Source organism: Microbacterium sp. F1-18, from assembly GCF_052921305.1.
Genome location: NZ_JBREVD010000002.1, coordinates 169,736 through 920,398, shown reverse-complemented (window position 1 = coordinate 920,398; position 750,663 = coordinate 169,736). Strand labels below are relative to the sequence as shown.

The following is a 750,663-nucleotide window of genomic DNA, read 5'->3' as shown; positions in this document are numbered from 1 at the left end:
GGTCCCCATGCGCGGCTGCGAGGGCACGTGGTCGGTCTGTATGACGTTTCCTCGGCGTGCTGATTCCCGTGCCGTCGACAGGCTCAGCCGCCGGGCCGGGGCCTCGACGTCGCCCGAGGCGCCCGCCAGCCTGATGACGGAACGGCGACGCCGCGCGTTGGGTCCCCATGCGCGGCTGCGAGGGCACGTGGTCGGTCTGTATGACGTTTCCTCGGCGTGCTGATTCCCGTGCCGTCGACAGGCTCAGCCGCCGGGCCGGGGCCTCGACGTCCCCCGAGGCGCCCGCCAGCCTGATGACGGAACGGCGAAGGCTGGTGCCGGTCGGGCCGTGTCGGCGGGTGCGCCGCTGATAGCCTGAAGCGCGTGTCTGATGAAGCCCTGACGACCGCCCCCGTGGCGCTCGATCCCGCGTTCGAGAACGTGTGGGACGAGCTGGTGTGGCGCGGTCTCGTGCATGTGTCCACCGACCAGGAAGCGCTGCGAGAGGCGCTCGGCGGAGACCCCATCACGTATTACTGCGGCTTCGACCCGACGGCGGCATCCCTGCACCTCGGTCACCTCGTGCAGCTGCTGACCCTTCGCCGCCTGCAGCTGGCCGGTCACAAGCCCCTCGGTCTCGTCGGCGGCTCGACCGGCCTCATCGGCGACCCCCGTCCGACCGCCGAGCGCACGCTCAACTCGCGTGAGACCGTCGCCGAGTGGGTCGACCGCCTGCGCGGTCAGATCGAGAAGTACCTCAGCTTCGAGGGCGAGAACGCCGCCCGCATGGTGAATAACCTCGACTGGACGGCGCCGATGTCGGCGATCGACTTCCTGCGCGAGATCGGCAAGCACTACCGCGTCGGCACGATGCTGAAGAAGGATGCCGTCGCCGCGCGCCTGAACTCCGATGCCGGCATCAGCTACACCGAGTTCAGCTACCAGATCCTGCAGGGGCTCGACTTCCTCGAGCTCTACCGCCAGTACGGCTGCACGCTGCAGACGGGCGGATCGGACCAGTGGGGCAACCTCACGAGCGGCACCGACCTGATCCATCGCGTCGAGGGCACCTCGGTGCACGCGTTCGGCACGCCGCTGATCACCAACAGTGACGGCACGAAGTTCGGCAAGAGCGAGGGCAACGCGATCTGGATCGACGCGGAGCTCACGAGCCCGTACGCGTTCTACCAGTTCTGGCTCTCGACCGCGGATGCCGACGTCGTCGAGCGCCTGAAGGTGTTCACGTTCCTCAGCAGCGCCGAGATCGCCGAGTACGAGCGTCTCGTCGCCGACGAGCCGTTCCGCCGCGCGGCGCAGAAGCGTCTGGCGTTCGAGGTCACCGCGACGGTGCACGGCGTGGATGCGACGGCGAAGGTCATCGCGGCATCCGACGCCTTGTTCGGCCAGGGCGACCTGACCACTCTCGACGCCGCCACGCTGCGCTCGGCTCTGCAGGAGCTGCCCAACGCCACCGCGTCGGCGGGCGCCTCGGTCGTGCAGCTGCTCGTCGACACCGGGCTCGTCGGCAGCCTGTCGGAAGCCCGCCGGGCGATCGCGCAGGGCGGCGTCTCGATCAACGGTGCGAAGGTCGACGACGAGTCGGCTGTCGTGGTCGGAGACCTGCCGGGTGGCGTGGCCGTGCTGCGGCGAGGCAAGAAGACGCTCGCGGGCGTCTTCATCGACGACTGACCCGAGCGGATGCCGTTCACCCCGAGCCACGCCGTCGTCGCGCTGGCAGTCGTCCGCACACCGCTCGTGCCGGCGGCCGTGGCTGTCGGGGCGATGGCGCCCGATTTGCCGTTGTTCGCCCGCGGGATCGGCATCAGCTACGCGCAGACGCATGCGTATCCGTGGCTGACGGTGGTGATCGCGGGTGTGCTGCTGCTCGCGTGGTGGCTGCTGCTGCGGCCCGCGGTGTGTGAGCTCGCACCCGACTGGCTTGCGGGAAGGCTGCCATCGGCGTGGGACGCCACGGGCGGCGACGCGCTGCGAACCGTGCGGCCCGCATCGGGGCGGACCCGGTCGGTCGCGGTCAACGTTCTGCTGGTCGTGGTGTCGCTGGCGCTGGGCGTGCTGAGTCACATCGCCTGGGATGCCTTCACCCACGAGGGGCGCTGGGGCGTGGAGCTCATCCCCGCGCTGGCCGAGCGCCGGGGACTGTTCCACGGCTACCGGTGGTTGCAGTACGCATCGAGCGCGCTGGGCCTGCTCGGGCTCGCGGCGGCGGGCGCGTTCTGGCTGCGGAAGCGGTCGCTGTCTTCGGTGCGCCGGGTGCTGCCCCGTGCGGTGCGAGTCGTCTGGTGGGCATCGCTGCCGTTCGCGCTCGTCGTGGCGTGGCTGTTCGGCCTGGCTGCTTACGGCCCGCTGACGGCGGAGTGGACTGCGCAGCACCTCGCATACCGCGTGCTGCCGCCCGCGTGTGCGATCTGGGGAGTGGCGACGCTCGTGCTGTGCGTCGTCGTGCAGGTGGCGCGTCGCCGCGCGGCGCGCTGAGTATCGCGGGCCTCTGTCTGCGGCCGACCGCGGTCGCGTGCCCGGGGCGGTGGGTCAGTCGACTCCGCGCAGTCGGTCGATCTCGCGGCGTTCGCGCTTGGTCGGCCGGCCGGCGCCGCGGTCGCGGACGGCGAGCATCGCCATCGGCTCGCGCGGGGGAGTGCGGTCTTCCAGGGCGGTCGCCGCGACCGGCGCACCGACGCGCTTGGTGAGCGTCTGACGGACGACGAGGATGCGGTCGAAGCCCGCGATCCGCACCCGCAGCTCGTCGCCGGGCTTCACCGACTGCGACGCCTTGACCTTTTCGCCGTTGACCCGGACGTGACCGGCGCGGCATGCCGTGGTCGCCGCTGAGCGGGTCTTATAGATGCGGACCGCCCACAGCCACGAGTCCACACGGACGGGGGCATCGGATGCGGTCATGCGTTCCATTCTCGTCGAAGCGTCAGGGGTGCTCGCCGGTGCTGGTCTCGTTCGCGCCGGCCAGGTCGAGCGAGACGACGGCGACGTGCGGCTTGGGACGGGCGACCTCGCGGAAGCCCGCGCTGAGGAACGTGGAGAGCGCACCGTGGTACAGCTCGTTGGAGGTCACCTTGCGTCCCGCATCCGGGTCGACCGGGTACGCCTCGACCACGCGTGCGCCGTGCTCCCGAGCGAAGGTGATCGCGGCATCGAGGAGCGCCGCGTTGAGGCCCGAGCCGCGATGCTCCTTGCGCACGGCGAAGCAGCTCACGGCCCAGACATCCGCGTCGTCCCAGGGCTCTTCGGTCGCGCCGGCGTAGGCGCGGGTCTTGCTCAGTCGGATCTGACGGGTGCGGGGACCGACACGGACCCAGCCGGCGGCATCGCCGTCGACGTAAGCGATGAGGCCGGGGGAGGGTGCAGCATCCACCTCGCTGCGGAAAGCCGCGGCACGCCCGTCGATGTCGGTGCGCTGGAAGTCGGCGTTGGTCATCGTCCACCACTGGCACTGACACTCGTGTCCGTCGCCGCCGCCGCTCATCGCGTGCTGGGCATCGCTGAAGCTGCCGGGCGTCACCGGCACGATCGTCGTCTCGCTCATGGCCAGAACGTACTGCCCGCCTCGGACACCGGGCAACGAGCGGTCGTCGTACAAGCCCCGCAACGCGCCCGGGTGCGCCGGTTCGCGAGCGGGCTCAGGACCGGTTAGGATAGGGGAGTTGTCCGCGTGCGGACAGCGGACCGGGATGTGGCGCAGCTTGGTAGCGCACTTGACTGGGGGTCAAGGGGTCGCAGGTTCAAATCCTGTCATCCCGACGGTCTGAAGCCCTGATGAGAAGTGATTTTCATCAGGGCTTCGTCATGTCTGGCGACGGGTTTTCGTTTGGTCCCCCCTCTGGTCCCCTCGCCAAGGCATCGGCGCCAGCCCGCGGACGGCCGAGGGCGTAGCTGGCTCTCTGGAAGTCGTCGCCTGTGGATAAGGGGACCAGAGCATCTGATCGTGGCTTCTGGCTACCCGTCACAGCGACCTCGACGCCTCGCGCCGGCTCGGTCTGCTTGCCTTGGAGGATCGGGCAAGGAAGGGGTTGGCCTGCTCCGCGGCGGAGGCTAGGTGGCGGTCGTCGGGGTGCAGGTATCCGCGGGTGGTCTCGACGGAGGCGTGGACGAGGATGCCCTGGAGGATGTGGAGCGGGATGCCTGCGTCGGCCATCCACGTCGCGCCGGTGTGCCGGAGGCCGTGTCGGGTGAGGTCGGGCAGGCCGAGATCGCTGACGATCTGGTCCCAGTTCGTCGCCTCCCGCACGGTCGCGGTCGTGAGAGCGCCGCCCTTCGGGCCGACCAGCAGCCGGTCATCGGGCTCCTTTCCCTCCGCGAGCCGCTCAAGAACCGGTCGGAGTGGGTCGAGGATCGGCACGCGGCGTTCGCTCCGGCCTTTGGTCTGTTTCGTGATGAGCCCGCCTTTGCCGGGGTAGGTCTGCCGGGCGATCACCACGATGCTCTTGTCGAACCGGACGTCACCGGCTTGGAGGCCCGAGACCTCGGATGAACGCGCCGCGAGGAGGGCGGCGAGCATGACGAAGTCGGAGTACGACTGGTGAATCTTCCCGCAAGCTTCAGCGAGCTTCGTCAGCGTTCCGATGTCGGGGATCGCATGCGCGCGCGGGGAAGCACCCTCCGCAGGCTGGAGACGGAAGGCATTGCGGTTCAGGCTGCGCTTAGCGCGGTTCTTCGCGGGGTTGATCGGGATGAGCCCGTCGCGTACTGCTTCGTCGAGGACTCGCACGAGTGGGGCGATGGAGTTCTTAATCGTCGAGGCCCCGTGCCGTTTCTCCCAGGCATCGATGGTGCGGTCGATGATCCCGGCGGTGATCTGCGTGACGGGCAAGTGCCCGAGAGCAGGCAGCACGCGGAGCTTGAGCCCGTACCCGTAGGTCTCCCCGGTTGAGGTCGGGTCGAGGCCGCGCGCCCGTCGGTCGCCGATCCTGGTGACGAACTCGGTGAGCGTCATGGACACGTCCATGCCCTAGGCCGATGACCGCCGCAGCGAGTCGAGGAACTCGTGCGCCGCAGCCTCATCGGCGACGATCTCGGAGCGGATGATGCGGCGTTTGCTGATCGGGTCCGTCCAGCGGGCACGGGCGCGGATGCCGTAGGAACGACGCTCCAGATCGGTGGAAATCTTCACGCCGACCGGAGGCACCGGTTTCGGCTGTGCTTGCGGGAGTGGCTCAGCCTTCCGGGGCATCGCCGTGCTCCAGGCCTGCCAGCCAGGCGTCGACCGCCTCGACGCGGTATCGGGCGATCCCGCCCAGCCGCAGGAACGGCGGCCCCTGACCGGCGGAACGCCACCTCGACAAAGTCGACTCGGACACCTTGAGTTAGGCGGCGATCTCGCGACTGTCCATGAGAGGCGAGACCACGATCGTGCCGCCGGTATCACTCACGCGACTTCTCCGGTGTTCGGGTCGAGCCCGGCATAGAACTCGTCCTCGGCCTGGCGGCGCGCGGCGACATCGTCGAGGACGAACTGCACGAAGTCCTGATCGCGGTGAGCGATGATTGTGTCCTCGACTGGGCCTGCCGGGTCCTCCCCGGGCCATGTGATTTGCCGGGTGGGGCGGTCTCGGTCGAGACGGGTTCCGGAAGCTGCGACCCAGTCACGGAGCCGCTGACGGGCGTCGGCGAAGTCGCGATGCCAGCCCAGTGGAGCGGAGCCGTTCTGCTCCGGGTCGTAGGCGGACAGCCAATGCAGGTGCAGCGCGCTCAGCTCCCACAGCAGCTCCGGATGACGGTGCCAGAACGGCGGAACCACCGAAGCAGGCAGCCCGTAGGTGCGGCGCAGCCAATCGTCCCAGCGGTTCAGCTCCAGCCACTCGGCCTCCGCTTCCTCGCTGGTCAGGAGGTTCCAGTGATCGGGTGCGGAGGCTCCGGGATCAGCGGCCCGTCGAACTCCTCGGACTCCTCGTCCAGGTCCGGCTCGTCGGTCTCGGCGGCGGTGTCATTCTCGTTCATCGCTGTCACCGCCGGTCAGAGTCCGAGCGCCGGTGCGGCGCGGCGCGCCCCGGCATCAATCGCCTGGCCCGGGGCCTCCTGCGCGACGGCGGGCTGGCGGCGGGCGCGGTCGACCTCGTAGCGGGTGCGGGCGAGGTCATGGCCGAGCTTCTTCGCCACGAACTCTTCCGCCTTGACCGCCTCGCCTTCCGGCGTGGTGCGGTCGTACTCGCGGGTGTACCCTCCGCGACGAACTTGTCTCCCTTGGCGAGCCGGTCGTGGGCGGAGGAAGCTGCTCGCCGGTCTGCCGATGTCACCGAGCGTCTGAGCCCGGGGGAATGTCGGTGCGGCGGCGTAGAATAGTTACATGGGTGTAGTTCCTGCAAGTTCGACCGATCCCGGAGGCGAGATGCCGGCTGGTCAGGCCTCCATGCCCGGGCCGCAGGGCCATCCATCCACGATGATCGAGCCAAGCACCCCATCCGTAGATCGTTTCCAGATTCTCGCCCTCGATGGCGGGGGAGCCAAGGCACTGTTCACGGCTCACGTCCTAGCGCGGCTGGAACAGGACCTCGACGTCAGCATCCAGGACTCCTTCGACTTGATCGCTGGCTCATCGGCGGGTGGAATTGTCGCACTCGCGCTGGGCGCCCGTCTCACCCCGAGCGAGATCGTGGGGCACTACGAGGAACTGGTCGAGGCGGTCTTCCCGGCCGCGCGTCGGCGACTGTGGCGGCGTCCTCGTCAACTCACTGCACCCATCTACGACAGCGACGCGCTGCACACTGCCCTAACCAAGGTGCTCGGCGAAAGGCTGCTGGGAGACAGCACGAAACGGTTGGTCATCCCGGCGTGGGACGTGCAACGTGGCTCCGTGCACATCTTCAAGACGCCGCACCACAGACGGCTCGCCCGGGACTGGCGCATCCCGATGGTGGACATCGCGATGGCGACCTCGGCGGCACCGCTCTACTTTCCTGCCGCGCGGGTCGATGGACACCGCCTCATCGACGGCGGCGTGTGGGCGAATAACCCCTCTGTCGTCGCGATCGCCGAGGCCGTGAGCATGCTCGACGTACCGCTCGCCTCGATCAGGGTGCTCAACGTGGGCACCATCGACCAGCTCACGAACCACCCTAAGCGCCTCGACCGCGGCGGGCTGCTCAACTGGGCGAAGCCGATCGCGCCACTGATCCTCACCGCCGGCAGCCGTGGCGGACAGGGCATTGCTGAGCATCTGATCGGCAAGGCCGCGTACACCAGGTTCGACGCTCTCGTGCCGGGCGGACTGTACGCACTTGACTCGGCAGACCCGAGCGACGTCGCCGGCCTCGCCGCGTCCGTGAGCCGCGAGCTCAGCCCTATCTACACCGCGCGATTCGCAGATCATCGCGCGGCCGACTACACACCGTTGATCGGAGACCGACACCGCGGCGACCCGACCAGCATGTCGACCACGGAGGTCTCCCGATGAAGCTCACTGACTACTTCAACGTCCTGCTCAAGGACACCGTCAACCTCGGCCAGGTGAAGCTCGACTCGCTCGACACTCGCGTCGAGGCGGTCTATAAGGCGTTGAAGGCCGACGAGCAGATCGGGCACCTCATCCTCGGCAAGACGCCCCAGGGCTCATGGGCGCACAAGACCATCATCAACCCGGTGGGCAGCAACGAGTTCGACGCCGACTTCATGCTCGACATGAGCGAGAACCCGGACTGGGCCGACGACCCCGAGAAGTACATCGAAGAGGTCTACGCGGCACTGCATCGCCACAGCATCTACGGCGACATGCCGCACTCACGCAAGTGCCGCTGCGTCCGAGTCGTCTACGCGAACTCCATGCACCTCGACATCGTGCCGCACCTCAACCTCGCCGATGGTCGCGAAGTCATCGTCAACCGCGACGACAACGCCTGGGAACTGACCGACCCCCAGGGTTTCACAGACTGGATGAAGAGCAAGGACGCGCTCGCTAAGGGCAACCTCCGCAAGGTCATCCGGCTGATGAAGTACCTGCGCGACCACAAGAACTCCTTCACAGGCACACGGTCGATCCTCCTGACGACACTGCTCGGCGAGCAGGTCACCGAGCTGCGCACGCTGCTCGATCCTGGCTACTACAGCGACGTCCCCGCGACTCTCCTGCACCTCGTTAAGGACCTCGACGCCTGGCTCCAGGCACGCCCGACCAAGCCCCCCATTCCAGACCCGTCCGGGTCCGGTGTCACCTTCGACCATCGGTGGGAGCAGTCCACCTACAGCTACTTCCGGGACCGCATTCATGTCCACGCCGCCGAAATCGAAGAGGCGTACGAGGAGGAGAACAAGGAGCGCAGCATCGAGCTGTGGCAGGGCATCTTCGGTGACGGCTTCAAGGCTCCGGCCACCTCGTCCAGCAGCGCGAAGTTCCCGGCAGCAGCTCCCGCGGCCCCTTCCACCGTGGGGCGGTCTGGCCGCGCGGGATGAGCCGCCGCAACCGGGCCACGCTGTCGGCCTGGCAGAAGCATCTCGTTGACGAGCTGAGGTCACTCGACAGGGGGCACCCCCGCGACGTCCGGATAGTCCAGCAGCCTCGGCTCGACTCTGACGGCAACGCCATCCTCCGACTCCGGCTCCACACCGTCGACATCCCTCACCGCCCCGGCGGGCTGGAACTTGGAGACGATGAGGAGCTCATCGTCAAGATTCGCCCCGCTCTGTTCTCGCCGCCGAGCGCCGAGGTTGATCACACACGCTTCCTCGGTTTCCCGCACGTCCTCCAAGGGCAGCGGCTCTGCATCTACCTCGATCCCTCACGAGAGTGGCGCCCATCCGCCGGAATGGCCGGGTTCCTCAGCCGACTGTGGGACTGGCTCACCGATGCCTCCGCCGGAGTGTTCGATCCCTCGACCGCGATGTACCACGCTGTCGGAGGAGTGCTTCACCACGCCGACGCCACGCCCACCATCGTCGTCCGCGAACCCGGCCCGTCGAAGCAGCGTCAGATCGCTCGGCTGATTACACGCTCACCGCACCGCTACGACCTCACCTACTCGACCGACCACGACGGACACCGCACGCCCGTCTTTGCCCTTGCGAGCGACCTCCCGTTCGGTGCGGCATCCACCTTCGCGCTGTTCCTGACGCTCCTGGACGACCCGCACCTTGACCGCGCCGAAGGACGGTCACCACGGGTCTCACCGCAGTCGCCCGCGTTCCTCACATCGCTCCTCGCTAGCGCGCTACGAAACTCTGACGGCACCGAGCAGTACTTCGTGCTCGCCGTGCCGCACCCCGCAGGCGGACCGCACCATCTTCTCGGCGGACGCCTCCCCGCAACTACCGCCGACGCGCTCCGGCGCCTCGCCAAGAAGCACGGCACCGCGGTCAACCTCGACCCCGGAATCATCAACGCCGACATCCCCATCGAATGGTGCAACATGTCCGACGAACGGCAAGAGGTCACGACCCGGCGCGACGACGACCGGCCCGTCAACGGCTTCCGAGGAAAGACCGTTCACATCTGGGGGTGTGGCGGCCTCGGCTCATGGCTCGCCGAGTTCATCGCACGCGCCGGGGCCAGCACCATCGCTGTCTGCGACCCCGGCACCATCACAGGCGGGCTCCTAGTGCGACAGAACTACACCGAAGCCGACATCGGCCAGACGAAAGCCGACGCCCTCGCCACACGCCTCCGCGCGATCCGCGATGACCTGACCGTCACCGTCGCAGAAGGAAGCGTCCCTGACCCAGCCGTCTCCCTCGCCGCGGACCTCATCATCGACGCCACCGTCAGCCACAGCATCACCACCTACCTAGACAGCCTCGCAGGCGAAGACCGCACGGCACTGATCGCCCAGGTCGCCACCGACGCCAGGACGGGAACGCTCGGTATCGCCAACATCTGCGCGCCCCGTGACACCTGTACGCCGTCCGAGCTCGACGACCAAACAGGCCGCTTGGTGCTGGCCGATGGCGCGCTGGAGCTGTACCACGCACTCTGGAAGGAAGCAGCCGAAGGCGACGAACTGATCCCCACCCGAGGATGCTCCGTACCCACGTTCCACGGCTCGGCCGCAGACCTCGCTGCCGTCGCCGCCACACTCGTCAACATGATCGGTCTGCACCTCCAGCAGGTAGAGGCACTAGTCTCAGGAACCCACCTCATCTCCCTGCCACACGCACCAGCCGGCCCACGGCATCACTTCCGTCCCGCGACACAGGACACTCGCGGATGAGACAGCACGCGGCCTCTTACTTGTGTCGCCGGAGAGCCCAACGTCGGAAGGGACGCAGATTCATCCTCGATACGGCGTCCCTCGCCAACAGGCCGTCGGGTCACTCTCTACGCACCGTCTCGTCAGCTGACGATGCCACGAGAGGAAACGCCATGGTCCGTCTGCTCTGGGCGCTGAGTGCCCACGTCCGCTGCTATCTGCGACGCTACATGCCCACCAACAAGGCCCAGTCCGTTGTGGAGCTACGTGCCGCGGTCCGCAAGGCTGGAGTGGAGTCCAATGTTGCCAAGACCATCTCGGATGAGCTTTCGGAATCAGTCGGTTTCGATGTCGCCTCGACGCTCGACAAGGTGACCGATGCTATGGTCGGCACGCGCGAGTCCCTTTTCAAGGACAAGGATGAGGATAAGGACAAGGACAAGGACAAGGACAAGGACAAGGACACCGACACGGGCACGGGCACGGGCACGGGCACGGGCACGAGGCGATGGCAGCTCTGCGTAGTCTTCGACGACTCAGACCGCGTCACGGCGGTGCTTGTATGGGCAATCATGAGACCGCTCAGTTTCTTATTGTCTGACGGGTGGGAGAAGCGCACAGCTCCGGCGTTGCAGCGGAAGCCGCCGCCCCGCTTGGAGGACATGAGTGTCGACAGAGCCGCGATGGTCTCGGCATGCAGGCGCTCTGCGGACCGTGTACGCAGCCAAAGGGCGCTCAATACGAGGGATAGCCTGCGACGTTTCGGACGGAAGGCAGTGTCGTCGGGTGCCTAGTTCACAGATACAACGAATCGCGATACTGCCGTCGGTTCAGAACCGGGTATGGGCTCGTTCTGCAGGCCGTTGCGTACTCTGTGCCGCTTACCTCCTTGACACTAGAAGCTTCTTTCACTCCCGCTCCGTTGCAGAACTCGCCCACAACGTCGGAGCCACTGATGGCGCCAAGTCGCCGAGAGGGAAGTCAGCTTTGTCGTTGCGAGAACGCTCGGCCGAAGAGAACATCCTTTTGCTCTGCCACGAATGCCATCGACGGATCGATGATCCTGAAATGGTCGGCTTCTTCACGGCTGAGTATCTCCGCGATGCCAAGATCACGCACGAGCGCCGTGTCCGCGAAGTTACTGACTTTGCGACCCTTCGACCGGCTGCCGTCCTCAAAGTCACCGGGAAGATACGAGGAACTCTCGCTCCGCCTTCTCCTAGACAGATTGCGGAAGCGCTCCACCCGCTCCATCTGACGGGCTTCGGCGAGGCCACTCGTACGGGTATGTACGAAGTCGTGCTGGACGATCCTGAAGACGCAGACTGGTCGTGGACGAGGGGCATTCAGCGCATCGATCGGGCCGTAGATTCGCTGCTGGCCGCGATCGAGGCCAGCGACGTCGAGGTGGCAGCGGTGTTCGCGCTCGCCCCGATCCCTCTGCTCGTACACCTTGGCTCCCGCCTCGACGACAAGAGCGAAACTGTCCTCTTCCGCCGTGCGAGATTCGACGACGCGCGAGCATGGGCCTGGGCCACTGACGCGGCGAACTCGCCGGCGTATGGCGTGTCCGTAACCAACAACGACTCAGCCACGCAAACGTTCGACGAGATTCTCTTGACCGTGAACGTAACCGCGCACGTCAAGCTCGACGAGATCCCTCCGCAGGTTCGCGGCTTGCCCCGTGTAGTGCTCAGTCTTGCAACTGAAACGCCCGGCCCCAGCGTGATCGACACCAGGGCCGCACTCGACCGGTTTTCGGACGGCTGGCAACGCGCTCTTTCCTTCGTAGAAAAAGAGTTCCCGACAGTCTCTCGCGTTCACGTGGTCGCAGCTGTTCCGGCGCCAGCGGCGATCCAGATGGGGCGACTCCACATGCGCGACGCCCAACCGGAATTAGTCATCTATCAACGAACGAGAGCACAAGGCTACGTAATCGCGCTCACGGTGCACTAAGAAACAACGGAGGTCGCATGGAACTCGAGAACTATTTCACCGCCTTTCTTCAGAACACGGTGAACCTCAAGCAGTGGAAACTGAAGCAGCTCGACGGTCGAGTGATTGCCATCGTGGATGCTCTGAAGAAAGACGCGGTGATTGGTACTCGCTACCAAGACCACATCCCGCAGGGATCATGGGCCCACGAGACAATCATCACGCCCGTCGGAGCGCTAGACGAGTTCGACGCCGACTTTCTTCTACACATCGAGGAAGTTTCTGAGTGGTCACAGAACCCGAAAGAGTACCTGCGAGAGGTGCGAGCCGCCTTCAAGCGGAACGCGACCTATAAGTCGATGCTTCAGAGAAAGAATCGGTGCGTCCGAATCGATTACGCAAATGATTGTCATGTTGATGTGGTGCCCTACATCGTGCGCGATGACGGATCTCAAGTCATCGTCAACTACAAAGAGAACAAGTTTGAGGACACCAACCCCGCGGGGTTCACGTCATGGATGAAGGAAAAGGATGACATCACGAACGGAAACCTCCGTCGAGTCATCCGCCTTCTGAAATACATCCGGGACTACAAGAACACCTTCGACTGCCCCTCGGTGATCCTCACAACACTTCTCGGTGGACGAGTCCAAGCCTTCGACACCGAGGCTCGGTACGCCTCAGTCGGTTCAACGCTGGTCGCCCTTCTCGAAGACCTGGCCTCTTGGCTGCGCTGGCACGAGCAGATGCCTGTCCTCGAAGACCCGAGCTGTCTTGGGACCTACTTCAACCATCGGTGGGCCCAGGAGAAGTACGCAAACTTCCGCGTGCAGGTACAGCGCTACGCCGAGTGGGCGAGAGAAGCGCTTGTCGAGGACGACGAAGCCACGAGCGCAAGCCGTTGGCGCAAACTCTTCGGAGACACTTTTGTTGCTGAAGAGAACGTAAGACTGGCGAAGTCGCTTGGGCACAGCGGGCAGCGGAAGGCTCTCGTTCTTCGAGCTCCAGAAGAGGAGTTCATTCACGAGCACTACGCGTATGCTGGCGGCCATAGCGCGCGGATCGATGCTTTCGTACTTCGGGACTCTGGACGCGTGGCGCGCTCGCTCCGCGTCGACGGTCGAGTCGAGAAGAACCGAGATCTCCTCTTCCGAGTAGTGACTGATGTTCCTGGACAGTTTGATGTCATCTGGAAGGTGCGCAACAAGGGAGAAGAGGCAGAGAGAGTTGGGCAGCTCCGGGGGCAACTCCTCGAAGGTGACGGCACGCAGGGTGTGGAACATCGCGAATCCACCAGCTACGCAGGGAACCACTTCGTTGAGGTGTACATCCTGCAAGGTGGACGTGTTGTCGCCTCGGACCATCATGCAGTCGTCATCCGGTAGAACCTCTGCTTGAATCACATCCAGTCGTTTTTGGTGGGGACGTCACACGGGGTGAGCCCGGTCTGGGGGTGCCGGAACAGCAGGATCGATTTTGTGTCTCGTCCCGCCCCAGGTGGCTGGTCGCTGCTGGCGCCTCCCGGATACACCCCTTTTTACCCGGTTACGCGGCCGTTCAGTCGAGGGGCCGTCGAACGCGTAGCAATCGATGTATGGTGCCTGCCAACGGCTCTCCGCGGGCCGCGCGGGAGGGGGACCAAAAGGGGACCAGGATCATGCAAACCATGCATCTCGCGACGTGCGCTGCATTTGGCGAGCGCCAGAAGCGCGCGGTTTTTGGTTTCGCCAGCGTCGTCTAGGCGCCTGGGGTTCAAGGAGTCGCAGGTTCAAATCCTGTCATCCCGACGGTCGGAAGCCTCGATGAGAAGCCAATTCTCGTCGAGGCTTCGTCGTGTCCGGGGGGTTGGTCGCCCCTGGCCCAGCCGCTCGATCCACTTGCTCCGGTCGCTGCCGAAGTGCGACGCTCCTGTTTACAGCCGTGACACTGACGAGACGCTCGCCGACGAAGGAATCACGACGCAGAAGTGGACAATCCGGCGGCAATGGCGCGGCAGTTGGCTCGAAGCAACGCGAGTTCAGAGCGCGCTCGTGGATTGTGCTGCAGGTTCAGTAATGGCGTGTTCTCTCGGATCAAGGCGACCTCCGCCTCCTGCACTTCGGACTGCGGCAGGACGGCCCAGCTCACCTCGAGGTTCGCGTCGATCCAGTTGACGATGGCGTTCCGGTCGGTGGGGGCGAAGCGGTAGTTCTGCATTCGGGCTCGACCGGCGAGTGAGCCGAACGGGGGCCGGTATCCGAGCACCGCGCCGATGCTACGGAAGAAGGTTCCGTTACCGCGTGCTCGCAGTTCGTTCCCGAGTAGTCGTTTCCGGAGCGTCTGCTTTTCCGCTTGTCCGATATAGATCAGGTCGCGACCATCGCGAACGGAGAAAAACGGCTCGGCGAGAGTCGCGCCGCCGCGAAGCCGGATGGCGTAGACGCCGAACTCGTTCGGTACGAGCGGCCCGACCTCACCAGCTGATCGGAAGGAGCCGTCATCGAGGAGCTTCATGGCCCCTCAGAGTCCGCGAGCTTGTCGCCGTGGCGAGGCCGCAACCTCGACGCGATGGTGCTCGCGATTTTCCCCGCCGTGTCTTTTGCTGTGTGAGCCGCATCGACGCTGAAGGATGCGACCGCTTCGGCTCCTTGAGCGCCCATCCTCCCAACCGCCCGTGCGCGGGCTGTTCCCGTGTCGACAGTGGCATCCCGTGCCTCCCTAGCGGCGACGGCCCAGCGCTTCTTCTCTAGGTTCAGGCGGCTGTCGGAGATGCCGAGTGTCTCGTGAAAGACCAGCACGTCTTCGGCGACCTCGTTACTGGAGCGCACTACTTCGCCGGGCTTGAGCGGGTGGAACAGCACTTTGCTGTTCGCTGTCGCCGCTGCAGCGTCTATGCGTGCGAGGAGGCGTTCGGTGCTCTTCGCGATCAGGTCACGACGCTTGGCGCGGCCGGCCTGGATCGCCTCGCGGTGACGGTCGAGATCGTCCGGGCTGGAGTCGAGGACTCGGTCGAGCTCCAGCACAGCCAGGCCGTCCTGGAGCTGGAAGCAGCGAGCCAGCACGGCCAGCCACTCCTCGATCTCTCCTTCTGCATCCCTCGCGACCTTCGCGATGTCGCCGATGCGCGATTTCTTTTCAATCTTCTCGGCCAGGGCGTCGACGCGGCGAAGCGCGTAAGCCTGCGTCTCTGCGATGGCCTGCGCCGCGCCGTGGAGATTCGACCACGTCACTTCCGACACACGACCGACGTGATGGCGCTTCAGCATGGCATCGTCGATGACGAGCCCGACGCCGATCATGCGGGCGAGTGCGCTGTCTTTCTGCGCCCGCAGGACGTCGTCGACCTTCTCGTCGATCGCGGAAAGGTAGTCCGTGATCTCCTGCATGGTCTGCTGCATGGCGAGCTGTGCCATGATGCCTGCTGCGCCGGCCAGCATCGCCGGGTTCGTGAGCATAGAGCCGACCGTTCCGGGCTTCACGAACTCAAGGATGTTTGTGATCTTGCCCTTGCTCGTGGTCACGATGGCGCGGCTGACGCCGTCCGATGAGCCCCTCATGGCGTTGCCGAGTTTCAGGGCCTTGGCCGAATCCTCGGTGAGCTTCACCCAGCGACCGGCGTTGGCAGTGAGCTCGGCTCCACCCTTCGCGGCGGCCGAACCGATGTTGAGAGCTCCACCGACAGCGTGCGACAGATTCAGTTCGCGGGAGGCAACACCCGCCGTTGAGAGGAAACGCTCGACCGCCAGCGCGTCGCCGATGACCGCCAGACCATCTCCGTCGATGACGAGCTCGATCTCGTCGCGCGAATCGTCCTCGTTCGCCATCCTTGCTCCGTTCGCCACGCCTGGTTGGTGACTCGAGGTTATCGGGGCGAGCGGCGCGTGTTCCCTACTGGCTCCGCTCACCCCCTCTCGCGCTTCGCATCACCAGCTAACGCCCGGGGCGTCCGGGCGAGGTGCGGGCACCTGTTTGGCGGGTGACGATCGCGGGGTCGCTGAGTTCGGCCCGAAGGGCTGCACGAGCCCGTGCCAGGCGCTGCCAGTAGGAGCTCGTCGTGCACCCGAGCACCTCTGCCGCCTCGGCAGCGGGCAGCCCACACCAGTAGGTGAGCTCGAGTGCCAGCGCATAAGCAGGCCTAAGTTTCGCGACCGCGTCCTGCAGCTCGACGGTCGCCAGTTCGCTCATGGGGTTCCGAGCCCTGGTCAGTTCTTCGGCCACCAGTTGTCGTGTCCGCTCCTTGACGCGACTCCGTCGTTGATACTCGTTTCCGATGAGATTCCGTGCAGTTTGAAATAGCCACCCGCTCGTGATGCGAGTCCCGGTGGAGTACTTTTGCCACGCGATAGCGAAGGTCTCGGCAGTCAGGTCCTGTGCTAGATCGACGTCGTTGATGCGTGACAGGATGTAGCGCTCAATTGACCTGGCTCTATCTGCGTACAGAGCAGTGAACAGTTTCGGCACGTGACCTCCCCACAGACGGCGGTTCGTCTCCGGTCAGTAACTACCTGGGCCGTTGCGATGAACAGGTCGCCGACAACTCGCATCATGACATCCGACTCTGCGTCAACTCAAGAGGTGCCGGTGCGGCTCGTCGCGATCGCTGCTGTCAGGAATCTCATGGCAGGCAAACGTTACCGAGACACCGGCCGCGTTCCGTGTCCGGTGCGAACGATTCATCCAAATGAAGGAAGTGGCCATGATCACGGCAACGCACGAGTTCACAGTAACCGAGCCTCCGGAGAGTTCTGACGTCGCGGGTGTCGATCAGAAGAGGGTACGTAGGATGCGCCCGCTCGGCGTGCTCCTGGCCATGCTGATCGGGTTCTTCTCCCTGGGTATGACGGCGCCTGTTGCGAGCGCGAGCGAACGCATCGTTCCGGCCGAATACCTACTCGAACTGGGGGGAGAAGTGCACACGCTCCATGAGGGCGAGAGCGTGACCTTCGCAATGCAGAGAATCCCATCGGCGGCTGTGCCGGGACAGGTGACGCCGAAGGTGGTGTACCCCGGCGACGCAGGCACGCTGACAGTGACCGGTTCGGGCGGGAGCTTCCACTACAGCATCGCGATGTCGGTTCCGGCCACGTCCTTCACCGGTACCTTCAACGTCACGGACGTGAGCCACGGACTCTCGGGTGGGACGACTCTCGTTTCCGGATTCTCCGGCTCGGTGCCGACTAGCCGGCTCCGTGGCCATCGGTATTCTGGTGTACTAACCGGGACGGCCTTCCTCGTAGGCGTCCCAGTTGCTACCGTCGTGCCGAATTACACGCTCTACACGTACACGGGTTAACGATATCTGGGCCGCTGTGATCGGGGCGACTGCCACCGTTCCTGCCACAGCGGCTCGGCCCTTGACAAGCGAAGGAGTCGATCATGACTACCCAGATGTTCAATCCTGCTGAGCAGCTCAAGCGCGCTGTCGATGATGGGCGCCTTTCTGAGGAGAGCCTCGAGGCCATCACCGAGATCCCAACCGCGAAGCTCCGATCCTTCTTCACCGGGGCTGAGGCAGGTGCCGTCGGTGTCACAGTGAAACCCCAGTCGCTCTCCTCGGATGAGGTGACTCGGCTGGCGGTTCTCGCGGCGCAAATTGGTCAGGGTTTAGAGATCGATGATGACGAACGACTGCGGGCGACCCTGGAAGGGCTGACGGCTCAGTTTCATCTCACTCTGGAGAATATTGCGTTACTGATCCATGCCAAGCCGACCGACCTCGCCGTGGCGCTCCGCGAACCAGCATCGCTGCCTGCGGATCGAAAGTACGCGCTCGCATCGAGGCTGTCCTATCTCACGAACGCGATCGAGCGAGCGCGTCCTGGAACTGTCGATCCGGGAAGGTGAAGGACCGCCGTCATTCCCGGTTACGGCAGCGCCTGAATGGGTTCTCCCGTGGTATGAGCTCTCCTAGCGGCGCCATGCAGAGCACTCCAGGGGGTGCCGCTCCAACCGTGCGGCGATCCGGTCGGCACGTCCCGCGTTGTATCCCAGGGTGTGCACAGTGATGACTCGCGCTCCATCGTGCGTGACGCCGACGAATGACCCATGGTCTCGGTTATGGCCGTTATGCCACCACAACGATGAATCGTCCATCCAGCCCAGCGGGTTCTCTCCGGGCGTCTGCCGCGTGATGGAAGTGGCGTACAGCTCGAGCGCATCGAAAGTTCCATGCAAGCCGCCGGCCCCGACGAATGGCCCGGGATCGTGCCACTGCTCGCGAATGCGCCCCGTCCAGGTGCGCAGAACGGGCACACGTTCCGGCTCGGGGGACGTCGACACGGCCGTGATGTCGAGCGGGTCGAAGACGTATTCCTTCGCGAGCGTCCACCAGTCGAGACCTGTCGTGACCTCGAGCACACGCGTCAGCACCGCGTAGCCAAGGTTCGAGTACGCGACGACGCCGACGTGCCCGCTGTGTTGCGTTGAGATATTCGGCAACACCTCGGAATCGAAGTACTCCGTCGTGTACTTCGCATAGGGGTCACGGGCTTCGGCGATCGTCTCGATCATCCGTGAGGGAAGCCTGGCGAGGCCCGAGGTGTGGGTCACCAACGAGCGCACATCGACGTTGCGGGGTAGACCGGTTTCTGGCAGGTACTCGCTTACCGGAGCCGAGAGGTCGACGATCTCTGCGCGGTCCAGCTGCTGCGCGATCTGAGCGGTGGCGGTCTTCGTGACCGAGCCCCACTCGAGCATCGGAGAACCGCGATGCGGCGGCCCGAAATGCTCGACGGTAACGCGCTCCGAGTCGCGAACGCGATAGGCCGAACTCTTGTGACGCACCCTCCAACTCATGCTCCTCAGACTATTCGCGAGCGTCGGTTGACTTCAGCTTGCCAATGTTGGCGGAGTATGGGTGCCATGGGCCTGATCATGGGCCGGCGGGTGTTGATACGTTCGAAAGATGGAGACGACGAATTCTGCGAGTAACGGGCGAGTCGCGGCCAGGGCCGCTCCCTGCATCTGAAATGCGCGCTCAGCTTTATGTCGGTTCGAAGAGAGATCAGGGGAGAATGAAGCGATCGATCCTCGCAGGCTCTGACGGCCGCGGCGACCTCATCGCCCCGATAGTCGCCGTTGTGGTGGTGCTGGCCCCGATCGTCGTCGGCGTGAACGCGGCATCCGGCGGCTCGTTCCGCGACAGGTCGGACGTCTTCGCGATCATGATGCTCGCGCCCGTGAGCCTGATTCTGCCGCTGGTCGTCGCTCTGCTGACCTGCCTGCGGCTATATGCGCGGCTCACGGAGCGATTCGTCGCGAACACCCGCAACCGGATGAGCGCTCGCGAATTCGTTCTCCGCCACATGGTGCGCGCGGCCGGGATATCGGCGCTCATCTTCTTCCTGTACGTCTTCGCCGCATTCGTGGTCGCCTTCTCCGTGTGGCCGATGGTCGGTGACCCGGGTATCGACCCGGAGGGATACAACATGACCGCAGCGCAAGCCGCCGCGGAGAGCCTGGAGCGGTCGAGTTACAGCTTCCTGCTCGAATACGGCGAGCTCGCCTTCGGTTTCGGGTACGCCGCCTGGGTCTCGCTGAGCTCAGCCGCATTCGCCGTTCTGTGCTGCTGCTTCCTGGTCACGCTGCCGAATCGAATCCTCGCCCTCGGCCTCCCGTTCCTCATCTATCTGGGCTCAACGGTCGGCGCAGCGCTCATCGGGTTGCCCCGTTTCGGCCTGTTGTACTCGCTCTTCCCCTTTGGGCTCGAAGCCTCGGCGCCGCTCATCGCTGCGGCCCCCATGCTCGTCCTAGCAGCAGTCACGCTCGTCTTCGCCGCTCTCGTGCTGTATCGCGCGCCGACGAACGGTCAGCTTGCGTGAATCGCTGGCGGATCGCCCTGTGGGCAGCTGTCGCCGCTGCCTCGTTCGGGTACTGCGTCCTCGAGCGGCCAGCGAGCTCGGCAGGGCTTCACGAAGAACTGGCACTCGGGGTCCTGAGCACGCTGACGAGCCCCACGTTCCTCGCCTTCGTCGTGACCCCGCTGTGGTTGGCCTACGGCCCCCTTGACTCACGGCGCACAGCCACGTTCCTTCGCCTCATCCGTGCCGGCAGCTATTCGAGCCACCTGCGGCGCATCTGCTGGCGGGCGCTCCGGGCGATGATGCCGCCCCTCCTGGCCGTCATCACCGGAGCGGCGGCGGCGGTCGCCGTCGACTTGGGCGGACAGCTCGACCGGGATTCGACTCTCATTGCGCGCATCGACGACGTCGGGATGCCGCTCGGGGCGGCGATCGGTGCGCAGGTCGCGCTGCTCGGCCTTTTCCTCGTGTTGACGAGGATGATCGTCGAGATGCTGGCCCTGCTGAGCCTCCACGCCGTGGCTGTCGCACTCAGCATCGCGGCGTGGTTGTGGGCGGCAGCATCCGCGACCGGGTTCCTGCCGCTCGGGGGCCTTGCGGACTTCCGCGCGTATACGCTCGTCCCGGCCCTGGCAGCGCAGCCGACGATGATCGGCGACGTCGTGCTCGCCTACGCGGTCGCCGTCATCGGCCTGATCATCGCGGCGGCTCTGCTCGACCGGGGCGCACGTCAGGCCTCCATCAGCGCTCCCGACTGGGTATTGCCGAGCGCGGCCGGAGCCCTCGTGGCGCTCTTGGCCGCGGGGGCCTTCGGCGCGCGCGACACCGACCTCGTGGGGTTTCTCACCGCGATGTACTTCGGTGCTACCGGAACCATGCTGCAGATGCTCGTCGCGGTGATCCTCGTCGTTGGCTATGCCTTCGCCGCTCAGTTCCGGATGGCGCAGCTCGCGGGGCCCTGGGGGCTGGTGACGGCGTTGCGGTACGGGAGTCGCCGCAGCCAGCTCATCACGATCGTTTCTCGAGAGTTCGGTCAGGCTCTGACGTACTCTGCGGTGGTCCTCACTGCCGCCGTCGCCGCGTACTTCGTCGCCGGCGGGCGGACGATCGTGGGGGAGCCGAGTGTCATGCTGCTGCTCTTCCAGGCCAGCGTCATGCAGGCGATCCAGATCACGTTCTACGTCGCGTGTGTCGCGTGCGCCGTGCTCATCTCGAACAAGCAGGTCAGCGGCCTCGTGGTCGTCGGCGTCGTGACCGCACTCGCAGCCATTCCGATTCCCGCCTCCGCGGTGTGGCTGACGCAACGCGCCAGCAGCGCGGTCCTCTTCGACGGCGGGTGGGTGGCGACCATCGCGAACGCCCTGCTCCTCTCCGCGGTTACGTGCGCCGCGGTGCTCATCGCCACCCGACGCGGACCCAAGACGGCTCCGCTTTCATCTTCGTCGCCCGGGAAGGTTCTCATCAGATGAACAACGTCGTAGAGGTACGCGATGTCAGCGTGACCCTCGGAGGTATCGACCTCTACCGGGGCGCGACCCTCAACTTGCGTCGCGGAGCCACGGTGGCGCTCACCGGGCCCAACGGGTCGGGCAAGTCGGTGCTTCTGAAGGTGATCTGCGGATTCGTCACGCCCGATTCCGGCAGCATCTGGATCGATCCGTCACTGCTGTCTGCGCGCCGCACGTTCCCTGAGCGATTCGGTATCGCGATCGATGGGCCCGCCTACATCCCGGGTCGCACCGGGCTGCAGAATCTTCTCGAACTCGCTCGGATCCGCCGTCAGATCACCGCGGAGGACGTCAGAGCCACGATGATGCGTGTCGGGCTCGATCCCGATGCGAAGCAGAAGGTGCGCAACTACTCGCTCGGGATGAAGCAGAAGCTGTCGCTCGCTCAGGCCCTGATGGAGCAGCCGGAGGTTCTGCTGTTGGATGAGCCTTTCAACGCCCTCGACAAGAGCAGTGTCGAGCGTGTCACCGACATCCTGCACGCGGAGCGGGAGCGCGGCTCGACGATCCTCTTCACCAGCCACAGCGACCGTGACGTTCACACCCTGGCCGACGAGGTCTTCCGTGTGGAGGAGCAGCGCCTGGTCAAACAACAGGTGAGGCCTCACTCATGATCTGTGGCACCTTGGAGCGCGACGAAAGGTGCATCTGATGAAATTCGAGATTCACCCTGCGGCGCCTTCAGCGATCGCGTCGGGGGCCGTTGTTCTTGCGGGCTTAGACGTGTTCAACGGACTCCTCGCGGTGCGGGATGACGAGGCCCACCTAGCCGTAGCCGTTTCGGTAGGGCTGCGCCTCTTCGGCGCTTTGTGCATCCTGGTCGCATTCGTCGCCGCCCTGCTGGCCCGCCGGCGACGCGGACTGCAGGTGGCCGGTGTCTTAGGTGTTGCTCTGGTGGCGATCGCGGTCGTACTCGTTGGATGCACCCTCGCTCGCGAAGCGAGTATGTTCGTTCCCTGATATGCGGCGACGGCAGCGTCGGGCGTGTCACCGGAATCCTGCGCGCGGAGCGGGAGCGCGGCGCGACGGCCTCTTTCACCACCCGCAGTGTCAGCGACGTCCACACCCTGGCCGACGAGGCCTTCCGTTTGGACGAGCCACGCCTGGTCGGGCAAGCGGGGAGCCCCCAGGCGCGAGCGTCGCCAGCAGCGCCCGGGCCGTGCACGACCAGTTTCCACCCCGCGGTCGCGTTCATGGCGAGCTGCTCTCGATTGAGGAGCATCTGACCGTCGACGGGGTGGATGAGCCGCAGGGTCGCCCCACGCTGAGCCCGAACATCATGACGAGACCACACACGGCGGCTGCGACGGGACCTACTGCTCTGTAACCCCGACGTCGGGTGTCGCAGAGTGCTTGCACTCACACTCCACCCCGGAGTCGAAAGGAAACGGCTATGACTGACCGAAATCTAGAATTGCTCGTCGCCACGTACGATGACGAAGGTTCAGCTCACGAGGACTTCTCATTCATCAAGTCGATGGACGACCTCAACGTTGTGGCTGCCATCGTCCTGACACGCGACGCAGACGGCAATGTGCACGTCAAGCAGCACGGCGGACGGATCGTGGCCTACGGGACGGCCGTGGGCGCCGTCGTCGGCCTGGTCGTCGGGCTCTTCGCCCCGCCGGTGCTTCTGCTGACCGGCGTTGCCGGGCTCGGGATCGGTGCAGGCGTCGGCGAGATCATCAAGAGGCACGAAGAGAAGTCGCTGGGTGTCGACGTCGAGGAGTGGCTACCCGCGGGCTCGTCGGCGATCGTCGCCGTCGTCGACGACGTCTTCCTCGACCGTGTCGAGAAGGCCCTCGTGAGGGCTACCAAGCGCGTCAACAAGGCGATCGCGAAGGGCGACTACGACGCCGTTGTGAATGCGGTGAACAAGGGCGACGCGAAGATCGTCGACGCGATCACCGCGTGATCCACCTGGTGTCTCTCACACGCTTCGTCAGGTAGGGAGCCGTCCGGCTGTCCATCACCGGGCGCGGGCCGCAAAACCGCTACGAAGGTCTCTAACGGGGCCGAATTCGTCGGCGCTAGCTTTGCGTCACGTAACAACTCGTTGCGTGTGTTCACACAGGAGGAAAGATGTCACTCATTCTTGACACCGTCGATCTCGACGCCGAGCTCCAGGTGCTGTGCGACCCGGAAAGCAGCCGGTTGGCTGAATTCACGTCCAAGTTCCACGAGTTCCGCAACTCGCTGACGCCGGAGGAGCGCGACTACCTCGACTTCATTCGCCGAGCGGCCGACGTCGCCGTGGCAGAACACGGTCGAGCGCTCATCGAGGACGTCGACGCCTTCGAGGCTCACATCAGCGACATGCTCGGCGACGAGTACATCGCACCCGAGATGGGCGGCATCGTCATCCGCACCACGGTCGTGCTCAAGTGCGCGACGTGGCTGCTCAAGTGCTGACGGATCCCCCCACCGTTTGCGCCGGCACCTTGCGGCGCGCATGTCCCGAGAACGCGCGAGTCTGAGGAGACCCATGACCGACCAGTCCGAATTCGATTGGATGCGCTACCTGGCGTCCCTCGGAATCTCGGACGCCGCGGTCACATCTCTGCAGGACGAGCGGAACGAAGTGGTTCGCGCCCGAACTCGGGACGGGCGCGAACTGCTTCTCAAACGAGGGAAGAGGCGGACGCCGGCCGGCGACGGCGCGCTTCTCACCGAAGGGCTCGTCTATCAGCTGCTGGGTGAATCGGGTATCGCCGACATCGCGCCTCGATGCATCCTCCATGACCGTCGTAGCGACATCCTCGTCACAGAGTTCCTGCCGCACCCGACAGCGCGTGCGGCGTGGGACTCGCTGGGGGAGTCGCCGGGAGCGTGGGCTCCGCTCGGGGCTCAGCTCGCCCGCCTCCACGCCGGCACGCGACGGCTGCCGGAGTGGGCGTCACGGTTGCTCGGCCCGTTCGCCGATCTGGTTCCCGATGATGAGCCTCTTCGTCCCGACGATCTGATCACGTCGACTCCAGGGCAGCTTCAGGTCGTTCGCACGGTTCAGGCCGACTCTGCCGTCACGGCGCGTCTGACCGACCTTACGGATGCGCGACAGACATCGCTCATCCACGGTGACGCACGGCTCGACAACATCCTCGTCGACTCCACGTCCGACGTCCGATTCGTCGATTTCGAACTGTCTCGCGTGGGTGATCCGCTGTTCGACCTGGGTTCTCTGCTGGGGTCGATGATCGAGTACCTGGTCATCGACTCTCCGCCCGAAACCGACGAGAAGATGTCTCACTACATTCCGGATGTCGCCGGCCGACTGCATGACCGCGCCCGGGCGGTTATCGCGGGATATCGGGCGACAGTCCGCGCCCTTCACGGCGAAACTCCCGACCCCGAGGACTTCCTCTCGCGGACGGCAGCCTTCGTCGGCGTGCATCTGCTGCACCGCGCCGGCGCGCTCGCTCACCACCTCCACGGTGAGACGCGTGTCGGGCGATCCTTCTCCGTCATGGGGTGCGCGTTCGTCAAGAATCCCTCCGTGCTCCTGCGGCCCTGGGGGCTCGACGCTTCGTACGCCTGGTTCCGCGCGAGGAGCGGGGTCGCATGATCGACGCGATCGTGTCTGAAGTCGAGCGCACCGCCGACAGCCTCACGATGACCGACGATTCGGCTCTGACCCGTGAGCTCTACGAGGTGCTCCACCTGCGACGGAGCCCGACCTCGGGCGGAGCGCCCTCGTCCCGCTCCGCCTTCTCAGCTGCAGAGATCTTCGGCAGCGTGATGCGACACGAGGAAGGATGGCGGCCCGTCACGCAGGGTGGCGCAGGCGCGTCGGTCTTCGAGAAGGCGGGTCTGCGCGTGCGGGTCGACGCGTGCGACGTCGTCGCGGAGGGGGTCCTTTCTCTGCCTGCCGTCCGTGACCGGTTGTCGCCGGCATTCGCGGGTCTGCTGTCGCCGTCCGAACCGCCGGATCAGGGAGTCCGTGTCTATGCACCCGTCGCCCGGGATGCTGCGCCCGACGCCGGCCGCATGCTCGCCGCGGCAATCGGCGCGATCACCACCCGCTACGTCATCAAAGCGCTCAGCGTGAAAGAGGAGTACCCCCGGCCCGACGCCTTCACCATCTACCTTCCGCGGGGCGACCTCGAGCCCGTGCTCGACGCGCTGGGGGGAGGTGCGATCGCGCGGCACTTCACCACGTCGCCGCAGCACTCTCTGTTCGCCAAGATCGACGACTCCGGCGTCTCGTGGATCGAGGGTCCGGCGCGCGACAGCGCCGGCCAGGTGCGCGCAGCCTGCGTGGCGCGCGCACTCCGCACGCCTCCAGGCTCGGGCCCGTCGTTGGCTGCGGCCATCGAACGCGAGTTCACCGCCGCGGGGATCGACGCGGCCGCGCCTTACCGGCTGCTCCCGGAGGTGTCGGATGCCGCCTAGGCTGCCGCGGCTCCTCATCGGGATGTGCGCCTCTTCTGCCCTCATCTCGCTGCTGCCCGAACTCGCGCGGATGCGCGCAGCCGCTGCCGGCTGCGCCGTCGTGATGACGCCGTCGGCCGCGCGTCTCATGTCGCCCGCTTTGACCGGTTCGGTGATGAACTGCCCGGTCTACGTCGAGGTCGACGAGCCCACGGGCGGGGTCCCACGTCATCGCTCTCTCGCTGCCGACAGCGATATTGCGCTGGTCGCTCCCGCCACGCTGAACACCCTGAGCAGCCTTGCCGTCGCTTCGACGAGCAACCTCCTCACGCTGACCCTGGCGAACTTCGGCGGCCCGGTCGGCCTGCTCCCCGTTCTGAACGACGAGATGCGATCCCGACCCGCCGTGCAACGCGTTCTCGACCAGTTGGCGGCCGACGGGTTCGCGTTCCCTCCCGAAGAGCCCGGGGCGGCGCGAGACCTGAGCGGCCGAGCGCAGGCGGGGGTCAGCCGGCACGGTCTGAACAAGCTCGTCGCGCAGCTCGCGACGCGCGCCGAGGAGGCGAGCCGTGACGACTGAATCTCGAACGAGGGAGGAGCTCGCGCCAGCGCGACTGCTCGGTCCGGATCTGTTGCGCGGCGTCGGCATCATCCTGCTCCTGCTCACCAACGTTCCGCTGATCCTGACTCCGATCCGGTACGAACAGGTCGTGGGCGCGAGCCCGTTCACGGGTGTCCCCGTGGACGACGCCGCGATCATGCTGTTCCTCAGCGTCCCCACCATGACAGGCATGGGGATGTTCGTTCTCGCGATGGGGCATGGTCTCGCCCGGGCGGGGGCCGGGCGGCGAGAGTTCCGATACGCGATCATCCGGCTCGGCGCGATCGGGGTGGTCGGACTGCTCCACGGATTGTTGGTCTGGTGGGGTGACATCCTCCTCTACTACTTCATCGCCGGTGTGATCGCGTTGTACTTCCGGTTCCGCCAACCGATCGCTCAGATAGCGATCGGAGCGAGCATCACGATGTTCCCTCTCGTGCTCGTCGTCTCCGATCTGCTGGCGCGCATCGGAACCCGCGGCGACGGTGCCACCAACGCGATGTCCGCCGTCTCAGACGCCTATCGCGGTCTGCAGGCGGATGCGGCGAGCGCCTACGGTTCGCACGATGCGGGGGCGATTCTGCAGCAGCGGCTGACGGATTGGCTCGTCTACATGCAGGACTTCGCCCCGGTCGGACTGCCGCAGCTCGTCGGGCTTCTGTTGATCGGCATCGGGATCTCGCGCCTCCGGGCTGCGGGATCGACAGTGCTGAAGACTGGGCGGGCGCGCTCCGTCCTCGTGATCGCGGTGGTGGTCGCGGGTGCGGCCTACCTCTATCAGCTCGGGGTTCAGATTCTGCTGCCCCATGACACCGGCGTGCTGAGTGCGCTCTCGACATGGTGCCAGGTCATCGCGCCTCCCGTTCTCGCGGTCGCGATGTACGTGTTGATCCTCATGCGGGAGACGCGTCTGTCTGCGTCCCCGCTGGTTCGAGCCGTGGCCGCGATGGGGCGATACCCGTTGTCGATCTACATCTTCACGAGCATCATCTGCGCCGTCGCGGCGTACGGATTCGGCTACTACGGCCGCGTCTCGGCGAGCGGAGCGGTCGCCATCGGAGTGGTGCTGACGATCGTGTTCGCGCTCCTGTCGATCGCTATGGATCGTGCCGGAAAACAGGGGCCGATGGAGAGCCTCATCCGGCTCGTCGTGAAGCGGCGGCAACCGGATCAGGCACAGGCAACGAGCAGAGGAGAGGGCACGTGGAATCGATAGCGCGTTTCCGTTCGACGATGACCACCGCGGGACGAGTCGCGGCGACGGAGAAATCGCCGGTGAGTGCCGAGCACGTCGCGTTCGCGCTCGCATCGGAGAGCGCTGCCGAGCATCCGGTGGCCGGTCGCGTGCGCGAGTACGGCGACCTGCGGGGGTGGGGGTCGGGGGATGAGCGCCGCGGCCTCGCCGAGCGCATCGGACTGCGTCGCCGCCCCGCCTGCGAACCGACGCTTCAACGTGAGATCGAACGAGCCGCCGCGGGAGGAGACCCGGACGTCCGTGCGGTCCTCCGTTCGATGCACCGGCGGGGGGAGCTGGTCGATCTTTCCGAATTCGTGTCGGCGTCGGGTCTTGATCTCGCCGGCTGGCTGGGGGCCGATGATGACTGATCCGACCCGGTCACGGACCGCCCTCACGCTGCGGGGCGTGACGAAGACGATCGACGCGTCGCGGATCCTCGACGGCGTCACCTTCGATGTCCCCGTCGGGCAGGTCGTCGGACTGATGGGGCCGAACGGTGCCGGCAAGACCACGCTCATGCGCAGTCTCGCCGGGCTGTACGAGCTCAGCTCGGGAAGCGCGCTCGTCGACGGTCACGCCGCGGGCAGTCCCGAGGCGCGACGCGCGCTGAGCCTGATGCCGGAAGACCCCGACCTCTATCCCGGGCTCAGCGTCATCGAACACGTGCGTCTGGTCGAAGGTCTGAACCGTGTCACGACGACCGCGCAAGCACGCGCGGCGCTGCTCGAGAGATACGACCTCGCCGACAAGCGCGACTCACTCCCGCACGAACTGTCGCAGGGCATGCGACGGAAGCTGGCGCTGATCCTCGCGCTCACGAAAGGATCACGAATCCTCCTTCTCGACGAACCGTTCAACGGTCTGGATCCCGTCTCGTCCCGCGAGCTGCGCGACGAAGTTCGCCGATTGTCTGAGCAAGGATGCACGGTTCTCATCTCCATGCACGGGCTCGGCGATCTGGAGAAGATCGCCGATCGGGCGCTGATGCTGTACGCCGGTCGCCTCGTCCACGACATGAGAGTGAGGCCGGCCGAGGGCGAGTCCGGAGAGTCGCTCGAGGACGCCTACCTCCGCGTCGTGGGGACGATGAGCCGTGGCTCCGCCTAGCGCTGCGCGCCGTTCCGCGACGACCGCCGCCGTCGCGCTCGTCACCGCCTATGCACGTATGCGGATCCGTGACCTGCGCGTGCTCCTCCTCAATCCGCTCGCTCTGGTGCTCTCGGCGGTCGGCGTGGTCGGCTACCTGTGGATCCTCGTCAGCCAGGGTGACGACATCTCTGGAGGAGACCAGACTCCCGGGGTGCGCTTGGCGGGTCTCGGCCTGGGCCTGATCTTGCCGCTCGTCGTATTGACGGCGCAGCGCGGCTCACCGCTGCGGCTGCGCCCCGGAGACGTGTCGTGGGTTCTGGCGAGCCGCGACGGTCCGGTCCTCGTGCTGCTGACCCACGCGCTCGGAACAGCGGCTATGGGATTCATCGGGGCATCGGCGGCTAGCGCGATCGCCCTCGTCCTGCGCGGCGAGCCACCTCAGCTGGGCCTGGTCTCGGGTGTGGCGCTCACGAGCATCCTCCTCCTCATCCGTTCGGTGTCGTTGTCGGCGCACGCTCTCGGGCACCGGGTCTCGAAGCATGGTCGAGCCGCGCTCGTCGGTGTTGCGAGTGCGTGGGCGATCCTGTGGGGAGTCCTGAACGCCGCGGCATACGCCGGTCTCGTGCCCGACGACGGCCCGTTCGCATGGGCACTGGCAGCGGTTGCCCAGCCGATCGCCGCGGTCGTGTCTCCGGAATCGGCGGATCTCACGGTGAGCGCGGGGTTCATCGTTCTCGCGGCGATCGCGGTGTCGGTGCTCGCCGCGAAGCCGCGGGTGTTCGTCGAACCGGCGGTCCAAGAGAGCATCCTCGCGAATCAGCTGTCGAAGGCTCTTTCGGGTGGACCATCGTCTGCCCTGCAGAGTAGGGGATATGCGGTCGGGATGAGGTCGTGGGACCGATGGCCGTCCCGCCCGATTCCGGCGGTTCTGGTGAGTCACCTCGCTCAGATTCGTCGCCGCCGGTGGCAGTACCCGGCCACCGCGGTCGTGCTGATCGCGGTGGTGTCACTGTGCATGCTCTCCGGGGGAGTCGTGCCGGTGACCGTCGGGGTGGTCATCGCGGTGCTCCTTCCCTGCGTGTCGGCGGCATCTCAGCTCGCCGCGGCGGATCTGGATCACCAGCATCTGCTTCTGGCCGATGTGTCCGTGGTCAGGACGGGCCTCGCCGGTGTGCTGCTGAACGCGTTCTTCGACCTGGTCGTGGCAGCGCCCGCGGTGATCCTGGGCGTGTCCATCCAATTCGGCCACGTGGGGTGGGGCATCGCCTACATGGTTCCCCTGGCGGCCTTCTTCGTGTGCTCATCGCTCGCCGGCGTGGGAGCGCGAGCGTTCTCGGAAGCGCCGATCGGGCGGGCGATCGCGGGGCTGCTCCTCAGCGCTGCCCCGCTCTTGATCGCGGTGTCGAGTGTTCTCGGCTACGGCGATGATCACGTCGCGTGCCGATCGTGGGTGACGATCGCCGGCACAGTGATCGTGGCCGCGGTCCTGTACCTCGGACTGGCGTTCGCGGTGTTCCGCTCGGCTCTGCCCGGGGCACGGCCGGGCGGGACGCCGGCGTCGACGGTCACCGAGCGGGTAGACGTGCGATGAGCGTCCATCCGTCGTCGGTCGGGCCAGACGTGAAGTCACCCCCGGACACGGCGACGCGCTCGCGCAGACGGTCGAGTCCGTAACCGGACGATGGGATGCCGTTCGTCATCGGCGCGGGACCGGTGGTGTTCGCCATCTCGAGCCGGACATCGTCGCCGAGGATCTCGAGAGTGATCCTCACCGAGGTGTTCTCGGGCGCGTGTTTGGCGATGTTCGTGGTCCCCTCGCGTATCAGGTGAACGAGGGTCTGCTCGATCGTCGACGACACCGAGCCTTCGGTGGATCGCACGCTGATCGTCGCTCCCAGCTGCACGAGCGCATCGCGGGCCTCGTCGAGTGCCGAGTCGATGCTCGCCGGCTGTTCGTCGACAGGCCCGGTGAGAGAGCCGTCATCGTCGCGCACGATCCTCAGCATCCTGCGGATGTCGGCGAGCGCCTGGTCTGCGCCGGCGCGGATCGCGCGAACTGACTGGTCGCGCAGGGCTTCGTCGTCGACGCGCTCGAGGACCCTCGCGTGCATCGAGACGAGCGTGATGTCGTGCGCGATGATGTCGTGCAACTCGTCTGCAATGCGATCTCTCTCAGCTTCGATCGCCGCCGAGCGTGCCTGCGCCAGAGCGGCGACGTCACCCGCCAGGCGCAGCTCGCGCCCGTGCGCCGCACGCAGCGCCCAGCCGATGGAGGCGGAGATCGCGACCACGAGCGCCAGCGCAGGCAGCGCCGTGTTCGCGAAGATCCCGAGGACGGTGCTCGCCAGGATCGTGAGGCTCAGCGTCGCGACGACGTAGATCGACACGAACCACACCGGGCTCGTGTAGACCACGAGGCCGGCAACGCCGGCGAGGTAGAGGACATCGCTGCCGTCCTGGCCCGCGGTGATCTGCACGAGCGCGATGAGCAGGAGGCTGGTCGCTGCTGCCGCGGGCCACCAGATGAACAGTGCCGTGGCGAGCATCGCGGGCAACCCGAACATCAGACCACGCCAGGCGACGCTCGGATCGGTGATGACCAGGACGACGTCGACGACGAGCATCATGGCCAGCACGAGGAGCAGGGCGATGCGTCCCCAGGAAGGCAGGGCGGTGAACCCACGCGTGTCCGCGCCCACGTGGGCCGGCGCGTGCCTGTGCCGCAGTCTCCTCTGGCGCTCCGTCACCCTCCCATCATGCCCGGAAGGGTGCTCGCGTCACTTGCAGATTCCGAGCAGGCGGCACAGCTCCCGCATGATCGGTCCCGCCGGTCGCATCTCCCCGGTGAACATGAAGAGTTCCGTGAACATCGATTCTCCTAACGAGGGTCCTCGGAGGAGGATGTCGGACGTGCATGCCGGTGCACTGCGGCCCGAGGTATCGGAATTCACATACTTAGGTATTAACCCCATTGTCGAGATGCTCCTTAGGATTGCGACGTGGGGGCCATGCGGGTGTTGATTGCCGATGACGAAGCGCTCGTCCGTCATGCTCTCCGCGTTTTCGTTGAAACCAGCGATGACATGAGCGTCGTCGGCGAAGCGGTCGACGGTGAGGGCGCGGTCGCTGCGACGGGGGAACTCCGGCCCGACGTCGTACTGATGGATCTGCAGATGCCCAAACTGTCGGGGATCGAAGCCACGCGTCAGATCACGACGGCGTTCCCGGATGTGCGCGTGCTCGCCGTCACGACGTTCTCGACCGAGCGGCACGTCGTGCCGGCCCTGCGCGCGGGGGCGTCCGGGTATCTCGTGAAAGACACCGACCCGGACGACATCCTGGCCGCGATCCGCGAGGTGCATGCCGGTCGTTCGGTGATGTCACCGCGCGTCACGCGCGACCTCATCCGCTCCGTCCGGGCCGACCCTGTCGCAGTCGGTGGCGCGCCGGTGCCGTCGCCGCTCACGGCGCGTGAGCTGTCGATCGTGAAAGCGCTCGCTCAAGGGCGGTCGAATTCCGAGATCGCACGTCAGCTGCATCTTGCCGAACCCACCGTCAAGGCTCACCTCGGTCGCATCATGACCAAATGGGGAGTGCGCGATCGCGTGCAAGTGCTCATTTACGCGATGACCAAACAGGTCATCGACGTCGACGCGCTCGATCTCCGACCTCCCGATTGATCGTTGGGGAGCCGGCTGAGGGGCGAAGTCGACACTGCTCGCGAGTCCGCGGGTTCGATCGGGAGAGATCGGGGGGATCGTATGGCATCGTCGGTGGCTGTTATCGGCGGGTCGGGATTCATCGGCCGCCACGTGACGGAGGAGCTCGCGCGGTCGGGATTCGAGCCGCTCATCCTCAGCCGAGGCCGAGGCGGGGAGCGTTCCGATCGGATGCGGCGCGTCGATATCACCGACGGCGTGCTGCCGCTGCGCGAGGCGATCTCGGGATCGGTCGCCGTGGTCAATGCAGCGAGTCACGTGGGCGATGACGAACGGGAGCAGCGCCGCGTGAACGTCGACGGCGTGGCGCATATCGTCGAGGCGACGACGTCGCTCGGCATCCCTCTCGTGCACGTCAGCACGGCGGGGATTTACGGGGGACTGGCGGTCTCAGGCGGCACCGAGGGGCAGTATCCGATCCACCCGGAGTCCGAGCTCAGCGTGACGCGAGCGCGCGGCGACGCGATCGCGTCCGCCGGCGGCGCGACGGTGCTGCGTCCCCTGTTCATCACCGGGGCGGGAGACGCGCACTTCCTTCTGCGACTGCTCGCCGCTCACATCGCGCTGGGCGCGTGGATCGAGGACGGCGCCGCGCGCTTGTCCGTGGCGTCTGCCGACCTGGTCGCCCGGGCGGCAGTCGCTGCGATGGGGCATCGCCTGGATGGTGGAACGGGCGGCGTGGTGCATGTCGTGCCCGACCGACCGGTCGCCGTGAGAGATCTCCTCTCGCCGATCCTCGCCGAGTGGGGGAGGCTTCCCTCGCGGTCGCTGAGCGCCGCCGATGCCGCCGCTGTGCTGGAAGCGCGCGGCATCCCGGCACGAAAGATCGCGCAGTTCGCTCACGACTACTTCCTGTCGTCCGAGCGTATCGGCGCTCTCGTGCCCGATGCGGGAAGCCGCAACGGGCACCTGACCGATGCCGCGCTTTCGTGGTACCTCCAGCACGGGCGATCGGCGCGCTGAACGCGTGAGCACCAGCCCCGCACCGGCCAGGGAATAATGGGCTCTCGTGCGCAAGGATGAAGCAAACCGCGAGACCCCGACGGCTGTACGGCGGACGCCGCAGCAGAGCCGCTCGCAGGAAACCCAGCGCGCGGTGGTCGAGGGTGCCGCAAGGGTGTTCGATCGGGAGGGATACGGCAAAGCCAGCCTCTCGATGATCGTCGAGGAATCGGGGATCTCCCAGGGCTCGATGTACTTCCACTTCAAATCGAAGGAGCAGATCGCGCTCGCGGTGATCAACGAGCAGCACGCCCGGTCTTTGCCGCTTCTGACGGATGCCGCTGACTCGTCACCCGGCGTCTTCGAGCGATTGGTTTCGGTGTCGCGCGCCATGGCGGACCAGCTGCGTGACGATGCCGTCGTGCGTGCCGGCATCCGGTTGGCGATGGAAGAAGGCGCCCTCGGTGCGCCGGCCGGCAACTTCTACCTCAACTGGGTGGAGATGACGAGTGCGATGCTGGCGCCTGCGCTGGAACGGGGGGAGCTCACGAGCGGGCTGTCTCCCGAGGCGCTGGCGAAGTCGCTGATCGGCTTCTTCACGGGAGTGCAGCTCATGTCGCAGGCGACGAGTGCTCGTGACGACCTGCTCACCGGTCTCCGCGACATGTGGCTTCTCGCCGTCGACGCGATGGTGCGTGCCGCCGATCGCGATGGTGCCGTTCACATCGTCGAGACGGCTTTCCGCGTCGACTCCGCTCAGCGGGAGTAAGCGAGCGAGGCTGAAGCCTCGAGGCCTCCGGTTCCTCGCGCGACGACGTCGAACACGTTCCATCGCACCGATCCGCGGTCGATCCGTTGCGTCCGGGCGATGCCGACCTCCAGCAGCAACGGTCCGCGCAGCTGTCGTCGCTCTCCGGCATCGAATGATGCGCTTCGCATCCAGATCGAGTTGGCGGACGCCCGGTCCAGTCCGTCGCTGCAGTAGATCAGGGCCTGTGCCTGCTGCGCGGAGAGACGCAGCAGATCGAGCACAGTGACGACCCGTCGGGAGGGGGAGTGGTCTGCAGCGGCGATCTCGTGCTGGAACTCGACCGAGCGCCCCACCTCGATGCGTGTCAGCCGGGAGTTCCACGCGTTCTCCGTCGTGCAGTCGGCGGCGAGCTCGACGGAGAGGGCGCTTCCGTCAGGCGGGGTCGCGTGAGCCAGGGCGGGCGGATGATCCAGCTGAGCGACCGTGCGCATACCGCCCAGGGTGAGACGTGCTTCGAAACCTGCGGTGGATGCCTGTGCATCGAGAGTGCCCGAGACCGGAATGCTCTCGAGCTCGACGTCCGCCGTCGTTCCCGCACGGAGACTGATGTTGCGTAAGCGCGCCGAGACGGGCGACGAGCGATCATCGATGCCTGCGGGGTGGGAGCACAGCGCCGCGGTGAGAACGATCGCATCGATGGAACTGAAATGCGGCGCGGGCGATTTCCCCGTCTTCACGGTCCACGTGCCGGGATACTTCAGGGCGGCGTGGCCTTCGACAGCGATCTGCCGATCGCTGGACCGCGTCGCAGAGCCGACGAATGCCCGGGCCACGCGTCGGAACCGGCTCGCGAGGTAGCGCTCGGAAGCGGGGCCGAGCAGGTCATCCAGACTCGCGCCGATCGCCTCCGAGATGGCGGCTGATCGATTCGAGTAAGCCATGCGGTCAGCTTATTTAAGGCGCCAACCTGGCGCCAGGGTGAGATGGATTTCTGTTCATGCCGTAACTAACATGGGTGAACGCCTTAGTAATCCAGGTGACGACGACCGACGCAGGGAGCGATGCGATGAGAGCACTCCGGAAGACGATCCTGGCCGTTGCCATCGTCGGTGGGCTGATAACGGGCGCGTCCGGATGCGGAGTGATCAACGACACCGTCGAGGGACTCACGGCCACGGGGCCGGCGACGCCTGACCCGCCTGCCGGGGGCAGTGGTTCTGACGGCGCCGGTGCCGACATCATCGTGACCGCCGTGGTGACGAGCGATGCGCCGCAGACCGGCGAGATCTCGGTCACCGTCGACGCGCCGCGTGACAGCCAGAGCTTCGCCGAAGACTCGGTCGAGCTTCCGTTCGAGCACGAGTTCACCGTGCCGACGGATGTCGCATTCCCGTTCCGCGGAAGTCGGATCGAGGTCGACGCAGGGCCGGGTGCCACGTGGATCGAATGTCGCATCCTCGTCGACGGCGAAGAGGTTGCGTCGCACCGTGCCGAGGGAGGCGCGTCGACCGCGGTGTGCGAACGCCGGCTCCAGCTCGGGCCGTCCTGATGGACTTCGGCACCCTCGGAACCCTCGTCGTCCTTGCGCTCGTCGACTCGACGAGCTTCGGCACCCTGCTGATTCCCGTCTGGCTTCTCACGGCTCCGGGGAGGCTGCGCTCCGGCCGCGTCGTCGGCTACCTGGCGACCGTGGCTGCCGCCTACCTCGTGGTGGGCGTTCTCCTCTACCTCGGCCTCTCCGCGATCGTCGCGCGTACCCGGGACCTCTGGGATTCGCCTGGCTTCCTGGTCGCCGTGCTCGTCCTCGGCATCGTGCTGATCGGGGTGAGCTGGCTGATGGACACGAAGAAGGCACGTGCCCGCGCGGCCGAGCGGGCGGCGGCCGGTGGCGGAAGAATCCTGAACTGGCGGAAGCGGATCATGGACGAGGAGCCCTCCCGCGGTGCCACGCTCGGGCTGGTGAGCCTGGCGATCGTGGCTGTAGCGCTCGAACTCGCCACGATGGTTCCCTATCTCGCCGCGATCGGCATCGTCGCCGCCGCAGACGTCGGTCCGGCCCTTTCGATCGCGACGATCGCGGGATACTGCGTCGTCATGATCCTGCCGGCCCTCATCCTCATGGTCGGGCGCCTGGTGGCGCATGACGCACTCGAGGGGCCGCTCACGCGGCTCGACCGGTGGCTGACGCGCAACGCTCAAGCCACCACAGCCTGGATCATCGGCATCGTGGGATTCCTGCTCGCGGTGAACGCCGTGGCGAATCTCGGCTGGGTCGACATCGGCACCGGAGCGTCATGACTCCCAGGGCGGCGCCACCGGATGGACGTCGAAGAACGTCGCCGCGGGTTGCGTGAGGTGCTTCTGTGCGCGGAGTTCCGCGGGCGTGCTCACGTTGACGCCGAGCGACGACAGCACGGCGGGCAGACGTCGGTTCCATGCGAACGTCGTGAGATCGGGGTCGGTTCTCGACAGGGACGGCCAGCCCATCCCGGAATTGCTCGACACGACGAAGGCGACCGACCGGCGGTGCTCCACCGCGTCCGATACAGCGGCCAGATGCATGCGAAGGGTGGCGTCGCCGCAGATCACGAGCGTCTGCTGCGAGCGCTCCGCGCCGAGCGAGCCGCAGAGCGCGGCGCCCATGGCCGCCTGCTCCGCCGCCACGACGAGAGACGTCGACGGGGGGATCGTGAGGAAGCGCGGGTCGTAGCCCCACATGTCGGTGAGGCCGTTCTCGATGCAGACGACGTCGAAACTCCCGTCGACCACGATGGCCTCGATCTGAGCCCACGTCGCGACCATCTCGGATGCGCCCTGCCGTCTGGTCTGAGCGGCGCTCGGGATCCGGGGCGGAACCGGAACGCCCGTGAAGGCGTCGCGGGCGAGAGCCAGGAACGCCGCGGCGTCGGACATGACGTCGAGCCGTCGGCCATCGTGGGCCGGGCACCTGACCTCGGATTCGTCGACCACGATGAGCGTGGCGCCCGGCTTCGGCGCCCACCTCTCGCGCACGGTCTCCTCGAGCGCTGACCCGAGTGACACGACGACATCCGCCGACGCGAGCGCATCGAGGCCTTCCGGCGTCGCGTACAGCCCGGCGAGGCCGACGAAGGGCGCCCCCGACTCGTCGACCGCACCGCGGCCCGAAGCGGTCACCAGCGCTGACGCGTCGAGCCGAGTCACGAAGGCATCGAGATCCCCGGCGCCGGCATGCGCTCGCTTCGCGCCCCCACCGACGATCACCGCGATCCGCGCGCGTCGTGCCGCGGCGTCGCGGAGCTCGTCGATCGCCTGAGCCGCGGTAACCGACTCGCGCGTCTGTCGAATCGGTGGGCCCGGCGTGCGCGACCATCCGCGAGTGGTGCCGTTGCCACGCTCCCATTCCGACCCCGTGCGGGAGCGCACCACCACGACCGTGGGCGACCGGTCGCGGAACGTGCTCCGCGCGGCCGCGCTGATCTCGGCTACGAGGTCGTCGGACTGCTGGATCGTCCGTGTCGGCATCCCCAGGGCGCGGCAGATCTCCTCGACCGGCAGGTCCTGGAACGTGCCCCACCCTCGCCGCTCGGGAGCAGCCGCCTCGACGACGACCAGCATGGGGACGCGACCTGACGCCGCTTCGGACAGACCGAGGAGCGCGTTGACGAAGGAGGGCCCGGTCTCGAGGGCGAGCACCGTCAACGCGCCGGGCTGAAGAGTCGCGCGTCCGAACGCGGCCAACGCGGCGGTCCGCTCGTCGCTGAAGACCGACCGCTCCTCCGAGGCGCAAACATCGAGGAGGCCGGGTTCATCGAGCGGCAGACCGAACACCTGCAGGTCGCTCAGGTCGCGCAGGGCGGCTGCCACCGGGCCCCACGCGAGTCCCGTCGTCACGCCGCGTCTCCCGACAACGCCGAGGAGGTGACGTCCCAGGTGCCCGCGGGGGTCCGCCGAACGCTGATGATGAGCGCATCGCGCTCGCCGTCATGGGCGTTGGCGGCGATGCGCACGAGCGTCGGGTCGGTGGCGCCCACCGCGAAGGCGCTGCCGTCGAATCCCGCTTTCGCGAGCAGCCCGAATGCGCGGCAGGCATCCGCATTCATGAGCTCGGTGGGCACGACCCGGTAACCCGGACTGTATCGACGCTGCGGGTACTCGACGGAGATCCAGTCGAGAAGCGGGCCGCAGTCGAACCAGACATCGAAGTCGTCGTGGAGGTCAGGGCTGTGCTGACGGCACGCGGCGAGGACGATTTCGCCCATCGTCATATGCCATGACGGATAGTCCAGCGCGACGTCGGCCGCGACGGTGTGCTCAGTGGTCATGGCTGTCTCCGATCAGAAAGGAGTCGCTGCTCGCCAGCCTGACGTGCAGGGCGCTGCTCGTGGCATGCGGGTCGGGTCGCCAGGGCAGCTCGGCGGCTCCGCGAGCGACCTCTTCGCCGTCGCGCCGGAGACGCCAGTCGACGACGTAGTCGGGGCACACCGGATTCGTCTCGAGGGTCCGGTGCATCCGCACCTCGAGCACGTCCCCCGGGCGTACGGGTAGCTCGGTGCTGCCGAGGGGGACGACGACGGGCAGCCAGCTCGACCGGGAACTCAGACTGTCGACCGATTGCGTGCCGATCTTCACGTCCACCGACAACAGCAACGAATCCAGTGTCCCCGTCCGTGACACGGCCACCTCGGCCGGAATGGACGCGACGTCCGAGGCGGCGCCGGTGAAACGGGCCGTCTCGACGGCAGCGGGGCGAGACAGCAGGCCGAGCTGGACCTGCCGTCCCACCACGCACAGCCGGATGTCGCCGCTGCCGACGGTCTCCTCGAGTGCGCGGCGGTAACGATCGGCCTCTCGCGTGAACACGGGTTCGGCGCCCCTCAGCATCCGTCGCCAGCTGAAGGCGCTGACGCTCGTGATCCAGCCTTGCGGGAGCACCACCATTCCGGGGTCGCCGATACGTGCGACCTCTCGGCCCACGATCTGCTCGGCACCTTCGGAGCTGCCGATGGCGCCGACGATCTCGCTCACGAGGATCGTGGGTCGGATGCCCGATGCGACATAGTCGTCGTAAGAGAGGACGTCGATCGACGCATATCGGGGGTCGTTCGCCAGTTCGGAGATCACAGCCTCGCGGACGTGGTCCAGCTGCTCGACGGCGACCACGCGGCGCGCCCCGAGCCGTGCCGCGAGGCGCGCCCACGGGGCGTGCACGCCGCAGCCCAGCTCGACGACGACCGAGTCCGCGGTGACGGCGTCTGTCAGAGCCTGCTCGAAAGCGCGCACGCGAGGCTCGTCGTCCATCATGAACTGATAGGCGGCGTCGTCGTAGATGGGGTACTCGCCGATCGACGGCAGGAAGTATGCGCCCGGTCCCGAAGGTGCGCCGGGGAAAGCGGTTCGGGGAGCGTCGAGATCAAGAGTCATGCTGCACCCGGATGACGCGCGGCAGACGTTCGCCGCGTTCTGACCTCAGCGTCGCGTCGACCAGTCGGTCGGTGACCGTGGCGAGATCGACCCACCGGCCTGCCGCGACCAGACGGTCGACGGCTCCCGGATCGCGTCGGCGATAGATGGTGTGCGCGGTCGACGGAACGACGAGGTCCGCCACGACCGCTGTGAATGAACGGCATCCGCTCGATCCGTCGCTGACGTCCGCCAGCAACGACTCTCCCTCTCGTTTGGTTCGCGCTGTGAGGTCGTACATGTCGGGCTCCTCGTCGTCGGATCGATCCGGCAGGTGGTGGTGGGCGTCGGTCGATGTCACGTAGATCACTGCGAACGGGACGCGGTTCCCGTCCGCGATGGTGCGCACCAGATTCGCGGGCGCCGTGGCGTTGACGGTCCGGGCTGCGGTCGCATCGGGCTCGCTTTCGAGCCCCGCCGCAGCGCACAGGAGCACGGTCGAGATCTCGCCGCCCAGGGGCGCCAGGACCTCGGAGGTCTCGTGCCCGCCCAGGAGGTCCAGATGCCGCGCTCGCCAGCTCCGGCATCTCGCGGCCAGGCGCGTGGCGCGAGCTCCGCTCGATCGATAGGTGAACACGCCCCCGACTCCGCGGCGGTCGAGAGCGTTCACGAGGGACGCGCCGATGCCTCGGCCGCCGCCGACGACGAGGACCGTCATGCTGGTTCACTCGCCCCCACGCGGGAGGGGAGACGCGGGGGATACCGATCCCGAATGCGCGACAGGAGGATGTTGGCCGGCTCGAAATCCTCTTTCGTGACCATTCCCCATCGCGCGGTGCGCGACAGCGATCCCTCGCTGAGATACGACGGCGAGACCGCCGTCTGGCGAGCGACGCCCAGGCGGAACAGGCCATCGAGCGGTCTGTTGTCGACAGAAGTGATCACGGCGAGCGCGTACGCCTCACGGAAGTCGAACAGCCATGCACCCAAAGTGATGGCGGCGTCCAGCCCGGCGCCACTGGAAAGGGCCCGGTCTTCCAGCTCGATGCCGATCTGGAAGACGCGGGGGAACGTCTGCCGCGAATCGATGCGCCCGACCTGGTCGCCGTCGGACAGCCGATGGATGTCGAAACGGCTGTAATCCTGCGACGATCGCGTCTCGGCAGACCGCCGCAGGTAGGTCCATTTGCCGTGCAGATGGCTTCGCCAGCTGGTGTCGGGCTCCACGTCGGTCCTCTCCGCTGCGGCTAGGCGCGGACGGTCTCGGCGGAGTCGAGGAACCGGCGCAGGTCTCCCACGGTTTTGATCTCGGCTGCCACTTCGTCGGCCACAGCCACCCCGAACACCTCCTCGACTCGTATGCACAGCTCGAGCATCGCGAGCGAGTCGATGTCGAGGTCGTCGGCGAGGACGGTGTCGTCGGAGAGGACGACATCCGCGTAGCTCTCCTCGTTGATCCGGCCGGCCTCGACGCGGACGAAATCGTACAGTTCCGAGTCAGTCATGGTTCTCTCCTTCTCTTTCGATGATCAAAGCGACGTTGCTGCCTGAGAATCCGAACCCGTTGACCAGTGCCGCCTGGTGCCGGCCGGACAGATCGAGGCGGGCGTCGCCCTCCGCCTCCCGAAGAAGCCGGATGCTGCCGGGGGCTTCGAGCGGCTCTCGAAGTCCGAAGCTGCCGCCGACAGGCACGCCGGACAGAACCCGCACGGCGGTGACGATCGACGCGACTCCCGCGGCGAACACCGCATGTCCCACGGCGCCTTTGTTGGCGAGCACCTCGACCGCGACGTCGTGGGTGTCGGCGTACCGTGCGATCGCCTGCAGCTCGGCCTGGTCGCCTTGCTTCGTGCCCGTCGCGTGCGCGATCACGAGCCTGGGCGCTCTACCCGCCTTGCGGGCGGATTCGCTCATCACGAGGTATTCCTCGTCGGGGTCGGAGACGGTCTTGCCGCCGATGCTCCGCGCGTGCCACCCCGTGATGACCGGGTCATCGCCGATCGGCGCCGGGGCGGCTTGGACGACCAGTGCACCGGCGAAACCGTAGACGCGTGTGCCGGATGCCGCTTGATCGAAGGGGCGCACCTCGGGGGCCCATGCCCGTGCGTCTCGGAATGTGTCCTCCTCGAGGGAGCCGTCGATGGATGAGGAACACACCACGACCGTGTCGGCTGCCCCCGCACGGCAGAGATCCGCGGCCACGCCGGCAGCGACCCCCGTCGACGCGCATGCGTGCGAGAGCACGAGTGACGTGACCTCGGACTCGGGGAGCAGCGTCTGCACGTGCCGCACCGGGCTCTCCGGGTAGTAGCGCCGGGCGGCCGGGTCCGCCCCGATGCATTGCGCGCCGAGGATGACGACGACTCTGCGCCCGATGACGTAGCCCTTCGCCTGCGCAGCCGCGAGAGCTCGGCTGATGCAGGCGTCGCGGAGCTCGTGTGCGGCGGCATCCGGGGCCCACTCGACGTCGTCGCCCAGGTCGGCGAGTCCGACGCTGAATCGCTCGCTGCGGGGTGAGCTGACGCTGGTCGCCGTGATGACAGCCCGTAGCGGTGTGGACATCATGATGCCGCTCTCGTCTGGTCGCGCAACCGGCCGAGGGGGACGACCTCGCCGTCGACGATCCGAGCTCTGTCGCCCGTGCGCAGCCAGCCGTCGTCGTCCGTTCCGGACAGAGCCGCGAGCTGGTGATCCACGACCTCTCCGACGGCGGTGAACGGTGAACGGACCATGAGCTCGCTATCGCGGATGGTGCATTCGACGCCGTCGAGCGGTCGACCGCAGCTGCCCTCCTTCGCCGACGGGCGCAGCCCGATCGCGACATTCGGGCCGGCCTGGGTCAAGCCGTACCCGTTGGCCAGCGGCGTCCCGTTCTGCCGGTAGTGCGCTTCGACCGAGGGAGGAAGCGGATCCCCGCCGACCCCGCGAACGGAGAGGTCGGCGAGGGCGTCGATGATGGCGGGGTTGCGCCGTGCTTTGACCGCGATGGTCTGCCAGAAGCGGACGCCGGCATCCAGGGTGTCGATCTGCCGCTCCAGGATCGCGCGGATCGCAGAATCGATGTCGAGCGGGTCGAAGACGACCAGCGCGTTGTCGTTGAACATCGACATCAGCACGACGCTGGTGTGGTACGCCGTCCCCGCGCGGATCGCCATGGCGACGCGGCGTCCTGACGGCACCTCCATCGCGCGCGCCGTAGCGGCGGCGTGTGCCTCGACGGCCGCACGCTCGAACGCGAACATCCTCGGTGCACCCGTGGTTCCGCTGGTGCGCTGGAGAAGTGCCACATCCGTGGAGCCGAGGTCGAGCCGGACCGCGCCGACCGGCGCTGACGCGGAGTCGACGAGGATCGTCTCGTGGCGGTCCCACCGTTCTCTGACCGATGCGATCAGCTCGGCGGCCGGGAGTGACGGGTCGATCGCGGTCACGCGGTGACCGTCGAGTCGGCGCTCAGCGGACAGTGACAGGGGCATAGCGCTCTCCATGGTGGGTTCGGTTGTCGATCAGACCGGTGAGCGAGAGGTCGCCGCTGTGTGCGGCGACCGCGACGGCAGCCCCGCCCGAGCCCGTCGCCCCGTCGAGCGCGACCCGTCGGCCGAGGCCGCCCGGCGCCAGCGGGCCGTGGGGCGTCGGCACGAGCATCGACTGAAGGTCGGCGAGCAGCCCGGCGGAGTCGATCTGCCCGGGCAGGTGCCCGAGGCGCGCGTTGACGACGCTCGCGGCGAACAACAGCCCAGCGGTTCCGGTCATGAGACCGGGTGCCACTCCCAACGCCGTCTTCAGCCCGGCGGCGATCCGCTGCCAACGCGGATTCGCCAGTTCGTTCGCGGGCAGGATCGTCGACGCGGCGACGAGCAGTCCGGCGTTGCCCCGGTCGAGATACGGGCGGAACTTGTTGTCGCCGTCGACGAAGTAGAGCGCGCGCTTGACGACCTGATAGCGGCGGCGCTCGCTGTCGATGAGGTCGTACGAGGTGGCGGCATCGCCCCCGTGAGTCCTGGCCCAGAGCGCGAGCGCGAGGGCGATCCCCGGGCCTCCGCCCATCAGGCCCCGCTGATCGGCGTCTGGCGAGCGCCCGAGATGGTCGCGGAGCAGATGCCGGGCTCGAACGTCGAGTTCCCGCCCGACACGGTCGGCAACAGCAGCGGCACGTCCCGACGGTCGCCCGTCGGTACCGAGGAGGATGGCCGTCAAGATTCCCGACAGGCCGGTGTCCAACCGCGAGCTGAGCGCGTCGAACTCCGTTGCTTCGAGGCGGTCCAGATAGGCATCCGACCAGAGCGCCGCGCCCTCGTCGTCGCCCTGGCGTCGGAGAGCCGCCGGGAGCAGGCCGACTCCGCCCATGAGACCGAGGTCGGAGACGCGCAACGGCCGAGATGGGCCGTCCGCCACGACATCGAGCAGCCGCTGTTGCGCTGAACGCACCTCGTCGTCCTCGCCGGGTAGGAAGAGCAGGCTGAGCAGGCCGGACCCGAGGCTCGCGACGGAGCGGTTGTCGAGGTTTCCCCGCGGAGAGCGCAGCGGATGCGGCAGACCGACCCCGGTTTCGAGGTAGTGGCGGCACGCTCGGGCGTATGCGCGATAGATGTCGGCCGCCGCAGGCGGCGCGGCCGACGGCTCGTCGAGGCCGCCGTTACGCGTGTGCGACATCGGCGCATGGCCGGAGAAGTAGCGCTGCACGCCCGATGCGAACCTCGATCTCCACGTCGGATCGAGATGCGCCGAGACGACGGGGGGCCAGTAGGCGTAGGCCGTGAGCTGGTCGACCGCGTCGACATCGCTCTGGATGGAGTACTCCCGGCGGGTGCCGTACACCCACGGCACCCCGCGGACACCCGACGGGCCCCCGCGGCTCGCCGCTTCGAAGTCGACGAGTGCGACGCCCTCGTCCGCGACGAGCACGTTCGCCGGCTGAAGGTCGTTGTGGGTGATCCCGGCCCGCGACAGATCGGCCACGAGCTCGCGCACCTGATCACCGATCGTCGCGACGCGTCGGGAGTACGTCGCCGCGAGCGCCTGGTACTCGTCGGTGCCTCGGTCGACGCCCGCGTACACGGGGCTGTTCGACGCCACCCATTCGAACAGCGTCACCCCGCCGATCCAGGTCTCGACGAGGAAACTACTCGTGCCGATCTCGAACGTGTCGACGAGCCGCGGGACGCGCCCATCGAGCCGGGGACTGTCGGCCATCGCCCGGAGCGTCTCCGTCTCCTCGCGGATCCGCTGTGCCGCGTCGAGGCCACGGCCGTCGAGGCCGATGAAACGGATGCCGCGTTTGATGACGACTCGGTCACCCGTGGCCAGGTCGTCAGCGAGGTAGGTTCCGCCTCCCGCGTGCACGGCGACGGCACTGCGCACGCGATACCTGTCCGGGAGCGCGTGCGGCTCGGCGTCGAAGCGGAGACCGGAGAGCTCGAACAGGTGGTCCTTGTCCGCCGCTACGGGCACCACGGTGCGGGCATCCGGGCGCAGGGTGCCGTCGGGGCCCTGGATCAACGCGTTTCCGCGTTCGTCGAACTGCGTCGACTCCGAGAACTCGAACGCGCCGAATCTGCAGTGAATGATCGTGTCGTTCAGGGAGTGGTCGCCGGCGACCGGAGGCCCGGTGCGTGGTCCGAGCTCCCGCCGGAGCGAAGCGAGGCACCTGGCCAGATCATCGGGTCTGGGGTAGAGCACGATCGCTTTGCCGGCGTTCACCCGGGGCGCGTTCTTGGAGTACAGCGCCCAGAGGAACTCGCGCCGCGCGACGTGTTTCACCGTGAGCTCGAACTCCCGTGCGACGCGTTCGGCGATGGCGAGGACCTCGTCGAACTCGTCGAAGCGCGGGGCGAGATGGATCTTGAATCCCTGCGCGGGCAACGGGCGACGCCCGCGAATGACGCGCCAGATGCCCCAATCGGACGCCGGATCCGGCGAGCGCCGTCCCAGAGGACCGAAGAACCGGCGGTCGATCGGGAAGTCCTGCTCCTCGGGCCGCCACAAGGTGATGGGAGCGGTCATCACAGGGTCTGCAAGGTCGTCGAGATATGTCACGGCTGAGCCACCATTCCTTCCAGGTCGGGCCACAACTCCCACAGCGGCGGCGGCACCGATCCTGGTGCCGCGCTCGCGAGGCTCTCCCCGACGACGGGCTCGACCATCCGGTACTGCGGAACGGCTTGGATCCGATCCCGTGCTGCGAGGTACAACGGGTGCTCGACGATCCGCGGCGGCAGCGAAGGACAGAGGACGGTCGTGCATGCGCCCGTGGCGATGGCGGCCACTGACGGGGTGTCGAACGCGAGCAGACTGACGCGCATCAGATAGTTCACCGTCGCGGGGTAGACGAGGATGACGTCGCTCGTCTCGCCCAGCTCGACGTGGTGCAGATCGGCGGTCGAGAACGAGTTCCAGTCGTCCTGTATCACCGGCACTCCGGCGATGCTCCGGAGCGAGAGGGGGCTGACGAACTGGGCCGCCGAGCGTGTCATCACGATGCGTTCGAGACCGTGCGCGTCCCGTCGACGCAGCCAGGAGAGATACATCGGCAGGTGCGCGGCGGAGACGGCGCCGGTGGCGATCATGGTCACGCGCACAGTTCGCTCCTCAGCGTGTGGAACACACTGACGGGTCTGCCCGTCGTGGTCCCGTCGATGGTGAGCCAGGTCGCGTCCGCGCCGTACCCGCCGAAGGGTCGCAGCGCGGCCTCGTGATGGAACGGGGTAGACGACGGGCACAGGCGGTAGGCGCCGGGTACCCGGCCCCCGGCTTCGCCGTAGAGGCTGAGGTACATCTCGCTGCCCCGGTAGGGTCCCGTGCCGAGGGTCTCGAGGAGGCGCCCCCACGACGAGAACGTCACGATGTTGAAGACGGGGGAGAAGAGCTCGATGTGCGGGGCCTCGCCGAGGTCGCTCGTCGTGACGGTCGTCGGAACGAAATCGGGCGCGTCGAAGTCGGGACCTGACCATGTCGTGCGGTCCGCCATCTGTGCGAGGAACTCCCGCCCCTGCGCCGCCGTGCGCACGTCCGGGCTCGCAGAATGCGCGATCGCACCGGCGGATCTGCGATCGGTCACCTCGAGCAGCGTCAGCCGGGCGGTCAGACGCTCATGGAACTCCGCGTAGACGGACTCGTGAACGAAGATCGAATCCGGGGCCAGGCAGTCGGCGCCGGAGTTGTACAGGCGCGCGAAAACGAGGTCGTCGCTCGCTTTCGCGAGATCCGCTCCCGGCATCACGATCGCCGGATTCAGCGAGGACCCGAATCCGATGAAGGCCCGGTGCGCAGTCTGCGCCTCGACGCGACGACCGTTTTCACTCCGACCCGTGAAAATCAGCACGTCCTCGGACGAGGAACGCGAGGTGAAATCCCGCTGCGATTCGTCGCGGAGTCGTGCGCTGTCGAAGCGGTCGAGCCCGGTCAGCTGCCAGAGCTCGGTGACCAGGCCCGAGAGCGCAGCGGGCGTTCGCGCCTGCACCGGGAGCCCGAGGGAGAGGGGGATCAGGCAGTACAGGGCGATCGAGTAGAGAAGATTGTTGCGCGGGAGGAAGGTGTACACCGTTCCGGCAGGGTTCTGACGCCCAGCCGGAGACGCGCAGGCGAGCCGTTCGAGATTTCGTGCGAGGCGAAGCGACTGCGCCAACTCGATCTGGGCGCTGTGGAGCGTGCACTGCTCCGTCAGCCGATGGAGCAGCCGGGGTGCGTTGCGGATCAGCGACTGCTCGAAGGTGCGCTGAATCGAGGGGTCGAGATCGCGACGGATGTCGAGCGCGTCGAGCGTCATCGTCCACCGTCCTGCACGGAGTAGAGAGTCAGATCCCAGCGCTCGCCGTACGCGAAGACCGCCTTCTCGAGGAGGCCCTCACGGGTCATCGATCGTTCGGCGGCGCGCGCGATCGCGTCGTTCCACGCGGGCACCCAGGCCTCGAACCGCTTCGCCCCGCGCGCCCCCGCTGCGGACGCCGCCTCCGTCACGGCGGCCGCCACCCAGTCGGGGGTGCCATGCCCGTCGGGAATCGCGACGAAGCACGTGGCGGTGGGGTGCTCGGGCGCGAGGGAGAAGCCGACATGGCAGGCCCGGTCGCCGGTGACGGTCACCGGTCCGGCGCCCACGAACTCGTCGACGGCCGCGTCGTCGAACCATGCGGGGACACCGATCGACGCCGCGGTGTTCGGGATGCGGAGCATGCGGGTCAATGCGCTCACGGAGACCTCCTCGTAGAAGCGGAGCGGGCGGACGCGGTCGCGTCCGCCCGCTTGTCTGTCAGCAGGACTGGCTGCCGAGGCTGGCGGCCATTTCCGCCGCCTCTGAACTTGCGTCAAGCGCTTCGAGTTGTTCCAAGGACATCAATTCCACCTCCTTCCCGTGGCCGAGATCTCGGCGGCAATGCAGGCGGTCAGACGCGCGCGAGCGTGTTGCGAAGAGCGTCAGAACTCGACGAAACTCCTCGCTTGGTGAAACGGATGACCCCCCACGTGCGGCCTTTTGCCACATCTGGCTACATACGTGGCGATAGTAACACGGGCGTTCGCCTTAATTGCAAGCGTTTTCTTTCGTTTTCCGCGACCCCGCGCTATTCGGTCAGGGTGGGAATGACGCCCGTGAGGGCTCGTGCGAGGTACCGCGCCGTCCGGCTCGCCGGCTCTCGTGCGACGTCGATCGGGGTGCCGGCCACCACGATGCGGCCGCCGGCGTTGCCGCCGGACGGGCCGAGGTCGATCACCCAGTCGGCCGAGGCGACGACATCCATGTCGTGTTCCACGACGACGACGGTGTTCCCCGCGTCCACGAGCGCGTGAAGCTGAGTGAGGAGCAGGCGGACGTCCGCCGGATGCAGCCCGGTGGTGGGCTCGTCGAGTAGATAGAGGGTGTGTCCGCGCCGGGCGCGCTGCAGCTCGGTCGCGAGTTTGATCCGCTGCGCCTCGCCGCCCGAGAGCTCGGTGGCAGGCTGCCCCAGGCGCAGATACCCGAGACCGACCTCGCGCAGCGTATGCAGGCTCCGGGCGGCGGACGGAATCTCCACCAGGAACTCCGCCGCCTCGTCGACGGTCAGCGCGAGGACGTCGGCGATGCTCTTTCCGCGGTAGGTGACCTCGAGCGTCTCGTCGTTGTACCTGGCGCCGTGGCAGGCCGGGCAGCGCCCGTAGCTGCCGGGCAGGAAGAGCAGCTCGACCGAGACGTACCCCTCGCCGAGGCACGTCTCGCATCGCCCGCCGGCGACGTTGAACGAGAAGCGGCCCGCGGTGTAGCCGCGCTCTCGTGCGAGGCCGGTTCCTGCGAACACCGCGCGTACCGCGTCGAACAATCCCGTGTAGGTCGCGAGGTTCGAGCGCGGGGTACGTCCGATCGGCTTCTGGTCCACTCGGACGAGGCGGTCGATGCTCTCGAGGCCGGAGGCAGCCCGCACCGACGCGGCCGCGCGTGACGAATCCGCAAGCGTCGCGTCTACGGCGTCTACGGCGTCTACGGCGTCTACGGCATCTGCCGTTTCGTCGGCCGGCTCGCCGCGAGAACCGTCTCGGTGAAGGTGTGCGTCGACCACGGCGCGGAGCACGCCACCCACGAGCGATGACTTGCCCGAACCCGACACCCCGGTCACCGCGACCAGAGTGCCGAGAGGGAAGGCCGCGTCGACGTCAATGAGGTTGTGCAGCGACGCGCCCTCGATCGTCAGCCATTCCGTCGGGATGCGCGCGCTCCTGGCCATCGTCGTGCTGTCGTCGGCGCCGGGGAACAGGAAGGGCCGCGTCACCGACTCCGCGACCTCGGCGAGGCCGTCGACCGTGCCGCTGTAGAGGACGTGACCTCCGCCTTCGCCCGCAGCGGGCCCGACGTCGACGATCCAGTCGGCGCCGCGGATGACGTCCATGTTGTGTTCGACGACGAACACCGAGTTGCCCGACGCCGCCAGCTGCTCGAGTACCGCGATGAGCGGCTCGGCGTCGGCGGGATGCAGTCCTGCCGACGGTTCGTCGAGGACATAGACCACGCCGAAGAGGCCCGAGCGCAGCTGCGTCGCGAGCCGGAGACGTTGCATCTCGCCGGGAGAGAGGGTCGTGGTGACGCGGCCGAGCCCGAGATAGCCGAGGCCGAGGTCGAGCAGCACCTCGATGCGCGCCACCAGGTCGGTGGTGATCGCGACGGCGACATCCGTTCGCTCACCCGACGACGAGGTGGGAAGCGCGGGCACGGCGTCGGTCAGCGTCGTCGTCGGGCGCAGGATGTCGGCGAGCTCGGTCAGGGGAAGCGCGTTCAGCTCGGCGATGGTGCGGCCGGCGAAGGTGACGGCCAGCGCCTCGCGTCGCAACCCGGAACCGCCGCACAACGGGCAGGTGCCGCTGCGGACGAATTGCAGCACCCGGTCGCGCATCTTCGCGCTGGCGGAATCGGCCAGCGTGTGGAAGACGTACTTCTTCGCGCTCCAGAACATTCCCTTATACGGCTTCGCCACGCGATCGCGCTGCGGGGTGATCTCCACCACCGGCTGCTCGTCGGTGAACAGCAGCCATTCGCGATCTGCGGGGGCGAGCTCGCGCCACGGGCGGTCGACGTCGTAGCCGAGCGCGATCGTGATGTCACGGAGGTTCTTCGCCTGCCAGGCCCCCGGCCACGCAGCGATCGCGCCCTCGCGGATGCTGAGGGACGCGTCGGGCACGAGCGTCTCTTCGGTGACGGTGTGCGCGACGCCGATGCCGTGGCACTCCGGACACGCCCCGGCGGCGGTGTTGGGTGAGAAGGCGTCGGAGTCCAGGCGCGTCGTGGCGTCCTCGGGGAAGGTACCGGCACGCGAGAACAGCATCCGCAGCGAGTTCGACAGCGTCGTCACGGTGCCGACGCTCGAGCGCGAGCTGGGAGCACCGCGGCGCTGCTGCAGAGCGACGGCCGGCGGGAGCCCCGTGATCGACTCGACGTGCGGGTTATGGCCCTGCTGGATCAAGCGCCGAGCGTACGGAGCCACGGACTCGAGGTACCGGCGCTGCGCCTCCGTGAAGATCGTGCCGAACGCGAGCGACGACTTGCCCGAGCCCGACACCCCGGTGAAAGCGACGATCGCATCGCGGGGGATATCGACATCGACGTTCCGGAGGTTGTTCTCGCGCGCACCGCGCACGCGGACGAAGGCATCGGGGCTGACACGAGCGTTTCCGGACATCGGGCAAGCCTACGTGTCGGAGGTCGCCCCTAGGCTCGTGCGGTGGGTATCGCAGAGTGGGTCGCGCCGCGGCGTCTGGGCCGTGATTTCCGGTGGCTGTTCGCATCATCGCTGACGAGCAACATCGGCGACGGCATCGCGCTCGCCGCCGCACCGCTGCTGATCGCATCGATGACCGATTCGCCGATCCTGGTCGCCTCCGGTGCGGTCATGCAGTTCCTCCCGTGGCTGCTGTTCGGGCTTCACGCGGGCGCGATCGCCGACCGGGTCGATCGCCGGGTGCTGATCATGGTGGCCAACGGCATCCGGGCTCTCGTGCTGGTCGGTCTGTGCGTCTTCCTCGTCACCGGCCTCGCCAGTATCTGGATGGTGTTGATCGTCGCTTTCCTGTACGGCACCGCCGAGGTCTTCGTCGACACGACCAGCAGCACCCTCCTGCCGATGATGGTGCGCAGAAGCGACCTCGGCGTCGGGAACGCGCGGCTGCAAGCCGGGTTCCTCGTGGCCAACCAGCTCGGCGGACCGCCCTTGGGTGCCTTCCTGTTCGCCGTCGGATCGTTCTGGCCGTTCGCCGTTCAGGGCGTGTGCGTCGCCCTCGCCGTCGTCCTCATCTCGCGCATCACGGCGACCACGCGCGTCGAGGAGGCGGATGCACCGCGCACGCGGACCCCCGTGCACACCGACATCCTCAGCGGCATCCGCTGGCTGTGGCGCAACCCGCCGGTGCGCACGCTCGTGATCATCATCCTCACCTTCAACGTGACCTGGGCGGCGCCGTGGGGCGTGCTCGTGCTGTACGCGACCGACTACCTGCAGATGGGGCCCGTCGGCTACGGCGCCCTGACGACCGCGTCCGCGATCGGCGGACTGGCGGCGACTCTCCTGTTCGGAAGGCTCGAGCGGCGATTCTCGTTCGCTGCGCTCATGCGGGTGTGCCTCACCGCCGAGGTTCTCATGCACCTCGCGTTCGCCCTGACGACCTCGGGCGCGGTGGCATTCGTCATCATGATCGCGTTCGGCGCCTATGCCTTCGTCTGGGCGACCATCTCGACGACTGTTCGTCAGCGCCTCGTTCCCCACGAGCTGCAGGGCCGCATCGCGTCGGTCAACATGGTGGGGGTCTTCGGCGGTCTCGTGATCGGGCAGGCGCTCGGCGGGGTGATCGCCCAGGTGTGGGGCCCCACGGGCCCCTGGTGGTTCGCTTTCGTCGGCGCCGCGCTCACGCTGATTCTCGTCTGGCGCCCGATCACGCACATCGCCGCGGCGCCTCCGGTCGTCGACGATGACGAGACGGAAGACGTCACGGCCGGATGAGTCGCCGCCACACCGGCGCCGCGGTCACTCCAGCAGCAGGATGTTCGGCAGGTCGGGGTCGAGCTCGCGGCAGAGCGCGTAGAGGGTTCCGGCTGTTCCGACCATGAGCCCTCGCACGGTGGTGATGCCCGACGGCAGTCCGCTGTGCGGGCCGTCTCGATCGATACGCGCGATGACGCGTTCGGCGTAGTCGCCGGCAGCAGGGCCACCACGGCTCTCGATGCCCCGCAGCGCCATGAGGTTCCCCAACGAGCCGTGGCACAGCGAATCGTCCGACGGCAGGTCCGTCGCGGTCTCCAGCGCTCCGAGGTCGGCCAGCGGCAGCAGCGTGTCATCGCCGAGCAGCACGGCAGCGTCGGCGCGCGCGAGCGCGATACCCGCCGTGCCGTGGCACCAGTGCGCGGGAAAGAGGCGTCCCTGCGCGAGTGACTCAGGACGGGCGTCGAGCCACCGCCCGGGCTTCACATCGAAGAGGTTGTCGTCGAAGCCCAGAGCCCGTTGGGCAGCGTCGGCCATGGTGCGATCTGCGAGCCTGACTGACGCGGCGGCGAGCGCCCATCCGATCCCCGTCGCGCCGTGCGACATGCCGCCCAGACGGGCGCGGGTCGCTCCGCTCTCCCAGACGAGCGCGCCGTCGGAGGTCTCGACGGCGCGCTCGAGGAGGTGGTGCGCGAGCGCGCGGACGGCCACGTCCGTCTCGGCGTCGTCAGCCTCGCGGATGGCCGTCAACACGGCGATGGCACCCGCTGACCCCGCCATGACGTCGAGATAGTCGTCCGTCGCGGCGGCGTCTCTGAATCGGCGGACGGCGCTCGCCCGGGTCGCGCCGAATCGGTCGACCCCGACGATGCTCTCGTAGCGGGCCAACGCGTAGAGAAGCCCGGCCGCCCCGCTGAACGCTCCCACCGGGAGCGTCACGCGCCCGGAGCTCCAGTCATCGAGGATTGCGGCGATCGCGTGGGCGCCGCGCGCGGCGAGGTCGTCGAGTCCCCAGCGAGGGAACGCACGGTGTCCCGCAGCGGCGCCGATGACGATGCCTGCCAGGCCGTCGTAGAGCGTGGGGCCGACAGGGCGGTACTCGAGCCCGGTGCTGTCGACGCTGCTGCACACGCTGATCCACGTCGCGTCGTCTCGTCCGAGGATCGCCGACTCGGCGAGCAGCCGGGCCTGTTGCTCGGCGACCGCACGGATGCCGGTGCGGCGGAGGGGAGTGCCGCCGAGTGGACCGGGAGCGCCTTCGTTCTCGGTCTCGGCGGTCGTGGCCGCCAGAATCGACTCCAGGATGAGGGATTCGCCGGCATCGATGTCGGCCGGGCGGAGGTGCTTGAGACGCGCGACGACATCCTCACGCATGGTTCTGGCGAAGTACTCCGGAACCAACGGGCGGCGGTCGTCGTCGAGGGAGAGCGAGTCCATGTCGACCGTGAAGAGCGGCACATCGAGCCGCCGGAGGGCGCGTTCTTCCGCCCCGATGAGAGGCAGGTCACCGGGATGGTCGGCCAGTCGCGTCCACAGGCTGCGCAAGAGATGGTCGCGATCGATTCCGCTGCGCAGGCGCGACGACTGGCGCATCTCGGCGAGCAGCAGCGAGTACGAGCGCGTCGCGCGGACGATGTGCCGCACGGTCAGCTCGGGAACACCCGAGAGGATGCCGACGACGCGGTCGCGACACGAGATGAGCGCCCGTGAGGTGGCCACGAATCCGTCGGCGAGCGCGTCCCGGTGGCGGCGGACCATACGCAGGGTCATGTCCGGCGGTTGATTCTGCGACGACCCGACGCGCAGCTCGACGGCCTCGATCCGCATCGCGTCGGTGAAGGTCCCGGTGAGTTGATGCGCCATGGCTGTCCGGCCTGTCGGCTGCAGCCCGCCCGTGACGACGCTCACGTCGATGCTCGTGCCCTCACCGGCGGTCAGCTGGACGGGCAGGATTCCGGTGCCCAGCACCGATTCGTTCAGGCGGCGTGCTGCCGCCGCAGCCGCGGTGTCGGCGGCGTCGCGGTGGCTGCGATTCTGAACGAGCGTCTCGAGGTCGACGGGAACCGGACCCGCCGCGGATGCGATGACGTTCTCGAGGTGGAGGTCCGACGCGCCGAGCACGTGGGCGATCGCGAGCAGCCCGCCGAGTCTGCGCAGATGATCGCGCAGGTCGACCTCGCCGGGGGCGGCGTGTTCGATGAACTCGACCCACCCGTATCCATCGCGGACCAGCACGTTCGGCGCGCGCAGGCGCACCCCCTCCGGAAGCTCGTCGGCCAGCACCGTCGTGATGTCGCGGTAGAGGGCGAAGACGGCGGACTCGCGCGGCTTGTAGACCACCCGTCGGCCGTCGTCGAACGTCACGATGGCCACCGACTGCCCGCGATCGTGCGTGTCACCCGCGAAACGGATGCCGCTGACGGCAGCGATTCCGGGGCAAGGGAGACCGGCTGTCGAGAGCGCCTCGGCATCGCGATCGAGGCGCTCCAGGATCAGACGCACGCGCTCGCGCCAGTTGCCGATCGCTGCGACGAGGTCACGGGCGAGAAGGGGGTAGCGCGAGAGGAAGGACATCCGCCTCGCCGGGTGCGAGAGCGAGGAATCGAGACGCGCGTACGCACCGGCCGACGCGTCGCCGGCCATCTCGGTGAGCAGCGGACGCAGGGCCAGCGCTGCGACCGTCTCGGCCAGTCCGTCGAGCAGATCGCGGCGCGCACCCTCGGGGACCCCGGGGAGACCAGCGAGGAACGACCGCTGAGTCGAGACCATCGGCACCAGGAACGAGGGAAAGGGGATGCGCGTGAGCAGCGCGTTCTCGATGGCGAGCGGACGGCCCGGCCGCCACGGCTCTCCGGTGGTGTGCGTCAGCCAGCACGCGACGTTCTCGATCCACCCGATGCTGTGCTGCCGCGGTGACCAGGGGGCGCCGGTCAGCAGACCCGAGAGCGCTTCGCGGTCGAGGTCACGGGCAGCGAGGTAGCCGTCGAGGATGCCGTCGGCTTCGAGCGCCCGGTCGGACCACGCCCGTGTCATGTCGTCGGTGATGCTCTGCCGTGCCATGGGCCCGAGCCGGCGCTCGTCGAGCGCCGAAGCCTGAAGCAGCGCGATGGTGTCGCGGGTGGTGAGCACGGCGAGCTCCGATCGTGGGTCGTCCAACGGGTGCGGGCGGCGCGGGGTGCCGCGCCGCCCGCGAGCAGCGGTCAGCGACAGGCGCAGATCAGGGTTCCGCACTCGATCGTGAGTGTGCACAGCCAGCCGCTGCTGGCCATGTACGGGCTCACGACGCGCTCGAACTCGGCGTCGATCTGAGCCTGCACCGACGGGGTGGATCCGTCGGTCGAGCGGGCTGCCATGTCCCAACGCGGGCTGACGATCGTCATCTCCTGGTCATGGGTCGTGATCATGATCCGTTCCTTCCTTCGTTCTTCCGCTATCCCTCCTCGCCGGCGGTTGCCGAGGGAGCCCAACGGGGCGGAACCGGAACGGTGCCGACGGCGGGTGCCGCGGCGCGCCCGCCTCACTGCCAGTTCCGGCATGCTCCTGCCGTGCCCACTCAAGCCCGCGGCAGACCTTCATCGGAACTATGCGATGCGGGGATTTTCGGCCCGATCCTCCACCTGCCGGAGGAGGGGTCTCCGCTGTTCTGAGGAGGGGGGTGAGCCGCCGACCGAAGGGATATGGTGGCGGCATGCACCGGGGGGACGGCACCACACGGGGTCGCGACTCGCTCGTCGCGGGGGTCGCCATCGCCGGCTGCGTCGCGATGGGGCTGCTCGGGCAGCCCGACTGGGCATGGTCGGCGTTGATGGCCGCGACTCTCGTGTGGCGTCGCTCGCACCCGGTCGTCTTCGCCGTGACGGCCACCGCGATCTCGGCGGTGCACCTCGGCGTCGACGCGTCGCTGCTCCTTCCCGGCGACCTGATCCTGCTCGTGGGCGTCTTCTCCGTCGCGGCCCATGCCTCGGAACGCGCCCAGCACCTGGGCCTGATGCTGGGTCTGCTCTACATCTCGGGGCTCGGTGCCGCCGTTCTCCTCGACATCGGTTTCAGCGCGTCGGCCGGCACGGGCCTCGTCATCGGGCTCGTCGGCATCAGCATGCTCACGGCGTGGGCGTTCGGCCTGCTCGATCGTCGCCGGAGCGAGGCTCTGCGGATGGCGCGACAACGCAGCGAGATGTCCGAACGCGATGCCGAGGCGCGGACACGTCTGGCTGCTTACGAGGAACGCGAGCGGATCAGCGACGAGATGCATGACGTTCTCGCGCACACGCTCACGAACGTCATCGTCCAAGCCGAGAGCGGACGGGCAGCCGCATCCGATCCGGACTCCGCATCGGTGTTCGCGACCATCTCCGCGAGCGGCAGATCAGCCTTGCGGGAGGTCCGTGGGTTGCTCTCGCCTGCAGACGACCTGGACCGCCGCCCGACGCCGTCGCTCGACGATCTCGACGACCTGATCTCCGGTTTCGTCCGTGCGGGCACCCGGCTAGAGGTCGTGGTGCTCGGCGACCCGCACCCGCTCAGCCCCGGCATGTCTCTCGCGGCCTACCGAGTGATCCAGGAGTCGCTCACCAACGCCGTTCGGCACGGATGCGACGGTCCGATCGTGTTGACGGTGTCGTGGGGAAGAGGGGAGCTCGCCGTGTCGGTGGCGAACCCCGTCGGCCCGTCTCCGATCCACCGCCCGGTGCGGGAGCACCGCGGTCTCGCCGGCATGCGGCGGCGGTGCGAGCTGTACGGCGGCGAGCTGACCTACGCTCACGACCGCACGTTCACGGTGCGGGCGGTCTGGCCGCTGGACGTCGTCGTCGACGGTGCCGTCGTATGACGACCTCATCGCCGCCGATCACCGTGCTGGTCGCCGATGACCAGGCACTCGTCCGTGACGGTTTCAGCCGCATCGTGGACGCGCAGCCCGACATGCGCGCGGTCGGCACGGCGCCCGACGGCGAGGCCGCCGTCGAGCGTGTTCGCGAACTGCGGCCCGACGTCGTGCTCATGGACATCCGGATGCCGCGACTCGATGGGATCGAGGCCACGCGGACACTGACGGCCGAGGCGGTCAGCCCCGCGACGCGGGTGCTCGGACTCACCACCTACGACACCGACTCCTACGCGGTTCGGATCCTGCAGGCCGGTGCGGTCGGGTTCATCCTGAAAGACAGCACAGCCGATCAGCTCGTCGACGCCATCCGGGCCGTGTACGGCGGCACGTTCGCAGTCTCGGCGCCCACCGGCCGCCGCCTTCTCGAGCGCATCGCGATCGACGATACCGAGCCGGCGGAGGGCGACGACGCCCTTCTCGCGGTGCTGACGGGGCGGGAGCGGGCGGTGTTCGAGCAGATCGTCCAGGGGTGCTCCAATCCCGAGATCGCGAGCAGTCTCCACATCGCGGAGGTGACCGTGAAGACCCACGTCGGCCACATCCTCACCAAGCTGCGGGTGAGAGACCGCGTGCATCTGGTGATCTGGGCGCACGAGCGCGGGTTGGCTTCGGTTCGACGCGCGGGGCGCTCACGCACCGACTAGCCCTCTCGGGGCGGTCGGTCCTCCTCCGATCGGAGGAGGACCGCGTGGGGGATGATGCATCTCGCGACCGATCCGCGTGGCGGGTGCTGCGAACGAGGATGGCGGCATGACGCGCATCCGGTGGTGCCCGCAGTGAGCACCGTCATCGCCACCCACGGCCTCACGAAGAAGTTCCGCGAGCACACCGCGGTCGACGCGGTCGATCTCTCCGTTCCTCAGGGCGTGGTGTACGGGTTCCTCGGCCCGAACGGGTCGGGGAAGTCGACCACGATGAAGATGCTGCTCGGGCTCAGCCAGCCCACAGCCGGCGAGATCGAGATCTTCGGGCAATCGCTCACCCCCCGCACGCGCGGCGACCTGCTGCCCTCGATCGGTTCGATGATCGAGGCGCCACCCGGCTACGGTCATCTGACGGGCTGGGAGAACATGCTGATCGTCCGAGACATGCTCGGGCTCGTCGACGCGCAGATCCGGACCGCTCTCGAGATCGTCCGGCTGAGCGAGCAGAAGGACAAGCTCGTACGCAACTACTCCCTCGGGATGAAGCAGCGCCTGGGCATCGCCATGGCGCTCGCGCGCGACCCGTCGCTCCTGGTTCTCGACGAGCCCACCAACGGCCTCGATCCGGCCGGTATCGAAGAGATCCGCGATCTGCTCATCGAGCTCGCGGGCCAGGGCATCACGGTCATGGTCTCGAGTCACCTGCTCGACGAGATCGACAAGATGGCGTCTGTGCTCGGCATCCTCTCGGCGGGCAGGTTGATCTTCCAGGGCACCCGCGCCGACCTGTTCGCCCACTCGCTGCCCGACCTCGTCATCGAGACACCGTCGATCGATGCGGCGCTGCGCGCCGTGCCGTACGCGACGATCACGGGTGGCGGCATCCGGTTGAGCGGACACGACAACGAAGCGACTGCCGCACTGGTCGCCCTGCTTGTCGCTGCCGACGTCCGGATCCACCAGGTGCGTCGTGTGCAGCAGAGCCTCGAGGACGTCTTCATGGACCTCACCGGCCGGGGAGGTCTGCTGTGAGCGACGTCGTCCTCGAAATTCGCAAGATGCGGCGGCTGCGCACCATTCCGGTCCTCGTCGGCCTCGTGCTGGCGGTCGCAGCGCTGAGCTCGGCGTCGCTCTTTTCGGGCACCGCCCGCGAGACCTTCGACGACCCGGCGGCATCGCCGTGGGCCGCGCTCCTGCTCTCGTACACGATGATGGCGGCGATGACGTCGCCGCTGCTGGCAGCGGTGCTCGCGAGCAGGCAGACCGACATCGAGCACTCCGGCAACGGATGGGTGCTCGCAGCGGGGGCAGGCCGGACTCCGGGTCGGCTCTGCGCAGCGAAACTCCTCACCCTCGCGTTCATGCTCGCCCCCGCGATCGCGCTACAGACCGCGGCGGTCGTCGCGGTCGGTGTGCTCGCGGGCATCCGTGTGCCGATCGATCCGATTCCCTGGATCGCGTACACCGGACTGCTCTTCGTGCTCGATGTCGTCTTCTGCGGTCTTCACATCCTGCTCGCCGCACGAGTGGAGAACCAGCTCGTCAGCGTCGGGGTGGGGGTGCTCGGGTCGTTCCTCGCCGTGTTCTCTCTCCTGCTGCCCGCCGCGGTCAGCCGCGCCATCCCCTGGGGCTACTACGCCGTCATCTCGCAAGCGGGGCAGGAGGGGGACTCGGTGGGGTACGTGCAGGCGCCCTACCCGTGGATCATCGGGTTCGTGGCCCTGGCGGCGCTCGTCATCGCGGTCGGCATCCGACGCCTCGATCCGATCGGAGCCTGACGATGTTCCGAGCCGAGATGCGCAAACTCCGCCGCTCCAGCACGTGGATCATCGCGATCGTCCTGCCGCTCCTCGCCGTCGTCACCGGCACGCTCAACCTGGCGGCCAACGCCGACGCGCTCGACGCGGGCTGGGCATCGTTCACGTCGCAGGTGGTGCTCTTCTACGGGCTGCTCTTCTTCTCGATGGGGATCAGTCTCCTCGCCGCCGCGGTCTGGCGCGCGGAGCACCGCGGGTCGAACTGGAACCTGCTGCTCACCTCCACGGTGCGGCCGGTGGGTCTGGCCACCGCGAAGGTCGCCGCCGTCCTCGTGCCGGTCGCGCTGATGCAGGTCGTGCTGATCGTGGGCACCGCGGCAGCGGGCACGTTCGTCCTCGGCCTCGACGGCGGCTTCCCGTGGCAGTTCGCGGTCGTGGGAGTCGTCGCGATCGTCGCCGCCATCCCGCTCATCGCACTCCAGTCGCTGTTGTCGATGCTGATGCGCTCTTTCGCCGCCCCCGCGGCGATCTGCCTGCTCGGCTGCGTCGCGGGGGTGGCCGCTGTGACGTCGCCGACCCTCCGGCCGCTCGGTCACGTGATTCCCCAGGCGATCAACACCAGGGCGCTGAACCTCGGATCGACGGCCATCGCCGGCTCGGGCGGACTGACGCTCGGCGATACGCTGCCGTTGCTCGCCACGGGGATCGGCGGCGGCGCCGTCGTGCTGCTGGTCACGGCGACCCTGCTGCGCACGGCCAAGCTGCGGTGACGGCGCGCCGCGCCCGGTCTACCGCTCGTCGAGCTCGGCCATCGCGTCGGCGAGGACACGCGCGACGGGCCAGGCGCCGTCGGCCGTGTTACTCATCACCGTCGCGGTGGTCGCTGTCGACGGGTGATGGACCGACCTGAACGACGAGCCGACATCGCATCCCTCGAGGACGACACCGGAGCCGGTCTCGGTCAGCCAGAATCCGAGACCGTACCGCATCTCCTCGTCGTCGACCGAGGAGCGGGGTGCGGTCATGAGAGCCACGGATTCCGGCGAGACGATGCGCCCGTCGAAGAACGCGCGCCAGAACCGGTGCACGTCGGCGATCGTCGTCGACGCGCCGCCGTCGCCGCCGGCGCGGACAGGCAGATGCAGCGTGTTGACGCGCAGTCCGTCGTCGAAGACGTAGCCGCGAGCGTGGTCGCCGCCGAGTTCGTCGGTGCGCGGGAAGTCGGTGTCGGCGAGGCCGGCGGGGGTGAGGACGAGGTCGTGCACGACCTCGTGGAATCCCCGGCCCGTGACCCGTTCGATGATGATCGCGAGCACGACGTAGCCGCTGTTGCAGTACGAGAACGTCTCTCCGGGACGGGCCTTCGGAGGGATGCCGTCGAGCAGGGGCAGGAACGCCTCCGCGGTCGTCAGCGTGTGCACGGGTACTCCGAGGTAGAACTCCGATACGTCGAGATCGTCGTCCTCGTCGATGTAGTCGCCGATTCCCGACGTGTGTCCGAGGAGCTGTTCGACGGTGACCGTGTCGTCGATGAGGGGCAGGTCGTCACCGAGCACCTCTCGGACAGCCGTGTCGAGTGCGAGGCTGCCGTCCTCGACGAGGCGCATCACCGCCAGCGCGGTGAAGGCCTTGCTTCCTGACGCGATCGCGAAGCGGGTGCTCTCCGAGACGGGCGTCCCGCTCGCGCGGTCGGCGAGTCCGTGTGCCCTGCGCCATACCGAGACGTCGCCGGCGTCGACGCCGACGATTCCCGAGAACGGTTGCTCGTCGATCGCGGCCTGAAGCGACCCCCCATCGATGATGATGCTCTCCGTCGCGCTCATGCTCCCCACTGTGCCAGGTGCGCGTCGCCCCGCGCGACCCGCTTCGGACCTGTGGATCACCCCGTCACGACGAGGCGAAGCGGTGCCGGAGTGCGGCGTGACTCAGCGCCGTGAACGTCTCGGGCTCGCTCAAGAGCATGTTGCGCAGCCGCGTCTCGTCGACCCATTGGGCAGCGCGCGACCCGTCGCCCGTCGTCCGCGGGCGCCCGGACGCGATCGCATCGACGACGGCGAGGACCGAGGGGTACGGCCCCTCGACCATCTGAACGAGCTGCACGCCGGCGCTCACCTGAACTCTGTCGCCGAGCAGTTCGTGATCGCTACGGGCACCCAGAACGTCGACGTCGACGAGGCCCGTCTCCTCCTGCAATTCGCGGGCAGCGCACACGGCGATCGTCTCGAAGGCCCGCCACTTTCCGCCGGGGAGCTCCCACCGCCCGCTGTTCGCGGGATCGGAGTGCGGCTTCCAACGCTGCTGCAGCAGAACGTGCTCCGGACGTTCGCGTTCACGCGCGATGACATAGACGTTCGGCAACACCAGCTGTTCCATCGTTCTCGGTCCCTTGCTCTCGCCCCCACTGTCCCAGCACGCGCCGGTTCCTCCCCAGCGGAGAGTCATCGCGTGACGTCGATCCTGCCATTACGGTCATGGACTCGCGTGCATCGCGTCAGTTGACTGGGACCGGTCACAGTCACGGCAACGAAGGAGTTTGCATGACCATCCGATACACAGCAGCCATCGCTCGTACGACGGTGGGAGCAGCCGTCGTCCTGACGCTCGCGGTCAGCGCCGGGTGCTCGAGTGCACCGCGCGACGCCGACACCAGCCTGACGTGGAATGCCGCCGCGCGGGCCTATGAGATCGAGCCGGAGATCGCCAGAGGCGACGTACCGCTGAAGGTCTGGGTCGAGTACCCCGAGTACGGCGAGGCGCTCGTCGAGGCCTTCACCACCCTGCACCCCGACATCCGCATCGACGTGACGACGGTGTCTAAAGTCGATGCCGTCGCGAAGATGGAGCTCGATGGCGAAGCCGGAACCGGTGCGGACGTGTACTTCACGAACTTCACCGACTTGTCCGGCGCGATCGACTCGGGCGTGGCGGCTCCGTTGGGCGAGTACGCCGACGACATCGCCTCGCGAGTCGGCGACTCTTTCGCCGACGTCGTCAGCCGCGACGGCGAGCTCTACGGCGTGCCCGTGTCGACGGAGTCGATCGCCCTGTTCTATAACAAGACCCTCCTGGAACACCTCACCGGTTCGCCCGCGCCCGCGACGACCTGGGAGCAGATTCGCGAGCTCGCCGCCGCCTACAACGACCCCCGCGCGAACCGCTGGACGATCCGCTGGCTGAGCGGCCAGCTCTACTACGCCTACCCGGTGCTCAGCTCGCTCGGCTGGCATCTCGGTGCCGACGCGGGCGCCCCCGGTCTCGACGCGCCCGCGCTCACTGCCGGACTCGAGTACTACGGCGCACTGCGTGATCTCTGGCCGGTCAACTCGGCGGATGCCACGTGGGACTCCATCGAGATGGAGTTCGCGAAGGGACAGACCCCCTACGCGATCACGGGGCCGTGGTCGATCGGCGACTTCACTGCGGGGGCGGCGGAGAACGGCTTCGAGTTCGGCGTGACGACCCTTCCCTCCGTCGAGGGCGGCGGTGACGCCGCGACGCTCGCGGGTCTGGGCGTCGGAGTCGTCTCGGGTTACTCCCAGCATCCCGGTGCAGCGCGGGTATTCGCAGCGTTCCTCGCATCCGACGAGGCAGCCGCCGCGCTGTACCGGACGACGGGTGGCATCCCCGCTCTGACCAGAGTCAATGCGCAGGCCATTCCCGGTCTCGCCGATGACCCCTATGCGAACGGGGTGCTCGCGCAGGCCGAGCGGTCCGACCTGGTGGCCGACGTCGGAGACGCGCTCTGGACGGTCGGCAACAGCCTCGTGGCCAGTGTGTGGGACGGCGTCCTCGACCCGGCAGCCGCGCAGCAGCAGGCCGTGACCGGCTATGCCGACCTGACCGGGCTGGGGGAGTGAGTCCGCGCCGACGCGGGACGAGCCCGGCGGCCCCGTGGTCGCTGGGGCTCGCCTCCGCACTGGTTCCCGGTCTAGGGCAACTGCTCAACCGCGAGTGGGGCAAAGGAGTGGCGGTTCTGGTCGTCAGCGCCGCGGCCGTCGCGACGGAGCTGCTCACCGGGCACTACGCGAACCTGTCGGGGTACACGGCTCGCACACACGGGGGCTTCTTCGTCCGCGGCCTCTGGGGTCTCGTGACCCTCGGCACGCGACCGCGCGCCATGACGGTGGCGGGCCTGTCCGCAGGCGACCATTCGATCGTCCTGATGATCAACGGCATCATCGCAGTGCTCGTCCTCTCGCTGATCGCGGCGATCACCGTCTGGGCTGTCCGCGATGCCGCACGGACTCGGCTGCGGCTCATCACGACCGGAGAACGCCTGACCGCAGGGGAGTGGGCGCGCGCCACTCGGCAGACGGCCTTCCCTTACCTCGTTCTCACCCCCACCCTCATCCTGCTGCTCTTCGTCACCGCGCTGCCGGTCGTCTTCGGCATCCTCATCGCGTTCACCGACTACAGCAGCGACAACCTGCCGCCGATGAAGCTGGTCGAATGGGTCGGGATCGCGAACTTCCGTCAATTGCTCGGTGCCGGGTCGTGGGGTGCGACGTTCTTCGGCGTTCTCGGATGGACGGTGTTGTGGGCGGCGCTGGCGACCGCGACGACCTATGCGCTCGGGTTCCTGCAGGCCGTGCTCGTGTCGAGCCGGCGTGTGCGGCTGCCGCGTCTGTGGCGGAGCATCTTCTTTCTGCCCTGGGCGGTGCCGGCCATGATCTCCGCCCTCGTGTTCCGCTCGATGTTCAACGGTCAGTTCGGGCCGATCAGCCAAACCCTCGTCGACCTCGGCATCACGTCAGACAGAGTGATGTGGCTGACCGACCCCGCGAACCCCTGGCTCGCGCGGATCGTCGCACTCGTGGTGAACCTCTGGCTGGGGTTCCCCTACTTCATGGCCCTCATCAGCGGCGCGCTGACGAACATCTCACCGAGCTACTACGAGGCCGCGCGCATCGACGGCGCATCCGCGGTGCAGCAGGTGCGGTACCTGACGCTTCCCATCGTGCTGCGTGCCACCGGGCCGCTGATCGTCCTGTCGTTCGTGGCGAACTTCAACAACTTCGGAGTCATCTACTTCCTCACCCAGGGCGGACCCGCCAACCCCGACTACCGGTACGCCGGCAGCACCGACATCCTCATCACCTGGCTCTACAAGCTCACGCTCGACAACGGTCTCTACGACATCGCCTCGGTCATGTCGATCCTGATCTTCGTCATCGTGGGGAGCTTCTCCGTCTGGAGCCTGCGTCGTTCGAAGGCGTTCACCGATGCATAGAACCCGTAACCGAATCGCGACCGTCGTGATCCACGTCGAGCTCGTCGTCGTCGCGGTCATCGTGCTCTACCCGCTGGCGTGGATCGTCGGCTCGTCGCTGGGGTCCGGTCGCTCGCTCGCGCAAGCGTCGGCGATCCCCACCGACCCGACGCTCGCCAACTACGTGCGTCTGTTCACCGATACCCCGTTCGCCACCTGGTACGTCAACTCGTTCATCGTGGCGGTGTCGAACATGGTGCTCAGCGTGCTGCTCTCGGCGATCGCCGCGTACGTGTTCGCCCGGCTGCGCTTCGCTGGACGGCGCCTAGGACTTCTGGTGATGCTCGTCATCCAGATCTTCCCGACGTTCATGACGGCCATCGCGATCTACATCCTGTATCTGAACTTCGGGCTGCTCGACAGCCTCGCCGGGCTTGTGATCGCGAGCGTCGCCGCGGCGGTGCCCTACAACATCTGGCTGCTCAAGGGCTACCTCGACGGCATCTCGACCAGCCTCGATGAGGCGGCCGTGCTCGATGGGGCATCGCACCTGCAGATCTTCACGCGCATCCTGCTGCCGCTGATGACGCCGATGCTGACGTTCGTCGCCGTCACCCAGTTCGCGGTGCCGTGGATGGACTTCATCCTGCCGCGTCTGCTGATCAGCAGCCCGCGGAACTACACGGTCGCCATCGGGCTGTTCCAGCTGATCTCCGACCAGACGCGGAACGACTTCACGACATTCGCGGCGGGGGCGATCCTCGTCGCGGTACCCATCACCGTGCTCTACATGGTGCTCCAGCGATACCTGGTCGCTGGGCTCGCTCAAGGAGGAGAGAAGGAATGACGACGACATCACTGCAGATCCGGGGTGCCGACGTGTCGATGACCGCAGAGGTCGAGGCGCTCGGCGGTTGGTTCTCGGATGCCGCGGGCGCGAGGGATCTGTTCCGGATCCTCGCCGACCACGGAGTGAACCTCGCACGCCTGCGTGTGTGGGTGGATCCGACCGATGCGCAGGGACGCCCGTACCAGGGCGGCACGAACGATCTCGCCACGACGTTGCGACTGGCCGAGCGCGCGCGTGACGCGGGGCTCGGCTTGATGATCGATCTCCACTACAGCGACTTCTGGGCCGACCCGAAGAAGCAATCGTTGCCCCGTTCGTGGGAGGGACGTGATCTCGACGGCATCTGCGAGGCGGTCGGCGCGCACACCGCCGACGTCGTCGCCGCCGTGCGCGCGAACGCCGGCAGCCCCGAGTGGGTGCAGGTCGGCAACGAGACGACGAACGGGATGCTGTGGCCGTTCGGCCGGACACCGCGGTACGACCTCGAGCTGCGCGCCTTCGAACCGGTGCCGGCGGACGAGGCTCGTGAGCAGTACAACCGTCTCGCCCGGCTCCTGCAGGCGGGGTCGACCGCCGTGCGGGCTACGGACTCCCGATCGCGCATCGTGCTGCATCTCGACGCCGGGGGCGCGGCCGACCTCTACCGTCGGTGGTTCGACGAGATCACGACGAGGGGCGTCGACTTCGACGCCGTCGGGCTGTCGTACTACCCGCTGTGGCACGGATCGCTGAGCGACCTCAGCGTCAACCTCCACCAGCTCGTCGAACGCTATGCGAAGGATGTCATCGTCGTCGAGACCGCATATGCGCATCGTCCGGACAATCCAGCGGGGACTTCGATGTTTGACGCGCACTCGCCGGCGGCGGTCTATCCGGCCTCGGTCGCGGGTCAGGCGCGGTTCCTCGATGACCTCGCGGGTGTCGTTCGCGCTGTCCCCGGGGGCCGCGGCCTGGGGATCGTGTACTGGGAGCCCGCGTGGCTGCCCGTGCCCGGGACGTCCTGGGCGTCGGCGGAGGGGATGGCCTATGGGAACGACGTGGCCGAGCCGGGCAACGGCTGGGCGAATCAGACGCTTTTCGACGAGCGTGGATGCGCTCTCGACTCGTTGCGCGCGCTCGGGGCGACCGCCGGTCGGCCCGATCCGATGAGGGAGGAAGAGTCATGACGTACCGATCATGGCGGCGGGCGTCCGGGCTCGTCGCGGCGACCGCCGTCGTTCTCGTCGCCGCGACCCTGCCCGCGACGACGGCGACGGCGGCCGCCGATGCCGATGACTTCGTGATGGGCGGCGACCTCGGGATGATCCACGAAGTCGAGGCTCTCGGCGGAAGCTACTCGCGCGGCGGCGTCACGGGCGACCCGATCGAGATCATGGGCGACGCCGGCATGAATCTCGCTCGGCTGCGCCTCTGGGTCGATCCGTACACCGTCGCCGGCGAACCCTACGGTGGCGGCACGAACGACCTGGCCACCGCGATCGCGACCGCGCAACGAGCGAAAGCGGCGGGGATGGACATCCTCCTCGACTTCCACCTCAGCGACTGGTGGGCCGACCCCGGAACGCAGACGGTGCCGAAAGCGTGGCGGGGTCTCACCTACCCGCAACTGGTATCGACCGTTCGCGCATACACCGAGGACGTCATCGACGCGATGCGTGCGGCCGGGGTCCGGCCCGACATGGTGCAGATGGGCAATGAGATCCCGGGCGGCATCCTCTGGGACCACGGGCGCGTGGGCAACGGCGTCTCCGATTTCACCCAGCTCGCCGGGTTGTTGAAAGCGGGGATCGCGGGAGTCGAGGCGGCGCTCCGCGGCGGGGAAGACATCGAGATCGTGCTGCACCTCGACCACGGCGGCGACAACGCCCTCTATCGCTGGTGGTTCGACGCGGTCACGGCGCAGGGTGTGCCGTACGACATCATCGGGCTGTCGTACTACCCGTTCTGGCACGGGACCATGGGCCAGCTCGCGGCCAACCTCAACGACATCAGCGCGCGCTACGGCAAGGACGTTCTCATCGTCGAGACCGCGTACGGATGGACCCTCGGCGACGCCGACGGCCTCGGCAACTCGTTCTACACGGCCGAGGAAGCGGCCGGGGGATATCCGGCGACCGTCGCGGGCCAAACCGCCTTCCTCCGAGACCTGCGAGACATCGTCCGCGCCGTGCCGGGCGGGCGGGGGCGTGGACTGATCTGGTGGGAGCCGGCCTGGCTGCCGGTGCCGGGCGCGAACTGGGGAACGGAGGCGGGCAAGCTCGACAACGATGACCCGGGTGTCCTCTCCAACCCGTGGGACAACCAGACGCTGTTCGACGGGAACGGGCGAGCCCTGTCGACTCTCGGCGTGTTCGGTGAGGTCCCGCCGCCGAATCTCGTGGTCAACGGCGGCTTCGAGCAGGACGGTTACACGAACAGCCCGACCGGATGGGGCGTGTGGTCGCCGGGAGGTGCGCACGCCGACGCGGTGTTCACGCAGGATCCCGCGGTCGTGGGCGCGCTCAAGCTCACGTTCTGGAAAGCGACTGCCTACACCGCATCGGTCTATCAGACGCTCGTAGGGATGCCGTCGGGGCTCTACCGAATCTCGGCATGGAGCCTCAACAGCGGCGGACAGACCTCCGCCTACCTGTATGCGAAGAACTCCGGCGTGCCCGAGCGGCGGTCGGCCATTCCCATCAGTGCGAATGACTGGACGCGGGTGTCCCTCGATGTGCCCGTCACGAACGGAACGCTCGAGATCGGCTTCTACACGGAGGCCGCCGGCGGTTCCTGGCTCAACATCGACGACGTCCGCGTCCAGCGAGTCGGATGACGTTCGCTAGGCTCATCCTCCGTTCGGGAGGGGCAGGCGGTGACGACGAAGCAAGGTGCTCGCGCGGTCGCGTGGCGGGTTCTGCGGCATCCGCTTCTGTGGAGTGCGGTCTGCCTCGTCGTCGCCGTTCCGCTGCTCGGCACCGAACATGACTTCTGGGGGTTCCTCCTCTGCATGCTCGGCGGATGGTCAGCGGCCCACGCACTGATCCGACGCCTCCTCACTCTGCCCGGCACGCTGTCGCTCGCCCTCCATCTGGCTGCATCGGTCGGCGCGGCGCTGCTGCTGTTCGCGCTGACCGCCGATGGCGGATGGCGGCATGTGCTCCCGCCTGCCATAGCCGCAGCGATCGGGTTCGCCGCGGTCCCGGGGGCGGGCTGGATCTGGCTCACGCTCATCGGTCGGACCTCCGCGGCCGTCGCCAGTGCGTCGCGCCGCCGCGCGGCGACGCTCGTCGTGCCCGAATGGGAGCGCGTCGGCGACGCCTGGCACCTGCGTCTCGCCGCGGTTTCCCTGCGCTCGCCGGTGTTCGTCGCGATCACCGCGACGATCGCCGTGCTCGGCGGAGGCCTCATCACGGCGGTCGTGATCGTGTTCGACGACGTCGTCCAGCGGATGGGGCCCCTCCTTCTGCTCCTGGTCCTCGGCTGGGTCGTCGGGGCGCCCGGCTATCTCGTGGTGCGCGCGATCGCCCATCGGCGGACGGCGGATGTCGTGGTCACCCTCGAGGCGGCCCGTGGCTCGGCGACCGTCCGCGTGGTGCGCTCGTCCGACGGCGACGTCCTCGTCGAGGCGCCGGCCAGCGCTATCGGGTCGCTGCAGTTCGCGCCGAGGAGCAGCCCGACCCGTATCGTCATCCGTCCGTCCTACGGGCCAGGCCTCGTCCTGCTGGTCGGCCTGGCACGGCGGCGCCGGGACACGGCCCCGACGTTCCCGCTGCCTCCCGCGGACCTCGTCCACCGGCTCGCGTCGGCCGGTCTCGTTCCGCGTGCTTCTCGCCGCTCGCGAAACGGCGACCTCGCCCTCGAGTTCGCTGGCGGTGGCACCCCGACCTGATGTCCGACGTGCGATAGCGTCGAGGGTCGTCCGCTCCTGACGAAAGGCCCGCCGCCCATGGACGCCGTTTTCGCCGTGGTCGGCATCGCCGTCGCCGTCATCATGCTGTCGATCGCGGTCGCCAGCGCCGTGTTCGCCCGATCGTCCGACGTCGTCGCGGAGTGGCGGAACGAACGCGACTCGGTGCTCTTCGCCGTATCGACGCAGCGCTGGCGGAGGGTCCTGGTGCGCATCTGCGGAGTCGTGGCGCTGCTCGTCGGCGTCATGAATCTCGTGGCACCGATCACGCGTCCGGAGGACTCGCCCGCAAGGCGGATCGTGGGGCTGGGGGCCCTGCTCATCGGTGCGGCGCTGGTGTGGCTCGCGCACGGGATGAGCAGGATGCGGCTCGAGGTCTCGCGGGACGCGATCTTCGTCTCGCGAGGCTTCTTGCCCCCGGTTCGGGTCGCGGTTGCGGACATCACCCGGCTGCGCCCGCACGCGGCTCACCGGTACAGCGGACTTCTCGCGAAGCAGGGCCGGCAGACGGTCTTCACAGCGACCTCGGCCATGACGGGCTACGGGCAGCTCGTGGCCCACGTGAACACCGAGCGCCCCGATCTCTTCGTGTCGGGTGGCTTCCGCTGAGGAGTCGAGCGAGGGCGTGCTTGACCCCGCCGCTACGTCAGGGTGCTGACTGGCTGCATGAGAATCGCTCCGGTGGCCTACCTGGCCTCGTACTTCCTGTCGCTGCTCGGCAACTCCGTGGCCGCCGTCGCACTCCCGCTCATCGTGCTCCAGGCGACGGGCAGTGTCCTGGGCGCCGGCATCCTCGCGGCTTCGACTGCCGTGCCCGCCGTCGCCGCGGGCCTGTTCATGGGGGTCGTGATCGATCGGATCAACCGGCGCACGTCGTCCGTGGTCACAGACCTGGTCTCGGCGGCTTCACTCGCCGCGCTCCCGATCGTCGATCTGGTCACGGGGCTCGACATCGGCTGGTTCATCCTTTTCGGTGTGATCGGTTCGCTCGGTGACGTTCCGGGGCTGACCGCTCGCGAAGCCCTGCTGCCCGCTGTGGTGAGGTACTCGGGGGTCTCTTCGGAGCGGCTCGTCGGAATCCGGGAGGCCCTCGGCGCGCTGGCCCTGATCGTCGGTCCTGCTGCGGCGGGAACACTGATGGCGCTGTTCGCAGGTTCTACCGTGCTCTGGCTCACCGCGGCGGCATCCGGAGCTGCGGCCCTCCTGACGCTGCTCATCCCGGGCCGCATCGGGACCATCAGCCCGCCTGCCGACGAGGCGGTGCAGGCGAGCGGCTGGCGGATGCTGCGAGACGGCTGGCGGATGCTGCTGCGAACACCGTTCCTGCTGGTGACCACGGGTCTCGGCCTCATCTCCGTGCTGGTCCTCGCACCGCTGCAGGGACTCATCCTGCCCGTCTACGTCACCCTCGTCGGGCGCCCCGAGATGCTCGGCTTCGTGCTGAGCGCTCTGGCGATCGGAATGCTGCTCGGCGGATCCGTCTTCGCCGTCCTCGGTCGTCATGGAGACCGTCGCGTCTGGCTCGTCGTCGGTCTCGTCGGCAACGCGATCGGATTCGTCGTGGTCGGGGCGCTCGCATCGATCGAGGCGATCCTGGTGGGGGCCGTCGTCATCGGTCTGTGCGGAGGTGCTTTCGGCAGCCTCATCGGGGTGCTGATGATCGAGCGGATTCCCGACGACATGCGCGGACGGATCATGGGCACCCAGAACGCCCTCACCACCGCGGCACCGGCCGCGGGCTTCGTCGCTGCAGCGCTGTTGACCGAGCATCTCGGCGTCGAGATCGCCGCCCTGATCATCATCTCGCCCTGGCTCGTCGCCCTGGTGTGGGGACTCGCGACGCCGCATCTGCGTAATCTGGAGCGGCGGCCGGACGCCGAGCGAGCGGAGGTGGTCGTCGGTGCAGAGCAGTGAACTCGCCCGGCTCGCGGGTGTGACGGTGCGATCGCTCCGGCACTGGCATCAGATCGGGGTCCTGCCCGAGCCCGCTCGCAGCGCCAACGGATATCGAGATTACGACGCCGTCGACTTCGTGCGGGTGCTGCGGATCCGGCGACTCGCGTCGCTGGGCATGCCGCTCGAACGTATGGGGGCCGTGCTCGACCGCGGTGAGAACTCGACCCGAATCCTCGACGACCTCGACTCCGAGCTCTCGGCGCAGATCGATCGGCTGACTCGCCAACGTGAGCTGATCGCGCGAATGCGTGACGCCGGCGCGAGCCCGGATGTCCCGCCCGAGCTCGCTCCCGTCGTGAGCGCATTCGTTGCAGCAGGCCTCTCGCCCGAGATGGCGCGGTTCGACCGTGACCAGGCCGTGCTCCTCGCGCACCTCGCGGGGGAGGAGGGGCTGCCGCAGCTCGTGCGGTTCTACGAACGCCTCGCGGGCCCGGGGCGCGCGCGAGCGGCCGCCGATCTCATGAACCGCTTCGGTGCGATCGACGACGCGACGGATGCCGCTGTCGTCGACGCGATCGTCGACGAGCTCGTCGACGTCTGTCTCGACCTCTTCGACGAGATCGACGATCCGGGCATCGGAAACCGGCTCTCCGGCGCCGCGCACGTGGTCAGCGAGTACGCGGACGAATCCCTGAACCCGCGGCAGCGCGCGGTGCTCGATCGGGTCGAGAACCGGCTGGGCGGGAGCTGAGGCGCTACCGGGAGGGCGGGGCAGCCACCGACCCGCCGGTACGGATCGGCATCGGCACGCGTTCGAGACGGGGCGCGTCACCGAGAACGGCGAGCATCGCTGCCGCCCGACGTCCGAGTTCGATGTGGGGCAGCGCGATCGAGGTGAGCTCGGGATCGACCGCGCGAGCATAGGGGCTGCCGTCGAACCCGATCACCGACACATCCGTGGGAACCCGCAGTCCCGCGTGATGCAGCGCCTGATAGGCGCCGACGGCGAGTGCGTCGTTCGCGCAGACGAGCGCGGTCGGAGCGCTCCGCGATTCCGCCAGCAGTCTCGCGACGGCCCGTCGCCCGTTCGCGACGTCCCAGTCGTCGTCGATCGTGGCGACCCCGGCGAGGGACGTGCCCGCGGCGGCCAGCACCGAATCGATCCCCGCCCGCCGCTCGGCCAGCGCGATGGGGTCCCATTCCGGCCAGGCGGCTCCGCCTGTGGAACCCGCGGGCAGGGCGCCGACGAACCAGATGCCGTCACGGTGTCCGTGATCGAGCAGCATCCGGGCGGCATCACGGCCCGCTGCGATCTCGTCGGGCACGACCGCGTCGATCGAAGCGTCTGCGGTCACGCAGTTCAGCAATACCGTCGGGACGCCCTCGAGCGACCGCGGCAGAGCGATGGTGCGTGTGAACATCGACGCGTAGATGACACCGTCGATGTCGCGGCCGAGAAGGCTCTGCAGCAACTGCTCCTCGAGATCAGCGTCGCCCTGAGTGTCGACGGTGAACAGGAGGGTGTCGTGCTCGCGGAGCTCCTGCATCGCGCCACGGACCATCGAGTTGGCGAACGAGGTGCTGCTGACGAAGTCCGACACGAGGGCCACGGTGCCCGAACGGCCGGTGCGCAGCGTCTGGGCGGTGATGTTGGGGCGGTAGCCGAGCTCGTCCGCAGCGCGACGGACCCGCTCGAATACGTCGTCGGACAGTCGCTGATCGGTGCGGCCGTTCATCACGAACGAGACGGCCGAGCGCGAGACTCCGGCACGCTCCGCGACCTCCCGCAGTGTCACCCGGGGTGCCCGTCGGGTCGGGGGAGTGTCGGTCATGTCCTCGTTCCGGCTGTCGGTCGCGGTTCTCGAAAGCTAACACGGACGACGCGGCCCGCTCGGGAGCATGTCCCGAGCGGGCCGCGCTGACTCAGCCGAATCGTCGCCGACGGAGCAATGCGACGCCCGCCGACATGAGGGCCGCGGCCACTCCGCCGAGCATCCACAGCGGCAGCGGGTCACCACCCGAGCGCGCGAGGACGCCCCGCGCCGCACCGGCGGGCGTCGTGTCCGCCGCGCCGGATTCGGCGACTTGCTCACCGGGGCCGGCCGTCACCGTCACCGTGATGGTGGCGGTCACCTCGGTTCCCCGTGCGTCCGCCACGCGATAGCTCACCGGAACCGCCGTGCCCTCGAACCCGGCGTCCGCAACGAACGAGACGACGTCCGCATCCAGCTCGTAGCGACCCTGACCGTCGGCGACGACCGACGTGGTCGGCGCGCCGGACGCATCGAGGAGGGTGAGCGAGGACGGGACGAGAGGGACGTCGGCATCGCCGGGGACGTCGTTGGCGAGCGGGCTCACCGCAACAGCGGCATCCGCAGGTCCGGACGCGAGGTCGTCCACCGCGTGCGGAGTGACGGCGACGAAGCCGTCACCCAGGTCGGCGACGAAGGACGAGACCCAGGCGAGGGCCGAGTTCCAGTTCACGGTGATCTCGTTGACCGACCACGCCCCGATGTTGTCGACGTAACAGGCCTGCGGTGCGCACCCCTGCAGCCAGGCTCCCGCGACGGGGTCCTGGATCGACGAGTTGGGCCCGCCCGCGACCGTGCCGACGGGAGGATGGGGCAGGGCGGGGTCGAGGGCGTTCGCGTACCACCGGCTGTGCTGATTGCGCGCGTCGTTCGTGCCGTACCCGGTGATGTACGACTGCCCGAGCACGTTGCGGCCCAGCAGGTAATCGAACCCTTCGACGACGGCATCGGCGTACCGCGGGCGCTGGGTGAGATCGAACGCCGTCCCGAGGACGACCTGGTTGTTCAGCACCGACGAGTTCGATCCCCAGTCGTACAGCCCCTCATCCGGCGCGTACGGCTGACCGAACGGCTGTGCGCGCTGATCGGCGATCAGACGCTCGGCGGCATCGATCACCGACCCGCGGATGCGGTCGATGTCGGGGAGGTCTGTCGCGAACCGGGCGAGCTGCATGCGGCCGAGCGCCGCCACGTCTCCCCAGTAGAAGCCGCCCGGCCCGAACACATCCGACTGATGCAGCGGATTTGCCTCGAGCTCGTCGCGGTAACGGTCGCTGCCGGTCGTGATGTACAGCTCCGCTGCCGCCCAGTAGAACTCGTCGGTCACCACGTCGTCGGCGTACGTTCCTCCACCCGTGCCGTCTTCTTCCGGGGCGAGCAGATCGGGGTGGGCGAGCGCGGCGTCGTAGGCCCGTTCCGCGGCGGCGAGCAGCCGCGCCGCGAACTCTTCGTCGAACGGCGCGAACAGGCGTGCTGCCTGCGCGGCGGTGGCAGCCACGTTCAACGTCGCCGCCGTCGACGGTCGGTGCAGCAGCCTCTCTTGCGAGTCGTCGTGCGGCATGAGGGGCAACCCGGTCCACGCGCGGTCGTGCACCTTGTGCCAGGCCATCCCGGCCAGCGGGTCGCCGGCGGGTACCTGCATCCGCAACAGGAACTCCATCTGCCATCGCGCTTCGTCGAGGATGTCGGGCACGCCGTTGCCGCGCTCGGGCACGGCGAGGGTCGAATCGCCCAGCGCGTCCGCCGTGCCCGCGGCAACGGCTCGCTCGTAGGCGGACATCACCTGGGCCACGGCGATTCCGCCGTTCACGACGTACTTGCCGTGGTCGCCTGCGTCGTACCAGCCGCCGCGGACGTCGTGTCGATCGGTGCAGGTCCATCCGCCGGACCACGTCTGCGGTTCGAGGCACCCCACGTTCCCGTCGCCCTGGTTCGGTGACGTGTCGACATGGCCGGCGGGGCGAGCGTATTCCGCGCCCGCGATGTCGCCGTCGATCTCGATGCCGGATCGGTTCGTGTAGAAGAAGCGCATCGAATCGGTGCGCAGCGATTGGAAGACCTCGGCGGAGATCGTGAACGGATGGCTGGTGTCGGCGCCGACCCGGAGCCTCACGTCCGCCGCCTCCTGGGAGTAGGAGCCGAAGTCGACCGTGTGCACGGCGGTTCCCGCACTTGCGTCGAAGCCTGCCGGCTCGGTCTCGCCCTCGGCGAGGACGGATCCGTCGGGTGCCTCGAGGGCCCACGGCAGCGGTGCCGTGGCACCCGACACGACGGTCGCGCGCTTGGGGCCGTGCAGCAGATACCCGACCTGATTGACCTTGACGGCGGGGCCGGGGTCGGCCGTGTACGAGTAGGCGGTGCCCCGGAGTGAGATCTCGTCGAAGCAGATGTCGGTTCCGGCCGGTACCGCACCGAGGCGGAACTGCACCTGGCCGAGGTGGTACTCCGTAGCCGGTGTCGTCGCGAAAGCGACCTCGTACTGCTGCGGTTCGAGCCCGAGAGCGAAGGACTGCTCAATCCAGTCGGTCGGCGACGCGCCCGTGTACGTGCCGACCTTGGCTGAGATGGTCGCGCCCGTCGAGGCGGATGCGGTGAAGCTCAGGCGAAATCCGGTGTCGCCGGGCAGAAAGATGTCGTTGTGGCCGAGGAGCACGTCCCACAGGTCGGGCGTCTGCTCCGTCACCGTCGCGCACATCCGCTGCGCGGGGTTCGACAGTGACACCGGTCCGCTGGTCCACCACGGGGCCGTGCTCTGGTCGAGCGTGGGGTTGGGGAGCAGCTCGTCGTCGCCGACCGGGATGACCGGGGGAGTCGACCCGTCCTGGGCGACCAGGCTCACGTCGTCGACGCAGAACCGGGTGGCGGTGTTCGCGCCGAGGCGGAACTGCAGTTCCGATACGGTGCCGTTTCCCAGGTCGCGCGCCGTGAACTCCTCGCTGACTTGCTGCCATTCGACGGTCAGGGGTGTGCTCTGTGAGAGATACGTCGTGTAGACGGCATCCGGGACCGTGGGCGCGACCTGCGTGACGACCGTGGCGGGCGCATCGGCGCGGACCCTTGCCGTCAACGTATAGGTGACGCCGTCGGCCAGGGCAAGGTCGCTCTGACCGACGAGTACGTCCCAGGGGTTCTCGCTGTCCGGCACCCCGGCGCAGAAGGCGCCGGTCGCGGTGTCGAAGCTGTCGACACCGGCCGACCACCAGGGTTCATGGCCGGTCGAGAAGTCTCCGTTCCGCACGAGCTCCGCCGGGGCCGCGGTGGCGACCGCCGGAAGGGCGGTCATCGCGGCTCCCACGAGCATCCCCGTCGTGATCACGGCTGTCGCGCGTCTCGTCCGACGCAGCTTCATCGCATCCATTCAAGCTCCTTCGCTCGTCTGAGAGCGCTCCCAGGGAGCGCTCCCACGAACGCTAGCAGAACGCCTCCGGCCGCGATCGGCCTGTTCGGCCGTGCTTCGTGGGCTCGTCGTCGTCGTGGCGGCTAGCCTCGGCATGTGAACAGCGCGCCGTCCGCTCCCGTCGACCTGCGGATCGAGGGCGGGCGGGTGCGCGACATCCCGTCGCTCTACGCCGAGCTGAACCGCGTCTTCATGGCCGACGAGGAGTGGCGTCTCGGCGAGAGTCTCGACGCGCTCGACGACCTCCTCTACGGCGGGTTCGGCGTCCTCGCGCACACGTCGATCGCGCGCGTCGTCTGGGCTGACTCGGCGGTCTCACGAGACGCGCTGGGCATCCCGCTCACGCGCGTCCACCTCGCCGCCAAGCTCGAGCGCCCGGACATCTATGCCGTCGGTCCGGCGCGGGCCGCGCTGGACGACCTCGAGCGGGGTGGCGGGATGACGTACTTCGAGCTGGTCCTGCAGGTTTTCGCCGGTCACCCCGAGCTCGAGCTCGTCCTCGCCTGAGGTTCGTCGCTGGTTTTCTTAACGGGCGCATATCCTCGCGCGGGAGCATGAAGTCATGTCGCTCACGTCGTCCCCGCTGTCCGATCCCGCGATTCGCGTGCTCGTCGTCGATGACGAGCCGAACCTGCGCCACTTGCTCGGGGCGGTGCTCTCGCGGCAGGGCTGGATCGTCGAGGTCGCGGCGACCGGGGCGAGCGCGATCGAGACGGCGCGACGGATGCGGCCGCATCTCATGGTGCTCGACGTCGTGCTGCCCGACATCGACGGCGTCGAGGTTCTGCGAACGCTGCGCAGCGAGCTGAGCGAGACCATGGTCCTCTTCCTGACCGCCAACGGCACCGTCGCCAACCGCATCACGGGCATCGCCGCCGGCGGCGACGACTACGTGGCCAAGCCGTTCAGCGTCGAAGAGGTGGTGGTCCGTCTGCGCGGACTGCTGCGACGCAGCCCCATGCTCTTGCAGGGCGCGCCGACGCCGATGCTCGAGGTCGGCGACCTGCGATTGAACGAGGACAACCACGAGGTCACACGGGCGGGCGAGCCGATCCGGCTGACGGCGACGGAGTTCTCGCTGCTGCGCTTCCTGATGCTCAACGCCGATCGGGTCCTCAGCAAGGAGCAGATCCTCGACCGTGTCTGGGAGTATGACTTCGGACGGGAGTCGAACATCGTGGAGATCTACATTTCGTATCTGCGCAAGAAGATCGATCACGGACGTGAGCCGATGATCCACACGCTGCGCCGCGTCGGCTACATCCTGCGGGCTGCTCCGACCGCTCCGGCCTCGTCGTGACCTCCGCGCGGTCGGGAGGCCTGCGCACCCTGCGCGGCCGTTCGGTCGCGATGATCTCGGGTCTCCTCCTGGCAGCGGTGACCGTGTTCGGCATCGTCTCCGTCGCGATCCTCCGGCAGAACCTCGTCACCCAGGCCGAGTCGACTCTGTACCTGTCCAACGACACCGCCATCAGTCAGACCCTCACGGCGGTGGATGCGACGGGGAGCGTTCCGACCTTCGACGACGTATCGCTCGCGGTCCCGTCCGACGGGTTCTTCTTCGTCGTGCAGGACGACGAGGTCGTCGTCTCGGCGTTCTTCACCCGCGACTACGACTACCGCCCGATGACCGGCGTCGAGCTCTCTCACGCGCGCGCCGCGATGGGAGAGAGCGGCTATACCGCCCAGGCCGATGTCGCCGACGACGGGATGTACCTCGTCACTGCGTCCGACGTGGTCGCCGAGGACGGGGGAGAGCTGACGATCGTCAGTGGCGTCGGTCTGACCGACGCGGACACCGTCGTCCGGACCTATGCGCTCTGGCTCGCGGTCGTCGGGATAGCGATCGCAGCGTTCGCCGCGGTGTTCGGCTGGCGCTGGACCCGACAACAGCTCGACCCGCTCGAGCGGGTCGCCGAGATCGCTGATGAAGTGGCGGCCACGCCGCTCTCATCCGGAGAGATCGCGCCGCAACGCCGTGTTCCCCGCGATGTGCGGCATCTCGGGTCGGAGACCGACCGTGTGGCGGACGCGCTCAACCGCCTGCTCGACCATGTCGAACTCTCGCTCAACGCACGCCACCGCGCGGAGGAATCGATGCGTCGCTTCATCGCCGAGGCGAGCCACGAGCTGCGGAACCCCCTCGCCTCCATCCGCGGTTACGCCGACTTCTACGCCCAGCCCGGCGCCGATGCCGACCCTCGCGAGGCCCAGGGTGCGCTGCAGCGCATCGGCTCGGAAGCGGCCAGGATGAGCGCGCTCGTCGACGACCTGCTGTTGCTGGCGCGGTTGGATGCCGACCCCGTGGTGGCCCATGATGACGTCCAACTGTCGATGATCGTGGTGGAGACCGCGTCCGATGCGAGGTTCGCCTATCCGGGACATGTCTGGCGCATCGCCCTGCCTGACGAGGACGTCACCGTGGTCGGGGATGAAGGCGCGATCCGGCAGATGCTGTTGAACCTCGTCGCCAACGCCGGACACCACACCCCCGACGGCACGAGTGTGACGGTCGCGGTGGGGAAGACCGAGACCGCCGTCGAGCTCAGCGTCAACGATGACGGTCCGGGCATCGACCCCGACGCGTTGCCGACGATCTTCGACCGATTCACCCAAGCCGGCAGCCGGTCGCAGACGCGGGAACGCTCCACGGTGGGCCTCGGGCTCGCGATCGTGCAGGCCCTTGCAATCGCGTCGGGATACGAGGTGTCGGTCGTCAGCTCGAGTGCGGGCACCCGGTTCGTCATCCGCATCCCCATCGTCGTGGGCGACTGACTCCGACGGCCGCGGGTCACTCCGTCTGCTCCGTGTTCCAGCCCAGGTGCATCGCGGTCCAGATCAGTCCGTAGGGAGCGATCGTCCGGGCAGCGACCCAGTTGTGCTCTAGTCCCGGGAGCACGCGCAGTGTCGTCGTCCGCCCCTGTCCGCGAAGCGCGTCGCGGATCGCCGTCGCCTCGGCGGCCGATTCACGATCGCCCTGCCCGAGGAAGAAGACCTGCGAGCGATCGACGGCATCGTTCGCTGTCGCGGCGATGACATCGAGCGGCGAGTTGCGCTTCTTGGCCTGCGGGTCCGCCACGACCGAGGCGGTGTAGGGGGCGGTGTACGGCATGATCGACAGCACCCCGCCGAACGTCTCGGGGCTGTGCAGTCCGTAGAGGAGCGAGCCGAGTCCTCCGGCGGACATGCCCGCAATCACCCGGTGCTTCTTGTCGGCGACCGTGCGGAGCGCGCCGTCGGCCCAGCTCACGACGTCGCGTGTCACGAAAGTCTCGAGCTGCGCGCCCCCGGGGCGATCGAGTGGCTCATCGTCGACACGCGCTGAGCCGGCATTGAGGTCAGGGGAGACCACGATCATCGGCGGCACCGAGCCGCTCGCGATGAGTGTGTCGAGCAGGTAGTCGATGCGCCCGCCGGCGAACCAGTCCGCTGCACTGCCCGGTGCGCCGTGGAGGGCGTACATCACGGGATATCGTCGCGTGTTGCCGGGAGCGTCGTAGCCCGGGGGGAGGTAGACCCAAGCCCCCGTGGCGGGAACCTGGGCCGCGGTCGATGGAACGGCGGTCAGGAAGGAGTACCCGTTCGTGTCGGTGGTGACTCGTTCGCCCTCGGTGAGAGGAACATTCGAGGCGCCCTCTGCCGTAACGGCGGCAGCAGGCAGCTCCGCCACGGGCTCCCTGGTCTTGTCGTCGATCCAACGGCTGAGAGTGGCCACCGACGGGAAATACCCGACCCAGGTGTTCACCCCGAGAGCGAGCGAGAGCACCAGGACGACGGCGGTGCCTGTCACCGCGGCGCCGCCGAAGAGCGTTCGACGCGCGCGGGATCGGGTGCGCCGAGCGCGCAGGATGCGCACGCTCAGGACGACGCCCGCGGCCACCAAGAGGAGACCGACCGCGGCCGGCCAGTAGGTCGACAGGAGGTCGGAACCCGGGTCCTGCTGGAGAGTCGGCGGTACGTCGATGGGAGCGTCGGGGTCCACGTGGCATCCGTTCGTCGTGTTGCTCGCAGCGTGCTGCGGCGGGCTGATCCGAGCGTACGAGCGGGAGTGGGATCGCCCCCGCCCCCGCCGTCCAAGTCATATCGGGGGCTTAACGGACGGCAGGAACATGACCGCACCGACCGGCCGTCCTGCTGCGACGCGGCCCTGATCCGAGGAGACACCCATGAGCACTCTGCTGGAGCGTCCGCGTCGCACCGCCGCCGATGACGACGGGCGCGCGCCGCGAGCACCTCGCATCGCCCCGTCTGCACAGCCTTCCCACGCCCGTCGGCCGAAGACGCACCACCCACTGGCGAGTGTGCCTCTGTGGGTGGGGCGCGTGCTGCAGGCGATCGCGGCGACGATGGTGCTGGTCGCCGTGACCGACGTCGTGCTGCCCGAGGGGATCTACTGGGCGACGTCGTACTTCGCGGTGTTCGGGTTCAGCCCCGAGCCGGTGCTGTTCAACGCCGTGCTGCTGTTCGTCGTCGGTGCTGCTTCCAAGCGACGCCTCCGAGGAGCCCTCGTCTTCCTCGTCCTCTTCGAGCTGCCTACCGTCCTGCTGCCGCTGACCAACTTGCTGGAGGCAGTTCGAGAGGGATCGGTGCTTCCCACCGATATCCAGCGGGTCGACGTCGTGGCAGCGGTGCTGGCCGCGGCCTTCGTCGTGCTGCTCCTCGTCGCTCGAGGCCAGTACTCCGCGGTCCTGCCGCGATCGACCTACGTTCGTGCGGCAGCGGTGTTCCTCGGCGGGGTCGCCGTCGCAGTGCTCACAGGCGGTGTGCTCGCGAGGATGACGGCCGGACCCGGCGAGTCGGCGGCTGACAGCTGGTGGTGGGCGCTCTACTCGGCGACGGGGGTGTTCCCGTCGTCGACCCTTGTCGAGGTCCAGGCCACGGGCCTCCACCAGAGCATCGAAACCGTCGTGTCGTCGATCTCCGCCGTCGCCCTGCTGATCGCGCTCGCAATGCTGCTGCGCAGTGCCCGGGCCCGCCAGCTGCTGACCGAGGGCGAGGAGCTCGAGCTACGCGGCATCCTGGCCTCGAACCGCACCGACGACGCGCTGGCCTACTTCGCGACCCGCCGCGACAAGTCGGCGGTCTTCTCGCCCTCACGGCGCTCTGCCGTCTCGTATCGCGTCGTCGGAGCTGTCGCCCTGGCCAGCGGTGACCCCGTCGGGCCGGAGGAGGAGTGGGACGCCGCGATCGACGAGTGGCTTCGGGTCGTCGACCACTTCGGCTGGCGGCCCGCGGTGCTCGCCGCGTCGGAGCGCGCAGCGCATCATTATCAGCGACGGGGTATGCGAGGCATGGTGCTGGGGGACGAGGCCGTCCTTCGTCTGAACGGACCGCATGCCGAAGCCGTGACGCGGTCGCCCCAAGTCGCGTCCGCGCGGCGGCGGGCGCGCCGTGCGGGCTACACCGCCCAGTTCCGACGGCAGCGCGATATCCCGCACGCGGAGCTCATCGCTCTCGCCGACCTCGCCGAGGACTGGCGTCATGGCGCTGAGGAGCGCGGCTTCTCCATGGCGCTCTCGCGCTTCGCCGACCCCTCGGACGGCGACGCGCTGGTCGCGACGGCACACGACGGCGACGGTGTGGTGAAGGCTCTCCTCGTGTTCGTGCCGTGGAACGGCGATGGCGTTTCTCTCGATGTCATGCGTCGTCATCCCGAGTCGGTCAACGGGGCGACGGAGTTCCTCGTCTCCGAACTCGTCGCGCAGGCGCCTGCCCTGGGGCTGACGCGCGTCTCCTTGAACTTCGCGGTTCTGCGGGATGTCTTCGTCCGTGGGGCGAGGGTCGGTGCCGGACCCCTGCTGCGGGCGAAGCGCCGCATGCTGCTGATGCTCTCCCGGCACTGGCAGCTCGACTCGCTGCGGCGGGCGAACGAGAAGTACGACCCGGACTGGCGTCCTCGACTGCTGATGTGGTCACGCCGCACCACGATCGCATCGGTCGTGCTCGCCGTCGCACGAGCCGAAGGCTTCGCGCGTTCTCCGCACCGGTGGCATGTTCAGTCCGCCCCGCGCTCGGCGGACTTCGCGGCTGCGGTCCGCGCTCTCGGTACGCCGGTGATCGGGCTGCCGCCGGTACACCCGGTGTCGCCCTCGACGGCTCGGCGAATCGGCATCGCCGAGGGCATCCGTGCCTCCGGTGGCGATCCCTTCCCTCCCCGTGTCGCGCGGACGGCGGCGCTCAGCGAGGTGCGTCGTGACATCGAGAGCGCCGGGTCGACGGCGGTGCCCCTCGAGCCCGTGTCGGTGGTCGGCCGGGTGCTCGGCCGTCGCAGGCACGGCGGGATCACCTTCCTCGACATCGTCGAGGACCACGTCGGGCTCCAGGTCATCGCCGCCGCGGGCCGCACGCGCGGCTACGGGGCGCTGCGGGGCATCGATCTCGGCGATCTGATCTCAGTCTCGGGAGCGCCCGTGCGCAGCGTCCGCGGCGAGCCGAGTATCGCCGCCGATTCCTGGGAGGTCGCGGCCAAGTCGCTGCGGCAGCCGCCGAACCGCCGGACCGGCCTGCGCGACCCCGAGGTGCAGGTCCGCCAGCGACAGGTGCACCTCGCGACATCGCCCGACGCGGCCGAGCTGATCCGCGCGCGGGCGCGTGCGACCCGCGCCCTGCGCGACTGCCTGCTGGCAGAGGACTATCTCGAGGTAGAGACCCCGGTCCTGCAGCGCACGCACGGCGGAGCCACGGCTCGGCCCTTCCGTACCCACATCAACGCTTACGACCGCGAGCTCACGCTGCGCATCGCCCCCGAGCTCGCTCTCAAGCGCCTCATCGTCGCCGGCTTCCCGCGGGTGTTCGAGATCGGTCGCAACTTCCGCAACGAAGGCGTCGACGCCACCCACAATCCGGAGTTCACCGCGATGGAGGCATACCGTGCCTTCGCCGATTACGACGACATGCGTCGGCTCGCCGAGCGGCTGATCCGATCGGCGCTCGTCGCCGTCTCGGGGAGCGCGACGATGTTGCTTCCGAGCGGCGAGCGCATCGACGTCTCGGCGCCGTGGCGCGTGGTCGCGGTCTGCGATGCCCTGACGGACTGCATCGGCATCCCCATCCGACCCGATCACGACCCCGAGGCCCTGCGCGACGTGTGCGCCGTCTACGGCGTCTCCGTCGCCGGGGGCGCAGGCGTCGGGACGATGATCGAGTCGCTGTACGAGGAGCTCGTGGAGCCCCGAACCGTCGAGCCGACCTTCTACACGGACTTCCCGGCAGAGACGTCGCCTCTGGCGCGACCGCATCGGCGCATCCCGGGGCTGGCCGAGCGCTGGGATCTCGTCGCCGGCGGAATGGAGCTCGGCACCGCGTACACGGAGCTCAACGACCCGGTCGAGCAGCGGCGACGTCTCACCGAGCAGTCGTTGCGGGCGGCACACGGTGACCCGGAGGCGATGCAGCTCGACGAGGAGTTCCTGGCAGCCCTCGAGTTCGGGATGCCGCCCACCGGCGGCCTCGGACTCGGAGTCGACCGCATCGTCATGGTCGCGACGGGCGCGACCATCCGGCAGACGCTCGCCTTCCCATTCGTACGATGAGAAGCGTCACTCGCCCGAGTGCCCATTCGAGGGGGCCGCGAGGCTCGAATCTCGACCACACGACGGACGCCGCGGTCAATCCCATCGTGAACGCGGCGAGCGTGCCGATGCTCTGGGCGGGACCGAAGGAATGCCCCGTCGTCGCGGTGATGAGCGCCATCGCGACGATGTGAGCCGCGTAGACGGACAGCACCATCGCGCCGGGGGCGGCCAGCGCTGTGGTCGCTATCCCGGCGAGGCGCGGGGCGACGCGGAGTGCGGCGCGGGCGCGCTGGGCGGCGTCGCCGACGGTGAGACACACCGACAGCAGGAGGGCGCTGACGCCGAGGCATCCCGCGACGTCTGCCCAGCTGCCCGAGTGTGGCGCCGGTACGAGCAGCCACAACAGGCTGCTCGTGTCGGTCGCACCCCTTTCGCCGTAGAAGACGCGGGCGACCTCCGCTGCGGCCGCGGGACCGCCCCCGGAGACTCCCCGGGCCGCGGCGAGCGCATCGACACCGCCGAGAGCGAGGAATGCACCCCCGCCGCCGTAGGCGAGAGCGGTGAGCAGCGTGCCGACGACGGCGAGCGCTCGGCGCCCGGTCCGCCGCGTCAGATCGAATCGGCCCACGGCGAACCCGGCGAGGACGAAGGGCACCCAGGTCAGTGCGGGGTAGTCGCCCGCGACCAGCACCGACCACGCGAAGCCGGGTTCGCTGCCGATCATGCGACGGAGCAGCACGGAGAGCGGCGGGCCGATGAGGGCCCACACGGCCGCGGCGAGGACGAGTGTGCGGGGGGTGCAGCGCCGGAACGGGAGCACCAGCAGAAACCACACCGAGAAGAAAGTCAGGATGACGGCGACCGGCGTACCGAGCGCTGCCAGCGCTCCTCCGCAGACGGCCAAGAGGGCGGCCCGGATGACGGTCGGTGCCGTCTCGGGCGTGGCCCGGTCCGGGGCCGTCGGTGATCCGAGGGTGAGGGAGACTCCCGCCGCGAACGCGAACATCGCCGGCATCCTGGAGTGGAACAGCTCCCAGCCGACGTGAACGGTGCCCCACCCCTCGCCCGCAGTCCAGGCGGCGGGGCCGACGTGCGCCACCAGCATCCCGAAAACTGCGATGGTGCGGAAGAGATCGAGCCCGACCACTCGCCGTGAGTGAGCCGCCGCCGCCGGGGGCGTCATACCCGCCTCCGGGCCAGTGTGCTCATCACGGCGGGGAATGCGGCGATGTAGACGCTCAGGAGGACGACCTGGGCTCGCTGGAGATAGCCGCCCCCGTCGGGCAGGGTGCCCGAGCTCGCGCTGAGGACGGCCAGAAGGCTGACCCCGACCGTCGTTCCGACGAAGACGATGACGCCCCCACGGAGACAGAGGCGCAAGACTCGCGAGGCGGGTCGGGCGCGGGGGCTTGCTCCGCGTCGTCTTCCGGTCGCGAGTGCGAGAAGCACCGCCGACGCTGTCGCGGCGGCGAGCGCGCTCGAGCTCGTCACGGCGTGCACCTGGTGGGCGAGCCCGAGCGTTCCCGCCGCATCGGCAGCGGCGCAGGCTGCATCCGCCGAACCGGCGCAGGCCAGAGGCACGAGGGAGTCGGCGACGGTGAGCGCCGCGAAAGCGCCGAGCAACATCGCCGACCAGCGCGCCGTCACGTCCGCCGCTGCCGAGATCCATCGAGAGCGGTGCAGTGACATCGCGATCAGCACCAGCACGCCGGTCAGCGCATCGAGGCTGCGGAAGACCGCGCTCGTCGGCTGATTCTCGGCTGCAAGCTCGGACAGATACGCGCGGGCGGGGTCGAGCGGGTAGCCGGCGAGGGCCTCCCACATCACGCCTGAGTATGCGATGGCCGCCGAGACGAAGAGCACGTGGGCGATGGTGTCGGTCGGGGTCGGCGCGCGCACGCCCCGGAGGTTAGGCGGACGGGATATGGCTCGGGTAAGCATCGAGTCGCGCGCCGAGCGATCCGGGAGACGGCTGACCTATGGTGACGCCATGCGCACCCCGATCGTCTTCCTCCATGGCGGCGGGCTCGCCGCGGTGTCATGGACTCCGCATATGACTCTCCTCGGAGATGAGCGCCACATGCTGGCTCTCGATCTGCCCGCGCACGGCGCCGAGCGCCATCGACGGTGGACGACGATGGACGACGCCGCAGATGCCGTGTCGCGAGCACTGCGCGAGCGAGGTCTGGGTCGCGTGCACGTCGTGGGGTTCTCGCTGGGCGCGGACGTCGCGCTGCGTCTGATCGCGCGGCATCCCGCCCTGGTCGACGCCGCCGTGCTCACCGGGATCAGCACGTCGCCAGTGCCGTGGTGGGGTCGGCTTCTGGATGTGATGAGCTGGCCGGTCATGGCGATGCCGTTCACGCACCGGCTGCTCGCCCGAGAGATGCGGCTGTCCGACGATCTGCGCCGTGCGCATCTGGCGTCGACGCGGCCGGTGCGGATCGGCGACTACTCTCGGCTGAGCCGACAGGTTCTCGCGGGCGTGTCGCTCGCCGGCGTGGAGCTGGCTTCGACCCGAGTCCTCGCGCTGGCGGGACAGCGCGAATCGGCGCACTGCCGGCGCTCCGCCGTCATGCTCACGAGGCGGTTGACGGCCGCCGGGCTCGAGTCCGAAGCGGCCTTCGTGCCTCGCGCGGGACATTCGTGGCCGTTGTCCTCTCCCGCGGCCGTTGCCGACATCGTGCGCGCGTGGATCGATCGGCCTGGCGTGGTAGACCCACGCCTCGTCCGGTACGCGGCACGCGCTTAATCCGCGCACAGGGCACCGCCCTACGGTCGGGGCGGGCCCCCGGTGGACAGACATCGGACGTGCCCGTCCGTCGTCCGGCCCATCGCCGAGGAGAGGCTGTCGTGTCCATGCCGTCCATTCCGACCGATCGACCCGCCGTGAAGCTCAGGCCGCCGCTGCGGGATCGGTGGCGCGACGTCGGCCGCCCGCCTCGGCTCATGGGCGTCGATGTGGCGCGCGGTCTCGCGATCTTCGGCATGATCGGCGCGCACGTCGGGATCGTGTGGATGGTCGCCGGTCCCGAGGGGCCGGACATCGCCGCGCTCGTCCAGGGGCGCTCCGCCATCCTCTTCGCAGTGGTCGCCGGTATCTCGGTCGCGCTCGCGACCGGCCGCGGGCAGCCGCCTCGGGGAGAAGCGTTGCGGTCCGCTCGTCTGCGTATGGCCGGCCGTGCCCTCGTCGTCCTCGCCCTCGGCCTCGCACTGGAGATGCTCGGCAGCACGATCGCCGTCATCCTGCCCATCTACGGCATCGTGTTCCTCATCCTCATACCCTTCCTCGGGCTCCGTCGACGCACCCTCGCGCTCGCCGCGGTCGCCATCGCCGTAGCGGGGCCGTCCCTCCTCGCGCTCCTGCGTGCGGTGACGCTCGCGGGTACCGGCATCCCCCAGGGAATCGGCGGCACCGCGGTCGACTTCCTCATCAGCGGCTCCTACCCGCTGACCGTGTGGCTCTCCCTGGTTCTCGCCGGGATGGCACTCGGGCGGCTGCGGCTCGACCGGGTGCGGAACGCGGCGGTGCTGTTCGGATCGGGTGTCGGGTTCGCCGCCGTAGGCTACGGGCTCGGCGACGCGTTCAACGGGACGGTGCGCGGTTGGCTATCGGGCTGGGACAGCTCCTCGTCGTCGCTATCCGCGCTGTCCTCCGCCGGGACGTCGTCGCTTCTGCCGGAATCGTCCTCGCCGATCGGTCCCGATACACGCGGCTACCTGGAGCGTCTGAGCGAAGTCGATCTCGGAGCCACGCTCTCTCAAGCGTGGGGCGTCGCGCCGCATTCCGGGGGAACGTGGGAGATCGTCGGTTCGGGCGGATTCGCCGTCGCCGTCATCGGCGCGTGCTTGCTCCTCGCTCGTCCGCTGCGCGCGCTGCTCGTGCCGCTTGCCGCCGTGGGGTCGATGCCCCTCACCGCGTACACGGCCCATGTCGTCTCGTTCGCGGTCCTGGTCTCGCCGTTCGCCCTTGCCCCCGGTCTCGCTTCGGGGGATGGCGATCCCGCCGTCAGTGCCTGGTTCTGGATCGCCAGCATGGGGGTGCTTCTCGCGGCGTGCACCATGTGGGCGCTCAGCCGGGGCCGGGGTCCGCTCGAGTCGGTCGTGGCGGGCGTCGCGCGCCGTGTAGATCTGCCCGCGAACGAGCGGGGGCCCGCCGCGAGCCTGGGGAATGAGCAACCCGTCGCTCGTTAGTCTACAATGTAGATATTGAGCGAGAGGGGACGGGATGTCCGCGAGAGAATCCGGCGTGCACATCGACCGCGTCCGAAAGCGATTCGGATCGCGGCCGGTGCTGACGGATGCCGAGATCCACATCGAGCCGGGGCAGGTGACGGCCCTGCTCGGGCCCAACGGCGCGGGCAAGACGACCTTCGTCGCCATTGCGACCGGCCGTTTGCGTCCCGACGCCGGTGGGGTGTCGGTGGCGGGCCTGTCGCCCGATGCGCCCGGCTTCGCGGCGCTCGTCGGATGCGCCCCGCAGGACACGGGGGTCTATCCCACCCTCACCCTGCGGGAGAACCTCGCCGGACTCGGTGCGCTGTACGGTGTGCGCGGCGGCGCATCGCGTGTGCGGGTCGACGAGCTGATCTCGGCCCTCGACCTCGATGCGGTCGCGGATCGCCGCGCAGACCGCCTGAGCGGGGGACAGCGTCGGCGGCTTCACACGGCCATGGCCCTGGTGCACCGACCGGCCGCCCTCTTCCTCGATGAGCCGACCGTCGCCGCCGATGTCAGCTCTCGCGCTCGCATCGTCGACCTCGTGCGGTCGCTCGCTGATGACGGCGCGGCCGTCCTGTACACGACGCATCACCTCGATGAGGTTGAGCGTCTCGGAGCGGACGTCGCGTTCCTCCGAGGCGGACGGATCCGCGACCTCGGGACGGTCGATGCGGTCATCGCCCGCTGGGGCTCAGCCCGGGTCGCGCTCCGCACGGTCGGCGGCGAGGCGTATCAGGTGTCTCCGCCGTGGCGACGGACGGGTGAGTGGCTCGTGGGTGTGGCCGACGGCACTGATCCAGGCCGGCTGCTCGCTCGAGGCATCGACGAGGTGACCGCGAACGGCGGGCGAGTCGTCGAGGTCGACATCCGGCGATCATCGCTCGAGACCGCCTACCTGCGCCTGCTGGACGGCGCCGACACGGCAAGCGAGGGGGCAGATGGTGTTGCGGCGTAGCCTTGCTGTCGCGGCGATCGATGCCCGCATCCTGCGGCGCGATCCCGCCCCGATCCTGGTGATGATCGTGATCCCGCTGCTGTTCGTACCGTTCCTGTTGCCGGGAGCGAGCGCTCAGCTCGCGGCGACCGGCCATGCCGGTGCGTCCGGCGCTCAGTACGCCGTGCCCGGACTCGCGGTGCTGTTCGCCATGCTCTGCGTCCAGCAGATCGTCGTGGCGTTCCACCGCGACATGCAGTCGGGAACGTGGGAACGATTGCGGATCTCGCCGGCGGGCCTCCCCTCGCTCCTGGCGGGGAAGGCGCTCGCCGCCTTCGTCGCCCAGCTGCTCCAACTCGGTGTCGTGCTCGGCGGGGGCGTCGTCCTCTTCGGGTACCGTCCCGCCGGCTCCTGGATGGGGATCGCCGTCGTCGGCTTCGCGTTCTCGCTCGTCATGGTCGCCTTCGGTGTGCTGGTGGTGGGCGCCTTCGCGACTCAGGACCAGGCGCTCGCCGTCTGCAGCATCGTGGCGATGCTCATGGCCGGACTCGGCGGGGCATTCGGACCGGTCGCCGCGCTACCCGAGGCGCTGCGGGCCGTGGCGCCGGTGTCACCCGCCTTCTGGGCGCTCGACGCGCTGAGCGCATTGAGTCTCGACGGGGCCGGACTGCACGACATCCTCGCCTCCGTGGCCGTTCTGTTCGCCTTCGCCGGCGCCTTCGCGGTCGGCGCCGTGGTCGCGTTCTCGCGGCGCGGACGGTGGTCGTGATGTCTCCTCGGCCGGCACGTTTCACGCGCGAGCAGGCCGTCGCGGCGGCGGCGGACATCATCGACCAGGGCGGGGTCGAGGCCTTGACCATGCGACGGCTCAGCTCCGCGCTGGGAGTCGATCCGATGGCGCTCTACCGGCACTTCGCCGACAAGGGTGACGTCGTGGATGCCGTGGCCGACAGGTTCTGGGTGGGCTGCGAGCTGCCCGACCTCGAGGATGCCGGGGACTGGCGGGCATACGCCGCCGATGTCATGCGCGGCATCCGGTTCGGGCTCTCGCGGCATCCCCACCTCATCCCGGTGGTCGCGACCCGGCCCATCTCCTCACCCGGCGCCCTGCGGTGGGCCGACGACGCCCTCGGCCGCATCATCGCTGCCGGCGCCCCCGTCGCCGCGGGCCTCGGCGACCTCGTGAACACGCTCGTCATGCTCACGGTCGCGTCCGCCCTGGGGGAGTACACACCCCCCGCGGGACGCGACACGGCGCCGTCTGCCGGGGCGGGTCGCCGTCTCGCCGAGGAATCCCGTCCGGCCGAGTCCGTGCCGACCCCGCATCTCGAGATGCTCGCGCGGGCCGGATGGAGTCCCGATCCCGCGCGTCAGTTCGACGTCGCCCTCGGAGTCGTCCTCGCCGGTTGGTCATGGGACTGAGGATGCGGCCGCCACGAACCGGCGAGCTGCGTCGCCGTGCTCTCCCGACCCGCATCGCCGCGCTGCGTCGAGCGCCGCTGGCCTCGGCCGCCCTGCTGATCCTCACCGCCCTGACGGCAGCGAGCGCGAGCGCCGGCGCAGTCACCTGGGCAGCGGTCGCGGGAGGCGCCGAACGTCTCTTCGCCGCCTCCGAAGCCCCGGACTGGGTGCAGATGCACGCCGGGCCCGTCGACTCCGCTGAGATCGCGGCGTTCGCCGCATCGCGGCCCGAGGTCCGTGATCATCAGGTCGCCACCGTGCTCCGACTCGAGAACGCGGGGTTGGTGCTCGATGGTCGAAGCGACGCCGCACGCACCGGTGTGATGGAGATCCTCCTCGTGACCCAGAGCGAGCGGTTCGACATCCTCCTCGGCAGCGACGACGTCGCGCCGGTGCTGGGGCGGGGCGAGATCGCGGTGCCTGTCTTCTACATGCGCGAGTACGACCTCGAACCGGGGGACACCGTCAGCGTCGCGGTCGGCGGATCGACCCGTAGCTTCGTGATCGCCGATCGCCTCCGGGACGCCCAGATGAATCCGGGCATCGTCAACTCCAAACGCTTCCTGCTGCACGACGCCGACTGGGCGGAGCTCGCCGCTGTGTTGCCGCAGCAGAGCATCGTCACCTTCCAGACCGACGGCGATGCGGTCGCGCTCGCCGACGCCTACCGCGCGGCGGGCCTGCCGGCGGACGGCCCCGCGGTCGACGGCGCGCTTCTGCGTCTGATCGGCTCGATCACAGACGGCGTCGTCGCGGCGTGCCTTCTGCTCGTCGCCCTGGTCGTCTTCGCGGTGAGTGCCCTGTGCCTCCGGCTGGTCATCCTCACCACCCTCGAGAACGAGCGTTCGCGCATCGTGCTGCTGCGCATGCTCGGGTTCTCGTCCGCCCGTGTCGTCGGCGAGTACCTGGTGCGGTACGCCGTCGTCGCGGCCGTGGGGGTCGGTCTCGGCATGGGAGCGGCCGTTCCACTGACGGCTGTTCTGACGGCGGGTGTGGTGGCCGACACCGGGGGCGCGCCCGGCACGATGGCGGCGGCCGTGGCCGTCGGCGCCGGCGCGACGGTCCTGGTCGCCACGATCTGCTCGGCCGCGCTCGTCCTGCGCCGGGTCAGACGACTGAGCCCGGTGGCTGCGACGCAGCGCTCCGGCGCGCCACCGGCGACCTGGCTGCCCGCTTCGGCCCTCGTACCCGTGCCTCTGTGGCTGGGTATCCGGTCGAGGCTCACGCGCCCCGCGGGCACCGTTCTCCTGCTCGGCATTGTCGTGATCGCGATGGTCATCGCGGTCGTCCCGTTGCGCCTCGCCCAGACGGTCGCGTCGCCCGACTTCGTCGCCACGATGGGCATCGGTCAGAGCGATGTGCGTGTCTTCGTTCCGGCCACCGCTCCCAGCGGCACAGCGGCGGCGGTGCTCGACGACCTGCGAGACGCCCCCCACGTCGTGCGGTCGGCGATGTCGACGAGTCGGCGGGTGGCGGTCGCGGCCGCCGGGTACGAGGCCGACCTCGTGATCGAGACGGTCGACGCATCCGTCCCGTCGCCGATGTACAGCTCCGGGCACGAGCCGGGCCGCGACGACGAGGTCGCACTGTCTCTCCTCGCGGCGCAGACGTGGGGCGTGGGTATCGGCGACACGGTGCGACTCGGCGGCGACGAGGGGCCCCGGAGCGATGTCGAGATCAGGGGCCTCTACCAGGACATCACCAACGGCGGGCGCTCGGCCCGGACACTGCGCGGGGCGGTGCCGGGGCCCGTCGCCTGGCAGACGGTCACCGCAGACGTCGCGCCGGGGAGCGACGTCCAGCGCGTGGTCTCGGATCTCGAGGCGCGCCATCCGACGGCGACGGTCACGAGCGTCGGCCGGTTCGTCGAGCAGACGCTCGGTGGCACGATCGAAACCCTGCGGGCGTCCGCGATCGGAGCAGCCTCTTTCGCCGCGGGCGTGCTGATACTGGTTGTCCTGCTGCTCACCCGGCTCGAGTCGGTGCGAGACCGGCGCGGGCTCCGCGCTCTGCGCACGATCGGCTTCACCGCGGGTTCCGTGCGCGCGACGGTCGCGCTGCGCGCGGTCATCGTCGCCGCCTTCGCTGCACCCCTGGGCGTCGTCGCCGCCGAAGCCCTCGCGCCGGCGGCTCTCGGCGCGATCCTCTCGGCGCTGGGCGGGGGAGCGGTCGCGCTCCCCTCCGATGCTCTGCCTGCTGCGGTGACCGTGGCGATCGCCGTCGTGGCGGTGGCAGCATCCAGCGCCGTGTCCGCGTCGATCCCCTCTCCCGTGACGACCGCGTTCCGACGGAAGGACGCCTCATGACCACTTCCCTGATCACGGCTCGCGGGATCACACGCGCCTACCGGTCGCCCGCGGGCGCGCAGACGGTCGTGCTCGATGATGTCGATCTCGAGATCGAGGCCGGGTCGTTCACCTGTCTCACCGGTCCGAGTGGTTCGGGCAAGTCGACGCTCCTGCACTGCCTGAGCGGACTCGACCGGCCCGACCGTGGTCGGGTTCGCTTCGACGGGGTGGACCTGGGCGAGCTCGATGACCGTCGAGCATCGCGGCTCCGGCGGGAGCGGATGGGCTTCGTCTTCCAGCACGCCGACTTCCTCGACGAGCTGTCGGTGGGGGAGAACGTGCTTCTCCCCGTCCTGGCGCGTCGAGGGGCTGCAGCGCGCGGAACTCGACGGTGGATCGACGCGCTGTTCGAGCGACTGGGAGTGGGCCACGTGCGCGACAGCCGACCTGCGGCGCTATCGGGCGGCGAACGTCAACGTGCAGGCATCTGCCGAGCGTTGGTGAACCGGCCCGACGTGGTCTTCGCGGATGAGCCGACCGGCGCTCTCCACCGCGATGCCGCGGATGCGGTGGTCGAGCTGTTCGCGGAACTGCACAGGGGAGGGACCACGGTCGTCCTGGTCACGCACGACCCCGTCGTCGCCGAGAGGGCCGGGACGCGTCATCACCTTCTCGACGGGCGACTCGACGCGGTTCGATGACGCCCGGGAACGCGGAAGGGGCCGGCCCGATCGGGCCGACCCCTTCACTGCGTCGAACGCTCAGAGAGCGCGGATGTTCGTCGCCTGCAGGCCCTTCTGGCCCTGCTCCACGTCGAACTCGACCTTCTGGTTCTCGAACAGGTTGCGGTGTCCAGTGCCGGAGATGGCGCTGAAGTGCGCGAACACGTCCGCGGTGCCGTCGTCCGGAGCGATGAAGCCGAACCCCTTCTCCGAGTTGAACCATTTGACGGTGCCAGTGGCCATGTCGTCATTTTCCTTCTGTGTTCTGGGACCACCGCTGTGATGATCCGGATACCGCTGCGGCTGAGCCGCTGCGGAGTGTGAGGGGGCGAGCAGACACTCGCCGGTGGTGGTGACCGGACCAGATAGGTGCGGTCACGGGGCCGAGAGCATGGCCCGGGTGCATGAGATCGACGGCGGAATGAAACGAAGTGCACGTCGGAGTGAACCGACGGAGAGGCGCGCCGTGACGCACCGACTCTCGAATGCTACGCGATTTCCGGCGGCTGTGGGGCGATCCGTCGCGCAATGTCGTCGAATGACGCAATCCGACTCACTCCTGGTGCGCTCCGGGACCGCTCGCGAAGCGCGCGTCGAAAGCCGCGAGGATCCGAGCGCACGCGGCGACGTCCTCCGGCGTGCCGGCGAGTTCGAACTCGAACACGACCGGCCGTCCCGATACGCGCCCGAGCTCGCGTGCCGCCGCCTGGTAGTGGTCGCCGAAGTTGCGATTGCCCGAGCCGATGATCCCGACGAGGCGCCGGCGATTCACGGGTGAACGCAGGAACGCGCGAACCGTGGCCGGCAGCGTCGCGTGCGCGTCGTTGCCGGCCTTGTACGAGGGGGTGAGCAGAATCCACGGGCCGGGCGCCTCACTCGATCGCACCGCCCGATCGGACAGATCGCGCAACGGGCGGCCGTCCGTGGCGTGCAGGTGCTGCGCGAAGCGGCGGATCAGGTTCGAGCTCGAAGAGTGGAAGTAGACCGGGAGGTGCGGCACGGGCCCAGTCTGCTCCGCGCCCGGGAACGCCGAGCAGGCGGGAAGCGTGAGAACTCATCGTCTCGATTTGTTCCGGCCGTGGCTCGGGTGTGGTCAGACCACATAGGTCACACTGAGGACACGGGGTCGAGGTCCCTCCATCCCGGATTCGGACACAGACGCGGACACCTTCCGCGCCGGGAAGGCTCACGATGTCCATCGCCGTCGACGCCCTCGTCACCCGGGCACAGCGTGCCCTCGACGAGTACGCGCATTTCACCCAGGAACAGATCGACCACATCGTCCGCAAGGCGTCGGTCGCGGCGCTGCACCACCACGGCGACCTCGCCGTCATGGCGGTCGAGGAGACCGGGCGCGGCCTGTTCGAGGACAAGGCCGTGAAGAACATGTTCGCCTGCGAACACGTCACGCACTCGATCATCGACCAGAAGACCGTCGGCGTCATCGCGCACGACGAGCTCACGGGGATCACCGAGATCGCGGATCCCGTCGGGGTGATCTGCGCGCTGACGCCGGTGACCAACCCGACCTCGACCGCGATCTTCAAGTCGCTCATCGCCCTCAAGACCCGCAATCCGATCGTTTTCGGATTCCATCCGTCCGCTCAGCGCTGCTCGTCCGAAGCCGCCCGCATCGTCCGAGACGCCGCGGTGGCCGCCGGCGCGCCCGCTGACTGCATCCAGTGGATCGACGAGCCCTCGATGGAGGCATCCGGCGAGCTCATGAACCACCCGGGCGTCGCTCTCATCCTCGCCACCGGCGGCAACGCCATGGTGCGTGCCGCTTACTCGTGCGGAAAGCCGGCGCTCGGCGTCGGCGCCGGCAACGTGCCCGCGTTCATCGAGCGCACCGCCGACGTCGGCCGGGCCGTCAACGACATCGTGCTGTCGAAGTCGTTCGACATGGGCATGGTCTGCGCCAGCGAGCAGGCGGTCATCCTCGACGAGCCCGTCGCCGACGAGGCGCTGGCGGAGTTCGCCCGCTTGCACGCGTACCGGGTGAGCGCCGCAGAGAAGGCGATGCTCGAGGAGTTCGTCTTCGGCGTCACCGCCGACAGCGCGAACTGCGGCGAGGCGAAGCTCAACGCGCGCGTGGTGGGCCAGTCGCCGGTCTGGATCGCCGAACAGGCGGGTTTCGCGGTGCCTGCGGACACCTCGATCCTCCTCGCCGATGTCGCGGGAGTCGGTCCGCACGAACCGCTGACCCGTGAGAAGCTCGCCCCGGTCCTGGCGGTGCTGCGCGCCGCGACCCCCGAGGAGGGCATCGAGCTCGCGCGGCAGATGGTGGCCTTCGACGGACTCGGCCACTCCGGCGCCATCCACTCGAACGACGCCGAGGTCGTCGCTCGTTTCGCCGAGGTCGTCAAAGCGGTCCGCATCATCGAGAACTCGCCGTCCGCCCTGGGCGGCATCGGCGACATCTACAACGCCTTCCTGCCCTCGCTGACCCTCGGGTGCGGTTCGTACGGGCACAACTCCGTATCCAACAACGTCTCGGCGGTGAACCTCGTGAACGTCAAGCGCGTCGGTCGGCGCAACAACAACCTGCAATGGTTCAAGATCCCGGCGAAGACGTACTTCGAGCCGCACGCGATCCGGTATCTCGCCGACATGAGAGGCGTCGAGCGCGTCAGCATCATCACCGACGAGACGATGACCTCGCTCGGCTACGTGGACCGCATCACCGATGTCCTGAACCGTCGCGAGAACCGTGTGCAGGTGCAGCTGCTGAACCAGGTGCGTCCCGAGCCGAAGGTGTCGGAGGTCGTCGCGGGCGCCGAACAGCTGCGCCAGTTCCAGCCCGACACGATCATCGCGCTCGGCGGCGGCTCACCTATGGATGCCGCCAAGGTCATGTGGCTGCTGTACGAGAACCCCGAGATCGAGTTCTCCGACATGCGCGAGAAGTTCTTCGATGTCCGCAAGCGCGCCTTCACCTTCCCCGAGATGGGCAAGAAGGCCAAGCTCGTCTGCGTCCCCACCACATCGGGAACCGGCTCGGAGATGACCCCCTTCGCCGTGATCACCGACGACGTCACGGGGATGAAGTACCCGCTGGCCGATTACGCGCTGACGCCGTCCGTCGCCATCATCGATCCCGAGCTGACGCGCGTGCTGCCCGGATTCCTCGTGGCCGACGCCGGCTTCGACGCGCTGACCCACGCAACCGAGGCCTACGTGTCGGTGTACGCGAACGACTACACCGACGGGCTGTGCCTCCACGCGATCAAGCTGATCTTCGAGAACATCGAACGCAGCACGAACGCCCGGCCGGGTTCGACCGACGGCGCCGACCGGAAGGCTCGCGAGAAGATGCACAACGCCGCATCCATCTCGGGAATGGCCTTCGGTAACGCGTTCCTGGGGATCGTGCACGCGATGGCCCATGTGACGGGCGCGACGTACAAGCTGGTGCACGGGCGGACCAACGCCGTCTACCTGCCCCACGTCATCCGCTACAACGGCACGGTCCCGACGAAGCTCACGAGCTGGCCCAAGTACGAGCGCTACATCGCGCCCGAACGGTTCCAGCAGATCGCGCAGCACCTCGGGCTCCCCGCCGCGACGCCGGAAGAAGGGGTCGAGAGCTACGCGCGTGCCGTGGAGGAGCTGCGCGACCGCGTCGGCATCGAGCGGTCGTTCCAGGCGCAGGGGGTCGACGAGGCCCGCTTCCTGGACAACCTGCACAGCCTCGCGATGGCCGCGTACGAGGACCAATGCGCGCCGGCGAACCCCCGGATGCCGATGATCGACGACATGAAGACGCTCATGGAGGCCGCGTACTACGGCACCTCGTTCGCCGAGGTGCGCGCCACCCGCGCCGCGGCCGTCGTCGCCGCCGACACCCTCACGGTGACAACCCCGGACGCTCCCGCTGCACCGGCCAAGAAGAGCACCGGCAAGGCTAAGGCGGCGCACGGCGGCTGACGACGAGCCAGGGAGCGCAGGGCCGGGCCGAGAGGTCCGGCCCTGCGCCTACGCTGTAGCCATGCAGCAGCGCAGCCTCGCTTCGACCTCCCGTTCCGTGTCGGCCATCGGCCTGGGCACCTGGCAGCTCGGCGCGGATTGGGGCGAGGTCGACGACGACCAGGCTCTGGCCGTCCTGGCCGCGTCGGCCGACGCCGGCGTCACGCTCTTCGACACCGCCGACGTCTACGGCGATGGACGCAGCGAGAGCACCATCGGCCGGTTCCTCGCCGCTCGTCCCGGGCATGGGATCACCGTGGCCACCAAGATGGGCCGGCGTGAGGCGCAGCTGCCCGAGAACTACACGCGCGAGAACTTCCGTGCCTGGACCGATCGGTCGCGCCGCAACCTGGGTGTCGACACCCTCGACCTCGTGCAGCTGCACTGCCCGCCCTCAGCCGTCATCGAATCCGACGAGACGTACGACGCGCTCGACGAGCTCGTTGCCGACGGGGCGATCGCGGCCTACGGAGTCTCGGTCGAGACCACCGCGCAGGCGCTCGCGGCGATCGCGCGGCCGAACGTCTCGAACGTCCAGATCATCGTCAATCCCTTCCGGCTGAAGCCGCTCGACGAGGTGCTCCCGGCGGCTGAAGCGGCCGGCGTCGCGATCTTCGCGCGCGTCCCCCTGGCGTCGGGCCTGCTGAGCGGTCGTTACACCGAGAAGACCGAGTTCGCAGCTGACGACCACCGTTCCTACAACCGCAACGGCGAGGCCTTCGACCGCGGCGAGACCTTCTCCGGCGTGGACTTCGAGACCGGCCTGGCGGCCGCGCGCAGGCTCGCGGCCGCTCTTCCCGAGGGCGTCACCCTGCCGGCGGCGACGCTGGCGTGGATCGCCTCGCGGCCGGGCGTCACGAGCGTCATCCCGGGAGCCCGCACGACCGAGCAGGCACGAGCCAACGCTGCTGCGGGGGACCTCCTCGACGACGGCGCCGATCTGACGGCTTTCGCCGACGCGGTCGTCGACGTCTACGACGAGCTGCTGCGGGCCGACATCCACCCCCAGTGGTGACCGGCGTCCCTCTCTTGCGTTGCGGCCGCGCGCGGCCGAGCATGGGCGTATGACCCGACGACCGCATCCCGCAGCCTTCGTGGCCGTGGTCGCGGTCGGGGCCCTCGCGGTATCGGCCTTCTGGGCGCTCGCCCCGCTTCGCGACCTGGCGGCCCTCCGTGGCTCGGACACCCCGGCCGCCGTCGTCTCGGACGCGACGCCGTCGACGCCGTCCGCGGAGCGAGCGGCGGATGCCGCGCCGGCGCCCTATGCCCGCAACGACAACGCGTACGACATCTCGACGCTCCCGTTGATCGACGTGCGTTCGGTGAACTCGGCGGTGCCCGTCGACGATGATCCGATGGGGTCGGTGACCTCGTTGCTCGCGCGACCGCTGGGCGCGGGTGCTCCGGTGTTCGCCGACCCCACGGCCCAGCCCGTCGGTCAGCTCCCGCGCGACCACCACTACGGAGGTACGACGGTGCCCGTCGTGCAAGCGCAGACCGACTGGGTGAAGGTGCTCTTGCCCGGCCGACAGGGCGTGCCTCCCGAGGGGAACGGTGGTCAGACCGTGGGGTGGCTGCGCGCCGCCGACGTCGAGTTGACCACGACCGCCCAGTACGTCGAGGTGCATCTCGCGGCGAACACCATCGACATCGTCAGCGCGACCGGACGTGAACGCGTGTCGGACCAGTTCGCGTGGGGAAAGCCGTCGACGCCGACCCCGACCGGGCGGACCTTCGTCATGTGGACCACGGTGGTCCCGGAGTTCCGGTACACCCAGGGGCATCCGATGGTCTATCTGGGGGTGCAGTCACCCGTGATGGCGGGATTCGACGGGGGAGACGTCGCCGTGACGGCCTTCCACTACTACCGGATGCGCGAGGGCGACACCTCGTTCGGCTGCATATACCTCGACGGGCCTGCGGTCGACCGCCTCGCCCAGCTGCCGCCCGGGACCCCGGTCATGATCCAGCCGTAGCCGTGGCGCGCCTGTGGACACCCGCGACACCGTGCGCGCGAGACGGCCTACGCTGATCGCGTGAAGATGGAGTTCGACGCGGAGGTCTTCCGCTGGGAGGCCCGCACCCAGGCGTGGTACTTCGCGGCCGTGCCCGACGAGCCCAGTGCCGATATCCGCGAGATCCCGCGGATGCCACGGGGGTTCGGATCCGTACGGGTGCGCGCGACGATCGGCGGGTCGACGTGGCAGACGTCGATCTTCCCGGATGCCGCGCGCGGCGGTTACGTCCTGCCGCTGAAGCAGGCGATCCGTCGCGCCGAGTCCATCGGATCCGACGGCATCGTCCGGGTGATGCTCGAGGTCCTCGACGCGTGACCCCGCTGTCGTCGGCGACGATCGTGCTGGTGGCTGTCTGCGCAGCGCTGAGCATCGCGCTCACGGTCATCGATATCGCGACGCATCGGCTGCCGAACCGGCTCGTCATCGCATTGGCCGGCGCGGCTGCGGGCATCGCGGTGCTCTCCGCCATCGAACGGGGTTCGATCCGGCCGATCGTCGAAGCGGTCGTCGCGGGGGCGGTGCTGTTCGTCCTGTACTACCTCCTGCATCTCAGCGGTGGCGGGATGGGCGGGGGAGACGTCAAGCTCGCTGCGGCCATCGGGCTCTTCCTGGGGCCGCTCGGCTGGCAGGCTCCGCTGCTCGCGACCGCGCTCGGGTTCGTGGCGGGCGGCCTCGTCGCCGTCACCATGATCGTCGCCGGGCGCAGCGGTCGGCGCACGCGGATCCCATTCGGGCCCTTCATGCTCCTGGGCGCATGGGCGGTGGCAGGGGGCGTCTGGGCCGGGACATGAGGCCTGTCAAGGGCACGGGGGCCGGGGCGAGCGCCGCGCTATCGTGGCGGCATGGCCGAGTCCACCTTCGTCTCCCGCTCGATCGCGTGGGCGCTGCAGCGCAAACCGGTGCGCGCGTTCCTGCTGTACAGCGAGCACCGCGGACCGGTTCTCGCCGACAGCGTCACGTACCGCACCCTGTTCAGCGTCTTCGCCGGTGTCCTTCTGGGGTTCTCGGTCGCGGCGCTCTGGCTCGCCGGCGATCCCGTCGCTTGGCAGGCCCTCATCGACGCCGTCAACGGCGTGATCCCGGGGCTCGTCGGGGAAGACGGCCTGATCAAGCTCGACAGCATCACGGCTCCCGCAGGACTGTCGATCGCGGGAGCCATCGCAACCGTCGGTCTGCTCGGTGCAGCCATCGGCGCGATCGGATCGCTCCGCACCGCGATGCGTGCGATCGCGGATGAGCTGACCGACGACGTTCTGTTCATCTGGGTGATGTTGCGCAACCTCGCACTCGCGATCGGTATGGGCGGTGCACTCGTCGCGGCAGCCGCTGTGACGATCCTCGGGACGGCTGGAGTCGGACTGCTCGCAGATCTTCTCGGCTTCTCCGACGAGAACCCGCTCGTGCAGTTCGCCGGTTGGGCGGTCTCGTTGGTGGTGGTATTCGCACTCGACGCCGTCGTCGTGGCGGTTCTGTTCCGAGTGCTCTCCGGCGTGAAGGTGCGCAAGCGCGCGCTCTGGAGCGGCGCACTCCTCGGTGCCGCCGGGCTGACGGTGCTGCAGCAGCTGTCGGGACTGTTCGTCGGTGGAGCGACCTCGAACCCGTTGCTGGCGTCATTCGCCTCGCTCATCGCGCTGCTGCTGTGGCTCAACCTGTCGTCGCAGGTCATCCTCATCGCCACGGCGTACATCGTCACGGGTGTGCGCGAAGAGGAGGACCGCGTCCGGTCGCGCTTCGGTGCCACGACGTTCCTGCAGCGTCGCGTGCAGCGTGCCGAGGATGCCGTCTCCGCCGCCGCCCGCGAGCTCGACAAGGCCCGCGAGCTCGAGGCCGAGGAGCGCGCGAAAGCGGGCGCCTGATCTACCGCGCGTAGCGCTCGACGAACGCGCTGAGGATCGAACCCGTGTGCGTGACCGGGCTGCGGCGCACCGCGGAGAGCGTCAGGTCGAGCTCGTCGGGAGCGAAGTATCCGTAGCCGGCGTAGGCGTGGATGCGGGTCGTGATGCCCTCGAGGTCGAGCTCGGGGTGGAACTGCGTCGCGTAGACGTTCTCGCCCACCCGGAACATCTGTACCGGGCATCCGGCCGAGGAAGCGAGCAGCACGGCGCGTGAGGGGAGCGCCGAGATCGCTTCCTTGTGTCCGACGAACGCGGGGAACGTCGGCGGCATCCCGGCCAGGAGCGGATCGCGCCGCCCGGCGTCCGTCAGCTCGACGTCGACGACGCTGATCGGCTCGCCGAACCGGCGGTCGATCGTGGCACCGAGGAACGCACCCACGGTGCCGATGCCGTAGCAGGCGCCGAGGAACGGGCTGTCGTGCGCGATGACCCGTGCCAGCAGGTTCGAGAACTCCGCCTCGACGCGGCGCTGCACGAGGGATTTCTGCTCCCACGGATCGGACGCGTTGAACGGGCCGCCGCTGCCCGAGATGTCGTCGAGGTCGATCTCCGGCATCGGGCCCGCCTCGAGGCGCACGCGGCGGAGCGATGCAGGCTCGAGCCCCGTGTGACGGAGGAAGAGCTCGTACTCTTCATCGGCGGGGACGTCCTCGGCGCGGGTCGCGAGCAGCACGAACGGTTTCACGCCCGGGGGTGCTTTCGTAGTCGCCGAGCACGCATGGCGCAAGCGTATCGGCCGGGTCGGCCCGCGAGGGTATCGTCGGGAGCCAGGAGGTCAGAACATGGCTATTGCACGACTGCACGGTGGTCCCCTCGACGGGCAGACCCTTCCGCTGGACGACGACGCGTCAGACCGGCTCATCCTTCCCTACAGCGAGACCCAGGTGGTCTACGAGCGCGCCGGCCAGCCCGAGAACACCGGTGAGGGTGACGGCCCGACGTCGTCGGAGTTCCACTTCGTCGAAGCCGAGGGCGACATCGACCCCTCGACCGATGAGCGCGACGACCGCGTCACCAGTGACGACTGAGCCGCGCAGCTCGCTCGAGGTCGAGCGCAAGTACGACGTCGGGGACGACACGGCCGTTCCCGACTGGTCGACGCTTCCGGGGGTCGCGACGGTCGGCGAGGCCGAGCCCCGCGCGCTCGACGCGCGCTATCTCGACACCGCCGACGGTCGGCTCGCCGCTGCGTTGACAGCGCTCCGACGGCGCACGGGCGGACCCGACGCCGGCTGGCACGTGAAGCGCTCGACGCCGGAAGGCAAGCTCGAGACGCACTGGCCCCTCGACGACGCCGACGAATCGGCTCCGCTCGAGGTGCCCGAGGCGATCGTCGCCGAGCTGGCCGAAGTGGCGCAGCCGCCGTTCGAGGTCATCGCGCGCATCCGCAACTCGCGCACCGCGTTCGCGTTGCTCGATGCCGAGGGTGACATGGTCGCGGAGTTCGTCGACGACCGGGTGACGGCGACCGATGAGCGATCCGGGCGGGTCAGCTCCTGGCGCGAGTGGGAGCTCGAGCTCGGGCCCGCAGCGCCGCGCAGCGCGGAGGGCGTCGCATCGCTCTTCGCCGCGGCCGATGAGCTGGTCGCCTCGGCCGGGGGAGCGCCCGCGGCATCCGAATCCAAGCTCGGACGCGCTCTCGGGCGCTGAGCGGCCCGGGTTCTCACCGACACGCAAAGACGAACGCACCGCCGGCCGGAGCCGAGCGGTGCGTTCGTCTTTGCGTGACGCGAACGTCAGAGGTTGATCATGTGCCCCGCGAGACCGTGGAAGGCCTCCTGCAGGCCCTCCGAGAGCGTGGGGTGCGTGTGGACGTTGCGCGCTGCCTCGAGCGCGGTGAGGTCCCACTTCTGCGCCAGGGTGAGCTCGGGCAGAAGCTCCGACACGTCGGGGCCGATGAGGTGGCCGCCCAGGAGCTCGAGGTGCTCGGCATCTGCGATGAGCTTGACGAAGCCGACGGGCTCGCCCAGACCGTTGGCCTTGCCGTTGGCCGAGAACGGGAACTTCGCGACCTTGACGTCGTAGCCGGCGTCGCGCGCCTGCTGCTCGGTGAGACCGAACGACGCGACCTGCGGCGAGCAGAACGTCGCGCGCGGCATGTTGCGGTAGTCGCCGAGCGTCTGCGTCTCGGCTCCACCGATGGTCTCGGCCGCCACGACGCCCTGCGCCTCGGCGACATGCGCGAGCTGCAGCTTCGCGGTGACATCACCGATCGCGTAGATGCCCTCGACGTTGGTGCGCATGTAGTCGTCGATGTCGATCGCGCCGCGCTCGGTGAGCTTGACACCGGTGTTCTCGAGACCGAAGCCCTCGACACGGGGAGCGAAGCCGATCGACATGAGCACCTTGTCGGCCTCGATCTGACCCTTCGCGCCGTCGGCGTTGGCCGAGTACGAGACCGTGACCTTGTCGCCCGAGTCGACGATCTGCTCGACCTTGGTCGAGGTGAGGATGTCGATGCCGTACTTCTTGTACTGCTTCTGGATCTCCTTCGAGACCTCGACGTCCTCGTTGGGGAGGGCGCGGTCGAGGAACTCGATGATGGTGACCTTCACGCCGTAGTTCGACATGACGAACGCGAACTCCATGCCGATCGCGCCGGCGCCGACGATGACGATCGAGTTCGGCAGGTCGCGCGTGAGGATCTGCTCCTCGTAGGTCACGACGTTGTCGCTCAGCTGCACGCCAGGGAGCAGGCGCACCGTCGAGCCCGTGGCGATGATGACGTTGTCGAACGTCACCGTCTCCTGCGAGCCGTCGGCCTTGGTCACCTGGATCGACTTCGCGTCGAGGAACGACCCGCGGCCCTCGTACTCGGTGACCTTGTTCTTCTTCATCAAGAAGTGGATGCCCTTGACGTGCGTCTCGGCCACCTTGCGGCTGCGGTCGAACGCGGTGCCGAAGTCGAAGTTCACATCTCCGCTGATGCCGAAGAGATCGGCCTTGTGCTTGAAGGTGTGGGCGAGGTCGGCGTTCTTCAGCAGAGCCTTGGAGGGGATGCAGCCGACGTTGAGGCAGACGCCTCCCCAGTACTTCTCTTCGATGATCGCGACGGACTGTCCGAGCTGCGCAGCGCGGACAGCTGCGACATACCCGCCGGGGCCCGCGCCGAGGATGACGACGTTGTAGTGAGGCATGGTCCCAGCCTAGTCCTCGGTGCGCCGCCGAGACGCCGCGATCAGGGCGACGACGAGGGCGATGACACCGGCGACCGCGACGATCGACACGACGATCCAGAACACCGCCGGCAGGCCTTCGGCGGGTGCGGCCTCGGCGGTTCCATCGGTCGACGCCGTGGGCGCCGCAGCGGGGTCGCCGGCGACGAACGAGAACTCTCCGGAGACCGGATGACCGTCGCTCGAGACGACGCGCCAGCGCACCGTGATGGGCCCCTGACTGTCTCCGCTGAGGGCCTGCGTCGCCGTCGTCCCGTCGAGCGTCGGCGCGCCCTCGGCGAGCTCCGTGCCGGCCGCATCGGTCACCGAGATCGCATTGACGCCGTCCTCGTCGATGAGTACGCCGCTGAAGGTGAGGGTCAGTTCGTCGGGCAGCGCGGCGACGGTCGAATCCGCGGCAGGGTCGGAGGCGAGCAATTCGTCGTGTGCCAGAGCGGGCGAAGCGGGCGAAGCCGCAGCGAGGCCGAGCACGAGGCCGAGACCCACGAGCAGGCGCGTGCGAAGCGAAGGAGTGCGTGCAGACATCGTGCCGAGCCTAATCCTCGGCTATATGAACGGGGTGAGAGGGCCCGGTATTCGCGTTCGCGACTCGTCGCCGATCCGTTAGGCTGGCCCGGAAGAGGAGGACACTGTGGACGAAAAGGATCGAGACGTCGACGACATCCGACGCGGACCCGACCGCGCGCCGCACAGCGGTTCCTCGGACACGACGCAGACGTTCGGGCACGACCTGGACCTGTCGTTCGTGCCGTTCGGGGCTGACCTCACCGCTGTGGAGCGCGACGCGATCCAGGCGTTGCCCGAGCGGGCGGCCCTGCTTCTGGTGCGTTCGGGCCCGACCGCGGGCGCGCGGTATCTGCTCGACACCGACGTGACGACCGTCGGCCGCCACCCCGAGGCCGACATCTTCTTCGATGACGTCACCGTCTCGCGTCGGCACGCCGAGATCACCCGCACGGGGTCGGCTTTCGAGATCGTGGACCAGCGCTCGCTCAACGGCACCTATGTCAACGGCGAGCGTGTGGACCGTGCCGTGCTCTCCGACGGGGCTGAACTGCGCGTCGGCAAGTTCCGCCTGAACTTCTTCGTCTCACCGCTCGATCGCGCTCCGGCGACCGGCGCGTGAGCGCGGCTCCCGCTGCCCGCGGCCGGTCCACGGCGGCGGGTCACCTGAGCATCGGTCAGGTCCTCGCCCGGCTCAGCCCGGAGTTCCCGGCGCTGAGTTCGAGCAAGCTGCGGTACCTCGAAGATCAGGGAATCGTGACCCCCACCCGCACCGGGTCGGGGTATCGGAAGTTCTCACCCGCCGATGTCGAACGTCTGCGCACCGCGTTGACACTCCAGCGCGACCACTACATGCCGCTGGCCCGCATTCGGGAGTACCTCGATGACCCGGGGGCGGAGGGTCCTCCTCCTGCGTTGCCGGCATCCATCGTTCAGCATCGGCGCTACCGGCGCGACGAGCTGATCGACCAGGCCGAGGCCACCCCGGCGTTGCTCGGCGACGCCGTCTCTGCCGGGCTGCTGCCTGCCGCTGACACCTACGACGAGCGCGCGCTGGTTCTGTTGCGCACGCTCGTGGCGCTCGATCGCCACGGGATCGGGCCGCGCCACCTCCGCACTGTCCGACAGGCGGCAGAACGCGACGTGGCGCTCGTCGAGACGGCCCTCGCGCCGCTGCTGCGCCGCACCGATTCATCGGCTCGTGGGCGTGCGCACGAACTCGCCCCCGAGCTGTTGCGTCGGCTCGACGATGTCCGTTCCGCGTTCGTCCAGGGCGCGATCGATCGACTGGGCCGGTGAGCGTCGCGCGACACGCCGCGGGCTCTGACCGGATGTCGTTGCCGCGGCGGCATCCCTCATCTAGCGTGGAAGAAACCCGACCGTCCGGCAGGAGGACCAGATGACCGCGCATGATTCGCTCGGCGAGATGCGGTTCACGACCGACCTCCTCTTCACCGACGGTCTTCCCGAGATGGACGACGAAGCCGGATATCGCGGGGCGCAGGCCGCCCGTGCCGCCGGCATCACCTACCGCCAGCTCGACTACTGGGCCCGGACCGAACTCGTCGTCCCGACCGTGCGCGGGGCCAGTGGCTCGGGATCGCAGCGGCTCTACGGCTTCCGCGACATCCTCGTCCTCAAGCTCGTGAAGCGGCTGCTCGACACCGGCATCTCGCTGCAGCAGATCCGCGTCGCCGTCGACCAGCTTCGCGCCGCGGGCATCCGCGACCTCGCCGGGACGACGCTGATGAGCGACGGCGCCTCGGTGTACCTCTGCACGTCGAACGACGAGGTCATCGACCTCGTCAGCCGTGGGCAGGGCGTGTTCGGCATCGCGGTCGGCAAGGTGCTGCGCGAGGTCGAGTCGACGCTCGTCGAGTTCGACCCGCAGGCTCCGGACCCCGTCGACGAGCTCGCGACGCGTCGCGCTGCGCGCAGCGCCTGAGACCTCCCCGTACACAGAACCCCGGCGCACCTTGGGTGCAGCCGGGGTTTCGTTCGTGTGGGTCCGGGCGGCTCAGCTCGGTGTGACCGTGGGGGCCTCGCCCGCGACGGCGATACGGCCCGTCCGGAGCACGCGGTCGAGCAGCGCGTCGAAATCGGACGCGAGCTCCTGCGCGGAGTCTCCCGGCCAGATGTGCAGCGGCTTCGCCGCGCCTTGAGCCTGCTGCAGCGAGGTGCGCTCGGGCAGCTGGGGTGAGAGCACCAGGGGGCCGAACATGTCGCGCAGTTCTTTGATGCGGAACTGGTGCTCGATCGACTGCGGGCGAACACGGTTCACCACGATCCCGAGAGGCTGCAGGCGCGGGGAGAGACCGCGTCGGATCTCTTCGATCGCGCGCAGCGCTCGGTCGGCCGCGGCGACGGAGAACAGGCCGGGCTCGGTCACGACGATGACGCGGTCGCTCGCAGCCCACGCCGTACGGGTGAGGGCGTTGAGTGAGGGCGCGCAGTCGATGAGGACGAGGTCGTAGTCGGCCTCGATGGTGGCCAGCGCCTCTTCGAGCTTCCAGACATCGCGCACGCTGGGGTGCGGTCCGTCGAAGTTGATGGCCGACGGGCTGCCGATCAGAACGTCGATGGTGCCGGGATGCACCTTCGCCCACCCGCTCGAGGTGATGGCCTGACGGACCACCTTCTCCTTCGGGTTGGCGAGGACATCGGCGACGTTGAGACGGCCGGCGACCTGGATGTCCATCCCCGTCGACACGTCGGACTGCGGATCGAGATCGACGACCAACGTCCGGACACCGCGGGCGAACGCGGCGGATGCGAGCCCCAAGGTGACCGTGGTCTTGCCGACCCCGCCCTTGAGCGAGCTGACGGAAAGTACGTGCACGAGGCTCTACGTTACCGTCCCCTAGGCTGTGAGGGTATTCGAGCCCCCGCGCGGCGCCGTCGCCGTGCGACTCAGCCCAGCGAGGTGAGCATGTTCCGCAAGATCCTTGTCGCGAATCGCGGTGAGATAGCCATCCGCGCCTTCCGCGCCGCTTTCGAGCTGGGGGCGCGTACCGTCGCCGTCTATCCGCACGAGGACCGATACTCGCTTCACCGGCTGAAGGCCGACGAAGCCTACGAGATCGGCGTCAAGGGTCATCCCGTACGGGCCTACCTCGACGTCGACGAGATCATCAGGGTCGCGCGTGAGAGCGGAGCCGACGCGATCTACCCGGGCTACGGGTTCCTGTCCGAGAACCCCGAGCTCGCCGCACGCGCCGCCGACGCGGGCATCGCCTTCATCGGTCCGTCCGCACGCGTGCTCGAGATGGCGGGCAACAAGGTCACCGCCAAGAGCCATGCGGTCGCCGCCGGCGTTCCGGTGCTGCGATCGACGGAGGCCTCCGACGACATCGATGTCCTGGTCTCGCAGGCCGGTGACATCGGCTTCCCGATCTTCGTCAAGGCCGTCGCCGGCGGTGGGGGTCGGGGAATGCGGCGCGTCGCCACTCCCGACGAGCTCGCCCCAGCCCTGTCCGAGGCCATGCGCGAGGCCGGCAGCGCGTTCGGCGACGCCCGGGTGTTCTTGGAGCAGGCCGTCCGCCGTCCGCGTCACGTCGAGGTCCAGGTGCTCGCCGATGCCACGGGGGAGACCGTGCACCTGTTCGAGCGCGACTGCTCGGTGCAGCGTCGTCACCAGAAGGTCATCGAGATCGCGCCGGCCCCCAACCTCGACGACGAGACGCGTTCCGCCCTCCACCGGCACGCGATCGCCTTCGCGACCTCCATCGGCTACGTGAACGCCGGGACCGTCGAGTTCCTGCTCGAGACCGACGGGCCACGCGCGGGGGAGTTTGTGTTCATCGAGATGAACCCTCGTATCCAGGTCGAGCACACGGTCACCGAGGAGGTGACCGACGTCGACCTGGTGCAGTCGCAGATGCGGATCGCGGCGGGGGAGACCCTGGCGCAGCTCGGCCTCACCCAAGACCGCATCCAGCTGCGCGGCGCCGCGCTGCAGTGCCGCATCACCACCGAGGACCCGGCACAGGGGTTCCGCCCCGACACGGGGAAGATCACCACCTACCGGTCTCCGGGCGGAGCCGGCATCCGTCTCGACGGCGGCACGACCGCCGCCGGCTCTCAGGTGAGCCCGCACTTCGACTCGATGCTCGCCAAGCTCACGTGCCGGGGCAGGGACTTCGGCGCCGCGGTCGTGCGCTCGCGCCGTGCCCTCGCCGAGTTCCGCATCCGCGGCGTCTCGACCAACATCCCGTTCCTGCAGCAGGTGCTCGATGACCCCTCCTTCGCCCGCGGCGACCTGAGCACGTCGTTCATCGACGAGCGCCCCGAACTGCTCGAGGGGCGCACGTCGAAGGATCGCGGGTCGAAGATCCTCGGATGGCTCGCAGACACCACGGTCAACCGTCCGCACGGTTCTGCCCCGACGAGCGTCGAGCCGCGAAGCAAGCTCCCCCGACTCGACCTGACGGCGCCGCCGCAGGCCGGCTCGCGCCAGCGGCTGCTCGAACTCGGTCCGACGGGGTTCGCAGAGGCGCTGCGCCGCCAGACGCCGCTCGCCGTCACCGAGACGACCTTCCGAGACGCGCACCAGTCGCTCCTGGCGACCCGGGTGCGCACGAAGGACCTCGTGGCGGTCGCACCCGCCGTCGCCCGTCTCACCCCGCAGCTCCTCTCGGTCGAGGCATGGGGAGGGGCGACCTACGACGTGGCGCTGCGCTTTCTCGGCGAAGACCCGTGGGAGCGGCTCGACAAGCTGCGCGCCGCCTTGCCCAACGTGGCGCTGCAGATGCTGCTGCGCGGTCGCAACACCGTGGGGTACACGCCGTATCCGACCCCAGTCACGCAAGCCTTCGTCCGTGAGGCCGCAGACGCCGGCGTCGACATCTTCCGGATCTTCGACGCGCTGAACGACGTCGCGCAGATGCGTCCGGCGATCGACGCCGTGCTCGCGACCGGGACGACGATCGCGGAGGTGGCGCTCTGCTACACGGGCGATCTGCTCGACCCGGCCGAAGACCTCTACACGCTCGACTACTACCTGCGTCTCGCCGAGGAGATCGTCGACGCCGGTGTGCACATCCTCGCCATCAAAGACATGGCCGGCTTGCTGCGCCCCGCCGCAGCATCGCGCCTGGTCTCCGCGCTGCGCGAACGCTTCGATCTGCCGGTCCACGTGCACACGCACGACACCGCCGGCGGCCAGCTCGCCACGCTGATGGCCGCGAGCGCCGCGGGAGCGGATGCCGTCGACGCAGCGTCCGCGCCGATGGCCGGCACGACCAGCCAACCGTCGCTGTCGGCTCTCGTGGCCGCGCTCGCGCACACCGAACGCGACACGGGGCTCGACCTGGGTGCCGTCTCGGACCTCGAGCCCTACTGGGAGGCGGTACGACACATGTACCGGCCGTTCGAGTCGGGTCTTCCCGGCCCCACCGGGCGCGTCTACCGTCACGAGATCCCGGGCGGCCAGCTGTCGAACCTTCGCCAGCAGGCCATCGCGCTCGGCCTCGCCGACGACTTCGAGCTCATCGAGGACATGTACGCCGCGGCCAACCAGATCCTCGGCCGGGTTCCGAAGGTCACGCCGTCGTCGAAGGTCGTCGGCGATCTGGCCCTGCATCTCGCAGCCGTCAAGGCGGATCCCGCCGCCTTCGCCGCCGACCCCGGGGCATACGACATCCCGGAGTCCGTCGTCGGCTTCATGGCCGGCGAGCTCGGTGACCTGCCGGGCGGATGGCCCGAACCGTTCCGGTCGAAGGTGCTCGCCGGGCGCACCGTGCGGCCCGCCGCCGCCGAGCTCTCACCGTCGCAGGCCGCGGCCCTCGACGCGGACTCGCCGACACGGCGACGCACGTTGAACTCGCTGCTGTTCCCCACGCCCACGCAGGAGTTCGACCGGGTGCGCGACACCTTCGGAGACCTCAGCGTGCTCGACACGGCCGACTATCTCTACGGTCTCGTGCCCGGCGCCGAACACGTCGTCGAGATCGAGAAGGGCGTGCAGCTGTACGTCGGGCTCGAGGCCATCGGCGAGGCCGACGAGAAGGGGATGCGCACGGTCATGGCGACATTGAACGGTCAGCTGCGCCCGGTGTTCGTCCGCGACCGCAGCATCAGCGTCGAGGCCCGTCAGGCCGAGAAGGCCGACACGTCGGTTCCCGGCCAAGTCGCCGCCCCGTTCTCGGGTGTCGTCACGCTCAAGGTGGCTGTCGGCGACGCCGTCGAGGCGGGAGAACCCGTCGCCTCGATCGAGGCGATGAAGATGGAGGCGGCGATCACAGCGCCCGTGGCGGGCGTCGTCGAACGGCTCGTGGTCGATCCGACGGCCGCGGTCGAGGCCGGGGACCTTTTGGTCGTCGTCCGGACCGGCGGGTAGCCTAAGGGGTCGGGCGCGAGCTCGAGACCTTGGAGTGGATGCAGCAGAACATGCCTGAGCGCAATGAGAACCAGCCCGACGAGACCGATCCCGCGGTCCTCGCCGACAGTGAGAGCATCCACACGACGGCCATCGGGATCGTCGGCGGTACCGCGCAGGTCGACGTCGCTCTCCCCGTCGCCGATGACGACCTCGACGACGACGACGTCATCGACGGTGAGATCGGCGACGAGCAGCTGACGACCGGCGACATCCCGCTCGGCGGCGGCCAGGACGAGCAGCATGACGCTGCCGGGGTGTCGTACGACGCCGATGTCCGCGGCTCCGAGGACGGGGGAAGTGTCGACGACGCGTCGGGCGACGAACCCCATGCGGACGACGAGCTCGCAGACGACGAGGTCGAAGACCACGAGTTCGAGGACCACGGGCTCCCGGAGGCGGACGAGACCGCGGGAGACGGGTCATTCGATCACGCCGTCGATGACGTCGACAGCGACACCTCCGTCGACGAGGGGGCCGCAGAGCCCGCCGGCGAGGTCGTGACCGCCACCATCGAGGACGAGGACGACTCCGAGCCCGGACCCGACGACGCGGCGATCGCCGACGTCGTCGCGGATGCGCCGGATGCTGCTGCGGGTGCCTCGGACGTCGCAGTGGAGAACGCCGCCGCCGCGCCTGAGGACGTCGACGCCGTCGACGGCGGGGTGGTCGTCGCGACCGTGGTGCCGACCTCGACGCCGATCACCGGATCCGTGCCCACCACCCGCCGCCAGGCTCACCACGTCGCCGAGCAGGTCCGGCACGCGAGCGAGCGGGTCCAGGTCACGCGTCAGGCAGAGCCCGTGCTGCAGTCGCGGCGTCTGGGCGATCTCGAGCCGGGCCGCGAAACAGCGGATCTGCTCACCGCCGAGCGCCTTCTCGATCCGGCCCAGGTCGTTCGGGCCGAGCCCGAGGGGCGCTGGCAGCGCCTGGTGTACAGCGTCTCGGGCCATCGCATCAACCTCGGCGACAGCAAGCGGGCCCGCTCCCGCAAAGAGCTCGACCGCCGCATCTCGGCCCCGCTCGCGGGTGGGGCGAAGTTCGTCCCCGTGCTCTCGCGTAAGGGCGGCGTCGGGAAGACGACCGTGACCACCCTGCTGGGGATGGCGCTCGCAGACGCCCGCGACGACCGCGTCATCGCGATCGACGCCAACCCCGACCGCGGCACGCTCGCCGATCGCATCGGCCGCACGAGCGGCAAGACCGTGCGCGACCTGGCGCGTGCTCGGGGCGAGGTGGTCGGGTTCAACGATCTCTCCGCGATCGTCGCGCGAGACGAGACCCGCCTCGACGTGCTCGCGTCCGACACCGACCCGCACATCTCCGAAGCTTTCAGCGACCACGACTACGAGGATGTCGCCGCGATCGCCGCGCACTACTACTCGATCGTCCTCACCGACACGGGCACCGGAATCGTCCATTCCGTGATGGGTGCGACGCTCGGGATGTCCGACCAGATCGTCGTTGTCGCCGGGCTCTCCGTCGACGAGGCGCGGCTGGCTTCCGAGACGCTGACGTGGCTCGAGTCCAACGGCTTCGCCGACGCGGTGAAGAACGCCATCGTGGTGCTCAACACGTCTCGTCCGGGCACGCCGATGGTCCGTGCGGAGGAGTTGGAGACCCACTTCGCCACGCGCGTCCGCTCGGTGCTGCGGGTGCCGTACGACCCGCATCTCGCGGCAGGGAGTGCCGTGTCGTTCCGCGACCTCGATCCGGCGACGCGTGAGGCCGCGCGCACGCTCGCAGCGAGCGTGGTCGAGGGGTTGCGTCTCGGGGCGGCGGCCTGACATGGCGGTTCGCGCCATCCGGTTCTTCGGCGACCCCGTCCTCAAATCGACGGCAGCTCCGATCGAGACGATCGACGACGGTGTGCGCTCGCTCGTCCGTGATCTCCTCGACACGGTCGAGCTGCCCGGCCGCGCCGGGGTGGCGGCGCCGCAGATCGGCGTCGGGCTGCGCGCGTTCAGCTACAACGTCGACGGGGTCGTCGGCTACATCCTCAATCCGCGCCTGGTCGAGGTGTCGGGTGAGCCCTCGCTGATCGGCGAAGGCTGCCTGTCGGTGCCGAACCTCTGGCACGACACGCTCCGCCACCCCTACGCGCGTGCGGTGGGCATCGACCTCGACGGTGACGAGATCGTCCTCGAGGGCGAAGGTCTCATGGCCCAGGCGTTGCAGCACGAGTGCGACCATCTCGACGGCATCCTGTACCTCGACCGGCTCTCGCCCGCCGAGCGGCGCATCGCGATGCGCGAGGTGCGCGAGTCTTCCTGGTTCTGACCCGTCACGACGAAGGGGGCCCGGCTGATGATCTACCAGCCGGGCCCCCTTTCGCGTCATCCGATCATCCGAGCGGAACGTTGCTCGTCTTGACCGGCTCGTCGTAGATCTCCGAGATCTCGTCCGAGAAGTCGGTGAGGATGACGTTGCGCTTGATGCTCATCTTCGGCGTCAGATGGCCGCTCGCCTCCGTCCACTCGGTGTCGAGGATCGTGAACTTGCGGATCGATTCGGCTCGCGAGACGTTGCGGTTGGCATCGTCGATCGCTCGCTGGATCTCGGCGCGGACCTGACTGTTTTTCGCAGCCTCTGCGATCGTCATGTCGCCCGAGAGGCCGTTGTTCGTCAGCCACGTCGGCAGCATCTCCGGGTCGAGCGTCACGAGCGCGGAGATGAACGGCTTCTGATCGCCCACGACGACGACCTGGCCCACGATCGGGTTGGCGCGGATGGGATCCTCGAGCACGGCCGGGGCGACGTTCTTGCCGCCGGCGGTGACGATGATCTCCTTCTTGCGTCCCGTGATCGTGAGGAAGCCCTCGTCGTCGAACGACCCGATGTCACCCGTCTTGAACCAACCGTCGTTGAACGCCGCTTCGGTGGCCTCGGGGTTGCGCCAGTACTCGGCGAACACGTTGACGCCCCGTACCTCGACCTCGCCGTCCTCACCGAGGCGCACGCCGACACCGGGGAGGACAGGACCGACGGTGCCGATCTTGGACTTCGTCGCGAGGTTCACCGTGGCGGGTGCCGTCGTCTCGGTCAGCCCGTACCCCTCGAGGATCGTGACACCGAGGCTGTGGAAGAAGTGTCCGAGGCGCGGACCCAGGGGAGCGGATCCCGAGACGGCGTACGTGACGCGGCCGCCCATGGCGGCGCGAAGCTTGCCGTAGACGAGCTTGTCGAACAGCCGGAACTTCAGCTTGGTCACGAGCGGAATGCTCTTGCCTTCCTGCTGCAGCCGCGAGTGCTCGATCGCGACGTGCGCCGCGGCGCGGAAGATCTTGCCCTTGCCGCCCGCCTCGGCCTTCTGCTCCGCGGAGTTGTAGACCTTCTCGAACACTCGCGGCACGGCGAGCAGGAAGGTCGGCTGGAAGCTGCCGAGCGCGGGGAGCAGCTGCTTGGTGTCGGGCTGATGCCCGGTCTTGACCCCCGCGTGGACGTTGAGGATCGAGATGAAGCGGGCGAACACGTGAGCCGTCGTGATGAACAGCAGCGTCGACGCGCCGCCGGGGTGGTTGACGACCTCCTTGAGCGCTTCGCCGGAGTTGCGGGCGAGCTCGACGAAGTTGCTGTGGGTCAGGACGCAGCCCTTCGGGCGTCCGGTCGATCCCGAGGTGTAGATGAGCGTCGCGATGTCCGAGCCGACGGCGAGGTTCCGTCGCCGTTCGATCTCGTCGTCGGACACATCGCTTCCGCCCGAACGCAGCTTGTCGAGGTCTCCCGAAGCCATGACCCACACCTCGCGGACGAGGGGCACCGTCGACCGGATCTCATCGATGCGGGCCGCGTGGTCGGCCGACTCGGCGATCGCGAACGTCGCGCCCGAGTCGCTGAGGATCCAGGCGATCTGCGACGCCGAGCTCGTCTCGTAGACGGGGACCATGACGGCTCCGGCGAAGAAGATCGCGAAGTCGACGAGCGTCCAGTCGTACGTCGTGCGGGCCACGAACGCGACCTTGTCGCCGGGCTCGACACCCGCGGCGACGAGGCCCTTCGCCAGGGCGATGACCTCGCGTTGGAATTCGGCCGCGGCGATGTCGCGCCATGCACCGTCGTGTGGGACGGCGAAAAGTGCTCGCGACGGGGTGGCAGCGACCCGGTCGACGAGGAGATCGGTGATGTTCGCGTCAGGGTCGGCTGGAACGACAGCGGGGACTTCGAACTGGACGGCGCTCATGGGCGGCAACTCCTTCGGTACCGGAAGCGTCTGGCAGGGTACACACACTCTATCTGTCACCCGGTCGCCGAGCCCGCGCCAGGACACGGCGCCCCATTAGACTTTCCGGGTCGCCGCCGGTCGGCCGACGGAAAGGACCACGCGTGCTCAACATCGGCATCGACATCGGCGGAACCAAGATCGCCGGAGGTGTCGTCTCCGCCGACGGGACGATCGTCGACCGCATCCGCGTCGACACCCCCGCCGACACCGACGCGCTGGCCGACGCCGTCGCCGACATGGTGCGGCACTTCCGGGCATCCCACGAGGTGACCGCCGTCGGTGTCGCCGCCGCCGGCTTCCTCGACCGCACGCGGTCGATCATGCGGCACGCGCCCAACATCGACTGGGTCGAGCATCCGCTGCGCGCCGAGCTCGAAGCGCGTGTCGGCGTCGCCGTCGTGCTCGAGAACGACGCGAACGCCGCCGGGTGGGCCGAGTACCGCTTCGGCGCCGGTCGCGGCAGCTCGAACATGGTCATGCTCACCCTCGGCACCGGCGTCGGGGGAGCGGTCATCATCGACGGGCAGCTCCTCATCGGCGGTCGCGGGGCGGCGGGCGAGCTGGGTCACGTGCGCTTCGAGCGCGGCGGACGCCGGTGCGGCTGCGGACTGCAGGGATGCCTCGAGCAGTACGCGTCGGGACGAGCGCTGCAGCGCGAGGCGATCGCCATCGCCGACGATCCCGGGCTCGGCGCCGGGCTTGCTCAGGTGCGCGACGAGCAGGGCTCGATCCCCGGCGACGCGATCTCCCGGCTGATCCTCGCGGACGACCCGGGCGCGCTCGAGGCGCTCCACCGGGTCGCGACGGCTCTGGGAGAGACCACGGGCGGATTCCAGGCCACGCTCGACCCCGAGATCTTCGTCATCGGCGGCGGCGTCGCGCAGCTGGGTGAGACGTTGCTCGCGCCGGTCCGGGCGGCCTATCGCGCAGCCCTTCCGGGCGGCGAGAACGCCGCGCCCGCCGATTTCGCCATCGCCACCCTCGGCAACGATGCCGGCTTGATCGGCGTGGCCGATCTCGCCGGGGGGCGGTGACCGGTGTTCTACTGGCTGATGAAGTACATCTTCATCGGACCCGTGGTGAAGGCGATCTTCCGGCCCTGGATCGTCGGTCGGCGGAACGTGCCCGCGACCGGCGCGGCGATCTTCGCCAGCAACCACCTGTCGGTGAGCGACTCGATCTTCCTGCCGCTCATGATCGACCGGCCCATGTCGTTCCTCGCCAAGAGCGACTACTTCACGGGTACGGGCCTCAAAGGCTGGGCGACCCGGGTGTTCATGAAGGCGACGGGTCAGATCGCGATCGATCGCACCGGGGGCAAGGCATCCGAGGCCTCACTCAACACCGGACTGCAGGTCCTCGGCCGCGGCGACCTGCTGGGGATCTACCCCGAGGGCACGCGCAGCCCCGACGGCAAGCTGTACCGCGGGCGCACGGGGCTGGCGCGCATGGCGCTCGAGGCCCGGGTTCCCGTCATCCCCGTGGTCATGGTCGACACCGATGCCGTCATGCCCATCGGGCGCAGCATCCCCCGCGTTGGGCGCGTGGGAATGGTCATCGGCGAGCCGCTCGATTTCTCGCGCTTCCAGGGGATGGAAGGGGATCGCTACGTGCTGCGCTCGGTGACCGACGAGATCATGGTCGCGCTGCAGCGTCTGGGCGAGCAGGAGTACGAAGACGTCTACGCCTCGTCCGTCAAGGAGCGCGCGGCGCAGCAGCAGGGCTGAGCGTCACACGGCCGGCGCGGTGTCGGCCGAGCATTAGACTTGGCGCGTGCCTACGCTGGATTCACTCGACTCGTGGCGCGATCTTCCCATCAAGCAGCAGCCGGCGTGGAACGACCCCGACGCCGTCGCTGCGGTGTCGGCTGAGATCGCGACGCTTCCGCCCCTCGTCTTCGCCGGAGAGGTGGACATCCTCCGCGAGCGCCTCGCGCGCGCGGCATCCGGAGAAGCCTTCCTGCTGCAGGGCGGTGACTGCGCCGAGACGTTCGCCGGCGCGACCGCGGAGAAGATCCGCAACCGCATCAAGACCGTGCTGCAGATGGCGGTCGTGTTGACCTATGGCGCCTCGATGCCCGTCGTGAAGATGGGGCGCATGGCCGGCCAGTTCGCCAAGCCGCGCTCGAGCGACACCGAGACGCGCGGCGATGTCACGCTGCCCGCCTACCGCGGCGACATCGTCAACGGCTACGACTTCACGGCGGCCTCGCGCCAGCCCGACCCCGCACGGCTGCTCAAGGGCTACCACACGGCTGCGTCGACACTGAATCTCATCCGCGCGTTCACGCAGGGTGGGTTCGCCGACCTGCGCGAGGTGCACTCGTGGAACAAGGGCTTCGCGTCGAACCCGGCCAACGCGCGCTACGAGGGACTCGCGGGCGAGATCGACCGCGCCATCAAGTTCATGGAAGCGGCCGGCGCCAACTTCGACGAGCTGCGCGGCGTGGAGTTCTACACGGGCCACGAGGGCCTGCTGATGGACTACGAGCGTCCGATGACGCGCATCGACTCGCGGACGAACACCCCGTACAACACGTCGTCGCACTTCCTCTGGATCGGCGAGCGCACCCGCGAGCTCGATGGCGCCCACGTCGACTACTTCTCGAAGATCCGCAACCCGATCGGCGTGAAGCTCGGCCCCACGACGTCGACCGACACCGCGCTGGCGCTGATCGACAAGCTCGACCCCGAGCGCGAGCCGGGTCGTCTCACCTTCATCACGCGTATGGGTGCGGGCAAGATCCGCGACGCGCTGCCGCCGCTGCTCGAGGCCGTGAAGGACTCCGGCGCGACGCCGCTGTGGGTCACCGATCCCATGCACGGCAACGGCATCACGACGCCGACCGGCTACAAGACGCGTCGCTTCGACGACGTCGTCGACGAGGTCCGCGGGTTCTTCGAAGCGCACCGCGCGGTCGGCACCTTCCCCGGCGGCATCCACGTCGAGCTCACCGGTGACGACGTCACCGAGTGCCTCGGCGGCTCCGAGATGATCGACGAGGCGACACTGGCCACGCGCTACGAGAGCCTGTGCGACCCGAGACTGAACCACATGCAGAGCCTCGAGCTCGCCTTCCTGGTCGCCGAGGAGCTCGAGAAGCGCTGAGCCTCGGCGCTTCAGCATCGCGCGAGAGCGCACATCCGCACGGTTACGGGGTCTCCCCACCGTGCAGATGTGCGCTCTCGCTGTCTCGAGGTGTGGATAGGCCGGGCCGATGAGGGTTCCGGGGGGAATGTGGGCGGGTGAACCGCCGCGCTCCTCTGCCACGACCCGTCACCGCACAGGCATTCACCACGGACGAGGCGCGCGCGTTCGGCGTGAGCCGCGGCAGGCTGCGGGCCGCCGATCTGCGGCATCCGCACCATGGTGTCTACGCCGCATTCGACGCCATCGGCGCCGACGACATCCTCGGGCGCTGCCGCCTGATCCTGCCCGCGCTGGGGCCGACGCAACTCTTCTCCGGCCGAACGGCCGCGGCGCTATGGGGGATGCCGTTGCCCTGGGTCTCCGGTCCGCCGATGCTCGAGGTGATCACGGCCGGCGGCGGAGCGGCGATGCGGCGCCCCGGTGTTCTGGGATCGCGGACGAGCCTCGTTCTCGAACGCCGGGACGTCGAGGGCCTGCCCGTGATCACACCGACCGAGGCCTGGTGTCGGCTCGCTGCCGGTCCGCAGCCCCTCGGTCACCGGTGGCTCGTCGCGACAGCCGACTACCTCCTCAGCGGACGACGCGGCGAGCGGGGCCGCACGCGTCCTCTCGCGACGCGCGCTGAACTCGAGACGGCTGTGGTCGATCGGGGAAGTGCGCGCGGAGCCCGGTCGTTGCGCACTGCGTTGGAGCGCGCCCGATCGCCCGTGGATTCACCCCAGGAATCGATCCTGCGCGTCGCGCTCATCGACGCGGGAATCCCCGAACCGCGGGTGCAGGTCGCGGTTCGCACGGCTGCGGGCGTGAGGCACGCCGACATGGGATGGCCCGAGCACCGGCTGCTCCTCGAGTACCAGGGCGACGAGCATCGCGCGTCACGACGCCGATGGCTCGACGATCTCACGCGTGTGCAGCTGCTCGAGGATGCCGGGTACCGCGTCATCCTCGTCGGAGCGGCCGACCTCGACGACGACGCGCGGGCGCTGGCCGCCCGCATCCGTCGCGCTCTCGCCTGAACCGCTCGGAGGTCGGCGAGGACGCGTATTCGCAGGGTGCAGGAGGCTGCTGACCGTGCATTCGTGCGCTCTCGCACTCGTCGGGCCCGGAAGACCGGGCAGGCTCAGCCGGTGGCGGTGATCTGCAGGGTGATGGTGGTGCCGCGCACGTGCTTGCTCCCGCCGGTGGGATCCTGCGCGGTGACCTTGGTCAATCCGTCGGGCCAGATGTTCCACAGGGCCGAGAAGCTGACGTCGAAGCCCGCGTCGCGCAGCGTCTGCGCGGCCGCATCGCGGGTCTGCCCGACGACGCTCGGCACCTCGAACAGCGGGGGACCGCTCGAGACGATGAGGGTCACGGTCTCGCCCGGCCGCCAGTTGCCCTCCTCGCCGCGGTCTGCGATGCCGATCACGTCGCCCTTGGCGATGCGCTCGCTCGCCTCGCTGCGGGTGTCACTCGAGACCTCGAGGCCGACGTCGGTGAGCATGGCGGTCGCGCGGTTGACGCTCTGGCCCGAGACATCGGGCACGGCGCCGCGCGAGACCAGCAGGGCCGCCGAGTCGCCCTGGCGGAGCGTGCAGCCGTTCGAGCAGTCGATGGCGTCGCCGCCCCCGGCCGGGGTGCCGGACGCGCGGATGACGGTGCCCTCGGCGACATCCGGATCGAATTCCGCCTCCGGGTCGTCGGACACGGCCACGATGTTCTGCCGCAGGATCTCGCGCGCCGCCTGTTCGGTCTGACCCGAGAGGGCGGGAATCGACACTTCGGCCGGTCCGCGCGAGATGACCACGGTCACGGTCGCCTCGCGATCGAGCCGGGTGCCCGGGGCGGGGTCGGTGCGGATGGTGAGACCCGTAGCGACGTCGAGGCTGTTCTCGCCGGACTCCTCGGCCAGCAGCCCCTGGGCTGCGATCGCGGCCTGAGCCTCGGCGAACGTCTCGCCGCGCACGTCCGGAACGGCGACCAGCGAGCCGGGACCCGATCCGAACCACCACCCCGTCCCGCCGGCGAGAGCCGCCAGCAGGAGGACGATCGTGACGAGCCAGGCGCCCTTCGCGCGATTGCGTCGGGCGAGTCGCCGCAGTCGTGTCGCGTTGTCGACATCGGTGGTCACCGGCGGCGCGGTGAACGTGCCGGGCATCACCTTGGTGAGCTCGCCCGAGCCCTCGCCGTCATCGTCGATGACGACCGCCGGGGCGCCGGACGGTGCTGTGCGCACCACCTGCGGGAAGACACCCAGCTCGCGCTCGATCTCGCGCAGCCGGTCGAGCATGACCCGGGCGTCGAGGGGACGCTCGTCGGGCTCGCGCTCGGTCGCCCACAGCACCAGCTCGTCGAGCTGCTCGGGCACTCCGGGGTTCTTCGCGCTCGGTCGCGGCACCGAGTCGGTCGCATGCTGGTAGGCGATCTGCATCGGCTGCTCGCCCTTGTAGGGCTGTTCGCCCGCGAGCATCTCGTAGAGCATGATGCCGAGGGCGTAGATGTCGCTGCGCGCGTCGGCGGTGCCTCGGGTGACCAGTTCGGGAGCGAGGTAGGCGATGGTGCCGAGGAGCATCTGACCTGTCGCGGTGTTCGCGGTCGTCGCGCGGGCGAGGCCGAAGTCGCCGATCTTGATGCGCCCGTCCTCGGCCAGCAGCACGTTCTCGGGCTTGACGTCGCGATGGACGATCCCCGCCCGGTGCGCGGCGGCGAGACCGGAGAGGATCGCGTCCATGATCGTGATCGTCTGCGGGATGGTCAGGCGCTTCTGCTCGCGCAGCAGCTCGCGCAGCGTGATGCCCGGCAGATACTCCATCACCAGGTAGGCCATCTCGCCGTCCTGGCCCTGGTCGAACACGTTGACGACGTGGGGGTCGGCGAGCCGCGCTGCGGAGCGGGCTTCCTGGATGAAGCGGCTCTGGAACACGGAGTCGTCGGAGAGGTGCCCGTGCATGACCTTGAGAGCGACGCGGCGCTCGAGTCTGAGGTCGGTCGCGACGTACACCGTCGCCATGCCGCCGCGGGCGATGCGAGCGCGGACGCGATACCGCTGGTCGACCAGTCGGCCGATCAGCGGGTCGGTCTGCTGGCTCATGCTCACGGAGCGATTCTACGGAGCGGATGCTGCGAGCCCGGGCAACGGCTCACCCTCGGGCACCGGTGACATGGGCTTCCCAGCGCTTTCGGGGTCAGCCGAGCACTGCGAGCCAGCGGTAAGCCTGCTGCTCCCACTCGCCGTACCGATCGGGGTAAGCGGAGATCTGCACGGCTTGCGCGGCGTCGGTGAACGGGAGGTTCTCCCAGCCCGGGATGTCGAGCAGCCCGCGGGTTGCGGTGCCGTTGGGGTCGGCGGCGCCGCCGTAGAAGGTCGCGATCGACCGCGAGGGGTCGCGGACCTGGTCGGGAGTGCCCCATCCGGTGCTCGGGCGCTGTTGGAAGAGTCCGAGCGAGTCGCGGTCACCCCAGTCGAGGTTGCGGATCCACGACTCGACCATCGCCGTCGCCAGAGCGATGGCGATGCCGCGGTCGGGGACGCCGCGTTCCCGACCGACCTGGATGATGAGTCGGGCGTTCTCGATCTGCTCCGCGTCGAGGCCGAGGTCGACCAGCGCGGACGTCGCGACAGCCGGAGTCGCCGCGGCGCCTGGTATCACGAGCGCTTGTCCCGGGTAGATGATCGACGAGCGGTCGAGCCCGTTCGCGGCGAGCAGGGCGTCCAGGCCCAGGCCGTTCGCGGCGGCGATCGCCGACAGCGTGTCGCCGGCGGCCACGGTGTGAGTCGCGGCGGCGATCGGGGTCGCCTGAGAGACGGCCGCGGGGGCGGGCATCGCCGTCGCGCCGGCGGCCGAGGGGACCGCGAGGGTCTGGCCGGGGAAGATCACCGCTCCGTCCCCGAGCCCGTTCGCGGCGAGCAGGGCGCCGACCCCGATGCCGTGGGCCTGAGCGATCGACCAGGGCGTTTCGCCGGTCGAGACGGTGTGGGTGGTTCCGGCGGGCGCGACCTGCGGGGCGGGAGCGACCGCGGCGGACGCGCCCGCCTCGGCGCTCAGCCGGATCCGGTCTCCGGGACGGATGACGGATGACCAGTCCAGACCGTTCCATGCGAGGAGGTCGACCGTACGGAGCCCATAGGCGGATGCGATCCGGCTGATCGTGTCGCCGAGCACGACCGTGTGCTCGGCCGGTCGAGCCGCGAGCGGACGCGCGGAGGCGGCACCGGGCACAGCCGAACGCAACGTCGCCCCGGGCGCGCCATCCCGATGGGCCGTCTCGACCGTGGGGGTGGCGGCGGCGGGCTGCGCCGTCAGGCTCAGCGCGATCGAGCCCACGACGGCGGGCGCGACCATGCCGCGCAGGCGGGGTCGCGGTGGGTGCGGGGGAGAGATCGAGTCGCGGCGCACGGAGGGTCCCTTCTCGGAGGTCTCGGAAACGCTGACACGCGGCTGTGAGAGGTGTCAACCGATGTGACTGCTGTGACTCGTGTGAAATGAGCCGGACGCGGGAGCCGCGACGCCGAGTGGAAGTGACATAGTGAAGGGGTGAGCACTGCCGATTACCCCGTCGTTCCCCTGTCCTGGCTGACGCTGCCCGATGTGGTCGACCTCACGGGTGAGACGCTCAGCCGCGTCCGCCGGCTGCTGGATGAGAATCACCTCATCGGGTCGCGCCGCGACGGCACGTTCCGCATTCCCGAGGCGTTCTTCCTCGACGGTGCACCGCTCTCGTCGCTGCGCGGCACCATCACCGTGCTGCACGACGTCGGGTTCTCGGATGACGAGGCGATTGACTGGCTGTTCGCGATCGAGGAATCGATCGGAGCGGCTCCGATCGCGGCTCTGCGTGCGGGGCGCAAGGCGGAGGTCCGACGGGTCGCTCAGACTCTCGCCTGACGCAGCGCCCGTCAGCGGAGGCGGAAGCCGTCGACTCAGGCGGAGCGTCGGATGGCGGCGTCGGCGATCTCGCGCAGGAGGGCCACCTCGGCAGCCCCGATCGGGGCGTTCTCGAGTGCCGTGTCCGCGGCCGTAGAGAGGCGATCGATCTCGCCTTCGAGGCGCTCGACGGCGCCGCTTTCTCGGATGACCTTCTGCAGCCGAGCGATGGTCGCCTCATCGAGGGTCCGGTCGCCGAGCGCGGCATCGAGGTCGGACCGGCCGGCGTCGTCCATCGCCTCACGGGCATAAGCGATGAGGACCGTGCGCTTGCCCTCGCGAAGGTCGTCTCCGGACGGCTTGCCCGTCACCGAAGAGTCGCCGAAGACGCCGAGCACGTCGTCTCGCAGCTGGAAGGCGAGCCCGACGGCGTGACCGAAGTCTGCGAGGGTCTCGCGCTGAGCCGCGGTGGCGCCGCCGAGCGCGGCGCCGATCAGCAGCGGCTGCTGCACGCTGTAGCGGGCCGACTTGTACGACGCGACGCGGAGGGCGCGCGCGGCGTGTTCCCCGTCGGGTGCCGTCGCCCACGCGGCTTCCTCCGCGACATCGAGGTACTGCCCGACGGTCACGTCGCGGCGCATCGTCGCGTACTGGCGGCGCACATCGGCCGCGCGCGGGTGCCCGTCGAGGGCGTCTTCGAGGAGGTCATCGCTCCAGGCGATGAGCAGGTCGCCGAGCAGGATCGCCGCGGCGCGTCCGAAGGCGTCGGCATCGCCCAGCCAGCCCGATCGACGGTGCGCTTCTTCGAGAGCCCGATGCGCGGCGGGGCGGCCCCGCCGGGTGTCGGAGTTGTCGACGAGGTCGTCGTGCACCAGTGCAGCGGCGTGGAAGATCTCGAGCGACGCGGCGACGCCGGCGATGTCGGCGTCGCCGGACGGGGCGCCGGCCGCCGCGTGTCCTGCCGACAGGAAGCGGGCGCGCAGCCTTTTGCCGCCGGCGACGGCGGTGAGGGCGCGGTCGACGAAATCGGCCGCTTCAGCCCCGAGATCGGCGACCTCGGCCCGCCGATCCAACGCGAATCTTTCCAGTCGCTGGGAAACGGTCGAGATCGGGTCGGCGGAGCTCGTCACGGGCCTAGCCTAGTTCTCATCAGCGCGCGTAGAATCGGGCGCACCGGTACCCGAACAGAGGGGGATGCATGCCACTGTCAGAACAGGAGCAGCGGCTGCTCGACGAGATGGAACGCCATCTCATGCGCAATGAAGCAGACGTCGTCAGTGCTCCGCGCGAAGGTCAGTCCCTCAGCTACCGCAACATCGTCTACGGTGCGGTCCTCGTCCTCCTCGGTCTCGGCGGTCTGATCGCCGGCGTCTCGAGCAGCATCATCGCGATCGGCGTCGTCGCCTTCCTCGTGATGGTCGGGGGTGTCGTGCTGGCGCTGACCCCCTCTCGGAACGCCGCCGCGAGCCGGCCGGCGGCCACGGCCGGCACCCGCAAGCCGACCGCCCGCTCCTCGAGTTTCATGGACCGGATGAACGACCGATGGGACCGCCGCAACGGCGAACGCTGACGTCAGCCACCTCACTTTCAGAGCACCGACCTCCGGGTCGGTGCTCTTTTTTGTGCCTCGGGGGAGGAACGGGCGCGCCTGCCATAGTGAAGTGGAGGAAAGTGGAGTAAAGTGGTGCGCACCGACGGGCCGGGAGGGGGTGGTGGAGCACCATGCTTCTCGGCACGCACACCCCCAAGCTCGACGAGAAGGGCCGCGTCATCCTCCCCGCCAAATTCCGCGACGACCTCGGCCCTGGTGTCGTCGTCACGCGCGGCCAGGAGCGGTGCCTCTACGTCTTCAGCACGGTCGAGTTCGAGCGCGTCTACGAGCGGATCCGCGAAGCGCCCCTGACGAACAAGCAGGCGCGCGACTTCCAGCGCATGTTCCTCTCGGGCGCGAGCGCGGAGAAGCCCGACAGCCAGAACCGCATCACGGTGCCGCCGCACCTGCGCACCTATGCCGGTCTCGGCCGAGAGCTGGTCATGACCGGCGTCGGCGCACACGCCGAGATCTGGGACGCCGATGCCTGGAACGCCTACGCCGCCGGCAACGAAGACGCGTACTCCGACATGGAGCAGGAGGTGATCCCGGGACTCTTCTGACCCCGTGGCCGTGATCCTCAGCCGCTGGCCCTGACGCACTTCCCCGGTGTCAGGTCGCAGCGGAGGGGGATCACGGCTCCGGGCCCCGTCCCTCCATGACCATGACGAACGACGACATCCACACCCCCGTTCTGCTCGACCGCTGCGTCGAGCTGCTCGCTCCCGCGCTCCAGCGCGAGGGCGCCGTCGTCGTCGACGCGACCGAAGGCATGGGCGGTCACTCGGAGGCTCTGCTCGAGAAGTTCCCCGACGTGCGGCTGGTCGGCCTCGACCGTGACACCGACGCTCTGCGCATCGCGGGAGAGCGGCTGGCACGGTTCGGCGATCGCGTCGACCTCGTGCACACCGTCTACGACGGCATCCGCGAGGCCCTCGACTCGCTCGGCATCCGCCGTGTCGACGGCATCCTCTTCGACCTGGGCGTGTCGTCGCTGCAGCTCGACGAGGCCGACCGCGGATTCGCATACGCGCAGGACGCGCCCCTCGACATGCGGATGGACCAGACGGCGGGTACGACCGCGGCGGAGATCCTCGCGACCTACAGCGAGGGCAACCTGCGCCGCATCTTCGAGCGCTACGGCGAGGAGAAGCTGGCCGGGCGGTATGCGCGGGCGATCATCGAAGCGCGCGGCCGAGCTCCGCTGACCCGTTCCGGCGAGCTCGTCGATGTCCTCATCGCCGCGACCCCGATGGCCGTCCAGCGCGATCGTTCGGGGCATCCCGCGAAGCGCGTCTTCCAGGCGCTGCGCATCGAAGTCAACGCCGAGCTCGCCGTGCTCGAACGCGCTCTGCCCGCCGCGCTCGATGCGCTGGCCGTCGGCGGGCGCATCGTCGTCATGTCGTACCAGTCGCTCGAAGACCGCGCGGTCAAGCGCGTGCTGGCCGAGGCCTCGTCCTCGACCGCGCCGAGCGGCCTGCCCGTCGAGCTCCCCGAACACGCGCCGCGGTTCCGGCTGCTGGTGCGCGGCGCGGAACTGGCGTCCGAGGAAGAACGTGAACGCAATCCCCGCGCGACGCCGGTCCGGCTGCGTGCGGCGGAACGGATGAGGGAGGCCTCGTGACTGCCGACAACACCGCCCGCATCCCATCGCCGCTCGGTGACGACTTCTTCGCGAGCGTTCCCGGCCGCCTGCCGCGCGAGGGGGAGCGGGAACGCCAGCGCGATCTGCGCCTGGTCACGGGCGCCGCCCGTCGCCGCCGCCCGCGCATGCTCTACGGCGTCATCGCCGTGTCCGGGGCGGTGCTCATCGGGGCGGTGCAGATGGGGCTGTCGATCCTCACGACCCAGACCTCGTACGAGATCTCCTCGCTCTCGCAGCAGCAGCGCCAGCTCACCTGGCAGAAGCAGATCATCCAGGACGATCTCGCGGGGCTCGCCTCTCCCCAGTACCTCGCGGCGAACGCCACCGCGCTGGGCATGGTGATCGCGGAGTCGCCGAGCTACCTGCGGCTCAGCGACGGAGCCGTGCTGGGCGCCGCCAGCGCTGCCGGCTCGCACTCGAACGTCGACGCCCTGGGCCGAGCCGCCGTCGCGAACTCCCTCGTCGCCGGCGTGCCGCTGGTCACCGATCCCGACGCGAGTCTCGCGTCCGGCACGAGCACCGACGAGCTGGTCGGTGCCGATCGTGCGACACCCCCGCCCATCGCCGACGGATTGCCCGCCCCGAGCACACACTGAGAACCATGACGACACGAGCCACCCGCAGTCCGCGCCGCCGTACGGTCGTCGCACTCCTCGTCGTCCTCATCGTCCTCGTCGCCTTCATCGTCCGGCTCGTCGACATCCAGGTCGTCAACGCCGACGAGCACCAGACGGACGCCCGAAACCTGGCGATGGAGGCCGGGACGGAACTCTTCGGGACGCGCGGCGACATCACCGACACCAACGGGGCACCGCTCGCGACGACGACCTCCGTCTACGATGCGAAGATCGACCCGAAGCTCGCCGCGAACGGGATCAAGCGCAAGAACGACGACGGTCAGACCGTCACCGTCACGTGGCCCGAGCTGGCGACCGAGATCGCCGCCGTGACCGGGCAGGATGCCGCCGAGGTCGAGGGCATCGTCACGACCGCCGTCGCTGCTGATCCCGAGTCGCGATTCGCCTATCTCGAGCGTGGGATATCGACGGCGCAGTACCGCGCCCTCGCCGATCTCAAGCTCCCGTTCGTGGGCTTCGACCCCCACCCGCATCGGACCTATCCCGACGGGGCCGTCGCGGGCAACGTCATCGGATTCGTCGGTTCGGACGAGACCCCGCTCGAGGGGATGGAGTCGCTGCAGAACTCGTGCCTGCAGAGCAGCGACGGCACGGTCCGGTACATGCGGGGGCTCGATGGCGTCGTGATCCCCGGGACGGAGATCGAAGATCCCGCGCCCGTCAACGGCGGAACGCTGCGCCTGACGATCGATCGCGATCTGCAGTGGTACATGCAGCAGCTGATCGCCGAGCAGACCCAGAACCTCGGGGCCGAGAGCGGCTCGATCCTCGTCGTGGAGGTCGCCACGGGAAAGATCCGGGCAGCGGCTGAGTACCCCAGCGTCGATCTGAACGACATCGCGGCATCCGACCCGGCCGATCGCGGCAGCCGGCTGTTCCGCGACTCGTACGAGCCGGGATCGACCTTCAAGCCCGTCACGGCGGCGACCGCCATCGAGGCGGCGGGACTCACGCCGCTGTCGACCGCGTGGTCGCCGGATCGGATGGAGTTCCCCAACGGCGCCGTCGTCAACGACTCCGAGCACCACGAGGCGCAGAACCTGACCCTCACCGGCGGGCTCGTCACCTCGTCGAACGTCGCGTTGTCGCAGTTCGGCACGCAGGTCGATCCCGAGACCCGGCTCGAGTACCTCAAGAAGTTCGGTGTCGGCGAGGGCACGGCGCTCAACTGGTCGGGGGAGCCCAAGGGCACCTACATCCCGACCGACCAGTGGGACAACCAGACGTACTACACGACCACGTTCGGCCAGGCCTTCACCGTGACCGCCCCGCAGGTGGCATCGGTCTACCAGACCATCGCGAACGGCGGTGTGCGCGAGCCGCTGAGCCTCGTCGAGTCCTGCACCGCGGCCGACGGTACCGTGACCGAGCCCGACCTGCCCGAGCCGGTGCGCGTCATCAAGGAGAGCACCGCCAGCCAGGTCAGCGAGATGCTCGAGAACGTCTTCGCGCAGGGCACGCTCGCCGATGACATCGCGATCCCGGGCTACCGCATGGCGGGTAAGACGGGCACCGCTCAGAAGGTCGATCCGAACACCGGCGCGTACAAGGACAACCTCTATTACACGTCGCTGGTGGGCTACGCGCCGGCCGACGATCCGAAGTATGTTGTCCTGACGGCGTTCGACGAGCCGAAGACCCTGCGTCTGTCTGCAGCCAACCGGCCGGCGTTCCAGAAGGCCATGACCCAGGTGCTCAAGCACTACCGGATCATGCCGTCCGACTCGCAGACGCCGCTGCTCCCCGTGACCCAGTGACGCGCATGTGCGCGTCTGAGGATTGAACATGATCTCCCTTCCGTTGTCCGACATCGCCCGGGTGCTTTCGGGCACCCTCCACCTCGCCGGTGGCGACGGCCCCGATACCCGCGTCGGCGGAACGGTCGACACGGACTCGCGCAACATCGGCTCCGGCGACGTGTTCGTGGCCAAGCCGGGCGACGCGACCGACGGACACCTCTTCGTGCCGGCCGCGGCCGAGGCCGGTGCATCGCTCGCGATCGTCGAGCACCTCGTCGACGCCGAGATCACGCAGATCCTCGTCGCCGACGCGGTCACCGCGCTGGCCGACCTCGCGCGCGAGGTCGTGGGCCGGGTGCGCGCCGCAGGCGACCTCCGCGTGGTGGGCATCACGGGATCGAACGGCAAGACCACGACGAAGAACCTCCTCGCCCGCATCCTCGAGGGGGAGGGCCCGACGGTCGCGCCCCGCGCCTCGTTCAACAACTCGGTAGGCGCGCCGCTGACCATGCTCCGGGTCGCGGATGACACCCGGTACCTCGTCAGCGAGTTCGGAGCCGACGGCTCGGGACAGATCGCGCGTCTCGCGGGTCTGGTGACCCCGGACGTCGGCGTGGTCCTCATGGTCGGGATGGCGCATGCCGGCGGTTTCGGCGGCGTGGAGGCGACCCTCAAGGCCAAGACCGAGCTGGTCGAGGCCGTCCGCCCCGGTGGTGTGGCAGTCCTCAACGCCGACGATGCGCGTGTCGCGACGATGGCGGCCGTCGCCGAGGCCCGAGGCGTCCGTGTCCGCTGGTTCGGACGCGGTCCGGCGGCAGAGGTGCGCGCCGACGACGTCGAGGTCGATGCCTCGGGGACGTCCTGCGTGATCGTGGTCGGCGAGCAGCGGATGCCGCTGCGGCTGCGCGTGCTCGGTGAGCACCACGTCATGAACGCGCTGGCCGCGATCACCGCCGCCCTCGAACTGGGGGTGGCCCTCGAAGACGCCGTCGCGCGGCTCGAGACGGTCGAGCTGGCGGAGCGCTGGCGGATGCAGCCGCTCGGGTCCGAGTCGGTGCGCATCATCAACGACGCCTACAACGCGAGCCCCGACTCGATGGCCGCGGCTCTGCGCACCCTCGCGCAGATCACGCAGCCCGGCGAACGGAAGGTCGCCGTGCTCGGCGCGATGAGCGAGCTCGGCGAGTTCGCCGGTGACGAGCACGATCGCGTCGGCCTCCAGGCGGTTCGCCTGCGGATCGAGCGCATCGTCGTCATCGGCGCCGATGCACGGCGGCTCTACCTCGCCGCCATCGGCGAGGGGTCGTGGGACGGCGAGGCGGTGTTCTTCGCCGATGCCGACGCCGCGTACGACTATCTGATCGAGGAGCTGCGCGCCGGCGACCGCGTGCTCGTGAAGTCGTCCAACTCCGCCGGACTGCGGCACCTCGGCGATCGTCTGGGAGAATTCTTCTCGTGAGATCCCTGCTGACGGCCGCGACGATCTCCCTCGCGTTCACACTCTTCCTGACCCCCCTGTTCATCCGGCTCTTCGAGAAGCTGGGCTGGGGGCAGGTCATCCGCACGCCCGACGACGCGACCAACCCGAGCCATCACGCCAAGCGCGGAACGCCCACGATGGGCGGCATCATCTTCATCATCGGGACGATCGTCGGCTACCTCGTCGGCACGTTGACCGGTGGCGCGCCGCCGTCGATGTCGGGTCTGCTCGTGATCTGGATGATGGTCGGTCTCGGTGTCGTCGGATTCATCGACGACTACATGAAGGTCCGCTCGCAGCGGAGCCTCGGCCTGTCGGGGTGGCGGAAGGTCGCGGGGCAGGTGATCGTCGCCGTCTCGTTCGGCGTGCTGGCCCTCCTCGTTCCCAACCACGGCGGCCAGCCGGTGGGGCGCCCGTTCATCTCCCTGTTCCGCGACATCGACTGGCTGTCGTTCATGGCCCTGGGCGGTGTCGCCGGGTGGCTTCTGTACCTCGCGTGGATCTCGTTCCAGGCGGTCGCATGGTCGAACGCCACGAACCTCACCGACGGTCTCGACGGTCTGGCCACCGGCGCGGGCATCTTCACGGTGTCCGCCTACAGCCTCGTGACGTTCTGGCAGTTCCAGCAGCGCTGCGCGAGCGGCGCGCTCGTTCCGGCCTACGAGTCGGCGTGCTACACGACCAACGACCCGATGGATCTCACGATCATCTCCGCGTCGTTCGTCGGCGCGCTCGTGGGGTTCCTGTGGTGGAACGCTCCGAAGGCGAAGATCTTCATGGGCGACGTCGGATCGATGGCCATCGGCGGCGTCATCGTCGCCATGGCCGTGCTCTCGCGCACCGAGCTGCTGGCGGTCATCATCGCGGGCGTGTTCATCATCGCCCCCGGGTCGGTCATCCTCCAGCGGTACTACTTCAAGGCCACGGGCGGAAAACGGCTGTTCCTCATGAGCCCCTTCCACCACCATCTCGAGATGCGCGGCTGGCCCGAGGTGACGATCGTCGTGCGCATGTGGATCATCGCGGGAATGCTCGCCGTCGGCGGTGTCGGACTGTTCTACGTGGCCTGGTTGGCGGCGGTATGACCGCGCGTCTGGACGAGCTGACGAGCTGGCACGCCGACTGGCGTGGCCTCCGCGTCGTGGTCCTCGGGCTCTCGGTCACCGGCTTCTCGGTAGCCGACACCCTCGCCGAGCTCGGCGCGGATGTCCTGGTGGCGACCGAAGGAGCGGATGCGGAGTACGCGCGGCTTCTGCCGGTCATCGGCGTCTCGCTCCACGACGGCTCGCTGCAGAGCGTTCCCGATGCCGTCGTGGCGCACGCGCCCGACGTCGTGATCGCTTCTCCGGGTTTCCCCCCTCACCACCCTGTGATCCGCTGGGCGCGCGAGAGCGGCATCGCGCTGTGGGGTGACATCGAACTCGCCTGGCGCGTGCGCGACAAAGTCGTCCGCCCCGACGGGAGCCCGGCCGATTGGCTTCTCATCACGGGCACGAACGGCAAGACGACCACGACTCAGCTCACCGCGGCGATGCTGGCCGCCGGTGGTCTGCGAGCGGCGCCGTGCGGCAACATCGGTGTGCCGGTGCTCGACGCCGTCCGTGACCCGAGCGGTTTCGATGTGCTGGTCGTCGAGGTGTCGAGCCATCAGCTCTGGTATCTCGGCCTGGCAGACGGCCCCGATCGGCTCTCGCCGCACGCGAGCGTCTGCCTGAATCTCGCCGACGACCACCTCGAATGGCACGGGTCTTTCCAGGCCTATCGAGACGCGAAGGCCGTGGTGTACGAGAACACGCGTGTCGCCTGCGTCTACAACAAGGCGGATGTCGCCACGCGCGAGATGGTCGAGGAGGCGGAGGTCGTCGAGGGCTGTCGTGCCATCGGGTTCGACCTCGGCGTGCCCGGTCCCAGTGATCTGGGGCTCGTGGACGGCATCCTCGTCGATCGCGCCTTCCATGACGACCGGCGCGCCTCCGCCCTCGAACTGACGACGGTCGCGGAGCTCGCCGCGCGTGACCTGGCGGCTCCTCATATCGTCGCGAACATTCTCGCGGCGGCGGCTCTCGCGCGATCCCTCCACGTCGAGCCCGCCGCCATCCGCGCGGCGGTGCTGGCATTCCGACTCGACCCCCACCGCATCGAAGTGGTGGCACGGGTGGCGGGCGTGACCTGGGTCGATGACTCGAAGGCCACGAACCCGCACGCGGCGGCGTCGTCGCTCGCCGCCTTCCCGGGTGCGATCTGGGTCGTGGGCGGGCTCCTCAAGGGAGTCGACATCTCCGCGCTCGTCGCCGGACGCGGAGCGGCCACGAAGGCCGCCATCGTCATCGGCGAGGATCGCACGGCCGTCCTCGCGGCGTTCGCGCGACACGCCCCCGCGGTTCCGGTGATCGAGGTCGAGGCGACTCAGACTGAGGATGTCATGGCACGGGTCGTCGAACTGGCGGCCGAGGTCGCTGGTGTCGGGGACGTGGTCCTCCTCGCCCCTGCAGCAGCCTCGTTCGATCAGTTCGCCTCCTACGCAGACCGCGGTCGCCGCTTCGCGGAGGCCGTGCGCGAACGGATCGGAAGGGGAGACGGTGACCACGACGCCGAGCCGCCCGACGCCGCCCCCGACGAAACTCGCTGACGACGGCCCGACGCGAAGCGGCTTCGCCGCGCGCGTGTCGCTGGGACGCGCGTTCGCCCCGGTGCCGAGCGAGTTCCTGCTGCTGGCCTCGACCGCCCTCATCCTGACCGGGTTCGGTCTCGTGATGGTGCTCTCGGCGACGATGGCCACGGCGGACGCGAGCCCGTTCGAAACGGTGCTGAAGCAGGCCGTGTTCGCTCTGCTCGGCATCCCGCTGATGTTCATCGCGAGCCGGATGCCGCTGCGCTTCTGGAAGCGCATCGCGTGGCCGGCGCTCATCGTCGGCATTCTGCTGCAGCTGCTGGTCTTCGTGCCCGGACTGGGTGTTCACAACGACGGAAACACCAACTGGATCTCGGTCTTCGGCTTGCAGGCTCAACCGTCGGAGTTCTTGAAGCTCGCCCTCGCGGTATGGCTGGGGTTCGTGCTCTATCGCAAGCAGACTCTCCTGTCGAAGTGGCAGCACGTGTTCATCCCGGTCGTCCCGGTCGGAGCGCTGGTGATCGGCACCGTCATGGGCGGGCACGACCTGGGCACCGCGATGATCCTCATGGCGATCCTGCTCGGGTGCCTGTTCTTCTCCGGCGTCAAACTGCGGCTGTTCGTGATCCCGCTCCTCCTCGTGGTCGGTGCGGCCGCGGTCTTCGCGGTCACGAGCCCCAACCGCATGGCGCGGATCATGAGCTTCCTCAACGTCGATTCGACGGACTGCTACTTCGCCGATGCGGGCTCGTGCTACCAGCCGCTCCACGGCATCTGGGCGCTCGCGAGCGGCGGCGTCTTCGGTCTCGGTCTCGGCAATTCGCGGGAGAAGTACCAGTGGCTCCCCGCCGCCGCGAACGACTACATCTTCGCGATCGTGGGGGAGGAGCTCGGCCTCATCGGCTGCGCCGTCGTCCTCGCGCTGTTCGCGCTCTACGCGGTGGGCGCCTTCCACATCGTCCGCAAGACGCACGACCCGTTCGTGCGGATCGTCGCCGGCGGCATCACCATCTGGGTGGTCGGCCAGGCGCTCGTGAACATCGGCGTCGTCCTTCGCATCTTCCCCGTCCTCGGGGTGCCCCTGCCGTTCATGTCACAGGGCGGCACATCCCTCGTCTCGGGTCTTCTGGCCACCGGGGTGCTGCTCTCGTTCGCGCGGACGCTGCCGGTGCGCACCCCGGCGCTCGACGTGGCCTCGGGTGCTCGCCCCGTCCGGCCCGCGGCCGCTCGGGCCGGGTCCGCCCGCCGGTAGGCTCGATCCGGTGACCACCTACCTTCTGGCGGGCGGCGGCACGGCGGGGCATGTCAATCCGCTGCTCGCCGTGGCCGACGAACTGCGCGACCGACGTTCCGACGACACCGTGCTGGTGCTCGGTACGCGAGAGGGGCTCGAATCCCGTCTGGTGCCGCAGCGCGGATACGAACTGCTGATCGTCGACAAGGTGCCGTTCCCGCGGCGACCCAACGGTGCGGCGGTGCGGTTCCCGGCACGCTGGCTGCGAGCCGTTGCGCAGGTGCGCACCTACATCCGTGAGCGGGGAGTCGACGTCGTCGCGGGATTCGGCGGTTACGCGGCCGCCCCCGCCTACATCGCGGCGCGCCGTGAGAGTGTGCCTTACGTCGTCCATGAGGCCAATGCGCGGCCCGGGCTCGCCAACGTGCTCGGTGCGCGCAAGGCCGCTGCAACCGGCACGGTCTTCGAGGGGACGCCCCTGCGCGGCGCTCAGGTGGTCGGGATGCCGCTCCGCCGTGAGATCGTCGACCTCGACCGGGCAGCGCGTCGTACCGAGGCCGCAGCCGCGTTCGGTCTCGATCCTGCGCGCCCCGTCGTCCTGGTGTTCGGCGGCTCCCTCGGCGCACGCCGGCTCAATGAGGCGCTGGCCGGCTCATGGCGCGACATCGTCGCCGCCGGCTGGCAGGTGCTGCATGCTGCAGGCGAACGCAACGAGGTGCCCGACGGTTCGTCGCCGGACTACCGCGTCGTGCCGTATCTCGATCGCATGGACCTGGCGTTCGCTCTCGCCGATGTCGTGATCTCGCGCTCGGGAGCCGCGACGGTGAGCGAGGTCACCGCGCTCGGCATCCCGGCCATCTACGTGCCCTACGCCGTGGGCAACGGCGAGCAGGCGCTGAATGCGGCGGGTGCGGTCCGAGCCGGCGCTGCGCGCATCATCCCCGACGCCGACTTCACTCCCGAGCGGGTGCGCGCCGAGATCGTCCCGCTGCTCGCGGACGAGGGTGAGCTCGACCGGATGCGGCGCGCCGCCGGCACGGTCGGCACGCGCGAGGGCGCCGCCAACGTCGTCGCTCTGCTCGACGCCGCGCAGCAGCGCTGAGGGCGTGGCGGGCGGCCCTGTCAGCCGGGCGACCTAGACTTGACGGGTCATGATCAGACCCGACTTGAGCCTCCCGATCCCCGCCGACATCACCGCCGCGCACTTCATCGGCATCGGTGGATCGGGCATGTCCGGCCTCGCCGGGATGTTCCTCGACCGCGGCATCCGCGTCTCCGGTTCAGACCGCGCCGACAGCCCCGCGATGCGCGCGCTCGCGGCGCGCGGGGCGGACGTCCACGTCGGACACGCCGCGGCCCACCTCCCCGACGACGCCGACACGGTCGTCCACACGGGCGCGATCTGGCCCGAGAACCCGGAGTTCCTCCTCGCCAAAGAGCGTGGCCTGCACGTCATCCACCGGTCGCAGGCCCTGCACTGGCTCATCGGAGGACGGCGGCTGGTCTCGGTGGCCGGGGCGCACGGCAAGACCACGTCCACGGGCATGATCGTGACCGCGCTGCGTGGCCTCGGAACCCGTCCGACTTTCGTGAACGGCGGCGTGATCGCCGACCTGGGGGTCTCGAGTGCGACGGGAGACGACGACGTCTTCGTCATCGAGGCCGACGAGTCCGACGGCACCTTCCTCCTCTACGACACCTCGATCGCCCTGATCACCAACGTCGACCCCGACCACCTCGACCACTGGGAGACCCGCGAGGCGTTCTACGACGGTTTCGTGCGATTCGGCGACGGCGCGCGAGAGGCCGTCGTCATCTCGGCTGACGACCCGGGCGCGGCGCGTGTCGCCGCCGCTCTGACGCACCGCCGAGTGATCACGTTCGGTGAGGCGGCCGAGGCCGACGTTCGGGTCTCCGACATCGTGACGCACGGGCCGGTGTCGTTCTCGCTCACTGCCGGGGGAGACACGGTCCACGGCCGACTCTCGGTGCCGGGTGCGCACAACGCGATGAACGCCGCTGGCGCCGTCGCCGGGCTGATCGCCCTCGGGTTCGAGCTCGAGCGCGCGCTGCGTGCCGTCGAAGGGTTCGGGGGCACGGCCCGGCGGTTCGAGCTGCACGGCGTGACCCGCGGAGTCAGCGTGTACGACGACTACGCGCACCACCCGACCGAGGTGGCCGCCGCCCTCTCGGCGGCCCGCACCGTTGTCGGCGATGGGCGCATCATCGCGCTCCACCAGCCGCACACGTACTCGCGCACCCAGGAGATGTTCCGCGAGTTCGCGGACGTCCTCGAGACGCACGCCGACCACACCGTCGTCCTCGACGTCTACGGGGCCCGCGAAGATCCGGTTCCCGGCGTCACCGGTGAACTCGTCAGCGGGGCGTTCGCCGACCCCGAGCGCGTCCATTTCGTCGCCGACTGGCAGAAGGCCGCCGACTACACGGCAGGCGTCGCACGCGAGGGCGACTTCATCGTCACGCTGGGTTGCGGCAACGTGAACCTCATCGTCCCGCAGGTGCTCGAAGCGCTCGCTCGGACGGAGGACTAGCCGATGCGCCGCCCGAGCCCGCTGCCGCCCTCGTCACGGCCCGCCGGCGGGCACGACGGCGCAGACGCCCAGGACGCTCGTCGCCCGCTCGCGACGCGGCGCGTCGACCCGCCGCGTCGGGCGCAGGACGGTCCGGATGCGGGTGACGTTGCGGAGGGCTCGTCGCCGGATGCGACCGAGACTCAGCCCGTCGAGGAGATGTGGCATCAACGCGGCCGTGACTACGGGATCGCGCCCATCATCCCGTTCGATCCGCCCGCGCGGGCGGAGCCCGAGACCCCGTCGACACCGGGTGTCGCGGACGACGACGACACAGGTCGCACGCCGCTCACCGCGCGCGACCTGTGGGGAGCGGCGCGGGCGCGTCGGCGCGCGCTCCGGCGCGAGGTCCGACGTTTCACCGCGCGTCAGCGTCGGCGCCGACGCATCTGGCTGGTCTCCGCGGGGTTGTTCGTCGCGCTCGTCCTCGGGTCGATCGGAGCCGCGTACAGCCCGTTGTTCGCCGTTGAGCGCATCACGATCGTCGGCACCGCGCAGCTCGACCCGGGAGCGGTGGAGACCGCCCTCGAAGGGCAGCTGGGCACGCCGATGCCGCTCGTCGACGAGAGCGCCGTGAAGGCGGCGCTCGTCTCCTTCCCGCTGGTGGAGTCGTACAGCCTCGAGGCCAGGCCGCCGCACGAGCTCGTGGTGCGCATCGTCGAGCGGACGCCGGTGGGAGCCGTGCAGGGCGAGGCCGGCTACACCCTCGTCGACGCGGCCGGGGTCGCGCTCTCGACTACGCCCGAGCCGCCGGCCGGTCAGCCGCTCATCGAGGTCGAAGGCGGTCTGTCGTCGAGCACCTTCGCCGCAGCGGGGCAGGTGTTCCGATCGCTTCCGGACTCGCTGCGTTCGCAGGTGACCGTGCTGTCCGCGACGACGCCCAACGACGTCACCTTGACCCTCGGCGACGGCCGCTCGGTGGTCTGGGGTGGGCCCGCCGACTCGGCCAAGAAGGTTCAGGCGCTCGAAGCGCTGATGAACGCGCGGCCGGATGCCTCGGGATACGACGTTTCGTCGCCGCAGGCGGCCGTCGTCCGCTGAGGTCGGCCGGGACCGGGCGACCCTGCTGGAAGCCCATGACACGTGGGATGTCGCGACACGCCGCTCACGTCCGTCGGGTGCGTCCACGAGTGCGTAGCTTCAACCTCAGGAATTGCATACCCGGCAATTCTTTAAACCTCTACGTGAGGTTGAAGGTTTACGAGCAGGGTTCGGGACGAGATGGAGGCCGGCATGAGCCAGAACCAGAACTACCTCGCGGTGATCAAGGTCGTCGGTGTGGGCGGTGGCGGCGTCAATGCCGTCAACCGGATGATCGAGCTGGGGCTGCGGGGTGTCGAGTTCATCGCGGTGAACACCGACGCCCAGGCGCTCCTGATGAGCGATGCGGACGTCAAACTCGACGTCGGCCGTGAGCTGACGCGCGGCCTGGGCGCCGGCGCCGACCCCGAGGTCGGGCGTCGTGCTGCGGAGGACCACGCCGAAGAGATCGAAGAGGCGCTCGCGGGCGCCGACATGGTCTTCGTGACTGCCGGCGAGGGCGGTGGCACCGGCACCGGCGGCGCGCCCGTCGTTGCACGTATCGCCAAGTCGATCGGTGCGCTCACGATCGGTGTCGTCACGAAGCCCTTCTCGTTCGAGGGTCGTCGTCGGCAGAGCCAGGCCGAGGCCGGCGTGTCGAAGCTGAAGGAAGAGGTCGACACCCTCATCGTCGTCCCGAACGACCGCCTGCTCGAGATCAGCGACCGCGGCATCTCGATGGTCGAGGCCTTCGCGACCGCCGACCAGGTGCTGCTCGCCGGTGTCCAGGGCATCACCGACCTGATCACCACCCCCGGTCTCATCAACCTCGACTTCGCCGACGTGAAGTCCGTCATGCAGGGGGCTGGCTCGGCCCTCATGGGCATCGGCTCCGCGCGCGGTGCCGACCGCGCGATCAAGGCCGCCGAGCTCGCCGTCGAGTCGCCGCTTCTCGAAGCGTCCATCGAGGGAGCCCACGGCGTCCTGCTCTCCATCCAGGGCGGGTCGAACCTCGGCATCTTCGAGATCAACGATGCGGCGCAGCTCGTCAAGGAGGCCGCGCACCCCGAGGCGAACATCATCTTCGGTACGGTCATCGACGACACCCTCGGCGACGAGGTCCGCGTGACGGTCATCGCGGCAGGCTTCGACGGTGGCGAGCCGCAGACCCGCATCGAGCCCATCGCCGCTGCTCGTCCTTCCGCGCCGCCGGTCCTGCCCGAGGTTCCGGCCGAGGAGGCTGCGGCATCCGAGCCCTCCGAACGTCGCGAGACCAAGGAGACGGTGCCGGTCTCGGCCAAGAGCGAGTCGTACGACTCGGTCTTCGGCGACGACGACCTCGACATCCCCGACTTCCTGAAGTAGGCCGATCGCCCCATGCCGGATCTGGCCGAACGGCTCGCCGACGTCGACGCCCGCATCGCCGCTGCGATGCGGGCGTCGGGTCGCGCCCCGGGCGAGGTGACGAGGGTCGTGGTGACGAAGTTCCACCCGCCTGAGCTCATCGCGCAGCTCCACGCACTGGGCGTGCGTGATGTGGGGGAGAACCGGCAGCAGGAGCTCACCGCGAAGCGCGCGGAGCTCGCCGGGCTCGAGGGCATGCGCTGGCATTTCATCGGCCAGGCCCAGACGAACAAGGCGCGCGCGGTGCGAGCAGCGGCGGATGTCGTCCACTCCGTCGACCGCGCGCGCATCGCCGACGCGCTCGACGGCGCAGAGCCCGAGGGCGAGCCCCTCGACGTGCTCGTGCAGGTCAACCTGACCGATGACCCGGGTCGTGGCGGCGTCGCGCCGGACGGAGTCGAGGCCCTGGCCACCCACGTGTTGGAGCGGTGCCCGGGTCTGGTGGTCCGAGGCGTCATGGCCGTAGCCCCCCTCGGCGAGGAGCCCGCCGCGGCGTTCGCCCGCCTCGCGCAGACGTCAGACGTCCTGCGTACCGTCGCGCCCGGCGCGACCTGGATCTCCGCCGGGATGACCGGCGATTTCGTCGAAGCGATCTCTGCCGGTGCGACACACCTGCGGATCGGATCGGCAATCACGGGACCGCGCCCGGACCGCGGATAGCCTCGGAACAGACGAGCAAACGGAGGATGCGATGTCGAACCCGCTGAAGAAGACCATGGTTTACCTGGGCCTCGCAGATGAGGAAGAAATGTACGAAGAGCCGCAGGCCGAGCAGCAGCAGGCTCGCCGTGAGAAGCCCGTCGAGAAGCCGGCGGCGCCGGTGACGCCCCTGCACCGCCCCGCGGTCGTGCGTCAGCCCACGACGGGAACCGTGAGCGAGATTCTGACCGTCCACCCCAAGCAGTACCGCGACGCGCAGGTCATCGCCGAGAACTTCCGCGAGGGTGTGCCGGTGATCATCAACCTCTCGCAGATGAGCGACGCCGATGCGCGCCGCCTCATCGACTTCGCGAGCGGCCTGTCCCTCGGTCTCTACGGCCGCATCGAGCGTGTGACGAGCAAGGTGTTCCTGCTCTCGCCCGAGAACATCGCCGTCTCCGGCGACGGCGCCGTGGCTCAGGCTGAGCCTGAGGCGGCGCCGTTCGCGCAGTGACCTGACGTGGATGTCGTACGGCTGATCGCCGCACTCGTCTACTTCGCCCTCCTGCTGTACATCCTCGTTCTGTTCGTCCGACTGATCCTGGAGTACATCCCGCTGTTCAACCGGGAGTGGCGCCCGAGAGGCTTCACCCTCGTTCTCGCCGAGGTCGTCTACACGATCACGGATCCCCCGATCAAGACACTGCGCCGGGTCATTCCTCCGATCAGGCTCGGTGTCATCGCGATCGATCTGGCATTCCCGCTCACCATGCTGGCGTGCTTCATCCTGCTGTCGATCACTCGCGTGATCGCCTTCGTCTGAGGCGGTCGCGGCGGGATCGTCGCGGCCGAGAAAGCGTCGGACTATGCTGGGTGGGTACGGCCCGCTGCGGCGGGTGCCGGCTGACCGGCCCGCGTCGTGAGCCCTGAAAGAGGACAACACCATGGCTTTGACCCCTGAAGACGTCGTCACCAAGCAGTTCCAGCACGTGCGTTTCAAGGAAGGATTCGACCCCGATGAGGTCGACGACTTCCTCGACGAGATCGTCGTGGAATGGCGCAAGACGATCGCTGAGAACGACGAGCTCAAGGCGAAGCTCGCAGCCTACGAGTCGGGCGAGACCCCCGCGCCGGCCGCATCCGACGACGCCGTCGTCGAAGAGGTGCCCGCGCCGGTCGCCGCTGTCGAGCAGCCCGCCGCGGCCGCCGACATGGCTCCTGCCGCCGCATCCGCCGGCATCATCGAGCTGGCCCAGCGCCTGCACGACGAGCACGTCGCCGAGGGCAAGGCCCAGCGCGACAAGCTCATCGCCGATGCGCAGGCCCAGGCCGCGTCGATCATCTCCGAGGCAGAAGCCCGAGGCCGCGACGAGGTCGCGCGTCTCGAAGCCGAGCGCGTGTCGCTCGAGGGTCGCATCTCCGAGCTGCAGCAGTTCGAGAAGGACTACCGCGGTCAGCTCCGCGGCTTCATCGAGAGCAAGCTCCGCGATCTCGACACGACCGGCGTCTCGGCCGGCGCGTAATCCTTGGCGTCGCGCAAGCGTCTGAACGGTCCGGCGGCCGGTGCCCTCGTCGCGATTCTCGCGGCAGTGGTGCTGGCCGCCGACCAGTTCACGAAGTACCTCGCCCTCGAGAACCTGCCGTACCAGCGTGAGGTCCCCGTCCTCGGCGACTTCTTCCAGCTTTACCTGACGAAGAACCCCGGTGCGGCGTTCTCGCTGGGGACCGGCGTCACGTGGCTCTTCACGATCGTGCTCGCTGCTGTCGCGGTGGTCGTGATCGTGCTCACTGTACGCAGCGTGCGCACGCGGTCGTGGGCCATCGTCCTCGGACTCCTTCTGGGGGGCGTGCTCGGCAATCTCACCGACCGCCTGCTGCGCGAACCCGGTTTCCTCGTCGGGCACGTGATCGACTTCATCCACACGCCGTGGATGTGGCTGTGGTTCCCCTCTGCGATCTACAACGTCGCCGACATGTTCATCGTGACGATGATGATCTCCGTCGCCGTGCTCGTGGTGATCGGCATCCGCTTCGATGGTTCACGAGAGCGGCGAACAGCAGACGCGCCCGCCGAATCGACGACCGACGCCCCCGCGGACCGCTGAGATGCCGCAGCGCGCGCTCCCGGTTCCCGACGGACTCGACGGCGTTCGTGTCGACGCCGCGCTGGCCAAGCTGCTCGGATTCTCCCGCACCTTCGCCGCGGAGGTGGCGGCTGCGGGCGGTGTGACCCTCGATGATCGCACGCTCGGCAAGTCCGACAAGCTCGTCGCCGGGTCCTGGCTCGACGTCTTCTGGGAGGAGCGGGCTGAAGCGCAGATCGTCCCGGTCGCGGTGCCCGACCTGGGGATCGTGCACGACGATGACGACATCGTCGTCGTCGACAAGCCGGCCGGCGTCGCCGCGCACCCGTCGCTCGGGTGGGACGGACCGACGGTCCTGGGCGCGCTGGCAGCCGCGGGCTATCGCATCGCCACGACGGGTGCCGCCGAGCGTCAGGGCGTCGTGCACCGGCTCGATGTCGGCACCAGCGGTCTCATGGTCGTCGCCAAGAGCGAGCGCGCCTACGTCGCGCTCAAGCGCGCGTTCAAGGAGCGCGAGGTCGAGAAGATCTACCACGCCGTGGTGCAAGGTCATCCCGATCCGCTCTCGGGAACGATCGATGCCCCGATCGGCCGCCACCCCTCGCACTCCTGGAAGTTCGCCGTCACGCCCACGGGCAAAGACTCCGTCACCCACTACGAGACGCTCGAGGCGTTCCCGGGCGCATCATTGCTCGAGGTGCACCTCGAGACCGGACGGACGCATCAGATCCGTGTGCACATGGCCGCGCATCGGCATCCCTGCGTCGGCGATCCGCTGTACGGCGCCGACCCGACGCTGTCCGCCCGGCTCGGGCTGACCCGTCAGTGGCTGCACGCCCACCGGCTCGCATTCGATCACCCGGTGACGGGGGAGTGGTCGACCTTCGTCTCGCCGTACGCCCCCGACCTCGCGCGCGCCCTCGAGGTACTCCGCGGCGATTGACGTCTGCCCGCAAGCAGAACCGCCGGGCGAGGTCTCGCTATGGCTCGCCGAGCCGGTCGGCGAGAGCCCGCGCTTCGCGCCGTGCCGTGATGAGCCGGCCGAGCAGGTCGCCGTGCATCGCCTCGGCAGGGCGGGCATCGCCGTGGGCATGGATGAGCGCGAGGCCGCCGCGGAGGTTCGTCGCCGCGCCGCCGAGTCCTGCGGCCACGGCATCGGAGGCGACGGCGACGTCGGACATGAGGTGGTGGTTGCCGACGTCGGCGAGGAGGCGCACCTCCGTCCACACCCCGAGCGCGATGTCGCCGAGTGCGGCCGACGTCTCGATCGCACGGGTCGCCGCGTCGACGATGCGCCGATCGCGATCGTCCGGATCCTCATCCTGTGCCGGTCGGAGTGCGGCGCCGAGGGCGCCCGACGCGCGGCCGTCGTCATCCGCTGCCGCCACGGCCGCGTCACGAAGCCGGGCGAGTCGGCGGTCGATGCCGGTCGCGGCGGGCTCTGCGGCGCTGTAGCGACTCACCATCTGAGCCAGTGCCGCGGCGACCGCGGTCACGACTCCGCTGGCGGTCCCGCCTCCCGGGTCGCCCTGATCCTGCGCGAGCGCGTCGAGCAGGTCGCCCAGAGCGACGCGGGAACTCACCGGCCGCCCCGGAATGTGGCCGGGTCGTCCTCCGCGACGGCGAGTGCGATCTTGCGGACGTGCTCCGGCGCGACGTCGGTCATCTGGCCGAGGTCGTAGAACCCCACCTCCGTCAGCTCGCCGTCGGCGGGGTGCGGGTCGCCCGAGACCCACGAGCACCGGAACACCAGATCGAGGTAGTCGACCTGATCGCCGTTGGCATAGATGATCCGGGGGATCTGATGCACGAGCGCGAGGCGCTCGGCGCGGACGACGACTCCCGCTTCTTCGAGGCACTCGCGGACGGCCGCGTCAGCGGGCTCCTCGCCCGGATCGACGATGCCCGACACGGGTTGCCAGCTGCCGTTGTCGGCTCGCTTGCCCAGAAGCACCTTCTCGTCGCGGAACACCACGGCGGTCACCCCCACGAGGGGGAGCGGAGCGGTGCCGATCTTCTCGCGCAGATCGAGGACGAAGTCGGGAGTGGCCATGGGCCCAGCCTAAGACCGGTGTCCGAGCCCGAACGTAGACTCGTCTGGTGGCATCCGACTCCTTCGTTCATCTGCACGTGCACAGCGAGTACTCGATGCTCGACGGTGCAGCCAAGATCGCGGCCATGACCCAAGCGGCGGCCGATTACGGCATGCCGGCGATCGCCGTGACCGACCACGGCAACACCTTCGCCGCGTTCGAGTTCTACCGGGCCGCGAAGGCCGCGGGCGTCAAGCCGATCATCGGCCTCGAGGCCTACGTCACGCCGGGCACCCATCGCAGTGACAAGTCCCGCGTGGCGTGGGGTTCTCCCGAGCAGAAGAGCGACGACGTGTCGGGTTCTGGCGCCTACACCCACATGACGATGTGGAGCCAGAGCACCGAAGGCATGCACAACCTGTTCCGGTTGAGCTCGCGGTCGAGCATGGAGGGCTATTACTTCAAGCCGCGCATGGACCGCGAGCTGCTCCAGACCTACGGCAAGGGGCTCATCGCGACCACGGGCTGCCCCTCGGGCGAGGTGCAGACGCGGCTCCGCCTCGGTCAGTACGACGCTGCTCGCGCTGCGGCCGCCGAGTTCCAAGACATCTTCGGCAAAGAGAACTACTTCGCCGAGATCATGGATCACGGCTTGTCGATCGAGCGCCGGGTCATGACCGACCTGCTGCGTCTCGCGAAAGACCTCGACATCCCGCTCGTCGCGACCAACGACTCGCACTACACGCATCAGCACGAGGCCGACGCGCACGCGGCGCTGCTCTGCGTGCAGTCCGGTTCGACGCTCGATGACCCGAACCGCTTCAAGTTCGACGGCGACGGCTACTACATCAAGACCGCTCAGGAGATGCGGCAGCTCTTCCGCGACCACCCCGAGGCGTGCGACAACACCCTCCTCATCGCCGAGCGCTGCGAGGTCGAGTTCAACACCTCGGCCAACTACATGCCGCGATTCCCCGTTCCCGACGGCGAGACCGAAGACAGCTGGCTGGTCAAGGAGGTCGAGGCGGGCCTGCACTACCGGTACCCCGGCGGCATCCCCGACAAGGTGCGCAAGCAGGCCGAGTACGAGACGGGCATCATCCTCCAGATGGGCTTCCCGGGCTACTTCCTCGTCGTCGCCGACTTCATCAACTGGGCCAAGGACAATGGCATCCGTGTGGGCCCCGGCCGCGGTTCGGGCGCCGGCTCGATGGTGGCCTACGCGATGCGCATCACCGATCTCGACCCGCTCGAGCACGGACTCATCTTCGAGCGATTCCTCAACCCCGACCGCGTCAGCATGCCCGACTTCGACGTCGACTTCGACGACCGTCGCCGCGGCGAGGTCATCGAGTACGTCACTGAGAAGTACGGTTCCGAGCGCGTCGCGCAGATCGTCACCTACGGCACGATCAAGTCGAAGCAGGCGCTGAAGGATGCTGGGCGCGTGCTGGGCTTCCCATTCAGCATGGGTGAGAAGCTCACCAAGGCGATGCCGCCGCCCGTGATGGGAAAGGACATGCCCCTCGACGGCATGTTCAACAAGGACCACCCGCGGTTCAAGGAGGCCAGCGAGTTCCGTGCCCTGATCGACACCGATCCCGAAGCGAAGACGGTCTTCGACCGGGCACTCGGGCTCGAAGGTCTGAAGCGGCAGTGGGGTGTGCACGCGGCCGGTGTCATCATGTCGTCGGAACCCCTCCTCGACATCATCCCGATCATGCGTCGCGAGCAGGACGGCCAGATCGTCACGCAGTTCGACTACCCGTCCTGCGAGACGCTCGGGCTCATCAAGATGGACTTCCTGGGGCTGCGAAACCTCACGATCATCTCGGACGCGCTCGACAACATCCGCATGAACCGGGGCGAGGAACTCGATCTCGAACATCTCGAGCTCGATGACCGCCCGGCCTACGACCTCCTCACCCGCGGCGACACGCTCGGGGTGTTCCAGCTCGACGGCGGGCCGATGCGCTCGCTCCTCCGGCTGATGAAGCCCGACAACTTCGAAGACATCTCCGCCGTCATCGCGCTGTACCGCCCGGGTCCGATGGGCGCCAACTCGCACACGAACTACGCGCTCCGTAAGAACGGCCTGCAGCCGATCACCCCGATCCATCCCGAGCTCGAAGAACCACTGCGCGACATCCTCGACACCACGTACGGCCTGATCATCTATCAGGAGCAGGTCATGGCGATCGCTCAGAAGGTCGCAGGCTTCTCGCTCGGTCAGGCAGACATCCTCCGCCGCGCGATGGGCAAGAAGAAGAAGTCCGAGCTCGACAAGCAGTACGAGGGCTTCTCGGGGGGCATGAAGGAGCGCGGCTTCGGCGAGGCCGCCATCAAGGCGCTCTGGGACATCCTGCTGCCGTTCTCCGACTACGCGTTCAACAAGGCGCACTCCGCCGCGTACGGTCTCGTCTCGTACTGGACCGCCTACCTCAAGGCGCACTATCCCGCCGAGTACATGGCTGCCCTGCTCACGAGCGTCGGCGACTCGAAGGACAAGATGGCGGTGTACCTGAACGAATGCCGCCGCATGGGCATCAAGGTGCTGCCGCCCGATGTGGGCGAGTCCATCAGGTACTTCGCGGCCGTCGGCGAAGACATCCGATTCGGTCTGGGCGCGGTGCGCAACGTCGGTGCGAACGTGGTCGACGGCATCATCGCGTCGCGGGCCGACGACAACTACGTCAGCTTCCACGACTTCCTCACCAAGGTCCCGCTTCACGTCGCGAACAAGCGGACCGTGGAGTCGTTGATCAAGGCGGGCGCCTTCGACTCGCTGGGCTCGACCCGGCGGGCGCTCATGGAGATCCATGAGGATGCCGTCGAAGCCGCGGTCGACGCCAAGAGAAAGGCCGCCACGGGCGCGATCGGTTTCGACTTCGACAGCCTGTACGACGAGACCGAGGAGGTCATGCCGGCGAAGGTCCCCGAGCGGCCGGAGTGGACGAAGAAGGACAAGCTGGCGTTCGAGCGCGAGATGCTCGGCCTCTACGTGTCCGACCACCCCTTGGCCGGGTTGGAGATCCCGCTCGCCAAGCACGCCTCCACCTCGATCCACGATCTGCTGGCGTCGGAAGACGTTCAGGACGGCGACCAGGTCACCGTCGCGGGGCTCGTCACGAGCGTGCAGCACCGCGTGGCCAAGCAGAGCGGCAACCCCTACGGCATGATCACCGTCGAGGACTTCGACGGTGAAGTGACCGTGATGTTCATGGGGAAGACCTACACGGAGTTCCAGAGCATGCTCGTGGCCGACTCGATCCTGGTCGTCCGTGGGCGCGTATCCCGCCGCGATGACGGGCTGAACCTTCACGGTCAGTCGGCGTTCTCGCCCGACCTCGGGTCGTTCGATGCCGCCGGGCCGCTCGTGCTGCTGCTCCCGGAGCAGCGTGCGACGGAGTCGACGATCGGCGAGCTGGCGGCCGTCCTGCGTCGCCACAGCGGCGAGACCGAGGTCTCGCTGAAGCTTCATAGAGCAGGTACGGCGAAGGTGTTCGAGGTGCCGCATCCGGTGCGCGTCACGCCCGATCTCTACGGCGAGCTCAAGGGACTTCTGGGACCTCAGTGTCTGGGTTGAGCCGGGTAGGATTCCACCGCAGCGCAACCGCCGCGACGAAGGGAACATCGTGACCGACGAGAAGAACATCCACTCCGACGACGGCCGTCCCGAGGACGCAGCGCCCGGCGTTGCCGAGCCGGAACACGACGTCGCGACTCGCGACGAGTTCGATGGGACGTCGACGACCGAGGCGGCTGCCGATGCGTTCGCCCCGGCACCGGAAGTGGGGGACGCCATCGAGGCGCACGATGAGGCGCCGGTCGACGAGTCGTCCGCCGAGCCCGTCTCAGACGGTTCCGACACAGGCGACCAGTTCGTCTCGGACCGGAGCGCCGACGAGCCTTCCGCCCAGCCGGCCGCGGTCGCGACGGGGGAGACGCCGCCGCAGTACGGCGTCGGCCCGCTGTCGATCCGCGAGGTCGCTCTCGCGGGTGTCTGGGCGATCGCCTTCATCTGCTCCTTCTTCCCGGTCTACGGCCGGTTCGGGGCCGGTGTGTCGGTGTGGGGAGCCGGTATCGACTGGATCCTGACGATCGGCGTCCCCACGGTGGCGGTGTTCCTGGTGCTGCTTCGCCGGTTCTCTCCGCAGGGCATCCGTCGGGTCGGATCGCTCGGCATCGACCAGTTCGCTTCCGTGGCCTTCTCGGTCTCGGCGACAGTGTGGCTCGGGATCATCTGGAGCTCGTTCGCAGGCCTCGCGCAGTCGGGGGTGTTCCTCGCCAGCTGGGTGGTCTGGGTCGAGGTCATCCTGGCCCTCGCGGGTGTCGTCCTCACCGTCGTCGCGCCGCACCTCCCGGTCTTGGGTGAAGACTTCGCCCACCGTGCCGAGTCGCCCGCCCACCGCGTCGCGCGCGCGACGCGTCCCGTTGTCGCGCGGCCGGCGTCGGCGCGGCCGACCCCGTCGCACAACGTCATGTACACGGCCCCGCACAACGCGGCAGCCGTGAACGCCGAGTACACGGGTTATGCCGCTCCGGCAGGCAGCGCCGCGTACTCGGGTGCGCCGACGTACTCGGCTGCTCCGACGCACTCGGACGCTGGGGGATCGGCGCCTGCCGATGCAGCCGAGCCGTTCGACACGGGAGCCACCACGGTCATCGAGCCCATTGCGGCGCCGCAGGCGTTCTGGGCGCTGGCTCCGGAAGAGCGCGATGTCCTCGACGAGATGGGCGAGCCGCTGTTCCGGGTCGGTCCCACCGCATGGGCGCTCGTCATCGAGGACCGCGGTGAGGTGTTCGTCGTCCGTCACGAGGACGGTCGTGTCGGCTACCTGCACGACACCAGCGATGTCACGCGCGGCTGAGTCCGCGGTGGCCGCGCGCTAGCCTGGAACGATGCGCACCATCGATCTTCGCGGCCGTCGGATGACGCCCGCTGAGTTGCTCGCCGCCGTTCCCCGGGCCGAGGCCGCGCGTGGGCTCGCTCTGGCCACCGCAGCAGAGATCGTCCACGATGTGGCTGCGCGGGGAGAGGTCTCGCTCCGTGAACAGGCGGCACGGTTCGACGGTGTCGAGGGTCACGCCGTGCGTGTTCCCGCCGACCACCTCGAGGAGGCGCTGGGAAATATCTCACCGGCCGTTCGGGCAGCGATCGAGGAGTCGATCCGCCGCGTTCGGCTGGCTTCGGCAGCGCAGGTCCCGCCCGATCGGGTGACGGAGCTCGGCCCCGGTGCGCGCGTCGAGCAGCGCTGGCGGCCCGTGCGTCGCGTCGGCGTCTACGTGCCCGGCGGCAAGGCCGTGTACCCCTCGAGCGTCGTGATGAACGTCGTGCCCGCGCAGGTCGCCGGTGTCGAGACGGTGGCGCTCGCTTCGCCCCCGCAGCGCGACCACGGCGGACGGGTGCACCCGGTTATCCTGGCCGCGGCGCGCCTCCTCGGCATCTCCGAGGTCTACGCGATGGGGGGCGCCGGCGCGATCGGTGCCTTCGCCTACGGCGTCGGCTCGCTCGAGCTCGACCCTGTCGACGTCATCTCCGGGCCGGGCAACAACTTCGTCGCCCTCGCCAAGCGCGTCGTCGCGGGTGTGGTCGGCACCGATTCGGAGGCCGGAGCGACCGAGATCCTGATCGTCGCCGATGCCGCTGCCGACGCCGACCTCGTGGCGGCTGACCTCGTCAGCCAGGCGGAGCACGACGAACAGGCCGCGGCTGTTCTCGTCACCGACTCTGTCGATCTGGCGCAGGCCGTCGCCGAGCGGGTTTCGATCCGCGCGACTGCGACCCGACACGCCGAGCGTGTCGCGGTCGCGCTGGACGGACCACAGTCCGCCATCGTCCTGGTCGACGACATCGCGGCTGCGGCGGCGTTCTCGAACGCCTACGCCCCCGAGCACCTCGAACTGCACCTGCGCGACCCGCGGACCGACGACTTCGTCAACGCGGGGGCGGTGTTCGTCGGCTCGCACACGCCGGTGAGCCTCGGCGACTACCTCGCGGGCAGCAACCACGTGTTGCCGACGGGGGGACAGGCCCGGTACGCCGCCGGTCTCGGGGCGGCGACATTCCTGCGATCGCAGCAGGTCATCACCTACGACCGCGACGCGCTGCGGGCCGTGCACGACGGCATCCTGGCTCTGTCCGACTCCGAGCAGCTGCCCGCGCACGGCGAGGCCGTGTCCGCGCGTTTCAACGCGTAATCTGGGCTGGTCATGCATTGCCCTTTCTGCCGCAATCCCGATTCCCGCGTCATCGACTCCCGCACGAGCGATGACGGCCTGAGCATCCGCCGCCGGCGCCAATGCCCGAAATGCGGCGGCCGCTTCTCGACCATCGAGACGGCGAGCCTCAACGTCATCAAGCGCTCGGGTGTGATTGAGCCGTTCAGCCGCGAGAAGGTGATGTCCGGCGTTCGCAAGGCCTGCCAGGGGAGGCCGGTGACAGAGGCCGACCTCGCCGTGCTGGCGCAGGCGGTCGAAGAGGCCGTGCGTCAGACCGGTTCGTCGCAGATCGACACGAACGAGATCGGGCTCGCGATCCTCGGACCGCTCCGAAACCTCGATGAGATCGCGTACCTCCGCTTCGCGAGCGTCTACCAGGCCTTCGACACGCTCGAAGACTTCGAGGCTGCGATCGAACAGCTGCGGGCAGACCACATCGGCGCACGGACAACAGAGGACGCAGGCTCGCTTTAGGCTGGACGGCGATGTATCCGTTCATCTTCCGCACCGTCTTCTCGCGCATGGAGCCGGAGACCGCGCACCACCTCGTGGTCCCGGTGATCCGGCTGCTGGGCGTTCCGCCGTTCTCGATCATCGCGCGGGCTCTCACGCGCCCGGACCGGTCGCTTCGCACCGAAGCCCTGGGCATCGTCTTCGACTCGCCGTTCGGCGTCGCTGCGGGCTTCGACAAGAACGCCGTCATGATTCGCGGCCTCGGGGCTCTCGGATTCGGCCACGTCGAGGTCGGGACGGTCACGGCCGTCGCGCAGGACGGCAATCCTCGTCCCCGCCTGTTCCGCCTGATCGAAGATCGCGCACTCATCAACCGGATGGGTTTCAACAACCGCGGTGCGGCGGCGGCGGCATCCCGCCTTCGTCGCCTCCGGCGCGGCAGCCATCACGCCGTGGTCGGTGCCAACATCGGCAAGAGCCGCGTCGTCGACGTCGAGCATGCCACGGCCGACTACGTCGAGAGCACCCGTCTGGTCGCGCCCCAGGCCGACTACCTCGTCGTCAACGTCTCATCGCCGAACACCCCCGGGCTGCGGGGGCTCCAGGCGGTCGAGACGCTCCGCCCGCTGCTCGAGGCCGTGCGCGACGCCGCCGGAAAGACTCCGCTGCTGGTGAAGATCGCGCCCGACCTGTCGGACGACGAGGTCACCGCGATCGCGAAGATGGCCGTGGACGCCGGGCTGGCCGGTCTCATCGCCACCAACACGACGATCTCGCGCGACGGACTGCTGACGGACGAGGCGACGATCGAACGGATCGGTGCCGGCGGGCTGTCCGGCGCCCCGCTCCGCCGCCGCGCGCTCGAGGTTCTGCGCCTCGTGCGCTCGGTCGTTCCCGACGATTTCTGCGTCATCGCAGCCGGGGGAGTCGAGACCGCCGCCGACGTCCAGGAGCGCTTGGCGGCGGGCGCAGACCTGGTTCAGGGGTACACCGCGTTCATCTACCGAGGCCCGCTGTGGGCGCGGCAGATCAATCGCGGTCTGGTCGAGCTCAGACGGGGCGCTGGCCGCGCTTGACCTGAGGCTTCGGGAGGCGCATGAAGCGCATCTGGATCGAACGCATCGCGCCGTACCAGCCGAGCCCCTTCTCCATCCGCTCCGCACCGAACTTGGCGCGGGCGGCCTTCTTCACCCGGAAGCTGGTGATGACCATGTCGCCGATCACGAGCAGGATGAACGCCCACAGTGCGATGAAAGCGTAGAACGTCACGGCGTTCGAGCCGAGGAAGGTGACGATGATGACGAGCACCATCGCTCCCATGACGAGCTCACCGAGGTGCCATCCGGCGTCGATGTAGTCGCGGACGAAGCGGCGCTGCGGCCCCTTGTCGCGGACCGGCAGATAACGCTCGTCGCCGTTGGCCATACCGATGCGGGCCTTGTCGCGCCGCTCGGCCAGCTCAGCGCGGGCGCGCGCCTTGGCTTCCTTGGTATCGGGCACCAGCGGTCGCTTCCGGGCCGCCTCCTGGGCGGCGCGGCTGGGAGTGGGACGGTTCTTGCCTGCGCCCGTCGACGCCTGGTCGGCGTCGTCCGGAGCGGGGGCAGCGGGAGTTTTGGCCACGGGGATCCTCGGGTTCTGCGACGAACGTGCCTTCTAAGATTACCCGCATGACCTCCGAATCTCCTCGGTCCGTCGCCGTACGCGACGCCGCCCTCTCCGCCGTTCCTGCCGCTCTCGCCGATCTGGGTGCTCTCGTGCGGATCCCGTCGGTCGCCTTCCCCGGATTCGATCGGGCCGAGGTGGAGCGCAGCGCGGAGGCTGTTGCGGGGCTGGCACGCGGACTCGGCATCTTCGATCGCGTCGAGGTGGCCACCGCCACCGTGCCCGAGACGGGCGAAGAGGGGATGCCGGCAGTCCTGGCGACTCGTGCCGCGCGCAACGGTCGGCCGACGATCCTCCTCTACGCGCACCACGACGTGCAGCCGGTGGGTGACGAAGCGCTCTGGGAGTCCGCGCCCTTCGAGCCGACGGTTCGAGACGGCCGGCTGTACGGTCGCGGCGCAGCCGACGACAAAGCGGGGGTCATGGCGCACATCGGCGCCCTGCGCGCGCTCGTCGACGCCGTCGGCGAGGATTTCGACCTCGGGGTCAACCTCTTCATCGAGGGGGAGGAGGAGGCCGGCTCGGCATCCTTCGCCGCTTTCCTGTCCGAGAACGCCGACGCGCTGCGCGCCGACGTGATCGTCGTGGCTGACTCCGGCAACTGGGATGCCACGACCCCCGCGCTGACCGTGTCACTGCGAGGCAACGCGCGTTTCACCATGACGGTGCGAACGCTCGAGCACGCGTCCCACTCGGGGATGTTCGGGGGAGCGGTCCCCGACGCCATGCTGGCGACGGTGAAGCTGCTCGGCACGCTCTGGGACGACGAGGGCGGCGTCGCGGTCGAGGGCCTGACCGAGCGTGACGCGGAGACGCCGGAGTACTCGGAGGCGACCCTCCGTTCCGAGGCGGGTCTTCCGTCGGGGGTCTCGCCGATCGGCTCGGGCACGATCCTCTCGCGCATCTGGAACAAGCCCTCGATCACCGTGACGGGCATCGACGCGCCGAACGTGCGGAACGCCTCGAACACGCTGAGTCCGGAGGTGTCGGTCGTCATCTCCGCCCGCGTCGCGCCGGGGCAGTCCGCCGACGAGGCGTACCGTGCGATCGAGGAGCACCTGCGCGCCCATGCGCCCTTCGGCGCAGAGGTGAGCTTCCGTGACGTCGAGACCGGGAACCCGTTCCTCGTCGACACAACCGGAGAGGCGGTGTCGCACGCGCGGGCCGCGCTGGCGGAGGGCTACGGCGTCGAGCCTGTCGATATCGGTGTGGGCGGATCGATCCCCTTCATCGCAGACCTCGTGCGCGAGTTCCCGGCCGCGCAGATCCTCGTCACCGGTGTCGAGGACCCGCATGCACGCGCGCACAGCCCGAACGAGTCGCTCCACCTCGACACCTTCCGGCACGCCCTCGTCTCCGAGGCGCTGCTGCTCGAGCGGCTGGACGCCGGCTCGCGCTGACGATCACGAGGTCATCTCGGACCGACCCGCGGCCGGTGCTCACGCGTAGAATCGTGGCACCGGCCGCGTGTCTTGCGGCCCGAGACCTCGGGAGAATCATGACCGACATCGCCACGTCCGACACCGTCCGAGCCCACGGCGTCTCGCTGACCGATGAGGCGGCGCTCAAGGTGAAGAGCCTCCTCTCGCAGGAGAACCGCGACGACCTCCGCCTGCGCGTCGCCGTCCAGCCCGGCGGATGCAGCGGATTGATCTACCAGCTCTACTTCGACGAGCGTTTCCTCGACGGCGACAAGGCCGTCGACTTCGACGGCGTCGAGGTCATCGTCGACGACATGTCGGTGCCCTACCTCGACGGCGCGACCATCGACTTCAAGGACACGATCTCGGAGCAGGGCTTCACGATCGACAACCCCAACGCGGCGGGTTCGTGCGCGTGCGGCGACAGCTTCCACTGACCCCCGCCCGCGACACCCCTCGACTCCGACATCCTGAATGGATGGCCTGAATAGGGTGAAAGCTTGCCCTAGACTGAAGGTCGAACCATTCGTCCCGGAAAGGTGCACTGTGCGCTTCAAACGCCGCCTCCGCTGGGCCGTGATCCCGCTCGGGATCGTCACGGCAGTATCCCTCGCAGCTTGTACACCGACGGAGCTGAACGGCTACCTTCCCGGATTCACCGATGACGGTACCCAGGCGACCAACCGCACCGAGATGGTGTCGGGTCTCTGGGTGAACTCCTGGATCGTCCTCCTCGCCGTCGGCGTGCTGACGTGGGGTCTCATGGCATTCGCCGCGATCGCCTACCGCCGCCGTCGCGGCCAGACGGGTCTGCCGGTCCAGCTGCGCTACAACATGCCGATCGAGATCTTCTACACGATCGTGCCGCTCATCCTCGTCATCGGGTTCTTCGCCTTCACGGCGCGTGACCAGTCGATCCTCGAGACGCAGTACGACGACCCCGATGTCTCGATCACCGCGATCGGCAAGCAGTGGGCGTGGGACTTCCAGTACAACGGCGACGACTCGGACAACTCCGACGCCGTCTGGACCATGGGTGTGCAGGCGCAGCCCGACGCCGAAGGCAACATCGATCAGGACGCGCTGCCCACGCTCGTGCTCCCGGTCGACAAGGAGGTCAAGATCAACCTCCAGTCGCGCGACGTCATCCACTCGTTCTGGGTCATCGACTTCTTGTACAAGAAGGACATGTACCCGCACCGCGACACCAACTCGTGGTCTTTCGTCCCCACTCGTGAGGGAACGTACGCCGGCAAGTGCGCCGAGCTGTGCGGCGAATACCACTCGATGATGTTGTTCAACGTCAAGGTCGTCTCCGAGCAGGAGTACGAGGAGTACCTCGAGTCGCTGCGCGCCAGCGGCCAGACCGGTGACATCAACAAGGCATACGACCGCCTCCAGAACGCTCCGGGAACGGGCGCGGTCACCGACGACTCCGGCGAGGGAAGCCACTGATGGCCACGACACTTCCGCTCCAGGGCGAACAGCCCGCAGGCCGCCCCACGACCCTGCCGCCGCGTCAGGCGGCGCTGCTCAGCGCTTCGCGCGTCGAGCAGAAGGGCAACATCATCGTCAAGTGGATCACGTCCACTGACCACAAGACGATCGGGTACATGTACCTCATCGCCTCCGTGTTGTTCTTCCTCCTCGGTGGCGTGATGGCGCTGATCATCCGTGCTGAGCTCTTCGAGCCCGGCATGCAGATCGTGCCCACCAAGGAGCAGTACAACCAGCTCTTCACGATGCACGGCACGATCATGCTCCTGATGTTCGCGACGCCGCTGTTCGCGGGCTTCGCCAACGCGATCCTGCCGCTGCAGCTCGGTGCTCCCGACGTGGCCTTCCCGCGTCTGAACGCGTTCGCCTTCTGGCTGTTCCTGTTCGGCTCGATCATCGCGATCTCGGGCTTCCTCACGCCGCAGGGCGCCGCCTCGTTCGGGTGGTTCGCATATCAGCCACTGGCCAATGCGACCTTCTCGCCGGGAGCCGGTGGAAACCTCTGGATGCTCGGCCTCGGCATGAGCGGTTTCGGAACCATCCTCGGCGCCGTGAACTTCATCACCACGATCATCACGATGCGCGCTCCGGGCCTCACGATGTGGCGGATGTCGATCTTCTCGTGGAACACGCTCGTCACGAGCATCCTCATCCTCATGGCGTTCCCCGTGCTGGCGGCGGCGATCTTCGCTGCAGCATCCGACCGTGTCCTGGGCTCGCACATCTACGACCCGGCCAACGGCGGTGTCCTGCTCTGGCAGCACCTGTTCTGGTTCTTCGGCCACCCCGAGGTGTACATCATCGCGCTGCCGTTCTTCGGCATCGTCTCCGAGATCCTCCCGGTGTTCAGCCGCAAGCCGATCTTCGGATACAAGACGCTGATCTACGCGACCATCGCGATCGCCGCTCTCTCGGTCGCCGTCTGGGCGCACCACATGTACGTCACCGGCGCCGTGCTGCTGCCGTTCTTCGCGCTGATGACGATGCTCATCGCGGTGCCGACGGGTGTGAAGATCTTCAACTGGATCGGCACGATGTGGCGAGGCTCCGTCACGTTCGAGACGCCCATGGTCTTCACCCTCGGCTTCCTCGTCTCGTTCGTCTTCGGTGGTCTCACCGGCGTCATCCTGGCGTCGCCCCCGCTCGACTTCCACCTCTCCGACTCGTACTTCGTCGTGGCGCACTTCCACTACGTCGTCTTCGGCACGGTCGTGTTCGCGATGTTCGCGGGCTTCTACTTCTGGTGGCCGAAGTGGACCGGGCGCATGCTCAACGAGCGTCTCGGCATGGTGCACTTCTGGATGCTGTTCATCGGTTTCCACATGACCTTCCTCATCCAGCACTGGCTGGGCGTCGACGGCATGGTCCGCCGCTACGCCGACTACTCGGCGGCTGACGGCTGGACGTGGCAGAACCAGGTCTCCACGATCGGTGCCATCATCCTCGGTGCGTCGATGATCCCGTTCTTCCTGAACGTCTGGATCACCTCGCGCACCGCCCCCAAGGTCACGGTCAACGACCCCTGGGGCTACGGAGCCTCGCTCGAGTGGGCGACGAGCTGCCCGCCGCCGCGTCACAACTTCACGTCGATCCCGCGCATCCGCAGCGAGCGACCGGCGTTCGACCTGAACCACCCCGAGGCCGCCATCCCGGTCGGCGTGGGCCCCGCGAAGGACGCCCCCGATGCACCGGTTGTGGATGTCGCCGATGGAGAGGTGAAGTAAGTCGTGAAGACCAACATCAACCTGTGGTGGGTTCTCACGTGGTTCTTCTTCGCGGTGTTCATCACGTACACCGTGTGGAACCTCATCGCTCACACCGACCAGGAACTGTGGTGGCACCGCATCGAGTGGGTGGGGTCGACGGCGCTGCTGTTCACCGGATTCATGGGCGCGATGATCGCGTTCTACGTCTCGCGCGTGCACAAGGCGCAGGGCGGCGTGCTGCCCGAGGACTCGCTCACGGCTGACATCGACGACGGAGACCCCGAAGTCGGCGAGTTCAGCCCGTGGTCCTGGTGGCCGCTCGTTCTGGCCTTCGCGGCTTCGGTGTTCATCATCGGCCTCGCGGTCGGGCAGTTCCTGCTTCCCATCGGTTTCGCGATCTTCATCGTCGCCATCGTCGGATGGGTCTACGAGTACTACCGCGGATACTTCGCGCGCTGACACCAGCGCCTCACGACGGCCATCGCACTCCGGTGCGGTGGCCGTTTCCGTTTACCGGGGTCGTGCCGCGTTGCTGGGGCCGCGCCGCGTTGCTGGGGCCGCGCCGCGTTGCTGGGGCCGCGCCCCGTCGCCGGGTGCCGCGATGCAAGCGATCGTTCGAGACAGGCGGGCTGCTTCGACCCTGGGTCGGCGTGTCGCCCTGGTTCCCTTGCATCCGGGCTCGCACCCACCCACGACGTGGGCGTTGGCTCACTCGACGTCGGCGATGGCTCACTCGACCTCGGCGTTGGCTCAGCCCGAAGGTCGACGCTCCGCGATGCGAGTGTTCTGCGGCGACTCGCGGGCAGAGATGGATGCATGACGGTGTGTCCGTCCCGATCCCTTGCATCCTGGCCCTGGCCCTGGCCCTGGCCCTGGCCCTATGTCTCTGCCTGCGGCTGCGCGCCCGTCCGACCTGGCATCCCACAGGCTCAGTACCGGTTCCGCAACATAGGCGGTCAGACCGATCAAGACGCATTGACCGGCGGCCGGTTGAATCACGACTGACCGCAGCAAGGGCATCCTGCGGTGCGACTCGGCTAGCGGATGCTGCCACGGTGGGCCTGCATGGTGCAGGGGGACCAGCGGCGAACGCCCGAGAAGTCCCACGTGAGGCCCCGGGCAGTGCGAGAAGCGCCTCTAAGAGGCCTGGGTCGCTGTCGTCGCGTTCGCTGTTCCGTCGACCGGGTGCCGCGGCGCGAGTCGCCCCGGCCGCTCGGTGCCTTCGGGCGACGGCACTGGGCCGCCTCACGCGCTAAGCACAGCCAAGGTCCTCCCGAGAGGGCTGCCCGGGCCCACCAGACCCGTCAGGAGCGCACCAACGCCACCAGGGGGTCATATGTGCGGGGGAGGGGGCCGTGTGCGTTCGCCACCGGGTAGCCCTCGCGGGCCCAGTACTCGAATCCGCCGATCATCTCGCGCACGCGGTATCCGAGCTTGGCGAACTCGATGGCGGCCCGGGTGCCACCGTTGCAGCCGGGACTCCAGCAGTAGACGACGACGTCGAGTGAGCGGTTGATCTCCTCTGGCGCGCGTGCCGCGATCTCACGGTGAGGCATATGGACGGCGCCGACGGCATGTCCCTGGGCCCACGCCTCGGCGCTGCGCACGTCGACGAACACGAACGGTTCAGCGGCCCGCTGCGCCTCGTAGACGTCAGCGGCGTCGGTTTCATGGGCGAGCTTGGCGGAGAAGTAGGCGAGCGCATCGGTCATGCCGAACACGCTACGCAGACATGACGACGGCGGGGTGCGACCGATCGGTCACACCCCGCCGTAATCCGGACAGGTCCGGTGTCAGCTCTTCTTCGTCGACTGCCCGCCGTCGGCGTCCTCGTCGGGGACGATGATGTTCGACGGTCGGTTGGCCGTCTCGACACCCTTGCCGTCGTCGATGGGCTGGTGCGGAGCGTCCGGGACACCGGCGCGATCGTGAGCGCCCTGGATCTCAGCGTCCTCTTCCTCGGCGATGTGCTCGAGGTCGTGGTGGGCGTGTGCCCGCGCAGCCTCGATCTCAGCCTGGGTGAGCGGCGCCAGACGGTCTTCGAAGAACCAGCGCGAGAGCCCGGCACGCAGGTTCTCGTGCCACGGGATCTGACCCTTGTCGTTCGGACGGACCACCAGGGGAGCGTTCGTCGTGTAGTCGACCAGCTTGACGAGCTCGTACTCGTCGACGGGCTGGTGCACCTCGATGTACTCGCCACCGGGCAGGCGGACGATGCGACCCGACTCGTAGCCGTGCAGGGCGATCTCGCGGTCCTTCTTCTGGAGCGCGATGCAGATGCGCTTCGTCACGAAGTAGGCGATCACCGGGCCGAGGATCAGGAGCGCCTGCAGCGTGTGGATCACGCCTTCCATCGTCAGGTGGAAGTGCGTCGCGATGATGTCCGACGAGGCGGCGGCCCAGAGGACGGCGTAGAAGGTCACGCCGGCCGCGCCGATCGCGGTGCGGGTCGCCGCGTTGCGCGGGCGCTCAGCGATGTGGTGCTCACGCTTGTCGCCGGTGACCCACGCCTCGATGAAGGGGTAGAGCATGACGATCACGATGAACAGTCCAAGTCCGACGAGCGGGACGAGGATGTTGAACGACCAGGTGCGGTCGAACAGCACGAACTCCCAGTGCGGCGGGACGAGGCGCAGCGCACCGTCGGCGAAGCCGATGTACCAGTCGGGCTGTGTACCTGCCGACACGGGGGAGGGGTCGTACGGTCCGTAGTTCCAGATCGGGTTGATCGTGAACAGCGCGGCGATGAGCACGAGCACGCCGAAGGTGATGAAGAAGAAGCCACCCATCTTCGACATGTACACCGGCATCATCGGGTAGCCCACGACGTTGTTGTTCGTCCGGGCGGGGCCGGCGAACTGCGTGTGCTTGTTCACGATCATGAGCATGAGGTGCAGCGCGAGCAGCGCGACCAGGATCGCCGGCAGCAGCAGGATGTGCAGCGCGTACAGGCGTCCGACGATCTCGGTGCCGGGGAACTCGCCGCCGAACAGCAGGAACGAGGTCCAGGTTCCGATCAGCGGGATGCCCTTGATCATGCCGTCGATGATGCGGAGGCCGTTGCCCGAGAGCACGTCGTCAGGAAGCGAGTACCCGGTGAAGCCCTCGGCCATCGCGAGGATGAACAGGATGAAGCCGATGACCCAGTTGAGCTCACGCGGCTTGCGGAACGCACCGGTGAAGAACACGCGCAGCATGTGCACGCCGATACCGGCGACGAACACGAGCGCAGCCCAGTGGTGCAGCTGGCGAACGAGCAGGCCGCCGCGGATGTCGAACGAGATCTCGAGAGTCGAGGCCATGGCGGCCGACATCTCGAGCCCGCGCATCGGTGCGTAGGCGCCGTAGTAGTGGGTCTCCGCCATCGATGCCTCGAAGAAGAACGTCAGGAACGTTCCCGAGAGCAGGACGACGACGAACGACCACAGCGCGATCTCGCCGAGCATGAACGACCAGTGGTCGGGGAAGATCTTCCGACCCAGCTCCTTGACGAGGCCCGAGATGCTCGTGCGCTCGTCGAGGTAGTTCGCGACGCCGCCGACGAACTTGCCGCCGAGCGGCTTGTCCGAGGGACGTGTGGGGCCGTCAGCGTGGACCGCAGGCGCGGTCGTGACGTTCTCCGTGGGGTGGGTGGAGGTGCTCAATGACGCTCCCAGAAGCTCGGGCCGACGGGTTCGGTGAAGTCGCTGCGTGCGATCAGGTAGCCCTCGTCGTCGACGGTGATCGGGAGCTGGGGCAGCGGACGCGCTGCGGGGCCGAAGATGACGGCTGCCGCGTTGGTGACGTCGAACTGCGACTGGTGGCAGGGGCACAGCAGGTGGTGGGTCTGCTGCTCGTACAGGGCGACGGGGCAGCCGACGTGCGTGCACACCTTGGAGTAGGCGACGATGCCGTCGTACGACCAGTCCTTACGGTCTTCGGCCTCGTTCAGCTGCTCGGGGAGCAGACGCATGAGCAGCACGATCGCCTTGGCCTTCTCTTCGAGGTAGCCGTCGTGGTGCGCCAGCGTCGCGAGCGACTCGGGGATCACGTGCACGGCGGAGCCGAGGGTGAGGTCGGCGGCGCGGATCGGCTTGCCCGTCGGGTCGTGCGCCAGGCGCATGCCCTCTTCCCACATCGTGTGCTTGAGCAGGTGCACGGGGTCGCCGGCGTGCGGGTGCTCGGGGGAGCTGTGCGGCGCGAGGCCGCGGAACAGGGTGATCCCCGGAAGGATGGATGCCGCCAGGGCGACGAAAAGCGAGTTGCGCACCATGGTGCGACGGCCGAAGCCCGACTCGTTGTTCGCGTCGGCGAACACCTGCACCGCCGCGGCGCGGGTCTTCTCGCTGCCTCGCGTGGAGTGGCGGTCCTCGATGAACTCGGTGTCGTTCATCACGGCCTTCGACCAGTGGATCGCGCCGATGCCGATGGCGAGGAGCGCCGTGGCGATGCCGAGACCGATGAACAGGTTGTTCCGTCGGATGTCGCTGATCAGCCCGCTCTCGATCGGGAAGATCAGGTACGCAGCGATCGCCCAGATGCTCGCCGCTGCGGACAGGTAGAACAGGGTGTACACGGTGCGGACCGCGCGCGTCATGGCGGCGGGGTCCTTGTCGGTCATGCGCTTGCGGTGGGGTGCGAGCCCGGGGTTCTGCACCGGGTCGGATACCGCTACGGCAAGCCCCGATGAGGGCACCGGGGAAGCAGGGATCTGCTCGGGCGCCTTCTCGTCAGCCATTTTGCTCCTTGTGCGTTGCTTCGATCGTCACGGTTCTCAGTTCGACTTCGCGGTGATCCACACCGAGATGGCGACGAGCGAGCCGATGCCGAAGATCCAGATGAACAGACCCTCCGAGACGGGGCCGAGCGAGCCGAGCGAGAAGCCGCCGGGCGAGTTCTCGGTCGGGCGCATCATCAGGTAGCTGATGATGTCGCGCTTCTCTTCGGAAGTGAGGGTCATGTCGTTGAAGACGGGCATGTTCTGCGGGCCCGTGACCATGGCTGCGTACATGTGCAGCGGCGACGTGGTCGTCAGCGGCGGAGCGTACTTGCCCTCGGTGAGCGCACCACCCGCGCCGGCGACGTTGTGGCACATCGCGCAGTTGATGCGGAAGAGCTCGGCGCCGTGCGAGACATCGCCTTCACCGTCGAGCACCGCGGACTCGGGGTACGTCGGGCCGGGGGCCTCGGACTGAACCCAGGCCGCCATGGCCTCGATCTGCTCTTGCGTGAACTGCACGGGCTTCTGCGGAGCCTGCGGTCCCTGCATCTGCAGCGGCATGCGGCCGGTGGCGACCTGGAACTCGACCGACAGCTCGCCGACGCCGTACAGCGACGGGCCGTCGTTCGTGCCCTGCAGGTCGAGGCCGTGACAGGTGGCGCAGTTGGCCTGGAACAGCTTCTTGCCGTCCTCGACCGTGAGCGTGGATGCCGTCTGCGTCGTATCGCCCGCGGCCATCGCGGCGGTGGCGCCGGCGTAGCCTCCGCCGGTGACGAGCAGTCCGATGCCGATCAGAGCGGCGGCAGCCCACTTGCTGCGACGTCCGCCGTTGCGGCGCGGGTTCTTGGATGCCATGGGTGAATCAGCTCCGGTTACTTCAGGAAGTAGATGACGGCGAACAGGACGAGCCACACCACGTCGACGAAGTGCCAGTAGTACGACACGACGATGGCGGACGTCATCTCTTTCCGGCCGAAGTTCTTGACGGCGAAGGCGCGCCCGATGACGAGGAGGAACGCCACGAGACCACCGGTGACGTGGAGGGCGTGGAAGCCGGTGGTGATGTAGAAGGCGGACGCATAGGAGTCGGCCTGGATGGGCATGCCCTCGGCGACGAGCGTGGCGTACTCCCACACCTGGCCGGAGACGAAGATCGCGCCCATGATGAAGGTCAGGAAGAACCACTCCACCATGCCCCACTTGCGCAGGTTCCAGAAAGAGCCCGAGCGGTAGGGGCGGAAGTGCTCGGCGTTGTGGACACCGATCTGCGCCGTCACCGACGACAACACGAGAATGAGCGTGTTGACCGCGGCGAACGGGATGTTCAGCAGTTCGGTGCGGTCGGCCCACAACTCGGGAGAGGTGTTGCGCAGGGTGAAGTAGATCGCGAAGAGGCCCGCGAAGAACATCACCTCGCTGCCGAGCCACACGATGGTGCCCACAGCGACCGGGTCCGGCCGCTTGACCGAGCGCAGGGCCTGGGAATACGTCGCTGGAGTGGTCGTCACGGCATCCATTATGGCCGATCTGGAGGGTGGTTTCTGCATCGCTGAAGGTCTGGTCCGATCGCGCCGAGGTTAGGCCCACCTAAGAATCAGCCGAAAGTCGCCCGACAACCGGCCGATAGGATCGTGTGTCATGGCTCAGTACGCATGGCGCGACATCCTGACCGACCTTCTCGAGAAGCGTGATCTCAGCGTGTCGGCGGCGACGTGGGCCATGCGCGAGGTCATGGCCGGCCGCGCGACCGACGCTCAGCTCGGGGGCTTCCTCGTGGCGCTCCGCGCGAAGGGTGAGACGGTCGACGAGATCGTCGGCTTCCGCGACGCGATACTCGAAGCGGCCCTGCCGCTTGCCGTTCCCACCGACGCCCTCGACATCGTCGGCACCGGAGGTGATCGATTCGGCACGGTGAACGTCTCGACCATGGCGTCGATCGTTGCCGCAGCCACCGGTGTGCCCGTCGTCAAGCACGGCAACAAGGCGGCGAGCTCGAAGTCGGGATCGTCCGACGTGCTCGCGGCGCTGGGGATCGACCTGTCGCTCGAGCCCGACCGCGTCGCCCGCGTCCTGGAGGAGGCCGGGATCACCTTCGCCTTCGCGTCGGCGTTCCACCCGGGCTTCCGTCATGCCGGCGCAGCACGGGCCGAGCTCGGCATCCCGACCGTCTTCAACTTCCTCGGGCCGCTGTCGAACCCCGCCCGTGCCGAGGCGAACGCGGTGGGCGTCGCGCATCTCGACCGGGTGCCGCTCATCACGGGCGTCTTCCGCACCCGCGGTGCCACCGCACTGGTCTTCCGCGGGGACGACGGCCTGGACGAGCTGACGACCACCGGACACAGCCGGATCTGGGAGGTGAGCCTCGGCGACATCCACGAGCACGATCTCGACCCGCGTGATCTCGGTATGCCGCTGGCCCGCATCGAGGACCTCCTCGGCGGCGACCCGCAGCACAATGCTGCGGTCGTTCGGCGAGTGCTCGACGGGGAGTCCGGCCCAGTACGTGACATCGTCGTGCTGAACGCGGCCGCGGGCATCGTCGCCTACCGACTGTGGCGGGATGCGAGCCAGGTGCAGCGTCCGATCCTCGAGCGTCTCGCTGAGGCGTCGGAGGTCGCCGTGCGCGCCCTCGACTCGGGAGACGCGTCGCGCACGCTGGAGCGGTGGGTCGAAGCTTCGTCCCGCTGAGGTCAGACCACATCGTTTTTTCACGGCACCGCGTGAGCGGTCCCGTGATCGCGGGTGAATAGCGTGAGGCTCAACGCACCCGAGGAGGAACTGATGTCCCACACCACCCCCACCGCCGATACGGTGGAGGCCCCCGTTCGCCGCACCGGTCTCGTGAAGATCCTGGGCATCCTGGGGATGCTCGGCGGAGTCGTGCTGATCGTCGGCGGAATCGTCGTCTGGTCGATCGTCTCGGGGCAGTTGCGCGCCGAGAACATCACGGTCCCCGACGACGCAGCGGCCTTCCAGGGGCAGACCGTCGCTGGACCGTTCACCGCCTATGTCCAGGCCGACATCATCCAGCACCACGCACTCGACGCCTCGGGCGGCAAGACCTACGCCGAGCTCGATAAGGACGACCCCGTCCGCGCGACCATGATGAACGCCTCGTTCCTTCGCGCCTCGCTGTTCACCTCGGTCGTCTCGTTCGGCGTCGCCGCCTTCGCGATGGGGGTGGGTATCCTGTCGATCATCTTCGGCTTCGCGGTGCACCGCCTGGCCTCGGCCCCGGTGGTCGTCCGCCGAACCGCGGTCACCTCCGGCTGAACGGGGAGGACGTGAGGCCCGTGCTGCGGCACGGGCCTCAGACATGCGTATGGATCCCACCGATGCCCTGACCGAGATCGCCGAGCTGCTCGAGCGCGAGCGTTCGTCGAAGTACAAGTCGAAGGCGTTCCGCGCCGCGGCCGACGCGATCCGCGACCTTTCGGACGACCAGCTCGACGACACCGCCGCCCTGCGCCGGCGACCCGGCATCGGAGACCGGACGCTGTCGGTCATCGTCGAGGCCCGGGCGGGAGGCGTGCCCGCCTATCTCGCGGATCTGCGCGAACGGCGAGGCATCGTCGTGGCCGGCGAGCTGCGCCGCCGGCTGCGCGGTGACCTGCACTGCCACTCGGACTGGTCGGACGGCTCGACCCCCATCGCGGAGATGGTCGCCGCAGCTCGCGCACTCGGACACGAGTACCTCGCTCTCACCGATCACTCTCCTCGTCTGAGGGTGGCTCGCGGACTGTCTCCCGAGCGTCTGCGCGACCAGCTCGACGTCGTCTCCGGGATGAGCGGCGATGGGTTCACGTTGCTCAGCGGCATCGAGGTCGACATCCTCGACGATGGCTCCCTCGACCAGGAGGACGAACTGCTGCGCCGGCTCGACATCGTCGTCGCGTCGGTGCATTCGAAGCTGCGGATGCCTCGCCCGGCGATGACGAGGCGCCTCGTGGCGGCGGCATCCGATCCCCGCGTCGACGTCCTCGGACACGTGACCGGCAGGCTGGTCGAAGGGGAGCGCGGCACCCGGCCGCCGTCCGACTTCGACCCGGACCCCGTGTTCGCGGCCTGCGCCGAGAACGGCGTGGCGGTCGAGATCAACTCCCGGCCGGAGCGGCAGGATCCGCCGGACGATCTCATCGCGCGGGCGATCGACGCCGGCTGCCGGTTCTCGATCGACTCCGACGCTCACGCCCCGGGGCAGCTTTCACTCCTCGATTACGGTGCCGAGCGCGCGGAGCGGATGGGGGTTCCCGTCGACCGCATCGTCACGACGTGGCCGATGGAGCGCCTGCGGGAGTGGACAGGTCGGCCGCGTCCCTGAGGCCGCGACGCCCGGGCTCAGGCGCGGGCGCGGAGAGCGGATGCCGCGCGTGCGAGCGACCCGCCCAGCCCGCGACGATCGGCGAGCTGCTGGACGACTTCGGGATCGGTGGGACGTATGCGGCCGTCGACGACACCGAGGTCGAGGTCGCGCACCACCCGAACGACCTGCGGAGCCACAGCGAGGTAGTCGGCCGCCGCCGCGAGCTTCGCTCGCACACCTGCCGTCATACCCTCGCCCGTCTCCGCCGCCGCGAGGATGCCGTCGAGGTCGCCATGAGTGGAGAGGAGAGTCGCCGCGGTCTTATCGCCCACGCCCGCCACTCCGGGGAGACCGTCGGAAGCATCGCCCCGCATCGTCGCGAAGTCGGCGTACTGGTCGGGGCGCACGACGTACTTCGCGAGCACGGTCTCGCCGGTCAGCACGTCGAGGTTGCTCATCCCTCGCCCGGTGTAGATGACCCGGACGTCGCGTTCGTCGTCGACCAGCTGAATGAGGTCACGATCTCCCGTCACGACGTCGACGGGCATCGTCGCCTGCGTGGCGAGGGTGCCGATGACATCGTCGGCCTCGTGATGGGGTGCGCCGACGATCGGGATGCCGAGGGCCTCGAGGCTCTCGCGGATCGTGGGGATCTGCGCCTCGAGCGGATCGGGTACGACCTCGACGTCCGGGCCCGTCTCGACCGTCTCGGCGACACGGTGCGTCTTGTACGTCGGGATCAGGTCGACCCGCCACTGCGGACGCCAGTCGTCGTCCCAACAGGCGACCAGATGTGTCGGCTCGTAGGTGGCCACGAGCTTGGCGATCATGTCGAGGAACCCGCGGGCCGCGTTGACCGGCCGCCCTTCCGAGTCTTTGACGGTGTCGGGCACGCCGTAGAACGCGCGGAAGTAGAGGGATGCGCTGTCGAGCAGCATGAGGCGGTCGCTCATCGCATCATCCTGGCACGGGTCACCGACCATGTGGCATCACCTCGATTCAGCATCCGGCTGTTAGCATCCGGGTCCTGACGGCGGCTCGGTACACACGCGATCGACGAGTGTCCCGCGGGCCTCCAGCACCTCGATCGCATAGCCGGCGGTGGGAACGTCGAGGGTTCCGGGAACGGGACGCCAGCCACGACCGAAATCGACCTCCGCCCGGTAACGCACGGTGGCCGTCGCGACGTAGCCGCCCCGTGAGCGATACGTGTGACTCGCGGGTGGGCGGGCGGTGCCTTCGACGGTGAGAGTCGCTCCGTCGCCCGGCGCGATCACGATGTCGTCCGGAGTGAACCGCACGGTCACCGGAAGGTCGAACAGTGTTCCCGCGGCACTGTGCTGCGACGCGCCGATCAGGAACGTCACCGGCAGGCCGACGATGCCGTAACCCGCCGGTTCAGCGGCCAGCGTCGAGGGTTGGGGAGCGAACGAGGCCACGTCGGCGATCGTCGCCTGCGGTAGCAGCGAGGCGGTGAAGTCATCGCAGCGGTTGAGCGCCCCGCAATCGCGCGGTGGGGCGGGTTTGGCGTCCGGGGAACCGGAGTCGGAGGTCTGGAAACGCGCGTCCGTCGTTGTACTCCCGCCCACATCTACTGTGCGACCGTCGTTGTTCGATTGCCAGAAAGAAGTGCCTCCGACCGGATCGTGAGCGTCGCCGGCGCTCAGCATGGTCGCGGCCGAAATCAGAAACATGGCGATCAGCATCGGTCGATCTCGTCTGCGCGAATGTGCTCGATTCGAGACCCCTGATCAGCGAAGCTGATCACGAGCGACTGGATCGCCCGGCGCTGAGGGTCAACAAGACTGGTTCCGTCCGCCGCAGTGAGATCGACGGAAGACACGTCCAAACACGCGTGCAACGATCCGTCCATATCGTCATAGTCGACGCTGGTGATAACGGAGGCACCGCTCATAGCAACGTTCTCGGTGTTGTAGCGGGTTAGGTTGCGGCGGTCTGCTTCTTGCACCTCGCCCGTGGTGAGGGCATACACCGGTTCGAAGGTCGTCGGGTCCGAGAGGTCGACGGCATTCAGGGCATCGACGTAGGCGCGGTAGGTCGCTTCGGCCGCAGCGTACGCGGCAGCGGCGCTGTCCGTGGGGGAGGGCGCCGCCGTGGTGGGGGCCAGCGTCGGCGGTGAGGCGGGGGAGCCGCATCCGCTCGTCAGCAGCGCGACGACGACGAGGGCGGCAACAGCGTGGCGGCGGACGAACATGCCCCGACCGTATCCGGCGTCATCCCGCCGGCGCGGGAACTTTCCACAGGGCAGTCTCTCGTAGCCTGGGGGCATGCGGAGACGAGGTGGACATGTCGTTCGGTGAAGCGGCGCTCAGGCGCAAGCCGGCCGCGACCGCACCCTGCCCCTGCGGGGGCGGCTCGTACGGGGCGTGCTGCGGTCCCGTCCTCGATGGTCGGCCCGCGGACACGGCGGAGCAGCTGATGCGCTCGCGCTACACCGCGTTCGCCTTGCGCGACCGCGCGCATCTCGCTCGCACCTGGCACCCGGCGACGCGCCCGGACGACCTCGATTCGGACGCTGCGCAGGAGTGGACGGGGCTCACGGTGGTGCGCGCGGCCGGTGGGGTCGACGACGCCGACGGCACCGTCGAGTTCCGTGCCCGCTGGCGTTCAGGGGCGGATTCCGGAGAGCTTCACGAGGTCAGCCGCTTCACGCGGATACGTGGTCGGTGGCTCTACGTGGGCGGTGTCGTAGACCCGTCGTCCTGACCCTTCGAGGACAGGCGTCAGAACCGTCGCCCTGCGGGTGAGTGCGAAGCCTCGGAGGACTGGAATCGCGCGGGTCTGCTCTGATACTCTGGATCGTCACTCGTGTGGCCTCGTCGCCATGCGTTCACGACGCATCATCCACAACCATCCGCCTCGGTCGAGGTCGTCATCGATAGAAGACGTCTCGGATCCGCGGCCCGACACCCTGACCCAACAAGGACAACCCACTACATGACTAACGCAACGACCGCCCCGGCCACCAAGCAGGTCGCTATCAACGACATCGGATCTGCTGAGGACTTCCTGGCCGCGGTCGAGAAGACTCTGAAGTTCTTCAACGACGGCGACCTCATCGAAGGCACCGTGGTGAAGATCGACCGCGACGAGGTCCTCCTCGACGTCGGCTACAAGACCGAGGGTGTCATCCCCTCCCGCGAGCTTTCCATCAAGCACGACGTCGACCCCAATGAGGTCGTCAAGGTCGGCGACGAGGTCGAAGCCCTCGTTCTCCAGAAGGAGGACAAGGAAGGCCGCCTCATCCTCTCCAAGAAGCGTGCTCAGTACGAGCGTGCCTGGGGCGACGTCGAGAAGATCAAGGAGAACGACGGTGTTGTCACCGGCTCCGTGATCGAGGTCGTCAAGGGCGGTCTGATCGTCGACATCGGCCTCCGCGGCTTCCTGCCCGCGTCGCTCATCGAGCTTCGCCGTGTCCGCGATCTCACGCCGTACCTCGGCCAGGAGATCGAGGCCAAGATCCTCGAGCTCGACAAGAACCGCAACAACGTCGTGCTTTCGCGCCGCGCCCTGCTCGAGCAGACGCAGTCCGAGTCGCGCACCACGTTCCTCAACAACCTCCACAAGGGTCAGGTCCGCAAGGGCGTCGTCTCGTCGATCGTCAACTTCGGTGCGTTCGTCGACCTGGGCGGCGTGGACGGCCTCGTGCACGTCTCCGAGCTTTCGTGGAAGCACATCGAGCACGCTTCGGAGGTCGTCGAGGTCGGCCAGGAGGTCACCGTCGAGATCCTCGAGGTCGACCTCGACCGCGAGCGCGTCTCGCTGTCGCTGAAGGCGACGCAGGAGGACCCGTGGCAGGTCTTCGCCCGCACCCACGCGATCGGTCAGGTCGCGCCGGGCAAGGTCACCAAGCTCGTTCCGTTCGGTGCTTTCGTGCGCGTCGCGGACGGCATCGAGGGCCTCGTGCACATCTCCGAGCTGTCGGGCAAGCACGTCGAGCTCGCCGAGCAGGTCGTGTCGGTCGGCGAAGAGGTCTTCGTCAAGATCATCGACATCGACCTCGAGCGTCGCCGCATCTCGCTCTCGCTCAAGCAGGCGAACGAGTCGGTCGACCCGTACGGCACCGAGTTCGACCCGGCCCTCTACGGCATGGTCACCGAGTACGACGAGAACGGGGAGTACAAGTACCCCGAGGGCTTCGACCCGGAGACCAACCAGTGGAAGGAAGGCTTCGACGAGCAGCGTCTCGCTTGGGAGGCCGAGTACGCCGCCGCTCAGGGGCGCTGGGAGGCTCACAAGGCTGCCGTCGTCAAGGCCCTCGAGGCCGAGGCTGCGGCTCCCGCCGACAACGGCTCGTCGTTCTCGTCGGACGTCCAGTCCGCGAGCGCCGGCGGCGGCACCCTCGCCGACGACGAGGCTCTCGCCGCTCTGCGCGAGAAGCTCTCGGGCCGCTGAGTCCACGCTGATACGCCGGAAGGGTCGGAGCCTCGTGCTTCGGCCCTTCCGCCGTTTCGTGCGCAGGCGGGATGATCAGCCTGCCGCCGTGCCCGGGGGAGTCCGGGACGCGATAGTTTCAAACCATGGAGACGGAGACGCCGCGGCGCACGCGGGCGACATTTGTTCTCCCGGCACCCCCACGGTGGATCGACGCCGTGCTCGGCGACGGCGATCGCACCCGATCGGCGATGCTCAATCAGATCGTCACGACATCCGTGGTCCTCGTCGTCGCGATCGCGGGTCTCGTCGTCGGGTTCCGCGGTGACACGGCGCTGTTCTTCCTCGCGGTCACCGCTGTCTTCGTGCTCACCGGGGCGGCGATCATCGTTCCCTGGGGGAGCCTGGGTCGACTCTGGCTGGCGCTGATCCCTCTCGGCGACATCCTCGCGATAGCTGTCATGCGCGTCGCCGAGCCCACCGCCGGTTTCGGACTGCTGTGGGTGTTCCCGGTCATCTGGCTCGCCGCGGGATTCGGCACCGTCGGGTGGATCGGGGGCGTCCTGCTCGCGCTGGGCGCTTACGGCGTGACGGATGTCGTCATCCGTTCCTCGCCATCCTCATTCGGTTTCCTCCTGCTGCCGCTGCTCCTCATCGCGGTGAGCACCTCGACGTATCTCAGCAGCAGACGGGCCAGCGCGCAGCGGCTTCTCCTCGACCGTCAGGCGACGGTGCTGACACAGTCGCTGGAGCGGGCGCGACGTCATGAGCAGGTGCTCACGGAGGCCCTCGATCGCGTCGACTTCGGTGTGGCTCGCATCGAGACGGATGGGTCGGCGTCGATCATCAACGACGCGCATGCCCGGTTGCAGCGAGGATCTCGCACCAGCGGTCAGCCCGACGTTTACGCTGCGGACGGTGCGACTCCGCTCGATCCGCAGGACCATCCGCTCGCCCGCGTTCGCCGCGGCGAGGCGTTCACGGACGCGCGCATCCAGGTGGGTCATGGTGACGACCGACGCGTGCTGAGCGTCTCGGCGCGGCGCATCATCGAGCCGGACGGCGGCGACTCCGGTGCGGTCGTCGTCACACGAGACATCACCGCCGAGACGGATGCGTTGCGGGAGCGGGATGCGCTGGTCTCGTCCGTCTCGCACGAGCTGAGGACGCCCCTCACCTCGATCCTCGGATATCTCGAGCTCGCGATCGACACTCCGGGCGTCCCCGAGGCGGCGCTGGAGAACCTACGCGTGGCCGACCGGAACGCGGACCAGCTGCTCCGACTCGTCGGCGACGTGCTCGCCGCGTCGAGTCAGCACAAGTCCGCCGCGCAACTCACGGTTTCCCCCACCGACATCGACCTCGTCGAGATCGTCAACGCCGCCGTCGAGTCGATCCTCGTCAGCGCGGGTGAGCGCGGGATCACGATCGACGTGTCGCGCGTGGAGCCCGCACGCGCGTACGCCGACCCGGTCCGCATCCGGCAAGTGCTCGACAACCTGCTCTCCAACGCCGTCAAGTACAACCGTCCGCGTGGGCGAGTGTCCGTCGCCACGTCGGTGGGCGACCAGTGGGCGCTCATCGCGGTGCAGGATTCTGGCGTGGGGCTCAACGAGGAGGATCTCGGCTCTGTGTTCCAGCGCTACTACCGCGGAGCCGCCGTGCGGGACTCCGCCGTCACCGGCAACGGGCTCGGGCTCGCCATCAGTCGCGACATCGTCCGTCGACACGGTGGCGATATCACCGTGAGCAGCGTGCTCGGGGTCGGCTCGACCTTCTCGGTGACGCTCCCGGCCCGACGCCCCGGAACCGCGGCATCATGATCGACCAGTTCTCGGTATCCCTCATCACCGCGCTGGTGGTGCTGGTGTGCGCGGTGCTCTTCATCTTCGACACCCTGCTTCGCCGGCCCGAGCAGAGCGGACGGTTCTGGGCCGTCGGGTTTCTGTGCGCCGTGCTGACGACGCTGTTCTACGTCGTCTGGGCGAGCGCCCCCGAGACCGATTGGGCCGTCGTCTGCGGCAACACCGCCTCGGTGGTCGGCACGGGGCTCATGTGGCTCGGATGTCGCGCCTACAACCGGCGCAGCGTGCGTGGCCCGGGCGCGCTCGTGGCCGTGGCCGGCCTCGCCGCCGCCGCGGCCGCGTCCATCGAACTCGCTGCGGGCGGGAACGACTGGTCCGGCTCGCTCGTGATGTTCGGGGCCCTCGGCGTCGTCGGGGCTGCTGCCTCGGCGGAGTGCTTCCGGGGCGCCCTCGGTGCGTCGCGGACGGCGCTCCCACTGGGTCTCGTGTTCGGGGTCCAGGCTGCGTTCTACCTCGCGCGCATCGTGGTCGTCGCCATGGTGGGCTACGGCGAGGTCTTCCTGCTGTGGGCGGGTTCGATCCCCGCCAGCTTCCTCACCGTCACCCTCTCGATCACCGCCGTGGTGAGTGCGTCCGTGCTCCGCGCGGGCAGAGCGGGCGTGCGCGGCTCCGATTCACCGGAGGGCCGGGATGCCGGACCCAGTGAGATCGTGACGGTGACGGGCTTCCGGCGTGCCGTCGCCGTCAGCGCGCAGCGGGCCCAGGCGCGGCGGGAGCTCATGGCGGTCTGGGTGATCGAACTCGACGGGCTCGAGTACATCGCCACCGCCTTCGGTCTGGACGTCGGCGACGACGTCGTGCGGACGTGGCGCGACACCATGACGGCCAACGCGCCGACGCTCGCGATCCTCGGTGAGGTCGGCTCCGAGCGGATCGGTGTCATCACCGTCGTGGGCTCAGCAGCCGACGCGCGACGGCAGGCGATGGCACTGTACCGATCGCTCTTCGAGGCTCTCGCGTCGGTCGAAGGGGGAGTCCTGCCCGCCATCGGCATCGGCGTCGCTCTGAGCGACGTCGTGGGATACGACGCGGATGCCCTGATCGAGATGGCCGCAGCGACGGCGACACGCGCCTCATCCGGGGTGGCGTCAGCCGTGCTCCTCGCCGAACCCTCGTGATCGGATGACGCGACAGGGTCAGCCCCGGTCGAGCCGGTAACCGATCCCCTGATCCGAGACGATGAGTGTGGTGGCGGCAGCGGTGGCGAGCCTGCCGCGCAGCGACTCGACGGTGCGCTCGACGGCGCGGACCTCATCGGCGTCGGGAGCGTCTCCCCGCGACCGGGAACGCAGCGCAACGGCCAGCTCGTTCTTCGTGCGCGTGCGACCATGCGCGACCACCAGGTCGTGGAGCACTGTCGATTCGGGGGGAGACAGGTCGACGAGAGCGTCCGAGACGCGGAAGGCTCCTGCGACCATCGAAATGTCACCGAAAGAGGAGTCCTGCGAGGCTCCGGCGGCCGCGTCTGCAACGACGTCGTCGATCGGTGCCTCATCGCGCCGCCGCCGCGACGGGATCGCAGCTAGACGCGCTTTGAGGTCTCGCGGCCGGAACGGCTTGCCGAGGTACTCGTCGCCGCCCGCAGCTCTGCCGCGCTCCGCATCACCGGGCTCGACGAAGGCCGAGATGAAGATGATGTAAGTGTCGCTGAACTCGCGGACGCGGCGCGCGACCTCGAACCCGTCGATACCCGGGATGTTGACGTCGAGGGTGGTCACGTCGGGGGAGACCGACCGGACGAGCTCGACCCCGTCGAGACCGTTGTCGGTCGCGTGCACGACGAACCCGCTCGACTCGAGGATCGCCGAGAGCAGGCTGCGGATGTCGCCCTGGTCTTCCACGATGACGGCGGTGCGTTCCACGGTGATCCCACCTTCCGCGGGTTGTCAGAATCCCATCGTATCGATCGGGCGGCCTCGCGCCCGGCCTGGCGCCCATGGCATCCTCGGGTGTATGCCTCTGATCGCATTGACCGGCGGGATCGCCTCGGGCAAATCCACGATCGCACGGCGGCTCGCCGAGCACGGTGCCGTCGTGGTCGACGCGGATGCGATCGTGCGCGACGTCCAGCGCGGGGGGTCGCCCGTGCTCGAAGCCATCCGCGCCACGTTCGGGCCTGCGGTGGTCGCGGCCGACGGCGAGCTCGATCGCGCTGCGCTGGCCTCGGTCGCGTTCGCCGACCCGGAGGCGCTCCGCACGCTGAATGCCATCGTGCACCCGGCGGTTCGAGCAGAATCGCAGCGGCGGTTCGACGAGGCGCTCAGCCGGGGACCCGGCACCGTCGTCGTCTACGACGTGCCTCTGCTCGTCGAGGCTCGCGTCGACGACCCCTGGGACGCGATCGTCGTCGCGCATGCTCCCGCGCCGGTTCGCCGCGAACGCCTGCAGCGCCTGCGCGGGATGACGCCGGAGGAGGCCGATCGCCGGATCGCGGCACAGGTCTCAGACCAACAGCGCCTCGCGATCGCCGACGTCGTCATCGACACCGCGGGCGACATCTCGGCGACCGAGCAGCAGGCGGATGCCCTCTGGGAGCGCCTGACCACCGGCCCCGACGTGTAGCACGCCCGCACGCTCTGAGCGAAGCGCGGGCCCGGTGTCGGTGGCCCCGCCTACGCTGGAATCATGCAGACCACGCGCTCCGTGCGACCCTTCGAGGTCATCAGCGAATACGTCCCGAGCGGTGACCAGCCCCAGGCGATCGCCGATCTCGCGGCCAGGATCAACGCGGGCGAGACCGACGTCGTACTGCTCGGTGCCACCGGTACGGGAAAGTCGGCGACGACGGCGTGGCTCATCGAACAGGTGCAGCGTCCGACGCTCGTCATGGCGCACAACAAGACGCTCGCTGCGCAGCTGGCGAACGAGTTCCGCGATCTCATGCCCAACAACGCGGTCGAGTACTTCGTCAGCTACTACGACTACTACCAGCCTGAGGCATACGTTCCGCAGACCGACACCTTCATCGAGAAGGACTCCTCGATCAACGCCGAGGTCGAGCGGTTGCGCCACTCGACCACCAACTCCCTGTTGAGTCGCCGCGACGTCGTGGTCGTGAGCACCGTCTCGTGCATCTACGGTCTCGGTGCGCCCGAAGAGTACCTGCGCGCCATGGTCGCGTTGCAGGTGGGGGAGCGATACGACCGCGATGCGCTCATCCGCAAGTTCATCGCGATGCAGTACAACCGCAACGACGTCGACTTCTCGCGCGGCAACTTCCGCGTGCGCGGCGACACGATCGAGATCATCCCGGTGTACGAGGAGTACGCCATCCGTATCGAGCTCTTCGGCGACGAGATCGAGGCGCTCTACATGCTGCACCCGCTGACCGGCGACATCGTGCAGAAGATGGACAGCGTTCCGGTGTTTCCGGCCTCTCACTATGTGGCGGGCACCGAGACGGTTCAGCGCGCCATCGGAACGATCGAGCATGAGCTGGCCGAGCGTCTGAAGGAGTTCGAGAGCCAGGGCAAGCTGCTCGAGGCGCAGCGTCTTCGCATGCGCACCACGTTCGACCTCGAGATGCTCCAGCAGCTCGGATTCTGCTCCGGCATCGAGAACTACTCCCGGCACCTCGACGGTCGGTCCCCGGGCGATCCTCCCCACACGCTGCTCGACTTCTTCCCCGACGACTTCCTCCTCGTGATCGACGAGTCGCACGTGACCGTTCCGCAGATCGGCGCGATGTACGAGGGGGATGCCTCGCGTAAGCGCACCCTTGTCGATCACGGGTTCCGGCTGCCGAGCGCGATGGACAATCGCCCCCTTCGTTTCGATGAGTTCAAGGAACGCGTCGGGCAGACCGTCTACTTGTCGGCGACCCCCGGCCGCTACGAGATGGGCATCGCCGACGGCGTCGTCGAGCAGATCATCCGCCCCACCGGTCTGGTCGACCCCGAGATCATCATCAAGCCGTCGAAGGGCCAGATCGACGACCTGCTCGAGGAGATCCGGGTGCGGGTCGAGCGCGACGAGCGGGTGCTCGTCACGACGCTCACGAAGAAGATGGCGGAAGAGCTCACCGACTTCCTCGGCGAGCACGGCGTGCGGGTGCGCTACCTCCACTCCGACGTCGACACACTGCGACGCGTCGAGCTGCTGACCGAGCTGCGCCAGGGCGCCTATGACGTGCTCGTCGGCATCAACCTGCTTCGTGAAGGGCTCGACCTGCCCGAGGTGTCGCTCGTGGCGATCCTCGACGCCGACAAGGAAGGGTTCCTGCGCTCAGGAACTTCGCTCATTCAGACGATCGGGCGTGCGGCGCGAAACGTCTCCGGCCAAGTCCACATGTACGCCGACAAGATCACCGACTCGATGGCCGCGGCGATCGAAGAGACCGAGCGTCGTCGTGAGAAGCAGATCGCCTACAACCTCGAGCACGGCATCGATCCTCAACCGCTGCGCAAGAGGATCGCCGACATCACCGACGCGCTGGCGCGCGAGGCATCCGACACCCGCGATCTGCTCAACGGCAAGGCGACCGCTCGCAACAAGTCGGGCAAGGGCAAGAGCCCGACGCCGCAGCTGCGCCGCGAAGGCATCGCCGCGGAGGGCGCTCAGCAGCTCGAGTCGACGATCGAAGACCTGTCGCAGCAGATGCTCGCCGCGGCGGCGGAACTGAAGTTCGAGCTGGCGGGACGCCTGCGCGACGAGGTGCAAGACCTCAAGAAGGAACTGCGCGCGATGGAGCGGGCCGGACACGCCTGATCGTGCGCCGACCGACGCGCTCGCTCAGCGCGGGCAGTGCAGCAGCGGCTTCGGTCCGGTGCGGTCGACGTCGTGTTCGGTCATGGGGTGGCCGCACAACGGGCACGCACGCCCCGTGCGTTCGGGTTCGGGCTCGGTCTCGTAGGGCCCGACCGACGCGGGGCCGGCTGCGCGGATGAGGCGCGAGTTGAGGTAGGCGTACCAACCGCCCGCCTCGCGGACTCGCGTGCGAAGGGGAGGACGGCGGTCGCGCTCGGTCATGATCATCAGTGTACTAACGATTAGGGCATATAGGATACGAGCGTGGACTCCGCCGACGACATGTTGAAGCTCGACAACCAGCTCTGTTTCGCGCTGGTGACCGCCGCGCGGAACGTCGTGGCCATCTACCGTCCGATCCTCGAGCCGCTCGGCCTGACCCATCCGCAGTACCTGGTCATGCTCGCGCTGTGGGAAGCGTCACCGCAGGCGCTGGGGGAGCTGGCATCGGATCTCGCGATGGAGCCGGCCACGCTGTCTCCGCTCGTCAAGCGCCTCGAGAGCCAAGGGCTGGTGACGCGCACGCGTCGTCAGGGGGACGAGCGCGTTCTCGAGATCGGACTCACGGCCGACGGCCGAGCTCTGCGCTCCGATGCCGTCCGCGTTCCCGAACAGGTCATGGCGGCGGTCGGCATGACCGTCGACGATGTGACCGCGCTGCGCGACGGGCTGCAGCCGTTCGCCGGCCGACGGATGCCGCGGCAGCAGTCGCCTCTACTGCACGAGTGAGCCCAGGGCGAACCTCGGAGCCGGTGTCGGAGGCCCCACCTAGACTTGTGCGGTGCCCATCGTCCCCGTCGCTTCCTCATCGAAACTCAGCGTCCGCGGAGCCCGCGTCCACAATCTCAAGGACGTGGATCTCGACATCCCGCGCGACAGTCTCGTCGTCTTCACTGGCCTGTCCGGCTCGGGTAAGTCGAGTCTCGCCTTCGACACGATCTTCGCCGAGGGTCAGCGCCGCTACGTCGAATCGCTGAGCGCTTACGCCCGGCAGTTCCTCGGGCAGGTCGATCGCCCCGACGTCGACTTCATCGAGGGGCTCAGCCCAGCGGTGTCGATCGACCAGAAGTCGACGAACCGCAACCCGCGTTCGACGGTCGGCACGATCACCGAGATCCACGACTACATGCGCCTGCTGTGGGCACGCATCGGGGTGCCTCACTGTCCCGAGTGCGGTGAGCGCATCCAGCGTCAGACCGTCCAGCAGATCGCCGACCAGCTCATGGAGCTTCCCGAGCGCACCCGCTACCAGGTGGTGGCGCCGGTGGTGACGCAGAAGAAGGGCGAGTTCGTCGACCTCTTCAAAGAGCTGAGCGCAAAGGGCTACGCCCGCGCCGTCGTCGACGGCGACGTGGTCTCGCTTGCCGAGCCGCCGACGCTGAAGAAGAGCTACAAGCACGACATCGCGGTGGTCGTCGACCGCCTCGTGGCCGGTCCGGATCTGCTCGGCCGTGTCACCGACTCCGTCGAGACGGCGCTCGCCCTCGCCGGCGGTGTGATCAAGATCAACTTCGTCGACGAAGAAGGCGATGCCGCGTGGCAGAGCTTCAGCGAGAAGCTCGCCTGCCCCAATGGGCACGCACTGCAGCTCACCGAGATCGAGCCGCGCACCTTCTCGTTCAACGCGCCGTTCGGCGCATGCCCGACGTGCTCGGGCCTCGGTACCCGGATGTCGGTCGACGCCGAGCTCATGCTGGGCGACGAGGAGCTCTCGATCGCCGAGGGCGTCCTGCTGCCGTGGACGACTCAGGGCAAGGGACTCTTCCAGTACTACGAGCGACTCCTCGAGGGGCTCGCGGCCGACCTGAAGTTCTCGTTGAAGACGCCCTGGCGTGACCTCCCCGAGGATGTCCAGGACGCTGTGCTGCGCGGCGAGAACTACAAAGTCACGGTCAAGTGGAAGAACCGCTACGGACGTGAGATGCGCTACGCCTCCGGCTTCGAAGGCGTCATCCCGTACATCGAGCGCCAGTACCTCCAGGCCGAGACCGACACGCAGCGTCAGCGCTGGGCCGAGTACCTGCGCGAGGTCCCGTGCCCGGCGTGCGACGGCGACCGGCTCAAGCCGGAGGTGCTCGCCGTCCTCGTCCACGAGCGCTCCATCGCCGATGTCGCGCGTCTGAGCCTCGCCGAGGCCCAGACGTACTTCAACCACCTCGAGCTCACCGATCGCGAGGCCAAGATCGCCGCGGCGGTGCTGCGAGAGATCCGCGCCCGGCTCGACTTCCTCATCGAGGTCGGGTTGAACTACCTCAGCCTGGGCCGGGCGGCCGGCTCGCTCTCGGGTGGCGAGGCGCAGCGAATCCGCCTGGCGACGCAGATCGGTTCGGGACTCACGGGTGTTCTCTACGTCCTCGACGAGCCCTCGATCGGACTCCACCAGCGCGACAACCGGCGTCTCATCGACACGCTCGTCAAGCTGAAGAGCCTGGGCAACACGCTGATCGTCGTCGAACACGACGAAGAGACGATCGCCGCCGCCGACTGGGTCGTCGACATCGGGCCGCGTGCCGGCGTCGAGGGCGGAAACGTCGTTCACTCCGGCCCCTACGACGCGCTGCTCGCCGACGAGAACTCCATGACCGGCGACTATCTGTCGGGGCGTCGCTCGCTCGAGACGCCCACCAAGCGCCGCAAGATCGACAAGAAGCGGATGCTGACGGTCGTGGGTGCCCGTGCCAACAACCTGAAGAACGTCACGGCGGAGTTCCCCCTCGGCGTGCTCACCTCGGTGACGGGCGTGAGCGGGTCGGGCAAATCGACCCTCGTCAACGGCATCCTCTACGAGGTGCTGGCGACACGCCTGAACGGTGCGCGCCGCGTCGCGGGCAAGCACACCCGTGTGACCGGGCTCGACAACCTCGACAAGGTCGTCCACGTCGACCAGGCGCCGATCGGTCGCACGCCGCGATCGAACCCGGCCACCTACACCGGCGTCTTCGACCGCATCCGGACGCTGTTCAGTGAGACGCCCGAGGCGAAAGTCCGCGGCTACCTGCCCGGCCGCTTCTCGTTCAACGTCAAGGGTGGTCGCTGCGAGGCGTGCTCGGGCGACGGCACGCTCAAGATCGAGATGAACTTCCTGCCCGACGTCTACGTCGACTGCGAGGTGTGTCACGGCAAGCGCTACAACCGCGACACTCTCGCCGTCCACTACAAGGGCAAGAACATCGCCGAGGTCCTCGAGATGCCGATCTCGGAAGCGGCGGAGTTCTTCGAGCCGATCCAAGCGATCCACCGTTACCTGAAGACGCTCGTCGACGTCGGGCTCGGTTACGTCCGGCTCGGCCAGTCCGCCACGACGCTGTCCGGCGGCGAGGCGCAGCGTGTCAAGCTCGCGACGGAACTGCAGCGCCGCTCGAACGGCCGCAGCATCTACGTGCTCGACGAGCCCACGACCGGTCTGCACTTCGAAGACGTCCGCAAGCTCCTCGAGGTCCTCAACGGGCTCGTCGACAAGGGGAACACCGTCATCACGATCGAGCACAACCTCGATGTGATCAAGGCGTCCGACTGGATCATCGACCTCGGCCCCGAGGGCGGAGCCGGCGGCGGGACGATCGTTGCCACCGGCACACCCGAACAGGTCGCGGGGGTCGCCGAGAGCCACACCGGACAGTTCCTCGCCGAGATCCTGGGGGCCCCGGCGGCGCGCAAGGCGGGCTGACGTGGCGAACGTCCTCCCGTACCGACCCAAAGCGGGCGAGATCCCCACCGACCCCGGCGTCTACCGTTTCCGCGATGCGGAAGGGCGGGTGCTGTACGTCGGCAAGGCGAAGAACCTGCGGGCGCGCCTGTCGAACTACTTCGCGCCGCTCCACACCCTGCACGAACGCACCCGCCGCATGGTCACGACGGCGGCATCGGTCGAGTGGACGGTGGTGGCGACCGACGTCGATTCGCTCCAGCTGGAGTACATGTGGATCAAAGAGTTCGATCCGCCGTTCAACGTCCGCTACCGCGACGACAAGTCGTACCCGTTCATGGCGATCACCCTCGCCGACGAAGCGCCGCGGGTCATCGTCACCCGAAACCGGCGGATTCCCGGCGCGAAGTACTTCGGCCCCTATCCCAAGGTCTGGGCGGTGCACGAGACGATCGACCTGATGATCAAGGTCTTCCCGATCCGCACGTGCAGCGATTCGTCCTACAAGAAGGCGATGGCCTCGGGGCGTCCTTGCTTCCCCGGTCAGATCGGCCGCTGCGGCGGTCCGTGCTCGATGAAGGTCACCATCGAGGAGCACCGGGCGATGGTCGACGATTTCGTGGCGTTCATGTCGGGCGGTGACCAGCGTTTCGCTCGAGACCTGACCGCGCGCATGCGCGAGGCCGCCGCGGCGATGGACTACGAGTCTGCCGCCGTGTACCGCGACAAGCTGCAGGCGATCGATGCCGTCCTCAACAAGAGCGCGCTCGTGCTCGACGACGACATGGATGCCGACCTCTTCGGTATCGCCGAGGACGAGCTGGCCGCTGCCGTCCAGCACTTCGTCGTGCGCGGCGGCCGTATCCGCGGTGTCCGCGCGACGACGATCGAGAAGGAGATCGACATCTCGGGCGCCGATCTGGTCGATCAGGTGCTCCAGCGCACATATGGGGATGCTGCCGCCGCCGACATCCCACGCCACGTCTTCGTCCCGACACTGCCCGGCGACGCAGGAGAGCTGCAGCAGTGGCTCCAGACGCGCCGTGGCAAGCGTGTGACGATCCAGGTCGCGCAGCGCGGGCGCAAGGCCGACCTGATGAAGACCGCGAGCATCAACGCCCAGCAGGCCCTGATGCTCCATAAGACGCGCCGCACGAGCGACTACGTCGCGCGCAGTCAAGCGCTGACCGATCTGCAGGAAGCCCTCGGTCTCGACGAGGCTCCGTTGCGGATCGAGTGCTACGACGTCTCCCACCTGTCGGGCACCAACGTGGTCGCCTCGCTGGTCGTCTTCGAGGACGGGCTGCCCCGGAAAGACCAGTACCGCATCTTCGGTGTCAACGAGACGACGGATGACACCGACTCGATGTACCAGGTGCTCACGCGTCGCCTCGCCTACCTCGACCGACCCGATGAGGACGACGAGCCCATGCCCGACGCGACCGCAGACGGCGAGGTCGTCACAGCACGCAAGCGGCCCCGGTTCGCCTACCGCCCGCAGCTGCTGGTCGTCGACGGCGGCAAGCCACAGGTGGAGGCCGCGGCTCGCGCGCTCGCGGACGCCGGCCACACCGAGATCGCGCTCTGCGGCATCGCGAAGCGTCTCGAGGAGATCTGGCTGCCGGGGGAGGAGTACCCCGTGATCCTGCCGCGCACATCCGAGTCGCTCTACCTGCTGCAGCGTCTTCGCGACGAGGCGCATCGCTTCGCGATCGTCCATCAGCGCAAGCGCCGCAAACGCGACATCACATCGGTGCTCTCCGAGGTCCCGGGGCTCGGGGCGGCGCGCATCAAGGCGCTGCTACGCCATTTCGGCTCGGTGTCGAAGCTCAAGCAGGCCACCCCCGAAGAGATCCAGGAGCTACCGGGCATCGGGCCGCGCTTGGCCGATGCGATCCATCGGCACCTCGCGGACGGATAGGCTGGACGTCGGCGAGCGACAGGGGTGGTGACGGTGACCGACGAGGTTCCGGCGGGCGAGATTCTCATCGTCACGGGTATGTCCGGGGCCGGACGAACGACGGCGGCGAACGCCCTCGAAGACCTCGGCTGGTATGTCGTCGACAACCTGCCGCCGCAGATGCTGCGCCCGCTCCTGGAGCTCAGCGAGCTCGCGGGCAATGCGTTGCCGCGTGTCGCCGCGGTCGTCGACGTGCGCGGCGGTGAGCTGTTCGCCGCGCTGCCCGACATCACGCGGGCGTTGCGGCACGGGCGGGCTCTGCGGATCCTTTTTCTGGACGCGGCCGACGAGGTGCTCGTGCGCCGATTCGAGTCGGTGCGCCGACCGCACCCGTTGCAGGGCGACGGCACGCTGGTCGACGGAATCCGCCGCGAACGCGAACGCCTCGCCCCTATCCGCGAGAGCGCCGACGTCATCGTCGACACCTCGCGCGACAACATCCACCAGCTTGCGACCTACATCGCCGACCTGTTCGCCGACGACGGGGCAGCGCGGCACACCGTCACCGTCATGAGCTTCGGATTCAAGTACGGCCTCCCGCCCGATGCCGACCTCGTCGCGGACATGCGCTTCCTCCCGAATCCGTTCTGGAATCCCGACCTCAAGGCCCTCACCGGCGAAGACGAGGCAGTGCGTGACGAAGTGCTCTCGCACGACAACGCGCGCGAGTTCATCGATGCCTACGCCGCTGCCCTCGCCCCGGTCATGCGGGGCTACCAGGAGGAGAACAAGCGGCACTCGGTGGTTGCTGTCGGCTGCACCGGCGGCAAGCACCGCTCCGTCGTGACCGCGCGCGAGCTGGCTCAGCGGCTGTCCGGGCTCCCGGGTGTGGCGGTGCGACTAAAACACCGCGACCTCGGTCGCGAGTAGGCTGTTCCTTCGTCCCCCGAACCCCTGCCGAAGGAGCGCCGTGCCGCTGACCGCTGACGTCAAGACCGAGTTGGCTGCGATGCGCGACCCTCGACCCGCCGCGCGGGTCGCCGAGGTGACCGCGATCCTGCGCTTCGCGGGCGGTCTGCACTCGATCGCGGGCCGGGTTGCCGTCGAGGCCGAGGTCGACTCCGAGATCCTCGCGCGCCGCGTGGCCCGAGAGCTCGTCGAGATCTACGGCGTACGCCCCGAGCTGGCGCGCATCCAAGCCTCCGGCGGACGCGATGGTGCGACGTTCGCGGTCCGCGTCCGTGAGGGCGGTGAGACCCTGGCGCGCCAGACCGGCCTTCTCGACCAGAGGCGCCGACCGGTGCGCGGGCTCCCCAACCGCCTGACCACCGGATCCCGTCCCGACCTGGCCGCGCTGTGGCGCGGTGCCTTCCTCGCCGCCGGATCACTCTCGGACCCCGGCCGTTCGGCCGCCCTCGAGATCTCGTGCCCGTCGCCGGAGGCCGCCATGGCGCTCGTCGGTGCGGCTCACCGCCTGGGTATCGCAGCGAAGGCGCGCGAGGTCCGCGGGATCCCGCGCGTGGTCGTCCGCGACGGCGAAGCCATCCGTCAGACGCTCGCCGAGATGGGCGCCACCCGCACAGCGGACACTTGGGATCAGATGCGCCAGCGTCGCGAGGTGCGCGCCGGCGTGAACCGTCTCGTCAACTTCGACGACGCGAACCTGCGCCGCTCCGCGCAGGCCGCCGTCGCAGCCTGCGCGCGAGTCGAGCGCGCTCTCGAGATTTTGGGCGACGAGGTGCCGGACCACCTCAAGCAGGCGGGTGATCTGCGTCTGGCGCACCGCGACGCGAGCCTGGACGAGCTCGGCCACCACGCCGACCCGCCGCTCACCAAGGACGCGGTCGCGGGGCGCATCCGGCGCCTTCTCGCCATGGCCGACAAGAAGGCCGCCGCCGAAGGGTTGCCCGACACCGAGTCGGCGGTCCCCGCAGGTCTTTCCGACTGACCGGTCGCCGCCGCGTTACACCGCATTCCGAACGGGAAGCAACGGGGTGTGCAAAGCGTTGCCCCTCAATAGGATGAAAACGTCCACGAGGTGCGCGGTCGCGCGCCTTCGACAGCACGAGCCGCGCGCTGCGCGGTGCTGACAGGAGATAGAGAATGCCGAAGTACACCCTTCCCGAGCTCCCATACGATTACGCGGCCCTCGAGCCGCACATCAGCGGCAAGATCATGGAGCTCCACCACTCCAAGCATCACCAGGCTTACGTGACGGGCGCGAACACCGCCCTCGAGCAGCTCGCGGAGGCTCGCGAGACCGGCAACCTCGCCAACGTGAACAAGCTCGAGAAGGACCTCGCGTTCAACCTCGGCGGACACGTCAACCACTCCATCTTCTGGACGAACCTGTCGCCCGAGGGCGGCGGCGAGCCCGAGGGCGAGCTTCGCGCGGCGATCGACGAGTTCTTCGGCGGCTTCGACAAGTTCCAGGCCCACTTCACCGCCGCAGCCACAGGCATCCAGGGCTCCGGCTGGGCCGTGCTCAGCTGGGACCCGATCGGCGCCCAGCTGATCATCCAGCAGCTGTTCGACCAGCAGTCGAACACCGCACAGGGAACCGTCCCCATTTTCCAGCTCGACATGTGGGAGCACGCCTTCTACCTCGACTACCTCAACGTCAAGGCGGACTACGTCAAGGCCGCGTGGAACATCGCCAACTGGCAGAACGTCGCCGAGCGCTTTGTGACGGCTCGGGAGAAGACGGCCGGCCTACTCGCGTAGTAGGGTCATAAACAGGTGAGGATGCCGGGCTCCTCCCGGCAACGGGAGCCGAACCCGGCATCCTCTTCTTTTTCACCAGATCGCGTTTCGGTCAGCCAGCACGGGCTTTTCCGGCGCGACAAGAAACGGGAGACATCGTGTCTGTCAAGATCGGCATCAACGGCTTCGGCCGCATCGGACGCAACTACCTCCGCGCCGCCCTCGCTCAGGGCGCGGACCTCGAGATCGTGGCGGTGAACGACCTCACCGACAACAAGACCCTCGCCCACCTGCTCAAGTACGACTCGATCCTGGGTCGTCTGGACGCCGAGGTCACGTACTCGGAGGACTCGATCACGGTCGGCGGCAAGACCATCAAGGTCTTCGAAGAGCGCGACCCCGCCAACCTCCCCTGGGGCGAGCTGGGCGTCGACATCGTCATCGAGTCGACCGGCCGCTTCACCAACGCCGAGGACGCCAAGAAGCACATCGCGGGCGGCGCCAAGAAGGTTCTCATCTCGGCTCCCGCCAAGGGCGAGGACGGCACGTTCGTCATCGGCGCCAACGAGGATCTGTACGACCCCGAGAACCACAACGTCATCTCGAACGCGTCGTGCACGACCAACTGCCTCGCGCCGCTGGCCAAGGTCCTCAACGACGAGTTCGGCATCGTCAAGGGCCTCATGACCACGGTCCACGCGTACACCGCCGACCAGAACCTGCAGGACGGCCCGCACAGCGACCTGCGTCGCGCCCGCGCCGCCGCCCTCAACATCGTCCCCACCTCGACGGGCGCCGCCAAGGCCATCGGCCTGGTCCTCCCCGAGCTGAAGGGCAAGCTCGACGGCTTCGCTCTCCGCGTGCCCGTCCCCACCGGGTCGGCCACCGACCTCACGGTCGAGCTCGAGCGCGAGGTCACGGTCGAAGAGATCAAGGCCGCATACAAGGCTGCCGCCGAGGGACCGCTCAAGGGCATCCTGAAGTACACCGAGGACGAGATCGTCTCGAGCGACATCGTCACCGACGACCACTCCTGCATCTTCGACGCCGGCCTGACCCGCGTCATCGGCAACCAGGTCAAGGTCGTCGGCTGGTACGACAACGAGTGGGGCTACTCTAACCGCCTCGTCGACCTCACCGAGCTCGTCGCCAGCAAGCTCTGACGACCATGGCTCTGCGAACCCTCGATTCGCTGGGCCCGCTCGCAGGAAAGCGCGTCATCGTCCGTGTTGACTTCAACGTCCCCCTGAAGGACGGAGTCATCACGGACGATGGCCGCGTGCGTGCGGCATTGCCCACCATCGACCACCTCATCGGCCAGGGAGCTCGCGTCATCGCGTGCTCGCACCTGGGCCGCCCCGACGGTTCCCCCGACCCCAAGTACTCGCTCGAACCCGTCGCGCAGCGTCTGTCCGAGCTGCTCGGCAAGCCCGTCGCCTTCGCCGGCGACACGGTGGGCGAGTCGGCGCAGCAGGTCGTCTCGTCGCTCGGCGACGGCGACGTCGCGGTGATCGAGAACCTCCGCTTCAACGCGGGTGAGACGTCGAAGGACGAGACCGAGCGTCGCGCCTTCGCCGAGCAGCTCGCCGCCCTCGGCGACGTGCTCGTCTCCGACGGCTTCGGTGTCGTGCACCGCAAGCAGGCCTCGGTCTACGAGCTCGCGGAGATCCTTCCGTCGGCCGCCGGTTTCCTCATCGAGAAGGAGGTCGACGTCCTCGACCGCCTCACCGAGAACCCGGAGCGTCCGTACGCGGTCGTGCTCGGCGGGTCGAAGGTCAGCGACAAGCTGGGTGTCATCGAGCACCTTCTGCCGCGCGCCGACAAGATCCTCGTCGGCGGGGGCATGCTGTTCACGTTCCTGGCCGCGCTGGGAGACAAGGTCGGAAAGAGCCTCCTCGAGAGCGACCAGCTCGAGACGGTGAAGGGCTACATCGCCACGGCGAAGGAGCGCGGCGTCGAGCTCGTGCTCCCCGTCGACGCAGTGATGGCCTCCGGGTTCGCCGCGGATGCCGACCACGTGGTGGCCGCGGCTGATGCGCTGGAGGACACCGCGTTCGGCGCCGACGGCATGGGCCTCGACATCGGGCCGAAGACGGCGGAGCTGTTCGCCGAAGCCATCCGCAGCTCGCGCACGGTGTTCTGGAACGGTCCGATGGGCGTGTTCGAGATGCCGGCGTTCGCCGCGGGTACGCGCACGGTCGCTCAGGCGCTCACCGAGGTCGACGGCCTGTCCGTCGTCGGCGGCGGAGATTCCGCGGCCGCGGTGCGTCAGCTCGGGTTCTCCGACTCGTCGTTCGGTCACATCTCGACCGGCGGCGGCGCGTCGCTGGAGTTCCTGGAGGGCAAGAAGCTGCCCGGTCTGGAGGTGCTCGGATGGGCATGAATCGTATGCCCCTCATCGCGGGCAACTGGAAGATGAACCTCGACCACCTGCAGGCGGTGGCGTTCGTGCAGAAGCTGCACTGGACGCTGAAGGACGCCAAGCACGAGGACGACTCCGTCGAGGTGGCGGTCTTCCCGCCGTTCACCGACCTGCGCACGGTGCAGACCCTGCTCGACGCCGACAAGATCGCGTTCGCCCTCGGCGCCCAGGACCTCTCGACGAAGGACTCCGGCGCGTACACCGGTGAGATCTCGGGAGCGTTCCTCAAGCAGCTCGACTGCCGCTACGTGATCATCGGTCACTCCGAGCGGCGCGAGTACCACGCGGAGACCGACGAGGTCGTCGCGGCCAAGGTGCAGGCGGCCCTGCGTCACGGACTCGCTCCCGTGATCTGCGTGGGCGAGACCGCGGAAGACCTCGAGAAGCACGGCGCATCGGCTGTTCCGGTGGCGCAGCTCGAGACCGCTCTCGCTGGCGTGGCGGCGGATGCCGACATCGTCGTGGCGTACGAGCCGGTCTGGGCGATCGGCTCGGGCCAGGCCGCGACGCCGCAGCAGGCGCAGGACGTGTGCGCGAAGCTCCGCGAGGTCGTCGGATCGGTGCTCGGCGCGGACGCCGCCGCGCGCACCCGCATCCTCTACGGCGGATCGGTGAAGTCGGGGAACATCGCCGGCTTCATGCGCGAGCCCGATGTCGACGGTGCCCTCGTCGGAGGCGCGAGCCTCGTCGCAGACGAGTTCGCAGCGATCATCCGCTACCAGAAGCACGTCGGCGTGTGACGTCGTACGGCCCGGCGACCAACTACAGGTCGCCGGGCCGTACGCGTATCCGCGCAGGTGCTGGATATACTTGACCCTCGTGCGATCGGAACGATCGCCGGAAAGGTGACGACCACCGTGCAGATCCTCGAGTTCGTGCTGCAGGTGCTTCTGGGCATCACCAGCCTGCTCCTGACGTTGCTGATCCTGCTCCACAAGGGGCGTGGCGGCGGCCTGTCCGACATGTTCGGCGGCGGGATGAGTTCCGCGATGGGCTCATCGGGCCTCGCCGAGCGCAACCTCAACCGGTTCACGATCGTCCTCGCCCTGGCCTGGTTCCTCTCGATCGTCGCCCTCGGGCTCATCACGAAGTTCACGGTGCTCTGATGGCCACCGGAGGCAACGCGATCCGCGGCACCCGTGTCGGCGCCGGCCCCATGGGCGAGCAGGACCACGGTCACCACGCTGACCGCGTGGCGATCTCGTACTGGGACGCCCTCGGCAACGAGACCGTGCGCTACTTCGCCGCCGGCATCGCCGACGACGAGATCCCCGAAACGATCGACTCGCCCCATTCGGGGCTGCCGGCCGGCCGCGACAAGGCGAATCCGCCCGCTGTCGCCAAGACCGAGCCCTACAAGACCCACCTCGCCTACGTGAAGGAGCGGCGCACCGACGAGGAAGCCGAGCAGCTCCTCGACGAGGCGCTGCAGCAGCTTCGCGAGCGTCGCGGACTCAACTGACGCGACACCGTCGCGACGAACGAAGAGAGCGGATGCCACGGCATCCGCTCTCTTCGTTCGTGTCGTCGACGGTGTCAGTACTGGTCGTCGATGAGTTCCGGCGGCACCTGCGACGCCGTCGCCTCGTCGGTGAACAGGATCGTCCGGCGGGTGCCCTTCGCCCCGGCCGCAGGGACACTGTGATAGCTCGCACCGGCGAGGGCGAGGCCCAGTGCCGCCGACTTGTCGGGCCCGGCCAGCACCATCCAGACGCGCTTGGACGCGTTGATCACGGGACGAGTCAGGGTCACGCGGTCAGACGGCGGCTTCGGCGACTCGTGGACGGCTGCGACCGCGCTGTCGGTGATCCGGATCTCGCCGCGGTCGGGGAACAGCGACGCGATGTGACCGTCGGGACCGACGCCGAGGAAGCAGATGTCGAAGACGGGCCAGGCGACGTCGTCCGCTCCCGCAGCGGCGAGTTCCGCCGCGTAGGCGGTCGCGGCAGCTTCGGCATCCGGCACCTCGTCGGACGCGGCAATCGGATGCACGTTCTCCGCGGGGACGGCGATCGTGTCGAGGAATGCCCGGCGAGCGATCGCCTCGTTCCGGTCATCGCTCTCGCGCGGCACGAAACGTTCGTCGACCCACCAGAAGTGGACGCGTGACCAATCGACGCTGTCGCGATCGGTGTGGGCCCCCAGCCGTTCGAGCACATCGCCGATGATCCCGCCGCCGGCGAGTCCGACGTTGACGGTTCTCCCGTCCGCACCCCACTTCGCCACGCGATCGAGAAAGCGCGATGCGATGGAGCCCGTGAGGGTGTCGACGTCGGGGCTGATGACGACGCGTTTCTCGGCGGTGGGCATCTCAGGCGTCTCCTGCCGGTGAGCGGTGCAGCTGCGCCCAGCCGTCGGTGATGACACGGCCGTACAGGACATCGGGTCCGAGACGCCGTAGCTCTTCGGCGAGGCACTCGCGGAGCGTGCGGCGGGGGAGGACGAGGTCGTGCGACGGCTGGCCGGGCTGGGTCAGGGTGGCGTCGACCGTCGACGTCCGCTCGAGCAGGACGTCGCCGCTCGGGCGCTTCAGGCGCACGCTGCGGATGCCGTGCTCCCATTCCTCGCGAGGGGCATATTGCCAGTTCACCGGAACATCGAGCATCAGGCACAGCCACGCGGCGAGCAGGCCCGTCGACGGGGAGCTGCCGCTTCCGATGACCTCGACCTCGGTCACGGCGTCGTAGGGCGGCTGATCCAGCACGGCGGCGAGCTGCTCGCGCCAGTGCGTCAGACGGGTCCAGGCGAGATCGGTGTCGCCGGGCGCGTAGCCTGCACCGAGAGCGGCGAGTCGTCCGCTGTCGTAGGGAAGGGTGGCAGCATCCGTGATGCGGCGCTGCGCGATGCGGCCGATGGGGGACTGCGACGGGTCTGCCGGCGGGTGATCGGGCCACCATGCCACGACGGGGGCATCAGGGAGCAGCAGGCCCGTGATGAGGGCCTCGTCGTTGCTTGCTGCTCCGCCGCTGGCGCGCAGGACGATGACCTCGCTCGCGCCGGCGTCGCCGCCCACCCGGATCTGCGCGTCGAGCTTCGACTCGCCATCTGGGTTGGTGATCAGCACGATCACGCGCATGGGATGCTCGCGGGACGCGTCGTTCGCGGCCTCGATCGCGTCTTCTTCGAGTCCGTGCGAGGTCGCGATGACCAGTGTGAGCACGCGGCCGAGGGCGACCGCGCCGCCCTCCTCTCGCACGTTGACGAGTTCGCGGGCGATCTTCGACACGGTCGTGTCGGGCAGATCGACGATCATGGACGCCTCCAGACGCGGCCGTCGCGGGCCAGCAGCTCATCTGCGGAAGTGGGACCCCAGGAGCCCGGGGCGTACTGTTCGAGCGGGCCGCCCTGCTTCGCCCAGAACTCCTCCACGGGGTCGAGGATCCGCCACGACAGCTCGACCTCTTCGTGGCGCGGGAACAGCGGCGGGTCTCCGAGGAGGACATCCAGGATCAGGCGTTCGTACGCCTCGGGGCTCGACTCGGTGAACGCGTGGCCGTAGCCGAAGTCCATCGTGACGTCGCGAACCTCCGTGGCGGCGCCCGGGACCTTCGACCCGAAACGGATCGTGACGCCCTCATCCGGCTGAACCCGGATGACGAGGGCGTTCTGCCCGAGCTCGGTCGTCTGGTTGCGCAGGAACAGATGCTGCGGCGCACGCTTGAACACGACGGCGATCTCGGTGACGCGCCGGCCGAGACGCTTGCCCGTCCGCAGGTAGAACGGCACGCCCGCCCACCGCCGTGTGGCGATGTCGACCTTGATGGCCGCGTACGTCTCGGTCGTGGACTCCGGGTTCATGCCGTCTTCGGCGAGGAAGCCGGTCACCTCTTCGCCGCCCTGCCAACCGCCGGCGTACTGACCGCGAGCGGTCGCCGTCGACAGATCGTCGGGCAGCTGGACGGCCGCCAGGACCTTCTCCTTCTCGGCACGAAGGTGGTTGGCCTCCATGGAGATGGGCTCCTCCATCGCCGTCAGCGCGAGGAGCTGCAGCAGGTGGTTCTGGATGACGTCGCGCGCTGCACCGATGCCGTCGTAGTAACCGGCACGCCCGCCGACGCCGATGTCCTCGGCCATCGTGATCTGCACGTGGTCGACGTAGTTCGCGTTCCAGATCGGCTCGAACATCTCGTTCGCGAAGCGAAGGGCGAGGATGTTCTGCACCGTCTCTTTGCCGAGGTAGTGGTCGATGCGGAAGATCGAATCAGCCGGGAAGGCCACTTCGAGCGCGGCGTTCAGCTCGCGTGCCGTCTTCAGGTCGCTGCCGAACGGCTTCTCGATGACCACGCGCCGCCAGGTGTCGGCGTCGGCGTGCTCGTCGACCAGGCCCGAGTCCTTCAGCTGCTTCGCGACGATGGGGAAGTCCTTCGGCGGGATCGACAGGTAGAACGCGTGGTTGCCCATCGTCCCGCGATCCACGTCGAGCTTCTCGACGGTCTCGCGCAACCGGCTGAACGCGTCGGCGTCGCCGAACTCGCCCGAGACGAAGCGGATGCCCTGAAGGAGCTGCTTCCACGTCTCCTCCCGGAACGGCGTGCGGGCGTACTGCTTCACCGCGGAGTGCACGACCTCGGCGAAGTCCTGGTCCTCCCAGTCGCGTCGGGCGAACCCGACGAGGGCGAACCCCGGGGGCAGCAATCCGCGGTTGGCGAGGTCGTACACGGCGGGCATGAGCTTCTTGCGCGACAGGTCGCCGGTGACACCGAAGATCACCAGGGCGCTCGGCCCCGCGATGCGGTTCATACGACGGTCGTCGGGATCGCGCAGAGGGTTGTGGGCGCGCGAGATCTCCACGGTCATGGGAGGGGTCTTCCTACTGGGCGGCTTCGAAAAGGGTGAGGACCTCGGTTGCGGGGTCCGTCAGGGTGAGCGTGACGACCGGACGGCCGCGCTCGGCGAGGACTGCGGCGTCGCCGGAGGCCTGCGCTTCGATCAGTCGGCCGAACGTGAACGGCCGACCGGGAATCTCGAGGTCGACATCGGTTCGCTCGGTGATCTGGAGGAAGACGCCGTTCGCGGGGCCGCCCTTGTGATATTGACCAGTGGAGTGCAGGAATCGTGGTCCCCAGCCGAACGTGGTCGGGCGGCCGGAGTCCGCCGCGATCAGCTCGCGCACACCGGCCAGCTGCGGCACCGAGGTGCGATCGACGTACGCCTGCACGGCGACGTACCCGTCGGACGGGACGCTCTGCCACAGGTGCTCGAGGACGCCCGCCAGCGTGCGGTCTGCCGCGAGCGACGGGTCGGAGACCCGGACCTCGACACCGTTCTCGACGAACAGCGGTGCGGTGGGAGCAGGCTGTGCATCGAGCAGACCTCGCGCCGCAGTCTTGGCCGCCTCGACATCGGGCTGGTCGAACGGGTTGATCCCGAGCAGACGCCCGGCGATCGCGGTCGCGTACTCCCACACGAGGAACTGCGCTCCGAGCGACCCGCTGACGAGCACCTCGCCGGGATGCTGCTCGAGGATCTGGAAATGGACGGCGTCGCCGACGAGCCTGACGACCTGCAGGTCGTCGGGCAGCAGATCGAGCTCGGGGGAGAGCGGCGTCGCGACGACGGGCAGGATGCCGGTGCCGGCCTTTCCCGTCGACTCGGCGACCAGCTGCTCGATCCAGTCGGGGAGACCCACGATGTGGGTGCCGTCGCTGATGAGGGCGAGCTTGTCGCGGCGCGGCTCTCCGCCCGCGATCGCCGCAGCGAGCACGAGCGCGGGGTTGCGCGGATCGTCGACGGCCACCTCGAGCAGCGTCGCGTCGGCCTCATCGAGCAGCTGCCCGATGTCGGCTCCCGCGAGACCAGCCGGCACCAGCCCGAACGCGGTCAGGGCGGAGTACCGGCCCCCGACGGTCGGATCGGCGGTGAAGACCCGGTGCCCCGCTTCGCGGGCCTCGGCCTCGAGCGGCGAATCGGGGTCGGTGACGACGACGATGCGGTCGGCCGGGTCGATGCCGAGGTCGCTCCAGGCCGCGGCGAACGCGCGCCGGGCCGAGTCGGTCTCGACGGTCGACCCCGACTTCGACGACACGACGAGGACGGTCTCGGCGAGACCGCCCGTCTCGGCGTCGCCGTCGATAGCCGCCAGGACCTGCCCGGGCGCGGTGGAATCGAGGATCGTCAGCGGCACACCGTGGGTGCGTGCGATGACCTCGGGAGCGAGCGACGAACCGCCCATCCCGGCCAGCACGACCCGGGTGATGCCTCGGTCGACGAGCTCGGCGCGCAGCGCCTCGATCTCCGCGACGAGCGGGCGCGACACGGTGACGGCCTGCACCCAGCCGAGTCGGCGGGACGCCTCGTCCGCGGCATCCGGCCCCCACAGGTCGGCGTCACCCGCGGTGATGCCGCTCGCCACCAGATCGCTCACGAGTCGGGGCAGCGTCTGCTCGACGACCTCGGAGACGTGCCCCGAGACGTGGATCTCGAAGCTCAACGGGCGCTCTCCAGAGCCGCGGTCACCGTGCCCTGCAGGTCGTGCCACGACGCGATGAACTTGTCGACACCCTCATCCTCCAGCAGCTGGGTGACGTCATCGAGGTCGACGCCCACTGCCGCGAGGTCGTCGAAGACCTTGTGTGCGGCCTCGTACGCTCCGGTGACGGTGTCGCCCGAGATCACGCCGTGGTCGAAGGTCGCCTCGAGGGTCTTCTCGGGCATCGTGTTCACGGTGCCGGGAGCGACGAGCTCGGTGACGTAGAGGGTGTCCGGCAGGGCCGGGTCCTTCACGCCGGTGGAGGCCCACAGCGGACGCTGCAGGTTCGCACCGGCCGCGACGAGGTCCTGGGCGCGCTGCTCGGCGAACTTCTTCTCGAACAGCTCGTAGGCGAGGCGCGCGTTGGCGACACCGGCGAGCGACTTCAGCTCGTTCGCGGCATCCGATCCGATCGCCGTCAGGCGCTTATCGACCTCCGTGTCGACGCGCGACACGAAGAACGACGCGACCGAGTGGATGCCGCCCAGGTCGATGCCCGCGGTGCGGGCGCGCTCGAGACCGACGAGGTAGGCGTCGATGACCTCGCTGTAGCGCTCGAGCGAGAAGATCAGCGTGACGTTGACGCTGATCCCTGCTGCGATGACCTCGGTGATCGCGGGGAGCCCGGCCTTGGTCGCGGGGATCTTGATGAGAACGTTGGGCCGGTCGACCGCGGCCGCGAGCTTCTTCGCCTCGGCGATCGTCGCGTCGGTGTCGTGCGCGAGGTCGGGGGAGACCTCGATCGACACCCGGCCGTCGACGCCGCCGGTCTTGTCGAAGATCGGGCGGAAGATGTCGGACGCGTCGCGGACGTCCGTCGTGGTCAGCTCGAAGATCGTGTCATCGGTCGATGCTCCGGCCTTCGCCTGCGCCTCGATGGCCTCCTCGTATCCGACGCCCGCGCTGATGGCGGCCTGGAAGATCGAGGGGTTCGTCGTCACCCCGACGACATTGCGGGTGTCGATGAGCTCCTGCAGGTTGCCGGTCGTGATGCGCTGACGCGACAGGTCGTCGAGCCAGATGCTGACGCCGGCGTCGGAGAGATCCTGGGTGGGCGTGCTCATGCGTTGTTCTCCTCAACAGTTGCGCGGGCGGCCGCGACGACGGCCTCGGTGGTGATGCCGAACTTCTCGAACAGGGTCTGGTAGTCGGCCGACGCGCCGAAGTGGTCGATGCCGACCGAACGGCCGGTGTCGCCGACGATCGAGCGCCACAGCGGGGTGGCGCCGGCCTCGACGGACACGCGGGCCCGAACGGCGGCGGGGAGCACCGACTCGCGGTACGCCTCGTCCTGCTCCGCGAACCACTCCAGCGACGGCGCCGAGACGACGCGCGCCTGGATGCCGTCGGCCGCGAGCGCCTCGCGTGCCTCGACCGCCAGCTGGACCTCGGACCCGGTCGCGACGATGATCACGTCGGGCTGACCGCCCTCGGCGTCGATGAGCACGTAGGCGCCCTTCGCGACGCCGTCGGTGGTCGCGAAGCCGTCTTCACCGCGGGGGAAGACCGGGATGTTCTGACGCGTGAGCGCGATGCCAGCGGGGCCGCCCTGACGACGGAGCAGCTCGTGCCACGCCGCGGCCGTCTCATTCGCGTCGGCCGGACGGACGACGGTGAAGTTCGGGATCAGGCGCAGCGACGAGATCTGCTCGATCGGCTGGTGCGTGGGCCCGTCCTCGCCGAGGGCGATGGAGTCGTGCGTCCACACGTAGATCGAGGGGATGTTCATCAAAGCGGCCAGACGCACCGCGGGGCGCATGTAGTCGCTGAAGATGAGGAAGGTTCCGCCGAAGGCGCGCGTCTTGCCGTGCAGGACGATGCCGTTGACGATCGCACCCATCGCGTGCTCGCGGATGCCGAAGTGCAGGACGCGGCCGTAGGGGTCGCCCGACCACTCGTGCGTCGACCACTCGGTGGGGATGAAGCTCTTGCCCGACTTGATCGTCGTCAGGTTCGACTCGGCGAGGTCGGCCGAGCCGCCCCACAGCTCGGGGAGCTGGTCGGCGAGGGCGTTGATGACCTGTCCGCTCGCGGCGCGGGTCGAGACGGCCTTGCCCGCCTCGAACGCCGGGACCGAGACGTCGGCCGGCAGCTCGCCGGACTCGAGCCGGTCGAGCAGCGCCTTACGCTCGGGGTTGGCGTCGGCCCACGCGTCGAACGACTTCTGCCATTCGGCACGCTCCGCTGCGGCGCGCTCGGCGAGGGCGCGCGTGTGCTCGATGACGTCGTCGGCGACCTCGAAGCTCTTCTCGGGGTCGAAGCCGAGCACCTTCTTGGTAGCGGCGAGCTCGTCGGCGCCGAGCGCCGACCCGTGGATCTTGCCGGTGTTCTGCTTGCCGGGAGCCGGCCATCCGATGATCGTCTTGAGCACGATGAGGGACGGCTTGTCGGTCTCGCCCTTCGCGGCCTCGATCGCGGCGTAGAGCGCGGCGACGTCTTCGACGTACTCGCCCGTGCTCTTCCAGTCGACCGTCTGCACGTGCCAGCCGTACGCCTCGTAGCGTGCGGCGACATCCTCGGTGAAGGCGACGTTCGTGTCATCCTCGATCGAGATCTGGTTCGCGTCGTAGATCGCGATCAGGTTGCCGAGCTGCTGGTGTCCGGCGAGCGATCCGGCTTCAGCCGTGATGCCCTCCTGCATGTCGCCGTCGCTCGCGATCACATAGATGAAGTGATCGAACGGCGAGGTGCCCGCCGGCGCCTCGGGGTCGAACAGTCCGCGCTCGTAACGCGCCGCGTAGGCGAAGCCGACGGACGTCGCCAGGCCCTGACCGAGGGGGCCGGTCGTGATCTCGACGCCCTTGGTGTGGCCGTACTCGGGGTGTCCGGGAGTCAGCGACCCCCACGTGCGCAACGCCTTGAGGTCGTCGAGCTCGAGTCCGAAGCCGCCCAGATAGAGCTGCACGTACTGCGTGAGCGAGGAGTGCCCGGCCGACAGGATGAAGCGGTCACGTCCGAGCCAGTCGGTGTCCGCCGGATCGTGGCGCAGCACGCGCTGATAGAGGAGGTAGGCGGCAGGGGCCAGGCTCATGGCCGTACCCGGGTGGCCGTTGCCCACCTTCTCCACCGCATCCGCGGCCAGGACGCGGGCGGTGTCCACCGCGCGCCGATCGATCTCGTCCCAACGAAGTTCCGACACTCGGTCGCCTTTCTCGAGAGGCAGCGCCTGCGCATGCCGCTCCGCAGTCAGGAAGGGAGGGTTTCGGCGCCGGCGCGCGTATGTGTTCAGCATAGCGATGACGTCAGGCGGCGGGGGCACGGACGTCGTCTTGTGACGGTCGTGCTAGGGGCGGCTCCGCGGAGGCCACCGTCGGCGGATGCCCTAGACTGGACAGGTTCACAGCGGTGAGATGCGGGGAGCGATGGACATCACGACGACTGCGCGTTCGGCCTCTGTCGACACTTCTCGCGGAACGTCCTTCGGTGCCACGGTGCGCGCCTACGTCGCCCTCACCAAGCCGCGCGTGCTCGAGCTCCTCCTGGTGACGACCGTGCCGGTGATGATCCTCGCCGCCGGCGGCCTGCCGAACCTGTGGCTCGTGCTGGCGACGGTGGTCGGGGGAGCGATGAGCGCCGGATCCGCCGCCGCGTTCAACATGTACCTCGACCGCGACATCGACGCGCACATGAAGCGCACCGAGAACCGTCCGATCGTGACCGGCGAGGTCTCGGCCCGCGGGGCACTCGTCTTCGCGTGGACGCTCGCCGTGGCATCCACCGTCTGGCTCGCCGCGACGACCAACTGGGTCGCGGCATCCCTCAGCGTCTTCGCCATCTTCTTCTACGTCGTGATCTACACGATGATCCTCAAGCGTCGTACCGAGCAGAACATCGTCTGGGGCGGCATCGCGGGGTGCTTCCCGGTCGTCATCGGCTGGTCCGCCGTGACCGGCTCGCTCTCGTGGGCGGCGCTCATCCTGTTCGTGCTGGTGTTCCTCTGGACACCGCCGCACTACTGGCCGCTGTCGATGAAGTACAAGAACGACTACGACGAGGTCGACGTGCCCATGCTGGGCGCCACACGCAACGGCTCGCAGGTCGGACTCCAGGTCATCCTCTACGCGTGGGCGACAGTGGTGTGCTCGTTGCTGCTCATCCCGGTCGCGCCCATGGGACTCGTGTACAGCGTGTCGGCGATCGTCTTCGGCGGCTGGTTCCTCTACGAGTCGCACCGCCTGTACAACCGTGCGGTCCGCGGCGAGCAGGCTCGTCCGATGCGCGTCTTCCATGCGTCGATCACGTATTTGACGCTCGTCTTCGTGGCCATCGCGGTCGACCCGCTGCTGCCCTTCTGACGCCGCGCCAGGCTGCGCGCTGGCTTCGCTCTTCACCTGGCAGCTGCTGCCCGCTCCGCGGCCCTGTGGGGGCGTGTGCTGCCGGGTGAGCTCGCGGGGTTGGGCTCGGTTGGCGGTTGGCGCCGCTTCGCGGGGTGGGTGGGGGCGTGTGCTGCCGGGTGAGCTCGCGGGTTTGGGCTCGGTTGGCGGTTGGCGCCGCTTCGCGGGGTGGGTGGGGGCGTGTGCTGCCGGGTGAGCTCGCCGGGTTTGGGCTCGGTTGGCGGTTGGCGCCGCTTCGCGGGGTGGGTTGGGGCGTGTGCTGCCGGGTGAGCTCGCCGGGTTTGGGCTCGGTTGGTAGGTGGCGCCGCTTCGCGGGGTGGGTTGGGGCGTGTGCTGCCGGGTGAGCTCGCCGGGTTTGGGCTCGGTTGGTAGGTGGCGCCGCTTCGCGGGGTGGGTGGGGGCGTGTGCTGCCAGGTGAGCTCGCGGGGTTGGGCTCGGTTGGCAGGTGGGGTCGCTTCGCGGGCCGAGTGGGGGCGCTCGGTGACACATGAACCGCGGGATCGGCCGGCCCACGTGGCGGGTGATGCCGCTTCGGGGTGACGAGGCGCGACGGAGGGCTCGGGCTACGGGCGCACGAGCAGAACGGCCGCCCTCCGCACCCGGGGGCCCGGGCGGCGCGAAGGACGGCCGTTCTGGATGTCAGCGGCGCTGGTCAGCGCTGCTGCGCGTCATCGGACGGCGACTCGAGGGTCGAGGTCGCGGCCGTGTCGTGTGCCGAGATGCCAGCGGCGGGCACCGCGGTCGTCTCGGTCGAGGCGACGGGCTCCGAGGCGACGGGCTCCGAGACGACGGGCTCCGACGCGACGGGAGTCGTGGCGTCCGGGGCGGAAGCGCCGCGGTCGCGCTTGCCGGCGCCGCGCGCGGAGGTCGGGATCGCCGAGCTCACAGCCGCGGCGGCGAGGGCGAGGGCCAGCCCGACGACGCCGGCACCGACGAGGATGCCGCCGAACACGCCCCAGATCTGGCCGACGTACACGTCGACTCCCGTGGCGGTGTTGTCGAGGATGGTCGCCTCCATGTTGCTGAGCTTCTCGACCAGGATGTAGGCGCCACCGCCGATCGCGGCAACCGATCCGGCGACGAGAATCCAGAACGGGATGCTGCGGACGAGGCGGGGGTGAACGGTCATGGTGCTCCTTCGTGTCGCGACCGCTGTCGGCGGCCTCGAACACTCTGCGGGGTCGACCTCTGCGTGCCCCATACGAAGCCTATGAGGCTTCTGTGCGCGCGACCTCTCGTTCGGCGGCGGGCGTGGCGCTCGACAGCGGAGCTTTCAGCGACATCACGACGGCGACCATCGCAGACACGAGCGCGACCGCGAGCACCATGTGGATGTTGACGAGCACGATCGGCAGCCCCGTGCGCGCCTGCCAGAGCCCGACCGCGATCTGCAGCAGCTCGACGCCGAGCAGCAGACCGGTCCAGCGCTGCAGACCGGTCGTGCGGGGGAGGCGGATGGCCCCCGAGACCAGCACGAGCGTCAGCACGAGCGTGACGTAGGCCGGCCAGCTGTGCACGTGCTGCCAGAAGATCGGGTCGAGGCCGTTGCGCGCCGCGGCGTCGTCGCCGGCGTGCGGGCCTGCCCCGGTGAGGAGGATGCCGACGACGACCGTCACCGTGACGGCGAGCGTCGTGGCGTGCGTGGCGATGGCGTACGCGCGGGGAACGATGCGCACCCGCGGTCCGGGGGTGGCGTAGAGGCGCACGAGGAACGCGGTGGCGAGCGCGACCAGGGCGGCCGAGATGAGGTAGTGCAGACCCACGATGCTGGGGTGCAGGTGCAGCCACACCGTGATGCCCCCGACGACGGCCTGCACGATGATCCCGAGTCCGACGAGGAAGCTCAGCACGGGGAGTTCGCGTCGTGTCGCACGCAGTCGGATCACCGAGAGGAACGCCAGCAATGCGACGACGACCAGCACGCCGGTGAGGGTGCGGTTGCCGAATTCGATGACGCCGTGGATGCCCATCTCAGGGGTCGGGGTGAGCGAGCCCTCAGTGCAGTAGGGCCAGGTCTCGCATCCCATGCCCGACCCGGTCAGGCGAACGAGGCCGCCGGTGCCGACGATCCCGATGTTCGTGATGACGAGTAGCCACCCCATGACGCGCGTCCAGCGCGTGATGGCGGTCGGCATGATCGTCGCGACGAGTCCGGGGCGGGTTCGGACCTGTGTCATCGGAGTCCTCCGCGAGGCGCTCGATTCGCGCCTCGTACGTTCCGGGCAGGCCCGCGGGTGGGGGCGTTGCCTGTAGAATCGGGTGTGTTCGGGATGGCGGCGCGTGTGCACGTCGTCCCTCACAGTCTAGGCGCGGCATCCGCGTCCATCAGGCCCGCGAATCGGCATCCCCGTCCACGTGACTCCCGTCGGAGTCGGGAATGCCGGGACGGATGACACCGTTGCGGTGCGAAGAGGAGGAAAGTCATGTCGGATGTGCTGATCGACCGACCGGAACTCGAAGGCCTGGGGGTGTACGAGTTCGGCTGGCACGACACGGATGCCGCAGGCGCTGTCGCGCAACGCGGCATCAACGAGGACGTCGTCCGCGGGATCTCGGCTCTCAAGAACGAGCCGGAGTGGATGCTGAAGACCCGTCTGAAGGGTTATCAGCTGTTCGGCCGCAAGCCGATGCCGACATGGGGCGCCGACCTCAGCGACATCGACTTCGACAACATCAAGTACTTCGTGCGCTCGACGGAGAAGCAGGCGCAGTCATGGGAAGACCTCCCGGCTGAGATCCGCGAGACGTACGAGAAGCTCGGCATCCCCGAGGCCGAGCGGCAGCGCCTCGTCGCCGGTGTCGCGGCGCAGTACGAGTCCGAGGTCGTGTATCACCAGATCCGCGAAGACCTCGAGGCGCAGGGCGTCATCTTCATGGACACCGACACAGCGCTCCGTGAGCACCCGGAGTTCTTCGAGGAGTACTTCGGCACCGTCATCCCGGCCGGCGACAACAAGTTCGCCGCGCTGAACACGGCCGTCTGGTCGGGCGGGTCGTTCGTCTACGTCCCCAAGGGCGTCCACGTCGAGATCCCGCTGCAGGCCTACTTCCGGATCAACACCGAGAACATGGGCCAGTTCGAGCGGACGCTGATCATCGCCGACGAGGACAGCTACGTCCACTACATCGAGGGATGCACCGCGCCGATCTACAAGAGCGACTCGCTCCACTCGGCGGTTGTCGAGATCATCGTCAAGAAGAACGCCCGCGTTCGCTACACGACGATCCAGAACTGGTCGAACAACGTGTACAACCTCGTCACCAAGCGTGCGGTCGCGCACGAGGGCGCGACGATGGAGTGGGTCGACGGCAACATCGGATCGAAGGTGACGATGAAGTACCCGTCGATCTACTTGATGGGCGAGCACGCCAAGGGCGAGACGCTCTCGGTGGCCTTCGCCGGTCCCGGTCAGCACCAGGACGCGGGCGCCAAGATGATCCACATGGCGCCGTACACGCAGTCGTCGATCGTGTCGAAGTCGATCGCACGCGGCGGCGGCCGGGCCGGCTACCGCGGCGAGGTGCGGGTCGATGCGAACGCGCATCACTCGGCGAACACCGTGCGGTGCGATGCCCTGCTCGTCGACACCATCTCGCGATCCGACACCTATCCCGCGATCGACATCCGCGTCGACGACGTCCAGCTCGGCCACGAGGCCACCGTGTCGAAGGTCTCCGAGGAGCAGCTGTTCTACCTCATGAGCCGCGGCATGCCCGAGGACGAGGCGATGGCCATGATCGTGCGCGGGTTCATCGAGCCGATCGCGCGTGAGCTCCCGATGGAGTACGCCCTCGAACTCAACAAGCTCATCGAGATGGGCATGGAAGGCAGCGTCGGCTGATATGACGAGCGTCACCCAGGCCCCCGCCACCGGCGAGAAGGGCCACATCGACCCTGCGGCGGCATTCGTGCCGATCCAGACGCGGTCCGAGCGGCCGGCGTCGTACGACCCGGCCGACTTCGCCACCCCGACGGGCCGCGAGGTCAACTGGAAGCACACACCGATCGATCGACTGGCTCCGCTTCTGGTGGACGAGCCCGGCCCGACGGGGGTCGTGTCCGTCGAGGTCAGCGCCCCGGCGGAGGTCGAGCAGGCTCGGCTCCGTGTCGGCGACGCGCCCCGGGGCGAGGTGTTCCGTCCGGAGGATCTGCCGAGTGCCATCGCGTGGTCGCAGGAGCACGAGGCTCCGCTGCTGCGGATCCCGGCGGGCGTCGAACTGAGCGAGCCGGTGGTCGTCAGCCTTCGGGGCAACGGCGGACTCGCGCACGCCCACGTCGTGATCGAGGCCATGCCGAACGCACGCGGAACGGTCATCCTGCGCCACGAGGGCACCGCCGCACATGCGCAGAACGTCGAGATCATCGCTCGCGACGGCTCGGCCCTGACGGTCGTCTCGCTGCAGCGCTGGGATGACGACGCCGTGCACGCCGCGGCGCACCAGGCGCGCGTCGACCGCGACGCCTCGCTCACCCACGTCGTGGTGAGCCTCGGCGGCGCGGTGGTCCGCGTGAACCCGTCGCTCGAACTCGCGGGCTCCGGCGCCGAGGGACGCATGTACGGACTGTCGTTCGCGGATGCGGGACAGCATCTCGAGAGCCAGGTCTACCTCCATCACAAGGGCCCGCAGACCGTCGGCGACGTGCTCTACAAGGGCGCGCTGCAGGGCGAGAGCGCCCACAGCGTGTGGATCGGCGATGTCCTGATCGGCCCGGATGCCGTGGGCACCGACTCGTACGAGGCGAACCGCAATCTCGTCCTCACCGACGGCGCCCGAGCCGACTCGATCCCGAACCTCGAGATCGAGACCGGTGACATCCGGGGCGCCGGCCACGCCAGCGCGACCGGACGATTCGACGACCAGCAGCTGTTCTACCTGCAGGCGCGCGGCATCCCCGAGGCTGAGGCGCGTCGTCTCGTCGTGCTCGGCTTCCTCGCCGAGATCGTCCAGAAGATGGGCGTCGACGAGCTGGCCGACGAGCTGTTGGAGGCCATCGAGGCCGAGCTCGCCGCCGGAGCCGGCGCGTGACCGCGCAGAAGGTCCTGAAGCTCAGCGAGCTCGAGCAGGACACCGCTGTGCGCGTCGTCATCGACAAAGTCCCCATGGCCGTCGTGCTCGACGGCAACGGCGAGGTGCACGCGATCGGCGACACCTGCACCCACGGCGACATCTCGCTCGCCGAGGGTTTCGTCGAAGGTGACACGCTGGAGTGCTGGGCCCACGGCTCGGCGTTCTCATTGCGCACCGGCGCACCGCTGAATCTCCCGGCCTACGAGCCGGTCCCCGTTTACGAGGTCACGATCGACGGGGACGACATCCTCATCGATCCCGCCGTGACCCGCGATGTGAAGTGAAGTAAGGAACCCGACATGTCTGTTCTCGAGATCCGCGACCTGCACGTGACGGTCGAGACCGAGGCGGGGCCCACCCCGATCCTCAACGGTGTCACCCTCACGGTGCGCACCGGCGAGACCCACGCGATCATGGGGCCCAACGGCTCCGGCAAGTCGACGCTCGCCTACGCGATCGCCGGTCACCCCAAGTACACCGTCACCGGCGGCTCGATCACGCTCGACGGCGAGGACGTCCTCGAGATGTCCGTCGACGAGCGCGCTCGTGCGGGCCTCTTCCTCGCGATGCAGTACCCGGTCGAGGTGCCCGGCATCACGGTCACGAACTTCCTCCGTACCGCCAAGACGGCCGTCGCGGGAGAGGCGCCGGCGATCCGGTCGTGGACGAAGGATGTCAAGCAGGCGATGGCCAACCTGCGCATGGACCCGAAGTTCGCGCAGCGCAACGTCAACGAGGGCTTCTCGGGCGGCGAGAAGAAGCGCCACGAGATCCTCCAGCTCGAGCTGCTCAAGCCGAAGATCGCGGTGCTCGACGAGACCGACTCCGGTCTCGATGTCGACGCGCTCAAGATCGTCTCCGAGGGCGTGAATCGGGCGAAGTCCGAGACCGACCTGGGCGTGCTGTTGATCACGCACTACACCCGCATCCTGCGCTACATCCAGCCGCAGTTCGTCCACGTCATGGTCAAGGGCCGCATCGTCGAGGAAGGCGGCCCCGAGCTCGCCGACCGACTCGAAGAAGAGGGCTACGACCGCTTCCTCGACGCCGACGCCCCCGTCGACGCGTAAGATCGTTACATGACCGCAACACTCGCGCCCGAGAAGTACGACGAGGTCACCGAGGCCCTCAAGGACGTCATGGACCCCGAGCTGGGGATCAACGTCGTCGACCTGGGTCTCATCTACGACCTCGCGTGGGACGACGAGAACGACGCTCTCATCATCCACATGACGCTGACGTCGGCGGGCTGCCCGCTGACCGACGTCCTCGAGGAGCAGACAGCACAGGCCCTCGACGACGTCGTGGATCGCTTTCGCATCAACTGGGTGTGGATGCCGCCGTGGGGCCCCGAGCGGATCACCGACGACGGCCGCGACATGATGCGCGCCCTCGGTTTCGCGATCTGACGGAACTCCGGAGACGAAAGCCCTCGTGACCGCCCCTCGGCGGCGACGGGGGCTTTCGTCATGCGGCGACACCTTCCGGCGGACCGACCGGCGCCGCGATTAGGCTCGCCGAATGAACATCCAGCCCCTCGACGCCCTCCCGCTCGAGACGCTGCGGCGACGGTCGAGCACGAAATGGCGATCGTATCCGCACGACGTCATCCCGATGTTCGTCGCCGAGACCGACTTCGCGCTGGCCGAGCCGATCACGCGTGCGCTTCGCGAAGCGGTCGAGATCGGTGACACCGGCTACACGCCCCCGCAGCCCGGCATCGCGGAGGCGTTCGTCGGATTCGCCCAGCGGCGGTGGGGATGGACGGTCGACCCGAACCGCGTCCGCTGGACCGGAGACGTCATGATGGGCGTCGTCGAGCTCCTGCGTGCCACGGTCGCCCCCGGAGATCGGGTCGTGGTCAATCCTCCGGTCTACCCGCCGTTCTTCGACACGGTCGCCGAGGCGGGGGCCATCGTCGAGGAGGTGCCGCTCGTCGATACGGGGTCGGCCTGGGAGCTCGACATCGACGGTATCGAGCGGGCTCTCGCCGCCGGTGCCCGGGCCGTGCTGCTGTGCAACCCTCACAATCCGACGGGAACGGTCCATTCGCCCGAGTCTCTCCGCGCGCTCGCGGCGATCGCGCGCAGGTATGACGCCGTCGTGATCAGCGACGAGATCCACGGCCCGCTCGCCGCGGCTGACGTCGTGTTCACCCCATTTCTCACGGCATCGTCGGAGGCCGCCGCGGTCGGGTACGCCGTGACGAGCGCGTCCAAGGCCTACAACCTCGCCGGTCTGAAGTGCGCCGTGATGGTGACGGCATCCGAGGCGAACGCCGATGTCGTGCGCGGCCTGCCCTGGGAGGTCGAATGGCGCACCGGTCTGTTCGGCGCGCTGGCGACGATCGCCGCGTTCTCTCCGGAGTCGGATGCTTGGCTCGACGGTCTGCTCGCTCGGCTCGACCTCAATCGGCGGCTGCTGGGTGAGCTGCTGGCCGAGCATCTCCCGCGGGCGCGCTATCGCATCCCAGACGCGGGATTCCTCGCGTGGATAGACGTGTCGGCGTACGGCTGGGGCGACGACCCGGCCGACGCGATCCGTGACGGCTCGCGCGTCGCGCTCCACCATGGGCCGTTCTTCGGAACGGAGGGCGTCGGGCACGTGCGTCTGAACTTCGGCTGCGGGCCCGAGGTCCTGCGAGAGGCCGTCGGCCGCGTCGGCGCGTTCGCCCGTCAGACGGTGCTTGCCCGCGGGTGAGCCGCATCACGCTCGACTCGCCAAGGAACGCGGATGCCGAGCTCCTCGCACCCGCGAATCTTGGCGACTCGTCGTCCGGGCTTCGTCAGTTCTCGGCGCGCCCGAGCCGCCAGTAGCCCATGAAGGCAACGGCTCGGCGGTCGACGCCCACGGTGCTGACCAGGTGGCGTCGCAGAGTCTTGATCGCCGACGCCTCGCCGGCGAGCCAGGCGTAGAGCGGTGCGCGCTTGAGGGCGGCGCCGCCCTTGGCGGTGCGCGGCACTTCCCAGAGGATGTCGGCGTCGATGTCGATCTCTTCGACCTCGGCGCCGATTCCGGCGGGAGCGAGACGCGCGGCGGTGTCTTCGACCGCCGGGATCAGATGCGCGTGACGTTCGCTGTCACCACAGCGCGCGGCGATCCGGCGCTCGAACCCGGGATGGTGCGGCAGGTAGTCGAGGTCGGCCTCGGTGGGGACCTCCAGCACCACGGTGCCGCGCGCCTCCGGAGGCAGCTGCTCGAGGATGACGGCGATCGCCGGCGCGGCGGTCTCATCACCGGCGAGGAGGATGGCGTCGGTGTCGGCGGGCGGGACGAAGTCGATCCCGTAGCTCACGCCGGTGTGCGTGGTCGTCGGGGCGAGGATGAGCACCTCGTCACCGACGCGGGCGCCGGCGATCCACGCCGACGCGGGACCGAGGACATCGTGGGCGACCATGTCGATGTCGACCTCGCGCAGGGCGGGCCGGACGGCGCGTGTCGTGTACGTCCGCATCACGGGGCGCGCCTCGGGGGAGAGGGCGCGCCAGCCGTCGTACCAATCGTCGCCCGTCGGCATGGTGTCGATGGACGCGGTGTCGGTGGGGAACAGGATCTTCACGCGCTGGTCGAATCCGGGGTCGCCGTAGTCGGCGAGGTCGTCGCCGTGGAAGGTGAACCGTCGGAAGCTCGGCGTGAGGTCGGTGATGTCCGCGACGGAGACGCGGAAGAAGTCGAGGGCGGGTCGAGTCATGGTGTTCCAATCAGCCGGCGTGTGAGCCGTCGACGTCAGGGGTGGTCAGCTCTGCGGGCACGTGGTGACGGCCGATGGGCAGCACGAGCGGCCGTCCGGTGAGCGGGTCGGGGATGACGCGACTGTCGAGTCCGAACACCGCGCGGACGGTCTCGGCCGTCAACACGTCGCCCGGGTCGCCGGCGCCGTAGAGGCGGCCCCCGGCCATGGCGACGAGGTGGTCGGCATACCGGGCGGCGAGGTTGAGGTCGTGGAGGACCATCACGATCGTCGTCCCGCGGTCGCGGTTGAGGTCGGTGAGCAGGTCGAGGACGTCGATCTGATGGCTCACATCGAGGAACGTGGTGGGCTCGTCGAGCAGCAGCACGTCGGTCTGCTGGGCCAGGGCCATCGCGATCCACACGCGCTGACGCTGTCCGCCCGACAATTCGTCGACCGATCGATCGGCGATGGCAGCGGTGTCGGTGGCGTCCAGTGCCGACGCGACGGCTTCGTCGTCTGCCCGGGTCCAGCGCGCCAAGGGCCCGTGGTGCGGCGTCCGGCCGCGGCTCACGAGATCGGAGACCGTGATCCCCTCGGGTGCGATCGGCGACTGCGGCAGGAGCCCGAGATCGCGCGCCACCCGCTTCGTGGGCAAGCGATGGATGTCCTTGCCATCGAGCAGCACGCTGCCCGCCCTCGGCGTGAGCAACCGTGCCATCGACTTCAGCAGAGTCGACTTGCCGCAGGCGTTGGCGCCGACGATCGCCGTGATGCGGCCGCCAGGCACGACGAGGTCGAGCTCGTCGACGATGACGCGGTCGCCGTAGCCGAGGCGGACTCCGCGTGCTTCGAGGGAGCGGTCCGCGGTCATAGTGAGCCTCCTGAGCGGCTGCTGCGGATGAGCAGGAAGATGAGGTACGGGGCGCCCAGTACGCCGGTCACCACTCCGACGGGCAGCCGGATGCCGAGGAGGTACTGCGCGGTGAGGTCGGCGACGAGCACGAGGAGCGACCCGAAGAGGCCCGCAGCGAGGACGGGGGACCCGACGGGGCCCAGCATCCGTGCGGCGATCGGGCCGGAGAGGAACGCGACGAAGGAGATCGGTCCCGCGGCCGCCGTGGCGAAGGCCAGGAGTGCGACAGCAGCAACGATCAGCAGGACGCGGCGGCGTTCGACAGCGACCCCGAGAGCGGCGGCCGTGTCGTCGCCGAGTCGCATGAGCTCGAGATCGCGAGTGAGCCACAGCAATGCGGGCACGACGATGACCATCGTGAGCGCCAAGGGGATCGCCTGGTCCCACGAAGCTCCGTTGAGGTTGCCCGTGATCCACCGCATCGCGGCCTGGAGATCCCACTCGGCGGCTCGCGAGAGCACGTACGAGACGACGCTGTTGAAGATCGCGGCCACTCCGATGCCGATGAGGATGAAGCGCGCGCCGGCACCTCCGTCCTTGAAAGCGAGGAGGTAGATCATCAGGGCCGTCACGAGGGCGGCCACCGTGGCCAGCAGCGAGATGCCCGCCTCGCTGAGCGAGAGGAAGACGATGCCGACGACAGCGGCCGCGCTCGCGCCCGCGTTGACGCCGATGATGTCGGGGCTGGCCAGCGGATTGCGCAGCATCGTCTGGAAGACGGCGCCGCCCATGCCGAAGCAAAGACCCGTGAGGAGCGCGACGGTGGCGCGAGGCAGGCGCAGCTCGCCGACGGTGAACGAGGCGCCCGGAACCGTCTGGCCGGTGATGACACCCCACACCTCGGTGGGGGAGTAGAAGGTCTGCCCGACCATGAGCGAGACCGCGTACATGACGATGACGGCGGCCAGCAGGGAGCCGAGCACGACACGTCGGCGCCAGGCGCGACGCCGGCGCCCGGCGACGACCACGTCGATCGTCGAACGGGATGCTGCGGGCGCGGTCATAGGGCCCGCATCTTCTGTCGGCGGACGATCGCAATGAAGAACGGCGCGCCGATGAGCGCGGTCACGATCCCGACCTCGACCTCCTGGGGGCGGGCGATGACACGACCGACGACGTCGGCGACGATCAGCAGGCCCCCGCCCACAAGAGCGGAGACGGGGAGGAGCCAGCGATGGTCGGGGCCGACGAGGAGGCGGCAGATGTGGGGAACGATGAGTCCCACGAATCCGATGGGACCGGCGACGGCCGTCGCGGCACCGCAGAGGATGACGGCGCCGAGCGCGGCGATCAGACGCGCGGTGCGTACGCGCTCGCCGAGGCCCGCTGCGAGCTCATCCCCGAGTGCGAGGGAGTTCAGCGCTGCGCTGGCCGCGAGGCAGACGATCATGCCGACGGCGAGGAAGGGGAGCACGAGCACGATCTTCTCGGCGGTCGCGCCGCCGACTCCGCCGATCTGCCAGAACCGGAAGACGCTCATGACGTCGATGCGCGGGAGGAGGATGGCGCTGATGAGCGAGCTGAACGCGACCGCGGTCGCCGCCCCGGCGAGAGCGAGCTTGAGAGGGCTCGCGCCGCCTCGGCCCAGCGAGCCGATCGTGTAGACGAAGACCGCGGCGATCGCTGCGCCGAGCATGGCGAGCCAGATGTAGCCGAACGCACTGGTGACGCCGAAGAACGCGAGCCCGATGACGACCGCAAGAGACGCGCCGCCGTTGATGCCGAGGATCTGAGGATCTGCGAGGGGGTTGCGCGTCACACCCTGCATCACGGCGCCCGACACCGCCAGGGCGGCCCCGACGATGAGGGCGAGGACGGTGCGCGGAACGCGCTTGGAGACCGCCGCCGCGGAGGTGGTCTCGACGCTTCCGCTGAGTCCGGCGATGATGTCGTCGAATGAGACCGCGCGCGTGCCGAAGGTCACCGAGACGACGCTCGCCGCGAGGACGAGGAGCGCCAGGACGATGAGCCAGACGACGCGCCGCCGCCGGAAGCTGCGCCGCGGGGGCGTGCTCACGGCGGCGGCCGTCGTCATGGTCGGAGCGCTCACGGCATCCGACGCAGTTCGCCTGCGATCACGAGCTCGCCTTCGCGGCGGCCGCACCGATCATGTCGACGTACTCCGACGTCAGGGGGTCGGTGATCGAGAGGGGGCTGGGGTTGGCCGCTGCGGCGAGCGGGTCGTTGGACGCGGGGAGCACCACGACGGCTCCGGATGCGACGGCGGGGATGCGCGAGAGCAGCGGGTCTGCCTGCATCGCGGCGAGCGTGGCGTCGTCGCCGTAGGTCACGAGCACCTGGAGGTCGGAGAAGCGCTCGATCTCCTCCGTGCTGTTGGTGATCCAGAACTGGTCGGTGCCCTTCGACTGCTCCGCGACGGTCGCGGCCGGGGTGAGCCCCAGGTCCTCGAGGAAGAGGGGTCGCGGGTCGGCGGTCGAGTAGAAGCCGATCTGGCTGAGATCCGTCGCGTCGAAGGAGCTGAACAGCGTCGTCTTGCCGGCGATGTCGGGGTATGCGCCCGTCAGCTCGTCCAGGTGGGTCGTGAGGTCGTCGACGAGCGTCTCCGCCTCGTCCTTGAGGCCGAGCGCCGTGCCGTTCATGACGGTGAGCTCCTGCCAGCTGGTGCCCCACGCGATGTCGGGGTACGCGACGACGGGGGCGATCTTGCTCAGAGTCTCGTAGTCGTCCTGAGTCAGGCCCGAGTAGGCGGCGAGGATGACGTCGGGCCGCGTATCGGCGACGGCCTCGAAGTCGATGCCCTCGGCTTCGTCGAACAGCACCGGGGTGTCGCCGCCGAGCTCGTCGAGCTTGTCCTTCACCCACGGGAGGATGCCGTCGCCGTCATCGTCTCCCCAGGTGACGGCGGGCATGCCGACCGGGACGACGCCGAGGGCGAGCGCGGCCTCCTGGTTTCCCCACGAGACGGTCGCGACACGGGTGGGCTTGCTGTCGATCGTGGTCTGGCCGAACGCGTGGTCGATGGTGACGGGGAACGCGTCGGACGACGCGTCTCCGGAAGCGGCGGGAGCCGAATCGGGAGCCGCGGTCGAACCGCAGCCGGCGAGGAGCAGCGTGGCTGCGATGATGGCTGCGGCGGCTGTGCGGATGCGGGGCACAGTGTCCTCCAGAGGAGAGGTGAGTAAGGGCAGGCTTACTTTACGTCGGCGATGTCCATCGTGCCAATCCGCTGCAGCCCGGCTGAAGGTGGTCGGGGGTGCGGTCTGCGGCGGATGCCCGTGGACAGCGAGTAGGATGAGAGGCTGGCCGTTCGGCCGCCCTCCCTGTTCCCGACGATTGGACGATCGCTGTGCTCGCCGTGCACGACCTCGAAATCCGCGTGGGCGCGCGCACGCTGATGGCGGACGTGTCGTTCCGTGTCTCCGATGGCGACAAGATCGGCCTCGTCGGACGTAACGGAGCGGGCAAGACCACGCTCACCAAGGTGCTCGCCGGCGACCTCCTGCCCAGCGACGGCAAGGTCGAACGCTCGGGCGAGCTGGGCTACCTGCCGCAGGATCCCCGATCGGGCGACCCGGAGATGCTCGCGCGCACCCGCATCCTCGATGCCCGCGGGCTCGGGACCATCGCCGTGGACATGCAGACCGCGTCGCTCGAGATGGGCGCGGACGATGAAGCGGCCGCTGCAAAAGCGATGCGCCGCTACGGCAACCTCATGGAGCGTTTCGAGGCCCTCGGCGGATACGCCGCCGAGGCTGAGGCGGCGTCCATCGCGCACAACCTGTCGCTGCCGGACCGCATCCTCGACCAGCCGTTGAAGACGCTGTCCGGCGGTCAGCGGCGACGCATCGAGCTGGCCCGCATCCTCTTCTCGGACGCCCAGACGATGATCCTCGACGAGCCGACGAACCACCTCGACGCCGACAGCGTCGTGTGGCTTCGGGAGTTTCTGAAGGGATACAAGGGCGGGCTGATCGTCATCAGCCACGATGTCGAGCTCGTCGGCGAGACGGTCAACCGGGTCTTCTACCTGGACGCGATGCGCCAGGTCATCGACGTCTACAACATGAACTGGAAGAACTACCTGCGCCAGCGGGTCGCGGACGAGGAGCGGCGCAAGAAAGAGCGCGCCAACGCCGAGAAGAAGGCGACGGCGTTGCAGCAGCAGGCCGCCCGCTTCGGCGCGAAGGCGAGCAAGGCCGCCGCGGCGCACCAGATGGTCGCGCGAGCCGAGAAGCTCCTCTCCGGTCTCGACGAGGTGCGACAGGAAGACCGCGTCGCGAAGCTCCGGTTCCCCAAGCCCGCGCCGTGCGGCAAGACGCCCCTCATGGCGTCCGGGCTGTCGAAGTCGTACGGCTCGCTGGAGATCTTCACCGACGTCGATCTCGCCATCGACCGCGGGTCGAAGGTCGTGGTGCTCGGGCTGAACGGGGCCGGTAAGACGACGCTGCTGCGCATCCTCGCCGGTGTCGACCAGCCCGACACCGGCATGCTCGAGCCGGGTCATGGGCTGCGCATCGGCTACTACGCGCAGGAGCACGAGAACCTCGACGTCTCCCGTTCGGTGCTGCAGAACATGATGTCGGCCGCGCCCGACATCACCGAGACCGAGGCTCGGAAGGTGCTCGGTTCGTTCCTGTTCACCGGTGACGACGTCCTCAAGCCCGCGGGCGTCCTCTCCGGCGGTGAGAAGACCCGATTGTCGCTCGCGACGCTCGTCGTGTCATCGGCGAACATGCTGCTCCTCGACGAGCCGACCAACAACCTCGACCCCGCTTCGCGTGACGAGATCCTCGGTGCGCTCGCGCACTACGAGGGCGCTGTCGTGCTCGTCTCCCACGATGAGGGCGCCGTGGAGGCGCTGAATCCGGAGCGTGTGCTGATCCTGCCCGACGGCGTCGAGGACATCTGGGGACGCGACTACCTCGAGCTCATCACCCTGGCCTGAGCGTTCGGGGCCCCGCAGTCAGTTTCGGCTGGAGTCGAGGATCGCGTCCTCGTCCTCCATGTCGCGATCTCGCTTGGTGTCGCGTCGTCGACGGAGGCTGGCGGGGACGACCGACGTCTCGCGAGGACCGGATGCCGTGACGGCAGCGACCAGCTCGTCGCCCGACGACGGCGCGAGGAGTGCGGCGGCAGCGGCGGCATCCTCCTCGTCCTCACGCCGGTGACGGCGTTCGGTGCGGATCATGTACCAGATGAAGACGAAGCCCATGATCGCGAACAGGATCCACTGGATCGCGTAGGACAGGTGCGGACCCGGGTCCTCCGAGGGGACCGGCATGGCTCCGAGCGTCTCGGCGGGGGCGGGGTCCTCCGAGACGAGCAGCCCGTAGGCCGATGTCACGACGTCGCCGGTGAGGCCGGCTTCGTCGACGACGAGGTCGATGTTGATCGTCGGCACCTGCCCGTCCGGAGCCGAGCGGCCCGAGGTGGGTGCGGCTTCGGCGGGCTTCAGGCGGGCCACGACCGTCACGGTGCCGGACGGCGCAGCGGCGATCGACGCGGGTTCGGGGGCGTCGGACGCCGGGGGCACCCACCCGCGGTCGACGACGAATACGCGCCCGTCGTTCGTCTCGAACGGGACGAGCACCTCGAAAGCCGATGTGCCCCCGTGCGGACGGTTCCGCACGAGCACCTGGTCGTCGGCGAGGTACCGTCCGGTCAGCTCCACCGGGTGCCACTCGTCGGTCGGATCGAGCTCGCTCCCCGGGGGGAGGATGTCGGACAGAGCGGCCGGATCGGCGTCGTAGTTGCGCTCGACGAGCTCGAGCTGCGCACTGCGCTCCTCGTTGCGCGTGAACTGCCAGTTCGACAGATAGGCGCAGGCGATCGCGAAGGCGATGGCGACCGCGACGTAGCCGCTCCAGCGCAGGGCCGTCTTCGCCCTCATGATCCGCCCGCTCCGCTGGTCTCGACGGTGAGAGGCTCGACGCTCACGGGGAAGTCCCTCGCGGCGACGAACTCGCGCAGGTACGCGACGTGGTCGTCGCATGCCACCCAGATCTTCCGCCGATCGGCGGAGTGGATGCGCGGATTGCGCCAGATGACCCGCCACCGTGCCGACGCGCGGCATCCGGCGCGGGAGCACTCGATGTCGTTCACTCCGGCCGCGACTCCCGAATCTCGATCACGGTCGGCGTCACGGGTGCTTCCGGCGAGCTGGGCACCTCGCTCGGGCGCTCGGGAAGGGCTGCCAGAGGTGAGACGGCCGCGGGTTCGCGCACGTCGTCGCCGACGTTCGCGATCACCACCGCGAAGTACGGGAGGAAGATCGCTCCGACCGCCAGGGCCGCCGTGTGCCAGCCGTACGGGGCGATGACGACCATCAGCACGAAGCACACGACCCGCACCGCCATCATGATGAAGTACTTCGTCATGCGGCGGTTGGAGTCGTCGTGCGGAGCTCGCGGGAGCGAGGTCGCCGACGGTGTTGCGGGCTGATGCTTCACGGTGCATCAAGGATACGCCCGGGTGGTCGGGGGAGGCCGGTCTCAGAAGCTCGACGAGTACGAGCTGTAGCTGTCCTGTTCGATGGCCCAGCCGATGAACGAGGCGAAGATGATCACCCCGACGATCGCGAGGGCGAGACCGGCGTAGCCGACGATGAGGCCGGCCAGGGCCATTCCTCGCCCGTTCTCGTTAGTCCGCTTGATCTGCGACAGCGAGATGTGGCCCATGATGACGCCCGCGATCGATCCGATGATCGGGAGGATCCAGATGAACCCGACGATCGAGGCGATCATCGACACGATCGCGAGTGCGTTCGTCTTCTGCGGCTGGTATCCGCCGTAGCCGTACGCCGGCGGCGGGTAACCGGCCGGCTGGTAGGCCTGCTGCTGCGGCGGATTCGCGTAGGGCGGGGCGGGGGGAGGGACGGGAGCGCCGGAGGCGGGTTGCCCGGGCGCGGGGTACGGCTGCTGCGGCTGGGGCTGGTCGCTCACATCTGCTCCTCGTCGACGTCGGGCCGCCAGCTTATCGTTCGCGGGCGTCGCACGCGCTGCGACTAGGCTTGCGGGGTTCGCGCAGCAGACACAGGAGAGCCGTATGTCCACGTCCCGAGTCGTTCTCGTCACCGGAGGAAACCGCGGTATCGGCCGCGCGATCGCTGAGCGCTTCATCGCCGACGGCCACCGTGTCGCGGTGACGGCCCGGTCGGGCGAGGGGCCCGAGGGGGCGCTGACCGTCCGCGCCGATGTGACGGACGCGGCATCCATCGATGCTGCTTTCACGCAGGTCGAGAACGAGCTCGGGCCGGTCGAGGTGGTGGTCGCCAATGCCGGCATCACGAAGGACACCCTCCTGCTCCGCATGACCGAGGACGACTTCGACTCGGTCGTGGCGACCAACCTCGGCGGTGCCTTCCGCGTGGTCAAGCGAGCGTCGAAGGGCATGCTGCGCGCCAAATGGGGACGCGTCATCCTCATCTCGAGCGTGGTCGGGCTGTTCGGATCAGCGGGCCAGATCAACTACTCCTCGTCGAAGGCCGCCCTCGTCGGCTTCGCTCGCTCGCTCACGCGCGAGCTCGGTGCTCGTGGCATCACCGCGAACGTGGTCGCCCCGGGGTTCATCGAGACCGACATGACCGCGGCTCTTCCCGACGAGACACAGGCCGAGTACAAGCGCAGCATCCCGGCTGGTCGATACGGCTCTTCTGCCGAGGTCGCGGGGGCGGTGTCCTGGCTCGCCTCTGACGACGCCGCGTACATCTCGGGCGCCGTCATCCCGGTCGACGGCGGCCTCGGGATGGGGCACTGAAGCGCCGACCGGCGTCACGCCAGCGCGGCGACGATCTCGCGGGCGAGTCGGTGGGGCTGCGAGAACTGCGGCCAGTGGCCTGAGCCCAGTTCGACGACGGAGACATCTTCGAGGGCGTCGAACTCGGCGAGAAATCGCGGCCACCCTGCAAGCATTTCGCGGACTCCTCGCTCGTCGGCCGACCCCGAGAGGATCGTGACGGGGATGCCGTGTCGGTGGTCGTCGGTCAGGTCGACGGCGTCGGTGGGGACAGCGGCCGGAACCGGATGCGTGCGTGGCGTCCAGCGGGCGCGCGTGTCGCGGTCGAGGTCAGCGACATCCGGTTCGTCGAAAAAATCCCACCCGGGAAAAGGCACCGCGCCGTCGACGACCGGGAACTCCGAGATCTCCGCGCCGGGCGACGGCGGGAGCGTGTCGACGAACACGACGCGTGCGATGCGATCGGGGCGTCGGTCGGCGGCTCCCCATGCCACATTCCCGCCGCCACTGTGCCCGACGAGGACGACCTGCCCCGGCAGATCGTCGATGCGGGCGACCACCGCATCGACCCAATCGCGGAGCGTCGTTCGCGATGCTCCGGCCGTGCTGCCGACTCCGGGCAGTGTGAGGGCATGGGGACGATGCCCGGCGTCTCGGAGCGCCGGGACCACGTCGTCCCACGAGGAGGCGTCGAGCCAGAGGCCCGGGATGAGGATCACGTCCATGACCCGACCGTAGCGCTCGGCGCGGACAGCCGACAGCGCACGGTCAGGGAAGGAGCGCGACGAGCTCCCGCAGGTCGACGGGGCCGACGACGAGATCCGCCTGACGGCGCACCGCCGGCTTGGCGTTGAACGCGACGCCGAGGCCCGCGACCGCCATCATCCGCAGATCGTTCGCGCCATCGCCGACAGCGATCGTTCGCGCGAGAGAGACCCCGTGGGCGCCGGCCCACTCGCGCAGCGACGCGGCCTTGGCCTCCGCGTCGACGACGTCGCCGTCGACCGTCCCGTCGAGCGTCGAGCCGTCGGTGCCGAGCCGATTGGCGCGCCACACGTCGACCCCGAGTCCGGGGGCGATGTGATCGAGCACCTCGTGGAAGCCGCCCGACACGACGGCGGCGACGCCCCCGCGCTCGTGGATCGCGGCGATGAGCTCGCGTGCGCCCGGCGTCGGCTCGACACGGGAGCGCACGCGGTCGAACGCCGCGAGCGGCACCCCGGAGAGCTGAGACACGCGTGAGCGCAGGCTCGAGGCGAAGTCGACCTCGCCGCGCATCGCCGCCTCGGTCGCGGCCGCGACCTCCGCCCCGCGTCCCGCTTCGTCGGCGATGAGCTCGATGACCTCGTTCTGCAACAGGGTCGAGTCGGCATCGAAGACGACGAGGAAGCGCGCGTGGGGCATGCCCACCACGCTAGCGGGAACGGGTGTCAGCGTTCGACGCGTGCGTTCTTGCCCACGACGGTGATGCCCGTGTCGGTCACCGTGAAACCACGGGCCAGGTCGCGCTCCCGGTCGACGCCCACGGTGGCACCGTCTTCGAGCACGACGTTCTTGTCGAGGATCGCGCGATGCACGCGCGCCCCCGCTCCGACGCTGACGTAGTCGAACAGCACCGAGTCGGTGATGGTGGCCCCACCGCCGGAGAGCGTCCACGGACCCACGACGCTGCGCTCGAGGTGGGTGCCCGACAGCACGGATCCGAGCGAGACGATCGAGTCGATCGCGTTGCCCATGCGTCCCACACTGTCGCGCACGAACTTCGCCGGCGGCGAGTTCACGGCCTGCGAGTGGATCTGCCAATCGGTGTTGTACAGGTTGAAGATCGGCAGAGTCGAGATGAGATCCATGTGCGCGTCGAAGAACGACTCGATCGTGCCGACGTCACGCCAGTAGTTGCGATCGCGCGGGGTGGAGCCGGGGACGTCGTTGCGCTTGAAGTCGTACACGGCGGCCTCGCCGCGGTCGACGAAGTACGGAATGATGTCGCCGCCCATGTCGTGGTTCGAGGTGGGAAGCTCGCCGTCGGCCTCGACCGCCTCGATCAGAGCGTCCGTGTCGAAGATGTAGTTGCCCATGGATGCGAGCACCTCGTGGGGGGAGTCGGGCAGCCCCGCGGGTTCCTGCGGCTTCTCGAGGAAGGCGCGGATGCGGCTCTCATCGGCGGGATCGACGTCGATCACGCCGAACTGGTTGGCGAGACCGATGGGCTGACGGATGCCGGCGACGGTCGCCCGGGCGCCGGATGCGATGTGCGCATCGAGCATCTGACGGAAGTCCATGCGGTAGACGTGGTCGGCGCCGATCACGACGACGATGTCGGGCTTCTCGTCGTTGATGAGGTTCAGCGACTGGAGGATCGCGTCGGCCGAGCCCGAGAACCAGCGCTTGCCCAGACGCTGCTGCGCGGGCACGGACGCGACGTAGGAGTCGAGCAGCGCGGACATCCGCCAGGTCTGCGAGACGTGCCGATCGAGGCTGTGCGACTTGTACTGGGTCAGGACGACGACCTGACGCAGGCCCGAGTTGATCAGGTTCGAGATCGCGAAGTCGATCAGGCGGTACTGTCCGCCGAACGGCACGGCGGGCTTGGCGCGGTCTGCCGTCAACGGCATGAGGCGCTTTCCCTCGCCGCCGGCGAGAACGATTCCGAAGACCTTGGGCGCTGCTGGCATGGCACCACACTAGGCCCGCCGAACGCTCGTGTACTAGCGTTCGAGCCATGCGTGTAGACATCGTCTCGAAGGAGTATCCTCCCGCGATCTATGGGGGAGCGGGGGTGCACGTCACCGAGCTCGTCCGCGCCCTGCGCGAGACGATCGAGGTGCAGGTGCGGGCCTTCGGAGCCGACCGCGACGAGCCGGACACGACCTCCTACGAGACGCCCGTCGAACTCGCGGACGCCAACGCGGCACTCCAGACGCTCGGCACCGACCTCGAGATCGTCGGAGACGTCGCCGGAGCGGATGTCGTGCACAGCCACACCTGGTACGCGAACTTCGCCGGGCACCTCGCCTCTCTCCTCCACGGCATCCCGCACGTCGTCACCGCCCACTCGCTCGAGCCCTTGCGCCCGTGGAAAGCGGAGCAGCTCGGCGGCGGCTACGCCGTGTCGAGCTACATCGAGAAGACCGCGTACGAGAACGCCGCGGCCATCGTCGCGGTCAGCGACGGGATGCGCCGCGACATCCTGCGCAGCTATCCCGGTCTCGACCCCGAGAAGGTCTCGGTCATCTACAACGGCATCGACGTCGAGTCGTGGCGGCCCGTCGATGATCCCGCCGTCCTCGAGCGCCACGGCATCGACCCCGCGCGCCCCTCGGTGGTCTTCGTCGGACGCATCACGCGACAGAAGGGGCTGCCGTACTTCCTGCGTGCTGCCCGTCTGCTTCCCGCGGACGTCCAGGTCGTCCTGTGCGCCGGCGCGCCGGACACCCCCGAGATCATGGCGGAGGTGCAGGGGCTCGTCCGTGAGCTGCAGGCCGAGCGCTCGGGTGTCGTGTGGATCGAGGAGTTCCTCCAGCGCGACGAGCTGTGCGCGATCCTCACCGCCGCGACGACGTTCGTCTGCCCGTCGGTCTACGAACCGCTCGGCATCGTCAACCTCGAGGCGATGGCGTGCGGCGCCGCAGTCGTCGGGACCGCGACCGGCGGCATCCCGGAGGTCGTGGTCGACGGCGAGACCGGACGCCTCGTGTCGATCGAGCAGTCCGACGACGGCACCGGGACCCCGCTCGATCCCGAGAAGTTCGTCGCCGACCTCGCGGCCACCCTCACCGAGGTCGTCTCGGATCCCGACACGGCGCGACGCTATGGCGCCGCGGGACGCGAGCGTGCGGCACGGTCGTTCAGCTGGGCTGCGATCGCGGACGAGACCGCCGCGTTGTACGCGAGGGTGGCGGGGCTCGGCCGCTAGGCTGAACACATGCCGCAGGTCCTGGAGTTCTCCGACGTCGTCGTCCGCCGAAACGCCCGGAACATCATCGACCGGGTCGACTGGTCGGTGTCCGATGATCAGCGTTGGGTGGTGCTCGGCCCCAACGGCGCGGGCAAGACGACGGTGCTGCAGCTCGCCGCGAGCCTCCTGCACCCCACCTCGGGAACCGTCGAGATCCTGGGGGAGCGGCTCGGTCGAACCGACGTGTTCGAACTGCGCCCGCGTATCGGCTTCGCGTCGTCGGCGATGGCGCGACGCATCCCCGCGGAGGAGACTGTGCTCGACGTGGTCCTCACGGCCGCGTACGCGGTGACCGGGCGCTGGCGCGAAGACTACGAAGACATCGACGAGCGGCGCGCGATGCGCGTGCTCGCGGAGTGGAAGCTCGATGGACTGGCCGAGCGGACGTTCGGCACCCTCTCCGACGGTGAGCAGAAGCGCGTGCAGATCGCTCGCGCCGTCATGACCGACCCCGAGCTCCTGCTGCTCGACGAGCCCACGGCGAGTCTCGACCTCGGCGCCCGCGAAGAGCTGCTGGCGCTCTTGGGCGGGTACGCCCAGGCGCCCACCACGCCCGCGATGATCATGGTGACCCATCACGTCGAGGAGATCCCCGTGGGGTTCACCCACGTGCTTCTGCTCCGCGAGGGCGGAGTCGTCGCCGCCGGCCCGCTGGCCGAGACGCTCACGGCCGAACACCTCTCCGACACCTTCGGGCTGCCCATCACGCTCGCCTCCGAGGACGGACGTTATGCGGCGCGGGCGGCTTCCTGAACCTGATAAGATCGCTCGTTGGTGCGAACGCATCGCAGACTTCCCTCGCCCTGGCAAAATCCAGGGCACCACGTAAGGAATCCCATGAAGACTGACATCCACCCCGAGTACCGCGCCGTCGTTTTCCGCGACCTCGGCTCCGGTGAGACCTTCCTGACCCGTTCGACGGTCTCGAGCGACAAGACGATCGAGCTGGACGGCGAGACCTACCCGGTCATCGACGTCGAGATCTCGTCCGCCTCGCACCCGTTCTACACGGGCAAGCAGCGCATCATGGACTCGGCCGGCCGTGTCGAGAAGTTCAACCAGCGCTTCAAGAACTTCGGCTCCAAGTAAGCCGTTCTTCGATCAAGGCCCCGCTTCGGCGGGGCCTTCGTCGTTGACGCGGGCGCTCCCCGCCCGGCTCAGGGCCTGACGATCGGGATCGACGCCGTCTCGGCGGCGACCTTGCGACGGTGCAGGGCGCGTTGCTCCGGCAGCGAGATGTCGAAGACGACGGCAAGCAGACGGATGACGGTGGTGACGGCGATGCCGATGATGGCAGATGCCACGATGGGGGCTCCCATCGTGGAGGCGCCGGCGAGCACCGCGCATCCCGCGGCTGCGGCGATGGCATAGAGCGAACCGACGTGCATGATGGCGACGGGGAGGCCGAGGATGACGTCGCGAAGCATGCTCCCGCCGACGGCCGCGCACGAGCCGATGAAGATGGCGGGCACGATCGGCAGCCCGAGCACGAGCGCTTTGCTCGTTCCGAACGCGCCGAACAGGCCGATGACGACCGCGTCGAGGCCGATGATGACGGCGTTGAGCCGTCGGAAGACGTTCGAGAGCAGCATCCCGACCAACGCGGCCGACGTCGCGGTGATCAGATACCAGTTGCTCTGCAGCGTGACCGGCTGCACCCCCAGGAGCAGGTCGCGGATGAGGCCGCCGCCCATCCCGATGAGGATGCCGATGATCACGACGCCGAGCGGATCGAGCCGCTGTTTGCCGACGAACCCGGAAGCGAACAGAGCGCCCTGGACCCCGCCGAGGCCGACGGCGGTGAGGTCCGCCCACAGCGGGATCACGAACTGAGACTGGGTCACGGGACCATTGTCGTCGGTCAGCGCGATAATTGGAGGGTGCCCACCTACCGCGACGAGGTCGTGATCCTTCGCACCCACAAGCTGGGTGAGGCGGATCGCATCGTCACGATGCTCAGCCGGCGGCACGGCAAGCTCCGAGGCGTCGCGAAAGGAGTGCGCCGCACGTCGTCGCGCTTCGGTGCACGGCTCGAGCCGTTCATGGTCGCCGACGTCCAGATGTACAAGGGGCGCTCGCTCGACATCGTGCAGCAGGCCGAGTCGCTCGGATCGTACGGCGCCGACATCGCCACCGACTACGACCGCTACACCTCCGCCTCGGCGATGGTCGAGGCCGCCGACCGCCTGAACGAAGCGGAGACGACGCCGCAGCAGTACCTGCTGCTTGTCGGCGGTCTCCGCGCCCTCGCTCGCGGCGACCACGACAGTCGCGCCGTGCTCGACTCGTACCTGCTGAGAGCCATGGCGCTCTCGGGCTGGGCCCCGTCGCTCGACGCCTGCGCCCGCTGCGGCGCTCCGGGGCCGCACGACGGTTTCGTCGCACCACTGGGTGGGGCGGTCTGCCCGTCCTGCGCACCGGCGGGGTCGGCCCGCATCGCCCCCGAGACGGGCGTGCGACTGCGCGCCCTCATCGCCGGCGAGTGGGACACGGTCGACGCCGGCAGTCCCCGCACGGCCAACGCGGCATCGGGCCTCATCGCGGCATACGCGCAGTGGCATCTCGAGCGCGGCATCCGTTCGCTCGGGCACATCGGCGCGGCGCGCTGAACACGGCGGTGCCGGCCGGCTCGAACGCCTAGGCTCGAACCGATGAGTCCCAAGCCGTACACGCACCGCGACGCGGTCCCGTATCGCCCGCTCGACTGGACCGGGGTGTACCCACCGGTGTTCCCGCGAGGCGGAGTGCCGAACCACGTGGCGATCGTCATGGACGGCAATGGCCGGTGGGCGAACCGTCGTGGCCTCACCCGCATCGAGGGACACCGGGCGGGCGAGGAAGTCCTGCTCGACGTCGTGGCCGGAGCCATCCAGGCGGGGGTCAAGCACCTCAGCGTCTATGCGTTCTCGACCGAGAACTGGTCGCGGTCGCCCGAGGAGGTGCGATTCCTCATGGGGTACAACCGCGATGTCCTCCATCGTCGGCGCGACCAGCTCAACGAATGGGGCGTCCGCGTTCGCTGGGCGGGTCGGAAGCCCCGTCTGTGGGGGTCGGTCATCTCCGAGCTCCAGTACGCCGAGCAGCTCACGCAGGGCAACGACATCCTGACGCTCACGATGTGCGTCAACTACGGCGGTCGGCACGAGATCATCGACGCGATGCGGGCCATGGGCGAACAGATCGCTGCGGGCCGGATGAAGCCGTCCGCCATCACGGAGAAGGCCCTGCGCCGGCACCTCTACGTGCCCGACATGCCCGACGTCGACCTCTTCATCCGATCGAGTGGAGAGCAGCGGACCTCGAACTTCCTCCTGTGGGAGGCGGCGTACGCCGAGATGGTGTTCCTCGACACCCTGTGGCCCGACTTCTCGAGGTCCGACCTCTGGGGAGCGATCCAGCTGTACCTCTCGCGCGACCGCCGCTTCGGCGGTGCCGTCGACGCTCCCACCGCGTGACGTCCGACCGGGAATAGCCCGCGCGGACTGCGACGTTGCACCCGATGTGACGGACGCAATCAAGATCGACGTGTGGAGCGACATCGCCTGCCCGTGGTGCTACATCGGCAAGCGCAACCTGGAGTCTGGCCTCGCCGCCACGGCTGACGACGACGACGCCCCGCGCGTCGAGGTGACCTTCCATTCGTTCGAGCTCTCGCCCGACACCCCCGTCGACTTCGAAGGGGACGAACTCGACTTCCTGTCGACCCACAAGGGAATGCCGCGCGAGCAGGTGCAGCAGATGCTCGACAATGTCACCGGCGTCGCGAAGGATGCGGGGCTGGAATACCACTTCGACATCCTCAAGCACACCAACACGGTCAAGGCGCACGAGCTGCTGCACGCCGCGAAGGCGCAGGGTCGTCAGCATGAGATGGCCGAGCGCCTGATGGCGGCGTACTTCACCGAAGGGCGCCACGTGGGACGCATCGACGATCTCGTCGAGCTCGCCGGCGAGGTCGGCCTCGACCGCGACGCCATCCGTGCCGCGCTCGAATCGGGCGAGCACCTGCCGGCCGTCCGCGCAGATCAGGACCAGGCGCGCGCCTACGGCATCAACGGGGTCCCGTTCTTCGTCATCGACGGGCGCTACGGGGTCTCGGGCGCGCAGCCCGCCGAAGCCTTCGCGCAGATCGCCCGTCAGGTGTGGGCTGAGCGCAGCGGCGTCGAAGCCGCGGGCTGAGCGGGCGCGCGGGCAGGATCAGCGCGGGAGGTTCGCCTCGATCACGGCGACGATCTCGGGCGCATCCGGCTTCGTCTGCGGACGGAACCGGTGCACCTCGCCGTCGGGTGTGATCACGAACTTCTCGAAGTTCCACATCACGGGGCCGCGAGCGCCCTCCTCATTGCGGATCTTCTTCAGCGCCTTGTACAGCGGAGCGGCGTGAGAGCCGTTGACCCGGATCTTGTCCATGATGGGGAAGCTCACCCCCCAGGTCATCGCGCAGTAGTCGAGGATCTCCTCCATCGAACCCGGCTCCTGCCCCATGAACTGATTGCAGGGGAACCCGATGACCTGCAGACCGCGCTCGCCATATGTCCGCTGCAGCTGCTCGAGCTGCTCGTACTGGGGCGTCAGTCCGCACTTGGAGGCGACATTGACGACGAGCAGGACACCGTCTCCGAGGTCGTCGAGCGTGGTAGCGGTGCCGTCCGCAGCGGAGAACGGGATCGAACGGATGTCGGTGGTCGCTTCGGTCACGTCCCCAGGCTACGCCCGGCCGCCTTCCGGTGTCCGTCCTTCTGGGAGAATGATCTGGTGAGTACCGTCCTGTCCGCTTCGCCGCGTCTGCGGATCGGCCCGATCGCCTTGGACGCCCCCGTCGTGCTGGCCCCGATGGCCGGGATCACGAACACCGCGTTCCGCCGGCTCTGCCGCGAGTACGGGGCAGGGCTCTACGTCAGCGAGATGATCACGACGCGGGCCCTCGTCGAGCGCAACGCCACAACGATGCGCCTGATCACCCATCACGAGTCCGAGAAGCCGCGCTCCATCCAGCTCTACGGCGTCGACCCCGCGACGACCGAGGCCGCCGTGCGTCTGCTGGTCGAGGAGGATCGTGCCGACCACATCGACCTCAACTTCGGGTGCCCCGTGCCCAAGGTGACGCGCAAGGGCGGCGGAGCGGCTCTGCCGTGGAAGCTCGACCTGTTCCGCGACATCGTGACGCGCGCCGCGCGCGCCGCGGGCGACGTGCCGCTGACGGTGAAGATGCGCAAGGGCATCGACTCGGACCACCTGACCTACCTCGACGCGGGCCGCATCGCCGAGGACGCCGGGGTGTCGGCCGTCGCCCTCCACGCGCGCACCGCCGCGGAGTTCTACTCGGGAAACGCCGACTGGTCTGCGATCGCGGCGCTGAAAGAAGCCGTCACGAGCGTCCCGGTTCTCGGCAACGGTGACATCTGGTCCGCCGAGGACGCGGTCCGCATGATGGCCGAGACCGGCTGCGACGGGGTCGTCGTGGGACGAGGGTGCCTCGGTCGTCCGTGGCTGTTCGGAGACCTCGCGCGGGCGTTGGGCGAGCCCGGCTCGGCCGGTCCCGAGGTCGACGCGACGCTCGGTTTCGTGGCGACGGCTTTCCGCCGCCATGCCGAGCTGCTCGTGGAGTTCTTCGAGGACGAGGGTCGTGGCTGTCGCGACATCCGCAAGCACGTCGCGTGGTACTTCAAGGGCTATCCGGTGGGCGGTGACACGCGCGCGCGTCTGGCTACCGCGTCGAGCCTCGCCGAGATCGACGACATCCTCGCGACGCTGGACTGGTCCGCGCCGTACCCCGGCGCGGCCGCGGAGGGACAGCGCGGACGTGCGGGAACTCCCAAGCGCCCGGCCCTGCCGGATCGCTGGTTGGAATCGCGTGACGTCGACGCGGCCGAGTCGTCGGCCATCGCTGCAGCGGAGATCGAGAACAGTGGGGGCTGAGGTCACGAGCGGTGTGGGCGTCTCGGCGGGACGCCCCTCCGGCTACGACGATCACGACGCCGCCCGCTTCCACCGCGAGGAACACCGCTCGCGCCGCGACAGCTTCGCGCGCGATCGCGCCCGCGTCCTGCACTCGGGCGCCCTCCGCCGTCTCGCCGCCAAGACGCAGGTGCTGAGCCCGGCCAGTCCCGCCGATTTCGCACGCAACCGCCTGACCCATTCCCTCGAGGTCGCCCAGGTGGGGCGCGAGCTCGCCATCGCGCTCGAGCTCTCACCGGATGTCGTCGACACGGCCTGCCTCTGCCACGACCTCGGACACCCGCCCTTCGGTCACAACGGCGAGCGGGCTCTCAACGATTGGGCCGAAGACATCGGCGGGTTCGAGGGCAACGCCCAGTCGCTGCGCATCCTCTCGCGGCTCGAACCGAAGGTCGTCGACGCGTTCGGGCAGAGCGCGGGCCTCAACCTCACGCGAGCGAGCCTCGATGCGACCTGCAAATACCCGTGGACCGTCGAGCACGCGATCCCCGACCCGGGCGGGCGCCAGAAGTTCGGCGTCTACCCCGAAGACGAGGCGGTGTTCCAGTGGATGCGCGAAGGCGCTCCGGGACGCCTGCGCTGCATCGAGGCCGAGGTCATGGACCTCTCCGACGACATCGCCTACTCGGTGCACGACTTCGAAGACGCCGTGCTGAACGGCTACCTCGATCCGGCGCGGCTCGGCGATCCGCGCGAGCGCGAGGCGCTGCTCACCGCGATCCAGAGCTGGGTCGGCTACGGATTCACGAAGGACGAGCTCGGCGATGCGCTGTACCGCCTGACGCTGCTTCCCGAGTGGCTCGAGTCGTACGACGGCTCGCGCGCCGCGATGGCGCGGCTGAAGAACCTCACCTCCGACCTCATCGGACGCTTCGCGCGCGCCGCGACCGCGGCGACCCGTGAGCATTACGACATCCCCGTCCTGACGCGCTTCCGGGGCCGCGTGATCGTGCCCCGTGTGATCGAGGTCGAGATGGCCGTCCTCAAGGGCGTCATCGGAGCCTTCGTCGTCTCGATCGAAGGTCGGAAGGGGCTCTACAAGGAGCAGCGCCGCGTGTTGCGCCGCCTCGCGGACGCCCTGTGGGCGCGTCCCGAGCACCTCGACGCGTTGCACGCCGAAGACTTCGCCGCGGCAGTGACCGACGCCGCCCGCCGCCGTGTCATCGTCGATCAGGTCGCCACCCTCACCGACCGTTTCGCCATCGAATGGCACGGGCGTCTGGTCGGTCCGGTCGATCTCCGCGAGCTGGGTCTGTGGTCCTCCGACCCGCGCGCCACGGCGCCGAGTCACTTCGCCCTCCCCGAGCCCATCGAAGGGCTCTGATGGCACGGATCCGGCAGACCGACATCGAAGAGGTCAAGGCGCGCACGAACATCGGCGACATCGTCGGTGAACGTGTCGCGCTGAAATCCGCCGGCGTCGGCTCGCTGAAGGGGCTGTGTCCCTTCCACGACGAACGCAGCCCGAGTTTCCACGTCCGGCCGCAGGTCGGGTACTACCACTGCTTCGGATGCGGTGAGTCGGGCGATGTCTACTCGTTCCTGCGAGCGATGGACCACCTGTCGTTCACCGAGGCGGTCGAGCGCCTCGCCGCGCGTATCGGCTACTCGCTGCACTACGAAGACGGCGCGGCGGCTCCCGAGACGAGTGGTCGCTCCCGGCTGTACGCCGCGCACACCGCGGCGGCGGAGTTCTACCGTTCGCAGCTGTCGGCCCCCGACGCGCAGGCCGCCCGCCAGTTCCTCGGGGAGCGGGGCTTCGACGCCGGTGCTGCGGCCCACTTCGGTGTCGGGTACGCCCCGCAGGGATGGTCGGCGCTTCGCGACGCGCTTCGCTCGCAAGGCTTCACCGACGAGGAACTGCTGACCGGTGGGCTGGTCTCCAAGGGGCAGCGGGGGGTCTACGACCGGTTCCGCGGACGGGTCGTGTGGCCGATCCGCGACGTCGCGGGGCAGACGATCGGCTTCGGCGCTCGCCGCCTCTACGACGACGACCAGGGACCGAAGTACCTCAATACGCCCGAGACCCCGATCTACAAGAAGGCCCAGGTCCTCTACGGTCTCGACCTGGCGAAGAAGTCGATCTCGCGTGAGCATCGCGTCGTCGTCGTCGAGGGATACACCGATGTCATGGCCTGTCATCTCGCCGGAGTCACCGGGGCCATCGCGTCGTGCGGCACCGCGTTCGGAACCGACCACATCACGGTGCTCCGACGCGTGATGGGGGACAGCGAGGGAAGCGCGGGCGAGGTGGTCTTCACGTTCGACCCGGATGCCGCCGGTCAGAAGGCGGCGCTGCGGGCGTTCGGCGAAGAGAAGCGTTTCGCGGCGCAGACCTATGTCGCGGTCGCGCCCGAAGGGCTGGATCCGTGTGATCTGCGACTCAACCGCGGCGACGCGGCGGTGCGGTCGCTGATCGAGGCCAAGGCGCCGATGTTCGAGTTCGTCATGGATCAGCGTCTATCCACATTCGACCTGTCGACCGTCGAGGGGCGGATCGGCGCGCTGCGCGCGGCTGCGCCGATCGTCGCCGACATCCGAGACACCGCTCTCCGCCCGGGCTACACGCGGGTGCTCGCCGGCAAGCTCGGTCTCGACCTGTCTGAGGTGAAACCCGAGGTCGATCGCGCCGCCCGCCGTGCGGCGGCCTCGACGGGCGGGGGAGAGCGCACCCGGGGAGAGACCACGACGGCGGGTCGTGCCGACTCCGCCGGAGTGTCCGGGGGTGCCGCCGAACCGACGCCCGCTTCGGTGCGTGTCACCCTCGCCTCCCTTCCTCCGGCGCTCGAGCTCGAGAAGCGCGCTCTGATGGGTGTGCTGCAGTACGGGCATCTGCTCGACAAGCAGGCCGTCGACATCGCGCTGGGGCTGCCGATGCCGCATCCGGCGCTCGAGGCCGTGCGGCAGGCGGTGTCGATGCAGCCCGACCTCACGCGTCCCGGGTGGACGTCGGCCGCGGTCGACGCGACGCGGGAGCCGTACCGGACGCTGGCGATCGAACTGCTCACCGCGGATTTTCCCGCGGGTACCGAGCGCATCGCCCAGACGACGGCGATGGAGTCGCTGCGCAAGCTGCGCCAGCGGGCGCTCGAGCGCGAGAAGGCAGAACTCAGAAGCGCGCAGCAGCGTCTCGAGCCGGGGTCGCCGGAGTTCCGCTCCATCGGCGTCGCGATCCGCGATCTCGATCTCCGGCTGCGGCAACTCATGGAATCGGAATAGCCACCAGCGGCGGCGAGTAGCGGTCGAACGATGAAGACGGCAGGATGATGCGCATGTCCCGACGACCCGACGCGGAAATCGCGGTGCTCTGCGACGATCTCTCGATCGCGCGCACAGGCGACTCCGATCGCGTCGTCGAAGGGGTGAGCGTCACCGTCCGCGCCGGCGAGGCCCTCGCGGTGATGGGTGCGACCGGCTCGGGCAAGTCGACCCTGCTCTCCGTTCTCGCCGGAACCGCTCCGGCTGACGTGGGCGTCGTGGGCGGCACGGCGGAGGTGGCCGGGCTCTCGGTCCGCAAGGGTGGCCGATCCCGGCGCATGCTCACCTACTACGCCGGCCACATGCCGCAGGCAGCCGGCGCCGCGCTCCCCGCCCGTCTGACGGTGGCCGAGGTCATCGCCGAGCCGATCACCTCGCGCGACCGCCGGGTGAGTCAGCGCGCGCTCTCGCTGCGGGTCGCATCCCTCCTCGACGAACTGCACCTCCCGCTCGGCGCAGCGTCGCAGTATCCCTACGAGCTCAGCGCCGGTATGCGCCAGCGGGTCGCGTTGGCGCGCGCTCTCGTGCTCGACCCGAAAGTCTTCATCGGTGACGACCCGTACGCCAACCTCGACATCGAGGTCCGCATCGCCGCCCGTGAGGCGCTCCTCTCACGTCGTGACGACACCGGAATGGCGATCGTCATCGCGACGAACGACGTCGAGACCGCCGACGAGCTCGACGCCGCCGCCCTCGTGCTGCACGGTGGCCGCCCCGTGGGGTACGGGCCGACGGCGTCCGACGTGGTGTGGACTCCCGACGGCCGGTCACGGGCGTCCTGAGAGGCGCGACCCGCCCGGGGAGCGGTCGATGTCGTGAGCACCCCCGGAGCTTTGCTAATATAGAGGGGTTGCCCTGCGCGAGCGGGTGACTGATCCTCGGTAGCTCAATTGGCAGAGCAATCGGCTGTTAACCGATAGGTTCTTGGTTCGAGTCCAAGCCGGGGAGCGAGAGACCCGCGTTATCTACCGCGGCTCTCACCGAAGGCCCGGGCTTCCACCCCGGGCCTTTACTCGTGTGCCGGCGCATCGACGGCACGCCGAAGACATGTCGGCAGGCGGCGGTTCAGCCGAAGAGGTGCAGCCCGAGGTCGGCGCTGAGGGCCTCCGCGCCGATACGGCCGCGCACGCTCGTCCCGAGTTCGTCGAGCGGCGGGCTCACGATCGCGGCTCCGAGCGTTCCGGGCGCAGACATGACGATCGCTCCGGAGACGCTCGACTTCGCCGGGACGCCGACGGCTCGCATCCACCGCCCAGATCCGTCATAGACGCCGCACGTGGCCATCACGGCGACGACATCCCGCGCGATCCGTGCGGAGACGACGCGCTCGCCAGTGACGGGGTTCACGCCGCCCATCGCGAGCGTCGCCCCCATGACGGCCAGGATCTCCGCGTCGACGAGCACGGCGCAGGCGCGCGCGTAGACGGCTACGGCGTCGTCCGCGGTGGCCTCGAGGGTGCCTTCGTCGCGCATCAGGTGGGCGAGCGCGTGGTTGCGGTCGCCGAGCAGATGCTCGCTGCGCGAGACGTCGTCGTCGACCTGGAGCGCACGGCCCGCGAATGCCGAGAGTCCCGTCACGATCCTGGCAGCACGTTCCTCGGGACCGTCACCGTCGACGAGAGCGCACGTCAGGATCGCGCCGGCGTTGACCATCGGATTCGGGGGTCGTCCCGTGCCGCTCTCGAGCTTGATCGCATCGAACGCCTCACCCGTCGGCTCGATGCCCAGGCGATCGAGTGCGCCCCCGTCGGTGTCGGTGAGGGCGAGCGCGAAGAGGAACGGTTTGACGGCCGACTGGATGCTGAAACGCTTCGTACCGTCGGCCGACGAACGGACCGAGCCATCGGGCAAGGCGAGAGCGATCGCGCACAGGTGTTGGTCGGCTCCGGCGAGCTCGGGGATGCTCGTGGAGCGTTCGCCGGCCCGTTCGGGAAGGAGCCGCCGACGCAACGCATCGAGGTCGTATTCGCGGGGATCGTCGGCTGCGCTCACGTGGTCAGGCGTCCAGGTCGTCGACGCCCGGCATCCAGGCGACGCCCGGACGACCCCATCCGCGCTTCTTCGCGATCTTCTGCGTCGTCTTCCAATCGGAGTCGTCGAGACGATCGATGTAGAGGATGCCGTCGAGGTGATCGAACTCGTGCTGCATGATGCGGGCGCGCCAGCCGTCGACGCGGATCTCGACGGGGGAGCCGGTGAGGTCGGTGCCCGTGACGAGAACCTCGTCGGAGCGGCGCAGCGGGAACCGTTCGCCGGGGAAGGAGAGACAGCCCTCCGACTCGTCGTCGGGGTCGGGGGAGCCGGGCTCGAGTGGGCGCATCCAGAGCTCGGGGTTGATGATCTCACCGCGCCACGCCTGACCGTCGTCGTCTTGGTACGTGTAGACGTAGATGCGCAGGCCGACGCCCACCTGGGGCGCCGCGAGCCCGACTCCGGGGGCGGCGTCCATCGTGTCGTACATGTCCGTCACGAGCTGACGGATCTCGTCCGTGATCTCGGTGACGGGCTCGGCGGGGGCGTGCAACACGGGGTCGCCCATGATGCGAATCGGAAGAACGGGCACGTTGCGAGCCTAATCGAGCCCGCATCGCCGTTATGGTCGATAGGTGATTCCGTTTGTCGCGTCCCTCGATGACGTCACCGATCAGCTGATCGGAGTCTTCCGCGAGCCCAGAATCCTCATCGGAATCCCGCTCGCGCTGCTCGGCGCCGTGTTCATGTCCTTCGGGGCGCTCTACCAGCACCGGGGTGTGCAGAAGGTCGAGAGGCTCACCAACTCGTCCGGCAGCGCGGGCCTGAACGGTTCGCAGCTGCTGAGCCTCCTCAAGCGTCCGTCGTGGGTGGTCGGCACCGTCATGCTGGGTCTGGCGATCGTGTGCCAGCTCGCCGCCCTCACCTTCGCCCCGCTCATCCTCGTGCAGCCGCTCGGCGCCATCTCGCTCGTCATCACCACTCTGCTCAATGCGCGGATCACGGGCGTCAAGCCCACCCGACGGTCGGTCCTCTCGATCATCCTGTGTGTCGGGGGCATCCTCGCGTTCGTCACGGTTGCGGCGCTCGTCGCAACAGAAGAGCCGATCGACCAGGGACAGCTCATCACGATCCTCGCCCTGCTCGCCGGCGTGCTGCTCATCTCGGCAGTGGTCTGGATGCTCGTACGCAAGGGGGCGAAGCCGCTCTTCTACATCGCAGCCTCGGGCATCATCTACGGCTTCGTCGCGACCCTGGCGAAGGTCGTCATCTCCCGCATCCAGAACGGCGACTTCGAGTGGCTGACGCTGCTGTGCCTCGTCGGTCTGATCACGGCCACGGCGGTCGGGGCCTACTTCGTCCAGACGGCCTACTCCGTCGGTCCGCCCGATCTCGTGATCGCAGGCCTCACCGTCATCGACCCGATCGTCGCCGTCATCATCGGCATCGTCATCCTCCGCGAGGCGGCGACGGCACCCTGGCCGGCGTTCGTCGGATTCGTCGTCGCGGGTGCCATCGCGGTGTACGGAGTCACGTCCCTCGCGCGGAACCACCCCCAGGTCGTGCTCGACAGTCAGCAGCTGCCGATCCCGCGGGGCAGCAAGGGCCGTCTCCGCGACGACGACTGAGCCGCGGCACCGACGCCGTGCGGTCCGCGCGCTAGGCTCGTTACGACAGGGGGCGGTGGCCAAGCTGGTCAAGGCAGCGGGCTCATAACCCGACGATCGTGGGTTCAAGTCCCACCCGCCCTACACACGAATGGCCGCCCGCGGGCGGCCATTCGCATGCGGAGGTGTGCGGCGTCAGGGGTGCGTGATCGCGGGGTCCTGCGGGAAGCCGGTGTTGTCGTCGCCGGCCTCGAGATCGATGTCCCCCCGGTCGGAGCCGGCGCGCGCCGCATCGGCCTTGACCTCGTCGCTGGCGGCATCGGTCGGTGCGGCGTCGTCGGCGTGCGCGTCATCGGCGTCGCGGTGGTGGGGAGTGCTGTCGGACATGCGGCATCCTTTCCTCGGTATGTGACGTCCAGCCTGTCGGCCGCCTCCTCCGCGGGGAAGGCGCTTGACATCGGATGGCGGTCAAAATCGTGACACGGTTGTGATTCTCCAGGTTCGTACGCGATAATCGACGCCATAACCGAACAACGCCGGCATCCGGGCTCAGGTCGTAGGGGAAGACGTACCTGATGAAACGGAGAAGTCATGGCGACACCACAGGCGCGTGGAGTGATCTTCATCCACTCCGCGCCACGCGCGTTGTGCCCGCACCTCGAGTGGGCGGCAGGACGCGCGCTCGGCCGCGCGGTCAGCTTCGACTGGGAAGACCAGCCGGTGCTCGACGGCAGCCGCCGCGCGGAGTTCTATTGGGAAGGCCCCGCCGGAACCGGTGCTGCGCTCGCGACTGCGATACGCGGCTGGGAGCATCTGCGATTCGAGGTGTCGGAAGATCCGACGCCGCGCAGTGACGGGGGGCGGTGGATGCACACGCCGAGCCTCGGCATCCACTACGCCCAGACCGATGCGTCGGGCAATGTCGTGATCGGCGAGGACCGCATCCGCTACGCCGTCGAGATCGCGGCCGGCGACGCCCGTGAGCTCCAGCGCGAGCTCGACGTCGCCCTCGGGGCAGCCTGGGACGAAGAACTCGAGCCGTTCCGTCACGCAGGCGACGACGCTGCCGTCGTGTGGCTCCACAAGGTCGGCTGACACGCGACCACACAGACCCAGTCGGCCCGTGCGTCCGTACCGAGCCCCGGTGGAATGATCCCGGGGGACGGGAGCACGTACGGGACGGCTGACCCGAAAGAAGAACAGGCCCCCGCAGAGCGCGTCCGCGGGGGCCTGTTTCGTCGGTAGCTGCGGTTCAGGCCGATCGGAACGCGACGACCGCGTTGTGGCCGCCGAAACCGAACGAGTTGCTGATCGCCAGGAGGTCACCCTCGCCGAGGCTCTGGGTCTCACCCGACACCCGGAACGGGACGGCCGGGTCCTGCTCGCTGATGTTGATCGTCGGCGGCGCGATGCGCTCGCGCAGGGCCAGGATCGTGAAGATCGCCTCGAGTGCCCCGGTGCCGCCGAGCAGGTGACCGGTCGACGCCTTGGTCGCCGAGACGGGAATCTCGTCGATGCGGTCGCCGAAGACGTTGCGCAGCGCCTGGTACTCGTTGGGGTCGCCGACCGGCGTCGAGGTCGCGTGCGCGTTGATGTGCGCGACGTCGTCGGGCGAGGCGTCCGCCTGCTCGAGAGCCGCGCGGACCGCGCGCGATGCTCCCGCGCCCTCGGGGTCGTTGGCCGTGATGTGGTACGAGTCGGCGGTGACGCCGCCGCCCACCGCGTAGGCGTAGATCTTCGCGCCTCGAGCCTTGGCGTGCTCCTCGGTCTCGAGGATGAGCACTCCGGCGCCTTCGCCCATGACGAAGCCGTCGCGGTCGACGCTCGTCGGACGCGAGGCGGTCGCCGGGTCGTCGTTACGACGCGACAGCGCCTGCATCGACGAGAACGACGCCATCGTGATGGGGTGGATCGCCGACTCGGTGCCACCCGCGATGACGATGTCGGCGAGACCGTCCTGAATATGCTCGATCGCGTTCACGATCGACTCGGTGCTCGACGCGCACGCGCTCGCCACGGTGCGGGCGAACGCACGTGCACGGAAATGCAGCGACAGGTTGCCCGCGGCGGCGTTCGGCATCAGCATCGGGACCGTCATCGGGAGAACCCGGCGCGGCCCCTTCTCGCGAAGCGTGTCCCACGCGTCGAGCAGGGTCCACACCCCGCCGATGCCGGTCGCGAAGTCGACGCCGAGACGCTCGGGATCGACGTCGGGGCTGCCGGCATCCGCCCAGGCCTCCATCGCCGCGACCATCGCGAACTGCGACGCCGGGTCGAGGCGCTTGGACACGGGGCGCTCGAGCACGGTCTCGGGTCGCACGATCGCCTCGGCGGCGAAGTGGACCGGGATCTGGTACTTCTCGACCCACTCGTGCTCGAGTGTGCGCGCGCCGGAACGGCCGGCCAGCAGGCCATCCCAGCTCTCGGGCGCGGTGCCGCCCAGGGGCGACGACGCTCCGATTCCGGTGACGACGATTCGCGGGGTGCTCATGGATCTCCTCGGTGGAACCCCGGCGGGGGCGTGTGCCCCCGCCGGTGGGGGTTACGCCTGGTTGGACGTGATGTAGGTGACGGCGTCGCCGACGGTCTTGAGGTTCTTGACCTCTTCGTCGGGGATGGTGACGCTGAACTTCTCCTCGGCGTTGACGACGATCGTCATCATCGAGATCGAGTCGATGTCGAGGTCGTCCGTGAACGACTTCTCCAGGGCGACCTCGTCGGCCGAGATGCCGGTCTCGTCGGTGATGAGCTCGGCGAGTCCTGCGAGGACCTCGTCGTTGCTGAATGCCATGGGGTTTCTCCTTGTTATCTCTGGACCGACCCGGACGCGGGCCGCTGTTCAGTCTAGGTGCGGGGGCCCGCCCGATCAGGGAAGGACGACTACCTGCGCGCCGAAGACGAGCCCCGCCCCGAAGCCGATCTGGAGGGCCAGACCGCCGCTCAGCTCGGGGTTCTCCTCGAGCAGGCGGTGCGTGGCGAGCGGGATGGACGCCGCCGACGTGTTGCCGGTGGTCTCGATGTCGCGACCGATCGCGACGGTCTCGGGCAAGCCGAGCTGCTTGGCGAACTCGTCGATGATGCGCATGTTCGCCTGGTGCGGGATGAACGCGGCGAGGTCGCCTGCCTGAATGCCCGCTTCTTCGAGCGCGCGGCGGGCGACCTTGACCATCTCCCAGACGGCCCAGCGGAACACCGTCGGTCCCTCCTGGCGCAGCGTCGGCCACGGTGCGGTGCCGTCGCGGAATTCCACGAGCGTGTGGTTCATGCCGACCGCGTCGGCCTTGGACCCGTCCGAGCCCCAGACGGTCGGGCCGATGCCCGGGGTATCGCTGGGACCGATGATCGCGGCGCCTGCGCCGTCGCCGAGCAGGAACGAGATCGTGCGGTCGGTCGGGTCGACGATGTCGCTGAGCTTCTCCGCGCCCACGACGGCGACGTAGCGTGCCGCGCCGGCGCGCACCAGCGCATCGGCCTGCGTGACCCCGTACGAGAAGCCGGCGCACGCCGCGTTGACGTCGTAGGCCGCCGCGGGGTTCGCCCCGACGCGGTCTGCGACGATCGCCGAGACCGACGGCGTCTGCTTGGGGTTCGAGATCGTCGAGACGATCACGGCGTCGACCTGATCGGCGGGCACGCCGCTGCGCCGGATGGCCTCGGCCACGGCGTCGGCGGCGAGGTCGATGACCGTGGTGTCCTTATCGGCGCGGACGCGGGTCACGATGCCGGTTCGCTGGCGGATCCACTCGTCACTCGAGTCGATGGGGCCGACGAGGTCGTCGTTCGGCACCGCGTTCTGGCCGCGCGCGGCGCCGTAGGCGTAGATGCGGGTGTGCGCGGGGCCGGTGGCCTGGCGAATGGCGGCGGTCATGCGGCACCTCCGGAGATGAGAGCGGATGCGGCGGCGAGGTCGTCGGGGGTCTTCACGGCGACCGAGGGCACACCGCGCAGAGCGCGCTTCGCGAGACCCACGAGGGTGCCGGCGGGCGCGAACTCGATGATGCCGGTCACCCCGTGCTCGGCGAACGAGGACATGCAGAGATCCCAGCGCACGGGTGAGGCGACCTGAGTGACCAGCCGGTCGAGCGCCTCGCGGCCGTCGCTGACGACGGCGCCGTCGCGGTTTGACCACAGGGTGAGGGCGGGATCGCTCACGGAGGTCGCGGATGCCGCCTCGGCGAGCGTCTCGACCGCCGGTGCCATGTACCGCGTGTGGAACGCGCCGGCGACCTGCAGGGGGATGACCCGGGTCGACGCGACCGGCTCGGCGGCGAGGTCGGCGAGGGCGTCGAGAGCGCCGGCGGCGACGATCTGGCCGCCGCCGTTGTAGTTGGCCGGAGTGAGGTCGAGTTCGTGGAGGCGAGCGACCACCGCATCCTGATCTCCGCCGAGGACGGCGCTCATACCGGTCTGCTCGCGCGTCGCGGCATCCGCCATGGCGCGGCCACGGAGGCCGACCAGCCGCATCGCGTCGTCGTCGCGGAGCACGCCGGCCGCCGCGAGTGCGGCGATCTCGCCGACGGAGTGGCCGGCTACACCGGCGGGACGCGCAGCTTCACGCACGAGCGCGTCGTATGACAGCAGGCTCGCGGCGACGATGAGCGGCTGCGCCACGGCGGTGTCGCGGATGCGGTCGGCATCCCATTCGGTGCCGGCGGCGACGAGGTCGACTCCGGCGAGGTCGGAGTAGCGCTCGAGGCGCTCGCGCGCGCCCTCCAGCTCGAGCCACGGGGCGAGGAAGCCGGGGGACTGCGACCCCTGCCCGGGGAACACGGCGATGATCACTGTTACATCCTTCCAAGTTCAGCAGCTCGACCGCTGGCGACGATGTCACAACAATGCGGCGAACCTTTGTGTCGACCGTACAGTCGACGATCGTGAGTGCGGCTCCGGCTCTCCGGCTGCGTGTCGTCAGCTCCGGCGCGACTGCGGCGTACGCCGCCTCGTGAGGTCGTTGCCGATGGAGCCCAGGATGAGTGCGGTCTGCAGGATCAGCGCCTCGCGAGGGCCGGTGGCGTCCCATCCGATGACGTCCGAGACGCGCTTCAAGCGGTACCGCACGGTGTTCGGATGGACGAAGAGCTCACGTGCGGTGGCTTCGAGGGAGCGCCCGTTGTCGAGGTAGCTCCACAAGGTCGCGACGAGGTCGGGCGAATGCGCCAGCAGCGGACGGTAGATGCGCTCGACCAGGGTGGCCTTGGCGACGGGGTCGCCGGCCAGCGCGCGCTCGGGCAGCAGATCATCCGCCTCGACCGGGCGCGGGGCGTGACGCCAGGCGCTCGCGACCGCGAAGCCGGCCAGGGCGGCGCGGGCGCTCTGGCTCGCGTCGACCAGCGCGGGCACGGTGGGTCCGAGCACCAGATGGCCGGGTCCGAAGCCCGGCTCGAGTCGGGCCGCGATCTCGAGGAAGGTCAACTCGGGCACCGGTTCGACGCGGCCCGGCAGATCGGCGCGTCCGATCACGAGCACCAAGCGCAATCCTTGAACGCCGACGAGGACGTCGACGCCCATCTTGCGCGCGGCCCGGCGCAGCTGGTCGACGTCGAACTGCGGGGGAGTCGTGCCGACGAGGACCGCGACCGCGCCGTGCCCGTGCCACCCGAGTGCCGCGATGCGGCTCGGCAGCTCCTCGTCGGTCTCACCCGTCAGGATCGAGTCGACCACGAGGGCTTCGAGGCGCGCGTCCCACAGCCCGCGGGCCTCCGCCGCGCGGGCGTAGACGTCGGCGGCGGCGAAGGCGACGTCGCGCGAGTACTTCAGGATCGCTTCGCGAACGTCGTCGCCCCGGTGCGCCACCCGTTCTTCGGTGACCTCCACCGTGACCCGCACGAGCTGCAGGGTCTGCGTCAGGCTGACGCTGCGCAGCAGCTCGCGCGGGGCCGCGGCGAAGATGTCGGCGGCGATGCGCGGTGTGGAGGTCGGGTCCTCGTACCACTGGATGAACGAGGTGATGCCCGCCTGCGCGACCAGTCCCACAGAGGACCGGCGCGCAGGCGGCATCTCGGCGTACCAGGGCAGCGTCTCCTCGAGGCGATTGATCGTGGCCGTGGCCAGATCACCCGAGATCCGGCGGAGCCACGCGAGTGTCTCCGCCTTCGAGCTGTCGTCGGTCACCGAAGGGTCAGCTCTCGCCGCCTGCGTTTCCGCTGGTGCCTGCCGTCACATCGTGCAGGCGGTAGCGTTCGATGGCCTGCGCCGACAGGCCGCGGTCGACCACGCCGTCCTCGGCCAGAGCCTGGAGTGTCCGCACCACGATCGACGGGCCGTCGATCTTGAAGAACCGACGAGCAGCGGGGCGGGTGTCGGAGAAGCCGAAGCCCTCCGCGCCCAGCGTCGCGAAGCGGCGCGGCACCCAGGGCCGGATCTGGTCCTGCACGGCGTGCATGAAGTCGCTCACTGCGACGACGGGGCCCTCCGAGTCGTTCAGCTTCTGCGTGACGAAGGCCGTCCGCGGCTCATCGGTCGGGTGCAGGAAGTTGTGCTCGTCGACGGCGAGACCATCGCGACGCAGCTCGGTCCAGCTCGTGACCGACCAGACGTCCGCGACCACGCCCCAGTCGTCCTTGAGGAGCTTCTGCGCCTCGTAGGCCCACGGAACTCCGACGCCCGAAGCGAGCAGCTGTGCACGGGGCCCGTCGCCCTCGCCGACGCTCACGCGGTGGATGCCGCGGATGATGCCGTCGACATCGACATCCTCGGGCTCCTTGGGCTGCACCAGCGGCTCGTTGTAGAGCGTGATGTAGTACATGACGTTGGGGTCGGGGTGGTTCCCGCCGTACATGCGCTCGAGACCCGAGCGCACGATGTGGGCGATCTCGTACCCGTAGGCCGGGTCGTACGACACGGTGGCGGGGTTGGTCGAGGCGAGCAGGTGCGAGTGACCGTCGGCGTGCTGCAGGCCCTCGCCGGTCAGCGTCGTGCGGCCGGCCGTCGCGCCCATGATGAACCCGCGGGCCATCTGGTCGCCGGCTGCCCACTGAGCGTCTCCGGTGCGCTGGAAACCGAACATCGAGTAGAAGACGTACACCGGGATGAGCGGCTCGCCGTGCGTGGCGTACGACGTCCCGATCGCGGTGAACGCCGCGACGGCTCCGGCCTCGTTGATGCCGACGTGGAGGATCTGGCCCTGCGGGCTCTCCTTGTAAGCCAGCAGCAGCTCGCGGTCGACCGAGGTGTAGTTCTGACCATGCGGGTTGTAGATCTTCGCCGTCGGGAAGTACGCGTCCATGCCGAACGTGCGTGCCTCGTCGGGGATGATCGGCACGATGCGGTGACCGAAGTCCTTCGCGCGCAGCAGATCCTTGAGCAGGCGGACGAACGCCATCGTGGTGGCGATCTCCTGCGTGCCCGAGCCCTTCTTCGGCAGCGCGTACGACTCGTCGCCGGGGAGCGTCAGCGGCGCATGCTTCGTCCGGCGCTGCGGCAGGAACCCACCGAGCTCACGACGACGCTCGAGCATGTAGCGGATCGTCTCGTCCTCGGCGCCCGGGTGGTAGTACGGCGGGAGGTACGGGTTCTCCTCGAGCTGCGCGTCGGTGATCGGGATGCGCATCGAGTCGCGGAAGTGCTTGAGGTTCTCGAGCGTCATCTTCTTCATCTGGTGGGTCGCGTTGCGGCCCTCGAAGTGGTGACCGAGTCCGTAGCCCTTGATCGTCTTCGCGAGGATGACGGTGGGCTGGCCCTTGTGCTCCATCGCCTGCTTGTAGGCGGCGTAGACCTTCTGGTAGTCGAGACCGCCGCGGCGGAGCTTGCCCCAGATGTCGTCGTCCGACCAGTCCTTCACGAGAGCGGCCGTGCGCTCGTCGCGCCCGAAGAAGTGCTCGCGGATGAAGGCGCCGTCCTCGGCGCGGTACGTCTGGAAGTCGCCGTCGGGGGTCGTGTTCATCAGTCGGACGAGGGCGCCCTCGTCATCCTGCGAGAGGAGCTCGTCCCAACCGCGGCCCCAGACGACCTTGATGACGTTCCAGCCCGCACCGCGGAAGTACGCCTCGAGCTCCTGGACGATCTTGCCGTTTCCGCGGACCGGTCCGTCGAGGCGCTGGAGGTTGCAGTTGATCACGAAGGTGAGGTTGTCGAGGCCCTCGTTGGCTGCGACCTGCAGCTGACCGCGGCTCTCGACCTCGTCCATCTCGCCGTCGCCGAGGAAGGCCCATACGTGCGAGTCGGACAGGTCCTTGATGCCCCGGTTGGTGAGGTACTTGTTGTTCATCGCCTGGTAGATGGCGTTGATCGGGCCGAGACCCATCGAGACCGTCGGGAACTGCCAGTAGTCGGGCATCAGGCGCGGGTGCGGGTACGACGGGATGCCGTCGGGCGCCTTCGACGCCTCCTGACGGAAACCGTCCAGCTGGCTCTCGCTCAGACGCCCCTCGAGGTACGAGCGGGCGTAGATGCCGGGCGACGCGTGGCCCTGGATGAAGATCTGGTCGCCGCCGGACGGGTGGTCGGGGCCGCGGAAGAAGTGGTTGAAGCCGACTTCGTAGAGCGAAGCCGACGACGCGTAGGTGGAGATGTGACCGCCCACGCCGATGCCGGGGCGCTGCGCGCGGTGCACGGTGACGGCGGCGTTCCAGCGGATCCAGCGACGGTAGCGGCGCTCGAGCTCTTCGTCGCCGGGGAACTCCGGCTCGTTCTCGGGTGCGATGGTGTTGATGTAGTCGGTCACCGGCACCTGCGGGACGTTCAGCTGCAGCTCGTGCGAGGCCTGCAGCAGGCTCAGCATGATCTCGCGACCGCGACCCGAGCCCTTCGCGTCAACCAGCTGGCGCAGCGACTCCTGCCATTCACCGGTCTCTTCCGGGTCGCTGTCCAGGGCGTCCTGGGAGTAGGGGTCTTGATCGTTGACAGTCACGGGCGACCTTTCTCGTATGGCAGATCGTGCCAGGTAATCACCACGGGCAGGGCGCGGGCGTTGTCGGGCGCGCACAAGCACCGCACGACAGCCTACCCACGCTCGGAGGGGTCGGCGCTCTCGTACACTGAGAGCAGGGGCCTATAGCTCAGTTGGTTAGAGCACCTCGTTTACACCGAGGGAGTCGGGAGTTCGAGTCTCTCTGGGCCCACATGAAAGCCACCCCCGCAGATCAGCTGCTGCTGCTGGACATCGCCCGTCTCGACGCGCAGGCCCGCGGAGCGGAGGCCGCGAAGCGCAATCCGGCTCAGGCCGCGCGAGTGAACGAACTGCTTGCGCGCCGTCATGAGCTCTCCATCGAGCTGACCGGCCTGCTCGGGAAGCGCGACGACATCGAGGCGGAGCTCAAGCGCATCGCCTCGGACGTGACTGTCGTCGATGCCCGCTCGGCTCGCGATGTCGAACGCCTCGCGGCCACGTCGAACCCCAAAGACGCGCAAGGACTCGAGCACGAGATCGCTTCGCTCGCTCGCCGGAAGAGCGAGCTCGAGGATGCTCAGCTCGAAGCCATGGAGCGACTCGAAGCCGCCGAAGCCGCGGTGGCGGCGCAGCAGGCGCTCATCGCGGAGGTCAACGACGAGGGCGGTCGATTGAGCGCCGAGGGCAAGGCCGCCGTCGCAGAGGCGCAGGCACGCCTCGACGCCGCGACGCGTGACCGCGCCGCCATCGCGGCGAGGGTGCCGGGCGATCTGCTGGCACGCTACGAGTCCCTCGCCGAGCGCACACCGGGTGCCGGTCTGCTGCAGCGACGCACCTGCGGCGGATGTCACATGGAACTCTCCGGAACCGACCTGAAGGCCATCGCGCAGGCTGCTGACGACGAGGTCGTCACGTGCCCCGAGTGCGGCTGCATCCTCGTCCGCACCGACGAATCCGGTCTGTGATCCGTCGATGACGACCCCGCGCGTCCGCTGGCGCGCGGTCGGGCGCCGCGGTGACGGCGACCTCGACGTCGCGTCGGTGGATGCCGCGGGCGCGGTGATCGAGCGTCATCGTGTCGCGGCTCGAGAGCTGGCGGGCGAGGTCGCAGCAGATCCCGATGCGCGGTGGATCTGGTCCGACACGACGGCCTGGTATCACGGCATCCTCGCCGCCGGCGTTCGGGTGGCGCGGTGCCACGATCTGCGCCTGTGCCATGCGATCCTGCGCGACAGCTCGCTCGTCGCCGATCCCGCCGAACTCCGTGCCGCCGCCGTCTGGGATGCCTCGCCGGAAGACCCGACATCCGATCGTGACGTCCTGTTCGCACTCGAACCCGCAGCCGACGCGCTCCCGCACGATCTCGACGCGACGCTGGCGGAGTTCTCGCGGCAGACGCGCGCGATGGCGAGCGCGATCGACCCCGGACGCCTGCGTCTGCTGACGGCTGCCGAGTCCGCCGGAGCGCTCGTCGCGGTCGAGCTGCACGTCGCGGGCGTCCCCTGGAGTCGCGAGGTGCACGACGCGATCCTCGCTGATGCGCTCGGGCCACGGCCGCGCCCGGGGGAGCTGCCGAGCCGCGTGCGCGACCTGGCCGACCGGGTGCGTGCGGCTCTCGATGACCCGACGGCGAGTCTCGACTCGCAACCGCGTCTGCTGCGTTCGCTGCACCGGGTCGGCGTGCTCGTGGAGTCGACGAGCAAGTGGGAGCTCCAGCGTCATGAGCATCCCGTGATCGAGCCGCTCCTGGCGTACAAGCGTGCCACGCGCCTGCTCAGCGCCAACGGCTGGGCATGGATGGACGAGTGGATCCCGAACGACCGGTTCCGTCCGGTCTACGTCCCCGGTGGCGTGGTCACGGGCCGATGGGCGTCGTCGGGCGGGGGAGCGCTTCAGCTGCCGCGGATGCTGCGGCCGGCGGTGCGGGCCGACCCGGGATGGCAGCTGGTGATCGCCGACGTCGCTCAGCTCGAGCCCCGCATCCTCGCCGCGATGTCCGCCGACCTGGCGCTCGCGGAAGCCGCTCGCGGGCGCGACCTGTACGAGGGCATCGTGGCCCGCGGTACCGTCCCATCGCGTCAGGAGGCGAAGATGGCGCTCCTCGGCGCGATGTACGGAGCCACCACCGGTGACAGCGGGCGCCTGGTCCCGTCGCTGCGCCGTGCCTACCCCCGCGCGATGGCCCTCGTCGACGACGCGGCGCGGGTGGGCGAGGAGGGCGGCTCGGTGCGCACCCTGCTCGGCCGCACGAGTCCGGCACCCTCGGCGGCATGGCGGGATCTCCACGCGGATGCCGCTGAGCCCGAGGCCTCCGATGCCATCAAGACGCTCGCGCGATCACGGGCGCGCGAGCGCGGCCGCTTCACGCGGAACTTCGTCGTCCAGGGGACGGCGGCCGAGTGGGCGCTCGCCTGGCTGGCCGACCTCCGGCAACGGCTCGCGGTGTTTCCGAGCGTCGGTGGTCACCCCGTGACGGCGCGGGCGCACCTCGCGTTCTTCCTCCATGACGAGATCATCGTGCATGCCCCGGCCGAGCACGCCGAGGCGGCCGCGGCGGCCGTTCGCGAGGCGGCGGATGCGGCCGGCCGGCTGCTGTTCGGCTCATTTCCGCTCGACTTCCTGCTCGACGTGCGTATCGCGGTGTCGGCCGACAAGGACTGAGCCGGGGCTCAGGCGCATGCGGCGCCGGGCTCGAGTTGCGCGACGTCTCGCAACAGGGGTGTATGGATCACGCGAGGGGCGATCTCGGCGTCGTCGGGCGCGATGAAGCGGAACCGCAGGGACTGAGCGTCGCCGGGCGCGAGCGTCGACCGGGCGACGCTCGTCGGCACGCCGGCGTCGACGACCTGACGTGAGGGCACCGCCGCGGTTCCGTCGTCGACTGATCCGAAGAACCAGCCGGGAGGTGCGGCCACCCCGACGTCGGTGACGATGTCGCCGGGGCTGGCGGGGTTGTACATCCCCGTCATCGAACCGGGATACCCCCGCGCCTCGGGCGGCGCGTTGTTGTGCAGGCGTACCTCCACGACCACCTCGGCACGCCCGTCGGGACGGCACCCCGACGACACGACGCCGACGGCCATGTCCAGGTAGGAGTCGAGCTTGGTCGTCGTCGCGTCGTTGAGGAGCACCGAGAACACGTCGCCGGTGCCGGTGAGCTGTCGCGCCCGCATCCCCGACAGCGGCCCCTCGCGGAGATGACGCTGCTCGTCTTCGTGGGCGCTCCACACGCTCACGCGCCCGTCTGCGACGGCGTCGCCGATCGCGCCGAGAATCGATGCCACATCGACGTCACCGGAAAGCAGCCGCGTGACGACGGCGGACACGACCTCCCGCTGCAGGGCGGTCTGCTCGTCCGTGGAGGAGTGCAGGTACGGGTCGACCAGGACTGCCTGGACGAAGCCGGCCGCATCGACGGTCGCGCCACCGGACAGGTGGACGGGACCCGTGGCGGTCAGCAGCGAGCGCAGCACCACGGGATCGACCGCGACGACCGCGTCGGGCTCGCTGCCCGTGCTGCTCTGCCACCAGGTGCGCATGAGCCGAGCCGAGAGCTCGAAGTCGGGTGTCATCGTCGCATTCTGGACGTAGGTTCCCACCACGTCGCCGTACAGCTCTGACACGGAGGCGGGCAGCTCGATCACGGGGACACGACGGGGCGCGAAGTTCGACGAGTCCGTGTGCTCACGCACCTCGAGCCGGCCCTCACGGGCTTCGAGGAGAAGGAACGTGCCGGTCAGTCCGCCGCCCGCGCGGAGCTCCGCGGAGTTCTGCACCGAGACCAGCACTTCGCGGGTGCCGTCGACGCCGAGCATCGACGGCACCCACCGTGATGCTCCGGCGGCCGCGGAGATCGAGTCCGCGGCCGGTCGGAGCACCGTCTGGAGCGTGCTCAGCCCGTCGCGAATCGGTGGCAGGAGAGCCGATTCGTCGATCCCATCGAGATCGGCGGCCGTCGCGCGAAGCGTCGTCGCTGCGCGTCCGAGCGCCGGCGATGCGTCGCGGAGCACTCCCGCGAGTGCGCCGATGTCGCCCCCGGCGATCGTCTCGCCGAGCCCGGGGGTCGCGAGCACATCGTCCAGCGCCGGAACCGCGGTGGCTGCCCCCGCCGCGGCGGCGTGGACAGCCTGGAAGTTCGTCCCCACACCCGGCAGGGACGACGCGAGCCCCCAGACCGGGTCTCCGGTGAGCTGCTCCGCACGTGCCGCGTGCTCGCCGATGTCGGAGAGGGCCACCTGAACGGCATCCACGTCGCGCTGCTGCAGTGCCGCGCGAAGCCCGGTCGCCGCCGCCTGTACCTCGCGGAGCTCGCCCGCGGCGAGCACGCCTCGCACGCCGATCCACCCCGCCGCCGCCAGCCCGATTGCGGCCGCCACGATGACGACACGGGTGCGCCTGCGGCGGCGAAGGCGCCGTTCCAGCGCCGTCGCAGCCATCTCAGGCGCGCCGGTGGCGACGGCGCTGCAGCACGAGCAGCGCCCCGGCGACGAAGGCGCCCACGGCGGCGACCGCGAGCGCGATCGGTCCGCTCGCGCTGCCGCCCGTGGCAGGCAGCGCTGCGACCGCTGCATCGCGCACGCCGTTCGGCGACGTCGCGCAATCGGGCGTGGAAGCCGGATAAGCGACGGGAACGGCGAGATTGGGGTTCACCCGCAGGGTCGCGGCGATGTCGCCACGAGTCCAGGCGAAGCCGGCATCCGTCGCCGTCCACGTACCGTCGCGGAACTCCCAGCCGGGCCAGCCGGTGCCCCGGCCTGCGTCGTCGACGCTCGCCCCCGGCCACAGCACGCGGCCGCTCAGGCGGTAGTCCTGAAGCGAGCCGAGCGGCACGCTGGTGGTGTTCACGCCGTCGTCGAGAATCAACGACACCGGTGCCGTGGCCTCTTCGACCGTCCCTCCCGTGAGGACCACGTCGAATGAGATCCACGGTGCGTCGGATTCGCAGTCGGTCGTGACCATGGACCCCGCGAGCGTCGCCCCGCTCGGATCATCCGGAGCGTACGTCGTGGCATCCGTCGACGACACAGTCGGCAGCAGGCTCAGCGAACCGAGCAGCACGGCAGAAATGACGGAACTATGCATAGCGCCCTCCCCAATGGGCTGCGAGGCCATCTCCCCAGATGGCTTCTGTGAGCACACCGTAGCACCACGGGGCCCGTGCGGCGAGCCGCGGTTCGGGGGAGCCTGCACCCCGCCGGTAGACTCCAGGTGCGAATGGGTCGGCTGGACGGTCGCGTGGCGGGAAACCGCACCGAGGAACGTCCGGGCTCCACAGGACAGGACGGTGGGTAACACCCACCCGGAGTGATCCGCGAGACAGTGCCACAGAAAGCAGACCGCCGGCGTTCGCGTCGGTAAGGGTGAAAGGGTGGTGTAAGAGACCACCGGGGTCGTGGTGACACGACCCGCACGGTAAACCTCGTCCGGAGCAAGGTCAGACAGGGGATGCAGACGCGGTCCGCCGAGTCCCCGGGTAGACCGCTGGAGCGGCACGGCAACGTGTCGCCGAGAGAGATGGCCGTCCACGGGGCTCACGCCCCCGGACAGAACCCGGCGTACAGGCCGGCCCATTCGCCCCCGACCGCCCCTGCGCAGCCGTCGCGGCGCGGGCCTCGCACAGCGCGGGCCTCGCTCGTGGCAGGTGTCGCTCCCGGCGCCGGGACGCATTCCCCAAACGTGAGCCCCGGTGCCGGGAGCGACCTCTCACCGTCGCAGGCAGTCATGTCGCCCCGGAAGGGGCTATCGTGCACGGCACGCACCACGTACCTTCATTGCGTTCAACCGACCGCGGAGGCGCGGGTCGGGCGTCGAGTCTTCAGGCGCTACGAGCCGGTGCTCGCGGTCGTCATCCCCGAGATCCTCTGATCGTCGTCGCCCGGTTCGGCTTGCTGAAGGTCAGCGACCCACGACCGGACCACGAGGATCACGCGGAGGATGAGCAGCGATGCCGCCGCTCCTGTCACACCGTCGATGGCCGTGACCCAAGGCAGAGCACCCCATGCCGCGACGATGCCGGCAACAGTGATCACGGCGACCATGCCGGCGAGCAACCACGCTCTGCGTGCCGGGTCGGCACGTTCACTGGTCGGCGCGGGGCGGCGCGTGCGCGACGGCGGCGGCTGACGGGGGCTCCGCAGGTGCACGACGGATCCCGTCAGCGTGAAGACGGCGATCGTGAGCAGCGCCGCGCCGATGATCTCGCTCGGGCGGTGGTTTCCGATCACGATGATCGCCGAGGTGGCCAGCGCCATCCAGACCCCGAGCACGGGGGCGACCCACCGCTTCCAGGCCCGCGGCACCACGATGAGCAAGGCGGCAGCTACGGCGAGGACGACAACAGCGTGGCCGCTCGGATAGCTGACTGCGTCGTCACGCGAATCGACCAGCAGGGGACGTCCGAAGACCGACTTGAACCCTTCAGATCCCAGCACCGCTCCGGGGGTCGCGACGACAACCCAGAGGGCTGTCCGCCCGTGTCGTCTCGCTGCCGCGATGACGACGGCCAGGAGGGTCCCCACCACGATCGTGGCGCGGTCGTAGGAGAGCGGCGGAAGATCATTCTGGCGGAGCCAGTAGCCGACAGTGTCGAAGACCTCGTACTTCCATGCCCACCCGTTCTCCAACGACTGCCCGGCAGCCGTGAGGTTGAAAAAGAGGTACAGGACGAAGAAGAGGGCCACCGCGATGAGGCCCGTCATGATCATCCGTGCCCGCACCGAGAAGCGAGGGCGAGATTCATGCATCCTGCCAGCCTAGGCGGCACTCGCCGGTTCGCCGTGGAGCACGTCGACCGCCGCTCCGCCCACATGGGGCGCAGTTCCGCGCGTCAGGCGCGGCTTCGAGTGCGCCTGGCACGCGAAACTGCGCCCGAGACCGACGCCGCAGCCCCCCGCGTCAGTGGGCGGTCGTGCCGGCGAGGTCTTCCGTGGTCTCGTCGAGGACGCCGGGCCGTTCGCCCGCGAGAGCGAGGGCCGCCGCGCCGATGATGCCGGCGTTGTTGCGGTGGACGGCGGGGACGATGGGCGTCTTCAGATCGAGCAGCGGCAGGAACTTGTCGGCGTGCTTCGACACGCCGCCCCCGACGACGAACAGGTCGGGGGAGAAGAGGAACTCGATGTGGCTGTAGTACCACTGCAGCCGTTCGGCCCACTCGGGCCAGTCGAGCTCATCGCGTTCCATCGCGGAGTACGCGGCCCACGCCTCGGCGTCCTTGCCGTGCTTGGCGCGGTGCACGTGGCCGAGCTCGGAGTTGGGGATCAGCACGCCGTTGTAGATCATCGCCGACCCGATACCGGTGCCGAGGGTCGTGAGGATGACGAGCCCGTCCTGGCCGCGTGCGGCGCCGTAACGCAGCTCGGCGACCCCGGCGACATCCGCGTCGTTGGCGAAGTGGATCTGACGACCGAGTCCCTGCTCGAAGAAGGTCTCGGCCTCGAAGTCGATCCAGGTGTCGGCGACGTTGGCCGCGGAGAGGGTGCGGCCGTTCTTCACGATCGCGGGGAATGCCACGCCGAGCGGGACGTCGCCTGCAGCGGTGACCTCGAGGCGGTCGAGGACCACCTTCACGGCACCGAGGACGTCTTCGGGCTCGGCGCCTTTAGGGGTCGCGACCTTGATGCGGTCGGTCAGGAGGTCGCCGGTCGACAGATCGACCACCGCTCCCTTGATCCCGGTTCCACCGATGTCCACCCCGACGGCCCGCGTCGCACTCGCACTCATGCGGCTCAGCCTATCGAGCGCGAGCGGGGCCGATTAGGCTCGGATCGAGCGCCACCGTAGGCGCAGTCTGGAGCGACCATGCCCGAGAGCGACGGCGAGTACTGGTACAACCTCACGACACACGAGGTCGAGCGCGGCAAGCAGTCGCCGGGCGCCGATCGCGCGGGTCCCTTCGCCTCTGCCGAGGAGGCCTCCCGCGCGCCGCAGATCATGGCGCAGCGGTCCCAGGCGTGGCGAGAGGACGAGGCGCAGGACGACGACTGGGGCACGCCGCCGTCGGAGGGCGCTCGCCGCCAGTAGTCTGGGATCCGACCCTGTCTCGGAGAGGACGCGATGGACAAGCAGCGGGACTTCGTACTGCGAACGATCGAGGAGCGCGGCGTCAAGTTCGTGCGGCTCTGGTTCACCGACGTGATCGGCACCCTCAAGTCGGTGGCGATCGCCCCGGCCGAGGTCGAGGGGGCCTTCGCCGAGGGGCTCGGCTTCGATGGTTCGGCGATCGAAGGGCTGACGCGCAGCTACGAGTCCGATCTGCTCGCGCACCCCGACCCGACGACCTTCCAGCTGCTGCCCTGGCGGGGTGAGATCGACCCGACGGCTCGGATGTTCTGCGACATCACCACGCCCGACGGCCAGCCCGCCGTCGCCGATCCTCGCAACGTCCTGAAGCGCACCCTCGCGAAGGCGGCCGACTCCGGGTTCACGTTCTACACGCACCCCGAGATCGAGTTCTACCTGCTGAAGTCGTCGTCGTACGGACCCGACGGTCCCGAGCCGGTCGACTCCGCCGGGTACTTCGACAACGTTCCCGGCGGCACGGCCCACGACTTCCGGCGCCGCTCGGTGCGGATGCTGGAAGACCTCGGCATCTCGGTCGAGTACAGCCACCACGAGGGCGGCCCCGGCCAGAACGAGATCGACCTGCGTTACGCGGACGCCCTCGCGACGGCCGACAACATCATGACCTTCCGCACCGTCATCAAGGAGGTGGCGATCGAGCAGGGCGTGTACGCGACCTTCATGCCGAAGCCCCTCAGCGGGCACCCCGGCAGCGGCATGCACACCCACATGTCGCTGTTCGAGGGCGACGTCAACGCGTTCTACGAAGAGGGCGCGCAATACCAGCTCTCGCAGACCGGCCGGCAGTTCATCGCGGGACTTCTGCGCCACGCCAACGAGATCTCGGCGGTCACCAACCAGTTCGTCAACTCGTACAAGCGGCTGTGGGGCGGCGACGAAGCGCCGAGCTTCATCACCTGGGGCCACAACAACCGCTCGGCGCTCGTGCGCGTGCCGATGTACAAGCCCAACAAGAGCCAGTCGTCGCGCGTCGAGTACCGTGCCCTCGACTCGGCTGCCAACCCCTACCTCGCGTACGCGCTGCTGCTCGCCGCGGGTCTCAAGGGCATCGAAGAGGGCTACGAGCTTCCCGCCGAGGCCGAGGACAACGTGTGGTCGCTCACCGACTCCGAGCGGCGCGCCCTCGGTTACGCGCCCTTGCCCGCGAGCCTCGACCACGCTCTCGAGTACATGGAGGAGTCGGAGCTCGTCGCCGAGACGCTCGGCGAGCAGGTGTTCAACTACGTGCTGCTCAACAAGCGTCGCGAATGGCAGAACTACCGTGCCCAGGTGACGCCGTTCGAGCTCAAGAGCAATCTGGAGATGCTCTGAGGCCATGACCCGGTCACCTCGTTCGACCGGACTGACGGGGCTGGCCCGGGCGGGTTTCGACGATCTCGGACGGGCCGACGCCGACCTGGCGGAGCTCGCCGAGCTGACGAGCGTCGATCGCGACGAGCTCGTAGCGTCGGCCGAGGCTGCGGCGGATCCCGACGCAGCGGTCTCCGCACTCCTGCGCATCGCTCGTCGAGACGCATCGGTCGTCACCGACGCGTTGCGACGCCGGCCCGCAGCGGTCTGGTCGGTGCTGGGTGCGTCGCAGGGGTTGGCGGACTTCTACCTGCGACATCCCGAAGAGCTCGCCGACCTTGCGTCCGACGGCGACGGTCTTCCGACGCGCGACGAGCTGACGGCGCAGATGCTCGAGTCCGTCGGCGCTGACGACGGCTTCGCGGCTTCCTCGGGCGACGATGCGTGGGTCGCGCTACGGGTGCGGTATCGGCGGATGCTGGCGCGGATCGCGCGGTTCGATCTTGCGGCATCCGATCCGACGATCATCTTGCACGCGGTGGCCGCGGCCCTGGCGGATGCCGCGGGGGCGGCGCTGGAGGCGTCGCTCGCCGTCGCGCGCAGCAGACTCGTCGCGGGCGTCCCCGGAGCGGGGCGCTTCGAGCGCGACGCGGTCGCCGCGACCCGCCTCGCGATCATCGGGATGGGAAAGTCCGGGGCGCGAGAGCTCAACTATGTCAGCGACGTCGACGTGATCTTCGTCGGCGGCTCCGCCGACGAGGACGTCGTGTCGGAGTCGCAGTCGGTCGAGATCGCAACGAGACTCGCGATCCAGACGATGCGGGGCATCTCGGAGGTCGAGATCGAGCCGCCCCTGTGGGAGGTCGATCCGAACCTGCGCCCGGAGGGGAAGCAGGGCGCGCTCGTGCGCACACTCGAGTCGCACATCGCCTATTACGACCGGTGGGCGAAGAGCTGGGAGTTCCAGGCGCTGCTCAAAGCCCGGCCGCTCGCCGGCGATGCGGAGCTGGGGGAGCAGTACGTCGACGCCGTCCAGCCGATGGTGTGGGCGAGCGCGGCCCGCGAGAACTTCGTCGAGAGCGTGCAGAAGATGCGCGAGCGCGTGACCGACCACATCCCGCCCGGCGAGGTTGCGCGGCAGCTCAAGCTCGGTCCCGGTGGTATCCGCGACGTCGAGTTCACGGTTCAGCTGCTCCAGCTCGTGCACGGCGCATCGGACGAACGAGTCCGGGAGCGCTCCACACTCGATGCCCTCGATGCGCTCGTCTCGGAGGGCTACATCGGACGCGAGGATGCTTCGCGCTTCGCGCTCGATTATCGGCGCCTCCGCGTGATGGAGCACAGGCTGCAGCTCCGCGAGCTGCGCCGGACCCATCTCATGCCTGAAGACGGAGCAGCGCTGCGCACCCTCGCCCGCTCGTCGCGCCTCGGCGACGGCGGCGACCGGGTGGTCTCGGTATGGGACGACATCAAGCGCGAAGTGCGCGAGATCCACGTGCGGCTGTTCTACCGTCCGCTGCTCTCCGCCGTCGCCGCGCTCCCCGCCGACGAGCACACCCTCTCACCCGAGGCGGCTAAGGCCCGCCTGGCGGCGATCGGGTTCCGCGACCCGGCCGGCGCGCTGCGTCACATCGGAGCGCTGACGAGTGGCCTCAGCCGCAAGGCCGTGATCCAACGCCACCTCATGCCCGTCATGATCCGCTGGTTCGCCGACGGTGTGGATCCCGATTACGGCCTCCTCGCTTTCCGGCGCATCAGCGAGCGGCTCGGGAACACGCCGTGGTTCCTCCGGATGCTGCGCGATTCGTCGGGCGCCGCGGAAAGCCTGACCCGGCTGCTGTCGGGGTCACGATATGTCGGCGAGCTCATGGAGTGGATCCCCGAATCGATCGCGTGGCTCGACTCGCCCGATCAGCTCCGGCCGCGCCCGGGATTCGTGCTGCAGGAGGAAGCCCGCGCCATCCAGACCCGGCATGCTTCCATCGACGATGCCATGGCTGCGGTCCGGGCGCTCAGGCGGCGCGAGCTGCTGCGGCTCGCGATGGCCGCTGTCGTCGGCGAGCTCTCCATCGAAGAGCTCGCGGAGGGCCTGACCACCATCACCGAGGTCACGATCCAGGCGACGCTCCGTGCCGTGCGGCGCGAGGTGCTTCCGCCCGAAGACGATCGCCTCGAGTTCTCCGTCATCGCGATGGGACGCTTCGGCGGGGCCGAACTGGGCTTCGGATCGGATGCCGACATCATCTACGTGTTCGACGCGAACGGCGTCCCCGCTCAGCGCGCTCAGGAACTCGCGCTCCAGCTCGTGCAGGGTGTGCGGCGGTACTCCGAGGACCACCGCCTGCCGCTCGAGCTCGACGCGGGCCTGCGTCCGGAAGGCCGCAACGGCCCGCTCGTGCGTTCTCTGGAGTCGTACGCCGAGTACTACCGGCGCTGGTCGCTGTCGTGGGAGGCCCAGGCTCTCCTGCGCGCCCGTGGCGTCGCGGGAAGTGTGACGCTCATCACCCGGTTCCTGGCCCTCGCCGACGACTTGCGCTATCCCGTGGCGCCCGACGCCCAAGGACTCCGCGAGATCCGGCGTATCAAGGCCCGTGTCGAGAGCGAGCGGCTGCCGCAGGGCCAGGACCGTTCTCGGCACCTCAAGCTGGGACCGGGCGGTCTGAGCGACGTCGAGTGGCTCGTGCAGCTCATTCAGCTCGAGCATGCGCACCGCGTGCCGGGCCTGCGCACGACGTCGACCATCGCCGCCCTCGAAGCGGCGGTCGGCGCCGAGCTCATTCCGCGGGACGCCGCCGAGAAGCTGTTCGCGGCGTGGCGGCTCGCCAGTCGGCTGCGGTCGGCGAACACCCTGCTGTCAGGTCAGACCAGCGACGTCCTGCCCACTGATCGTGGCCGGCTCGACGGAATCGGCCGCCTGCTGGGGTATCCGGCACGATCGGCGACCGTCGTGGAGGAGGATTGGATGCGCGCCGCGCGCCAAGCCCGCCGCGTGTTCGAGAAGCTCTTCTACGGCTAAAGGGGAAACATGTCGGTTGGTCTGCTGGCTGTCGTCGACGACATCCTGAGCGCGGCTCTGCGCGCTTCCGCGAAGTCGGCGGGTGTGGTGATCGACGACGCCGCCGTGACGCCGCAGTACGTCCAGGGGATCACACCGGCCCGAGAGCTTCCCGTCGTGGGGAAGATCGCGCTCGGGTCGATCGCGAACAAGTTCCTCATCATCATCCCCGTGGCGCTGCTGCTGACCGCGTTCGCGCCGGCCGTGCTGCCGTACCTGCTGATCCTCGGCGGCATGTTCCTCTGCTACGAGGGCGCCGAGAAGGTGTTGGAGTGGTTCGGGGTTCATCACGGCGTCGAGGATGACGGTCCGCGAGATGAGAAGAAGCTCGTGCTCGGCGCCGTCCGCACCGATCTGATCCTCTCGGCCGAGATCATGCTCATCTCGCTGTCGAACCTCGACGAGGGGATGGGCATCTGGCAGACGCTCGCCGTGCTCGCGATCATCGCACTGCTGATGACCGGCGTCGTCTACGGAGCTGTCGCTCTGCTGGTGAAGATCGACGACATCGGCCTGCGCATGGCGAAGAACCCGTCGTCGCGGGTGCGCCACACGGGGATGCGGATCGTCCGGTCGATGCCCGCCGTCTTCCGCGTCATCAGCGTCGTGGGGACCGTCGCGATGCTGTGGGTGGGTGGGCACCTCGTGCTCGCGAACCTCGGCGAGGTGGGGGTGGCCTTCACACTCGACCTGCTGCACGGGGTGGAGCACCTGCTCGAAGCCGCGGGCGGTGTGGTCGTCTGGATCGGCGAGACGGCCGTGTCGGCGATCGCCGGGCTGCTCGTCGGGCTCGTGATCGTCGGCGTGCTGATGGTGATCCGGCGCCTCCGCCACGGCGGACCGCAGCATGCCGGAGACGCCGCGACCCACTGACCTACCCTCGCTCGCCGCATCCGACGGGCATGGTGATGGGCGCGACGTCAAGCCGCCTGCACTCGGTTCGCGACTCTCATAGCCTGACCAAGTGATGACGACTTCGACGCTGCCGCGCCCCGCGCGCGTCGAGTGGTCGCCCCGGCAGTTCTCGGTCGACGGGCTTGTCTTCCGCGTGTGGAGTTCCGCCGCAGAAGCGTCGTCTCCGACCATCGTGCTCGTCCACGGCGTGGGCATGTCTCACCGCTCATTCCTCCACCTCCACCCGAGGCTCGCGCGTACCGCGTCGGTGCACAGCGTCGATCTGCCGGGCTTCGCGGGCCTGCCGGCGCCCGAGGTCGACGTCTCGGTCGCCGCGATGGCGGATGCCCTCGCGGACGTGCTCCGCCGCGTTGTCGCACGCCCCGCCGTGCTGGTCGGACACTCGATGGGGGCGCAGTGGGTGGTCGAGACGGCCGTGCGGCATCCGGACCTGGTCGGTGGGCTCGTCCTGATCGGCCCGGTCGTCGATGATCAGCGCCGCGGGCTGCCCGCGCAGGCCGTGGCGCTGGCTCGCGACGGGCTGCGGGAGCCGCCGCGGGTGAACCTCCGCGTCACGCTCGACTACCTCCGCACCGGCCCGCGCTGGTTCTTCGCGCAGGTCCGGCACATGCTCGCCTATCCTCTCGAGGAGCGCGTGGCAGAGGCCGTCGTGCCGACCCTCGTGGTGCGCGGCGGCCGCGACCCGATCGCCGGGAACGGGTGGGTCAATCGCCTCGCGGCGCGAACCGCTCGGAGCAGTGTGCTCGTGGTACCGGGCAAGGGGCACCACGTCGAGCGCACCGCAGCGGAGGCCGTCGCACACGGCATCCTCGCTCTGACAGCATCCGGCGGCCACCCCGCGGGCGCATCATGATGCGGCGCGCGCTCCGCGATGCGACGTGGTGGATAGCGGACTACGCCTACGCGGCCGTGTGGCAGGTGCGCGCCTTCTTGTCGCGCACGGATCCCGGCGACTTCCGGTCGGGAGACGGCACACCCATCGTCGTGCTCCCCGGCGTTTACGAGACGTGGCGCTTCCTGCAGCCCCTCATCACCGCGCTCCACGACCGCGGGCACCCCGTTCACGTGATCGCCGCGCTGGGTCGAAACCGATGGCCCGTGCCGCGTGCAGCGCGTCACGTCACGGACTACCTGAAGCAGCACGACCTCGACGATGTCGTGATCGTCGCGCACAGCAAGGGAGGCCTGGTCGGCAAGCAGGTGATGGCGGATGCCGCTGCCGGCGGTCGTATCCGAGGCATGGTCGCCGTCGCGAGCCCGTTCGCCGGCTCGGTCTACGGGCGGCTCATGCTCGTACCGTCGCTGCGGGCGTTCTCGCCGAGCGCGCCGGGGATTCTGGCGTTGGCGCGCGAGGTGAGCCCCAACCCGCGCATCGTGTCGGTGTACGGAGACTTCGACCCGCACATCCCCGGCGGCAGCGAGCTGGACGGTGCGCGCAACGTCCGGCTGGAGACGGGCGGGCACTTCCGCATTCTCGCGCATCCGCGGGTCATCGCGGAGGTCGTCCGGCTGGCGGGATGACGGTGATCAGTTGATGATCTCCGCGCTCTCGCGGGCCATGCGGGCGATGCGCTCCCGCCACGTCTGCAGCGCTTCGGGAGACAGTCGCGTCCAGTCGGTGACTTCGGCAACGATCCGCAGGGGAGCGGCCGAGCGATAGGACTGGGTGGGATTGCCCGGGAACTTCTTGTCGGTGACGTTCGGGTCGTCCTCGAAATCACCGATCGGTTCGACGACGTAGACGCGGGGCTCGCCGGGCACGGGAGCGATCTCGGCAGCGAGACCGGCACCGTCCTTCACCGCCGTGAAGTACACGTGGTTCATCGTGATCTCCGGGCGGTAGTTGGAGGGGTGGCCCGGGGTGAGCAGGTCGCCGACGCGCAGCGACGCCTTCGTGCCGTGGAAGAACGGCCCGGGAAGGTCAGAGAGATTCACCCGATCAGGATGGCGCCGACTGCGCCGACGATGCAAGCGCCCGACAACGACGGAGCCCCGCCGCCCGGCTCGAGAGAGCGGGCGACGGGGCTCCGTCGCAGCCGGTGTGTCAGACGCCGAAGTACAGCTCGTACTCGTACGGGTGAGGACGGGCGTTGATCGGCTGGATCTCGTTCTCGATCTTGTACTCGATCCAGGTCTCGATCAGCTCGGGCGTGAACACGCCGCCGGCCAGCAGGAACTCGTGGTCGTTGCGCAGCGCCTCGAGGGAGTCGAGCAGCGAGTTCGGAACCTGCGGGATGTTCTTGGCCTCCTCGGGCGGCAGCTCGTAGAGGTCCTTGTCGACGGGCTCGTGTGGCTCGATGCGGTTCTTGATGCCGTCGAGGCCGGCCATCATCTGCGCGGCGAACGCGAGGTACGGGTTGCCCGAGGCGTCGGGGGCGCGGAACTCGATGCGCTTGGCCTTCGGGTTGGTGCCCGTGATCGGGATGCGGATGGCAGCCGAGCGGTTTCCGGCCGAGTAGACCAGGTTGACCGGAGCCTCGTAGCCCTTGACCAGACGCTTGTACGAGTTCAGCGTCGGGTTGGTGAATGCGAGCACCGCGGCAGCGTGCTTGAGCAGGCCGCCGATGTACCAGCGCGCGATGTCGGAGAGCCCGCCGTAGCCCTTCTCGTCGTAGAAGAGGGGCTCGCCGTTCAGCCACAGCGACTGGTGCGTGTGCATGCCCGAGCCGTTGTCGCCGAAGAGGGGCTTGGGCATGAAGGTCGCGACCTTGCCCCACATCTCGGCGGTGTTCTTGACGATGTACTTGAACTTCAGGATGTCGTCCGCCGAGTGCACCATGGTGTCGAAGCGGTAGTTGATCTCCTGCTGTCCACCGGTGCCGACCTCGTGGTGGGCACGTTCGAGCACGAGGCCCGACTCGATGAGCTTGAGCGAGATGTCGTCGCGCAGGTCGGCCGTCTTGTCGACGGGCGAGACGGGGAAGTAGCCGCCCTTGAACGGCGTCTTGTTGGCGAGGTTGCCGCCTTCTTCGACCCGGCCGGTGTTCCAGGCGCCTTCCTCGGAGTCGACGGAGTAGAAGCTCGAGTTCTGCTTCACCTCGTAGCGGACGTCGTCGAAGATGTAGAACTCCGCCTCGGGGGCGAAGAACGCGGTGTCGGCGATGCCGGTCGAGGCGAGGTACTTCTCGGCCTTCTTGGCGACCTGGCGCGGGTCCTTCGCGTAGATCTCGCCGTTGCGCGGGTTGTAGATGTCGAAGATCATGATCAGCGTCTTCGCCTCGCGGAACGGGTCGAGGTAAGCCGTCGACACATCCGGAATCAGCTGCATGTCCGACTCGTGGATGTTCGCGAAGCCGCGGATCGACGAGCCGTCGAACAGCTGACCGACCGTGAAGAACTCCTCGTCGACGGTCGAGGCCGGGATGTTGAAGTGCTGCTGCACGCCAGGAAGATCCGTGAAACGGATGTCGAGGAACTTGACGTCCTCGTCCTGGATGAACTTGAGCACCTCGGAAGAATCTTTGAACATGGAGTCTCCAAGATCGGGTGAGGAACAGCCTGGAGTCATCCAGACCTCTTCGAACCTATCGGCATCCAGTTGCCCGGCAGTATCTCGGATGTTTCCGGGATGTTACGCCACCGGCCCCGTTTAGGCTGGACAGGTGCCCGAACCCCTGCGCGAGAACACCTATCCCGGCGAGCGGTTGGGGCGTCCCGAGCACGGCCCCGGCAGCGTCGGCCGTCTCGGACGACGGCTGGCGGCCCTCGTGATCGACTATGCGGCGGCGACGCTGCTCGCGACCGCGTTCCTCGGCTTCGACCAGTTCGCTCTTCCGGGTGAGGCCGGGGTGACCCAGTTCGCGCCGATCACTGTTTTCGCAGCGCTGCAGGTCATCTTCATCCCGCTGATCGGGGGTAGCCCGGGTCATCGCATCGTCGGCCTGCGTCTCGAGCTCCTGCACGGCGGATGGACGGGCCTGTGGCGTCCGATCGTACGGACGCTGCTCCTCGTGCTGGTGATCCCTGCGGTGGTGTTCGATCCCGATCAGCGAGGACTCCACGACAAGGCGGCCGGCACGATCCTCGTCCGCGCCTGACTCAACAGGCCTCCGGGGGCGGGGCGCTCAGCGTGGGCGCTGGGCGCGCGCCTTCATCGGGTCGACGCCCTTCGGGATCGGCAGCGAGGTCACCGACTGCGACACCGACTCGATGCGCTTGATGACGGCGGCCATCGTCGTCCGGTCGATCGCCTTGGGCAGCGCCTTGATGGTGGGGGCGAGTTTGGCGATGGGCACCTCGTCCTCGCCGTGTCCGACATAGAGGACGTGGATCGGCACTCCCGAGGCGACGCGCTTGACCTTGCTGCGCTCGTCGTTGATGAGTCGCGTCAGACGCCCGCGGGCGCCCTCCCCGATGATGACGACGCCGCCGCGGCCGACGGCCCGGTACACAGCCTCCTGCGTCTTGGGGTTGACGCCGACCGGCATCTCCGAGGCCTGCCACTTGCGGCCGAGGTTGGTCGAGATGATGTGTCCCGTCGCACCCGGCATCCCGTCGATGCGCTTGTACATCGCGCGCGTGGCCAGCCGCGTCATGGTGATCATGGCGCCGAGGATGCCGAAGAGCAGTCCCGTGACACCCCAGAGGATGACGCTCCAGATCGCGCCCGGCGGGATGAGGAAGCCCACCAGGACGCCCAGGCCGATGCCGACCACCACGATGCCGATGAGCAACCACGGCAGCCAGCTGTAGTACTCCTTGGTGAAGGTGAACAGGGAGCGGAGCTGGGAGAAGAATCCGGGGCGCTTCTCGGGTGCGGTGCTGCGGGACGACATGCTCACAGCCTACCTTTTCGGTCGCCCCGTTCCGCCTGCACAACCGGCCGGGAACGGCGGTCGTCCACACGTCTGTGTGAACCGGGCCGAGCCGTGGCGCGACCGCGCCACGCTGGCAGGATGAACGCCCTCCCCGTCGTCGACCTGCCCGGCCCACTCAGACACGTGTCTCCGCCCGAGGCGCCCTATCCCGGCGAGATCCTCGCCTCGCGCAGCGGCACCTCGTACCGTGTCGCGGCGTCGTCCGTGCCGCAGGAGCTATGGTCTGCGGTCCCGGGCTGTCACCTTCTCGCGCCCGACGACGTCGACCGGGTCGCGGACGCGACCGTCGTGATCCTGCCGCTCGTCAGCGCGCGCCTCTGCGGCGGCTCGACCTCGTTCGACCTCACTCCCGGTCAAGCGGTGACGCTCGCGGTGAGCGTCCTGCGCGGGGCGGTGGACGCCGCGAGATCGGAATGGCGCGAGGGGGAGTGGTGGTCGACGAGCGATGGGCGCCCCGTCCTCATCCCGACCGGCACGCGGGCGTGGGACGTCTCTTCGCGGATCGTGCTCGACCGCATCCCGGACGCGGCGATCGCGCGCGCGTTGCGCGATCGAGTCGTCGAGGCCCTGGCGGATCGCGTCACGTTGCCGTTCGCGGCGCCCACGCTCGAGGATGATCTGTTCGGGCTGGCCACGCCGGAGCCGTTCGTGCCGGGGGCGCCGGGTGCCGCTCGGCCCCTGCCGTCGCGTCCATCCGAAGACGACTCGCCGTCGGCGTCCATCGTGACGACTGCCGCGTCGGGACTCGTCGACGGCGACGTCATGAAGCGGGTCATGGCAGCGGCAGCGGGGGTGCGCGCGGAGATCCGCCGTGCGGCGGGCGGCCTCGTGCGGCGGTGGGGCCGGCCGGCGACGGGCGCTGCACGCCTCGCCGGCAGGCGACGTGTGATGTGGGTCGCCCTCGGTGCGGTGGCTGCGACTCTCGTCGTGGGGTTCTCGCTGCCCCACGATGCGGACGCCGACGCACGAACCGTCTCGCACGAGCGGCGTACGGAAGAGCCGACGCCGTCGGCGAGGCCGCAGGGCTTTGCCCTCGACGAGGCGACCATCCCCGCCACAGGTGCCGAGACGCGTCCAGCCGAGCCGGCCGCTCGTATCATCGACGAACTCGCGGACTGCTGGCGGGCGGACGAACCGACGTGCCGTGCGTCACTGCTCGAGCGAGCGGATGCCGCGCTCCCCGACGGCATCGCGACAGCCGACGCTCCGCGCGAGGTGCGCGTGCTCGACGACCTGGGTGGGGTCGAGGTCGTGCGTGTCGACGATCCTTCCGGACGGCGTCCCGCTCAGGTGGTCGTGGTCGTCGCTCATGACGAGAAAAGGCTGGTCCGCGACGTGTACGACGTCGCGGACCAGCCGTGAGGTGAGTGGCTCAGCCGATCAGTAGCCGAGGTTCCCCTCGAACTGAGCGCCCTCGAGGCGTGCCTTCATCGCGCTCAGGAAGCGCGCTGCGTCGGCGCCGTCGATGGTGCGGTGGTCGTACGAGAGCGCGAGGTACACGTACGAGCGCACCGAGATCGCGTCCTTGCCGTCGACCGTCACGACGCCGGGGCGCTTGTAGACGATGCCGGTACCGAGGATCGCCGACTGCGGAAGGAACACCACGGGGGTGTCGAACAGCGCGCCACGCGAGCCGGTGTTCGTGATCGTGAACGTGCCGCCTGCGAGCTCGTCGGGCTTCAGCTTGTTGTCACGCGTGCGTGCAGCGAGGTCCGCGATGTCCTGAGCGATCTGGGCCAGGTTCTTCGAGCCCGCGTCGCGCAGCACGGGCGTGAGCAGTCCGCGCTCGGTGTCGACCGCGATCGAGATGTTCTCCGTGGCGGGGTAGACGATCTCTTCACCGTCGACCGTGGAGTTCACGATCGGGAAGGTCTGAAGCGCCTCGGCGGCGGCAAGGGCGAAGAAGGGCAGGAACGACAGCTTCGCCCCGGTCTTCTCGTTGAAGTCGACCTTCACCTTGTCGCGGAACGCCGACAGCTTGGTGACATCCACCTCGACGACGGTCGTCAGCTGAGCGGTCTGCTGCATCGACTCGACCGCGCGCTTGGCGAGGACCTTGCGCAGACGAGACATCGGAGCGCGCGTGCCGCGAAGCTCCGAGACCTCGACCTGGGCAGGCGCGGCGGCGGACTCGGCGGGAGCCGCGGCGGGCTGGGCCGATGCGGCCTCAGCAGCCTTCAGGACGTCTTCCTTGCGGATGCGCCCGCCGACGCCGCTGCCCTTGATCGAGGCCAGGTCGACGCCCTGCTGCTGCGCGAGACGACGCACGAGCGGGGTCACGTAGGTGACGCCCTCGTTGTCGGAAGGAGCTGCTTCCGCGGTCGGAGCTGCGGAGGCGGGAGCCGGCTGGTGTGCGGGTGCCGGCGCCGACTGCGGGGCAGGTGCCTCGGCCGGTGCAGCGGGCTTTTCGGGCTCGGGTGCGGGTGCGGCCTCGGCTGCGGGTGCGGCCGGTGCCTCGGCCGCGGGGGCCGGAGCACCCGAACCGATGCGAGCGAGTGCGGAACCGACCTCGACGGTCTCGTCCTCCTGGACGAGGATCTCGACGAGCGTGCCGGCGAAGGGCGCGGGGATCTCAGTGTCGACCTTGTCGGTCGAGATCTCGAGGAGCGGCTCGTCGACGGCGACGTCGTCGCCGATCTGCTTGAGCCAGCGGGTGACGGTGCCCTCGGTGACGCTCTCGCCGAGCTCGGGGAGCACGACATCCTTCGCGTCGCCGGACGCTGCCGGAGCGGCCTCCGACTGCTGCGGTGCGGACTCCGTCGGCGCCTCGGCGGCCGGGGCCTCCTGCGCGGGGGCGGGTGCCTCTTCGGCCGGAGCCTGCTCGGACGGGGCGTCGCTGGAGGGCGCTCCCGAACCGTCGCCGATCTTCGCCAGGACGGCGCCGACCTCGACGGTCTCGTCCTCCTGCACGAGGATCTCTTCGATGACGCCGCTCACGGGCGACGGAATCTCGGTGTCCACCTTGTCGGTGGAGATCTCGAGAAGACCCTCGTCTTCCTGGATGGTGTCACCGACCTTCTTGAGCCAGCGGGTCACCGTTCCCTCGGTGACGCTCTCTCCGAGCGCGGGGAGGACCACGGAAGTGCTCATGAATCTGTCTCCTTCAAGAAATGCCGATGTCTTTCTAGCTTACTGATCTGCATCGGTCGACCGGTCAGAGCGCATGCAGCGGTTTGCCCGCCAGCGCCAGGAATGCTTCTCCGAGAGCTTCGCTCTGGGTCGGATGGGCGTGGATGAATGGTGCGATGTCCTCGGGGTGGGCTTCCCAGCCCACGGCGAGCTGACCTTCGGTGATGAGTTCGCCGACACGGTCGCCGGCGAGGTGCACCCCGAGAATGGGGCCGTCGAGACGGCGAACGACCTTGACGAGGCCGGCTGTGCCGAGGATCTCGCTCTTTCCGTTTCCCGCGAGGTTGTACTCGCGGACGACGACGGCATCGCCGTGCGCGGCGCGTGCCTGCTCTTCGGTCAGACCGACCGAGGCGACCTCGGGGCTGCTGTAGGTCACACGGGGAACGAGGCTGTCGGGGATGACAGTCGGACGCAGCCCCGCGATCTCCTCGGCGACGAAGATGCCCTGCTGGAAGCTGCGGTGGGCGAGCTGCAGTCCGGGCACGATATCGCCGACGGCCCACACGTGTGCGCGCGTCGTGCGAAGGCGCTCGTCGACGCGGACGAAGCCGCGGTCGAGCTCGACGCCCGCATCCTCGAAACCGAGGTCGGCGGTCGCCGGGCCGCGGCCGACCGCGACGAGCAAGACGTCGGCGTCGAGGACGGTCCCGTCCTCGAGCGAGACTCGGACGCCGTCCGCTCGCGACTCGGCGTCGCTGAACCGCACGCCCGTGCGCGAGGCGATGCCGCGCTTGCGGAACGCTCGTTCGAGGGCTTTGCTCATCGCGGCGTCCTCGGCCGGCAGCAACCGGTCGAGCGCCTCGATGATCGTCACCTCGGCGCCGAAGGAACGCCAGATGCTGGCGAATTCGACCCCGATGACGCCGCCGCCGAGGATGACGGCATGCCGCGGCACCGTGGGGAGCGCGAGGGCACCCTCGCTCGTGATGATCCGGTCGGAGAGCTCGAGACCGGGCAACGATCGGCTGTACGAACCGGTGGCCAGCACGACGTCCGTGCCGCGGTAGCGATCGTCGCCGACGACCACGCCGCCGTCAGCGTCGAGACGGCCCTCGCCGTGAACGACGGTGATCTTCCGCGCTGCGATCAGTCCTTCGAGACCTTTGTGCTTCTTCGCCACGATGCCCTCGCGGTACGCGTGGACGGCGGCGACGTCGATTCCTTCGAACGCGGCGCGGACGCCGACGTGGTCCGAGCCCCGGACGTTGTCGGCGACCTCGGCGGAGTGCAGCAGCGCCTTCGTGGGGATGCAGCCGCGGTGCAGGCACGTGCCGCCGAGCTTGTCCTTCTCGATGAGAACGACCGACGACCCGAGCTCGGCGGCGCGGAGCGCCGTGGCGTAGCCCCCGCTGCCACCACCGAGGATGACCAGATCGGCGCTGTGATCGCTCATCGCTGCGGTCCTCGCAGGAACTCAACGAGCGAGCGGACGGTCGCGGCGGTCGGCCCCTTGTCGGTTCCGCCGAAGGCCGCCTTCGTGGTGCCAGACCCGGCGATGTCGAGATGGACCCACGGGATGCGGGGTGCGTCCTCGTCCTCGCCGGTACGGCCGACGAAGCGTTGCAGGAACAGTCCGGCGAACAGCGAACCGCCGGCGGGGTCGCCGATCTTCGCGTTCTGCATGTCGGCGATCGGGGAGTCGAGCTCGTCCTCCATGTGTGCCGGGAGCGGCAGCTGCCACGCGGCCTCACCCGCGCGCTCCGCGGCCGCCAGGTAATCGGCGACGGCATCGTCGTCGCCCATGACGCCGGTGTGCCGGTTTCCGAGGGCGACGATGATCGCGCCGGTCAGGGTCGCCACGTCGACGATCGCGTCCGGCCGCGTACGGCTGGCGGCGACGAGGCCGTCCGCGAGGACGAGGCGCCCCTCCGCGTCGGTGTTCAACACCTCAACGGTCGTCCCGTCGAGCATCCGGAGCACGTCACCGGGGCGCGTCGCGCGGCCCGAGGGCATGTTGTCGGCCACGCACAGCCACGCCGACACGCGCACGGGGAGGGCGAGAGCGGCGGCCGCCTGCACGACCGCCAGCACCGTTGCGGCGCCGGCCATGTCGTACTTCATGCCGACCATGCTCGCGGGCGGCTTGAGCGAGAGACCGCCCGTATCGAACGTGATGCCCTTGCCGACCAGAGCTACGTGGCGCTCGGCCCCGGCGGGGGAGTACTCCACGCGGACGACGCGCGGCGGACGGTCCGAGCCCTGCCCGACGCCGAGGACACCGCCGAACCCCTGCCGCTCGAGCTCTTCTTCGTCGAGCACCTCGACCTCGATCGGCAGCCCTGCGACCGCCTCGATCGCACGCTCCGCCAGATCGGCAGGCGAGAGCCACTCGGCGGGGGTGCTGACGAGGTCCTTCACGAGAGCGAGCGAGCGTCCGAGGGCGTTCACCCCGGCGACCTCGTCGGCGGACGGCGTGGCGGGCGAGTGGATCGTGACCCGATCCGCCCGTGATTTCGGCGTGCCGCCCTTGTATCCCGCGAAGCGGTATCCGCCGATGGCGGCGCCCTCGGCGAGGGAGCCCCAGGCGTCGGCGGCCGCCAGCGGTGCGGCGACGGCGAGCGACGCGAACCCGGTGGTCACGCGCACCGCTGTGCCGATGGCGTCGCGGAGCGCATGGTCGTCGGGTTCGGACCCGGTCCCGACGACCACGACGGGCTTCGACGACACGGCGGGCAGGAACACGCGGTGGACTGATCCTCGCGCACCGGTGAAGCCGACGGCGGCGAGCATCGCGGCGATGCCCGGCCAGTCGGCGACGTCGGCCTGCTCGTCGAGCGGCGGCAGTGCGAGGACCAGAGCGTCGGCGTCGGATTCGGTGACGGGCGCGCTGGTGTGCGCGATCTCGGGGAACGGCATCCTCCCATCCTAGGTTCGCGCGTCGCGGGCGTTCGCTGACAGCGAGGGGCGAGCCGCCTCCGGGCGAGGATGCGCCTCGTAGAGTTGGAGCATGCCGCTGTCCGGACCGCTCTACGCACGTGCCGCCGGGTCTCCTCCCGTCCCCGCGGGACTGCCGCTCGTCATCGCGCTGACCGGGTTCACCGACGCCGGAGGCGCCGTCTCCCGCATCGTGGAGTACTTCCGCGGCGAGCTCGATCCCACGACGGTCGTCGCCTTCGACAACGACGTGCTGTTCGACTACCGCGCACGCCGACCGATCGTCACCTTCGACGAGGACCACCTCACCGATTACCGCGCGCCGCGCTTGGAGCTATCGCTCGCGCACGACTCGCTCGGTCAGCCGTTCGTGCTCCTCGCGGGCTACGAACCCGATTTCGCCTGGGAGGCCTTCGCCGAGACCGTCGTGGGCCTCGCCGAGGGGATGCAGGTCGCCTCGATCACCTGGGTGCACGCCATCCCGATGCCCGTGCCGCACACGCGGCCGATCGGCGCGACGGTCAGCGGTACCCGTTCGGAGCTGACGGCGGCGCATTCGGTGTGGCAGCCCCGCACCCAGATCCCCGCCACCGCGGGTCACCTGCTCGAGCTCCGGCTCGCCGAAGCGGATGCGCGCGTCGCAGGCTTCGCGCTGCTCGTGCCGCACTACCTCGGCGACACCGAGTACCCCGCGGCCGCCATCGCCGGTCTCGACAGCCTCAGCGTCGCGACCGGTCTCGTCTTCGACAGCGACACCCTCCGCAACGAGAACCGCGACTACCTCGACAAGGTCGAGGACCAGGTCTCGGGCAGCGAAGAGCTGACGACGATGCTCCACACCCTCGAAGAGCGCTACGACTCGTACATGGCGGCCTCGGCTCTCGGACAGCCCATCATCCATACGGGTGATCTTCCGAGTGCGGATGAGCTCGCCGCCGAGCTCGAACGGTTCCTCGCGTCGCGCCCCCCGGGCGACGACGACAAGCGCGGCCGCTCCTGATCTCCCCAGCTCTCTGCTCACGTCGCCACGAGTGGAGGGAATGCGTCACGCCCGGTCGGCGTTCTCATAGGAATGAATGCTTGCGCAGGAACAGCGCACGAGATATGAGACAATGAAGGACCTGACCCGTTGTCGATCCTGTGCTCCTCGTTCGTTCGAGTGGCGGGGGACTTGACAAGGGTCTTACTAGTGTCCGAGAACCCGGTGCGTTCGCACCGGTGAGAGGCTAACCGTGACGTCAGGCACGAAGACCACCCGCACCCGCGCGAGCGAGGACACCGAACTCGTCGAGGACGCGCCCGCCACCGCTGCGAAGGCTGCGCCCAAGAGCGCCGCGAAGAAGGCGCCCGCCAAGAAGACCGCGGCCAAGAAGGCTGCGCCCGCGAAGGCCTCCAAGGCCAAGGCCAAGGCCGACGACGAAGAGATGGACGACGAGGACGTCGAGGTCGACGTCGAGGTCGACGCCGAAGACGCCTCGGAAGACGCCGCCCCCGCAGACGCCGCGAAGGCGGACGACGACGAAGACGACGACGAGCCGAAGAAGCCCGCCGTCACCGAGGCCCTCCCCACGGGTGCCATCGTCATCTCGTCGAGCGACGAGGAAGATGTCCCCGTCTACTCGACGCAGATCACCGGCGCGACCGCCGACCCGGTCAAGGACTACCTCAAGCAGATCGGCAAGGTTCCGCTGCTGAACGCGGCCGAAGAGGTCGAGCTCGCGATGCGCATCGAGGCCGGCCTGTTCGCCGAAGAGAAGCTGTCGCACATGTCGGCTGCCGAGAAGTCGAACCAGCTCGGTCTCGACCTGCAGTGGGTCGCGCGCGATGGCCAGCGAGCCAAGAGCCACCTCCTCGGCGCGAACCTCCGTCTGGTCGTCTCGCTCGCCAAGCGCTACACGGGTCGTGGCATGCAGTTCCTCGACCTGATCCAGGAGGGCAACCTCGGCCTCATCCGTGCGGTTGAGAAGTTCGACTACACCAAGGGCTTCAAGTTCTCGACGTACGCGACGTGGTGGATCCGTCAGGCCATCACCCGCGCGATGGCCGACCAGGCGCGCACCATCCGTATCCCGGTCCACATGGTCGAGGTCATCAACAAGCTCGCCCGCGTGCAGCGCCAGATGCTCCAGGACCTGGGCCGCGAGCCCACGCCCGAAGAGCTGAGCCGCGAGCTCGACATGACGCCCGAGAAGGTCATCGAGGTGCAGAAGTACGGCCGTGAGCCGATCTCGCTGCACACTCCGCTCGGTGAAGACGGCGACAGCGAGTTCGGTGACCTGATCGAGGACACCGAGGCGGTCGTCCCGGCCGACGCGGTCGGCTTCACGATGCTGCAGCGCCAGCTCGAGTCGCTCCTGGACTCGCTGAGCGAGCGCGAGGCGGGCGTCATCCGCATGCGCTTCGGCCTCGGTGACGGTCAGCCCAAGACGCTCGATCAGATCGGCGACACCTTCGGCGTCACGCGCGAGCGCATCCGCCAGATCGAGTCGAAGACGATGGCGAAGCTGCGCCACCCGTCGCGTTCGCAGTCGCTCCGGGACTACCTCGAGTGACCGGCACCGCCAACGAGGGCAAGGCTCTCGAGGTCGTCGTCGACGGCACCTCCTACGCGCGGATCCCGATCCGCACTCGCGTGGTGATGCCCGGCGACGATCTCGACGCCGTCATCTCGGAGTATGCCGCGCCCACCGTGCAGCCGGGCGATCTGCTGTTCGTCACCGAGAAGATCGTGGCGATCACACAGGGTCGCTCCTACACGCTCGATGAGATCAGCGTGCGTCCGCTCGCGAGGTTCCTGTCGAAGTACGTGACCCGCACCCCCTACGGAATCGGCCTCGGCATGCCCGAGACGATGGAGATGGCGCTTCGCGAGTGCGGCACGCCGCGCATCCTGTTCGCCGCGGCTGTCAGCGCCGTCACGAAGCTCTTCGGCCGACGCGGCGACTTCTACCGCGTCGCGGGAGACAAGGCGCGCGCGATCGACGGCCCGACCTCCGGCACGATCCCTCCGTACAACAAGGCGGTCGTCCTCGGGCCGACCGATCCTCGGGGTGTCGCTGCGCGCGTCAAGTCACAGCTCGGTGGTATCGCTGAGGTGGCCGTCGTCGACATCAACGACATCGGCGGCAACATCCTCGGATCGACGCTCGACAAGGCCGGAGAGCAGCGGCTCGTGCGGATCCTGCGCGACAACCCGCTGGGTCAGGGCCACGAGTCGACGCCGCTCGGTGTCATCCGCGAGGTCTGACATGGGCGCGGTGAATCGGCTCTACCGGCGTGCGCGCTTCTTCGTCCGGCGTGTCGTGTCGTTCGACCGCGAGCGCGTGCTGCAGTTCGCCCGCCAGTCCGCCGCGCTCTCGAAGGCGCCGGTCTGGTGGGTCGCCGCCGACATGGCGTGGTGCGCGGTCCGTTATGAGACGACGTTCGAGAACTACTCCGAGTGGGACTTCCGCATCCTCAAGGCTCGCGAGCGCCGGACGTACATGACCGACCCGAAGTCGTTCCACCTGTCGCGGCGTCTCAACGACAACTCGGTGCGCGGTGTCTTCGACGACAAGCTCCAGTTCGCGCACCGGTTCGGCGACGAGCTCGGACGCGCGTGGCTCGACGTCGCCGCTTCCGACACCGCGGCCCTCGCCGCGTTCCTCGACGGTCGCGACCGCGTCATCACGAAGAACCCCGGGGGAGTCGGCGGCAACGGCATCACGATGCGCGAGGTCGCCTCGATCGATGATGTCGCCGCGCTCCGCGAGGAACTCCTCGCTTCGGGCGAGACGCTCGTCGAGGAGGTGCTGGTCCAGCATCCGGAGATGGCGCGCCTCTATCCGGGCAGCGTCAACTCGCTGCGCGTCGTGACCTATCGCGATCCCGACGACGTCGTGCATGTCCTCGCTGCGGTCCTCAAGGTGGGCAACGGCGGAGTCATCGACAACTTCTCCAACGGCGGCATGTACACGATGCTCGACGATGCCGGTCGGGCTCTGCACGCGGCGAGCGACGAAGAAGGTCGTCCTTTCGAGACGCACCCGATCACCGGGGTGCCCATCACGGGTTACCAGGTTCCGTTGTACCCGCAGGTCCTCGAGCTCGTCGATCGCCTCGCCCGGCGGGTTCCGGAGATGCCGTACATCGGCTGGGACATCGCGATCACCCCCGAGCGACCCGTCGTGATCGAGGGCAATCACAACACGGGTGTGTTCCAATCGAAGCCGTCGGTATCGGGCATCAGGCGCGGGCTGCTTCCGCGATACCGCGCTGCCATGCGCTTCTGAGCGTCTGCTGATCCGCAACCGGAACACCGAGAACACGGAGAGAACGAGCAATGGGTCGATCACGCGTCCGGCTGGGCTACCTCCTCGACCGCGCCCGCAACGTCCGGGTCGGCAATCTCGTCGAGTTCGGCCGGCAGGTGCAGAAGGTGTCGAAGGCGCCGCTGCCGGTGATCATCGCCGACATGCTGTGGTGCTCCGTCAAGTACGACATGGGTTTCCGCGATTACGCGGTGTGGGACATCCGTCTGCTCAACGCCCGTGAACGTGCGACCTGGATGACGCACCCGAAGTCGTTCCGCATCACGCGCATGCACAACACCCCAGAGGGCCGGGCGAAGCTCGAGGACAAGCGCCGCTTCGCTCGCGAGTACGCCGACCTGCTCGGGCGCGAGACGCTCGATCTGCGGGATGTCGACGACGCCGAGCTCGGCGCGTTCCTCGCCCGCCATCCCAAGGTGCTCGCCAAGCCGCTCGACGGCCACGGCGGCGGTGGGATCACTCTGCACGAGAACGTGACGGATGCCGCCGCGTTCCGAGCCGAGGCGACGGCAGCGGGTCAGTCCATCGTCGATGAGTTCATCGTTCAGCACCCCGAGATGGCCTCGCTCTACCCCGACAGCGTCAACACGGTCCGGATGATCACGTTCCTCACCCCGGAGGGCGATGTCCGACTCCTCGCCGGCGTGCTGCGGATCGGCAACGGCGACGTCATCGACAACTTCGCCTCCGGCGGTATGTTCACGATGCTCGATGAGCACGGCGTCGCGCTCTACCCGGGGGTCGACAAGAACTCCAACGTCTACCGTGAACACCCGGTCACGGGTACCGAGATCGTCGGGTTCACGGTTCCGTTGTTCGACCAGGTGCTGGCTCTCACCGAGCAGCTCGCCCGCCGTACCCCGGAAGCGCCCTACGTCGGCTGGGACCTCGCGATCACGCCGAACGGACCGGTCGTCATCGAGGGCAACCACAACTCGAGCGTGTTCCAGCCCAAGCCCTCCGCCTCCGGCGTGCGCACCGGCCTGCTCCCCGTCTACCAGGCGGCCGTCGGCTTCTGATCCGCGACCGGGCGCGCGCAGCACCCGGCAACGCGAAAGCCCCGAGCGCGATGCTCGGGGCTTTCGTCGTGGAGCCGGCCTCAGCCGGCGGCGACCAGGCGAGAGGTCTCGTCGTGCCAGCTGGTGGCGACGGCGCGGAGCTTCTCCTCGTACTTGCGGCCGTGGTGTGCGCAGAAGAGCAGTTCGCTGCCGTTCACCTCTGCGGCGATGTAAGCCTGCGCGCCGCACGAGTCGCAGCGATCGGCCGCAGTCAGGCGGTGGTCGAGGACGGCGGTGCTCTCGGAAGTGTTCGTGGTCATAATGGGTGCCTCCTCGGTCGATCGGGTCGTGCAACTGAGTGCCTTCGATACAACCACGACCAGCCGGGGGTATGCCCCATTTGACGATCATTTCGCTCAGCGCGTACGCTCACCGCGCGCACGTCGGCCCGGGTCCGCTCTGCGCGCGTGTGTCCTCCCCGCCGTGTCCGCACCCGCGGATACGCTTGGAGATCGTGACTGCTGAGTATTCCGCCCACCACCTCCAGGTGCTCGAAGGGCTCGAGGCCGTCCGCAAACGCCCCGGCATGTACATCGGGTCGACCGACTCCCGGGGCCTCATGCACTGCCTCTGGGAGATCATCGACAACTCCGTCGACGAGGCCCTCGGCGGTTACGGTTCGCGCATCGACATCGTCCTCCATGCCGACGGCAGCGTCGAGGTACGCGATCGTGCCCGCGGCATCCCCGTCGACGTAGAGCCCCGTACCGGACTGACAGGCGTCGAGGTCGTTTTCACCAAGCTGCACGCCGGCGGCAAGTTCGGCGGCGGTTCCTACGCCGCGTCGGGCGGACTCCACGGTGTCGGCGCGTCGGTCGTGAACGCCCTCTCCGTGCGCCTCGACGTCGAGGTCGACCGTGCCGGCAAGACCTATGCCATGTCGTTCCACCGCGGCGAGCCCGGACTCTTCGCCGGTGACACACCGGATTCGGAGTTCACCCCGTTCGAGCGCGCGTCCGAGCTGCGCGTGGTCGGGAAGGCGCCCCGCGGTACGACCGGTACCCGCATCCGCTATTGGGCCGACCGTCAGATCTTCACGAAGGACGCCGCCTTCCACCTCGAAGAGCTCGTGCAGCGGGCACGGCAGACGGCGTTCCTCGTGCCCGGCCTCGAGATCGTCATCGTCGACGAGCGCGGCGAGGAGCGCGTCGAGACGAGCTACCGGTTCGACGGCGGCATCTCGGAGTTCGCCGAGTTCCTCGCGCCCGACGCGCCGATCACCGACACCTGGCGGCTGACGGGTTCGGGTACCTTCACCGAGACCGTTCCGGTGCTCCAGGCCAACGGCGCGATGGTGCCGACCGAGGTCGAGCGCTCGTGCGAGGTCGACATCGCGCTGCGCTGGGGCACGAGCTACGAGACCGTGACCCGGTCATTCGTGAACATCATCGCCACGCCCAAGGGCGGAACCCATCAGCAGGGCTTCGAGCAGGGTCTGATGAAGGTCATCCGCAGCCAGGTCGAGCAGAACGCACGGCGCCTGAAGGTCGGCAACGACAAGCTCGAGAAGGACGACATCCTCGCCGGGCTCACCGCGGTGCTGACGGTGCGGCTCCCCGAGCCCCAGTTCGAGGGGCAGACCAAGGAGATCCTCGGAACCCCGGCGGTGCGGCAGATCGTCGCCTCGGTGGTCACCAGCGAGCTGAGTGCGCTGTTCTCCTCCACGAAGCGCGACGACAAGGCGCAGACGGGGCAGCTGCTCGAAAAGGTCGTCTCCGAGATGAAGGCGCGCATCTCGGCGCGCACCCACAAGGAGACCCAGCGACGCAAGACGGCTCTCGAGTCGTCGTCGCTGCCGGCGAAGCTGGCCGACTGCCGCAGCAACGATGTCGCCGAGTCCGAGCTCTTCATCGTGGAGGGCGACTCGGCGCTCGGCACCGCCAAGCACGCTCGCAACAGCGAGTACCAGGCACTCCTCCCCATCCGTGGCAAGATCCTCAACGTCCAGAAGGCGTCGGTGAGCGACATGCTCTCCAACGCCGAGTGCGCCGCCATCATCCAGGTGATCGGTGCGGGCTCCGGGCGCTCGTTCGATCTGAGCGCCGCGCGCTACGGCAAGGTGATCCTGATGAGCGACGCCGACGTCGACGGTGCGCACATCCGCACGCTGCTGCTCACGCTGTTCTTCCGGTACATGCGGCCCTTGATCGAGGAGGGCCGGGTGTTCGCCGCGGTTCCTCCGCTTCATCGCGTCGTCGTCGTGAATCCGGGGTCGAAGCCCAACGAGACGATCTACACGTACTCCGAGGCCGAGCTCCACGCGCTGCTCGCAAAGCTGCGCAAGTCGGGCCGGAAGTGGCAGGAACCGGTGCAGCGATACAAGGGCCTCGGCGAGATGGACGCCGATCAGCTGGCGACGACCACGATGGACCGCGCCGGGCGCACGCTCCGCCGGGTCCGCGTCGAGGATGCCGACGCGGCCAATGCCGTCTTCGAGCTGCTCATGGGCAACGAGGTCGCCCCGCGCCGCGACTTCATCGTCACCTCGAGCGATCGCCTCTCGCGCGAGGCCATCGACGCCTGAGCGCCGCGCACCGGTCCGCGACGGCGGACGCGCGCGCGAGGTTCGGAGAATGCCGCGGATGTCGGAGCTGGCCCGGCTTTCGGTCCGAGATACGTGACATTCTCCGACGTTCGCCGCGGGAATCGTTCGACTCAGGCGATGACGGTGCCGACCGCGCCGATGACGCCGTCGAGGGGCTGGCCCGACGCGTCACGCTTCGCGCCGACCTCGGGGAGAGTCCGGGTCGCGCCGTCGGTGCCGACCGCGCGGGGTGAGTCTCCCACCCACGCGAGCGTCAAGGTGTCCTCGCCGCGAAGGAATCGCTGCGCACGGACACCGCCGGTCGCGCGTCCCTTCGGGGGGAACTCCGCGAAGGCCGAGACCTTGCCGCTACCGGCATCGGCGCCGGCGAGAGACTGCGTCGACCCCGCGATCGTGACGACGACGGTGTCCTCGGATGCCGTCACCGCGGTGAACGCGATGACGCGCTCTCCGTCCGCGACGCGGACACCCGCCATGCCGCCGGCAGCCCGGCCCTGCGGGCGCACGGCTGCGGCGTCGAACCGCAGCAGCTGAGCGTCGGAGGTGACGAAGACCAGCTCGGTGCCGTCCGGAGCAGGCGCAGCCCCCACGACGCGGTCGCCGGGCTTGAGCGAGATGATCTCGGCGTCGGGCTTGCCGGGCGCGAGCTCCGTGGCCGCGAAGCGCTTGACGATGCCCTGCGCCGTGCCGATCGCGATGGGAGGCTCGGCGGTCAACGGCACGATCGCGACGACGTGCTCGCCGGCACCGAGGCCGAGGTACTGGTCGGCCTTCGACCCGGCCGCGAGCTGAACGCTGTTGCCGGGGACCGACGGCAGGTCGACGGGGGAGAAGCGGACGAGACGCCCCGTGCTCGTGACGGCGCCGAGGTCGCCGCGCACCGTCGCATCGACGGCCGAACGGATCGCGTCGTGCTTGCTCCGCCGGGCGGGCGGAACGATGCCGCTGCTCAGCAGATCCTCGCCGAGCTCGGCTCGCACCATCCGGCCGGTCGCGGACAGGAAGACGCGGCACGGAGCGTCGGCGATCTGCAGATCGGCGCCCGCCTTCTTTCCCGAGCGTGCGGTGACGGGGCCGCCGTTGAGGAGCAGGGTACGCCGGGGCGTGCCGTAGGTCTCAGCCGCGGCCTCGAGTTCGCGGGCGACCTGGGCGCGCAGCAGCACGTCGCTCGCGAGAAGCTCCTCGAGGTGCGCGATCTCGGCCTTCAGCTGATCGCGCTCGGTCTCGAGCTCGATGCGGGAGAACTTCGTCAGTCGACGCAGGCGCAGTTCGAGGATGTACTCGGCCTGCGGCTGGGAGAGGTCGAAGACGTCCATCAGGCGTCCGCGGGCCTGCTCGCCGTCGTCGGACGTGCGGATGACCTGGATGACCTCGTCGATGTCGAGGATCGCGATCAGCAGGCCCTCGACGAGGTGCAGGCGTTCCTGCTTGCGGGCCAGGCGGTAGCGGCTGCGCCGCGTGACGACCTCGATGCGGTGGTCGAGGTAGACGCGCAGGAGTTCTTTGAGTCCGAGTGTCTGAGGCTGGCCGTCGACGAGCGCGACGTTGTTGATGCCGAACGAGTCCTCGAGCGGGGTCAACCGGTAGAGCTGCTCGAGCACCGCGTTCGGGTCGAACCCGGTCTTGATCGTGATGACGAGGCGCAGCCCGTGATTGCGGTCGGTGAAGTCCTGGACGTCGGAGATGCCGGTCAGCTTCTTCGCGTTGACGGCATCCTTGATCTTCTCGATGATGCGCTCCGGGCCGACCATGTAGGGCAGCTCGGTCACGACGAGACCGGTGCGCCGCGGTCCGAGCGACTCGACCGAGACCTTCGCGCGGGTGCGGAAGGTGCCGCGGCCGTTGGTGTAGGCATCCTTGATGCCGTCGAGGCCGACGATCACGCCGCCGCCGGGCAGGTCCGGGCCCGGCACGAACTCCATGAGATCGTCGAGCGTCGCATCGGGGTTCTCGAGCAGGTGCACGGCCGCTGACACGACCTCGATGAGGTTGTGCGGGGCCATGTTCGTCGCCATGCCGACGGCGATGCCGGTCGTTCCATTGACGAGGAGGTTGGGATAGGCCGCTGGCAGCACCGCGGGCTGCTGGAACTGACCGTCGTAGTTCGGGATGAAGTCGACGACGTCCTCGTCGAGGTTCTCGGTGAGGGCGAGCGCCGAGGGAGCCAGTCGGGCTTCGGTGTAGCGGGCCGCGGCGGGACCGTCGTCGAGCGAGCCGAAGTTGCCGTGTCCGTCGACCAGGGGCACCCGGAGCGCGAAGTCCTGCGCGAGCCGGACGAGTGCGTCGTAGATCGCCGAATCGCCGTGCGGGTGGAGCTTACCCATGACCTCGCCCACGACGCGGGCGCTCTTGACGTGCCCCTTATCGGGTCGGAGGCCCATGTCGGCCATCTGGAACAGGATGCGCCGCTGCACGGGCTTCAAACCGTCGCGCGCGTCGGGCAGTGCCCGCGAGTAGATGACCGAGTAGGCGTACTCGAGGAATGATCCCTGCATCTCCGCCGAGACGTCGACGTCCTCGATGCGCTCCGGCTGGTCGGGGACGGGTGAAGCGGTGCGGGATGCGGCCATGAAGCTGTTCGGACCTCGATCGGGGATGGGAGTGCGGATGCCGTCTGTGCGAGACTGTCCGCGATGCCCTCAAGCCTACCGACCGACCCGCCCACGGCCCGGAGCCTCACCGGTGTGCTGCCGCAGCTGATCGCGTCCATGTCGGGTCGACCCGACTGGTTCATGCCCGCCCGCTCGGCGATCGTCATCGTCGCCGACGGGCTCGGTCGCGGCAATCTCGTGCAGCGGGCGGCCTACGCCCGATTCCTCTCCGAGCGGATGACCAAGCGAGACGCCGCACGCACCGTCTTCCCGGCGACGACGGCGGCGGCGCTGACCAGTCTCTTCACGGGGGTGCTCCCGGGGGAGCACGGCATCGTCGGCTACCGCGTGAGGGTGCCGGGTACGGCATCCGCTCCGAACCAGCTCACCGGATGGGAGGAGGACGGCCTCGACCCGCATGCGTGGCAGCGTTCTCAGCCCGTGTTCGAGCGCGAGGCGGCGAGCGGGAGGCGGAGTTTCGTCGTGAGCCGTGCGCAGTACGCCGCCACCGGCTTCACCGCGGCGACCGTCCGCGGTGCCGAGTTCGTCGCGGCATCGGGAATCGGCGAGCGTCTCGCCCTGGCGGAGGCGCTCGCGGGAGCGCACGAGGGCGCGCTCGTCTACGTCTACATCCCGGAGCTCGACATCATCGGGCACGCGCACGGCTGGGAGAGCGACCGCTGGGCCGCGCAGCTCGAAACGCTCGATGGTGAGCTCCGCCGGTGGGATCATCAGCTGGCATCGGGCATCGGCGCCGTGCTGACGGCTGACCACGGCATGATCGACGTCCCGGCGCACCGCCACGTGCTGCTCCGCGACGGCGACGAGCTGCTCGACGAGGTCGAGCTCGTCGCGGGCGAGCCGCGCATGCTCCACCTCTATACGGTGGAGGGATCCGTCGAGCGTGTGGCGGCGCGATGGCGTGAGTCGGAATCCGGCCGGTCATGGGTGATGACCCGCGACGAGGCGGTCGAGGCCGGGCTCTTCGGTGCGGTGGACCCGGCGGTGGTCCCGCGTATCGGCGACGTCCTCGTCGCGGCGCGCTCGGGCGTCGCGTACTACGACGACCGTCTCGCAGACAAGAAGCCGCAGCGGATGATCGGGCAGCACGGCTCGCTCACCGATCAGGAGCGCATCGTCCCCCTGGTCCGTTTCGGCGCCTTCGCCTGACCGTTCAGGCGAGAGCGTTCAGGCGTCTTCGCTGCGCGCGCCGAAGACGATCTCGTCCCACGACGGCATCGACGTGCGGCCGCCGCGGCGGCGCGTCTCCGGTGCCGCATCCTCATTCGAGTCGTCCGCGGTGGGCGTCTCCGGCTCGGGGGCGGGGTCGGCGGGCTCGCGATAACCGGGCTCGAGCGCATCGAACAACGCGACCGGTGTGCGCTCACGGGTCTCCGTGCCGCGATCGTCGCCGGGCATCGGCTCGCGCTGACCACGGCGCCGGCGGAGAGCCTCGAGCAGATCGGCGGTCTCGGACGAGGTCACGACGGGCTCGGGTGCGCGCTTGATGGCGGCATCCTTCGCACTCGTGCTGCGCAGAGCGCCGGACGGAGCGGCCTCCGGCTCGGCGGCAGCATGCCGCGGACCGAACGCGCCGCTGTCGAACCGCGAGTCGTCCTTCGCCTGCGGGGTGTCGAGGGCGCGCAGTCGAGGAATCAGCCCCTCGGGCAGCGATCCCTGCCGCGACAGCTGGGTCGCATCGGAGTTGAGGGGAGCGAGCGACGAACGCCGCGGGTCGAAGGACCACCGCGCGTCGTGCTCGACCTCGTCGACGGTGAACTCGAGCTTCACGATCCAGCCGTCGGGCTCGCGCCAGCTGCTCCACCGCTCGCCGGCGGCACCCGCCTCGGCGAGCTTCGTGCGCACGGCGGTGCCGAAGGTCGGCTGCGCGTCGGGCTCGAGCTCACCTGCGATGAGGACCGGTACCGCGAGCGCCTGCCCGACGATGTGCTCGCGCTCGGCGATGATCGGCCGCTCGTATCGCACGACATCCTCGACCCGGATGCCGAGGAGGGTGGCGACATCCGCGGCGCTCATGCCGGCCCGGATGTGCGACTGGATCTCGCGCGGGCTGGGGCGGGGCGCGCGCGGTTCGTCCGCCGGGCGAGCGCGGCGCAGTTGTGCGCGCAGCGTCTCGTTCACCGGCAACGCGAAGCGCTCCCCGGACTCGGTGGCGAGGACGAGGATGCCCTCCTCGGTCCCGATGACCTTGAGCTGTTCCATGCGCAGAACCCTCCCAGCGATACGTGTGCCGTCATGGTGTCACAGGCATCCGGGGACCGCGGGAATATCCGGGGCGCGCCGTCGGTTTCGGGGGGCGAACCGGTCATCCGCATCCGTTCCCGGAAGGATCTTCCGCGACGTTTTGCGAAATGCGCGCCGGTCATGCAAACTATCGCCGCCCCACTCGGCGCGGCAACCGGCAACACCTGGAAGTAGAGGCCTTTCGACATGGCTACGGATTACGACGCACCCCGCAAGACCGAGGACGACAGCGAGTCGATCGAGGCCCTGAAGGAGCGCGTGCCCGACAAGTCGTCGGGCTCGATCGACAACGAGGACGCCGACAACCCGTCGGGCTTCGAGCTTCCCGGGGCGGATCTCTCGGACCTCGAGCTCGACGTCGTCGTCCTTCCCCCGCAAGAGGACGAGTTCACGTGCATGGAGTGCTTCCTCGTGAAGCACCGCACGCAGATCGACCACGAGACCAAGGTCGGCGCGATCTGCACCGAGTGCGCCGCCTGACGACCACGACTCTCGCTGACCCTCGACGCTCCGGCGCCGGGGGTCAGTCTTTTGCGCTGGGCGATGCTTCGGGAGCGGGGGAGCCGGCTGCGGCGCGGGCGCTCCGGATCACCGCGGCGACCCGGACCGGTGTCCTGGACGAGAACACCCAATGCGTGACGGGGTCGTCCTCGTCCTCGACGGCGACACGGACCACCCCGTCGATGCCGCCCCGCAGCAGGTGCCAGGACGCCGGCGACAGGCCGGGCCCGCGCGCCTGTCGCGCGTCGTCTCCGGTCAGGGTCTCGATCTCGCCGAGATAGCCGAGCTCGATGTTCGCGCGGCCGACGCGGAGCCGGCCGTCGGAGATCTCGATCACGGGTGACATCGCGATGAGGCCGGCGACGACGAGGGCGCCGACGGCGATGCCTGAGAGCAGCCCGACGACCGAGTCGAGCGGGGCGAGCACGAGCGCGACCATGGGACCGCAGACGGCAGCGCTCACGAGTGCCCACAGCGAGGGGCTCAGGCGCTCGCGATAGCGCGCGGTGGGCGGGGTGGCGGGGGCGGAACTGTGCATTAGCCTCGTGGGGTGACCGAATCCGTGGACGTCCCCATTATCGCCGCGAACGTTCCCGTGTACGCCCACCCGGGGGATGCCGGAGCAGATCTCGTCTCCACCGAGTCGGTGCGGCTCGCACCCGGGCAGCGCGCGCTCGTGGCAACCGGCGTGCGCATCGCCCTGCCCGAGGGGTTCGCAGCCTTCGTGGTTCCTCGCAGCGGGCTCGCCGCGAAGCACGGGATCACCGTGGTGAACTCGCCGGGAACGGTCGATGCCGGCTACCGCGGCGAGATCAAGGTCACCCTCCTGAACACCGACACGTCCGAGGCCTACGACATCGAGCCGGGTGATCGCATCGCGCAGGTGATCGTCATGCCGGTCACCCGGGCCCGTTTCATCCCCGTCGACGCTCTCCCCGAGAGCGTTCGCGGCGAGGGCGGGTTCGGCTCGACCGGCTACCAGAAGACAGGAGCATCCGCATGAGCGACGACGCGAAGTCCGCACCCGCCGACCGCGCCACGGCCGGACCGTTCGACGAGTCCGAGGCCAACCCGGTCCGGCCCTACATCGACCTCGGCGGCATCAAGGTGCTGCCCCGCGAGGGCCTGAACCTGCGCCTCGAGGTGGAGGAGCAGACCAAGCGCATCGTGGCCGTCGGTCTCGATTACGCCGGGTCGACGCTGCAGGTGCAGCCGTTCGCGGCGCCTCGCTCGACGGGCCTGTGGGAGGAGACGCGCGAGCAGATCCGCCAGCAGGTGCGGCAGCAGGGCGGCCGTGTCGAGGAGCGCGAGGGACCGCTCGGTCCCGAGCTGCTGGCTGAGGTCCCGGTGATCGCCGGGGCGGAGGGCAGCGGCAAGCGCCTCGCGCGGTTCGTCGGCGTCGACGGTCCGCGCTGGTTCCTCCGCGGGGTCATCGGCGGCGCGGCCACGAACGACGTCGAGGCAGCCGCGCAGGTCGAAGACCTGTTCCGGTCGCTCGTGGTGGTGCGCGGGGGGTCCCCGATGCCGCCACGCGACCTCATCCCGCTGAAGATGCCGGCGACCCCCGGCTCGGCGTGAACCGCGACGAACGGGCCGACGCCGCGTCCGAACGCTCCGTCGACCTGACTCCGCCGGAGCCCGCGCCCCCCGCGTCGGGTGTCCTGGGGGCGGCACTCGGCGAGGCCGCCCGCAAGGCGGGTTTCGATCCCGAGACGAACGCCACGACGGGGGGAGTCGTGTGGCGTGCGATGGGCGGATTCCGCGGCATCGTCGAAGCGGTCCTGCCGGGCCTCGTGTTCATCGTGGTGTTCACGCTGACGACCGACCCCGAGACGCGCGAGGCGAACCTCTGGTTGTCGCTCGGTCTGTCGGTGGGTGTCGCCGCCGCATTCACTCTTCTGCGCCTCATTCAGCGGGGCCCCGCCAGCGCGGCCTTCGGCGGTCTCGTCGCCACCGCTGCAGCCGCGGGCCTCGCGCTGTGGACGGGGCGTGGCCAGGACAACTTCATCCCGGGGCTGATCACCAACGCCGCCTACGGCACGGCCTTCCTCGTCTCGGCTCTGATCGGGTGGTCGCTCATCGGCCTCGCGGCCGGATTCCTCATGAACGAGGGAATCGCGTGGCGCAGCGACAAGCGCAAGCGCCGTGTCTACTTCTGGCTCGCCATCGCGTGGGCGGCACTGTTCTACCTCCGCCTCGCCGTGCAGCTGCCGCTGTACTTCGCCGACGAGGTCGCCGCCCTCGGCACGTTGAAGCTCGTCATGGGGCTTCCGCTGTTCGCGCCGCTGGCAGCCGTCACCTGGCTCGCCGTGCGCGCGCTCTATAAGCAGCGCGCCGAGTGATACATTTATCTTGACGTCAAGATAAATTTCCCCCGATCCGACTAAGGGTCGCCTCACTAGATCGACCGGTGCGGCGAGGGGATGATGGGACAGTGCGCGCGAGCGTGCGGCCCGCCGATGAAGGAGAGCAGACGTGTCCACTGTTGACAGCTTCGGAGCCAAGAGCACCCTGACGGTCGGCAGCACCGACTACGAGATCTTCCGGATCGACACGGTCGAGGGTTACGACCGACTTCCCTTCAGCCTCAAGGTGCTGCTCGAGAACCTCTTGCGCACCGAGGACGGCGCGAACGTGACGCAGGAGCAGATCCGCGCCCTGGGTTCGTGGGACGCCTCGGCTGAGCCCGACACCGAGATCCAGTTCACCCCGGCCCGCGTCGTCATGCAGGACTTCACCGGCGTGCCCTGCATCGTCGACCTCGCCACGATGCGCGAGGCGGTCACGGCGCTCGGCGGCGACCCGAATCGCATCAACCCGCTCTCGCCCGCCGAGATGGTCATCGACCACTCCGTCATCGCCGACCTCTTCGGCAGCGAGAACGCGCTCGAGCGCAACGTCGAGATCGAGTACGAGCGCAACGGCGAGCGATACCAGTTCCTGCGCTGGGGCCAGGGCGCGTTCGACGACTTCAAGGTCGTCCCGCCGGGCACCGGCATCGTGCACCAGGTGAACATCGAGCACCTCGCCAAGGTCATCTACGACCGCAACGTCGACGGCGTCCTCCGCGCGTACCCCGACACCTGCGTCGGCACCGACTCGCACACCACGATGGTCAACGGTCTGGGCGTCCTGGGCTGGGGCGTCGGCGGTATCGAGGCAGAGGCCGCGATGCTGGGTCAGCCCGTCTCGATGCTCATCCCGCGGGTGGTGGGCTTCAAGCTCACCGGCGAGATCCCCGCGGGCGTCACCGCGACCGACGTCGTCCTGACCATCACCGACATGCTCCGCAAGCACGGCGTGGTCGGCAAGTTCGTCGAGTTCTACGGTGCCGGCGTCGGCTCGGTCCCGCTGGCCAACCGCGCCACGATCGGCAACATGAGCCCGGAGTTCGGCTCGACGGCCGCGATGTTCCCCATCGACGATGTCACCCTCGAGTACCTGCGTCTGACCGGTCGCGACGAGCAGACCGTGGCGCTCGTCGAGGCATACGCGAAGGCGCAGTCGCTGTGGCACGACCCCGCGAACGAGGCGACCTACAGCGAGTACATGGAGCTCGACCTCTCGACGGTCGTCCCCTCGATCGCGGGCCCGAAGCGGCCGCAGGACCGCATCCTCCTGTCGGAGTCGAAGGAGCAGTTCGCGAAGGACATCCTCAACTACGCGACGACCGCCGACGAGCCGGTCGAGGTCGAGGGCACGTTCCCCGCATCCGACCCGGGCAACGGACCCGGCGTCGAGCACGAGACCCTCTCGGACGACACCGTCTCGCACCAGCACGACCACGCGCACGCGGGCTTGCTCTCGAGCGGTGCGCCCCACGCGGCGTCCAACCCGGTGAAGGTGACGCAGCCGTCCGGCGAGAGCTACATGCTCGACAACGGTGCGGTCACCCTCGCGGCGATCACCTCGTGCACCAACACCTCGAACCCGTCGGTCATGATCGCCGCGGGGCTGCTGGCCCGCAAGGCATCGGAGCGCGGGCTCACCCGCAAGCCGTGGGTCAAGACCACGCTCGGCCCGGGGTCGAAGGTCGTCACCGACTACTACGAGAAGTCGGGCCTCGACAAGGACCTCGAGAACCTCGGCTTCTACACCGTCGGCTACGGCTGCACGATCTGCATCGGAAACTCCGGACCGCTGATCGAAGAGGTCTCGGCCGCGATCAACGAGAACGACCTCGCCGTCACCGCGGTGCTCTCGGGTAACCGCAACTTCGAGGGTCGCATCAGCCCCGACGTGAAGATGAACTACCTCGCCTCGCCGCCGCTGGTCGTCGCTTACGCCCTGGCCGGGTCGATGAACTTCGACTTCGAGACCGACGCTCTCGGCAAGGACTCGGACGGCAACGACGTCTTCCTCAAGGACATCTGGCCCGCTCCCGACGAGGTCCAGGAGATCATCGACTCGTCGATCTCGCGCGAGCAGTTCATCAAGCAGTACGCCACCGTCTTCGACGGCGACGAGCGCTGGAAGAACCTGCCCACGCCCACCGGCCCCGTCTTCGAGTGGGACGAGAACTCGACTTACGTCCGCAAGGCGCCGTACTTCGACGGCATGCAGATGGAGCTGACCCCGGTCGCCGACATCACCGGCGCGCGAGTCATGGCTACTCTCGGCGACTCCGTGACGACCGACCACATCAGCCCGGCGGGAAACATCAAGGCGGGCACTCCGGCGGCGCAGTACCTCACCGAGCACGGCGTGGCGCAGAAGGACTTCAACTCCTACGGCTCGCGTCGTGGCAACCACGAGGTCATGATCCGCGGCACCTTCGCCAACATCCGCCTGAAGAACGAGCTCACGGCAGCGGTCAACGACGGCAAGGTCGTCGAGGGCGGTTACACGCGTGACTTCACCCAGGAGGGCGGCCCGCAGTCGTACATCTACGACGCGAGCCAGAACTACCAGGCGCAGGGCACTCCGCTGGTGATCTTCGGCGGCAAGGAGTACGGCTCGGGCTCGTCGCGTGACTGGGCCGCCAAGGGCACCAACCTGCTCGGCGTGAAGGCCGTCATCACCGAGAGCTTCGAGCGCATCCACCGCTCGAACCTCATCGGCATGGGCGTCGTTCCCCTGCAGTTCCCGGCGGGAGAGAGCTGGAAGTCGCTCGGACTCGACGGCACCGAGGTCATCTCGATCACGGGCCTCGAGCAGCTCAACGACGGCGTCACCCCCAAGACGGTGAAGGTGGTGGCCGAGCCGAGCGAGTTCTCGCCCGAGGGCAAGCAGACCGTCGAGTTCGACGCGATCGTCCGCATCGACACCCCCGGTGAGGCGGACTACTACCGCAACGGCGGCATCCTCCAGTACGTGCTGCGCTCGCTCGTCTGAGCCTGCCAGCCGCGTAGCCCACGAGAGGCCGGAGCGTCGAGCTCCGGCCTCTCGTGCATCCCGCTGATTAGACTTACCGGCACCCGATGGAAGGAGGGGCACGATGTCGCTGCTCTCCTCGATCTCGCATCCGCGTGATCTGGACGCCCTCTCGCTCGCTCAGCTGGAGACGCTTGCGGCTGAGATCCGCGCGTTCCTCGTCGAGAACGTCGCGCGAAGCGGCGGACATCTGGGGCCCAACCTCGGCGTGGTCGAGCTGACGCTCGCGATTCACCGGGTCTTCGACTCGCCCCGCGACCCGGTCGTCTTCGACACCGGGCATCAGTCCTACGTCCACAAGCTCATCACCGGACGTCAGGACTTCTCACGGCTGCGCTCGCGCGGCGGACTCGCGGGCTACCCCCAGCGCAGTGAGAGCGAGCACGACGTCGTCGAGTCGTCCCATGCGTCGAGCTCGCTCAGCTGGGCTGACGGCATCTCCCGCGCCTTCGCCCGCACCGGTCGCACCGACCGCCATGTCGTCGCGGTCGTCGGTGACGGGTCTCTGACGGGCGGGATGACGTGGGAGGCGCTCAACAACATCTCGGACGACAACGACCGCAATCTGGTCATCGTCGTCAACGACAACGGTCGCTCCTACGCCCCGACGATCGGCGGGATGGCGCGGTTCCTGAACAAGGTGCGCACGACCGAGGGCTATCGTTCGCTGCACGAGGGCTCGGCCACGCTGTTCGGCCGGCTCGGGCCCGCGGCGCGCGCGGTCTACCGCGGTCTGCGAGGGGGAACGCACGGGTTCCTCTCGCGCTTCGTGAACAACGAAGCGCTCTACTCGAATCTCGACATCAAGTACCTCGGCCCCGTCGACGGGCACGACCTCGAGGCCATGATCGAGACCCTGCGCCTGGCGAAGTCGTATGGAGCCCCGGTCATCGTGCACGCGATCACCGAGAAGGGGCGGGGCTACGCACCTGCTCGCCTCGACGAGGCCGATCAGTTCCACGCGGTCGGCAAAATCGATCCGGCCACCGGGCAGCCCGTCTCCGCGGGCGGCAAGACGAGCTGGACGGATGTGTTCGCCGAAGAGCTCGTGTCTGCGGGGGAGCGCCGCAGTGATGTCGTCGCGATCACCGCCGCGATGCTGCGGCCGACGGGTCTGCTGCCGTTCGCACAACGCTTCCCGGATCGTGTGCTCGACGTCGGCATCGCCGAGCAGCACGCCGTCGCGGCCTCCGCGGGACTCGCCTTCGGCGGCTTGCATCCGGTCGTCGCGATCTACGCGACGTTCATGAACCGTGCGTTCGACCAGATGATGATGGACGTCGCGCTGCACCGCGCGGGTGTCACGTTCGTGCTCGACCGAGCGGGCGTGACGGGGCCCGATGGGCCGAGCCACCACGGCATCTGGGACCTCGCGATGCTCCAGCTCGTGCCCGGCGTGCGCATCGCCGCGCCCCGGGACGCGGAGCGCCTGCGCGAGGTGTTCCGCGAGGCCGTCGAGATCGAAGACGCACCGACGGTGGTCCGCTACCCGAAGGGCTCGGTCGGCGACGAGCTGCCGGCCGTGGAACGTCTGGACGATGGGACGGAGGTGCTCGTGCGGGGCGAATCCGACGATGTCCTCATCGTGGGAATCGGTCCGATGGTGCGTCTCGGCATCGAGGTCGCCGAGCGCCTGCGAGCACAGGGGATCGGCGCGACGGTCATCGATCCTCGCTGGGTGGTCCCCGTCGCGCGGTCGGTCGTCGACCTCGCGGCGCAGCACCGGCTGGTGATCACGATCGAGGACGGCATCCGGGTCGGCGGCATCGGTACCCGCATCCGTCAGGTCCTTCGCGAAGCCGGGATCGACACGGCCGTCGACGAGCTCGGTCTGCCCGACGAGTTCATCGACCACGCCGAGCGCGACGAGATCCTCGAGGACGCCGGCCTCACGGCAGCGAAGATCGCGCATGACGTCGTCGCGCAGGTTCTCGGCACCCGCATCCCGATCGCACGTCCGAGCGCCGATGCCGAACAGGACTGGGCGGATGCCGCGGACGCGCCGGGCCGCGAGGGTGCGAGTGACGGCGAGCCTCAGCCTCGCCAGCGCTGACGTCGGCGCTGCCCGGGATCGATGATTCGGTAGCGGTCGTCGAGGGCATCCTCTGTCGCGGCATCCGGATCCGTGGTCCGCACAACGTCGCCGAACCCCTCGGCGTCGAGGCGGAGGGCTCGCCTCATGGTGATGAACCACGCTCCTGCGAGTCCGATGGCGCTGAGAGGCACGTTGACGAGGTAGGCGGTCGCTGCGGTCCACCCGCCACCCGAGTCGCCGAGAAGCGCGGGAAGGGTGACCGTCGTGGTGACGACGCCGACCAGCGCGCCGTACGCCGAGAAGGCGAGGAGATGTGCGCCGACACGTGGCAAGCGTCGCAGCAGGCGACCGAGCGCGTACGCGCCGGGGGAGCCGATCACCACAGCGGGGACGGAGACGAGCAAGATCGCCGCGGTGCCCACGATCAAGCTGAAGCCGCCTGTCAGCACCGCCCAGCCGACGATGAGCAGCAGCGTCGTCGTGCCCCACGCGCAGGCGGTGCCCCCGAGGAACTCCGTGCGGGTGAAAGCGAGAGGTTCGGCATCCGTGCGGGGCGAGTCACGCCGCGGCGAGGGTGGCGGGTGCGGGCCGATGACCGTCACGAGCGCGCCTCGGCGATGAGGTCGAGGAGTTCGCGCAGCGGTCGGCGCAGCATCGGAAGGCGCGCGAGGGGGAGCGCCATCGCGAGTAGCGACATCCCTCTGTCGAGAAGGCGCCGCGTCTTCGCCTGCTCGTCAGAGTCGTCGTAGACCCAGTACATCGCGAGCAGCAGGTGCGAGAGGACGAGCGCGCCGGGCAGCGCCTCCGCGATGTCCGCGGGGAGCTTGTGATCGGCGCCCTCGACGGCGGTGCGGAAGAGGTTCTCGACGATCGCGAGCGATGCGTTGGACTCGGGCGACAGGGGATTGATCGACGAGCGCGGAGACACCGCCGCGGTCAGGAACTCGGGCGCGTGGTGGTGCGTCGGCGTCAGCTGGTCGAGTCCCGTGTGGAAGACGATCGCGAGTCTCTCCTTGAGGTCACGCGACGACTCGAGGCGGGGGAGCGCCGCAGCCCGATGAGCCTGCTGCACCTCCTGATAGAACTCCTGGACGAGTTCGTTCTTGGAGGCGAAGTGGTAGTTCGTCGTCCCGACCGAGACCCCCGCTTCTGAGGCGATGTGCCGGATGGTCGTCGCGTCGTAGCCGCGTTCACGAAACGATCGCAGCGCGGTCTCGACGATCAGGGCGCGGGTACGGTCTCGCTTCGACCCGGCGGGTTCCGGTTTGCTGAACATGTTCAGATAGTAGCGTCCGGCCCGGAGATCACGACCGTTCCACGCCCACGTGAAAGCATGAAGGGATGACCGGCGACAATCTCACACGTACCGACGCTCAGCGGCGCGCAGCCGATATCCGAGTCGACACCATCGACGTGCGACTCGATGTCCGCGACGCCCCACGTGCGGATGTGACGACCTTCGGCACCCGCGCCATTCTCTCGTTCGATGCGCCCGCGGGCGGGGAGACCTGGGTCGACTTCCTCGGATCGGCCGTCGACACGGTCACGGTGAACGGCGAGAGCCGGCCGGTCGAGTGGGACGGCGCGCGCATCCGACTCTCCGACCTGGCGGAACGCAACACCGTCTCGATCGAGGCGCGCGGCGTCTACAGCCGCTCCGGCGAAGGGCTGCATCGTTTCGTCGACCCCGTCGACGGCGCCACCTATCTGTACACGCAGTACGAACCCGCCGATGCGCGCCGCGTGTACCCCTGCTTCGAGCAGCCCGACGTGAAGGCGCGCTGGCGGATGCAGGTTGTGGCTCCGGAAGGATGGCGGGTGCTGTCCAACGGCGCGGAGACCGATCGCCGGGATGTCGACGGTGGTACCGAGGTCACTTTCGCCGAGACCCTCCCGATCTCCAGCTACATCACGGCCGTCGCGGCCGGGCCGTACCACCGCGTGGACGGGGTCTGGGACGGGCCCGAGGGGCCCGTCGACCTGGGAGTCCTCTGCCGCGCCTCGTTGGCGGCGTTCCTCGACGCCGAGGAGATCATCGACATCACCCGCCGCGGGCTCGCGTACTTCGGCGAGGCGTTCGGTCTCGGCTATCCGTGGGGCAAGTACGACCAGATCTTCGTGCCGGAGTACAACCTCGGGGCGATGGAGAATCCCGGGCTCGTCACTTTCACCGAGGCCTACGTGTTCCGCGGCGCTGCGACGGCGGCCCAGCGCGAGGCGCGCGCCAACACGATCCTCCACGAGATGGCTCACATGTGGTTCGGCGACCTCGTGACGATGCGATGGTGGGACGACCTCTGGCTCAAGGAATCGTTCGCCGACTTCATGGGGTCGCACGCATCGGTCGCGACAGGGCTCTATCCGGATGCCTGGGTGAGCTTCGCCAGCCGGCGGAAGGGGTGGGCCTACGAGCAGGACCAGCTTCCGACGACGCATCCCATCGTGGCCGACATCCCCGACCTGCAGGCCGCCAAGCTCAATTTCGACGGCATCACCTATGCCAAGGGCGCGTCGGTGCTCAAGCAGCTCGTCGCGTATGTCGGCGAGGAGCCGTTCTTCGCGGGCGCACGGCGGTATTTCGCCGACAACGCCTTCGGCAACACCACGCTCGACGACCTGCTGACGGCGCTCGAGCACGCGTCGGGGCGCGATCTGCGCGCCTGGAGCCGCGCATGGCTCGAGACGACCGGCATGTCCGATCTTTCCGTCGAAAGAGACGAGGCCGGTCGCGCCACCGTCGTGCAGAGCGACCCCCGGCCCCACCGCGTGACGATCGGGCGGTACGTGGAGACGGACGGAGTCCTCCAGCGAGAGCATGCGACGGAACTCGATCTCGTCGACGCCAGGACCCCGATGGGCGGCGACGCCACTGGCCACATGATCCCGAACGACGACGACCGCACCTACGCCAAGGTTCGTCTCGATGAGGACACGACGGCAGCGCTCGAACGCTCGCTCTCGACGATCGGCGACCCGCTCGCCCGGTCGGTCGCGTGGGCCGCGCTGTGGAACGCGGTGCGTGACGGTCGCCTCGCCGTCGCGCGATACCTGCGAATGGTCGGAGCGCATGCTGCGGCCGAGACGCACACGGGTCTCCTCGCCGACGCCGTCGCGCACGCGGACTACGCGATCGCGCACTATGCCGCTCCCGATCAGCGCGGGGCGCTCGCTTCGGACTGGCTCGAGAGCGTCTGGCGATCGCTGCACGAGGCCCGTCCCGGCAGCGACGCGCAACTCGTGTGGGCCCGGGCTCTGGGCGCCGCTGCCGCCGTGGACGCCGGACGCGCTCAATCTGTGCGCCGGCTGCTCTCGGGCGAGGACGAGACTCCGGAGGGCCTCGAGCTCGACGCCGACCTCCGATGGGGCTGGTTGTTCGCGCTCGCGGCGACCGGCGCGACGAGCGTCGACGACATCGACGCGGAGCTCGACCGGGACGACACCTCGAAGGGGCGGCGCGCCCACCGCGCCGCCCGGGCGGCGCTTCCGGAGCGCGCAGTGCGAGAAGCCGCGTGGCGCGCCGCATGGACCGACGAATCACTGTCGAACGACGAGCTCGACGCCACGATCGCCGGGGTTCGCGCCGGTGGGCGGCGAGATCTCATCGCCGCGCTCGACGGGGACTACTTCTCGCGGATCGGGCGGGTCTGGGAGACCCGGAGCATCGAGATCGCACGACGCCTCGTGCGCGGCCTGTTCCCCGCGACGGACGACCTGACGGCGGCCACGGCGTGGCTCGACGCGCACCCGGACGCGCCGGCTTCTCTGCGCCGCATCGTGATCGAGCAGCGCGACATCCGCGAACGCGACCTCCGGGTGCAGAGCGCGCAGCGCGCCAGCGCCGCCTGACGCGACGAGGGCCCCGCGGCTTTCGTGCCACGGGGCCCTGATCGACGATCAGCGCCGGGTGTCAGCGGTGCGCGATCCCGCGGATGGGCGGGTGGTGGAACGTGTCGCCGAAAGCCCTCTCGGAGGCCCCCTCGCGGTCGAGGTACGGCGAGGCCCCGCCGTCGATGAACGGCCAACCCGCGCCGAGGATCAGGCACAGGTCGATGTCCTCGACCTCGGGGACGACGCCCTCGTCGAGCATGAGATTGATCTCCTGCGCCAAGCCGTCCTGTACGCGCTGGAGGATCGTATCTGCTCCGACCGGCGATGAACCCGTCGCCTTCTTCGCCACCTTCTCCGCGGCCTTGGTGAAGCCGGTGACGCGCCCGCCCTTGTCCTTCTCGACGACCTCGGGAAGCTCGGCGAGCTGGTGGAAGTTCTCGTTCGCGTAGAAGCGCTCGGGGAACGCGGAGGTCATGGTGTCCTGCACGTGCGCGGCGACCTTCCAGCCGACGAGGTCGATGAGCTGGAACGGTCCCATCGGAAGACCGAGCGGCGCGAAGGCCCTCTCGACATCGGCGACGGGTGTGCCCTCGTAGACGGCCCGCGCAGCCTCGCCCATGACCTTGGCCAGCAGGCGGTTCACGACGAAGCCGGGCGCGTCCTTGGTCAGCACGGCGTTCTTGCCGAGACCCTTCGCGACGACGAAAGCGGTCGACAGGGCGGCATCTGTCGTCTGTGGCGTCTTCACGATCTCGATGAGCGGCATGACCGCGACCGGATTGAAGAAGTGGAAGCCCACGAGGCGCTCGGGGTGGGCGAGCTTCGCACCGATCTCCTCGACCGACAGCGACGACGTGTTCGTCGCGAGGATCGCGTCGTCGGCGACGATCTTCTCGATCTCGCCGAACACCTGCTGCTTGACCCCGACCTCCTCGAACACGGCCTCGATGACGAAGTCGCAGTCCGCGTACTCGGTCTTGTCGACGGTGCCGTGGACGAGCGAGCGGAGCTTGCCTGCGGTGTCGGAGTCGATGCGTCCCTTGGCCTCGAGCTTTCCGATCTCCTCGTGGATGTAGGCGAGTCCCTTGTCGACTCGCGCCTGGTCGAGGTCGGTGATCAGCACGGGTACCTGGAGCTTCCGGACGAACAGCAGCGCGAACTGGCTGGCCATGAGACCGGCGCCGATGACGCCGACCTTCGTCACCTTCTTCGCGAGCGCCTTGTCGGGTGCACCGACGGGCCGCTTCGCCCGCTTCTGCACGAGATCGAAGGCGTACATCGACGCGGCGAACTGGTCGCCGGAGATCAGTTCGGCGAGAGCGTGGTCCTCGCGCGCGAAACCTTCGTCGCGCGAGCCGCTGCGCGCCTTCTCGAGCAGCTCGAGGGCCAGGTAGGGCGCCTTCGGCACGGTGCCGATCTTCGACTCGAGCATTCCGCGGGCGACCTTGATGGCGATGGGCCATTTGGTCAGTCGCTCGAGCTTGCCGGGTTCGTTCTTCCGCGTCACCGAGACAGTGCCCGACAGCACGCGGTCGGCCCACGCGAGAGAGTCCTCGAGGTAGCTCACCGCCGGGAAGATCGCGTCCATGATGCCGAGATCGAACGCCTGCTGCGGCTTCAGCACGCGGTTCTGCTTGAGCGGATTGCTGATGACCACCTCGAGCGCGTTCTCGATGCCGATGAGGTTCGGCAGCAGGTAGGCGCCTCCCCAGCCGGGGATCAGGCCGAGGAAGACCTCGGGCAGGGCGATCGCTGCGGCCGAGGCATCCACCGTCCGGTAGGTGCTGTTGAGCGCGATCTCGAGGCCGCCGCCGAGCGCCAGTCCGTTGACGAACGCGAAGGAGGGCACGCCCAGTTTCGACAGACGCCCGAGCACCTGGTGCCCGCGCTGCGCGACGAGCTTCGCGATCTCCTTCGAGGGCAGTCGCGAGACGTCGGACAGGTCGGCTCCCGCAGCGAGGATGTACTGCTTGCCGGTGATGCCGACCGCATCGATCTCGCCCGCCGCTGCGCGGGAGGCGAGTGCGTCGAGCACCCCGCCCAGCTCGGCGAGCGTCGCCGGGCCCAGGGTGTTCGGGCGGGTGTGGTCTCGGCCGTTGTCGAGAGTGATGAGCGCGAGCGTGCGGCCCGAGGCGAGTCGGACGTCGCGCACCAGCGAGTGAGTGACGACCTCGTCGCCGGTGAGGGCGTCGAGGGGCGAGAAGTCGATGTCGTCGTAGGTCATGTCGGCGCGCCTCACTTCTTCGCGGTCTTCTTCTTGCCGGTGTAGTGGGGGTTCTCCCAGATCACCGATCCACCCTGGCCGAGGCCGACGCACATCGCGGTGAGGCCGTAGCGCACGTCGGGACGCTCCGCGAACTGGGCGGCGAGCTGGATCATCAGACGCACACCGGATGCCGCCAACGGGTGACCGACCGCGATCGCACCGCCCCACGGGTTGACCCGCGGATCGTCGTCGTCGATGCCGAAGTGGTCCAGCAGCGAGAGGACCTGCACCGCGAACGCCTCGTTGAGCTCGAACAGCCCGATGTCATCGATCGTCAGCCCAGCTTTTGCGAGCGCCTTCTCCGTCGAGGGGATCGGACCGATACCCATCACCTCGGGCTGGACGCCGGCGAAGCCGAACGACACCATCCGCATCTTCGGGGTGAGCCCGAGCTCCTTGACCGCGCGTGATCCGGCGAGAAGGCTGATGGTCGCGCCGTCGGTCAGGGGAGACGAGGTACCTGCCGTCACACGGCCGTGCGGCCGGAACGGCGTCTTGAGCTGCGCGAGGCCTTCCATGGTGGTCTCGGGCCGGCGCCCCTCGTCTTCGGTAGCGAGGCCCCACGCGCCGTCGGCGGACTTGACCGCGACGGGAACGAGGTCGGGCTGGAGTTTGCCGGCGTCGTATGCCGCCTGTGCCTTCTGCTGGCTGCGCATGCCGAAGCGGTCGGCCCGCTCCTTGGTGAGCACCGGGAAGCGATCGTGCAGACGCTCGGCGGTGATGCCCATGTTCAGCGCATCGGCGCTGACGAGCTTCTCGGTGAGGAACCGAGGATTGGGATCGGTGTCGCCCCCGCCGAGCGGGTGGCGGCCCATGTGCTCGACGCCGCCCGCGAGGGCGAGGTCGTACATGCCGATACCGATCGAGCCGGCCATCGTGGTGACGCTTGTCATCGCGCCTGCGCACATGCGGTCGATCGCGAAGCCCGGCACGCTCTGCGGGAGCCCGGCGAGGATCGCCGCGGTCCGGCCGAGGGTCAACCCCTGGTCGCCTTGCTGGGTCGTCGCCGCGATCGCGACATCGTCGATCCGGTCGAGCGGCAGATCGGGGTTGCGTTCGATCACGCCCCGAATCGCTTTGACGACGAGGTCGTCCGCTCGGGTGTTCCAGTACATGCCCTTCTCGCCGGCGCGCCCGAACGGGGTGCGCATGCCGTCGATGAAGTAGACGTCCGAGATCTCGGCCACTTTGCCTCCAGAAGATGGGATCGAGTCCAGCCTAAGGACCCGAGGAAGCCGGGAAAATCGGTTGGGTCGAACCTACGAAGCACTCGAGGGCGGCGCGGCATCCCCGTTCACGGAATCCACAAAGGCTTGAGCGATCAGCTGTGCGGTCTGCTCAATCTGCCACCGGCGCGCTCCGAGCTCGGCGAGGGCATCGCCGACGGTCTCGGGTGAGATCTCGGCGGGCGGCGCCCATGCGACGCGGCGCAGCAGCTCCGGGGTGAGCAGGTTCTCCGTCGGCATCGACAACTCTTCCGCGCGCTGCTCGATCAGCGGTTTCGCCGCCTTCAAGCGGGCGTCGGCCGGAGGGTTGCGATCGACCCATGCGCGGGGCGGCGGCAGGCCGTCGCCGGGCAGGCGGTCGGGTGGCAGCGACTGCTCGGCGCGTCCCGCCTCGAAAGCAGCCCACCACCGGTCGAGCTGCGAGCGGCTCGCGCGGCCGGTGAAGTCCTTGACCTTCGCCAGGTCCTGTTTCGTCTTCGGGTCGGCCGCGAGCGCCGCGACGAGCGCGCGATCGGGGACGAGCCGGCCGGGAGCGATGTCCTGTTCGCGGGCATACTCCTCGCGGGCGGTCCACAGTGCGCGGGCGACCGCGAGTGCGCGGCGGCCCCGGATGGTGTGGAGGCCGCTGAGGCGGCGCCACGGGTCCTCGCGCGGCGGTTTCACCGGCCGATCGAGGACCGCTTGGAACTCCTGTGCGGCGAAGTCGACCTTGCCCTGCGCCTCGAGCTCCAGGGCGAGCGCGTCGCGGACGTCGACGAGGTGCTCGACGTCGAGCGCCGCGTATTCGAGCCACGACTGCGGCAGCGGGCGTGTCGACCAGTCTGCGGCGGAGTGAGCTTTGGCGAGGACGATGCCCAGCGTGTCCTCGACGACGGCGCCGAGCCCGACGCGCGCGTGCCCGAGCAGGCGTGCGGCGAGCTCGGTGTCGAAGATCGACTTCGGATCGAGCCCGGCCTCGCGAAGCGACGGAAGGTCCTGGCTCGCAGCGTGCAGCACCCACTCGACGTCGCCGATCGCGGCCTGGAGGGGTGCGAACGTCGAGATCGCGGGTGGATCGAACAGGTGCACGCCGGCGCCGCGGCGGAAGACCTGGATGAGATAGGCGCGTTGCGAGTATCGGAAGCCCGACGCCCGCTCGACATCCACGGCGACGGGGCCGTCGCCGGCCGCGAGCAGTTCCGCGGCGCGTTCGAGTCCGGCGTCATCGGCGATGACGGTGTATTCAGCCACGGTTCCCCCGGCGTGCTCCGAAGACGGCGACGCCTTCCGACCCCGGAGGCAGGCCGGCCAGCATGCAGGTCAGTTCCGCCCAGGCGTCGATATGGGCGGTGATGTCGCCGACGGGGCTCCACGAGGCGCGCAGTTCGATCTGTGCACCGTCACCCTCCTCGGCGAGGCTTCCGAAACCGCGCGAGAGAGTCTTCGTCGCGGTTCCGGAGACGGAATGGAACGAGGCGCCGCGGTGGTCGAGCGCATCGATGAGCCACGACCAGGCGACTTCAGCCAGGAGCGGGTCGACGCCGATCTCGGGCTCGAGCGGTGCCTGGGCGAACGCGACGATGCGCCACGGGCCACCCCAGGCGTCGGGTTCGTCCTCGTCGTGGAGGACGACGATCCGCCCGGTGCCGTACGGGGAGTCGACGGCATGCTCTTCGGGCCGCACATCACCCGCCAGCGCGAGGGATTCCGGCGCGAGTCCGGTCGGCGCGGGGATCTCGCGCACGACGAGGTCGTCGCGGAAGGTCATCGTCAGCACCGCCTCGCGAGCGATGACGAATGCCGTCGCGTCGGCGGGAGGACGGGAATCGGCCACGTCGACAGACTAGAGTGAGGCCTCGATGATGGGTTCCAGGCGCGCCGGGGCTGCGGGCGCATCTCCCGCAGCAGCCGCCGCCGCGAAGACGACGATCGCGGCACTCGCCGGAGCTCTCGGAATCTCGTTGGCAGCGCTCGGAACGGTGTCGATGCGGGTCGCCCGCAAGGTCGTGACTCCCGCCGGCCGTGTGCCCGACACCGATCTCCTGGCCGTGGATGTGGCCGCTCAGACCCTCACGCTTTCGCGGAACGCCGACACCGAGCTGCCCGGACGCTACGGGCTCTTCACGACGGGGACAGCGTCCTACGTCAAGGTCGGCGCGGTGCTGGCTCAGGACGAGACCTCGGTCAAGCGCAAGCTGCTGACCGAGATCGGAACGGATGACCGGCTCTCGGCTGCTGCCGCGTTCAGCGGCTGGTACTACTCCGATCCCGCCGAGCTGCATCTGCCCTATCGATCCGAGCTCGTCGGATCGCCGCTCGGGCCCTGCCCGGCCTGGTTCTTCCCCGCCGCCGACGCGTCGGGTGAGCCGAGCGACACCTGGGTCATCCAGATCCACGGACGTGGCACCACTCGGGCGGAGACGCTCCGCGCGGTCCCGGTGTTCCACGCCGCCGGCGTCTCGTCGCTGCTGGTGTCGTACCGGAACGACGGTGAGGCACCGCGCAGCCGATCAGGAACATACATGCTCGGCGCGACCGAATGGCGCGACGTGGATGCGGCGATCGGGGCGGCCCGTCGCCGTGGTGCGCGGCGGATCTTCCTCATGGGATGGTCGATGGGAGGCGCGATCGCGCTCCAGGTCGCTCTGAACTCGGCCCACCGCGACATCATCGCCGGGGTCGTGCTCGAATCGCCGGCGATCGACTGGCGCATCGTGCTCGATTACCAGGCGCAGCTGCTGCGCATCCCCGGCCCCGTCGCGACCACCGCCGTCCGGGCACTCGACAGCGCGTGGGGCTCGCGGGTCGTCGGACTGAACACGCCGATCCCGTTCGACCGGCTCGACGTCGTCGCACGTGCGCGCGAGCTGCGGCATCCGATCCTCATCCTCCACAGCGACGACGACGGCTTCGTTCCCGCGGATGCGTCGTACCAGCTGGCCGAGGCGCGTCCCGACCTCGTCGAGCTGGAGATCTTCCAGACCGCCCGCCACACGAAGCTGTGGAACTACGACCCTGAGCGGTGGACCACGGTCATCCGCGAATGGCTCGGGCGTCGACGCTCAGCCGCAGATAGCTGAAGCCCGCAGCATCCATCAGCGCACCCGTGACCCGCGTCGACACGTCCGTCGACACGGGAAGGACGGGATGCCGCACCGGCCCGATCCGCGGCGCGATGGTCAAGCAGATCTCGTCGATGACACCCGCGGTGAGGAACTGCGCGGCGATCGTCGGGCCGCCTTCGCAGACGACCCGCTGCCATCCACGCGACGACAGCGCATCGATCACTCGGGCGGGCGAGAGGTCCGGACCGGGACCGGCCGTGATGACCGAGACACCGGCGGGCGCATCGGCGACCACGCCGTCGGGGACGACCAGCACCACCCGGTCGGCGTCGGCGCCCGCGAGGCGGTGCCCGTCGAGTCGACCCGACCGCGAGACGATCGCGAGAGCCGCGGTGCGCGGGACGACATAACCCTCGGCGCGGACGCTCTCAGCCCCCACCACCACGACGTCGGCATCGCGGCGGATGATCCCGAGGATGCTGCGGTCGGTCGGGCTCGTGATGGTGTCGCTCGTCCCATCGCCCCCGGAGGCCGACCCGGTGAGGGTGGTGACCATGTTCAGGCGGACGTAGCCGCCCGGGGCTCGCCGGTAGCGTCGAGCGAGCCAGGCTCGTCCGACATCCGTGGTGGAATCGGCGCTCTCACCTGTTTCCGGAAGCATCTCGCTCACACGCACGGCGTCATCCTTTCACGCGGTTAGGGTTGATCCGTGACGAGCACATCCGCCGGAATCCTGCGCCTCAGCGACCGTCGTCCCGAGGTGAGCGGCACCGAGATGCTCGCCGCCCTCGTGCCGCCGCCGCAGTTCGACGCGGCGACATTCGACTCCTACCGGGCCGACCCGCAGTACCCGTCCCAGCAGGAGGCGAAGGACCTGCTCGAGACCTTCGCCGGCGGCGGTGCGCCCGTCGCACGCGGGGGGCTGTTCCGCCGCGCGAAGAAGGCGCCGGAGACGAAGCCCGGCGTGTATCTCGACGGCGGATTCGGTGTCGGCAAGACCCACCTGCTCGCCGCGATCTATCACGCGATGCCGGCTCGCCGGAAGTACTTCGGTTCGTTCATCGAGTACACCGCGCTCGTGGGAGCCGTGGGCTACCAGAACACCGTCCAGCTGCTGCGGGGGGCCGACCTGCTCTGCATCGACGAGTTCGAGCTCGACGACCCGGGCGACACGATGGTCATGACGCGGCTCCTCGGCGAACTCGTCGCGTCGGGCACGCGTCTGGCAGCGACCTCGAACACTCCGCCGAACGCGCTGGGCGAGGGGCGTTTCGCGGCCCAGGACTTCCTGCGCGAGATCCATGCGATGTCGGCGAGCTTCCAGACGATCCGGATCGACGGCACCGACTACCGGCAGCGTGCCGTGGACGGGCACGCGGTCGCGCTGGCCCCCGAACAGTACGAGTCCGAGATCGCGGACGCTGCCGCCTCCGGCCTCGTCTCGGACGATGCCTTCTCCGACGTCATCGCGCACCTCGCGACCGTGCACCCGTCGCGCTACATCCGTCTCGTCGACGCCATCTCGACGATCGGGCTGCGCGACGTCACGCAGCTGACGGACCAATCGGCGGCGCTGCGCTTCGTCGCGTTCGTCGACCGCGCCTATGACGCGCAGATCCCGATTCGGGCGACCGGCCGGCCTCTCGACGAGGTCTTCGGCGACGAGATGCTCGGCGGCGGATACCGCAAGAAATACCTGCGCGCCATCTCGCGCCTGGTGGCTCTCACCCATTCCTGAGCACTCGTCGAGGGTTCGCGCGGCCCGCGGAAACCTGATGTTTACCGGGGGAGCGGTCGCGTAACCGATCGGAAACACGACTGCGCCGTCTGGGGAAACTGGCGGCCTCGACACTGAGGGGACCCGACGCTACACCTGCGTCCCTGCAGAGAGGTTCCCTTCGAGATGGATCAAGGCAACACCGCATTCATACTCATCGCGGCCGCATTCGTCCTGCTGATGACGCCAGGACTCGCATTCTTCTACGGCGGTCTCGTCAAGGCCAAGAGCGTCATCAGCATGATGATGATGAGCTTCGGCGCACTCGGCCTGATCGGCGTCCTCTGGGTGCTCTTCGGGTACGCCATCGCCTTCCCCGGCGCTGAGGGGACCGTCGCCCCCTGGTCGATCGACTGGAGCGCCATCGGTCTGAGCAGCCTGCTCGAGACGCCCGACGACGCCGCCTTCCCGCCCATGGCCTTCGTGTGCTTCCAGGCCACCTTCGCGATCCTCACCGTCGCGCTCGTCTCCGGCGCCATCGCCGACCGTGCCAAGTTCGGCGCGTGGATGCTGTTCGCCGGCGTCTGGGCGACGATCGTCTACTTCCCGGTCGCGAGCTGGGTCTTCAACTTCGGCCTCGCCGACGACGGCTCGTTCGAGTACGGCGGCTGGATCACCAAGGGTCTGCAGGACGTCTTCGGCGTCGGCGCGATCGACTTCGCCGGCGGAACGGCCGTGCACATCAACGCCGGTGCCGCCGCTCTCGCCCTGGCCCTGGTGCTCGGCAAGCGCGTCGGCTTCCAGAAGGGCGTCCACGTTCCCCACAACCCGCCGTTCGTCCTGCTCGGTGCCGGTCTGCTGTGGTTCGGCTGGTTCGGCTTCAACGCCGGCTCCGAGCTCGCCGCCGACGGCACGGCCGCGCTCGCGTTCATCAACACGATCGCCGCTCCGGCCGCAGCCCTGCTGGCCTGGCTCCTCGTCGAGAAGATCAAGGACGGCAAGCCCACGTCCGTCGGCGCCGCTTCGGGTGCCGTCGCCGGCCTCGTCGCGATCACCCCGGCCTGCGCCTCCGTCGACCCGATCTGGGCCATCCTGCTCGGCCTCATCGCCGGTGCCGCCTGCGCCCTCGCGATCGAGCTGAAGTACAAGCTCGGTTTCGACGACTCGCTCGACGTCGTCGGCATCCACCTCGTCGGTGGTCTCATCGGCACGCTGTACCTCGGCTTCTTCGCCAACGGCACCGGCCTGTTCATGGGTGGCGACGCGAGCCAGCTGATCGTTCAGGCGATCGCCGCTCTCGCGGTTCTCGTCTACTCCTTCGTGCTGGCCTTCATCATCGGCTTCGCGATCGAGAAGACCATCGGCTTCCGTGTGAAGAACGAGGACGAGATCGCCGGCATCGACACCGTCATGCACGGTGAGGTCGGCTACACCCTCTCCGACGCGAAGGTCTGATCAGGCCTCGCATCTCAGCCCGGGCGGGGCATCGCGGAGTGATTCGTGGTGCCCCGCCTCGCGTGTGCCCGAGGTGGGGGCCGTGTGCGTCGCTGCGGCGTTCCGTGCTGCAGCGTTCCGTGCTGCAGCGTTCAGTTGGCAGGCGACGCCGCTTCGCGTGGGGTGAACGGGCGTCAGCTGCCAGGTGAGCCGGTAGGGGAAACGGGACGGCCCGCCCCAGGCGCTGGGTTAGTTTGGGCGCATGGGTGTGCTTTCACGAGTGTGGGATCTGCTGCGTCCGCGCCGGACGGCGGATGGTTCATCCCGCCCTACCGGAACGCGGCCCCGCGCGAGCACCGGCACGCCGCCCCGCGGCGGCGGACGCCTTGCGTCGCGCGAAGCGGCCGGGACTGCGGCATCCGTCATCGAGGTGGCTCTGCCCGATGCTCGCGGCCTGCGTCTGGCTTACGAGCCCCGACCGGGCACTGACCCCGATCCCGGTGAGATCGTCTGGGCGTGGGTGCCGTACGCGGAAGATGCCGCGCGCGGCAAGGACCGACCGCTGCTCGTGCTCGCGCACGCCGAGGGTGACCGGAGCTGGGCGATGAAGCTCACGAGCAAGCCGCACGACGGGGAACGCGACCACATCCCGCTCGGCACGGGGGACTGGGACCGCGAGCGACGTCCGTCGTGGCTCGACGTCGACCAGATCTATCTCGTGCCCACGAGCGGCATCCGCCGGACGGCCGGCGCGCTCGACCGCGCGACCTACCGCCGAGTCGCACAGTCTCTCTCCGAGCGCTACGGCTGGCGCGCCGCCGGCTGACGGCCCGCACCCGGGCGGCTGCGCCGAGAGCGCACCGTCGACGTGAGCACGTACCGCCCGGCGTGCGCTTTCGTGGCGAGAGTGCGTCCTCGTGCGGTTGGGGGCCTGCCGCGACCGGTGTCCGGGTGGTTTCATGACGTCATGAGTGGATCGGTATCGGGAGCGCCGGGGGCGCACGCGGGGGAGCCTCACGGGGCGTCGATGTCGGGGCGGCTGAACTGGTTGCGCGCCGGTGTCCTCGGCGCGAACGACGGCATCGTGTCGACCGCGGCCCTCGTCGTGGGTGTCGCGGGCGCGACATCGGAGACCGCCCCGATCTTCGCGGCGGGTATCGCGGGTCTCGTGGGTGGCGCGATCTCCATGGCGCTCGGAGAGTACGTCTCGGTCAGCAGCCAGAGCGACAGTCAACGCGCCATGATCGCCAAGGAGCGCCGTGAGCTCGTCGAAGACCCTGCGGCCGAGCTCATCGAGCTCGCGGGCCTCTACGAGAGACGCGGCCTCTCTCCGGAGACCGCTCGCCGGGTGGCCGAGGAGCTGACCGAGCATGATGTGGTCGCCGCGCACCTCGAGGCGGAGCTCGGGCTGACCGAGGACGAGGTCGTCAGCCCCCTGGCCGCCGCCGGTGCCAGCGCGCTGGCGTTCACCATCGGTGCGCTGCTGCCGCTTCTCGCGATCCTCCTGCCGCCCGCCGACATCCGGGTTCCCGTCACGTTCGCGGCCGTCCTCATCGCCCTCGCTCTGACGGGCTACCTGAGCGCCCGGCTCGGCGACAGCCCCCCGCTCCGCCCCATGGTGAGGATCGTGGTCGGCGGCGCGCTCGCACTGATCGCGACGTTCACCGTGGGCTCTCTGTTGGGCGTCTCCGGCGCCGTTTGAGCTGGCCCGCGGCGGTGATCGGCCTCGAGCACGCACGCGCGCCGCGAGCACGCACTGGCTCAGGTGTACGTTCGCGGTGAGGGTGCGTTGTCGGCGAGTCGTTCCGGCCGGAAAGCGCGAATCTGGCGGGTCCAGGCGGCGAGTGTTGCGGCGAGAGCGAGTGCCAGGACGGCGGGGATGCCGGCGGCCGCGGCGAGATCGGCTGCGTCGACGCCTGCGGCGAGCAGCGCGCCTCCGAGTGCCGAGCCCGCGGACGCACCGAGATACATCGCGGCCATCTGGAACGCGATGATCGGCATCGCCTGATCGGATCGGTCTTTGGTGAGCGCCTGCTGGAGTGTGGGCACCGATGCCCATCCCGCGGCGCCCCACACCGCTGCGGCAGGAATCCATGCAACGGGGGAATCGGCGAGCCACAACGTCGCGAAGCTCGCGATCAGCAGTGTCGGCAGGACGATGAGGAACGGCCGGGGCCCGAACCTGTCGAGCGGTCGACCGATCACCGCCGATCCGGCTACCCCGCCGATGCCCCATGCCCACACGAGCGCGAAGCCCCACTCGGCCAGGCCGCCGGCCTCGGCCATCGGCATCAGGTAGGTGTACAGGCCCAGGCTGGCCGTCCCGAGGAGGAATGCCGCTGTGATCCCCACCGCGATGCGTCGAGAACGGAGAACGCGGAAGGCCCCGCCGCCCGCCGCGGTGACCAGCCCGGGCAATCGGCGCGCGCGAGCTGCGAGCGCGACCATGCCGAGCACCCCGATGGCAACGACGAGGCCCATCGTCCATCGCCATCCCGCGCTCTGTCCGATGACCATCCCGAGGGGCACTCCTGCGACGGTGCCGGTCGACAGCCCGAAGGTCACCATCGACATTGCCCGCCCGCGGTCGTGTTTCTCGACCATCGCGGCGGCGGTCGCTGTGGCGATGGCGGTGAGAACACCTGCTCCGGCGCCGGCGACGACGCGGGAGGCGAGGAACACCTCGATTCCCGGTGCCAGCGCGGTCGCGAGATTCCCCGCGTTGAAGATCCCCAGTGCCCACAGGAGGGCTCGGGCGGCACCACGGCGTGCGAGAGGGCTCGACAGCAGTGGCCCCGCGACGGCATACGCGGCTGTGAAGGTCGCGACGCCCAGCCCGATCGCCGCGACGGTCGTCTGAAGCGACGTGGCGATCTGCGGAAGCACGCCGGCGAGGACATATGCATCGACGCCGAGCGCGACAGCGGCGACGACGAGGGGCCAGACGCGGCGGATCACGCCTCCGCCTCAGAGCCAAGGTCTTCGCCGTACGCGGCGAGAACGCTGTCGAGCAGCCCGGGGAAGCGGTACTGCAGGTCGCCGTCGCGAAGCCGGATGAGGCACTTGCGCCCCTGAGCGCGGACGAACACGACACCGGACTCGCGAAGCAGGCTGGTGTGATGCGTGAGGGTCGAACGGGGGAGATCGGGGCCGAGCTCGATGCTGTCGACCTCGCCCCGTTCAGCGAGACTCCGCACCATGTCGAGCCGGAGCGGCTCGCTCAACGCGAAGAGCACGCGGGGGATCGCGATGTCGTCGGTGTCGGGGTGTTCGTAGGTGCGCGGAGACATGCTCGCCCTCCAACTGTTCGAGATCTGTCGAACGATCATCATTCGATAAATCTCGCACGTTTGCAATCCCGTACGCGGCGAGAACGTACGGATGCCGCGAGCGTGCATGATCCGCGGTGCGTGCTCGCGGCGACGGTGCGTGCTCGGCGTGCGGGGCTTAGCTTGCAAGAGGGCGTGGGGCAACGAAAACCGCCCCGGTCGAAGGACCGGGGCGGGATGGTGGGCGATGCGGGACTCGAACCCACGACCTCTTCCGTGTGAAGGAAGCGCGCTAACCAACTGCGCCAATCGCCCGTGCTGGCCCGTGAGGGCCGAGACACGAGCATACCGGATGCTGCGGCGGTTCCCGTACGCGGAGGTGAGACACGCGCGGGGCGCCGCCGGTTTTGCACTCGCGCGATCGTCGGCTAATGTTTAACAAGTGCCGGAGCGATCCGGAACGAAATGCGGATGTAGCGCAGTGGTAGCGCATCACCTTGCCAAGGTGAGGGTCGCGAGTTCGAATCTCGTCATCCGCTCGAGTGCGAGGATCTCCCGTCAGGGTGATCCGGCACGTGGGTCAGAACCACACACGGTGGCGTGGCCGAGCGGCTAGGCACCGGCCTGCAAAGCCGTTTACACGGGTTCGAATCCCGTCGCCACCTCGCCTCATAACTGAACAGCCTGTATAGGCGCGATTGGCGCAGCGGTAGCGCGCTTCCCTGACACGGAAGAGGTCACTGGTTCGATCCCAGTATCGCGCACCGAGTAAAACCCCCGGTCTCACCGGGGGTTTTGTCGTTTACCGGCAGGGTGAACCCGCCCGCCGGTTAGGCTCGGCGCCATGACTCAGCTCGTGCTCACCGTGGTCGGAGACGACCGGGTCGGACTCGTCCGCACACTCGCCGACACCGTGGCGGCGCATCGCGGGAACTGGGAGCGAAGTGAACTCGCGGAGCTCGCCGGTGCTTTCGCGGGCATCGTGCTCGTGGACGTGCCCGCCGACCGCGAAGCCGGTCTCGTCGAGGCGCTCGAGCGCCTCGACGGTCTGCTCCGCATCACGACGCACCAGCCGCTGGCTCCCGTCGTCGCGAGCGGACAGGTGCTGCGTTTCACCGTGCTCGGCAACGACCGCCCCGGCATCGTCCGCGAGGTCAGCGATGCGATCGGTGCTCACGCCCTGAGCATCGACGCCCTGACCAGCCGCACCCTCGATGCCCCGATGGCGGGTGGCACGCTCTTCGAGGCCACCCTCGTGGTGCGCCTCCCCGCCGAGTTCGACGCCGCCGAGGTCGTGGCCGACCTCGAGCGCCTCGCCGGCGAGATCCAGGTCGACCTCACCCTCGCGTGACCCTCGTCGACGACATCCGCCGCGCTCTGCAAGCCGCGGCGCAGCCGGAACGAGCACCCGCGCAGCAGGCCTACATGAAGTCGTCGATGCCCTTCCTCGGCATTCGTCTTCCCGAGGTTCGCCGGCTCGCTCGAACGCTCGGGGCGGGGGAGTCGGATGCCGCGGCGCTCGGCGCGGCCGCGCGGACCCTCTGGGACGAGGCCTCCCACCGGGAGGAGCGCTATGCGGCCATGGCGCTGCTGGCGCTGCCGCCGCTTCGAGGCGCACGGGAGTCGCTGCCTCTCATCGAGCACATGGTGCGAACGGGGCAGTGGTGGGACATCACCGACGAGTTGAGCGGGCGCGTCCGCGATCTGCTCGTCGCCCATCCCGAGCAGATCGCGCCCGTCATCCGGGCGTGGGCGCGCGATGCCGATCTCTGGATACGGCGGGTCGCGATCCTCTCCCAGTTGACGCGGCGCTCCGGCTTCGATGTGCAGCTCTTCACGGATGTCATCGTCCCGAACCTCGCCGATTCGGAGTACTTCATCCGCAAGGCGATCGGATGGGCGCTCCGCGAGCGCGCGCGCGTCGACCCGGACGGGGTGCGCGCGTTCGTCGACGAGCGGGGAGTGACCGGCCTCAGCAGGCGCGAGGCGCTCAAGCGCCTGTGACCAGCACCCCCCGGCTCTGACCGGCACCGCCGCCGGGAGGGCTCATCGCAGGGCGAGCGGCAATACCGACAGTCCGACGATGAGTGGCGCGGCGATGAGCCCCCACAGGATGAAGCGCCGCCACGGGACGTCGACGCCGACCGCGTGCAAGCGTTCGTGCCAGAGCAGGGTCGCGAGCGAGGCCCACGGGGTGATGAGCGGCCCCGCGTTGACTCCGACGAGCAGTGCGCCGAGTCGCTCCGGCGTCCCCGCCGCCGACTCGAGCAGCAGGTAGGCGGGCAGGTTGTCGACGGTGTTGGCCGCAACGAGGGCGGTGCCGGCCATGCGCCACAGCTCGAGCGGTCCGCCCGGCTCGCCCGCGATGACCGAGACGACCGCTGCCGATCCGAGCGACTCGAGCGCGGCCATAGCGGTGAACAGGCCCGCCGCGAACACGAGCAGCTGCCACGGGACGAGCCGAGCCGTCAGTGCACGGGGTGACCGCCACGCGAAGAGGCCGACGAGGAGGATCGCGGCTATCGTCGCCGGGATCCACGGCTCGAGTCCGCTGACGAGGGCCGGCATGAGCGCGATGACGACGACGGATGCCGCAACCAGCTGCACCCGGTCGATCACGCGCGGCACGGGCGCGGGGTCGAAGCGGCCGACGAGCGATCGCCGGTGGATCACGAACAGCAGGGCCACTGTCGCGAGAATCGCCACCGCCGCCGACGGCCCCATGAGCGCGACGAATGCGAGCGGTCCGCCCTCGGGAAGCCGGCCGAGCGCCAGCAGGTTCGTCAGGTTCGACACCGGCAGCACGAGCGACGCCGTGTTCGCCAGCCACACGGTCGTGAAAGCGAAGGGGAGCGGCGGAAGCCCGTTCGCGCGCGCGACTGCAACGACGACGGGCGTCAGCAGCACGGCGGTGGTGTCGAGCGACAGGAATGCGGTCGCGACGACCGCGAGCGCCACCACGAGGAGCCACAGCAGCGTGGTCCGCCCGCGCGAGGCGTGCGCGAGCCACCCGGCGGCCACGTCGAACACCCCCGCCTTCGCGGCGAGTTCCGCCACGATCGTGACGGCGACGACGAAAGCCAGGATCGGGGCGACACGCTCGGCGATTCCTACGAGATCGTCCGGGGGAAGCACGCCGAAGACCACCGCACCCGCTGCCACCAGCAGCAGTGCGGCCCCGGCGATGGCGAGCTTCACGGCATCCATCATGCGCCCTCGGAGCCCACCCCGAAGCCGCTGACGCCCACGAGTAGGATCGATGCATGGAACGACGCCGGATCGGAGCCCGTGTGCTCACTCGCTTCGTCGCCGCCGGCCGAACGCTCTCGGCCTGAGCGGGCGGGACGCGGCGTGCGTCCGAAGCTGAGTAGCCTTGATCCGAGCCACCCATCTGGAGATGTTCCCTTGACTGACGTCGTTTCCCCGTCGGACGTGTCGTACCCCGCCGACGGCTTCGCCCTTTTCCCCGATCGCTCCGTCGTCGCCCTGCGCGTGAACGGCGACCTGAAAGACCTCGCGACGGTCGTGGCCGAGACGGATGCCGTCGAGCCGGTCACCGTGTCGAGCCCCGACGGCCTCGCGATCCTCCGCCATTCGACCGCGCACGTGCTGGCGCAGGCTGTCCAGCGCATCCGGCCGCAGTCGAACCTCGGCATCGGCCCGCCCATCGAGGACGGCTTCTACTACGACTTCGGCGTCGACGAGCCCTTCACTCCCGAGGACCTCAAGTCGATCAAGAAGGAGATGGAGCGGATCGTCCGCGAGAACCAGCGGTTCGTCCGCCGGGTCGTCACCGCGGACGAGGCCCGCGCCGAGCTGGCCGACGAGCCGTTCAAGCTCGAGCTCGTCGACCTCGCGGGCGGGCCCGGATCGGGCGCTGACGCAGCGGAGGGGGCTTCGGCCGAGATCGGCGCCGGTGAGCTGACGATCTACGACAACGTCACCCGCGACGGCGTGACCGCGTGGAAGGACCTGTGCCGCGGACCCCATGTGCCCGGTACCCGCATGGTCGGCAACGGCTGGGACCTGACTCGGGTGGCCGCCGCCTACTGGCGCGGAAGCGAGAAGAACCCGCAGCTGCAGCGCATCTACGGCACCGCGTGGCCCTCGAAGGACGAGCTGCGCGCGTACCAGGAGCGCCTGGCCGAGGCGGCGCGGCGCGACCACCGCAAGCTCGGCGTCGAGCTCGACCTGTTCTCGTTCCCCGATGAGATCGGGCCCGGCCTGTCGGTGTTCCACCCCAAGGGCGGCATCATCCGGTACGAGATCGAGCGCTATATGCGCGAGCAGCTGCTCGCGAACGACTACGAGGTCGTCAACACCCCGCACATCACCAAGGGCGACCTGTTCATGACGAGCGGGCATCTGCAGTGGTACGCCGACGGCATGTACCCGCCCATGAAGCTCGACGAGATCGTCGACGCCGAGGGCAACGTGACCCGGCAGGGGCAGGAGTACTACCTCAAGCCCATGAACTGCCCCTTCCACAATCTGATCTTCCGATCGCGCGGTCGCAGCTACCGTGAGCTGCCCCTGCGCCTGAGCGAGTTCGGTTCGGTCTACCGCTACGAGAAGAGCGGCACCCTCTCGGGGCTCACCCGGGTGCGGGGCATGACCCAGGACGACACCCACATCTACGTCACGCCCGACCAGGTCGAGGACGAGCTCGTCCGCAGCCTGGAGTTCGTGCTGCAGACCCTGCGCGACTACGGGCTGAACGACTTCTACCTCGAGCTGTCGACGAAGGAGGAGGGCAACCCGAAGTTCATCGGCGACGACGCCCTCTGGCAGCAGGCGACCGAGACGCTGCGCCGGGTCGCCGAGGGATCGGGGCTGGAGCTCGTTCCCGATCCCGGCGGAGCTGCGTTCTACGGACCGAAGATCTCGGTCCAGGCCCGCGATGCGATCGGCCGCACCTGGCAGATGTCGACCATCCAGCTCGACTTCAACCAGCCTGAGCGGTTCGAGCTGGAGTACACGGGTCCCGACGGCGAGAAGCACCGCCCCGTGATGATCCACCGCGCACTGTTCGGGTCGATCGAACGGTTCTTCGCGATCCTCCTCGAGCACTACGCCGGTGCGTTCCCGGTCTGGCTCGCGCCGGTACAGGTCGTGGCCATCCCCGTCGCCGACGACTACGCGCCGTACCTGCAGGAGATCGTCTCTCGTCTGCGCAAGGCCGGAGTCCGCGCCGAGCTCGATCGCTCCGACGACCGGATGCAGAAGAAGATCCGCACCCACACCACCCAGAAGGTGCCGCTGCAGCTCATCGCCGGCGAGCAGGACCGCGCCGGCGGCACGGTGTCGTTCCGCTTCCGCGACGGGTCGCAGACCAACGGTGTGCCCGTCGACCAGGCCGTGGAGCGCATCCTCGCGGCTATCGCGAACCGCACCCTGGTCGACACCGCAGAGCACCTCACCACTGCGGAGCAGCTCGCGTGACCGGTTCGTCGGACACCCCGCGCCCGGTCGAGGACGCCGCGCACCTGGCCGGGGTGCCCGACGAGTTCCAGCGACTGTGGACCCCGCACCGGATGGCGTACATCCAGGCGGGGCCCGAGCCGCTTCGCGACGAGTGCCCGTTCTGCGCGGCTCCCGGCAAGTCGGATGCCGACGGTCTCATCGTCGCGCGGGGGCGCACGGCCTACGTGCTGCTGAATCTCTTCCCGTACAACTCCGGCCACCTGCTCGTCTGCCCGTACCGGCACATTCCGACGTACGACCTCGCGACGCCCGAGGAGGTGGCCGAGATCGGCGAGCTGACCCAAACAGCGATGCGCGTCCTGCGCGAGGTGTCGCGGTGCGACGGCTTCAACCTCGGGATGAACCAGGGTGCGGTCGCGGGTGCGGGTGTCGACGGGCACCTTCACCAGCACGTCGTGCCCCGGTGGGCGACCGACGCCAACTTCTTCCCGATCATCGCGAGGACGAAGGCGCTGCCGCAGCTGCTCGGCGAGGTTCGAGAGGCCGTCGCGACCGCCTGGCCGACGGACTGACAGCTCGTACCGAGATCTGCCCCGAGAGCGCAAGCCCCGGCGCGGGATGACGCGCTGCCGATAGCCTGACGGCTCACCGAGGAGGCTCCATGTCGATCAACGCTCGTCCGCGCGCCGTCATTCTGGCTGTGTCGGCCCTGGTCGGGGCGATCGCCCTGGCCGGCTGCACCCCCGCAGCCGATGACGCCTCTTCAGGTCCCGGGCCGACTCCCACGGTCTCGGCGTCGGGGTCGAGCGCTGCCGAGACGCCTGGCGCCGGCGATGATGCGACGGTGGGCGGCGACGTCCTCGCCGAGCGCGACGCCTTCATCGACGCCCAGCAACAGCCGGTGGGGCAGCCCACCCTGACAGCGAAGACACCGGCCCAGCAGGAGCTCGTCGCACAGCAGCGCGCGCATCTCGAAGCCAACGGCGGACAGTGGTCGGAACAGGCCGAGACCGTGACCCTCGCCCTGGGGCTCGACGCGTGCGAGACGTCGATCCTCAACGGTCACGAGATCGACGTGTCCTCGTTCCGCACGCACGTCGTGACGTCGCCGCTCATCCAGAGCCTCGCCGTCGACGACGCGTCCCGCGAGGGCGCCGTGAGCATCATGGTGTTCGGTACGCGATTCCTCTGCCCCGACGACGCTTCGCAGTGGGAGCAGGCATGGACCGAGGCCGGGGGAGACTACTGAGCCCGCTCAGCGCACCTGCTCGACGGTGAACTGCATGCGCGGGTGAGCGTACGCCTCCTGGCTCTCGACGAGCTGGAGCTCGCGCTCGCCCGACTCATGCGTGCGCGTGAGCAGGTCGAAGACGCTCGAGGTGGTGCGCGCGAGCGCCTCGGCCGCCGAGCCGGTGCTGCGGTAGTGGGCGGTGAACAGGGCGGCGGTGACGTCGCCGGAGCCGTTCGCCTTCATGGGGATGTGGGGCGTGCGGACGATCCAGGCTCCGGTGTCATCGGCCGCGAGCATCTCGATCGTGCCCTCGGTGCGTTCCGGGCGCTCCACGCTCGTGACGAGCACCGTGCGCGGTCCCATCGCGCGGGCGGCGTCGACGGAGGCGAGCGTCGAGTCGAGGTCGCTCGGGTCGGTCTCGGTCAGGAAACCGAGCTCGAACTGGTTCGGTGTGATGATGTCGGCCGCCGGCACGACGCGCTCGCGCAGCAGCACGGGGATGGCCGGCGCCACGAAGCACCCCGACTTCGCGTTGCCCATGACGGGGTCGCACGCGTAGACGGCATCCGGGTTCGCCGCCTTGACGCGCGCGACGGTGTCGAGGATGACATCGGCGATGCCCTCGCCGCCCTGGTAGCCCGAGAGGACGACGTCGATCTGCGGAAAAGCCCCGCGATCCTCGACGCCCGCGATGACGGCCCGGACGTCGTCGGGGCTGATCATCGGGCCGCCCCAGGCGCCGTAGCCGGTGTGGTTGGAGAAGTTCACCGTGTAGACCGGCATCACCTCCACGCCGATGCGCTGCAGGGGGAACACCGCCGCGGAGTTGCCGACGTGTCCGTATGCGACGGCCGACTGGATCGAGAGCACCTTCATGGGGTCATGCCTTTCGAGAGGGGAGGGCGGATGCGACGAGGTCCTGCACGAGGAGCGCGGCGTCGGCGTCGTTCAGATCGTGGACGGTGAGGCGCAGGTGGCGCGACGGCGCGTCGTCGGACAGCCGGAACTCGTCGCCGGTGCGGGCGAGCCACCCCCGACGCATGAGTGCGTCGGCGACGGAGCGGGCGGTACCGGGCACTTCGACCCAGAGGCTGAGCCCGTCACCCGGTGCACACGGCAGCCCTGAGCGTGTGAGCTCGGCGGCGAAGGTGGAGTTGCGGTCGGCGTAGTGCGCGCGTGCCGCCGCAATAGTGGCCACTGCGGTCGCATCGGACACGAGGGCATGGGTGAGGCGCTGCAGCAGGTGGCTGACCCAGGTGGTGCCCGAGCCGAGACGGAGTGCCAGACGCTCGGCCGTCGTGGGATCGGATGCCGTCACCGCGAGGCACATGTCGGGCCCGAGGAATTTCGACACCGAGCGCACGCGAGCCCACCGCTCGTGGCGCTCGCCGATGATCGAACGGTAGGGCTGGGTCGACAGGAGCGAGAAGTGGTCGTCTTCGATCACGAGGACATACGGGTGGTCGCTCAGGACCTCGCGCAGGGCTGCGGCGCGTTCGGCCGACAGGCTCGACCCCGTGGGGTTCTGCGCCCGCGGGGTGATGACGACGGCCCGAGCACCCGCGTGGAGCGCTGCTCGCAGCCCGTCGACCGTCATCCCCTCGTCATCGACGGGAACCGGGATCGCCCGGTAGCCCGCAAGCCGGACCGTGTGGATGCTCGCGAGGAAGCACGGGTCTTCGAGGGCGACGGCGTCGTCGCGGGTGAGCGCCTGCGCGAGAAGCCGTTCGACGGCGTCGACGGCACCACCGGTGACGGTGAGGTGGATGTCGGCCTCGGCCGGTGAGTCGGCGGCGAACCACCGTTTCGCCCAGGCCGCGAGACCCTCGTCGATGACCGGCTCGCCGTACAGGACGGGGCGGCCGGCGACCCGGCCGAGCACCCGGCTCGGGTCGGGGATGAGTGCGGGGTCCGGGTTGCCCGACCCGACGTCGCGCAGCACCGTGTCGGCGGCGACGCCCTCGGCGGCGACGGGGGAGACCTCGGTGATGCGCGTTCCGCCGCGGCCGCGGGCCACGACGACCCCGGCCTGAGCGAGCAGGCGGTAGGCGGCGACGACGGTGTTGCGGTTCACGCCGAGCTGTTCGGCGAGCGTGCGTACGGGCGGCAGGGCGTCATCGGAGCGCAGGGCGCCGCGCTCGAGCAGCATCCGGACACTGTCGGCGATCTCGCCCGCCGTGCGTCCGGTGATCGTGTCGCGGGAAGTCATCGAGACGATCTTATGTCGGATGCCATGCTACTTTTTGGCCTAGGCCGAAGATCAATCATCAGGAAGCGGCCGGATCGGAGCTCCATCGTGTCTAACGACCAGACCGTCACCGGATCCGCGCGCGTCAAGCGCGGCCTCGCCGAGATGCTCAAGGGTGGTGTGATCATGGATGTCGTCACGGCCGATCAGGCGCGCATCGCCGAGGATGCCGGCGCGGTCGCCGTCATGGCGCTCGAGCGCGTTCCCGCCGACATCCGCGCTCAGGGCGGCGTCGCGCGCATGAGCGACCCCGATCTGATCGACGAGATCATCGCGTCGGTGTCGATCCCCGTGATGGCGAAGGCCCGCATCGGGCACTTCGTCGAAGCGCGCGTGCTGCAGGAGCTGGGGGTGGACTACATCGACGAGTCCGAGGTGCTGTCGCCCGCGGACTACGCGCACCACATCGACAAGTGGGGCTTCACCGTCCCGTTCGTCTGCGGTGCCACCAACCTCGGCGAGGCGCTGCGCCGCATCACCGAGGGCGCCGCCATGATCCGCTCAAAGGGTGAGGCCGGCACGGGCGACGTCTCGGAGGCGACGCGTCACATCCGCACGATCACCGCCGAGATCCGTGCCTTGCAAGCCAAGAGCCCCGACGAGCTGTACGTCGCGGCCAAGGAGCTCCAGGCGCCGTACGACCTCGTCGCCGAGGTGGCCGACACCGGCGCGCTGCCCGTCGTCCTCTTCACCGCGGGCGGCGTCGCCACACCCGCCGACGCGGCGATGATGATGCAGCTCGGTGCCGACGGCGTCTTCGTCGGTTCGGGGATCTTCAAGTCGGGCGACCCGGCTCGCCGCGCGGCAGCCATCGTCAAGGCGACCACCTTCCACGACGACGCCGCCATCGTCGCCGAGGCATCGCGCGGCCTGGGCGAGGCGATGGTCGGCATCAACGTCTCGGACCTCCCCGCCCCGCACCGGCTCGCAGACCGCGGCTGGTGAGCCGGTGAGCGAGGGGCTGCCGCCGCGCGTCGGCGTCCTGGCGTTGCAGGGGGACGTGCGCGAGCACGTGCGCATGCTCCGCGAGCTCGGTGCGACGGCATCCCTCGTCCGGCGGCCGGGCGACCTCGAGGGGGTAGACGGTCTCGTCCTGCCGGGCGGCGAATCCAGCGTCATCGACAAGCTCGCCCGCGCGTTCGGGATGCAGCAGCCCATCCGTGACGCGATCGCGGCCGGAATGCCCGTCTACGGCACGTGCGCCGGGATGATCCTGCTCGCCGATCGGCTCGACGGAGCCATCGCGGGCCAGGAGACGTTCGGGGGTCTCGACGTCACGGTGCGGCGCAACGCCTTCGGCGGCCAGGCCGAGTCGTTCGAGACGGCGCTCGCCGTCGCCGGTGACGACGACGGATGGGACGTTCCGGTCGAGGCGGCCTTCATCCGTGCGCCGCTCATCGTCGAGGCGGGGGCAGGGGTCAGAGTCCTCGCGACGCTGCCTGATGGCGGGGTCGTCGCCGTCGAGCAGGGGCGCCTGCTCGCGACCGCGTTCCATCCGGAGGTCTCGGGTGAGCGCCGATTCCATGAGAGGTTCCTCGCGCACGTCCGTGAGGCGCGCGCATCCGCCCGGTAAGATCGAGCGCATGTCCGGTCACTCCAAATGGGCCACGACCAAGCACAAGAAAGCCGTCGTCGACGCGCGCCGTGCCAAGTCGTGGGCCAAGCTCATCAAGAACATCGAGGTCGCAGCCAAGCTCGGCGGCCCCGATCTGCAGGGCAACCCCACGCTCTTCGACGCCGTCCTGAAGGCCAAGAAGACCTCGGTCCCCAAAGACAACATCGATCGCGCGATCAAGCGCGGCGCGGGTATCGGCGGCGAGGCCGTCGAGTACTCCTCGATCATGTACGAGGGGTACGGGCCCAACGGCGTGGCGTTCCTCATCGAGTGTCTGACCGACAACAAGAACCGGGCGGCGGCCGAGGTGCGCACCGCCCTCAGCCGCAACGGCGGCACGCTCGCCGACCCGGGCAGCGTCGCCTACAACTTCAGCCGCAAGGGTGTCATCGTGGTCCCCTCCGAGGGCACCACCGAAGACGACGTCATGCTCGCGGTGCTCGAGGCTGGAGCCGAAGAGGTCGAGCCGCACGGCGACGGGTTCGGCGTCATCACCGAGGCCTCCGACCTCGTGTCGGTGCGCACCGCTCTGCAGGACGCCGGCATCGAGTACGACTCGGCCGACGTCGAGTTCGTCCCCTCGCTCAAGGTGGAGGTCGACGCCGACACCGCCCGCAAGGTGTTCCGTCTCATCGACGCCCTCGAAGACAGCGACGACGTGCAGAACGTCTACACGAACTTCGACCTCACGCCCGAGGTACAGGCCGAACTCGAGAACGACGACGAGTAAAAGGCCCGGCATCCGTCGCAGTTCCCGGTGTCGAGCGCAGTTTCTTCTGCGCCGGATGCCGGGAACTGCGCGTTTCGCGGGTTGTCGGCGCGCTGCCCGGCCGCGGCGGACGTAGCGTGGGGGAGTGACTTCTCTGCGCGTCCTCGGTGTCGATCCCGGGCTCACCCGATGCGGTGTCGGCGTCGTCGACGTCGCCCGCGATCGATCCGCCGCGCTCGTGCATGTCGGGGTCGTGCGCTCGGCCGTCGACCTGCCGATCGAACGCCGACTCGCCACGATCGCCGCGGGACTGCGTGAGGTGATCGCCGAGCACCGGCCCCACGTCGTCGCCGTCGAGCGCGTCTTCGCCCAGCACAACCGGACCAGCGTGATGGGCACGGCGCAGGCGAGCGGCATAGCGCTGCTCGTCGCTGCCGAGAGCGGCCTCGACGCCGCGACTCATACGCCCTCCGAGGTCAAGGCGGCGATCACCGGCTACGGTTCCGCGGAGAAGCTTCAGGTGCAGACGATGGTCGCCCGAGTGCTGCGGCTCGACTCCCTCCCGCAGCCCGCGGATGCCGCTGACGCTCTCGCGCTCGCGATCTGCCATGCCTGGCGCCGCGGGCCGGCCGGTCCCGCGACCGCCTCGGGGGGCGCTGCACTCACCCCGGCCCAGCGCGCCTGGGCCGACGCCGAGCGCCTCTCGCGGCGCTGACGCGCCCGCCCGCAGCGCCGCGCGGCGCGCGGTGCGTGTCGCTCGAACATACCTGCGAAGCGACGCCTAGGCTCGGATCATGATCTCCTCCCTGCGCGGCAGCGTGCTGCACCTCGAGTCCGACAGCGTCGTCATCGACGTCGGCGGGGTCGGGTTCTCGGTCGCCGTGACTCCCGACATCCCGCGTTCGTTCCACGTCGGCGACGAGATCGTGCTCCACACGAACCTGGTCGTCCGCGAAGACGCCCTGTCGCTGTTCGGGTTCGAGACGCGCGAGCAGCTCGGAGTCTTCCTCCTGCTCATCGGAGTGACCGGCGTGGGGCCGAAGTCCGCGCTGGGAGTGTTGTCCGCCCTGAGCGTCGCCCAGATCGCCGATGCCGTCACCGCCGAGGACGACGCACCGTTCCGCCGGGTGTCGGGGATCGGCCCCAAGACCGCGAAGCTCATCGTCGTGCAGCTCGCGGGCAAGCTCCAGGCGGCTCCCTCCGGCCCGGCGGCGTCCGTCGCAACTCGGGCCGGAACGCTGACCGCACAGGTCGTCGCGGCGCTCGTGGCCCTCGGCTGGAGCGAGCGGGTCGCGGTGGAGGCTGTCGCACAGGTCACCGCGGACGCCGCCGCCCCGGCGACGGTGCCCGCCCTGCTCAAGCTCGCGCTGGCGCAGCTCGGCCCCGCACGCCCGGAGCAGACCGGTGTCTGACGCGCACGAGCTGGCCGCCGACGAGACGGAGCTCGCCGTCGAGGGAGCCCTCCGCCCCACCTCACTGGCCGAGTTCGTCGGGCAGCAGAAGGTTCGCGGACAGCTCGAGCTGCTGCTGCAGGCGGCGGGGATGCAGGATCGCCCCGCCGACCACATCCTGCTGTCGGGGCCGCCTGGGCTCGGCAAGACGACGCTGGCGATGATCGTCGCGCACGAGAGCGGCCGGCCGCTGCGGATGTCGAGCGGCCCCGCCATCCAGCACGCGGGCGACCTCGCGGCGCTGCTGTCGAGTCTCGTACCCGGTGAGGTGCTCTTCATCGACGAGATCCACCGCATGGCGCGCTCCGCCGAGGAGATGCTCTATCTCGCGATGGAGGACTTCCGCATCGACATCATGGTCGGCAAGGGCGCCGGCGCGACCAGCATCCCGCTCGAACTCGCCCCCTTCACCCTCGTGGGTGCGACGACCCGTTCCGGGCTGCTGCCGAATCCGCTTCGCGATCGCTTCGGCTTCACGGCGCACATGGAGTACTACGAGCCGGAGGAACTCGAACGTGTGATCCAGCGGTCCGCGAGCGTCCTCGCCGTCGACATCCCACCGGTGGCGCGAGCCGAGATCGCTCGTCGTTCGCGCGGTACGCCGCGTATCGCGAACCGGCTGCTGCGCCGCGTCCGCGACTTCGTCATCGTCCACGGCGACGCGGGCGCGGGGGCGACCGAGGCGGATGTCGCCGCGGCCCTCGAGCTCTACGACGTCGATCCGATCGGCCTCGACCGCCTCGACCGCGCCGTCCTCGACGCTCTCGTCCGTCGTTTCGGGGGCGGGCCTGTGGGGCTCAACACCCTCGCAGTGACGGTCGGCGAGGAAGCGGAGACGATCGAATCGGTCGTCGAGCCGTACCTCGTGCGCATCGGATTCGTGGGGCGGTCGCCTCGGGGTCGGGTGGCGATGCCCTCGGCGTACCGTCACCTCGGTATCACCCGTGCCGACGGGGCGCTCGAGATCGATGACCTATAATCGCTGAAGGCTTCTCGCCGACGAATCCCGAGGGTGCGCATTCTTCGCGTGCCTCCCCGTGAAAGGTGCTCCCACCTCCATGCTCTTCTTCGCCACCACCCCGGCCGACGCTCCTCCCGCGAACCCGGCGGTGCAGTTCTTCGCCGAGTACGGTCTGCTGATCATCCTCGCGCTGCTCATCGTCTTCATGTTCTGGAGCCAGCGCCGTCGCGCGCAGCGGATGAAGGCGGAACAGGCCGAGAAGTCCCGGCAGCTGCTGCCCGGCGCGAAGGTCCTCCTCCAGGGAGGCTTCTACGGCACCATCGTCGAGTACGACGGCGACGACCTCTCGAAGTCGGCCCGCGTCGAGCTCGCTCCCGGCGTCGAGGTCGAGGTCCACAGCCAGGCGATCCTGCGCGTCGTCGACCCGGCCGAGGGCTCGCTCACAGAGGACGAGTACATCGAGGCCGAAGAGCACCACGACGAGTACGTCGCCGATGTCGAGCAGGGACTGATCTCCTCGGTCAGCGACGACGCTGCGCGCAACCGCGCCGACGCCGCCGCCGAGGGCGCGGCCGACCGCGACGACAAGCCCCGCGCCTGAACCGCCGCTGACCCGGCGCACGCTCGACGAAAGCTGACCTCCCCGTGGCGACTTCCACACCTGTGCGCCGTGCCTGGCGCGCGCTGACTGGACTCGTGGTCCTGACAGCGCTCCTATTCGGTATCAACGCGCTCGGCGTCTACGTGTTCAAGGCGAGCTCGTGGGCTCCCGAGCTCGCGCTCGACCTCCAGGGCGGCACGCAGATCATCCTGGAGGCGCAGTCCGACGGGGCGACGCCCTCGAGCGAGCAGATGCAGCAGGCGGCGTCCATCATCCGACAGCGCGTCGACGCGTCCGGCCTGGTCGAGGCCGACATCGCCACGCAGGCCGGCAACCAGATCGTCGTGCAGCTGCCGGGCGAAGTCGATGACGAGACCCGTGAGCGCATCGACGCCTCGGCCCAGCTCCAGTTGCGCGCGGTGCTCTACACGGGCTCGCCGGCGACCAGCTTCGTCGGCGACGACGGCAACGAGACGCCCTACCCGGCGCCGGATCCCAACCTCCCCGCGACCCCGTCGACGGCGCCGTCCAACGGCAGCGACCCGGCCTGGATCACCGAGGCGCTGCAGGCGCAGTTCCTCGCCTACGACTGCGCGAACCCGGCGAACGACCCCGCCGACGCGCCGGCCGATCAGCCGTTGATCACGTGCGACCGCACCGGGACCGCGAAGTACATCCTCGGTCCGGTCGAGCTCGATGGCTCGTCGATCGACAACGCCACGAACGGTCTCGAGCAGAGCACCGGCCGCTGGGCGGTGAACATCACGTTCGACCAGCAGGGCACCGAGACGTTCGGCAAGATCAGCCAGCGCCTCTACGGACAGCAGTCGCCGCTCAACCAGTTCGCCTTCGTCCTCGACGGTGCCGTCCTCTCGGCCCCCTCGATGGATGCCGTCATCCTCACCGGCAAGCCGTCGATCACGGGCACGTTCGATCAGGACAGCTCGAAGGTGCTCGCCGACCAGCTGAAGTTCGGCGCGCTGCCGCTCAGCTTCGAGGTGCAGAGCACCAACACGATCTCGGCCACGCTCGGATCGCAGCAGCTGCAGATCGGGCTCATCGCAGGTCTGATCGGCCTCGCGCTCGTCGCGGTCTACTCGCTCGTGGTCTATCGTGCGCTCGGAACGGTCATCATCGCGTCGCTGATGGTCATGGGCGTCCTCACCTACGTGGCGCTGACCATCCTCGCCTGGCGCATGGGCTTCCGTCTGTCGCTCGCCGGTGTGGCCGGCCTCATCGTGACGATCGGCTTCACAGCCGATTCGTTCATCGTGTACTTCGAGCGCATCAGAGACGAGCTGCGCGACGGCAAGTCGATCACGAGCGCCGTCGAGGATGGCTGGTCCCGCGCCAAGCGCACGATCTTCATCTCGAAGTCGATCAACATCCTCGCCGCGGTCGTGCTGTACATCCTGGCCGACTCGACGGTGAAGGGTTTCGCGTTCACCCTCGGGCTGACGACCGCCATCGACATCCTGATCTTCATCCTCTTCACCCACCCCGTGCTGCAGCTGCTCGTGCGCACACGGTTCTTCGGATCGGGGCACAAGCTGTCGGGTCTCGACCCCGACGCTCTGGGCGCCGTCTACCGCGGGCGCGCGCAGTTCCGTGCGCCGGTGGCCGCGGGGGCCAAGACCTCCGCGGAGCGCCGTGCGGCGAAGTCGCGGGGTGAGGCCGAACGGCGACAGACGATCGCGGAACGCAAGCGTGCCGAGCAGGCCGCGGGCGAGCAGCGCGACGCGACGGGGGACAAGCACTGATGCGTTTCTTCAACCGGTTCGGCAACGACCTCTACACGGGGAAGATCTCGTTCCCCTTCGTCGCCCGGCGCACACTGTGGTTCATCATCGCGGCGGCGCTCGTGCTCGCCTCGGTGCTGGTGCTCGTGGTGCGGCCCCCGCAGTTCTCGATCGAGTTCACGGGCGGGTCGCAGTTCACGGTGACGAACGTGTCGAACACCGATCAGCTGCTCGCGACCGACGCGGTGCAGGAGGTCGTGCCCGGAGCGACCACCAAGGTCACGACGATCGGCGAGGATGCCGTGCGTGTGCAGACCGATCAGATGTCGGACACCGAGACCCGTGACGTCACGGCGCGACTCGCTCAGGCATACGAGGTTCCCGCCGCGGAGGTGAGCTCGTCGTTCATCGGACCGAGCTGGGGCCAGGACGTCACCCGTCAGTCGCTCTGGGGTCTGGCGATCTTCCTCGCCCTGACATTCCTCATCCTCGCCCTGTACTTCCGCACCTGGAAGATGTCCGTCGCGGCGATCATCGGACTCGTCGACGTGCTCGTGGTGACCGTGGGGGTGTACTCGCTCTTCGGGTTCGAGATCTCTCCCGCGGCCGTCATCGGCTTCCTGACGATCCTGTCGTACTCGCTGTACGACACCACGGTCGTCTTCGACAAGGTCCGCGAGAACACCTTCGAGGACGGGGAGAAGTCGGGCAGGACGTTCGGCGAGTCGGTCAACCTGGCTGCCAACCAGACGCTCGTGCGATCGATCAACACCACGATCGTCGCTGCGCTGCCGACTGGTGCGATCCTCTTCATCGGTGCCCTGTGGCTGGGTGCTCAGACGCTCACCGACATCTCGCTGTCGATCTTCGTGGGCACCCTGGTCGCCGCGTACTCGACGCTGTTCGTCGCCGTGCCCCTGTTCGCGCTCCTGCGCGAGAACGAGCCCGGCATCAAGGCGAACGACACCCGGGTGCTCGAGTCTCGTGAACGCGCATCGGTCGAGGCCTGAGCGCCGCCAGGGCGCGTAGAATCGATGTCTGCATGGCGGAGGTGAGGGTATGACCGAGATCACCCCGCCGCCTGCCCAGAGTTCGCTGCGACGCCTCGTTCCCCGGATCTTCTCTCGGGCTGCGCCGCGCGAAGGGCTCGAGCAGCTCGTCCGGACGGTTCGCGCGCACCATCCGAAGGGCGACATCGCGATCATCGATCGCGCGTATCAGACCGCGTCGCGCGCACACGCGCAGCAGAAGCGTCAGAGCGGCGAGCCGTACATCACGCATCCGCTCGCGGTGGCGCAGATTCTGGCGGAGCTGGGTCTCGGTCCGCGCGCCATCGCGGCCGCGCTGCTCCACGACACGGTCGAGGACACCTCATACGGTCTCGATCAGCTGACGGCCGAGTTCGGCGACGAGGTCGCGATGCTCGTCGACGGCGTCACCAAACTCGACAAGGTCAAGTACGGCGACGCCGCGCAGGCGGAGACCGTGCGCAAGATGATCGTCGCGATGTCGCGCGACATCCGGGTGCTCCTCATCAAGCTGGCCGACCGGCTGCACAACGCCCGGACCTGGGGATTCGTTCCACCCGAGAAGGCCGCCAAGAAGGCGACCGAGACCCTGGAGATCTACGCGCCGCTCGCACACCGGCTCGGCATCCAGGCGATCAAGAGCGAGCTCGAAGACCTGTCGTTCGCGGTGCTGCATCCCAAGCTCTACGCCGAGATCGACAGCCTCGTCACGCAGCGCACCCCGCAGCGCGAGCAGTATCTGCAGACGGTCATCGACGCGGTCGAGAGCGACCTGCGAGAACTCCGCATCCGTGGGCGCGTCATGGGTCGTCCGAAGCAGCTCTACTCGGTCTACCAGAAGATGGTCGTGCGGGGACGCGAGTTCGACGACATCTACGACCTCATCGGCATCCGCGTGCTGGTGACGACCGTCCGTGACTGCTACGCCGTGCTCGGTTCCATCCACGCGCGGTGGACGCCCTTGCCCGGACGCTTCAAGGACTACATCGCGACGCCGAAGTTCAACCTGTACCAGTCGCTGCACACGACGGTCATCGGCCCGGGCGGACGCACGGTCGAGATCCAGATCCGCACGCACGAGATGCATCAGCAGGCCGAGTTCGGTGTCGCGGCGCACTGGAAGTACAAGGAGCGGATGGCGGGCGGCAAGGCCGACGCCAAGGCGCTCGACAACGACATGGCGTGGCTGGCCCACATCTCCGACTGGCAGGCCGAGACGGCCGACCCGGGGGAGTTCCTCGACTCGCTGCGGTTCGAGATCGGTGCGAAGGAGGTCTACGTCTTCACCCCGAAGGGGCGCGTCGTCGGCCTGCCCGCAGGAGCCACCCCGGTGGACTTCGCCTACGCCGTGCACACCGAGATCGGGCACCGCACGATGGGCGCCAAGGTCAACGGCCGCCTCGTGCCGCTCGAGTCGACCCTGTCGAGCGGCGATGTCGTCGAGGTGTTCACCTCCAAGAACCCCGACGCAGGTCCGAGCCAGGACTGGCTGACCTTCGTCAAGAGCACGCGGGCGCGCAACAAGATCCGCGGCTGGTTCACGAAGGAGCGGCGCGAGGAGGCGGTCGAGCAGGGCAAGGATGCGATCGCACGCGCCATGCGCCGTCAGAACCTGCCGCTGCAGCGTCTCATGGGTCAGGACGCGTTCACCGAGGTGGCGCACCAACTCCGCTACGAGGACGTCACAGCGCTGTATGCCGCAGTCGGCGAGGGGCACGTCTCGACGCAGTCGGTGATCGAGAAGGTCACGGCGCTCGTGCGAGCGGAGGAAGACACCTCCACCGGCCCGATCCAGCTGCCGGCCGTCGGGCGCTCGCGCCAGAAGCGCGACAGCGACTCGGGGGTCCTGGTGCGCGGCGCGCCCGACATCCTCGTCAAGCTCGCGAAGTGCTGCACGCCGGTTCCCGGTGACGAGATCGTCGGCTTCGTCACCCGGGGCAGCGGCGTGTCCGTGCACCGGTCCGACTGCACCAACGTCGAGTCCCTGATGCGCGATCCCGAGCGTCTCATCGAGGTGTCGTGGGCGCCGACGACCAAGAGCCTCTTCCTCGTTCAGATCCAGGTCGAGGCACTCGATCGCGCCGGGCTCCTCAGCGACGTGACCCGCGTGCTGAGCGAGCATCACGTCAACATCCTCTCGGCCTCGGTGCAGACCAATAATGATCGGCTCGCGCTCAGCAGGTTCGTCTTCGAGATGGGCGATACAGTGCACCTCGATCGCGTGCTCAACGCGGTACGGCGCATCGACGCCGTGTACGACGTGTACCGCGTCACATCGTCCTGACCCGCAGCGTCTCGAGCCACACGAGGGCCTGCCGTTTGAACGGCAGCGGGCCGCTCGCCGCCAGCGAGTCGTACGCCTCGGTGAGGACGTCGGGGAACGTCGCGAGCATCGCGGCGGCGGCCCGCCGCGGCGCCTCACCGGCCGCGGCGTCGGCGCGGAGCAGGTCGCACAGGGTACGCACGCGGCTCGAGACCGGCATCCCGCCCAGGTGCACGGTCTCGTGAGGGGGCAGCCGGAGGTCGCGGTAGTGCAGGCGGTGATCGAGCACGTGGTTACGGCGGCGCTCCGTGCACCGTTGAACACTGTGCCGCGTGGGCGGTTCGGGCAGTGCGCCGTGCACCCAGGCCGCGGATTCGTGGGTCAGCGCCAGCCCGTGCGCGACGAGCGGGCGGAGCGAGGCTGCCCGGATCTCCGGGCTTTCGACGACGTCCGCGGGCATGAACGACTCACCGACTTCGACGACATCGCCGTCGAGGCGGGCGGCGGTGAGCTCAGCTGCGGAGAGACGCTCACCCGGGGCGTAGACGAACGGCCAGACCATGACCTCAGTCTGGTGTGCACCCCAGCGAGCCCGTGGTCCGGCCGTCGATCTGTGGAGAGCCGCGCCCTCCACAGACAGCGCCGTGGGTGAGCGCGATCAGCCGCCGAGTGCGCTGAGCCAGGCCTTGCGAGCGCTCAGCGCCTCCTTGGCCTGCGCGATGGCGCGCTCGTCGCCCGAGGCTTCAGCCTCAGCCACCTCGGACTCGAGCTTCGCGATCGCGTTGTGCAGCTGCGACAGCATGTCGCCCTGGCGCGCCTTCGTCTCGGGGTTGTTGTTCTTCCAGTCGGCGTCTTCACGCGAACGCACGGACTGCTCGATCTTGCGGAGCTCGTCGTCGAGGGCGCGCTCCTTGTCTCGGGGGAAGATGCGGCCGATTTCGTCCCACCGGCGCTGGATGCCGGTGAGCAGCGCGCGCGCGGCAGCCGTGTCCTTCTCGGAGGTCACCGCCGCCGCCTCTTCGAGGAGGGCGCGCTTGGCGACGATCTTCTCCTGCGAGGCCTCGGCGTCGGCGTGCTCGCGCTCGGCGCGTGCGCCGTAGAGGGCGTCGCCGGCGGCCTTGAATCGCGCCCAGAGCGCGTCGTCGGCCTTCTTGCCCGCACGGCCGGACTGCTTCCACTGCTCGAGCAAGTCGCGGTAGGCGCCGATGCCGTCCTCGCCGCGGGGGGCCAGCGCCTCGGCGCGTTCGATGAGTCGCTGCTTCGCGTCGCGTGCGCTCTTGTGCGTCTCGTCGAGGCTGGAGTAGAACTCGCGACGGTGCTTGTCGATGATCGAGCGGGCGTCGCGGAACCGCTTCCACAGCTGCTGGCCGGTGCTGCGGGGCAGGCGCGGGCCGTCGGCCTGATGGCGCTGCCACCGTTCGAAGAGGTCGTTCACCTCTGCGGAGGTCTGCTTCCACTGGATCGACTTGGGGTCGCGCGCGGCGATCGACTCGATCGCCTCGACCAGCGCGGCGCGCTCGGCGATCGCGGCGTCGAGCGCCTGCTTGGCCTCAGCAGCCTCCGTCGCGGAAGCTGCGTCGAGCTCGCTCTCCAGCGCGATCAGGCGTGCCTCGAGGGCGGCGAGGTTGCCGACCGCGGCGGCACCGGTGATGCGCGAGCGGAGCGTGCCGACCGTCGACCGGAGGTCGGACGCCGATGCGCCGCCCCGACGATGCCGGACCTCGACGAGAGTCACCTCGCTCGCGAGGTCGGAGAACTTGCGCTGGAAGTACGCCAGCGCCTCTTCCGGCGTGCCGTCGGGGTACTGGCCGACGACGCGCCACTGGTCCCCCTCGCGCACCGAGACGGTGCCGTCGTCATCGACGCGACCCCACGGGGCGTCGTCGGCGGGGGTGATCGTGGAGTCAGGGGTGGAAGTCACGGAAGGCACCTCGTCGCGGCTCGCGCCGCATGGGGGTCAGGTCGGGGGACAGCCTAGTACGGCGGCGGTCAGGGAGTCGGGATCGTTGTCGGAGTGGGATCCGTCGGCGCCGGTGACGGCGACGACGGCACGGTCTGCGTGGGAGAGGGGGCCGGGGTCTCGTCGGGTGCCGGTGCCCCGGGACCGGCGGTGAAGTAGACGATCTGAGCGCCGATCGCGCCCATGATCAGAATGCCTCCCGCGACGGCCGCCATGAGGTTGTCGCGCGAGCGGCGCCGCTTCTGCCCATCGTGGTACTCGCGCCGTGCAGCATAGAGACGGGCGCGTTCCTGCGCCGCGCGATCGTCCCGGTTCGTGCCGCGACCTGCCACGTTGCCTCCTCCGTGCCCCGTTCCGGGCCGCTCAAGCCTACGGCGCGGGTCGGCGAGCCGACAAAATCCCGGTGTCGGCGTGCGCGACTAGCCTGAGAAGATGACCGATTCGAGCGCGCTCTTCTCCGGGCAGACGCCGCTCGCCGTCCGGATGCGTCCCACCTCGCTCGACGAGGTCGCCGGACAGGGCCACCTGCTGCGACCCGGCTCGCCCCTCGTGGCACTCGCCTCACCTGACGGCAACAAGGCGGGAGCAGTGTCGGTGATCCTGTGGGGCCCGCCCGGAACCGGCAAGACGACGCTGGCTCAGGCGATCGCCCGTTCGTCCGGACGTCGTTTCGTCGAGCTCTCGGCGGTCACCGCCGGGGTGAAAGACGTGCGCGAGGTCATGCAGGAGGCGATGACGCAGCGCGACCTCTACGGCATCTCGACCATCCTCTTCCTCGACGAGATCCACCGCTTCACCAAGGCCCAGCAGGACGCCCTCCTGCCGGGCGTCGAGAACGGCTGGGTCCTGCTCATCGCCGCCACGACAGAGAATCCGTCGTTCTCCGTCGTCGCGCCGCTCCTCTCGCGGTCGCTGCTGCTCACCCTTCAGCCGCTCAGCGACGACGACCTGGCAGGGCTCATCGATCGGGCGGTCACCGACGCCCGCGGGCTCGCCGGCTCGATCGTCCTCGCCGACGACGCGCGGACCGCCCTCGTCCGGCTGGCGTCCGGCGATGCTCGACGGGCGCTGACCTCGCTCGAGGCCGCGGCGACGATGGCCGAGCCTGGCGGTGGCGACGAACCGCCCGTCATCACCGCGGACCACGTCGCCCAAGCCGTCGACCGCGCTCTGCTCCGTTACGACCGACAGGGCGACGAGCATTACGACGTGATCAGCGCGTTCATCAAGTCGATCCGCGGGTCCGACGTCGATGCCGCCATGCACTATCTCGCCCGCATGATCGAGGCGGGCGAAGACCCTCGCTTCATCGCGCGACGTCTGGTCATCTCGGCGTCCGAAGACATCGGGTTGGCAGATCCCCACGCGCTGACGATCGCCGTCGCCGCCGCAGACGCGGTCGCCTTCATCGGGATGCCGGAGGGTCGCATCCCGCTCGCCGAAGCGACGGCCTATCTCGCGACCACCGCCAAATCGAACGCGGCCTACAACGCCATCAACGCCGCGATCTCCGACGTCCGCGCCGGCGGGTTCGGCCGCGTGCCCAAGCATCTGCGCGATGCCCACTACGCCGGTGCGAAGCGGCTCGGGCACGGCAAGGGCTACGTCTATCCGCACGACCTCGAGGTCGGGGTCGCCACGCAGCAGTACCTCCCCGACGAGCTGCGCGGGCGCCGCTACTACGAGCCGACCAACCGCGGTGTCGAACGCGAGATCGGCGCCCGCGTCGACAAGCTGCGAAAGATCCTGGGGGACTGACTCGTGACCGATCCCGTGCCCGACTGGACGCTGCTGGGCTCGTCGCCCGCGTACGACGGCTACGTCCGCGTGCGTCGTGACCGGTACCGGCTTCCCGACGGAAGCGAGAGCGATTGGGATGTCGTCGAGGTCGGCGACACCGTCACCGTGATCGCGATCACGACGGACGACAGCGTCGTGCTGTTCGATCAGTATCGGGTCGGCCCCCAGCGGGTGCTGGGCGAGCTCCCGGGCGGCCTCATCGATCCGGGCGAAGACGCCGTCGTGGCGGGCGTGCGGGAGCTGCGGGAAGAGACGGGCTATCGTGCCGGTGCCGTGTACGACGCCGGCACGGAATGGGCGGCGGCGAACGCACGTCGGCGCCGGCATGTGATCATCGCCGCGGACTGCGTTCGCGTCGCCGACCCGGGGTGGGGCGAGCACGAGACGGGACGGGTCCGGACGATCCCCGCCACCGACCTGCTCGAGCATCTGACGGCGGGGGAGACCAGCGACGCCGGTCCCGCCGTGCGCGCACTGGTCCGGTTCGCGGGCGATCACGGCGTCGACCCCGCTCTGCTCGGGCTCCGATCGCGAGTGCGGGAGCTCCTCACCGAGTATCCGGCCGGTGACGGCGCCGGCGACTCCGCTGGCGCGTCGGATCCGTTCGACGCGTTCTGGATCGCTGCCGAGGGGAAGCCTGCCGACCGCCTGTGGGCTGAGCTCGACGAGCTCGCCGCAGATGCCGGCGAGGCGGTGCGCCGGTACGAGCGGGCGTCGCTGCACGACTTCCTCGGCGAGGAGGTCGAGGCGATCCCGCTGTACCGCGGGGCGCTCGATGCCGGTCTGACCGGAGAGCGGCGTTCCGCGTGCATCATCCAGTTGGCGAGCTCGCTGCGCAACGTCGGTGACGCCTCGGGTGCTCTGGCGCTGCTGCACCGGTTCCCCGGCACCGACCCGCTCGCCGACGCAGCCCGGGCTTTCGAGGCGCTCGCGCTGTTCAGCGATCAGAAGCCCGCACCCGCACTCCGGACGGCGCTGCGGGCACTCGCGCCGCACCTGCCCGCCTACCGAGGTTCGGTGACGGCGTACGCAGCCGAGCTCTCCGCGCCGCACCGCATCCGCGTCATCTCGGTCGCCGTCATCGTCGCCGACGGCTTCGTCCTGGCTGAGGAATACCCCGGCGGTCCGGGTTCGGGGCCGTTCCTCCGCGCCCCCGGCGGAGGCGTCGAGTACGGCGAGACCGCAGCGGCCGCCATGCGTCGCGAGCTGCGCGAGGAGCTCGCCGCCGAGGTCGACGATCTGAGACTGCTCACCGTGAGCGAGAACATCTTCGACGACGGCCGCAAGAGCGGTCACGAGATCGCTCACGTCTTCGCGGTCCGCAGCGCCGCGCTCGAGGCCCTGCCACGGGGGCAACGGCTGCCCGTGCTCGACGGCGACACCTCCGTCGGCTGGCATCGCATCGACGATCTCCGTCGCGGCGCCACGCCGTTCTACCCCGCCGGCATCCTCGACCTCGTCGCCGCCGTCGACGCGGGCGCCGTCTGATAGACTCGACCGGCTCGAAGCCCAGTTTTCGGGCATCCCTCTCCTCTGATCAAGACCTCTCGGCGTGCCCCGGCGTGCAGTCCGAGACGGGCGAGGAGGCGGAGATACGTCCGTGAGTCGTGAACGTCGCGACCACGTCATCGGAAGGAGAGCTTCGTGACCACGAAGTCTCAGGACCGCCGCAAGGTCCGCCTGTCTCGCGCCCTCGGCGTCGCGCTGACCCCGAAGGCCGCCCGCTACCTCGAGAAGCGTCCCTACGCTCCGGGTGAGCACGGCCGCACCAAGCGCAAGGCCGACAGCGACTACGCCGTGCGTCTGCGTGAGAAGCAGCGTCTGCGCGAGCAGTACGGCATCCGCGAGAAGCAGATGCGCAACACCTTCAACGAGGCCCGTCGCAAGGATGGCCTGACCGGTGAGAACCTGGTCGAGCTGCTCGAGATGCGTCTGGACGCGCTCGTCGTCCGCGCCGGCTTCGCCCGCACGACCGCCCAGGCCCGCCAGCTGGTCGTGCACCGCCACATCCTCGTCGACGGCCAGCTCGTGGACCGCCCGTCGTTCCGCGTCAAGCCGGGCCAGCTCATCCACGTCAAGGAGAAGAGCGAGTCGCTCGAGCCGTTCCAGGTCGCAGCCGCCGGCGGTCACGCCGACGTCCTGCCCCCGGTCCCGGGCTACCTCGAGGTCGAGCTCGACAAGCTGCAGGCGCGCCTCGTGCGTCGCCCCAAGCGCGCCGAGGTGCCTGTCACCTGTGACGTGCAGCTCGTCGTCGAGTACTACGCCGCGCGCTGAGTCGCACGGCTCGCTGACTTCCAGCATCGCCATGAAGGGCGTCGGGTTCTCCCGGCGCCCTTCATGCTTTGCACCTAACATGGTTCCCATGAAGAACGCGCTGTGGTTCGTTTTGGGCGTCGCCGGCGGTTTCGTCGCTGCGCACGTGGTCAACAAGGATCCGCGCGGTCACGAGATGCTCGCCGAGGTCGATGCGCGGATCTCCGAGTTCGCCGATCGCATCGGCGACGCTTACCGCGAGCAGGAGGCCCGCATCGAGGGCCTCGCGGCGGACGTCAAGGGCGCAGCCTCCGACGCTCTCGACTCGGCTGCCGACGCCGCCTCCGACGTCGCGGACGCGGCCCGTGACGCCGTCGCGAAGGCCAAGAACGCCGCCGACTCCTCACACTGACACCCGACCCGATCGCGGCGTCGCGCCCTGGGCGCGACGCCGATGCCTGCCTGCCGAAGGAACCCGATGAAGACCGCCGAGATCGCCCAGCGTTACCTGGACTACTTCGAGAAGAAGGGGCACACGATCGTGCCCTCCGCATCGCTCGTCACCGAAGACCCCGCGCTGCTGTTCACCGTGGCCGGCATGGTCCCCTTCATCCCGTACCTGTCGGGCGATGTGCCCGCGCCGTACTCGCGCGCGGCCGATGTGCAGAAGTGCATCCGCACCAACGACATCGAGGAGGTCGGCAAGACCCCTCGCCACGGCACCTTCTTCCAGATGCTGGGCAACTGGTCGTTCGGCGACTACTTCAAGGAGGGCGCCATCTCGTTCGCCTGGGAGCTGCTGACGAGCCCCGAGGCGGAGGGCGGCCTCGGGTTCGATCCGAAGGACCTGTGGGTGACCGTCTACGAGGAGGACGACGAGGCTCGCGAGCTGTGGCTGAAGCACTCCACGTTGCCCGAAGAGCGCATCCAGCGCCTCGGTAAGGACACCAACTACTGGAGCACCGGCCTGCCGGGTCCCGCCGGCCCGTGTTCCGAGATCTTCTTCGACCGTGGTCCCGCGTACGGGATCGACGGCGGCCCGGCCACCGACGACGACCGCTACGTCGAGATCTGGAACCTCGTCTTCATGCAGTTCGAGATCGCCGATGTCCGCTCGAAGTACGACTTCACGATCGTCGGCGAGCTGCCGAACAAGAACATCGACACCGGCATGGGGCTCGAGCGGGTCGCCTTCATCAAGCAGGGCGTCGACAACATGTACGAGACCGACCAGGTCCGTCCGGTGCTCGATAAGGCCGTCGAGCTCTCGGGCAAGACCTACGGCGCCAACCACGACGACGACGTGCTCTTCCGTGTCATCGCCGATCACGTGCGCTCCTCGCTCATGCTGCTCTCCGACGGGGTCACCCCGTCGAACGACGGGCGAGGGTACATCCTGCGCCGTCTGATGCGCCGTGCCATCCGCTCGATGCGTCTGCTCGGCGTCGAAGGTCCGAGCTTCGCGGAGCTGTTCGCCGCGTCGCGCGACGCGATGCGGGAGGCGTACCCGATCGTCGAGACCGACTATGCGCGACTGTCGCAGTACGCCCTCGCCGAGGAGGCGACGTTCCTGCGCACGCTCGCCGCGGGCTCGGAGCTGCTCGACGAGTCGGTCGAGCAGGCAAAGAGGGCCGGCGAAGGCAAGCTGAGCGGCGCGCAGGCGTTCCTCCTGCACGACACCTACGGATTCCCCATCGACCTGACTCTCGAGATCGTCGAGGAGGCGGGACTCAGCGTCGACCGCGGCGCTTTCGACTCGCTGATGCAGGAACAGCGAGAGCGCGCCAAGGCGGACGCGCGTTCCCGCAAGGGACAGCTCGCCGACACGAGCGTGTACCGCGATTTCCGCGCGCAGGGCGAGACGGTCTTCACCGGCTACACCGAGCTGGAGACGGGCTCGCGCGTGCTCGGCATCCTGGTCGGCGGCGTCTCGGTCGACCGCGCCGCGCAGGGGCAGATCGCCGAGGTGATCCTCGCCGAGACGGCCCTGTACGCCGAGTCCGGCGGCCAGGTCGCCGACAAGGGCGTCATCGTGGGCCCGGGCTACGAGCTCGAAGTCCTCGACGTGCAGAAGCCGGTCCCCGGGCTCGTCAGCCACACCGTCGAGGTCACGACCGGTGAGGTGGCGGTCGGCGAATCCGCGACGACGGTGGTGGATGCCGCGAACCGGCGGGCGGCGCAGCAGGCTCACTCCGCCACGCACCTCGTGCACGCTGCCCTGCGCGACACGCTCGGCAAGAGCGCGACGCAGGCCGGCTCGCTGAACCGTGCCGGCTACCTGCGGTTCGACTTCTCGTGGGGTCAGGCGCTCTCGCCCGAGACCCGTACCGAGATCGAGGAGATCGCCAACAACGCTGTCCGTGACAACCTCGAGGTCACAACGCGGATCATGTCGCTCGACGAGGCGAAGGCCGCCGGAGCCATGGCGCTCTTCGGCGAGAAGTACGGCGAGACCGTCCGCATGGTCGACATCGGGGGTCCCTGGTCGCGCGAGCTCTGCGCCGGCACCCATGTGTCGTCCAGCGCTGAGGTCGGCCTCATCAACCTCATCGGCGAGTCGTCGGTCGGCGCCTCGAACCGCCGCGTCGAGGCGCTGGTCGGGCAGGATGCCTTCCGCGAGCTGGCAGCCGAGCGCGCGATCGTCTCGCAGCTCACGACGTCGTTGAAGACGCCGCGCGATCAGCTCGCGGCCCGTGTCGCTGAGCTCGCCGCGAGCCTCAAGGCCGCGGAGAAGCGGATCGCCCAGTTCGAGGCACGCGCCCTCGCCGACCGGCTGCCGCAACTCGTGGCGACGGCCTCGCCCGCGGGACCGTTCCAGATCGTCGCCGAGTCGCTGGGATCCGCGGGATCCGCCGACGATGTGCGCACCCTGGCGTTGCAGGTGCGCGAGCGGCTCGGAGCCGACACCGCGGCGATCGTCGCACTGGGTGCCGTCGTCGGCGAGCGACCCGTCGTCGTGGTCGCCGCCAATGAGGCCGCGCGCGCCACCGGCGCCAAGGCCGGCGTCCTGGCGAAGGCTGCGGCATCCGCTCTCGGTGGCGGCGGCGGTGGACGCGACGATGTGGCGCAGGGCGGCGGGACGGACGCTGCAGCGCTCCCGGCGGCGCTCCGCGCCGTCCGCGACGCGGCGAGCGGCTTGTGAGCGGATTCCGGCCCGGCGTCCGTATCGGCGTCGATGTCGGCACCGCTCGGATCGGCGTCGCGCGGTGCGACCGGGACGGTCTGCTGGCGGTGCCGGTCGAGACGGTGCCGCGTGGCGAGGGCGATCTCGCCCGTATCGCCGCCCTTGCGGCGGAGTACGAGGCGGTCGAGCTCGTCGTCGGGCTGCCGGTCGCGCTCAGCGGACGGGAGACGGCATCGACGGCCGATGCGCGCGGCTTCGCCGAGGCCCTAGCCGCTGCCGGCCACTCCGTGCGCCTGGTCGACGAGCGGCTGAGCACCGTCAGCGCGCACAGCGCATTGCGCGGTTCGGGCCGATCCCAGCGATCATCTCGTAGCATTGTTGACCAGGTCGCCGCCGTAGTGCTCCTCCAGCAGGCACTCGACGTCGAGAAGAGCACCGGTAACCCGCCCGGCGCTTCCGTCGCACCCTCGCAGGAGCACCCCTGACATGACTGACCGCCCGCCGCACGACACCGGCGTCCCGACGAGCCGACGGGCAGCGCGCGCGGCCGCCCAGAGCACGGCATCCGCGCCGGGTGGTGCAGCGCCTTCCGGTGACGCCTCGCGTCCCGAGTACGCGCCGGCCTCCGCCGCTGAGCACCGTGCATCGGCGCACGCTCCGGCGTCCCGCGATCAGGCTCAGGGCGAGCAGCCGACGCACCAGCAGGCGCCGCGGGCCGCTGCGCCTGCTGTCGGCACACTCGACGCCCTGTTCACGGGTGAGGTCAGCACGCACGAGGTCGGCGCGGTGCCCAGCCGGCACGACCGCGATCGGAAGAAGAGCCGCATCGCCAAGTGGGTCGTGCTCGTCGTGATCCTGGCGATCGTCGGGGGCATCGGTGTGGGCGCAGCATGGGTCTGGAACACCTACGAGCCGCAGATCCGGTCGGTGATGGGCTGGGAGGAGCCGAAAGACTTCGAGCCCGGCGAGGCGACGGGCGAGGTGCTCGTGACCGTCGTCGGCGGCGACACCGGCTCGACGATCTCGCAGACGCTCTTCGACCAGGGCGTGACCAAGACTCCGACGGCGTTCTACGATCACTTGATCGCGACGGCTCAGAACCCCACCTTCCAACCCGGTGTCTATGCGCTGCAGCAGCGGATGACCTCTGAGGCCGCCCTCGCCCTCATCCTCGATCCGACGAGCAAGCGCCAGAACGCAGCGCAGCTGCGCGAGGGGCTGACGATGGATCAGACCGTCGAGGTGCTCGCGCAGGGAACGGGGATGCCGGTCGAGGACTTCACCGCCGCCGTCGCCGATCCTGCCGCCTACGGTGTCGCCGCCGACACGCTCGAGGGCTGGCTGTTCCCGGCGACCTATCAGTTCGACCCCGGTCTGTCCGCCGCCGACATCGTGCGCACGATGGTCGACCGTACGGTCGAGTCCCTCAACGCCGCGGGGGTACCGGAGGATCGTCGTGAGGAGATCCTCACGACGGCATCCATCATCCAGCGCGAGGCACGGCTGTCGGACGACTTCTACAAGGTGTCGCGCGTCATCGCGAACCGCCTGACCGACGGCATGCGTCTGCAGATGGACTCCACGGCGCAGTACGGGTACGACGAGATGCACGACGGCACGGCGAGCTCGTCCGCAGCGGCTCTGGAAGATGACAACGCCTGGAACACCTACGTCCGGGAGGGCCTGCCGGCCGGACCGATCGCGAATCCCGGCGACAAAGCTATCGATGCGGCCATGCATCCCGCCGAGGGCCCGTGGCTTTACTTCGTCACGTGGAACATGGACACCGGCGAGACGATCTTCTCGGCGACGTACGAAGAGCACCAGGCGGGCATCGACCAGTGGCACGCGTGGTGCGACGCGAATGACAACCGGGGCTGCTGACCTTTCGGCGCGCCCGCGTCGTCGTTTCGAGGTGTGGGGCTCGCCGATCGAGCACAGTCTGTCGCCGCTGCTCCACGCCGCGGCCTACGACCGGCTCGGCTTGCCGTGGACGTACGGGCGACGTCGGGTCGACGAGTCGTCGTTCGCACGCGAGCTGGCCGCGCTCGACTCCGAGGTGCACGGACTCTCGCTGACGATGCCGCTGAAGACCCTCGCGCACACCGCGGGTCGCCGACGGGATGCCGCGGCGAGTGCGACCGGTGCGGCGAATACGCTTGTGCGCTCCGGCGACGGGTGGGCGGCCTTCAACACGGATGTCGGCGGCCTGGCGGCCGCGCTCACCGAGATCGGTCTCGCGGGCGCGGCACGGGCGCGCATCGTCGGCGCGGGGGCGACGGCGACCTCGGCGCTCCTCGCCCTCGAGCGCATCGGCGTCGATCGCGTCGACATCGCCGCGCGCAGACCCGCCGCGGCGGCCCCTCTGCTGGCGCTCGCGGCGAGCAGTGGCATCGACGCGACGGTGTCGCCGCTGGACGCTCCCGCGGGCGACGTCGAGCTGACCGTGTCGACGCTGCCTGGAGACGCACCGGTCACGGATGCCGTCTCGGCGCGTCTCGCGGCCGTCGGCGGCACGCTGTACGACGTCGTCTACGGCACCTGGCCGACTGCGCTCGGACACGCGTGGCTGGCGGCCGGCCGGCCCGCTCACGCCGGGGCGACCATGCTGCTCCACCAGGCGGTGCTGCAGATCCGCATCTTCGCGACGGGATCGCCTGACGAACCGCTGCCCGGCGAGGAGGGCGTCGTCGCCGTCATGCGCCGGGCGCTCGTGGGAGGATAGACGAATGCTCCGCGTGCTCACGGCCGGCGAATCGCACGGCCCCGAACTCGTCGCCCTCATGGAGGGTCTTCCCGCCGGCGTGCCCGTATCGCGTGCCGCCATCCAAGCCGACCTCGCTCGGCGCAAGCTCGGCTACGGCCGCGGTTCGCGCATGAAGTTCGAGGAGGACGAGCTCACGATCTCGACGGGCGTGCGTCACGGCTTCAGCCTCGGCAGCCCGATCGCGCTGCGCATCGGGAACACCGAGTGGCCCAAGTGGGTCGAGGTGATGAGCCCCGAGCCCGTCGAGCTCACCGAGCGCTCGCGCGGACGCGGCGCCGCCCTGACGCGCCCCCGTCCGGGCCACGCCGACCTCGTCGGCATGCAGAAGTACGGCTTCGACGAGGCCCGCCCGATCCTCGAGCGTGCGAGCGCTCGCGAGACCGCCGCGCGGGTGGCGCTCGGTGCCGTCGCCCGCTCGTTCCTCGGCGAGCTCGGGATCCGCCTCGTCAGCCACACCCTCTCCATCGGCCCGGTCCGGGTGCCCGACGGCGCGCCCCTGCCGAGCCCCGACGACGTCGACGCCCTCGACGCCGATCCGCTGCGGTGCTTCCACGCCGACACGTCTGCGGCGATGGTTGCCGAGGTCGACGCTGCCAAGAAGGACGGCGACACGCTCGGCGGCATCGTCGAGGTCCTCGCATACGGGCTCCCGCCCGGGCTCGGTTCGCACGTGCAGTGGGACCGCCGTCTCGATGCGAAGCTCGCGCAGGCGCTGATGGGCATCCAGGCGATCAAGGGCGTCGAGGTCGGTGACGGGTTCGAGACCACGCGTCGTCGCGGCTCTGCGGCGCACGACGAGCTGTTCGCGACCGATGCGGGCATCGCGCGTTCCAGCGACAAGGCCGGCGGCACCGAGGGCGGGATGTCCACCGGTACCGTCCTGCGTGTCCGGGCCGGTATGAAGCCGATCGCGACCGTGCCCAAGGCCCTGCGCACCGTCGACGTCGCCTCGGGTGACTCTGCGACGGCGCACCACCAGCGCTCCGACGTCTGCGCCGTGCCGGCGGCGGGCGTCGTCGCCGAGGCGATGGTCGCCATCGTGCTCGCCGAGTCGGTGCTCGAGAAGTTCGGTGGCGACAACGTCGCCGAGACGCGTCGCAACCTCGAGGGATACCTCGCGGCGATCCCCGAGACGCTTCGCTCGGCGGCGTTCAGCGACGACGCGATCGGATGACAGCCCCCGCGATCGTCCTGATCGGACCGATGGGCGCGGGCAAGTCGAGCATCGGAAAGAAGCTGGCGCGCGTGCTCGGGACGACGTTCACCGACAGCGACAGCCTCGTCGTCCGCGACCACGGCCCGATCGAGCAGCTCTTCGCGGCACACGGCGAGCACCACTTCCGCGAGCTCGAGAGACGTGCGGTCGTCGAAGCCCTCGGTCGCGGCGGCGTCGTCGCGCTCGGCGGCGGCGCGGTGCTGCATGCCGACACCCGAGCCGACCTGGCCTCGCACCGCGTGGTGCTGCTGACCGTGTCGGAACAGACGATCGCGTCCCGCCTCGCCGGGACCACGCGCCCGCTGCTGCAGGGCGACGACCCGGTGGGTCGCTGGCGCGAGGTCGCCGAGAGCCGTCGCGAGCTCTACGGACAGCTCGCCGACACGCGATTCGACACATCCACCGGCCGGATCCAGGACATCGTCGACGCCATCGCGGCGTGGGCTCAGGAGGAGACGTCATGACAGACACCACCGTCATCGCCGTCGGGGGCGCCTCGCCCTACGACGTCACCATCGGGCGCGGCATCCTCCCGCTCGTCGGCTCGGCTCTGCCCGAGACCGCCCGCAAGGTGCTCATCGTTCACCCCCCGACGCTGTCGGCGCAGGCCGAACGTCTGCGCGAGATGCTGGGGGCCGACCGTCAGGTGCTGCTCGCCGAGATCCCCGACGCCGAGCAGGGCAAGCGCGTCGAGGTCGCGGCCTTCTGCTGGCAGGTCATGGGCCAGGCCGACTTCACCCGGACAGACGCCGTCGTCGGATTCGGCGGGGGTGCCGTGACCGACCTCGCCGGTTTCGTCGCCGCGACGTGGTTGCGGGGCATCGCCGTCGTGCAGGTCCCCACGACGGTGCTCGGCATGGTCGATGCGGCCGTCGGCGGTAAGACGGGCATCAACACCGCGGAGGGCAAGAACCTGGTGGGGGCTTTCTGGCCCCCCGTCGCGGTCGTCTGCGACCTCGACCTGCTCGACGGGCTTTCGCGCAACGAGCGCGTCGCCGGGTTCGCGGAGGTCGTGAAGGCCGGCTTCATCTGGCACCCCGAGATCCTCGACCTCATCGAGGCCGATCCCGAGGCGGCGGTCGACCCGCACAGCGATGCGTTCCGGCGCAGCATCGAGCTCGCCATCGACATGAAGGCGAAGGTCGTGGGGGAGGACCTGCGCGAGGCGGGCCTTCGTGAAGTGCTCAATTACGGACACACGCTCGGGCACGCGATCGAACACGCCGAGCGGTACCAGTGGCGCCACGGCGCGGCGGTGTCCGTGGGGATGATGTTCGCCGCCGAGCTCTCGCGGCTGGCGGGCCGGCTCCCGGATGCCGCAGCCCAGCGCCACCGCGACATCCTCGAGACCCTCGGGCTGCCCACGTCGTACCGCGCGGGTGCGTGGCGCCAGCTGCTGGCAACGATGCAACGCGACAAGAAGACGCGCGGCTCGATGCTGCGGTTCATCGTGCTCGACGACATCGCGAAGCCCACGGTGCTGCAGGCGCCCGACGAGTCGCTTCTCTTCGCCGCGTACCAGGAGGTCGGGGCCTGATCCCGCCGGTCATCGGTAGGGTGGGCGCGTGAACACCCCCCGACGCCTGCTGCTCGTCAACGGGCCGAACCTGAACCTGCTCGGCATCCGCGAGCCGGAGATCTACGGCCGCGAGACGCTCGCTGACGTCGAGGCGCTCGTGGCCGAGACAGCGGCCGAGCGCGGTGTCGAGGTGCGCTGCGTGCAGAGCAACCACGAGGGCGTTCTCATCGACGCCATTCACGAGGCTCGTACGGACTGTGCGGGCATCATCATCAACCCCGGTGGTCTCACACACACCTCCGTCGTCCTTCGCGACGCCCTCGCGGGAGTCGCGCTGCCGGTGGCCGAGGTCCACATCTCCGATGTCTCCCAGCGCGAGAGCTTCCGGCACCACTCCTATGTCGCCGACGTCGCCGCCGTGCATGTCATCGGCGAAGGCGTCGCCGGATACGCGCGCGCGACGCGACAGCTGCTCGACATCCTCGCGTAGAATCGATCCTCGGCCCGTCGGCCGCCCGACCACACGAACGGAACTCCACACTCATGGCATCGACCGCAGACATCAAGAACGGCGTCGTCCTCAGCATCGACGGTCAGCTTTGGAACGTCATCGAGTTCCAGCACGTCAAGCCCGGCAAGGGTGGCGCGTTCGTGCGCACGAAGCTGAAGAACGTCGTGTCGGGCAAGACCGTCGACCGCACCTACAACGCAGGCGCGAAGATCGAGATCGAGAACGTCGACCGCCGCGATTTCACCTACCTCTACAACGACGGCGACAACTTCGTCTTCATGGACGTCGACGACTACGACCAGATCACGGTTCCCGCCGCCACCGTCGGCGACGCCAAGAACTACCTGCTCGAGAACCAGCAGGTGCAGATCGCGCTGAACAACGGCAACCCGCTCTACATCGAGCTCCCCGCTTCTGTCGTGCTCGAGATCACGTACACCGAGCCCGGCCTGCAGGGCGATCGCTCGTCGGCCGGCACGAAGTCCGCGACAGTCGAGACCGGGTACGAGATCCAGGTTCCGCTGTTCGTCGAGCAGGGCACGAAGGTCAAGGTCGACACCCGCACGGGTGACTACCTCGGCCGCGTGAACTGACGCCGGTCCTCGTCCGATGAGCGCTCGCTCCAAGGCGCGCAAGCGCGCCCTCGACATCCTCTACCAGTCCGACATCCGCGGCGACGACCTCGGCGTGACCCTCGCCGCCGAGGCGAAGCGTGCGGCGCTCGAGCCCGCGCGCGAGGCATCGTGGCTCTACGCCCGCGAGATCATCGACGGTGTCATCGACAACCGCGACGAGATCGACGAGCAGATCACCACGTTCGCGAAGGATTGGTCGCTGGCGCGGATGCCGGCCGTCGATCGGGCGATCCTGCGACTGGGCGTCTGGGAGATCGTGTACAACGACGCGGTTCCCCCCGCGGTCGCGATCGACGAGGCCGTCGAGCTGGCGAAGGAGTTCTCGACCGACGGTTCGAGCGCCTTCGTCCACGGCGTGCTCGGCCGGGTCGCGCGACTCGGCTGATCGACGTCGGAGGTACGCGCGAGGATCCTCGGATGAGGCCGAATCCGTGACCGTGAGGGCGACGCCGTCGTGGCGTACGGTTCTGCTGCCAGCGGCGACCGGTGAGAACACCGTCGCGCTCGGCCTGCAGCTGCGGCAACGAGAGAGCGCCTCGGCGGCTCATTGGGGCCCGCGGCGCGTGCTTCCGGCCACGGCGCGCAGCGTCGCGACGTCCGACGGCGAGCTCCGACTCGCCGCCCGCCCGCTGTCGCGGAGCGGGGCGAGCGGGCGATGGGTGCAGGGCGACGAGACCTGGGAATCGCTGCGGCGCGGCGCCTGGCGTGTCGACCCGTCCCGGGCGCGATGGTTCTCGACCCTCTACGGCATCGCTCACGACGCACGACTCCTCGGCGGATACGGCGACTCGGACTGGTTGACGATCGACGGCGCCGACTCGGAGTTGCTCTGGCCTCACTTGCGTTCCGCGGCGCAGCTCGGCATCCCGATCGTGGCGACGCGGCCCGACCAGGATGTCAGGCTCGGTGATTCGGCCTCGGTCGAGGTGCGCGTCGAGGGGGCCCCCGACGGCGGCTTGCTGCTCACACCCGTCGTGCGCTTCGACGACGGCGACGCCGCGGCGCATGCACGCCCCATCGGCCACGTCGGGGTCTACGGGATCGATCAGGCGGGCGATTCGCTCCGCGTCGTGTTCGCGCAGGCGGGCGTCGGACCCGGGGTGCGTTCTCTGCTGGCCGCAGGGAGCCCGGTCGCCGTGCCGGCGGCGGAGCGCGACGACTTCCTCCGTGAGGCCTACCCGCAGCTTGCGCGGGAGGGGGTCGTGGCAGCCGGGCCCGGGGTGCGGCTGCCGGCGCCCGCGCGTACGACCGTGGTCGTCACGGTCGATCAGCGTCCGCGCGACGAGCTGGCCTACACGATCGTCTGGCAGGTGCCGGGGGTCGGTCGTGTGCCCTGGGAGAGCGCGGCGGGCTCCTCGTCGGCTGACGCCGAGTTGCGGACGTCGCTCGAGGCGGCCTGGGCCAGGGCGACCGAACGCCCCTTCTCGCCCGGGGGAACCCGGAGCGGCATCGACGCCGCCGAGTTCACGAACGAGGTCGTGCCGGTGCTCCAGACGGTGGATGGGGTCCGCGTCGAGACCTCGGGCGTGGCGCGTTCGTATCGCGAGCTCTCCGGCGATCCCCGCATCCGTGTGCGTACGGTCGAGACGAGCGACGCCGACTGGTTCGAGCTCGGCGTGCACGTCGAGGTCGAGGGGCGCCGCGTGCCGTTCCGGCCATTGTTCACCGCACTCGCGCAGCGGCGGAAGAAGATGCTGCTCTCGGACGGCGCCTACTTCTCGCTGTCGCACCCGGCGCTGGACCGTCTCCGAGAGCTCATCGAGGACTCGCGCGACCTCGTCGAGTGGGACACCGGCGGCACGCGGGTGAGTCGCTACCAGCTGCAGCTCTGGTCGGACTTCGAGGACCTCGCCGACGAGGCCGAGCCCGCGGTCCGCTGGCGCGCCGCTCTCGATCGTCTGCGCGCGGACGAATCGGTAGGCGGTCGCCATGCTCAGCCGCCTCCACCGGCGGGCATCACCACGACGCTCCGTCCCTATCAGCGCGAGGGGTTTGCGTGGCTCGCGGCACTTCGCGACGCCCGGCTGGGCGGCATCCTCGCCGACGACATGGGCCTCGGGAAGACCCTTCAGCTGCTGGCGCTGCTCGAGCGCGAGCGGGAGCGCGGCGAGACCCATCCGGCGCTCGTGGTCGCGCCGACCTCGGTGGTATCGGCGTGGCGCGACGAAGCGGCACGTCACGCTCCCGGCCTGCGGATCGCCGTCGTCGAGCAGGTGGGAGCGCAATGGTCGGGGGCGGAGACCGACGTCGTCGTGACGTCGTATGCGCTCCTGCGGCTGGACGCCGCGTCGTACGCCGCCCATCGCTGGTCGACGGTCGTGCTGGACGAGGCACAGTATGTGAAGAACCCCCGCACCCGCGTGCACCGCGCGGTGCTCGGCCTCCAGGCGGACGTCATCTTCGCCGCGACCGGAACCCCGCTCGAGAACGGCCTCACCGATCTCTGGTCGATCCTGTCGCTGACGAGCCCGGGGCTGTTCCCGTCCGCGCGCCGCTTCCGCGAGGAGTACGTGAAGCCGATCGAGCACGGACGCGTCGACGAGAACGCCGAAGGCGGCGCCGCCCGAGAACGCCGTCTCGCGCGGCTCCGGCGTCGTGTGCAGCCGTTCCTGCTGCGGCGCACGAAGGACGTCGTCGCAGCCGATCTCCCACCGCGGCAGGAGCAGGACGTGCGCGTCGAGCTGTCCAGCGGGCACCGCGCGGTATACGAGCGTGTGCTGCAACGGGAGCGGCGGAAGGTGCTGGGGCTGCTCGATGACCTCGACAGCCAGCGATTCATCGTCTTCCGCTCGCTGACACTGCTGAGGATGCTCGCATTGGCGCCAGCGCTCGTGGATGTCGGCGGGCCGGGAATCGTCCCGAGCAAGCTCGACGCGCTCCGAGGCCGCCTCGATGAGGTCATCGCTGAGGGTCATCGTGCTCTCGTGTTCAGCCAGTTCACCTCGTTCCTCGACACCGTGGAGGACGATCTGCGGGCGCACGGTGTCGGCGTCGTGCGGCTCGACGGCTCGACCACCCGCCGTGCCGATGTCGTCGAAGCCTTCCGCCGTGGACAGGACCCCGTGTTCCTCATCAGCCTCAAGGCCGGTGGTGTCGGGCTGACGCTCACGGAAGCGGACTACGTCTTCCTCCTCGACCCGTGGTGGAACCCTGCGGCCGAGCAGCAGGCGATCGACCGGACGCATCGCATCGGTCAGGACCGCCCGGTCACCGTCTACCGGCTCATCGCCGCCGGCACGATCGAGGAGAAGGTGGTCGAGCTGCAGCGGCGCAAGGCGCGCCTCATCAGTGCCGTGCTCGACGCGGACGGCGCGTTCTCGAACGCCTTGACGGCGGACGACATCCGCCAGCTGCTCGCGTGAAGCGCGGACCAGCCCGCAGACGAACTGACACGGCCCGCAGCGGCCGGTCGTCGGCGGGGCCTCACGTAGACTCGACCAGTCGCAACAGGAGGTCATCGTCATGCGCATCACAGGCCTGGGACACGCGGGAATGTTCATCGAGACGGCAGGGGGCAGCATCCTCTGCGACCCGGTCGTCGGACCGAGCTTCTTCGGCTCGTGGTTCCCTTTCCCCGACAACCGCGGACTCGACTGGGAACGTTTCGGGCGCGCCGACTTCCTCTACATCTCGCACCGGCACCGTGATCACTTCGACCCGGCTCTGTTGCGCGCGCACGTGCCGACCGACATCCGTGTGCTGCTGCCCGAGTACCCGACCGACGACCTCGAACGCGATCTTCGCGATCTGGGATACGACAACATCATCTACACCCAGGCCGGTGTGCCCCTCGAGTTCGGCGATCTCACGCTCATGGTCACCCCGCTCCGGGCACCGAGCGACGGTCCGATCGGCGACTCGTCGCTGTCTGTCGACGACGGCACCGCCTCGGTGCTGAACCAGAACGACTCGCACCCGCTCGACCTCGACAAGCTGATGTCGTTCGGCAAGCCCGACGCCTACTTCACGCAGGTCTCCGGGGCCATCTGGTGGCCGATGGTCTACGACCTGCCCCAGGACGCGAAGCAGAACTTCGCTCAGCTCAAGCGCGACGCGCAGAACAAGCGCGCGATGTACTACATCGACAAGGTCGACGCGCCTCACGTGTTCCCGATGGCCGGGCCCCCGATGTTCCTGCGCGAGGAGCTCTTCCGCTACAACGGCTGGGGTGAGCAGAACGACTCGATCTTCACGGATCAGGCGCAGTTCCTGGCGCACATGAAGGAAGAGCGGCCCGACCAGAACGGGTACCTGTTCGTTCCCGGAACACAGGTGGACCTGAATCACGGCGCTCTCGAGATCACCCAGACGCTCTACACGGATGCCGAGATCGAGCGCATCTTCGCCGACAAATGGAGCTACCTCGCCGAGCAGCGCGACAGCCGCCAGGACGAGGTGCGCGCCGAGGTCGAGCGCCGCGCCGCGGTGCTGCCGCCGGACGAGATGCTCGCCGCGATCAAGCAGTGGTGGGAGCCGCTCCTGCGGCGTGCGCGGACGATCCGCAACGGTGTGGGCGGGATGGTTCGGTTCCGCATCGGCGAGCTCGACATGGTCGTCGACTTCCCCAAGGCGAAGGTGCGCGAGTACGCCGGGGAGGAGTGCATCTACTGGTACACGATCCCCGCCGACCTCGTGTCGACGAACATCCGAGACCACGAGATCGACTGGTCGAACTCGATCTTCCTGTCGATGCAGTTCGAGGTCGGTCGCAGCGGCAAGTTCAACGAGTTCCTCACCACGTTCCTCAAGTGCCTGTCGCGTGACCGCATCGAGTACGTCGAGAACTGGTACGCCGAGCAGTCGGACCAGACCGAGGATGCCGAGCTCGGCGATTGGACCGTGCAGCGACGCTGCCCGCACCTGCGCGCAGATCTGACGAAGACCGGGAAGATCGAGGACGGTGTGCTCACCTGCTCGCTCCACGACTGGAAATGGGATCTCGCTACCGGACGCTGCCTGACCACCCAGGGGCACCCGATCCGCGCGAGCCGCATCATCGAGACGGCGAACGCCACGAATCCGGCGGCCTGATCGAATCGGGACGGGCGTCGGGGTGGCCGATCACGACGTGATCAGCCACCACCAGATGAGCAGCAGCGTGACGATGAATCCGCCGAGCTGATTGAGCCAGAGGAACCGGTCCCAGCCGGCGGTGGCCCGCTCGCAGGTGTCGTCGGTGATGTTCCGGAACGGCCAGAGGGTGATGAGGTACGGGATCACGACGAGGGCCGCAAGAGGACCGGGCCACTCGGTGGCGAGCATGAGCACCCCCGCCAGGACGTAGCAGGCGAGCGCGAACCGCACGGTCCAGCGTGCGCCGCGGACGGTCGCGAGGGAGGCGATTCCCGCTTCGCGGTCTGCGCCGACGTCCTGGACGGCGCCGAAGGCGTGCGAGGCGACGCCCCATGCGGCGAATGCCAGCACGATGACGGTGAGCTGCCAGGTCCAGGTAGCCCCCGCCAGCACGAGCCCGTACACCGCAGGCGAGAAGAAGTGGATGCTGCTCGTCACCGAGTCGGCGAAGGGGCGCTCTTTGAGGCGCAATGGGGGAGCGCTGTAGAAGACGACGAAGAAGAGGCTCGCCGCGAGGACGAGCCACGACAGCGGCGACCCGGTGAGGACGAGGTATGCCACGAAGGGCAGACACGACAGGCCCGCAGCCCACAGGGTCGCCCGGTGCGCGCCGCGATCCAGGATCGCGCCGTGCGCTCCGCCCTTCCGAGGATTCCTCAGGTCGGACTCGTAGTCGAAGACGTCGTTGATGCCGTACATCGCGAGGTTGTAGGGCACGAGGAAGAAGAGGGTGCCGATGATCAGCGTCGCGTCGATCTGGCGCGTGGTGAGCAGATAGGCCGCGGCGAACGGATACGCGGTGTTGATCCAGCTCACCGGGCGCGAGGCGATGAGGAGTTGACGTGCGAGCGCGGGGGCGGTCATCGGTTCGGCTTCTCCAGGAGAGTTGCGACGGCCGGCACCAGGAAGGCCGCGCACAACGGGTACGCGAAGTCCTCGAGCGGTGCCAGGCCGATTCGGATGCCGCTGAGGTGCTCCTCCGGGTAGGTGAACAGCCCTGCGGCGATCATCACGTTATCGAAGACGGCCGTCAGCAGGATGAGCACGACGGCGGCTACCGCCGACCAGGCCATGCGCGCGGCGAATCGCGGACGACGGGCTGAGGCCGCCGTCACGACGATCGTCACGATGACGAAGGGAATGACGATGATCGGGTAGGTCACGGCGCTGCATCCGTTCGACGTTCCTCGTGCCACCGTCTGGCGCCGCCGTACGCCACGAGCGCCAGGTAGCTGAGGAAGAGCAGGAAGACCGGCTCTTCGAGCGGAAGGTGCGGGGCGAGGTCGATGCCCAGCAGTGACGCGCTGCCGCCCTTGACGAAGACGCCCGTCGCGATCCCCACCGCGTCCCAGACGAGGAAGAACACCGTGCCCGCCAGCGCGGCGACGATGGTTCGCCGTCGGTCGCGCCAGAACGCGAGCCGGAACCGCCGATCGAGCAGCCCGACGCCGCACAGCGACACGAGCAGGGCGATCAGGTACAGGCCCGGCAACGATCAACCGGCGGGCGTCGTGGGCTCGGGCAGCGGTCCGGCTGTCGTGTCGCCTCGCAGACGCTTGACGACGAGCTCCGCCGAGATCAGGCACATCGGCAGGCCGATGCCGGGCAGAACGGACGAGCCGGCGTAGTAGAGGCCGGGAACCTTCTTCGACGCGTTTCCCGGTCGGAACAGCGCGCTCTGCGTCAGCGTGTGCGCCAGCCCGAGGGAGTTCCCCCGCCACGCGCCGAGATCGCGGGCGAAGTCCGCCGGAGCGATCGTCCGCCGCACACGCACTCGGGAAGCGAGATCGGTCGCGCCCGTCCACTGCGCGATCTGCGCGATGGCGCGATCCGCCGCCGCTTCGATCGCGGCGTCGCCTCCGCCGTCGATGCCGCCGCGCCCGAGCCCGGGGTCGGCGGGGATCGGGACGAGGACGAACAGATTCTCCGAGCCGTCCGGTGCGACGGTGTCGTCGGTCGCGCTCGGCCGGCAGACATACAGCGAGGCGGGATCCGGGATGTGGGTGTCGCGGCCCGCGATCGCATCGAAGTTCTCGCGCCAGCCCCGCGTGAAGAGCAGCGTGTGGTGCGAGAGCTCGGGGAGTTCGCCGTCGACGCCGAGGAGGATCAGCAGTGCACCGAAGCTCGGCGTGCGCTTGCGCCACCAGCGCTCCGGGTACGACTGCCGTTCGGGCGGCAAGAGCACCGTCTCGGTGTGGTGCAGGTCGGCCGTCGAGACCACGACGTCGGCCGGGATCTCGGTGGTGTCGGCGAGGCGGACGCCGGTCGCCGTGCCGTCGGCGGCCGTGAGGATCTGCGAGACCGCCGTTCCGGTGCGCACCTCGACCCCGCGCTGACGGGCCAGGCGCTCGATGGCGGCGATGACCTCCGTGAAGCCGCCCCGGGGGTACAGGACCGCGTCGTCGAGATCGAGGTGACTCATCAGGTGGTAAAGGCTCGGCACGTCGTAGGGCGAGGAGCCGAGGAAGACCGCGGGGTACCCCAGAACCTGGCGGAGCACGGGGTCGTTGAAGCGGCTCTCGACGAACCGGTTCAACGACCGGGTGAGCAGCGGGGCGAGGGTCGGGACCCGCTTCAGGATGTCGGGGTCGCGGAGGCCCTCCGACGTGGCGTAAGTGTCGTAGAGGAACTTCGACACGGCCAGGTCGTAGGCGTCGGCGGCCGAGTCGAGGTACTCGTCGAGGCGTGCTCCCGCGCCCGGCTCGCGACTCTCGAACAGCGCGGCGGCCTCGGCGCGGCCGGACACGACGTCGATGTGTTCGCCGGCGCCGTCGCCCTCGGGTTCGGCGTACACGCGGTAGGCGGGCGCGAGGGGAACCAGATCGAGTTCGGCCGCCGCAGACGTTCCGAGGAGTGCGAAGAAATGCTCGAAGACTTCGGGCATGAGGTACCAGCTCGGTCCGGTGTCGAACCGGAAGCCGTCGCGCTCCCAGGAGCCGGCGCGACCGCCCGTGTCCTCGCGCGCCTCGATGACGGTCACCGTGTATCCCTCGTCGGCCAGCAGTGCGGCCGTCGAGAGCCCGGCGATGCCGCCGCCGATCACGACGGCGCGCGATCCCTGCGATGCCGTGTGCGAGCGTGCCCGGCGGCTCATGCGCCCGCTCGCAGGGGAGCGGCACCCACGGTCGCGCGGGCGGCGAGCCCGAGCTTGACGGCGTTGGGCACGCGAACCCGCTGGTCGGTCTCGCCGGCGCGCCGCAGGCGACGGGAGAGCGCCGTGAAGAGGTCGTGAGCAGCGGTGACCGCCCGGCGGCAGTCCGCGGGCAGCCGGGGGATGATCGCGCCCGCCGCGTCGAGGTCGGCGTCGATGCGGTCCAGGACCTCGGCGCGTGATGACGTGCCTGCGCCGCCCTCGACGCCGAGGTAGTCGCGCCCGAGGGATCCGACGTCGTGGGGGAGATCGCGCAAGAAGTTCACGTCCTGAAAGGCGGCGCCGAGACGGCGCGCGCCGTCGACGAGGGCGGGATCGGCGGGACGCGGATGCGAACCGCCGGCGTTGACGAAGGTCTGGAGGCACATCAGCCCCACGACCTCCGCCGAACCGTAGACGTACGAGTCATGCGAGCCGGCATCGTGCGAACTCACCTCGAGATCGGTGCGCATCGATGCGAAGAACGGGCGCACCAGGTCGGCGCCGATCCCGCACTCCCGCGCGGTGGAGGCGAAGGCGTGGACGATGAGATTGGCGCTGAAGCCTTCGTCGACCGCCACGAGCGTCTCCTCCTCGAGCGCGTCGAGAATGCGTCGTTGAGCTGGCAGCGGCATCCCCGCCTGTTCAGCCGAGCCGTCGACGATCTCGTCGGCGATCCGGACGAGGGCGTAGATGTTCCGCACGTGGGGACGCACTCGCGGCCCCAGCAGACGGGCTGCGAGTCCGAACGAGGTCGAGTACGCGGAGATGACCACGGCGGCCGCATCGCGCGCCGTCCGGTCGTACAGCGCGATAGCGGAGTGATCGGGGGTCACGGGATCCGTCCTTCGATGCCTTCGGCGAGTTGCTCGATGAGGGCGTGGGCGTCGGGCGGCAGTTCGGTTGCCCGGCGCCGCACCGACGCGAGCGTCTGGCCGATGAGGGTGACGAGCTGCTCGCGGGCGCCGCTCGCGTCGAGCTCGCGCTGCGCGGCCTGCACCGCGATCGGACCGGTCGGCGCCATCGCGAGCGCGGACGAGACCTGGGGCCAGGATGCGGACTCCCGGGCGAAGGAGATGAGCGGTGTCCGCTTGGCTTCGCGCAGATCGGCACCTGCGCCCCGGCCCGCCTGTGCCTCATCACCGAAGGTGCCGATGAGGTCGTCGACGAGTTGGAACGCCAGGCCGAGGTCCGCGCCGACCGACAACAGCACGGCCCGATCGCCCTCGTCGGCGGAAGCGAGGACGGCGCCGGCGGCGAGGGGTGCGCAGAACGAGTACACCGCGGTCTTGTCGTGCGCCGTGCTTAACAGCTGCGCGGTCTCGGGCTCGGTGGGCACGACCGCCTGCTCGACGTCGGCGAGCTCGCCGATCGCGGACACGAGCACGGCGTCGTCGAGGAGATCGAACAGTCCGACCCGCTGATCGGGGGCGACGTCGGCGGTGGCGACGAGGCGGGCCGCCTCGTAGAGCAGGATGTCGCCGGCGAGAACGGCCGCCGCGTCGCCGACGCGTTCGGCGTCGTCGACGCTGACGCCGAGCGAGCGGGCGTGCGAGCGGAAGGTGCCGCCGACATTGGGGACGCCGCGCCGCTCGACGTCTCGATCGATGAGGTCGTCGTGGATCACGAACGCGCTGTGGAGCAGCTCGAACGCGGCGGCGACGTCCCACAGGCCCGGAGCGCTCGAGCGGTCGCCTCCGAACGCGTCGAAGGCTGCGATTACGAGCGCGGGGCGGAAGCGCTTGCCCCCGGACGTCGCCGCAGAGGCCGCGCGGATGAGAGCGAGCGCGGACGAACCGTGCGGGATCGCTCGCTCGGTGAGTCGGGTGAGGACCTGATCGAGTGCGCGATCGACAGCGGCTTTGCTGTCGTCGGGCAGAGAGATCATGGTCACCATCCTGGGCGTGCCATTAGTATGGCGTTTTGCTAGCTTAACTAGCGTTTGAGCCGATGATAACCAGGCTCGAGAGGTGGTGTCCACATGGCTGACCCGAATGCCGATCTGGGGAGAAGTCGTGTAGAGCGGTCGGCTCTGCTGGCGGTGCGAGCGTTCAGCGATGCGATGGATCGGATGCACACGGGGCTCCGATCCGACATGGACATGAACGCCACCGACCTCTCGGCGCTGCGCATGCTGAGCATCCGCGAACAGCGCGGCGAGCTGGTGAAGCCCCATGACCTCGCACGGCACCTGGGCATCTCGAGCGCCTCGACGACCAAGATGCTCGATCGCCTGTCGAAAGAGGGATTCATCGAACGCGCGCCGCATCCGAAAGACCGGCGCGCGCTGGTGATCACCCTCACCGAGTCGTCGCGCCAGGATTTCGGCCGCCACTTCGCCACGCGGCTGACGCGCATGCGTGAGGCGATGGAACCGTTCAGTCCGGACGAGCTCGCGACGGTCGCACGGTTCCTCGACGGTATGAGCGACGCGATGCTCGCCGACTGATCGCCCCGCACGATTGATCACGGCTCGGCGCCGCTTCGGGGTGGCGGGCGCATACAACGAAGGCCCCGTCTTTCGACGGGGCCTTCGTTTTCTGTTGCGGGGACAGGATTTGAACCTGCGACCTCTGGGTTATGAGCCCAGCGAGCTACCGAGCTGCTCCACCCCGCGGCACAAGAGTTAACACTAGCACGGGCTCAGGAGGTCGTCCAATCGGGACGGTTCTGCGCGCATCCCCGGGCGTGTCGGGCCGGATCCGCGGCCACACGTGTTGCCGTCGTGTGCCCGTCACGGGGAGGATGGCGGCATGGGCCCGGCGACGCCGATCATCGGCCGGTGACGACGTCACCTGCCAGGCTCGCCGCTCACGCATCGCCACCGCCGTTCGGAGGACCGTTGACCGCACTCGCCGTCGCCCAGTTCGCGCCCGCCGCCGACGTCGGCGACAACCTCCGCGTCGTCGCCGACTTCGTCCAGCGCGCGACCTCGCGCGGTGCCGAGGTGATCCTGTTCCCCGAGTATTCGAGCTATTTCGTCGACCCGTTCGACGAGACGCTGCGAGAGAACGCGCAGGACCTCGAGGGCTCGTTCGTCCGGGGGCTGCACGAGTTGGCTCGCCGTCACGGCGTTCACATCGTCGCAGGCCTCCTCGAGCGGGCTTCGGATGCAGAACGCGTGCGGAACACCGTCGTGGCGGTCGGGCCCGAGGGTCTGGTGGCGTCGTATCGCAAGCTGCACCTGTACGACGCCTTCGGGCAGCGCGAATCCGATTGGGTCGAGCCGGGGGAGATCACGTCGCCGGAGACCTTCGACGTGGGCGGCGTCCGCTTCGCGCTCATGACGTGTTACGACCTGCGCTTTCCCGAGGTCGCCCGTGTGCTCGCCGACACCGGAGCGCACGTCGTCCTCGTGCCCGCTCAGTGGGTGCGCGGTCCGCTCAAGGAGTTGCAGTGGAACACCCTCCTGCGAGCGCGCGCCATCGAGAACACGCTCTTCGTCGCAGCGGCTGACCATCCGCCGCCCCTCGGCGTGGGAAACTCCGGCGTCTTCGATCCGCAGGGGGTGGAGATCGCCGCGGTCGGGACGTCGAGCGATATCGCGGTCGCACACGTCGAAGCCCATGCCATCGAGCGCGTGCGGCGGGTCAATCCCGCCCTGCGGCTGCGCAGGTTCGCTGTCGTGCCTCGATCAGAAGGCGCCGGCGAGCCGAGCTGACGCCTCGGCAAGGACGTCGGGCCGCTTGCACGCGGCGAATCGCACGAGGGTGGCGTACTCCGGCCGGTGCGCGGGCGACGCGAAGGCCGTGAGCGGGATCGCGACGACGCCCGCCCGAGCGGGCAGCTCGCGGCAGAACGTATCGGCGTCGGAAGCTCCCAGGGGAGCGGCGTCCGCGACCGTGAAGTACGAACCCGCCGGTGTCGACACGGCGAAGCCGGCTGCGCGCAGCCCCGCGCCCAAGAGGTCACGGCCCGCACGCAGGCGATCGGAGATGCCGACGAAGACGTCGTCGGGGAGGCGCAGCCCGGCTGCGACGGCGGGCTGGAATGGGCCGGCGTTGACATAGGTGAGCCACTGCTTGACCGCCAGCACGGCGCTGACGAGCTCGTCGGGCCCCGTCACCCATCCGACCTTCCAGCCCGTCACTGAGAAGGTCTTGCCCGCAGACGAGATCGACAGCGTGCGTTCGGCCGCGCCCGGAACGGTTGCTATCGGGACGTGCGGCGCGTCGAACGTGAGGTGCTCATACACCTCGTCCGTGACGATCACCGCGTCGTGTCGATGCGCGAGGCGAACGATCTCGTCGATCGTCTCGCGTGCGAAGACGGTTCCGGTCGGATTGTGCGGATCGTTGACCAGGATGATGCGCGTACGGTCGGTGATGGCGGCGGCGAGCTCATCGAGGTCTGGCTGGAAGTCGGGCCACCGCAGCGGCACGCCCACCAGTCGCGCGCCGGAGAGCGCGACCAGGGCCGCGTACGCGTCGTAGTACGGCTCGAACACGACGACCTCGTCGTCCGGTCCATCGACGAGCGCCAGCACGGTGGCTGCGAGTGCTTCCGTCGCACCGGCGGTCACGAGCACCTGCGTTCCGGGGTCGAGCGTGATGCCGTACCAGCGCGACTGGTGATCGGCGATCGCGCCGAGCAGCTCCGGTTCGCCGCGTCCCGGCGGATACTGATTGCGTCCGTCCGCGATCGCTGCGCGAGCGGCTTCGAGAACCTCGGTCGGACCGTCCTCGTCGGGGAAGCCCTGACCCAGGTTGATCGCGCCGGTTCGGGCGGCGAGTGCCGTCATCTCGGCGAAGATGGTGGGTACGGGCGAGCCTTCGTCGGTGAGCAGACCGGCGCCGCGTGCGGCGCGGCGCCAGGCGCCGGGAACCTCGTGCATCCGGTTCACGCTACACGCATAGGCGTGTCCCATCCTCGGCATAGGCAAACCACAGCATCGAGCGGCAACCTGTTCTTGCTTGGACAAAGGAGCAACCTCGATGAGCGACCAGAACTTCCCCGACGACCGCACTCCCGACGCGCGACGCGACGCCGAGCAGCCTGCCGACCACGCCCGTACCTCGCCCGTGTCGGCACCTGACGCGGCAGCGGCGCCGCGCGCAGACGCGACCATCCCGCCGCGCCCGCCGCTGCCCGGCGCGCCGGCAGACTCCGGCTCGGCGTTCCACACCCAGCCGACGCAGCCCTATGGCCAGCACGCGCCGCAGGGCGGCGCACCCGCCTTCGGCCAGTCCTTCACGGCGACCGCCGCCCCCGAGCAGCACGACCGCAGCAGGGTCGGCGGTGGGAAGATCGCGGCCATCCTCGTGGCCGCCGCCCTGGTCGGCGGCGCGGCGGGCGTCGGGGGAGCAGCTGCGGTGGGCTCGTCTTTCGTCGCGGCGCCCGCGTCGCAGAGCGCGGGTCCGTCGTCGATCACCGTCAACAACCCGGATTCCGTCAACGCGACGACGGCGATCGCCACGAAGGTGCTGCCGAGCGTCGTGACCATCTCCGCCTCGTCGGGCACCTCGGGCGGCACCGGCTCCGGTGTCATCCTGAGCGACGACGGCTACGTGCTCACCAACACCCACGTGGTGACCCTCGACGGCGCCACCGGCGACCCGAAGCTCTCGGTCACCACCTCGGACGGTCGGGTCTACGCGGCGACGATCGTGGGAACCGATCCGACCTACGACCTCGCGGTCATCAAGCTGACCGACGCCTCCGGACTCACCCCCATCGAGTTCGCGGACTCGAGCAAGCTGAACGTCGGCGACCAGACGGTGGCCGTGGGTGCACCGCTGGGGCTGTCGAACACGGTGACGACGGGAATCGTCAGCGCGCTGAACCGCTCGATCCAGATCGCATCGTCGGCAGCGCCCGATTCCGAAGGGGGAACGCCGCAGGACGAGACGCCCGGCGGGCGGACGCCGTTCGAGTTCGACTTCGGCCAGGGGCAGCAGACGCCTTCGCAGCCGAAGTCCTCGATCGCGATCTCGGTCATCCAGACCGACGCGGCCATCAACCCGGGCAATTCCGGTGGCGCTCTCGTCGACGGGAAGGGCCGTCTGATCGGCATCAACGTCGCCATCGCGAGTGCCGGCGGGACCTCGACCGAGGCCGGCTCCATCGGCGTCGGTTTCGCGATCCCGTCGACGGTCGCCGAGCGCGTCGCGAACGAGATCATCGACGACGGCTCGGCCACCCATGGTCTCCTCGGTGCGACCGTCGGTGACGCCGCGGCCGCGCCCGGGGCGACCCGTGCGGGCGCGCTGATCAACGAGGTGACCTCTGGCGGCGCTGCAGCGTCGGCGGGCCTGCGCAACGGCGACATCGTCACGAAGTTCAACGGGGTCGCCATCACCGATCAGGTCGACCTGACCGCCCAGGTGCGGGCGCTGGCCGCCGGGAGCAAGGCGGAGCTGACCTACATCCGCGATGGCCGGGAGCAGACGGCGAACGTCACCCTGGGCGAGCTGCAGCAGTAGACGTCGTACCGGCCCGGACGCCACCCCGCGATAGGCTCGCGGGGTGGCGTCCTTCTCGTTCGGCGCGGGCAACGTACGCAAGGTCCTGCGCATCCCCGCGTATCTCGTGGGACGCCTCGCCACCCTCGTCATTCCGCGCGACCGGTCAGCCTGGGTCTTCGGCTGTGCCGTGGGCGTGGCCGACGGCGCGCTCGCGCTGTGGCAGGCGGCGCCTCGCCACCGCGCCGTGTGGCTGGTGTCGTCGCCGCGGCAAGCCGAGGACGCGGAACGGCTGGGCATCCCGGCGGTGCGGCGCGATTCGCTCGCAGGCTTCTGGCGCACGGCTCGCGCGGGCGTCGTCGTCGTCACCCACGGGCTCGGCGACGTCAACCGTTACGGCGTCGGCGGAGCTTTCCTCGTCCAGCTCTGGCACGGCATCCCGCTCAAGCGCATCGGTCTCGATTCGCCGGTGACGACCGACCCCGGGCGGCTGCGGGCCGTCCCCGGCATCCGCCGGCTGCTGGCGCTGGCTTACCGGCGCGCACAGTCCCAGATCGACGTGCTGCCCGCGGCATCCCACCTCGTTCGGGGCCGGCTCGAGAGCGCCTTCGGTCTCGACGACGCGCGCGTTCCCGTGCTCGGCGAGCCGCGCGTCGATGTGCTGTCGGCACCCGACCCGCTTTCGGCCCGCCACGAGGCTCGCACGCTGCTCGAGACGGCCGTCCCGGGCGTCGGGGAGGCTCGCGCCGTGCTCTACGCGCCGACCTGGCGCGACGGCGACCCCGACCCTGCGACACCCGGTCCGGCCGACTGGGGGAGCATCCTGAGCGTTCTGGAGGCTCACGACGCCGTGTTGCTCGTCCGGTCGCACCCGTTGGGCGGCGGTGACTACACCCCTCCCGCGCCGACCTCGCGCGTGCGGATGCTGGGAAGCGACATCGTCCCCGACGTGACGCCGCTGCTAGCAGCCATGGACGTGCTGGTCACCGACTACTCGTCCCTCGCCTACGATGCCGGGCTCGTGCCGCTGCCGACGCTCTTCCTGGCGCCCGACGTCGAGAGCTACGCCCGGACGCGAGGGTTCTACGGCACCTACGCCGATGTCGCCGGCGCCGATGTCGCCAGGTCGTGGCCGGCGTTGTGCTCGCAGCTCGGCGACGTGCTCGGGCATGAGCCCGAGGCGGACCGCCGCCGATCCCGGGCCGCCGAACTGAGCCGCAGGGTGCACGCCTGGCGGGACGGCGGGAACGCGCGCCGTGTGCACGATGCGATCGTCGCCGCGGTGCCGGAAGCAGCGGGGGAGCAGTCGTGATGCGTGTCGATTTCAGCGCCGATGTCAGCGACGGAGGCCCTCCGGTCATGACCGTGACCGCCACGGGGCCGGTTCCCGCGACGGTCGAGCTCGTCGGACCGCGCGCGGTGACGCGCGGAGAGGTGACCGGGGGCGACGGTTCCTGGACGGCGCGCCTCGCGCTGCACGTCGCCCGCTGGGGCGGTGCGCTTCTCCCGCTGCCCTCGGGGACCTACGACCTCGTCGTGGACGGCGCTCCGGTGCGTGGTGACGGATCCGTCGGCGAAGCGCCTGCCGCGCTGCACGCGCCCACCCTCCGCGCGAGCTGGGATGGCGCCCGGCTCCTCATCGGCCCTCCCGTGGATCCGGCGCTCGATTCGGATGAGGGGCGCCGCGCGCTCGAGCAGCGCTACGCGGCTCACCGCGGGGCGCTCGAGAACGCCGTCTTCTTCGAGAGCTTCTACGGCCGCAGCGCGAGCGACAACCCGCGCGCGATCGATCGCGAATTGGCGCGAGTGGCACCCGGTGTCACCCGGTACTGGAGCGTCGTCGATCTCTCGGTGGCTGTTCCCGAGGGGGCCATCGCCGTGGTCGACGGCAGCCCGGAGTGGTGGCGGGCACGCGGCGCAGCCCGACTGCTCGTCGTCAACGACTGGCTGCGCCGTCGCTTCGTCCGCAAGCCAGGACAGGTGGTCCTGCAGACCTGGCACGGGACGCCACTGAAGCGACTCGCCCTGCACCGCCCCGGCTTCGACCCGCGGCGCGCACTCGCGGTGTTCCGTGAGAGCCGCCGCTGGGACATCCTGCTCGCCCAGAACCCGTACAGCGCTCGCGTCCTCCGGGCGGCGTACGGCTTCCGCCGCAAGCCGGTGTGGGTCGAGGGGTATCCCCGGACGGATGACCTGCACACCGGCGACCGGGATGCCGCGCGCGCGGCACTCGGCATCGGCCCCGCCGAGAAGGTCCTGTTGTACGCGCCTACGTGGCGCGACGACCGCCAGACCATCGTCGACTTCCTCGACCTGCCGGCTCTTGCAGAAGCCACGGGCGCGGTCGTGCTCGTGCGCGGACATTCGCGCACGCTCGCGCCGGGCGCGGACGAGCGTGGTGCGCGAGTGATCGACGTGACGTCGTACCCCGATCTGACCGACCTGCTGCTCGCCTCGGACGCGCTCATCACGGACTACTCCTCGGTGATGTTCGACTACTCCGTCACCGGTCGCCCCATGTACTTCTTCGCGCCCGACCTCGAGCACTACCGCGGCGCGTTGCGCGGCTTCTACTTCGATCTCGCCGACGCGGCCCCCGGGCCGATCGTGCGCACGCAGAACGAGCTGGTGCGTGCCGTCGCGGCCGGCGACGCCGGAGACCCCGAGCGGTACGCGCGCTGGCGCGCCCGCTTCAACTCGCGCGACGACGGCCGGGCGGCGGAGCGGGTGGTCGCTCGCATCCTCGACCAGGGGCTCGTCTCGCGCGACTGACCCAAACAGACTCGGGCTGGTTCAGGCTGGCTCAGGGGAGCGGCGTGTTGCGCGCGAGGCGCGACGTGTCGACCGTGCCGCGGGCGCCGCGCGACGCCCCCTGCAAGAATCCGACCCCCCACGAGAAGTGCATCGACGGCAGCACGGCGAGCGTCCACAGCCGATCGCGCAGACCACGACCGCCACCCTTCCCCGCTGCGACGACGGCGACGAGCGCTGCGTAGGCCGCGACGGGAAGGTGCAGGATCGACAGCAGGATGCCGGTACGCGCGGGAAGACCCCCGACCAGCTGCACCGCACCCACCACCAGCGACGTGGCCGCGGCGATGACGAGGGCCGGAGGCGCGAAGAAACGCAGGCCGTTCCGACGACCGAAGCGCCGGACGAGTTCCCCGCGCCACGAGCCGGTCGCGCGGAACTGTCGTACGAGACGGCTCCAGCTCTCGCGGGGCCAGTACGTCACATGGAGGTCGGGGTCGAACCACACCCGGTAGCCGGCGCGGCGGATCCGGAGGTTGAGCTCCCAGTCCTCTCCGCGGCGGATGCCCTCATCGAACAAGCCGACCTCGTCGAGCACACTGCGTCGCATCACGCCCAGGTACGCCGACTCGGCTGGGCCCTCCTCCGACCCGCCGTGGTACGCACCTCCGCCGAGGCCGATGCGGGAGTTGTAGGCGCGGGCGACCGCTCGCTGGAACGGAGTCCGGCCCTCGGCCCGCATCACGCCGCCCACATTCGCGGCCTGTACTCGTGCGAGCGTCTGCAGTGCCGCGCTGGTGTAGCCGGGCTCGAGCTCGGAGTGGGCGTCGACGCGGACGATCGTCGGGTAACGGGCGGACCGGATCGCGATGTTGAGGCCGACGGGAATATGCGCCGCGGGGTTGCGGACCAGGCGGATGCGCGCGTCCTCGCCGGCGAGTCGGCGTGCAACGTCGTCCGTGCCGTCGGCCGAGGGGCCGAGGGCCAGGATGACCTCGATCGGCGCATCGAGCTCCTGGGCGAGCACGCTGCGCACGGCGTGCTCGAGGTAGTCGCGCTCGTTGAGGACGGGGATGACGAACGACACTCCCGCATCCGGGGCCGGTACGGGTGCGGGACGCCACCGGTGCGCGTCGTCATGCATCCGTCGATCATGTCACGCGTCCCGGTCTCCGCTCACACCCTCGGTACCCTGGAGGGGTGGGAATGATCGCGGACGTCCGTAAAGCCGTAACCCTGGTGCGGCGGGCTGTGTCGAACCGGGCGGCGTTCATCGACGTGCGGCGCTCTCTCGCCAGTGCGCCGAAGCCGTCGACCGGACACTTCCGGATCGCGGTCTATTTCGCGGACGGCGATGTGAACATGTACCAGATGCGCCAGTGGTACAAACCACTGCAGCTGCTCGCCGAGAAGTGGCCGGTCGTCGTCATCAGCCGCAGTGCCACCGGCGCGCAGGCGCTTCTCGCCGACGGCGCCCTGCCCGTCCTGTTCGCGCCCTCGGTGCGTTCACTCGAATCGGTCGTCGCGGCGCAGGACATCCGCGTAGTGCTGTACGTCAACCAGAACACCCGGAACTTCCAGATGTTCCGTTACGGACACCGGTGGCACGTCTTCATCAACCACGGCGAGTCCGACAAGATGTACATGACCACCAACCAGTTCAAGGCCTACGACTACGCGCTGATCGCCGGCGACGCCGCGCGTGAGCGGCTGGGCCGGGTCCTCTGGGACTACGACCTCGACGCGCGGACGATCGCGATCGGACGACCGCAGGCGGATCACTTCTCGGGAGACCTTCCGTATCCCGAGGACGACCGCCGCGTCATCCTCTACGCGCCGACATGGGAGGGCGACCGCCCCGCCGCCCACTACGGCTCCATCGCCTCGCACGGCGAGTCGCTCGCGGCGGCGGTGCTCGCATCGCCGAGGCACCGGCTGATCTACCGGCCGCACCCGCGGTCCGGTGTGGTGGATGCGTCCTACGGTGATGCTCATCGACGGATCGTCGCGGCCATCGCCGCTGCCAACGCCGCCGACCCTCTCGCTCATCACGTCTATGACGACGGACCCGACCTGGGCTGGCAACTGGCCGCCGCCGACCTCGCCGTCGTCGACATCTCGGCGATGATCTACGACCGTTTGGCGGTGGCCAAGCCCCTTCTCGTGACGCGTCCCGCCGATCCGGCGGCTCTCGTCGACACGGGCGGGTACCTCGCGGATGCCGCTTGGCTCGAGGCGACGTCGGCGTCGTCGATCGTCGAGATCGCAGACCGCGTCGCCGACGACCCGGAGGCGTCGGAACGGCTGCGCGGGTGGTCTCGTCACTACTTCGGCGACACCACCCCTGGTGCAGCGACGGCGCGCTTCCACGCGGCCATCGAACTCCTGATGGATCGGTGGGCGGAGTGGGACGCGCGCACGGTCACCGTGGCAGACGAGCGCGACGAGGCGGAGTTCGACGACGCCTGAACACGGCGTCATCCGGGCTCAGTGCGCGCCGGCGCCGATCAGCACGGCGCCCAGCACGAAAAGCGCCGCGAGTACCAGCGCGATCACTACCAGGACGAGGTGCACGGTGAAGAAGCGGGTGCGCCGGCCGTGCTCATCGGTCGCTCGCGGGTCGCGCGCGACCCGCCGCAGGAACGTCGGCCAGGTGACGACGTTGAAGAGGGCGCCGATGATCAGGACCGTGATCAGGAATGCGGTCATGGTTCCTTCCGCTCGTCGAGGTCGGTGTCGAGGCCGCTGGATGGCTCCGTGCGCGAATCGTGCGCCACGCCACGCCGGAACGGTCGAGACGCGAACGAGCCGATCTGGCGGCCGCCTTCGGCGAAGACACCGCTGATCCGCCGTGCCATCGGTCCCGCGCCTCGTCCGATCGGTTGATTTTCGTCACGTGATTCGAGTGCCGCGGGGAAGCTCGCAGGCACGACTCCGAATGCGCGGCGTGCGCCGGAGATCACCCGGCGACCGAGGATGTGGTTGCCGGTGCCACCGATCGCCGCGCCGATGCCGAACGGGAGAGCCTTCCCGACGACCGACGCGCCACCGGCGGCAGCGAACCGTCGCAGGAACGCGTGCTTGAGCCGGTCCAGGACCGGCCCGACGGCCGTGCGGGGGAGCGACGAGGTCACGAGCTCGCCCCAGTAGGAGCTGCGGGGCGCGCCCCGACCACTCGCCTGCTTCGCGAACTGCCCCACCAGGTCGGCGCCCTCGCGGCCGAGCATGAGGGCGAGCACCAGAGCCCGCGCGCGGTCGGGATCGTCGACGGGGATGCCGTGCAGCTCTGCGAGGGACTGCGCGAACAGTGCCGTGGCCTCGAGGAACCCCGCCGTCTCGACGCCGCTGAGGGCGAGCGTCGTCGCCGTCCCGATACCGGGGATCACCGCGGTGGCACCGACGGCTGCGCCCCCCGTGGTGACCGCGGTGAGGTAGCGGCGCTCGAGCATCTGCGCGATCTGCGCAGTCGTCGCCTCGGGATGCCGGTGGCGGATGCCGCGCAGATGCGCGATCACGACGGGGCGCTGGACGGCCAGCAGCCGGTCGAGCGTCCGGACGGTCAACGTGTGTCGCCCCGCGTCGCCGTCGCCCGCGTCATGGCGTGGAGCGTCGTCGGGGAGGGAATCGATGCGGTGCACCTTGCGGGCCATAACATCCTCTCGCGCCCCGGGCGGGGCACGGCGCGATCAGACGTACAGGTTGGCGCGCTCGAGGTCCTCGGCGAAGTCGACCTCGACCGCGTACAGGTCGGAGATGTCCATCGGCTCGAGCCGCAGACCGTTCTCGGCGATGGCGAGCTCGAGCCCGCGCTCGAAGTAGTCCTGGTCATCGACGCGGCCGAGCTGCGCGATGAGCGCCTTCTTGTCGCGGCTCGAGATGTAGTTGATGCCGACCGCTTCGCCGATTCCGCCGCGGACCGTCTTCGAGAGCTCCGTGATGAACCCGTCGCCGCCGACGGTGTACTTGACCTCTTCGTCGCTCACCTTCGCGGTGTTCACGGTGACGAACGACTGATCGCGCTCGATGAGTGCGACAGCGCGGCCGAGCACGCGGGGGTCGAAGACGACGTCGCCGTTCATCCACAGGACACCCCCGCGTCCCGAGGCCTTGAGGGCGCGCAACAGGCTCTGCGAGGTGTTGGTCTCGTCGTAACGGGCGTTGTAGACGTAGTCGACATCCGGGAACGCGTCGACGATCGTCTCGGCGCGGTAACCGACCACCGTGGTGATGCGGGCGTCGTCGCCGAAGGCTGCACGGATGTTGTCGTGCTGCTGCTGCATGATGCTGCGGCCGTCGTTCAGCTCGGTGAGCGGCTTGGGGAGGGAGCGGCCCAGGCGGGAGCCCATCCCGGCAGCGAGGATCACGATCTGAAGGGCCACGAGAATCTCCTGAAGTTACGAGTTAGATCAGTATTCACCGGGGTGACATCCCGGGACAGCGTTTTTCATGGTAGCGAGCCCTTCTGGGAGGTCGCCCGGACACCCGGAGCCGTTGCGCTTTCGTGACCTTGCTGGTAGCGCGATTCTCGGTGTTCCTTCATGACGCGGCGCCTCGCCGCGGATGGCCTGCTTGATAGGTTTGGGGGGTGACAGACGACTCAGCCGCCCCCCAGCACGAACAGCGTGTCGCGTCGCCTGTCGATACCTCCGTGCCGCCTCTTCCCGACATCCCCGCCGAGGTCGCGGCTGCCGGGCTCGGGCCCACGGTGACGCCCGGTTCGGGCTCGCAGGACGGCACGACGACGACCCCTCCGACGAGCGCGCCGCGAACGCCGAAGCCGCGGAAGCCCCGCTCGCAGGGCACCGCCGGTGCGAAGAAGACGCCGCGTAAGCCCCGAAGCACGAGCGCGCCCTCGGCGGCAACGCCGCCCAAGCCCGAGATCCCGGCGGCCGTCGCGGCGGCCGCGTTCGTCGCCCCGCCCGAGCCGCCTGAGACAGAGAGTGTCGGGGCGGAAGACACGATCGCCGCCGACGTGATCGCGGATGACGGGGGTGCGGCCGACGTGGCATCGGCCGACGTGGCATCGGACACAGCAGCATCGGACACCGCGGCATCGGATGACGAGGTCGTGGGTGGTGCGGTAGGCCCCGCCACGGCCGAGCCCGAGCTGGACACCGCGGATGAGACCCCGCTCGAGCCCGACGTGGAGCCCGAGCCCGAGCCCGAGGTCGAGACGGCGGAACAGCCGGAGCCGCAGCTCGAACAGCTGGTCGCCCCGGAACAGGAACGGGCGCACGAAGCGGAGACGATCTTGGAGGAACCGCCGGCACATGAGGCGGCGGTGGCCCCGGAACTCGACGCGTCGGTGGTCCCGGAGGAAGAACCCGAACGCGAGCCCCTGCCGGAGCCCCCGGCCGCGGCTGGCGACGCCGTTGCCGACGAGGTCGTCGCTGACGTCGAAACGGTCCTCGCAGCGGAGCCAGAAGCCGCAACCGTCGACGCGCCGCCCGTGGACGACGCACCCGTGGACGACGACGAGGCCCTCGACGTGGTCGGGGCCGGCGCGGTCGCGATGAGCGACGGGTCGCACGAGCGGATGCCGGCCGACCTCGCGTCGAGCGCTCCGGCGCTGCGTCTGCGCGGCGTCACCAAGACCTACGGCGAGGCGCGTGCCGTCGACCGCATCGACCTCGAGATCCCGGCGGGATCCTTCTACGGGCTCGTGGGACCGAACGGTGCCGGAAAGACGACCACGCTGTCGATGATCGCGGGCCTTCTGCGACCCGACGAAGGCTCGGTCGAGATCGCGGGAGTCGACATCCGCCGCGCCCCGGCTGCCGCGAAGCGGCAGATGGGGGTGCTGCCCGACCGGCTCCGTACATTCGACCGTCTCTCCGGCCGTCAACTCCTCTACTACTACGGCGTCCTGCGCGGGCTGAAGCCCGCCGTCGTCGAGAACCGCATCGCAGACCTCGCCTCGGCGTTCGACCTGACCGACGCGCTCGGGCGCAGTGTCTCCGATTACTCCGCCGGTATGACCAAGAAGGTCATGCTCGCTGGAGCCATGATCCACGCGCCGCGCTTGCTGGTGCTCGACGAGCCCTTCGAGTCGGTCGACCCCGTCTCGAGCGCCGTCATCCTCGACATCCTGCAGAAGTACGTCGCACACGGCGGCACCGTCATCCTCTCGAGCCATGGCATGGAGCTCGTTCAGCGCGCCTGCTCGGGCGTCGCCGTCGTCGTGGGCGGGCGGATCCTCGCGGCGGGAACGGTCGATGAGGTACGCGACGGTCGCACGCTCGAGGAACGGTTCCTCGAGCTTGCGGGCGGGACCAGCGCGGTGGAGGGCCTCGAATGGTTGCACACGTTCTCCGACTGAGGTTCGACGTCCTGGTCGGGGCACTGCGGTTCCACCGCGCCCGCGCATTCGCGGCGCTCGCGGCCGCCGTGATCCTCGTCGGGGCGATCGTCCTCGCGCTCTGGCGTCTGCAGGATGCGCCACTGGCGAGCGCCCTGGTGGTGCTCGCGGTAGGCGGGGCGGCTGTGTCGGCATGCTTCGCTCTGGTGCCGCTGGTGACGCCCGTCCGCGACCCGCTCGACCCGCGAGCCTTCATCGTGACAGGCCGTGACTGGCGGCTCGTGGCCGCTGCGACGGCCGTCGCCAGCCCGCTGAGTCTGCCGTCGGCCGCCATGATCGCGATCTCGGTCGCCGTCGCGCTCACCTGGGTCGCTCACGGCGTCGACCCGGTCGCGGCCAGCTTCGGCGCGGCGCTGATCGTCGTCACTCAACTCCTCCTCGCCCGGGTGGCTCTCGGAATCGCCGCTCTCGTGCTGGCGGACCGCCGTTCACGCGAGCTGACGACTCTGCTCCTGCTCGGCATCGCTGTCGTCGCGATCCCCGTCGCGGTCTTCCTCGCCTCGTTGAACTGGGACGAGGGCGTTCCGAGCCCTCTGCTCGCCGCCGTCGAGACGCTCGCGGTCACCCCCATCGGGGCCGCGTGGGTGCTCCCGCTCGATCCGCGCCCGGTGGTCGTGCTCGTCGCTGTCCTGACGGCCCTGGCGCTGGCTGCCGCTTGGATCCTGATCGTGCGGCGCATGCTGACCCGCACCGAGCGGCCCGTATCGGTGCGGGAGCGCCGCGGACTCGGATGGTTCACCGTCACGCCCGGTACACCCGGCGGGGCCGTCGCGGCGCGTTCCCTCGTGTACTGGCTGCGCGATCCCCGGTATCTCGTCGACATCGCGATCATCCCGGTCGCCGCCGTCGTCGCGGTCGTGCCCCTCCTCATCGTCGGCGTGCCCCATGAGGTCGCGGCCCTGATCCCCGCGCCGCTGATCGCGCTCCTTCTCGGCTGGGTCGTCCACAACGACCTCGCCTACGACGGTTCGGCCGTGTGGCTGCATATCTCCAGTGCGGTGCGGGGTGCCTCGGATCGAGTCGGGCGCCTGGTTCCGCTGCTTCTCGTCGCGGTGCCGCTGCTTGCCATCGCGATCCCGGTCGGCATCGGCATCCACGGCGATTGGGGTGTGCTGCCGGCGATGGTGGGCGTCTGCTCCGCGCTGCTGCTCGGCGGTCTCGGTCTTTCGTCGGTGTCGTCCGTGCTCGCGCCGTACGCGGTAGCCCGCCATGGCGACAGCCCGTTCCAGCAGCCCCAGCGCACCGGCGGTGGGCTCGCCCAGGGGGCCGTGCTCGTCGGGGCGCTTCTCGCCGCGGCGCCGGCACTGTGGTGGTCCTGGCAGTTCGCGTTGGGGGAGGCGCAGGCGCAGTGGTGGGCGCTCGGCACCGGTGTGGGCGTCGGAATCGTGGTGCTCACCGCCGGGATCCTCGTCGGTGGGCTGCTCTTCGATCGGCGTGGCGATCGGCTGATGGCATTCGCCGAGACGACCTGACCGTTCGCCGATAGAATTCCGGCATGAGCACTCCTCTCGATTCTCCCGACCAGGGCGGTCTCGCGACCCTCGACCGTGAGCTCGAAGAGCTCATCCGCGAGGAGACGATCGAGCCGGGCGACCACGAGCGGTTCTCGCATTACGTCAAGAAGGACAAGATCCTCGAGTCGGCGATCACCGGCAAGCCCGTGCGTGCGCTCTGCGGCAAGAAGTGGACTCCGGGTCGCGACCCCGAGAAGTTCCCGGTCTGCCCCACATGCAAGGAGATCTACGAGTCGATGACGCGCTGACGCGTCGCCGATCTCGCGAAAACGCACCGTCCCGCCGAGAACGCACCGTCAAAGGTGCACTCTCAGCGAGGCGGTGCGTTTTCGGCGTGGTAGACCGTCGGGATCGCGGGTTCGGAGCGGCTGAGTGCGAGAGCTCGAACCGGCATCTCCTCGATCACGCTGGCGTGGTGGGCGCGGGCGGCCCGCACGCCGGCGGCACCGATCCAGTCGCCGACCGCCCGGCCATCCGCGAACAGCATCGTCTGCAGTGCGCGAGCGTCGGGGTGCTCAGCGGGCGTGTCGAGGGGCTCGAATCCATCGGACACCACCACGACCTCCTCCTTGGCGGTACCGCCGACGAGGGCTCGGAACGCCGTCTTGCGACCGCCGTGCGACACCTTGTCGGCGGAAGCCTTCGCCACGGAGAGCCATGATCCGTCGTCGTTCTGCCGCGCGACCAGCTTGTAGACCATGCCTGCAGTCGGGGTGCCCGAGCCCGTGACGAGCGATGTCCCGACTCCGTAGGAATCGACGGGGGATGCCGCGAGCGCCGCGATCGCGTATTCATCGAGGTCGCTCGTGACCGTGATGCGCGTGCCGTGGGCGCCCAGCGCGTCGAGCTGCGCGCGGACGTCCGCGGCGACGGTGGGGAGGTCGCCGGAGTCGATCCGCACTCCGCCGAGGTCCGTTCCCGCCACCCGTACGGCCGTCGCGACTCCCTCGGTGATGTCGTAGGTGTCGATCAGCAAGGTCGTGTCGACCCCGAGCGCGTCGATCTGGCTGCGGAAGGCCTCCTCCTCGCTGTCGTGGAGCAGCGTCCAGGCATGCGCGGCGGTGCCCATCGTGGGGATGCCCCACGTCCGTCCCGCCTCGAGGTTGCTCGTCGCGCCGAATCCGGCGATGTGCGCGGCGCGGGCGGCGGCGACGGCGCTGCGCTCGTGCGCACGGCGCGACCCCATCTCGGCGAGCGGACGGTCGCCCGCGGCGATCGCCATGCGTGCAGCGGCGGTGGCGACGGCGGAGTCGTAGTTGAGGATGCTGAGCACAAGGGTCTCGAGCACGACGGCCTCCGCGAACGTCCCCTCGACGGTCAGGACCGGTGAACCGGGGAAGTAGAGCTCGCCCTCGCGGTATCCGGTGATCGTGCCGGTGAAGCGATAGTCGGCGAGCCATGCGAGGGTCTGCTCGTCGAGCGCCCCGTGATCGCGGAGGAACGCCAGCTCATCGTCGCCGAAACGGAAGTCCTCGATCTCCTCGAGCAGTCGTCCGGTGCCCGCGACCACGCCGAACCGGCGGCCGCCGGGCAGCCGTCGCGCGAAGACCTCGAAAACGCAGCGCCGATCCGCCGTGCCGTCGCGCAGCGCGGCCTGCAGCATCGTGATCTCGTAACGGTCGGTGAGCAGAGCGCTGGAGGCCATGAGTGCCACTGTAGCGACGCGGCATTCCGTCACCGTCACGGGATGCCGCGGCCGCGACGCCAGGTAGGCTCGATGATCGTGAACGACGCGCCCATCGGAATCTTCGACTCGGGTGTCGGCGGGCTCACTGTGGCGCGGGCGATCTCGCAGCTCCTGCCCCGCGAGTCGCTGCTCTACATCGGTGACACGGCCCACTCGCCCTACGGGCCCAAGCCCATCGCCGACGTCCGTCGCTACGGACTGGAGGTGCTCGACACGCTCGTCGACGAGGGCGTGAAGATGCTCGTCATCGCGTGCAACACCGCCTCCGCAGCGCTGCTCCGCGACGCACGTGAGCGTTACGACGTGCCGGTGGTCGAGGTCATCAACCCCGCGGTCCGCGCCGCGATCTCCACCACCCGCAACGGTCGCATCGGCGTCATCGGCACGGTCGGCACGATCGCGTCGCGCGCCTACCAGGACATGCTCGAAGTGAACGAGCGTCTCGAGGTCTTCGCGGCATCCTGCCCCCGGTTCGTCGAGTTCGTCGAGGCCGGCATCACCCAGTCACCCGAAGTGCTGGCGGTCGCCGAGGACTACCTCGCGCCGCTGCGCGAAGCGGGCGTCGACACCCTCGTCCTCGGTTGCACCCACTACCCGTTCCTCGAGGGCGCGATCAGTTACGTCATGGGACCCGACGTCGCCCTGGTCTCGAGCGACTCCGAGACGGCGAAGGACGTCTACCGGCAGCTCGTGTCCGGCGGTCTCCTCGCGAACGACGACGCCGTGCCTCGTCATGTCTACGAGGCGACGGGCGATTCCGGCGACGACTTCCTCGACCTCGCCGACCGGCTCATGGGCCGAGGCGTGCCGTCGGTGCGTCTGGTCCAGACGGGCGCCATCGTCTTGCCGAAGCTCGCTCCGCCCGCATCCTGACCCTCACCCGCCCTCCGATCGGAGACTCTTCATGACCGATTCCCTGCGCGCCGACGGCCGCACCGCCGACCAGCTCCGCACCGTGACCATCGAGCGGGGCTGGAGCGCCCACGCCGAGGGATCGGCTCTTGTGAGCTTCGGCGGCACGAAGGTGCTGTGTACCGCCTCGTTCACCAACGGGGTGCCGCGCTGGCTCACCGGCAAGGGCAAGGGGTGGGTCACGGCGGAGTACGCCATGCTCCCGCGGGCGACGAACAGCCGGAACGACCGCGAGTCGATCAAGGGCAAGGTCGGTGGTCGGACGCACGAGATCTCGCGCCTGATCGGTCGCGCTCTGCGCGCTGTCGTCGACACCAAGGCGCTCGGTGAGAACACGATCGTCATCGACTGCGACGTTCTGCAGGCCGACGGTGGCACCCGCACCGCGGCGATCACCGGAGCGTACGTAGCGCTGGCCGACGCGATCGAGTGGGGCCGGTCGCAGAAGTTCATCGCACAGCGCTCCGTGCCGCTGGTCGACTCGGTGTCGGCGGTGTCGGTGGGGATCATCGACGGAACGCCGATGCTCGATCTCGCGTACGTCGAGGACGTCCGAGCCGAGACCGACATGAACGTCGTGGTCACGGGTCGGGGGCTCTTCGTCGAGGTGCAGGGCACCGCTGAGGGGGCGCCCTTCGACAAGCGCGAGCTCGACGCGCTGCTCGAGCTCGGCGTGAACGGCTGCGCGCAGCTGCGCGACATCCAGGCGGCGACGCTGGCATGACCGGCCGTATCGTCCTGGCGACTCACAACCCGCACAAGGTCGAGGAGTTCCACGCGATCGTCGCCGCCGTCCGCCCCGACCTGGAGGTCATCGGGTACGACGGGCCGGAGCCCGTCGAGGACGGCGTCACCTTCACGGAGAACGCGCTGATCAAGGCCCGTGCCGCGGCGGCGCACACCGGCTTGCCGGCCCTTGCCGACGACTCGGGGATCTGCGTCGATGCGCTCGGGGGAGCACCCGGTGCCTTCTCGGCCTACTGGGCCGGCCACAAGAAGGATGCCGCGGCCAACACGGCTCTGCTGCTCGATCAGCTCGCCGACATCGCCGACCCGCGACGCACGGCTCAGTTCGTCTCGGTCATCGCCCTCGTCGACGGCGACACCGAGCACGTCGTCGAGGGCGTCTGGCCGGGCCGGCTCGCGACCGAGGCCGCCGGCGACGGCGGCTTCGGGTACGACCCGGTCTTCGTGCCGGATGGCCAGCCGGAACCCGCGCGCACGGTCGCGCAGTGGTCCGCGGCGGAGAAGAACGCGGCATCCCACCGCGCCCGAGCCTTCGTCGCGCTCACGGAGCTGTTGCGCTCGCTCTGAGCGGGGCCTCGCCGGTACGCCCCCGCCTCGCGTCCGAAGTCTGCATCGCACCGTCTGCAGGCACCGTCTGCAGGCACCGTCTGCAGGCTGAGCCCCGGCATCACCGGCGCGGAAGCCCTCCGGCCGTCGTTCAGCCTGTGGACGGGACTACGATCGGGCTTGACCCAAGCCAATGGGGTGGGCGCAAGCCTGCCGTAAGCGTGAGGCGTTTAGTTTCGCGGGGCTGCCCGGTGCCTTGTGCCCGATACCCGGTGCCCCGTCGGCACTGTGGGCTTTCGCACGGCCCGTCAACAGGCTGAGGACTGTCGTGTGGCCCGAGTAGTGGCCTGATGCGCGGCTCAGCCTGTCGGCGGCACGGCACGGCCCGGCAGGGCACGGCAAGGCAGGTCACGGCCCGGCACGGCCCGGCACGGCCCGTCAACAGGCTGAGGACTGTCGTGTGGCCCGAGTAGTGGCCTGATGCGCGGCTCAGCCTGTCGGCGGCACGGCACGGCACGGCACGGCACGGCACGGCACGGCACGGCACGGCACGGCCCGGCAGGGCACGGCACGGCACCGCACGTCCATCGGAGCCCACCCGAACCGTCGGGAGGGCTAGCCCTCGTCGCGGCGGACGTCGCCCGGCTCGCGATCGGGGCGGAGGCCCCGCCACCGGGCGTGGCGCAGGATGCCGCCGGGCGTGAACTCGGCGAACTCGACCTCTCCGACGAGCTCGGGCCGCACCCACAGGGCGTCGGAGGCGTCGGCCGCGGGGATTCCGACGAACGGGTTCTCGTCGGTGCGGAGCGGGTCGAGGGCCGCGGTGAGCCGGGCGAGTTCGGCATCGGAGAATCCCGAACCGACGCGACCGGCGTACTGCAGCGAGCCGTCGTCGTCGGGAATGCCCAGCAGCAGAGAGCCGATGCCGCCTCGGCGCGAGCCCTTGCCTGGCCGGATGGCGCCGACGACGACGTCCTGCGTCCGAGTGAGCTTGACCTTGAGCCACTCGTCGGAGCGGACACCGACCCGATACCGGGACGACGGGTCCTTCACGACGGCGCCCTCGAGGTCGAGTTCGCGGGCGGTGGCCAGCGCAGCGTCGAGGTCGTCGGTCACGGGCGGCACCGTGAGCGGCGGCTTCGCGTCCCTGACCGCGGACTCAAGGAGCCGACGACGCTCGCGCAGCGGCAGTGCGGTCACATCGCGGGAGCCGTGCTGCAGCAGGTCGAAGACGAAGAAGTCCGCGGGTGTGCGGTCGCGCTCTCGGGCGATGTCGCGCGCCTTGGTCAGGTGCATGCGGTTCTGCAGGAGAGGAAAGCTCGGACGTCCGGACTCGTCAAGCGCGACGATCTCACCGTCGAGCACGAGAGGTGTGTCACCGAGTCCGAGATCCGCGTCGTCGCCCGTGAGTTCGGGATAGCGGGACGTGATGTCGGTGCCGCTGCGCGCGCACAGCCGCATCCGCTCGCCGTCCCAGTGCGCGATCGCCCGAACACCGTCCCATTTGAACTCGACCCACGGCCCCCACCGCTCCGCCGTCGCTCGCGCGGTTCCCGGAGATGACGAGACGGCCAGCATGGGAGCCGGCAGGCTGGCCGGGCCCGATGCCGTGTCATCGGCTTCGGCTTCGGCTTCGGGTTCGGCTTCGGGCCCGGCCTCGGAGCCAGACCTGCCGGATGCCGCAGACGGCGTGGCGCCCGGCTTCGCGCTGGCAGCCTCCGTCTTCATCCGGTGCAGCAGCCACTGCGACTTCTCACCCGATCCGCCGGTGCGGATGAGAACGAGGCGAGCGTCGGAAGCGGCTCCGCCGGGCGTGCCGTGGAGTGTGATGATGATCTCGTTTTCACGCCACTTCTCGAGGTCGTAGACGCCGGTGTCCCAGATCGTCATCGTTCCCGCGCCGTACTCGCCGGCGGGGATCTCGCCGTGGAAGCTCAGGTACTCCATGGGATGGGGTTCGGTCATCACGGCGAGATGATTGCGCTCGGTCGTCTCGGGGATGCCGCGGGGCACCGCCCAGCTGACCAGCACGCCGTCCCGTTCCAGGCGCAGGTCGTAGTGCAGGCGTCGCGCGTGATGCTCCTGGATGACGAACCTCGGCCTGTCTGCGGCACCGGCGCCGGAGACACCGCCTGCCGCGACCGACACGGCGTCGGGCATGGGCTCGGGTGTTCGCTCCGCCGACCTTTTCGCGAGGTAGGGCGCTAGCGGCGCGGTGCGACGGGGCGCGAGCGGCGCCAGTGGGTCGCCGAGGTCGACGGCGCGCTCGAGAACCTCGTCGAAGCGCAGGTGACGAAGGGACGGGTCTTCGAGCTCGTCCCATGTGCGTGGTGCAGCGACCGTGGGTTCGTCTCGCCCGCGGAGCGAGTAGGGCGCGATGGTGGTCTTCGAGCCGTTGTTCTGGCTCCAGTCGAGGAAGACCTTGCCGGCGCGGGCGCTGCGGTTCATCTGACTGATGACGAGGTCGGGGTGGTCGGCCTCCAGGGCCCGGGCGAGCTCTTTCGCGAAAGCCGAGGCCTGTTCGCTCGTCTGCGCGGCGGCGAGCGGGGCATACAGATGGATGCCCTTACTGCCGCTCGTCACGGGAAACAGCTCCATTCCCATGTCCGACAGGATGCTGCGCACCCACCGCGCGACCTCGGCGCATTCGGCCAGGCCGACTCCCGGCCCCGGATCGAGATCGAGGACGAGTCGGTCGGGTGCACCGCGCTCGCCCGCGTCGGTGAAGCGCCACTGGGGGACGTGCAGTTCGAGGCTCGCGACCTGCGCGAGGTAGACCAGCGCTGCCACCTCCTCGACGAGCGGATAGTCCTTCGCGCCGGTGGAGTGGTCGATGGGCATGCGGGGGAGCCACGAGGGGGCGCCGCGTTCGAGGTCTTTCGCGAAGAAGTCGGGCTGGTCGACGCCCTCGGGCCAGCGCTTGCGCGTCACCGGACGCCGGTCGAGGTGCGGCAGCATCAAGGGCGCGATGCGCGAGAAGTAGTCGATCACCTCGCCCTTCGTCGTCCCGGTCCGCGGGTAGAGCACCTTGTCGAGGTTCGACAGGCGCAGCCGGCGGCCGTCGACCTGCACCGTCTGCTCTCCTGCCATGCCGACAGGGTATTGCGCCAGCCGCTGGCGTCGGCGAGGGGTTGCGGTGTGTACTTCCTCCATGAGATCGATCTGGAAAGGCGCCCTCACCTTCGGGCTCGTCAATGTGCCGGTGAAGGTCTACTCGGCCACCGAGGATCACGACGTTCCGCTGCATCAGGTTCACAACGCCGACGGCGGACGCATCCGATACCAGCGCATCTGCGAGATCGACGGCGAGGTCGTTCCCTACGCCGACATCGATCGTGCCTACGACGACGGCGAGCAGACGGTCGTGCTCACGAAGGACGACCTGGCCTCGTTGCCCTCCGAGCGCAGCCGCGAGATCGATGTGGTGGAGTTCGTGCCGAGTGAGCAGATCGATCTGCTCACCCTCGACAAGGCGTACTACCTCGAGCCGGATTCGTCGTCGCCGAAGTCGTACGTGCTCCTGCGGAAGACCCTCGAACAGACCGATCGGACCGCGATCGTACGGTTCTCGTTGCGGCAGAAGACGCGGCTCGCCGCGCTTCGCGTGCGAGGTGAGGTCCTCGTGCTGCAGACCCTCCTGTGGGCCGACGAAGTCCGGGAGGCGGCGTTCCCCGCGCTCGATGAGTCGGTGCGCATCTCGGCGAAGGAGCTCGAGATGTCGGCGTCCCTCGTGGAGAGCTTTTCGAGCGACTTCGATCCCGAGGCATTCACGGACGAGTATCAGGAGGAGCTGCGGACCCTCATCGACGCGAAGCTCGAGAAGGGCGACGCCCTCGACACGTCGGAGACCTTCGGTGAGAAGGCCGAGAAGGAGGGCGGCGAGGTCATCGATCTGATGGAGGCGCTGCGGGCGAGCGTCGAGCGCAGCCGTGCGGCGCGTGGCGGGGGCTCGAAGACGTCGGACGGTGGCGACGCGGGGCGCGCGAGCACCCAGACGAACGCGAAGAAGACCACCACGAAGGGCGCAGCGAAGAAGGACGTGGACGAGAAGGCGCCCGCGAAGCGGGGGGCCGAGAAGAAGACGGCCGACAAGAAGACTCCCACGAAGAAGAGCGCGAAAGCCTCCTGATCAGCTCCGCGGCGGCTCGTGGTCTCGGTCGACGTCCGCCCGCGCACCCTCGGGACGGTGCGGGTGGGTGTGACCGTGCTCGTGAAAGACCTCCGGGTCGAGCACGAGCTCGCGTGCCTCGGCGGCATCGGTGTACTGATCGGGCCCGGCGGCCATCTCCTTCTTCGCTTTGCGCTTCTCGGCGAAGTAGTGCCACACGATGAAGACGACGGTGCCGACGACCGCGGCGAGCAGGATGACGTCGATGTACTTCGCGACGAACTCGCCGACACCGGGGATGAGGCTCACGAGGTAGCCGATCACGGTCAGGCCGAAGCCCCAGATGACGGCCCCGATGAGGTTGTAGAGCGAGTACCGATGCCACGGCATCTTGCCGACACCGGCGGCGACGGGCGCGAACGTGCGGACGATGGGCACGAATCGGGCGAGGATGACGGTGACGCCGCCGTATCGCTCGAAGAACGCGTTCGTGCGCTCGACGTTGCGGCGACTGAACAGGCCCGATTCCTTGCGCTCGAAGACGGCGGGACCGCCCTTGCGGCCGATGACGTAACCGACCTCACCGCCGAGGAAGGCCGACAGCCCGATCAGGAGACCGACGATCCAGACGTTGATCCCGAAGACTCCGTGGGGTGCGTGCGTGACCGGGTTCGACAGCAGGCCGGCCATGATCAGCAGCGTGTCGCCGGGGAGCAGGAAGCCGACGAGCAGTCCCGTCTCGGCGAAGATGATGAAGCACACCACGAGCAGAGCCCAGGGACCAGCCGCGCTGATGATGGTGGCGGGGTCGAGCCAAGGGATGAGGGCGATCTGATGCACGAGTTTCCCGTCGGGAGAGGATGACGCGAGGGCGGGCGAACGCCCGATCCGTGCGGAAGGTGGGACTTGAACCCACACGCCGTGAGGCACAGGAACCTAAATCCTGCGTGTCTGCCAATTCCACCACTCCCGCGGACGGGTTCAGTCTAGGCGTCAGCGATAAGCGAATCCGTCCGGATAACCCCCGAATTCGCCGAGACGATGGGGCGGTCGCGGCGCGCATGGCCGCTCGGGCCCACCTATCGCGCGATGGAGCTCCTGAGTCCAGAGTTCGGGACGTTCGCTGACGCGTCAGCGAGTCGCGGTGAGCCGCCGATGAACCAGTACCCCGCCCCGACGACGAGACCACCGCCGACGAGGTTCCCGGCGCCGACGAGCAGGAGATTGAGCGCGAAGCCGCCGACCGAGGCCGACGGGTCACTGGACAGCAGACCGATCGTGAACGTCGTCATGTTCGCTACGACGTGCTCGAAGCCCGAGGTGATGAACGCGAGGATCGCTGCGAACACGACCAGGATGCGGGCGCTCTCGCTGCGGAGCCGTACCGTCATCCAGATCGCGACGCAGACGAGGACGTTGCACAGGATGCCGCGGACGAACAGTTCGAGGGGCGATTCGTGGGCCTTCGCCGCGAGCATGTCGGAGACCATAGCGCCCGCCGCTGCGTTGCTGTGAAGAACGCCGGATGCGACGATCAGCGCCCCGAACACGACTGACCCGACGAGGTTGGCGCCGAACGTCCATACGATCGCCGCGGCGGCCCGACCAGGGGGCACGGCTCGCATGAGCGCGGCTTGGGGAACCGTCATCATCGACGAGGTGACGAGCTCGCCGCCCGCAACCACGACGATCGTCAGCGCGACGCCGAACACGAGGCCCGACACGAGCTTGCCCCAGCCCGAGCCGGCCGCGAGAAGCGGTCCGGCCGCGGTGACCATCAGTACGACGCCGACGCCGATGTACGCGCCCGCGAGCATCCCCGAGATTGTGAAGCGTGCGGGGGAGCGCAACCCATCGACCTTGTGCCGGCCGTTGTCAGCCTGCGCGGCGAGGGCCTGGGGGATCGTGAGCACGGGATCACCGTCCTTCCGCCGCCAGTGTGCGCTCGACGAGCGGGCGACGGGGATGCGGCGGGCCGGGGATAACCCGTCAGCGCACGGCGAGCGCGCTCGGCTCGGAGACCTCGGCCCGAACAATGGCTGCCCCCGCCACCAGTGCGCTGATCTTGTCGTACGCGACGGCACGGGGAAGCGGCGCCATGCCGCAGTTGGTGCTGGGGATCAGCTTGTCGGCGTCGACGAACTCGAGCGCGCGGCGGAGAGTGTCGGCCACCTCATCCGGGGTCTCGATCTCATGGCTCGCGACGTCGATGGCCCCGAGCATCACCTTCTTGCCGCGGATGAGCTCGATCAGCTCGACGGGCACGTGCGAGTGGTGGCTCTCGAGCGAGATGACGTCGATGCTCGATCGCTGAAGGAGCGGGAACGACTCCTCGTACTGCCGCCACTCGGGCCCCAGTGTCGCCTTCCACTCGTTGTTCGCCGTGATGCCGTAGCCGTAGCAGATGTGCACCACCGTCTCGGCGCGCAGGCCCTCGGCTGCTCGCTCGAGCGCGGCGATGCCCCAGTCCTTCATCTCGTCGAAGAACACGTTGAACGCCGGCTCATCGAACTGGATGATGTCGACGCCGGCGGCCTCGAGCTCGCGGGCCTCCTGATTGAGGATCGTGGCGAACTCCCACGCGAGCTTTTCGCGGCTGCGGTAGTGATGATCGGCCAGCGTGTCGATCATGGTCATCGGGCCCGGGAGCGCCCACTTGATGGGCCGGTCGGTCTGCTGGCGGAGGAAGACCGCGTCGTCGACGAACACCGGCTGGCGGCGGCTGACGGTGCCGACGACGGTGGGGACGCTCGCGTCGTAGCGGTCGCGGATGCGCACCGTCTCGCGTCGCTCGAAGTCGACACCGTTGAGGTGCTCGATGAACGTGGTGACGAAGTGCTGACGCGTCTGTTCGCCGTCGCTGATGATGTCGAGCCCGCGGCGTTCCTGCTCGTGCGCCGCGACGCGCAGGGCGTCGCGCCTGCCTTCCGTCAGCGTGTTGCCGGTCAGTTCCCACGGCGACCACAGCACTTCGGGCTTGGCCAGCCATGACGGCTTCGGAAGGCTGCCGACGGTGGAGGTGGGCAGGAGGGTGTGCGACACGGATCGTCCTTCGGTTCAGCGGGTCGGCGCGAGCGGGGCAGCGGGTGCGGTGTAGCGGGCGGCCCAGCGGCTGAGCACCTGCCGGTGGGGGGTGACGAAGTGCTCCTCGGCGTACTTGCCCTGCGTCGTGGCCAGTTGGCTGCGCTCGACCCGGTCGTAGGTGATGTCGGTCCGCACGAAGTCGTCCCGCTCGAGGCTGGGCCGGTAGACCTCGCCCGCGAGCTCGGTCGCGTTGTAGATCTCGGGCCGGTAGATCTTCTGGAACGTCTCCATGGTGCCGATCGTGCCGGCCAGTTGCAGATCGGTGTAGTCGGCCAGCAGCTCGCCGCGGTGATAGAACGCCAGCGGGGCGACACTGCCGCGCGGCATGAAGTAGCGCACCTGGAGCCCCATCTTGGCGAAGTACTCGTCGGTCAGCGAGAACGAGTCCTGCTCGTACTCGACGCCGAGGACCGGATGCCGGTTGCCGTTGCGCCGGTACGTACGGCTCGTCGACACGCTGATGCACACGACGGGTGCCTGGGGAAAACGCTCGCGGTAGGCGTCGGACTCGAGGAAGTGCTGGAAGAGCTTCCCGTGGAGGTCGCCGAAGTCGTCCGGCACGACGAACGTGCCGGGCGTCTGCTGGGCCGACGGCAACAGGATGCTGAAGTCGTAGTCGCGCAGGTACGACGAGAAGTTGTTGCCGACGATGCCGTGGTGGCGCTCGCCGGTCCGCCGGTCGACGATGTGGATGTCGAGCACCTCGAGCAACGGGAACTCGCGGTCCTCGCCGGTGGCGGCGGCAGCATCCTCGCCGTCATCTGCGAACCGCAGGTTCGCTGACACGATGTCGAGCTCGGCGGTGTACCGATCGCCCGCGGGGTTGTCGGTGCGGGTGAGGTCGTTGAGGCGGGCGTCGATCATCGCGAGTGCCCCGCGGAGGTTCTCGCGGCGGCGCTCGCCCCGGGCGAGGTTGGCGAAGTTCGTCGTGATGCGCGATGAGTCGGAGGGGGAGTAGTCCTCGTCGAAGCGCGTCGTGGAGATGCGGAACGTGAACTCGTTCGCCATGAGCAGCCAATCAAGCGGAGCTCCGGAGAGCCATGCGGAAGGTGATCGCTCCATCGTGAGGGGTGGCGACAGTCATCGGGTAATTCGCTCTCGCTATCCGGTGCCATAGTCTTTCGCTATGGCCGGGCGTCGAAGCGGGATCACCCTGCAGCAGTTGCAGTACTTCATCGAGGTGGCCGCCGAGGGCTCGATCTCCGCGGCCTCCGATCTGCTCTATGTCGCGCAGCCCACGATGTCGGCGGCGATGAAAGACCTCGAGACGCGGGTGGGCCGCGATCTGCTCGTCCGCTCGGCTCGCGGGGTGACTCTCACGACCGACGGCGTGGAGTTTCTCGGGTACGCCCGCCAGGTCGTCGAGCAGGCCGAGCTGCTCGAACAGCGCTACCTCGGACGGCCACCGTCGCGGCGGCTGCTCGGTGTCTCGACGCAGCACTACTCGTTCGCCGTCGACGCGTTCGTCCGGATGGTCCGGAGTACCGGGTCGCCCGAGTACGAGTTCTCGCTTCGCGAGACCCGGACGTGGGACATCATCGAAGACGTCCGGACGCTCCGCAGCGAGCTCGGCATCCTGTTCCGCAACGACTTCAACCGGAACGTCATCGACAAGCTGCTGCGGGATTCGGGGCTCGCGTTCCACCCGCTGTTCGTCGCCCAGCCGCACATCTTCGTCTCGCGCCGGAACCCGCTCGCCATGCGTGCCCGCGCAACGCTCGACGACCTCGTCGACCTGCCGCGCCTGACCTTCGACCAGGGCGCGAACAACTCGTTCTACTTCGCCGAAGAGATCCTCTCGACGCTGTCGAGCAAGCAGGAGATCCGGGTGTCGGATCGCGCGACGATTTTCAACCTCATGATCGGCCTCGAGGGCTACACGATCTCGACGGGCATCATCAGTGACGACCTCGACCCAGAGATCGTCGCCGTGCCCCTCGACGTCGACGAGCGCATCGAGATCGGCTGGATCGGCCGCACGGCCGTGCCACTCACCGAGCAGGCGCAGCGCTATCTCGATGAGGTGCGGGCTGTCGTCGGAGGTTTCGGGATCGAGCTGCTCGGATGAGGCTGGGATGGCGAGATGGTGAGCCGACCGGCCCTGTGGAAGGTCGCCACCGCTTCACGGGGTAGCCGCCACGATGCGGGGTGCCCGTTACGCCCCCACTGCTGCATCTGTGCAGCACGCATCGGCGGCATCGCGGCCGTTGACGGCGCGTCTATCTGAGCCGTCATGGGCTGCTTCACCGGAGGTTGAGTCATGAAGCGTTCGAGAGGCCAGTTTCTCCTCTTCTTCATCATCGCAGTGGGGGCGGGAGCGAGCCTGATCTGGTTGCTACCAGCGGCGCTCGGCGATGACGCCACCGTGCAGAGTTGGATCCCTGCCGCGCTCGGAGCGATCTTCGCAGCAAGCGCCTTCGTCGCATGGAAAGTCCGCCCAAACTGGAAGCAGACATCTCCGACGTAAGTGCCGCACACAGTAGGAGAATGGAAGACCCCCGTGGGTGATTACCTGCGGGGGTCTCTCTCGTACCGATGTCGCTCGCTGAAGTATCACCTGTCAGCGCCAAGCTCGACGTCACCCACAACGCCACGCCACCCCACGAACACCGTCCTGCCGTCCGCGCCTACGTGCGAATCAGTCGCCGCAATGTCATCTACGGCATGGCATGCGCCAGGTCGTTTAGCGCCTCTGCAGTCAGCTCGTCGTGTTGCGGCCGCATCTCGTCGAGAGGTCGCGTGCCTCGATTCGGCAACACGACACGTCGTCCGCGCGAATGCGACAGCCAGCCGCCGCGTTTCAGGCCGACGTTCGGGTTGAAGAGACCAACCGATCTGGCACTGTGGAAAGTCGCCACCGCCTCGTCGGATAGCGGCAACGATGCAGGGGTGAGCAGTACCCCGTCATCCGCACCCGGCTTCGAGCCCCCTGACCTGCCCCCAGAGACGCGTATCGCGTGCAGTCTGCGCGATCGGCTCCGGTCGGAGGGGATCGATCCCGCGCAGCGACCGGAAGAGGTCGAGCGCGTCGCGATCGCAGAAGTCCAGCGGCACAACGACTTCGCCCTGGCGCGGGGGTTGGAGGCTGTCGACGATGAGCACTCAGCGGTGCGGCGCGTTCTTGCATCCGTCGCCGGGTACGGCCCGTTGCAGGCGCTTCTGGACGACCCGAGCGTGGAGGAGCTGTGGATCAACGCTCCCGACCGGATCTTCGTCGCTCGCGGCGGCCGGAGCGAGAGAGTCGCGCTGACCCTGTCCGAGGGTCAGGTGCGCGACCTGGTCGAACGGATGCTGCACGCGAGCGGTCGGCGCGTCGATCTGAGCCAGCCCTTCGCTGACGCGTCGCTCCCGGACGGTTCGCGGCTCCACGTGGTCATCCCCGACATCACGCGGCACTGGGCTGTGAACGTCCGCAAGTTCCTCCGCACGTTCCGCACGCTCGACGACCTGGTGGACATCGGGTCGGTGACGGTCGAGGCGGCGGACATCCTACGCACGGCGATCGCACACGGACGGAACATCATCGTCTCCGGTGCGACCCACGCGGGGAAGACGACCATGCTCAGCGCACTGATCGCGGCGAGCCCACCCGCGCCGCGGGTCGTCACGGTCGAGGAGACCTTCGAGCTCGCCGTTGATCTGCCCGATGTGGTCGCCCTGCAGGCCCGCCAGCCGAGCCTCGAAGGCGGAGGAGAGGTGACGCTGCGACGCCTCGTGAAGGAAGCCCTCCGCATGCGACCCGACCGCCTCGTCGTCGGCGAGGTGCGCGATGCCGAAGCTCTCGACTTGCTCCTCGCTCTCAACACCGGCGTCCCCGCCGCCGCGACCGTGCACGCGAACTCCGCCGCCGACGCGCTTCGGAAGCTCTCAGCGCTCCCGCTCCTGGCCGGACGGAACATCGACATCGAGTTCGTGCGCGACGCTCTCGCGGCATCCGTCGACCTCGTGGTGCACTGCGAGCTCCTGGCTTCGGGACGTCGACGCGTCGCCGAGATCGTGTCTCCCACCGGCGCCGTCATCGACGGGGTCGTCGCGACGCGGTCGATCTATCGGAGCCCGGCGTGATCCTGCTGTGGGGCGCAACGCTCGGTGCAGGGCTAGTGCTCATCGTCCTGCCCTGGCTGTCGCCTCGCACGGCGACGACACCGGCGACATCCGGTCGCGCTCGGCGCTTCGGTCGCGACCTCCTCGGCTCTGCTGGATTCGCGCAGGCCCCGGTGAGCGGGTTCGGCGCCATCTCGGTCGGGACGGCAGCGCTTGCCGCCGCGGCTGCGTGGCTGGTGACGTCGCTCCCCGCCGTCGCCCTCCTCGCCGCCGGTGCGGGCGTCCTGCTGCCGACGGCCTGGCTGCGCTCCCGCTCCCGCAGACTGCGGCGGGCGCGCCGCGGGCTATGGCCCGACGTGTGCGACCTGCTCGTCGCATCCGTTCGAGCCGGGATGCCGCTCGGCGACGCGGTCTCGTCGATCGCGGAGACCGGGCCGCCGGCCCTTCGCCCCGCGTTCAGGGGGTTCGAGCGAGACCTCGCCGCCTCCGGACACTTCGACACCAGTGCCGCGCGTCTGCAGACGGTGCTCGCAGATCCCGTGGCCGACCGCATCGTGGAGACGCTTCGGATGGCCCGGCAGGTGGGAGGGACTGAGCTGGTCCCGGTGCTCAGGGCGCTCTCGACGTCCGTTCGTGCCGATGCGGCTCTCCGCGCTGAGGTGGAGGCACGCCAGTCGTGGATCAGAGGTGCAGCAGTGCTCGGATTGATCGCTCCCTGGGTGGTGCTCACGCTTCTGTCGCTTCGCCCCGAAGGCGCTCGCGCGTATGCCTCGGGAGAAGGAACCGTCCTCATCATCGTGGGCGCGGCGGTGTCGTTCGTCGCGTACCGGGTCATGCTGCGGATCGGCAGGCTTCCCGAACCGCGGCGGTGGGTGCGCTGACCGGTATGTCGGATCTCGCCGTTGCCGTCTTGCTGGGTACTGCACTTGCTTCGGGCCTCCTTCTCACGATCTCCGGGATGCCGCGGTGGATCGCGCCGCCCCTCGAACGCAGGATCGCCCCCTACTTGCGCGATATCGCCGATCCGATCGGCCTGACCCCGCTCCATCCGGGACCGTCCTGGCTCGGGGGCTGGCGAGAGCTCAGCATCCACATAGCGGCGAAGCTCGGCGGATCGGAAGCACTCCGCCGACGACTCGTGCGGGCGGGCTGGGCCCTGACACCCGAGGGCTTCCGTGTCCGCCAGCTGTTCGCGGGGATCGGGGGACTCACGGCGGGCACCACGCTGACGGTCGCAGTGGCGATGCGCGGAGAGGCGAACGGGGCGACGCTGCTGCTGCCGTTCGTGCTCGCTGCCGCGGGAATTCTCGTTCTCCACGTGGTGCTGGTACAGGCCGCCGAGAACCGGATGCGGCAGGTGCGTGAAGAGGTGCCGACGGTGCTGGAGTTCCTCGCGCTCTGCCTCTCTGCGGGAGAGGGCCTCCACGATGCGTTGCGTCGCGTCAGCGAGGTGGGTGCCGGTGAACTGACCGCACACTTGCGTGCTGCGGTCCTCGCGGCCGGAACCGGGTCGACCCTGACCGACGCCCTGCGCGAGATGGCGCGCTCACTCGAGGTGGCGAGCGTCGACCGCGCGGTCGACCAGCTCGTCGGCGCCGTCGAACGCGGTGCTCCCTTGGCGCAGGTGCTGCAAACGCAGGCCGCTGATGCGCGGGAAGACGCGAAGCGCGTCCTGATCGAACAGGCCGGGCGCAAAGAGATCCTGATGCTCCTTCCGCTGGTCTTCCTCGTGCTGCCTCTCTCGGTCCTGTTCGCAGTGTTCCCCGGCATCGTGATGCTGCGCCTGGGCCTGTGAGCGAAGTCGAAGACGAAGAAAGGAAACACAATGAGGGGACTGATCACGATGGTCCGCGGCACGGTACGAGACCTCCGGGATGACGAGCAGGGTGATGTTCCCGGCTGGGTGCTCGTGACCTTGATGACGGCGGGGCTCGTCGTGGTCATCTGGGCGCTCGCCGGTCCCGCGCTGTCGAACCTCTTCGAGCAGGCCATCGCACGGGTGTCTGGACTGTGACGTGGCGCTGACTCTCGACGAGCGAGGTTCGAGTCCGGCGGAGTTCGTGATGGTCGGAGCGCTCCTGACTCTGCTCATTCTGGGGGTCATCCAGCTCGCCCTCGCCGTCTACGTCCGCGGGGTCGCACACGACGCGGCCGTCGAGGGCGCCTACGACGCCGCGCTCGCCGATGTGACCGACGAGGAGGGAGCAGCGCGCGCCCGAGACATCGTCGACAGGACGCTCGGGCCGGCGTTCGTGCAAGACGTGCAGACACGCCGCACCACGGTGGGCGAGGCGACCATGGTGCAGGTGACGATGCGGATCACCCTGCCGCTCATCGGGTTGGCGGGCATACCGGCCGCATGGGAGGTGACCGCCCATGCACCGGCCGACGACGGAGAGTGAACGACACCGAAACGACGACGGCTCCGCGTCGCTCGAGTTCCTGACCGCCGGACTCATCCTGCTCGTCCCCGTCGTCTACCTGATCGTCTCACTCGGAATCGTGCAGTCGCACACGTTCGCCGCCCAGGCGGCTGCGCGACACGTCGCCCGTGCGATCGCGACAGCCGCGGATGTCGCTCAGGCCGATACGCGTGTCGACGCGATCACGCAGGCGATCGCCGCCGAGTACGGAATGACGGCCGACGACCTCGCGCTCGCCGTCGAGTGTTCGGGCAGCGGTCCATGCCCCGGAGCCGGTGAGATCATCCGCGTCACGGTGAACACCGACGCGGTTCTGCCGCTCGCGCCTCCCGTGCTCGGCCTCGACCGGCTCGCCCGGGTTCCGATCGAGGCGACCGCTGTGCAACGGATGCCGCGGGTGTGGGGCTGATCGTGAAGAGACGGTCCCGCCTGGGGAACGAGGGGAGCGTGCTGCCGCTCACGCTCGGCTACGCCCTCCTCGCCATCGCGCTGGTGCTCGTCAGCGTCGACGCGATGAGCCTCTACCTCGCGCACAAACGCGCGGACACGGTCGCGGAGGCCGCAGCGCTGGCGGCATCCGACGGGTTCACCTTCGTCGTCGAAAGCGGCTCGCCGCGCGCGCGACTCGACCCGGCCGACGTCCATGACCTGGCCGCCGAGGTCATCGCGGCATCCGGTGACGTGATGCTGGTCGACGCCGGAACGCCCGATGGGGTGTCCGCGCGAGTCACCGTAGCGACGGTGTGGCACCCTCCCGTCTCATCGGTGTTCGTGCCCGACGGTGTGCGGGTCGAGGCGACCGCGACGAGCCGGACCGTGCTGCGTTGAGTCCCCGACGCGCAGCAATCGCACAACCTCCTTTCCGGAGGAATGCGCGCTGACTATGGTCGGAGCACCGGCTATGCGTGGAGGGGGAGCCCGCTCATGACCCAGCAACTCGATGTCGACGACGACGCGGTGACGCGACTCGGCCTGATGGACACCGCCCCGGAGGAGCGCTTCGACCGCATCACGCGGCTCGCGCGCGAGATGTTCGACGTCGACTATGCCGTCGTCAACGTCGTGAACTCCGAGACGGTGTTCACGAAGTCGCAGCCGGCGGAGTCCGATTTCACGCACACCCCGATCGAGGACTCGTTCTGCGGCGAGGCCGTCAAGCAGCCCGCCGTGCTCGAGGTGCGCGACGGGCGCGCCGACCCGCGGTTCGCCGACCGTGCGATCGTCGCCGAGCACGGCATCCGCTTCTACGCGGGCTTTCCGATCCACACGGACGCGGGGGAGACCGTCGGCACGCTCTGCCTGCTCGACACCTCGCCCCGCGAGCTCAGCGACACCGACCGCGACGCCTTCGAGCGCTTCGGTCTCTGGGCTCAGGCTGAGATGCGCATGGACGACCCCGACGGCGCCGGCGCCGTGCCGCTGCCCGAGGGCGCCACGGTCCCCGCCGTACGCGATGACCGTCTCGCGGCGGGGGAGGTCCGCCTGGCCGCCCTGGCGATCCCGCACGGGCAGGTGAGCGGCGACCGCAGCAGCTGGCAGCAGCTCGGCGACCGCATCATCGTCACCCTCGCCGACGTGATGGGCAAGGGCGAGGAGGCAGGCGGTTTCGCTGAGGAACTGATCGGCGCGCTCCAACAGCGTGCTCACCTCGACCCCGTCGAGGCGATGCTGTCGGTCGAGGACTACGCCCGCCACGACAAGCGCTACCGTGACACCTTCGCGACCCTGTTCCACGCGGTGATCGACACCCGGAGCGGCCGCGTGGCCTACGTCGACGCCGGTCACGGACTCACCCTGCTGCTCCGCGCCGACGGCACGAGCGAACGTCTGAGCTCACGCAACCTGCCGCTCGGCCTCCGCCCGTCCGATGCCGATTGGGAGGCAGGCGAGACCGTGGTCGGCCACGGCGACCTCATCATCTCCGTCTCGGATGGCGCCCTCGACGCCTACGACTCCACGCTCGACAGCCTGCGCCTGATCGGCGAAGACCTGCGCCGTGCGGCAGAGCCCGACGCGTTCTTCGACGAGCTCTCGATCCGCGTCTCCGAACACACCGTCGACGACGATGTGACCGCAGTCGTCATCTCCGTGCGCTGACCTGCGTCGATGGCCCCGAGCTCAGCGGGGGATCACCGAGAACAGGAACCGCCGTCGCACCATCAGGTAGATGAGCGCGATGACCGCGGTATGGATGAGCGTCCCCTGCCAGAAGCTCTGCCGGTCGAGGCCGGGGATGTTCGCGACGGCCAGCACGAAGAACACGTGCACGATGAAGACGTACAGGCTCGCCTGCCCCAGCGGGATCCACAGCCACCCCATGACCGCGTTGATCGGCTTCCAGGCCACCGTGAGCACGGCGTAGCTGCAGGTGATCACGAGAACGAGGTCGAGCAGGCGCCCCCAGTGCAGGTCGATGCGCGGGTAGCCCGAGTCGTACAGCATCCCGTAGAGGCCCGCCGGGAACGGCGTCGGCTCGAACCCGAAGCTGTCGCCCGCCCAGAGGTAGACGAGGAACCCCGCGTAGCCGACGACGAAGATGCCGACGAGGATCTTTCCCGGTCTCGAGGTCAGTGCCCGGATGATCGGTCGCCGGTAGTACCCGATGACGAGTCCGTGCGTGAAGAGCACCTGCCAGGCCAGCAGGGGGAAGACCGCGTTGAACTGCGACGGCAGCGGCGACAGCTCCGGCATCGTGATGTGCAGGGCGTAGAGCCCCCAGCTTCCGGCGAGGACGAGCCACCACAGGCGACGGCGGATGAGCCACATGAGGGCCGGGTAGGCGAGACTCAGGACGACGAACAGGCCCATGATGTTGAACGGCCACGGCCCCATCTCCAGGAGGAGGAACTGCCTGACCGCATACCAGGGCGGTGGGTAGTCGAGCAGGCGATCGGCGTTGGGGTACAGGTCGTAGACGCGCCCGGTCGTGGTTTGCCCGTCCTCGCCGGTGCCTCGGTCGGTGAATGTCATGATCGCCGAGGCGTCGATGAACGGCACGAAACTGATGATGAAGATCAGCAGGATGACGGCGAGCGCGACCAGGTACTGCTTCCGCGCGCGCGCCCACGCGGCGAGGGCGGCGGCCCACTCGCCGCCGCGTTTGACGGCGGCCGGGAACACCATGCCGAGCACGATTCCGCTCAGGAGCACGAACAGCTCCGCGCCCGTGATGGCGCCGATGATATTCAGCGATGCGAAGGAGTACGGGCTCAGCACCTCGATGTGGGTGACGACGACCACGATGATGACGAAGCCCCGCATCATGTCGATGCGCAGGTCGCGGGTCGCGGAATCGTCGAGGTAGCGCCACGACGGCAGCGTCCGCCCGACGACACCCGAGACGAGGAATGCGATGGCGAGCACCGCTGCGGTGCCGGTGATCCAGTTCATCTCGTCGTTGCCCTGGCGGACCTGCACGGTGCTCGCCGCGGACTCCTGCGGAGTGATCACGTCGGTGATCGGGCTCCACTGCACCTGCCCGGAGGCGACGAGGTCGGCCCGGAACGCGTCGGCGAGCTCGCGCGACGCGGTCAGCCGCCAATCGACCTCCTGCGCACCGGCCTCGGCCTCTTCGCGCACGGCCTCGAGCCAGGTGACGGCGGTGATCCGCGGGTGGGTGGGCAGCTCGGCGAGCACCTGTCGCCACCAACCCTGCTTGACGGCGAGCTCGGAGTCGCCGTCGAGTGAGAACTCGTAGAGCGCGCCGGTGTCGAGGAGGAGATCCCGCTCCTGGCCCGCCGCGAACCGGTCGTAGAAGGTCTCCGCCTGCGGCACGGTGTAGCCCCACTGCTCGTCCAAGCGCGCGGCCACCTCGCCCTCGTCGGGCGCACTGTTCGACACGAGCGGCACGTCGCGACCCGCGGCTGCGCCGGACTCGCCTTTGCCGAAGTAGTACATCGTCAGACCCACCCGGTCGACGGCATCCGCGTCGGGGAAGTAGGGGCCGTACGGGTCATCGGCCTCAGTCAGCAGACCGTCGTCGTCGGTGTCGAGGGCACGGAGATCGGCGGGGGAGAGGTCATCGAGCCGGCCGTCGGCGCGTTCGAACGGGTACCCCGCGCCATACGAGGGGGCCCAGACCATCTCCGCGCCCGACCGGCCGTCGTGGACGGCGTCGGCCACCGTCTCGAAGGCGCGCACGAACTCCCGCGGCTGCTGCCCCCACGAGGTCCACGAGCCGTTCATCTCGGGGGCGAATCGCACCAGATGGTGCGTGTCGTAGTCGGCCTGCATCGTCTCGAGCATCGCGTTGAACGCCGCGGCATCCTCGCGCGTGAGGTCTGAGAGCGAAGCCCGGGGCTCCATGCTCAGAATCAGCACCGCCCCCTGGGCGGCAGCCGCGGTGGCAGCACGAGACCAGTCCTGCCGAGCCTTGTCGTCGAGCGGGTACGACAGGCGGATGGCGTAGCTCGCGGGCGTCTCGCCGAGTCGGTCGGCGTATCCGTCGGGCCCGTCGGACCCCCAGTCGAGCTCGGCGCCGAACCACAGCCCGTCTTGCGCGACGCCCGCTGTCCCCGGGTCGGGGGCTGCCGCGGCATCCGGACCCGCGCCCGTGTCGGCAACGGCAGCCGGCGCCGCGATCAGAGCAGCGGCGGCCGCGAAAGCGAGGGCTGTCAGTGTCCGTCTCAGGCGTCGTCTCACTCGCGACGGCACTCGAGACTCCACACGTTGCGCCCGTTCTCGTAGCGGTAGTCGAGCGCGTCGACGCTCGCGAGCGCGAGAGCGAGTCCGCGGCCGTCTTCGGCATCGGCCGTCGCCATCGTCACCGCACTGAGGTCGAGCTCCGCCGGCTGCGCGTCATCCTCGAACGTCGCTGTCAGAGCTTCGCGCGTGGCGTGGAGATCGAGCGTGAAGTGGCGGCCGTCCGCGCCCTGCGCCGCGACGGAGTGTTCGACGATGTTGCCGGCGATCTCCACGACGGCGGTCTCGAAGGCGAAACGCACGCGCGGCGCGACCTCGCCGACCTCTTCCCACCACGAGGCGAGGAGGTCGTGAACGGCCTCGACGCTTTCCAGCACGACCTCGGCGACGAGCCTCCGGTGCACTCCGTCATCCATCGAGAGCGTCCTGCACGGTCGCGCGTGGCCGGAGCACACGATCGAGGTTCGTGAGGCCGAGCACCATCGTCACTTGTTCGCTCGGAGCGGCCAGCCGCAGGTCGCCGCCGCCCTGTCGAGCGGTCTTGAGGCAGGCGACGAGGGCTCCCAGTCCCGACGAGTCGATGAAGGCGACGTCGGAGAGATCGACGACGACGGGGGAACCGCCGGCAGCGGCGATCTCCTCGGTCATCCGCTCGCGGAAGGGCCGCGCGGAGACCATCGTGAGCCGGCCATGGGGGCGGACGACGCGACCGTTGTCACGTACGTCGATATCGAGGTCCAGCATGTGTCAGGTCTCCTTCAGTTCCAAGTGCGCCGGCGGCCGGTAGAGGACGGCGCGGATGATGATGCTGAAGACCATCAGGTCGTACAGCACCCAGACGATGTTGATGAGGGGCGCGATGCCCTCGGCTTGACCGACGGCGTACCGGATGCCGACGGCGACGAGCGACAGGACGAGCGCGGCCATGGCGATCAGCTGGGGCTTCACGAGGTCCCACCGCGGGCTGTCCTCGGTGGCGCGGGTCTTCGGTGTGACGGCGAAGCCGAGGGCTCGACCGCGGTAGACATTCGCGAACGCGGTCGTCACGGAGCGGATCCAGACGGGGAAGAGCGCGAGAGAGTACTGCGCTCCGCGCCACGTGGGGCGTCCGTTGGCGACGACGAGGAAGAGCAGCTGATTGAGGAGGAAGAAGGGGATGAACCGTGCGAAGAAGTCGACGCTCCATGCCTGCACCGGCATGACCCCGAACGTCAGATAGAGCACCGGCGCGGCGATGTAGACGATGCCGGCGAAGCCGGCCAGGTAGCTCCACATCGTGCCGAAGTACATGATGCGCTGACCCCAGCTAAGGCTGCGTTGCACGAGGGGGTTCTCGCGGAACATCACCTGCATGGTGCCCTGTGCCCATCGGAGGCGCTGCGTCAGCATCGTGGGAAGGTCTTCGGGAGCAAGGCCCTCGGCGAGCACCTCGTCGTGGTACACCGACTTCCAACCGAGCCCGTGCAGCCGCATGGACGTCGCCATGTCCTCGGTCACCGAGATGGTCGCGAGGGGCATGATGGCCTGCGCCTCCTCGTCGCGTCCGACGTCGAACGCCGAGACGAGCATGCTGATCGACTCGAGCGCGGCGAGCGGTGACAGACTGCGATCGCCCAGAGCGTCGAGGGTGACCTCGTCGATGACGGCGAGGGCCTCCGTGTCGGCGGTGAGCTCCGCGAGCGCACGCAGCTCTGCGCGGACGTCGGACACATCCTGGTCGCTCAACTCACGGCGGACGCGGTCGATCCGGCTCTGGAACGCATAGGTCACGTCGGCGAGCGCGTCACCGCGCGCGATCTCGGCCTTCACCTGATCGAGAGCGTCTTCGACGGTGTCGAGGGCGGCGGCGATGCGGGGGTCGGAACCGTGGTCGCGGCGTGCACGAGTCAGCACCCGGCGCGACGACCGCACGCCGCGATTGACGGCCAGCGTCACTTCATCGACGTAGCGCGAGACGCCGAGCTGCATGAGGGCTTCGCGGCGCAGGATCGCGTTGGACCCGCAGAAGAACGCCGCGTTCCAGCCGTCTTTGGACTGCTGGATCGGGCCATAGAACAGTGGGGCCTGGCTGCCGAGCGGGTCGCTGGGCGGTACGTTCACGAACCACTGCGGCGTCTGGACGAGGGCGACCTTGTCGTCCATGAACCAGCCGAGTGTCCGATCGAGGATTCTCGGCGAAGGCACTTGGTCGGCGTCGAGGATCAGCAGGAACTCGCCCTCCGTCACCATGAGGGCGTTGTTGATGTTCCCGGCCTTCGCGTGGCGTGGCCGGTCACGCCACGCCTGCGACCTGGTGACGACGCCGATGCCCTCCGCCTCGGCGAGACGGCGGAGCTCGGGTCGATCGCCGTCGTCGAGGATCCACGTTTCATGCGGGTAGCTGATGGCCTGGGCGGCACGGGCCGTGCGCATGACGAGGTCGAGCGGTTCGTTGTAGGTCGTGACGAGGACGTCGACGGTGACCTCGCGCGTCAAGGGCGGCGCGTCGTGGCGTTCGCGCAGACGCCAGGCGCCGATAGCGAAGATGAGCGAGTCGATGAGGCTGTATGTCTCCGCGAGCACGAGCGGCACGGCTATCCACCACGCCTCCCAGTTCACCGAGGCGAGCCAGCGCCACACGATGTAGTTCAGGCCGGAGATCGCCGCGAGGAGAACCACGAGGCGGATCAGCGCGAGGCGCCGGGCCGACCTCTTCGAGCGGCGCGCCACATCGCGCCGCGTACCCTCGCGGCCAAGTGTCGTTTCGACGACCATTGATCTCCCTCGGTCGCAGCCCACGCTCTCAGGGGTCGTTCGCCAGACGAAACGGGTTGCGCCCGGGTGGCCGGTCACACCATGATTCGCCTCAGCAGTGGGTCATCACATGCTCAGGATCACCCTCGACGGTGAGGTCACGATCCCGGAGGACGACGGACGCGGGGGTGGAGGGGTCAGCGCATATCTCGGCCCAGGTCCGCGGCAGATTGTCGGTGTACTCGATGTCCACGACAGCCGTTCCGTAGACGTCGCGATACTCGTCGCACTCTCGATACGCTGCGCACTCCTCGACGACCGCGAAGTCGAAACCCGCCTCCTCGTGCAGCCGGGGTGCGAAGTCCGCCGCGTTCTTCTGCCCGGCTGCGAGTCCCACGGCGTGGGCCGCATCGACGTAAGCAGCGGCGAGAGCGAGGTTCCCCTCGATGTCGAGGGCATCACCTGATCGCGTGAAGGAGTCGAGATTGTCGAACTCGACGGCATCGAAGCCCGACTCCGCGCATCCGCGGATCCACGTGGCCACCAGATCGAGGATCCGATCCCGCTTGTCTGCCGTGGACGGGTCGAGCAGCACCTCGTCGGGCCACTCCGGGTCGACGACGGGGGCTCCGGCGACCGTGAGGAGCAGGTCGCTCTCCCACAGGTCGAGCTCGCCGGGTTGCGTCTGGAACCCGTTCACGTAGCAGATCGAGTAGGCGCCGGCGGCGGGCTCGGATGCGCGGTCGCGGCCGACGATCCGAACGTCATCGGCAGTCGGGTAGGCGCCGCCGAGCTGATAGTCGGGGAGCCCGTCTGTCGGTGGCAGTGCGACGTCGCCCAGCAGGGGCGGACTCGCCGTGTCATCGGTTCGCGTCTGCATCGGGGCGGTCGTGGCGCACCCCGCAAGCAGGGCGACAGCCAGCACCGCCGCGGCGGTAGCGGCGGTCGCGGAGAGTCGTCGCGCGGAGAGCATGCTACGCGGACGGGTCCGGCGCGTCGGGCGCGTCCGGTTCGTCGGTGACGCCAGGCGTGCGATCCAGCCGGGTCCGGGGGACGAACCGGGGGACCCACCGGATGAAGCCGAAAGCTCCGGCGAGACCGAAGCCGCCCATGACGGCGGCGGCGACGGGGAGCGACGCGACGGCGGTGATACCGGAGACCAGCAGCGGTGCGATCGCGCCGCCCGCATCGGTCAGCGTCCGCCACGACCCGAGGAACGGGGCGGGATTCGTGGTCGGTGCGACATCCGCTCCCAGGGTGAGGAGGATGCCGCTCGAGAGGCCGTTGCCGACGCCGAGCACCGCCGCGAACAGCGCGAACCACAGCTCCGGCTGCGCGCTGGCGGATGTCAGCGCGAGTGCGATCAGGCCGGCGCTCATCAGCAGCATCGCGGGGAGCGCTGCCCAGAGACGCCCGAAGCGGTCCATGACCTGCCCGCTGGCGTAGAAGAGGGCGAAGTCGATCGCGCCCGAGACCCCGACCACGAGTGCGATCGTCGACCCGTCGAGCCCGATCGCGACGCCCCAGAGGGGCAGCAGAACCTGGCGGGTGGAGCGCAGCGCCGATAGTGACGCGGCGGCGACGCCGAGGCGGGCGAGCACATCGCGATTTCGCCAGGCGGTGCGGACGACGCCCGTGCCGGGCACTCGCCGGGTGCGCACCGGCGCGGTCGTCAGTGCCTCACCCTCGGCGGTCCGAGCGACGGCGGGCACGGCGCCCAGGCGCTTCTCGGGTTCGGGACCGAACGCGACGAGCGCGATCATCGCGACGAGGCAGATCCCGAAGAACCAGATCGTGGCGTGCTCATCACCGAACAACCACAGCAGCGCGGCGGCGATGAAGGGACCGACGAACATGCCGAGGCGGAAGCTGCCGCCGAGCAGCGACAGCGCCCGGGCGCGGAAGGTGACGGGCACGCGGGTCGTCATGAAGGCGTGGCGCGCCACGCCGAATGCGGCCGCGCAGATGCCGATGAGGAAGACGGATGCCGCGAACACCCCGAGCACCGGCGCGAACGCCATCGCCGCCACGCCGACGAGGGCGAGAAGACCCGCGATGATCATGGTCGCCCGCTCGCCGATGCGCGCAACCGCCCACCCCGCAGGGAGATTGCCGCACAGTTGGCCGACGACCAGAGCTGCGGCCACCAGCGCCGAGGTGGCGACATCCGCGCCGAGCTGCGCGGCGATCACGGGGATCAGGGGGATGACCGCGCCCTCGCCGAGCCCGAACAGCGTCGTCGGCCCGTAGATCATCGGGGCGAGACGCCAGAGAACGCGGCGGATCGGTTCGTTCTCGTCGCTGGCTCCCATTGCTTCCACGATACTCTGGAGTGCCATGCTCGAATTCGATATCTCCGCCGACATCCAGGCCCTGCGCTCCACGTTCGCCGACATCCAGGCGGTGGTCGACGTCGAGGCGCTCCGGGCCGAGATCGCCCGCCTCTCCGAGGAGGCCGGCGCGCCCGATCTCTGGGACGACGTCGAGAAGGCGCAGAAGGTCACCAGCGCGCTCAGCCACCGCCAGGCCGAGCTCAAGCGCGTCACCGAGGTCGAGCGCCGCCTCGACGATCTCGATGTGCTGGTGGAGCTCGCGATCGAGATGGACGACGAGGAATCTGCCGATGAAGCTCGCAAGGAGCTGAAGCAGCTCGAAGAGGTCATCGGTCAGCTCGAGGTCCAGACGCTCCTCGACGGCGAATACGACGACCGCGCCGCCGTCGTGACCATCCGCTCGGGCGCCGGCGGTGACGACGCCACCGACTTCGCCGACATGCTCCTGCGCATGTACCTGCGCTGGGCCGAGCGCCACAAGTACCCCGTGAAGGTCATGGACACCTCCTACGCCGAAGGCGCGGGCATCAAGTCGGCCACCTTCGAGGTCGACGCGCCCTATGCGTACGGCACTCTGTCGGTCGAGGCCGGAACGCACCGTCTGGCCCGGATCAGTCCCTTCGGTTCCGCCGACAAGCGTCAGACGAGCTTCGCCGCGGTCGAGGTCATCCCCGTGATGGAGGAGGCCGTCGAGGTCGACGTGCCCGAGAACGACATCCGTGTCGACGTCTTCCGTTCGTCGGGACCGGGTGGCCAGTCGGTCAACACCACTGACTCGGCCGTCCGGATCACGCACATCCCCACCGGCATCGTCGTCTCGATGCAGAACGAGAAGTCGCAGATCCAGAACCGCGCCGCGGCCATGCGGGTTCTGCAGACCCGCCTCATGCTGCTTCAGCGCGAGGAGGAGGCGGCGAAGAAGAAGGAGCTGGCGGGCACCATCACCGCGAGCTGGGGCGACCAGATGCGCTCATACTTCCTCTACGGACAGCAGCTCGTGAAAGACCTCCGCACGGGCCACGAGGTCGGGAACCCCTCGACCGTGTTCGACGGCGACCTCGACGGATTCATCGCCGCCGGCATCCGCTGGCGCAAGCGCAAGGACGACGACGCCTGATCGAGTGCTGAGGCGCGGATGCCGCGGCGCGCGGGTGTCGCGGCTCGGTTGTGCGGGGGAGCGGCTTAGGCTCATCGAGTCATGATCCGGTTCGAACACGTCAGCAAGCGGTATCGCGGCACCTCGAAGCCCGCGCTCAGCGACGTCGACTTCGAGATCCAGCGCGGCGAGTTCGTCTTCCTCGTCGGCGCATCCGGATCCGGCAAGTCGTCGTGTCTGCGGATGATCCTGCGCGAGGACGTCGCGTCCGAGGGGCGCGTGGTCGTGCTCGGCCGTGATCTGCGCGGTCTCTCGACGCGCAAGGTCCCCTACTTCCGTCGCCACATCGGTGCCGTGTTCCAGGACTTCCGGCTGCTGCCCAACAAGACCGTCTTCCAGAACGTCGCCTTCACCCTTCAGGTGATCGGCTCGTCGCGAGCATTCATCTCGCAGGCGGTCCCGGAGGCGCTCGCTCTCGTCGGCCTCGCGGGCAAGGAGAAGCGGCTGCCGCACGAGCTCTCCGGTGGTGAGCAGCAGCGCGTCGCCATCGCACGCGCGATCGTCAACCGTCCGCAGGTGCTGCTGGCCGACGAGCCGACGGGAAACCTCGACCCCGCGACATCCGTCGACATCATGCAGCTGCTCGCGCGCATCAACGCCAACGGCACAACGGTCGTCATGGCCACGCACGAGGCCGGCTTCGTCGACCAGATGCAGCGACGAGTCATCGAGCTGAGCGGCGGCGTCATGGTGCGCGATGAGGTCGGTGGCGGCTACGGCGACACCTCCGCGTTGCCCAGCCTCGCTCCCGAGCCGGTGCGCGGTGCCGCCGCGGTCGCCGCCCTCACGGCTGTGCTCGAACTGCAGCGCGAGATCGCCGAGACCCCTCCGGCGGCCCACGTCCCCGTTCCGGACGCGCCCGAGGCTCCCGTCGAACCTCCGCCGCCCGTGGGCGAGACGCGGGCCATCCCGATCGTCGCCCCTGACATCGACCTCGCCGGCCTCGGCCTCCCCGATGTCGCGAAGAAGCTCGGACTCGGCGATAGCGACGATCGCACCGACGAAGTGGGGCCCACGTCATGAGAGTCGGTCTGATCCTCGGTGAGGCCCTGACAGGCCTGCGTCGCAACGCGTCGATGGTGATCTCCGTCGTGCTCGTCACCTTCGTCTCGCTCACGTTCGTGGGTGCGGCGATGCTCATGCAGATGCAGATCAGCAAGACGAAGGACTACTGGGCCGAGCGTGCTCAGGTCGCCGTCTACATGTGCCGTGAGGACGCCGCGGTGCAGAACTGCGCCGACGGAGCTGCGACCGACGAACAGATCGCCGCCGTCGCCGAGCGACTCGAGTCTCCCGCGCTGCAGAGCGTCGTCCGCGAGGTGCGCTTCGAGACGAGTCAGGAGGCGTACGACAACGTCCTGTCACTCATGGGGCAGGACTACGCCGAGTTCGTCAGCCCGGAGCAGCTCAACAACACCTACTGGGTCAACCTCGCCGATCCGTCGCAGAGCGATGTGATCAGCGAGGCGTTCAAGGACTTCGACGGGGTCGAGGAGGTCGCGAACCAGCTGCAATACCTCGACCCGCTGTTCTCCGCGCTCACCGTCGCCACGTACATCGCGGTCGGGATCGCCGGACTGATGCTGATCGCCGCGGTGCTTCTGATCGCGACCACGATTCGCCTCTCCGCTTATGCGCGCCGGCGAGAGCTCGGCATCATGCGCCTCGTGGGCGCGTCCAATCGGTTCATCCAGACCCCGTTCATCCTCGAGGGTGTGTTCGCCGCGTTGATCGGGTCGGCGCTCGCGAGCGTCGCGATCATCGCGATGGTGCAGATCGGCGTCGGCGACTATCTGTCGTCGCAGATCGACTTCGTCACGAGCTGGGTCAACCTCGGAGACGTCGCGGTGGTGGTGCCGGCGGTGATCGTGATCGGCGTGGCTCTGGCAGCCGTCTCTGCGGGGTTCGCCATCCGCCGATGGCTGCGCACCTGACCAACGCCGGGCTTTCCCGTCGAGCATGCCGCGGGTGTGCCCCTAGACTGTAGGGCTGCGCCAGTGCATCAGGAAGGAGGCGCGTCATGCCGAAGGAACAGGGCGAGAAGCTCGTGGCGAGCAACAAGCGCGCCCGACACGACTACGCCATCGAGAAGACGTATGAGGCCGGTCTCGTGCTGACCGGCACCGAGGTGAAGTCGCTGCGCCAGGGGCGTGCCAATCTCACCGACGGCTACGCCTACATCGATAACGGCCAGGCGTACCTCGATGCGGTTCACATTCCCGAGTACTCCCAGGGGCACTGGACGAATCACGCCACCAAGCGCACGCGCAAACTGCTGCTGCACAAAGAGGAGATCATCAAGCTGTCGCACGCGGTCAGTGCCGGCGGCTACACCCTCGTGCCTCTGCGGCTGTACTTCTCGGACGGTCGGGCGAAGGTCGAGATCGCGGTCGCGAAGGGTAAGCGCGAGTTCGAGAAGCGTCAGACCATCCGCGAGCGCGAGGACAAGCGCGAGGCTGAACGCGCGATGCGCACCCGCAACCGTCTCGGCGAGTAGCGGCGGGCGCATTCGCCAGGCGAATCCTGTGATGCGCTCCGCGTCAGCGCGCGCGGAAGCGGGCCTCCACCGCGGCTGTCACGACGATCTCGCTGGGACGGAGTTCCACTCCTCCGGATGATGCGTCGGCCGACATCGTGGCCGCGCGCGCGAACATCGGCGCCGCGGGCGGCGCGTCGCCACCGCTGAGCAGTCCGACATCTGCGATCTCGACGGGCTCGACCGTCGCGTGGCCGAGCGCTGTCGCGTACGCGGTCGCGCGGGCAACGGCGACGCCGACCGCTGAGGTCGCGACCTCGCCCTCGATGCTCGATAGCGTCGCGGGGGAGAGCTGCCATTCGACGTTCGACACGCGCATGCCGTCGTCGTCCGCGAGGAGCGACACCCATTCGTCCAGTGCGCGGATGTCGTCGAAGGCGGCGACCAGCTCTATCGTCGCGTGGTGGACAGGCGCGAGCTGGTTCCCCTCGGCATTCCAGGGCCGGTCGGACCACGTCGCGACGGATCCGCTCGACCAGGTCGAGACGACTCCCGCTCGGGCGAGTTCCTCGAGTCGTGTGCGCAACGGCGCTATCGTGGCGGCCACCCGCGACGCCACGGCGCTCCTCTCGGCGCCGTCGGCGGTCGCGGCGGCGTGGACCACGGCGACCTCGGGCTGGACACGTCGTTCGGCCTCGCCGCGGACGGAGATGAGGATGTCTGCCATGGTCCGACTCTAGGCCGGGTGCGCGGGAATGGCGCCGAGTGGCGATCGGTTGTAGTCTGTAGTGCTCGGGTGCTGCGGCATCCGGGTTGGTAACTCCACAGTGTGACAGCGGCCCTTCGTTCGAAGGCTCATGGGGATGATCGGTTTCGACATCGCCTGTGTGTCGGCGAGAAGCGGGCCGAGGATGCAGGGTTATCTCGTTAACGATCTCTGCAAACCAATAAGTGCCGAATCCAAGCGCACTGACTTCGCCCTCGCTGCATAAGCGAGCCCGATAGTCCGTCAGACCGTGTGTGATCCCGCCACGGACCCTGGCGTCATCTAGGGATCTTGCTGCGTGACGGCGTCCGGACGTCACGCGGGACTCTTCCCGGACTGGGCCTGTCGACTTATGTGTCTGTACTGAAAGTCGGGGCCGAGCAGAACGCCTCTACAGACTGCGCCCGGAGAAGACGCCGTATCTCAGCGATGGACGGGGGTTCGATTCCCCCCATCTCCACCACTGCCGCTGTCACGCTGCATAGCCCCCGATCCCCTGGAAGTAGTGGGATCGGGGGCTTTGGTCTCTCGGGTGGAGGTCGCCCCGTCCTGACCCGAATCAGGCGGGGCTCGCGCACCGCGTGCCCCCCAAATGCACCCGGTGCACGCGGGTCGGTTCGGAGCGATTCGACGATCGGATTGCTGTTGGGGCCGCCGCGATCCGCGTCGCAGGTGGGTGGGCTCGCGAGCGTGGGGTCGCCCCGGCGCGCGCAGCGCGGCCCCCAAATGCGTGCCGCGCGCATCGGAAGCGACCCGCTACGGTCCCACCCGGGGCAGCCTCGTCGACAGGGGGCTTATGCGGGGCGCGCTCATCCTTTATCTTTGGCGCGTCGGCCATCCCAGCCCAGCGGCGGTTCTGCCTCGAACGTCCCCCAAGCGCTCGGCAGGGCCGCCGCGCTCAACGCCGATGCCCGTCAGCGTGCCGGTGCCGTGTGGTCCGCTCCATGGCCGTGATCACAGCAAGATGCGGCGCTCGGAGGAAGGTACGGCGAAGGCCCCCGCCCTCGAGTGAGGGGCAGGGGCCTTCGCCGGTTCGGGCGGTCAGGTCTTGTTACGGATGGACCGCATCAGCCAGGCGATGACCGCGATGATGATGAGCGCGATGCCGACGAACAGCAGGAACTTCACCGCTTCGACGAAGATTCCGGTGAACAGCAACGCGATGCCGATGATGATGAGGATGATCGCAAGTGCAGGCATGTCCTCATTGTCGCGCGACGCGAGCTCAGACGCACGTGCTTGACCTCGCGTTCCGCAGACCCTATGGGCGCGCGTCTGCGGGCGACTGTTCCGTCCCCTGGTGGAATCGCAAGGCGAGGGCGTCGCCCGATGTCGCCCAGACCGACGAGTGGCGGCTGACGCGCGTGCCGGCGACGAGGCGATAGGTGACGAGCACCGTGTCGACGTCAAGCCGCTGGATGACCCATTCATCCGTGTGCGGAGTGTCGCGTGTGGCTTCCTCCATGAGCTCGACGAGGAGGTCAGACCGCGTCCACAGGCGACCCGACCGGCCGATCTCGGTGAAATCCGGGTGGATGAGCTCGCGAAGGCGTCGGGCGTCCTGTCGCACGGCACTCGTGAGCAGGTCGCGCTCGGCGTCGCGGATGCGCCCGGCCAGATCGTCAGCGACGCCGACGGCTTCGACGTCGTTCATCAACGTCGCTCGATGACGACGAGGCCCTGCTTCACGTCGGCTACCTGGGCATAGCCCTCGCCGAAGAAGTAGGTGACGCCGTAGCCGTCGCCGTCGATGTTGAGCGCGAAAGACGGGTCTTCGGTCAGGTAGACCCCGTCGTCGCCCTCTTCGCGGATCCACCCTTGCGATTCGAGGGTGCGCTGGGCCTCGGTGGTCTCGGCGGCGGTGAGCGGCGCCCAGCCGAACTGGAGGATGTTGCCGCCGGGTTCGGCCGCGTTCGTCCAGGTGCAGGACACGCCTGCATCGATCTCCGTCTCACCGATCATGAACGGCCCTTGCTCGTACTCCCAGCCCTGCGATTGCAGTTCGTCGAGGCTCGCTTCGCGGATGATGTTCTCGCACGTCGGGTCGGGCAGAGCCGGCTCCGAAGCGGTGGCCTCGGGCGTCGCTACGGGCGAGGAGGGGACGGCTTCGGGGGGAGCGGTCTCTTGGGGCTCGGGCGCGGAGCAGCCGCTCAACAGCATCAGAGCCACGGCCGAGCCGGTCGCAATGACGAGGGGTGCGCGCCGGCGGCGGGTCATGCGTCGCCCCCGTTGCGAGAGAGCAGTTCGAGGAAGGTGTCGTGCAGGATGCCGTTGGTCGCGAGCGACGAGCGCGTCGACACCGATGGGGCGCCGTCGATGTCGGTGAAGCGTCCGCCTGCCTCGGTCACGATCGGGACATGTGCGGCGATGTCGTACTCCTTCACCCCGAACTCGGCCACGAACTCCAACCGCCCCTCCGCGAGGAGCATGTACGGCCACGCGTCGCCGTAGCCACGATCGCGCCAGACGCGCCGCGAGAGGGCGAGGAGCTGTTCACCACGGCCGACCTCGTCCCACTGGTGGAGGCTCTGGAAGCTGATGCTCGAGTGCGCGAGATCATCGATCGATGACACCGATATGCGTCGGGGGGCGGTCTCGCCGGGAACGTTCGTCCAGGCGCCGCGGCCGGCGGCAGCCCACCACCGGCGCCCGATGGCCGGCTGACTCACGACACCCACCTCGGGCACGCCGTCGACGGCCAGAGCGATGAGCGTCGCCCACATGGGGATGCCCTTGAGGTAGTTCGCCGTGCCGTCGATGGGGTCGATGATCCACTGACGTCTGGCGTCGCCGGTGGCGCCGTATTCCTCGCCCAGCACGCCGTCGGCAGGCCGCTCCGCGCTCAACAGGTCGCGGATGGCGCGCTCGGTGGCGAGATCTGCCTCGGTGACGTGCGACGCGTCCGCCTTCAGTTGCACGTCGAGGTCGGCCGCGTCGAATCGGGCCATACTGACGGCGTCGGCCGCATCCGCAAGCCGGAGTGCGAATGCCAGGTCGTCGGCCAGGGCGTCTGCGGAAGCCGCTGTCGGATCCGGTGTGGTGGGGGTCACGGCTCAAGGATACGACGCGCCGGGGGCCCCGATTGGCGTCGTGACGTGAAGTGGGGTAACGTTTCTCCTCGGTTCGCTTCACTGCGAACAGCCTGCACCTCTAGCTCAATCGGCAGAGCAACTGACTCTTAATCAGTGGGTTCTGGGTTCGAGTCCCAGGGGGTGCACCAGCACGAAGGCCCCGCAACTCTCGCCAGTTGCGGGGCCTTCGTGTGTTGTGCGAACGTGAGCCGACGCGAATGGTCGCATCGGCATCGGCAGAGGTGCCGTTTACGTCGGCTCGACCGCCGGGAGTGGTGGCGGTCTGGGGCTCGTAGGCTGAGTGCATGACCACGCCCGAGATCGTCATCGTCGCCGCTGCCCGCACGCCGCAAGGCCGCCTGCAGGGCGCGCTGTCGTCGATGCCGGCCCCCGAGCTCGGTGGCGCCGCCATTGCCGGTGCTCTCTCCGCATCGGGCGTCGAGGCCGCGTCGGTGGACGCCGTCATCATGGGGCAGGTCCTCCCGGCGGGCAATGGACAGAATCCCGCACGGCAGGCGGCGCTGTCCGGCGGCATCGGTTGGGACGTCCCCGCATCCAGCGTCAACAAAGTCTGTCTCTCCGGGCTCACGGCGATCATCGACGCGTCGCGCATGATCGCCCTCGGAGATGCTGAGGTGGTCGTCGCCGGAGGCATGGAATCTATGAGCCGGGCACCCCACCTTCTGCCCGGATCCCGCTCCGGTTGGTCGTACGGCTCGATCGAGGTGCTCGACCACGCTGCCTTCGACGGCCTCACCGATGCGTACGGCCGCGAGAGCATGGGGGCGTCGACCGAGCGCCTCAACCCGCGTTTCGCCGTGTCACGAGGAGATCAGGATGCCGTGGCCGCACGCTCGCATGAGCGCGCCGCTGCGGCACGGGCCGAGGGCCGCTTCAGCGCAGAGATGGCGCCCGTGACGGTGCCGCAGCGACGTGGGGAGCCGGTCATCGTCGATGCCGACGAAGGCATCCGTCCCGACACCACGCTCGAGACTCTCGCGGGCCTGCGTCCCGCTTTCGCGAAGGGCGGCTCGATTACCGCCGGCAATGCGTCGCAGATCTCCGACGGTGCCGCAGTGGTCATTCTGACCACCCGAGACCGGGCGGAGCGCGAGGGATGGACGGTGATGGCCGCGCTCGGCGCCAATGGTCAGGTCGCCGGGCCCGACAACTCACTGCACGAGCAGCCCGCCGCCGCGATCGAACGCGCACTGGCCAAGGACGGCATCGCGGTATCCGACGTGGATCTCATCGAGATCAACGAGGCCTTCGGCTCGGTCGTCGCCGCCTCGGAGCGTCGCCTCGGTGTCTCATCCGACATCGTCAACGTCGACGGAGGCGGGATCGCGCTCGGGCACCCCATCGGTGCGTCGGGCGCACGTCTCGTCGTGCACCTGGCGCACGAACTCGTGCGTCGCGGAGCGGGCACGGCCGTGGCGGGGCTCTGCGGTGGTGGTGGACAGGGCGAGGCGCTGATCCTCACGCGCTGATACCCGCGAGCCAGCCCGCCTGGGCGGGTCAGCGGCGGTTGCGCTTGACCCGCTCGGTGAACAGCTCGTCGCGGTCGACCTTGGAGTCATCCGCGATGAGGCGTCCGCGCGCCCCACGGTAGCTGTCGACCACGGCGCCGATCGCGAGCGCCAGCGTGATACCCCAGCTCAGCCACGCGAGAGCGGTGCGCCACGTGAAGGGCTCGTCGCTTCGGGCCGAGCGGAGCAGCGTCACGCCGCCGGTGATCGCGGAGAAGAGGCCGGTGCCGAAGAGGTACTTGCGCATACCACAAACGTAGCTTCCCCCAAGGGGCGCCGGGTGCGCAGGTAGGCTGGGGCCATCGCCGATCGCAGCCTGGAGGCATGCATGAGCACCGCTGATTTCGTCGTCGTCGCCAACCGGCTTCCGGTTGACCGGAACACGGACGGTGGTGGAGACGGGGAGTGGCGCCGTTCGCCCGGGGGGCTCGTCACGGCTCTCGAGCCCGTCATGCGGCGTACCGAAGGCGCATGGGTCGGTTGGCCCGGGAAGCCCGATCTCGAGTTCGACCCGTTCGACTTCGACGGCATGCAGCTCGTTCCCGTCGCACTCAGCGCCGCGGACGTCGAGGACTACTACGAGGGTTTCTCCAACGACACCATCTGGCCGCTCTACCACGACGTCATCGCCGCCCCCCGATACCGCCGTAACTGGTGGGAGGCATACCAGCGCGTGAACCGGCGCTTCGCCGAAGCCGCGGCGGCGGCTGCCGCGGACGGCGGCACCGTGTGGGTGCAGGACTATCAGCTGCAGCTCGTGCCCAAGATGCTGCGCGACATGCGGCCCGATCTCACGATCGGCTACTTCCATCACATCCCGTTCCCGGCCTACGGTCTCTACTCGCAGCTTCCCTGGCGTAAGCAGGTGCTGGAGGGGCTTCTGGGCGCCGACGTCATCGGCTTCCAGCGTGTGGCGGACGCGGGCAACTTCGCACGCGCGGTGAGGCGACAGCTGCGCTACGAGACGAAGGCGAGCGGCATCCGCGTTCCGGCTGACGGCGGCGGGCACCGCACCGCACTCGCGAAGGCGTTCCCGATCTCGATCTCGACCGACGATTACATCGAGCTCGCGCAGCGCCCCGACATCCAGGCCCGGGCCGCGGAGATCCGCGAAGACCTCGGCAACCCGAAGACCGTGCTGCTCGGCGTGGACCGTCTCGACTACACCAAGGGCATCCGTCACCGGCTGAAGGCCTTCGGTGAGCTCATCGAAGACGGCCGGGTCTCGGTCGAGGACGCGACCCTCGTGCAGGTGGCGAGCCCCAGCCGCGAGCGCGTCGAGTCATACGTGCAGTTGCGTGACGAGATCGAGCTCACGGTCGCCCGCATCAACGGCGATCACGACACGTGGGGTCACAGCGCGATCCGATACATGCATCAGGCATTCCCGCGCGAGGAGATGGTGGCCCTGTTCCTCGCGGCCGACGTCATGCTCGTCACCGCTCTTCGCGACGGCATGAACCTGGTGGCGAAGGAGTACGTCGCCAGCCGCATCGACAATCGCGGGGTGCTCGTACTGAGCGAATTCGCCGGCGCTGCCGACGAGCTCGCGAGCGCCGTGCGCATCAACCCGCACGACATCGACGGTATGAAGGACGCCATCGTCCGGGCGATCGAGATGCCCGCAGCCGAGCAGGGGCGGCGCATGCGCGCGCTGCGCAAGCGCGTGCGCGAGCACAATGTCGACGATTGGTCGCGCTCGTTCCTCGACGCTTTGGCCGCTGCCGGTCGATCGAGCAGCCCCGCGCATTCGGCGGCTTCCGCCCGTTCCGTCTCGACGGCCATGACGGAAGCCGAGCACAACGCATGACCGCTCCGACGTTCACCTCCCGTGCGGGACTCGAGGCTGCGGTGGATCGCGCCGCGAAAGCACGCCACCTGCTCGTCGCCCTCGACTTCGACGGCACTCTCGCGCCCCTGGTCGACGAGCCCATGTCGGCGCGCATGCTCCCCGCCGCACGCGATGCCCTCGCACGTCTCTCGCACGCTCCGGCCACGACGGTCGCGCTCGTGTCGGGTCGGACGCTCGAACATCTCGCGGAGATATCGGAGCGCGAGCCCGACTCGCGCATCCACCTCGCCGGCTCGCACGGCGCGGAGTTCTGGCATCCGGATGGTGGTTCGGAACAGGATTCCGACGATGATGCCGAGCTCCGCGTTGCGCTGACCGCGCGGGCAGAAGCGATCATCGAGGGGGTCGAGGGGGCATGGATCGAACACAAGCGGTTCGGGTTCGGCCTTCACACGCGTCTCGCCGAACCCGCGGCCGCCGCCGAAGCAGCAGCCCGGATCGATGAGCTCGTCCGTGTCGGGGCCCCGACGTGGCGTCGTCGCACCGGGCGGGACATCCTCGAGTTCGCGTCGCGACACGAGGGCAAGGACTCCGCGGTGCGGAGCCTCCGCGAGCGCGTCGGCGCCGACGTGGTCGTCTTCGCGGGCGACGACGTAACCGACGAAGACGCCTTGCGGTCGCTCGAGGCCGGCGACGTGGGCATCCGGGTCGGCGGGGGAGAGACGGTCGCCGAATACCGGGTGGCGGATGCGGCCGCGCTCGCGGTGCTGCTCGGCCGGCTCGCCGAGTCTCGCGCGGGGGAATGAGCTCCGGCGCTCGGGCATAGAATTCGAGAATGCCCGACAGCTCCGAGACCATCGACATCAAGCCCCGCAGTCGTGCCGTCACCGACGGCATCGAAGCCACGACCTCCCGAGGGATGCTCCGTGCCGTCGGCATGGGGGATGAGGACTGGGACAAGCCCCAGATCGGCATCGCCTCGAGCTGGAACGAGATCACCCCGTGCAACCTGAGCCTCGACCGGCTCGCCCAGGGGGCCAAGGAGGGCGTCCACTCCGGCGGCGGTTACCCGCTGCAGTTCGGCACCATCTCCGTCTCGGACGGCATCTCGATGGGCCATGAGGGCATGCACTTCTCGCTGGTCTCGCGCGAGGTCATCGCCGACTCCGTCGAGGCCGTCATCATGGCCGAGCGGCTCGACGGTACCGTCCTGCTGGCAGGCTGCGACAAGTCCATCCCCGGCATGATGATGGCGAGTGCCCGCCTCGGGCTCTCGAGTGTCTTCCTGTACGCGGGGTCGACGATGCCGGGCTGGGTGAAGCTCAGCGACGGCACCGAGAAGGACGTCACGATCATCGACTCGTTCGAGGGCGTCGGTGCGTGCCGCGCCGGCAAGATGAGCGAGGCCGACCTCAAGCGCATCGAGTGTGCGATCGTGCCCGGCGAGGGAGCCTGCGGCGGCATGTACACGGCCAACACCATGGCCTCCGTCGGCGAGGCCCTCGGCCTCAGCCTGCCGGGCTCCGCCGCCCCGCCGTCGGCCGACCGCCGCCGCGACTACTACGCGCACCGCTCGGGCGAGGCTGTGGTCAACCTCCTGCGCCAGGGGATCACGACGAAGGACATCCTGACGAAGGAGGCGTTCGAGAACGCGATCGCCCTCGTCATGGCTCTCGGAGGCTCGACGAACGCCGTCCTCCATCTGCTCGCCATCGCCCGCGAGGCAGAGGTCGACCTCAGCCTGCACGACTTCAACCGGATCGGTGACAAGACTCCGCACGTGGCGGACATGAAGCCCTTCGGCCAGTACGTCATGAACGACGTCGACCGTCACGGCGGCATTCCCGTCGTGATGAAGGCGATGCTCGACGAGGGACTGCTGCACGGCGACGCGCTGACGGTGACGGGCAAGACCCTCGCCGAGAACCTCCGCGACCTCGACCCCGAGCCCCTCGACGGCAAGGTCATCCACACGTTCGACAACCCCATCCACGCCAGCGGCGGCATCACGATCCTGCACGGGTCGCTCGCCCCCGAGGGAGCGGTCGTGAAGACCGCCGGCTTCGACGCCACGGTGTTCGAGGGCCCCGCACGCGTCTTCGAGCGCGAGCGCGCGGCGATGGATGCCGTCGCGAACGGCGAGATCGAGCCGGGCTCGGTCATCGTCATCCGCTACGAGGGCCCGAAGGGCGGACCGGGCATGCGTGAGATGCTCGCCATCACGGCGGCCATCAAGGGCGCCGGGCTCGGGAAAGATGTACTACTCTTGACGGACGGACGATTCTCAGGCGGCACAACCGGCCTGTGCATCGGCCACATAGCACCCGAAGCGGTGGACGCAGGTCCCATCGCATTCGTGCGCGATGGTGATCTGATACGGGTCGATATCGCGGCTCGCTCCCTCGACCTACTCGTCGACGAGGCTGAGCTGAACGCCCGCCGTGACGGCTGGGCTCCTCTTCCCCCGCGCTATACCCGTGGCGTTCTGGCCAAGTACTCCAAGCTCGTGCGCTCCGCCGCGGAGGGCGCGACCACCGGCTGACTTCGGCTCCGACATCGTCTCCTCTTCTTCAGCGAGGTTCATCACCATGTCCACCGACATCTCCGCGGCCATTCCCCGGCCGCCGTCCCGCACCCCCTCAGCTCCCGTGATGACGGGAGCGGAGGCCGTCGTCCGCTCGCTCGACAATCTCGGTGTCACCGAGGTCTTCGGGCTGCCGGGCGGCGCGATCATGCCCGTCTACGATCCACTCATGGACGACGAGGCCGTACGCCACATCCTCGTTCGTCACGAGCAGGGCGCAGGGCACGCGGCCGAAGGCTACGCCTCGGCGTCGGGTCGGGTCGGGGTCGCCATCGCGACCTCGGGTCCCGGCGCGACGAACCTCGTGACCGCGATCGCCGACGCCTACATGGACTCCGTGCCACTTGTCTGCATCACGGGCCAGGTGTTCTCGACCCTCATGGGAACGGATGCCTTCCAAGAGGCCGACATCGTCGGCATCACGATGCCGATCACGAAGCACTCCTTCCTGGTGAAGACCGCTGAGGAGATCCCCGGTGCGATCGCGGCGGCGTTCGAGATCGCCGGCACCGGCCGGCCCGGCCCCGTCCTCGTCGACATCACGAAGGACGCTCAGCAGAACACCGCGCCGTTCGTCTGGCCGCCGAAGGTCGATCTGCCGGGATACCGTCCGGTGACGAAGGCGCACGGCAAGCAGATCCAGGCGGCCGCCCAGCTCCTCGCCGAGTCGCAGAAGCCGGTCCTCTACGTCGGCGGCGGCGTGATCCGGGGCCGCGCCTCCGACGAGCTGCTGACCCTCGCCGAGGCGACCGGGGCGCCTGTCGTCACGACGCTCATGGCCCGCGGCGCTTTCCCCGACTCCCACCCGCAGCATCTGGGAATGCCCGGCATGCACGGCACGGTCCCGGCCGTGCTCGCACTGCAGGAGTCCGATCTGATCGTCGCCCTCGGTGCCCGCTTCGACGACCGGGTGACCGGCAAGGCATCGCTCTTCGCCCCGAACGCGAAGGTCGTGCACGTCGACATCGATCCCGCCGAGATCTCGAAGATCCGCTTCGCAGACGTGCCCATCGTGGGAGACGTGCGCGACGTGCTCGTCGACCTCGAATCGGCGTTCCGCGGCGTGATCGGCGACGGAAAGCCCGACACGACCGAGTGGTGGGCCTACCTCGACGGCCTCCGCGAGGAGTTCCCGCTCGGCTACGCGCCGACGACCGACGGCCTGCTGTCTCCGCAGCACGTGATCCAGCGGATCGGCGAGCTCACCGGACCCGAGGGCGTGTACGCATCGGGGGTGGGCCAGCACCAGATGTGGGCCGCGCAGTTCATCAAGTACGAGCGTCCCAACTCGTGGCTCAACTCCGGCGGCGCCGGCACCATGGGCTACGCGGTCCCGGCGGCCATGGGCGCGAAGGTGGCCCAGCCCGACCGTGTGGTCTGGGCGATCGACGGCGACGGCTGCTTCCAGATGACCAATCAGGAGCTGGCGACCTGCGTCATCAACCAGATCCCGATCAAGGTCGCGATCATCAACAACTCGTCGCTCGGCATGGTGCGCCAGTGGCAGACGCTGTTCTTCGACGGCCGCCACTCGAACACCGACCTGAACACCGGGCACGGGACGGCGCGCATCCCCGACTTCGTCAAGCTCGGCGAGGCGTACGGTTGCCTCGCCATCCGGGTCGAGACCGCAGACCAGATCGATGACGCGATCAAGCTGGCGCTCGAGACGAACGATCGCCCCGTCGTGATCGACTTCGTCGTGAGCGCCGACGCCATGGTGTGGCCGATGGTCCCGCAGGGGGTCAGCAACAGCTACATCCAGTACGCCCGCGAGCACGCGCCCGCATTCGACGAGGAGGCCTGAGATGTCGCGCCACGTGCTGAGCCTCCTGGTGGAGGACAAGCCGGGTCTGCTGACCCGTGTCGCCGGGCTGTTCGCCCGACGCGGCTTCAACATCGAGTCGCTCGCCGTCGGTGTGACGGAGGTGCCGGGCCTCTCGCGCATCACCGTCGTCGTCGACGTCGAGGAACTGCCGCTCGAGCAGGTGACGAAGCAGCTGAACAAGCTCGTCAACGTCATCAAGATCGTCGAGCTCGACTTCTCGTCGTCGGTGCAGCGCGAACACATCCTCATCAAGGTGCGTGCTGACAACCAGACCCGCTCGAATGTCATCGAGGTCGCGAACCTGTTCCGCGCGGCGATCGTCGATTACGCCCCCGACGCCCTGGTGGTCGAGGTGACCGGAGACCGCGGCAAGATCGACGCGATCCTCCGCGCTTTCGAGCCCTTCGGCATCAAGGAACTCGCACAGTCGGGTCTGCTCGCCATCGGGCGCGGCGGTAAGAGCATCACCGAGCGCGTTCTGCGCGGCTGACCTTCCGAACCACGAATCAAGGAGAAACACACGAACATGGCCGAGATCTTCTACGACGACCACGCCGACCTGTCGATCATCCAGGGCAAGAAGGTGGCGATCGTCGGCTACGGCTCGCAGGGCCACGCTCACGCGCAGAACCTCCGCGACTCCGGCGTCGAGGTCGTCATCGCGCTCAAGGACGGCTCGAAGTCGGCCGCGAAGGCGCAGGACGAGGGCTTCGAGGTCAAGAACGTCGCGGATGCCGCGGAGTGGGCCGACCTCATCATGATCCTCGCGCCCGACCAGCACCAGCGCTCGATCTACGCCGACTCGATCAAGGACAAGCTCACGGCGGGCAAGACGCTCGCGTTCGCCCACGGCTTCAACATCCGCTTCGGCTACATCGACGCTCCCGAGGGCGTCGACGTCATCCTCGTCGCCCCGAAGGCTCCGGGTCACACGGTGCGCCGCGAGTTCGTCGCGGGTCGCGGCATCCCCGACATCATCGCCGTCGAGCGCGACGCGTCGGGTTCGGCCTGGGACACCGCGCTGTCGTACGCGAAGGCGATCGGCGGCACCCGCGCGGGCGTCATCAAGACCACCTTCACCGAGGAGACCGAGACCGACCTCTTCGGCGAGCAGGCGGTTCTCTGCGGTGGCATGAGCCACCTCGTGCAGTACGGCTTCGAGACGCTGATCGAGGCCGGCTACCAGCCGCAGATCGCCTACTTCGAGGTGCTCCACGAGCTCAAGCTGATCGTCGACCTCATGTGGGAGGGCGGCATCGCCAAGCAGCGCTGGTCGATCTCCGACACCGCTGAGTACGGCGACTACGTCTCCGGCCCCCGCGTGATCTCGCCCGAGGTCAAGGAGAACATGAAGGCCGTGCTCGCCGACATCCAGTCGGGTGCGTTCGCACAGCGCTTCATCGCCGACCAGGACAACGGCGCCACCGAGTTCCTCGGCCTTCGCGAGAAGGAGCAGGGTCACCCGATCGAGGCGACCGGCAAGGAGCTGCGCGGTCTCTTCGCTTGGAAGCAGCAGGACAGCGACTACATCGAGGGCAGCGCCGCGCGCTGACCCGTGACGAGCGGCACCGCCCGCTCCGCGACCCTCGGCGGCACCCCGTCGAGCCCGGCCTCGTGCCACGGAAGCCCGGTCCCCATCAGGGGCCGGGCTTTCGGCGTGCGCCGATACCACCGAGACCTTTTACGATGGAGGCATGCCCGTCCCGAAGAAGCAGTTCGCTCGCGCGCGCCTGGGGGCGGTGTGCGTCGCAGCTTCTGTGGTCGCGGGGGCGATCACCGCACCGGCGGCCTGGTCCGTCACGACGGAGGCCGTCGACCCCGTTCCGCATTCGGATGCTCCGGTCGCACCGGTGATTCCGGACGACACCTTCTCCGACGAGGACGACATGGCCCCGGCACCGGGCGAGACGGCGAGTCCGTCGCCCGTGCCGACGGACTCGCCGTCGCCGACAGACGGCGTACCGACGCCGACGCCGACGCCGACGCCGACCAGCCCGGCACCCACCGAGCCGCCGGTCGAGCCGTCGCCGGCCGCTCCGACCGAGCCGGCGCCCGCGCCCGTGCCGCCGCGGATCGACGCAGAACCCGATGGTCGTGTGCCCACGGCCGTGCGGCTCGGGGCGTTGCTGGGATACGCCTACCGCAACCCCGGGGTCGCCTCGCCGACACCGGCGCCGAGCGACGCCGTCGATCTGGACGGGAGCCCCGACGTGGGTGGATCCGCCGAACTCGGCGCGTCCGTTCCCGCGCAGGACCCGACGGGTCGCACCGACGCGGTGCGCGTCGGATCGTTGCACGATGGCTCGGGCACAGAGCTCGCGAAGCCGGCGGTGTGGGCGCCTTGGGGTGGGGCTTTGATCTTGGCCGGTGCTGCCGTCGCCGTCTTCGTGCTCCGCGGGGGCCGGCAGATCGGTCGTTGACGCGCCCGGCTTGTTCGCGCAGCTCGGCTGCGGGCTGCCGGGCGCTACTCTGAACATGTGACGAGCCGCGATGACGATGCCCTGAGCTGGGCCGGAGACGACGACCCGACTCTCGTCTCGGCTCCTGCCACGGAGCCCGCACCCGCGCCGTCGCAACGGCCGAGGGATGAGCCGGTCGAAGTCGCCGCCGACGAAGCGGCCGATGCCGGCGCGGACGGTTCCGCCGCGGGACTGAGCAACACGGCCCTGATCGCGCTCGGGGTGCTCGGCGGCGTTTACCTCCTGTACTCGATCGGATGGTTCGTGGGAGGGATGCGCGTCCACAACCTGAGCGGTCTGCTCGGGATCGAGGCCGCGGTCTCGGTTCCCGTGCTCGTGCTCGCGGTCGCCGCGCCCGCGATCTGGTTCGTCGCGACATATGCGCTCACACGCAGCTCGCGCGCGTGGGTGAGGTTCGTCTGGCTCGTCGCGGGGGCGTTGCTCCTCGTGCCGTGGCCGTTCGCGACCCTCGGGGCGGGGAGCTGATGATGGCGAGCGAAGCACGAGGAGTCGCGCAGACGCCTCCGGTCTGGCGGGTGGCGGTCGTCGCGGGAGCGTTCGGCCTGTTCTACGCATACGCGGTCTGGGCTGCCGTCCCGTTGTTGTTGACCCCGTCACCGGCACGGACCGCGGTCGGATGGGTGGCCGTCGTCGCTGCCGTGGTGCTGCCGATCGTCATCTTCGCGGGGGCCTTCGCGCTCGGGTGGCGCCGACGCTCGGGATCTTTCGCCCTGATCCTCCTGGCGGGGCTCGGGCTCTCAGCGGTGTTCTTCCTGAACGTCCTCTCGTTCGCCCTCACCTCCGGCGCCGTCTGAGTCGGCGGAACGTCACACGGTCATGGGAGCGGCCGACGCCGCGCTAGGCTGAGACGACCCGCCGCACCGCCGTCGGCTGTCGTGGCGACCACCCGTTCCGCGCTTCTGCGCATGCTCCAGAGGATCGTCCGTGCCCCAGCCCGTCGTGCTCATCGCCGAAGAACTCTCGCCCGCAACGATCGATGCTCTCGGTCCTGACTTCGAGATCCGATCGGTCGACGGCGCCGACCGCGCCGCGCTGCTTCCTGCTCTCGCCGACGCGCACGCCGTCCTGATCCGCTCCGCGACCAAGATGGATGCCGAGGCCATCGCCGCCGCCCCGTCGCTGAAGGTCATCGCTCGCGCGGGCGTCGGACTCGACAACGTCGACATCAAGGCCGCGACAGCCGCCGGCGTCATGGTGGTCAACGCCCCGACGTCAAACATCATCTCGGCGGCCGAGCTGACGGTCGGCCACATCCTGAGCCTCGCGCGTCATATTCCGGCCGCTCACGCCTCGCTCGCCGCGGGCGCCTGGAAGCGCTCGTCCTTCACCGGAACCGAGCTCTTCGAGAAGACCGTGGGCATCATCGGCCTCGGTCGTATCGGCGCGCTCATCGCCGCGCGCGTGCAGGCATTCGGCGTGAACGTCGTGGCATACGACCCCTACGTCACACCCACTCGCGCGCAGCAGCTCGGCGTGACCCTGCTGAGCCTCGACGACCTCCTCACGCAGAGCGATTTCGTCACGATCCACATGCCGAAGACTCCGGAGACGACGGGCATGATCGGCGCGGAGCAGTTCGCGCGCATGAAGAAGTCGGCCTACGTGGTCAACGTGGCGCGCGGTGGCCTGATCGACGAAGAGGCGCTGTACACCGCTCTCACGACGGGTGAGATCGCCGGGGCGGGGCTCGACGTCTTCACGAGCGAGCCTCCGAAGGAGGACGGCACCGCGTTCCCGCTCCTCTCGCTGCCCAACGTCATCGTCACGCCCCACCTCGGGGCCTCGACCGACGAGGCGCAGGAGAAGGCGGGCGTCTCGGTGGCGAAGTCGGTCAAGCTCGCCCTCGAGGGCGATCTGGTGCCCGACGCCGTGAACGTCGCCGGTGGTGTGATCGATCCGTTCGTGCGTCCCGGTATCGCGCTGGTCGAGCAGCTCGGGCAGATCTTCACGGGTCTCGCGCCCAGCGCGCTGACGAGCCTCGACATCGAGGTCCGCGGCGAGCTGGCCGACTACGACGTCAGCGTCTACCGCCTCGCGGCGCTGAAAGGGATCTTCACCAACATCGTCAGCGAGAACGTCTCGTACGTGAACGCGCCGCTCTTCGCCGAGCAGCGCGGCATCGAGACGCGTCTCATCGTCGAGTCCGAGAGCCCGCTGTACCGCAACATCACGATCCTGCGGGGCACCCTCTCCGACGGCTCGGTCCTCACCGTCGAAGGCACCCTCGCCGGAACGCGCATGGTCCCGAAGGTCGTCGGCATCAACGGCTACGAGGTCGAGGTGCCCATCGAACGGCACCACGTGGTGATGCGCTATGCCGACCGCCCGGGGATCGTGGCGATCTACGGCCAGAAGCTGGGGGAGGCGGGAATCAACATCGCTGGCCTTCAGGTCGCGCGTCCCGACGCTTCCGGTCGCGCTCTTTCGGTGCTGACGGTCGACTCGCCGGTGCCGGACCACCTTCTCGACGAGATGCGCGAGGCCGTGGCCGCCGACCTGTTCCGCCAGATCGAGCTGACCGGCTTCTGAGATCGGTCAGCGCTTCGTGACGCCGAGGACGAGGCCGATCAGCGAGTCGAAATCTTCGCCCTGCGGGACGGGCCCGACGACCGCGCCCGCGCCGAGTGCGTTGTTGAAGTAGAGGCCGTCGCCCACCAGGAGGACGAGCTGAAGCGCGGTCTCGTCACGGGTGTGGCCGCGCAGCGCGTCCTCCCACAGGGTGCGGACATCACGAAGCGCGGCGCTGGCCGCGGGATGACCGCTCTGGGCGAGCCGAGAGCCGGCGAGGAGCGCGCGATCGAGGGCGCTGTCCTCCATGACGGAGGTGCGGAGGTAGGCCGCGACGATGCCCTCGGGATGCTGCGCCATGTCGTCGACATCGAGGCGGGCGAGCTCCATCATCCGCTCGAGCAGCGCCGTCTCAAGCGCCTCCTTCGAGCCGTAGTGGTAGAGCAGGCCGCCCTTGGAGACGCCGGCGGCCGCAGCCACGGCATCCATCGTCGCGCCGCGCGCGCCGTCGGAGATCAGAAGGTTCTCGTACGCGTCGAGCACGCTTTCGCGGGCACGTGGGGGACGACTCATGTCTCCAATCCTCTCGCGTCTGAGCGTTCGCTCCTGTTACTATACCGGCTGGACGGTGAACTTATGACTTTGACTGAAGAGATCGCAATCGCTGACGGCCAGGGCCGGCGGGTCGGCTGGCGCGGGTGGGCAGCCCTCGGCGTGCTCATGCTGCCCGTACTGCTCGTGTCGGTCGACAACACGGTGCTGAGCTTCGCGCTGCCCGAGATCGCCCGCGCGCTGAGCCCGACCAGCGCCCAGCAGCTCTGGATCATCGACGTGTACCCCCTCATCCTCGCGGGACTGCTCGTGACGATGGGCTCCCTCGGCGACCGGTTCGGACGACGTCGGATGCTGCTGATCGGTGCGACCGGCTTCGCGGCCGTCTCCGGGCTTGCGGCCTTCGCTCCGAGCGCCGAGCTGCTGATCGTGGCGCGGGCGGCGATGGGCGTGTTCGGGGCGATGCTGATGCCGTCGACCCTCTCGCTGTTGCGGAGCATCTTCACCGACCGTGATCAGCGGCGCCTCGCGATCGCGGTCTGGGCCTCGATGTTCTCCGCGGGCGCAGCCCTCGGGCCGATCGTCGGCGGTCTCCTGCTCGAGCACTTCAGCTGGGGCTCGGTGTTCCTCATGGCGGTGCCGGTCCTCGTGCCCCTGCTCGTACTCGCGCCCTTCCTCGTGCCCGAGAGCCGCGATCCGCGACCGGGCCGCATCGACCCGATCAGCATCGCTCTGTCGATGCTGACGATGGTGCCGATCGTGTACGCGATCAAGGACTTCGCGGTGAAGGGGTGGGGCATCACCCCGCCGGTGCTGTTCGCGCTCGGCCTGGTGTTCGGATGGCTCTTCGTGCGTCGACAGCTTCGTGTGAGCGAGCCGATGCTCGACATGCGACTTTTCTCCCGCGGCACCTTCAGTGGTGCCTTGCTGGTCAACCTCCTGAGCGTCGTGGCCCTCGTCGGCTTCCTGTACTTCGTGACGCAGCATCTGCAGCTGATCGTCGGTCTCTCGCCGCTCCAGGCCGGGCTCGCCCTCGTGCCCGGTCTCGCCATGATGATCATCGCCGGGCTGGGAGTCGTCCCGATCTCGCGCCGGGTCTCGCCGCGGATCGTGGTGCCCGCAGCCCTGACGTTGTCGGCAGCCGGGTACGTCATGATCGCGCTCCTGACCGACGCGGAGAGCATGATCGAGCTCGTCCTCGCGTTCGCTCTCCTCGGCATGGGCATCGGCGCGGCAGAGACCGTGTCGAATGAGCTGGTGCTCGCAAGCGCTCCGCCCGCGAAGGCCGGGGCGGCCAGCGCGGTGTCCGAGACCGCGTATGAAGTGGGCGCGGTTCTCGGCACCGCCGTGCTCGGCGGCATCCTCACGGCGATGTACCGCGTCGGCATGGCCGTGCCCGAGGGCGTGCCTGCGGAGGCCGCCGATGCGGCCCGCGAGACCCTCGCGGGAGCCGTCAACGTCGCGCAGGACCTGCCCGAGCCGATCGGGCGTCAGCTGATGGACGCGGCCGCTCACGCGTTCGACTCCGGTGTCGGCGTGACCGCGGCCATCGGTGCCGTGCTCGTCGTCTGCGCGGGGATCATCGCGGCCACTACGCTGAAGGGATCCCACTCGCGGCGTGCCGAGCACTGAGCTCGCGACGCGCCGCGTCGCCGAGAACGAGGAGAGCGATGTCGCGTGTCGTGAAGCTGGCCGTGATTCCGGGCGACGGAATCGGTCCCGAGGTCGTCGCCGAGGCCGAGAAGGTCCTCGACGCGGCGGTGGCGGGAACGGATGTCGTCATCGACAAGACGCGGTTCTCGCTCGGTGCCGCCCGGTACCTCGAGACCGGCGACACGCTGACAGACGACGACCTCGCGGCCATCGCGGGGCACGACGCGATCCTCCTCGGCGCGGTGGGGGGAGTGCCCGGTGATCCGCGGCTGCGCGACGCGAACATCGAGCGGGGACTCCTGCTGAAACTGCGATTCGAACTCGACCACTACGTCAACCTGCGGCCGTCGAAGCTCTATCCGAGCGTTCCGGGTCCGCTCGCCGAGCCGGGGGAGATCGACTTCGTCGTGGTGCGGGAGGGGACCGAGGGCCCGTACGTCGGCAACGGCGGGAGCATCCGGCGAGGCACCCCCCACGAGGTCGCCAACGAGACGTCCGTGAACACCGCATTCGGGGTCGAGCGGGTCGTGCGCTACGCCTTCGATCTCGCTGAGCGGCGGCGCCGCAAGCTGACGCTCGTGCACAAGACCAACGTGCTCGTGCATGCCGGCGGCATCTGGAAGCGCATCGTGGACGAGGTGGCGGCGGAGCACCCCGACGTCGCCGTAGACTATCTGCACGTCGACGCGGCGACGATCTTCCTGGTCACGAACCCGGGCCGCTTCGATGTGATCGTCACCGACAACCTCTTCGGCGACATCCTGACCGACTTGGCCGGCGCCGTCACCGGAGGCATCGGCCTCGCCGCATCGGGGAACATCAATCCCGACGGCGCGTTCCCTTCGATGTTCGAACCCGTCCACGGATCGGCGCCCGACATCGCAGGTCAGCAGAAGGCCGATCCCACGGCCGCGATCCTCTCCGTTTCGTTGCTGCTCGATCACCTCGGGCTCACGGAGGCCGCTCGACGCGTCACCCACGCCGTCGAGGCCGACATCGCCGACCGTAGCTCGGACCCCCGTACGACGACGCAGATCGGCGACGCGATCGCGGCTCGGCTCCAGGCGTAGCCTGGAAATCGCCCGCCGCCCGACATCCGCTTGGAAGACAGATGACTCTCCTCGAAAACGACCCCGACGCCGGACTCGAACCCCTCGATTTCGCCGTCACCCGAAACCTCACCGCGGCCCCCGCCGCCCGTCGCGAGGAGATCCTCGCGAATCCCGGGTTCGGCACCCACTTCACCGACCACATGGTCGACATCTGTTGGTCGGTCCGCGGCGGCTGGCACCGTCCGCGCGTCCAGCCCTACGGTCCGATCACTCTCGACCCCGCCGCGGCGGTGCTGCACTACGGGCAGGAGATCTTCGAGGGCATCAAGGCGTACCGGCACGCGGACGGCTCGGTGCACACCTTCCGTCCCGACCAGAACGGCCGGCGACTTCAGCGGTCGGCTCGTCGCCTCGCGCTGCCGGAGCTTCCGGTGGAATGGTTCGTCCAGTCGCTCCGCGAGCTCATCGCGGTCGACGGCGACTGGGTGCCCTCCGGTGCCGACCAGTCGCTCTACCTGCGCCCGTTCATGTTCGCGAAGGAGGCTTTCCTCGGAGTGCGCCCCGCGAACAAGGTCGCGTACTACGTGATCGCCAGCCCCGCGGGTGCCTACTTCACCGGCGGCGTGAAGCCGGTGTCGATCTGGCTCAGCGAGGACTATGCCCGCGCAGGCAAGGGCGGCACGGGCGCGGCCAAGACCGGTGGCAACTACGCGTCGAGCCTGCTGCCGCAGGCGGAGGCGTACGAGAACGAGTGCGACCAGGTCGTCTTCCTCGATCAGGACCGCAACGTCGAGGAGCTCGGCGGCATGAACGTCGTGTTCGTCTACAAGGACGGCACGATCGTCACGCCGCAGTCCGACTCGATCCTCGAGGGCATCACCCGCGACTCGATCCTGCAGCTCGCGCGCGACCGCGGGCACAAGGTCGAGGGGCGCGCCGTCTCGCTCGACGAATGGCGCCGGGGTGTGGCATCCGGCGACATCGTCGAGGTCTTCGCCTGCGGCACCGCTGCCGTCGTCACCCCGATCGGCGTGCTCAAGGGTCGCGACTTCTTCGACGAGCAGCCCGTCGGTGAGCTCGCCCTTTCGCTGCGCGAAGAGCTCACCGACATCCAGTACGGACGACGCGAAGACAAGCACGGCTGGCTCGTGCGATTGGACGGCTGAGATGAAGATCGTACGTTTCTCGCACAACGAGACCATTCGTTACGGCATCCTCGACGGCACCGATCTGGTGACCCTCGCGGGTGATCCGATGTACGCCGGCTACGACACGACGGGCGATCGCGTGGCGCTGAGCGACGCCGTGCTCCTGGCACCCGTCATCCCGCGATCGAAGATCATCGCGGTCGGCCGCAACTACCGGGAGCACGCCGCCGAGTTCGGGAACGAGGTTCCCGCCGAGCCGCTGCTGTTCTTCAAGCCGAACACCTCCGTCATCGGCCCGGGCGACGCGATCGTCCGCCCGACGCAGTCGCAGCAGGTGGACTTCGAGGGGGAGCTCGCCGTCGTCATCGGCAAGGTCACCCGCAATGTCTCGGTCGACGACGCGCTGAGCCATGTGTTCGGCTATTCGATCGCCAACGACGTCACAGCGCGCGATCTGCAGCGCAGCGACGGTCAGTGGACCCGGGCGAAGGGCTTCGACACGTTCTGCCCGCTCGGGCCGGCGATCGAGACCGACTTCGACCCGTCGCAGGCCCAGCTCGTGGCCCGCGTGAACGGGGAGGAGAAGCAGCGTGCACCGCTGACGGACATGGTGCACGGCATCGCCGACCTCATCGCCTACGCCTCGGCGGCGTTCACGCTGCTGCCGGGCGACGTCATCCTGACGGGAACACCTGCCGGGGTCGGCCCGCTCGTCGCGGGCGACGTCGTGGAGGTCGAGATCGATGGTCTCGGCATCCTGCGCAACATCGTCCGGGATGCCTGACACGGTCGACACCCCTGCTCCGAGCGCGGCGTCCGCCGGCGTCCCACGGGAGGTCGTGCGGCGCCGCGCGCTCGTCGTGCTCTCGCTGGGCCAGGTGCTCGGCGGCATCGGTTTCGGGTCGACCATCTCGCTCGGAGCCGTCATCACCGAGCGACTCACGGGCGACGAGGCTCTGGCAGGTCTCCCGACCGCCGCGGTGACGCTCGGTGCCGCCCTGCTCGCGGTGCCGCTGGCCTCCCTCGCGTCGCGGTCGGGGAGGCGCCCGGCGCTTGCTCTCGGGATGCTTCTCGCGCTCGTCGGCGTCGCGCTCGTCGTCGTGGGTACGGCGGCGGGGCTGTTTCCGGTCCTGCTCGTCGCCTTCGCCTTGATCGGCGCGGGCCAGGCCGCCAATCTGCAGTCGCGGTTCGCCGCCACCGACCTGGCAACCGATCGAACACGCGGGCGCGACCTGTCGATCGTGGTCTGGGCGACCACGATCGGTGCGGTGCTCGGTCCGAACCTGATCGGTGTCGGCGAAGCGCTCGGCGGCGCCGTGGGGATGCCCCCGCTGACAGGTCCGTATCTGTTCACGGCGGTCGCGCAGGTGCTGGCCATCGTCCTCTACCTGTTGGCTCTCCGGCCCGACCCGCTGCTCCTCGCGCGCGAGTCGAGCGCCGGGAGATCGGGCGCCTCGCCCACGGCGCGGTCACGACCCGACCGGCCTCGCGCGGCGCGCTACGCCATCCTCGCGATCGCCGGCTCTCACGGGGTCATGGTGTCGGTGATGGCGATGACGCCGCTTCATCTGGTCCATCACGGCGCCGAGCTGTCAGTCGTCGGGCTGACCATCAGCCTGCATATCGCCGGGATGTACGCGCTCTCGCCCGTCTTCGGCATCCTCGCCGACAGGCTCGGGCGCGTGCCCACGGTGCTGCTCGGGCAGGCTCTGCTCGCCGCGTCACTCGTCGTAGCCGCTTTCGGTGCGGAATCGTCCGCCGCCGTCACGGTCTCGCTCATTCTGCTCGGGCTCGGCTGGAGCGCGGCCACCGTGGCGGGATCGGCGCTGCTGACCGAGGCGTCGTCACCGGAACGCCGGACGACCCGGCAAGGACGCAGCGACGCGGTCATGAACGTCGTGGGAGCAGCGGGTGCCGCCGCAGCCGGGGGAGTGCTCGGGCTGATCGGCTACGCGGGACTGGCGACGTGGGCTCTCGTCATCGTCGCGCTGGTCGCGATCGGTGGGGTCGTGGTGGGAGGGTCGATGCGTTCGGCGGACAGCGCGAGCGACCCGGCGGGCGTCTAGTCGTCGCGCCTGTCCACGGCAAGCATTTTGCTGCGGGCCGGAAGGCTGGCACCGTGGAGTCATGAGCCACCGCGCACAGTTGATCATCGCCCTCGTCGCGAGTGCGATCCTCTTCCTCTCCATCGCGCTGATGTTCGCGCTGGTGATCATCAGCTTCTTCACCGACGGCATCGAGTTCGCCGGTGATCCTCACATCGCCGACGCGATCGCCGTGACCGGCTGGGCGCGGACGGCGTGACGCTCGCGCGCGCCGTCGTCTCCGGCTGATCAGCCGAGGAGAGCGGCCACGGCGAGCTCGACGTCGCTCTCGTCATTGAAGACGTGGAACGCGAGGCGGGCATTGCCACGGCGACCGGATGCGGTGACCCCGGCGGCCGTCAGTCGCGCGAGGTCCGCGCCGGCGGGGTCGGGCCAGGTGACGATGGGCGTGGCTCGCAGGGGCTCGGGAAGTCCGAGTCGCTCGCGGAAGGCGGAAGCGAGGCCGGTCACTCGCGTGTGGAGGGCGGAGGCGTCGGCGCCGGCGAACATCGCCAGCGCGGGCTCTGCTCCCACCATCGCCTGCCAGGCCGGTGACACATCGAAGCGCCGCGCGGAGCGCGCGAGCGACGCGTCTACGCCGTAGCACGCGGCCCAGGGATCCTCGCCGGCGTACCAGCCGGCATGGAGCGGCGTGAGTGTCGCTGCGAAGTCATCGCCGACGACGAGGAACGCGACGCCGCGAGGCGCGCACAGCCACTTGTAGGTGTGGCAGACAAGGGCATCGAACATCTCTGCATCGACGGGGAGCCACCCCGCCGCCTGCGTGGCGTCGCACAGTGTACGAGCGTTGTTCCGCCGGGCCGCGTCGACGATCGCCGTCGCGTCGGCGACCTCTCCGGTGGCCGACTGCACGATCGAGAACGCGACGAGGTCGACATCCGCTGTGATCGCGCCGGCGAGGTCTGCCAGCGGAACCGCGCGCACGCGGATGCCGCGACCGGCGTGTGCGAACGGGAGGACGAGTGAGGAGAACTCGCCCTCGGGACAGAGCACGGTCGCGCCGTCGGGCAGGGAAGCGGCGATCATGCCGACCATGACCGAGGTCTGCGATGCGATCGCGACGCGTTCGGGCGCGGTGTTCACCAGACGGGCGAAGTGCTTCCGGCACCGCTCGGTGACGGCGGCGTAATGAACGAGGTCGGGACGGGCGTCGAGATCGGCGAGGACAGCCGCGCGGGTGGCATGCGTCGGGAGGCCCGTGCTGCATGCCGCGAGATAGCCGCGTGCGGCCGTGAATGCGGCGTGAAGCTCCTCGGGCGGGAGAGTCGTCGTCTGCATGCATCCAGACTGCGCCCCGCTGATCTATTGGTCTACGGCAGGATTTGCATGCAAAGCATCATATGCAGTTATCTGTCCGCATGAGCATCCCGGACTATCGTCTCGATGTCGCCGAGCTGCGCATCGTGCGGGCCATCGCCGACGGCGGGTCGATCACCGCGGCTGCGTCGGCCCTGGGCTACAGCCAGCCAGCCGTGAGCCAGCAGGTCAAGCGACTCGAACAGCGTCTCGGGGTGCCCGTCGTCGAGCGTGTCGGCCGGCGGATGCGGCTCACTGAAGCCGGTCGCGTGATCGCCCGGCACGCGGCGGCGGTGGCGACGGCCATCGAGGCCGCCTCCGGCGAGCTCGCCGAACTCGCCGGGTTGCGTTCGGGAACGGTGCGCATGGTCGGCTTTCCCTCTGCTTCGCCCACGGTCTTGCCGCGGCTCATGGATCGGCTCGCCCAGGCGGAGCCCGGGCTGACGCTGACGTACGTCGAGGCGGAGCCCCCCGAGGCGATCGCAGATGTCCGCGCCGACCGCGCCGACATCGCCCTCACCTTCGGCTATCCCGGCGATCGGAGCGACCCGCACGGCGAGAACGCACGCGGTCTCGACGCCGCGCTCATCGGCTACGACGATCTGCTGGCGGTGCTGCCGGCCGACCACCCCGCCGCTCACGGAAGCGGCGCCATCGAGATCGCGCCGCTGGCGCACGAGGCATGGATCGCCGGGTGCCCCCGCTGCCGAGGGCACCTGCTCGAGGTGTGCGGGCGAGCGGGGTTCGTCCCCGCGATCCGATTCGAGACCGACAACTTCGTCGCGGTCGAGCAGCTCGTCGCGCAGGGGATCGGTGTCGCGACCCTCCCGGGGCTCGCGGTCGCATCATTCCCGGTCCTTCCGGGTGTGGTCACACGTCCGCTGCCGGCGAGTGAACGCCGCGCCATCCACGCGGTGTCGGCGGGTGGCGCGGGCCGCGTGCCGGCGGTGGCCTCCGTGCTCGGCCACCTCCGGGCCGTCGTCGCGGAGCTCACCGACACGGATGCGCACGCGAACTAAGCTGGAGGGGATGTCCACCGCACCTCACCCCGCCACCACGACCGCTTCCGGAACCGACGTCCGCGTGCGGTTCTGTCCCTCGCCGACCGGCTTGCCGCACGTCGGCCTGATCCGCACGGCCCTGTTCAACTGGGCCTACGCGCGCCACAACGGCGGCAAGATGGTCTTCCGCATCGAAGACACCGACGCGGCGCGCGATAGCGAGGAGAGCTACCAGCAGCTTCTCGAGGCCCTGCGGTGGCTCGAGATCGACTGGGACGAGGGTGTCGAGAAGGGCGGCCCGCATGCCCCGTACCGCCAGTCGCAGCGTCACGAGATCTATCGCGAGGTGCTCGACAAGCTCATCGCTGCCGGTGTCGTGTACGAGTCGTACTCGACGGCAGAGGAGATCGACGCCCGCAACGAGGCGAACGGACGCGCGAAGCAGCTCGGCTACGACAACTACGACCGCGGTCTCACCGACGAGCAGAAGGCGGCGTTCCGCGCCGAGGGGCGAGAGCCCGCGTGGCGTCTGCGGGTGCCGGACCACGACCTGACCTTCGTCGACCTCATCCGAGGCGAGGTCACGTTCCCCGCCGGATCGTTCCCCGACTTCGTGATCGTTCGGGCCGGCGGCATCCCGCTCTACACGTTCGTGAACCCCGTCGACGACGCGCTCATGGGCATCACGCACGTCCTCCGCGGCGAGGACCTCATGCCGTCGACGGCGCGTCAGCTCGCGCTGTACGCGGCGCTGATCGAGGCGGGCGTCACCGATTTCGTCCCGCGCTTCGGGCACATGCCCCTCGTCCTCGGCGACACCGGCAACAAGAAGCTGTCGAAGCGTGACCCGAAGGCCGACCTCTTCCTGCAGCGAGAGAGGGGCTTCATCCACGAGGGGCTCCTGAACTACCTGTCGCTCCTCGGCTGGTCGATCGCGCCCGACCGCGACGTCTTCACGCGTGACGAGCTCATCGCCGCGTTCGACATCGCCGATGTGAACCCGAACCCGGCCCGCTTCGATCAGAAGAAGGCCGAGTCGATCAACGGCGACCACGTGCGGATGCTCGCACCCGACGACTTCGCCGAGCGCCTCGTGCCCTACCTCGCCGGCGCCGGGCTGATCCAGAACCCGCCCACGGCGGGGGAGCGCGAGATCCTCGAAGCGGCGGCGCCGCTCGTGCAGGAGCGGATGCAGCTGCTGGGCGATGCGCCCGGCCTGCTCGGCTTCCTCTTCCGGTCCGAGGTCGCATACGAGGACGACGCGCTGTCGGGTCTTCCCGCCAACGCGGGCGAGGTGCTCGTCGCGTCTGTCGGCGCCCTCGAGCTGGTCCCCGAGCAGGGCTTCACCGCGGCGGCGGTGCAGGAGGCGCTCGCGCCCGCGCTGATCGAGGGACTGGGTCTCAAGCCGCGTGTCGCTTACGGCCCGCTTCGCGTCGCCCTCAGTGGACGTCGCGTGTCGCCGCCTTTGTTCGAGTCGATGGAGCTGCTCGGCAAGGCTGAGACGATCCGCCGGCTCGACGCGCTGGTGCAGCGCGTCGGCTGACGCGCCCGGGCGGCACTCGGTTTGGCCGCATCCTCTCCGTCAGGTAGAGTTATTCCTCGGTGCGACTGAGGTCAAACCGACCATGGGGTATGGTGTAATTGGCAACACGGCGGTTTCTGGTACCGTTGTTCTTGGTTCGAGTCCAGGTACCCCAGCTTTGAGAAAGCCTCGCTTCGGCGGGGCTTTTCTGTTGGTTCCGCGGCGGCCGCGATCAGCGACGCGGGTTCGACTGTGCCAGCCGGGGCGCCACGATTGCGGCGGCGATCAGCGGGGTGGCCAGGAACAGCCACGCCGCGGACGAAAGCCCCGGGATCGCCAGCAGGGTTCCGACGATGAGGTTTCCGATCAACACCGCGACGCCCCCGCAGGTGGCGAGCAAGCCGAAGAACGACCCCGTCGGGTGGTCGTCCGCGAAGCGGGGGACGAGTGAGAGTGCGGTCGGGTTGGTCGTCATGTGGCCCGCCACGACGAGGGATGCCGCCACGACGACGATCGTGACGCGCGCGGCATCCGCATCCGCGGCGGGTGCCAGTGCTCCCAGCGCCACGACAGCGAAGCCGGCGGCAGACAGGACATAGCCGATGCGGAGGGCGACAGAAGCCCCGACGCGCGCCGACCAGCGCGCGACGGGGATCTGCAGCGTCAGCGTAAGGATCGATACCCACGCGAACATCCCGGCGGTCGCGGTCGCCGGGTGTTCCGTCGTCGCGAGCTGCAACGGCAGCGCGAGATAGAGCTGGTTGTAGGCGAGCAGGTCCGCGGCGTGCGCGGCCGAGAAGCCGACGAAGCGCCGATCGCGCAGCGACCACCAGTGGCCCGTGGGTGTCGTGGCGGCGTCCGACGTGGGTTCGCGTCGGACGAAGGGCAGCGAGACGGCGAGGAACAATCCGATCAGGACGAAGAAGGCGGCCCCGAACAGGGCGACCGTCTCGAACCCCCAGCCGAGGAGGGCGGCGCCGACGACAGGACCCGTGACGGCGCCGAGCTCGCCGGTGATGCTGAGCCAGGCGAAGAGCGACGCGCGTGTGGCAGCGCCCGAGGCGGGGCGTCGGCGCTCGGCGTCCGCCAGGAGGACGTTGAGCCCCGGAGAGAAGAGAGCCCCGCCGAGGCCGGTGAGGATGGTCCCGGTGACGAAGAGCACGAGCTGGGGCGACTCCAGGATCAGGGATGCCGCGAGCGTCGTGAACCCGGCGATCCGAACGCCGCAACCGAGGAGGATGACGCGACGCGCGCCCATCCTGTCGGCGAGCACGCCGCCGACGAGGAACATCCCCTGCTGGGCGAATGTGCGGACCCCGAGGATGAGTCCGACGGTGGTGGCCGCGACACCGAAGTCTTCGGTGAGGACGAGGGCGAGGAATGGCACGACGGCGTAGAAGCCGGTGTTGAACAGGAACTGCGTCGCGAGCAGCACCGGGGTGCGCGCGGCGCGCGGCGAGGCGCCACCGGGGCGGGGGATCTGCACGTCGGGTTCTCTCGGGCTTCGGATGTCGTTGGGGGCGCCGCCGAGTTCGGCTGAGCGACGGGCCGGAACGATCATCGCAAGACGACGGCCGTACGGCCGCGAGCGGCATGCGGTGGAGTGACAATGGGCGTATGGGACTCTTCATGCAGCGACCGGAGGAACCGAGCGAGTGGGCAGGTCTGCCGTCTGAGCCTGTACGCCGCACGTCGAACGCGGAGTTGCTGCCCAACGAGCCGCCACCCGCCGATCCCGCGGGCGATCTCCTCGGCGGGGGCGGCATCGCGTCGATCACGATTCCGCTTCCGGTCCCGTCGGAGCCGGCGGGCGAGGGGGCCGATGGCGACAGCGAGGCGGAGTCAGGTACGGAGCCGCCCGCTGTCTGACAGGTGTCGGATAAGCTGAGGTCATGGACCCGCGGTCGATGCGCAGCCGAGAGGCGCTGCGTCGCGCCGCGCTCGATCTGGCCGCTGTGCGCCCGCTCACCGACCTGTCGGTGTCGGAGATCTGCCGTACCGCAGGTGTCACCCGCGACACCTTCTACCGCCACGCTGACGCTCCCGTCTCGCTCGTCGCCGACGCGCTGAGCGTCGAGCTCGAGGACGTGCTGTCGGATGTCGGCGAGCTCGATTCGCTGTCGATTGCCGAAGCGCTTCTGCTCCGGCATGTGAAGCAGCGCGCCGACGTCTATCGCGGGGCTCTGCATCCCTCGCTCGCTGCTCCGATCCGTGCCGTGCTCGAACGGGTCATCGCCGCAGGCCTCGAGGAATGGCTCGCACGGCATCCCGAAATCGAGCCGCCTGCGATCGATGATCTGCCGTCGCGAGAGATCGCTGTGGCGTACGCGGCGGGCGGGACGGTCGCGGCGATCGAGGCTTGGCTGCGCTCGGGCGCCGATGACGTGGCGTGGGCGACGAGGGCGATCCTCGCCGCATCGCCGGAATGGTGGCTGCGGTGACGCAGCCGAACGAGAGGAGATCACGATGAAGGCAGCAGTGTTCCACGCGAAGGAAGACCTCCGCGTGGAAAACGTCGAAGAACCGACCGTGGAGGCTGGGCAGGTGAAGCTCAAGAACGCCTTCGCGGGGATCTGCGGGTCGGACCTGCACGTGTACTACGCGCCTGAGGCCGCGGGCCTCACCCTGGACGAGCCGCACCCGGTGACGGGCGCTCAGCTTCCGCAGATCCTCGGACACGAGTTCGCGGGAACCGTCGTCGAGGTCGGTGAGGGCGTCGAGGGAGTCTCCGTCGGCGACCGCGCCGCCGTCTGGCCGGTCTACTACTGCGGCGAGTGCCCCGCGTGCGAGAAGGGCATGTTCAACGCCTGCCAGAAGATCGGCTTCCACGGGCTCAGCTCGCACGGCGGCGGGATGGCGGAGTACACGACGGTTCCGGCCTCGATGCTGCACAAGCTCCCCGAGAACGTCGACCTCCGCATGGGCGCGCTCGTCGAGCCGATGGCGGTCGCCTGGCATGCTGTCGAGCGATCGCATGTGACGTCCGGACAGACGGCGATCGTCGCGGGGGCCGGCCCGATCGGTATCGGTGTCTGGTTCGCTCTCAAGGCCCACGGTGTCGAGAACGTCCTCGTTTCGGAGCCCAGCGCCGCGCGGCGTGAGACGATCGCCGCCCTCGGCGCGACCGTGGTCGACCCGGTCTCGGGTGACTTGGCCGCCGCGGTCGCCGAGCTCACCGGCGGTCGCGGAGCCGACGTCGCGTTCGACGCCGCGGGAGCGGGACCCGCCATCACGTCGGGCCTGGCGAGCCTGGTACCCGGCGGACGCTTGGTCGTCGTCGCCATTCACGAGCGCGCTATGGAGTTCTCGCCGACGCAGCTCGTGATGGCCGAGACTGAGATCGCCGGTGCGCTGGCCTACCTTCCGGCTGACTTCGATGCCGTCATCGACGCGATGTCGCGCGGCGTGTACGACACGACCGGTTGGGTCGAGGAGGTGCCGATCGACGGCGTCGTGGGAGCCATCGAGAAGCTCCGCGGCGGTGCCGGCGCAAAGATCCTGGTGCGGTCTGACGCCTGACGCCTGACGCCTGACGTCTGACGCCCGACGCGAAAGCCCGCGATTCCGAATGTCGGATCGCGGGCTTTCGCACGCTCGCTGTGCTGCCGAGCGCGTCAGCCGCGACGAACGTCAGGTGCGGCGCGGCCTCGGCGCCGGAGGCGGCGGAACGGGTTTGGCCGCGACGATATCCGAGCGGTGGATACGTTCGACCCCGCGTTTGCCGTCGACGACGACCAGCTCGTCGTCCGCGCTCAGCAGCTCGCCGAGCGCATCCGTGGCTTGTCCCGTGGGCAGCAGGTAGCGGACGACCACTCGGTTGCCCGGCACGGGCAGTCTCACCATGCGCCGGGGGAGTAGTCCTTGAGGAAGACGCCGAAGAGGTCTTCGCCGGCCTCGCCGCGGACGATGGGGTCGTAGACGCGCGCGGCGCCGTCGACGAGGTCGAGCGGGGCATGGAAGCCCTCTTCAGCGAGTCGCACCTTGGTCGGGTGCGGGCGCTCGTCGGTGATCCAGCCGGTGTCGACGCTGGTCATCAGGATGCCGTCGGTCTCGAACATCTCGCGCGCGCTCGTGCGCGTGAGCATGTTCACGGCGGCTTTGGCCATGTTCGTGTGCGGGTGGCCCGGTCCCTTGTAGCCGCGGTTGAACACGCCCTCCATCGCGCTCACGTTCACGACGTAGGTGCGGCGGGCCGGGCTGGCCGCGAGCGACGCGCGCAGTTTCGACACGAGCAGGAAGGGTGCCGTCGTGTTGGCGAGCTGCACCTCGAGCATCTCGAGCGGGTCGACGTCGCCGACGCGCTGCGTCCACGAGTTGACGCTGTCGAGGTCGGGGATGAGGCCCCCGGCGTCGATCGCCGTGCCCGCGGCGAGCCGGTCGAGCGAGCTCGATCCCGCGGCCATCGCCTGCTCGGTCAGCTCGTCGGCACGGGAGGCCGCGGCGGCGAGGATCGGGTGCGCGTTGACCGACCGCTCGAGCGCCTGCGGATGCATGTCGTTGGTGTGTCCGAAAGTGATGAGCTCGGGCAACGGCCCGTCTGGCAGGGGCGAGAGCTCGGCGTCGACGAGGGGCTGGTAGGCGCCGGGGGAGCGCCGCACCGTCTGGGTCGCGTTGTTGATCAGGATGTCGAGCGGGCCGGCCGCGGCGACGTCATCCGCGAGTCCGACGACCTGGGCGGGGTCGCGCAGGTCGATCCCGACGACCTTGAGCCGGTGGATCCAGTCCGACGAGTCGGGCAGGCTCGTGAACCGGCGCACCGCGTCGCGCGGAAAGCGGGTCGTGATGGTCGTGTGCGCGCCGTCGCGCAGCAGTCTCAGCGCGATGTACATCCCGATCTTCGCGCGGCCGCCCGTGAGCAGCGCTCGGCGCCCGGTGAGATCGGTGCGAGCATCGCGCTTCGCGTGGCTGAGGGCCGCGCAGTCCGGGCAGAGCTGGTGGTAGAAGGCATCCACGAGCGTGTACGGCTGCTTGCAGATGTAGCAGGCGCGCGCCTTGATGAGCGTGCCCGCGACCGGAGCGGTCGTCGACGACGAGATCGGGATGCCGCGGGTCTCGTCGTCGATGCGGTCGGGGGCACCCGTCGCGGTGGCGTGCACCACGGCGCGGTCGGCGGAGGCGACGGCATCCCGGATCTCTCGGCGCCGCACCTTCTTCGCGGCCTTAAACATCGCGGCGGTCGCGCGGCGCACCGTGACGTAATCCGGGTGGGCGTGATCGATGTCGGCGAGCTGCTCCAGGACGCGGAGCGTCGCGGCGAGGTCGGCCGGGTCGATGCCGCTGGGCGCGACGGAAGCGGGGGAGATCGTGTCGGGAAGCACACGGAATTCTACGACATCGGGCCTGAGCGACTCCGGTGGAGAGTGTGGCGCACTTTCGCGCGTCGGGCGCGGATTGAACAGCGATGGATGCCGCAAAGTGCGCGCCATCCGCTGCCGATGCCTCGGTGAAAAGGGGACGACCCCGCCGGAGATGAAATCTCACGGCGGGGCCGTCAGTGAGCCCTGGGAGAAAGTGACCCGAACACCGTCTCTACCGAACCGCTCACGTACAAGAGTGAAGCTACGCGGTCGGAGGCCGCCTGTCGGGGTTGTTGACGTCGCACCTCGGGCTCTGGTAGGCGATCAGCGCATCGCGTCGCCGATATAGGAGTACTTCAGGAAGACCTCCGACGCCCAGCCGGCCTCCTCGAGGACACCCTGGACCGCGGTGAGCATGTAGCGCGAGTCCCATCCCATGTAGAGGTAGCTGCCTTCGCCGAGCTCGTCCCACTGGCCGTTCCAGGCCATCGCCGGGTACACGGGGCCGCCCCGGCGGGCGCTGAAGTCGATCACGCTCTGCCGGGAATCCACCCACAGGCGCTTGAAGACGCGGTTGAACAGGTAGCGGACGTCGGGGACCTCCCAGTGCTCGCCGCGGAACTCGACGTAGTCGAACTCTCGTTGCCAGCCGCGCGGCCAACCCCGGCGCAGCTTCGCGTCGAGGATCGGCGTGAGGTTGTCGTCGTCGATCCCCGTCATCGGCGGGCGGCGCCAGAGGTCGACGAAGCGCGCCGCGAGCTCTTCCGTGCGCGCGCCGATCGCCCCGGTGTCCCAGCGCGCGTGCTCGGCGATCTCGCGAGACATCTCCACCCCGCTTCCCGCAAGGACGGAGCGAAGCTGCGGGAAGGTGGCGTCGAGCGCGCGCTCCGACCGTTCCTGCTCGAGCAACGTCAGATTGCCGATGGTGTGAGCCAGTGCGCGATGGCTGTTCTGCTCGTCCTCGCTGTAGTCGGCGAAGCGCCGGGCGCCGTCTCCGGACCAGTCGTCACCGGCGCCGGCGGGGAAGACGGGCGACACGTCGAGGAGGTCGGCGGGATCGACGCCGGCGAGCCGGCCCAGCACGTAACGCGGGTGGGGGAGGTCGCTGTACTTGAGGCCCACGCGCACGCGCTCGTCTGAGGGCGTGATGCGCGCGATCGCTCGGGTGAGGGCATCCGGCCCCTCGGCGTAGGCACGGCAGAGGCGCGCCACGAGCCGCTCGGTCGCGATGCCGACGACGACACGGCGCAGCAGAAGCGACTGGATGTCTTCGAGGCGGGCGATCAGCTCGTCGCGGGGCAGGATGCCGGCGCGCTGGTCGTGCACGAGCCGCATGGCGAGGGGGAACATCTGGCGGCCGAGAACCGCGAGGTAGCCGAGCTGGCGGCCGACCTCCGGGTCGTCGCTCGTGGCCGGGTCGAGCAGCTCGCGATAGATCTCGGAGAAGGTACGCCAACTCGTCGCGTGCTCGCGCAGGCTGTCGATGTCGAGCCGAGGGAATTGCTGGCGGAACACGTCGTAGACGCCGCGCCCACCGGTGATGAGCACCTCGCGACCGGTGAGCATGACCAGGTAGTGATTCCAGAACGACCCGATCGCGTCGCCGGTGTTCTGCTCGATCGGAAGCCAGTACTCCTGCTCGATCTCGTTCTGCTCGGTGTGGGTGAGCCCCATGAGCACGTAGTTGTGGATGAGCTCGTGATCGCGCAGCGGCTCACCGGTGGAGTTCAGGCTCTCGAAGATCTGCTGCGCGTTGGCCTGCGCGCCCAGGGTGATCGAGACGTGCTCGAGTTTCTGCAGCCCACGCCACAGCGTGGCGGCCTCGCCTGGGCGGATCTGGCTGCGGAAGAACGCGTAGTTGTCGTCGAAACGCGAGGCGCGCTGCTCGTCCTCCGGCCCGCGCCGATCGAGGACGACACTCTCGAAGACGTCGGCCCACGCACGGTGGGGTCGGAGCTTGGTGCGCGACGGGTCGTCCGCTCGCACGAGCACGGCCTCCAGCTCTCGCGCGAGGCCGGGATCGTCGTCGCGCAGCGTGTGATGCAGGGCTGCCACCAGCAGCATCAGCGTCGTGATCCGCTGCTGCCCGTCGATGAGCACGAGCTGGGCATCGTCGTCGGTCGAGGTGCTCGCGGTGGAGAGGATCGATCCGATGAAGTGGGTGTGAGCGTCATCCGAGGCCGAGACCGATCGGATGTCGCCGAGCAGCTGCTCGCAGCCGCCGATGTCCCAGCGGTACTGACGCTGATAGACCGGCACGACGATGGTGGTCTCGGATGCCGAGAGCCAGCCGATCGTGTTGACGGCGGTCGCTTCGACATTCGTGGCAGTGCTCATGTTCTCCGAAATCGCTCCTCGAAAACCCCGGACGAGTCTACCGGCGCGCTCAGGAGCCGTAGGTAGGCTGACCTAAGTCGGGCCTGTAAAAACTTCGCTTGTCCGACAGAAAGGTCATGATCCGTCATGGGTTACATCAAGTCCGCTGCCCTCGAGGAGACCGGCTACGTCGTCCTCGACCGCTACAACAAGGAGATCGATCCGAAGGAATGGCTCGACGTCGAGTACGTCGACTGGAAGTCCTCCGGAGACACCCGCTTCGCCCCGCTGGCCTCGGCCAAGGGTGAGATCGAGTGCAACGGTTTCTGGAACCACAAGCCGCCGCGCACCGACAAGGACGGTGTCTGGATCGATTCGCAGACCGCGATCGCGCCGACGCTGACCGCGCGTGCGCAGGAGCCCGGCGCGAACGTCGGCCGCTGCCGCATCATCGAGCTGCAGCCGAACACGTATGCCGACTGCCTCTACAACCTGCACCAGGACGACAACAACCGCCTCAACCCCGATGGCACGGGTTGGGTCGTCCGCGGCTTCTTCAACCTGACGGACGACAAGACCAGCTACTTCGTGCTGCGTGAGAACCGCACCGACCCCAGCGAGGAGACGCGCATCGCCCTCCCCGCCGGCGCGCAGCTCATCGTCGACACCCAGCGCCTGTGGCACGCCGCCGCTCACTACGGTGACGAGCCGCGCTACTGCCTCATCACGTCGTGGGAGTCCGGCCCCGAGCTCGACGCCTACATCGCCAAGTACAACGGCGTGAACAAGGTGGAGAGCTACCCGGTCGACCAGGAGATCCTCGATGCCGGTCAGATCGAGCAGGAGCGCCGTATCGCCGCTCGCGCCGCCGCCCTCGCGGCACGCGGTCAGCAGGAGGTCATCGCGATGAGCGAGGCCTGAGCTCGCACTCGCTGTAGGGGAGGCGTCGGCTGCGGCCGGCGCCTCCCTTTTGCCGTGAGGGCCGCGGGACCAAGGACCGTGTTGCTTTTTGTTGCTTTGGCTTTGATTGCGTTGTAACGTGTGGGCATCCGAAGGAGGATGTCGTGTACGCAATGGAGCGCCAGCAGCTCATCGAACGAATGCTCGTCGCTAACGGTCGCGTGGCCGTGGTCGACCTCGCATCGCGCTTCGACGTCACGACCGAGACCGTCCGCAGAGACCTCGCGGCCCTCGAAGAGACCGGGGTTCTGCGTCGCGTGCACGGAGGTGCAGTCTCCGCTGAGCGTGTCAGCACCGCCGAGCCTTCGGTCGCCGAACGTTCCCAGCGGCATTCTGCAGCCAAGGAACGAATCGCCCGCCGCGCACTCTCAGCGCTTCCGGCCGCGGCCGGATCCATCTACATCGACGCCGGCACCACCACCGCGTCGTTCGCCGAGGCTCTGGTCGAGCGCGGCGCACCGAGCGGGCTCGAGGTCGTCACCCACTCGATGACGATCGCGCACTCCCTCGCCGGTGCGAGCGGCATCGGCCTCACCGCGATCGGCGGCCGCGTCCGGGGTCTCACCGCAGCCGCCGTCGGCTCGGACACCGTTGCCGCGATCACGCGGCTGCGCCCCGACGTGGCCCTGATCGGCACCAACGGCATCGCCCGAGGTGCGGGGCTGACGACGCCCGACCCCGACGAAGCCGCCGTGAAGCGAGCGATCGTGGCGGGTGCGCGCCGCGTGATCGTGCTCGCCGACGCCGACAAGTTCGACGCCGAGCTGCTCGTGTCGTTCGCCGACCTGTCGGAGCTCGACGTCATCGTGACCGACCGTGAGCCCGAGGACGATCTCGCTCTCGCCCTGCGCGAGGCCGACGTGGAGGTATGGACCGCATGATCGTGACCCTGACGGTGCATCCGTCGCTCGACCGGACGATCTCGATCGACGCTGCGCTCCGCGTCGGAGAGGTGCAGACCGCGTCGGCCGTGCGCGAAGACGCCGGTGGCAAGGGCATCAACGTGGCCCGTGTCCTCCGGGCATCGGGAGCCGAAAGTCTGGCGGTGCTGCCGCTCGACCCGGCCGACCCGTTCGCCGCCGCGCTCGCGGCCGCCGATGTCGATGTCCGCACCGTGCCCGTCCGGGGACGCACCCGCGCGAACATCGCGGTCACGGATCCCACCGGCGAGACGACGAAGATCAACCTTCCCGGTGTGGCCTTGAGCGAGGGTGATCTCGATCACGTGATCGAGGTGGTCGCCGAGTCCGCGCGAGGCGCGCAATGGCTCGTCCTCGCCGGCTCTCTCGCGCCGGGGCTGCCTGACGACACCTATGTTCGGGTCATCCGCGCGGTGCGGGACCGGCTCGGCGAGCACGCACCCCGGGTGGCGGTGGACACCTCGGGTGCCGCGCTGCGCGCGGTCGTCGCGGACGGGCGTCCCGATCTCATCAAGCCCAACGACGAGGAGCTCGCCGACCTGCTCGGTGCGGCACTGCCAGCCGCCGAGCACCTCGCCGATGCCGTCCACATCGCATCGCGCGAGCTCGTGCCCGCGACGGTGGGGGCGGCCCTCATCACGCTCGGCGGCGACGGAGCTGTCTTCGTCTCCGAGCACGGCGCGTGGGCGGCCTCGCCGCCTCCCACTCGTGTGCGCAGCACGGTCGGAGCCGGCGACAGCTCGCTCGCGGGCTTCCTTCTCGCCGACTCGCGTGGCGCCGATCCCGCCGCGGCTCTCGTGTCCGGCATCCGTTACGGCTCCGCTGCCGCGGCGCTCGACGGCACGCAGGCGCCGACTCCCGCCGATCTCCCCACCGCGGACATCCCCGTCCGCGTGCTCCATCACTGATCCGAACGACCCGCACCACTCGAACCAGGAGGACACCGTGTCCGACACCATCACTCCGGAGCTCGTCAGCCTCGACGCGCCCCTCGGGACCGACAAGAAGGACGTGATCCGCGCTCTCGCTCGCCTCGTCGCAGCGCAGGGCCGCGCCACGGACGCCGACGCCCTCGCGAACGATGCGATCGCTCGCGAGGATAAGGACGAGACTGGGCTCCCCGGCGGCATCGCGATCCCGCACGCCAAGAGCGCCGCCGTCACGCAGGCCTCGCTCGCGTTCGCCCGCCTGAAGCCCGGCGTCGCTTTCGGGGCGCCCGACGGTCCCGCTGATCTCGTGTTCCTCATCGCGGCGCCCGCGGATGCCGCCGAGGAGCACCTCGCGGTGCTGTCGCGCCTCGCACGCAGCCTGATGCAGGACGCGTTCACGAGCGATCTTCGTGCGGCAGCGACCGCGGACGACGTCGTGCGCACGGTCCGCGCCGCGATCGGCGAGGCCGACGCTCCCGCGTCGGCTGCCACGGCGACGGCGTCGTCTGCGGCGTCGACTCCGGCCGCCGCGCCCGCCGCGCCCGCCGACGACCTGACGATCAACGGTCGCCCCGCGCGCATCGTCGCGGTCACGTCCTGCGCCACGGGCATCGCGCACACGTTCATGGCCGCCGACGCCCTCACGGCGGCGGGCAAGGAGGCCGGGGTCGACCTCGTCGTCGAGCCGCAGGGATCGAGCGGGTACCAGGCACTGCCCGCCTCGGTCATCGACAACGCCGACGCGGTGATCTTCGCCACCGACGTCGACGTCCGCGAGATCTCGCGGTTCGCCGGCAAGCCGGTCATCCGCTCGGGCGTGAAGCGCGGCATCGAGCAGCCCGCCCAGATGATCCGCGAGGCCGTCGCCGCGGCATCGAACCCGAACGCCGCCCGCGTCAGCGGGGCCGCAGCGGATGCCGGCTCCGGCACGAGCGCGGCTGCGACGCAGAACCTGTCGTGGGGCGCGAAGATCCAGCGCATCCTGCTCACGGGCGTCAGCTACATGATCCCCTTCGTCGCCGGCGGCGGCCTGCTGATCGCCCTCGGGTTCGCGCTCGGCGGCTACGAGGTCACGGCAAACGCGTCGAAGGTCATCATCGACAACGCGCTGTGGAACCTGCCCACGACCGACATCACCTCGCCGTTCGGGCCGCTCGGGCAGTACCTCGGGTCGGTGGCGTTCATGATCGGCTCGACATCCATGGGCTTCCTGGTGGCCGCACTGGCGGGCTACATCGCCTACGCGATCGCCGACCGCCCGGGCATCGCTCCCGGGTTCGTCGCCGGTGCGATCGCCGTCACGATGAACGCCGGCTTCATCGGCGGCATCATCGGCGGGTTCCTCGCAGGCTTCGTCGCCTGGTGGCTGGGACGTCTTCCCGCGCCGCGCTGGCTCCGGGGTCTGATGCCCGTCGTCATCATCCCGCTGCTCGGTTCGATCGTCGCCTCGGGGCTGATGGTCCTGTTCCTCGGTCGTCCCATCGCGGCTCTGATGGCGCTGCTCACCGACGGTCTCACCTCGCTCACGCAGAGCGGTGCGGGCCTCATCGTCGTCGGCGTGATCCTCGGACTGATGATGTGCTTCGACCTCGGCGGCCCGATCAACAAGGTCGCCTACGTCTTCGCGACGACCGGTCTCGCGGCCGCGTCCACGGAGAACACCGCGCCGTACCTCATCATGGCCGCCGTCATGACGGCCGGCATGGTGCCGCCGCTGGCTCTGGCACTCGCGTCGACCGTGCTCGCCCGTCCGCTGTTCACGCCCGTGGAGCGCGAGAACGGCAAGGCGGCGTGGCTGCTGGGCGCCTCTTTCATCAGTGAGGGTGCGATTCCCTTCGCGGCGGCCGACCCGCTGCGTGTCATCCCGGCCTCCCTCGTCGGCGGCGCGATCACCGGTGCGCTCAGCATGTGGTTCGGCGTCCAGAGCTTCGCCCCGCACGGCGGCGTCTTCGTGCTGTTCGCGATCTCCCCGGTGTGGGGTTTCTTCGTCGCGCTTCTGGCGGGTACCGTCGTTTCTGCGCTGTTGCTCGTCGTACTCAAGAAGTACGTCCGCAAGAGCTCCACCGCCCCGGCCCCGGCCGCGGCGACCGCGACAGTCTGAGGAGACACCACCATGGCAGAACGCACCGCCACCATCGCGAGCAGCTCCGGACTGCACGCCCGCCCCGCGAAGCTCTTCGTGCAGGAGGTGCAGTCGAAGGGCGTCCCCGTCACGATCGCCGTCGAGGGCGGCCCCGACCTGAACGCCGGCAGCATCCTGAGCATCATGGGTCTGGGCGCCTCGCAGGGCTCGGTCGTGACGCTCAAGGCCGAGGGTGAGGGTGCCGAGAAGGCGCTCGACGAGCTCGTCGCCTTCCTCGAGATCGACCACGACGCGGCCTGATCCGCTCAGAACACACGGATGCCGTGGACCTTCTGGTCCACGGCATCCGTCGTCTCACCGGTCAGATGTCGGTGGAGTCGCCCGGGTCGAGCGCGACGAACTCGCCGCCGTCCTGCTGTGCCGCCCACGTCAGCCGCTCGCGGCCCATCGACAGGCCCGCCGGCGACAGCGTCATGTCGTGGGTTGCGAACACCCGCCGGGGCTTGACCTCGAGCACGAAGTCCATCGCATCGCCGATCTTCAGCCACGGGGCGCCGACGGGTGCCGCCAGGAGCTTCACCTTCGCCCCCTTGGGCACGGCGTACGAATCGCCCGGATAGTAGAACTCGTCGTCGACGAGGACGCCGACGTTGTCGATCACGGGGATCGACTCGTGGATCACCGCGTGGTGCCCGCCGAAGAACTCGAGACTGAACGGACCCGCCTCGAGCTTGTCGCCGGGGGAGACCTCGCGGATGTCGAATCCGGCCGCAGCCCGCACGACGCCCTCCGGGCCGTAGACCGGGATGTTCGGGAACTGCTCGAGGATGCTCGACAGGTGCTGCGACGTCCAGTGGTCGGGGTGCTCGTGCGTGATGACGACGGCCACGACATCATTCAGACCGTCGAGGGGTGACGTGAAGGTGCCGGGGTCGATGAGCAGGGTCTTGCCGTCACGCTCGAGGCGCAGGCAGGCGTGTTCGTGCTTGGTGACATGCATGCTCTCAGTCAACGCCCGACACGCCCGAGAGGGCAATGGGGGCCCCGATTTTGCCGGATGCGCGGGGCCGTGGCATACTTTAACGGTTGCCTCCGGAGCCCCGGAGAAGACAAAAAAGTACGGCCCCATCGTATAGCGGCCTAGTACGCCGCCCTCTCACGGCGGTAACGCGGGTTCGAATCCCGCTGGGGTCACCAACACGAAACGCCCGTCCACTCGGATGGGCGTTTCGCGTTTCCGGGAAGTAGCGCCCGGGCCCGCGAGGTCAGTCGGCGGTCGAGTTACGTCGCGCGCGGCGCCGACGCGTGGTCGAGACGACGAGCCAGATCAGCGCGGCGGTGAGTCCGATCACGACGAGCCACGGCAGCAGGAATCCGAGCGCCACGATGATTCCGTTGAACGTCGCGATGAGGCCGTTCCACCCCGTCGCAAGCCCGTCGCCGAAGCCCGCGGGATCGGCATCCACCTTCTCGGCGGGCGCCTGCAGCTGAACGGTGAGCGACGAGAGGGCGACCTGCGACTCGAGCGCGGTGAGCTGCTGCTGCAGCGAATCGAGATCGGCCTGTCGCTCCGCGAGTGCGGACTCCGCCGCGATGAGGTCGGCGACCGATCCGGCTTCGCCCATCAGCTCCGTCAGCCTCTTGACCGACGCCTGCCCCGCAGCCACTCGAGCACGCAGGTCGGTGGTCTGGGTCGTGACGTCATCGCGTGAGACCTGAGAGGTCTCGACCTCACCCACGTCCGAGAGTCCGGCGACGGCGTCTTCGAGGCTCGCGGCGGGCACACGCACCGACACCCAGGCCGACCCGGAGGCAGCCGGCCACACCGCGCGGTCATCCGCGTACGGCAACGCCCCCGTCGGCGTGCCGCCGAGGCTCATGGACTCGACGTAGCCGCCCGTCGCGACGGCGGCCGCGCCGATCGACTCCGCCGCGGCGCGGGGGTCGGCGACGACCACGGTCGCGGATGCGGTGGCGACGACGTCGCGCCCGGCGGGGGAGTCCGACACCGTTCCGGAGGTCACGCCTTCGTCGGCCGACCCGTCCAGCGCGAAGGGTTCCGCCTGCGGCGCCGAACCGCCGGCGTCTCGCGACATGTCACCGTTCTCCGGTGCGCCGAACATCGTGTCGGGCGCGGTGGCCGGAGCGACGGAGGACGCCCCGCCGCTGCTGCTCGTCAGCTGCGGAGCGATCGCGGCGGCTACGACGATGACGGCCGCTGCCGCTCCTGACGCTCCCCACCAGGTGCGGCGGCGACGCCGACGCCGGGCCGCGGACACGTCGTCGCGGGCGCGCCCCTCGGCACGTTCGCGAGCGATGTCCGCGAACAGGGCTGCCTCGATCTCATCGATACGGCGGTTGTCGAGGGCGGGAAGATCGTTCATGACTGCTCCGGTTCAACGCTCGAGCGGACGAATGTGCGAATGCGGGAGAGGCGGTTCCGGACCGTCCCGTGGCTGACGCCGAGCTGGTCGGCGGCCGCTTGATAGGCGAATCCCTCTGCGGCGCAGAGCCGGAAGATGTCCTGATCGAGCGGGCTGAGAGATCCGACGGCGGTGAGGATGCGTTCGACCAGATCGCTCTGCGCGACCTGTCGCTCGACGTCGACCGTGTCCGCGACGTCAGCGGCATCCGCGTCGGTCGTGTGGCGGCGTTCACGTTGCCGTCGACGGATGCGGTTCGCGCTCTGGAATCGGCAGATGGTGACGAGCCACGGCAGAAGGGACTCGCCCGCCAGCTCGAGATCGGGAAGCTTCCGCCAGGCCACGAGGAACGTCTCTTGAGTCGCGTCCTCCGCCTCCGCGGGATCGCCGAGCAGGCCGTGTGCGAGCCAGTACACCGGCCGCACGTAGGCGCGGTAGAGCGTCCGGAAGGCGTGCTCGCTTCCGGATGCCGCCGCCTCGACGAGTTCGGCATCACCGCGTGTGATCGTGTCGACCATGCGTCCGAGTCCCTTCCCTCACCCCATCAGTGTCACGTCGTCGCAGACCGTCTCACACCCGGGCCACGGGGGAGCCGGGGTGTAGTCTCGGGAGGCTTCCTCCCCGAAAGGCTCGCATGGACCTCCCCGTGCCGTTCCAGATCATCGCGCTCGTCATTCTGGTTCTCGTGCTCGTCGCCGACCTGCTCATCATCGTCAAGCGGCCCCACATCCCGTCGCCGAAGGAATCGACGCTGTGGGTGCTGTTCTACGTCGCCCTCGCGCTGGTGTTCGCCGGCATCCTCTGGGCGGTCGCCGACGTCGAGCATGCCGGACAGTTCGTCGCAGGATGGCTGACGGAGTACAGCCTGTCGATCGACAACCTGTTCGTCTTCGTGCTGATCATGAGCCAGTTCTCGGTTCCGCGGCGGTACCAGCAGAAGGTGCTGATGGTGGGCATCATCATCGCTCTGGTGCTGCGGGGGCTCTTCATCCTCGCGGGCGCGGCGATCATCGAGCAGTTCAGCTGGGTGTTCTACATCTTCGGCGCCTTCCTCATCTACACCGCGATCAAGCAGGCGCTGCCCGAGGGTGATCACGACGACGACGTGAAGAAGGAGAGCTTCCTCGTCCGCATCATCCGGCGCACGGTCGACATCTCCGACGAGTACGACGGGCCCAAGGTCCGCACGGTCGTCAACGGCAAGCGGATGTTCACCCCGATGATCATCGTGTTCGTGGCCATCGGCGTCACCGACCTGCTGTTCGCCCTCGACTCGATCCCCGCGATCTTCGGCATCACGCAGGATCCGTTCCTCGTGTTCACGGCGAACATCTTCGCGCTCATGGGCTTGCGCCAGCTCTACTTCCTGCTCGGCGATCTGCTCGACCGGCTCAAGTATCTGCACTACGGCATCGCGTTCATCCTCGCCTTCATCGGCGTGAAGCTCATCCTCCACGCCATGCACGAGAACGAGCTCGCGTTCATCAACGGCGGCGAGGGGATCGCCTGGGCGCCGGAGATCTCGACCTGGGTGTCGCTCGGGGTCATCGTCGGCGCCATGCTCGTCGCAACCGTCGCGAGCCTCATCGCCGCCCGTCGCGATGCCCGCGCCGCCGGCCCCACCGAAGCAGCTGCCGCGGTGGCCGGCGAGCAGGGCACGCCCCCGACGGTCGAGCAGCCCGATGCGCGCGAGGACGAGCGCCCGTGACCGGACGTCGCCGCCGCACCCGGTGGTATTCTGACCGCATGCGGATCGCTCGCCTTCTCCTTAGCGGCCGCGGCGAGGTCTCGTTCTGAGCCCCTCCTCGCCGCGGAGTCCGTCGTGGGCTTGATCCCGGTTCGCAAGGAGAACGAAACCCATGAGCATTCCCACCCCTCCCGAGCGCCCGCGCACCCTGGCCGAGAAGGTCTGGGACGACCACCTCGTCGTCAAGGGTGAAGACGGTCAGCCCGACCTGATCTACATCGACCTGCACCTCGTGCACGAGGTCACCAGCCCGCAGGCCTTCGACGGCCTGCGTGCGGAAGGGCGTCCGCTGCGGCGGCTCGATCTCACGATCGCCACCGAGGACCACAACACCCCGACCCTCGACATCGACAAGCCGATCGCCGACCTCACGAGCCGGACGCAGATCGAGACCTTGCGCCGCAACGCCGAGGAGTTCGGCGTGCGCCTGCACTCGCTCGGCGACGCCGAGCAGGGGATCGTGCACGTCGTCGGCCCCCAGCTCGGGCTCACGATGCCCGGCATCACGGTGGTGTGCGGCGACAGCCACACGTCGACCCACGGCGCATTCGGCGCGATGGCCTTCGGCATCGGCACCAGCGAGGTCGAACACGTCATGGCGACGCAGACCCTGCCGCTGAAGCCGTTCAAGACCATGGCCATCACGGTCGAGGGCGAGCTGAAGGAAGGCGTGACGGCGAAGGACATCATCCTCGCCGTCATCGCGAAGATCGGCACCAACGGCGGGCAGGGCTACGTGCTCGAGTACCGCGGCAGCGCCATTCGCGCGCTCTCGATGGAGGGCCGCATGACGATGTGCAACATGTCGATCGAGGCGGGTGCCCGCGCGGGGATGGTGGCGCCCGACGACATCACCTTCGAGTACGTCAAGGGCCGGCCGCACGCACCCACCGGACAGGACTGGGACGACGCCGTGGCCTACTGGCGCACGCTCCCGAGCGATGAAGGCGCCGTCTACGACGCCGAGATCTTCATCGACGCGGCCGAGCTCGAGCCGTTCGTCACGTGGGGCACGAACCCCGGCCAGGGGGTCTCGCTCAGTGCGACGGTGCCGTCGCCGGACGATTTCAGCGACCCGAACGAGAAAGCCGCCGCTGAGCGTGCGCTCGAGTACATGGACCTGCGCCCGGGGACTCCGCTCAAGGAGATCCCGGTCGACGCGGTCTTCATGGGGTCGTGCACCAACAGTCGGATCGAGGATCTGCGCGCATTCGCGTCGATCATCGAGGGCCGGACGAAGGCGGAGGGCGTCCGCGTCATGGTCGTTCCGGGCTCGGCCCGCGTCCGGCTCGAGGCCGAGGCGGAAGGTCTCGACCGGGTCTTCACCGAGTTCGGTGCCGAATGGCGCTTCGCCGGCTGCTCGATGTGTCTGGGCATGAACCCCGATCAGCTCGCCCCGGGAGAGCGCTGCGCGTCGACCAGCAACCGCAACTTCGAAGGACGCCAGGGCAAGGGCGGTCGCACCCACCTGGTGTCGCCGCTCGTGGCGGCCGCCACCGCCGTGCTCGGGCGCCTCGCGTCACCGAGTGATCTGCCCGCACGCGAGAAGGTCGAGGCCTGAACATGGAGAAGTTCGAGACCCACACCGGTGTCGTCGCGCCCCTCAAGCGTTCCGCGGTCGACACCGACCAGATCATCCCCGCCGTATACCTGAAGCGTGTCACGAAGACCGGTTTCGAGGACGCGCTCTTCGCCAACTGGCGGCAGGACCCCGAGTTCGTGCTGAACCAGCCGGTCTTCTCCGGCGCCTCGATCCTCGTGGCCGGACCCGACTTCGGCACCGGATCGAGCCGCGAGCACGCCGTGTGGGCGTTACGCGACTACGGCTTCCGCGTCGTGCTCGCACCGAAGTTCGCCGACATCTTCCGCGGCAATGCGGGCAAGCAGGGGCTCCTCGCGGGCGTCATCTCCGAGAGCGACCGCGAGGCGATCTGGGCTGCCGTCGACGCGCAGCCCGGCGTGCAGATGACCGTCGACCTCGAGGCGCGCGTCGCCTCTCTCGGCGACCTCCGAGTCGCCTTCGAGATCGACGATTACACTCGTTGGAGGCTCCTCGAGGGACTCGATGACATCGGGCTCACGCTGCGCAATGAAGAGGCGATCGCGCAGTTCGAGGCGCGCCGCGAGGCGTGGCGACCTCGGACACTCCCCGTCGCGTAGCCCCGGATCACGCCCCTGAACCGTGGGGCGAGAATCCGCCCCGCCCTCGATCACCAAGTGAGGAAGTCCTGCATGAGCACTCCGTCGAGTGAGCCGAACGCATCGGAGAACGGCAGCCGCCGCGAAGACGGCGAGATCCTCGAGATCCGGGGCGGACGGCCCCTCGTCGGACGTGTCGACGTCAAGGGTGCGAAGAACTTCGCGACGAAGGCGATGGTGGCCTCGCTGCTCGGTGGGACCGAGAGCGTGTTGCGGGACGTGCCCGATATCAGCGATGTCGCCGTGGTGCGCTCGCTGCTCGAGGTGCATGGTGTGACGGTGGCCGACGACGGCGAAGGCACGTACCGGCTCGACCCGAGCGGGGCGGAGTCGGCGGGCTTCGAGGAGATCGATGCGCACGCGGGTGCCTCGCGCATCCCGATCCTGTTCTGCGGGCCGCTCCTGCACCTGCTCGGTCAGGCCTTCATCCCCGACCTCGGTGGATGCCGCATCGGCGACCGACCGATCGACTTCCACCTCGACGCGCTGCGCAAGTTCGGAGCGATCGTCGACAAGCAGCCCAGCGGCATCCGCCTCTCGGCACCCGACGGCCTCCACGGGGCCGACATCGAGCTGCCCTACCCGAGCGTCGGCGCGACGGAGCAGGTTCTGCTGACCGCGGTGCGTGCCAAGGGCACGACCGAGCTTCGCAACGCCGCCATCGAGCCCGAGATCATGGACCTCATCGCCGTCCTGCAGAAGATGGGCGCGATCATCTCCTATGAGCCGAACCGCGTCATCTTCATCGAAGGTGTCGACAAGCTCCGCGGCTACGACCACCGATCGATCTTCGACCGCAACGAAGCGGCGTCGTGGGCGTGCGCCGCTCTGGCGACCGACGGCGACATCTTCGTCGGCGGTGCGAAGCAGCAGGAGATGCTGACGTTCCTCAACGTCTTCCGCAAGGCCGGAGGCGACTTCGACATCCGGGAGGACGGCATCCGCTTCCGTCGTGACGGCGCGCTGCGCCCCGTCTCGGTCGAGACCGACGTCCACCCCGGGTTCATGACCGACTGGCAGCAGCCGCTCATCGTCGCCCTGACGCAGGCCGAAGGCGTCTCGACCGTCCACGAGACGGTGTACGAGAACCGACTCGGGTTCACTCAGGCGCTGAACAAGATGGGCGCGCAGATCGTCGTGCACCCCGAGGGCATCGCGAGCCCGGAGCGTCGTGTCCCGCGCCGGGCCCTCGAGCAGGCGGCCGTGATCACCGGCCCCACGCCGTTGCACGGCGCGGACGTGGTCGTGCCCGACCTCCGCGGCGGCTACAGCTACGTCATCGCGGCTCTCGCAGCCGAGGGGACGTCGGTCGTTCGCAACGTCGGGATCATCCGCCGGGGCTACGAGAAGTTCTTCGACAAGCTCGAGGCGCTCGGCGCCGACTTCGACATCATCGGCTGACGCATGTCCCACAACCGCCGTCGCGCGTCCCCCGAGAAGACGAAGCCGACTCCGTTCTGGTTGGCGGCAGCCGTCGTCCTGCCGGCGGTCGGTCTGCTCGCCAAGATCGAGATCGAGGGTGGGGAGCATCTGCCTGAAGAGGGTCCGTACGTCCTCGCGCCGAACCACTACAGCGAGTTCGATCCGATCGTGATCGCCGTCGCGACCTGGCGGCTCGGACGGGCGCCGCGATTCATGGCGAAGGAGAGCCTCTTCCGGGTTCCGGTCGTCGGCGCGGTGCTCAAGGGCCTCGGCATGATCCCCGTCTCGCGGACGACGTCGGCATCCGCTGCGGGGCAGGCGATCGCCCAGGCCGCCGAGCTGGTGGCCGACGGTCGTGGCGTGATCGTCTACCCGGAAGGGTCCCTCACGCGGGAGCCCGATCTGTGGCCGATGCGCGGCAAGTCCGGCGCGGTTCGCGTCGCGGTGGCGGGCGACATCCCGATCATCCCCGTCGCGACGTGGGGAGTGCAGGCAATCATGCCGCGCTACGGCAAGTTCAGCGTGTGGCCGCTCCGCAAGCGCATCCGGGTGCGGTTCGGCCCGCGCGTCGAGCTGCCCCTCGAGTCCGGCGTCACACCGTCGCCCAGTCAGCTCGTCGCGGCGACGGATGCGGTGATGGGACGCATCGCGGGTCTGCTCGGAGAGCTACGCGGCGAAGAGCCGCCCGCCCAGCGCTGGAACCCGGGGCAGCACGGTCAGAAGGAGACGGGTCGCCTTGAGCCGTAAGACCGAGACCATTGGCCCCCGCGTCACTGTCATCGGCTCGGGAAGCTGGGGTACGACGTTCGGGAAGGTCCTCGCGGACGGCGGCGCGCAGGTCACGATGTGGGCGAGGCGCGCGGAACTCGCGCATGAGATCCGCGAGGGCAAGCGCAACAGCCGGTATCTCCCCGGCATCAATCTTCCGCGTTCGATGACGGCCACCCATCATCTCTCGGAGGCGCTGGAGGGGGCCGAACAGGTCTACCTCGCCGTCTCGAGCCAGGCGCTGCGCGAGAACCTCACGGCCATCCGTCCACTGATCGCCGGCGGCTCCATGCCGGTGGTCTCCCTCATGAAGGGGGTGGAGAAGCGCACGGGACTGCGGATGAGTCAGGTGATCGAGCAGGGTCTCGACTGCGACCCGAATCGCATCGCCGTGGCCTCCGGCCCGAACCTGGCGCTCGAGATCGCGCGGGAGCAGCCGACGGCTGCGGTCATCGCCTCGACCAGCCAGGAGACCGCCGAAGCCGTCGCGCTGCGGTCTCGCAACACCTACTTCCGCTCGTTCGTGAACACCGACGTGGTCGGCACCGAGTTCGGCGGTGTGCTCAAGAACCTCATCGCCGTCGCGATCGGCATCGTCGACGGTGTCGGGTACGGCGAGAACACGAAGGCCTCGATCATCACGCGCGGTCTCGTCGAGATGACGGACTTCGCGGTGGCACAGGGCGCGCAACCCGAGACGCTCCAGGGTCTCGCCGGGCTCGGCGACCTGATCGCGACGTGCCAATCGCCCCTCAGTCGCAACAACACCGCCGGACGCCTGCTCGGACAGGGGTTCTCGTTCCAGGACGTCGTGAAGCAGATGGACCAGACCGCCGAGGGACTCGCTTCGGTGGCGCCCGTTCTGACGCTGGCGCGCGCGGCGGGGGTGCAGATGCCCATCGTCGAGCAGGTCAAGATGGTCTTGGACGGCACGATGAACCCGCGCGACATCGCGCCCCACCTGACCACCGACGACGACAAGCCGACCGGCGAGAGGACCCCCCATGGCGACGACAACAGTAGCGGTGCTCTTCGGCGGGCGTTCCAGCGAGCATTCGATCAGTTCCGCCACGGCGGCCGGGGTGCTGCGCGCGATCGATCGTGAGCGCTATCGCGTGATCCCGGTCGGGATCACGCGGGAAGGCGCGTTCGTCCTCGAGGACGACGACGCCGACAAGTTCGCCCTGAACCCGGAACGGATGCCCGAGGTCGCCGACAACGGCACACGGGTGCTGTGGCCGGAGCCCGGCGGCCGTCGCGAGCTGCGCGTGCGCCGCGCCGACGGAACGGTCGACGCGCTCGGCGAAGTCGATGTCGTGCTGCCGATCCTGCACGGTCCCCACGGCGAGGACGGCACGATTCAGGGCTTCTTCGACACGCTGCAGCTGCCCTACGCCGGAGGCGGGGTCTTCGATTCCGCGCTGTGCATGGACAAGCACTTCATGAAGATCGTGCTGCAGGCAGCCGGCATCCCGGTCGCTCCGTGGGTGACCGTGGACGAGGCGCGATGGCGTCGTGATCCCGAGGGCGTTCGAGCGGATGCCGCAGCCCTCGGCATCCCGAGCTTCGTCAAGCCGGCGCGCGCCGGATCGAGCGTCGGCGTCTCGAAGGTCCACGAGGCTGCTGAACTCGACGCCGCTCTCGAGCTGGCGTTCGCGGAAGACGGCAAGGTGCTCATCGAGCCTGCGATCGTCGGCCGCGAGGTCGAGGTGGCGGTCCTGGAAGGTCGCGGCGGTGAGCCGGCCCGCGCGTCGTTGCCGGGCGAGATCGTGCTGACGACCCGCGAGTTCTACGACTTCGAAGGCAAGTACCTCGGTGGTGACGGCGCGGAGGTCGTCTGCCCCGCCGACGTCACGGCCGACGAGATCGATGCGCTCCAGCGCATGGCGGTCGCCGCTTTCACCGCCGTCGACGGTCGCGGTCTGGCGCGCGTCGACTTCTTCCAGACGGCGGACGGCCTGTACGTCAACGAGCTGAACACGATGCCGGGGTTCACGCCGATCTCGATGTTCCCCAAGTGCTGGATCGCCTCGGGCCTCAGCTACGGCGATCTCATCTCCGAACTGATCGAGGTCGCGCTCTCGCGAGTGTCCGAGCGCGTCTGAGCGCACGCGGACGACGCGGCCTGTGGCACTGCCTCAGGGGCTGACCGGCGTCGGCACCGGCGTCGCCTCCGCGCGGTCGACGCATTCGCCGCCGTCGCGGGGGAGGCGGGAGACGACCCGCGAGAGCTCGTCGAGCACCTGGCGGCTCGAGACGCCTTGCGCGTCGTCGGAGGTCTCGGTGTCGAAGTAGAGCTCGACGGCGGGGGTGCGGCCGAATGTGACGACCCGGAACTTGGGTGCTTCGGACTCGTCGATCACCCAGTCGACGCCCGCCACCGACTCGCACCGCAGCGTCGTCGGACCGGGCGACGCGACGCCGCACGAGAAGATGACGGTCGTGGGGTCGCCCCATGCCGCGGTGGCCTGACTGTCGGTCCAGCGTCGCTCCGCACCGGCGACGGTCTGGGGAAGGCGGACCATGACGTCCGCGCACTCGGGGGAGTTCGCCTGCGGCGCCGATGGAACGTTGACGGTACCGGCGCAGCCTGCGAGGACGAGGGCCACCGAGGCCAGGACGAGAGCGGGGATCATTCGGCGGCGGGACACCTCTCCAGGGTACTGCGCGGCGAGCAGGGCCGACCGCGGCGGTAGCGTGGACGCATGCCCGAGCCCGCATCCGCCACCCCCGTCGGCTCGCTCTCGGAAGAGGCGGTGCTCGCGCACATTCTCGAATGCCTCGGTCCCTCGGATGCCCTCGTCGGGCCGGGCGACGACGCGGCGGTCCTCCGTCTCAGCGACGCGCGCGTCGTCGTGACCACAGACACGCTCATCCACGGTCCCGACTTCCGTCTCGCGTGGTCGTCGGGTCGAGACCTCGGCGCGAAGGCAGCGGCGGTCAATCTCGCCGACGTCGCCGCGATGGGTGCACGCCCCGTCGCGCTGTTCGTCGCGCTGGCGATGCCTCCCGAGACGACCATCGGGTTCGTGGGCGAGCTCGCGGCCGGCCTCCGTGAGGCCTGCGAGGAGCTCGCACCGGGATGCCGGGTCGCCGGGGGCGATCTCACCAGTTCTGACACGCTCACGGTCGCCGTCACCGCGATCGGCGAGCTGGAACCCGGTCGCGCTCCGGTGCTGCGGTCGGGTGCGCGTCCCGGCGACGTCGTGGCGATCTGCGGAGATGTCGGGCTCGCGGCGGCGGGTCTCGACATCCTGTTCGAACGGTTCCGCGATGAGCGAGGCGCCGCCATCACTGTCGACGCCGGGTCGCTGTCCGACTCAGAGCGTGCGGCGGTGGCGGGCCAGCTCCGCCCGCGCCCGCCCATCGCCTCTGGGGTGGTCGCGGCGCGCTCTGGGGCCACCGCGATGATGGACGTCTCCGACGGACTCGTGCGGGATGCCCGTCGGCTCGCCCGTTCGTCCGGCGTGACGGTCGACCTCGAACGGAGTGCGCTCGGCGTGGACAGCGATCGTGCTCTCCGCGGCGGGGAGGATCACGCCCTCCTCGCGACCTTCCCCGAGGGGACGGCCCTGCCGGCGGGCTTCCGTGCGATCGGTTCGGTGAGTGAGGCCGGTTCCGTCCCGCTCACCGTCGACGGTCGGGCGGAGCGGTCAGCCGGCGGATGGGATCCCTATCGCGACTGGGACGGTGCCGGCGGCTGATCGTCGTCGATCGCGCGTTCGAACCACCACAGCGCAGTGTCGCCGTAGCGCTTGCTGCGCAGCGGTTCGAGGAGCGCCGGAACACGGGGCTCGGGGGAGCGGCTGGCGCGTTCGACGATGACGATCGCACCCGGCGCGGCGACCTCGCCCAGCAGCGCGAGAGTGACCGCGAGGGCTTCGTCGTCGAGGTCGTATGGCGGGTCGACGAAGACGAGGTCGAAGGGCCCGGATGCCGACTGGAGGAATGCGTCGGCGCTGCTGCGATGGACTCGGACGGCCGATGAGCCGACGGCACGGGCGACAGTGCGCGCATTCCGCTCGGTCACCGCGGCTGCCGCGGTCGACTTCTCGACGAGGTCGACGGACGCCGCTCCACGGCTGACAGCCTCGAGTCCGAGGGCGCCCGAGCCGGCATAGAGGTCGAGCACGCGGGCGCCGTCGAGGATGCCCGACGCGTCGAGCCCGCCGAAGAGCGATTCGCGCACCCGGTCGCTCGTCGGGCGGGTGCCCCGATCGGGAACCCGCAGGACGAGCGATCCCGCGGAGCCGGCGATGATCCGCGTCATGACGGCCCCGCAGCCCGCGTGACAGTGTCGTCGCCGGCGCTGCCGCGTTCCTCGTCGCGCAGGCGCGGCTCGCTGCGCAGCTCGGGACGGAACCCGGCCTTATCGGCGTAGAACTCGCGGATGACGTCCATGTCGGCGGCGACGTCGCCCGTGAGCTCGATCGTCGGGCCGAGGCCGGTGGTCATGGTGGTGCGATCGACGTACCCGAGGGTCACGGGCAGGCCCGAGGCGCGGGCGATGCGATAGAAGCCCGACTTCCACCCGTTACGGGAGGTGCGCGTCCCATCAGGGGTGATGACGAGACCGAACACCTCGCCCGCGGCGATCTGCGCGAGCACATCGTCGACGACGCGCGAGGGGTCGTCGCGATCGACGGGGATGCCGCCCAGACGACGCATCGGGCCGCGCCGCCAGCCGCGGAACAGGCTCTTCTTGCCGAGCCAACGGATGGGTATCTGCAGGCGCCACGCGATCGCGAGCATCAGCACGAAGTCCCAGTTGGAGGTGTGCGGCGCCCCGATGAGGATGGTCGGCCCTGTGGGGGCGGGGGTGCTGACGAGGCGCCAGCGGCTGAACGTCCAGAAGAGGCGGGCGATCGCGCGTCGGAGCATGCTCTTACCGTAAAGCCTGGCGGCAGCGTGTCCGACCTCCTGCCTAGACTCGACTCCATGCCGCAGGTCGACCTGGATACCCCGCTGGTGCAGGCCGTGGGTGAGAAGGTCGCCGCGACTCTGTCGCGCGCGTTCTCGATGTCGACGGTCGGCGACCTGCTCGCGCACTACCCGCGTCGCTACGCCCGTCGGGGTGAGCTGACCCCCATCTCGTCCCTTCCCGTGGGCGAGATGGCGACGATCGTCGCGGAGGTGAAATCGGTGTCCGAGCGTCCCATGCGTCAGCGTCGCGGGTCGCTGATCGAGGTCGTCATCAGCGACGGTGTCGGCGAGGCGACGCTGACCTTCTTCGGACAGAAATGGCGGCTGCAAGAGCTCCGTGTCGGGCGGCAGGGCATCTTCTCCGGCAAGGTCGGCGTGTTCAAGGGGAAGCAGCAGTTCGCCCACCCCGACTACGAGCTCTTCGACGACGAGGTCGAGGCGCGCGTGACGGCCGTGGCACGAAGCCTCGAACCGATCCCCATCTACTCCGCCACGAGCACCATCACGAGCTGGCAGCTGCGCAAGATCATCGCCGACGTGATCGGCCGGCTCGGCGACGTGCCCGATCCGCTGCCCGACAAACTGCGCGAACGCCGTCAGCTCCTCGATGCACGGACGGCGCTCGTCCAGGTGCACACACCGACTGTCCCCGAGCAGGTGCGTCCGGGGTTCGAGACGCTCCGCATGCACGAGGCCTTCGTCCTCCAGGCGGCGCTGCTGCAACATCGCATCCAGGTGCGGCAGCTCGCCGCCACCGCGCGGCCCGCGGGCGACCTGCTCGAGCAGTTCGACGCCGCCCTCCCGTTCGAGCGCACGCCCGATCAGATCGCTGTCGGCGACGCGATCGCCGACGATCTCGTCAACGAATGGCCGATGAACAGATTGGTGCAGGGCGAGGTCGGATCGGGCAAGACGCTCGTGGCCCTGCGGGCGATGCTGCAGGTCGCGCAGTCCGGAGGCCAGGCGGCGCTCATCGCGCCGACCGAGGTTCTCGCCGCGCAGCACGTGCGATCGATTGCGAAGATGCTCGGCCCGCGACTGGCGCCCGAGCTCATGCCCACGCTGCTCACCGGGGCGCAGCCCGCGGCCGAACGGCGAAAGGCCGCCCTGCGCGCGGCATCCGGGCAAGCGCGGATCGTCGTGGGCACCCACGCGCTGCTGAGCGCCTCGACGACATTCGCCGATCTCGGTCTGGTCGTCGTCGACGAGCAGCACCGGTTCGGCGTCGAGCAGCGCGAGGCGCTTCGCGCGAAAGGCACCTCCCCGCACGTGCTCGTCCTGACCGCGACGCCGATTCCGCGGACGGTGGCGATGACGGTCTTCGGAGACCTCGACGTCTCCACGATCCGCACGATGCCGACCGGGCGCGCGGGCATCTCCACGTTCGTCGCGCCCCTCGCCGAGAAGCCGGGATGGTTCGGCCGTGTGTGGGAGCGCGTGGCAGAAGAGGTCGCGGCCGGCAGGCAGGCCTTCGTCGTGTGCGCGGCGATCGACGCCGAGAAGGCCGTCGTCGACGACACCGACGACGCGGGCATGCTCGAAGACGGCACGCGAACGCGCACACGCTGGGGAGTCGTGCAGGCCACCGCGATGCTCGCACAGCATCCGTCGTTCGCAGACCTCACCGTGGCGACGTTGCACGGCAAGATGCCAGCCGACGAGAAGGATGCCGTCATGCAGGCCTTCGCCCGCGGTGACATCGACGTACTCGTGGCCACGACCGTGGTGGAGGTCGGCGTCGACGTGCCCAACGCCTCGACGATGGTGATCCTCGAGGCCGAGCGCTTCGGTGTGTCGCAGCTGCACCAGCTCCGCGGACGCGTCGGCCGAGGGAGCGTGCCCGGGCTGTGTCTCCTCGTCACCGAGGCCGACCCCGACACGGCTGCGCGGTCGCGCGTAGAGGCAGTGGCGGCCACGACCGACGGCTTCTCCCTCGCCGAGGTCGACCTCGAGCTCCGAGGCGAGGGAGACGTCCTGGGCGACGCTCAGTCGGGCGCGCGGTCATCGCTGCGTCTCCTGCGCGTCGTCGCTGATGCCGATCTGATCGCGCAGGCGCGCGACGAGGCCGCGTCGGTGCTGCAGCACGACCCCGATCTGTCGGGGCATCCCGGGCTCGCCGCCGCCATCGCGCGGCGCCTGGGCGAAGAGGAGCGCGGCGCGCTCCACAGGAACTAGGCTCAGACCATGAGCAACCGGATCGCGGTCGTGCCCGGCTCCTTCGATCCGCCGACCCTCGGCCATCTCGATGTGATCCGTCGGGCTGCGGCTCTGTACGACCAGCTCCACGTTCTGGTCGTCCACAACCCCGGCAAAGAGGCGATGCTCCCCATCGCGCAGCGGCAGGCGCTTCTCGAGCAGTCGATCGACGAGGCCGGCATCGAGGGCGAGATCGTGGTTGCGGCGTGGAGCATGGGTCTGCTCGTCGACTACGCCACCGACGTCGGCGCCGGCATCCTCGTCAAGGGCATCCGCTCGCAGGTCGACGTGGCCTACGAGACGCCGATGGCGATCGTGAACCGACACCTCGCCCGGATCGAGACCGTGTTCCTGCTTCCCGACCCGGCGCACGCGCTCGTGTCGAGCTCGCTCGTGCGACAGGTCGCCTCACTCGGCGGAGACGTCGCGCCGTTCGTACCGGGGCCCGTCGCCCGCTTCCTCGACACGGGATCGCGCGGCATCTGAGTCCGGACGCCCTCGCGGCGACTACCATGGTCGATCGTGGGTAGAAAGCACGTCACCGGACCATTCGTCATCCCCGTGCACGACATCGTGCGCCAGCCGGGGGAGATGCGGGAGTTCGCGTTCAGCGTGCCCGCGCCCGACAAGTGGGGCGAGGGTCTCGTCTCCGTCGCTGCGGGCCAGCCGATCGATCTCGAAGTACGCCTCGAGTCGGTGCACGAGGGCATCCTGGCGACCGCTGAGGCCGACACCGTCTACGACGGTGTGTGCGGTCGGTGCCTCACGGAGCTGACACGCCCCCTCCGAATCGAGTTTCAGGAGCTCTTCGGGTATTCTGGGGACGAAGCGTCCGACTTCGAGGTTCAAGACGACCACGTGGATCTTGAAACTCCGGTCAGGGACTCGATCGTCCTGGCGCTTCCGTTCCAGCCGGTGTGTCAGCCGGATTGCCCCGGGCTCGACCCGGTCACGGGTGAGAAGCTGACGCCGGGAACGGAACCTGCCGAGCAGGTGCAGATCGACCCGCGCTGGGCCGCGCTGACGGCCTACACCCCAGACCACGACGACGCAGACCACCGCGTCGCGCCCGACACAGAGAAGAGCTAGCCATGGCAGGTAACCCCCCGAAGCGGAAGGTCTCCCGCTCCAACACGCGTTCGCGTCGCGCGCAGTGGAAGGCCGAGGCTCCCGCCCTCGTCAAGACCATCGAGAACGGCAAGGTCGTCTACAGCCGCCCCCACCAGGCGAAGGTCGTCACCGACTCGCAGGGCACCGAGCTGTTCCTCGAGTACAAGGGTCGCAAGGTCGCTGACGTCTGACGACGAGCGGCGTGACTGAGAACATCACCGAGCGCTCGGCGCTCACCGACAAGCTCGGGGTCGACATCGACCCCGAGCTTCTGTCGCTCGCCCTCACTCATCGGTCGTATGCCTATGAGAACGGCGGGACGCCCCACAACGAGCGCCTGGAATTCCTCGGCGACTCGATCCTGGGCCAAGCCGTCACCGTGCACCTCTTCCGCACCCATCCCGACCTCGATGAGGGGGCGTTGGCCAAGCGGCGTGCGAGTGTCGTCTCGACGGTCGCTCTCGCCGAGGTCGCTCGGACGATCGGGCTCGGCGACCACATCATGCTCGGCCGCGGCGAGACGCAAACCGGCGGGCGCGACAAGGACTCGATCCTCGCCGACGCGATGGAGGCCGTGATCGGCGCGGCGTTCCTGTCGGCGGGAGCCGAGAAGGCGCAAGACCTCGTGCTGCGATTGGTCGCCCCCCTGCTAGCGGATCCGGCGCGGTACGGCGCTGCCATGGACCCGAAGACTTCGCTGCAGGAGCTGGCGGCCCATCTGGGGGTCGCGCCGCCCGTATACGCTATCGAGGCGTCGGGACCGGACCACAACCGCGTGTTCACCGCGACCGTCACGGTTGGCGACGTGTCACGCCAAGGCGTGGGGAGCAGCAAGAAACAGGCGGAGATGGCTGCGGCCCTGTCTGTGTGGCACGAGCTGTCAGCCCGTGCCTGAACTGCCCGAGGTCGAGGTCGTTCGTGCCGGGCTCGAGCCTGCCGTCGTCGGTGCGCGTATCGAGGCGTGCACGGTCCTGGACCCTCGCGCGCTCACCCGACACGTCGGGACGCCGGAGTCGTTCGAGCGCGAGCTGACCGGCCGCTCGTTGAAGGCGGTAGCGCGCCGCGGCAAGTTCCTGTGGTTCCCGGTGCAGGGCACGGGCCGCGCTGTGATCGCGCACCTCGGGATGAGCGGGCAGATGCTGCTCCGCGAGCCGGGTGCGCCCACCGAGCGTCACGAACGCATTCGCTGGGACATCGTTCATCCCGAGCACGGCGAGCTCGCCGTGCTCTTCGTCGACCAGCGGACCTTCGGCTCCCTCGCAGTGGACGATCTCGAGGCCACCGCCGACGGAGCCGCAGGCGGGCGGGGAACCGATGCTGCACTGGTTCCGGGTCAGGTGCGACACATCGCCCGCGACCCCCTCGACCCGGCCTTCGACGCGCCGCGCTTTCATCGGGAGCTGGCCCGCCGCTCGTCGGGCATCAAGCGCGTCCTGCTCGACCAGGGTGTGGTCAGCGGCATCGGCAACATCTACGCCGACGAGGCGCTGTGGGCTGCCCGCATTCACCCGGAGACCGCGGCATCCCTCCTCTCGCGGCCTGCGCGCGAACGCCTCCTCGAGGCCGTCGTCGCGGTCATGACGAAGGCTCTTGCAGAGGGCGGTACGAGTTTCGACGCCCAGTACGTCAACGTCAACGGGCAGGCCGGCTACTTCGCTCACTCGCTCGAGGCCTACGGGCGCACCGGAGCGGAATGTTCGCGGTGCGGGTCCGCGATCATCCGGGTCGCGTTCACGAATCGCTCATCGCACTACTGCCCGCGCTGCCAGCGGCGGAGGTGACGGGGCAGGCGGGCTCCGCGCCCGCCGTACGTGGCACGAGCGGGGCGCAACCCTTGCGCGTGGGCGAGTCGCCGTGCTTTCATAAGCTGTCAGGCAGCTAATCATGTTGCCGCTCCGGGAGGTTGAGTCGATGGCTGAAGACGCGAAACCGGGCGTGCTCGCACCCATCCGCCGGGTACCAGCAGCCGAAGCCGTGCTTCGAGCGCTCCGCAAGGCGATCCGTGACGGGACCTTCCCCGTCGGTTCGAAGCTGCCGTCCGAGGCCAAGCTCGCCGCCGAGTTCGGTGTCAGCCGGCCGGTCGTTCGCGAAGCGCTCCTCGGGTGCGCGACCCTGGGCCTGACCGTCACCCGGACGGGGAGTGGGACTCGCGTCGTCTCGCAGACCGAGGACGAGGGCCTGAAGCTCGGCCGCTACTCGGCTCGTGAACTGTCCGAGGCTCGACCCCATATCGAGATGCCCGCTGTCGCCCTCGCCGCTGCACATCGGAGCGACGACGACGTCGCGACGTTGAGGCAGCTGATCGACGAAATGGAAGCCATCACGCGCGGCGAGCTCGACGGCGGCATCATCCGGTGGGTCGAGCTCGACGCCCGATTCCACACGACCATTGCGCGACTGAGCCGCAACGGCATCTTCGAGCGCATGGTCGGCGAGATCCGCGAGGCCATGGTTCGGCAATCCGGATTCCTGACCCTCGTCGCAGCCCGCGCGGAAGAATCCGACGTCGAGCACCGCCGCATCCTCGAAGCCATCGCGGCTGGAGCGCCGGGCGAGGCTTCGGCTGCCATGAGCCATCATCTGCGCGCCGTGGACGCGGCCGTGGATCGTATCGACAGGCTGTGATCTGAAACGCCGGCGCCGATGATCGCCGACTCCTGACGCGAGGACGTGCCTTCCGACGACCACGCCCCGAGTCCATCGCCGACCGGTGTTCCCGCGAACACCGCGTTGTTCCACCATCCGCAGCGTGCCGTCTATCGGCGTGCCCGAAACAGGCCGGTTCAGCAACCGGCTGAACCTTCTGAGAGGAAGAGATGTCCAGCAGTGAAGCCCCTCGCAACGAGGCGAGGGAAGACGTGTCGGATGCCGCGCTGGTGAACGAGGAAAAGGGCTACAGCAAGAATCTGTCTGCCCGCCAGATCAACATGATCGCGATCGGCGGTTCGATCGGGACCGGGCTCTTCCTCGGCGCCGGTGGCCGGCTCGAGACCGCGGGGCCGTCTCTCGTGCTGTCCTACGCCCTCTGCGGTCTTTTCGCGTTCTTCATCCTCCGCGCACTCGGGGAGCTGGTGCTCCACCGGCCGTCGTCGGGCTCGTTCGTGTCTTACGCCCGAGAGTTCTTCGGAGAGAAGGCCGCCTTCGTGTCCGGATGGTTCTACTGGGTGTCGTGGGCGACGACGGCGATCGTCGACATCACCGCCGCTGCCCTGTACATGAACTTCTTCGGAAAGTACGTCCCGTGGATCGGTGCGGTGCCCCAATGGGTCTGGGCTCTGACTGCTCTCGTCCTGGTGCTCACCCTCAACCTGCTCTCCGTCAAGGTGTTCGGTGAGCTCGAGTTCTGGTTCGCATTCATCAAAGTCGGTGCGCTCGTCAGCTTCCTCGCGGTCGGTGCGTACTTCGTGTTCTTCGGTACGCCGATCGACGGTCAGGACGTCGGTTTCGCGTTGCTTTCGGGCAACGGCGGCTTCTTCCCCAACGGGCTGCTGCCCATGATCCTGGTGATGCAGGGCGTCATCTTCGCCTACGCGTCGATCGAGTTGATCGGCACCGCGGCCGGCGAGACCAAGAACCCGGAGAAGGTGATGCCGCGCGCCATCAATGCCGTGATCATCCGCATCGTGATCTTCTACGTCGGCTCCGTGCTGTTGCTGGCCCTCCTGCTGCCGTACACCGCGTACAGCGCGGGGGAGAGCCCGTTCGTCACCTTCTTCGCCTCCATCGGCGTGCAGGGCGTGGATACGCTGATGAACTTCGTGGTCCTCACGGCGGCGCTGTCCTCGCTGAACGCCGGCTTGTACTCCACCGGCCGCATCCTCCGGTCCATGTCGTCGGCAGGGTCGGCGCCGAGGTTCGCGAACCGGATGAGCCGTGCGGGTGTGCCGTACGGCGGCATCCTGCTCACCGCCGTTGTCGCGCTGGTCGGGGTCTTCCTGAACTACGTGGCGCCGTCGGAGGCGTTCGAGACCGTGCTCAACGTTTCGGCCGTGTGCATCGTCGTCACCTGGGCGACCATCATCGTCTGTCAGCTGCGGCTGAAACACCTGAGCGACCGGGGAGCGATGGTCCGCCCGTCCTTCCGCATGATCGGCGCCCCGTACACCGGGTACCTGACACTGCTCTTCCTGCTGTTCGTGCTCGTCATGACCTTCGTGTCGTCTCCACAGACGATGGTCGTGACGGCCGTCATGTCAGCCGGCATGGCGGCGGGATGGTTCGCGTGTCGTCGGCGCATCGCACAGATCGCCGCCTCACGGGAGGGGTACACCGGGGTCTACCCCGTCGTGCCGAGTCCGTTCGGTGAGGATGAGGCCCCGTCGGCGCGGCCTGTAACAAGGGGTTAGGACCGAGCTGCGAGCGGTAGTTTCTCCTGACGCGACAAGGATCGGAGTGCCCCGGATGCTGACCCCTTACATGACGGAGCCTGGGTTGTTGGCGTCACTGCGTGGCCAGCAGTACATCGTTCTCAGGCCGACAGTCGCGGTGGCGGCCTTCTACGAGAGCGAGCAGTCGAAGCTTCTGACGCGGCTGCCAGGCTCGACGCCGCACCCGAACACCGGGCACGTCACACTCCGCGGGCTCTACGAGCCGGACCGAGTGCACGTGGTGCGGGACCTCATCGAGTCATGGGCCGACGCCATGACGCCGATCGACCTGATCGTCGATGCGATCGACGGGTTCCCGCCCCCGTTCGCAGTCCTCATCGCGCGGCTTGCGCGTACGAAATCCCTGACCGAGGCGTACTCGAGCTTGACCGAGCTGCTCGACGCCACCGATGTTCGCCGGATCGGGGAGCTTCCGCTCGACGACTGGGTGTTCCACCTCTCAATCGCGTACGCGAGTGCGCTCGACGAGCAGGAGTGGCACGACGTCCTCGCGGCGAGTGCGCGAGCAGTGACGTCCTCTCCGCGTGAGCGTGTCTCATCTGTCGACTTCGTCTGGTACGACGACGACGGCGAGCACATCGACAGCTTCGCCTTGCGGTCATCCTGAGGATGGGATGGAGGCGCGCCCTAGGCGTTCAGGCGGGGAACGATGCCGGCGACTGTGCGCAGCGTGCCCACCGGCTCGCCGCCGCCGAGTACGGGTGCGCTCCGGAGCTGCGTGAGCGCGTGCTGATCGACCCCGAGCGCCTCGAGGATGCTGGCGGTGATGGTCGATCGTGCGCGATCGCCGCCGTCTGAGACCTTGACGGCGATACCGACAGCGGAAGTCGCGAGTCCGCCCAGCTGTACGCCCTCTGCGCCGTCCTTGGCGATGAACCCCGGCACGGCGCGCATCATCGTCGTGACGTCGCGCTCTTCCCCGGCCACCATCTGCGGGAACGCGCGCATCGCGGCCGCGACCCGCGCCTCCGCCGTATGGTCGGGTGCGGTGGCGAGCCGGGCATAAGCGCGTGCCATCCCCCGGAGTGAGTGGGCGAGAAGCGGGGTGCCGCAGCCATCCACGGTGACTGCGACCGCGCGTTCGCCGGTGAGGTCCGCGACCGTTGCCTCGACGAGCCGTTGCAGTGGGTGGTCGGCTCGAAGGTAGTCGTCCGTCGACCACCCATTTATCAGGCAGGTGGCGATCATGGCCGCGTGCTTGCCCGAGCAGTTCTGTGCGAGCCGGGACGGTTCGCCGCCTCCGCGGACGAACACAAGGCGTTCCGCGACGCAATAGGGCAGGTCCTGCACGTTGCGCAGCGCGGCGGCATCCGTCCCGTGCATCTCGAGGATCTCCCGCGCGCCGGCGCGGTGAATCGGGGCGCCCGAGTGGCTGGCCGCGCTCAACGCGAGCAGGTGATCCGGCAGATCGAGGCCGGCACGGACCATCGCGACGGCCTGCAGCGGCTTCAACGCGGAGCGCGGGTACATCGGCGCTGCGCCGTCTCCACCCTCGGCGAGCACATGTCCCTCGGGGGAGACGACGGCGAACGAGCCGTAGTGCACCCCCTCGATGAGCGGGCCACGGGTGACCTCGACCAGCGGAATGTGGCGCACGGGGCGGGCCAGTGCAGGTGCGGTGGTCATCGTTATCGGCCCCGATCTCTCGTCTTAACGGCGCGCAGGCAGCTATGCCGGCTAAACCAGCATAGCTGCCTGACAGATTACGCCGAAGTCCGCTCTGCGCCACTCCCGGCGTCATCCGAAAGCCGCTTCTTCCACGCCCCTTCGTACGACACCGGTCGGAAGCCGATTGCCTCGTTGATGTCGAGCATCGGGCGATTCTCTTCGGCGTTGTAGGTGATGACGCGGGGTGTATCGGGGGCGATGTCGCGCCACGCGACGAGCCCCGCGCACTTCACGAGCATTCCGAGGCGGTGGCCCCGGTGGGACGCCGCCACGAGCGTGTCGTGCTGGTGGGTCGCGCCGGTGCGGTCGGAGCTGATCATGAGCTCGTTGAAGGCCGCGAGCTCGCCAGTCTCGACGTGCTGCGCCGCAGTCACGAGCAGTGTCTGCTCCGCTTCGACGTAACGCGCATCGTGGCGGGCCAGGCGCGCGGCATCCCACTCTTCCTCGTCCACCTCGAGGCCGGCGGCGGGGGCGTCGGTCGACATGCGCGATTTGAGCCAGGCGTACCCTTCGACGAACTCCGGCGGCGTCGGCGCGGTCCATCGCACGACGCGATACCCGGCGGCCGCCACCGTGGCTCTCGCCAGGTGCTCATCGACGACGGCGGCGGAGTCGGTCAGATCGAGCACGCTCTTCCGGTTGATCTGCTCGAGCGTGTAGCCGTGACGCAGCAGGAAGCGCGCGGCATGGTCGCGTGGAATGTCGCCGTACCCCGTCGGTGCGGCCAGCCTGTCGCCCGGCTGGTCGGGATGCTCGGCATACGTCTGCAGAACGTGGCGGCCATGGGCGCGGGCGGTCCGCTCGACGAGCGCGTGGGCCTGCGAACCGATGCCGAGTCCGTGGACCTCGCGCAGGAGTTCGATGAGCGAGTACGCGCTGTCGGATCCGGCTTCGTGGGGGATGTCGAGCCCCACGCGCCCGACGACTCTGCCGTCCCACACCGCAAGCCAGCTGAATCTCGTCTCGTCTGGGCTCGGGCGATAGTGGGGGAGCAGCTCGTCGGGGCGGGCGGTATCGTCATCGCCGCCGGTGATCTCGCGGTACACGAGATTGCGCACGCGCACCATCTCGCAGAAATCCGCGGCGTCCGGTGCGTCGATGCTCTCGGGGATGCGGAGGGGGCGCAGCTCGAGCCGCGCAGTGATGTCGTTCATAATTCTCTTTCGGCGGCGGGGGTCTCGTCACCGAGACCCCCGCGGATCAACGGTAGGGAGTGAGCAGGTACGCGCGTTCCCAGTGCCGCTCGCGCGCCTCGCGGGCGGCGAGCTGTTCGCGGCGGTACGCGACCTCGGGAGCAGAGCTGGCGCCGCGGTTCGCGCTCCACACGATGAGGCGCAGTGCGATGCGCAGCGCAAGGCGCTGGGCGAGGGTCGGACGGCCGAGAACCGTCTGCTCGGAAATGGCAGGCCGCGCAGGCGCGACCTCGGGACGTCGTTGTACGACGGTGTTCATGGTGTCCTCGTTCGAAGAGGGCGGACGTGCGATGGCGACGATGTGTGTCGCAGGTGCAGCCGTCGGCTGCGACCGACGCGAACGATCGCGCGGGCAGAGAGGCAGAACGGGGCGAGGGACTCGCAGACTCAGACGTTCAGCGGAGCACCCGTGACGGCGGCTCCACCGATCGCGCAGGAGAAACGGTCGCGGTGCTCGGAACGAACAGCAACAGCGTTAAACGCGGTGACAGAAATCAACATCGGGGAACCTCCTTTCGTCAGGGATGCGGGAAGTGACGCTAGCGGTCCTTGCGGTGCGGCGTCAAGTCCGCCCCGTCATCCTCCGGTAGCGTGTGGGCATCCGCCGAGCGCCGGGAGGGCCCGACATGCACCTGAAGAGCGTCACGCTCAAGGGCTTCAAGTCGTTCGCCCAACCGACCACTTTCGTGCTCGAGCCGGGGGTCACCTGCATCGTCGGGCCTAACGGCTCGGGCAAGTCGAACGTCGTCGACGCTCTCGCCTGGGTCATGGGCGAGCAGGGGGTCAAGACCCTCCGCGGCGGGAAGATGGAAGACGTCATCTTCGCCGGCACCGCGACGCGCGGCCCGCTCGGCCGCGCCGAGGTTCAGCTGACGATCGACAATCACGACGGCGTGCTTCCGATCGAGTACGCCGAGGTGACGATCAGTCGCACGCTGTTCCGCAACGGATCCAGCGAGTACGCGATCAATGGCGAGACGTGCCGGCTGCTCGACGTGCAGGAGCTGCTGAGCGACTCCGGCCTCGGCCGCGAGATGCACGTGATCGTCGGGCAGGGCCGATTGGACACCGTGCTGCAAGCGAGCGCCGAGGACCGACGCGGTTTCATCGAGGAGGCGGCGGGCATCCTCAAGCACCGCCGTCGCAAAGAGAAGACGGTCCGCAAGCTCGAGGCGATGGAGGCGAACCTCACGCGGCTGAGCGATCTGGCCGGCGAGCTGCGGAGGCAGCTGAAGCCCCTGGGCAAACAGGCGGAGATCGCACGCGAAGCAGCGACGATCGCCGCTGTCGTCCGAGATGCGAAGGCACGCCTGTTCGCCGACGACCTCGTCGCGCTTCGCGCTCAGCTCGCCGATCATGCCCGCGACGAACACGAGCGCCACTCCGAAAGGCTCGTGCTGCAGGACCGGCTCGACGGTGTGAAACGACGCATCGACGAGCTCGAGGCCGAGCAGCGGTCCGAGGCGGTCGACCGGGCACGAGCCACCGCGTTCGCGCTCGAGCAGGTGCAGGAACGGGTACGGGGATTGCACACGCTCGCAGCGCAGCGTCGCGCGCTCCTCGAAGACGACGGCCAGCTCTCGATCGAGGTCGCCACGGTGGGACAGGCGGCGATCGACGAGGCCCGCGAGGAGGTCGACGAGATCGCTTCGGGCGTCGGCGACGCGCAGGATGCCGCCGCCGCGGCATCCCGGGATGTGATCCGAGCGCGTGCCGAGTTGGATGCTCTCGACTCCGACATCGCCGCGCAGAGCGCCCTCGTCTCCGAGCACGACATGCGGCTGACCAAGCTCCGCGGCCGAGCAGACGCCGCCGCGTCGCGCTTGGAAGCCCTGCGCGCGACGGTCGAACGGCAGCAGCGGGGGCTGGACGCCGCACGCACGCGGCGCGCGGAGGCTGAGGCGGCCCTCGAGCAGGTCCAGTCCGAAGCGGCTCCCGAGGCGAGCTCCGCCGAGCACACGGCTGCGTACGAGCGCGCTCAGCGTGAGGCGACGGAGGCCGAGACGACGCTCGCGGGCATCCGGGAGCGGCTGCACGCGGCCGAGCGCGAGGTCGAGTCGCTGACGGCGCAGACGGCTGCGCTCGGGCGGGCGCTCGAGGTGCGCAACGCGGCCGCCGATCTGCTGTCGCGCGGCGACGATGGGCTGCGGTCACTCGTCGCCGACGCCCTGAAGGTGGAACCGGGATACGAAGCGCCTGTCGCGGCGGCGCTGGGGGCGCTGGCCGAGGGCGTGCTCGCCGCCGATGTGCCCGCAGCGCTGCGGGCGGCAGCCACCGCTGCCGAAGACAACCTCGGTGTCGTCGACATCGTCCTCGCGCATGCCGACCGGGGAGAGGCTGTCGACGCCGTGCCGGGTGCTGTGCGTGCGATCGATGTCGTCAGCGGGCCCGACGGCGTCGTCGGCCAGCTCGAGCACGTGCTCGTCGCTGATGACCTCGAGACAGCAGTCCGTATCCGCGATGCATGGTCGGCGAGCGAACGCGGACGCGCCGTCGTCGTGACCAAGCAGGGCGAGCTGGTCTCGTGGCGCACGGTCCGAGCCGGATCCGGCGAGGGCCGGTCACGTCTCGAACTCGCCGCGGAGCGAGACGCGGCGGCCGACCGGCTGAGCGAGATGACCGTCGTCGCCGATGCACTCCGGGAGTCGCTGACCGATGCGCAGGCAGCCTGGACCGAGGCTCGCGCCCGGACGAGGACAGCGCTCGAGACGCTGCGTGCCCACGATGCGGCGCTCGCGGCCGACGCGGAGAAGCTCAACCGAGCCACCGTGCGGTGCGAAGCGGCCATCGCAGAATGCGACCGGCTCGAGGCAGGCATCGCACCGGCCGTCTCGGCCGCGACCGAGGCCGAGACAGCGGCCCGCGATGCCGAGGAAGCGCTCGCAGCGGCGGCTGCGGCGCCGCGCCCGATCCTCGACGCATCGGCGCGTGACGGTGTCCTCGAAGCCCTCGAACAGGCTCGCGAACGCGAGATGCGCGCACGCCTCGACGTCGAGACCCTGCGAGAGCGCGTGCGAGCCGGCGAGGCCCGCGTGGTTCAGCTCGAACGCCAGCGCGAGCGAGAGCGCGCCGCCGCCGCCGAGGCCGCCCGACGCGCCGTCATCCGGCGGCAGCAGCGTGCGATCGCGGATGCCGTCGCCGCACAACTGCCGCCGCTGCTCGAATCGATCGACAGGTCCGTCGCCGCAGCCCGCGTGGAACTGGGGAGGGCCGAGCAGGCGCGGAGCGAGATCACGAGCGAGCTCGCCGAGTTGCGCCGCCAGGATCAGTCGGCGCGCAGCCGGCTCTCGGCCTTGACCGAGTCGGTGCACGGACTCGAGATGCAGATGCACGAGAAGAAGCTGCACGTGACGAGTCTGCTCGAACGCGTCGGGTCGGAACTGGGCTTCGACGAGGACATTCTCGTTTCGGAATACGGGCCGGACCAGCCCGCCCTCGATGATTCCGGCGAGCCGGTGCCATTCGACCGGGCGACTCAGCGCCGCCGTCTGACGGACGCGGAGCGGAAGCTCGGGCAGCTCGGCCGCGTGAATCCGCTGGCGCTGGAGGAGTACGCGGCGCTCGAGCAGCGACACGCGTTCCTCACCGAGCAGCTCGCCGATCTCACGCAGACGCGCGCGGATCTCCTGACGATCATCGGTGAGCTCGACGAGCGCATGCAGACGATCTTCCTGGCTGCATTCGAAGACACGAAGGTCGCGTTCGGTGAGGTGTTCCCGATCCTGTTCCCGGGCGGCACGGGCAGCATCTCGCTCACCGACCCCGACAATCCGCTGACGACCGGCATCGAGGTCTCGGTGCGACCGGTGGGAAAGAAGATCGAGCGGCTGTCGCTGCTCTCGGGAGGCGAGCGCTCGCTCGCGGCGGTGGCTCTGCTGACGGCGATCTTCAAGGCGCGCCCGAGCCCGTTCTACATCCTCGACGAGGTCGAGGCGGCGCTCGATGATGCGAACCTCGGGCGGCTGCTCGGCGTCTTCGAGCAGCTCCGAGAGTCGAGTCAGCTCATCGTGATCACGCATCAAAAGCGCACGATGGAGATCGCGGATGCCCTCTACGGCGTGTCCATGCGTCAGGACGGTGTGTCGGCGGTCGTGGGCCAGCGCGTACGTGAGCGTGCAGGCGCCGTAGGCTGAGGGGTATGGCCGAGAATCCCTGGTCGCTCTCGCGCGCGTTGCGCGGGCTCTTCGTCAAGCCGACCATCGACGAGAACACGTGGGACGACCTCGAGACGGCGCTCCTGACCGCCGACTTCGGGCCCGACATCACCGAGCGCCTGGTGGACGACCTGCGCGGCAAGGTCGAGCGCTACCGCACGACCGACCCTCGCGACCTCCAGCGGATGCTGAAGGAGACGCTCGAGGAGCGGTTCGCCGCCTTCGACTCGACTCTGCGCTTGACCGAACGTCCCGCGGTGGTCCTGGTCGTCGGGGTCAACGGCGTGGGCAAGACCACGACGATCGGCAAGTTCGCCAAGTTCCTGCAGCGCTACGGCCGCTCGGTCGTCGTCGGCGCTGCCGACACCTTCCGCGCCGCTGCCGTCGATCAGCTCGCGACGTGGGCCGAGCGCGGCGGTGCTCAGATCGTCCGCCCGCAACAGGAAGGGCAGGATCCGGCTTCGGTCGCTTTCCAGACGATCGACTACGCCAAGCAGACGGGCACCGAGATCGTGCTCGTCGACACGGCCGGCCGCCTTCACACCAAGGGCGGGCTCATGGACGAACTCACCAAGATCCGCCGCGTCATCGAGAAGCAGGCACCCATCAGCGAGGTGCTGCTGGTTCTCGACGCGACGACCGGTCAGAACGGCGTCATGCAGGCCGAGGCGTTCCTCGAGCACGCGGGAGTGACCGGCCTGGTGCTCACGAAACTCGACGGCTCCGCCCGCGGCGGATTCGTCCTCGCGGTGCAGGAGCGCACCGGCATCCCCGTCAAGCTGCTCGGTCAAGGAGAGGGCATCAACGACCTCACCGGCTTCACCCCGCACGTCTTCGCGTCGGCGCTCGTCGATTGACTCCCGCGCCGCGCCGCATCAGGACTTCCCCCGCACCCTCACGGCTGGTTTCATAAACACATGGCGATCGAGCACGACTACTTCGGACTCCTCGAGTCGGGGCCGGACGGATCGATCTTCTGGTCGGATCACGTCGAGATCGGTGACCAGACGGTCACCGTCGACCTGACGGCTCCGGATCAGGATGACGTGTCCGCCGCCGCCCTCGATGTCGCTGCCGCGATGATCTCGGCGATCGAATCGATCGACCTGTCTGCCCGCAATGCCATGGTCTCCGAGCTCAACGATCGCACGAGCGAGGTGATCGAGTTCATCCTCCAGCAGCAGGAGGAGCTCGGCGAAGACATCGAGTCGTACCTGGTCGACATCTCAGGCGACGTTCATATGGACGTCATCCGATCGCTTCAGCTGATCAGCATGACGATCCTGGCCGACGAGCATGGGGGATCCGACCCGTTCGCCGTGCTCGAATATGCCCTCGACCCCGACTCGACCGAAGAGGTCCTTCTGGTCAATCTCACCAGCGACGGCAGCATCCAGTCGGTCACCAGCGCGGACTGACGTGCAGACCTTCCTGCCGTACCCCTCGTTTTCAGAATCGGCGGCAGTACTCGACATGGCGAGGCTCGGCAAGCAGCGGGTCGAGACGTTGCAACTCCTGCGCGCCAATACTGTGGCGGGCTATGGCTGGCGGAACCACCCGGCCGCAAAGATGTGGCGAGGGTATCTGCCGGCGCTGACGGCGTACGGCCTTGCGATGACCGACGCGTGGATCGCGGCCGGTCGCGCCGACACGGTCCGGCCGCAACTGCGGGAGTTCGCGCCCGATGTCGACGGAATCTCTGAGAGTGATCTCGAGATGCCACCGTGGCTCGGCGACGAGGCGTTCCATCTGTCTCACCGCTCGAACCTCTTGCGCAAGGATGCCGCCTACTACCGGCCGCGCTTCGGTGACGTCCCCGACGACCTTCCCTATGTCTGGCCGCCGGACCCGACCGCGACCTGAGCGGGGCGTGGCCAGGCCCCCCGGGTCGTCAGACGGCCTGCGCGAATCCTGACTGCGCCGAGTCGGCGAGATGTGCCAGGTGCGGCGGGATGTCGCGGCCCTTCGCGACCATCGACTGCGCCCACAAGCGTCCGGCGCGGTAAGAGGATCTCACGAGCGGGCCGGCAAGCACCCCCAGGAAGCCGATGCGCTCGGCCTCCTCTCGGAAACCGACGAACTCCTCGGGCTTCACCCACCGGTCCACGGGCAGGTGGCGCGGTGTGGGGCGGAGGTACTGCGTGATCGTGATGATGTCGGTCCCGGCGTCGTGGAGATCCTGCAGAGCCTGGACGACCTCGTCGGGTGTCTCGCCCATGCCGAGGATGAGGTTCGACTTCGTGATGAGCCCGGCGTCACGGGCACGTGTGATCACTCCGAGCGAGCGCTCGTAGCGGAACGCTGGTCGGATCCGCTTGAAGATACGGGGGACCGTCTCGACGTTGTGGGCGAAGACCTCTGGCCGCGACGCGAACACCTCGTCGAGCTGTGCGGCATCCCCGTTGAAGTCCGTCGCGAGGATCTCGACGCCCGTACCCGGGTTGTCGGCGTGGATACGACGGACCGTCTCTGCGTGCAGCCACGCCCCGCCGTCGGCGAGGTCATCGCGTGCCACGCCCGTCACCGTCGCGTAGCGCAGTTGCATCCGGTGGACGCTCTCGGCGACGCGACGCGGCTCGTCGGTGTCGTACTCGGCGGGCTTCCCCGTGTCGATCTGACAGAAGTCGCAGCGCCGTGTGCACTGCGACCCGCCGATGAGGAAGGTCGCTTCTCGGTCTTCCCAGCATTCGTAGATGTTCGGGCATCCTGCTTCCTGGCAGACCGTGTGCAGGCCCTCATCCCGGACCAGGTCGTGAAGCGCGCGGTACTCCTCGCCCATCCGGGCCTTCGTCTTGATCCACTCGGGCTTGCGCTCGATCGGGGTCTGGGCATTGCGCACCTCGAGGCGCAGGAGCTTGCGTCCCTCCGGCCCGCCCGCTGCCGGGGCGCCGGCGGGCACGGCGCAGCCGCCGCTCACGCTGCGACCGCCGTGTCGAACTCGGCGCGGAAGTGGCGGGTGACGGTGTCGAGCGCCGATGCGGGCGAGATGTCATCGCCCAACACCGTCGACAGCGTGGCCACCCCGGCATCGGTGATGCCGCAGGGGATGATCTGGTCGAAGGGCGCGAGGTCGTTGTCGCAATTGAGGGCGAAGCCGTGCATCGTCACGCCGCGCTGGACGCGGACGCCGATCGCCGCGATCTTCGCGTCGTGGCCGCCGTCACGTACCCACACCCCGCTACGACCCGTCACCTGACGGGCCGAGATGCCGAGCTCGGCGACAGCGTCGATGAGGACACGTTCGAGTCTCCGCACGTGCGAGACGACGTCGACCGGCTCGGGGAGGCGGAGGATCGGATAGCCCACCAGCTGCCCGGGCCCGTGCCAGGTGATCTTGCCGCCGCGGTCGACATCGACCACGGCGGTCCCGTCGGTCGGTCGTTCGCCGGGGGAGGTGCGTGCTCCCGCGGTGAACACCGCCTCGTGCTCCAGCAGAAGGAGTGTGTCCGGACCGCCGGCGACCACAGCGTCGTGAACACGACGCTGCAGCTCCCAGCCTTGTGCATATGGGACGACGGCGGGGGCGAGCCCCACGACGCGGATGTCGAGCACGGATCCTCCTCGAGATACTGGACTGCGTCCAAGAATACGACACGCCTAGGCTGTCATGGTGACGTCCCGATCCCGCGCCGGCCGGCCCCGCGTGTCGTCCCGCGAGACGCTGGCCGAGGCTGCGTGCGAGTTGTTCCTCGAGCAGGGCTACGACGCGACGACCGTCGCTGACATCACACGGCGCGCCGGCGTCAGTCGATCGAGCTTCTTCAATTACTTCTCGTCGAAGTCCGCCGTCCTGTGGTCGGGGCTCGACGAGCGGCTCGACGCACTCGAGCGCGCTCTGCGCTCCGCCTCCGACGTCGAGGACGTCGCGGCGGCCGTGGCCGACCTCGCCCAGGGCTTCGCTCCCGATGCGCTGGCGCTGGCGATCGTCAACGATGCAGCGATGGGGTTGTCGGACGAGCTCGCACGCGACGCGGCTCTGCGCTCCGCTCGGGTCGCTGCCGCCGTGGCGGAGACGCTCCATCGCGCGGGGACGGGCCGGCTCGAATCCGACATCCTCGGTGGCGCGTGGGGCGGTGCGGTGCTGGGTGCCGTCCGGTCGTGGGCGCGTGGGGGAGCGGGCCGTAGCGACCTGGCGCAGGAGATGGCCCGGGCGATCGCTGTCGTCCGCCGGCGCTGAGCGGCCGAAGCCGCGGTCGGTGCCCGCGGGCGGCCACCCGCTCGCATAGAATCGAGGGATCATGGCAACTTTCGGCACGCTCTCCGACCGTCTCACCGAGACCTTCCGGAACCTCCGCACCAAAGGAAAGCTCTCGGCGGCTGACGTCGACCAGACCGTCCGTGAGATCCGCCGTGCGCTGCTCGACGCCGACGTCGCCCTCGTGGTCGTCAAGGAGTTCACCGCCAAGGTGCGCGAGCGCGCGCTCGGCGACGAGGTCAACCGCGCGCTGAACCCGGCGCAGCAGGTCGTCCAGATCGTCAACGAGGAGCTCGTGGGCATCCTCGGCGGCGAACAGCGGCGGCTGCAGTTCGCGAAGAACCCGCCGACCGTCATCATGCTCGCGGGTCTGCAGGGTTCGGGTAAGACCACGTTCGCAGGCAAGCTCGCCAAGCAGCTCGAGAAAGACGGCCACACGCCGCTCCTCGTCGCGTGCGACCTCCAGCGCCCGAACGCCGTGAACCAGCTCCAGGTCGTCGCCGAGCGCGCCGGGGCGGCCATCTACGCGCCCGAGCCGGGCAACGGGGTCGGCGACCCCGTGCGGGTTGCGCGCGACGGCGTCGATCACGCCCGCCGTCACCAGCACGACGTGGTCATCATCGACACGGCGGGACGACTCGGCGTCGACGCCGAGCTGATGAAGCAGGCGGCCTCGATCCGGAAGGCGACCGATCCCGACGAGGTGCTGTTCGTCATCGACGCGATGATCGGTCAGGACGCGGTCAACACCGCGAAGGCGTTCCAGGAGGGTGTCGACTTCACCGGCGTCGTCCTCTCGAAGCTCGACGGAGACGCCCGCGGTGGCGCCGCGCTGTCGGTCGCCTCGGTCACGCAGCGGCCTATCATCTTCGCGTCCACGGGTGAGGGCCTCGACGACCTCGAACCCTTCCACCCCGACCGGATGGCCAGCCGCATCCTCGACCTGGGTGACATCCTCACCCTGATCGAACAGGCTCAGCAGGCGTTCGATGAGCAGGAGGCCCTCGCGGTCGCCGAGAAGCTCGCCAAGGAGCAGTTCACGCTCGAGGACTTCCTCGACCAGCTTCAGCAGATGAAGAAGATGGGCTCGATGAAGAAGATGCTCGGCATGCTGCCGGGCATGGGGCAGATGAAACAGCAGCTCGAGCAGTTCGACGAGCGCGAGATCGACCGCACCGAGGCGATCATCCGGTCGATGACGCCGTCTGAGCGACGCAACCCCAAGGTGCTCAACGGCTCGCGCCGCCTGCGCATCGCCCGCGGCTCGGGCATGACGGTGACCGACGTCAACCAGCTCGTGCAGCGCTTCGAGCAGGCCGCGAAGATGATGAAGACGGTGGCCCGAGGCGGCGTGCCCAACATCCCTGGTATGGGACCCATGGGTGGGAAGCCCGGCGCGTCGAGCAAGCGCGGCAAGCAGGCCAAGAGCAAAAGCGGTTCGCGTTCGGGAAACCCGGCCAAGCGCGCCGCCGAGAATGCGGGCCTCGCGACTGCCACAGCGCCGACCGGCTCGGGCTTCGGCCTCGGAACCGGCGGTCAGGCTCAGCCGAGCGAGGCCGACCTCGCCGAAATCCAGAAGCTTTTCGGCAAGGGCTGAGTCAGCGGGGCCGGCTCAGCGGCCCTGACTCAGCGGCCGACGTCCGGCTGCGCCAGGTGCTGGCGCAGCGTCGGGCCGTCGCGGAACTCGCGGATGAGGTGCTGCACGACCTCGCGGAGGTCGCCGTCGGCCGCATCCGCGACGCGCGTCTGCCGGAGATAGCTGGCCCCTTGATCGAGGATCGTGTTCAGCCCTCGGAACTCGCGGGCGCAGTGCAGCTCCTCGGCGATCGGCTCGAGCTCCGCCATCGTGTCGCGGAGGTGGTCTGCGACGTGCCGCTGAGTGCCGTCCGCATCGACGATGAGACGTGCGTCGAGTCCGTACCGCGCTGCGCGCCACTTGTTCTCCCGGACGAACCACGGCGGGATCGTGGGAAGTTCACGCCCCTCGTCGAGCTGGCGGGAGAGGTGCTCGGTGAGCACCTGAACGAGGGATGCCACGGCGGCGAGCTCGGGAAGGGTCGACATCCCGTCGCACGCCCGGATCTCGAGCGTTCCCCACTTCGGCGCCGGGCGGATGTCCCAGCGCACCTCGGATGCGTCCTCCATGACACCCGTGCGCACCATGCCGTCGAGGTAGTCCTCGAAGTCGCTCCACTTCGTGAAGCTCCAGGGCAGGCCGGCGGTGGGCAGCTGCTGGAAGACGAGGGCGCGGTTGGATGCATAGCCGGTGCGGTCGCCCGCCCAGAACGGGCTCGACGCCGAGAGCGCCTGGAGATGGGGGAGGTAGACCGAGAGGGCGTTGATCAGCGGGAACACCTTGTTGACGTCCTCGACGCCGACGTGGATGTGGATTCCCCAGATCATCATGTTGCGGCCCCACCACTGCGTCCGCTCGATGAGCTTGTGGTAGCGGGTCTTGTCCGTGATCTCCTGCTCGTACCACCGTGCGAAGGGGTGGCTGCCGGCGCACAGCATCTCGAGACCGCGCGGTGCGGCGAACTCTCGCACCCGCTGGATGGCGTCGTCGATGTCATCGACCGCGGCTGCGACGGTGTCGCCGACTCCGCTGGTGACCTCGATGGTGTTCGTCAGCAGCTCGCCGGTGATGGTGTAGCGCTCGAGCGCCGAGGATTCCTCCACTTCGGCGAGCACTTCGGGCGCTCGGGGCGCGAGATCTCCGGTGTCGCGGTCGGCGAGCATCAACTCCCACTCGATGCCCACGGAGGAGCGGGCAGACGTGGCGAAGGGGACCGTCATGCGCTCAGTCTGACACGCGCTACGGCGCGGTTCGCGACGACCGTCATCATCTGGCAAAATAGACGGTTGGACCGCTCGCTCGACCCTCTATCCGGCGAGAAGGTCCACCCTCAGAGCTCCCGCCGGGTGTGCACCCCACGCTCCAGGCGACGTTCACTTCACATCACACCACTCAGGAGAATTGTGGCTGTCAAGATTCGTCTCAAGCGCCTCGGCAAGATCCGCGCACCCTACTACCGCATCGTCGTCGCCGACTCGCGCACCAAGCGCGACGGCCGGGTGATCGAGGAGATCGGTCAGTACCACCCGACCGAAGAGCCCTCGGTCATCAAGGTCGACTCCGAGCGTGCCCAGTACTGGCTCTCGGTCGGCGCGCAGCCGACGGAGCAGGTCACCGCGCTGCTCAAGCTCACGGGCGACTGGGGCAAGTTCAAGGGCGACAAGAACGCCGTCTCGACCGTTCGCACGGCCGAGGCCAAGGGCGACTTCGTCGCCGACGCGTCGAAGAAGTCGGTCATCAAGCCGCAGGCCGCGAAGAAGGCTGAGGAGCCCGCCGCCGAGGCTCCCGCCGACGAGGCCGCCGCCGACGCGACCGACGCGGAGTAATCCGTTGCTGTCCGCCGCGCTCGAGCACGTCGTCAAGGGGATCGTCGATCACCCCGACGACGTCGTCATCCGTTCCTCCTCGTCGCCCCGCGGCGAAGTACTCGAGGTGCGCGTGCACCCCGACGACCGGGGACGGGTGATCGGGCGCGGCGGGCGCACCGCCAAGGCGCTGCGAGCATTGATTTCCGCGCTGGCCGACGGCACGCGCGTCCGTGTCGACGTCGCGGACGACTGAGATGGCCGCCGAACCCGCTCGCACTCAGCTGCGCGTCGGGCGCCTCGTCAAGGCGCACGGGCTCAAGGGCGCGCTCAAGCTCGAGCTCTACACCGACGATCCCGACGGTCGCTTCGTGACGGGCGCAACGTTCACGTTGCAAGTCCCCGAAGCATCGCCGTGGCACGGCAAGACCGTGACCGTCCGCGAGTTCCGGTGGATGAACTCGCACCCCGTCCTCTTCCTCGAGGACGTCAACGACCGCGACGCCGCCGAGAGCCTCGTGAAGGCCATCCTGTGGGTCGACCAGGACGGCGACGCCACTGCTGAGGACGACGCGTGGTTCGACCACCAGCTCGTCGGCCTCGACGTCGTCCGCGACGGGCAGAAGGTCGGACGCATCGCACGCGTCGACCACTTCCCCGCGCAGGACCTTCTGATCGTCCAGCGCGACGGTGATGACACCGAGGTCCTCGTCCCGTTCGTCAAGGCGATCGTGCCCGAAGTGGATGTCGCGGCGGGCCGCGTGATCGTGACGCCACCGGCCGGGCTCTTCGAAGAGCTGCCTGTCGAGGAATCGGATGACGCGGCCGTAGCCGCTTCCGGCTCCGAGGGCGACGACGACCGCGCCGAGGACTGACGTGCGCGTCGACGTCGTCACGATCTTCCCCGCGTTCTTCGACGTCCTCGAGGTTTCGCTCCTCGGCAAGGCCCGCGGCGCGGGTCTCCTCGACGTCCGCGTTCACGACCTGCGCGACTACGCCACCGATCGTCATCGGACCGTCGACGACACCCCCTACGGCGGCGGCGCCGGCATGGTGATGAAGCCCGAGCCCTGGGGGCTCGCGCTCGATGCGATCGTGGCGGATGCGGCCGACCGGCCGACGTTCATCTTCCCCTCGCCCGCCGGGGAGCGGTTCTCGCAGGCGTCGGCGCGTGAGCTCAGCGGAGCCTCGCACCTGGTGTTCGGCTGCGGACGCTACGAGGGCATCGACGAGCGCGTGTTCACCTACGCGGCGACCCTCGGCGATGTCCGCCTCATGAGCCTCGGCGACTACGTCCTCAACGGGGGAGAGGTCGCCTCGATGGCGATGATCGAAGCGATCGGTCGCCTCATCCCCGGTGTCGTCGGCAACCCCGAGAGCCTCGTCGAGGAGTCTCACGAGGACGGGCTTCTCGAGTACCCCTCGTACACCAAGCCGGCATCGTGGCGTGGCCACGATGTCCCGGACGTCCTGCTCAGCGGACATCATGGCCGCGTCGCGGAGTGGCGGCACGCCCAGCGGGTCGAGCGGACGCGCGAGCGCCGTCCCGACCTGCTCCCCGGCGGCCTCGGGGACTGAGCGCTCGTCGGGATCGGACGAGCCCGCCGCGGCCCCTCAGTCGACGCCGAGGAAAGAGCGGTCGGTGAGGATCACGGGACCCTCGGCCGTGATCGCGACGGTGTGCTCCGAATGTGCCCCACGCGATCCGTCGGCGCTTCGCAACGTCCATCCGTCCGCGTCGGTGATGAGCTTGTCCGTGGTCTGCAGGAACCACGGCTCGAGCGCCACGACGAGGCCGGCGCGAAGCGGATAGCCCCGGCCGGGCTTGCCGTCGTTGGGGACATGGGGATCGCCGTGCATCTCGCGGCCGACGCCGTGTCCGCCGAAGTCGGTGTTGATCGACAGTCCGTCGGCCCGGGCGACCGTCGCGACGGCGTGCGAGATGTCGCCGATCTTGTTGCCCACGACGGCGGCGCTGATCGCCGCGTCAAGCGCGCGCTCGGTCGTGTCGATGAGCGCGAGGTCTTCGTCACGAGCGGTGCCGACCACGAACGACACCGCCGAGTCGGCGACCCAGCCGTCGACGGAGACGGCGAAGTCGAGCGTGACGAGGTCGCCGTCGCGCAGCGCATAGTCGTGGGGGAGGCCGTGGAGGACCGCATCGTTGATCGAGGTGCAGATGACCTTGCCGAACGGACTCGCCCCGAAGGACGGGTGGTAGTCGATGTAGCACGACTCAGCGCCGGCACGTCGGATGAGCTCGTGCGCGCGCCGGTCGATCGCCAGGAGGTTCGTCCCGACCTTCGTCTCGTCGCGAAGGGTCGCCAGCGTCTCGGCGACGAAGCGTCCAGCCGGACGCATCGCTTCGATCTCGGCAGGTGTGCGCAGCTCGATCATCGTGATCCTCTCTTCAGGTTCTATCCTGCCGGACCGGCGTAGCATCAGGAGCATGTGGCTGCGACGCGCACTCTTCTCCTGGCTCCTCCCGGCAGCTGTCGTGCTGCCGCTCTGGCTCGTCGTCGGCTGGGCGATCTCTGGAGCGGGTGGCTGGGTCTTCCTGTGGGTGCTGTTCATCGCAGTGCCTGCCGTGTTGATCGGCCAGCTGGTGACCACGTTGCTCGTGCGGGCTCGGGGCACCGTCCGGCACTCCCGGATGCTGTCGTGGTGGGACGTCCTGGTCTTCGCCGTGTGGCACGGGCTCATCATCGCGATCGGGTTCTACCCCGCTGGCGCCTTCTGGCCGCTGCTGTTCGCAGCGGTCGCCGCATTCCTCGCCGTCTTCTGGGTTTCGCTGTGGCAACTCTTCCGCGAAGCGCGCCCCGTCTCGCTGTTCTCGGTGGCGACCGATCCGAGCTACCTCCGTGAGGCGATGCGGCCGAGTTCCGAGCGTCTCCCCGACGAGAAGATCGTGATCATCGAAGAGGTCCGGCGCAGCGACAGCTGACGTTTTGGTGCGCGGGGCGCGGCGTGGCAGAATGGACGCTTGTGCCCTGACAGTTCTCTGCCTCAGGGGAGCGGCGCCCGGCGGGCGCCCGGGGCACCGCATCCTTATTCAACTTTTTCGTGGTCGACCTGAGGCGGTCGCAGGAAGAACAGATCATGCAGATCCTCGACTCCGTCGACGCAGCATCGCTGCGTAGCGACATCCCCGCATTCGCCCCCGGAGACACCGTCAAGGTGCACGTCAACATCACCGAGGGCAACCGCTCGCGTATCCAGGTCTTCCAGGGCGTCGTCATCGGCCGCTCGGGCGACGGCGTGCGCGAGACCTTCACCGTCCGGAAGATCAGCTTCCAGGTCGGCGTCGAGCGCACCTTCCCCGTCCACAGCCCCGTGATCGACCACATCGAGGTCGTCACGCGCGGTGACGTCCGTCGCGCCAAGCTGTACTACCTGCGCAACCTGCGCGGCAAGAAGGCGAAGATCAAGGAGAAGCGCGACCGCTGATAGCAGCGACGCATTCTCTGGATGCCCCGGGCTCAGGCTCGGGGCATCCGTCGTCTGCGCTGCGCGGTGACCGGCGTTGGCCGCGGAATGTGCGACCCTGGGTAGGGCTCCCCGGCGGGTGAGTCGGATGAGAGGCGATGAATGACCACCGATGACCTTGCCGCGCAGGCGCCGAAGCCCGCGCGTTCACGATCACGTCGCCTCGGCCTGCTGCTCCGCGACGTCCTGGTGATCGTCGCCATCGCACTCGCGGTGTCGTTCTTGGTCAAGACGTTTCTCGTCCGCTCGTTCTACATCCCCTCCGGGTCGATGGAACGCACGCTGCTGAAGGACGACCGGATCCTCGTCGACCAGCTCACGCCCCGATTCGGCGGCTACGCGCGCGGCGACGTCGTCGTCTTCCGTGATCCGGGCGGTTGGCTCCCCGCGACGGTCGAGCCGGCGCGCCCCCCGCTCGTGGAGGGGATGGACTGGGTGCTCTCGATCGTCGGACTGTCAGCCCCCGACAGCAAAGACCACCTCATCAAGCGCATCATCGGAATGCCGGGCGACCACGTCGTGTGCTGCAACGCCGTCGGCCAGATCACCGTGAACGACGTGCCGATCGACGAGTCGTCGTACGTGTCGCTCGCCGACGGGCAGTCGGCTCCACAGGAGGTGCCGTTCGATGTGACGGTGCCGGAGAACTCGCTGTGGGTGCTCGGTGACAACCGCGATCACTCGCGGGACTCGCGCTACAACCGCGATCAGCCTTCGCAAGGCTTCGTCCCGCTCGACAACGTGGTCGGACGAGCCTTCCTCATCACGTGGCCGCTCGACCGTTTCGGTCTCATCGATTTTCACCACGACGCCTTCGCGGGTGTTCCCGCGCCTGTGACGCGATGACCGTCGTCGCGCCCCGGCTGACCGTCGAACGGCGGCTGCTGCGCGAGTACGAGCTCGTCGTCGCCCTCGACGAGGTGGGGCGCGGTGCGCTCGCGGGGCCGGTGTCGGTGGGCGCCGCCGTGCTCGACGCGTGCGGCGCACGCCGGCGCATCCCCGAAGGACTGCGCGATTCCAAGCTCGTCACGGAGCTCCGCAGGCCCGAGCTGGCAGCGAGAGCCGCGGACTGGGTCATGGCGTCTGCGGTCGGGTCGGCGACGCCGGCCGAGATCGACGAGATGGGGATCATGCGGGCCCTGGGGCTCGCCGCCGTCCGCGCGATCCAGAGCCTCGACGGCGTCGACCCCTTCGCCGCGGAGACCGTCGTGATCCTGGACGGCAATCACGACTACGTGAGCCCGATGGCCGGACCGGGCATGACCGTTCAGACGATCATCAAGGCCGACCGGGACTGCGCCAGCGCCGCGGCGGCGTCGGTCATCGCCAAGGTGGCTCGCGACGCTCACATGACCGGGCTTCACGATGAGACGCCGATGTACGAGTGGGCGCGGAACAAGGGATACGCCAGCGCGGTCCACCGCGCTGCGATCCGTGACCACGGGCTGTCGCGTCATCATCGGGCGTCGTGGGCGATCGCCGACGCGCCGACCCTGTTCTGAGCCGGACGTGCCGGGGGTGGCCGGGGACGATCACGGCGTGCTGCCGCCGCCTAGGATGGAAGCACCATGGATGACGAAGTCTTCGAAGACTATGACCGCGAGCTGGAGCTGGCGCTCTACAAGGAGTACCGCGACGTCGTGTCGCAGTTCCAGTACGTGATCGAGACCGAGCGTCGCTTCTACCTCGCGAACGACGTCAACGTCGTTCGTCGCGACACCGAGCACGACTTCTACTTCGAGCTCACGATGAACGACGTGTGGGTCTGGGACATCTACCGAGCCGACCGTTTCGTGAAGTCCGTGCGCGTGCTCACCTTCAAGGACGTCAACGTCGAAGAGCTTCAGCGTCGCGACTTCGAGCTTCCCGACGAGCTCTCGCTCGACAGCTGAGCTCCTCCCCAAGACCGGCGCCCCGTCGCTTCTGCACCGTCTGGGAGCCCTGACTCCTGGGCGGCACGTCGCCAGGCGAGAGTTCTCGTATGGCAGCGAAAGACGACCGGGGCCGAGCCGGTGAAGAGCGGGCCGCGCGGTATCTGAGCCTCCGCGGGTACGAGATCCTCGACCGTAACTGGCGTGACCGTCGGGGCGAGATCGACATCGTCGCGGTGTCGCGCGACGAACTCGTCGTCGTCGAGGTGAAGACCCGTCGCAGCGCCGCGTACGGGCACCCGTTCGAGGCGGTGGACGAGCGCAAGAAGGATCGGCTGTGGCGCCTCGCATGTGCCTGGATCGCCGCGCATCCGGGTGAGGTGCGGGGCAGGCGGATCCGCCTCGACGTCATCGGGATCACGGGTGACGACGTCGACTCGGCGGTGATAGAGCATGTCGAGGATCTGCGGTGAGCCTCGGTCGCACGTGGGCGGTTTCGCTCACGGGACTCGCGGGCGACCTCGTGGAGGTCGAGGCCGACCTGTCGAACCAGACGCCGGCGTTCCGCATCGTCGGCCTCGCGGATCGGGCCCTCGCCGAGGCGCAGCAGCGTGTGCACAACGCCTGTCAGAACAGCGGGCTGCCGCTGTCGCGGCGCAGGGTCACGGTGAACCTCTCGCCCGCGAGCTTGCCGAAGCAGGGATCGGGTTTCGATGTCGCCATCGCCGTCGCGGCGCTCGCGACGGAACTGCCGATGGATCCGGCGTCACTGGTCGACACCGTCCACATCGGCGAGCTGGGGCTCGACGGGCGGCTTCGTCCCGTGCCGGGCGTCCTGCCCGCCGTCATCGCCGCTGCCCGGGCGGGACGCCGTGCGGTCATCGTGCCCGAGGCGTGTCGTGCGGAGGCCGCTCTCGTCGACGGGATCCGCGTCGTCGGGTGCCGCACCCTCGCCGGTGTGGCGCGTTGGCATGGGCTCGACGTCGACGGCGACGATGAGGCGGTGCCCGAAGTCGCGCTTCCCGTCAACGAGGGCAGACACGGGGACGGTGAGTCGCCCGTCGACGACCTGTCGGACATCCGTGGACAGGAGGAGGCGATCGACGCGCTCGTCGTCGCGGCAGCCGGCGGCCATCATCTGCTTATGAGCGGTCCGCCCGGCGCCGGAAAGACGATGCTCGCGCGCCGCCTACCGGGAATCCTGCCACCGCTCGACGACGAGACGGCCCTGCAGGTGGCGTCGATCCGATCCCTCTCGGGCGCGGTCGTCGAGAATCTGAGCAGGATCCCTCCGTTCGAGGCGCCGCATCACAGCGTCAGCGTCGCAGCGCTCGTGGGCGGCGGCAGCAGGTCGCTCCGCCCGGGGGCGATCGCTCGGGCGAGCGGGGGAGTGCTGTTCCTCGATGAGGCCGGGGAGTACAGCGCTCACGCGCTGGACTCGCTGCGTCAGCCGCTCGAGGCGGGGTCGATCGACATCCACCGGGCGGGATTCCGGGCGACTCTGCCGGCGAGGTTCCAGCTGGTGCTTGCCACGAACCCCTGCCCGTGCGGACAGTACGGCGTCCGTGGCGGCAGTTGCTCGTGCCCGTCCCTCGCGATCCGCCGCTATCTGGGGCGGCTCTCGGGCCCGCTGCTGGACCGCATCGACATCGAGCTCTCGCTTTCGCGGGTCTCGCTCGCCGACCTGGCGTCACGAGGTCCCGCGCAGACCACGACCGATGCCGCCAGGCAGCGCGTGGCGGCTGCACGCTCGCGTGCCGCCGAGCGGTTGGGGGCGACACCGTGGCGGAGCAACGCCGCCGTGTCCGGAGCATGGCTGCGAGACGGGCCTTTGGCTCCCGAACCGCGTGTCCGCGCGCCGCTCGACGCCGCACTTCACCGCGGTGCGCTCACGCTGCGTGGCTATGACCGGGTGCTGCGAGTGGCATGGTCGGTCGCCGACCTCGCGGGCCGCGAGCGGCTCACCGCGAGCGACGTCGGGCATGCGCTGTTCCTCAAGAAGGGGCTTCAGCAGTGACCGACGAGGAGGCCCGCGTCGCGCTGACGGGGCTCGTGCCCGCCAGCGACCTCGACGATCCCGAGAGCTGTCGCGAGCGCTGGGCGCGAGCGCGATGGTCCGTGCTGGCTGAGCCCGGCGACGGTATCGCAGGGCTCACGATCCAGCGTCTGGGTGCGTTCGCTGCGCTCCGGGTGGCCCTGCGGGACGACGCCCCTCCCGAAGAACTCGACCTCAGCGTGCGCGATTGGCGCCGTGCCTGTGCCCGCTGGCGCCCGCGGCAGGACGACCACGCGTACGCGATCGAGCGTGCGAAGCGCGTCGGGGTGCGACTCATCGTGCCGGGTGATGCGGCCTGGCCGGAGAGGGTCGACGAACTCGGCGTTCATGCCCCCGCCGTACTCTGGGTCAGAGGGGCGGCCGATGCTCTCGCCGCGCCCGGGGCAGCGATCGCGCTCGTCGGCGCTCGCGCGGCGACGGCGTACGGCGTGCAGGTGGCGGGCGAGATCGCGGGCGAGCTCGCCGTCGCCGGCGTGACGATCGTTTCGGGTGCGGCCGTCGGAATCGATGCGGCGGCACATCGCGCCTGTCTCGCCGTCGACGGCAGCACGATCGCCGTGCTGGCGGGGGGCGTTGACAAGGCATATCCGTCCGGGCACGCCGGACTGCTGACGAACGTGTCGCGCCGCGGCGCGGTGATGAGCGAGGTGCCGTGCGGCACGGCCCCGACGAAGTGGCGCTTCCTGCAGCGCAACAGGCTGATCGCCGCCCTCTCCGATGCCACTGTGGTGATCGAGGCAGGCTGGCGGTCGGGCTCGTTGAACACCGCCGGGCACGCGGCTGCGCTCGGGAGGGCGCTGGGCGCCGTGCCGGGACCGATCACCTCTGCGGCGTCGGCGGGTTGCCACCGGATCCTCCGTGAGTACGACGGGCGGTGCATCACGAGCGCGGATGACGTTCGGGAGATGATCGGATGGTCAGACGGGCCTCGACGTGACGCGGAGTCCGCCGCCGACGGACGCACGGACGATGCGACGAGGGTGCTCGACGCACTGAGCACGCGAACGCCGCGGGATGTCGCGGAGATCGCGAGGCGCTCCGGCGTCGCCGGTGAGGAAGTGAGCGCCTGGCTGGGACTGATGACGCTCGACGGGCGGGTCGTGTCAGACGAACGCGGGTGGCGGCGGCAGGGAGCCTGACGACCGGGTCTCCGCGAGCCTGGCCCCGCGGTGCCTGAGGATCGGTCATGCTGACTGCATGCTCATCTCGGAGGCGGCGGAGGCGTACGCGGACCATCTGCTGCGCGTGCGCAGGCTCTCGGAGAATACGGTGCGCGCGTACCGCAACGACCTCGCAGACCTCGCGGGTGCCGCCGGCGACATCGAGCTCACGGACGTGGACATCGAGGTGCTGCGTGACTGGGTCTGGCGCGCGAGTGAACGGGGCGACGCGCGCTCGACACTGGCCCGCCGAACCGCGACCGCGCGAGGCTTCTTCGCGTGGGCTGCCGAGCGTGGGGTGATCGCGAGTGACCCCGCGCTGCGTCTGGCGTCGCCGAAACGAGCGCGTACCCTGCCAAAAGTCGCGACCGCGCAGACGATGGCATCGGTCCTCGACGAGCTGCAGATGCGCGCGGCTGACGGTGATCCGTTGCTGCTGCGCGACCACGCGATCCTCGAGCTCCTGTATGCGACGGGCATCCGCGTGTCCGAGCTGTGCGGACTCGACGTCGACGACGTCGACGGTGATCGCCGCACGGCGCGCGTCACGGGCAAGGGCGACAAAGACCGAATCGTCCCCGTGGGCGGCCCGGCATTCGACGCGCTGCAGGCCTATCTCGTTCGTGGGCGGCCTGTGCTCGCCGCACGCGCCGTCGGCCGATCGACCGGGGCTCGCGCGGTGTTTCTCGGCTCGCGCGGCGGCCGGCTAACGGCGCGAGCCGTCTACGCGACGGTCTCGGAGAAGCTCGGGCCCGCGCTCGGTGTCGACACCGTCGGTCCGCATACCCTGCGGCATTCCGCCGCCACCCATCTGCTCGACGGCGGTGCCGATCTACGCGCTGTCCAGGAGATCCTCGGGCATGCGAGCCTGGGCACGACGCAGATCTACACGCACGTCTCGGGGGAGCGGCTCGCCGCCGCTTACCGACAGGCACATCCGCGCGCATGATGGTTGGGTGGTCTCCGCCGTCGTAGCGTGGGGGAGCACGCGGAGGCACATGACGAGGAGACGCGCATGAAAAGACTTGCTGCAGCGATCGGCGCGACAGTGCTTGTCGCGATGCTCGCGTCGTGCACGCCAGTGTCGTCGGATGAACCCGACCGTGTCGTCCGGCCGACGGCGCCGCGGACCTCGGCGGCTCCCTCGACTCCGCCCGCCGCGACACCGCAAGCAACGTCCGAAGCAACGGTTCCGGCGGAGCCGGGTGCGGACGATCTCGCGTGCGTCGACGGCGTCGTCGCGATTCGCGGAACCGATCTCGACGTCGCCTTCGCCGGAGAGTGCGACGTGGTCCGCATCGAGGGCGCTTCGCTCGACGTCGACCTCGACCGAGCGCGCGTCGGAAACGTGGTCGCGAGCGGTGATCGCATCGAGATCGACCTCGGATCGGTCGACTCGCTGGAGATCACGGGGCAGTCCGCGGATGTGGATGCCACCAGGGTCGGCGCCCTCACCATCGCCGGGGACCGGAACTCCGTCGATGCCGATGAGATCGGAGCCGTCTCGGTGTCGGGCAACGACAACCGCATCGACGCGGATCTTCTCGGGTCCGTCATGCAGAGCGGTGACCGCAACGCGATCGGCAACGGCTGACCCTCAACAGCATGGCAGCAGGACCGGACGCGCGAGCCCGCTGATCAGCAGCAGGGGATTGATGTACTCGCCGTGGCGGCGGACGCCGAAGTGGATGCTGCCATCCCCACCATGACCGCCGAGGGCCGCAGAACCCACCGGCTGGCCCTGGACGACGGGCGTGCCGGGTATCAGCGACGTCTCGACCGGCTCGAGGCTGGTCACCAGGCCGTCGCCGTGATCGATCGTGATGACCGCGCGCCCGGCGACGGGGCCCGCGAAGGCGATCACTCCCTCAGCCGGAGAGACGACCTCGCGGCCCGGACCGGAGATGTCCACTCCGCGGTGGCCCGGCGCGTAAGCGTGCGCGGGGGCCTCGAACGGGCGGATGACGGTCGCTTCCCGCAGTGGCATCGTCCAGGGTGATCCCGTCGGAGGAGCGGCGCCCGACTCTGCGACGTCGGGAACGAAGAGGCGGGCCGCCACGATGAGTAACGCGACGATGACGAGGGACGGGCTGCGGCTCACATGGTCAGTCTCGATAGCTCGCCGTTCCGGGGCCTCGGCTGGCCCTCGACGCGTGGACACGCGGGCTGCGGAAGGCCTCGGGGAGGAGTGGCCGACTGCTACACTGATGTCCGCACCTCGCTCGTCGAGGTGACTACGCGTGCCCTGAGCGATCGGTTCCGATCGTGGCGCACCTTCCCCAGGTCTCCCGCTCCGGCGGCGAGCGGAAGTGCGCCGGGCACCAGGAACACCGGACCGTCGGTCCGGCGAATCAACCGAAACAGAAGGAGAACGGCCATGGCCGTCGTCACCATTCGCCAGCTGCTCGACAGCGGCGTCCACTTCGGGCACCAGACCCGCCGCTGGAACCCGAAAGTCAAGCGCTTCATCCTGACCGAGCGCTCGGGCATCCACATCATCGACCTGCAGCAGTCGCTGTCGTACATCGACCGCGCCTACGAGTACGTCAAGGAGACCGTCGCCCACGGCGGCACCGTCCTCTTCGTCGGCACGAAGAAGCAGGCGCAGGAAGTCATCGCAGAGCAGGCGACCCGCGTGGGCCAGCCCTACGTGAACCAGCGCTGGCTCGGTGGCCTGCTGACCAACTTCCAGACGGTCTCGAAGCGCCTCGCCCGTATGAAGGAGCTCGAGGAGCTCGACTTCGAGAACCCCGCGGCCAGCGGCTTCACGAAGAAGGAGCTGCTGCTCAAGAAGCGCGAGCTCGACAAGCTGCACAAGTCGCTCGGTGGTATCCGCAACCTGCAGAAGACCCCCTCGGCGATCTGGGTCGTCGACGCCAAGCGCGAGCACCTCGCCATCGACGAGGCCAAGAAGCTCGGCATCCCCGTGATCGGCATCCTCGACACGAACGCCGACCCCGACGAGTTCCAGTACCCGATCCCCGGTAACGACGACGCGATCCGCTCGGTGAGCCTGCTCACGCGTATCATCGCCGACGCTGCCGCCGAGGGCCTGATCCAGCGTCACCAGCCGACCGACGAGTCGGCCGAGGCCGAGCCGCTCGCCGACTGGGAGCGCGAGCTGCTCGAGAGCGCTCCGGCAGAGGCCGCTCCGGCCGAGGCTGCTGCGTCGACCGAAGACACCGCTTCGACCGAGGACGCCGCCGTCGAGGGCGCTGCCGCCGAGGTCGCTGCGACCGAGACGCCGGCCGACGAGGCGGGCGCCGAGGCTCAGGCCGAGACCGTCGCCGCCGAGGCGACCGAGAAGTAATCAGCGCGTCTTCCTGACCCGCTACGATCGGCGCGGCCGCGGCTGAGCCCGGCCGCGCCGATCGGCATCCACGAGATTTCCCACAGACAGAAGGAGCCGCCACTCATGGCAAACTTCACCATCGCCGACATCAAGGCTCTGCGCGAGCAGCTCGGCACCGGAATGGTCGACACCAAGAAGGCCCTCGAAGAGGCTGACGGCGACGTCGAGAAGGCCGTCGAGATCCTCCGCCTCAAGGGCGCCAAGGGCAACGCGAAGCGTGCCGACCGCTCCACGAGCGAAGGTCTGGTCGTCGCACGCGAACAGGACGGCAAGGTCACTCTGGTCGAGCTCGCCTGCGAGACCGACTTCGTCGCGAAGAACGACCGCTTCATCGCGCTGGCCGACAAGGTCGCGGATGCTGCCGCTGCAGCATCCGCCGATTCCGTCGAGGCTGCTCTCGCCGCTGACGCGTCGGGCCAGACCATCGAGCAGCTCATCAACGATGAGGCCGCGATCATCGGCGAGAAGGTCGAGCTCCGCCGTGTTCGCACGCTGACCGGTGACGCCTTCGAGATCTACCTGCACAAGACGAGCAAGGACCTGCCTCCGCAGATCGGCGTCGTCGTGGCGTACTCGGGCTCGGACGCGGAGACCGCCCGCTCGATCGCGCAGCACATCTCGTTCGCCAACCCGAGCTACCTCTCGCGCGAGGACGTTCCCGAGGCGGATGTCGAGAAGGAGCGCGAGATCGTCACCGAGATCTCCCGCAATGAGGGCAAGCCCGAGGCTGCTCTCCCGAAGATCGTCGAAGGTCGCGTCGGCGCGTTCTTCAAGCAGGTCGCCCTCCTCGACCAGGACTACGCGAAGGACAACAAGCTGTCCGTCGCACAGGTCGCGAAGGACGCCGGCATCACGATCACCGACTTCGCACGGTTCAAGGTCGGCGCGTAATTGCCCGAAAGGCCCGCATCCTCGGATGCGGGCCTTTTCCATGCCCGTCCGGGCGATACTCTGCAACACAGCGACGAGAGGGACACGATGAACGATGAGAAGACCGGGCGCCGGCGCGTCCTGCTGAAGCTGTCGGGCGAGGCATTCGGTGCCGGCCAGCTGGGCGTCAACCCCGATGTCGTCGGGCAGATCGCTCGGGAGATCGCCGAAGCGGTCGACCGTGTCGAGGTCGCGATCGTCGTGGGCGGCGGCAACTTCTTCCGTGGCGCCGAGCTGAGCCAGCGCGGCATGGACCGTGGGCGCGCCGACTACATGGGCATGCTCGGCACCGTGATGAACGCACTCGCGCTGCAGGACTTCTTGGAGCAGGCCGGCGCGGCCACGCGTGTGCAGTCGGCCATCTCGATGACGCAGGTCGCCGAGCCCTACATCCCGCGCCGCGCAGAACGGCACATGGAGAAGGGGCGCGTCGTGATCTTCGGCGCCGGTGCCGGCCTGCCCTACTTCTCCACAGACACGGTCGCCGCTCAGCGTGCGCTCGAGATCAAGGCCGACGAGGTCCTCGTCGCGAAGAACGGCGTCGACGCGGTCTACACCGCCGATCCCAAGAAGGATCCGACCGCGCAGAAGATCGAGAGCATCACCTATGGCGAAGCACTGCAGCGCGGCTTGAAGGTCGTGGATTCGACGGCATTCAGCCTGTGCATGGACAACCGCATCGACATGCGCGTGTTCGGCATGGAGCCGGCCGGCAATGTGACCCGGGCACTGCTGGGCGAGCGCATCGGCACGCTCGTCACCGTGTGAGCGGCCGCTGCCCGCAGACTAGACTTGACCGGACGTACCGACGAATGGAGTGACGTGATCCCCGAGATCCTCGCTGACACGAAAGCCCGCATGGAACGCGCCGTCGAGGCGGCGAAGGAGGACTTCTCCACCGTGCGAACGGGGCGTGCCAACACGGCGCTGTTCCAGAAGATCCTCGTCGACTACTACGGGTCGCCGACGCCGCTCGCGCAGCTCGCGTCGCTGAACACACCCGAAGCCCGGACGATCATCGTGACGCCGTACGACAAGTCGGCGCTCAAGGCCATCGAGCAGGCCATTCGCGACACCCCGAACCTCGGCGTGAACCCGACGAACGACGGCAACATCGTCCGTGTCACGATGCCCGAGCTCACGGAGGAGCGCCGCAAGGAGTACGTCAAGCTCGTGCGCTCGAAGGGTGAGGACCACAAGGTCCACCTGCGCGGCATCCGCCGCAAGTCGAAGGACGAACTCGACGGCCTCAAGAGCGAGGTCGGCGAGGACGAGCTGGTGCGCGCCGAGAAGGAGCTCGACGGGCTCACCCGCTCCCACGTCGACCTCATCGACGACGCGCTCAAGCGCAAAGAGGCCGAGCTCCTCGAGGTCTGAGACCGATGAGCGCACCCGGCGACGACGCCCCGTCTCGATCCGAGCGGGAGCGCTCCCGTTCGCGCGAGCACGGCGATTCGACGTTCCAGAATCAGGTGCGTGCTGCGCGGACGGAGTTCGAGCACCAGATCGGCAAGGCTCGGGCTGACTTCGAGCAGGCCAACGAGCGCATCAACGCGCGCACCGGACGCAATCTGTTCGTGGCGACGCTGATCGGCATCGCGATCGGCGTCGTGGTGATCGGCTCGCTCATCTTCGTTAAGTGGGTGTTCGTCCTCTTCGCGATCCCCGTCGCTCTTCTCGGCGTGTTCGAGCTGGTCCGTGCGCTCCAGGCCGCGGGTCGGCGCGTCGACGTCGTGCCGCAGCTCGTCGCCGGTGCCGCGGTGCTGGCGGCGGGCTTCTTCCTGGATGCCGGCACCCATTGGGTCGTGGTGTTCGCGGCCGTCGTGTCGGTCATCGTCTGGCGGCTGATGGCCCAGATGGTGAGTGTCGAGGCGCGCCGCTACGGTCAGGTGCTCAGCGATGTGCTCATCAGCGGCTTCGTGCAGCTCTACGTGCCGTTCCTCGGCAGCCTGCTGCTGATCCTCCTCCGTGAGGACGGCGGCGAGTTCTGGGTGCTGGCGATGATCGCGGTCGTGGTCGGAGCCGACACCGGCGCCTACGCCGCCGGCCTCGCCTTCGGCAAGCATGCGATGGCTCCGCGCATCAGCCCGAAGAAGACCTGGGAGGGCTTCGCGGGGGCGGGCATCGTCGCGATGCTGGTGGCTGTCGGATTCGCCTGGCTGCTGCTGGACCTGCCCGCATGGACCGGCCCGATCATCGGCCTCGTGATCCTCGGATCCGCCACCGTGGGCGACCTGGCCGAATCGATGATCAAACGCGATCTCGGGATCAAGGACATGAGCTCCTGGTTGCCGGGCCATGGGGGAGTGCTCGACCGTCTGGATTCGATCCTCCCGTCCACCGTGGTCGCACTCGTCCTCTTCCACGTTCTTTCTCCCCTGGTGATGTCATGACCTCGACCGAGAGTTCCCTGTCCACGAGCCCGTTCCCCGGGACGCAGGGTCGCGCGAGGGGATACGACCGCGCCGCTGTCGATGCATTCCTGCAGCGCGCCCGCGAAGCGTTCGAATCATCAGAGGACGATGACCTCGACTCCGCCACGATCCGAGCAACGGCTTTCCCCCTCGTGCGGGGCGGGTACGCCGTCGCCCCCGTCGATGCGGCGATCGGGCGGATCGAAGACGCCTTCGCCGCGCGAGAGCGCGAGCGCGCCCTGTCGCGTGCGGGGGCCCGTGCGTGGGTCGGCCGCTCGCGGAACCTCGCGCAGGAGATCCTCGACCGGCTCTCGCGTCCCGAGCGACGGCGATTCGATCGCGTCGGTGTGCTGTCCTATGGCTACCGCATCGACGAGGTCGACCTCGTCGCTGATCGCATCGCGCGCTACCTGGAGTCGGGCGAACCCCTGACCGTGGAGCAGGTGCGTTCCGTCGCTTTCCGGATGCAGCGCGGCGGCTACCGCGAAGCTCAGGTCGACGCCGTGCTCGACGGCGTCGTGTCGGTCATTCTCGCGATCGGGTGAGTCTGATGGAGACATGCGCCTCGTCTCGCTAAACTCGAGGGCATTGTGACTTCCCGCTCGACTGTGACCCGGCGCACGACGCGCACCCCGGTCGCACACGTTCCGGCTCCGGCGCGCGCGCGCTGGTCGCGCAGGCGCGGTGTGTCCGCCGCGTTCGCCGCCGTCGCGGCTCTCGGCATGGCAGGTGGCGCTCTCGCTCCGCTGGGGACGGCGCTCGCGGCCGCGCAAGAGAAGCCGGTCGAGGTCGTCTCGCTCTGGGCTGACTCTCGGGGCGACGCTCAGGCTCTCGCCTCCGACGGGCAGACCCTCGCTCCGGCTCAGCTCGATCGCAGCGGGTTCACCGTCTACGTCACCCCCAAGCCCACGCCGACGCCGACACCGACACCGACCCCCGTCGACGGCGAGAGCGCGGGTGCCTCGCGCTCGGCGCCCGTCATGTACAGCGGCGGCGGATCGTCGACGGACTGGCTGAGTGCGGCCGGCATCCCCGAGAGCGACTGGGGCTACGTCGACTACATCGTCTCGCGGGAGAGCAGCTGGAACCCCAATGCGACCAACGCCTCGTCGGGTGCGTGCGGGCTGGTCCAGGCGTACCCCTGCAGCAAGGTGCCCGGAAGTGGATACGACCCCGTCGACAACCTGAGGTGGGCCAACGGGTACGCCGTCGGTCGCTACGGCAGCTGGGGCGAGGCGTACGCGTTCTGGTCCAGCAACCACTGGTGGTGACAGCGGCCGTCATGCCCCGTTCCAACAGGAGACGGCCGGATCCTCGAGACGACTCGCTCGATCGGCTGCTGAGCGGCTGGAAACGCTCCGAGACGCGGCGCGGCGTCGAGTGGACCGTGCAGCCGGTGTCTGCGGCGCAGGCGCAGAAGACGTACACGTGCCCCGGGTGTGGACGGGACATCGTGCCGGCGACGGCCCACCTGGTCGCGTGGCGTGCGGATGGTGTCCTGGGTGACGCCGCAGACCTGGCCGCGCGTCGGCACTGGCATTCGGCATGTTGGAGGATCGCATGAGCTTCGAAATCCGGGGGCCGGTACAGCTCCCCGCACGGCGCGAGGACATCGAGCTCCACACCCTCGACGACCTGACACTCGTCGGCGAGCTGGCGCTGCCCGAGGAGCGTGAGCCGGTCGCGACGCTCGTCACGCTGCATCCCCTTCCGACCGCGGGCGGCTTCATGGACTCGCACATCCTGCGCAAGGCCGCAGGCCGGCTGCCGGCTCTGGCTGATCTCGCGGTGCTGCGTTTCAACACCCGCGGCACCACGTCGCCACGTGGTACCAGCGAGGGCGCGTTCGACGGCGGTGTCGGCGAGGTCTTCGACGTCGCCGCTGCCATGTCGTTCGTTCATGAGCGGGGGCTTCCCCGCCCGTGGCTCGTCGGCTGGTCCTTCGGAACGGAGCTCGCCCTCAAGTACGGGCGTGACCACGACATCGAAGGCGTGATCCTCCTCTCGCCGCCGCTGCATCGGGCGACCTCCGAAGAGGTCGCCGCCTGGGCCGGCGACGATCGCCGCGTCGTCATCGTCGTGCCCGAGTTCGACGATTACCTCCGCCCCGATGAAGCGCGTGAACGGTTCGCGGCGATCCCGCAGGCGACCCTCGTCGCCGTCGAAGGCGGCAAGCACCTGTGGGTGGGAGAGAACCAGACCCGCCGGGTGCTCACCGAGATCGTCGCGGCCGTGAACCCCGACGCTCTCCCACTCGCCGAAGAGTGGGACGACGACTGAGTCTCAGCGTTCGTTCTGGCGCGGGATCACGACCTGGCGGTAGATGATCAGGATGCTGGCCGCGACGGGGATGGCCACGAGCGCTCCCAGCAGCTGACCCAGCGCCGCACCCGCGAGAGCGGCGATGACCACGACCGCGCCGGGGATCGACACCGCCCGGTTCATGATCCGCGGCGAGATGAAGTACGCCTCGACCTGCATGTAGACCAGGTACCAGATGGCTGCCCAGAGCGCGGTCTGCGGCTCCGCCAGGCCGGGGATGAGGCAGGTGAGCACGATGATCGCCGAACCTGTGAGGGTTCCGACGAGCGGGATCAGCGAGAAGAAGAAGGCGATGACCGCGAGCACGGCGGGGAAGGGGGCCCCGATCACACTCAGGAAGATCGCGCTGAGCACGCCGTTGATCACACCGAGCGACACCTGCCCCATGACGTAGAAGCCGACGGACGCGGTGATCTGCTCGGCGAGATCGATGAAGCGCGGGCGCCGGGATGCCGGGACGAGCTGGTAGACGGCGGCTTTGAGGCTGGGGGTGGACGCGGTGAAGTAGATCGTCAGGATCAGCACGATGACGGCGCCGGTGAAGCCGGTGATGATGCCACCGCCGATGAGGATGATCGAGCCGGTGATGGACCCCCCGATGGCCCCGATGTCGAGCGAGTTGTACCAGTCCGAGAGGTACTGGAACAGCTCATCGACGTTGAGCTGCGGGAAGGTGACGGTCAGCCAGTCCTTTACGGCGTTGACGGGGTCCCAGTTGCCGTTGGTGACGAGATCCTGAATCGCTGCCACGAGCTGGGAGATCTGCGACACGATGATCGGCACGACCATGAGGATGATGCCGGCGAACGCAGCCAGGAGTGCCGCGAACGTGATCAGGAGCGCCGCCCAGCGGGGCAGGCGACGACGTTCGAGCCAGGAGACCACCGGATCGAGGCCGAGCGCGAGGAACAGCGCCGTGCCCACGTAGAGGAGGATCGTCGAGAGGGTTTGGATACCCCCGATGATCACGATGCCGACGCCGACGCCGAGCGTGGCGATCAGCGCGGTGCGAAACGGGTTCTGGATCTTCACGAACGCCTCCGGGGTCGAATCACCTCACTTTACGATCCGAGCGGGCTTTCGGCGGGAGGCGCCCCTTTCACGACCTTTTCAGGTCGTTTTGGATACTCTGGAACGTCGATCAAGCGTTCGGTGGTCCCGTTCCGGATGTGGAGAGGTGTTTCTTCGTGCGTTTCGTGTGGGCTGTTGTCGCGTTCGTCCTGGCGACCGTCATGATCGGGGCGGGCATCGCGCAGCGTACGATCCTGCGCGGGCCCGAGAGCGTCACCGAGTCGGTGACGGTGTCGGGCGACGCGCCGTTCACCCTCATCGACGGCTCCGTCCTCACGTCCCACCCCGGTGCACAGTCGCTCAGCGTGCAGGGCACCGGAACGGTGTTCGCCGCGTACGGCCGGTCATCCGACGTGACGGCGTGGCTCGCACGCACCGACTACACCCGGCTCGGCGTCGATGAGGAGGGTGCGATCACGACGACCGAGGTCGCCGCGGCATCCGCTCCCGCCCCGGGCGCCGACGGGGTGGTTCCCGCTATGCCGTCGCCCGTCGGGTCGGACCTCTGGCTCGAGGAGTTCCAGCGCGACGGAGCCTTGACCACGTCGCTGCAACTGCCGCAGGAGATGAGCGTTCTCGTCGCCTCCGACGGTTCCAGCCCCGCGCCGGCAGACATCCAGGTGACATGGCCGATCGAGTCCAACACACCGTGGGCTGGTCCGCTGATCGTCGGCGGCGGGATTCTCCTCGCCTTCGGCATCGTCATGTACGCCCTCGGCTGGCGGCACCTCCGCCGGTCGCGCGGCCCGCGACGGAAGGGCCTTCCCATGACCGCCACCCAGCCCATCGACCTCACCGTGGACGACGAGGCGAAGGGCGTCATCTCGTCGACACCGCCGCGTCGACGGCTGACCCGCGGCCGTCAGGCGTTGCTCGCCGTTCCGCTCGTGTCGATCGTGGCGCTGTCGGGGTGCTCGGCCGATGCCTGGCCGCAGCTCGCACCCAGTCCGACGCCGTCGCCGACGGCGACAGTCGTCGCGGACCCCGACCAGGCACCTCCGGCTGTCACGCAGCAGCAGGCAGAGCGCATTCTGACGCGCATCGCCGAGGATGTCTCGACGGCGGACGCGAGCGCCGACGCCGCGCTTGCGGCTACGCGTCTCGCGGGCCCGGCCCTCGCCGAGCGCGAGACGAACTACACGCTTCGCTCCAAGATCGCCGACCGCGCGCCACTGCCTCCCGTGCCCGCGGAGCCCCTCGAGATCCTGCTGCCCGAGACTTTCGAGAAGTGGCCCCGGACGTTCCTCGCCGTCGTCGAGGGAGGCGAGGGCGCGGCTGACACGATCATGACCGTCAGCCAGCAGGACCCCTGGTCCAATTACAAGCTCGGGTACATCGCCGAGCTCGCCACGGACTCCTTCCCCGAGCTCGCCCCCGCCTATCTCGGCGCGGCGCAGGTCGCTCCCGATTCGCCGTTCCTGGTGCTGCCGCCACAGGATCTCGCGGCGGCGTACGCCGACCTCCTCACGAACGGCGACGCGAGCCCCTACGCGCGGCTGTTCGAAGCGGAGGGCGACGCCTTCCGTGCGGGTGTCGCGTCCAATCGCGAGCAGATCCTCAACGACTTCAACCAGACCGGTGCCGAGACCGGGACCGTGTCGTTCACGACCCAGGCCGGCACCCAGACGCCGATCGCGCTCCAGACCCTCGAGAGCGGAGCGGTCGTCGCGGTGACGATCACGGAGGACCACACGTTCACCCCGAGCAACCCGGACGCCGTGATCAACGTGCCGGACACCAACCCTGTCGCAAGCGCTCTGACGGGCGTCTCGCAGTCGTCGACCGGATTCACCACGACGTACGCCGACCAGCTCTTCTTCTTCGTGCCCGGTGCGGGCTCCTCCGAGCCGATCCAGTTCCTCGGCTACCGTTCCAATGTCCTCTCAGCGAAGGTTGTCTGAATGAGCGATCCGTCCCCCAGCGCCGTGCTCCGCGGAGCCCTCGACCTGTCGTCGTTGCGAAACCGCCCCTCGGCCGCTGCGCCGACCGGCCCCGCAGCCGCCGCCGAACCGCCGTCGGGCGGCACGTCTCGTCTGATCTTCGACGTGACCGACCAGACGTTCGGCGACGTGCTCGAGCTCTCGCGCACCGTTCCGGTCGTCGTCGATCTGTGGGCCGAGTGGTGCGGTCCCTGCAAGCAGCTGAGCCCGGTTCTGGAGAAGGTCGTCACCGAGCTCGCCGGCCGGGTCGTGCTGGCGAAGGTCGACGTCGACGCGAACCCGCAGCTGGCGCAGGGATTCCGGGCGCAGTCGATCCCGATGGTGGTCGCGCTCGTCGCCGGACAGCCGGTGCCCCTGTTCACCGGCGCCGTGCCCGAGCAGCAGGTGCGCGAGGTCTTCGCGCAGCTGCTCCAGCTCGCCGGCCAGCACGGGGTCACCGGGACCGTTCCGATGGACGACGCGACGGAGGCCTCGGAGGAGGCCGTCGAGCCGCCCCTGCCGCCGCTGCACGCCGAGGCCTTCGCCGCGATCGAGGCTGGTGACTATCCGCGCGCCATCAGCGCCTACGAGCGCGCGTTGGCGGAGAACCCGCGCGACGCAGACGCGCAGGCCGGCCTCGGGCAGGTCAAGCTGCTCGACCGGGTGCAGAGCGTGGACCTCGGCGAGGCGCGCGCTGCGGCGGCGGCCGCTCCGCATGACGTCCAGGCTCAGCTGCGCGTGGCCGACCTCGACGTCGCCGGCGGCCACGTCGACGACGCGTTCGCACGCCTGCTCGATCTCTTCGCCGCGGTCGACGGCGACGCGCGCACGACCGTGCGCGACCGGCTGCTCGAGCTCTTCGGCCTCGTCGGCGACGCCGACCCGCGTGTTCTCGCGGCGCGGCGGCGCCTCACCTCGCTGATGTTCTGACACGAACGAGACGGGCCCGGGGCTCTCACCGTGGGTGAGTGGCCCCGGGCCCCGTCTCGTCTCAGTCGCGTGGGTCTTCGGCCACGCCGGGTTCGTGGTGCAGCCAGAGCACACCCAGCGGCGGGATCACCATGGTCGCGCGGCCATCGCGCGCGTGGACGGCGCCGAAGTTGCCGACGCCGGAACCGCCGTACTGCTCTGCATCGCTGTTGAGGACCTCCCGCCACGCACCGTCTGCGGGCAGTTCCAGCGTGTAGTCGTGCAGCGGCACACCCGCGAAGTTGCAGATGACCGCGACCGTGTTGCCGTGGTGATCGCGACGGGTGAACGCCATCACGTTCGGGTTCCAGTTCGGCGCGCCGAGTCGGGAGAAGGCCGCGCCGTCGGAATCGCGAGCCCACAGGGCCGACTGCTCCCGGTAGGCGCGGTTCATGTCGGCGACGAACGTGTGGAGTCCGCGGTGAGCGGGCTGATCCAGCATCCACCAGTCGAGCTCGCGCGACTCGGACCATTCCGACATCTGGCCGAACTCCTGGCCCATGAAGAGCAGCTGCTTGCCCGGGTGGCCCCACATGTATGCGAGGTAGGCGCGCATGTTGGCCAGCTTCTGCCAGTGATCGCCGGGCATGCGCGTGAACAGGCTGCCTTTGCCGTGCACGACCTCGTCGTGGCTGATTGGGAGGACGAAGTTCTCACTGAAGGCGTAGACGAACGAGAATGACAGCTCACCCTCGTGGTGGCCGCGGTACATCGGGTCGCGCTTGATGTACTGCAGCGAGTCGTTCATCCAGCCCATGTTCCACTTGAACCCGAAACCGAGGCCGCCGTGCTCGGTGGGCGCGGTCACACCGGGGAAGCTCGTCGACTCCTCGGCGATCATCGCGATGCCCGGATAGCGCTTGTAGGAGGTCGCGTTGACTTCCTGGAGGAACGAGATCGCTTCGAGGTTCTCGCGTCCGCCGTGGATGTTCGGCTCCCACTGTCCTTCCTCGCGCGAGTAATCGAGGTAGAGCATCGAAGCCACGGCGTCGACCCGGAGGCCGTCGACGTGGAACTCCTCGAACCAGTAGAGCGCGTTCGCGACGAGGAAGTTCCGCACTTCGTTGCGGCCGTAGTCGAAGATCAGCGTTCCCCAGTCGCGGTGCTCGCCGCGGCGGGGATCCGGGTGCTCGTAGAGCGGCTGCCCGTCGAAGCGGGCGAGCGCGAACGCGTCCTTCGGGAAGTGTCCGGGCACCCAGTCCATGATGACCCCGATGTCCGCCTGGTGCAGCCGGTCGATGAGGTAGCGCAGGTCGTCGGGGGAGCCGAAACGGCTCGTGGGGGAGTAGTACCCCGACACCTGGTATCCCCACGACCCGCCGAACGGATGCTCGGCCAGCGGCAGGAACTCCACATGCGTGAAGCCCTGCTCTCGGACATAGTCGATGAGCTGGTCGGCCGCATCGCGGTAGCCGAGGCCAGCGCGCCACGAGCCGAGGTGCACCTCGTAGACCGACATCGGCTGCGAGACGGGCGTCGAGGTGCCGCGACGCTCGAGCCACGCGGCATCCTCCCACTCGTACATGCTCTCGGCGACGATCGACGCCGTCGCGGGAGGAACCTCCGACTGGCGGGCCATGGGATCGGCCTTGTCGATCCAGGCGCCGTCCGCGGTGAGGATCTGGAACTTGTACACGGTGCCGGCCGTCAGGCCCGGAACGAAGAGCTCCCAGACACCGGAATCGCCCATCGAGCGCAGCGCGTGTCCCTGCCCGTCCCACCCGTTGAAGTCTCCGATGACCCGAACCGCTCGCGCGTTGGGCGCCCAGACGGTGAACGAGACCCCCGGCACGCCGTTGTGGATGCGGACGTGGGCGCCGAGGACGCGCCAGAGCTCTTCGTGACGACCCTCACGGATGAGATGCAGATCGAGTTCGCCGATCGTCGGCAGATGACGGTAGGGGTCATCCGCCACCCAGGCCGGCGCGTCGTCGTAGGTCGCGACGACGCGGTAGGCCTCGGGGCGTTCGTCGAGCGTCGCTTCCCACACCCCGCCGCGAAGGTGGCGGAACGACGACTCCGGCTGCTTCGCGAACACCGCGGTCACCGTGCGGGCCAGCGGCCGCCGAACGCGGATCAGCCAGCCATCCGCCGTCTGATGGACACCGAGCACGTCGTGGGGTGCGTGGTACGAACCGGTGGCGACCGAATCGAGCACGTGGTCTGCGGGGGCGTTCATCGGCGTTCCTTCACGTGGAGGATGTGCACCGGCTCGACGAACGCGTCGAGGCGCACATAGTTGTGGTCGTTCCAGGTCCAGACCGACCCGCTGAGCAGGTCTTCGACCTCGTACTCGTCGCCCGGTGCCACACCCCACACGGAGGTGTCGAGGTGCACCGTCGTCTCGCGTGCCGAGTGGGGGTCGACGTTGACGACGACCAGGACGGTGTCGGCCTGCCCGTCGGCGGTGAGCGCACCGGGCAGATGCTTCGAGAACACCACGATCGCGTCGTCGTCGGACCAGTGGAACGACAGGTTGCGCAGCTGCCGGAGCGCGGGGTGCGCACGCCGGATCTCGTTGAGCCGGGTCAGGAAGGGAGCGAGTGATTCGCCCCGCGCCTCGGCGCCTGCCCAATCGCGGAGCTTGTACTCGTACTTCTCGTTGTCGATGTTCTCTTCCGAGCCGGGACGGGCGACGTTCTCGACGAGCTCGTATCCCGCGTAGACGCCATACGAGGCGCCCGCCGTCGCCGCGACAGCGGCGCGGATCTTGTAGGCCGGACGCCCCCCGTACTGCAGGTACTCGGTGAGGATGTCGGGAGTGTTCACGAAGAGGTTCGGCCGCATGAAGTCGGCCGTGTCGTGGGCGACGGAGGTGAGGAACTCCTCGAGCTCCTCCTTCGTGTTGCGCCAGGTGAAGTACGAATAGCTCTGCTGGAACCCGGCCATCGCCAGCCCCTGCATCGGCGCGGGGCGAGTGAACGCCTCGGCCAGGAAGACGACGCCGGGGGTCTCGTCGGCGACGGTCGCGATGAGCCACTCCCAGAACTGCAGGGGCTTGGTGTGCGGATTGTCGACGCGGAAGATGCGCACGCCCTGTGCGATCCAGTGCCGGACGACGCGCAAGACCTCGGCGCGGATGCCGTCCGGGTCGTTGTCGAAGTTGATCGGGTAGATGTCCTGGTACTTCTTCGGGGGGTTCTCGGCGTAGGCGATGGAACCGTCGGGGAGAGTGGTGAACCACTCGGGGTGCTCGGAGACCCACGGGTGGTCGGGCGACGCCTGCAGCGCGAGGTCGAGCGCGACCTCGAGGCCGGCGTCGGAGGCGGCGGCGACGAAGCCGCGGAAGTCCTCGAGGGTCCCGAGATCGGGGTGCACCGTGTCGTGGCCGCCCTCCGGGCCGCCGATCGCCCAGGGGGACCCGGGATCGTTCGGTCCCGCGGTGAGCGTGTTGTTGGGACCCTTGCGGTGGGTGCGCCCGATCGGATGGATCGGCGGCAGGTAGAGCACATCGAACCCCATCGCAGCGACCGCGGGCAGACGGTCCCGCGCGGTGACGAAGCTGCCGCTGCGGACGGAGCCGTCGGCGAGGCGTTCGGCGCCCTCGGACCGGGGGAAGAACTCGTACCAGGCACCGACGCCCGCGCGCTCACGCTCGACGAGGAGCTCGTGCTCGTCGCCGACCGTCACCAGCGACTGCAGCGGACGGTCGGCGAAGACGCGGGCGATCTCGGCGTCGCGGACCACCGTGAGCGCGTCGACGGCGTCGGCCGCGGCATCCCGAAGCCTCGACGCGGCTTTCTCGAGAAGCTTGCGCTCGGCGGCGGGACGTGACTTCTCAGCGGCGGCGCGGCTCATCAGCTGGGCTCCCGCCTCGCGCATGAGGTCGACGTCGACGCCGGCCGCGATCTTGATCGCCGCGGCGTGCTGCCACGTGGCGAAGTCGTCGCCGAACGCTTCGAACCGGAATCGCCACACGCCCTCGGTCAAAGGGGCGATGAGGACGGACCACCGGTCGAACCCGTCGTTGAGCGGCGTCAGACGGTGCAGTGACTCGCGGCCATCCGGCGCGGTGAGCCTCAGATGCACGCCGATCGCGTCGTGGCCCTCGCGGAACGCCGTGACCCGGAACGGCACGGCCTCGCCTGCGAAGGCGGACGGACGGAACCGATCGCCGGGGACCGCGGGGGCGGGTCGCTGGAGCGGAATGCGTCCGGTGACGGTGTCGCCGATCGAGGGAACGGGTGCTGCGGGCCGGCCGGGGATCTCGCCGGTGCTGCGGAACGGGACGGGTGAGGTCGTGCGCGTCGTTGATGCCACGGCTCGAACCTATCGCGGTGGGCGAGATCGAAAAACGGGCTTGCGCCTTACTCGGCTCTGAGCAAATGCAACGTCGGCCCGGAGAGGGCGAGACGCTCGCCCGGGGCGAACCGTTCGTGGCGGGCGCGGGGGTGTTCGTCGGCGCTGGACCACAGCGAGACGAACGAGGTCGCCGTCCCGACCGATGGCAGCACGACCTCCGAGTCTGCTTCACGGCCGTGGATCACCAGGAGTATGCAGTTATGCGGTTCGTGCGCCGGCGTGGAGGTCGCGACGTACTGAAGCGTGCGCTGTTCGGGGTCGGTCCAGGTGCTCTGCGTCATGGGCTGGCCCTCGGCGTCGAACCAGTGCATGACGGAGGCTTCGGGAATCTCATCCTCGGGGTCGGCGTAGCGCACCGGCCGCAACGCCGGGTTCTCCGCCCGCAGCCGCGTGAGCGTACGCACATGCGCGAGCAGGTCGACCTGCCAGTCCGCCAACTGCCAATCGACCCAGGTGAGGGCGCTGTCGTGGCAGTACGCGTTGTTGTTGCCCAGCTGCGTACGCCCCATCTCGTCTCCCGCCGTCAGCATCGGCACACCGGCAGAGAGCAGGAGGGTCCCGACGAGGTTGCGCATCGTGCGGCGGCGCGCGGTCAGGATGTTCTCGAGTGACGTCTCGCCCTCCGCGCCGTGGTTGAACGAGCGGTTCGTGTCGGCGCCGTCGCGGCCCTGCTCACCGTTGGCGTCGTTGTGCTTGACGTCGTACGAGACGAGGTCGCGCAGGGTGAAGCCGTCGTGGGCGGTGATGAAGTTCACGCCGGCGAGGGGGCCTCGTTCCGCGCCGAAGAGCGGTGCGGAACCGGCGAGGTGGGTGGCGAGGCCTCCGACACCGGCGGGCGAGGTGCCGGCGCGCCGCAGATAGTCGATGTCACTGAGCCAGAAGTTGCGGATACCGTCGCGGTAGCGGTCGTTCCACTCCTGCCACCCGTCGCCGAACCCACCGGTGTGCCACCCGCCGAGTCCGATGTCCCAGGGCTCGGCGATGATCTTGTCGTCGCGGAGCACCGGGTCGTCGGCGATGGCGCGCAACAAGGGGTGTTCCGGATCGAACACGTGCTCGCCGTCGCGACCGAGCGTGACGGCGAGGTCGAAGCGGAACCCGTCGATCTGCACGTCCTCGCTCCAGTACCGCAGCGAGTCGAGGATCAGACGTGCGGCGGCATCGGTCGAGGTGTCGACGGCGTTGCCACATCCGGTCACATCGATGTACGCCCCATCGTCTCGCTGGCGGTAGTAGGCGCGGTTGTCGATTCCCCGGAAGCTCGAGCGCGGCCCCCCGAGCTCGAGCTCGGCGGTGTGGTTGTAGACCACGTCGAGGATGACCTCGATACCGGCCGCGTGCAGTGCCCGCACCGTGCGCTTGAGCTCTTTCAGGACGGCCGTCGGCCCGCCGCGGCGGGCATCCTGCGTGGCGTAGGCCGCGTGGGGAGCGAAGAAGCCGAGCGTGTTGTAGCCCCAGTAGTTGGCCAGTCCGAGCGCGAGCAGACGGGGCTCGCTCTCGAACGCGTGGATGGGGAGCAGCTCGACGCTCGTGACTCCGAGCGCTTGCAGGTGATCGATCATGGCCGGGTGACCGAGGCCCGCGTACGTGCCGTGCAGCGCCGGCGGGATGTCGGGATGCCGTTTCGTCAGTCCTTTGACGTGCGCCTCGTAGATGACCGTGCGATCGCGGGGAATCCGCGGTTTGCGGATGCCGCCCCAGTCGAACGCCGGATCGACCACGACCGAGCGATGATCGCCGGGGGCGCCCGAGACGACGCCTCGGCCGTACGGATCGAGCAGGAGCGTCTCGGGGTTGAACACGTCTCCCGGACCGTGGGGTCCGTCCACGCGCAGCGCATAGCGCACTCCGGGGCGCAGTGTCTCGACGTGCGCCTCCCAGATACCGCCTCCGACGGGCGACAGCGGGCGCTCGTCGACCGCCCAATCGAGATCGTGATCGTCGAACAGCACCACATCGATCGTCGTCGCCCGCTCCGACCACACGCGGATCGTGCCGCCGTCGTCGCGGATGGTGACGCCGAGGTCGGTGAATCGGGAATCGTGCAGTCCGGCCGGGCTGATGCTGTCGGGCATGCGATCTACAGTAATGAGCGACGGTGAACGCTCGGGGAGGTGCAATGGTCGTCTATCTCGATCACGCTGCGACGACCGCGCTCCGACCCGAGGCGCGCGACGCGTGGTTGGCGGCGCACGAGACGCTCGGCAACGCTTCGTCGGTACACGGCGCCGGGCAGGCCGCGCGCCGTCTCCTCGAGGATGCCCGCGACGCGGTCGCGGCGGCGCTCGGCTGCGAGCCGATCGAGGTCGTTCTCACATCCGGCGGCACGGAGGCCGTCAATCTGGCGGTCAAGGGTCTCTGGCTCGCGGCCGAGGGCGTGCCGGCGGGCCCGATCGTGCTGCCCGACGGCGAGCATCACGCGACCATCGACGCCGTCGCCTGGCTCGCAGCCCGCTGGGGCGCTACCGTGCGGTCCGTCGGGCTCGACGACGTCGGCCGGATCGATCCGCGGCGGTTCGCGGCGGCACTGCCCGGAGCCGTCCTCGCGACCGCCCTCGTCGCCAACAACGAGGTCGGGACGCGCAATGACCCGGCGGCACTCGCCGCTGCGGCGCGGGGTGCGGGGGTCCCTCTGCATCTCGATGCGGTCGCGGCCCTCGGCGCTGTCCACCTCGACTTCGCCTCCTGGCGGGGCGCGGGCTCGGGTCCTGGCGGGCTGGTGGCGATGTCGGTGTCCGGACACAAGGTCGGTGCCCCCGTGGGCACGGGCGCGCTCGTCGTCTCGCGTCACGCGCAGCTCACGCCTCTGGCCCACGGCGGCGGTCAGCAGCGCGGGCTGAGAGCGGGTACGCCCGATGTCGCCGGCGCCGCGGCGTTCGCCGCGGCGCTGGGAGCCGCCGAAGCCGACCGCACACGTGAGACGCGCAGGCTCACGATGCTTCGCGACCGTCTCATCGACGGCATCCGTTCGCTCGTACCCTCGGCCGAGATCCTCGGTGACCTCGGCGATCGACTTCCGGGCAACGTGCACGTGCTCTTCCCGGGCACGATCGGCGAGACGCTCCTCTTCCTGTTCGACACCGTCGGAGTCGCCGTGTCGACCGGATCGGCCTGTCAGGCCGGGGTCACGGAACCCTCCCACGTGGTTCTCGCGTTGGGACGTGACGCTGACGACGCACGTGCGGTACTGCGTCTCACGCTGGGGCGAACCAGTACGGACGCGGATGTCGACGCTTTCCTCGCTGCGCTTCCCGAGGTGCACCGACGTGCGGTCGCCGCCCGCGCCGGTCGCGCAGCCCGTACGTAGACTGGACAGATGCGAGTACTGGCTGCCATGAGTGGAGGCGTCGACTCGGCGGTGGCCGCTGCCCGAGCCGTCGACGCCGGCCACGACGTCGTGGGCGTGCATCTCGCCCTGTCTCGCGCGGGCGGCACTCTCCGCGCCGGAAGTCGCGGCTGCTGCACGATCGAAGACGCGATGGATGCGCGCCGTGCCGCTGATCTGCTCGGCATCCCCTTCTACGTCTGGGACTTCTCGGAGCGCTTCCGCGACGATGTCATCGACGATTTCGTCTCGGAGTATCGCGCGGGTCGCACACCGAATCCGTGCATGCGCTGCAACGAGAAGATCAAGTTCGCGGCGCTGCTCGAGCGCGCGATCGAGCTCGGCTTCGACGCTGTGTGCACCGGTCACTATGCGCTGCTGGTCGATGGTCCCGACGGGCGCGAGCTGCACCGCGCGTCGGATGCCGCGAAGGACCAGTCGTACGTCCTCGGCGTGCTCACCGCCGATCAGCTCGCTCACACGTACTTCCCCCTCGGTGCGACGCCGTCGAAGGCCGAGGTGCGTGCGGAGGCTGCGGAGCGCGGGCTGACAGTGGCGCAGAAGCCGGACAGCCACGACATCTGCTTCATTCCCGACGGCGACACCCGGGGGTGGCTCGCCGAGAAGGTCGGGGCCGAGGCCGGGGAGATCGTCGATCGCACGGGCACGGTGATCGGGCGTCACGAAGGCGCCCACGCGTTCACCGTGGGTCAGCGCCGCGGCCTGCAGCTGGGAGTGCCGGCGCCTGACGGCAAGCCCCGCTTCGTGCTCGAGGTGCGTCCGGTCGACAACCGTGTCGTGGTGGGTCCGAAGGAGGCGCTGGCGACCGCCGAGATCGCGGGCGCCCGCTTCACGTGGGCCGGTCGCGCACCGAGCCAGCGGACCTTCTCGTGTGAAGTGCAGATCCGCGCTCATGCCGAGCCGGTGCCGGCGCGGGCCGAGATCACGGCGAGCGAGATCGTCGTGGTGCCGGAGACGCCCTTCGACGGTGTGGCGCCGGGTCAGACGGCCGTCATCTACGACGGCACCCGCGTGCTCGGACAGTTCACGATCGACCGGACCGTCTCGGCCGTTCCGGTCGACGCCTGATCGATCCGGCGGCTGCGCGGAGCGCGTCGTCGAGCTCGGTGTAGCGGAACCGGTATCCCGAATCCAAGAGCCGTTCCGGCGTGACCCAGCGGCTCTTCAGGATGAGTTCCGGCTCGGTGCGCAGCACCCACATGGCGGGTTCGAGCATCCACCGCCAGGAGGGGATCCCGATCGGCATGCCCACGATCGACCGCAGCTGGCGCATGAGAGTGCGGTTGTCCGACGCGTGCGGGCTCACGACGTTCAGGACCCCGGTGATGTCGTCGTGCGCGTCGACCCAGCGCAGGGCGCCTACGACGTCATCGATGTGCACCCAGCTGAAGCGTTGGCGTCCACGGGTGCGGTGCCACGGCGCCGGGCCGCCGGTGGGATCATCACCGATTCCGCGGTAGCGGCGATGCGGGATGATCGGGCCGTCGATCTGCGGCCCGCCGAGGCCGAGGCGTGCCAACGTCAGCAGCATCGCGGTCGCCGGCCCCGGGCCGAGGACGATGGCCATCCGCAGGGCGACGCGGCGGGTCCCGGGCAGCTCGCCGCGAAAGAACGACGCCTCCCATGCCCGCGCGACATCGACGGAGAAACCGGTGCCCAGCTCTCCATCGGACTCGGAGTTCGGGCGGTCGACGGCGTGGCGGTAGATGGTCGCCGTCGAGGCGTTCACCCACAGTCGCGGAGGCCGCTCAGCGCGTCCGACGGCTTCGGAGAGTGCCCGCGTGGTCGCCACGCGCGATCGCAGGATCTCGTCTCGGTTGCCATCGGTGTAGCGGCAGTCGACCGACTTGCCCGCGAGGTTGATCAGCAGATCCGCGCCGTTCACGAGGCAGTCGATACCGGCGGAATCGGCCCACGTGGTGCCGGAAGTTCGACCGATGATGTCGACGGTGTACCCATCGGCCGTGAGCGCGTCGACGACGGCCGCGCCGATGAATCCGGAGGCGCCGGCGACGACGGCGCGGTGTCGGGTGTCGTTCATGACGCCATCGTAGTAGTTTCTGAACATGTTCAGTGCAGCTGCGACACCTCATGTCAGCCGCCCCTCCGTGTACGAGCGAGCGCTCGGCGACGGGCTGAAGCGGATGCCACCCGTGCTTCAGGTGTACTTCGGCCCGATCGCCGACGGGTGCGCGGGCGTCGGGCACGGCATCTATGACGAAGCGGGGTACTGCGGCCCGCTGTGGCTGCGCCCCGTGATGCGCCTGTTCGCGGGGAGAGGTGTGATGTTCCCGGAGGACGGCACCGATGTCCCGTTCGTGATCACGAACACGCCACGACCCGACGGGTCGTTGCGCGGCGAGCGCGACTTCCTCTTCGCCACCGCGCGGCGGCGGATGGTCGACGCGATGACGAGCGCACGACCGGGCGAGATCGTCGACCGATTGGGGCGCCGGGGCGCACTGGAGATACGACTGCGCGCCGAGGCCGATACGACCGGGATGCGCCTGCGGTCGACCGGGATCGCCGCGCGGCTCGGGGTTCTGCGTCTGCCCCTCCCGCCGGTAGCCCGGGTGACGGTGACGGAGACGTCGGACCCCGCGGATGCCGCGGCGCAACGTGTCGACGTGAGGGTGCGGGCCTGGCTCGTGGGGGAACTCTTCCGCTACCGCGGCTCGTTCACGTACCGCATCCGGCAACTCGACGGGAAGCCCGGCTGGAGCGTCGTGCCCCCTGCCTAGACTGACCACGTGGCAGACGGAGAACTCCCCGAGATCACTCTCGACGAAGCGCGCGCGGAAGCGCGTGACCTGATCGAACGGATCACCGCGGCGCGCGATGCCTACTACGGCCGCGACGCCGAGGTTGTCGATGACGCGACGTACGACGGCTGGATGCGCCGGCTCGACGCACTCGAGAGGTGGCATCCTGAACTGCAGTCCCAAGACTCGCCGACCCAGACCGTCGGCGCCGCCGAGTCGACCCTGTTCGCCCCGGTCACGCACGCCGAACGCATGCTGAGTCTCGGCAACGTCTTCTCGCCCGAAGAACTGACCGACTGGTGCATGAAGGCATCAGCCTCTGCCGGACGCCCGGTGCGCTGGCTCTCCGAGCTCAAGATCGATGGGCTCGCGATCAGCCTGCGCTACGAGAATGGCGTGCTGACGTCTGCTGCGACCCGCGGCGACGGGCGCGTCGGCGAGGACGTGACCGTCAACGCGCTGCGCGTCGCCGGCATCCCGCAACGACTCGCGGGCTCGGGACACCCTTCCCTCGTCGAGGTCCGCGGCGAGATCTTCATCCCCGTCGCCGAGTTCGCTCAGCTCAACGCGCTCCAGGCGGCCATGCGCGACCGGGTGGTCGATGAGGCCCGTTCCCGTTCCCGGGCGTTCGACGAGGAGCGCGCGCGTACCAGCGCCGAGCGACGCTTCCCGGCTTTCGCGAACCCCCGCAACGCGGCCAGCGGTGGCCTGCGGCAGCAGCTCGACAAGAAGACCGGGCTCGAACTGGAGGCCTCGGAGGCCCGTGTCCGCTCGCTCCGCCTGTACGTCCACGGGATCGGCGCGTGGCAGAACCCGCCGGTGTCGTCGCAGAGCGAGATCTACACGCTCCTCGCCGAGTGGGGGCTTCCGATCAGTCCCCACTCGCAGACCCACGAGAGCATCCAGGGGGTGCTCGACTACGTTGAACACTTCGGCGAGAACCGGCACAGCGTCGAGCACGAGCTCGACGGCGTCGTCGTGAAGATCGATGAGTTGGCGCTGCACGACGAGCTCGGTGCGACGAGCCGGGCGCCGCGGTGGGCGATCGCATACAAGTACCCGCCCGAACAGGTCAACACCAAGCTGCTCGACATCGTCGTCTCGGTCGGCCGCACGGGGCGAGCCACTCCCTTCGCGGTGATGGCACCGGCTCGCGTCGCGGGGAGCGTGGTGCGCCAGGCGACGCTGCACAACCAAGACGTCGTCCGCGCGAAGGGCGTCCTCATCGGCGACACGGTCGTGTTGCGGAAGGCGGGCGATGTGATCCCCGAGGTGCTCGGACCGGTGGTCGAGCTGCGCAACGGCACCGAACGTGCGTTCGTGATGCCCGCCGACTGCCCCGAGTGCGGGTCGCCGCTGCGCCCCGCCAAGGAGGGCGACATCGACCTCCGGTGTCCCAACGCACGCTCGTGCCCCGCACAGGTGCGGGGCCGCGTCGAGCACGTCGGCTCGCGGGGTGCGCTCGACATCGAGGCGCTGGGCGAGGTGACGGCGGCGGCGCTGACGCAGCCGCTGGGGGAGGCCGAGCCTCCGCTCGTGACCGAAGCGGCTCTCTTCGAGCTCACTCTCGACCAGCTGGTGCCGATCGAGGTCATCGTGCGCGACTCCGAGACCGGCGAACCGCGCGTCGACGACACGACGGGCGAACCGGTGCGGCGAGCTCCCTTCCGGCGCAACCCCTCGGCTGCGGAGAAGAAGGAGGGGCTGACCGGTCCGCAGCCGTCGGCTCAGGCGCTCAAGCTCCTCGACGAGCTCGAGAAGGCGAAGACGAAGGAGCTCTGGCGGTTCCTCGTCGCGCTCAGCATCCGCCATGTCGGTCCGGTCGCGGCTCGTGCGCTCGCGCAGTGGTTCGGCTCGATCGCGGCGATCCGAGCGGCGACGCGCGACGAGCTCGCGGCGGTCGAGGGTGTGGGCGGCATCATCGCGGACTCGCTGATCGATTGGTTCGGGGTCGACTGGCACCGCGAGATCGTCGAACGGTGGGAGGCAGCCGGAGCCCGTCTCGAAGTGCCGGGGCACCCGGGTCCGGGCGCCGCTGTCGTCGAGGGAGGAGTGCTCGAAGGAATCACGGTCGTGGCGACTGGATCCCTCGAGGGCTATACCCGCGAGGGCGCGCAGGAGGCGATCCTCGCTGCCGGCGGTAAGGCTGGCTCGTCCGTCTCGAAGAAGACCGACTTCGTCGCCGCCGGGCCGGGCGCGGGCTCGAAGCTGGCGAAGGCCGAACAGCTGGGCGTGCGAATCATCGACGCCGCGCAGTTCCGCGTCCTCGTCGAGCAGGGGCCGGCCGCTCTCGGGTCCTGACTCGCGGTCGACTCCGCACCCCGCCCGGGCTGCGTCAGCCCGCGAGCAGTCGATCCCTGACCTGGCGGCGGAGGACCTTGCCGATCATCGATTTCGGCAGTTCGTCCACCACGACGACCCTGCGCGGCACCTTGTACGGGGTGAGGATGCCGCGGCAGAAGTCGCGGACGTCGCCCTCGTCGATCGTCGCCCCGGGCACCGCAACGACGGCGGCGACGACGTCCTCGCCCGAATGCTCGCTGGGGAGGCCCACCACCGCGGCATCGGCGATCTGCGGATGCTGGCGCAGCGCGATCTCGACCTCGGTCGGGGCGACGTTGAACCCGCCGGTGATGATGAGCTCCTTGATCCGATCGACGATGCGCACGAAGCCCGCCTCGTCGATCGTGACGATGTCGCCGGTGCGGAACCAACCGTCGACGAAGACCTTCTCGGTTTCCTCGGGCTTTCCGTAGTAGCCCGAGAACACCTGCGGACCCCGCACCAGAAGCTCACCGCGACCGCCGGGCTCGACGTCGCGTGTCGGTTCGTCAGGATCCACCACGCGGCACTCGGTGCCGGGAAGCGGCAATCCGACCGTCCCGGGCACACGGTTGTCCGCGACCGGATTGGCCATGAGAACCGGCGAACATTCCGAGAGGCCGTATCCCTCGACGAGGTATCCACCGGTCGATGCCTCGAACGGGACGACGAGTTCGTGGGGGAGCGCCATAGCGCCCGAGATGGCGACCTGCGTTCCCGCGAGGGAGACACCGGCCTCGTCCGCCGCCGCGAGCAGACGCTCGGCGATCGGAGGCACCAGGGGCAGGAGTGTGGCCGGATGCCGCTTGTGGACGGCGAGCACGAGGGCTGGATCGAACTTCGGGAAGAGCACGAGCCGGGCGCCCATCGACATGGCGAAGGTGAGACAGAGCGTGAGGCCGTACGCGTGGAACATCGGTAGCACGGCGTAGACCACGCAACCCTCGCCGCGCTCGATCGTCGGCGTCCACGCCTGCGCCTGCGCGGCGTTGGCCAAGAGGTTGCGATGGGTGAGGGCGGCGCCCTTGGGGTTTCCGGTCGTTCCGCTGGTGTACTGGATGAGCGCGAGATCTCCCGTCGTCGGGCCCACGTGGCTCACCGGCAGGGGGTCGTGTCGTTCGGCATCCGACCAGAAGCCGTAAACGCGTTTTCGGGGCACCGGAGAGGTGAGCGCCTCGCGAGACTCCCGCGCTTTCGCGATGGGAAGCCGGAGCGCCGCCCGCATGCCGAGCGGCATCGCCGTGGTGATGTCCACGGAGATCACGGCGTTGAGCGCGAGATCGTCGGGGAAGTCCAGGAGCATCGAGACGAGCTTGTTCCAGACGATCGCGACCTTCGCGCCGTGGTCCTCGAACTGCTTGCGCATCTCACGCGGCGTGTAGAGCGGGTTGTGCTCGATGACGACGGCTCCGAGCCGCAGCACGGCGTAGAACGCGACGATGTGCTGGGGGCAGTTGGGCAGCACGATCGCCACCCGGTCGCCGCGGCGCACGCCGGCGTCCCTCAGATAGGCGGCCGCACGTTCGATGCGGTCCTGCAGCTGCCGGTATGACACGGTGCGCCCGAAGAACTCCAGGGCAGGAGCGTCGGGATGCTCCCGCGCCGACGTCGCGACGATGTCGACGAGTGAGCCCTCCATGGGCGGGAGATCGTCCGGCACCCCGTCGGCGTAGCTGGCGATCCAGGGACGTGGCGGGTCGTAGGTCGTCACGCTGACACCCTACGGGTCTCGTGCACGATCGGGCCCGAACTAGAATCGACGGGTGTCTGAAATCACCCCCGATCTCGTGCGCCACCTCGGCGTGCTCGCCCGGATCCAGCTGAACGACGAGGAGGTCGAGCGTCTCACCGGACAGCTCGACGCGATCGTCGACAACATCGCGAAGGTGTCGGAGGTGGCGACCCCGGATGTCCCGGCGACCAGCCACCCCATCGCCCTCGAGAACGTCTTCCGCGAGGATGTGCCCGGCGACATGCTCACGCTCGAACAGGTGCTCCAGAATGCACCCGAACGTGCGGACGACCGTTTCCGCGTGACGGCGATCCTGGGGGAGGAGCAGTGAGCGACATCATCCGTTCGAGCGCCGCCGAGCTGGCGGCGCGCCTGGCCGACGGAAGCGTCAGCAGCGTCGAGGTGACCCAGGCGCACCTCGACCGCATCGTCGCCGTCGACGGCGACGTGCATGCGTTCCTGCACGTCTCCGACCACGCGCTCCAGGTCGCAGGCGAGATCGATGCGCGCCGCGCCGCGGGAGATCCATTGGGCGAGCTGGCCGGCGTGCCCCTCGCGATCAAGGACGTTCTCGTCACGACCGACATGCCCTCGACCAGCGGATCGAGAATCCTCGAAGGCTTCATGTCGCCGTACGACGCGACGGTCGTCGCCCGCGCTCGCGCCGCCGGCCTCGTGCCCCTCGGCAAGACCAACATGGACGAGTTCGCGATGGGCTCGTCGACGGAGCACTCAGCGTACGGACCCACCCGCAACCCATGGGACCTCGAGCGCATCCCCGGCGGCTCGGGAGGCGGCTCCGCCGCGGCCGTCGCCGCTTTCGAGGCGCCCCTCGCTCTCGGGTCCGACACGGGAGGCTCGATCCGTCAGCCCGCGCACGTCACGGGCACGGTGGGAGTCAAGCCGACCTACGGCGGCGTCAGCCGATACGGCTCGATCGCCCTCGCCTCGAGCCTCGATCAGGTGGGTCCGGTCTCGCGCACCGTGCTCGACTCGGCGCTCCTGCACGACGTCATCGGCGGGCACGACCCGCACGACTCGACCTCGCTCGCCGACCGGTGGCCGTCCTTCGCCGCAGCGGCGCGAGAGGGTGCCCGCGGCGATGTGCTGCGCGGGCTCAGAATCGGTGTCATCCGCGAGCTGGCCGACGTGGGCTTCCAGCCCGGCGTGAGCGCGTCGTTCCGCGCGTCGCTGGCGGCTATGGAGGCGCAGGGGGCCGAGATCGTCGAGATCAGCGCACCCCACTTCGAGTACGGGGTGGCGGCCTACTACCTGATCCTCCCGGCCGAGGCATCCAGCAACCTCGCCAAGTTCGACTCCGTCCGCTTCGGGCTGCGCGTCGACGTGCCGGGCGGCACTGTCGAGGACGTCATGTCGGCGACGCGCGAAGCGGGGTTCGGCGACGAGGTCAAGCGACGGATCATCCTCGGTACGTATGCGCTGTCGGCGGGCTACTACGACGCCTACTACGGCAGTGCGCAGAAGGTGCGCACCCTCATCCAGCGCGACTTCGACGAGGCGTTCGCGCAGGTCGACGTCATCGCGACCCCGTCCGCACCCACGACCGCCTTCCGCCTCGGCGAGCAGATCGACGATCCGCTGCAGATGTATCTCAACGACGTCACGACCATCCCGGTGAACCTCGCCGGCGTCCCGGGGATCTCGATCCCGTCGGGGCTGTCCGAAGACGACGGCCTGCCGGTCGGCATCCAGTTCATCGCGCCTGCGCGCCAGGATGCGCAGCTCTACCGTGTGGGCGCCGCGCTCGAGACTCTGCTCGTCGACAGCTGGGGTGGCCCGCTGCTCGACCGCGCACCGATCCTGGGAGGGGCACGCTGATGGCTGCCAAGGTCGCACTGATGGACTTCGACAAGGCGCTGGAGCTGTTCGAGCCGGTGCTCGGCTTCGAGGTGCACGTCGAGCTGAACACGCGCACGAAGATGTTCTCGCCGGCGGCGAACCCGGCTCACCCCGACAATCACGACGCGGCTCCGAACACCCTCGTCGCGCCGGTCGACATGGGCCTGCCCGGGGCACTCCCGGTCGTGAACGAGACGGCGATCCGGTCGTCGATCAGTCTGGGCCTGGCGCTCGGCTGCTCGATCGCTCCGTCGAGCCGGTTCGCGAGGAAGAACTACTTCTACCCGGACCTCGGCAAGAACTACCAGATCTCGCAGTACGACGAGCCGATCGCGTTCGAGGGCGCGGTCGAGGTGGAGCTGTCGGACGGAACGACCGTCACCGTCGACATCGAGCGGGCGCACATGGAAGAGGACGCGGGCAAGCTCACCCACATGGGAGGCGCCGCTGGCCGCATCCAGGGCGCGGAGTTCTCGCTCGTCGACTACAACCGTGCCGGCGTGCCTCTCGTCGAGATCGTGACGAAGCCGATCTTCGGCGCCGAGCACCGCGCGCCGGAGATCGCCAAGGCGTACGTGCGCACGATCCGCGACATCGTCATCGGCCTGGGCATCTCGGAGGCGCGCCTCGAGCGCGGCAACCTGCGATGCGATGCGAATGTCTCGCTGCGGCCACGGGGCCAGGAGAAGCTGGGCACCCGTACCGAGACGAAGAACGTCAACTCGATGCGCTCCGTCGAACGGGCGGTGCGCTACGAGATCCAGCGCCAGGCCGCCATCCTCGCCGAGGGCGGCACCATCACGCAGGAGACCCGGCACTGGCACGAAGACACCGGCACGACCTCGCCGGGGCGGCCGAAGTCGGATGCCGACGACTACCGGTACTTCCCGGAGCCCGATCTCCTGCCGGTAGCTCCTTCGCCGGAGTTGATCGAAGAGCTCCGTGCCGCCCTTCCCGAGCCGCCCGCGGCCCGGCGTCGCCGGCTTCAGGGCGAGTGGGGCTTCACCGATCTCGAGTTCCAGGACGTCGTCAACGGCGGTCTGCTCGCCGAGGTCGACGCCACGGTCGCGGCCGGCGCGTCGCCGGCCTCTGCACGGAAGTGGTGGACGGGTGAGATCACGCGCGTCGCGAATGCGCGTGGCGCGGAGCCGCAGTCTCTGGTCGCGCCCACCGACGTGGCGGCGCTCCAGAAGCTGGTGGATGCCGGCACGCTGACGGACAAGCTGGCCCGCCAGGTGCTCGAGGGTGTCATCGACGGCGAGGGATCTCCTCAGGATGTCGTCGACGCGCGCGGACTGGCCGTGGTCTCCGACGACGGCGCGCTGATCGCCGCGATCGACGAGGCCCTCGCCGCGCAGCCCGACGTCCTCGCGAAGATCAAGGACGGCAAGGTGCAGGCCGCGGGTGCGGTGATCGGTGCTGTCATGAAGGCGATGAAGGGTCAGGCCGACGCGGCGCGGGTGCGCGAACTGATCCTCGAGCGGGCGGCTCAGTAGCAGAGCGATCCGCACGACCCCGGCGGCGTCGTCGACTCCCTCCTCGTGAGGGGCGGCGGCGCCGCTTCGTCGCCCGAGCAGCGCCCGGTGTCGGTGGCACGGGCGAGAATGGAACCATGGGACGCGGAGACGGTTCGGGGCGCATCGTTTCGCCGCCCGACGCCGACGACACCGGCACGCGCATCCTCCACGTCGACATGGATGCGTTCTACGCGGCGGTGGCGGTGCTCGACGATCCGTCGCTCGCCGGCAAGCCCATCATCGTGGGCGGCGTCGAACGGCGCGGGGTTGTGTCGAGCGCCTCGTACGAGGCTCGTCGCTTCGGCGTGCGCTCGGCAATGCCGGTCGCACGTGCCCTGCAGCTCTGCCCGCAGGCCATCGTCGTGCCGACGACCTTCGAGCGGTACGCCGAGCTCTCACGCGGCGTGATGGAGATCTTCCGATCGATCACACCTCTGGTCGAGCCGCTGTCGATCGACGAAGCCTTCCTCGACGTGAGCGGTGCTCGTCGGCTCTGGGGGAGCCCGCGCGACATCGCTCAGCTCATCCGCGCACGTGTCTTGGACGAGACGGGCCTCACCTGCAGCGTCGGGGTCGCGGCGACCAAGCATGTCGCGAAGATGGCGTCGACGATCTCCAAGCCCGACGGTCTCCTCGTCGTCTCCGAGCACCAGACGCTCAGATTCCTGGCCGGACGGCCGGTCGGCGCTCTGTGGGGCGTCGGGCCGAAAGCAGTAGAGGCCCTTCTCACACGCGGCATCCGCACTGTCGCCGACGTTTGGGACACCCCCAGATCGGTGCTCGACCGCGCCCTCGGGCCCGCGATGGGCGAGCGTGTGTGGCATCTGTCGCGTGGGCACGATGCGCGGCAGGTCCAGACCGAACGGGCTGAGAAGAGCATCTCGCACGAGGAGACGTTCTCTCACGATGTCACCGATCTCACGGTGCTCCGTTCCGAGCTCCGACGCCTGGCTGATCGGGTCGGAGCGCGGCTGCGCGCGGGTGGGTGGGAGGCCGGCACGGTGTCGATCAAGGTCCGTCTGAGCGACTTCTCGACATACTCACGCTCGCAGACCCTGCCGCTCGCGACGAACGTCGGCCAACGGATCGGTTCGGCCGCCATTGATCTCCTCTCGACGGTCGAGCTGTCGCAACCGGTGCGACTCATCGGGGTGCGCGCCGAAAAGCTCCGACCCGACGGAACCGGCGGACTGACGCTCTGGGACGACGACGAGGAGTGGCGCCGCGTCGACGACGCGCTCGACGGAGCCCGCGCTCGCTTCGGTCGCGGCGCGGTCACGCGGGCGAGCGTGCTCGGGCCTCGACGCGACGTCGGCGCCATGCCCACCAACCCACGGCCCGACCACGATCACTGACACCTGTACCGCGAGCGCCGGAGGAGGGTACGGTGGGTCCATGCCCAACCTCGCACTCGAACTCGGCAAGCAGTCCGCGACCATCGGCGTCACCAGCGCTTACGGTGAGCAGCAGGATGTCGGTGGCATCACGCTCATCCCTGTCGCGTTGACGTGCAGTGGGTTCGGCGCGGGCGAGGACACCGAGGGCAACAGCGGCGGCGGTGGCGGCGGTTACGCCATTCCTGTCGGCGCGTACGTACGCAAGGGTGACGATCTGCGCTTCGAGCCGAACCTCGTCTCGCTGGTCGCCGTCGGCATTCCCTTCGTCTGGGTCGTGGGCCGCGCTCTCAGCCGTGTCATCCGCGCCCTCAAGAAGTAGGGCTGCCGCGCGCCTGACACCGGGCGCGCTCATCGAAAGCGTGCTGGGCGAATTGTCGCCGGGCGGTGTCGTGATCATCGACGGACGCAGCGGCGCCGGCAAGTCGACGCTGGCCCGTGAGCTCCAGCGGCGGTGGGCCACCCTGAGCACGACGCCCCAGCTTGTCGCGCTCGATGAGCTCTATCCCGGATGGGACGGTCTCGCGGCCGGCGCCGAGTACGCCGTCGCGCGCGTGCTCGCCCCCCGCCGTCACGGTGAGGCAGCGCGATGGCAGCAGTGGGACTGGGCTGAGGACCGTTACGGCGCTGAGCGTGTCGCGAACGCGGCCGACGCGATCATCCTCGAGGGGAGCGGCGCGTTGACGCCCGCGGCGGCGTCCTTCGCGGCGGTCACGATATGGCTGGACGCCCCGGCGGATGTGCGCAAGCAGCGCGCTCTGGCGCGTGACGGCGAAACCTACCGGCCGCACTGGGAACGCTGGGCGGCGCAGGAGCAGGACCACATATCCCGCAATGACCCTCGGAGCCTCGCGACGCATGTCGTCGAGCTCGCCTGATCACGCGTCGAGCGATTGCAGCAGCATCTCCTGCCGATAGCCGAGCCACTCGTAGACGTCGAAGCGCGGATCGCCGACAGGCATGATGCTCTCGTCACTGATTCCGATGCGCTCCGCGAGTACGAGACGAAGTCCCGCCAGGGTGCGCAGCCATGCGGTCTGCTCTCGCGCGTCGAGTGCGAGTGTCAGTATCGCCGCGGGCTCCGTGTCGCCCTCATGATCATGAGGGCTCGAGAGGGCCGCCAGCATCAGCCGGGCGTCCGCGGCCCGTGTGGCCGCCAGATCGTCGCGGGTGAGTTCACGGAACTCCGCCGCGGCATCCGGGTCGTCCGGATAGGCGTCAGGCGAGAGCCGTCGCGCCGCCGGGTCACGCGGGTCATCGGGCGTGGTGACGAGTTCGAGGTACTGCTCGACGAGCTCGCGGAGGTAGTCCGCCTCAGGGCGGGGTAGTCCGAAGACGACGGAAGGGGTCATTCGTTCCCCCGCCGCACGGTCGCCCAGAGGCCGAACTCATGCATCGCTCGCGTGTGGGCCTCCATCGCTTCACGCGGACCTTCCGCGACGATTGCGTGGCCATCGTGATGAACGGCGAGCATGAGCTGTGTCGCGCGGTCGCGCGAGTACCCGAAGTAGGTCCGGAACACATGGACGACGTATGACATCAGGTTCACGGGGTCGTTCCACACGACGGTCTGCCACGGTTCGTCTGGCGCGGCGCGAAGGTCGGTCTCGCGGTCCAGGTCGGGGAGCGCGGTGCTCATCATGCCCACCCCAGCTCGTGCAGGCGGTCGTCGTCGATTCCGTAGAAATGAGCGATCTCGTGGACGAGGGTGGTGTGGATCTCGTCGCGAAGGCCCGGAAGATCGTCGCAGGCGGCCAGGTGGGGTTCGCGGTAGACGATGATGCGATCCGGCAGTTCGCCCTGACCGTAGCGGTCACGCTCGGTGAGGGCGTAGCCGTCGTAGAGGCCCCGCAGGTCGAGGCTGCCGTCTTCGGGGCGGTCTTCGACGACGAAGATGACGTTGTCGAGCCCGTCGATCATGTCATCGGGCAATCGGTCGAGCTCGTCGGTGACGAGGAGTTCGAACTCTTCGACATCCATCTCGATCATCTGCACTCCCGGACCGGGGTGTTACGTGGGGTGGCTAACGGGACTTGAACCCGCGACCCCCGCGACCACAACGCGGTGCTCTACCAACTGAGCTATAGCCACCATGTCTCCCGGTGAAACCGGGCAACCCTACGATTGTATTACACGGATGGAGCGTACGACGACACGGCTGCCTCAGCGGCTGCCCGGGCCTCGTCGCTGGTGGGTCCGGGCTCGGCCACGAACACGGCGGAGCGGTAGTAAGCGAGTTCACGGATCGACTCTCGGATGTCGGCCAGCGCCCGGTGTCCGCCGTCCTTGGCCGGCGCCTGGAAGTAGGCGCGAGGGAACCAGCGTCGCGAGAGTTCTTTGATGCTCGAGACGTCGACGTTGCGGTAGTGCAGCCAGGAGTCGACACGCGGCATGTACTTCGCGAGGAACATACGGTCGGTGCCGATGGTGTTGCCCGCCAGCGCGGCCTTCCCCTCGGGAACGAAGCGCTGGATGTACTCGAGCACGGCGGTCTCGGCATCAGCGAGCGCCACGCCCGAGTCGAGTTCGGACAGCAGCCCCGAGGTCTCGTGCATCGCGGTGACGAAGTCGCCCATGTTCGCCCGTGCGGCCTCGCTCGGACGGATGACGAGCTGGAAACCCGGGTCGAGCGGTCGGAGCTCGTAGTCCGTGACGATGACGGCGACCTCGACGAGCTCGTCGACGCTGAGATCCAGCCCCGTCATCTCGCAATCGATCCATACGAGACGGTCGTTCTCGGCTGTTCCCACCATGTCGCCCATCCTAGTGATCGGCTGCGACACGGCGGCCCGCCCCGTGGCTGCTCGCGCCCGGCGCGGGTACCCGGAAGGCGTTTTCCGATTCGTCGGAGAAAATCCTTGACCACGCGCGTCGTTGTGTCCATCATGACTACTACGTCGTAGTAATACGTAGTAGAAGCGCAACGCTCAGGAAGTGCGAGGAAGCATGTTCAGGATCGGCATCATCGGCACCGGCGGCATCGCCAGCGCGCACATCGGTGGGTACCTCGCCTTCCCCGGCGAATGCGAGATCGTCGCACTCGCCGACGTCTCGCCCGGGAAAGCCGCGCAGAAGGCCTCCGAGTTCGGCCTCGTCGACGCCGTCGGGTACGACGACCCCCTTCGGATGATCGCAGAGGCTGATCTGGACCTCGTCAGCATCGCGACACCCCCTTCGACCCACGCGGCACTGTCGATCGCGGCCCTGGACGGGGGAGTGAACGTGCTGGTGGAGAAGCCGATGGCGCCGTCTCTGGAGGAGTGCGACGCGATGCTCGCGGCTCAGGAACGCTCGGGCAAGATGCTCTCGGTGGTGGCGCAGAACCGGTTCCGCGACGACCTCGCGACGCTCAAAGCCGTCGTCCAGTCCGGCCTGCTCGGATCGATCTCGTCAGTGCGTGTGGACTCGGCTTGGTGGCGTGGGCTGCCCTACTACGACCTCTGGTGGCGCGGAACCTGGGAGAAGGAGGGCGGCGGCTGCACCCTCAACCATGCGATCCACCACATCGACCTGCTGCTGTGGCTGCTGGGTCGCCCGACGGAGATCACCGCGATGCTCGCGAACGCGCAGCACGACAACAGCGAGGTGGAGGACCTCTCGGTCGCCGTGTTGCGATACGAGCGCGGCCTCGCTCAGCTCACCAGCTCCGTGGTGCATCACGGCGAAGAGCAGGAGATCGTCATCCAGGGGGAGAAGGCCCGGGTATCCCAACCCTGGCGGGTGATCGCCGAGCGCACAGACAGCGGGGGGTTCCCCGCGAAAGGCGGCGCCCCCGACGTGGTGGCCGCCATCGAAAGCGTCGTCTCCGCGCGGAAACCCCTCGCTCACTCCGGACACGCCGGGCAGATCGGCGATCTGCTCGGCGCGATCCGGGACGGCCGCGCGCCGATTGCGGACGGGTGGGACGGCCGCAACGCGATCGAGGTCGTCACCGCCATCTACAAAGCGGGTATCGAACGCGCGTTCGTGGAGCTGCCGATCGGGGCCGACGACCCCTACTACCGTGCCGGTCGACTGGTCGAGCGGGCACCGCACTTCTTCGAGAAGCAGAAGTCGCTCGCAGAGGCGGCATCGTGACCGTGTCATCGTTCCCCGGCGGCACCTCGCTGTCGCACCTCGACATCTACGATGACCCCGCTTCGGACGGCATCCGCGGCGGCAGCCCGCACATGCATCTCGTCTCGACCGAGGCGTACCTCGTCGTCGGTGGGCGGGGAGCGCTGCAGACCATCGACAGCGACGGATTCCGCGAGGCGGTCCTGGAGTCCGGGTCGGTCGTCTGGTTCACGCCCGGAACGATCCACCGGGCGGTCAACCAGGGCGGGCTCGAGGTGCTGGTGCTGATGAGCAATGCGGGCCTGCCCGAGGCGGGCGACGCCGTGATGACGTTTCCGTCCGAGATCGTCGGCGACCCGGCCGCCTACGCAGACGCCGCGTCATTGGGCGAGGGCGACGAGCGCGCCGCCCGTGCCGCACGTCGGCGTGATCTCGCCGTGTCGGGGTTCGAGACACTCCGCGACGCCGTCATCGACGGCGATCGGACGCCTCTCGAGAAGTTCTACCGACAGGCCGGGGCCATCGTCCGGCACCGCGCAGCCGCCTGGGGACGACTCGTGCGCGAACGCGCGCTCGCGCAGGCGGAGCAGTCGCTGACGCTCACCGACGCCGTCGCGCGTGGCGACGTGACTCACCTGCACGATGCGCGAATCCATGAAGCTCCCACGGCGTCCGGCGATCGCGCATTCGGCATGTGCGGACGGATCCGCGCCTACGACCTCACAGACCAGGAGAACCCCCGATGAGCCATTCATACACTTTCGACGCCCTCCCGCGTCCGGTCGTCGAGCCGGGCGAGTTCGCCTTCGCGGCTGTGGGCCTCGACCACGGGCACATCTTCGGGATGACCGACGGGCTCGTCGGTGCCGGTGCGACCGTGACCTGGGTGTTCGACGATGACCCCGCTCGTGCTGCCGCGTTCGCGAAGCAGTACCCGACGGCACGTGTCGCGTCGAGCGAGCAGGAGGTGCTGGACGATCCCGAGGTGCGCTTGATCGCGACGGCGGCCATCCCCTCGCAGCGTGCTTCGATCGGACTCCGCGCGATCGAAGCGGGCAAGCACGCGTTCGTCGACAAGGCCCCGCTCACGACGTTCGCGCAGCTGGATGCCGTGCGCGAGGCGACCGCGCGGACCGGGCTGCTCTACGCCGTCTACTACGGCGAGCGCGTCCATTCGGAGGCGGCGATCCTCGCCGACCAGCTCGTCGAGCGCGGAGCGATCGGCCGGGTGCTCCAAGTCGTCTGCTTCGGGCCGCACCGCGTCGGGAGCGGACGACCCGACTGGTTCTACGACCCAGCGCAGTACGGCGGCATCCTGTGCGACATCGGAAGCCACAACTTCGATCAGATCCTGCATTACACGCGCGCGGCGGGCGGTCGCGTGTCGATGTCGACGATCGCGAACTACGCGCATCCTGAGACGCCCGGCCTGCAGGACTTCGGCGACGCGCACGTGATCCTCGACAACGGGGCGACGGGCTACGTCCGGGTCGACTGGTTCACACCGGACGGGCTGGGCGTGTTCGGAGACGGCAGGACACTGCTGCTCGGCACCGACGGGTACATCGAGCTGCGCAAGTACATCGATATCACCACCGACAACGGCGGTGGCCAGCTGTTCCTCGTCAACCAGAACACGCAGCAGCGCTTCGATGCGAACGGGATGACGGGCTTCCCGTACTTCGGGCGGCTCATCCGCGACTGCCTGGACGGCACCGAGACCGCCATGAGTCAGGCGCACGCGCTGATGGCCGCAGAACTGAGCCTGCACGCGCAGGCGGGTGCGACGCTCGTCGGCTCGTCCTCGCATGCGTCGGTGCTCACGCCCTAGACGCAACCCGCTCACGAGAACCACGACGATGTGGAGTTCCCTATGACGCAATCCGTTCACCCGCCCGTGCGGCTCGGCGATGCCCCGCCCGCCGGCACTGCGACGCGCGCGATCACGACTGCGCCGGCGAAACGGCGACGGTTCCGGCGAGATCGCACGCCCCGTGCCAAGCAGACCTGGCGCCGCGCCCTCGCCCGGGACTGGCGGCTGTACACGTTCCTGCTCGCGCCGGTCGTCTTCCTGCTCGTCTTCAGGTACATCCCGATGCTCGGGAACGTGATCGCGTTCCGGCGGTTCCGCCCCGGCGGCTCGATATTCGGCGACGAGTGGGTGGGCTTCTACTACTTCGAGGCGTTCATCTCGAACCAGCAGTTCTGGACGGTGTTCTGGAACACGGTGGTTCTCGGCGGTCTCACCTTGCTCATCACCTTCCCGTTGCCGATCATCCTCGCCCTCATGCTCAACGAGCTGCGATCGCGACGCTTCAAGCGGATCGTGCAGACGATCTCGTACCTGCCCCACTTCATGTCGGTCGTGATCGTGGCGGGCCTCGTGCTGCAGCTCACCGCGCTGAACGGCACGGTGAACCAGGTGGTCGAGGCGATCGGGGGCGACCCCGTCCCGTTCATGCAGCGGCCCGAGTGGTTCCGCTCCATCTACGTGTCGTCGGAGGTGTGGCAGACCGTCGGCTGGGGAACGATCCTGTACCTCGCGGCGCTCACCACGATCGACGACCAGCTGTACGAGGCTTCCCGCATCGACGGGGCGAACCGCTGGCAGCAGACCTGGCACATCACTCTGCCCGGAATCCGCCCGACCATGATGGTCCTCCTCATCCTCAACATCGGCTCCTTCATGGCCGTCGGATTCGAGAAGGTCCTGCTGCTGCAGAACCCGCTCATCTATTCGACGGCGGACGTCATCTCGACCTACCTCTATCGCGTCGGCATCCAGTCGGCCCAGTTCTCGTACGGAACGGCCATCGGCTTGTTCGAGGCGATCATCGGCCTCGTGCTCGTGCTCGGCGCCAACGCCCTCTCACGTCGATTGGTTGGTACCTCGCTGTGGTGACCGAAGCCCTGCCCCCCAAGCCCGACGCCGCACGCGTGCGGCGGGAGACCGGCGTCATCCGGGAATCGCCGGGATACCGCGCCTTCCGTGTCGTGAACGCCGTCGCTCTCGTCCTCGTCTGCGTCGTCACGCTCTACCCCTTCATCAACCTCGTCGCCAAGGCGTTCTCGTCTGAGGGGTACATCGCCGCCGGCGAGGTCAACCTCATCCCGCGGGGATTCAACATCGACACCTTCCGCGTGGTGATGAACGACGGCACGTTCTGGACGAACTACGGGAACACGTTCCTCTACACGATCGTCGGGACCATCATCGCGATGGCGATCACGACGACATATGCGTACGCGCTCAGCAAGCCGTATCTGAAGGGCCGGACCTTCTTCGTCGGCATCGCCGTCTTCACGATGTTCTTCGGCGGCGGGCTCATCCCGAACTACATCCTGATCGCGAACTATCTCGGGTGGCGGAACAGCATCTGGGCGGTCGTCGTCCCCGGGGCGCTCAGCGTGTTCAACCTGCTCGTCATGAAGTCGTTCTTCGAGAACTTCCCCGAGGAGCTCGAAGAGGCGGCAGCCATCGACGGGCTCACAACCTATGGCATCTTCTTCCGGGTCGTGCTGCCGCTGTCGAAGGCCGTGCTCGCGACGATGACGCTGTTCTACGCGGTCAGCATCTGGAACTCGTGGTTCAACGCCTTCCTGTTCCTCGACGACAAGTCGCTGTTCCCCGTGACGGTCTATCTCCGAAACCTCATCGCTGCCGCGACGGGGGTACAGGAAGCGCTCGGCGGCGAGTCCGCGCAGGTCGCCTCGAACATCCAGGCCGTCACGATGCTCCTCACGGTGCTCCCCATCATCTGCCTGTACCCCTTCATCCAGCGCTACTTCGTCTCGGGCGTGATGCTCGGGTCGGTCAAGGGCTGAATCCCCTACGTCGAACGACGGCGTTCACACAGAGGAGAAACACAATGAGAATCACTCGCCACACCTTTGCCGGTGCCGCGGGCTTGGCGGCTGCCGCGCTCGTGCTCTCGGCCTGCTCCGGACCCGGTGCCGAGGATGCTGCCGGCGACGGCGGCGCCACGATCGCGGATGCGCAGTCCGTCGGCGCCATGGAGGACTTCGAGGCCGGGGTCACCTTCGCCGCGACCGAGCCCGTCGAGTTCTCGCTGATGTACCGTGACCACCCCAACTACCCGGTGAAAGACGACTGGTCGATCTTCCGGCATCTTGAGGACGATCAGAATGTCACGTTCTCGCGCACGGACATCCCCATGGCCGACTTCGACCAGAAGAAGTCGCTGCTCATCGGTAGCGGCGAGGCGACCGACATCATCTCGTCGACCTACGCCGGGTCCGAGACGCAGTTCGTTTCCGGCGGGGCGCTCCTGCCGATATCCGACTACTTCGACTACATGCCGAACTTCCAGCAGAAGATCGCTGACTGGGGTCTCGAAGACGACCTCCAGAATCGCCGGCAGGAGGACGGGAAGATCTACCATCTGCCGGGGCTGCGAGAAGTTCCCGACGTTCAATACTCCGTTGCCATCCGCGAGGATCTCTGGGAGAAGGCCGGCATCTCCGAAGACCCGGCCACGTGGGACGAGTACCTCGAGCAACTCGAGAAGGTTGCCGCAGCCAACCCCGAACTCGACTACGCCATGTCGGACCGCTGGACCGACGCGACGCCGCTCGGCTCGCTGCTGAGCATCATGGCGCCGAACTATCCGACGGCAGCCGGCTGGGGCTATGCGAACACGTGGTACGACCAGGAAGCCGGCGAGTACGTGTTCACCGGCGCGTCCGACGGGTACAAGGAGGTCGTCTCCGATGCGGCCGCTCTGGTCGAGGCGGGCGTCCTCGACCCGGAGATCACCCAGAGCGACGACCAGGCCGTGCAGAAGTTCATCGCCGGCAAATCGGCGGCGATCTCCGGCAACACGCAGACAATCGCCGAGTACCGGCAGAAGTTCGCTGACTCGGGGCAGGGCGACGTTCCGATCCGGCTGCTCTCGCTCCCCGGCGGACCGGCGGGGGACAAGCTGCCGAGCGGTCGCTTCACATCGGGCATCCTCATCTCGAGCGCTGCCGCCGAGAAGCCCTACTTCAAGGCGCTGTTGCAGTTCGTCGACTGGCTGTACTACTCCGACGAGGGCCTCGAGTTCGCGCAGTGGGGCGTCGAGGGCGAGACGTTCACACGCGAGGCGGACGGCACGCGCAAGCTCATGGACGACATCGCCTGGAGCTCGATCAACGCCGGCGCACCGAAGCTGCTCAACGCCGATTACGGCTACAGCAACGGTGTCTTCCTGCTCGCGAACGGCTCGTCTCAAGAGCTGGTGCTCTCGATGATGACCGACGAGATCGCCGCGTGGACGGCGGCGCAGCTCGAGAAGAAGGAGCAGCTCCCGACGGCGCCCGCGCCGCTTCTCAACGAGATCGAGCTCGAGCAGACCTCGCTGCTGCAGACGCAGCTCACCGACGCCGTGCACGCCGCGACCGCATCGTTCATCACCGGCCAGCGCTCCATCGAGAACGACTGGGACGCGTACGTGGCCGAGCTCGAGGGACTGGGGTCGGGCCAGCTGATCGACACCTTCAACACAGCCCTCGAGCGAACGCTGAAACAGGACTGAGCGGAAGGGCGCGGGACGGAGGGAGCGAGGAAATGGATGTCGAGGCCACCACGGATCGTCGAAGCGACCCGGCCGATGAGGTCGGCCGGGGGCCGTTGTCACGCGGCGCGGCGTTCGTCTACCGACAGATGGTGCTGGAGGCGCAGCTGCTGATCGCCGTGCTGCCGTCCATCGTCACGATCCTGTTGCTCGATCGCGACCCCTCGAACCTCCCGTTGTTCGTGCTCGCGTTGCTGCCCGTCGCCCCCGCGCTCGTCGCGGGGGTGGCGGCGGCCACGGTCGCGCACACCGATCTGTCGCCCAGTCGCCATTTCTTGCGCTCATATCGCCGCGACCTCGTGCCCACTCTTCGGTGGGCGGCGCCGGCGGCGCTCGCGCTCGCACTGCTGACCTTCAACCTGATCCACCTCGGAGACGTCGACGGCGGGGCGGCCCTGCGCCCGCTCTACACGGTGCTGAGTGCGCTCGTCCTCATCTGGGGCGGCCACATGGTCGTCCTCACTGCCAGCTTCGAGTTCCGTCTGCGTGATGCGGCTCGTATCGCCGTGGTCCAGCTCGCGTCGCAGTGGCGGTTCTCGTTGGGCGTGCTGTCGCTCATCGTCGTCGCGGCGTTCCTCGTCATCGTCTCGAGCGAAGCCGTCCTGCTGCTCGTACTCTGGGCGTTCGCGGGCCTGCTCGCGCTCATGGCGCGACCGTTGCGAGACGACACGGCCCGGAGGTACACGCGGTCATCGTGACGCGCACGCGGAGTGCCCCCGACAGGATTCGAACCTGTGACCAACGGATTAGAAGGCCGCTGCTCTATCCACTGAGCTACGGAGGCGGATGTCTCTACGGTATCGCGCGGCGACGGGCATGTCCGGCCAGAAGGCGCCGGGCTCTGGCCCCGCGGGTTCCGGCGGCGTAGCCTGCCGGTGTCGGAAGGGGTTCGAGGATGAACGCGCAGACGCGATCTACAGCACTATGGGTGGCATACGGAACCGGGGGAGTCGCGGGGATGATTCGCCATCGCGGCGACGAGTACGTCGTGACGATGGCGGGAGCAGACGCCGAGCTCGGCTCGTATCCCACGATGGAGATCGCGAAGAGCGCCCTCCATGCGCACATGACGCCGGGAGCGGAGTGGCCTACGTTCCGGGAGCACTGAGGCCGGGCATCGGGGCGGCGGGCGCCGCGGCAGGCTCGGCCCGGCCCGTGCCGCCACCCACGCGACTGCGGGAACGCCGGTCGAACAGCGGCAGGCTGACGTGCACGATGGGGCCGATGAGGACCGCGAACAGAACCGTGCCGAGGCCGACCGTGCCACCGAGCAGCCACCCGGTGACGAGGACGGTCGCCTCGACGCCGAGTCGACCCGCCCAGATGGGCCATCCCCACCGCTGGTGGATGCCGGTCATGAGTCCGTCACGGGGGCCCGGGCCGAGACGTGCGCCGATGTAGATCCCCGAGGCGACCCCGACCAGGACGGTGCCTGCGAGGAACATCACGACTCGAGCGAGCCAGTGGTCGGGCGTGCCTAGCAGGGGAAGGCTGAACTGCATCGCGGCGCCGACCACGAGGATGTTGGCGACGGTGCCGACGCCTGGCCGTTGACGCAGAGGGATCCACAGCAACAGCACCAGGAACCCCGTAATGCTCACCACCCATCCGATGCCGATGCCGGTGTTCTTGCTCACTCCTTCGGCGAAGACCGTCCACGGGTCGAGCCCGATCCCGGCGTCGACCATGACGGCGCAGCCCACGCCGAACAGGACGAGGCCGACGATGAGCTGTGAGAAGCGGAGGATCACCCGACCATTTCACCGGTGAATTGGCCATTGCGAAAGAGGCCAATTCACGTACTGTGGCCGTATGCACTCCCGGATCTCGGCCAGGTCGTTGGAAGTCGCGCTCGGAGGCTGGCGCACCCGAGAGCCGGCATACGAGGCTCTTGCAGACGGCATCCGACTGCTGTGCCTCGACAATCGCATCGCTGCGCGCACGCTGCTCCCGGCCGAGCGCGCTCTCGCACAGACGCTGGGGCTGAGCCGGACGACAGTGGCGAGCGCGTACGCCAGCCTGCGCGCGACCGGGCATATCGAGAGCCTGCGGGGTTCGGGCAGTGTGACCACCGCCCAGCCGTCACGCGGCGGAGGGACGGTACTCGCAGAGCCAGGGTCGATCGATCTGCAGCAGGCGAGCCCGAGTGCTTGGCCAGGACTCGCAGGGGTCATCGCGGAGACGGCATCGCATGCCGCAAGGCTCGTCTCGCGAACGGGTTACGACACCTTGGGGTCGAACCGTCTGCGCGACGCGATCGCGGACCGCTACACCCAGCGCGGCATCGCGACGTCGCGGGATCAGATCCTCGTCACCGCAGGCGCGCAGAGCGCCATCCATCTCTTGTCGGAGGTGCTCGTGGCCCGGGGTGAGCGCGTGCTCGTCGAGACCCCCACCTACCCCCATGCCGCTGAGGCTCTGCGAGCCGCGGGGGCCCGCCTCGTCGCGGTGCCGGTCACCACGACCCACGGGTGGGATCTCGATCGCCTCGACGAGGCAGCACGACGAACCCGACCGGCGCTCGCGTATCTGATGCCCACCCTGCAGAACCCGACGGGCCGCTCGATGACGAGGCGCGAGCAGGAGGCGCTGCGCGAGGTCGCCCAGCGCGGCTGCACGCTCGTCGTCGACGAGACCACGGCGGAACTGGCGTTCGGTGCGCCAGCGCCCCTGGCATTGCAGGAGGAGGATGTCGTCCGGATCGGCTCGCTCGGAAAGACCGTGTGGGGCGGCTTGCGCGTCGGATGGGTCCGCGCCCAGCCGGAGGTCATCCGCCGGCTCCACGCGGCGCGTCCGGCGCGTGACCTCGGTACGGCGGAGTTCGAGCAGGAAGTGGCGGCACGTCTCCTTCCGCGGATGGCCGAGATACTGCCGCAGCGCGCCGAGCTGCTCTCGAGCGGCTACCGCGCCGTGCGGGCGGCTCTGCGCGACAAGCTGCCTGATTGGGATGTTCCCGATGTCGACGGTGGCGTCGCTCTGTGGGTCGGTCTCCCGGCGCCCCTCAGCGGACCGCTTGTCCTCGGTGCGCGTGCGGAGTCCGTCTACCTCAGCTCCGGTCAGCGCTTCGCCGTCGACGGGGGACACGAGAACCGACTGCGCATGCCGTTCACGGCATCGCCGGCCGAGCTCGAGCGAGCCGTCGATGTCTTGGCCTCAGTGTGGGCGCGTGTGACGAGCGGCGCCCGGACGGCGGGACCGCCGCCCCTCGACGCCCTCGTGTGAAGCGCGCTCGGCGCGGGTCGCGAGGGGTCATCGTGAGAGTCGGAGGGTGTCGGCCGCCTCTGCGATGCGCCAGAACTCGCCGATCGATCGGAAGGAACGGGACGGCGCGTGGAATCGGAGGGCGAGGAATCGCTCGCCGCGCGGCGTCTGGACGCGGCGGACGAGCCCCCGCACGTGGCCGTCGCCCGCGACGACCCGCCAGCGGTCGGTGCCGAGCGCCACGAGCCTGTCACTCGGGCGCCCCGTCACTGTCAGGGTCTGATCGATCTGAGCCGGCATCGTCGACATGTGTGCCTCCTCCTCGGAGGCTACGCAGTGCCTCCGACATCGGCGGGAACACCGGCGCGGGCGTGATGGTTGGCTAGGGTGAGACCTCGCGTGAGCGGGAGAACGGAGCTTTCCATGACCACCACCTTCATCCTCGCCGGGGGCTGCTTCTGGTGCCTCGACGCCGCGTACCGCGCGCTCGACGGTGTTTCCGAGGTCGTGTCGGGTTACATCGGCGGCAACGTCCCGCACCCCAGCTACGAGGCGGTCTGCACGGGCACGACCGGCCACGCCGAGGCTGTATCGGTGACGTTCGACCCGGATGTGATCCCCGCAGACGTGATCCTCGACGCCTTCTTCACGATGCACGACCCCCGACAGCTCAACCGGCAGGGAGCCGACGTCGGCACCCAGTATCGTTCGGCGATGTTCCCGCTGGATGACGCGCAGCGCGAACTGTTCGCCGCCGCCCGCGACCGCGCCGACGAGATGTGGGGCGGCGGCGTGGTGACGACGATGGAGCCCGCCGATGATTTCTACCCCGCGGAGGACTACCACCAGGACTTCTTCGCGAAGAACCCCGGACAGGGATACTGCCTCGCGGTGGCGGTGCCGAAGGTCAACAAGGTGCGCGCCCGTTTCGCGGAGTACGTCCGGAGCTGACTCCTCCCCAGCGGGTAACGAGGGCGGTTCTGCACCGATGTGCGGAACCGCCCTCGTCGTCGACCGTGCGGAGCACAAGCTAGGAGCGCTCCGGCACTCGGCGGGCACGCGGGTGCCGGAGCGTTCCCCTTCCGTGCCCCGCTGAGGAGCAGACATGTCAGACCGCATCACCGTCATCGGAAACATCGCCACCGAGCCCGAGCAGCGCCGCACGGGCAGCGGCATCCCGGTCACGAGCTTCCGGCTTGCGAGCAGCCAGCGCTATCGCGACGCGCAGTCCGGCGAATGGGTCGACGGGACGACGAACTGGTACCGGATCAGTGTGTTCCGTGCGCTCGGCGAGAACGCCTTCGCGTCCCTTCGGAAAGGGCAGCGGGTCATCGTCGACGGACGACTGCGGCTGAAAGAGTGGGAGGCCGGCGACAAGCGCGGCATCGAGATCGAGATCGACGCCGATGCGATCGGACATGACCTCAAATGGGGTACGGCCACATTCCAGCGCACCCCGCGCCCGGATGCAGACGCCCCCGACCGCTCCGGCGCCGTGGACACGGGCCCGGCCGTCCCGCCGGGTCCCTCCAGCGTCGACGGTGACTGGGCCGTCGCTGTCGTTCCGGAGACGGACGGCGGCGGCCAGACGCCCTTCTGACAGGGTCGGGTGACGGAGCTCCGTCTAGAATCCAGGCATGCGTCTGCTTCGTTCGCCCCTCGCCCGCTCGTTGGTGGGGGCGGCCGGCGCTCTCGTCGTCGTCGTGTCGCTATCGGGGTGCTCGATGTTCGTCCCCGAGCCGGCGCCTCCCGCCACATCGGCTGCTCCCACCCCTCAGCCGACCACGTCGGAGGGGCCCGCGCCCCTCTCGCCCGAGAGCACGGCGAGCGACAACCTCCCGCTCTTCACCGAGGTCATGAATCAGGTGGCGGCCTCGCCCGACAGCGTCGCGGGTCGCGCTTATGTCGACGCGCTCGTGGCGGCGGGCTTCGACAAATCCACGATGCAGGTGACGGCCGACCGGACCTCTGTCGACGACCCGGTCGACAGTCTGCAGTTCTCCGTCCTGTGGGCGGGAGAGTGTCTCGTCGGACAAGTCGGCCCCTCGACCCCCGCACCCACGGCCATGGTGGTCCCGGAGCTTCCGAGCGGTGGCTGCCTGATCGGGAACACGCGCCCCATCGACTGGTGAATCGCGGGGCCCGCGCGGCGGAACCCGACGGCCCCGCCGACTAGACTCGAGACGTTATGGCCGAATACATCTACTCCATGGTCCGCGCCCGCAAGGCGGTCGGCGAGAAGCTCATCCTCGACGACGTCACGATGGCATTCCTCCCCGGCGCAAAGATCGGTATGGTCGGCCCGAACGGCGCCGGTAAGTCCACGATCCTGAAGATCATGGCGGGTCTCGACCAGCCGTCGAACGGCGAGGCGAAGCTCACGCCCGGCTTCACCGTGGGCATCCTCATGCAGGAGCCCGAGCTCGACGACACAAAGACCGTGCTCGAGAACATCGAGTCGGGCGTCGCCATCAAGGCCAAGCTCGACCGGTTCAATGAGATCTCCGCGCTCATGGCCGACCCCGACGCCGACTTCGACGCGCTGCTCGCCGAGATGGGCACCCTGCAGGAGGAGATCGACGCCGCCGACGGCTGGGACCTCGATTCGCAACTGAACCAGGCGATGGAAGCGCTGCGCACTCCGCCGGCCGACGCATCGGTGGCTCCGCTCTCGGGTGGAGAACGCCGCCGCGTCGCACTCGCGCGACTGCTCCTCCAGAAGCCCGACCTGCTTCTGCTCGACGAGCCGACCAACCACCTCGACGCCGAGAGCGTGCTCTGGCTCGAGCAGCACCTGCAGGCCTACAAGGGCGCCGTCATCGCCATCACGCACGACCGGTACTTCCTCGACAACGTCGCGGAGTGGATCGCCGAGGTCGACCGCGGCCGGCTCCTCAGCTACGAGGGCAATTACTCGACCTACCTCCAGAAGAAGGCCGAGCGCCTCGACGTCCAGGGTAAGAAGGACGCCAAGCTCGCGAAACGTCTGAAGGAAGAGCTCGAGTGGGTCCGCAGCTCGGCGAAGGGCCGTCAGACCAAGTCGAAGGCGCGACTGGCTCGCTACGAGGAGATGGCCGCCGAGGCCGAGCGCACGCGCAAACTCGACTTCGAGGAGATCCAGATCCCCGCCGGCCCGCGCCTGGGCAGCGTCGTGATCGACGCGAAGAAGCTGCACAAGGCGTTCGGTGACCGCGTGCTCATCGACGGACTCAGCTTCAACCTTCCGCCGAACGGGATCGTCGGTGTCATCGGACCCAACGGTGTCGGAAAGACCACGCTCTTCAAGACGATCGTGGGCCTGGAGCCGCTGGACGGTGGTGAGCTGAAGATCGGCGAGACCGTCAAGATCAGCTACGTCGACCAGTCGCGCGGCAACATCGACCCCGAGAAGACGCTGTGGGAGGTCGTCTCGGACGGGTTGGACATCATCACGGTGGGCAAGACCGAGATCCCCTCGCGCGCGTACGTGTCGAAGTTCGGTTTCAAGGGACCCGACCAGCAGAAGAAGGCGGGGGTGCTCTCCGGTGGTGAGCGCAACCGTCTGAACCTCGCGCTGACCCTGAAGGAGGGCGGAAACCTGCTGCTCCTCGACGAGCCGACCAACGACCTCGATGTCGAAACGCTCAGCTCGCTCGAGAACGCCCTTCTCGAGTTCCCCGGCTGTGCCGTCGTCATCACCCACGACCGGTGGTTCCTCGACCGCATCGCGACGCACATCCTCGCGTACGAGGGCACCGAGGAGAACCCGGCGCAGTGGTACTGGTTCGAGGGCAACTTCGAGGCGTACGAGGCGAACAAGATCGAGCGGCTCGGTGCGGATGCGGCGAACCCCGCGAAGTCGACCTACCGCAAGCTCACGCGTGACTGATCACGAGTCGCACTCGGTGGCCTCGGTGGTGACGACCGCCGGGGCCACGCGCGTCCGTATCCCGATCCATCTGCGCTGGGGAGACCTCGACGCGCTCGGACACGTCAACAACACCTCGATGCTCAAGCTCCTCGAAGAGGCGCGCCTGCGTGCGTTCTGGAAGCCGGAAGTCGGTCTCTCGGGGCCATCGACCGCGATCCTCGATGCCCTGAGCCTGTCAGCTGAGACCATGACGCTGATCGCGCGGCAGGAGATCGAGTACCTCGCGCCCGTTCCCTACGGTCAGCGCCCACTCGACGTCCAACTCTGGATCGGTCGCATCGGGGGGTCGAGCATCGACGTCTGCTACGAGGTCTACAGTCCCCGTGACGATGAGGTGCAGACGTGCTACGCCCGGTCCACCGCGGTGGTGGTGATGGTGTCGACCGAGACCGGCCGGCCCGTACGCCTGACCGATCAGATGCGAACGGCGTGGGCCCCTATCGTCGGAGAGCCCATCACCTACGCTCACCGTCGCTGATCGTCCCCGAGATCTCCGTGCCGGGGACCCGCACCATGATCTCCTGCGCGACGCTCGCGATGAGTGTTCCCGCGCGGTCGTAGATGCGTCCCGTCGACAGGCCTCGCCCGCCACGCGCGCTGGGCGACTCCTGGACGTAGAGGAGCCAGTCGTCCACGCGCGCCGAGCGGTGCCACCACATCGCGTGGTCGAGGCTCGCGACCTTCAGGCCCGGCGTCGCCCACGCGAGCCCGTGTGCGCGCAGCACCGGCTCCTGGATGGTGAGGTCGCTGAGGAACGCGAGCGCCGCGCGGTGCACGGTGGGATCGTCGGGCAGGGCTGAGCGGGTGCGGGCCCAGACCGCCTGCCGGGGCGTCTTCGTGGGGTCCGGGTCCAGGTAGATCGGAGCGGTGACGTGGCGCAGCTCGATGGGGCTCGCAGAGAAGATCCGCCGGCTCAGCGGGTGCATGCCGCTCAACTGCTCTTCGAGTGCGGGGAGGTCTTCGGGCTGCGGCATTCCGTCGGGCATCGGTTCCGCGTGCTCGACGCCGGGGTCCTCGTCCTCGAACGACGCGATCATCGAGAAGATCGGCATCCCGTTCTGGAACGCCTGCGTTCGCCGTGTCGAGAACGAGCGCCCGTCGTGGATGCGGTCCACGGAGAAGGTGATGTTGCGCGCCGAGTCGCCCGGGCGCAGGAAGTACCCGTGCATCGAATGGGGCACACGTTCGTCCGGCACGGTGCGCATCGCAGCCATCGTCGCCTGGGCGAGCACCTGCCCTCCGAAGACGCGTCCCTGGGGCATGACCTGCGATCTGCCGGTGAAGATGTCCTCTGTCGTCCGCGCCTCGCTCGACGAGAGGTCGAGCACGCTGAGCATGGCGGCGACGGAATCCGTCTCTTCGGCGGAGTGGTCGGGTGCGGGAGCTGAGCTGTGTGCGGACATCGCTCGGTAGTCTAGGACGGATGTCCGAGCGCCTCTTCTTCCCGCATTCCGAGGTCGCGCGCGACGTCCTGACGTTCGCCGGCCGCGCCGCCCGGCACGGCGACGGCGTCGTCAGGCTGCAGGCCGGCGCCGGCGTCCTCGCGCTCTCGTGTGCTCCGCTGTCTCCGCGTTCGCTCACCGACCCCACCCCGTTCGTCCTCGCTCTGCGGACGGCGCGGGTCGATCCCGAGCTCGAGTGCGACCTCACGGTCGACGCCGCTGCCCTCGCCCCCGACGCCGACGACGATCGCGCCGTCCGGCTCCCGGACAGCGCGGTCACGGCCGCGTGGTCCGGTGTTTCGCCGCCGCGCACCGGTTGGCGGGAAGACGGGACGCTCGACTCCGCCCGCGTTTCGCTCCGCGCTCAGTGGGGTATCGCCGCCGTCGCGCGTCAGCTGCCCACGGGGGCCGGTGACGACGTCGTCCACCTCGTCCGCTCGTCGGTGTGGGGTGCGCCGGACGGCGATCTGGCGGGTCTGCCCCTGGGTGTGGCCTTCGCGGCTGTCGGACTGGGGTTCATCGCGGGCGCCGAGAAGCCGACGATCCGTCGCACCGACGTCTGGACGCGCGTGTCCTTCGCGCGCGGGCACGTGCTCACCCGCGGCCCCGTCGCGATGGGGCTGACCCCCGTGCGGGCGACCGGCCCCGGACGGTGAGTCAGCTGGGCGTCGACGTGTCGTCGGCGGGTGCGGGATTCAGATCGATCGTCGCCCGGCCGTCCGGGCGCTGCGAAGCGATCCCGGCAGGCTCGAACGTGTTGACCATCGCATACGCTGCGCGTTCGAGGTAGTCCCAGAGCGTCGCCTCGTGCAACGGCGGTAGCGCGAGCTCGTCGAGCGCCGTTCGCATGTGGCGCAGCCACCGGTCTCGCGCGTCGGGATCGACGTGGAACGGGCGATGACGCATACGCAGCCGGGGGTGACCGCGCTCCTCGCCGTAGGTGCTCGGACCGCCCCAGTACTGCTCGAGGAAAGTCGTCAGCCGGTGGGCCGCGGGAGCAAGGTCTGCCTCGGGGTACATCGGCCGCAAGACGTCGTCGGCGGCCACCTCCCGATAGAAGACATCGACGAGGCGCACGAACGTGCCGTGTCCGCCGACCTCGTCGTAGAAGCTGACCTGGTCGCTCACGGGTTGCCCTTCTGCTGATCGGATGAATCGCCGTCGCCGGGGTGCGACTCGGGCGAGGCAGCGGCATCCGATCCCGCGCCGCCGCCCTTGTTGCGCTTCGGCCGCCACTGCGGGCGCCCCTTCACCGGCGGCGGGGTCACGGGGTGGGGCTTGGTCCGCGGCGGATTCGCCCCCCGGATGCTCTGGGCACCCTCGAAGCCGGTGAGGACGGTGGAGTTGAGCTGCGGCAGCTTGACCCCGAGCTCATCCACCGCGTGCTTCAGCCGTACGCGCAACGCTCGCGCGACGTCGTCCTTCGCGTTGGGACGCGTCTTCACGACCACGCGGATCACAAGAGCGTCGCCGGTGATTGACTCCAGCCCCCAGAGCTCGGGCTTCTCGATGATCCGGCTCCGCCACTTCGGCTCGCGTGCGAGGTCCTTCGCCGCGTCGATCACCGTCTTCTCGACGACCTCGACATCAGTGTCGGCAGGCACCGCGAGATCGATGATCACCCGCGACCAGCCCTGCGACATGTTGCCGATGCGGGTGATTTCGCCGTTACGAACGAACCACAGCGTGCCGTTGACGTCGCGAACATGCGTGACACGCACGCTGACGTACTCGACGATGCCGGTCGCGAGTCCGAGGTCGACGACATCGCCGATGCCGATCTGGTCCTCGGCGACGATGAACATGCCGTTCAGCACGTCTTTGACGATGTTCTGGGCGCCGAAACCCAGGCCCGCGCCGATGGCAGCCGACAACAGCGTGAACGAACCGAGAATGCCGGGGCTGAGGACCCCGACGACCATGAGCAGCGCGACGATGACGATGGTGACGTTGACGATGTTGGTCAGGATCGAGCCGAGCGTCCGCGTGCGCTGCACGATGCGCACCTGAGCCAGCGGCGACATGTCGATCGCGCGCGTGTCTTCGGCCTCGGCGCGCGTCTTCGCGCCGCGTACGATGCGGTCGACGATGCGCCCGATGAGTCGGCGCATCACCCACGACAGCGCGAACGCGCCCAGCACGATTCCGGCGACGGCGACGATGTTCCAGCCCGCTTCGGACAGGAACTTCCAGAAATCCTCAGCGGGGAACTCCCAGGCCATGGGCAGCGGAGTGGTCACGGTGGTCATCGCTCCGATCCTAACGATGCGTCCCTCGACTCTCCCGAGAGCATGGTCAGGAGTCGACGCCGGGATCGGCGAGCCCATGGGCGATGAGCACGGCGTGCACGCGGTCTCGTGCGGGGAGCTTGGTCAGGATACGACCGACATGGGTCTTCACCGTCGACTCGCTGAGGAACAGCTCGGCCGCGATCTCGAGATTCGTCAGCCCTCGCGCCATCGCGGCCAGGACGTCCGCCTCGCGGGCGGTGAGCGAGCTCGGGGCGACCGGCTGGGGCGCCGGGAGTCCTGTCGCGGTGACCAGCTCGATCATCCGCCGCGTGATCCGCGGAGCCAGGGTCGCTTCGCCCGCGGCGACCGCACGCACCGCGGCGACGAGCTCGTCCCGTCGCGCATCCTTCAGCAGGAAGCCTCCGGCGCCGGCGCGGAGCGCGCCGAACGCGTACTCGTCGAGGTCGAAGGTCGTCAGCACCAGCACCGCGACGCCCGGATACTCCGCTCGGATGCGTGCGGTGGCCTCGATGCCGTCGACGCCGGGCATACGCACGTCCATGAGCACGACATCGGGAGACGACGAGGCGACGGAGCGGAGCGCCGCCGCGCCGTCATCCGCCTCGCCGACGACCTCGATGCCCTCGGCAGCGTCGAGCACCATGCGGAACCCCAGGCGGATGAGCTGTTGGTCGTCGACGATCAGCACGCGGATGGGGGAGGCCTGGTCAACGGTCATGGTTCTCCTGTTCGAGCGGGATGCGGGCGTGCACGCGCCATCCTCGGCCGGGACCCGCCCCCGCGGTCACAGACCCACCCGCAAGGATGACGCGCTCGCGGAGTCCGCGCAGCCCGTATCCCGACGGCGACAGTGTGGGTACCACCGGCTCGCCGTCGTCGACGATGTCGACCTCTACAGCGTCCGGACGGTACGCGACTCGCACGTCGATGCGTTCCGCATGGCGCGCGTGGCGCATGGCGTTGGTGACGCCTTCCTGGACGATCCGCGAGATGGCCAGCTGCACCGCGCTGCTGAGCTGCGGCCTGTCGCCCGAGACGGTCAGCGTCGCGTCGAAGCCGGCGGCACGCGCGGAATCGACCGTCGCGACGGTCGTGTCGCGGGCCAGGGGAGCGAGCGGCGCGATGTCGTCCTCCCGCAGGATGCCGAGCGTGGCACGCATGTCACGCAGCGCTTCACGGCCCGTGGACGCGATCGCGGTGGCGCCGGGACGAGCCCGATCGATGTCGTTGGACGCAGCGACCCCCTCGGCGAGGGCGACCATCACGGTGAGCGAGTGGGCGACGATGTCGTGGAGTTCGCGCGCGATGCGATCGCGCTCGGCGGCCGCGGCGAGCCGGGTCTGCTGGTCGCGCTCGACGACGAGCTGGCGCGACCGGTCGATCAGCGCCGCGACGTAGCGGTGACGGTTGCCGACGTTGGCGCCGATGAGCGAGCCGATCAGCGCAGCGAGCGCCTCGCTGACCAGGGAGTTCCAGGCGATCGCGGGGCTGATGCCCCCGGTGAACGCGAGTACCGCGACCACCGAGGCCATCACGCCGAGGGCCGCACCGACACCGATGAGGCAGGCACGGACGCTCCGGTGGACGGCGAGGGTATAGGCCGCGATCCCGAGCATCGGGCCGCCCGTCGGCAGAGGCGCGAGGAGGTAGGCCAACGAGACGATGACCGCTCCCACGAACACGACCGTCGGGTAGCGTCTGCGCACCAGGAGTGACGCGCAGCCCAGCACGATGATCACCATGACGAACGGTCCGGTCGCGGGCCACCGCTGGCCGAGACCGACCGCTTCGTCGATGCGATCCTCGTAACTCGTCGCGGGGACGAGCGAGAACGCGAGGCAGATCAGCGCGGTGAGGATGTCGGCGAAGACGGGATGCCGTGCCCAGAACTGCCGCAGCACCCCCGGGGGACGCGGAAGCCGCAGCTCGTCATCATGCGATGACGGGCTGCGGCTTCCGGGAGACACTCCTCGTACCCTACGCGTCGGTCGAGCGGAGAATCGCCCACCCGCCGAGCAGCGTCGCAGCCGGCCAGGCGAGGAGGGTGATGAGGCCCGTCACGAACTCATCGCTGCCGGGTGTCGTGACGGTCTGGGCCGCGCTCGAGGGCAGGTACTGGGTGAGATCGACGATCCACGCCCAGGACTCGCCCGCGAAGGAGAACATGCTCAGCACGATGGGCAGGACGAAGAGGATGCCCACCGTGGCGGCGATCGCTCCCGCACCGCTGCGGATGATGAATCCCCAGCCGAGACCCAGGAGCGCGAAGGTCGCCATCGCGAGGACGCCCAGGACGAGGGGGACCACGGATGTCTCGGCATCCGACCAGTCGATCGCACGGTCGCCGAAGATCGGCGCGGAGGCGATGACCGACACGATCGTCGTGACGACCGTCGTCGCGGCGAGCAGGAGGGCGACGACGACGCCCTTCGCGACGAGCACGGCCCCGCGGCGCGGTTCAGCGGTCAGTGTCGAGCGGATCATTCCGGTGGAGTACTCGCCGGTGATGGCCATGGCGCCGAGTATGCCGGCGACGAGCATCGTGAACTGCATCGGTGCGACGATCGCACCCACCGGATTGAAGTCGCCGCTGAACTCCTGGGAGGCCCATGCCATGAGGAGCGAGATCCCGATCGCCAGGACCGCGGTGACGGCCAGCGACCACCAGGTGGAGCGCAGCGTCAGCAGCTTGATGGCCTCGCTGCGGACGAGGCGTCCGAAGGACAGACGAGCGTCGGGCTGCGTGGGGCGCGCGGGCGCCGCGGTGTGCACAGCGGTGGTGGTCATCGCATGGCTCCCTTGGTCTGGTATTCGACCGATCCCTCGGTCAGAGCGAGATAGGCGTCTTCGAGCGAGCCGGCGCGCGGTGTCAGCTCATGAAGCGGGATGCCGTGCGCTGCGGCGGCGTCGCCGATCGCAGCGGCGCTGAGTCCTGCGACCTGCAGCAGACCGGGCTCACCCGTCGTGACGGCGACATCGGGGCCCGCGATGAGCCGGGTGAGCTCGTCGGCGCGGGGCGTCCGAACGACGACGGTGTTGCTCGTCCACGAGCGGACGAGCTCGTCGATGCCGGCGTCGGCCAGGACACGTCCGCGTCCGAGCACGATGACGTGATCGGCGGTGAGCGCCATCTCGCTCATCAGGTGGCTCGACAGCAGGACGGTGCGCCCCTGAGCTGCCTGCCCGCGGACGAACTGGCGCACCCAGCGCACGCCCTCGGGATCGAGGCCGTTGACGGGCTCGTCGAGGATCAGCGTCTGCGGATCTCCGAGCAGCGCCGCGGCGATGCCCAGACGCTGGCCCATACCCAGGGAGAACTTGCCGGCGCGCTTGCCCGCCACCGAACCGAGGCCGGTGATCTCGATCACCTCGTCCACGCGCGAGCGGGGAATGCCGTGAGTCGCGGCCATGGCGCGCAGGTGGTTGCGCGCGCTTCGGCCGGTGTGCACGGCCTTGGCGTCGAGCAGGATGCCGACCTCTGTGAGCGGGGAGCGCAGCGAGCGGTAGTCGCGGCCGTCGATCGTGACCCGGCCTGACGTCGGCCGGTCGAGCCCGACGATCATCCGCATCGTGGTGGACTTGCCGGCACCGTTCGGGCCGAGGAAGCCGGTCACCTTGCCGGACTGCACGGTGAAGCTCACCCCATCGACGGCGGTCTTGTCTCCGTACCTCTTCGTGAGGCCATCTGCAACGATCATGCGCCCCACGCTATCGAGGGCCGTCGCGGCCTGTCGTCCGTCGCCAGTGCCGTCACATGCCGATGGGCGTCGTACCGGAGTACGACGCCCATCGGCATTGCGGATGACCTCAGCCCTGCGCGTCGCGCTCCTGCACGGCGAGCGCGCGCTCGACGCCGGCGAGGTTCTCGGCCACGAGTCGACGCAGAGCGGCGGGAGCCTCGGGGTTCTGCGAGAGCCAGGCGCGGGTCGCGTCGCGCAGCTCGGTGTTGGCGAGCGCCGCGGGGTACAGGCCCACGATCAGATACTGCGCGATCTGGTAGGTGCGCGACTCCCAGACGGGCGACAGCATCGCGAAGTACTCGTCGACGAACCCTGCGAGATGGGCCACACCCGCCGGGTGGGTGAATCCGGCGGCGGCGGAGCGGACCACGGTGTTGGGCAGATCGTCGTTCTCGATGAGCGACGCCCACGCCGCCTTCTTCGCCTCGACTGAGGGGAGAGCTGCCCGAGCCTGCGCGGCGAACTCTCCGCCCTTGGCGGTGTTGTCGGCGGCGAGCGCGGCATCGATGTCGGCGGCCGAGACGGCGCCCGACGCCGCGAGCGAGACGAGGAGCGCCCACGACAGGTCGGCGTCGATCTCCAGTCCCGGGAGGACGGTGTCGCCCGATCGCAGCGCGCGGACGACATCGGCGTGGCCGGGGGTCGACGCCGATGACGCGAATGCGGTCACGAACTGGAGCTGGCTGTCACTTCCGGCCTCGGCCTGCTGCGCGAGGGCCCACAGCCCGTCGGCGACTCGGGCCCGGGCGGCATCCCGGTTCTGCGGGTCGACGTACGAGTTCGCCGCGAGCTGCAGCTGGCCGAGGGTGGTCCGCACGGTGGTGGACTCGGTCTCGGTACCGATGTTGCGCAGCACGAGGTCGATGTAGTCGGTTGCCGAGGCCTCCGCATCACGGGTCTGATCCCACGCGGCGCCCCACACCAGCGACCGCGCGAGTGGGTCGCTGATCTTCGCGAGGTGCTCGACGGCCGTGCGGAGCGAGCGCTCGTCGAGACGGATCTTGGCGTAGGCGAGGTCTTCGTCGTTCAACAGGACCAGGTCGGGCTGCGCGCGGCCCTGGAGCTCGGGGACTTCGGTCAGGTCGCCGTCGACATCGAGCTCGACGTGGTGGGTGCGGACGAGGGCGCCGTCCGTGAGCGAGTAGAACCCGACCCCGAGGCGGTGCGGACGGATCGTGGGATAGTCCGCGGGTGCCGTCTGGACGATGGCGAAGCGGGTGATGATGCCGTCGGAATCCGTGGCGATCTCGGGCTCGAGCGTGTTCACGCCCGCCGTCTCGAGCCACTTCTTCGACCAGGACTCGAGCTCGCGGCCGCTCGTGGCCTCGAGTTCGACGAGAAGGTCCGACAGCTCGGTGTTTCCCCACGCGTGCTTCTGGAAGTATGCCGACACCCCGGAGAAGAACGCTTCCACGCCTACCCAGGCCGCCAGCTGCTTGAGGACGGATCCACCCTTGGCATACGTGATGCCGTCGAAGTTGACCTGAACGTCCTCGAGGTCGTTGATGCGGGCGACGACGGGATGCGTCGAGGGAAGCTGGTCCTGACGATAGGCCCAGGTCTTCTCCATCGCATTGAAGGTCGTCCAGGCCTCGGTCCATTCGGTGGCCTCGGCCGTGGCGATGGTGGACGCCCACTCCGCGAACGACTCGTTGAGCCACAGGTCGTTCCACCACTTCATGGTGACCAGGTCGCCGAACCACATGTGCGCGAGCTCGTGCAGGATCGTCACGACGCGACGTTCCTTGACGGCGTCGGTGACCTTGGAGCGGAAGACGTACGTCTCAGTGAACGTGACGGCGCCGGCGTTCTCCATGGCTCCGGCGTTGAACTCGGGCACGAAGAGCTGGTCGTACTTCGCGAACGGGTAGGGGACGCCGAACTTCTCCTCGAAGTAGGCGAAGCCCTGACGGGTCTTCTCGAACACGTAGTCGGCGTCGAGGTACTGCCACAGGCTCTTGCGCGCATAGACGCCGAGCGGGATCACCCGTCCGTCTGCGCTGGTCAGTTCGGAGAAGACCTGCTCGTACGGACCTGCGACGAGCGCCGTGATGTACGACGAGATACGGGGGGTGGGCTCGAACGCCCAGGTCGCCGTTCCGCCGTCGCCGGGCACCGGCTCGGGCGTGGGGGAGTTGGAGACGACCTTCCATTCCGCGGGAGCGGTGATCGTGAAGCGGAACTCCGCCTTCAGGTCGGGCTGCTCGAACACGGCGAACACGCGACGCGAGTCGGGGACCTCGAACTGCGAGTACAGGTACACCTCGCCGTCGACGGGGTCGACGAAGCGGTGCAGGCCCTCACCGGTGTTGGTGTAGAGGCAGTCCGCGTCGACGATGAGCTCGTTCTGTGCGGCGAGGTCGTCGAGCGCGATGCGCGAGTCGCGGAAGGACGCGAGGTCGACCGCGCGACCGTTGAGGGTGATCTCCCGGACCTCGCGCGCGATGAGATCCACGAAGGTGGACGCGCCTTCGGTGGCGGCGAAGCGGATGACGGTGCGCGACCGGAAGGTCTCCGCGCCGACGGTCAGATCGAGGGCGATGTCGTAGCTCTGCGTGTCGACGATCGCGCGGCGCTCCTGCGCCTCGATGCGGGTGAGGTTCTCTCCAGGCACGTGCGTTCTGCTCCCAGGGTCGGGGTGAGGATTCAGGGCCGCGCGCTGCTGGCGCCGACGGCAACCGTGCCAGCCTACGCTTTCGGGGCTCGCACATTCATAGGATGGTGCCATGCGCATCCATATCGCGACCGACCACGCCGGTCTCGAGTTCTCCACTCAGCTCCAGCACCATCTCGCCGAGGCCGGTCACGACGTCGTCGACCACGGCCCGATCGAGTACGACCCGCTCGACGACTACCCGGCGTTCTGCATCCGAGCGGCGAAAGCCGTGGTGCGGGACCAGCAGGCCGGGGTCGAGGCCCTCGGAGTGGTCTTCGGCGGGTCGGGCAACGGCGAGCAGATGGCGGCGAACAAGGTGCACGGGGTGCGCGCAGCACTCGTGTGGAACATCCCGACCGCCGAGCTCGCGCGCGAGCACAACGACGCCAACGTGATCGCCATCGGCGCCCGCCAGCACACGTTCGACGAAGCGGTGACCTTCATCGACCGTTTCATCGCCACACCGTTCAGCGGAGAGGAGCGCCATGCACGCCGCATCGCGCAGCTCGCCGCTTACGAGGCCGACGGCAGCCTGCTCCCCGATCCGCGGGCGGGCGCGGACGGCGCCACGTCGCCGCTTCCCGCCTCCGACTCGTTCGATCCGGAAGCAGGCTGATGCCCGAGGGCCACTCCGTCCACCGGATCGCCCGCCAGTTCGAGCGCAACATCGTGGGGCACGTCGTGGCTGCTTCGAGCCCGCAGGGGCGGTTCGTCGAGGGTGCCGCAGTGCTCGATGGCCGCGAGGCGCTCGAGGCGCGCGCGGTGGGAAAACAGATGTTCCTCGCCTTCGAGGACGACGTCTGGCTGCGTGTGCACCTCGGGATGTACGGCGCGTGGGACTTCGCCGGCCAGATCGTCGTCGATCCGACCATCGCGTCGGCCAACGGTCGCATGGGACACACCAACCAGCGCGGCACCGTGCTCGCGCCGGTTTACGACAGCGCCGGAGAGAACTCGCTCAGCTCGATCGGCGCGCCCCGCCTGGCCCGAGGCCGGGTGCGCATGAGCGAGCAGACCACGGGGCTCGGCGGTGAGGGCGCGACCGGAGACGACGACTGGCCGCCTCCGGTCGTCGGACAGGTGCGGTTGCGTCTGCTCACCGAAGAGACCTGCGCGGACCTGCGCGGGCCGACCGCCTGCCAGCTGCAGACGCCCGAGGAGGTCCAGGCGACGATCGCCAAGCTCGGCCCCGATCCTCTGGTCGACGATGTCGAGGACGGCGAGGAGCGGTTCACCGCGACGGTCCGTCGCAAGCCGACACCCATCGGACTGCTCCTCATGGACCAGAGCGTGGTCAGCGGCATCGGGAACGTCTACCGTGCCGAGATGCTCTTCCGTGCACGCCTGAACCCGCACACCCCGGGTCGTGACGTCCCTGAGGAGACCGTCAGGCACCTGTGGCGCGACTGGGCCCGGCTGCTCGCGATCGGTGTCGAGACGGGCCAGATGATGACGATGGACGATCTCGACCCGGAGGCGTGGCGCCGGGCCATGGCTCACCGCGACGATCGGCACTGGGTCTATCACCGTGCGGGTCTGCCCTGCCGTGTCTGCGGCACCGCGATCGTTCTCGAGGAGATGGCATCGCGCAAGCTGTATTGGTGCCCGAACTGTCAGAGGTGAACGCATGAGGCAGAACCCGAGCTTCGCGATGACGGACGTCGTCGAGATCCGTCGCGTCATCGCGGAGAATCCCTGGGTCACGATCGTCAGCACGGGAGCCGACGGCCTGGTCGCGTCCCACTACGCGGTGCTTCTCGATGAGGAACGCGACGACCTCACCATCGTCGGGCACGTCGGACGTCCCGATGATCTGCTTCACGGCCTCGGGCAGGGCGAACTGCTCGTCGTCTTCCAGGGGCCGCACGGTTACGTGTCCCCCCAGTGGTACGGCGACGTGGCCGCGGTTCCCACATGGAACTTCGTGTCGGTACACCTCTCCGGAGTGCCGGAGATCTTGACGCCGGACGAGAACCTGCGCGTGCTCGAGCGCCTGGTCGACCGGTTCGAGTCGGGGCTCGCAGACCCCCGGGGACTGTGGGCTCCGCCGAACGACGAGGGCTTCGTGCGCCGTCTCGAACGTGGCACGGTGGGGTTTCGTCTGTCTCCGACGCGCGTCGAGGCGAAGCGCAAGCTGAGCCAGAACCGACCGGATGCCGTGGTCGACACGATCATCGACAAACTTGACGCGGGTGCCACCCCGTACGCCGATCCTCGCCTCGCGGACGAGATGAGACGCGCGCACGCGACGATGCGCGCGGCCCGCGAGGTTCGGTCGTGACCGGTCCCGCACGTGGCGATGGCGTCGCCGTCATCGCCGACGTCCGTTTGACCGGGCCGGGCCGCACCGATCCGTTCGGGGCGGACCCCGTCGACGTGCACCTCTCCGGCGGAACCATCGCCGACATCGCGCCCGCCGGAGCACTGCCCCGGCGCGGCGCGGTGATCGACGGGGGCGGCGGTCGGCTGCTCCCCGGCCTCTGGGACCACCATGTCCACACTGTGCAGTGGGCGCTCGCGGCCCGGCGGGTCGATCTCGAGGGCATCGCGAGCGCCGCCGAGGCGGCGGCTGTCATGGGAAGAGCGGCCGCCGACCACGACGGCCGCCGTATCGGCTCGGGCTTCCGTGACGCCCTGTGGCCGGATCGCCCTTCCCTCGAACTGCTCGACGCGATGACCGGCGACGAGCCGACCTATCTCATCAACGCCGACGTCCACAGCGTCTGGCTCAACAGTGCTGCTCTCCGGCGCGAGGGGATGTCGACGACCGACGGCGTGCTGCGCGAGGAGCCCGCCTTCGAGATCTCACGCCGACTGAACGCGTGCGATCCGTCGCTCGCGGACACCGCGGTCATGGAGGCGATGTCGGCCGCGGCGGCGCGGGGGATCGTCGGCATCGTCGACCTCGACATGGCATGGAACGCCGAGGCCTGGGCTCGCCGGCTCAGCCGCGGATACGATGCCGTGCGCGTCTCGTTCGGGGTCTACGCCAGCCTGCTCGAACGGGCGATCTCCGAGGGACTCGAGACCGGCGATGCCATCGATCCACGCGGGCTCGTGCGGATGGGGCCGTTCAAGGTGATCACCGACGGGTCGTTGGGAACGAGGACGGCGGCATGCTCGCACCATTACCCGGGTGCCGCGACCGACTTCGGAGTCATGACCGTGCCGCCGGGTGAGCTCGTCGAGCTGATGCGGCTCGCGACGGGCGCGGGGATCGCCAGCGCGGTCCACGCGATCGGCGACGTCGCGAACTCGCACGCGCTGGACGCGTTCGCGATGACCGGAGCCACGGGCACGATCGAGCACGCTCAGCTCGTCGCGCACGCTGACATCCCCCGGTTTGCGCGCCTCGGCGTCGGCGCGAGTGTTCAGCCGTCGCACGCGGTCGACGATCGTGACATGGCGGACGAGTTCTGGGCGGGGCAGACCGCGATCGGCTACCCCATGTGCGAGCTGGTCGACGCGGGGGCGAACCTGCTCTTCGGCTCGGATGCTCCCGTCGCGCGTCTCGATCCCTGGACGACGATGTCGGATGCGGTGTTCCGAACGCGCGATGATCGAGAGCCTTGGCGCCCGCACCAGCGGGTGTCGGCGGCAGCAGCCCTCGCGGCGTCGACCGCCGGCGGCTCGCAGACCGGGTCGGCGATCGCACCCGGCGACGTCGCCGACCTCATCATCGTCGACCGCGATCCTCTCGCGGCCGAGACGCCGGGGGCACTGCGGTCGACCGCCGTCGCCGCGACGCTGCTCGCGGGCCGCCTCACCCACCTCGCCTGAGGGGCGGAGCGGCCGGGGACGTCACCCATGAACGACGCAACGGCGCGGCGACCGGCGTACCAGGCTCTCGATTGATCGCCCGGTACCCGGTCTCCGCGCCGTTGCGTCGGCGCCGTGGATTACTCGGCGAGATGCGCCAGGAGGAACCAACGGTCCTTGTCAACGCCGCGCTTGATCTCGATGGCGACGTCCTGGCTGGTCAGGTCGACCTCGTCGAGACCGTCGATAGCGGCCTGAAGGTCGACGAGGGTCGCGTCGATGTCGGAGACGATCGCCTTGATCTCGTCCTGCCACTGCGCGAACCCGGCGGGCACGGCCGTCGTGGTCTTCTCGGCCATGGTCGAGACGCGCGAGTCGATCGGGAGGCCCAAGGCGACGATGCGCTCTGCCGCGGTGTCGGCGTAGTCCTGAGCGTGAGCGACGACCGAGTCGAGAAGCTCGTGGATCGCGATGAAGTTCGAGCCGCGGACGTTCCAGTGCGCCTGCTTGCCGTTGACGACGAGTGCCTGCATCTTGTGCACGACCGGGGTGAGGAACTGCGCGGCTGCCGCGGCGACCTCGGGGTCTGCGGTGAGGGCGGGAGTGGTGATGTTGGTGTCGGTCATGTCTGCGCTCCTTCTGGCAGGTCGTGGCCTGCATCTGTCCAAACGCTACTCACGCGGGAACATTCCGCAAGCAAGAGAAGGCTGGGCTCACCAGGGGTAACGTGTGGCCATGAGCGTCGCCTCCACCGCATCTCTGTTGCCGCTGGGAGAAAGGCGACCCCGCCTTCATCCGACGGTGTTCGTCGCGGATGGCGCGCGGCTCGTGGGCGATGTGGTCATCGGCGAGCAGTCGAGCGTCTGGTACAACGCCGTGATCCGCGGCGACCGCTCGCGCATCGAGATCGGCGACCGGAGCAACGTGCAGGACGGGGTCGTGATCCACGTCGACGCTTCGTCGCCCGCGCGCATCGGAGACGATGTCTCGATCGGTCATAACGCGGTCGTCCACGGCTGCACCGTGGAGGACGGCTGCCTCATCGGGATGAACAGCACGATACTCAGCGGTGCGGTGATCGGAACCGGATCGCTGGTCGCCGGGGGAGCCGTCGTGCTCGAGGGGACGGTGGTCCCGCCCGGCTCGCTCGTCGCCGGCGTTCCCGCGAAGGTCCGGCGAGCTCTCACGCAGGACGAGCGGAGCGGGCTGGGCCGGAACGCTGCGACATATGTGCAGCTTCGCGACGATCACTCCGCAATCGCGGCCGAATGAGGAACTCCTCCTCGTTCGCCGACGAGGAGGAGCGATGGAGGGGCTGACGAGAATCGAACTCGCATCATCTGTTTGGAAGACAGAGGCTTTACCACTAAGCTACAGCCCCGCATTCGACCGAAATCGAATGAGGATCACCACCATACTGAGGGCAATGCCCCGCACGCGGCAACCCGATCAGTCTAGCGGACTCCGTCGGCTAGACTGACCACGGCCGTTTTCCGACGCACGTGTGCTGCGCGCCCGGGGCGTAGCTCAGCTTGGTAGAGCGCCCGCTTTGGGAGCGGGAGGCCGCAGGTTCAAATCCTGTCGCCCCGACAACGGCCCCACGAACCCAGACCACCGAACGGACGCGCATGTGCGCGGCCGGATAAAGGAGAACGACAGGCATGGTCACCAGCACCGTCGAGACGCTCAGCCCCACGCGGGTGAAGCTCCACATCACGGTCAGCCCGGACGAGCTGAAGCCGAGCATCACCCACGCGTACGAGCACATCGCTCAGGACGTGCAGATCCCCGGCTTCCGCAAGGGCAAGGTGCCCGCTCCCATCATCGACCAGCGTGTCGGCCGCGGTGCGGTCATCGAGCACGCGGTCAGCGAGGGCCTCGACGGCTTCTACCGCGAAGCGGTCGCCGCCAACGAGCTCCGTGTTCTCGGCCGTCCGTCGGCCGAGGTCGTCGACTGGCCTAGCGACAAGGACTTCTCGGGCGACCTGAAGGTCGAGGTCGAGGTCGACGTCCGTCCCGAGTTCGAGCTGCCCGCCTACGAGGACATCACCATCGAGGTCGAGCCCGTCGCCACCGACGACGCCGCCATCGATGAGGAGCTCGACCGCCTGCGCGGCCGCTTCGGCACGCTCGTCACGGTCGACCGCCCGGCCGCGAAGGGCGACTTCGTCGAGCTGGACCTCGTCGCGACCATCGACGGCACCGAGATCGACCGGGCCGAGGGCGTGTCGTACGAGGTCGGCTCGGGTGAACTGCTCGAGGGCATCGACGAGGCCATCGAGTCGCTCACCGCCGGTGAGGACACCACGTTCCGTTCGAAGCTCGTCGGCGGCGACCACGCCGGCGAAGAGGCCGAGGTGGCCGTCACCGTCAAGGCCGTCAAGGAGCGCGAGCTCCCCGAGGCCGACGACGACTTCGCCCAGATGGCGAGCGAGTTCGACACCATCGCCGAGCTGCGCGAAAGCCTCTCCGAGCGCGTCTCGCAGCAGAGCCTGTTCACGCAGGGCGCCGCTGCGCGCGAGAAGCTCGTCGACGCGCTGCTCGAGAAGATCGAGATCCCCGTGCCGGCCGGACTCGTCGAGGACGAGGTGCACGCTCACCTCGAGGGCGAAGGTCGCCTGGAAGACGATGCGCACCGTGCCGAGGTGACCGAGGCGAGCGAGAAGCAGTTCCGCACGCAGATGGTGCTCGACAAGATCGCCGAGGCCCACGAGGTGCAGGTCTCGCAGGACGAGCTGACGCAGTACCTCATCCAGGCGTCCGCGCAGTACGGCATGGCGCCCCAGGACTTCGTCAACGCGCTCCAGCAGAACGGCCAGCTTCCCGTGATGGTCGGCGAGGTGGCACGCAACAAGGCCCTCGCGGTCGCGCTGGGCAAGGTCACGGTCGTCGACACCGACGGCAAGCCGGTCGACCTGACCGGCTTCATCACGGTCGAAGGCGAAGAGACGGCCGCCGACGAGGTCGTCGAGGAGGCGCAGGAGATCGCTGACGCCGCGGCCGACGCCGACGCCGCCGAGGCGGAGGAGAAGCCCGCCAAGAAGGCTCCGGCCAAGAAGGCTCCCGCCAAGAAGAAGGCGGATGCCGCGGACGAGGCTCCGGCAGCGGACGAGAAGGCTCCCGCCAAGAAGGCCCCGGCCAAGAAGGCGCCGGCGAAGAAGGCCCCGGCCAAGAAGAAGGCCGACGACGAGGCTGCCGCCGAGTGATCCTCTGATCCCGGCGGTCGTCTGACCGGCAAAAGGGGCGGATGCTGCGGCATCCGCCCCTTTTGCGATGACACGGCTATGCCCACGGCGAACACGGTCGGGGGCACGTGGCGGCGTCGGTAGATTCGACACGTCACGAAACTTCGGATCAGGAGCACACATGGCTGACCCCCTCATCGCAACAAGCGTCTTCGACAGACTGCTCAAGGACCGCATCATCTGGCTCGGGTCGGAGGTGCGCGACGAGAACGCGAACGAGATCTGCGCGAAGATCCTCCTGCTCGCCGCCGAGGACTCCGAGAAGGACATCTACCTCTACATCAACTCGCCCGGCGGATCCATCACCGCTGGCATGGCGATCTACGACACGATGCAGTTCGTGCCGAACGACATCGTCACGGTCGGCATCGGCATGGCCGCCTCGATGGGACAGCTGCTGCTGACCGCGGGCACCAAGGGCAAGCGCTACATCACCCCCAACGCCCGGGTGCTGCTTCACCAGCCGCACGGCGGCTTCGGCGGAACAGCCAGCGACATCCAGACGCAGGCGCAGTTGATCCTCGACATGAAGCGCCGACTCGCCGAGATCACCGCGGCGCAGACAGGCAAGTCGGTCGAGCAGATCAACGCCGACGGTGACCGCGACCGGTGGTTCACCGCGCAGGAGGCCCTCGAGTACGGCTTCGTCGACCACATCCGCGAGTCGGCCACCGACGTCGTCGGCGGCGGCGGCACCGAGAACTGATCGACCGGAGGAGAAAGACAACGATGAACACACCCGCCTTCGGCCTTCCCCACGGCGCTGCGATGCCCTCGAGCCGGTACATCCTGCCGCAGTTCGAGGAGCGCACCGCCTACGGCTACAAGCGCCAGGACCCCTACAACAAGCTGTTCGAGGACCGCGTCATCTTCCTCGGCGTACAGGTCGACGACGCGTCGGCGGATGACGTCATGGCCCAGCTGCTCGTGCTCGAGTCGCAGGACCCCGACCGCGACATCATCATGTACATCAACTCGCCCGGCGGATCGTTCACGGCCATGACCGCGATCTACGACACCATGCAGTACGTGTCGCCCCAGATCCAGACGGTCGTGCTCGGTCAGGCCGCCTCGGCGGCGTCGGTGCTGCTCGCGGCCGGTGCGCCCGGCAAGCGTCTGGCGCTTCCGAACGCCCGGATCCTGATCCACCAGCCCGCTGTCGGCGAGGCCGGCCACGGGCAGGCATCCGACATCGAGATCCAGGCCGCCGAGATCCTTCGAATGCGGACCTGGCTCGAGGAGACGATGGCACGCCACACGAACCGTACGCAGGAGCAGGTCAACAAGGACATCGACCGCGACAAGATCCTCTCGGCGCACGAGGCGATGGAGTACGGCATCGTCGACCAGGTGCTGACGTCGCGCAAGCGCACCCCCGCGGCGATCACGTCCTGACACGCGAGCTCACGTCGTATGGCCCCGGCATCGAGCCGGGGCCATACGTGTCATTGCGGCCGTTCGAATCGAACGCCGCGCAAATCCGCGGTGATGTCCGCGGGAGAGGTTAGGCTCGGAGCACCACGCTCTCAGGGGAGCGATGGATTCCGGCATCCAGGAGGGGTACATGGCTCGCATCGGTGAGAGTGCCGACCTGTTCAAGTGCTCGTTCTGCGGAAAGAGTCAGAAGCAGGTCCAGCAGTTGATCGCAGGACCCGGCGTCTACATCTGCGACGAGTGCGTCGAGTTGTGCAACGAGATCATCGAAGAGCGCATGGCCGAGTCGGGCGACGAATCTGTCGCCGAGTTCGATCTTCCGAAGCCGCGCGAGATCTTCTCCTTCCTCGAGGAGTACGTCGTCGGCCAAGACCCGGCAAAACGCGCCCTCTCCGTGGCCGTCTACAACCACTACAAGCGCGTGCGCGCACACTCGACACTCCAGCCGGCCGAACAGCGCGCGGACGACGTCGAGATCGCCAAGAGCAACATTCTCCTGCTGGGCCCCACGGGCTGCGGCAAGACCTATCTCGCTCAGACTCTCGCGAAGCGCCTCAACGTTCCCTTCGCGGTCGCCGATGCGACCGCCTTGACCGAGGCCGGTTATGTCGGCGAAGACGTCGAGAACATCCTCCTCAAGCTGCTGCAAGCGGCCGACTTCGACGTCAAGCGCGCCGAGACCGGCATCATCTACATCGATGAGGTCGACAAGATCGCGCGAAAGGCCGAGAACCCCTCGATCACCCGCGACGTTTCGGGTGAGGGCGTGCAGCAGGCCCTCCTCAAGATCCTCGAGGGCACCGTCGCGTCGGTTCCGCCCCAAGGCGGACGCAAGCACCCGCACCAGGAGTTCATCCAGATCGACACGACGAACGTCCTCTTCATCGTGGCGGGCGCCTTCGCCGGGCTCGAAGAGATCATCTCCTCGAGGGTCGGCAAGCACGGCGTCGGCTTCGGCGCGCCCCTGCAGGAGAAGGACAAGCAGCTCGACCTCTTCCGCGAGGTCGAGCCCGAAGACCTGCACAAATTCGGCCTCATCCCCGAGTTCATCGGCCGTCTTCCCGTCGTCACGTCGGTCGCGCCATTGGACCAGAAAGCGCTCATCGAGATCCTCACCGGTCCGAAGAACGCCTTCGTGAAGCAATATCAGCGGATGTTCGAGCTCGACGGCGTCGAGCTCGAGTTCGAAGACGACGCACTGCGTGCGATCGCCGACCTCGCCGTCGCCCGCAAGACGGGTGCCCGCGGCCTGCGCGCCATCCTCGAAGACGTCCTCGGGCCGATCATGTTCGAGATCCCCTCGGCCGATGACGTCGACAAGGTCATCGTCACCCGGGCTGCCGTCGACGAAGGCGCCGCCCCGACGCTCGTCCTTCGTCAGAAGCGCAAGAGCGCCTGACATCACCGGCGGTCACGCACCGCCGCGGTGGTGTCGGACGTACGGCATAGCATCGCGTCATGCAACGCATCCTCTTCGATACGGCGAGCTCGCTCGACGGTTTCATCGCCGACGCCGGCCACTCGCTTTCCTGGCTCTTCGCGGTCGATGGGGGCGACGAGCCCGACGCGAGACTGGTTCCCGCCGATGCCGGCGTGCTGGTCGAAGGGTCGACGACATACGAATGGCTTCTCGCCGAGTCCGATCTGCTCGCACATCCCGACCGGTGGCAGGAGTTCCACGGCGATCGGCCGACGTTCGTCTTCACCTCGCGCGATCTGCCCCGCCCTGCTGGCGCGGACATCACCTTCGTCTCCGGACCGGTCGCGGATGTCCTCCCGCGCATCCGAGCGGCTGCCGGTGAACACGACATCTGGGTCGTCGGCGGGGGAGACCTGGCGGGGCAGTTCCTCGATGCGAACGCGCTCGATCAGATCGCGGTGTCGTTCGCACCCGTGACGCTCGGTCGCGGATCGCCCCTGCTTCCGCGCCGCGTCGAATCGAACCGGCTCGCGTTGCGATCGGTCGAGCAGGTGGGGGCGTTCGCGCGCCTGGTCTACGACGTCAGGCCCACCGGTGGAGGCAATGCCCCGCTCCCACCGGTGGATCCCGCGTGAATGATGCGATTCAGGCGCTGAGGCCGCGGCGCGCGAGGAGCGGCTCGATGCGGGCGTCACGCCCCCGGAAGTCACGGTATGCCTCGAGCGGGTCCTTCGAGCCTCCGACGCCGAGCAGCCGCTCGCGGAAGCGGTCGCCATTGGCACGGGTCAGTCCGCCGTTCTCTTCGAACCACTCGACGGTGTCGGCATCGAGGACCTCGCTCCAGATGTAGGAGTAGTACCCCGCGCTGTAGCCGCCCGAGAATATGTGGGCGAAGTAGGTCGACGAGTAGCGTGTCGGCACCGCCGGGTCGTCGAGTCCGATGTCGGCCAGCGCCGCGGCTTCGAAGGCGGCGACGTCGGTGACCGCGGCTGCCTCGTCGGCACTGAGCGAGTGCCATGCGAGGTCCAGCCATGCGGCCGCGAGGTACTCGCTGGTGGCGAATCCCTGGTTGAAGGTGCCTGAGGCCTGGAGGCGCGCAACGATCTCCGACGCGAGCGGTTCGCCGGTCTCGACATGCCGTGCGTAGTTGGCGAGCACCTCGGGGTGGTAGATCCACATCTCGTTGACCTGGCTGGGAAACTCGACGAAGTCACGGAAGACGTTGGTCCCGGCGAACGTCGGGTACGTCACCGCGGCGAACAGCCCATGCAGCGCGTGTCCGAACTCGTGGAAGAGAGTCGTGACCTCATCGAGCGTCAGCAGCGTGGGGGTCCCCGGAGCGGGCTGGGGCACGTTGAGGTTGTTGACGACGATCGGTGTCGTACCGCGCAGTTCGGACTGCGACGCGATCGAGTTCATCCAAGCCCCGCCACGCTTGGTGTCGCGGGTGTACAGGTCGAGGATGAACAGGCCGAGGTGCGAACCGTCCTCGTTCGTGACCTCGAAGACACGGACGCCGTCGTGATAAGCGGGCAGGTCGTCGCGCTCGCGGAAGGTGATGCCGTAGAGCCGCGTGGCCGCGAAGAAGACCCCCTCGCGCAGCACTCGCTCGGCCTCGAACCAGGGGCGGAGCGCCGTCGTGTCGATGTCGAGGGTGCTGGCACGCACGCGCTCCGTCGCATAGGCCCAGTCGGCGGCCCCAACCGTTTCCGCGTCGAGGATCTCCGCGAGCGCGTGCTTCTCACGCTGTGCATTCTGTGCGGCGGGCGCCGCGAGCTTGCGGAGAAGCGATGAAACGGCCTCCGGGCTGCCGGCCGTCTGATCGGAGGTGACGTACGCCGCGTGCGAGGGGAAGCCGAGCAACTCGGCGCGTTCGGCGCGAAGCCTGACGATCTCGAGCAGCACGGGGCGGTTGTCGTGGGGTCCGCTTCTCGAGCCACGCGACCGCGACGCGGCGAGGATGCGCTGGCGGGATCGGGGATTCGTCAGGGACGCAAGTGCGGGGTGCCCTGTGAAGAGCGTCAGCGTGATGACGAAGGCGCCGGGAAGACCTCGATCGTCGGCGGCGCGTGCGGCGGCGGAGAGCTCGCCGTCGCTCAGCCCATCGAGCTCTTCATGCGTCTCGAAGACGACGGCGAGATCGTTGGTGTCGGCGAGAAGATTCTTCTCGAAGGTCGTGGTGAGTACGGAGAGCCGGCGGTTGAGCTCGGTCAGTCGCTGCTTGGCCGGCGCGTCGAGCCCCGCGCCGGCGTGGGTCATCTGCACGAACCTCCGCTCCAGCAGGTAACGCTGTTCGTCTGTCAGCCCCAGGTCGGCACGCGCACCGTACAAGCGTTCGATCCGGGAGTACAGCCGTGAATCGAGCAGGATCGCGTCAGAGTGCGCGGACATCATCGGCGCGAGCCGTTCGTCGACCTCCTGCACCGCCGGCGTCGCGTCGGCGGAGCTGACGGTGTAGAAGGTGCGGGCGACGTGGCCGAGGAGCTCGCCGCTCTTCTCCCAGGCCGCCACGGTGTTCTCGAACGTCGGCGGCTCGGCGCTGCCGGCGATGGCGTCGATCTCGGAGCGCTGCTGATCGAACGCCTCTGCGAACGCGGGGAGGTAATCGGAGACGGAGATGTCGCGGTAGTCCGGGAGCCCCCAGGGGAGCGTCGGTGAGGCCAGAAGCGGGTTCGAGGATGCCGGCATCCCCCCAGCCTACGACGATTCGCAAAGAACATGTTGCAAAGAACTACTTGCAAAGATACCTTTGGATCCATGACCGTCAAGCAGGACGAGGCGCCGGGCCGCCGCGACATCCGCACCCTCGATTCCGGAGCGCTTCGGGCGCTCGCTCACCCCGTGCGCGTGCGTCTGTACGACATCCTCAGTCAGCAGGGCCCTCAGACGGCCAGCTCTTTGGCCGCGATGACGGGGGAGTCGTCGGGTTCGACCAGCTACCACCTGCGCGCGCTTGCGAAGCACGACCTCATCCGCGAGATTCCCGAGCGCGGCACCGCGCGAGAGCGCTGGTGGGAGCGTCCCAGCGGAGGTGTCTCATTTCCCGGGCCCGACACGATGCGCACCCCCGCGGGACGCGCGGCGACCCAGGTCGTGATGGGGGAGTTCCTCGATCGCCGCCACGACCAGCTCATGCGTTTCGTCGGAACCACTCTGCGAGACGAGCTCGATCCGTGGGCCGAGAAGGCGTTGATCACCTCGGCCACCGTCTCGCTGACGGTCGAGCAGCTCGGCGAGGTCAATGCCCGGATCCAGCGCGTCATCGACGACGTCGTCGACGAGTACCGCATCGCCCCGGGCGCCGAACCGACCCCGTCCCCGGACCGCCGGATCGTGTCGCTGCGCGCCGAAGCATTCCCGATCACCACCGAGAGCGACTGATCATGAGCGTCATCACCGCCTCCTCGACCCTCACGCCGCCGTCGGCCCGCCCGCTCGGGCGCGACTTCTCGCGGCTGTGGACGGCCGCCGCGTTCAGCAATCTCGCTGACGGTCTCGGACGCACCGCCGTCCCGCTCATCGCGACGACCCTCACGCGCGACCCCTTGCTGATCTCCCTGCTCGGCGCAGCAGCATTCGTCCCCTGGCTGGTCTTCGGCGTCCCGGCAGGCATGATCGTGGATCGTTTCGATCGTCGTCGCGTCATGGCTCTCGCCAACACGGTGCGCGGCCTCGCTGCGGTCGGACTCGCGGTGCTGACGGTCACCGGCGGTCTCGATGTCACCTGGCTCCTGGTGGGCACCCTCGTCTTCGGGTTCGGTGAGACGCTCTTCGACAACGCGACCAACGCGGTCATCCCGAGTGTCGTCGCCCGCGACCAGCTCGATCGTGCGAACGGTCGGATTCAAGCCGCGCAGATCACGATCGACAGCTTTCTGGCACAGCCGGTCGCCGGGGTCCTCTTCGCCGTGTCTCTCGGACTGCCACTGTGGCTCGGCGCCGCGGGGTACATCGTCCCGATCGCCCTTGCGCTCCTGCTCCCGGTGGCCGCGGCGCGGTCGCGCTCGTCGTCCGTCGTCGGCGGCGACCGGGGCGAGGTCGTCGCCGGCGCTGTTCCGGAGCCCCTGCCCGCAGCGCCCGCCGCACCGGTTCCCGCGCGCGACGCGTTACGGTACCTCTGGCGCCATCGCTTCCTGCGCGCCCTGGTCGTGTTCACCTCGGTCGTCGGATGCGCGTTCGCCTTCGCGCAGGCGCCCACCTTGCTGTACTTCCTCGACGTTCACGGCCTCCCCGAGATCGCCATCGGTTTCGTCACGGCGGGCGTCGGCGTAGGCGCACTCGCGGGCTCGCTCCTCGCGGCGCGCCTGGTGAGCCGGTGCGGGCGTGGCAATGTGATGTGGGGCGCGAACCTGGCCGCCGCGGTGTGCATGGTGGGGGTGGGTTTCGCCCCGAACCTCGTGGTGGCGATCGTGGCTTACGCGGGAATGGCCTTCGCGGTGTCGTTGTGGAACGTACCCTGGGGTGCGCTGCGACAGCAGATCATCCCGCCGGACCTGTTCGGACGCACTCTCGGCATCATCCGGACACTCACGTGGGGCCTCTTCCCGGTGGCCACGGTTCTGGGCGGTATGGTCGCATCTCTCGACCTGCGACTGCCCTACATCACGGCGGGGATCGTGTGTCTCGTCGCGACGACGATCTGCACGCGCCTCATCCGATCCGCGTCCGCACAGGTCTCTCCCGCCGTCTCGGAGTGAGCGACGGGAGAAACCTGCGGCATCAGAACGTGTCGTCGTCGATCTGACCCACCACGGGCTCGCCCGCGGCGTCGAGTGAGACCACGACACCGGTCTCGAGCTCGGCCACGGGGCGTCCCTCGAGCCAGGTCAGAGTCCACTTCGGGCGGGGATCGACGTCGAGCACGCGATCGACCGCGTGGATCTGATCACGGAATGCGGCGGGCAGCGAGGCCGGCGGTTCGTCGCCGCTCGTCCACCGCGTTCCCAAGCGCACGTCAGACCTCCTGCGGCGCGAGCTCGACGCGCTCCACGACCAGGTCGCCGTCGCCCTCGAGGAGATCGAGCTCGGCGATGCGTCCGACCGCCTTCAGGTCGCCCTCGGCGCGACGCAGGCGCTCGATCGTCGCGGCATCCGCGCGGAGCGAGAGAACGGAGACGGGGGTCTTCTGCGAGGCCTTGGCCTCCGTCTTCGCCCGTCGGATGCCGATGAGCGCGGCGCTGGCGGTGGTGAGGACGGCCGGGTCGCCATCGATGCCGCTGGCCTCGGGCCACGAGGCCGTGTGCACGGAGCCCTCCTCGAACCACGACCATGCTTCCTCCGCCGCGAAGGCGAGGACGGGCGCGAGCAGACGCAGAAGCGACGAGAGGGCGAGACGCAACGCCAGTGCCGCCGACGCTTGTCCCTCGTCGGAACGGTCGTAGGCGCGCTCCTTGACGAGCTCGAGGTAGTCGTCGCAGAAGGTCCAGAAGAACGCCTCGGTGATCTCCAGTGCGCGAGCGTGGTCGTAGGCCTCGAACGCGCGAGTGGCGTCGACGATCACCCGGTCGAGCGTGGCCAGCATGGCGGCGTCGAGGTCGTGAGTCACTGCGGCCCCCTCGGGGACCGGGAACGAGAGCACGAACTTCGCGGCGTTGAGCACCTTGATCGCGAGTCGGCGCCCGATCTTGACCTGCGTCGGGTTCTGGGGGTCGAACGCGGCGTCGGAGCCGAGGCGACTCGAAGCGGCCCAGTAACGCACCGCGTCCGTGCCGTGCTGCGCGAGGATGTCGGCGGGGGTGACCACGTTGCCCTTCGACTTCGACATCTTCTTGCGGTCGGGGTCGACGATGAAGCCGGAGATCGCGGCATCCGACCACGGCGCGCGGCCGTCCTCGAGTGCGTTGCGGAGCATCGTGGAGAACAGCCACGTGCGGATGATGTCCTGTCCCTGGGGACGCAGGTCGAAGGGGGCCACGAGCTGCCACAGCTGTTCGTCGCGCTGCCATCCGCCGGCCAGCTGCGGCGTCAGCGACGACGTCGCCCAGGTGTCGAAGATGTCGCGCTCCGCGTCGAAACCGCCCGGCACGCCTCGCTGGTCTGCGGTGTAGCCCGCAGGGACATCGGTGGTCGGGTCGATCGGGAGCTGCGATGGGTCGGGGGTGATGACGCGGTCGTAATCGCGTTCGCCGTTCTCGTCGAGGGCGTACCAGATCGGGATCGGCACACCGAAGAAACGCTGACGCGAGACGAGCCAGTCGCCGGTGAGGCCGTTGGTCCAGTTCTCGTAACGCACCCGCATGAAGTCGGGGTGCCACGACATCTCCTGGCCGAGCGAGATCAGGCGGGAACGCAGCTCTTCATCGCGCGCACCATTTCGCAGGTACCACTGGCGCGTCGAGACGATCTCGAGTGGACGGTCGCCCTTCTCGAAGAACTTCACCGGGTGACTGAAGGGCTTGGACACCTCGAGCAGCTCGCCGGACTCCTGCAGCAGCTCGACGATGCGCTTCTTCGCGCTGAAGACGGTCTTGCCCGCGAGTTCCGCGTAGGCCGCGCGTGCGGAGTCGGTGACGATGACCTCGGGAGCGTCGGCGATGATGCGGCCGTCGTGTCCCAGGATCGTGCGGTTGGGCAGATCCAGCTCACGCCACCAGATGATGTCGGTCACGTCACCGAACGTGCAGATCATCGCGATTCCCGAGCCCTTGTCGGGTTGCGCGAGGTGGTGCGCCAGAACCGGCACCTCGACGTCGAAGAGGGGCGTGCGGACCGTCTTGCCGAAATAGGGCTGGTAGCGCTCGTCATCCGGGTTGGCCACGAGTGCGACGCAAGCCGGCAGCAGCTCGGGTCGCGTCGTCTCGATGTGGATGTCGCCGCTGCCGTCGGTCTTGTGGAACGCGACACGGTGGTACGACGCCTGCTGCTCCCGATCCTCGAGCTCGGCCTGCGCGATGGCAGAGCGGAAGTCGATGTCCCAGAGCGTGGGGGCGAGGGCCTGGTAGGCCTCGCCGCGGTCGAGGTTTCGCAGGAACGCGAGCTGGCTGATGCGGATCGTGTCGTCGGAGATCGTCCGATACGTCTGGGTCCAGTCGACGGAGAGGCCGAGCTGCCGGAAGAGCGACTCGAACTGCTTCTCGTCCTCGATCGTCAGCTTCTCGCAGAGTTCGATGAAGTTTCGCCGGCTGATGGGCACCTGATCGGCGGCACGGCTCGACTTGTTGTCGCCGCCTTCGAACGGCGGTACGAACGACTCGTCGTAGGGGAGGGTCGGGTCGCAGCGCACGCCGTAGTAGTTCTGAACGCGGCGCTCGGTCGGGAGGCCGTTGTCGTCCCAGCCCATCGGGTAGAACACGCTCTTGCCGCGCATGCGCTCGAACCGCACCTTGAGGTCGGTGTGGGTGAACGAGAAGACGTGACCGATGTGCAACGATCCGGATGCCGTGGGGGGCGGCGTGTCGACGGAGAAGACACCGCCACGGCCCGTCTCAGCGGCGCGGGCGCGGTCGAAGAGGTAGGTGCCCTGCTCGGCCCACGCGGCGTCCCACTTCTGCTCGAGGCCTTCCAGAGCGGGCTTCTCGGGAATGTGCGCTGTCATGGGAACTCCTCGACGATATGTGCGGCACTGTGTGAGCGTGCCTGAGTGTGCGTCCTCCGAGTCTACCGGGGGTGGGGCGCCGCGCTGGTGCCCCACCCCCGGCGTCAGAAGGCGGCCTCGATCGTGGCGTTGCCCTCGATCACCTTGCGCACCTCATCGCTCGTGAACGCGTCGATCAACGCCCGAGTCGCCGGAGAGTCCGCCTCCGCCGAGGGGACGACGAGCTGAAGTGCGAAGCGGTCGTCGAGCTCGGTGAGCAGACCGTCGTCCTGCGGCGTGAGGCCGAGCGCGGCGATGTGCGAGGGCCACTGGAACACCAGGTCCGCCTCGTCGTACGCCGTGTTCAGCTGGTTGATCTCCAGCGACAGGAACTGGAGGTTCTTCGGGTTCTCCGCCACGTCGTCGAGCGTGGCGGCGTACGGGTCGACGCCGGGGGCGAGGCCGATGATGTCGGCGTCGGCCAGCAGCTTGAGCGCCCGTGCGGTGTTGGACGAGTCGTTCGGGATGGCGACCGTGGCACCGTCGGTGAGCTCGTCGATGTCGCGCAGTGTCTTGGAGTAGAACGCGATGACGAAGTTGTAGACGGGCTGAACGGCCTCGAGCGACGCGCCGTTCTTCTCGTTGAACTCCGTCATGTACGGCTCGTGCTGCGAGAAGTTGGCGTCGATGTCGCCGGCCGCGAGCATGTTGTTGATCGTGACGTAGTCCGACACCGGAACGAGCTCGATCTCGTACCCGTCGGCGATCGCCGCTCCGGCAGCCTCGACGATGTCGGTGGCCGGGGCGGTCACCGCGCCCACGCGCAGTGTCGTGACCGCGGAATCCGCGTCGCCGGGCGAACCGGCGCAGCCGGCCAGGAGCCCGGCAGCCGCCAGGGTGGCGACAGCCGCCGTGGCGATGCGGGTGCGAAGGGTGCGAAGGGGCATGGGTTCTCCTCGTGAGAGCGGATGGATGAGGGTCAACGGTGGTCGAGGCGGACGGACAGCCGGTGACCGATCGATTGGACGATCAGCACGACGGCGAGGATGACCGCGATCGTGAAGTACATCAGTGGGTAGTCGTACTCCTGGTAGCCATAGCGGAGCGCGAAGTCGCCGATGCCGCCACCGCCGACCACTCCGAGCACAGTGGAGTACGACAGCAGGCTGATCGTGGCCGAGGTGAGCGCGTAGACGAGGCCGGGAATGGCCTCCGGCAGGAGGAAGCGCACGATCGTCTGGGGGAGTGTCGCCCCCATCGTGCGGGCGACACGAGGAATGCCGGGGTTGATCTCCCGCAGGATCTGCTCCACCAGTCGTGCGTAGATCGCGACCGCGACGAAGCAGAGGGAGAACGTGGCCGCCGGGGTGCCGAACGTGGTCCCGTAGACGAGCCGGGTCACCGGGATGAGGAACACCACGAGCAGCAGGAACGGGAAGGACCGCACGATATTGATGAAGAGGTTCCCGACCCACCACACGACACGGTTCGGTGCAGTGCCGCCCCGGCGCGTCAGGTACACGAGCATGCCGAGCGGGAGCCCGAGCACCACAGCAGCTGCGAGCGAGACGACGAGCATGTAGCCGGTCTCCCCGAGCGCCTCCAGCAGATCCTCACCCCGGCGCCCGAGCGATTCGCCGAGGCCGGTCACGCGCCCAGCTCCCGCCGCGCCCGATCGAGGTAGGTCTCCTCTGCGAACCCCGCGTCCGGCTCCACCGACAGGATCTCCCGCAGGCGCCCGTCCTCGACGAGAGCTACGCGGTCGCAGATCCGCCGGACGACGGTGAGATCGTGCGTCACGACGACGACAGTCGTGCCGAATCGGTCACGAGCCTCGCGAAGAAGCGTCAGCACGCCATCCGTGGTCGTGGCGTCGAGTGATGAGGTCGGCTCGTCGCACAGAAGGATGTCGGGGCGAGCGACGAGGGCTCGGGCGATGCCGACCCGTTGGCGCTGGCCACCGCTGAGCTGCGAGGGATAGGCGTCCTCGCGGCCGGCGAGACCCACGAAGCCGAGCATGTCGTCGACCGCACCGCGTCGCTCGCTCGCCGGTACGCGCCCACGGGGGCCGCGCAGGTCGAGCGCCAGCGCGACGTTCTGGCGAACGGTGCGGTTCGCGAGCAGGTGCACCCCCTGGAACACGACCCCGATGCGCCGACGCAGGCCGCGCAGCGCCGCTCGGCTGAGTCCCGCGGGGTCGTGACCGAGGACCCGCACCGTGCCCGCCGTCGCCCCGACCTCGGCCGTGAGGAGCGACAGGAGGGTGCTCTTGCCCGCGCCGCTCTCACCGATGACTCCGAAGATCTCGCCGGACGTGACAGCGAGATCGATGTCGACGAGCGCACGAGCTCCGCCCGAGTACGTGACGCCGACCCCGCTGAGGGTGATCGGATCGTCGGTCGGTGGCACGCGGCATCCTCTGATAGTTGGACGACGTTCAACTATAGTCGACGAATGGTCATCCGATACCGCACCTCCGCGCTCAACGACGACGGCGGAACGGGGGTGAGCCGCGTGCCGGACGGCGTTGAGGTCGCCGTCTCCAACCCGTTGCAGCCGGGCCACGACACCCACGCGAGCAATCCGGAGCAGTTGCTGGCATTGGCGTGGTCGACATGTCTGAACGCCACGGCTCAGGCGATCGTCGCCGGCCGCCACCGCACGAAGGTGCGGGTCGAGGTCGCCCTGCGCGATGCCGAGGAGCGCCCGGGCTACGAGTTCGTCGCCACGGCTTTCGTGTCGGGCGAGGGCCTGGACGAGAGCGGAGCTTCGCAGCTGGCCGCTGCGGCGCACGACCGGTGCCCCGTGTCGCGGCTCCTCGAGGCCTCGCCGCTGGCCGAAGTGCGAGGCGAGGCCTGGGCGGTGACCTGATGAGCCGCCGTCAGCGGTCGACGGCGAAGCCGAGATGCGGCATGTCGACGCCGCGGTAGTGCACCATGAACCGGCGGCGCACCGTCATCCCGAGCCGGATGGCGACGTTCATGGAGGCGATGTTGGTGTCGCGCACCTTGGCCCAGATCGCCGGTGCGCCGAGTTCGCGGAATCCCCAGTCGCGCGCCGCCGTGGCTGCCTCGGTCGCGTACCCGCGATGCCAGTGCGCCCGCTGGAACAGGTACCCGACCTCGAGCACCTGCTCGTCGCCCACGTACTGGCGTGTGATGCCGCACTGCCCGATCATCCCGGCGCCGGGAAGATCGACGGCCCACAGGCCGAATCCGTCCTCGTCGTATCTCTGGAGGTTGCGTGCGAGCCACTGCGCGCTCTCGTGGTCGTCGAACGGCCCCTCGTAGGCGGTCATCGCGACAGGGTCCGTGAGGATCTCGCGAAGGGGGCCCAGGTCGTCCTCGGTCATCGGACGAAGCACCAGGCGCTCCGTTCGAGCGATCACGGGTGCGAGTCCCCGGCGGAGTCGTCGTCGCGGACGTCCCACCCGAGAGCAACGCCGAACGCGGCGGCGTGCACCTCGATCTGGCGCCGGGATGCGGTGGCGCCGGCAAGCGCCCGGATGTCGGTGAACGCGAGCGCCTCGAGACCGCGGAGATCGAGGTCGGTGCTGGAGAGCGCCCGGGTGTCGAACTCGTCGACCGTGGTGTTCGCGAATCGCACTCGTTCCAGGAGCGCGCCGGGAGCGTCGAGCGTGCCGATGCGGCAATCGATGATCTCCACGTCGCGCAGCGTCGAGGCCGGAACCGAGAGGTAGTCGATCCGGATGCCGCGCAGGATCACGCCGTCGAAGCGAGCCCGCTGCGCGTCGAGTGTGCCGATCCTCCCTCCGATGAGGGTCACGGTGCGCCAGGTGCCGTCGCCGACGCGCAGCTCGGGGGTCGCGAGATCGCGGATGACGACGTCGCTGAGGACCGCGCCGGTGAGATCGAGCCGCTCAGGAGCACCGGGCTCGACGACGCTCTCGCTCAGTCGCGCGTGGGCGCCGTCCACCGAGCCGCCACCGACCGAGACGGAGACCTCGACGAGATCGCCGTGCCGCGACAGGGTGGCGGGCTCGAGATGACGCGGCAGATCGGGGTCGCTCACGCGAGGGGGTGCCGGACGGGTACGCGGACGGGCCATACGATCAGCGTATGCCGACGGTATGATGGGGTCATCAGCACCGATCCGGCCATCACCGGGGAGCTCTCGGAAGAACGGCGGTCATCCGCTCAGTAGAACCGAGCGGGGCAGGCCCGTCACAGCCGCTGGGAGAGTGGCCCTCCGGGGCAAGCGGGGTGGTACCGCGGTCGCACGATCGTCCTCGCAGGAAGTCCGACCCTGCGAGAGAAGCCATGACCTATCCGAAGTCCTCTGCTTTCGGCCCCGCCGCCGACAGCGTCGTGCCGAGCCCCCGCTTTCCCGACCTCGAGCGCGAGGTGCTCGCGTTCTGGCAACGCGACGACACCTTCCGCACCTCGATCACGCAACGCGAGGGCGCACCCGAGTGGGTCTTCTATGATGGCCCGCCCTTCGCCAACGGCCTGCCGCACTACGGGCACCTGCTCACCGGGTACGCGAAGGACGTCTTCCCCCGGTTCCAGACGATGCGCGGCAAGAAGGTCGACCGCGTCTTCGGGTGGGACACCCATGGGCTGCCCGCGGAACTCGAGGCGATGAAGCAGCTCGGGATCACCGAGAAGAGCGAGATCGAGGCGATGGGCATCGCCGCCTTCAACGAGAAGGCGCGCTCGTCGGTGCTCGAGTACACACGCGAGTGGGAGGACTACGTCACCCGGCAGGCGCGCTGGGTCGACTTCGAGCGCGGATACAAGACGCTCGACACGGGCTTCATGGAGTCGGTGCTCTGGGCGTTCAAGGAGCTGTGGGACAAAGACCTCGCCTACGAGGGCTACCGGGTGCTGCCCTACTGCTGGCGCGACGAGACTCCGCTGTCGAATCACGAACTGCGCATGGACGACGACGTCTACAAGATGCGACAGGACCCCTCCGTCACCGTGACCTTCCCCTTCGTCGGCGCGAAGGCCGAGACGCTCGGACTCACCGGCGTCCGTGCCCTCGCCTGGACGACGACGCCATGGACGCTTCCGACCAACTTCGCCCTCGCCGTCGGCCCGGACATCCGCTACGTCGTGCTGCCCGGCGGCCCGGCCGGCGCTGCCGACGTCCACGAGGACCGCGCCGAGGCCGACGCCCATCGCTACCTGCTCGCCGAGGATCTGCTGGGCGGATATGCCAAGGACCTCGGCTACGGCGACGTCGACGAGGCGCGCGCCGCGGTCGAGCGGACCGTCGTCGGCCGCGAGCTCGCCGACGTGCAGTATGACCGGCTCTTCGACTACTACGCCGATGCCGAGACCTGGGGAACGGGGTCGGCGTGGCGCGTGCTGGTCGATGACTACGTCACGACGACCGACGGCACGGGAATCGTCCACCAGGCTCCGGCCTACGGTGAGGACGACCAGCGCGTCACGGCCGCTGCCGGCATCCCGCTGATCATGAGCCTCGACGACGGCGGACGGTTCCTGCCCCAGGTCGCGGATGTCGCGGGCGAGCTGTGGATGGACGCCAACCGACCGCTGATCCGCCTGCTGAAGGCCGAGGGACGTCTGCTTCGCGAAGCGAGCTACGAGCACTCGTACCCGCATTGCTGGCGCTGCCGCAATCCGCTGATCTACAAGGCGGTGTCGAGCTGGTTCGTGCGCGTCACGGCGATCAAGGACCGCCTGCTCGAACTCAACGAGCAGATCACGTGGGCACCCGAGAACGTCAAGCACGGGCAGTTCGGCAAGTGGCTCGAGGGCGCGCGCGACTGGTCGATCAGCCGAAACCGCTTCTGGGGCTCGCCGATCCCGGTCTGGAAGAGCGACGACCCCGAGTACCCGCGAACCGACGTGTACGGCTCGCTCGCCGACATCGAACGCGACTTCGGTCGCCTGCCGCGCAACGAGGCGGGCGAGGTCGACCTGCACCGGCCGTTCATCGATGACCTCACGCGTCCGAACCCCGACGACCCGACCGGCCGCTCGACGATGCGCCGCATCGAGGATGTCTTCGACGTGTGGTTCGACTCCGGGTCGATGCCGTACGCACAGGTGCACTACCCCTTCGAGAACCGGGAGTGGTTCGACGAGCACGCTCCGGCCGACTTCATCGTGGAGTACATCGGACAGACCCGCGGCTGGTTCTACGTCATGCACGTCCTCTCCGGCGCCCTGTTCGACCGGCCGGCGTTCTCGGGCGTCGCCTGCCACGGCATCGTGCTCGGCAGCGACGGTCAGAAGATGTCGAAGTCGCTACGGAACTACCCGGACGTGTCCGAGGTCTTCGACCGCGACGGTTCCGACGCGATGCGGTGGTTCCTGATGGGCTCGTCGGTGCTCCGCGGCGGCAACCTCGTGGTCACCGAGGAAGGCATCCGCGCCGGCGTCCGAGAGTTCCTGCTTCCGCTGTGGAACACCTGGTACTTCTTCGCCACCTATGCCAACGCGGCCGGCGGCGAGGGCGGCACGGGGTACGCGGCACGGCGGCGCACCGACTCGACGAACGTGCTCGACCGCTACATCCTCGCTCTGACCGGCGACCTCGTACGCGACGTGGCCGCCGACCTCGAGGCGCTCGACTCGACGATGGCGGCCGCCAAACTGCGCGACTTCGCCGAGGCGCTCACGAACTGGTACATCCGCCGCTCCCGTGATCGCTTCTGGGTGGGGGTCGTGCCGGGCGACGATTCGTCGACCGAGGCGTTCGACACCCTCTACACCGTGCTCGAGACGCTGACCCGTGTCGCGGCGCCGCTTCTGCCGCTCGTGAGCGAGCGGGTCTGGCAGGGCCTCACCGGCGGACGGAGCGTGCACCTCGAGGACTGGCCCGACGCAGGGGAGTTCGCCCCGGCTGCCGACATCCGCTCGGCGATGGATGCGGTCCGCGAGGTGTCGTCGGTCGCCAACGCACTGCGGAAGAAGGAGGGGAAGCGGGTGCGGTTGCCCCTTCCTCAGCTCACGGTGGCCATCACCGACGCGGTGGCGCTGGAGCAGTTCTCGGACATCCTCCGCGACGAGCTCAACGTGAAGGATGTCGCTGTGGCCGAGCTTTCGGACGACCTCGCGGCCTCGTATGGCATCAGCCAGCGACTCTCGGTCAATGCGCGCGCGGCCGGGCCGCGACTGGGCAAGCAGGTGCAGCACGTGATCGCCGGCGCGCGCGCGGGCCTGTGGAGCGAGCAGGACGGTGTCGTGACGGTCGACGGGATCGCTCTGGAACCCGGGGAGTACGAGCTGACGCTCGAGGCGGGCGGTGTGGCCGAGGGAACGGCGATCGCACTGTTGTCCGGCGGCGGATTCGTTCTGCTCGACACCACGACCACGCCGCAGCTCGAAGCCGAGGGGCTGGCCCGCGACGTCATCCGGGCCGTGCAGGACACGCGCAAGGCCGCCGGTTTCGAGGTCAGCGACCGCATCCGACTCGGACTCACCTTCGACTCCGACGATGACGCCGCCGCGGTCGCATCGGCGTTCGAGGCCGCTGATGTCGCGGGCGAGACACTGGCTCGCGAATGGGCGGTGCGGTCCCGGTCGCAGACCCTCGCGACATCCGCGGAGCTCGCCGCCGAGGGCAGCGCCGACTTCGAGGCCGTCGTCGCCGCCAAGACCTACGCGAACCAGGCCGGCCTCACCGTGAGCGTCACCCGTCTGACAGGAGAGAACGCATGACCGATCAGGCCCGGGCGGACGCCGTCTATGCAGCGCTGCTGCAGCGTCAGGGGGAGCAGTGGGTGCAGCCGCGCGTCGAACGTACGCGGCGCGTCCTCGAGCTGCTCGATGATCCGCAGCGCACCTATCGCGTCGTCCATGTGACGGGCACGAACGGCAAGACGTCCACCAGCCGCATGATCGAGAGCCTCGTTCGAGCACACGGCTTGCGCACCGGGCTCTTCACCAGCCCGCATCTCGAACGGTTCACCGAGCGGATCCTCATCGACGGCGAGCCGATCGCCGACGCAGCCGTCGCCGACGCATGGGAGGAGATCTCGCCGTTCGTCGATCTGGTGGATTCGGAGCTGGATGCCGCAGGCGACGCACCGCTGACGTTCTTCGAACTGCTCACCGTGCTTGCATTCGTCGCGTTCTCCGACGCGCCGGTCGATGTCGCCGTCATCGAGGTGGGTATGGGCGGGTCGTGGGACTCCACCAACACCGCCGACGGCGACGTCGCGGTCATCGGGCCCATCGCTCTCGACCATGCCGATCGCCTCGGGGAGACGATCGCCGAGATCGCTGCGGTGAAGGCAGGGATCATCAAGCCCGGCGCGGCAGTCGTCTCGGCGGTGCAGACCCCCGAGGCTGCTGCGCAGATCCGCGCGCGCGCGGCGGAGGTCGCCGCGACCGTCGGGTTCGCCGGAGATGACTTCGGCCTGTCGGGGCACAGTCTCGCCGTGGGCGGGCAGCAGATCAGCGTCCGTGGCCGGGCGGGGGAGTACCCGGAGCTCTACCTGCCGCTGTACGGCTCGCACCAGGCGGAGAACGCCGCTCTGGCCGTCGCCGCAGTGGAGGCCCTCATCGGGGCCGAGGACCAGGCGCTGCACGCGGAGGTGGTGGCGGATGGCCTCGGCGCGGTGACGTCTCCCGGTCGGCTGCAACTCCTCGGCATCAGCCCCACCGTCCTCGTCGACAGTGCCCACAACCCGCACGGGGCCGCCGCCCTCGCCGCGGCGCTGCGCGAATCGTTCGACTTCGATGAGTGGGGCGTCGTGCTGGGTGTGCTGGGCGACAAAGACGCCTCCGGGATCGTCGACGCCCTCGCGCCGGTCGCGACGCACGTGTTCGCGACCGCACCGGACTCGGAGCGCGCTTCGGAGCCGACCCTCGTCGCCGACCTGGCGGAGGATCGCGGACTCGGTGTGACCGAGCACCGGGACCTGGTCGAGGCGGCCGAGGCCGCACGCGAGTGGGCTGCGGCCGCGGAGCGTCGCGCGGTCGTCATCGCGGGTTCCGTCGTGCTCGCCGGAGAGGCGATCGCCCTCGCCGGCGCGGAGGACTGGAAGTCGGGATGGCAGGCGTGAGCCGGGCGCGCGAGCGCCGTCGTCGCGGGGCCGCCGAGTCCCTCGGGTCGGTCGTGCTCGGCTTCGAGTCGATCGTCGTCTTCCTCGGCGGGCTCACGGTCTACGGACTGGGCGTTCTCCCCGACGGCATCCCGGACTGGTGGGGGGTCGTCGCTGGAGCTGTGCTCGCCGTCGTGATGATCCTCACGTCCGGGGTGCTCCGGCACCGGTGGGGCATCGTGCTGGGCTGGGCGCTCCAGGTCATCCTGGCTCTCGGCGTGTTCCTCGTGCCCGCGCTGGGAATCGTGGCGCTGGTTTTCGGGGGCATGTACGCATATGCGACGATCAAGGGGGCTGCTCTCGACCGGCGGAACGCCGCCCGCGCAGCCGACGAATCGAACGGAGACTGACATGCCCACCGAAGAGACCCTCGTCCTCGTCAAGCCCGACGGTGTGGCCCGCGGCCTCACCGGCGCGATCCTGGCCCGTATCGAGGCGAAAGGCTACGCGCTCGTCGACATCCGTCTCGTCGAGGCTGATCGCGAGCTGCTCGAGAAGCACTACGCCGAGCACGCCGGCAAGCCGTTCTACGAGCCGCTGCTCGAGTTCATGCAGAGCGGGCCCTCCGTCGCGATCCGCCTGGCAGGAAACCGCGTCATCGAAGGCTTCCGCTCGCTCGCCGGGACCACCGATCCCACGACCGCCGCCCCGGGAACGATCCGCGGCGACTTCGGCCGCGACTGGGGGCTCGCGGTCCAGCAGAACCTGGTCCACGGCTCTGACAGCCCCGAGTCCGCCGCCCGTGAGCTGCAGATCTGGTTCGGCTGACCTTCCCCGCGACATTCCGCCCGCGACTCGACGTCATGACGTCGGCTCGCGGGCGTCGTGGTTTCAGAGGAAACCGATCCAGTCGAGGCGGATCTGCGCGACGACGGCGATCGCGACATAGCTGAGCACGGCCAGCAACGGGACCCAGCCGGAAAGACTCGCCGCCACGGCGCGCCCCCGTCGCGGGAGCGGCACGACGCCCGACCGCAGGACATGCAGGGTCACCGCGTAGAAGCTCGGGATCGTCACGAACCAGGTGACCATGCACCACGGGCAGAGGGTGCCGAGCACGAAGATGCTCTGCGAGATGAGCCAGATCACGAACCCGAAGGCGAACGCCATCCCTGCCCAGAAGAGCAGCCAGAACCACCGTGAGAAGCGGGCTCCGGCGAGGATGGCCGCGCCGACGACGACGGGCGCGACCCAGCCGGTCAGCCCGAGCAGAGGATTGGGGAAACCGAAGACCGAGCCCTGCGGGGAGGTCAGGTTGGCGCCGCACTGGACCACCAGGTTGAAATCGCAGGATGCCGTCGCCGTCGCGTCCTCGAGAAGATGCAGGCGCTCGGTGGTCAGAGCGAACGCGGCGATCCAGCCGATGACGCCCGCGATCATCAGCCAGACGGCGAGAGCGACGGGGCGGGCGTGGCTGCGAGGAGCGGACATGACGGCGATTATCCCATCGCACTCGATGACCCGGCCGTGAGGCTCGGAGCCCGCGTCCCACGAAGCGACGCGCGTAGTGCGATAATGGATGTCGATGCACGCACGCAGCCGCGCTGCGACAGTGCTTCACGAGAGACTTCGGGCAATGGCTGCCCACGCAGGCCGTGCCGAGAGCCGGCTGCACACCGAGTGAGTTCGCGGCTCGTCCTTCCGGGAGCGACGCCGCCAGAGATGTGCCGGGTGGCGCGCGGTGCCGCCCGAAGAGGAGTACGCCAGTGATGGCCGACGATCGCAACGACAATCCGACCCCCGCTGAGTCCGCAAGCGCGGTAGACGCCGCCGCAGCCGAACTGGCTGACGCAGTGGCGTCGATCGACGCCACCGAGGAACACATCGACAGTGGGCGGGCCGCAGAGGACGCCGCAGCCGAGCCTGCTGCGGGCGAGAGCGACGGCGCCGAGGCGACCGACGCTCCCGCGGTACCGGATGAGCCCGCCGCGGCCGGCGAGTCTGCACCGGCCGCGGAGCCCGCACCGGCTGAGGATCAGACGGTTTACGAATCTCCTGCGCCCGCTGCGGAGCCTGAGCCCGGCGACGAGCCCGCCCCCGGCGACGCGGGCCCGCCGACCGCGGTGTCGCTCGGCCTCCTTCCCGCGGAGTTCGTGTCGGCGGTCTCGACCGCGCTGCACTTCTACGCGCCCGAGCTCCCGCCGCTCCCCGCGCTGCCGGACGACGGCGACGATGACGAAACCGCATCTTCGTCGGGGCCGGGCAGCTCTCGTCGTCGCGGCCGTCGCCGCGGCGGATCCAACGGCGACGACGGCAACGACCCGGCTCCGCGGCAGCGTGCGGTCGAGCTCATCACGGAGCCGCAGCGGATCAAGGGCTCGACCCGCCTCGAGGCGAAGAAGCAGCGCCGGCGCGACGGCCGTGAAGCAGGCCGTCGTCGCACCGTGGTCACCGAGGCCGAGTTCCTCGCACGCCGCGAGGCGGTAGACCGCGTCATGGTCGTCCGCTCGAAGAACGGTCGTATCCAGATCGCCGTGCTCGAGGACAACGTTCTGGTCGAGCACTACGTCGCCCGCAACCAGGACGCGTCGCTGATCGGCAACGTCTACCTGGGGCGGGTGCAGAACGTGCTTCCGAGCATGGAAGCCGCCTTCGTCGACATCGGTCGTGGTCGAAACGCCGTGCTGTACTCCGGCGAGGTCGACTGGGATGCCGTCGAGACGGGCAATCAGCCGCGCCGCATCGAGCTCGCACTCAAGTCCGGTGATCGCGTCCTCGTGCAGGTGACGAAGGACCCCGTGGGACACAAGGGCGCCCGGCTCACCAGCCAGATCTCGCTGCCCGGCCGCTACCTCGTGTACGTCCCCGGCGGCGCCATGAACGGCATCTCGCGAAAGCTCCCCGACACCGAGCGGGCGCGGCTCAAGCGCATCCTGAAGGAGGTCCTCCCCGAGTCGTCGGGCGTGATCGTGCGCACTGCCGCTGAGGGCGCGACGGAGGACCAGCTCACGCGGGACGTGCAGCGACTCACCTCGCAGTGGGAGCACATCAGCTCGCAGCTCGAGAAGATCCAGGCACCCGCACTGCTGCACTCCGAGCCCGATCTGCTCGTGAAGATCGTGCGAGACGTCTTCAACGAGGACTTCTCGCGGATGCTCATCCAGGGTGACGAGGCGTACGCGACCATCACGTCGTACCTGACGGGAGTCGCTCCTGACCTTCTCGAGCGCGTCGAGAAGTACGAGGACGAGCAGGACCCATTCGACGCGTTCCGTGTGACGGAGCAGATCGAGAAGGCTCTCGACCGCAAGGTCTGGCTGCCGTCGGGCGGTTCGCTCGTGATCGACCGCACCGAAGCCATGACCGTGGTCGACGTGAACACCGGCAAGTTCGTCGGATCGGGCGGCAACCTCGAGGAGACCGTCACCAAGAACAACCTGGAGGCAGCCGAGGAGATCGTCCGGCAGCTGCGCCTGCGCGACATCGGCGGCATCATCGTCGTGGACTTCATCGACATGGTGCTCGAGTCGAACCGTGACCTCGTGCTGCGGCGCCTCATCGAGTGCCTCAGCCGTGACCGCACGAAGCACCAGGTGGCGGAGGTCACCTCCCTCGGCCTCGTGCAGATGACCCGCAAGAAGCTCGGACTCGGCCTCCTGGAGACCTTCAGCGAAGCCTGCGACGTGTGCGCGGGACGCGGCGTTATCGTCCACCACGACCCGGTCGTCAAGCACCGCGGCGCGGGCTCGCAGAACGGCAACGGCAACGGCAACGGGTCGGCACGCCGCAACGGTCGGGGCGGTGGCGGTGCCACGGCGCCGGCTCCGGCCACCGGAGGCACGCACGTGATCACCGAGGGTGCGAAGTCCGCTCTCGCGCAGATCGCCGCTTCGACGATTCAGCCCACCGCCGCGGAGGAGGACGCCGAGCTCGTCGCAGTGGCGGTGGAGCCCGAGGCCGCGCCCGTCGAGCGACCGAAGAAGCCGCGTCGCAAGAAGTCCGAGCCCAAGGCGCCGCGCACCGAGAAGGACCTGCTGCTCGACTCGGTGCTCAACGCGCTCCCCGAGCCCAAGGCCCCGGGCCAAGGGCGTGGACGGCGTCGAGTCACGACGGCCGCCCTCAGCGGCACCCCCGTCTCGGCGTCGCCGACCACCGAGGACTGACGCCGTCATCGACGTGAACGCCGCGGGACCGATTCAGATCCCGCGGCGTTCGCGCGCTGTCACGCGAAGCCCGGACGCGATGAGCCGCCGCACGAGCTCGTGGCCCGACACATGCTGTGCGCCGCCGGCTACGAGACGGTCGAACGCCGAATCGGGCACGTCGTAATGGTCGAGGTCGAATGCTCGAGCCGGGAGATCGTGGCGCTGTGCGAAGGCGTGAAGCTCGTCGATGTCCGAGTCGCTGACGAGGTGAGACCAGAGGCGGCCGTGCGCCGGCCACCGCGGATCGTCGATCAGAATCGCCATGCTCTGATCCTACGAAGCGGATGCCGCCGGGCCCCGCGCCGCGACACACCCGGCGGTCCTTTTGCCGGATCTGCCGGTATCCGGTAAAGTGGACCCTTGGTGCAGCGAGTCCGTCGACGTCCCGTCACGATAGCGGCTCAGCCACAGGATCATCTGGGGCACGCGCACCAAGACTTTCCAGTCTCGCAAAGACAATCGGAGCCGTGCGCTCCACAGAAGAAACAGGTGTGAAGTGGTTTACGCAGTTGTGCGCGCCGGCGGCCGTCAGGAAAAGGTCGAGGTCGGCACGATCGTCGTCCTCGACCGTCAGGCGGCTCAGATCGGTGACAAGCTCGAGCTTCCCGCTGTTCTCCTCGTCGACGGCGACGCCGTGACCACCGACGCTGACAAGCTCGCGAAGGTCACGGTCACCGCCGAGGTTCTCGGTGAAGAGCGCGGCCCGAAGATCGTGATCCAGAAGTTCAAGAACAAGACCGGCTACAAGAAGCGCCAGGGCCACCGTCAGGACCTCACGCGCGTCAAGATCACCGGCATCAAGTAAGCCAGGGAGACGCAGAGATGGCACACAAAAAGGGCGCAAGCTCCACCCGTAACGGTCGTGACTCCAACGCACAGCGCCTCGGCGTGAAGCGCTTCGGCGGCCAGGCCGTCAGCGCCGGCGAGATCCTCGTCCGCCAGCGCGGCACCCACTTCCACCCCGGCGCCAACGTCGGCCGTGGCGGCGACGACACCCTGTTCGCGCTCGCGGCCGGCGCCGTCGAGTTCGGTACGAAGGGTGGCCGCAAGGTCGTCAACATCGTGGCGGCCGCCGAGTAATTCGGACCAGACCACTTCGCGGCGAGGGGCGGGCTTCGGCTCGCCCCTCGCCCTGTTTTCCAGGAGGCACCGCATGGTGACGTTCGTCGACCGGGTCACGCTGCATCTGCGTGCAGGCAAGGGCGGGAACGGCTGCGTGTCGGTGCGCCGTGAGAAGTTCAAGCCGCTCGCCGGCCCCGACGGGGGAAACGGCGGTGACGGCGGAGACGTCGTGCTCGTCGCCGACCCCCAGGTGACGACCCTGCTGTCGTATCACCACTCGCCTCACCGCTCAGGCGGCAACGGCGGATTCGGCATGGGCGACAACCGTTCGGGCGCGGCCGGGGAGCACCTCGAGCTCCCGGTGCCCGTCGGCACCGTCGTCAAGACTCCCGAGGGCGAGACCCTCGTCGACATGGTCACGCCCGGTATGCGCTTCATCGCCGCGCCGGGCGGCCAGGGCGGCCTCGGCAACGCTGCGCTGGCGTCCCCGAAGCGCAAGGCACCGGGCTTCGCGCTGCTCGGAACCCCCGGGTGGGAGGGCGACGTTCAGCTCGAGCTGAAGACGGTCGCCGACATCGCGCTCGTCGGATTCCCCTCAGCGGGCAAGTCGAGTCTCATCGCGGCGATGTCGGCCGCACGCCCGAAGATCGCCGACTACCCGTTCACGACCCTGCACCCGAACCTCGGGGTCGTGCAGGCCGGCGATATCCGCTACACCATCGCCGACGTCCCCGGCCTGATCGAGGGCGCGAGTGAGGGCCGCGGACTCGGTCTCGAGTTCCTCCGTCACGTCGAACGGTGCTCGGCGCTGGTCCATGTGCTCGACTGCGCGACGTTGGAGCCCGGACGCGATCCGATCTCAGACCTCGACGTGATCCTGGCCGAACTCGGGGCGTACCCCGTGCCGGAGGGTCAGGTTCCGCTGCTCGACCGACCCCAGCTGATCGCGCTCAACAAGACCGACGTGCCCGAGGCGCGCGATCTCGCCGACCTCGTCCGTCCCGATCTCGAGGCGCGCGGTTACCGGGTGTTCGAGATCTCGACCGTGAGTCGGCAGGGTCTGCGCGAGCTGTCGTTCGCCATGGCGGAGCTCGTCGCCGAGCACCGGGCCTCGGCGGCAGCCGAGGTACCCGCAGAGCGCATCGTCATCCGTCCCCAGGGAGCCGAACGCGACTTCACCGTGCGCGTCGAAGGCGGGACGTACGGCGATGTGTACCGCATCCTCGGCGCAAAGCCCGTTCGGTGGGTCCAACAGACCGACTTCCAGAACGAAGAGGCTGTGGGCTTCCTCGCCGACCGTCTCGACAAGCTGGGCATCGAGAACGAACTGTTCCGTCTCGGCGCGACCCCGGGATCCACGGTGGTCATCGGCGAAGGCGACGGGATCGTCTTCGACTGGCATCCGTCGCTGTCATCCGCCGCGGAACTGATGTCGGCGCCGCGCGGAACCGACCCGCGACTCGATCTCAACCCGCGTCGCACGTCGAACCAGCGTCGCGAGCGCTACCACGAGCGAATGGACGCGAAGGCCGAGGCCCGTGCCGAGCTCGAGGCCGAGCGTCGTGCGGAGAAGACGCGAGGTGCCTCAGAGGACGAGGCGTGAGCCTGCTTTCGCGCGCCGAGCTCAACGGCGCCCGACGGGTGGTCGTGAAAGTGGGATCATCCTCGATCAGCGGCGACAACGCCGGGAAGATCGACTCTCTCGTCGACGCGCTCGCTCAGGCGCACGCGCGTGGCACCGAGGTCGTCCTCGTCTCATCGGGTGCTATCGCCACCGGCATGCCCTACTTGCGTCTCGCAGAGCGTCCGACAGACCTCGCGACCCAGCAGGCGGCGGCCGCCGTAGGGCAGAACGTGCTCGTCTACCGCTACCAGGACGCGTTGCGGCAGTTCGGAATCGTCGCGGGTCAGGTGCTGCTGACCGCCGGTGACTTCGACGATCCGACACATCGCTCGAACGCGCGCCGCGCCATGGAACGGCTGCTCGGTCTGCGCATCTTGCCGATCGTGAACGAGAACGACACGGTCGCGACGCACGAGATCCGCTTCGGCGACAACGACCGGCTCGCTGCCCTCGTTTCACGCCTCATCGGTGCCGACGCCCTGGTGCTCTTGAGCGACATCGCCTGCCTGTACACACGCCCGCCGAGCGAGCCCGGCGCGCGCCCCATCGAGCGGGTCGCCTTCGACGACGATCTCAGCGGCTACGAGTTCGGGGCCACCGTCGTCAACAGCGTCGGGACCGGGGGAGCCGCTACCAAGGCTTCCGCCGCCCGGCTGGCAGCCGAGGGCGGCGTCGCGGCCCTCGTCACCAGCATCGATCTCGCCAGCGAGGCGCTCGCGGGTGCCGATGTCGGCACGTGGTTCGAGGCCGACCCCGCCCCGGCGCTTCCGTCGGGCACCGGTGCCATCGGCGTCGCCTGATGCTGAGGCGCCCGTCGCTAGACTGGCGTGATGATCACCGCCGTCGCTACCGACGTCTCTGAGCGCTTGCGCGCCGCGAAGCGGGCGAGCCGCTCGATCGGCCTCCTCGATGATGCTGCGAAGGCCGCGCTGCTCGACGCGATCGCCGACGCGCTGATCTCGGACACCGCAGTGATCGTTGCGGCGAACCGTGACGACCTCGCGCGCGGCGACGCGGCCGGCATCTCCGCGGGCTTGCGCGACCGGCTCGTGCTCGACGATGCGCGCGTCGCCGCGCTCGCGGATGCCGTTCGGGATGTCGCGCGCCTTCCCGACCCCGTGGGCCGTGTGCTCGACGAGCGAGAGCTGCCCGGCGGTGTCCGACTGCAGAAGGTCTCCGTGCCGTTCGGCGTCGTCGCCTCGATCTACGAGGCGCGCCCCAACGTCACCGTCGACATCACCGCGCTCGCGCTGCGGTCGGGAAATGCCGTCGTGCTTCGCGGCGGGTCAGCCGCGCAGTCGACGAACGCGGCCCTGATCGAGTCGATGCGGAACGCGCTTCACCGCGCCGGGGTCGATTCCGACGGCATCCAGACCGTCGACGACTTCGGGCGTGAGGGCGGGCGACTCCTCATGCGCTCTCGCGGACTCGTCGACGTCCTCGTCCCCCGGGGCAGCGCGCAGCTGATCGAGACCGTCGTGACGGAATCGACGGTTCCGGTGATCGAGACCGGCGCAGGGGTCGTCCACATCGTCCTCGACGAATCGGCGCCGCTCGACTGGGCCCGCGACATCGTCGTGAATGCCAAGGCGCAACGACCGAGCGTATGCAACGCGGTCGAGACCGTGCTCGTGGTGCGTTCAGCGGCCGAGCGTCTCATCCCGCCCGTATCCGAAGCGCTCACCGGAGCCGGCGTCAGGATTCACGGAGACGACGACGTGCGTCGCCTCGTGCCACGGGCCGTGCCCGCGACCGAAGACGATTGGGCGACCGAGCACATGAGCCTCGATCTCTCGATGCGGGTGGTCGACGACCTCGATGACGCGCTCGAGCACATCCGCCGCTACTCGACGATGCACACCGAGGCGATCGTGACCGCCGATGAGGCGAACGCCGAGCGCTTCCTCGCCGAGGTCGATGCGGCGGTCGTCATGGCGAACGCCTCGACGCGCTTCACCGACGGCGGTGAGTTCGGATTCGGCGCGGAGGTCGGGATATCGACCCAGAAGCTGCACGCCCGGGGTCCGATGGGACTCCCCGAACTGACCAGCACGAAGTGGCTCGCGCGCGGCGCCGGGCAGACGCGCGCCTGACCACCTAAACTTGACTTGCGCCGCCGCGCGAAACGAACGGAGCCCTGATGACACTCGCCACGATCACCGCATTCGCCGCCGAGCAGACGGAGCACCACGGCAACGTGCAGGCGGAGACGATGATCTTCGGCGTCATCGCCCTGGTCATCTTCTTGGCACTAGGGCTCGTGACGTTGTCGTACCGCAACGTCGCCAACCGTCACGCCGGCAAGGCCGAGGCCTACGCAGCATCGCACGGCAACCAACTGACGCAGACGGAGAACGGCCACCACTGAGGCCGAACCGATGACGGGAACGCGTGCGCCGCGTATCGGCGTGATGGGCGGCACGTTCGACCCGATTCATCATGGACACCTCGTGGCTGCGAGCGAGGTCGCCCAGTCTTTCGACCTCGACGAGGTCATCTTCGTCCCGACGGGAACCCCCTGGCAGAAGTCCTTCGTGTCGCCGGGGGAGCACCGGTACCTGATGACGGTCATCGCGACCGCATCGAATCCGATGTTCACGGTGAGTCGCGTCGACATCGATCGAGACGGCCCGACGTACACGATCGACACGTTGCGTGATCTGAAAGCGCAGCGGCCCGACGCGAACTTCTTCTTCATCACCGGAGCCGACGCCATCGCGCAGATTCTCAGCTGGAGGAACCATGATGAATTGTGGGAGCTCGCCCATTTCGTCGCGGTTTCGCGTCCCGGCCACACGCTTTCGAGTGCCGGACTACCCAGTGATGACGTGAGCCTGCTCGAGATCCCCGCGCTGGCGATCTCGTCGACCGACTGCCGGGCACGCGTCGGACGCGGACATCCGGTGTGGTACCTCGTCCCGGACGGGGTCGTCCAATACATTGCGAAGCATCATCTCTATCGGAGCAAGGCATGAGCGACAACGAGCAACAGCCATCGACTCCGCAGCTGACGCGCCGGCAACTGCGTGAGCTGCGCAACACGGCGTCCAACCCGATCATCGTCGACCCCGACGCCACCGACGACGCGTCCGCGGTCGGAGAGGCGCCGACGCCGGCTCCGGCTCCGCTGCCGCGCGCCGCGGAGCCCGTGGAGGTGCCGCCGGCACCTGTGCCGCAGGCGTCGGTCGACCTCGGATCGCCGGCGCTCACCCGTCGTCAGGCCCGCTTGCAGGAGAAGATCCGCACCGCATCCATCCCCGTCGTGACGGCTACCGGAGAGCACCCGACGGTCTCCGGCGATCACGCTGACACCGATCACGCTGACGCCGACGTCCCCGAATCGCCGGATTCGACCGGCGAACAGGCGAACGAGGACGTTGACCACGTCGAGGACGGCGCGTCGATCGAGGACGCCGCTGCGGCCGACATCGAGCGGGCGGACGCCGACGCCGCGTCCGACGCCCCGGAAGAGGAAGTCCCGGAAGAGGAAGCCCCGGGGGAGGAAACTCCCGAGGAGGACGCCGCCGATCACGCCGACGAGCTCGAGGCGAGCGTCGACGACGTCGACGAAATGGAGCCGGAGTCCGGCGACGCTGAGTCCCGCGACGACGAGGCGGGCGAGTCCGAGGTCGCTGCTCCCGAGGCGGATGAGTCGGAAGTCGTCGAGCACGACGCCGAGCACGACACCGTCGCTCCCGAAGCTGTCGATGGGGCCTGGGAACCGGCCGCTGAGGCCGAGGCCAAGACCGAGAACCAGGGTGCCGGAGTCGCAGAAGCCGAGCATGGCGACGACGAGGAGTCCGAGCGTCACGTCGTGTCGAACGACCTCGGTGCCGATCTGCTCGCGGGTGAGGCTACGGCGACCGAGGTACCCGCCTCGTTCGATCAGTTGCTCTCGCGCAGCGCCGCGGCAACGGGCGCCTTCACGACGCCGAACGCTCTCATCCTGGCCGAGAACCCCGACGCGGGCCCGCTGGTGGCACCGGTGACCGCTACGGGCGAGGTCCTCATCACGGGCACCTTCTCGCTTCCCGAGAACTTCGGTTCGACGGGAGTCGTTCCCGGAGTGGCCGACGGAAAGGAAGTCGACGCGGTCCTCGTGGACGGCGAGCTTCCGGCGTCATCGTCACCCACGCCCATCGCCGCGAGCGCGGCCATCTCGACCATCAAGAGTGCCGAGGACGTCATCCGTCCGCCGGCACCGGAGAAGGGCAGCCGTTGGACGGTCGCCCTCGCCATCACCGCGGGGGCGCTCGCCCTCGCCCTGGCGGGCGTTCTGCTCGTCTCGCTTTTCACAGGAGTCTTCGGATGAGTTCACAAGCAGTCATCGACATGGTCGCCGTCGCGGCGGCGGCCGCAGAGTCCAAGGGCGGCGAAGACCTCGTCGCCCTCGACGTGTCGCAGCCCCTTCCGCTCGTCGACGCCTTCCTTCTCATCAGCGGCAACAGCGAGCGCAACGTCGCCGCGATCGCCGACGCGGTCGAGGAGGGCATGCTCGAAGCCGGTCACAAGCGTCTGCGCCGCGAGGGACGCACCGAGTCGCGCTGGGTGCTGCTCGACTTCGGCGACCTCGTCGTGCACGTCTTCCACGAGGAGGAGCGGGTGTACTACGGCCTCGAGCGCCTCTGGAAGGACTGCCCGGTCATCCCCATCGAGGCGGCCGTGGTCACGAGCACACCCGGAGATGTTGTAAGCTAAATGAGTTGCCGCGAGAGCGGGAACCACGGGCCTGTGGCGCAGCTGGTAGCGCACCTGCATGGCATGCAGGGGGTCAGGGGTTCGAGTCCCCTCAGGTCCACCGAACAAAGATGAAAAGCCCCGCCATCGGCGGGGCTTTTTCGTCTCGCCTCTTGTCGTGCACGACAGGTCCCTTATGCGGACGCCAGGCGACCTGTATCGGTCATCGAATTCACCGGATGCGCCCCTGCAGGTAATGCGAGGCATGCACGCGAATTCGAGTCGACGATGATCCTTTCCGTTTCCTTGGAACGAGCGGCGAGGGATCCACCGCCGTATCGGCCCGAGCTGCGTCCTGGTACGAGATTCCGCGGGCCGGGAACACGTTCAACTGCATCCTCGGATCGGGGAACAACACGGCCCGACGACGCGGTCACATCTCGAATGGTGGGGCGGCGGATCGATCTGCACGCGCGGATCGCAACTCGGCCTCTGACCGGAGAGGTCGTCCCAACGATTCAGTCGCGCGCAGCGGCCGGGGTCAGCACATCGAGCACAGCCCGGCGCAGCGCTTGCCCACGGGTGCTCAAGAGCCGTTGCTGACGAACGTACTCGGCTTTTCCGTCGGGCGTCTCGATCGCGACGGGGGAGTAGCCCCAATCACGCAGATCATAGGGCGAAGCCCGCATATCGAGCTCACGAATGTCGCGAGCGAGAACGAATGCGTCCAGGAGAAGGTGCCCCGGCACGAGGGGACCGAGCTTCAGCATCCATTTGTAGACGTCCATGCCTGCGTGCAGGCACCCCGGCTGTTCCCGCGCGACGGCGCCCTCGCGATCGAGCGGCTCGCGGTTACGCGGTGCGGCCTCGGCGGTGAAGAAGCGGAACGCATCGAAGTGCGTGCACCGCAGGTCATGCGCCTCGACGACGGCATCGGTGCCCGCCGCCCCCAGCCGGAGGGGGATCTCGTGGCGCGTCGCATCGGCGCGGTAGACCATCGCCCACTCGTGCAGGCCGAAGCAGCCGAACGCCGCGGGGCGGTCGAGAGTCGCTCGCAGGAGGCCGGTGACGCCGCGGTAGAGCGAGCCACGTTCGTGGCGGAACTGCTCGTCGGCGACCCGCACGTGGTCATCGTGGACTGTCTCGTACCAGCGCCACCCTCCGCGTGCGTCGGCAGCACCTTCGAGGACGACGCCCGGGCCCGGGTGCCAACGCCGGAGGACGGCCGGTTTGTAGGAGTAGTAGGTGAAGAGGAAGTCCTCTACCGGGTGCTTCTCGGCGCGGGAAGCACGACGGCGGTGGTCGGCCGTGAGTTCGTCAGCGCGCTCCGCGTGCACCTCGGACCGTTCACGCCACACCTCGGGTGCGAGCGTCACGGGTTCGGAGAGGCGGAGTGTCACCTTTCGAGGATAGACACCGGTGCGTGGCGACGGCGCGTCAGGCAGGCTCGATCAGGGACGGCTCGTCGTTGCGCACGTTGCCCACTGCCGCCCCGACAGGGAACCACGTCAGCGTGTCGACGACGGACGGTGCCGCGTCGACCACTGCGTCGAGCAGGTCGGCCGGGTACTCGGTGGTGGGATCGAGCCAGACGTCGGCGTACTCGGCGTCGATCATCAGCGGCATCCGGTCGTGGATCTGTGCCAGGCCGTCGACAGCCGCGCATGTGAGGATCGTGAAGCTCAGCAGCCAGCGCGCGGGGTCGTCGGCGGGGCGTGCCGGGTCCTTCCACCACTCGTAGAGCCCGGCGAAGAAGAGCGGCTCGCCGCCTTCGGGCCGAACGAAGTGAGGTGTCTTCGCGCCGGGCTCGCCCTGCCACTCGTAGTAGCCCGATGCGGGCACGACCGCGCGACGTGAAACGAGCGCGTCGCGAAAGGTCGGCTTCTCGGCCGCTTCTTCGGATCGGGCGTTGAATGCCCGCGATCCGACCGAAGGATCTTTGGCCCAGCCGGGAACGAGGCCCCATCGCGCCGACGCCAGCCGACGCGTGGGCGGCTCGGTCTTGGCGGAATCGAGGACGATAGTCGCTTGAGCGGTGGGTGCGATGTTGAACGAGGGTCCGGGGAGGTCGTCGGGAACGACCTCGGCGCGCAGAACGCTCGCGAGCTCGGAACCGACGCGGGCTACGACGAAACGACCGCACATCTCTTCAGCGTACGGGTCAGGTGGAACATCGGAGTGCGCCGCACCCGGTCACGGTTCAGTCGCGCGCGATGACGCCGACGTCGGCGAGCCGGTCGAGGAGCGCGGCTCCATCCGACCCGGTGACCCACGGCACCTGCGCGGCGGAGTGGTCGTTCACCGCGGTTCGGCCGCCCGCCAGAACCGCCTCGGCGGGGGAGAGGCGGCGGATGGCGACCGCGCGCACGCGATCGGGGTACTCGCTGGCGAACGCGGTGTAGAGCGCGTCGTCGTGCTGGCCGTCGTCGCCCACGAGGAGCCAGCGGACGTGCGGGAACTCCTTCGCGAGGCGCCGGAGGTTCTCGGCCTTGTGATCGCGTCCGCTGCGGAACCAACGGTCGTGGGTCGGTCCCCAGTCGGTGAGGAGCATCGGGCCGGACGGGAACACGTGGCGCCGCAGGAAGCGGATGAGCGTCGGTGCGACGTTCCAGGCGCCGGTGGAGAGGTAGATCACCGGGCTGCCGGGACGATCTCGCGTCAGGCGCTCGAGCATGACCGCCATGCCCGGGACCGGCTGGCGGGCATGCTCATCGAGCACGAACGAGTTCCAGGCGGCGACGAAGGGACGCGGCAGGGCGGTGACCATGACGGTGTCGTCGATGTCGGAGACGATCCCGAAGTCGATGTCGTCGGAGATCACGAAGACCCGTGTCTCGATGACCTCGCTACCCTCGACGGTCATCGAGATCGTCTGCCAGCCGGGCTCGAGCGCCCCGGGGAGCTCGACGTCGACGACCCCGCCACGATCGGCGATGACCTCGTGGGTCGTGCCCGCGATCGTGACCTGCACCTGCGCGAAGGCCACGGGGACCGACGCGAAGCTGCGCCAGCCGCGGACCGATGCGTATTCGCCGCCCTTCGCGGGGCGCTTCTGGGGCGCGATCAGCACTCGCCCGAGGACGCGGACCCACCCGTCGCCGCCGTAGCCGGGATACGCCGCGACGGTCGGTCGTTGACCGCGCGCGCGGGCGCGACGTTCGCGCCACGAGTGGAATCGGCGCTCGAGGCGCGCCAACCACAGGATCTTCTTCCGTGGTGCGGGTGAGGAAGCCATCGCTTCAGTCTTTCACGTCCCCGTCGGCGAGTCGGGTCTTCTCCTCCTCGAGCCGCAGATGACGTGCCTCGCGCCGGGAGATGAGGCGCTTGATGAGGTAGGCGAGCAGGAGGAAGACCACGATGACGCCGACGAACAGGTAACCGGCGTACTGGATGTTGTCGGAGATCTCGCGATAGGTCTTCGCCGCGGCCGCGACCACTCCGACGTACAGCGATGTCCAGATGACGCAGGCGGGCGCCGTCCATGCGATGAAACGGCGATACGAGAACCCGCTCATGCCGACCGTCAAGGGAACCAGCGAATGCAGCACGGGCAGGAAGCGCGAGAGGAAGATAGCGGGACCGCCACGGCGACGGAGGTAGAGCTCCGAACGCACCCAGTTGTCCTCGCCGATACGGCGGCCGAGGCGCGAGAAGCGGATGCGGGGGCCGAGCCAGCGCCCGAGCGCGAAACCGATCGACTCGCCCGCGAGTGAGCCGGTGACGACGGCGGCGCCGAGCACGAAGCCCTCGCCGACGCTCCCGACGGCGGTCGCGGCGACGATGACGACCGTGTCTCCCGGCACCACGAGCCCGATGAGCGCGCTGGTCTCGAGCATGATCGCGATGCCCGCGACCACCGTGCGCAACACCGGGTCGATGCTCTGCACGGTGTTCAGAATCCAGTCGAGGATCTCGTTCACGCTCCGAGCCTAGGGGCGCCGGCTAAGACATAACCTGTGACGGTGCCCGAGATGACCAGCTTCCGCTGCCTCGACGGCTGGACCGATCCCGCCGAGCTCGTGCGCGCGGTGCCGGGCGACCACGTCTTCTGGCTCGACGCCGGCGTCGACGCGCATGAGGGCTGGAGCTGGATCGGATCGGGTGCACCCGCCGACGCCCCGGACCCGGTGGTCGACGGATCGCAGCGGTCGCGCCGGAGCGGCGCTCGGGACATCGGACCTTTCGTCGGAGGGTGGGTCGGGTGGGTCGGGTACGACGCTGCGGCATCGCGCGCGGGATCCCCTGCGACGCCGGATGCCGGTGAACCCGAGGCGCTCTGGCTGCGGGTCGACCGATTCGTGGCTTTGGACCACGCACGACGACACGTGTGGGTCTCGGCGCCCGACGACAGCATCGAGGACTTCGCGGCAGAGGTCGATGGTTGGCGCGCCACGGTCGCAGCCCGCTCCGGCGCTGGGTCGGTCGCGCATGCCGTGGATGCGCCGGGAACGCAGAAGCGGGGCCTCGTCGCCGCGGCCCGTGTGGATCCTGAAAGGTATGCCGCGCTCGTCGAGGAATGCCGGCTCGCGATTCGGCGGGGTGACGCGTACCAGCTCTGCCTGACGACGCGCTTCTCGGTCCGCGACGATCGCCCGATCGACCCGCTCGCCGTGTTCCTGAGGCTGCGGGCGGCGTCATCCTCGCACCACGGCGGACTGATCCGCTCGGGAGAGCGGGCTCTGATCAGCGCGAGCCCGGAACGGTTCCTCGCACTTGCCGGTGGCGCCGTGCTCACCAGCCCGATCAAGGGCACACGACCGCGCGGCGGCGACGCGGCATCCGATGCGCGGCTCGTGCGCGACCTCGTTTCGAGTCCGAAGGAGCGCGCCGAGAACGTCATGATCGTGGACCTCATGCGCAATGACCTGCAGCGGGTCAGCGCGCCTGGATCAGTCGTCGTCGAGCGTCTGCTCGAGGTGGAGACCTACCCGACCGTCCATCAGCTCGTCAGCAGCGTGTCGGGCGCGATCCAGCCGGGTACGCGCCTGTCTCAGGTTCTCGCCGCCACCTTCCCCGCCGGGAGCATGACCGGTGCACCGAAGCTCTCGGCGATGACGATTCTGAGCGAACTCGAGGACGCGCCTCGAGGTACGTACGCGGGATGCTTCGGCTGGGTCGGCACGGACGGCGACGCGGATCTCGCCATGATCATCCGATCGATCGTGGTCGCCGGTGAGCACGCCTACGTCGGGGCCGGCGGCGGCATCACCTGGGGATCCGAGCCGCAAGCCGAGGTCGACGAGGTCGCGCTGAAAGCGCGGGCGCCCTTGGCCGCGCTCGGTGCGGAGCTGCCGCCCCGGTGGCGGGAGCGGGTCCGGTAGCCTGGAAGCGGTGCTCTCGCGCCCTTTCTCGCATTCCCAGATAGGTTCACCCGTGACCGACAGCTCCACTGATCGCGCCAACACGCCCGATTCCGCCGCTTACGACGCCCACGCCGTGCAGGCGAAGTGGCAGCGCGCGTGGGCAGACGCCGATCCCTTCCGCGCGGGCGGCGACGACGACAAGCGTCCCCGCAAGTACGTCCTGGCGATGTTCCCGTACCCCTCGGGCGACCTCCACATGGGGCACGCCGAGAATTACCTCTACTCCGACATCGTGGCCCGCTTCTGGCGCCACCGCGGCTACAACGTGCTGCACCCGATCGGATGGGACAGCTTCGGGCTGCCCGCGGAGAACGCCGCGATCAAGCGCGGCGCCGACCCGCGCGCCTGGACCTACGACAACATCGCGCAGCAGAAGCAGAGCCTGCACGAGTACGGCGTCTCGTTCGACTGGAGCCGCGTGCTCCACACGAGCGACCCCGAGTACTACACCTGGAACCAGTGGCTGTTCCAGAAGCTGTACGAGAAGGGACTGGCCTACCGCAAGGAGAGCCCGGTCAACTGGTGCCCCAACGACCAGACGGTGCTCGCCAACGAGCAGGTCGTCGACGGGCACTGCGAGCGCTGCGGTGCCGAGGTCGTGAAGAAGAAGCTCACGCAGTGGTACTTCAAGATCACCGAGTACGCCGATCGACTGCTCGACGACCTGAACCAGCTCGAGGGCTTCTGGCCGCAGAAGGTCATCCAGATGCAGCGCAACTGGATCGGCCGATCGGTCGGCGCCGACATCGACTTCGAGATCGAGGGTCGTGACGAGAAGGTCACGGTGTTCTCGACGCGCCCCGATACGCTCCACGGTGCGACCTTCATGGTCGTCGCACCCGACTCCGACCTCGCTGCCGAATTGGCGGAGGGTTCGTCGGATGATGTGCAGCAGCGCTTCCGCGAGTATCTGCAGACCGTGCAGAAGACGAGCGAGATCGACCGGCAGACCGCCGACCGGCCGAAGACCGGTGTGTTCCTCGACCGTTTCGCCATCAACCCCATCAACGGTGAGCGACTGCCGATCTGGGCGGCCGACTACGTGCTGGCGGACTATGGCCACGGCGCGGTCATGGCGGTTCCCGCCCACGATCAGCGCGATCTCGACTTCGCGCGCGCCTTCGACCTGCCCGTGCGGGTCGTCGTCGACACGACCGCCCCGGTGACCGGCGCGATGCCGGTCATCGAGCTCGACGACGAGGGCGTGCCGCTCGATTCGGCGCCCGCGATCGACGACATCGACCCGGCCCGCACCGGTGTCGCCCTCACGGGCGACGGGCGCATGATCAACTCGGGCGCACTGGACGGGCTGAGCAAGCGCAACGCCATCGCGCGCGCCATCGAGCAGCTGACCGCGAGCGGCACCGGGCGCGCGGCCAAGACGTATCGCCTCCGTGACTGGCTGATCTCACGTCAGCGGTTCTGGGGAACCCCGATTCCCATGATCCACACGGATGACGGTCGAATCGTTCCCGTCCCCGCGGAGGAGCTGCCGGTGCGTCTGCCCTCCGTCGAGGGACTGGACCTCACCCCGAAGGGCGCGTCGCCCCTCGGCGCCGCGACCGACTGGGTCGCCACGACCGATCCCGAGACGGGCGAGCCGGCACGCCGCGACCCCGACACGATGGACACGTTCGTCGACAGCTCGTGGTACTTCCTGCGGTTCCTGTCGCCGAACGACGCCGGACAGGCCTTCGCGCCGCGCGAGGCCGACAAGTGGGGCCCGGTCGACTTCTACATCGGCGGCGTCGAGCACGCCATCCTGCATCTGCTCTACGCGCGCTTCATCACCAAGGCGCTGTTCGACATGGGCCAGGTGGAGTTCACCGAGCCGTTCTCCAGCCTCATCAACCAGGGAATGGTCATCCTCGACGGTGCGAAGATGTCGAAGAGCAAGGGCAACCTCGTGCTCTTCCAGGAGGAGCTCGAGCAGCACGGCGCCGACGTCCTGCGCGTGGCACTCGCCTTCGCCGGCCCCGTCGAGGACGACAAGGACTGGGCCGATGTCTCGACGACGGGAGCGGCGAAGTTCCTCGCCCGTGCCCTGCGCGTCGCCGCCGACGTCGACAGCGAGATCGACGTCGTCTGGGCGGAGGGGGATGCTGCGCTCCGCCGCGTCACTCACCGCCTGTGGGCCGATGCACCGGGGCTGGTCGAGCAGACGAAGTTCAACGTCGTCGTCGCGCGCCTCATGGAGCTCGTGAACGCCACCCGCAAGGTCATCGACAGCGGTGCCGGAGCGTCCGACCCGGCCGTCCGCGAGGCGGCAGAGGCGATCGCGGTCATCCTCGACCTGTTCGCGCCGCACACCGCCGAGGAGATGTGGGCGACGCTCGGCCACGAGCCGTTCGTCGGCCTCGCCGTGTGGCGCCAGCCCGACCCGACCCTCCTCGTCGAGGAGTCCGTCACCGCGGTCGTCCAGATCGACGGCAAGGTCCGCGGCACGCTCAGCGTCTCGGCGAAGGTCTCTTCCGATGAGCTCGAGGCGCTCGCCCGCACCGACGAGAAGGTGGTCCGCGCCCTGAACGGCCGCGAGATCGCCCGGGCCGTGGTTCGCGCTCCCAAGGTGGTCAGCTTCACGACCGCTCGCTGACGACGGCGGGGGAGTCGTCACAGGGTGACACACTTCCCCGCCGCGATCGCCCGCGGGCTACCGTGGCGATCGTGCAGCCGATTCCCGCCGTCGTCGTGACCATCGTGCTCGTCGCTTTGGTCGCGGCGATCGGCGTGATCTTCCGGCGCTCGCGCGGTCGTACGCACGACGTCGCGGACGGTGAGCTCCTGACTCCCGCGATGGTCGGCACGCCGGCCTTCGGCCGGTCCGCGACCTTGCTGCAGTTCAGCACCGAGCTGTGCTCTCGGTGCCCAGCGGCGCGGCGCGTGCTGACGTCGCTCGCGGGGGACCACGACGGCGTCCGACACGTGGAGGTGGACCTCACGCATCGTCGCGACCTCACTCGCCGGTTCGATGTCATGCAGACACCCACGGTGCTCGTGCTCGACAGCGCCGGGAGGGTGCGTCAGCGCACGGGCGGAGTCCCGGATCGGTCCGCGCTCGAGACCGAGCTCACCCGTCTGCTGCAGGAGGTGTGAGATGACCGCGATCGAACGTCTCGACGTCCGTGCGCCACGCTTCGCGGCATCCATCACGGCCATCCTGCTGCTTGCAGCCTTCCTCGCATCGCTGCTCGGAATCGCGACGGCGCCGGCCGGCGCAGAATGGCGCCTGGCCGCAGCGCCACTCGCCGATCGGGTCGTCGACGCGGGCTTCCTGCTCGTGCTCCTCGCGGCACTGCTGTTCCTGTGGGGCGTCGTGTCACCGCGGACCGCGCCCTGGGCTGTGCTCTTCCGCCGCGTCGTCCGGCCACGCCTGTCACCCCCGCGAGAGTTCGAGGACGCGCGTCCGCCGCGTTTCGCGCAGGGCGTGGGCCTCACGGTGACGGCGGCGGGACTGCTCCTGCATCTCGCAGGCGTTCCGTGGGCGTTGCCGATCGCCGCTGCGCTCGCGTTCGCAGCCGCATTCCTGAATGCCGCGTTCGGCTTCTGCCTGGGCTGCGAGATGTATCTGCTGCTGCAGCGGGCGGGTCTTGTCGGGCGCGCGCGGGCGTAGCCCGATCTGACCGTACCTCCTCCGTTTTCTGTGTCTGATCCGGTTTCCGAGCTCCAGGTTCGGGGTCGATTCGCGGTGTCGTCGACCCCCCTTGTGACGCCTGGAGGCCCGTCCTAGCTTGGGTGGCATTCACAGGGGCGGCTTCGACCGCGGGGACACGGTCGACCCCTCGCCGCCTCTATTCGGCGTGCAATGAGGAGACGAAATGAACGACGAGACGATCAGCCCGGCAGCCCCTCTGTTCACCAGGCCCACGGAGGCGAAGGGTGCGCCGCGGCACGTGATTCCCCAAAACGAATCGCTTCCCGCGACCGCGAAGCAGATCGTCGAGGATGAAACGATCCTCGACGGAAATGCACGTTTGAACCTGGCCACGTTCGTGAGCACGTGGATGGATGACGAGGCGAAGGACGTCTACACCTCGTCTTTCGACAAGAACATGATCGACAAGGACGAGTACCCGCAGACCGCGGCCATCGAGGACAATTGCTGGCGGATGCTCGCCAATCTGTGGAACTCGCCGGATGCCGGGCACAGCATCGGCACCTCGACCATCGGTTCCTCCGAGGCATGCATGCTCGGCGGGCTCGCATTCAAGCGCCGCTGGCAGCAGCTCCGCCGGGCGCAGGGCAAGGACGCGTCCACTCCGAACCTCGTCATGTCGAGCGCCGTGCAGGTGTGCTGGGAGAAGTTCTGCAACTACTTCGACGTCGAGCCCCGGTTCGTTCCGATCACGGAGGAGCACAAGACCCTCGACGGCCACGACCTGGAGAAATACGTCGACGAGAACACGATCGGCGTGGTGGCGATCATGGGCGTGACGTACACCGGGATGTACGAGCCCGTCGCGCAGATCGCGGCGGCGCTCGACGCGATCCAGGAACGCACCGGTCTCGACATCCCCATTCACGTCGACGGCGCATCGGGTGGGATGATCGCCCCCTTCCTGCAGCCCGACCTGGTGTGGGACTTCCGTCTCGAGCGGGTGCACTCGATCAGCACCTCGGGCCACAAGTACGGCCTGGTGTATCCGGGCCTCGGCTGGGTCGTATGGCGCGAAGCGCGGTGGCTGCCCGAAGACCTCGTCTTCCAGGTGAGCTATCTCGGAGGTGAGATGCCGACGTTCGCGCTGAACTTCTCGCGGCCGGGCGCTCAGGTGCTGCTCCAGTACTACCTGTTCCTCCGGCTCGGCTTCGAGGGATACCGTGCCGTTCAACAGGAGTCGCAGGACGTCGCGAAGTATCTCGCCGCCGGGATCGGCGCGCTCGATGCGTTCGAGCTGTGGAACGACGGCAGCGACATCCCGGTGTTCGCGTGGCGTCTGAAGAAAGGACACACCGACAACTGGACGCTGTACGACCTGCAGGACCGGTTGCGGATGCGCGGCTGGCTGGTGCCGGCCTATCCGATGCCGGACGATCTCACCGACATCACGGTGCAGCGCATCGTCGTGCGCAATGGGCTGAGCATGGATCTCGCCCAGTCGCTGCTGGCCGACATCCAGCGCGAGGTGGCGTACCTCGACGGCCTGCAGTCGCCCATGCCCACGGCCGCCGCGAATTCGGCGTTCCACCACTGAGGCGCGTCGTCATGTCCACGTCTCAGCCATCCCCCCGTACGACGCCGAACCATCCCCTGGCACCTCGGTCGAGCGTCACGACCTACCTCGGTGTCGGCCAACTCGCGCTGCTGACGCTCGTCGTCGTCGCGAGTCTCCGCTCGCTGCCGGCGATGGCGGTCTTCGGCCTCGGCAGCGTGACCCTGTACATCCTCCCGGCAATCTTCTTCCTGATTCCGACAGCACTGGTCGCGGCAGAGCTCGCAACGGGCTGGAAAGGCGGCATCTACGTCTGGATCCGTGAAGCGATGGGCAACCGCTGGGGCTTCACCGCCGTCTGGCTCCAATGGATCCAGAACGTCGTGTGGTACCCCACGCAGCTGGCGTTCATCGCCGCCGCGCTCGCGTTCGTCTTCCTCGATCCGTCACTGTCGAGCTCGGGCTTCTTCACGGCTGTGGTGATCCTCGTGCTGTACTGGGGCTCGACGCTGGTGACGCTCCGCGGCGGAAACCTCTTCGCGAAGCTGGGCTCCTGGGGCGGCATCCTCGGTACGCTGCTCCCAGCAGCCATCCTGATCGTCTTCGGAGCGATCTGGGTCTTCACCGGCGAGAAGAGCCAGGTGCCGCTCACGCCCGACGCGGTGATCCCGCCGTTCACCGGCATCGCATCGATCGTGCTGATCGTGTCGAATTTCCTCGCCTATGCGGGCATGGAGGTCAACGCGGTGCACGTGAACCAGATGAAGGACCCGGGCCGCGGATTCCCGCGGTCGATCCTCATCTCGTCGATCCTGATCCTGCTGGTGTTCATCCTGCCGACCCTTGCCATCTCGGTTGCGGTGCCGCAGGAGGAGCTCGGACTGACGAACGGGATCATGCTCGCGTTCCAGGAGTACTTCCAGCACTGGGGCGTGGGGCAGTGGGCGACGGCCGCGATGTCGGCGCTCATCGCGGCGGGCGCTCTCGCCTCGGTGATCACCTGGATCGCGGGTCCGTCCAAGGGCGTGCTCGCGGCAGCGGAGACCGGGCTCCTCCCGCCGCTGCTGCAGAAGAAGAACGAGGCCGGCGTGCAGTCGGGCATCCTCATGCTTCAGGGCACGATCGTCACGATCCTGGCGGCGATCTTCATCGTTGTTCCCAACGTGAGCGCGGCATTCGTGGCACTGATCGACATGGCCGCGGCGCTCTACCTGATCATGTACATGATGATGTTCGCCGCTGCGCTCGTGCTCCGACGGACGCAGCCGGGCGTGAAGCGCACGTACCGGGTACCGGCCATGGGGCTGGTCGCCGGCGTCGGGTTCCTCGCGAGCCTCGCCGCGTTCGTGTTCTCGTTCATCCCGCCGTCGGGGTTCAGCGCCTTCTCGCCGGCGCTGTATCCCTGGATCGTCGGGCTGGTGATCATCGTCCTCGGGGCTCCGCCGCTCATCTTCTACGCCGTGCGCAAGCCGTCGTGGGACATGCGCACCGCGGAGGACAAGAGCGTTCCCGTCACCCATGAGGCGGACGCACCCGCCGCTGCTGGTGGCGGAACAGCGCCGAGCAGTCGGCGGCGCCCGGATCCCTCGTCGAGCCCTCCACAGACGGGGTGAGGTCTGCGGCGTCCCGAGGCAGCAGCCGGACACCGTATGGTCGGGGGCAGCGCGCCTAGCCTGACGGCGTGACTGCTCACGATCCTGCTCCGGCCCGGCGCCGCCTGGGAGTCGGCGCGCTGATCGTGCTGATCCTCGCGGCCGCGGCGGTCACCGTCGGAATCGGCGTCGTACGCTCACTCGCTGCACCGGTCGCGCTGGTGACGCCCGTCGTCACCCCGACCGCCGTCACTGACGACGCCGTGTACGTTCACGTCCACGGCGCGGTCGTGACGCCCGGACTCTACCGACTCGACGCCGGCGCACGGGTCGTCGACGCGGTGGCGGCGGCGGGCGGGTTCAGCTCAGCGGCCGATCCGGCAGGCGTCAATCTCGCCCGCGCCGTGACCGACGGCGAGCAGCTGTTCGTCCCCGAGCCCGGCCAGGAGCCGCCGCCGGATGCCGCGGGCGGGGGCGGCGCAGGCGTAACGGCCCCCGACGGCGTCGTCGATCTGAACACGGCGGATGCCGCGGCGCTCGACACCCTTCCGCGGGTGGGCCCGGCTCTCGCGGAACGGATCATCGCCTGGCGTACCGAGAACGGGCGCTTCACGAGTGTCGATGACCTGCTGGCGGTCTCCGGCATCGGCGAGAAGATGCTCGAGGCGCTGCGCGATCGGGTGCGGGTGTGAGCGGGCGCGTCCGCCGCCGTGACCTTCGGATGCTGCCCGTAGCGCTCGGCGTCTGGGCCGCCGCGCTCATCGCGACGAATCGTCCCGACCTCGCGGTCGCACTGGCCGGCGTACTGTGGGCCACCGCGTGCGTGCTGCTACCCGGGCTGCCGGTCCTGGCCCGCAGACGCCGTCGCGACGCTCGGCCACGACCGACGTGGATCGCGATCGCCGCTGTCGCGGTGGCGTTCTCGGCCGGGTCGGTGTCCGTGGTCGCGATGAACGTGCCCGATCGCGATCAGGCGCTCGCCCTTCCGCTCAGCGGCGGTCGCATGGTCGTCATCGAAGCAGACGTGACGGGCAAGATCGAGGCCTCCCCGACGGGCTGGCGCTTCGACGCCGTCACGAGCCGAGTGCATGCTGGCGATGCGGACGTCGCGGTCAGGGTCCCGATCATCGTGCGCACGCCGGCACGTCCCGCCGGGCTCGACCTCGGCTCGGCCGTGTCGCTGACCGGCTCGGCTTCGCCCGCCCGGGCGGGGGAGCGGGCGGTCCTCGTCGTCACCTCGACCGCGCCCCCGAGCGTGTTCTCCACGCCGCACGGCCCGCTCGCTCTAGCCGCGACGCTTCGCGAGGCACTGATCGAGCAAGCCGCATCGCTGCCGCAGCCTGGAGCCGGGCTCGTACCCGGCCTCGCTGTCGGCGACACCGCCGCCGTCACCGCGGAACTCGACGCGCAGATGAAGACCGCGTCGCTCTCCCACCTGACCGCCGTCTCCGGGGCGAACTGCGCCCTGGTGGTCGGCATCGCGTTCGTCGGCGCCGGGATGCTGGGGCTGCGGCGCCCCTGGCGCGTCGCGATCGGGCTCGCCGCGCTGTCCGGGTTCGTGATCCTGGTCTCACCCGAGCCGAGCGTGGTGCGGGCGGCTGCCATGGCCGCCATCGCGATGCTCGCAGCGCTGCTCGGGCGCGCGGGCGCGGGGGCCTCCGTTCTCTGCCTCGCGATCGTGCTCTGTCTGATCGCCGATCCCTGGCTCGCGGGCAGCATCGGGTTCGCGCTGTCGGCGACCGCCACCGCAGCACTCGTCCTGTTCGCCGGTCCGGTCAGCGATTCACTCCACCGCGCCATGCCGCGCCCTCTCGCCCTCGCTATCGCGGTGCCCGCCGCGGCGCAACTCGCATGCACTCCGATCCTGGTGATGATCGACCCCAGGCTGCCCGTGTACGCCGTGCTCGCCAACGCGCTGACAGCACCGGCGGCGCCGCTGGCGACGATCGCCGGTCTCGCGGCGTGCCTGAGCGTCGGGATGCCGTGGCTGGCGAGCGGCCTCGCCGTCATCGCCTGGCTTCCCTGCGCATGGATCGCCGCCACCGCCGAGGCGGTCGACGTCATGCCCGGCAACTCCATCGACTGGCTCCCCGATACCCCGGGGGTGGCGCTCGCCACGGTGCTCTGCGCAGCCCTTTTGCTCTCCGTTCTTCCCCGCACGCCCCGCCGGACTCGCGGGGTCTCGGCTGGGCTCGTCGCCCTCGTCGCCGGCGCAGCCGCGGGATCCGCCCTCGTGACCGGGCCGCTCGAGCGCGCGCGGACACCCGACGACTGGGCGGTCGCCCAATGCGACGTGGGACAGGGCGATGCCGTGCTCCTCCGATCAGGCGACACCGTCGCGCTGGTCGACACCGGCCCCGATCCCGCTGCCTTGGCGGCATGCCTCGACCGCTTCGGCGTCGAGCGGGTCGATCTGCTGATCCTGACGCATTTCGATCTCGACCATGTCGGAGGCGCCGACGCGATCGTGGGACGCGTCGGGACGGTGTTGCACGGCCCGGTGGCCGATCCGAAGGAGCAGGCGCTCCTCACGCGTCTCTCCGGTGCGGGTGGCAACATCGTCGAGGCTTCCGCGGGTATGGCCGGCCTCTTGAGTGACGCTGAATGGCAGGTCCTGTGGCCACGCCCCGGAAGCGACGCGTTCGCCCCGGGCAACGACACCAGCGTCGTGATCGATGTTCGTGGTGGCGGCATTCCCGCCACGCTGCTGCTCGGCGATCTGTCCGAAAGACCCCAGCTCACCCTCGGAGCCGCGCTGCGCGCGACCTACGACGTCGTGAAGGTGTCGCACCACGGCAGCGCCGACCAATCGGCATCGCTGTATCGCCGTCTCGACGCGCGTGTCGCCCTCATCGGGGTGGGGGAGAACTCCTACGGCCATCCGCGTGACGAGACCCTGGCGCTTCTGCGCTCGCTCGGCCACGAGATCGTCCGCACCGACGAGACCGGGGCGGCCGCGCTCACCGTGACCGACGACGGCATCCGCGTGTGGCGCGAGCGCGTCGCAGCGAGGTCCTGATCGAGGCGATGTCAGTCGACGCCCGGCGAGCCGTGGGCCGCACCGCCGCCCGCGTTCGCGAAAGAGATCATCCTGGCGTGCAGGTCGAGGATGATCGAGGCGAGCGATGCCGCGTCATCCGCGGCGGTCCAGAGATCGAGCGCCGTATCGAACAACCCCGCAACGATCATGGACGTCAGGGCCGCATCGACCTCCTCCGCCCCGCGCCGCAGCAGCCCCTCGCGGATCGCGCCCGCCAACGCCGCAGACTTCGATCGCTCTCGTTCGATGAGGTGCGGATCCGACGCGATGATGATCCGACGCTCACGGATCCCCTCTCGCCAGGCTTCCAACTCCGGCGTCACCGCGAGCAGACCGTGCATGGCGAGCGCCATCGGATCGAGCCCGGCGGGCGCCGATGCGAGCAGCTCGACCACGACATCCGGGAACTCCCGTTCCCGGAGGAAGAGCACGTCGCGCTTATCGGGAAAGTGCCGGAAGAACGTCCGGGTCGTCAGGCCCGCCCGTTCCGCGATCTCCGGAACCGTCGTTCGCGCATATCCCTGCGCGCGGAACAGCTCGACCGCTGCCTGCTCCAGGCGCAGCGCGGCATCGGGGGCCCAGCGTGGCATACCGCGAGCCTACCTGACGACATGATGTGTCATCATGGGTGCGCGACCTATGACATTGCGTGTCATCACTTTCCGAATCGGAGCCCGCATGCCCCCGAACACCGCCGCTTGGCTCCCGTCCCCACGAGCGGATCTCGTCGTCGAACCCGCCGCGATGCATGAGCCGGGAGCGGGGGAGATCCTCATCCGCAGCCGCGCGATCGCGGTCAACCCGCTCGACGACGTCAAGCAGTGGACCGGGAACCTGATGTATCGCTGGCTCGGGTATCCCGCGGTGCTCGGCGAAGATGTCGCCGGTGAGGTGGCCGCTGTCGGGCCGCGGGTGACGCGTTTCGCCGTGGGAGACCGTGTGGCTGCGTACGCCGTCGGGATGGAGCGCGGCCGGCGCCACGAAGCCGAGGGCGCCTTCCAGCTCTACGTCGTCGTCAGAGAAGACCTGGCGACCCCGTTGCCCGACGGCCTTCCGTTCGAGCGAGCCGTGGTGCTGCCCCTCGCCGTATCGACCGCCGCCACCGCGCTCTTCCAGGACGACCAGATCGCGCTCCGCTCCCCGACGGCACAAGCGCGGCCGACGGGGGAGACCGTGGTCGTGTGGGGCGGCTCGACGAGCGTGGGGAGCAACGCGATCCAGCTGGCGGTTGCGGCGGGCTATCGCGTCATCGCCACCGCGTCAGCGCACAGCGAGGCCCGGGTGCGTGAGCTCGGCGCCCACCTCGTCGTCGACCGTCACGATTCCGGGGCTGTCGACGCCGTCGTGTCGGGAATCGGGGAGGACCCGCTCGTCGGCGTCGTCGCGATCGGGACGGGCTCCGGCGATGCGGCGGTGAGGATTGCGGCAGCCGGCGGAGCTCGACGCGTCGCTCTGCTGAGCCCGCCGGTCGCCTTCACGACACTCCCGCGGCGAGGCGGTCCCAGCGTGGCGTTCCTGCGCACCATGGCGAGGATCGGGCTGTCGCAACTCGCGACCCAGGTCCGAGCCCGCGCACACGGCGTCACGGCCCGATTCGTCTGGGGCAGTTCACTCATGAGCAACGACGTGGGTCCGATGCTCTGGCGGGACTACCTGCCCGCGGCTCTCGCGGCGGGCAGACACATCTGTGCGCCCGACCCGGAGATCGTCGGTGAGGGCCTGGAGAGCATTCAACACGCGCTGAACCTGCTCCACGACGGTGTTTCCGCACGGAAGCTCGTGGTCCGCCTGTAACGGCCACCGCACGGGGTCTGTGGTCGCGATTAGGCTGGGAGCATGCCGCCGAGCCCCCGCCGTCCTGCCGCCCGCAGCGCTGCGAAGTCGGCCATCAGGCAGCTCTCGTGGCGTGCCCCCGAACCGGCTCCGATCGTGCTCGTCGCGGGTCCTGAAGAGGTGTGTGCCGAGCGCGCGATCGCGGGTCTCCGCGACTACTTGAAGGCCGAAGACCCGAGTCTCGAGGTCTCCGACATCCGCGCCGACGACTACGCCGCGGGCACCCTTCTCGGCATGGCGTCGCCGTCGCTGTTCGGCGAGCCGAGGCTGGTGCGCGTCGCCGGTGTCGAGAAGTGCTCCGACGCCTTCCTCGCCGAGGCCCTCGCCTACCTCGAGAACCCGCAGGAAGGCGCCACGATCGTGCTGCGGCACACGGGCGCGAGTGTCCGCGGCAAGAAGCTGCTCGAAGCCATCCGCTCGGGTACGGGAGGCGGTGTCGAGATCTCGGTGCCGGCGATCAAGCGCGACTCCGACCGTTTCGACTTCGCCGCGGGGGAGTTCAAGGCAGCCGGCAAGCGCATCGCGCCGTCGGCCCTGCGGACCCTCGTGTCGGCGTTCGCCGACGACCTGACCGAGCTCGCTGCCGCGTGTCAACAGCTGATCTCCGATGTGCCCGGCGACATCGGCGACCAGGTCGTCGAGCGGTACTACGGCGGCCGGGTGGAGACGACCGCTTTCGCCGTCGCCGACACCGCGATCGCAGGTCGTTACGGCGAAGCGCTCATCACGCTGCGTCATGCTCTCGCCAGCGGTGCCGATCCGGTTCCCCTCGTCGCCGCCATCGCGTCGAAGCTGCGCACCATGGCGCGCGTCGCCGGCTCGCGGGAACCATCGGGCGCACTGGCCGCCCGCCTCGGCATGAAGGACTGGCAGGTCGATCGAGCCAAGCGCGACCTCGTCGGTTGGACGGAGTCGGCCCTCGCAACCGCGATCCAGGCGGCCGCCCGCGCGGACGCAGAGGTGAAGGGTGCCTCGCGCGACCCGGTCTTCGCTGTCGAGCGGCTCGTGACCGTCATCGCGACGCGGGCACCCTACGGGTCCTGAACGCGCGGCGGCAAAGCGAAAGGCCCGCCCCACGCGGGGACGGGCCTTCGACAGTGACGGCTCAGAGAGCGGCGACCTGCTTCGCGATAGCAGACTTGCGGTTCGCAGCCTGGTTCTCGTGGATGACGCCCTTGCTCACGGCCTTGTCGAGCTTCTTCGTAGCCTTCGCGAGCGCCTTCTCGGCAGCGGCCTTGTCGCCGGCGGTGATGGCCTCGCGGGTGCGACGCACCTCGGTCTTCAGCGCGCTCTTGACGGCCTTGTTGCGCTCGCGCGCCTTCTCGTTGGTCTTGTTGCGCTTGATCTGCGACTTGATGTTCGCCACGTTCGACGTATCTTTCGTTCGGAGTTTTCGGTGGATGTGCCGGACGACAGTAGAGGGATGCCGCACGGCGGTCGTGTGAGGGAGGAACCCACACGGCAAGCCGACTTCAGAGTCTATCAGGTCGCGTCGCGAGAGCCGGTATTCGCGAGGGTCGCGAGGGCGAGATCGATGACCGCGTTGAACACGCGCGGACGCATGGCGGTGACGAGGTGGCTGGTGCGCGGGACGACAATGAGCTCGGCATGCGGCGCGAGCTTCGCGAACAGCCGTTCATTGACGCGCAGCTGGTCGTACTGACCGTTCACGAACCAGGTCGGCACATCGATCCGTCGGATCGCCGCGAGCAGGTCGAGCACCGACAGGCTGGCCAGCGCGACGTCCTGCGCGTCGTAGGCGTAGCCGCCGGCGCCGAAGTCCGGCCGGGTCTCGACGGGGAGCGTGCGGTCGAGGACCCAGTCGGTGATCCGCTGGCCACGGCCCGGCAGGCGATCGAACCCGAGGGCCAGGGCTCGGTACACCGCGAGGCCGAATCCACGGGGGATCGCGGTGCAGGATGCGGCGATGAACGCCGACACCGGGGGACGTTCCTCTCGTCCGACGTAGGCGGTGCTGAGCAGCCCGCCCATCGAGTGACCGACCAGCAGGACCGGACCGCGCTCGGCGGCATCCCGAACCGCATCGTCGATCGTGGCGAACGCGCCGTCCAACGTGAAGGTCTCGGCCATCCGGGTACCATGCCCGGGCAGGTCGAGCGCGGTGACGGGGATGCCGCGCTCTCGAAGATGGGCGACCTGGGCGCGCCACATCGTCGCCGACGTTCTGATCCCGTGCACAAACACCACCTGTGCGGTCATGCCTCCACCCTAGGGATCGCAAGCATGCACGGGGGAGCTGCTCAGCAAGCTCATGGACGAGTGAGGGCGACCGGTCATCCCGGCCGCCCTCACTCCGCGTCAGCGTCGCCGCACGCTCATCGCATCGGCATCGCGCTGCGTCGACGCGTGACCGCGAGCACGCCACCCGCCACGAGGAGCATCGCACCGGCGAGGAGCACGCCGAGCGGCGTCTCGGCACCGGTCACCGCGAGCTGCCCCGCACGCACGACGGTGATCGCGAAGTCGAGCGGCTGCTCGCCGGATGTCGAGATCCGCAGCGTGTGGGCTCCCACGGCGAAGTCCGCAGGGATCGCCACCCGGAACGAGGTCACACCGGAGTCGTCGGCGGCCGGGATGCCGCGAACCTCGATCGGTTCGCTGAAGAGGGTCGCACCGATCCGCTGGCCGGGCTCGAGACCCGACACCCGCACATCGATGAATCCGCCCTGCTCGACTCGGGTCGTGGACAGGTCGACCTGCGCCCAGGTCCCGGTGCCGGGGTCGGTCCCCGGCTCGGTGCTCGGCTCGCCGATCCGAACGGGGACGGTGACGGTCGTCTCCGTGGCATCCGTCGTCAGGACCAGCTCCGCAGCGCCGTCGGGGAGGCCCGCCGGCAGCGGTACCGCCACGACCGCGCTCCCGCCCGCCACGGGTGCCGACGCGATGACCGAGCCGTCGAGCGAGACATCCACCGCGCCATTCTGAGGCGCGCCGAGGCTTGTCATGTCGAGGTTCGACACGGTGAGCTCGAGCATCGAGCCCGCAGCCGCGGTCTCGGGGACTCCCTGGACGCGGACGGCGTGCTTCGCGAACGACGGCGCGACCGGCTGCTGCTCGCCGAGGTAGTCGATCCAGGCCTCGTGGTCGAGGAAGCCGGTGTCGACGTAGTCGGTGCCCGCAGCGAACGCGCGGAAGTTGTCTCCCGAGCCGGACGCGAGGAACGAGAGCGTGCCGATGCGGTACTCCGCGTCGAGGTCGAGCGGCTGCCCGTCGACCGTGACCGACGTGATCCGACTACCCTCCGGACGCGTGTCGTCGTAGGTGTACGACACGTTGTCCGACAGGCCCAGCTGCAGGTAGGGGCGCGACGGCACGTTGCCGTCCTTGTCACGCTGCCACTGCTGCTCGAGCACACGCACGAAGTCGGCGCCGGTGAGCGTCACCAAGGCCATCGTGTTGTTGAAGGGAAGCACCGCATACGCCTGACCCCAAGTGACCGTGCCGTCCGGTACCCCCGCGACCGCGTTGGCGCCGAACTCGGCCTGCGTGTCGAACAGGTCGGCCCGGAGGCCGCCTGAGTTCGTCACTCCGATCTGCGCGCCGTTCGGCAGGTTCGCGAGGTTCGAGCGGATCGACTCGGCGACGAGGTTGCCGAGCGAGGACTCCGACGCCCGATCGTCGCGCTTGCCGCCGGCGTAGGCGCCATCGACATACGAGCCGCCCGAGTACGCGCTGGTGATGTCGGCGGAGATCGTCGCGACCGGCGTGTTGCCGATCTCGGCGAAGTCCGCGAGCGCCTTCCGGACGATCTCGTCGACCTCGGCCACCCGCGGGTAGGTCGCGATCAGGTCGGCGGCGGGAGTCTTCGTCTGCCCCACGTTCTCCTGCGTGTGAGCGACGACCTCGCCGCTCGCCGGATCGACCGAGAGGACGACCTTGCCGACGAACTCCCCGTACGAGCCGGTCTGCACGATCGGACGCGTCCGATCCGTTCCCGGGACCGGCGCCGACCACGCGTACAGCTTGTGCGTGTGACCGGTGTAGATGGCATCGACCTCGGGGGAGGTCTCGTTGACGATGCGAGCGAAGACCGCACTGTCGGCCACGGCCTCGTCGAGGCTCGCGTCCGACGCGCTGTCGGCCGCACCCTCGTGGTAGAGCGCGACGATGACGTCGGCCTGATCACCCGAGCCGTCGGTGAGGTCGGCCGCGACGCGGTTGACCGCCTCGACCGGGTCGCCGAACTCGAGCCCGGCGATGCCCGCGCCGCTCACCAGCGCCGCGGTCTCCTCGGTCACGACGCCGATGACGCCGATCGTGAGGCCCTGCGATTCGATGAGCGCGTACTCGTCGAACTGCGGGTCGGTCGTGCCACTGGCGTAGACGTTCGCCCCGAGGTGGGTGAAGTCGGCACGCGGGATGACGCGGTCGCGCAGGTCGGCGAAGCCGCGGTCGAACTCGTGGTTGCCCACGGCGCTCGCCCGCAGGTCGAGAGCGTTCAGCACGTCGATCGTCGGCTCGTCCTGCGCCAGCGACGACGCCGGGAGCGAGGCCCCGATGTTGTCACCGGCCGACAGGAGCACGGCGTCGGGAGCCGCGGCTCGCAGCTCCTCGATCGTCCCGGCGAAGCCGACGGTTCCGGGGATCTCCGGCTGCGCCTTGGTCTCGCCGACCGCGGGCTTGGGCGGCGTGACGCCGGTGATGCGGCCGTGGAAGTCGTTGATCCCGAGCAGCGTCAGATCGATCGGCTCGACAGGGGCAGCGGCTCCCGCCGAAAGACCGACCTTGACCGGGTCGTGGTCGGACGAGCGGTAGGGGCCGTCGTCATAGAACAGGGCGCCGTGATTGTTGTAACGGCTGTACTCGAACGAGACGGGCTCACCCGAGTTGATGTTCCAGATGTCGGCGCCGGTCGCGCGCTGGCGTGCCGCGTCGTTCATCAGAACATGGTCGAGTGAACCCGCGAGGCCCGAAAAGGAATAGCTCGACTTCTCGATGCCGAGAGCGACCTCGGCCGATTCGTAACCTGCGCCTCGCAGCACCTCGATGGGGTCTTCGCGGGTGTACGAGTTGAAGTCGCCCACGAGGATGACGGCGTCGGTGTCGCCCTGGATGGTCGGGACCCACTCGCTGAGCGCGGTCGCCTGACGCACGCGCGACTCGTTGGACTTGCCCTGTCCGTTCGGGTCCTCGCCATCGCCCGGCCAGGGTCCGGCCGAGCCCTTCGACTTGAAGTGGTTCACGACGAGGAGGAACTCCTCGCCCCCGCCGGCCGGCGCGAACGTCTGCGCGATCGGCTCGCGTGCGTTGCCGAACGCCTGTCCGTCCGCCGAGAGCGTGCCGAGAGCGCGCGCATCGCCGACACGTTCGACGAGCGCCGGCTGGTAGATGATCGCGTTGGTGATCACGTCACGCAGGGATGCCGGCGGGAGCTCGGCCGACGACGGAACATAGGCCCACTTGCCGGGCTCCGAAGCAGCGTTCAGCGCCGCGACCAGCGAAGCCGTCGCTTCGTCGACGGTCTCGCCGAGCGCTGCGGAGTCCTCGATCTCCATCAGACCCACGACAGAGGCGTCGAGGGTGTTGATCGCCGCGACGATCTTCGCCTGCTGACGCTCGAGGTCATCGGCGTCCCACGCTCCGCGCTGATCGCAGCCGCCCTGCACGTTGACGCCGTCGCCGGTGCGATCTGTGTAAGCGTCACAATCGCTGTCGTCGACCCCCAATGTCGTGAAGTAGTTCAGGACGTTGAACGACGCCACGCTGAGATCGCCGCCGACCGCTGCCGGGGAGGCCGGGCGATCGACGGTGAAAAGGACCTGGTCGCCCGCGCCGGTCGCGTCGCCGACGCGGAACTGCGTCGGATTCAGCTTCCAGGTGTCGTTGCGGTAGTCCAGGACGTACGCGCCGCTCAGGGTCGCGCTGCCGCCGACCACGGGCGGCTCGTCGAGCGACAGGTACGCGGGGATCAGATCGCCGTTCACCAGCGCACCCGTATCGCGGTCTCGCGCCGCGAAGTTGATGGAGCCACCGTCGTCGAGCACGACTCCACGTGCGAGGTTGTCGGCAGCGACCGCCGCGGCCTCGGCAGATCCGGGTCGCGCGGCATCCGTCGGCTGGCGCAGCGGCGTGCCATCGGTCGCCAGACCCACCTCGCCGTACTGGCCGGTCGAGTAGGTGTTGCTGATGGTGAACTGCTCGTCGACCTCGACGAGCATCGACTCGAGCGCCTCGCGCGCAGCGACGTCACGCGGCCATTCCGCGAGAGTCACCGGCGCGGGAGCTACTGCGGCCGCGTCCAGCCGCTCAGCCGCACCGGCCGCGACGGAGAGCTGGGTGAGCCCGTTGAACTCGCTCGCGACACCCGTCACCCGCACGTTGTCGCCGAGTGCGACCTCGCGTGCCACCGCCGCTGTGCGGGTGTAGACGAAAACGGCATCCGAAGACGTGCGGTCGGGGTCGTAGGCGCCGCCGCTACCGGCGGTCTGAATGACGTAACCGTTGTAGCCGCCGGTCGCGTAGTGCGCGGTGACGACGCCCTCGGTCGTGACGGTCGTGCCGGCAAGGGGAGTGGCGTCGCCGGAGCCCTGGATCTCGGCGATCGAGACCACCGCGGGCTCGGCCGGCTGCTCCGGCTCGCCGGGCTCTTCCGGCTGGCCTGCGACGCGCCCTTGCGGTGTCGGCGCACCCGCGGTGAAGTCCGCGGCATTGTTGGCCGAATTGCTACCGTCCATGCTCCGCGCGACGCTCGTCGCGTTGGACGTCGCGGGTGCCGCAGCCGAGCCGGCGAAGTCCGTCGCGTTGCCCCAGCCGACGTAGTCGACGACTGTGTCGTTCTGGGCGAGGCCCGATCCGCCGCTGAGCGCGGTCGTCGAGCTCACGAGCGCGACCTTGCCCTGGGTGCCGCTCATCGGGATGGAGCCCTCGATGTCGGCGGTGAAGCCCGGGAGCTGGGCATCGCCGCCGAGCGCCTGGCCGATCAGCAGATGTCCGCCGGGCTCGATCGTCGCGCCCGCCAGCGTGGTGACCTGCCAGCTGGAGCCCGTGGCGGAGGCGTACTGAACGCTCCAGCCGTCGAGCGAGACGGCCGCATCCGAGGTGTTGCGCAGCTCGATGAAGTCACGATTCAGCGGGGCGCCGCTGTTGCCGCCACCGCCGTAGATCTCGTTGATCACGACGGGCGCGTCGGCGCTGACGGCGGCACTCGCCGGCATCGCGGCCCATCCCACACCTCCCGCCACGATCGCGACGGCGGCGCTGGAGGCCACCCATCTCTGCCAGGGTCGTCGCGCGGGCGCGACAGGGTCTGCTGTGATCACGGTGCTCTCCCGGGGGCGGACCGGGCACGGGGATTTCGCGCAATTGCCGGCCGCCGCATTGAGCATTCGACGCCACTGATGTGTTCGGCAAGTAGCGGAATGGTTAATTGTTTTTCACCAGACCAGTTACTGGCGTGTCCGTCGCCGGTCCTCGTACGATCACGCGCGCGAGCTTCTGCGGCAGTGTCGTCTCGCCACCCCGGGTAGACTTCCCGGGACATGTCTCCGCGCGCACTCCAGCCGCTCGCGCCTGCCGCAACGCCGCCCGAGCTCATCCGCAACTTCTGCATCATCGCCCACATCGACCACGGCAAGTCCACGCTGGCCGATCGGATGCTGCAGATCACCGGCGTTGTCGCCGACCGCGACATGCGCGCTCAGTACCTCGACCGTATGGACATCGAGCGTGAGCGCGGCATCACGATCAAGAGCCAGGCGGTGCGGATGCCGTGGTCGAAGGACTCGGGCACGTTCGCGCTCAACATGATCGACACGCCGGGTCACGTCGACTTCACCTACGAGGTCAGCCGATCGCTCGCGGCGTGCGAGGGTGCGATCCTGCTCGTCGACGCGGCGCAGGGCATCGAGGCTCAGACCCTTGCGAACCTGTACCTCGCGCTCGAGAACGATCTGCAGATCATTCCGGTGCTGAACAAGATCGACCTTCCCGCTGCCGACCCCGAGAAGTACGCGGCCGAGCTCGCGAACCTGATCGGCGGCGACCCGGAAGACGTCCTTCGCGTGAGCGGCAAGACCGGCATGGGCGTCGAGGAGTTGCTGGATCGCATCGTCGACCGCATCCCGGCCCCCGTCGGAGACCCCGACGCTCCGGCGCGCGCCATGATCTTCGACTCGGTCTACGACGCCTACCGCGGTGTGGTCACCTACGTCCGCATGGTCGATGGCAAGCTCGAGCCCCGCGAGCGCATCCAGATGATGTCGACGCGCGCGACGCACGAGCTGCTCGAGATCGGCGTGTCGAGCCCCGAGCCGATTCCCACCAAGGGACTCGGCGTCGGCGAGGTCGGCTACCTCATCACCGGCGTGAAGGACGTCCGCCAGTCCAAGGTCGGTGACACGATCACCAATCATCGGAAGCCCGCGACGGAGGCCCTGCCGGGGTACACCGACCCGAAGCCGATGGTGTTCTCGGGCATCTACCCGATCGACGGCAGCGACTACGGCGACCTCCGCGAGGCGCTCGACAAGCTGAAGCTGTCGGACGCGTCGCTGCAGTACGAGCCCGAGACCTCCGTCGCCCTCGGTTTCGGCTTCCGATGCGGCTTCCTCGGGCTTCTCCACCTCGAGATCATCACCGAGCGCCTGTCACGCGAGTTCGGCCTCGACCTCATCACCACCGCGCCGTCGGTGACCTACGAGGTCGCGACCGACACCGGCGAGACCGTCGTGGTGACCAACCCCAGCGAGTACCCCGACGGGCGCGTCGCCGAGGTGTCGGAGCCGGTCGTCAAGGTCGGCATCCTCGCGCCGAAGGACTACGTCGGCACCGTCATGGAGCTGTGCCAGTCGCGTCGCGGCACGCTGCTGGGCATGGACTATCTGAGCGAAGACCGCGTCGAGCTGCGCTACAACATGCCGCTCGGCGAGATCGTGTTCGACTTCTTCGATCACCTCAAGTCGCGCACGCAGGGCTACGCGAGCCTCGACTACGAGCCCGCCGGATCGCAGACCGCCGACCTGGTGAAAGTCGACATCCTGCTGCAGGGCGAGAAGGTCGACGCTTTCAGCTCGATCGTCCATCGCGAGAAGGCGTACGCCTACGGCACGATGATGACCGAGCGCCTGCGCAAGCTCATCCCGCGCCAGCAGTTCGAGGTGCCGATCCAGGCCGCCATCGGCGCGCGCATCATCGCCCGCGAGAACATCCGCGCCATCCGCAAGGACGTCCTCGCCAAGTGCTACGGCGGTGACATCACCCGCAAGCGCAAGCTCCTCGAGAAGCAGAAAGAGGGCAAGAAGCGCATGAAGATGGTGGGTCGTGTCGAGGTGCCGCAGGAGGCGTTCATCGCCGCGCTGTCGGGCGACGTCGAAGGCAAGGACAAGAAGTAGCCCCACCGGGAGCAACGAGGAGACCCATGCATCAGCGACGCGGGACCTTCCGAGACGAGACCGTCGACTACGCGGCGGTCGGTGCGACGCGCGCGCACGACCTGATGGCGTATCCGCCGGAGCAGAGCATCCCCGCCGAGGATGCCTGGCGCATCGGCAGCGGGCAGTCTCGGTTCGACACCGCCGCCGACCTCCTGATGTCGTGGGCGGCGATCCGAGGCGCGGGGCTGCGGGTGGCCGATGTCCGGCCGGCCTCAGGTCCGATGTACACCGGCGTCGCATTCGACGACCAGGGCAACGCCGTCGCGCCCAGCAGCATGGACCACGAGCAGCGCTTCGCGGCGGACGGCACTCCCTACCTGGGTGCCGGCACGACGCTGCGGGTCCATGGGCGAGTGTCGGGTCTGAACGCGGATGCCGAACTCCGCGTGATCTTCGTCGACGAGGAGCCCCGACGCGTCGCGTTCGCTCTCGGTACGGTCGGCGGTTCCGTGGTCAGCGGGGAGGAGTCTTTCCTCCTCGAGTGGCGCGACAACGACGAGGTGTGGTTCGTGGTGCGCGCGTTCGACAGGCCGACGGCGCTGGCCTACCGCATGCTCAAGGGCCTCGTCCGCCGCCGCCGCCGGCTGCTGTTCCAGGGATACCTTCGCGCGATCTCGCCGCTGTACGCGACGCCCGGCGCCTGATGGGGGCGGCACTGCCGATCGGTGATCCGGTGCCGGTCGGCGGCACCCTGCCCGACGACCTCGTCATCGCCCCCGACGTTCCGTTCGGGGTGTACGTGCACGTCCCGTTCTGCCGCGTGCGATGCGGCTACTGCGATTTCAACACCTACACAGCCACGGAACTGCGCGGTGCTCGTCAGGACGCGTACGCCGACGAGGTGCTGCGCGAGATCGCCCTGTCGGCTGCCCTGATCGACGAGCGCGGCCCCCGTCGTGCGGCACAGACGGTGTTCTTCGGCGGCGGCACCCCCACGCTGCTTCCGGCGGGAGATCTCGCGCGGATGCTGAGCGGCGTGCGTGAGACGTTCGGCATCGCCGCGGGTGCGGAGGTCACCGTCGAGGCGAACCCCGACACGATGAGTCCACGAGTCGCCGACGAACTGGCGGCCGCCGGTGTCACCCGTCTGTCGATCGGCATGCAGTCCGCCGTGCCGCACGTGCTGGCTGCGCTCGATCGCACGCATGATCCCGCCAACGTGTCGACCGCCGTCGCCGCTGCCCGCGGGGCTGGGCTCGACGTCTCGGTCGACCTGATCTACGGCGCGCCGGGGGAGAGCCTCGACGATTGGCGACGCTCCGTCGACACCGCCGTCTCGCTCGAGCCCGATCACGTGTCCGCCTACGCCCTGATCATCGAGGAAGGCACGCGCCTCGAGCGGCAGATCCGACGCGGCGAGGTCGCCGCGCCCGACGATGATCTGCAGGCGGACATGTACGAGCTGGCCGACGAAAGCCTGGCCGACGCGGGCTTCTCCTGGTACGAGGTGTCGAACTGGGCGAGGTCGACGGATCAACGCTCGCGCCACAACCTCGCCTACTGGCGGGGGACCGATTGGTGGGGCTACGGGCCCGGCGCCCACAGCCACGTCGCCGGTCTCCGGTGGTGGAACGTCAAGCATCCCGCCGCGTACGCCCAGCGACTGGCAGCGGGACACTCGCCCGCGGCGGGCCGGGAGCGCCCCGATGCGGACGCGCTGCGGCTGGAGTCCGTGCTCCTGCGCTCTCGCATCGTCGAAGGGCTCGGGATCGACGAGTTGGGCGACCCCGGCCGGCGAGCCGTGGCCTCGCTCATCGCCGACGGCCTGATCGAGGGCGCCGACGCGGTGCGCGGGCGCATCGTGCTCACCCGGCGCGGACGTCTCATGGCCGACGCCGTCGTTCGCGCACTGACGGAGTGACCGCCGGGAGGCGATCGCGGTCGTCCACGCGATAGAATTGGCACTCACAGACTTCGAGTGCCAAGCAGGAGGTGACGGACATGGTCTCAGAGCGCGGACTGCAGGTGCTGCGGGCGATCGTGCAGGACTATGTCGACACCCGCGAGCCCGTGGGTAGCAAGTCGATCGTCGAACGGCACGCGTTCGGCGTGTCGGCTGCCACGATCCGCAACGACATGGCGCTCCTCGAGGACGAGGAGCTCATCGCCGCCCCCCACACCTCGTCGGGACGCGTTCCGACCGACAAGGGCTACCGCGTCTTCGTCGATCATCTCGCGGGCCTCCGCCCGCTGAGCGCTGCACAGCGCTCAGCGATCACGACCTTCCTCGACGGGCCCACCGACCTCGACGACCTGCTGGTGCGCACGGTCCGCGCCCTCACCCAGCTGACCGGTCAGGTCGCCATGGTGCAGTACCCGTCGTTCGCGCGCGCCCAGGTGTCGCACCTCGAGCTGGTGGACTTGGGCGGTGGACGCCTCGTCGTCATCGTCGTGACCGACACCGGCCGGGTCTCGCAACGGGTCGGAGTCGTGCGGACGCTTCTCGACGGAGCGCAGTTCGAGGTCGCCAAGGCGACGCTGCGCGCTGCCGTGACGGGCGTGGCGGTGCGCGACGCGGTCACTGCCGTCACGGCCCTCGCAGAGGGAGATCCCGTCGCCGATCCGATCGGCGAGGCCGTGCGGGAGGTCTCGCGCATCCTCGTCGAGGAACTCGAGACCTTCCGCCAGGACCGCCTGGTGATGGCGGGCACAGCGACGCTCGCTCGGCGCGAAGCCGACTTCCGCGGCAGCATCTACCCACTGCTCGAAGCGATCGAGGAGCAGGTGACGCTGCTCCGGCTCATGGGCGAGATGGTCGCCGACGACCGCGGCGTCGCGGCGCGCATCGGCCGCGAGAACGAGGCGTACGGACTGTCCGAGGCCTCGGTCGTGACGAGCGACTACGACGTCCCGGGGTCACGTGCCCGGGTCGGTCTCATGGGACCGACCCGCATGGACTACCCGACGAACCTCGCGACGGTCCGCGCCGTCGCGCACTACCTCAGCCGGCTCCTCGACGAAGACGAGAAGTCGCGCTGACCCGACCCATCCACGCCCGCAGGGGCGGAAAGGCGATCCGTGGCTGACCACTACGAGGTCCTGGGCGTCGCGCGCGACGCGTCGCCCGACGAGATCAAGAAGGCGTACCGACGCCTCGCACGAGAGCTGCACCCCGACGTGAACCCGGGGGAGGACGCGTCCGAGCGATTCAAGCTCGTCACGCACGCCTACGACGTCCTCAGCGACCCGGAACAGCGTCAGCGCTACGACGTGGGCGGCGACTCCGCCGGCGGTTTCGGTGGCGCTGCCGGCTTCGGGGGCTTCAGCGACATCTTCGAGACCTTCTTCGGGGGTGGCGGCGGCGGTGGCCGTGCCGGGCGCCCGCGCTCTCGACGTGAGCGCGGGCAGGATGCCCTCGTTCGGGTGACCCTCGAGCTCGGTGACGTCGTCTTCGGTGTGCACCGAGACATCGAGGTCGACACCGCGGTGCTCTGCGACACCTGCCAGGGCTCCTGCTGCCAGCCGGGAACCCAGCCCGTCACATGCGATGTCTGCCATGGCGCGGGAAACGTCCAGCGCACCGTCCGGAGTCTGCTGGGCAACGTCGTGACGTCGCAGCCCTGCAACGTTTGCCAGGGCTACGGCACGACCATCCCGTATCCGTGCACGACCTGCCAGGGTCAGGGACGCGTCCGGGCCCGCCGAACGGTCTCGCTCGACATCCCCGCCGGCGTCGAGACCGGACTGCGCCTCCAGCTCCCCGGCTCGGGCGAGGTCGGTCCCGCCGGTGGACCGAACGGCGACCTGTACCTCGAGGTCACGGTCAACCCCCACGACGTCTTCAGCCGCGAGGGCGACGATCTACTCGCGACGCTCGAAGTGTCGATGCCGGATGCCGTGCTGGGCACCAGCACGACGATCGAGTCCCTCGACGGACCCGTCGAGCTCGAGCTGCGTCCCGGAGTGCAGTCCGGTGACGTCCTCACTATCAAGGGGCGCGGCATCACGCCTCTCCGTGGCTCGAACCGCGGCGACCTGCGTGTCGGCGTCCACGTCGTGACCCCGACGCGACTCGACGCCAAGGAACGAGCGCTGATCGAAGAGCTGAAGAAGCGCACGAAGTCTCCGGCGCCACAGCTCGCGCAGTTCCACCAGGGGATGTTCGCCAAGCTCCGCGACCGGTTCCGGAACAGCTGACCGCATGGCGCTGCACTTCCTCGTCGACCTGCCCCTCACCGCCCGACCGGGCGAATCGGTCGAGCTCACCGGCGCCGAAGCGCATCACGCGGCCGGTGTCCGTCGCGTGCGGGTCGGCGAGACGGTGACGGTGGGCGATGGTGCGGGTGCGTGGCTCGAAGGCACCGTCACGGCGGCCGACCCGAAGCTCGTCCGCATCGAGGTGCGCGTCCGCGACGAGTACCCCGCGCCCGCTCGACGCGTCACGTTGATCCAGGCGCTCGCGAAGGGCGATCGGGACGAGCTCGCGGTGCAGGCCTGCACCGAGCTCGGCATCGACGCGATCGTCCCGTGGCAGGCCACCCGAAGTGTTTCGCGCTGGAGCGGCCCGAAGGTGGAACGCGGGGTCCAGCGCTGGGCGACCATCGCACGAGAGGCGGCGAAGCAGGCGCATCGCGCGTGGCTGCCCGCCGTGGAGGCGCCCCTGTCGACGGCTGAGGTCGCACAGCGGTGCGCCCGTGAACGCGTGCTCGTGCTCGAGCCGACGGCGACGCGACGGCTCAGCGATGTCGACGCGGGGGAGGGCGACGTCTCGCTCGTCGTCGGGCCGGAGGGCGGAATCGCCCCGGAAGAACTCGACGCGCTGACCGCCGCCGGTGCGATCACCGTACGTCTGGGCGACACGGTGCTGCGGACGTCGACCGCCGGCCCCGCTGCACTCGGCGTGGTGAACGTCGCCATCGGGCGCTGGTGACACCGGCCCGTCCCGGCGCCGAACCCCGTCGATAGACTGAAGCCATGAGCGAACCGTCCGTCTTCACGCGCATCCTCCGCGGCGAGATCCCCTCGGAGATCATCGCCGAGACCGAAAACGTGTTCGCCATCCGCGACATCGCGCCGCAGGCGCCCGTCCACCTCCTGGTGATCCCCAAGACCGAGCGCTACCGCACGGTGGTCGAGCTCGCCGCGGGCGACCCCGCCCTCCTCAGCGAGCTCATCGGGCTCGCCAACGCCGTCGCCGCCGAGCACGCCGACGGCGACTTCCGCCTGATCTTCAACACCGGCCCGGGCGCGGGACAGACCGTGTTCCACGTTCACGCCCACGTCCTCGCCGGCGACCTCTCCGAAGGGAGCCTCGGTGGCTGATGCTTCCGAACCCGCCGTCGCGACGATCCTCGCCGACGGTGTCGCCATGGTCCAGCTGCTGGGCCCCCAAGACAGACTCCTCCGCGTCGTCGAGCGCGAGCACCCCGACGTGGACGTGCTCGTGCGCGGCAACGAGATCACACTCACGGGAACGACGGATGCCGTTGCGGCGGCCAAGACGCTCGTCGACGAGCTGATCGCGATGGCGCGCGCCGGGCAGGGGCTCGACCCGAGCGACGTCACGACCTCGAGCCGCATCCTGCAACGCCGCAACGGCGACGAGGGCCTTCGTCCCTCCGAGGTGCTGGGCGAGGCGATCCTCTCGTCGCGCGGCAAGGTCATCCGACCGAAGACGCTGGGGCAGAAGGCATACGTCGACGCGATCGATGAGAGCACGATCGTCTTCGGCATCGGTCCTGCCGGAACCGGCAAGACGTACCTCGCGATGGCGAAGGCCGTGCAGGCGCTGCAGCGCAAAGAGGTCAACCGCATCATCCTCACTCGACCCGCCGTCGAAGCGGGCGAGCGCCTCGGCTTCCTCCCCGGGACCCTCACCGACAAGATCGACCCGTACCTTCGGCCGCTCTACGACGCCCTCAACGAGATGCTCGACCCCGAGCTCGTTCCCAAGCTCATGGCCACGGGCACGATCGAGGTCGCACCGCTCGCCTACATGCGCGGGCGCACGCTGAACGACTCGTTCGTCGTGCTCGACGAAGCTCAGAACACCACGCCCGAGCAGATGAAGATGTTCCTCACGCGTCTGGGCTTCGGCACGCGCATGGTCGTCACCGGCGACATCACGCAGGTCGACCTTCCCCAGGGAACGTCGGGGCTGCGAACGGTGACGCGCGTGCTGAAGAACATCGACGACATCCACTTCGCCACCCTCACGAGCGACGACGTCGTGCGCCACACGCTGGTCGGCCGCATCGTCGATGCCTACAGCGAGTACGACGAGCAGCGCCTCGCTGCCCGTCGCGAGCGCGACGAGGCGAGCGAGTTCGCCAACCGGGCCGAGCGGCGCACCGCGACACGGCCCGTCGGTCCGCGCGACCGGCTCCCGAAACGAGGACGTTCATGACCATCGAGATCACCAACGAATCCGGCGTGTCCGTCGACGAGACCGTGCTCCTGCGGCTGACCGAGCACAACCTCGCCCAGCTGAACGTGAGCCCGGATGCCGACCTCGCCATCCTCCTCGTCGACGAGGGCGCCATGGAGTCGCTGCACGTGCAGTGGATGGACGAGCCCGGGCCCACCGACGTGCTCAGCTTCCCGATGGACGAGCTCCGCCCGGGCACCGAGGACGCGCCGACGCCTCCGGGTCTCCTGGGTGACATCGTGCTGTGCCCACAGGTCGCCGAGGCCCAGGCCCAGGCGGCGCGGCACACGACGCTCGACGAACTCATCCTCCTCACGACGCACGGGCTGCTGCACCTGCTCGGATTCGATCACGCCGAGCCGGACGAGGAGCGCGAGATGTTCGGGCTCCAGCGCGAGCTGATCTCGGCCTTCCACGCAAGCGAGCGCCGCCGCGCGTGACCGTCTTCCTCCTCGTCCTCGGCGCGGTGTTCCTCGTCGCGCTCGGGGGCCTGATGGCCGCACTCGACGCCGCGCTCGGAGTGACATCGCGCGCCGACCTCGCCGATTGGGCCGAGACGAGCCGACGGCAGCAGGCCTTGCGTCGCATCGCGGACGATACGACGGCGCACGCGAACGCCGTCGTCTTCATCCGCATCCTCGCGGAGTCGACGGCTGCGGTGTTCGTCACGGCTGCATTGACGTTGGCGCTCGAGAACCTGTGGTGGGCGATCCTCGTCGCCGCCCTTCTGATGACGGCGGTGTCGTTCGTCCTGGTCGGCGCGAGCCCGCGGGCGGTCGGGCGCCAGCACGCCCGCGGCCTGCTCATCGCCTGCGCCCCGATCGTGCGCGGTGCTCGGATCGTGCTCGGCCCGCTTGCTCACCTCCTGGTCATCGTCGGCAACCGCGTGACCCCCGGAGTCTCCCGCGGCACGTCGTTCGCCTCGGAGGAACAGCTCTTGAGCATGGTCGACGAGGCGGTCTCGCAAGACCTGATCGAGGCCGATGACCGTGACCTCATCCACTCCGTCTTCGATTTCACCGATACGCTCGTGCGGTCGGTGATGGTGCCGCGGACCGATATGGTCACGGTGCCGCAGACCGCGACGACGCACGAGGCGCTCGCGCTCTTCCTCGAGCGGGGTGTGTCACGGGTGCCGGTCACCGACGACGAGCGCGACGACATCGTCGGTGTGGTCTACCTGAAGGACCTCGTGCAATTCTCGTACGGGGAGGCGTCGGGCTGGCGCGACGTCCCCGTGGGACGAGTGGCGCGGCCGGCCGTGTTCGTGCCCGAGTCGATGCGAGCTGAGTCGCTGCTGCAGCAGATGAAGCGGGATGCCGTCCACGTGTGCCTCGTCGTCGACGAGTACGGCGGGGTCGCCGGGCTCATCACCCTCGAAGACCTCATCGAGGAACTCGTTGGCGAGATCGCCGACGAGTACGACCGGGGCGCCGCCGAGGTCGTCGAGCTCGAGCCCGGCCGATACCGCGTGAGTGCACGGTTGGGCCTCGATGAGGTCGGCGAGCTGTTCGGCATCGAGCTGGACGACGACGACGTCGACTCGATCGGCGGTCTGCTCGGCAAGACGCTCGGACGGGTCCCGATGCCCGGCGCGACGGTGACGGTCGACGGGATCACGATCACCGGTGGGGTCTCACGCGGACGCGGGCGGGGTCTCGCGACCGTCTTCGTCGAACGCGCCCCGGCCGACGAGACGGACGACATGGCACACCCGCGTACCGGCGAGGTCCGCGTGGCACGAAGAGGAGAAGACAGCAGATGACCGCAGCAGAGACCCGGTCGGGGTTCGTGACCTTCGTCGGTCGCCCCAACGTCGGCAAGTCCACTCTGACGAACGCCCTCGTGGGGGAGAAGGTCGCGATCACCAGCGACAAGCCGCAGACGACGCGGCGCGCGATCCGCGGCATCCTGAATCGGCCCGGCGGCCAGCTCGTCATCGTCGACACACCCGGCATCCACAAGCCGCGGACGCTGCTCGGCCAGCGGCTGAACGACCTCGTCGAGCAGGTCCTGGGCGACGTCGACGTCATCGGCTTCCTGGTTCCCGCCGTCGACAAGGTCGGCCCCGGCGACCGCCGCATCGCCGCATCGCTCGACGGCTACCCGCGCGCCAAGAAGGTCGCGATCGTGACGAAGACCGATCTCGCCGGCCGTGACGAGATCATGGAGCGTCTCATGGAGGTCGACAGCCTCCGCGAGGATTGGGCTGCGGTGATCCCCCTCTCCGCAGTCACGGCCGAGCAGCTCGACGTGCTGTCCGACGAGCTGCTCGCCCTCATGCCCGAGGGGCCGGCGCTGTACCCCGACGATGTCGTCACGGACGAGTCGACCGAGGACCGGATCGCCGAGATCATCCGCGAAGCCGCCCTCGAAGGCGTGCGCGATGAGCTGCCCCACTCGATCGCCGTCACGGTGGAGGACGTCGCTCCTCGCGACGGCTCCGACCTCACGGACGTCTACGCAAACATCGTCGTCGAGCGCGACAGCCAGAAGGCCATCATCATCGGCCGCAAAGGCTCCCGGCTCGCGGATGTCGGTGCTCGTGCCCGCGCTCAGATCGAGCCGCTTCTCGGGACCCGGGTGTTCCTCTCGCTGCGGGTGCGTGTCGCGAAGGAATGGCAGCGCGATCCCAAGCAGCTCGGGCGCCTCGGCTTCTAGCCGACCTCGCGCATCGCCGACTGGATGACGACGACATCCTCACCGAATTCGGCGTCCGCCGCTTTCTGGAGTGTTCCGTCGTCCCACACGACCGTGACCCAGAGGCGACCGTCGTACGCGCCGGATGCGAGCACCGTGTCGCCGAGGGTGTCGTGCACCCGCTGTTCGACGTCGTGGAGCTCGGCGTCGTCCGCCCTGCCGGGGACCCCGCCGGTGGGGTCGGGAAGCGGCATCGGATCGTAGAGCGCGAGCGGCACCGCCGGCGCAGTGACGGCGAACGACGATCCGTCGTAACGCCCCTGGACGGCATAGGTACCCCAGGTCGAGCCGGACATCGTGGTCGCGTCGGTCAGAGATTCCCAGTCCCACCCCGTGAGGGGAATGCCGGAGCACTGCGGCGGGGCCGACTCCGCGACGGCGCCGAGACACAGCTGAGCGCCCGGGCCGTCGTCGAGGACGGTCCCCTGGGCCACGACGTCGCCGGCGGGCGGAGCGGGGTCGAGCGAGGTCGGCGCGGCCGCAGGTGTCGAGGCGCAGCCCGCGGTCAGGGCTATCGCACACATGATGAGGGCGAACAGGCCCGCGCGCGGAGTACTCATATCCCGACAGTGTCGCGCACGACGCCATCGTCTCAGCGGCGGCACGCCTGTGTGCGGCGGACGGATGAGCGGGGTGTAACCTGGGCGCATGCGCTTCGGCCGACTGCTTCTCCTTAGTCGCCGCGACGAGTCCTCGTTCTAGGGCCTCTCTCGTCGCGGAGCTTCGCGTTGGCCCGCCACACCGGATGAGGAAGAGCGAGACGACCATGGAGAACAACCAGAAGCCCTCGGGCATGCCGATTCACAAGTATCGGCCGTTCCACGAGCAGATCCGCGTCGATCTGCCAGACCGAACCTGGCCAGCGAAGCGCATCGAGACGGCGCCCCGCTGGTGCGCGGTCGACCTGCGCGACGGCAACCAGGCTCTCATCGATCCGATGAGCCCCGAGCGCAAGCGCGTGATGTTCGAGCTGCTCGTGAAGATGGGCTACAAGGAGATCGAGGTCGGGTTCCCGAGCGCGAGCCAGACCGACTTCGACTTCGTTCGTCAGCTGATCGAAGACGGCCTGATCCCCGACGATGTAACGATCCAGGTGCTCACCCAGGCGCGCGAACACCTCATCAAGCGCACGTACGAGGCGATCGCCGGTGCGAATCAGGCCATCGTGCACCTGTACAACTCGACGAGCATCCTGCAGCGCGAGGTCGTCTTCCGCACCGACCGCCAGGGCATCATCGACATCGCGCTCGAGGGCGCGCGCCTGTGCCGGCAGTACGAGCAGACGGTCCCCGAGACGGCCGTCTACTACGAGTACTCGCCTGAGAGCTATACCGGCACCGAGCTCGAGTTCGCCGTGGACGTCTGCAACCAGGTCATCGAGATCTTCGAGCCGACGCCCGACCGCAAGGTCATCATCAACCTTCCCGCGACCGTCGAGATGGCCACGCCGAACGTGTACGCCGACTCGATCGAGTGGATGAGCCGACACCTCGCTCATCGCGAGAACGTCGTGCTGTCGTTGCATCCCCACAACGACCGTGGCACGGCGATCGCTGCCGCGGAACTGGGCTACATGGCCGGCGCCGATCGCATCGAGGGCTGCTTGTTCGGCAACGGTGAGCGCACCGGAAACGTCGATCTCGTGGCTCTCGGCATCAACCTGTTCACACAGGGCATCGACCCGCAGATCGACTTCAGCGACGTCGACGGCATCAAGCGCACGGTCGAGTACTGCAACCAGCTGCCCGTTCCCGAACGGAGCCCCTGGGCCGGCGACCTCGTATTCACCGCCTTCAGCGGGTCCCATCAGGACGCCATCAAGAAGGGCTTCGAGGCGATGGCGGCCCGCGCGGCGGCCGACGGCGTCTCGATCGACGAGATCGAGTGGGCGGTGCCCTATCTGCCCGTCGACCCCAAGGATCTCGGACGTTCGTACGAGGCCGTGATCCGCGTCAACTCGCAGTCGGGTAAGGGTGGCGTCGCCTACCTGCTCAAGACCGACCACGCCCTGGACCTGCCGCGCAAGCTGCAGATCGAGTTCTCGGGAGTCGTGCAGGAGAAGACGGATGCCGAAGGCGGCGAGGTCACGAGCGACCAGATCTGGTCGATCTTCACCGACGAGTACCTGCCCGCCCCGGCCGACGACGACAAGTGGGGCCGGTTCGAGCTTCTCGGCACGCGCACGCAGAGCGACATGTCGGGCGATGTGCGCCTCGACGTCACCCTGCGCGACGGCGACGAGCAGACCGACGTGTCCGGCGTCGGGAACGGGCCCATCGCCGCATTCCTCGAGGTTCTGGGCGATCGCGGGTTCGACATCTCCCTCTACGACTACGTCGAGCACACCCTGAGCTCGGGCGGCGACGCTCAGGCGGCGGCCTACGTCGAACTCCAGGTCGATGACCAGCGCCTCTGGGGAGTCGGCATCGACGGTGACATCTCGACGGCGAGCCTCAAGGCCGTCGTCTCATGCGTCAACCGCGCGATCCGCACCCGCGAGCGCTCGTCGGAGTTGACCGCGGTCTGAGGGACATCGCTCGCGGGTGAGGGCGGCCTCGTCAAGCGGGGTAGTTCTCACCCGCGAGCGTCAGCGGATGGGCCACGATCCGTCGACCTCGGCGTCGATCCGGCCGATGCTGACGAAGTACTCGGTCAGGCTTTCGGCCTGCGCCCGAGCCCAACCGATCTGACGGGTGTGGAGCTCCGCGGCGGTCGACGGCAGCCCGTCGGCGAACCGCTCAGCCAGGATCTGCGCGACCCGCCCCGCCGCGATCGCGTCTGCGGAGGCCTCGTGCGCCCCGGTGAGGGTGACGGCATAGTGGTCGGCGACGACCGACAGGGTGCGCTTGCCCTTGCGGTAGCGGTCGTATCGCTTATCGATGACGAGCGGGTCGATGACGGGGGAGGGCGCGACGATCGGAGTGACGCCGTGCCGCAGCGCCTCGTACTTCAGCATGGAGAAATCGAACGGGGCGTTGTACGCCACGACGGGGATACCGGCGTCGAAGAGCCCACGCAAGGCGGCGGCGACCTCTGCGACGACCTCTTGCGCAGGACGCCCCGCCCGGCGCGCGTGCTCGGTCGTGATGCCGTGGATCGCCGCAGCGCCCTCGGGGATGTCGATTCCCGGGTCGGCCAGCCAGCTGTCGGCGCGCACCGGGACTCCGTCGGCATCGAGCACGCCCACGTGCGCCGTGACGATGCGGTCGGTCGTCACGTCGACACCCGTGGTCTCGAGATCGAAAACCCCGAGCACCCGCGACCATTCCGGTGCGCCGAAGGGCCAGAGATCGAGTTCGGGCGTCGTCACGGCGAGGGGTCGGTCCGGCTCCACGGATTCGAGGCTACGGCTCAGGTCCGACACTCAGGATCCGACGCGCCGCCTCCGTAGACTCGACGGGTGCCGAACGTCTCGCCGTACGAACCGCTCCTCGCACGCATCCCGGTGCGGCGTCACGAGGCCGATGTGCTCGGGGGGACGACCGTCTACTGGGTGTACGGACGCGACGACGCCGCGCAGACGCTTCTGGCCGTCCACGGGTTCCGTGGCGAACACCATGGCCTCGAGCCCGTCGTCGCGCACCTCGGCGACGTCCGCGTCGTCATGCCGGATCTGCCCGGCTTCGGCGAGACACCGCCGATCCCCGGACGCGCGCACGACCTCGACACCTACGCCGACTGGCTCACCGCCTTCTCAGCCGCCGTCGCTCCCGGTGCCGTCGTCGTCGGTCATTCCTTCGGCTCGATCGTCGCCGCCGCCGCGGTGGCGGGCGGGCTCCCGACACCGCGGTTGATCCTCATCAACCCGATTGGCGCCCCGGCGCTCGAGGGACCGCGCGGCATCTTCACGCGCCTCGCCGTCGGGTACTACGCCGTCGGAGCGCGTCTGCCCGGCCGCCTCGGCGAGGCGCTCCTGCGCAATCGGATGATCGTCCGGGTCATGAGCCTCGCGATGGTCAAGACCCGCGACCGGGCGCTTCGGCGATTCGTCCACGATCAGCACGACACCTACTTCTCGAGCTTCGCCGACCGTGATGTGCTTCGCGATGCGTTCGTGACCTCGGTCTCGAACGACGTGCGCGCTTCGGCGCCGCGCATCTCGCAGCCGACGCTGCTGATCGCCGCTGTCCAGGATGACATCACCCCGATCGAGGCCGAGCGCCGGTTGCGCGAGCTCTTCCCCGCCGCCGAGCTCGTCGAGATCGATGGGGTGGGGCACCTCATCCATTACGAGAAGCCGCGCGAAGCGGCGGCCTCGATCAGGCGGTTCCTCGGGCTTTCCGACGACGGTATGCGTTGACGTTCATCCGGTTGCCGCAATTGCCGGTGTCGCAGTAGCGCTTCGAGCCGTTCTTGGAGAAGTCGACGTAGACCGCGGCGCAGTCGTCGGCGGCACAGATCCGCACACGGTCGTAGGCGTCGGCGCGGATGACGTCGACGAAGGCCATCCCGGCCTCGACGAGCACGCGGGTCGCGAGCGGCGCGTCATCCGGGGTCGCGTGAATGTGCCAGTCGTACCCGTCGTGGATCACCAGCTGGGGCTGAGCACGCCCGTCGCGCAGCATGGCGTTGACGTGAGCGACAGCGGAGTCGCGGTCGAGTTCCCACAGCTCCCGGAGTCGCGCCCGGATAGCGCGCATGGCCTGCAGCTCGGCGTCGTCACGCACGATCGCTCCCGTGAAGGCGAACTCGGTGAGGAAGGCATCCAGATCGCCGCGATCGGCGAGCGTGTCGGCGGCGTCCGCGCCCGTGAGCGGCAGCGTGTTGACCAGCGCAGCCGTCGCGCGCAGCGACAATTCCGTGTCATGGATGAAGACCACGTTGACTCCTGACGATCGCGAGCATTACTGTCACGAGTGTAGATAACGTTCACCCCTGACCACCGAGGCTGTCGATGACGAACCCCACCGCGCCCCTGCCCATCATCGCAGGCTCGCCGGAGACAGCGCCCGCGAGCGCCCCCGGCCGCCGGACGGCGGGAATGGCCATGGCTGTCGCCTCCGCACTGGCCTTCTCGTCGAGCGGACCTCTGGTCAAGCCGCTGCTGGAAGGCGGCTGGTCGCTCGGGGCGGCGCTCTTCATCCGGATCGGTGTCGCAGCCTTCATCCTCTCGCCGTTCCTCATCCGAGCGGTCGCGCGCGAGCGAGGCTTCCTGCGCCGACACGGCCTCGCTCTGATCGCCTTCGGCGCGATGCCCGTCGTCGGCTGCCAGCTCTTCTACTTCTCGGCGATGCAGCGGATGCCGGTCGCCGTCGCCCTCCTCATCCAGTACCTGGCACCCGTGCTCCTGGTCATCTGGGTCTGGCTCACAACCCGCCGCCGGCCGTCTCCCACGGTCATCGCCGGCTCCGTCGTCGCGATGGCTGGTCTCGTGCTGGTCGTCGATATCGCCGGGGCTCGCTTCGACTTCTGGGGCACGCTCCTCGCCCTCGGCGCCGCACTGTGCACCTGCGTCTACTTCGTCATGGCCGAGCGCACCGGCGACACGCTGCCGCCCCTCGTCCTCGCCGCCGGCGGAATGGTCGTCGCGACCGCGATCATCGGCAGCCTCTTGCTCACCGGCATCCTGCCCTTCACCACGAGCACGGTCCTCGCCGACGTGGTCGGGATGCAGCTGCCGCCCGTCGTCGTGCTGCTGTGGGTCGGCGCAGCCACCGGGACCGCCTACGCGCTGGGCGTCTCAGCGGTTCCGCGGACGGGATCACGTCTGGCGTCGTTCATCGGCTTGTCCGAGGTGCTGTTCGCCCTGGGCTTCGCATGGCTGCTCCTGGCGGAGGCCCCCGCGCCGGTGCAGTTCATCGGCGGCGCGCTCATCCTCGTGGGCGTCGTCCTCGTGCGGCTCGACGCCGACCGGACGACGACGGCCGTCAGCCCGCGCGTCCCTGCGCGAGCAGCGGCTTGACGCGGTGGGGGATGACGTCGTCCATGACGAGCGAGGTCTCCGTGCGCTCGACCCCGTCGATGGCGAGGATGCGGGCGTCGACAGCGAACAGGTGCTGGGTGTCTCGGGCGACCACCCGGACCATCAGGTCGACCTGGCCGCTCAGCCCTTGAGCCTGCAGCACCTCGGGGATGGTCGCGAGCTCCTGAGCGATGCGAGGCAGGTCGGGCTGACGCAGGACGACGCTGATCAGCGCCTCGATCGGGAAGCCGAGGACACGCATGGAGATCGACCGCTCATACGAGAGGAAGACGCCGGACTGCTCCAGCCGCGCCATGCGCGCCTGGACCGTGTTGCGTGACATCCGCAAGCGCTCGGCGAGGGCGACGACCGTCGCACGGGGGTCGTCGGCGAGGGCCTCGAGCAGAGCGAGGTCGACACGGTCGTGCATGGTCATGATGCTGGACGATACACCGCTCGAGGTACCTTCCATGAGCGGCGCCTCCCGACGGAGCCGCCGCGATCAGGCCGTGGCGATCAGGTCGTCGCGAGCGCGGGGGAGTCGATGAGGCGCAGACGCTCGCGTTCCATGACGAAGGTGTGGGCCGAGCCGTTGGCCAGCCGCACCCCCTGCAAGGGGAACTCCTCGCCGGTCGCGTGACGGATGACCTCGCGGATGAGCGCACCGTGCGCCACGACGATCAGCGGCACGGATGTCGGCGCCGTGGTGGCGCGCGCATCACGGACCGCACGTTCGAGCCCGCGCAGAGCGCGTTCGCGGACCACCGGCCATGGCTCGGCGTTGGGCACGTCGGCGACAGCCCACTCGCCCCAGCGGGCGTGGAACTCCTCGACGCCGACTCCCTCGGCATCGCCGTAGCTGCGTTCTCGCAACTCGGGGTAGGTGCGGGGTGCGGCGGCGCCGAGGCCGTCCGCGATGATGCGCGCGGTCTCCGCTGCGCGGGAGAGGTCGCTCGAGGCGACGACGACGTCACCCTCGATCGACGTGCGGAGGGCCGCCGCGACTGCGCGAGCCTGCTCGCGGCCGAGGTCGTTGAGCGGGATGTCTGTGGAGCCCTGGATCCGGCGTTCGCGGTTCCAGTCGGTCTCGCCGTGGCGCACGAGGGTCAGGATGGTCACCACTCGACCCTACGCGGGGCGCCGCGAGACCTCGACCTCAGTGCTCTGACGCGAGCGCATCGGCGAAGACGCGGAGGACGTGACTCGTGCCGCCGTCGATCTTCACCGTGGCCTTCGCGTCCGACCGCGTCACGCCACGATTGACGATCACCACGGGAAGCTTGCGCCGGCGCGCGCGTTCGACGAGGCGAACCCCGGAGTTCACGACGAGCGAGGATCCCGCCACGATGAGCGCCTCGCTCGTGCGCACCAGCTGTTCGGCCTCCGCGAACTTCTCGCGGGGCACGAACTCGCCGAAGAAGACCACATCGGGTTTGAGCATGCCGTCGCAGACCGTGCAGGTGGGCACGATGAAGCCGTCGCTCGTCGCGGGCAGGGCATCGCCGTCGGGGCCGAGCTCGACGTTCTCGGGCACCGTGATCCAGGGGTTTTCGCGCTCGACGCGTTCTGCGAGGTCGCGGCGGTCGAACACCTGCCCGCAGTGCAGACAGAACACCCGCCGCATCGTGCCGTGGAGTTCGACGACCCGGCTGCTCCCGGCCCGCAGATGCAGTCCGTCGACATTCTGCGTGACCACGCCCGTCACGATTCCGGCACGCTCGAGGTCGGCCAGCGCCGCGTGACCGTCGTTGGGACGGGCGGCGGCGAAGGCCTGCCAGCCGAGATGGCTGCCCACCCAGTAACGCCGACGCGCGTCCGCGCTCGCGAGGAACTGCTGGGCCGTCATCGGCGTCCGCACTGGCGCGCCCGCGCCCCGGTAGTCGGGGATGCCCGAGTCGGTCGACACGCCGGCGCCCGTGAGCACCGCGATTCGACGGCCGGCGAGCACGTCGAGGGCGCTCTGGATCTCGTCGCCCGCGGGCGTGTCGAGATCGGGAATCGTCACGGTCCTACTCTACGAGCGTCCGCGCGACCCCCGGGTGACGTGCGAGGCTGGACGAGTGCCCGTGATCCGCATCGACGACGCCACCGATCCCCGCCTCGCGGACTACCGCGACCTGACCGACGTCGCATTGCGGCGAGTCCTCGAGCCCGCGGGCGGGCTGTATATCGCCGAATCCGCGAAAGTGATCGCCCGGGCCCATGCCGCGGGACACCACGCACGTTCGTTCCTCGTGCAGGAGAAATGGCTTCCCGATGTGGTCGACCTCGCAGGCGACGCGCCGGTCTTCGTCGTCTCCGACGAGGTCGCCGAGCAGGTGACCGGTTACGCCGTGCACCGCGGTGCCCTCGCCGCGATGCACCGGCCGCGTCCCGCTCCCGTGAGCGAGGTCGTCGCCGACGCCCGGCTCGTGCTCGTCCTCGAAGACATCGTCGATCACACGAACGTGGGCGCCGCCTTCCGTGCCGCCGCCGGGCTCGGCGCCGACGCCGTGCTCGTGAGCGAGCGCTGCGCCGACCCGCTCTACCGTCGCAGCGTTCGCGTCAGCATGGGCACGGTCTTCCAGGTGCCGTGGACGCGCCTTCCGGCATGGTCCGAAGCGGCACCGATGCTCCGCGACGCCGGCCTGCACCTCGCCGCCCTCGCTCTCGCCGAGGGTGCCGTGCCGCTCGACGAGTTCGCCGCGGCGCGGCCCGATCGGGTCGCGCTCCTGATGGGAACCGAGGGCGACGGGCTGAGCAGACGTGCCCTCGCTGTCGCCGACACCGTCGTCACGATTCCGATGGCCGGGGGAGTGGACTCCCTCAACGTCGCGGCGGCCGCCGCGGTGTCGCTCTGGGCGTTGCGCTGATCACTCGGGGTCGTCGGCGCGCCGGAGCACGGGCAACGGCTCGGGCCGCTTGGCCGTGATGTGGTCGCCCGACGACTGATGCCGGAGTCGTCGCAGCACCCAGGGCATGAGGTACTCCCGAGCCCAGACGAGGTCGTTGGCGCGAGCCGCCCGCCACGTGAGGACCGGCGTCGTGTCGGGCTGCATGGGCTGGAGATCGTTCGGCACATTGAGCGCCCGCAGCACCATGCGTGCGACCTCGTGGTGCCCGAGGGAGTTGTAGTGCAGCCGGTCGTCGTCGAAGAAGCGCATGTCCTGCACCTCCTTCAGAGCCCACTGGTCGGCGACGATGGCGTCGTAGCGATCGGCGATCGCCCTGATGTTCTCGTTGTAGATCGCCACGCGGCCGCGGATCCCGCGGAAGACCGGTGTGAACTCGGTGTCGATGCCGGTGAAGAGCACGAGTGTCGCGCCGGTCGACGACAGGCGCACGACGGCATCCTCGAACTGCTGCGCGACCGCGTCGGGATCGGAGCCGGGCCGGATGACGTCGTTGCCGCCTGCCGAGAACGTGATCAGGTCGGGCTTGAGCGCGAGGGCGGGCTCGATCTGGTCGGCCACGATCTGACCGATCAGTTTGCCGCGCACCGCGAGGTTCGCATAGGCGAAGTCGGAGACCTGCGAGCTGAGCACCTCCGCCACGCGGTCGGCCCAGCCCCGGTGCCCGCCCGGGCTCCCCGGCTCGGGATCTCCGATGCCCTCGGTGAACGAATCGCCGATCGCGACCATGCGGCGCCATGGGTGGGCGGTCTCGTTCGGCACGTAAGGCGTGCGGCGCGCGTCCTCGGACGGCTCGTTCTTCCTCATGACCCCTCCTGAAGCTCCGTACCTGCCACGGTATCTCGTGCCGGGCGATCGTGTGGGTGGGGTCGTTTAAGGTGGTCCATCGTGACAGAGGACCCCCAGGAGCACTTCGGAAGCTTCGCCGCCGAGCACCTGTCACCCTCGTTCCCGCAGCGTGCGCCGTGGGGTACGGCTCAGCGTCTGCGCGCCTGGCAGGCGGAGGCGCTGGACCAGTACTTCGGCGCCGACGGACCGGAGGGTGTCGGGCGCGGACCGCGCGACTTCCTCGCCGCGGCGACCCCCGGCGCCGGTAAGACGACGTTCGCGCTCCGCCTGGCGTCGGAGCTGCTCCGCCGCGACGTCGTCGACCGCATCGTCGTGGTCGCCCCCACCGAGCACCTCAAGACGCAGTGGGCGGATGCCGCCGGCCGCGTCGGCATCCGCCTCGATCCGCGTTTCAGCAACCGTCACGGGATGCCGTCGCGGCAGTACCACGGCGTCGCGGTGACCTACGCGCAGGTCGCCGTCAAGGCATCCGTCCACCAACGGCTGACGATGGACGCCCGGACTCTGGTGATCCTCGACGAGGTGCACCACGGCGGCGACGCGCTGAGCTGGGGCGATGCGCTGCGTGAGGCCTACGGGAGGGCGACGCGACGCCTGCTGCTCTCGGGAACACCGTTCCGGAGCGACACCGCTCCCATCCCGTTCGTGGAGTACCACCCGAACGAGAAGGGCATTCGTCTCTCCAAGACGGACTTCAACTACGGGTACGGTCGAGCCCTCGCCGACGGCGTCGTGAGGCCCGTGCTGTTCCTCGTCTACGCCGGTCACATGAAGTGGCGGACCAAGACGGGCGACGAGTTCGAGGCCCACCTCGGCCAGGACAACACGAAGGACATCACGTCGCAGGCGTGGCGCACCGCGCTGAACCCCGAGGGCGACTGGATCCCGGCCGTGCTGCGGTCAGCTGATCGTCGCCTGACGGAGGTGCGCCAGGACGTACCGGATGCTGGCGGGCTCGTCATCGCCACCGACCAGACCGCGGCGCGCGCCTATGCCGACATCCTGCAGCAGATCACCGGCGAGGCCCCGACCGTCGTCCTCTCCGACGACAAGGCCGCGTCGGGCAACATCGAGGTCTTCGCGCAGTCGACCTCCCGGTGGATGGTCGCGGTGCGCATGGTTTCGGAGGGCGTCGACGTGCCCCGGCTCGCCGTCGGGGTGTACGCCACGTCGTCGTCGACACCGCTCTTCTTCGCCCAGGCGATCGGCCGCTTCGTGCGGGCGCGTCGTCGCGGCGAGACCGCGAGCGTCTTCCTCCCGAACGTGCCCGTGCTCCTCAACCTCGCTGCGGAGATGGAGCGTCAGCGCGACCACGCGCTGGATCGTGAAGCAGGTGACGATGACGGTCTCGAAGACACGTTGCTCGCCGAGGCCGAGAGCGAAGACAAGGCATCCGAGGAGCTGACCCAGGAGTTCAGCTATCAAGCGCTCGGCTCGGTCGCCCATTTCGACCGCGTCCTGTTCGACGGGGCGGAGTTCGGGCAGCTCGCGGTGCCCGGGACCCCCGAGGAGGAGGAGTTCCTCGGTATCCCCGGTCTTCTCGAGCCCGAACACGTCCACGAGCTTCTGATGCAACGGCAGTCCCGCCAGACGAAGCATCGGCACAGCCGGGAGGCCCGCGAGAAGGCGACCGCCGGCACCCCCGGCGACGAAGCCCCCACTGCCGAGTCCACCCTGCCGGAGCCGCTGCACCGTTCCCTGAAGGAGCAGCGCCAACTGCTCAACAGCCTCGTGGGCCTGTACGCACGGCAGAGCGGTGAGCCGCACGGACAGATCCATGCGGAGCTGCGGCGCGTATGCGGCGGCCCGGCCGTCTCGCACGCGACGGTGGCCCAGCTCCAGGCCCGCATCGCGGTGCTGCGTTCGCGCGTGAGGTCGTGACTCCGAGGGGTGCGCCACGCCCGGCGTGCCGACGATTCTTCACCCCGGGACGGACGTGTTAGTGTTGTTCCTCGGTTGGGAACAACTGAAAAACACTGCGCGGGTGGCGGAATAGGTAGACGCGCTAGCTTGAGGTGCTAGTGCCCGTATAGGGCGTGGGGGTTCAAGTCCCCCCTCGCGCACAGTGAGAGAAGGGCTCCGGAAACGGAGCCCTTCGTCATTTCCAGGAAGCGTTCGCGACTACCGTGGAGAGCATGTCCGAGTACGACGATCTGCCCGAGGTCGCCCGCGTCGCGCGAGACCTGATCCGATTCGACACCACCAACTACGGTGAGGGCCGCTCACGCGGCGAACGCGAGGCGGCGGAGTACGTGGGGGCCTACCTCGAGGCGCTCGGTCTCCGACCCGAGTACTACGAGCCGATTCCGCGGCGGACGAACGTCTCGGTGCGCATCCCGGGACGCGACCCTTCCAAGCCGGCTCTCGTCCTGCACGGCCACCTCGATGTCGTGCCGGCGGTCGCCGACGACTGGAGCGTCGACCCGTTCGGGGGAGTCGTTCGCGACGGGATGCTGTGGGGCCGAGGCGCCGTCGACATGAAGGACATGGACGCCATGATCCTCACGTCCGTGGCCGAGCTGCTGCGGGCGGGCGAGCAGCCCGAGCGCGACCTCGTCGTGACGTTCTTCGCCGACGAGGAGAACGGCGGGGTCGAAGGCTCCCAGCTGGTCGTGCGCGACCGCCCGGAGTGGTTCGCCGGCGCGACCGAGGCCATCAGTGAGGTGGGCGGGTACTCGATCGGCGTCGACGGGCACCGGGCCTATCTCCTGCAGGTCGGCGAGAAGGCCCTCGTCTGGCTACGACTTCACGCGACCGGGCGGGCGGGCCACGGCAGTCGCCTGCACCCGGAGAACGCGATCACCCGGCTCGCCGAGGCCGTCGCGGCCCTCGGCCGCGCCGCCTGGCCGATCGAGCTCACCGACACCACGCGACGCCTCGTCTCCGACCTCGCCGGCATCAGCGGGCGCGATTCCTCGGATCCCGATGCCGTCGCAGCTGCGACGGGTCCGACCTCCGCCTTCCTCGCGTCGACATTCCGCACCACGACGAATCCGACGGGCCTGACCGCGGGCTACAAGCACAACGTCATCCCCGATGCCGCGTCGGCCGCGATCGACGTGCGTACGCTCCCCGGGCAGGAGGACGCCGTGCTGGCGCAGATCCAGCGGATCGTCGGCGACGACATCCGCATCGAGATCGTGCACCGTGACATCGGGCTCGAGGTTCCCTTCGAGGGATCGCTCGTCGATGCCATGGTCGGCGCACTCGGACGCCACGACCCCGGCGTTCCGGTGCTGCCCTACCTCATGGGCGGCGGCACCGACAACAAGGCCCTCTCGGAGCTGGGGATCGCGGGATTCGGGTTCGCGCCGCTGCGCCTCCCGGCCGATATGGACTTCACGGGTATGTTCCACGGAGTCGACGAACGCGTCCCGATCGACGCACTCGTCTTCGGACAGCGCGTGCTCACCGATCTCATCCGCACGTATTGAAAGGCCGCTCATGCAGCTCCTCGAGGCCATCATCCTCGGTATCGTCCAGGGTCTGACCGAGTTCCTGCCGATCTCCTCGAGCGCTCACCTGCGCATCGTGGGGGAGTTCCTGCCATCGGCCCAGGACCCCGGCGCCACCTTCACCGCGATCACCCAGATCGGCACCGAGCTGGCCGTGCTGGTCTACTTCTGGAAGAAGATCACCCGCATCATCGGTCGGTGGTTCCGATCGTTCACCGGCTCGGTCCCGCGCAACGACGCGGATGTGCGACTCGGGTGGATCGTCATCATCGGCACGCTCCCGATCGGCGTGCTCGGCTTCCTCTTCCAGGACGTCATCCGCGACACTTTCCGCAACCTCTGGCTCGTGGCCATCGTCCTCATCGTCTTCGGCCTCATCCTCGGCGCCGCCGACGCCCTCGGGCGTCGTGTCCGCACCGAGAACGACCTGACCTACGGGCACGGTCTCGCGCTCGGTTTTGCGCAGGCACTCGCCCTCATTCCCGGAGTGTCGCGCTCGGGAGCCACCACCACCATGGGGCTCGCGCTCGGGTACACACGCCCGGCCGCAGCTGAGGTCGCTTTCCTTCTGGCTGTGCCGGCCGTCTTCGGCAGTGGTCTCTATGAGCTGCTGCAGGCGATTCGCGAGCCCGGCGCCTCGGTGTTCTCGCTCGTCGACACCGCCGTCGCCACCGTCGTCGCCTTCGGCGTGGGTCTCGCGGTGATCGCCTTCCTCATGCAGTACCTCAAGCGCGGCAGCTTCCTGCCGTTCGTGCTCTACCGCGTCGGCCTGGGCGCTGTGCTGATCGTCCTGCTCTCGCTGGGTGTGCTCCAGGCATACTGAACCGGCCGAGCGCCGGTCGCGGCTCGCCTCTCAGCGATGCGGGCCGCGACCGAGGCCGCGGCCGTCACCGCCGTCGCCGCGGTGCCGGAGGTACTTCTCGAACTCCTGCGCGATCGCGTCGCCCGACGCCTCGGGGGAGTCCCAGGTATCGCGCGTCTGCTCGAGTTGCCGGATGTACTCCGTCATCTCTTCATCGTCCGCGGCAGCGGCGTCGATCGTCGCCTCCCAGGCGAGTGCATCGCCCGGCAGCGAGCCGCGCGCGATCTTGGCCCCCGTGATGCCCTCGAGCTTGTCGAGGAGCGCCAGAGTGGCTTTCGGCGACGGCGAGTGGCCCGCGACGTAGTGCGGCACGCTCGCCCACAGCGCGGCCGTGGGTATTCCGGCCTCCTCCGCGGCTGCGGCGATGACCGACAGGATGCCGACCGGGCCCTCATACGTCGAGCGTTCGAGGCCCAGCGCCGTCCGTAGCTCGTCGTTGTCGCTTCCGCTGAAGACGGTGATGGGGCGAGTGTGCGGAACGTCGCTCATCATCGATCCGAGCGCCACCACACCGGTAATGTCTTCTCGCAGTGCGGCGTCCACCAGCTCGGCGGCGAACGACTTCCAGGCACGCGCCGGCTCGGCGCCGCTGAGGATCCACAGCCGGGTGCCGCGCGCGGTCGCGCGGGGGCGCCAGATCGTCGCATCGGGCCACGTGAGGGATCTGCGGCCGTCGGCGTCGGCCTGGATGTGCGGCCGCGTGTACATGTAGTCGAAGTAGAGCTCGGGATCGACCGAGTAGACCGCGTCGTAGGGACGGGATTCTCGCAGCTGCGTGGCGGCGGCCGTGGCCGCCTCGCCGGCGTCGTTCCATCCGTCGAACGCGACCACGAGGACGCGGCGTCCCAGACTGTTCAACCCGTCCTCCGTTCCGTGCCGGCTCGCTCTGCGCGAGCGGGTCTGCTCCACGATACGCCGAGGCCGGTGCGTGCGGGTCGGGCCACGCGGCCTCTCAGCCCCGCATCGGTAACATGGTGCGGATGACTTCTCGTTCCCCCGCCGCGGTCCTCTGGGACATGGACGGCACGCTCGTCGACACCGAACCGTACTGGATGGCCGCGGAGGGACCGCTGGTCGAGAGCTTCGGCGGCGTGTGGACGCACGAGCAGGCACTCGGTCTCGTCGGACTCGGACTCGAGGATTCCGCCCGCATCCTGCAGAACGCCGGCGTTCGGATGCAGACGCACGAGATCATCGACCACCTGACCGAAACCGTCTCGGGGCAGCTCCGCCTCGGCGGCACGCCGTTCCGCCCGGGCGCGCGCGAACTGCTCTCCGGTCTGCGCGAAGCGGGGATCAAGACGGCGCTCGTGACGATGTCCATGCGCAGCATGGCCGACACGGTCGTGTCGTCGATTCCCTTCGACGCGTTCGACACCGTCGTCGCCGGCGACGAAGCGACCCGCCCCAAGCCCTATCCGGACCCCTACCTCCAAGCATGCGAGGCGCTCGGCGTCGACGTGGCCGACACCGTCGCCATCGAGGACTCTCCGAACGGCCTGCGCTCGGCGGTCGCCTCCGGCGCGGTCGCACTCGGGGTGCCGTTGATGGTGCCGCTGCACGGGCTCGGCGCTCATGCACTCTGGGACTCCCTCGCGGGACGCTCGGTGGCCGACCTGGCCGATCTCTTCTCCCTCCACCGACTCGGAGCCTCCGCATGATCGACGACCTGCAGCCCCGCGGCCCCTTCCGCTACGGTGACCGCGTGCAGCTGACCGGCCCCAAGGGACGGATGCACACGATCACGCTTCGCGAGGGAGGCGAGCTGCATACCCACCACGGGGTCCTGCGCCATGAGGTGCTCGTCGGTCAGCCCGACGGGTCGGTGGCGACCAACAGCGGGGGCCACGAGTACCTCGCGCTGCGGCCGCTGCTGCGCGACTTCGTGATGTCGATGCCGCGCGGGGCTGCGATCGTCTATCCGAAGGATGCCGCGCAGATTCTGGCCGCCGCCGACATCTTCCCGGGGGCGACCGTCGTCGAAGCGGGCGTCGGCTCGGGCGCGCTGTCGCTCTGGCTGCTGCGAGCCATCGGCGAGACGGGCCGGCTCGTGTCCTTCGAGCGTCGCGCCGAGTTCGCCGAGGTCGCCGAGGCGAACGTCACGACGTTCATGGGCAGCGCCCCCGCGAACTGGTCCGTCGTCGTCGGCGATCTGGTCGAGAGTCTTCCCGACGCCGTCGCGCCGGGGACCGTCGATCGCGTGGTCCTCGACATGCTCGCCCCCTGGGAATGCATCGACGCCGTCGCCGACGCGCTCGCCCCCGGCGGCGTGGTGCTCTGCTACGTCGCCACCGCCACCCAGCTCAGCCGCGTGGCCGAGTACGTGCGCGGCACCGGGCTGTTCACCGACCCCGACGCCTCCGAGACGATGATCCGCGGCTGGCACGTCGAGGGACTGGCCGTGCGTCCCGACCACCGGATGGTGGCGCACACGGGCTTCCTCCTCACCGCCCGCCGGCTGGCGCCGGGAGCGATCCCGCCGGATGTGCGCAAGCGCGCGTTGAAGAAGCCGTCCTATGCCGATGCCGACGTCGAGATGTGGACGCCCGGGGCCGTGGGCGACCGCGAGATCACCGACAAGAACCTGCGCAAGCGCGTCCGTGAGGCCCAACGCGCGGCCCGCGGCGCCGCCTCCGCGTCGGACGGGCACGACGGCGAGTCCGCGTAGACTGCTGCGGTGCGTAGGATCATCGCCGCCGCCGGCGCCCTCTCTCTGACCGTGCTGTCCCTCACGGCCTGTGCCACGCCGTCCTCGGGCTCGGCGTCGTGCACGCGCGACGTGTCCGCGTCGTCGGCCCTCGATCTGGTCGAGATCACCGACACGCCGGTCGGTACCAAGCCCACGGTCGAGCTGTCGGCTCCCGTGCACGTCGACGGCCTGTCGGCACGTGACACCATCACCGGCGAGGGCCGCGCCATCACGAGCGATGCCCAGGACGTCGTCTTCGACCTCACGGTCATCGACGGCTCGTCCGGCGCCCCGATCGCGGCATCCGGGTACACCGGCCAGCTGTCGGAGGTCTACCCGCTCGACAGCTGGGAGGCGACGTTCCCCGGGCTCGTCGACGCGCTGCACTGCGCGACCGAGGGGTCTCGTGTCGTGATGGCTCTCGGGCCCGACGAGGTGACGGCAGACACGCGCGCCCGCTTCGGCATGGCCGAGGATGCGACGACCGTCGTCGTGCTCGACCTCCAGAAGGTCTACCTCGCCGCGGCCGACGGTGCGGAGCAGTTCAACGACCGCGCAGGAATGCCCTCGGTCGTCGTCGCCCCCGACGGACGCCCCGGGGTCCTCATCCCCGACAACGACCCGCCCACCGATCTCGCGGTCGAGGTGCTGAAGAAGGGTGATGGCGAAGAGGTCACCGGTGATGTACCGGTCCGTGTGCACTACACCGGCGTGACGTGGGCCGACAAGAAGGTCTTCGACAGCACGTGGGATCGCGGGGCTCAGCCCATGGAGCTCGACCAGACGATCCCCGGATTCGCGGAAGCGTTGCGTGGCCAGACCGTCGGCTCGCAGGTCCTCGTGGTCATTCCACCGGACCAGGGATACGGCGAGACCGCGCAGGGCGCGATCCCCGCGAACTCCACCCTCGTCTTCGTCGTCGACATCCTCGGCCTCGACCCCGCGTCCTGAATCTGCCGCGGGCGCGCACGCCTAGAATCGAAGGCATGTCCGTCACCCCAGCACGCGTCCCTCCCGAGGAGCGCCTGGTCAACCTGGTCGTCGCCCTCATGGCGACCGAACAAGGCGTGACGAAGGACACGATCCTGGGTTCCGTGTCGGGATACCGCGAGCAGGTCGAATCCGGTTCACGACGCGAGGCGCTCGAGAAGATGTTCGAACGCGACAAGGAGAACCTCCGCGGCCTCGGTGTGCCGATCGAGACGATCGGCGACTACGCCGACCCCGACGACCTCCGTGAGGCGCGCTACCGCATCCCACCGACGGAGTACGAGCTGCCCGCCGACATCACCTTCACCCCGGCAGAACTGGCCGTGCTGACGCTGGCCGGGGGAGTGTGGGGCGAGCACACCCTGTCTGCCGGGGCGCGTTCGGGTTTGCGCAAGATCCGCTCGCTCGGCATCGACGTGGACGAGCCCATCATCGGGTTCGCCCCGAGGCTCGACCTGCACGACGCGTCGTTCCTGCCCCTTCAGCGGGCTATCGAGCAGGCCCGGGAGGTCGAGTTCGACTACCTCCGTCCCGGCTCCGATCGCCCCCGGCGGCGCCGGGTGCGCCCATTCGCGCTGGTGGAGTTCGAGGCCCGTTGGCACCTGTTCGGGTGGGACACCGGCGTGGAGGCCGAGCGCACGTTCCTGCTCTCCCGCGTTCTCAGCGACGTCGTCGTGACGCGGCAGGGATTCGACGAGAGCCTTCGCGTCGGCGCCGGCGAACGGGCGCTATCAGGCCTTCGCGACGTCGCGCTCCGTCAGAACGCGACCGTCACGGCGGTGCCGGGAACCGAGGCGGAACTGCGTCTGCGTCGCCGGGCCCGTGCCGAAGCCACGAATGGGCGACAGGTCGAGATCCCTTTCGTCGACCTCGAGGTGTTCGCGGACGAGCTCGCTTCGTACGGACCTGAGGTGATGGTTCTCGAGCCGCGCGCGCTGCAGGATGCCGTCATGCGGCGTCTGCGCGCCGCCCGCGACCGATCGGCGGAGTCGGCGTGAGCGGCCAGCCGGTCGTGGCGACCGACCGTGCCGCGCTGATCCTCCAGCTCGTCCCTTATCTGATCGCGCAAGGCGAGGTGACGGTGGCGCAGGCTGCCCGCGACTTCGACGTCGAACCGCGGCAGATGCGTGCGATGGTCGAGAAGCTGACCGTCATCGGGCTCCCCGGCGAGGGCGGTTTCTGGCAGATGGCGAACGATCTGTTCGACATCGACTGGGACCTGCTCGACCGCGAGGACCGCATCGTCATCACCAACGCGGTCGGCTTGGAGCGGTCTCCCCGCCTCACCGCTCGCGAGGCCGCAGCCCTGCTCGCCGGGCTGCAGCTCGCCGCCGCCGTTCCGGGGGTCGGCGACAGCGGTGTCGTGCAGGGGCTCCTCTCGAAGCTCTCGCGCGGTGCAGGGCAGACGCCCGCGGATGTCATCGTCGCGCCCGCTCCCGTCGACGACGTCCGTGAGACGGTGGCGCGCGCACTCCGCGAGGGTGTCGCCGTGACGTTCACCTACACCGCCCCGGATGCGCATCCGATGACGCGCACGGTGGATCCGGTGAAGGTGACCATCTCGGCGGGGCAGTGGTATCTGCAGGGCTGGTGCCACATGCGCCGCGCCATGCGCACCTTCCACCTCGACCGCGTCACCGAGCCCGCAGTCACCTCGATCGCGGCGCTGCACTCTTCGGAGCCGGTGCCCGAACTCTTCGAGCCGGGAGACGACGAGGTCGTCGCCGAGATCCGTTACCCGGCGCACGCAGCCTCGGCCGTCGGCGAGTTCCTCGCCAACGCGCAGGTGCACGAGGAAGGCGGATTCCGGAGGGCGTTCATCCGCGTCGCCGACCCCCGCTCGCTGAAACGACTCGTCGCCCGGAGCGGTGGCGACGTCGAGATCGTCGCGCCGCCGGAGGCCCGGCGGGCAGCTCACGACTGGGCTCAGGCGGCTCTCGATCAGTACCGCTGAAGCGGGCTTTCGCATCAGTGCGGGGGTTAGACTGTGCGAAACCATCGATGAGGAGACTCAATGAGCAATCTGTTCGCAGGTCCGCACCTGTGGATCCTACTCATCGTCATTCTGCTGCTTTTCGGTGCCGCGAAGCTTCCGGCGCTGGCCAAGAGCATGGGACAGTCCGCCCGTATCTTCAAGGGCGAGATGAAGGCCATGAAGGAAGACGATGCCACCGCCGGCACCGCCACCTCGACGACGGCTGACGTCGCACCCGTCGAGAAGCCCGCGGACCCGAAGAGCGGTCCCGCGGCTCCCACACCGTAGCCCCGCGTGGTGACGGCTGAGCGCACGCGCTCAGGGGCGGAGGGCGCGCCCCGGCGCGACAAGCGCATGTCTCTCGGACAGCATCTGATCGAGCTGCGACGACGTCTGATCATCTCGGCGATAGCCCTTGTGGCGTCGATGGTGGTGTCCTTCTTCCTCACCGACTGGATCATCTGGGCGATGACCGAGCCGATCCGGATGGTTGCGGAGCAGCGTGGCGACACCGAGGCCGTCAAGCTGATGTACTCGACGATCACCGGCCCGTTCGACATGCGGCTGCGCATCTCCTTCTCGGTCGGCATCATCCTCTCCGCCCCGGTCTGGCTGTGGCAGATCTGGGCCTTCCTGATGCCCGGCCTGACGCGCAAAGAGGTCCGTTACACAGTCGGCTTCGTGTCGGCCGCAGTACCGCTGTTCTTCGCGGGCGTCTACACCGGCTGGCTCGTGATGCCGCACATCGTCGAGATCATGGCGACGTTCTCGCCGGAATCGTCCGCGAACTTCTACGAGGGCAAGTACTACTACGACTTCGTCTTCAAGCTGCTGCTGGTGGTCGGAGTCGCATTCATCATCCCCGTCTTCCTCGTGGCGCTGAATTTCGCCGGGATTATGAGCGGCAAGGCGATCCTCAAGGGATGGCGCGTCGCGATCCTGATCGCCGTCGTCTTCTCGGGGCTCGCGACGCCTGCCGCGGACATCGTCAGCATGCTCATGCTGGCGTCGATCCTGACGGTGCTCTACTTCGCGGCCGCCGCGTTGTCGCTCCTGCTCGATCTTCGGCGCTCGCGTCGTGCTCCTGAGCTCACCGTTCCCGGTCCGGCCCCGACGACCGATCCACTCTCGTGAGCGACGCGAGTCCCGCCGAGCGATTCCTCGCGGCGCAGTCCGCCCGGGCGCATCCGCTCACGGCGGCGTTCGCCGGCATGCAACGATTCGACCTCGACCCGTTCCAGGTCGCCGGGTGCCATGCACTCGAGGAAGGCAGGAGCGTCCTCGTCGCTGCTCCGACGGGCGCCGGCAAGACGATCGTGGGCGAGTTCGCCATGCACCTCGCGATGCTCGAACCCGACACCAAGGCGTTCTATACGACGCCCATGAAGGCGCTGTCGAATCAGAAGTTCCGCGAGCTCGTCGACGTCTACGGCGAGGACGAGGTCGGCCTCCTGACCGGCGACACCAACATCAACGGCAGCGCTCGCATCGTGGTCATGACCACGGAAGTGCTCCGCAACATGCTGTACGCCGACTCGCCGGCTCTGCGTGGACTGCGGTACGTGGTCATGGACGAGGTGCATTACCTCGCCGATCGCTTCCGAGGCGCGGTGTGGGAGGAGGTCATCATCCACCTCCACCCGTCCGTGCGGATGGTGGCGCTCTCGGCGACGGTCTCGAACGCCGAGGAATTCGGCGACTGGCTCGACACGGTCCGGGGTGACACCGCGGTGGTGGTCTCCGAGATCCGCCCGGTCCCTCTCGAGCAGCACGTCCTGGTGCGCGGGGATCTCCTGCCGCTGTTCGACGACCGCTCCGGTGTCGCGACGGCTCAGGTCAACCAAGAGCTCACACGTCTGAGGTCGCCCCAGAGCCAGCGTTATGAGAACAACCGCCGCGCACACGGATACCGCGGGGGAGGGGGCCGCGAGGCGCATCGCAAGCACCGCGGCGGCACAGCGCCCGCGCGCCCAGCAGCCGTGCAGCGCCTCGAGCGCATCGACCGTCCCGCGGTGGTCGAGCTGCTCGGCCGGGCCAACCTGCTTCCCGCCATCTTCTTCATCTTCAGCCGAGCGGGTTGCGACGGGGCCGTCCAGCAGGTTCGCCGCGCGGGTCTGCGCCTCACGACCCCCGAAGACCGCGACGAGATTCGCGCGATCGTCGATCGACGCACGCGGGCGCTGGCGCAAGAAGACCTCGCGGTACTCGGCTTCTGGGAGTGGCGCGACAACCTCGAGCGCGGGGTTGCCGCTCACCACGCGGGACTGCTGCCCGCGTTCAAGGAGGTCGTCGAGGAGCTGTTCCAACGAAAGCTCGTGAAGGCGGTGTTCGCGACCGAGACGCTCGCGTTGGGGATCAACATGCCCGCCCGCACGGTCGTGCTGGAGAAGCTCGAGAAGTTCAACGGCGAGGCTCGGGTGGCGATCACCTCGGGCGAGTACACCCAGCTGACCGGACGCGCGGGGCGCCGGGGCATCGACGTCGAGGGCCATGCGGTCATCCAGTGGAGCGAGGGGCTCGATCCGCAGGCGGTCGCCTCACTGGCGTCTCGGCGCACTTACCCGCTGAACTCGAGCTTCCGGCCGACCTACAACATGGCCGTGAACCTCATCGACCGGTTCGGACGCGACGAGGCCCGCGAGATCCTCGAGTCGTCCTTCGCCCAGTTCCAGGCCGACCGCTCCGTCGTGGGCCTCGCACGCCAGGTCAAAGAGAAGGAACAGACCCTCGACGGGTACGCCCGTTCGATGACGTGCGACCGCGGCGACTTCGCCGAGTACTCCGGCATCCGGCGCGAGCTGAGCGACCTCGAGAAGCTCAACCGCAACGACCGCACAGCCCCGGCGCGGATCCGGCAACGCCGGCAGGATGAACTGGCCGGGCTCCGGAAGCGAATGCAGCGCCATCCCTGCCACGACTGCCCGGACCGTGAGCACCACGCTCGGTGGGCCGAGCGCTATTGGCGGTTGCGGCGCGACGTCCAGAAACTGCGGCAGCAGATCGACACCCGCACCGGCACCGTCGCGCGCGTGTTCGATCGGGTGGTCGATGTCCTCACCGCACTCGATTACGTCGCTGTCGACGCCGACGGCACGACGACGCTGACGGCGGCCGGTGCGACGATGCGACGGATCTACGGTGAACGCGACCTCCTCGTGGCCGAGTCGCTCCGCCGAGGGATCTGGCGCAACCTCGACCCCGCAGGTCTCGCGGCGCTGGCATGCAGCCTCGTCTACGAACCGCGTCGCGAAGGCGACGGGCCAGGTGAATACGGCCTGCCGCGCGGAGCTTTCCGCACGGCGCTGGCCGAAACGCAGGAGCTGTGGGCGGTGCTCGACGACCTTGAGAAGGATCACCGTCTGCCCGGCACGGAGCCGGTGGCGACCGGGCTGGCGAAGGCCATGCACTCCTGGGCGCGGGGCGTCATGCTCGATCGCGTGCTGGTGGAGGCCGACATGGCGGCAGGCGACTTCGTGCGCTGGACGAAGCAGGCCATCGATCTCCTCGATCAGCTCTCGCTCGTCGCGGAGGCCGAGGTGGCGCGGACGGCGCGAGCGGCGTTGGAAGCGGTCCGCCGCGGCATCGTGGCATATTCCGGCGTTTAGGCTCGATCACGTGCCCGACTCGTCTCCGGCCGCCGAGCGGCCCCTGATACCGCTGTGGCTGGCACTCATCGGCGCCGTCGTCGGCGGCGCCGTGCTGGATGCCGCGTTCCCCGACATCGGGTGGTGGCCGCTGGCGTTCGTCGGCGTCGCATTCGCGCTCGTGGGTCTCATCGGGCGTTCGGTCTGGGGGGCTCTCGCCGTCGGCGCTGTGTTCGGGGCGTCGTTCTACTTCATCCATATCTCGTGGATCACCCGGTATCTCGGGCCGCTGCCGTGGTTCGGCCTCGCCGGCATCGAGACCGTCTTCTTCGCCGTCGGATCGATCCCCATCGCTCTCGCCTACCGCTGGCTACCGCGGCTGCTTCCCGGCGGGGCAGGACGGCCTGTGGCACTTCCGGCCCTCGTCGCGGGGCTGTGGACCGCCCGCGAGCTCTTCATGGGCTCCTGGCCCTACACCGGGTTCCCCTGGGGCCGGATCGGGATGAGCCAGTCCGAGAGCCCGCTCGCGCACATCGCCTCTTGGACGGGTGTCGCAGGCCTTACCTTCCTCATGGTCTTCGTGACGGCGGCAGTCGTGGAGTGGCTGCGCCTCGGTCGCCTGCGCGACGTCCGCACGGCTCTGCCCGCGGCCATCGTCACGGTCGCGCTCGTCGCTGTGCCTGCCTTCCCGACGGCGGATGCCGGGACCTATCGGGTCGGCTCCGTGCAGGGCGACGGTCCGACCGGCTACTTCGACTCGCGCGAGCCTTACGACGTCCTGCGCTCGCAACTCGCCGCGACCCAGCCCATCATCGACCAGCCGATGGACCTGTTGGTCTGGCCGGAAGGCGGAATCGACGCCGACCCCCTCTCCAATGCCTCGGTCGCCGACACCCTCGACCGTCTGTCGGAGCGGGTCGACGCGCCGTTGCTCGTCAACGCGGCGACGCAGCGCGGCGACGACGTCTACAACACGTCCATGCTCTGGGAGGCCGGCGCCGAGAACCCCGTCGCCATCCACGACAAGTCGCGGCCCGTCCCGATGGGGGAGTACGTGCCCGATCGGTGGTTCTTCGAACTGATCGTGCCCGATCTGATCGGGCTCATCCAGCGCGAGTACACGCCGGGGACCAATGCACCGTTCATGGACGTGTCGGGTGTGGGTGTCGGGCTCGCCATCTGTTTCGACGTGCTGTACGACGACGTCATCTGGACGGGCGCGCGCGATGGCGCGCAGCTCTACGTCTTCCAGACCAACAATGCCGACTTCCGCGACACCGACGAGAACCTGCAGCAGCTCGCGTTCGCGCGGATGCGGGCAATCGAGACCGGGCGCGCGGTCGTGAACATCTCCACCGTCGGAACGAGTCAGGTGATCGCGCCCGACGGGAGCGAGCTCGACGGACTGCCGGCGGCCGAAGCAGGCGCGATGCTCACCGAGGTGCCGCTGCGCACCGGCCTCACGCCGGCCGTCGTGGTCGGGGGAGCGGTGCAGCTCATCCTCGGCTGGGGGAGCCTCCTGGCTCTCGTGGCGTGCGGTGCGACCGTCGCCATCACGCGCCGCCGGTCGGGCTCCGCTCCGCGAGAATGAGAATGCCGTCGGCCCCGAGGGACCGACGGCATGTCGCGCGGAGCTGGAGGCTCAGGCGCTCAAACGAGAGCCGCGGCGCTCACGGAGCATCGCGAGACGCTCCTCGAGCAGCTCTTCGAGCTCGGGGATCGTGCGGCGTTCGAGCAGCATGTCCCAGTGAGTGCGGGCGGCCTTGTCGCCCGAGTGATCGACCTCGACGAGCCCGTCGCCCACGCGCAAGAGAGCCTCGGCGCCGCATGCGCGGCACTCCCAGGTCTCCGGCGCTTCTGCGTCGGCGGCGAACGTCATGACGGTCTCGTGCTCACAGCGCGAACACACGTACGTGTGGTTGACCCGGTCGTGGAAGACGACGCCCTCTTCGCTCTGTAGGCTCGAGGCGCCGAGTCGGATGCCGCGCAAGCTGCGGTCTGCCATTGTGTGGTCCTCTCGTCGGCTATCAGTTGTAACGTGCGCAGCTGTGTGCATCATCCGAACAACGGTTCGTCATCGGGGTTTCACAGCCGATGTTCAGCGTGTCGGGGTATTCAGCGTTCCCCCGCCGCGATGGTCAGCGCGCGGTCGGACCGATCCGTGACGATGCCGTCGACGCCGGCAGCGAGCAGGCGTCTCATGCTGTCTGCGTCGTTGACCGTCCAGACATGTATTTCGACGCCGGCACGATGGACCGCGCGGATCATTCGGGGGGAGACGATGCGGACCGGACCCCGGCGCTCGGGGACCTGTACCGCGTCGATGCCGCGCAACGCACGACCCATCAACCATGGCACACCTGAAGCGACGGCGGCGACGAGCGCCGCGATCCGGATGGTCCCCGCCGATGTCGCCGGGCTTCCTCCCGCGGCACGCGCGGCGCGGAGGGCGCGCACGCGCGTGCGATCGGAGAAGCTCGTGAGCAGGACTCGCTCCGCATGAGGGGCCACGAGCTGTCCGACATTCTCGGCTGCGGCGTCGACCTTCACGTCGAGATTGAACGACAGGGACGGGAACGCCTCGAGCGCCTGCGCCAGAGTCACGAGCCCTCCGCGGTCGGCCATGATCTCCTCCAGCTCGCGATCGCCGACATCCGCGATCGGGCGCGGGTCGCCGGTGACCCGCGACAGGTCGGCGTCATGGAAGAGGATCACGGTGCCGTCAGCGCTCAGGTGGCAGTCCGACTCGACGTATCGGACTCCGAGTGCGTGCGCTGCCGCGAAAGCGGCGAAGGTGTTCTCGACGACGCCCTCGGAGTCAGGGGGCACGAAACCGCGGTGCGCGAGCACCCTCGGTCGCTCCGCCCTGAAGTACGGATGCGTCACGGCGCGGGCGGAGCGGAACGGTCGGCGGGCGGCACCGGCCGGTCGTCGCGACGGCCCGCGAACCCCGCGCTCATGCTCTTGAGCGCCTCGGTGAACTCGCTCGGGATGATCCAGAGCTTGCTCGACGCGCTGTCGCTGATCTTCGGGAGGGTCTGGAGGTACTGGTAAGCCAGCAGCTTGTCGTCGGGGTTGCCGTCGTGGATCGCCTGGAACACGGACTGGATCGCGGCCGACTCGCCCTCGGCGCGCAGGATCTGAGCCTGCTTGTCGCCCTCGGCTTTCAGGATCTCCGCCTGGCGGCGACCCTCCGCCTCGAGGATCTGCGACTGCTTCGAGCCCTCCGCGGTGAGGATCGCGGCGCGGCGGTCACGCTCGGCGCGCATCTGCTTCTCCATGGAGTCCTGGATCGAGGTGGGCGGATCGATCGCCTTCAGCTCGACACGCGAGACCCGGATGCCCCACTTGCCGGTCGCCTCGTCGAGGACGATGCGCAGCTGGCCGTTGATGTTGTCACGGCTCGTGAGCGCTTCTTCGAGGTTGAGGCCTCCGACGACGTTTCGGAGCGTCGTGGTCGTCAGCTGCTCGACGGCTCCGAGATAGTTGTTGATCTCGTACGTGGCGGCACGCGCGTCGGTGACCTGGAAGTAGACGACGGTATCGATAGAGACCACGAGGTTGTCCTCGGTGATGACCGGCTGCGGCGGGAACGACACCACCTGCTCGCGCATGTCGACCAGGGGGAGGACCCGATCGATGAAGGGCACGAGCAGATTCAGTCCGGGCGCGAGCGTGCGCTGATAGCGCCCCAGGCGCTCGACCACGCCCGCGTAGGCCTGCGGGATGATCCGGATCGAGCGGAAGAGCACGACGATCACGAAGATCGCCAGGACGACGAGGAGCACGATCACGAAGATCTGCCCGACGAAAGCGCCGACATCAACCACGGGCGTTCTCCTTCGTATCAGGGGCGGGGGAAGTGACCTCGACCGTTGCACCGCGGACGGCACGGACGACGAGGCGGGAACCGACGGGGACGTCTGCGCGATCGTCGACGAGGCGGGCGGTCCACGTCTCGCCGTTGTCGAGCTTGACCGACCCTGCTCCGTCGACGAAGGGGACGAGGACGCGGGCGCCCAGGCCCGCGAGCGCGTCGACGTTGGTCGGTATGTGCTGACTGCTCCGGCGCAGGGCCCGCAGGAGGAGCGGCCGGATGGTGAACAGCAGCAACGCCGACACCGCAGCGGCCGCGGCGACCTGAAGCCACCACGGGGCGGACAGGAGGTTCGTTCCCAGACCGCCGATCAAGGTTCCACCGGCGAGCATGAGGAACGTGAACTCGAGTGTGAGCAACTCGACGATGACGAAGATCAGGGCCAGCACGAGCCACGCTATCCACAGATACTGCGTGAGATCAGGCAACATCGACGCTCCTTCGTCCCTCGTCCGAACCTATCAGTCAGGGGTCCGATCCGGGCCGGTTGATAGGCTCGTGCGGTGCCGGTGAACCGCCGTGCCGACAGCCTTTCTTCCCCGCAGGAGCGCCACATGACTCAGCCCCTTCCCGCCGGAACCCTCTCCGGTCGCACGGCACTGGTGACCGGATCGTCGCGCGGTGTCGGCGCGGATACGGCGCGCTTCCTCGCGCAGGCGGGGGCGAACGTCGTCATCAACTTCCGCAATAAGGCGCCTCGTGCCGAGAAGCTCGCCGCCGAGCTGCGCGAGCTGGGCGTCGAGGTGCTCGTCGTCGGCGCCGACCTGACCGACCGCGCCTCGGTCGACGAGATGTTCGCCGCCGTCCGTGAGACGTTCGGCCACCTCGATCTGCTCGTGCTGAACGCGTCCGGCGGGATGGAAGGCGGCATGGCCGAGGACTATGCGCTCACCCTCAACCGCGACGCGCAGCTCGGCACCCTCGACGCGGCGCTGCCGCTCCTCGAGGACGGATCGCGCGTGGTCTTCGTGACCAGCCACCAGGCCCACTTCATCCGCACGACCCCGACGATGCCCGAGTATGAGGCCGTCGCGTTGTCGAAGCGCGCGGGCGAGGACGCCCTGCGTGAGCGGGTGGGCGAGCTCGCCGAGCGCGGGATCGGATTCGTCGTCGTGTCGGGCGACATGATCGAGGGCACCATCACCGCGACCCTGCTCGAACGTGCCAACCCGGGCGCTATCGAGACGCGTCGGAAGTCGGCCGGCAAGCTCTACAACGTGTCGGAGTTCGCCGCCGAGATCGCACTCGCGGCCGTCGAGCCGATCCCGGCGGACAACACCCGTCTCGTGGGAGACATCTCGTCCTTCGGCGGCGAGTGATCGTGGGCCCCACGGACATCGAGACGCTGATCTCCGTCGGGCGTCCGACGGTCGCGTCCGACGGCTCGTTCGCCGTGTTCGCGACATCGCGACCCGACATATCCGCGGATCGGAACGTGGGGCAGCTCTGGCGCATCGAGTTGCCCTCGGGCGAGCCGCGACGTCTCACCCGGGGTGTCGCGGACACGTCGCCGCGGCTGTCGCCGGACGGCGGCCATGTCGCGTTCCTGCGCGGCGACGCCGACGGCAAGGCCCAGATCCATGTGATCGAGGCATCCGGTTCGGAGCCCGTGCAGGTCACCGACGCACCCCTCGGAGTCGGCTCCTTCGCCTGGGCCCCGGCGGGCGACGTGCTCGCCTACACCGCGCGAGTGCCCGAGTCGGGCCGATACGGCACCATCGACGGTCTCGCGCCGGAGGCGGAGTCCCCTCGCCGCATCACCGGCATCCGATGGCACGCGAACGGCGTCGGATACATCGCCGACCGACCCGCTCACGTCTTCGTGGTCGCGGCACCCGACCTCGGCTCGGAGCCGTCCTACGAGACCGCCCCCGGACCGCAGACCTCGTCGTCCACCCGCGCGCGGCGTGTGCCCGAGGCGGCGCGCCAGCTCACCTCCGGCTCACGTTCGCACGACGGAGTCGTGTTCACCGCGGACGGGACGGAGATCCTCACGACGACCGACGAGATCGAGCACGATCGTCGCGACCTGCGTTCGCCGCTCGTCGCGGTGCGAGTGGACGGGACGGGGGAGCGCGTTGTCCTCTCGGCGACGCTGTCGATCGCCGACATCGCCGTCGCGGCCGATGGGAGCATCGCTTTCCTGGCCTCCGATCCGGGTCCCACCGGGATCGACTTCGTCGCCCCCGGCGTGGCGCTGTGGGTCCTCGACGGCGACCAGCCCCGCCGACTGACCGACCCCGACACGATCGACCTCGGCGAGGTGGGTTCGCACATCACCGCGGTCGGTGACGACTTCCTGGTGCAGAACCGGACCCGCGGTGAAGTGCACCTGCTGCGCGTATCGCGCGACGGCGCTATCGCGCGTCTCCGCCGTGGTCTGGAGGTCGTGGGTCACGGCGCCGACGCAGCGGGCGAGCGCATCGTCTGCGCGGTGGCGACCAACCGGTCGGCCGGTGAGATCCTCTTCCTCGACGCCGCAGGCGTGGACGCGCGACTACTCACCTCGTTCGGCGACGCCGCCAGCCGGGCCGGGTTCGTCCTTCCCCGCGAGCTCGAGGTGACGGCGCCCGACGGCTACCCGGTGCACGGCTGGGTCGCGACGCCTCCGGGCGACGGCCCGTTCCCCGTCTTGCTGCAGATCCACGGCGGCCCGTACGCCGCCTACGGTGTGCACCTGTTCGATGAGACGCAGGTCCTCGTCGACGCGGGCTACGCCGTCGTCTACTGCAACCCCCGCGGCAGCGCCGGATACGGGCGGGCCCACGGCCGCAGCATCCGGGGCCGGATGGGAACCGACGACTTCGTCGACGTTCTCGCCTTCCTCGACGGAGCGGTGGCGGCGGACGAGCGCCTCGATGGAGACCGTGTCGGCATCATGGGCGGGTCATACGGCGGGTATCTCACCGCGTGGACGATCGCGCATGACCACCGGTTCGCCGCCGCGATCGTCGAGCGCGGCTTCCTCGACCCCACGACGTTCTCGGGCACGAGCGACATCGGGTCGTTCTTCGGCGATGAGTACGTCGGCACCGATCCGACCGCGATCCGGGCGCAGAGCCCGATGGCGGTCGTCGACCAGGTGACCACGCCCACCCTCGTCGTTCACTCCGAGCTCGATTTCCGGTGCCCGCTCGAACAGGCGACCCGGTACTACTCCGCGTTGCGCCGCCAGGGCACGGCGGCCGAGCTGCTGATCTTCCCCGGCGAGAACCATGAGCTGACCCGTTCGGGCCGGCCGCGTCACCGCGTGGAACGGTTCGAGGCCATCCTCGATTGGTGGGGGCGCCACCTGCCGGTGTGACGCCCCACACGCGACCGTCAGGGACGGAACGAGAGCCCTCGGATGATGTTGACGATGCCGAGCGCCACGGCCGAGATCCCCAGCAGCCACCACAGCACGATCACGCCCCACAGCGGCGTGAACAGCAGCATGACGCCGGCGATGATCGAGAGGATCGCGAAGGCGATCGTCCACCCGCGCGACGTCGACTCGCCGACGACCGACAGCGACACCGCGCCTTCGACGATCCACGTGATGCCCACCAGCACGCCGAGGAAGACGGCGAACGACACCGTGAATGCCGGGAGGTTCGCGAACGCCACGATTCCGACGACGACGAAGAGGATGCCGAGTGCGATGTGTCCCACGCGGGCCCAGCCGCCCTTCGTCCGCGAGAAGATCCCGAGCGCGGCGTAGACGATGCCCGTGATGATCGCGTAGGCGGCGATGATGCCGGTCAGCACCTGAGCCGTGCGGCCCGGCCAAATGAGGATCAGCAGGCCGACGATCAGAGTCAGGATGCCGCCGACGATGAACGAGGTTCGCAGTGACCTGACGAATCTCGCGGCGGTGTTCTCCGTGCTTGTCATGACAGGACCTCCTTCGCGGGAGCCGCGCGCCCCCGACACGCCACACGTTAGTGGACCGGGGGGAGTCCCGTCAGGGCCGCAGATGCGGAACCGCCGATCAGCCGCGGGGGGAGGTCAGCCGAGCAACAGCGTCGCTGCGAGCAGAACGGGCACGCAGCCCAGTGTGGTGAGGAACACGGTGTCGCGCGAGATGGTCTCGCCGATGTCGTAGCGCTGGGCGAAGTTGAAGACGTTCTGAGCGGTCGGGAGCGCAGCGAGGACCGTGACGGCGAGCGTGTCGGCGGGTGAGAGGCCGAACACGAAGGCCGCGACCGCCCAGGCGACGAGGGGCATCGCAATGAGTTTGAGCCCCGACGCCAGGAGGATGTCACGCCGCCGACCGGAAGCGGACAGCACGCGCTGACCGTGGAGCGACATTCCGTAGGCGATGAGGAGGACGGGAACGCATGCGTCGGCGATCAGCTGCAGCGGATCGAGCACGATCGGGGGCAGTTCCAGGCCGGAGACCGACACGATGACACCCGCGACCGAGGCGATGACGATCGGGTTGCCGAAGGTTCGCTTGAGAATCGGCAGCGGCTTGCGCTGACCGGTCGTCACGGCCTCGAGGATGGCCATGGTGATGGGCGTGAACACGATCAGCTGCATGAGGATCACGGGCGCCGGCAAGGCGGCCGACCCCAGCAGATAGAGCGACAGCGGGATGCCGATGTTGTTCGAGTTCACCTGGCCGGCCGAGAGCGTTCCGATGAGCGTCTCACCGATCGAACGGCGCCAGACGAGCCGAGCGATCAGCGCATAGACCACGAACATCGACACCGCGGCGATCGCGGATACGGGCAGCAGTGCCGAGAAGAGCGTCGAGACGTCGGCCTGCGAGAGCACGACGAACATCAGGAAGGGCGACAGGACGAAGAAGATCAGTCGCGCGAGCACAGGGCGGCCATGAGGCCCGAGCAGATCGATCCGGCCGATGACGTAGCCCACGACGATCGCGACCCCGACGACGACGAACCCGGTCACGACCTGCACCCTTCGAGCCTAGGGGAGTGGGGGCTTCGCCCCGGTTCGCCGCGTGTTGACCCCGCTCACAGGATCGGCTTCGTACGGTGGACCGACGACGAGAGCGAGGTGACGGTATGAACCGCAACGTGCGCTACCTGCAGCTGGCGGGCGTTCAGCTGGCGGCCATAGCGGTGACCATCCTGGTGTGCGTCTTCACGGCGACCGGTCAGCACGCGGATCAGGCGGCCATGGTCGCCACGACGGCCTCGACCAACCCCGTGCTGCGCGCGGCCCAGCACGTCAGCGCGAACTACATCCTCATCGTCGCGGCGCTGACGATGATCGTCAGCATCGTCGCGGCCGTCGTCCGGCGGCGATATGCCGAAGCCGTCGCGGCATCCGTCCTGTTCGTCGGTGCCAGCGTCGTGACGCAGGTTCTCAAGAACGAGGTGATCGCCCGGCCCGATCTGGCGAGCGGCTGGGGCGCGTATGGCAATTCGCTGCCGTCGGGCCATGCGACGATCGCCATCGCGGCGGCGTGCGCGGCGTTGTTCGCCGCGCCGTCGCAGATGAAGTTGATTCTCGCGCCGGTGCTCGTCGTCTGGGCGACCGTCGCCGGCATGGGCGTCATCGCCGCCGGTTGGCATCGGCCCAGCGATGTCGTCACGGCCAGCCTCGTCGTGGGCTTCTGGTGCACGGTCGCCGCGTTGCTCGTCACGGCGGTGCGTCGGGGCCACACGGCGCCGGTGCTGACGGCGGCACAACGTCGCCTGCGCGCGCTCGCGCCCGTACTGACCGTCGGTGCGGCGATCACCGCCGTCGCACTGTGCGCGTCATACGCATCGGGTTCCGGGCGCACACTCGCGACGGCCATCTTGACGGCGGCGACGATCAGCGCGACGGTTCTGGGCGCGCTCGCGGTCAGCGGTGGGCTGCCGTCGGCACGAGCGCGCGCGGCGTCACGAGCGTCCTACGTATAGTCCGATAATGCACATTATGTCAGGTCGTTGGAATCAACCCTCTCTTGTCGCGCACCGCGGACGTTTTGCTCGCACGGTGCCGCTTGGTTGAATGACCCCATGCATCCCGCCACCTCATCGCGCCCCGACCCGCTCTCCGCGATGCGCTCATGAGCGAAGCCGTCACGAGGCCCGGACGACGCGTCACTTTGGTGCTGCGCCGTCCCGCGCTCCATCTCATTCCCGGCGTGCGGCCGACCATCGTGATGAACGGAATCGGCCAGCCAGCGCAATGGGGCGTCGGGACCTGGCTCGTGCCCGACGACGAGGCCGTCGAGATCACCGTCTTCCTCTTCAACCGCCTGTGGCGGTTCGGTGCAGCGCACGTCGTACTGCACCCTGGCGACACGGGCCTCAGCTATCGCGCTCCCCTGGTTCCGCTCGGCCCGGGTCGCATCGTCGTGACCCCCGAGTGACACCCGTCCCGCCGAGGTGAGACTTTACCGTCCAGCTGGTACAGTAATCGGTCAGCCTCGCTCCTGTGGAGCGTGACGAAGGGAGACGGCCATGCACATCGCCGGCTTGGACACCGACATCATCGACGCACTGACGCAGGTCGCGACCGCCGAACACCGGCCTGACGCCCTCACGATCGGGGTATCGCTCCCCGACGCTTCCGACGAGCTCCCGGGGTGCATCGCCGACCTCGATGCGCTCCTCGAGACAGAGCTGGCCCGAGTGTCGCCCCGTGTCCTCGTCGCCGTCGTGCACGCCGCGGGAAGGCTGACCGAGGGTCGTGCCTTCGCGAGCGAGCTCATCGACCGTGCGAGCGTCCACTCGAGCAACTCATTGGGCCGCGACCTCACCGCCATCGGCGTTGTGCTGGACGACGAACACGACCGCGCCCTCGCGGCACGCCGCATCGCCGAGCACCTCGGTGGCCGGAGCAATCTCGGCGACGGCACGGTCGTCACGGCGCGTGACCTGCGGCGCAGCACGCTTCGCGATCTGATCCTCGAAGACGTCCTGTGACGCTCGGCGCCGTCAGCGTCGACGCACGCGCAGCCAGACGAACGCATGCGCAGGCAGGACGAGTCCGCCACCGAGGGTGAGCGCGCGATCTCGGACCACGTCGTACGCGGATTCGTCGAGCCCGCTGAACGTAGCCGACGGGATGTCGACGGGCGAATCGCCCACGTTGGCGAGAACGAGGACCGCTCCCCCGTCACCGTCCGATGACGGTCGCGTGAACCCCACCACCGCGACGTGCGGGGTGTGGAACGGCACCAGATCGTTGCCCGCGAGCTCCGGGCTCGCGCGGCGCACCTCGATCAGCCGGCGGAGTCGCGTGAACACGCGCCCCGACACCGTCGACTCGTCCAGGCGGCGTGCGTACCGATCTTCCGGACGCGTCGGCCGGTGCGCCCATCGACTGTCGCCCCGACGAGCGGGGTCTTCCTGGAACGCGTCGTCGTTGAGCTGCGCGACCTCGTCCCCGAGATAGAGCAGCGGGATGCCACCGGTCGACATCGCCAACGCGTGCGCGAGCACGACCCGGTCCTCGCCGCCGTCGTCTCCCGCGGCGACGCCCGCCAGCGAAGCCGTCGTGCCCGCGATTCGGGCATCGCCCGTCCGTGGGTTCTCCTGAAAAGGGAAGCCGCGTGAGAACGAGCCGTCGAAGCGACCGATGTAGAAATCGTTGAGGAAGCGGCGATGCGGTCCACCGTCGATGCCGAGGCGCGCGGCATCCTCGTCCGCGAAGGTCCAGCCGACGTCGTCGTGGCTGCGGACGTAGTTGACCCACGCCGTTCCCGCAGGCAGGGCATGGCGCTCGTCGAGCGCCAGCTGGAGCAGCCGGGCGTCGCGCGTCGCCAGCGCCTCCCAGGTCAGCGCCATCTGCAGCGGGTTGTACGACAGTTGGCACTCATCGGGCGAGATGTAGTCCTGCACCTCGTCGGGATGCACGATCGCCTCGGATTTGAACAGCACCGCGGGAGCCGCGATCCGCAGCACAGCATTGAACGCCTGGAGCAGCAGGTGCGCCTCCGGCAGCGACTCGCATGCTGTGCCGAGGCGTTTCCAGATGAAGGCCACGGCATCCATCCGGAGGACCTCGACGCCCTGGTTCGCGAGGAACAGCATCTCCCCCGCCATGGCCGTGAAGACATCGGGGTTGGCGTAGTTGAGGTCCCACTGGAACCGGTAGAACGTCGCCCAGATCCACCGACCGTCCGGGAGCGGCACGAACGAGCCCGGGTGGTCGTCCGGGAAGATCTCGCGCGTGGTCCGCTCGTACGCATCGGGGAGCTCGCGGTCGGGGAAGATCAGGTAGAAGTCCTCGTACACGGGGTCGCCTGCGAGGGCCCGCTGCGCCCAGACGTGCTCATTCGAGGTGTGATTGAAGATGAAGTCGAGGACGAGGGATATTCCCGCCTCCCGGAGGTCGTCCGCGAGCGCGCGAAGATCTGCCATCGTGCCCAGCGCCGGCTTCACGGTGCGGTAGTCCGAGACCGCGTAGCCCCCGTCGTTGTCGCCCTCGGGGCTGTCGAACAAGGGCATGAGGTGCAGATAGGTCAGGCCGAGCTCGCGGAAGTACGGGATCATGCCGCGTACGCCGTCGAGGTCGCCGGCGAACCGGTCGACGTAGCAGACACCACCGATCATCTTCTCGGACTCGAACCACGTGGGGTCGGCCGCGCGGTCACGATCGAGGCGCCTCAGCTGCGCGGGGCGGTCGGCACGAGCATCGAGCACCACGTCGATCAGGTGCACGAGCGCCTCGAGCGAACCCGGCCGGTCACCGTAGAGCGCACGGAAGAGGGAATGCAGACGCGGGAACTCGGTCCGCAGCCGAGCGACGGTTTCGCCATCGACGGGCTGCTCGCGGCGCGCGACGTGCTCGACGACGATCGCTGCGTCGTTCTCGAGCGACGAGAGCGCACTCATCGCGGGTCCACCGGAGCACTCATGTCCGCATCCTCTCAGACCATGACCGCGGCGGACACCGGGGCTCGCACGAGTGGACGCCGGGGCCGGAGTAGCGTAGGAGGGTGATCTTTCCGACGCCCCGCCCGCTCGGACGGATCGGCAGATGACCGTCTCGGCGCGCATGGCCGGGCCCGGGGTGCGGGCGTGGCTGGTCTGGGGAACCGGCGTCGCGGCGTACGTCCTGTCGATCACGAACCGCACGTCTCTCGCAGCCGTCGGCGTCGACGCCGCCGAGCGCTTCCACGCGGATGCCGCGACCCTGTCGATGTTCGCGGTCGTTCAGCTGGCCGTGTACGGCGGAATGCAGATTCCCATCGGCGTCCTCCTCGACCGTTACGGCTCGCGGCCCATCATGACCATCGGGATGGTGCTCATGGCTGTCGGGCAGCTGACGATGGCGCTCTCCCCCAGCGTCGGTGTCGCGATCATCGCCCGCATGCTGCTGGGCGCCGGTGACGCCGCCATCTTCCCCGCGGTGCTGCGTCTGGTCGCGACGTGGTTCCCTGCGCAGCGCGGACCTCTGATGGTGCAGATGACCGGCATCCTCGGTCAGGCCGGGCAGCTCGTCGCCGTGATCCCGCTCTCCGCGCTCCTGCACGCCACCAGTTGGTCGGTGACATTCGGCAGCGTCGCGGGTCTCGGTGTCCTGTTCGCGGTCCTCGTCTTCCTCCTCGTTCGCAACCACCCGCCGGAGGTCGACCGCGACGTCAGCGTCGACACCGACACCGGTGCCATCAGGGTCGTCACTTCGAGCGTCGACACGGGCGTCGGCATCCGGGCGGCTTGGGACCACCCCGGCACCCGGCTGGCGTTCTGGTCGCATTTCACGACGCCGTTCGCCGGCACGGCGTTCATCCTGCTGTGGGGCATCCCGTTCCTCACTGCGGGCGAGGGTCGCACTCAGGGCGAAGCGACACTCATCACGACCCTGTACGTGTTCGCCGGGATGGCGCTCGGGCCGATCATGGGCGAGCTCTCGCGCCGCATCCCGAACCTGAGATCACGAGCCCTGGTCCTCCCGGCCGTCGCCGTGCAGCTCATCGCGTGGACGGCGGTCATCCTCTGGCCGGGAACCGCACCGGCTTGGCTCCTGGTCGCGCTCGCCGTGGCTCTGGCCACCGGCGGCCCGGCGTCGATGATCGCCTTCGATCACGCCCGGACCCACAATCCCTCGCATCGGCTGAGCACTGCCACGGGGCTGACCAACGCCGGCGGATTCCTCGCCGCCCTGATCGCGGTGTTCTCCATCGGTGTCGCGCTCGATCTGCAGGGGGCGGGCACTCCCGCTACCTACTCGCTCGAAGCGTTCCGGATCGCCTTCCTCACGCAGGTCCCGCTGTGGCTGATCGGCGGCACGTTCATCGCGATCGAGCGCAAGCGGACGCGCATCCACATCGGCATGGATGCACCGAGACGGCCGCGCCGGGGATGAGGCCGACGCGGCCGACGCAGGATCTTCGTCAGAGCGTCGGGTCGCCCGAGGTGCTCGTGGTGTTGCGGGTGACGCGCTGACCGCTCGCCGGGTCGACGGCGGAGCGGCTGACGGTCTCCGTCTGACGACGGCGCACCATCAGAACGAGCCCGATGAGGAAGACGAGGGCTCCCGCGCCCATCAGGATGTAGCCGATGAGGTCGAGGTTCACCCACTCGACCTCGACGTTGACGGCGAACGCGAGGATCGCGCCGATGACGAACAGTGCGATTCCGGCACCAATGCTCATGTCAGTTCCCTTCGGGTGTGCGGACCCGACGATCGTGGCGCGGATTCGTCGCGCCGCGCATCGTCTTGACACGGCTTCTCCGCCCGTGTCAAGAACGCGGCGCGACCTCGACCCATGAGCCGAACTTCGGCTGACGGTGGTCGCCCGACGAGCGACCCGTCAGCCTGCGCCGGACCCAGGGCGCAAGATGCTCGCGGAAGTACTCGCCACGGGCGAGCGTCGGGGGCGGCGCGTCGACGGGGAGCGACCACCACTCCCCCGGCGCGTCGAGCCCCAGCGAGCCGAGCACGCGAGCCGCGACGCGGTGGTGGCCGCGCGCGTTCATGTGGAGGCGGTCGGCCGACCAGTACGACGGGTGGGTCAGGGCGCGATCGTGCCAGTTCAGGGCGCGGATGACGTCGTTGCGGTCCGAGATCCGGTCGACCACGGCAGCGGAGAGGGCATCTCCGCGGCGATTGATCAGTCCGCCCAGCGGCAGCTGGGCCGACGGGTTCGCCCCTGACAGCAGGATGAGGCGCACGCCCTCGTCGTCACAGCGCCGGAGCACCTGCACGAACGCATCGACGATATGCGCGATCGACGTGCGCGGGCGCAGCATGTCGTTGCCCCCGCCGTTGAACGAAAGGTGCGTCGGACGCAGGGCGAGTGCTGCTTCGAGCTGCTCGTCCACGATCGGCCGGACGAGTTTGCCCCGGATCGCGAGGTTCGCGTACTGCACCGACCGCCCGGTGGCATCGGCCCAACCCGCGGCGACGAGATCCGCCCAGCCGCGGACGGCGCCGTCGGGGAGCTCGTCTCCCACGCCCTCGGTGAACGAGTCACCGATCGCGACGTAGCGCACCTCTGGATCAGCGGTCATCGAGCGACACCCCTCTGCGGTCGGCGAGGCCCCACGCGCCGGCGGCGGCGAGGACGAAGAAGACGGCGAACACCACGAAGAGCACCGGGGCTCCGCCCCAGAGCAGCAGCGGCGGCACGGACAGCGGCGCGAGGATCGAGGCGATGCGGCCCACGCCGGCGGCCCACCCCGCTCCGGTGCCGCGCAGCGACGTCGGGTACATCTCGGGGGTGACGGCGTACAGGGCGCCCCAGGCGCCGAGGTTGAAGAACGACAGCGCCATGCCCGCAACGATGATGACGGCCTCGGTGCCGGCAGTGCCGAACACGACGGCGGATGCTGCGGAGCCGATCAAGAAGACCGACAGCGTGAGGCGCCTGCCCCACACCTCGATCAGCCATGCCGACACGGCATAACCCGGCAGCTGGGCAAGGGTGATGATCAGCGTGAACCCGAACGAGCGGACGAGGTCGTACCCCTGCGTGTAGAGGATGGTGGGAATCCAGATGAACGCGCCGTAGTACGAGAAGTTGACGCAGAACCAGACCAGCCACAGGCTCGCCGTGCGGGCGCGGAACTCGGGAGACCAGAGGGCTCGAAGACGTCCCGTCGTCGACACCGCTGCCGGCGGGCCCCCGATCGCCTCTGCCCCCGCCGCGGTGCGCTGGTCGGAGGACGCGGGCCCGTGGTTCTTCTCGAAGCTTCGGACGACGGCCTCGGCCTCGGCATGCCGGCCGCGGCGCTCGAGCCAGCGTGCTGACTCGGGAAGCCCCCAGCGAACGATCAGGGCGTAGACCGCGGGAATCGCACCGACGGCGAACGCCCACCGCCACCCGTTCTCGACCTGCGGGATGACGAAGTAGCCGATGAGCGCCGCCGCCGTCCAGCCGACCGCCCAGAAGGCCTCGAGGATGACGATGACCCGACCACGGATTCGCGCGGGAGCGAACTCGCTGACATACGTGCTCGCGACCGGCAGCTCGGCGCCGAGTCCGAGCCCGACGACGAAGCGGAGCACGAGCAGCATCGCGAGCCCGCCGACCAGCGCGCTCGCTCCGGTCGCGACCCCGTAGACGAGCAGGGTCACCGCGAACACCGATCTCCGGCCGAAACGGTCGGCGAGCAGCCCGCCGAGGCTTGCCCCGATCGCCATCCCGGCGAAGCCGGCGGATGCGATCCACGACGCCTGCGATGTGTCGAGTGACCACTGCGCGATGAGCGCCGTGATGATGAACGAGATCAGGCCGACGTCCATCGCGTCGAGGGCCCAGCCGAGCCCGGAACCGGTCAGGATCCTGAGATGCCGGCGGCCGAAGGGGAGATCATCGAGGCGGCGCGCCACCGAGGGCGTCGCGGTATCGGTCATTCGACCATGCTATTGATCCGCGACGCCCCCGGGCGCCACCTGGTCAGTCGTCGGCGAGCATCTCGCGCACGAGCGGCGCGACCTTCGTGCCGTACAGCTCGATCGAGCGCATCATGCTCTCGTGGGCGAGGGTCCCGTGCGAGAACTTCAGATCGAAGCGATCAAGCTCGAGCGTACGGATCGTCTGCGCAAGCTTGCGGGCCACCGTCTCGGGCGACCCGGCGTAAACGGCTCCGTCGGGGCCGAGATCGTGCTGGAACTGAAGACGCGAGTACGGTGGCCAGCCGCGCTCGGCGCCGATCGCGTCGCGGTTGACCTTCATCGCGGGGAAGAGCTCCTCCCAAGCCTGCTCGTCGGTGTCGGCCACGTGACCGGGCGAATGCACTCCGACGGGCAGCCGGCCAGCGCCCATCGCATCGCGCGTGCGGTGGAACAGATCGACGTACGGCCGGAACCGATCGGCGCCGCCGCCGATGATCGCGAGCATCAGACCGTATCCGTTGTGCGCGGTGCGCAGCACCGACTCGGGCGAGCCGCCGACGCCGACCCAGGCGCGCAGTCCGTTCTCGGTCTTGGGGAAGACGTCTGCGGCCGTCAGCGCGGGGCGCGTTCTGCCCTGCCACGTCACCGGCTGCTCGGCGCGCAGCTGGCCGAAGAGGTCGAGCCGTTCCTCGAAGAGGATCTCGTAATCGGCGAGATCGAAACCGAACAAGGGGAACGACTCGGTGAACGACCCTCGTCCCAGGATGATCTCGGCGCGTCCGTTCGAGACCGCGTCGAGGGTGGCGAAACGCTCGTAGACGCGGACGGGGTCATCGCTGGAGAGCACGGTGACCGCGGTTCCGAGGCGGATGTCCTTCGTGCGTGCCGCTGCCGCCGCGAGCACGATCTCCGGGCTCGAAACGGCGAACTCACGCCGGTGGTGCTCCCCCACGCCGAAGAAGCTCAGGCCGACCTCGTCGGCGAGCACCGCCTGGTCGACGACGTTGCGGATGGTCTGCGCGTCGGAGAGCAGTTCGCCATCGGCTCCGCGGGTGACGTCGCCGAACGTGTCGAGGGCGAACTGGACGGATGTCGCGGTCATGGGGCCACCTTTCATTCATGCGCATACAACGACGGGGCGGGAGATCTATTCCCACCCCGTCGTCGTCTGCGCTTTCAGACGTCTGCGATGACTCTCAGTCTTGCGCGAGAGCCATCCGCAGGGTGTCGAGCCCGACGCCGCCGAGCCGCAGCGCCTTCATGTGGAACGCTTTGACGTCGAACTGCTCTCCGGCACGGTCGGCGTAGTCGTCGCGGATCTGCTCCCAGATGCGCTGACCGACCTTGTACGACGGCGCCTGGCCCGGCCAACCGAGGTAGCGGTTGACCTCGAAGCGGATGAACTCCTCGGGCATGTTGACGTTGCGCTTCATGAACTCCAGCGCATAGTCCGCATCCCAGACGCCTTCGCCGTCGGGGCGGACCTTGCCCAGGTGCACGCCGATGTCGAGCACGACGCGAGCGGCACGCATGCGCTGACCGTCGAGCATGCCCAAGCGGTCCGCCGGGTCGTCCAGGTAGCCGAGCTGCTCCATCAGGCGCTCCGCGTACAGGGCCCATCCCTCCGCGTGCCCGCTGGACCCGGCCAGGAGGCGGCGCCAGGAGTTGAGCTCGGACCGGTTGTACACCGCCTGAGCGATCTGCAGGTGGTGCCCCGGAACGCCCTCGTGGTAGACGGTGGTGAGTTCTCGCCAGGTGTCGAACGAGTCGACACCCTCGGGCACGGACCACCACATCCGCCCCGGCCGCGAGAAGTCATCGGTCGGACCGGTGTAGTAGATCCCGCCCTCGTTGGTCGGGGCGATCATGCACTCGAGCGTGCGGATGGGCTCGGGGATGTCGAAGTGGGTTCGCCCCAACTCCTCGACGGCGCGATCGCTCGTCTCCTGCATCCACTTCTGCAGCGCCTCGGCGCCGTGGAGCTTGCGAGACTCGTCCTTCTCGAGATGAGCGACGGCCTCCTCCACCGTTGCGCCCGGGAGGATCTCGTTCGCAATGGACTCCTGCTCGGCGACCATACGCGCGAGCTCCTGGAGACCCCATTCGTAGGTCTCGTCGAGGTCGATCGTCGCACCGAGGAAGCGGCGCGAGTGCAACGTGTAGAGCTCGCGTCCCACCGCATCGGTCTCATCCGCCTCCGGCAGCAGCTCTCCGGTGAAGAACGCAGCCAGCGCGTCATAGGCGACGCGTGCGGCGTTGGCGTTGTCGGCGAGGTCGCGGGCCAGCGATGCCGGCAGCCCGCCCTCCGCGGGGGCTGCGTCGGCGGCGAAGGTCGCGAAGAATCCGGTGTCGGCGGTGTAACGGCCGATCTGGGTCGCGACCTCGGTGACCTGACGACGCGCCGGAACGATCCCGCGGGCGATGCCCTCCCGGAGGGTCTCGACGTATCCGTCGACGGCAGCGGGCACCGCGGCCAAGCGTGCGGCGATGACGCTCCAGTCGTCGACGGTTTCCGTGGGCATGAGGTCGAACGTGTTGCGGATCTCCTGCGCCGGGGACGCGATCACGTTGACGTCGCGCAGGTGTGCGCCGGCCTCGACCAGATCGATCTGCAGCCGCAGATCGCCTGCGAGGTCGGCTTTCGTGACGACATCCACGTCGTCCTCGGGCTCGGCCCCCTCGAGCGCTGCGAGGGTGCTGCGCGCGGCGTCGAGCGCCCGCGCGGTTCCCGTGGGCGAGTAGTCGTCGAGTCGCGCATTGTGCTCGAAACGGCCGATGTACGTCGCGAGCCCGGGTGAGAGCTCGGCCAGGGTGTCGACCCACGCGTCGGCGATCCGGTCGATCTGCGTGGGGGTGCGCTGTGCTTCGGTCATCCTCCGAGCCTACTGCGGCGCCCCCACGCGGCCGGGTCAGTGACCAGCGACATCCCAGTCGCCGCCGCGACCGATCTGCACATCGAGCGGAACGGTGAGCTCCGCAGCGTCGCCCATGCGATCGCGGACGATGCGCTCGGCGGCATCCCACTCCCCCGAAGCCACTTCGACCACGAGCTCGTCATGGATCTGCAGCAGGACACGAGAGCGGAGGCCTTCGGCTCGGAACTCACGGGCGATGCGGAACAACGCGATCTTCATGATGTCGGCCGCGCTGCCCTGGATCGGAGCGTTGAGCGCTGCGCGCTCGGCGTTCTCGCGGAGCACGCGGTTGGGGCTCGCGAGGTCGGGGAACGGCCGGCGGCGGCCGAAGATCGTCTCGGTGTACCCGTCGATACGAGCCTGCTCGACGCTCGAACGCAGATAATCGCGCACCGCTCCGAATCGGGCGAAGTACTCGAGCATCAGCTGCTTGGCCTCGGACTGCTCGATGCGGAGCTGCTTCGACAGGCCGAATGCGGAGAGTCCGTAGACGAGACCGTATGACATGGCCTTGACCTTCGTGCGCATCGCCGGTGTGACGTCGGCGGGCTCGACGCCGAAGACCCGCGCACCCACGAAACGGTGGAGGTCTTCGCCCGACACGAACGCCTCGATGAGGCCCGGGTCTTCGGACAGATGCGCCATGATGCGCATCTCGATCTGCGAGTAGTCGGCCGTCAGCAGGGTCTCGTACCCCTCGCCGACCTCGAAGGCAGCGCGGATGCGTCGGCTCTCCTCGTTGCGGATCGGGATGTTCTGCAAGTTGGGATCGGTGCTCGAGAGCCGGCCGGTCTGGCTTCCGGTCTGCACGTACGTCGTGTGGATGCGGTCGTCCGCGGCGATCGCGGTGTCGAGCGACTCGATGATCTGCCGCAGCTTCGTCGCTTCACGGTGCTGCAGGAGCAGTTCGAGGAAGGGGTGAGGGTTCGACTCTTGCAGGTCGGCCAGCACCGCGGCGTCGGTGGAGTACCCGGTCTTGGTCTTGCGGGTCTTCGGCAGCTGGAGCTGCTCGAACAGCACCTCTTGCAGCTGCTTGGGCGAGCCGAGGTTCACCTCGCGGTCGATCGTGGCGTACGCGCGCTGCGCGATGTCGTCGGCTCGCGCGGCGAGTTCGGCGGAGAACGTGGAGAGCTTCTCGTGCGACACCGCGACGCCCGCGAGTTCCATGTCGGCGAGGGTGTCGAGGGTGGGGAGCTCGATGTCGGTCAGCACCCCGAGGACGGAGGCGGGCATCTCCGCGCGCACCGCCTCCGCGACGCGGAGCGCGAACCACGAGAGCTGGCCCGGTGTCGCCCCTTCGGTCTCAGGCACGAGTTGGGTCGGGTCGGCCTCGGGCAGCTTCTCGTCGAGGTACCGGTGGACGAGGTCGGCGAGGGTCTTGTCGGGAAAGCTCGGGCGCAGAAGCCACCCGGCCAGGATCGGGTCGAACACGAGGCCGCCCAGGCGAACACCGCCACGGCGGAGTGCCTTGACCTGGAGCTTCGCGTCGGAGAGCACCTTCGGCGCGTCGGACTCGAGCCACGGACGCAGGGCGTCGGCGACGTCGTCGTTCCAGGTCGCCTCGACCGCTTCGTCGGGACCCGCCAGGCCGATCCGCTGCGGGAAGCCGCCCGCGACCACGACGGTCACCCCGACCTCGCCCGTCCGAGCGGCGGCCCAAGCGGCGAGATCAGCCGCAGACACCTCGGCGGCAGCCGGAGCCGGCACCGCCGGAGCGGTGGTCTCGGCAGCCATCGCGGGGTCGGCGCCGGCCGCCTCGAACACCCGGGGAAGCAGCGTGCGGAACTCGAGGCGGGCGAAGATGTCGCGAACCGCTTCAGCATCGATCGGACCGACGGCGAGGTCGGCAGGTGTCACACCGAGCTCGACATCTCGAAGGAGGCGGTTGAGCGCACGATTGCGTCGAACGTCATCGAGGTGCTCGCGCAGGTTGCCGCCCACGACGCCGCCGATCTTGTCGGCGTTCTCGAGCAGTGCGTCGAGCGATCCCCACTGCGTCAGCCACTTCACCGCGGTCTTCTCCCCCACCTTCGGGACCCCGGGGAGGTTGTCGCTCGTCTCACCGACGAGCGCGGCGATGTCGGGGTAGTTCTGGGGCGGGAGACCGTACTTCTCGACGACCGTCTCGGGGGTGTAGCGCTTGAGTTGAGAGACGCCCTGCACGCTGGGGTAGAGCAAGGTGACGTCGTCGGTGACGAGCTGGATCGTGTCGCGGTCGCCCGAGCAGACGAGAACGTCGAAGCCCTCGGCGGCACCCTGCGTCGCGAGGGTCGCGAGGATGTCGTCGGCCTCGTAGTCCTCCTTCGTCAGCACGGTGACGTTCATCGCGGCGAGGCACTCCTGCAGCAGCGGGATCTGCCCCTTGAACTCAGCCGGCGACTCCGCACGATTGGCCTTGTACTCGGTGTACTCGCGGGTGCGGAAAGACTGGCGCGAGGTGTCGAAGGCGACCGCCAGGTGCGTGGGCTTCTCGGCCTTGATCAGGTTGACGAACATCGACAGGAACCCGTAGATGCCGTTGGTGTGCTGGCCATCCTTCGTCGTGAAGTTGTCGACCGGCAGCGCGAAGAAGGCACGGTAGGCCAGCGAGTGGCCGTCGACGACGAGAAGAGTAGGCTTTGCGGAGTCCGTCACCCGTCCAGCCTAACGACGACGGCGGACACCACGACCCGCTGCGACCGAGGGTGGAGCATGCCTGAGAAGACCGACATCGACACCGGCCTCGCGTGGGCGCAGGGCCGCGGCAAGGGAGCGCTCGCGGAGCGCATGGGAATCGATTTCATCGAGTTCACCACCGAGCGCTGCGTCGCCACGATGCCCGTCGAAGGCAACACCCAGCCCGTCGGTCTCCTGCACGGCGGTGCGTACGTCGTGCTCGGCGAGTCGCTCGGATCCATGGCGGCCAACATGCACGCCGGTCCGGGGCGTCTCGCCGTGGGCGTCGACATCAACGCCACCCACACGCGCTCGGCGACGAGCGGCACCGTCACCGGTGTGTGCACTCCCCTGCACCTCGGCCGCTCGATGACGGTGCACGAGATCGTCGTGTCCGACGAGCAAGGCCGTCGGTGCTCGACCATCCGCATCACGAACATGATCAAGGACGCTCCGGCGGCATCCTGATTCCGCCCGACGCGGCAACGACGAGGCCCCCTCCCGATCGAGAGGGGGCCTCTGACGGCGCGGCTCCGGACTACTTCTTCGGAGCGAGCTGCTCGATGATCGCCTTCGCGACATCCTGCATGGTCAGACGGCGGTCCATCGATGCCTTCTGGATCCAGCGGAATGCCTCCGGCTCGCTCAGGCCCATCTTCTCGTTGAGCAGGCCCTTGGCACGGTCGACGAGCTTGCGGGTCTCGAAGCGCTCGACCATGTCGGCGACCTCGGCCTCGAGGGTGATGATCTGCTCGTAGCGGGCCAGCGCGATCTCGATGGCGGGCAGCAGATCGTTCGGGGTGAAGGGCTTCACGACGTACGCGAGCGCGCCGGCCTCCGTCGCGCGCTCGACGAGCTCCTTCTGGCTGAACGCGGTCAGCAGCACGACGGGCGCGATGTGCGCCTTACCGAGACGCTCAGCCGCGGAGATGCCGTCGAGGACGGGCATCTTCACGTCCATGATCACCAGGTCGGGGCGGAGCTCGGTCGCGAGCTGCACCGCGGTCTCGCCATCGCCCGCCTCGCCGACGACGTCGTATCCGTTGTCGCGGAGGATCTCGACGATGTCGAGCCGGATGAGCGACTCGTCTTCGGCCACGACGACACGGCGTGGTGCGGGAGCGGCCGACGTGGGGGCCTCTTCTTGCTCTGTCACCTTTTGATCCTACGGTATGGCGTTCCGGCCGTGCTTCCGTCAGGCGACGCTCGACGAGGCGGTATTGTCGATATGCGTGCGCCGGTGTGGCGGAATGGCAGACGCGACCGACTCAAACTCGGTTGTCTTCGGACGTGTGGGTTCGACTCCCACCACCGGCACGACGAAAGGGCGGGCACCTCGTAAAAGGTGCCCGCCCTTCGGCATTCACGGGGCGATTACTGGATCGCCTGGTAGATCGGTGCGCGACCGTTGACGGCGTCGCCGATCTTGTGGATGCGGATGTCGTTGGTCGATCCCTGGATTCCGGGAGGGGATCCGGAGATCACGACGACCTTGTCCCCCACCTCGGCGAGGCCGTTCGAGAGGAAGTAGTCGTCGACCTGGTGGAACATCAGGTCGGTGTGAGCGACCTCTTCGACCAGGCTGGAACGGATGCCCCAGGTGAGCGCCATTCGACGTCGGATCGCGGGATCCGGCGTGAACGCGATCATCGGGATCTCGGGCCGCAGACGCGACATCCGGCGCGCCGTGTCACCGGACTCGGTGAACATGCAGAGGAACTTCGCGTCGATGAACTGCGCGACCTCCATGGCGGCGAGCGTGATGGCGCCGCCCTGCGTGCGCGGCTTCGCCGTCAGCGGCGCGATGCGCTCGAGTCCGTGCGTCTCGGTCGAGTCGACGATGCGGGCCATCGTCTCGACCACGACGACGGGGTACTTGCCCACGCTGGTCTCGCCCGAGAGCATGACGGCGTCGGCACCGTCGAGGACGGCGTTGGCGACGTCGCTGGTCTCCGCGCGCGTCGGTACGGGGTTCTCGATCATCGACTCCAGCATCTGGGTCGCGACGATCACCGGCTTGGCCATGCGGCGGCAGAGCGCCACGGCCTTCTTCTGCACGATCGGAACGGCCTCGAGCGGGAGCTCGACGCCGAGGTCGCCTCGCGCGACCATGATGCCGTCGAACGCGTCGATGATCCCTTCGAGGTTCTCGACGGCCTGCGGCTTCTCGATCTTCGCGATGACGGGGACCTTGCGGCCCTCCTCCGCCATGATCTCGTGCACGCGGGTGACATCGGACGCATCCCGCACGAACGACAGCGCGATGATGTCCGCCCCCTGCTGCAGCCCCCAGCGCAGGTCAGCCTCATCCTTGTCCGACAGTGCGGGCACGCTCACGGCGACGCCGGGCAGGTTGATGCCCTTGTTGTTCGAGACCGGACCGGCGACGATCACCTTGGTCGTGACTACGGGACCCTCGACCGAGACGACCTCGACGCGGACCTTACCGTCGTCGATGAGGAGGAAGTCGCCGGGGTTGACGTCACCGGGCAGGCCCTTGAAGGTCGTCGAGACGATCTCCTTCGTGCCGAGGATGTCGTCGGTCGTGATCTTGAAGATGTCGCCGACCGCGAGCTGGTGAGGTCCGTTCTCGAACTTGCCCAGACGGATCTTCGGGCCCTGAAGGTCGACCAGGATCGCGACGGGGCGGCCCGCGTCGTCGGCGGCCTTGCGCACGTTGGCCCAGCGGACCTCGTGCTCCGAATAGTCTCCGTGGCTGAGGTTGAATCGGGTCACGTCCACGCCGGCGTCGATGATGGCTCGCACCATCTCGTAGCTGGCTGTGGCCGGTCCCAGGGTGGCGACGATCTTGGCGCGTCTCACTGAATCTCCGGTGGTATCTGGTCGGGAGGGGGGTTGGGTCCAGCCTATGCCCGCTGGAGCCCGATCGCGACGTCGGTCGGACGCACCGGCGCCGGCAGGTCGGTGTCGCCCATCAGGTAGCGGTCGACGGCGGCGGCCGCGGCGCGGCCTTCCGCGATCGCCCACACGATGAGCGACTGCCCGCGGCCGGCATCGCCCGCCACGAACACGCCCGGCGCGGTCGTCTGGTAGTCGTCGGCACGTTCGACATTGCCGCGATCAGTGAACACGGTACCGAGCTGCGCCTCGAGCTCGCTGCGCTCCGGGCCGGTGAAACCCATCGCGATCAGCACGAGGTCTGCGGGGATCTCGCGCTCGGTGCCGCTCTTGGGAACCCGGCGGCCGTCGATGAACTCGGTCTCGGCGACTCGGAGGGCGCGAACCTCGCCGGCGTCGTTCGCGAGGAACTCGACGGTCGAGGCGAGGTAGCTGCGCTCACCGCCTTCCTCGTGCGCCGAGGCGACCTCGAAGATCGTCGGCATCATCGGCCAGGGCTGCGAGTCGGGGCGCTCGGAGGGCGGCTGCTTGCCGATCGCGAGGTTGGTGACGCTCAGCGCGCCCTGCCGGTGCGCGGTGCCGATGCAGTCGGCGCCGGTGTCACCGCCGCCGATGACCACGACGTGCTTTCCCTCGGCGTGGATCTGGTTGGCGACCTGGTCGCCCGCGACGGCCTTGTTCGACTCCACGAGGTACTCCATCGCGAAGTGGACGCCTGCGAGATCGCGGCCGGGGATGGCGAGGTCGCGCGGCAGCGTCGACCCGGTCGCCACCACGACGGCGTCGTAGCGGGCGCGCAGCGCATCCCACGTGATGTCCTTGCCGATCTCGACACCGGCGCGGAACCGCGTCCCCTCGTCCTGCATCTGACGCAGCCGCGCCTCGATGTGACGCTTCTCCATCTTGAAATCAGGGATGCCGTACCGCAGCAGGCCGCCGATGCGGTCATCACGCTCGTAGACCGCGACCGTGTGTCCCGCGCGCGTCAGCTGCTGCGCAGCGGCGAGCCCGGCGGGCCCGGAACCGACGACAGCGACCGTCTTGCCGGTGAGTCGCCCCGGAGGCTCGGCCTCGACCCAGCCGTTGGCGAAGGCCTCGTCGATCGTCGAGACCTCGATCTGCTTGATGGTGACCGGCGGCTGGTTGATGCCGAGCACGCACGAGCTCTCGCACGGCGCGGGGCAGAGCCGACCGGTGAACTCGGGGAAGTTGTTGGTGGCGTGCAGACGCTCGATGGCCGAGCGCCCCTCGCCCCGCCACATGAGGTCGTTCCACTCCGGGATCAGGTTGCCCAGCGGGCATCCCTGATGGCAGAACGGAACGCCGCAGTCCATGCAGCGGCCCGCCTGACGGCGGAGGACCGCGGTGTCACCGGGTTCGTAGACCTCGCGCCAGTCCATGATGCGGACCGGGACGGGCCGGCGCTTGGGGAGCTCGCGCTCCGTGATCTTCAGGAAGCCCTTGGGGTCAGCCACGGGTCACCTCCAGGATGCGGCTCCAGACCTCGTCGCCGTCGGGGTCGAGCCCCTCGGCGGCCGCCGTCTGTCGGGTTTCGAGCACCGCGGCGTAGTCGCGCGGCACCACACGGACGAAATGAGCGACCTCGGTCTCGAAGTCCTCGAGCAGGCGGGCCGCCAGGTCGGACCCCGTCTCGGCGACGTGGCGCTCGAGCAGGTCGCGGAGGATCTCGGCGTCGCCGGACCCCATCTCCTCGAGCACGAGCTCACCGCTGGCCATCGCCTCGCGGTTCACGTTCGCGGTCTCGAGACGGTAGACGTAGGCGTTGCCGCCCGACATCCCGGCGCCCAGGTTGCGCCCGGTCGCTCCCAGGATCACGGCGAGGCCGCCCGTCATGTACTCCAGTGCGTGGTCGCCCACGCCCTCGACCACCGCGGTCGCGCCGGAGTTGCGCACCAGGAACCGCTCCCCCACGACACCGCGCAGGAACATCGTGCCCTGCGTCGCGCCGTAACCGATGACATTGCCGGCGATGACGTTCTCGGAGGCGTCGAATGCGGCGTCGCGTGGGGGCCGCACGACGATCTGGCCTCCGGAGAGCCCCTTGCCGACGTAGTCGTTCGAGTCGCCCTCGAGGCGCAGCGTGATGCCGGCGGGGAGGAAGGCCCCGAACGACTGACCGGCCGAACCCGTGAGGTTCACGACGATCGAGTCGGCCGGCAGGCCGTTCTCGCCGTGCGCGAGCGTCACCCGGTTGCCCAGCATCGTGCCCACGGCACGCTCGGTGTTGCGGATCGGCAGGTCGATCTCGATGTGTCCGCCGTGGGCGACGACATCCTGCGCCCGCTCGATCAGCTGGACGTCGAAGTGCTCGTCGAGTTCGTGGTCCTGGTCACGCTGATGACGCCGCGGCGCATCGTCGGCGAACGCGGGCCCGGTGAGGATCGGCCCGAGATCGAGTCCGCTCGCCTTCCAGTGCTCGATCGCGCCGTCGACGTCGAGGACGTCGGTGCGTCCGACGGCCTCGTCGAGCGAACGGAAACCGAGCTCGGCGAGGTACTCGCGCACCTCCTGCGCGATGAACTCCATGAAGTTCACGACGAACTCGGGCTTGCCCGTGAAGCGCTCGCGCAGGACGGGGTTCTGAGTCGCGACGCCGACCGGGCACGTGTCGAGGTGGCAGACCCGCATCATGATGCAGCCCTCCACCACGAGTGCCGACGTCGCGAAGCCGAACTCCTCGGCGCCGAGCAGCGCGGCGATGACCACGTCGCGACCGGTCTTGAGCTGCCCGTCCGCCTGGACGACGACGCGGTCGCGCATGTCGTTGAGCATGAGCGTCTGCTGGGTCTCGGCGAGGCCGAGCTCCCACGGGGTGCCGGCGTGCTTGAGCGAGTTCAGCGGGCTCGCACCGGTGCCGCCGTCGTGGCCCGAGACGAGGATGACGTCGGCAAGCGCCTTCGCAGTTCCCGCTGCGACCGCGCCGATGCCGGACTGGCTCACGAGCTTCACATGGACACGCGCGGTCGGGTTGGCGCGCTTCAGGTCGAAGATCAGCTGCTTGAGGTCTTCGATCGAATAGATGTCGTGGTGCGGCGGCGGCGAGATGAGGCCGACGCCGGGGGTGCCGCCGCGCGTGCGAGCGATCCACGGGTAGACCTTGCCGGGCGGAAGCTGACCACCCTCGCCGGGCTTCGCGCCCTGGGCGAGCTTGATCTGGATGTCGTCGGCGTGCGTGAGGTACATGCTCGTCACGCCGAATCGCCCGGAGGCGACCTGCTTGATCGCGCTGCGTCGCTCGGGGTCGAGCAGCCGCTCGACGTCCTCGCCACCCTCGCCGGTGTTCGACTTCGCGCCGAGGCGGTTCATCGCGATCGCGAGGGTCTCGTGCGCCTCCTTCGAGATCGAGCCGTAGCTCATGGCACCCGTCGAGAAGCGCTTGACGATCGAGGCCACCGACTCGACCTCGTCGATGGGCACCGGCGGGCGGACGCCCGTCCGCAGCTTGAACATGCCGCGCAGCGTCTTCAGCTCCGACGCCTGGTCGTCGACGAGCTTGGTGTACTCGCGGAAGATGTCGTAGCGCCGCGTGCGGGTCGCGTGCTGCAACCGGAAGACCGTGTCGGGATTGAACAGGTGAGGGGCGCCGTCGCGGCGCCACTGGTACTCGCCGCCGGTCCACAGCCGCTCGTGAGCGCGGACTGCGGCATCCTCGGGATAGGCGTACGCGTGCCGCGCGGCGTTCTCCGCGGCGATGACCTCGAGGCCGACACCGCCGAGCTTGGTCTCGGTGCCCGTGAAGTACTTCGAGACGAACTCGCCCGACAGGCCGACTGCCTCGAACACCTGGGCGCCGGCATACGACGACACCGTCGAGATGCCCATCTTCGACATGATCTTCAGAACACCCTTGCCGAGCGCATAGATCAGGTTCTTCACGGCCTTCTCCGGCGAGACGCCGGTGATGTAGCCGGCCCGGACGAGGTACTCGACCGTCTCCATCGCGAGGTACGGGTTGACCGCGGAGGCGCCGTAGCCGAGGAGAGTCGCGACGTGGTGCACCTCGCGGACGTCGCCGGCCTCGACCACCAGACCGACCCGCATGCGCGTCTGCTGACGGATGAGGTGGTGGTGGACTGCAGCGAGCATGAGCAGCGACGGGATCGGCGCGAGGTCCTTGTTCGAGTCGCGATCGCTGAGCACGAGGAACTCCGCGCCGTCCTCGATGGCCTGGTCGGCCTCGGCGCACATCTGCGCGAGGCGCTTCTGCATCCCCTTGTGACCGGCCTCGACGCGGTACAGGCCGCGGATCGTCACCGACGACCGGCCCTTGAGGGCGGTGTCGATGTGCTGGATCTTCGCGAGCTCGTCGTTGTCGATGACGGGGAAGTCGAGCGTCACCGTGCGGGTGTGCTCCGGCCCCCACGAGAGCAGGTTGGCTTCGGGACCGAGCCCGAGCGAGAGCGAGGTGACGACCTCTTCGCGGATCGAGTCGAGGGGCGGGTTCGTCACTTGCGCGAACTGCTGCGTGAAGTAGTCGAACAGCAACCGGGGCCGTTCGCTCAGCACGGCGACGGGCGTGTCGCTGCCCATCGCGCCGAGGGGCTCCGCACCCACCTGTCCCATCGGGGTGAGGAGGATGCGCACCTCTTCCTCGGTGTACCCGAACGTGCGCTGACGACGCGTGATCGAGGCGATCGGATGCACGATGTGCTCGCGTTCGGGCAGGTCCTTGAGCCGCACGCGGCCCGAATCGAGCCACTCCTGCCACGGGTGCAGGGTCGCCAGCTCGCGCTTGATCTCCTCGTCCTCGACGATGCGACCCGCGGCCGTGTCGACCACGAACATGCGACCGGGCTGCAGACGTCCGCGACGCTTGATCCGCTCGGGGGCGAAGTCGAGCACGCCGGTCTCGCTGCCGATCACGACGAGTCCGTCGGTGGTCTCGGTCCAGCGCCCGGGACGCAGCCCGTTACGGTCGAGCGTCGCACCGACGAGCGTGCCATCGGTGAAGATGAGCGCCGCCGGACCGTCCCAGGGCTCCATCTGGATGGAGTGGTAGTCGTAGAACGCGCGCAGATCCGGGTCGATGTCGGTCTGCTTCTCGTAGGCCTCGGGCACCATCATCATGACGGCGTGGGGCAGGCTGCGGCCGGTGAGAGTGAGCAGCTCGAGCACCTCGTCGAACGAGGCCGAGTCGCTGGCACCGTCGGTGCAGATCGGCAGGAGCGGCTGCACGTCGCCGAGCAGCTCGGACTCGAGCTGCGACTGGCGCGCCCGCATCCAGTTGCGGTTGCCCTTGACCGTGTTGATCTCACCGTTGTGCGCGAGCATGCGCAGGGGTTGGGCGAGCGGCCAGGAGGGGAAGGTGTTGGTCGAGTACCGCGAGTGCACGACTGCGAGTTCGGACGCGAAGCGCTCGTCCTGCAGGTCGGGGTAGAACGGCTCGAGCTGCAGGGTGGTGACCATCCCCTTGTAGCCGAGCGTGCGGCTCGAGAGTGACACGAAGTACGCGTCGTGCTCGTGGCGGGCGCGCTTGCGCAGCCGGTAGACGCGGCGGTCGAGCTCGATGCCCGACAGGGCGGGCGCGTCGCCGACCGCCGGGCGCGAGACGAACAGCTGCTCGAACGCCGGCCGCGCCGCGAACGCCAGCTTGCCGAGGTTCTCGTCCTCGGTCGGGACCTCGCGCCAGCCCAGGACGATCAGCCCCTCGGACGCCGCGAGCGCTTCGATCGCGGCTTTCAGGGCGTGCCGCTCGTCGGCCTCACGTGGCAGGAAGGCCATACCCGCGGCGTACTCCCCCGCGGGCGGCAGGTCGAAGTCGACGACGGCGCGCAGGAACGCGTCGGGCATCTGCGTCAGGATGCCGGCGCCGTCACCGGTTCCGGCGTCCGAACCGATGGCCCCGCGGTGCTCCAGATTCCGCAGCGCCGTCAGCGCGAGCTCGACGATGTCGTGCCCGGCCTCGCCGCGAAGCGTGGCGACCATCGCCAGACCACAGGCATCCTTCTCGAAGGCCGGGTTGTACATGCCCTGCTGGGGAGGGAAAGAACCGAATCCGGACTTTTGGGGTCGAGGGCTCGAGGCCATACTGACCGTCCTCACATTGGTGCTGAAACCGGGACGACGTCGGCCCTGGGGAACTACTGCTTCGAGGTGACTGCGCTTGTGGCGCTGTCTGCGTGAGCTTCGGGCGTCGGGGGTGCGCTCAGATCCACGAAGTCTTCAGTGCTCTGCGATTGTAGCGCGCTCGGAGCCACCCACTCGCGACCGGGCTGATAAGGCGACGGCTCGTCGCCCGGGTGCCGTCGCGTCTGCACCACGATGATCGCGATTCCGACCAGGACGGCGAAGATCGCGGCCCAGACGTTCGTGCGGATGCCGAGGATGATCTCACTCGGATCGATCCGGATGGACTCCCACACGATGCGCCCCGCGCCGTACCAGACGAGGTAGAGACCGAACAGCTTGCCCCACTGCGCCCACGCCTTGCGGCCGACCCACAGCAGCACGAGCACGCCGAGCCCGTTCCAGATCACTTCGTAGAGGAAGGTCGGGTGGAAGAGGGTGTCGGGTGCGAGCCCTGCCGGGAAGGCCGGGTTGTCGCGATCGATCTCGAGCCCCCATGGCACGTCGGTGGGCAGCCCGAACAGCTCCTGGTTGAACCAGTTGCCGAACCGGCCCATGGCCTGGGCGAGGAGGATGCCCGGCGCCAGCGCGTCGGCGAAGCTCCAGAAGCGGATGCCGGTCCACTTGCAGCCGAGGTACGCGCCCACGGCGCCGCCGATCAGCGCACCGAAGATGGCGATGCCGCCCTCCCAGATGAACAGCACGGCCCAGGGGTTCTTGTCGGGGCCGAAGTAGAACCCCGGGTGCGTGAGCACGTGGAACGCGCGCGCTCCCACCAGCGCCAGCGGCACGGCCAGGAGCGCGATGTCGATGACGACCCACGGTTCCGCGCCACGCCGCGTGAGGCGGTGATTGGTCATCAGGGTCGCGACGATGATGCCCGCGATGATGCACAGGGCGTAGAAGTGGATGCGCAGCGGACCGAGGTCGATGTAGCTCACCGACGGGCTCGGGATGCTCGCGACGAGCGTGTGTGCGGCATGGATCATCGGATCGTCCCTCGGAAATCGGCGGTCGTGCGACCGGAAAAGTCTAGACGCGCTCGCGGGCGGTGCCCGCCGCAAGAGCACGCGCGGTGTCGGCGAGCCCGGCGACTCCCCCGTCGCGCAAAGCGCGTACGAGGGCTGTTCCGACGATCGCTCCGTCGGCGTAGTCGACGACTCCCGCGACCTGATCGGGCGTGGAGATGCCGATGCCGACGCACGCGTGCACATCGCCGAGTTCGCGCAGGCGCCCGACCAGGGTGCGGGCTGCGGCGTCGAGCTCGGCGCGCTCGCCCGTGATCCCCATCGTCGAGACCGTGTACACGAAGCCCGTCGAGGCCTCGACGATCATCCGCAGTCGCTCGTCGGTGGAGGTGGGCGCCGCGAGGAACACGCGATCGAGCCCCGTGCGCTCCGAAGCGACGATCCACTCGGGCGCGGCATCCGGGGTGATGTCCGGCGTGATCAGGCCGGCCCCGCCTGCCGCGGCGAGCTCGTCGGCGAAGCGGTCGACGCCGTACTGGAGCACGGGGTTCCAGTAGGTCATGACGAGGATCGGGACGTCGACCCGCTCCGCGATCGCACGGACGGCTGTGAACGTGTCACGCAGGCGGAAGCCCGCTGCCAGAGCGACCTGCGTCGCCTCCTGGATCACAACGCCGTCCATCACGGGGTCGGAGTACGGGGGGCCGAGCTCGAGGACATCGGCTCCGGCCTCGGCCAGCGCCACGGCGGCCTCGACACTCGTCTCGAGATCGGGGAAGCCGAGCGGCAGGTAGCCGACGAACGCGCCGCGCCCCTCGGCGTGTGCGGCATCGATCGCGGCGGCGACGCGGGAGCTCACAGCTCCACCCCTTCTCCCGAGGCGGCTTCGTCGTGGTCGGGTTCGACGACCGGCTCCGCGCCTTCGTCGTAGAGCTCGAACCAACGGGCCGCGGTGTCCATGTCTTTGTCACCGCGCCCCGAGAGGTTGACCGCGATGATCGCGTCGGGGCCGAGCTCGCGTCCGATCCGAAGCGCACCGGCCAGGGCGTGGGCCGACTCGATCGCGGGGATGATGCCCTCGGTGCGGCTCAGCAGTCTCAGTGCCTCCATCGCCTCGGTGTCGGTGGCGGGGATGTACGACGCACGACCGATCGACGCGAGCCACGCGTGCTCGGGCCCGACACCCGGATAGTCCAGTCCCGCCGAGATCGAGTGCGACTCGACGGTCTGGCCGTCCTCGTCCTGCAGCACGAAGGTCTTCGCGCCGTGGAGGACGCCCGGGCGGCCCCGCCCGATGGACGCGGCGTGGCGCTCCGTGTCGACTCCTTCGCCCGCGGCCTCGACGCCGTAGAGCGCGACGCCCTCATCGTCGAGGAACGCGTCGAACATGCCGATCGCGTTGGATCCGCCACCGACGCATGCCACGACGGCATCCGGAAGCCGTCCGGTCTCGGCGAGCAGCTGCTCGCGAGCCTCTTCCGAGATGATCTTCTGGAAGTCGCGCACCATGGCGGGGAACGGATGCGGCCCGGCTGCGGTGCCGAAGATGTAGTTGGTCGTCTCGACCGAGGCCACCCAGTCGCGGTAGGCCTCGTTGATCGCGTCCTTGAGCGTGCGCGACCCGGTCGTCACCGGCACGACCTCGGCGCCGAGCAGGCGCATGCGTGCGACGTTGAGGGCTTGACGCTCGGTGTCGACCTCGCCCATGTAGATCGTGCAGTCGAAGCCGAACAATGCCGCGGCCGTCGCCGTGGCCACGCCGTGCTGGCCGGCTCCGGTCTCGGCGATCACCCGGGTCTTGCCCAGGCGTTTGGTCAGCATGGCCTGACCGATCACGTTGTTGATCTTGTGCGAGCCCGTGTGGTTGAGGTCCTCACGCTTGAGGAAGACGCGCGCGCCGCCGGCGTGCTCGGCGAAGCGCGGCACCTCGGTCAGCGCCGACGGCCTCCCCGCGTAGGTCGCGAGCGTGCGCGTCAGCTCGGCCGCGAACTCGGGGTCGGCCATCGCCGACTCGTAGACCGCGGTCAGCTCGTCGATCGCGGCGATCAGCGATTCGGGCATGAACCGCCCGCCGAACTCGCCGAAGAAGGGACCGTGCTGTTCTCGCAGGCTCACGCGCCGGCCTCCAGGAATGCGTGCAGGGTGGTAACGGGATCGTTCGTCACGAGCGCCTCGCCGATCAGGACGGCGTCGGCGCCCGCTCGACGGTAGTGGGCCACGTCGTGCGGTGTGAGCACGGCGGACTCGGCGATCTTGACAGCATCCGCGGGCAGATGCTCCACCAATCGGCCGAACAGGTCGCGGTCGAGCTCGAAGGTCGAGAGGTTGCGCGCGTTGACACCCACCAGCCGCGCTCCGATGTCGGCGGCGCGGTGCACCTCGTCGAGCGAGTGGGTCTCGACCAGGGGCGTCATTCCGAGCTCGAGCACCAGCTCGTGCAGCTCGGCCAACAGCGGCTGCTCGAGCGCGGCGACGATCAGGAGCACCAGGTCTGCGCCGGCCGCACGGGCCTCGAACACCTGGTACGGGTTGGCGATGAAGTCCTTGCGCAGCACGGGGATCGACACCTCGGCGCGAACCGCCTCGAGGTCGGCCAGGCTGCCCTTGAATCGCCGCCCCTCGGTCAGCACGGAGATGACGGAAGCGCCGCCCTCCTCATACCGAGCCGCCTGAAGAGCGGGATCGGGGATCGCGGCGAGATCGCCGCGAGACGGGCTCGCACGCTTGACCTCGGCGATGATTCTGACCCGCTCGGCCGGGGCGAGCGCCGCAAGGGCGTCGCGTGCCGGGCTCTGAGCGAGCGCGTCGCGCTCGACGACGGCGAGGGGCCGCTCGGCCGCACGGGCCTCGGCATCCTCGACGGCGCCGGCCGTGAGACCGGCCAGCACGTCAGTGCGCTTTCGGGGTGTACTTGTCGCCGTACGCGCCGTACCCGGCCTTCGCCATGGCCCAGCCGACGATGAGCCCGACCACGAGCAGACCGGCGGACGCCCAGACGAGCACCGGCATGTCGAGCCAGAAGAACAGGGTGCCCAGCGCGAACGCCAGGAGCATGATCACCACAGCGGTCCACGCCGCCGGGGAGTGTCCGTGGCCGGGGTCGCCGATGTTGCTCATTGTTCTCCTTCGCGGGATTTCTCGGGCTGAGGTCAGTCTACCGGGGCTCAAGCGGTCGGATCGGACCCGCGGCTGAGGTCGTCCCACGAATCGATCGGATCGTGGGAATCGTGCGGACGCGAACCACCGGGGCGGCGGACCTCGGCGGCCGCATCGGTGCGGTAACGGCGCGCGGTGCTGCGCCACGAGCGAGCCGTCACGAGGGTCAGCACCCCGCCCGCGCACACCGCGGCGGCGCCGACCGCCGTGATCCACGGCCACGCGGTGACCGTTATCGTCGAGACCAGCGTGCCCACCGCTTCGACGCCCGCGAGTCCGGTCGCGTCGGCGACGACGCCGACCACGGCCTCGGGCGGCGCCGTCAGGGCGATACGGAGCGATTCGGCGAGGAGCGCGGCGCCGATCAGCACCCCGACGACGCCGAAGACGTAGCGCAGCACCGTGCCCACGATCGAGAGCGCGAGCCCGAGGGCGAGCGCTGCCAGGCCCAGTGGAGTGACCAGCGGGAGCGCCTCGGTGCCCGGCACCGGGAGGACCGCTTGAGCGCCGTCACGCAACGTCGCCTCCAGCCACGGCTGCGTCGCTCCGATGACCGCGAGGCCGCCGCCGACAACAGCGGCGAGAACCGCGAACGTCCGGGAGCGCCGAGTCATGAGACCGCCACGACGGGGTCGAGGTCGTCCGTGTCGAAGCATGTGCGCGTGCCGGTGTGGCAGGCCGCGCCCACCTGCTCGACCAGCAGGAGGACGGCGTCGCCGTCGCAATCGAGCCGTGCCCCGCGGACGAGCTGGATGTGGCCGGACGTGTCGCCCTTGCGCCAGTACTCCCGGCGCGAGCGCGACCAGTACGTCACACGGCCGCTGGTGAGCGTGCGGCGCAGCGCCTCCGCATCCATCCAGGCCAGCATGAGCACCTCGCGCGTGTCGTGCTGCTGGACGATCGCAGCGACGAGGCCGTTCGCGTCGAACGACACGCGCTCGATGCGGCTTTCGATGCTCTCGGTCATGGCCGCACCTCGATCCCCTGCGCCGTGAGAGCGTCCTTCACGTCGCCGATCGTGAGCTGGCCCGAATGGAACACGGATGCGGCGAGCACGGCATCCGCGCCCGCCTCGATCGCGGGGGCGAAGTGCTCGGTCGCGCCGGCGCCGCCCGAGGCGATGACAGGCACGGACGAGGCCTCACGCATCAGCTCGATGAGCTCGAGATCGAATCCGTCCTTCGTGCCGTCGGCATCGATCGAGTTCACGAGCAGCTCGCCCGCGCCACGTTCGATCGCTTCGCGCGCCCAGGCGAGCGCGTCGATCGATGTCGCCGTGCGCCCGCCGTGCGTCGTCACGACGAAGCCCGATGCGGTGCCCGGTGCGCGCTTCACATCGAGGGAGAGCACGAGCACCTGAGCCCCGAAACGGTCGGCGATCTCGCCGATGAGCTCGGGGCGCGCGATCGCCGCCGAATTGACGCCGACCTTGTCGGCCCCCACCGACAGCAGGCGCGCGACGTCGTCGACCGATCGAACGCCGCCGCCGACGGTGAGGGGGATGAAGACCTGCTCTGCGGTGCGACGCACGACGTCGTAGGTCGTGGCCCGACCGTCTACGGTCGCGGTGACGTCGAGGAACGTCAGCTCGTCGGCGCCCTGCTCGAAGTACAGCCGGGCGAGCTCGACCGGATCGCCCATGTCGCGCAGGTTCTCGAAGTTCACACCCTTGACCACGCGTCCCGCAGCGACGTCGAGGCACGGGATGACGCGGCGTGCCAGCGTCATGTCAGAGCCTCGCGTTGTGGATCGCGGTGACGAGGATCGCACGCGCACCGATGGCGTAGAGGTCGTCCATCGTCGTGTTCACGCTCGCGCGCGGCACCATCACCCGGACGGCCACCCACTCGGGGTCGCGCAACGGCGAGATCGTGGGCGACTCGATGCCGCCCGCGACGGCGACGGCCTCGTCGACCAGGGCGGCCGGGAGGTCGTAGTCCACCATCACGTAGCGTCGCGCCACCAGGACGCCACGCAGACGCCGCAGCAGGCGCTCCGTGCCGTCGGCGTCGTGCGGACCGGCGATGAGGACCGCCTCGGACCGCAGGATCTCGGGCCCGAAGACCTCGAGCCCCGCCTGGCGGAGGGTCGTGCCCGTCTCCACCACATCGGCGACGGCGTCGGCGACGCCCAGACGGACCGCGGACTCCACCGCGCCGTCGAGGGGCACGAGATCGACGGCGATGCCGCGCTCGTCGAGGAACGCGTCGACGAGCCCGGGGTACGAGGTGGCGATGCGCTTACCCGAGAGCTCGGCGACGTCGGAGAACGTGCCGGTGGGCGCGGCGAAGCGGAAGGTCGAGCCGGCGAAGCCGAGCCGCTCGATCTCGCGCGCGCCGGGCATGCGGGCGTCCAGCAGGAGGTCGCGACCGGTGATGCCGACGTCGAGCGCGCCCGAGCCGACATAGGTGGCGATGTCCTTGGGACGCAGGTAGAAGAACTCGACCTCGTTGACGGGGTCGATGACGTGCAGGTCTTTCGAGTCGCGACGACCGGTGTAGCCGGCTTCGGCCAGCATTTCGGCGGCGGTCTCGGCGAGCGATCCCTTGTTGGGAACGGCGATGCGCAGCATGGGGGTCTTTCTGTCTCGGAGCGGGAGGGCGGGGCGTCGCTCAGAGATGTCGGTAGACGTCTTCGGGGCTCAGACCTTTGCTGATCATGAGCACCTGCAGGTGATACAGCAGCTGCGAGATCTCCTCGGCAGTCTCGACGTCGGACTGATACTCCGCCGCCATCCAGACCTCAGCGGCCTCCTCGACGATCTTCTTGCCGATGGCGTGCACACCGCGGTCGAGCTGCGCGACCGTGCCCGAACCCTCGGGCCGGGTCTCGGCGATAGAGGTGAGCTCTGCGAACAGGGCGTCGAACGTCTTCACCTAGCCAGGGTACCGGCCCGTGACGGCGACTCCGACCGCGGCGACGGATGGATCAGTGTCGATGCGCGCGCTGCGCCCGGTCGCGCAGGCTCGCGATGGCGGCATCCGGATCGGCCGCGCCGAACACCGCGGATCCGGCCACGAACGTGTCTGCCCCGGCCTCGGCGGCCTGCGCGATCGTCGACTCCGAGATGCCGCCGTCGACCTGCAGCCAGACGGAGGAGCCGCGACGACGCGCCTCGTCGGCGAGACGGCGGAGCTTGGGCATCTGGTCGGCCATGAAGCTCTGGCCACCGAAACCCGGCTCGACGGTCATCACGAGGACCTGATCGAACTCGTCGAGGACATCGAAGAGCCCCTCGACGGGCGTGGCGGGCTTGACGGCGACGCCGGCGCGCGACCCGATCGCCCGCAGGCGTCGCGCCAGGGCGACGGGGTCGGTCGCCGCCTCGAGGTGGAAGGTCACACTCGCGGCCCCCAGCTCGGCGTAGCCGGGCGCCCAGCGATCGACGTCGGAGATCATCAGGTGCACGTCGAGGGGAACGGGACTCGTCGCCTGGATCCGCTCGACCATCTGCGGGCCGAAGGTCAGATTCGGAACGAAGTGGTTGTCCATGACATCCACGTGCACGAAGTCCGCCGAGCGGATGCGGCCGAGCTCCGCCTCCATGTTCACGAAGTCGGCGGCCAGGATGCTGGGGTTGATGCGCAGGGCGTCGGCGTCGCTCACGCCCCCATTATCGCCGGTCACGGCTTCTGCAGGAGTGTGATCGACATCGCATCGGTCCCGTGGCGATGCGGCCACAGCTGCGCGCGCCCCGACCCGTCCTGCGGCTCGGGCAGGTCGATGTCGCGGCGGCTGACCGACCGGAGGACCTCCCGGGCGTCGAGCTCGCGGAGGTCCGAGTGAGACGCGCGCACGTCGGCGACGACGACCGAGGTCTCGGCGAGGTGAGGCGAGCACGTCACATAGGCGACGATCCCGCCCGGGGCGAGCGAGGCGACGGCCGCGCCGAGCAGTTCGCGCTGCAGAGCGCTGAGGTCGGGCACATCGGACGGGCTCTTGCGCCAGCGGGCCTCGGGACGGCGGCGAAGCGCGCCGAGCCCCGTGCAGGGCGCGTCGACGAGGATGCGGTCGTACCGACCCCGTCCCGCTCGTTCGCGGCCGTCGTCCTCCGACACCGGAACCTCGAGCGGCACCCCGGCGACGGAGGAGCGAACGAGCCGTGCGCGCGCCGGTGAGATCTCGTTGGCCTCGAGGGCGGCCCCGCCCGCGAGCGCCTCCGCAGCCAGGACGGCCGTCTTGCCGCCCGGCGCTGCGCACAGGTCCAACCAGCGCTCACCCGCGCGGACGGGACGCGCACGTGTCAATGCCAGCGCGGCGAGCTGCGATCCCTCGTCCTGGACACGGATGCGGCCCTCCGCGCCACGCACCAGCGGCTCGGGGTCGCCGCCGTCGAGTCGGAATCCGAGCGGTGAGTAGGGGGTCCGAGCGCGATCGGCGGGGATGTCGGCCAAGCCCGGGAGCGCGGTCATCGTGACGCTCGGCGAGACGTTGTCGGCCGCCAGCAGGTCTTCGAGCTCGTCCGCGCGCCCCTCTGCCGCGAGCGCCCGACGGAACGCCCGGATGACCCATACGGGATGGGAGTAGCGCAGTCCGAGCCGCTCGTCATCCGAGCGCGCGCCGGCATCGACCCGCTGCAGCCATTCCCCCGGGTTGTCCCGGGCGATGCGCCGGAGCACCGCGTTGGCGAAGCCGGCGGCGTTGGACGCGCCCGCGCGCCGCACGAGCTCGACGCTCTCGTTCACCGCCGCGTGCGAGGCCACCCGCGTCGACAGGAGCTGGTGGACACCGAGGCGCAGCGCGTCGCGCACCGGTGGATCGATCGTGTCGATCGCGCGTCCCGACGCCTGTTCGATGATCGCGTCGTATGTACCCTGACGGCGCAGCGTGCCGTATGTCAGTTCGGTGGCCAGTCCCGCATCCGCTGGTGTGAGACCCGCACGGCGGAGTTCCTGCGGAAGCAGCAGATTGGCGTACGCATCCGAGTCGGCGACCGCTCGGAGGACGTCGAAGGCGACGCGGCGTGCCGGATTCACGAGCCCGCCTCGATGCTCTCGGCGCGCTGCCCCCGCCACCAGTCCGGCGCCGGCATCGCGCCGCGACCGGCGGGCTGCACGGTGAGGAGCGCGACTGTGCCGTCGGCGGTTCCCACGAGGACCTCCTTGCCGACGAGACGGATCTCGCGGGGAGCGAGGGCTGCCTCCGTCCCCCGGCGGGCCGCGAGCACCTTGAGCCGCTGCCCGGCCACTGTGGTGTGCGCGCCGGGCTCGGGGGTCGTCCCCCGGAAGCGGTCGAGCACGGTCTCAGCGTTGAGCTCGAAGTCGAGGACTCCGTCTGCGAGGGTCAGCTTGGGCGCGAACGTCGGCTCACCTGTCTGCGGCAGGGCTCGGGCCGTGCCGTCGGCGATCCCGTCGACGACGTCCGACAGGGTGTCCGCGCCAAGGCCGGCGAGCTCCGAGAGCAGGTCGCCGGCGGTCGCGCCGCGGCCGACCGCGTGGCGGCTCTGCGCGAAGACGTCACCCGCGTCGAGCTCGGGAACGAGCTGGAACACGCTCACCCCGCTCACCCGATCACCCGCGATGAGCGCGTGCTGCACCGGTGCGGCGCCCCGCCAGTCGGGCAGCAACGAGAAGTGGAGGTTGATCCAGCCATGCCGCGGCGTGGACAGCAGCGGCTCGCGCACCAGTCCCCCGTAGGCGACGATCACGCCGAGGTCGGCTCCCCACGAGGTGATCGTCTGCGTCGCGTCGGAATCGAGGCGGTCGGTCTTCAGGACCGGGAGCCCCAGCTCGGCGGCGAGGGCCGCCACCGGCGATGGCGTGAGCACCCGCTTGCGGCCGAGCGGCGCGTCGCGCCGCGTGACGACCCCGACGATCTCGTGCGGCGAAGCGGCGAGTCGCCGGAGCGATGGCAGGGCGGGTTCCGGTGTGCCGGCGAAGACGATGCGCATGGCGCTCCTCACAGATCGAGATCGGGCACGTCGAGACGTACTCTGAGTGTATTGCGCGGTCCTGGCGGCGCCCCGCGGCGTCGCCGTCCGCGCAGCGCTGCCGCGACGACCGACGCCCGGAGGGACTCGGCCACCGGGCGCCCGAGCGCATACTCGAAACGCACGAGCGCACGGACGGCGTCGTCGCGGGGTACGGGACCGAGGATCGATGTGTCGGTCAAGGCGGGAACGTCCGCGCGGAGCTGCATGATCGCCTCCGAAACCGCGGCTGGCGTTCCCTCGACGGCCGCCACGCGGACCGTCGGCGGCATCTGGAGCGGCGCGCGCTCCGCGAGCTCCGCCCGGGCGTAGGCCGGCTGCGTCCAGGTGGCGAGTGCGCGGGCTGCCGGGCCGGCGACACCCACGAGATGCACGGGGGCGCCCGGCGCGGCCAGAGCCGCCGCATCCGACCACCAGCGCAGGCACGCCTCGGCGATCCGGAGCTGCTCGGTCATCAGCATCCGATCACCGTCGAGCAGGATCACACCGCGGTATCCGCCGACTGCGAAGGGTTCGGCGCCGCGTGTCGCGATCACGAGCGCCGGCTTCGCGTCGACGTGGGTGACCTGATGGTCGCCGTCGGACACGATGACGCGGGTGTTCGGGAAAGCGCGACCGAGCTCGTCGGCCGTGCGCTCGCTGCCAGAGGAAGCCATGCGCAGGCGCTGCGACGAGCACGACGCACATGCCCAGGCCGGCGCTGCACGCCCGCACCAGGCGCACTCGGGCACGGCGCCCGGGCGGCGGGCGCGCAGCGGCCCCGCGCAATGCGCACAGCGTGCCGGCGTGCGGCAGTCGGCGCACACGAGGACGGGAGCGTACCCCGGGCGAGCGACCTGGACCAGGACCGGACCGTGCACCAGCGCCTCCCGCGCCGCGGCGAAGGCCGCCGACGGCACCCGCGTTCCCCGCGACTCCCCCTCGCGGGTGGCCGAGAGCACCACCCGCGGACTCTCGCGGCGCCGCGCCGGGATGTCGCGCACCCAGCCGAGAGCGACGAGCCGCTCGACGTCGGTCGTTCGCGTCAGCCCCGCGAAGACCAGGGCGCACGCCTGCAGCTCCTGACGCACCAGCGCGGCGTCGCGCGCGTGCACCCCTGGGGTCAGCGGCTCCGCGAGCAGCGGATCGCCGTCGTCCCACAGGAGGACCGCACCGACATCGTGCGCCGGCGCGTACACGCTCGATCGGTTGCCCACCACGATGCAGGGCACCGGGGCCAGCAGGCGCAGGTATCCGGCATAGCGTTCCGGTCCCGAACGCCGCGCGTCGTCGCGGACGACGGCCGCATCGTCCACCCGGCGGGCGAGGACGGCCAGCACGTGGGCCTCGTCGCGGTGATCGGGGACCACGACGATCACGCTCCTCCCCCGTGCGAGCGTGAGGACCGCCAGCGCAGCGAGCAGCTCCGCCCATGCGGGCACGTCGTCCGCCGGACGCGGCGGCGCGTCGACGGCCACACGCTCGCCGTCGGCGACCGCGCCCTCGAGCTCGGGGTAGGCGGCGGCGGTCTCCCTCGCCCACGCGAGGGCGTCGTCGCGCACGACGGGGGTCTCGGGGGCGCCCGATGCCGCCCACGCCTTCTCCGCCCGCACCATGCGCTTCGGAATGACCAGCCGCAGGACATCGCTCGCCGATCCCGCCGCCCGGTCGGCGACCCGACGCGCATGCGCGTAGAGCCGTTCCGGGAGCACCTCGACGGGCGACACGACGCCTTCGAGCTCGGACAGGGGGCGATCGCCGTCGGTCTCGTCACCGAGTTCCACGAGGTAGCCCTCGACGGTGCGCCCGACCGTGCGGAGCGGCACTTTCACCCGCACACCGGGCAGCGCAACCTCGCGGAGGGTGTCGGGGACGAGGTAGTCGAACAGACGGTCGAGCTGGGGCAGAGGCGAGTCGATGAGAACCCGAGCGACCCGCCGCGGCGCGTCGCTCACAGCCCCGCGGCGGCGCGCAACTCCTCGACGCGATCGGTGCGCTCCCAGGTGAACTCGGGCAGCTCACGGCCGAAGTGGCCGTAGGCGGCGGTCTGGGCGTAGATCGGCCGGAGGAGATCGAGACGGTCGATGATCGCCTGCGGCCGGAGGTCGAAGACGTCGCGGATCGCCGCGGAGATAACGTCGTCTGCGACGTGTCCCGTGCCGAATGACTCGACGTAGAGCCCGACGGGGGCGGCGCGCCCGATGGCATACGCCACCTGCACCTCGAGTCGGTCGGCGAGTCCTGCCGCGACCGCGTTCTTCGCCACCCAGCGCATCGCGTACGCCGCTGAGCGGTCGACCTTGGACGGGTCCTTGCCGCTGAACGCTCCGCCGCCGTGTCGAGCGGCACCTCCGTAGGTGTCGATGATGATCTTGCGACCCGTCAGCCCCGCGTCGCCCTTCGGACCGCCGACCACGAAGGGACCGGCCGGGTTGATGACGTACTCGACGTCGGAGATGTCGAGGCCGGTCTCGGCGAGGACGGGCTCGATGACTTCGGCTTGGACGGCCGCCCGCAGTGCGGGCAAGGAGATGTCGGGCTGATGCTGGGTGGAGAGCACCACGGTCTCGACCGTGCGCGGCACAGCGCCGTCGTAGCCGAGCGTCACCTGCGTCTTGCCGTCGGGCCGGAGGAACGGCAGCGCGCCGGTGCGACGAGCCGACGTCAGGCGCTCGGCGATGCGGTGCGCCGTCCAGATCGCCATCGGCATGAGCTGGGGCGTCTCGTTGGTCGCATAGCCGAACATGATGCCCTGATCGCCCGCGCCGAGGGCGTCGGTCGGATCGATCGAGCCCTGCTCCCGGTGCTCGAGGGCGTTGTCGACCCCCGCGGCGATGTCGGACGACTGCTCGCCGATCGACACGGTCACACCGCAGGAGTCGCCGTCGAAGCCCGTCTCGCTCGAGGTGTAGCCGATGCGGTTCACCACTCCGCGCACGATGCCGGGGATGTCGGCGTAGCCGTCGGTGCGCACCTCACCCGCGACGTGGACGAGCCCCGTCGTCACGAGAGTCTCGACCGCGACGCGCGAGGCGGGGTCGACGGTCAGCAGCGCGTCGAGGATGCTGTCGGAGATCTGATCGCAGATCTTGTCGGGGTGCCCCTCGGTGACGGACTCGGACGTGAACAGGCGCAGCTGGCTCATCGGGGCTCCCTGTGAGACGGAACGGGACGGGATCGGGACGGAGACGATTCTGCCCGCGGCAGCCGACATCCGGCTGCCGCGGGCAGAAATGTGACGGGTCTACCGCCGGGTCAGTCGAGCGAACGCAGGCGGAGCTTGTCTTCGTGGATCTCGTGCATCGCGATGGTCAGCGGCTTGTCCTCGACCGACGAGTCGACGAGCGGGCCGACGTTGTCGAACAGGTTGCCCTCGTGCAGGTCGGAGTAGTAGTCGTTGATCTGACGCGCGCGCTTGGACGCGTAGATGACCAGCTGGTACTTCGAGTCGACCTTGTCGAGCAGGGCGTCGATGGGCGGGTCGATGATGCCTTCGTTGCTTCCGGCCATGGCGGATCCTTCCGGGATCGATGTCGGTGGAGAGTCTGCTGCCGCGCCGCAGGCGCAGGCATCCCCCCAGTCTACGCGATCAGTTCGCCAGCGCGGCGACCTCGTCGGCCGCGCGGGCGACGGTGTCGTTGACGACGCGGTAGTCGAACTCGTTCTGCGAGGCGAGTTCCACGCGCGCTGTGCGCAGACGGCGGGCCCGTTCCTCCGCATCCTCGGTGCCGCGGCCGACGAGCCGATCGACCAGCTCGTCCCAGCTCGGGGGCAGCAGGAAGACCAGGGTCGCGTCGGGCGCGGCGGCGCGGACCTGACGGGCTCCCTGCAGGTCGATCTCGAGGAGCACCGTGCGCCCCTCGGCCAGTGCCGCCTCGATGGGTGCCTTGGGGGTGCCGTACCGATGACGGTTGTGCACCGTCGCCCATTCGAGAAGCTCCCCCTCGGCGACGAGGCGGTCGAACTCGGCGTCGTCGACGAAGTAGTAGTGCTCGCCGTCGACCTCGCCCGGTCGCGGCGCCCGGGTGGTCGCCGACACCGACAGCAGGATCTCCGGGTGGTTGTCGCGGATGTGGGCGGCGACCGTCCCCTTGCCGACGGCGGTCGGCCCGGCCAGCACGAGCAGCCGGGAACGCCCGGTGCGCGGCTGGGGCTCGGGGAGGCGGGCATCGAGGAACCGCTGCAACGCGAGCCGCTGGCGCGAGCCGAGACCGCCGAGGCGTTTGACGGGTGAGATGTCGAGGTCCGCGAGGATGCGGTCGCGCTTGTTCTCACCGATCGCCGGGATCGCGGTGAGGAAGTCCGTGACCCGCATCGCGCCAGCGGCCGACTCGGGATCGGCGAGGGCACGCCGCAGCAGCTCCTGAGGCGAGATGACGCGCATCGCGACGTCCTTCTTCAGCGCTGCCCGCTCACGGCGCGCGGCGACGGCGCGACGCGAGGCTGCCGCACGGTCGACCTCGGGCGGGTGGGGACGATCAGCCACGGGTTTCCTCCTCTGCCTCCGCCAGCTCGCGGCGGTGCGCGTCGATGGCGCCCACGATGCCATCGGGACCGGCCGTGAGAACACTGCGGCTCGCGCTCGCGATCACCTGGCCCGCGTGCGCGCCGAACACCGACCGCAGGTCGCCGAGCGCCACCCCCTGCGCACCGAAGCCGGGCGCGAGGATCGGTGCGCCGCGCAGTGACTCGTCGGCGAGACCGAGCTCGCCGCGGTCGACGGTCGCCCCGACGACCAGTCCGACGTGACCGAGCGTTCCCGCGTCGGCGGCCGACCGGTTGGCCCAGCCGACGCCGGACGCGACCCAGTCCGCGACCGTCTGACCGCGTCGCGCGTCCACCGCGGTGACCTCCGCGGACTGCAGGCCGTATGCCTCGGGATTGCTGGTCGCAGCGAGAACGAAGACGCCCTTGCCGGCACGCGCGGCGCCGGCGATCGCGCCGCGGAGAGAGCCGGGGCCGAGGTACGGACTCACCGTCACGGCATCCGCCTCCAGCGGCGCGCCCGGCTCGAGCCACGCCGCGGCGTAGCCGTCCATCGTGCTGCCGATGTCTCCGCGCTTCGCATCCGCGATCACGATGAGCCCCGCGTCACGTGCTGCAGCCTGCACCTCTTCGAGGGCGGCGAAGCCGGCCGATCCGTATCGCTCGAAGAACGCGACCTGCGGTTTGACGACCCCGACACGGCCGCGCGCGGCATCGACCACGCGCATGCCGAACTCGCGCACGCCCGCGGCTGAGGCCGGAAGGCCCCAGTCCGCGAGCAGTGCCGCGTGCGGGTCGATGCCGACGCAGAGCGGCCCGTATGTCTCGAGCGCGCCGGACAGACGCTCCCCGAATGCGGTCACCGGCGCCCTGCCCGTTCGAGGGCGTAGTCCTGCAGGCTCTTCACCTGGAAGCCCTCGCGGAGGACGGGCAGCGCGCTGACGGCGGCACCGAGGACGGCCATCGTGGTGAACAGGGCGCGGTCGCCGGCGACGGCAGCGGCTCGGATCTCGTAACCGTCGGCGCGAGCGACACCGCCCGACGGCGTGTTCACGACCATGTCGATCTCACCGGCGTTGATCAGGTCGACGACGTTGCGCTCACCCGAGGCCTGCGTCTCGGAGTACTTGCCCACGACCTCGACGCGGATGCCGTTGCGGGCCAGGATCTCCGCGGTGCCCTCCGTCGCGACCAGCCGGAACCCGAGCTCCTGCAGCCGGTGGGCGGGGAGGATGACGGCCCGCTTGTCGTCGTCGGCCACGGAGAGGAACACCGTCCCCGAAGTCGGCATCCCGCCGTAGGCGGCCGCCTGGCTCTTGGCGAAAGCGGTCGGGAAGTCGCGGTCGATGCCCATCACCTCACCCGTGGACCGCATCTCGGGCCCGAGGACCGAGTCGACGGTGCGTCCGTCGGCGGTGCGGAACCGCTTGAAGGGCAGGACGGCCTCCTTCACCGCGACCGGCGCGTCGAGCGGGACGCGCGAGCCGTCTTCGGCGGGAAGCAGACCCTCGGCCTTGAGCTCGGCGATGGACGAGCCGGCCATGATCCGCGACGCGGCCTTGGCGAGCGGGATGCCCAGCGCCTTCGACACGAACGGCACCGTGCGGCTCGCGCGAGGGTTGGCCTCGATGACGTAGAGCACACCCGCCGACACGGCGAACTGCACGTTGAGCAGACCGCGCACGCCCACGCCCCGTGCGATCGCGAGAGTCGCATCGCGCACCCGATCGATCTCGGTGCGTCCGAGCGACATCGGCGGCAGCGTGCAGCTCGAGTCGCCGGAGTGGATGCCGGCTTCCTCGAGGTGCTCCATGACGCCGCCGATGTAGAGCTCGTCACCGTCGAACAGCGCGTCGACGTCGAGCTCGACCGCATCATCGAGGAAGCGATCGACCAGCAGCGGAAGGCCCGGGCCGATGATCGCCTGGTCGGCCACCCGAACGAAGTAGTCGCGCAGGCTCTCGGTGTCGTAGACGATCTCCATGCCGCGTCCGCCCAGGACGAAGCTCGGGCGCACGAGCACGGGGTAACCGATCGACTCGGCGACCTCGACAGCCCCGTCGACGTCGATCGCGGTGCCGTTGCGAGGGGCGACGAGCCCTGCTTCGTCGAGCAGACGCGAGAAGAGCTCGCGCTCCTCGGCGAGATCGATCGCCTCGGGCTGGGTGCCGAGGATGCTGTACCCGGCGGCCTCGATGCCCTTCGCGAGCCCGAGCGGCGTCTGTCCGCCGAGCTGGCAGATGACCCCGAGGATCGTGCCCGACTGCGACTCGGCGTGCAGCACCTCGAGGACGTCCTCGAGGGTCAGCGGCTCGAAGTAGAGTCGATCGCTCGTGTCGTAGTCGGTCGAGACCGTCTCGGGGTTGCAGTTGACCATGATCGTCTCGTACCCGGCATCCGCCAGCGCGAAGCTCGCATGCACGCACGAGTAGTCGAACTCGACGCCCTGACCGATGCGGTTCGGGCCCGAGCCGATGATGACGACCTTGGTGCGATCGGACGGTGTGACCTCGGTCTCGGTGTCGTACGACGAGTAGTGGTACGGCGTGAGCGCGGGGAACTCGCCGGCACAGGTGTCGACCGTCTTGAAGACCGGGCGCAGGCCGAGGGCGTAGCGGATGCCGCGCACCTCTTCTTCGGTGGTGCCGCGGAGCTGCGCGATCTGGGCATCGCTGAACCCGTGGTCCTTGGCCGTGCGGATGACGTGCTCGTCGAGCTCGCCGGCGCCGGCGACGAACGCGGCGACCTCGTTGATGAGCGCGATCTGGTCGAGGAACCACGGGTCGATCGCGGTGGCTTCGAAGGCCTGCTCGATCGATGCACCCTTGCGCATCGCCTGCTGCAGCACGACGATACGGCCGTCGGTCGGGGTCTTGGCGATCTCGAGCAGCTCGTCCACCGACCGCTCCTCGTCGCCCCAGTGGAAGCTCGAGCCTCGCTTCTCGAGCGATCGCAGGGCCTTCTGGAGCGCCGTGGCATAGTTCCGTCCGATGGCCATCGCCTCGCCGACCGACTTCATGGTGGTCGTGAGCGTGGTGTCGGCGGCCGGGAACTTCTCGAAGTTGAAGCGCGGCACCTTCACGACCACGTAGTCGAGGGTCGGCTCGAAGCTCGCCGGGGTGACCTTGGTGATGTCGTTCGGGATCTCGTCGAGGCGGTAGCCGATCGCCAGCTTCGCAGCGATCTTCGCGATGGGGAATCCGGTCGCCTTCGACGCCAGCGCCGACGAACGCGACACGCGCGGGTTCATCTCGATGACGATGATGCGACCCGTCTGCGGATCGACAGCGAACTGGATGTTGCAGCCACCGGTGTCGACGCCGACGGCGCGGATGATGTCGATGCCGATGTCGCGCATCTTCTGGTACTCGCGGTCGGTGAGGGTCAGCGCCGGGGCGACGGTGATCGAGTCGCCGGTGTGGACGCCGACCGGATCGACGTTCTCGATGGAGCACACGACCACGGTGTTGTCGGCCGAGTCGCGCATGAGCTCGAGCTCGTACTCCTTCCAACCGAGGATCGACTCCTCGAGCAGGACCTCGGTCGTCGGCGAGTCGCGCAGGCCCGCCCCGGCGATGCGGCGAAGGTCCTTCTCGTCGTACGCGAAGCCGGAGCCGAGTCCGCCCATCGTGAAGGACGGGCGCACGACGAGCGGGTAGCCGAGCTCGGCGGCCCCGGCGAGCACCTCGTCCATCGTGTGGCAGATGCGGCTGTCGGCGACATCCGCTCCCGAGTCGATGACGAGCTGCTTGAAGATCTGGCGATCCTCGCCCTTGTTGATCGCCTCGAAGTTCGCACCGATCAGCTCGATGTCGTACTTCTCGAGGATGCCGTGCTTGTGCAGGTCGATCGCGGCGTTGAGCGCGGTCTGGCCGCCCAGCGTCGGCAGGATCGCGTCGGGGCGTTCCTTCGCGATGATCGTCTCGATGACCTGCCACGTGATCGGCTCGATGTAGGTGGCGTCGGCGAAGTCGGGATCGGTCATGATCGTCGCCGGGTTCGAGTTGACGAGGATGACGCGGACGCCCTCCTCGCGGAGCACGCGGCACGCCTGGGTGCCGGAGTAGTCGAATTCGCAGGCCTGGCCGATGACGATCGGGCCCGACCCGATGACGAGGACGCTCTGGATATCGTCGCGCTTGGGCATCAGTTCTTGTTCTCCTGGGTCGCGATCACGAGGTCGCGGAAGCGGTCGAAGAGGTAGTTGGCATCGTGCGGTCCGGCGGCGGCCTCCGGGTGGTACTGCACCGAGAAGGCCGGCAGGTCGAGGGCGCGCAGGCCCTCCACGACGTTGTCGTTGAGGCCGACGTGGCTGACCTCGACGCGGCCGAAGCCGGCCGGGCTGTCGACGACGCCCTCGATGGGCGCATCGACGGCGAAGCCGTGGTTGTGCGCGGTGATCTCGACGCGTCCGGTCTGCTTGTCGAGCACGGGCTGATTGATGCCGCGGTGGCCGAAGGGCAGCTTGTACGTGCCGAAGCCGAGGGCGCGGCCGAGGAGCTGGTTGCCGAAGCAGATGCCGAAGAACGGCAGCTTGTCGGCGAGCACGCCCCGCAGCAGCTCGACGTGGCGGTCGCTCGCGGCCGGGTCGCCGGGGCCGTTGGAGTAGAACACCGCGATGGGGTCGATCGCGCGCAGCTGCTCGAGGGTCACGTCCTGAGGCAGCACGTGGACGTCGAACCCGCGGGCGGCGAGATTGTTCACCGTCGCCTGCTTGACCCCGAGGTCGAGCACCGCGAGGTTTCCGAGCCGCTCCCCCGTTGCCGGCGTCACCTCGGCGGCGGGCACCGATACCTCAGCCGAGAGGTTGCGACCGGTCATCTCGGGCGCCTCCCGGACGATGCGCAGCTGCTCGTCGGGATCGATGTCGGCGGCGTCACCGCTGAAGACGCCGCCGCGCATCGATCCCGCCGAGCGCAGGACGCGGGTGACGGCGCGCGTGTCGATGCCGCTGATGCCGACGATGCCGTCGCGCTCGAGCGACTCGTCGAGAGAGTTCTCCGAGCGCCAGTTCGACACGACGCGCGAGGGGTCGCGGACGATGTATCCGGCGACCCAGATGCGGCGCGACTCGACGTCCTCGCCGTTCATGCCGGTGTTCCCGATGTGGGGGGCGGTCTGCAGCACGATCTGACCGGCGTAGGACGGGTCGGTGAGGGTCTCCTGGTAGCCGGTCATGCCGGTGGCGAAGACGACCTCTCCGAGAGTGGTGCCGCGCGCGCCGTAGGCGCGGCCGATGTGGCGGGATCCGTCCTCGAGCACGAGCACGGCGGGGTCGCGGGTGAACAGTGTCACGCGTCGCCTCCTGGGGTCTGGGTGGGGGTCACGATGGTCTGGATGGCATCGGCCAGCGCACGGGCCGATGCGGTCTGGGGTCGGAAGTAGCTGTCGACGGTCGTCTCGTCGTCGATCAGCCAGCTCAGGCGCGTCAGGCCCCGCTTCTCGACGACGCGGTCGATCGCGACGGTGGCCTGATCGACGGAGACGACGCGCGCGGCGGGGATGAACAGGCGCGGCTGACCGGTCAGGTCGATGGCCACGCCGGCATCCGCACCGCCCGCGGCGACGATGACGTCGACACGGGAGCGGAATCCGAGCCCGCGGATGGCGAGGCGCTCGAGCGGCTCGTCGTGGCGGGTCGTCGCGACGTAGAGTCCCGAGATCGCCGCCGTCTGCACGGCTCCCGCGGGCAGTTCGCCGAACGGTGCCGTGAGGCCGCTGTCGCGCCTCGTTCGTCGTCGCCAGGCCCAGACCCCGAGTGCGAGCAGCACCAGGGCGACAGCGACCATGACGAGCAGGGCGCCCTCGCGGCTCACGCGCGCGCTCCCGGCCGGTCGAGCAGACCGCCGTCGGCGACCGTCGCCGTGCCGCGGAAGAACGTCCAGCGCACCTCGCCGGGCAGCTCGCGGTCGAGATAGGGCGAGTTGACGCTGCGTCCGCGGAGGTCGGCATCCGTGAACGTGCGCACCGGGCGCGGATCGTAGAGCGTGAACGACGCGGGGCGGCCCGCCTCCAGCGGCGTGCCCGCGTCGGTCAGGCGACCGATCCGGGCAGGGGCCGCCGAGAGCACGCGGGCGACGTCGTCCCACCCGAGCATCCCGGTGTCGACGACCGCCTGCTGCACGACGCGCAGTGCGGACTCGAGGCCCACCATCCCGTTGGCGGCCGCGGCCCATTCGCAGCTCTTCGCCTCGGCGGGGTGCGGTGCGTGGTCGGTCGCGACGATGTCGATCGTGCCGTCGGCGAGCCCCTCGCGCACCGCCTGCACGTCTTCGTCACGCCGGAGGGGCGGGTTGACCTTGAAGCGGGCGTCGTAACCGCGAACGAGTTCCTCGGACAGCAGCAGGTGATGGGGTGTGACCTCGGCGGTCACGTTGACGCCGCGCCTCTTGGCCCACCGGATGATGTCGACGGAGCCGGCCGTCGACAGGTGGCAGACGTGCAGACGCGACCCGACGTGCTCGGCCAGCAGCACGTCGCGCGCGATGATCGACTCCTCGGCGACCGCCGGCCACCCGGTCAGGCCGAGCTCGGCCGACACGGTGCCCTCGTTCATCTGGGCGCCCTCGGTCAGCCGCGGGTCCTGCGCATGCTGCGCCACGACGCCGTCGAACGACTTCACGTACTCCAGGGCGCGACGCATGATGAGGGGGTCGAAGACGCAGAACCCGTCGTCGCTGAAGACACGGACTCGTGCGCGCGAGGCGGCCATCGCCCCGAGCTCGGCCAGTCGCTCGCCCTTCTGCCCGATCGTCACGGCCCCGATGGGCTGCACATGGACGTACCCGGCGGCCTCGCCGAGGGCGAGCTCCTGCTCGACGACGCCGGCGGTGTCGGCGACGGGCGAGGTGTTCGGCATGGCGAAGACGGTCGTGAAACCCCCCGCCGCGGCGGCCCGCGAGCCGGTGAGGATGGTCTCGGAGGCCTCGTAGCCCGGCTCGCGCAGATGCGTGTGCAGGTCGACCAGCCCGGGGAGCGCCACGAGCCCGTCGGCGTCGACCACGGTCGCCCCGTCGGCGCTGAGACCCGAGCCGACCTCGGTGATCATCCCGTCGGCGATCACCATGTCGACGGCGTCGCCCCCGGCGCGGCGCGCTCCGCGGATGAGGAAGCTCTCGCTCATCGTCCGTCCTCCTCAGCTTCGGTGCGCTCGCCCGCCAGCAGCAGGTAGAGCACGGCCATCCGCACCGAGACGCCGTTCGCGACCTGCTCGAGCACGGTCGAGCGCGGCGAATCGGCGGCGGCGGCGGAGATCTCCATCCCCCGGTTCATCGGGCCGGGGTGCAGGACAATGCTATCGGCCGGAAGGGCCGCCAGTCGCGCGGCATCCAGCCCCCACATGCGCGAATACTCCCGTTCAGTCGGGAAATACGCCGCGTTCATGCGCTCGAGCTGGATGCGCAGCATCATGAGCGCGTCGGGCCTCTCGGCAAGGGCCTCGTCGAGGTCGTAGGCCACACGCACGGGCCATGCCGAGACGTCCTGCGGGACGAGCGTGGGCGGCGCGACGAGCGACACCTCGGCGCCCAGCGTCGTCAGGAGCCAGACGTTCGACCGCGCGACGCGCGAATGGAGGATGTCGCCGACGATCGTGACCCGCAGACCCGCGAGGTCGCGACCGCGGCTGTCGTCGCCGAAGAATCGTTTGCGGATCGTGAACGCGTCGAGCAGGGCCTGCGTCGGATGAGCGTGCGTGCCGTCGCCGGCGTTGACGACTCCCGCGCTGATCCAGCCGCTGGTAGCCAGGGTCTGCGGCGCACCGGACGCGCCGTGGCGGATCACGACGGCGTCGGCGCCCATGGCCTGCAGCGTCTGCGCGGTGTCCTGCAGCGACTCGCCCTTGGAGACCGACGAACCCTTGGCCGAGAAGTTGATGACGTCGGCCGAGAGGCGTTTCGCCGCCGCCTCGAACGAGATCCGAGTGCGGGTGGAGTCCTCGAAGAACAGGTTCACGACCGTCTTGCCCCGGAGCGTGGGGAGCTTGCGCACCTCGCGCTGCTGCGTGGCGGACATGTCCTCGGCGACGTCGAGGATACGGAGCGCGTCGAGCCGGTCGAGGGTCTTGGTGTCGAGCAGGTGCCTCATGATCCGATCGTCACCTCTTCGACGCCGTCGATCTCGCGCAGGCGCACGTTCACCCGCTCATCGCGGGCGCTGGGCAGGTTCTTGCCGACGAAGTCGGGCCGGATCGGCAGCTCACGGTGGCCGCGGTCGACCAGAGCTGCCAGTCGCACCGCCGCGGGGCGGCCGACGTCCTGCAATGCGTCGAGGGCCGCCCGGATCGACCTCCCCGAGAACAGCACGTCGTCGACGAGGACGACCACCTTGCCGTCGACGCCGCCGGCGGGGATCGCCGTCGGCTGCGGAGCTCGTGTCGGATTGCGGTGCAGATCGTCGCGATACATCGTCACATCGAGTGCTCCGACCGGGACGACCGTCCCGGAGATCTCCGCGAGGAGAGAGCCGATGCGTGCGGCGAGGGGAACTCCCCGCCGCGGGATGCCGAGGATGACGAGGTCGGCGGGGCCCCTGTTGGATTCGAGGATCTCGTGGGAGATCCTCGTCAGGGCCCGGGCGATGTCGGCTTCATGCAGCACGGTGCGCGTGCTCATCCGCCGCTCCCTTCTCCGCCTCACAGGACGGTGTTAAAGGTTGCTGGGTGCGGCGCCCATGATAGCGGTCGCGACCGCGTCCGGTCGCATCGGCGCACACTCGGGTCCCGCCCCGGGGCGGACTGTTACGCTCGACGAAATTCCATGACTGCACCGACCGACGTCCCCATCGCACCGGACGCCCGTCTGCACGTGGCAACGCACGGCTCGGCCGCGGAGCCCGGAGCAACGGGCCGCGCCGGTGCGAAGGCTATCCTCCTGGGCGAGCATGCCGTCGTCTACGGTCGCCCGGCGATCGCTATCCCCGTCCGCGCTCTCGGTGTCGAGGCGCACGCGCATCCGACGGACGGTCGCGGTCATCTCGCCAGCACCCTGTATCACGGGCCCATCGCGCACGCCCCGGACCGGCTGAACGTGACGCTGACGGCCATGCGGGCAGCGCTCGCCGCCGCCGGCAGGCCGGACGCCGCCCTCGACATCTCCATCGACAGCAGCATCCCTGCCGAACGCGGGCTGGGATCGAGCGCCGCCGTGTCGGCGGCGGTCATCGAAGCGGTGCTGGGCGCGTGCGGCCTCGCGGCCGACGACGAGATGATGCACGAGCTGATCCAGACCGCCGAGCGCGCCGCCCACGGCGCGCCGAGCGGACTCGACGCCCGCACGGTGCGCGCTCGCAAGGCGGTGTGGTTCGACCGGGGCCGCATCGAGCCCGTCTCCGTGGGCGCTGATCTCGTCTTCGTGATCGCCGACACCGGGGTCCGCGGCCGGACGCGCGAGGCCGTCGCCGCCGTCGCCGAACGCCGCGAGAGCGATCCGGCAGGCGTGGAATCGACCCTCGACGAACTTGGCGAGCTCGCCACCGCGCTGCGCGGCGACGTCTCGACCGGTGATCGCGAGGCGATCGGCGGCGCGATGAGCCGCGCCCACGTGCTCCTCAACGGGCTCGGGGTCGGCGATCCGGCCCTCGACCAACTCGTGCACGCGGCGATGGCAGGCGACGCGCTCGGAGCCAAACTGACCGGCGGCGGTCGCGGCGGCTGCGTCCTCGCTCTCGCCCGCGACACCGCCGCCGCAGCCGAGCTCGGCGAACGACTCACCCGCGCCGGCGCCGCCGCGGTCTGGACCACCACCGTCGAAGGAGCCGCATGAGCACCGCGACAGCCATCGCGCATCCGAACATCGCGCTCGTGAAGTACTGGGGCAAACGCGACAGCGTGTTGAACCTCCCCGCCACGGGGAGCCTCTCGATGACGCTCGACATCTTCCCCACCACCACGACCGTGAGCCTCGACGAGACCGCGACCGGTGACGTCCTCGTGTTCAACGGCGACGAGCGGGTCGACGGGCCCGCCGAGCGCGTCTCGCGATTCCTCGACATCGTGCGGGAGCTCGCGGGCAGCTCGGTCGCGGCTCGGGTCGACACCGTCAACACGGTCCCGTCAGCCGCGGGGCTCGCATCGTCGGCCTCGGGCTTCGCGGCTCTGGCCGTGGCTGCCGCCCGCGCGTACGGGCTCGATCTCGACACCCGCGCCCTCAGTCGCCTCGCCCGGCGCGGCTCGGGGTCCGCATCACGGTCGGTCATACCCGGTTTCGCGATCTGGCATGCGGGCGACAGCGACGAGACCTCTTTCGCGGAGCCCGTCGACGCGCCCGACCTCGCGATGGTCGTCGCCATGGTCGAGAAGCGAGAGAAGCCGGTCTCCAGCCGCGAGGCCATGCGCCGCACGGTGCTCACGTCACCGTTCTACCCGGCGTGGGTCTCCTCGACGGCAGAGAGTCTCGAGGCCGCGGCGGAGGCGTGCCGCGCGGGTGACGTCGAGCGGCTTGGACGCATCACCGAGGTGAACGCCCTGCGGATGCACGCGCTGATCCAGTCGTGCGACCCGCCGATCCGCTACCTCAGCCCCGTCAGCGTCGAGATCTTCGACCGTGTCGCAGCCCTGCGCGAAGCCGGTGTCGAAGCCTGGGCGACCGCGGACGCCGGTCCGAACGTCGTCGTGCTGACCCGGCCTGACGCGGTCAGCGCTGTGACCGCGTCGCTCGACGGGCTCGCCGAGCTCGCCGTCGCCCGCCCGGGCCCCGCCGCCGCTCTGGTGACGCGAGCAGGCGAATGACGCCTGCCGACCCGACCGGCGCGATCGTCGTGCACGCGCCCGGCAAGCTCTTCATCGCGGGTGAGTACGCTGTCGTCTCCCCCGGCGAGCCCGCCGTACTCATCGCCGTCGACCGATACCTGACGGTGTCACTCACCGAGAGCGTCGACGAGGGCAGCATCCACTCGCCCGAGTACAGCAGGATGCCGGTGCGCTGGACCCGCGGCCAGGACGGGCTGACCCTCGACCGCGAGCACCATCCGTACGACTACGTCATCGCTGCGATCGAGGCATCCGAGCGGCTGCGCGCCGAACGGGGCCTGCGTCCGCGTTTCTTCGACCTGTTCATCGAGAGCGGCCTCGACGATCCCAGCGGCCGCAAGTTCGGGCTCGGGTCGTCAGCCGCCGTGACCGTCGCGACGATCGCCGCGATCGACCGGTTCTACGGCTTCGACCTCGGCACCCGCGGGCGCTACGAGCTCGCGATGCTCGCCACCATCGCCGTCGCCCCGAACGCTTCGGGAGGCGACGTCGCCGCGAGCACCTACGGCGGGTGGATCGGGTACCGCTCGCCCGATCGAGAGCGGCTGCGCGCGGCACGACGCGAGCGCGGCGTCGCAGCGGTGCTCGGATCGGATGCCTGGGACGGCGCGGAGATCATCCGCCTCACTCCCCCGTCCGGCCTCGACCTGATCGTCGGGTGGACTGGGCACCCTGCCTCCACCGAGCGCCTGGTGAGCGGCGTCTCGCGCGGCACGAACGTCGCCGGCGACGCGCACACCGGGTTCCTCGAGGCCTCACGCGCATGCGTCGGCGACCTGTGGCGCGCACTCGCCGTCCGCCCCGATGACGCCGGCCGCGCGGGATCCGACGACGGGCTCGCTCTCGACGCGCTGCGCCGCAACCGACGTCTCCTGCAGGCGCTCGGGGCGCGGACGGGCGTGACCATCGAGACCGACCGGCTGCGCGTCCTGTGCGATGCGGCCGAGGCGATCGGCGCCGCCGGTAAGCCTTCCGGCGCCGGTGGCGGCGACTGCGGCATCGTCCTCGCGCCCGCCGACTCCGACGTCGCCGGGATGCTGCGGGTCTGGGAGACCAACGACATCCGACACCTCACGATCGGCGTGCACCCGCCGGAAGGAGAGCACCATGCCGGCTGAACAGGCCTCCGAGCGCAAGGACGACCACGTCCGTCTGGCCGCCGCACAGCAGAAGGAGTCGCCCCGACCCAATGGCTGGGACGACGTGCGTTTCGTCCACCACGCCCTCGCGGGTGTCGATGCCGACCGCGTCGACCTCGGCGTCGAGGTCGCCGGGACGCGCTGGGCACTGCCGTTCTACGTCAACGCCATGACCGGAGGCAGCGCTTCGACCGGCGCGATCAACCGCGACCTCGCGATCGCCGCGCGCGAGACGGGCGTCGCGATCGCCTCCGGTTCGCTGAGCATCGCGCTCGACAATCCCGAGCTGATGGGGACCTTCCGCGTCATTCGCGACGAGAACCCCGATGGCTTCGTCATGGCCAACGTCGGTATCGAGCGCTCGCCCGAGGACGCGCAGCGTGCCGTCGACGCCCTGGCGGCCAACGCCCTCCAGGTGCATGTCAATGCGATGCAGGAGACCGTCATGCCCGAGGGCAGCCGCTCGTTCTCGAGCTGGCCGGCATCCCTCGAAGCCATCGTCGCCGCCGTCGACGTCCCCGTCGTGGTGAAGGAGGTCGGATTCGGCCTGAGCGCCGAGACGCTCTCCCGGCTCGGTGGCATGGGCGTGCGCTTCGCCGACGTCTCGGGGGTCGGCGGGACCGACTTCATGCGCATCGAGAACGACCGCCGCTCGGGCCGCGACTACGCCTACCTCGCCGGGTGGGGGCAGTCGGCCGTCGAATGCCTGCTGGAGGCACCGGCCGACGCTCCCGTGCTGCTCGCTTCGGGAGGGGTCCGGACCCCCCTCGACGTCGCCCGCGGTCTCGCGCTCGGCGCCCGAGCGGTCGGCGCGTCCGGGTCGTTCCTGTCCGTCGTGCTCGACGGGGGCGCGGAAGCGCTGATTTCTCGCATCCGGGAATGGTCAGACCACCTCACGGCGTTGCATTCGCTGGTGGGGGCGACCCGTCCGGACGACCTCCGCCGAACCGACCTGATCATCCACGGACGCGCGGCGGAGTACGCCCGCGCCCGGGGCATCGACATCGACAGCCTGGCGCACCGCGCCGGCGGGAAGGACCCGCGATGAGCGCCGAGTTCACCCCGATCCCCCTCCGCTGGGTGGGGCCGCTCCGGCTGACCGGTGACGTCGAGACCGAGCAGGAGGTGCCCCTCGCGACCTACGAATCGCCGCTGTGGCCCTCGGTCGGACGGGGAGCGCGCATCTCCCGGCTCGTCGACGACGGCATCCGGGTGACGGTGGTGGACGAGCGGATGACGCGCTCGTCGCTCTTCGTCGCCGAGACCGCTGCCGCCGCCGTCGCCGCCTCCCGCGCGATCGTCGCACGCTTCGACGAGCTCGCCGCAGCCGTCTCCGAGCGCAGCCGGCATGCGAAGCTCATCGATCTCGACACCGAGATCGTCGGCAACCTCCTGTACGTGCGCTTCGCGCTGACGACGGGCGACGCCTCGGGCCACAACATGGTGACCTTCGCCGCGGAGACCCTGATGGAGCGGGTTCTCTCGTGGCACCCCGAGCTCTCGTACGGCTCGATCTCGGGCAACTACTGCACCGACAAGAAGGCCACCGCCGTCAACGGCATCCTCGGACGCGGGCGCAACGTCATCGCCGAGATCCTCATCCCGGCCGAACTGGTCGACAAGCAACTGCGTTCGACCGCGCAGCGCATCGTCGACCTCAACGTGCAGAAGAACCTCGTCGGATCGACCATCGCGGGCGCGCTGCGTTCGGCCAACGCCCACTACGCCAACATGCTCCTGGCGTTCTACCTGGCCACGGGTCAGGATGCCGCCAACATCGTCGAGGGCTCCCAGGGGTTCACGTGGGCCGAGGTGCGCGGAGACGGCGACCTGTACTTCTCGTGCACTCTCCCCCACCTCATCGTCGGCACCGTCGGCAACGGCAAGGACCTGCCGGCCGTCGACGACGCCCTCGCCCGCCTCGGCTGCCGCGAAGAGCGCCCCTCCGGCGAGAACGCCCGGCGCCTCGCCGGTCTGATCGCCGCCACCGTCCTCTGCGGTGAGCTCTCCCTGCTCGCCGCCCAGACCAACCCCGGGGAGCTCATGCAGTCGCACCTGCTCCTCGAGCGCCGGAAGGATTCCACGAAGTGACCACCATCGGCATCCACGACCTCGCCGTCGCCACCGCCTCGCACGTCGTCGAGCTCGACGACCTCGCGGCACGCGCCGACATCGATCCCGCGAAGTTCCGCATCGGGCTCGGTCAGGAGCAGATGAGCATCCCGGGCCTCGACGAAGACATCGTCACGATGGGAGCCGCCGCCGCGCAGCGCATCATCGACCGCCACGGCGTCGACGGCATCCGTACGCTGTTCTTCGCGACCGAGACCGGCATCGACCAGTCGCGCGCAGCCGGCGTGCACGTGCACGAGCTGCTCGGTCTGCCCCGGTCGGTACGCGTCGTCGAGCTGAAGCAGGCCTGCTACTCCGCGACGGCCGCTCTTCAGGCGGCTGCGGGTCTCATCGCACGCAACCCCGACGAGCGTGTGCTCGTCATCGCGAGCGACGTCGCCCGTTACGAGCTCGACACCGCGGCCGAGCCCACGCAGGGTGCCGGGGCGGTCGCCTTCCTCGTCTCCGCCGACCCGGCCATCGCGGTCCTCGAGACCGCTGCGGGCGTCTACACCGCCGAGGTCGACGACTTCTGGCGGCCGAACGACAGCGTGACTGCCGTCGTCGACGGAAAGCTCTCGGTCAGCGCCTACCTCGACGGCGTCGCCGGCGCGTGGGATGACTACCGCTCGCGCGGCGGAGTCGACATCGACCAGATCGACTGGTTCTGCCACCACCAGCCGTTCACCAAGATGGCGGTCAAAGCGCACCGCGCTCTCGGGCAGCACCTGGGCGTCGAGCTCGACCCGGAGCTGGTGACGGCCACGACAGGCTACAACCGCCGGATCGGCAACTCGTACACCGCATCGCTCTACATCGCCCTGGCCGCGCTCCTCGAAGGCGAGAACGACCTCACGGGATCGCGCATCGGCCTGTTCAGCTACGGTTCGGGGTCGGTGAGCGAGTTCTTCACGCTCGTCGTGCAGCCGGGTTACCGCGACGCGACGCGCGGAGCGGAGACCGAGGCCATCCTCGCCGCACGCACCCCGGTCGACGTCCCGACCTACCGCGACCTCCACGATGCGGCGCACCGCGACAGCACCGTCGACGTGACGATCGCCCCCGAGTCCCCCGGTCCGTTCCACTTCGCCGGCCTCTCGGCCCGGGCCCGCCGCTACACCCGCGACTGACCCTCCCCTCTCACCGCACGCTCCGCGAGAGCGCGCGAACGCACGGTTCCAGCCCCCTGGCACCGTGCGTTCGTGCATCCTGGCCACTCGGCCCGGGGTAGGGCGCAGGGCGGGGCTCACGCAGAGAGGGCCCCGACCGGAGTCGGGGCCCTCTCTGCGTTGCGGGTGGGTCAGTTCTGGCCCTGCTCACCGAGCTCGAGCAGGCGCGAGATCGCCTCCGTGAGCTTGGCATCCGCTGCACCGTACGCCGCCCAGTCAGCGTTCTGCATCGCCGTGTTTCGCTCGGCGAGAGCATCGCGCGCCTGGTTCAGCGCCGCCTGGTAGTCCGCGGCGGGTGTCGTCGGCGCAGTCCCGCCGTCACCGGTGCCCGGAGTCGCCTCGTCGCCGGGGCTCGGCTCGGGCACGACATCCGTGTCTCCCGTGCTCGCGCCCGAGTCACCGCCGAACAGCTTGTCGAGGGCCGCTTGCAGGGTGTCCTCGAAAGCGACCTGATCGCCGAAACCGACGAGCACCTTCTGCAGCGTCGGGAGCTTTGTCGCCCCGCTCGACTGCACGAACACAGGCTGCACGTAGAGCAGGCCGCCGCCGACGGGCAGCGTCAGGAGGTTGCCGTTGATGACCTCGGACTGTCCCTGACGCAGGATGTTCGAGAACGACGACACGACGGGGTCGGCGTTGAACGTGTTCTGCACCTGGCCGGGGCCGGGGACGGGCGTCTCGGCATTGACCTCGAGCATCCGCAGCTTGCCGTACTCACCGCTGACGACACCCGCTTCGGAACCGGCGTCGGAGTCGACCGAGAGGTAGCCCATCAGAACGTTACGGGTGTCCTGACCACCGGGGATGAAGGACGAGAACATCGAGTACGACGGCGCGTCCTGGCCGGGCATCTTCATCGTCAGGTAGTACGGCGGCTGCAGCTGCGTGTCCTGCTGCGGGTCGTTCGGCGTCTTCCACGCGTTGTCGCGCGAGTAGAACGACTGCGCCGTGTCGACGTGGTAGGTGCCGAGCATCGCGCGCTGCACCTTGAACAGGTCGGTGGGGTACCGGACATGGCTCATGAGATCGCCGCTCATGTCGCTGATCGGCTTGAGCGTGTTGGGGTAGACCTTCTGCCAGGCCTGCAGCAGCGGGTCGGTCTCGTCCCACGCGTACAGCGTCACCTCGCCCGAGTACGCGTCGACCGTCGCCTTCACCGAGTTGCGGATGTAGTTGATGTTGTCGAGTGCGACGCGGGGCTGCGGGTTCGACGAATCCGAGATCGCGTCGCTGAGGCTGACGATCGACGAGTACGGGTAGTTGGCACTCAACGTGTAGCCGTCGACGATCCACACGATGCGCCCGTCGACGACCGAGGGGTACGGGTCGTTGTCGAGCTCGAGGTACGGCGCCACCTTCTGCACGCGCGTCGCGGGGTCGCGGTCGTAGAGGATCTGCGAGTCGTCGTTGATGGCGTCCGAGAACAGGATGTCCGTCGACTGGAACTTCAGCGAGTAGATCAGACGGTGGAAGACGTCGCCGATCGAGGGACCGCCGTCGCCCTCGAACGTCGTCTTCGTCTGGCTCTCGCCCTCCTGACCGCGCGGGTAGTCGAGCTCGATGGGCGACGAGCCCTCGGGGGCGCCGACGATCGAGTACGTGGGCGAGAACTCGCCGAAGTACACGCGCGGCTCGTACGCCTGGCCGGCCGTCAGCTCTCCGGATGCCGGGATGCCGCGCTCGACGAAGACCGGGTTGCCGTCGGCCGTGCGCTCGTTGCCCTTGGCGGCCACCATGCCGTAGCCGTGGGTGTAGACGAGGGTCGTGTTGTACCACGAGGCCGCGTCACCGAGCTGGTTGACGTTGAGCTCGCGAACCGAGACGACGGTGTCCTGCGACTGTCCGTCGATCTCGTAGCGGTCGACGTCGAGAGGCTCGGCGAACTGGTAGTACGAGCGGTACTGCTCGATCTGGCGCACCGTCGGTCCGATGATGGCGGGGTCCATGATGCGGATCGACGCGGTCGTGTCTGCATCGGCGCGCAGCTGACCCGGCTCGACGTCGGTGACGGCCTGGAAGTCGGTCTTCTCGAGTCCGGCGATGCCGTACGCGGCCTTCGTGCCCTCGATGTTGCGCTCGTAGTACTGCGACTCGAGCGTCAGCTGGTTCGGACGCACCTGCACGTTGTTGACGAACCACGGGTAGGCGACGCCGACCACGAGGGAGGTCACGACCAGGAGCCCCGTGCCGATGAGCGGGAAGCGCCAGCGGCCGATGATCGCGGTGACGAAGAAGAGCACCGCCACGATCGCAGCGGCGATCGCGAGGATCGTCTGCCCGGGGATGACGGCGTTGACGTCCACGTACGCGGCGCCCGTGATGCGGTCGTTCGGCGTGACCAGGGTGCGGTATCGGTCGATCCAGATGCTCACGCCCTGGACCAGCAGGTAGATGCCGGCGATGACGGCGAGCTGGATGCGCGCCGACTTCGAGATCCGCAGCTCGCGCTGTCCGACCCGGACGGAGCCGTACAGGTACGACACGAGGGCGGTCACCAGCAGGCACACGATGACGATCGCCGAGACGAACCCCACGGCCGCCGAGAGGAACGGCAGCGTGAAGAGGTAGAAGCCGGTGTCGAGCCCGAACTGCGGGTCGGTGGTGCCGGTGGTGCCCCCGTTGAGCCAGAGCGCCACGGTCTCCCATTGCGCGGATGCTGCGAAGCCGGCGAAGAACCCGAAGAAGGTCGGGATACCCCACATGCCCAGACGGCGCAGCGGCTCGACGACCTCCTGATAGCGGTCGAGCTGCGAGCTCAGACGCGCGTACACCGGCCGCAACCGGTACGCGAGCTGGATCGAGAGCCAGACGGGTACCGCCATCGCGACGAATCCGACGACGAACATGATCGCGCGAGCGGTCCACTGGGTCACCAGTACACCGTCGAAGCCGAGTTGCCGGAACCACAGCCAATCGGCGTAGAGGCTCGCGAAGATGAAGAAGGCCACCACCACGGCCGCGATGACGGCGAGGGTGATGCCGACGGCGCGGCGGGATCTGCTGGGTGTGGCCGGGTTCGGCGCTGAGGTCGTGGTCACCTCTCCATCCTAGGCGCCGCCCGCTGGGGGGGAAGCCGAGGCTCAGTCGGCGGTGCAGGTCGGGAGGGCGTCGAGGTCGCCGCCCTCGCTGACGGCCTCGACGACCGAGAGGGCGTCGTCGAGATCCGCGACCGAGAACACCCGGAGTCCGTCGGGGATGTGGCCGACGACCTCGTTGCAGTTGCGCTGGGGCGCGAGGAACCAGTCCGCGCCGGCGTCCTTGGCGCCGTAGAGCTTCTGACGAATGCCGCCGATCGGGCCGACGTTGCCTTCGGCATCGATCGTCCCGGTCCCCGCGAACCGTTCGCCACCGGTGAGCTCGCCCGGCGTCAGGGTGTCGATGATGCCCAGGGCGAACATCATCCCCGCGCTCGGGCCGCCCACGTTGTCGAGCTGGAGGGTGACGTCGATCGGGAAGTCGAAGTCCTGCGCGATCGTGACACCGATGACCCACCGGGTCTCGCCGTCCGTCGTCATCTGCGTCGGGGTGACCTCGACGGTGCGCTGCTGCCCCGCGCGGTCCACGTCGAGGCTGAGCGGACGTCCACCGGCGGCGTTGACGGCGGCGCGCAGTGCCGCGGTGGTGGCGACGGGCTCACCGTCGACGGAGCGGATAACGTCATCGGGCTCGAGGAGGCCCGTCGCGGGTGAGTCGTCGGCGAGTCGATACACACGCACGAGCGAGGTGACGTCGTAGCCGAGTTCGCTCAGCGCCGCGGCGGTCGCCTCCTTCTGCGAGTCGACCATGAGGGCGGCGTTCTCGTCGTTGCGCTGCTCGGTCGTGACGCCCTCGGGGAAAATCTCGTCTATCGGGACGACCGCGCGCGCGGGATCGAACCAGGCGGCGGCGAGCTCCAGCCACGATGGCGTGCGTTCGCGATTTCCCAGCACCTCGACCGTCAGCAGGTCGAGCGTGCCCGACGTCGGGAACGTCTCGGCGCCCTCGACGCTGATGAGCGGCCGCCGTTCCCCGTCACCGGAGGAGACCGACCCGAGGGTGTCGTAGACGGGGCCGGGACGCTGGATCACGAACGAGGTCGGCACGATCGTCAGAACCAGCAGTGCGACGAGGGAGAAGGACACCGCCCAGAGACCCGCGAGCGAGGCCCGGCTCATACGGCGTCGGGGCGCGGGGGCGGAGGCGTTCTCGTCGAAAAGTGACACGTGCTGCTTTCTGGTCCCGGTCGTTCGCGACCGGCGAAAGCGAACGGGGTCCGTTCGCGCCGTGCGACGAGGTCGTGCGGCTAGCGTAGAACGCGAGCTGACCGCCCTGCTGAAAGGCGCCTGACATGGCTGATGACGACCGCTCTCCCGAGGACGAGTTCCAGGAGATGCTCCGCAACCTGCTCGGCCAGGGCGGCTCCCTGGGGCCCGAGCAGCTCGAACGCCTGTCGGCGATGGGCGTCGACCCCGCGATGCTGCAGCAGATGATGCATCATCTGCAGGGCGCCTTCGCTGCCGGCGGCGACGGCGGGGTCGACTGGAGCGCGACCCGCACGCAGGCCCTCCACCTCGCCAACAAAGACGGTCACGGCATCAGCGCCGGCGATCGCCAGGACTTCTCCGAGGCCTTCGCCCTGGCGACGCTGTGGCTGAGCGAGGCCACGACGATCTCCGACCTGCCCACCCCGCCCCGGGCGCTGACGCGCGGCGCCTGGGTCGAGGCGACGCTTCCGGTGTGGCAGGAGCTCGCCGAGCCGGTCGCCACCTCCGTCGCCGATGCGCTGACCGCCGCACTCGAGTCGCAGGCTCCGGAAGAGATGCAGAGCATGATCGCCGGCGCCGGCCGCCTGATGCGCACGGTGGGCGGCTCGCTGTTCGCCGCGCAGCTGGGCGCGGTGGTCGGCAAGCTCTCGCTCGAGGTCGTCTCGGGCGGTGACGTCGGCATCCCCGTCATGCCCGATGGCGAAGCGGCGATCCTCCCCCAGAATTTCGCTGACTTCGGTCGCGACCTCGGCATCGACGACGAGCAGCTGGCCCTGTCGCTCGCGACCCGCGAGCTCGCGCACGCGCGGCTGTTCCGTCATGCCCGCTGGCTGCGGCTGCACGTCATCTCGCAGGTCACGGACTTCGCCCGCGGCATCCACGTCGACACCGATGCCCTCGAGGAGTTGGCGTCGCGCTTCGACCCCTCCCAGCCCGAAGAGCTGCGGCAGGCCCTCGAGAGCGGGGTGCTGCTCCCCCAGCGCTCCGAAGCACAGGCGGCCGCGCTCACCCGGCTCGAGCACCTGCTCGCGACGATCGAGGGCTGGGTCGACGTCGTCTCCGCCGACGCGACGACCCGGCTTCCGGCGGCCGACCGGATCGCCGAGGCGGTGCGCCGGCGCCGGGCCGTCGGTGGCCCCGCCGAACAGGCGATGGCGTCGCTCGTGGGACTCGAGTTGCGTCCGCGTCGCCTCCGCGAGGCCGCGGCGATGTGGCGTGCGATCACGGATGCCGTCGGCGCCGACGCCCGCGACAGCCTCTGGGACTACCCGGACCTCATGCCCACCCCTGCCGATGTGGACGATCCTGCTGCGCTCATCGGACGCCTGCAGGCGCGGGCGCGAGGCGAGGCTCCCGAGCGTGACGAGATGGACGACGCACTCGACGCGCTGCTCGCCTCTGCCGCGGCCGGAGACGACGCGGGCGGCACGACCGGCGAGGAGCCCGGCGATGCGCGCGGCCGACGCGACGACGGCCCCGAAGGTCCCACACCCGTCTGACGAGCGACCCACGACCGGCCTCCGGGCGCTGCTCCTCCCCAGGGGGGCGCGGTGGCCGGCGCGGCACGCGCCTGTGGAGACACCGGCGAGTCGGCGGCGGGGGCGTCGAGAATCGGGGACATGCTCCGTCTCGACGCATCAGCCGTACCGCTCTGGCGCTCGCCCACCGTCGTGCAGCTCGGCGACGAGCCCGGCGCTGCGGTCATCGACCCCGTCGAGCCGTGGCACGAACGCGTGCTCCACGCCCTGGTCGAGGGCATCCCGGACGGCCTGTTCGAGGTGATCGCCCGCGACGCAGGAGCTTCCGTCGACGAGGTGGCACGCCTACGCGAGATCGTGGCTCCATCCCTCGCGGCGCCGCGTCGTGTTCCCCCGCTCGCGGTGTCCTTCGCCGACGGCGTCGGTTCTGAGGACCGGGTCGTCGTCGCGGAGGCGCTCGCGGCCGCGGGAGCCAGCGTCGGGACGGTGGAGACCGGCATCCCCCTCGGGGTGCCGGGGCGAGTCGTCATCCTGGTCGCCTCCCGACTCGTCGAACCGCGCCGCGCCTCCGCTCTGGTCTCGGACGACGTACCCCATCTCGCGCTGGAACTCGCCGGCGATCGCGCCACGGCGGGTCCGCTCGTCTTCCCCGGCCGCACCGGCTGCCTCGCCTGTCTCCACGCGCACCGACGCGACCGCGACCCCGCGTGGCCCACCATCGCCGCGCAACTGCTGGCCCGCCCGTGCCCGCCCACCGATCCCGCGCTCATCACGGCGGCGTGCGCGGCGTCTGTGCAGCTGGTCAGTGCGCCCGTGACGGGCCGGAGCCGCTCGATGACCGTGCGGGCGTCGTCCGACGAGCCGACGTGGCAGTACCACGAACCTCATCGAGCGTGCTGGTGCCGATCTCCCGGACGAAGCGCGACACCTGGCGTTCATAGCGCCCCGATGTCCGCGCCCACGAAATCGTCAGCGTGCGCGCGGCCCGCGTGACACCGACGTAGGTCAAGCGGCGCTCCTCGTCGATCTGCTCGAACGTGGTGGCGTACGCGATCGGCAGCAACCCCTCCGCAAGGCCCACGAGGTGCACATGGTCCCACTCCAAGCCCTTCGCGGCGTGGAGCGTCGACAGCGTCACGGTGCGCGTGGCGATCTCGTGCTGGTCCCTCGCCCGCACCTGAAGCTCGTCGGTGAACGCCCGCATCGTGGTTCCGGTGGGCGCCTCTTCCGCGAGCCGGAGCAGCGCGGCGCGCGCCTCCCACGCATCACGGAGCGGACCACCGGCAGGCGGCGGCTCATCCGTCAGACCGAGCGAGCGCAGGATCGACCGCACGTCTGCGACGAGGTCACCCGACGAGGGTGCTACCGAGGCGCCTCGGAGCGCCATCACGGCCTGGCGGACCTCGGGAATGTCGAAGAAGCGCTTGCCGCCGAGCACCGCGGCGGCGATGCCGCGCCGCGCCAGCGCCGCCAGAAGCGGAGCCGACTGGGCGTTGACCCGGTACAGGACGGCGATGTCTCGAGGATCGATTCCCCGCGAGAGCTGCTCGGCCACTGCTGCAGCCACCCCGTCGGCCTCGGCGGTGTCATCGGCGAACGCCCGGATCGTGGGTCGCGGATGATCCGGCGTCGCGCGCTGGGCCGTGAGCTCGAGGGCTCCGGGGCGACCGCGCATGAGCGAGTTCGCCACCGCGACGACGCCCGCCTCGGATCGATAGTTCCGCTCGAGGCGCAGGATCCGGGCGTCGGGATGCCGCACCCCGAAGTCCAGCAGGTACGACGGGTCGGCACCGGCGAAGGAGTAGATCGTCTGGCTCGCGTCGCCGACGACGCACAGGTCGCGGCGCTCGCCGAGCCAGAGTTCGAGCAGTCGGTGCTGCACCGGCGAGACGTCCTGGAACTCGTCGACGGTGAAGTGCCGGTACTGCTCGCGAACCTCCGCGACGACGCGCGGCTCGGCCTCGAGCATCCCCGCACACGCGAGGAGCACGTCCTCGAAGTCGAGCTGGCGCCGCTCGTCCTTCAGCTGCTCGTACGACCGCTGCAACGCGACCACAGCGTCGAGGGAGAGCGAGCCGACCGGCTCGGGGCGGTCGAGCGCGTACCGATCGATGGAGCGCATGGTGATCTTCCGCCACTCGATCCGGGTGGCCACGTCGCGGAGAACCGCGGGATCAGGGTCCAGACCGATCGCATCAGCCGCCTGGGCGAGCAGCCGCACCTTGCTTCCGAGGATCGTCGGCGCCGCATCGCCGGCGAGCTGGGGCCAGAAGTAGTTCAGCTGCGCCAGAGCCGCCGAGTGGAAGGTCCGCGCGGCCACGCCGCCGACGCCCAGGGCGCGCAGCCGGCCCCGCATCTCCCCGGCTGCTTTCGCCGTGAAGGTCACCGCCATGACGCGACTCGGCGAGTACGCACCGGTCTCGACCCCGTGTGCGATGCGATGCGTGATCACACGGGTCTTGCCCGATCCCGCGCCCGCCAGAACGCAGACGGGACCGCGCAGCGCCGACGCCGCCTCGCGCTGCTGCTCGTCGAGTCCGGAGAGCGGGTCGCTCACGCCTCGTCCCCGCACCAGTCGACGATCAGGCGGCGCGCGATCGAGGCTGAGCCCGGCAACATCACCGGCCCGGCGCCGTCGAGCGATGCGCGGATCTCCTGGCGATCGAACCAACGGACGGCGACGATCTCCTCGCCGTCGGGGCGGGCACGCGACGCGTCGATAGCCACGGCGCGGAACCCGAGCATCAGCGACCGCGGGTACGGCCACGCCTGCGACCCGCGATAGACGAGGTCATCGACGACGACGCCGGCTTCCTCGGCGACCTCGCGGCGGATCGCGGTCTCGAGCGACTCGCCGGCTTCGACGAACCCCGCGAACGTCGAGAACCTGTTGTCCACCGCCCAGGCGGCGTTCTGCCCGAGGAGGAGCCGCTCGTTCCGGGCGTCGCTCACGGCCACGATGACGGCCGGATCGGTACGGGGGAACTGCTCGCGTCCGCATCCGGTGCACACCCGCGACCACCCGGCAGAGCGCAACCGCGCCGGTGAACCGCATCGCGGGCAGAAGCGGAAGTCGGCGAACCAGCGTCCGAGCGCGACCGCGGTCACGAACGCCCCGGCGTCCTCGTCGACGAGGTCGCCCCCCGACAGCCGGAGCGACGCCCAATCGTCCTCGTCATCGCTGTCGACGGGCTTGCCTTCGGCGGCGATCAGTCGTGCCGAGCCGTCTGCGGCGCGTCCGAGGAAGGCCCACTCGGTCGCGTCGGCGATGTCCACGGCATCCGCGGGCGAGTCCCAGACCAGTCGCTCTCCGCGCATCCGGGCGCGATCGCCCCGCACGCGCAGGACCCGGGTCGTCGAGTCGGTACGAAGACGATCGATGAGCGTCTCGTCGGACCGCTCTTCCGGTGACGGTTCGAAGACGGACCGGGCCAGCGCCGGCGGCTGCATTCGCATCTCGGGGACCTCTCTCGCGGGCGTGGCGCGTCGGCCTGCGCGGCCGCCCGACCTACCCTGATGGCATGGCTCGCTCTCCCTTCACTCTAGCCGCGTCCGTCAGTTCGGCTCTTCCCGGCGCCGCCGTGGTGGGCGCCGCGGAGTTGACCGAGCGAGCGGACGGCCGTTACGACAGCGCTCTGGTGACCCTCGAGGACGGCCGACGGGTGGTCGTGCGCGTCCCGGTCGACGTCGATGCCGACCTCGAGCTCGTCGCCGACACCCGTGCGCTCCGCGCGCTGACGCCGGGGGTCCGCGGCTTGCTGCCGTTCGAAGCGCCCACGGTGCTCGGCACCGCCCGGATGGGGGGCTTCACCGCCGTCGTCCAGGAGTACGTCCCCGGGTACCGGGTCGAGGCCGGCCACATTCCTCCCGGGCGCGGAGCGGCCTGGTCGCTCGGCTCGGCGATCGCCCGCGTCCACGCGCTTCCGCATGCCGTCGCGCGAGACGCCGGCCTGCGTACCCGTACGAGCGCCGAGGTGCGCCAGGATGCCGAACGACTGCTCGACCGTGCGGAGGCCACCGGATCGCTTCCCTTCGGGCTGCTCCGACGGTGGAGCACAGCCCTCGGCGAAGATCGGCTGTGGCGTTTCGAGGCCACCGTGACACTCGGCGGTGTCGACCCCGGCCGTTTCGTCCTGAGCGACACCGCCGCCGGCCCCACGGTGACCGGCCTGCTGGCATGGCACGGCCTCGGGGTCGGCGACCCCGCTGAAGACCTCCGCTGGCTCGCTTCGGCGCCGGATGCACGCGACGACGTGCTCGCCGCGTACGCCGAGGCCGCCCACCACACGCCCGATGCAGCACTGGCCGCGCGCTCGCGCCTGTACGCGGAGCTCGAGTTCGCCCGCTGGCTGGCCCACGGACACGAGACCGGCGCGCAGCGCGTGGTGGAGGACGCAGTGGCCCTGCTCACCGCCCTCGACGACGGCGTCCGAGACGAGCCGCTCCTTCCCGAGGACTACAGCACCGTCGACGACGCCCTGGAACTGCTCGGACGCACCCCCGCTGCGGTGAGCGCCGGAGACACCTCGATGCAGACCGACACGTACGATCCGGCGCTGCTGGCGGCCTACCTCGCCGACCAGGACACCGCCGAGCAAGCAGACATCGAGACGATCCCGATCGATCTGTCGGACTGGACGCCCGAGGGCGCATCCAGCGACCGTCGCGGCGACACCGGTGCCGTTCCCACCGTTGCTTCAGCCGTTCCCTCGGGGACTCCGGCGGGATCGTCGGCTGACGATGCCGACGATCCCGAGCACGCGGAAGCGGCACGCAACGCGCTGCGGCGCTGGTCCTCGTCGGCCGACTGAACGCGAGACGGTCGTCCGGCGCGCTTCAGCCCCGCAGGACGAGGTCGTCGGCCACGTAGAACAGCGCGACGTCGATCTCCGACTCGGGGATGCCGTGCCGGATCGAGTACGCCCGGCGGTACAGCTCGAGCTGCAACATCCGCTCGGCTCGCTCGGCCGTTGTCCGCGGCGGGCGCCCGGTCTTCCAGTCGACGATCTCGATGCGGCCGCCTCGGTCGGCACGGCGGTAGACCGCGTCGAGCTTGCAGATGATGACGTGCGGGCGGCCGTCGCCGAGCATCCGGTCATCGGCGAAATCGATCTCGGTCTCGACCTCGATCGGCTGCAGATCGGCCCACTCGGACCGCAGGAAGACCTCCTGCAGCCGGCTCAGGTCGCCGTCCGCCGCGCCGCCGCCGATGCCGTCGACCGGGTCGTCGACATCCCACAGGGGCGCGTCTGGTTGCGGGCCGCGCGCGGTGATCCCGGAGCGCTGCTCGACCCATGCATGGAATCGCGTTCCCAGCCGGGTCTCCCGGTACGGCCGCTCCGGAAGCGGGCGCAGGGTCGACTCCACCGCGGAGTCGTAGTCGGCGGCGAAGTCCTTGAAGCGTGACGCGGGGATGCGGGTGGGCGCGACGCGTCGGGTGCCCGCGGCGCGCTCCTCGCGCTCCGCCAGAAGGAGGGCCAGGTCACGTTCGGGTGCGTCGCGCGTGTCGCTCGCTCGCGCGGCACGTGCGAGTTCGGCGGCCGACTCGACTCGCGAGCGGCGCGCCCCCAACGGGTCGAGCGGCCAGCGCATGGTCTGGTGACGGTCGTTGTAAGGGTTCTCCCCCGGTTCAGCGTCGGGCCGGTCTGCGCCGAGCGCGCCCGCGATCTCGCGCAGGAAGGGGCTCGGACCGCGGGGGTTGCGGGTGCCCGACCAGTGCGAACCGCTCAGCAGAAGCGCGTCACGCGCGCGCGTCACCGCGACGTACGCGAGACGGCGCTCCTCCTCGCGTTGACGATCGGCGTTGTCTTCGGCGAACCGGGTGAGTGCGGCTTTCAGATCCTGCTGCGTCGGTGCGGCGTGTGCTTCCCATCCCAACGGGGGCAGCCAGCGAGCATCACCTCGGAACGCATAAGGGAGCACTCCGAAACCGAGCCAGCCCTGCTTGTCGCGTGGGCGGGCGGGCAGTTCGTCGGCCACGACCCGGCCGACGGCCACCGCATCCCACTCCAAGCCTTTCGAGCCGTGGATCGTCAGGATCTGCACCACGTCGTCTTCGGGCGGCTCGGTCCGCGGCGCGAACTCGTCCTGCCGCTCGGCGTGGTCGAGCCACGCGAGCAGGCTCGGGAGCGATCCTGACTCGTCGGTCGCGAGGAACCCCTGCAGCTCGTCGACGAAGGCTCGCAGCTGATCCGATGCGATACGAGCGGGCCCCCGGCTCTCGTTCGCCGCCAACTCGATGTCGAGACGCAGCTCCGCCTCGATCAGCCGCACGAGCTCGGGAATGGGCATCGACGAGGCCCGCCGCAGACCGGCGAACGTCGCGGCAGCCTCGCGGAGGCGATCGCGGCCGAGGGGGCTGAAGTCGGCGAGCCATCCATGATCGGGTCCGACGCGCACGAAGAAGTCGAGCGCATCGATGAGCGACGCGTTCTCGTCCGTCGCGCTCTCGCGTGTGAGCGGCTGCAGTGCGACGTCCGAGCGCGCGAGCCGCCGCCCGAGCTCGGCGAGCGAGCGCAGATCTCGAAGACCGATCGACCATCGAGGTCCGCCGAGGAGCCGCAGCAGCGCCGACCCCGCGGTGGGATCGCTGATCACCCGCAGCGCGGAGACGACGTCGACGACCTCGGGCGTGCTGAGCAGTCCGCCCAGCCCGAGGATCCGGTGCGGGACGCCGCGTCGCGCGAGGGCATCGGCGAAGCGCACCATGTGCTTCTTGCTGCGCAGGAGGATCGCCGCGCTCGTGGGCAGCCCGCGTCCGTGCCGTTGCGCCCGAACCTCCTCGAACCAGGCGGCTACCCGCTCGGTCTCGGCGTCGAGGTCGGCTTCGAACGCGATCTCGACCCCGCCGTCGGGTGCGTTCGGGCGGGGGCGGAGCCGGTCGACGGGTACCGGGGACCGCTCCGCGAGCGGTGCGAGCACCGCGTTGGCTGCATCCAGGATCCGCTCGCTGTTGCGCCAGCTGGTCGCTAGGGAGAACCGGCCCGACCCGCCCTCGGGCGCGAACGCGGCGGCGAAGTCGCCCAGATTGCCCGCGCTCGCACCTCGCCAGCCGTAGATGGACTGGTGGGGATCGCCGACGGCCATCACCGACGTCCCGGCGAACACGGCACTCAGCAACTCGGTCTGCACGACTGAGGTGTCTTGATACTCATCGAGCAGGACGACGGGATATCGCGAGCGGAGGTCCGCCGCCACCGCCGGGTGAGTGCGCACGATCGTCAACGCCCCCGCCACCTGGTCGGAGAAGTCGATGACGCCGGAACGCAGCTTGCGCCGCTGGTACTCGACCGCGAGATCGGCGAGCAGAGGCAGGCCCGCGACCTGCTCGGCGGCCCGTGCGACGTCGGCGTAGACCGTGGTGCCGCTGCGTGTCGAGGGGCGCTCCAGCACATCTTGGAAGGCGAGTCCGAAACGCGCGAGCTCGTCGAAGTCCACCAGGTTGTCGACCCCGTCGCGTGCGATCCGCAGCGCCCCGTCGATGATGCTGCGCAGGGCGTTGTCGCGCGTCTCGAGGCGCTCGTCGTCGGAATCGAGGACGACGCGACGCATCAGCAGCCATGCAGCCGACTCGCTGAGGACCGCCGCCTCGGGGTCGCGCCCGATGCGCACCGCGTTCTCACGGACGATGCCGTCGGCGAAGCTGTTGTAGGTCGACACGGTCGGGCGCTCGAGCAGCGAGTCGGTCGCGGGCCCGAGCGTCGCGGCCCCCGTGTCGTCGACGAGGCGTCGCTGGGCGGCGTGACGCCGGGCGCCGCCCGGATCGCCCGTCCGTTCGAGTTCGACGAAGACGTCGAGCGCGCCGCGACGGTGGAGCGCGTCGAGGTGTGGCACGAGGCCGGCGTCTTCGAACTCGGCGAGACGGTCGAGGCGCCGTCGGATGCGTTCGCTCAGCTCGCCCGCTGCCTTGCGCGTAAAGGTCAGACCGAGAATGCCCGATCGCGCGACATGCCCGTTCGCGACGAGCCAGACGACGCGGCCCGCCATCGTCTCGGTCTTGCCGCTGCCCGCTCCGGCGACGACGAGGGCAGGCGCGAGCGGCGCGGCGATCACCGCGCTCTGCTCGGGTGTCGGCGGGAACTGGCCCAGGGCGGCTGCCAGGGCCGCGGGAGAGACCATCATGTCGCGCTCACCGCCGCGATCGTGTGTATCCGGCAGAGCCCATAGGAATGATCGTCTCGGCAGTGCTCTTCGAAGGGAGCCTCGAAGCTGTCTCCCCCCATCACGCGCGCGGCTCCGCGTACCCGTCCGAGGAAGGCGGCACGCTCTTCGTCGCCGAAAGGCGGTTGGCGCGGCGCCGCGTAGTCCTTCGTCGCTGCGGTCGGACGCAGCACGAGCAGCATCGCTCCGCCCGGTGGCAGCCCGGCTGCCGCGGGGATCGCGCCGTGCTCGTGCGCCAGTTGATAGGCGGCGAGCTGTGCGTGCTGGGTCACGGCACGGTCGGTCTGCGGCTCGCGCTTACCGGTCTTCAGATCAACGATGACGACACTCCCGTCTGCACGGAGCTCGACCCGGTCGACCGCACCGCTCAGGACGATGCGTCCCTCGGCGTCGTCATGGGCGAGCTCGACCTCGAAACGCGGCTCGGCTCCCAACAGGCGCCCGCCGTCACGGTCGAAGTCGCGCAGGTACCGGGCGAGACGACGCACCAGATCGCGCGCACGGGCACGCTCCGCGCGCTCGCGCCAGGCGGACTCGAACTCGAGCTCGCTCCAGCGCGACGCGACCGCCTGCCACAGGGATTCCTCGTCGGGAGACGCGATCTCGAGGGCGCTGTGCACGATCGTGCCGATTCCCGCGGTGGCGCTGGACGTATCGCCGCCGAGGTCGGCGATGACCCAGTTGAGCTGGCACTCTTCGAGTGTCTCCAGACGCGAGGGCGACACGCGGATGGTCTCGACCTCGCGATCGCGCAGCGGTGCCGTCGTGGTCAGAGGCCGCACCCCGAACCAGTCGCCGGGATCGGCGCCCGCGATGCCCGCATCGGCCAGGAGCGCCAGCTGCCCGGCCGCTTTGCGGCGATCACCCTCGGTCGAGCCGGAATCGGTGAGCGTGCGGCGGTGCCGCGCGACGAGACCTCGGAGCGTCAGCGGATGGGCGGCTTCGGGCGGGGCGCCCTCGGCCTCCGGAAGAAGCTCGAAGAACGGGCTGGGCCCGGTGTCGTCGTCGTCGACCGCCGTGACGATGACGAGTTCTCGCGCCCGCGACACCGCTCGGGCGAACAGCCGGAGCTCGTCGTGGAGCACGCCCCGACGACGATCGAGTGCGTCCGCGACCGCGGGATCGTGGAACGGCAGCCGCCACGTGTCGAGCAGGCCGCCGCGCACCCGCAGGTTCGGCCAGATCCCGTCCTGCACACCCGCGACGACGACGGTGTCGAACTCGGTGCCGAGGGCCGCCGCCGGCGTCAACACGCGGACGGCGCCGCTCATCGGCGGCGGCACGAAGCGGTCGTCGCCGACGTCGGCGTCGAGGATGCCGCGGAGGAACGCCACGGGCGTCGTGCCGTCCTCGCGCTCGCCATGCCGCTTGGCCGCTTGGAACAGCGCCACGACGGCGTCGAGGTCGCGATCGGCCTGTGCGGCCAACGGTCCGTGGCCCCGCGCGGCCTCGCGCAGACCCCGTTCGCGGCCCGACCCCTCCCAGGCCGCCCAGAGCAGCTCGTGTGCGGTGGCGTCGTCGGCGATGAGGTCGGCGACGCCACGCAGCGTCTCGGCGACCCGCGCGGCGCGCCGAGCCTCACGCAGGTCGAGGAGGGCGAGCTCCGCGGGATGGAGCATCGCCGACCGCAGCAACTCCCAGGCGGAGACGGGCTCGCTCTCATCCGGTGGGAACGCCTGGCGCAGCGCCGAACGCAGCCGGCGCTGGTCCACGGCATCGAGCCCCGCACCGGAGAGCGCGGCGATGACCTCGTCGCGCTGCCATGTCTCCCCCGGCCGTGCCGCCAGGTCGACGAGCCGCAGCAGGTCGCGCACGACGGGCGACTCGCCGAGCGAGGTACCCGTGCCCGAGGTCGCCGTCGGCACATCGCGGGCGGCGAGCTCGGCCTCGAGCGCCGTCACCTGACGGCTGTCGTGGGCGATGACGGCGCATTCCTCCCACGGGACGCCGTGGTGCACATGCCGTTCGCGAAGCAGTCGCGCCACGGCGTCGAACTCCTCGGAGCGGGACCGCAGCGCCAGGGCGCGAACGCCCGCCATCGTGCCCTCCGGATCCGGCGCCCGACGATGCGCGACCAAGCCCACCGCACCGATGCGGGCGGTGACCGTCGAGACGAGCGCCGCGTGGCGGCCCCCCGCCCGGTGCACCGTGTCGAGCACGAGGACATCGCCCCCGGCCGCGAGTCGAGCGAAGTTCTCCGGAGTCGCGCCGCGGAACGCGCCCGACCCGACATCCGGGTCACCGAAGGCGACCACCGCGATGCCGCGCGCGCGACATGCCTCGAGGAGGTCGACGCCGCCGGCGGTCAGTTCCTGCGCGTCGTCGACGAGCACGGCCCGCAACGGCGGGACCCCGTGCCGCGAGACGATCGTGACCGCTTCCCGGATGAGCCCTGCGGCGTCGCGATGTGCGCCGCGCATGGCGTCGCGCACCGCGAAGTACTCCGACATGAACGACGCCGCCGCTTGCCACGCCGGTCTGCCCTCTCGAACCGCGCGCGCGGCGAGAACGCGGTGATCGATGCCCGCAGCGGTGCACTCCGCGATGAACGCGCGGAGTTCCGCTCGGAAACCGCGCGAGTCGCGAACGTGCGCGGGCAGCTCGGCCGGCCACCGGGGTCGCCCGGCGATCTCGTCGTCGGCGTCACCGTCGAGGAGGTCGCGGATGATCGCGTCTTCGTCGCCGCCGGTCAGCAGACGCGGCGGGTCGACGCCCCGTCTCACCGCGTCTGCGCGCACGATCTGGAACGCGAACGCGGGCACCGAGCGTGCCAGCGGGCCTGCCGTGGCGACGCCGACCGCGACGCCGAGATCGTCGCGCAGGTCGGTCGCGGCCTGACGCGTGGCCGTGAGGACGACGAGGGTGTCGGGGTCGAGTCCGTCGGCGACCAGACGGCGCACCCGTTCGACGATGGTGCGCGTCTTGCCCGTTCCGGGGGCGCCCACCACGACGGCGCTCGTCTCGGCGGGGAGCGCCAGCACCTGCGCCTGAGCGGCATCGGGCGTGATGCCGACCGAGACGTGAGCCATGCCATCCACGCTAACCGCCCCCGCCGACACCGCGACGCCGGCAGCGTTCGCCCAGGGCGTGACCGCACCGGCATCCCGGCCCGGACGGTGTCGTAGAGTCGAAGAGCGTCCGAGGCACGGACGCGGAGGAGGATGTATCCGTGGAGATCCGTATCGGCATCGCGAACACCGGCCGCGAGCTCAGCCTCGAATCCAACGAGTCCGCGGAAGCGGTTCGCGCGACCGTCTCCGAAGCCCTCACCTCCGGCGCTCCGTTCGTCGAGCTGAGCGACGCCAAGGGCAGCTCCTACATCGTCCCGACGGCCGGCATCGCCTTCGTCGAGGTCGGCACCGACCAGACCCGCCGCGTGGGCTTCGTGGCCTGACCGTGCAGATCGTCCTGGCGCTCATCATCGGCGCTGCGATCGGGCTCGCAGCCGAGTTCGTGGTGCGTGGGCGCGAGGCGCGGGGTGCCGCGGCTGCCCCCGTCCTGGGGGCCGTCATCGGCGGTATCGCCTGGGCGACGCTGACCTGGGCGGGCATCGCGTTCGACAACCCCGTCATCTGGGTGGTGTCGGTTCTGGCGCCCGCCGTCGTCGTGCCCCTCGTTCTCGTGCTGATGACACGATCGCGAGCTCGAACCGACGCGGCGGAGCGGCGCCGTCTGCGTATCGGCTGACCGTCCGCGGCGCGTCAGGCTTCGAGCCCCATCGCAGCCATGCGGCGCGAATGCGCCGCGATGACATCCGCGTACGTGGGCTCGACCCGCTTCTCATCAGCGGGCTGGAGCGAGGTAGATCGCAGCGCCGCGCGCGCGATCAGCAGCGTGTCTCCGACCAGGCGCCGCCCCCAGAGCGACAGCAGCCCGCGCCACTGCTCGTCGGCGGCGATCGCGTCCGTGATGATCCGCACCAGCGCGCTGCGATCGTCGTGGGCTCGCAGGATGACGGCGACCTGGCGCCCGGTCTCGCCGTAGCTCGCCGATAGGGCGAGGTAGAAGTCGTCCAGCATCCCGGCCGTGAGGTGCACCGACAGCATCGTCTCGAGCGGCCGTGCCCCGTGGGTCGCGCGGCGGAACGCATCGAGAGGCTCCCGGAAGGGCAGCATGAGCTCGAGCGGATCGGCGCCGCGGTCGCGGATGACTCCGACGAGCTCGCGGTGCTTCAGCAGCGCTGTGCCCGCCGCCAGCGACAGCGACTCCTTCTGAGAGAGCTCGGGAGTCGAGGCGATGAGGTCGCTCAGCGTCTCGAAGTAGCCGAGCTGCAGATAGGCGGCCTGGCCGAGGAACGTCTCGACGTCGGGAGCGAGCTCCTCGAAGTCGACGCGGCGGACATCCCCGTAGTCGCCTCGGGATCGCAGCCGCAGGGTGCGGCCGACGGGACGCTTGCGCTTGAAGAACCAGCTCACCACGGCTCCAGCCTAGGGTCGCGGTAGGCTGGATGCGCCCCGGCATCGGACCGGGGCCCCGCGCCTGTGGCTGAGTGAAGGGCGTGGACCCACATCACCGGCGGCTTCTCACCGCCAGACAGGCACGTCATCCATGACCACATTCGCTGATCTCGGCGTCGACCAGGACATCGTCGACGCTCTCGCCGAGAAGGGCATCGTCGATGCCTTCCCCATCCAGGAGCAGACGATCCCGCTGGGTCTTCCCGGCCAGGACATCATCGGCCAGGCCAAGACGGGAACCGGTAAGACGTTCGGCTTCGGCATCCCCGTCGTCCAGCGTCTGGGACTCGACCCGGCGCCGGGTGTGAAGGCACTGATCGTCGTCCCGACGCGCGAACTCGCCGTCCAGGTCTTCGAAGACATGGACATGCTCACCCGCAACCGCCCCACGAGCGTCGTCGCGATCTACGGCGGCAAGGCCTACGAGGGGCAGATCGACCAGCTCAAGGCCGGAGCCCAGATCGTCGTCGGCACGCCGGGCCGCCTGATCGACCTCGCGGGCCAGCGACTCCTCGACCTCTCCAACGCGACCGAGGTCGTGCTCGACGAGGCCGACAAGATGCTCGACCTCGGCTTCCTGCCCGACATCGAGAAGATCTTCTCGAAGGTTCCCGCGGTCCGTCACACGCAGCTCTTCTCCGCGACCATGCCGGGACCGATCGTCGCTCTGGCGCGGCGCTTCATGTCGAACCCGATCCACATGCGCGCCAACGACCCCGACGAGGGTCTGACGCAGGCCAACATCAAGCACCTCGTCTACCGCGCGCACTCGCTCGACAAGGACGAGGTCATCGCCCGCATCCTGCAGTCCGAGGGACGCGAGAAGGCCGTCATCTTCACGCGCACCAAGCGTGCCGCCCAGAAGCTCGTCGACGAGCTCGGCGACCGCGGCTTCAACGCCGCCGCCGTCCACGGCGACATGAGCCAGGAGGCGCGCGAGCGCTCGATGGCCGCGTTCAAGGCCGGCAAGAAGGACGTCCTCATCGCCACCGACGTCGCCGCCCGCGGCATCGACGTGAACGACGTCACTCACGTGATCAACCACACCATCCCCGACGACGAGAAGACCTACCTGCACCGCGCGGGCCGCACCGGCCGTGCCGGCAAGACCGGCATCGCGGTGACCTTCGTCGACTGGGAAGACCTGCACAAGTGGGCGCTCATCAACCGCGCGCTCGAGTTCGGTCAGCCCGAGCCCGTCGAGACGTACTCGTCGAGCCCGCACCTCTTCGAAGACCTGAACATCCCCGCCGGCACGAAGGGTCGGCTGCGCAAGCTGCCCACGACGCAGAGCGTGAAGACGGTCCCGGCGGAATCGGCCGAGGGCGAGTCGAAGCGTCCGCGGCGTCGCCGCTCACGCGGCACGGGCGAGGGTGCCGCGGCGTCCGAGAGCGCGACACCCGTCGCCACGGATGCCGGCACGGGCACGCACGACGGCGGTGGTTCCGAGCACCGCGACGGCAAGACCTCGCCTCGGCGTCGCCGCCGTCGCCGTGGCGGCTCGGGATCGGCGGGAGCGACGGCTCCTGCCGCGGGCTGAGCACGGGTCTGATCGCGCACGAACGGCGCTCGTCTATGCGTAGACGGGCGCCGTTCCGCTGCCACGGGCGATGATCCGCTCGACCATCTCGTCGTCGGTGGTGTTCTCGCCGGGCTGGTTCGGCTTGCCGAGACCGTGGTAATCGCTCGACCCGGTCACGATGAGATCGAGGTCGGCGGCGATGGCGCGGAGGGCGCGCTTTCCGTCCACGGTGTTCTCGCGGTGCTCGATCTCGAAGCCGGCGAGGCCGTGGGCTACGAGTTCTCGCAACACGCCGGCCGGCATCATGCGCTCGCGTCCGCTCGGCGACGGATGCGCGAGGATCGGCACTCCCCCGGCGGCCACGACCAGCTCGACGGCGGTGATCGGGTCGGGCGCGTAGTGCGGGGTGAAGTGCCCTTGACTGGGATGCAGGATGCCGGCGAACGCGGCGGCACGATCGGCGGCGAGGCCCCGTGCGACGAGGGCGTCGGCGATGTGCGGTCGTCCTACCGTCGCGCCGGCCCCCGTCTGGGCGAGCACGTCGTCCCACGTCAGGTCGTGGGAGCGCGCGATGCTGCGCACGATCCGTTCGGCGCGCCCGACCCTGTCTTCGCGGATGCGTTCCATCTCGGCTCGCAGTCGGGGATGGTCGGGGTCGAAGAGGTAGGCGAGCAGATGCACGGTCCGCCATTCGTGACGCGCGCTGAGCTCCATGCCCGGGATCAGCGTCATGCCCAGAGAGGCCGTCGCCTCCGCGGCTTCCGCCCAGCCCGCGGTCGTGTCGTGGTCCGTCAGAGCGACCGTCCGCAGTCCGGCTCGGTGCGCCGCCTGCACGACTCCCGCGGGCGGCTCCGTGCCGTCCGAGCGCACGGAGTGCAGATGCAGGTCGCTGGGGCCGTGGAACCCCGGTGCGCGCTCTGCCGTTCCCATCCTCCACAGCGTAGCCGTGCCCGGCGATCGTCCAGGCTCGCTCTCTTAGAGTCGAGGGGTGAAGCGCGTGTTCGGAGCCCTCGTGGTGGCCCTGTTCGCGGCCGCGGCCGTCGTGATCACCTGGCCGGAGCTCCTGCGGCTGGAGCGCGAGTTCCCGTTCGCGCAGCTCGTTGCGCTGCGCCCGCTGCTGATCGGCGGGTTCGTCGCGATCGCCCTCGTCTTCCTGCTCCTCTCGCTCGGACGCCGCATCCGCGCGTTCTGCCTGTGGGTCGCGCTCGTGTCTCTTGTGGCCGCCGCCGGCGGCGCCGGAACGCTCGCCGTGCGCGGGCTGGGGGCCGAGACCCTGCCGCCGAAGACCGACGACAGCATCCGCGTCATGACCTGGAACACCGCCGGCCAGGCGACCGATGCCGAGACCATCGCCGAGACGGCGGTCGCCATGCAGGCGGACATCCTCGCGCTGCCGGAGACGACGATGGACACCGGGCGTGCGGTGGCGGTGGCGATGCGCGAGCGCGGTCGCCCGATGTGGGCCCACGTCGACAGCTACGACGGTCCCGACAGCTGGGACGCGAATTCGACGGCACTGCTGATCTCGCCCGAGCTCGGCGACTACTCGGTCATCGAGTCGGAAGCCGCGGGCACGACGAACACCACGATCGTCCCGAGTGCCGTCGCCATGCCCGTGGACGGCGACGGCCCGGTCGTCGTCGCCGTGCACGCGGTGGCACCGAGACCCGACGAGATGGCGAGCTGGCGCAATGACCTGCAATGGCTCGCCGACCAGTGCGCCACGGATGACGTGATCATGGCCGGCGACTTCAACGCGACGCTCGACCACATGGCGCGTCTCGGCATCGACGACGCCGACTTCGGGCGCTGCCACGACGCCGCCCGGTCCACCGGCAACGGCGGCATCGGCACCTGGCCGACGGACGTCCCCGCTCCCCTGGGCGCACCGATCGATCACATCATGGCGACCCCGTCATGGCAGCCCGAGGGCTCCGTGGTCATCTCGTCGCTCGACGACTCCGGCAGCGATCACCGCCCTCTCGTCGTGCAGTACACGCGGCGCTGATCCGTCCCGGCCGACGGTGGCGGGTGCGAGACTGGATCCATGAGCACGAGCGAGACCACCGGAACCGAAACGCCCGCTAACGCGGCGGCTGCCTCCGACGCCCCCGCCGAGAACACCAACCGGCGTCAGCCGTTCCCGCAGGGCTTCCTCGACACCATCTCGCAGGGGTGGGCCGCGCGCATCGAGACGCCGACGACCGCGCGTGAGGTGGCGCGCTTCGCCGCGGCTCGCCGCGAGCGGCTCTCACGCGAGTTCCGGGGTCGGCGCCTGGTCATTCCGGCGGGTTCGCTCAAGCAGCGCTCGAACGACACCGACTACCCGTTCCGCGCGCATTCCGCGTTCTCGCATCTGACGGGATGGGGCAGCGACGCCGTGCCCGACTCGGTGCTCGTCTTCGAGCCCACCGAAGCCGGGCACGACGTCACGCTCTACCTCCGCGACCGCGCCGACCGGACCACCGCCGAGTTCTACGCCGATGCGGCCGTCGGCGAGTTCTGGATCGGGCCCCGCCCCGCGCTCGACGACGTCGCCGCAGATCTCGGCATCGCGACCGCGCACCTGGCCGACGTCGAGCTGCGCGCGGATGATCTCGTCCTCGACGCCGACGCGGACCTCACGCGGATGGTGTCGGAGCTCCGCCTCACGAAGGATGAGTACGAAGTCGATCAGATGCGGCTCGCGGTCGCCGCGACCGCCCGCGGCTTCGACGACATCGTCGCCGACCTCCCGCGCATCATCGCGACCCCGCGAGGCGAACGCGTCGTCGAAGGCGTCTTCCACCTGCGCGCACGCGCCGACGGCAACGGCGAGGGCTACGACACGATCGCCGCATCGGGACCGCACGCCTGCTACCTGCACTGGACACGCAACGACGGCCCGGTGGTGCCCGGCGACCTGATCCTCATCGATGCCGGCGTCGAGGTGGACAGCCTGTACACCGCCGACATCACGCGCACGATCCCCGTCTCCGGCCGGTTCACCGACATCCAGCGGCGCATCTACGAGACCGTGCGCGAGGCCGCCGACACCGCCTTCGCCGCCGCACGCCCGGGCGTGACGTTCCGCTCGATCCACGAGGCGGCGATGGGTGTGATCGCCGCCCGCGTCGCCGAGTGGGGTCTGCTCCCCGTGACGGCGGACGAGGCTCTCGACGCCGACCGTGGCGGCCAGCATCGCCGATACATGGTGCACGGCACGAGCCATCACCTCGGCATCGACGTCCACGACTGCGCCCAGGCACGCCGCGAGATGTACTACGACGGCGTCCTCGAAGCGGGGATGGTCTTCACGATCGAGCCGGGCCTGTACTTCCAGATCGACGACCTCACGGTGCCCGAGGAGTATCGCGGCATCGGCGTGCGCATCGAGGACGACATCCTCATGACCGAGAGCGGCCCGGTCAACCTCTCGGCCGACATCCCGCGCACCGCGGACGAGGTCGAGGCCTGGATCGCACGCTCCGCCTCGTGACCGCGCGCTTCTCGGCACCGCCGGCTCAGACGACCCGCCCGCTGCTGACCGGGAGCTTCGGGATGGCGGCCGCGACGCACTGGCTCGCGACCGCCACCGCCCAGGCGGTCCTCGAGCGCGGCGGCAACGCCTTCGACGCGGCGGTCGCGGGCGGCTTCGTCCTGCAGGTCGTGGAGCCCCACCTCAACGGCCCCGGCGGCGACCTCGTCGGGCTATTCCACGCCGCCGACGATGCGTCGCCCCGGGTGCTGATGGGACAAGGCCCCGCTCCGCAGCGCGCGACCATCGAACACTTCCGGGCGGAGGGCCTCGACACCGTTCCCGGCGCCGGCGCGCTCGCGGCCGCGGTCCCCGGCGCGGTCGACGCGTGGCTGATGCTGCTGCGCGACTATGGCACGTGGGAGCTCTCCGACATCCTGGCCTACGCGATCGGATATGCCCGTGACGGCCATCCGATCCTCGCTTCGGCCGCGGCGACGATCGAGCGCGTCGCGCAGCTCTTCCGCGACGAATGGCCCTCTTCTGCCGATCTGTGGTTGCCCGGCGGCGTCGCACCCCGGGCCGGCGACCTCGTCCGCAACCCGGCTCTGGCGACGGTCTTCGAGCGTCTCGCCGATGCGGGGCGGAACGCGGCGGACCGTGGCGAGCGCATCGAGGCGGCACGCTCCGAGTGGAAGACGGGACTCGTCGCCCAGGCAACGGCCGCGTTCGTCGCCCGGCCGCATCGCCATTCGACGGGCGGCCAGCACGCCGGAGTGATCGCCGAGGCCGACTTCGCCTCCTTCTCGGCAGGATACGAGGAGCCCCTCACCGCGGTCTTCCGCGGGCGGACGATCGTCAAGGCGGGCGGCTGGACGCAGGGACCGGCGCTGCTGGAGGCCATCGCCCTGCTCGATCCCTTCCCCGACGACCGCCTCGACCCGGCGACGCCGGAGGGCGCCCACACGATCATCGAGGCGCTGAAGCTCGCCCTCGCCGACCGTGATGCCCATTTCGGTGACGACAGCGCGATCGCCGGCATCCTCGATCCCGCGTTCCTGGCCGATCGTCGCGCTCAGCTGCTGCCGGAGGCATCCCGTGAGTGGCGCCCGGGCACCCTGCCGGACCGGGCGCCGCACCGCCCGCCGCTCGTGCGCCCCGACGGCACGAGCATCGCCGGCACGGGCGAGCCGACCGTCGGCCGCGCCGGTGAGACGCGCGGCGACACCTGCCACATCGACGTCGTCGACCGATGGGGCAACATCATCTCGGTGACGCCGTCGGGCGGCTGGCTGCAGTCGTCTCCCACCATTCCGGAGCTCGGGTTCGCCCTCGGCACGCGTCTGCAGATGACCTGGCTGGACGAGACGTCGCCCGCCGCGCTGCGGCCCGGTGCCCGCCCCCGCACGACCCTCTCCCCGACGCTGGTGATGACCGGCGACCGGACGGACATCGCGATGGGAACGCCCGGGGGCGATCAGCAGGACCAATGGCAGCTGCCGATGCTGCTGCGCATGATCGTCGGCGGGTGGGACGCGCAATCGGCGATCGACGCGCCGACTCTGCACACCACGTCGATGATCGACTCGTTCTGGCCCCGCACCTGGACTCCCGCCGGAGTCGTGATGGAGGACCGCCTCGGTGAAAAGGTGGCCGCGGGACTCCGAGCGCGCGGACACGATGTCACGCAGGTCGGACCGTGGGCCCTCGGGCGTCTCTCCGCCGTCGGCATCGACCGTGCGCGCGGGCTGCTCTGGGCCGCGGCGAACCCGCGCGGGATGCAGGGCTACGCGGCGGGCCGGTGACCCCGAACGTCCGCCGTCAGACCTTCAGGCGGCGCAGGGCGCGCGGCATGACCAGCTCCGCCGTGCTCGCACCGACCTCGGCTGCGTCGCGTTTGCGCCCCGCGATCTCGAATGAGTGACGGGCGCCCTCGATCCAGACCAGCTCGGCGTCGGCGCACGTCGCCACGACCGCCTCGAGATCGGCGAGCGGCTCGACGAACGGGTCGCGGGTACCCGACACGAACAGCTGCGGCGCCGCGATAGCGGGAAGGTGCTCCGCGCGGGGGCGGTCGGGTCTGCCGGGCGCGTGGAGGGGATAGCCGAGGTAGATCAGCATCGCCGGATCGATCGCTCCGACGGAGGCTGCCATCGACGCCATCCGGCCGCCGTACGACTTGCCTACAGCAACGATCGGCACACCGGGGCGGGCGTCGGCGACCGCCCGGTGGACAGCCGTCCACGACGCGATGGCGTCGCCTGCAGCACCGGGAAGCCGGCGACCCGCCACGACGTAGGGGAACGGGAAGCGGACGACCTCGAGCCCGGCCGCCGCGCCCGCGCGGGCGAAGCCGTACAGGAACGGGTGATCCGGCCCGGCACCGGCGCCGTGCGCGAGGATCATCACCGCGCGGGGACGGACCGCGCCCGCTCGTGCAGCGCCGTCGTGCCGGAGTGATAGGTCGATGGTCCCGGCCGCGACGTCGACCGGAACCGCGTCGATCATCGCTGCGGTTCGGTCGCCGGGGGTTCGGGCGTGCCCGGAGTCGAGGGTCCGGGGGCCTCGCCGCCGGGCACCGGACCCACGGCGGGCGGCAGCGGCGCATCGGACGGCGCGGATGCGGGCGAGCCCGACGGCGGCGCTGCTGGGCTGCCCTCCGGCACCGCCGGCCCGGGAGCGGGCCGGTCGCCCGACGGGGCCGGCGCGGGGTCGATGCGCTCACCGTAGCGGGGCGGACCGTCCGGCACCGGCACGGCGGGCGTCGCAGGGCGCGCCGCGGAGACGTTGAGCGCGCCCCGGGCGCGATGGATGCTGTTCGCCTGGACCGTGACCTCGTAGTGGTCGGCGACGACCTGAGTCACCGAGGCGAAGTCGCGCCGCCGACGGACGAGGGCGAACATCACGAGGCTCATCATCATGCCGATGGCGACGCCCACGAGCATCACCCCGAGGAAGAGCTGGATGGCGGCATCCGGTGTTCCGAAGACGAAGATGAGCGAGAAGATCAACCCGAGGAGGATGCCGTTGATCGCCCCGGTGCGCGCCGCGGTGGCGTAGCCGAGGCGGCCCGTCACGGTCTCGACCGACCGCAGGCCATAGCCGACGATCGCGATCTCACGCGCCGGGATGTCGGCCGAGATGAGGGTCGACACCGCCTTCTGCGCGGCCTCGTACGAGGCGTACTCGGCGACCTTCTCACCCGTGATCGCGGGCGTCCCGCCCATCATGCTCATTCCGTCATTGTGTCACGGGCCACCTTTGCGGTCGCCGACTACGCTGGAGCGGTGAGTACGCAGAGGGTTTTCGTCGCGCGCCTGGTCGGGTGCGTCGTGTTCGATCCCGCAGGCGACCGTCTGGGCAAGGTCCGCGATGTCGTCGTCATCTTCCGCAAATCGGACCCTCCGCGCGTCATCGGCCTCGTCGTCGAGATCCCGGGCAGGCGCCATGTCTTCCTCTCCATCGGACGCGTGACCTCGATCGCGACCGGACAGGTGATCACGACCGGCCTCATCAACGTCCGGCGGTTCCAGCAGCGCGGCGGCGAGGTGCGGGTCATGGCCGAGCTCCTCGGCCGCAAGGTCTACCTCCGTGACGGATCCGGCGGTGCGGTCATCGAGGACGTCGCGATCGAGCGGAACCGGCTCGGCGATTGGGACATCGGGCAGCTCTTCCTGCGTCGCCCGAAGACGAGCGCGTCGCCGTTCGCCAAAGGTCCGACGACCTTCGCCTCCTGGGGCGACGTCCGCGAGGACCAGTCGTCGGGCGCCGCGCAGTCGGCCGAGCAGCTGGTCGCGACCTACTCGGAGCTCAAACCAGCCGACCTCGCCAACACGCTGCTCGACCTTCCGGAGGAACGACTGCTCGAGGTCGCCGAGGAGCTCCCCGACGAGCGGCTCGCCGACGCCCTCGAGGAGATGCCCGAAGACGAGCAGGTGCACATCCTCGAACGGCTCGGCGACGAGCGCGCCGCCGACATCCTCGACGCCATGGAGCCCGACGACGCCGCAGACCTCCTCGGTCAGCTGCCGGAAGGCCGTATCGAGCAACTCCTCGACCTCATGGAGCCCGAAGAGGCGGAGGACGTCCGTGCCCTGCTGGAGTACGGCCCCGACACGGCGGGCGGTCTCATGACGAGCGATCCGATCGTCCTGTCCGCCGAGGCGACGGTTGCCGAGGCACTGGCCCTGATCCGCCGGCACGAGCTGCATCCGGCACTGGCGGCATCCGTCTTCGTGACGCTTCCGCCTTACGAGACACCGACCGGTCGCCTCCTCGGGACGGTGCACTTCCAGCGGATGCTGCGCTACCCCCCGCACGAGAGGCTCGGCGCCATCATCGACGACACGGTCGACCCGGTCGCCGCGTCGTCGTCGGCGGCCGAGGTTGCGCGCATGCTCGCCAGCTACAACCTCGTCTCGGTGCCGGTCGTCGACCAAGCCCGCCGGCTCGTCGGCGTCGTGAGCGTCGACGACGTGCTCGATCACCTGCTCCCCGACGACTGGCGGTCGCAGGACGTCGAGCCGCAGGATGCCGCAGCGATGCGGGGGCGCCGCTGATGCCCCGCTCGTCGAAGACCCCGTCGCTCGAAGCGCCCCGCGGGCGTCGCAGCGGTGTGACCGGCGTCCTGGGCCAGCGCACGTCGCAGCCGTCGCGAGACCGCTTCGGACGCTTCACGGAGTGGATCGCCCGAGCCATGGGAACGCCGGGCTTCCTCGTCGGGCTATCGCTCTTCTGCGCCGCGTGGCTCGCCTGGAACACGCTCATGCCCGTCGAGCTTCGATTCGACTCGGCGGCGAACGGCTTCACGGCGCTGACCCTGATGCTCTCGTTGCAGGCCTCATACGCAGCGCCACTGATCCTGCTCGCGCAGAACCGTCAGGACGACCGCGACCGCGTGCAGATCGAACAGGACCGCCAGCGCGCCGAGCGCAACCTCGCCGACACCGAGTACCTCGCTCGCGAGGTCGTCGCTCTGCGCATGGCGATCTCCGACCTCACCGACGGGCTCGTCACGAAGGAGACTCTGCGTGCCGAGCTCCGGACGGCACTGGACCGCCTCGAGTCCGACGAGCGACCGGACGCACGATGAGCGCGGACGCCGTCCGCGCGGCCGTCGCCGCCGTGCGCGACCCCGAACTGCGCAAGCCCCTGGGCGAGCTCGACATGGTCCGCGACATCGCCGTCGAGGGCGGGCATGCCCGTGTCGGCATCGCCCTGACGATCGTCGGGTGTCCCGCCGCGGACCGCATCGAGCGCGATGTGCGCGAGGCCGCCCTGTCCGCAGCCGGCATCGACACGGTGTCGGTCGACGTGGGTGTCATGACGCCGGCTGAGCGTGCGGCCCTGACGGAGCGTCTGCGCGGCGGCAGGACGGCCCGCGAGAACCCCTTCGGCCCCGATTCGCTCACGCGCGTCATCGCGATCACGAGCGGCAAGGGCGGCGTCGGCAAGTCGACGCTCACCGCGAACCTCGCCGTCGCCCTCACCCAGCGAGGTCTCGCCGTCGGGCTCATCGACGCCGACGTGCACGGCTTCTCCATCCCCGCGCTGCTCGGTCTCGTCGACACCGACGGTCTGCCGCCGCAGCCGACGCGTATCGACGGACTCATGGTCCCGCCCATCGCCCACGACGTCCGGACGATCTCGATCGGCATGTTCCTGCCGCGCGATCAGAAGGCCCCCGGTGCGGTCGCGTGGCGTGGTCCGATGCTGCACCGCACCGTCTCGCAGTTCCTCACCGACGTGTACTTCGGCGACATCGACGTGCTCCTCATCGATATGCCTCCCGGCACCGGCGACGTGGCCATCAGCGTCGGGCAGCTGCTCCCCCACGCCGAGGTCGTGGTCGTCACGACCCCGCAGTCGGCAGCAGCCGACGTCGCCGTCCGCAGCGGCTTGGTGGCCCGGCAGACCGGCCAACGCGTGATCGGGGTGATCGAGAACATGTCGGCCATGACGCTGCCCGACGGCACATCGCTCGACCTCTTCGGCAGTGGCGGCGGCACCCGTGTGGCTGAGGCGCTGTCGGCGGACCAGCCGGTGCCGCTGCTCGGCTCCGTACCTCTCAGTCCGGTCCTGCGCAGCGATGCCGACGGCGGAGTGCCGGTCGTCGTCGCGCATCCCGACGACCCGTCCGCGGCCGCCATCACGAGCATCGCGGCGAGCATCGCGCGCGGAGGACGCGAGCTGAGCGGTCGTCCCTTGCCCCTGCGGGTCGGCTGATCAGGTCGCTTCGTCGTCGAAGGGCACCGCGGCGCCCCGTTCGAAGCGCTTCGCCGCCTCGCCTGCGGCATCCATCCCCACGGCGGTCGCGGTGCTGATGGCGGCTCCGGCTGCGGCGGCCCGCACCGTGGGCACGGGCGCGTCTTCGAGCAGGGCATCGCGGATGATGCGCCGCGGGTCGTACTGGCGCGGGTCGAGCTTGCGCCACTCGACGTCGGAGAAGTCTTCGCCCATCTCGTCCTTGACGCGGTCCTTCGCGCCGTTGACCCAGTCGCGGGCCCGCACCGTGAACCGCGCGAGCATCTCCGCGAGCTGCGGAAGGCGCTCGGGTCCGAGGAGCAGGACAGCGGCGACCCCGATGAGGATGAGCTTGTCCCCGTCTAGGCCGAAGAACATGACCCCAGATTACCCGTGCGCCTCAGCGGCCGGAGCCATCTGCACACCTACGCTGGAACCAGGAGGAATGCATGGGTGATCAGGAAGCGATCCGCAGGTTCGCGATGGAGGCGACGGTGGAGCCGGAGCACATCGCTCGCGCGCGCGCACACGCCCTCGAGATCGGCGCCGCCCCGATCAGCCCTCCGGTGGGTGCGCAGTGCGCTGTCCTCGCCGCGGCGACGGGCGCGCTGAACATCGTGGAGATCGGCACGGGCGGCGGCGTGTCGGCGCTGTGGCTGCTGCACGGGTCGCCGCGCGCGACTCTGACCACGATCGACATCGAGCCGGAGCACCTCGCCGTCGCCCGGCAGTCGTTCACCGAGGCGAGAGTCCCCCCTGCTCGCGCACGCTTCATCACCGGCCGCGCCGCCGACGTGCTCCCCCGCATGAACGAGGCGTCGTACGACATCGTCCTCGTCGACGCGGATGCAGACGGCGTCATCGAGTACGTCGAGCACGGGCTCCGGCTCGTGCGCCCGGGCGGAATGGTCCTCGTCCCGCGTGTGCTGGCCGGTGGCTCCGTCGCCGACCCCGTGCGACGCGACGAGATCACCCGCGCCTACCGCTCTCTCATCCACGAGACCCAGTCGTCACCCGCCGTCCTCGGCGCCCTCTCGATCGTGGGCGAAGGACTGCTGCAGCTCACGACGGTGTCCGCCCCCTGACCGCACTCTCTGCGCTCACGCGAAACGGCCGGCCCCAGGGGGACCGGCCGTTTCGCGTGGCATCGTCGTCAGGCGGCGCCGACGACTCCGCTCAGCACGCTGTGGAGTTCCTTGGCCTCTTCATCATTGACCGAGACGACCAGACGCCCTCCGCCTTCGAGGGGGACACGCACGATGATCAGGCGCCCCTCCTTCACGGCCTCCATCGGTCCGTCTCCGGTTCGCGGCTTCATGGCTGCCATCGCGGCTCCCTTTCGTCATGAGGACTACCTGAAGAGTTTATCGTGCAGCGCAGGCAGGGCGCGGACACGCGCCTCAGGGAATCTGAGCGAAGGTGCTCCCGAGCGCATACATCGTGTAGATCCACCACCATTGCGCCGCGATCCCGAGGAGCAGCACCCCGATCCGCCACCAGCGTGCGCGCGGCACGGCGACGGCTCCCCAGAGCGGAGACAGGGGTACGAGCAGACGGAAGGTGCTCGACTGCGGGAAGAACACCGCAAGCAGATAGAGCAGGTACGCGCCGGACCAGAGGCGGATCGGCACACCCAGCCGCTTCACTCGGCGGTCGGCGACGATGAGCGCAGTCGCGAGGACGACGATCGTCGTGAGCCCGGCCAGGCACGCCCAGGCGGGGACGCCCCATATGCCCGCCCACAGGACGGCTGCCTGTACCGTGCCGTCGAAGGGCATGAAGCCGCCGTGATCTCCGACCCACGATCGTCGCCACGCGAGCTCGGTCTGCAGGTACGCCCCTGCCTCTCCTGTCACGACGCCGGTGATGACGGGCCATGCGAAGCCGTACACGGCGGCCAGCAGCCCGTTCGCCACGATGTGGACGACCTCGCGCGGCGGCAGCTCATCGCCGGCACGCCGCGACCAACGCCAGATACCGTACAGGGCGAGCATGAGCGAGAAGGCGAGCACGCCCGGCCTCGTGAAGGCCATGAGCGGGATCCAGAGATACAGCAGCCACCACCGGCGGCGCTCGACGGCGAGCAGGGCGAGCAATAGCCAGAGCTGGAAGAGCGACTCGGCGTAGCCGAGCTGGAAGAGGGCCGCCATGGGTCCCGCGAAGCTGAAGAAGGCGACCGCCCACATGGCCGCCGACCGGCCGATCCGTCGCCGCAACAGGGCGAACAGGACGAGGCACGCGAGATACCCCGCCACCGCCGACACCAGCGGCGCGGCGACCGGGAACCCGCCGACGATCCAGCCCACGGTGCCCGTGACCAGCGGGTACACCGGCATGAACGCCCACGCGTTCTGGGCGACGTTACCCGCGGCGTCGAGCGGCAGTTCAGTGGGATACCCGCTGAACGCGATGAGCCAGTACCACTGGGCGTCCCAGCCCATCGTCAGCGTGCCGAGCGTCGCATCCGCTCCGAACCGCGATTGTGGACCGCTCAGCTCGGCCGCCCCGAGGAGGAAGGCGGTGGTCACGGCCCGCGAGGCGAGATAGACCAACGCGATCGCGGCAGCGGCGGGCAGCGCGATCGCGGCGCGGCGCAGCGATCTCATGCTCGAGGCGTCACCGCCGGGTGAGCCAGGTGCGCAGGCCGCGCTCGACGGCATCGATCTGCGCGAGCGGCACCCGCTCCTGGTCGTGGTGCGCGAGCGAGGGATCGCCGGGGCCGTAGTTGACCGCCGGCACCCCGAGCGCCGAGAAGCGCGCGACATCGGTCCAGCCGTACTTGGGACGGGGCTCCGCACCCACGGCCGCGACGAACTCTTGCGCGAGGGGCGCGTCGAGCCCGGGCCGTGCCCCTCCCGCGAGGTCGACCACCTCGACGTCGAATCCGGCGAAGAAGTCGCGGATGATCTCCACCGCCTGGTCAGGGGTGCGGCTCGGCGCGAAACGGTAATTGACCTCGACCTCGCACAGGTCGGGGATGACGTTGCCGGCGATGCCGCCCGAGATCCGCACGGCGTTCAACCCCTCGCGGTAGACGAGACCTTCGACCTCGACGTCCTCCGGGGTGTGGTCGGCCAGACGTTGCAGGATGGGTGCCGCGTGGTGGATCGCATTGTCGCCGATCCACGCCCGGGCACTGTGGGAACGCACGCCGCGCGTCCGTACGACGGCCCGCAGGTTGCCGTTGCATCCCCCCTCGACCTGGCCGTTGGAGGGCTCTCCGAGGATGGCGAAGTCGCCGGCGAACACGTCGGGCCGGTTCGCCGCCAGGCGTGTCAGGCCGTTCAGCTCAGCCGCGACCTCCTCGTGGTCGTACCACATCCACGTGATGTCGACGCGCGGCTCGACGAGTTCGGCGGCGAGCTTCAGCTGCACCGCGACGCCTGCCTTCATGTCGACGGTCCCTCTCCCCCACAGGAACGGCTCCCCCTCGTCGACGATCTCGCGCACGGGGAGGTTGTCGTTGATCGGCACCGTGTCGATGTGGCCCGCGATGACGACGCGCTGCGCGCGGCCGAGCTGCGTCCGAGCCACGATCGTGTCGCCGTCGCGGAAGACCTCGAGGTGCTCCAAGGGCGACACCGCTGCGAAGATCGCGTCGGCGAGGGTGGTCTCGTCATCCGACACGCTCGGGATGTCGCAGACGGCCCGGGTCAGATCGGCGCTGGAGACGGTCAGATCGAGCTCAGGCATGCCGCCGATTCTATCGGCGACCGCCGCACCGATAATCTGGGGGCATGAGCGAACGGTGGGCATGGGGCGTAGGACTCGCGACCTCGAGCAGCGACGGCACGACACTCGACACCTGGTTCCCGGAACCCGCGCTCGGCACGCCCGCGGCCGCCGAATCCGCAGCCGCCATGGTCACCTGGGCCCCGCTGGCCGCAGACGACGAGCGCCGCGGCGTGACGGTCGAGGCTGTCACCGTCTCCGTCGACCTCGATGCGGCGCCCGCCTCGACCCCCGACGCCTACCTGCGTCTACACGTCATCTCGCACCGCCTCGCCGCGCCGAACACGGTCAACCTCGACGGCATCTTCGGGCACCTGCCCATCGTCGCGTGGACCACCGCCGGACCGATGCACCCCGACGAGGCGACGCGCCGCCGTCCGCTGCTGCAGCGCGACGGCATCCAGGTGCACAGCCTCGACAAGTTCCCGCGTCTGCTCGACTACGTCACCCCTCCCGGGGTGCGTATCGCCGATGCATCTCGCGTGCGCCTCGGCGCCCACCTGGCTCCGGGAACCACCGTGATGCACGAGGGGTTCGTCAACTTCAACGCCGGCACCCTCGGCGCCTCGATGGTCGAAGGGCGCATCTCGCAGGGCGTGGTCGTCGGCGACGGCAGCGACATCGGCGGCGGCGCGTCGATCATGGGCACGCTCTCCGGGGGCGGCAGCCACCGCGTGTCGATCGGACGCCGCACACTTCTCGGCGCGAACGCGGGCATCGGGATCTCGCTCGGCGACGACTGCGTCGTCGAGGCCGGGCTCTACGTCACCGCGGGTTCGAAGATCGTGCTCGCCGACGAGCCGGTCACGGCGTCGGGTGAGCGCCCGAGTGTCAAGGGTGCCGACCTCTCCGGCCGAGACGGCATCCTCTTCCGCCGCAACTCGCTCACGGGCGCCATCGAAGCCGTGCGCCGAGCCGGTGTCGGCGTCACCCTCAACGAGGCCCTGCACGCCTGATCGCCCGACTGCCCGGCACGCGCCGCGGCTCAGACCAGCAGCACGGACAGCAGCCCGCCCCACAGGCAGACGACGGCGAGCATTCCGAGGCTGTACCAGAGCGACGCCCGGAGGATCTCGGATTCGCGCCCGGCAAGACCGACGGCGCCGGCGGCGATCGCGATCGACTGCGGTGAGATGACCTTCGCCGCGGTACCGCCCGCGGTGTTCGCCGCGACCAGCAGCGCCGGGTCGACCGCGATCTGCTCGGCCGTGGCCACCTGGAGCGGTGCGAACAGGGTGTTGTTGTTGACGACCGAACCCGTCAGGAACACCCCGATCCAGCCGATGATGGGTGCGAGCAGCGGGAAGAGGGGCCCGACCGCGGCCAGCGCCGTCCCCATCGAGGCCGAGCCTCCGGAGTAGTTGGCGATGTTCGCGAGGGCGAGGATGATCGCGATGAGCAGCAGTGCGCGCCACAGTCCCCGCACCGTCTCTGCCAGCGTCCAGACGAGGTCGCTCGCGCGCAGACGGGGCGTCGTGAGGAACGACACGATCACCGCCAGCAGAATGGCTGTCCCGGTCGCGTTGAGCGGCGTGAAACTCCATGCCGCTGTGACGACATCGCCGGCAGGCGTCTGCACGCTGCCGGTGAGCCCGGGCATCGGAACCGACACGACGAGGGCCGACAAGGGGCCGCCCGCGGCGAAGAGGTTCTTGAACACCGGCAGGCTCCACACCAGGATGACGGCGGTCAGGATGTAGAACGGACTCCACGCCGTCACCACCTCGCGCAGGCCCGCGTGGTGGGGCTCGGGCTCGGGCGCGTCGGCTTCGCGATGGACGCGACGAGGTTGCCACACCCGTCCGAGGAGGAAGAGAGCGACCATCGCCGCGAGTCCCGCGCCGAGGTCCGCCAGCTCGGGCCCGAGGAACCAGAGCACGCCCGCCTGCACGCCGCAGAAGACGATCGTCACCAGCACGGTAGCGGGCCAGGTCTCTCGCAACCCGCGAAGGCCGTCGAGGATGATCACGAGCAGGAATGGGATGAGCAGCGTGAGCGGCTGGAGGATGAGCACCATCGCGCGGGAGAGCTCCTGCACCTCGAGACCGCTGACCTGGGCGCCGACGATGACGGGGATGCCGATGGCGCCGTACGCACCGGCGGCCGCGTTCGCGACCAGCGAGATCATCGCCGCACGCAGCGGGCGGAACCCGAGCTGCACCAGGAGAGCGGCGCAGATAGCGATCGGCACGCCGAAGCCGGCCGCGCCTTCGAGGAAGGCGCCGAACGAGAAGCTGATGAGCAGCACCTGGATGCGCTGGTCCGTCGAGATCCCGCCGATCGAGGATCGGATGACGTCGAATCGCCCGCTGGCGACGGCGAGCTTGTAGAGCCAGACCGCCATGACGATGATGTACGCGATCGGCCAGATCGCGGTGAGCAGACCGAGCAGGCCCGCGCCTCCGACCGCGGTGAGCGGCATCCCGAATCCGAGTACGGCGACGAGCAGCTGCGCGACCAGGGCGATGACACCGGCGAGGATGCCGCTGAGGCGGAGACCCACGAGCGCGACGAGGAACACGACGATCGGGATCGCGGCGACCAGTGCCGACAGGGCGAGTGAGCCGAGCGGATCCGTCGTCTGCAACCACATACGTCGCTCCCCTGCTCGTCCGTCGCGGCCCACCCTAGACCGGGCCGGAGGCGCGCGCGAGGGGGGCGTATGCTCGCGTCAGGAGGTAGCCCGATGTCGGATCGATTGCCCAAGAAGGTCTACGAAACCGAGCTTCGACGACTCCAGGCGCAGCTCGTCGACATGCAGGCCTGGGTACAGGCCACCGGCGCGCGCATCGTCGTGATCTTCGAGGGACGCGATGCCGCGGGCAAGGGCTCGACGATCAAACGTGTCACCGAATACCTCAACCCTCGGGTCGCGCGCATCGTCGCCCTCCCCGCGCCCACCGAGCGCGAACGGACGCAGTGGTACTTCCAGCGCTACGTCGCGCATCTGCCCGCCGCGGGCGAGATCGTCCTCATGGACCGGTCGTGGTACAACCGCGCCGGGGTCGAGCGCGTCATGGGCTACTGCACGAACGAGGAGTATCACCGGTTCCTGCACCAGGCGCCGATCTTCGAGCGGATGCTCGTCGAAGACGGCATCCTGCTGCTGAAGTACTGGTTCAGCGTGTCGGACGTCGAGCAGGAGAAGCGGTTCCGCTCGCGCAACGAGGATCCGATGCGGCGCTGGAAGCTCTCCCCCAACGACGTGCTGTCGATCACGAAGTGGGAGGACTACTCGCGCGCGAAGGACACGATGTTCGTCCACACCGACATCCCCGAGGCGCGGTGGCACGAGGTCGACAACGAAGACAAACGGCGCGGACGGATCAACATGATCCACCACCTTCTCGCGCAGATTCCCTACGAGGTCGTCGAGAGGCCCGAGATCGAGATCCCGCCGCGTCCGCCGTCCGGCGGTTACGAGCGGCCCCCGCAACAGCTCGACGGCTACGTCCCCGATTACGCGGCGACCCTGCTCGAGCACTGACACGATAGGCGCGCGGCCCTCGAGAGGGAGGAGCCGTGCCGTCGGCAGGCTCACCCGCGTCCCTCGCCCCCGCCGAGCGCGATTGCGGCTGGCCAGCCTGTCGACGGGACGGCATCGTCACAGACGGCCGACGTGCGGCATCGCACCTCAGCAGCCTCGGTGCTGAGGCACACTCGGGTGACCGTTCGGCCGACGGGCGCGATAGTCCGTGCCGCCGACAGGATGACGCTCGCTGGCCGTCGCTGCGGGGCTGGCATCCGGACGATCAACCTGTCCACGGGCGGGACGGGACAGGAGGGGATCGAGCCGCGCGGCAGCACCGGAGGGGCGCGACCGGTCCTGCCGAGCGCGGCCCGGATATCAGTGGCCGGCGCCGGACGATCAGGAGCCGGCGCGGGGGGCAGGCGTCCCGCCGGGCCCGAGGCGTGCTGTTCCGGCGATGCGGCGGTGGCCGGAAGCCCCACCAACAGGCTGGGTCCCGCCGGCAGGCTGAATCCCGCCGGCAGGCTGAAGTGACGATAAGGCCGTCCGGCGCGCTCAGCGACGGCATCAAGCCTGTCAACGGCACGCGGACGCGGAGACAAGACCCCCGCGGGCACGAGACCACGGGCCCCGCGCCTCAAACCCGACAGGGCGCGACAGCGGGCGCGGAACGCAGAACCCCAACGGTACGCGGCCCGTCGGCCCAGAGCTCCGCGGGGAGTGAGGCGCCTGTCTGCGAGTCGGCGAGGCAGATGAGCTCTCAGGTGCGCCGGGGTGCTCGAAGCGGGGCGCGAGACCGGCGAGCCGATCAGCCGAGGTCGGCCGACCGATCAGGAGGTGGGGTAGTCCCGTTCCGCCGAGCCGACGTACAGCTGCTGCGGACGCCCGATCTTGGTCTGCGGGTCGTTCTGCATCTCTCGCCAGTGAGCGAGCCAGCCGGGCAGACGGCCGATCGCGAACAGCGGGGTGAACATGCGGGTCGGGAAACCCATCGCCTTGTAGATGACGCCCGTGTAGAAGTCGACGTTCGGGTACAGACGGCGCTCGCGGAAGTAGTCGTCGCTCAGGGCGATCTCCTCGAGCTCCTTCGCGAGGTCGAGCAGCGGATCGACGACGCCGAGCTCGTTGAGCACCTCGTCGGCCGACTCCTTGACGAGCTTCGCGCGCGGGTCGTAGTTCTTGTAGACGCGGTGACCGAAGCCCATGAGCTTGACCCCGTCTTCCTTGTTCTTCACGCGGGCTACGAACCGCTCGACGCTCTCGCCCGAATCACGGATGCGGGCGAGCATGTCGAGCACGGCCTCGTTCGCGCCGCCGTGCAGCGGGCCGTAGAGGGCATTGATCCCCGCGGAGATCGACGAGAACTGGTTCGCGCCGGTCGAACCGACCAAGCGCACCGTCGAGGTCGACGCGTTCTGCTCGTGGTCCTCATGCAGGATGAGCAGACGCTCGAGCGCCCGCGAGACGACGGGGTTGACCTCGTAGTCCTCGGCCATCACACCGAAGTTCAGGCGCAGGAAGTTGTCGACGAAGCTCAGCGAGTTGTCGGGATACAGGAAGGCCTGGCCGACGCTCTTCTTGTGGGCGTATGCGGCGATGACCGGCAGCTTCGCCAGGAGCCGAACCGTGTTGAGCTCGACGTGCTCCGGGTTGTTCGGGTCGGACTGGTCCTCGTAGTACGTCGACAGTGCCGCCGTAGCGGCGGAGAGCACCGACATCGGGTGCGCCGTGTGCGGGAGCGACGAGAAGAAGCGCTTCAGGTCTTCGTGCAGCAGCGTGTGGCGACGGATGCGGTCGTCGAAGTCGGCGAGCTCGTCGGCCGTCGGAAGGTCGCCGTACAGCAGCAGCCACGCCACCTCGAGGTAGGTCGAGTGCTTGGCGATCTGCTCGATCGGGTAGCCGCGGTAGCGCAGGATGCCCTGATCGCCGTCGATGTAGGTGATCGCCGAGCGTGTCGCGGCGGTGTTGACGAAACCGTAGTCGAGGCTCGTGTGGCCCGTCTGCTTTGTGAACGTCGAGAAGTCGACGCTCGGAACTCCGTCGGTTCCGTGCAGCACCGGCAATTCGGCGGTGCGGTCACCGATGGTGACGGTGGCCTTCTGCGGGGTGCCCGTGTCGTTCACGAAGCCTCCTTGCGATCGTCCGGTGCGGTCATTACAGCCTATCGGGCGCACGGGCCTACTCCGTACGGCGTCAAAGGATCAGCGGATCGGTAGGAGAAAACCTACGAAACCGCCAGGCGCGCAGCGGCGGATTCGATCCGCTCCTGCGACGCGGTGAGCGAGAAGCGCACGTGGTGCGGAAAGTGCGTCCCGTAGAAGTGCCCGGGACCGGCCAGGATGCCGCGCTCAGCGAGCCACCCGAGTGTCGACCACGCGTCCTCGCCGAGCGTGGCCCAGAGGTAGAGCCCGGCTTCACTGTGATCGATGCGGAACCCCGCTCGTTCCAGCGCCGGACGCAGCACGTCTCGCCGGCGCCGGTACAGCTCCTTCTGATGAGCGACGTGCTCATCGTCGTGAAGGGCTGCGACCATCGCATGCTGAACGGGCAGGGGCAGCATGAGGCCCAGGTGTTTCCGTGCGGTCAGCAGGCTCGCGACGATCGTCGCATCGCCGGCGAGGAACGCCGCGCGGTAGCCCGCGAGATTCGACTGCTTGCTGAGCGAGTAGACCGAAAGAACTCCCCCGAGGTCGCCGTCGCAGACGCGCGGATCGAGGATGCTGGGCACGGTGTCGTGCGCCCACGGGCCGTCCCAACCGAGCTCGGCGTAGCACTCGTCCGAGACCACGACGGCACCGAGCTCGCGCGCGCGAGCCACGATCCCGCGCAGCTCCGCGACATCGAGCACGCGCCCGTCGGGGTTGCCGGGCGAGTTCACCCACACCAGCCGGGTGCCCTCCGGGAAGTCGGCGGGGTCGTCGGCGGCGACGGGCGTGGCACCAACGAGGCGCGCTCCCACCTCGTACGTCGGATACGCGGCGCGCGGGTGCACGACGACATCCCCCGCGCCGAGGCCGAGCAGCAGCGGCAGCAGTGCCACGAGCTCCTTCGACCCGATGGTGGGGAGCACGTTGGCCGGGGCCAGTCCGGCAACGCCGCGGCGGCGCTCGTACCACTGCACGATCGCCTCGCGCAGCGCCGGCGTCCCGACGGTCTGCGGGTAGGCATGGGCGTCGGTGGCTGCGCGCAGAGCCTGCGCCACGATCTCGGGCGTCGGGTCGACGGGCGAGCCGATCGAGAGGTCGACGATGCCGTCGGGGTGGCGTCGGGCCTGTTCGGCGTACGGCGCGACGGCATCCCAGGGGTAGTCGGCGAGGTCGCGGACGCTCAATGCCCCTCCCCCTGCGGCGGCAATGCGGCCACGAGGGGGTGGTCCTTCGCGATGACGCCGACCTTCGCGGCGCCACCCGGAGATCCGAGATCATCGAAGAACTCGACGTTCGCGGTGTAGTAGTCCTGCCACTCGGCGGGCAGGTCGTCTTCGTAGTAGATCGCCTCGACGGGACACACCGGTTCGCATGCGCCGCAGTCGACACACTCGTCCGGGTGGATGTAGAGCGAGCGCTCGCCCTCGTAGATGCAGTCCACGGGGCACTCGTCGATGCAGGCGCGGTCCTTCACGTCCACGCACGGGAGGGCGATCACATAAGTCACACGACGAGTCTAGTTCGTGCGATCGGAGGCGGCGGCCCTGCGCGCGCCCGCGAACGAAGGCCACCCGACGACGACGGCGATCATGATCGGCAGCGCGAACGTCCAGATCAGGCCCGTGCTCAGCTGGCCTTCCGGCGGAGCCGGCACCACGACCGATCCGCCCGGTCCGCGGCCGGAGAAGACGACGGTGGCGACGAGGGCACCGAGACCGCAGGCCAATGCCGCCCAGCGATCGCTCGTGAGCAGCCGCAGGCCGGCGACCAGAGCGGTGATGCCGGCGGTCGCGACGATCAGCCCGATGGGAAGCACGCCCCAGACGTACGCCTGGGTGATGGTCCCGGCGACACCGTAGACGGCCCCCGCGACAGCGGCGACGAGCCATCCCGCCATGCGGGACCAGGTCTGAGTCACCGAGCCAGTCTAGGCGGCCCACCCCCACGCTCGAAGCGCCGCCGCCACGAGGGCGGCCACCGCCACCACCGCGAGGAACGGCGCTCGCAGAGCGAGAAGCATCGCGGCGGCCACGACGGCGGGTACCCGCGCGTCCACGACGATCGCGGTGCCGGCACCGAGGGTCTGCACGACGACGAGAGCCGACAGGAGGGCGATCGTCAGCTGATCGATGATGCGCTGCGCGCGTTCGCCGTCGAACCATCGCGGCGGAAGCAGGTAGCCCAGGGCTTTCAACGCCACGCAGATGATCGACGCGACGAGGATGCCGGTCCAGGGGGTCATCGCGCCTCCCCCGCCTTCGTCTTCTCGGAATCCGTGTCCGGTGAACGTCTGCCCGGCAGCACCGCGGCGACCATGATCGCGACGGCACCGGCGATGAGCACGGGGATGCCGGGCATCGTGAGGGGCGTGGCGACACCTGCGACGACACCCGCGGCGATCCCGACCACGATCGCCTCCATCCGGCGCAGCCGTGGCCACAGCAGTGCGAGGAAGGCCGCGGCGGCGGCCGCGTCGAGACCGTAGGCACGCGGATCGCCGAGGATGTCGCCGAGCAGAGCCCCGAGGAGCGTGAAGAGGTTCCACCCGACATAGATGCCCACCCCGGTCACCCAGAAGCCGATGCGCCGCGCGCGAGCGCCTGATTGGGCGAGCGCGACGGCCGTCGACTCGTCGATCGTGAAGGGGAACGCGCTCAGCCGCCGCGCGATACTGCCGCCGACCACCGGCGCCATGCGCAGACCGTAGGCCACGTTGCGGACGCCGAGAAGTGCAGCGGAGGCGATGGCTGCGGGCAGGGCGGCCCAGCCGCCGGTGGCGATGACGCCGACGAACGCGAACTGCGACCCGCCCGTGAACATCAGGAGACTGAGCACGCAGGTCTGCCAGACGTCGAGCCCCGCGGCGACGCCCAGCGCACCGAACGACACGCCGTAAGCGCTCGTCGCGACCGCCACCCCGATCCCATCGCGCCACGCGCGCCGCGTCGCGGCATCCTGCTCCATCGCTCCGATGCTATCGACCCGTCCCGCCGACGCCGGATACCCTGACGGAATGAGTCGCGTGTTCACGATGAGTGTCGCGTCGGTCTACGTCCACTACGTGGCCAAGGCGGAGCGGAAAGGCCGGACGCGCGCCGACGTCGATGAGGTGACGCGCTGGCTCACGGGCTTCTCGCAATCAGAGCTCGAGGCCCATTTGACCGCCGGGACGACGTTCGAGGATTTCTTCGCCGCGGCGCACCTGAACCCGGAGGCCACGAAGATCACCGGCGTCATCTGCGGCATCCGGGTCGAAGAGATCGACGACCCGCTGATGCAGAAGATCCGCTACCTCGACAAGTTGGTCGACGAGGTCGCGCGCGGCAAGCAGATGTCGCGCATTCTGCGGGGCTGAGCGCCGCCCGGGCACCGACGCCACGACCCCGGAGGCCGTGGTCGGCGCTCCGGGGTCGCGGGCGATGCGGCTGAGCCGTGATCAGGCGTTGGCATCCTGACGCTTGAGGCGCGCGGTGGCCCGCGCGCGGTCGGTCGCCGCGAGGACGACCTTGCGGATGCGCACCTTCTCGGGTGTGACCTCGACGCATTCGTCGTCGCGGGCGAACTCGAGCGACTCCTCGAGGGTGAGCACGCGCGGCGGGGTCATCGACTCGAAGGAGTCGGAGGTCGACGAACGCATGTTCGTGAGCTTCTTCTCCTTGGTGATGTTGACGTCCATGTCGTCGGCGCGGGAGTTCTCGCCGATGACCATGCCCTCGTAGACCTCTTCGGTGGGCTGCACGAAGAAGCTCATGCGCTCCTGGAGGGCGATCATCGCGAAGGGCGTCACGACGCCCGAGCGGTCGGCGACGATCGAGCCGTTCTGACGGGTCGTGATCGAGCCGGCCCAGTCGTCGTAGCCGTGCGAGATGGCGTTGGCGATGCCGGTGCCGCGCGTGATCGTGAGGAACTCGCTGCGGAAGCCGATCAGACCGCGGGAGGGGACGACGAACTCCATGCGCACCCAGCCGGTGCCGTGGTTGCTCATGCCGTCCATCCGCCCCTTGCGCGCCGCCATGAGCTGCGTGATCGCACCGAGGTGCTCTTCGGGGGCATCGATGGTCAGGTGCTCGAACGGCTCCTTGAGCTTGCCGTCCTCGCCGCGCTTGGTGACGACCTGGGGCTTGCCGACGGTGAGCTCGAAGCCCTCGCGGCGCATGTTCTCGACGAGGATCGCCAGAGCGAGCTCGCCGCGGCCCTGAACCTCCCACGCGTCGGGACGTCCGATGTCGACGACCTTCAGCGAGACGTTGCCGATCAGTTCGCGGTCGAGCCGGTCCTTGACCATGCGCGCCGTGAGCTTGTGGCCCTTGACCTTGCCCATGAGGGGCGAGGTGTTGGTGCCGATCGTCATCGAGATCGCCGGGTCGTCGACCGTGATCGCCTTGAGCGGCCGCACGTCTTCGGGATCGGCGATGGTCTCGCCGATCGTGATGTCGGGGAAGCCCGCGATGGCGACGATGTCACCGGGGCCGGCGTCGTCGGCCGGGAAGCGCTCGAGGGCGCGGGTCTTCAGCAGCTCGGTGACGCGGGCGTTGCTCGTCGTGCCGTCCGCGCGCACCCATGCGACGGTCTGCCCCTTCTTCAGCGTGCCGTTGAAGACGCGCAGCAGGGCGAGGCGGCCGAGGAACGGGCTCGAGTCGAGGTTGGTGACCCACGCCTGCAGCGGCGCCTCGTCGTCGTAGGACGGAGCCGGAACGTGCTCGAGGATGGCCTCGAAGAGCGGCTCGAGGTCGTCGTTGTCAGGCAGTTCGCCGTTGCCGGGACGGTTGCGCGACGCGGCGCCCGCGCGACCCGAGGCGTAGACGACCGGGACGTCGAGCAGCGCGTCGATGTCGAGATCGGGGACGTCGTCCGCGAGGTCGCCGGCGAGGCCGAGCAGCAGGTCGTGCGCTTCTTCCTCGACCTCCGCGATGCGGGCGTCGGGGCGGTCGGTCTTGTTGACCAGCAGGATGACGGGGAGCTTGGCCTCGAGCGCCTTGCGCAGCACGAAGCGGGTCTGCGGGAGCGGACCTTCCGACGCGTCGACGAGCAGCACCACACCGTCGACCATCGACAGGCCGCGCTCGACCTCGCCACCGAAGTCGGCGTGGCCGGGGGTGTCGATCACGTTGATCGTGACCGGCACGTCGGTGTGCACGCCGTTGTAGGTGATCGCCGTGTTCTTGGCGAGGATCGTGATGCCCTTCTCACGCTCGAGATCGTTGGAGTCCATCGCACGTTCCTCGACGTGCGCGTGTTCTCCGAACGAGCCGGTCTGGCGGAGCATGGCATCGACGAGCGTCGTCTTGCCGTGGTCGACGTGCGCGACGATCGCGACGTTGCGGAGGTCAGGACGAAGGGCATGCGCCATGAAGGGGGTCCTCAGGATGAAGGGAAAACGCCGGGATGCCGACGGGACAGTTTAACGCAGGCGCCCTGCGAGTTCGCGGGGCGCCTGCGGAGAGGCCGGGGTCGGGCCTCAGGAGGCGTCGAGAGCCGCGCGACGCTCTTCTCTGCGCCGACGCTGTTCGACCGGATCGGGCACAGGAGATGCGGCGAGCAGCTCGCGCGTGTACGACTCGCGGGGCTGCAGCAGCACCTGCGAGGTCGGACCCTGCTCGACGGTCCGGCCCGACTTGAGCACGAGGATCTGATCCGAGAGCTGGTCGACGACTGCGAGGTCATGGCTGACGAGGATGCAGGCGAACGAGTAGGTCTCCTGCAGCTCCTTCAGCATGTCGAGCACCGCGGCCTGCACCGAGACGTCGAGAGCCGAGGTCGGCTCGTCGGCGACGAACAGCTTCGGGCGCAGCGTGAGGGCTCTCGCGATCGACACGCGCTGCCGCTGACCGCCCGACAGCTCGTGCGGGTAACGCTCGAGGACATCGCGCGGCAGCCGGACGGCGTCGAGCAGCTCGCGCGCGCGGTCGAGCCGCTCGGCCTTGGTACCGACGCGATGAATCGCCATCGGCTCGATGATGCAGTCGCCGATCGGGAAACGCGGGTCGAGCGAGGCCGCCGGGTCCTGGAACACCACCCCGATCTCGCGCCGCACGTTCTTCGCGTTGCGCCCGCGGAGCTTGGCGAGGTCCTGGCCGCCGAGGCGCAGAGTGCCGTCGGCGATGGGCATGAGGCCCAGCACGGCGCGCGCGATCGTCGACTTGCCCGATCCCGACTCGCCGACGATCCCGAGGACTTCGCCGGCGGCGAGGTCGAACGACACATCCTCGACCGCACGGAAGGTCTTGCCCCGACCGGCGTACTCGAGGACGAGCCCCTTGGCCTCGAGCACGACGTCGCGCGACGCGCTCATCGCGGCCCTCGAGGTCAGCTCGGGGTCGAGGCGCGGGACCGCCGCGAGAAGCTTCTTCGTGTACGGATGCTGCGCCCGCGTGAGGACATCCTCGACCGCGCCGACCTCGACGAGGTCGCCCCGATACATCACCGCGACGCGGTCCGCGATGTCGGCCACGACACCCATGTTGTGCGTGATGAGGAGGATGCCGGCGTCGGTCTCGTCCTTGAGTCGCCGCAGCAGGTCGAGGATCTCGGCCTGCACCGTGACGTCGAGGGCGGTCGTCGGCTCGTCGGCGATGATGACCTTCGGGTTCAGGGCGATCGCCATCGCGATGACGATGCGCTGACGCTGCCCGCCCGAGAACTGATGCGGATACTGTTTGATCCGCCGCTCAGGCTCCGGGATGCCGACGATCCGCAGCAGCTCGATGGACCGATCGCGCGCGTCTTCGCCGTAGGCGACGTCGTGCAGCTCGAAGATCTCGGTCAGCTGACGCTCGATCGTCAGCACCGGGTTGAGTGCCGTCATGGGCTCTTGGAACACCATGGCGATCTCGCTCGCCCGGAGCTTGCGCATCTGTTCGTTCGGCATGCCGATCACCTCGGTCTCGCCGACGGTGACCGAGCCGCGCACGATCGCGTTCTCGGCGAGGAGACCCATCGCGGCGAGCGAGGTGACCGACTTGCCCGAGCCCGACTCGCCGACGACGGCGACGACTTCGCCCGGCGCTACGTCGAGCGAGATGCCTTTGACAGCATCGACGTCTCCGGAGCCCGTCAGGAACGTGACCGAGAGGTCGGTGAACTTCAGTGCGGTTCGCGTGGCGGTGACGCTCATGCGCGGTTCCTCCTCTTGATCTCGCGGCGCACGCTGCGCGACTGCCGCGGGTCGTACGCGTCACGGATGCCGTCACCCAGGAAGTTGATCGACAGGGCGATCGCCAGGATCATCATTCCGGGCCACCAGAACAGCCACGGACGGCTCGTGAAGCTGCCCTGGTACTGGCTGATCAACAGACCGAGAGAGGTCTCCGGGGGCTGCACGCCGAAGTTGAGGAACGACAACGAGCTCTCCAGAAGAATTGCTCCCGCGATCGCGAACGTGGCATTGACGGCGATGACCCCGATGACGTTCGGGATGAGGTGACGGAAGATGATGCGCGCTCCCCCGGCACCCGAGGCGCGGGCTGCGAGGACGAAGTCGCGCTCGCGGAGCGACAGCACTTCACCGCGCACGAGACGGGCGAGCCCGGTCCAGGTCAGCAACGAGAGCAGGAACGCGAGCAGGATCGGGTTCTTGCCGAGGTTGCCCGCGATCTGACCGACGACGGCCGCGAGGGCGAGCAGCGGGATGACGATGAACAGGTCGGTGATGCGCATCAGCACGGAGTCGACCCAGCCGCGGTAGTACCCCGCGACGGCCCCGATCACGGTGCCGATGACCGTCGACGAGATGCCGAGAACGAGCCCGAGCAGGATCGAGCGCTGCGTGCCCATCATGGTCAAGGCGAAGAAGTCCTTACCGGTGTTCTCCTGACCGAACGGGTGCTCGCCGATGTGGATGCCGTCGCCCCCGAGCCATTCCGGGATGAGACTCAACGTCGGGAGGCCGCCGTTGACGACGTCGCCCGCGGCGCGGTAGTCATAGGGCCACCACCCCGGGATGCCGGCGAAGCCGACGGAGGTGAAGCTCAGCAGGGTCAGGAAGATCAGCACGACCGCGGAGATCGTCGCCGCGCGGTGGCGCAGGAAGCGCCCCCACACGATCCGGGCCTGCGAGCGAGGCGCCGCGGTGCTCTTGGCGAGAGCTGCGTCCTCCGCCTCGGCGACCGAGAGCACCGACGTCGTGGTCGGGACGTTGTCGTTCGGGTTCGTCATACTCGGATCCTCGGGTCGATGACGGCATAGAAGATGTCCGCCAGCATGTTGAAGACGATCGCGGCCAGGCCGGTCACGAGGAAGAAGGCCATGACCGGGTTCGGGTCGACCTGGGCGAGACCGGTGGAGAAGAGGTCGCCCATGCCCTTCCAGCCGAAGACGCGCTCGGTGATGACCGCGCCGCCGATGAGGCCCGCGAAGTCGAACGCGGCGATCGTCGCGATCGGGATCAGAGCGTTGCGGAACGCGTGGCGGAAGATCACCAGTCGCTCGGGCACGCCCTTGGCCCGCGCCGTGCGGATGAAGTCCTGGTTTCCGACCTCGAGCATCGACGTCCGCGTGTAGCGGCTGTACGAGGCGAGCGAGATCACCGTCAGAAGCAGCGTCGGCAGCAGCATCTGCGTGCCGATGTCGAGGAACGTCTGCCAGAACGTCCCGTCGAAGTTCGGCGTCTGAGCGCCGATCGTCGAGATGGGCCGCGGCTTGCGCTGCAGGAATGACGGCCAGACGCGGAACAACGAGTCGACGACGGTGAGCAGGGCTCCGCCGAAGATCGTCACGAACGCGACGACGGTCGCCGGGCCGCGGAAACGCCCGCCGAAGAAGCGTCCGATGACGAACGGCACGACGATGGCCAGAAGTGCGCCGGCGGCGAGGACGCCCCAGTTCATGTAGTAGATGAACACGTTCGTCAGTGCCAGATGCATCACCACCACGAGCCCGGCGCTGGACAGGCCCACGACCAGGACCCGCCGGTTGTGCAGACCGACCGACGCCACCGTCGCGCTCAGCGCGAGCAGGACGGTCAGGACGGCCACGCCGATGATGGTCAGGCGCGGCTCACGGAACGCATTGGTCGCGAGCATCAGCGACAGCGCGACGCCGATGAAGACCGTGGTGAAGGCGAAGGTGACCGCGCGACGCTTGAACGAGCCACCGCCGAAGACCTGCACCACGAAGCCGATCAAGACGGATATCACGATGATCTGGACGGGTGACAGCTGCGGATCGCGGATCCAGTCGTTGTACCCGATCGCGAGGTACTCCTTGAAGAGCACCGCGGCCCAGAACACCGGCAGCGAGAAGAAGAGGAAGGTGGCGAAGGTCACGGCGTAGTCGAGGCCCGAGTACTGCCGGATAGCCGTCACGATACCGATCGCGATGCCGATGATGAGGGCCAGCACGGTGGCCAGGAGAACGAGCCTCAGCGTCGAGGCCGCCGCCTGCCCGACGAGTGTCGACACTTCGACGCCCTGTCGGGTGAGGCCGAGATCGCATTGCCCGATGAGGCATTTGCTCGCCCCGAGCAGCCAGGTGAGATACCGGGCGAACCAGGGCTGGTCGAGGTTCATGTATTCGATACGCCGGGCGATCAACTGCTCGCGGTTGTCCGCGTTGCTCTCGCGGAGGTCGGCGAGCGGGTCGCCGGAGTTGATCGTGAGGACGTACATCAGGAGGGATGCGGCGAGCATGATGCCCACCGCGGCCGCCAGACGGCGGATGATGAATTTCAGCACGGAAGTCGAGGTCCCTTGGTCGTACGCGGGGCACCTATGTGCCCCTCACGGGAGTGTGGGCCGTCACCGCAGCGACGGCCCACACTCTGGACGTGTCAGAGACAGAATACGTTTATTCTGCGCGCGACCACTTCTCGGCGTTCCACATGATGCCGGTCTGGCCCACGGAGTGCTGAGCGTTCTGGATGTCGGCGGCCGCAGCGTCGACACCGGGGTGAGCGAACAGCGGGATGCCGAACAGGTCGTCCCACAGCTGCTTCTCGATGATCTTCGTCTGCTCGAGGTGCACCGACTCGTCGAGGCTCGTCACCAGCGTCTGCCACGCCTGGTCGACGACCGGGCTCGAGTAGCCGCCGTAGTTCTGCGGCTTGTCGGTGGCGTAGATGTTCTGGCCCGAGGTGATCTGGCCGGAGCCGGCCCAGGCGAACAGTGCCACGTCGTAGTCGCCGCGCTCCTGGGTTCCGCCGGGCTGGAAGAAGTCGGCGTTGCCGACGTCCTGGATGTCGAAGCCGGCCTGGTCGCAGGACGACTTGATGAGGGCGACCTCGTCAGCGCGACGCGGGTTGGGCGCCGAGTAGCCGATACGGACGACCGTGCCGGCAGCACCGGCGGCGTCGACGAGGGCCTTGGCCTCTTCGAGGTTCGGCTCGTCGTAGCGGCCGTCGTAGGCAGCCGAGACGACCTCGTCGTAGTTCTCCTGGAACGGGAACACCTCGCGGGCGTTCATGACCTCGGCGTCGGCGCTCACGGGCTTGATGAGGTTGTCGACGATCTGCTGGCGCGGAACGCACATCGCGAACGCCTGGCGCAGCTCGAGGCTGTTCGCGAGCGACGCGTTGCCCTTGAAGTTGAAGTCGAGGTGCTCCCACGTCAGGGTCTGGCCGGTCAGCAGCTGAGCGGCGTCGCCGAGCTCCTCGATCTGCGAGACGGTGTCGACCGAGGGCTGCGGGGCGATGACGTCGAGGTCACCGTTCTGCAGCGCCTGGACCATTGCGTCCTGCTCGACGAAGCGGATGACGAGCTCGTCATTGGCCGCGGGCTCGCCGTAGTAGTTCTCATTGCGCTTGAGGGTCACCGACTGTCCGGCCTCCCACGACGAGAGCACGTACGGACCGGAGCTGGGGATGAGCGCCTCGTCCGGCAGAGTGCCGGGCGCGGTGTTCCATCCGGTGTTCCAGAAGTCGGCCGCGTCGGCGAGAGCAGCCGCGTCGCCGCCGCGGATCGCCTCGACGAGCTCCTCGGTCGACAGGCCGCCCTGCTCGGCGACGACGTGCGCGGGGCTGAGCAGCCAGGTCTGGATCTGCCAGTCGGGGTCGGGCGCGGCGAACTCGACGGTGAACGACTTCGCGTCGGCGTCACCCTGCGGGCCCGCGGGAACGGTGTCGCCCAGGTCCTGCGAAACGGAGTTGAAGAGGGGGCCCTCGGCGCCGGCGAGGTTCGGGTTCTGCACGCCCCACGCGAGAACGGCGTCGGCGACCGTGATGGGCGTGCCATCCGACCACTTCGCGTCATCGGCGATGGTGTACTCGACGACCATCGGGTCTTCGGAGATCAGCTCATACGAGCCCAGGTCGGCGTTGGGCTGAATGGCCCCGACCTCGTCGAAGTAGCTGAAGCCCGCGAGGAGCCGGTCCACGATCGCGGAGTTGTACGTCGAGTACGTCTCCGGCGTGAAGCCGTTGTAGCTGATGAAGTCGTTCGGACCGACCGAAACGGCGATCGACTGGCTCGTCGAGTTCGCCTCCTGGTCGCCGCCGTCCGCCGGCGCGCAGCCGGCGACGACGAGCGCCAGGGCTGCGGCGCTCGCGGCCGCCATGGAGATACGCGTAAAACGCATTCCCACTCCTGTTCTCTTGATGATCCGGGCGACGGAAGACCTTTCCGTTCCCCGCTCGGTGACCTGGTCGCCGAGCTCAGATGAGAACTACCCTTGCGTGCGTTCGTTTCCAACGTGTTGCGCGAAACGAGTTCGTTAGCAAAATGTGTCCTACGCATGCCGCCGACGGCGTACGCCTTGCTCATTGCGAAGCGGCGGGGCTGAGCACTTGTGCACCCTCGCTGCATCCGCGCAGGAGGGTGACCCGACTCCGGCCGCGCGAGCGGTGATCAGCCGCCGAAAACGAGCGCGATCGCCGCCCACACGACGATCACCGCGAGCGGGATCAGCACGGCACGGTTCCAGGAGCGGGTGATGGGCTCTGCGGGTGCTTCCGAGGCGTTCTCATCCCACGCGGCGCGGATCTCTTCGATCTCTCTCACCGCGGTCGGCATCTTCGCTGCTTCTTCGCGCACGCTCGACCAGGCGCCGCGTCCGACGCGCGCCGGTCTGCTCGGCGACGGCCCGCCGAAGGCCGCGATGGACCGCCCGTCGACGGTGTCTACGGTGACCTGCCAGCGCAGCCGGATGTCGCTCACCGCCGGCCACGGGACCCGTGTCACACGGAGCGGGTTCGCGATCGCGATCGCCCGCTCGTCGGTCGCCACGTACGGAGCGTAGAGCAGCGTATAGATCAGCCACACCGCGAGAAGAACCCACGGCGCGAGCAGCAGCCCCTGCACTACGCCGCCCCGCACGAAGGCGTCCCCGAGGAGGAAGGCACCGAGCAGACCGGCGCCGACGACCGCGATGGTCGCCGACGCCGGACGGTAGGTCTTGCTCATGCCGGGCTGCTCAGACGCCGAACTGGAATCCCGCACCGGGGATGGCCGCGAGCAGTTCGCGCGTGTAGTCCTCCGTCGAGTGATCGAACACCTCGTCGGTGGTCGCCGACTCCACGAGCCGGCCCCGGCGCATGACCGAGACGTTGTCGGCCACGAGACGCACGACCGCGAGATCGTGCGTGATGAAGAGGTACGTCAGGTCGAGTTCGGTCTGCAACTCGGTGAGCAGGTTCAGGATCTGTCCCTGCACGAGCACGTCGAGCGCCGACACGGCCTCGTCGAGCACGAGCACGTCCGGCTTCAGCGCCAGGGCGCGAGCGATCGCGACTCGCTGGCGCTGACCGCCCGAGAGCTCGCTCGGATACCGGTCCTTCGCCGCCGTCGGAAGCGACACCTGGTCGAGCAGTTCGCGTACGCGTGCCGACCGTTCCTTCTGGCTGCCGAACTTGTGCACGCGCATGGGCTCGGCGATCGTGTCGCCGACACTGTACTGCGGGTCGAGAGTTCCATACGGGTCTTGGAAGACCGGCTGGACACGACGGCGGAAGGCGAGCTCTTCGGCGCGGTTGAGCCCACCGAGCTTCTTGCCGTCGAAGTGGATCTCGCCCGAGGTCAGTCGCTCCAGCTGCAGGAACAGCTTCGCCAGAGTCGACTTGCCCGACCCCGACTCGCCGACGATCGCGGTCGTCGTCCCCTTGGCCACCTGGATGCTGACGTCATCGACCGCGACGATCTCCTTCGAGGAGAGCCCGCCGGTCCGCACCTTGTAGACGCGTCGCGCGTTACGGATGTCGATGAAGTCGCTGCGAGCGGCGACGGACTCCGCCTCGGCTTCGCGCTCCTCTGCCCGGGCGAGGAACTCCTCCCCGGCGCCGAACACGTCGACGTCCTCGTGGTGACGCACGGCTTGGATGCGGCGTGAGGCGAGGCTCGGCGCGGCCGACACGAGCCGCTTGGTGTACGGGTGCTTGGGGTCGGCGAGGATCTCCTGCGACGGCCCCGACTCGACCACGCGGCCGCGGTACATCACGACGAGGTGCTCGGCACGCTCGGCGGCGAGTCCGAGGTCGTGGGTGATGAACAGCACCGAGGTGCCGAAGTCGGACGTGAGGGAGCCCAGGTGGTCGAGGATCTGGCGCTGGACCGTCACGTCGAGAGCCGACGTCGGCTCGTCGGCGATGAGAAGCTTCGGGCGGGCCGACAAGCCGATCCCGATGAGCGCACGCTGGCGCATTCCGCCGGAGAACTGGTGCGGGTACTGCCGCATCCGATCCTCGGCATCCGGAAGACCGGCTTCGGTGAGCACCTCGACCGCGCGGTCGCGGACGGCTGCCCGTCCCGTTGCGCTGCGGTTCGACCGGACGGCCTCGCGAACCTGGAAGCCCACGGTCAGCACGGGGTTGAGGTTCGACATCGGGTCCTGCGGGACGTAACCGATCTGGGCTCCGCGCACGGCCTGCAGCTCACGGTTCGTCAGCGCCGCGAGATCGCGGCCCTCGAACATGATCTGACCGTCGGTGATGCGTCCGGTTCCGGGGAGCAGACGGATGATCGCCTGCGCGGTGGTGGACTTGCCGGAACCAGACTCGCCCACGATCGCCACCGACTGGCGCGGATAGATCGTCAGGTCGACGCCACGGACGGCGGGAACGAGCCCGGCCTTCGTCTGGAACCCGACGTGGAGGTTGCGGATGTCCAGCAGCGGCGTGGCATCCGAGGACGTGGTGTCGCTCATCGGCGGGCACGCTCCTTCGGGTCGAGGGCGTCGCGCACGACGTCGCCCAGCATGAGGAAGGACAGGACCGTCACCGACAGCGCGGCAGCGGGGTAGATCAGCACCATCGGGCTCGTGGTGAGCGACTGACGCGCGGAGTTGATGTCGTTGCCCCAGCTCATCACCGTGCCGGGCAGGCCGATGCCGAGGAACGACAGGGTCGCCTCGGCGACGATGAACGTGCCGAGCGAGACGGTGGCCACGGCGATCACCGGAGCGATCGCGTTGGGCAGGACGTGACGCAGCAGGACGCGCCACCGCGAGACGCCGAGGGCGATGGACGCCACGACGTAGTCCGCCTGCTTCGCCGTCAGGACCGCACCGCGCATGATGCGGGCGATCTGAGGCCACGCGAACACGGCGATGACGAGGGCGACGACGAGCGGCGTCCGGTCGGGGACGACCGACATGAAGACGATGGCACCGAGGACCGTGGGGATGGCGAAGAAGATGTCGGCCACGCGCGAGAGGATCGCGTCGAGGATGCCGCCGTAGTACCCGGCGAGGGCGCCGACGACGGAGCCGAAGATCGTGACCATCAGCGTCGCGATGAAGCCGACCATGACCGACGACTGCGTTCCGTAGATCACGCGGGCGTAGACATCGCAGCCCTGACGGGTGAACCCGAAGATGTGTCCGGGACGCGGCCCGGCGTTGCTGTCGGCCAGCTGACAATTCGCGGTCGGCGACACAGGCGAGAAGAGCCCGGGGAACATCGCGACGAAGAGGATCAGCACGATGAGGACGGCCGAGACCCAGAACATGGGTCGGCGGCGCATCGACTGCCACGCGTCGCTCCAGACGGTGCGCGGCTTGTCGTCGGTCGAGACCGCGTCGATCGCCTGGAGCGGCGTCTCCTCTTCGGGAGCGACGAAGTGTTCCTGATTCCGGCGGAGATTACTTGGCATAGCGGATCCTCGGGTCGAGCCAGGCGTACAGGAGGTCGACGAGCAGGTTCGCCAGCATGATGATGATGACCATGATGGCGACGAAGGACACGACGGTGGGCCCCTCCCCGATCGTGATGGCGCGATAGATCGTGCCGCCGACGCCGTTGATGTTGAAGATGCTCTCGGTGACGATCGCCCCGACCATGAGCGATCCGAGATCGACGCCGAGGTAGGTCACGACCGGAACGAGCGAGTTGCGGAGCACGTGCACCGTGACGACGCGCGGGCGGCTGAGGCCTTTCGCCGTCGCCGTGCGGACGAAGTCGGCGGAGAGATTCTCGGCGACCGATGAGCGGGTGAGCCGGACGATGTAGGCGAACGAGACCGTCGCGAGCACGATCGCCGGCAGGAGGAGCTCGTTCCAGGGCGCACCCGCACTGACGGTGGTGCGGAACCACCCGAGTTGGATGCCGAGGACGTACTGCAAAACGAAGCCGATGACGAAGGTCGGCACAGAGATGAGGAGCAGGCTGACGACCAGGGCGGTGGCGTCGAAGAGCTTGCCCTTGCGCAGGCCCGCGATGAGACCGACGACGATGCCGAAGACCGCTTCGATTGCGAGGGCGAGGACCGCCAGTCGCAGCGTGATCGGGAACGCCTGAGCCATCACGTCGATGACGGGACGGCCCGAGAACGTCGTGCCCCAGTCGCCCTGCAGCAGCGCCCCGATGTACAGGAAGTACTGCACGATGAACGGCTTGTCGAGGTTGTACTGCGCCCTCACCGCCTCGATGACGGCGGGAGACGGTTGACGCTCGCCGTACAGGGCGGCGATCGGGTCTCCCGGCAAGAGGAAGACGAGGGCGTAGATGAGAAGGGTCGCCCCGAAGAAGACGGGGATCAGCTGCAGCAGCCGTCGACCGATGAACCAGAGCATCGACGAATAGTTCCTAAATGGGTTCGGGTAGTGAGGGCGAATAGGCCCCGGTCAGCACGGTGTCCGGGACGCGAATGCGCCCCGGACACCGTACTCGATGATCGCCTGGAGCCGAACTCAGCCCTTGGTGACCTGGTTGTACAGCGGCACCGAGTCCCAGCCGAAGACGACGTTGTCGACGCCCTCGCCCCAGACACCGACGGCGTTCTGGTACCACAGCGGAACGCTGGGCAGATCGCGCATCAGGATCTCCTGAGCCTGCTCGTACAGGCCGGCCGCGTCCTCGATGGACGGAGCCGATGCGGCCTGCGTCAGCAGCTGGTCGAACTCGGGGTTGGTGTAGCCCTCGTAGTTCGAGCTCGCGCCGGTGCTGTACTGCGCCGACAGGAAGTTACCCTGCGACGGGTAGTCGGCCTGCCATCCGGCGCGGGTGGCGCCGGTGAGGGTGCCGGACGTGCGCAGGTCGAGCGCAGCGGCGAACGTCGGCTGCGGTGAACCAACCGCCTCGATACCGAGCGTGTTGGCGATGCTGTTCGCGACAGCATCCACCCAAGCCTGGTGGCCGCCATCGGAGTTGTACGTGATGGTGAACGGTCCGGCGTACGGGCTGATCGCCTCGGCCTCGGCCCACTTCGCCTTCGCCTCTTCGGGGTTGTACTCGAGAACCTCGGAGCCGGGCAGGTCGTCGCTCCAGCCCTCGACGACCGGCGACGTGAAGTCGGTGGCCGGCGTGCGCGTGCCCTGGAAGATCGTGTCGGTGATCTCTTCCCGGTTGATCGCCATCGAGATGGCGGCGCGACGGAGCTGACCCTCTTCGTCGTTGCCGAAGTTCGGCAGGTAGAAGGGGATGTTGAAGCCCTGGAAGATCGCGGCGGGCTGGTTGACCGAACGCTCCGGGAAGTCCGTCTCGTAGGTCGCGAACGCGGTGTCGGGAACGGTGTCGAGCACGTCGAGGTTGCCGCCCTGCGCGTCGGCGTAAGCCGACTCGAGAGAGGTGTAGAAGACGATGTTCAGACCGTCGTTCTTGACCTCGCGCACACCCTTGTAGTCGGGGTTCGGAACGAGGTTGATGCCCTCGTTGTGGCGCCAGGCGCCCTCGCCGTCGAGCATGTACGGGCCGTTGCCGACCGGGTTCTCGCCGAACGCCTCGAGGTCTTCGAAAGCGACGGACGGCAGCGGCATGTAAGCCGTGTAGCCGAGACGCAGCGGGAAGTCGGCGTCGGGAGCCTTGAGCGTGACCGTGAAGGTCATGTCATCGACGACCGCGAGGCCCGTCGGGGCGGTGCTGCCGTCGTCGGACGCACCCTCGATCGTGT

At 69.0% G+C, this 750,663-nt stretch carries 708 protein-coding genes, 20 tRNA genes, 2 other RNA genes and 2 pseudogenes (1 of these 732 running past the window's edge); 437 read left to right on the top strand and 295 right to left on the bottom strand.

The window, feature by feature from the left end:
* Positions 1 to 363: 363 nt before the first annotated feature.
* Positions 364 to 1,668, top strand: a complete 1,305-nt coding sequence (tyrS, locus tag ACU6RU_RS08645; RefSeq protein ID WP_446726305.1) for a tyrosine--tRNA ligase — start codon at positions 364 to 366, stop codon at positions 1,666 to 1,668.
* Positions 1,669 to 1,677: 9 nt separating this feature from the next.
* On the top strand, positions 1,678 to 2,472 hold the full coding sequence (locus tag ACU6RU_RS08640) for a DUF4184 family protein (RefSeq protein WP_446726304.1): 795 nt from the start codon (positions 1,678 to 1,680) through the stop codon (positions 2,470 to 2,472).
* 54 nt (positions 2,473 to 2,526) lie between these two features.
* On the opposite strand, the gene ACU6RU_RS08635 is transcribed toward ACU6RU_RS08640, so the two are convergent.
* Positions 2,527 to 2,895 carry an RNA-binding S4 domain-containing protein gene (locus ACU6RU_RS08635; protein ID WP_023951692.1) on the bottom strand — a complete coding sequence of 123 codons (369 nt, stop codon included), beginning with the start codon at positions 2,893 to 2,895 and terminating at the stop codon, positions 2,527 to 2,529.
* Between the two features lie 22 nt (positions 2,896 to 2,917).
* On the bottom strand, positions 2,918 to 3,535 hold the full coding sequence (locus ACU6RU_RS08630; RefSeq protein WP_446726303.1) for an N-acetyltransferase family protein: 618 nt from the start codon (positions 3,533 to 3,535) through the stop codon (positions 2,918 to 2,920).
* 141 nt (positions 3,536 to 3,676) lie between these two features.
* On the opposite strand from ACU6RU_RS08630, the gene ACU6RU_RS08625 reads away from it, so the two are divergent.
* Positions 3,677 to 3,750: transfer RNA gene (locus ACU6RU_RS08625), tRNA-Pro, on the top strand.
* Between the two features lie 202 nt (positions 3,751 to 3,952).
* On the opposite strand, the gene ACU6RU_RS08620 is transcribed toward ACU6RU_RS08625, so the two are convergent.
* The 5 genes and pseudogenes from ACU6RU_RS08620 to ACU6RU_RS08600 form a co-directional block, all read right to left on the bottom strand.
* Positions 3,953 to 4,942, bottom strand: coding sequence for a tyrosine-type recombinase/integrase (locus tag ACU6RU_RS08620; RefSeq protein ID WP_289331476.1), 990 nt, complete (start codon positions 4,940 to 4,942; stop codon positions 3,953 to 3,955).
* A gap of 15 nt (positions 4,943 to 4,957) precedes the next feature.
* Positions 4,958 to 5,119 carry a hypothetical protein gene (locus ACU6RU_RS08615; protein ID WP_289331154.1) on the bottom strand — a complete coding sequence of 54 codons (162 nt, stop codon included), beginning with the start codon at positions 5,117 to 5,119 and terminating at the stop codon, positions 4,958 to 4,960.
* A 43-nt stretch (positions 5,120 to 5,162) separates the two neighbouring features.
* Positions 5,163 to 5,306, bottom strand: coding sequence for a helix-turn-helix transcriptional regulator (locus ACU6RU_RS08610; protein ID WP_289331155.1), 144 nt, complete (start codon positions 5,304 to 5,306; stop codon positions 5,163 to 5,165).
* Positions 5,307 to 5,374: 68 nt separating this feature from the next.
* Positions 5,375 to 5,946 (bottom strand): annotated as a pseudogene (locus tag ACU6RU_RS08605) (hypothetical protein).
* 15 nt (positions 5,947 to 5,961) lie between these two features.
* The gene (locus tag ACU6RU_RS08600; RefSeq protein ID WP_289331156.1) at positions 5,962 to 6,105 is read right to left on the bottom strand and encodes a hypothetical protein; all 144 of its coding nucleotides are present in this window, start codon (positions 6,103 to 6,105) and stop codon (positions 5,962 to 5,964) included.
* A 187-nt stretch (positions 6,106 to 6,292) separates the two neighbouring features.
* Here ACU6RU_RS08600 and ACU6RU_RS08595 point away from each other — a divergent pair, with 187 nt between their 5' ends.
* From ACU6RU_RS08595 to ACU6RU_RS08570, 6 genes are all read left to right on the top strand, one after another.
* Positions 6,293 to 7,399, top strand: coding sequence for a CBASS cGAMP-activated phospholipase (locus tag ACU6RU_RS08595; RefSeq protein WP_289331157.1), 1,107 nt, complete (start codon positions 6,293 to 6,295; stop codon positions 7,397 to 7,399).
* Complete coding sequence (locus ACU6RU_RS08590) at positions 7,396 to 8,391, top strand: SMODS domain-containing nucleotidyltransferase (RefSeq protein ID WP_289331158.1); 996 nt, start codon at positions 7,396 to 7,398, stop codon at positions 8,389 to 8,391. Before ACU6RU_RS08595 ends, ACU6RU_RS08590 begins: the two co-directional genes overlap by 4 nt.
* 53 nt (positions 8,392 to 8,444) lie before the next feature.
* The gene (locus tag ACU6RU_RS08585) at positions 8,445 to 10,142 is read left to right on the top strand and encodes a ThiF family adenylyltransferase (RefSeq protein ID WP_446726322.1); all 1,698 of its coding nucleotides are present in this window, start codon (positions 8,445 to 8,447) and stop codon (positions 10,140 to 10,142) included.
* 152 nt (positions 10,143 to 10,294) lie between these two features.
* Positions 10,295 to 10,915: a hypothetical protein gene (locus ACU6RU_RS08580; RefSeq protein WP_446726302.1), complete on the top strand. Its 621-nt coding sequence runs from the start codon at positions 10,295 to 10,297 to the stop codon at positions 10,913 to 10,915.
* A gap of 193 nt (positions 10,916 to 11,108) precedes the next feature.
* On the top strand, positions 11,109 to 12,077 hold the full coding sequence (locus tag ACU6RU_RS08575) for an SAVED domain-containing protein (RefSeq protein ID WP_289331160.1): 969 nt from the start codon (positions 11,109 to 11,111) through the stop codon (positions 12,075 to 12,077).
* A gap of 17 nt (positions 12,078 to 12,094) precedes the next feature.
* Positions 12,095 to 13,441 (top strand): SMODS domain-containing nucleotidyltransferase, encoded by a 1,347-nt coding sequence (locus ACU6RU_RS08570; RefSeq protein ID WP_289331161.1) that lies wholly within the window; start codon positions 12,095 to 12,097, stop codon positions 13,439 to 13,441.
* Positions 13,442 to 14,009: 568 nt separating this feature from the next.
* Here ACU6RU_RS08570 and ACU6RU_RS08565 read toward each other — a convergent pair.
* The 3 genes from ACU6RU_RS08565 to ACU6RU_RS08555 all read right to left on the bottom strand — a co-directional run bounded on the left by ACU6RU_RS08565 (position 14,010) and on the right by ACU6RU_RS08555 (position 16,496).
* Positions 14,010 to 14,549: a GIY-YIG nuclease family protein gene (locus tag ACU6RU_RS08565; protein WP_289331162.1), complete on the bottom strand. Its 540-nt coding sequence runs from the start codon at positions 14,547 to 14,549 to the stop codon at positions 14,010 to 14,012.
* Positions 14,546 to 15,859 (bottom strand): hypothetical protein, encoded by a 1,314-nt coding sequence (locus ACU6RU_RS08560; RefSeq protein ID WP_289331163.1) that lies wholly within the window; start codon positions 15,857 to 15,859, stop codon positions 14,546 to 14,548. Before ACU6RU_RS08560 ends, ACU6RU_RS08565 begins: the two co-directional genes overlap by 4 nt.
* Positions 15,860 to 15,965: 106 nt before the next feature.
* Entirely contained in the window at positions 15,966 to 16,496 is a 531-nt protein-coding gene (locus ACU6RU_RS08555; RefSeq protein ID WP_289331164.1) for an RNA polymerase sigma factor, read from the bottom strand.
* Positions 16,497 to 16,731: 235 nt separating this feature from the next.
* Between ACU6RU_RS08555 and ACU6RU_RS08550 the strand changes: the two genes are divergently transcribed.
* Positions 16,732 to 17,328 carry a hypothetical protein gene (locus ACU6RU_RS08550; RefSeq protein ID WP_289331165.1) on the top strand — a complete coding sequence of 199 codons (597 nt, stop codon included), beginning with the start codon at positions 16,732 to 16,734 and terminating at the stop codon, positions 17,326 to 17,328.
* Between the two features lie 83 nt (positions 17,329 to 17,411).
* The gene (locus tag ACU6RU_RS08545; RefSeq protein WP_289331166.1) at positions 17,412 to 17,879 is read left to right on the top strand and encodes an HTH domain-containing protein; all 468 of its coding nucleotides are present in this window, start codon (positions 17,412 to 17,414) and stop codon (positions 17,877 to 17,879) included.
* Positions 17,880 to 17,942: 63 nt separating this feature from the next.
* Here the strand turns inward: ACU6RU_RS08545 and ACU6RU_RS08540 are convergent, their stop codons facing one another.
* Positions 17,943 to 18,830 (bottom strand): serine hydrolase domain-containing protein, encoded by an 888-nt coding sequence (locus ACU6RU_RS08540; RefSeq protein ID WP_289331167.1) that lies wholly within the window; start codon positions 18,828 to 18,830, stop codon positions 17,943 to 17,945.
* A 218-nt stretch (positions 18,831 to 19,048) separates the two neighbouring features.
* Here ACU6RU_RS08540 and ACU6RU_RS08535 point away from each other — a divergent pair, with 218 nt between their 5' ends.
* From ACU6RU_RS08535 to ACU6RU_RS08520, 4 genes are read left to right on the top strand one after another with little or no spacing between them, the layout of a single operon-like run.
* Positions 19,049 to 19,855: a hypothetical protein gene (locus ACU6RU_RS08535; RefSeq protein WP_289331168.1), complete on the top strand. Its 807-nt coding sequence runs from the start codon at positions 19,049 to 19,051 to the stop codon at positions 19,853 to 19,855.
* Positions 19,852 to 21,303 (top strand): hypothetical protein, encoded by a 1,452-nt coding sequence (locus ACU6RU_RS08530; RefSeq protein WP_289331169.1) that lies wholly within the window; start codon positions 19,852 to 19,854, stop codon positions 21,301 to 21,303. The genes ACU6RU_RS08535 and ACU6RU_RS08530 overlap by 4 nt, the downstream gene beginning before the upstream one ends.
* Entirely contained in the window at positions 21,300 to 21,956 is a 657-nt protein-coding gene (locus ACU6RU_RS08525) for an ATP-binding cassette domain-containing protein (protein ID WP_289331170.1), read from the top strand. Before ACU6RU_RS08530 ends, ACU6RU_RS08525 begins: the two co-directional genes overlap by 4 nt.
* Positions 21,957 to 21,993: 37 nt before the next feature.
* Complete coding sequence (locus ACU6RU_RS08520) at positions 21,994 to 22,302, top strand: hypothetical protein (RefSeq protein ID WP_289331171.1); 309 nt, start codon at positions 21,994 to 21,996, stop codon at positions 22,300 to 22,302.
* Between the two features lie 196 nt (positions 22,303 to 22,498).
* Here ACU6RU_RS08520 and ACU6RU_RS08515 read toward each other — a convergent pair.
* Positions 22,499 to 22,705: pseudogene (locus ACU6RU_RS08515) on the bottom strand (MmyB family transcriptional regulator); the annotation flags it as partial.
* Positions 22,706 to 22,735: 30 nt separating this feature from the next.
* On the opposite strand from ACU6RU_RS08515, the gene ACU6RU_RS08510 reads away from it, so the two are divergent.
* The 9 genes from ACU6RU_RS08510 to ACU6RU_RS08470 all read left to right on the top strand — a co-directional run bounded on the left by ACU6RU_RS08510 (position 22,736) and on the right by ACU6RU_RS08470 (position 30,228).
* Positions 22,736 to 23,257: a DUF1269 domain-containing protein gene (locus ACU6RU_RS08510; protein ID WP_289331172.1), complete on the top strand. Its 522-nt coding sequence runs from the start codon at positions 22,736 to 22,738 to the stop codon at positions 23,255 to 23,257.
* A 167-nt stretch (positions 23,258 to 23,424) separates the two neighbouring features.
* On the top strand, positions 23,425 to 23,754 hold the full coding sequence (locus tag ACU6RU_RS08505; protein WP_094261966.1) for a hypothetical protein: 330 nt from the start codon (positions 23,425 to 23,427) through the stop codon (positions 23,752 to 23,754).
* A 73-nt stretch (positions 23,755 to 23,827) separates the two neighbouring features.
* Positions 23,828 to 24,904: a phosphotransferase gene (locus ACU6RU_RS08500; protein WP_446726301.1), complete on the top strand. Its 1,077-nt coding sequence runs from the start codon at positions 23,828 to 23,830 to the stop codon at positions 24,902 to 24,904.
* Positions 24,901 to 25,731 (top strand): T3SS effector HopA1 family protein, encoded by an 831-nt coding sequence (locus ACU6RU_RS08495; RefSeq protein ID WP_289331174.1) that lies wholly within the window; start codon positions 24,901 to 24,903, stop codon positions 25,729 to 25,731. The genes ACU6RU_RS08500 and ACU6RU_RS08495 overlap by 4 nt, the downstream gene beginning before the upstream one ends.
* Positions 25,721 to 26,290, top strand: coding sequence for a flavoprotein (locus tag ACU6RU_RS08490; protein ID WP_120263058.1), 570 nt, complete (start codon positions 25,721 to 25,723; stop codon positions 26,288 to 26,290). Before ACU6RU_RS08495 ends, ACU6RU_RS08490 begins: the two co-directional genes overlap by 11 nt.
* Complete coding sequence (locus ACU6RU_RS08485; protein WP_289331175.1) at positions 26,280 to 27,527, top strand: DUF418 domain-containing protein; 1,248 nt, start codon at positions 26,280 to 26,282, stop codon at positions 27,525 to 27,527. The genes ACU6RU_RS08490 and ACU6RU_RS08485 overlap by 11 nt, the downstream gene beginning before the upstream one ends.
* Positions 27,528 to 27,544: 17 nt before the next feature.
* The gene (locus tag ACU6RU_RS08480) at positions 27,545 to 27,916 is read left to right on the top strand and encodes a hypothetical protein (protein ID WP_301114446.1); all 372 of its coding nucleotides are present in this window, start codon (positions 27,545 to 27,547) and stop codon (positions 27,914 to 27,916) included.
* 37 nt (positions 27,917 to 27,953) lie between these two features.
* The gene (locus ACU6RU_RS08475) at positions 27,954 to 28,655 is read left to right on the top strand and encodes an ABC transporter ATP-binding protein (protein ID WP_289331176.1); all 702 of its coding nucleotides are present in this window, start codon (positions 27,954 to 27,956) and stop codon (positions 28,653 to 28,655) included.
* A complete protein-coding gene (locus tag ACU6RU_RS08470) occupies positions 28,642 to 30,228 on the top strand; it encodes a hypothetical protein (protein ID WP_289331177.1) in 1,587 nt (528 codons plus the stop codon). The genes ACU6RU_RS08475 and ACU6RU_RS08470 overlap by 14 nt, the downstream gene beginning before the upstream one ends.
* On the opposite strand, the gene ACU6RU_RS08465 is transcribed toward ACU6RU_RS08470, so the two are convergent.
* Positions 30,203 to 31,384, bottom strand: coding sequence for a sensor histidine kinase (locus ACU6RU_RS08465; RefSeq protein ID WP_446726300.1), 1,182 nt, complete (start codon positions 31,382 to 31,384; stop codon positions 30,203 to 30,205). The genes ACU6RU_RS08470 and ACU6RU_RS08465 overlap by 26 nt on opposite strands.
* A 261-nt stretch (positions 31,385 to 31,645) precedes the next feature.
* On the opposite strand from ACU6RU_RS08465, the gene ACU6RU_RS08460 reads away from it, so the two are divergent.
* The 3 genes from ACU6RU_RS08460 to ACU6RU_RS08450 all read left to right on the top strand — a co-directional run bounded on the left by ACU6RU_RS08460 (position 31,646) and on the right by ACU6RU_RS08450 (position 34,067).
* Entirely contained in the window at positions 31,646 to 32,317 is a 672-nt protein-coding gene (locus ACU6RU_RS08460; protein ID WP_446726321.1) for a response regulator, read from the top strand.
* An 81-nt stretch (positions 32,318 to 32,398) separates the two neighbouring features.
* The gene (locus ACU6RU_RS08455; RefSeq protein WP_446726299.1) at positions 32,399 to 33,319 is read left to right on the top strand and encodes an NAD-dependent epimerase/dehydratase family protein; all 921 of its coding nucleotides are present in this window, start codon (positions 32,399 to 32,401) and stop codon (positions 33,317 to 33,319) included.
* Between the two features lie 46 nt (positions 33,320 to 33,365).
* Positions 33,366 to 34,067, top strand: coding sequence for a ScbR family autoregulator-binding transcription factor (locus ACU6RU_RS08450; RefSeq protein WP_289331180.1), 702 nt, complete (start codon positions 33,366 to 33,368; stop codon positions 34,065 to 34,067).
* Here ACU6RU_RS08450 and ACU6RU_RS08445 read toward each other — a convergent pair.
* A complete protein-coding gene (locus ACU6RU_RS08445; RefSeq protein ID WP_446726298.1) occupies positions 34,055 to 34,990 on the bottom strand; it encodes an AvrD family protein in 936 nt (311 codons plus the stop codon). The two genes, ACU6RU_RS08450 and ACU6RU_RS08445, sit on opposite strands and share 13 nt — an antisense overlap.
* 125 nt (positions 34,991 to 35,115) lie before the next feature.
* Between ACU6RU_RS08445 and ACU6RU_RS08440 the strand changes: the two genes are divergently transcribed.
* Both ACU6RU_RS08440 and ACU6RU_RS08435 read left to right on the top strand, forming a co-directional pair.
* Positions 35,116 to 35,598, top strand: coding sequence for a hypothetical protein (locus ACU6RU_RS08440; RefSeq protein WP_147374355.1), 483 nt, complete (start codon positions 35,116 to 35,118; stop codon positions 35,596 to 35,598).
* Positions 35,598 to 36,347: a GAP family protein gene (locus ACU6RU_RS08435; RefSeq protein WP_120263049.1), complete on the top strand. Its 750-nt coding sequence runs from the start codon at positions 35,598 to 35,600 to the stop codon at positions 36,345 to 36,347. Before ACU6RU_RS08440 ends, ACU6RU_RS08435 begins: the two co-directional genes overlap by 1 nt.
* Here the strand turns inward: ACU6RU_RS08435 and ACU6RU_RS08430 are convergent.
* From ACU6RU_RS08430 to ACU6RU_RS08365, 14 genes are all read right to left on the bottom strand, one after another.
* Positions 36,342 to 37,922 (bottom strand): thiamine pyrophosphate-binding protein, encoded by a 1,581-nt coding sequence (locus ACU6RU_RS08430; RefSeq protein WP_446726297.1) that lies wholly within the window; start codon positions 37,920 to 37,922, stop codon positions 36,342 to 36,344. The two genes, ACU6RU_RS08435 and ACU6RU_RS08430, sit on opposite strands and share 6 nt — an antisense overlap.
* Positions 37,919 to 38,353 carry a hypothetical protein gene (locus tag ACU6RU_RS08425; RefSeq protein WP_120263047.1) on the bottom strand — a complete coding sequence of 145 codons (435 nt, stop codon included), beginning with the start codon at positions 38,351 to 38,353 and terminating at the stop codon, positions 37,919 to 37,921. Before ACU6RU_RS08425 ends, ACU6RU_RS08430 begins: the two co-directional genes overlap by 4 nt.
* Positions 38,343 to 39,452: a hypothetical protein gene (locus ACU6RU_RS08420; protein WP_446726296.1), complete on the bottom strand. Its 1,110-nt coding sequence runs from the start codon at positions 39,450 to 39,452 to the stop codon at positions 38,343 to 38,345. The genes ACU6RU_RS08425 and ACU6RU_RS08420 overlap by 11 nt, the downstream gene beginning before the upstream one ends.
* Positions 39,442 to 40,149, bottom strand: coding sequence for a hypothetical protein (locus tag ACU6RU_RS08415; protein ID WP_446726295.1), 708 nt, complete (start codon positions 40,147 to 40,149; stop codon positions 39,442 to 39,444). The genes ACU6RU_RS08420 and ACU6RU_RS08415 overlap by 11 nt, the downstream gene beginning before the upstream one ends.
* Positions 40,146 to 40,658 (bottom strand): hypothetical protein, encoded by a 513-nt coding sequence (locus ACU6RU_RS08410; protein WP_446726294.1) that lies wholly within the window; start codon positions 40,656 to 40,658, stop codon positions 40,146 to 40,148. The genes ACU6RU_RS08415 and ACU6RU_RS08410 overlap by 4 nt, the downstream gene beginning before the upstream one ends.
* A 20-nt stretch (positions 40,659 to 40,678) precedes the next feature.
* Positions 40,679 to 40,936, bottom strand: a complete 258-nt coding sequence (locus ACU6RU_RS08405) for an acyl carrier protein (protein ID WP_120263043.1) — start codon at positions 40,934 to 40,936, stop codon at positions 40,679 to 40,681.
* A complete protein-coding gene (locus tag ACU6RU_RS08400; protein WP_120263042.1) occupies positions 40,929 to 41,996 on the bottom strand; it encodes a hypothetical protein in 1,068 nt (355 codons plus the stop codon). Before ACU6RU_RS08400 ends, ACU6RU_RS08405 begins: the two co-directional genes overlap by 8 nt.
* Positions 41,993 to 42,904, bottom strand: a complete 912-nt coding sequence (locus ACU6RU_RS08395) for an AMP-binding protein (RefSeq protein ID WP_446726293.1) — start codon at positions 42,902 to 42,904, stop codon at positions 41,993 to 41,995. The genes ACU6RU_RS08400 and ACU6RU_RS08395 overlap by 4 nt, the downstream gene beginning before the upstream one ends.
* Complete coding sequence (locus ACU6RU_RS08390; RefSeq protein WP_446726292.1) at positions 42,882 to 45,431, bottom strand: class III lanthionine synthetase LanKC N-terminal domain-containing protein; 2,550 nt, start codon at positions 45,429 to 45,431, stop codon at positions 42,882 to 42,884. The genes ACU6RU_RS08395 and ACU6RU_RS08390 overlap by 23 nt, the downstream gene beginning before the upstream one ends.
* A gap of 29 nt (positions 45,432 to 45,460) precedes the next feature.
* Positions 45,461 to 46,006, bottom strand: a complete 546-nt coding sequence (locus tag ACU6RU_RS08385) for a flavoprotein (protein WP_446726291.1) — start codon at positions 46,004 to 46,006, stop codon at positions 45,461 to 45,463.
* Positions 45,997 to 47,193, bottom strand: a complete 1,197-nt coding sequence (locus ACU6RU_RS08380; RefSeq protein ID WP_446726290.1) for an aldehyde dehydrogenase family protein — start codon at positions 47,191 to 47,193, stop codon at positions 45,997 to 45,999. Before ACU6RU_RS08380 ends, ACU6RU_RS08385 begins: the two co-directional genes overlap by 10 nt.
* Complete coding sequence (locus ACU6RU_RS08375; RefSeq protein ID WP_147374354.1) at positions 47,190 to 47,615, bottom strand: hypothetical protein; 426 nt, start codon at positions 47,613 to 47,615, stop codon at positions 47,190 to 47,192. The genes ACU6RU_RS08380 and ACU6RU_RS08375 overlap by 4 nt, the downstream gene beginning before the upstream one ends.
* Positions 47,616 to 47,673: 58 nt before the next feature.
* Entirely contained in the window at positions 47,674 to 47,757 is an 84-nt protein-coding gene (locus tag ACU6RU_RS08370; protein ID WP_370877347.1) for a microvionin family RiPP, read from the bottom strand.
* Between the two features lie 226 nt (positions 47,758 to 47,983).
* Entirely contained in the window at positions 47,984 to 50,563 is a 2,580-nt protein-coding gene (locus tag ACU6RU_RS08365; RefSeq protein ID WP_446726289.1) for an ABC transporter, read from the bottom strand.
* A 42-nt stretch (positions 50,564 to 50,605) separates the two neighbouring features.
* On the opposite strand from ACU6RU_RS08365, the gene ACU6RU_RS08360 reads away from it, so the two are divergent.
* The gene (locus ACU6RU_RS08360; protein ID WP_446726288.1) at positions 50,606 to 51,877 is read left to right on the top strand and encodes an MFS transporter; all 1,272 of its coding nucleotides are present in this window, start codon (positions 50,606 to 50,608) and stop codon (positions 51,875 to 51,877) included.
* Between the two features lie 24 nt (positions 51,878 to 51,901).
* On the opposite strand, the gene lanM is transcribed toward ACU6RU_RS08360, so the two are convergent.
* Positions 51,902 to 54,985, bottom strand: coding sequence for a type 2 lanthipeptide synthetase LanM (lanM, locus tag ACU6RU_RS08355; protein ID WP_446726287.1), 3,084 nt, complete (start codon positions 54,983 to 54,985; stop codon positions 51,902 to 51,904).
* Positions 54,986 to 55,056: 71 nt separating this feature from the next.
* Positions 55,057 to 55,260, bottom strand: coding sequence for a hypothetical protein (locus tag ACU6RU_RS08350; protein WP_446726286.1), 204 nt, complete (start codon positions 55,258 to 55,260; stop codon positions 55,057 to 55,059).
* Between the two features lie 284 nt (positions 55,261 to 55,544).
* Between ACU6RU_RS08350 and ACU6RU_RS08345 the strand changes: the two genes are divergently transcribed.
* The 5 genes from ACU6RU_RS08345 to ACU6RU_RS08325 all read left to right on the top strand — a co-directional run bounded on the left by ACU6RU_RS08345 (position 55,545) and on the right by ACU6RU_RS08325 (position 59,912).
* Entirely contained in the window at positions 55,545 to 56,684 is a 1,140-nt protein-coding gene (locus ACU6RU_RS08345; protein ID WP_183045286.1) for a sensor histidine kinase, read from the top strand.
* Positions 56,681 to 57,385: a response regulator gene (locus ACU6RU_RS08340; protein ID WP_120263032.1), complete on the top strand. Its 705-nt coding sequence runs from the start codon at positions 56,681 to 56,683 to the stop codon at positions 57,383 to 57,385. The genes ACU6RU_RS08345 and ACU6RU_RS08340 overlap by 4 nt, the downstream gene beginning before the upstream one ends.
* A gap of 132 nt (positions 57,386 to 57,517) precedes the next feature.
* On the top strand, positions 57,518 to 58,417 hold the full coding sequence (locus ACU6RU_RS08335; RefSeq protein WP_120263031.1) for an ABC transporter ATP-binding protein: 900 nt from the start codon (positions 57,518 to 57,520) through the stop codon (positions 58,415 to 58,417).
* Entirely contained in the window at positions 58,414 to 59,163 is a 750-nt protein-coding gene (locus tag ACU6RU_RS08330; RefSeq protein ID WP_446726285.1) for an ABC transporter permease, read from the top strand. Before ACU6RU_RS08335 ends, ACU6RU_RS08330 begins: the two co-directional genes overlap by 4 nt.
* A gap of 2 nt (positions 59,164 to 59,165) precedes the next feature.
* The gene (locus ACU6RU_RS08325; RefSeq protein ID WP_446726284.1) at positions 59,166 to 59,912 is read left to right on the top strand and encodes an ABC transporter permease; all 747 of its coding nucleotides are present in this window, start codon (positions 59,166 to 59,168) and stop codon (positions 59,910 to 59,912) included.
* Between the two features lie 18 nt (positions 59,913 to 59,930).
* On the opposite strand, the gene ACU6RU_RS08320 is transcribed toward ACU6RU_RS08325, so the two are convergent.
* Complete coding sequence (locus tag ACU6RU_RS08320; RefSeq protein ID WP_446726283.1) at positions 59,931 to 60,965, bottom strand: serine hydrolase domain-containing protein; 1,035 nt, start codon at positions 60,963 to 60,965, stop codon at positions 59,931 to 59,933.
* 64 nt (positions 60,966 to 61,029) lie between these two features.
* Complete coding sequence (locus tag ACU6RU_RS08315; RefSeq protein ID WP_183045285.1) at positions 61,030 to 61,515, bottom strand: NUDIX hydrolase; 486 nt, start codon at positions 61,513 to 61,515, stop codon at positions 61,030 to 61,032.
* A 164-nt stretch (positions 61,516 to 61,679) separates the two neighbouring features.
* On the opposite strand from ACU6RU_RS08315, the gene ACU6RU_RS08310 reads away from it, so the two are divergent.
* The 9 genes from ACU6RU_RS08310 to ACU6RU_RS08270 are packed head-to-tail and all read left to right on the top strand — an operon-like array spanning position 61,680 to position 71,737.
* On the top strand, positions 61,680 to 62,999 hold the full coding sequence (locus tag ACU6RU_RS08310; RefSeq protein WP_183045284.1) for an extracellular solute-binding protein: 1,320 nt from the start codon (positions 61,680 to 61,682) through the stop codon (positions 62,997 to 62,999).
* The gene (locus tag ACU6RU_RS08305) at positions 62,996 to 64,372 is read left to right on the top strand and encodes a carbohydrate ABC transporter permease (protein WP_120263026.1); all 1,377 of its coding nucleotides are present in this window, start codon (positions 62,996 to 62,998) and stop codon (positions 64,370 to 64,372) included. Before ACU6RU_RS08310 ends, ACU6RU_RS08305 begins: the two co-directional genes overlap by 4 nt.
* The gene (locus ACU6RU_RS08300; protein WP_120263025.1) at positions 64,365 to 65,198 is read left to right on the top strand and encodes a sugar ABC transporter permease; all 834 of its coding nucleotides are present in this window, start codon (positions 64,365 to 64,367) and stop codon (positions 65,196 to 65,198) included. The genes ACU6RU_RS08305 and ACU6RU_RS08300 overlap by 8 nt, the downstream gene beginning before the upstream one ends.
* The gene (locus ACU6RU_RS08295) at positions 65,195 to 66,367 is read left to right on the top strand and encodes a glycoside hydrolase family 53 protein (RefSeq protein WP_120263024.1); all 1,173 of its coding nucleotides are present in this window, start codon (positions 65,195 to 65,197) and stop codon (positions 66,365 to 66,367) included. Before ACU6RU_RS08300 ends, ACU6RU_RS08295 begins: the two co-directional genes overlap by 4 nt.
* Complete coding sequence (locus ACU6RU_RS08290; protein WP_446726282.1) at positions 66,364 to 68,016, top strand: glycoside hydrolase family 53 protein; 1,653 nt, start codon at positions 66,364 to 66,366, stop codon at positions 68,014 to 68,016. The genes ACU6RU_RS08295 and ACU6RU_RS08290 overlap by 4 nt, the downstream gene beginning before the upstream one ends.
* A gap of 39 nt (positions 68,017 to 68,055) precedes the next feature.
* Positions 68,056 to 69,072, top strand: coding sequence for a hypothetical protein (locus tag ACU6RU_RS08285; protein WP_446726281.1), 1,017 nt, complete (start codon positions 68,056 to 68,058; stop codon positions 69,070 to 69,072).
* Between the two features lie 57 nt (positions 69,073 to 69,129).
* Complete coding sequence (locus ACU6RU_RS08280; RefSeq protein ID WP_446726280.1) at positions 69,130 to 69,699, top strand: hypothetical protein; 570 nt, start codon at positions 69,130 to 69,132, stop codon at positions 69,697 to 69,699.
* Positions 69,700 to 69,756: 57 nt separating this feature from the next.
* Positions 69,757 to 71,004 carry an MFS transporter gene (locus ACU6RU_RS08275; RefSeq protein ID WP_120263020.1) on the top strand — a complete coding sequence of 416 codons (1,248 nt, stop codon included), beginning with the start codon at positions 69,757 to 69,759 and terminating at the stop codon, positions 71,002 to 71,004.
* Positions 70,991 to 71,737 (top strand): MerR family transcriptional regulator, encoded by a 747-nt coding sequence (locus ACU6RU_RS08270; protein ID WP_446726279.1) that lies wholly within the window; start codon positions 70,991 to 70,993, stop codon positions 71,735 to 71,737. The genes ACU6RU_RS08275 and ACU6RU_RS08270 overlap by 14 nt, the downstream gene beginning before the upstream one ends.
* Positions 71,738 to 71,741: 4 nt before the next feature.
* Here the strand turns inward: ACU6RU_RS08270 and ACU6RU_RS08265 are convergent, their stop codons facing one another.
* The gene (locus ACU6RU_RS08265) at positions 71,742 to 72,818 is read right to left on the bottom strand and encodes a LacI family DNA-binding transcriptional regulator (protein ID WP_120263018.1); all 1,077 of its coding nucleotides are present in this window, start codon (positions 72,816 to 72,818) and stop codon (positions 71,742 to 71,744) included.
* 91 nt (positions 72,819 to 72,909) lie between these two features.
* Positions 72,910 to 76,155 (bottom strand): glycoside hydrolase family 9 protein, encoded by a 3,246-nt coding sequence (locus tag ACU6RU_RS08260; protein ID WP_446726278.1) that lies wholly within the window; start codon positions 76,153 to 76,155, stop codon positions 72,910 to 72,912.
* A gap of 135 nt (positions 76,156 to 76,290) precedes the next feature.
* On the opposite strand from ACU6RU_RS08260, the gene ACU6RU_RS08255 reads away from it, so the two are divergent.
* Genes ACU6RU_RS08255 through ACU6RU_RS08245 form a run of 3 tightly spaced genes read left to right on the top strand, consistent with a single transcriptional unit; the run spans position 76,291 to position 78,969 of the window.
* Positions 76,291 to 76,701 carry a ribonuclease inhibitor gene (locus tag ACU6RU_RS08255; RefSeq protein WP_289331203.1) on the top strand — a complete coding sequence of 137 codons (411 nt, stop codon included), beginning with the start codon at positions 76,291 to 76,293 and terminating at the stop codon, positions 76,699 to 76,701.
* 55 nt (positions 76,702 to 76,756) lie between these two features.
* Positions 76,757 to 77,494 (top strand): response regulator transcription factor, encoded by a 738-nt coding sequence (locus tag ACU6RU_RS08250; protein ID WP_120263016.1) that lies wholly within the window; start codon positions 76,757 to 76,759, stop codon positions 77,492 to 77,494.
* Positions 77,491 to 78,969: a sensor histidine kinase gene (locus tag ACU6RU_RS08245; protein ID WP_289331204.1), complete on the top strand. Its 1,479-nt coding sequence runs from the start codon at positions 77,491 to 77,493 to the stop codon at positions 78,967 to 78,969. The genes ACU6RU_RS08250 and ACU6RU_RS08245 overlap by 4 nt, the downstream gene beginning before the upstream one ends.
* A gap of 16 nt (positions 78,970 to 78,985) precedes the next feature.
* On the opposite strand, the gene ACU6RU_RS08240 is transcribed toward ACU6RU_RS08245, so the two are convergent.
* Positions 78,986 to 80,176 carry an alpha/beta hydrolase gene (locus ACU6RU_RS08240; RefSeq protein ID WP_289331205.1) on the bottom strand — a complete coding sequence of 397 codons (1,191 nt, stop codon included), beginning with the start codon at positions 80,174 to 80,176 and terminating at the stop codon, positions 78,986 to 78,988.
* A 184-nt stretch (positions 80,177 to 80,360) separates the two neighbouring features.
* Between ACU6RU_RS08240 and lysX the strand changes: the two genes are divergently transcribed.
* Positions 80,361 to 83,726: a bifunctional lysylphosphatidylglycerol synthetase/lysine--tRNA ligase LysX gene (lysX, locus tag ACU6RU_RS08235; RefSeq protein WP_446726277.1), complete on the top strand. Its 3,366-nt coding sequence runs from the start codon at positions 80,361 to 80,363 to the stop codon at positions 83,724 to 83,726.
* Here lysX and ACU6RU_RS08230 read toward each other — a convergent pair.
* Together ACU6RU_RS08230 and ACU6RU_RS08225 are read right to left on the bottom strand one after the other, a co-directional pair.
* Positions 83,668 to 84,855, bottom strand: a complete 1,188-nt coding sequence (locus tag ACU6RU_RS08230) for a heparan-alpha-glucosaminide N-acetyltransferase domain-containing protein (protein ID WP_446726276.1) — start codon at positions 84,853 to 84,855, stop codon at positions 83,668 to 83,670. The genes lysX and ACU6RU_RS08230 overlap by 59 nt on opposite strands.
* A 32-nt stretch (positions 84,856 to 84,887) precedes the next feature.
* On the bottom strand, positions 84,888 to 85,607 hold the full coding sequence (locus ACU6RU_RS08225; protein WP_289331208.1) for a DUF998 domain-containing protein: 720 nt from the start codon (positions 85,605 to 85,607) through the stop codon (positions 84,888 to 84,890).
* Positions 85,608 to 85,698: 91 nt separating this feature from the next.
* On the opposite strand from ACU6RU_RS08225, the gene ACU6RU_RS08220 reads away from it, so the two are divergent.
* The 7 genes from ACU6RU_RS08220 (at position 85,699) to ACU6RU_RS08190 (ending at position 93,313) form a co-directional block, all read left to right on the top strand.
* Positions 85,699 to 86,460 (top strand): alpha/beta fold hydrolase, encoded by a 762-nt coding sequence (locus ACU6RU_RS08220; protein WP_183045280.1) that lies wholly within the window; start codon positions 85,699 to 85,701, stop codon positions 86,458 to 86,460.
* A gap of 107 nt (positions 86,461 to 86,567) precedes the next feature.
* Positions 86,568 to 87,902 carry a heparan-alpha-glucosaminide N-acetyltransferase domain-containing protein gene (locus tag ACU6RU_RS08215; RefSeq protein WP_120263010.1) on the top strand — a complete coding sequence of 445 codons (1,335 nt, stop codon included), beginning with the start codon at positions 86,568 to 86,570 and terminating at the stop codon, positions 87,900 to 87,902.
* Positions 87,903 to 87,936: 34 nt separating this feature from the next.
* Positions 87,937 to 88,884 (top strand): ABC transporter ATP-binding protein, encoded by a 948-nt coding sequence (locus tag ACU6RU_RS08210; protein ID WP_446726275.1) that lies wholly within the window; start codon positions 87,937 to 87,939, stop codon positions 88,882 to 88,884.
* Positions 88,868 to 89,632 (top strand): ABC transporter permease, encoded by a 765-nt coding sequence (locus ACU6RU_RS08205; RefSeq protein ID WP_446726274.1) that lies wholly within the window; start codon positions 88,868 to 88,870, stop codon positions 89,630 to 89,632. The genes ACU6RU_RS08210 and ACU6RU_RS08205 overlap by 17 nt, the downstream gene beginning before the upstream one ends.
* The gene (locus ACU6RU_RS08200; RefSeq protein ID WP_147374353.1) at positions 89,632 to 90,285 is read left to right on the top strand and encodes a TetR/AcrR family transcriptional regulator; all 654 of its coding nucleotides are present in this window, start codon (positions 89,632 to 89,634) and stop codon (positions 90,283 to 90,285) included. The genes ACU6RU_RS08205 and ACU6RU_RS08200 overlap by 1 nt, the downstream gene beginning before the upstream one ends.
* A gap of 2 nt (positions 90,286 to 90,287) precedes the next feature.
* Positions 90,288 to 92,630, top strand: coding sequence for an FtsX-like permease family protein (locus ACU6RU_RS08195; protein ID WP_446726273.1), 2,343 nt, complete (start codon positions 90,288 to 90,290; stop codon positions 92,628 to 92,630).
* Positions 92,627 to 93,313 carry an ABC transporter ATP-binding protein gene (locus tag ACU6RU_RS08190; RefSeq protein ID WP_446726272.1) on the top strand — a complete coding sequence of 229 codons (687 nt, stop codon included), beginning with the start codon at positions 92,627 to 92,629 and terminating at the stop codon, positions 93,311 to 93,313. The genes ACU6RU_RS08195 and ACU6RU_RS08190 overlap by 4 nt, the downstream gene beginning before the upstream one ends.
* Positions 93,314 to 93,373: 60 nt before the next feature.
* Here the strand turns inward: ACU6RU_RS08190 and ACU6RU_RS08185 are convergent, their stop codons facing one another.
* Together ACU6RU_RS08185 and ACU6RU_RS08180 are read right to left on the bottom strand one after the other, a co-directional pair.
* Positions 93,374 to 93,577: a cold-shock protein gene (locus ACU6RU_RS08185; RefSeq protein WP_091499607.1), complete on the bottom strand. Its 204-nt coding sequence runs from the start codon at positions 93,575 to 93,577 to the stop codon at positions 93,374 to 93,376.
* Positions 93,578 to 93,887: 310 nt separating this feature from the next.
* Positions 93,888 to 94,334 (bottom strand): ribonucleotide reductase stimulatory protein, encoded by a 447-nt coding sequence (locus ACU6RU_RS08180; protein ID WP_120263004.1) that lies wholly within the window; start codon positions 94,332 to 94,334, stop codon positions 93,888 to 93,890.
* A gap of 191 nt (positions 94,335 to 94,525) precedes the next feature.
* Here ACU6RU_RS08180 and adhE point away from each other — a divergent pair, with 191 nt between their 5' ends.
* The 6 genes from adhE (at position 94,526) to ACU6RU_RS08150 (ending at position 101,174) form a co-directional block, all read left to right on the top strand.
* Complete coding sequence (gene adhE / locus ACU6RU_RS08175; RefSeq protein WP_446726271.1) at positions 94,526 to 97,261, top strand: bifunctional acetaldehyde-CoA/alcohol dehydrogenase; 2,736 nt, start codon at positions 94,526 to 94,528, stop codon at positions 97,259 to 97,261.
* A 61-nt stretch (positions 97,262 to 97,322) separates the two neighbouring features.
* Positions 97,323 to 98,315, top strand: coding sequence for an aldo/keto reductase (locus ACU6RU_RS08170; RefSeq protein ID WP_120263003.1), 993 nt, complete (start codon positions 97,323 to 97,325; stop codon positions 98,313 to 98,315).
* Positions 98,316 to 98,364: 49 nt separating this feature from the next.
* On the top strand, positions 98,365 to 99,276 hold the full coding sequence (locus ACU6RU_RS08165; RefSeq protein ID WP_289331213.1) for a L,D-transpeptidase: 912 nt from the start codon (positions 98,365 to 98,367) through the stop codon (positions 99,274 to 99,276).
* Between the two features lie 66 nt (positions 99,277 to 99,342).
* Entirely contained in the window at positions 99,343 to 99,633 is a 291-nt protein-coding gene (locus ACU6RU_RS08160) for a DUF1905 domain-containing protein (RefSeq protein WP_353105728.1), read from the top strand.
* Positions 99,630 to 100,109, top strand: a complete 480-nt coding sequence (locus ACU6RU_RS08155) for a prepilin peptidase (RefSeq protein ID WP_446726270.1) — start codon at positions 99,630 to 99,632, stop codon at positions 100,107 to 100,109. The genes ACU6RU_RS08160 and ACU6RU_RS08155 overlap by 4 nt, the downstream gene beginning before the upstream one ends.
* A 51-nt stretch (positions 100,110 to 100,160) precedes the next feature.
* The gene (locus tag ACU6RU_RS08150; protein WP_289331216.1) at positions 100,161 to 101,174 is read left to right on the top strand and encodes a YihY/virulence factor BrkB family protein; all 1,014 of its coding nucleotides are present in this window, start codon (positions 100,161 to 100,163) and stop codon (positions 101,172 to 101,174) included.
* Position 101,175: 1 nt separating this feature from the next.
* On the opposite strand, the gene ACU6RU_RS08145 is transcribed toward ACU6RU_RS08150, so the two are convergent.
* Positions 101,176 to 101,898 carry a glutamine amidotransferase gene (locus ACU6RU_RS08145; RefSeq protein WP_446726269.1) on the bottom strand — a complete coding sequence of 241 codons (723 nt, stop codon included), beginning with the start codon at positions 101,896 to 101,898 and terminating at the stop codon, positions 101,176 to 101,178.
* 97 nt (positions 101,899 to 101,995) lie between these two features.
* Between ACU6RU_RS08145 and ACU6RU_RS08140 the strand changes: the two genes are divergently transcribed.
* Together ACU6RU_RS08140 and ACU6RU_RS08135 are read left to right on the top strand one after the other, a co-directional pair.
* Positions 101,996 to 102,241, top strand: coding sequence for a response regulator (locus tag ACU6RU_RS08140; RefSeq protein WP_120262998.1), 246 nt, complete (start codon positions 101,996 to 101,998; stop codon positions 102,239 to 102,241).
* Positions 102,207 to 102,863: a CYTH domain-containing protein gene (locus ACU6RU_RS08135; RefSeq protein WP_183045277.1), complete on the top strand. Its 657-nt coding sequence runs from the start codon at positions 102,207 to 102,209 to the stop codon at positions 102,861 to 102,863. The genes ACU6RU_RS08140 and ACU6RU_RS08135 overlap by 35 nt, the downstream gene beginning before the upstream one ends.
* Positions 102,864 to 102,949: 86 nt before the next feature.
* Here the strand turns inward: ACU6RU_RS08135 and lpdA (ACU6RU_RS08130) are convergent, their stop codons facing one another.
* Complete coding sequence (gene lpdA, locus ACU6RU_RS08130) at positions 102,950 to 104,350, bottom strand: dihydrolipoyl dehydrogenase (RefSeq protein ID WP_120262996.1); 1,401 nt, start codon at positions 104,348 to 104,350, stop codon at positions 102,950 to 102,952.
* A 9-nt stretch (positions 104,351 to 104,359) separates the two neighbouring features.
* On the bottom strand, positions 104,360 to 104,914 hold the full coding sequence (locus ACU6RU_RS08125; protein ID WP_120262995.1) for a copper resistance protein CopC: 555 nt from the start codon (positions 104,912 to 104,914) through the stop codon (positions 104,360 to 104,362).
* Positions 104,915 to 105,020: 106 nt separating this feature from the next.
* Here ACU6RU_RS08125 and ACU6RU_RS08120 point away from each other — a divergent pair, with 106 nt between their 5' ends.
* From ACU6RU_RS08120 to ACU6RU_RS08110, 3 genes are all read left to right on the top strand, one after another.
* Positions 105,021 to 105,515: an FHA domain-containing protein gene (locus ACU6RU_RS08120; RefSeq protein WP_023951596.1), complete on the top strand. Its 495-nt coding sequence runs from the start codon at positions 105,021 to 105,023 to the stop codon at positions 105,513 to 105,515.
* Complete coding sequence (gene ftsR, locus ACU6RU_RS08115) at positions 105,512 to 106,192, top strand: transcriptional regulator FtsR (RefSeq protein WP_446726268.1); 681 nt, start codon at positions 105,512 to 105,514, stop codon at positions 106,190 to 106,192. The genes ACU6RU_RS08120 and ftsR overlap by 4 nt, the downstream gene beginning before the upstream one ends.
* A gap of 100 nt (positions 106,193 to 106,292) precedes the next feature.
* Complete coding sequence (locus ACU6RU_RS08110; protein WP_120262994.1) at positions 106,293 to 106,838, top strand: MerR family transcriptional regulator; 546 nt, start codon at positions 106,293 to 106,295, stop codon at positions 106,836 to 106,838.
* A 72-nt stretch (positions 106,839 to 106,910) separates the two neighbouring features.
* Here ACU6RU_RS08110 and ACU6RU_RS08105 read toward each other — a convergent pair whose 3' ends face one another.
* Positions 106,911 to 107,732 (bottom strand): ParA family protein, encoded by an 822-nt coding sequence (locus ACU6RU_RS08105; protein ID WP_120262993.1) that lies wholly within the window; start codon positions 107,730 to 107,732, stop codon positions 106,911 to 106,913.
* 90 nt (positions 107,733 to 107,822) lie between these two features.
* Here ACU6RU_RS08105 and ACU6RU_RS08100 point away from each other — a divergent pair, with 90 nt between their 5' ends.
* From ACU6RU_RS08100 to def (ACU6RU_RS08090), 3 genes are read left to right on the top strand one after another with little or no spacing between them, the layout of a single operon-like run.
* A complete protein-coding gene (locus ACU6RU_RS08100) occupies positions 107,823 to 111,230 on the top strand; it encodes a pyruvate carboxylase (protein WP_446726267.1) in 3,408 nt (1,135 codons plus the stop codon).
* 50 nt (positions 111,231 to 111,280) lie between these two features.
* Positions 111,281 to 113,056 (top strand): MinD/ParA family ATP-binding protein, encoded by a 1,776-nt coding sequence (locus ACU6RU_RS08095; RefSeq protein WP_446726266.1) that lies wholly within the window; start codon positions 111,281 to 111,283, stop codon positions 113,054 to 113,056.
* 1 nt (position 113,057) lies between these two features.
* Positions 113,058 to 113,549 carry a peptide deformylase gene (gene def, locus ACU6RU_RS08090; RefSeq protein WP_446726265.1) on the top strand — a complete coding sequence of 164 codons (492 nt, stop codon included), beginning with the start codon at positions 113,058 to 113,060 and terminating at the stop codon, positions 113,547 to 113,549.
* Between the two features lie 64 nt (positions 113,550 to 113,613).
* Here the strand turns inward: def (ACU6RU_RS08090) and ACU6RU_RS08085 are convergent, their stop codons facing one another.
* Positions 113,614 to 115,449 carry an AMP-dependent synthetase/ligase gene (locus ACU6RU_RS08085; RefSeq protein ID WP_446726264.1) on the bottom strand — a complete coding sequence of 612 codons (1,836 nt, stop codon included), beginning with the start codon at positions 115,447 to 115,449 and terminating at the stop codon, positions 113,614 to 113,616.
* A 143-nt stretch (positions 115,450 to 115,592) separates the two neighbouring features.
* Between ACU6RU_RS08085 and ACU6RU_RS08080 the strand changes: the two genes are divergently transcribed.
* The 4 genes from ACU6RU_RS08080 (at position 115,593) to ACU6RU_RS08065 (ending at position 119,657) form a co-directional block, all read left to right on the top strand.
* The gene (locus ACU6RU_RS08080) at positions 115,593 to 116,525 is read left to right on the top strand and encodes an ROK family protein (protein ID WP_446726263.1); all 933 of its coding nucleotides are present in this window, start codon (positions 115,593 to 115,595) and stop codon (positions 116,523 to 116,525) included.
* A 3-nt stretch (positions 116,526 to 116,528) separates the two neighbouring features.
* Positions 116,529 to 117,218: a lysophospholipid acyltransferase family protein gene (locus ACU6RU_RS08075; RefSeq protein WP_120262988.1), complete on the top strand. Its 690-nt coding sequence runs from the start codon at positions 116,529 to 116,531 to the stop codon at positions 117,216 to 117,218.
* Between the two features lie 46 nt (positions 117,219 to 117,264).
* Positions 117,265 to 118,599, top strand: coding sequence for a class II 3-deoxy-7-phosphoheptulonate synthase (locus tag ACU6RU_RS08070; protein WP_112613926.1), 1,335 nt, complete (start codon positions 117,265 to 117,267; stop codon positions 118,597 to 118,599).
* Between the two features lie 137 nt (positions 118,600 to 118,736).
* On the top strand, positions 118,737 to 119,657 hold the full coding sequence (locus ACU6RU_RS08065; protein WP_289331224.1) for a hypothetical protein: 921 nt from the start codon (positions 118,737 to 118,739) through the stop codon (positions 119,655 to 119,657).
* A 104-nt stretch (positions 119,658 to 119,761) separates the two neighbouring features.
* On the opposite strand, the gene pknB is transcribed toward ACU6RU_RS08065, so the two are convergent.
* Positions 119,762 to 121,717, bottom strand: a complete 1,956-nt coding sequence (pknB, locus tag ACU6RU_RS08060) for a Stk1 family PASTA domain-containing Ser/Thr kinase (RefSeq protein ID WP_289331225.1) — start codon at positions 121,715 to 121,717, stop codon at positions 119,762 to 119,764.
* A gap of 88 nt (positions 121,718 to 121,805) precedes the next feature.
* Complete coding sequence (locus ACU6RU_RS08055; protein ID WP_446726320.1) at positions 121,806 to 122,963, bottom strand: LysM peptidoglycan-binding domain-containing protein; 1,158 nt, start codon at positions 122,961 to 122,963, stop codon at positions 121,806 to 121,808.
* Positions 122,964 to 123,155: 192 nt separating this feature from the next.
* Here ACU6RU_RS08055 and ACU6RU_RS08050 point away from each other — a divergent pair, with 192 nt between their 5' ends.
* Entirely contained in the window at positions 123,156 to 123,506 is a 351-nt protein-coding gene (locus ACU6RU_RS08050) for an Rv2175c family DNA-binding protein (protein WP_120262984.1), read from the top strand.
* A 35-nt stretch (positions 123,507 to 123,541) separates the two neighbouring features.
* Here the strand turns inward: ACU6RU_RS08050 and ACU6RU_RS08045 are convergent, their stop codons facing one another.
* Positions 123,542 to 124,615, bottom strand: coding sequence for a polyprenyl synthetase family protein (locus ACU6RU_RS08045; protein ID WP_289331227.1), 1,074 nt, complete (start codon positions 124,613 to 124,615; stop codon positions 123,542 to 123,544).
* Positions 124,616 to 124,683: 68 nt separating this feature from the next.
* Between ACU6RU_RS08045 and ACU6RU_RS08040 the strand changes: the two genes are divergently transcribed.
* The 19 genes from ACU6RU_RS08040 (at position 124,684) to ACU6RU_RS07950 (ending at position 143,104) form a co-directional block, all read left to right on the top strand.
* Positions 124,684 to 125,055, top strand: a complete 372-nt coding sequence (locus ACU6RU_RS08040; protein WP_120262982.1) for a DUF3040 domain-containing protein — start codon at positions 124,684 to 124,686, stop codon at positions 125,053 to 125,055.
* 152 nt (positions 125,056 to 125,207) lie between these two features.
* Positions 125,208 to 125,639: a division/cell wall cluster transcriptional repressor MraZ gene (mraZ, locus tag ACU6RU_RS08035; RefSeq protein WP_023951570.1), complete on the top strand. Its 432-nt coding sequence runs from the start codon at positions 125,208 to 125,210 to the stop codon at positions 125,637 to 125,639.
* Between the two features lie 101 nt (positions 125,640 to 125,740).
* Positions 125,741 to 126,700 (top strand): 16S rRNA (cytosine(1402)-N(4))-methyltransferase RsmH, encoded by a 960-nt coding sequence (gene rsmH, locus ACU6RU_RS08030; RefSeq protein ID WP_289331478.1) that lies wholly within the window; start codon positions 125,741 to 125,743, stop codon positions 126,698 to 126,700.
* Positions 126,697 to 127,317, top strand: coding sequence for a hypothetical protein (locus ACU6RU_RS08025; protein ID WP_120262980.1), 621 nt, complete (start codon positions 126,697 to 126,699; stop codon positions 127,315 to 127,317). The genes rsmH and ACU6RU_RS08025 overlap by 4 nt, the downstream gene beginning before the upstream one ends.
* 5 nt (positions 127,318 to 127,322) lie before the next feature.
* Positions 127,323 to 129,116 carry a peptidoglycan D,D-transpeptidase FtsI family protein gene (locus tag ACU6RU_RS08020; RefSeq protein WP_120262979.1) on the top strand — a complete coding sequence of 598 codons (1,794 nt, stop codon included), beginning with the start codon at positions 127,323 to 127,325 and terminating at the stop codon, positions 129,114 to 129,116.
* 28 nt (positions 129,117 to 129,144) lie between these two features.
* Positions 129,145 to 130,557, top strand: a complete 1,413-nt coding sequence (locus ACU6RU_RS08015) for a UDP-N-acetylmuramoyl-tripeptide--D-alanyl-D-alanine ligase (protein ID WP_289331228.1) — start codon at positions 129,145 to 129,147, stop codon at positions 130,555 to 130,557.
* On the top strand, positions 130,554 to 131,663 hold the full coding sequence (mraY, locus tag ACU6RU_RS08010; protein ID WP_120262977.1) for a phospho-N-acetylmuramoyl-pentapeptide-transferase: 1,110 nt from the start codon (positions 130,554 to 130,556) through the stop codon (positions 131,661 to 131,663). The genes ACU6RU_RS08015 and mraY overlap by 4 nt, the downstream gene beginning before the upstream one ends.
* Complete coding sequence (gene murD, locus ACU6RU_RS08005) at positions 131,660 to 133,207, top strand: UDP-N-acetylmuramoyl-L-alanine--D-glutamate ligase (protein ID WP_289331229.1); 1,548 nt, start codon at positions 131,660 to 131,662, stop codon at positions 133,205 to 133,207. Before mraY ends, murD begins: the two co-directional genes overlap by 4 nt.
* Entirely contained in the window at positions 133,158 to 134,441 is a 1,284-nt protein-coding gene (gene ftsW / locus ACU6RU_RS08000) for a putative lipid II flippase FtsW (protein ID WP_289331230.1), read from the top strand. The genes murD and ftsW overlap by 50 nt, the downstream gene beginning before the upstream one ends.
* Positions 134,442 to 134,451: 10 nt before the next feature.
* Entirely contained in the window at positions 134,452 to 135,525 is a 1,074-nt protein-coding gene (locus ACU6RU_RS07995) for a UDP-N-acetylglucosamine--N-acetylmuramyl-(pentapeptide) pyrophosphoryl-undecaprenol N-acetylglucosamine transferase (RefSeq protein ID WP_289331231.1), read from the top strand.
* 49 nt (positions 135,526 to 135,574) lie between these two features.
* Entirely contained in the window at positions 135,575 to 136,975 is a 1,401-nt protein-coding gene (gene murC / locus ACU6RU_RS07990) for a UDP-N-acetylmuramate--L-alanine ligase (RefSeq protein WP_289331232.1), read from the top strand.
* A 3-nt stretch (positions 136,976 to 136,978) separates the two neighbouring features.
* A complete protein-coding gene (locus ACU6RU_RS07985) occupies positions 136,979 to 138,055 on the top strand; it encodes an FtsQ-type POTRA domain-containing protein (protein ID WP_446726262.1) in 1,077 nt (358 codons plus the stop codon).
* 192 nt (positions 138,056 to 138,247) lie between these two features.
* Entirely contained in the window at positions 138,248 to 139,399 is a 1,152-nt protein-coding gene (ftsZ, locus tag ACU6RU_RS07980) for a cell division protein FtsZ (protein ID WP_120264340.1), read from the top strand.
* A gap of 12 nt (positions 139,400 to 139,411) precedes the next feature.
* Positions 139,412 to 140,098 carry a YggS family pyridoxal phosphate-dependent enzyme gene (locus tag ACU6RU_RS07975; RefSeq protein ID WP_120262972.1) on the top strand — a complete coding sequence of 229 codons (687 nt, stop codon included), beginning with the start codon at positions 139,412 to 139,414 and terminating at the stop codon, positions 140,096 to 140,098.
* Between the two features lie 31 nt (positions 140,099 to 140,129).
* Positions 140,130 to 140,591, top strand: a complete 462-nt coding sequence (locus ACU6RU_RS07970) for a cell division protein SepF (protein WP_120262971.1) — start codon at positions 140,130 to 140,132, stop codon at positions 140,589 to 140,591.
* Between the two features lie 6 nt (positions 140,592 to 140,597).
* Positions 140,598 to 140,900 carry a YggT family protein gene (locus ACU6RU_RS07965; protein ID WP_094261897.1) on the top strand — a complete coding sequence of 101 codons (303 nt, stop codon included), beginning with the start codon at positions 140,598 to 140,600 and terminating at the stop codon, positions 140,898 to 140,900.
* 121 nt (positions 140,901 to 141,021) lie between these two features.
* Complete coding sequence (locus tag ACU6RU_RS07960) at positions 141,022 to 141,600, top strand: DivIVA domain-containing protein (protein ID WP_120262970.1); 579 nt, start codon at positions 141,022 to 141,024, stop codon at positions 141,598 to 141,600.
* Positions 141,601 to 141,603: 3 nt separating this feature from the next.
* Positions 141,604 to 142,182: a signal peptidase II gene (gene lspA, locus ACU6RU_RS07955; protein WP_446726261.1), complete on the top strand. Its 579-nt coding sequence runs from the start codon at positions 141,604 to 141,606 to the stop codon at positions 142,180 to 142,182.
* 1 nt (position 142,183) lies between these two features.
* On the top strand, positions 142,184 to 143,104 hold the full coding sequence (locus ACU6RU_RS07950; RefSeq protein WP_446726260.1) for an RluA family pseudouridine synthase: 921 nt from the start codon (positions 142,184 to 142,186) through the stop codon (positions 143,102 to 143,104).
* 37 nt (positions 143,105 to 143,141) lie between these two features.
* Here ACU6RU_RS07950 and ACU6RU_RS07945 read toward each other — a convergent pair whose 3' ends face one another.
* On the bottom strand, positions 143,142 to 143,744 hold the full coding sequence (locus ACU6RU_RS07945; RefSeq protein ID WP_446726259.1) for a cyclodeaminase/cyclohydrolase family protein: 603 nt from the start codon (positions 143,742 to 143,744) through the stop codon (positions 143,142 to 143,144).
* Positions 143,741 to 144,214 carry an NUDIX hydrolase gene (locus ACU6RU_RS07940; RefSeq protein ID WP_289331236.1) on the bottom strand — a complete coding sequence of 158 codons (474 nt, stop codon included), beginning with the start codon at positions 144,212 to 144,214 and terminating at the stop codon, positions 143,741 to 143,743. The genes ACU6RU_RS07945 and ACU6RU_RS07940 overlap by 4 nt, the downstream gene beginning before the upstream one ends.
* Before the next feature lie 47 nt (positions 144,215 to 144,261).
* On the opposite strand from ACU6RU_RS07940, the gene dnaE reads away from it, so the two are divergent.
* From dnaE to ACU6RU_RS07915, 5 genes are read left to right on the top strand one after another with little or no spacing between them, the layout of a single operon-like run.
* Positions 144,262 to 147,780: a DNA polymerase III subunit alpha gene (dnaE, locus tag ACU6RU_RS07935; RefSeq protein WP_120262965.1), complete on the top strand. Its 3,519-nt coding sequence runs from the start codon at positions 144,262 to 144,264 to the stop codon at positions 147,778 to 147,780.
* Between the two features lie 49 nt (positions 147,781 to 147,829).
* On the top strand, positions 147,830 to 149,065 hold the full coding sequence (locus ACU6RU_RS07930; protein WP_446726258.1) for a hypothetical protein: 1,236 nt from the start codon (positions 147,830 to 147,832) through the stop codon (positions 149,063 to 149,065).
* A gap of 31 nt (positions 149,066 to 149,096) precedes the next feature.
* The gene (gene hisD / locus ACU6RU_RS07925) at positions 149,097 to 150,395 is read left to right on the top strand and encodes a histidinol dehydrogenase (RefSeq protein ID WP_120262963.1); all 1,299 of its coding nucleotides are present in this window, start codon (positions 149,097 to 149,099) and stop codon (positions 150,393 to 150,395) included.
* Between the two features lie 12 nt (positions 150,396 to 150,407).
* Entirely contained in the window at positions 150,408 to 150,890 is a 483-nt protein-coding gene (gene nrdR, locus ACU6RU_RS07920) for a transcriptional regulator NrdR (protein ID WP_289331238.1), read from the top strand.
* Between the two features lie 11 nt (positions 150,891 to 150,901).
* Positions 150,902 to 151,945: a quinone-dependent dihydroorotate dehydrogenase gene (locus ACU6RU_RS07915; RefSeq protein ID WP_446726257.1), complete on the top strand. Its 1,044-nt coding sequence runs from the start codon at positions 150,902 to 150,904 to the stop codon at positions 151,943 to 151,945.
* On the opposite strand, the gene ACU6RU_RS07910 is transcribed toward ACU6RU_RS07915, so the two are convergent.
* Positions 151,920 to 152,489 (bottom strand): DUF3043 domain-containing protein, encoded by a 570-nt coding sequence (locus ACU6RU_RS07910; protein ID WP_120262960.1) that lies wholly within the window; start codon positions 152,487 to 152,489, stop codon positions 151,920 to 151,922. The genes ACU6RU_RS07915 and ACU6RU_RS07910 overlap by 26 nt on opposite strands.
* A gap of 47 nt (positions 152,490 to 152,536) precedes the next feature.
* Between ACU6RU_RS07910 and ACU6RU_RS07905 the strand changes: the two genes are divergently transcribed.
* The 5 genes from ACU6RU_RS07905 to ACU6RU_RS07885 all read left to right on the top strand — a co-directional run bounded on the left by ACU6RU_RS07905 (position 152,537) and on the right by ACU6RU_RS07885 (position 157,614).
* On the top strand, positions 152,537 to 153,931 hold the full coding sequence (locus ACU6RU_RS07905; RefSeq protein WP_446726256.1) for a M20/M25/M40 family metallo-hydrolase: 1,395 nt from the start codon (positions 152,537 to 152,539) through the stop codon (positions 153,929 to 153,931).
* 98 nt (positions 153,932 to 154,029) lie between these two features.
* Positions 154,030 to 154,389, top strand: a complete 360-nt coding sequence (gene erpA, locus ACU6RU_RS07900) for an iron-sulfur cluster insertion protein ErpA (protein WP_023951519.1) — start codon at positions 154,030 to 154,032, stop codon at positions 154,387 to 154,389.
* A 109-nt stretch (positions 154,390 to 154,498) separates the two neighbouring features.
* Positions 154,499 to 155,407: an aa3-type cytochrome oxidase subunit II gene (gene ctaC, locus ACU6RU_RS07895; protein WP_446726255.1), complete on the top strand. Its 909-nt coding sequence runs from the start codon at positions 154,499 to 154,501 to the stop codon at positions 155,405 to 155,407.
* A complete protein-coding gene (gene ctaD / locus ACU6RU_RS07890) occupies positions 155,407 to 157,173 on the top strand; it encodes an aa3-type cytochrome oxidase subunit I (protein ID WP_120262957.1) in 1,767 nt (588 codons plus the stop codon). Before ctaC ends, ctaD begins: the two co-directional genes overlap by 1 nt.
* 3 nt (positions 157,174 to 157,176) lie before the next feature.
* Positions 157,177 to 157,614: a cytochrome c oxidase subunit 4 gene (locus tag ACU6RU_RS07885; RefSeq protein WP_120262956.1), complete on the top strand. Its 438-nt coding sequence runs from the start codon at positions 157,177 to 157,179 to the stop codon at positions 157,612 to 157,614.
* An 845-nt stretch (positions 157,615 to 158,459) separates the two neighbouring features.
* Here the strand turns inward: ACU6RU_RS07885 and ACU6RU_RS07880 are convergent.
* From ACU6RU_RS07880 to ctaE, 5 genes are all read right to left on the bottom strand, one after another.
* On the bottom strand, positions 158,460 to 158,867 hold the full coding sequence (locus ACU6RU_RS07880; protein WP_446726254.1) for a rhodanese-like domain-containing protein: 408 nt from the start codon (positions 158,865 to 158,867) through the stop codon (positions 158,460 to 158,462).
* Between the two features lie 81 nt (positions 158,868 to 158,948).
* A complete protein-coding gene (gene qcrB / locus ACU6RU_RS07875; RefSeq protein ID WP_120262955.1) occupies positions 158,949 to 160,799 on the bottom strand; it encodes a cytochrome bc1 complex cytochrome b subunit in 1,851 nt (616 codons plus the stop codon).
* On the bottom strand, positions 160,796 to 161,872 hold the full coding sequence (gene qcrA / locus ACU6RU_RS07870) for a cytochrome bc1 complex Rieske iron-sulfur subunit (RefSeq protein WP_120262954.1): 1,077 nt from the start codon (positions 161,870 to 161,872) through the stop codon (positions 160,796 to 160,798). The genes qcrB and qcrA overlap by 4 nt, the downstream gene beginning before the upstream one ends.
* Before the next feature lie 36 nt (positions 161,873 to 161,908).
* On the bottom strand, positions 161,909 to 162,709 hold the full coding sequence (gene qcrC, locus ACU6RU_RS07865; RefSeq protein ID WP_120262953.1) for a cytochrome bc1 complex diheme cytochrome c subunit: 801 nt from the start codon (positions 162,707 to 162,709) through the stop codon (positions 161,909 to 161,911).
* Between the two features lie 17 nt (positions 162,710 to 162,726).
* Complete coding sequence (gene ctaE, locus ACU6RU_RS07860; RefSeq protein WP_112613998.1) at positions 162,727 to 163,371, bottom strand: aa3-type cytochrome oxidase subunit III; 645 nt, start codon at positions 163,369 to 163,371, stop codon at positions 162,727 to 162,729.
* Between the two features lie 121 nt (positions 163,372 to 163,492).
* On the opposite strand from ctaE, the gene trpD reads away from it, so the two are divergent.
* The 3 genes from trpD (at position 163,493) to ACU6RU_RS07845 (ending at position 166,175) form a co-directional block, all read left to right on the top strand.
* A complete protein-coding gene (trpD, locus tag ACU6RU_RS07855; RefSeq protein WP_120262952.1) occupies positions 163,493 to 164,542 on the top strand; it encodes an anthranilate phosphoribosyltransferase in 1,050 nt (349 codons plus the stop codon).
* A 93-nt stretch (positions 164,543 to 164,635) separates the two neighbouring features.
* Positions 164,636 to 165,127, top strand: a complete 492-nt coding sequence (locus tag ACU6RU_RS07850) for an aromatic ring-opening dioxygenase LigA (protein ID WP_120262951.1) — start codon at positions 164,636 to 164,638, stop codon at positions 165,125 to 165,127.
* 49 nt (positions 165,128 to 165,176) lie between these two features.
* Complete coding sequence (locus ACU6RU_RS07845) at positions 165,177 to 166,175, top strand: PHP domain-containing protein (RefSeq protein ID WP_446726253.1); 999 nt, start codon at positions 165,177 to 165,179, stop codon at positions 166,173 to 166,175.
* Positions 166,176 to 166,192: 17 nt separating this feature from the next.
* Here ACU6RU_RS07845 and ACU6RU_RS07840 read toward each other — a convergent pair whose 3' ends face one another.
* From ACU6RU_RS07840 to ACU6RU_RS07830, 3 genes are read right to left on the bottom strand one after another with little or no spacing between them, the layout of a single operon-like run.
* Positions 166,193 to 167,110 (bottom strand): 5'-3' exonuclease, encoded by a 918-nt coding sequence (locus tag ACU6RU_RS07840; RefSeq protein ID WP_446726252.1) that lies wholly within the window; start codon positions 167,108 to 167,110, stop codon positions 166,193 to 166,195.
* Between the two features lie 60 nt (positions 167,111 to 167,170).
* Positions 167,171 to 167,863: a hypothetical protein gene (locus ACU6RU_RS07835; RefSeq protein WP_446726251.1), complete on the bottom strand. Its 693-nt coding sequence runs from the start codon at positions 167,861 to 167,863 to the stop codon at positions 167,171 to 167,173.
* A complete protein-coding gene (locus tag ACU6RU_RS07830; protein ID WP_446726250.1) occupies positions 167,857 to 168,372 on the bottom strand; it encodes a hypothetical protein in 516 nt (171 codons plus the stop codon). Before ACU6RU_RS07830 ends, ACU6RU_RS07835 begins: the two co-directional genes overlap by 7 nt.
* A gap of 92 nt (positions 168,373 to 168,464) precedes the next feature.
* Here ACU6RU_RS07830 and ACU6RU_RS07825 point away from each other — a divergent pair, with 92 nt between their 5' ends.
* From ACU6RU_RS07825 to ACU6RU_RS07810, 4 genes are all read left to right on the top strand, one after another.
* Positions 168,465 to 168,884: a YchJ family protein gene (locus ACU6RU_RS07825; RefSeq protein WP_446726249.1), complete on the top strand. Its 420-nt coding sequence runs from the start codon at positions 168,465 to 168,467 to the stop codon at positions 168,882 to 168,884.
* Between the two features lie 231 nt (positions 168,885 to 169,115).
* Positions 169,116 to 170,573, top strand: coding sequence for a 30S ribosomal protein S1 (rpsA, locus tag ACU6RU_RS07820; protein WP_120262946.1), 1,458 nt, complete (start codon positions 169,116 to 169,118; stop codon positions 170,571 to 170,573).
* A 125-nt stretch (positions 170,574 to 170,698) separates the two neighbouring features.
* Complete coding sequence (locus ACU6RU_RS07815; RefSeq protein ID WP_289331246.1) at positions 170,699 to 172,375, top strand: sensor histidine kinase; 1,677 nt, start codon at positions 170,699 to 170,701, stop codon at positions 172,373 to 172,375.
* Positions 172,372 to 173,535: a diguanylate cyclase domain-containing protein gene (locus ACU6RU_RS07810; RefSeq protein WP_289331247.1), complete on the top strand. Its 1,164-nt coding sequence runs from the start codon at positions 172,372 to 172,374 to the stop codon at positions 173,533 to 173,535. The genes ACU6RU_RS07815 and ACU6RU_RS07810 overlap by 4 nt, the downstream gene beginning before the upstream one ends.
* 18 nt (positions 173,536 to 173,553) lie before the next feature.
* On the opposite strand, the gene ACU6RU_RS07805 is transcribed toward ACU6RU_RS07810, so the two are convergent.
* Positions 173,554 to 174,279 carry a response regulator transcription factor gene (locus tag ACU6RU_RS07805; protein ID WP_446726248.1) on the bottom strand — a complete coding sequence of 242 codons (726 nt, stop codon included), beginning with the start codon at positions 174,277 to 174,279 and terminating at the stop codon, positions 173,554 to 173,556.
* 91 nt (positions 174,280 to 174,370) lie between these two features.
* Between ACU6RU_RS07805 and coaE the strand changes: the two genes are divergently transcribed.
* Both coaE and uvrB read left to right on the top strand, forming a co-directional pair.
* The gene (gene coaE / locus ACU6RU_RS07800) at positions 174,371 to 174,979 is read left to right on the top strand and encodes a dephospho-CoA kinase (RefSeq protein ID WP_446726247.1); all 609 of its coding nucleotides are present in this window, start codon (positions 174,371 to 174,373) and stop codon (positions 174,977 to 174,979) included.
* A 63-nt stretch (positions 174,980 to 175,042) separates the two neighbouring features.
* Complete coding sequence (gene uvrB / locus ACU6RU_RS07795; RefSeq protein ID WP_446726246.1) at positions 175,043 to 177,124, top strand: excinuclease ABC subunit UvrB; 2,082 nt, start codon at positions 175,043 to 175,045, stop codon at positions 177,122 to 177,124.
* A gap of 24 nt (positions 177,125 to 177,148) precedes the next feature.
* Here the strand turns inward: uvrB and ACU6RU_RS07790 are convergent, their stop codons facing one another.
* The gene (locus ACU6RU_RS07790) at positions 177,149 to 177,385 is read right to left on the bottom strand and encodes a hypothetical protein (RefSeq protein WP_446726245.1); all 237 of its coding nucleotides are present in this window, start codon (positions 177,383 to 177,385) and stop codon (positions 177,149 to 177,151) included.
* Between the two features lie 60 nt (positions 177,386 to 177,445).
* Between ACU6RU_RS07790 and ACU6RU_RS07785 the strand changes: the two genes are divergently transcribed.
* The 11 genes from ACU6RU_RS07785 (at position 177,446) to ACU6RU_RS07735 (ending at position 189,296) form a co-directional block, all read left to right on the top strand.
* Positions 177,446 to 177,892 carry a MarR family winged helix-turn-helix transcriptional regulator gene (locus tag ACU6RU_RS07785; protein WP_446726319.1) on the top strand — a complete coding sequence of 149 codons (447 nt, stop codon included), beginning with the start codon at positions 177,446 to 177,448 and terminating at the stop codon, positions 177,890 to 177,892.
* A 52-nt stretch (positions 177,893 to 177,944) separates the two neighbouring features.
* Positions 177,945 to 180,830, top strand: coding sequence for an excinuclease ABC subunit UvrA (uvrA, locus tag ACU6RU_RS07780; RefSeq protein WP_120262939.1), 2,886 nt, complete (start codon positions 177,945 to 177,947; stop codon positions 180,828 to 180,830).
* Between the two features lies 1 nt (position 180,831).
* Entirely contained in the window at positions 180,832 to 182,730 is a 1,899-nt protein-coding gene (gene uvrC / locus ACU6RU_RS07775) for an excinuclease ABC subunit UvrC (RefSeq protein WP_446726244.1), read from the top strand.
* Between the two features lie 33 nt (positions 182,731 to 182,763).
* Positions 182,764 to 183,639: an RNase adapter RapZ gene (rapZ, locus tag ACU6RU_RS07770; protein ID WP_120264336.1), complete on the top strand. Its 876-nt coding sequence runs from the start codon at positions 182,764 to 182,766 to the stop codon at positions 183,637 to 183,639.
* Positions 183,640 to 183,679: 40 nt separating this feature from the next.
* A complete protein-coding gene (gene whiA, locus ACU6RU_RS07765) occupies positions 183,680 to 184,657 on the top strand; it encodes a DNA-binding protein WhiA (RefSeq protein ID WP_023951475.1) in 978 nt (325 codons plus the stop codon).
* Between the two features lie 155 nt (positions 184,658 to 184,812).
* On the top strand, positions 184,813 to 185,433 hold the full coding sequence (locus ACU6RU_RS07760; protein WP_120262937.1) for a superoxide dismutase: 621 nt from the start codon (positions 184,813 to 184,815) through the stop codon (positions 185,431 to 185,433).
* Positions 185,434 to 185,570: 137 nt separating this feature from the next.
* Positions 185,571 to 186,575, top strand: a complete 1,005-nt coding sequence (gap, locus tag ACU6RU_RS07755; RefSeq protein WP_094261864.1) for a type I glyceraldehyde-3-phosphate dehydrogenase — start codon at positions 185,571 to 185,573, stop codon at positions 186,573 to 186,575.
* A 5-nt stretch (positions 186,576 to 186,580) separates the two neighbouring features.
* Positions 186,581 to 187,795, top strand: a complete 1,215-nt coding sequence (locus ACU6RU_RS07750) for a phosphoglycerate kinase (protein ID WP_289331250.1) — start codon at positions 186,581 to 186,583, stop codon at positions 187,793 to 187,795.
* Positions 187,786 to 188,574, top strand: a complete 789-nt coding sequence (gene tpiA / locus ACU6RU_RS07745) for a triose-phosphate isomerase (protein WP_120262935.1) — start codon at positions 187,786 to 187,788, stop codon at positions 188,572 to 188,574. The genes ACU6RU_RS07750 and tpiA overlap by 10 nt, the downstream gene beginning before the upstream one ends.
* Before the next feature lie 117 nt (positions 188,575 to 188,691).
* A complete protein-coding gene (gene secG, locus ACU6RU_RS07740; protein ID WP_036304945.1) occupies positions 188,692 to 188,940 on the top strand; it encodes a preprotein translocase subunit SecG in 249 nt (82 codons plus the stop codon).
* Entirely contained in the window at positions 188,940 to 189,296 is a 357-nt protein-coding gene (locus ACU6RU_RS07735) for an RNA polymerase-binding protein RbpA (RefSeq protein ID WP_120262934.1), read from the top strand. Before secG ends, ACU6RU_RS07735 begins: the two co-directional genes overlap by 1 nt.
* Before the next feature lie 74 nt (positions 189,297 to 189,370).
* On the opposite strand, the gene pgl is transcribed toward ACU6RU_RS07735, so the two are convergent.
* Genes pgl through tkt form a run of 6 tightly spaced genes read right to left on the bottom strand, consistent with a single transcriptional unit; the run spans position 189,371 to position 197,442 of the window.
* On the bottom strand, positions 189,371 to 190,144 hold the full coding sequence (pgl, locus tag ACU6RU_RS07730; protein ID WP_120262933.1) for a 6-phosphogluconolactonase: 774 nt from the start codon (positions 190,142 to 190,144) through the stop codon (positions 189,371 to 189,373).
* A gap of 1 nt (position 190,145) precedes the next feature.
* A complete protein-coding gene (locus ACU6RU_RS07725; RefSeq protein WP_120262932.1) occupies positions 190,146 to 191,087 on the bottom strand; it encodes a glucose-6-phosphate dehydrogenase assembly protein OpcA in 942 nt (313 codons plus the stop codon).
* Positions 191,084 to 192,631, bottom strand: a complete 1,548-nt coding sequence (zwf, locus tag ACU6RU_RS07720; RefSeq protein WP_120262931.1) for a glucose-6-phosphate dehydrogenase — start codon at positions 192,629 to 192,631, stop codon at positions 191,084 to 191,086. Before zwf ends, ACU6RU_RS07725 begins: the two co-directional genes overlap by 4 nt.
* Positions 192,632 to 192,644: 13 nt before the next feature.
* Complete coding sequence (locus tag ACU6RU_RS07715; protein WP_446726243.1) at positions 192,645 to 194,264, bottom strand: glucose-6-phosphate isomerase; 1,620 nt, start codon at positions 194,262 to 194,264, stop codon at positions 192,645 to 192,647.
* Positions 194,261 to 195,367 carry a transaldolase gene (tal, locus tag ACU6RU_RS07710; protein ID WP_120262929.1) on the bottom strand — a complete coding sequence of 369 codons (1,107 nt, stop codon included), beginning with the start codon at positions 195,365 to 195,367 and terminating at the stop codon, positions 194,261 to 194,263. The genes ACU6RU_RS07715 and tal overlap by 4 nt, the downstream gene beginning before the upstream one ends.
* Positions 195,364 to 197,442: a transketolase gene (gene tkt, locus ACU6RU_RS07705; RefSeq protein WP_289331253.1), complete on the bottom strand. Its 2,079-nt coding sequence runs from the start codon at positions 197,440 to 197,442 to the stop codon at positions 195,364 to 195,366. The genes tal and tkt overlap by 4 nt, the downstream gene beginning before the upstream one ends.
* 223 nt (positions 197,443 to 197,665) lie before the next feature.
* On the opposite strand from tkt, the gene ACU6RU_RS07700 reads away from it, so the two are divergent.
* A complete protein-coding gene (locus ACU6RU_RS07700; protein WP_120262928.1) occupies positions 197,666 to 198,598 on the top strand; it encodes a heme o synthase in 933 nt (310 codons plus the stop codon).
* A 691-nt stretch (positions 198,599 to 199,289) separates the two neighbouring features.
* Here ACU6RU_RS07700 and ACU6RU_RS07695 read toward each other — a convergent pair.
* Positions 199,290 to 199,766, bottom strand: a complete 477-nt coding sequence (locus tag ACU6RU_RS07695; protein ID WP_446726242.1) for a dinucleotide-utilizing enzyme — start codon at positions 199,764 to 199,766, stop codon at positions 199,290 to 199,292.
* Positions 199,767 to 199,845: 79 nt separating this feature from the next.
* Positions 199,846 to 200,814, bottom strand: coding sequence for a COX15/CtaA family protein (locus ACU6RU_RS07690; RefSeq protein WP_446726241.1), 969 nt, complete (start codon positions 200,812 to 200,814; stop codon positions 199,846 to 199,848).
* 246 nt (positions 200,815 to 201,060) lie between these two features.
* Here ACU6RU_RS07690 and sufB point away from each other — a divergent pair, with 246 nt between their 5' ends.
* The 6 genes from sufB (at position 201,061) to ACU6RU_RS07660 (ending at position 206,407) form a co-directional block, all read left to right on the top strand.
* A complete protein-coding gene (gene sufB / locus ACU6RU_RS07685; RefSeq protein WP_120262925.1) occupies positions 201,061 to 202,479 on the top strand; it encodes a Fe-S cluster assembly protein SufB in 1,419 nt (472 codons plus the stop codon).
* 1 nt (position 202,480) lies between these two features.
* Positions 202,481 to 203,665, top strand: coding sequence for a Fe-S cluster assembly protein SufD (sufD, locus tag ACU6RU_RS07680; RefSeq protein ID WP_120262924.1), 1,185 nt, complete (start codon positions 202,481 to 202,483; stop codon positions 203,663 to 203,665).
* Positions 203,662 to 203,991, top strand: coding sequence for a non-heme iron oxygenase ferredoxin subunit (locus ACU6RU_RS07675; protein ID WP_120262923.1), 330 nt, complete (start codon positions 203,662 to 203,664; stop codon positions 203,989 to 203,991). Before sufD ends, ACU6RU_RS07675 begins: the two co-directional genes overlap by 4 nt.
* A gap of 15 nt (positions 203,992 to 204,006) precedes the next feature.
* Complete coding sequence (gene sufC / locus ACU6RU_RS07670; protein ID WP_120262922.1) at positions 204,007 to 204,777, top strand: Fe-S cluster assembly ATPase SufC; 771 nt, start codon at positions 204,007 to 204,009, stop codon at positions 204,775 to 204,777.
* 9 nt (positions 204,778 to 204,786) lie between these two features.
* The gene (locus ACU6RU_RS07665; protein ID WP_120262921.1) at positions 204,787 to 205,116 is read left to right on the top strand and encodes a metal-sulfur cluster assembly factor; all 330 of its coding nucleotides are present in this window, start codon (positions 204,787 to 204,789) and stop codon (positions 205,114 to 205,116) included.
* 112 nt (positions 205,117 to 205,228) lie between these two features.
* Positions 205,229 to 206,407, top strand: a complete 1,179-nt coding sequence (locus tag ACU6RU_RS07660) for a MalY/PatB family protein (RefSeq protein ID WP_446726240.1) — start codon at positions 205,229 to 205,231, stop codon at positions 206,405 to 206,407.
* Between the two features lie 85 nt (positions 206,408 to 206,492).
* On the opposite strand, the gene ACU6RU_RS07655 is transcribed toward ACU6RU_RS07660, so the two are convergent.
* From ACU6RU_RS07655 to ACU6RU_RS07635, 5 genes are read right to left on the bottom strand one after another with little or no spacing between them, the layout of a single operon-like run.
* Positions 206,493 to 207,398, bottom strand: coding sequence for a siderophore-interacting protein (locus ACU6RU_RS07655; RefSeq protein ID WP_446726239.1), 906 nt, complete (start codon positions 207,396 to 207,398; stop codon positions 206,493 to 206,495).
* Between the two features lie 10 nt (positions 207,399 to 207,408).
* Positions 207,409 to 208,251, bottom strand: coding sequence for an ABC transporter ATP-binding protein (locus ACU6RU_RS07650; protein WP_120262918.1), 843 nt, complete (start codon positions 208,249 to 208,251; stop codon positions 207,409 to 207,411).
* Positions 208,248 to 209,297, bottom strand: coding sequence for a FecCD family ABC transporter permease (locus ACU6RU_RS07645; protein ID WP_446726238.1), 1,050 nt, complete (start codon positions 209,295 to 209,297; stop codon positions 208,248 to 208,250). The genes ACU6RU_RS07650 and ACU6RU_RS07645 overlap by 4 nt, the downstream gene beginning before the upstream one ends.
* The gene (locus ACU6RU_RS07640; protein WP_289331482.1) at positions 209,294 to 210,328 is read right to left on the bottom strand and encodes a FecCD family ABC transporter permease; all 1,035 of its coding nucleotides are present in this window, start codon (positions 210,326 to 210,328) and stop codon (positions 209,294 to 209,296) included. The genes ACU6RU_RS07645 and ACU6RU_RS07640 overlap by 4 nt, the downstream gene beginning before the upstream one ends.
* Before the next feature lie 40 nt (positions 210,329 to 210,368).
* Positions 210,369 to 211,409, bottom strand: coding sequence for an iron-siderophore ABC transporter substrate-binding protein (locus ACU6RU_RS07635; protein WP_120262916.1), 1,041 nt, complete (start codon positions 211,407 to 211,409; stop codon positions 210,369 to 210,371).
* 191 nt (positions 211,410 to 211,600) lie between these two features.
* Between ACU6RU_RS07635 and ACU6RU_RS07630 the strand changes: the two genes are divergently transcribed.
* The gene (locus ACU6RU_RS07630; protein WP_120262915.1) at positions 211,601 to 213,199 is read left to right on the top strand and encodes an ABC-F family ATP-binding cassette domain-containing protein; all 1,599 of its coding nucleotides are present in this window, start codon (positions 211,601 to 211,603) and stop codon (positions 213,197 to 213,199) included.
* 18 nt (positions 213,200 to 213,217) lie between these two features.
* Here ACU6RU_RS07630 and ACU6RU_RS07625 read toward each other — a convergent pair whose 3' ends face one another.
* Genes ACU6RU_RS07625 through ACU6RU_RS07610 form a run of 4 tightly spaced genes read right to left on the bottom strand, consistent with a single transcriptional unit; the run spans position 213,218 to position 215,195 of the window.
* A complete protein-coding gene (locus ACU6RU_RS07625; RefSeq protein ID WP_289331260.1) occupies positions 213,218 to 214,144 on the bottom strand; it encodes an SURF1 family cytochrome oxidase biogenesis protein in 927 nt (308 codons plus the stop codon).
* Complete coding sequence (locus tag ACU6RU_RS07620) at positions 214,141 to 214,356, bottom strand: hypothetical protein (protein ID WP_289331261.1); 216 nt, start codon at positions 214,354 to 214,356, stop codon at positions 214,141 to 214,143. The genes ACU6RU_RS07625 and ACU6RU_RS07620 overlap by 4 nt, the downstream gene beginning before the upstream one ends.
* A complete protein-coding gene (locus ACU6RU_RS07615; protein WP_446726237.1) occupies positions 214,353 to 214,703 on the bottom strand; it encodes a DUF3099 domain-containing protein in 351 nt (116 codons plus the stop codon). Before ACU6RU_RS07615 ends, ACU6RU_RS07620 begins: the two co-directional genes overlap by 4 nt.
* Positions 214,704 to 214,745: 42 nt before the next feature.
* Positions 214,746 to 215,195 (bottom strand): DUF4190 domain-containing protein, encoded by a 450-nt coding sequence (locus tag ACU6RU_RS07610; protein ID WP_446726236.1) that lies wholly within the window; start codon positions 215,193 to 215,195, stop codon positions 214,746 to 214,748.
* 103 nt (positions 215,196 to 215,298) lie between these two features.
* Between ACU6RU_RS07610 and fabG the strand changes: the two genes are divergently transcribed.
* Positions 215,299 to 216,009, top strand: a complete 711-nt coding sequence (gene fabG, locus ACU6RU_RS07605; RefSeq protein WP_120262911.1) for a 3-oxoacyl-ACP reductase FabG — start codon at positions 215,299 to 215,301, stop codon at positions 216,007 to 216,009.
* Positions 216,010 to 216,023: 14 nt separating this feature from the next.
* On the opposite strand, the gene ACU6RU_RS07600 is transcribed toward fabG, so the two are convergent.
* From ACU6RU_RS07600 to glgC, 3 genes are read right to left on the bottom strand one after another with little or no spacing between them, the layout of a single operon-like run.
* On the bottom strand, positions 216,024 to 216,713 hold the full coding sequence (locus tag ACU6RU_RS07600) for an alpha/beta fold hydrolase (RefSeq protein ID WP_446726235.1): 690 nt from the start codon (positions 216,711 to 216,713) through the stop codon (positions 216,024 to 216,026).
* Between the two features lie 43 nt (positions 216,714 to 216,756).
* Complete coding sequence (gene serB / locus ACU6RU_RS07595; protein ID WP_120262909.1) at positions 216,757 to 217,392, bottom strand: phosphoserine phosphatase SerB; 636 nt, start codon at positions 217,390 to 217,392, stop codon at positions 216,757 to 216,759.
* A 26-nt stretch (positions 217,393 to 217,418) separates the two neighbouring features.
* The gene (gene glgC, locus ACU6RU_RS07590; RefSeq protein WP_120262908.1) at positions 217,419 to 218,663 is read right to left on the bottom strand and encodes a glucose-1-phosphate adenylyltransferase; all 1,245 of its coding nucleotides are present in this window, start codon (positions 218,661 to 218,663) and stop codon (positions 217,419 to 217,421) included.
* 47 nt (positions 218,664 to 218,710) lie between these two features.
* Between glgC and glgA the strand changes: the two genes are divergently transcribed.
* The 3 genes from glgA to ACU6RU_RS07575 all read left to right on the top strand — a co-directional run bounded on the left by glgA (position 218,711) and on the right by ACU6RU_RS07575 (position 221,035).
* Entirely contained in the window at positions 218,711 to 219,904 is a 1,194-nt protein-coding gene (gene glgA / locus ACU6RU_RS07585; RefSeq protein WP_446726234.1) for a glycogen synthase, read from the top strand.
* 9 nt (positions 219,905 to 219,913) lie between these two features.
* Positions 219,914 to 220,699 carry an ABC transporter ATP-binding protein gene (locus ACU6RU_RS07580; protein WP_446726233.1) on the top strand — a complete coding sequence of 262 codons (786 nt, stop codon included), beginning with the start codon at positions 219,914 to 219,916 and terminating at the stop codon, positions 220,697 to 220,699.
* Positions 220,700 to 220,783: 84 nt separating this feature from the next.
* Entirely contained in the window at positions 220,784 to 221,035 is a 252-nt protein-coding gene (locus tag ACU6RU_RS07575; RefSeq protein WP_018186539.1) for a type B 50S ribosomal protein L31, read from the top strand.
* Positions 221,036 to 221,103: 68 nt separating this feature from the next.
* Here the strand turns inward: ACU6RU_RS07575 and ACU6RU_RS07570 are convergent, their stop codons facing one another.
* On the bottom strand, positions 221,104 to 221,790 hold the full coding sequence (locus ACU6RU_RS07570) for a trimeric intracellular cation channel family protein (protein ID WP_120262905.1): 687 nt from the start codon (positions 221,788 to 221,790) through the stop codon (positions 221,104 to 221,106).
* A gap of 36 nt (positions 221,791 to 221,826) precedes the next feature.
* Here ACU6RU_RS07570 and recO point away from each other — a divergent pair, with 36 nt between their 5' ends.
* Genes recO through ACU6RU_RS07555 form a run of 3 tightly spaced genes read left to right on the top strand, consistent with a single transcriptional unit; the run spans position 221,827 to position 224,125 of the window.
* Complete coding sequence (gene recO, locus ACU6RU_RS07565) at positions 221,827 to 222,555, top strand: DNA repair protein RecO (protein ID WP_120262904.1); 729 nt, start codon at positions 221,827 to 221,829, stop codon at positions 222,553 to 222,555.
* A 42-nt stretch (positions 222,556 to 222,597) separates the two neighbouring features.
* The gene (locus ACU6RU_RS07560) at positions 222,598 to 223,401 is read left to right on the top strand and encodes an isoprenyl transferase (protein ID WP_120262903.1); all 804 of its coding nucleotides are present in this window, start codon (positions 222,598 to 222,600) and stop codon (positions 223,399 to 223,401) included.
* A 46-nt stretch (positions 223,402 to 223,447) separates the two neighbouring features.
* Positions 223,448 to 224,125 carry a DsbA family oxidoreductase gene (locus tag ACU6RU_RS07555; RefSeq protein WP_120262902.1) on the top strand — a complete coding sequence of 226 codons (678 nt, stop codon included), beginning with the start codon at positions 223,448 to 223,450 and terminating at the stop codon, positions 224,123 to 224,125.
* A gap of 18 nt (positions 224,126 to 224,143) precedes the next feature.
* Here the strand turns inward: ACU6RU_RS07555 and ACU6RU_RS07550 are convergent, their stop codons facing one another.
* Positions 224,144 to 224,644, bottom strand: coding sequence for a glutathione peroxidase (locus ACU6RU_RS07550; protein ID WP_120262901.1), 501 nt, complete (start codon positions 224,642 to 224,644; stop codon positions 224,144 to 224,146).
* A 57-nt stretch (positions 224,645 to 224,701) separates the two neighbouring features.
* Here ACU6RU_RS07550 and dusB point away from each other — a divergent pair, with 57 nt between their 5' ends.
* From dusB to ACU6RU_RS07525, 5 genes are all read left to right on the top strand, one after another.
* Positions 224,702 to 225,865 (top strand): tRNA dihydrouridine synthase DusB, encoded by a 1,164-nt coding sequence (gene dusB / locus ACU6RU_RS07545; protein ID WP_120262900.1) that lies wholly within the window; start codon positions 224,702 to 224,704, stop codon positions 225,863 to 225,865.
* A complete protein-coding gene (locus ACU6RU_RS07540; protein WP_289331263.1) occupies positions 225,855 to 227,228 on the top strand; it encodes a deoxyguanosinetriphosphate triphosphohydrolase in 1,374 nt (457 codons plus the stop codon). The genes dusB and ACU6RU_RS07540 overlap by 11 nt, the downstream gene beginning before the upstream one ends.
* The gene (gene dnaG / locus ACU6RU_RS07535; RefSeq protein WP_446726232.1) at positions 227,228 to 229,123 is read left to right on the top strand and encodes a DNA primase; all 1,896 of its coding nucleotides are present in this window, start codon (positions 227,228 to 227,230) and stop codon (positions 229,121 to 229,123) included. Before ACU6RU_RS07540 ends, dnaG begins: the two co-directional genes overlap by 1 nt.
* A 53-nt stretch (positions 229,124 to 229,176) precedes the next feature.
* On the top strand, positions 229,177 to 229,944 hold the full coding sequence (locus tag ACU6RU_RS07530) for an ATP-binding cassette domain-containing protein (RefSeq protein ID WP_120264332.1): 768 nt from the start codon (positions 229,177 to 229,179) through the stop codon (positions 229,942 to 229,944).
* A gap of 93 nt (positions 229,945 to 230,037) precedes the next feature.
* Positions 230,038 to 230,110: transfer RNA gene (locus tag ACU6RU_RS07525), tRNA-Asn, on the top strand.
* A 117-nt stretch (positions 230,111 to 230,227) separates the two neighbouring features.
* Here ACU6RU_RS07525 and glsA read toward each other — a convergent pair.
* Together glsA and def (ACU6RU_RS07515) are read right to left on the bottom strand one after the other, a co-directional pair.
* The gene (gene glsA / locus ACU6RU_RS07520) at positions 230,228 to 231,154 is read right to left on the bottom strand and encodes a glutaminase A (protein ID WP_446726231.1); all 927 of its coding nucleotides are present in this window, start codon (positions 231,152 to 231,154) and stop codon (positions 230,228 to 230,230) included.
* 4 nt (positions 231,155 to 231,158) lie between these two features.
* Positions 231,159 to 231,725: a peptide deformylase gene (gene def / locus ACU6RU_RS07515; RefSeq protein WP_120262896.1), complete on the bottom strand. Its 567-nt coding sequence runs from the start codon at positions 231,723 to 231,725 to the stop codon at positions 231,159 to 231,161.
* A 43-nt stretch (positions 231,726 to 231,768) separates the two neighbouring features.
* Between def (ACU6RU_RS07515) and ACU6RU_RS07510 the strand changes: the two genes are divergently transcribed.
* Together ACU6RU_RS07510 and ACU6RU_RS07505 are read left to right on the top strand one after the other, a co-directional pair.
* Positions 231,769 to 232,761 (top strand): DMT family transporter, encoded by a 993-nt coding sequence (locus tag ACU6RU_RS07510; protein WP_120262895.1) that lies wholly within the window; start codon positions 231,769 to 231,771, stop codon positions 232,759 to 232,761.
* Between the two features lie 49 nt (positions 232,762 to 232,810).
* Positions 232,811 to 232,884, top strand: a tRNA-Ile gene (locus ACU6RU_RS07505).
* Positions 232,885 to 232,935: 51 nt separating this feature from the next.
* On the opposite strand, the gene ACU6RU_RS07500 is transcribed toward ACU6RU_RS07505, so the two are convergent.
* Positions 232,936 to 233,127, bottom strand: coding sequence for a hypothetical protein (locus ACU6RU_RS07500; RefSeq protein ID WP_120262894.1), 192 nt, complete (start codon positions 233,125 to 233,127; stop codon positions 232,936 to 232,938).
* Positions 233,128 to 233,331: 204 nt separating this feature from the next.
* Here ACU6RU_RS07500 and ACU6RU_RS07495 point away from each other — a divergent pair, with 204 nt between their 5' ends.
* On the top strand, positions 233,332 to 233,835 hold the full coding sequence (locus ACU6RU_RS07495; protein ID WP_120262893.1) for a DUF3145 domain-containing protein: 504 nt from the start codon (positions 233,332 to 233,334) through the stop codon (positions 233,833 to 233,835).
* Positions 233,836 to 233,992: 157 nt separating this feature from the next.
* On the opposite strand, the gene ACU6RU_RS07490 is transcribed toward ACU6RU_RS07495, so the two are convergent.
* From ACU6RU_RS07490 to aceE, 6 genes are all read right to left on the bottom strand, one after another.
* The gene (locus tag ACU6RU_RS07490) at positions 233,993 to 235,231 is read right to left on the bottom strand and encodes a beta-ketoacyl-[acyl-carrier-protein] synthase family protein (RefSeq protein WP_120262892.1); all 1,239 of its coding nucleotides are present in this window, start codon (positions 235,229 to 235,231) and stop codon (positions 233,993 to 233,995) included.
* 51 nt (positions 235,232 to 235,282) lie between these two features.
* Positions 235,283 to 235,531 carry an acyl carrier protein gene (locus ACU6RU_RS07485; RefSeq protein WP_091499275.1) on the bottom strand — a complete coding sequence of 83 codons (249 nt, stop codon included), beginning with the start codon at positions 235,529 to 235,531 and terminating at the stop codon, positions 235,283 to 235,285.
* Positions 235,532 to 235,606: 75 nt separating this feature from the next.
* Entirely contained in the window at positions 235,607 to 236,608 is a 1,002-nt protein-coding gene (locus ACU6RU_RS07480; RefSeq protein ID WP_120262891.1) for a beta-ketoacyl-ACP synthase III, read from the bottom strand.
* Positions 236,605 to 237,522, bottom strand: coding sequence for an ACP S-malonyltransferase (locus ACU6RU_RS07475; protein WP_289331266.1), 918 nt, complete (start codon positions 237,520 to 237,522; stop codon positions 236,605 to 236,607). The genes ACU6RU_RS07480 and ACU6RU_RS07475 overlap by 4 nt, the downstream gene beginning before the upstream one ends.
* Before the next feature lie 126 nt (positions 237,523 to 237,648).
* Positions 237,649 to 238,851 (bottom strand): PucR family transcriptional regulator, encoded by a 1,203-nt coding sequence (locus tag ACU6RU_RS07470; RefSeq protein ID WP_120262889.1) that lies wholly within the window; start codon positions 238,849 to 238,851, stop codon positions 237,649 to 237,651.
* A 7-nt stretch (positions 238,852 to 238,858) separates the two neighbouring features.
* Positions 238,859 to 241,588, bottom strand: coding sequence for a pyruvate dehydrogenase (acetyl-transferring), homodimeric type (aceE, locus tag ACU6RU_RS07465; RefSeq protein WP_120262888.1), 2,730 nt, complete (start codon positions 241,586 to 241,588; stop codon positions 238,859 to 238,861).
* Positions 241,589 to 241,725: 137 nt separating this feature from the next.
* Between aceE and ACU6RU_RS07460 the strand changes: the two genes are divergently transcribed.
* The 3 genes from ACU6RU_RS07460 (at position 241,726) to ACU6RU_RS07450 (ending at position 244,228) form a co-directional block, all read left to right on the top strand.
* Positions 241,726 to 241,799, top strand: a tRNA-Val gene (locus tag ACU6RU_RS07460).
* A 1-nt stretch (position 241,800) separates the two neighbouring features.
* Positions 241,801 to 242,532, top strand: coding sequence for a zinc ribbon domain-containing protein (locus ACU6RU_RS07455; RefSeq protein WP_120262887.1), 732 nt, complete (start codon positions 241,801 to 241,803; stop codon positions 242,530 to 242,532).
* A 7-nt stretch (positions 242,533 to 242,539) separates the two neighbouring features.
* Positions 242,540 to 244,228, top strand: a complete 1,689-nt coding sequence (locus ACU6RU_RS07450) for a bifunctional 3'-5' exonuclease/DNA polymerase (protein ID WP_289331267.1) — start codon at positions 242,540 to 242,542, stop codon at positions 244,226 to 244,228.
* Between the two features lie 8 nt (positions 244,229 to 244,236).
* Here ACU6RU_RS07450 and ACU6RU_RS07445 read toward each other — a convergent pair whose 3' ends face one another.
* Together ACU6RU_RS07445 and ACU6RU_RS07440 are read right to left on the bottom strand one after the other, a co-directional pair.
* The gene (locus ACU6RU_RS07445; RefSeq protein WP_289331268.1) at positions 244,237 to 246,003 is read right to left on the bottom strand and encodes a DUF4012 domain-containing protein; all 1,767 of its coding nucleotides are present in this window, start codon (positions 246,001 to 246,003) and stop codon (positions 244,237 to 244,239) included.
* Position 246,004: 1 nt separating this feature from the next.
* Positions 246,005 to 246,649, bottom strand: coding sequence for an LPXTG cell wall anchor domain-containing protein (locus tag ACU6RU_RS07440; RefSeq protein WP_446726230.1), 645 nt, complete (start codon positions 246,647 to 246,649; stop codon positions 246,005 to 246,007).
* Between the two features lie 133 nt (positions 246,650 to 246,782).
* Here ACU6RU_RS07440 and rnpB point away from each other — a divergent pair.
* Positions 246,783 to 247,141: RNase P RNA component class A (gene rnpB, locus ACU6RU_RS07435), an RNA gene on the top strand.
* A 248-nt stretch (positions 247,142 to 247,389) separates the two neighbouring features.
* On the opposite strand, the gene ACU6RU_RS07430 is transcribed toward rnpB, so the two are convergent.
* Positions 247,390 to 248,310, bottom strand: coding sequence for a phosphatase PAP2 family protein (locus ACU6RU_RS07430; protein WP_446726229.1), 921 nt, complete (start codon positions 248,308 to 248,310; stop codon positions 247,390 to 247,392).
* 151 nt (positions 248,311 to 248,461) lie between these two features.
* Positions 248,462 to 249,286, bottom strand: coding sequence for a polyphosphate--glucose phosphotransferase (gene ppgK / locus ACU6RU_RS07425; RefSeq protein WP_120262882.1), 825 nt, complete (start codon positions 249,284 to 249,286; stop codon positions 248,462 to 248,464).
* Positions 249,287 to 249,364: 78 nt separating this feature from the next.
* Between ppgK and ACU6RU_RS07420 the strand changes: the two genes are divergently transcribed.
* From ACU6RU_RS07420 to ACU6RU_RS07395, 6 genes are all read left to right on the top strand, one after another.
* The gene (locus tag ACU6RU_RS07420) at positions 249,365 to 249,586 is read left to right on the top strand and encodes an SPOR domain-containing protein (protein WP_120262881.1); all 222 of its coding nucleotides are present in this window, start codon (positions 249,365 to 249,367) and stop codon (positions 249,584 to 249,586) included.
* A 33-nt stretch (positions 249,587 to 249,619) separates the two neighbouring features.
* On the top strand, positions 249,620 to 250,957 hold the full coding sequence (gene glnA / locus ACU6RU_RS07415; RefSeq protein WP_120262880.1) for a type I glutamate--ammonia ligase: 1,338 nt from the start codon (positions 249,620 to 249,622) through the stop codon (positions 250,955 to 250,957).
* A 4-nt stretch (positions 250,958 to 250,961) separates the two neighbouring features.
* Positions 250,962 to 253,952, top strand: a complete 2,991-nt coding sequence (locus ACU6RU_RS07410) for a bifunctional [glutamine synthetase] adenylyltransferase/[glutamine synthetase]-adenylyl-L-tyrosine phosphorylase (RefSeq protein ID WP_446726228.1) — start codon at positions 250,962 to 250,964, stop codon at positions 253,950 to 253,952.
* A gap of 9 nt (positions 253,953 to 253,961) precedes the next feature.
* Positions 253,962 to 254,864, top strand: a complete 903-nt coding sequence (locus tag ACU6RU_RS07405; RefSeq protein ID WP_446726227.1) for a DUF808 domain-containing protein — start codon at positions 253,962 to 253,964, stop codon at positions 254,862 to 254,864.
* 94 nt (positions 254,865 to 254,958) lie between these two features.
* Positions 254,959 to 255,759 (top strand): alpha/beta fold hydrolase, encoded by an 801-nt coding sequence (locus tag ACU6RU_RS07400; RefSeq protein WP_446726318.1) that lies wholly within the window; start codon positions 254,959 to 254,961, stop codon positions 255,757 to 255,759.
* Positions 255,759 to 256,427: an esterase/lipase family protein gene (locus ACU6RU_RS07395; protein WP_446726317.1), complete on the top strand. Its 669-nt coding sequence runs from the start codon at positions 255,759 to 255,761 to the stop codon at positions 256,425 to 256,427. Before ACU6RU_RS07400 ends, ACU6RU_RS07395 begins: the two co-directional genes overlap by 1 nt.
* 6 nt (positions 256,428 to 256,433) lie before the next feature.
* On the opposite strand, the gene arr is transcribed toward ACU6RU_RS07395, so the two are convergent.
* Together arr and glnA (ACU6RU_RS07385) are read right to left on the bottom strand one after the other, a co-directional pair.
* The gene (gene arr / locus ACU6RU_RS07390; RefSeq protein WP_446726226.1) at positions 256,434 to 256,841 is read right to left on the bottom strand and encodes an NAD(+)--rifampin ADP-ribosyltransferase; all 408 of its coding nucleotides are present in this window, start codon (positions 256,839 to 256,841) and stop codon (positions 256,434 to 256,436) included.
* 109 nt (positions 256,842 to 256,950) lie between these two features.
* The gene (glnA, locus tag ACU6RU_RS07385; protein WP_289331275.1) at positions 256,951 to 258,375 is read right to left on the bottom strand and encodes a type I glutamate--ammonia ligase; all 1,425 of its coding nucleotides are present in this window, start codon (positions 258,373 to 258,375) and stop codon (positions 256,951 to 256,953) included.
* Between the two features lie 133 nt (positions 258,376 to 258,508).
* Between glnA (ACU6RU_RS07385) and ACU6RU_RS07380 the strand changes: the two genes are divergently transcribed.
* Entirely contained in the window at positions 258,509 to 258,943 is a 435-nt protein-coding gene (locus ACU6RU_RS07380) for an RDD family protein (protein ID WP_259455196.1), read from the top strand.
* A gap of 27 nt (positions 258,944 to 258,970) precedes the next feature.
* Here the strand turns inward: ACU6RU_RS07380 and ACU6RU_RS07375 are convergent, their stop codons facing one another.
* Positions 258,971 to 259,681 (bottom strand): DUF4191 domain-containing protein, encoded by a 711-nt coding sequence (locus tag ACU6RU_RS07375; RefSeq protein WP_120264329.1) that lies wholly within the window; start codon positions 259,679 to 259,681, stop codon positions 258,971 to 258,973.
* A 120-nt stretch (positions 259,682 to 259,801) separates the two neighbouring features.
* Here ACU6RU_RS07375 and ACU6RU_RS07370 point away from each other — a divergent pair, with 120 nt between their 5' ends.
* On the top strand, positions 259,802 to 261,085 hold the full coding sequence (locus ACU6RU_RS07370; protein ID WP_446726225.1) for a hypothetical protein: 1,284 nt from the start codon (positions 259,802 to 259,804) through the stop codon (positions 261,083 to 261,085).
* An 18-nt stretch (positions 261,086 to 261,103) separates the two neighbouring features.
* On the opposite strand, the gene sucB is transcribed toward ACU6RU_RS07370, so the two are convergent.
* From sucB to ACU6RU_RS07355, 3 genes are all read right to left on the bottom strand, one after another.
* Complete coding sequence (gene sucB / locus ACU6RU_RS07365; protein WP_289331277.1) at positions 261,104 to 262,813, bottom strand: 2-oxoglutarate dehydrogenase, E2 component, dihydrolipoamide succinyltransferase; 1,710 nt, start codon at positions 262,811 to 262,813, stop codon at positions 261,104 to 261,106.
* Positions 262,814 to 262,877: 64 nt separating this feature from the next.
* On the bottom strand, positions 262,878 to 264,248 hold the full coding sequence (lpdA, locus tag ACU6RU_RS07360; protein WP_120262872.1) for a dihydrolipoyl dehydrogenase: 1,371 nt from the start codon (positions 264,246 to 264,248) through the stop codon (positions 262,878 to 262,880).
* Positions 264,245 to 265,711 carry a leucyl aminopeptidase gene (locus ACU6RU_RS07355; protein WP_446726224.1) on the bottom strand — a complete coding sequence of 489 codons (1,467 nt, stop codon included), beginning with the start codon at positions 265,709 to 265,711 and terminating at the stop codon, positions 264,245 to 264,247. Before ACU6RU_RS07355 ends, lpdA (ACU6RU_RS07360) begins: the two co-directional genes overlap by 4 nt.
* 91 nt (positions 265,712 to 265,802) lie before the next feature.
* On the opposite strand from ACU6RU_RS07355, the gene ACU6RU_RS07350 reads away from it, so the two are divergent.
* The 5 genes from ACU6RU_RS07350 to ACU6RU_RS07330 all read left to right on the top strand — a co-directional run bounded on the left by ACU6RU_RS07350 (position 265,803) and on the right by ACU6RU_RS07330 (position 271,058).
* Entirely contained in the window at positions 265,803 to 266,729 is a 927-nt protein-coding gene (locus ACU6RU_RS07350) for a proteasome assembly chaperone family protein (RefSeq protein WP_289331280.1), read from the top strand.
* 232 nt (positions 266,730 to 266,961) lie between these two features.
* Entirely contained in the window at positions 266,962 to 268,281 is a 1,320-nt protein-coding gene (locus tag ACU6RU_RS07345; protein ID WP_446726223.1) for an RNA polymerase sigma factor, read from the top strand.
* On the top strand, positions 268,278 to 268,976 hold the full coding sequence (locus ACU6RU_RS07340) for a coenzyme F420-0:L-glutamate ligase (RefSeq protein ID WP_120262868.1): 699 nt from the start codon (positions 268,278 to 268,280) through the stop codon (positions 268,974 to 268,976). Before ACU6RU_RS07345 ends, ACU6RU_RS07340 begins: the two co-directional genes overlap by 4 nt.
* Before the next feature lies 1 nt (position 268,977).
* Positions 268,978 to 270,000 carry a sugar-transfer associated ATP-grasp domain-containing protein gene (locus tag ACU6RU_RS07335; RefSeq protein ID WP_120262867.1) on the top strand — a complete coding sequence of 341 codons (1,023 nt, stop codon included), beginning with the start codon at positions 268,978 to 268,980 and terminating at the stop codon, positions 269,998 to 270,000.
* Positions 270,001 to 270,050: 50 nt separating this feature from the next.
* Positions 270,051 to 271,058: a sugar-transfer associated ATP-grasp domain-containing protein gene (locus tag ACU6RU_RS07330; RefSeq protein ID WP_120262866.1), complete on the top strand. Its 1,008-nt coding sequence runs from the start codon at positions 270,051 to 270,053 to the stop codon at positions 271,056 to 271,058.
* A gap of 80 nt (positions 271,059 to 271,138) precedes the next feature.
* Here the strand turns inward: ACU6RU_RS07330 and ACU6RU_RS07325 are convergent, their stop codons facing one another.
* The gene (locus ACU6RU_RS07325; protein ID WP_023951321.1) at positions 271,139 to 271,357 is read right to left on the bottom strand and encodes a DUF7455 domain-containing protein; all 219 of its coding nucleotides are present in this window, start codon (positions 271,355 to 271,357) and stop codon (positions 271,139 to 271,141) included.
* A 194-nt stretch (positions 271,358 to 271,551) separates the two neighbouring features.
* Here ACU6RU_RS07325 and ACU6RU_RS07320 point away from each other — a divergent pair, with 194 nt between their 5' ends.
* Positions 271,552 to 273,621, top strand: a complete 2,070-nt coding sequence (locus ACU6RU_RS07320) for a DNA gyrase/topoisomerase IV subunit B (protein ID WP_446726222.1) — start codon at positions 271,552 to 271,554, stop codon at positions 273,619 to 273,621.
* A gap of 131 nt (positions 273,622 to 273,752) precedes the next feature.
* Here the strand turns inward: ACU6RU_RS07320 and ACU6RU_RS07315 are convergent, their stop codons facing one another.
* Entirely contained in the window at positions 273,753 to 276,212 is a 2,460-nt protein-coding gene (locus ACU6RU_RS07315; protein WP_446726221.1) for a DNA gyrase/topoisomerase IV subunit A, read from the bottom strand.
* A gap of 63 nt (positions 276,213 to 276,275) precedes the next feature.
* Here ACU6RU_RS07315 and ACU6RU_RS07310 point away from each other — a divergent pair, with 63 nt between their 5' ends.
* Positions 276,276 to 277,403 (top strand): alkaline phosphatase family protein, encoded by a 1,128-nt coding sequence (locus ACU6RU_RS07310; protein ID WP_446726220.1) that lies wholly within the window; start codon positions 276,276 to 276,278, stop codon positions 277,401 to 277,403.
* Between the two features lie 18 nt (positions 277,404 to 277,421).
* Here the strand turns inward: ACU6RU_RS07310 and sepH are convergent, their stop codons facing one another.
* On the bottom strand, positions 277,422 to 278,456 hold the full coding sequence (sepH, locus tag ACU6RU_RS07305) for a septation protein SepH (RefSeq protein ID WP_120262863.1): 1,035 nt from the start codon (positions 278,454 to 278,456) through the stop codon (positions 277,422 to 277,424).
* A 228-nt stretch (positions 278,457 to 278,684) separates the two neighbouring features.
* Between sepH and ACU6RU_RS07300 the strand changes: the two genes are divergently transcribed.
* Positions 278,685 to 278,978, top strand: coding sequence for a DUF4193 domain-containing protein (locus ACU6RU_RS07300; protein ID WP_023951316.1), 294 nt, complete (start codon positions 278,685 to 278,687; stop codon positions 278,976 to 278,978).
* 43 nt (positions 278,979 to 279,021) lie between these two features.
* Here ACU6RU_RS07300 and ACU6RU_RS07295 read toward each other — a convergent pair whose 3' ends face one another.
* Positions 279,022 to 279,537 carry a DUF3093 domain-containing protein gene (locus tag ACU6RU_RS07295; RefSeq protein WP_446726219.1) on the bottom strand — a complete coding sequence of 172 codons (516 nt, stop codon included), beginning with the start codon at positions 279,535 to 279,537 and terminating at the stop codon, positions 279,022 to 279,024.
* Between the two features lie 12 nt (positions 279,538 to 279,549).
* On the opposite strand from ACU6RU_RS07295, the gene dut reads away from it, so the two are divergent.
* From dut to dxs, 5 genes are all read left to right on the top strand, one after another.
* Positions 279,550 to 280,002: a dUTP diphosphatase gene (gene dut, locus ACU6RU_RS07290; RefSeq protein ID WP_446726218.1), complete on the top strand. Its 453-nt coding sequence runs from the start codon at positions 279,550 to 279,552 to the stop codon at positions 280,000 to 280,002.
* Positions 279,999 to 280,577, top strand: a complete 579-nt coding sequence (locus ACU6RU_RS07285; RefSeq protein WP_446726217.1) for a DUF3710 domain-containing protein — start codon at positions 279,999 to 280,001, stop codon at positions 280,575 to 280,577. The genes dut and ACU6RU_RS07285 overlap by 4 nt, the downstream gene beginning before the upstream one ends.
* Positions 280,574 to 281,341 (top strand): DUF3159 domain-containing protein, encoded by a 768-nt coding sequence (locus ACU6RU_RS07280; protein WP_446726216.1) that lies wholly within the window; start codon positions 280,574 to 280,576, stop codon positions 281,339 to 281,341. Before ACU6RU_RS07285 ends, ACU6RU_RS07280 begins: the two co-directional genes overlap by 4 nt.
* 133 nt (positions 281,342 to 281,474) lie before the next feature.
* Positions 281,475 to 284,333 carry an aconitate hydratase gene (locus tag ACU6RU_RS07275; RefSeq protein WP_446726215.1) on the top strand — a complete coding sequence of 953 codons (2,859 nt, stop codon included), beginning with the start codon at positions 281,475 to 281,477 and terminating at the stop codon, positions 284,331 to 284,333.
* A gap of 103 nt (positions 284,334 to 284,436) precedes the next feature.
* Entirely contained in the window at positions 284,437 to 286,425 is a 1,989-nt protein-coding gene (gene dxs / locus ACU6RU_RS07270) for a 1-deoxy-D-xylulose-5-phosphate synthase (RefSeq protein WP_120262858.1), read from the top strand.
* On the opposite strand, the gene ACU6RU_RS07265 is transcribed toward dxs, so the two are convergent.
* Positions 286,407 to 287,009, bottom strand: a complete 603-nt coding sequence (locus ACU6RU_RS07265; RefSeq protein ID WP_446726214.1) for a hypothetical protein — start codon at positions 287,007 to 287,009, stop codon at positions 286,407 to 286,409. The two genes, dxs and ACU6RU_RS07265, sit on opposite strands and share 19 nt — an antisense overlap.
* Positions 287,006 to 287,683, bottom strand: coding sequence for a TetR family transcriptional regulator (locus tag ACU6RU_RS07260; RefSeq protein ID WP_446726213.1), 678 nt, complete (start codon positions 287,681 to 287,683; stop codon positions 287,006 to 287,008). The genes ACU6RU_RS07265 and ACU6RU_RS07260 overlap by 4 nt, the downstream gene beginning before the upstream one ends.
* Positions 287,684 to 287,748: 65 nt before the next feature.
* On the opposite strand from ACU6RU_RS07260, the gene pepN (ACU6RU_RS07255) reads away from it, so the two are divergent.
* Positions 287,749 to 290,253, top strand: a complete 2,505-nt coding sequence (gene pepN, locus ACU6RU_RS07255; protein WP_446726212.1) for an aminopeptidase N — start codon at positions 287,749 to 287,751, stop codon at positions 290,251 to 290,253.
* Positions 290,254 to 290,314: 61 nt separating this feature from the next.
* Here the strand turns inward: pepN (ACU6RU_RS07255) and ACU6RU_RS07250 are convergent, their stop codons facing one another.
* From ACU6RU_RS07250 to ACU6RU_RS07235, 4 genes are all read right to left on the bottom strand, one after another.
* Positions 290,315 to 292,459 carry a 3-hydroxyacyl-CoA dehydrogenase NAD-binding domain-containing protein gene (locus ACU6RU_RS07250; protein WP_446726211.1) on the bottom strand — a complete coding sequence of 715 codons (2,145 nt, stop codon included), beginning with the start codon at positions 292,457 to 292,459 and terminating at the stop codon, positions 290,315 to 290,317.
* Between the two features lie 11 nt (positions 292,460 to 292,470).
* A complete protein-coding gene (locus ACU6RU_RS07245; RefSeq protein ID WP_120262853.1) occupies positions 292,471 to 293,688 on the bottom strand; it encodes a thiolase family protein in 1,218 nt (405 codons plus the stop codon).
* A gap of 72 nt (positions 293,689 to 293,760) precedes the next feature.
* Complete coding sequence (locus tag ACU6RU_RS07240) at positions 293,761 to 294,957, bottom strand: ribonuclease D (protein WP_120262852.1); 1,197 nt, start codon at positions 294,955 to 294,957, stop codon at positions 293,761 to 293,763.
* Positions 294,950 to 295,540, bottom strand: a complete 591-nt coding sequence (locus tag ACU6RU_RS07235) for a DUF3000 domain-containing protein (RefSeq protein ID WP_120262851.1) — start codon at positions 295,538 to 295,540, stop codon at positions 294,950 to 294,952. Before ACU6RU_RS07235 ends, ACU6RU_RS07240 begins: the two co-directional genes overlap by 8 nt.
* Before the next feature lie 25 nt (positions 295,541 to 295,565).
* On the opposite strand from ACU6RU_RS07235, the gene ACU6RU_RS07230 reads away from it, so the two are divergent.
* Complete coding sequence (locus ACU6RU_RS07230) at positions 295,566 to 296,786, top strand: alpha/beta hydrolase family protein (RefSeq protein ID WP_120262850.1); 1,221 nt, start codon at positions 295,566 to 295,568, stop codon at positions 296,784 to 296,786.
* Here the strand turns inward: ACU6RU_RS07230 and ACU6RU_RS07225 are convergent.
* On the bottom strand, positions 296,740 to 297,447 hold the full coding sequence (locus ACU6RU_RS07225; protein WP_259455195.1) for a dihydrofolate reductase family protein: 708 nt from the start codon (positions 297,445 to 297,447) through the stop codon (positions 296,740 to 296,742). The genes ACU6RU_RS07230 and ACU6RU_RS07225 overlap by 47 nt on opposite strands.
* Positions 297,448 to 297,480: 33 nt before the next feature.
* Between ACU6RU_RS07225 and zapE the strand changes: the two genes are divergently transcribed.
* The 4 genes from zapE to ACU6RU_RS07205 all read left to right on the top strand — a co-directional run bounded on the left by zapE (position 297,481) and on the right by ACU6RU_RS07205 (position 301,624).
* Positions 297,481 to 298,509, top strand: a complete 1,029-nt coding sequence (gene zapE, locus ACU6RU_RS07220; protein ID WP_120262849.1) for a cell division protein ZapE — start codon at positions 297,481 to 297,483, stop codon at positions 298,507 to 298,509.
* Between the two features lie 165 nt (positions 298,510 to 298,674).
* Positions 298,675 to 299,943 carry an ammonium transporter gene (locus ACU6RU_RS07215; RefSeq protein ID WP_120262848.1) on the top strand — a complete coding sequence of 423 codons (1,269 nt, stop codon included), beginning with the start codon at positions 298,675 to 298,677 and terminating at the stop codon, positions 299,941 to 299,943.
* Between the two features lie 241 nt (positions 299,944 to 300,184).
* Positions 300,185 to 300,748: a type II toxin-antitoxin system PemK/MazF family toxin gene (locus ACU6RU_RS07210; protein ID WP_446726210.1), complete on the top strand. Its 564-nt coding sequence runs from the start codon at positions 300,185 to 300,187 to the stop codon at positions 300,746 to 300,748.
* 141 nt (positions 300,749 to 300,889) lie between these two features.
* Positions 300,890 to 301,624 (top strand): VIT1/CCC1 transporter family protein, encoded by a 735-nt coding sequence (locus ACU6RU_RS07205; protein ID WP_120262846.1) that lies wholly within the window; start codon positions 300,890 to 300,892, stop codon positions 301,622 to 301,624.
* Positions 301,625 to 301,683: 59 nt separating this feature from the next.
* Here ACU6RU_RS07205 and ACU6RU_RS07200 read toward each other — a convergent pair whose 3' ends face one another.
* From ACU6RU_RS07200 to ACU6RU_RS07190, 3 genes are all read right to left on the bottom strand, one after another.
* The gene (locus tag ACU6RU_RS07200; RefSeq protein WP_289331294.1) at positions 301,684 to 302,880 is read right to left on the bottom strand and encodes an MFS transporter; all 1,197 of its coding nucleotides are present in this window, start codon (positions 302,878 to 302,880) and stop codon (positions 301,684 to 301,686) included.
* Positions 302,877 to 303,212, bottom strand: a complete 336-nt coding sequence (locus ACU6RU_RS07195) for an ArsR/SmtB family transcription factor (RefSeq protein ID WP_446726209.1) — start codon at positions 303,210 to 303,212, stop codon at positions 302,877 to 302,879. Before ACU6RU_RS07195 ends, ACU6RU_RS07200 begins: the two co-directional genes overlap by 4 nt.
* 217 nt (positions 303,213 to 303,429) lie before the next feature.
* Positions 303,430 to 303,506: transfer RNA gene (locus ACU6RU_RS07190), tRNA-Val, on the bottom strand.
* 152 nt (positions 303,507 to 303,658) lie between these two features.
* Between ACU6RU_RS07190 and ACU6RU_RS07185 the strand changes: the two genes are divergently transcribed.
* The 5 genes from ACU6RU_RS07185 (at position 303,659) to ACU6RU_RS07165 (ending at position 305,195) form a co-directional block, all read left to right on the top strand.
* Positions 303,659 to 303,730 (top strand) — tRNA-Gly (locus tag ACU6RU_RS07185).
* A 55-nt stretch (positions 303,731 to 303,785) separates the two neighbouring features.
* A tRNA-Cys gene (locus ACU6RU_RS07180) sits at positions 303,786 to 303,856 on the top strand.
* 27 nt (positions 303,857 to 303,883) lie between these two features.
* Positions 303,884 to 303,955, top strand: a tRNA-Val gene (locus ACU6RU_RS07175).
* A gap of 80 nt (positions 303,956 to 304,035) precedes the next feature.
* A complete protein-coding gene (locus ACU6RU_RS07170; protein ID WP_289331296.1) occupies positions 304,036 to 304,542 on the top strand; it encodes a glycine cleavage system protein R in 507 nt (168 codons plus the stop codon).
* Complete coding sequence (locus tag ACU6RU_RS07165) at positions 304,539 to 305,195, top strand: DNA alkylation repair protein (protein ID WP_446726208.1); 657 nt, start codon at positions 304,539 to 304,541, stop codon at positions 305,193 to 305,195. Before ACU6RU_RS07170 ends, ACU6RU_RS07165 begins: the two co-directional genes overlap by 4 nt.
* Before the next feature lie 42 nt (positions 305,196 to 305,237).
* Here ACU6RU_RS07165 and ACU6RU_RS07160 read toward each other — a convergent pair whose 3' ends face one another.
* Complete coding sequence (locus ACU6RU_RS07160) at positions 305,238 to 306,398, bottom strand: SLC13 family permease (RefSeq protein WP_446726316.1); 1,161 nt, start codon at positions 306,396 to 306,398, stop codon at positions 305,238 to 305,240.
* A gap of 198 nt (positions 306,399 to 306,596) precedes the next feature.
* Here ACU6RU_RS07160 and thrS point away from each other — a divergent pair, with 198 nt between their 5' ends.
* The 3 genes from thrS to ACU6RU_RS07145 all read left to right on the top strand — a co-directional run bounded on the left by thrS (position 306,597) and on the right by ACU6RU_RS07145 (position 309,864).
* On the top strand, positions 306,597 to 308,633 hold the full coding sequence (gene thrS, locus ACU6RU_RS07155; RefSeq protein WP_120262840.1) for a threonine--tRNA ligase: 2,037 nt from the start codon (positions 306,597 to 306,599) through the stop codon (positions 308,631 to 308,633).
* The gene (locus tag ACU6RU_RS07150) at positions 308,630 to 309,187 is read left to right on the top strand and encodes an HIT family protein (protein ID WP_183045270.1); all 558 of its coding nucleotides are present in this window, start codon (positions 308,630 to 308,632) and stop codon (positions 309,185 to 309,187) included. The genes thrS and ACU6RU_RS07150 overlap by 4 nt, the downstream gene beginning before the upstream one ends.
* 89 nt (positions 309,188 to 309,276) lie before the next feature.
* Positions 309,277 to 309,864: a hypothetical protein gene (locus ACU6RU_RS07145; protein ID WP_446726207.1), complete on the top strand. Its 588-nt coding sequence runs from the start codon at positions 309,277 to 309,279 to the stop codon at positions 309,862 to 309,864.
* 6 nt (positions 309,865 to 309,870) lie between these two features.
* Here ACU6RU_RS07145 and pdxY read toward each other — a convergent pair whose 3' ends face one another.
* A complete protein-coding gene (gene pdxY / locus ACU6RU_RS07140) occupies positions 309,871 to 310,722 on the bottom strand; it encodes a pyridoxal kinase PdxY (RefSeq protein WP_446726206.1) in 852 nt (283 codons plus the stop codon).
* Between the two features lie 4 nt (positions 310,723 to 310,726).
* Positions 310,727 to 312,055, bottom strand: a complete 1,329-nt coding sequence (locus tag ACU6RU_RS07135; RefSeq protein ID WP_446726205.1) for an aminotransferase class I/II-fold pyridoxal phosphate-dependent enzyme — start codon at positions 312,053 to 312,055, stop codon at positions 310,727 to 310,729.
* An 87-nt stretch (positions 312,056 to 312,142) separates the two neighbouring features.
* On the opposite strand from ACU6RU_RS07135, the gene pdxS reads away from it, so the two are divergent.
* The 10 genes from pdxS (at position 312,143) to ACU6RU_RS07085 (ending at position 322,482) form a co-directional block, all read left to right on the top strand.
* Positions 312,143 to 313,039: a pyridoxal 5'-phosphate synthase lyase subunit PdxS gene (gene pdxS / locus ACU6RU_RS07130; protein ID WP_396652147.1), complete on the top strand. Its 897-nt coding sequence runs from the start codon at positions 312,143 to 312,145 to the stop codon at positions 313,037 to 313,039.
* 4 nt (positions 313,040 to 313,043) lie between these two features.
* Complete coding sequence (pdxT, locus tag ACU6RU_RS07125; RefSeq protein ID WP_446726204.1) at positions 313,044 to 313,667, top strand: pyridoxal 5'-phosphate synthase glutaminase subunit PdxT; 624 nt, start codon at positions 313,044 to 313,046, stop codon at positions 313,665 to 313,667.
* A gap of 10 nt (positions 313,668 to 313,677) precedes the next feature.
* A complete protein-coding gene (locus ACU6RU_RS07120) occupies positions 313,678 to 314,439 on the top strand; it encodes a YebC/PmpR family DNA-binding transcriptional regulator (RefSeq protein WP_094261779.1) in 762 nt (253 codons plus the stop codon).
* 124 nt (positions 314,440 to 314,563) lie between these two features.
* Positions 314,564 to 315,133, top strand: a complete 570-nt coding sequence (gene ruvC, locus ACU6RU_RS07115) for a crossover junction endodeoxyribonuclease RuvC (protein WP_289331301.1) — start codon at positions 314,564 to 314,566, stop codon at positions 315,131 to 315,133.
* Positions 315,134 to 315,212: 79 nt separating this feature from the next.
* A complete protein-coding gene (gene ruvA, locus ACU6RU_RS07110; protein ID WP_120262834.1) occupies positions 315,213 to 315,830 on the top strand; it encodes a Holliday junction branch migration protein RuvA in 618 nt (205 codons plus the stop codon).
* Positions 315,823 to 316,848 carry a Holliday junction branch migration DNA helicase RuvB gene (gene ruvB, locus ACU6RU_RS07105; protein ID WP_120262833.1) on the top strand — a complete coding sequence of 342 codons (1,026 nt, stop codon included), beginning with the start codon at positions 315,823 to 315,825 and terminating at the stop codon, positions 316,846 to 316,848. The genes ruvA and ruvB overlap by 8 nt, the downstream gene beginning before the upstream one ends.
* Positions 316,849 to 316,927: 79 nt before the next feature.
* Positions 316,928 to 317,431 (top strand): preprotein translocase subunit YajC, encoded by a 504-nt coding sequence (locus ACU6RU_RS07100; protein WP_289331303.1) that lies wholly within the window; start codon positions 316,928 to 316,930, stop codon positions 317,429 to 317,431.
* Between the two features lie 44 nt (positions 317,432 to 317,475).
* Positions 317,476 to 319,191 carry a protein translocase subunit SecD gene (gene secD / locus ACU6RU_RS07095; protein WP_120262831.1) on the top strand — a complete coding sequence of 572 codons (1,716 nt, stop codon included), beginning with the start codon at positions 317,476 to 317,478 and terminating at the stop codon, positions 319,189 to 319,191.
* Positions 319,191 to 320,180 carry a protein translocase subunit SecF gene (gene secF, locus ACU6RU_RS07090; protein ID WP_120262830.1) on the top strand — a complete coding sequence of 330 codons (990 nt, stop codon included), beginning with the start codon at positions 319,191 to 319,193 and terminating at the stop codon, positions 320,178 to 320,180. The genes secD and secF overlap by 1 nt, the downstream gene beginning before the upstream one ends.
* 49 nt (positions 320,181 to 320,229) lie before the next feature.
* The gene (locus tag ACU6RU_RS07085; RefSeq protein ID WP_289331304.1) at positions 320,230 to 322,482 is read left to right on the top strand and encodes a RelA/SpoT family protein; all 2,253 of its coding nucleotides are present in this window, start codon (positions 320,230 to 320,232) and stop codon (positions 322,480 to 322,482) included.
* On the opposite strand, the gene ACU6RU_RS07080 is transcribed toward ACU6RU_RS07085, so the two are convergent.
* The 3 genes from ACU6RU_RS07080 to ACU6RU_RS07070 all read right to left on the bottom strand — a co-directional run bounded on the left by ACU6RU_RS07080 (position 322,469) and on the right by ACU6RU_RS07070 (position 324,753).
* Positions 322,469 to 323,023, bottom strand: coding sequence for an SAM-dependent methyltransferase (locus tag ACU6RU_RS07080; protein ID WP_289331305.1), 555 nt, complete (start codon positions 323,021 to 323,023; stop codon positions 322,469 to 322,471). The genes ACU6RU_RS07085 and ACU6RU_RS07080 overlap by 14 nt on opposite strands.
* Positions 323,024 to 323,119: 96 nt before the next feature.
* Positions 323,120 to 324,382, bottom strand: coding sequence for a DUF349 domain-containing protein (locus tag ACU6RU_RS07075; protein ID WP_446726203.1), 1,263 nt, complete (start codon positions 324,380 to 324,382; stop codon positions 323,120 to 323,122).
* Positions 324,383 to 324,450: 68 nt separating this feature from the next.
* Complete coding sequence (locus tag ACU6RU_RS07070; protein ID WP_289331306.1) at positions 324,451 to 324,753, bottom strand: dioxygenase; 303 nt, start codon at positions 324,751 to 324,753, stop codon at positions 324,451 to 324,453.
* A 100-nt stretch (positions 324,754 to 324,853) separates the two neighbouring features.
* On the opposite strand from ACU6RU_RS07070, the gene ACU6RU_RS07065 reads away from it, so the two are divergent.
* From ACU6RU_RS07065 to ACU6RU_RS06990, 16 genes are all read left to right on the top strand, one after another.
* Positions 324,854 to 326,179, top strand: coding sequence for a replication-associated recombination protein A (locus ACU6RU_RS07065; protein ID WP_289331307.1), 1,326 nt, complete (start codon positions 324,854 to 324,856; stop codon positions 326,177 to 326,179).
* A gap of 3 nt (positions 326,180 to 326,182) precedes the next feature.
* A complete protein-coding gene (locus ACU6RU_RS07060) occupies positions 326,183 to 327,709 on the top strand; it encodes a tetratricopeptide repeat protein (RefSeq protein WP_289331308.1) in 1,527 nt (508 codons plus the stop codon).
* Positions 327,710 to 327,865: 156 nt separating this feature from the next.
* The gene (gene rpsD, locus ACU6RU_RS07055) at positions 327,866 to 328,495 is read left to right on the top strand and encodes a 30S ribosomal protein S4 (RefSeq protein WP_120262823.1); all 630 of its coding nucleotides are present in this window, start codon (positions 327,866 to 327,868) and stop codon (positions 328,493 to 328,495) included.
* 88 nt (positions 328,496 to 328,583) lie between these two features.
* Complete coding sequence (locus ACU6RU_RS07050; protein ID WP_120262822.1) at positions 328,584 to 328,886, top strand: ATPase; 303 nt, start codon at positions 328,584 to 328,586, stop codon at positions 328,884 to 328,886.
* 66 nt (positions 328,887 to 328,952) lie between these two features.
* Positions 328,953 to 331,616: an alanine--tRNA ligase gene (gene alaS, locus ACU6RU_RS07045; RefSeq protein ID WP_446726202.1), complete on the top strand. Its 2,664-nt coding sequence runs from the start codon at positions 328,953 to 328,955 to the stop codon at positions 331,614 to 331,616.
* Positions 331,613 to 332,083: a Holliday junction resolvase RuvX gene (gene ruvX, locus ACU6RU_RS07040; RefSeq protein WP_120262820.1), complete on the top strand. Its 471-nt coding sequence runs from the start codon at positions 331,613 to 331,615 to the stop codon at positions 332,081 to 332,083. The genes alaS and ruvX overlap by 4 nt, the downstream gene beginning before the upstream one ends.
* Before the next feature lies 1 nt (position 332,084).
* The gene (mltG, locus tag ACU6RU_RS07035; RefSeq protein WP_446726201.1) at positions 332,085 to 333,482 is read left to right on the top strand and encodes an endolytic transglycosylase MltG; all 1,398 of its coding nucleotides are present in this window, start codon (positions 332,085 to 332,087) and stop codon (positions 333,480 to 333,482) included.
* Positions 333,463 to 334,323 (top strand): shikimate dehydrogenase family protein, encoded by an 861-nt coding sequence (locus ACU6RU_RS07030; RefSeq protein ID WP_446726200.1) that lies wholly within the window; start codon positions 333,463 to 333,465, stop codon positions 334,321 to 334,323. Before mltG ends, ACU6RU_RS07030 begins: the two co-directional genes overlap by 20 nt.
* Before the next feature lie 4 nt (positions 334,324 to 334,327).
* Positions 334,328 to 335,539 carry a chorismate synthase gene (aroC, locus tag ACU6RU_RS07025; protein WP_120262817.1) on the top strand — a complete coding sequence of 404 codons (1,212 nt, stop codon included), beginning with the start codon at positions 334,328 to 334,330 and terminating at the stop codon, positions 335,537 to 335,539.
* Positions 335,536 to 336,045, top strand: coding sequence for a shikimate kinase (locus ACU6RU_RS07020; protein ID WP_446726199.1), 510 nt, complete (start codon positions 335,536 to 335,538; stop codon positions 336,043 to 336,045). The genes aroC and ACU6RU_RS07020 overlap by 4 nt, the downstream gene beginning before the upstream one ends.
* Positions 336,042 to 337,118 (top strand): 3-dehydroquinate synthase, encoded by a 1,077-nt coding sequence (gene aroB / locus ACU6RU_RS07015; RefSeq protein ID WP_120262815.1) that lies wholly within the window; start codon positions 336,042 to 336,044, stop codon positions 337,116 to 337,118. Before ACU6RU_RS07020 ends, aroB begins: the two co-directional genes overlap by 4 nt.
* 28 nt (positions 337,119 to 337,146) lie before the next feature.
* Complete coding sequence (gene aroQ, locus ACU6RU_RS07010; protein ID WP_289331313.1) at positions 337,147 to 337,590, top strand: type II 3-dehydroquinate dehydratase; 444 nt, start codon at positions 337,147 to 337,149, stop codon at positions 337,588 to 337,590.
* A 53-nt stretch (positions 337,591 to 337,643) separates the two neighbouring features.
* Complete coding sequence (gene efp, locus ACU6RU_RS07005) at positions 337,644 to 338,204, top strand: elongation factor P (RefSeq protein ID WP_112614292.1); 561 nt, start codon at positions 337,644 to 337,646, stop codon at positions 338,202 to 338,204.
* Between the two features lie 16 nt (positions 338,205 to 338,220).
* Entirely contained in the window at positions 338,221 to 338,631 is a 411-nt protein-coding gene (nusB, locus tag ACU6RU_RS07000) for a transcription antitermination factor NusB (RefSeq protein ID WP_120262813.1), read from the top strand.
* A 46-nt stretch (positions 338,632 to 338,677) separates the two neighbouring features.
* Complete coding sequence (locus tag ACU6RU_RS06995; RefSeq protein ID WP_446726198.1) at positions 338,678 to 341,608, top strand: DEAD/DEAH box helicase; 2,931 nt, start codon at positions 338,678 to 338,680, stop codon at positions 341,606 to 341,608.
* A gap of 100 nt (positions 341,609 to 341,708) precedes the next feature.
* Positions 341,709 to 343,277: a Rieske 2Fe-2S domain-containing protein gene (locus tag ACU6RU_RS06990; RefSeq protein ID WP_120262812.1), complete on the top strand. Its 1,569-nt coding sequence runs from the start codon at positions 341,709 to 341,711 to the stop codon at positions 343,275 to 343,277.
* A gap of 30 nt (positions 343,278 to 343,307) precedes the next feature.
* Here the strand turns inward: ACU6RU_RS06990 and ACU6RU_RS06985 are convergent, their stop codons facing one another.
* From ACU6RU_RS06985 to ACU6RU_RS06960, 6 genes are read right to left on the bottom strand one after another with little or no spacing between them, the layout of a single operon-like run.
* The gene (locus tag ACU6RU_RS06985; protein WP_289331315.1) at positions 343,308 to 344,183 is read right to left on the bottom strand and encodes a prenyltransferase; all 876 of its coding nucleotides are present in this window, start codon (positions 344,181 to 344,183) and stop codon (positions 343,308 to 343,310) included.
* Positions 344,180 to 344,482, bottom strand: a complete 303-nt coding sequence (locus ACU6RU_RS06980) for a lycopene cyclase domain-containing protein (RefSeq protein WP_120262810.1) — start codon at positions 344,480 to 344,482, stop codon at positions 344,180 to 344,182. The genes ACU6RU_RS06985 and ACU6RU_RS06980 overlap by 4 nt, the downstream gene beginning before the upstream one ends.
* Positions 344,479 to 344,811, bottom strand: a complete 333-nt coding sequence (locus ACU6RU_RS06975; protein ID WP_120262809.1) for a lycopene cyclase domain-containing protein — start codon at positions 344,809 to 344,811, stop codon at positions 344,479 to 344,481. The genes ACU6RU_RS06980 and ACU6RU_RS06975 overlap by 4 nt, the downstream gene beginning before the upstream one ends.
* A gap of 3 nt (positions 344,812 to 344,814) precedes the next feature.
* Entirely contained in the window at positions 344,815 to 346,413 is a 1,599-nt protein-coding gene (gene crtI, locus ACU6RU_RS06970) for a phytoene desaturase family protein (RefSeq protein WP_289331316.1), read from the bottom strand.
* Entirely contained in the window at positions 346,410 to 347,285 is an 876-nt protein-coding gene (locus tag ACU6RU_RS06965; RefSeq protein ID WP_289331317.1) for a phytoene/squalene synthase family protein, read from the bottom strand. The genes crtI and ACU6RU_RS06965 overlap by 4 nt, the downstream gene beginning before the upstream one ends.
* Complete coding sequence (locus tag ACU6RU_RS06960; protein ID WP_446726197.1) at positions 347,282 to 348,337, bottom strand: polyprenyl synthetase family protein; 1,056 nt, start codon at positions 348,335 to 348,337, stop codon at positions 347,282 to 347,284. Before ACU6RU_RS06960 ends, ACU6RU_RS06965 begins: the two co-directional genes overlap by 4 nt.
* A gap of 93 nt (positions 348,338 to 348,430) precedes the next feature.
* On the opposite strand from ACU6RU_RS06960, the gene ACU6RU_RS06955 reads away from it, so the two are divergent.
* Entirely contained in the window at positions 348,431 to 348,898 is a 468-nt protein-coding gene (locus ACU6RU_RS06955; protein WP_120262805.1) for a MarR family winged helix-turn-helix transcriptional regulator, read from the top strand.
* A 94-nt stretch (positions 348,899 to 348,992) separates the two neighbouring features.
* On the opposite strand, the gene ACU6RU_RS06950 is transcribed toward ACU6RU_RS06955, so the two are convergent.
* Positions 348,993 to 349,066 (bottom strand) — tRNA-Met (locus ACU6RU_RS06950).
* A gap of 225 nt (positions 349,067 to 349,291) precedes the next feature.
* On the opposite strand from ACU6RU_RS06950, the gene ACU6RU_RS06945 reads away from it, so the two are divergent.
* Complete coding sequence (locus ACU6RU_RS06945) at positions 349,292 to 350,110, top strand: carbon-nitrogen hydrolase family protein (protein WP_446726196.1); 819 nt, start codon at positions 349,292 to 349,294, stop codon at positions 350,108 to 350,110.
* On the opposite strand, the gene ACU6RU_RS06940 is transcribed toward ACU6RU_RS06945, so the two are convergent.
* Entirely contained in the window at positions 350,084 to 351,283 is a 1,200-nt protein-coding gene (locus ACU6RU_RS06940; protein WP_446726195.1) for an aminotransferase class I/II-fold pyridoxal phosphate-dependent enzyme, read from the bottom strand. The two genes, ACU6RU_RS06945 and ACU6RU_RS06940, sit on opposite strands and share 27 nt — an antisense overlap.
* Positions 351,284 to 351,383: 100 nt before the next feature.
* On the opposite strand from ACU6RU_RS06940, the gene ACU6RU_RS06935 reads away from it, so the two are divergent.
* Genes ACU6RU_RS06935 through ACU6RU_RS06925 form a run of 3 tightly spaced genes read left to right on the top strand, consistent with a single transcriptional unit; the run spans position 351,384 to position 355,622 of the window.
* A complete protein-coding gene (locus tag ACU6RU_RS06935; RefSeq protein WP_120262802.1) occupies positions 351,384 to 352,871 on the top strand; it encodes a S1C family serine protease in 1,488 nt (495 codons plus the stop codon).
* Between the two features lie 43 nt (positions 352,872 to 352,914).
* Entirely contained in the window at positions 352,915 to 354,162 is a 1,248-nt protein-coding gene (locus ACU6RU_RS06930) for a CDP-glycerol glycerophosphotransferase family protein (protein WP_446726194.1), read from the top strand.
* A 47-nt stretch (positions 354,163 to 354,209) separates the two neighbouring features.
* On the top strand, positions 354,210 to 355,622 hold the full coding sequence (locus ACU6RU_RS06925) for a CDP-glycerol glycerophosphotransferase family protein (RefSeq protein WP_446726193.1): 1,413 nt from the start codon (positions 354,210 to 354,212) through the stop codon (positions 355,620 to 355,622).
* A gap of 31 nt (positions 355,623 to 355,653) precedes the next feature.
* On the opposite strand, the gene ACU6RU_RS06920 is transcribed toward ACU6RU_RS06925, so the two are convergent.
* Positions 355,654 to 356,745 carry a glycosyltransferase family 2 protein gene (locus tag ACU6RU_RS06920; RefSeq protein ID WP_289331322.1) on the bottom strand — a complete coding sequence of 364 codons (1,092 nt, stop codon included), beginning with the start codon at positions 356,743 to 356,745 and terminating at the stop codon, positions 355,654 to 355,656.
* A gap of 56 nt (positions 356,746 to 356,801) precedes the next feature.
* Between ACU6RU_RS06920 and ACU6RU_RS06915 the strand changes: the two genes are divergently transcribed.
* Positions 356,802 to 358,070: a CDP-glycerol glycerophosphotransferase family protein gene (locus ACU6RU_RS06915; RefSeq protein ID WP_289331323.1), complete on the top strand. Its 1,269-nt coding sequence runs from the start codon at positions 356,802 to 356,804 to the stop codon at positions 358,068 to 358,070.
* An 18-nt stretch (positions 358,071 to 358,088) separates the two neighbouring features.
* Here the strand turns inward: ACU6RU_RS06915 and ACU6RU_RS06910 are convergent, their stop codons facing one another.
* Genes ACU6RU_RS06910 through ACU6RU_RS06900 form a run of 3 tightly spaced genes read right to left on the bottom strand, consistent with a single transcriptional unit; the run spans position 358,089 to position 359,980 of the window.
* Positions 358,089 to 358,310: an SCO4848 family membrane protein gene (locus ACU6RU_RS06910; RefSeq protein ID WP_289331324.1), complete on the bottom strand. Its 222-nt coding sequence runs from the start codon at positions 358,308 to 358,310 to the stop codon at positions 358,089 to 358,091.
* Positions 358,307 to 359,251 (bottom strand): hypothetical protein, encoded by a 945-nt coding sequence (locus ACU6RU_RS06905; protein WP_446726192.1) that lies wholly within the window; start codon positions 359,249 to 359,251, stop codon positions 358,307 to 358,309. Before ACU6RU_RS06905 ends, ACU6RU_RS06910 begins: the two co-directional genes overlap by 4 nt.
* Positions 359,252 to 359,287: 36 nt before the next feature.
* The gene (locus ACU6RU_RS06900; protein WP_120262796.1) at positions 359,288 to 359,980 is read right to left on the bottom strand and encodes a phosphocholine cytidylyltransferase family protein; all 693 of its coding nucleotides are present in this window, start codon (positions 359,978 to 359,980) and stop codon (positions 359,288 to 359,290) included.
* 206 nt (positions 359,981 to 360,186) lie between these two features.
* On the opposite strand from ACU6RU_RS06900, the gene ACU6RU_RS06895 reads away from it, so the two are divergent.
* Genes ACU6RU_RS06895 through ACU6RU_RS06885 form a run of 3 tightly spaced genes read left to right on the top strand, consistent with a single transcriptional unit; the run spans position 360,187 to position 363,721 of the window.
* Positions 360,187 to 361,920, top strand: coding sequence for an ATP-binding cassette domain-containing protein (locus ACU6RU_RS06895; RefSeq protein WP_446726191.1), 1,734 nt, complete (start codon positions 360,187 to 360,189; stop codon positions 361,918 to 361,920).
* Positions 361,896 to 363,431, top strand: coding sequence for a hypothetical protein (locus tag ACU6RU_RS06890; RefSeq protein WP_446726190.1), 1,536 nt, complete (start codon positions 361,896 to 361,898; stop codon positions 363,429 to 363,431). The genes ACU6RU_RS06895 and ACU6RU_RS06890 overlap by 25 nt, the downstream gene beginning before the upstream one ends.
* Positions 363,432 to 363,454: 23 nt before the next feature.
* Positions 363,455 to 363,721 carry a DUF3039 domain-containing protein gene (locus ACU6RU_RS06885; RefSeq protein ID WP_023951164.1) on the top strand — a complete coding sequence of 89 codons (267 nt, stop codon included), beginning with the start codon at positions 363,455 to 363,457 and terminating at the stop codon, positions 363,719 to 363,721.
* 62 nt (positions 363,722 to 363,783) lie between these two features.
* Here ACU6RU_RS06885 and ACU6RU_RS06880 read toward each other — a convergent pair whose 3' ends face one another.
* Positions 363,784 to 365,118, bottom strand: coding sequence for a nicotinate phosphoribosyltransferase (locus tag ACU6RU_RS06880; protein WP_446726189.1), 1,335 nt, complete (start codon positions 365,116 to 365,118; stop codon positions 363,784 to 363,786).
* A 78-nt stretch (positions 365,119 to 365,196) separates the two neighbouring features.
* Here ACU6RU_RS06880 and murI point away from each other — a divergent pair, with 78 nt between their 5' ends.
* The 3 genes from murI to rdgB are packed head-to-tail and all read left to right on the top strand — an operon-like array spanning position 365,197 to position 367,386.
* Positions 365,197 to 366,033, top strand: a complete 837-nt coding sequence (murI, locus tag ACU6RU_RS06875) for a glutamate racemase (RefSeq protein ID WP_120264321.1) — start codon at positions 365,197 to 365,199, stop codon at positions 366,031 to 366,033.
* 31 nt (positions 366,034 to 366,064) lie between these two features.
* Positions 366,065 to 366,796, top strand: coding sequence for a ribonuclease PH (rph, locus tag ACU6RU_RS06870; protein WP_120262793.1), 732 nt, complete (start codon positions 366,065 to 366,067; stop codon positions 366,794 to 366,796).
* On the top strand, positions 366,793 to 367,386 hold the full coding sequence (gene rdgB / locus ACU6RU_RS06865; RefSeq protein WP_446726188.1) for an RdgB/HAM1 family non-canonical purine NTP pyrophosphatase: 594 nt from the start codon (positions 366,793 to 366,795) through the stop codon (positions 367,384 to 367,386). The genes rph and rdgB overlap by 4 nt, the downstream gene beginning before the upstream one ends.
* A gap of 594 nt (positions 367,387 to 367,980) precedes the next feature.
* Here the strand turns inward: rdgB and ACU6RU_RS06860 are convergent.
* The gene (locus ACU6RU_RS06860; RefSeq protein ID WP_446726187.1) at positions 367,981 to 370,455 is read right to left on the bottom strand and encodes an ATP-dependent DNA ligase; all 2,475 of its coding nucleotides are present in this window, start codon (positions 370,453 to 370,455) and stop codon (positions 367,981 to 367,983) included.
* A 61-nt stretch (positions 370,456 to 370,516) separates the two neighbouring features.
* On the opposite strand from ACU6RU_RS06860, the gene ku reads away from it, so the two are divergent.
* On the top strand, positions 370,517 to 371,494 hold the full coding sequence (gene ku / locus ACU6RU_RS06855) for a non-homologous end joining protein Ku (RefSeq protein WP_446726186.1): 978 nt from the start codon (positions 370,517 to 370,519) through the stop codon (positions 371,492 to 371,494).
* Here ku and ACU6RU_RS06850 read toward each other — a convergent pair whose 3' ends face one another.
* The 5 genes from ACU6RU_RS06850 to ACU6RU_RS06830 all read right to left on the bottom strand — a co-directional run bounded on the left by ACU6RU_RS06850 (position 371,495) and on the right by ACU6RU_RS06830 (position 375,565).
* Positions 371,495 to 372,313, bottom strand: a complete 819-nt coding sequence (locus ACU6RU_RS06850; protein ID WP_446726185.1) for a DedA family protein — start codon at positions 372,311 to 372,313, stop codon at positions 371,495 to 371,497.
* A gap of 51 nt (positions 372,314 to 372,364) precedes the next feature.
* Positions 372,365 to 372,446, bottom strand: a tRNA-Leu gene (locus ACU6RU_RS06845).
* Between the two features lie 106 nt (positions 372,447 to 372,552).
* Positions 372,553 to 373,386, bottom strand: a complete 834-nt coding sequence (locus ACU6RU_RS06840) for a formate/nitrite transporter family protein (protein WP_446726184.1) — start codon at positions 373,384 to 373,386, stop codon at positions 372,553 to 372,555.
* 76 nt (positions 373,387 to 373,462) lie between these two features.
* Positions 373,463 to 374,515 carry a methionine synthase gene (locus tag ACU6RU_RS06835; protein ID WP_446726183.1) on the bottom strand — a complete coding sequence of 351 codons (1,053 nt, stop codon included), beginning with the start codon at positions 374,513 to 374,515 and terminating at the stop codon, positions 373,463 to 373,465.
* Between the two features lie 15 nt (positions 374,516 to 374,530).
* The gene (locus ACU6RU_RS06830) at positions 374,531 to 375,565 is read right to left on the bottom strand and encodes a putative oxygenase MesX (RefSeq protein ID WP_446726182.1); all 1,035 of its coding nucleotides are present in this window, start codon (positions 375,563 to 375,565) and stop codon (positions 374,531 to 374,533) included.
* Positions 375,566 to 375,683: 118 nt separating this feature from the next.
* Between ACU6RU_RS06830 and ACU6RU_RS06825 the strand changes: the two genes are divergently transcribed.
* The 10 genes from ACU6RU_RS06825 to ACU6RU_RS06780 all read left to right on the top strand — a co-directional run bounded on the left by ACU6RU_RS06825 (position 375,684) and on the right by ACU6RU_RS06780 (position 383,121).
* Positions 375,684 to 376,625: a LysR family transcriptional regulator gene (locus ACU6RU_RS06825; RefSeq protein ID WP_446726181.1), complete on the top strand. Its 942-nt coding sequence runs from the start codon at positions 375,684 to 375,686 to the stop codon at positions 376,623 to 376,625.
* 192 nt (positions 376,626 to 376,817) lie between these two features.
* On the top strand, positions 376,818 to 377,024 hold the full coding sequence (locus ACU6RU_RS06820) for a hypothetical protein (RefSeq protein ID WP_147374349.1): 207 nt from the start codon (positions 376,818 to 376,820) through the stop codon (positions 377,022 to 377,024).
* Between the two features lie 422 nt (positions 377,025 to 377,446).
* Positions 377,447 to 378,622, top strand: coding sequence for a CpaF family protein (locus ACU6RU_RS06815; RefSeq protein ID WP_446726180.1), 1,176 nt, complete (start codon positions 377,447 to 377,449; stop codon positions 378,620 to 378,622).
* Positions 378,619 to 379,482 carry a type II secretion system F family protein gene (locus ACU6RU_RS06810; protein ID WP_289331337.1) on the top strand — a complete coding sequence of 288 codons (864 nt, stop codon included), beginning with the start codon at positions 378,619 to 378,621 and terminating at the stop codon, positions 379,480 to 379,482. The genes ACU6RU_RS06815 and ACU6RU_RS06810 overlap by 4 nt, the downstream gene beginning before the upstream one ends.
* A 77-nt stretch (positions 379,483 to 379,559) precedes the next feature.
* Entirely contained in the window at positions 379,560 to 380,396 is an 837-nt protein-coding gene (locus tag ACU6RU_RS06805) for a type II secretion system F family protein (protein ID WP_289331338.1), read from the top strand.
* 30 nt (positions 380,397 to 380,426) lie between these two features.
* Complete coding sequence (locus ACU6RU_RS06800) at positions 380,427 to 380,615, top strand: hypothetical protein (protein ID WP_120262783.1); 189 nt, start codon at positions 380,427 to 380,429, stop codon at positions 380,613 to 380,615.
* A 49-nt stretch (positions 380,616 to 380,664) separates the two neighbouring features.
* The gene (locus tag ACU6RU_RS06795; protein WP_120264318.1) at positions 380,665 to 381,003 is read left to right on the top strand and encodes a TadE family protein; all 339 of its coding nucleotides are present in this window, start codon (positions 380,665 to 380,667) and stop codon (positions 381,001 to 381,003) included.
* The gene (locus tag ACU6RU_RS06790) at positions 380,978 to 381,433 is read left to right on the top strand and encodes a TadE family protein (RefSeq protein ID WP_446726179.1); all 456 of its coding nucleotides are present in this window, start codon (positions 380,978 to 380,980) and stop codon (positions 381,431 to 381,433) included. Before ACU6RU_RS06795 ends, ACU6RU_RS06790 begins: the two co-directional genes overlap by 26 nt.
* 2 nt (positions 381,434 to 381,435) lie before the next feature.
* Positions 381,436 to 381,852, top strand: coding sequence for a pilus assembly protein TadG-related protein (locus ACU6RU_RS06785; protein ID WP_446726178.1), 417 nt, complete (start codon positions 381,436 to 381,438; stop codon positions 381,850 to 381,852).
* 96 nt (positions 381,853 to 381,948) lie between these two features.
* Complete coding sequence (locus tag ACU6RU_RS06780) at positions 381,949 to 383,121, top strand: SpoIIE family protein phosphatase (protein ID WP_446726177.1); 1,173 nt, start codon at positions 381,949 to 381,951, stop codon at positions 383,119 to 383,121.
* Positions 383,122 to 383,142: 21 nt separating this feature from the next.
* Here the strand turns inward: ACU6RU_RS06780 and opgC are convergent, their stop codons facing one another.
* The 6 genes from opgC to ACU6RU_RS06750 all read right to left on the bottom strand — a co-directional run bounded on the left by opgC (position 383,143) and on the right by ACU6RU_RS06750 (position 390,710).
* Positions 383,143 to 385,665, bottom strand: a complete 2,523-nt coding sequence (gene opgC, locus ACU6RU_RS06775) for an OpgC domain-containing protein (RefSeq protein ID WP_446726176.1) — start codon at positions 385,663 to 385,665, stop codon at positions 383,143 to 383,145.
* Positions 385,662 to 386,081, bottom strand: coding sequence for an ATP-binding protein (locus ACU6RU_RS06770; RefSeq protein WP_446726175.1), 420 nt, complete (start codon positions 386,079 to 386,081; stop codon positions 385,662 to 385,664). The genes opgC and ACU6RU_RS06770 overlap by 4 nt, the downstream gene beginning before the upstream one ends.
* Positions 386,074 to 386,409 carry an STAS domain-containing protein gene (locus tag ACU6RU_RS06765; protein ID WP_120262779.1) on the bottom strand — a complete coding sequence of 112 codons (336 nt, stop codon included), beginning with the start codon at positions 386,407 to 386,409 and terminating at the stop codon, positions 386,074 to 386,076. The genes ACU6RU_RS06770 and ACU6RU_RS06765 overlap by 8 nt, the downstream gene beginning before the upstream one ends.
* Positions 386,410 to 386,412: 3 nt before the next feature.
* Positions 386,413 to 388,419: a glycosyltransferase family 2 protein gene (locus ACU6RU_RS06760; RefSeq protein WP_446726174.1), complete on the bottom strand. Its 2,007-nt coding sequence runs from the start codon at positions 388,417 to 388,419 to the stop codon at positions 386,413 to 386,415.
* Positions 388,420 to 388,510: 91 nt separating this feature from the next.
* Positions 388,511 to 389,371 (bottom strand): endo alpha-1,4 polygalactosaminidase, encoded by an 861-nt coding sequence (locus ACU6RU_RS06755; protein ID WP_446726173.1) that lies wholly within the window; start codon positions 389,369 to 389,371, stop codon positions 388,511 to 388,513.
* A gap of 1 nt (position 389,372) precedes the next feature.
* Positions 389,373 to 390,710 carry an MFS transporter gene (locus tag ACU6RU_RS06750; protein WP_446726315.1) on the bottom strand — a complete coding sequence of 446 codons (1,338 nt, stop codon included), beginning with the start codon at positions 390,708 to 390,710 and terminating at the stop codon, positions 389,373 to 389,375.
* Positions 390,711 to 390,735: 25 nt separating this feature from the next.
* Between ACU6RU_RS06750 and prfB the strand changes: the two genes are divergently transcribed.
* From prfB to smpB, 4 genes are all read left to right on the top strand, one after another.
* The gene (prfB, locus tag ACU6RU_RS06745; RefSeq protein ID WP_120262775.1) at positions 390,736 to 391,848 is read left to right on the top strand and encodes a peptide chain release factor 2; all 1,113 of its coding nucleotides are present in this window, start codon (positions 390,736 to 390,738) and stop codon (positions 391,846 to 391,848) included.
* An 81-nt stretch (positions 391,849 to 391,929) separates the two neighbouring features.
* Entirely contained in the window at positions 391,930 to 392,910 is a 981-nt protein-coding gene (ftsE, locus tag ACU6RU_RS06740; RefSeq protein ID WP_446726172.1) for a cell division ATP-binding protein FtsE, read from the top strand.
* Positions 392,907 to 393,821, top strand: coding sequence for a permease-like cell division protein FtsX (gene ftsX, locus ACU6RU_RS06735; RefSeq protein ID WP_289331347.1), 915 nt, complete (start codon positions 392,907 to 392,909; stop codon positions 393,819 to 393,821). Before ftsE ends, ftsX begins: the two co-directional genes overlap by 4 nt.
* Before the next feature lie 86 nt (positions 393,822 to 393,907).
* Positions 393,908 to 394,384: an SsrA-binding protein SmpB gene (gene smpB, locus ACU6RU_RS06730; protein WP_112614374.1), complete on the top strand. Its 477-nt coding sequence runs from the start codon at positions 393,908 to 393,910 to the stop codon at positions 394,382 to 394,384.
* Positions 394,385 to 394,427: 43 nt separating this feature from the next.
* On the opposite strand, the gene ACU6RU_RS06725 is transcribed toward smpB, so the two are convergent.
* A complete protein-coding gene (locus ACU6RU_RS06725; protein ID WP_120262772.1) occupies positions 394,428 to 395,090 on the bottom strand; it encodes an SIMPL domain-containing protein in 663 nt (220 codons plus the stop codon).
* 132 nt (positions 395,091 to 395,222) lie between these two features.
* Between ACU6RU_RS06725 and ssrA the strand changes: the two genes are divergently transcribed.
* Positions 395,223 to 395,592, top strand: a transfer-messenger RNA (tmRNA) gene (ssrA, locus tag ACU6RU_RS06720).
* A gap of 578 nt (positions 395,593 to 396,170) precedes the next feature.
* Here the strand turns inward: ssrA and ACU6RU_RS06715 are convergent.
* From ACU6RU_RS06715 to ACU6RU_RS06700, 4 genes are all read right to left on the bottom strand, one after another.
* Positions 396,171 to 396,329 carry a hypothetical protein gene (locus ACU6RU_RS06715; RefSeq protein ID WP_176786791.1) on the bottom strand — a complete coding sequence of 53 codons (159 nt, stop codon included), beginning with the start codon at positions 396,327 to 396,329 and terminating at the stop codon, positions 396,171 to 396,173.
* Positions 396,330 to 396,390: 61 nt separating this feature from the next.
* A complete protein-coding gene (locus tag ACU6RU_RS06710) occupies positions 396,391 to 396,783 on the bottom strand; it encodes a nuclear transport factor 2 family protein (RefSeq protein ID WP_120262771.1) in 393 nt (130 codons plus the stop codon).
* Entirely contained in the window at positions 396,783 to 397,346 is a 564-nt protein-coding gene (locus tag ACU6RU_RS06705) for a hypothetical protein (RefSeq protein ID WP_120262770.1), read from the bottom strand. Before ACU6RU_RS06705 ends, ACU6RU_RS06710 begins: the two co-directional genes overlap by 1 nt.
* Positions 397,343 to 398,179 carry an inositol monophosphatase family protein gene (locus ACU6RU_RS06700; protein WP_289331349.1) on the bottom strand — a complete coding sequence of 279 codons (837 nt, stop codon included), beginning with the start codon at positions 398,177 to 398,179 and terminating at the stop codon, positions 397,343 to 397,345. The genes ACU6RU_RS06705 and ACU6RU_RS06700 overlap by 4 nt, the downstream gene beginning before the upstream one ends.
* Before the next feature lie 94 nt (positions 398,180 to 398,273).
* Between ACU6RU_RS06700 and ACU6RU_RS06695 the strand changes: the two genes are divergently transcribed.
* Both ACU6RU_RS06695 and ACU6RU_RS06690 read left to right on the top strand, forming a co-directional pair.
* Positions 398,274 to 398,349, top strand: a tRNA-Lys gene (locus ACU6RU_RS06695).
* A 156-nt stretch (positions 398,350 to 398,505) separates the two neighbouring features.
* Positions 398,506 to 399,690: an acetyl-CoA C-acyltransferase gene (locus ACU6RU_RS06690; RefSeq protein ID WP_446726171.1), complete on the top strand. Its 1,185-nt coding sequence runs from the start codon at positions 398,506 to 398,508 to the stop codon at positions 399,688 to 399,690.
* 28 nt (positions 399,691 to 399,718) lie between these two features.
* Here ACU6RU_RS06690 and ACU6RU_RS06685 read toward each other — a convergent pair whose 3' ends face one another.
* Complete coding sequence (locus tag ACU6RU_RS06685) at positions 399,719 to 399,976, bottom strand: hypothetical protein (RefSeq protein ID WP_120262767.1); 258 nt, start codon at positions 399,974 to 399,976, stop codon at positions 399,719 to 399,721.
* 81 nt (positions 399,977 to 400,057) lie between these two features.
* Here ACU6RU_RS06685 and ACU6RU_RS06680 point away from each other — a divergent pair, with 81 nt between their 5' ends.
* The 10 genes from ACU6RU_RS06680 to serA all read left to right on the top strand — a co-directional run bounded on the left by ACU6RU_RS06680 (position 400,058) and on the right by serA (position 410,942).
* Positions 400,058 to 401,539 carry an alpha,alpha-trehalose-phosphate synthase (UDP-forming) gene (locus ACU6RU_RS06680; protein ID WP_120262766.1) on the top strand — a complete coding sequence of 494 codons (1,482 nt, stop codon included), beginning with the start codon at positions 400,058 to 400,060 and terminating at the stop codon, positions 401,537 to 401,539.
* Entirely contained in the window at positions 401,536 to 402,327 is a 792-nt protein-coding gene (gene otsB / locus ACU6RU_RS06675) for a trehalose-phosphatase (RefSeq protein WP_446726170.1), read from the top strand. The genes ACU6RU_RS06680 and otsB overlap by 4 nt, the downstream gene beginning before the upstream one ends.
* Before the next feature lie 29 nt (positions 402,328 to 402,356).
* Complete coding sequence (gene ilvD / locus ACU6RU_RS06670) at positions 402,357 to 404,063, top strand: dihydroxy-acid dehydratase (protein WP_446726169.1); 1,707 nt, start codon at positions 402,357 to 402,359, stop codon at positions 404,061 to 404,063.
* A 46-nt stretch (positions 404,064 to 404,109) separates the two neighbouring features.
* Complete coding sequence (locus tag ACU6RU_RS06665; RefSeq protein WP_446726168.1) at positions 404,110 to 405,912, top strand: acetolactate synthase large subunit; 1,803 nt, start codon at positions 404,110 to 404,112, stop codon at positions 405,910 to 405,912.
* Between the two features lies 1 nt (position 405,913).
* Positions 405,914 to 406,423 carry an acetolactate synthase small subunit gene (ilvN, locus tag ACU6RU_RS06660; protein ID WP_071918201.1) on the top strand — a complete coding sequence of 170 codons (510 nt, stop codon included), beginning with the start codon at positions 405,914 to 405,916 and terminating at the stop codon, positions 406,421 to 406,423.
* Between the two features lie 36 nt (positions 406,424 to 406,459).
* Positions 406,460 to 407,485 (top strand): ketol-acid reductoisomerase, encoded by a 1,026-nt coding sequence (gene ilvC / locus ACU6RU_RS06655; protein WP_023951072.1) that lies wholly within the window; start codon positions 406,460 to 406,462, stop codon positions 407,483 to 407,485.
* 142 nt (positions 407,486 to 407,627) lie between these two features.
* On the top strand, positions 407,628 to 408,353 hold the full coding sequence (locus ACU6RU_RS06650; protein ID WP_446726167.1) for a hypothetical protein: 726 nt from the start codon (positions 407,628 to 407,630) through the stop codon (positions 408,351 to 408,353).
* 57 nt (positions 408,354 to 408,410) lie between these two features.
* Positions 408,411 to 408,878, top strand: a complete 468-nt coding sequence (locus ACU6RU_RS06645; protein ID WP_120262761.1) for a hypothetical protein — start codon at positions 408,411 to 408,413, stop codon at positions 408,876 to 408,878.
* Between the two features lie 2 nt (positions 408,879 to 408,880).
* On the top strand, positions 408,881 to 409,207 hold the full coding sequence (locus tag ACU6RU_RS06640) for a bacitracin resistance protein (protein ID WP_120262760.1): 327 nt from the start codon (positions 408,881 to 408,883) through the stop codon (positions 409,205 to 409,207).
* A gap of 130 nt (positions 409,208 to 409,337) precedes the next feature.
* A complete protein-coding gene (gene serA / locus ACU6RU_RS06635) occupies positions 409,338 to 410,942 on the top strand; it encodes a phosphoglycerate dehydrogenase (protein WP_289331354.1) in 1,605 nt (534 codons plus the stop codon).
* 6 nt (positions 410,943 to 410,948) lie between these two features.
* On the opposite strand, the gene ACU6RU_RS06630 is transcribed toward serA, so the two are convergent.
* Positions 410,949 to 411,494: a TetR/AcrR family transcriptional regulator gene (locus ACU6RU_RS06630; protein WP_289331355.1), complete on the bottom strand. Its 546-nt coding sequence runs from the start codon at positions 411,492 to 411,494 to the stop codon at positions 410,949 to 410,951.
* 63 nt (positions 411,495 to 411,557) lie between these two features.
* Here ACU6RU_RS06630 and ACU6RU_RS06625 point away from each other — a divergent pair, with 63 nt between their 5' ends.
* The 6 genes from ACU6RU_RS06625 to ACU6RU_RS06600 all read left to right on the top strand — a co-directional run bounded on the left by ACU6RU_RS06625 (position 411,558) and on the right by ACU6RU_RS06600 (position 417,630).
* The gene (locus tag ACU6RU_RS06625) at positions 411,558 to 413,105 is read left to right on the top strand and encodes an MFS transporter (RefSeq protein WP_446726166.1); all 1,548 of its coding nucleotides are present in this window, start codon (positions 411,558 to 411,560) and stop codon (positions 413,103 to 413,105) included.
* 38 nt (positions 413,106 to 413,143) lie between these two features.
* Positions 413,144 to 414,196 (top strand): 3-isopropylmalate dehydrogenase, encoded by a 1,053-nt coding sequence (locus ACU6RU_RS06620; RefSeq protein WP_120262756.1) that lies wholly within the window; start codon positions 413,144 to 413,146, stop codon positions 414,194 to 414,196.
* 41 nt (positions 414,197 to 414,237) lie between these two features.
* Entirely contained in the window at positions 414,238 to 415,344 is a 1,107-nt protein-coding gene (locus tag ACU6RU_RS06615; RefSeq protein WP_289331357.1) for a branched-chain amino acid aminotransferase, read from the top strand.
* Between the two features lies 1 nt (position 415,345).
* Positions 415,346 to 416,110, top strand: coding sequence for a fumarylacetoacetate hydrolase family protein (locus tag ACU6RU_RS06610; RefSeq protein ID WP_120262754.1), 765 nt, complete (start codon positions 415,346 to 415,348; stop codon positions 416,108 to 416,110).
* Positions 416,103 to 417,392 (top strand): MFS transporter, encoded by a 1,290-nt coding sequence (locus ACU6RU_RS06605; RefSeq protein ID WP_446726165.1) that lies wholly within the window; start codon positions 416,103 to 416,105, stop codon positions 417,390 to 417,392. The genes ACU6RU_RS06610 and ACU6RU_RS06605 overlap by 8 nt, the downstream gene beginning before the upstream one ends.
* Before the next feature lie 61 nt (positions 417,393 to 417,453).
* On the top strand, positions 417,454 to 417,630 hold the full coding sequence (locus ACU6RU_RS06600) for a hypothetical protein (protein ID WP_183045267.1): 177 nt from the start codon (positions 417,454 to 417,456) through the stop codon (positions 417,628 to 417,630).
* A 29-nt stretch (positions 417,631 to 417,659) separates the two neighbouring features.
* Here the strand turns inward: ACU6RU_RS06600 and ACU6RU_RS06595 are convergent, their stop codons facing one another.
* The gene (locus ACU6RU_RS06595) at positions 417,660 to 418,709 is read right to left on the bottom strand and encodes an aminotransferase class V-fold PLP-dependent enzyme (protein ID WP_446726164.1); all 1,050 of its coding nucleotides are present in this window, start codon (positions 418,707 to 418,709) and stop codon (positions 417,660 to 417,662) included.
* Positions 418,710 to 418,789: 80 nt separating this feature from the next.
* Between ACU6RU_RS06595 and ACU6RU_RS06590 the strand changes: the two genes are divergently transcribed.
* The 3 genes from ACU6RU_RS06590 (at position 418,790) to ACU6RU_RS06580 (ending at position 421,426) form a co-directional block, all read left to right on the top strand.
* Entirely contained in the window at positions 418,790 to 419,746 is a 957-nt protein-coding gene (locus tag ACU6RU_RS06590) for a LysR family transcriptional regulator (protein WP_446726163.1), read from the top strand.
* 10 nt (positions 419,747 to 419,756) lie between these two features.
* A complete protein-coding gene (gene gltX / locus ACU6RU_RS06585) occupies positions 419,757 to 421,271 on the top strand; it encodes a glutamate--tRNA ligase (RefSeq protein WP_446726162.1) in 1,515 nt (504 codons plus the stop codon).
* Positions 421,272 to 421,354: 83 nt separating this feature from the next.
* A tRNA-Gln gene (locus tag ACU6RU_RS06580) sits at positions 421,355 to 421,426 on the top strand.
* A gap of 56 nt (positions 421,427 to 421,482) precedes the next feature.
* Here the strand turns inward: ACU6RU_RS06580 and ACU6RU_RS06575 are convergent.
* Positions 421,483 to 422,736: an MFS transporter gene (locus ACU6RU_RS06575; protein ID WP_446726161.1), complete on the bottom strand. Its 1,254-nt coding sequence runs from the start codon at positions 422,734 to 422,736 to the stop codon at positions 421,483 to 421,485.
* A gap of 406 nt (positions 422,737 to 423,142) precedes the next feature.
* Between ACU6RU_RS06575 and ACU6RU_RS06570 the strand changes: the two genes are divergently transcribed.
* Both ACU6RU_RS06570 and ACU6RU_RS06565 read left to right on the top strand, forming a co-directional pair.
* Complete coding sequence (locus ACU6RU_RS06570; RefSeq protein ID WP_446726160.1) at positions 423,143 to 423,691, top strand: TetR/AcrR family transcriptional regulator; 549 nt, start codon at positions 423,143 to 423,145, stop codon at positions 423,689 to 423,691.
* A 25-nt stretch (positions 423,692 to 423,716) separates the two neighbouring features.
* A complete protein-coding gene (locus ACU6RU_RS06565; protein ID WP_446726159.1) occupies positions 423,717 to 424,769 on the top strand; it encodes an alcohol dehydrogenase catalytic domain-containing protein in 1,053 nt (350 codons plus the stop codon).
* 111 nt (positions 424,770 to 424,880) lie between these two features.
* On the opposite strand, the gene ACU6RU_RS06560 is transcribed toward ACU6RU_RS06565, so the two are convergent.
* From ACU6RU_RS06560 to ACU6RU_RS06550, 3 genes are all read right to left on the bottom strand, one after another.
* A complete protein-coding gene (locus tag ACU6RU_RS06560; protein WP_289331366.1) occupies positions 424,881 to 425,093 on the bottom strand; it encodes a putative acetyltransferase in 213 nt (70 codons plus the stop codon).
* Complete coding sequence (locus ACU6RU_RS06555; protein WP_259455182.1) at positions 425,087 to 426,568, bottom strand: SDR family NAD(P)-dependent oxidoreductase; 1,482 nt, start codon at positions 426,566 to 426,568, stop codon at positions 425,087 to 425,089. The genes ACU6RU_RS06560 and ACU6RU_RS06555 overlap by 7 nt, the downstream gene beginning before the upstream one ends.
* Positions 426,569 to 426,871: 303 nt before the next feature.
* Entirely contained in the window at positions 426,872 to 428,884 is a 2,013-nt protein-coding gene (locus ACU6RU_RS06550; protein WP_446726158.1) for a DUF262 domain-containing protein, read from the bottom strand.
* Positions 428,885 to 429,010: 126 nt separating this feature from the next.
* Here ACU6RU_RS06550 and ACU6RU_RS06545 point away from each other — a divergent pair, with 126 nt between their 5' ends.
* The 5 genes from ACU6RU_RS06545 to ACU6RU_RS06525 all read left to right on the top strand — a co-directional run bounded on the left by ACU6RU_RS06545 (position 429,011) and on the right by ACU6RU_RS06525 (position 434,055).
* On the top strand, positions 429,011 to 429,784 hold the full coding sequence (locus ACU6RU_RS06545) for a hypothetical protein (RefSeq protein ID WP_120262742.1): 774 nt from the start codon (positions 429,011 to 429,013) through the stop codon (positions 429,782 to 429,784).
* Between the two features lie 143 nt (positions 429,785 to 429,927).
* Positions 429,928 to 430,704, top strand: a complete 777-nt coding sequence (locus tag ACU6RU_RS06540) for a DeoR/GlpR family DNA-binding transcription regulator (RefSeq protein ID WP_289331369.1) — start codon at positions 429,928 to 429,930, stop codon at positions 430,702 to 430,704.
* Entirely contained in the window at positions 430,701 to 431,651 is a 951-nt protein-coding gene (locus tag ACU6RU_RS06535; RefSeq protein WP_446726314.1) for a 1-phosphofructokinase family hexose kinase, read from the top strand. The genes ACU6RU_RS06540 and ACU6RU_RS06535 overlap by 4 nt, the downstream gene beginning before the upstream one ends.
* 37 nt (positions 431,652 to 431,688) lie before the next feature.
* Positions 431,689 to 433,773 (top strand): PTS fructose transporter subunit IIABC, encoded by a 2,085-nt coding sequence (locus ACU6RU_RS06530; RefSeq protein ID WP_446726157.1) that lies wholly within the window; start codon positions 431,689 to 431,691, stop codon positions 433,771 to 433,773.
* Positions 433,774 to 433,785: 12 nt separating this feature from the next.
* Positions 433,786 to 434,055, top strand: coding sequence for an HPr family phosphocarrier protein (locus ACU6RU_RS06525; RefSeq protein WP_023951028.1), 270 nt, complete (start codon positions 433,786 to 433,788; stop codon positions 434,053 to 434,055).
* Between the two features lie 61 nt (positions 434,056 to 434,116).
* On the opposite strand, the gene ACU6RU_RS06520 is transcribed toward ACU6RU_RS06525, so the two are convergent.
* On the bottom strand, positions 434,117 to 434,755 hold the full coding sequence (locus ACU6RU_RS06520; RefSeq protein ID WP_446726156.1) for an MBL fold metallo-hydrolase: 639 nt from the start codon (positions 434,753 to 434,755) through the stop codon (positions 434,117 to 434,119).
* Between the two features lie 121 nt (positions 434,756 to 434,876).
* On the opposite strand from ACU6RU_RS06520, the gene ACU6RU_RS06515 reads away from it, so the two are divergent.
* Positions 434,877 to 434,952: transfer RNA gene (locus tag ACU6RU_RS06515), tRNA-Glu, on the top strand.
* Positions 434,953 to 435,020: 68 nt separating this feature from the next.
* On the opposite strand, the gene ACU6RU_RS06510 is transcribed toward ACU6RU_RS06515, so the two are convergent.
* On the bottom strand, positions 435,021 to 436,139 hold the full coding sequence (locus tag ACU6RU_RS06510; RefSeq protein ID WP_446726155.1) for a DUF4349 domain-containing protein: 1,119 nt from the start codon (positions 436,137 to 436,139) through the stop codon (positions 435,021 to 435,023).
* The gene (locus ACU6RU_RS06505) at positions 436,136 to 436,696 is read right to left on the bottom strand and encodes an RNA polymerase sigma factor (protein WP_289331373.1); all 561 of its coding nucleotides are present in this window, start codon (positions 436,694 to 436,696) and stop codon (positions 436,136 to 436,138) included. Before ACU6RU_RS06505 ends, ACU6RU_RS06510 begins: the two co-directional genes overlap by 4 nt.
* Before the next feature lie 116 nt (positions 436,697 to 436,812).
* Between ACU6RU_RS06505 and ACU6RU_RS06500 the strand changes: the two genes are divergently transcribed.
* From ACU6RU_RS06500 to ACU6RU_RS06470, 7 genes are all read left to right on the top strand, one after another.
* Complete coding sequence (locus tag ACU6RU_RS06500; protein ID WP_120262736.1) at positions 436,813 to 437,886, top strand: TerC family protein; 1,074 nt, start codon at positions 436,813 to 436,815, stop codon at positions 437,884 to 437,886.
* A 151-nt stretch (positions 437,887 to 438,037) separates the two neighbouring features.
* Entirely contained in the window at positions 438,038 to 439,486 is a 1,449-nt protein-coding gene (leuC, locus tag ACU6RU_RS06495) for a 3-isopropylmalate dehydratase large subunit (protein WP_446726154.1), read from the top strand.
* Between the two features lie 2 nt (positions 439,487 to 439,488).
* Entirely contained in the window at positions 439,489 to 440,085 is a 597-nt protein-coding gene (leuD, locus tag ACU6RU_RS06490; RefSeq protein WP_446726153.1) for a 3-isopropylmalate dehydratase small subunit, read from the top strand.
* Between the two features lie 72 nt (positions 440,086 to 440,157).
* Positions 440,158 to 441,525: a UDP-N-acetylglucosamine 1-carboxyvinyltransferase gene (gene murA / locus ACU6RU_RS06485; RefSeq protein WP_120262733.1), complete on the top strand. Its 1,368-nt coding sequence runs from the start codon at positions 440,158 to 440,160 to the stop codon at positions 441,523 to 441,525.
* Positions 441,526 to 441,528: 3 nt separating this feature from the next.
* Complete coding sequence (locus ACU6RU_RS06480) at positions 441,529 to 442,293, top strand: lysophospholipid acyltransferase family protein (protein ID WP_120262732.1); 765 nt, start codon at positions 441,529 to 441,531, stop codon at positions 442,291 to 442,293.
* A complete protein-coding gene (locus ACU6RU_RS06475) occupies positions 442,283 to 443,419 on the top strand; it encodes an NAD(P)H-dependent glycerol-3-phosphate dehydrogenase (RefSeq protein ID WP_120262731.1) in 1,137 nt (378 codons plus the stop codon). The genes ACU6RU_RS06480 and ACU6RU_RS06475 overlap by 11 nt, the downstream gene beginning before the upstream one ends.
* On the top strand, positions 443,319 to 444,419 hold the full coding sequence (locus ACU6RU_RS06470) for a D-alanine--D-alanine ligase family protein (RefSeq protein ID WP_120262730.1): 1,101 nt from the start codon (positions 443,319 to 443,321) through the stop codon (positions 444,417 to 444,419). The genes ACU6RU_RS06475 and ACU6RU_RS06470 overlap by 101 nt, the downstream gene beginning before the upstream one ends.
* Positions 444,420 to 444,452: 33 nt before the next feature.
* On the opposite strand, the gene ACU6RU_RS06465 is transcribed toward ACU6RU_RS06470, so the two are convergent.
* Positions 444,453 to 444,965, bottom strand: a complete 513-nt coding sequence (locus ACU6RU_RS06465) for a DUF3515 family protein (RefSeq protein ID WP_446726152.1) — start codon at positions 444,963 to 444,965, stop codon at positions 444,453 to 444,455.
* Between the two features lie 54 nt (positions 444,966 to 445,019).
* Between ACU6RU_RS06465 and thiL the strand changes: the two genes are divergently transcribed.
* A complete protein-coding gene (gene thiL, locus ACU6RU_RS06460) occupies positions 445,020 to 446,018 on the top strand; it encodes a thiamine-phosphate kinase (protein ID WP_446726151.1) in 999 nt (332 codons plus the stop codon).
* Here the strand turns inward: thiL and rsmD are convergent.
* Both rsmD and ACU6RU_RS06450 read right to left on the bottom strand, forming a co-directional pair.
* The gene (gene rsmD / locus ACU6RU_RS06455; protein ID WP_289331378.1) at positions 445,988 to 446,584 is read right to left on the bottom strand and encodes a 16S rRNA (guanine(966)-N(2))-methyltransferase RsmD; all 597 of its coding nucleotides are present in this window, start codon (positions 446,582 to 446,584) and stop codon (positions 445,988 to 445,990) included. The genes thiL and rsmD overlap by 31 nt on opposite strands.
* Positions 446,581 to 447,195, bottom strand: a complete 615-nt coding sequence (locus tag ACU6RU_RS06450) for a 1-acyl-sn-glycerol-3-phosphate acyltransferase (RefSeq protein WP_120262726.1) — start codon at positions 447,193 to 447,195, stop codon at positions 446,581 to 446,583. The genes rsmD and ACU6RU_RS06450 overlap by 4 nt, the downstream gene beginning before the upstream one ends.
* Positions 447,196 to 447,252: 57 nt before the next feature.
* Here ACU6RU_RS06450 and ACU6RU_RS06445 point away from each other — a divergent pair, with 57 nt between their 5' ends.
* The 9 genes from ACU6RU_RS06445 (at position 447,253) to ACU6RU_RS06405 (ending at position 455,538) form a co-directional block, all read left to right on the top strand.
* On the top strand, positions 447,253 to 449,412 hold the full coding sequence (locus ACU6RU_RS06445) for an ATP-dependent DNA helicase RecG (protein WP_446726150.1): 2,160 nt from the start codon (positions 447,253 to 447,255) through the stop codon (positions 449,410 to 449,412).
* 9 nt (positions 449,413 to 449,421) lie between these two features.
* Complete coding sequence (gene coaD / locus ACU6RU_RS06440; RefSeq protein WP_120262724.1) at positions 449,422 to 449,919, top strand: pantetheine-phosphate adenylyltransferase; 498 nt, start codon at positions 449,422 to 449,424, stop codon at positions 449,917 to 449,919.
* Between the two features lie 105 nt (positions 449,920 to 450,024).
* The gene (locus ACU6RU_RS06435) at positions 450,025 to 450,522 is read left to right on the top strand and encodes a YceD family protein (RefSeq protein WP_120264314.1); all 498 of its coding nucleotides are present in this window, start codon (positions 450,025 to 450,027) and stop codon (positions 450,520 to 450,522) included.
* 2 nt (positions 450,523 to 450,524) lie between these two features.
* Positions 450,525 to 450,734, top strand: a complete 210-nt coding sequence (gene rpmF / locus ACU6RU_RS06430; RefSeq protein WP_013586329.1) for a 50S ribosomal protein L32 — start codon at positions 450,525 to 450,527, stop codon at positions 450,732 to 450,734.
* 11 nt (positions 450,735 to 450,745) lie between these two features.
* Positions 450,746 to 451,438 carry a ribonuclease III gene (gene rnc / locus ACU6RU_RS06425; protein ID WP_120262723.1) on the top strand — a complete coding sequence of 231 codons (693 nt, stop codon included), beginning with the start codon at positions 450,746 to 450,748 and terminating at the stop codon, positions 451,436 to 451,438.
* The gene (gene mutM, locus ACU6RU_RS06420) at positions 451,431 to 452,324 is read left to right on the top strand and encodes a bifunctional DNA-formamidopyrimidine glycosylase/DNA-(apurinic or apyrimidinic site) lyase (RefSeq protein WP_446726149.1); all 894 of its coding nucleotides are present in this window, start codon (positions 451,431 to 451,433) and stop codon (positions 452,322 to 452,324) included. The genes rnc and mutM overlap by 8 nt, the downstream gene beginning before the upstream one ends.
* A gap of 130 nt (positions 452,325 to 452,454) precedes the next feature.
* Entirely contained in the window at positions 452,455 to 453,168 is a 714-nt protein-coding gene (locus tag ACU6RU_RS06415) for a FadR/GntR family transcriptional regulator (protein WP_120262721.1), read from the top strand.
* A gap of 191 nt (positions 453,169 to 453,359) precedes the next feature.
* The gene (locus ACU6RU_RS06410) at positions 453,360 to 454,889 is read left to right on the top strand and encodes an amino acid permease (protein WP_446726148.1); all 1,530 of its coding nucleotides are present in this window, start codon (positions 453,360 to 453,362) and stop codon (positions 454,887 to 454,889) included.
* Positions 454,890 to 454,977: 88 nt separating this feature from the next.
* Entirely contained in the window at positions 454,978 to 455,538 is a 561-nt protein-coding gene (locus ACU6RU_RS06405) for a 2'-5' RNA ligase family protein (protein WP_289331382.1), read from the top strand.
* Positions 455,539 to 455,558: 20 nt separating this feature from the next.
* Here the strand turns inward: ACU6RU_RS06405 and ACU6RU_RS06400 are convergent, their stop codons facing one another.
* The 3 genes from ACU6RU_RS06400 to ACU6RU_RS06390 form a co-directional block, all read right to left on the bottom strand.
* The gene (locus tag ACU6RU_RS06400) at positions 455,559 to 456,557 is read right to left on the bottom strand and encodes an asparaginase (RefSeq protein ID WP_446726147.1); all 999 of its coding nucleotides are present in this window, start codon (positions 456,555 to 456,557) and stop codon (positions 455,559 to 455,561) included.
* 77 nt (positions 456,558 to 456,634) lie between these two features.
* A complete protein-coding gene (locus tag ACU6RU_RS06395; protein WP_446726146.1) occupies positions 456,635 to 457,753 on the bottom strand; it encodes an N-acetyltransferase family protein in 1,119 nt (372 codons plus the stop codon).
* Positions 457,754 to 457,799: 46 nt separating this feature from the next.
* Entirely contained in the window at positions 457,800 to 458,051 is a 252-nt protein-coding gene (locus ACU6RU_RS06390) for a hypothetical protein (RefSeq protein WP_289331385.1), read from the bottom strand.
* 367 nt (positions 458,052 to 458,418) lie between these two features.
* Here ACU6RU_RS06390 and smc point away from each other — a divergent pair, with 367 nt between their 5' ends.
* Genes smc through ACU6RU_RS06370 form a run of 4 tightly spaced genes read left to right on the top strand, consistent with a single transcriptional unit; the run spans position 458,419 to position 463,809 of the window.
* Complete coding sequence (gene smc / locus ACU6RU_RS06385; protein ID WP_446726145.1) at positions 458,419 to 461,925, top strand: chromosome segregation protein SMC; 3,507 nt, start codon at positions 458,419 to 458,421, stop codon at positions 461,923 to 461,925.
* A 5-nt stretch (positions 461,926 to 461,930) separates the two neighbouring features.
* Complete coding sequence (ftsY, locus tag ACU6RU_RS06380) at positions 461,931 to 462,803, top strand: signal recognition particle-docking protein FtsY (RefSeq protein ID WP_120262715.1); 873 nt, start codon at positions 461,931 to 461,933, stop codon at positions 462,801 to 462,803.
* 60 nt (positions 462,804 to 462,863) lie between these two features.
* Positions 462,864 to 463,364: a DUF2004 domain-containing protein gene (locus ACU6RU_RS06375; RefSeq protein WP_120262714.1), complete on the top strand. Its 501-nt coding sequence runs from the start codon at positions 462,864 to 462,866 to the stop codon at positions 463,362 to 463,364.
* Position 463,365: 1 nt separating this feature from the next.
* Positions 463,366 to 463,809: an MSMEG_6728 family protein gene (locus ACU6RU_RS06370; RefSeq protein ID WP_120262713.1), complete on the top strand. Its 444-nt coding sequence runs from the start codon at positions 463,366 to 463,368 to the stop codon at positions 463,807 to 463,809.
* Between the two features lie 28 nt (positions 463,810 to 463,837).
* Here the strand turns inward: ACU6RU_RS06370 and lipA are convergent, their stop codons facing one another.
* Both lipA and lipB read right to left on the bottom strand, forming a co-directional pair.
* On the bottom strand, positions 463,838 to 464,845 hold the full coding sequence (gene lipA / locus ACU6RU_RS06365; protein ID WP_446726144.1) for a lipoyl synthase: 1,008 nt from the start codon (positions 464,843 to 464,845) through the stop codon (positions 463,838 to 463,840).
* 14 nt (positions 464,846 to 464,859) lie between these two features.
* The gene (gene lipB / locus ACU6RU_RS06360; protein ID WP_120262712.1) at positions 464,860 to 465,498 is read right to left on the bottom strand and encodes a lipoyl(octanoyl) transferase LipB; all 639 of its coding nucleotides are present in this window, start codon (positions 465,496 to 465,498) and stop codon (positions 464,860 to 464,862) included.
* A 58-nt stretch (positions 465,499 to 465,556) separates the two neighbouring features.
* On the opposite strand from lipB, the gene ACU6RU_RS06355 reads away from it, so the two are divergent.
* Positions 465,557 to 466,123 (top strand): TetR/AcrR family transcriptional regulator, encoded by a 567-nt coding sequence (locus ACU6RU_RS06355; protein WP_446726143.1) that lies wholly within the window; start codon positions 465,557 to 465,559, stop codon positions 466,121 to 466,123.
* A 61-nt stretch (positions 466,124 to 466,184) separates the two neighbouring features.
* A complete protein-coding gene (gene ffh / locus ACU6RU_RS06350; protein ID WP_289331389.1) occupies positions 466,185 to 467,738 on the top strand; it encodes a signal recognition particle protein in 1,554 nt (517 codons plus the stop codon).
* A gap of 29 nt (positions 467,739 to 467,767) precedes the next feature.
* Here ffh and ACU6RU_RS06345 read toward each other — a convergent pair whose 3' ends face one another.
* Entirely contained in the window at positions 467,768 to 468,937 is a 1,170-nt protein-coding gene (locus ACU6RU_RS06345) for a glutamate--cysteine ligase (protein WP_289331390.1), read from the bottom strand.
* A gap of 183 nt (positions 468,938 to 469,120) precedes the next feature.
* Between ACU6RU_RS06345 and rpsP the strand changes: the two genes are divergently transcribed.
* The 4 genes from rpsP to trmD are packed head-to-tail and all read left to right on the top strand — an operon-like array spanning position 469,121 to position 471,100.
* Positions 469,121 to 469,543 (top strand): 30S ribosomal protein S16, encoded by a 423-nt coding sequence (rpsP, locus tag ACU6RU_RS06340; RefSeq protein ID WP_120262708.1) that lies wholly within the window; start codon positions 469,121 to 469,123, stop codon positions 469,541 to 469,543.
* A 4-nt stretch (positions 469,544 to 469,547) separates the two neighbouring features.
* Positions 469,548 to 469,778, top strand: coding sequence for an RNA-binding protein (locus ACU6RU_RS06335; protein WP_023950977.1), 231 nt, complete (start codon positions 469,548 to 469,550; stop codon positions 469,776 to 469,778).
* A gap of 1 nt (position 469,779) precedes the next feature.
* Positions 469,780 to 470,397 (top strand): ribosome maturation factor RimM, encoded by a 618-nt coding sequence (rimM, locus tag ACU6RU_RS06330; RefSeq protein ID WP_446726142.1) that lies wholly within the window; start codon positions 469,780 to 469,782, stop codon positions 470,395 to 470,397.
* Position 470,398: 1 nt separating this feature from the next.
* Positions 470,399 to 471,100, top strand: coding sequence for a tRNA (guanosine(37)-N1)-methyltransferase TrmD (trmD, locus tag ACU6RU_RS06325; RefSeq protein ID WP_120262706.1), 702 nt, complete (start codon positions 470,399 to 470,401; stop codon positions 471,098 to 471,100).
* A gap of 36 nt (positions 471,101 to 471,136) precedes the next feature.
* Here the strand turns inward: trmD and map are convergent, their stop codons facing one another.
* Positions 471,137 to 471,919 (bottom strand): type I methionyl aminopeptidase, encoded by a 783-nt coding sequence (gene map, locus ACU6RU_RS06320; RefSeq protein ID WP_289331392.1) that lies wholly within the window; start codon positions 471,917 to 471,919, stop codon positions 471,137 to 471,139.
* A 52-nt stretch (positions 471,920 to 471,971) separates the two neighbouring features.
* On the opposite strand from map, the gene ACU6RU_RS06315 reads away from it, so the two are divergent.
* From ACU6RU_RS06315 to ACU6RU_RS06270, 10 genes are all read left to right on the top strand, one after another.
* Entirely contained in the window at positions 471,972 to 472,466 is a 495-nt protein-coding gene (locus ACU6RU_RS06315; protein WP_446726141.1) for an MFS transporter permease, read from the top strand.
* A gap of 155 nt (positions 472,467 to 472,621) precedes the next feature.
* The gene (rplS, locus tag ACU6RU_RS06310; protein WP_023950969.1) at positions 472,622 to 472,969 is read left to right on the top strand and encodes a 50S ribosomal protein L19; all 348 of its coding nucleotides are present in this window, start codon (positions 472,622 to 472,624) and stop codon (positions 472,967 to 472,969) included.
* Positions 472,970 to 473,110: 141 nt separating this feature from the next.
* A complete protein-coding gene (gene lepB / locus ACU6RU_RS06305; protein WP_289331394.1) occupies positions 473,111 to 473,854 on the top strand; it encodes a signal peptidase I in 744 nt (247 codons plus the stop codon).
* Positions 473,851 to 474,510 carry a ribonuclease HII gene (locus tag ACU6RU_RS06300; protein WP_446726140.1) on the top strand — a complete coding sequence of 220 codons (660 nt, stop codon included), beginning with the start codon at positions 473,851 to 473,853 and terminating at the stop codon, positions 474,508 to 474,510. Before lepB ends, ACU6RU_RS06300 begins: the two co-directional genes overlap by 4 nt.
* Positions 474,511 to 474,576: 66 nt before the next feature.
* The gene (locus ACU6RU_RS06295) at positions 474,577 to 474,900 is read left to right on the top strand and encodes a DUF2469 family protein (protein ID WP_023950963.1); all 324 of its coding nucleotides are present in this window, start codon (positions 474,577 to 474,579) and stop codon (positions 474,898 to 474,900) included.
* An 89-nt stretch (positions 474,901 to 474,989) separates the two neighbouring features.
* Positions 474,990 to 475,352: a YraN family protein gene (locus tag ACU6RU_RS06290; RefSeq protein ID WP_446726139.1), complete on the top strand. Its 363-nt coding sequence runs from the start codon at positions 474,990 to 474,992 to the stop codon at positions 475,350 to 475,352.
* On the top strand, positions 475,349 to 476,896 hold the full coding sequence (locus ACU6RU_RS06285) for a YifB family Mg chelatase-like AAA ATPase (protein WP_120262700.1): 1,548 nt from the start codon (positions 475,349 to 475,351) through the stop codon (positions 476,894 to 476,896). Before ACU6RU_RS06290 ends, ACU6RU_RS06285 begins: the two co-directional genes overlap by 4 nt.
* Positions 476,893 to 478,074 carry a DNA-processing protein DprA gene (dprA, locus tag ACU6RU_RS06280; RefSeq protein WP_446726138.1) on the top strand — a complete coding sequence of 394 codons (1,182 nt, stop codon included), beginning with the start codon at positions 476,893 to 476,895 and terminating at the stop codon, positions 478,072 to 478,074. Before ACU6RU_RS06285 ends, dprA begins: the two co-directional genes overlap by 4 nt.
* 58 nt (positions 478,075 to 478,132) lie before the next feature.
* The gene (locus ACU6RU_RS06275; protein ID WP_446726137.1) at positions 478,133 to 479,044 is read left to right on the top strand and encodes a tyrosine recombinase; all 912 of its coding nucleotides are present in this window, start codon (positions 478,133 to 478,135) and stop codon (positions 479,042 to 479,044) included.
* A gap of 66 nt (positions 479,045 to 479,110) precedes the next feature.
* A complete protein-coding gene (locus ACU6RU_RS06270) occupies positions 479,111 to 479,689 on the top strand; it encodes a DUF3060 domain-containing protein (protein ID WP_446726136.1) in 579 nt (192 codons plus the stop codon).
* A 3-nt stretch (positions 479,690 to 479,692) separates the two neighbouring features.
* On the opposite strand, the gene ACU6RU_RS06265 is transcribed toward ACU6RU_RS06270, so the two are convergent.
* A complete protein-coding gene (locus ACU6RU_RS06265; protein ID WP_446726135.1) occupies positions 479,693 to 480,196 on the bottom strand; it encodes a murein hydrolase activator EnvC family protein in 504 nt (167 codons plus the stop codon).
* 276 nt (positions 480,197 to 480,472) lie between these two features.
* Here ACU6RU_RS06265 and rpsB point away from each other — a divergent pair, with 276 nt between their 5' ends.
* From rpsB to ACU6RU_RS06220, 9 genes are all read left to right on the top strand, one after another.
* A complete protein-coding gene (rpsB, locus tag ACU6RU_RS06260; RefSeq protein ID WP_446726134.1) occupies positions 480,473 to 481,405 on the top strand; it encodes a 30S ribosomal protein S2 in 933 nt (310 codons plus the stop codon).
* 105 nt (positions 481,406 to 481,510) lie between these two features.
* Positions 481,511 to 482,338 carry a translation elongation factor Ts gene (tsf, locus tag ACU6RU_RS06255; RefSeq protein WP_023950948.1) on the top strand — a complete coding sequence of 276 codons (828 nt, stop codon included), beginning with the start codon at positions 481,511 to 481,513 and terminating at the stop codon, positions 482,336 to 482,338.
* 87 nt (positions 482,339 to 482,425) lie between these two features.
* Positions 482,426 to 483,145 carry a UMP kinase gene (gene pyrH, locus ACU6RU_RS06250; protein ID WP_120262693.1) on the top strand — a complete coding sequence of 240 codons (720 nt, stop codon included), beginning with the start codon at positions 482,426 to 482,428 and terminating at the stop codon, positions 483,143 to 483,145.
* 54 nt (positions 483,146 to 483,199) lie between these two features.
* On the top strand, positions 483,200 to 483,754 hold the full coding sequence (frr, locus tag ACU6RU_RS06245) for a ribosome recycling factor (RefSeq protein WP_120262692.1): 555 nt from the start codon (positions 483,200 to 483,202) through the stop codon (positions 483,752 to 483,754).
* A gap of 5 nt (positions 483,755 to 483,759) precedes the next feature.
* A complete protein-coding gene (locus tag ACU6RU_RS06240) occupies positions 483,760 to 484,770 on the top strand; it encodes a phosphatidate cytidylyltransferase (RefSeq protein ID WP_120262691.1) in 1,011 nt (336 codons plus the stop codon).
* Positions 484,767 to 485,336, top strand: coding sequence for a DivIVA domain-containing protein (locus ACU6RU_RS06235; RefSeq protein WP_120262690.1), 570 nt, complete (start codon positions 484,767 to 484,769; stop codon positions 485,334 to 485,336). Before ACU6RU_RS06240 ends, ACU6RU_RS06235 begins: the two co-directional genes overlap by 4 nt.
* Positions 485,337 to 485,477: 141 nt before the next feature.
* A complete protein-coding gene (locus ACU6RU_RS06230; RefSeq protein WP_259455176.1) occupies positions 485,478 to 486,062 on the top strand; it encodes a lytic transglycosylase domain-containing protein in 585 nt (194 codons plus the stop codon).
* Between the two features lie 11 nt (positions 486,063 to 486,073).
* On the top strand, positions 486,074 to 486,355 hold the full coding sequence (locus ACU6RU_RS06225; RefSeq protein ID WP_120264311.1) for a hypothetical protein: 282 nt from the start codon (positions 486,074 to 486,076) through the stop codon (positions 486,353 to 486,355).
* On the top strand, positions 486,352 to 487,071 hold the full coding sequence (locus ACU6RU_RS06220; protein ID WP_289331421.1) for an alpha/beta hydrolase: 720 nt from the start codon (positions 486,352 to 486,354) through the stop codon (positions 487,069 to 487,071). The genes ACU6RU_RS06225 and ACU6RU_RS06220 overlap by 4 nt, the downstream gene beginning before the upstream one ends.
* Positions 487,072 to 487,074: 3 nt before the next feature.
* Here the strand turns inward: ACU6RU_RS06220 and ACU6RU_RS06215 are convergent, their stop codons facing one another.
* Entirely contained in the window at positions 487,075 to 488,145 is a 1,071-nt protein-coding gene (locus tag ACU6RU_RS06215; RefSeq protein WP_120262688.1) for an AI-2E family transporter, read from the bottom strand.
* 155 nt (positions 488,146 to 488,300) lie between these two features.
* Between ACU6RU_RS06215 and ACU6RU_RS06210 the strand changes: the two genes are divergently transcribed.
* Together ACU6RU_RS06210 and ACU6RU_RS06205 are read left to right on the top strand one after the other, a co-directional pair.
* A complete protein-coding gene (locus ACU6RU_RS06210) occupies positions 488,301 to 490,085 on the top strand; it encodes a glycosyl transferase (RefSeq protein ID WP_183045264.1) in 1,785 nt (594 codons plus the stop codon).
* The gene (locus tag ACU6RU_RS06205; RefSeq protein WP_446726133.1) at positions 490,086 to 491,033 is read left to right on the top strand and encodes a tetratricopeptide repeat protein; all 948 of its coding nucleotides are present in this window, start codon (positions 490,086 to 490,088) and stop codon (positions 491,031 to 491,033) included. It begins immediately after the preceding gene.
* 61 nt (positions 491,034 to 491,094) lie between these two features.
* Here the strand turns inward: ACU6RU_RS06205 and glgB are convergent, their stop codons facing one another.
* Genes glgB through glgX form a run of 3 tightly spaced genes read right to left on the bottom strand, consistent with a single transcriptional unit; the run spans position 491,095 to position 497,449 of the window.
* Entirely contained in the window at positions 491,095 to 493,251 is a 2,157-nt protein-coding gene (gene glgB / locus ACU6RU_RS06200) for a 1,4-alpha-glucan branching protein GlgB (protein ID WP_446726132.1), read from the bottom strand.
* Entirely contained in the window at positions 493,248 to 495,332 is a 2,085-nt protein-coding gene (locus ACU6RU_RS06195) for an alpha-1,4-glucan--maltose-1-phosphate maltosyltransferase (protein ID WP_446726131.1), read from the bottom strand. The genes glgB and ACU6RU_RS06195 overlap by 4 nt, the downstream gene beginning before the upstream one ends.
* 47 nt (positions 495,333 to 495,379) lie before the next feature.
* Entirely contained in the window at positions 495,380 to 497,449 is a 2,070-nt protein-coding gene (gene glgX, locus ACU6RU_RS06190) for a glycogen debranching protein GlgX (RefSeq protein WP_446726130.1), read from the bottom strand.
* A gap of 44 nt (positions 497,450 to 497,493) precedes the next feature.
* Between glgX and ACU6RU_RS06185 the strand changes: the two genes are divergently transcribed.
* Positions 497,494 to 498,681 (top strand): cysteine desulfurase family protein, encoded by a 1,188-nt coding sequence (locus tag ACU6RU_RS06185; protein WP_289331426.1) that lies wholly within the window; start codon positions 497,494 to 497,496, stop codon positions 498,679 to 498,681.
* Between the two features lie 9 nt (positions 498,682 to 498,690).
* Positions 498,691 to 499,788, top strand: a complete 1,098-nt coding sequence (gene mnmA, locus ACU6RU_RS06180) for a tRNA 2-thiouridine(34) synthase MnmA (RefSeq protein ID WP_289331427.1) — start codon at positions 498,691 to 498,693, stop codon at positions 499,786 to 499,788.
* Here the strand turns inward: mnmA and ACU6RU_RS06175 are convergent.
* Positions 499,745 to 500,761, bottom strand: coding sequence for an epimerase (locus ACU6RU_RS06175; RefSeq protein WP_289331428.1), 1,017 nt, complete (start codon positions 500,759 to 500,761; stop codon positions 499,745 to 499,747). The genes mnmA and ACU6RU_RS06175 overlap by 44 nt on opposite strands.
* Positions 500,762 to 500,786: 25 nt before the next feature.
* Here ACU6RU_RS06175 and ACU6RU_RS06170 point away from each other — a divergent pair, with 25 nt between their 5' ends.
* Both ACU6RU_RS06170 and ligA read left to right on the top strand, forming a co-directional pair.
* A complete protein-coding gene (locus ACU6RU_RS06170; protein ID WP_446726129.1) occupies positions 500,787 to 501,461 on the top strand; it encodes a DUF4166 domain-containing protein in 675 nt (224 codons plus the stop codon).
* A 9-nt stretch (positions 501,462 to 501,470) separates the two neighbouring features.
* Positions 501,471 to 503,783, top strand: a complete 2,313-nt coding sequence (gene ligA / locus ACU6RU_RS06165; protein ID WP_446726128.1) for an NAD-dependent DNA ligase LigA — start codon at positions 501,471 to 501,473, stop codon at positions 503,781 to 503,783.
* Positions 503,784 to 503,817: 34 nt separating this feature from the next.
* Here ligA and ACU6RU_RS06160 read toward each other — a convergent pair whose 3' ends face one another.
* Positions 503,818 to 505,515 (bottom strand): long-chain-fatty-acid--CoA ligase, encoded by a 1,698-nt coding sequence (locus ACU6RU_RS06160; RefSeq protein ID WP_446726127.1) that lies wholly within the window; start codon positions 505,513 to 505,515, stop codon positions 503,818 to 503,820.
* A 52-nt stretch (positions 505,516 to 505,567) separates the two neighbouring features.
* On the opposite strand from ACU6RU_RS06160, the gene gatC reads away from it, so the two are divergent.
* From gatC to ACU6RU_RS06130, 6 genes are all read left to right on the top strand, one after another.
* Positions 505,568 to 505,867 carry an Asp-tRNA(Asn)/Glu-tRNA(Gln) amidotransferase subunit GatC gene (gene gatC, locus ACU6RU_RS06155; protein ID WP_120262676.1) on the top strand — a complete coding sequence of 100 codons (300 nt, stop codon included), beginning with the start codon at positions 505,568 to 505,570 and terminating at the stop codon, positions 505,865 to 505,867.
* Positions 505,864 to 507,375, top strand: a complete 1,512-nt coding sequence (gene gatA / locus ACU6RU_RS06150; RefSeq protein ID WP_446726126.1) for an Asp-tRNA(Asn)/Glu-tRNA(Gln) amidotransferase subunit GatA — start codon at positions 505,864 to 505,866, stop codon at positions 507,373 to 507,375. Before gatC ends, gatA begins: the two co-directional genes overlap by 4 nt.
* Positions 507,375 to 508,892: an Asp-tRNA(Asn)/Glu-tRNA(Gln) amidotransferase subunit GatB gene (gene gatB, locus ACU6RU_RS06145; protein ID WP_120262674.1), complete on the top strand. Its 1,518-nt coding sequence runs from the start codon at positions 507,375 to 507,377 to the stop codon at positions 508,890 to 508,892. Before gatA ends, gatB begins: the two co-directional genes overlap by 1 nt.
* Positions 508,893 to 509,008: 116 nt before the next feature.
* Positions 509,009 to 510,268 (top strand): DNA polymerase IV, encoded by a 1,260-nt coding sequence (gene dinB / locus ACU6RU_RS06140; RefSeq protein ID WP_446726125.1) that lies wholly within the window; start codon positions 509,009 to 509,011, stop codon positions 510,266 to 510,268.
* Positions 510,269 to 510,308: 40 nt separating this feature from the next.
* On the top strand, positions 510,309 to 510,629 hold the full coding sequence (locus ACU6RU_RS06135) for a hypothetical protein (protein WP_120262672.1): 321 nt from the start codon (positions 510,309 to 510,311) through the stop codon (positions 510,627 to 510,629).
* Positions 510,604 to 511,185, top strand: coding sequence for a hypothetical protein (locus ACU6RU_RS06130; RefSeq protein ID WP_446726124.1), 582 nt, complete (start codon positions 510,604 to 510,606; stop codon positions 511,183 to 511,185). Before ACU6RU_RS06135 ends, ACU6RU_RS06130 begins: the two co-directional genes overlap by 26 nt.
* Here ACU6RU_RS06130 and ACU6RU_RS06125 read toward each other — a convergent pair whose 3' ends face one another.
* The 5 genes from ACU6RU_RS06125 to orn all read right to left on the bottom strand — a co-directional run bounded on the left by ACU6RU_RS06125 (position 511,186) and on the right by orn (position 513,060).
* Complete coding sequence (locus tag ACU6RU_RS06125) at positions 511,186 to 511,659, bottom strand: DUF2017 family protein (RefSeq protein ID WP_120262671.1); 474 nt, start codon at positions 511,657 to 511,659, stop codon at positions 511,186 to 511,188. It lies immediately after the preceding gene.
* Positions 511,656 to 511,946: an ATP-dependent Clp protease adapter ClpS gene (clpS, locus tag ACU6RU_RS06120; protein WP_289331434.1), complete on the bottom strand. Its 291-nt coding sequence runs from the start codon at positions 511,944 to 511,946 to the stop codon at positions 511,656 to 511,658. The genes ACU6RU_RS06125 and clpS overlap by 4 nt, the downstream gene beginning before the upstream one ends.
* Complete coding sequence (locus ACU6RU_RS06115; RefSeq protein ID WP_446726123.1) at positions 511,946 to 512,296, bottom strand: metallopeptidase family protein; 351 nt, start codon at positions 512,294 to 512,296, stop codon at positions 511,946 to 511,948. The genes clpS and ACU6RU_RS06115 overlap by 1 nt, the downstream gene beginning before the upstream one ends.
* Before the next feature lie 26 nt (positions 512,297 to 512,322).
* Positions 512,323 to 512,398, bottom strand: a tRNA-His gene (locus ACU6RU_RS06110).
* A gap of 38 nt (positions 512,399 to 512,436) precedes the next feature.
* Positions 512,437 to 513,060, bottom strand: a complete 624-nt coding sequence (orn, locus tag ACU6RU_RS06105; RefSeq protein WP_120262668.1) for an oligoribonuclease — start codon at positions 513,058 to 513,060, stop codon at positions 512,437 to 512,439.
* A gap of 193 nt (positions 513,061 to 513,253) precedes the next feature.
* Between orn and ACU6RU_RS06100 the strand changes: the two genes are divergently transcribed.
* From ACU6RU_RS06100 to ACU6RU_RS06070, 7 genes are read left to right on the top strand one after another with little or no spacing between them, the layout of a single operon-like run.
* Positions 513,254 to 514,384, top strand: coding sequence for a Gfo/Idh/MocA family protein (locus ACU6RU_RS06100; RefSeq protein ID WP_289331435.1), 1,131 nt, complete (start codon positions 513,254 to 513,256; stop codon positions 514,382 to 514,384).
* Entirely contained in the window at positions 514,381 to 515,109 is a 729-nt protein-coding gene (locus ACU6RU_RS06095; protein WP_446726122.1) for a cupin domain-containing protein, read from the top strand. The genes ACU6RU_RS06100 and ACU6RU_RS06095 overlap by 4 nt, the downstream gene beginning before the upstream one ends.
* Entirely contained in the window at positions 515,106 to 516,194 is a 1,089-nt protein-coding gene (locus tag ACU6RU_RS06090) for a Gfo/Idh/MocA family protein (RefSeq protein ID WP_120262666.1), read from the top strand. The genes ACU6RU_RS06095 and ACU6RU_RS06090 overlap by 4 nt, the downstream gene beginning before the upstream one ends.
* 42 nt (positions 516,195 to 516,236) lie before the next feature.
* Entirely contained in the window at positions 516,237 to 517,265 is a 1,029-nt protein-coding gene (locus tag ACU6RU_RS06085; protein ID WP_120262665.1) for an ABC transporter permease, read from the top strand.
* The gene (locus ACU6RU_RS06080; protein WP_259455174.1) at positions 517,262 to 518,188 is read left to right on the top strand and encodes a carbohydrate ABC transporter permease; all 927 of its coding nucleotides are present in this window, start codon (positions 517,262 to 517,264) and stop codon (positions 518,186 to 518,188) included. The genes ACU6RU_RS06085 and ACU6RU_RS06080 overlap by 4 nt, the downstream gene beginning before the upstream one ends.
* 44 nt (positions 518,189 to 518,232) lie before the next feature.
* Positions 518,233 to 519,900, top strand: a complete 1,668-nt coding sequence (locus ACU6RU_RS06075; RefSeq protein WP_289331438.1) for an ABC transporter substrate-binding protein — start codon at positions 518,233 to 518,235, stop codon at positions 519,898 to 519,900.
* Between the two features lie 32 nt (positions 519,901 to 519,932).
* The gene (locus tag ACU6RU_RS06070; RefSeq protein WP_446726121.1) at positions 519,933 to 520,637 is read left to right on the top strand and encodes a hypothetical protein; all 705 of its coding nucleotides are present in this window, start codon (positions 519,933 to 519,935) and stop codon (positions 520,635 to 520,637) included.
* A 13-nt stretch (positions 520,638 to 520,650) separates the two neighbouring features.
* Here the strand turns inward: ACU6RU_RS06070 and ACU6RU_RS06065 are convergent.
* Positions 520,651 to 520,723: transfer RNA gene (locus ACU6RU_RS06065), tRNA-Arg, on the bottom strand.
* Between the two features lie 174 nt (positions 520,724 to 520,897).
* On the opposite strand from ACU6RU_RS06065, the gene ACU6RU_RS06060 reads away from it, so the two are divergent.
* Positions 520,898 to 521,047, top strand: a complete 150-nt coding sequence (locus ACU6RU_RS06060) for a hypothetical protein (RefSeq protein WP_289331440.1) — start codon at positions 520,898 to 520,900, stop codon at positions 521,045 to 521,047.
* Here the strand turns inward: ACU6RU_RS06060 and yczE are convergent.
* Positions 521,028 to 521,690 carry a membrane protein YczE gene (gene yczE / locus ACU6RU_RS06055; RefSeq protein ID WP_120262660.1) on the bottom strand — a complete coding sequence of 221 codons (663 nt, stop codon included), beginning with the start codon at positions 521,688 to 521,690 and terminating at the stop codon, positions 521,028 to 521,030. The two genes, ACU6RU_RS06060 and yczE, sit on opposite strands and share 20 nt — an antisense overlap.
* Before the next feature lie 61 nt (positions 521,691 to 521,751).
* On the opposite strand from yczE, the gene yczR reads away from it, so the two are divergent.
* Positions 521,752 to 523,161 (top strand): MocR-like transcription factor YczR, encoded by a 1,410-nt coding sequence (gene yczR, locus ACU6RU_RS06050; protein ID WP_446726120.1) that lies wholly within the window; start codon positions 521,752 to 521,754, stop codon positions 523,159 to 523,161.
* Between the two features lie 27 nt (positions 523,162 to 523,188).
* On the opposite strand, the gene ACU6RU_RS06045 is transcribed toward yczR, so the two are convergent.
* A complete protein-coding gene (locus ACU6RU_RS06045) occupies positions 523,189 to 523,449 on the bottom strand; it encodes a hypothetical protein (RefSeq protein WP_120262658.1) in 261 nt (86 codons plus the stop codon).
* A gap of 114 nt (positions 523,450 to 523,563) precedes the next feature.
* Here ACU6RU_RS06045 and msrA point away from each other — a divergent pair, with 114 nt between their 5' ends.
* The 5 genes from msrA to ACU6RU_RS06020 all read left to right on the top strand — a co-directional run bounded on the left by msrA (position 523,564) and on the right by ACU6RU_RS06020 (position 527,528).
* Complete coding sequence (gene msrA / locus ACU6RU_RS06040; RefSeq protein ID WP_446726119.1) at positions 523,564 to 524,091, top strand: peptide-methionine (S)-S-oxide reductase MsrA; 528 nt, start codon at positions 523,564 to 523,566, stop codon at positions 524,089 to 524,091.
* Between the two features lie 154 nt (positions 524,092 to 524,245).
* Positions 524,246 to 524,740 (top strand): single-stranded DNA-binding protein, encoded by a 495-nt coding sequence (locus ACU6RU_RS06035; protein WP_120262656.1) that lies wholly within the window; start codon positions 524,246 to 524,248, stop codon positions 524,738 to 524,740.
* A 37-nt stretch (positions 524,741 to 524,777) separates the two neighbouring features.
* A complete protein-coding gene (locus ACU6RU_RS06030) occupies positions 524,778 to 525,272 on the top strand; it encodes a DUF6993 domain-containing protein (protein ID WP_259455172.1) in 495 nt (164 codons plus the stop codon).
* Positions 525,273 to 525,328: 56 nt separating this feature from the next.
* The gene (gene ettA / locus ACU6RU_RS06025) at positions 525,329 to 527,008 is read left to right on the top strand and encodes an energy-dependent translational throttle protein EttA (RefSeq protein ID WP_120262655.1); all 1,680 of its coding nucleotides are present in this window, start codon (positions 525,329 to 525,331) and stop codon (positions 527,006 to 527,008) included.
* Positions 527,001 to 527,528 carry an acyl-CoA thioesterase gene (locus tag ACU6RU_RS06020; protein WP_289331443.1) on the top strand — a complete coding sequence of 176 codons (528 nt, stop codon included), beginning with the start codon at positions 527,001 to 527,003 and terminating at the stop codon, positions 527,526 to 527,528. Before ettA ends, ACU6RU_RS06020 begins: the two co-directional genes overlap by 8 nt.
* Here ACU6RU_RS06020 and ACU6RU_RS06015 read toward each other — a convergent pair.
* On the bottom strand, positions 527,506 to 528,453 hold the full coding sequence (locus ACU6RU_RS06015; protein ID WP_446726118.1) for an acyl-CoA thioesterase: 948 nt from the start codon (positions 528,451 to 528,453) through the stop codon (positions 527,506 to 527,508). The genes ACU6RU_RS06020 and ACU6RU_RS06015 overlap by 23 nt on opposite strands.
* Positions 528,454 to 528,473: 20 nt before the next feature.
* Here ACU6RU_RS06015 and ACU6RU_RS06010 point away from each other — a divergent pair, with 20 nt between their 5' ends.
* Positions 528,474 to 529,148 carry a hypothetical protein gene (locus ACU6RU_RS06010; RefSeq protein WP_120262653.1) on the top strand — a complete coding sequence of 225 codons (675 nt, stop codon included), beginning with the start codon at positions 528,474 to 528,476 and terminating at the stop codon, positions 529,146 to 529,148.
* 1 nt (position 529,149) lies between these two features.
* Here ACU6RU_RS06010 and ACU6RU_RS06005 read toward each other — a convergent pair whose 3' ends face one another.
* The 7 genes from ACU6RU_RS06005 to pepN (ACU6RU_RS05975) all read right to left on the bottom strand — a co-directional run bounded on the left by ACU6RU_RS06005 (position 529,150) and on the right by pepN (ACU6RU_RS05975) (position 537,098).
* Positions 529,150 to 529,620: a globin gene (locus ACU6RU_RS06005; RefSeq protein WP_289331445.1), complete on the bottom strand. Its 471-nt coding sequence runs from the start codon at positions 529,618 to 529,620 to the stop codon at positions 529,150 to 529,152.
* Positions 529,617 to 530,741: a mechanosensitive ion channel family protein gene (locus ACU6RU_RS06000; protein ID WP_434543661.1), complete on the bottom strand. Its 1,125-nt coding sequence runs from the start codon at positions 530,739 to 530,741 to the stop codon at positions 529,617 to 529,619. The genes ACU6RU_RS06005 and ACU6RU_RS06000 overlap by 4 nt, the downstream gene beginning before the upstream one ends.
* Positions 530,742 to 530,787: 46 nt before the next feature.
* Positions 530,788 to 531,462: a response regulator transcription factor gene (locus tag ACU6RU_RS05995; RefSeq protein WP_183045262.1), complete on the bottom strand. Its 675-nt coding sequence runs from the start codon at positions 531,460 to 531,462 to the stop codon at positions 530,788 to 530,790.
* Entirely contained in the window at positions 531,452 to 532,711 is a 1,260-nt protein-coding gene (locus ACU6RU_RS05990; protein WP_259455170.1) for a sensor histidine kinase, read from the bottom strand. The genes ACU6RU_RS05995 and ACU6RU_RS05990 overlap by 11 nt, the downstream gene beginning before the upstream one ends.
* Positions 532,712 to 532,721: 10 nt before the next feature.
* Complete coding sequence (locus ACU6RU_RS05985) at positions 532,722 to 533,531, bottom strand: ABC transporter permease subunit (protein ID WP_446726117.1); 810 nt, start codon at positions 533,529 to 533,531, stop codon at positions 532,722 to 532,724.
* Positions 533,528 to 534,442 carry an ABC transporter ATP-binding protein gene (locus ACU6RU_RS05980; RefSeq protein WP_446726116.1) on the bottom strand — a complete coding sequence of 305 codons (915 nt, stop codon included), beginning with the start codon at positions 534,440 to 534,442 and terminating at the stop codon, positions 533,528 to 533,530. The genes ACU6RU_RS05985 and ACU6RU_RS05980 overlap by 4 nt, the downstream gene beginning before the upstream one ends.
* A 109-nt stretch (positions 534,443 to 534,551) precedes the next feature.
* Positions 534,552 to 537,098: an aminopeptidase N gene (pepN, locus tag ACU6RU_RS05975; protein WP_120262648.1), complete on the bottom strand. Its 2,547-nt coding sequence runs from the start codon at positions 537,096 to 537,098 to the stop codon at positions 534,552 to 534,554.
* Positions 537,099 to 537,210: 112 nt separating this feature from the next.
* On the opposite strand from pepN (ACU6RU_RS05975), the gene ACU6RU_RS05970 reads away from it, so the two are divergent.
* Genes ACU6RU_RS05970 through ACU6RU_RS05955 form a run of 4 tightly spaced genes read left to right on the top strand, consistent with a single transcriptional unit; the run spans position 537,211 to position 540,920 of the window.
* A complete protein-coding gene (locus ACU6RU_RS05970; RefSeq protein ID WP_289331448.1) occupies positions 537,211 to 537,756 on the top strand; it encodes a ribose-5-phosphate isomerase in 546 nt (181 codons plus the stop codon).
* Positions 537,756 to 538,763, top strand: a complete 1,008-nt coding sequence (locus tag ACU6RU_RS05965) for an Fpg/Nei family DNA glycosylase (RefSeq protein ID WP_120262646.1) — start codon at positions 537,756 to 537,758, stop codon at positions 538,761 to 538,763. Before ACU6RU_RS05970 ends, ACU6RU_RS05965 begins: the two co-directional genes overlap by 1 nt.
* Before the next feature lie 4 nt (positions 538,764 to 538,767).
* A complete protein-coding gene (locus tag ACU6RU_RS05960; protein ID WP_120262645.1) occupies positions 538,768 to 539,421 on the top strand; it encodes an FMN-binding negative transcriptional regulator in 654 nt (217 codons plus the stop codon).
* Positions 539,418 to 540,920 (top strand): amidohydrolase, encoded by a 1,503-nt coding sequence (locus ACU6RU_RS05955; protein ID WP_289331449.1) that lies wholly within the window; start codon positions 539,418 to 539,420, stop codon positions 540,918 to 540,920. Before ACU6RU_RS05960 ends, ACU6RU_RS05955 begins: the two co-directional genes overlap by 4 nt.
* A 119-nt stretch (positions 540,921 to 541,039) precedes the next feature.
* On the opposite strand, the gene ACU6RU_RS05950 is transcribed toward ACU6RU_RS05955, so the two are convergent.
* Entirely contained in the window at positions 541,040 to 541,525 is a 486-nt protein-coding gene (locus ACU6RU_RS05950; protein ID WP_120262643.1) for a Dps family protein, read from the bottom strand.
* 109 nt (positions 541,526 to 541,634) lie between these two features.
* Here ACU6RU_RS05950 and ACU6RU_RS05945 point away from each other — a divergent pair, with 109 nt between their 5' ends.
* The gene (locus ACU6RU_RS05945) at positions 541,635 to 542,171 is read left to right on the top strand and encodes a gamma carbonic anhydrase family protein (protein ID WP_446726115.1); all 537 of its coding nucleotides are present in this window, start codon (positions 541,635 to 541,637) and stop codon (positions 542,169 to 542,171) included.
* 35 nt (positions 542,172 to 542,206) lie between these two features.
* Here the strand turns inward: ACU6RU_RS05945 and ACU6RU_RS05940 are convergent.
* Positions 542,207 to 542,280, bottom strand: a tRNA-Gly gene (locus ACU6RU_RS05940).
* 135 nt (positions 542,281 to 542,415) lie between these two features.
* Here ACU6RU_RS05940 and ACU6RU_RS05935 point away from each other — a divergent pair.
* From ACU6RU_RS05935 to ACU6RU_RS05910, 6 genes are all read left to right on the top strand, one after another.
* Positions 542,416 to 542,489 (top strand) — tRNA-Pro (locus ACU6RU_RS05935).
* Between the two features lie 71 nt (positions 542,490 to 542,560).
* Positions 542,561 to 544,105 (top strand): trigger factor, encoded by a 1,545-nt coding sequence (gene tig / locus ACU6RU_RS05930; protein WP_446726114.1) that lies wholly within the window; start codon positions 542,561 to 542,563, stop codon positions 544,103 to 544,105.
* A gap of 160 nt (positions 544,106 to 544,265) precedes the next feature.
* Positions 544,266 to 544,850 (top strand): ATP-dependent Clp protease proteolytic subunit, encoded by a 585-nt coding sequence (locus tag ACU6RU_RS05925; RefSeq protein WP_023950833.1) that lies wholly within the window; start codon positions 544,266 to 544,268, stop codon positions 544,848 to 544,850.
* Positions 544,851 to 544,873: 23 nt separating this feature from the next.
* On the top strand, positions 544,874 to 545,539 hold the full coding sequence (locus ACU6RU_RS05920) for an ATP-dependent Clp protease proteolytic subunit (protein WP_023950830.1): 666 nt from the start codon (positions 544,874 to 544,876) through the stop codon (positions 545,537 to 545,539).
* Between the two features lie 169 nt (positions 545,540 to 545,708).
* Positions 545,709 to 546,977: an ATP-dependent Clp protease ATP-binding subunit ClpX gene (clpX, locus tag ACU6RU_RS05915; protein ID WP_120262640.1), complete on the top strand. Its 1,269-nt coding sequence runs from the start codon at positions 545,709 to 545,711 to the stop codon at positions 546,975 to 546,977.
* A 59-nt stretch (positions 546,978 to 547,036) separates the two neighbouring features.
* Positions 547,037 to 547,633 (top strand): dihydrofolate reductase family protein, encoded by a 597-nt coding sequence (locus tag ACU6RU_RS05910; RefSeq protein ID WP_289331452.1) that lies wholly within the window; start codon positions 547,037 to 547,039, stop codon positions 547,631 to 547,633.
* Positions 547,634 to 547,643: 10 nt separating this feature from the next.
* On the opposite strand, the gene ACU6RU_RS05905 is transcribed toward ACU6RU_RS05910, so the two are convergent.
* Positions 547,644 to 549,686, bottom strand: coding sequence for a M3 family metallopeptidase (locus tag ACU6RU_RS05905; protein WP_446726113.1), 2,043 nt, complete (start codon positions 549,684 to 549,686; stop codon positions 547,644 to 547,646).
* A 69-nt stretch (positions 549,687 to 549,755) separates the two neighbouring features.
* Between ACU6RU_RS05905 and ACU6RU_RS05900 the strand changes: the two genes are divergently transcribed.
* Entirely contained in the window at positions 549,756 to 550,379 is a 624-nt protein-coding gene (locus ACU6RU_RS05900) for a helix-turn-helix domain-containing protein (protein ID WP_446726112.1), read from the top strand.
* Between the two features lie 2 nt (positions 550,380 to 550,381).
* Complete coding sequence (locus ACU6RU_RS05895; protein WP_446726111.1) at positions 550,382 to 551,695, top strand: MFS transporter; 1,314 nt, start codon at positions 550,382 to 550,384, stop codon at positions 551,693 to 551,695.
* Between the two features lie 22 nt (positions 551,696 to 551,717).
* On the opposite strand, the gene ACU6RU_RS05890 is transcribed toward ACU6RU_RS05895, so the two are convergent.
* From ACU6RU_RS05890 to ACU6RU_RS05870, 5 genes are all read right to left on the bottom strand, one after another.
* The gene (locus tag ACU6RU_RS05890; RefSeq protein ID WP_120262635.1) at positions 551,718 to 551,951 is read right to left on the bottom strand and encodes a hypothetical protein; all 234 of its coding nucleotides are present in this window, start codon (positions 551,949 to 551,951) and stop codon (positions 551,718 to 551,720) included.
* Between the two features lies 1 nt (position 551,952).
* On the bottom strand, positions 551,953 to 554,532 hold the full coding sequence (valS, locus tag ACU6RU_RS05885) for a valine--tRNA ligase (RefSeq protein WP_446726110.1): 2,580 nt from the start codon (positions 554,530 to 554,532) through the stop codon (positions 551,953 to 551,955).
* A 104-nt stretch (positions 554,533 to 554,636) separates the two neighbouring features.
* Positions 554,637 to 555,458, bottom strand: a complete 822-nt coding sequence (locus ACU6RU_RS05880) for a MetQ/NlpA family ABC transporter substrate-binding protein (RefSeq protein ID WP_289329541.1) — start codon at positions 555,456 to 555,458, stop codon at positions 554,637 to 554,639.
* A gap of 32 nt (positions 555,459 to 555,490) precedes the next feature.
* Positions 555,491 to 556,162 carry a methionine ABC transporter permease gene (locus tag ACU6RU_RS05875; RefSeq protein WP_259455169.1) on the bottom strand — a complete coding sequence of 224 codons (672 nt, stop codon included), beginning with the start codon at positions 556,160 to 556,162 and terminating at the stop codon, positions 555,491 to 555,493.
* Entirely contained in the window at positions 556,159 to 556,920 is a 762-nt protein-coding gene (locus ACU6RU_RS05870; protein ID WP_446726109.1) for an ATP-binding cassette domain-containing protein, read from the bottom strand. The genes ACU6RU_RS05875 and ACU6RU_RS05870 overlap by 4 nt, the downstream gene beginning before the upstream one ends.
* A gap of 45 nt (positions 556,921 to 556,965) precedes the next feature.
* Between ACU6RU_RS05870 and ACU6RU_RS05865 the strand changes: the two genes are divergently transcribed.
* Complete coding sequence (locus ACU6RU_RS05865) at positions 556,966 to 557,382, top strand: OsmC family protein (RefSeq protein ID WP_120262631.1); 417 nt, start codon at positions 556,966 to 556,968, stop codon at positions 557,380 to 557,382.
* A gap of 10 nt (positions 557,383 to 557,392) precedes the next feature.
* Here ACU6RU_RS05865 and ACU6RU_RS05860 read toward each other — a convergent pair whose 3' ends face one another.
* Complete coding sequence (locus ACU6RU_RS05860; protein WP_120262630.1) at positions 557,393 to 557,899, bottom strand: GNAT family N-acetyltransferase; 507 nt, start codon at positions 557,897 to 557,899, stop codon at positions 557,393 to 557,395.
* Positions 557,896 to 558,579: a hypothetical protein gene (locus ACU6RU_RS05855; protein ID WP_120264303.1), complete on the bottom strand. Its 684-nt coding sequence runs from the start codon at positions 558,577 to 558,579 to the stop codon at positions 557,896 to 557,898. Before ACU6RU_RS05855 ends, ACU6RU_RS05860 begins: the two co-directional genes overlap by 4 nt.
* A 212-nt stretch (positions 558,580 to 558,791) precedes the next feature.
* Between ACU6RU_RS05855 and ileS the strand changes: the two genes are divergently transcribed.
* The 4 genes from ileS to ndk are packed head-to-tail and all read left to right on the top strand — an operon-like array spanning position 558,792 to position 564,325.
* Complete coding sequence (gene ileS / locus ACU6RU_RS05850; RefSeq protein ID WP_446726108.1) at positions 558,792 to 562,169, top strand: isoleucine--tRNA ligase; 3,378 nt, start codon at positions 558,792 to 558,794, stop codon at positions 562,167 to 562,169.
* Positions 562,166 to 563,518 carry a bifunctional folylpolyglutamate synthase/dihydrofolate synthase gene (locus ACU6RU_RS05845; RefSeq protein WP_120262628.1) on the top strand — a complete coding sequence of 451 codons (1,353 nt, stop codon included), beginning with the start codon at positions 562,166 to 562,168 and terminating at the stop codon, positions 563,516 to 563,518. The genes ileS and ACU6RU_RS05845 overlap by 4 nt, the downstream gene beginning before the upstream one ends.
* Positions 563,506 to 563,907: a DUF4233 domain-containing protein gene (locus tag ACU6RU_RS05840; protein WP_120262627.1), complete on the top strand. Its 402-nt coding sequence runs from the start codon at positions 563,506 to 563,508 to the stop codon at positions 563,905 to 563,907. Before ACU6RU_RS05845 ends, ACU6RU_RS05840 begins: the two co-directional genes overlap by 13 nt.
* A gap of 1 nt (position 563,908) precedes the next feature.
* A complete protein-coding gene (gene ndk, locus ACU6RU_RS05835) occupies positions 563,909 to 564,325 on the top strand; it encodes a nucleoside-diphosphate kinase (protein WP_289329546.1) in 417 nt (138 codons plus the stop codon).
* A gap of 63 nt (positions 564,326 to 564,388) precedes the next feature.
* On the opposite strand, the gene ACU6RU_RS05830 is transcribed toward ndk, so the two are convergent.
* The gene (locus ACU6RU_RS05830) at positions 564,389 to 564,988 is read right to left on the bottom strand and encodes a vitamin K epoxide reductase family protein (protein ID WP_289329547.1); all 600 of its coding nucleotides are present in this window, start codon (positions 564,986 to 564,988) and stop codon (positions 564,389 to 564,391) included.
* A gap of 278 nt (positions 564,989 to 565,266) precedes the next feature.
* Here ACU6RU_RS05830 and ACU6RU_RS05825 point away from each other — a divergent pair, with 278 nt between their 5' ends.
* The gene (locus tag ACU6RU_RS05825) at positions 565,267 to 567,660 is read left to right on the top strand and encodes an Rne/Rng family ribonuclease (RefSeq protein ID WP_289331493.1); all 2,394 of its coding nucleotides are present in this window, start codon (positions 565,267 to 565,269) and stop codon (positions 567,658 to 567,660) included.
* A gap of 33 nt (positions 567,661 to 567,693) precedes the next feature.
* On the opposite strand, the gene ACU6RU_RS05820 is transcribed toward ACU6RU_RS05825, so the two are convergent.
* Entirely contained in the window at positions 567,694 to 567,966 is a 273-nt protein-coding gene (locus ACU6RU_RS05820) for a DUF4031 domain-containing protein (protein WP_120262623.1), read from the bottom strand.
* A gap of 232 nt (positions 567,967 to 568,198) precedes the next feature.
* Here ACU6RU_RS05820 and rplU point away from each other — a divergent pair, with 232 nt between their 5' ends.
* The 10 genes from rplU (at position 568,199) to ACU6RU_RS05770 (ending at position 575,186) form a co-directional block, all read left to right on the top strand.
* Positions 568,199 to 568,507, top strand: coding sequence for a 50S ribosomal protein L21 (gene rplU / locus ACU6RU_RS05815; protein ID WP_023950787.1), 309 nt, complete (start codon positions 568,199 to 568,201; stop codon positions 568,505 to 568,507).
* A 17-nt stretch (positions 568,508 to 568,524) separates the two neighbouring features.
* Positions 568,525 to 568,782 carry a 50S ribosomal protein L27 gene (rpmA, locus tag ACU6RU_RS05810; protein WP_005053492.1) on the top strand — a complete coding sequence of 86 codons (258 nt, stop codon included), beginning with the start codon at positions 568,525 to 568,527 and terminating at the stop codon, positions 568,780 to 568,782.
* Positions 568,783 to 568,855: 73 nt separating this feature from the next.
* Positions 568,856 to 570,367, top strand: coding sequence for a GTPase ObgE (obgE, locus tag ACU6RU_RS05805; protein ID WP_120262622.1), 1,512 nt, complete (start codon positions 568,856 to 568,858; stop codon positions 570,365 to 570,367).
* A complete protein-coding gene (gene proB, locus ACU6RU_RS05800; protein ID WP_120262621.1) occupies positions 570,364 to 571,188 on the top strand; it encodes a glutamate 5-kinase in 825 nt (274 codons plus the stop codon). Before obgE ends, proB begins: the two co-directional genes overlap by 4 nt.
* Before the next feature lie 30 nt (positions 571,189 to 571,218).
* A complete protein-coding gene (locus tag ACU6RU_RS05795) occupies positions 571,219 to 572,481 on the top strand; it encodes a glutamate-5-semialdehyde dehydrogenase (RefSeq protein WP_289329548.1) in 1,263 nt (420 codons plus the stop codon).
* Positions 572,482 to 572,528: 47 nt separating this feature from the next.
* Entirely contained in the window at positions 572,529 to 572,756 is a 228-nt protein-coding gene (locus tag ACU6RU_RS05790; RefSeq protein ID WP_301115085.1) for a hypothetical protein, read from the top strand.
* A gap of 10 nt (positions 572,757 to 572,766) precedes the next feature.
* On the top strand, positions 572,767 to 573,363 hold the full coding sequence (nadD, locus tag ACU6RU_RS05785; RefSeq protein ID WP_120262618.1) for a nicotinate-nucleotide adenylyltransferase: 597 nt from the start codon (positions 572,767 to 572,769) through the stop codon (positions 573,361 to 573,363).
* Entirely contained in the window at positions 573,360 to 574,700 is a 1,341-nt protein-coding gene (locus ACU6RU_RS05780) for a hypothetical protein (protein WP_446726107.1), read from the top strand. The genes nadD and ACU6RU_RS05780 overlap by 4 nt, the downstream gene beginning before the upstream one ends.
* Positions 574,697 to 575,086, top strand: a complete 390-nt coding sequence (gene rsfS, locus ACU6RU_RS05775) for a ribosome silencing factor (RefSeq protein ID WP_446726106.1) — start codon at positions 574,697 to 574,699, stop codon at positions 575,084 to 575,086. The genes ACU6RU_RS05780 and rsfS overlap by 4 nt, the downstream gene beginning before the upstream one ends.
* Positions 575,087 to 575,113: 27 nt before the next feature.
* Positions 575,114 to 575,186 (top strand) — tRNA-Ala (locus ACU6RU_RS05770).
* Positions 575,187 to 575,583: 397 nt separating this feature from the next.
* On the opposite strand, the gene ACU6RU_RS05765 is transcribed toward ACU6RU_RS05770, so the two are convergent.
* Genes ACU6RU_RS05765 through ACU6RU_RS05750 form a run of 4 tightly spaced genes read right to left on the bottom strand, consistent with a single transcriptional unit; the run spans position 575,584 to position 578,985 of the window.
* Positions 575,584 to 576,465 carry a 3-methyladenine DNA glycosylase gene (locus ACU6RU_RS05765; RefSeq protein WP_446726105.1) on the bottom strand — a complete coding sequence of 294 codons (882 nt, stop codon included), beginning with the start codon at positions 576,463 to 576,465 and terminating at the stop codon, positions 575,584 to 575,586.
* A 37-nt stretch (positions 576,466 to 576,502) separates the two neighbouring features.
* The gene (locus ACU6RU_RS05760) at positions 576,503 to 577,210 is read right to left on the bottom strand and encodes an SOS response-associated peptidase (RefSeq protein WP_289329550.1); all 708 of its coding nucleotides are present in this window, start codon (positions 577,208 to 577,210) and stop codon (positions 576,503 to 576,505) included.
* Positions 577,211 to 577,265: 55 nt separating this feature from the next.
* Positions 577,266 to 578,300 (bottom strand): App1 family protein, encoded by a 1,035-nt coding sequence (locus ACU6RU_RS05755; protein ID WP_120262614.1) that lies wholly within the window; start codon positions 578,298 to 578,300, stop codon positions 577,266 to 577,268.
* Between the two features lie 4 nt (positions 578,301 to 578,304).
* Positions 578,305 to 578,985 carry a DedA family protein gene (locus ACU6RU_RS05750; RefSeq protein WP_289329551.1) on the bottom strand — a complete coding sequence of 227 codons (681 nt, stop codon included), beginning with the start codon at positions 578,983 to 578,985 and terminating at the stop codon, positions 578,305 to 578,307.
* Positions 578,986 to 579,036: 51 nt separating this feature from the next.
* Between ACU6RU_RS05750 and ACU6RU_RS05745 the strand changes: the two genes are divergently transcribed.
* From ACU6RU_RS05745 to ACU6RU_RS05710, 8 genes are all read left to right on the top strand, one after another.
* On the top strand, positions 579,037 to 580,386 hold the full coding sequence (locus tag ACU6RU_RS05745) for an anthranilate synthase component I family protein (RefSeq protein WP_446726313.1): 1,350 nt from the start codon (positions 579,037 to 579,039) through the stop codon (positions 580,384 to 580,386).
* 52 nt (positions 580,387 to 580,438) lie between these two features.
* Positions 580,439 to 583,021, top strand: coding sequence for a leucine--tRNA ligase (gene leuS / locus ACU6RU_RS05740; RefSeq protein WP_446726104.1), 2,583 nt, complete (start codon positions 580,439 to 580,441; stop codon positions 583,019 to 583,021).
* A gap of 71 nt (positions 583,022 to 583,092) precedes the next feature.
* Entirely contained in the window at positions 583,093 to 583,521 is a 429-nt protein-coding gene (locus ACU6RU_RS05735; protein ID WP_289329554.1) for a TlpA family protein disulfide reductase, read from the top strand.
* Between the two features lies 1 nt (position 583,522).
* Positions 583,523 to 584,038, top strand: coding sequence for a DUF4395 domain-containing protein (locus ACU6RU_RS05730; protein WP_289329555.1), 516 nt, complete (start codon positions 583,523 to 583,525; stop codon positions 584,036 to 584,038).
* 205 nt (positions 584,039 to 584,243) lie between these two features.
* Positions 584,244 to 585,617: a glutamate decarboxylase gene (locus ACU6RU_RS05725; RefSeq protein WP_289329556.1), complete on the top strand. Its 1,374-nt coding sequence runs from the start codon at positions 584,244 to 584,246 to the stop codon at positions 585,615 to 585,617.
* Between the two features lie 11 nt (positions 585,618 to 585,628).
* Complete coding sequence (locus ACU6RU_RS05720) at positions 585,629 to 587,188, top strand: amino acid permease (protein ID WP_446726103.1); 1,560 nt, start codon at positions 585,629 to 585,631, stop codon at positions 587,186 to 587,188.
* 68 nt (positions 587,189 to 587,256) lie between these two features.
* Positions 587,257 to 587,859, top strand: coding sequence for a ComEA family DNA-binding protein (locus ACU6RU_RS05715; RefSeq protein WP_446726102.1), 603 nt, complete (start codon positions 587,257 to 587,259; stop codon positions 587,857 to 587,859).
* Entirely contained in the window at positions 587,856 to 590,186 is a 2,331-nt protein-coding gene (locus tag ACU6RU_RS05710) for a ComEC/Rec2 family competence protein (RefSeq protein ID WP_446726101.1), read from the top strand. The genes ACU6RU_RS05715 and ACU6RU_RS05710 overlap by 4 nt, the downstream gene beginning before the upstream one ends.
* 11 nt (positions 590,187 to 590,197) lie before the next feature.
* Here ACU6RU_RS05710 and ACU6RU_RS05705 read toward each other — a convergent pair whose 3' ends face one another.
* The gene (locus ACU6RU_RS05705; RefSeq protein ID WP_289329559.1) at positions 590,198 to 590,797 is read right to left on the bottom strand and encodes a TetR/AcrR family transcriptional regulator; all 600 of its coding nucleotides are present in this window, start codon (positions 590,795 to 590,797) and stop codon (positions 590,198 to 590,200) included.
* 88 nt (positions 590,798 to 590,885) lie between these two features.
* On the opposite strand from ACU6RU_RS05705, the gene ACU6RU_RS05700 reads away from it, so the two are divergent.
* Both ACU6RU_RS05700 and holA read left to right on the top strand, forming a co-directional pair.
* Positions 590,886 to 592,001, top strand: a complete 1,116-nt coding sequence (locus ACU6RU_RS05700; RefSeq protein ID WP_446726100.1) for a zinc-binding alcohol dehydrogenase family protein — start codon at positions 590,886 to 590,888, stop codon at positions 591,999 to 592,001.
* Between the two features lie 42 nt (positions 592,002 to 592,043).
* The gene (gene holA, locus ACU6RU_RS05695; RefSeq protein WP_120262608.1) at positions 592,044 to 593,084 is read left to right on the top strand and encodes a DNA polymerase III subunit delta; all 1,041 of its coding nucleotides are present in this window, start codon (positions 592,044 to 592,046) and stop codon (positions 593,082 to 593,084) included.
* 61 nt (positions 593,085 to 593,145) lie between these two features.
* Here the strand turns inward: holA and rpsT are convergent, their stop codons facing one another.
* From rpsT to ACU6RU_RS05680, 3 genes are all read right to left on the bottom strand, one after another.
* A complete protein-coding gene (rpsT, locus tag ACU6RU_RS05690) occupies positions 593,146 to 593,406 on the bottom strand; it encodes a 30S ribosomal protein S20 (protein WP_446726099.1) in 261 nt (86 codons plus the stop codon).
* 116 nt (positions 593,407 to 593,522) lie between these two features.
* Entirely contained in the window at positions 593,523 to 594,260 is a 738-nt protein-coding gene (locus ACU6RU_RS05685) for an alpha/beta fold hydrolase (protein WP_446726098.1), read from the bottom strand.
* A gap of 116 nt (positions 594,261 to 594,376) precedes the next feature.
* Positions 594,377 to 599,269 (bottom strand): ExeM/NucH family extracellular endonuclease, encoded by a 4,893-nt coding sequence (locus ACU6RU_RS05680; RefSeq protein ID WP_446726097.1) that lies wholly within the window; start codon positions 599,267 to 599,269, stop codon positions 594,377 to 594,379.
* Between the two features lie 270 nt (positions 599,270 to 599,539).
* Here ACU6RU_RS05680 and lepA point away from each other — a divergent pair, with 270 nt between their 5' ends.
* From lepA to era, 11 genes are all read left to right on the top strand, one after another.
* On the top strand, positions 599,540 to 601,390 hold the full coding sequence (gene lepA / locus ACU6RU_RS05675; protein WP_120262606.1) for a translation elongation factor 4: 1,851 nt from the start codon (positions 599,540 to 599,542) through the stop codon (positions 601,388 to 601,390).
* A 26-nt stretch (positions 601,391 to 601,416) separates the two neighbouring features.
* A complete protein-coding gene (locus tag ACU6RU_RS05670; protein WP_446726096.1) occupies positions 601,417 to 602,076 on the top strand; it encodes a DUF1990 family protein in 660 nt (219 codons plus the stop codon).
* A complete protein-coding gene (gene hemW, locus ACU6RU_RS05665; protein WP_120262604.1) occupies positions 602,076 to 603,293 on the top strand; it encodes a radical SAM family heme chaperone HemW in 1,218 nt (405 codons plus the stop codon). Before ACU6RU_RS05670 ends, hemW begins: the two co-directional genes overlap by 1 nt.
* Before the next feature lie 80 nt (positions 603,294 to 603,373).
* Positions 603,374 to 604,411, top strand: a complete 1,038-nt coding sequence (hrcA, locus tag ACU6RU_RS05660) for a heat-inducible transcriptional repressor HrcA (protein ID WP_120262603.1) — start codon at positions 603,374 to 603,376, stop codon at positions 604,409 to 604,411.
* A gap of 39 nt (positions 604,412 to 604,450) precedes the next feature.
* Positions 604,451 to 605,569: a molecular chaperone DnaJ gene (gene dnaJ, locus ACU6RU_RS05655; RefSeq protein ID WP_289329564.1), complete on the top strand. Its 1,119-nt coding sequence runs from the start codon at positions 604,451 to 604,453 to the stop codon at positions 605,567 to 605,569.
* A gap of 4 nt (positions 605,570 to 605,573) precedes the next feature.
* Complete coding sequence (locus ACU6RU_RS05650; RefSeq protein ID WP_120262601.1) at positions 605,574 to 606,302, top strand: 16S rRNA (uracil(1498)-N(3))-methyltransferase; 729 nt, start codon at positions 605,574 to 605,576, stop codon at positions 606,300 to 606,302.
* A 44-nt stretch (positions 606,303 to 606,346) separates the two neighbouring features.
* Complete coding sequence (locus tag ACU6RU_RS05645; RefSeq protein WP_120262600.1) at positions 606,347 to 606,694, top strand: HIT domain-containing protein; 348 nt, start codon at positions 606,347 to 606,349, stop codon at positions 606,692 to 606,694.
* Between the two features lie 46 nt (positions 606,695 to 606,740).
* Positions 606,741 to 607,778 carry a PhoH family protein gene (locus ACU6RU_RS05640; RefSeq protein ID WP_120264296.1) on the top strand — a complete coding sequence of 346 codons (1,038 nt, stop codon included), beginning with the start codon at positions 606,741 to 606,743 and terminating at the stop codon, positions 607,776 to 607,778.
* Positions 607,775 to 608,239, top strand: coding sequence for an rRNA maturation RNase YbeY (gene ybeY / locus ACU6RU_RS05635; RefSeq protein ID WP_120262599.1), 465 nt, complete (start codon positions 607,775 to 607,777; stop codon positions 608,237 to 608,239). Before ACU6RU_RS05640 ends, ybeY begins: the two co-directional genes overlap by 4 nt.
* Entirely contained in the window at positions 608,236 to 609,564 is a 1,329-nt protein-coding gene (locus ACU6RU_RS05630; RefSeq protein ID WP_120262598.1) for a hemolysin family protein, read from the top strand. The genes ybeY and ACU6RU_RS05630 overlap by 4 nt, the downstream gene beginning before the upstream one ends.
* Positions 609,561 to 610,460, top strand: a complete 900-nt coding sequence (gene era / locus ACU6RU_RS05625; protein WP_120262597.1) for a GTPase Era — start codon at positions 609,561 to 609,563, stop codon at positions 610,458 to 610,460. The genes ACU6RU_RS05630 and era overlap by 4 nt, the downstream gene beginning before the upstream one ends.
* On the opposite strand, the gene ACU6RU_RS05620 is transcribed toward era, so the two are convergent.
* On the bottom strand, positions 610,457 to 611,059 hold the full coding sequence (locus ACU6RU_RS05620) for a hypothetical protein (protein ID WP_446726095.1): 603 nt from the start codon (positions 611,057 to 611,059) through the stop codon (positions 610,457 to 610,459). The genes era and ACU6RU_RS05620 overlap by 4 nt on opposite strands.
* 206 nt (positions 611,060 to 611,265) lie before the next feature.
* On the opposite strand from ACU6RU_RS05620, the gene leuA reads away from it, so the two are divergent.
* Positions 611,266 to 613,026 carry a 2-isopropylmalate synthase gene (gene leuA, locus ACU6RU_RS05615; protein WP_446726312.1) on the top strand — a complete coding sequence of 587 codons (1,761 nt, stop codon included), beginning with the start codon at positions 611,266 to 611,268 and terminating at the stop codon, positions 613,024 to 613,026.
* Positions 613,027 to 613,086: 60 nt separating this feature from the next.
* Here the strand turns inward: leuA and ACU6RU_RS05610 are convergent, their stop codons facing one another.
* A complete protein-coding gene (locus tag ACU6RU_RS05610) occupies positions 613,087 to 613,809 on the bottom strand; it encodes a 3'-5' exonuclease (RefSeq protein WP_396652160.1) in 723 nt (240 codons plus the stop codon).
* A gap of 90 nt (positions 613,810 to 613,899) precedes the next feature.
* On the opposite strand from ACU6RU_RS05610, the gene ACU6RU_RS05605 reads away from it, so the two are divergent.
* Positions 613,900 to 614,799, top strand: a complete 900-nt coding sequence (locus ACU6RU_RS05605) for an alpha/beta fold hydrolase (protein ID WP_289329567.1) — start codon at positions 613,900 to 613,902, stop codon at positions 614,797 to 614,799.
* Here the strand turns inward: ACU6RU_RS05605 and ACU6RU_RS05600 are convergent.
* Positions 614,759 to 615,319 carry a CGNR zinc finger domain-containing protein gene (locus ACU6RU_RS05600; protein ID WP_289329568.1) on the bottom strand — a complete coding sequence of 187 codons (561 nt, stop codon included), beginning with the start codon at positions 615,317 to 615,319 and terminating at the stop codon, positions 614,759 to 614,761. The genes ACU6RU_RS05605 and ACU6RU_RS05600 overlap by 41 nt on opposite strands.
* Positions 615,320 to 615,393: 74 nt before the next feature.
* Here ACU6RU_RS05600 and ACU6RU_RS05595 point away from each other — a divergent pair, with 74 nt between their 5' ends.
* A complete protein-coding gene (locus tag ACU6RU_RS05595; RefSeq protein WP_446726094.1) occupies positions 615,394 to 616,401 on the top strand; it encodes a DMT family transporter in 1,008 nt (335 codons plus the stop codon).
* On the opposite strand, the gene ACU6RU_RS05590 is transcribed toward ACU6RU_RS05595, so the two are convergent.
* From ACU6RU_RS05590 to ACU6RU_RS05580, 3 genes are all read right to left on the bottom strand, one after another.
* Positions 616,367 to 616,837, bottom strand: a complete 471-nt coding sequence (locus ACU6RU_RS05590; RefSeq protein WP_120262590.1) for an Lrp/AsnC family transcriptional regulator — start codon at positions 616,835 to 616,837, stop codon at positions 616,367 to 616,369. The two genes, ACU6RU_RS05595 and ACU6RU_RS05590, sit on opposite strands and share 35 nt — an antisense overlap.
* A gap of 80 nt (positions 616,838 to 616,917) precedes the next feature.
* Positions 616,918 to 617,520, bottom strand: coding sequence for a histidine phosphatase family protein (locus ACU6RU_RS05585; RefSeq protein ID WP_120264295.1), 603 nt, complete (start codon positions 617,518 to 617,520; stop codon positions 616,918 to 616,920).
* A gap of 37 nt (positions 617,521 to 617,557) precedes the next feature.
* Positions 617,558 to 618,406 (bottom strand): Sir2 family NAD-dependent protein deacetylase, encoded by an 849-nt coding sequence (locus tag ACU6RU_RS05580; RefSeq protein ID WP_446726093.1) that lies wholly within the window; start codon positions 618,404 to 618,406, stop codon positions 617,558 to 617,560.
* 55 nt (positions 618,407 to 618,461) lie between these two features.
* Here ACU6RU_RS05580 and ACU6RU_RS05575 point away from each other — a divergent pair, with 55 nt between their 5' ends.
* The gene (locus ACU6RU_RS05575) at positions 618,462 to 619,253 is read left to right on the top strand and encodes a TrmH family RNA methyltransferase (RefSeq protein WP_289329571.1); all 792 of its coding nucleotides are present in this window, start codon (positions 618,462 to 618,464) and stop codon (positions 619,251 to 619,253) included.
* Here the strand turns inward: ACU6RU_RS05575 and ACU6RU_RS05570 are convergent, their stop codons facing one another.
* Positions 619,254 to 620,099: an SGNH/GDSL hydrolase family protein gene (locus ACU6RU_RS05570; RefSeq protein WP_120262587.1), complete on the bottom strand. Its 846-nt coding sequence runs from the start codon at positions 620,097 to 620,099 to the stop codon at positions 619,254 to 619,256. It abuts the gene before it with no gap.
* 78 nt (positions 620,100 to 620,177) lie between these two features.
* Here ACU6RU_RS05570 and ACU6RU_RS05565 point away from each other — a divergent pair, with 78 nt between their 5' ends.
* The 4 genes from ACU6RU_RS05565 (at position 620,178) to ACU6RU_RS05550 (ending at position 624,419) form a co-directional block, all read left to right on the top strand.
* Entirely contained in the window at positions 620,178 to 622,022 is a 1,845-nt protein-coding gene (locus ACU6RU_RS05565; RefSeq protein ID WP_120262586.1) for a DEAD/DEAH box helicase, read from the top strand.
* 97 nt (positions 622,023 to 622,119) lie between these two features.
* A tRNA-Leu gene (locus tag ACU6RU_RS05560) sits at positions 622,120 to 622,204 on the top strand.
* 72 nt (positions 622,205 to 622,276) lie between these two features.
* Positions 622,277 to 623,575: a M20/M25/M40 family metallo-hydrolase gene (locus ACU6RU_RS05555; protein WP_120264294.1), complete on the top strand. Its 1,299-nt coding sequence runs from the start codon at positions 622,277 to 622,279 to the stop codon at positions 623,573 to 623,575.
* 10 nt (positions 623,576 to 623,585) lie between these two features.
* Positions 623,586 to 624,419 (top strand): undecaprenyl-diphosphate phosphatase, encoded by an 834-nt coding sequence (locus ACU6RU_RS05550; RefSeq protein ID WP_120262585.1) that lies wholly within the window; start codon positions 623,586 to 623,588, stop codon positions 624,417 to 624,419.
* A gap of 30 nt (positions 624,420 to 624,449) precedes the next feature.
* Here the strand turns inward: ACU6RU_RS05550 and ACU6RU_RS05545 are convergent, their stop codons facing one another.
* Positions 624,450 to 625,316, bottom strand: coding sequence for a PAC2 family protein (locus tag ACU6RU_RS05545; RefSeq protein WP_120262584.1), 867 nt, complete (start codon positions 625,314 to 625,316; stop codon positions 624,450 to 624,452).
* 122 nt (positions 625,317 to 625,438) lie between these two features.
* Here ACU6RU_RS05545 and ACU6RU_RS05540 point away from each other — a divergent pair, with 122 nt between their 5' ends.
* The 9 genes from ACU6RU_RS05540 to lnt all read left to right on the top strand — a co-directional run bounded on the left by ACU6RU_RS05540 (position 625,439) and on the right by lnt (position 635,287).
* Entirely contained in the window at positions 625,439 to 626,119 is a 681-nt protein-coding gene (locus ACU6RU_RS05540; RefSeq protein ID WP_289329572.1) for an HAD family hydrolase, read from the top strand.
* Positions 626,116 to 627,126, top strand: a complete 1,011-nt coding sequence (locus ACU6RU_RS05535) for a tRNA (adenine-N1)-methyltransferase (RefSeq protein WP_120262583.1) — start codon at positions 626,116 to 626,118, stop codon at positions 627,124 to 627,126. The genes ACU6RU_RS05540 and ACU6RU_RS05535 overlap by 4 nt, the downstream gene beginning before the upstream one ends.
* A 9-nt stretch (positions 627,127 to 627,135) precedes the next feature.
* Entirely contained in the window at positions 627,136 to 628,098 is a 963-nt protein-coding gene (locus ACU6RU_RS05530; RefSeq protein ID WP_289329574.1) for an FKBP-type peptidyl-prolyl cis-trans isomerase, read from the top strand.
* Positions 628,099 to 628,133: 35 nt separating this feature from the next.
* Positions 628,134 to 629,135, top strand: coding sequence for a helix-turn-helix transcriptional regulator (locus ACU6RU_RS05525; protein ID WP_120262581.1), 1,002 nt, complete (start codon positions 628,134 to 628,136; stop codon positions 629,133 to 629,135).
* Positions 629,132 to 630,091: a helix-turn-helix transcriptional regulator gene (locus ACU6RU_RS05520; RefSeq protein ID WP_446726092.1), complete on the top strand. Its 960-nt coding sequence runs from the start codon at positions 629,132 to 629,134 to the stop codon at positions 630,089 to 630,091. Before ACU6RU_RS05525 ends, ACU6RU_RS05520 begins: the two co-directional genes overlap by 4 nt.
* Before the next feature lie 60 nt (positions 630,092 to 630,151).
* Positions 630,152 to 630,400, top strand: coding sequence for a twin-arginine translocase TatA/TatE family subunit (locus ACU6RU_RS05515; RefSeq protein WP_120262579.1), 249 nt, complete (start codon positions 630,152 to 630,154; stop codon positions 630,398 to 630,400).
* A gap of 66 nt (positions 630,401 to 630,466) precedes the next feature.
* Positions 630,467 to 631,246 carry a twin-arginine translocase subunit TatC gene (gene tatC / locus ACU6RU_RS05510; protein ID WP_120264292.1) on the top strand — a complete coding sequence of 260 codons (780 nt, stop codon included), beginning with the start codon at positions 630,467 to 630,469 and terminating at the stop codon, positions 631,244 to 631,246.
* On the top strand, positions 631,243 to 633,717 hold the full coding sequence (locus ACU6RU_RS05505; RefSeq protein ID WP_446726091.1) for a DEAD/DEAH box helicase: 2,475 nt from the start codon (positions 631,243 to 631,245) through the stop codon (positions 633,715 to 633,717). The genes tatC and ACU6RU_RS05505 overlap by 4 nt, the downstream gene beginning before the upstream one ends.
* A 10-nt stretch (positions 633,718 to 633,727) precedes the next feature.
* Positions 633,728 to 635,287 (top strand): apolipoprotein N-acyltransferase, encoded by a 1,560-nt coding sequence (gene lnt / locus ACU6RU_RS05500; protein WP_289329577.1) that lies wholly within the window; start codon positions 633,728 to 633,730, stop codon positions 635,285 to 635,287.
* 51 nt (positions 635,288 to 635,338) lie between these two features.
* Here the strand turns inward: lnt and ACU6RU_RS05495 are convergent, their stop codons facing one another.
* The 4 genes from ACU6RU_RS05495 to ACU6RU_RS05480 form a co-directional block, all read right to left on the bottom strand.
* Entirely contained in the window at positions 635,339 to 635,701 is a 363-nt protein-coding gene (locus ACU6RU_RS05495) for an RNA polymerase-binding protein RbpA (RefSeq protein WP_120262577.1), read from the bottom strand.
* A 110-nt stretch (positions 635,702 to 635,811) separates the two neighbouring features.
* Positions 635,812 to 636,582 carry a glycerophosphodiester phosphodiesterase family protein gene (locus ACU6RU_RS05490; protein ID WP_289329578.1) on the bottom strand — a complete coding sequence of 257 codons (771 nt, stop codon included), beginning with the start codon at positions 636,580 to 636,582 and terminating at the stop codon, positions 635,812 to 635,814.
* Positions 636,579 to 637,526: an SPFH domain-containing protein gene (locus tag ACU6RU_RS05485; RefSeq protein ID WP_120262575.1), complete on the bottom strand. Its 948-nt coding sequence runs from the start codon at positions 637,524 to 637,526 to the stop codon at positions 636,579 to 636,581. Before ACU6RU_RS05485 ends, ACU6RU_RS05490 begins: the two co-directional genes overlap by 4 nt.
* Positions 637,519 to 638,004, bottom strand: a complete 486-nt coding sequence (locus ACU6RU_RS05480) for an NfeD family protein (protein WP_289329579.1) — start codon at positions 638,002 to 638,004, stop codon at positions 637,519 to 637,521. The genes ACU6RU_RS05485 and ACU6RU_RS05480 overlap by 8 nt, the downstream gene beginning before the upstream one ends.
* A gap of 123 nt (positions 638,005 to 638,127) precedes the next feature.
* Here ACU6RU_RS05480 and ACU6RU_RS05475 point away from each other — a divergent pair, with 123 nt between their 5' ends.
* Positions 638,128 to 638,892, top strand: coding sequence for an SDR family oxidoreductase (locus tag ACU6RU_RS05475; protein ID WP_120262573.1), 765 nt, complete (start codon positions 638,128 to 638,130; stop codon positions 638,890 to 638,892).
* Between the two features lie 2 nt (positions 638,893 to 638,894).
* A complete protein-coding gene (locus tag ACU6RU_RS05470) occupies positions 638,895 to 640,877 on the top strand; it encodes a S9 family peptidase (RefSeq protein WP_446726090.1) in 1,983 nt (660 codons plus the stop codon).
* Positions 640,878 to 640,894: 17 nt separating this feature from the next.
* Here ACU6RU_RS05470 and ACU6RU_RS05465 read toward each other — a convergent pair whose 3' ends face one another.
* The gene (locus tag ACU6RU_RS05465) at positions 640,895 to 641,446 is read right to left on the bottom strand and encodes an HdeD family acid-resistance protein (RefSeq protein ID WP_120262572.1); all 552 of its coding nucleotides are present in this window, start codon (positions 641,444 to 641,446) and stop codon (positions 640,895 to 640,897) included.
* Between the two features lie 114 nt (positions 641,447 to 641,560).
* Positions 641,561 to 642,478, bottom strand: a complete 918-nt coding sequence (locus ACU6RU_RS05460) for an AEC family transporter (RefSeq protein WP_446726089.1) — start codon at positions 642,476 to 642,478, stop codon at positions 641,561 to 641,563.
* Positions 642,479 to 642,585: 107 nt separating this feature from the next.
* Here ACU6RU_RS05460 and ACU6RU_RS05455 point away from each other — a divergent pair, with 107 nt between their 5' ends.
* The 3 genes from ACU6RU_RS05455 to ACU6RU_RS05445 all read left to right on the top strand — a co-directional run bounded on the left by ACU6RU_RS05455 (position 642,586) and on the right by ACU6RU_RS05445 (position 644,442).
* Positions 642,586 to 643,431 (top strand): phosphatase PAP2 family protein, encoded by an 846-nt coding sequence (locus ACU6RU_RS05455; RefSeq protein ID WP_446726088.1) that lies wholly within the window; start codon positions 642,586 to 642,588, stop codon positions 643,429 to 643,431.
* 149 nt (positions 643,432 to 643,580) lie between these two features.
* Positions 643,581 to 643,886 (top strand): hypothetical protein, encoded by a 306-nt coding sequence (locus ACU6RU_RS05450; protein ID WP_120262569.1) that lies wholly within the window; start codon positions 643,581 to 643,583, stop codon positions 643,884 to 643,886.
* A gap of 91 nt (positions 643,887 to 643,977) precedes the next feature.
* Positions 643,978 to 644,442: a hypothetical protein gene (locus tag ACU6RU_RS05445; RefSeq protein WP_120262568.1), complete on the top strand. Its 465-nt coding sequence runs from the start codon at positions 643,978 to 643,980 to the stop codon at positions 644,440 to 644,442.
* Positions 644,443 to 644,454: 12 nt separating this feature from the next.
* Here the strand turns inward: ACU6RU_RS05445 and ACU6RU_RS05440 are convergent, their stop codons facing one another.
* Complete coding sequence (locus ACU6RU_RS05440; protein ID WP_446726087.1) at positions 644,455 to 646,356, bottom strand: alpha-amylase family protein; 1,902 nt, start codon at positions 646,354 to 646,356, stop codon at positions 644,455 to 644,457.
* A gap of 145 nt (positions 646,357 to 646,501) precedes the next feature.
* Here ACU6RU_RS05440 and ACU6RU_RS05435 point away from each other — a divergent pair, with 145 nt between their 5' ends.
* A complete protein-coding gene (locus ACU6RU_RS05435) occupies positions 646,502 to 647,830 on the top strand; it encodes an MFS transporter (protein WP_446726086.1) in 1,329 nt (442 codons plus the stop codon).
* Between the two features lie 28 nt (positions 647,831 to 647,858).
* Here ACU6RU_RS05435 and ACU6RU_RS05430 read toward each other — a convergent pair whose 3' ends face one another.
* The 6 genes from ACU6RU_RS05430 to polA form a co-directional block, all read right to left on the bottom strand.
* Positions 647,859 to 648,119, bottom strand: a complete 261-nt coding sequence (locus ACU6RU_RS05430) for a DUF6458 family protein (protein WP_289329586.1) — start codon at positions 648,117 to 648,119, stop codon at positions 647,859 to 647,861.
* 88 nt (positions 648,120 to 648,207) lie between these two features.
* Complete coding sequence (locus tag ACU6RU_RS05425; RefSeq protein ID WP_446726085.1) at positions 648,208 to 648,978, bottom strand: SGNH/GDSL hydrolase family protein; 771 nt, start codon at positions 648,976 to 648,978, stop codon at positions 648,208 to 648,210.
* Positions 648,968 to 650,323 (bottom strand): MFS transporter, encoded by a 1,356-nt coding sequence (locus tag ACU6RU_RS05420; protein WP_446726084.1) that lies wholly within the window; start codon positions 650,321 to 650,323, stop codon positions 648,968 to 648,970. The genes ACU6RU_RS05425 and ACU6RU_RS05420 overlap by 11 nt, the downstream gene beginning before the upstream one ends.
* A gap of 43 nt (positions 650,324 to 650,366) precedes the next feature.
* The gene (locus tag ACU6RU_RS05415; protein ID WP_446726083.1) at positions 650,367 to 651,407 is read right to left on the bottom strand and encodes an LLM class flavin-dependent oxidoreductase; all 1,041 of its coding nucleotides are present in this window, start codon (positions 651,405 to 651,407) and stop codon (positions 650,367 to 650,369) included.
* A gap of 94 nt (positions 651,408 to 651,501) precedes the next feature.
* Positions 651,502 to 653,178, bottom strand: coding sequence for a DUF885 domain-containing protein (locus ACU6RU_RS05410; protein WP_446726082.1), 1,677 nt, complete (start codon positions 653,176 to 653,178; stop codon positions 651,502 to 651,504).
* Between the two features lie 36 nt (positions 653,179 to 653,214).
* The gene (gene polA, locus ACU6RU_RS05405) at positions 653,215 to 655,854 is read right to left on the bottom strand and encodes a DNA polymerase I (RefSeq protein ID WP_446726081.1); all 2,640 of its coding nucleotides are present in this window, start codon (positions 655,852 to 655,854) and stop codon (positions 653,215 to 653,217) included.
* Positions 655,855 to 655,911: 57 nt separating this feature from the next.
* Here polA and ACU6RU_RS05400 point away from each other — a divergent pair, with 57 nt between their 5' ends.
* A complete protein-coding gene (locus ACU6RU_RS05400) occupies positions 655,912 to 656,343 on the top strand; it encodes a hotdog fold thioesterase (RefSeq protein WP_120262559.1) in 432 nt (143 codons plus the stop codon).
* Between the two features lie 70 nt (positions 656,344 to 656,413).
* Here ACU6RU_RS05400 and ACU6RU_RS05395 read toward each other — a convergent pair whose 3' ends face one another.
* Positions 656,414 to 657,031, bottom strand: coding sequence for an ANTAR domain-containing response regulator (locus ACU6RU_RS05395; protein WP_023950638.1), 618 nt, complete (start codon positions 657,029 to 657,031; stop codon positions 656,414 to 656,416).
* A gap of 80 nt (positions 657,032 to 657,111) precedes the next feature.
* Here ACU6RU_RS05395 and ACU6RU_RS05390 point away from each other — a divergent pair.
* Positions 657,112 to 657,192: transfer RNA gene (locus ACU6RU_RS05390), tRNA-Leu, on the top strand.
* Positions 657,193 to 657,249: 57 nt separating this feature from the next.
* On the opposite strand, the gene pyk is transcribed toward ACU6RU_RS05390, so the two are convergent.
* The 27 genes from pyk to pyrR all read right to left on the bottom strand — a co-directional run bounded on the left by pyk (position 657,250) and on the right by pyrR (position 687,950).
* A complete protein-coding gene (pyk, locus tag ACU6RU_RS05385) occupies positions 657,250 to 658,698 on the bottom strand; it encodes a pyruvate kinase (protein ID WP_289329591.1) in 1,449 nt (482 codons plus the stop codon).
* Positions 658,699 to 658,742: 44 nt separating this feature from the next.
* Entirely contained in the window at positions 658,743 to 660,209 is a 1,467-nt protein-coding gene (locus ACU6RU_RS05380) for a glutamate synthase subunit beta (RefSeq protein ID WP_120262557.1), read from the bottom strand.
* Complete coding sequence (gene gltB / locus ACU6RU_RS05375) at positions 660,202 to 664,782, bottom strand: glutamate synthase large subunit (protein WP_446726080.1); 4,581 nt, start codon at positions 664,780 to 664,782, stop codon at positions 660,202 to 660,204. The genes ACU6RU_RS05380 and gltB overlap by 8 nt, the downstream gene beginning before the upstream one ends.
* Positions 664,783 to 664,835: 53 nt before the next feature.
* A complete protein-coding gene (gene lgt, locus ACU6RU_RS05370; RefSeq protein ID WP_446726079.1) occupies positions 664,836 to 665,810 on the bottom strand; it encodes a prolipoprotein diacylglyceryl transferase in 975 nt (324 codons plus the stop codon).
* Positions 665,811 to 665,853: 43 nt separating this feature from the next.
* Positions 665,854 to 666,648, bottom strand: a complete 795-nt coding sequence (gene trpA, locus ACU6RU_RS05365) for a tryptophan synthase subunit alpha (RefSeq protein WP_446726078.1) — start codon at positions 666,646 to 666,648, stop codon at positions 665,854 to 665,856.
* The gene (gene trpB / locus ACU6RU_RS05360; protein ID WP_120262553.1) at positions 666,645 to 667,904 is read right to left on the bottom strand and encodes a tryptophan synthase subunit beta; all 1,260 of its coding nucleotides are present in this window, start codon (positions 667,902 to 667,904) and stop codon (positions 666,645 to 666,647) included. Before trpB ends, trpA begins: the two co-directional genes overlap by 4 nt.
* Positions 667,901 to 668,677 (bottom strand): indole-3-glycerol phosphate synthase TrpC, encoded by a 777-nt coding sequence (trpC, locus tag ACU6RU_RS05355; RefSeq protein WP_120262552.1) that lies wholly within the window; start codon positions 668,675 to 668,677, stop codon positions 667,901 to 667,903. Before trpC ends, trpB begins: the two co-directional genes overlap by 4 nt.
* 1 nt (position 668,678) lies before the next feature.
* Positions 668,679 to 668,906, bottom strand: a complete 228-nt coding sequence (locus ACU6RU_RS05350; protein WP_023950623.1) for a DUF6704 family protein — start codon at positions 668,904 to 668,906, stop codon at positions 668,679 to 668,681.
* Between the two features lie 47 nt (positions 668,907 to 668,953).
* Positions 668,954 to 669,559, bottom strand: a complete 606-nt coding sequence (locus ACU6RU_RS05345) for a Trp biosynthesis-associated membrane protein (RefSeq protein ID WP_289329595.1) — start codon at positions 669,557 to 669,559, stop codon at positions 668,954 to 668,956.
* Complete coding sequence (gene hisI, locus ACU6RU_RS05340) at positions 669,556 to 669,912, bottom strand: phosphoribosyl-AMP cyclohydrolase (RefSeq protein WP_120262550.1); 357 nt, start codon at positions 669,910 to 669,912, stop codon at positions 669,556 to 669,558. The genes ACU6RU_RS05345 and hisI overlap by 4 nt, the downstream gene beginning before the upstream one ends.
* Positions 669,909 to 670,673 carry an imidazole glycerol phosphate synthase subunit HisF gene (gene hisF, locus ACU6RU_RS05335; protein WP_289329596.1) on the bottom strand — a complete coding sequence of 255 codons (765 nt, stop codon included), beginning with the start codon at positions 670,671 to 670,673 and terminating at the stop codon, positions 669,909 to 669,911. Before hisF ends, hisI begins: the two co-directional genes overlap by 4 nt.
* Position 670,674: 1 nt before the next feature.
* On the bottom strand, positions 670,675 to 671,517 hold the full coding sequence (hisG, locus tag ACU6RU_RS05330) for an ATP phosphoribosyltransferase (RefSeq protein WP_446726077.1): 843 nt from the start codon (positions 671,515 to 671,517) through the stop codon (positions 670,675 to 670,677).
* Between the two features lie 40 nt (positions 671,518 to 671,557).
* On the bottom strand, positions 671,558 to 671,821 hold the full coding sequence (locus tag ACU6RU_RS05325) for a phosphoribosyl-ATP diphosphatase (protein ID WP_120262547.1): 264 nt from the start codon (positions 671,819 to 671,821) through the stop codon (positions 671,558 to 671,560).
* Between the two features lie 52 nt (positions 671,822 to 671,873).
* A complete protein-coding gene (rpe, locus tag ACU6RU_RS05320) occupies positions 671,874 to 672,551 on the bottom strand; it encodes a ribulose-phosphate 3-epimerase (RefSeq protein ID WP_446726076.1) in 678 nt (225 codons plus the stop codon).
* Positions 672,552 to 672,568: 17 nt separating this feature from the next.
* A complete protein-coding gene (locus ACU6RU_RS05315; RefSeq protein ID WP_446726075.1) occupies positions 672,569 to 673,921 on the bottom strand; it encodes an RsmB/NOP family class I SAM-dependent RNA methyltransferase in 1,353 nt (450 codons plus the stop codon).
* Positions 673,918 to 674,835: a methionyl-tRNA formyltransferase gene (gene fmt / locus ACU6RU_RS05310; RefSeq protein ID WP_446726074.1), complete on the bottom strand. Its 918-nt coding sequence runs from the start codon at positions 674,833 to 674,835 to the stop codon at positions 673,918 to 673,920. The genes ACU6RU_RS05315 and fmt overlap by 4 nt, the downstream gene beginning before the upstream one ends.
* A gap of 8 nt (positions 674,836 to 674,843) precedes the next feature.
* On the bottom strand, positions 674,844 to 676,808 hold the full coding sequence (locus ACU6RU_RS05305) for a primosomal protein N' family DNA-binding protein (protein ID WP_446726073.1): 1,965 nt from the start codon (positions 676,806 to 676,808) through the stop codon (positions 674,844 to 674,846).
* On the bottom strand, positions 676,805 to 677,998 hold the full coding sequence (metK, locus tag ACU6RU_RS05300; protein WP_289329601.1) for a methionine adenosyltransferase: 1,194 nt from the start codon (positions 677,996 to 677,998) through the stop codon (positions 676,805 to 676,807). The genes ACU6RU_RS05305 and metK overlap by 4 nt, the downstream gene beginning before the upstream one ends.
* A 110-nt stretch (positions 677,999 to 678,108) precedes the next feature.
* Positions 678,109 to 678,363 carry a DNA-directed RNA polymerase subunit omega gene (rpoZ, locus tag ACU6RU_RS05295; RefSeq protein WP_023950606.1) on the bottom strand — a complete coding sequence of 85 codons (255 nt, stop codon included), beginning with the start codon at positions 678,361 to 678,363 and terminating at the stop codon, positions 678,109 to 678,111.
* A gap of 79 nt (positions 678,364 to 678,442) precedes the next feature.
* On the bottom strand, positions 678,443 to 679,339 hold the full coding sequence (gmk, locus tag ACU6RU_RS05290) for a guanylate kinase (RefSeq protein WP_259455162.1): 897 nt from the start codon (positions 679,337 to 679,339) through the stop codon (positions 678,443 to 678,445).
* On the bottom strand, positions 679,332 to 680,201 hold the full coding sequence (pyrF, locus tag ACU6RU_RS05285; RefSeq protein WP_289329602.1) for an orotidine-5'-phosphate decarboxylase: 870 nt from the start codon (positions 680,199 to 680,201) through the stop codon (positions 679,332 to 679,334). The genes gmk and pyrF overlap by 8 nt, the downstream gene beginning before the upstream one ends.
* Complete coding sequence (gene carB / locus ACU6RU_RS05280) at positions 680,198 to 683,485, bottom strand: carbamoyl-phosphate synthase large subunit (RefSeq protein ID WP_446726072.1); 3,288 nt, start codon at positions 683,483 to 683,485, stop codon at positions 680,198 to 680,200. Before carB ends, pyrF begins: the two co-directional genes overlap by 4 nt.
* Positions 683,485 to 684,633 carry a glutamine-hydrolyzing carbamoyl-phosphate synthase small subunit gene (gene carA, locus ACU6RU_RS05275; protein ID WP_434543633.1) on the bottom strand — a complete coding sequence of 383 codons (1,149 nt, stop codon included), beginning with the start codon at positions 684,631 to 684,633 and terminating at the stop codon, positions 683,485 to 683,487. Before carA ends, carB begins: the two co-directional genes overlap by 1 nt.
* The gene (locus ACU6RU_RS05270; RefSeq protein WP_120262538.1) at positions 684,630 to 685,154 is read right to left on the bottom strand and encodes a PH-like domain-containing protein; all 525 of its coding nucleotides are present in this window, start codon (positions 685,152 to 685,154) and stop codon (positions 684,630 to 684,632) included. Before ACU6RU_RS05270 ends, carA begins: the two co-directional genes overlap by 4 nt.
* Positions 685,151 to 686,461 (bottom strand): dihydroorotase, encoded by a 1,311-nt coding sequence (locus ACU6RU_RS05265; protein ID WP_446726071.1) that lies wholly within the window; start codon positions 686,459 to 686,461, stop codon positions 685,151 to 685,153. Before ACU6RU_RS05265 ends, ACU6RU_RS05270 begins: the two co-directional genes overlap by 4 nt.
* Entirely contained in the window at positions 686,458 to 687,423 is a 966-nt protein-coding gene (locus ACU6RU_RS05260) for an aspartate carbamoyltransferase catalytic subunit (protein WP_120262536.1), read from the bottom strand. The genes ACU6RU_RS05265 and ACU6RU_RS05260 overlap by 4 nt, the downstream gene beginning before the upstream one ends.
* Positions 687,420 to 687,950, bottom strand: coding sequence for a bifunctional pyr operon transcriptional regulator/uracil phosphoribosyltransferase PyrR (pyrR, locus tag ACU6RU_RS05255; RefSeq protein WP_120264288.1), 531 nt, complete (start codon positions 687,948 to 687,950; stop codon positions 687,420 to 687,422). The genes ACU6RU_RS05260 and pyrR overlap by 4 nt, the downstream gene beginning before the upstream one ends.
* Before the next feature lie 144 nt (positions 687,951 to 688,094).
* Here pyrR and mvk point away from each other — a divergent pair, with 144 nt between their 5' ends.
* Genes mvk through ACU6RU_RS05225 form a run of 6 tightly spaced genes read left to right on the top strand, consistent with a single transcriptional unit; the run spans position 688,095 to position 694,466 of the window.
* Positions 688,095 to 689,099 carry a mevalonate kinase gene (gene mvk / locus ACU6RU_RS05250; RefSeq protein WP_446726070.1) on the top strand — a complete coding sequence of 335 codons (1,005 nt, stop codon included), beginning with the start codon at positions 688,095 to 688,097 and terminating at the stop codon, positions 689,097 to 689,099.
* Complete coding sequence (gene mvaD, locus ACU6RU_RS05245) at positions 689,096 to 690,064, top strand: diphosphomevalonate decarboxylase (protein ID WP_289329606.1); 969 nt, start codon at positions 689,096 to 689,098, stop codon at positions 690,062 to 690,064. Before mvk ends, mvaD begins: the two co-directional genes overlap by 4 nt.
* Positions 690,061 to 691,203 (top strand): phosphomevalonate kinase, encoded by a 1,143-nt coding sequence (locus ACU6RU_RS05240; protein ID WP_446726069.1) that lies wholly within the window; start codon positions 690,061 to 690,063, stop codon positions 691,201 to 691,203. Before mvaD ends, ACU6RU_RS05240 begins: the two co-directional genes overlap by 4 nt.
* A complete protein-coding gene (gene fni / locus ACU6RU_RS05235) occupies positions 691,193 to 692,272 on the top strand; it encodes a type 2 isopentenyl-diphosphate Delta-isomerase (protein ID WP_289329608.1) in 1,080 nt (359 codons plus the stop codon). The genes ACU6RU_RS05240 and fni overlap by 11 nt, the downstream gene beginning before the upstream one ends.
* Entirely contained in the window at positions 692,269 to 693,315 is a 1,047-nt protein-coding gene (locus ACU6RU_RS05230; RefSeq protein WP_446726068.1) for a hydroxymethylglutaryl-CoA reductase, read from the top strand. The genes fni and ACU6RU_RS05230 overlap by 4 nt, the downstream gene beginning before the upstream one ends.
* A complete protein-coding gene (locus ACU6RU_RS05225; RefSeq protein ID WP_120262530.1) occupies positions 693,312 to 694,466 on the top strand; it encodes a hydroxymethylglutaryl-CoA synthase in 1,155 nt (384 codons plus the stop codon). Before ACU6RU_RS05230 ends, ACU6RU_RS05225 begins: the two co-directional genes overlap by 4 nt.
* Before the next feature lie 170 nt (positions 694,467 to 694,636).
* Here the strand turns inward: ACU6RU_RS05225 and ACU6RU_RS05220 are convergent, their stop codons facing one another.
* Both ACU6RU_RS05220 and ACU6RU_RS05215 read right to left on the bottom strand, forming a co-directional pair.
* On the bottom strand, positions 694,637 to 697,543 hold the full coding sequence (locus tag ACU6RU_RS05220) for a UPF0182 family membrane protein (RefSeq protein WP_120262529.1): 2,907 nt from the start codon (positions 697,541 to 697,543) through the stop codon (positions 694,637 to 694,639).
* Between the two features lie 42 nt (positions 697,544 to 697,585).
* Positions 697,586 to 698,707, bottom strand: a complete 1,122-nt coding sequence (locus ACU6RU_RS05215) for a YlbL family protein (protein WP_446726067.1) — start codon at positions 698,705 to 698,707, stop codon at positions 697,586 to 697,588.
* Positions 698,708 to 698,832: 125 nt separating this feature from the next.
* Here ACU6RU_RS05215 and ACU6RU_RS05210 point away from each other — a divergent pair, with 125 nt between their 5' ends.
* Positions 698,833 to 700,248: a zinc-dependent metalloprotease gene (locus ACU6RU_RS05210; RefSeq protein ID WP_289329612.1), complete on the top strand. Its 1,416-nt coding sequence runs from the start codon at positions 698,833 to 698,835 to the stop codon at positions 700,246 to 700,248.
* A 324-nt stretch (positions 700,249 to 700,572) separates the two neighbouring features.
* Here ACU6RU_RS05210 and ACU6RU_RS05205 read toward each other — a convergent pair whose 3' ends face one another.
* The 3 genes from ACU6RU_RS05205 to nudC all read right to left on the bottom strand — a co-directional run bounded on the left by ACU6RU_RS05205 (position 700,573) and on the right by nudC (position 703,683).
* Positions 700,573 to 700,908, bottom strand: coding sequence for a hypothetical protein (locus tag ACU6RU_RS05205; protein ID WP_446726066.1), 336 nt, complete (start codon positions 700,906 to 700,908; stop codon positions 700,573 to 700,575).
* Positions 700,909 to 701,029: 121 nt separating this feature from the next.
* Positions 701,030 to 702,784 carry an ATP-dependent helicase gene (locus ACU6RU_RS05200; RefSeq protein WP_289329614.1) on the bottom strand — a complete coding sequence of 585 codons (1,755 nt, stop codon included), beginning with the start codon at positions 702,782 to 702,784 and terminating at the stop codon, positions 701,030 to 701,032.
* On the bottom strand, positions 702,781 to 703,683 hold the full coding sequence (gene nudC, locus ACU6RU_RS05195; protein ID WP_446726065.1) for an NAD(+) diphosphatase: 903 nt from the start codon (positions 703,681 to 703,683) through the stop codon (positions 702,781 to 702,783). Before nudC ends, ACU6RU_RS05200 begins: the two co-directional genes overlap by 4 nt.
* A gap of 65 nt (positions 703,684 to 703,748) precedes the next feature.
* On the opposite strand from nudC, the gene ACU6RU_RS05190 reads away from it, so the two are divergent.
* Positions 703,749 to 705,038 carry an aminoglycoside phosphotransferase gene (locus ACU6RU_RS05190; protein WP_446726064.1) on the top strand — a complete coding sequence of 430 codons (1,290 nt, stop codon included), beginning with the start codon at positions 703,749 to 703,751 and terminating at the stop codon, positions 705,036 to 705,038.
* A gap of 25 nt (positions 705,039 to 705,063) precedes the next feature.
* Here ACU6RU_RS05190 and ACU6RU_RS05185 read toward each other — a convergent pair whose 3' ends face one another.
* Together ACU6RU_RS05185 and ACU6RU_RS05180 are read right to left on the bottom strand one after the other, a co-directional pair.
* Positions 705,064 to 708,348: a UvrD-helicase domain-containing protein gene (locus ACU6RU_RS05185; RefSeq protein WP_446726063.1), complete on the bottom strand. Its 3,285-nt coding sequence runs from the start codon at positions 708,346 to 708,348 to the stop codon at positions 705,064 to 705,066.
* Positions 708,345 to 711,416, bottom strand: coding sequence for an ATP-dependent helicase (locus tag ACU6RU_RS05180; RefSeq protein ID WP_446726062.1), 3,072 nt, complete (start codon positions 711,414 to 711,416; stop codon positions 708,345 to 708,347). The genes ACU6RU_RS05185 and ACU6RU_RS05180 overlap by 4 nt, the downstream gene beginning before the upstream one ends.
* A gap of 140 nt (positions 711,417 to 711,556) precedes the next feature.
* On the opposite strand from ACU6RU_RS05180, the gene ACU6RU_RS05175 reads away from it, so the two are divergent.
* The gene (locus ACU6RU_RS05175) at positions 711,557 to 711,781 is read left to right on the top strand and encodes a DUF3107 domain-containing protein (RefSeq protein ID WP_120262520.1); all 225 of its coding nucleotides are present in this window, start codon (positions 711,557 to 711,559) and stop codon (positions 711,779 to 711,781) included.
* A gap of 2 nt (positions 711,782 to 711,783) precedes the next feature.
* Positions 711,784 to 712,074 (top strand): hypothetical protein, encoded by a 291-nt coding sequence (locus ACU6RU_RS05170; protein ID WP_120262519.1) that lies wholly within the window; start codon positions 711,784 to 711,786, stop codon positions 712,072 to 712,074.
* A 14-nt stretch (positions 712,075 to 712,088) separates the two neighbouring features.
* Here ACU6RU_RS05170 and ACU6RU_RS05165 read toward each other — a convergent pair whose 3' ends face one another.
* Entirely contained in the window at positions 712,089 to 712,805 is a 717-nt protein-coding gene (locus tag ACU6RU_RS05165; RefSeq protein WP_120262518.1) for a ferritin-like fold-containing protein, read from the bottom strand.
* A gap of 130 nt (positions 712,806 to 712,935) precedes the next feature.
* Between ACU6RU_RS05165 and ACU6RU_RS05160 the strand changes: the two genes are divergently transcribed.
* A complete protein-coding gene (locus ACU6RU_RS05160) occupies positions 712,936 to 714,384 on the top strand; it encodes a DEAD/DEAH box helicase (RefSeq protein ID WP_120262517.1) in 1,449 nt (482 codons plus the stop codon).
* A 33-nt stretch (positions 714,385 to 714,417) separates the two neighbouring features.
* Here the strand turns inward: ACU6RU_RS05160 and ACU6RU_RS05155 are convergent, their stop codons facing one another.
* Positions 714,418 to 715,296: a PHP domain-containing protein gene (locus ACU6RU_RS05155; protein WP_120262516.1), complete on the bottom strand. Its 879-nt coding sequence runs from the start codon at positions 715,294 to 715,296 to the stop codon at positions 714,418 to 714,420.
* 58 nt (positions 715,297 to 715,354) lie between these two features.
* Between ACU6RU_RS05155 and ACU6RU_RS05150 the strand changes: the two genes are divergently transcribed.
* From ACU6RU_RS05150 to ACU6RU_RS05140, 3 genes are all read left to right on the top strand, one after another.
* Positions 715,355 to 716,374 (top strand): endonuclease/exonuclease/phosphatase family protein, encoded by a 1,020-nt coding sequence (locus tag ACU6RU_RS05150; protein ID WP_289329621.1) that lies wholly within the window; start codon positions 715,355 to 715,357, stop codon positions 716,372 to 716,374.
* 39 nt (positions 716,375 to 716,413) lie between these two features.
* Positions 716,414 to 717,844, top strand: a complete 1,431-nt coding sequence (locus ACU6RU_RS05145; RefSeq protein ID WP_289329622.1) for an aminopeptidase P family protein — start codon at positions 716,414 to 716,416, stop codon at positions 717,842 to 717,844.
* A 62-nt stretch (positions 717,845 to 717,906) separates the two neighbouring features.
* Positions 717,907 to 719,628, top strand: coding sequence for a gamma-glutamyltransferase family protein (locus ACU6RU_RS05140; RefSeq protein ID WP_446726311.1), 1,722 nt, complete (start codon positions 717,907 to 717,909; stop codon positions 719,626 to 719,628).
* A gap of 16 nt (positions 719,629 to 719,644) precedes the next feature.
* Here the strand turns inward: ACU6RU_RS05140 and ACU6RU_RS05135 are convergent, their stop codons facing one another.
* Entirely contained in the window at positions 719,645 to 720,331 is a 687-nt protein-coding gene (locus ACU6RU_RS05135; protein ID WP_289329623.1) for an alpha/beta hydrolase family protein, read from the bottom strand.
* On the bottom strand, positions 720,328 to 721,059 hold the full coding sequence (locus ACU6RU_RS05130) for a general stress protein (protein WP_446726061.1): 732 nt from the start codon (positions 721,057 to 721,059) through the stop codon (positions 720,328 to 720,330). The genes ACU6RU_RS05135 and ACU6RU_RS05130 overlap by 4 nt, the downstream gene beginning before the upstream one ends.
* A 51-nt stretch (positions 721,060 to 721,110) precedes the next feature.
* On the opposite strand from ACU6RU_RS05130, the gene ACU6RU_RS05125 reads away from it, so the two are divergent.
* The 3 genes from ACU6RU_RS05125 to ACU6RU_RS05115 are packed head-to-tail and all read left to right on the top strand — an operon-like array spanning position 721,111 to position 724,048.
* Positions 721,111 to 722,382 (top strand): magnesium transporter MgtE N-terminal domain-containing protein, encoded by a 1,272-nt coding sequence (locus ACU6RU_RS05125; protein WP_120262512.1) that lies wholly within the window; start codon positions 721,111 to 721,113, stop codon positions 722,380 to 722,382.
* The gene (locus ACU6RU_RS05120; protein WP_120262511.1) at positions 722,382 to 722,915 is read left to right on the top strand and encodes a DUF1003 domain-containing protein; all 534 of its coding nucleotides are present in this window, start codon (positions 722,382 to 722,384) and stop codon (positions 722,913 to 722,915) included. Before ACU6RU_RS05125 ends, ACU6RU_RS05120 begins: the two co-directional genes overlap by 1 nt.
* Complete coding sequence (locus tag ACU6RU_RS05115) at positions 722,912 to 724,048, top strand: Mrp/NBP35 family ATP-binding protein (protein WP_446726060.1); 1,137 nt, start codon at positions 722,912 to 722,914, stop codon at positions 724,046 to 724,048. The genes ACU6RU_RS05120 and ACU6RU_RS05115 overlap by 4 nt, the downstream gene beginning before the upstream one ends.
* On the opposite strand, the gene ACU6RU_RS05110 is transcribed toward ACU6RU_RS05115, so the two are convergent.
* Complete coding sequence (locus ACU6RU_RS05110; RefSeq protein WP_120262509.1) at positions 724,049 to 724,444, bottom strand: Sec-independent protein translocase TatB; 396 nt, start codon at positions 724,442 to 724,444, stop codon at positions 724,049 to 724,051.
* Between the two features lie 71 nt (positions 724,445 to 724,515).
* Here ACU6RU_RS05110 and ACU6RU_RS05105 point away from each other — a divergent pair, with 71 nt between their 5' ends.
* On the top strand, positions 724,516 to 725,151 hold the full coding sequence (locus tag ACU6RU_RS05105; RefSeq protein ID WP_120262508.1) for an O-methyltransferase: 636 nt from the start codon (positions 724,516 to 724,518) through the stop codon (positions 725,149 to 725,151).
* Between the two features lie 68 nt (positions 725,152 to 725,219).
* Here ACU6RU_RS05105 and ACU6RU_RS05100 read toward each other — a convergent pair whose 3' ends face one another.
* From ACU6RU_RS05100 to dapE, 3 genes are all read right to left on the bottom strand, one after another.
* Entirely contained in the window at positions 725,220 to 725,393 is a 174-nt protein-coding gene (locus ACU6RU_RS05100) for a DUF3117 domain-containing protein (protein ID WP_023950528.1), read from the bottom strand.
* A 73-nt stretch (positions 725,394 to 725,466) separates the two neighbouring features.
* Complete coding sequence (locus ACU6RU_RS05095) at positions 725,467 to 726,672, bottom strand: hypothetical protein (protein WP_289329626.1); 1,206 nt, start codon at positions 726,670 to 726,672, stop codon at positions 725,467 to 725,469.
* Between the two features lie 10 nt (positions 726,673 to 726,682).
* Positions 726,683 to 727,759 (bottom strand): succinyl-diaminopimelate desuccinylase, encoded by a 1,077-nt coding sequence (gene dapE / locus ACU6RU_RS05090; RefSeq protein ID WP_289329627.1) that lies wholly within the window; start codon positions 727,757 to 727,759, stop codon positions 726,683 to 726,685.
* A 44-nt stretch (positions 727,760 to 727,803) separates the two neighbouring features.
* Between dapE and dapD the strand changes: the two genes are divergently transcribed.
* Complete coding sequence (gene dapD, locus ACU6RU_RS05085; protein ID WP_446726059.1) at positions 727,804 to 728,754, top strand: 2,3,4,5-tetrahydropyridine-2,6-dicarboxylate N-succinyltransferase; 951 nt, start codon at positions 727,804 to 727,806, stop codon at positions 728,752 to 728,754.
* A 29-nt stretch (positions 728,755 to 728,783) separates the two neighbouring features.
* On the opposite strand, the gene ACU6RU_RS05080 is transcribed toward dapD, so the two are convergent.
* Positions 728,784 to 730,391 (bottom strand): L-lactate permease, encoded by a 1,608-nt coding sequence (locus ACU6RU_RS05080; protein WP_446726058.1) that lies wholly within the window; start codon positions 730,389 to 730,391, stop codon positions 728,784 to 728,786.
* A 93-nt stretch (positions 730,392 to 730,484) separates the two neighbouring features.
* Between ACU6RU_RS05080 and ppk2 the strand changes: the two genes are divergently transcribed.
* On the top strand, positions 730,485 to 731,285 hold the full coding sequence (gene ppk2 / locus ACU6RU_RS05075; RefSeq protein WP_259455161.1) for a polyphosphate kinase 2: 801 nt from the start codon (positions 730,485 to 730,487) through the stop codon (positions 731,283 to 731,285).
* Between the two features lie 812 nt (positions 731,286 to 732,097).
* On the opposite strand, the gene ACU6RU_RS05070 is transcribed toward ppk2, so the two are convergent.
* The 6 genes from ACU6RU_RS05070 to ACU6RU_RS05045 form a co-directional block, all read right to left on the bottom strand.
* A complete protein-coding gene (locus ACU6RU_RS05070; RefSeq protein ID WP_289329630.1) occupies positions 732,098 to 733,390 on the bottom strand; it encodes a citrate synthase in 1,293 nt (430 codons plus the stop codon).
* 101 nt (positions 733,391 to 733,491) lie between these two features.
* Positions 733,492 to 734,598: a succinyldiaminopimelate transaminase gene (gene dapC / locus ACU6RU_RS05065; RefSeq protein WP_446726057.1), complete on the bottom strand. Its 1,107-nt coding sequence runs from the start codon at positions 734,596 to 734,598 to the stop codon at positions 733,492 to 733,494.
* Positions 734,595 to 734,921 (bottom strand): ferredoxin, encoded by a 327-nt coding sequence (gene fdxA, locus ACU6RU_RS05060; RefSeq protein WP_094261453.1) that lies wholly within the window; start codon positions 734,919 to 734,921, stop codon positions 734,595 to 734,597. The genes dapC and fdxA overlap by 4 nt, the downstream gene beginning before the upstream one ends.
* A 9-nt stretch (positions 734,922 to 734,930) precedes the next feature.
* Entirely contained in the window at positions 734,931 to 735,332 is a 402-nt protein-coding gene (locus tag ACU6RU_RS05055; RefSeq protein WP_120262502.1) for a histidinol dehydrogenase, read from the bottom strand.
* A 9-nt stretch (positions 735,333 to 735,341) separates the two neighbouring features.
* A complete protein-coding gene (locus tag ACU6RU_RS05050; protein WP_120262501.1) occupies positions 735,342 to 735,656 on the bottom strand; it encodes an AzlD domain-containing protein in 315 nt (104 codons plus the stop codon).
* A complete protein-coding gene (locus ACU6RU_RS05045; RefSeq protein WP_446726056.1) occupies positions 735,653 to 736,378 on the bottom strand; it encodes an AzlC family ABC transporter permease in 726 nt (241 codons plus the stop codon). The genes ACU6RU_RS05050 and ACU6RU_RS05045 overlap by 4 nt, the downstream gene beginning before the upstream one ends.
* A 49-nt stretch (positions 736,379 to 736,427) precedes the next feature.
* Here ACU6RU_RS05045 and ACU6RU_RS05040 point away from each other — a divergent pair, with 49 nt between their 5' ends.
* A complete protein-coding gene (locus tag ACU6RU_RS05040) occupies positions 736,428 to 736,769 on the top strand; it encodes a DUF2200 domain-containing protein (protein ID WP_120262499.1) in 342 nt (113 codons plus the stop codon).
* 81 nt (positions 736,770 to 736,850) lie between these two features.
* On the opposite strand, the gene typA is transcribed toward ACU6RU_RS05040, so the two are convergent.
* From typA to ACU6RU_RS04990, 10 genes are all read right to left on the bottom strand, one after another.
* Complete coding sequence (typA, locus tag ACU6RU_RS05035) at positions 736,851 to 738,764, bottom strand: translational GTPase TypA (protein ID WP_446726055.1); 1,914 nt, start codon at positions 738,762 to 738,764, stop codon at positions 736,851 to 736,853.
* Between the two features lie 108 nt (positions 738,765 to 738,872).
* Complete coding sequence (locus ACU6RU_RS05030) at positions 738,873 to 740,528, bottom strand: ABC transporter ATP-binding protein (protein WP_289329634.1); 1,656 nt, start codon at positions 740,526 to 740,528, stop codon at positions 738,873 to 738,875.
* Entirely contained in the window at positions 740,525 to 741,568 is a 1,044-nt protein-coding gene (locus ACU6RU_RS05025) for an ABC transporter permease (protein WP_120262496.1), read from the bottom strand. Before ACU6RU_RS05025 ends, ACU6RU_RS05030 begins: the two co-directional genes overlap by 4 nt.
* The gene (locus tag ACU6RU_RS05020; RefSeq protein ID WP_120262495.1) at positions 741,565 to 743,085 is read right to left on the bottom strand and encodes an ABC transporter permease; all 1,521 of its coding nucleotides are present in this window, start codon (positions 743,083 to 743,085) and stop codon (positions 741,565 to 741,567) included. Before ACU6RU_RS05020 ends, ACU6RU_RS05025 begins: the two co-directional genes overlap by 4 nt.
* A 112-nt stretch (positions 743,086 to 743,197) precedes the next feature.
* On the bottom strand, positions 743,198 to 744,922 hold the full coding sequence (locus ACU6RU_RS05015; RefSeq protein ID WP_120262494.1) for an ABC transporter substrate-binding protein: 1,725 nt from the start codon (positions 744,920 to 744,922) through the stop codon (positions 743,198 to 743,200).
* 269 nt (positions 744,923 to 745,191) lie between these two features.
* A complete protein-coding gene (locus ACU6RU_RS05010; protein WP_446726054.1) occupies positions 745,192 to 745,746 on the bottom strand; it encodes a PH domain-containing protein in 555 nt (184 codons plus the stop codon).
* 10 nt (positions 745,747 to 745,756) lie between these two features.
* Positions 745,757 to 747,481: a dipeptide ABC transporter ATP-binding protein gene (locus ACU6RU_RS05005; RefSeq protein WP_120262492.1), complete on the bottom strand. Its 1,725-nt coding sequence runs from the start codon at positions 747,479 to 747,481 to the stop codon at positions 745,757 to 745,759.
* A complete protein-coding gene (locus ACU6RU_RS05000) occupies positions 747,478 to 748,428 on the bottom strand; it encodes an ABC transporter permease (RefSeq protein WP_120262491.1) in 951 nt (316 codons plus the stop codon). Before ACU6RU_RS05000 ends, ACU6RU_RS05005 begins: the two co-directional genes overlap by 4 nt.
* Complete coding sequence (locus ACU6RU_RS04995) at positions 748,418 to 749,347, bottom strand: ABC transporter permease (RefSeq protein ID WP_120262490.1); 930 nt, start codon at positions 749,345 to 749,347, stop codon at positions 748,418 to 748,420. The genes ACU6RU_RS05000 and ACU6RU_RS04995 overlap by 11 nt, the downstream gene beginning before the upstream one ends.
* 117 nt (positions 749,348 to 749,464) lie before the next feature.
* A protein-coding gene (locus ACU6RU_RS04990; protein ID WP_120262489.1) for a peptide ABC transporter substrate-binding protein crosses the window boundary here: on the bottom strand, positions 749,465 to 750,663 show its 3' portion. 412 nt of this gene lie beyond the right edge of the window; only the last 1,199 of its 1,611 coding nucleotides appear in the window; its start codon lies beyond the right edge, outside the window — the gene reads right to left on this strand; its stop codon occupies positions 749,465 to 749,467.

What these genes read in the sequence shown, in the direction of transcription:
- ACU6RU_RS08640 (WP_446726304.1), top strand. Translation starts at nt 1,678, where the DNA reads ATGCCGTTCACCCCGAGCCACGCCGTCGTCGCGCTGGCAGTCGTCCGC.
- ACU6RU_RS08635 (WP_023951692.1), bottom strand. Translation starts at nt 2,895, where the DNA reads ATGACCGCATCCGATGCCCCCGTCCGTGTGGACTCGTGGCTGTGGGCG.
- ACU6RU_RS08630 (WP_446726303.1), bottom strand. Translation starts at nt 3,535, where the DNA reads ATGAGCGAGACGACGATCGTGCCGGTGACGCCCGGCAGCTTCAGCGAT.
- ACU6RU_RS08620 (WP_289331476.1), bottom strand. Translation starts at nt 4,942, where the DNA reads ATGACGCTCACCGAGTTCGTCACCAGGATCGGCGACCGACGGGCGCGC.
- ACU6RU_RS08595 (WP_289331157.1), top strand. Translation starts at nt 6,293, where the DNA reads ATGGGTGTAGTTCCTGCAAGTTCGACCGATCCCGGAGGCGAGATGCCG.
- ACU6RU_RS08590 (WP_289331158.1), top strand. Translation starts at nt 7,396, where the DNA reads ATGAAGCTCACTGACTACTTCAACGTCCTGCTCAAGGACACCGTCAAC.
- ACU6RU_RS08580 (WP_446726302.1), top strand. Translation starts at nt 10,295, where the DNA reads ATGGTCCGTCTGCTCTGGGCGCTGAGTGCCCACGTCCGCTGCTATCTG.
- ACU6RU_RS08570 (WP_289331161.1), top strand. Translation starts at nt 12,095, where the DNA reads ATGGAACTCGAGAACTATTTCACCGCCTTTCTTCAGAACACGGTGAAC.
- ACU6RU_RS08565 (WP_289331162.1), bottom strand. Translation starts at nt 14,549, where the DNA reads ATGAAGCTCCTCGATGACGGCTCCTTCCGATCAGCTGGTGAGGTCGGG.
- ACU6RU_RS08560 (WP_289331163.1), bottom strand. Translation starts at nt 15,859, where the DNA reads ATGGCGAACGAGGACGATTCGCGCGACGAGATCGAGCTCGTCATCGAC.
- ACU6RU_RS08550 (WP_289331165.1), top strand. Translation starts at nt 16,732, where the DNA reads ATGATCACGGCAACGCACGAGTTCACAGTAACCGAGCCTCCGGAGAGT.
- ACU6RU_RS08545 (WP_289331166.1), top strand. Translation starts at nt 17,412, where the DNA reads ATGACTACCCAGATGTTCAATCCTGCTGAGCAGCTCAAGCGCGCTGTC.
- ACU6RU_RS08540 (WP_289331167.1), bottom strand. Translation starts at nt 18,830, where the DNA reads ATGAGTTGGAGGGTGCGTCACAAGAGTTCGGCCTATCGCGTTCGCGAC.
- ACU6RU_RS08535 (WP_289331168.1), top strand. Translation starts at nt 19,049, where the DNA reads ATGAAGCGATCGATCCTCGCAGGCTCTGACGGCCGCGGCGACCTCATC.
- ACU6RU_RS08525 (WP_289331170.1), top strand. Translation starts at nt 21,300, where the DNA reads ATGAACAACGTCGTAGAGGTACGCGATGTCAGCGTGACCCTCGGAGGT.
- ACU6RU_RS08520 (WP_289331171.1), top strand. Translation starts at nt 21,994, where the DNA reads ATGAAATTCGAGATTCACCCTGCGGCGCCTTCAGCGATCGCGTCGGGG.
- ACU6RU_RS08510 (WP_289331172.1), top strand. Translation starts at nt 22,736, where the DNA reads ATGACTGACCGAAATCTAGAATTGCTCGTCGCCACGTACGATGACGAA.
- ACU6RU_RS08505 (WP_094261966.1), top strand. Translation starts at nt 23,425, where the DNA reads ATGTCACTCATTCTTGACACCGTCGATCTCGACGCCGAGCTCCAGGTG.
- ACU6RU_RS08500 (WP_446726301.1), top strand. Translation starts at nt 23,828, where the DNA reads ATGACCGACCAGTCCGAATTCGATTGGATGCGCTACCTGGCGTCCCTC.
- ACU6RU_RS08495 (WP_289331174.1), top strand. Translation starts at nt 24,901, where the DNA reads ATGATCGACGCGATCGTGTCTGAAGTCGAGCGCACCGCCGACAGCCTC.
- ACU6RU_RS08490 (WP_120263058.1), top strand. Translation starts at nt 25,721, where the DNA reads ATGCCGCCTAGGCTGCCGCGGCTCCTCATCGGGATGTGCGCCTCTTCT.
- ACU6RU_RS08480 (WP_301114446.1), top strand. Translation starts at nt 27,545, where the DNA reads ATGACCACCGCGGGACGAGTCGCGGCGACGGAGAAATCGCCGGTGAGT.
- ACU6RU_RS08460 (WP_446726321.1), top strand. Translation starts at nt 31,646, where the DNA reads ATGCGGGTGTTGATTGCCGATGACGAAGCGCTCGTCCGTCATGCTCTC.
- ACU6RU_RS08455 (WP_446726299.1), top strand. Translation starts at nt 32,399, where the DNA reads ATGGCATCGTCGGTGGCTGTTATCGGCGGGTCGGGATTCATCGGCCGC.
- ACU6RU_RS08445 (WP_446726298.1), bottom strand. Translation starts at nt 34,990, where the DNA reads ATGGCTTACTCGAATCGATCAGCCGCCATCTCGGAGGCGATCGGCGCG.
- ACU6RU_RS08440 (WP_147374355.1), top strand. Translation starts at nt 35,116, where the DNA reads ATGAGAGCACTCCGGAAGACGATCCTGGCCGTTGCCATCGTCGGTGGG.
- ACU6RU_RS08435 (WP_120263049.1), top strand. Translation starts at nt 35,598, where the DNA reads ATGGACTTCGGCACCCTCGGAACCCTCGTCGTCCTTGCGCTCGTCGAC.
- ACU6RU_RS08425 (WP_120263047.1), bottom strand. Translation starts at nt 38,353, where the DNA reads ATGACCACTGAGCACACCGTCGCGGCCGACGTCGCGCTGGACTATCCG.
- ACU6RU_RS08420 (WP_446726296.1), bottom strand. Translation starts at nt 39,452, where the DNA reads ATGACTCTTGATCTCGACGCTCCCCGAACCGCTTTCCCCGGCGCACCT.
- ACU6RU_RS08415 (WP_446726295.1), bottom strand. Translation starts at nt 40,149, where the DNA reads ATGACGGTCCTCGTCGTCGGCGGCGGCCGAGGCATCGGCGCGTCCCTC.
- ACU6RU_RS08405 (WP_120263043.1), bottom strand. Translation starts at nt 40,936, where the DNA reads ATGACTGACTCGGAACTGTACGATTTCGTCCGCGTCGAGGCCGGCCGG.
- ACU6RU_RS08400 (WP_120263042.1), bottom strand. Translation starts at nt 41,996, where the DNA reads ATGATGTCCACACCGCTACGGGCTGTCATCACGGCGACCAGCGTCAGC.
- ACU6RU_RS08395 (WP_446726293.1), bottom strand. Translation starts at nt 42,904, where the DNA reads ATGCCCCTGTCACTGTCCGCTGAGCGCCGACTCGACGGTCACCGCGTG.
- ACU6RU_RS08390 (WP_446726292.1), bottom strand. Translation starts at nt 45,431, where the DNA reads ATGACCGCTCCCATCACCTTGTGGCGGCCCGAGGAGCAGGACTTCCCG.
- ACU6RU_RS08380 (WP_446726290.1), bottom strand. Translation starts at nt 47,193, where the DNA reads ATGACGCTCGACGCGCTCGACATCCGTCGCGATCTCGACCCCTCGATT.
- ACU6RU_RS08370 (WP_370877347.1), bottom strand. Translation starts at nt 47,757, where the DNA reads ATGTCCTTGGAACAACTCGAAGCGCTTGACGCAAGTTCAGAGGCGGCG.
- ACU6RU_RS08365 (WP_446726289.1), bottom strand. Translation starts at nt 50,563, where the DNA reads ATGTCCGGAAACGCTCGTGTCAGCCCCGATGCCTTCGTCCGCGTGCGC.
- ACU6RU_RS08350 (WP_446726286.1), bottom strand. Translation starts at nt 55,260, where the DNA reads ATGATCACGACCCATGACCAGGAGATGACGATCGTCAGCCCGCGTTGG.
- ACU6RU_RS08345 (WP_183045286.1), top strand. Translation starts at nt 55,545, where the DNA reads ATGCACCGGGGGGACGGCACCACACGGGGTCGCGACTCGCTCGTCGCG.
- ACU6RU_RS08340 (WP_120263032.1), top strand. Translation starts at nt 56,681, where the DNA reads ATGACGACCTCATCGCCGCCGATCACCGTGCTGGTCGCCGATGACCAG.
- ACU6RU_RS08325 (WP_446726284.1), top strand. Translation starts at nt 59,166, where the DNA reads ATGTTCCGAGCCGAGATGCGCAAACTCCGCCGCTCCAGCACGTGGATC.
- ACU6RU_RS08320 (WP_446726283.1), bottom strand. Translation starts at nt 60,965, where the DNA reads ATGAGCGCGACGGAGAGCATCATCATCGATGGGGGGTCGCTTCAGGCC.
- ACU6RU_RS08315 (WP_183045285.1), bottom strand. Translation starts at nt 61,515, where the DNA reads ATGGAACAGCTGGTGTTGCCGAACGTCTATGTCATCGCGCGTGAACGC.
- ACU6RU_RS08310 (WP_183045284.1), top strand. Translation starts at nt 61,680, where the DNA reads ATGACCATCCGATACACAGCAGCCATCGCTCGTACGACGGTGGGAGCA.
- ACU6RU_RS08300 (WP_120263025.1), top strand. Translation starts at nt 64,365, where the DNA reads ATGCATAGAACCCGTAACCGAATCGCGACCGTCGTGATCCACGTCGAG.
- ACU6RU_RS08295 (WP_120263024.1), top strand. Translation starts at nt 65,195, where the DNA reads ATGACGACGACATCACTGCAGATCCGGGGTGCCGACGTGTCGATGACC.
- ACU6RU_RS08290 (WP_446726282.1), top strand. Translation starts at nt 66,364, where the DNA reads ATGACGTACCGATCATGGCGGCGGGCGTCCGGGCTCGTCGCGGCGACC.
- ACU6RU_RS08280 (WP_446726280.1), top strand. Translation starts at nt 69,130, where the DNA reads ATGGACGCCGTTTTCGCCGTGGTCGGCATCGCCGTCGCCGTCATCATG.
- ACU6RU_RS08275 (WP_120263020.1), top strand. Translation starts at nt 69,757, where the DNA reads ATGAGAATCGCTCCGGTGGCCTACCTGGCCTCGTACTTCCTGTCGCTG.
- ACU6RU_RS08265 (WP_120263018.1), bottom strand. Translation starts at nt 72,818, where the DNA reads ATGACCGACACTCCCCCGACCCGACGGGCACCCCGGGTGACACTGCGG.
- ACU6RU_RS08260 (WP_446726278.1), bottom strand. Translation starts at nt 76,155, where the DNA reads ATGGATGCGATGAAGCTGCGTCGGACGAGACGCGCGACAGCCGTGATC.
- ACU6RU_RS08250 (WP_120263016.1), top strand. Translation starts at nt 76,757, where the DNA reads ATGTCGCTCACGTCGTCCCCGCTGTCCGATCCCGCGATTCGCGTGCTC.
- lysX (WP_446726277.1), top strand. Translation starts at nt 80,361, where the DNA reads ATGAGCACTCTGCTGGAGCGTCCGCGTCGCACCGCCGCCGATGACGAC.
- ACU6RU_RS08220 (WP_183045280.1), top strand. Translation starts at nt 85,699, where the DNA reads ATGCGCACCCCGATCGTCTTCCTCCATGGCGGCGGGCTCGCCGCGGTG.
- ACU6RU_RS08215 (WP_120263010.1), top strand. Translation starts at nt 86,568, where the DNA reads ATGCCGTCCATTCCGACCGATCGACCCGCCGTGAAGCTCAGGCCGCCG.
- ACU6RU_RS08210 (WP_446726275.1), top strand. Translation starts at nt 87,937, where the DNA reads ATGTCCGCGAGAGAATCCGGCGTGCACATCGACCGCGTCCGAAAGCGA.
- ACU6RU_RS08205 (WP_446726274.1), top strand. Translation starts at nt 88,868, where the DNA reads ATGGTGTTGCGGCGTAGCCTTGCTGTCGCGGCGATCGATGCCCGCATC.
- ACU6RU_RS08200 (WP_147374353.1), top strand. Translation starts at nt 89,632, where the DNA reads ATGTCTCCTCGGCCGGCACGTTTCACGCGCGAGCAGGCCGTCGCGGCG.
- ACU6RU_RS08195 (WP_446726273.1), top strand. Translation starts at nt 90,288, where the DNA reads ATGCGGCCGCCACGAACCGGCGAGCTGCGTCGCCGTGCTCTCCCGACC.
- ACU6RU_RS08190 (WP_446726272.1), top strand. Translation starts at nt 92,627, where the DNA reads ATGACCACTTCCCTGATCACGGCTCGCGGGATCACACGCGCCTACCGG.
- ACU6RU_RS08185 (WP_091499607.1), bottom strand. Translation starts at nt 93,577, where the DNA reads ATGGCCACTGGCACCGTCAAATGGTTCAACTCGGAGAAGGGGTTCGGC.
- adhE (WP_446726271.1), top strand. Translation starts at nt 94,526, where the DNA reads ATGTCCATCGCCGTCGACGCCCTCGTCACCCGGGCACAGCGTGCCCTC.
- ACU6RU_RS08170 (WP_120263003.1), top strand. Translation starts at nt 97,323, where the DNA reads ATGCAGCAGCGCAGCCTCGCTTCGACCTCCCGTTCCGTGTCGGCCATC.
- ACU6RU_RS08165 (WP_289331213.1), top strand. Translation starts at nt 98,365, where the DNA reads ATGACCCGACGACCGCATCCCGCAGCCTTCGTGGCCGTGGTCGCGGTC.
- ACU6RU_RS08160 (WP_353105728.1), top strand. Translation starts at nt 99,343, where the DNA reads ATGGAGTTCGACGCGGAGGTCTTCCGCTGGGAGGCCCGCACCCAGGCG.
- ACU6RU_RS08150 (WP_289331216.1), top strand. Translation starts at nt 100,161, where the DNA reads ATGGCCGAGTCCACCTTCGTCTCCCGCTCGATCGCGTGGGCGCTGCAG.
- ACU6RU_RS08140 (WP_120262998.1), top strand. Translation starts at nt 101,996, where the DNA reads ATGGCTATTGCACGACTGCACGGTGGTCCCCTCGACGGGCAGACCCTT.
- ACU6RU_RS08135 (WP_183045277.1), top strand. Translation starts at nt 102,207, where the DNA reads ATGAGCGCGACGACCGCGTCACCAGTGACGACTGAGCCGCGCAGCTCG.
- lpdA (WP_120262996.1), bottom strand. Translation starts at nt 104,350, where the DNA reads ATGCCTCACTACAACGTCGTCATCCTCGGCGCGGGCCCCGGCGGGTAT.
- ACU6RU_RS08125 (WP_120262995.1), bottom strand. Translation starts at nt 104,914, where the DNA reads ATGTCTGCACGCACTCCTTCGCTTCGCACGCGCCTGCTCGTGGGTCTC.
- ACU6RU_RS08110 (WP_120262994.1), top strand. Translation starts at nt 106,293, where the DNA reads ATGACCGCGCATGATTCGCTCGGCGAGATGCGGTTCACGACCGACCTC.
- ACU6RU_RS08100 (WP_446726267.1), top strand. Translation starts at nt 107,823, where the DNA reads ATGTTCCGCAAGATCCTTGTCGCGAATCGCGGTGAGATAGCCATCCGC.
- ACU6RU_RS08095 (WP_446726266.1), top strand. Translation starts at nt 111,281, where the DNA reads ATGCCTGAGCGCAATGAGAACCAGCCCGACGAGACCGATCCCGCGGTC.
- def (WP_446726265.1), top strand. Translation starts at nt 113,058, where the DNA reads ATGGCGGTTCGCGCCATCCGGTTCTTCGGCGACCCCGTCCTCAAATCG.
- ACU6RU_RS08085 (WP_446726264.1), bottom strand. Translation starts at nt 115,449, where the DNA reads ATGAGCGCCGTCCAGTTCGAAGTCCCCGCTGTCGTTCCAGCCGACCCT.
- ACU6RU_RS08055 (WP_446726320.1), bottom strand. Translation starts at nt 122,963, where the DNA reads ATGGTCGCGCCCGCCGTCGTGGGCTCGATCGCGCTGAGCCTGACGGCG.
- ACU6RU_RS08040 (WP_120262982.1), top strand. Translation starts at nt 124,684, where the DNA reads ATGCCACTGTCAGAACAGGAGCAGCGGCTGCTCGACGAGATGGAACGC.
- mraZ (WP_023951570.1), top strand. Translation starts at nt 125,208, where the DNA reads ATGCTTCTCGGCACGCACACCCCCAAGCTCGACGAGAAGGGCCGCGTC.
- rsmH (WP_289331478.1), top strand. Translation starts at nt 125,741, where the DNA reads ATGACGAACGACGACATCCACACCCCCGTTCTGCTCGACCGCTGCGTC.
- ACU6RU_RS08020 (WP_120262979.1), top strand. Translation starts at nt 127,323, where the DNA reads ATGACGACACGAGCCACCCGCAGTCCGCGCCGCCGTACGGTCGTCGCA.
- ACU6RU_RS08015 (WP_289331228.1), top strand. Translation starts at nt 129,145, where the DNA reads ATGATCTCCCTTCCGTTGTCCGACATCGCCCGGGTGCTTTCGGGCACC.
- murD (WP_289331229.1), top strand. Translation starts at nt 131,660, where the DNA reads ATGACCGCGCGTCTGGACGAGCTGACGAGCTGGCACGCCGACTGGCGT.
- murC (WP_289331232.1), top strand. Translation starts at nt 135,575, where the DNA reads ATGATCAGACCCGACTTGAGCCTCCCGATCCCCGCCGACATCACCGCC.
- ACU6RU_RS07985 (WP_446726262.1), top strand. Translation starts at nt 136,979, where the DNA reads ATGCGCCGCCCGAGCCCGCTGCCGCCCTCGTCACGGCCCGCCGGCGGG.
- ftsZ (WP_120264340.1), top strand. Translation starts at nt 138,248, where the DNA reads ATGAGCCAGAACCAGAACTACCTCGCGGTGATCAAGGTCGTCGGTGTG.
- ACU6RU_RS07975 (WP_120262972.1), top strand. Translation starts at nt 139,412, where the DNA reads ATGCCGGATCTGGCCGAACGGCTCGCCGACGTCGACGCCCGCATCGCC.
- ACU6RU_RS07970 (WP_120262971.1), top strand. Translation starts at nt 140,130, where the DNA reads ATGTCGAACCCGCTGAAGAAGACCATGGTTTACCTGGGCCTCGCAGAT.
- ACU6RU_RS07960 (WP_120262970.1), top strand. Translation starts at nt 141,022, where the DNA reads ATGGCTTTGACCCCTGAAGACGTCGTCACCAAGCAGTTCCAGCACGTG.
- ACU6RU_RS07950 (WP_446726260.1), top strand. Translation starts at nt 142,184, where the DNA reads ATGCCGCAGCGCGCGCTCCCGGTTCCCGACGGACTCGACGGCGTTCGT.
- ACU6RU_RS07940 (WP_289331236.1), bottom strand. Translation starts at nt 144,214, where the DNA reads ATGGCCACTCCCGACTTCGTCCTCGATCTGCGCGAGAAGATCGGCACC.
- hisD (WP_120262963.1), top strand. Translation starts at nt 149,097, where the DNA reads ATGCGCACCATCGATCTTCGCGGCCGTCGGATGACGCCCGCTGAGTTG.
- nrdR (WP_289331238.1), top strand. Translation starts at nt 150,408, where the DNA reads ATGCATTGCCCTTTCTGCCGCAATCCCGATTCCCGCGTCATCGACTCC.
- ACU6RU_RS07915 (WP_446726257.1), top strand. Translation starts at nt 150,902, where the DNA reads ATGTATCCGTTCATCTTCCGCACCGTCTTCTCGCGCATGGAGCCGGAG.
- ACU6RU_RS07905 (WP_446726256.1), top strand. Translation starts at nt 152,537, where the DNA reads ATGACCTCCGAATCTCCTCGGTCCGTCGCCGTACGCGACGCCGCCCTC.
- erpA (WP_023951519.1), top strand. Translation starts at nt 154,030, where the DNA reads ATGACCGACATCGCCACGTCCGACACCGTCCGAGCCCACGGCGTCTCG.
- ctaD (WP_120262957.1), top strand. Translation starts at nt 155,407, where the DNA reads ATGGCCACGACACTTCCGCTCCAGGGCGAACAGCCCGCAGGCCGCCCC.
- ACU6RU_RS07880 (WP_446726254.1), bottom strand. Translation starts at nt 158,867, where the DNA reads ATGACCGATGCGCTCGCCTACTTCTCCGCCAAGCTCGCCCATGAAACC.
- qcrA (WP_120262954.1), bottom strand. Translation starts at nt 161,872, where the DNA reads ATGGCTGACGAGAAGGCGCCCGAGCAGATCCCTGCTTCCCCGGTGCCC.
- qcrC (WP_120262953.1), bottom strand. Translation starts at nt 162,709, where the DNA reads ATGGCATCCAAGAACCCGCGCCGCAACGGCGGACGTCGCAGCAAGTGG.
- ctaE (WP_112613998.1), bottom strand. Translation starts at nt 163,371, where the DNA reads ATGGATGCCGTGACGACCACTCCAGCGACGTATTCCCAGGCCCTGCGC.
- trpD (WP_120262952.1), top strand. Translation starts at nt 163,493, where the DNA reads ATGGCTCAGTACGCATGGCGCGACATCCTGACCGACCTTCTCGAGAAG.
- ACU6RU_RS07850 (WP_120262951.1), top strand. Translation starts at nt 164,636, where the DNA reads ATGTCCCACACCACCCCCACCGCCGATACGGTGGAGGCCCCCGTTCGC.
- ACU6RU_RS07845 (WP_446726253.1), top strand. Translation starts at nt 165,177, where the DNA reads ATGGATCCCACCGATGCCCTGACCGAGATCGCCGAGCTGCTCGAGCGC.
- ACU6RU_RS07840 (WP_446726252.1), bottom strand. Translation starts at nt 167,110, where the DNA reads ATGAGCGACCGCCTCATGCTGCTCGACAGCGCATCCCTCTACTTCCGC.
- ACU6RU_RS07835 (WP_446726251.1), bottom strand. Translation starts at nt 167,863, where the DNA reads ATGCTGATCGCCATGTTTCTGATTTCGGCCGCGACCATGCTGAGCGCC.
- ACU6RU_RS07830 (WP_446726250.1), bottom strand. Translation starts at nt 168,372, where the DNA reads ATGTTCGTCCGCCGCCACGCTGTTGCCGCCCTCGTCGTCGTCGCGCTG.
- ACU6RU_RS07825 (WP_446726249.1), top strand. Translation starts at nt 168,465, where the DNA reads ATGTCGTTCGGTGAAGCGGCGCTCAGGCGCAAGCCGGCCGCGACCGCA.
- rpsA (WP_120262946.1), top strand. Translation starts at nt 169,116, where the DNA reads ATGACTAACGCAACGACCGCCCCGGCCACCAAGCAGGTCGCTATCAAC.
- ACU6RU_RS07815 (WP_289331246.1), top strand. Translation starts at nt 170,699, where the DNA reads ATGGAGACGGAGACGCCGCGGCGCACGCGGGCGACATTTGTTCTCCCG.
- ACU6RU_RS07810 (WP_289331247.1), top strand. Translation starts at nt 172,372, where the DNA reads ATGATCGACCAGTTCTCGGTATCCCTCATCACCGCGCTGGTGGTGCTG.
- coaE (WP_446726247.1), top strand. Translation starts at nt 174,371, where the DNA reads ATGCCTCTGATCGCATTGACCGGCGGGATCGCCTCGGGCAAATCCACG.
- uvrB (WP_446726246.1), top strand. Translation starts at nt 175,043, where the DNA reads ATGCAGACCACGCGCTCCGTGCGACCCTTCGAGGTCATCAGCGAATAC.
- ACU6RU_RS07790 (WP_446726245.1), bottom strand. Translation starts at nt 177,385, where the DNA reads ATGACCGAGCGCGACCGCCGTCCTCCCCTTCGCACGCGAGTCCGCGAG.
- ACU6RU_RS07785 (WP_446726319.1), top strand. Translation starts at nt 177,446, where the DNA reads ATGTTGAAGCTCGACAACCAGCTCTGTTTCGCGCTGGTGACCGCCGCG.
- ACU6RU_RS07760 (WP_120262937.1), top strand. Translation starts at nt 184,813, where the DNA reads ATGCCGAAGTACACCCTTCCCGAGCTCCCATACGATTACGCGGCCCTC.
- ACU6RU_RS07750 (WP_289331250.1), top strand. Translation starts at nt 186,581, where the DNA reads ATGGCTCTGCGAACCCTCGATTCGCTGGGCCCGCTCGCAGGAAAGCGC.
- tpiA (WP_120262935.1), top strand. Translation starts at nt 187,786, where the DNA reads ATGGGCATGAATCGTATGCCCCTCATCGCGGGCAACTGGAAGATGAAC.
- ACU6RU_RS07735 (WP_120262934.1), top strand. Translation starts at nt 188,940, where the DNA reads ATGGCCACCGGAGGCAACGCGATCCGCGGCACCCGTGTCGGCGCCGGC.
- pgl (WP_120262933.1), bottom strand. Translation starts at nt 190,144, where the DNA reads ATGCCCACCGCCGAGAAACGCGTCGTCATCAGCCCCGACGTCGACACC.
- ACU6RU_RS07725 (WP_120262932.1), bottom strand. Translation starts at nt 191,087, where the DNA reads ATGATCGTCGATCTGCCCGACACGACCGTGTCGAAGATCGCCCGCGAA.
- zwf (WP_120262931.1), bottom strand. Translation starts at nt 192,631, where the DNA reads ATGACCGTGGAGATCTCGCGCGCCCACAACCCTCTGCGCGATCCCGAC.
- tal (WP_120262929.1), bottom strand. Translation starts at nt 195,367, where the DNA reads ATGAGCACGCCCACCCAGGATCTCTCCGACGCCGGCGTCAGCATCTGG.
- ACU6RU_RS07700 (WP_120262928.1), top strand. Translation starts at nt 197,666, where the DNA reads ATGGACATCACGACGACTGCGCGTTCGGCCTCTGTCGACACTTCTCGC.
- ACU6RU_RS07695 (WP_446726242.1), bottom strand. Translation starts at nt 199,766, where the DNA reads ATGACCGTTCACCCCCGCCTCGTCCGCAGCATCCCGTTCTGGATTCTC.
- ACU6RU_RS07690 (WP_446726241.1), bottom strand. Translation starts at nt 200,814, where the DNA reads ATGACACAGGTCCGAACCCGCCCCGGACTCGTCGCGACGATCATGCCG.
- sufB (WP_120262925.1), top strand. Translation starts at nt 201,061, where the DNA reads ATGTCGGATGTGCTGATCGACCGACCGGAACTCGAAGGCCTGGGGGTG.
- sufD (WP_120262924.1), top strand. Translation starts at nt 202,481, where the DNA reads ATGACGAGCGTCACCCAGGCCCCCGCCACCGGCGAGAAGGGCCACATC.
- sufC (WP_120262922.1), top strand. Translation starts at nt 204,007, where the DNA reads ATGTCTGTTCTCGAGATCCGCGACCTGCACGTGACGGTCGAGACCGAG.
- ACU6RU_RS07665 (WP_120262921.1), top strand. Translation starts at nt 204,787, where the DNA reads ATGACCGCAACACTCGCGCCCGAGAAGTACGACGAGGTCACCGAGGCC.
- ACU6RU_RS07660 (WP_446726240.1), top strand. Translation starts at nt 205,229, where the DNA reads ATGAACATCCAGCCCCTCGACGCCCTCCCGCTCGAGACGCTGCGGCGA.
- ACU6RU_RS07655 (WP_446726239.1), bottom strand. Translation starts at nt 207,398, where the DNA reads ATGACTCGACCCGCCCTCGACTTCTTCCGCGTCTCCGTCGCGGACATC.
- ACU6RU_RS07650 (WP_120262918.1), bottom strand. Translation starts at nt 208,251, where the DNA reads ATGACCGCGGACCGCTCCCTCGAAGCACGCGGAGTCCGCCTCGGCTAC.
- ACU6RU_RS07645 (WP_446726238.1), bottom strand. Translation starts at nt 209,297, where the DNA reads ATGACCGCGCCCGCAGCATCCCGTTCGACGATCGACGTGGTCGTCGCC.
- ACU6RU_RS07640 (WP_289331482.1), bottom strand. Translation starts at nt 210,328, where the DNA reads ATGACGACGGCCGCCGCCGTGAGCACGCCCCCGCGGCGCAGCTTCCGG.
- ACU6RU_RS07625 (WP_289331260.1), bottom strand. Translation starts at nt 214,144, where the DNA reads ATGAGGGCGAAGACGGCCCTGCGCTGGAGCGGCTACGTCGCGGTCGCC.
- fabG (WP_120262911.1), top strand. Translation starts at nt 215,299, where the DNA reads ATGTCCACGTCCCGAGTCGTTCTCGTCACCGGAGGAAACCGCGGTATC.
- ACU6RU_RS07600 (WP_446726235.1), bottom strand. Translation starts at nt 216,713, where the DNA reads ATGGACGTGATCCTCATCCCGGGCCTCTGGCTCGACGCCTCCTCGTGG.
- serB (WP_120262909.1), bottom strand. Translation starts at nt 217,392, where the DNA reads ATGCCCCACGCGCGCTTCCTCGTCGTCTTCGATGCCGACTCGACCCTG.
- glgC (WP_120262908.1), bottom strand. Translation starts at nt 218,663, where the DNA reads ATGCCAGCAGCGCCCAAGGTCTTCGGAATCGTTCTCGCCGGCGGCGAG.
- glgA (WP_446726234.1), top strand. Translation starts at nt 218,711, where the DNA reads ATGCGTGTAGACATCGTCTCGAAGGAGTATCCTCCCGCGATCTATGGG.
- ACU6RU_RS07580 (WP_446726233.1), top strand. Translation starts at nt 219,914, where the DNA reads ATGCCGCAGGTCCTGGAGTTCTCCGACGTCGTCGTCCGCCGAAACGCC.
- ACU6RU_RS07575 (WP_018186539.1), top strand. Translation starts at nt 220,784, where the DNA reads ATGAAGACTGACATCCACCCCGAGTACCGCGCCGTCGTTTTCCGCGAC.
- ACU6RU_RS07560 (WP_120262903.1), top strand. Translation starts at nt 222,598, where the DNA reads ATGAGTCCCAAGCCGTACACGCACCGCGACGCGGTCCCGTATCGCCCG.
- dnaG (WP_446726232.1), top strand. Translation starts at nt 227,228, where the DNA reads ATGGCACGGATCCGGCAGACCGACATCGAAGAGGTCAAGGCGCGCACG.
- ACU6RU_RS07530 (WP_120264332.1), top strand. Translation starts at nt 229,177, where the DNA reads ATGTCCCGACGACCCGACGCGGAAATCGCGGTGCTCTGCGACGATCTC.
- ACU6RU_RS07500 (WP_120262894.1), bottom strand. Translation starts at nt 233,127, where the DNA reads ATGTCCGACAGCACTCCCCACCACCGCGACGCCGATGACGCGCACGCC.
- ACU6RU_RS07495 (WP_120262893.1), top strand. Translation starts at nt 233,332, where the DNA reads ATGGCGACACCACAGGCGCGTGGAGTGATCTTCATCCACTCCGCGCCA.
- ACU6RU_RS07490 (WP_120262892.1), bottom strand. Translation starts at nt 235,231, where the DNA reads ATGAGCACCCCGCGAATCGTCGTCACCGGAATCGGAGCGTCGTCGCCC.
- ACU6RU_RS07485 (WP_091499275.1), bottom strand. Translation starts at nt 235,531, where the DNA reads ATGGCATTCAGCAACGACGAGGTCCTCGCAGGACTCGCCGAGCTCATC.
- ACU6RU_RS07480 (WP_120262891.1), bottom strand. Translation starts at nt 236,608, where the DNA reads ATGACCGCCGCCATTCGCCAGGCCACCGGCCCCGCGCACACCCGCATC.
- ACU6RU_RS07455 (WP_120262887.1), top strand. Translation starts at nt 241,801, where the DNA reads ATGAAAGCCACCCCCGCAGATCAGCTGCTGCTGCTGGACATCGCCCGT.
- ACU6RU_RS07450 (WP_289331267.1), top strand. Translation starts at nt 242,540, where the DNA reads ATGACGACCCCGCGCGTCCGCTGGCGCGCGGTCGGGCGCCGCGGTGAC.
- ACU6RU_RS07445 (WP_289331268.1), bottom strand. Translation starts at nt 246,003, where the DNA reads ATGGCTGCGACGGCGCTGGAACGGCGCCTTCGCCGCCGCAGGCGCACC.
- ACU6RU_RS07440 (WP_446726230.1), bottom strand. Translation starts at nt 246,649, where the DNA reads ATGCATAGTTCCGTCATTTCTGCCGTGCTGCTCGGTTCGCTGAGCCTG.
- ACU6RU_RS07430 (WP_446726229.1), bottom strand. Translation starts at nt 248,310, where the DNA reads ATGCATGAATCTCGCCCTCGCTTCTCGGTGCGGGCACGGATGATCATG.
- ppgK (WP_120262882.1), bottom strand. Translation starts at nt 249,286, where the DNA reads ATGAGTGCGAGTGCGACGCGGGCCGTCGGGGTGGACATCGGTGGAACC.
- ACU6RU_RS07420 (WP_120262881.1), top strand. Translation starts at nt 249,365, where the DNA reads ATGCCCGAGAGCGACGGCGAGTACTGGTACAACCTCACGACACACGAG.
- glnA (WP_120262880.1), top strand. Translation starts at nt 249,620, where the DNA reads ATGGACAAGCAGCGGGACTTCGTACTGCGAACGATCGAGGAGCGCGGC.
- ACU6RU_RS07410 (WP_446726228.1), top strand. Translation starts at nt 250,962, where the DNA reads ATGACCCGGTCACCTCGTTCGACCGGACTGACGGGGCTGGCCCGGGCG.
- ACU6RU_RS07405 (WP_446726227.1), top strand. Translation starts at nt 253,962, where the DNA reads ATGTCGGTTGGTCTGCTGGCTGTCGTCGACGACATCCTGAGCGCGGCT.
- ACU6RU_RS07400 (WP_446726318.1), top strand. Translation starts at nt 254,959, where the DNA reads ATGACGACTTCGACGCTGCCGCGCCCCGCGCGCGTCGAGTGGTCGCCC.
- ACU6RU_RS07395 (WP_446726317.1), top strand. Translation starts at nt 255,759, where the DNA reads ATGCGGCGCGCGCTCCGCGATGCGACGTGGTGGATAGCGGACTACGCC.
- glnA (WP_289331275.1), bottom strand. Translation starts at nt 258,375, where the DNA reads ATGTTCAAAGATTCTTCCGAGGTGCTCAAGTTCATCCAGGACGAGGAC.
- ACU6RU_RS07375 (WP_120264329.1), bottom strand. Translation starts at nt 259,681, where the DNA reads ATGTCGTCCCGCAGCACCGCACCCGAGAAGCGCCCCGGATTCTTCTCC.
- ACU6RU_RS07370 (WP_446726225.1), top strand. Translation starts at nt 259,802, where the DNA reads ATGAACGCCCTCCCCGTCGTCGACCTGCCCGGCCCACTCAGACACGTG.
- sucB (WP_289331277.1), bottom strand. Translation starts at nt 262,813, where the DNA reads ATGAGCACTTCCGTGGTCCTCCCCGCGCTCGGAGAGAGCGTCACCGAG.
- lpdA (WP_120262872.1), bottom strand. Translation starts at nt 264,248, where the DNA reads ATGAGCGATCACAGCGCCGATCTGGTCATCCTCGGTGGTGGCAGCGGG.
- ACU6RU_RS07355 (WP_446726224.1), bottom strand. Translation starts at nt 265,711, where the DNA reads ATGCCGTTCCCCGAGATCGCGCACACCAGCGCGCCCGTCACCGAATCC.
- ACU6RU_RS07350 (WP_289331280.1), top strand. Translation starts at nt 265,803, where the DNA reads ATGCCGCTGTCCGGACCGCTCTACGCACGTGCCGCCGGGTCTCCTCCC.
- ACU6RU_RS07335 (WP_120262867.1), top strand. Translation starts at nt 268,978, where the DNA reads ATGGGCGCGGTGAATCGGCTCTACCGGCGTGCGCGCTTCTTCGTCCGG.
- ACU6RU_RS07330 (WP_120262866.1), top strand. Translation starts at nt 270,051, where the DNA reads ATGGGTCGATCACGCGTCCGGCTGGGCTACCTCCTCGACCGCGCCCGC.
- ACU6RU_RS07325 (WP_023951321.1), bottom strand. Translation starts at nt 271,357, where the DNA reads ATGACCACGAACACTTCCGAGAGCACCGCCGTCCTCGACCACCGCCTG.
- ACU6RU_RS07315 (WP_446726221.1), bottom strand. Translation starts at nt 276,212, where the DNA reads ATGGCCGCATCCCGCACCGCTTCACCCGTCCCCGACCAGCCGGAGCGC.
- ACU6RU_RS07310 (WP_446726220.1), top strand. Translation starts at nt 276,276, where the DNA reads ATGCCCTCAAGCCTACCGACCGACCCGCCCACGGCCCGGAGCCTCACC.
- sepH (WP_120262863.1), bottom strand. Translation starts at nt 278,456, where the DNA reads ATGGAACAGCTCAAGGTCATCGGGACCGAGGAGGGCATCCTCGTCCTC.
- ACU6RU_RS07300 (WP_023951316.1), top strand. Translation starts at nt 278,685, where the DNA reads ATGGCTACGGATTACGACGCACCCCGCAAGACCGAGGACGACAGCGAG.
- ACU6RU_RS07295 (WP_446726219.1), bottom strand. Translation starts at nt 279,537, where the DNA reads ATGCACAGTTCCGCCCCCGCCACCCCGCCCACCGCGCGCTATCGCGAG.
- ACU6RU_RS07285 (WP_446726217.1), top strand. Translation starts at nt 279,999, where the DNA reads ATGAGCGACGACGCGAAGTCCGCACCCGCCGACCGCGCCACGGCCGGA.
- dxs (WP_120262858.1), top strand. Translation starts at nt 284,437, where the DNA reads ATGTCGCTGCTCTCCTCGATCTCGCATCCGCGTGATCTGGACGCCCTC.
- ACU6RU_RS07260 (WP_446726213.1), bottom strand. Translation starts at nt 287,683, where the DNA reads ATGTTCAGCAAACCGGAACCCGCCGGGTCGAAGCGAGACCGTACCCGC.
- pepN (WP_446726212.1), top strand. Translation starts at nt 287,749, where the DNA reads ATGACCGGCGACAATCTCACACGTACCGACGCTCAGCGGCGCGCAGCC.
- ACU6RU_RS07250 (WP_446726211.1), bottom strand. Translation starts at nt 292,459, where the DNA reads ATGACCTACGACGACATCGACTTCTCGCCCCTCGACGCCCTCACCGGC.
- ACU6RU_RS07230 (WP_120262850.1), top strand. Translation starts at nt 295,566, where the DNA reads ATGATGGGTTCCAGGCGCGCCGGGGCTGCGGGCGCATCTCCCGCAGCA.
- ACU6RU_RS07215 (WP_120262848.1), top strand. Translation starts at nt 298,675, where the DNA reads ATGGATCAAGGCAACACCGCATTCATACTCATCGCGGCCGCATTCGTC.
- ACU6RU_RS07210 (WP_446726210.1), top strand. Translation starts at nt 300,185, where the DNA reads ATGGGTGTGCTTTCACGAGTGTGGGATCTGCTGCGTCCGCGCCGGACG.
- ACU6RU_RS07205 (WP_120262846.1), top strand. Translation starts at nt 300,890, where the DNA reads ATGAGTGGATCGGTATCGGGAGCGCCGGGGGCGCACGCGGGGGAGCCT.
- ACU6RU_RS07195 (WP_446726209.1), bottom strand. Translation starts at nt 303,212, where the DNA reads ATGTCTCCGCGCACCTACGAACACCCCGACACCGACGACATCGCGATC.
- ACU6RU_RS07170 (WP_289331296.1), top strand. Translation starts at nt 304,036, where the DNA reads ATGACTCAGCTCGTGCTCACCGTGGTCGGAGACGACCGGGTCGGACTC.
- ACU6RU_RS07160 (WP_446726316.1), bottom strand. Translation starts at nt 306,398, where the DNA reads ATGGATGCCGTGAAGCTCGCCATCGCCGGGGCCGCACTGCTGCTGGTG.
- ACU6RU_RS07145 (WP_446726207.1), top strand. Translation starts at nt 309,277, where the DNA reads ATGTCGATCAACGCTCGTCCGCGCGCCGTCATTCTGGCTGTGTCGGCC.
- pdxY (WP_446726206.1), bottom strand. Translation starts at nt 310,722, where the DNA reads ATGAAGGTGCTCTCGATCCAGTCGGCCGTCGCATACGGACACGTCGGC.
- ACU6RU_RS07135 (WP_446726205.1), bottom strand. Translation starts at nt 312,055, where the DNA reads ATGACTTCCCGCGACACGATCACCGGACGCACGGCGGGCGAGATCGCC.
- ACU6RU_RS07120 (WP_094261779.1), top strand. Translation starts at nt 313,678, where the DNA reads ATGTCCGGTCACTCCAAATGGGCCACGACCAAGCACAAGAAAGCCGTC.
- ruvA (WP_120262834.1), top strand. Translation starts at nt 315,213, where the DNA reads ATGATCTCCTCCCTGCGCGGCAGCGTGCTGCACCTCGAGTCCGACAGC.
- ACU6RU_RS07100 (WP_289331303.1), top strand. Translation starts at nt 316,928, where the DNA reads ATGCTCTTCTTCGCCACCACCCCGGCCGACGCTCCTCCCGCGAACCCG.
- secF (WP_120262830.1), top strand. Translation starts at nt 319,191, where the DNA reads ATGCGTTTCTTCAACCGGTTCGGCAACGACCTCTACACGGGGAAGATC.
- ACU6RU_RS07085 (WP_289331304.1), top strand. Translation starts at nt 320,230, where the DNA reads ATGACCGAGATCACCCCGCCGCCTGCCCAGAGTTCGCTGCGACGCCTC.
- ACU6RU_RS07080 (WP_289331305.1), bottom strand. Translation starts at nt 323,023, where the DNA reads ATGGTCTGGCCGTTCGTCTACGCCCCGGGTGAGCGTCTCTCCGCAGCT.
- ACU6RU_RS07065 (WP_289331307.1), top strand. Translation starts at nt 324,854, where the DNA reads ATGACCGATTCGAGCGCGCTCTTCTCCGGGCAGACGCCGCTCGCCGTC.
- ACU6RU_RS07050 (WP_120262822.1), top strand. Translation starts at nt 328,584, where the DNA reads ATGAAGAACGCGCTGTGGTTCGTTTTGGGCGTCGCCGGCGGTTTCGTC.
- alaS (WP_446726202.1), top strand. Translation starts at nt 328,953, where the DNA reads ATGAAGACCGCCGAGATCGCCCAGCGTTACCTGGACTACTTCGAGAAG.
- mltG (WP_446726201.1), top strand. Translation starts at nt 332,085, where the DNA reads ATGACTGACCGCCCGCCGCACGACACCGGCGTCCCGACGAGCCGACGG.
- ACU6RU_RS07030 (WP_446726200.1), top strand. Translation starts at nt 333,463, where the DNA reads ATGACAACCGGGGCTGCTGACCTTTCGGCGCGCCCGCGTCGTCGTTTC.
- aroC (WP_120262817.1), top strand. Translation starts at nt 334,328, where the DNA reads ATGCTCCGCGTGCTCACGGCCGGCGAATCGCACGGCCCCGAACTCGTC.
- ACU6RU_RS07020 (WP_446726199.1), top strand. Translation starts at nt 335,536, where the DNA reads ATGACAGCCCCCGCGATCGTCCTGATCGGACCGATGGGCGCGGGCAAG.
- aroB (WP_120262815.1), top strand. Translation starts at nt 336,042, where the DNA reads ATGACAGACACCACCGTCATCGCCGTCGGGGGCGCCTCGCCCTACGAC.
- efp (WP_112614292.1), top strand. Translation starts at nt 337,644, where the DNA reads ATGGCATCGACCGCAGACATCAAGAACGGCGTCGTCCTCAGCATCGAC.
- nusB (WP_120262813.1), top strand. Translation starts at nt 338,221, where the DNA reads ATGAGCGCTCGCTCCAAGGCGCGCAAGCGCGCCCTCGACATCCTCTAC.
- ACU6RU_RS06990 (WP_120262812.1), top strand. Translation starts at nt 341,709, where the DNA reads ATGCGCATCACAGGCCTGGGACACGCGGGAATGTTCATCGAGACGGCA.
- ACU6RU_RS06985 (WP_289331315.1), bottom strand. Translation starts at nt 344,183, where the DNA reads ATGACCGCCCCCGCGCTCGCACGTCAACTCCTCATCGCCTCGCGCCCG.
- crtI (WP_289331316.1), bottom strand. Translation starts at nt 346,413, where the DNA reads ATGAGCCGCCGGGCACGCTCGCACACGGCATCGCAGGGATCGCGCGCC.
- ACU6RU_RS06960 (WP_446726197.1), bottom strand. Translation starts at nt 348,337, where the DNA reads ATGATCTCTCTGCCCGACGACAGCAAAGCCGCTGTCGATCGCGCACTC.
- ACU6RU_RS06955 (WP_120262805.1), top strand. Translation starts at nt 348,431, where the DNA reads ATGGCTGACCCGAATGCCGATCTGGGGAGAAGTCGTGTAGAGCGGTCG.
- ACU6RU_RS06940 (WP_446726195.1), bottom strand. Translation starts at nt 351,283, where the DNA reads ATGCACGAGGTTCCCGGCGCCTGGCGCCGCGCCGCACGCGGCGCCGGT.
- ACU6RU_RS06935 (WP_120262802.1), top strand. Translation starts at nt 351,384, where the DNA reads ATGAGCGACCAGAACTTCCCCGACGACCGCACTCCCGACGCGCGACGC.
- ACU6RU_RS06925 (WP_446726193.1), top strand. Translation starts at nt 354,210, where the DNA reads ATGACCGTGACCGCCACGGGGCCGGTTCCCGCGACGGTCGAGCTCGTC.
- ACU6RU_RS06920 (WP_289331322.1), bottom strand. Translation starts at nt 356,745, where the DNA reads ATGCATGACGACGCGCACCGGTGGCGTCCCGCACCCGTACCGGCCCCG.
- ACU6RU_RS06910 (WP_289331324.1), bottom strand. Translation starts at nt 358,310, where the DNA reads ATGACCGCATTCCTGATCACGGTCCTGATCATCGGCGCCCTCTTCAAC.
- ACU6RU_RS06905 (WP_446726192.1), bottom strand. Translation starts at nt 359,251, where the DNA reads ATGGCCCGCAAGGTGCACCGCATCGATTCCCTCCCCGACGACGCTCCA.
- ACU6RU_RS06890 (WP_446726190.1), top strand. Translation starts at nt 361,896, where the DNA reads ATGGTTGCACACGTTCTCCGACTGAGGTTCGACGTCCTGGTCGGGGCA.
- ACU6RU_RS06885 (WP_023951164.1), top strand. Translation starts at nt 363,455, where the DNA reads ATGAGCACTCCTCTCGATTCTCCCGACCAGGGCGGTCTCGCGACCCTC.
- ACU6RU_RS06880 (WP_446726189.1), bottom strand. Translation starts at nt 365,118, where the DNA reads ATGGCCTCCAGCGCTCTGCTCACCGACCGTTACGAGATCACGATGCTG.
- rph (WP_120262793.1), top strand. Translation starts at nt 366,065, where the DNA reads ATGACCGATTCCCTGCGCGCCGACGGCCGCACCGCCGACCAGCTCCGC.
- rdgB (WP_446726188.1), top strand. Translation starts at nt 366,793, where the DNA reads ATGACCGGCCGTATCGTCCTGGCGACTCACAACCCGCACAAGGTCGAG.
- ACU6RU_RS06860 (WP_446726187.1), bottom strand. Translation starts at nt 370,455, where the DNA reads ATGGCAGGAGAGCAGACGGTGCAGGTCGACGGCCGCCGGCTGCGCCTG.
- ku (WP_446726186.1), top strand. Translation starts at nt 370,517, where the DNA reads ATGAGATCGATCTGGAAAGGCGCCCTCACCTTCGGGCTCGTCAATGTG.
- ACU6RU_RS06830 (WP_446726182.1), bottom strand. Translation starts at nt 375,565, where the DNA reads ATGGCGAACGAGTTCACGTTCCGCATCTCCACGACGCGCTTCGACGAG.
- ACU6RU_RS06825 (WP_446726181.1), top strand. Translation starts at nt 375,684, where the DNA reads ATGGCCGGGCGTCGAAGCGGGATCACCCTGCAGCAGTTGCAGTACTTC.
- ACU6RU_RS06820 (WP_147374349.1), top strand. Translation starts at nt 376,818, where the DNA reads ATGAAGCGTTCGAGAGGCCAGTTTCTCCTCTTCTTCATCATCGCAGTG.
- ACU6RU_RS06805 (WP_289331338.1), top strand. Translation starts at nt 379,560, where the DNA reads ATGCCGCGGTGGATCGCGCCGCCCCTCGAACGCAGGATCGCCCCCTAC.
- ACU6RU_RS06800 (WP_120262783.1), top strand. Translation starts at nt 380,427, where the DNA reads ATGAGGGGACTGATCACGATGGTCCGCGGCACGGTACGAGACCTCCGG.
- ACU6RU_RS06795 (WP_120264318.1), top strand. Translation starts at nt 380,665, where the DNA reads ATGGTCGGAGCGCTCCTGACTCTGCTCATTCTGGGGGTCATCCAGCTC.
- ACU6RU_RS06790 (WP_446726179.1), top strand. Translation starts at nt 380,978, where the DNA reads ATGCACCGGCCGACGACGGAGAGTGAACGACACCGAAACGACGACGGC.
- ACU6RU_RS06780 (WP_446726177.1), top strand. Translation starts at nt 381,949, where the DNA reads ATGACCCAGCAACTCGATGTCGACGACGACGCGGTGACGCGACTCGGC.
- ACU6RU_RS06770 (WP_446726175.1), bottom strand. Translation starts at nt 386,081, where the DNA reads ATGGATGACGGAGTGCACCGGAGGCTCGTCGCCGAGGTCGTGCTGGAA.
- ACU6RU_RS06765 (WP_120262779.1), bottom strand. Translation starts at nt 386,409, where the DNA reads ATGCTGGACCTCGATATCGACGTACGTGACAACGGTCGCGTCGTCCGC.
- ACU6RU_RS06760 (WP_446726174.1), bottom strand. Translation starts at nt 388,419, where the DNA reads ATGGTCGTCGAAACGACACTTGGCCGCGAGGGTACGCGGCGCGATGTG.
- ACU6RU_RS06755 (WP_446726173.1), bottom strand. Translation starts at nt 389,371, where the DNA reads ATGCTCTCCGCGCGACGACTCTCCGCGACCGCCGCTACCGCCGCGGCG.
- ACU6RU_RS06750 (WP_446726315.1), bottom strand. Translation starts at nt 390,710, where the DNA reads ATGGGAGCCAGCGACGAGAACGAACCGATCCGCCGCGTTCTCTGGCGT.
- prfB (WP_120262775.1), top strand. Translation starts at nt 390,736, where the DNA reads ATGCTCGAATTCGATATCTCCGCCGACATCCAGGCCCTGCGCTCCACG.
- ftsE (WP_446726172.1), top strand. Translation starts at nt 391,930, where the DNA reads ATGATCCGGTTCGAACACGTCAGCAAGCGGTATCGCGGCACCTCGAAG.
- ftsX (WP_289331347.1), top strand. Translation starts at nt 392,907, where the DNA reads ATGAGAGTCGGTCTGATCCTCGGTGAGGCCCTGACAGGCCTGCGTCGC.
- smpB (WP_112614374.1), top strand. Translation starts at nt 393,908, where the DNA reads ATGCCGAAGGAACAGGGCGAGAAGCTCGTGGCGAGCAACAAGCGCGCC.
- ACU6RU_RS06725 (WP_120262772.1), bottom strand. Translation starts at nt 395,090, where the DNA reads ATGGCAGACATCCTCATCTCCGTCCGCGGCGAGGCCGAACGACGTGTC.
- ACU6RU_RS06715 (WP_176786791.1), bottom strand. Translation starts at nt 396,329, where the DNA reads ATGCCTGCACTTGCGATCATCCTCATCATCATCGGCATCGCGTTGCTG.
- ACU6RU_RS06710 (WP_120262771.1), bottom strand. Translation starts at nt 396,783, where the DNA reads ATGAACGACGTCGAAGCCGTCGGCGTCGCTGACGATCTGGCCGGGCGC.
- ACU6RU_RS06705 (WP_120262770.1), bottom strand. Translation starts at nt 397,346, where the DNA reads ATGACCCGCCGCCGGCGCGCACCCCTCGTCATTGCGACCGGCTCGGCC.
- ACU6RU_RS06690 (WP_446726171.1), top strand. Translation starts at nt 398,506, where the DNA reads ATGACCACGCCCGAGATCGTCATCGTCGCCGCTGCCCGCACGCCGCAA.
- ACU6RU_RS06685 (WP_120262767.1), bottom strand. Translation starts at nt 399,976, where the DNA reads ATGCGCAAGTACCTCTTCGGCACCGGCCTCTTCTCCGCGATCACCGGC.
- ACU6RU_RS06680 (WP_120262766.1), top strand. Translation starts at nt 400,058, where the DNA reads ATGAGCACCGCTGATTTCGTCGTCGTCGCCAACCGGCTTCCGGTTGAC.
- otsB (WP_446726170.1), top strand. Translation starts at nt 401,536, where the DNA reads ATGACCGCTCCGACGTTCACCTCCCGTGCGGGACTCGAGGCTGCGGTG.
- ilvD (WP_446726169.1), top strand. Translation starts at nt 402,357, where the DNA reads ATGCCCGACAGCTCCGAGACCATCGACATCAAGCCCCGCAGTCGTGCC.
- ACU6RU_RS06665 (WP_446726168.1), top strand. Translation starts at nt 404,110, where the DNA reads ATGTCCACCGACATCTCCGCGGCCATTCCCCGGCCGCCGTCCCGCACC.
- ilvN (WP_071918201.1), top strand. Translation starts at nt 405,914, where the DNA reads ATGTCGCGCCACGTGCTGAGCCTCCTGGTGGAGGACAAGCCGGGTCTG.
- ilvC (WP_023951072.1), top strand. Translation starts at nt 406,460, where the DNA reads ATGGCCGAGATCTTCTACGACGACCACGCCGACCTGTCGATCATCCAG.
- ACU6RU_RS06650 (WP_446726167.1), top strand. Translation starts at nt 407,628, where the DNA reads ATGCCCGTCCCGAAGAAGCAGTTCGCTCGCGCGCGCCTGGGGGCGGTG.
- ACU6RU_RS06640 (WP_120262760.1), top strand. Translation starts at nt 408,881, where the DNA reads ATGGCGAGCGAAGCACGAGGAGTCGCGCAGACGCCTCCGGTCTGGCGG.
- ACU6RU_RS06630 (WP_289331355.1), bottom strand. Translation starts at nt 411,494, where the DNA reads ATGAGTCGTCCCCCACGTGCCCGCGAAAGCGTGCTCGACGCGTACGAG.
- ACU6RU_RS06625 (WP_446726166.1), top strand. Translation starts at nt 411,558, where the DNA reads ATGACTTTGACTGAAGAGATCGCAATCGCTGACGGCCAGGGCCGGCGG.
- ACU6RU_RS06620 (WP_120262756.1), top strand. Translation starts at nt 413,144, where the DNA reads ATGTCGCGTGTCGTGAAGCTGGCCGTGATTCCGGGCGACGGAATCGGT.
- ACU6RU_RS06615 (WP_289331357.1), top strand. Translation starts at nt 414,238, where the DNA reads ATGACTCTCCTCGAAAACGACCCCGACGCCGGACTCGAACCCCTCGAT.
- ACU6RU_RS06610 (WP_120262754.1), top strand. Translation starts at nt 415,346, where the DNA reads ATGAAGATCGTACGTTTCTCGCACAACGAGACCATTCGTTACGGCATC.
- ACU6RU_RS06605 (WP_446726165.1), top strand. Translation starts at nt 416,103, where the DNA reads ATGCCTGACACGGTCGACACCCCTGCTCCGAGCGCGGCGTCCGCCGGC.
- ACU6RU_RS06600 (WP_183045267.1), top strand. Translation starts at nt 417,454, where the DNA reads ATGAGCCACCGCGCACAGTTGATCATCGCCCTCGTCGCGAGTGCGATC.
- ACU6RU_RS06595 (WP_446726164.1), bottom strand. Translation starts at nt 418,709, where the DNA reads ATGCAGACGACGACTCTCCCGCCCGAGGAGCTTCACGCCGCATTCACG.
- ACU6RU_RS06590 (WP_446726163.1), top strand. Translation starts at nt 418,790, where the DNA reads ATGAGCATCCCGGACTATCGTCTCGATGTCGCCGAGCTGCGCATCGTG.
- gltX (WP_446726162.1), top strand. Translation starts at nt 419,757, where the DNA reads ATGTCCACCGCACCTCACCCCGCCACCACGACCGCTTCCGGAACCGAC.
- ACU6RU_RS06570 (WP_446726160.1), top strand. Translation starts at nt 423,143, where the DNA reads ATGGACCCGCGGTCGATGCGCAGCCGAGAGGCGCTGCGTCGCGCCGCG.
- ACU6RU_RS06565 (WP_446726159.1), top strand. Translation starts at nt 423,717, where the DNA reads ATGAAGGCAGCAGTGTTCCACGCGAAGGAAGACCTCCGCGTGGAAAAC.
- ACU6RU_RS06560 (WP_289331366.1), bottom strand. Translation starts at nt 425,093, where the DNA reads ATGGTGAGACTGCCCGTGCCGGGCAACCGAGTGGTCGTCCGCTACCTG.
- ACU6RU_RS06550 (WP_446726158.1), bottom strand. Translation starts at nt 428,884, where the DNA reads ATGAGCACTGCCACGAATGTCGAAGCGACCGCCGTCAACACGATCGGC.
- ACU6RU_RS06545 (WP_120262742.1), top strand. Translation starts at nt 429,011, where the DNA reads ATGGGTTACATCAAGTCCGCTGCCCTCGAGGAGACCGGCTACGTCGTC.
- ACU6RU_RS06535 (WP_446726314.1), top strand. Translation starts at nt 430,701, where the DNA reads ATGATCGTGACCCTGACGGTGCATCCGTCGCTCGACCGGACGATCTCG.
- ACU6RU_RS06525 (WP_023951028.1), top strand. Translation starts at nt 433,786, where the DNA reads ATGGCAGAACGCACCGCCACCATCGCGAGCAGCTCCGGACTGCACGCC.
- ACU6RU_RS06520 (WP_446726156.1), bottom strand. Translation starts at nt 434,755, where the DNA reads ATGCATGTCACCAAGCACGAACACGCCTGCCTGCGCCTCGAGCGTGAC.
- ACU6RU_RS06510 (WP_446726155.1), bottom strand. Translation starts at nt 436,139, where the DNA reads ATGAACGATCTTCCCGCCCTCGACAACCGCCGTATCGATGAGATCGAG.
- ACU6RU_RS06505 (WP_289331373.1), bottom strand. Translation starts at nt 436,696, where the DNA reads ATGGTCGACACGATCACACGCGGTGATGCCGAACTCGTCGAGGCGGCG.
- ACU6RU_RS06500 (WP_120262736.1), top strand. Translation starts at nt 436,813, where the DNA reads ATGGACCTCCCCGTGCCGTTCCAGATCATCGCGCTCGTCATTCTGGTT.
- leuC (WP_446726154.1), top strand. Translation starts at nt 438,038, where the DNA reads ATGAGCATTCCCACCCCTCCCGAGCGCCCGCGCACCCTGGCCGAGAAG.
- leuD (WP_446726153.1), top strand. Translation starts at nt 439,489, where the DNA reads ATGGAGAAGTTCGAGACCCACACCGGTGTCGTCGCGCCCCTCAAGCGT.
- murA (WP_120262733.1), top strand. Translation starts at nt 440,158, where the DNA reads ATGAGCACTCCGTCGAGTGAGCCGAACGCATCGGAGAACGGCAGCCGC.
- ACU6RU_RS06480 (WP_120262732.1), top strand. Translation starts at nt 441,529, where the DNA reads ATGTCCCACAACCGCCGTCGCGCGTCCCCCGAGAAGACGAAGCCGACT.
- ACU6RU_RS06470 (WP_120262730.1), top strand. Translation starts at nt 443,319, where the DNA reads ATGGCGACGACAACAGTAGCGGTGCTCTTCGGCGGGCGTTCCAGCGAG.
- thiL (WP_446726151.1), top strand. Translation starts at nt 445,020, where the DNA reads ATGCCCGAGCCCGCATCCGCCACCCCCGTCGGCTCGCTCTCGGAAGAG.
- rsmD (WP_289331378.1), bottom strand. Translation starts at nt 446,584, where the DNA reads ATGACGCGGATCATCGCCGGCTCCGCGGGATCGCTCGTCCTGCGGGTT.
- ACU6RU_RS06450 (WP_120262726.1), bottom strand. Translation starts at nt 447,195, where the DNA reads ATGCTCCGACGCGCGATCGCCCGCCTCTTCTGGACGTTCAGCCGCTGG.
- ACU6RU_RS06445 (WP_446726150.1), top strand. Translation starts at nt 447,253, where the DNA reads ATGCCGCAGGTCGACCTGGATACCCCGCTGGTGCAGGCCGTGGGTGAG.
- coaD (WP_120262724.1), top strand. Translation starts at nt 449,422, where the DNA reads ATGAGCAACCGGATCGCGGTCGTGCCCGGCTCCTTCGATCCGCCGACC.
- ACU6RU_RS06435 (WP_120264314.1), top strand. Translation starts at nt 450,025, where the DNA reads ATGCGGGAGTTCGCGTTCAGCGTGCCCGCGCCCGACAAGTGGGGCGAG.
- rpmF (WP_013586329.1), top strand. Translation starts at nt 450,525, where the DNA reads ATGGCAGGTAACCCCCCGAAGCGGAAGGTCTCCCGCTCCAACACGCGT.
- ACU6RU_RS06415 (WP_120262721.1), top strand. Translation starts at nt 452,455, where the DNA reads ATGGCTGAAGACGCGAAACCGGGCGTGCTCGCACCCATCCGCCGGGTA.
- ACU6RU_RS06410 (WP_446726148.1), top strand. Translation starts at nt 453,360, where the DNA reads ATGTCCAGCAGTGAAGCCCCTCGCAACGAGGCGAGGGAAGACGTGTCG.
- ACU6RU_RS06400 (WP_446726147.1), bottom strand. Translation starts at nt 456,557, where the DNA reads ATGACCACCGCACCTGCACTGGCCCGCCCCGTGCGCCACATTCCGCTG.
- ACU6RU_RS06395 (WP_446726146.1), bottom strand. Translation starts at nt 457,753, where the DNA reads ATGAACGACATCACTGCGCGGCTCGAGCTGCGCCCCCTCCGCATCCCC.
- ACU6RU_RS06390 (WP_289331385.1), bottom strand. Translation starts at nt 458,051, where the DNA reads ATGAACACCGTCGTACAACGACGTCCCGAGGTCGCGCCTGCGCGGCCT.
- smc (WP_446726145.1), top strand. Translation starts at nt 458,419, where the DNA reads ATGCACCTGAAGAGCGTCACGCTCAAGGGCTTCAAGTCGTTCGCCCAA.
- ftsY (WP_120262715.1), top strand. Translation starts at nt 461,931, where the DNA reads ATGGCCGAGAATCCCTGGTCGCTCTCGCGCGCGTTGCGCGGGCTCTTC.
- ACU6RU_RS06375 (WP_120262714.1), top strand. Translation starts at nt 462,864, where the DNA reads ATGGCGATCGAGCACGACTACTTCGGACTCCTCGAGTCGGGGCCGGAC.
- ffh (WP_289331389.1), top strand. Translation starts at nt 466,185, where the DNA reads ATGGCAACTTTCGGCACGCTCTCCGACCGTCTCACCGAGACCTTCCGG.
- ACU6RU_RS06345 (WP_289331390.1), bottom strand. Translation starts at nt 468,937, where the DNA reads ATGACGGTCCCCTTCGCCACGTCTGCCCGCTCCTCCGTGGGCATCGAG.
- rimM (WP_446726142.1), top strand. Translation starts at nt 469,780, where the DNA reads ATGGCCGCCGAACCCGCTCGCACTCAGCTGCGCGTCGGGCGCCTCGTC.
- map (WP_289331392.1), bottom strand. Translation starts at nt 471,919, where the DNA reads ATGATCGAGCTGCGCACACCTGCCGAGATCGAAGCGATGCGTCCGGCT.
- ACU6RU_RS06315 (WP_446726141.1), top strand. Translation starts at nt 471,972, where the DNA reads ATGTGGCTGCGACGCGCACTCTTCTCCTGGCTCCTCCCGGCAGCTGTC.
- rplS (WP_023950969.1), top strand. Translation starts at nt 472,622, where the DNA reads ATGCAGATCCTCGACTCCGTCGACGCAGCATCGCTGCGTAGCGACATC.
- lepB (WP_289331394.1), top strand. Translation starts at nt 473,111, where the DNA reads ATGACCACCGATGACCTTGCCGCGCAGGCGCCGAAGCCCGCGCGTTCA.
- ACU6RU_RS06300 (WP_446726140.1), top strand. Translation starts at nt 473,851, where the DNA reads ATGACCGTCGTCGCGCCCCGGCTGACCGTCGAACGGCGGCTGCTGCGC.
- ACU6RU_RS06295 (WP_023950963.1), top strand. Translation starts at nt 474,577, where the DNA reads ATGGATGACGAAGTCTTCGAAGACTATGACCGCGAGCTGGAGCTGGCG.
- ACU6RU_RS06290 (WP_446726139.1), top strand. Translation starts at nt 474,990, where the DNA reads ATGGCAGCGAAAGACGACCGGGGCCGAGCCGGTGAAGAGCGGGCCGCG.
- ACU6RU_RS06275 (WP_446726137.1), top strand. Translation starts at nt 478,133, where the DNA reads ATGCTCATCTCGGAGGCGGCGGAGGCGTACGCGGACCATCTGCTGCGC.
- ACU6RU_RS06270 (WP_446726136.1), top strand. Translation starts at nt 479,111, where the DNA reads ATGAAAAGACTTGCTGCAGCGATCGGCGCGACAGTGCTTGTCGCGATG.
- rpsB (WP_446726134.1), top strand. Translation starts at nt 480,473, where the DNA reads ATGGCCGTCGTCACCATTCGCCAGCTGCTCGACAGCGGCGTCCACTTC.
- tsf (WP_023950948.1), top strand. Translation starts at nt 481,511, where the DNA reads ATGGCAAACTTCACCATCGCCGACATCAAGGCTCTGCGCGAGCAGCTC.
- pyrH (WP_120262693.1), top strand. Translation starts at nt 482,426, where the DNA reads ATGAACGATGAGAAGACCGGGCGCCGGCGCGTCCTGCTGAAGCTGTCG.
- ACU6RU_RS06240 (WP_120262691.1), top strand. Translation starts at nt 483,760, where the DNA reads ATGAGCGCACCCGGCGACGACGCCCCGTCTCGATCCGAGCGGGAGCGC.
- ACU6RU_RS06235 (WP_120262690.1), top strand. Translation starts at nt 484,767, where the DNA reads ATGACCTCGACCGAGAGTTCCCTGTCCACGAGCCCGTTCCCCGGGACG.
- ACU6RU_RS06225 (WP_120264311.1), top strand. Translation starts at nt 486,074, where the DNA reads ATGCCCCGTTCCAACAGGAGACGGCCGGATCCTCGAGACGACTCGCTC.
- ACU6RU_RS06220 (WP_289331421.1), top strand. Translation starts at nt 486,352, where the DNA reads ATGAGCTTCGAAATCCGGGGGCCGGTACAGCTCCCCGCACGGCGCGAG.
- ACU6RU_RS06205 (WP_446726133.1), top strand. Translation starts at nt 490,086, where the DNA reads ATGAGCGATCCGTCCCCCAGCGCCGTGCTCCGCGGAGCCCTCGACCTG.
- glgB (WP_446726132.1), bottom strand. Translation starts at nt 493,251, where the DNA reads ATGAACGCCCCCGCAGACCACGTGCTCGATTCGGTCGCCACCGGTTCG.
- glgX (WP_446726130.1), bottom strand. Translation starts at nt 497,449, where the DNA reads ATGCCCGACAGCATCAGCCCGGCCGGACTGCACGATTCCCGATTCACC.
- ACU6RU_RS06185 (WP_289331426.1), top strand. Translation starts at nt 497,494, where the DNA reads ATGGTCGTCTATCTCGATCACGCTGCGACGACCGCGCTCCGACCCGAG.
- mnmA (WP_289331427.1), top strand. Translation starts at nt 498,691, where the DNA reads ATGCGAGTACTGGCTGCCATGAGTGGAGGCGTCGACTCGGCGGTGGCC.
- ACU6RU_RS06175 (WP_289331428.1), bottom strand. Translation starts at nt 500,761, where the DNA reads ATGAACGACACCCGACACCGCGCCGTCGTCGCCGGCGCCTCCGGATTC.
- ACU6RU_RS06170 (WP_446726129.1), top strand. Translation starts at nt 500,787, where the DNA reads ATGTTCAGTGCAGCTGCGACACCTCATGTCAGCCGCCCCTCCGTGTAC.
- gatB (WP_120262674.1), top strand. Translation starts at nt 507,375, where the DNA reads ATGGCTGCCAAGGTCGCACTGATGGACTTCGACAAGGCGCTGGAGCTG.
- dinB (WP_446726125.1), top strand. Translation starts at nt 509,009, where the DNA reads ATGGGACGCGGAGACGGTTCGGGGCGCATCGTTTCGCCGCCCGACGCC.
- ACU6RU_RS06135 (WP_120262672.1), top strand. Translation starts at nt 510,309, where the DNA reads ATGCCCAACCTCGCACTCGAACTCGGCAAGCAGTCCGCGACCATCGGC.
- ACU6RU_RS06125 (WP_120262671.1), bottom strand. Translation starts at nt 511,659, where the DNA reads ATGACCCCTTCCGTCGTCTTCGGACTACCCCGCCCTGAGGCGGACTAC.
- clpS (WP_289331434.1), bottom strand. Translation starts at nt 511,946, where the DNA reads ATGAGCACCGCGCTCCCCGACCTGGACCGCGAGACCGACCTTCGCGCC.
- ACU6RU_RS06115 (WP_446726123.1), bottom strand. Translation starts at nt 512,296, where the DNA reads ATGATCGAGATGGATGTCGAAGAGTTCGAACTCCTCGTCACCGACGAG.
- orn (WP_120262668.1), bottom strand. Translation starts at nt 513,060, where the DNA reads ATGGTGGGAACAGCCGAGAACGACCGTCTCGTATGGATCGATTGCGAG.
- ACU6RU_RS06100 (WP_289331435.1), top strand. Translation starts at nt 513,254, where the DNA reads ATGTTCAGGATCGGCATCATCGGCACCGGCGGCATCGCCAGCGCGCAC.
- ACU6RU_RS06090 (WP_120262666.1), top strand. Translation starts at nt 515,106, where the DNA reads ATGAGCCATTCATACACTTTCGACGCCCTCCCGCGTCCGGTCGTCGAG.
- ACU6RU_RS06085 (WP_120262665.1), top strand. Translation starts at nt 516,237, where the DNA reads ATGACGCAATCCGTTCACCCGCCCGTGCGGCTCGGCGATGCCCCGCCC.
- ACU6RU_RS06075 (WP_289331438.1), top strand. Translation starts at nt 518,233, where the DNA reads ATGAGAATCACTCGCCACACCTTTGCCGGTGCCGCGGGCTTGGCGGCT.
- ACU6RU_RS06070 (WP_446726121.1), top strand. Translation starts at nt 519,933, where the DNA reads ATGGATGTCGAGGCCACCACGGATCGTCGAAGCGACCCGGCCGATGAG.
- ACU6RU_RS06060 (WP_289331440.1), top strand. Translation starts at nt 520,898, where the DNA reads ATGATTCGCCATCGCGGCGACGAGTACGTCGTGACGATGGCGGGAGCA.
- yczR (WP_446726120.1), top strand. Translation starts at nt 521,752, where the DNA reads ATGCACTCCCGGATCTCGGCCAGGTCGTTGGAAGTCGCGCTCGGAGGC.
- ACU6RU_RS06045 (WP_120262658.1), bottom strand. Translation starts at nt 523,449, where the DNA reads ATGTCGACGATGCCGGCTCAGATCGATCAGACCCTGACAGTGACGGGG.
- msrA (WP_446726119.1), top strand. Translation starts at nt 523,564, where the DNA reads ATGACCACCACCTTCATCCTCGCCGGGGGCTGCTTCTGGTGCCTCGAC.
- ACU6RU_RS06035 (WP_120262656.1), top strand. Translation starts at nt 524,246, where the DNA reads ATGTCAGACCGCATCACCGTCATCGGAAACATCGCCACCGAGCCCGAG.
- ACU6RU_RS06030 (WP_259455172.1), top strand. Translation starts at nt 524,778, where the DNA reads ATGCGTCTGCTTCGTTCGCCCCTCGCCCGCTCGTTGGTGGGGGCGGCC.
- ettA (WP_120262655.1), top strand. Translation starts at nt 525,329, where the DNA reads ATGGCCGAATACATCTACTCCATGGTCCGCGCCCGCAAGGCGGTCGGC.
- ACU6RU_RS06015 (WP_446726118.1), bottom strand. Translation starts at nt 528,453, where the DNA reads ATGTCCGCACACAGCTCAGCTCCCGCACCCGACCACTCCGCCGAAGAG.
- ACU6RU_RS06010 (WP_120262653.1), top strand. Translation starts at nt 528,474, where the DNA reads ATGTCCGAGCGCCTCTTCTTCCCGCATTCCGAGGTCGCGCGCGACGTC.
- ACU6RU_RS06000 (WP_434543661.1), bottom strand. Translation starts at nt 530,741, where the DNA reads ATGACCACCGTGACCACTCCGCTGCCCATGGCCTGGGAGTTCCCCGCT.
- ACU6RU_RS05995 (WP_183045262.1), bottom strand. Translation starts at nt 531,462, where the DNA reads ATGACCGTTGACCAGGCCTCCCCCATCCGCGTGCTGATCGTCGACGAC.
- ACU6RU_RS05985 (WP_446726117.1), bottom strand. Translation starts at nt 533,531, where the DNA reads ATGACCACCACCGCTGTGCACACCGCGGCGCCCGCGCGCCCCACGCAG.
- ACU6RU_RS05980 (WP_446726116.1), bottom strand. Translation starts at nt 534,442, where the DNA reads ATGATCGTTGCAGATGGCCTCACGAAGAGGTACGGAGACAAGACCGCC.
- ACU6RU_RS05970 (WP_289331448.1), top strand. Translation starts at nt 537,211, where the DNA reads ATGCGCATCCATATCGCGACCGACCACGCCGGTCTCGAGTTCTCCACT.
- ACU6RU_RS05965 (WP_120262646.1), top strand. Translation starts at nt 537,756, where the DNA reads ATGCCCGAGGGCCACTCCGTCCACCGGATCGCCCGCCAGTTCGAGCGC.
- ACU6RU_RS05960 (WP_120262645.1), top strand. Translation starts at nt 538,768, where the DNA reads ATGAGGCAGAACCCGAGCTTCGCGATGACGGACGTCGTCGAGATCCGT.
- ACU6RU_RS05950 (WP_120262643.1), bottom strand. Translation starts at nt 541,525, where the DNA reads ATGACCGACACCAACATCACCACTCCCGCCCTCACCGCAGACCCCGAG.
- ACU6RU_RS05945 (WP_446726115.1), top strand. Translation starts at nt 541,635, where the DNA reads ATGAGCGTCGCCTCCACCGCATCTCTGTTGCCGCTGGGAGAAAGGCGA.
- tig (WP_446726114.1), top strand. Translation starts at nt 542,561, where the DNA reads ATGGTCACCAGCACCGTCGAGACGCTCAGCCCCACGCGGGTGAAGCTC.
- ACU6RU_RS05925 (WP_023950833.1), top strand. Translation starts at nt 544,266, where the DNA reads ATGGCTGACCCCCTCATCGCAACAAGCGTCTTCGACAGACTGCTCAAG.
- ACU6RU_RS05920 (WP_023950830.1), top strand. Translation starts at nt 544,874, where the DNA reads ATGAACACACCCGCCTTCGGCCTTCCCCACGGCGCTGCGATGCCCTCG.
- clpX (WP_120262640.1), top strand. Translation starts at nt 545,709, where the DNA reads ATGGCTCGCATCGGTGAGAGTGCCGACCTGTTCAAGTGCTCGTTCTGC.
- ACU6RU_RS05910 (WP_289331452.1), top strand. Translation starts at nt 547,037, where the DNA reads ATGCAACGCATCCTCTTCGATACGGCGAGCTCGCTCGACGGTTTCATC.
- ACU6RU_RS05905 (WP_446726113.1), bottom strand. Translation starts at nt 549,686, where the DNA reads ATGCCGGCATCCTCGAACCCGCTTCTGGCCTCACCGACGCTCCCCTGG.
- ACU6RU_RS05900 (WP_446726112.1), top strand. Translation starts at nt 549,756, where the DNA reads ATGACCGTCAAGCAGGACGAGGCGCCGGGCCGCCGCGACATCCGCACC.
- ACU6RU_RS05895 (WP_446726111.1), top strand. Translation starts at nt 550,382, where the DNA reads ATGAGCGTCATCACCGCCTCCTCGACCCTCACGCCGCCGTCGGCCCGC.
- valS (WP_446726110.1), bottom strand. Translation starts at nt 554,532, where the DNA reads ATGACAGCGCACATTCCCGAGAAGCCCGCTCTGGAAGGCCTCGAGCAG.
- ACU6RU_RS05880 (WP_289329541.1), bottom strand. Translation starts at nt 555,458, where the DNA reads ATGCCCCTTCGCACCCTTCGCACCCGCATCGCCACGGCGGCTGTCGCC.
- ACU6RU_RS05865 (WP_120262631.1), top strand. Translation starts at nt 556,966, where the DNA reads ATGGTCATCCGATACCGCACCTCCGCGCTCAACGACGACGGCGGAACG.
- ACU6RU_RS05855 (WP_120264303.1), bottom strand. Translation starts at nt 558,579, where the DNA reads ATGGCCCGTCCGCGTACCCGTCCGGCACCCCCTCGCGTGAGCGACCCC.
- ileS (WP_446726108.1), top strand. Translation starts at nt 558,792, where the DNA reads ATGACCTATCCGAAGTCCTCTGCTTTCGGCCCCGCCGCCGACAGCGTC.
- ACU6RU_RS05845 (WP_120262628.1), top strand. Translation starts at nt 562,166, where the DNA reads ATGACCGATCAGGCCCGGGCGGACGCCGTCTATGCAGCGCTGCTGCAG.
- ACU6RU_RS05840 (WP_120262627.1), top strand. Translation starts at nt 563,506, where the DNA reads ATGGCAGGCGTGAGCCGGGCGCGCGAGCGCCGTCGTCGCGGGGCCGCC.
- ndk (WP_289329546.1), top strand. Translation starts at nt 563,909, where the DNA reads ATGCCCACCGAAGAGACCCTCGTCCTCGTCAAGCCCGACGGTGTGGCC.
- ACU6RU_RS05830 (WP_289329547.1), bottom strand. Translation starts at nt 564,988, where the DNA reads ATGTCCGCTCCTCGCAGCCACGCCCGCCCCGTCGCTCTCGCCGTCTGG.
- ACU6RU_RS05825 (WP_289331493.1), top strand. Translation starts at nt 565,267, where the DNA reads ATGGCCGACGATCGCAACGACAATCCGACCCCCGCTGAGTCCGCAAGC.
- ACU6RU_RS05820 (WP_120262623.1), bottom strand. Translation starts at nt 567,966, where the DNA reads ATGGCGATTCTGATCGACGATCCGCGGTGGCCGGCGCACGGCCGCCTC.
- rpmA (WP_005053492.1), top strand. Translation starts at nt 568,525, where the DNA reads ATGGCACACAAAAAGGGCGCAAGCTCCACCCGTAACGGTCGTGACTCC.
- obgE (WP_120262622.1), top strand. Translation starts at nt 568,856, where the DNA reads ATGGTGACGTTCGTCGACCGGGTCACGCTGCATCTGCGTGCAGGCAAG.
- ACU6RU_RS05795 (WP_289329548.1), top strand. Translation starts at nt 571,219, where the DNA reads ATGATCACCGCCGTCGCTACCGACGTCTCTGAGCGCTTGCGCGCCGCG.
- ACU6RU_RS05790 (WP_301115085.1), top strand. Translation starts at nt 572,529, where the DNA reads ATGACACTCGCCACGATCACCGCATTCGCCGCCGAGCAGACGGAGCAC.
- nadD (WP_120262618.1), top strand. Translation starts at nt 572,767, where the DNA reads ATGACGGGAACGCGTGCGCCGCGTATCGGCGTGATGGGCGGCACGTTC.
- ACU6RU_RS05780 (WP_446726107.1), top strand. Translation starts at nt 573,360, where the DNA reads ATGAGCGACAACGAGCAACAGCCATCGACTCCGCAGCTGACGCGCCGG.
- rsfS (WP_446726106.1), top strand. Translation starts at nt 574,697, where the DNA reads ATGAGTTCACAAGCAGTCATCGACATGGTCGCCGTCGCGGCGGCGGCC.
- ACU6RU_RS05760 (WP_289329550.1), bottom strand. Translation starts at nt 577,210, where the DNA reads ATGTGCGGTCGTTTCGTCGTAGCCCGCGTCGGTTCCGAGCTCGCGAGC.
- ACU6RU_RS05755 (WP_120262614.1), bottom strand. Translation starts at nt 578,300, where the DNA reads ATGGCTTCCTCACCCGCACCACGGAAGAAGATCCTGTGGTTGGCGCGC.
- ACU6RU_RS05745 (WP_446726313.1), top strand. Translation starts at nt 579,037, where the DNA reads ATGACCAGCTTCCGCTGCCTCGACGGCTGGACCGATCCCGCCGAGCTC.
- ACU6RU_RS05730 (WP_289329555.1), top strand. Translation starts at nt 583,523, where the DNA reads ATGACCGCGATCGAACGTCTCGACGTCCGTGCGCCACGCTTCGCGGCA.
- ACU6RU_RS05725 (WP_289329556.1), top strand. Translation starts at nt 584,244, where the DNA reads ATGAACGACGAGACGATCAGCCCGGCAGCCCCTCTGTTCACCAGGCCC.
- ACU6RU_RS05720 (WP_446726103.1), top strand. Translation starts at nt 585,629, where the DNA reads ATGTCCACGTCTCAGCCATCCCCCCGTACGACGCCGAACCATCCCCTG.
- ACU6RU_RS05705 (WP_289329559.1), bottom strand. Translation starts at nt 590,797, where the DNA reads ATGCCACGCTGGGCCCCCGATGCCGCGCTGCGCCTGGAGCAGGCAGCG.
- ACU6RU_RS05700 (WP_446726100.1), top strand. Translation starts at nt 590,886, where the DNA reads ATGCCCCCGAACACCGCCGCTTGGCTCCCGTCCCCACGAGCGGATCTC.
- holA (WP_120262608.1), top strand. Translation starts at nt 592,044, where the DNA reads ATGCCGCCGAGCCCCCGCCGTCCTGCCGCCCGCAGCGCTGCGAAGTCG.
- ACU6RU_RS05685 (WP_446726098.1), bottom strand. Translation starts at nt 594,260, where the DNA reads ATGACCGCACAGGTGGTGTTTGTGCACGGGATCAGAACGTCGGCGACG.
- lepA (WP_120262606.1), top strand. Translation starts at nt 599,540, where the DNA reads ATGTCTCCGCGCGCACTCCAGCCGCTCGCGCCTGCCGCAACGCCGCCC.
- ACU6RU_RS05670 (WP_446726096.1), top strand. Translation starts at nt 601,417, where the DNA reads ATGCATCAGCGACGCGGGACCTTCCGAGACGAGACCGTCGACTACGCG.
- hemW (WP_120262604.1), top strand. Translation starts at nt 602,076, where the DNA reads ATGGGGGCGGCACTGCCGATCGGTGATCCGGTGCCGGTCGGCGGCACC.
- hrcA (WP_120262603.1), top strand. Translation starts at nt 603,374, where the DNA reads ATGGTCTCAGAGCGCGGACTGCAGGTGCTGCGGGCGATCGTGCAGGAC.
- ACU6RU_RS05650 (WP_120262601.1), top strand. Translation starts at nt 605,574, where the DNA reads ATGGCGCTGCACTTCCTCGTCGACCTGCCCCTCACCGCCCGACCGGGC.
- ACU6RU_RS05645 (WP_120262600.1), top strand. Translation starts at nt 606,347, where the DNA reads ATGAGCGAACCGTCCGTCTTCACGCGCATCCTCCGCGGCGAGATCCCC.
- ACU6RU_RS05640 (WP_120264296.1), top strand. Translation starts at nt 606,741, where the DNA reads ATGGTCCAGCTGCTGGGCCCCCAAGACAGACTCCTCCGCGTCGTCGAG.
- ybeY (WP_120262599.1), top strand. Translation starts at nt 607,775, where the DNA reads ATGACCATCGAGATCACCAACGAATCCGGCGTGTCCGTCGACGAGACC.
- era (WP_120262597.1), top strand. Translation starts at nt 609,561, where the DNA reads ATGACCGCAGCAGAGACCCGGTCGGGGTTCGTGACCTTCGTCGGTCGC.
- ACU6RU_RS05620 (WP_446726095.1), bottom strand. Translation starts at nt 611,059, where the DNA reads ATGAGTACTCCGCGCGCGGGCCTGTTCGCCCTCATCATGTGTGCGATA.
- leuA (WP_446726312.1), top strand. Translation starts at nt 611,266, where the DNA reads ATGGAGAACAACCAGAAGCCCTCGGGCATGCCGATTCACAAGTATCGG.
- ACU6RU_RS05595 (WP_446726094.1), top strand. Translation starts at nt 615,394, where the DNA reads ATGACGAACCCCACCGCGCCCCTGCCCATCATCGCAGGCTCGCCGGAG.
- ACU6RU_RS05590 (WP_120262590.1), bottom strand. Translation starts at nt 616,837, where the DNA reads ATGACCATGCACGACCGTGTCGACCTCGCTCTGCTCGAGGCCCTCGCC.
- ACU6RU_RS05570 (WP_120262587.1), bottom strand. Translation starts at nt 620,099, where the DNA reads ATGAGGAAGAACGAGCCGTCCGAGGACGCGCGCCGCACGCCTTACGTG.
- ACU6RU_RS05555 (WP_120264294.1), top strand. Translation starts at nt 622,277, where the DNA reads ATGTCCGAGTACGACGATCTGCCCGAGGTCGCCCGCGTCGCGCGAGAC.
- ACU6RU_RS05550 (WP_120262585.1), top strand. Translation starts at nt 623,586, where the DNA reads ATGCAGCTCCTCGAGGCCATCATCCTCGGTATCGTCCAGGGTCTGACC.
- ACU6RU_RS05540 (WP_289329572.1), top strand. Translation starts at nt 625,439, where the DNA reads ATGACTTCTCGTTCCCCCGCCGCGGTCCTCTGGGACATGGACGGCACG.
- ACU6RU_RS05535 (WP_120262583.1), top strand. Translation starts at nt 626,116, where the DNA reads ATGATCGACGACCTGCAGCCCCGCGGCCCCTTCCGCTACGGTGACCGC.
- ACU6RU_RS05525 (WP_120262581.1), top strand. Translation starts at nt 628,134, where the DNA reads ATGTCCGTCACCCCAGCACGCGTCCCTCCCGAGGAGCGCCTGGTCAAC.
- ACU6RU_RS05515 (WP_120262579.1), top strand. Translation starts at nt 630,152, where the DNA reads ATGAGCAATCTGTTCGCAGGTCCGCACCTGTGGATCCTACTCATCGTC.
- tatC (WP_120264292.1), top strand. Translation starts at nt 630,467, where the DNA reads ATGTCTCTCGGACAGCATCTGATCGAGCTGCGACGACGTCTGATCATC.
- ACU6RU_RS05495 (WP_120262577.1), bottom strand. Translation starts at nt 635,701, where the DNA reads ATGGCAGACCGCAGCTTGCGCGGCATCCGACTCGGCGCCTCGAGCCTA.
- ACU6RU_RS05480 (WP_289329579.1), bottom strand. Translation starts at nt 638,004, where the DNA reads ATGTTGCCTGATCTCACGCAGTATCTGTGGATAGCGTGGCTCGTGCTG.
- ACU6RU_RS05475 (WP_120262573.1), top strand. Translation starts at nt 638,128, where the DNA reads ATGACTCAGCCCCTTCCCGCCGGAACCCTCTCCGGTCGCACGGCACTG.
- ACU6RU_RS05465 (WP_120262572.1), bottom strand. Translation starts at nt 641,446, where the DNA reads ATGACAAGCACGGAGAACACCGCCGCGAGATTCGTCAGGTCACTGCGA.
- ACU6RU_RS05455 (WP_446726088.1), top strand. Translation starts at nt 642,586, where the DNA reads ATGAACCGCAACGTGCGCTACCTGCAGCTGGCGGGCGTTCAGCTGGCG.
- ACU6RU_RS05450 (WP_120262569.1), top strand. Translation starts at nt 643,581, where the DNA reads ATGAGCGAAGCCGTCACGAGGCCCGGACGACGCGTCACTTTGGTGCTG.
- ACU6RU_RS05445 (WP_120262568.1), top strand. Translation starts at nt 643,978, where the DNA reads ATGCACATCGCCGGCTTGGACACCGACATCATCGACGCACTGACGCAG.
- ACU6RU_RS05440 (WP_446726087.1), bottom strand. Translation starts at nt 646,356, where the DNA reads ATGAGTGCGCTCTCGTCGCTCGAGAACGACGCAGCGATCGTCGTCGAG.
- ACU6RU_RS05435 (WP_446726086.1), top strand. Translation starts at nt 646,502, where the DNA reads ATGACCGTCTCGGCGCGCATGGCCGGGCCCGGGGTGCGGGCGTGGCTG.
- ACU6RU_RS05430 (WP_289329586.1), bottom strand. Translation starts at nt 648,119, where the DNA reads ATGAGCATTGGTGCCGGAATCGCACTGTTCGTCATCGGCGCGATCCTC.
- ACU6RU_RS05425 (WP_446726085.1), bottom strand. Translation starts at nt 648,978, where the DNA reads ATGACCGCTGATCCAGAGGTGCGCTACGTCGCGATCGGTGACTCGTTC.
- ACU6RU_RS05420 (WP_446726084.1), bottom strand. Translation starts at nt 650,323, where the DNA reads ATGACCGATACCGCGACGCCCTCGGTGGCGCGCCGCCTCGATGATCTC.
- ACU6RU_RS05415 (WP_446726083.1), bottom strand. Translation starts at nt 651,407, where the DNA reads ATGACCGCGACATCCGTCCAGTTCGCCCTCGACACGTTCGGCGACGTC.
- ACU6RU_RS05410 (WP_446726082.1), bottom strand. Translation starts at nt 653,178, where the DNA reads ATGACCGAAGCACAGCGCACCCCCACGCAGATCGACCGGATCGCCGAC.
- ACU6RU_RS05400 (WP_120262559.1), top strand. Translation starts at nt 655,912, where the DNA reads ATGCCTGAGAAGACCGACATCGACACCGGCCTCGCGTGGGCGCAGGGC.
- gltB (WP_446726080.1), bottom strand. Translation starts at nt 664,782, where the DNA reads ATGGCCTCGAGCCCTCGACCCCAAAAGTCCGGATTCGGTTCTTTCCCT.
- lgt (WP_446726079.1), bottom strand. Translation starts at nt 665,810, where the DNA reads ATGATCCATGCCGCACACACGCTCGTCGCGAGCATCCCGAGCCCGTCG.
- ACU6RU_RS05350 (WP_023950623.1), bottom strand. Translation starts at nt 668,906, where the DNA reads ATGAGCAACATCGGCGACCCCGGCCACGGACACTCCCCGGCGGCGTGG.
- ACU6RU_RS05345 (WP_289329595.1), bottom strand. Translation starts at nt 669,559, where the DNA reads ATGACTCGGCGCTCCCGGACGTTCGCGGTTCTCGCCGCTGTTGTCGGC.
- hisI (WP_120262550.1), bottom strand. Translation starts at nt 669,912, where the DNA reads ATGACCGAGAGCATCGAAAGCCGCATCGAGCGCGTGTCGTTCGACGCG.
- hisF (WP_289329596.1), bottom strand. Translation starts at nt 670,673, where the DNA reads ATGACGCTGGCACGCCGCGTCATCCCGTGCCTCGACGTCGCTGCGGGA.
- hisG (WP_446726077.1), bottom strand. Translation starts at nt 671,517, where the DNA reads ATGCTGCGCATCGCCGTTCCCAACAAGGGATCGCTCGCCGAGACCGCC.
- fmt (WP_446726074.1), bottom strand. Translation starts at nt 674,835, where the DNA reads ATGCGCATCGTCTTCGCCGGCACACCGGAACCCGCCCTGCCATCGCTC.
- metK (WP_289329601.1), bottom strand. Translation starts at nt 677,998, where the DNA reads ATGAGCCAGCTGCGCCTGTTCACGTCCGAGTCCGTCACCGAGGGGCAC.
- rpoZ (WP_023950606.1), bottom strand. Translation starts at nt 678,363, where the DNA reads ATGGCCGGAAGCAACGAAGGCATCATCGACCCGCCCATCGACGCCCTG.
- carB (WP_446726072.1), bottom strand. Translation starts at nt 683,485, where the DNA reads ATGCCCAAGCGCGACGATATCCAGAGCGTCCTCGTCATCGGGTCGGGC.
- ACU6RU_RS05265 (WP_446726071.1), bottom strand. Translation starts at nt 686,461, where the DNA reads ATGAGCGAGAGCTTCCTCATCCGCGGAGCGCGCCGCGCCGGGGGCGAC.
- ACU6RU_RS05260 (WP_120262536.1), bottom strand. Translation starts at nt 687,423, where the DNA reads ATGAGGCACCTGCTCGACACCAAGACCCTCGACCGGCTCGACGCGCTC.
- pyrR (WP_120264288.1), bottom strand. Translation starts at nt 687,950, where the DNA reads ATGAGCACGCGCACCGTGCTGCATGAAGCCGACATCGCCCGGGCCCTG.
- mvk (WP_446726070.1), top strand. Translation starts at nt 688,095, where the DNA reads ATGACTGCACCGACCGACGTCCCCATCGCACCGGACGCCCGTCTGCAC.
- mvaD (WP_289329606.1), top strand. Translation starts at nt 689,096, where the DNA reads ATGAGCACCGCGACAGCCATCGCGCATCCGAACATCGCGCTCGTGAAG.
- ACU6RU_RS05240 (WP_446726069.1), top strand. Translation starts at nt 690,061, where the DNA reads ATGACGCCTGCCGACCCGACCGGCGCGATCGTCGTGCACGCGCCCGGC.
- fni (WP_289329608.1), top strand. Translation starts at nt 691,193, where the DNA reads ATGCCGGCTGAACAGGCCTCCGAGCGCAAGGACGACCACGTCCGTCTG.
- ACU6RU_RS05230 (WP_446726068.1), top strand. Translation starts at nt 692,269, where the DNA reads ATGAGCGCCGAGTTCACCCCGATCCCCCTCCGCTGGGTGGGGCCGCTC.
- ACU6RU_RS05210 (WP_289329612.1), top strand. Translation starts at nt 698,833, where the DNA reads ATGGCTGATGACGACCGCTCTCCCGAGGACGAGTTCCAGGAGATGCTC.
- nudC (WP_446726065.1), bottom strand. Translation starts at nt 703,683, where the DNA reads ATGCGAATGCAGCCGCCGGCGCTGGCCCGGTCCGTCTTCGAACCGTCA.
- ACU6RU_RS05190 (WP_446726064.1), top strand. Translation starts at nt 703,749, where the DNA reads ATGGCTCGCTCTCCCTTCACTCTAGCCGCGTCCGTCAGTTCGGCTCTT.
- ACU6RU_RS05185 (WP_446726063.1), bottom strand. Translation starts at nt 708,348, where the DNA reads ATGATGGTCTCTCCCGCGGCCCTGGCAGCCGCCCTGGGCCAGTTCCCG.
- ACU6RU_RS05180 (WP_446726062.1), bottom strand. Translation starts at nt 711,416, where the DNA reads ATGGCTCACGTCTCGGTCGGCATCACGCCCGATGCCGCTCAGGCGCAG.
- ACU6RU_RS05160 (WP_120262517.1), top strand. Translation starts at nt 712,936, where the DNA reads ATGACCACATTCGCTGATCTCGGCGTCGACCAGGACATCGTCGACGCT.
- ACU6RU_RS05155 (WP_120262516.1), bottom strand. Translation starts at nt 715,296, where the DNA reads ATGGGAACGGCAGAGCGCGCACCGGGGTTCCACGGCCCCAGCGACCTG.
- ACU6RU_RS05145 (WP_289329622.1), top strand. Translation starts at nt 716,414, where the DNA reads ATGAGCACGAGCGAGACCACCGGAACCGAAACGCCCGCTAACGCGGCG.
- ACU6RU_RS05140 (WP_446726311.1), top strand. Translation starts at nt 717,907, where the DNA reads ATGGCGGCCGCGACGCACTGGCTCGCGACCGCCACCGCCCAGGCGGTC.
- ACU6RU_RS05135 (WP_289329623.1), bottom strand. Translation starts at nt 720,331, where the DNA reads ATGATCGACGCGGTTCCGGTCGACGTCGCGGCCGGGACCATCGACCTA.
- ACU6RU_RS05130 (WP_446726061.1), bottom strand. Translation starts at nt 721,059, where the DNA reads ATGAGCATGATGGGCGGGACGCCCGCGATCACGGGTGAGAAGGTCGCC.
- ACU6RU_RS05120 (WP_120262511.1), top strand. Translation starts at nt 722,382, where the DNA reads ATGCCCCGCTCGTCGAAGACCCCGTCGCTCGAAGCGCCCCGCGGGCGT.
- ACU6RU_RS05115 (WP_446726060.1), top strand. Translation starts at nt 722,912, where the DNA reads ATGAGCGCGGACGCCGTCCGCGCGGCCGTCGCCGCCGTGCGCGACCCC.
- ACU6RU_RS05110 (WP_120262509.1), bottom strand. Translation starts at nt 724,444, where the DNA reads ATGTTCTTCGGCCTAGACGGGGACAAGCTCATCCTCATCGGGGTCGCC.
- ACU6RU_RS05105 (WP_120262508.1), top strand. Translation starts at nt 724,516, where the DNA reads ATGGGTGATCAGGAAGCGATCCGCAGGTTCGCGATGGAGGCGACGGTG.
- ACU6RU_RS05100 (WP_023950528.1), bottom strand. Translation starts at nt 725,393, where the DNA reads ATGGCAGCCATGAAGCCGCGAACCGGAGACGGACCGATGGAGGCCGTG.
- ACU6RU_RS05095 (WP_289329626.1), bottom strand. Translation starts at nt 726,672, where the DNA reads ATGAGATCGCTGCGCCGCGCCGCGATCGCGCTGCCCGCCGCTGCCGCG.
- dapE (WP_289329627.1), bottom strand. Translation starts at nt 727,759, where the DNA reads ATGCCTGAGCTCGATCTGACCGTCTCCAGCGCCGATCTGACCCGGGCC.
- dapD (WP_446726059.1), top strand. Translation starts at nt 727,804, where the DNA reads ATGAGCGAACGGTGGGCATGGGGCGTAGGACTCGCGACCTCGAGCAGC.
- ACU6RU_RS05080 (WP_446726058.1), bottom strand. Translation starts at nt 730,391, where the DNA reads ATGTGGTTGCAGACGACGGATCCGCTCGGCTCACTCGCCCTGTCGGCA.
- ppk2 (WP_259455161.1), top strand. Translation starts at nt 730,485, where the DNA reads ATGTCGGATCGATTGCCCAAGAAGGTCTACGAAACCGAGCTTCGACGA.
- ACU6RU_RS05050 (WP_120262501.1), bottom strand. Translation starts at nt 735,656, where the DNA reads ATGACCCCCTGGACCGGCATCCTCGTCGCGTCGATCATCTGCGTGGCG.
- ACU6RU_RS05045 (WP_446726056.1), bottom strand. Translation starts at nt 736,378, where the DNA reads ATGGAGCAGGATGCCGCGACGCGGCGCGCGTGGCGCGATGGGATCGGG.
- ACU6RU_RS05040 (WP_120262499.1), top strand. Translation starts at nt 736,428, where the DNA reads ATGAGTCGCGTGTTCACGATGAGTGTCGCGTCGGTCTACGTCCACTAC.
- typA (WP_446726055.1), bottom strand. Translation starts at nt 738,764, where the DNA reads ATGGCGCATGCCCTTCGTCCTGACCTCCGCAACGTCGCGATCGTCGCG.
- ACU6RU_RS05030 (WP_289329634.1), bottom strand. Translation starts at nt 740,528, where the DNA reads ATGAGCGTCACCGCCACGCGAACCGCACTGAAGTTCACCGACCTCTCG.
- ACU6RU_RS05025 (WP_120262496.1), bottom strand. Translation starts at nt 741,568, where the DNA reads ATGACGAACCCGAACGACAACGTCCCGACCACGACGTCGGTGCTCTCG.
- ACU6RU_RS05015 (WP_120262494.1), bottom strand. Translation starts at nt 744,922, where the DNA reads ATGCGTTTTACGCGTATCTCCATGGCGGCCGCGAGCGCCGCAGCCCTG.
- ACU6RU_RS05010 (WP_446726054.1), bottom strand. Translation starts at nt 745,746, where the DNA reads ATGAGCAAGACCTACCGTCCGGCGTCGGCGACCATCGCGGTCGTCGGC.
- ACU6RU_RS05005 (WP_120262492.1), bottom strand. Translation starts at nt 747,481, where the DNA reads ATGAGCGACACCACGTCCTCGGATGCCACGCCGCTGCTGGACATCCGC.
- ACU6RU_RS05000 (WP_120262491.1), bottom strand. Translation starts at nt 748,428, where the DNA reads ATGCCAAGTAATCTCCGCCGGAATCAGGAACACTTCGTCGCTCCCGAA.
- ACU6RU_RS04995 (WP_120262490.1), bottom strand. Translation starts at nt 749,347, where the DNA reads ATGCTCTGGTTCATCGGTCGACGGCTGCTGCAGCTGATCCCCGTCTTC.